The organism is Streptococcus chenjunshii (assembly GCF_003086355.1).
Taxonomy (GTDB): Bacteria; Bacillota; Bacilli; order Lactobacillales; family Streptococcaceae; genus Streptococcus; species Streptococcus chenjunshii.
Map to the genome: position 1 here is coordinate 689,069 of NZ_CP031733.1, position 922,746 is coordinate 1,611,814.

The window sequence follows — 922,746 nt, forward strand, 5'->3', positions numbered from 1 at the left end:
TTGAAAATGTGATCATCTCCCCTCTGTCAATGACTAAGTCTGTCTTAAATGAAGGGGAACGTGAATTTGGTGCCACGGTAATTGATATGGGCGGCGGCCAAACATCGGTTGCTTCTATGCGGGAGCAAGAACTGCAATTCACCAACACTTATCCTGAAGGCGGTGAGTATGTCACTAAAGATATTTCCAAAGTTCTAAAAACCTCGCTGCAGATTGCAGAAGCGCTTAAATTTAATTTTGGACAGGCTAACTTGGCTGAAGCCAGTATGACTGAAACGGTTCAGGTTGATGTTGTCGGAAGCGATGTTCCTGTTGAAGTGACGGAACGCTATCTGTCTGAAATTATTTCAGCCCGTGTAAAACATATTTTGGAGCATGTCAAACAGGATTTAGAACGTGCCCGGCTGTTAGAACTCCCTGGAGGAATTGTTCTCATTGGAGGCGGTGCTATCATGCCTGGCATTGTTGAAGTGGCTCAAGAGATTTTCGGAACCACTGTTAAACTCTATGTTCCTAACCAAGTCGGCATTCGCAATCCGATGTTTGCTAATGTTATCGGGCTTGTCGAGTATGTTGGCAGAATGACTGAAGTTGATGTGATTTCGCAGAGAGCTGTAGCTGGGGAAGAACTCTTAAGACGCAAACCGATTGATGTTGAGCCGCGCAGCCAAGCAGCTCCGGCTTTTAGTGAACCTGAAATGCCTGCACAAACTCCACAGCAGCCTCTTCAAGCGCCTGCTCAGCCCGAGCAGCCTGCTAATAAGCCAAAACAAAAAATGAGCGAGCGTGTGCGCGGGATTTTTGGCAGTATGTTTGATTAAAGTAAAAGTGAGGAAACAAAATGACATTTTCATTTGACACTGCATCAGTTCAGGGTGCAGTTATTAAAGTAATTGGTGTCGGCGGCGGCGGCGGCAACGCCATTAACCGAATGATTGATGAAGGCGTAGCGGGAGTTGAGTTTATTGCTGCCAATACTGATGTACAGGCGCTCAGCTCTTCCAAAGCTGAAACGGTCATTCAGCTTGGTCCTAAACTGACTCGCGGACTCGGTGCCGGGGGTCAGCCTGAAGTTGGCCGCAAGGCAGCCGAAGAAAGTGAAGAGGCTCTGACTGAAGCACTTACTGGTGCGGATATGGTCTTTATCACTGCTGGTATGGGCGGCGGCTCCGGAACAGGAGCAGCACCTATTATTGCCCGTATTGCTAAAAGTTTAGGCTCGCTTACCGTTGCTGTGGTAACAAGACCTTTTGGTTTTGAAGGCAACAAGCGCGGCAATTATGCGATTGAAGGGATTCAAGAGCTGCGTGAACAGGTTGACACATTACTGATTATCTCTAATAATAATCTTTTAGAAATCGTTGATAAAAAGACACCTCTGCTTGAAGCCCTCAGTGAAGCAGATAATGTTCTCCGTCAGGGGGTACAGGGGATCACTGATCTGATTACAAGTCCGGGGCTCATCAATCTTGACTTTGCGGATGTTAAAACTGTCATGGCAAATAAAGGCAATGCTCTTATGGGGATTGGGATTGGATCCGGAGATGAAAGAATTGTTGAGGCTGCTCGTAAAGCGATCTACTCTCCGCTTTTGGAAACGACTATCGACGGTGCTGAAGATGTCATTGTCAATGTAACAGGCGGTCTGGATATGACGCTTACTGAAGCGCAGGAAGCTTCTGAAATTGTCGGACAGGCAGCCGGTCAAGGTGTCAATGTCTGGTTGGGAACAGCTATTGATGAAAATCTTAGGGACGAAATTCGAGTCACTGTTGTTGCGACCGGTGTCCGTCAGGACAAGTCTGATCAGGTAGCTGGTCTGCGTCCGCAGCGCAGTTTTACTCAGGCTAATGCTCAGCAGGCAGCTGGGGCACAGTATGCGCAGAACCGCGTAGATGACGGTCAGGCCAATTTTGAGCGCAATAATTTTGACATGCCGGATGCGCCAAGTATGCCGCCTCGCTCTCCGCAAAATCAGAATGCTCAGCCATCATCTGCTTTCGGTAACTGGGATTTGCAGCGTGACAATATCACACGTCCAGCGGAAGGTGAAATAGACAGCAAACTGAAAATGTCTACTTTCTCAGCTGCTGATGAAGCAGATGACGATGAATTAGAAACTCCGCCTTTCTTTAAAAACCGTTAAGATGAATTTACAAGAAAATAAAGAGTTTATCTTTCAGCAAGTAGCAGAAGCTGCTCAGCAGGCCAACCGTCCTTCAGACAGCGTATCTGTTATTGCTGTGACAAAGTATGTAGACAGTGATGTTACCAAGCAGCTTATCGATACCGGAGTCAGACATATTGGAGAAAACCGGGTTGATAAGTTTCTTGATAAATACGAACTCCTTAAAGGAACCGGTGTCAGCTGGCATTTGATTGGCAGCCTGCAGAGGCGCAAAGTCAAGAATGTTATTAATTATGTTGATTATTTTCATGCTTTAGATAGTATTAAACTGGCTTCTGAAATTCAAAAGAGAGCAGAAAAAACGATTAAATGTTTTTTACAGGTTAATATTTCCGGTGAGGAGAGCAAACATGGTTTTAAAGTCAGCGAGGTTGATCAAGCGCTGTTTCAAATAGCGGAGTTTGACAAAATTGAACTTGTCGGTCTTATGACAATGGCTCCGCAGGCGGCATCTGATGCAGAAATTAATACAATTTTTGAGCAGGCAAATAAACTGAGAATAACTTTACAGAATAAAAAGTTAAAGAATATGCCCTTTACGGAATTAAGCATGGGGATGAGCGGTGATTTTAAGCTGGCTGTCCAAAATGGTTCAACATTTGTACGTATTGGTACTGCATTCTTTAAGTAAATGGAGAGAGTAATGGCACTTAGAGATAGATTTGATAAAATTATTTCTTATTTTGATACCGATGAGGTGAGTGATGTTGAGGAAACAGTTGATCAGGAAGCGGCAGTTTCCAGGCAGCCTCAGCGTCAGCAGCCGTCTGCTAGGCCCCGTCCTCAGCAGCAGCCGGCAAGGGACCAGCGTCCGCCGGTTCGGCCTCAGTCTCAACCGGTTCGCGGCTCTAATGATGCTGCAGTTCGGCAGATTAATACCGGGCAGCAGTCAGAACCGCAAGATACTGGGGAGTTCAAAACAACTATTGTTTTAAAATATCCTCATAAATACGAAGATGCTCAGGAAATCGTTGATTTGCTGATCAGCAAAGAGTGTATTCTGGTTGATTTCCAGTATATGCTGGATGCACAGGCACGCCGCTGTATCGATTTTATTGATGGAGCAAGACGGGTTGTTGAGGGGAATTTGCAGAAAGTTGGCAGTTCCATGTTCCTGTTGACTCCTTCAAATGTTGAGGTTGATGTCGATGCCCTGAATTTTGCTCATAACGGGCAGGATTCTAATTCTAATTTTGATTTTGATATGAAGAGACGTTAATACATGATTATATTTTTAATATCGGTTCTTATTAGGCTGATACGTGTTTATTCATACATTTTGGTTGCTTATGCCCTGCTTTCTTGGTTTCCGGGAGCTTATGACACCTGGCTTGGCAGACTTTTACGGCAGCTTTCAGAACCTTTTCTCAAGCCCTTTCGCCAGCTGAATTTACAGTTTGCAGGGCTTGATTTTACCGTTTGGGTTGCTGTAATCGGTCTGAATTTAATCAGCCAGCTTGTTCAGTCTCTTGCTGTGATGCTTTTTATTCCATAATGAGAGGCGAAACGATTTTTCAGCATTTCAGACCTGATGAGTATCAGTTTATAGAGAAAATGACTGATTTGGTAGCCAAGGCAGCCGATACCTACAGCTTACAGGTAACTGAATTTTTAAATCCTCGGGAGGTCTTTATCCTCAAAAGCATTGTAGGACAGACAGAGTTGAATTGTTTTGTATCGAGCGATTATTATCCGATGGAGTATGCTAAGGTTATCGTTGCACCGGATTACTATAATTGCAGTTTTCTTGATTTTCAAATGAGTCTGATTGAAATAACCTACAATGCTAAGTTTAATTATCTGACTCACTCTCAGATTATGGGAACGCTTCTCCATCACTTGGGGATAAGGCGGACAGTCATTGGTGATATCTTTGCAGAATCCGGCAGGGCTCAGGTAATGGTTGATCGCAGTATGGCAGCCTACCTTTTGACAAATACAGCAAAAATTGCTAAAGTAACTGTAAAGCTAAAAGAAATTAGTTTTGATAAGCTGATTCGGCCTCAGCAGGAAGGGGAAGCAGTTGATATTTTAGTATCAAGTATGCGCTTGGACAGAATAATAGCAACGGCCTTAAACATCTCCCGCAGTCAGGTCTTGAAATTAGTTGAAACCGATAAAGTGAAAGTCAATTATGCTTTAGCTGCTAAAAGCTCTAACCTTCTGGAAGCTGGTGATTTGGTCAGTATCAGGGGTTTCGGGAGAATTACTCTCGTTAAGGAGAACGGTCTTTCTAAAAATGGCAAGCATAAACTGACAGTAAATAAAATGATACATAAATAAGGAGGCCCGAATGGCACTTACAGCACTTGAAATTAAAGACAAAACATTTAATACGAAATTCCGCGGTTATAACGATGAGGAAGTAGATGAGTTTCTCTCGATCGTTGTTGACGATTATGAAAGCTTGGTCCGTCAAAACCGTGATCAGGAGAGCAAGATAAAAGAATTGGAAGAAAAACTTGCTTATTTTGATGAGATGAGGGAATCTCTCAGCCAGTCAGTGATTCTGGCACAGGAAACAGCTGAAAAGGTTAAAACATCGGCCAACAATGAAGCCAATAATGTGGTCAGCAAAGCTAATTATGATGCACAGCACCTGATTGATGAAGCGAAATCAAAAGCTAATGAAATTTTACGTGATGCCACTGATGAAGCAAAACGTGTTGCTGTTGAAACAGAAGACCTGAAGCGTCAGAGCCGTGTTTTTCATCAGCGTTTGATTGCAGCGATTGAGGGACAGCTTGGCTTGGCAAATTCGCCGGAGTGGAATGACTTGCTGCAGCCTACCGCTGTTTATTTGCAAAATTCCGATGCTGCCTTTAAAGAGGTCGTTGAAAAAGTCCTTGACGAGCATGTTTCTGATATTGATGATACAGGTGTCTTTGATGCAACACGCCAGTTTACTCCTGAGGAAATGGAAGAGCTGCAGCGTCGGGCTGATGCCGGCAATAAGCAATTAGCAGAAGCTCAGGCTGCTGAACAGCCAGTTGTTATTGATGGTGCTGATGAGAACGAAAGTCATTCTGGTGAAATTAACTTAAGTGAAACACAGACATTTAAATTAAATATTGAAGAGTAAGAAAAACAAAAGCACAGCTTATACTATAAAGCGAGCAGGGGCGGGTGTAAGCCCTGCAGTCCCTAGGCTGGAAGCTTATCATTTTCTGATTTTTCTGTCTGAAACCGTATGAGTAAGATAGAAGGTGTGCCTGCCTTACGGGCTAAGAGGGAATCTTCTTTTAAAGATATCAGCAAAAGGAGATTCTGAAACTAAGGTGGTACCGCGAGCTCTCGTCCTTTGAAGATGAGGGCTTTTTTGCTTTGAATGCTGATGATAATATCACTTATTAATACATTGTTTTTGTTATTATTTAATAAACTAAACTACAGGAGTCTAGTATGAAATTAAAAGAAACCCTTAATCTCGGTAAAACAGCCTTTCCTATGCGCGCCGGTTTACCAAATAAAGAACCGCAGTGGCAGCAAAAATGGGAAGAAGCCGGTTTATACCAAAAACGTCAGGAGCTTAATGCGAATAAACCCAGTTTTCACCTTCATGACGGGCCGCCTTATGCAAACGGCAATATCCATTTGGGACATGCCTTAAATAAAATTTCCAAAGACATTATCGTCCGTTCAAAATCAATGTCCGGTTTTTCTGCACCGTATGTTCCAGGCTGGGATACTCATGGCTTGCCAATTGAGCAGGTTCTGGCCCAGAAAGGTGTTAAGCGTAAAGAGATGGATTTGGCTGAATATCTCAGTATGTGCCGTGATTATGCCTTAAGCCAGATTGATAAACAGCGTGAAGATTTCAAGCGCTTGGGGGTCTCTGCCGACTGGGCGGATCCTTATATTACCTTGACTCCTGCCTATGAGGCTGCGCAAATTCGTGTTTTTGGAGCAATGGCTGATAAAGGTTACATTTACCGCGGGGCTAAGCCTGTTTATTGGTCCTGGTCTTCTGAATCAGCTTTGGCGGAGGCAGAGATTGAATATCATGATATCGAGTCCGCATCGCTTTATTACGGTAACCGGATTAAAGATGGCAAAGGGATTCTTGATACTGACACTTATATTGTGGTTTGGACAACCACACCTTTCACGATTACGGCTTCGCGCGGACTGACAGTCGGTGCAGATATAGATTATCTTGTTGTGCGTCCCGCAGGCTCAGAACGTCAATATGTCATTGCTGAAGCGCTTGTGGACAGTTTAGCGGCTAAGTTTTCTTGGGATTCTTATACAGTCACAGCCTCTTATAAGGGATCCGAGCTTGAGTTTATTGTTACGGAGCACCCTTGGGACAAAGAAATCGAAGAATTAGTGATTTTGGGTGATCATGTGACACTGGACTCCGGAACAGGAATTGTCCATACAGCTCCAAGTTTTGGTGAAGATGACTACAATGTCGGAACAAAATACGGCCTTGAAGTTGCTGTTACAGTAAATGAACGCGGCCTGATGAATGATTTAGCCGGTCCGGATTTTGCTGGTCAATTCTATGATAAAGTACTTCCGACAGTCAAAGAAAAATTGGGAGACTTGCTCTTAGCCAGTGAAGTTATCACTCACTCTTATCCGTTTGACTGGCGGACGAAAAAACCAATCATTTGGCGTGCAGTGCCGCAGTGGTTTGCTTCAGTGTCTGATTTTCGTCAGGAGATCCTGTCTGAAATTGAAAAAGTAGACTTCCATCCTTCTTGGGGAAAGACACGGCTTTACAATATGATTCGCGATCGTGGGGACTGGGTTATTTCACGTCAGCGTGCATGGGGAGTTCCTTTACCGATTTTCTATGCTGAAGACGGTACAGCTATTATGTCTAAAGAAGTTACGGATCATGTGGCAGACTTAGTTGCAGAACATGGGTCGGCAGTCTGGTGGCAGCGCGATGCTAAGGAACTGCTTCCTGAAGGTTACAGTCACCCAGGTTCTCCGAATGGAGGGTTCACCAAAGAAACCGATATTATGGATGTCTGGTTTGACTCCGGTTCTTCTTGGAGCGGTGTAATGCAGGCCAGAGAAGGGCTTGACTATCCGGCTGATCTTTACCTTGAAGGTTCTGATCAATATCGCGGCTGGTTCAATTCATCGCTGATTACTTCCGTTGCCGTCAATGGTCGTGCTCCCTACAAATCCCTCCTGTCTCAGGGATTTGTGCTTGATGGCAAGGGTGAGAAAATGTCTAAGTCAAAAGGAAACATCATTTCTCCTAATAATGTTGCAAAACAGTACGGAGCAGAAATTCTGCGTCTTTGGGTCACATCTGTGGATACTGACAATGATGTTCGGGTATCGATGGATATTTTGGGGCAAGTATCGGAAACCTACCGTAAAATTCGTAATACCCTGCGTTTCCTGCTGGCTAATACCAGTGATTTTAATCCCCAAATCAATACTGTAGCGTTTGCAGATTTACGTCCTGTTGACAAATACATGGTGATTAAATTTAATCAGCTTGTAGCCGATATTCGGCAGGCTTACAGTGCTTACCGTTTTCTGGATATCTATAAGGCAGTGGTTAACTTTATAACAGTTGATTTATCAGCCTTTTATCTGGATTTTGCTAAGGATGTTGTCTATATTGAAGCTGCTGACAGCAAAGCACGGCGGCAGATGCAGACTGTTTTTTATGATATTTTGGTGAACATCACAAAACTTTTGACACCGATTCTGCCTCATACAGCCGAAGAAATCTGGTCTTATCTGGAGTTTGAAGCTGAAGAATTCGTACAACTGTCAGAGATGCCGGATGCCCAGTATTTTGCTGACCAGGAGACTATTCTTGAAGAATGGGAAGCCTTTATGGCTTTGCGGACACAGGCACAAAAAGCACTTGAAACAGCCCGCAGTGACAAAATTATCGGTAAATCTCTCGAAGCTCATTTAACACTTTATGTTAATGAGGAAACAGAAGCACTGCTCGCTTCGCTTAACAGTGATCTTGCCCAGCTGCTTATCGTATCGCAGCTGACGGTGACAAAAGAACCGGCTCCGGCAGATGCGGTTGCTTTTGAAAATATTGCCTTTACGGTTGAACATGCGCATGGTTCTGTCTGCGATCGCTGCCGTCGAGTTGATGAAACAGTTAAAGACCGTTCTTATAACGCTTTTATTTGTGATTCTTGTGCACATATTGTTGAAGAGAACTTTCCGCAAGCCTTAGATCAAGGCTTTGAAGATAAATAGCAAGAGCTGGGAGAAGCGGTTTATGTCCATTGTGATAAATGCTGGGGGAATTAAAGGCTCATTGTCAACTGTAGTGGGTGACTTATAGCTAAGCACGAGAGGAGACAAAGTTCGTCTCCTCTTTTGCTATGTTCAAAGCGATAAGGATGCGAGTTTTAAAATTGTCAAAGTTCCGAAAACCAAAGGCATTACGCTTGATGTCCTTGATGAGTTTGTAGCCTCAAGTTTGGCGTTAGAATAGGGCATCTGTATGGCGTTTGTAACGTATTTTTTATAGCGAACAAGTGTGGCAAGAGTGGTTCTAAAGGTTTGATTAAGGTGTGGGAAAGCTTCTGTTATCAGGTCAAAGAAACAGTTAGCGTTTTTCTCTTGCAAGTGGAAAAGCAGGAGCTGATAAAGGTCATAGTAGCCCTGTAATTGAGGGACAAGCTGGAAGATTTTGGTCAAGCATTCTTTTGGTGTCAGGGTCTCCCTAAAAGTTCTTGAGTAAAAACGGTTCAAAGAACGTTTTCGGCTGTCTTTCAAGACCAGTTTCCAGTAGTATTTGAGGGCACGATATTCCAGAGATTTCTTGTCAAACTGTTTCATGAGTTGAATGCGAGTGTGATTAAGAGCTCGGCTAATATGCTGTACGATGTGAAATCTATCAAGAACGATTTGAGCATTAGGAAATAGAGTTTTGATAAGAGGAATATAGCTGCCAGACATATCAACGGTAACGCTTTTAACGCTGTTTCTAGCCTTTTTAGAGTACTTAAAGAAATGATTGCGAATGGTTGTTTGTGTCCGATTATCCAGGATCGTGATGATTTTCTTGGTTTCACAATCTTGAGCAATGAAGGCTAGTTTACCCTTTTGATAAGAAAATTCATCGATGGAGAGGAGCTCAGGCAGATGATAAAAGTCTTCTTTGAAGGTGAATTGCTTGAGCTTACGATGGACAGTTGACGTTGAAACAGCCAAGTTCTGAGCGATGTGTGTCAGAGCATCACGTTTGATCAAGCCTTGTGTGATCTTTTGTCTAACAGGTTCAGCGATTTGGCAGTTTTTCCGAACCAAGTTAGTCTCAGCGACTGTAACTCTGCGACAGCTTTTGCACTGGAAACGACGCTTTTTGAGTTTGATAAGACTAGGAAATCCAGCAATTTCAAGGTATGGAATCTTTGACGGCCTTTGGAAGTCGTATTTTATCTGCTTTCCCCCACAAGTTGGACAAGATTTAGGCTCATAATCAAGCCTAGCCCAGACCTCAATGTGTGTTTGACACTTAAAAACTTTATTCAGAGTAATGTTTTTATCTTTAATTCCAATCAATTCTGTAGTATGATAGAGTTGTTCCATATGAATCTTTCTAATGAGTTGTTTCAACGCTTTTCATTATAAGTCATATGGGACTTTTTGTCTGCATTAAAAAGCCCTATAATCTTCGCAGTGGATTTACCCACTACAGAAATTATAGAGCCGAATTAAAAGAACCAGCAGCCATGGTGGGTCTGCAAACCGATGCACACAGAAAAAGCCCTCATTAGGATAATCCTAGTGAGGGCTTCGTTTAAGATAAGATACAAGGGCCGTGAACGGAGCAAAGCTTCCACATGTTTACGGCTGGAAAGACATGAGCAGAACCTTAGCTCATAAGCTTCTCTCACTCTTTTATTTCTGAGCTGGGTAGAAATCATTCACTGGATGGATGATTTGATGCTGCAGCTTCTAGGCCGTGTTCAGTTTTGCTAATCCATCTCGAACCCTATCTTTCTTATTTGGCTTCTTCTAATTGTTTGTCCCTATTATTTAGTAGGGAAAGAAATTTCAATCAAATTAGCAGTGTGGAGCGTTTTTAGCTGATCAAAGAGGACAGTAGACTGATCAATTTTACGCTTGAGGAAAAATTCACGAATGGCTTCAAGCTCGCTGTCTTTAATGGCCCGGTATTTATTGGTAATCAAAATTTCATAATGCTTAGGTGCCTGTGTAAAAATAACATCTGTATTACCGGCGGAGTATACTTCTACCAGTTTGGCATCTGTATTTTTCAGTTGATTTTTAACCAATTCCGGATGACTGCTAGTTGTGTTTATCAGTCTCATAATTGTCCTCCTCAAGTCTCGTTTTTTCTATTATAGCATGTTTTTCCTGAAAAAAATGCTCATGTAAAGAATTACTGTATTTTTTTTGCCACTCCTGAACACCCCATTTATGGCTGCCGCGTTTCAGTTTTTCCACTGCTTCTATGATAGTAAACCAAGCCACTCGGTTAAAATCTTCTAAAGGAGCCGCCACTTGCTGAAAGCTGTTTACTTCATAAATATAAGCGGGATTGTAAAAATAGCTGTCCCGATGGCGGGAATAAAAATATTCATCAGCCTGACCGAGATATTCTCCGATATCTGCCGTAAAGCCCAGTTCTTCAATAAGCTCACGTTCTAAGGCTTCCTTGTGATTTTCACCAGCTTCAATTTCACCACCGGGCAAAAACCAAGCACCATTTGGGGCTTGGACGAGAACGATGGCTTCCTTATTTTTATCTGGGATAACAGCATAAACACCATAGCGAGTTTTATAATCTGCCAGCTCTTTCTTATCGCCAAAACTTGGAATTGTCATTATGGTTCCTCCCTTTGGTTTATTATACTAAAAAATACGAAAAAATGCTCTTCTTTCCTGCTTAAGGCAGGCAGTTTCCGGGTTAAACAAAAAATTTGAGATTAAATAATTTAGAAAATGGCTTAACTTCTTAGAAAAATGGTAAAATAAAAAGAAGTGATAGCTTATCATCAGTCGGCGGTTTTTGCATAAGGAAGACTGGCGGCTTCTATTCCAGCCTATTGCCAATTTCTGCTAATGAGCGGTCTTTGAGCAGGCTGATACTTTATGGAGAATAAAATGCTGAAATTATTGAAACACTTATCTGAGAAAGAGAAGCTGACAGCTTGGTTCTCATACATCGTAAATGCTTATCTGCTGTACATTGTTTGGAGCCTGTCTTCGCTTTCAGCAAATACCCTTTTTTTGCAGCCGCAGCCTGCGCTCTCTCTGCTGCAGGTATTACTGCTAATATTAGTTGTCAGTTTAGGACAGCATTACCTGAATCTGCGTTTTGCTTTATTTAAGCCCAGCAATCTTTTTACGGTGCTGATGTCCGCCTGCCTTTTTTTAGGTGTTTACAAAAGTCCTTCCCCTTTGCTTGTTTTTGGTTTTCTCCTGCTGGGACTGGCTGTTTACTTTAAATTGTTTTTTGGAAAAGAAGAAGCAGCTTACCTGATTCCGGCCAGCCTCCTGCTAACTTTCCCAAAAGCAATTGCTCTCATTTACCGTCCTTTTCCTTTAGATCTTAAGCATTTTGGTATTGAGGCGGATAAGTGGGACAGCAGCCGGCTCTGGCTTTTACTGTTAGCTGTCTGCTATGCTTTATGTGCTTATTTTTTACTGAATGTTGTCAGACAAACAAAGGTTAAGAAAAATATTATCTCCTTGGCCGATAAGGAAAAAAAACTCTATGGTCTGGTGATATTTATTGGCTTAACCTATGTTCTTTATCTGTGTTTGGTAGTTGCTTATAAAGCAAAAACACTGTCAGTATCAACTTTTGATATTGGTATTTTTGCACAGATGTTTGAGAGTATGCGGCGTGATTTTACCCCGATAACCACTTTGGAAAGAGATAGGCTGCTGTCTCATTTTGCAGTGCATATTTCGCCGATTTATTATCTTATGTTGCCTGTCTACAGTTTGCTGCCTTATCTTGAAACTTTGGAAATTTTGCAAGTTCTAATTGTATTTTCCGGAGGTTTGCCGCTGTATTTCCTGCTTAAAGATTTGCATTTGCCAAACGTTGCCCGTCCTCTGCTTTGGCTTCTGTTTATCTTAACTCCAGCTATGACAACTGCAGGATCTTATCACCTGCATGAAAATTGTTTTTTAGTTCCTTGTTTGCTTTGGCTGATTTATGCAAACATGAAGCAGTGGCGCTGGCGCCTGCTGCTTATCGTTCTGCTGACACTTATGATAAAAGAAGATGCTTTTATTTATGTTGTGGCATTGGGGCTGTATTTTCTCTGGCAGAATCGCTTCCCTCAAAGTTTTGCAGCTAAACGACGTATCTTTTTTTCACAGCTGATCTTCCCTCTGATTTATTTTGCCTGCTGCGTCTTTATCTTAAATCATTACGGAGACGGACTTTTAGTCAGCCGCTTTGATTTGCTGTCCGGGCAGGAAGGCTTTGGCGGAATCTTTCAAACAGTCTTTCTTAATCCCGGTTATATTTTTGGCAGCTTCTTTACTCAGCACAAGCTGCAGTACCTCTTCCTTTTGTTTATCAGTATGGCTTTTTTGCCTTTAATGCAAAAGAGATGGGAAAATTACTTTTTGCTTTTACCTTTAATTGCAATTAACCTCTTATCTAATTACGACTATCAGACAGATTTTGGTTTTCAGTACAGTTATGGCAGCACAATTTTAGTTTTCTTCATGGCCTTGCTAGCTTTGGAAGGTTTTTATACCTACTGGCTGGATAAAGATGAGAAGCATTCCACCGTCTCTGTCCGGATTTTGACATTTATTATGACAGCTCTCTTATTTTCAGCGACTATCCTTTATAGCTATACCAACAGCTGGTATAAAGACATTCTGTATTATCAGCAGAATCAGGAAAAATTCACGGCTATTCATAAAACTTTAGCTGCACTTCCTACGGAGAAGAAAATACTGGCGCACTATTCCTATACGACCGATTTACGCAGAACCAAGGAACTGTACGATATTTTTTATCATAATGATCAAAGTTTTGACCCTTCTGTTGACCTTGTCGTCACTCCGCGCTCAACTGTAGAACATCAGGAAACAAGCACAGAATCTGAAATTGTAAAAATTTATATGGCGAATGGCTTTACAGAAACAGAACAATCCACGAAAGATGTCTTAATTCTGCAAAGAACAGACTAAACCAAGATACAAAGGCCGTTAAGAACGCAAAGAGAAAATAGGCGTCCGACCGCTGAGTCACCAAAGATTCAAGGGAGGGCGGTCTTTTTCTCGCAGCGTTTAGGCCGTGTTCAGTTCCGCCAAGATACAAAGGCCGTTAAGAACGCAAAGAGAAAATAGGCGGTAAGTCCGAAATCTTTGATTTCGCAGACGCACCCCTGCCAAGACGACTAAAAGGGTGCGGTCGGCTGTTAAGACGACAAAGCCTTCAGACATCTACGGCTGGCAAGAAGTTGAGCAGAACCTCAGTTCATAAGGTTCCCTCACTCTCTAATTTTCAAGTTCGGGTTGCCTGTGTACTCTCACAGCGTTTAGGCCGTGTTCAGTTTCACCAAGATACAAAGGCCGTTTAAATAGCAAAGCTGACAGCTTGCAGCTTACAAACTGACTTTGAGTTGTAAGAATGCTAGTAATGTGACAATGAGAAAACCTCCCTCAGACCAATTTTACCTTGGATCTGAAGGAGGTTTTATGGTATTTGCCGGCAGAAGTGTTTGTACTCTACTCATTTATTCAGCAGAAACTGCTTCAGCTGGGGTCTCTACTTTTTTAGCAGATTTAATCACAATTTTTCCATTGCTGGACATGACTGCCTTAAGATTTTTTTCGTTTGGATTTTCCAGATAATAATCGGTAATCGCATCTTCAATATTTTCCTGAATGGTACGCCGCAGCGGACGGGCTCCCATTTTTGGATCATAGCCCAGATCAACGAGTTTCTCTTTTACTTTATCTGTGACATCGAGATGAATGCCGCTGTGGCTGAGCCGGGCATTGACATCATCGAGCATCAAATCAACGATGTGCAGCAAGTTGTCCTTATCCAGTGCTCTGAATTCAATGATTCCGTCAAAACGGTTCATAAATTCAGGACTAAAGAAGTTACTGAGCTCGCCCAAAACAGAATTAGTCCGCCCTTCACGGGCTGCGCCAAAGCCGACACTGGCTTCAGCATGACCTGTACCTGCATTTGAAGTCATGATAATAATAGTATCTTTGAAGCTGACTGTTCGCCCTTGGCCGTCTGTCAGACGTCCGTCGTCAAGTACTTGCAAGAACATGTGCATAACATCCGGATGAGCTTTTTCCACTTCGTCAAGCAAAATCAGTGAATAAGGATTCCTGCGCACTTGTTCCGTCAGCTGACCGGCTTCTTCGTAGCCGACATAGCCCGGAGGCGCTCCTACCAGCTTAGCTACAGAATGCTTTTCCATGTATTCCGACATATCGAAGCGGATCATGCTGTCCGCCGACCCAAACAATTCGATAGCCAGCTGTTTGGACAACTCAGTTTTCCCAACACCGGTAGGGCCGACAAAAAGGAAGGAGCCGATAGGGCGGTTAGGTGTCCCTAAACCGACACGGTTACGGCGGATAGCCTTAGCAATTCTGTCAACGGCATCGTCTTGGCCGATAACATGCGCTTTTAGGTCATCAGCCAAGCTGATAAGCTGTGACTGTTCTTTTTCTTTCAAATCTCCAACCGGAATATTTGTTTTTTGTTCTACAATGCCTTCAATCGTTTTTTCCGTAATAACAGGGACATCTTGTTCATCAACCTTTTGTTTCTGCATTTCCTTATATTTAGCAATTTGATCGCGGAAATAAGCAGCCCGCTCGTAATCTTCATCACGGGTAGCTTGAGCCTTAAGGTTTTCGGCTTCAGTCAGCCGCTGGTCAATTTCCTTAGGATCAACAAAATTTAAGGTCAGATTCATCTTAGAGCCGGATTCGTCTAAAAGATCGATGGCCTTGTCCGGCAGGAAACGGTCCTGAATATAGCGGTTAGAGAGAAGAGCAGCAGCTTCAATGGCATCATCACTATATTTGACATGATGATAATCTTCGTATTTCTTTTGAATACCTTTAAGAATAGTGATCGTTTCTTCAACAGAAGGTTCATCTACTTTAACCGGCTGCATCCGACGTTCCAGCGCAGCATCTTTTTCAATAATCCGGTATTCATTGAGCGTAGTTGCTCCAACTAACTGCAGTTCTCCGCGGGCCAGAACTGGTTTAAGGATGTTGCCGGCATCCATATTGCCGTCACCGGCAGAACCTGCCCCGACAATTTCGTGAATTTCATCAATAAAAAGAATAACATCCTGCCGCTTACGAATTTCTTCCATAAGCTTTTGCATGCGTTCTTCAAATTGACCGCGGATGCCGGTTCCTTGCACCAAACTGACTACATCAAGGCGGATAACCTGTTTGTTTTTCAGCTTTTGCGGAACATTTCCGTCAACAATCTTTTGGGCTAAACCTTCAACGACAGCTGTTTTACCAACACCAGGCTCACCAATTAAAACAGGATTATTTTTGGTCCTGCGGTTAAGAATTTCAATCACTCGAACAATTTCTTCATCCCGGCCGATAACAGGATCAATGTCTCCTCGGCGGGCAATTTCGGTAACATTAATTCCAAATTCTTCCAGTAAGCCGTTTGGCTGCTGAGGTCCGTTCGGACGGCCGTTATTGCCGCCTCCGCCCCGTCCGCCTCCGGCCTGTGTAGGAGGGGTGTTAGGGAGCTGACCGTTAAAGGCGCGGAAATTATTCAAATCACCGAAGAAATCATCAAAGAAAGGGTTAGCAGAATTGCTTTGGTCATGCGAATCTTTGTTAAGACCGCCTAAAATAGTATTGTTAGGGTCAGTTTTCATGATTTGGTAGCAGTTCTGACAAAGATCAACCTGTCTTTGCTTACCATTAACATTTGTATATAAGTGGATTGTTGCTTCATTTAAATTACAATTTTGACAGAGCATAAGATAACCTCCCTTGTCATTTTCAATCAGTTCCGGCCATTTAGTCAAAGATGGTCAAACTTTATACTCATATTATAACACCCCAAAACAAGAATTCAAGTAAAAAGTTTGCAAATTTAGCACTTTCTTCATGAGAGTGATAAAAAATTTTTCCAAGAACTGACTTGCCAAAAAATGAATAATAATGTAGAATAATCTGTATAAAAATACAGGAGATTGATTATGAAAACACCGATATCTTTTTTAAAAGAAATAGATTTTAGCAAAGAAGAGCTGATGGAATTGATTGATTTGAGCCTCCGTTTTAAGGAGCTTAAGAAAAAAAGAATTCCTCATAAATATTTAGAAGGCCTTAACATTGCTTTAATTTTTGAAAAAACGAGCACCCGGACACGTTCGGCTTTTACTGTTGCCGGTCAGGACTTGGGAATGAATGTTACCTACCTTGGTGCAGATGAAATCCAACTAGGACGCAAAGAATCTGTTGCCGATACAGCTAAGGTTCTGGGATCCATGTTTGATGGTATCGAGTACCGCGGTTTTAAACAGGAGGATGCGGAAACTTTGGCCCGTTATTCTGGAGTCCCTGTTTGGAACGGTCTGACTGATACATGGCATCCGACACAGATGATTGCTGATTTTATGACTTTAAAAGAAATCTTTGGTTCTTTAGATGGTCTGCATATCGCTTATGTAGGTGATGGCCGCAACAATGTGGCACACTCGCTTTTAGTCACAGCAGCTATTTTAGGAGTCAATATTACGATTATTGCACCTGCTTTACTGCAGCCGGAAGAAGATATTGTGACTCTCGCCAAAGAACATGACAATGGAGCTGTTATTGAGATTACAGACCGGATTGAAGCAGTTAAGGGGGCTGATATGCTTTATACGGATGTCTGGCTGTCTATGGGGGAAACTGTCGATTTTAAAGAACGGATTGACCTGCTGCTGCCTTATCAAATTAATGCAGAACTCCTTGCTAAAACTGGAAAAGCTGATACTGTTGTGATGCACTGCCTGCCGGCTTTTCATGACTGTAAGACAGAGATTGGCCTCAATATTTATGAAAAATACGGTCTTGCTGAACTCGAAATAACCGATGATATCTTTCAAAAACACAGTTCGCTTATCTTTCAGGAAGCTGAAAACCGGCTGCATTCTATCAAAGCCATTATGTATTATTCCTTAAAAGAACTATAAAAGACAGTATCTTTTCTTGTGAGTTTAGACTCATTTATGTTAAAATAAGAAAGGATAATAAACTTATAGGAGAATATTCATGGAGTCACACTTAGTGAGAATTATCAATCGCCTTGAATTAATGGCGACTGACGGAGCCAATCTTAAACGCAATTTTGAACGCGACGGTGTTGTAGTGGCAGAGGTATCTTTCAGCAATGAGCCAGAAACAGGCCCGGTCTTTACCCTGCGTGATGTTGCAGCGCATGAGACTTACTCATTTGACAGTATTGATCTTATTGCAATGGAAATTTATGATTTGTTATATTAACCTGTGATTGAGGGGCTAGGAGTTGTTACTCCTAACCCTGTTTTTTATAAACAGACTTTACAGTACAGCAGCTGATGCAGCCTATATCGCTCTTTTAGAAGGGCTGTTGTTCTGCTTTTAAGATACTGTGATCCTTATCTTAAAATCGGTCAATGGATTGTATGTTTATTCAATTAATGTTATAATAAAACAGATTATAGTATAGAGGAGAAAATAATGAACCTTTCATTCTTGCCGACCTACTGGGCCTATTTTAATTACGGTGTTTTAGTCACTATTATGATTTCAGCCTGTGTGGTTTTTTTCGGTACAATTATCGGTATTTTAGTTTCCTTAATTAAGCGGACTAATATCAAACTATTTGATTGGCTGGTCAGTCTTTATGTTTGGGTTTTTCGCGGGACGCCGATGGTTGTTCAAATTATGATTGCTTTTGCTTGGATGCATTTTACGCATGTCCCGACTATTGGTTTTGGCGTGCTCGATCTCGATTTTTCCCGCCTGCTTCCGGGGATTATTATCCTTTCTCTTAACAGCGGAGCTTACATTTCTGAAATTGTCCGTGCCGGCATTGAAGCCGTGCCTAAAGGTCAGCTCGAAGCCGCTTATTCTTTGGGAATCCGTCCGGTTAACGCTATGCGCTATGTCATCCTGCCGCAGGCCTTTAAAAATATTCTTCCGGCCTTAGGTAATGAATTCATTACTATTATTAAAGATAGTTCGCTTTTGCAGACCATTGGTGTTATGGAACTGTGGAACGGGGCTCAGTCTGTTGTGACGGCAACGTATATGCCTGTCAGCCCGCTCTTGTTTGCTGCCTTTTATTATTTGATGGTAACAACCGTTATGTCGGCTTTGGTAAAAAGACTTGAAAACCGAATGGGACAAGGGAGGTAAAAACTGATGACAGAGACACTTATTTCAATTAAAGATCTTCATAAATATTTTGGCAAAAATGAAGTTTTAAAAGGCATCAGTCTGGATATTAAACAGGGAGAGGTTGTTGTCATTATCGGTCCATCAGGATCAGGAAAGTCAACTTTTCTGCGCACCATGAATCTTCTTGAAATGCCTACCAAGGGTACTATCACTTTTGAAGGCGTGGATATTACTGACAAAAGCAATGATATCTTTAAAATGCGGGAAAAAATGGGAATGGTTTTTCAGCAGTTTAATCTTTTTCCAAATATGACAGTGCTTGAGAATATTACGCTTTCTCCTATTAAAACCAAGAGAATAGCTGGCGAAGAGGCAAGGGAAAAAGCTTATGATCTGCTGGCAAGAGTTGGTTTACAAGATAAGGCACAAGCCTACCCGGCCAGTCTGTCCGGCGGCCAGCAGCAACGTATTGCCATAGCCAGGAGCTTAGCCATGGATCCGGATGTTCTCCTTTTTGATGAACCAACATCGGCTCTTGATCCAGAAATGGTTGGAGAGGTGCTGACTGTCATGCAGGATTTAGCAAAATCCGGTATGACTATGGCCATTGTTACGCACGAGATGGGCTTTGCCAGAGAGGTAGCCGATCGTGTTATCTTTATGGATGACGGCGTTATTGTTGAAGAAGGTAAGCCGGAAGCCATTTTTGAAGCAGCTCAGGAAGAGCGCACCCAAGACTTTTTAAGCAAGGTTTTATGATTGATACTAAAAAGAAACGCCTGATTTTCGGCGTTTTTTTGCTTTAAAATGTGTTACAATAGAAGTATATTTTGCAGCCGCCTGAGGGCGGGACAGAACCTTTCATTCAAAAGCGTTCCCCCTGTTCCCTCTTTCTAAGTTCGTGCTGCCACAGGCTAGGTCCGCGAAATCGAAAAGATTTCGGACTTACCGCCTATTTTCTCTTTGCGTTCTTAACGGGCTTTGTATCTTGGTGTGAGGTGGAAGTGGTGATTTTACAGGATGGTGCTGTTAGGGTGCCTTATCAAATTGTTAGTATTGATCTGCCTGAAGACAGTATCAGGCATCTGTCCAATCTGGGGCTGAAAGTGGGAAGCAGGCTGGAATTGATTTCCAAAACAAAGGCGAGTGCGATTTTGATGTTAAAGTCCAGTCGGCTTGCTTTTGATGCCTCTATTTTAAGTAAGATTACGGTATCCGAAATAAGGGATGAAATGCCCAGCCTGCCTTTATCGCAGCTGAGGCCGGGAGAATTTGCCTATATTTCTGGTATTCATGCTGTTGGTGAAGCGAAGCGCCGGCTGATGGACATGGGCTTGACCCGCAGGACAAAAATTTTCCTAAGAAAACGGGCTCCGCTTGGAGACCCGCTTGAACTTAGGCTGCGGGGATATGAACTGACACTGAGAAAATCAGAAGCGCAGATGATCAGTGTAGTCAGAATCAATGAAAAGGAGGCAAGATGACCGAAATAGCATTAATTGGCAATCCTAACAGCGGAAAAACCAGTCTTTTTAATTTGCTGACTGGCACCAATCAGCGTGTCGGCAATTGGCCCGGAGTTACTGTCGAGCGCAAGAGCGGCAGAGTTAAACAGGATAAACAGGTGCTGATGCAGGATTTGCCAGGAATTTATTCCATGTCGCCCTACAGTCCTGAAGAAAAAGTGGCTAGAGATTATTTACTGAGCAATCGGGCGGACAGTATTTTAAATGTTGTTGATGCGACTAATCTGGAAAGGAATCTTTACCTGACAACACAGCTGATTGAAACCGGTATACCGGTTACTATTGCGCTCAATATGAGCGATGTGCTTAGGCAGCAGAAGAAAGCTATTAATTTAGAAAAACTTTCCTATCAGATGGGAGTACCGGTTATCGCAACCAGTGCTTTAAAAAATACAGGAGTAACAAAAGCTTTAAATAAAGCCTGTCAGACGACCAAGGCAAGCGTTGACAGTATTCAGTACCCGACTTACGATAGTAAATTTGAAGCGGCTTTAGCTCAGATTATCGAAGTTCTGGGACAGACAGTGCCGGAAGCCTCTCAGCGTTTCTATGCTATTAAACTTTTTGAACGGGATCAGCTGGCAGCGGCAGATTTAGATTTGTCGGCTTTTCAGAAAAGTGAAATTGCAGATATTATCAAGATAACAGAAGATATTTTTGCAGAAGATTCCGAAACGATTGTTATCAATGAACGTTATGCCTTTATTGAACGTGTCAGTAAAATGGCTCAAAGTCAGGACAGCAATTTTAAAATGACTTTATCTGATAAAATAGATCAGCTAGTGACAAACCGCTTTCTTGCTTTACCTATTTTTGCTTTCGCTATGTTTATTGTCTACTATTTATCTATACAGACGGTAGGAACAATAGGTACGGACTGGGTGAATGACAGTTTGTTTGGGGAATACATTCCTGCTGCTGCCGAAAGTTTCCTGACTTACCTGCATGTGGAAGCCTGGCTGACAGAATTGATAATTGACGGTATCATTGCCGGTGTTGGGACAGTACTCGGCTTTTTGCCGCAAATTTTTGTCTTGTTTATTTGTCTTGGTATCTTAGAAGATATTGGTTATATGAGCCGAATTGCCTTTGTTATGGATCGTATTTTCAGGCGTTTTGGGCTCTCGGGCAAATCTTTCATTCCCATGCTGATTGCGACCGGCTGCGGCGTTCCGGGAATTATGGCCAGCCGGACAATTGAAAATGAGCGGGACCGCCGGATTACAATCATGACTGCAACTTTTATGCCTTGTTCTGCTAAATTATCAATTATTGCTTTAATCGCTGGGGCTTTTTTTCCTAACAATCCTTGGATTGCACCGAGTGCTTATTTTTTAGGATTTGCTGCGATCATCCTTTCAGGTATTGCGCTTAAGAAAACACGTCTTTTAGGCGGTTACACCAGTCCTTTTATCATGGAGCTCCCTGCCTATCATTTGCCTAAACTTACAGCTGTTTTTCGCTACGCTTTTGGGAAAGCACTGAGTTTTATGAAACGTGCAGGAACCATTATTTTCACATTAACCGTTCTCATTTGGTTCACCAGTTCTTATGATTTTACTTTGCAGGCAGTTGCTGCCGAACAAAGTATCTTAGCCAGTCTTGGTCATGCGCTGTCTTGGCTTTTTGCCCCGCTTGGCTTTGGGAACTGGAAGGCAGCCGTTGCCGCTTTTACGGGTCTGGCGGCAAAAGAAACAGTTGTTGCGACTTTCGGCGTACTGTATAACAATCCTGAAGCGGGTGAAACCAGCCGTCAGCTTTGGCACAGCCTGCAAGGTGATTACACGGCTTTGGCTGCTTACTCTTTCTTGGTTTTTAATCTGCTTTGTGCGCCTTGTTTTGCTGCTATAGGGGCGATTAAACGTGAAATGGGAGATTTGAAATGGACGCTGGCAGCGATTGGCTTTCAGACGGGCTTAGCTTATGTTGTCAGCTTGATTATTTATCAGTTTGGTTTACTTGTTTTCTACGGTCAGCCTCTGTCGTTTTGGACTTATGCAGCCTTTACTTTATTCTGCCTGCTGCTGTATTTTATCAGCAGAAAACCGCGTCAGTTCAAAGGAAAAGTGATTAGCATAGATAATTTAGGGCTTGTACAGGAATAAAGTTAGAAAGGAAACATGATGTCAACCTTGATTATTGGCAGCCTGATTATTTGGGCAGTGTTCATGAGTTTGCGCTATTATATCAAGCAGAGAGGTTCCTGCGGAGACTGCGGCTGTTCCTGCCCAGTGAAAGATGAAATGCAGAAAGCAGCCAGACAGAGATTAAAAGAAACTCGCTGAATTTAAACTGAAGGGTTTCTTTTGAGCGACTTTTTAAAATTCAGCATTTTAAGCTCGCTGCTTTTTTGGTATAATAGAAAAAAATTAAAATGGAGACGATATGGCAGCAATTATTGATGGTAAAGCTTTGGCGCAGAAAATGCAAGGGGCTTTAACGGAAAAAGTCAAACAAATGAAAGAAAAATACGGTCTGGTTCCGGGATTAGTGGTTATTTTGGTTGGCGATAATCCAGCCAGTCAGATTTATGTGCGCAATAAGGAGCAGGCTGCTCTTAAAGCCGGCTTTCGGAGTGAAACAGTGCGTTTATCCGAGTCGGTCAGCGAGGAAGAACTGATTGAGCTTATTGGCCAATATAACACTGATCCGGCTTTTCACGGGATTTTGGTCCAGCTTCCTCTGCCCCAGCACATTAATGATAAAAAAATTATTCTGGCGATTGATCCGAATAAAGATGTGGACGGTTTTCATCCGATGAATACCGGTCATTTATGGAGCGGCCGTCCCGGTATGGTTCCCTGCACGCCAGCGGGCATTATGGAGCTGCTGCATGAGTACGGCGTCAATTTAGAAGGAAAGCATGCTGTGATAGTCGGCCGTTCCAATATTGTCGGTAAGCCCATGGCACAGCTATTGTTGGATAAAAATGCCACAGTGACGCTGACCCATTCAAGAACCAGACAGCTTCCTGATATTACCAGACAAGCAGATATTTTGATTGTTGCTATTGGTTCTGGGCATTTTGTAACCAAAGAGTTTATTAAAGAAGGGGCTGTGGTTATTGATGTCGGGATGAACCGCAGTGAAACCGGCAAACTTATTGGTGATGTTAAGTTTGAAGAAGCAGCAGAAGCGGCCAGTCTGATTACACCTGTTCCAGGCGGAGTCGGTCCAATGACCATCACTATGCTGCTGGAACAGACCTATCAAGCGGCTCTCAGAAGTGTGATGGCAAATGATTATTAAGGAAGATTTTGTCCGAAATGTGGTTCAGCCCCGCCCACTTAAAAGCCATAAAGGGACTTTTGGCCGTGTTCTTTTAGTTGGCGGCTGCTCTCCCTACGGCGGTGCCATCATCATGGCGGCTGTCGCCTGTGTCAGCAGTGGCGCTGGTCTGGTTACTGTGGCAACAGATCAGAATAATATTTCAGCCCTGCACAGTCATCTCCCGGAGGCAATGGCCTTTGCTCTGACAGACAGAGAGCGGCTTGTGCAGGAGCTTTTGCGTGCCGATGTCGTTTTAATCGGTCCAGGACTGGGGGAAGAGTTTTTGGCTCAGCAAAGTTTTGAACTGGTTATGACAAAAGCTTTATCCCGGCAAACCTTGATTATTGACGGCTCAGCTCTCAACCTGCTGGCCCAAAAAAGGGATATGGATTTGCAGGCAAAAAAACTGATTCTGACGCCGCATCAAAAAGAATGGGAACGTCTGTCCGGACTGACAATCAAGGAGCAGACACCGGAGCAGAATCAGGCCGCACTGGCAGATTTTCCTCCCCAAACAGTGCTGGTGGCTAAGTCTCATCGAACGGTGATTTACGGACCGAATGGCCAGATAGGTGAGCTGACTGTCGGCGGGCCTTACCAGGCGACAGGCGGGATGGGAGACACTTTAGCAGGTATGATTGCAGGCTTTGCTGCTCAATTTTCTGTTTCATCTTTTACAGCTGCTGCAGCAGCTACCTATCTTCACTCAGCTATTGCAGATGAGCTCAGTCAGACAGCCTATGTAGTCCTGCCGACACGGATCAGCCAAGAGCTGCCTCAGGCTATGAAAAAACTGTCGGCAAAGGCAGGTAGCTAATGCCCCTCCCTTAAGCTCAAAAAGAGTGATTGCCCTGATTCCCAGATTGATAAGGAATCAGGGTTTTCTTAACGATCCTTCTCTGCTATTTTCCTGTAAAAATGCTATAATGGTTTTATCTATACATAAATCAAAGAAAGGGAGCAGGCACGGGAAAAGGAAACACTTTAGCTAAGAAACCGGCAGGTCAGTCTATTCTTTTAGGCTGTCTTGCTTTTGCCGTGCAGCAGAATATATGTCAGACTACTTGTCAGTATCGTCTCTGACCAGATATTTAAAATTAAAATTTGACAGAGACCCTTATTTAGAAAGGGTTTATCTGACCGGTCAGGTTTCCAATTTTCGGAAGCGGCCAGCGCATCAATATTTTTCTCTGAAAGATGACAAAGCGGTGATTCAAGCCACCATGTGGGCCAGTCAGTTTAAAAAACTTGGTTTTGACTTAGAAGAAGGCATGCAGCTTAATGTCATCGGCCGTGTTCAGCTGTATGAACCCGGCGGTTCCTATTCTATTATTATTGAAAAAGCTGAGCCCGATGGCTTGGGAGCTTTAGCTGTTCAGTTTGAGCAGCTAAAGAAAAAGCTCACGGCAGCCGGCTATTTCGCAGCAGAGCACAAACAGTCCCTGCCGCAGTTTGTTAAAAAGATTGGCGTGGTAACCAGTCCCAGCGGAGCGGTTATCCGTGATATTATAACAACAGTATCCAGACGTTTTCCAGGTGTGGAGATTCTTCTTTTTCCCACCAAGGTTCAAGGAGAAGGCGCCAGTCAGGATGTTGCCCGCAATATCGCTTTGGCTAATGAACGTTCGGATTTAGATTTGCTCATTGTTGGCCGCGGAGGTGGGTCTATTGAGGATCTTTGGGCGTTTAATGAGGAAGTTGTTGTTGAAGCTATCTTTGCTTCCCATCTGCCGGTGATTTCCAGTGTTGGGCATGAGACGGATACAACCTTAGCGGATTTTGCAGCCGATCGGCGGGCAGCAACACCGACAGCAGCAGCTGAATTGGCAACCCCTGTTACTAAAGCTGATCTTTTGACTCGGCTGTCAGAACATAAAAACAGAGCCTATCAAGCAGTCAGCCGTCAGATTAGGCAGAAGCAGGAAAGGTTGGGAAAACTGGCTCATTCGGTTGTTTTTCGGCAGCCAGAGCGCCTGTATGACCGCCAGACTCAGCAGCTGGACAGGCTGACAGCTGCTATGACGGCGGCTGTACAGCAGCAGTACAGAGTATCCCTGCAGGCAGAGCGTTTGCTGAATCAGCGCCTGCGCTCACTTGGTCTGACTGAAAAAATCAGCCGCTATCAAGAACAAATCATGCAGCTGAACCGCTTGCTTATGAGTAAGGCAAACAGTCTTTATGAAGCGAAAGCTGCGCGGCTGGAAAAAGCTCAGTCAGCCCTTCTGTCGCTGGATACAAAACGTATTGTTGCCCGAGGATACGCCCTTATTCACAAAGATGAGAAACTTATCGTCAGTACAAAAACTGTCAAAAAAGGCGACCGTTTGCAGGCAGAACTGCGGGACGGCCAGTTAGAAGTTGAGGTAAAAGATGTCAAATAAGGAAAAAACAAAAAAAACATTTGAAGAAAATCTTCAGGACCTAGAAGCTATTGTCAGCAAGCTGGAAAATGGAGACGTCCCTTTAGAAGATGCAATTGCTGAGTTTCAGGAAGGCATGCGCCTTTCTAAAAAATTAGAAAATACTTTGCAGGAAGCTGAAAAAACATTGGTTAAAGTCATGCAGGCTGATGGGACAGAAAAAGAAATGGATGCTAATGGATAAAATTTCAAAAATCAATCAGACGATTCAGTCTTACTACCAAAAGCAAGGGGTGTCTTCGGATTTGTCCGAGGCCGTCCTTTATTCTCTTGAGGCTGGCGGCAAGCGGCTCCGCCCTCTGCTAATGCTGCAGATTATCGAGGGTTTTGGGCTGTCACTGACTGACAGCCACTATCAAGCAGCTGCCAGTGTAGAATTGATTCATACAGGCAGTTTGGTTCATGATGACCTGCCAGCAATGGATAACGATGACTACCGGCGCGGTCAGCTGACCAGCCATAAGCGCTTTGATGAAGCGACAGCCATTTTAGTTGGTGATGGGCTCTTCCTTGATTCTTTTGGACTGTTGGCTGCTGCGGATTTACCGGATAAGGTTAAAACTGCTTTAATCTATGAGTTATCGCTGGCAGCAGGAAGCCGCGGAATGGTCGGCGGGCAGATGCTGGATTTAAAAGGTGAAAAGCAGCAGCTGGCTCTGCCGGAACTGCAGAAAATTCATGCTAATAAAACGGGGAAACTGCTGGCTTTTCCTTTTGTTGCCGCCGGTCTGATAGCAGAGCGGGAGGATGAAGAATTAACAGCTCTAGCAAAGGCAGGTGCTTTGATAGGCTTGGCCTTTCAGGTGCGGGATGACATTTTAGATGTAACAGCTGATTTTGCAGAAATCGGTAAAACCCCTCAAAAAGATTTAGCTGCAGCCAAAGCCACTTATCCCAGCTTAGCCGGTCTGGAGCAATCTTATCAGATTTTAGAAGAAAGTTTAGCTGAAGCAGAAACAATTTTTCAAAATCTGATGAAAGAAGGAGACTTTGCCGCCGGTCAGGTTCTGCAGACCATAGAAAGGTTAAGGTTGGATGCCTAAAGAAAGAGTTGATGTTTTAGCTTACAAACAAGGGCTTTTCAGCACAAGGGAGCAGGCCAAACGTGCGGTAATGGCCGGCTTAATTTTGGCGCTTGACAATGGAGAGCGTTTTGATAAGCCCGGTGAGAAAATTGATGCAGACAGAGAATTGACAGTGAAAGGGCAAAAAATGCCCTATGTCAGCCGGGGCGGATTGAAATTGGCTAAAGCGCTTCAGGTTTTTGATATTGATGTCCAAGGCCGGACAGTCTTAGACATTGGTGCCTCCACGGGAGGCTTTACCGATGTTTTGCTGCAGAATGGAGCACGGCTGGTCTATGCTGTTGATGTCGGCCGCAACCAGCTGGTTTGGCAGCTGCGGCAGGATCAGCGCGTACGCAGCATGGAACAGTATAATTTTCGTTATGCTCAGCCGGAGGATTTCAGCGAAGGGGAGCCTAGTTTTGCAGCTATTGATGTCAGCTTTATTTCCTTAAACTTGATTTTGCCTGCTCTGCACAGGGTTCTGGCAGATGACAGTCAGGCTGTAGCTTTAGTCAAACCGCAGTTTGAAGCGGGCCGCAGTCAGGTAGGTAAAAAAGGAATTGTTAAAGACAGAGCGGTTCATAACAGTGTTTTGGACAGGGTTGCTGCTTTTGCCACAGCTGCTGGTTTCACTGTTTCCGGGCTTGATTATTCGCCTATTCAGGGAGGACAGGGGAATATTGAATTTTTAGCTTATCTGCAAAAATCTGAATTTCCGGAAAATCGTGTAGGAGGAATGATTCAAGAAATAACAGAACAAGCACATGAGGAATTTAACAAACATGAAGAAAAGTGAACGATTAGAACTGATTAAAAAAATTGTCCAAGCCAATGAGATTGAAACTCAGCATGAGCTTTTAGAGCATTTGGCTGCTGAGGGTCTCAGGCTGACTCAGGCAACAATTTCGCGAGATATGAATGAAATTGGTATCATCAAGATTCCTTCTCCTAAAGGCCCTTACATTTACGGTCTGTCCCAGGACAGTACTCAGAGTGACAGTCCTGTTCCTAAACCGATAAGAAGTACGGTCTTATCTATATCTAAAGAAACACTGGGCTTGGAACAAATGCTGCATTTAAATGTTGTCCCGGGGAACAGCCGGCTGATCAAACGCTTTTTGCTGGAAGATTTCTCTGAGCTGATTTTTAGCGTCCTTGCCGATGACGACAGTCTGCTTGTCATAGCGAAGGATTCAGCAGCTGCCGGAACTATCCGCGAAAAACTGGCAAACTGGGTAGCAGAGCAAGATTGAGAGGAAAAGCATGCTTCTGGAAATTTCTATTAAGAACTTCGCCATTATTGAAAACATTTCCTTAAATTTTGAAAACGGCATGACTGTTTTAACTGGTGAAACCGGTGCCGGAAAATCAATTATAATCGATGCTATGAATATGATGCTGGGCAGCCGGGCTAATGTTGATGTCATTAGGCAGGGAGCTCAAAAAGCTGAAATTGAGGGTTTTTTCTCCGTTTCAGACAACCCTGCTCTCAATCAGGTCTTAACTGAAAACGGTCTGGATGTATCGGACGAGCTGATTATCCGCAGAGAAATTTTGTCCAATGGCCGTTCCATCAGCCGAATTAACGGAAAAATGGTCAATTTAGCAACTTTGCGTCTTGTAGGCCGCTTTTTAGTGGATATACACGGTCAGCATGACCAGGAAGAGCTTATGCATTCTTCTTTCCATATCGGTATGCTGGACAGTTTTGGCAGCCAGGATTTCTTTTTGCTGAAACAGCGCTATCAGCAGCTTTTTGATGATTACCGCCAGCTGCGTAAGCAAGTGGCGGATAAGCAAAAAAACGAACAGGCTCATAAAGCCCGGATTGAGCTGCTGGAATTTCAGCTGGCAGAGATTGAAGCGGCTGCGCTGCAGCCTGATGAAGACCAAAAACTCTTGCAGGAACGTGACAAACTGTTAAATCATAAAAATATTGCTGATACCCTGACAAATGCTGCTGTTATGCTGGATAATGAGGATTTTTCCAGCCTGTCCAATGTCCGGTCGGCCATGAATGATTTGCAGACCTTAGAAGAATTTGATTCTGACTATGAGGCCATGTCACATAATCTTTCTGAAGCTTATTACATTATGGAGGAAGTCAGCAAGCATTTGGACGATGTTATTGCCAACCTTGATTTTGATGCCGGACTTTTGCAGAGAATTGAAGCCCGGCTGGATGCAGTCAATACGATTACGCGTAAGTACGGCGGCAGCGTCACAGATGTTCTGACTTATTTTGATAAAATCAGTCAGGAATACAGTCTTCTGACCGGCAGCAGCCAGACATCCGACAGCATGGAAAAAGAGCTGAAAGTTTTAGAAAAAGAATTGATTCAGGCGGCAGCGGATCTCGGTCAGCAGCGCCGTCAGCTGGCTTCAGAACTGGAAGAGGAGATAAAGCAGGAGCTGAAGGAACTTTATATGGAAAAAGCTGATTTCCGTGTTCGATTCAGCAAAGGGAAATTTAACCGTGAGGGCAATGAAGCCGTTGAATTTTACATTTCGACCAACCCCGGCTCTGACTTTAAACCCTTGGTGAAGACAGCTTCAGGCGGGGAACTGTCCCGTCTCATGCTGGCCATCAAATCAGCTTTTGCCCGCAGAGAAGACAAAACAGCTATTGTGTTTGATGAAGTAGATACAGGCGTTTCGGGCCGTGTCGCCCAAGCCATCGCTCAAAAAATTTATAAAATCGGCAGCCACGGCCAAGTTTTGGCTATCTCTCATCTGCCTCAAGTCATTGCCATTGCTGATTACCAATATGTTATCGAAAAGCAAAGCGACAGTTCAGCCACTGTTTCCACTGCTAAGCTCCTGACAAAATCCGAACGGATCGAAGAAATTGCCAAAATGCTGGCCGGAAATGATGTGACCGAAGCCGCCCGCAAACAAGCTGAAGCTCTTTTGACTAAGTAACTTCCGCCTTTTAGATGACAGATAAAATGATGTATCCCAATAGCCCCTTTAAGTTAGCAGAAGACTGAACTTAAGGGGCTTTTCTATTACAGAGAGCCGGAGAAAGGGGAAGACCCACCGTAGTTCAAAAATAGAATGAGCACAAAAACAGTTTCTGTATCAGTAAGAATGGGACAGCGGTTCTGGGGAGCAGGTTTAAAAAATAGACATTATTGTTTGAAAACGAATCCTATTTATGTTATCCTAACAGTTAATTAAAAGGTAATTGGTTGTTAAGAGCACATAAAAGGGGGACGGTGATGATGTCTAAACGGCTTAAAATCTGGCTGGTGCTTTTACTGGTCGGTGCAGGTATCACGGCAGGAGGAGCAGGTTATATGAAATATCAGGAGCACAAGGAGCGAGAAGCTATGCTGGAGATTGTTAAGAGTGAAGAAGTGAAAAGTCTCTGTGAAGAAGCTATAAAAAATATTGATGAGAACTCCTTTACGACTGAAGGCCTTATTCAGTCTTATCAAATTGATTATGACAGCATCTCACATAATCCAATGGGAGGGATTGATTTTGATTTGATTATTAATAATGATAAAAAAATACGATTAGACATGGGAATTGATAAAAATCCTGAAACAGGAGAATTAGAAAATTTATCAGGCAGTCAGTCAGCTGAGTTAGCAGATTTGTTAAAGGAGAAAAATGAGTAATAGTTATACAGATAAAGAGAAAGTTGATATTGCTTGAAAACGAATACTATTTGTGTTATCCTAACAGTTAATTAAAAGGTAATTGGTTGTTAAGAGCACATAAAAGGGGGCGGTGATGATGACCAAACGGCTTAAAATCTGGCTGGTGCTTTTGCTGGTCGGTGCAGGCATCACAGCAGGAGGAGCAGGTTATATGAAGTATCAGGAGCACAAGGAGCGAGAAGCTATGCTGGAGATTGTTAAGAGTGAAGAAGCGAAGGCAGCGTGTGATGAAATTATTAAAAATTTAAACCCCAATGCTTTTACTAAAAATGGCATAATCAAGTCTTATCAAATCGATTATGATTCAGTAGCCCATAATCCGATGGGAGGGATTGATTTTGATTTAATCATAAACAATGATTCAAATTTAAAAGTGTATATGGGAGTAGATAAAAATAACGATGGTAGACTTGAACCTAAAGGAGGGGTGGGAACATCAAAAAAATTAGGCGATTTATTAAGGAAGGAAGCCGTAAATGAGTAATTATACGGATAAAGAGCGTGTTGATATTGTTTGAAAACGAATACTATTTATGTTATCCTAACAGCTCATTAAAAGGTAATTGGTTGTTAAGAGCACATAAAAAGGGGGCGGTGATGATGTTTAAGCGGCTCAAAATCTGGCTGGTGCTTTTACTGGTCGGTGCAGGTATCACAGCAGGAGGAGCAGGTTATATGAAATATCAGGAGCACAAGGAGAGAGAAGCTATGCTGGAGATTGTTAAGAGTGAGGAAGCGAGAGAAAGGTACCAAACTCTTTTTAAAAATTTGGATAAGGATGCGTTTGCTGAAAACGGTATTATTCAGTCGTATGAAATTGATGAAGAGTCGGTTGCTCATAATCCAATGGGAGGAGTGCTAGTAAAATTATATATCAATGGGAAAGAGAATTTATATGTAGTATATAATTTAAATAAAGATATTAACACGGGAAAATTTATGTCAGGAAGTAGCACTATTTCACCAGATTTATCTACTTTATTAAAGGAGAGCAGTGATGAGTAGTTATACAGATGAGCGACATAAGCAGATTGCAGAACAAGAGTATGAACTTGGAGATAAGTTGAATGCTCCAGTGAAGATTTCACAAGGAGAAGAAGACATCACTATCGGTAAAGTGGCCTCTATCCAAGACGGGACGGACAGCGGTTCTGGGGAGCAGGTTTAAAAAATAGACATCATTGTTTGAAAACGAATCCTATTTATGTTATCCTAACAGCTCATTAAAAGGTAATTGGTTGTTAAGAGCACATAAAAGGGGGCGGTGATGATGTCTAAGCGGGTCAAAATCTGGCTGGTGCTTTTGCTGGTCGGTGCAGGTATCACGGCAGGGGGAGCAGGTTACATGAAATATCAGGAGCACAAGGAGCGAGAAGCTATGCTGGAGATTGTTAAGAGTGAGGAAGTGAAGGAAATATTTGAAAATTGGATTTACAAAGAGGACCCAAATGCTTTCACAGATGAAGGAATCATTAGAAATTATCAGATTGACTACGATAGTATAGAGAAATCACCTATGGGAGGATTATTTGTAACTTTAATCATTAATAATAAACCCGAGCTAGATATTACCTGCACTATTAATAAAAATAAAGGTAAACTAGAAAGTAACAGTAGTACTATTTCACCTGAATTGACTAAGCTAATTGAAGTTGAAGGGGGGCAGTAAGGGACATGGAAACAATAACAGACAAAGAACGTGTTGCTATTGCAAATGAAGAATATAATAATAAACTAGAGGAAAACCGTATTGTTCAAGTTCAAGTTGATGGGAAAAAATTGATTATCGGCAAGGTCGCTTCTATCCAAGACGGGATGGACAGCGGTTCTGGGGAGCAGGTTTAAAAAATAGACATCATTGTTTGAAAACGAATCCTATTTATGTTATCCTAACAGTTAATTAAAAGGTAATTGGTTGTTAAGAGCACATAAAAAGGGGGCGGTGATGATGACCAAACGGCTTAAAATCTGGCTGGTGCTTTTACTGGTCGGTGCAGGTATCACAGCAGGAGGAGCAGGTTACATGAAATATCAGGAGCACAAGGAGCGAGAAGTCATGCTGGAGATTGTTAAGAGTGAGGAAGTAAGTCGGCTATTAGATGAGGAGATTAACTATTACAATTCTAAGAGCACAGGTCCAGCTATAATTGATAATTATACAATCGATTATACTAGTCTTCGTCGCAATCCTATGGGGGGAATTTCCGTAAAGCTTATTATAAATAATAATTCTAGATACTTTATCCGTTATGTCATAAATACGAATGCTAATACAGGACAATATGAAAGTACTGGAAATGTATTATCAGTAGATTTATCTCACTATCTTGAAAAAAATGGGGTCAGTTATGAGTAATTACACAGATAAAGAACGTGTTGAATTGGCAGAAAAAGAGTATGAAATTGAGTCTGTTAACCAACCTATAAACATTGGTTCGAAAGAGCAACAAAAATATATCGGTAAAGTGGCCTCTATCCAAGACGGGACGGACAGCGGTTCTGGGGAGCAGGTTTAAAAAATAGACATCATTGTTTGAAAACGAATCCTATTTATGTTATCCTAACAGTTAATTAAAAGGTAATTGGTTGTTAAGAGCACATAAAAAGGGGGCGGTGATGATGTTTAAGCGGCTTAAAATCTGGCTGGTGCTTTTACTGGTCGGTGCAGGTATCATAGCAGGAGGAGCAGGTTACATGAAATATCAGGAGCACAAGGAGAGAGAAGTCATGCTGGAGATTGTAAAGAGTGAGGAAGTGAAAAGTCTCTGTGAAGAAGCTATAAAAAATATTGATGAGAACGCCTTTACGACTGAAGGTCTTATTCAGTCTTATCACATCGATTATGACAGCATCTCACATAATCCAATGGGAGGGATTAACTTTAATCTTATTATTAATGATAATCCTAAGCTAAAAGTGTTTGGAGGAGTAGATAAAGTAAATGAGGACACTTTAGAGAGCCACTTTGGTGGTTACTCTGCAGAATTAGATGAGCTATTAAAGGGAGAGCAGAATGAGTAATTATACGGATAAAGAGCGTGTTGATATTGCTTGGAAAGAGTATTCTGACACAGTTTATTCTGAGAATGATGTAATCGCAATAAATGACAACAAAATTATCATCGGTAAAGTCGCCTCTATCCAAGACGGGACGGACAGCGGTTCTGGGGAGCAGGTTTATGTAATTACGCCCAATGGGACAGCTGATAATCCTGAAAGTGTTCAGGAGGTGACGGTGCTCTTTCGGGGCTCGACCAGTTTCTTCAAGGGAGAGGACTGGGTGACCGACTGGGTCAAAAATGATATTCCCATGGCTGCGCGGATTTTCGCAGGTCCTGAGACCAGCTACCCCTATACGGAGATGGATGAGGGACGCGGAACTGAGCAGCTGAAAGTATCCGCTCAGGCTCTGAAAGACATTTTAAAAACCTACCCTAATGCCCAATTTAATATCTATGCCCACTCTCTGGGGTCCATGGATGCCCAGTATGCCATGGCGGACTTGAAAGGCGATGATGTTCTGCGTATTAAAGGCGCCTGGATTTATAACGGTCCCAATACTTACAGTACCATGAGCCGTCGTCAGCAAAAGCAAGTCGACCGGATAAAAGGCCGAATCTATAATTATATTGACCATAAAGACTTTATCGGTCTGGGTTATGCGGCTGAAGGGAGTGAGGAAGCTGTCGGTATTGTCGGCCATGTCTACAGCCGAGAAGTCACAGACAAGGGCTGGGTAGGCAATATCACGGAGCAGCACATGTGGGGCGGCTACCGTTATGATGAAAAGGGTAACCTGCTTTTAGAAACTGATACCTTATCGACTTACCACAAGGATTTGTATACTTATACCCTTAAAGAGTTAAAAGAGAGTTTGGAGCTCCTGCAGACCCATAAAAAGGCCTTAAGTCAGGGCGGTTATTCGGAGCACGAGCAGATTTATTTAGACAGTGAGCAGGCTTTGGCAATAGGGGCAGCTATAGCTGCCGCAGCTCAAAGCGGTGCGGAGGAACTGGAGCAGCTTCAGAGCAATGCGGCCGCTGACCTGCAGTCAGCCTATAATACGGCTTTAGCAGGTGCCGCTTTGGGCAAGAGTCTGAGTGGTGATGAGATTGAGGCCATTTTAGCTGAGGAAGGAGCCGGTCGGACAGATATTGTGGACAAACCTGCAGAAGAGCTGCTGGACAAGGTCAGTCAGGCTCAGACCATAGCCGGTACACTGACGGAAAAAGAGGGCGAGATTGAGCAGGGTGTTGCTGCACTTTTAGAAGCAGATACAAATCTAGCAAAGGAGTTTAGTCAATGGCGGCAGATGTAAAAAGTGTTTATGATCAGTGGCAGGCTAAAAAGAAAGCCTATGCTGCCTATCAGGAGAGCTACAGCCAGAAGCGCTTGCAGCTGGATAATGAAGGGAATGAGCTGGCCTCGGCTTATCAGTCAGCGTCGGAACGGATTGATGAGATGACGGAAGAGGGACAGTCCTTGCTTAAACGCCTGTCGTTACAATTTGGACAGGGGGCGGTTTGGAACCCTTACACAGTGGTTTTAGCTAATCATCAAGAGCGTTTGAGGAAGGCTTACCAATCTGATCTCAGGGACTGGGAGGAGCGGTCGGAGGAGCTGACTGCTGCCTATCATAAAGATTGTGATCGTTATGAGAAAGCTATCGCCAAGCTGCGGGAGGCATACCTGAATGGGGAATAAGACAGATTACAAAGACGGCAAAGCCTTTGGGCGCAAGCTGGAGGAAGATCATATCCGCCACTTAGTCGCTCCGGCTTTAAAGGCAAAGAAAGAGGAACTGGAAGAAGCATGCCAGCAGGCGATGTCTGAGAGTGTATCAGCGACACAGAAGGCTTTAAGAGCCTTAGCTGACAAGCTGGACAGTTCAGAAGCCATGATGGGGCAGTTTTCCAAGGCGCTTAAGACGAGTATCGAAACTGAGAGCGCCAAGTATGATGAGATTTTTCCAGAAAAGAGCTGAGAGGGCGGCACCGACAAGAAGCAAGAAGGGTTTGAGGCTTGCTTTTGTCGGTGTTTTTTTTAGTCTTTCTGAGGATTGGCATAAATAAACTTTCTCAGATAGTGAAAATTTGGTATAATAGCACTATTATAAATGCATTTAGAAATAAACAGGGATTAGAAATGGGAAAAATTAAAATTGTAACCGATTCTTCTATGACTATTGAACCTGGTTTGGTTGAAGAATTGGATATTACGGTTGTTCCTCTGTCGGTTATGATTGACGGAACCGTTTATTCAGACAGTGATTTAAAAGAAGAAGGCAAATTTCTCAGTATGATGCAGAACAGTAAAAACCTGCCCAAAACCAGCCAGCCTCCTGTCGGCCTGTTTGCTGAAGTTTATGAAAGGCTGACTAAAGAAGGAGCTGAGCATATCGTCTCCATCCATTTAACCCACTCTTTGTCTGGCACAGTAGAGGCGGCCCGTCAGGGAGCCAATCTGGCCGGAGCTGATGTGACTGTTATCGATTCAACCTTTACGGATCAGTCTATGAAATTTCAGGTTGTAGAAGCAGCTAAACTGGCAAAGTCGGGCAGCAGTTTGTCCGATATTTTGACAGCAGTCAAGGATGTCTGCGCAAAAACGGAGCTTTTTATCGGTGTCTCAACTCTTGAAAATTTGGTTAAGGGCGGCCGGATCGGCCGTGTCACGGGAGCGATAACGTCTCTTTTAAATATCAAAGTGGTGATGGAACTGAAAGACCATGAACTGATTACCGTGATTAAGGGCCGCGGGATAAAAACCTTTTATAAATGGCTGGATAGTTTTATAGAGCATGCGCGCGGCAGGAAAATTGCTGAATTAGGTATTTCTTATTGCGGTACGGCAGATATGGCCAATGCTTTCAGGGAAAAACTGTCGGTTCTCGGGGCGCCGATTGCTGTTCTAGAAACGGGATCCATCATTCAGACACACACAGGTGAAGGGGCATTTGCAGTAATGGTACGCTATGAATAAGAGAAACATACTGACCGGACTGGTTTTTTTCCTAGCCAGTCTTCTAGTGGCTTTTTTGCTTTTTAATTGGCTGCTGTCTAAACCAGAGTCCAAATTCAGCTCAAAAGATTTCACCGTCAGCAAAGTGCAGGAATTTAACTATGTAGCTGTCGGCGATTCTCTGACAGAAGGAGTAGGGGATACAACAGAGCAGGGGGGCTTTATTCCTTTGCTGTCTCAGAGTTTGACTGCAGCTTATCATTATGAGGTTACGGCTCATAATTTTGGGGTAGCCGGCAATACCAGCCAGCAAATTTTGAAAAGAATGCAGGAAGAAGCTGATATTCAGTCTTCTTTGGCTCAGGCTGATCTGATGACTCTGACAGTCGGAGGCAATGATGTTATGGCTGTCATTCGAAAAAATCTGTCAGATTTATCAGTAGACAGTTTTAGGCAGCCGGCAGCAGACTATCAGAACCGTTTGCAGCAAATCATCGAGCTGGCACGTTCAGAAAATGCCGATCTGCCTATTTATATTTTAGGCATTTACAATCCTTTCTACCTTAATTTCCCCGATATGACTGCCATGCAGGAAATCGTTGATAATTGGAATCAAACAACAGAAAGCCTCACTCAAAAATACGATAATGTTTATTTTGTTGCCATCAATGATTTGCTTTACAAGGGGGTTAATGGTCAGGAAGGGGTCGTTCAGAGTACAGAGGATCAGACGACTGTTATTAACGATGCCCTGTTTTCAGAAGACAGCTTCCATCCTAATAACACAGGCTATCAAATCATGTCAGACGCAGTAATGGAGAAAATCAGTGAAACAAAAGAGAATTGGAAATAGAAAAAATTGGTGGAAGTGGGCCTTTCTCCTGCTTTTGGCCTTAAATATAGCTTTTATCGCTGTCGTTGCCAGCAGGGTCATTCAAGTCAGAGAGAATCTGCCTGAGCAAAGCACAAAGAACAGCGGAGGCGTAAAAGTCGGGACTTTTTCAACCGATATTGAGCAGCTGAACGCCACTCTGTCAGCCTATTTAGCTGACTATCAAGGTGATAATATAAGCTATGCTTTTTATGCGACTTCTAAAGAGATGATGTTTGAAGGAAGCTATACGCTGCTCGGTTATGAAGTGCCGCTCTATATTTATTTTCAGCCCGCACGTTTGGAAAGCGGGGCTGTCCAGCTGACAGTGACTTCTTTTTCTGTTGGGACGCTGTCACTCCCAGAAGAGCAGGTCTTGAAATACCTGCAGTCAAGCTATGATTTGCCGGACTTTGTAGAAGTTTTGCCAGATAAATCAGCTATTAATATCAATGTTCAGAATCTGGATAATGCCGCCGGTATTTACCTCAAAGCCGGTGAAATTGATTTAGTAAATGACCGTATCAATTTTGAAATCTATAAGAAATAAGCGAATTTGACACTAAATACTTGACCTATCACTATTTTTTAGATATGATATTATCTGTTAAAGTAAATTGCTTAGGCATTTTACTTATAAATTAATTGGAGGATTTGTTAAATGGCTAACAAACAAGACTTGATTGCAAAAGTAGCAGAAGCTACTGAATTGACTAAAAAAGACTCAGCTGCAGCAGTTGATGCTGTATTTGCAGCAGTTTCAGACTACCTTTCTAAAGGTGAAAAAGTTCAATTAATTGGTTTTGGTAACTTTGAAGTTCGTGAACGTGCAGCTCGTAAAGGCCGCAACCCACAAACTGGTCAAGAAATCCAAATTGCTGCTTCTAAAGTTCCAGCTTTCAAAGCTGGTAAAGCACTTAAAGACGCTGTAAAATAATTGTGTTTCCTAAGAAGCCTGTGCTGCCGGTTTTTCCGGGCATGGGCTTTTTTATTTAAAATGCAAAGGCTATTCGTTCACGGCAAAGGACCTAGCAAGCTTTTCTGCTTTTGCTGTGCTGCTTTTGCGCTCTTTGTATTTTAGCGGGGGAGGGGAGTTTGTTAAAGATTGTTGTTCTTATACTGGCCTTTTTATCTGTTGTGAGGATAATCAGCTTGATTTTTCTTGCTAAGGCAATGAAGCCAGATACCGACAGTTTGCCGCCCAAGGAGAAAAAGCTGTCTGCTGACGAGCAAGAGCTTTTAAAGTCAGAAGAAGAAAGAGAGTACGATTCGTTCTTTTAAAAATTCATGAGGAGCAAAAAAAGCTGTTATTGGGGCTAAATACCTCAATAACAGCTTTTTGACTGCTGTAAATTTTAATTATTGAAATAACGCAGTTTCCCGCGAAAATCAGCCACATTTTTATACCCCTTAGCTGTCATAATTGCCTTCAGTTCAGCTGTAATGCGGCCAAAGACTTCCGGTCCTTCCTGATGCAGAACAGTTCCCAGCTGGACCATACTTGCTCCGCAAAGGATATGTTCAAAAGCATCGCGTCCGGATTTGACTCCGCCAGTACCGATGATTTGAATACTTGGCTTCAGCCTCTGGTAAAAGGCATGAACATTAGCCAGCGCTGTCGGCTTGACATAGTCGCCGCCGATACCGCCAAAACCATTTTTAGGCTTGATAAGAACGTGTTCATCTTCAATAATCAAACCGTTGCCGATGGAATTGATACAGTTAACAAAGGTTAAAGGGAATTGATTGAAAATGTGAGCGGCCTGATCGAAGTGGACAATATCAAAATAAGGCGGCAGTTTAATTCCGAGCGGCTTCTTATAGTAAGTGAAAACCTCTTTAAGAATCTGCTCAGTCGTTTCAAAATCGTAAGCAATCTGCGGTTTGCCGGGGACATTAGGACAAGAGAGGTTCAGTTCAACTAAGCCTCGGTAATCAGATGCTTGCACATCTTTCAGAATCTTATGCGTTTCGTCAGGAGACAAGCCAACCAGCGAGAGAAAATGCGGCTTGCTGCCAGGCTGTTCTTGCAGTTCTGTAACGTAATCAAGGTAGTACCGGTACCCATGATTAGGCAGTCCCATAGAATTGATCGATCCTAAGGCTGTATCCGCATAACGCGGCTCCGGGTTGCCCTTACGCTCCTTGAACGTCCCGGTTTTTGTCACAAAAGATCCGGCTTCCGATTGCTCGATTGCTGCCAGTTCCTCCCGAGTCATACAGTAAACCCCTGCTGCATTCATGAGACAGTTGTCAAAATGAAACTCTCCAATTGTTGTCTGTACTGAAACCATAGCCACCTCCGAAAATGCTTTTTTTCATTCTACTATTTAAATGCTGTAAAAGCAAGTTTCTTTCAAAAAGACAGGATTTAAGATTTTGGGAAAGAGACTAGCTTTTTTCCGTACTTTTTTGTAGAATAATAAGAGTAAGCGGTCAATAAGGCCGTAAAAACAATCGGAACAAAGCGTAAAAACTGTAAGAAAAAACGATAAACTGCTGTTCCTGAGAGCAGCTGAGCCGGACTGTTTTGGAAGAGTGGTTAATCCGCCCGGTAAATGTGCCTGTGCCGTTTTGGCTGTCAGTTTCAACGGTCTTTGTATCATTTTAAAGGAGAAGACGATCTAATGGTAAAATTAGTATTTGCACGTCACGGTGAATCAGAATGGAATAAAGCCAATCTTTTTACAGGCTGGGCTGATGTTGATTTGTCAGAAAAAGGGACACAGCAGGCAATTGATGCCGGCAATTTGATTAAAGAAGCTGGGATTGAATTTGATTTGGCCTTTACTTCTGTGCTGACTCGTGCTATTAAAACAACTAACCTGGCTCTTGAATATTCAGACCAGCTTTGGGTGCCTGTTGAAAAATCATGGCGTCTTAATGAACGTCATTATGGCGGCTTGACAGGTAAAAACAAAGCAGAGGCTGCAGCGCAGTTTGGTGATGAACAAGTTCATATCTGGCGCCGTTCTTATGATGTTTTGCCGCCGGCGATGGATAAGGATGATCAATATTCAGCACATACTGACCGCCGTTATGCAAATCTTGATGACACTGTTGTACCGGATGCTGAAAATCTTAAGGTAACGCTTGAGCGTGCTTTGCCGTTTTGGGAAGATAAGATTGCACCAGCACTTAAGGACGGCAAGAATGTGTTTGTCGGAGCTCACGGCAACTCGATTCGTGCTCTTGTAAAACATATTAAGCAATTGTCAGATGATGACATTATGGGCGTAGAGATTCCTAACTTCCCTCCTCTTGTTTTTGAATTTGACGAAAACTTAAACGTTACTGCTGAGTATTACCTTGGCGGTGAATAAAAGCAGATGAGGTAGAACGCCGAACTAAAGTATTTGGCTATTAATAAAAGCAGACTGTGCTGTACAAAGGCATAACGTCTGCTTTTTTATTAAGATACAAAGGCTGTTAAGAACGCAAAGAGAAAATAGGCGGTAAGTCCGAAATCTTCGATTTCGCAGACGCACCCCTGCCAGGATGACTAGAAGGGTGCGGTCGGCTGTCAAGACGACAAAGCCTTCAGTCATCTACGGCTGACGGTAAGCCAGAAATCTATGATTTCGCAGGCGCCCCCCTGCCAGAAAGGCTAGAGGAGGCCGTACGCTGCAGAGCAGCCACACTCGTAAGTTGCTGTCCTCCTCTATGCTCATTTTTTATGGGCTAAAAAACAAATTTAGAAAAGGAAACAGCTTTTTTATGATAGAATAATAGTAAGCACCTTTTTTTAAAAGTATGGAGATAGAGTAGTGAAGAAATATTTAGAGAAAATAAAACTTCATATTGTTAAACGTCCGGCGAGTATTCCCCGCAGGGTTAATCTTTTATTTGGAATAATCGTTCTGCTGTTTACGGTTATTATTTTACGCTTAGCGCATATGCAGATTGTCAATAAAGATTTCTATACAGCTAAGCTGACAGCAACAACGACGTATACTGTAAAGACTTCCAGCCCCAGAGGAACAATCTACGATGCGACAGGCGCCCCCTTGGTTGAAAATGAAGTCAAAGAAGTTGTCGCTTTTACGCGCAGCAATACGGTGACAGCCGCTGATATCAAAGCTTTGGCTCAGGATTTAGCTAATTATGTAACGCTAACGCAGACAGATGTTTCGACACGGGCCAAAAAGGACTATTATTTGGCTGACCGTCAGGTTTATCAGGATGTTGTCAATAATCTGCCCGATAAGAAAAAATACGACCATTTTGGTAACAGTCTGACAGAATCGGAAATTTATGCTAATGCTGTAGACGCTGTTACAGAAGAACAGATCGCTTATTCAGAAGACGAACTTAAGATCGTTTATATCTTTAATCAGATGAATTCTGCTTCAACTTTCTACACTGTAAACTTAAAAACAGATAATCTAACAGAAGAGCAGATTGCCTATTTAACAGCTAATCAGGCTAATTTACCGGGTATCACTGTTACAACTGACTGGACACGGAAAAGCATCGACACATCTCTGTCTGATATCTTGGGAACGGTCTCTTCTGAAGAAACAGGACTTCCGGAGGAAGAAGCGGATACTTATCTGGAAAAAGGCTATTCTTTAAATGACCGAGTGGGAACGTCTTATCTGGAAAAACAGTATGAGGACATTTTGCAAGGGAAGCGAACGGTCCGAACGATCAAAGTGGATAAAGACGGAGAAATCATCAGTGATGATATTACCGCTGAAGGAACCGACGGAGATAACCTGAAATTGACCATTAATCTGGAATTTCAGGAAGGTGTTGAAAATATCCTGCGGCAGTACTTCAATGGTCAGCTGTCTTCAGGTTATGCGGCTTATTCGGATGGCATGTATGCTGTAGCACTGGAGCCTAAAACCGGGAAAGTTTTAGCCTTAGCCGGACTTTCACATGAAAAGGGTGAAGGCACAGCAGAGGCTGATAATCTGGGCACAATTAACAGTGTCTTTACGCCGGGTTCGGTGGTGAAAGGAGCCACCTTGTCATCCGGCTGGGAAAATGGGGTGCTTTCTGGCAATGAGGTGCTCTATGATCAGCAAATCGGCAGCATCAGATCTTGGTTTACCCGCGGTCTAACACCGATTACTGCAGCTCAGGCTTTAGAGTATTCTTCCAATACTTATATGGTTCAAGTTGCTCTGCGTTTAATGGGTCAGGAGTATACCAGCGCTGATGCGATGACGAGCAAGGGTTATAAAGAGGCTATGGAGAAATTAAGAGCAACCTATGCAGAATACGGTATGGGAACCAGCACAGGTCTCGATTTACCGGAATCTAAAGGCTATCTGCCGGATGATTTTGAAATGGGAAATGTTCTTAATGAAGCCTTTGGTCAGTATGATTCCTATACAACGATGCAGCTGGCTCAGTATGCAGCAACAGTGGCAAATGACGGGAAGCGGATGTCTGCACACATTGTTGAAGGGGTATACAGCAGCAATGAGTCCGGTGGTTTGGGTGACTTAGTTCAAACGATTGGCGGTGAAACGTTGGATACGGTTGGGATTTCTTCTGAGGAAATGTCCATTGTTCAGCAAGGATTCTATAATGTTGTCAACAGTTACAGTGCTTATGCGACAGGGACCGATATGGCAAGCGGGGTTACAACCATCAGCGGTAAAACGGGTACAGCTGAAACATCTGTAACCGATTCTTCGGGAAATGAGATTTCTACGGTTAATCTTAATGTCGTAGCTTACGATGCTGACAGAAGTATCGCTGTTGCAGTGGTGTATCCGCATGCAGCAGATGACAGTATCAATGTGCACAAATATGCTGCCAGAGATATCATTAACCTCTATGTGTCCTCCTACGCTCCTAGTGATACAGAAGAGGCAGATGATAATACAGATACTGAAAGCAGTCAGGCTGATTAAATCAAGGAGGTTTTCATGCTTTATCCCACTCCTATTGCTAAATTAATTGAAAGTTTTACAAAACTTCCTGGTATTGGAATTAAAACAGCAACTCGTCTGGCTTTTTATACCGTAGGTATGGATGATGAAGATGTCAACGATTTTGCCAAAAATCTTTTGGGTGCTAAGCGCGAATTAACCTACTGCTCTGTTTGCGGTAATTTAACGGATGATGACCCCTGCAGTATTTGCAGCGACGAGACACGTGATAAAACAGTGATTTTGGTTGTTGAAGATGCCAAAGATGTTTCTGCTATGGAGAAAATCCAAGAATATCATGGTCTCTATCATGTGCTCCACGGCCTTATCTCACCTATGAATGGGGTAGGCCCTGACGACATCAACCTCAAAAGCTTAATAACCCGTCTGCAGGATGATCAGGAGATTTCCGAGGTGATTATTGCAACTAATGCGACAGCAGACGGTGAAGCCACATCAATGTATCTGTCACGCCTGCTTAAGCCTGCAGGTATCAAGGTAACGCGTCTGGCCCGAGGTCTTGCGGTAGGATCAGATATCGAGTATGCTGATGAAATCACCTTGCTACGGGCGATTGAAAATCGAACAGAATTGTGATTTTTGGGCTGAAGACGGAATAAATATAAGCGGTCTCCCTGATTAAAGGGAGGCCGTTTTTGTATCTTGGTGAACTGAACACGGCCTAAACGCTGTGAGAGTGAGAGATCCTGTCATTTGGAGCTCTGTCACAAGGCTTAGCCAGCCGTAGATGACTGAAGGCTTTGTCGTCTTGACAGCCGACCGCACCCTTCTAGTCATCCTGGCAGGGGTGCGTCTGCGAAATCGAAGATTTCGGACTTACCGCCTCTTTTCTCTTTGCGTTCTTAACGGCCTTTGTATCTTGGGGAAAGATTTGTCTTAAAATTGTTTGAAAAATTTGCTATAATGTTGACAGATAATAAATTTAGTGAGGATGATTATGAAAATTAAAGGTCATGGGACGATAAAGAAATCTAAGGCTTATGGTGCTATTGGGACACTGCTTTTATCAGGTATACTGCTGACAGCTATAGGGACAGCCAGTGTCAGCGCTGATGAAACAGCTGACATTGCTAATACTTCGGCTGAAAGTCTTGTTACTGCAGCCGTCGACAGCTCTGATACTGCAGCATCAGATGAGCCTGTTTTCAGCAATGAAGAAGACATTAAAGGAACTGAAAGCGATGAGAGCTTCATTCAGTCTGAAGTGACAGCTGCTGAAGACAGTACGGCTGAGGTTCCGGAAAGTACCAATGATAATACAGCAAAAGAGCCAGATATGCCAGAAAAGAGTGCACAATCTGAAGGAAATCAAGAGGGTGCAAACCAAGAATTATCAGAAATTGATACTGAAACAGCCCATGATATTCAAAGTGACAGTGACGCGAAGGCAGCCTCTAAGGATGAAACCCCTCAGAACAGTGCGACAGGAGGCGCGGCCTCAGAAGTCACAAGTGTTTCCTTAACGAGAAATGGGTTTGATCTTCAGTACCATCCGGCCATTGCAAGCGGAGCTCAGATCATGTTCGCAGTTTGGTCTGATATTAAAGGGCAGGATGATTTGATTTGGTATACCGCTGATAAAAATGGGCGAGTAACGGCAAAGTATACAGGGACTTACGGAACATACCACGTTCATACCTATCAAAATCTCAGTGGACAAATGACTGGCCTGAATGCATTATCCGTTGAACTTTCTCAGCCAAATATCAATGTTGCGGTTACTAAAATCAGCAAAACAGCCTATAAAGTAACTGTCGGTGATGCACCTGCTTATATTACCGATATTTTGCTTCCTACTTGGACTAGCGCCGGCGGACAGGACGATCTCATTTGGTATCAAAGCTCTAGGAATCCAGACGGAACCTATTCAGCGGTTATCAGCACAGCTGATCATAATTTAGAAAGCGGTGACTATTATGTCCACGTATATGGGACAAGTGCTGTAACGAATGGTCTGACAGTCTTAAAAGGGACAACTTTTAAAAATGATTACGCTTTTGGCGATGTCAGTGTCACTGCAAGTCTTAGTCAAAATGGGATTTATATCACTGTACCGGATGATGTCAGTAAGGGGCTCCCTGTTTACCATGCCGTATGGTCTGCTGAAAACGGACAAGATGATATAGTCTGGTATAAGGTTGACCGTTCAGGGAAAACAACAGCGAAATATACCGGCGATTACGGTACTTACCATATCCATACCTATGGTCTTATCAATGGTCGTATGATTGGCTTAAATGCACAGAGCATTGATGTGGCGAAACCTAATGTTTCAGTCCGTTTAACTAAAGTGGATGACCTTTCTGTCAAAGTGACTGTCAGTGATGTTCCTGCTTATATTACCAATATTGTTTTACCAACTTGGACAAGTAAAAATAATCAGGATGACATCAGATGGTACACTGCGGTTAAAGCGAGTGATGGTACTTACAGCCTGACCTTTTATGCTAAAGACCATAAATTTGAGTCTGGACATTATAATGTTCATGTCTATGGGCAAAGCCAAGTTACACAGTCCCTTATTGGTTTAGCAGCAACTGATGGTATTGATTTAAATTTTTCAGAGGAACTTTCAAATCCGACAGTCACTGTTCAAAACCATGACGCTTCAAAAGGGACCTTGCAGGTAGTAGCAGCGGAAACAGCTAATTCTAAAGCTATAGAGAGCCTTATGGTGGCTGCATGGTCTCAGGCGGAGCAAAAAAATATTTACTGGTATGCCAGCTCAAATATCGTTAACGGCAGGGTTGTCATTACGGTTGATGAAAAATACCACCATAATATTTCGGGTGATTATACAGTCCATGCTTATTTAAAAACTAAAGATGGTGATACGATCGGTTATGATTTGAGAACCTATGCACTGACCAGCAACGGCGCAGCAGCCGGTGTTTCTGCAGATTATAGGGGAACAGGTGTCTATGCAGTCTCCATTTCAGGTGTTTATTCAAACGGAGCGGTGAAATATGCTGTTTGGTCAGACAGCAACGGTCAAGATGATTTAGCGTGGTATGATGCTGCTGTATCTGGAACAAATGCAGCAGGCCTTATTAACCTTGCTAATCATTCTGGAACCGGGACTTACCATCTTCATGTTTACCAAGCTGATAATGGGCAAATGTATTTCCTGACCTCAACTGATTTTACTGTCCGCCGCACAAACTATGAGACACCTTATTATAATCAAAGAGACGGCCGCTGGGGCAGCACACGCTACGGTTACTACACCATGGCTTCAACAGGCTGTGTACCGACTAGCTTAGCGATGGTCTTTTCATCATTAACAGGAAATGAAGTGCTGCCGACAGCAGTTGCAGACTATCTTTACAATAATACCGTTGAGTTTAACCGAGGGGGAGAAGGGACGACCGGCAGAGGTATTTTAATGGCTTCCAATCAATGGGGGATGTCAGCAACCGTTCTGAATTCTCCATCCGATCTGACAGCTGCTTTGCAGGAAGGCCACCATGTTCTGGGAGCCGTTCAGCAAAATAAATTTTCTCCATGGGGCTGGGGGACCAGCCATGAGCTTGTCCTAAAAGGTTATTCAAACGGCAGTACTTATGTATTTGATCCTTACAATGCTTCCAATAACGGCTGGTATCCGATCGCTTCGCTCTGGAATGAGCAAAGCACACAAAGCGGTGATACAAACGGCTTAGGCAGACCTTTTGTTAAAATTACAGATGCTTAAAAATAAAACAAGGAAACAGTATGTAAGACCGAGAAGTCTGCATACTGTTTTTTTGAAAAGACCGCTGTATCCGGCAAAAATAGAATTGATAAAATCTCTTAGGCTATCTCAGCTGCTTGATTTTTCCGGCCTTCGTATCTTGATTAACTTTTGTAAATCGTTATCAATTATGATATGATTAAATAAAATTCCAAGAAAAAGAAGAGGAAGGAAACTTAATGCCTAAACAAACCCTGATCTTACTTTATGGCGGCCGTTCTGCAGAACGGCAGGTATCTGTGCTTTCTGCAGAAAGTGTCATGCGGGCAGTTGATTATAATAAATTTTTTGTAAAAACTTACTTTATTACTGAGTCCGGTGATTTTATAAAAACTCAGGAATTTTCTGCCCTCCCCGGATCTTCAGAAAAGCTGATGACTAATGAGACAGTCGTTCTTGCTCAAAAAGTTGAGCCCAGCGCTATTTATCAAGAAGATGCAGTTGTTTTTCCTGTTCTTCACGGACCTATGGGTGAAGATGGCTCCATTCAGGGCTTTCTTGAGATTTTGCAGCTCCCCTATGTCGGGGCGAATATTTTAGCTTCAGCAGCAGCGATGGATAAAATCACGACCAAACAGATTCTAGAGAGTGTTGGAATCCCTCTGCTCCCCTATATTACTTATTTTGAAGGCGAGGACTTGGAAAAAACGCTCATTCAGGCTGAGAAAAAACTTTCCTATCCCATTTTTGTCAAACCAGCTAATATGGGTTCAAGTGTCGGTATTTCTCGGGCGGATGATACAGAAGAGCTGCGGCAGGCGATACAGATTGCTCTTAAGTATGACAGTCGAATCTTAATTGAACAGGGAGTCGTTGCCCGTGAGATTGAAGTTGGCATCTTAGGCAATAGAGAGGTCAGAACTACCTTGCCTGGCGAGGTGGTTAAGGATGTGGCCTTTTATGATTATGAAGCCAAGTATATTGACAATAAGATTACCATGGCTATTCCGGCCAAGCTTGATGAATCAGCCGTTCAAGCAATGCGCGCTTATGCAGTTAAAGCTTTTAGGGCATTGGGAGGATGCGGTCTGTCGCGCTGTGATTTCTTTTTAACAGAAGATCAGCAGATATTTCTTAATGAACTAAATACGATGCCGGGCTTTACCCAATGGTCAATGTATCCCTTGCTATGGGAAAATATGGGGCTTTCCTATACAGATTTAATCAGTGAGCTTGTCCGTTTGGCACAGGAAATGTTTGAAAAAAGAGAAAATCATTTATTTTAAAAAAACTCTGCTTAATCACTGTGCCAAACTCATCTGTTAAAAAAGTAAAACGAGGCAGGACTTTTTTGTCCCTGCCTCGTTTTATTAAGATACAAAGGCCGTGAAGAACGCAAAGAGAAAATAGGCGGTAAGTCCGAAATCTTTGATTTCGCAGACGCACCCCTGTCAGGACGACTAGAAGGGTGCGGTCGGCTGTTAAGACAACAAAGCCTTCAGACGTCTACGGCTGGCGGTAAGTCCGAAATCTTTGATTTCGCAGACGCACCCCTGTCAGGACGACTAGAAGGGTGCGGTCGGCTGTTAAGACGACAAAGCTTTCAGACGTCTACGGCTGGCGGTAAGTCCGAAATCTTTGATTTCGCAGACGCACCCTGGACAGAACGGCTAGGGAGCGAGACAGAACCCCAGATCATAACGTTCGACGTCTCGCCCCCGCAAAGCCTAGCAGACATTTTAAAGCTTTGGAAAAGCGACTAAAGTGCCGCTAGGCTACTGTATCTTGTACATAACACTGACAAAATTAAGAGCTAGTTTTGAAATCGTCCGTCAGTCTGTCTGCGGCTGCTGTTCAGAATATAAACTATAAACTGTCGTAACTCTAAATATTGTCTTTATGGTATAATGAAAGGACAAGCAGTTTTCCAGCAGAAAGTGGGAGAAATATGAAATTAAGTCTACATGAAGTCGCCAAAGTTGTTGGCGGTAAAAATACAATTTCGGATTTTGCTGACATTCCCTTGCACCATGTTGAATTTGACAGCCGCAAAGTGACAGAGGGAGATTTGTTTCTGCCTTTGAAAGGCAGACGTGACGGGCACGATTTTATTGCGGCAGCTTTTGCCAAAGGGGCAGCGGCTTGTTTATCGGAACATTCGGTTGAGCAGGGGCCTTATATTCTGGTTGACGATGTTTTAGCGGCTTTGCAAAAATTAGCCCAATATTATCTTGAAAAACAGCGTGTGGATGTTATTGCTGTAACAGGCTCTAATGGCAAGACAACGACAAAAGACATGATTGCAGCTATTTTATCGACAACCTATAAAACCTATAAAACACAGGGGAATTATAATAATGAAATCGGTTTGCCTTATACCGTTCTGCATATGCCGGACGAAACAGAAAAAATCGTTTTAGAAATGGGGCAGGACCGTTTAGGAGACATTCACCTTCTGTCGGAGATTGCCAAACCTCGAATTGCTGTTGTTACACTCATTGGGGAAGCGCATTTAGAATTTTTCGGTACGCGTGAAAAAATTGCTCAAGGGAAAATGCAAATTGCAGACGGAATGGATTCAGACGGAATTTTAATCCTTCCGGCTGATCCGATTCTTGATGAATTGCTGCCGGATAACCGGACAGTCATTCGATTTGGTCAAGGAGAGGAAATTGCTGTTGATAGCATTGTTGAACAAAAAAATAGTTTGACCTTTACAACTAATCTTATGGATAAGCCGGTTACTCTGCCGCTTTCAGGGAAATATAATGCAACCAATGCTGTTATCAGTGCCTATGTCGGAAAATTACTGACGGTTTCAGATGATGATATCTCTGCCGCTTTGGGGTCAATCAGTCTGACAGGCAACCGGACAGAATGGAAAAAAGCTGATAATGGGGCGGATATTCTTTCTGATGTCTATAATGCAAATCCTACTGCTATGAAGCTGATTTTGGAAACATTTTCCAACATTCCAAATAATGCTGGCGGCAAAAAAATTGCTGTTCTGGCGGACATGAAGGAATTGGGAGAAGATTCTGTCCAGATGCATAGCGGTATTGTTACTAGCTTGCTGCCGGATGTCTTGGATACACTTATCTTTTACGGTCAGGACATTGCCGAGCTGGCAGAATTAGCTGCTCAAATGTTTCCGCCAGGCAAAGTGTATTATTTTAAGAAAACGGAACAAGAGGATCAGTTTGCTGAAATGGTGCAGCTGCTAAAAACGCTTTTGCAGCCCGAGGACCAAATTCTTTTTAAAGGCAGCAATTCCATGCACTTAGAACAGGCAGTGGCAGCGCTGGAAAGATAGGGGAGGAAAATGTTAAAAGCATTTTTGACAACACATTCTACTGAACCGCCTTCAATATCAGTGTTCATCTATTTTCTTATGATGGCCGCCCTGATTGGATCGATTTATGCGTCTGTCAAATGGCACAATAGGCCGTATTTTGTCCGTCTGTTTAAGGGAATTCAGCTGCTGCAGCTCATTTCCCTTTACCTTTGGTACAGCGTCTGTCTTATTCCTATTTCGAACAGCCTGCCGCTCTATCATTGCCGTCTTGCGATGCTGGCTGTGCTGTTTTTGCCAGACAAAACGCCGGCTAAACAGTATTTTGCGCTGATGGGATTTAGCGGAGCTATTTTTGCTTTGGTTTATCCTGTTTTAGATCCTTACGACTCCCCGCATATTACAGGAGTCTCTTTTATAATTGGCCATTACGCTCTTTTGATCAACAGTCTCAATTATCTGCTGAACAGCTATCAGAAAAATCAGCTGTCACTCAGCCGAATTACGGGCTACACGTTTATCCTGAATCTTTTGCTGGTAGGAGTCAATCATGTAACAGGGGGAAATTACGGAATTCTCAGACATCCTCCAATCATTGACAACAGTCATATTTGGCTTAACTACTTGGCTGTCTCTTTTGTGCTAAGTCTTGCCCTAGTGCTTTTTGCCTTTTATTTCAATCACAGAAAGCCCAATAAGTCCGCTGCTTACAGCGGTAAACAGTCCATTTCAGAATGATGGCTGCATTGCGCTAATAGACAGATTTCGTTATAATAAAGAAGCTTTAATAGTGTAACGTTTTAAAAAATGAAATAAAGCGGGCACATTATTAATTTTACTAACTCGAAAATAAAAGGAAATCAGGTAAAAGAATCAATGACAGTTCAAGATGCTATAAAAAAACGCCGTACATTTGCCATTATCAGTCACCCGGATGCTGGTAAAACGACTATTACTGAACAGCTTTTGTATTTTGGCGGTGAAATCCGTGAAGCAGGCACTGTGAAAGGGAAAAAAACAGGGACTTTCGCCAAGTCTGACTGGATGGATATAGAAAAACAACGTGGGATTTCTGTAACCTCCTCTGTTATGCAGTTTGATTATGATGGCAAACGTGTTAATATCCTTGATACACCAGGACACGAGGATTTTTCAGAGGATACCTACCGTACGCTTATGGCTGTAGATGCAGCTGTTATGGTTGTCGATTCTGCCAAAGGGATTGAGGCGCAGACTAAAAAACTTTTTGAAGTCGTCAAACATCGTAATATTCCTGTCTTTACTTTCATCAATAAGCTTGACCGCGACGGCCGTGAACCGCTGGATCTGCTGGAAGAGTTGGAAGACGTTTTAGGCATTGCCAGCTATCCGATGAACTGGCCAATTGGGATGGGGAAAGCGTTTGCTGGTCTTTATGATCTGCACCACCAGCGGCTGGAGCTTTATAAAGGAGAAAAACGCTTTGCAGAGCTTGCAGAAGGAGAACAGCTTTTTGCGGCGAATCCCTTTTATGAACAGGTCTTAGAGGATGTTGAGCTGTTGCAGGAGGCAGGTAACGCATTCTCGGAAACAGCTGTTTTAACTGGTGATTTAACGCCCGTCTTTTTTGGTTCAGCATTGACAAATTTTGGTGTCCAGACTTTTTTAGATACGTTTTTGGAATATGCTCCGGAGCCGCACAGCCATAAGACAACAGAAGAATTGGAAATCACTCCCTATGATAAATATTTTTCTGGCTTTGTTTTTAAAATTCAGGCCAATATGGATCCGCGCCACCGCGATAGAATTGCCTTTGTCCGTATTGTCTCCGGTGAGTTTGAACCCGGCATGAGCGTCAGGCTGACACGAACCGGAAAAACGCTCAAGCTGGCCAATGTCACCCAGTTCATGGCTGAGTCCAGAGAAAGTGTTGGCAAGGCAGTAGCAGGTGATATTATTGGTGTTTATGATACAGGAACTTACCAAGTCGGTGATACTTTGACTGCGGGCAGGCAGTTGTTTGCTTTCGAGCCGCTGCCAACTTTCACACCGGAGCTTTTTATGAAGGTTGCTGCTAAAAATGTCATGAAGCAAAAATCTTTTCATAAGGGCATTGAACAGTTAGTACAGGAAGGGGCTATCCAGCTTTACACCAATTACCAGACTGGAGAGTATATGCTTGGTGCAGTCGGGCAGCTTCAGTTTGAAGTATTTAAGCACCGTATGGAGAATGAGTACAAGGCAGAAGTGGTTATGACACCGATGGGTAAGAAGACCGTTCGCTGGCTTAAACCAGAAGATTTAGACGAAAAAATGTCTTCGAGCCGCAACATTTTAGCTAAAGACCGTTTTGATCAGCCTGTCTTTCTTTTTGAGAATGATTTTGCTCTGCGCTGGTTTGCCGATAAGTACCCGGAAGTTGCCTTAGAGGAAAAGATGTCTTAAAAGCTGCCGTCCTCTGTCTCGTAGCCTTCTGGTCATTAGGAGTACTGCCTGTGAAATCACAGATTTCGGACTTACCGTCATTTTCATACGGCTTTTTCACGGCCTTTGTATCTTGTTGGAATTGAACACGGCCTAAACGCTGTGAGAAAAAGATCGCCCTCCCTTGAGTCTTTAGTGGCTCAGCGGTCGGACGCCTATTTTCTCTTTGCGTTCTTAACGGCCTTTGTATCTTGGAGAAGGAGGATAGGTAATGGATATTCTCAGTTATCGGGCAGCCGATCGAAACAGCATTTTAAATTATTCCCTTGCTCCTGAAAGTCTGGCTTTTACCCGGACACCCAGAGAAGCTCTGGCCTATGGCAGAGGTAGACACGGCTATTATCCTTATCTATGTTTAGCTGATAAGCAATTAGTTGGTTTTTTTGTTCTTGACGCCGGAGCTGATAAATATCGTTATACAGCTGATAGTAGTGGTTTGCTGCTGCGCTCTTTTTCAGTTGCTGATCCTTATAGAGGAAAGGGCTATGCTAAAGCTATTCTCAAACAAATTCCTGATTTTATCGCTGAAAATTTCCCGCAATTTAAAACAGTTGTTCTGGGAGTGAACAAACAGAATAAAATTGCTGTAAATCTTTATCGTAACCATGGTTTTTCAGAGACAGGCCGTACTTACTTAAATACAAAAGGTCGGCAGCTGATTATGGAAATGCATTTACAATAAAACTAATCTAAGTAAAAGACCGTGACTAATTTGCTTCGTCACCTTTAACAGTACCTGATTGGCAGTTGGTTTCTGTTAGCTTTAGCTTATTAAAAATAAGAGTCTGGGACAAATGGACACCCCTGCCCGCTTAACAAGGGATGTTCAAAACGTTTCGGACTTTTTTGTTTTGTTTTTTAGCGAAACAGATCGGTCAATCCTATCACATTTTCCCTATTAATGTAGAAGCAAAATGATTTTCAAACTCATTGTAAACGTTTTATAATCAAATTGTAAGGGGATGATTAGCATAAATCTTCGTCAATTAAATATCTTACGTGATTTAGCCGCCGGCCCCCGTTTTATATCCAGTCATAAAATAGCTGATAAATATGGCGTATCCCGAAAAACGGTTTATACGGATCTCACTGTTATTAATGATGCGATTGCTCTATTTGATATAAAAATTGAGAAACGGCCGCGGATGGGAATTAAACTTAGTGTGACTGACAGACAGAAGCCCCAGCTTAAGGCCTTTATTGAGAAACTGCAAAAGAAGCACATCGTATTAGATCAGCTGCAGCGCCAACTGCAAATTATAAAAGAACTGATTTGCGGCAGCGGCTGCATCAATATTTTGGACTGGTCGCTGCTTTATTTTATCAGTGAAGCCACTGTCAGACGAGACTGTGAAAAAGTAGCCGCATTAATAGCTGAAGACCAGCTGGAATTGGTTAAGGAACACGGCTGCATCTATCTTAGAGGCAAAGAAGAAAATATCAGAAAATTTCTAAGGAATTATATTATCGCTTCTTTCAGCATCGATGAGCAGAATCTAATCCATAATAAGGATTTAATCTTTTTCTTTTCAGTCTCTGCTATTAAAAAAATAATAAAGATTACAGAGAAGTGTGAAAGGTCCTATCAATTTAAGATTGTCAGGCAATATAAAAGTTACCTGATTTTGGATTTATTAATCAGTGTCCATCGGTATAAACTGGGGCATTTTGTCATAACAGGAGACAGCTTGCCGGACAGCAAAGAATTACAGCAATTTGAAGTCTACCTCTTTTCAGGAGAATTGCTGAGTCAGGCTTTGGGAAGTCCGATAAGTGCTATTGCCGACGGTGAGATAAAAAATATTGCTTATTCGCTGTTAGCAGTCGGCTATGAAATTAACCGTCTGGTGGAAAATTCAGAGATTAAAGCAACTGTCCAGCAGTTTATTCAGAAGGTAAGTCTTTTAATCGGTCTTGATCTAACAAAGGATGAGCATTTACTGAATATGCTGCTGAGCCATATCTATCCGATGGTCTTTCGTTTGCGGCATAAAGTGATGTTAAGCAATCAAACGACTGAGGAAATCAAGAAACAATACAGTGTTTTATATAATTTGGTCTGGCTAGCAGCAAAAACACTGGCTGATCAGTTTGATCTGGAATTTACAGCGACAGAAATTGCTTTTCTAACCATTCATTTTGAAATTGCGGCTGAAAAATTAACGAAGCCGCTGCTTATTTACGTTATCTGTCCCCACGGTTTAGCGATGTCAGAACTGATTATGGGGCAGTTAAGCCGAGTGTTTTCAGATTATGATAACTTGGTCAAACTTGAATGGAAGAATGTAAACAGCGAAACACTGGCTGCAGCGGATCTGATTATCAGCTCTATCGATCTGGAAGAGATGCCTGACAATTATATTAAGGTCAGTCATATTATAACAGACAAAGAAATGGATCATATCAGGGAACAGTATGCTCGGCTGACAAAAGGCAGGCGCAAAAATTTTTCCGCTTTCTCGAATAACCGTTTATCTGTCAGACTGATGCTTGAAAGATTGTTGGATAACCAGGTTTTACTGCGGAAGAACTGCCGCTCACCTGAAGAATGTATCACATTTTTAGCCGATCATTCTTTGGCGCAGAATCGTGAAAATCCTCTCTATTTACAATCTATTTTAGATCGGGAAAAACTGGGGAGCACCAGTCTTTATACAGGAGCTGCGCTGCCTCATGCGGATCCGCAGCATGTCTGTGAATCACAACTGGTTATGATGACATTGCAAAAGCCTGTCAGCTGGGGCGGCAATTTGGTTAAAGTGGTTATGCTGATTGCCGTAGCAGAAAAAGATGAGACCTTCTGTAAAGAAGCTTTGATTAGCTTATATGACAAAATCAGCGATCCAGATTATATTGAAATGTTATGGCTGGCCAAAGACCGCCAAAGCTTTATCAATCAATTACTATCAGAGGTGAGTGCAGATGATGGATAAAGAGATTATTGAGTTGGGAATTACAGAAATCAAAACAAAAGAAGCTGCTCTGACTTATTTGGCTTCTAAATTGGCAGAGAAGGGACTGGTTACAGAGAATTTCACTGAAGCTATTTTGGAGCGGGAAAAGATTTTTCCTACAGGTTTACAGCTGCCCGGTTATGGAGTAGCTATTCCTCATACTGATACAGTTTATGTCCGCAAACCACAGATTGCAGTTCTGACTTTAAAGGATCCGGTATCTTTTATTCAGATGGGGACAAGTGATACAGAAGTAGCTGTTGATGTTATTATTATGCTGGCAATTAAAGAAGTCCATAAACAAGTTGATATCCTTCAAAAGGTCATTCATCTTATCCAAGATACTCAAACAATCGGTCAAATCAGAACTTCATTGCCTCAAGACAAGCAGACTGTTGCCAATTTGCTGCAACAAAAAATAATGTTTTAGGAAGGAGAGGATTTTATGCTGAATCTATTACAGAGTTTTATTGACTTAGGTGCTATTGTTGTTTTACCGATTTTAATTTTTATATTTGGCTTGTTTTTAGGAACACCTCTAAAGAAATCATTTACTGCAGGCATCACCGTAGGTATTGGCTTTGTCGGATTAAATTTGATTGTTGATTTGCTCAGCACGGCCTTAGGACCTGCTGCTCAGGAAATGGTCAAAAGATTCGGGCTGAACCTGACCACACTTGATGTGGGCTGGCCGGCAGCTTCAGCTATCTCTTACGGGACTTTGCTGGGAAGCCTGTCCATTCCGATTGGGATTGGCATCAACCTTTTACTGTTATTCTTAGGATTGACTAAAACCCTGATGGTGGACATGTGGAATTTTTGGCATGCTGCCTTTATTGGTTCCTTGGTTTATGCGGTTACCGGCCATTTTATTTTAGGACTGTATGCCATGACAGCTTATCTGGTGCTTATTTATCTCTTAGCGGATATTATTGCACCTACTATTCAGAAATTTTACAGCTTTCCGAATATTACCTTTCCGCACGGCACTTCAGCACCAGGCTTCTTAATAGCTCTGCCGCTTAATTGGCTGTTTGACCGTATTCCCGGTTTCAATAAGATTAAAGCTGATCCGGAAACCATTCAAAAAAAATTCGGTGTTTTTGGAGAAAGCACGGTTATTGGTTTGATTATTGGCTTAATAATCGGCCTTTTAGCCGGATATCACCTAAAAGATATCCTTCAGCTGGGAGTCAGAACGGCAGCTGTTATGGTCTTAATGCCCAGAATGGTCGCTTTGCTGATGGAAGGTTTAACGCCAATTTCCGAAGCAGCTAATCAATTTGTCCAAAAAAGATTTCCTGGACGTGCGGTTAATATCGGGATGGATTCTGCCCTGTCAGTCGGTCATCCAGCAGTGCTCTCCAGTTCCTTGCTGCTTGTTCCGATAACCATCTTTTTAGCTGTTATCTTACCCGGAAACAGCACACTGCCTTTTGGCGATTTAGCGACTATTCCATTTGTTGTCTGTCTGATGGCTGCTGTTTTTAAGGGGAATATTGTCCGGACCGTTGTTGGCGGAACGCTCTATCTGGTATCCATTTTTTATATTACTTCCTGGGTGGCTCCGCTTGTTACTGCTGCTGCTCAAGCAGCTAAGTTCGATTTGGACGGTCAAACCAGTATTACTGCCCTAGCCGAAGGGGGGCTTATGGCCGACCTGGCTGTTTGTCTTTGGCGCCAAAACACTGCCTTGGGCTGTTATTACAGCTGTTTTGCTGGTTTCACTGGCTGGTTTGTACTATATGAATAAAGTTAAAAAATAATAAAAAGAGGTGAAGTGATGAAAAAACTATTGATTATGTGCGGTTCTGGTATTGCTACCTCAACTGTTGTTGCTGGGAAAGTACGTGACTGGTTGGAGGAAAAAGGGTACACTGATGAGGTTTCCCTCTATCAGTCAAAGGTAGCAGAAGAAGTCAATCATATTGACGACTACGATATTGTTATCAGTACGACTGTGGTTCCAGACAGCATTAAAAATAAGGTTATTGCCGGTTTACCCTTGTTAACAGGGATTAATGTCCAAGCATTCTGGGACGAGCTGGCAGAAAAGCTTCAAAATTAAAGGGCAGATCCAAGCTTGGCTGCCTACAGCTGTTTCCCAAAATAATAATTAATGATTGACCAACTCTTTTAAAATTCTTATAATAGAATAAAAAATCATTGAGCAATGGTCTAAGAGTATGCAAAAAGGGGATCAGGTCTCCAGTGCCGATTCAACATTTCCAGCTAAAAACGTCTGAAAACTTTGCAGACTTTCGCTTGCCGCCCTCTTCTAGTCGTCCTGGCAGGGGTGCGTCTGCGAAATCACAGATTTCTGGCTTACCGCCTTTTCATACGGATTTTTAAACGGGCTTTGTATCTTGGTGGAATCGAACACGGCCTAAAATCCTAGTGAAAAAGATAAAGTCCATCGCGATGTGGAGCATCGCTCGTCCTTCCCTATTTTCATACGGATTTTTAAACGGCCTTTGTATCTTATGGAATTGAACACGGCCTAAACGCTGTGTAAAAAAGATAGCCCTCCCTTGAGTCTTTAGTGACTCGGCGGTCAGGCTCCTATTTTTACTTTGCGTTCTTCACGGGCTTTGTATCTTATGGAATTGAACACGGCCTAAACGCTCGGGAAAAAGATGTCCCTCCCTCGTGTTTTGCAACACATCGGTTGGGCCCCTATTTTTCAGTCGCTTTTTAAACGGCCTTTGTATCTTATGGAGAGTGTGTTATGGGAATTTTTTCTGGTTTGTTTGGTAATGCTTCACAGAGAGATAAGGAGAAGGTTAAGCGCCAGCTTCAGGATATTCTGCTTCCTAGCGAAGAGGTAGAGCTAGCTTTTGTTTTAATTCGCGACCTGATTGTTTTTACAGAAAAACGTCTGATTTTAGTGGACAAACAAGGGGTAACAGGTAAAAAAACATCTTATAAATCTATCCCTTATCGTGCTATTTCTCGCTTTACAGTTGAGACATCGGGACATTTTGATCTGGATGCTGAATTAAAAATATGGGTTTCATCAGCAGCTGATCCGGCAGAGGTTCTGCAATTTAAGAGTGATTGCAGCGTTATTGATATTCAGCAGGCCTTAGCTGCAGCTGTTCTTAAGTAGCTGGATGAAAGCGTGTTATTTATGAAATTAAGCTGATTCCCTATCTTTTTTTCATGGATTGTGTTAAACTAAATAAGTTGTTAAACAACAAATTTAAGTTTTATAAGGTAGCTTCGTACTGCCTTTTAGAAAAGAGAACACAGTGAAATTTACAGAATTAAAGTTATCAGATAATATTCTGGCAGCGGTGGAAAAGGCTGGTTTTACGGAACCCTCGCCTATTCAGGAATTAACCATTCCCATTGCTTTGAGAGGGAAGGATTTGATTGGGCAGGCTCAGACAGGGACAGGAAAAACAGCTGCTTTTGGACTTCCAACTCTTGATAAAATCGACACAGATAAAAATGTGATTCAAGCTCTTGTTGTTGCTCCGACACGTGAGTTAGCTGTACAAAGCCAAGAAGAACTTTTTCGCTTTGGCCGTGAAAAAGGTGTTAAAGTCCGCTCCGTTTATGGCGGTTCAAGTATTGAAAAACAAATTAAAGCTCTTAAATCCGGAGCCCATGTTGTTGTTGGGACACCCGGACGTCTCCTTGATTTGATTAAGCGCAAAGCATTGAAACTATCTCAAGTTGAAACGCTGATTTTAGATGAGGCTGATGAAATGCTGAATATGGGCTTTTTAGAAGATATTGAGGCTATTATCAGCTATGTCCCTAAAGAACGGCAGACACTGCTCTTTTCAGCTACTATGCCTGATGCTATCAAGGGTATCGGCATCAAGTTCATGAAAGATCCTGAGCATGTCAAAGTTGCAGCGAAAGAACTGACGACTGACCTTGTTGATCAATACTATATTCGGGTCAAAGAAGGGGAGAAATTTGATACAATGACTCAGCTAATGGATGTTGATCAGCCAGAGCTGTCCATTGTTTTTGGCCGTACTAAACGCCGTGTTGATGAGCTGACCCGAGGACTTAAGTTGCGTGGTTTTCGTGCAGAAGGTATTCACGGAGATCTTGATCAGGGCAAGAGACTGCGTGTCTTGCGTGATTTCAAAAATGATAACCTCGATATTCTGGTTGCCACAGATGTTGCAGCACGAGGTTTGGATATCTCTGGTGTGACTCATGTCTACAACTATGATATTCCTCAAGATCCGGAAAGTTATGTTCACCGTATCGGCCGTACTGGCCGTGCCGGTAAGTTTGGTCAGTCTATTACCTTTGTATCACCGAATGAGATGGGCTATCTCTCGATTATTGAGCGTCTGACAAAAAAACGCATGAAAGGCCTTAAACCGCCTACTGCTCAGGAGGCTTTTCAGGCTAAGAAAAAGGTTGCTCTCCGGAAAATTGAGCGCGATTTTGCGGATGAAGCTGTCCGTGACCGCTTTGAAAAATTTAAGGGGGATGCGGTTAAATTAGCGGCAGAGTTTACCCCGGAAGAACTGGCTCTTTATATTTTAAGCTTAACTGTTCAAGATCCGGAAGCCCTGCCTAAAGTCGAAATTGCCAGAGAAAAACCACTTCCATTTAAGCCATCTGGCGGTACTTTCAATGATAAGGGCAGAAGTCGAGACAGAAAACGCGGCGGCCGTTATGACCGCCGAGGCCGGGATGGCCGCCGTGAATTTAAGAGGGTTTCTAACAAAAATAAAAAAGATTTTCAAAATAAAAATAATAAACGCCCTCACCGGACTTCAAGTGAAAAGAAAAGCGGTTTTGTCATCCGCAATAAAGGAGAAAGATAGTCTTATTTTGCTATTTTTATCCGTTTAGATAAAAATAAAAGATTATTCCCATCACAGCTGTTTCATCCCGAAGACAAACCTCACATGAGGTCTGTCTTTTTTGATTGAGCTGCAAAGCTATGAGTTTTCAATTAATAAGCAAATAATGAGAGTGGCTGCTTAGAAATTAAGACGCATCCAGATAAGGCTATCCAAACACAAAAGCTATTCTATAAAATAAACTAAGCTGGACACTTAATCCCAGCTTAGTTTTAAAAAGACACTGCGAGAAATAAGACTGTCAGCGAAAAGCAAATAGAACTCAGACACATCAAGATGAAATCACTCGTATGGTTTCGGAGGAATATGGAGAAAACAGAAAATCTATATAGCAGTATCAGTTTTATCTTTTATGTAGGCTAATTTTTCGGCTCTGGTTTTTTGTTTAAAGTGTTTCTCAGCTTTCATGGCTGCATTTTTATGATTAAAAGACTCCCAATAAAGGAGTTTAACCGGCAGCCGGCCTTTGGTGTATTTTGCCCCTTTCCCGGCATTGTGAGTTTTAAGGCGCTTTTTAAGATCGGTTGTGTAGCCCGTATAGAGACTGCCGTCAGCGCACTCTAAAACATACATGTAAGCCCTCGGTCCTGTTTCTTTGCCAAAATAAATAGCAAACACTTCATCGGTATATTCACCGTTGTCTTTGTGAATAACCAAGGGCGGGAGAATCTTTAGACCGTCTAGCGAACCATCCTTAATAGCTTCAATAAGGAGCATATTTGCTTCTTTATTTTGTTTCGGGTAAACAAATTGAATACGTTTAGGAGCTAATTTATATTTTTTCAGCGTTTCAATAATCTCCATAAAACGATCCGGTCTGTGTACTAAAGCAAGTCTTCCGTTTGATTTTAAAGCTTGCTGACTGACCGCACAAATCTCTTCTAAATTGGTCGTTATTTCATGTCTGGCCAATAAATAATACGGAGAGAGGTTCTTTTTGGAGCTCTTACTTGTCTTAAAATAAGGCGGATTGCAGAGAATTAAATCGACACCGGAACGCGGCACATAGGCCAGCAGATTATTAAGATTATCTTCTATCATGCTAACCTGATCTTGCAGCTGATTGAGTTCAATAGAACGCTGTCCCATATCTGCTAAGCGTTCTTGCAATTCAATCTCAACAATTTTGGCCTTCGTTCTAGTTGAAGCGAAGAGACCGACAGCGCCATTGCCGGAGCATAAATCAACAACCAGGCCTTTGCTGGGAAATTTAGGAAAACGGGAAAGGAGAACAGAATCAACGGAATAGCTGAAAACATCTTTGTTCTGAATAATCTTAACGTCAGTGGAAAAAAGCTGGTCGATCCGTTCTTTATTTTTTAAAATCGGCTTAGTCATGGGTTTTATTATAACAAAATTTCCTTTTGCTGCAAACAGCAGTCAGAGGTTATAATTCCTGCCTGTTCATTTAGACTGAATGAAATCTGTTTTGAAATTTATGGGCACACAACCTTTCCCTCTGCCATTCCATTCATTGTTTTTCTCCTATTTTTAGCAGTTAATCCTTAAACCGCAAAATAAAATAATTGCTGACTATTTTTGAAAAGAAATAAAAAAGTGATTTTTCTGTCTTCTTAAATAGACTGAGAAATGGTACAATGAAGAGGAATATTTTTGTTACATTCTAAAAGCTTGGCAGAGGTGCTGCCTGTGAAATCAGAGATTTCTGGCTTACCGCCAGCCGTAGCCGTCTGAAGGCTTTGCCGTCTTGACAGCCGACCGCACCCTTCTAGTCGTCCTGGCAGGGGTGCTGCCTGTGAAATCAGAGATTTCTGGCTTACCGCCAGCCGTAGCCGTCTGAAGGCTTTGCCGTCTTGACAGCCGACCGCACCCTTCTAGTCGTCCTGGCAGGGGTGCGCCGACGAAATCGAAGATTTCTGGCTTACCGCCTTTTCATACGGATTTTTATACGGCCTTTGTATCTTGTTGGAATTGAACACGCCCTAAGAGCTGTGCAAAAAAGACAGTCTGTCCTAGAGCCTTACGGCTCTTCGTCCAGCCTCCTATTTTTGCTTTGCTCTTTTAACGGGCTTCGTATCTTGTTGGAATTGAACACGGCCTGAAAGCTCGGAAAAAAGACAGCCCCCTAGAGTCTTTAGTGACTCTTCGGTCAGGCTCCTATTTTTCAGTCGCTTTCTTAACGGCCTTTGTATCTTGGTGAATTGAACACGCCCTAAGAGCTGTGCAAAAAAGACAGTCTGTCCTAGAGCCTTGCGGCTCTTCGTCCAGCCTCCTATTTTTGCTTTGCTCTTTTAACGGGCTTTGTATCTTGTTGGAATTGAACACGCCCTAAGAGCTATGCAAAAAAGACAGTCTGTCCTAGAGCCTTGCGGCTCTTCGTCCAGCCTCCTATTTTTGCTTTGCTCTTTTAACGGGCTTTGTATCTTGTTGGAATTGAACACGCCCTAAGAGCTGTGCAAAAAAGACAGTCTGTCCTAGAGCCTTGCGGCTCTTCGTCCAGCCTCCTATTTTTGCTTTGCTCTTTTAACGGGCTTCGTATCTTGTTAATAAAAAGGAGATTTTTTGTGTTTTACGCTTATTTACGTGGTTTGGTGGCTTTTTTACTTTGGCTGGTTAATGGCAATGCGGTTTATCGTCACCGTGAACGGATACTGAGTCAAAGCGAGAACTATATTTTAGTTGCCCCTCACCGGACATGGTGGGATCCTGTTTATTTGGCTTTTGCGACAAAACCTAAACAGTTTATTTTTATGGCTAAGAAGGAGCTTTTTACCAATCGTATTTTTGGTTGGTGGATTCGGATGTGCGGCGCTTTTCCTATAGATCGGGAAAATCCAGGTCAGGAAGCTATTAAGTATCCAGTAAAGGTCTTAAAAAACAGTGATCGCTCCTTGATTATGTTTCCCAGCGGAAGCCGCCATTCCACAGATGTTAAAGGGGGAGTAGCGGTTATTGCTAAGATGGCTAAAGTTAAAATTCAGCCAGCTGTTTATGGTGGTCCGCGCTCATTCAAGGGGCTGCTTAAGGGAGAACCTATTGATATTAATTTTGGCCAAGCTATTGACATAAGCGATATTAAACGAATGAATGATGATGGTATTAATGAGGTTGCCGACCGTGTTCAAAGGAGTTTCTCTCAGCTTGATACGGAGAACGCTGAATACGGGCGGACAAAGAAGCTGAACCCGCTAACGTATATTTACCGCCTGCCTCTTGGCCTGCTGGCTGCTGTGGTGGTTTTACTAACCTTGCTGTTCAGCTATTTAGCCAGCTTTGTCTGGAATCCTGAGAAACATCGTAAATAATTTTCTTATCAAAAATTTTAAAGGCTTTGAACATGATTTTCGACATGTTTGAGGCTTTTTTTGCTGTTTTCTCATATTTTTTCGAATATTAACAGTGAGGAGGGGAGTATGCTGGATGAGATACTGAATAAATTTAAAGAAAAGAAATTTATGTTTATATCGGCTTTAATCAGTGTGCTGTTGATCTTGACTGTCTTATCTTTTTATATTTTTTCTCATAGATCACAGCAAAAAGACAGTGATAGTTTTTCAGCCTATCAAACGATTCTTAACAGTTCAGGGAGCAAGCAAACGGCACTTTCAGGCAAGGATTCACAAAAGCAGGCCGATAATGCGGAGATTACAATTGATATAAAAGGGGCTGTTCAGAAAGAAGGTGTCTATACCTTGCCAGCAGGTAGCCGAGTAACTGATGCGGTCAAACGTGCTGGCGGCCTGACAGCAGAAGCAGACAGAAAATCGGTCAATCTCGCGCAAAAGATTGAAGATGAAGCTGTTATTTATATTGCTGAAAAAGGTGAAAATATCAGTGTCATTCCGCCGTCATCAGCTTCGGGAGCTGACAGCACCGAACCCGGAGCTGGAGAAAAAATTAACTTAAACACTGCGACTCTCGCTGAACTTCAGACCCTTTCAGGTATTGGAGTCAAACGGGCTCAGGATATTCTTGATTACCGTGACAGCAAAGGGAGGTTCAGTTCTGTAGATGAGCTGGCTGAAATTTCGGGTATTGGCGAGAAAACGTTGGCAAAGCTTAAAGAAGAGGTGACGGTTGATTAACGGTTATCCGATTAAACTGATTCATCTGGCTTTTTTACTGCTTCTGCTCTATTTTTGGTTTTTTTCTGCAACTATTTTAGGTCTGTTTTTATTCGCTTTTGCTCTAATCTGTCTTTTCAGGCAATACAGCTGGCAGAAAGCTTTGTTAGCAATGCTGATTTTAGCAGCTTTTGCTGTTTACTTTGGCTTTTGGCAGAAACGACAGGAAAAAGCTTATCAGGAAGCACCCGCTGCGATTCGTTATATTGAGCTCGTTTCGGACAGTATTGCAGTCAACGGTGACTTGCTTTCTTTTCAAGGGAAATCTGATGGCAGAAAATATCAAGTATTTTATCGATTCCAATCAAAAGAGGAAAAAGATTTCTTTAATAGCCTCAGTGATACTGTCATTCTGCAGGTAGAAGGTGAGATAGCAGAAGCGGAAACAGTCCGTAATTTTGATGGTTTTGACTATCGCAGCTACTTGAAAAATCAGGGAATTTACCGCCTGATTGAGCTGAAAAATATCCAACAGTTCAGGCAGCTGTCATCGAAAACTCCCTTACATTATCTGCAGGAATGGCGCCGAAAAGCTGTTATTTTTATTCAGCATCATTTTCCTGCCCCTATGAGATACTATATGACAGGCCTCTTATTTGGCTACTTGGATAAATCTTTCGATGAAATGGCAGATCTGTATACCAGCCTTGGTATTATTCATTTATTTGCCTTATCAGGAATGCATGTCGGTTTCTTTGTCAGGCTTTTCCGCTTTTGCTTTTTGCGTTTAGGTATGAGGCGCGATTATGTGGACTATCTGCAAATTCCTTTTTCCTTTTTATATGCTGCTTTGACAGGTTTTTCTGTATCTGTTATGCGCAGTCTGGTTCAAAATGGTTTCTCTAATCTTGGTATTAAAGGAGTAGACAATTTTGCCCTGACCCTTATGACGTTTTTCTTGATAATGCCGCATTTTCTTTTGATAAGGAGTGGGATTTTATCCTTTGCCTATGCTTTTATATTGATTTTGATAGATTTTTCCAGTCTCGGCCGCTATCAGAGAAAACTGGCTGAGTCTTTGACCCTTGCTATTGGTATTTTACCGCTAGTGCTTTATTTCTTTTCCGTTTTTCAGCCCTTATCTGTTTTTTTTACTATTTTCTTTTCGCTGACTTTTGAATTTCTTTTTTTACCTTTGCTGACTGTCATTTTTCTGCTTTCTCCCTTTATTAAAATAACTTTTGTCAATTCTTTATTTGTCCTTCTGGAAAGTATTATCAATCAGCTCAGTCAGTTTTTTTCCCGTCCCTTAGTTTTAGGCCAGCCTCAGTTACCGATTCTTATTTTGCTGTTTATTTTACTGGGACTGCTTTATGATTTTTATCATCGAAAGAAACTGGCTTTGCTGCTGACTTTGCCGATTGCTCTTTTATTTTTCAGCAGCAAACTGCCCTTAGAAAATGAGATAACGATGATAGATGTCGGACAGGGAGACAGTATCTTTTTAAGAGATATGCAGGGGAAAACCATTTTGATTGACGTAGGTGGGAGACCGGTTTTCACCAATAAAGAAAGTTGGCAGAAAAGATGGGGGAAGAGCAATGCTGAGAAGACTCTGATCCCCTATCTGCGCAGCCGCGGGGTCAGTAAAATTGATCAGCTGGTCTTAACACATGCAGATACAGACCATGTAGGCGATTTGCAGGTTTTGGCTAAATATTTTAAAATCGGAGAAATTTTAATCAGTCCAGGCAGTTTGACTCAGAATGATTTTGTTCAGACCTTAAAAGCAATGAAGACTGAAGTTCGTACTGTTAAAGCAGGAGACAGTCTGTCAATTATGCAGAGCCGTTTGTATGTTTTACACCCTTATCAAACAGGAGATGGCAGCAATAATGATTCAATAGTATTATACGGCTATCTGCTTAATCAGAGTTTTCTATTTACAGGTGATTTAGAGAAGGAGGGGGAAGAGAAGCTGATGCAGCTTTACAGCCGTCTGCCTGTTGATGTGTTGAAGGTAGGTCATCATGGCAGCAAGGGTTCAACAAGTTCAGAATTTTTGAGTTTTATCAAGCCTAGGTATGCTTTAATCTCTGCAGGTGTTGGCAACCGCTATCAGCATCCACATCAGGAAACACTGAATCGGTTAAAAGCAGTTTCTGTAAAGATTTACCGGACAGATCTTCAAGGAGGTATACGCTTTCGGGGCTGGAACAGCTGGCAGACGGAGACTGTAAAATAGGCTGTAAGTGAAGGAGAAGAAAAAAAGAAGATTCACTGAGAGCTAAGCAGACAGCAAAGAAAACATTCTTTAGATTTTTAAAGAGCTAATCTGAAAAACGATTATGATTGATGTTAAAGGTGTAAAGGTAATCTAGCATAGAAATAATTTTTTTTGCACTTTAGCAGTTTTTTAACAGAAAATTTCCTATCTTTCTGTTAAAAATCCCATTTAGAAATGCAGAGAAAAAATTACATTTTAAATTTTTCCAGCTAAATTTCAAGTTGAAGTTAGCCACTGAATACAATTTCTCTAGGTGTCTTGTAGTTTAATATTCGTTTGGGATAATTGTTTATCCACCATTCAATCTGAGTGGCCAGTTTTCTGGTCGCTCTTGTTTTTCCCTTGGGTAGGAAACGTCGAATAAGACGGTTGTGATTCTCATTAGAGCCTCTTTCCCAAGAGCAATAAGGGTGAGCATAGTAGATCTTCTCTTCACTAAAAATCTCGCTTAGTCTAGCAAATTCTGCCCCATTATCAGCTGTGATTGACGTGATCTGATATTCCTGTAAAATGCTCGACAAGGCTTCGTTAACGGTTTGTGCTGTCTTACTGGGCAAGTAACGAATGATTTCATACCTGGTTTTTCGATCTGTTAATGTCAGAAAGCAAGGCGCTTTAGCCCGTGTCTGAACAACCGTATCAATCTCATAATGCCCAGCCTCCAGTCGTTGAGTGATCGCTTCAGGCCGCTCCTCAATCGACTTTCCAACAGGCATGAAATTAGGACTGGCTGTTTTCTTAGGGGATTTGCCTTTTCTTGGATACAGCCTATCTGCCTTAGTCAGCCCCAGGTACCCCTTGTCCATCCAGTAGTATATGGTGGATTGTGGGACGTTGACTTTACGTTTTGAAATCATCTCAGGTGACCACTTCAGCTTGATGTAGTGGACAATGGTTTCCTTGACTTTCTTCGTGAGACTAACAGCTTTACGGCTATTTTTTCGATTAATCTCATACACTTCCTGAGCTCTATCCGCCCTATAAAGCTTCTCAAACTTCCCCTTACGCACCTGTTGGAGGACCAGTCCACGTTTCATCTCGTTGTTTATCGTTTGAGGAGCTTTGCCTAAGAGACCTGCAATCTCACGATTAGATTTCCCTTCTTGCTTCCAGCGTTCAATCAAGCGGCGATCAGCTATTGTCAAGTGCTTGCCTGTTGGTGTATAATGGTCTTGCATCTCTATGTCCTTTACTTGTGTTTTCGTCAACTACAAGTGTAACATAGAGGTGTTTTTTTGCATCTAAGTGGCTAACTTCATTTTAGAACTTTCATTTAAATTTTTCCATGTCTTTACCTCAGTATTTTCGGCAGATGGATTTGCTTTTTTTAGAAAATCGTGGTATGATGGAAAGATAAAATTAAAGTAGGAGTTTCTTTTATGTTTACAGCTTATAAAAAATTTTGGCTGCAGTATGCCGATTTTACTGGGAAATCTACCCGTTCTGATTACTGGTGGGTTGTTCTCTGCAACTTTTTAATTGCCTTACCCTTCGGGCTGATTACTGGGGTTCTTTTTCTGAGTCAGCTTTTTTCAACATTGGCTTCTTATAGTGACAGCTATTATACTATGTCGGAAGAAGAACTGGTTTTTCTTATTTTGAGTAATCTCGGTGCCTTGATTCCCTTAATGCTTATTGCTGCCATATGGAATATTGCTATTTTTGTCCCAACATTGGCTCTGCAGGTTCGGCGCCTTCGTGATGCCGGTTTTCACTGGGCCTTTATTTTCTTTAATTTAGGCAGTCTATTAACTGTAATACCTATTATAGGCTGGCTTTTCTCGCTTGGCTTTCAGATTGCACTCATTGTGTTTTTCTGCTTCCCAAGTAAGGAATCAGCAGGCAATAATATAGCCGCCGGTCCTGCAACAGTTACCCAAGCTCCTTTAGCTGCTCCTGATATGACAGCAAGTTCAGCTACTGGAACTTCTGCTGTAAATCAAGTTCAGCCAGAGGCAGCTGTTTCATCTCCAGAACCAGCTGTACAGCCTGACCCGAATGCAAATTCAGCTGCTCAGATCAGTGGTGAAGACGGAACGTTAGATTCTGCTATCTCTGAAACTGGAGAATAATTTTTGAAATCAGCCTGTTGTAGCTGATGAAGTCCCTTTTAGCTGCAGCTTATCTGCAGTTGACTTTGTCAGTCAGCAGGCTGTTTTTCTGGCATTATAGCTGAGAAAAGGAAAACAGTTAGGAGTGTTTCTGTGGTGGAGCTTTTAACATTCAAGGGATTAATAGCTTCTTCTTGCTCTCAGTTTGTTTCTAAGTTATTTTGATTGTGTTTGAGATGTGATAGGAAAATAAAATGCTCGACATTGAAAAAATTAATCAGCTCACTAAGGAAAAATTGCTGCCAGTGACTGTTCTGTCAGGCGAAGATTTGGGGCAGTACAGTCAGATGAAGCAGCTTTTGATGGAACAGATTGGCTTTGATATTACCGATTTAAGCTATTCTTATTTTGATATGGCAGAAGCGGATTATCAAGAGGCAGAATTGGATTTGGAAAGTCTGCCTTTTTTTGCCGATGAAAAGATTGTTGTTTTTGATAATCTTTTGGATATTACCACAGCTAAAAAATCTTTTTTAGAACCTGCTGCTCTTAAACGTTTGGAGGCTTATATAGAGAATCCTGTCAGCAGCACCCGTTTGATTATTTTGGCACCGGCTAAATTAGATGGCAAACGCCGAATGGTTAAATTATTAAAGCGTGATGCGCAGATTTTTGAGGCTGGCCCAGTTAAGGAAGCAGAGCTTAAAACTTATTTTCAGAAACTGGCCCATCAGCAGGGACTTGTGTTTGAAAAGGGGGTCTTTGATGAGTTGCTGCTTAAATCTAATTTTGATTTTAGTGACATAATGAAAAACCTCCTGTTTTTAAAAGCTTATAAAAAAGACGGTCATATTGAGGCTTCTGATGTCGCTGAAGCTATTCCTAAAACATTGCAGGATAACATTTTTGAGATGACTCAGCTCGTTTTAGGAGGTAAAATTGATGCGGCGCGTGACTTGGTCCGTGACTTGCGCTTGCAGGGTGAAGATGACATTAAACTGATTGCTGTGATGTTAGGGCAATTTCGGATGTTTACTCAGGTGAAAATACTATCAGTACAAGGCAAAAATGAACAGCAGATTACAGCAGACTTATCAGCTTATCTCGGTCGCAGAGTCAATCCTTATCAAGTGAAATTTGCACTGCGTGATTCAAGAACTCTGTCACTTTCTTTTTTAAAACAGGTTCTGGCAGATTTAATCGAGGCAGACTACATGATTAAACAGGGACGTTACGATAAAGATTATTTATTTGATTTAGTTTTGCTTAAAATTGCTGGCAGCAGGAGCCAGTAATTTGCGAAATGGCAGAATAAACTGTCAAAGGGAGCTCTTTGGCAGTGGGTATAAAGAGGCCTTTAGCTTGCTGAAAATCATAATCAAATTCTTTGAAAGGCCCATGTTTTTGCGATACAATAGCATCATCAAAAAGAAAAGAGGAATTTGATATGGCTATTATATTACCAGATCTTCCCTACGCTTACGACGCACTTGAACCTTATATCGATACTGAGACAATGAAACTGCATCATGATAAGCATCATGCAACCTATGTGGCTAATGTTAATGCTGCTCTGGAAAAACATCCTGAAATTGGCGAGAATTTAGAAGTTCTTTTAGCAGATGTTGAACAAATCCCGGCAGATATCCGCCCGGCAGTTATTAACAATGGCGGAGGCCACCTTAACCATGCTCTCTTTTGGGAACTGCTTTCACCTGAAAAAACGGAACCGTCTGCAGAACTTGTTCAAGCTATTGATGAAGCATTTGGTTCATTTGAGGACTTCAAAGCTGCTTTTACTGCCGCAGCAACGACACGATTTGGCTCTGGCTGGGCTTGGCTGGTCCTCAATGGAGACGGCAGACTGGAAGTGATTTCAACAGCTAATCAGGACAGCCCGATTATGGAAGGCAAGACACCAATCTTGGCCCTTGATGTTTGGGAACATGCCTATTATCTCAATTACCGCAATGTACGTCCGGATTATATTAAAGCTTTCTTTGAGGTGATTAACTGGCCTAAAGTGGCTGAACTTTATAAACAGGCTAAATCAGTTTAGAGCTGGTGAGGCGAAAACGAGCCTTTTAAAGTTACCCCCTGATGATAGGCTTAGTTCTGGAAACTAAGAACAGAAAAATCATTAATGAAAAAGGATTCAGCTCAGAGCTAATCCTTTTTTTGTTTGAGGGAGTTCAGCCAATATTGGAATAAAAAACGATTTGGAAATTATTTTTGAGGAGATAAGCCAAACAAGGCAGCCTGGCTCTTTTTAAGGTTATAAAGCAGCTGTCAAATCTTGCAGAGAACTTGGAACAGAGTTCTCTTAAGCCAATATTAGTTTTTAGTCCTGTTTTCTTTAACAAGCAGTTTGTCCGGATTTTAGGCTGTTAGTTGTATTAAAAATTCTTCACATATTGGGGGATAGTCTGAAATCTCTGCGAATAATCGCTTTATATTTCTTAAAGACTTTTTCGGAGTCTGACAGTTTTATTTTGGGTGAATGTAAGACTAAAAATTGTCAATCTCCTTGCTTTTTTTTATCTTTGTTATAAAATAGAAAGGGTTAGGAGAAATATGATGCATAAGAAAAAGAAAGAAATTGTGACGGGGAGTGTTATCTGCGGTTTGTTGCTGCTTGGTGTCCTTGCAGTTTTCCTGCTGATGACTAATCAAGCTATCACTCACAGCCGTAAAAATCAGCATTCTAAATCAAGTTCGGCGCAATCACAGGATACCAGTCAGCAGGCAGCTGAGGATTTGCCGGTCAAAACACCGGAAGAAAAACAGGCGGCATTTGACGCTGATGCTGCAACGATGGAGGCTTATGGGCTGACATATGATTATGTTCATCTAAATTTGGCTGAAGTGGTACAGGCTTTCTTGGCGGATCAGGGGATCGAGCCTTCACAGGTTGCTTTTTCTTATAAAAATGTGGTGACTGGTGAAACCTATGCTATGAATGATACCCAGCCTATGACTGCCGGCAGTACTTATAAACTGCCTTTGAATATGCTGGTTGTCGATGCAGTAACGGAGGGTGAACTCTCCATGACAGAACGGTTTGATATTACGGGAACCGAATATGAATATCTTGGTGAGCATGATGCCTATGTGGCCCAGTTTGACGGTGCTATGACTATTGCTGATATGCAGGAATATTCTTTGGTCTATTCTGAGAATACACCGGCTTATGCTTTAGCTGAGCGTTTGGGTGGTTTGGAGCAGGTTTATCCTATGTTCAGCCGCTATGGGGAATCAAAGGCTGATATTAAAACCATTCAGTCTGAAGGCAATAAAACAACAACAGACTACTATATTCAGGTTTTAGATTATCTTTGGCAGCATCAGGAAAAATATGCTGATATTTTGTATTATTTAGAGCAGTCTTTCCCTGAATACTATTACCGTACCTTTATGCCAGCCGACGTAGTCGTCGCACAAAAACCAGGTTATGTTCGTGAAGCTCTCAATGTAGATGCAGTTGTGTATGAAGAAACGCCTTACATTGTGGCGATTTACACTGCTGGTCTGGGAGGTTCCGATGAGACAACTGAAGAAGTCAATAACTATGGCCTTTACCAGCTGGAGGCTTTGGCCTATGTGATCAATGAATGGCATCGTGTTAACATGAATCCAGCTCTTAATTCAGAGCAAACAGTGATTAACAATTAAAAAGCTCTCGCTCATTCATTTGAAGCGAGAGCTTTTAATTGTCAGCTTTCTGCTGCAAAATGCGGTGGCAGCTGTCAATCGTTTTTTTGTGAATATCATAGAGCAAGTTCTTAGCTTGACTGTCGCTGATATCGGGCTGTTTAAGCCAGGCAAAAATAAAGCCAGTGATGGCAGAAGCTAAGTAGGAAGTGTAAAGATAGCTGGCAGAAGTAAATCTGTCCTGAGTCAAAGAGCGGCTGCCTGTAAGGCATTTTTCAAAAATGGTGTCGGTGCACAGTTTGAGAAAAAGCCCCTTGTCTTTGCTGGTAAGAGCGGTTATTGCTTTTTTATGTTTGGCTATGCTGTCAATGATTGCATCTGTATATAATCTGTTGTGAGACTGGCTGATTTGGCTGAGTGTGGCTGCTTTGGGTTCAAAGGCAGCAGCCAGACTATCCAAAATCGTTGTGATGACTTCATGATAGAGCTCGTCTTTGGTGTCATAATGAAGATAGAAGGTGTTCCGGCTGCACCGTGCCCGTTGGCAAATCTCTTTAACAGTGATGGTATAGCATTCTTTTTCATTGATTAAAGACAGGTAGGCAGCTTTTAAATTATCTTCGGTTTTTTGATAGCGTAAGTCATTTTTATTCATCGATGTACCTCTTATAGGACATTCTATCATATAACTGTTAATTAAGCGACAGTTGAGCAGGAAATGTCTATTGTTTCTGCAGATGAAAACGTTATAATGATAGTAGAAAGGATAGAGGGTGAAGAAATGCAAAATCGTGTCACAGACATTTTAGGAATTGAAAAACCTATTATTCAAGGGCCTTTAAATTGGCTGACTGACGGGAAATATGTGGCAGCAGTCAGCAAAGCAGGTGGATTAGGTGTTTTTGGCTTTAATGCCGGTCAAAAAGAAGCTGTGTTTACTGTTGAAGAAACAGTAGCCAATATGAGGCGTGAAATCAAGATAGCTAAGGAAATAACGGCTAAACCGATGGGCATGAATATTGCTCCCGGTCATCCAACGACTGATGTGTTTACACAGCCTATGATGGATTTAATGGTTGAAGAAGGTATCGGTACTGCGGTTATGGTTGGCGATTTTTCGGCTTACTGGACAGAACGCTTTCATGCAAAAGGGATAAAGGTCGTTTTTCGTGCGGCAACACCTACCGTTGAAAATACTGAAGAAGCTATTGAGGGCGGAGCAGATATCATTGTTGCGACAGGATTCGATGAGGGTGGTACTGTGCCGGAAAAAGTGATTGGTACGTTTTCGATCATTCCTATGATTGTAGATGCGGCTAAGGGACGTGTTCCCGTCATGGCTGCTGGAGGTATAGCGGATGAGCGGACAGCCGAAGCAGCCTTTGTCCTCGGAGCAGAAGGGCTGTTTGTCGGTACTGCTTTTATGATGGCAGAAGAGTCTGTATTAGCGCAAAATATTAAAGAGATGGCTCTTGCGGCTACCGCCAGCGATTTAGTTATGTATCGGACGGTTCCAGCCTTTTATCGGTCATTGCCAGGTGAATTGCCTAATCAGCTGGTTGAACTGAGTAAGGCGGGAAAATCTGAAGAAGAGATTTACCAAGCTCAGCACGCCTATGATGGCATGCGAGATGGTATGCTTTTTGGAGATTTAAGTAAAGGTTTTGCCTCGTTTGGTCTGGGAATCTCACTGATTCACCAGATTGAGCCTGTAGCTAATATTATTGATAGACTGATGTCAGGTATCAAACGCTTCCTGTAAATGGATTTTTAAAAGGATAGAATCGCACTAATCCCTTCTCACACACAGTGAGGAGGGATTTTGTTTTTTTGCCTTTTATATATACTGTCCGGACTTATTCCAGGTTTTAGTTTTAAACCTTACGGCAAGCTTCTGACTGACAGCAGGCTGTGTTTGTGCTGCAGCACGGAAAGGGCCGTGCTGTTTGTTTGTCAGGCTGTATCTGTTTGAACTGAGGTCAGAATAAGCAAAAGCAGGATAAGGAACTGAGTTTGCTGATAAGTATTCCCTGTAGTTTCCTGCTGTAAATGCCGAGAATTTGCCGCTGGGATGTAAATTTTCACTGTTAGTCCTATAGACATTTCCGGTATTTGAATAGGGTGCAGGAGCTGTTTCAGGCTGATTTGTATGTTTTGCCTCTAAAAAGTTTGTTTTAGCCTCTGTTTGTTCTTTTATCTGCTTGGCCTTCGTTTCTAAATTTAAGTCAGCATCACTGTCGTTTGCAGCCTCTGTATTTTTTTGTGTTTCAGCTTTGTCTGTTTGCTCAGCAGTGTTTTTCTCTGAGTCATCTTCCTCTTCTGTCTGAGACTGGCTGCTGCTGGCAGAAGGAGTAATTGTTTCTGAATCTGCGTCACTGTCAAAGGCTGCTTGTTCAGAAGGAAGAGGAGCTTCTGTAGAGTCGCCTGCTGAACTGCTGTTTCTTCCAGAGATATCCGTCTCTTTGGGCAAGAGAGGAGCAGCAGTATCACTAGGAACTGCAGTCGTCTCTTCACTTCCGTCTATTTGAGAAAAGTCAGGAAAGATGACAGACCCATCAGCTGCTGTTATGCCTTCATCAAAACTTGGTGGATTGCCTGCGGGCATGGCATTATCACCCATAATACCAGGAGCCCCCATTCCAAATCCATTAGCTGTAGTTTCGGCAGTGGCTGCTGCAGCGGCAGAAGCGCCGCTTGAAACTGTAACAGTATAGGCTGATCCTGAGTTTACATGTTCGCTGGAGAAGATGACATTTGAAAAGTCGGTCTCAGCAGTTGTTGATGCGGTTACATTTCCATCGCTGTCGGTGATTGTAATCATATCCCCTTGACTGCCTGAGACATTGACCATAATATAGGCTTGGCTTGATCCTGTCATAAAGGCCTGTGCCATACCGCTGCTGCCGATAGCCCAGACTGTCCCGCCAGTGATGGTTCCCGTTCCGTCGTAATCAAGGGCGGAATTATCCATGGATGTTTGGGCGAGATAGACATTGCCGCTCGATATTGTCAAATTGCCGTTAGAGTCCAAAGCATCAGCAGCGGCAGTCACATAAACAGTTGCACCAGCAATGGTAATGGCGATTTCATTTTCAATGTCGTCAGCTGAATTAACCAGTTGAGACAAATCTGCACTGTCCTTGCTTGTCCATTCCGTTGCATTAATGCCGTCGTCCCCAGCATTGATGGTAATAGTCCCACCTGTGAGATTGATAGAGCGTCCCTCAATCCCTTCATCACCAGCCGTGATGGTAACCTCAGAGTTTCCTTCAACTGTCACTTCATCGCCAGCAGTAATCCCTTTATCAGCAGCATTTATGGTAACTGTTGAATCAGTGATGGTCAAGTCGGCAGAATTGACATCGGTATCATCTTCAATCTGAATCCCATCGTCACCTGCAGTGATAAAGACTGTCGAGTTGATAAACTTGACATCGGTCGTTGCATGGATACCGTCTTTGGACGCAGAGACTAGGTTGAGTACTGCACCGTCAATGGTCACACTTGCTGCTTTGAGGGCATGTTTGACACTGCTGCTGACGGTCAGACTGCTTTTATCCTTGGAAGTCACATAAAGGGCTCCCTCTGCTTCAATAGTATTGGCTAAAGCTGAGGAAACAGAGCTGTCAGACAATATAAAAATATAGAGATCGCCGCTTGTATAGACGCTGGAGTTTGTTAATTTAAGATTGTCAAAATTGAGCGTCACCGCTTCAGTAACGGATGAATCAACTGTAATAGAGTAGCCGTCTCCTGCTCCTGTAATACTATAGCTGCCGGCTTGGGTGATGGTAATATTATTTTCTGAAACCGTCACGCTATCAGAGTTAGCAGAAACACCTTCGGTGGAGATAGAAATAGTGGCTGTATTTTCATCTGAGCTTGCTTCTGCTTCGCTTAGATTAACCTCACTGTCCTCTGCAGCAGTTTCCATTTGGGCATCCCTAATTTCAGCATTAGTATTGCGGAATTCTGTATCGCTGTTTCCTTCTGTAACAGTTTCCGAACGTTCAGCGATTTCAGAGGCAGAGGCCGATAAGCTATTTTCTTGAAAATCGTCTGTATCAGTTGTGTCTGTTTCGGCAGTCAGCTTATCTTGACTGACTGTATCTGCGGTGAGCGTTTCTGTATCTGTTTCAGATACTGTGTCATCGGCTGCTGCAGCTGTTTCGGCAGCACCTGCAGTGCTGCTATCATCAGCAAAAACGTTTTGCCCTGTACCTGTAATCGTAAAAGCAGCCGCCAGAACAAGTCCTGTGATTAAACCTTGTTTGGTTTTACGTTTGACACCATGTCCTTTTGCCTGCGAAAATGCAGAGCGGTTAAATAAAACTTTTTTACTCATTGAGTAACCTCATTTCTTTCTTACTAGCCATATAGTCTATACAGAAAGGCTTAAGGAAATCCTAAATAAAAAATGATTAAAAATTCATCAGTTCAAATGATAGCCGGATTGTGATGATTTTTCCAGGGGGGGTATCCAGTTTTATTCTTGTTGCACGGACTCCTTTGTATTATTTTGACAGGATTTGCCCCCATTTAAGGGGACAATTGTTTTAATTTACAATACAATAGAGCTTTTTCTGTGATATGATGACAGTAATCGGAACCAGAAAAATTAGGTCTGACTCGAGAGCTTAGGAGAAAGATGCTCTCTTGGCCTTTGTATCTTGGTAGAATTGAACACGGCCTAAACTAAAATCCTAGTGAAAAAGAGACGCAATCGTAGGAAGCGCAAGCTGACGTACGAGTGTGGCTGCTCTGTGAGTATGCCTGCCAGCGTGATGCAAGCATCTTGTTAAACAACCCTAGCCGTAGCTGACTGAAGGCTTTGTCGTCTTGACAGACGACCGCACCCTTCTAGTCATCTTGGCAGAGGTGCGCCTACGAAATCGGAGATTTCTGGTTTACCGTCATTTTCATACGGATTTCTTAACGGCCTTTGTATATTATTGGAATTGAACACGGCCTAAACGCTGCTGGAAAAAGATAGACTTCCCTTGAGTCTTTAATGACTCAGCGGTCAGTCTCCTATTTTCCTTTTGCGTTCTTCACGGCCTTTGTATCTTGTTGGAGGGGGTTATTATGAAACTTAAAGCTGGAACGTATTTTGGAAAAGGACAGGGGCAGCATGGGGATTATGATGTTGAAGTTGAGGTTTCTGAGAGTGCCATTAAAAGTGTTAAGGTACTAGGAGAACATGGTTCACCTGCTTATCCTGATACGGCAGTGACAGAAATTCCTGAACGGATTTTAGCTGCTCAATCAACAACAGTTGATGCAGTCAGCGGAGCCAGCGTTTCTTCACATGCAATTATGGAAGCCGTCAGAGATGCTCTGCTGAAGGCTGGCTTGGAGGAAGAAGAAGATTTAACAAATCAGGAGCTGACAGTTGATGTTGCTATTGTTGCGGCAGGGCCAGCCGGATTGGCAGCAGCTGTAACTGCAGCAGAAGCGGGATTGTCGGTGGCTGTTTTTGAGAAACAGGCTATTACAGGTGGGACTGCTAATATGGGGATGGGTCCTTTGGGTATTGACACTAAAATTCAGAGAGCTTTATTTAATAATATTTCAGTCGAAGAAGCGTTAAGTAAGCAAATGGAATATACTCATTACCGTGTTGACAGTGATTTGGTTCAAACCTATTTCAAGCTTTCAAGCGCGACTATTGAGTGGCTGGAAGATATGGGGGTCAAATTCGCTGGAGCTTTTCGCTATTTCAAAGAATCAGAAGCAACTTGGCATATTGTCGATAATGATGGCAAAATTGGACCTGGTGCCGCAGCGCCTATGAATAAAGCGCTGACAAAACGAGCTAAGGATTTAGGTGTCAGTTTTTATTTGAATACTCCAGTGGACGATCTTATCACGTCTGATGGCAAAGTTACCGGCCTGCTGGCTAAAAGCAAGACCGGCCGTATTATCAAGGTGCAGGCTCAAGCTGTAGTAGTCTGTACGGGTGGTTTTGGTTCTAATGCTAAGATGCTTGCTGAGGAGTTTGGCTATCACTTAAATCAAGATTTCTTTACCTTTAATGTTCCCGGAATCACAGGCGACGGTCTGCAAATGATGTGGAAGGCGGGAGCGCAGAAGTTTGGCTTAGCAACAGAAAGTATTTTTGTTCTGCCGCATAATCTGCAGTATATGATTGCTGATGGTGTGCTGCGCCAGCCAAATCTGCTGATAAATCAGCGCGGTGAACGTTTCATGAATGAAGGTGATATGGGCAATACCACTTTTGCCGGAAATGCTATTGCTCTTCAGCCAGGTCATTATGCGTACTGTATTATGGATCGGGAAATTCTGAAACATTATCAGGAACAGGGACCGGACATTGTCGATTTAGTACATCCGACTGAGGGCTTTCAGCTGCTTGAGGAGGATATTAAAAAGGCTGAAGAGAATGGTTATGATGCAATCATGACAGCAGATTCTATCGCAGAATTAAGTCAGAAGCTCCAAATTTCTCGAGAAAAACTACAGGCAACCATTGACGAGTACAATAGCTATTGTGCTCAGGGCTATGATGAGGCATTTTTCAAAAAAAAGGCCTACTTACACCCAATTACAGGTGCGGGAGGCTATTTAGTCGGTAAATACTATGTTGGTGCCTACGGTACAATGGGAGGCGTCCGAATCAATAGGCACTGTCAGGTACTGGATGTGGAAAACCGCATTATTCCTGGTCTTTACAGTGCTGGTTCTGACGCTAATACGATTTATGGCGATAGTTATAATTTTACTCTGCCCGGAAATTCTATGGGCTTTGCTCTCAACTCCGGCCGTATGGTGGGTCTGGCCTTGGCCAGCTTACTAAAAAAATAAAGTATGAATAAAGCAGTCAGGATTGTATGTCGCCTGACTGCCTTATTATGATAGAAAAATATTTAAAGAAAATGTAAATCATTTTTTAAAATTAAATTTTGATCGCTGATATCACCGATTTGAAAGAGCTGAACTAAAGAATCATAGTAGGTCTTTAAGAGCAGCCAATCGTCAAGGTCATTGGCTAAGATTTTTTTGATTTGTTTAATACGGTAACGCAGTGTATTGGCATGGATCCACAGCTGGTTGGCAATGGCATTGGTATTTTGGTTAAATAAAATATAATAAGCTAAAGTCAGTAGTAAATAGCTCTTTTTTTCTTGGTCCGTTTTTAAAAGCTGGATGATGTCCGGATGGATAAAAATTGGGCGGCCGGAACGATGTAAATCTAAGGTGATGAGGCTGGCAAGATAACGATAAGAAAAGAGATGGCCCTGCAGATGATATTTTACAATCATCTGATCAACTTGGCTTGCCTGCTGGAACATAGGGCGGAACTCTTTAAAATCGTAAAAAATATGACTGGCGGATAAACGGAGCTGGGCAGTCTGACAAAAATCAAGCAGATCTTTTGTGCGGGTCTGCATAAAATTTTTTTGGCTTCCGGAAACGAGGAAGACCATTTTGTTTTCATAAAACATGAAAAGCGCACTTCCTAGAAGCTGCTGCAGCTGTTTAGCCAGAACCAGCCGATTGTTTTCAGAAGCAACTGGTTTTATAAAGGAAACGACCAGAACGCGTTTATAGTAAAGAACGTTCAGTTTCATATCTTCAATTTGCGGATTGCTGATGGAAGCTGAACCCTTATCTTTATCAACCAAGGCTTGTAAAAAGTAAGAATAAGCCGCTTCCTTATTCATAAGATAATTGCGATCGTGGGTGAAAGCCAGAGCAACAAGGTGTGCAAAATGCATGAACACAATCCTGTCCCCCTGAGATATCGGACGGTTCTTTTCATATATCATCAGACGGCCTAAGACTGTACCGTTCAGCCGGATAAAATCAACTAAGGTTTTGCAATTTAGGATAGGATTGTCAAAAAGATAGGGTTTACCGCTTTTTTGAAGGATTTTATCGACCTTTAATTTTTTGAGCACGCTCAGATTTTCTTGAGAAATTCGGCCGTGTTGCCGCTCTTCCTTTAAAATAGTCGCTTCATTTGCTTCTGCAGGCGGGAAAGCAATGTAGTTCCCCAGATTATCTAAAATAAAAACAGGATTGTCAAAAATTCGTGAACCGATTTCCGCCAATTTTGGGAAATCAGCTCCGGCAAAGGTAGCATGATAAGCTTCTTCTAACCGTTCCAAGGCAACATAGTTAGTATGCAGCTCTTGTTCAATAATTTTTTGAATCTGCTGTCTGTGCTTTTCATCTTCGGCAATGATAATGGTTGCAGCAGGGAAAGATTGGCACAATTCTGTTAAAGCTTCTTCCTTATTTAACGGACAAAGTAAGGTTAATTCTGCCGGATTCTCCTTTAGAATTTTGGTGAAGTCTCCTTTTAAGCTGTACAATATGCCAGGCCGTGCATCTTGAGCTAAGTCAGTCCAAGTTGTTTCGAGCATATCACTGATATTGAGCTGCAGATTGCCAAACTGAATAATGTGTATCTTTTCTTTGACTAAAGCATTGATAATATTATCTAAGCGCATTTTAACCTCCTTTATTAAGATACAAATATTAAAATACAAAGGCTGTGCTCAGTTGTAATCTGTCACAAGAATTATACCATCTTTCAGCTGTTTTTTGTAAGGGCTTACGAAATAAAGACACTAAAGAAGGGATATAATCAATTTAGAAAATAAGAACAGAAAGGAGAAGGCATAGAGCTGTGGAGTGACATCATCCATCGGATGATGCCAGCCCGAACTTAGAAATGGGAAAGTGAGGGAAGCTTATGCGTTGGGGTTTTGTCTTGCTGCTTGCCAGCCATAGCCGTCTGAAGGCTTTGTCGTCTTGACAGCTTCCCGCACCTTTCTAGTTGTCCTAGCAGGGGTGCGTCTGCGAAATCGAAGATTTCGGACTTACCGCCTATTTTCCTTCTGTGTTCTTCACGGCTTTTGTATCTTATTTGGAAGGGGTTGAAATGGGAAAATTGAAATTTAACGGTGTGATGAATGCGGCAGTATCACTGGCTTTGAGCTGTGTAACTTTGCTTTTGCTGAAGCAGGGGCCTGACTGGTCTAATTTTATTCTCCCAACTGCGGAAGGATTTGTTATTGCTATGTTTTTAACAACTGTTTTTCCCTTAGAACGCTGGGGGCGGTCGGCTGCTAAAAAAGTAAGCCTTCCTCAGATGACGGGTACCTTGATTTTAACGGCTTTTGTCAACGTGACCTGCATCACTTTTATTCTGACTTTTCAGCAGCAGCCGCTGACAGTCGGCCAGCTTCAGCTTTGGGCAAAAACACTTCCGGTTTTTTACTTAACAGCAGTGACAGTCTCTAGCTTAGTAGCTAAAGTCTATCTGAAGGGCAAATCTTAATGCAGACAAAAGAATTCTTAAGAAGTAAGAGAGGTATCATTTATGGAACACCAAGGCGTAATGAATCACACGCAGCTAAGGTCTTACAGCCGCAGCGTCTCCATTATAGGAGTTGGCTGCACGCCTTTTATGGAAATTTTAGGGAGCCCCGAGACAGAGGGCCTGACAGAAGGGGAACTTTTTGGTTATGCAGCGCTTGAAGCAATGAAGGATGCAGGAGTAGAGCCTAAAGATATTGACTATTATTTTCATGGGCAGGCCAACCCTAACTTTGTTTCCGAGTATATCACACCTAACATGCAGGTCGCTAATTGGTTTGGCATGAAAGGTAAAGGTTCAATGCATCATTCGGAAGCTTGCTGCACAGGCTATTTGGCTCTAGAAATTGCTGTTATGGCAGTAGCTTCCGGGAAATATGATATTGTTCTGTCAGGGTCAGCAGATATGGGTGCCAGTCTTCCGGTTGAAGGGCAGCCAGCTCATAAACGTCGCAGTTTTAGTTTAGAAGAATTTAACACGTCTTTAAAATATATCTACGACCGAGCCTACACCAGAGGAATGCAGGCCGGCATGTATACCATTTTCGATGATTTGGCAGCCCTTTATGCCAGAGATCATAAATTAGACGCCGAGACAATGGACAGAGTTCTTTGCGCAATGGCTGTCAATAATCGCTATAATGCTTCCAAAGATCCCTTAGCAAAGCTACGGCAGACTTATGATGAAGCGGCTAAAGAAAAAGGCTTCTCCACCGCTATGGAATTCATGCAGTCACCTTTTAATCCCAAAATTGGAGATTATATGCGCGTAAGCGGACTGGAAGAACGCAGTGAAGGCGCAGCGGCAGTTATCGTCTGCCCGACAGAAATGGCCTATCAATATACAGATCAGCCGATTGTTGTTTTAGGTACCGGTTCGTCCGCTCTTGAGGCTTCTAATCCGCACCTAGAACGCCGGGCAACACGCGAGGCCTGCCAGCAAGTTTATGGCATAACCGGCATCAAACCAGAAGAGATAGACCTTTTCTACGCCAATGACTTTGTTATCACTTCACACTTAGATGCTGCTGAGATAGCTGGCTATCTCCCGCAAGAAAATGGTTATCAGTATGTCTTAGATGGCCGGACCCGCTTTGATGGAGACAAGCCAATAAACACCAATGGCGGCCGGACTTCTTTTGGTCATGCCCATGCAGCTTCTGGTTTAGCTGATATTTATGAGGCTGTTAAACAGATGCGCGGTGAATGCGGTGAGCGTCAAGTTAAAAAACTGCCAAAAACAGCTATGCTGCGCGGTTTTGGCGGCAGTCAAAATGTATCAGCGACGATTTTGAGAAAGGGATAGCTATGGAAAAAATTGTAAAAAAGTATTATGATGCTTTAGATGAGGGTCAGCTGCTGGGACGCCAATGTTCGGGCTGCGGTGCAGTGGAATTTCCTCCCGTTTTAACCTGCAACGCTTGCGGGGAATTACATGATATGAACTGGGTTGAAATCTCCGGAAAAGGCAGAATGGTTGACTTCTTTCTGCCGGGTATGATGACCCATCAGCCAGTAAATGACGATCTGAAGCCTTATGCCTACGGATCGGTTGAAATCACTGAAGGAGCTTATTTTAACTGTATTATAAAAGGCGTCAAAAAGAAAAACCGTGATTTTATGGAGGCGCATCTCCCGGATGTCCCCGTCCATGCTGTTATTGTTCCTAGGGACGGCTATAAAATGGTTGTCTTTGCTGTTGATGAAGAGTTTCTGGAAAAGGCACCGTAAAATCAACTGAACACGCCTTAAGTTCTTTGCAAAAAGACATAGCTAAGTTTAGAACTGATTTCAAATTAACTAGCCGTAGACGTCTGAAAGCTTTGCCGTCTTAACAGTCGACTGCAGCTTTCTAGTCGTCTTGGCAAGGGTGCGCAGACGAAATCGGAGATTTCTGACTTACCGTCATTTTTGCTGTGAGCGTTAAACGGGCTTTGTATCTTGATGAACTGAACACGGGCTAAAATCCTAGTGAAAAAGATGGCTGTCATCGTGATGCAAGTATCTTGTTAAACAACCCTAGCCGTAGCTGACTGAAGGCTTTGCCGTCTTGACAGACGATCACACCCTTCTAGTCATCTTGGCAGGGGTGCGCAGACGAAATCGGAGATTTCTGGCTTACCGTCATTTTCATACGGATTTTTATACGCCCTTTGTATCTTAGTGTAAAGGAGTTTTGTAATGACTGAATTAGAGAAAAATGTTTTGGAATTGGTTGCACAGGCTTTTAATAAAGATGTTGCTGAAATAGGTTTAGACACAGCCTTTAAAGATGATTTAGCCGCTTCCTCGCTTGTCATGGTGAGTCTGATTGCTAACATTGAAGAAGAACTGGATGTTATGATTCCTATTTCTGAGGCTGCTAAGTTTAAAACAGTCGCTGACTTGACTGCAGCTGTAGCCGCAGAAGTGTAGGTACTGCTATGGATATATTGGAAAGAGTTTATCAGAAAGCTCAGAAACAGCCTGCCCGTATGGTTTTTCCTGAAGCCTATGATGAGAAAATATTGCAGGCGGCTTATCAGGCTGGAAAGAAAGGTTATATTAAGCCTGTTTTGGTGGGCTATCCACAAAAGATTAAAGCACTGTGTCAAGATCTGCAGCTAGACAGCCAGGTGTTTACGATTTATGATGTAGAGGATGATGAGTTAAAAGAGACCTTACTGAGTGCCTACGCTAATTATCCTTATGCTATTTTTAAGGGAAAATCCCTGAAACGCCGGCTGGCTGATCCCTTATATTATGCTTTGGTTTTAACCGCCCTGGATAAGGCTGACGCAGCTTTCGCCGGAATCTCTCAACCAACAGGCGATATTATTTTAGCCGGACAAAGTATTGTAGGTCTAAAAAAAGGGATAAGCACAGTTTCAAGCTGCGGAGTTATGCAAATCCCTGGTTTCAAGGGTTCTGAAGGTGATTTGCTTGCTTTTGGCGATGCGGCAGTGTGCCAAAATCCTGATGCATCAGAACTTGCCAGTATTGCTATAGCCACTTGTGAAACAGTGCATTCGCTCTTAGATTGGGAACCGCGCTGTGCCTTGCTTTCTTACTCCAGTTTGGGCAGCGGCAGCGGTGAATTGGCAGACAAGGTCGTTGAAGCAGTCAGAATAGCTAATGAACAGCGGCCGGATTTAGCAATTGAAGGTGAGTTTCAGCTTGACACTGCCATCAATCCATCATCTGCAGCTAAGAAAGTGTCGCAGTCTTCTGAAGTTGCCGGACGGGCGAATGTTATCATTTTTCCGGATTTAAATGCGGGCAATATTGGAGTGAAACTGGTTCAGCAATTTGCTCAGGCTGATGCTTACGGCCCCATGATTACCGGTATGAATAAGGTGATTAGCGACTGTTCACGCAGTGCCCCAGTTTCTGAGCTGGTGGGCAACATCGCTCTAACTGCCGTACGAGCCATGTATTAAAACTGAACATGGTCTGAAAGTCCAGAAAAGACGCCTCACTCATGTTTATACCACATCAGTCGGGTCGCTGATTTTCTGCTGCTTTCTATACGGCCTTTGTATCTTGTTGAATTGAACACGGCCTAAACGCTGTGAGAAAAAGCGACGCAATCGTAGGAAGCGCAAGCTGGCGTACGAGTGTGACTGCTCTGTGAGTACAGCCTTTCCTTGAGTCTTTAATGACTCTTCGGTCAGGCTCCTATTTTCTCTTTGCGTTCTTAACGGCCTTTGTATCTTGTTGGAAGGGAGGATAGATGGCTGAATATAAGATTTTAACGATTAACCCTGGTTCAACATCGACTAAGATTGCTTATTTTGAGGGCAAGAAAGCTGTTTTTACAGAAAATGTTGCTCATGACAGCAGTGAATTAGCACAATTTGACAGACTTTCACAGCAATTAGATTACCGCAAAACCTTGATTGAAAAATGTCTCGCAGACAGTTCGATGACACTGAGTGATTTGGATGCTGTTGTTGGACGAGGTGGAGGTCTGATGCCGCTGGCAGGCGGTGTTTACGAGGTCAATGATCAGTTGTACAGGGATGCTAAGAATGGGGCTAATGGGGTAGAGCATCCGGCCAATCTTGGTCCTCAGTTGGCACGCTATTTTGCCCGCAAGGCTTCTTGTTCGGCTTTTGTGGTTAATCCTCCTGATACGGATGAATATCAGGATCTGGCTCGGATGACAGGAGTTAAAGGCGTTTACCGCACCTGTCATCTCCATGCCTTGAATCTTAAGGAAACAGCCTTGCACCATGCTGGGCAACAAAAAGAAGTCTATCAAAAAGTTAATTATATCGTCTGTCATATTGGCGGGGGAATTTCGATTTCTGCTCATCGTAGAGGTCAGATGATTGATGGTACAGATATTGTCGGAGGCGAAGGACCGATGGCACCGACACGTGCTGGCAGCCTGCCTTTAACGGGAGTAGCAGAGCTTCTCAATGAGGGTGCTTCTGCTTCTGACCTCAGAAAACTGTGTACAAAAAACGGTGGTTTTATCAGTCTTTTAGGAAGTGCAGATGCTAAAGCCATTTTTGCGGCTGCACAAAGAGGAGCTGAGGCCGAACAGCTGGCTTGGGATAGCATGATTTATCAAATCGCTAAAACAATCGGGCAAATGGCTGCTGTTCTAAAAGGCGATATTCAAGCTATATTGCTAAGCGGCGGTTTGGTTAATAATGCGGACTTAGTGAGTCAAATCACTGACTATTGTCAGTGGATAGCCCCTGTTTACGCTTATCCGGGAGAATTTGAAATGCAGGCAATGGCCAATGGCGTCAGCCGAGTTTTGGCAGGACAGGAAGAGGTAAAAACTTATACAGGTCGGCCTGTTTGGACTAAAGAGGCGTTTCCGTTTTGATTCAAGCAGCAGTACAGCAAGGTGATTGGCTGTACTGCTTTTTTGCTTTTGCTGTTAATTGGCAGATAGGAAAAGACTGAATATGTTCATACATTGAGAACAGTCTGAAAATTATTATAATGAAGAAATTTCATCTTAACTTAAAAGTTTTTTGCTATAATAGTCATAGCAATGGGAACCTAAACAGTCGCAAAGAACAGAATCTTTTCGAATCCACAGGAAGAGGTTTTAACAAAAGCAGCAGAGGAGTTCTTTGCTGAGCAAGGTTATACGGCTGTGGCCGAAATGGGTGGAAAAATAGTGGGATTATATATTTTGCATCCTAATAATATTAGACGCTGCGGTCACATTTGCAATGCCAGTTATGCTGTTTCTTCCGCTGCCCGAGGGTTCCAGGTGGGAGAAGCGCTGGTTTAACACTGTCTGACTGCAGTCAAAGATTTGGATTTTCGGATTCTGCAATTTAATGCTGTCGTAGAAAGCAATATTTCTGCCCGCCGTTTGTACGAAAAGTTAGGTTTTATTCAGTTAGGAACAATTCCGGACGGTTTTCGAATGAAAGACGGCCAATTGAAAATATCTGTTCTTATTACTATAAACTATAGTAAGCTCGTTTTTAAGAATATAATAGGAATAAAACCAGTCTACATTAAAATGAAAGGAATTGACTATGAAAAACCATGCTTTCACTGTCTTACTGTTTCTATCAGCAACTCTTCTCTTAACTGCCTGTCAGGAAAAAGCAGCGCCACCCGAAGGGAGCTTCAGCCAGGCCGCGACAGAAGAAACAGTAGCCAACAGTCAGTCGAGTTCAAACCCAAGCACTTCTTCAGAGAGTACTGAGGCAGAAGCGGGCTTATCTGACGAAGAATTATACGCTGAAACACTGCAAAAAGTAGCAGCAGATCAGTCTGATACTGTTGCTGATTATTATGCATTCTATGACATCGATCATAACGGTACTAATGAACTGATTACCGGTTATTCTTCTGGAGGGACAGTTTCCTTAGCGGCCATTTACTACTTGCAAAACGGAGTTCCGGCTTATCTGGCTCAGTCCTATGTTCCCTCAGCAGGCGGCAGCCGCGAAAGTGCAGTTATTTATGACGATGGTACGGTAGCTTATGCTCAGTGGCATTCCCTAAATGGAGAGGGGACTGCCTATCTTTATCAGCTGCGAGCTGATAATAGCGGCTATGATGTATTGATAGAACAGGAATTTAAAATAAGTGAAGGCAATCCGGTACCAACTTTTGATTCTGGCAGAACAGCCCTTGATATAAAACAGTTTGACTGGAAAGACTTCTAACACAAGATACAAAGGCCGTTAAGAAATCCGTATGAAAATAGGGTCTGACAAGTGATGCTTGCATCACGATGTCAGGCATACTCACAGAGTAGCCACACTCGTACGTCAGCTTGCGCTTCCTACGATTGCGTCTCTTTTTCACTAGGATTTTAGGCTGTGTTCAATTCAACAAGATACAAAGGCCGGAAATTCTTACTACAAACCCTAATCTGTATTTTTGAAATAGAGCTGATGAGACTGGCAATAAAAAAGCGGCTGACTTCCTATTTTATGCAGAAGGTCAGACTGTGAATTATTTTTAGTAAATCGACCTCTCTTAAGCTTCCTTTAAGCATCTGACGTTATACTAAACTTATCTCCTAAAACTTTCACAGTCAGCAGGTCAGACTGTGTGCACTGCTGTTTTGCTCAAACAGTGGCTGCATCTTTTTCATAAATCTCCTAAAAACTGAAGCTGAGATATTTTTGTCTCAGCTTCAGTTTGCTTTTTTAAGAAATAAAATCAGAACAGCAGTGTGATTTTTCTGATAAGTTTAAAAAGAGTACTCTAAACTGAAATGTTCGAAAGTCTGCTCCAAATCCTGACTGACATCATCCTTGTTTTGCAGCAGTCGGTCAATAAACTCCGGTTCTTCCGCCGCCAAGACATAAACCTTGATACTAATATTCATACCCTGTTTAAAAATCAGGATATTAAGATTTTCCTTTTCATCGGCTAAGTGCTTAGCAAAAATATGATGTACACGTTCGATGACATAATGATCCTGTGTTGTTGAATGGGCAAATTCTTTAAAGGAGACAATCAAAGTCTGAACAGGTTCTTTAATAGAAATGGCGACCAAAACCGCAGTGACAAAAAAATCTCCAGTGTAATGAAGAAAACCTAAAGAACCTTCAATAGGCACAAAATATAAAAGCAAAAAAGCCAAGCCTACTCCGGCAGAAATCAGGCCGTCTGCAAAATTGCCCTTTGCTTCAGCTGTTAAAATGGTGCTGATATTGCTGATTTTTTTATTTTGTCTGCGGTTGTATGCAGCCAAAGAAAAACTGATAAGAACCATAAGAGAAGTGTAGGGCACTACTGGGCCCGAATTCATGGGAAGGCCGACATGATCAACAAAATAAGCATAGGCATTAGCAGCGGATTCCAAAAAAGCAATAACCAGCAGCATCAGCGTTGCTACAGACTTGATAAAAGCATAGAGAGGCTCCAAAAAATACATGCCATTCGGGAAAGAAGCGGTCCGCTTTTTACTGTTTTTGGAAATATAAAAGGCCATTACTGAGGAGATAAAAGTAATCACTGAAAAAACAGCATCCAGCAGGAGAGCGTTCAAATCCGTAATCACATAGACAGCCACCCCGGCTGCGCCCATGAAACCGTTGCCGAAAGTTGACACCATCAAAGACTTTTTTTCAATAGCTTTTTGATTCATGGCACCCTCCTTTACTGACTAAGTATCACTTATATTATACCATAAAATGTAAGCGTTATCAATTCTTATAAAACAGCATCATTCTGCATTTTAACCCCATCTTTTTAGAAACAAACTGGCTGTTATAAAAACAGTCTCAGATAGCGAATGTCAAAAAAATAATAAGGACATGTGGTTGATATGATAAATAAAAAGTAAAATCAGGAAGTGTGATGCTGTCATTTCCTTATAAATGCTGTCATTGCAGACTTGACAATATATATAATAGTTTTAAGAAAAAATTAAGGAATGGAGATTAAAGAATGAAAAAAGTAGGAAAAGGGTGCTTTGGCTGTTTTGGTATTATTGGTATTATTGTTGTTGCTGGTGTATGTGGGTTGCTGTTTTTCTTTGGAGAATCAGATAATAGTAATGATAGTGCTTCTTCAGCATCATCTGCAGTTTCTAATAATGCCATCTCTTCCTCAAAAAGTACAGATGCTTCAACAGAGACGGTAAATAGTGGTTTTGCACCGACCGATACAGCAGACACAACAATTGAAAGCATTGTGACCTATAATGATTATTTAAAAATGTATGAAACAATTGTCAATGAATACATCACAAATTATGAAACGGTAGTATCACAATATGGCTTAGGTGATGCAGCTTCTTATCAATCCATGAGAGACTCAGTAACTTCAAGTATTGAGCAGCAAAAAGCAGAGTATGGGCCCATGGGAAACGCAAAGATTATTGGTAAAGCTGACTTAGTTGAATTTCTAAAAGAATACCGCGATGAACTAAAATCTTATACTGACCAAATGGCGATTGCTTTACAGTAAACATAAAAGGGGGATGCGATGAGTTGGGAATTTATTTTAATGATGTTTTTCTTTATCTTTATTATTGGTCTAGTGACAGTAGCCTCTGTATTTTCTAATATTGCTAATATCGCTAAATGGCTCGGTTTGGGGGCTATAGCAGGCAATGTTTTAAATAATAAAATCAACGCAAATGCAGCTGTTAAATCTGGAAGACAGTTTCGGAAGCGAAAAATGAAGATTAAAAATCCTATAGCTGAAAAGGTAGCTGATTTTATTTCACCGCCAACAGGTGAAGAAGCAGAACCCTTAGTACAAAAAGATTACCAAGAATTTCAGGAATTTATAGAATGGAAGAAATCTAAGAATAAGCAAGAATAATCATTGCTGCGGCCTCTCTGTGAGGTCTTTTTGCATTCATAAGATTTTCCTCAGAAAATAAACCAGCGTCTCTATATTAGCTGTCCCTTCATTTTTTATGACTTCCGAAAAAGATGATCAAAAGCTGTACTTTTTCAAACAAATGACCTATTATGATTGATTTTTACAAAAAGGGCGGCTTAAAAAAAGTCCTCAGAAAGTGATATTTTTCTAAGGACTTTTTTTAATCAATACCTTATTCCTATTATTTGACAAACATGGCGTCACCAAAGCTGAAGAAACGGTAATTTTCTTCAATAGCATGCTGGTAAGCCTCTAGGACAAATTCCTGTCCGGCGAAGGCTGAGACTAGCATAATGAGGGTGGACTTGGGCAGGTGAAAATTGGTTGAGAAAGCATCCACTATTTGAAAGTGATAGCCTGGTTTGATAAAAATATCTGTCCAGCCGGAGTCAGCCTGAATCTGTCCTTGAAATTTCCGGCCGATTGTTTCCAATGTACGGATAGAGGTGGTTCCGACAGCAACAATACGTCCGCCCTCAGTCTTAACGTCCCGCAGAGTCTGAGCGGCAGTTTCGGAAAGCGTGTAAAATTCAGAATGCATTTTATGTTCTTTAATGTCGTCGGCTGCAACCGGACGGAAGGTTCCCAGTCCTACATGAAGGGTCAGATAAACCAGTTTGACACCCTTATCCTTAATTTTCTGCAGCAGTTCAGGTGTAAAATGCAGCCCGGCTGTCGGAGCGGCGGCGGAGCCGTTTTCTTTAGCGTAAACGGTCTGATAGCGATCTCGGTCTGCCAATTTTTCATGAATATAGGGCGGCAACGGCATCTCCCCAAGACTTTCCAAAACTTCTAAAAAAATTCCTTTATAGCTGAATTCTACAAGACGTCCGCCTTCCGGCAGCTCTTTGACCACTATAGCTGTGAGACGTCCATCTCCAAAACTAATCTGACTGCCTGTTTTCAGACGTTTAGCCGGTTTAGCTAAGACTTCCCATTGATCGCCCTGAATATTTTTAAGCAGCAGCAGCTCTACATGGCCGTGTGTTTCCTTTTTCTCTCCGTGAAGACGGGCCGGCAGAACTCTTGTATCATTCATGACAAGAGCATCTCCCGGATTCAGTTCATCTATAATATGGTCAAAATGACTGTCAAGCATCTTGTGTGTGTTGCGGTCAATAACCAGAAGTTTGGAAGAATCCCGCTTTTCTAAGGGAGTCTGCGCAATCAATTCTTCCGGCAGGTTAAAGTCAAAGCTGTCTGTTTTCATTTTTTCTCCTGTTTCTCTTAATATCAGCCTTTCTATTATACCATGAAGAAAAGCGATTGTGGGAAAAGCTGATTGACTGCTGACATTTATAAGTTTATTTGTAATGATTCTAAATAAGTGTTATAATAAAGTTAGTAAATAAGAGAGGGTGGTCTCATGTTTGTCAAGAATTATGCGAAATCAATTGTTTATGGCGGCATGGACGGTATTATCACAACATTTGCAGTTGTGGCCGGATCTGTAGGCGGGAACTTAGGCTTGGCCGCTATTATTGTCTTGGGCTTCTCTAATCTTTTTGCAGATGGCTTTTCGATGGCCGTAGGGGATTATCTCAGTTCGACCACTGAAAAAAACACCAGCAGCAAACATGCCCTTAAAAACGCTTTGGCTACTTTCTTATCTTTTAATCTGTTCGGACTTATCCCTCTGCTATCCTACTTGCTGCTCAACCAATGGCCGGTTCTGCAGGATAGAACATTTGCTTTGGCCTGTCTTTTAGTATCAGTAGCTCTGGTTCTGCTTGGTTTGGTTAAAGCTGTCATTACTGAAGAAAGCCGGATGAAAGAGATTCTTCGTACGCTATCTGTTGGTTTAGCTGCTGCTCTCTTTGCCTACTATGTCGGCCAGTTTTTGGGCAGACTGGTATAATATTTTTCTTTAAGGATAAGAGGTTTTTTTCTTGACAAATATTGGTCTATACCATATACTAAAGACAGCACTTGGTATAGACCAATAGGAGGACAGATTATGAAAGTGATCAGAGTAAAGAATCAAGAAGAAGGCGCCCAGATGGCTTTCACCCTTTTAAAAGAAAAGATAGCAGCCGGCGCTAAAACGTTAGGCTTAGCGACTGGCAGCACACCGCTGGCTTTCTATCAAAAAATAGCTGACAGCGATCTTGATTTTTCAGAGATGAGAAGCATCAATCTGGATGAATACCTCGGATTAGCAGCAGACAATCCTCAGTCTTACCATTATTTTATGGAAAAAAATGTGTTTATCCATAAACCTTTCAAGGAAAGTTTTCTGCCCGATGGCAGAGCAGAAGACATTGATGCAGAAATCAGTCGTTACAACCGCCTTCTTGAACAGTATCCTATCGATTTTCAAATCTTAGGTCTGGGTCAGAACGGTCATATCGGCTTTAATGAGCCCGGAACATCCTTTGATTCGCAGACGCATTTGGTTGATTTAACACAAGAAACCATTCAGGCCAATGCCCGTTTTTTTGCTGACCAGTCGGAAGTTCCGCACCAGGCTCTCTCCATGGGTATTGCTTCTATTATGTCTGCCAAAACACTTGTACTGATGGCCTACGGTCAGCAAAAGGCAGAGGCGGCTGCGAAGATGATTAACGGCCCAGTAACCGAAGAGCTTCCAGCCAGCATTTTACAAAGGCATGCAGATGCCTTTGTGATTTTGGATGAGGTGGCAGCTTCCTTATTGTAAATTAGCTGGAAACAGAGAGTGGGATAAAAATTGGTAAATTGTCATAGCATGATACTTTCGATTTTGCCATCCCGCCTCCGCACAGTTGATTAGAGAGGCCGCTATCACTTGTGCAACATGGGATAAGAACTTCCAATCAGCTGCTGCGCCAAGCTCATCTGTTTAAAAAAGTAAAATGAGGCAGGACTTTTTGTCCCAGCCTCATTCTTTTTTGGAGTAAAGAAAAGAGAGTTATTCTGCATTCTCTAAAATAAAGAACAATAGTTTTTCGAATAATAAGGTGGAGGATGTTTATGTTCGTAGCGCTTGATGATGAAGGCAAATTGATAAATCTGCTAACCAGCCTTCCTAAAAAGGAAGGGCAAAAATTCTTCTGTCCGGCCTGTAAATCTGCTCTGTGTCTGCGTTCAGGCCGGATTGTCCGGCCTTATTTCGCTCATATCAGCCGTAAAGCCTGTCATTTTTATAATGAAAATGAATCAGCAGAGCATTTGCGTTTAAAGGCAGGACTTTATCAGAGCCTTTCTCGAACAGATAAGGTTACTGTAGAGCAGTTTTTGCCAGAATGCGGTCAGATTGCCGATATTATGATTAATAACCGGCTGGCTTTAGAAGTACAGTGCAGCCCTTTGCCTTCTAAACGCCTGAACAGGCGGACACAGGCTTATTCTGATGCAGGCTATAAAGTTCTGTGGCTGTTAGGCAGGCGTTTATGGCTGAAACAGTCCATTACTGGGCTGCAAAAGCATTTTCTTTACTTTTCGCAAAATATGGGTTTTCATTGCTGGGAGCTGAATCAGGAAAAACAAGAACTCCGGTTGAAGTATTTGATTTATGAGGATTTACACGGGAAGCTCCATTATTTGACAAAGACTTGTGCATTTACTGATGACCTATTAGAATTTCTGCGGCTGCCGTTCAAAGCTCAGCCGCTCATTTCTTATAAGGTAAAAATGGACAGCCGGCTTTTGCTTTATATTCAGAAACAGCTTTATTACGGCCATCCAAAGTGGCGAAAATGGCAGGAAAAAGAATATAAACAAGGATCTAATTTACTGACAAAAAAACTGGATGATTTTTACCCTCAAGTCCGTCCTTTTGCTGACAGCCAAAATTTTTGCCAGATTCAGCAGGCACTGTCAGATTTTCAGCAGGCTTTTTTTGCCTATTACCGCAGGCGGGGGGCTGACAGAGAGCAGAGACTTTTTCCTCCGGTCTATTATCAAAAATTCAGTGAATATGAGTAAACCAGAGGGCTGTTAACAGCAGCAAATACCGAAATGACTGTTAAGGTGTCGCCGACAGCTGACTGTCCTTGCTTTTAATACAAGAGTTTAAAAGCTATCTCAAAGAGACTTCAGAAGAGCTTCTGGATGGTCTTCTGTTCTGTGTGAAAGACTTGATTTAGAGGTGCGACTGCAGAAGCGTGCATCATTTTCATCATTTCTGCGGTAATAATTTAGGGAAGCTGACAGGCCGGTCAGGAATATCATAAAAGCCTCAGTGAAGCAGTTTCTGAGGTTTTTTAAGTGTTTTAATTTTCTGCTGTAAAATGCGGTGAAGCGCTGTCCATCATTTTCAATACCATTGCACTGTTTTAGAAGTTTGAAACAGTTTTTTAGTTTGACGACCATTTTGATAAAACCAAGTCAACTGTTTTATGGTAAAATAAAGCAGTAACATTTTGAGATACAAATAATGGTTTCCCATTTTTTAAATAAAGCAGACATGCAAAAACTGAGAAATCTGTTTATTTTGTTGGAATTGAACACGCCCTAAACGCTGTGGGAAAAAGATAGACTTTCCTTGAGTCTTTAATGACTCAGCGGTCAGTCTCCTATTTTCCTTTTGCGTTTTTAACGGGCTTTGTATCTTGTTGGAACTGAACACGCCCTAAGAGCTGCGGGAGTGCACAGGCTGCCCGAACTTGAAAATGGGAGAGTGAGTGAACCTGTCATTTGAGGTTCTGTCACAAGGCTTAGCCAGCCGTAGATGACTGAAGGCTTTGTCGTCTTGTCAGCCGACCGCACCCTTCTTGTCATCCTGGCAGGGGTGCGTCTGCGAAATCAAAGATTTCGGACTTACCGCCTATTTTCTCTTTGCGCTCTTAACGGTCTTATATCTTGGTAGGGAGTTTTTTATGTCAGATAATCGCAGCCAGATGGCTAAAGAGTATCAGTGGGATTTGACAACTGTTTTTGCGACAGATGAAGCATGGGAAGCTGAGGCAGAGAATTTGTCTGCTGAAATTGCAACAGCAGGCAGGTACGCCGGACATCTGCTAGATTCGGGGGACAAGCTGCTGGAAATTACTGAGATGCAGCTGGCTCTGTCCCGTCGTCTGGAAAAAGTCTATGTCTATGCTTCAATGAGGAATGATCAGGATACGACGGTGGCTAAATATCAGGAATTTCAGTCTAAGGCGACAGCGCTTTATGCTCAGTTCAGTGAGGCTTTCGCTTTTTATGAGCCGGAGCTGCTGTCTCTGTCACAGGAAGATTTTGCTGTTTTTCTGGCTGAAACACCGGCTTTATCTGCCTACAGTCATTTTTTTGATAAACTTTTTAAACAGCAGTCACATGTTTTGTCACAGGCTGAAGAAGAGCTGCTGGCAGGTGCTCAGGAAATTTTAGGGGCAGCTGGTGAAACTTTTGAAGTCCTTGATAATGCCGATATTGTCCTGCCAGTTGTAACAAATGAGGCCGGACAAGAGATTCAGCTGACTCACGGCAACTTTATCAGCCTGATGGAAGCAAAAGACAGAAAGATCCGTAAGCAGGCTTACGAAGCGATGTACAGTGTTTATGAGCAGTATCAGCACACCTATGCCAAAACACTGCAGACAACAGTCAAAGGGCATAATTATCAGGCACGAGTCCGTAAATACAGCAGTGCACGTGAAGCGGCTCTGTCAGCTAATTTTATTCCCGAGAAGGTTTATGATACCTTGATTAAGGCTGTTAATAAGCACTTGCCGCTGCTTCACCGTTATATTAAACTGCGTGAAAGAGTTCTTGAACTTGATGACTTAAAAATGTACGATCTCTATGCCCCCTTATCGCAGACAGAGCTTCCTTTTACCTATCAAGAAGCACGCGGCAAAGCAGAAAAAGTGCTTTCTATTCTGGGGTCGGAATATTCTGAGCGTGTTCACCGCGCCTTTAATGATGGTTGGATTGATGTTTATGAAAATAAGGGCAAGCGTTCAGGAGCTTACTCTGGCGGTTCTTATGATACAAACGCTTTTATGCTGCTCAACTGGCAGGACACACTGGATAACTTATTTACACTTGTACACGAGACTGGCCACAGTATGCATTCGACATTTACCAGAGAAAATCAGCCTTATGTATACGGTGACTACAGTATTTTTCTGGCCGAAATCGCTTCTACCACCAATGAAAATATCCTGACCGAAACGCTCTTGCAGGAAGTGACTGATGACAGTCAGCGCTTTGCTATTCTTAACCATTACTTAGATGCTTTTAAAGGCACTGTTTTCCGCCAGGCTCAGTTTGCGGAATTTGAGCAGTTAATTCATGAGGCTGACCAAAACGGTGAAGTACTGACCAGTGATTTTCTCAGCAATCTTTACGCTGATCTGAATGAAAAATACTATGGCCTAGCCAAAGAGGACAATCATCTGATACGGTACGAATGGGCCCGGATTCCGCATTTTTACTACAATTACTATGTTTATCAGTATGCGACAGGTTTTGCCGCTGCCGGTTATTTGGCAGACAAAATAATGTACGGGCAGCCGGAAGATAAAGACCGCTATCTTGCCTACCTAAAAGCCGGAAACTCTGATTATGCGCTTAAGGTTATTCAAAAAGCCGGTCTTGACATGACTAATGAAGCTTATCTTGATACTGCTTTTGGTGTTTTTGCAGACCGTCTGGATGAATTGGAAAAATTGATTCAAAAAGCTGATTCTTAGTCGTTTTTTGTTATAATGAAGTATGGCTAAATTATATAGTGAGAAGGCCAATCGCAATATGCGGCGGCCTATTGTTAAAGAAGAGATTGTCAATTATCTGCGGACACAGCAAAAGCCGAACACAGGCTATCTGGCTGATTTAGAGGATTTTGCTCACAAAGAGAATATTCCGATTATTCAGCCGGAAGTATCGGCTTATTTCCGCTTTCTCCTGCAGACCCTAAAACCGAAAAAAATCCTTGAAATAGGAACAGCCATCGGCTACTCTGCTTTATTGATGGCAGCAAATGCTCCGGATGCGCAGATTGTCAGTATTGAACGCAATGCAGCGATGCTGGCCCTTGCGCAGAAAAACATAGCAGCTTATGATGATAGGGAGCAGATTACCCTTATAGAGGGGGAAGCCGGAACGGCTTTGCCGGCTTTAGAGGAAATGTTCGATTTTGTTTTTATGGATTCAGCTAAATCCAAATATATCGAGCTTTTGCCGGCAGTTCTTAAACGGCTTGAAGTAGGAGGCGTTATTGTTATTGACGATATTTTTCAGGGAGGTGATACTGTTAAGCCGATAGAAGAAATTGCCAGAGGGCAGCGTGCCATTTATCGCGGTCTGCAGCGCCTGTTAGCTGCGGTTCTCCGGCATCCGGATCTGACGGTCAGTCTGCTTCCTCTCAGCGACGGTCTTTTGCTCATCCGAAAGAACAGTGAGGATATCCGCCTCCCTTTGATTAAGTAAAATTTAAGAAAGTATGTTATAATGGTTTGGTTAGTGACTGATACTGGGCTGGTGCGACCATTAGTTAATAATGAAGTGCTTGCTTATTGAGAAAATTCATTTTAAAAAGCTATTAGTCCAAATATAAAAAGGAGTTTACTATTCATGAAAAGACGCGGAAAAATTATTACCGGCCTAGTGACGCTGTTTTCAGCTGTTACACTTGCCGCTTGTTCTTCAACAAATAAAGATACGGATCTGATTACAATGAAAGGTGATACTATCACTGTTTCGGATTTTTACAATGAAATCAAAAATACAAGTTCTGCCAAGCAGTCTATGCTGTCACTTGTTTTGACCAGAGTTTTTGAAGATCAGTACGGCGACAAAGTTTCAGATGATAAAGTAACAGAAAGTTACAATAAAACAGCATCAAGCTACGGTTCTTCTTTCTCCAGCGCTCTTGCGGCTGCAGGTTTGACGGAAGAATCCTATAAGCAGCAAATCCGTACGACTATGCTGGTTGAGTATGCGGTGGAACAGGCCGCTAAAAAAGAGCTGACAGATGAAAATTACAAGTCAGCTTATGAAAACTATCATCCGGAAACAACGGCTCAGGTTATCAAATTAGATGACGAAGAAGCTGCTAATTCAACGCTTTCGGAAGTTAAGGCAGATGGAGCAGATTTTGCGGCTATCGCTAAAGAAAAAACAACAGAAGCTGACAGCAAATACGAATATACATTTGATTCTGCAGATACTACTTTACCGACAGATGTTATGAATGCAGCGTTTGAACTGGACGAAGGTGGCATATCAGAAGTTATCTCTGTTGTAGATCCTTCAACTTACTCAACAAACTACTATATTGTAAAAACGACCAAGAAAACTGAGAAGGATTCTGACTGGAAAACGTATAAAAAATCACTGAAGAAAATCATTATGGCGCAGTATGAAAATGATACAAACTTCCAGAATCAAGTGATTGCAGCTGCTCTTGAAAAGGCTAATGTTAAGATTAAGGACGATGCTTTTGCGGATATCTTATCAGAATATGCAAGCAGTTCTTCAAGCAGTTCAGCGGATTCAACTACTGCAGCAGATTCAACAACAGCGGCTGATACGACAACAGAAGCTGAATCGGAATAGGCCAGTTGACTGCGGCAGTAAAAATCAGTATAATAAAACTAATTGAGAATGGATGGATACTGCAGTTTACTACAGAGAGGTAGTGGGGGTGAGAACTATCGTAGGCTGATCTATCTTGCTGCTCAATAGAAACAACTAAAAAAACAAAGAGAATGACAAGCTCATTGAATGAAGGTGGTACCGCGGTTTTCGCCCTTCGTGCTTTGGGCTTGTTTTTTTAGAGAAAGCAGGCTGACATTTTGATATCGGATAAAAGCTCCGAGCCCTTGACAGTGCCGTGGGAAATCAAAAGCGGACAAGACTTAGAAAAGTAGCGGCAGTGCAGTCACAGCAATTCTAAGCAGCACTGCCGGAACAGTTTCGGAAGCGTTTTTTCTGCAGCAGTTTTTGCCAGCCGATTTAACGGCCGGTTCCGGTTTTGGCTGCTGTCTGTGTAAGATTGACCTGCTGCCTGCAAACTCTGATTAAAGGTAAAAGGAAGGTAAGATATGAAAGAAATGACAAGCGCTCAAGTGCGCCAGATGTGGCTGGATTTTTGGCAGACAAAAGCTCATGCTATTGAGCCTTCAGCTAATTTGATTCCAGTAAACGATCCAACATTATTATGGATAAATTCGGGAGTTGCTACCTTAAAAAAATATTTTGACGGCTCCGTCATTCCGGAAAATCCCCGCATTGCCAATGCCCAGAAAGCAATTCGTACCAATGATATTGAAAATGTCGGGAAAACAGCACGGCATCATACCATGTTTGAAATGCTGGGAAATTTTTCAATCGGTGATTACTTCCGCGAACAAGCTATTAAGTGGGCTTTTGAACTGCTGACAAGTCCTCAGTGGTTTGACCTGCCTAAAGATAAACTTTATATGACCTATTATCCGGATGATAAGGAATCCTACAATTGCTGGCTGGCTTGCGGAGTTGACCCCAGTCATCTGATTCCGCTAGAAGAAAACTTCTGGGAAATCGGCGCAGGTCCTTCCGGTCCCGATACGGAAATCTTTTTTGACAGAGGAGCAGACTTTGATCCGGACAATATGGGCATCCGTCTGCTGGAAGAAGATATTGAAAATGACCGTTATATTGAAATTTGGAATATTGTTTTGTCTCAGTATAATGCAGACCCAGATCTGCCGCGTTCAGAATATCAGGAGCTTCCCAATAAAAATATCGATACCGGCATGGGGCTGGAACGCATGGTAGCGATTCTCCAGGGCGCAAAGACAAATTTTGAAACAGACCTCTTTCTGCCTTTGATTCGGGAAGTGGAAAACATTTCAGGTAAAAGTTATGATCCTAATGGTGATAATATGAGCTTCAAGGTGATTGCCGATCATATCCGTTCTCTGACTTTTGCTGTTTGTGATGGCGCTCTGCCGGGTAATGAAGGCCGTGGCTATGTTTTGCGCCGCCTGCTGCGCCGGGCGGTTATGCACGGGCGCCGTTTGGGGATCAAAGAGCCCTTTCTTTACCGTCTGGTTCCGATTGTCGGCCGAATTATGACATCCTATTATCCGGAAATTCTTGAAAAACATGCGTTTATTGAAAAGATTGTCAAACGTGAGGAAGAAACATTTGCACGCACTATTGATGCTGGAACTGTTCATTTAGAGCAGGTACTGTCTCAGTTAAAAAATGCTGGGGAGAACAGGCTTGACGGTCAGGCTATTTTTAAACTTTATGATACTTACGGTTTCCCAGTTGAATTAACAGAAGAGCTGGCGGAAGACCAAGGCTTTACAATTGACCATAAAGGTTTTCAGGCAGCAATGAAAGAACAGCAGGAGCGTGCTCGGGCAGGCGCTGTCAAGGGCGGTTCAATGGGCATGCAGAACGAAACCTTAGCAGGTATTGTGGAACCTTCTGTCTTTGATTATGATAAAGAGCAGTTAAGTGCCAGTCTGTCTGTGCTTCTTGTTGGAAATGAACGGGCAGCGTCTACAGGAGAGGTACAGGCTGTTCTTGTGTTTGACAGGACACCTTTTTATGCTGAAATGGGCGGTCAGGTTGCTGACAGAGGTGTCATTAAAAACGAGCAGGGAGAAATACTGGCACGGGTGACAGATGTTCAAAGAGCGCCTAACGGTCAGCCTTTGCATACTGCTGACGTTTTTTCTGAGCTTTCGGTCGGCCAAACTTACAGGCTGGAAATTGACCATGAGCGCCGCTACCGCGTAATGACCAATCATACAGCAACACACTTGCTGCATGCTGCCCTACATAATGTTTTGGGCGATCATGCGAGACAGGCTGGTTCGCTTAATGAAATGGAATTTCTCCGCTTTGATTTCACGCATTTTGAAGCGGTGACAGCAGAACAGCTCCGACAGATAGAAGAAGAAGTTAATCAGCAGATTTGGCAGGCCCTTGAGGTGAAGACGATTGAAACAGACCTTGACACGGCTAAGTCAATGGGAGCATTAGCGCTTTTTGGTGAAAAGTACGGTAAAAAAGTGCGTGTTGTCACGATTGGCGACTATTCTGTTGAACTCTGCGGCGGCACTCATCTTAAAAATACTGCAGAAATTGGGATTTTCAAAATTATTAAGGAAGAAGGAATCGGTTCAGGAACCCGTCGTATTCTGGCAGTGACCGGCAGGGAAGCTTTTTCGGCCTACCGTGAAACTGAAGATACCCTTAAAAACATTGCCGCAGCGGTTAAATCTCCTCAGCTGAAAGACGTGACAAACAGAGTAGTTAGTCTGCAGGAACAGCTCCGTCAGCTGCAAAAAGAGAATGCTGAGCTGAAAGAAAAAGCCGCTGCTGAACAGGCTGCTGCTGTTTTCGCAGATGTCAAGGAGACAAACGGTATCTCCTATATCGCTGCTCAAGTTCAGGCAGCTGATGCCGCTGCTTTGCGGTCCTTTGCTGATAATTGGAAGCAGCAGGATTACTCGGATGTTCTTGTTTTAGCAGCGACTATCGGAGAAAAAGTCAGTGTTCTCGCAGCCAGCAAGACTCAGGCTGTTCATGCCGGCAATCTGATTAAACAGCTGGCCCCTATTGTAGCAGGCCGAGGCGGCGGCAAACCGGCTATGGCTATGGCAGGCGGCAGCGATCCTTCAGCAATCTCTGCTTTGCTGGCAGCCGTAGCTGAAAAACTGTAATGTCTTTTAATTTTAGCAATACCTACGCGGCTGTTATTTTTCGGAACAGCCGCAGCCGGTTTTCTTAAGCGGTAAAAATTGGCGGTATCTCCCATAGTGCTTTATGTACATTTAAAATATCTAAAAACAGTTGCTGACTGATAGTTTTTAGGGGTTTCTTGTAAAGCAGAATGTTTAAGCTTTTTACAGAAGGTATCTTAGATATTTTTACAGCTTGCTTGGATCGTGAGGTAGAAAATGCGGATAGCTTTAGTACAGATGGATATTTTTTATAAAGATACAAAAAGTAACTTTGCGGCTGTTTCAGAGCTGCTGGAACAGGCAGCAGCAGATAAAGCAGATGTTATAGTGCTGCCGGAAATGTGGAATACAGGCTATGCTCTGGCAGATTTAGATCGTATGGCAGATAAAGAAGGCGAACAAACAATAGAGCTTTTAGGAAGTTTTGCTAAAAATTATGCCGTTAATATTGTTGCAGGGTCAGTGGCAGTTGAGAAAAACACGGGTTTTTATAACATGTCCTATGTTTTCAACCGCCGAGGTGAGGTGATCAGCCGTTATGCCAAAGCGCATTTATTTGCTCCTATGGCCGAAGATATTTATTTGCAGCCAGGAAATCAGGAGAGTTCTTTTAGTATTGACGGGATAAGAGCTTCCGTCGCTGTTTGCTATGACTTGCGCTTTCCTGAATGGATACGTACGATGATGGCCAAAGGCAGCCAAATCTTGTTTGTTGCCGCCCAATGGCCGCAGGAGCGCATTCAGCAGTGGGAGATATTGCTGAGAGCGCGTGCAGTTGAAAACCAGGCCTTTGTAGTAGGAGTTAACCGTGTCGGACAAGATCCTGACTATCATTTTGCTGGGCGCTCCCTGATTATTGATCCACTCGGTCAGACTGTCTTGCAGGCACCGGACAGCAGTTCGGGCGTGTATAGCGCTGCGGTTGATTTTTCCCAAAGCGACCTAGTTCGCAGCCAAATTCCCGTTTTTGCTGACAGACGCCCGGAGCTTTATCATTAAACTAAGCTTCAGACTGTTTTTGAATCAAGCTGGTTTTTATGGCTAAAATATGATAAACTGATAAAAAATATATGATTATGAGGATTTATAATGAAAATATTTTTAAACAGCTTAAAGGTGCTCGGTCTTATTTTTCTGTCCTTAATCTGCAATATGGCGCCAATATTTTTACTAAGCAGGCAGGATAGCTTTTCACAGCCCGTGCAGTGGCTGCTGGGGCTGCTTTACATCGTTTTTATTGCCTGTGTACTTTACGCTTTATGGACATTTCACAAGAAACATGAAAGTGATGCGATAAAACAGCAGACAATAAGGGGAGCAGACCTAGGGATTGCCTTGCTGTTTTGGCTGGGGATGCGGATTATAGCTGTTGTCGGCACAGTTGCCAACCAATTGTATTCCGGACAGGAGACCACTGCTAATGATGCTGCTCTGCAAAGCCTGACCTCTTTTTTCGCAGACGGCTTCTTCCTCTATACTTTTTTATATGTTTTTCTGATTGGTATTATCGCGCCGATTATTGAAGAATTAGCTTACCGGGCTTTTCCTGAACACCTTCTGTTTAAGGGGCGAAGCAGGCTGCTTGCTGGTTTTGTGACCACCATTGTTTTTGCTTTGCCGCACTCGACCAATATTATTGAATTTTTTACTTACGCCGGTATCGGAGCACTTTTATACTTAGCCTATCAGCGCCGGGGAAATATAAGAGACTCTATTTTGGTTCATATTTTAAATAACCTTCCTTCAGCCATCTTTTTGTTCTTCATGCGCTTTTAAGCCTGCGACAAAAGGCAGAAGCAGACCAAAAGCCGAAACCGTTTTCCAAGACCACTGAAAAGGTCATCTCAATGAAAATATCAGCAAACAAACTGATAGAAAATCAATAAAAAAATTAAAAAACGAACGATATAAACTTAGTCCCGTTTGACTAGTATAAAACGTTCGTTTTTTTTATCGGTTTGATTTTTCTTTCGCAGACTTTTTCAGTGATCTCCTTTGTCTCAGCCGCTTTTTTAGATACAAGAGATTTCGTTTTTGGAGGATGTTACTGCAAATTCTGAGATTCCGGGTGTGAGCAGCTTTGTATACAGGGCTTGCTAATTGTAGAAAAAATTTCTTTTGAAAAGCTTTGGATTTTCCTTGACTTATGTATAATTATACGTTAAAATGAATAATATCTTAAAAAGGAGATAGAGCATGAAGGTATCAATCGTTGGTGTTACAGGATATAGCGGACTAGAACTGGTTCGGCTGCTGAATAATCATAAAAATGCAGAAATCGTTTCTGTCCATGCCAGTAAAGACATCGGCAGCGCTCTTTCTGAGATTTACCCTTATTTAAAGGGGATTTGTGATTTAGAAATTTCTGCTTTTGACAGCCAGCAAATTATGCAAAAAGCTGATCTTGTTTTTTTGGCAGCACCGAGCGGAGTGGCTAAAAATTTAGCCGAGGACTTTGTTGAAGCAGGGTTCCCCGTTATTGATCTTTCAGGTGACCACCGTCTGCCAGCTTCTCTTTATGAAAAATGGTACCAAAAAACAGCTCCTGCAAAAGAAACTTTAGCTCAGTTTACCTACGCTTTAAGCGAATATACTGATGTTAAAGGCAAAAAGTTTATTGCGAATCCAGGCTGCTATGCGACTGCGGTGGAATTAGCCCTTATTCCGTTATTAAAAGCAAAAGCCATTGATTTGGATTCAGTCATTGTAGATGCTAAAAGCGGACTGACCGGAGCAGGGAAAGCTCTCTCGGCTTCCAGCCATTTTGTTAATGTTCATGATAATTATGTGACTTATAAACTCAATCGGCATCAGCATATCCCGGAAATTGTACAGGAACTGCAATTATTTGACAGCGGACTGAAACATATTCAGTTCTCAACATCTCTGCTGCCGGTAAACCGGGGAATTATGGCGACCTGCTATGTGAGGCTAAGGCAGCCTTTATCACAAGATGCCATTAGAGACCTTTATCAAAGCTGCTATGCAGATAAGTTTTTTGTCCGTATTCAAAAAGAACTGCCGGAACTTCATAGTGTGATTGGTTCTAATTTTACAGATATCGGTTTTGCTTATAACCCGCTGACCAATGTTCTGACGGTGGTATCTGTCATTGATAATCTGTTAAAAGGGGCTGCCGGTCAGGCTGTTCAAAACTTTAATCTCATGTTCGGTTTTGACGAAACAGCCGGTCTGCTCACTGTGCCGAGCTATTTATAGAAAGAAAAGGAAGCATTATGGAATTTTTTCAAGGGAATATTGCCAGCCCGCTGGGGTTTTCGGCTGATGGACTGCATGCCGGATTTAAAAAGAGAAAAATGGATTTTGGCTGGGTGGTATCGGAGGTTCCTGCCAGCGTTGCAGGCGTTTATACCACTAACAAGGTAGTTGCACCGCCTTTGATTGTGACTCGGTCAGCGATTGAAACACATAGGGAAATGCAGGCAGTAGTTGTTAATTCCGGCGTTGCTAATTCCTGTACAGGCAGTCAGGGAATGGCAGATGCTTACCGCATGCAGAAACAGACAGCTGAAAAATTAAAGATTGCACCGCATCTGGTGGGGATAGCTTCTACAGGTGTCATTGGTGATTTGCTGCCTATGGACAAACTGGAGAAGGGTTTAGAGAAACTGGTTGTCAATGGGAATGCTGATGATTTTGCCAAAGCTATTTTAACAACTGATACAGTAACCAAGACAGTAGCAGTAAAGGACATGTTTGGTTCTGATGAGGTGACAATGGCTGGTGTCGCTAAAGGTTCGGGCATGATCCATCCTAATATGGCTACCATGCTGGCCTTTATTACCTGCGATGCCAATATTTCCAGTCAAACGCTGCAGCTGGCGCTGAGTCAAAATGTGGAAACCACTTTCAACCAAATTACCATAGACGGTGATACGTCAACTAATGATATGGTTCTTGTGCTTGCTAACGGCTGCAGCGGCAGTCAGGAGATTTTACCGGGGACAACTGCTTTTGACCAATTTTCGGACATGCTGTCTGCTGTTATGACTGACTTGGCTAAAAAAATTGCTAAAGACGGCGAAGGGGCAACTAAATTGATTGAGGTTCAGGTAAGAAATGCTCCGGACAGCCAAACTGCCCGTATGCTGGCCAAGAGCGTTGTGGGTTCCAGTCTGGTAAAAACAGCTGTTTTTGGTGAAGATCCCAATTGGGGACGGATACTAGCGGCTGTCGGCTATGCCGGGGCAGATGCTGCAGTAGACAAGGTCACTATCAGTTTAGGTCATATTCCGGTGCTGGTCGATTCAAACCCGGCAGCGTTTGACGACGAAGAAATGCAGGATATTATGCAGGAAGATGAGCTGAACATTACTGTTGATCTGCATGATGGCAGCAGCCATGGGACAGCCTGGGGCTGTGATTTATCCTATGATTATGTTAAAATCAATGCTCTTTACCGAACTTAGTCTGTACCATCGGTCTGCCCAAAGAAAAAGCAGTCCTCTGCTTGAAGGAGAATCAGAAAACGTATGAAACATGTCATTGTAATCAAAATCGGCGGTGCGGCGGCGCAGTCGCTGACAGCAGATTTTCTGGGTCAGCTTAATATCTGGAAAGAGGCTGGAAAAGCTCTTCTTATCGTCCATGGCGGAGGGTTCGCAATCGATCGGCTGATGGAGGAGAATCACAGGTCTGTTAAAAAAGTAAACGGTCTGCGTGTAACGGATAAGGCTGACATGCTTTTGGTCAAAAAAGCACTAACAGAACAGGTTGGTCCTCCTCTGGCCCAGCACTTAAATCGTGCCGGTTTGCCGGCCGTAACAGTTAATGCAGACTTGCCAAATATCGTCAAGGCAGATTTTTTGCAGCAGGAGCTCTACGGCTACGTCGGACAGGTAAAAGAAGTGGTTGAAGAACCGTTGCGAAACCTTTTAACAAAGGGTTTAGTACCGCTTTTGCCTTCTTTAGGCTACAGTAAAGAAGGTGAGCTGCTCAATATCAATGCGGATTATTTGGCTAGAGCAGTAGCTCAGGCTATGTCAGCAGAGAAACTCATTTTAATGACCGATGTTCCGGGTATTTTAGAGAATGGCTCGGTGCTTGCCAGTCTGCCAGTCAGTTCTGTTCAGGAAAAAATAGCTGATGCTACAATTACAGGCGGTATGATTCCCAAGGTTGAAAGTGCAGCCCAAACAGTGCTTGCAGGCGTAGGGGAGGTTTTGATTGGAAATTCTTTAAATCAGGGGACAGTTATCAAGAAAGGCTAACTATGGGAAAACTTTTTAACAATTATCAAAGAGTAGATATCGAATTTATTAGAGCAGAAGGAAATTATTTATTTGACCAGGAAGGGAAGGCCTATCTTGATTTTTCCAGCGGTATCGGGGTGACGAATCTGGGATTTCATCCGGCAGTTAAAACGGTGCTGAAAAAGCAGGCTGAGCAAATCTGGCATACCCCAAACCTTTATCAAAACAGCCTGCAGGAAGAAGTAGCCGATAAATTGATCGGTTTCAGAGACTATTTAGCATATTTTTGCAACAGCGGAGCAGAAGCTAATGAAGCGGCAATTAAACTGGCCAGAAAGAGCACCGGCAGACAGGAAATCATCAGCTTTAAAAATAGTTTTCACGGACGGACTTTCGGCTCGCTCTCAGCCAGCGGTCAGGATGCTATAAAACAAGGGTTTGGTGACGGTGTGCCGCATTTTTACTATGCCTCTCTGAATGACTTAGACAGTGTTAAGGACTTGGTAACCGATGATACCGCAGCTGTTATGCTGGAATTGGTGCAGGGCGAATCTGGAATTCATGTGGCTCATAAGGATTTTGTTAGAAACTTAGCTGATTTTTGCCGGCAGACAGGAATACTGCTGATAATTGATGAGGTGCAGACAGGTATGGGACGCACCGGAAAACTTTTTGCCTTTGAACATTATGGGATTGAACCGGATATCTTTACTCTTGCTAAAGGGCTGGGGAATGGCTTCCCTGTAGGTGCTATGCTTGGGAAAGCTTCTTTGGGAGAGGCCTTTTCTTACGGCAGCCACGGATCGACCTTTGGCGGCAATAAATTAGCTATGGCTGCAAGTTCAGCAGTATTGGACATACTGAAAGAAGAGGGATTTTTGGATACTGTTCTTTCAAAAGCGGCTTCTTTTAAGCAGAAACTTGCCCAAGCTCTTGCTAATCAGCCTCTGGTAACAGAAATCCGCGGTATGGGCTATATGATTGGTATTGAAACTGAAAGCGATTTGTCTGGACTGGTTTCGGCTGCGCGTGCCAAAGGCCTTATTATTTTAACTGCTGGCCGCAATGTTTTGCGTCTCTTACCGCCTCTGACTCTGACCGAAGAGGAGGGAGACCGAGCTATAGCGGTTCTGCAGGCAGTATTCGAAGAACAGTCTGCGACCTAGCAAAGGTTTGGACCTATAAGAAAAAGTGGTCAGGAAATGCAACTGCATCCCAAAAGTTAGACAGCAAATCTATCGATTGGGATGCAGTTTCTTTATGGCCAGATTATAAAGAACATTAAACAGTATAAGGTAGAAAGGCTAGTACAGACTATGGTCATAAAACCGCTGCAGAGATCTCCGGTCAGAATGAAAAAAGCACTATGAAGCCATTCATGTCAGCAGCTGGCGCCCCTGCCTTGCGGGTAAGTATAGTGAATTGGAAAGATTAATCATCGGTAAGGAAAGGCAGACAAGACAAACAAAGTTATTTATTATTTATTTTGAGCTGCCAAACCATTACTAGGGAATTGAGTGTTTATTCCGCAGTCATTAGCAGAGTGAACGTAAGCGGCTAGATGCTGTCTCTCGATCATTAATAAAGAACCCGATGATTCTCATTATTTTTTAATGTATGGATAAATTCTGTTTAGCTGTTTTGAAGAAGCTTGATGTTGGCAAAAAAAGAACCTTAAGCGCAAGAAATATGCTCTCTGTATGGCTTTTGACCAGTACTTGAAAAAATTAATCTAGTCAACAAAGGGCGAGACACAGAGAAAGCATGGAAGAACCCCTCACGCATTTGGCGTGGAAGATAGGTTTGCTCTTGATTTTAAAACAAACTTATGCTAAAGTAAACTTAAATTTATCTTAAATGAGGTTTTCATGAGCACAGCCATTAAAAGCAGTTCTGACAGCGCCCAAGTGCATGCCACAGCCTTCCAAAATGCCACCAGCTCGCTGGGGTCACTGCAGCAGTCCAGCAAGGATGAGCAGACCACTGTTACAGGCAACAGCCTTGCCCACCAAGCTATTGACAAAATCTTGACGGCAGCCCTTGATCTCAGCACTGTTATGGCAGATCTGTCAGCCAATATCAACAGTGCCGCCGCAGAGTTTGAAGCGGCCGATCAGGCCGCCGCCCAAATGATCAGTAAGAAAGGATAAGCTGATGTTTCCCCTTCACACTCAAAGTCCCTACCTCACACCTAAGAAAGACACCACCAAACGCCCCAGCGCTGCCGAGCTTAAGCGCTGGAATGAGATGATGGACAGGGAGCTGGCAGCTCTGGGTAAGCGGATAAGGGAACACAATTACAACCAAACTTCCCCAAAAGAAGAAAAACAGGCCTCTTCCCAGTCTAGTGACCAGGAAAAAGCCCCGCTGACCCGAGCGCAAAAGCAGTTAGCTTGTCAGGAGCGCCTGGCTGAACTGAAAAAAGAAGAGAGCACGCTTGAGAATCAGGAAATGGCCATTCAGCGCCAAAAGACAGCGCTAGAAAGCCAAGACGACTGGTTTGAAGATTACAGCAGACAGCTGACTCTCCTGACAGCAGAGCTGGAGGGGAGCCATGCCGTTTTTTCTTACGGTCTGACAGAGGACTGGAGCGGCCAGAAGAGGCGCTTAAGAGATGCCTTTGAAGAGGACAGAGAGCGCCTGCTGAAAGAGAGGACGCAAGCAGAGGAAGCCCTGGAAGCTGTTAAGAAAGAACGCCGCCGTATCCTGAGGACCGGGGAGGTTTAAATGAGTATTGACATGTATTTAGGGTCTTCACAGATGCAGGCCGCAAGCACAGAGGCCACCGTTGAGCAAGCCATGGCTGGCTTGGATCAGCTGGACAGTGCCGTCAGCGGTTTTTTAGACAGCGGTTCTGAGCTGAAAGGCCAGACTTATGATTCCGCCCGAGCCTACGTTCAGGCGGTTATCCAGCCCTTGAAAGAGGGGACCCGTCTTTACTTGGAGGCGGTCAGGGACAGTGTCAGCCGCTTTCCTGAAGCCTATCAGGAAGAGGTCGGTCCGGAAGATCTGAGGCAGTCAGACCTGGAAGACCAGATAGCTCAGTGTGATGCCGTCATAAAAACAGGACAGGAACTGCTGGCTGATATGCAGGCCCATCCTGTAGGGCAGAAACATGAACAGCGGATTTCTGCTATGAAAGACAGTCTGTCTCTTGTCCAAGGTGCCAGACAGGAGCTGCAGGACAAGCTGGATAAACTATTGGCTTTTAATGCACGGTCACCGCAGATTTTTGACGGATTAGCGGAGTTGGAACAGGCTCTGGCAACAGGTCGCTCTCAGACAAAGGGTGCCTGGCAGGCAGACAGTCAGACCTTTGTGATTCCCAGCGATCTCGGCTGGGCCAGAACCATAGACGATCTGAAGTTTGCCAAGGTTTATCAGGTGAGCCGTCCGGAGGGGATGTCCGATCAGGATTATCAGGTTTACCTGCGCACCTTGCATGAACAGGCCAAGGCCTTTGAGGCAGACGGGTGGACGCAGGAGGCCGTACGGAAAAGCTATCTATCTGCCGTTGCTGTGGGCTATGACAGCAGGCAGGACATTCCGCTGAGCCAGCAGCTGGCTGCTTTTTATGAAGAGGCGCATATTGTTGGCTCCAGCCTTTTCAACCGTATGCTGACAGCTGCTTACAGAAAGGACCAGAAAGGGCAGGAAAAGACCTTAGACATGCTTTACAAGGTTCTGGGCGCTGAGGTGGATGCCAATGGCTTCCTGCAGCTGACCAATATGAAGCTGACCGATACGGATCAAACAGGGAGCTATAGGTTCACAAAAGCGATGGATGAGGCTTTAGTCTTTGATGACAAGTTTTCCAGCCTCGTTCAGGGGGCTTACCCCCAAGGGCTGCCCAGCAAGGCTAAAGCAGGGAGTGCCGACTATGTCAAAGCGCAGCAGACCCACCAGTTCCGTTACTATCTGGACAAGAAAAACAACGATGCTCTGCGTGCCACTTATCCCGATGAGGCCAACGACTTGGAGCGAATCAAGCGATTCAATGCCGAGCACTCCTATAACAGCTTTGTGGGAGAGAAGGCCCGCTATCATAATAAATACCAGGGGAATCCTGAGGATTATCCCACGCATATTGACCAATACGGCGAGAATTACAAGTATGTCAGTTCAGGCAGCGGTTTCCATACAGAGTTTATCATCGATAAGAAGGGCAGCCTAGTCAGTCAATGGAATGCCTATGAGTTTGACGAGAATGGGATTGTCAATTCCGACCCCAATAAGGTTTACACTAAGGAAGAACAATTACAGTTAGTGGACGGCAACAGCGTCAATTATGCGGAGAATTCGGATGGTACTTATCATGATAAGGTTGATGCTGATCCAGTATCTGAATATGATTCTAAAGTCAGAAAGGAAGTTGGGAAGTATTGGAAGAATCCAGTGACAGGATATAACTATACAGATAATCCTAATTATTTTGATACAGAGGAGTCGGAGAAAAAAGCTAATGAAAGATTGAAAGGGTAGGTTATATGTTTGGAAATCGGAAATTTATCGTGTCAGTATCGACTTGTCTAGTTTTTATCTTATTGATTGCCTGCTCTACAGAAGAAAATCTGAGAAGAACCACTTCAAATTTGACAGTTACTAGTATTCACGATACAGTGATTGCAAGAAAAACGTCAGTCAAAAAGTTAAAGGAATTATATGGGGAACCTTATAAAATTGAAACAGACTCACAAAAAGCTATCGATTTATTTAATGAGATTAATAACGATGAAGGAAGTATCAATACAGTGTTGGAGGACAATACGGACTACTGGGATACGCTAAAGGTTGATTACTCTTCACCTATAAAAGGGCTTGATTTTGAAGGATATTATGAGTATCGTGGTAAAGGTTTAGCTGGAATGAGAGTTTACTTTTTTATTATTAAAGATACGGTACGTTCCTATTGGTTTTACGGCGATATCACTGATGAATCCGTCGCTAAAAAAGATAAGTATCTCCGCCAAATTTTAGATTAGGATAAGTGGCTCTGTTGTTCACCTGCAGGGTGCTTTTCTTGTATATACTGTGGATATAGTGGACGGCAACAGCGTCAATTATGCGGAGAAAGACGGAGGCTCCCATACCAAGATGGATTCCAACTCAGTTTCTAAATATGACCCCGAAGTTAGAAAGAAAGTGGGTAAAGAGTGGAAGAATCCTGTAACTGGTCAAAGGAATAAGAAAGCACCAGATTATTTTGATACTGCTGATTCAGAAGAGAAAGCAAATAAGGAATTAAAAGGATAATGCATGAGTAAGAGTTTTTTAAAATTTACCTTATTAGGAGTTCTAAGTATTTTTATGATAGCATGTACAAATGACGAAAAACGCAGTGAACTTACGGTTTCCAATATTGTAAAAAAAATTTACTTTGCTAAAACGACAACAACAGAACTTGAAGAAATATTCGGCGCTCCTCAAAAGGTAGTGAAAAATTCTGAAAAAGTAAATGATACCTATTTTCTTATTTCCAGCGGCGAAGTTACAGATAAGTTGAATCAATTAAACATATATATTGAAGCTTCTAAAATAGATATGAACGACTATAATAAGCAATTTGATGATACTGAAGATAATCCTTTTGACAGTTATTATCAATATAGCAGTCGTCGTTCAGGTTTAAAATATGTCAGATTTTATATTGCTGACAGGGTAGTCTATGATGTTGAATACGGACCAATTACCGATGAATCCATCGCCAAAAAAGATAGGTATCTCCGCCAAATTTTAGATTAGGATAAGTGGCTCTGTTGTTTATCTGCAGAGCGCTTTTCTTGTATATTGTGGAGAGTGGACGGCAACAGCGTCAATTATGCGGAGAATTCGGATGGTACTTATCATGATAAGGTTGATGCTGATCCAGTATCTGAATATGATCCTAAAGTCAGAAAGGAAGTTGGGAAAGAGTGGAATAATCCGAGTACCAACTCGAAATCAAAAGATTATTTTGATGTAAAAGGTTCAGAAAATAGGGCAAATAAAAGATTAGGAGAGTAAGCTATGAAACTTAATTGGAAAAAATGGATTAGTTTATGTGCTATCTCACTAATATTTCTTTTTGCATGTTCTGGTTTTAAAAGTTCAGATAAACTGACAGTAAGTATGATTCACGATAGAGTTATTTTTGGAAAGACAACAGTAGGTGATCTAAAAGATATGTTTGGTAAAGAGACTAAGTATATTGAGTCTAATGAAGCTCAGGAAATATATCGCTATTGGAATAATTCCGAGGGTGGTCTTAATTATATGCTTGAAGATAATACTGATTATTGGGAAACACTTAGATTTGATAAAAAAGCAGATACTTTTAGCTATAAAGAGTTCGATGGTTGCTATGAATACAGTGGAGACAATCTAAGCGTAAAAAGCGTTTATTTCTTTGTAATTGATAGTAAGGTATATGATATAAAATTTAATGGCAGTATTACAGATGAATCCGTCGCTAAAAAAGATAAATACCTCCGCCAAATTTTAGATTAGGATAAGTAGCTCTGTTGTTTATCTGCAGAGCGCTTTTCTTGTATATTGTGGAGAGTGGACGGCAACAGCGTCAATTATGCGGAGAAAGACGGAGGCTCCCATACCAAGATGGATTCCGACCCAGTTTCTAAATATGACCCCGAAGTTAGAAAAAAAGTGGGTAAAGAGTGGAAGAATCCAAGTTTAGATGATGTTGATAAGGATTACTTTGATATAAAGGGTTCGGAAAGTAGAGCAAATACAAAATTAAAGGAAAAATAGATGAGACATCGATGGAAAAAGCTTTTTTGTGTAGTTTCAGTTACATTTCTTTTTCTTGTAGCGTGTACAAGCATAGAGAAATCGGATAATCTAACGGTGACAGCAATTCATGATAAAATTATAAGAGATAAGACCACCGTTGAAGAGTTAAAAAGTATGTTTGGTAAACCAGATAAATATGATAATGCTAATAAGGCAAAGAAATTATATCATTATTGGAATAATTTTGAAGGCGGTGTTAACTTCATGCTAGAAGACAACACTGATTATTGGGAAACATTGGAGTCAAACAGTACATCCCCAAAATACAGTTATAAGGATTTTGAAGGATGTTATGAATATAGTGGAAAGAACTTAGGTGTAAAAAAGGTCTACTTTTTTATAATTGATAATAAGGTTCACAGTTTTAAATTCAAGGGGAGTATTACCAATAAATCGATAGCTAAAAAAGATAAGTATCTCCGCCAGATTTTAGATGAGGATAAGTAGCCCTGCATGCCGCTTATCACGATAAGGCCAACAGCATTGGAATACCTATGAGTTTGACGAAAACAGTATCAATATGGTTTCTGCCTTTATTATGAATATTTCCCCACTTTTAATATAAAAAAATCTACCATATCAATTGATATAGTAGATTTTTTCTTAACTTCATAGTGTTGATTCGAAGTTCTGGATTCTTTTGGTTTAAAAATCAATTAAAGGAGCAGCAATTTTTAGAGATCAGCTCCATGCAAAATGACTGGATATTTTCAGTCCGATTGACCCTAGAGATGGGATAAGGAGGGGAAACCGACTGTCTTCGACATTCCCAGTGCGTTTCCCGCACTTTTTAATCGGAAAGATATGTTTACGATACCCCGTAATTATAGTCATCATCCTGCATCGCTTCAACACTGCCCAGAAGGTAACCGTTCCCGACTTGGCTGAAGAAGTCATGGTTAGAAGTCCCTGTCGAAATACCATTCATGACAATTGGATTGACATCATTAGCTGTATCCGGGAAAAGCGGATCCTGCCCCAAATTCATTAAAGCCTTATTGGCATTGTAACGCAGGAAAGTCATGACTTCTTCGGTCCATCCGACAGTACCATACAGCGACTGCGTATAGCGCTCTTCATTTTCATAAAGCTGATAGAGAAGGTCATACATCCAGTCGCGAAAATCATTCTGTTCGTCTTCGGACAGTTCATTAAAACCTAGTTGGAACTTGTAGCCGATGTAGGTGCCGTGAACGGATTCATCACGGATAATCAGTTTGATAATTTCAGCCACATTGGCCAGCTTATTATTGCCAAGATAGTAAAGGGGAGTGAAGAAGCCAGAATAAAACAGAAAGGTTTCAAGATAAGTAGAGGCCACCTTTTTTTGCAGAGCGCTGCCGTTTTTGTAAATGTCATTAATGATTTTAGCCTTTTTCTGCAAATATTCATTGTTGTTCGTCCACTCAAAAATCTCTTCAATTTCAGATTTGGTATTCAGAGTGGAGAAAATAGAAGAATAGGATTTAGCATGAACGGATTCCATAAACTGAATATTGTTGAGAACAGCCTCTTCATGCGGTGTACGAACATCCCCGCGAATAGCCTCCACTCCAGATTCAGACTGCATGGTATCGAGCAGGGTCAGACCGCCGAAAACTTTGCCGACTAAGTCTTTTTCGGCGCTTGAAAGTTTTCGCCAGTCATCGAGGTCATTGGACAGAGGAATACGTGTATCAAGCCAAAATTGCTCAGTCAGCTTCTCCCAAGTTGACTTATCAATAATATCTTCAATTTCATTCCAGTTAATCGCTTCGTAATAAGTAGTCATAGTTATCACCCAAGGCCGGACAGTGCATTTGTGTGCTGCCGGCCTTCATTTTTATCAAACTATTCTCTCGCGCTTAAAAAAATCAAAAGCAGAAACAGCTGTCCATCTTGATGAATACAATTCGGGCTGTTTTTATTTTTGATTTTTAGTCAAGGCTGACAGATAGTTTTTCCTTTCTGTTTGATATTAAACGGTATTGTTTCAGGCAAAGATTCAGCTGCTATCAATGGATTAAATCACACAGGATTCACATTGATTAGATCCAACTTCCTCACCATCATCCGTAAAGGTACGGACATAATAGATAGATTTAATTCCCTTGTTGAAGGCGTAATTGCGTAAAATAGATAAATCACGGGTCGTTTGCTTGCTCTCTGTCTTCCATTCGTAAAGCCCCTGAGGAATATCGCTGCGCATAAATAATGTCAAGGACAGGCCCTGATCGACATGTTCTGTTGCTGCTGCATAAACATCGATGACTTTTCGCATATCCATATCGTAAGCCGAGGTATAAAAAGGAATAGTGTCTGTCGAAAGACCGGCAGCAGGGTAATAAATTTTACCGATTTTCTTTTCCTGACGCTCTTCGATACGCTGTGTAATCGGATGGATAGATGCAGATACGTCATTGATATAAGAAATGGAACCGTTTGGTGCTACTGCAAGGCGGTTTTGGTGATACAGCCCATCCTTCATAACAGCTTGACGGAGTTCTTCCCAATCCTCTGCCTGCGGAATAAAATGTCCGGCAAAAAGTTTCTGAACACGCTTGGATTTTGGAACAAACTGACCGGTTACATATTTATCAAAGTAAGTCCCGTCAGCGTATTGTGACTGTTCAAAGCCGACAAAGCTTTCCTGGCGCTCACGGGCAATATTGTTAGATTCCACCAGAGTCCAGTAGTTCAGCAACATGAAATAAATATCTGTGAATTCAAGTGATTCTTGGCTGCCGTAAGCGATATGATTTTGAGCTAAGAAAGAGTGCAGTCCCATAGCTCCCAGTCCGAAAGTATGAGCTTGGCTGTTGCCGTGTTTAACTGTCGGGACAGCATCAATATGCGATGAATCCGTGACGAAGGTTAAAGCTCGGGTCATAGCCTTGATGGAACGGCCGAAGTCAGGTGAGGTCATCATGTTGACCACATTGGTAGAACCGAGATTGCAGGAAATATCCGTTCCCATTTCAACAAATTCTTGTGCATCGTTTAGCAGGCTTGGTCTTTGTACCTGCAGGATTTCCGAGCAAAGATTGCTCATTACGATTTTTCCTTCAATCGGATTGCTCCGGTTGGCCGTATCAACATTGATAATATAAGGGTATCCGGATTCCTGCTGTAATTTGGAGATTTCGGTTTCCAAATCCCGAGCCTTGATTTTAGTCTTGATAATATTTGGATTAGATACCAGCTCATCATATTTTTCGGTGATATCAATGTAGTTGAAAGGGACACCGTATTCTTTTTCAACACTGTAGGGGCTAAAGAGGTACATCTCTTCGTTTTGGCGGGCTAATTGGTAAAACTTATCGGGAACCACAACACCCAGAGACAGAGTTTTGACCCTGACTTTCTCATCAGCATTTTCTTTCTTGGTTGAAAGAAAAGCGATAATATCAGGATGAAAAACATTGAGATAAACCACTCCGGCTCCCTGGCGCTGACCGAGCTGATTGGAGTAAGAAAAGCTGTCTTCAAAAAGTTTCATGACAGGGACCACTCCTGAAGCAGCTCCGGCAAACCCTTTAATAGGCGCCCCGGCTTCACGCAAATTAGACAGAGAAATACCGACCCCGCCTCCAATCCGTGACAGCTGCAAGGCTGAATTGATGGAACGGCCGATCGAGTTCATGTCGTCTGTAACCTGAATCAGAAAACAAGAGACCAATTCACCGCGGCGGCTGCGCCCAGCATTTAAAAAGGATGGTGTCGCAGGCTGGTAGCGTTGGTTGATCATTTCAACAGCCAAGTCATGAGCCAAGGTCTCGTTACCGTCTGCGAAATAGAGCGCATTAAACATCACCCGATCTTCCATGCTTTCCAGATAAAATGCACCATCATCAGTTTTTAAAGCGTACTGCTGATAAAATTTATAGGCTGCCATAAACGATTTGAACCGAAAACCTTGAGCCTGAATATCCGCTGCCAGTTTTTCAATGAAAGCCGGTGAATATTTGCGGATAAAGGCTGCTTCAATATAATCGTTATCAATCAGGTAGTTGACTTTATCTGTGATATTGGCAAAAACCATCGTATTGGGTTCAACATTCTCCGCAAAAAAAGCGCGTAAGGCTTCTTTATCTTTATGAAGCGGAATTTGCCCGTTAACGGGACGGTTAATTTCATTATTAAGGCGAAAATAAGAAACATCGCCGAGATTTTTGAGACTCATTCTAAAAAATTCCTTTATATCCTTTTATATCATATAATAAGGCTTCATTTCATTTATTTGCTGAGATGAAGCCTTAAAAATTAAATAATTTCTTTTAGTTTGTTAGGCTGAAAGCCTGAAAACACAAGATCACCAGCTTCAATAACCGGAGCTGCGGTGAAGCCGAGGCTTTTGACATAATCTATCTTTTCTGGATGTTCATCAATATTAATTTCTTCAAAACTGGCTTGGTGCTGTTCTAAGAATTTTTTGGTCATTTTGCACTGCATACAGTTATTCTTCGAAAACAGTGTGATTTGTGACATAAATAGGTCCTCCTAAAATTTTCCTTTTCCGGAAAAGTCATTATGTATCTAGGATATACAAAATAGAAAAAAAAAGCAAGGAATTTTTCTCGAAAAACACAAGATATTGTGTTTTGTTATTTTTTTGGACACGAAATATAGTATCAGATCGGCTTTGACAGGGGTGCTACGGATTTCGGACGGGAAGCCAATTTAGATGACAGTCTGTCTGGCTTGTTTCTAAGGAAACAGAGCGTCTTAAAACCGATTCGGTTTGCAGGTTCAAGACTCAGTTATCCAGTCCTTTCTAGATAAGCAAACGGCATATTATTTCTGCATTTTATCCTGTACAGCTATTAAAGAACACGCAGAAGTGCAGCAGCAATTGAATTCAAGGAATACGGAGAAAAATCAGGTGGTTAGAAGCAGGAAACAGACAGCTGCAGCTTGTAAGCGCTTAAAAAACACACTAAAAAACCTTGCTGTTTATCGTCAGTTAGGTTACTTTAGTAATAAGAGAGTTTAGCAAAGGAGGACTGAAAAGATGCTAATGAGCCATCTGCGGCAATTAAATTGGGAAAAAGATAACCTGCTTTTATTGGCTGTTGGAACCTTTATTTTTGGCTTGCTGACACCCGCCAAGACGAATTGGTGGAGCGATTATGGACATTTATTAACTCAGCAAACCTATTTGATTCATGACTTTTTTGCTGTGGCAGGTATAGCTGCAACCTTTGTGAATGTCGCTCTGCATCTTGCCATCGCTTATTATTTAAATATTCGTAACCAATTGACCCGTCTGACCGGTTTTCAGATGGCTGCGATAGGCATTTTTGTGGGACACTCTTTTTTTGGAACACACCTAGTGAATATTCTGCCCATTATTTTGGGCGTTATCCTGTACGCGAAACTGTCGCACCAATCCTTTAAAATTTATACCTCCATTAGCTTATTTACAACTTGTACAGCACCGGCGGTCTCTTATGTCATGTTTTCACATGGGGTATCACTTTTTTCAGTATTAGGAGGCTTTCTTTTGGGACTGGCCCTAGGCTTTGTCACACCGCCCCTTGCCGAAGCATTTTTGAAATTCCATCAGGGCTATACCTTGTATAATATTGGTTTTACGTCTGGGATTATCGGTCTCTTTGTCTATGCTTGTTTACGTTATTTTCGATTTGAAATTCCAGAGACTCAGCTGTTGAGTACAGAAGCCCATGATTATATTTTAGTTTATATTTTTTCAATTTGTCTGCTGATGCTTGGGCAAGCTTTGATTCGGCTGGATTTTCAGGATTTCAGGGTTAAATTTATTAAGCTGAGCCATCGAGTCGGGCGTCTGCCGGATGATTTTGTCATTAAATATGGCCGCAAAACAGCCTTTTTTAATATGGGGCTCTTAGGGCTGGTTTACCTGAGTCTGTTATTGGTTCTGGGGATTCGCTTGAATGGCCCTATTGCAGGCGGTCTTATGTCCATCATTGGTTTTGCCGGTTTCGGAAAACATCTGCGCAATACATTGCCAGTTGCATTTGGGGTAATCATCGCAGCTTGTTTCGCTGACGAACCATTCGGAACCATTGGTTTTTCTTTATCACTTTTATTTGGCACTTCGCTGGCTCCGCTGGCCGGTTATTATGGTATAATAGTAGGGATGATAGCAGGATTTTTCCAATTTAATATCACACAGAGTGTTATTGACCTTCATCTGGGGCTATGTCTTTATAACAATGGCTTTTCTAGCGGTTTTGTAGCGGCCTTTTTGGTTCCGATATTAGAAAGTCTGCCTCGTCGTAAAGGCTCAGCAGAATAAAATGCAAAGGCAAGGGCTGATAATTATGATTAGTGAAAAAAACAAAGCAACTCGTATTATGAAAGAGTTGATTGGGTATTTTTTAGAACATCAATACTATCAATTTGATGTTTCTTTTCAGCTTGACCGAGAAAAATTTGAACTGACCATCACAACACCTTCTCCGGATATTCCGGAGCATTTTAACCGTCTGCTGAGTGATCTCAATACGGAACGCGAAGTGGAAATTGATGAGTATTATAATGCTCTGCTGGGAGGGCATGGTACAGATCATGACTACAGCTTATTGGGAAAAGCAATTGACTATGCCACTCTTGAACACAAAGAGGGGCTGCTGACGCTGAAAATATGCAGAAAAATCGGTTTTTCTTAATCATTTCTTATATGTTGCTCAGGCGACTGCAGGGACAGTTCAGTCTTGCTGTTCTTACTGTGAGCTTTCCAGAGTCTTTGTATCTTGTGAATTGAACACGGCCTAAACGCTGTGAGAAAAAGACAGCCTGTCCTAGAGCCTTGCGGCTCTTCGTCCAGTCTCCTATTTTCTCTTTGCGTTTTTAACGGCCTTTGTATCTTGTGTTAGAGTGAGAGAAAATTCAAATGGGCTGAATTTTCTTTCGCTTTTTTTGTACTGTAAGGCGATAGGGAAGTCAGACTGTTGTTTTATAATTATAAGTAAATCATGGACATTTTTTCTTAGATGTTTTTCAAGTGTTTTTCGTGTTTTTTTGGTGTCTTTCTGCTTTTTTTTGAATTTTTAAGTTGTATAATAGTTTGTAAGCCCTACCAAAGCAAGTGAGATAAGCTTGTAAGCCCCACCAAAATTAAAGGGTCATATCAATATCATCGTAAAGGAGGATAACTTTGTGAAACATATCATGTTTACAGAGACAGTATTGCGCGATGCTCATCAAAGTCTGATGGCCACTCGTTTACGGACTGATGAAATGCTGCCGATTATGGAGCAGCTCGATAAGGCTGGCTATCATGCTCTGGAATGCTGGGGAGGAGCCACATTTGATTCCTGTGTTCGATATCTGAATGAGGATCCTTGGGAACGATTGCGATCGATTAAAGAGAGAGCGCAAAATACGAAATTGCAAATGTTATTACGTGGACAAAATCTCCTTGGCTATCGCCACTACGCTGATGACATCGTCGAGCAGTTCATTACCTCTGCTGCACAAAACGGTATAGATATTTTTCGTATCTTTGATGCTTTGAATGATGTGCGTAATTTAGAGGCCAGTGTTAAAGCTGTCAAGAAAAATGGCAAGCATGCCCAGCTGACAATTTGTTACACAACAAGTCCCGTCCACACCATTGAGTACTATAAACAGCTGACTAAAGAGATGGCAGATTTAGGAGCTGATTCTATATGTGTGAAAGATATGGCAGGGATTTTAACACCAGCTGCAGCAAGATCCTTAATTCCTGCTCTGAAAGGAGTGACAGAGCTCCCTATAGAAGTGCATACCCATTCAACCAGCGGGACTTCGGAAATGACCTATTTAGCAGCTGCTGAGGCTGGCGCAGATATTATTGATACAGCTATTTCTCCTCTTGCAGGAGGAACCAGTCAGCCGGCGACTGAAAGTCTTAGTACCGTCTTAAAAGAGTTAGGATTTAAGGTGGATTTAGATGATGAAGCTCTGGTGGCTATCAGTGATTATTTTAAACCGATTAAGGAAAAATATATCGCTGAAGGTATTTTGGCTCCAAAAATGCTGGGATTGGAACCCCAAACTCTCATTTACCAAGTGCCTGGAGGAATGCTGTCCAATCTCTATTCTCAGCTCAAACAAGCTAAATCTGAGCATCTTTATGAGGAAGTTCTTAAAGAGGTTCCGCGGGTACGGGAAGATCTTGGCTATCCTCCTCTTGTAACGCCTCTCAGCCAAATGGTTGGAACTCAGGCGGTCTTTAATGTCTTAACCAACGAACGCTATAAGATGGTTCCAAATGAAATAAAAGATTATGTCTGCGGTAAATATGGAAAATCCCCGGCTCCGATTAAAGATAATATTAAACAAAAAATTATTGAGGATGATTCAGTGATTGATGTTCGTCCTGCTGACTTGCTTGAACCGGAATTAGACAAGATGAAGCAGGAGTTGGAAGGATTGGCGCGTTCTGAGGAAGATGTGCTGATCTATGCGATGTTCCCGCAATTAGGAAAAGACTTTTTGAAGCAGAAGTATCAGCCTAAAGACAAACAGGAACCGAAAGAAGATGAAGTTATTAGGATTCAGGCTGTTATGTAAATAACTTATAGATAAGCTAAGTATTTATCAAGACTCAGTCTGAGGCAAAGAGAACATAAACAGCGAAATTCTTAACAGCAAAAGTCAATCCTCGTGTTTGCCCGAGTGATATGACTGCTGTCACTATACAACTTACCAGGAGGAGAAATGGAACACATTGATATCATGGAAGCTCTAAGCCTCTCAGTCGTTGCAATAACTGTTGTCATGACTGTTCTGGTCGGTTTGATGTTCCTGATAGAAGGGTTTAGATTTATCGGAAACGCATCGCAAACCGCTGACAGTGTTTCGCCGGAGCAGCCAGCTTCTCGGGAAGAAGGTAAGGTTCTGGCCGACAATGAAGAGCTAAAATTAGTAGCCGCTCTGACAGCCCTAGCTGTTGCAAGTGACAATAAACAAGACAAAAAATACCGTATTACAGCAATTAAACGGATTAGGTAACTGAACACGGCCTAAACGCTGTGAGAAAAAGACAGCCTGTCCTAGAGCCTTGCGGCTCTTCATCCAGTCTCCTATTTTCTCTTTGCGTTTTTAACGGCCTTTGTATCTTAGTGGAACTGAACACGGCCTAAACGCTGTGAGAAAAAGACAGCCTGTCCTAGAGCCTTGCGGCTCTTCATCCAGTCTCCTATTTTCTCTTTGCGTTTTTAACGGCCTTTGTATCTTAGTGAACTGAACACGCCCTAAAATCCTAGTGAAAAAGATGGCTGTCTTCGTGATGTAAGCAGATTGCTAAACAACCTTAGCCGTAGACGTCTGAAGGCTTTGCCGTCTTAACAGCTGACCGCACCCTTCTAGCCGTCTTGGCAGAGGTGCGTCTGCGAAATCACAGATTTCGGACTTACCGTCATTTTCATACGGATTTCTTTACGGGCTTTGTATCTTAGTTTAAGGGAGTTTAGCATGAAAAAATATCAGATTACAGTCAATGGTCAGACTTATGATGTGACTTTAGAAGAAATTTCGGAACAGGAGTTAAACCAAGCCCATCAGTCTGAATCAGATTCATCGGACACTCAAGCCTCTGCTCCGAATAGCAGCGAGGGAATAGAGGTTACCGCCCCTATGCCGGGAACAATTATTTCCCTCAATGTTCAGGTAGGAACAAGTGTCAAAGCAGGGGATACCCTTTGTATCTTGGAAGCGATGAAGATGGAAAGTGCTGTAGTAGCTTCGGCGGATGGTGTTGTGAATCAGATTTTCGTCGATAAAGGGACACAAGTTGAAGCAGGGACAGTCCTGATGACATTATAGAGAGGGAGAGGGACTTATGTTAAACGCTCTAATTGAAATGTTTGATTCCTCGGGATTAATGGCTCTTGACTTAAAGACAATCATTGTGCTTGGAATCGCCTGTCTGTTTCTTTATTTAGCGATTGTAAAAGGGTATGAACCCTACCTTTTAATCCCGATTGCTTTCGGCATGTTACTGGTTAATCTGCCGCTGGGTGGTTTGATGGATCCTCCTGCTGACGGAGCGAGCGGAGGTTTGATTTATTATCTTTATCAGGGAGTGGATAAGGGTATTTATCCTCCGCTTATTTTCCTTTGCCTAGGCGCGACAACGGATTTTGGGCCTTTAATTTCAAATCCTAAGACCTTGTTGTTAGGAGGTGCGGCCCAAGTGGGGATTTTTGTAGCCTTGCTTGGCTCTATTATGCTCGGTATGACAGGACCGGAGGCCGCTTCTGTAGGTATTATTGGCGGCGCGGACGGTCCGACAGCTATTTATACTTCCAGTCAGTTAGCACCGCATTTATTATCAACAATTGCACTGGCCGCTTATTCTTATATGGCCTTGGTTCCTATTATTCAGCCGCCTATTATCAGAGCTTTGACGACTAAGGAACAGCGCAAGGTCAAAATGCAGCAGCTGCGGCCTGTTTCCAAAAAAGAAAAAATCCTTTTCCCGATTGTTGTTACTATTTTTACGGTCTTGCTTTTGCCATCTTCAGCTCCTCTTATTGGCATGTTAATGTTAGGCAATCTGATTAAAGAATCCGGTCAGGTTCCTAAGATTACAGAAACCCTCTCCAACTCACTGATGTACATTATTACGATTTTACTGGGAGTCAGTGTCGGTGCCAAAGCAGAAGCGGATATCTTGCTGTCGCCTGATACGATAAAAATTATTGTACTGGGCCTGATTGCTTTTGCTGCTGGTACTGCAGCAGGTGTTCTCATGGGGCGTCTGATGTATCATTTGACTAAAGGAAAAATCAATCCGATGATTGGTGCAGCGGGGATATCAGCTGTTCCGATGGCAGCCCGTGTTGTACAGGGAATAGGTGTTGAGGAAGATCCTTCAAATTTCTTGCTCATGCATGCTATGGGTCCTAATGTAGCGGGAGTCATTGGTTCAGCCGTGGCAGCAGGAGTATTATTGCAGTACTTCGGATAATATTGAGGCAGTTGATTTGTCTGAAATGCTACATTTTAGAATGGGGGACAGAATGCTTGTCGAACGTTTGTGGATTCAGCAGCAGCCCAGCGTAAAAAAGGCTTGGCTAGCTCTCTTAAAAACAAATGGGATTCGTGATGAAGACAGTATAGAAGCAGTTTATGGGATTTATGACGGAGAGGAACTGATAGCTACAGGCAGCATTTTTGATAATGTGATTAAGTGTGTCGCAGTTGACGGCCGTTATACAGGCGGAACGGTCATCAGTACCTTAATAACCCACTTAGAGTCCTTGATTTTTGAAAGCTTTGACAGCTGCTACCTTTATACGAAACCAGATGCAAGCTTGTCTTTTGAATATTTAGGTTTTAAGGAATTGGCTCGAGTACCAGATAAGCTGGTTTTTATGGAAAAAGCGGTCAAAGGCCTTCCCGCTTACCTTGATGCTTTAAAAATGAATAGAGTGCAAGGTTCTACAAAGGGAGCCATTGTTATGAATGCTAATCCCTTTACGAAGGGCCACCTCTATCTTGTAGAACAAGCAGTGAAAAAGGTGGATGTCCTGTATCTCTTTGTCGTTTCTCAAGATCGTTCTTATGTCAGTTTTGAGGACCGCCTTGCTTTAGTTAGAGCCGGTGTCTCGCATCTGGATCAGGTGAAAGTCCTTGAGACGGGTCCTTACATGGTATCGACAGCTACTTTCCCATCCTACTTTTTACCTGAAGAAGAAAACGTAGCAAGAATTCAAGCTCATTTGGATGCTCAGCTGTTTAAAAAGCATATCGTTCCGGCTCTGGGATTGACCCACCGCTTTTTAGGAACAGAACCCAACTCCCCGGTTACAGCTATCTATAATCAAGAATTAAATAGGGTTTTGTCACCCACTGTTGATCTTGTTGTCATTGAGAGAAGGAAACAGGCCGGTGAGGCCATCAGTGCTTCCCGTGTCCGTGAATTGTGGCGGAAAGGTGAACTTGCCCAAATCAAACCTTTGGTTCCACCGTCTACCTATCAGTATATTAAACAAAAAATAGAAAGGACTCAAAGCTTTATGAATCATTTTGAATTAAGGCAGCAGGGTACCGCCGGCACCTTAGAATCATCAGATGTCCAGATTTTAATTGATCAAAATTCTGGAAATGGTATTGAATTGGAACTGACCAGTTCGGTTGAAAAGCAGTTTGGGGCCCAAATTCGCAAAGTTATTCAAGAGACTTTGTCTTCTATGGGGGTTCAGGATGCTAAACTGGTTGTCAAAGATCAAGGTGCTTTGGATTGCACCATCAGAGCGCGTTTGATTGCAGCTGTCCATCGTGCCAGCGGTCAGACAGAATCCATCAACTGGGAGGAGATTGAACAATGGAACGATTAAGAAGAACTATGATGTTTGTTCCAGCTAGCAATCCGGCTATGCTGAGAGATGCCAATCTTTATGGTGCGGATTCTATTATGTTTGATCTTGAAGATTCCGTATCACTTAAAGAAAAAGACAGCGCACGGTTTCTGCTCTATCAGGCGGTTAAAACATTTGATTTCGGGGATACAGAAACGATCGTTCGGATTAATGATTTAGCTGCAGGCGGACGTGATGACATTGAGGCTATGGTGCGTGCCGGTATTGACTGTATTAGGCTTCCGAAAACTGAAACAGCTCAGGACGTTACTGACGTTGACGAGGTTATTACCGAGGTTGAGGAACAAATCGGCCGGCCAGTAGGGTCAACAAAGATGTTCTGTGCTATTGAAGGGCCAATCGGTGTGTTTAATGCCTTGGCCATAGCGACAGCCAGTGAACGGGTTGTGGGTATTGCTTTAGGAGCAGAAGATTATGTCACAGCTATGAAAACAAAACGCTACCCAGAAAAGGATGGGGAAGAACTCTTCTTTGCACGTTCTATGATTGTCCATGCGGCACGTGCAGCAGGTATCGCGGCAGTTGATACTGTTTTCTCAGATGTCAATGATATGGATAATTTCAGACGTGAAGTGGAACGTATTAAGCAGCTCGGTTTTGATGGCAAATCAGTCATCAATCCCCGTCAGATTCCGGTGGTTAACGATGTCTTTACTCCTACGGAAAAAGAAATCAGTCATGCTCAGCAAGTTATGGCAGCCATAGCAGAAGCTGAGGCCAAGGGATCCGGTGTGGTTTCTTTAAACGGCAAGATGATTGATAAACCGATTGTAGAACGTGCGCAGCGCGCATTAGCTTTGGCACAGGCTGCAGGAGTTATAGAGGAGGCAGAGTGGTAATATGGTTTTAAATACATTAGGACGAGATATTCCGGCAGAGTATGCTGAACAATATGGCGTTTTTTCAGGAGAACTTGCAGCCATTAATGATTATCAGGAATCCAGCCGTCACATCCAGCCGGTCAAACCTCGTGATCAAAAATTACTCTCATCTATTCGTGAAGCAATTGAGAGAACAGGTCTCAAAGATGGTATGACTATCTCCTTTCACCACCATTTCCGTGAGGGAGATTATGTCATGAATTTGGTTATGGACGAAATCGCCAAGATGGGCATCAAAAACCTATCCATTGCTCCAAGTTCTATTGCCAATGTCCACGCCCCTTTGATTGAACATATCAAAAACGGTGTGGTTTCTAACATTACTTCCAGCGGATTGCGTGACAAGCTAGGAGCCGCTATTTCCGAAGGGATTATGGAAAATCCTGTTGTTATCCGTTCTCATGGCGGCCGTGCGCGTGCTGTCGCCAGAGGAGATATTCATATTGATGTGGCTTTCTTAGGGGCTCCAAGTTCAGATGCGTACGGGAATGCCAATGGAACAAAGGGAAAAGCAACCTGCGGTTCTTTAGGGTATGCCATGGTTGATGCTAAGTATGCGGATCAGGTTGTCATTATTACGGATACCTTGGTCCCTTATCCGAATACCCCTGTCAGCATTCCTCAGACCGATGTTGATTATGTTGTTGTAGTTGATGCTATCGGCGATCCAAACGGTATTGCCAAAGGTGCAACCCGCTTCACTAAGAATCCAAAGGAATTGCTCATAGCAGAGTATGCCTCTAAAGTGATTACCAATTCTCCCTACTATAAGGAAGGTTTCTCTTTCCAAACAGGGACAGGCGGTGCTTCACTTGCAGTGACGCGTTTTATACGCGAACAGATGATAAAAGATGGAATAAAAGCGAATTTTGCGCTTGGCGGTATTACAAATGCTATGGTTGAATTGCTTGAAGAGGGATTGGTTGAAAAAATCATCGACGTTCAGGATTTCGATCATCCGTCAGCTCTGTCTTTGGACCGCAATGCTGGGAAACACTACGAAATTGATGCTAATATGTATGCTTCGCCCCTGAGCAAAGGTTCTGCCATTAACCAGCTGGATACTTGTATCCTTTCGGCACTGGAAGTTGATACAGATTTTAATGTGAATGTTATGACAGGGTCAGATGGTGTTATCCGCGGCGCCTCAGGCGGCCACAGTGACACAGCCTTTGCTGCTAAAATGAGCTTGGTTATCTCACCATTAGTTCGGGGACGGATTCCAACTTTTGTTGAAAAAGTGAATACGGTTATTACGCCGGGAACCAGTGTTGATGTTGTGGTTACCGAAATTGGAATTGCCATCAATCCAAACCGTCCAGATTTGGTGGAACATTTCAAAGAACTGAAAGTCCCTCAATTTACTATTAAAGAGCTGCAGGAAAAGGCTTATGAAATTGTTGGGCATCCAGATCCTATCCAATATGGAGATAAGGTTGTAGCCCTCATTGAATACCGAGACGGAACTCTGATTGACACGGTTAAAAATATTTTACATTAATATAAGAGGAGGAATATTTCATGAAAAACGTGAAATTTCTAGGTCTGCCGCCTTATCTGGCGGCGGTATTAATTGTTATCTGTCTGATAACCATGTACATGGGTGCCTTGCCGACTGATTTGGGCGGAGCCTTTGCTATTATGCTTTCAATCGGTGTCGTCTTCAATGAAATTGGAAAACGTATTCCCATTTGGAATATCTACATCGGCGGCGGTTTGGTACTGGCCTTTCTCGGCAGCTCAGCTTTAGTTTATTTTAATTTCATCCCGAAAACCTATGTTGAAGCCATGAATTGGGCTACAGAAGATGCCGATTTTTTGACACTGTTCATCGTCATCTTAATCACAGGCTCTATCTTAGGACTTGAGCGGAAACTTTTGCTCAGGTCAATGGCTGGTTATATTCCGGCAATTTTAGGCGGTGTCGTTGGTGCAGCTTTATTGGGGATTATCACAGGACTTTTATTTGGTATCAATCCAGCCGATGTGGTCATCAGATATGTTCTTCCAGTTATGGGCGGCGGTAATGGTGCCGGTGCGGTGCCGCTCAGCCAAATTTATGAAAAAACGACAGGGCTGCCGGCATCCAGTTATTACAGCTTTGCGATTACGATTTTGACCATTGCAAATATTTTTGCTATTGTTGCCGCAGGTCTTCTTAACGGTATCGGCAAAAGAGCCACTAATTTGACTGGTGATGGCAAAACCTTGATGAGGAATTCAGAAGAGATTGCTGCAGAAAAAGATGATGTCAAACTCTCTATGATTGACTACGGCGGTGCTTTCCTGCTGGCCTTGACCTTCTATGCTTTAGGCTGTCTCTTTAGTGAAGCTCTGCTGCCAACAATCTTTGGCGTTCAAATCCATACTTTTGCTTACATGATTATCTTTGTGGTAATAGCAAATGCCTTGGGTGTTATTCCTACTTACGTTCGCAAGGCTGCTACTGTTCTCCAGAGTTTCTTTACGAAAAATATGATTTTGATTATCATGGTTGGGGTAGGAATCGATACGGATCTCGGAGAGTTGGCCTCAGCTATCACCTTCTCAAATGTCATGATGGCCTTAATGATTATTATAGGAGCAATTTTAGGTTCAGCTATTATTGGCTACTTAGTAGGATTTTATCCGATCGATTCAGCTGTCACAGCTGGTCTATGTATGGCTAATCGCGGCGGTTCCGGAGACTTAGCCGTTCTCGGTGCTTCTGAGCGGATGGACTTGATTTCCTATGCACAGCTGTCTTCACGTCTAGGCGGCGGCATTGTATTGGTTATCGGAAGTATCGTCTTCGGTATGTTCTTGTAATCTGTAAAATGTATAAGAGGCTGGGACACAAAAGTCCTGCCTCGTTTTACTTTTTTAACATATGTGTTTGGCGCAGTGGCTGATTGGAAGTTCTTATCCCTTGTTGCACAGGGAATGGCAATATCCCTAATCAACTGTAACTGTGTGGGGTGGAATAATAAAATCGAATTCGTCATTTTATGACATTTACCGATTTTTGTCCCACTTTCTTCTTAGTGGAACTGAACACGGCCTAAACGCTGTGAGAAAAAGACAGCCTGTCCTAGAGCCTTGCGGCTCTTCGTCCAGTCTCCTATTTTCTCTTTGCGTTTTTAACGGCCTTTGTATCTTAGTGGAACTGAACACGGCCTAAAATCCTAATGAAAAAGATGCCTGCCAGCGTGATGCAAGCATCACTTGTCAGTCCCTATTTTCATACGGATTTCTTAACGGCCTTTGTATCTTAGTGAAGGAGTAGATATGTTTTCATCTGGTTCATCGGTATCGCTGCAGGAGGTCTTAGCCGACAGAGAACTGCGTTTAGAAACTCAAGGGCACCTGCTAGAGTTATATAGGGATAAAGTCCTTCTTGATTTTAAGTGCAATATTCCTGGACCAATCAAGAATAATACCGACATTGAGCGCCTATTTCGGCATGGTTTGGAAGAAATTGTTCACCTATTGGACGAGCACAGCATTTCGATTCTTTATCGGCAACAGAGGAATACTAAAGCCGGACTGGAAGCTTTTTTAGTGCTTGATTCAGCTCCTGAGCCCTTAAAACGTTTGATGATTGCCTTTGAAGAGTCTACTCCCCTGGCTAGGCTGTACGACAGTGATATTTTGTACAGGAAGTCTGATTATTCGAGTCCTGTCAGTCTGTCGCGTCAGGAATTAGGTTACCCCCAGAGAAGCTGTTTGATTTGCGACAGGCCTGCTAAAGAGTGCGGACGCAGCAGGCGGCATTCTGTTGAAGAGATGCAAGCTGAGATAGCAAGCTTGTATCAGCAGTATATGCCGTGATATAGGCTTGCCGTCTTTAAATTAGTCTTTTGTCTGACTGATTTTGATCCATTATCTGTTTTAAAAAAGTGAAATAGACTTTTTAAAATGACCACTGTTTCCAATATACAAATTTATGAAAAGCTGAGAAAAGAAAACGGCCGAAAAAGTCAGTTTTATACATAAATCCAAACAGCTGATATAGCAAAAACGAATCCTTTTCGGTGAATTCCATAGTATGGAGCTGAAAGGGATTCGTTTTGGGTTTAGGCATCATTTAGGAATAAGGGAAAAGCCGGTATTCTTCGCTGCGAGCTTAAAGGAATCCTTCTAACTGAATAAAGAAGTAGCTGAGTGCCAAAAAATCAGCAGTACCTCCAGGACTGAGGTGTTTTTGGATAAGAAAGCGATCATAGTCAGAGAGCCATTGGCGGGTCTGCTCTGATGATAAGTTTTGACTGAGAGCGTTTCGGCTTTGTCTTTTTACGTTCTGCCAGACTGCTATCCCGCCTCTGTGGATGAGATTTCCATCCTCAACATGTGCCATAAGGAATATGGTCGCCTTGTGAAAGGCTTCCTCGGCGGAGCCATGCTCCAAGCTGTATCTCAGCATGGGGAGTAAGAGCTGCAGAGTCGGATAGCCGCCGGCCGCCTCCCCTCTGATTCCTTTAAGTCCGTACTCTAAGTAAAGTTTTTCACCATAGGAAAGAGTCTCCCTATTTTGCGTTTCAATCTGCTGAAAATCTTTCTCCATAGACTGACTGCAGATAGCAGGTATAAGCTTCAAAATGGCGGAGCTGTCTTCCGATGATAGTGGAAAAGATTTGGGATGGCCTTTTAAAAAGTAGCCTGCAGCACTGAGAATCAGAGCAAAGGAAAAATTGGCTCCTTTGTGAGTGTTGATACCTTTTGTTGCCTCAAACATCGCTTTTTCAGCTTCAATGCCAATCGATCTAACCTGTTCGAATAGGGCTTGCAGAGAACCTGAGTGATTCAGCCCTGCTTCGACATAATCCTTGAAAAAAGGAAATAGAGCCATACTGCTTTTAATAAAGAGAGGAAAGTCCATATCATCATGAGAGCCGTTATTAAACCGATCGACTAACCCTGGTTTAGGCGTCAGACTAAGTTCGTAAAGAAGAGCAGTAGAGGCCAGAGCTGCTATTGTGCGGGATAAAGGTTCAGTCAATTTGGCGTTTCTCCATTTCCTGAATGATAAATGTTAAGGAATGGCCAAGGTGTTCTGAAGTTACTCTTCTGATGGTTTCCTCGTCCCGCTTTTTCATTGCCTCGTAGAGTTGCCAATGTTCTTTCAGGGCAATATGGCGGCGTTCAGCTGCCCGAATGGAGACATCCCTAAAATACAGCAAATATTCTCTCAGCGTTTCGGCGATATTTTTCATGCGCGGCATCTGGCTCTTGTCATAGATAAACTGGTTGAAGTCAGTAAAATTTTTAAGGAGAAGATCAACCTGATCTGTGCGATCGAGATAGTCGCCATGCTTCAAAAGTTCTTTTAAATCATCAAAGTCCTCAGCTGTCATTAACTGAGCAGCTTTTGTTGTAGCCAAGATGTCAAGAGCTTTGCGAATATCGAAAATCTCATAAGCATCAGATATGCTGATTCCCTTAACAACTGTTCCGATTTTTGGGATGTGTTCCACAAGCCCTTCCTTGGTCAGCTCCTGAAGAGCATATCGGATAGGTGTCCGGCTGATATTGAGCAATTCGGCATATTCTTTTTCATTGATGCGTTCGCCGGCAGGAATTTCCCTGAGGATAATTGTTTTTCGAAAAGCATCGTACAGAGATTCTTTTAAAGTCTTCCGAGAACTCTGCTGAAAGTTTTTCTTAACAACTTCGATATATGGATTCATATTAACACCCTTTTACTTAGATAATGAGCAAAGTGTGACATGTACTTCTTCACTATATATTATACTTGATTTTAGCTTGAGAATAAAGTCAATGTGTATAAGAATGAGCACAATTTATGTTTGATTTAGCAGGTTTAATTTCATGGATAATTTTCAGAAAAAAAGCAGTCTAGCAATTGAAAAAAAAATAAAATTTGGTATAATACTAAGATGTAAGGGTTATCATAGGATAATTCAAAAATACACAAAATGAGAAGGAGAACCATACTATGGCTTCAAAAGATTTTCACATTGTTGCAGAAACAGGAATTCATGCACGTCCGGCTACTTTACTTGTGCAAACAGCTAGTAAATTTGCCTCAGATATCACTTTGGACTACAAAGGGAAAGCAGTAAACCTTAAGTCTATTATGGGAGTTATGAGCCTTGGTGTTGGTCAAGGCGCTGATGTGACGATCTCTGCAGAAGGCGCTGATGCTGATGATGCCCTTGCAGCAATCGAAGAAACGATGACTAAAGAAGGATTGGCATAATTATGACAGAAATGCTTAAAGGAATTGCAGCCTCTGACGGTGTTGCTGTTGCCAAAGCATATCTACTCGTTCAACCGGATTTGTCATTTGAGACTGTAACAGTCGAAGATACAAATGCAGAAGAGGCTCGTTTAGATGCAGCGCTGGAGGCATCGCAGAACGAGCTTTCTGTTATCCGCGAACAAGCCGTAGAAACGCTTGGTGAAGAAGCAGCTGCTGTGTTTGATGCTCATTTGATGGTCCTTGCTGACCCGGAAATGATTACACAGATTAAAGACACGATTCGGACAAAGCAGACTAATGCAGAAAGCAGCCTCAAAGAAGTAACTGATATGTTTATCACAATCTTTGAAGGTATGGAAGACAATCCTTATATGCAAGAACGTGCCGCTGATATTCGCGATGTTTCTAAGCGTGTTTTGGCACATCTTCTTGGTGTTAAGCTTCCAAATCCTGCCGCTATTGCTGAAGAATCTGTGGTCATTGCTCATGACTTGACACCTTCTGATACTGCACAGTTAAATAAACAATTTGTTAAGGCGTTTGTAACGAATATCGGAGGACGCACCAGCCATTCGGCTATTATGGCTCGGACGCTTGAGATTGCTGCCGTACTCGGGACCAATGACATCACCAGCCGTGTCAAAGACGGTGATATCGTCGCTGCTAACGGTATAACGGGAGAAGTCATCATTAACCCGACTGACGAGCAAATTGCTGAATTTAAAGCAGCCGGTGAAGCTTATGCTAAGCAAAAAGCTGAGTGGGCTCTGCTCAAGGACGCTCAAACTGTTACGGCTGACGGTAAACATTTTGAACTGGCAGCTAATATCGGAACGCCTAAAGATGTCGACGGAGTTAATGATAACGGCGCGGAAGCAGTCGGTCTTTACCGTACTGAATTCCTCTATATGGATTCCCAAGATTTTCCGACTGAAGATGAACAGTATGAAGCCTACAAGGCAGTTCTTGAAGGAATGAATGGAAAACCGGTTGTTGTTCGGACAATGGATATCGGCGGTGATAAGGAACTTCCGTATTTTGATTTGCCGAAAGAGATGAACCCGTTCCTTGGTTTCCGTGCCCTGCGTATCTCTATTTCAGAAACTGGGGATCAGATGTTCCGCACACAGATCCGTGCGCTTCTGCGGGCTTCTGTCCATGGACAGCTCCGCATCATGTTCCCAATGGTTGCACTGCTCAAAGAATTCCGTGCGGCTAAAGCGGTCTTCGATGAGGAAAAGGCAAATCTAAAAGCTGAAGGTGTTGCTGTTTCAGATGATATTCAAGTTGGTATCATGATTGAAATTCCTGCAGCGGCAATGCTGGCTGACCAATTTGCTAAAGAAGTGGACTTCTTCTCAATTGGAACTAATGACCTTATCCAATACACTATGGCTGCTGACCGTATGAATGAGCAAGTATCATATCTTTACCAGCCATATAACCCATCTATCCTTCGCTTGATTAACAACGTTATCAAGGCTGCTCATGCAGAAGGGAAATGGGCTGGTATGTGCGGTGAAATGGCCGGTGACCAGACAGCTGTACCGCTTCTTGTCGGCATGGGTCTTGACGAGTTCTCTATGTCAGCAACCTCAGTGCTTCGCACACGTAGCCTAATGAAAAAACTGGATACTGCTAAGATGCAGGAACTGGCTCAGCGGGCTTTGACAGAATGTGCAACACTGGATGAAGTTCTTGAACTTGAAAAAGAATACGTTGATTTTGACTAACCATAAAGAACCCTTGGAAACCCTAAATTTCAAGGGTTTTTTGCTTCTTCCAGAGTTGAAATATGACTGTCGGCAGAAAATTCATAAGATAAAAACGATTAAAGCAGGGAAAATTTTAAAAAAAAGAAATGCCAATAATGTTTAAATTTATAATGATGTCAAAATTTTCTGAATTTTTCTTGTAGCAAATAATTGAAAAAAGTTAAAAAAATGATAAAATGAAGTTATCATATTTGTAAGGAGACTTATATTGGCTAAGCAATACAAAAATTATGTCAATGGTGAGTGGAAACTCTCACAGGATGAAATTAAAATCTATGCTCCAGCTTCAGGTGAAGAGTTAGGCTCCGTTCCTGCTATGAGCACAGATGAAGTGGATTATGTCTATGCCTCTGCTAAGACAGCTTTCCCAGCCTGGCGCGCGCTTTCCTATGTTGAACGGGCAAACTATATACGCAAGGCCGCTGATATCTTGCACAGCAAAGCGGAAGCCATCGGTTCGGTTCTTTCTAAAGAAATTGCCAAAGGCCTCAAATCCTCTGTCGGTGAAGTGACACGTACAGTAGAAATTATGGAGTTTGCAGCTGCAGAAGGTGTTCGGACGCAAGGTGAGGTGCTTGAAGGTGGCAGTTTTGAGGCTGCCAGCAAGAGAAAAGTCGCTATGGTACGCCGTGAACCGGTTGGACTTGTTTTAGCCATTTCACCTTTTAACTATCCGGTCAATCTGGCTGGATCGAAAATTGCACCGGCTCTGATTACAGGAAATGTGGTAGCCTTTAAGCCACCGACACAAGGCTCAATTTCCGGTCTTCTTTTAGCAGAAGCCTTTGCCGAAGCCGGACTGCCGGCTGGTGTTTTCAATACCATTACCGGGCGGGGTTCTGTTATCGGCGATTACATTGTTGAGCATAAAGCTGTTGATTTTATCAACTTTACCGGTTCCACACCAGTCGGTGAAAATATCGGCCGTTTAGCTGGTATGCGTCCGATTATGCTGGAACTAGGCGGTAAAGATGCAGCTATTGTTCTTGAGGATGCAGATCTTGAACTGACAGCTAAACAGATTGTCGATGGGGCGTTTGGCTATTCCGGTCAGCGTTGTACAGCTGTTAAGCGTGTGCTTGTCATGGACAGTGTGGCAGATAAATTAGCTGAACTTATTGTTGAGCGTGTCGCTAACTTAACTGTAGGTATGCCTGAAGATAATACAGATATTACACCGCTGATTGATACCAAAGCGGCTGATTATGTAGAAGGTCTTATCGCGGATGCCAAAGAACAGGGTGCGACTGCCCTTACAGCAATTAAACGTGAAGGAAATACAATTTATCCGACAGTCTTTGACAATGTGACGACCGATATGCGTTTGGCTTGGGAAGAGCCGTTTGGTCCGGTGCTGCCGATTATCCGTGTTCATTCAGTTGAAGAGGCTATTCATATCGCTAATCAGTCTGAATTTGGCCTGCAGAGTGCTGTATTCACCAATGACTATCCTTTGGCCTTTAAGGTTGCAGAGCAGCTTGAGGTCGGCACTGTGCATATCAATAATAAAACACAGCGCGGTACAGATAACTTCCCATTCTTAGGTGCTAAAAAATCAGGTGTCAATACACAGGGAGTCAAATACTCCATTGAAGCTATGACCAGAATTAAATCAGTTGTCTTTGATATCAAATAAAATAAACTAAAACCCGTTTTTTCTAACAGTATGTTTGCTTGTGCATTTGCTGTTAGAAAGGCGGTTTTTTTTTTGTCTTATCAGCCAGACTTTTTAATGACCGGTAAACCAATGTGCTGGAACAAATGCCAAAAAAATCAGCGCAGATAGGTGCGGTCTCCGGCAGCACAAATCATTTGGGAAAAGCTGAATTTTACGAGAAGGAGTTTGAGTTGAGAACGATTGTTTGCTAAAAAATGATAACGCTTTCTTTTATTTGTGGTATAATAGGGATAACCTAATACAATCTAGGAGGAATTTAATGGTTACACGGAAACAATTTTCACCAGAAGAGATGAGTAAGGACAGTTCCTATTTTTCACCTTTGAAAACGATTGTTGAGACAGCTTTTTATGAAAACCAGGTTATTCCGATAAAAACTTTGGAAGAAGCTTATCAGCTGGCTTCGGTGGCAGCAGGAACTGTTGTTTTGGACATGCCTGTGATTCATACAAAAGAGCTGGGGCTGCCTTCCTATGCCCGAGTTTTGCTGACAAATTCCGGAGCGATTGTAGGCAGAACGGCTAAAGCAAGAAGAATTTACGGCAGAGACAGTGAAGAAGATGAACGTCTGCTGACAATTGCCAGAAGTGCTGTCTATCAGTCCCATAAAAGAAAATTTTATAAAGCCGATGCTATTGTCGGACTTGATGAGACTTTTATGGCCAGAGCACATCTGATGGTACCGGAAGAAGAAATTAATAATCTTTATTCTTGGCTGCTGAACTTTCAAATTTTGGATGAAGAATTCAAAAATCGCTTGAAAGTATCAAAACAATACGAAGAAGATGATATTTTTGTTTTCTTTGATCCGAAATGGTCCCATCCTGACTATCCGGATGGTTTAGCTTATTTTGATACGAGGCATAATTGTGTCATTATTCTTGGTCTAAATTATTTTGGAGAATTAAAGAAAGCGACACTGACCTTGGCTTGGGGTACTGCGGCACGGAACGGTTATGTAGCCTGTCACGGCGGTCTTAAGATTTTTAAGCAAAAACAAGGCAAAAAAGATAACAAAAATTACGTCGCTTCCTTTTTCGGTTTGTCCGGATCAGGAAAGTCAACCTTAACGCATGCCAAACATGACAATAAGTATGATATCAAAGTTTTGCACGATGATGCTTTTATTATCTCTATTAAAGATGGTTCCTCTGTTGCTTTAGAACCTGCTTATTTTGATAAAACTAATGATTATCCGACCGGTCATCCGGAACAGGATTATTTTGTCACCGTCCAGAACTGCGGTGTGACTTTGGATGAAAGCCGCCGTAAAAAATTAGTTACTGAAGATATTCGCAACGGTAACGGCCGGACCGTTAAATCTCGATTTGCCACTCCTAATCGGGTGGATCGGATTAATGAACCCATTAACGCGATTTTTTGGATTATGAAAGATGATTCGCTGCCGCCTTTGATTAAAATTAATGATCCGGTAGTGGCCACTACTATGGGATGTACATTAATGACCAAACGCTCTAATGCCGAAAATATTTCGGGAGCCAGTCAAAGCCTTGTTATTGAGCCTTTTGCTAATCCTTTCAGAGTCTATCCTCTGGTTGAAGATTATCGTAAGTTTCTGGCCCTGTTCAAGGCTGGAGTTGACTGCTATATTATTAATACCGGCCTTTATATGGGCAAAAGCATCCCTAAAAATACCAGTCTGAATATTATTGAGCAAATTGTTGAAAACAAGGGCACTTTCAAGCCTTTTGGACCTTTAAATCATTTTGAGTATCTGGAGCTGGATGGTTATCCTATTTCACGTTTTGATGAAAATTATAAGCAGCTGATTCGGGAAAGAATGCAGGTCCGCTTGAACTTCCTGCTGTCCTTTAACCAAAACTATCCTAAAACCGCTTTGCCTGTGAATTCTATCTCACGTTTAGAGGATGTTATTGAAAGTTTATCCTAAGACGGAATTCTGTTGACTTCGGCATCTTTAATTGAGCTTCTTAAAAATGAGAGCGGGACAACAATCGGTAAATTGTCATAACATGACGCTTTCGATTTTGCCGCCTCGCCTCCGCACAGTTGATTAGGCAGGCTGCTGTCCCTTGTGCAGCAAGGAATAAGAACTTCCAACCAACCGCTGCGCTAAACTCATCTGTTAAAAAAGGAAAACGAGGCAGGACTTTGAACAGCTCCCTGTCAAGTAGACAGTAAAATAATAAAAATAGTTAAGCAACCTGATTCCTGAATTCTAAGGGAGTCAGGTTATTTCATTTTGCCTGATAACGTTGGGTATTGTAAAAGTGGATATAGCGTTTGACATCAGTCACTAACTCCTCATAAGTTTTGAACGTCTTCAAGTCATAAGACTCCGTTTTGAAATGTCCCCAAAAACTTTCCATAGGAGCGTTATCAATACATTTTCCAACCCGTGACATGGATAGTGTTAGACCAGCCTGTCTAACAATATAACGATACTCCTTTGAGGTATATTGACTGCCACGGTCACTATGCAGTAAAGGTGTTGCATCAGGATTTAGCACTAAAGCTTTCTTAATGGTCTTTATCACCAGTGGATTGTCATTATGCTGACTGATTTCATAGGCAATGATTGAGCCATCATAAAGGTCTTTGATCACACTTAAATAAGCTTTCTTTCCTAAATCCTAAACCATACTGTAAGTAGGTCACATCTGTACACCATTTCTGATTAGGGGCACTGGCCACGATTAAGGAGATTCTCTCCATAGTCTTTATCGCCTGCTAGCGTACAAGAATGACGAGTACGCCGAATAACGGAACAGATTCCTAAAATAGCCATTAAGCGTCTTATCCGCTTGTTATTATAGGCTGTTCCCAGCTGACGATTGATGAAGGCTGTCATGCGGCGATAGCCTAAGATACCATTGTACCGCTTGTGACATTCCCTTATTTTTGTCATAAGTCTCTTATTAATCTTCTCAGACGCTGTTTCTTGGTGATTGAGCCATTTGTAATAACCTGACCGTGATACCTGTGATAGTCGGCAGAGAGACTGGATAGACATATCTGGTCTTTCATCATGATAGTCTTTAATCGCTTGAAATCGGCTTAAGTATTTTCCCTGTCTTATCGTTGCTTTCTGCGAGTGATGCCGTCTAACTTTTTTAGCAGACCAAGCTCCATTTCTAAGTATCGATTCCGTTCTTCCAATTGTTTGATTTTTAGTTGGCGTTTTTCTTCTGGGCTTAAGTTAGGCTTTGTTTCTAATCCCTTTCCTCGTCTATCCAACAGTCCTTGACGACCTTCTTGCTCAAATTTCCGTACCCAAGAATAGACCTGTTGGTAAGAAATACCGTATTTCTCTATGGCAGCTTGATAATCTTTCTCGTGGGCAATGGTGAAGTTGACAATGTCAACACGTTCTTCAAAAGTCGTTTGACGTCCTTGTCTCATATGACTGTATCCTTTACTAGTAGTTGTTAAGGTTTCACCACTAGTATAACGCTTTACCCACTTTCTGAGAACCTCATTACTGGAAATAGCATACCTTAAACAAATATCCCTTAGAGAGCCTTTACCAGAAAGGTCATCTTGAACGGCTTGATATTTTAGGACATAAGAATAGTTTTTCCATGTTCGCCTGTCTTTTAGAGCTGTCACACCATATTTTTGATAACGAGTTAGCCATCTATTAATCGTTGAGGAATCAACTTGATAGTATCGACTTAACTGTTCAACTGATTTTTCATGATCAAGAGCTCATTGAATAATCGCTAGCTTTTCCTCTACTGATTTTGGACTTTTTTTAGACATACGAAAACTCCTCCTATAGTTTCTAGTGACTTTTTGTTTTTTCACTGTCCACTATAAGGGGAGTATATTAAAGTCCTGCCTCGTTTATTTTTTCGTTTTGCTGACCATATTTTATAGGCTGGTGCTTTTTGAAAATTATTGTCCTTTGCTGCGGAGCTCTTGGTTTTTGAGGAAAATTTCTGAGACAGGAGCGTATTTTTTGAGTTTTTTGAGCTCTTCTTTATGACTGATGAAAGTAATAACTGTGCCGGTCTGCCCCATTCTGCCTGTTCTGCCGGACCGGTGAGTGTAGGTATCCCTGTCGTGAGGGGGTTCGAAATTAATAACGTATTCGAGCCCTTCAATATCAATTCCTCTGGCGGCTAAATCGGTAGCCAGAAGGAGGGACAATTCATGGTCTTTGAAGTGTTCAAGTGTTTCCTTGCGCTGTTTTTTGCCAACATCACTGGCAATAGAAGCTACGGAGAGCTGTCTGTACTGCAGGCGTTCCTCGCAGGCTCCTAAATCAGAAAGACTATTAAAGAAAACAAGAGCCCGAAAATCGGGGATGTTGGCAAATTTTCTGAGCAGTTCTATGCGGCTGCGTTTATCCGTCTGAATGTAATAGTGAGCGATTCGGTCGAGTTTCTGTTCAGATAAATCCACCACTATGGTGCCGTCTTCTAAACGGTCTTTGTCTATTTTTTGAGTGGCTCCCATATAGACGATCTGCTGCCTGCGTGCAACACGCTTGATAATATTTTCAGCGAAAGAATACTGTGTTCCTTTCAGAAGCTCATCAAATTCGTCCAGAATAATGGTGTTAACAGCCATCATCTTAATTTTTTTGAGTTTAACCAGCTCAAAGACACGTCCCGGTGTTCCAATAAGTATTTCAGGTCCTTTCTTCAGCCGATCGATCTGCCGTTTTTGGCTGGCACCTGAGATAAAGAGCTGAGCAATCAAATGAAGCGGTTCTGCCCAGTCCTTAGCCACCTTGAAAATTTGGGCGGCCAATTCGGTATTGGGTGCCAGAATCAGCAGCTGCTGTGCTTGACCTTTCTTTAGCCTGAGCAGACTGGGAAAAAGGTAGGCCAGCGTCTTGCCTGTCCCAGTTGGACTGATACCTAGGACATGTTTATCCTGAGAAATAGCCTTAAACACTTCTTTTTGGATGGGGGTCAGTTCTGTAAAATGGTTCTGTTCTAATTTTTTTTGCCATACGTGAGGGAATGCTGAAATCATTACTTTTCCTATTCTAAAATTGATTTACTGCTTTTATTATAGCATGAATTAGGGTAAAATAAGTAAAAAGACTGATTTATACCCTTTGAATTCAAAATGATGCAAGATTAGATTACTCATGTGCATACGGCTGTCGCTTGCGGTATGCAGCCTGCTTTTGCCTCTTTTGGTTTCCAGTATTTATGAGATTTGGAGCAAGAAATGCCTAAAAAACCGATTATTATAGGTGTAACCGGCGGTTCTGGTAGCGGAAAAACCAGTGTTTCCCGCGCTATTCTGTCACATTTTCCAGATGCCAGAATCGCTATGATTGAACATGATTCTTACTATAAGGATCAGAGCCACTTAACTTTTGATGAACGTGTAACAACAAATTATGATCATCCTTTGGCTTTTGATACAGCTTTTATGATTGAGCACATCAATGAATTGATCGCCGGCCGGCCGGTCGATATTCCAATCTATGATTATACTCGCCATACTCGGAGCAAGCAGAGCTACCGTCAGGAACCTCAGGATGTGTTTATTGTTGAAGGTATCTTGGTTCTTGAGGATCAGCGTTTACGGGATTTGATGGATATTAAGCTTTTTGTGGATACAGATGATGATATCCGGATTATTCGCCGCATCAAGAGGGATATGGAAGAGAGAGGGCGCAGCCTGGATAGTATTATTGAGCAGTATATAACTGTTGTCAAACCGATGTACCATCAGTTTATTGAGCCAACTAAACGCTATGCTGATATCGTGATTCCTGAAGGCGTTTCAAATACTGTAGCGATTGATTTGATTAATACTAAGGTTGCCAGCATTTTAAACCAAAAATAAGAAATGACTCCTCAAAAAGTTTTATGCTGTTTCTGCAGCCAGTCCTAAAAGATTAGTCTAACTTTTGTAGTTTTCTGTACAGAAGGGGGAGAAACAGATGTTTATTCGGACTATGCGACTTGAAGATTATGATACACTTTACCAGCTTTGGCTGTCCTGTCAGGGAATGGGTTTAAATAATCTGGATGATTCAAGGGAAGGTGTTGCTGTATTTTTAAAGCGCAACCCCCATACCTGTTTTGTTGCAGAAGACAAAGGCACTTTGCTTGGGGCTATTATGGCTGGACATGACGGACGGCGGGGCTATATTTATCATACTGCTGTCCATCCGGATCATCGCCGGCAAAAAATAGCAAGCAGGCTGACGGAACACAGCTTAGAAGCTTTACAAAAAGAAGGGATTCATAAAGTTGCTCTGCTTGTTTTTAGTAAAAATCAAGCAGCAAATGCCTTCTGGGAAAACATGGGATTTAGCAGCCGTGATGATGTTACTTACCGTAATAAGGCGGTCAGTTCATTGATTCGGATAGATACATGAAAGTAGACTGCCGTCATATTTCCGCTTTTTTCAAAATTTGGCTATTGACAAAATAGTCAGAAAATTATATCATGTTAACAAGTTATAAGGAAGGGAATAAGTCAAATGCCATTCACAGTGAAAGTTGTTTTACTATTGCGGGATGTGGGCTAATGCAAAAGCATTAGTCCTGTTTGGCTTACCAAGCGGGAGTAAAGAAACATCTCGCTTGGAATTAACCTTGCGGGATGTTTTTTGTTAATGATTTGCTGCAGGCAGAGGAAGAGACAGGCTGTCATTCTGTGCTGTCTCAGTGCTAATCAGGATTTTAGAAGGTGGTTTTATATGCGTAAAATTGAGTTTCTTGATACAACCCTTCGCGATGGGGAGCAGACACCGGGAGTGAATTTTTCAGTTAAGGAAAAGGTTGCTATTGCTAAACAGTTGGAAAAATGGGGCATTTCTGCCATTGAAGCAGGTTTTCCGGCTGCTAGTCCGGATTCTTTTGAGGCAGCCAGACAGATTGCTGCCGCAATGACGAGGACAGCTGTGTCTGCCTTGGCGCGTTCGGTCAAATCAGATATTGATGCCTGCTATGAGGCAATTAAAGATGCTAAATACCCCCAGTGTCATGTTTTTATAGCGACCAGCCCTATTCACCGTGAATTCAAACTAAAAAAATCGAAAGAGGAAATCCTTGATATCATCAAAGAGCATGTCAGCTATGCACGGACAAAATTTGATGTAGTAGAATTCTCCCCCGAAGATGCGACACGCACCGAATTAGATTATCTTCTTCAGGTGGTACAGACAGCGGTAGATGCTGGGGCAAGGTATATTAATATCCCGGATACAGTTGGTTTCACAACTCCGAAAGAATATGGCGCTATCTTTGACTATCTGCTGAAAAATGTTAAAACAGAGCATGAGATTATTTTCAGCCCGCACTGCCATGATGATCTCGGTATGGCGACCGCCAATACTTTGTCAGCTATCAATAACGGTGCCGGCCGCATTGAAGGCACAATTAATGGTATTGGTGAGCGGGCCGGCAATGTAGCGCTTGAAGAAGTGGCAGTAGCTCTTAATATCCGTCAAGATTATTTCCAAGTGACTTCTGATATTGTACTCAATGAAACCATCAATACTTCGGAAATGGTGTCGCGTTATTCAGGTATTCCGATTCCAAAAAATAAGGCTGTTGTCGGCGGCAATGCTTTCTCACATGAATCAGGCATTCATCAAGACGGGGTTCTGAAAAATCCATTGACCTATGAAATCATTACTCCTGAACTGGTCGGAGTAAAGCAGAATTCACTGCCTTTGGGCAAACTTTCCGGCCGCCATGCCTTTGTTGAAAAATTAAAGGCTCTTGGTTTTGATTTTTCAGAATCGGAAATTGCTGATTTCTTTGCTAAATTTAAACAACTGGCTGACAAGAAACACGATATTACTGATGCGGATATTCAGGCTTTGGTTATCGGGAGAGAAGTTGAAAATCCAGAAGGTTTCCGCTTCAGCAATCTTAAGGTGACTTCAAATGCTGATGAAACCTTAACAGCCGCGGTATCCATGGTTAATGCTGATAATGAAGTGGTTGAAGTATTGGCTAACGGCCAAGGATCGGTTGAAGCTATCTTTAACGCTGTTGACAAGTTCTTTAATCAAACGGTTAGATTAGACAGTTACAATATCGAGGCTGTTACTGACGGTATTGATGCGCAGGCGCGTGTACTGGTTTCTGTTGAAAATATTGATACGGATACAATTTTTAATGCTTCAGGTCTTGATTTTGATGTCTTAAAAGCCAGTGCCATTGCCTATATCAATGCCAATACACTGGTTCAAAAGGAAAATGCCGGTGAGATTGGCCGTCAGTTGTCAGAACATGACTACCCGAATTAAGTAACCATAGAAACCAGTTCAGAACCAGAGGGAAGTTAGCTGTCAGTTTTGGCTTTGCCTGTTCAAGAAGATGGAAATTTGGGAAAAGACTGCAGATTGCTTGTCTTTTTCCAAGTTTGAGGTAGCCTTTGTATCTTGTGGAATTGAACACGGCCTAAAATCCTAATGAAAAAGATGAAGTCTGTCGCGGTGTAGGCCACCGCTCGTCCTTCCCTATTTTCATACGGATTTCTTAACGGCCTTTGTATCTTGTGGAACTGAACACGGCCTAAACGCTGTGAGAATACACAGGCAGTCCGAACTTGAAAATGGGGGAGTGAGGGAACCTAAAATTTGGGGTTCTGTACAAGGCTTAGCCAGCCGTAGATGACTGAAGGCTTTGCCGTCTTTGCAGCCGACCGTACCCTTCTAGTCATCCTGGCAGGGGTGCGTCTGCGAAATCGAAGATTTCGGACTTACCGCCTATTTTCTCTTTGCGTTTTTCACGGCCTTTGTATCTTGTGTAAGGAGATGAGATGATAAATATTGTAAGTTTAGCCGGCGATGGTATCGGGCCGGAAATTATGGCCGCAGGGCTTGAAGTATTAGCTGCAGCAGCTGAAAAAATTGGTTTTAAGTACAAGATTATTGAAAAGCCTTTTGGCGGTGCAGCTATCGCTGCCTGCGGAACGCCGCTTCCGGATGATACACTGCAGGCTGCTAAAGGAGCTGATGCTGTTTTATTGGCAGCAATCGGCAGTCCTGAGTATAATCAGGCTCCGATGCGTCCTGAACAAGGACTGCTTGCCTTGCGTAAGGAGCTTAAATTGTTTGCCAATATCCGACCGGTTCAGATTTTTCCGGCTCTCCGGCACTTGTCACCTCTCAAGGAAAAGCAGATTGATAGTGTAGATTTTGTGCTTGTTCGGGAACTGACTGGGGGCATCTATTTTGGAGAACATCGGCTTGAAAGCGAAAAAGCGTATGACGTTAATGCCTATTCGGCTGAGGAAATTCGCCGTATTCTGCGCAAAGCATTTACTATCGCCCGGCAGCGCCGTAAGAAAGTAACCAGCATTGATAAGGAAAATGTGCTGGCAACCTCTAAGCTGTGGCATCAACTGGCCGACCAAGTAGCAGCCGAATTCCCGGATGTAACGCTTGAACACCAGCTGGTTGACAGTGCTGCTATGCTAATCATTACTGACCCTTCCCGCTTTGATGTCATCGTGACCGAAAATCTTTTTGGCGATATCTTATCCGATGAAGCCTCTGTGTTGCCGGGAACATTAGGGGTTATGCCGTCAGCCAGCCATGCTGAAGATGGTCCCAGTCTTTATGAACCTATTCACGGCTCTGCTCCGGATATTGCAGGGCAAGGAATTGCTAATCCTATTTCAATGATTTTATCGGTTGCCATGATGCTGCGCGATTCCTTTGCTGAAGCAGCCGGTGCTGAAATGATTGAAAAGGCTGTGGCCGAAAGTCTGAACCAAGGCATTCTGACCAGAGATTTAGGGGGGACTGCCAGCACAGCCCAAGTAACCGCAGCTGTTGTAAATAATCTGAACTAAACATTTTTAGCCAAATCCTGAGATGAGAGATCCCATGGGACACACTATAGCAGGAGGCTTTCAGCTGAATCCGATCATGTTTCAGCTTTTTATGAAAACCTATTTAGTTGGGAGAGATAAGATGAGCGGAAAATCGATTTTTGATAAATTATGGGACAGGCATACCATAACCGGCAAAGAAGGCGAGCCTCAGCTCATGTATGTTGATCAGCATTATATTCATGAAGTGACCAGCCCTCAGGCTTTTGATGGGCTAAGGGAAGCAGGACGGCAGGTGCGCCGTCCGGATTTGACATTTGGGACCTTTGACCATAATGTGCCTACCGTTAATATCTATGATATCCGTGATGTGATTTCCAAAGCTCAGATGGATGCGCTGGCCCGTAATGTCAATGAGTTCGGTATTCCACATGCCAGCCACGGTTCTGAACATCAAGGAATTGTTCATATGGTCGGTCCGGAAACAGGGCGCACTCAGCCTGGAAAGTTCATTGTCTGCGGAGACAGCCATACCGCTACCCACGGCGCCTTTGGGGCTATTGGTTTTGGAATAGGCACAACGGAGGTTGAGCATGTTTTTGCAACCCAGACCATTTGGCAGGTTAAACCGAAAAAACTTTTAGTCAGGTTTATTGGCAAACCGCAAAAAGGGGTTTATTCTAAAGATTATGTTTTAGCCTTAATTGCCCGTTACGGTGTTGCCGTAGGGGTAGGCCATGTTGTTGAATATGTGGGCGAAGCCATCGATGCACTGACAATGGAAGAACGGATGACTATCTGCAATATGTCCATTGAATTCGGTTCTAAAATGGGGATTATGAATCCGGATCAAAAAACTTTTGACTATCTTAAGGATAAAGAACATGCTCCTAAGGATTTTGCCGCAGCAGTGGCAGACTGGCAAACCTTAGTATCCGATCCAGATGCTGAGTATGATAAAGTTATTGAATTGGATGTATCTGACTTAGCTCCTATGGTGACATGGGGGACCAACCCTTCTATGGGGGTAGAATTCGGTCGGCCTTTCCCAGAAATTCGTGATATGAATGATGAGCGTGCATACAGCTATATGGAGCTGAAGCCTGGACAGACAGCAGAAGATATTGAGTTAGGTTATGTTTTTTTAGGCTCATGCACCAACGCCCGCCTAAGCGACCTTAAGGAAGCGGCAAAATTTGTTAAGGGAAAGCATATTGCGGCCAATCTGACAGCTATTGTTGTTCCAGGAAGCCGGCCAGTTAAACGTGCAGCTGAAAAAATCGGCCTTGATAAAATATTTACAGACGCCGGTTTTGAGTGGCGCGAACCTGGGTGCTCCATGTGTTTGGGCATGAATCCTGATAAGGTTCCCGAAGGAATGCACTGTGCATCAACCAGCAATCGAAATTTTGAAGATCGGCAGGGGCAAGGGGCAAAAACACACTTATGCAGTCCTGCTATGGCAGCAGCAGCAGCTATAGCGGGCCACTTTATCGATGTTCGCCGGCTGCCGGAGGCAAACTGATCTAGCGTAAATGCCGATTAACGTTTGTGAGCTTGCTTCTTGGACTCAACAGGGAAATGGCTCATTTGAACAAACAGCAGCTTAAAATCCAACTGCTTGGAGAATGTGATGGACAAATTTACAGTTTATACGGGAACAACAGTTCCCTTGATGAATGATAATATTGATACCGACCAGATATTGCCAAAACAATTTTTGAAATTAATTGATAAAAAAGGTTTTGGGAAATATCTAATGTATGAGTGGCGCTACCTGGACGATAAATATACCGAAGATCCGGACTTTATTTTCAATCAGCCTGCTTATCGCAAGGCAACGATTTTGGTGACCGGTGATAATTTTGGTGCAGGCTCATCGCGGGAACATGCAGCCTGGGCCTTAGCGGATTATGGCTTCAAAGTGATTATTGCAGGTTCTTTTGGCGATATTCATTATAATAATGACCTGAACAATGGCGTTTTGCCGATTGTTCAGCCTTTAGAAGTAAGGCAAAAACTGGCTTCTTTAGATCCTGATGATGAGGTGACCGTCAATCTTCATGAGCAAAAGATTATCTCACCTGTCGGAGAGTTTCATTTCGATATCGACGGAGAATGGAAAAATAAACTGCTTAAGGGGCTTGATGATATCGGGATTACTCTGCAGTATGAAGAACTGATTGCTGATTATGAGAAGAGACGCCCCCGATACTGGCAGTGACAGCCGCAGCAGCTAGACTTGGTTATGCTGCTGGTTCAGGTCTGTCAGTTTGGAAAATTCAGAAAATTTATTGCTTTTTCACAGTGAGCATGATAAACTAATAAGGTATGATTAAAAATTAGATGGAGAATAATCTGTTATGACTAAACACATCCATTGGAATGGCGAGCTGTCGCAAGAAGGGCTTGACATTGTAAAAGGACAGGGAGGCGTTATTGTCTGTCCGACTAAAGTAGGTTACATCATTATGACAGCCGATAAAGAGGGGCTTGAGCGCAAGTTCGCCGCTAAGGAACGCAAGCGCAACAAACCGGGAGTAGTGCTCTGCGGCAGTATGGAAGAACTGCGTGCTCTTGCTCAGCTGACACCTGAAATCGATGCTTTTTACCAAAAACACTGGGATGAAGATATTCTTCTTGGCTGTATTCTCCCTTGGAAAAAAGAGGCTTATGACAAATTAAAAGCTTATGGTGACGGCCGTGAAGAACTGATGACAGACAGCCGCGGCACTTCCTGCTTTGTTATCAAATTTGGTGTAGCAGGTGAGCAAATTGCCAAAGAAATGTGGGAGAAAGAAGGCCGAATGGTCTATGCATCATCGGCCAACCCATCAGGAAAAGGCAATCGTGGTAAGGTAGAAGGCATTGGTGAGCGTATTGAATCTTATGTTGACCTTGTGATCGAGGCGGATGATTATGTTGCCTCCATCCAGCCTGATAAAACAGTGGATACACGTTATGAACAGGGCGTTATGGTATCAATGGTAGATGCTGATGGCCAACTCATTCCTGAACAGGGGGCCGGCAGCCGTTCCGTTTCCCCTTGCCCAGTTGTTATTCGCAAAGGGCTTGATATTGATAAAATTATGATGCACCTTTCGGATCATTTTAACTCTTGGGATTATCGCCAGGGCGAATATTATTAAAATGAGAAAAGAGCAGAAGCAGAATCCGTATTTCGCGAGAAATCGATTCTACTCCGCTCTTTTTTAGATACAGTCGTGTCATGTTTTAGTTCAATTGGCTATGATTCCAGCACAGTACAGTCATCTTCAGTGACCAAAACAGCCTGATGATTGTTGATAGGAAGTAGCTGAAGTTTATCCTGATAGCGATCCAATGTTTGCTGGCAAGCCGCTGCAAAAGGCTCTTCTCCGAAATGCGGTAAAACAGAAAAATCTATTAAAGCAAGCGCTTCTGTATCTGTTAGTTCCGCGGCCAAACCAGGGCTGTCCATGATCCCAGCATAGCTGATATCAGCAGCTGCGATAATAGCGCCGGCTGACTCACCGGCATAAAGCATCCCTTCTGATATGCGCCGGCGAATGACAGGCAGTAAGTTTTTCTTTTTTAATTCCTGCAAAAGATAAAACGTATTGCCCCCTGAAACAGCTAAGATTGAACAAGACTCTATTGCTTTGGCCGACTCACTTTCTGACAGTTCCGCAATATCCAGAGCGGTCACAGCTAAACCTAACTTCTCAAAGCCAGTGTAGACCTGCTCGATAAATTGTTTGTATTCTTCAACTTGAGCTGCTGTCGTAATAAACAGCATGTCCTGTTTTATCTTATATTTATCCAGCACCCTTAAAAATAAATCCTGTGTTTCCGCAAAAGATGATGTTAAAAATAATAAAGTCATTGAGGGCTCCTTTCTTCGGACAATTCAGCATTAGACCGGCGTAGATACCTGAACAAGCCTGCTCTCTTTTAAGAATAGTTATTTTCCAAGCTGAATATGAGGGAAATGCTGGCTCAGATACTCAAAAGTATCCTGTAACTGATCGTCTGTTTTTTTGCCGATATTTTTAATCGGGACACTATATTTTTTCTTATCATTATTTTTTAAGCCAATTAGAGATGACTGCCTGCTGACTGCGATGAGGGACCGTCTCACTGTCAGGATGTAATGATAGAGCTGAACAATTTCATTGAGATTCATGACACTCAGCCCTCGATAATCGCTGATTAAATGGTGTTTATAAATAATGATTTTCAGCTTTTCATCGTGAAAAGCTGCTTCAGAAACAAGAGAATCAAAAGAACCGTTTAATTCAGGATATTCTTGATAAAGTTCATCATAAGCTTGATTGACACGTTTTTTTGTGAAGAAAGCCGCTACAATGAAGAAAGCAGCAAGACCGCAGAAAATAATCCCTACGATATAAGAAGACCGCCGGTCATTTTGCAGCTGGGAAAGTGACACATAGTTGCCGTAAACAAAGTATTGGCCAATCTCTGATGAAGAATCGATAATCTCAGCAAGTGAAGCAGAATAGTTTTCAATCTGTTCTTGGTTGTTGTAATTGGCATTATAATATGTAACAGTTAATGACTCCGGACTGTCGGCCAGACTGTCCCCTTTTTTGATAAGCTGAGCAATTGTTTTATCATTTTCTTTAGCTTCCAGAGCTGCGTAGCCATCCCGGAAAGTGACAAGCCAAAGTACGGTGTTGTGGCCATCAATATCGGCAATCGGTTCATCGTAAATACCGTAAATATCAATAACAAGATTGCTGCCATTTTCAGCTACAGTGGACTGACCATTATAAACAGCGTTGTTGCTTTCAAGTCTTTTAATATCAGTGCTGTAATAATTAAAGATCATATAGCCTACCGCAATCAGTAAAAAAATAATACCTAAAACTAAATTAGCAACAAAACCTTTATTACGCTTTTCTTTTATCATAAAAACTCTCCTTCACCAAGATACCAAGGCCGTTAAGAAATCCGTATGAAAATGGCGGTAAGTCCGAAATCTGTGATTTCGCAGACGCGCCCCTGCCAAGATGACTAGAAGGGTGCGGGCGTCTGTTAAGACGGCAAAGCCTTCAGTCAGCTACGGCTAGGGTCGTTTAACAAGATGCTTGCATCACGCTGACAGGCATACTCACAGCGCAGCCACACTCGTACGTCAGCTTGCGCTTCCTACGATTGCGTCTCTTTTTCATTAGGATTTTAGGCCGTGTTCAGTTTCACCAAGATACAAAGGCCGTTAAGAACGCAAAGAGAAAATAGGCGGTAAGTCCGAAATCTGTGATTTCGCAGACGCACCCCTGCCAGGATGACTAGAAGGGTACGGTCGGCTGCAAAGACGGCAAAGCCTTCAGTCATCTACGGCTGGCTAAGCCTTGTACAGAACCCCAAATTTTAGGTTCCCTCACTCCCCCATTTTCAAGTTCGGACTGCCTGTGTATTCTCACAGCGTTTAGGCCGTGTTCCATTAATAACATAAGAGCCTGCTCTACAGTAAAAAAATCTAACTAATTTATATAAAAAATCTGATTCTGCCATTCAATCAAAAATTTACAGTTCGCCTGCAGAATGCGGCTCTCATTTTATAATAACAAACCAAGTATAGCACTAAGTAAATAAGATGGATATTAAGTTTTTATAACATCTTTGATAAAGTCAGCCTATTTAACCTGTTTTTCAGCCGGCAGCTAAATTTCCGAGTCAGTACTATAACTGATTTGCTGGAACCGTTTCGGTACAGCCGATTCTTGCTGTCAGTTCAGATAAGTAAGATGGCTTTCTGATCTTAATTTGGTTTGTTTTTTCTGCTTTTAATATAAGTGTTTTTTGCTATAATAGTAATTATGAGTAAGGAAAAGAAAACCGAAAACTATCAGCTTCTATTGGCTCAGACCAAAGCACTTTTCGCTGATGAAAATAATGCGCTGGCCAATCTGTCTAATGCCAGCGCTCTGCTAAAAGCGGCACTGCCTAACTCTGTGTTCGCCGGCTTTTATCTTTTTGACGGTCAGCAATTAATATTAGGCCCCTTTCAGGGAGGCGTATCTTGCGTACGTATTGAGCTTGGCAAAGGAGTATGCGGTGAAGCTGCTCAGAAAGAGCAGACCATCATTGTCGGAGATGTAGCCTCTTATGCTAACTATATTTCCTGCGATGCGGCGGCTAAGAGTGAGATTGTTTTGCCTATGGTTGAAAAAGGTAAGCTGGTAGGGGTTCTAGATTTGGACTCGGCTCTGATCGATGATTATGATGCTGTGGATCAGAGTTATCTGGAAACATTTGTTTCGCTTCTTCTGGAAAGGACCGATTGGGATTTTAAGATGTTTGGAGTTGACAAATAATGTATCAAGCACTTTATCGTAAGTACCGCAGTCAGACTTTTGCAGAGATGGTCGGTCAGACCGTTATTTCAACGACCTTAAAGCAAGCAGTAGCCAGTGGTAAGATCAGTCATGCCTATCTTTTTTCCGGACCGCGCGGTACCGGAAAGACCAGTGCAGCCAAAATTTTTGCTAAAGCGATGAACTGTCCTCATCAAGCTGACGGTGAGCCCTGCAATCAATGTGATATCTGCTGTGATATCACTAGGGGAAGCTTAGAAGATGTCATGGAGATCGATGCTGCCTCAAACAATGGTGTTGATGAAATTAGGGAAATACGTGATAAATCTACATATGCTCCCAGCAGAGCGACTTACAAGGTTTATATCATTGATGAGGTTCATATGCTCTCGACAGGGGCTTTTAATGCGCTTCTAAAGACGCTGGAGGAGCCAACCGAAAATGTGGTTTTTATTTTGGCGACAACTGAGCTGCATAAAATACCGGCGACGATTCTTTCTCGTGTACAGCGCTTTGAATTTAAGACGATTAAGTCAGCGGCTATTCAGGAGCATTTAGCTGCTGTGCTGGATCAGGAAGCAGTCAGCTATGAACCGGCAGCCCTGTCTCTTATTGCCCGTCGGGCGGAAGGCGGAATGCGGGATGCCCTGTCTATCTTAGATCAGGCACTTAGTTTGACAGCAGACAGACAGATTACTTTATCCATTGCTGAAGAAATCACTGGTTCTATCTCACTAGCTGCCTTGGATGACTATGTGGCTGATCTCCTGCATCACGAAACCCTGTCAGCTCTTGAACATCTGGGGCTTATTTTTGACAGCGGCAAAAGCATGAGCCGCTTTGCGGCCGATTTGCTGAATTATCTGCGTGATTTACTGGTGGTTCAGGCCGGCGGAGAGGCGGCAGACAGAGGAGCTGTTTTTCAGGCCAACCTCGCCTTTGAGCAGGAAACGCTTTTCAAAATGATTGACCTGATAACCAAAAGCCTGCAGGAAATTAAACAGGGGACTCATCCCAAAATCTATGCTGAAATGATGACGATTCAGCTGGCAGAACTGCCTTCAGAAACGGCGCCAAAGTCTTTGGAATCTAATGAAATTGAAGAGCTGAGACAGGAAGTGAACAGGCTGAAAGAAGAGCTGTCAGCCTTTCGCTCGGGTCAATCTGCAGCCAAGACAGACAGTCAGCAATCCGCGGCCAACACCAAAAAAGCATTTAAATACAAGGTTGATAAAGAAAAGATTTTAACAATTATGCAGGAAACAGTTGCTGACAGCCAGCAGTCACGCGCTTATCTTGATGCTTTAAAAGGAGCTTGGAATGAAATTTTAGACAGCATTAAAGCTCAAGACCGTGCCCTTTTGCTGGGGGCAGAACCTGTTCTTGCTAACAGTGAGACCGCAATTCTGGCTTTCAACGCTGCCTTTAATGCCGAACAAGCGATGAAAAGAAGTGATCTCAATGCGGTATTTGGCAATATCATGGATCAGGCGGCAGGTTTCTCGCCCAATATCTTAGCTGTTCCGCGTTCTGATTTTGATCAGATTCGTACAGAATTTGCGCAAAGGTTTAAAAATCAAAAGCAGGAAGAAGCTGAGCAAGCGGACGATAAGGAGGAACTTATCCCGCAGGACTTCGCCTTTTTGTCTGGTAAGATTGAAACTATAGCTGATTAGTCTGAAAACTGCAGCAAAATATCAAATTATACTGGCTGCATCATTTAGCTTACCGTCTTGTGCACCTCTGCTGCAAGTCCGTTTAGGCAGAGATGCAGCAGACATTATAAAAAAGCCGTGACAGACCTGCAACGACTTATCTGCAATGATGGCCAAAGTATGGAATTAGTCAGCCTTTCTTTTTTAGAATAGTTAAAGATGTGCTATAATAAAAGCATGACTAAAGGACAATTTTCATTATTGGCAGTGGTATGTGCCTTTGAAACCTATTTTTTAATGATGCTGTTTTTAACAAGGACTACTTTTTTGCCATTTTTTGGGGAATTTTGCTGCTGCGCAACCTGCAGCGAGCTTATTTGATAACCCAATTTACTAAAACAGTTTTAGACACTACCAAGAAGAAAGACTGATTTCTCCGCTGGTCAGTGTCTTTTTTTGACCATTTTCAAGCTGGACAAGAAGCTCCCCCCGATCGGTAATATCATAAGCAGTGCCTGTGTAAACAGTATTATTTTCCTTAAAAGTAATCTCTTTGTTTAAAACAAGAGATTTTTCTTTGTAAACTTTGAGCAACTCTTTTTCAGGAGTGTTGAAAAAGAGTCTCCAAATTTCAGTAATCAGCTGATTGCGGGTGATATCTGGTTCTTCTGCTGTAAACAGCGACGCTGCTTTAGCAGACAGTTCTTTCGGAAAGCTTTTAACAGCGAAATTCAGGCCGACACCGATAACGATATCGGTAATTAGCCCTGTTTCTACAGATGCAATGGCTTCAGTGAGAATGCCTCCGACTTTTTTTCCTTCTAAGTAAATATCGTTAACCCATTTGATTTCAGTCTCAATGGCAGTCAGTCTGGAAATAGCTTTGACAATACTGGCAGCTACCATCAAAGTGTAGGGTTTAGTCTGAGCAAAGGATTGCTGAGGTTTAAGAAGGAGCGACATATATATCCCCCCTTGTTTAGCTGTAAAAAAAGGTCTTTCGAAGCGCCCCTTGGCTCTGCCCTGCTGAGGAGCTAAGTAGAGATGGGGCGTCTGAACAGCGGCATTTAACCCTTTTTTTGCATCCAGCTGTGTCGAAAGGCTTTTATCGTTAAGGCTGACCGCAATCCCCAGTTCATGGGCAATTCTTTCTGGCAGCAGCAGATCACCGCTGCAAAGACGATAGCCTCTGTTTTTAACAGCTTCGATAGCCAGACCTTGATGCTCCAGATTTTTGACAGCTTTCCAGACAGCTGTACGTGAGAGGCCCAGCTGCTTTGACAGTTCCTGGCCTGTAACAAACTGTCCCTTTTTTTCCTGCAATGACTGATAGATTTGTTCGTATGTTTTCATAACCAAATTATAGCATAATTAGCGTTGCTACAGTTATTTTTAAATCATTTCCGTTTTCTTACTTCCCGCGAGGATTTGTATAACAAAATACCGGAAAACATGATACAATAAAAGGGTTAATAAGTCCCGAAAAGGTGGCTGAACAAGCAGAGTATGGAACAAAAACCATAAGACTTTCCCTGCCTCTTCAACTTCTTGGTTAGGGCTGCCGTATGGCATCTTCGCCTCAGCATAGTTGGTTAGGATGGCTGCTGCGACTTGCGGAATTGTTAAATAGTCCAGCGGGCCGTTTAAGGTGGATAAGTCGCATCCAGACAAGAACTGTCAACCGCAAATAAAGTATCAGGGGTACTTTTGTCCTAATCTCTTTTCGCTTGCAGCAGTTTTACTTTGTTTTAGCTTTGTCTTTTCAGCCAGTGCTTTGTAACTTTTTAACTCGCTAAATGAGACAGCCTTCTCTGGTTTTATTTGCTTAAAACAAGAGCTGTATTTAGTCAGATCAATGATTTATTAAAAGGGGGACATTCTATGTCAGAACGCAAGCTTTTTACGTCTGAATCTGTATCGGAGGGCCATCCGGATAAGATTGCCGACCAAATTTCAGATGCGATTTTAGATGCTGTTTTGGAACAGGACCCAGAAGCACATGTAGCGGCAGAAACAGCTGTTTATACTGGATCGGTCCATGTTTTTGGAGAAATTTCCACAACGGCCTATATAGATATTAATCAAGTGGTAAGGGATACGATTGCAGAAATCGGCTACAGCAATACCGACTATGGTTTTGCAGCAGAAGTGGTAGGGGTTCACCCATCCTTAGTTGAACAGTCGGCCGATATTGCTCAAGGTGTCAATGAAGCCCTAGAGGTCCGCGGAAATACAGCCAGCGATCCTTTAGATTTAATTGGTGCAGGAGATCAGGGCATGATGTTCGGTTTTGCTATTGATGAGACACCGGAACTGATGCCTCTGCCAATCTCCCTGTCTCATAAATTAGTCAAAAAATTGGCTGATTTACGCAAAAGCGGGGAGATAACTTACCTCAGACCTGATGCCAAATCACAGGTAACAGTTGAATATGATGCTGATGACCGACCTGTCCGTGTAGATACAGTCGTTATTTCCACTCAGCATGATCCGGATGTTTCCAGCCAGCACATCCATGATGATGTCATCAATCAGGTTATTAAAGCGGTTATTCCGGCAGAGTATTTAGATGAACAGACAAAGTTTTTCATCAATCCGACAGGCCGTTTCGTCATCGGGGGACCGCAAGGAGATTCCGGTTTGACAGGCCGGAAAATTATTGTAGATACTTACGGCGGTTACGCCCGCCATGGAGGCGGTGCTTTTTCAGGTAAAGATGCCACAAAAGTTGACCGTTCAGCTTCTTATGCGGCCCGCTATATCGCTAAAAATATTGTCGCAGCAGGCCTTGCTTCAAAAGCAGAGGTACAGCTGGCCTATGCTATTGGTGTTGCTCAGCCGGTATCGGTACAGATAGATACCTTTGGTACGGGCAAGGCGGCAGAGAGCAGACTTGAAGAAGCTGTACGGCAGGTCTTTGACCTGCGTCCGGCCGGTATCATTAAAATGCTGGATTTGAAACGTCCTATTTACCGTCAAACCGCGGCTTACGGCCATATGGGACGGACAGATATTGACCTGCCGTGGGAAAAGACGGACCGTACCGAAGATCTGTTAGCTGCCCTGCGATAAAGTGCTAAAGGGATGAACTTTTGGTTTAACAGTCTTATCTAAAAAAACCTGCAATAATCAGCTTTTGTCTGATTATGGCAGGGCTTTTTATTAATAGCAGGGACTATTCAAAATGGTAGTCGTGATAAAAACGGCTGCGGTGCTGCCAACTTTTGTGCTACGCTGAGTTTAAAGCGATTTTCAGGTGTTTTGAACAGTCTTCATCTCTGCAGCTTTTTCAGATCGGTTGCAATCTCGGTCAAAATGAAATAAAACTGTAAGTCCGAGAAATGCTAAAGGTAGAAAAATAACGATTAAACCGATCCAAGAATGTCCTGATGGGGCACCATTTGAAGCTACAGCAGGCTGAAAGTCAATCAGTGTATGGATAATAGTTGGAATCCATAAATTGTTGTACTTTATACGAAGAGCAGCAAATATCAAACCAAAAGCTGCAGCATAAAAAACTTGCTGTATAACAGCTGTAAAAGAACTGCTGGTTAAATTGGTGAGATGGAGCAGACCAAATAAGACAGCGGAAGCACATGAAGCCCAAAACACTGACCGCATGCGGTTTTTGTTTTGGAATACTTGTAAAAACCCGGCAAAGAATACTCCTCGGACAAGAAATTCTTCAAAAACACCAGCAGCGGCAGCAGCCAAAAGAATTGACAGTGCTGGAACGATACCCTTTCTTAATACTGTTTGTATATTATAAGGTACTCGGAAAACAATTAAAAAAAGCACTATAAAAATTCCAAGCAAAACAGCAAATAGAATCTTGCTAACTCTGGAAAACTGCAGTTTTTCAACAAAGATTTTATCGCTTTTAATGAAGCGGTAACAACAGGCAGCTAAACTGATACTGAAAATAAAATTCAAAAGATTGGGAAGAAAAGCTGAACTGTCCTTACTGAATGGCAGCCCCTTAGATAATAGAGAAACTCCAAAAAAGATGAAAAAAATAATCAATCCTTGTAACAATAATTTTTTACCATCGGTTTTTTTAATAGTGTTGCTAATCATTATAGCCTCCTTGTTTTTATTTCTGTTTTTATTTTCCATAGTTTTTACTGATCTGTCAACAAGTGAAAAGAAAAAATAGATAAAAATGAGATACATGTTAGATAGGCTTTAGATAAACCTTTTTGCCTTGTGGTAGAATAAAAATACAGTTGATTATGGGACAAAAAATCGGTAAATTGCCATAACATAACGATTTCGGTTTTGTGATCCTGCCTCAATCAACCATTGCGCCAAACGCATCTGTTTAAAAAAGTAAAACGAGGCAGGTCTTTTGTCCCAGCCTCAGCTCAAGTTTTTATACGGCCTTTGTATCTTATTGGAACTGAACACGGCCTAAAATCCTAGTGAAAAAGAGACGCAATCGTAGGAAGCGCAAGCTGACGTACGAGTGTGGCTGCTCTGTGAGTATGCCTGCCAACGTGATGCAAGCATCTTGTTAAACGACCCTAGCCGTAGCTGACTGAAGGCTTTGCCGTCTTAACAGACGCCCGCACCCTTCTAGTCATCTTGGCAGGGGCGCGTCTGCGAAATCACAGATTTCGGACTTACCGCCATTTTCATACGGATTTCTTAACGGCCTTTGTATCTTAATAGAGGAGGTAGAATATAATGCGTAAGCTGTTGATATTTTTAGTAGGGCTTCTTTCTGTGGCAGGTTTTGTGTGGGACTGCTTTATCTTGTTTAATCTGAATTTATCTATAAAGCAATGGCAGACTTTTGCTGCGGCCATGCTGATTTTTGCTTTGACTTATTTTATTCCTTTATCCGTTTTATCTTGCTATCTGCTAAAAAAAGAAAAGTGCAGTTTGTCTTATTTTTGGCTATCTGTCTTTGCAGGAGCAACCGTGATTGGTTCATTAGCAGGACTTTTAAACTATTGGCTGACAGATCTGCTAAAAACAGTTGTTACCAACCAAGATTTTCTTAATAGCTGGGCACCTAGCCTTGTTCCGCCATTTGCGGAGGAAAGTTTAAAACTGATTTTGGCTTTAATCGTTGCTTATCTAGTCGGGGCTGAAAAGCTCTCTGCTTTCATCTTAATTGGTCTTGGAGTAGGGCTTGGCTTTCAGTTGTCAGAAGATTATACTTATGTCGCTGGATCATTCGTTGAAGGAACAGTGAATCCTGTATGGCAAGCTTTTCTACGCTTGGAAACCGCTTTTGCTTCCCATTGGCTATTGACTGCTATGCTGACTGGAGCTTGTTATATTTTATTTGTGCAGAAATTCAAGCCTAAAACCTACTTAGCATATGTGTGGCTGTTTTCTCCTTTTGTCCTGCATATTTTATGGAACAGCCCTTGGGGTGATGGTAATGTTTTGCTGAAATTGTCGTTAACATTTGTAAGTTGGTTCTTATTTGGAAGCTTATTTCATTACGCTTTTACTGTGAAACTTCGTGAGACAGTACCTGTTTAATAAAAAGGAAGTGGGCTTGAGATATTATAGTTTAACAATATTGTAAAAATAAAACTCTTGGAACTTAGCTGTCTGTTCATGTTAAGTCCCAAGAGTTTTTGTATCATCATAATTTTCAAAAAGTGCGAACATCTTATCACTGGAAGCCATCTTAAAAGCGTCTTTTCTCTGATTTCACTCATTGATATCTTCTCTGATTCAATTTGTCAAAAAGCCTAAAATATGGTAAAATGCAAAAGTTAAGTTTTAGCTAAGAAAGTTTTGGGAGTATGAAAAAGATTATCATTAACGGCGGGAAACCGCTGCAGGGGGAAGTGTCGATTTCAGGGGCGAAAAACAGTGTTGTTGCGCTGATACCGGCTGTTATTCTGACAGATGATACCGTCACATTGGATGGTGTTCCTAACATTTCTGATGTTGACAGTTTGGTTGATATTATGGAAACAATGGGAGCAAGTGTTACACGTACAGGAGAAACGCTTGAAATTAATCCTTGCGGCGTTGAGAATATCCCTATGCCCTACGGTAAAATTAACCGTCTGCGCGCTTCTTATTATTTTTATGGGAGCCTTTTAGGACGTTTTGGCCAAGCGATTGTCGGTTTGCCGGGAGGCTGTGATTTAGGCCCGCGGCCGATAGACCAGCATTTGAAAGCTTTTGCTGCTATGGGAGTAACCGTCTCTTATGAAGGCGATTCTATGCACCTAACCACGCCTCATCAGTCACTTCACGGAGCACATATCTATATGGATACAGTCAGTGTCGGCGCAACAATTAATACGATGATTGCTGCTGTTAAGGCAGACGGACGGACGGTGATTGAAAATGCAGCGCGTGAGCCTGAAATTATTGATGTGGCCACTTTGCTAAATAATATGGGAGCGCAGATTCGCGGTGCTGGGACAGATGTGATTACCATTGACGGTGTTGAAAAACTTCATGGGACACGCCATCAAGTTATCCCTGACCGGATCGAAGCAGGGACCTATATCGCTTTGGCAGCAGCAGCGGGTGAGGGAATCCGTATCAAAAATGTCCTCTATGAACATCTTGAAAGCTATCTCGCTAAATTAGAGGAAATGGGTGTCCGTATGACTGTCGAAGAAGATGCCGTCTATGTGGAAAAACAAGGAAGCCTTAGAGCTGTTTCAGTTAAAACATCACCTTATCCGGGTTTTGCCACTGACCTTCAGCAGCCTCTGACCCCTCTCTTACTGAGTGCTGAGGGGCAAGGAACCATTGTTGATACAATTTATGAAAAACGAACCAATCATGTTCCTGAGCTAGTAAAGATGGGAGGAGCGATATCAGTTGATGAAAGAGGCATTGCTTATCAGGGGCCGAATCACTTGACTGGAGCAGCGGTCAAGGCGACTGATTTGCGTGCAGGTGCTGCTCTGGTTATTGCGGGGCTGATGGCTTCAGGTCAGACAGAAATCAGCAATGTTGAATTTATTCTTCGCGGCTATTCGAATATTATTGAAAAGCTGTCCGCACTTGGCGCCGATATTCATCTTGTAACAGATTGAAGTGAACTTGGGAATGCGTGGCTATCCAGATCATGCTAAATTATAGAACAGGACGCTGTGATCCGCTCCGCTATTTTCAAGCTCTGACGAGGCAGGAACAAAAGTCCTGCCTCGTTTTACTTTTTTAAACAGATGCGTTTGGCGTAGTAGTCGATTGGAAGTTCTTATCCCTTGTTGCGAAAGAGACAGCGACCTCCCCTAATCAACTGTACGGTGGGGACAAAAAATCGAAATCGTCACTTTATGACAATTTACCGACTTTTGTCCCACTCTCTTTTATATAAGCTACAAAGGCTGTGAAAAATGCAAAGGGAAAATAGGCGGTAAGCCAGAAATCTGTGATTTCGCAGACGCCCCCTGTCAGGACGACTAGAAGGGTGCGGTCGGCTGATAAGATGACAAAGCCTTCAGACGTCTACGGCTATTAACTTGAAATCAATTCTAAACTTAGCTATGTCTTTTTTGCACAGCTCTTAGGCCGTGTTCAATTCCACCAAGATACAAAGGCGGTTAAAAACGTAAAGGGGAAATAGGAAACCGGCGCTAGGTCGCTAGACCTTAGACGGTTTGTACTCACAGAGCAGCCACACTCGTACGTCAGCTTGAGACTTCCTACGATTGTGTCTCTTTTTCCCGCAACGTTTAGGCTGTGTTCAATAATGGCAGTTAAACAATTTCCGGCAAGCCCTTTCTCTTTTACGCTGTCTCTTATGGTATAATAAAACTATGGATATTTGGACAGAACTGGGGCGCTATGCTTTTTGGACTACAGAACGGTTAATTATGCGTCCCTTTGCTTTTTCTGACAGAGACGATTTTTGGGCTATTTGTTCCAATCCGCAAAATCTCAATTTTATTTTTCCTGCTCAAGCAAGCAGATATGAAAGTGATTACCTGCTGGTGCACTATTTCATGAAAGCTCCTTTGGGCATTTGGGCTATTGAAGATAAAGAGACAGGCAAAATGATTGGAGCTATTCGTTTTGAAAAATTGAATTCCCTGTCTCAAATAACGGAAATCGGCTATTTTCTGCATCGGGATTTTTGGAACCAAGGCTACATGACTGAATGCCTGCAGACTTTAGTTTACTTGAGTTTTACAGCAATGGACTTAAAGGCTTTAAAAGTGATTATCCATCAAGAAAATGCAGCCAGTCATCGGGTTGCTCAAAAAAGCGGCTTTCGTCTAACGAGAGAATTTAAAGGAAGCGATCGTTATTCGCATAAAATGCGGAGCTATGCCGAATATCAGATCCTTAAGGGTGATTATCATTATGAGTAAGCATCAGGAAATATTAGAGTATCTGGAAAACCTAGCGGTTGGTAAGCGGGTGAGCGTCCGCAGCATTGCCAATCATTTAAAAGTCAGCGAGGGAACAGCTTACCGGGCAATTAAAGAAGGAGAAAGGCGCGGACTTGTGGAAACCCGTCCGCGAAGCGGGACTGTCCGGGTTGAGCAGAAACCCGATGTTCGTATTGAACGTTTAACTTATGCTGAAATTGCCCGTATCAGTGATTCAGAAGTTTTGGCTGGGGAGGCCGGCCTCGGCCATGAATTCAGCAAGTTTTCTATTGGTGCCATGACTCGCCAGAATATCGGCCGTTATTTAGTCAAAGGGGGACTTCTTATTGTCGGCGATCGGGAAAATATCCAGCTTCTGGCTCTGGAGAATCATAATGCTATTTTGGTAACTGGCGGTTTCTCTGTTTCAGAACGGGTTATCTCTTTGGCAGATAATCAGGGGATTCCGGTGATGGTTACACATTATGATACCTTTACAGTGGCTACGATGATTAACCATGCTCTTTCTAACGTTCGCATCAAGACGGATTTAAAAACAGTCGGTCAAGTCTACCAGTCAGCGGCGAATTACGGTTATTTGACAGCTGATGAAACTATTAAAGCTTATCATGCTCTCATTAAACAAACCACACATGTTCGTTTTCCGGTCGTAGATGCCGATAATCAGGTGATCGGCGTGATAAGCATGCGGGATGTATTAGGAAAGGATAGCTGCCTCAATTTAACGGAGGTTATGACCGAAAACCCTATTGTGGCAAAACCCAATACAAGTTTAGCCAGTATCAGCCAGAAAATGATTTTTGAAGATCTTAATATGCTGCCTGTTGTTTCTGCTGAGCAGACTTTGCTGGGCGTGATTACCCGTCGTCAGGTTATGGAGAACCTCCCGGATAATCTCAGGCAAAACAACCTTTATACTTACAGCGATCAGATGATTGCCAATCTGTCTATGGTTCAAGGCAATTATCAGTTTATCGTTGAACCGGCTATGATTGATTATTCGGGCAATTTAGCGCAGGGCGTTTTGGCAGAACTGCTTAAAGAAATTGCAGTTCGTGTTTTGACACAGAAAAAGCGGAAAAATATCATTATTGAACAAATGATGTTATACTTTTTACAGGCGGTGCAGATTGATGATAAATTGACGATTCATCCGCAAATTATCAGTGAAAACAGACGCAGTCTGCTGCTGGATATAGCCGTCTACCTCAACAGCCAGATGGTTGCCAAAGCCATTATAACGACAAAAATAAATTAATATTTAAGGAGTATGGTATACAATGATTACATTAAAATCGGCACGTGAAATAGAAGCGATGGATAAGGCTGGGAGCTTTTTAGCCAGTATCCATAAAGGTTTGCGTGAGCTGATTAAGCCTGGAGCAGATATGTGGGCGGTAGAAGAATATGTCCGCAGGCGCTGTAAGGAAGGGAATGTCCTACCTTTGCAGATCGGCGTCGACGGTTCTGTTATGGATTATCCCTACGCAACTTGCTGCGGCTTAAATGATGAAGTAGCCCATGCTTTCCCCAGACATTATATTTTAAAAGAAGGTGATTTGCTGAAAGTTGACATGGTTTTGAGCGAACCGCTGGACAAATCCGCTGTCGATGTGGGCAAACTGAATTTTAATAATGTTGCTGAAATGAAGAAATATACTGAAAACTATACCGGCGGTTTAGCTGATTCTTGCTGGGCTTATGCCGTTGGCAATGTTTCAGAAGAAGCAGCAAAGCTTATGGCGGTTACCAAAGAAGCACTGTACCTGGGCATCGAGCAGGCTGTTATCGGCAATCGCATTGGCGATATCGGTGCAGCTATTCAGAACTATGCTGAGAGCCATGGCTATGGCGTCGTTAGAGATTTAGTAGGCCATGGTGTTGGACCGACAATGCACGAGGAACCAATGGTCCCTCATTACGGAACTGCCGGACGCGGTCTTCGTCTGCGCGAAGGAATGGTTTTGACCATCGAGCCCATGATTAATACCGGAACTTGGGAGATTGATACGGACCCCGAAACAGGCTGGGCTCATAAGACACTTGATGGCGGTCTGTCCTGCCAGTATGAACATCAATTTGTTATTACCAAGGACGGTCCGCAGATTTTGACCAGTCAAGGTGAAGAGAGAACTTACTAAATGAAGAAGAAAAATTTTGTAGATAACCTTCTTTCAAAATTGGAATATGAGCCTTTTCAAGCTTTTTTGCGCCATTACCGCAGTGCTGAAGTGGATCTGTCTTCAATTGCAGTAGCTTATTATTTGCTTTTGACGGCCTTCCCGCTTATTGTCATTGCAGCTAACATTTTTCCTTATTTCAATATTGATATTTCTGATTTACTGCGGCTGATGAAGGATAATCTGCCAAAGGATATCTATGCTTCAGCTTCAGCAATTACGATTAATATCTTTTCGAAACCTTCCGGAAGTATTCTGGGAGTGGCAACACTGACAGGACTGTGGACCATGTCAAGAAGTCTGACTTCTCTGCAAAAAGCTATTAATAAAGCTTACGGTGCCTCTCCTCACAGAGATTTTGTCATTGGCCACCTTATCGGAATTTTGGCTAGCCTCTTAATCCTTTTCCTCTTGACTTTTGTCCTGATTTTTTCAACGTTCAGTAAAGGGGTCCTGCAGGCTGTAGATAATCGTTATGACTTGAATGATACTTTTTACAGCTTGGTTTTAAATTTATCTCAGCCGGTAACGATTGTGACTATTTTTGTCGGACTGATGCTGCTGTACTTTTTGTTGCCCAATGTTCGCATTACCAAAATTCGCTACATTCTTCCGGGAACTGTTTTTACAACCTTTGTGATGGGCTTTTTAAGCAGCATGGTCAGTAACTATATTTTAAATACCTTTGAGCGGATGGTTGACTTAAAGACCTTTGGTTCAGTCGTTATCTTTATTTTAATGCTTTGGTTTATTTTTCTGGCACGCATTCTGATTTTAGGAGCTATTTTCAATGCAACCTTTCAGGAACTGCGTTACGGTGAATTGGAAGGACGGCGTGGGACTTTGGTGTCGCTGATTCAGGGACATTCTGAGAAAGACAGCCAGCCGCCAAAGGATGAAAAAACCGAATAAGACTGGCTGTGTTCCTTGCGCAACAAGGGATGAAAACGTCCGATTAACGGCTGCGCCAAACTCATCTGTTTAAAAAGTAAAATGAGGCAGGGGCTTTGAACAGCTCCCTGCCTCGTTTCGTTTTATCAAAGCTGTTTGATTGATATAAAAATAAAATGGGATAAAAGAGGGCTCTATAATTTCTGTAGTGGGTAACTCCACTCTGGAGATTATGGAGCTTTTTGACTGTAGAAAAAAAGTCCCATATGACTTATAATGAAAAGCGTTCAAACAACTCATTAGAAAGGCTCATATGGAACATCTTAAGCATACCACAGAATTAATCGGAATGAAAGACCCAAATATCATCATAGGGAGTGCTGTTAAATACGATAGTCATATTGTCATCAACGCTATGCTGGATTATCCACCAAAACATTGTCCTCTCTGTAATCACCACATGATTAAATATGATTTCCAAAAGCCATCAACCATTCCAATCTTAGATATCTAAGGCATGCCAACCCTCCTTAAACTCAAAAAAAGACGCTTCCAATGCAAGTCCTGCCGTAAAGTCAGGGTCGCTCAAACAAGTTTGCTTAAGAAGAATCACCAAATCTCGCATCCTGTCTGGCAGAAAATCACCCAGCTTCATACCGAAAAACGGACCAATACAGACATCGCTAAAGCCCTTCATATCTCCGTTTCTGCCGTCCAACGACAGTTAGAACAATTGACTTTCAAAGAGGACTTTTCAAGACTTCCTGAGATCTTATCTTGGGATGAATTTTCATGTCACAAGGGAAGACTCGCTTTTATCGCTCAAGATTTTCAAACCAAAAAGATTATGGCCATTTTAGACAACAACCAGCAAACAACTATCAAGAACCACTTTTTGAAGTACTCTCGAAAGGGTCGTGAGCAGGTTAAGGTCGTGACCGCAGACATGTCTGGAAGCTATATCCCCCTAATCAAAAGATTATTTCCAAACGCCAAGATTGTGTTGGACCGTTTCCACATTGTGCAGCACCTAGGACGTGCTATGTTGGCTACCAGAATTGCCATCATGAAAACCTTTGATAAAGGCTCATTACCTTATCGTGCCTTAAAAAATCACTGGCGACTCTTCCAAAAAGAGAGTCGGAAGCTCTCTGACAAACCCTTCTATTCACGAACTTTCAGACAGACTTTAACACCTCGTGAAATCATTGAGAAAACACTAAATCTCTCAGACGAACTTTGCTATTACTATGATCTTTATCAGCTGCTCTTATTCCATTTTCAGCAGAAGAATTCCAAGTACTTTTTCGAACTGATCGAAGAACACATGGGCACGGTCAACTCAGTGCTTCAAACGACCTTTAAGACCTTCAAGAAATACAAAAAAGAGATTACCAACGCCCTTGAATTCCCCTACTCCAACGCCAAACTCGAAGCTACCAATAAGATTATCAAAGACATTAAGCGAAATGCCTTTGGTTTTAGGAACTTCAAAAACTTTAAAACTAAAATTCTAATCGCTTTGAACATTCAAAAAGAGAGAACCTCTCTGATTCTCTCTCGTGCTTAGCTATAAGTCACCCACTACAGTTGACAATGAGCCTAAAAGAGCTTGAGCCTGCCGGGGCATGCTTGCTTGGCAGGCATCCCCAGAACGGTGCTGTCTGTAAGACTGCGTATAAAAGCATCTCAATTTAGCGTACTTTTTTGGAATAATTTTTTGTTTGATGGGCAGCTTTATCTGGCCGCACTTTAATTTTTCGGACCCCCACTTTAAACGGCCTAATGGACTTGTCTAACTACTCCAAAAGTTACAGCGGCTATATCCAGCTGTGCGGGATGAAGAGGGAATTTATCCAGCAGCTGACTTCAGTTTGAACCAAAAAAACTGAAGAGTGAGGGAAGGCTTATGGTTCAGGGCGGCTTTGAGTTAGACTGGGAAAACTGTCTTTCTTTTAGCCGTCACTTTTTATCGGACTTGGCTAATCGCATAAAGTATGGTACAATAAGCGAGTTGTTTATTGCAACCCTTGGCGCTTAGCTTCTTTCGCCAAGCATATTAGAAACGTAAAATAGAAGTTATTTGGTCTGCGGGAATGGTGCGACTATTTCCTTATTAAGATTCAGTTTCTGATAAGACAGAACAGGATTCTGCTGTAGGTCTGTTTCTCTTTGTCTGTACTTTATCTGTTATCTGACAAAATGATTTCTATGTGTGACGTTAAAGGAGAAAAATTTATGAAAATATTATCTGTACGCGATTATGCCCACATTGCTCTTGTCGCTGCGCTTTATATCGTTTTAACGATTACACCGCCGCTCAATGCGCTTTCTTACGGAATGTATCAGTTCCGTGTCTCGGAAATGATGAATTTCCTTGCATTTTATAATCCTAAATACATCATCAGCTTAACCTTAGGCTGTATGCTGGCCAATTTATACAGTTTCACTCTTGTTGATGTTGCTGTTGGAGGCGGTTCAACCCTTGTCTTTGTTACTTTGGGAGTTGTTCTTTTTGACCGCTATAAAAAAGAATATGTGCTTGGAGGGGTGTTTAATAAAGCTTTCTTCTATTTTTCTTTCTTTTTTGCGGCTTCAATGATTACTATTGCTGTTGAGTTAACCTTTTTTGGTGCCCCTTTTTGGTTGAGCTGGTTGACAACAGCTGTCGGCGAGTTGGTTTCGCTCTTAGTCGGTTCTGTCATCATAGATAAAGTAGGACAGCATATTGATTTGAGCAGATAAATAAAGTCTTTAATATTAAGTCTTACGCAAGCGGCTGGGGCACAAGTGTCCCAGCTTAGTTTATTTTACAGAAATAATTTTTGGTGATTGGAAGACGTTATCTGGATGCATCTTAACATTTTATCGTCCGTTTTAAATGGTTCCCTAGGTTGTTTTTACGGCTGCACAAAAAATATTGCCAGTCACCCTAACAAACTGTGCGGGTCTGAGAGTGGCCTTATCCAGTAGAACGATCATCCCGAACAGCAAATTGGAGAGTGAGGGGAGCCTTAGTTTTGGGCTCTGTCTCACTCTCTTTTTATTTTATAAGGCTGTCATCATAAAAATGTAATCCTGCCGTTTGCCATATTGATTTTAGATAGCAGTGTGAAGACTGATGCTGGTTGACTGCTTCGGAATGGACAGGGATTAGTATTGAGAAACGTTGGCGGTTTTGCAGCTTGTTTTAATGCGGCAGAGATATTTTGCTTCTTTTGGTTTTCATTGCTATTATTTTATCTTATAATAAAATAATAGAGGAGGTTAGGATAAATGGCAAGAGCTTTCAAATTAGTTGTAACTGATATGGACGGAACATTCCTCAATCATCAGGGCGAGTTCAGCATGGAGCGCCTGAAAGCTGTTATTGAGAATTTCAAGCGCAAAGGGATTCTGTTTGCAGCTGCATCTGGGAGGAGTTTAAGCAATTTGGAAACGACTTTTGCTGAAGTCAAAAATGATATGGCCTTTATTGCGGAAAATGGAACTTTGGTCAGTTATGAATCAGCTGTCATATTTGAAGCAGCTATACCTAAAGCACATTATCTGCAGGCTTTGGCTGATTTGCGGCAAGTTCCGCATTTTAATCCTAAGAATGTCATCTTGTCGGGACGGCAGGGAGCCTATATCCTTGCTCAGGCGGATTCTGCCTTTTTTGATTATATGTCTTATTACTACGGGAATCTTAGACGGGTTGCTGATTTTGAAGAGATTAATGACAGTATCTTAAAAATTGATACAAAATTTCCGCCGGAACATACGGATATCAGTGAACAATTGATTAATCAGCAGCTGCAGGATTTAACAGCGGTAACCACTGGCTTTGGAGCGATAGACATTATTACGAAAAATATCAATAAAGGAACAGCTGTTCAAAAATTATGCGAAAGACTTGGTGTTTCATCGCAAGATGTTCTGGCTTTTGGCGACAACCTTAATGATTATGAAATGCTGGCTTATGCTGGCTGTGCGGTTGCCCCTAAAAATGCCAGGAAGGAGATTAAGAGACTGGCTGATCAGATTATTGCCGATCACAAAGAATTTTCAGTCATGTCCTATATAGAAAAATTATAAAAGAGATTTCCCTGTCTCCTCTAAGACGAAATTATGGTAAAATAGATTATATGAAAAATCGAATGAAGAAACTGGTTGAACAGCTCAATCAATATGCGAAAGAATATTATACTGAGGATAATCCCAGTATTTCTGACAGTGACTATGACAAACTCTACCGTGAGTTACAAGCGCTGGAAAAGGATTATCCGGAGCTCATCCAGGCAAACAGCCCCACACATCGGGTGGGGGGAGTTGTTTTAGACGGATTTGAAAAATACGAACATGAGTATCCGCTCTTTTCTTTGCAGGATGCTTTTTCGCATGCAGAATTATTGGAATTTGACCGCCGCATTAAAGCTGAGTTTCCCGATGCCGAGTATTTGGCTGAATTAAAAATTGACGGTCTGTCTGTTTCCCTGACGTATACTGACGGACGCCTGCAGGTAGGCGCAACGCGCGGAGACGGGCGTATTGGCGAAAATATTACCGAAAATCTAAAAAGAGTAAAAGATATTCCTTTGCAGCTGGAACACAATTTAGATATAACAGTGCGCGGCGAGTGTTATCTGCCTAAAGCCTCTTTTGCTAAAATAAATCAGGAGCGTCAGGAAAATGGTGAAACAGAGTTTGCCAATCCAAGAAATGCTGCTGCTGGGACTTTGCGTCAGCTGGACACGGCTGTAGTGGCTAAACGTCATTTAGCAACTTTTTTGTATCAAGAGGCCAGTCCAACAGAAGCAGGCAGTCAGGACGCTGTTTTAAAGGGACTGGGTCAGCTTGGTTTTTCAGTCAATTCCCATTATTTCTTAAGCTCATCAATGGATGAGATTTGGAACTTTATTGAGGAAATGACTAAAGAACGCGATCATCTTCCTTATGAAATAGATGGTGTTGTTATCAAGGTCAACAGCCTGGCTATGCAGGAAGAGCTGGGCTTTACTGTCAAGGCGCCTCGCTGGGCTATTGCTTATAAATTTCCAGCTGAGGAGAAAGAAGCGACACTCTTGTCAGTAGACTGGACTGTGGGAAGGACTGGAGTTGTTACACCAACAGCAAATTTAACTCCAGTTCAGCTGGCAGGTACCAGAGTAAGCCGGGCGACACTGCATAATGTGGATTATATTGCCGAAAAAGATATTCGTATCGGTGATACTGTTGTTGTCTATAAAGCGGGTGATATCATTCCTGCTGTTTTACGGGTTGCAGACAGCGGCCGGAATCAGCAGGAACCGCTGCCGATTCCAGAGCACTGCCCGTCTTGCGGAAGCGATCTGCTCCATTTTGAAGATGAAGTTGCTCTGCGCTGTATCAATCCCCTTTGTCCGAGTCAGATTAAAGAAAAACTGGTCCATTTTGCCAGCAGAGATGCCATGAATATCAGCGGACTAGGTCCGGCTGTTGTGGAAAAACTTTTTCAGGCAGAGCTGGTCAGTGATGTTGCTGATATCTATAAACTTAACACAGAGCAGTTTATGTGTTTAGAGGGCATTAAGGAAAAGTCAGCGGCTAAACTTTCTCAGGCTGTTCAGGCTTCGAAATCCAATTCTGCCGAGAGACTTTTGTTCGGTTTAGGAATCCGTCATGTCGGCGCAAAAGTCAGCCGCCAGCTTTTAGAGTATTTTGGTGATATAGAAACGCTGGCAGGGGCAGATTTCGCTGCTATTTCGTCCATTGCGGGTCTCGGCGAGGTGATTGCCCGCTCGCTGGAGACTTACTTTGCTAAAGAAGAAGCCAAACGGCTGCTTGAAGAACTGAAGGGGAACGGCGTTAATCTGTCTTATCTGGGACCAAAACGAGTTCTGGACGCCCCTCTGTCAGGGATGACTGTTGTTTTAACCGGGAAATTAACTGAGATGACCCGCAGTCAGGCTGCAGAAAAACTGCAGACGCTCGGTGCCCATGTTACAGGCAGTGTTTCAAAGAAAACCGATATTGTCGTGGCGGGGAGCGATGCTGGTTCCAAATTAACAAAGGCACAGAATTTAGGTATTACTGTCAAAGATGAAGAGTGGCTGCTTGGTTTGTAGGTGAGGAAAAGAAATGACTAAACAAAAAAAAGCCCGTTTGATTTACAATCCGACATCTGGTCAGGAAATAATGAAAAAAAATGTTGCTGAAGTCTTAAATATTTTAGAAGGATTTGGCTACGAAACTTCAGCTTTTCAAACAACTGCCGGAAAAGATTCGGCCAAAAAAGAAGCACAGCGGGTGGCCGAAGCGGGTTTTGATCTTATTGTTGCTGCTGGAGGAGATGGGACAATCAATGAGGTTGTCAGCGGGATTGCACCTTTAGAAAAACGTCCGCAAATAGCTGTTATCCCGACCGGAACAACAAATGACTTTGCCCGTGCACTTAAAATTCCGCGCGGCAATCCTATTAAAGCGGCTCAGCTAATAGGCAAGAATCAGACTATTCAGATGGATATCGGAAAAGCCTATGAAAATTCATATTTTATCAATATTGCTGCTGCCGGTTCGTTCACTGAATTGACCTACAGCGTCCCCAGCCAATTAAAAACCACTTTTGGTTATCTGGCCTACCTGGCAAAGGGGGTAGAGCTTCTGCCCGGTGTCCGTACAGTCCCTGTCCGTATCAATCACGACAGCGGGGTGTTTGAAGGCGAAGTATCAATGATTTTTGTTGCTCTAACTAATTCGGTCGGCGGTTTTGAGAGGATTGCGCCCGATGCTAAATTGGATGATGGAAATTTCACCTTAATTCTGATTAAGACTGCTAATTTGATCGAAATACTGCACCTAATCCGAAAAGTTTTAGACGGCGGCAAACATATTTATGATAAACGGGTGGAGTATATCAAAACGAGTTATTTGGAAATTCAGCCTTTGTCTGATAAACGCATGATGATTAATCTGGATGGGGAATATGGGGGAGACGCCCCAATCACCCTGCAAAATTTGAATAATCATATTACTTTTTATGCGGACACCGATGAGATTTCCGATGATGCTCTTGTTTTGGATCAGGAAAAACTGGCTTTAGAGGCTATTGCTCAGAAATTTACACACGAAGTAGATGATTTGGAAAACAAAGCAGGAGAGTGATTGGAAATGAAGAATACGGTCATTGTGCACTATCACAGCCGGCGCGGCAACTACTTTGAATTAAGCTTATGGAAGTGGCGGGATGGTCAGTGGGGGACAGATGCTCATTTTTCCCGTTTTGACAGCTTTGGTGCGGTTGCTAACTTAAGCTACCCTGCCCCATATTTTCTCAGTCATGTTTATGTCAGTGTTAAAAGTCCGCACTGGACTTATAAAACAGCAGATTTTCGTATTAATCGCAACAGCGGCATTCCTAAAACAGAAGTGTGGATTGTTGATGGCGATGATACCCTGTACTATTCCAGACAGGCTGCGGTTGCCAGCCACGCCTACAGCCGCCGCCAGCCCCGTGCTTTTGATATGGCGACAAACAGTCAGGCTTTTGACTTGAAATGGGGATTTAGCGGCTGGCTGGGCTTCCGGTATCAGAAAGAACAAACCGCTTTTCGTCTGTGGGCGCCGACTGCTGAGCATGTGGAATTAATTCTCTACAGCTCAACGGATGAAAAGGCCAGTGTTGACCAGGTTATCCCTATGGAACGGGGAACAGGGGACTATCCGGAAGATCATCAGAAAAATACACAAGGTGTTTGGTCTGTCACAGTTTCCGATGATCTAAACTACTGTGCTTACCGTTACCGGGTATACTACCGCAGGCGGACCTTTAATGATACAAGGGATCCTTATTCCCTGGCGACAACAGCAGACGGCAGGCGGTCTATTGTTATTGCGCCGGAATATCTGCGTCCGGAAGGATTCACAGTTAAGCAGGGGCAGGAAGCATTCTGGCGCTTGGACAACCCTAATCAGGCCGTTATTTATGAGATGCATGTCCGAGATTTTTCTATTTCTGAAACATCTGGGGTTCGCGCGGAAAATCGCGGAAAGTTTAAAGGAGTCTATGAAGAAGGAACCCAGAATCAGTTTGGTGATAAAACGGGTTTTGACTATGTAAAAGAACTTGGTGTGACTCATATTCAGCTGCAGCCGGTTTTTGATCATCATCAGACTTTTGATGACAAAGGGGGCTACGCTTATAATTGGGGCTATGATCCTGAAAATTACAATGTTCCCGAAGCGAGTTTCACCAGCAATCCGCATGAACCGGCTACTCGGATTTTGGAACTGAAGCAGCTGATTCAGGCCTACCATGATGCCGGTATTAATGTTATTATGGATGTTGTTTACAATCATACTTATTCCTCACAGAATTCAGCTTTTCAGCTGTCTGTCCCGGATTACTTCTACCGGATGAATGCAGATGGTTCTTTCCAGGATGGGACAGGCTGCGGCAATGAGACAGCCAGCGAAAAGGAAATGTTTCGGAAATACATGTTGGATTCTATCTTGTACTGGGTCAAAGAATACAACATTGATGGTTTCCGTTTTGATTTAATGGGGATTCATGATATTGATACCATGAATCTTATTCGGGCCGAACTGGATAAAATTGACCGCCGTATTCTGATGTACGGTGAAGGCTGGGATATGGGAACAGGTCTGCTGCCGGAACAGAAGGCCAAGAAAGAGAATGCTTATCAAATGCCCCGTATCGGTTTTTTTAATGATGATGGGCGCAATGCCGTAAAAGGAGCAGAAGTTTACGGCTCTTTTGAAAAAGGTTTTGTATCCGGTGCTCCTAAAGAAGATAAGGTAGCTAAGACTGTTTTAGGCAGTGATGAGTTTGTCGGTTATATCACACCTTCTCAGGTCTTAAATTATGTTGAGGCCCATGATAATTATAATCTGAATGACTTGCTTCTGGAATTGCATCCTGATGATGATAAGATTACCCATATTAAGCGAGTTGAGTTGGCGACAGCTATGGGGCTCCTGACTCAGGGGATGTCCTTTATGCAAATCGGTCAGGAATTTTTACGGACTAAACTTTATCCGACCGGCAAGGATGGTGAATTAACATGGGCTGACAAAGAAAGAGCGATGAATTCCTACAATGCTCCGGATCAGGTCAATCAGGTCAATTGGCGCCATGTCACTTATTATAAACCGACTATTGCCTTTATAAAGAAAATCATCGCTTTAAAAACTGAAACACCGTTCTTTTCTTACGAAACCTTCGAAGAAATCCGCAGTCATGTTTATGTGACTGAAGCTGGCAGTGGCAGCGGTTTTGTCAGTTTTGAAATTGATGACCTGATAACGCTAAAAGTGGTTTTCTGTATATTTGGAAAACGCTTGCAAAACCTTCGGGTGAATGATATAATAGTAGAGACAAATAAAAGCTATCAACAAAATGGTTTAGACATTGAAAATTTGACAGCGATGGTCCTTGATATTACGAAATAACCTGAGAATTTCTCAGGTTATTTTTGTTTTTTACAGCCGGATTATTATTTTGTCAGTGTTTCAGAAAAAATGGAAAGGATGGTGCTATGGACACAAAAGAAGCGCTTTTCACCTTTGGAACCGGAGAGAATTTTCATATTCAGCACTACTTTGGCGTTCACAAAGAAGAGCGAGACGGTAAAGAGGGTTACGTTTTCCGCGTTTGGGCTCCTAATGCCGAGGCTCTGTATGTTATAGGCGATTTTACTTCTTGGAAGGAGAACCCCGTTGAAATGGCCCAAAATGAGGCAGGGGTTTGGGAAGTGTTTACCAGTCTTCCGGCAGAAGGAGAACTGTACAAGTACCTTGTCAAACGAAGCGGAGGACAGCTGGTTGAAAAGATGGATCCAGTTGCCCTTTATTTGGAAGAAAGGCCTGGGACAGGAGCTGTTGTCAAAACTTTTGCAGAGAGAAAATGGAAAGATTCCCTTTGGATGGGACGCCGCAAACGCTTTGGTTTCAAACAGCGGCCGGTTAATATTTATGAAGTCCATGCAGGTTCTTGGAAGCATGACGCTTCGGGTCGGCCTTACGGGTTTGCTCAGCTTAAGGAAGAGCTCATTCCTTATCTGGTAAAAATGAATTATACTCATGTAGAATTTATGCCGATTATGGCACATCCGCTTGGGATGAGCTGGGGCTATCAGCTGATGGGATATTTTGCTTTTGAACACAGCTACGGCACCCCTGAGGAATTTCAGGATTTTGTTGAAGCCTGTCACCTTAATAATATCGGGGTTATCGTAGACTGGGTACCGGGGCATTTTACTCAAAATGATGATGCGCTTGCCTATTTTGACGGTACACCTACTTATGAATATCAAGACCACCATCGGGCTCATAATTATCGCTGGGGTGCCCTTAATTTTGATTTAGGGAAGAATCAGGTGCAGTCTTTTCTGATTTCTAGTGCCTTGTTCTGGATTGAGCAGTACCATATTGACGGAATTCGAGTGGATGCAGTCAGCAATATGCTTTATCTGGACTATGATGATGGTCCATGGGCTCCCAATCAGTTTGGCGGTAATCGCAATATTGAAGGCTATAATTTCTTGCGCAGATTAAACGGCATTATCAAATACCGTCATCCAGATGTGATGATGGTTGCAGAAGAATCGACAGCCTCTACGCCGATTACTAGAGCGATTGATCAGGACGGCCTGGGCTTTGATTATAAGTGGAACATGGGATGGATGAACGATATCCTCAAGTTCTACGAGGAAGATCCTATTTATCGCCAATACGATTTTAATTTAGTGACTTTCAGTTTTATGTATGCATTTGATGAAAACTTTATCCTGCCTTTCTCACACGATGAAGTCGTTCATGGCAAAAAGAGCATGATGCATAAAATGTGGGGAGACCGCTATAATCAGTTTGCCGGCTTGCGCAACCTTTATACTTACCAGATGTGCCATCCTGGGAAAAAACTGCTTTTTATGGGCAGTGAATTCGGTCAGTTCCTTGAATGGAAGTACGATCATGGTCTGGAGTGGGGCAATCTGGATGAAGCTGATGGCCTAAATCTAAAAATGCAGCAGTTTACCAGCCATCTTAATCAGTTTTACAAAGATAATAAGGCCCTCTGGCTGCTGGACGATTCCTACGAAGGTTTGGAAATCATTGATGCGGATAATACTGCTCAAAGTGTCCTTACTTTTATCCGTAAAAACGATAAAGGAGATATGTTAGTCTGCGTCTTTAATATGACACCGGTTGAACGCAAAGAATTTACTATCGGGGTACCGCTGGCAGGTATTTATGAAGAAATCCTTAATACTGAAATGGAAGAATACGGCGGTGTTTGGAAGGAAAACAACCCACAGACACGGACTCAGTCAGGTCTATGGAAAGACTATCAGAATACACTGACCTTTACGCTCCCGGCTTTAGGTGCAAGCATCTGGAAAATTAAACGCCGTTTAAAAAATAAAAGCTGAAAGGGGAAAATGTCTCCTAAAAGACTGATTTAAACTTTCTTTTTAGACGGGCATTATCTATTTATCTTATTAACTTTTATCATTATAGCTCTGCCGGCTGTTTGGCAGGAAGGGTTTGTTTATCTTCAACAGACAGCCGGTACAAGACTTTTGGCTGATTCACTAAGTAATGTTTAAAAGCTGTTTAGTGAAAGAATACGGTTGCTTTTAACAAGTTACGAAAGGAAAACTAAATGAAGAATGAAATGTTAGCTCTTATCCTCGCTGGAGGACAAGGGACACGTCTTGGAAAATTGACACAAAGTATTGCTAAACCGGCAGTACAGTTCGGCGGCCGTTACCGGATTATTGATTTTGCACTGTCAAACTGTGCAAATTCAGGAATTAATAATGTTGGTGTCATTACACAGTATCAGCCGCTGGCTCTTAACAGCCATATCGGGAATGGTTCAAGCTGGGGACTTGATGGCATTAATTCAGGGGCTACGATTCTTCAGCCCTACTCAGCAACCGAAGGAAACCGCTGGTTTCAGGGGACCAGTCATGCGATTTACCAAAATATTGATTACATTGACTCAATCAATCCAGAATATGTGCTGATTTTGTCAGGCGATCATATTTATAAAATGGATTATGACGATATGCTGCAGACACATAAGGACAATCTGGCCAGCCTGACAGTAGCCGTTATTGATGTCCCGCTTAAAGAAGCCAGCCGCTTTGGTATTATGAACACTGATTCTAATAACCGGATCGTTGAGTTTGAAGAAAAACCAGAAAATCCTAAATCAACTAAGGCTTCTATGGGAATTTATATCTTTGACTGGAAGCGTCTGCGCGAAATGCTGGTTGATGCAGAGAAAAACAATGTTGAAATGTCTGATTTTGGCAAAAATGTTATTCCGGCATACCTTGAATCCGGTGAACGGGTGTATACCTATAATTTCCAAGGCTACTGGAAAGATGTTGGGACTATTGAATCTCTTTGGGAAGCTAATATGGAATACATCGGTGAAGACAATGAGCTGCACAGCCGCGACCGTTCTTGGAAAATTTATTCCAGAAATCTGATTGCGCCGCCTAACTTTATTACTGAAGAAGCCAGTGTTAAAGATTCACTTGTCGTTGACGGCTGTTTTGTTTCAGGAAAGGTTGAGCATTCGATCCTTTCCACAAATGTTCAGGTTAAAGAAGGAGCTGAAATTAAGGATTCCTTTATTATGAGCGGCGCTGTTATCAGCGAGGGTGCGAAGATCACACGGGCTATCGTTGGCGAAGGTGCTATTATTGGTGAAGGCGTGGAAATTGATGGCACGGAAGAAGTGCAAGTTGTTGGTTACAATGAAGTAGTGGGGGTACCAAATGAAGATTGATAAATATTCTGCAATTCTCGGAAATGCCATCGGCTTTCCAGAAATGGAAGGGCTGACAGCTGTGCGCCCATTAGCCAGCCTGCCCTTTGATGGCAAATACCGTTTAATTGACTTTCAACTGTCTAATTTGGCCAATGCAGGTATTCGCAGTGTTTACGGTATTTTCCGCGGTCAAAATATCCGTTCGGTTTTTGATCATATCCGAAGCGGCCGTGAATGGGGACTGAACACCCTTCTCAGCCACTATTTCCTCGGTTTTTACAATACCAGTGAAGACAGTACCGTGGCTGACCATGACTATTATGATCAAATACTGACTTACCTCAAGCGTTCAGGTTCAGACCAAACTGTTTATATGTCCTGCGATATTCTTTGCAATATTGACTTGCAGCAGGTAATTCATCTGCACAATGCTAATAAGCGCAATATCACAGTGGTGTATAAAAAAATGCCGAAAGAGTTTATTTCGCAGGCTAATGATATCTTAGAAATTGATGAAGCTGATATTGTTACCGGCCGCCGTGATCGTTTCGAAGACAGCAGTACGACCGATAAGATGTCAGCAGGGATTTATATCATTGACACACCTTGGCTGATTGAACAGATGGAAAAGGAAGCTCAGAAAGACAAACCTCAAAAACTGCGTTTCTTGCTCAGAGACCTAACGGTCAGTGAACAAGCTTTGGCTTTTGAATATACAGGCTACCTTGCTAACATTTCCTCTGTTAAATCATATTTTGATGCCAATATGGATATGCTGGACAGTCAGAAATTTTATTCGCTGCTTTACTCTAATCAAAGAGTTTATACAAAAGTTAAAAACGAAGAATCGACTTACTATGCAGCAGATTCTGTTGTCAAAAATGCTCAGTTTGCATCTGGCAGTATTGTAAGAGGCGATGTTGAGCATTCTATTGTTTCCCGTAATTGCTATATTGCTGAAAACTCACAGATTATTAACAGTATTCTTTTCCCTAAAGTAAAAATCGGCAAAGGTGTCGTTATTGAAAATGCTATTGTCGGTAAGAATGTTCAGATTGCAGACGGAGTAACTATTCGGGGAACTCAGGAAAAACCGGTTGTTATAGCTAAGTCAGTTGAAATTGTTGAGGATGTTATTCAATGAAAATAATGTTTGTAGCAGCAGAAGGCGCTCCTTTTGCTAAAACCGGCGGGTTAGGCGACGTTATCGGCGCCTTGCCTAAATCGCTGGTAAAAAACGGAAATGAAGTAGCTGTTGTTTTGCCCTATTATGATACTATTGACGCTAAATTCGGCGATCAAATTGAAGATGTCCTGTACTTTTATGTCAATGTGGGCTGGCGCCGCCAATATGTGGGAGTTAAGAAAATCGTCCGTGATCAGGTTGCTTTCTACTTTGTTGACAATCATGATTATTTTTTCCGCGGGCATGTTTACGGAGACTGGGATGACGGTGAACGCTTTGCTTTCTTCCAGCTGGCTGCTTTGGAATTGATGGAAAAAATTGAATTTATTCCGGATGTCCTGCATGTCCATGACTACCATACAGCTATGATTCCTTTTTTGGTCAAAGAAAAGTATCATTGGATTCAGGCCTATCAGGATATTAAGACAGTCTTTACCATTCACAATATTGAATTTCAAGGGCAGTTTGATCCTGGTATGCTGGGGAATCTATTTGGAGTGGGTGATGAGCGTTATGCTGACGGGACACTGCGCTGGAATGATGCCCTGAATTGGATGAAGGCTGGAGTGCTTTATGCCGATCGCGTAACAACCGTTTCTCCCTCTTATGCGGAAGAAATTCAAACTCCGGAATTTGGCAAAGGACTCGACCAAATTATGCGGATGGAGTCTGGAAAATTATCAGGAATCGTTAACGGTATTGATACAGAACTCTTGAATCCGGAAACAGATCCTTATTTAGAAGCACATTTTTCGGTTGATGACTTATCTGGCAAAGCTAAGAATAAAGAGGCGCTGCAAAAACGCGTCGGCCTATCGGTCCGTCCAGATGTACCTTTAATCGGTATCGTTTCGCGTTTGACGGATCAGAAAGGGTTCGATCTGGTTGTTAACGAATTGAATGCTATGCTGCAGTACGATTTGCAGCTCGTTGTTCTGGGAACCGGCTACGCTGATTTTGAGAACGCCTTTTCTTGGTTTGGCCTGCACTATCCTGATAAAATATCAGCTAATATTACCTTTGACTTAGAACTGGCTCAGCAGATTTACGGAGCATGCGACCTGTTTTTGATGCCGAGCGCTTTTGAGCCGTGCGGCCTTTCACAGATGATGGCTATGCGCTATGGAACGCTGCCGCTTGTCCATGAAGTCGGAGGATTGAGGGATACCGTTATTCCTTATAATCCGGTGGAAAAATCAGGGACTGGCTTCGGTTTTAATAATTTTTCCGGCTATTGGCTGAACAATACACTTGCCTTTGCTCTTGATGTGTATTATAATCACAAGGAAGATTGGCGGGCAATCCAGCATAATGCCATGAGTCAGGATTTTTCTTGGGATACTGCCAGTCTCGTTTATGAAAGTCTCTATAAAGAGCTTTAAAAATGCCATTTGAAAGGAAAAAAATGCAACTCACAAAAGAACAATTCATTCGTGATTTTAAAGATACGCTTCACGAAGAACAGCTGATTAAGGTCCCGGCAGCAACGCCGACTGAAATATTTGCCACTTTGGCTAAGCTGGTCCGTAAATACTATACTGATACTTGGATTGAACGCAATCGCAAACTTTCTGAAAACAAGGAAAAAATTGCCTATTATTTCTCTATCGAGTTTTTACCCGGCCGTATGCTGGAAACCAATCTCCTTAACTTAGGGATTCTTGATTTAGTAAAAGAAGCCTTTGCAGAGCTGGATGTTGATTTTACAGCTGTCAAAAATGCTGAGCATGATATGGCTTTAGGAAATGGCGGTCTCGGTCGTTTAGCCGCAGCTTTCATGGACTCTTTGGCTACTACAGGCTATCCTGGTTTTGGTAATGGGCTCCGTTACAAGTACGGTTTGTTTAAACAGCGTATCGTTGACGGTTATCAGGTGGAGCTTCCGGATTCTTGGTTCGGTTCAACAGGCAATGTCTGGGAGATTCGTAAGGATCATGATGTCGTTGATGTCAAATTATTTGGCGATGTCTATCTGCAGGCTAATGAGGAGGGACGGATTGTCCCAGTCTATAAGAATGCACAGGTGCTGCGGGCTGTTCCTTATGATGTGCCGCAAATCGGTTTTGAAAATGATGTCATCAACAATCTGCGTTTATGGGATGTCGAAATTCCTGAAGAATATGAGCTGAATTACCCAAATATTGCTGACCGCCGTCGGGTTCAGGATATTACTGCTGTGCTTTACCCTGATGATTCCAGCTATGAAGGTAAGGAACTGCGTCTTATTCAGGAATACTTCATGACCAGTGCTGGACTGCAGACCATTATCAAATCTTATCTTAAATTAGGTCTTCCGCTGGAGAAAATTTATGAAAAGGTCTCTGTCCATATCAATGATACTCACCCTGCTGTTGCACCGGCTGAGTTCATGCGTCTTTTGGTCGATGAGTATGGATTGCCGTGGGATAAGGCTTGGGAAGCAACTGTGAAAACCATGAGCTATACCAACCACACAATTTTGGCCGAAGCACTTGAAAAATGGGATGCTAATTTATTTAAAAATGTCCTGCCTCGGGTTTATCAGATTGTCCTTGAAATTGACAGCCGCTTTGTTGCCGAAATGGCGCAGAATGATGTAGCGCCTCATGTTATCGAAAACACACGGATTGTCAAAGATGATCAGATTCATATGGCCAACCTTGCTATTATCGGCGGACATTCGGTCAATGGGGTTGCTAAGCTTCATACAGAGCTGCTTAAAGAAGATACTCTGCACGATTTTTATACCCTCTATCCGGATAAATTTAATAATAAAACCAATGGCATTGTTCAGCGCCGCTGGACTCAAATCGCTGCTCCGGAGTTATCAGGGGCCATCGATGATGTTATTGGCACGGGATGGCGCAAGAATATCCATGAACTGCAAAAATTAAAAGATTTCACAGATGATAAGGCTGTTCTTGACAGTTTCTATCAAGTGAAAAAAGATGCAAAAGCAAAATTAGCTGCCTACATCTTAGAAGCAACAGGGGTAGAGGTGTCTACAGATGCTATCTTTGATGTACAGGTTAAACGGCTTCACGCATACAAGCGTCAGCTCCTTAATGTGCTGCATATTATTAAGCTTTATTGGGATTTAAAAGATAATCCGGATAAGGATATGGTTCCGCGTGTCTTTATTTTTGGGGCAAAAGCTGCACCGGGATACCATTTTGCTAAGTCTGTTATCAAGCTGATTAATGAATTAGCCAACTTAGTTAATAATGATGCTGGTCTTCAGGGCAAGCTGAAAGTTGTTTTCTTGGAAAACTATAATGTCAGTCTGGCTGAACTGATTATCCCAGCAGCCGATGTTTCTGAACAGATTTCGCTTGCTTCTAAAGAAGCTTCCGGAACTTCAAATATGAAGTTTATGATGACGGGTGCAATTACGCTGGCTACACTTGACGGAGCTAATATCGAAATCAAGGATGAAGTTGGAGACGACAATATTGTTATCTTCGGTATGGATAAAGATGCTGTTTACCGGCATTATGAAGCCCATGATTATTATTCGCGCGGAATTTATGAAAATAATCCGGTTATTAAGCGTGTAGTAGATACCTTTGTCAATGGCACCATCCCAAATGCTCAAAGTGAAGGAAGTGAGATTTATGAATCTCTTATTGCTTACAATGATGAGTACTTCTTGTTAGAAGATTTCCCTGCCTACGTGGCAGCTCAAGAGCATATTGATAAGCTTTACCGGGATAAGGAACAGTGGGCTAAAATGAGCCTTCTTAACATTGCCAATTCTGATAAATTCACATCAGATGATACCATTACGGAATACGCTGAAGACATTTGGAATTTGCGAAAATAAACCGTCCATACTTTTGTTATTGACTAAAAAGCTATCTGTTTTTACAGCGAGGCTGGGACTTTGTCCCAGCCCTTTTTAAGATACAAAGGCCGTTAAGAACGCAAAAGGAAAATAGGGGACTGGCTGACGAATCGTCAGATTCTAAGTCAGGCCATCTTTTTCCCGCAGCGTTTAGGCCGTGTTCAATTTATTAAGATACAAAGGCCGTTAAGAACGCAAAAGGAAAATGACGGTAAGCCAGAAATCTCTGATTTCGTCTGCGCACCTCTGCCAGGACGACTAGAAGGGTGCGGTCGGCTGCAAAGACGACAAAGCCTTCAGACGTCTACGGCTGACGGTAAGTCCGAAATCTTTGTTCTCGCTCAAAGCTTTAGCCTTTGTTTAGGTAAATGATTTTGCATAGAAGCTGAGGAACAATGGTGACAGTTTCCGCCTGCTATCAAAAAAACTTAACTATTCTTAAAAAATAAAAACTTTTTTGAAAATAGACTGAAAACAGGAAAAAATAATGGTTAAGAAAGGTTTAAGAAAGCGGTCGGAAAAGTAAGTATTTGATTGACAATCTCTGAAAATAAGACTAAAATAACAAGGTAAAAATTTTTTAAGGAGAATTCTTATGTTGAATTTAAAAATCTTAGCACTTGGTATCGCTGTTTTAGGTGTCAGCCTGGCAGAAGGTTTTTTGGTTTCTAATATTGCCAAATCTGCAGCACGGCAGCCAGAGATGTACAGCAAATTACAGACGCTGATGTTTGTTGGTGTGGCCTTTATTGAGGGAACCTTTTTCGTTCTTCTTGCGGCGACCTTCTTTGTTAATTAAGCAGCCGGTTTCTACGGTAAACCGACTAGACTAAGAAGGAGGGATAAAGTTGGAAACTTTAGAAAATCCAACAGTGCAATTCTTAGGCATTGAGTTTGATTTGACGATTCTTGCGATGTCTCTCTTGACTGTGCTTGCTGTCTTTTCTTTTCTTTTCTGGGCCAGCCGCCGTATGACTTTGAAACCTAAAGGCAAACAAAATGTGTTAGAGTATCTGTATGAATTTGTCATTAATACCATTAAGCCCAATTTGGGGGATTATACACAAAATTACAGTCTACTTCTATTTACTTTCTTTTTCTTCATTCTGATTGCTAATAATATTGGATTAGTTACTAAACTTGAAGTTGGTGACTATAATCTTTGGACATCACCAACAGCCAACTTTTCAGTTGATCTGGCTCTGTCTTTGATGATAGCCTGTGTTGTTCATGTTGAAGGCATTCGAAAAAATGGGGTTAAGGATTATCTGAAAGGTTATCTGTCTCCTCACCCGGCTATGCTGCCTATGAATATTTTAAGTGAGCTGACGAATGTGGCTTCATTAGCGCTGCGGCTTTTCGGCAATATCTATGCTGGTGAAGTGGTCATGACGCTTTTGGTTCAGCTGGCTAACTGGAATATTTTTATGGCTCCGGTTGCTTTTGGTATCAATTTGGCTTGGACGGCTTTTTCAATGTTTATTTCAACTATTCAGGCTTATGTCTTTACCATTTTGTCATCCACCTATATCGGAGACAAAGTTAACAGCAGCAAAGAAGAATAAAAGAGGAGTAAAAAGAGATGGAGATACTGATTAACAGTACGACGATTGGTAATATCATCATTATTACGGGTTCAGTGCTTCTTTTGCTTGTTCTTATCAGAAAATATGTTTGGGGACAATTGACGGGCATATTTAAAACTCGTGAAGAAAAAATTGCCAATGACATTGACAGTGCAGAAGCAGCACGGCAAAAAGCAGAAGATTTAGCTGATAAACGCGAACATGAATTGGTTCAGGCTAAAGGGGAAGCCAGTCAGATTATTGACGATGCCAAAGAACTCAGCACAGCAAAAGGTAACCAGATTATTGCTGCGGCAGAGGAAGAGGCCGGCCGGCTGAAAGTGAAGGCGAATCAGGATATTGCTCAGAATAAGGCTGAGGCCTTATCGGATGTCAAGGGTGAGGTTGCTGATTTGACTGTTCTTTTGGCTGAAAAAATCATGACAGCTAATTTGGATAAAGAGGCACAAAGTCATCTCATTGACAGTTATCTTGATGAGCTAGGAGAAGTCTGATGAATAAAAAAACACAGGCGCTGCTTGAACAGTATGCAAAAAGTTTTGTTGCTGTCGCTTTAGAGCAGCAGCAGGCGGAATCGGCAGCCGAAGAAATCGACTTTCTTTTGAAAGTCTTCGCTGAAACTGAATTGGCTGCCAGCCTGAGCCATGATGGAATCAGCCGCTCAGCTAAGGCAGACCTTATCCGAACCTTGCAGAAATCTTCTTCATTTTATCTTAGTAACTTTCTGGAAGTGATTCTGCATAATGAGAGGGAAGCTTATCTTTACGATATTCTTAAGCTGACTTCAAAGAAGCTGACAGCTGCCACCAACAGCCATGCTATTGTTGTCACGTCCGCTGTTCCTTTAACAGAGAGGCAGAGAGAACGTGTCTTAAAAATTGCCGCTGAAAGATTAGCCATCAGTAAAGGCAGGCTTGTTGAAAAAATCGATCAATCTGTCGTGGGCGGGCTGATAATCAATGCCAACAATCAAGTCATTGATATGAGTATTCGCCGCCAATTACAGGAATTTAAAATGAATTTAAAATAGAAAGTGGTGTGACTTTTGGCAATTAATGCACAAGAAATTAGCGCTTTGATAAAAAAGCAAATTGAAAATTTTCAGCCAAGCTTTGATGTCACAGAAACGGGTGTAGTCACTTACATTGGTGATGGGATTGCCCGCGCTCGCGGTCTGGATAACGCTATGAGCGGGGAACTCCTTGAATTTTCAGATGGGAGTTTTGGAATGGCGCAGAATCTTGAGTCAGATGATGTAGGGATTATTATTCTCGGGGATTTCTCTGCTATTCGTGAAGGAGATGAGGTCAAGCGTACCGGTAAAATTATGGAAGTACCGGTTGGCGAAGCGCTGATCGGCCGTGTTGTCAATCCTTTGGGTCAGCCGGTGGATGGTTTGGGTGCCATTCAGACTCAGTCAAGCCGACCGGTTGAGTTTCCTGCACCAGGTGTGATGCAGCGCCAATCTGTTTCTGAACCGCTGCAGACCGGTCTTAAAGCCATTGATGCTCTTGTCCCAATCGGCCGCGGTCAGCGTGAACTGATTATCGGAGACAGGCAGACCGGAAAAACATCTGTAGCGATCGATGCCATCCTGAATCAAAAAGGGCAAGATATGATTTGTATCTACGTGGCTATCGGCCAGAAAGAATCTACTGTCCGTACTCAAGTAGAAACTTTGCGCCAATATGGAGCTCTCGATTATACTATTGTGGTAACGGCTTCAGCTTCACAGCCGTCTCCTCTGCTCTATATTGCACCTTATGCTGGAGTAGCAATGGCAGAAGAGTTTATGTATAATGGCAAACATGTTTTAATTGTTTATGATGATTTATCTAAACAAGCAGTGGCCTATCGCGAACTCTCTCTTCTGCTGCGCCGTCCGCCAGGCCGCGAGGCTTATCCGGGAGATGTCTTCTACCTTCACAGCCGCCTGTTGGAGCGCTCTGCTAAGGTATCTGATGACCTTGGCGGCGGTTCTATTACAGCCTTGCCTTTCATTGAAACTCAGGCTGGAGATATCTCAGCTTATATCGCTACGAATGTGATTTCAATTACTGACGGCCAGATTTTTTTACAGGAAAATCTCTTTAATTCCGGTATCCGTCCGGCTATTGATGCCGGTTCCTCTGTATCGCGTGTCGGCGGTTCTGCCCAAATTAAGGCTATGAAGAAAGTAGCCGGAACTTTGCGTTTGGATCTGGCCTCTTATCGGGAGCTTGAAGCTTTCACTCAGTTTGGAAGCGATTTGGACGCAGCTACTCAGGCTAAGTTAAACCGCGGACGGAGAACCATTGAGGTATTAAAACAGCCTTTGCATAAGCCGCTTCCGGTTGAAAAGCAGGTTCTCATACTCTATGCCCTAACGCATGGTTTCTTGGATGATGTACCGGTAGACGATATTTTAGACTTTGAAGAAGCGCTTTATGATTATTTTGATCTGCACTATGAGGCTATTTTTGATACAATCCGTACCACTAAGGATTTACCGGAAGAAGCTGATTTAGACAAAGCTATTCAGGCCTTCAAAGACCAGTCAAAATTTAAATAAAATAGGGGGGTTCTAGTATGGCAGGCTCTCTTAGTGAAATTAAAAACAAAATTGTTTCTACCGAGAAGACCAGTAAAATTACCAGCGCTATGCGGATGGTTTCTTCAGCTAAGCTTGTTAAATCAGAACAGGCTGCCAAAGATTTCCAGATTTACGCTGCTAAAATCCGTCAGATTACAACAGATTTGCTGAAGGCAGAATTGACACGGGGCAGCAACAATCCGATGCTTCAGGCCAGGCCGGTGAGAAAAACTGGTTATATTGTCATTACTTCCGATAAGGGACTTGTGGGCGGCTATAATTCTAAAATTTTAAAAGCTGTTATGGATATTATTAATGAGTACCATGCAGATACGGAGGACTATGCCATTATTTCGATTGGCAGTGTCGGCTCTGACTTTTTTAAAGCCAGGAAGATGAATATTGCCTTTGAATTGCGCGGTTTGGAGGATCAGCCTAGTTTTGACCAAGTCGGCCGCATTATTTCTCAGTCGGTTGAAATGTATACAAATGAACTGTTTGATGAACTGTATGTCTGCTATAATCATCATGTTAACAGTTTAACCAGTCAGGTCCGTGTGCAGCAGATGCTGCCGATTACAGAGTTAGATGCTGATGAAGCAGCTGAAGAAGGTGTGAGAGATTTTGAATTAGAACCTGATCGCAACACCATTTTGGAACAGCTCTTGCCTCAGTATACAGAAAGTCTGATTTACGGTGCTATTGTTGATGCTAAAACAGCTGAACATGCTGCTGGCATGACAGCGATGCAGACAGCAACTGATAATGCGAAAAATTTAATTGATGATTTAACTATTCAATATAATCGCGCCCGTCAGGCAGAAATCACACAGGAGATTACTGAAATTGTCGCCGGTGCCAATGCTCTGGAATAGCACAGAAGGCCGGTTAGTAAAAATTTTGCTGTTCTTCACTTTTAGTGAGGAGAATCTGAATCATAAAAAATGTTTAAGACAGTTCATTAATTGAGGATTAAACTTAAAGAATTTTAAACTATTGATGGTATACAAGGCTTGAGTTGAAAATGCTGGCCTTTGTATCTTAATAAATTGAACACGGCCTAAACGCTGTGAGAAAAAGAGACGCAATCGTTGGAAGCGTTAGCGACTTACGAGTGTGGCTGCTCTGTGAGTATAGCCTTCCCTTGAGTCTTTAGTGACTCGGCGGTCAGACTCCTATTTTCTCTTTGCGTTCTTAACGGCCTTTGTATCTTAATAAATTGAACACGGCCTAAACGCTGCGGGAAAAAGATGGCCTGACTTAGAATCTGACGATTTGTCAGCCAGTCCCCTATTTTCCTTTTGCGTTTTATACGGCCTTTGTATCTTAACTAAGGAGAAAGACATGAGTTCTGGCATAATCGCTCAGGTTGTTGGTCCGGTTGTTGATGTTGCATTTGCAACGGATGACAAATTACCTGAGATTAATAATGCATTGGTTGTTTACAAAAATAATGATAAAGCACAAAAAATTGTTCTTGAAGTGGCTCTTGAGCTTGGGGAAGGCTTAGTCCGTACCATTGCAATGGAGTCAACTGACGGACTGACACGCGGTCTGGAAGTTTTTGATACTGGCCGTGCAATCAGTGTTCCTGTTGGCAAAGAAACGTTAGGCCGTGTTTTTAATGTACTCGGTGATACCATAGATTTAGCTGAACCGTTTGCAGAAACTGCAGAGCGCCAGCCTATTCATAAAGAAGCGCCGGCTTTTGATGAGTTATCCACCGCTTCAGAAATCCTTGAAACAGGGATTAAGGTCATTGATTTACTGGCTCCTTATTTAAAAGGGGGAAAGGTCGGTCTTTTTGGCGGCGCTGGTGTTGGTAAGACTGTTTTGATCCAAGAGCTGATTCATAATATTGCACAGGAGCACGGCGGTATTTCTGTTTTTACTGGCGTTGGCGAACGGACTCGTGAAGGGAATGACCTTTACTGGGAAATGAAGGAATCCGGTGTTATCGAAAAAACGGCTATGGTTTTCGGTCAAATGAATGAACCGCCTGGAGCTCGTATGCGTGTTGCTCTTACAGGCCTGACTATCGCTGAGTATTTCCGCGATGTAGAAGGTCAGGATGTGCTTCTTTTCATTGATAATATTTTCCGTTTCACGCAGGCGGGTTCTGAGGTTTCAGCCTTACTTGGCCGTATGCCTTCCGCAGTTGGCTACCAGCCTACCTTGGCGACAGAAATGGGTCAGCTTCAGGAACGGATTACCTCCACTAAAAAAGGTTCAGTTACATCCATTCAGGCTATCTATGTACCTGCGGATGACTATACCGACCCTGCACCGGCAACAGCTTTTGCGCACTTGGATTCAACAACTAACCTTGAACGTCGGCTGACTCAAATGGGGATTTATCCTGCTGTTGATCCTTTGGCTTCAAGTTCCCGTGCTCTGGCTCCGGAAATTGTTGGCCAAGAACATTATGAAGTGGCAACGGAAGTTCAGCGTATTCTGCAGCGCTATCGTGAACTGCAGGATATTATTGCTATTCTCGGAATGGATGAGCTGTCTGATGAAGAGAAAACACTGGTTAGCCGAGCTCGCCGTATCCAGTTCTTCCTTTCGCAAAACTTCAATGTTGCCGAACAATTTACCGGTCAGCCGGGATCTTATGTTCCTGTTGCGGAAACAGTACGCGGTTTTAAGGAGATTCTGGAAGGCAAATATGATGATCTTCCCGAAGATGCTTTCCGAAGTGTCGGACCGATTGAAGATGTTGTTGAAAAAGCAAAGAAAATGGGCTTTTGATGAGGTGTTTCCATGAAATATATGACGGTTCAGGTTGTGACACCAGACGGTCTCAGATATGATCACCGTGCAAGTTTTATTTCTGTAAAAACATTGGATGGAGAAACAGGTATTTTACCTGATCATATCAATCTGATTGCACCACTTGATGTTCATGAAATGAAGATTCGCCGAATTGATGACGAAAATCATGTCGATTGGGTTGCAGTTAACGGCGGTATTATTGAAGTTAAGAATAACTTGGTCACCATTGTAGCTGATTCGGCCGAGCGTGCTCGCGATATTGATATTAGCCGGGCCGAGCGTGCTAAGCAGCGGGCAGAACGTCAAATTGAAGAAGCAGAAAGCAGAGCTAATATTGATGAAGTCCGCCGAGCTCAAGTTGCTTTACGCCGGGCTCTCAATCGCATCAGTGTCGGAAATAAATAATAGCTGGATTGAAGAAAAACAACTCTATTAGAGGCTGTTTTTCTTCAATCTTTTTGTTATAATGTAAGGCAATAATTGGAGTTGCTTTACCTAATAGCGTAAAGTGAACACGGTCTAAAATCCTAGTAAACATGGTGAAGTCCGCTGCGATGCTGGTCATTGCCCGTCCTTCCTTGATTTATACGGATTTGACACGGCCTTTGTATCTTTGTTAAAGGAGGCAGATAGATGCCTAGGAAAAAGAAAGTTAAGCGCATACTGCTCAGTATTGTTGCCCTTATTAGTATAGGATTAGGAGGTTTCGCTGTGTACCAGCACCACGAAAAGCAAAAAATGATTGAAATAGCGACCAGTAAGGAAGCGAGAAAGGTTTATGAAGAATATCTAAAAAATAAAGACCAAGCTGCTTTTACTTCTAAAGGAATAATACAATCTTACGAGGTTGATAAGAGTAGTTTAGAATACAATCCTATGGGTGGATTAATGGTAAGAATTATTTTAAATGAAGAACAGAGCTTAAATATTGATTTTAATTTAATAGATAATGGGGATGGAAGCTACCATTCAACATTCTACACTTATTCCCCCGAGCTTAATGAGTTATTAGAGGAAAATAATTAATGGCAGAAAAGAAATACGTTAATGAGAAAAATCTTCAAACAGCGATGACGGAATATAATAAAGGGTTAGAGGTTGGCCGAGTCGTTGAGACTCAGTATGGTGACACTGTCGGCTTCGTCTCCAAAATCTATGATAATGAAACTGGTGCGGGAGAGCAGGCACAGTGTTTTAAAACAAAATAATTTATGCTATAATGTAAGGTAATAATTGGAGTTGCTTTACCTGATAGCGTAAAGTGAACACGGTCTAAAATCCTAGTAAACATGGTGAAGTCCGCTGCGATGCTGGTCATTGCCCGTCCTTCCTTGATTTATACGGATTTAACACGGCCTTTGTATCTTTGTTAAAGGAGGCAGATAGATGCCTAGGAAAAAGAAAGTTAAGCGCATATTGTTCAGTATCGCTGCCCTTATTAGTATAGGATTAGGAGGTTTCGCTGTGTACCAGCACCACGAAAAACAAAAAATGATTGAGATAGCGACCAGTAAGGAAGCGAGAAAGGTTTATGTGGATTATCTGAAATATTTAGATGAAGAGGCTTTAACAGCTAAAAGTTTTATTCGTTCTTATCAGATTAGTGAAGAAAGTCTACAATACAATCCAATGGGTGGATTAATGGTAAAAGTTGTTATTAACGATGATGAAGATTTGTTTATCAATTTTAATCTAATAGATAATGAAGATGGGACTTATCATTCAGCTTATTATGTTGATTCTCCCAGCTTAGTAGATAAGGCAGAGGAACAATAAATGGTTAAAAAATACATTAATGAAAAAAATCTTCAGGTAGCAATGACAGAATACAATGAAGATATGGTTGTTGGAGGTAGAGTGCGTACACAATACAAAGACACTGTCGGCTTTGTCTCCAAAATCTATGACAATGAAACTGGTGCGGGAGAGCAGATTTATGCGGTGGTGCCGACCAAGGCAGAGGTGACCGGCGATCCGGAAGCGGTTGAAGAGGTGACGGTGCTCTTTCGCGGTTCCACTTCTCCGGATAAGCTTTTCACGCAGGGAGCTGATGTCTGGAATGACTGGATCGAAAACGATGTTCCGATTGGCTTGCGTATCTGGAGCCAAAACCATCCCAATTATTCGGAAGACTATGATCATGCCACCGCCCAGCTTCAAACAGCCGCCAAGGATTTAAAGGAGCTGATGGCGCTCTATCCCAATGCCCAATTCAAGCTTTATGCGCATTCACTGGGTTCTATGCAGGGTCAGTATGCGATAGCGGATTTGCCGGCAGCCAATCTCAGCCGGATTGAGGGAGCCTATCTTTATAATGCGCCCAATATCTACGGTTTGATGACCAATCGGCAGAAAAACAATGTGGATCAGATCAAGGGCCGAATTCAGAATTATGTCGACCCCAGAGACTGGATCAGTATGGTGGGCCGCCAGATAGACAAGGGCAGTGCCGAGGCAGTTGGCCAGGTCTTTTATGTAGACAGCCGCAAGGCAGAGGGGATGGCTGCTCAGCACATGACTTACGGCTATGAGCTGACAGAAGACGGAGCAATAAAAACTCTGAATGCCGATCAAGCCATGGTGCTTGTTCAGGTTGACCAGCTGATGACGGGTTATTACGAGCTGAAAGGGCGTCTGTCGGCCAGCGGCGGCGGTCTGGACAGTCAGGAAACCTTCTTTTTGGACAGTGAGCAGTCCATGATTATCGCCTCAGGGATCCGTCAGGCTGCCAGTCTGGCAGCAGAAGATGTCAAAGCCTACCGGAATGAGGCCTTTTCTAAGGCCGAGGCGCTTTATCAGAAAGTCAAGGAAATTCCCTGGTTTGTGACAGAGCTGACAGCTGATGAGGTTCAGGCGGCCTATGCGGAGGCTGGGGTGACTTATGAGTCGATGGTCGGCAAGACCGAGAGGCATTTTGACAAGAAGGTCAAAAATATGGAGACGGCAGAAACAGTTTTTAGCGATTTGGAGGCTGATGTTCAGGCCGGAACAGAAGCAGCACTGGAGGCAGACAGCAGTTTAGCAGGAGCGATAGCATCATGGCAAAAATAGATAAGAACAAACAAAAAGAAATAGACGCCAAAGCGGCAGCTCTGCAGGCAGAGCTTTTGAAAGAGGATAACGCTTTACTGGATATGGAGCGCCAGCACAAGAAAGATCAGGCTGCAATGGATGAGCGGATTAATGATTTAGAGGAACGGCACTTTAAATTACGGACCTTGTATGAGGAGTTTGGAGGCTTAGCCTACAGTCCGTCCTATCCGGACGGTGAGGGGGTTCAAGAATTTCGCCGCCTGCTTGAGGAATATGCCGGTGTTACAGACCATGAATTCCTTTACCGGCGGCAGATTTTAGGGGATGAAGAGGCTGATTTGATCGAAACCTATCAAAAGGAGCACCGCAAGCAGGAGGATAAGATCGAGTCCCTTTATGCTCAGAAAAACGCTTTGTACCGTGAAGAAGAGGAGGAGAGTTAGGCGATGGATATTGTCAATGCAGTAACGAGTGCCTTGACAGGCAAGAGCGAAGAGGAGATTAAGGCCATTCGCAAGTCTTTAGAATGGGAGGCGGTTAAGTCTTTGCTGGCACCGTCTTTAAAGGCGGAACGGCGCAGTTTGGTTAGCGATTATGATGAGAAGATAGATGCGCGGGCGCTGCAGGCCAAGAGTGAGATAGAGGCATTAGGCGGTCAGCTGGACAAGGCGATAAAGGGAGCAGGCCGCAAGGCCATTGAGACCGTCCTGTCCGATCATTTAGAGGATTATGATAAGATTTGAATCTTCATGAAGTCACGCTGCTGCAGTGAGCGTGACTTTTTGCTATAATAATTCTTATGGAAATCATTAATAATATTATCGCTTTAGCGTCGCATCTTTTCTTTACAATTCTTTTTTTTCAGCTCCTGACCAGCGTTTTTGACTGGCATAAAGTCATTAAACGGACACCTGAAAATATTAGGCGTTTGCGGCTTTTTGTTATTTTGCTGAGCGCTGTATTAGGTTATCTGGTCAGTCACTTTATACTGGAAGTGATTGAAGTCTGTCAAAATCTTTTTTTCGTACTGCGATAAAGGCAGAATTTTTTAAACTATGATATAATTTTAACTATTAGGTCTTAAGAAATGGAGAAAAAGGTGGATAAAATTATAATTGAAGGCGGGGATACCCGCTTAGAAGGTGAAGTTGTCATTGAAGGAGCTAAAAATGCTGTCCTTCCTTTGCTGGCTGCAACTATCCTGCCGACAGAAGGAAAGACAAGATTGACAAATGTTCCTATTCTCTCAGATGTTTTTACCATGAATAATGTTGTCAGAGGACTGAATATTTCTGTTGATTTTGATGAAGACCAGAATATGGTTACAGTTGATGCTTCCGGAGATATTTTAGATGTGGCACCTTATGAGTACGTCAGCCAAATGCGGGCGTCTATTGTGGTACTGGGCCCGATCTTAGCGCGCAACGGCCATGCAAAAGTTTCCATGCCCGGCGGCTGTACCATTGGCAGCCGGCCGATTGACCTGCATCTGAAAGGACTGGAAGCGATGGGAGCGCAGATACGCCAGTCGGGCGGAGATATCACTGCGACCGCTTCTAAGCTGCATGGGACAACGATTTATATGGATTTTCCTTCGGTCGGTGCAACGCAGAATCTGATGATGGCAGCAACCTTAGCAGAAGGAGTGACGATTATTGAAAATGCTGCACGGGAGCCAGAAATCGTTGATTTAGCATTGCTGCTTAATAAAATGGGGGCAAAGGTTAAGGGAGCCGGTACAGAAACCTTGGTTATCGAGGGTGTGGATCGTCTTCACGGTGCAGATCATGATGTCGTTCAGGATCGGATTGAGGCAGGAACCTTCATGGTAGCTGCAGCAATGACATCAGGCGATGTTTTGATCAAAGATGCTGTCTGGGAACATAATCGTCCTTTAATTTCAAAACTCCGGGAAATGGGGGTTGAAGTCAGCGATGAGGAAGATGGGATTCGGGTGAAGTCTGATGTCAGCAAACTGAGACCTGTAACTGTAAAAACCATGCCTCACCCCGGCTTCCCGACAGATATGCAGGCTCAGTTCACCGCTTTGATGGCTGTTGTCAAGGGTGAATCAACAATGATTGAGACTGTTTTTGAAAATCGTTTTCAGCATTTAGAAGAGATGCGCCGGATGCGGCTGCATTCAGAAATTTTACGTGATACAGCTATGATCCATGGCGGTGAAGAGCTGCAGGGTGCTCCTGTGATGTCAACAGATCTTCGGGCCAGTGCCGCTTTGATACTGACAGGAATGGTTGCTAATGGTGTAACAACTGTCGGCAAATTAACACATTTGGATCGCGGTTATTATCATTTTCATCAAAAATTAGCCCAGTTAGGTGCTAAAATTCAACGTGTGACAGGGTAATATTATGAACAGCGGTTGGAAATATGTTCTTAAACAGTTAACGCTTATCTTGCTGATGGCTGTTTTATGTCTTCTTTGTTTTGCAGTCGGTCTGATGATCGGCTACAGTTTTATGGGAGACGGGGAGAACCCCCTTTCTATACTGTCGCCTGATAAGTGGCAGTCTCTTATTAGTAAATTTACTGGAAAGTAGGCTGGTCCTGCTTTTTCTTTGGAGGGATAAAATTGAAAAATAAGAGAATGCAAAAGACGTCTATTTCTCTCATACTTTTCTTGCTCCTTTTAGGCGGAAGCTTTCTGACTGGGGACAGTTCCTTTTCTAAACAGCAGCTATTCAGGCAGATTACAGAGCTTATTACAGGACCGTCTTCTTCGCTTCAGTCCAACGGTTCGAGCCTGCAGGCTAAACGGCCGAATCAAGCACTGGCTGAAACCGTCTTAACCGAGAATGTCAAACAGCAGCTTGGTTCTGCTATTGAATGGAATGGCTCCGGTGCTTATATTATCAATGGCAATAAGACCGACTTAAATGCTAAGGTGTCAAGTGCCCCCTATGCCAATAATAAGACAAAGACGGTTCAAGGCCAAAAAGTCCCGACTGTAGCCAATGCTTTGCTGGCAAAATCTACCAGACAGTATAAAAGCCGACAGGAGACCGGCAGTCAGTCTGGTTCTTGGACACCGCCGGGCTGGCACCAGATTCAAAATTTGTCAGGCCCTTACGATCACGCTGTTGACCGCGGCCATTTGCTGGCTTACTCCTTGGTTGGCGGTCTGCGTGGATTTGATGCTTCAACAAGCAATCCTGATAATATTGCCACTCAGCTTGCCTGGGCCAATCAAGCCGCTTCGGCAGATTCAACTGGTCAAAATTATTATGAGACCCTTGTCAGAAAGGCTTTGGACAGTAACAAACGTGTTCGTTACCGTGTGACCTTGATTTACGATGGCAATAATATTTTGGCCAGCGGAACCCAGCTTGAAGCAAAATCAGCAGACGGCAGTTTGGAATTTAATGTTTTTGTCCCCAATGTGCAAAGCGGCCTGACTGTTGATTATTACTCGGGAGAAGTCATCGTGAATTAACCTTGTCAACTGTTTTAAATTTTGTTAGAATAAATAGTAATTAAATATGATTCAAAGTCACTGAGACTAGTAACCTTATGGAAGTTTAACAGGGAGTGGAGGCAGCAACTGGGAACCTCCTAAATGGAAATTGGGCGAATTCACTCAGGCGAAGACTTTAATAATTAAGGCTTGATATATTATCTGGCAGAAAACGGATGGTACCGCGTGTCAACGCTCCGCATGATTCAGGAGTGCTGGCACTTTTTTTATTAAAAAAGCGGCTTTTTTAGGAGTTTTAATTGGCTGAAGTGCTTCTTTAACCAGCTGCAGAATAACAGCTAAGCGGTAGGCAGACCGGAATTATCATATTTGATATAGAGGAAGGAAAAGCAATGGATTTACAAGAACGACTGGAAGAACTGAAAAATTCAACACAGGCCAAACTGGCAAAAATGCGCGGTGACAATGCGAAAGAGCTGCAGGAACTGCGCGTTCAGATTTTAGGGAAAAAGGGCTCGTTGACGGAACTCTTGCAAGGGCTGAAAGAACTGTCTAGCGAAGCCCGTCCTATCGTGGGGAAGCAAGTCAATGAAGTTCGCGATGTGCTGACAAAAGCTTTTGAAGAGCAGGCAAAGATTATTGAAGCTGCCCGAATTCAGGCGCAGTTAGAGTCTGAAAGTCTGGATGTTACCCTGCCGGGACGGCAGATTAAATTGGGTAATCGCCATATTCTCAGTCAGATTAGTGAGGAAATAGAGGATATCTTCTTAGGCATGGGCTATCAGGTTGTGGATGGCCTTGAAGTTGAAGAAGATTATTATAATTTTGAACGCATGAATCTGCCTAAAGACCATCCGGCCCGTGATATGCAGGATACTTTCTACATTAGTCAGGATATTCTTTTGCGGACCCACACGAGTCCTGTTCAGGCACGGACGCTGGATAAACATGATTTTTCTAAGGGACCGTTGAAAATGATTTCACCCGGGCGGGTATTTCGCAGAGATACTGATGATGCGACACATTCTCACCAATTTCATCAAATTGAAGGTTTAGTGGTTGGTGAGCAAATTTCAATGGGAGATTTAAAGGGCACCTTAGAGTTAATCCTCCAAAAAATGTTTGGGCAAGACCGCCGTATTCGGCTGCGCCCTTCTTATTTCCCTTTTACTGAACCATCGGTTGAAGTTGATGTTTCCTGTTTTAAATGTGGCGGAGAAGGCTGTAATGTTTGTAAAAAAACAGGCTGGATTGAAATTATTGGCGCCGGTATGGTCCATCCAGCTGTGCTGGAGATGAGCGGTGTTGATGCTGAAAAATATTCAGGCTTTGCCTTCGGTCTGGGCCAAGAGCGGATAGCTATGCTGCGTTACGGCATCAATGATATCCGCGACTTCTATCAAGGGGATATCCGTTTTATCCAGCAGTTTAAGTAAATGCTGAAGCTTTAACACTCAGTCTCAAAGATTCAGGTGTCAATCCAGAGATTTTTTTCTTGATTTAAGAGGCAAAAGGCAGCTCTTTTTGAGTCAAAGTACGAAGAGCTTCTGGAGGTATATGATGATTGAAATCCAAAAAGTCAGTTCGGAAAAACTGCCGCTTTTGCAGAAAATAGCTATTGAAACCTTCTGTGAAACTTTCGCTTTTGATAACAGCGAAGAACAGCTTCAGGATTTTTTCAGCCAGGCTTACGATCTGTCTGTTTTGCAGGAAGAGCTTGAAGACTGTGAATCTGATACCTATTTTATCTTGTATGAAGGTCAGGAGGCCGGTTTTTTAAAAGTCAATTGGGGGATGGCTCAGACAGAACAGCTCCTGCCCTCTGCTTTTGAAATTCAGCGGCTCTATATCCTGCAGACATTTCAAGGTCAGGGGCTGGGGAAACGCCTTTTTGAGTTTGCGCTTGATCTTGCTTTTGCTTCGGGCTGTGACTGGGCCTGGTTAGGTGTATGGGAAAGAAATCTGAAGGCTCAGGCCTTATATGCTAAATACGGTTTTGTCAAATTTTCTGAACATTTGTTTGCGGTAGGAGACAAGCTGGATAGAGATTGGTTATTAAAGAAAGCCTTAAAATAAAAAAGAAAGTCAGGTAATTATGTTAGTTAGCTATAAATGGTTGCAGGACCTTGTTGACCTTGATGTGACAGCTTTTGAGCTGGCAGAGAAAATGTCGGTAACAGGTATTGAAGTAGAGGGAGTTACAAGTCCGGCAGAAGGTCTTAAAAAGATTGTTGTTGGAGAGGTTGTCAGCTGTGAAGCGGTTCCGGAAACTCATCTTTACCGCTGCCAAGTTGATGTCGGTGAGGAAGAACTGCGGCAAATTGTCTGCGGTGCTCCCAATATCAAAGCAGGAATCAAGGTCATTGTGGCTCTTCCTGGAGCACGCATCGCTGATAATTATAAGATTAAAAAGGGTAAGATTCGCGGTTTGGAGTCATTAGGCATGATCTGTTCCCTTCAGGAATTAGGTATCCCGGCTTCTGTCGTTCCTAAGGAATATGCTGATGGTATCTATTATTTACCGGAAGAAGCTGTTCCTGGCGGCAGTGTTTTCCCTTATTTGGATTTAGATGACCAGATTGTTGAGTTGGCTATCACTCCCAATCGGGCTGATGCTTTGTCTATGCGCGGTGTTGCCTATGAAACGGCAGCCATTTATGATAAAGAAGTGCATTTTCCTTCAAAAATACTGTCTGAAACGCAAAAGAGAACAGAAGAGGTGGTTGCAGTTTCTGTTGCCTCTGATAAGGTTTTAACGTATAAGGCACGGGTAGTTGAAAATGTAACGGTTGCTCCCAGTCCGCAGTGGCTGCAGAATCTGCTGATGAATGCTGGTATCCGCCCTATCAATAATATTGTTGATATTACTAACTATATTCTGCTTTATTTTGGTCAGCCTATGCACGCTTTCGATATAGATAAATTGGGCAGTAAAGACATTGTTGCGCGTGATGCTCATGCTGGGGAGTCATTGATCACCTTGGATGGACAGGAGCGCAGCCTGATTTCTGATGATGTTGTTATTGCAGCTGGCGATCGTCCGGTTGCTCTTGGCGGTGTTATGGGTGGAATGGATACCGAAATTGACAGTCAGTCATGCAATGTTCTTCTGGAGGCAGCTGTTTTTGATGCAGGAGCTGTCCGAAGAACAAGCAGCCGGCTGAATCTGCGTTCGGAATCTTCTGCTCGTTTTGAAAAAGGAATTAACTATGCTACTGTCGGGGAAGCTCTTGATTTTGCAGCCGCTATGATAGCGGAAATAGCAGGCGGTACGGTGCTGTCCGGCCGTGCAGAAGCTGGTTCTGTTCCGACAGATGCTGTTGATGTTTCAAGCAGCCTTGATTATGTCAATGTCCGTTTAGGGACAGAGCTAAGTTATGCTGATGTCCTATCTATTTTTGCCAAACTTGGTTTTGCAGTAAGCGGTGATGCTGAGGAATTTACTGTAGCGGTACCGAGACGGCGCTGGGATATTAGAATTCAAGCTGACTTAGTAGAAGAGATTGCCCGGATTTACGGTTATGACAAACTGCCGACAAGTCTGCCGGAAACAGCTGGGACAGTTGGGGAGTTGACGAAAGCGCAGAAACTGCGCCGGAAGATAAGAAATATTGCTGAAGGGTCTGGCTTATCAGAAATTATTTCTTATGCTCTGACAAAACCGGATAAAGCTGTTGAATTCACTGTTCAGCCCAGCCGGCTGACAGAGCTGATGTGGCCGATGAGCATGGAACGTTCTGCTTTGCGGCAAAATATGATTGCAGGTATGCTGGATACAGTGGCTTATAATGCAGCCCGAAAAAATACCGATATAGCCATCTATGAAATCGGTAAAATTTTTGAACAAAAAGGCAGTCCGAAAGAAGGACTGCCAGAAGAGAGGGACAGTTTTGCTGTAGCTATTTCTGGTTTGATAGCGCCAAAAGATTTTCAAACTCAAGCATTTCCGGTCGACTTCTTTTACATGAAAGGCATTATCGAAACGCTGGCTGCTAAGCTGGATCTCAGTTTTGATTTTGTTGCTTACAAAGAACTGAGCAGCATGCACCCCGGACGCACAGCCTTGATTTTGCTGAATGGGGAGACTATCGGGTACTTAGGGCAGGTGCACCCTCGTACAGCAAAACGCTATGACATTCCTGAGACTTATGTCGCTGAATTAGACTTAAGTGCTGTTGAAGCTGCAGTTCAGCCAGCTAAAGTCTTTCAAGATATTGTCAAATTCCCGAGCGTTTCAAGGGACATTGCTCTGTTGCTGGATAAAACTGTCAGCCATCAGGAAGTCCTTGAAGCGATTCAGGCGGCTAAGGTTAAATATCTGTCTGCAGTGAGACTGTTTGATGTTTATGAGGGCGCTCACATTGAAAGTGGCAAAAAATCTATGGCCTACAGTCTGAGTTTCCAAAATCCGGCTGCTAATTTGACAGATGATGAAGTGGCCAAATATATGGAAAAAATTACAGAGGCTCTTATTAAAGCTACCGGAGCAGAAATTCGCTGAGGCGGATTCAATTGCAGAAACGGTCAGCATCTGTTGTTTTGAATGCAGGAATACACAGCCCTGATAAATGTAAATATCGGCAGCTTCGTTTTTCGCATATGTGCAGAAGCTGAAAAGCAAAATTGAAAAGACAGCAATTGAAGTGTGCTGTGTTAGAATAATAGATGAGAATGTAATTAAAAAGCACTCTGATTTGATATATTCCCCCTGTGAGTGGATAGTGAAAAAGACAAAAATTCACTGGAAACTATAGAGGGAATATTTTTATGCCCAAAAGAAGCCAAAATCTATTGAAGACAATGGTTCAATGGTATCTCAATCAGGCCTCATCCTTAAGTCAACTCTTAACAGAATGCAGGGTCTCAAATATTTACGGATAATGAAAATACCAAAATCTGTCTTGGAATTGTTAAAAAATACCACTGTTTCTGAGATGAGAAAGGCTTAACTGGATTCACACTATTATTGTTCAAAGGAGGTTGGCGCCTCGGCATTGCTTTCAAAAGGCTGAATAAAACATTTGTTAAAGCCCTTCGTTCTGTGCTGTAGACAGGGCGAAGATCTTTTAGTCGTGTGTGAATCTGTCTATGCATTTTGCAGCTTGTCATCTATTGCCGGTCAATGTCTAAGAATAGATTGACAATATTTAATTGAACAGTAAAATCAAAGCACTTGAACAGTCTTTTTGCTATAATAAAAGAACAGAAGAAGCCTTTGAATATCATTTGAGCAACAAGGATTTCTCTTTCATTAAACTGTTATCATCATTAAGGTTTACCCTTTTTTTAGGTTTTTAATCAGTAAAAGATATCCTTTCGACTGTAAATGTGCCATTCAGTTAAAGAGCATATTTAATTTTGAAAGCAAAAAAGAATTAAGGAGTGTTATGCAGCTACTTTATACAGATATTCAGTATAATATAACCGATATTTTGGCTCAGAAAGCCTATGCTTTTTCTAGAAAAGGGAAGCGTGTTTTTTATATTGCCCCCAGTTCTCTGTCTTTTGAGAAGGAACGGGCTGTTTTAGCGACTTTGCCTGAACAGGCTTCTTTTGCAATTACGGTTACCCGTTTTGTGCAGATGGCCCGTTATTTTGTCCTGAATGATTACAACCCTGCACAGACGCTGGATGACATAGGTTTATCCATGCTGTTTTACCGAGCTTTGTCTGCTTTTTCACCGAAGGATTTAAAGGTTTACGGGGGATTGCGGCAGGATCCCAGTTTTATTCGGCAGTTAGTGGATCTGTATAAGGAACTGAAAACAGCTAATCTTACAGTTTTAGACTTGGAGGGCTTAGATTCACCGGAAAAGCAGGACGATTTAGTGCAAATCTTTACAGCGGTTGAAGATCTTCTGCGTCTTGGAGGCTATGATAATCAGAGTCAGCTGGCTTATTTTGCTCAAAAAGTCGCTTCCGGAGTAATAGATGGCAGTCTGCAGAATGTAGTGCTGATTATTGATGGTTTTACGCGTTTTTCTGCAGAAGAAGAACATTTGATTGAGCTCTTGCACGGTAAGTGCGCCGATATTGTCATTGGAACTTATATCAGTCAGAAAGCCTATAAAGCAAGCTTTGTATCTGGCAATGTCTATGAGGCCAGCCTCACTTTTTTCAGAGCTTTAGCAGAGAAGTTTCAAACAAAGCCCATTTATACAGAGGGGCCTGTTAAAGGGTTGGAAAGTCTGGCCCACCTTTCAAAAATTTTTGAAGCCAGACATGATTTTACAGAAAATACCCTTCCCGTTTTAAATGACGGTCAGCAGCCTATCAGTATTTGGCAAGCTATTAACCAAAAAGAAGAAATTGAACATTTAGCCAGAGCTATTCGCCGAAAATTAGCTGAAGGCTACCGTTATAAAGATATTTCTGTCCTTCTGGGAGATGCAGAAGCTTATGAACTGCAGCTGGGAAAAATTTTTGATAAGTATGATATTCCTTATTATTTTGGCAAGGCGGAGTCCATGAGCAGCCATCCGCTTGTGCGGTTTATCGAAGCGCTCGAGCGTCTTAAGCGTTATAACTGGCGGACAGAAGACATGATTAATCTCCTTCAGTCTGGGCTTTTCGGCACCGTCAGCCAGCAAAAAATGGATAAATTCATCCAGTATCTGTTTTATGCTGATATTAAAGGACAGACCAAATTCACAAGAGATTTCACCAGCAACGTCCAGCAGAAATATGATTTACCGGCTTTAAACGCGACTCGCCAACAGCTCATCTCTCCTCTGCAGACCTTTTTTAAAAGTCAAAAACAGCTGGGACGTTCTCTGCTGCAAAAATTTCTGCTTTTGCTCAATGATGTTCATCTTACTGATCGCTTAAGGAGATTAACAGCAGATTTACCGGAAGCGGAAGCTGAGCAGCATGAACAGGTTTGGCAGACCTTTACTGCTATTTTAGAACAGTTTCAGACTATTTTTGGTCAGGAAAAGATGAGCTTAGCCGAATTTTTGAGTCTATTGAAAAACGGTATATTAGCGGCAGAATACCGTTTGGTTCCTGCGACACTAGATGTTGTCCATGTTAAGGCCTATGATTTGATTGAACCGCACAGCAATACCTTTGTTTTTGCTTTAGGTATGACACGGACACATTTCCCCAAGGCATCCCGGAGCAGCAGTCTTATTTCCGATGAAGAAAGAGAAAGAGTCAATGCATCCGTACCGTCTGACCGGCACTTTATGATTATCGGGCAGGAAAATATCAAGAAAAATCATTTTCTTGCTCTATCGCTCTTTAATGCGGCACATCAGGAACTGGTGCTCAGTCTGCCGCAGATTTTAAATGAAAATACAGATGACTTATCGCCTTATTTGCTTGAATTAGCGGAAATGGGGGTTCCGGTTTTGGAAAAGGGGCCGGTCGGTCAGTCAGCCACCCCAGCGGATATCGGCAATTATAAAAGGTTGCTGTCCAGCCTGCTTGGTTTCGATAATATTCTGGTAAAGCAGGACCTTCTTGAAAAAACACCTTCGTTTTGGTCAAGAGCAGCTGCTTATTTACAGGAAAAGGTGGTTCAAAATGATTTAACACTTCCAAAACCGGTGCATCATTTGACCACTAAACCAGTTGCAGCGGAAGTGATGCAATTGCGTTTTCCTGAAAACCAGCCGCTTAATTTGTCTGCCTCTGCATTAACTGTTTTTTACAATAATCAGTACAAATATTTTTTACAGTATGTTTTAGGGCTGCAGGAACAGGACAGTATCCGTCCTGATGTACGTTACCATGGAACCTATCTGCATAAGGTATTTGAGTTACTGATGCAGGATAGTTCAAACCGTTCCTTTGACCAGAAGTTAGAGCGGGCACTCAGGGCTGTCAATCAGGATCAGCGCTTTCGGCAGATTTATGAGGAGAATGCAGAGAGCCGTTATATTCTGACTGTATTGGAAGATATTGCCAGAAGTACGGCGACCGTTTTAGAGCAGGGCAGCCAGTTAAGGGTTCAAAGTGAGGAGCAGAATTTTGCACTTATGCTGGACAGGCAGGTTGCTGTTCAGGGAATTATTGACAGGATCGACGCTTTGGCAGACGGAAGTCTCGGTATTGTTGATTATAAATCCAGTAAAAATACTTTTGATATCGGCCGATTCTATAATGGTTTAAGTCCGCAGCTGGTCACTTATTTGGCTGCTTTATACGGAGATAAACAGCTATCAGCAGGTCAGTCTGTTTTTGGTGCTATGTATCTGCAGATGCAGGAACCACAAATCGATTTGAATAAGGTGAAAAACAGAGGCGCCATTGTCAGCGATCTCCATAAAGAACTGACCTATAAAGGACTGTTTTTAGAGAATGAAAGCGATAAACTGCCTAAAAATCTTTACCATCTGCACCAATCTCTTTACAGTCAGGCGGAACTGGAACTTTTGCTTCGTTACAATAAGCAGCTGTATCTTCAGGCTGCCTCACACATCCGGAAAGGGAAATTTCTCATTAATCCTTACAGTGAGGATGGCCGCTCAGTTCAGGGGGATCAGCTTAAAGCTATCACACGTTTTAGCGCCGATCAGGATTTCGGCTACGCCCGGCGTCTGCTGAAACTGCCGCAAAAGGAAAAACGCCAAGGCTTCTTGAAACTTATGCGGGAAGGACTGACTGAGATGGAGACAGATGTGCCTCATTGATTTAATGACTAAGAAGCCGAAAAACTATTTTGTCCATCTGAACGATTCAGATATTTGAACAGTCAAGCTTCCCCTTACTCTGAAGGGGAAGAAAACCAATCGAACACGGCCTAAGAGCTGTGCAAAAAAGACAGCTAAGTTTAGAATTGATTTTAAGTTAACTAGCCGTAGACGTCTGAAAGCTTTGTCGCCTAACAGTCGACCGCAGCTTTCTAGTCGTCTTGGCAGAGGTGCGTCTGCGAAATCGAAGATTTCGGACTTACCGTCATTTTTGCTTTGCTCTTTTCACGGCCTTTGTATCTTGTTGGAATCGAACACGGCCTAAACACTGTGTAAAAAAGATAGCCCTCCCTTGAGTCTTTAGTGACTCGGCGGTCAGGCTCCTATTTTTACTTTGCGTTCTTAACGGCCTTTGTATCTTGTAGTAGGGGTGAAAGATGTCCTTTAAGTCATTTTTAACAGAGAAGGAAATTAAAGAACTGCAGCTCAAGGAAGCGGGTTCTCAGCAAAAGCAGAAGCGCACAGCTGAGCAGATAGAGGCTATTTATACGCAAGGGAATAATATTTTGGTCTCTGCCTCTGCGGGGTCCGGCAAAACATTTGTTATGGTGGAGCGGATTGTCAATCAGATTCTATGCGGGATAGGGATTGACCGTCTGTTTATTTCAACATTTACAGTTAAAGCTGCCGGCGAACTCAAAGAACGTTTGGAAAAGAAGCTGAGGGAAGCTCTTCAGGAAACATCTGATAAAGAGCTCAAACAGCATCTGAGCGAGCAGCTTTCAGGCCTTGCATCTGCTGATATCGGGACTATGGATGCTTTTTCTCAGCAGCTCCTTAACCGCTACGGCTACATTCTTGGAATTGCGCCTAATTACCGTATCATACAGGATAAAAGCGAGCAGGATATTCTCAAAGATGACGTTTTTAGCGATTTGTTCAGGGACTACAGTCAAGGTCCGCAGGCTGTGCTTTTTCATAAGCTGGTAAAAAATTTTACCAGTCACCGCAAAGACTTGAAAGCTTTTAAGCAGGTTGTTTACCATATTCATACTTTCAGTCAGTCAACCAGCAATCCTCACAAGTGGCTGCAGGAAATTTTTTTAAAGGGAGCTCAAACCTATACCAGCGTTGCAGCGATTCCTCAGCAAGTTGTCAGCGATTTGCTTTCAGCCATGCAGGATACTGCAGACAGCCTGAAGGATTTAACCGAATTAGAAGACTATAAGCAGCATACGGCCAAGGGGAAACTGACGGCCAGCTATCAAAAACATCTCCATATTATTGATAAGCTGTTGGATCGGGCTCTGCATTTTAACGAATATGGCGGCAGAGAAAATCTGCTTGGGTTTGTAGATGGGGTTGCCGAGCTTCTTCCTGCAGGGGATGCCGTCACTGTTGCCGGTAAAAAGTATCCTGTTTTCAAGGATTTACATAGCCGCTTGAGCGGCTTTCGGCACTTGGAAACTATTTTTAGCTATCAGTCTGAGAGCCTGCCCTTGCTGAAAGTTTTGCAGTCTTTTGTTTTGGATTTTTCCGAACAGTATCTGCAGGCTAAAATTCAGGAAAATGTTTTTGAATTTACGGATATTGCACACCTTGCGATTGCTATTTTAGAAGAAAACGCGGCTATCCGCAAAAGCTATCAGGATAAATATTATGAAGTCATGGTAGATGAATATCAGGATACCAACCATATGCAGGAACGGCTGCTGGAGCTGTTGTCCAATGGCCGCAACCGTTTTATGGTGGGAGATATTAAGCAGTCTATTTACCGTTTCAGGCAGGCAGACCCTCAGATTTTTAATCAAAAATTTAAAGATTTTCAAGCACATCCGGAGGCTGGCCGTCTGATTGTGCTGAAGGAAAACTTCCGCAGCCATACAGATGTTTTATCAGCTGTCAACAGTCTTTTCACTCACCTGATGGATGAGCAGGTCGGTGAGATTCTTTATGATGAAAACCATAGGCTAGTTGCCGGCAGTGCAGCACAAAAAACAGCTCGCCCGCAAAATGAAACCGAGTTTTTGCTTTACGATACTGACAGCCAGACTCAGGCAGATAAAGAGCAGTCAGAAGATCGGCTGGCTCCCGGCGAAATCAAGCTGGTTGCGCAGGAAATTATCCGACTGCACAAGGAGGAAGCAGTTGATTTTTCTGATATAACACTGCTGGTTGCTGCCCGAACACGCAATGATGATATCGTGCAGACTTTTAATCAGTACGGGATTCCTTTAGTCGCTGACGGTGGGGAGCAAAATTACCTTAAGTCCGTTGAAGTTATGGTTATGCTTGATACACTGCGCAGTATTGATAATCCGCTTAATGATTATGCTTTGGTCGCTCTTTTGCGTTCGCCGATGTTCGCTTTTGATGAAGATGAGCTGGCTCGTCTGTCTCTGCAGATAAGTAGGGCAGGCAGACAGCAGAATTTCTATGAAAAAATCGAAAATGTTTCTGAAAAACGCGGTCTGCACATGGAGCTGATCAGTTCTGAACTGCAGATGAAGACTGAAGCCTTTCTTAAAATTTTTCTCAGCTGGCGGGATTTTGCCAGATTGCACCTGCTCTACGACTTAATTTGGACAATTTATAATGACTGTTTTTACTATGATTATGTTGCCGCTTTACCTCAAGGGAAGCAGGCACAGGCTAATTTATATGCTTTAGCCCTGCGTGCAGATCAATTTGAAAAGAACGGTTTTAAGGGCTTATCACGTTTTATCAGTATGATTGATAAAATTTTGGAGACGGAAAACGATCTAGCAGCTGTTGAAATAGCGGCTCCTAAGCAGGCTGTCAGCCTAATGACTATTCATAAGAGTAAGGGGCTGGAATTTAAATATGTTTTTCTGCTCAACATGGATAAAAAATTCAGCCTGACTGATTTTCATGCTCCGGTTATACTCAGCCGGCAAAAGGGAATTGGTATCAAGTATGTCGCCGATATGAAGGAAGAGTTAAAAGAAGATTCTTTGCCTGCTGTCAGAGTACGTATGGATACCTTGCCTTATCAGCTTAATCAGAGAGAGCTGAAGCTGGCAACACTGTCAGAACAAATGCGTCTGCTTTATGTTGCGATGACACGGGCAGAGCGGAAACTCTATTTGGTCGGCAAAGGCAGTCAGGAAAAATTAGGGGCACTTTCTGCAGCTGGCAGGACTGAAGGCAGTCTGCTGTCTGTTGCCGAGCGTGAGCAGGCCAAGAGTTTTCAAGACTGGGTTCTTGCGGTTCAGACTGCTTACAGTCAGGAAAATCTGCATATTAAAATGCGCTTTGTGACAGATGAAGAGCTGACAGAGGAACATATTGGCACTCTAAACCAGCAACCTTCAGACCTATTTTTTGAAGTCAGAGATGACAGCAATCGGCTCAAAGAGTTGAAACACGCCTTAACCATGCTGGAAGATGTAGAGCAGCTGAATCAGCAGTATAAGTCTGCCATCACTTTGCCGACAGTCCGTACCCCAAGCCAAATTAAGAAACTGTATGAACCGATTCTGGATAGAGAAGGTGTAGAGATAACTGACGGCAAGTATCGGTCGTCACCTCAATTTAAACTGCCTGATTTTTCACGTCGGAAAAAAGCGAGTGCCGCTTTGATTGGCTCTGCTGTTCATGAACTTTTGCAGCGCCTGCCGCTGTCCGAAACAATTAGTTTAGCTGATATCACTGATTCTCTGGCTGAGCTGAATGCTGAACAGGTCGTTAAGGACAGCATTCAGGTTGATAAAATTTTGGCCTTCTTTGAGCAGACAGCGCTTGGCCAGCTCATCCGGCAAAATGTCCGCAGAGTACATCGAGAAGCTCCTTTTGCAATGCTGAGAGAAGATCCGGCCAGCAAGGAAAATTTTGTTGTTCGAGGGATTATTGACGGTTACATTCTTTTTTCGGACCGTCTTGTCTTATTTGACTATAAAACAGACCGCTTCACCGATCCGCAGACTATTAAGGAGCGCTATCAAGGACAGATGGCTCTCTACGCCGAGGCTTTAAGAAGATCTTACAGAATTGACAATATCGAAAAATATTTGATTTTGCTGGGCGGTGAATCTTTAGAAGTTGTTGAAGTCTAATATCCAAATAAAACCATTGTTTAGGATCATCAAACCGTTTTTTGATGCCTAAGGAAAACCATAAAAAGAGCTGCCTAGTTTTATCTAGGCAGCAGTCTGTTTGCTGACTTTAATTTGAAAATTATCGAGGAGAGATAATGAGTATTTTTAAGAATGATCTGTGCCGCAAAGCTTCTTATATACTGTATGATTATCAGCTGACACTATTGGATAGCCCAATAAAGGATTATTATATCCATACGCACTATGGCCGAACCCATGTGATTGAAACAGGGAATGATTCCGGCCGTCCGCTTTTGCTTTTCCATGGCGGCAATATGTCAGCAGCCTTTAATCTTCTGCTGCAAAACTATTTGTTTTCAGATTTTCATATTTTTTCGGCTGATATTATCGGACAGCCTGGAAAAAGCGATGATTTTCAGGATAAACACTATCTGCAAAAATACGGTCTGTGGGCTGCTGAGGCGATAGAACAATTAGGCTATGATAAGATGCCTTGTCACGGTTTGTCTTATGGAGCAGGCATCTTGCTGCAGCTGATGTCACTTTGTCCTGAAAAAATAGAAAAAGCGGTTTTAGAGGTGCCTTCAGGCATCAATAATAAATTGGGGCGGGCTTTTTTTAAAATGGCTCTGCCCCTACTGCTCTATCAGCTGACCAAAAAAGAAAACTATCTCCGAAAGGTCGCTGCTGTGATGACTTACGGTCATTTTTCCAAAAGCCAGGAGTTTTTGTTTTCCCTAAAAGATACATTTGACCATGTCAAAATCAAAGGGCGGATTCCCCCAAACATCAGTTCGGACAGCCTGAGAGATTATCAGACTCCAACCTTGGTAATTGCTGCGGAAAAAGACTGTTTTTTCCCCAGCAAATATATTCTCCCTCAGGCTAAGGCAGTCATTCCTCATTGCGGATTATATGAGCTCAAAAGCAGAGGCCATCTCCATGATCTGACCGAGCACGAAAAAGCAGTGATTATCAATTTTTATAAGTGATATGTACAGAAGTATCTTCTAAACATACTTTTTAAAACCTTACCGTGTTCAGATAACAACTGAAACCGTTCAGCCAAAAACCCTTTTTCAGCACAGCAGACTGAAAAAGGGTTTTGGTATACCGCATAATTCTATTGCAGCTGAGTTCAGCAGTGTCGTGTGACTGTTGCTGCATTTAAGACCAGAACTTTTCTGCAATTTTTTGCCCCTGCCTGATTTTTGCCCACTGCTGCGGGATAGCCAGTTCATTTCCGGAATCGCAGGAGGCAAAACCGCATTGATGTGAGAGCAAAAGCCGTTCTTTAGGCAAAATTTGGCTGGCTTCTTCAAGCAGCCGTAGAGCCCGTTCTTCATCATCTAAATCGGTCGTTTTACTGGAAAGCAGACCTAAAACAACCTCTGCATCAGAATCCTTAAGAGCTGCAAGAGCTTTCAAATCTCCGGAGACTTCACTGTCCCATTCCAGGAAGAAGCGGTCATAGTGCTGGTTGCGAAGAAATTTTTCTGCAATCGCTTCGTAACTGCCGCCTGAAGCAGAACGGCTTTCATAATTACCGCGGCAGTTATGGGTCCAGACCTTCAGTCCCAATTGATGGGCAAAATCAGCCACCTCATTGTTGATCTGGATAAATTCATCGGCTAAGTCAGCTAAGGCACTGTTGCCATCGGCAAAAAAGCTGGACGGATTGCTTTCATCGAAAAGCTCCCAGAGGCAGTCATCAAATTGAATGATTTCACCGCCTGCTGCTTTATATTCTGTTAAGAAGTCTTTATAGGCCCCGATTAAACCTGCCTTGAGCTCTTCATTTGTCTCATAAACTTGGCCTGGCCCGGCCAAACCATCAAAAATAGCTAATTCTGTATAGGCGTGAGCAGGTCCCCAAACAGTCAGTTTAGTGTCGGTGTCTCCAGCTTCTGCTTTGAGTAACCGATAGATTTCCAGAAAATGGTGATTTTTACCTGAAAGAGGCTCTGTGATACGGATTCCAATATCTTTTCGTGTTTCATACTGACCGCCGTCATGGTCCTGAAAAGTATAGCCGTGATCAGCAATATAGCGTTCAATTCCTTTCAGTCCCCAGACAAAGTCTAAATGCCACATAGATTTGGAATATTCACCATCTGTCAGCACATCAATACCGTTTTCCTTTTGCTGAGCAATAACGTTTTGAATGGCAGCTTTTTCGGTCTCCTGATAATTGGCAAAATTATCGTAAAAAGGATAAGCAATATCGTCTCGATTTTCGATAGCTGTCTTATACTGACGGAGTTCAGCCGGACGCAGGAGCGACCCGACAAGTTGAAATTTAGATTGACTCATAGCAACTACCTCTGTTTTGTTATAGTGTTGCTATCATTTTAACGAAAGAAACTTTGTTTGAAAAATAGTTAAATTTGGCTAGGAGGTATAGTTTTAAACTATACCCTAAAAAATTAGAAACAGCAGAGTTTTTTAAACACAAGATATGTTACAATAAAAAAGAGATTTAGCCTGTCAGCTTTGAGAATGGACGGTTCTTATGGCGGTCCTTTACTCTTGTGAATTGAACACGGCCTAAAATCCTAGTGAAAAAGATGAAGTCCAGCGCGATGCAGGTTATCGCTGTCCTTCCCTATTTTCATACGGATTTCTTCACGGCCTTTGTATCTTGTTGGAAGGAGAAAAATATGCGCGATAATCATTTACATACCTATTTTTCTTACGATTCAGATGCCGATTTTCGCGATTATCTGGAATACTACGATGGTGAAATTGTGACAACTGAGCATTATGATTTATCTAATCCTTACAGTAAGCAAGATGACGTGCCTGATTATGCTGCCTACAGCCAAAAAATTAGGGAGTTAAAAGAGCAGTATGGCAACAGACTGAAAAAAGGGATTGAGATTGGCTATTATGCTCCCCGGGAGTCGGATATTCTGACTTATTTGGCAGGTAAAGACTATGATTTAAAGCTTCTCTCGGTACATCATAATGGCATCAATGACTATCTTGATGATGAGGTGGCTGGCATGGATAAGCATGCTGTTATTCAAGATTATTTAGACAGACTTGAATATGCTATCGGGCGCGTAGAAGCAGACGTGCTGGCGCATTTTGACTACGGCTTTCGGCTGTTTGATGTCTCGGTTGAAGAATTAAAGGGTTATGACATCCAGCTCCGACGAATTTTCCAAAAGATGATTGACTGCGGTTTAGCTTTTGAACTGAACAGCAAATCCATGTATCTTTACGGCCATGAGCATCTTTACATCTATGCACTCCGCTTGCTTAAGGAACTCGGCTGTCCAAAATACTCTATTGGTTCAGATGGGCATAAGCTGGAACATTTCAGATTGAAGTTCGACCGTATTCGAGGACTTTTAGCAGATTATGGGATTGGAGAGGAGCAGCTGCTGCGATGAAAGTCATCTTTTTACATGGTTTGGGCCAAGATGCTTCGTCTTGGAATGAGGTGGTGGCTGCCCTGCCTGACTGCGATTGCTTAACTTTAGAGTTGTTTGATGACGGCAGACTGCCAGATACCTTTGAAGTCCTGCAGAAGCAAGTAAGACAAGAATTGGATAAACTTCAAGAGGATTTTGTCTTGGTCGGTATTTCTTTAGGTGCTGTGGTAAGTCTGTCCTTCTTGGAAAAACCGCCGCAAAGCATGGTAGCTGCTGTCTCTTCGGCCGGCCAGTACAGATTAGCTGGAAATCGCCTCTACGCATTACAGCGGCAATTATTCAAACTGATGCCAAAAGCTTTATTTATCAAGCAAGGGGTCGATAAGGGGAACTTGATTCGCTTTTATCAGTCTCTTGAACAGTTTGATCTGACCGACGCCCTAAACGCTTCCCGGCTCCCCTGCCTCGTGGTCTGCGGTGATAAGGATAGGGCCAATTTAAGAGCAGCTAAAGAAATGGCTGCGCTGCTGCCCCGGGCGCAGCTGGAAATAATTAAAGGCGGCCGGCATGAGCTCAACCGGCAAAAGCCATCAGAGCTGGCAGAGCTTATCAAGGTATTTTTACAGACACTCAAAAACGGCTAGCTTATGCTTGAAGCTAGCCGTTTTTTGATGTCGGCACTCTTAAACCAAGTAAGATATGAGAGGCTTCTACGTTCAGTATTGCGATAGCCGAAAGTCGGCTATTCTGACAGGGGTGCATCTGCGAAATCACAAATTTCGGACTTACCGCCAGCCGTAGACGTCTGAAGGCTTTATCGTCTTAACAGCCGACTGCACCCTTTTAGTCGTCCTGGCAGGGGTGCGTCTGCGAAATCACAGATTTCGGACTTACCGCCTTTTCATACGGATTTTTAAACGGCCTTTGTATCTTGTGAACTGAACACGGCCTAAAAGCTCGGAAAAAAGATGTCCCTCCCTCGTGTTTGGCAACACATCGGTTGGGCCCCTATTTTTCAGTCGCTTTTTATACAGCCTTTGTATCTTATGAGCTGCTCACACCCCAAAAGTTCGGAAAAAGAGGACCCTCCTTCGTGTTTGGCAACACATCGATTGGGCCCCTATTTTTCAGTCGCTTTTTATACGGCCTTTGTATCTTGTGAACTGAACACGGCCTAAAAGCTCGGAAAAAAGATGTCCCTCCCTCGTGTTTGGCAACACATCGGTTGGGCCCCTATTTTTCAGTCGCTTTTTATACGGCCTTTGTATCTTATGAGCTGCTCACACCCTAAAAGTTCGGAAAAAGAGGACCCTCCTTCGTGTTTGGCAACACATCGGTTGGGTCCCTATTTTTCAGTCGCTTTCTTAACGGACTTTGTGCCTTATTTTTACATTTCTGTGTATTCCAATCCCAAGGATTCAGCTACAGCTTTATTGGTGACTTTGCCGCGGTAGATATTTAGGCCTGTACGCAGTGCTTTGCTTTCAGCGACTGCTTTATCAGCTCCCTTATTGGCTAATTCTAAAGCATAGGTCAGTGTAGCATTGGTCAGAGCTAAGGTAGAGGTTCTCGCTACCGCTCCGGGCATATTGGCTACAGCATAGTGAACCACTCCGTCAACGACATAGGTTGGCTGGTCGTGTGTTGTCACGCGGTCAGCTGTCTCGATGATACCGCCTTGGTCGACTGCAACATCAATGACGACTGATCCTGTTTTCATTTGAGCAACCATGTCTTTTGTGACTAATTTTGGAGCTCTGGCTCCTGGAATGAGGACCGCGCCGATCAGAAGATCTGCATCTTTTACACTTTCAGCAATGTTGAGCGCATTGGACATCAGGGTTTGAACTTTACCGCCGAACTGTGTGTCTAATTCTGCCAGCCGCTGAGGATTGACATCGAGAATAGTGACATCTGCTCCGAGTCCGACAGCCATTTGAGCGGCATTAACACCGACATTACCGCCGCCGATAATAACAACATGGCCTTTTTTCACTCCGGGGACCCCACCGAGGAGAATACCGGATCCGCCTTCAATTTTAGTTAAAAACTGTGCTCCCAGCTGTGTTGCCATACGGCCGGCTACTTCACTCATAGGGTTGAGCAGCGGCAGTGTTCCGTGATCGACAACCGTTTCATAACCGACAGCAATAACTCCGCCGTCAATCAGGGCTTGTGTCAGCTCAGGTGCTGGAGCTAAGTGCAGATAAGTGAAAAGCAGCAGTCCGGGGCGGAAATAAGGGTACTCGCTTGCCAGAGGTTCTTTAACTTTTAACACCATGTCAGCCTGCCAAACATCCTGTGCTTTATCTTTAATAACGGCTCCCTGCTCTTTGTACTGTTCATCAGTAAAGCCCGAACCGCTGCCGGCATTTGTTTCAATCCAGACTTCATGCCCGCTTTGCTTAAAAGCTAAAACTCCAGCAGGAGTGATAGCCACACGGTTTTCATTGTTTTTTATTTCTTTAGGTATACCAATAATCATAAGTGCAACCCCTTTCATTTTATGCTAATATTTTCCCACAAAGCGTTTGGCTAGTCAAGAAAAAGTCTAAATTTTCATTCTGTTATTGGTGTAAAAAATCTGATAAATAAAAGAAAAGCTAAAAATTTTACAATTCGCTAACAATCTATCTGTCAGTAAAGATTTTTAATGTTTAAGAGGGGAAAGAATCGCAATATTAAGTTTGCTTTAAAAACAATAAAAATGTAAAATAAAGAGAAAAGAACACCTTTTTGTTATAATGAAAAAAACGAAAACTCACAGTATGGAAAGGAAATCTGATGTCCGATAAAAAAAAGTCCAATGATTCCCTTATTATCGAATACAAGTTTACTAAACAGACAAAAGAAGCCTTAGAAGCAGCTGCCGAACTGGTCAAAGCAGATAAGAGAGAGCTGATTATGTCGCAGGATTTACTGTCTGCCTTGGCTTCGACTGTCGATTCAGGAGCTAATTATGCTTTGGGGCGCTATTCAATTACAAAAACCAAAATTCTCAAAGAAATTGAAGCAGCTGATCTAGTAAAGGAACGGATGGAAATCGTTCTGGATGAGCGTGACAATTATTTAGGCAATCCAGAGCGGCGTCGGCGGCAGCTCCGGGCAAGATGGCTGAAAGCCAATCCGGTGGAATTTCTGCCGGAAGCGGCAACGCAGACGCGAGTTAAGTATGCCCAGGATCTTTTTCTGAGCGAGAATGTTAAAAACATCCTTGAGTTCGCTGAAGAGATGCGTTTTCAGAATGTTCCGGAAGGCGGTATTGACAGTTACTGGATACTGATAGGCATGGTGCAGGATGAAGCCTCTAATGCCTGCCAGGTTATCGAAAAATTAATGCTGAAATATGACCCCCATCTGATGCTGTCACTGGAAGATATTCAGTCCCGTTTTTCGATTCGTGAGGGGCATTACCATTGGAGTGATTTTCGTGACGGACGTGCTGAAGAAGAGCGGCAAAAAAAAGCGGCGGAGTCAGAACAGATCTCTCACAAACTGGATAATCCCGATTATTCTATCTTAGAGGATATTGCTACGGATCTGACAGAAAAAGCGGAAAAAGGCCTGCTGCAGCCAGTTATCGGCCGTGAAAAGGAACTGAAAAGTATTGAAGTGGCTCTGGTCCGGCGGGATAAAAACAATGTCGCCCTTTTAGGTGAAGGCGGTGTTGGTAAATCGGCCATTGTTGAAGGTTTAGCGATAAAGATTGTCAATCAGGAAATCCCTTCGCTGAAAGGGAAAAAAATTCTGCAGTTCAGTCTCAAGGATTTAAATGCTGCTCTGCGCTGGGAATATAACCGAGGCGTTCTGAGATTTATTGACGAGATGGCACGGGAGAAAAATGTCATCCTGTTTATTGACGAAATTCATATGCTGTGGGAAGGAAAATCTCTGACGGATTCCTTAAAACCGGTTATGGCCCGCAGTGATTTCCGAATTATCGGCGCTACCACGCCCAGAGAGTGGCAGGATTATATTGCGCGTGATTCTGCCTTAGTTCGGCGATTTGAAAAAATAACGGTTGCCGAACCGTCGCTCGAAGATACTCAAAAAATAGTCAAGGCAGTGATTCCAGTTTACGAAAATCACTATAACCTGCATTATAATCAAGGAGCTATCAGCGGGGCTGTCAAATTGGCTAAGCGCTACTTGCTGCAGGAAAGGCTGCCTGACAGCGCCTTTACCGTCATTGATAATGCCGGCGCTCTGGTCAGTATTGAGGGCGGGACAGTCTCAAAGGCTAATCAGGCTTATGACGCTAAGCTAAAGAGATTAAAGAATAAGCTAAAACAGCTTCAAGCGGTAGAATTTCCTGACAGGGAGCAGATTGACAAGGTACGGCAAAAGATGTCAGACCTTCAGGCGGATTTCCAAAAATCGAGAAATAAAATGACATCTAATCCTCAAAATAATCTGCGTGTCGGTGTTAAAGATGTCAAAAAAGCGGTTGCTTTAAAAACAGGGATTCCTCTCAAAGATATCAAGGTATCCACAAGAGAAGCAGACAGAGCAGACTCGCTGGAAAGGCTGAAACAGCTGCCGGAGCGGCTGTCACAAAAAATTATCGGCCAGTCAGAAGCGATTGATGCCATTTCAAGGGCCGTTATTCGTTCAAAAACCGGCTTTCGCAATCCTCATCGTCCGGTAGGTGTTTATCTGTTTTTGGGAACGAGCGGTGTTGGCAAAACAGAAACAGCTAAGACACTGGCGTCAGAGATGTTCGGTCAGCACAATCGTATGATCCGTATCGACATGTCGGAGTTTCAGGAAGAGCACACAGTATCTAAGCTGATTGGCGCACCGCCCGGCTATGTTGGTTTTGAAGGCGGCGGACAGCTGACCAATAAAGTCCGTCAGGAGCCCTATTCGGTGATTTTATTCGATGAAATTGAAAAAGCCCATCCCAAAATTTTTGACATTCTGCTGCAAGTCTTTGATGACGGCATCTTAACCGATGGCAACGGAGTGACGACTGATTTTAAAGAAACCATTATTGTGATGACCTCTAATTTAGGCATGGGAGACAGTCAGCAGACCTCAGGAATCGGTTTTGGCCAGCTGGCTTCACAGCTGGATTATGACTACATTAATAATAATGCTCAGTCTGCCATAAAAAGTTATTTCCGGCCTGAATTTTTAAACCGTATTGATGAGATTGTCACCTTCAAACCTTTTGATGAGCAGGCGCTCTTTGAAATTGCCAGCCTCCTCTTAAAAGAAGAACAGGCTCTCATTGCCGACCAAGGAATTGACGCTCGCTTTGATGAAAAGGCTGCTGCTTTTATTGCCCAGACCTGCTCAGATCCTATCAACGGAGCCAGACCTCTGAAACGCGGTATTACTCGCTTGGTTGAAGATAAACTTTCCAGTATGCTGATTAACGGCGATATAAAACGCGGTGACCGTATTCTTATCACAGCAGACAAAGAAATCCAAGTCTTAAAACAAGAAAACAAGAAAAATCGTTCTTAAAGTATACTCAATTACAGCTATAACTCCCGTATCTCTGACCTGATTAGTAAGTGACTGTCGAAACTGCTGTCAACAGTTTCGGTAGTCTTATGATAAAGCGATGTCATCCTACTATAGCGATGTGGCAAAAGATGATACTGTCAGGGAAAAAGAATTTCTTCAAAATAAGGACTGGAATGAGATCAAACAAACGATATACAGCAGTCTGGTCCCGACAGATATTCTGACAGCAGGCGAGACAGAAAGCAAGGCCTATATTGCCGAGCATTACAGCGATGTTTCACAGTTTTTGGATCGTTTAGAAGCGGCCGCTAAATAGCAAAGAGGCTACAAATGAAAAAAGCAATCTTAATGACAGTTCTTGTTTTGATGATTCTCTCAGCAGGACTCTACTATCACTATGCGAGACAGCCGCAAAATATATTTGACGAAATGTATCAAGAAACGAAAAAGACTTACCGCAGTCATAATATTTTGGGAAATATTGAAGGTTTCGATATTAGAGGTTCTTGGCCGATTGATGATCCCAATATTGCGCAAGCACCATTCGGAACATATAGTGAAGAAACCACGTTTAATGGGTATTCTGATATTGCTATCAGTTTTAATTTTCAAAGTGATACGAAGCTTATTTCTCTTACCTTTGAAAGGGACATCAATTCTAAGATTAGAGTAAGAATATGGGGATTATATACTTATAAAGACAGAACATTAAAAAAATCTGTTAAAATAGCTCTAAAACAAGGGGACTCTAACAAATATATTGATAAAGCCTCACAGGTCAGGAAATATTTAGCTGACTACGGCATTACGGCAGCCGACTTGGACCGTTACTATGATGAGATAATCAACCAGAAAGTGCTGACTGACTGGTGCGCGATCTATGACAGCAAGTATTCTCCTGCCGATTACGGTCATGTTAAGGTCGTAACAGAGTGGGAGAAGTGGTAAATGTGCTTGTATAAACGGACGACACGTGGTCTAAGAGCGCAAAGAGGCTACAAATGAAAAAAGCAATCTTAATGACAGTTCTTGTTTTGATGATTCTCTCAGCAGGACTCTGCTATCACTATGCGAGACAGCCGTAAAATATATTTGACGAAATGTATCAAGAAACGAAAAAGACTTACCGCAGTCATAATATTTTGGGGAATATTGAAGGTTTCGATATCAGAGGTTCTTGGCCGAGTGATGGAGAATCTTCCAAATATACTCCTTTTGGAAGATACAATGAAAAAAGTTTACCAAATAAGTATACTGAGATAAGGGTCGGTTTTAGAACCTGTATTCACAACATCATAACACCTTTAAAAATCGACTAATGTGCGATAGTTTCACAAAAGCAACCTCTGATAATACCGACTTCTCAACATCTTTAGCTAACCTTCGAGAGTGGTTCAGCCAAGAGAAGGTCCTCTCTACCACCCAACGCTTAGGGATGATTTGCTAGCTTCCCTTAATTTTCTCAGAAATGTCTACTGGACACTGAAACTCCTGTGCTATACTTGACGAGCCACTAAAATCCCTGATGTGGTGTTATGGCTATTAGCTGCATGAACGACAACTACAAGAAGATTCCCCATGGTGTCAACAACGATGTGGCGCTTTTTTCCTTTGACTTTTTTACCACCATCAATGCCACGTTCCTCTGCAGCATCTGTTGTTTTCATACTTTGAAAATCCTTGATGGCATAGGTTGGCGAGGCTGCTCTACCCGCTTTAGTCGCTTTTTTTAACAAGCTCTGTCAAAAGGGGATCCCACAGACCACTCTCCTTAGCCCGACGAAAGGAACTTCAGACGGTTGGGTATGGAGGGAAGTCATGAGGAAGCATGCGCCATTGACAGCCTGTTTTGGTGATGTATAAGGTCGCATTAACGCGTTCTCGTTTAGACCATTTATAGGTGTGGTGGTTAGAAAAATAGGGCTCAAGCTTAGCCCATTCTTGATCAGTTAAATCGGTATCATATGCTTTTCATGTCATAGCTTTAGTTTAACATTTTTTGTGAATACAGGTTCTTACAAATCAGAATTTAATTTTTGTCGAGTATAAAAAGATCTTAAAATCAACTATTTTAAGAACCAGTGGAACTTCTCTAACACGAGTTTTCACTGGTTGTATCTCTTTTTTCAAACTGACTTCCACTGAAAATAGTGGTGGAACTTGGTTTAGGAATCTAACCTATTATTTTAAAGACCCAAAAGTAAAAATCGTATGAAATCCACTATGATATGCGCCATTACCGCACTAACCAATCCGCGCTTCCGAAGTAAGAAAGCAAATGGGAGCCCAAAAAGGAAACTGAGAACCAGAACATTTCCTAGTTCAAACTCTTGCCTCGTGAAATGCACCAAGGTATGAGGAACAATCATTATCAGATAGACTAGAAAATTTTCTCCTTTGGAAAACTTTTCTTTCTTGGTCAGACCAACTGCAAACGCAAAGAAGAAAAGGGTAAAAGCTGTTTCTTCAAAAACACCTGCTCGAATAGCATTTAAAATTGGTTGGAAACTGAAAGAAGCTGGCAGACCAATGTTTACTTCAGGCATGGCTATTTTAGCTAGAAAAAGGTTCACACCCCCTAGAAGAAGGCCAGGGATAAGTCCATAAACCATATCTTGATAAAACTTTTGTTTATGATTAGGACATAACAGTTCCTGTAAAATTTCTTTATCCTTCAGCAATAGACAGGAGGCTAAATAGGTTAGGATAGTTATCACAGCCAAAAAAGGGGACGATAAGGCCACTAAACACCCTAGAACTAGCCCAATCAAACAGTCTCTTTTATCTAGTTTGCGAACATTTCTTCCAATAACAAGGGTGGATAGAATAACCAGTAACACCATCCATAAGAAGGCCATATCATTGAAAGAACGACTGGTACCCAGCCAAAAAAGAAGCAATAGAAACAAGGCTAGAGACAGCTTAAGACGGGCTTTACCTCTAGTCTTCATTCTATTACCTCCATTTTTCTATTAAGTCAGTGCCATCTACCAATTCAAAGAGAATGATTATATTTTACCTTTCATTAAATTATTCCTAATATCAATATATGACTATTATATCACAAAATATTGTATCCTGAAAACGATTTCTTCATTTATTATGAGGAGGCAAAGAAGAGAACTCCTTCTCAAAACCCGCTATCCTGAAACGGGTACATCATTTGTTAGGTGTTCACCATTGACAGCCTGTTTTGGTGATGTACAGCGTCGCATTAACGCGTTCTCGTTTAGACCATTTATAGGTGCGGTGGTTAGAGAAACAGGGTTCAAGCTTAGCCCATTCTTGATCAGTTAAATCGGTATCGTAGATTTTTCTTGTCATAGCTTTAGTTTAACATTTTTTTGTGAATACAGGTTCTTAATTTTGAAAGGCGATACCGTACGATGTCTATTTCTTTTAAAAGAGAGATAGGGACAGGTGTAAAAATATGGGTTTTTAGTAAATATATCGCAAAGTCAAAAACATTTGAAAAAAAAGTTCAAATTATCGAGCAAGGCGACCCTGACAATTATATTGATAAAGCTTCACAAGTCAAGAAATATTTAGCTGACTACGGCATTAGGGCAGCCGACTTGGACCGCTACTATGATGAGATAATCAACCAGAAAGTGCTGACTGACTGGTGCGCGATCTATGACAGCAAGTATTCTCCTGCTGATTACGGTCATGTTAAGGTCGTAACAGAGTGGGAGAAGTGGTGAAGAACCGCATTTGAAGCAGTAAAAAGCACAGCTAAGGCAGAGAAATGTTAATTAAAATAAGAGCCCCCGGAAAGTCAGAATAATCTGATTTTCTGGGAGCTCTTATCTGTTTTAAAGATAGCTAATATTAGTGTGCGACACGCTTGCGGGCAGCTTTTTTACGGTTTTCTTCAATGAAAGCTGCTTTTTCCTCTTCCGGGTCAATAATGGTTTTCTTAACTGCAAAAACAGCTCCGGCAACAGTAGCCGCAGTTGCCAGTACACCAGTTGCCAGACCTTTAGCAAATGCAAATTTTTTAGCCATAATGATGTCTCCTTTAATTTATGATGAGCTGAATCAAACTTTTTTGGAAGCCGTACATTTGCCGTTAGATATCTGTATACGTTCATTAGCTAAAAAGAAAGCTGGAGCTGTTTTACTGCTCTGCCGCTTACTTTCCCGCATCAAGTTGTTTTAATTTTTTATAGCAAATATTAGGCTGATGATGAGTTTTTCTCAGCTCTTCCTTATGATATAATAATGGTAGCGAAAAAAAACTGAAATAGCAAGTGAAAAGCTTTTTATGCTGCTATGAAGAGGAGAGTTGAGAGATGGTGCAAAAACTGCTTGTTTTAGTCGGGCCGACAGCAGTGGGAAAAACAGCTCTGGGCATTGAGCTGGCACAAAAATTTAAAGGTGAAATTATCAGCGGTGACAGTCAGCAGGTCTACCGCAGGCTTGATATTGGAACGGCCAAAGCGACTCCAGAAGAGCAAGCTTTGGTTCCTCATCATTTGCTTGATGTCCGCGATATCACACAGACCTACTCAGCCTATGACTTTGTTCAGGAAGCACAGACCGCTGTTAAAGAAATAGCGGAGCGCGGAAAAGTTCCTCTTATTGTCGGCGGTACGGGGCTTTATATCCAAAGTTTTCTGGAGGGCTATCATTTAGGCGGTCAGCTTAATCAAAAAGACGTTTTGGCTTACCGGCAGGAATTGGAAAGTCTTTCTGACGCTGCTTTATTTGAAAAAGCAGCAGCCTTGAAGCCGGACATCCCTCAGCCTAACCGGAGGCGCCTTATCCGTGCATTAGAATTAGCACAATTTAGTCAGGGAGAGCTCAGCAACCATCAGGTTGATTACCGTCCTCTGCTTATCGGTTTGAATACTGAAAGAACAGAGCTCTACCGGCGAATTGATCAGCGGGTAGACAGCATGCTTCAGCAGGGCTTGCTGACAGAAGCCAAGTGGCTTTATGATAACTATCCGCATGTTCAGGCTAGCCGTGCCATTGCTTATAAAGAATTTTTCCCGTATTTCGCAGGAACGGAAAGCCTGGAGCAGGCAGTCAGCAAGCTCAAGCAGAACAGCCGCCGTTTTGCCAAACGACAGCTGACTTGGTTCAGAAATAGGATGCAGGTTCCTTTTTTTGATATTGCTGATTCAGAGATTAAATTCAAAATTAACCAAATTGTAACAGATTTTTTAGAAAGCTAGAGACTGAAATAGCTCCCCCTTTTCAGTCTTTTTTATCTGGGAATTTGGTACCGGAAGACCTCTTTTTCAGTCTGTTTTGTGGTATAATATAAGCTGTCACTATTAGGCTTGGAAGGGGTGATGCCATGCTTGCAACAGCACCAAAACAGGAACGTGTGCTGCTCTTTGGTGTTGAGCTGCCGCAGGCTGTTCATTTTTCGCTTTCCATGGAGGAATTAGCTAAACTTGCACAGACAGCCGGCGCTTATGTGGTGGCAAGCGGCAGTCAGAAGCGCACCAAGTATGACAGCAGATTTTTGCTTGGTTCTGGGAAATTGGCAGATTTGAAGTCTCTTATCAAAGAAAAGCAGATTGACACCTTGATTATGAATAACCGGCTTAGTCCCAGACAGCACAATAATTTGGAGGCTGCTCTCAATCTGAAAGTACTTGATCGGATGCAGCTGATTTTAGATATTTTTGCTCTGCACGCCCGCAGTCATGAGGGGAAGCTTCAGGTTCAGCTGGCTCAGCTGAACTATCTGCTGCCCAGACTTACCGGGAACGGTCTCTTTCTAAGCCGGCAGGCTGGCGGAATTGGCAGCAGAGGTCCGGGAGAAAGCCAATTGGAACGCAGCCGCCGTTCGATTCGCAGTCAGATTGTATCTATTGAACAAGAACTCAGGCAAATCAGCCAAAAACGTCAGCTCCTTCGCGAGCAGCGTTCAGGAACTGAAATCTTTAAAGTCGGATTAGTCGGCTATACCAATGCCGGAAAGTCAACCATAATGAACCTTTTAACCAAAGGGGACGAATATGCTGCAGACAGTTTATTTGCGACCCTCGATTCATCTACTAAGCAGCTTTACCTGCAGGGGCGGTTTCAGGCTGCTATAACAGATACGGTCGGCTTTATTCAGGATTTGCCAACCGAACTGATTGCTGCTTTTAAGTCAACGCTGGAAGAAAGCCGGCAGGCTGACTTGCTGCTGCATGTCATTGATGCCAGCAATCCTGATCATGTAGCGCAGGAAGAAGCTGTCTTAAACATTTTAAAGGACTTGGATATGCTTTCGATTCCGCGTTTAACCGTTTATAATAAGCAGGACCTGGCGGAGGATTTTAGGGCAACCATTTTTCCGCATATCTCTATTTCAGCACGGCAAAAAAGGAGCAAACAGCTCCTGCGTCAGTCTCTTATTGCTGAAATTAAGAAACATTTCACCGCTTTCTCACTGCAGCTTCCTGCTGACCAACGGTACAGACTTTATGAACTGGAAAAATATGCTTTTTTAGATGCCTCTGCTGACTTGCAAACAGTGACAGGCCATATTGCGGCAGAAAACAAATGGAGACTAGAAGAATTTTATGACTGATTATATTGCCTTAGGACTGAAATACGGCGGTTTTACACAGCTGGACCGAGCTTATCTGCAGCATGTGCTGTCGCATCTTTCTTCTGAAGAGGATAAGCTGACCTTTATTACACCGCCTCCCAGTGTCATTAATGCTTATTTTGCGGAAATATACCAAAAACAGTCGCCTAAAGCGGCTACTGACTATTATTTTGATTTATCAAAAGAACTGCATTTGATGACAGCAGCCCCTTCTTTTAAAGAAGAAAAACCATTTGTCCGCCTAAATTTATCGGGAAAAGCTTACGGTTTTGTCTACGAAAATCAAAAGGAAGAAGCGCATGTTTTTGCAGAAAAGGCAGAAGAAATAACAGACTCCCTTCTTTTTGATTTAGCGAGGATTTTCCCGCAGTATAAAATTTATCTTGATAAGAATAGGATCAAAATGGCTCCGCTTGTCTTTTCAGAGACTGTCCGCAAAGATTTGACTCCTCAATCCAGTCAGCTCAGTCAGGCGGCAGAAATGGCGGATAAGACGGTTAGGGTTAGCGGCTTTAACCAAGAAGAGGTTTTGGAACTGGCGGCTCCTTTTTCAGGGCAGAAATACTATAGTTTTGTTCAGCGTCAGGCCATTATTTACATAAAAAAATAGAAAGTTTAGAACGTATGGAATTACAATTTTTAGGAACAGGAGCAGGGCAGCCGGCTAAGATGCGCAATGTGTCCAGTCTGGTGCTTAAATTGTTGGATGAAATTAATGAAATTTGGATGTTTGACTGCGGCGAAGGGACTCAGCGGCAAATTTTGGCAACAGCCATTAAACCGCGTAAAATAAAAAAGATTTTTATTACCCACCTGCACGGCGATCATATTTTTGGCTTGCCGGGTTTTTTGTCGAGCAGGGCTTTTCAAGCCAATGAAGAGCAAACGGCTATTGACATTTACGGGCCTGCCGGCATTAAAAATTATGTAACAGCCAGTCTGAGAACGGCAAAGACCCGTCTTCCTTATCCTCTCCGCTTTCATGAACTGAATGAAAAATCGTTGGGCAAAATCATGGAAACGGAAAAATTTACAGTTTACGCTGAAAAACTGGATCACAGTATTTTTTGTGTCGGTTACCGTGTCATGCAAAAAGATTTAGAAGGAACTTTGGACGCAGAAGCATTAAAAGCAGCCGGAGTGCCCTTTGGACCGCTTTTTGGCAAGATTAAGCAGAGTCAGGACATTGTTCTTGAAGATGGGCGCCATATTGCAGCTCAAGACTATATCTCTGCTCCTAAAAAAGGTAAGGTCATTACAATCTTGGGAGATACACGCAGAACGGATGCCAGTATTCGTCTGGGTCTGGGTGCCGATGTTCTTGTCCACGAATCAACCTATGGGAAAGGCGATGAAAAAATTGCCAAGGCGCATGGGCATTCCACGAATATGCAGGCAGCAGCAGTTGCTAAAGAAGCTTTTGCTAAACGTTTGCTTCTGAATCATATCAGTGCGCGCTTTCTTGCTCGCGATTGCCGCAAGTTAGAAGCTGATGCGAAGACCGTTTTTGAGCAGACGCATTTAGTCAAAGATTTTGAAGAGGTGACGGTATGAGAACCATCGTTATTACAGGGGCTAGCGGCGGTCTTGCTCAGGAAATTGTTCGGCAGCTTCCCGACGCAGACCGCTTGATTCTTTTGGGGCGCAACAAAAAACGGTTAGAAACACTTTATAAGGAACGGACAAACACGGCGTGTCTGGAACTGGATATTAGCGATGATATGGCCGTAGAACAGATGGTTGCTTCTATTTACCAGCAGTTTGGGCCGATTGATGTTTTTATCAATAATGCTGGTTTTGGCGATTTTAGAGCATTTAAGGCTTATAAAAGCGAAGATGTTCGGGACATGTTTGCCGTAAATACCTTTGCGACTATAACATTTTCGCGCCTAGTCGGTGCGAGAATGTCAGAGAGGGGCCAGGGACATCTGATTAATATTGCCAGCATGGCCGGACTCATTGCGACCAGCAAAGCCACTGTCTATTCCGCAACCAAGTTTGCTGTAATTGGTTTTTCCAATGCCCTGCGTTTGGAATTGGCTGATAAAAATGTTTATGTGACAACGGTCAATCCGGGTCCTGTTGCAACTAAATTTTTTGATCAGGCAGATCCATCAGGTGCTTATTTAAAAAGTGTAGAAAGGTATACACTGCCGGCTGCGTCTGTAGCCAAAAAAATTGTTAAGATTCTCGGGAAAAACAAACGGGAGCTCAATTTACCCTGGTTTTTAGCCCTCACCTATAAAGTTTATGTTCTTTTTCCCAGGCTGTCAGATTTTTTAGCCAGAAAGGTGTTCAATTATAAATGATTTCAGCAAAATATAACTGGAAGATAGCTGATCAAAAGCCTGAGTCGGATTTTTTAAAACTGCTTCAAAAAGAAAAGCTCACTGAAGAGGCAGGGACTATTCTTTATCGGCGCGGTATCGACACTGCTGAGAAATTACACGCTTTTCTGCAGGCCGATCTGTCGGATCTGCATGATCCTTATTTGCTTTATGATATGGAAAAGAGCGTCAGCCGTATCCGACAGGCTATTGAAAATGGGGAGCGTATTCTGATTTACGGCGATTATGATGCTGACGGTATGACAGCAGCCTCTGTGATGAAAGAAGCTTTGGAAATGCTTGGAGCTGAGGCCCGCGTTTATCTGCCTAACCGATTTACAGACGGATACGGTCCCAATAAATCGGTTTACAAATATTTTGCGGAACAGGAAGACATTTCGCTCATTATTACCGTAGATAATGGTGTGGCTGGCCATGAAGCTCTCGCTTATGCGCATAAGCAGGGGCTGGATGTTATTGTGACAGATCATCACAGTATTCCTGATGAACTGCCTGAAGCCTATGCTATTGTTCATCCCCAGCATCCTGAAAGCACCTATCCTTTCAAGGATTTGGCGGGCTGCGGTGTCGCTTTTAAATTGGCTTGTGCCCTGCTGGAGTCTGTTCCAGCAGAATTGCTTGATTTAGTTGCTATAGGAACTATTGCCGACATGGTCAGTCTGACCGATGAAAACCGTATTATGGTCAAGTTAGGTCTGCAGGTTTTAAAGACAGGCGAACGTTTTGGTCTGCAGGAATTGCTGCGTCTGTCTCAGGCTGATGCTGATCAGCTTAACGAAGAAACGGTGGCTTTTAAACTGGCTCCTCAGCTCAATGCCCTCGGGCGTTTGGCTGATCCTAACCCTGCAGTTGATCTTTTAACGGGTTTTGATGAAGAGGAAGCGCAGGAGCTGGCTCTTATGATTTATGATAAAAATGAAGAGCGCAAACAGATCGTTGAGACAATTTTTCAGGAAGCAATGACCTTGGTTGACACAAGCCAGCCTGTCCAGATTTTAGCCAAGTCCGGATGGCATCCCGGGGTTTTGGGGATTGTTGCCGGCCGGATATTAGAAGAGCTGAATCAGCCCGTTATTGTTCTTAATATTGAAGACGGGATAGCCAAAGGCAGTGCCAGAAGTGTGGCAGCGCTTGATATTTTTCAGGCTTTAACCAACCGCAGGGACCTTTTTATAGCTTTCGGCGGTCACAGCGGTGCTGCTGGGATGACCCTGGCAGCAGAGAAACTTCCTGATCTGTCGCAGGCCTTATCCGATTATATCGCTGCTGAGGCCATCAATCTTAGCCAAAAAAGAGTTTTGCAGATGGACGCGAATCTTGATCTATCATCTCTGAGCCTCGACACGGTGGCGAGTCTTACTAGGCTAGCTCCTTTTGGCATGGATAATAAGAAACCTGTTTTTCATTTAACAGATTTTATAGTGAAACAGGCAAGAACTATGGGACAGCAGGGAAAGCATCTCAAACTAAAAATTGCTCAGGGCGAGGCTGTATTTGACCTTGTGGCTTTTAATCGGGGCAGTCAGCTGCAGGAATTTCAGCAGGCGCAAAATCTGGAATTGGCGGTAACCCTGTCGGTCAACCGTTGGAATGGCCAGACTGCACTGCAGCTCATGCTGGAAGATGCTCGAGTCGAAGGTGTTCAGCTGTTGGATATCCGTTCAAATAAGAGTTCTCTTCCTGCTGATGTCCCTGTCTTGACAGCAGACAGTCAGAGCAAAGAAGTTGTGCTGCTGAATGTTCCTGAAAATCCGGAAGATTTAAAAGCCCTTTTTGCCGGCAAGGTCTTTGATGTCATTTATTTTAAAAACCGGATAGAACATCAATATTATCTGACTGGCTATGGGACGCGTGAGCAATTTGCCAAACTCTACAGGACGATTTATCAGTTTCCGGAATTTGATGTCCGCTATAAACTGAAAGAACTGGCTTCCTACCTCAAAATCCCTGATATTCTCTTGGTTAAAATGATTCAAATTTTTGATGAACTGGATTTTGTAAGGATTGCAGACGGGGTGATGACTGTTAATAAAAAGGCGGAAAAACGTGAGATTGCTGACAGCCGGATTTACCAAGATTTAAAGCAGCTTGTTAAGTTTCAGGAACTTATGGCCTTAGGGACGCCGCAGGAAATATATGATTTTTTAAAGGGGAATGAGTGAGCATCAGGCTTCTAGTTTTAAACAGGAGGTTCTGCGGCTGACAATGTCCGGTTTATTGGCAGAGGAATCATCTTTCTTTTAGATTAAAGATGTCTAAAACAAGATTTCGTGCTATAATAAAGAGTAAACGATTTTTTGGCAGATGCCCTAGAAAGTAAAAGAATGGATTTAGAAAATTATATTGCAACAATTAAGGATTATCCGCAGGAAGGCGTGCTTTTCCGCGATATCAGCCCTCTGATGGCTGATGGCAATGCCTACAGCTATGCTGTCCGTGAGATTGTCCAGTATGCTACAGATAAGAAAATCGACATGGTGGTCGGCCCTGAAGCGCGTGGTTTTATTGTCGGCTGTCCTGTTGCTTTTGAATTAGGTATTGGTTTTGCCCCTGTCCGTAAACCAGGCAAACTGCCGCGTGAGGTTGTCTCTGCGGATTATCAAAAAGAGTATGGTCTCGATACCTTAACGATGCATGCTGATGCGATTAAACCGGGTCAGCGGGTTCTGATTGTTGATGATTTGCTGGCTACCGGCGGCACCGTAAAGGCGACAATTGAAATGATTGAGAAGCTTGGCGGCATTGTAGCAGGCTGTGCTTTTCTGATCGAACTGGATGGTCTGAACGGGCGCGATGCTATCGCTGGGTACGATACCAAGGTTCTGATGAAATTCCCTAGTTGACCTATAGTTTGTAACTATATCTAACTACAAAAATAACATAATTGAAAACTATATCGGCATATTTTATAATCTTAAGTAAAGGATTATAGAAACGGAGATATTTTCATGCCGATTAAACTTGACAGAGAACTGCCGGCGCTTGCTATTTTACGTTCTGAAAATGTCTTTATCATGGATAATAAGAGGGCCCGCCAGCAGGATATCCGGCCGATAGAAGTCGTTATCGTTAACCTGATGCCCACCAAAGAAGCGACCGAAACACAGCTTCTGCGTTTGCTGGCCAATACCCCTTTACAGATTAATGTCGATTTTCTGCACATGGCCAGCCATAAGTCCAAAAACACAAGAGCAGAGTATCTGACGGACTTTTATAAAACGTTTGCTGATATTGAGCATAACTATTATGACGGTCTCATCATTACCGGTGCACCTGTAGAAACACTGCCTTTTGAAGAGGTAGACTACTGGCAGGAACTGTGTCAGGTTTTTGCCTGGTCAAAAACGCATGTTTACTCTACTTTGCACCTATGCTGGGGAGCACAGGCCGGTCTTTACTATAAATACGGTCTTAATAAAGTTCTGCTGAAAAAGAAGCTGTCCGGAATTTATCAGCAGCAGGTGAAAGAAAAACGGAGTCCTCTTATGCGGGGATTTGATGACCGATTTGCTGCACCGCATTCGCGCTATACAGAAGTGCCGGCGGAAGAAATTGCGGCCAAGACTGAACTGGACGTTCTGGCTTCAGGCAGTGAAGTTGGTTTATCGATTTTAGCCAGCAAAGACTTACGTGAAGTGTACAGTTTCGGCCATTTGGAATATGACAGAGAAACATTGCTGAAAGAGTACCAGCGCGACAGGAAAGCCGGTAAAACGGTTTCTGTTCCGGAACATTATTTTCCAGCTGACAACCCTCAGAGAACTCCGATGATGACGTGGAATCTGGCTGCAACGACTTTCTTCAGCAACTGGATTAATTATGCAGTTTATCAGGAAACACCTTATCGTTTGGAAGAACTAAAAAAATGACCTGCTCAAAGGGATAAAAAGTATCCGGAATGAAAAAAGAAAGGAGATGCTCAGGAACGGTATCTCCCGCTTTTCTCTCTTAAGGGCAGCTGTGCTTTTTTTGTCTTAAAGCAGGAAGGAGAAGTTATGGGCTTTTCAGAATATTATCAATCAGGAAATTTAGTCTTACCGGGCGCCTTACTGTTTCATTTTAAAGATATTTTTCCTAAAGCAGATGATTTTTTAGTATGGCAGTTTTTTTATTTGCAAAATACCAGTAAGCTGGATGATTTAGCACCGAGTCAAATTGCTTCGGCTTTAGGAAAAACGGTTGCTGAAATCAATCGTTCCATTTCTGATTTAACTGCCCAGGAGCTGCTGGATATGAAGACCATAGAGCTTGATGGAGAGATTGAGGTTATTTTTGATGCCAGCCCCGCCTTCGCTAAATTAGATGCTCTGCTGCAGGAAGCCTCTATGCCAGAAACCAATGCTAAGCCGGACAATGCCCTTAAAGCTTTGGTTCAAGACTTTGAACGTGAGTTGGGCCGGCTCCTCAGTCCTTTTGAATTAGAAGATTTGCAAAAGACCATTGAAGAGGACAGGACCGATCCGGATTTGGTACGGGCGGCTTTGCGTGAAGCTGTCTTTAACGGAAAAACCAACTGGAATTACATTAATGCTATTTTGCGCAACTGGCGCCGTGAAGGACTGACAACTCTTCGTCAGGTTGAAGAGCACCGCAGACAGCGTGAAGAAAGCCAGGCAGCAGATGTGACGGTTTCTGATGATTTTCTGCAGGCTATGGATCTTTGGGGTGAGCAGTAAATCCAGCCGACAGTTGGCAAAGCGGACTGTTAACAGGAGTGTTTTCTGACGCTTGGGAAGCGGCAGCAGACAGCTCCTTTTCATTTATTTGCTGCTTTTGTTTTTTATGAGAGCAGGCAAAAATGGTCAGACGGCCAGCAGCTGTTTCGCTTCTGTCTGCTGTTCTTATTTTAAAATAAAGCAGAGTTGATCCCATTTTTAAGCAGCTGGTTCTACTAGTATGAAAAGCATCTATACGAATTACCGTGAAAAAACAAAAGATAAAAGGAGTAAGGATGGAGTTAGTGTTATCGCAGCGTTTAAAAGCTGTTTCTGAATTTGTTCCTCAAGGGAGCCGGCTTTTGGATATCGGGAGCGATCATGCCTATTTGCCGCTCTTTCTGCTGCAAAAAGGCCGGATTGATTTTGCGGCAGCCGGAGAGGCTGCACACGGCCCTTATCAGTCTGCGCTGAAAAATGCTGCGGACTACGGCTTCACAGGTAAACTAACTGTCCGTCTGGCAGACGGCTTAGCTGCTTTGGACCCATCTGACCGGATCTCTGTTCTTACTATTTGCGGTATGGGCGGCCGGCTTATTGCTGCTATTTTGGAAGCAGGCAAGCAGAAATTAGATTCTATTTCCCGTCTCATTTTACAGCCTAATAATTGTGAAGATACTGTGCGCAGCTGGCTGACTGAGAATGGTTTTGCCCTTAAGGCTGAGAAGCTTGTCAGAGAGAATAAGAAATTCTATGAGATTTTGGTTGCTGAACCGGGTCACATGGTTCTGTCATCAAAGGATTTACGTTTCGGCCCTTTTCTTAGCCAGGAGCAGTCAGCTGTTTTTAAAAGCAAGTGGCAGGCTGAACTCGGTAAATTAGAAGTCATTTCTTCTCAGCTTCCGGATTATCATACTGACCGCCCGGTATTGAATCAAAAGATTGAAGCTATCAAGGAGGTTATTGATGAAAGCAAGTGATATTATCGCTTTTTATGAAGCGTACTGTCCCAGAGAACTTTCCTTAGAAGGGGATATCTCAGGTTGGCAGATCGGTCGTCCCGATAAGGATGTTGAAACACTGATGCTGGCTCTGGATATTCGAGAAGCTACGGTTGCCGAGGCGATAGCTAAGAAAGTTGATTTAATTATTGTCAAACACGCTCCGATTTTTAAACCGCTGACAGATTTAACTGCCAGTCCGCAGAACCACATCTATCTGGACTTAATCAAGCATGATATCGCCGTCTATGTCAGCCATACCAATATTGATGTGGTTCCTGACGGTCTAAATGACTGGTTCTGCGATAAGCTCGATATCTCTTCCACAGAGATTCTCTCACCGACTGAAAACGGCTTCGGTATTGGCCGCATTGGGACTGTAGAAGCTCAGACATTAGCAGATTTTGCACGCAAAGTCAAACAAGTCTTTCAACTGGATGCTGTCCGCCTTATTAGCTATGGCTGTAATGAGAAACTTATCAAGCGTGTGGCAATATGCGGCGGAAGCGGTGCTGGTTTTTATCGTGATGCACTGGCAAAAGGTGCTGATGTCTATATAACGGGAGATATATACTATCATACTGCTCAGGAAATGCTGACTGAGGGGCTGCTGGCCATTGATCCCGGCCACCATATTGAAGTCCTCTTTGTAGAGAAACTGGCGGAAAAATTTCAAATTTGGCAGCACGAAAATCATTGGGACATTACTGTTATCGGCAGTCAGGCCAGCACAAACCCCTTCAGCCATTTATAACTCTGTTTGAGTGGGAGGCTGCCTTTTTATTGAGACAGGCCCCTGTAACGACTGTCAATCACAAAAAACTTCCTGAAAAAGCAGAAGTATGCCAAAATGAGCTGACTATTATATTCATTATAAGTATAAGAAAGAAAGCTGAACACGGCCTAAAATCCTAGTGAAAAAGATGAAGTCCGTCGTGATGCAGGACATCGCTTATCCTTCCCTATTTTCCTACGGATTTTTTCACGGCCTTTGTATCTTGATGAATTGAACACGGCCTAAAATCCTAGTGAAAAAGATGAAGTCCAGCGCGATGCAGGACATCGCTTGTCCTTCCCTATTTTCCTACGGATTTTTTTACGGTCTTTGTATCTTGATGAAAAGGAGAGTGTCTTGAGAGTTGCTATAGTAGGTGCCGGAGCAGTAGGAGCAACGGCTGCTTATTATCTTGCTAAAAACCGGCATATCAATATTACTGTTTTTGATGAGGGGCTGGGGCAGGCTACTCAAGCTGCTGCTGGCATTATCAGTCCTTGGTTTTCTAAACGGCGCAATCGGTCTTGGTATCATCTGGTTCGCTTAGGTGCGGACTTTTATCAGGATTTAGTTGCTGATTTACAGCAAGAAGGGCAGCAAGCCGATTTTTACCAGCAGACAGGTGTCTATATTATCAAAAAAGATGAGGACAAACTGAAGGATCTTTATGATTTAGCCCTTTCGCGCCGAGATGAAGCGCCGCTGATTGGGGATCTGAAATTACTGTCAAAAAGCGAAGCTATAAAGGATTTTCCGGATTTACAAGGGTTTGAAACTTTACTTTATGCATCCGGCGGCGCTCGTGTCGAAGGAGCATTATTGGTAAAAACACTGCTTAGAGCCAGCCGGGCTGACATTATTAAGAAGAAAGTGTCTCTAAGTCTGGAAGGTAAGGATTATGTCATTGATGGGCAGCATTTTGATACTGTTATTTTGGCTGCAGGAGCTTGGCTTGGTCAAATTTTGGCGCCTTTGGGCTATCAATTGGATTTGCGTCCTCAAAAAGGTCAGCTCCGCGATTACTATTTTTCTGATTTGGATACTGCAACCTACCCTGTGGTCATGCCTGAAGGGGAATTAGATATTATTCCTTTTCCTTCCGGGCAAATCAGCATCGGTGCGACACATGAAAATGATAAGGGGTTTGACCTGTCAGTCGACACTGCTTTGCTGAATGATTTTGAGATTCAGGCACAACATTATTTCCCTTATCTTAAAAATGCGTCATCTTTTAAAGAGCGGGTAGGGATCCGTGGCTATACGAGTGATTTTTCGCCATTTTTTGGCCCCGTTCCTGATTTAATAAACACTTATACAGCAGGCGGGCTGGGATCAACAGGACTGACAGCCGGGCCACTGCTTGGCTGGCAGCTGGCGCAGTTAGCCCAAGGCCGAGAACCGCTTTTGAACTTAGAAGATTATGCTGTAGAAAATTATATTGTTAAAACGTATCAGTAAGCAGGCTGTTTATAAAAATAAGGCATCACTTAAAATAACTGGCATTGTAAACAATCAGACAGTTTTCTGTTTTTTATCTGTTTAATGTGTAAGCCTGTCAGGAAGTAAGTGACAGCCTTTTTTATTTATGTTAGAATAAAGTGACAGAAATGACAAAGAGAGGAATCTTTATGAAAGGAATAATTCTTGCCGGCGGTTCAGGAACACGTCTTTATCCGCTGACGCGCGCTGCCTCAAAACAGCTTATGCCAATCTATGACAAGCCCATGATTTATTATCCGCTGTCTACATTGATGTTAGCCGGGATTAAGGACATTCTGATTATTTCAACTCCGCAGGATTTGCCGCGTTTCCGGGAACTCCTGCAGGACGGTTCTGAGTTTGGCATTAAGCTTTCTTATGCTGAACAGCCAAGTCCGGACGGCTTGGCGCAGGCTTTTATCATCGGTGAAGATTTTATCGGTGAAGACCGTGTGGCTCTTATTTTAGGAGACAATATTTATTATGGCCCCGGACTTTCGAGAATGCTGCAAAAGGCGGCCGCCAAAGAAAAAGGAGCCACTGTTTTTGGTTATCAGGTTAAAGATCCGGAACGTTTTGGTGTCGTTGAATTTGATGACAGTATGAATGCTATCTCTATCGAAGAGAAGCCGGCAGTGCCAAAATCGAATTTTGCTGTAACCGGTCTGTATTTTTATGATAATGATGTTGTTAAAATTGCCAAGAATATTAAGCCTTCGCCTCGAGGCGAGCTTGAAATTACTGATGTTAACAAAGCTTATCTTGATCGCGGCGATTTGTCGGTAGAGGTGATGGAGCGTGGATTTGCCTGGCTGGATACGGGGACCCATGAAAGTCTGCTGGAAGCAGCGCAGTATATTGAAACCGTTCAGCGGATGCAAAATTTACAGGTAGCCAATCTTGAAGAGATTGCCTACCGCATGGGTTATATAACAGCTGACGATGTGCGTAAATTAGCACAGCCGCTTAAGAAAAATGAATACGGGCAGTATCTGCTCCGTTTGATTGGAGATAATTAATGACTGAACAATTTTTTGAAAAGGAACTGGCAGTTCGTCATATTGAAGCTATCCCAGGTATGCTGGAGTTTGATATCCCTGTCCACGGCGACAATCGCGGCTGGTTTAAAGAAAACTTCCAAAAGGAAAAAATGCTGCCTCTCGGTTTTCCGGAAAGTTTCTTTGCAGAAGGCAAACTCCAAAACAATGTTTCCTTCTCACGTAAAAATGTATTGCGTGGTCTCCATGCTGAACCTTGGGATAAATACATCTCAGTTGCTGATGAAGGCAGGGTTCTCGGTTCTTGGGTTGATTTGCGCGAAGGCAGCAGTTTTGGTCATGTCTATCAAACAATCATCGATGCTTCAAAAGGAATCTTTGTTCCCCGTGGTGTAGCAAATGGCTTTCAGGTTTTGTCTGATAAGGTTGCTTACAGTTATCTGGTCAATGATTATTGGGCATTGGAGCTCAAGCCTAAGTATGCCTTTGTCAACTACGCTGACCCAGCTCTCGGCATTAAATGGGAAAATTTGGCAGAAGCAGAAGTTTCAGAAGCAGATAAGAACCATCCGCTCTTGAAAGATGTCAAACCTTTGAGGAAAGAAGACCTCTAATGTTCGCTGTTTTTTTACAAATTGCAGAGCAGTTAAACAAGCTGGGAATCACTCCCTTGTTAATGGGTTCAGTTGGTTTGGAAAGGCGAACTGGGCGAGATTGGCTAGCACGGGACTTGGATATTCACGTTCCCAGTGACCCCAGAGGTTGGGATGCTCCAGATGAGGAGCGAATTTACCGTTTTGATGAACTCAATGCTATCATGGAAAGACTGGGTTTTCGGCTAGTTGACCGCCATGAACATGAGTTTCAAAAGGATGGCCTGTCTGTTGAATTTGGTGGGCTCCATTCCCTCCCTGAATTTGCGGGGGTGGAGTTAGAAAATTTAGAAGAAATTGAGACTCAAGGTGTCCGCTATTATTTACCAACACTTGAGCAATACTTGGAAATCTACCAAGCTTCATCCCAGGATTCCTATCGGGCAGATAAAAATAACCATAAAGATTTTGTAAAAATCGACTATTTAAAAAGACAATTACAGGAGATAACCGTGTCAGAATTTAAAAATATTATCGTAACCGGTGGGGCCGGTTTTATCGGCTCAAACTTTGTTCACTATGTATACAATAACCACCCAGACGTACATGTGACTGTTCTTGACAAGCTCACTTATGCTGGCAACCGTGCCAATATTGAGGAAATTCTTGGTGACCGTATTGAGCTGGTCGTTGGCGATATCGCAGATGCTGAGCTGGTGGACCGGCTGGCTGCCCAGGCAGATGCTATCGTTCACTATGCGGCTGAAAGTCACAATGACAATTCACTTAATGATCCGTCCCCCTTTATCCACACAAACTTCATCGGGACCTATACACTTTTAGAAGCTGCACGTAAATATGACATTCGTTTCCACCACGTGTCAACTGATGAGGTATACGGCGATTTGCCTTTGCGTGAGGATTTGCCGGGCCACGGTGACGGTCCGGGTGAAAAATTTACTGCTGAGACAAAGTACAATCCGTCATCGCCTTACTCTTCAACTAAGGCTGCTTCGGATCTTATTGTAAAAGCATGGGTACGCTCATTTAGCGTCAAAGCGACTATCTCAAACTGTTCAAACAACTACGGTCCTTATCAGCATATTGAGAAATTTATTCCGCGCCAAATCACTAACATTCTGTCAGGTATCAAACCTAAACTTTACGGTGAGGGAAAAAATGTCCGCGACTGGATTCATACCAATGACCATTCAACAGGTGTCTGGGCTATTCTGACCAAAGGCCGTATCGGTGAAACCTACCTGATCGGTGCTGATGGTGAAAAGAACAACAAAGAAGTTCTTGAACTTATCCTTGAGAAGATGGGTCAGCCAAAAGATGCTTATGACCATGTAACTGATCGTGCCGGCCACGACCTCCGTTATGCTATTGATTCAACTAAATTGCGTGAAGAACTCGGCTGGGAGCCGGAATTTACTAATTTTGAGCAAGGTTTGGAAGATACCATCAAATGGTATACAGACCATAAAGAGTGGTGGACAGCTGAAAAGGAAGCTGTTGAAGCAAATTATGCTAAAACACAGGAAGTGATTAAATAATATAAAAACCGAGTTATCTCGGTTTTTATGCATTTAGCAGTCATTGTATCCTGTTAAGGAGGTGCTGTGCGTGAAGAAGCGCTGTTTGTTTCTTATTGTCCTTACGGCAGTTGGGATGCTGTCCTGTTTGCTGCCTTGGTCAGGAATTTACAGAGGAAGCATTCCGCCAGGGAATCTGCCGGATATTATATTCTACGGTTATCAAAAAAACGGCTTGAGTTGTTCCCTTCTGTTTGCATGTGTTTTTTTGATTGCAGCCGTCACATTTTTGAGAGGAGAGATAACTAAAAGACTCAAAACGTGCGCAGCTTTTATCTGTTCACTGGTATTAGCTATCTGTTTGTTTGATACCCTGACAATTGCATCACAGGCTCATATGAAAGGTGCTGTCCCATTCTTACAGATAGGCCCGTTTGTTATGGGGCTGGTCGCTGTTATGATACTGATTATTCTTAAGCATTTTAGGGCCTGACGGCTCTGCCAAAAAAGTTTTGCGCCTCTCTGAGATAGCTTGTTCAGAAGCCAGCAAAGGCTGCCGTTTTACTTTTCTCAGTCATTAAAGAGGACGCAGACAGCTTCTGGGACAGTAAAATTACGGCTTTTCTCGGTCAGCAGTCCTGTCTTTGAATCCCGTTTAAAAACAGCTGCATTGTCTGAATCTTGATGGACAGCGATAAGGAAGTCTTCCGCAGGTGAAAGTGTGAAATCCCGCGGGGTCTGGCCGGCACTTGGAATAATTTGCCGGTTTTCAAGCTCTCCGTTTTCTGTAACAGCAAAGACAGCAATGGAATCATGGCCTCGGTTAGAGACGTAGAGGAAGCGCCCGTCTTTAGTTATACGGATAGCGCCGCAGGCATTAAAACCTTGATAATTATCAGGCAGAGTTGTGATGGTCTGCCTTTTTTTGAACTGTCCTTTGCCGTAATAGTCTAGAACTTCTACAGTAGCATTGAGCTCGCAAACGAGGTAAACCGTTTTTTGTTTAGGATGAAAGACAAGATGCCGGCAGCCTGAACCTGAAGCAGCATGATAGTGTCCCAGCTCTTTTGTCTGCCCTCGATTAGAAACGTCATAAGTAATAACTGAATCAGTCCCTAAATCACAGGTTATTAAACAGCCGTCAGGTGTCAGGTCAGCGAAATGCGGATGAGGACCTGCCTGATTTTGATGGGGCCCCGACCCGTGATGCAGAAGCTTATTAACTAAAGTCAATTCTCCCTTGTTTCCTTGTTTATAGATAAGAATCTCGCCTTTGTGGTAATTAGCACCATAAACTAGTCGATGCTGCTTATCTGCTGCTACATAACAAAGCGGTGCCCCTGTTTCAACAACATGATTAATGAGCTGAAAGTGCTGATTAAAACTGGCAATACCTCCCTTTCCTTTATAGCTGCCGACACTGTAGCAGTTATTTTCGGAAAAGGTCAGATAGGTAGGATTAGGTTCTTTTGCCAGCAGACGAAGATTGCTGAGCTGACCGCTGTCAGTCTCAAAGTCTGCAGCATAAATGCCTTGAGACTGCCGTTTGGTATAAGTGCCGAAGTAAATTGTTTTCATAGCAGGCCTCCCCTTCTTTAAAGAGATTATAACATAAGATTTTGCTATAATAAAAGAAAAGTAAAAAACTCAAAAGGCCTAAACGCTGTGAGAAAAAGATAGCCTTTCCTTGAGTCTTTAGTGACTCGGCGGTCAGGCTCCTATTTTCTCTTTGCGTTTTTAACGGCCTTTGTATCTTAGTGAATTGAACACGGCCTAAGCTCTTTGCAAAAAAGACAAACCTTCCTAGAAACTAAAGTTTCTGCGTCAGTTTTCCTATTTTTGCTGTGAGCTTTTCACGGCCTTTGTATCTTAGTGTTAGGAGAAGGGGATGACACAGTTAGCAACGATTTGTTATATTGATAATGGCAGGGAACTCTTGCTGCTTCATCGGAATAAAAAAGAGAACGATGTTCATGCGGGGAAATGGATTTCTGTCGGTGGGAAATTAGAACGGGGGGAGACTCCGGATGACTGTGCTCGGCGGGAAATTTTGGAGGAAACACATTTGTTGGTGAAGCAGATGGACTTTAGAGGAATTGTTACCTTCCCAAATTTTACCCCAGGTCATGACTGGTATACTTATGTTTTTAAAGTGACTGACTTTACGGGAGAACTGATTGCCGATGAAGAATCGCGTGAAGGCACATTGGAATGGGTGCCTTATGATCAGGTTTTGACTAAACCGACTTGGGAGGGAGATTATGAGCTTTTTAAATGGATCTTAGACGATGTCCCCTTCTTTTCAGCCAAGTTCACTTATAATCACAAGCAAGAATTAATTGACCGGTCTGTTACGTTTTATGACAAATAACTTTTTGAGCTGCTGATTTCCTATGGTCAGTCGTAGTTTTTAGCTGCTAAAAATAGTTTTTTTAGCTAAGCCATCGTCTGCAGCCTGTCCAAAGCTGGTAAAAATGTTATAATGTAGAGAAAACAAGGCAGCAGATTTTTTATTAAGCTGCCAAATTCTCCCGGTTTGCCTGTCTTGCAGTTCAAAGACGGGAAACAATTACCCTCTTTTGCTAAGGAGTTTCAATGAAGCATTCACAACCTAAAAAGTTTACAGACAGCTGGTTTTTTAAATGGTTTTTAAATAATCAGGCTGTTATTGTGACACTCATTACCCTGTTAGTCTTTCTGACTCTTTATGTCTTTACAAAGATTTCCTTCCTTTTTATTCCGGTTTTATCCTTCGGCGCTATTTTACTGCTGCCTGTGGTTATCTCAACCCTTCTCTACTATCTAACCAAGCCGATGGTTGATTTTTTGGAGGCCAGAGGACTGGGCCGGACGAGTTCAATTTTTATAGTGTTTGCCGCTATTGTAGCCCTCATCGCTTGGGGGATATCCGGGTTTCTTCCGACTGTCCGTGATCAGCTGCTGTCTTTTGTAAAGAATTTACCCGACTATGTCGAAACGGTCAATAAAGAAGCCAATAAACTTTTGGAAAGTCCTTGGCTGCGCAGCTATCAGGGGGAGCTGGAGGAGATGCTGAGCAATATCAGCCGTAAGGCAATTGATTATGCTGAAAGTTTCTCAAGAAATGCTTTGAACTGGGCCAGCAATTTTGCCAGTACCATTGCCCGTGTAACGGTAGCCATTATCATCTCTCCTTTTATTCTCTTTTATTTCCTTAGAGACAGTAAGAAGATGAAAGAAGGGGTGCTGAAAGCTCTGCCGACGAAAGTGCGGCAGCCTATTTCCCGTGTTATGGGAGATATCAATAAACAGCTGTCAGGCTATGTACAGGGCCAGGTTACAGTGGCTGTTGTTGTCGGTCTTATGTTTTCTGTGATGTTTAGTCTGGTTGGCCTGCGCTATCCAGTCACTTTTGGGATAATTGCCGGTTTTTTAAATATGATTCCTTACTTAGGAAGTTTTTTGGCTATGATTCCGGTTGTGATTATGGCAATGGTTCAAGGCCCTTTAATGCTGATTAAAGCACTGTTGGTTTTTGTCGTTGAGCAGACAATCGAAGGGCGATTTGTCACGCCGCTGGTTATTGGCAGCAAATTAAACATTCATCCCATTACCATTATGTTTATTTTATTAACAGCAGGTTCAATGTTCGGTGTCTGGGGTGTTTTCCTAGGTATTCCAATTTATGCTTCCATCAAGGTAGTTGTCAAAGAAATTTTTGACTGGTACAAATCGGTCAGCGGCTTATATCCGGATGACATTAATCCTATCAGCGAAGGAGACAGTGAAGAAGATGCTAAATAGTGAAAAGGTGCTTGCTGCCATTGAACAGCAAAATTTGGCTCAAGCTGATCGATATTTACTAAAAGCGTTAAAAGAAGACAGCTCAGCCGTTTTGCTTGAGTTAGCCGAATATTTAGAGGGAATCGGTTTTTTGCCGCAAGCAAAGCAGATTTACCTGCAGATTAAGGATGATTATCCTGAAAGCTATCTGAATCTGGCACAGATTGCTGCAGAAGACGGAGATACTGAAGAAGCTTTTTTATACTTAGACGCAGTCAAAACTGACAGTGATTACTATGTAAATGCTCTTTTGGTAAAAGCTGACCTGTATGATATGGAAGGCCTGACAGAAGTGGCACGGGAAAAGCTGCTGGAAGCCAATCGTTTAAGTCAGGAATCTTTGGTTATCTTCGCTTTAGCAGAAATTGAATTTAAATTGGGCAACTACCGGCAGGCTATTGACGAGTATGCTAAATTGGACAACCGTGAGATTCTTGAATTGACCGGCCTCTCCACTTATCAGCGGATCGGTCGCTGTTATGCCAGTCTTGGTAAATTTGAAGGAGCCATTGAGTTTTTGGAAAAAGCACTTGAAATTGATTATGATGATCAGACAGCTTTTGAGTTGGCCTCTATCCTTTATGAAGAGGCTGATTACCAAAAAGCCAATCTTTATTTCAAGCAGCTGGACACAATGAATCCTGAGTTTGATGGCTACGAGTATCGTTACGCCCTTTCCCTTCATGGAGAGCATAAAACCGAGAAAGCGCTTATGCTTATCCAGCAGGGCTTGTCTAAAAACGCGTTTGACGAACAGCTCTTACTGGCAGCTTCTCAGTTTTCTTATGAGTTACATGACCGCAAACAGGCGGAAAATTATCTGTTAAAGGCGCAGGAAGTTGCAGAGGATCAGGAAGAGGTTTTACTGCGCCTGACTAATCTTTACCTTGAAGAAGAACGCTTTTCAGAAATCATTGCTCTTGCACAGCAGGATATTGCCAATGTTTTGACCCGATGGAACATTGCTAAAGCTTACCAAGCCTTGGAACAGTTAGATAAAGCCTTGCCGTTTTATGAGGACTTAGCCGCAGATTTGAGTGATAATCCTGAATTTTTGCAGGATTATATTTATCTTTTGCAGGAGTGCGGCGACCGCAAACGGGCAGTTTATTATGCTGAGCAGTATCTGAAGTTGGTTCCGGATGATGTCAATATGGCTGATTTCCTGAATGAGGAGTAGCTCTAAGCTCTATTAGTCTATCAAACAGGAAGTGTGGGCAGGTTTTCAGAACCGTTTTTAACTTCCGCTGCTAAATTGTGGTATAATTGGCTTAGTCCTATGAAGAAGGGAAAGAGAATGTCAGAAGAAAAAAGAGATTACGGGGCTGATCTTATTGTAGACAGCCTTATTAATCATGATGTCAGCTATGTCTTTGGAATTCCGGGTGCTAAGATTGACCGTGTCTTTGATACTCTTAAGGATAAAGGCCCTGAACTGGTTGTTGCCCGACATGAACAAAATGCGGTTTTTATGGCACAGGGCGTTGGGCGTATTACAGGTGAACCGGGGCTGGTTCTGGTTACCAGCGGTCCCGGAATTGCTAATTTAGCTACCGGTCTTGTCACAGCGACCGATGAAGGTGATCCGGTTCTTGCTATCGGCGGTCAGGTGAAGCGCGGTGATCTGCTTAAACGAGCGCACCAGTCTATGAATAATGTTGCTATGCTTGCGCCAATTACAAAATATGCAGCTGAAGTTCATGATGCAGATACCCTGTCAGAAACCATTGCCAATGCTTACCGTTTGGCAAAGGAGGGTAAGCCTGGTGCCAGTTTTATTTCTATACCTCAGGATGTTACGGACAGCCAAGTTTCTGTAAAAGCGATTAAACCTCTGACGGATCCCCAGCTGGGGTCTGCCTCCGTTGCCGATATTAATTATCTGGCTCAGGCCATCCGTAACTCTGTTTTACCTGTTCTGCTGCTGGGTAATGGTGCTTCAGCAGCTGATGTGACAGCAGCTATCCGACGTTTGCTGACAGTTGTCAAGCTGCCGGTTGTCGAAACTTTTCAAGGGGCAGGCATTGTCTCACGTGAATTGGAAGAGGAAACTTTTTTTGGCCGAGTCGGACTTTTTCGCAACCAACCCGGTGATATGCTGCTGAAGAAAGCTGATCTCGTCATTGCTATCGGTTACGATCCGATAGAGTATGAAGCGCGGAACTGGAATGCAGAAATTTCAGCCCGAATCATTGTTATTGATGTTGAACAGGCTGAAATTGACACTTACTTCCAGCCGGAACGTGAGCTGATCGGCAGTATTGAAGACACACTGGACTTGCTTCTTCCGGCTGTTGCTGGTTATCAGCTGCCTGAAGGGTCCTTGGCCTACCTAAAAGGGCTGCGGGACAATGTGGTTGATGATGTCAAATTTAACCGCCGTTCCCAAGCCGGTCTGGTTCATCCTCTTGACTTGATCGATGTGCTGCAAACCAATACAAATGATAGCATGACTGTAACGGTTGATGTCGGCAGCCATTATATCTGGATGGCCCGTTATTTTAAGTCTTATGAATCGCGCCATCTCCTGTTTTCTAATGGCATGCAGACCCTAGGAGTTGCTCTTCCATGGGCTATAGCGGCAGCTCTGGTTCGTCCCGGCACTCAAGTCATTTCGGTATCCGGTGACGGCGGCTTTCTCTTTTCGGCACAGGAGCTGGAAACTGCCGTCCGTCTGCAGCTGCCAATCATACATATTATCTGGAATGACGGACATTATAATATGGTTGAATTTCAAGAGGAAATGAAATACGGCCGCTCATCGGGTGTTGATTTTGGACCGGTGGACTTTGTCAAATATGCAGAGAGCTTCGGTGCCAAAGGCTACCGTGCCAGCAGCAAAGAAGAGTTTGAAAAAGTCTTTAAACAGGCACTTAATGAGACAAAAAACGGTCCGGTTTTGATTGATGTTCCGATTGACTACAAAGACAATATCAAACTGGGCGAAACCATTCTGCCCGATGAATTTTATTAACTGTACTGAAGCAGGGTCAAGCCGCCTGCGTGCCACAGACCGATTAAGCAAAACGCTTTGCTGTTTTTCTTAACGGCCTTTGTATCTTTGCTGGGTAAGGAGAGTTATGGCTGAAGCGATAAAATTATTTCAATACAATACCTTAGGAGCCTTAATGGCTGGTTTATACGGTGGCACTTTGACTATTGGAGAGCTGCTGGAGCATGGAGATTTGGGAATCGGCACCTTAGATTCAATTGACGGGGAGCTGATCGTTCTTGACGGTAAGGCCTATCAGGCCAAAGGCTCCGATGGGCAGCCTAAAGTTGTCGAGCTGTCCGACGATGTTACTGTGCCTTATGCAGCAGTGGTTCCGCATCAGGCAGAAGTTATTTTTCGTCAGCGATTTGCCATGTCTGCCGAAGAGCTTGGAAAGCGGATTGAATCCTATTATGATGGGGTTAATCTTTTTCGCTCCATAAAAATCAAAGGTCATTTTGACAAGATGCATGTCCGAATGATTCCAAAATCAGCGCCTGACACTAAATTTGCCGAGGTTGCTACCCACCAGCCTGAATACACACGGGAGAATCTCTCAGGAACCATTGTGGGGTTTTGGACACCGGAAATGTTCCATGGCGTCAGCGTTGCTGGCTATCATCTGCACTTCATTTCAGATGATCACACTTTTGGCGGCCATGTGATAGATTTTGTGATTGCTGAAGGAACGGTTGAAGTAGGGGCGGTTGATCAGCTGGATCAGCGTTTCCCTGTTCAAGACCGTAAATATTTGTTTGCCAAGCTTAATATGGATGAACTAAAAGAAGATATTAATAAGTCAGAGTAGCATAATCTTATTTATAGTATGCTGCGGCAGTTAAAAGATTGGCTCAGCTCCCTAAAAAAGAGAGCTGAGCCAGTCTTTTGCTGTTTTAACTGAGCCGCATTTTGGCGATTTTTTCCTGATCAGGTGTGACCCGCAGTGTTTTCTGTCCCGTATAGGTGACAAAACCTGGCCGGCTGCCGGCCGGCTTCTTGAGTTTCTTGGCTTCAATCATATCGACCTGAACCAGGTTGGACAGTCTGGCTTTGGAAAAATAAGCTGCCAGTTCCGCTGCATCGGTTTTAACCTGGTCGCTGGGCTGCAGATTGTCTTTTATTAAAACATGGCTTCCCGGAATATCTTTGGCATGAAACCACAGCTCCCCTTTCTTAGCTGTTTTAAAGGTTAACTCGTCATTTTGCAGGTTATTGCGGCCGACCATAATGATTGTTTGGCCGTCAGAAGCTAGGTACTGTTCAGGCTTTTTTCGCTTCTGCTGCTTAGCACTCCGCCGCTTTTTGATAAAACCGGTTTGAGCTAATTCCGCTTCGATATCGGCTATGTCTGTGACAGAAGCTTGACTGAGAGCTGTCTCAACACTTTCCAAATAAGCAATAGTGTCCTGAGTTTCCTGGATAATTCCTTTTAAATGTTTGACCGCTTCCTTTAATTTTTGATACCTTTTAAAATAGCGCTGGGCATTTTGGCTGGGGGAGAGGGCTTTATCCAAAGCAATCCTGATTTTTTCATTGGTATAGTAATTATCCAGCACAACAGTATCCTGATTGTTCGGAATCTGACTGAGATAAGTTGTCAGCAATTCCCCTTTTTGCCGGTAGCTTTCTGCGTCTTTAGTAGCAGCCAATTCTTCTCTTTGTTTTATCAGTTTTTTCTTATTCTTCTCTTTTTCAGTCTGTACGCGGTGAATAAGCCGGCCAGCCAGTTGGGCAACCCGATCTTGCTCCGCCTTTTCCTGATAAAAATAATCTAAAAGTTCTCCAAGGCTGGAGAAAGTCTGCGCTGAATCAGCAAACAGAACGGCAGAAAAAGATTTTTCAGTCAGATTTGGGACTAAAGGACGCTGGAAGAAAGCATGAAATTGTTTCAGTTTGTTGCCGGTCAGACTTTGGGAGAGGTCGGCAGCTGTATCCCGCCCCAGACCTTGAAACTGTTTTTGTAAATTTTTAGCAGTCAGTTCCTGTGTCTGCAGAATTTCAAACAGTTTTTCATCAGAAACCGTAAATGGATTGAGCTGACTGTTTTTTGGCGGTGACAAATAGGCTGATCCAGGCAAGATTGTCCGGTAGCTGTTTTGGGAGAAACCGACATGTTTGATAGACTCAATGATTTTATTCTTGCTTTTATCGATCAGGATAATGTTGCTGTGTTTCCCCATGATTTCAGCAATGAGTATTATCCTGCTGGTATCGCCGATCTCATTTTTATGAGAGACCGTTATTTCCAGTATGCGGTCATTGTCAATCTGATCAATGCGCTCAATAACAGCTCCCTGCAAATATTTTCGCATAATCATAGTATAGGTATTTGGGGTCTGCGGGTTTTGAAAATCAGTTTTTGTGAGCTGAATGCGGCCAAAAACGGGATGAGCAGACAGGAGCAATTTATGATTTTGGCGATTGTTGCGGATTGTCAGGACAAGCTCACGGTCAAAAGGCTGATTTACCTTCTGAATACGGCCGCTGAGGAGCTGTTCCTGCAATTCTTTTGTAAGATGATGTAAAAAAAAGCCGTCAAAAGACATAATGAAACTACCAAGAGTATGGCGGCAGATACATGAACGTCTGCCTGACCTGATTTGTAAAAAGCCTGATAGTAAAGACTTTCTAAATCAGGTTTAACCACCTTTCCTCTCTAAAATTAGCTGGTCTTATTATACCATAAGCCCCGACAAAATACTTTTTTTCCTGTCTTTTTAAGCGCAAGTTTTAGAAACATTTGAAAAACCGCTTGCAATTTTCAGAATTTAGGATATAATAATAAAAAAAGGCGGAAAGGAAGACTAAGTCAATGGATACTCAAACTTTAACTGCTTGGCAAAGCTGGCATAGATAAAGTTGTATTTATGTAGCGGCATAGATACGGCTTTTAGAATACTTTTCTAAACGGTATCTATGCGCTTGAGTCTTGGTCTGATCATAACAGCGCGTAGTAAGATTATCTTGCTGGGCGTTTTTATTTTTGGTAAAGACTGGCTTTTGCAAAAAATGAACACGGGCTAAGCGCTTTGCAAAAAAGACAGCCCTCCCTTGAGTCTTTAGTGACTCGACGGTCAGGCTCTTATTTTTGCTGTGAGCTTGAACGCCCTTTGTATCTTGTTGGAACTGAACACGGCCTAAAATCCTAGTGAAAAAGATGGCTGTCATCGTGATGCAAGCATCACTTGCCATCCCCTATTTTCATACGGATTTTATACGGCCTTTGTATCTTGTGTGAGGGAGTTGTATGAAAAATAAAGGTTTAATGGTTACTCTTGCTGTTCTGCTTGTTTTGGTGGCGGGGGCGCTTGTTTATAAGAATGTGACTGATCAAGCGGGAACAAATAGTAAAAAGACAGTCAAGGTCGGCATTCTGCAGTATGTTACCCACGATGCTCTCGATGAAATTCATCAGGGAATCATTGATGGGCTGGAAGAAGCAGGATATTCCGGTGACAATATCGAGATTACGGATATGAATGCGGAAGGCGACCAAAGCAAGATTCAGACCATGAGTAAACAGCTAGTCAATGGTAAGAATGATGTGCTGGTCGGTATTGCGACACCAGCAGCACAGGGTCTGGCTTCTGCTACCAAGGAGATTCCGGTTGTTATGGGTGCTATCTCTGATCCTGTCGGTGCAAAACTGGTTGCGAATATGGACAAACCTGAGGCTAATGTGACCGGTGTTTCTAATCAGGTTCCAATCAAACAGACAGTAGAGCTGATTACAGATATCACACCTGATGCCAAAACAGTCGGTGTACTTTATGCCAGCAGCGAGGATAACTCGGCTTCACAGGTCAAGGAATTTAAGAAAGAAGCAGAAGCGGCTGGTCTAACTGTTGCTGAATATGCAGTGCCTTCAACTAATGAAATATCGACAACCATGTCTGTTATGAACGGAAAAGTGGATGCTGTCTTTGTGCCGCAGGACAATACAATCGCCAGTGCCTTTACGACAGTTGTTTCTGCAGCTAATGCCGCTAAAATTCCAGTCTACTCTAGTGTGGATACAATGGTCGAACAGGGCAGTATTGCCTCAGTAGCACAAAGCCAGTATGATTTGGGAGTTGAGACAGCCAAAATTGTGGTGAAACTCTTAGCCGGAAAAGATGTCGAAGAGGTCCCTGTCAAAATCGTTGACAGCGGCACACCGATAATTAACCTGCAGGCTGCAAAAACACTGGATATTACTGTTCCTGACAGTGTTCTTTCTGAGGCAGACACTGTTATTGCTGCTAATGATTAACCATCTCATCCTTTGAACTGACCGACAGCCAGCAGTCAGTTCAATGCTTAAAGGAGTTTATAGACATATGATTATCTCATCCGTATCGCAGGGTCTGCTTTGGGGGATTCTGGGTTTAGGTATCTACCTGACTTTTCGTATTTTAAATTTTCCTGATATGACGACAGAGGGGTCTTTCCCTTTAGGCGGAGCAGTGGCTGTTACGCTTATGAACCACGGCAGCCATCCTATTCTGGCTACCTTAGCCGGTATGCTGGCCGGCTGTGCAGCGGGCTTAGTGACCGGACTGCTTTATACTAAGGGGAAGATTCCGACTATTTTAGCCGGTATTTTGGTGATGACTTCCTGCAATTCGATTATGCTGCTGATAATGCGCCGGGCCAATCTTGGCCTTTTGGATATCAGAACCATTCAGGATCTCCTGCCTTTCAGCAAAGATCTGAATTTGCTTGTCATTGGCTTTTTGACAGTTGTTCTAGTCATCGGTCTTTTAATCTATTTCCTCTATACGCACCTTGGCCAAGCTTATATTGCTACCGGTGATAATCCGGATATGGCAAAGAGTTTTGGTATCAATACCGACCGGATGGAAGTCATGGGCTTAATTATTTCAAATGGGCTGATTGCCTTATCCGGTGCCTTGGTCAGTCAGCAGGACGGCTATGCCGATGTATCAAAAGGAATCGGTGTCATTGTTATCGGTCTGGCCAGCATTATCATCGGTGAAGTGCTTTATTCGACGGCTCTAACCCTATTGGAGCGCTTAATAGCTATTATTGTCGGATCTGTTCTTTATCAGTTCCTGATTGCCGGTGTTATTGCGCTTGGTTTCAACACCAATTACCTAAAACTGTTCAGTGCTCTTATTCTGGCGGTCTGTCTGATCATACCGGTTCTCAAAGATAAATTCTTCAAGGGGGTGACCTTGTCGCGATGAAAGAAATTGTTCAGTTAAAAGCGGCGACTGTCCAAGTCAGCAATGGCTTTGCGGATGTCAAAACCATTCTTAATGATGTCAGCCTAACCATCTATGAACATGATTTTCTGACGATTTTGGGCGGCAACGGCGCCGGGAAGTCAACCCTGTTCAATGTGATTGCAGGGACACTTCCCCTAAGCAGCGGCAGTATTACAATTTTAGGTGAAGACGTTACTGCACTGCCTGCTGAAAAAAGGGCCAAGTACTTGGCGCGTGTCTTCCAGGATCCAAAAATGGGAACAGCACCTCGGATGACCGTTGCAGAAAATCTCCTCATTGCCCTCTACCGCGGGCAGAAACGGGGACTGATCAGCCGAAAAATCCACAGTTATACTGAAAAATTCACAGATTTAGTCAGTCAAACCGGCAATGGACTGGAAAAGCACCTAAATACACCCACCGGGCTTTTATCGGGCGGACAGCGTCAGGCCCTCAGCCTCTTGATGGCAACCCTGAAACGTCCTGAACTGCTGCTCCTTGATGAACATACAGCGGCTCTTGACCCTAAAACCAGTGTCGCTTTGATGGAGCTGACAGACAAATTTGTCGGGCAGCAGCAGCTGACCAGTCTGATGATTACCCACCATATGGAAGATGCCCTTAAATACGGCAACCGGCTGGTTGTCATGAAAGACGGCCGCATCATTCAGGACTTAAATCAGGAAGAAAAAGCTGAAATGCAGATTGCAGATTATTATCAGCTGTTTGACTAAAAGGATTTAAAAGTGCGTTATTATCCAACAACGCATTTTTTGCTGCTAAACTAAAGGATGTCGCGAGCCAGTATAGTTAAGTTTCCTGAGTCGCAGCCTTTAAAAATTGCACTCTGACAGCGATTAAGATTTCTGGATTTTACTGTTGCTGTTGCCAGTATTTTTACTTCTTCCGCTTAAGCTATATTTAAAACTCCGATAAAGCGGTAAACAGACAATGTATTTCAGCGGTTCATATGATCTGTTTAAAAGAGAACCGGATGATGACTAGGATAGTAAATAGGCATGTACAATATTATGATAGGAATTGCTTTTACCGTTACCATATTTTACTCCTCTACAACTTAAGATATGCTTAAAAAGCAAATAATGCAACAGGATAATAACCAAAGTTTTAGAATCTGTTACTATATTCGAAAAAGTGCTTTTAATCAAGTAATAATCAACTAAATCTTTTTTCAAGACAAAAGAGTGGGCTGGTGGTATAATATAACCGTTTCAAAAATTGAAAAAGGCTGTTTTTCTGGGGAAGGGAAACACCGTAAAAAGGCCTTCTTGTTATATTAGTGGAGAAAGTGATGTTAGAACTGCAGCAGATAACAAAAGTTTACCGGACAGGCGGCCAAGAGGTCTCTGCCCTTAAGGATATTAATCTGGCTTTTAGAGCCAGCGAGTTTGTTTCGGTTTTGGGTCAGTCCGGATCCGGAAAGACCACTCTGCTCAATATTATTGGTGGACTGGATCAGTACACGGCAGGCGACCTGCTGATCAACGGCAGGTCTACCAAGGCATTTAAGGACCGCGACTGGGACGCTTACCGCAACCATACCATCGGTTTTGTTTTTCAGTCCTATAATCTGATTTCCCATCAGACGGCTTTGAGCAATGTTGAGATGGCACTGACCCTTTCCGGGGTCTCGAAAACTGAACGGCGCAGGCGTGCCATGGAAGTTTTAAGACATGTCGGCTTGGCAGAACAGGCCCATAAGCGCCCCAACCAGATGTCGGGAGGTCAGATGCAGCGGGTTGCCATAGCCCGGGCCTTAGTGAATAACCCGGATATTCTGCTGGCCGACGAACCGACAGGGGCTTTAGATTCTGAAACGTCGGTGCAGATTATGGAACTGCTCAAAGACATCGCCAAAGACCGCTTGGTCATCATGGTGACGCACAATCCTGATTTAGCTGCGCGGTATTCGACCCGTATTATCAAGGTTTTGGACGGCCGTATTGTTGACGATTCTGATCCTTATAGCCAACAGGGCGCAAGCGGTCAGGTAGCTTTTAAGAAAACCAAAATGCGTTTTTGGACAGCTCTGGCTTTATCCTTTAACAACCTCCTGACGAAAAAGGGCAGAACTTTTCTGACTGCTTTTGCCGGCTCTATTGGCATTATTGGAATCGCTCTGATTTTATCCCTGTCCAACGGTGTTCAGGATTATATTGATCAGGTGCAGGAAGATACGCTGGTAGCTTACCCTCTGTCTTTGAAAAAGGATGACAGCAATTCTCTGACCAGTCTTTTTTCAGCCAGAATGGAGGCATTGGAAGGCGGTAATGACCATTCCCAGTCGGGAGATGTCGGGGTCAACGCTGCTTTGGAAAATATGCTGCGCTCTGAAACAGCCGATAATGACCTAGAAACCTTTAAAAATTACTTAGAGAAGCACCGGAAAGAGTTTGAAGCGCTCACCAAGGATATTCACTATTCATATGACCTGTCTCCTCAGATTTATGCTGCCGATACTGCTGATGGGATTACTGCAGTTAACCCGTCAGATTTGGCTGAGAAGCTAGACACTAATAATGTTATGGTGAAAACAATGGCTGCCAATATGGACGTCTGGTCGGAAATCAGCAGCGACAAGGCAATGCTCAGTTCTCAGTATCAAATGGTTGCCGGACATCTGCCAAACAGTGCTGACGAAGTGATTCTTATGGTTGATGAGAATAACAATGTGAATGACTTAGTGCTCTACAGTCTGGGACTGAAAGATGCTGAAGAACTCAACCACCTGTCTAAGGAAACGGCGGATGATGAACAGACATACGCCTATGATGATTTACTGGGGCAGTCCTTTAAATTAGTTATCCAGTCAGATCTTTTCCAGAAAGAAAACGGTCTTTGGACAGACAAGTCATCGGATCAAGCCTATATGTCTGACCTCATTAATAAAGGAGAGGATATTACTATAGTCGGTATTGTTAAGCCGCAGGAAGGGACAGCTGATAATGCCTCCGTTGGCGGTATCGGTTATACTCAGGCTCTGACTAAGCATATTTCAGAAGCTGTTAAGGACAGCCAGATTGCTAAAGAACAGTTAGCAGATAAGGGGACAAATGTTTTTACCGGACAGGCTTTTTCAGCTGATGTGACTGCATTTTCATCACAAAATCTAACGGATGAGCAAAGGATGGCACTGGCTGGAATGACTGCTGAAGAATTGGCAGCTTATGTATCCCAGTACAATCAAAACGCAGATGCCACTTATGAGGATAATGCCAAAACGATTGGCATCATTGATCTGGAAGATCCGTCAAGTATTCATTTTTATGCCAGATCTTTTGAAGATAAGGAAAACTTAAAAGACTTGATTGATGATTATAACAGGCAGATGAAGAAAGCAGGCAAGGAAGCGCAGGTGATTTCTTATACAGATGATATTGCACTGGTTATGTCATCTGTCACAACGATGATTAATATGATAACCTATGTTTTAGTAGGCTTTGTGGCGATTTCCTTGGTTGTGTCCTCTATTATGATTGCCATTATTACCTATATTTCGGTTCTGGAACGGACTAAGGAAATCGGAATTCTGCGTGCTATGGGCGCATCGAAAAAAGATGTCCGCCGTATTTTTACTGCCGAAACAGCCATTGAAGGTGCAGTCTCCGGAGTAATGGGGATAGTGATTACCCTGCTTCTCAATCTTCCTATCAACAGCATTATCGAACAGATCACTGATGCAGCTAATATTTCCGTTCTGCCTGTCTGGGCAGGTGCGGTGCTGATTGCAGTTTCTATTCTTTTGACCGTTTTAGCCGGTGTTATTCCATCGCGCTTTGCGGCCAAGAAAGATCCGGTTGAAGCCTTGCACACAGAGTAGGGATAAGAAACGGTATATGAGAAAAATGTGATATCCCGCAGATCATCGCTTTTTCCGAATTTCCCAGTTTTTAGCGTAATTCACTGGTTCCATCGTATCATAGTGCAACCTGTAAAGAAGAGAGTGGGATAAAAATCGCTCAATTGTCTTAACATGACGATTCCGATTTTATTGTCTCACTTCCAATCAACCACTGCGCCAAGCTCATTTGTTTAAAAAAGTAAAACGAGGCAGGACTTTTGATATACTCCCCTTATAGTAGTGGACAGTGAAAAAACAAAAAGTCACTAGAAACTATAGGAGGAGTTTTCGTATGTCTAAAAAAGTCCAAAATCAGTAGAGGAAAAACTAGCCATTATTCAATGAGCTCTTAATCATGAACAGTCAGTTGAACAGTTAAGTCGATACTATCAAGTTGATTCCTCAACGATTAATAGATGGCTAACTCGTTATCAAAAATATGGTGTGACAGCTCTAAAAGACAGGCGAACATGGAAAAACTATTCTTATGTCCTAAAATATCAAGCCGTTCAAGATGACCTTTCTGGTAAAGGCTCTCTAAGGGATATTTGTTTAAGGTATGATATTTCCAGTAATGAGGTTCTCAGAAAGTGGATAAAGCGTTATACCAGTGGTGAAGACTTAACAACTACTAGTAAAGGAAAATCACAGATGAATCAAGGACGTAAAACCACTTTTGAAGAACGGGTCGAGATTGTTAACTTCACCATTGCTCACGAGAAAGATTATCAAGCTGCCATAGAGAAGTTTGGTGTTTCTTACCAACAGGTCTATTCTTGGGTACGGAAATTTGAGCAAGAAGGTCGTCAAGGACTGTTGGATAGACGAGGAAAGGGATTAGAAACAAAGCCTAACTTAAGCCCAGAAGAAAAACGCCAACTAAAAATCAAACAATTGGAAGAACGGAATCGATACTTAGAAATGGAGCTTGGTCTGCTAAAAAAGTTAGACGACATCACTCGCAGAAAGCAACGATAAGACAGGGAAAATACTTAAGCCGATTTCAAGCGATTAAAGACTATCATGACGAAAGACCAGATATGTCTATCCAGTCTCTCTGCCGACTATCACAGGTATCACGGTCAGGTTATTACAAATGGCTTCATCACCAAGAGACAGCTTCAGAAAAAGAAACTATTAAGCTCATGGATAAGATAAACGAACTGCATAGGCGCTATAATGGTATCTTGGGCTATCGTCGTATGACAGCTTTTATCAACCGTCAACTTGGAACCAATTACAACAAGAAGCGTATTCGTCGCCTGATGCGTATTCTAGGACTTAGCTCTGTCATTCGTCGCGTCAGACACTCTTGTACCAAAGCAGGTGAAAAGTTCTACACAGAAAACATTCTTAACCGTGAGTTTACAGCCAGTGCCCCTAATCAGAAATGGTGTACAGATGTGACCTGCTTACAGTACGGTTTAGGAAAGAAAGCTTATTTAAGTGTGATCAAAGACCTTTATGATGGCTCAATCATTGCCTATGAAATCAGTCAGCATAATGACAATCCACTGGTGATAAAGACCATTAAGAAAGCTTTAGTGCTAAATCCTGATGCAACACCTTTACTGCATAGTGACCGTGGCAGTCAATATACCTCAAAGGAGTATCGTTATATTGTTAGACAGGCTGGTCTAACACTATCCATGTCACGGGTTGGAAAATGTATTGATAACGCTCCTATGGAAAGTTTTTGGGGACATTTCAAAACGGAGTCTTATGACTTGAAGACGTTCAAAACTTATGAGGAGTTAGTGACTGATGTCAAACGCTATATCCATTTTTACAATACTCAACGTTATCAAGCCAAACTAAACAACCTGACTCCTTTGGAATTCAGGAATCAGGTTGCTTAACATTTTTATTATTTCACTGTCTACTTGACAGGGAGCTGTTCATTTTGTCCGCCTCTTCTTTGTCTTTCTAATATCAGTACAATCAAATGCCTTAAAGAACCTATTATTGAGTATTGAAAAAAGGAAATTGCCCTTTTCTGCAGGAAAGTTCAGCCAAGACCGGCTTTATACCGGAAAAAAATGAAAAAGTATGGTATACTGTAAGAGATTGATTGACAGTTTAAAAATGATTTATCATAATGATAAGTAAACAGATAAAGGAGTATCATGACTGATATAAAAATTACTGCCCTGGGCGGTGTCCGTGAAAACGGGAAAAATTTCTACATAGCAGAAGTGAATGATTCAATTTTTGTGCTTGATACAGGACTGAAATATCCTGAAAATGAGCAGCTGGGGGTTGACTTTGTTGTCCCTAACTTGGATTATTTGATTGAAAATAAAAAGCGCGTGCAGGGGATCTTTTTGACCCATGGGCATGCGGACGCTATCGGTGCTCTGCCCTATTTGATTTCCGAAGTTAAAGCGCCTGTTTTTGGTTCTGAGCTGACGATTGAACTGGCTAAACTTTTTGTCAAAAACAATGGGCCGAAAAAATTCCGCAATTTCCATGTGGTGGACAGCAATACTGAAATCGAATTCGGCGATGCGGTGGTTTCCTTCTTTAAAACAACCCATTCTATTCCCGAAAGTCTGGGTATCGTTGTCGGAACCGATAAAGGTAATATTGTCTATACCGGCGATTTTAAATTTGACCAAGCTGCCAGAGCTGCCTATAAGACAGATTTAGGACGCTTGTCTGAAATCGGGCGCGAAGGGGTGCTGGCGCTTCTTGCAGATTCCGCTAATGCCAGCAGCAAGGTGCAGACGGCCAGTGAGTCGGAAGTTGGCAAAGAGATTGACAGCGTTATAGCAGAAGCTGAAGGCCGGGTCATTGTCGCGGCGGTAGCTTCCAACCTTGTCCGGATTCAGCAGGTGTTTGATTCGGCTGCTGATCATGGCCGCCGTGTGGTTTTGACAGGCTTTGATGCGGAAAATATTGTTCGGACGGCTATTCGTCTGAAAAAACTGCGGATTGCTGATGAAAAACTGATTGTGAAGCCTAAGGATATCGGTAAATTCTCCGACCATGAACTGATTGTTCTGGAGGCCGGCCGTATGGGTGAGCCGATTAACAGTCTTGAAAAAATGACTGCCGGCCGCCACCGCTATGTGCAGATTAAAGAAGGCGACCTGGTTTATATTGTAACTACCCCAAGTATTGCTAAAGAAGCTGTAGTAGCCCGTGTGGAAAATTTGATTTATAAAGCCGGCGGTTCAGTGAAGCTGATTACCCAAAACCTGCATGTTTCAGGACATGCCAATGCCCGCGATCTGCAGCTTCTCATGAATTTGCTTAAGCCTCAGTATCTTTTCCCGATTCAGGGCGAATACCGCGATTTGGCTGCTCATGCCGATTTGGCAGAAGAGATCGGCATGTTCCCAGAAAATATTTATATTATGAAGCGAGGAGACATTATGGTTCTCGGCGATCAAGGTTTCCTGCATGAAGGCGGCGTGCCGGCAGGAGATGTCATGATTGACGGGAATGCGATTGGTGATGTAGGCAATATTGTCCTGCGTGACCGCAAGGTCCTTTCTGAAGACGGAATCTTTATTGTTGCTATCACGGTCAATAAAAAAGAGAAGAAGATTGTTTCCAAAGCTAGGGTTAATACACGCGGCTTTGTCTATATCAGGAAAAGCCGGGATATTCTCCGCGAAAGTGCGGAGCTCGTCAATACTACAGTGGCTGATTATCTGGCCAAAGACAATTTTGACTGGAGCGAACTCAAGGGCAGTGTCCGCGATGAGGTCGGCCGCTTCCTGTTTGAACAGACCAAACGCCGGCCGGCTATTCTGCCGGTTGTTATGGAAGTGCGCTGAGTTTTGACAAAAGATAATGAGAGGCTTGGAAAGTGTTTCCGGGCCTCTCTTAGAATACTTAAGAAAGAGAGGAAATGATGATGGCTTTTTTGCAAATTGAATACCATTCACAAGCTCTGGCGATGGAGCGGCGGGTCAATGTGATTTATCCTGACGCTGCCGAACTGTCTGAGACGGAAGCGAAAGATAGCGATATCCCTGTTCTGTACTTACTGCATGGGATGGGCGGCAATGAGAATTCCTGGCAGAAACGGACGAATATTGAGCGGCTTCTGCGGCATACAAATTTGATTGTGGTGATGCCGTCTACTGATTTGGGCTGGTACACCGATACTGCTTACGGCATGCCCTACTTTACAGCTATTGCTGAGGAGCTGCCGCAGATTTTACAGCGTTTCTTCCCGAATATGAGCAGAAAACGAGAAAAGACATTTATAGCGGGGCTTTCTATGGGCGGCTATGGTGCCTACAAAATTGCTCTGGCTACAGATAAGTTTTCTCATGCTGCTTCTTTTTCCGGTGCCCTTGGCCTTGGCCTGGAAGGCCAGGAACTGACTGAAAACCTTGAAAGTAAACGCGGATACTGGGAAGGTGTTTTTGGAGACTTGGAAGCAGAAGAGGTATCTGAACATTTCCTCACTCGGATCGCTGAACATTCTGATAAAAAGACAAAATTTTATGCTTGGTGCGGCTACGAAGATTATCTTTATCAATCCAATGAAAGAGCAGTAAAAGAGCTGACCGCGCTCGGCCTCGATATCGACTATCATACCAGTCATGGGAAGCATGAATGGTACTACTGGAACCAGCAGCTGGAAAAACTTTTTGACTGGCTGCCCATCCATTATGTTAAAGAAGAAAGGCTGAGCTGAAAATTACCATTAGGTGACTTTTTGATGACAATCCAATGAAAACGGTTTACAAAAAAATCTAAAAAAGGTATGATGAAACCATCTTAGTAACTGAACACGGCCTAAACGCTGTGAGAAAAAGAGACGCAATCGTTGGAAGCGTTAGCGACTGACGAGTGTGGCTGCTCTGTGAGTATAGCCTTCCCTTGAGTCTTTAGTGACTCGGCGGTCAGGCTCCTATTTTCTCTTTGTGTTTTTCACGGCCTTTGTATCTTGGTGTGTGGGGGTATCATGAAAAAAGCATTGTATTTAATTTTAGGGTTAACTCTTTCTGTGTTGGCTTTCTCTGTTCTGACCGCTTGCGGCAGCAAAAAGACAGAATCGGTATCCTATCAGAAAATCAGTGAGGTTGATGATTCGCGGGAGACGCTTTATTTTAAAGAGGGAAGCGACGAGATGACCAAACAGGTCTCTGTCTACACAGTCACTTATCAGGGAATGGAAATTTCCGGTAAAGAGGAAGCACAGAATCTTTTTGAAAATGACGTTTACAGTGCTTATAAGGATCTGGACGGTGTTGACCTCAGCTTTGATTATACAGACAGTGAAGTGACCATGACAATGGTTCTTGATTACGCTGAAGTCAATCTCAGTAAGCTGGCAGATGCTGATGAAAATCCTGAATTAAAAAAGGCTGATTACCTCAGTGTGGAGCAGACCAGTAAAAGTTTAGAAGAGAACGGCTATACAAAGGTAAAAGGGGATAACTTTCAGGAATTACAAAACAATTGATATACAGGCTGGGCTGTTTCTGCTCGGCTTTTTACATTTTTATGACGGATAGTTTTTGGCTTGATTTTTGGCTTTTTGCTTGCTATACTAAGGTTCAGGTTTTAGGATTTTTGATCTTTCAATAAAGAAATAAGGAGGGGTCATGAAAAATCTTTTTAAAATGGTCTTTTTTCTTCCGAGATTGATTTTTCGGATAATTTGGCATTTGTTCTGGGGACTGGTCAAGACAGCTCTTGTTATCGCCATTATCCTCTTTGCTTTAGCCTATTATGCTAACCACAGCGGTTCAGATATCGCACAGAGTTTTTCGGGCATGATGGACAATGTAGCGGCTTTTTTCGCTGACAGCAAGAGCGATGACCTTCAAAATAAGCTGGCCAATCTCACAACAGATGATTTCACCTATTACAGCGGTGCCCGCTGGACGCAGAATTCAGCTACTGTTTACATTGAGACCGATGTTCCTGCTTTGGTCAGTGCCTATGAAGCTGCGCTTGCTAACTGGAATGCAACCGGTGCTTTCACTTTTACGATTGTGACAGACCCTGAGACAGCAGATATTATTGCTACAGATTATTCAGACAGCAGCAGTCAGGCTGCGGGGGTTGCTGAGACAGAGGTCAATGCAGTAACCAACCATATTAATCACGTTGATGTTAAATTAAATACCTATTATCTTTTGAACGACAGCTACGGCTATACGATGGAACGGATTACCCATACGGCCGAGCATGAGCTGGGACATGCTATCGGTCTGGACCACGATGACCATCAAACTTCTGTTATGCAGTCATCGGGCTCCTATTACGGTATTCAGGAAGCGGATATTTTAGCTGTGCAGCAGCTGTATGCAGACTGACCGCAAAGAGGCTGTCCGTTGAAAAGCTAAACTTTTTGCAGCTGAGCAGATTATACTCAGCTGCTTTTTTATTTTTCAATTAAAGGTTTCACTGCTCTTGATTTTAAAACAAACTTATGCTAAAGTAAACTTAAATTTATCTTAAATGAGGTTTTCATGAGCACAGCCATTAAAAGCAGTTCTGACAGCGCCCAAGTGCATGCCACAGCCTTCCAAAATGCCACCAGCTCGCTGGGGTCACTGCAGCAGTCCAGCAAGGATGAGCAGACCACTGTTACAGGCAACAGCCTTGCCCACCAAGCTATTGACAAAATCTTGACGGCAGCCCTTGATCTCAGCACTGTTATGGCAGATCTGTCAGCCAATATCAACAGTGCCGCCGCAGAGTTTGAAGCGGCCGATCAGGCCGCCGCCCAAATGATCAGTAAGAAAGGATAAGCTGATGTTTCCCCTTCACACTCAAAGTCCCTACCTCACACCTAAGAAAGACACCACCAAACGCCCCAGCGCTGCCGAGCTTAAGCGCTGGAATGAGATGATGGACAGGGAGCTGGCAGCTCTGGGTAAGCGGATAAGGGAACACAATTACAACCAAACTTCCCCAAAAGAAGAAAAACAGGCCTCTTCCCAGTCTAGTGACCAGGAAAAAGCCCCGCTGACCCGAGCGCAAAAGCAGTTAGCTTGTCAGGAGCGCCTGGCTGAACTGAAAAAAGAAGAGAGCACGCTTGAGAATCAGGAAATGGCCATTCAGCGCCAAAAGACAGCGCTAGAAAGCCAAGACGACTGGTTTGAAGATTACAGCAGACAGCTGACTCTCCTGACAGCAGAGCTGGAGGGAGCCATGCCGTTTTTTCTTACGGTCTGACAGAGGACTGGAGCGGCCAGAAGAGGCGCTTAAGAGATGCCTTTGAAGAGGACAGAGAGCGCCTGCTGAAAGAGAGGACGCAAGCAGAGGAAGCCCTGGAAGCTGTTAAGAAAGAACGCCGCCGTATCCTGAGGACCGGGGAGGTTTAAATGAGTATTGACATGTATTTAGGGTCTTCACAGATGCAGGCCGCAAGCACAGAGGCCACCGTTGAGCAAGCCATGGCTGGCTTGGATCAGCTGGACAGTGCCGTCAGCGGTTTTTTAGACAGCGGTTCTGAGCTGAAAGGCCAGACTTATGATTCCGCCCGAGCCTACGTTCAGGCGGTTATCCAGCCCTTGAAAGAGGGGACCCGTCTTTACTTGGAGGCGGTCAGGGACAGTGTCAGCCGCTTTCCTGAAGCCTATCAGGAAGAGGTCGGTCCGGAAGATCTGAGGCAGTCAGACCTGGAAGACCAGATAGCTCAGTGTGATGCCGTCATAAAAACAGGACAGGAACTGCTGGCTGATATGCAGGCCCATCCTGTAGGGCAGAAACATGAACAGCGGATTTCTGCTATGAAAGACAGTCTGTCTCTTGTCCAAGGTGCCAGACAGGAGCTGCAGGACAAGCTGGATAAACTATTGGCTTTTAATGCACGGTCACCGCAGATTTTTGACGGATTAGCGGAGTTGGAACAGGCTCTGGCAACAGGTCGCTCTCAGACAAAGGGTGCCTGGCAGGCAGACAGTCAGACCTTTGTGATTCCCAGCGATCTCGGCTGGGCCAGAACCATAGACGATCTGAAGTTTGCCAAGGTTTATCAGGTGAGCCGTCCGGAGGGGATGTCCGATCAGGATTATCAGGTTTACCTGCGCACCTTGCATGAACAGGCCAAGGCCTTTGAGGCAGACGGGTGGACACAGGAGGCCGTACGGAAAGGCTATCTGTCTGCCGTTGCTGTGGGCTATGACAGCAGGCAGGACATTCCGCTGAGCCAGCAGCTGGCTGCTTTTTATGAAGAGGCTAGAACATTTGGGAGTGGGATTTTTCAAAAGATGTGGGGAATTGACCTCAAGAAAGCTGGAGAAAAGGCTGATAAGGCGCAGACTCTGCTGCAGATTGCCATGAGTTACAGCGGTATGCCAGAAGATGATTTGGACGGTTCAGCAGAACAGACACAGGCAATCCTAGCTCATCTATCTAAGGACTTAGCTCCAGACGCTAGATTCTGGGACAGTTTTTCCAAGGCTGTACAGGTAGCCTATCCTGGGGATAACCTATCCAGTGCTGGTGGCAATGAGACCCTTAAGCGACAGGTTCACCAGTTTCGCTATGTGATTTCTGCCCAGCAAGCGCAATGGGTGAGGGATAACTATGCAGGCAGTACAGATGAAGAAAAACTAGCCGCTTATCTGTCTACTCTTGAGGAAGGGAACGGTGCCGGTCACTATAGTTTAGATGAATCATCACGGTTGCATAATAAAGGTATATGGAATGAACGCCAGAAGAGGCTCGTGTATCCTGATGACTCATCAGCGAATTATAAAGTGACAGTTGGCTTTCATTCGGAGTTTATTATTGATGATAAAGGCAATTTTCTCAATGAAATTGATCCCGAGAAAGAAGTTGTAGATAATAAAAATGGTATTGTCAACGGTGCTAGTTTCAATTATGCGGAAGTTAATGATGATATTCATAAGCAATTGGATGTAAAAGCAGTAAGTCTATTTGATCCACAATTTAGAAAACTTGAAACTGCTGGTTATATTTCTCCAAATAATTTCACATCAGGCTTGCAAGATAGTTGGGAAGATTTCTGGTTTTCCATACGGGATAAAGGAGGAAATGGCAAATCTTGGGATGATAGTTACTGGAATAGTAACGGTATCTATAGTGAAGATGGTGTTAGTGCTCATGATAGGGTGGAAAAAGAATTAGAAGATCTGAGAAAAATCATTGAAAAAAGATAAATTTTTCTCAAATTGAAAAGTTTAAAAAGGGAAAGAGGTGGTGATAAATGTGGGTTAAGAAAAATAAACTAATGATTATCCTTCTATTTTCGATACCTATTATAATGATACTTTCATCCTGTTCTTTATCGGAAAATAGGGCACAAAATTCCCGTTTGACAAAAATCGTAGAAGATCAGGTATATGTTGAAAAATCACCTAAAGGTAATAAGGTTTATAGTTTATTTACTAGTTCAGGGACATATATCTCTTATGACGATAATGGCGCACAATATGCTACTCAAGATGATTTAAAAGAAGCAGAGATTGATAATGAAATGGGGATTTATCCCTACAGGGAATACGTTACAGGGAATTACGAAAAGAAAGGGGATTTTTATAGAGTAACAATTAAATCAGTAGTGACCTTATATTCTAAGGATATAAAATCTTATCAAAAAGGAGAATACTCTGTCATGAAGAAAGAGAATCAGACGATAAGATTTACCATTGAAAAGGACAATACCGGTTATAAAGTTAACGATGTCTATTTTAATGCTAAAAAATCTAAGACGAATCTTCCACAGACTATAGAAGATTTTATTTCTCAATATGACTATAAACCTGAAAATTTAAATTGAATAAAAATTATTTTAAATGAATTAATATTTTACCACATGAATGCTTTACAAGGTTCTGGGCACTGAGGTGGATGCCAATGGCTTCCTGCAGCTGACCAATATGAAGCTGACCGATACGGATCAAACAGGGAGCTATAGGTTCACAAAAGCGATGGATGAGGCTTTAGTCTTTGATGACAAGTTTTCCAGCCTCGTTCAGGGGGCTTACCCCCAAGGGCTGCCCAGCAAGGCTAAAGCAGGGAGTGCCGACTATGTCAAAGCGCAGCAGACCCACCAGTTCCGTTACTATCTGGACAAGAAAAACAACGATGCTCTGCGTGCCACTTATCCCGATGAGGCCAACGACTTGGAGCGAATCAAGCGATTCAATGCCGAGCACTCCTATAACAGCTTTGTGGGAGAGAAGGCCCGCTATCATAATAAATACCAGGGGAATCCTGAGGATTATCCCACGCATATTGACCAATACGGCGAGAATTACAAGTATGTCAGTTCAGGCAGCGGTTTCCACACAGAGTTCATCATCGATAAGAAGGGCAGCCTAGTCAGTCAATGGAATGCCTATGAGTTTGACGAGAATGGGATTGTCAATTCCGACCCCAATAAGGTTTACACTAAGGAAGAACAATTACAGTTAGTGGACGGCAACAGCGTCAATTATGCGGAGAATTCGGATGGTACTTATCATGATAAGGTTGATGCTGATCCAGTATCTGAATATGATCCTAAAGTCAGAAAGGAAGTTGGGAAAGAGTGGAATAATCCGAGTACCAACTCGAAATCAAAAGATTATTTTGATGTAAAAGGTTCAGAAAATAGGGCAAATAAAAGATTAGGAGAGTAAGCTATGAAACTTAATTGGAAAAAATGGATTAGTTTATGTGCTATCTCACTAATATTTCTTTTTGCATGTTCTGGTTTTAAAAGTTCAGATAAACTGACAGTAAGTATGATTCACGATAGAGTTATTTTTGGAAAGACAACAGTAGGTGATCTAAAAGATATGTTTGGTAAAGAGACTAAGTATATTGGGTCTAATGAAGCTCAGGAAATATATCGCTATTGGAATAATTCCGAGGGTGGTCTTAATTATATGCTTGAAGATAATACTGATTATTGGGAAACACTTAGATTTGATAAAAAAGCAGATACTTTTAGCTATAAAGAGTTCGATGGTTGCTATGAATACAGTGGAGACAATCTAAGCGTAAAAAGCGTTTATTTCTTTGTAATTGATAGTAAGGTATATGATATAAAATTTAATGGCAGTATTACAGATGAATCCGTCGCTAAAAAAGATAAATACCTCCGCCAAATTTTAGATTAGGATAAGTGGCTCTGTTGTTTATCTGCAGGGCGCTTTTCTTGTATATTGTGGAGAGTGGACGGCAACAGTGTCAATTATGCGGAGAAAGGCGGAGGCTCCCATACCAAGATGGATTCCAACCCGGTTTCTAAATACGACCCCGAAGTTAGAAAAAAAGTGGGTAAAGAGTGGAATAATCCGTATCCCGATAAAAGTAGAGCTGACTACTTTGATCGAGATAAATCTGAAGAAAAGGCCAATGAAAAATTAAAGAGGTAGATTATGATGTTTAAAATAATTAAGCTATTGGCTATACTTTCTGTATCAGCTATTCTCGTTTCTTGCGGGCTGCTGAACCCTTCTGACAAATACGTAGGGTCAAGAAAATTAACAGTTACTAATATCCATGACAGTATTGTCCTTGGGGAAACAACTAAGGAAGATTTAGTGAATTGGTTTGGTAAACCAGATAAAAAGATTGAGGATTCTTCAAAAGCTGTTAATCTCTATAAAGAGGATAACGGGGATAGCAACGAAGGAGGGAGCATGGATTTGTTAGATGAATACACTGATTTTTTTGAGACCGAAAAAATATGTTAAAGTATCTTATAGTGGTGGTTCTCGATATGATATCTGTTATGAATATAATAGCGGCAGCCTTGGTGTTGAATATGTACGATTCTATATCAAAGATGATTTAGTTGATAACTATTATTTCGGCGACATCACCGACGAATCTGTCGCCCAAAAAGATAAGTATTTGCGCCAGATTCTGGATTAAATGCTGTTCGGCAGAAGGAGGTCTGCGTCTAATTACCTTACTTTTTTAAGTTTTTAACTGTCATCCTGGGTTAGGATGGTTTTTTTATTTAGTGAGAGTTTGAATAATGACAGGGATCTGATAAAATAAAGGTATGATTATTTTACAAGGAAATAGGCTAGAGCGCTCATTTTCCGGTGAGGTGCTCTTTGATAATATTAATATTCGTATTGCAGAACGTGACCGTCTTGCTCTGGTTGGCCGCAACGGTGCTGGTAAAACAACGCTGCTCAAGATGCTGGTCGGGGAGGAAGAACCGACCAGCGGTGACATCAGCCGCAAGCGTGATTTATCCGTCTCTTATCTGGCCCAGGACAGCCGTTTCGAATCGGAGAAAACGATTTTTGAGGAAATGCTGCAGGTTTTTGCTGATTTACGGGAAACGGAACAGCGGCTGCGTATCATGGAAGCTGAAATGGAAGACTTAGCCGGCAGTGAACTAGAGAAGCTGATGGCTGACTATGATCAGTTAGCAGAAGCGTTCCGTTCTCGGGGCGGCTTTACCTATGAGGCAGATATTAAAACGGTTCTTAACGGCTTCAAGTTCGATGCATCGATGTGGGAAATGAAGATTTCTGAATTATCCGGCGGTCAGAATACACGGCTGGCCTTGGCAAAAATGCTTCTGGAAAAACCGGAGCTTTTAGTTTTGGACGAGCCGACCAATCATCTGGATATCGAAACAATTGCCTGGCTGGAAAATTATCTGACCAGCTATCCGGGGGCTTTGCTTATCGTTAGTCACGACCGCTACTTTTTGGATAAGGTGGCAGCTGAAACACTGGATTTGACACGGCATTCGCTGGATCGTTACGCTGGAAATTATTCCGCTTTTATGGATTTGAAGGCAGAAAAGCTGGCTGCGGAAAACAAACGTTATGAGAAGCAGGCCAAAACGATTGCCAAGCTAGAAGATTTTGTCCAGCGCAATATTGTCCGGGCTTCCACGAGTAAGCGCGCTCAGGCCCGCCGTAAACAGTTGGAAAAAATGGAACGTTTGGAAAAACCGCAGACGGGCCAGAAGTCAGCTCATATGACCTTTCAGGCGGGTAAGCCCTCCGGGAATGTTGTTTTAACGGTAAGAGATGCGGCTATCGGTTATGATGGCAGGATTTTATCCCAGCCGCTCAGTCTGGAAGTCAGTAAGTTTGATGCTATTGCTGTTGTAGGACCAAATGGTATTGGGAAGTCCACCTTTATCAAATCTATAGCAGGCGAGATTCCTTTTCTAAAGGGCGGAGCCCGTTACGGAGCTAATGTTTCTGCAGGGTATTATGACCAGAATCAGGCGCATTTAACAAAGACAAATACAGTTCTTGAAGAGCTCTGGCAGGCCTTTCCGGCCAGTCCCGAACTGGAAATCAGAAACCGGCTGGGGGCCTTTCTTTTCTCCGGTGATGATGTCAAAAAGTCAGTAGCCATGCTTTCAGGAGGAGAGCGCGCCCGCTTGCTTTTAGCCAAACTGTCTATGGAGAATAATAATTTTCTCCTTCTGGATGAACCTACTAACCATTTGGATATTGACAGCAAAGAGGTTTTGGAAAATGCCCTTATTGATTTTGACGGGACTTTAATCTTTGTCAGTCATGACCGCTACTTTATCAACCGTGTAGCAACTAAAGTTTTGGAGATTTCTGCAGCAGGGTCCTGTCTTTACTTGGGAGATTATGATTATTATCTCAGTAAAAAAGCAGAATTAGAGGTTCAGAAAGATACGGATGCAGCCTCTGACAGCAGCACGGAAGTATCCGCCTCTCTGGACTATCAGCAGCAAAAAGCCAGTCAAAAAGAGCAGCGCAGGCTAAAAAGGCAAATCAACGATATTGAACAGAAACTAGAAGAGCTGGCAGCAGCTCAACAGGAAATCCATGCACAGATGCTGTTAACAAACGAAGCAGAAGAATTAGTCCACCTGCAAGAACGATTGGAAGAAATGGCCAGCGAAGAAGAACAAACCATGGAAGAATGGGCAATTCTAAGCGAGCAGGCAGAAAGAGGGCTGAAATGAGCGGTAAAGCCAAAAATAGTTAAGGCTGTACTTAACCCCATCTCCTGCAGCTGGCTACGAGATGCCTGCTCTTACTTGGGAGCAGAGAGTCTGCTTTACTCGCTGAAAAAGTGGGATTTCAAAAAGGGCTGTCATTTTTTACAGCTGAACAGTGATGTATAACGGCTCATTGTCAACTGTAGTGGGTGACTTATAGCTAAGTACGAGAGGAGACAAAGTTCGTCTCCTCTTTTGCTATGTTCAAAGCGATAAGGATGCGAGTTTTAAAATTGTCAAAGTTCCGAAAACCAAAGGCATTACGCTTGATGTCCTTGATGAGTTTGTAGCCTCAAGTTTGGCGTTAGAATAGGGCATCTGTATGGCGTTTGTAACGTATTTTTTATAGCGAACAAGTGTGGCAAGAGTGGTTCTAAAGGTTTGATTAAGGTGTGGGAAAGCTTCTGTTATCAGGTCAAAGAAACAGTTAGCGTTTTTCTCTTGCAAGTGGAAAAGCAGGAGCTGATAAAGGTCATAGTAGCCCTGTAATTGAGGGACAAGCTGGAAGATTTTGGTCAAGCATTCTTTTGGTGTCAGGGTCTCCCTAAAAGTTCTTGAGTAAAAACGGTTCAAAGAACGTTTTCGGCTGTCTTTCAAGACCAGTTTCCAGTAGTATTTGAGGGCACGATATTCCAGAGATTTCTTGTCAAACTGTTTCATGAGTTGAATGCGAGTGTGATTAAGAGCTCGGCTAATATGCTGTACGATGTGAAATCTATCAAGAACGATTTGAGCATTAGGAAATAGAGTTTTGATAAGAGGAATATAGCTGCCAGACATATCAACGGTAACGCTTTTAACGCTGTTTCTAGCCTTTTTAGAGTACTTAAAGAAATGATTGCGAATGGTTGTTTGTGTCCGATTATCCAGGATCGTGATGATTTTCTTGGTTTCACAATCTTGAGCAATGAAGGCTAGTTTACCCTTTTGATAAGAAAATTCATCGATGGAGAGGAGCTCAGGCAGATGATAAAAGTCTTCTTTGAAGGTGAATTGCTTGAGCTTACGATGGACAGTTGACGTTGAAACAGCCAAGTTCTGAGCGATGTGTGTCAGAGCATCACGTTTGATCAAGCCTTGTGTGATCTTTTGTCTAACAGGTTCAGCGATTTGGCAGTTTTTCCGAACCAAGTTAGTCTCAGCGACTGTAACTCTGCGACAGCTTTTGCACTGGAAACGACGCTTTTTGAGTTTGATAAGACTAGGAAATCCAGCAATTTCAAGGTATGGAATCTTTGACGGCCTTTGGAAGTCGTATTTTATCTGCTTTCCCCCACAAGTTGGACAAGATTTAGGCTCATAATCAAGCCTAGCCCAGACCTCAATGTGTGTTTGACACTTAAAAACTTTATTCAGAGTAATGTTTTTATCTTTAATTCCAATCAATTCTGTAGTATGATAGAGTTGTTCCATATGAATCTTTCTAATGAGTTGTTTCAACGCTTTTCATTATAAGTCATATGGGACTTTTTGTCTGCATTAAAAAGCCCTATAATCTTCGCAGTGGATTTACCCACTACAGAAATTATAGAGCCTGTATAACAGACTGCCGGCAGTGGCCGCTGTATGTGCTGTTAGCTAGAGATAATGGAAGGGAAGGTATCTTTCCTTCTTTTTTTGAGACTGAACAGCTGAAGAATATGTGCAAAAAAGTTTGTGAAAAAAATATTTTATATAAAAGGAAAATACTGTTATAAGGCAGTTAGAAAGCGGTTCAATTAGTTGCACTTTGTGAAAAATTATCCTAGAATGAAAGAGTAAAAAAGATTTTTGGAGGACAATATGGTAACTCTGTCAAAAGAACAGCATCTGGAGATGTATTTAAAAATGGAGCGCATCCGTGAATTTGATATGCGTATCAATAAATTAGTAAGGCGTGGCTTTGTTCAGGGGATGACCCATTTTTCAGTGGGTGAAGAGGCAGCCAATGTTGGAGCTGTTGCTCATTTGAGCTATGATGACATTATTTTTTCCAATCACCGCGGACACGGTCAGTCCATCGCTAAAGATATGGATTTAAATGGGATGATGGCAGAACTGGCCGGCAAAGCGACAGGAGTTTCCAAGGGACGCGGGGGCTCTATGCACCTAGCAGACTTTGCCAAAGGGAATTACGGAACCAATGGGATTGTTGGCGGAGGCTATGCCATGGCTGTCGGTGCAGCGCTAACTCAGCAATATAAAGGAACCGATAATATTGTCGTCGCTTTTTCCGGTGACGGGGCAACAAACGAGGGCTCTTTTCACGAATCAGTCAATATGGCAGCAGTATGGAAGCTTCCAGTCATCTTTTTCATTATCAATAACCGTTACGGTATCTCTATGGATATCACCAAAGCTACCAATACACCTCATCTTTATACAAGGGCTGAAGCTTACGGTATCCCTGGATTCTACTGTGAAGACGGCAATGATGTTATTGCTGTCTATGAAACGATGGGCAAAGCTGTTGATTATGTTCGGAGCGGCAAAGGGCCGGCAATTGTTGAGGTTGAGTCCTACCGTTGGTTTGGACATTCTACAGCGGATGCAGGTAAATACCGTACTAAAGAAGAAGTCGATACATGGAAAGCTAAAGATCCAATCCTTAAATACCGTGATTATTTAACCTCTGAAAACATAGCCGATGCTAAAGAATTAGATGCTATCCGTGAGCAAGTTGTCAAAGAAATTGATGATGCTTATGAATTTGCGCAAAACAGTCCGGATCCCGACTTATCGGTAGCCTTTGAGGATGTCTGGGTCGATTAAAGAGTGCTTCAGCTATCTTGTTAAAGGTGCTAATAATAGCCGATACCATTCTGGCTCAGGCACTAGAGACCATTTCCCTCTTTGGCGAAATAAGCAGAATAACCCTACATAAATCACTATTTTAAAATCATTTATTTCGGAGAAAATCAACTATGACAGAAACAAAACTAATGGCCTTGCGTGAGGCAGTCAATCTTGCAATGAGCGAGGAAATGCGGAAAGACGACAGTATTTATTTAATGGGAGAAGACGTCGGTGTTTACGGAGGTGACTTCGGAACATCTGTCGGCATGCTGGCTGAATTTGGTGAAAAACGCGTGAAGGATACGCCGATTTCGGAAGCAGCTATTGCAGGCAGTGCCATCGGGTCAGCCATTACCGGTCTGCGTCCGATTGTGGATGTGACTTTTATGGATTTCATTACAATAGCACTTGATGCCATTGTCAATAATGGTGCCAAGAATAACTATATGTTTGGCGGCGGTTTGAAAACACCGGTGACCTTCCGTGTTGCATCCGGATCCGGAATCGGGTCGGCAGCTCAGCACTCCCAGTCATTAGAGGCTTGGCTGACTCATATTCCGGGCATTAAGGTGGTCGCTCCGGGGAATGCAAATGATGCCAAAGGGCTGCTGAAGTCGGCTATCCAAGACAATAATATTGTAATTTTCATGGAGCCTAAAGCACTCTACGGGAAGAAGGAAGAGGTTAACCAAGATCCCGATTTTTACATCCCTTTGGGGAAAGGTGAAGTTAAACGGGAAGGGAGCGATTTAACCATCGTTTCCTACGGCCGAATGCTGGAGCGGGTCCTTCAGGCGGCTGAAGAGGCTGCCGCTCAAGGGATTGACGTAGAAGTTATCGATCCGCGGACACTGATTCCGCTTGATAAAGAGCTGATTATCAGCTCTGTTAAGAAAACCGGCAAACTTATGCTAGTCAATGATGCTTACAAAACCGGCGGGTTTATCGGCGAAATAGCCGCAATGGTAACTGAAAGCGATGCCTTCGATTATCTTGATTATCCCATTGTCCGCTTGGCCAGCGAAGATGTACCGGTTCCTTATGCCCGCGTACTTGAACAGGGAATCTTACCTGATGTAGCTAAAATTAAAGCGGCCATTGAAAAAATGATTCGCAAAGGAAATTAAAGAGAGAAAAATGCTGCAGTCCGGCTCACCCAGCGCCGGACTGCAGGCTGAAAGAAAGGAAAGTTATGGCTGTTGAAATTATTATGCCAAAACTTGGCGTTGACATGCAGGAAGGCGAGATCATCGAATGGAAAAAGCAGGAAGGTGACAGCGTTAATGAGGGAGACATCCTTCTGGAAATCATGTCCGATAAAACGAATATGGAATTGGAAGCTGAGGACTCAGGCGTGCTTCTTAAAATTATCAAAGAAGCAGGAGAAGTTGTTCCTGTTACAGAAGTCATCGGCTATATCGGCGCTGAAGGTGAAACAGTAGCAGCACCGTCAGAAACGGCTGCCAAAACGCCCGATAAAGCTGAGACACAGCCGGCAGCACTCTCCGGCAGCACTCCATCTCCTAAAGGAGAACCGGCTGATTCACAGGAGACAGGTAAACTTCGCGCCACCCCGGCTGCGCGCAAATTAGCAGCAGAAGCAGGTATTGAACTCAGCCGTGTTTCGGGTACCGGCGCACAAGGGCGTATCCATAAAGAGGACGTTGAAAAAGTTAGAGACAGTCAGCCCAAAGCGACACCATTAGCGCGCCGTATTGCAGCAGATAAAGGTATTGACCTTGCTGCTGTCAGCGGGACAGGTGTCAATGGCAAAATTGTCAAAGATGATATTTTAGCTGTGCTTGCTGCCGGTCAAAAAGAAGCGGCCGTTCCAGAACAGCCTCTTGAAGCGAAAGAGCCAGTATTGCCGGAAGGTGTCGACATTATCAAGATGTCAGCTATGCGCAAAGCGATTTCCAGAGGAATGACACAATCCTATTTTACCGCTCCTACTTTTACGCTTAATTATGATATTGACATGACTAATCTGATAGCTCTTCGCAAACAGGTGCTGGAGCCTATTATGAACAAAACAGGCTTAAAAGTAACCTTTACTGATTTAATCGGGTTGGCAGTAGCCAGAACGTTAATGAAAGAAGAGCACCGCTATCTCAATGCCTCTCTGATCAATGATGCGACTGAAATCGAGCTGCATCGCTTTGTTAATATCGGTATCGCCGTCGGCCTTGATGACGGATTAGTGGTACCGGTCGTACATAATGCAGATAAGATGAGTTTGTCTGAATTTGTTACAGCTTCCAAAGACGTGATTAAAAAAGCTCAGACCGGCAAACTGAAAGCAGCTGAAATGTCAGGGCCAACCTTCTCTATTACGAATTTAGGCATGTTTGGCACTAAAAGTTTCAATCCGATTATTAACCAGCCGAATTCAGCAATTCTCGGTGTATCAGCAACGGTACAGACACCGGTTGCAGTTGATGGAGAAGTTCTTATTCGTCCGATTATGGGACTGTCTCTCACTATCGATCACCGTTTGGTTGACGGAATGAACGGTGCGAAATTTATGGTCGACCTTAAACAGTTGCTGGAAAATCCGCTGGAATTACTGATTTAATTGATCTTACGACTTACTTAGAAAAAAGAAAAGAAAGGAAAGGAAAGCCGAAGCCATCCAAACAGCAGTCAGTCGTCCGTCCTTATATGAATAAAGAGGGGACTGTGTATTGCTATAGCTTGCGGCTATCTTTAGGAACTTAATTATGGCTGTTGAAATTATTATGCCCAAACTCGGTGTTGACATGCAGGAGGGCGAGATTATTGAATGGAAAAAGCAGGAAGGCGACAGCGTTAACGAAGGCGACATCCTTCTGGAAATCATGTCCGACAAAACGAATATGGAGCTGGAAGCTGAAGAGTCCGGCATTCTGCTGAAGATTACCCGCGCTGCTGGAGAAGTCGTTCCTGTCACAGAAGTTATCGGCTATATCGGTGCCGAAGGTGAAGTCATAAATGATAAAGAAGAAGCACCGAAAGCAGACGCGGAACAGGCATCAGCTGATTTACAGGCAGCCGGTTTGGAAGTACCGAGTTCTGCTGCAGCTGGCGCTGCAGCAGAACGGCCCGCGCTTGCTGATGATGAGTATGATATTATCGTTGTTGGCGGCGGTCCGGCCGGATACTACGCAGCCATTCGCGGCGCGCAGCTGGGAGGCAAAATTGCGATTATCGAAAAATCAGAATATGGCGGTACCTGTCTGAATGTCGGCTGTATTCCAACAAAAACTTACCTTAAAAATGCAGAAATTCTCGATGGTCTGAAAGAAGCAGCAGGCCGCGGAATCAACCTGGCCTCAACTAATTATTCCATCGATATGGATAAGACAGTTGATTTTAAAAATTCAGTTGTCAAAAAGTTAACAGGCGGAGTCGCCAGCTTGCTGAAAGCCAATAAAGTAACAATGTTTAACGGTCTTGGCCAAGTCAACCCCGATAAGACAGTCTCCATCGGCAGTACCACGATTAAGGGGCGCAGCATCATTTTAGCAACTGGCTCCAAAGTATCGCGCATCAACATTCCGGGTATCGATTCACGGCTTGTTTTAACATCCGATGACATTCTGGATTTAAAAGAAATACCAAAATCACTTGCTGTTATGGGCGGCGGAGTTGTTGGTATCGAACTCGGTCTGGTTTGGGCTTCTTACGGAGTTGATGTAACAGTAATTGAGATGGCTGACCGCATCATTCCGGCTATGGATAAAGAAGTATCATTGGAGCTGCAAAAGATTTTGGCTAAGAAAGGCATGAAGATTAAAACTTCAGTCGGGGTTTCTGAAATTATCGAAGCTGATAATCAGCTGACGCTGAAATTAAACGATGGCTCAGAAGTGGTTGCTGAAAAAGCCTTGCTGTCAATCGGCCGTGTTCCGCAAATGAACGGACTTGAAAAACTTGAACTTGAGATGGAAGGCAACCGCATTAAGGTTAACGACTATCAGGAGACCTCAGTCCCAGGTATCTACGCGCCTGGAGATGTCAACGGCCGCAAAATGCTGGCTCATGCTGCTTACAGAATGGGCGAAGTTGCTGCTGAAAATGCTCTTTCCGGCAATGTCCGTAAAGCTAATCTTAAGTATACGCCTGCGGCTGTTTATACCCATCCGGAAGTCGCTATGGTGGGAATCACCGAAGAACAGGCGCGCGAGCAGTATGGCAGTGTCTTAGTCGGACGTTCCAGCTTTACCGGCAACGGCCGCGCAATTGCGTCAGGTGAAGCAGAAGGCTTCGTAAAAGTCATTGCAGACTCTAAGTACCACGAAATTTTAGGTATCCATATTATTGGTCCGTCAGCTGCTGAGCTGGCTAACGAAGCTTCAACAATTATGGAAGCTGAACTGACAGTCGATGATGTAGCGCAGTCTATTCATGGCCATCCAACCTTTTCGGAAAATATGTATGAGGCAATTATGGATGTGTTAGGTGAAGCTATCCACAATCCGCCGAAACGCCGTTAAAAATGACAAAAGTAAGGAGAAGAGAGGGAGCCTGCCTATACGGTTTCCCTCCACTCTTCGATTTTTAGGTTCGGCCTGGCCTCCTCCACTGGGTAAGGTCGGTCTCCGCTCTGTGCAGTCGGTCAGGATAGCCGCTATATGATTTACGGAGCCCCTAAGCAGTCACTGTTTAGGGCAGACGCCTGAAAACGAAGATACATCCAGACTGGAATGACCAGCCAGTACGCAAAAATGTATTCTTATAAAGTGAACTAAGCTGGAACAGGTCTGTTCCAGACTCAGACTTTTTGGAGAGAAAATGAAATACATAGTTAATACCAGCCATGATCCGGCATTTAATGTTGCACTTGAAGCCTATGCTTTTAGAGAATTGATGGATGAGGAAGAACTCTTCATTCTCTGGATAAACAGACCGGCTATCATTATCGGCCGTCATCAAAATGCTATTGAAGAAATTAATAAAGAGTATACTGATAAACACGGTATTGAAATCGTCCGCCGCTTATCAGGAGGCGGAGCTGTCTATCATGATCTCAATAACCTTAACTATACTATCATTTCTGCAAAATCAGGTGAAGAAGGAGCTTTTGACTTTAAGACTTTTTCAAAACCGGTTATTGACACTTTAGCCAAATTAGGTGTTAAAGCTGATTTTACAGGCCGCAATGATTTAGAGATTAAAGGCCGAAAATTCTGCGGCAATGCCCAAGCTTATTATAAAGGCCGCATGATGCATCACGGCTGTCTGCTGTTTGATGTAGATATGACAGTCTTGAGCGATGCTTTAAAAGTGAGTAAAGATAAAATTGAGTCCAAAGGTGTTAAGTCAGTTAGAGCGCGTGTTACCAATATTTTAGATGAACTCCCGCAAAAAATGACTGTTCAGGCATTTAGTGATGCTCTTTTAGAGCAGATGAAAGAAAGCTATCCAGATATGACAGAATATCAGCTGTCAGAAGCAGAATTAGTTAAAATCAAACAGTCGGCCGAAGAGCAGTTCGGCAGCTGGGACTGGACTTTTGGCAAATCGCCGGAATATACAATTTCTCGAGCTGTACGCTATCCAGCAGGGAAGATTACGACCTATGCTAATGTTGACCAGTCACTTATTAAAAGTATAAAACTCTACGGTGATTTCTTTGGAGTTAAGGATGCTGCTGAGATTGAACAGCTTCTGGCCGGCCTCCGCTATGATTATGCTGCCGTTCTGGCTAAACTGCAAACGGTTGATATTGCAGATTACTTCGCTGGAATGACGGAAGAAGAAGTCGCTAAGGCCATTGTTGCTTAAAGCAGTCTCAGAGCTGACTGAGAAATCCAATACCATTTTTATCAAAAGAGGCAGGGACGTTTGTGATCTGTACCCCAATCGTTAGATTTTGTGTCCAACTTTTGAGGGTCAGTACAAAAGTCCTGCCTCATTTTACTTTTTTAAACATGTGAGTTTGGCGGAGCGGCTGATTGGAAGTTCTTATCCTTTGCACAATAAGGGACAGCGGCCTCCCAAGTCAACTGTGCGGAGGCGAGACGACAAAACGAAATCGTCATCTTATGACAATTTACCAATTTTTGCCCGACTCTTTTGCCTGGGGCCTTTCAAAAATATTTTAAAGCCTGGGGGTACCGGGATAATTATCTGATTCGCTTTATTTTTTCTTCCTTTGCCTAGCTTTTCTTTTTATGTTATGATTTAAATGTGATTGTTTTGGGAGAAGGAATAATGAAATACAGTAACCTTAATTTTTTACGGCACAGAGACAGTTATCAGGTGATTTACACTGTGGCCTTTATGTTTTCCATTTATGCTTATTTTATCAAGCGCTATTTAGTGGATGCTGACTATATCATCGTTACAGTGCTGGCTTTGATTTTAAATGTAGCTGTTTTTGTCTGGCATATTTATTTGTACGGCTGGTCAAGACAAAGTGTCTTTGCTTTGGCCAGTGCCGGTCTTTTTGCCCTCTTTATGCCGCATGAGACCTATTTACAGAATTTTGTCTCAGATTTTTCGCTTCTTTCTTTTTTTCTGCTGTCGGTCTCCGTTGATCCAGAACAAAAGGACTTTGTTTCTTTTGTTTTCTATGCCAAGCTGTTTTTAGCCGTAGCAGTCTTTTTATTTTATATCAATGGGAAATTGCCCGATGTCACTTTTTTTAGACCTAGCAAGGAGCTCGTCCGTCATTCTTATGGTTTTGGCCACCCTAATTCCTTAAGCATGTTTATCACAAGCATCTTTTTGGATTTATCTCTGATGAGAAAAAAAGCCTTCCGTCTTTTGGAAGCACTGCTGTTTGCTTTGGCGGTTATGATGCTGTATGCAGTGACTGATTCGAGAACCGGTTTTATCGGCGGCTTGGTGATTCTCTTTTGCACGGTATGTTACCGGCAGCTGTCCAGCTATGAGATTTTGGGCCGCGACTTGTTTATCGCGATTATGACAATTTGTCTGTTAGGGCTGTTTCTATCAGCGGTTTATACTCCGGATATTCCCATCCTCACCTTTTTTAATCGCATTTTTTCCGGCAGGCTCAGCAATGCTCATGCTTATTTGGAAGAATACGGGCTGTCCTTCCTGCCTCGGACAATCGAGCCTCTGTCCTATGCTAATGGAGGGAAAATTTTTAATGAAAACTTTTATGTCGATTCGCTCCTGCGCCAAGGACTGCTCTTATACAGCTTTTTTCCGGTCTTAATTGCCTTGCAGACTTTAAAGAGACGCTTTAAGCTTTATCACGCTATCCTTATTATTTCTGCTTTTTTGACGGCTATGATTGAGGACTATGGTGTAAGCTGTCTGATATTTACCTGCCTGCTCTTCAATTATTTTGCAGTTGAAGAGGGTAAGGAAGAAGAAAGAAAAATAAAATTTCCTCAAGTTGACTTAAAAAACATTTTCTCACGTATTAAAAACTGATGTTTATCAGCATCCTAAAAGAAGTCTGGGACAAAAAGTTCCAGACTTCTTTGCTTTTTAAAAAATAAACAGGACTGTTTGACGGACAGCTTTACAGTTCAGAAGTTTGACCGAATGCGGGCACCGGTTTCTTATAAAGCTTAATATTGAACTCAGGCTCATTTCTGCCTTGCAGTAAGCACCGGTAGTTAAATTGACGGATTTAAAGGTTATTTTTCAAAATCGGCCTTGCTTTTGACATCCGCATATTCTTCAGGGACTTCTTTAGCCAAAATGTCTTTATACTGAGGCAGTGTTATTTCCTGACCGTACTTATTTTTCAGTGCCGTTGTAATCAGCCGGTAAGCTAAATTGGCATTTCGTGACAGGAGAGGTCCGTGAAAATAACTGCCAAACACATTTTTGTAATGAACACCCTCGGTACCGTCTTCCTGATTATTCCCCTTGCCGTAAACACACATGCCTAAAGGTTTCTCATCAGCAGCTAAGAAAGTCCGTCCCTGATGATTTTCAAAACCGTAGTAGGTTTCATCAAATTCTTCGTTATAAATTTTGATATCACCGATAAAGCGATTGCTTTCCTGATTAAGCGTATAGTGCCCCATAACGCCTATACCGTTAATTTTTTGACCGTCAGCCTGTATATAATACTGTCCTAAGAGCTGAAAACCTCCGCAGATGGCCAGCAGCACTTTTTCATTTTGTATAAAACGGTCAATTGCTTCTTTTTTAGCCGGTAAGTCCTGAGCAACAATAGACTGCTCATAGTCCTGTCCGCCGCCAAAAAAAGCTAAATCGTAGTCTTCAGCGGCAAACTGATCTCCCAAAGACACAATATCAACCTGCATTCTGGCTCCCAGTTTTTCAGCAACATATTTCAGCATGAGGACATTCCCATTGTCACCGTAAGTATTGAGAAGGTTGCCGTAAAGATGGGCAAGCTTCAGTTCGTAGAGATAGTCTCCGTTAACAGGAGATTCCAATGAAGTATAAGTCATCAGTCCATCTCCTTTCTCACGGCATGGCGGCTGGCCAGCAGCTCACGAAATTCCAGCATGGCCGTATAAGTAGCTAAAATATAGGCGTGCTCACACTCTTGTTCTTCGATGAATTTTACAATATCAGCCAGCTGTGCCGCTTCTGTCATTTTTTCCTCACTATAGCCGGTAACTCTCAGCCGTCTGGCGATTTCTGAATGGCGAACACCGCCTGCAAAAATCTGCGGAATATCCATATCCAAGATACTTTCAAAGTGAGCATCCCAAATCCAGCTGGTATCAATCCCGTCAGCATAGTTAGCATTAAGCAGGACAGAGAGCGTGAAAGGATAGGGAGCAAGTTTTATCATATCGAGAGCCTGACTGGCTCCGACAGGATTTTTAATGAGAACAAGCGTACATGATTTATCACCGATTTTGAATGTTTCCTGCCGGCCAAACACTGCACGGCTTTTATCGAAACCGGCTTTAATTTTATCTGGCTCAATCCCGAAAAATTCGGCAACAGATACTGCCGCCAAGGCGTTGTATACATTGTACAGCCCGCCGACATTGATTTTATACGTCTGTCCATCAATGACAAATTCAGAACTTGTATTAGTGACCGCAGGCAGTTCAGTCAGTTTATAATCAAGAACAGGCCGCTTAAAACCACAGTTCTCACAGATATAATCACCTAAATTGGCATAGGTATTGAGTCTGTATTTCAAAATACTCTGACAGACCGGACAGAGTATGCCTTCTGTGTTGTAGTGAGCCAGCTGCGGCGGATGAGTTTCTGTCAGAAACCCGTAATATTTAACAGGATTAATAAGCTTCCGAGAATTAAAAAGCGGGCTGTCTCCATTGGCTAAAATTGTCGCTTCAGGCGCTTTTTCGGTACCAGCCAAAATCATTTGGTAGGTTGTGTAAATTTCTCCGTAACGGTCCATCTGATCCCGAAAAATATTGGTAAAAACAAAAAGACTGGGAGTGATATATTCTGTCACTTTAGCCAGACTGGCTTCATCAATTTCCAATACTGCAATTTTTTTAGCAGAAGCGTTTTTTTTAGCAGTTAAGAAAGTTGAGACAATGCCTGAAATCATATTGGCGCCGCTGGGGTTGGTTACAATGTCCCCGAAGGCCTCTTTTAAAATACCGACAGTCAAAGCAGTAGTCAGTGTTTTGCCGTTTGTACCGGTCACGACAACAATTTCATAATCCTTAGCAATAGTATCTAAAATATGTTTGTCAAACTTAAGAGCCAAACGGCCAGGAAAAGTTGAGCCGCGCCCCATTTTTTTTAAGATAAAGTTGACTGACCGTCCGGCCATAATTCCTATAACTGTATTTAACTTCATAATTTCATTTTATCACAAAATATCATTTGTTGATACAGAAAATCTCAGCACATCGTGTTATAATAGAAATGCATATTAAAAGAAAGAGATAGACTTATGAGTCATTTAACATCGATCGATGCTAAGTTTTGGGCAAGCCTGTTTGAAAGCCCCTGGCTTTTTACAGTTCATGTCTTAGACATTTTGATTGTCGCTTGGTTGATTTACAAATTTATTAAAGCATTGGCAGGAACTAAGATTATGTCTTTGGTTCAGGGTGTTTTGCTGTTTATCGTTTTTAGATTTGTTGCCGAGTGGATTGGCTTTACAACGATTACCTACTTGATGAATCAGGTCATTACCTATGGTGTCATTGCCGCAGTTGTGATTTTTGCGCCGGAAATCCGGTCAGGCTTGGAACGGTTCGGCCGGACGACACAGGTTTTCCTGCAGAAGCAGCAGCTCAGCGATGAGGAAAAAATGATTGAGGCTCTGGTAGATGCTGCTGCCTACATGAGTCCGCGTAAGATTGGTGCCCTGATTTCCATTGAACGCACACAGACCCTGCAGGAGTACATTTTAACAGGAATCCCTTTAGATGCCGATATTTCCAGCCAGCTGCTGATTAATATTTTTATTCCTAATACGCCGCTTCATGATGGTGCAGTGATTATCCGCGGGAATAAAATTGCGGTATCCAGTGCTTACCTTCCCTTATCCGAATCAACAGCGATTTCAAAGGAATTCGGAACACGCCATCGGGCGGCGATTGGTTTATCCGAGCATTCTGATGCTTTAACTGTTATTGTTTCTGAAGAAACAGGAGCCATTTCTGTGGCTGCCAAAGGGGAGTTTTTACACGATTTGAGCTTGGATAATTTTGCAGCCGTTCTGCGCACTCAGCTAATGGTTGAAGAGGACGAGCAAACAGCATGGTATAAGCGGTTATTGAGGAGGAAAAAAAGATGAAAAAACTTTTCAACAGTCACTTGTGGCTGGCACTTGTTTCTGTTTTTCTCTCTGTCCTTCTTTTTTTAACTGCGGCAGCCAGTCAGTATAACAGCTCTGGCACACAGACTGCCGGCCTGTCTGAGACCTATACCCACACTCTGTCAGATGTTCCCATTGATATCAAATATGACAGTGATCAATATTTTATCAGCGGTTATTCGTATGAAGCGGAAGTTTACCTGACATCTACCAACCGTGTTAAACTGGATTCTGAAATAAACAGTGATACCAGAAGTTTCAAGGTAGTCGCTGATCTAACCGGCTTTTCAACCGGCACAACCACTGCGCCCCTGCAGGTCACCGACTTGCCTTCCGGTATGACAGCCACTGTTCTGCCGGACAATATTTCAGTGACTATCGGCAAGAAAAAGACAAAAACATTTCCGGTTCAGGGACAGGTTGAGTCCAGCCAGCTCGCTGCGGGTTATGCTTTGAAAAAAGTCGCTGTCAATCTGACAGAAGTAGAAGTGACCAGCGATGAAACAACCATTGAACAGATTGATCATGTCACTGCCCGTCTTCCGGAAGATGAAGTGCTGGATGATGATTACAGCGGCAGGGTAACCCTGCAGGCTGTTGCTTCGGATGGCAAAATTTTAGCCAGTGTGATTGAACCGGCCAAAGCTACACTGACTGTTAATGTTAAAAAATTAACCAAAACAGTGCCGCTTACGGTTAAAACAAGAGGAACTATGGACGACAGTTTGGCCAATATCGATTATAAATTAAGTCAAGAAACAGTGACCATTTCAGGCAGTCAGGAAGCATTAGATGCTATTGATCAGGTGCAGGCTGAAATTGACATTAGTGATGTAACAAAAGATACCAGCAGGACCGTTAACTTATCCGCAGATAATGTCACGGTTGAACCTTCGGCAGTTACTGTTGAGTTGACAACGAAGAAAAAATAATAGATAATAGCAAAGAATATGAATGGAGGAAGCGAAAATTCGCTGAAAAATTATGGGAAAATACTTTGGCACAGATGGTGTACGCGGGGAAGCTAATGTAGAATTAACCCCGGAATTAGCTTTTAAGCTTGGGCGTTTTGGCGGTTATGTTCTCAGCCAGCATGAAGCAGACCGTCCCCGTGTATTTGTCGCACGTGATACTCGGATATCCGGTGAAATGCTGGAATCTGCTCTTGTTGCGGGTTTACTTTCAGTCGGGATTGAAGTGTACAAACTCGGTGTTTTAGCAACGCCTGGTGTCTCCTATCTTGTACGCACCGAAAAAGCTAGTGCAGGTGTCATGATTTCTGCCAGTCATAATCCGGCTTTGGACAATGGCATTAAATTTTTTGGGAGCGACGGTTTCAAGCTGGACGATGAACGTGAACTGGAAATTGAAGCGCTTCTTGACGCTCAGGAAGATACTTTGCCGCGGCCGTCTGCCCAAGGATTGGGAAGAGTAGTGGACTATCCGGAAGGTTTGCGTAAATATGAAAAATTCCTTGTTTCGACAGGGGCTGATTTAGCAGGAATGAAAATAGTCCTTGACACAGCTAACGGGGCAGCTGCAGTAACGGCAAGAGATATCTTTCTGGATTTAAATGCTGATATTGCAGTAATCGGTGAAAAGCCTGACGGTCTTAATATTAATGACGGTATCGGCTCAACTCATCCCGAACAGCTTCAGGAAAAAGTGAAAGAAACAGCTTCTGATTTGGGGCTGGCTTTTGATGGGGACAGCGACCGCCTGATAGCGATTGATGAAAACGGCCAGATTGTTGACGGGGACAAGGTGATGTATATCATCGGCAAATACTTGTCAGAAAAAGGCGAGCTCGTCCAAAATACGATTGTCACAACAGTGATGTCCAACCTCGGTTTCCATAAAGCGCTTGACCGTCAAGGCATTAACAAGGTGATTACCGCTGTCGGTGACCGTTATGTTGTTGAGGAAATGCGCAAATCAGGTTACAATCTGGGCGGCGAGCAGTCGGGACATGTGATTATCATGGATTATAACACCACTGGAGACGGTCAGCTGACGGCTATTCAACTGACTAAGGTGATGCAGGCAACCGGCAGAAAACTCTCAGATTTAGCCGCAGAGGTAACAATCTATCCGCAGAAGCTTGTCAATATCCGCGTTGATAACAAGATGAAAGATAAGGCCATGGATGTGCCGGCTATCGCAGCTGTCATTGAGAAAATGGAAGCAGAGATGGCTGGCAACGGCCGGATTTTAGTCAGACCAAGTGGCACTGAGCCGCTTCTGCGCGTGATGGCAGAAGCACCGACACATGAGGAAGTCGGTTATTATGTGGATACTATCGCTGAAGTAATTCAGTCAGAAATTGGTATCAAGTAAGTACTTATCGGTAACAATACGTGCAGAGAACAAGCGCTGCACACTGAATCCTACGATGTCATGTACTGATAAGAAAAAAACGGTTCATTATCAACTGTAGAGACTAGATGACAAGTGATTTAATCATGAGATTAGAGAGAGGGCCAGATTGGTTCTCTCTTTTGATGTTGAGAGCACTAAAAGCCGTGTCTTAAAGTTTGCCTCTTCCTAAGGCCAAACATATGCGCTTGATGACCTTAATAAGAGATTGTTTGTGACTTCTAGGTTTAGCGCTGGAGTAAGATTGTCCGAAGGCATTGATTATCTTGAGTCCCTATTTTTAAACGTTTTAAAGACAGTCTGAAAAACTGGCTTGACCGCTTCAAAGCTATCGCCTATTAAGTCAAAGAAGCAGCCAGATTTTTCTCCTGAAAGTGAAAGGAAGGAATGCCCGGGCTTAAAGGTTAATTCCTTCAGCTTACGAATGACGGCTAAGGTTGATATAAAACAAGCTTCTAGCAATGTCTATCATGGAGATCTTTTTGATGAGATATTGAGCATTTTTTGCCGCACAGGAAGAGAGAGTTAGTCATTTTTCTGGATAAGGGGTGCCTTTACAGTGACAATGGTGTTTCTTAAGCTTAAGTAGCATGGGCATGACCTTGAATAGCCAAGAGAGGAATTTTAGAAGTCTTTAGAAAGCCATGCTTGGCCGTTTGTCTTTGATAAGGAGGGCAAGATACAGAAGCATAGCATAGTCTGACTTAGCACGGATTTCAATGTGCGTTCGGTTGCTTTAAGTTATAGATTATATGGGATTTTTTGTGTAGTCAAAAAGACCCCACAATCTCTGTCGGGGTGTCCCCACTACAGAAATTATAGAGCCAAATGATAAGGTTGTTTTAAATAAAAAAACTGTTTTTTATGTGGTATTATATGGTATAATCGTAGCAGAATAGAAATTTTTGTAATATTCTGACTAGTTGATATTATGAAGGATAAAGGATTTTTATCTATGAAAAGAAGGTCTTATTTTTGGGCAAAAAAGCGTGAAGACAGCGGTCGACTGCTTTGGCTTTCTCTGATGCAGCATTTAGAAGACACAAAGAATGTAGCTGGCCTGTTGTGGGAACATTGGTTAGGAGACGGACAAAAGCGATTGATTGAAGAGTCATTAGAAACTGCTTATAAAGCAGAAGATTTAGGTAAACGAGTTGCTCAATTTTTAGCTGCAGTGCATGACATAGGAAAGGCTACACCAGCTTTTCAGACTCAAAAAGGCTATTCAAATTCTGAGGATTTAGATCTGCAACTTTTAGAAAAGTTAGAACGATCGGGTTTTGAAGGAATCAGTTCTCTTCAATTGGCTAAACCTAGACAAAGTCACCATAGTATTGCCGGTCAGTACCTTTTATATAGATACGGAGTCAGGGAAGACCTTGCGACCATCATTGGCGGCCACCATGGCAAACCGATTGATTCTACTGAAGATTATAAAAGTCAGGGTCAATCGTATCCAACTAATTATTTTCAAATTCAAGACTCGGAGAATAAAATTCATCAAAAATGGGAGCAAGCCCAGAGAAATATTTTTAACTGGGGATTAGAGGTTAGCGGCTTTACAAGCGTTGAGGATTTGCCTAAGGTTAAACAGCCTGCTCAGGTTATTTTATCTGGAGTTCTCATTATGGCTGACTGGATTGCTAGCAATGAAGATTATTTTCCTTTATTATCGGTTGATGATGCAGAAGTAAGTGATCCATCAAACAGAATACAAATTGGTTTTTCTGAGTGGAAGAAAACGCGTTTGTGGGAACCCGCAGATCTTATTGACTTTGAAAAGATTTATAAAAGCCGTTTTGGTTTTAAGCCTAGAGATGTGCAGACTGTACTTGCGGATACGATCGTTAATACAAGAAAACCTGGGATCTTTATTTTAGAAGCTCCGATGGGTGTTGGGAAAACAGAAGCCGCTTTAGTAGCAACAGAACAGCTGGCAGCTAAAACAGGAAGAAATGGGATCTTTTTTGGGTTACCTACTCAAGCAACTTCCAATGGGATTTTTCCCAGAATAGAAAAGTGGCTTGAAAGCATTCGAAAAGACCTAGAAGAAAATGAAAATGTTTCTATTCATCTCGTGCATGGTAAAGCCCAACTGAACGAAGCCTTTTCAGAGTTACCAACTGCTAGTAATATCAATAGCGATTATTTTGAAGAGAATGGTAGCGTTATTGTTAATCAGTGGTTTTCCGGCAGAAAGACTGCTTCATTAGATGACTTTGTTGTCGGTACAGTTGATCAGTTTTTGATGGTAGCCTTGAAACAAAAACATCTTGCTTTACGGCACTTGGGCTTTAGTAAAAAAGTCGTGATTATTGATGAGGTCCATGCCTATGATGCTTATATGAATCAGTATTTGCTGGAGGCGGTTCGCTGGATGGGTGCCTATGGTGTGCCAGTCATCATTTTATCGGCAACCTTGCCTGCTGAAAGAAGAGTGGAACTGTTAAAAAACTATATGCTTGGTCTGGGGAAAGAGTTTAATAAAAAAGAAAGAAAAGAGCTAGCTGAAAATTTAAAAACCGATGCTTACCCTTTGGTTACCTATAACGATGGGAATGGCGTTTATCAAATAAAAGACTTCCGACAGAGTGAAAACAAAACGATTACAGTTGAAAGGCTGAAAGAAGAGGAGTTACTGGAGACCGTAGAAAAAGAACTTCTGGATGGAGGAGTCCTTGGTCTTATTGTCAATACAGTGAAGAGAGCTCAGGAACTAGCCAAAACTTTTGCAGAAAAATTTGGTGAAGATATGGTAAATCTCTTGCACTCAGGCTTTATTGCAACACAGAGAATGCAAAAAGAAAAGGAACTCCTGAAGATAATTGGTAAAAAAGCCCAAAGGCCTAAACGAAAAATTATTATTGGAACGCAGGTCATTGAGCAGTCTTTAGATATTGATTTTGACGTATTGATTAGTGACCTAGCACCGATGGATTTGTTAATTCAGCGGGTGGGACGACTGCACCGACATGATATAAAAAGGCCAACAAAGCACAAAGAGCCTCGATTCTATGTATTGGGAACTAGTGAGAGTTTGGATTTTGAAGAAGGGTCTTCCTTTGTTTACGGTGATTATCTCTTAGCCAGAACACAGTATTTCTTGCCAGATTCTATCCATTTACCCGCAGATATTTCTCCACTTGTTCAGAAGGCATATGATTTTGAACAAGAGATTGACTTCGGTGATAAATTAAATGTCAGATACATTGAGGCACAGAAGGAATACAAAGTTAAAATTGAAAGTAAAGAAACCAAAGCTAAGAATTATCGAATTGACAATCCCGTTTTGAAGCCGTCTAGAAGATGTCCAGAAAATCTTATAGGCTGGCTAAAAAATCCTAATCCTGACGAGAGTGAGGAAAAAGCATATGCGCAGGTCAGAGATAGTGAAGATACCATTGAAGTTGTTGCTTTAAAAGTAGTGGAGAGTGGGTATGGCTTATTTGGAGAAGATAAAGATATTTCAGCTGATATTACGGCCTCTAATCTAGCCAAACAGGTTGCACAGAATACATTGCGATTACCTTTAGCCTTATCCAAATCTTATAATGCTGATAAAACAATTAAAGAGCTTGAAGAATATCATATGAGACATTTACCTGATTGGGGCAACTCTTCATGGCTAAAAGGTTCGCTGGGGGTTATCTTTAACGAAGATAATGAGTTTACGCTAAATGGTTTTAGGTTAAAATATGACGAAAAATATGGGCTGCAAGCAGAAAGGGTGTGATGGGTTTGAGCCGCTTTAATTTACTAGATGAGCCTTGGATTTCAGTTGTTTATGATGAGAGAGGACATACCAAAGAGGTGTCTTTCTTGGAATTATTTGCTAATGCTCACCAATATAAGGACTTAGCTGGCGATACAAAAACGCAGGATTTTGCTGTTTTAAGGGTTCTTTTAGCTGTTTTGCATACAGTCTTTTCGCGATTTGATGCAGATGGGAAGCCTTATGATTATCTTGAAGTAGATGAGCAATTTAGGCAAGTTGAAGCAGTAGAAGAAGAGGATATAGAAGACTACGAAGCTGACTTGTATGATACTTGGGTAAATCTTTGGGAACAAGGACAATTCCCAGACATCGTCAGCCAATATTTAGAGAAATGGCGAAATAGATTTTATCTCTTTGATGAAGACTATCCTTTTTTTCAGGTGAGGAAAGAGGATATTAAAACAGTTTTAGACTTAGAAAAAACTTCTGGAACACTTTATGGGAAAAATATTAATAGATTAATTTCAGAGAGTGAAAATACGTACTCTATATTTTCGCCAAAATACGGAGTACAGAAAAATAATGACTTATTAACAGAATCTGAGATGGCTCGTTGGTTATTAACTTATCAAGGATATAGTGGTGCAGGAGATAAGAAAAAGTTTACTTCTCAAAGTGGCAAACATTCTATCGGATGGTTATATGGACTAGGTGGTGTTTATCTATGTGGAAATAATTTATTTGAGACTTTGTTGTTTAATTTTATTCTGCCTTATAATGAGCTTGATAATTTATATCATATTCAAAAGCCATGCTGGGAATTCAAAAGCAGTGAGATGATAGAACTTGTAAATATTGATAATATTGCAAGTTTATACACAGTTTGGAGTAGAGGAATTTATATTAATCCAAAAATCGACACAACTCAACCTTTTTCATGTCGTTTGGCAAAAATTGGTAAGGTCAATGAGCAAGACAATTTTTTAGAACCAATGAGTTTATGGAAATATAATAAAATAGGGGTTAATAGAAATACCTTTACGCCACAAAAACACATATCCAATCAAGCATTGTGGCGCTCATTTGGGCTCTTAGCAGTTGACAATGTTGCAAGAAAACCAGGTATAATTGATTGGCTAAGAGACATAAGAGAAGAGTTGGGAAATAAAAATATTATTATTTCTGCTGTTAGTATGAAAGATGATGATAATGTAACATCAAAGGTTCCTACTGATGAAATCATCGATTCTCTATCTATAAATGACTTTGTAGTAACAGATTTAGAGGAAGGCGGTTGGGTTCCTCGAATTAATGATACTGTGGAAGAAACTAAAAAAGTCATCTCCAGAACTTATAAAAAATATATTGATGATATAAAAGAAATACGCAATATCTCCTCAAATTCATTTACCAGTCAGAAAGTCGAAGAGTTATATTTCAAAATTGATCAGCCTTTCAGACAGTGGCTAGCCAGTATTCAGCATAATGATGAAAAAGATGTGAAAGTGATGGATTGGCGAAAAACCTTAAAAAATCTTGTAGAAGATGAAGCTAAGACGCTGTTGTCTGATGGCGGAAATAGAGATTATATCGGAATTGTTGAAGGTAAATCTGTGAAAAATATTGCAACAGCCTACAATGAATTTAGTTATTGGCTCAGTCAAAATTTAAAATAAAGGAGGGATAAGATGCCAGAACAAAAGAAAACAAAGGTTGCTTCAACAACGAATAAAATTCTAATAAAATTAAGTAAGCAAAAGGATACATCATCTGGAAGAGCTATATTGGCAAGATTACGTCAATCTATAGGAAAGCCAATCAGTGAGACAGTAGCTATCTGGCCTATTTTATTTGAAGATTTACCGGAGGAATTTTTAGGACGTCACGGGTATACTAGCGATGAAGAGCAGGCTATTTTAACCACGCTTCAACTCTATGCCTTGCATCAGCAGAGTCTATCTCACAGCGTACTTGCCGGAGAAGATGGGAAGTATCAGAATATGGGGCATTCTTTTAGACAGCTTCGTCAGGGGGAAGATACAACAGCGCTAGACAGAAGATTTAATGTCATGATAACATCCTCAACATTTGAAGAATTAGTTTATCATTTAAGGCACTTTATCACCTTATTAAAATCAAAATCACCTGAAACCAAGGTGGCTTATGCCAAGTTATCAGAAGATCTATATTGGTTTTTAAGAGGTTATCAGGAAAGAGTCCGCTTATCTTGGGCAAGGGACTACTATAAACGTAATTTTAAAGGAGAAAAAGACAATGACAACTAACCAACACTTATTTTTAGACATTCATGCTATTCAAACACTTCCACCATCAAATATTAACAGAGATGATACAGGCAGCCCTAAAACAGCTCAATATGGCGGTGTCAGACGTGCCAGAGTTAGTTCGCAATCGTGGAAGAGAGCAATGCGGAAATATTTTGAAGACAATAATAATGTAAAAAATATTGGTGTTCGCACATTAAGGATTGTGGATAGTATTGCAAATAATGTTGTCGAAATAAGTAATAATATTAATTTTGATGATGCTCAAAGACTAACTATAGAATTGCTGAATAGAATAAAAAATAAAAAAGGAGATAAGATATTTTCTGTTGACAATGACTATAAAATTTCTGCATTGTTTTTTATGTCTGAATCTCAATCAAGAAGATTAGCGGAAATAATTTTAGATAGAAACTTTGCTGAAATATGTGTGGAGTATGACGGGGTGTCTAATAAAGTCAAAGAAGATAAAGACTATAAGAAGACATCAGAATATAAAGAAATAAATAATAAATATAATAATAAAATTAAAGAAGTTAAACAGATACTACAAGATTGTTTATCGTTAGATATCGCTTTGTTTGGTAGAATGTTAGCAAACGACCCATCTTTAAATGAAGATGCTTCATCACAGGTTGCTCACGCCATTTCGACACATGCCGTGCAGACGGAATTTGACTTCTATACGGCAGTGGATGATTTAGCTCCTGACGATAATGCAGGAGCAGGAATGCTGGGAACGATTGAGTTTAACTCCTCAACTTTATACCGCTATGCCAACGTAGCTGTTCACGACTTGATGAAGCAGCTAGGTGATAAGGAAAGTCTCGTTAATTCTTTAAGTCTGTTTATTGAAGCCTTTGTTAAGTCTCTTCCGACAGGGAAGGTAACATCATTTGCCAATCAAACATTGCCGCAAGCTCTGGTTGTGACGTTGAGAAATGACCGTCCAGTTAGTCTTGTTAGTGCCTTTGAAAAACCTGTAAAATCAACAGAAGGCTATGTGGTTCAATCCATTGAAAAATTAGTAAATGAATTTGTTAAGGTAGAGAAGTTTGTCAATAAACCAATGCTGACCTTCTATATTACTTTGGAAGATGTAGAAGAATTAAAAAGCATTGGAGGTATTGAAAAGAATTCTGTATCCGAACTGTTGAGTGATTTTTCTAAAGAAGTGTCACAGTTAATTCAAGAGTAGGTGAATAAAATGAAAACCATTTTATTAAAACTGGCTGGTCCCTTACAATCATGGGGAACCAGTTCGCATTTTGAGACTAGACATACAGATTTTTATCCGTCAAAAAGTGCAGTGATTGGATTGATTGCCGCCAGCCTTGGCTATCGCAGAGATGAAGATGAAAAGCTTCAGCGATTAAATGAGTTGGATTTTGCTGTTCGAGTAGATCAGCAGGGTAAACTATTAAGAGATTATCAAATAGCTAAAGGATATAACAAAAAGGGACAAGACCATACTTATATAACCAACCGCTACTATTTAGAAGATGCTGTGTTTATCATTGCCATTTCGCATAAAGATGATGTATTGATGTCAACTATTGAAGAAGGTTTGAAAAATCCATACTTTCAGCCTTTTATGGGAAGACGAAGTCTTCCATTGAATGCTGACTTTCTTTTGAAAATAACATCCGATAGTGCCCTAGACAGTTTGAAACAAGTGGAATGGCAAGCTTCCGAATGGTTTATGAAAAAACACTCTGGGGAATCTGACTTTAGCTTAGAAATTTATGCAGATAACTACCTGTTAGAGAAAGAAGCCCACCAGCTACGGCAGGACAGAGTTATATCATTTTCTCAAAAGGCAAGAAAATTCGGCTTTCGCTACGAGACAAGAGATTCTGTCACTGTTCTCAATCCCATGGCCAAAGAAAATGAAACAGAACATGATGTTTTTGGCAGTATAGGAGATGGATAAATATGTATATTTCAAGAGTAGAAATCGACAGAAATAATCGGCGAAAAATTAAAGATCTAAGGAATATTGAGTCTTATCATGGCTGGGTGGAGCAAAGTTTTCCTGATGAAATTAAACAAGAAATTCGCACTAGAAAACTGTGGCGCATTGACCAATTACAAGGCAAGCAATATCTGATTATTGTAAGCCAAGAAAAGCCTAATTTAAAGCAGCTTGAAAAGTATGGTGTGAAAAATAGTGCTCAGACAAAAGATTATGATCATTTTTTAAATTCCTTAAAAGAGGGGGAACGGATGCGGTTTCGTCTTGTCCTCAATCCAGTCATTTCTCGGACGTCGAAGGATAACAATCACAAAAGAGGGGTTCTTATGCCTCATGTTACGGTTAAACATCAGATGGAATATTTAATGAATCGCTCTATGAAAAATGGTTTTGCGTTACGAGACGATGATTTTTCGATTGTTGAAAGAGGTTATGAAGTCTTTAATAAGACTCATTCAAAATCGATTAGGCTCATCAAAGCGGTTTATGAAGGAATTTTAATTGTAAATGATGTTGAGCTGTTTAAAAAGGTCTTAACTGAAGGTATTGGTAAAAAGAAAGCTTATGGTTTTGGTTTAATGACAGTTATTCCTGTAGGTGATTAAAATGAAGGAAAAATTTGGTGCAAAGAAAACCTCTTTGAAAGAACTTCCTAAAATAAGTGATAGAGTCAGCTTTATTTACGTTGAGCATGCCAAGATAAATAGGGTGGACAGTGCTATTACTGTTGCGGACAGTAGAGGTATCGTCAGAATACCTGCTGCGATGATTGGTGTTCTTTTGCTTGGCCCGGGGACTGATATCAGCCATCGTGCGGTAGAATTAATCGGAGATACTGGGACCAGTATGGTCTGGGTTGGTGAGCGTGGTGTACGTCAATACGCTCATGGCCGATCTTTAGCGCATTCAACACGATTTTTGGAAAAGCAAGCTAAGTTAGTTTCTAATTCACGTTCTCGACTGAAAGTAGCTCGGAAAATGTATCAAATGAGATTTCCCAATGAAGATGTTTCTGCATTGACGATGCAGCAATTGCGTGGGCGAGAAGGGGCTAGAATTCGAAAAGTATATAGCTTGCAAGCTAAAAAATATAAAATTCCTTGGACAAAGCGGGAATATAATCCTGAAAATTTTGAAGATGGAACGCCGGTCAACCAGGCCTTATCCGCTGCTAATGTTGCTTTGTATGGATTAGTGCACAGCGTTATAGTAGCTTTAGGTGCATCACCTGGATTGGGATTTGTTCATACTGGTCATGATTTATCTTTTGTCTATGATGTGGCGGATTTATATAAAGCAGAAACCACCATTCCGATTGCTTTTGAAATAGCTGCAAATAGCGCTCCAGAAGATGATATTGGAAAGCTAACCAGACTTAGAGTCAGGGATTCTTTTGTGGATGGGAAATTGATGGCTCGGATTGTTAAAGATATCCAGTATTTATTAGATATAGAAAAGTCAGAAGAATTGTTAGTAGACATATTAGCTTTATGGGATGATAAAGAAAGATTGGTCAAACATGGGGTGAATTACGAGGAGAACTTTTAATATGCCATTAACGGTGATAACTGTAACAAATGTTCCTCCTTCCTTAAAAGGAGATTTAACAAAATGGATGCAAGAGATTGCGACTGGTGTTTATGTCGGAAATTTTAATACAAAGGTTCGAGAACAGTTGTGGGAAAGGGTTCAAGATAATGTTGGCAACGGAGAGGCAACAATCAGCTATGCCTATAGAAATGAAATCGGCTATCAATTTGATACTGTAAATGCTCAAAAGAAAGTTGCGGATTATGATGGTATTCCTTTGGTCATGTTACCATCTAGCTTGGATACTGCTAGCAGAGAACCTAAATTAGGTTTTAGTGATGCTGCTAGATTTAGAAAGATCAGAAAATATACAACACCTGTTAAAAATAGGAATACTCCCCCGAGCCCTTATGTAGTTGTCGATATCGAAACGGATGGACTAAACGAACATGAAAATACTATTATAGAAATAGGAGCAATTAAAGTTAATCAAAATCAGATCGAAGAATTTGAGTATTTAGTGCACTACGATAAGGCGCTGCCAAAGAGTATAAGCCGGCTGACCGGGATAAGTCAGGAACTTTTGAATCGTGAAGGCATGGCCCTTTCGACTGTATTACAAGAATTTTTAAATTTCATCGAAAACCTGGACCTGATTGGTTATGGTATTAATTTCGATATAAAATTTATAAATAGGGAATTAGCGCAATTAAATTATCCTTTGTTGAAGAATAAAACGCATGATTTAATGAGAACTGTAAAAAATGAAAAGCTATTTTTACCTAATTACAAACTCCAAACAGTACTAAAGGCATATGGTATCGAAGAGAAAGTACCTCACAGGGCTCTTCCAGATTCAAAACTCATTTATAAGCTATCTACTAAAGTAAATAAATTTTGGAAGAAGTTTAATCATGAATAGCGACTTTATTGGGATCTTTTAGTATTTTACCCGCACACGCGGGGGTGATCCCTAACTAACCTCTGTCATTCTATGTTTTTAAAAATTTTACCCGCACACGCGGGGGTGATCCCAAACTGATCTTTATTATCAACGACGTGTGTCCATTTTACCCGCACACGCGGGGGTGATCCTAATCTGATTTTGGAAATAGTGAAATACCAATCATTTTACCCGCACACGCGGGGGTGATCCTAGAAAATCTTGGCGCTATGGGTATGCCTTACCATTTTACCCGCACACGCGGGGGTGATCCTGGGCAGAATTTCAAGAAGCAGGCGTATTGTTTATTTTACCCGCACACGCGGGGGTGATCCTTCATTTGAGCTTAGCTTTACCAAATGGTAAATATTTTACCCGCACACGCGGGGGTGATCCTGACTACGATACAGAGACTGTATATGTTGACAGATTTTACCCGCACACGCGGGGGTGATCCTAGATTGTGTGTAAGTGTTGCGATACCTTCTGCATTTTACCCGCACACGCGGGGGTGATCCCAAACAGCTCCGCCTACTGGCTGATCACTGAAAATTTTACCCGCACACGCGGGGGTGATCCGGTTTCACAACCTCAAATTTGATGCCTCTTTTAATTTTACCCGCACACGCGGGGGTGATCCTAACCGTCCTCAGTCTTTTCATAAGGAACACTAATTTTACCCGCACACGCGGGGGTGATCCCGAACACAAATCGTAAGGAATAAGAAAGGTTGAATTTTACCCGCACACGCGGGGGTGATCCCTGATGGACAGCGTCAAAGGAGACTTCTACCTTATTTTACCCGCACACGCGGGGGTGTGCTCCTGCCGGAATTTTTCTACCATTGGTCAAGTTCCTTAAGGGATTTTCTTGAAAAAATGTTTTAATCGGCTATAGTTAGAGAGTGATTTCAGCTGTTTTTCTCAAAAAGTGCAAGCTAAAATAACATCTTACTTTGTCATTTCTTTGATAGGGTGTTAAGTGATATGGCAATAGATAAACTTGCTGATTTTGGGCTAATTTGTAATTGTAATATTTGTACACTCAAAAAGACTCCACAATCTCTGTCGGGGGTTCCCCGCTACAGAAATTATAGAGCCACTTAAATTTAGGCTAAGTCCGTTTTAGTTGTTTTCAAATGATTCAAATCTTTTTAGCAGTCTGAGCTATCTTAGCTAGTTTCTTTTGACGTTCTTGGTCACTGATTTTTTCAATTCCAGTTAGCTGATTGATTTTAACCGGTCGAATGCCGCAGCTTTTCAAAATCTGCCCCTTTAAAACTTTTCCGTAATCCTGAGCAAAGGGTGTAATAAAAGCCGGTGTATTGTGCGTTGTAATAATCCATGCTTTGCCGCTGAGATGGCCTTCAAGACTAGTTTTTGTATTATGATAAGCAAAACCGGCTACGAAAACCCGGTCAATAAAACCTTTCATAATGGCTGGCATACCGCTCCACCAGATAGGGAAGATAAAAATAAACTGTTCCGCCCAAGTCACTAAATCTCGGTATTTTTGAGTTGCAGGATCTTCGGTTAGGCTGCGTCTTGGATGATCTTCATCAAAACGCAGAACCGGATCAAAATTGTCAGCGTACAAGTCTATCAGCTGAACAAAGTGGTTCTCGGATAAGTTGTCTGTTACCGTTTTTAAAACAGCAGCATTGAAGCTTTTGGGATTTGGATGGGCGTAAACAATCAAAGTATTCATAATTATTTTCCTCCTTTAATATAGGTTGTTAACATGCTTTCAATATTTTCCCGAATCGCCTGCTGGTTAAAATTATCGCCAATCGGGCTGTTAATCAGAATAGCAAAACCGGAAATAAAACTCCAAAAGTGAAAGATATTTTCTGTTTCACTCCCTGCTAACTTTTCTTCCTGCCTCAATTTCAAAACAATAGCTCGGAAGGCGTTGAATCCAGGTAAATCAGTTTCTGTAACAATGTTTCCTTCCTTAATTTTCATATAATTGAAAGGATATTTGATAAAGAGTGCTTCAAAAATATAAGGATAAGTCTTGGCAAACGTGACGAAATCGTATCCCATCACAGCTAATTGTTGCCTGGCAGGAGCGGTGTAATCAATATGTTTTTGCATATTTTGGATACTGAAGTCTGAGAGCTTCGCTAAAACGACCCTTAAATAGCCTTCCTTGCTGCCAAAGTGTTTATAAGGGGTACCGTGCGTAACACCGCAAAGCTTAGCAACAGTCCGAAGCGATAGCCGGTCAATACCGTGTTTTTTTATCTCTTCAACTCCTGTTTGGATAAGCTTTTCCTTTAGTTCTGCTGTATGTCGTTTCATCGCTGCCTCCACAAAAGTATATACTGTCTACCTAACAAATAAAAGTATACAGTGTATACTTTTGTTTGTCAAGAATTTACTGTTCTATTTTATTTGAAAAGTGGTAAAATAAAGTCATGTTAAATAAACCGACTTCTGCCTATGTTCATATTCCCTTTTGTACCCAGATTTGCTATTATTGCGATTTTTCAAAGGTTTTTATCAAGAATCAGCCTGTCGATGCCTATCTACAGGCTCTTGTCAGTGAGTTTGACAAGGCAGAGATTGAAGAACTGCGGACACTGTATATCGGCGGCGGAACACCTACAGCTATTTCAGCGGAGCAGCTGGATTACCTTTTAACCCATTTGACTCATAACCTCTGTCTGGATAAGCTGGAAGAATTCACCATCGAAGCCAATCCCGGAGATCTAACCCCCGAAAAAACAGCTGTTTTGGAAAAATCAGCTGTCAACCGTGTGTCTTTGGGGGTGCAGACATTCAATGACAAGCATCTTAAGCGTATTGGACGCGGCCATAATGAAGAACAGATTTATGAAAGTATCAGCAGCCTGAAAAAAGCAGGTTTTAATAATATTTCGATTGACTTAATTTATGCCCTTCCGGGACAGACAATAGCAGATGTCAGAGAAAATGTTGCCAAAGCTCTGGCTCTTGATATACCTCATCTCAGTCTTTACAGCCTTATTCTGGAGCATCATACGGTTTTTATGAATAAAATGCGCCGCGGCAAGCTCAGTCTGCCAGGAGAAGATACGGAAGCAGAGATGTTCGAGTATATTATTTCAGAAATGGAAACCAACGGGTTTGAACATTATGAAATTTCAAACTTTACTAAGCCCGGCATGGAAAGCCGTCATAACCTCATGTACTGGGATAATGCGGAATATTATGGCTTCGGCGCAGGAGCATCGGGTTATATCAACGGAGTACGCTACCGCAATCGCGGACCGATTCAGCATTACCTCACAGGTGTAGCAGATGGCAGTCCGCGGCTGGAAGAGGAAATACTCACTAAAGAAGAGATGATGGAAGAAGAGCTCTTCCTCGGTCTGCGCAAAAAAGCGGGTGTCTCCATTTCACGATTTGAAGAAAAATTTCATGAAAGTTTTGAAAAGCGGTACGGGCAAATTGTAGAAGAATTAATGGCTGACAGCCTTGTTCAAATCACTGACGGACGTTTAAGAATGACAAAAAAAGGCCTTTTTTTAGGCGATACTGTTGCAGAAAAATTTATTTTGGAGTGAGTAAGTATGGGAAAAAAATATGCAGTCGATTATCAAGTCCCTTTTTATGAAACGGATGTCAATCATAATGTCAAACTGCCGCATTTGCTGTCTTTAGCCCTGCAGGTATCAGGGCTTCAGTCCTTATCTTTAGGCGTAAGCGATGATTATATCTTTAAGACCCACCATCTTGTTTGGATTATTACCGAGTATGATATTGAGATTGAGCGTCTGCCAAAATACGGTGAAAAAATCATTATAGAAACGGAGCCGACGGCCTATAATAAGCTTTTCTGCTACCGTGATTTCACCATTTACGGCGAAAGCGGTGATAAAATAGTCGTTATTCACTCGGTCTTTGTCCTTATGGACTATGAGAGCCGGAAAGTTCATCAGGTTGTTGATGATATTGTCGCTGCTTATGATGTCGAAAAAATCAAGCGCATCCTGCGCGGCCCCAAATATACAGCATTGGAAAACCCAGAGGAAACAGTTTACCGTGTGCGCTATTTTGATCTTGATTTAAATGGCCATGTCAATAACAGCAAGTATCTGGAATGGATGTATGATGTCATTGATATTGATTTTCTGCGCCGGCATATCCCGCAAAAAATTAATCTCAAATTTGTTAAAGAAGTGCATTACGGCAACGATATTATTTCCCGTATCGAAAGGGACGGTCTGATCAGCCGGCACGAAATTATCAGCTCTGATGCTGTCCGTGCCCAAGCGAGAATCGAATGGAAAGAAAAGACAGATTGAGCATGCAAGAGGAGAAATGGCTAAACTGGCTGGCAGAACTGCAGGCTTTAGCTCAGGCCGGACTGGCTTATGGACGGGATCCATACGATCTTGAGCGCTTTGCCGCCATTCGGACTTTGGCTGTGCAAATGCTGTCCGACTTAGCTGATTTGCCGGAAGGAAAAGTAAGAGAAGTTTTTGCTAATGAAAAGGGTTATCAAACACCTAAGATAGATACACGGGCTGCTATTTTCAAAAGCGGGAAAATTCTGTTGGTCCAAGAAAGAGATGGCAACTGGACTTTGCCCGGCGGCTGGTGCGATGTGAACCTGTCTGTTGCCGAAAATACGATTAAGGAAGTCAAAGAAGAAGCCGGACTTGATGTGGCTTTTGAACGTCTTATTGCCGTTTTAGACCGCAATAAGCATAACAGGCCTGTCTCTGTTCATAAAATTTGCAAAATTTTTTCGCTGTGCTCTGTCAGATCGGGTGTGTTCACTGAAAACCTTGAGACTGTTGCCAGCGCCTATTTTACAGTGGATAAGCTGCCCAGTTTAGCCGAGGCTAAAACAAATAAAGAACAGATTGCCATGTGTTTCAAAGCTTATGCCGATGAAAACTGGCAGCCTGTCATTGATTGAGAAAGGGAATAAAAAATATGACTTATAAAGGCTATCTGATTGACCTCGACGGGACAGTCTACAAAGGGAAAGAGCGCATTCCTGCAGGCGAGCGTTTTGTCAGCAGACTTCAGGAAAGAAATCTTCCTTATATTCTTGTTACCAACAACACTACCCGTACGCCGGAGATGGTTCAAAAAATGCTGGCAGAACAGTTTCATGTGAAAACACCGCTGCACACTATCTATACTGCTACTATGGCGACCATTGACTATATGAACGATATGAAGCGGGGGAAAACAGCCTATGTGATCGGCGAAGCAGGTCTTAAAACGGCTATCAGTCAGGCCGGTTATATCGAAGAAAAGGAACATCCAGCCTATGTTGTTGTCGGGCTGGACAGCGATTTAACATATGAAAAACTGACAGCAGCCACTTTGGCTATCCAAAAAGGAGCACTTTTTATCGGAACAAATCCGGACTTAAATATTCCGACAGAACGCGGCCTTCTGCCTGGAGCAGGAGCCATCAGTAAACTTCTGGAAGCTGCCACACGTGTACAGCCTGTCTTTATTGGCAAGCCAAATGCCATCATTATGAACAAGGCACTTGATATTTTGAATGTTAAGCGCCATGAAGCGATTATGGTTGGGGATAATTATCAAACAGATATTATGGCTGGCATTCAAAATGATATTGCAACACTGCTGGTGACAACCGGTTTTACCAAGGCAGAAGAAGTAGCGGATCTCCCTGTCCAACCGGATCATGTACTGGCCAGTTTAGATGAGTGGGATTTCGATGAAAAATAAGCTTTGGTTTTTAACAACTTGGCTTTGGCTTTTGACCTTAGCTATTTTGACAACGATTTATCTGGTTTGGCTTTTTTACCCTTTAGAAGTAGGCTGGCTGGATTTAGAAAATACGGTCCATCTCAGCCAAAAAACGATTGTTCATAATTTTAATATTTTGCTGGATTATCTGACCAATCCTTTAAGAACCCATTTAACTATGCCGGCATTTCCTTCATCGGACAGCGGGCTCAAGCACTTTCGCGATGTCAAGTTTTTATTCCATACTGCACAAGCTCTTTTTCTTATTCTGGCTCTTCCCGGCTGGCGGTTTTTCAGGCAGGCAGGTAGGGAAAAATCTTTCTTTTTATATGAAAGATGGTTCATGGGCGCCGCCCTTTTGCCGCTCTTAATAGCGGCTGCGGCTTTTTTCATCGGATTTGACAGCTTTTTTATCCTTTTTCATCAGGCTCTCTTTCCGGGGGATTCAACTTGGCTGTTCGATCCCGCGGCAGATCCTGTCATTTGGATTCTGCCGCAAGATTTCTTTATGCACTGCTTCATTCTCTTTTTTGTCCTTTATGAAGGCTTGATGATCAGTTTAGCAAGGATAAGCAGAAAGCAGACAGCACAGCGCAGGCAAAAAAAGGAGGTCCAATGACAATCGCTTGGTATTATTGGCTGATTTTTGCTTTATCCTGGCTCTTTGCTGTTGTTTTTTGGATAAAATCAAGCTTTATAGCAAATAAAAGAATGAAAACCATTTTCATTATCTGCGGTTTTCTCGCCTTCTTCCTGCCCTTTTTCTGGGGCTGGCTTCTGAGCTAAAATAAACCGAAATCCAGCCGCAGCAGATAACAAAAGAATTATCTGCACCTTCCCTCAGCCAAGAGCCGTTTTGCTCTCAACCTCCTACAACTAAGAGTCCCTCCTGCATAAATAAGCACACCGCAAGGAACTCCTTTTTACAGTCTGTCCTCCTCCAGGTGCTGTTAAGACTGTTTCTATCACTCAAAAAAGCAACGAATACAATATCGTTGCTTTTTTGAGTTGGTATGATACTGCTCTAGATTTTAAACAAACCTAATCTGTCAATGAAATTACGGAAAAAAGCAAATATTTTTTTGAAAACGTTTGCTTTTTTGGGAGGAAAGAGTAAAATAGTTGATATAAGTTAACGGCTTAAGTAAAATTATAAGCCTAATAAAAAAGCACCCGAATCAGGTGCGCATTACTAAATAATGGATAAACCATATTTTAACTCAAAAGATAAATTCTTTTGGCTGTGTTGTTTCGAATGATTCCAACGGATTTAATATAGCAAAAATATCGTAAAAAATCAAGAGTAGGAGAGTCTTATGGCAAAATTTAACAAAAAATATTCAATCGGATTAGATATTGGAGTGGCTTCAGTTGGTTATGCTGTTGTAACAGAAGATCATAAAGTACCTGCTTTCAAATTTAAAGTTCTAGGCGATACTGATAAAAAGAAAATTAAAAAGAATTTGATAGGTTCTGTAACTTTTGAGTCTGCTAAACCAGCACAAGATACTAGAAAGTTTAGAAGTGATAGTAGACGTACCGAAAGACGAGAAAATCGTATTCTATATTTGAGAACTATCTTTAAAGATGAAATTGATAAAGTAGATAAAAACTTTTTTCATCGCTTGGATGAAACATTTAGAGTTTTAGACGATAAGAGTAAAGATATTAAAATTAAACACCCATTTTTTGGAAAGAAGAATTTAGAGCAAGCGTATCATAAAAAGTATCCAACAATTTATCATTTACGTAAAGCCCTAGCTGATGCAGATGGAAGCGCTCCTGTAGCTGATATTCGAGAAATATACATGGCTTTGTCACATATTTTAAAATATAGAGGACATTTTTTAATAACTGGTAAGGTTAATCCTAATCATGTTGACATACAAAATAGTTGGAAGGAATTTTTAGAATCTTGTCAAGAAGAATTTGAAATGGAAATTCAAGAAGGAAGTGAGGAAATTTATAAAATTTTTAAAGAAGCATATAGTAGAAAAGATAAAGTAAAGAAGATATTATCTTATTTTCCAAAAGAGAAAGCTAAGAAAGAAAAAAGTGTTTTTAAACAGTTACTACAAATGTTATTAGGGTTAAAGACGAAATTTAAGGACTGTTTTGATTTGGAGGAAGAACCTGATTTAGATTTTTCTAAAGAAAATTATGATGAAAATTTAGAACTTCTGCTGGAAACTTTAGACGAAGATTTCTCTGATGTTTTTGCAAAGTTAAAGGCTCTGCGTGATACTTTGTTGCTATCTGATATGTTAACTTATGAAGGAGCAACTCATGCACGATTTTCTGCAACAATGATAGAAAGGTATGAAGAACACCGTAAAGATTTGCAGCGGTTAAAAGCTTTTTTCAGAAAAAACTTATCAAAGCAAGACTATCTTGATATGTTTGGGCAGAAAGTTGACGGCAAATTTGAATTTGATAAGAAAATTAAAAGCTATGCTAGCTATATTTCAAATCAAATGGAGTTATCTGATGAAGACAAAAAGAAGAATAAATCAAATCGACAACATTTCTATGATTATCTAGGAAGTAAAATTTCTGATATAAAGGGGTCAGAATATTTCTTAGAAAAAATCGAAGCTGGGACTTTTCTTAGAAAATTGCGTACATCTGATAACGGTGCAATTCCAAATCAAATTCATGAATATGAATTTAAAGCAATTATTGATAGACATGGAAAAGATTATCCATTTTTGTTAGAAAATAAAGAGAAGTTGATATCTATTTTGACATTTAGAATCCCATATTTTGTTGGCCCATTATCAAAAGGTAATAGTAGCCGATTTGGTTGGGTTCAGCGAAAAGAACATCCAGAGATTTTAGACAATGATGACATTGATACAAAAAATGGAAATATTAGGCCATGGAATTATGATAGATTAATTGATATGGACGCAACTAGAGATGAGTTCATCAATAACCTTATTGGAAATGATGTCGTTCTACTGAATGAAAAAGTTTTGCCTAAACGTAGTTTAGTATATGAAGAGGTAATGCTCCAAAATGAATTAACACGAGTCAAGTATAAGGACAAAACAGGGAGATCTAATTACTTAGATGCTGAATCAAGGAAACAAATCATTGGCGATTTATTTAAGACTAATAGTAAGCGTATTAGTTCACAAGATTTACTTGATTATCTACAAAAGTACACTAATTTAAATGCTGTTGAGATTATTGCTGGTATTGAAAAAGGGAAATCTTTTAATGCTGTTTTGAAAACTTATAATGACTTTAAAACGATTTTTTCAAGAGATTTTTTAGATAATGAGGAGCATCAAAAAGAATTGGAAGAAATCATTAAGGTTATCACGGTTTTTGATGATAAAAAATCCATCAAAGATTACCTTGAAAAATATTTTGGTAATCTAGATTTCTTAAATGAAGAGCAAATTAATCAGCTTTCCAAATTACGGTATACAGGATGGGGAAGGTACTCTGCGAAACTTCTATTAGAGATTCGTGATGATGACACAGGTTTTAACTTGTTACAATTTATCCGAAATGACGATAGAAATCGGAATTTATTACAACTTATTTCTGATGGTGAGCTTTCTTTTGATCAAAAAATAAAACATATTCAATCTGAAAAATTAGCTGAAGATGATGTATTTGAAGAAATTAAGAAACTAGCAGGTAGCCCGGCGCTAAAACGTGGTATATTAAATAGTATTAAAATTGTAGATGAGTTGGTTAAATTTATAGGTTATCCACCTCAAAATATTGTGATTGAAATGGCTCGTGAAAACATGACAACTGAGGAAGGAAAAAGAAAATCAAAGTCACGTAAAGATAAATTAGAAGCAGTATTGAAAAAAACTGAAAATGACTTATTGATAGGAAGTGGTAAAGATAAAAAGTTACCATTTTCAAATGAACAGCTACAATCTGATAAGTTATACTTGTTTTGTCTACAAAAAGCGAAAGACATGTACTCTTTAGATGAATCAGGAAATCCTGAGCCCCTATATTTAAATCAATTAGATGAGTATGAAGTAGATCATATTATCCCTTATAGCTATTTACCGATTGATTCCATTGATAATAAAGTTTTGACACGTCGTTCTAATAACCAATCTAAATTGGACAATATACCAGATAAAAAAACAGTTTTTGAAATGAAATCATTTTGGGAACAACTTTACGAGGATAAACTGATTTCTCAAGTTAAATTTCAGCGTTTAACAACCAGTGAGCGAACCCCTGACGGTGTTTTGACTGAGGATATGAAAGCAGGTTTTATTGAGCGCCAATTAGTTGAGACACGTCAGATTATTAAACATGTTGCTCGACTATTAAATGAACGATTTACAGAAAGTCAAATTGTTACTTTGAAATCACAACTTGTTTCTAATTTTAGAAATATGTTTCACATTGTAAAATTACGTGATTTAAATGATTATCATCATGCACATGATGCTTATTTAAACGTTGTTATAGGACAAACTCTGTTGAAAGCTTATCCTAAATTGGCACCAGAGTTGATATATGGACGTTATGGTAAGTTTAATCGTCATAAAGAAAATAAAGCAACATTAAAGAAGCATATTTATTCAAATGTGATGAAATTTTTCAACAATCCAGATTCTAAAATTAATAAAGATATTTGGTGTTGTGACAGAGACTTACCAATAGTCAAGAATGTTATTTATAATACTCAGATTAATTTTGTGAAACGGACTATGATTAAAAAAGGCGGTTTTTATAATCAAAATCCTGTTGGGAAAACAAGTAAAAGAATTGCAGCAGCAAATCGTTATCCACTCAAAACTAAAGGTGTAGTTTTAAATCCTGAAATCTATGGAGGATACGGTCCAGTAAATTCTGCGATGTCAGTTTTTGTAGTTGCAGAAAAATATAACAAAAAGAAATCGAAATTAGAAACTGTTAAAGAATTTCAGGATATTTATATCATTGATTATCCTAAATTCAAAGAAAATCCAATGTTGTTTTTAAATGATTCTTCTGAACATGGATTTTTAACTAAAAATAATTTAAATCGTGTTTTATTTTTTAAGAAACTACCTAAATATTCATTAATGCAAAAGGTTGACGGAACAAAAGTGTTATTTGAAAGTAAAACAAACCTCCATAAAGCAACACAGTTTAAACTAACTGAAGTGCAGAGTGAGTTGTTTTTCCATATGAAACGTCTTTTAACCAAATCAAATTTGATGAATTTGAAATCAGAAGAAGCGGTTACTGAAAGTCAGAATTATGTAATTAATCATGCTGAAGAGTTCGAAATTATTGTTCATCGTCTATTTTCCTATGCTGAAAAGCAATTAGGAAATAAGAACGTTTTTAAGAAAGCGATAGTCGCTTATACTAAACGAAAATATCAAAAGATTGATTTAACTGAGGAAGTTATCAAATATTATTATGATAACTTTATGAAATTATTTTCTTTAGTTAAGAGTGGAAGTAGCAGCGGATATGTAAGACTATTTGAAAGCTCAAAAATACGAAATGCCAATTACAGTCCGACTAAAAAAGAAGTTAGTGCCACCCTCATCCACCAATCTATAACTGGGCTTTATGAAACCCGTATTGATTTAAGTCAATTAGGAGAAGACAAATGAGCGGTTGGCGTACAGTTGTTGTAAATACACATTCAAAGTTAGCATATAAAAATAATCATTTGATTTTTAAAGAGGCTTCTCGGACAGAATTAATCCATCTGTCCGAGATAGATATTCTTTTGCTGGAGACGACAGATATTGTTTTGTCAACTATGCTGCTAAAGCGTTTAGTTGATGAAAATATTTTGGTTATTTTTTGTGATGACAAACGATTTCCGATTGCTAATTTGATGCCGCTGTCCGCCCGGCATGATTCCAGTTTGCAGTTAGCGAGGCAGGTGGCTTGGACCGAAGATGTTAAAGCTGATGTTTGGACTAATATTATTGCTCAGAAAATTTTGAATCAAAGTTTATACCTTAGTGAGTGCTCTTTCTTTGAGAAATCTCAGTCTATTATGGATTTATACCATGGTCTGGAGCTGTTTGATCCAAGCAATCGTGAAGGACATTCTGCGAGGATATATTTCAATACCTTATTTGGCAATGATTTTTCACGGGAACAGGATAATGATATTAACGCGGGTCTTGATTATGGTTATACCTTACTTTTGAGCATGTTTGCGCGTGAAGTTGTTGTTTCCGGTTGTATGACACAATTTGGTCTCAAGCATGCCAATCAGTTTAATCAATTTAACCTTGCCAGTGATATTATGGAACTTTTTCGTCCTATTGTTGACCGTATTGTTTATGAGAATCGCAATAGCTCATTTATCAAAATAAAGCGGGAACTGTTCAGCATGTTTTCAGATACCTACCTTTACAACAGCAAAGCAATGTATTTATCTAACATTGTCAGCGATTATACCAAAAAGGTAGTAAAGGCTCTTAATAATAATGGGAAAGGAGTTCCTGAGTTTAGGATATGAGTTATCGATATATGCGAATGCTTTTAATGTTTGATTTGCCAACCGATACGGCTGAGGAGCGGAGGGCTTATCGTAAGTTTCGAAAATTTTTACTGAGTGAAGGATTTATTATGCATCAGTTTTCAATTTACAGTAAGCTGTTGCTTAATAATTCTGCTAATAAGGCTATGATTGACCGTCTGCAGGAGAATAATCCTAAAAAAGGGAACATTACACTATTGACTGTTACAGAAAAACAGTTTGCTCGAATGATTTATCTGCATGGTGACAGAGATACAAGTATTGCTAATACAGACAGCCGCTTAGTTTTTCTTGGGGAGGCTTACGATGCTGAAGATTAATTTCCCTATTTTAGATGAGCCGCTTGTATTACAAAAAGGAACAATCTTGGCGGTTGAAGATGTTATGGTTTATGCCAGGTTAGTAAAGCTGTTTTACCAGTATGATGAAGCCAGTGAGCTTAAATTATTTGATGAGAAATTAAAATCATTAAAAGAATCAGAGATTATGCTTGTCACTGATATTTTAGGTTACAATATCAATTCATCTGCTATGCTTAAACTCATTCATGCTGACTTAGAGGAGCAATTCAATGAAAAACCGGAAGTCAAAGCCATGATTGAAAAGTTGGCAGCTACAATAACAGAGCTAATTGCTTACGAATGTTTAGAAAACGAATTAGATCTGGAATATGACGAAATTACAATTCTAGAACTTATTAAAGTTTTGGGGGTAAAAGTAGAAACAAGCAGTGATACTGTTTTTGAAAAGTGCTTGGAAATTTTACAAATTTATAAGTATCTTAGTAAAAAACGTTTGTTAGTCTTTATCAATAGCGGCTCCTATTTAACAAGAAAAGAGGTTAAAGAGCTGCTTGATTATATTAGCTTAACCAACCAAACAGTCCTTTTTCTTGAACCGCGTAAGCTCTATGATTTTTCTCAGTATATTTTAGATAGAGACTATTTTTTAATTGATGGAATAAAGCATTAGGAAGGATTGCTGGAGCTAATACCGATAATGTAAAAGGAGTTTAGCTGCTTGTTTTGATGAAGATCAGAGCATCAATAGAAAATAGCGCTGAAACCTTGATTTTAAAGCATTTTTTAGATAAAATAGAAGTAATAAAATGGAACTGTTTGATACTGAAGTCTGGCTGGGACGAATAGTGCGATTACGAAATTTCGTAACAAAAAATGTTCTACGAGGTTTTAGAGCTGTGTTGTTTCGAATGGTTCCAAAACGTGTTTCTCGTCCTCAGCTTTTTAAAGTTTGTTTTAGAGCTGTGTTGTTTCGAATGGTTCCAAAACCTACACGGCCAATAGGAAAACCTACAGTAGGTTTTAGAGCTGTGTTATTTCGAATGGTTCCAAAGCCAAGAGCACTGCAACTGCGTAAGTGCTAGTAGCCCCAGTCCGCTGGTTTTAGGATTTGTGTTCTCTTCTTTCCTTGCAATCTGCCTTAGTTAGCGGTACAATAGGGGTGAGGGAAGCGTGCTGCTTCTTCCTGAAAGGAGGTTGTCTTATGCTTTACTTAACTGTTTTTTTGGTTTCTCTTGCTTTGCTGGTAGCAATCGGAATTCCTTATGTGATTGATTTGTTTAAAGCAATGGAAGCCTTTAAAAAAGCCGATGGTGAATCTCTCCACAGTCAATTATGGGATATGTTCGGATTTCACCGTCATTTGCATGGATAGGCAGGTTTGCCTGCTTTCAGATGAGAGACAGATTTTTTTGGGTCTGTCTCTTTTTATTAAGGGATAAAATTCGTTAAGAAGTCCCTGATTGCTCCTGCTATGATGAATAGAAGAGGGCAGCCGGCTGTTGAGTTGTTAAAACTTTCGTCCGTTACGGCACTTCGTCAGCAGAGCAGCAGAGTAAAGTCTCATTTTTTCACCAGAATTTTAGGATGTGTTTAGTTCAGATGTTTTCTCGGTAATTGAAAGCGGATGCTTTGTCTGTAAGTGGTTTTATGGTAAAATGATAGAAATAATAAGAGGAAGTGAGTGGCTAGAGTGGAGAAAACATTTTTTATGATTAAGCCTGATGCTGTGCGCCGGGGACTTGTCGGTGAGGTGCTGAGCCGTATCGAAAAGAGAGGATTTACCATTGAAAGGCTAGAGCTGTGCCAAGCTAAAGAAGCCGTGCTGAGAGAACATTATGCAGCACTGACTGCAGAACCGTTTTTTTCTGACTTGATGGCTTATATGACAAGCGGTCCGCTGCTGATTGGTGTTCTTGCGGGGAATGATGTCATAGCCAGCTGGCGGTTGATGATGGGAGCAACGAAGCCGCAGGAAGCTCTTCCTGGGACGATCAGAGGCGACTTTGCACAAGCACCGAGCGCTGGTCAGTCTATTGAAAATATTGTGCATGGTTCGGATTCAGATGGGTCAGCTGCACGTGAAATCAGTTTGTGGTTCAGCTAAGTCTTTTTATCAGCTGCTCTCAGCAAAGCAGCTTTTATTTCATGCATCAAAAAAACCGCCGGCCTTATTGGTCTGCGGTTTTTTCTGAACCATTTAGCTGTAAACTAAGCGGCGGCTGCCGTACCGATGTTCAGAGCCCCCTATTTGAGGATATGGCACCGGACTGCGGTACAGTTCTGCGGACAGAGACTTCAATTTACTTGCTGTCTGTGTCAGAGTCTTTGCTGTCTGAAGCTGTGTCCTGCTGTTTTTTAATTTGCTGGTGGGCAAAATCAAGGACAAGCTCTTGCCTTTCTTCATCCAGCTGGCTGGCAGCTTTGTTGATATCCTCAAGCATAGCAGAAGCAGTATAGTTGTAATGCGAAAATCTTGGATCAACTTCTGATTTTTTCAAACCAAAATAATCTGCAAGTTTTTGAACATTGCCAGCTTTAGGCAAACTTCTGCCTTTAACATATTCGTTTAAACTGCTCTTGGGAATATCGAGTGTTGTAGCTAAGTCCGCTTGTTTTATGCCGCTTTCTTTTAAAAGTCTTTGCAGATTAGCGGATACGATTTTCATAGCTACTAAATCTTGTGGTGTTAATGTACCGCGTCCCATGAGTCACCTCCTATAGGTTTTTTATCCTTTAATTACATGATATCGTTTTAATTGACAATTGTAAATAAGAAAGAGAAATTTTTATGAAAAAAGTCTTGACTTGTGATTTAAATCGAATTATAATAGGATTACCTGACATTAAATTTGTTTATAGGCAGATATCTGCTTATAAGAATAAAGTGAAAAGTAAATTTTCAGGTACGTTTATCTATCTTGGGAGAAACAGTATAGGAGATGCCTAAGCCAAATACTGCAGGATAAATAGCTGGCAGGAAAATCAAGAAAGGAGAGACAGAAGGTGGTGAAGTTGACCTTGCGCGCCCTCAGGGTGAATTATGATTTAAGTCTTGAAGAAGTAGCGGAAAGTTTGGCTATCTCTTCACATGCATTATTCAAATATGAAGAGGACAGTACAGATATTCCGGTGGAGCTTGCCCGTGACTTAGCAGAATATTATGGTATCAGTCTGGACTCTCTTTTTTTAGGGGAAAAGTCTGCTTTAAAGCAGGAGTTTGAAGAGGCTAAGAGGAAGAAAAAATCCGGCCATTTGAAAATTTACCGGGGCAGTTGATCTTATTTTTAACATCGTGACAAAATATGGTTTGAAAAAGTGGCTGGCAGCGGGCAGTAAGTTTTGAAAAAGAATCTGAAGCCGTCTGACAGTTACTTTTTGAAAAAAGATATGCAGAGGTGAAATGTGATGAAAAATGTTGTTAATCCTGAAGAGGAAATTTCTTCTGTATACGATCAGGACAGGCTGTGCCGCTATCTCCTTAACCATTATGAGGGGGTCAGTAAAGTCGAATTTATCTTTTTCTCTGACAGTCATAGTGGCTGGCTGAGCAGGCTGCTTGTCAACGGCAGTTATGAGGTTCATGCTTTTGTCTGGAAATATAATGGTGCGATTAGCGTTTCTGTCCCCTTTTCACAGGGCAAAGGAGGTTCTCTGCCCAGAAAACAGATACCGTCTCAGGACTACAGTCTGTCAGATATTCATATTATTTATTAAAAGAACAATACGGCAGGTTTGAACTGTGCTGAAACAGAGTGTAAATGGCCAACAGCAGCTGTCATTCACACTTTTTGCATGCTGTTTTCGTTTTCATACTTTCAAGCGGCTGATTAAGCAAGTCCTTTCTTTCCAAAATAAGTAAAGTTTTTTGGCAAGTGGTAAGGGACTTGCTTTTTTGTTATAATAGAGGGTAAGGATTAAAGGTATAAAGAAAACGATGGATATTCAAGAATTACATAAACGCCAAGAAAAAATTCGGAACTTTTCTATTATTGCACATATTGATCATGGCAAATCCACACTGGCCGACCGTATTTTGGAAGAAACGGAGACGGTTTCGAGCCGGGAAATGCAGGATCAGCTTTTGGACAGTATGGATTTAGAGCGAGAGCGTGGGATTACCATTAAACTGAATGCTATTGAACTGAATTACCGTGCAAAAAACGGCGAAACCTATATTTTTCATCTGATTGATACGCCAGGGCATGTGGATTTTACCTATGAGGTTTCCCGCTCTTTGGCCGCCTGTGAGGGAGCGCTTTTGGTGGTCGATGCGGCTCAGGGCATTGAAGCGCAGACCTTGGCTAATGTGTACCTGGCTTTGGATAATGACTTGGAGATTCTGCCGGTGATTAATAAGATTGATTTGCCGGCGGCTGATCCGGAAACTGTCCGTCAGGAAATCGAAGATGTTATCGGTCTCGACGCTTCTGAAGCAGTTCTTGCTTCTGCTAAGGCGGGCATTGGTATCGAAGATATTTTGGAGCAGGTTGTTGAGAAGGTACCGGCTCCGACAGGGGATGTTGAAGCTCCGCTGCAGGCACTGATTTTTGATTCCGTTTACGATGCCTATCGCGGTGTTATCTTACAGATTCGGGTCATGGACGGTATCGTGAAACCCGGGGATAAGATCCAGCTGATGTCTAACGGCAAGACCTTTGATGTCACCGAGGTCGGGATTTTCACTCCCAAAGCAGTTGAGCGTGAGTTTTTAGCAACAGGAGATGTCGGTTATCTTGCGGCTTCGATCAAAACGGTTGCTGACACACGTGTTGGAGATACTATTACACTGGCGGACAATCCGGCTGCTGCTCCGCTGCACGGCTATAAACAGATGAATCCTATGGTCTTTGCCGGGATTTACCCAATCGATTCCAATAAATACAATGATTTGCGTGAAGCATTGGAGAGGCTCCAGCTTAATGATGCCAGTCTGCAGTTTGAACCGGAAACATCGCAGGCTTTAGGCTTTGGTTTTCGCTGCGGTTTCTTAGGTCTTCTGCACATGGATGTGATTCAGGAGCGGCTGGAACGCGAATTTAATATTGATTTGATTATGACAGCACCGTCTGTTATTTATCATGTCCATACAACTGATAAGACTGTCCTGGAAGTAGCCAATCCGTCTGAATTTCCTGAAGCAGCTAAGGTTGAGAAGATTGAAGAACCTTATGTTAAAGCTCAGATTATGGTACCGCAGGAGTTTGTCGGAGCTGTTATGGAGTTAGCTCAGCGCAAGCGCGGTGATTTTGTAACCATGGATTATATTGATAACAACCGTGTCAATGTGATTTATCAGATTCCTTTGGCGGAAATCGTCTTTGACTTCTTTGATAAGCTCAAGTCCTCTACGCGAGGGTATGCCAGCTTTGACTATGAGATTTCTCAGTACCGTCCGTCTCAGCTGGTGAAAATGGATATCCTGCTCAACGGCGATAAAGTTGATGCGCTCAGTTTTATTGTTCATAAAGAATTTGCTTATGAACGCGGAAAGCAGATTGTTGATAAGCTGAAGAAAATTATTCCGCGTCAGCAGTTTGAAGTGCCGATTCAAGCAGCGATCGGTCAAAAAATCGTAGCCCGAAGCGATATCAAAGCCCTGCGGAAAAATGTTCTGGCTAAGTGCTATGGTGGCGATGTGTCCCGCAAGCGTAAACTTCTTGAAAAACAAAAAGCCGGCAAGAAGCGAATGAAAGCTATTGGCTCAGTTGAAGTCCCGCAAGAGGCTTTCTTATCAGTCCTGAGTATGGATGACACACAGTAAAAGATTAATTTAAAATATAAGAACTGAAATAGCTGTAACCAAGATAACAACTTTACAGAGCCTCATTTCTGCTTCAAGCAGTGGTGAGGCTTTTTACCTGCAGGCGATTGCCCCAAATCAATTTAACTTGCTTAAAAAATACCTGCTCAGGATCTTCCTAGAGACCATATCTCTTGGTTTAGTTAGACTGTTAAGCCGGTCTTAACAGTTCATCTACTTTCTCGAAATTCCCAAAAGAATTGTGAAATGATACACTTAATTTATCAAATATATGGAGGCGTTTTCAAATGAAGCAACTAACAGATACTGTTACTTTCCGTCACGGTGCAACAATCAAAACGCGTACTGCCCAGTCTCCGATGCTGACTAACAGCGGCTTGGATGAAAAAGTCACTCAAGAGACGATTGACTACTATGCTGCGCGCTCACAATCTGCAGGCATGGTTATTGTCGAATATACCAGCGTCAGTCCGAACGGCGGGCCGTCGCGCTCATGGGCTCCAGATCGGGAACAATTGGCTGTTTACAATGATGATTTTAAACCGGGGCTGGCGAAAGTAGCAGAAGTTTTGAAAAAAGACGGCAACAAAGCCTTGCTCCAGCTGGTACACTCCGGCCGTGAAGCTGCTTACCGCTACGAACTGGGAGGACGGGTTGAAGTGCCGTCAAAACTTGATTTTCCATGGATTGATTATCCTCTTTATGAACTGACGGAAGAAGAGGTCTGGGGAATTGTCAGGGACTTTGGAGCGGCTGCCAAACGGGCAATTGATTGTGGCTTTGACGGTATTGAAATCCACGGTGCCAACCATTACCTTCATCAGGAATTCTTTTCTGCCTTTTCAAATAAGCGCACCGATTTCTGGGGTGGCAGTTTCGAAAAACGTATGAATTTTGCTCTTGAAGTGGCGCGTGAAGTCTTCAGGGTCGTTAATGAATTTGCACCAAAGGATTTCATTGTTGGCTATCGCATCAGCCCTGAAGAAATTCATGGCGAAAACATCGGCTACACTTGGCGCGAAGCAAAAGAACTGATAAGAACGCTGTCGCAACAATTCGAGTTTGACTATATCCATCTCTCGACTAACGATTACACAAAAACACCTTCTGACTCTGATAAGAACTATGCCCAGTTGTTGGGTGATGCAGTGCAGGCTCCAGCCTTACTGATGATTGCAGGCGGCATTCATACGGTCGAAAAAATGCAGAATGCTCTGAACTATGTTGATATTGTCAGCCTTGGACGTCCAACTTTGATCGATCCGCAGATTGCCTATAAGTTGGAAAACGGCCTTGAAGATCAAATCAGCCTGTCCTTCAATGAAGAATCCGTAGCAGCAGCTAAGCTTACACCGGGCTTGATGGCCCTCTTAGCAAATGCTGAATATTTTGCTATGCCAGGTATGGACTATCTCCAATCCTTGGTAGATGAAAAACTTGATGATGTTGTCACACATGATGGCACACAGTAATAGTCAGTCCAACCGGCCGCAATGCGACAGACAGCTGGATGATATTAACGTCAGCACCAGTCTGGAAGGGTAGAACAATAAGGGAAGTTCATTTCTCCAAAGGGACTATTTTGGTCCCTCCCCGCAACCGTTATTCAGGCCCGATTTTGATTTAAAAAAAGTATCAAAGCAAATGAAAAGAGGTGCTGTCAAGCATCTCTTTTAATAATCTCTGTAATAGTATCCATTAACTGTTCAGTCTGTGAAGAAAGCTTCTGGTTAGGATTAATCAGCCAACCGAGAGCAAACTGATCATCAATAAGATGGCCGATACTGATATGGCCAAGCCTTTTGATATCTTCATCAGTTGACAGTTTTTCTTGGACAATTCGTCCAAAACAGACCGTGTTTAACTTTAAAATAGCCTGGCTCATGGCCCAAGCATCATCTGTCCGAAGCACTAAGGGCAAAGGGCCGCAGATGTTTTGCAGACTCGCATAGAGAGTATCGTGCAAACTGTCATTGAAAAGACTGAAACGTTGGCCTTTGATATCATCAATAGTGACAGGTTCTTTCTTAGCTAAGAGCGGATTTGCCGGAGAACAAAGCATGACTAATTTAGTGTGGCAGACCGGCCGAAATTCAAGTCCCTGAAGTTCTTTTTGATTCATATGATTTGTTGCAATAAAACCAGCATCTATTTCCTGCTGATGCAGGCGCTTGATGATAGACGGCAGTTCATGGCAGCTGATATCCAAGGTGGTATGCTCATACTCTTCTTTGTAGTGCTGTATAAAAGTGTCTATAAAAGGCCGAAGCATAACATTCATATAATGGATTGTTATTTTTTGAAAATGCTCTGGGCTGGCAATATAATGTGCCTGCTTCTCGAGAGCATTTTTAGCCTGCAGGATATTTGATACAGAAGCCAGCAGCTTTTGACCTTCCGGTGTTACAGCTGTTCCTGAAGCAGTCCGTTCAAACAGCTTGATACCAAGTTCATCTTCTAACTGAGAAATAGCTAAACTAAGACCGGATTTGCTGATATGCAGGACATCGGCAGCTTTTTGCAGCGACTGATAATGAGAGAGCATTTCGGCATAGAGGAGCTGTTCAAAATTCATAGTGTACGTCCTTTGTCATCTTTTCCAATGAAGCGAAAGAAATGATTGTGTAAGTCAGTGACAGAGTTCTTTTGTTTCGATCGTATCAAAATTGATAAAGGTTGTAAAAAGAAAGTCGGCTGCAGGCCGGCAGAGGAGAATGCAGTATAACAATACAGCTATTAAAAATAGTTTTTTATACAGGAACGCATCTTTGTCTATTGCGCCAATACAGCAAGCAGAGCATGACTTTGGTCAGTTTTCCTCTGTTTTAGTTAGAGATAACCGTCTGCAGAATGTCTAAAAATTTTTTGGCTGCAGCAGACTGACTGCTTTGTTTTTTCCAGATAATTTGCAGAGGATCAAAATTCTTCTGGCTGAAAGGGATGAATTGAAGCTCGCTGCCATCATAAGAGGTATCGATAATACCATCTAAACATAAAGCGATTCCTACGCCAGCCTTAACGAGCAGAGAAGCATTATAAAGAAGATTGTAGCTTGCCACAATTCGATAATCTCCAAGTCCTGCAAAAATAGTCGGTTCAATAGTTGACTGAGCAGATACAATCAGCGGGTATTTGATAACATCTTTGAGTTCTGGTCGTTCTATCTGTGTCAAAGGGTGACTTTTGGGGACCAAAACTCCCCAGCGGTCACGGTTTTCAAGGCTGATGTGATGATACTTTTTATTGTCATAGCTGCCAATAACGGCGCCGAGATCGTAAACGCCATGATTGAGCTGCTCCAGAATATCATCGGCATTGCCGCTGCGGAGATGAACCTGAGTTTCAGGATAGGTATCCGTTAAGATTTTAATAGCTTGTGCGAGGATATCCAAGGACTGACTTTCAGCCGCCCCTATATAAATTTCCCCTGAAATATCATCTGATTTACGCAGATTGCTTTGGGTTTTATCAACTAAAGCCAAGATTTCAACAGCACGGTTATAAAGGTACTGCCCATCTTCTGTCAGCTGGATTTCCCGGCTGCCGCGGTGAAACAAAAGGGTTTCTAATTCCTCTTCCAAATCTTTGATTTGGCGGGAAAGAGTCGGCTGAGTGACATGCAGGACACCGGCTGCATTGGAAATGCTTTTTGTCTGTACAATAGTGACAAAATAATTTAAGACACGAATATCCATAGGCGCTCCTATAGTTTAAAGTAATAGTTTGTATTTGATATAAGTATTTGTTATATAGATTATAACATGATAAGCTATAAAGGTAAAGAAGAGAAGGCAGAAATTTAAACAGATTTGGCCTGCTGCTGCAAAAAAATTCCTTCATTTTTTTGGAACTGAACACGGCCTAAACGCTGCGAGAAAAAGACCGTCCTTTCTTGAGTCTTTAGTGACTCAGCGGTCGGACGCCTATTTTTTCTTTGCGTTCTTAACGGCCTTTATATCTTGTTTGAACTGAACACGGCCTAAAATCCTAGTGAAAGAGAGGAAGTCCGTCTTGGTGCGGTGACAGTCCAGAATAGCTCTAGCCGTAGCTGACTGAAGGCCTTGCCGTCTTGACAGACGACCGCACCCTTCTAGTCATCTTGGCAGGGGTGCGTCAACGAAATCATAGATTTCTGGCTTACCGCCATTTTCATACGGATTTCTTAACGGCCTTTATATCTTGTTTTCGAGGGAGTATAAGCAATGAAAATGATTGATCAAAAGCGATTAAGTGGTGAACGGGCTTGTTTTCAAGAAAAAAATGCAAAAATCAGCCGTTCTGTCTTTGAAGATGGAGAATCCCCTCTAAAGGAAAGCCGTAATATCCATTTGACAGATACCATTTTCCGCTGGAAATATCCTTTATGGTATTCACAGGCAATCAAAGCTGACCATATCAGCCTGCTGGATACAGCGCGTTCAGGCATCTGGTATACTCATCATATCGAGATAAGCAACAGTTTGATTCAGGCTCCTAAAACATTCCGCCGCAGCTCACATATCAGCTTAAAAGACGTTCATATGTCTGATGCACAGGAAAGCATGTGGAACTGCTCAGATATTAATTTAGAACATGTTGAAATTACCGGCGATTATTTCGCAATGAGCAGCCGTAATATTACAGCGGACCATTTAAAAATTGTCGGCAACTATGCTTTTGACGGGGCCGAAAATCTTGACATCAGCCATGCCACTTTGCTGACTAAGGATGCTTTTTGGAACTGCAAGAATGTTGTCATCCGTGATTCAACGATTATAGGGGAATACTTCGGCTGGAATTCTGAAAATATCACTTTGATTAATTGTACTGTCGAAAGCAATCAGGGATTTTGCTATATGAAAAATCTGCATATGGAAAACTGTCAACTGCTTCATTCTGATTTGCTTTTTGAATATTCGACAGTAGAAGCGGATATAAAATCTGACATTATCAGTATTAAAAATCCGATTTCCGGCCATATTGCTGCAGACTGTATCCATGATATTATCTTCGATGATCCTGATATTGACAGAAGCCGGACAGAAATCCGTTTAAGAAAGGAGCGTGTGACACATGCAGTATGATTTTGATCAGGTAATCAGCCGCCGGCAAGTCAATTCTTATAAATGGGATGTCAGTCAAGAGGAACTGCCTATGTGGGTAGCAGATATGGATTTCGCTACAGCTCCGGAGATTGCTGCAGCTGTTCAGAAACGCCTATCGCAGGGAGCCCTAGGCTACAATATTGTTCCTGACTCTTTTTTTGAGGCTTATGTGTCTTGGTGGCAGCGCAGACACAATTATAAGATCGAAAAAGACTGGTTGCTCTTTTGTACTGGTGCAGTACCTGCAGTTTCTTCTATTGTCCGCAAAGTAACTGTCCCTGAAGATTATGTTCTTCTTTTGTCACCTGTTTATAATATTTTTTACCATTCTATTATCAACAACAACCGTCAGGTGCTGGAAAGTCCGCTGGGCTACCACGAGGGAGAATACACTGTCGATTATGACGATTTGGAAGAAAAATTATCGCTTCCTCAAACGCGTCTGCTTATATTCTGCAATCCTCATAATCCAACCGGGAAGGTTTGGAGTCCGGAAGATTTACGAAAAATCGGGACACTGTGCCTGAAATATGGAGTATTGATTTTATCTGACGAGGTCCACTGTGATTTGACACATCCTGATTATACCTACACTCCGTTCGCTGCTGTTGCAGAAGATATCGCTCAAATAACTATGACCTGTCTTTCCCCGTCAAAGGCTTTTAATATTGCCGGTTTACAGACTTCAGCTATCATGGTTCCCAACCGTGATTTGTATCAGCAGGTCAAGCGTGCCATCAATACAGATGAAGTTGCTGAGCCTAACAGTTTTGCCGTTCAGGCGACAGAAGCTGCTTTTAATGAAGGGGAGCATTGGCTGAATCAGCTCAATCATTATTTGGCAGAGAACCGCCGCTATCTGTTGGAACAAATTCGGCTGCGTTTTCCTGAACTGCATTTTGTTTCTGCACAGGCCACTTATTTAGCCTGGCTAGACTGCTCGGCTGTCAGTCAGGACAGCAAAGCGCTTTGCGACTATATTCGCCGAAAGACAGGCCTGATATTATCAGACGGTGAGATTTTCGGCGGCAACGGCCGGCAGTTTATTCGCTGGAATTACGCCTGTCCCAAAGCAGTGCTGCAGGACGGGGTAAGGCGTTTTGTTCAGGCCGTCCAACAGTACAAAGAAGAGGCTGATATCTAAACACTGTTTTCAGCTCAAAGCCGATGACAATGCAGAAAAAATAAAAGACGTTTGAAAAATCAGCAGGAGAACAAAATGATACAAGCTATTATCAATAATCAAACCTTTGAGGTTGAATTAAATAACAGTCAAGCAGCACAGGAATTTGTGGCTTTGCTGCCGCTGACGGTAATAATGGAAGATGTCAACGGCAATGAGAAATATAAGCATTTAGAGACACATTTCACTGTAGATAACCAGCCCGCTGAACAGATTCGGGCAGGTGATTTAAAATTGTGGTCGGGAAACGGTCTTGCTCTTTTTTATAAAGATTTTTTCTCTTCCTATACCTACACAGATTTAGGCAGGATTCTTGATACAGAAAGGCTAACGAGCACCCTCGGTACCGGCAGTCTCTCTGTTACTTTTACCGGATTGGATGAACTATGAAAATAACGATTACAGTTAACCGGCAGCCCTTTCAGATGGATTTAGCAGACAATAAAACAGCAGCTGCTTTTGCTGGCTTGCTGCCGCTTGAACTTGATATGCAGGATGTCAATGGCAATGAGAAATTTTATCTTTTGACGGACAGCTTACCTCAGGATCCGAGGCCCTGCCGCCAAATCACAGCCGGCAGTCTGCTGCTTTATCAGACAAACGAGCTGACCTTTTTCTATGACGAAACGGCCTCGTCTTTTAAATTTAGTGAAATTGGCAGTGTTAACGATATCAAAGGTTTTAGCCAAGCCATGTCCGGCCGGGCTGTCACAGTAAGTTTTGAAGAAAATGACAAATAACATCACATTATGCCCTGCCGCAGATGAATACAGCAGGCAAACAGGAAGGAAGTTATGACTAAAAAGAACCGTTTATTGGTACCGCTTTTAACACTTGGTGTGTTCAGCATTTTAAATACTGAGATGGGGATTACCGGTATTGTGCCTCATATTGCCCGTTATTATAATGTCCCTTTGACAAGGGCGGGGCTGCTGGTATCAGCCTTTGCTTTGGTAGTTGCTTTTGCCGGCCCGACTATGCCTCTGCTGTTTTCAAGAATTAATCGCAAGACTGTTATGTTGCTGGCAACAGGTGCTTTTGCTTTCAGTACTCTGGCTGCTGTTTTTGCGCCTAATTTTACTTTTCTCCTGCTGATAAGGATATTGCCGGCTGTTTTTCATCCTGTCTATGTTTCGTTGGCCATGACAGTAGCGGCTACCTCGGTACCGATTGAGGAATCACAAAAGGCTATAGCACGGGTTTTTATGGGAGTATCAGCTGGCTCATTGCTGGGAGTTCCTGTTTCTAATTTTCTGGCTAACCATTTGTCCCTGCAGGCAGCTATGACCTTTTTTGCAGCCATTAACATCATCGTTTTTCTGGCAACTATTTTTTTGGTACCATCGCTCCCTGCTGAAAAAGGCCTCTCTTACGGAGAACAGCTCCGCCTGTTGACACGTAAAACCATTTGGATATCTATAATCAGTGTGCTTCTGCTCAATGGAGCTGTTTTCGGTTTTAATGCTTACCTGTCTGATTTTCTGGATACGGTTTCGCATTTGCATGTTAATCTAATCAGTCTCTTATTATTAGGGATTGGTGCAGCTAATATTGTCGGTAATGGTCTGGCAGGCCAGTTATTAGCTAAAATACCCAAGCGTTTGCTGATTAGCCTGCCGCTGGTACTGATTGCAGACTATATCCTGCTCTTCCTTTTTGGAGGGGCTGCTCTGCCGGCAATAATCTTACTGCTGATCTTCGGAGTGTTAGCAGGGATAGAGGGCAATGTCAACCAATACTTAATCTACAATGTTGGCGGAGATGCGCCCGATTTTGCCAACGGTCTCTTCCTAGCGGCCGCCAATCTGGGGGTGACTCTGGGCACTTCCTTCTGCGGTTTCTTTATCAGATCAGGAAAAGGAACAGCGTTTGCTCTTCTTGGCAGTATCATTATGTTCGCACTCGGCTTTCTTGCTATTCTTATTCGCCAAGCATGGGTCAGTAAGCAAAAAGAAAAGGCAGGTGCAGAAACTGAATAGGACTCTGGATATTTTGACAGCTTGAAAAAGATTAATGACTCACTCTGCTGATTTAACAATATTTTAGGAGGAGGGCAGAAAAAATGAAAAAAAGTTATTTATTCTACGGTTTAGCAGTTCTTTTTACCCTCGGTCTCTTGATTTTTATATTCTGGAATAATGAAACCTCAGAAGAAAAAAACAAAACTAGTGATGTTTTGAAAGGCAAAACTATTATCCAGCCGGTATTTAACACAGATAACCAAACCGTTACCTTAAATGATGGCAATACTATGCCGATTTATGGTCTGGGAACCTACAGTTTGAGCGGTGATACAGTTAAAGAAGCTGTTAAAAGCGCTCTTAATCAAGGCTACCGCTTGATTGACACAGCTTATATGTACAGTAATGAAGCTGAGATCGGTCAAGCGATTGAAGAATCAGGCATCCCCCGTGAAGATATTTTTATTACGACAAAAATTTACCCCAGTCAGTTTGACCATCCGGAAGAAGCGATTGACCAAGCCCTGGAAAGATTAGGAACAGACTATATTGATTTAATGCTGCTTCATCACCCTGGGGATAATGATGTTAAGGCCTATCAGGCTCTGGAACAGTATCAGCGTGACGGCAAGATTACATCCATCGGTTTATCCAATTATTATGTTGAAGAACTAGAAGCTTTTCTTCCTCGGGTTGAAGTCATGCCTGCTTTAGTCCAAAATGAAATTCACCCTTACTATCAAGACCAGGAAGTTACAGACTATATTCAGAGTCTAGGCATCGTAGTGGAAGCTTGGTACCCTTTGGGTGGACGCGGCTATCAGGAAGAGCTGCTGAATGATAGTACTTTGGAGCAGATTGCCCAAAAATATCATAAATCAGTCGCCCAGATTATTCTCCGATGGGAACAGCAAAGGCATATTGTGACTATTCCCGGCTCCAGCAATCCGGATCATCAAAAGGAAAATCAAGATATTTTTGATTTTGAATTAACGGAAGCAGAAATGGCAGCTATTGCTGAGCTGGAGCGTGAGGAAAAACACGACTGGTATTAAGCAGATGAGTAAGATGTATTTCAGGCGATAAATACCATGCTTTTCAAGCATAATATCTATATAAAATAAGTATTTGCCTATGGTTTCAAAATCTTTTATAATAAAATAAATCAATAGAAAGAGAGAAAATTCATGACAGAAGAAGTTTTACATTTAACTCAAGAATGGGATAAGGTATTTCCTAAAAGCGATAAAGTCAATCATCAAAAAGTAACCTTTCATAACCATTTCGGAATTACTTTAGTGGCTGATATGTACACGCCTAAAGATTCTCAAGGGAAATTACCGGCTTTGGCAGTTTCGGGTCCATTTGGTGCGGTTAAGGAGCAGTCATCTGGCCTGTATGCACAGGAGATGGCAGAACGCGGTTATCTGACTATCGCTTTTGATCCTTCCTATACAGGTGAATCAGGCGGTTTTCCGCGCTATATGCAGTCACCGGATATCAATACAGAAGATTTTCAGGCAGCTGTTGATTTTCTGTCTACACTGACTGAAGTGGACGCTGAAAGAATCGGAATTATCGGAGTCTGTGGCTGGGGCGGCATTGCCTTAAATGCAGCAGCTATTGATCCTCGTATCAAGGTAACCGTTGTTTCTACTATGTATGATATGTCACGTGTTGCTGGCAATGGATACAATGATGCGGCGGATAATGAGGCAGCTCGCTATGAGCAGCGCTTGTCTCTTAGCAGTCAAAGGACAGAAGATTATAAGAATGGTACCTATAAACTGGCAGGCGGTGTGGTTGATCCGCTGCCCGAAGATGCACCGCAGTTTGTTAAGGACTATTATGCTTACTACAAACAGCCTCGCGGCTACCACAGCCGCAGTCTAAATTCCAATGATGGCTGGGCAGTTCAGTCAAACACCAGCTTTGCTAATACACGCTTCCTTTATTATACGGATGAAATTCGCAATGCTGTGCTTCTTGTTCACGGCGATGCAGCTCATTCCTACTATATGGGTAAAGACGCTTTCGCCAAACTCAAAGGTGATAATAAGCAAATGCTGACTGTTCCAGGTGCCAGCCACTGTGATCTATATGACCAGAAGGATAAAATTCCATTTGCTGACATTGAGGCATTTGTTAAAAGGTATATCTAAGTTTTTGAAGGGTCTGGGAGAGATTATTCGGTTAATCTGTCCCATTCTTTTTTTGAATATGAAAGGCGCTGGTTTACTATTTTCTGTCCGGAAAAAAATTTAAATCAGCGCTATGGTTGTAACCTATTTAAAGAGAACAGCAGACCTTTATGATACAAACTGCAGGAGAATTCTAAAAATGACAAAAACGAAGTATCTTATTATCATACTGATTGCAGCAGCTGTTTTTTTATCTGTTTTTTATTGGCTAAGTTATTATGGCAAGCGGACTGGAACAAATAACGGTGTAACTGATGAAGCAATATCAGAGCAATACCAGTTTACCAGTCGGGACATTTCTTTTGAAAGTGACGGTCATACTATTTATGGACGGGCCTTAATTCCCCAGACAAATAAGCCTGCTGTGACGGTCGTCTTCAGCCATGGTTTTGGCGGCAATCATGAACAGGAGCTGACTTTGCAGGAATATTTAGCCTCAAGCGGTATCGCTGTTTATGCTTTTGATTTTGCGGGCGGTTCAGGTTACTCTCCCGGCCAGAGTGAGGGAGAAATGACTGATATGTCTGTTTTGACAGAAGTACAAAATCTTGAAGACGCTCTGGCTGTTATTCGTAATCAGGAGTTTGCTGACAGCGATAATATTTTCTTGTTAGGAGCCAGTCAAGGAGGTGTTGTTTCCAGTATTACCGCAGCAGAAAATCCAAAAATGGTTAAAGGGTTATTTCTGCTTTATCCCGCTTTTTCACTCTTTGATGATGCTCATGACCGTTTTGAGTCCGCAGAAGCTATTCCTGAGACCTACAACTTAATGGGCTTGACAGTTGGAAGCCGCTATTTTACTGATATTTGGGACTATGATATCTATGACAAAATAGGTCAGTATGGTGGAGACGTTGGCATCTTCCACGGAACTGACGATGATTTAGTCCCTATGTCTTATGCAGAAAGAGCTGGCGATACTTTTCCTCATGCTGTTTTAACACAGCTTAAAGGAGAAGGACATGGTTTTTCAGATTCAGCACAAGAAAAAATAGCTGCAGATATAATAAATGCCGTCAATAATAATCAGTGAACGATAGAAAAAAGCTTATAAAGACAAAGATTAGCTGATATTTTCGCTTAAGTCCAGCCGGCTGGCTCTCTATTGCAGTCAGTTTTGCTTTTAAGAAAGCAATCTTTTAAAGAGAGTGTGTTAAAACTTCAGACGATACCATTTCCTCCACTATCCCTCAATTCCTAGCTTCAGGCTGATATTATCAGTTGGATATGATTTCTTCCAACTCTGTACAGTTGGTCAGGATGGCTGATTAGTATTTGCGCAGAAATTAAATACTTCAATAGACTGTGTAAGACGAACATCTGAAATTACGGCCTGCTCAGATAAGGATTTCAGACTGTCGCTGCATCAAAAATTTATTTCTATAAAATGAGCTAAACTGGGGCACTTCTTGTCCTAAATTTACAAAAGCGTAAAACCCGTCTGCAACGGTCTTATCAAAGCTGTTTTGTCTGGTATTTATGCTGCTTAAAGTCAGCTCTTTTTTGCAATCTCTTTTCTTTTGTGTAAAAAGACTGTTCTTATTGTCAATAATTGTGTACAATAGAAAGAAATAAAATAATGAGGAGAAGTGACATTATGGCACGCCATCGTAAAAAATCAGATAACAGCAATACTTTGAGGATACTATTTATTCTGGGAGTGGTTCTGCTTGCCTTAGGGCTTATCATTTTTGCTGTTTCAGCTTATATTAATAATAGAGAAACTAGCAATACCGCCTCCAGTTCAACTGAACAGACACTGGTCAGTTCATCGGAAACAAACGAAGATACGGCTCCATCTCAAACGGATTTAGCTTTAGATTTGGAAGCTTTGGCTAATGGGGATTATAACAGTGCTGTTGGTACTTGGCTGAGCAGCAACGGCAACAGTTTAACCTTTAATGCTGAAGGGCTGGAAAGCAGTGACATTCAGGGGACATCGGATTTCACAGTCACTCCTTATCAGCAGCTGGATGACAATACCTATTTAGCTACTCTGACTTCGGCAGACGGCAGTCTTGTCTATGATCTTTATTTTATCAAAGCAGGATCTGAACTGCCGGCAGACTATTTTGCTGAAGGGTATACGGATACCTCAGATCGGGACAAAGACCGCCTTTATATCACCAGTGATTTGGTCGGCGGTGAGGACTATGCAGACAATGTCCTTTATCGGCAGTAAATAGTTAACCATGACATAAAAAAAGAGGCATAGTAGCCTCTTTTTTATAGGTTTTCAGCTGTTTGAGAGAGATTGCAGAGCTTCCCAGCTAGTCAGCCTGTTTCTGTAGCGATAAAGGAGAAAAACAGCGATTAACAGCATGAGCAGTCCGTTGACAAGACCAAATATACTGGGAGTCAGAGGCAGTCCTAACATAGATAAAATTTCTCTGGTCATGTGCAGTCCGCCGTGAACAGCCACAGCAGCCCAAGTGGTATGAAAAAGGAATTTCAGCAGACAGGCCAGCATACCAAAGCAAAAAGCATAAAAGATATTAAACAATCCTTCGATGCTGCCGCCCAAAAAGGGAATGATATGGACAATATGCATTAAGGCAAAAAGACTGCTCGATATCAGCAAAGTTGGCAGCGGCTTCCGCTCCAAGGTCTGAACCATATAACCACGGTAGACGATTTCTTCTGGGAACCCCTGAAGCAGAAAAGAAAGAGCGAAACTCTGCCAAAGATTAGGAAGGGTCAATGTATTGCTGAAAAAGTAATCGTGAAAAATCAGAACGGACACCCCTGCACCGAGAATAACCAAAAAAGCTGTCAGCAGGAGCGATAGCATAAATCCCTGTAGAGCATTTTTATCAAGCTTTAATTCTAAGACAGACCAAGGGCGGCGGTCAATAATCCGAGTGAAAAACCAGGTATAAGCCAAATAAATCAGGCAAAGCAGGGTAAAAGGAACAGCTGGGCTAAATTGAGGAAACAATTTCTGGCTCTGGTAGGGAAGCAGAACCAGATAATTTGGGACTAAATATAAAATAGTGGCTCCCAAACTTCTGATAAGCGGAGAGAACAATCATTTTTTCTTTGTAATTACTGTCATCATACTACCTCCTTCATCAGGATTTTAGACCGTGTTCAATTCCATCACGATACAAAAGCTCTGTCCATTATTTTTGGTTGTTTCTAAGGATCAGTTATCAAGCGATAGTTGTTTTGGCTGGAGTTTTTCCCATGATACTAATCTTTGACGCTGGTAATAGATTATAAAGGCTGATACGACTAGCATTAAACAAGCAGTAAGGAGCATCATGGTTTTTGTTTCATAAAAGCCAGGGATAACTGCTGTCAGGAGTTGCAAAGTCATATGCATACCGCCATGAACAGCTACAGCAGCCCAAGTGGTATGAAAAAGGAATTTCATTAGGAAGGCTAAAATTCCGAGACAAAAAGCATAAAAAATAGTGAGATAGCCTTCACTGTCGTAGGGATTGCCGCCAAAGAAAGGAATAATATGAACAATATGGTCTAATGCAAAGAGGGTGCTTGATATGAATAAGGTTGGCATTGGCTTTTTTTGCAAAGTCTGAACCAGATAGCCGCGCCAAACCATTTCTTCCGGGAATCCCTGCAGCAAAAAGGACAGTGCAAAGCTATGCCAGAGTTCAGGCAGACCAAAGCGGGCTGTACCGGAAAAGCGGTCGTGGAAGAAGATAATAGACAGCCAGCTTCCTAAAAGGACAATCACAATTGTTAATAATAAAGCGGCCAAAAACCCCTTTAAGGCATTTTTATCAAGCTTCAATTCCAAAACTGACCAAGGGCGTCGGTCAATTATTCGTGTAAAAAACCAGGTATAAGCTATATAGGCTAAACAAACTAAGATTTCATAAAGGCTATAAAGGATTGGAGGAAGATTGTTTAGGAAAAGAGGCAGGGCGACTGCACAAATAGGCAGCAAAGCTGTGAGGGTCACTAGACAAGCTCTGATGAGAGGTGTCAGCAACCTGTTTTGAAATGGTGTCTGTGTCATAATAAAGCCTCCTGAAAATTGATAGAAGTCTTTCATGTATGGGATCGGCTGAATTTAAGCTTTCTTTTTGTCTGACGTTCTAAACAGATAAATTATCAAAAGGGCTAACACATAAGCGAGGACAGCAACCGGAGAAATGTCAATGCCGTATCGGCCGCCAAATAAGAAAGAAGAATTGCTGAAAGTGAAAAGCAGGGTAAAGAAATTCCAAAAGGCATGAATCAGGACGCTGTCAGTAATCGAATTGGTCTCGTAAACACTATAAGAAAGGAGTGCACTGAAGGAAAGGCCTGCAATGATCAGCTGCCCGGTCATTAAAAAATCAAGCGAACCGTTCAAGAGGTGAAGCAGGGCAAAAATCAACGAGGGAACTAAAACAGCTATGGTTCTGGAATATTTGATTTCAAAGAGTGTCATCAAAAATCCTCTGAAAAAAATTTCCTCAACAATAGGAGCTGCCAGACTGCCCATAGCGAGAGTGCCCCAAGACAGACTGTTTAAGCTGAGTTTGCCGCCCAGTAAATACAGACTGCCGAGGACGAATACAGGCAGAAGGAAGCCGATAATCAGCCACCTGATTTTAGGAACTGTTAAACGGATCCGAAAATCGTTAAGAGTTGAACGGAAGCAGTAATGAGCCAGCAATTTGGCAAAAATGAGGGAAAAACTGAGGTAAAAGAGAGCTGACAAGCCCGCAGCCAGACTGTCATTTTCTTTAATAAAAGGCAAAAGATAAGCAGCTCCAGCTAATAGGCCTGCAGTCAGCATGCTAAGGATAATGAAAAATGTGCTGACAATGATATGCTTGCTGAAAAAAGACTGTTCTTTTGCTGCCATGGCTTAACTCACCTCACTTTAATATCGCCGTTGATGTTGGATAGTGTCAGACGGTTATCGCTTTTGTAATGAGTTAGCGCCTTCCCGCTGACTGTAGAGTCTCCATTTTGCGACTGAGCGGTTACGAATAAATTGTAAGAAGCCAGCTCAATTTTACTATCACCATTTTGATTACTGATAGTATTAATTCCTTTAAAGCTGATTTTTTTTGCTTTAATATCGCCTTCTTTTAAGCTGAATTGGCTGTCTGTTACGGTGGCTTCCTCTATTTTAATATCACCATTTGTACTTTCAAATGCACAGCTGTCCATAGAGACAGTACTCAGTTTGCTGTCGCCATTAGAAATCAGAACAGTTCCGTTTTGGAATTGGCTGTGAGCGGTTTTAAAGTCTCCGTTGCGGATTGTCATTTTTCCATTTTTAAAAGTGCTCCCTGATATTGAAACATCACCGTTTTTGGCTTCCAGACTAAGAGTTTTTACCGATAGTCTTGCCAGTTTGGTATCCCCGCTATTCATTTTCAGTGAAGCCTTATCCAGTTTGCTTCCTCTAGGTAGGTAGAGAATGACTTGATAGGGGTCATTTGGCTGATCTGTTAGCTTTTGCTGCAGCCAGAAGATGAGATCTCTAATGGATACCAGACGGAATCTGTTTTTGTAAGGAGAGGTCACTTTTCTGTTTTCTGTCAAGCGGAGCCGGCCATCACGGTTACTGATCTTCAGGGGAGAGTGATCTTTAATATTATAGTAGCTGAGATAAGCCTGTTTAGTATCGCTTTCTTTGATGCTGATATCCAGTGTATCGAAGTCAGCTTCCAGCTCTGTGAAAGAGTGCAGTTCTTTCTCTTGCAAAGCAAACCGTTCTTCTTTGGTGTTATTCTCAATTAATGACTGAAAACCGCCAGCTTTATAACCGATTTGGACGAATATTAGACCTGAAAAAGATAGGCAGAGTCCTACAATCAGGATAACTTTTTTCCATCTTTTCATGATTTTCTCCTTCCTTTGGCAGCCACTTTTCGGACTGAAGACACTATCAACTGGCTGCACCATTTGCTAATTTGCAGTATCAGCAGAAATAACAGAAGCGGCAGTCCCAGAAAAAGTCCGCCTAATCCTAATTCTACCAACGCACCGGCAAAATCGGATGCGATACTGCTCATAAAAGCCTCAATGACTAAATCTATACCGGCGATAAAAAAGGCAACAGCAACACTCACTCCTGCCAGGAGCAGACTAAAAATCAGAATAACCGCTGTAAAAATCAAGACAATGAAAGTGATGAGTAAAGGAAAAGCTATAGGACTTGCCAAAATGGCTAAGACAGCAATCCAGATAAGATTAGTGCGATGTTTCATGTTTCGAGAATCTTGATTTATTTTCTCATCCAAAAGCCGATAAAGCAGCTCATTGGCCGCTTCTTTAGGACTGCCTAGTTCTGAAATGACCTGTGCCTCGTTTTCGGGTCCAGCCTCGTCAAAATATTCGGTGAAATATTCCATAGCTTCTGCAAAATCCTGCTGGGGCAGTTTGCTCAGATACTTTTCCAGTTGTTCCAAATAGTCCTTACGTGTCATTTCCTAATCCTCCCTTCAATAATACCGTCCAGTACAGCCTTATATTCCTGCCATTCCTGCTTAAGATAAGCCGTTTGTGCCTTCCCTTTTGCGGTAATCGCATAATACTTTCGGTTGCGACCCTGATATCGCTGAGAATAGGTGGTTAAGAATCCCGCCTTTTCTAATTTCTTTAAAATAGGATAAAGAGTAGATTCCTTGATATTCGCAGCAATTTTGATTGTCTGACTGATTTCATAGCCGTAGGAATCCTGCTTTTCAATAATAGAAAGCACCAAGTACTCAATTAAAATAGATGATATGGGAAAATACATAGAAACACACTCACATAATGTATAAGATTTTTATATATAAATATTTTATATATAAATTTTATACCTATTACAGGTAGATGTCAATAGCAAACAGTCAAATTACATAAAATAATTTAAAAAGCCTAAAAAATCATCCGAGCTGTTTTTTCGGAGCTATAAAGTTAAAGGGAAGCCGCTTCTTAAGGTGCCATCAGTGCAGCAGAAGCCCGTCTTGTGCTATAATAAATAAAGGAAGAATACAGCATTTTTCATTCAGTGCTGGATCTTGAATAAAAAGTGAGGGATAGATAATAAAATGACAATCAGACGTGCACAGAAAACAGATATTCCTGCTCTCGAAAAGCTTTTACTGCAAATTCTTTTAGTTCATCATCAGGCCAGACCGGATTTATTTACGGCTAAAGGCGGAAAATACAGCAGGGATGAGCTGGAGGGATTGATAGCTGATGAGAAGCGGCCTGTTTTTGTTTATGAGGATAAAGAAGGACATGTTTTGGGCCATCTGTTTACAGTCATACAGGAAGCAAAAGCACCGGCAGTGCCTCATAAAACACTTTTTATTGATGATTTGTGTGTGGATGAAAAGGCGCGCGGCCAGAAAATTGGTTCCGAGCTTTATCAGTTTGCTCTGAAATACGCTCGAGAAATAGGCTGTTATAATTTGACTCTCAATGTTTGGAATGACAATCTCGGTGCTTTGCGCTTTTACGAGCACCAAGGTTTAAGGGCGCAGGAAACGCGTCTGGAGCAGATTCTTTAGCTGAGAAAATGTGGATTTACCTGCATTCTCGATGGTATACAACTGCCAAAATTGTATTATTCTCAGCTGATTCAATAAAGCAAGACAAGAGATTTAGTCTGTATGCAACTGATTTGTTGGTAAATTGTAAGAAAAATGATAAGTTTATCCTGAAGGACTGTTCCTAAGCGGATTTAGGAACTTAACGTTTCTCGGTTAATGCGGGGAACGTTTTTTCTTTTTGTGTTTAAATAGCTTGATTTTAGGTGTTTTAAAGGAAACAGTCAGGAAGTTTCGCAAGCGTTTGCTAATCAATTGTAAAATGCTATACTGAGAGTATTATCGGGGACGCTTATTGTATTTTACCGCTCAATACCGGATAAATCAGGCGTTTTGCTGATAACATACCTGCAGTTCCCCTAATTAAGGCGAACTGCAGCAGCACTGGCTATCACAGATTTTTTATACGGCCTTTGTATTTTAAGGAGGAGATTAAGATGAAAAAGATTTTACAGGTAATGGGGATTTTGGTACTGGGAGTGCTTGTTTTTTGGGCCGGCAGTCAGGTTCAGGCTCGGGGCAGGTCTGACCGGGCAGGAAAGAACAGTATTACGGTTGTGCAGACAAAAATTGTTTTGGACAGTTATGAGTTTGGACCGGGTGTTTCTAAGATTGTACTGGAAACCGATAAGCCTTTAAGTGAAGCTGTACTGAATTCGGAAACTGCAGTAGCCACAGCAGGAATTGCCAGACAAATCAATGACGCTTATTTATCGGATGCTCAAGGCAACCGTTTAGACAGATATACTAAAAGCAGCCATGTTGCTTTAGAATTAGCGGTTGATTATAATACGGAAGACCCAGCTCAAAGTGCTTCTCCCTTCATTTTTGATTTATCAACTTACCGCAATTATTGGGTAGACAGCTATGTGGTGAAAGTCAACGGACTCGGACTGAAAAGAAGCGGCTCTGGGAAGCTTCAATTGGTTAACTCTGAACAGGAAGCAATTGAAAACCGTCTAACTCCCTCAGCCGATCGTTTTTCAGATAGAGGAACCAGCAGTCTGCCGTATGCAGCCTATCAGCCTGAATCTGCTGCAGCCGGTGAGAAAAAACCGTTGATTGTCTGGCTGCACGGTATTGGTGAAGCAGGAACCGATTTAAACTTTCCTCTTTTGTCAAATAAGGTGGCTGCTTTGACACAAGAGGAGATTCAAAGTCAGTTCACTTCCAGCGGAAGCGGGGAACAAACAGGTGCTTATGTTTTAGTCCCTCAGGCACCAACAGCTTGGAATGAGCAATACGGTGAAGCTCTGATTGAGACAATTGATGCTTATCTGGCAAATAATCCAGATATAGACAGCGACCGCATCTATTTGGCTGGTGCTTCCAATGGCGGAGCGATGACCTTAGAAATGGGGATACATTATCCGGATTATTTCGCTGCTTTGGTACCAATTGCTGCCCCCTATTCCTATCAGACAGCTCCTGATAATGATGACAGCCCTTACAGTTTGGATGAAGAAACGCTATCAGCTTTGAAAGACCAGCCAATGTGGCTGATTCATTCCCAGGCAGATACTACCATTCCGGCATCTGAAAGTGCTCTGCCTTTTTATAAAGCTATGATTGATGCTGGATTTGAGAATAAATGGATCTCTTATTATGAAAGTGCTATAGGTACCGACCTGCCCGGACAAGTTTACAATGGACACTGGGCTTGGATTTATTTCTTTAACAATCAAGTAACAGGTGTGCAAAGCCGGGAAAATGTCGCTTCTATGTCTGGTCTAACCGGTCTCGTTGCGACTGATCCTACCAGAGGAGGCGCCAGCAAAGCAACTGTCAGCGGTATTGAGTACAACAATATCTTTACTTGGCTGAATGCTCAGGAGAAATAATAGATAAAAGCTATAAGCTGCTAGTGTTTTCGTTACAGATTAAATCCTTAATTTGTTTTGTTATATATTTAGCGATATAAAAGTCTTCTGCCCCATTATCCAGCTCATTTGATTCTAGTTGTACAGATTGCTGCTCCCCTATTTATAAACACTGAAAAATCCCTTATAAGGCAGTTAAAACTGAGCCTTATGAGGGATTTTTGATGGTGATTTTGCTGCAAGAACTAAAAAGCAGCGTTATTGTTTCGCATATTTGCCTTGTCTCTTTTAACCTTTATTTGTAACAGTTTTTCCTATTCCTTTTTTGAGCAGAACTAAAATATAGCAGCAGAAAATATAAGCCATTGCGATAAACAAGGTATTTCTTGCGACAGTTTCCCAGCCGTACTGCCTAATGTTGATAAAGAAATAAGGGAAAGGACTGTCTTTGCTTCCTGGAACGGGCAGCTGCAGTACCAAACCATTAAAAATAGCAAAAGCAAAGTATAGGAGCGGAATGACGGTCCAATAAAAAGGGTCCTGCCATTTATAGCTATTTTTGCGGTCGAAAAAAAGCGTATCAAAAATCAAACAGAAAGGAGCGATATAATGAACCAGAAAATTACGGATATTCCAGTAATCCTCAGGACTGACACGAGGAGCTAAGAGAAAATGATAGATCATAAACGTTATAGCTATGGCCATAGTTACTCCGCCTTTAAAGCGCAGCAGAGCAGGATTGCGGTTGACGGGTCCCTGCTTAGCCTCATAGTAAACAAGATAGAGCATAAAAGAAAAAGTAAGGATATTTGAAAGCACTGTATAGTAAAGGAGCATGCCGGATCCACCCTGGTGAAGCTGAATGCTGACTCCCCAAATGCCGCAGCCGGCAGCAAGAAAACGAAAAAATTGTGTTTTTGACATAGCAGTAAATCCTTAGATATATTAGTTTTCCGCTCAGTTTAAGGAAATGGCAGCAGATGAAACTGCAAAGATAATATAAAAGTCTAAAACAAATTTGCTGTTCAGACAGAAGAAACATTATTTTTGAACCTGTTTTTGATCAACAGACGGGAAACTGTTTCTATCTTATCATATTTTTCCTTGACTGATAAGCAAAATAACCGTAAAATGTTGGCAAAAGCAGAAGTCAAAAAACGGCTATACTGGCTGCGGAATTTGTAGCTTTATAAAAAACAATTTTGCCTTTCAGCCAGCTGCTTTTGCTAATACTGATAAGAACAGGAACGTAATGGCAACTATTTTAACTTATTTGCAGCAAAATAAAGACACCTCTTTTACAGATTTGCCTTTAAATGAGCTGGACATTCTTATTATAAATGAAATTGGCTATTTAGATTTTAGCAAATTCTTGACAGACAGATTTGATTTAAAGGGAGAAATAAAACTTTATCATTTGTGGGAAGACTATCAGAAGAGGCAGAAAAATCAGGCCGTTTCTTATGACTTTCTTTTAACCAAGGAACGGATTGAACTGTTTAGGCTGATGCTTTCCGGTAAACGCTTTGTTGATTTATGCCTTGAGTTCTATGTCAATGATATCAGCGCTGAATTTGAAAAACAGTTTTCTGCCATGGTTTTTAAATTGCCGCAAATGGATTACAAACAGCTGGTTTTTCGCGGGACCGATGACAGCATGATTGGCTGGAAAGAAGACTTTAAATTAACCTATATGCGGGAAATACCGGCTCATCGCTCCGCCATTGTCTATTTGACAGAAATTTTAAATGAACTAAGCGGTCCGGTTATCATATCGGGCCATTCTAAAGGCGGCAATTTGGCTGTTTATGCCAGCACTTATGTCAAAGCAGAGCTGCAGAAGAAGATTGCAGCAGTCTATATGTTTGATGCTCCCGGACTGCAGGCCAGCGTTTTACAGTCTCAAGGGTATCAGGCGATTCGTGAGAAAGTCCATGTTTTGCGTCCGCAAGAAGCCATTGTCGGTGTGATGCTGGACATTGATGCTGAGGTGAAAATCATTGCCTCGTCTTCTTTTGGTATTGGGCAGCATAAGACCACTAACTGGCAGGCTGATTTGGCAAGAGACTGTTTACTTCCGGCAAAAGAGGGGCCGACAGACCTGAGCGTGAATTTGGAGAAGACCTTTAAAAAATGGACAGGAGAGCTAAGCAGTCAAGAATTAAAACGTTTATTTGATACCCTTTTTGATACCATTATCACCAGCGGGATCAGCAGTTTAAATGACTTGAGTCTTGATACAGCTTCCGGCCGGAAGCTGGCTAATGCTGTTGCGTCTTTTCGTTCTATTGACAGCAGCAAAAAGGTTCTTTTATTAAAATCTGCCCGCCTCTTTTTCTTGGCTTTTGTCGGCCATACACGTTTGGCAGCTTGGGAAAAACCGCGTTTGCCTCTGCCTGATTTTTTACAGCATACCGAAAAAGATTAGATCTATTTTGAGAAGACTGACCGAATAATATATGACTTTTCGTTTAAAAATGGGGTACGGCGAGCCATTTCAAAGCAGCGTTAAGCTTTTGGTTTTAAAATGTTTCAAAGGCGGGTAAAGCTGACTTGCTATGCCTTTTGTCTATAAAGCTTTATTCATAATAAGTATTTGCCATATTGATGAAAAGCGTTATAATAAAAGCAATAGCAAAGGAGTGTGATACAATGGCAAAATTTGAAGAGATTAAAGATGGTCTTATTTTTCCGGTTGGAGATAAAAACACTGCTTATTCAGATGTTTTTACAGGCCAGTCTTATCTGCAGATGCTGACACAGGCCCCAGACGATCATTTTGGTGTTGGCAATGTCACCTTTGAGCCTGGCTGCCGCAATAATTGGCATGCTCATATAAACGGCTACCAAATTCTTTTAGTGACAGGCGGTGAAGGGCTATATCAGGAAGAAGGACAGCCTGCAAGACTTTTGAAAGCAGGGGATGTTGTTTTGACTCAAGACGGTGTCAAACACTGGCATGGAGCCACAAAAGACGCTTGGTTTACCCATGTAGCCATCACTGCAGGTCAGGCAGAATGGTTTGAAGCAGTAAATGATCAGCAATACGAAGAAGCTAATCAAACAGCGAAATCATAAAAATGGAACACGGCCTAAAATCCTAATGAAAAAGACGGAATTCGTCGCGATGTAGGGATATTACAGAGCACCCCTAGCCGTAGACGTCTGAAGGCTTTGCCGTCTTAACAGCCGCCCGCACCCTTCTAGTCGTCCTGGCAGAGGTGCGTCTGCGAAATCACAGATTTCGGACTTACCGTCAGCCGTAGACGTCTGAAGGCTTTGCCGTCTTAACAGCCGCCCGCACCCCTCTAGTCGTCTTGACAGAGGTGCGTCTGCGAAATCACAGATTTCGGACTTACCGTCAGCCGTAGACGTCTGAAGGCTTTGCCGTCTTAACAGCCGCCCGCACCCTTCTAGTCGTCTTGACAGAGGTGCGTCTGCGAAATCACAGATTTCGGACTTACCGTCATTTTCCTACGGATTTCTTAACGGCCTTTGTATCTTATTGAACTGAACACGGCCTAAAATCCTAATGAAAAAGATGCCTGCCATCGTGATGCAAGAGCATCACTTGTCAGTCCCTATTTTCCTACGGATTTCTTAACGGCCTTTGTATCTTGATGAATTGAACACGGCCTAAACGCTTAAACGCTGTGAGAAAAAGAGACGCAGTCGTAGGAAGCGCAAGCTGACGTACGAATGTGGCTGCTCTGTGAGTATAGCCCTCCCTTGAGTCTTTAGTGACTCGGCGGTCAGGCTCCTATTTTCTCTTTGCGTTTTTAACGGCCTTTGTATCTTGTTGGAATTGAACACGGCCTAAGCTCTTTGCAAAAAAGACAAAACTTCCTAGAAACTGAGGTTTCTTCGTCAGTTTTCCTATTTTTGCTGTGAGCTTTTCACGGCCTTTGTATCTTATGTGAGGAGGTTTTTATGGCAGAGAAACAAACAGCAGGTCATGATCTTTTGGGAGCTTTTGCTCCTAAATTTGCAGAACTTAATGATGAGGTGCTTTTTGGGGAAGTTTGGTCCCGTGAAGAGGAACTGTCCCCTAAACTGCGGTCTATTGTAACCGTATCAGCTTTGGTCAGCGGCGGTAATCTGGAGCAGCTGGAGCATCACCTTCAGAGAGCTAAGGCTAATGGTGTTACAAAGGATGAAATAGCAGAAATTCTTACTCATCTGGCTTTTTATACCGGCTGGCCTAAAGCTTGGTCTGCTTTTAATCGTGCTAAAGAAATTTGGACAGATTAGGGGAGAAGAGCTGAGCAGATAGCCATTAATGAAAAAAGCAAGGCTCCTGACAGCTTATCCAGACGGCCTTGCTTTTAGTTTTTACAGAAAGAAAAAGGGGGATTTATGGAATATCTCACTTTAAATAATAAAATGCAGATACCTATTTTAGGTTTTGGCACCTATTCGGTTAACCCCAGACAGACTAGAAAATATGTCAGCCATGCCATTGCAGCGGGGTATCGGCTGATTGATACGGCTCAGTATTATCATAACGAAAGAGAAGTAGGGCAGGCTCTGGCTGAATCGGGACTTAGGCGCAGTGAATTTTTTATTACAACTAAAACGCAGACTGACGGTTACAAAGCTACTGTCAGAGGTTTGGACAAATCTTTGCAGCTGCTTGGTGGCGATTACTGTGATTTAGTGCTTATTCATTGGCCAACTGCTGACAGTCTGGGAACCTATAAAGCTTTAGAAGAGTTTTATTATGCCGGAAAAATCAAAGCAATCGGTCTATCAAATTTTAATCATTTAGAGGTTGAAGAAATCATCAAAGAAACTGAAGTTAAACCTGTTGTCAATCAGATTGAAACGCATCCTTTCTTCCAACAAAAGAAAATGCACCGTTATTTAAATCAGCGGGGTCTGGTTCATGAAGCTTGGTCGCCTTTAGGTGAGGGACTGTCGGGATTAATGACGGCACCTGCATTTAAAGGTCTTGCAGAAAAATATAAAAAATCACCGGTACAGATTATTTTACGCTTTCTGACTCAGGAAGGCATTGTTGTGATTCCTAAATCAACCAATCCCCAACATATCAAAGATAATATCAATATCTTTGATTTCCGGCTGACAGAGGACGAAATCAGCAGTCTGAGACAGTTAGATAAAAGCCAGTCTATTACCGGCTGGCCTAGAAGCATGGCGATTGAGAAATAAGTGATAAGGCATTTTTGACTTATAAATAAAGAAGGACTAAGCTGGGACAGAGATAAAAGTATCCCCAGCTTAGTTTGCTTTGTAAGGATAGATTTTTATGGGTATAGGTCTTTTACTGGATGTGTCTTGCTATTCTTAACCCAACTGTGCAGAGATGGGGCTGCTTCCTGACAGCTCGATCCTAAAACTTAGAGAGTAAAGGAACTTTGCATTCTGGGGCTTTGTTCCGACTAAACTCTATGCCCCTGTTCTTTTTGATTAGCAGCTTGTTTTTCTATTTCCGTTCTGAAGCCGACCGGCAGCGTTCAATCAATTTATCCCATTTGAGACGGTTTTCTTTTTTGAATACAAAGTAAAAAGTCACTTTAGCTTTATCCTCGCGAATAGGAATAATTTTCTTATGCTCAGCTGCCCGGCCTAAATCGGTAATGTCTGTGACAAAATGAGGAAATTCTCCCGCTGAGGCAACCTCTGTAAAGGCCTGGTTATCCTCCATATAAAGAAAATTAGCGCTGGGGATTTCTGTCTTAACCAAGTCCATCCAAAAACCAATATCCATAAGAATAAGAATATTTTGTCCGGCTAAGTCCGCAAACGAAATCGTATCATATTTTGCAAGAGAGTGTTCAAGCGGAACTTGTATATAGAGGGTTTCATCGAAGAAAGGCACAGCAGCAAGCAGCCTGTTATCAGGAATACGGCTTGCAATAGCCAAGTCATACTTATCATTAAGCAGGTCCGCTATCATCTGTTTTTCATCTGCCAGCAGCTTGCTTACCGCTTCCAATCGGAAGGCTGCCGCTTGTTCCAAAACGGCATCGCGCGGTGCTGGTGCGATGGAAGCAAAGTGCAGTTTTGAAGAATAGTTTGCCTGACGGCGTACAGCATCTATCATCTCTTTCTGCAGGTCTGTTACCTTTTGTGCATAGTCAACGAGAAGCAGCCCGTTTTCGTTAAAGCTTGTTTTGTTTTGGGAGCGGTTGAATAATGGGGCACCTATCATTGATTCTATTTTTTTCATAGATTGGCTGAGGGCAGGCTGTGAGATGTGCAGTTCTTCTGCTGCAGCAGATAAAGTTCCTGTCCGATAAAAAGCTAGAAGCTGTTCCAGTAAATAGCTGTCAATCATATTTTTCCTCCTGCTATTACTTTTAATTATACCATAATAAGAAAAAAGTATTGTACTTTTCAGAGGAAAAGGAGTAAGGTAAAAGAAAAAGGAGGTAGAGAGTATGACAGCAGTAACCTTAAATAACGGCCTTACTATTCCGCAAATTGGTTTTGGGGTTTTTCAAGTGCCGGATCTCAGCCAATGTGAGGAGGCTGTGGCAACCGCTCTTGCAGCAGGCTATCGCCATATTGATACAGCTGCAGCTTATATGAATGAGTCAGCAGTCGGGAAAGCCGTCCGCGAATCAGGTATCCCCCGAGAAGACATTTTTGTGACCAGCAAACTATGGGTTCAGGATTTTGGCTATGAAAATGCCAAAAAAGCGATTCAGACGTCTTTAAATCATCTTGGGCTTGATTATATTGATATGTATTTACTTCACCAGGCTGTCGGCGATTATCCTGGGGCTTGGCGGGCTTTGGAAGAAGCTTATCGGGAAGGAAAGATTAAGGCAATTGGTGTTTCTAATTTTTATCCGGAACGTCTGGCGGATTTCTGTGAAACAGTTGATATTCTGCCAGCTGTTAATCAAATTGAAATTCACCCTTTCTTTCAGCGCAGTAAAGACTTAGCTGTTGCTAAAGAATACGGTGTTGCTCTTGAAGCATGGGGACCTTTTGCTGAAGGGAAATTCGATATCTTTAATCACCCTGTTTTGACCGCAGTCGGAGAAAAATACGGGAAAACAGCTGCTCAGGTGGCTCTGCGCTGGAATTTAGACCGCGGAGTAATTGTTCTGCCAAAATCCGTCCATAAAGACCGTATCGAGGCTAATATCGATGTGTTCGATTTCACCCTTTCGGAAGAAGACCATGCCAAAATTGCAGCGCTTGATATGGGACACAGTGAGATTATTAATTACTATGATCCTGCAGTTATTAAGATGCTGCACGGCATCAAAATCCATGATTAATATGAAATGTGCAGTTTTTAATTGACAGTTATTTGTATTTCTAGACAGGAAAAGAAGGTAAAAAATGAGAACTATTGCATTAAATGATGGGCACACTATCCCAGCTGTCGGTTTTGGGGTTTTCCTGATTCCCGCTGACGGTTCAACCTATACGGCTGTAAAGGAAGCTTTAGCTGCGGGCTACCGGCATATTGATACAGCTCAGGCCTATTTTAATGAGGCAGAGGTTGGCCGAGCTATCGCAGACAGCGGTATTCCAAGAGAAGAGATCTATGTGACAACCAAGCTGTGGCTGCAGGATTATGCTTATGATTTAGCGGTTAAAGGCATTAACAGTTCATTGGAAAGACTGGGACTGGATTATATTGACTTATTATTGCTGCATCAGCCTTACGGAGAAGTTGAGCAGGCTTGGAAAGCTCTGGAAGAAGCACAGACAGCAGGTAAAATCAAATCCATCGGAGTTTCTAATATGACGCCTACACTCTGGCAGCGCTATGTACCGCATTTCAATACAGTGCCTGCAGTCAATCAGGTTGAACTTCACCCTTATTCCCAGCAAAAAGAACTGCGTGCTCTTCTGGCTAAAGATAAGGTTATTGTCGAAGCTTGGGGTCCGCTTGGGCAAGGCAATAAGGAACTGCTGTCAGATCCGGCAGTTGTAAAGCTGGCTAAAAAATACGGCAAAGATGTCGGTCAGATTATCCTGCGTTTTGAAAATCAAGAGGGAATCGTTGTGCTGCCTAAATCGACCAAACCGGAGCGCATCAAATCCAACCTTAATATTTTCGATTTTGAGCTGACGCCGTCTGAATTAGAAGAACTGCGTGCTTTAGACACTGGTAAAGGCGCACACGATCCGGATGCCCCGGGCGTGGGAGAGTACCTCTTGTCTAACTATGATATCCATGCGGATGATTAAAAACAAAGTCATGGCAATGGACAGGTGTCTTTTAGATTAACGATCTGTTTCTCTTAAAAGAAGACGTCCGTTTTTGCCTTATAATGAGGTATTTTAACTGAGCTTATCACAACTGATACTATTTATCAGCCGATATAAATCAAGTACACAGAGTATATACAAAATGATACATCTATGATATAATGAAGGTGAGAAGATAGGAGGTGGAGTGATGCAACTGACAGTTAATAAATGGGGAAATAGTTCTGCTATCAGGCTTCCCAAGCAGCTTGTTCAGCAATTGCAGCTGCAGGTAAATGATGTGCTTGATTATAAAGTTTCTGGCAATAAAATTATTTTAGAAAAGGTGGCAACGGTACCTGAACTGACCGTTGAAGAACTCTTTAAAGATTATCAAGGAGAACCTGTAGATGTGACTCCCGTCTTGTTTGAAAGAAGGGGCAATGAACAATGGTAAGTATTAAACAGGGCTCCATTATTAAAATTAGCCTTGACCCCAAGCAGGGGCATGAGCAAAAGGGATATCGTCCTTACATTTGTTTAAGTCATAGTGTTGTCACCAAATATTCAAATATTGCCATCTTTGCCCCAATCAGTAATACCAAACGTGACTATCCCTTTTATGTTCCGTTAAAAGGGACGAAAACAACTGGAAAAGTCCTGCTGGACCAATTGGTGACCATTGACTTTAATGCCAGAGATTACCGCTATGTAGAGGATGTTACAGAGGGATTATTAGATAATCTGCTAGCCCGTGTAAAAGTATTATTTGAAAAAGGCTGACTTCATTTAACAATACCAGAGGAAGAGCAGAGCGAAATAAGCTCAATCAGCAAGGAACACTGCGATTTTAGCGGCAATCCGACAGTATTTTGTGATCTTTACCGCCTTGAAAACGGGGAATAATAGGGCCTTGGGATGTGATTGAGCAGTATAAAGACTAAGCTTTAAGCCTGTAAAGCTTCTTAGTCCATCCTCAAGTCGCTTATCATAAATGAAAGCTCCGGCAACGGACAGGTTTCTTTTCGGTTAATTTTTGATGACCTTTACAGGAAACCGTCCGTTTTTGCTATACTAGAAACCATATCAAAATATATAAAACTATAAAACGGCTTTTTTCAAGCAGTAAATTTTTGACGTTTACAGCATAAACTTCCTACTTAAGTATCAATGAACTGACGTTTATAAAACAAAACTGAAGAGGAGTTCGGGAGGGATTTATGAAAACGAATTATAAGAACTGGGTGCCTAAAAATATGATTGGCGCTTTTCTGGCAGGATTTGCTGCAGGATTGATTGTGCTGCTGATTTTAACCTGCAGTCCGCTTTTAGCTGCCGGGACTTTAAAAACGGTATTAGTTCTGTTCTTTTTAGTTCTGACTCTTATTCTTGGGCTTATCGGTCTATGGCTTTTTAGGATGTATCGGGCTTTTTCTTATTATGGCCAACGGCAGCTGGCGCGGCAGATTGTTGAGAATATAGCAGCTTATGTAGACCTGCCGGAAGGAGGGCTAGGTCTTGATGTTGGCTGCGGCAGCGGTGTGCTGACTATTGCCTGCGCTAAACGCAATCCTCGGGCACGTATGATCGGTATTGACCCTTGGGATGGAGAGTATAAGTCTTACAGTAAGGAACTTTGTAAAAACAATGCCAAAGCAGAAGGGGCAGCTAATGTATCTTTTGCTAAAGGCTGTGCGACGAAATTGAACTTTGCTGACGAAACCTTCGATGGTGTGACCAGCAATTATGTTTATCACAATATTTTTAGTAAAGACCGCCAGGCTTTTTTGCTTGAAACGCTTAGAACCTTAAAAAAGGGTGGTATTTTTGTTATTCATGATTTGATTACCAAGAAACGTTACGGTGATATGCAGGCCTTTATGAGAAAATTAAAAGCCATGGGCTATGAAGAGGTCCAGCTTCTGGATACGACGGATGGCAGCTTTATGTCGTTAAAAGAAGCTTTTTGGCTGGGACTGTCCGGCTCCGCTCTTTTAGCCGGTAAAAAGTAACAATCACTTGCTTCCGGATTTGAAGACAGTGATGTTTTCTGCGAATGCTGCACAGTATAGCGTTTAGCAATTGTGCTGTGATATAAAGGCGTCTTCGAAACCGGAAACGCTTTTTTAGCTGAAGGGAAGCGGAAAAATTGAAAAGGCTTCCATTTTTGCTGGCAACATCAGCTTAAAAGTGATATGATAGGCTTAGAAACTATCGGAGGTAATTAAGATGACATTTCCTAAAAATTTTTTGTGGGGCGGAGCAACTGCTGCTAACCAGTGCGAGGGAGCTTATTTAGAGGACGGCAAGGGCTTGTCTGTGCCTGATATGCTGCTGGGCGGCGATGTAGATACGCCGCGTACTTTCCTGCCTAAAACAGACCCTAATGCTTTTTATCCATCGCATCAAGCGATTGATTTTTATCACCACTATAAAGAAGATATTGCTATGTTTGCGGAAATGGGCTGGGGCGTCTTTCGCCTATCCATCAACTGGGGACGGATTTTCCCTAACGGTGATGATGCCGAACCTAATGAAGCAGGGCTGGCTTTTTATGACAGTGTTTTTGATGAATGCCAGAAACATGGGATTGAGCCGCTTGTTACCCTTTGCCACTACGAAATTCCTTGGAATATTGTAACCAAATATCATGGTTTTTACAGCCGCCAAACCATCGATTTATTTGTCAGATATGCGACAACGTGTTTTGAACGCTATAAAGATAAGGTTAAGTACTGGCTGACTTTCAATGAAATCAATATTCCTTTAATGGGCGGCGGTCACAGCGGTTTAGGAAATTTATACGGACTTGGCCTGATGCAGGATGAAGATATCAATTCTGAAAATCCGATTCCTCTGTCTGAGCTGAAAGATAATCCGCAAATGCGTTTTGAAGCTCTTCATAATCAATTTGTGGCTTCTGCTTTGGCTGTCCAAGCAGGGCACAAAATTAATCCAAACTTCCAAATCGGCAATATGATCGCCCATATAACAACTTATCCGCTGACTCCTAATCCTAAAGATATTCTGGAAAATCAAAAGAGCATGCAGATCTCTAATGATTTATGCGGTGATGTACAGGTACGAGGTGCTTATCCTGACTTTGCTTTCCGCTTTTTTAAAGAAAATCAGATTGATACATCTTATATCACTGAGGCGGACAAAGAGGTTCTTCAAAAGGGAACTGTCGATTTCTATACTTTCTCTTACTATATGACGAATTGTATTACTGTTGATCCTTCTGCCGAAAAAATCGGCGGCAATATGTCAATGGGAGCAAAAAATCCTTATCTGAAAGCTTCTGACTGGGGTTGGCAGATTGATCCGGACGGTCTTCGCTATACACTCAATCTTTTGCATGACCGCTATCCCGATACCCCTTTGATGGTTGTTGAAAATGGTTTTGGTGCCTTTGATAAAGTAGAAGCAGATGGCAGCATTCATGACGACTATCGTATTGCCTACTTCAGGGAACATATCAAGGCGATGAACGAAGCTATCACAGACGGTGTGCCTTTGATTGGCTATACTACTTGGGGACCGATTGACTTGGTTTCTGCCGGCACCGGTCAGTATGCTAAACGCTACGGCTTCATCTATGTTGACCGCCATGATGACGGGACAGGTGATTTCTCCCGCAGCCGCAAAGATTCCTTCTACTGGTATCAAAAAGTCTGCCAATCCAACGGTGCAGATTTAGACTGATAAGCCTAAAAATGACACCCCTATTTCCTGTTCGTAGGAAATAGGGGTATTGTTTTGTGCTTAAGACCGCAAGGTAAAAATAAATAAGCAATACGATACAAAGATCTGCGGTAAGACGGTCGTAATCATTCAGTACTTTGAATTTTTAAAAACCTCTTAATTAACAGCAGAGAGAAAACGGGATTTAAACAAAGTAATTGATAAATAGAACAAGAACGATCAGACTTAAAGACAGCACCGCTGTCAGCTTTAAGTGCTCTTTGCCCCAGCCAATAAAGTTAATTGCAGCCCAAATCAACCTTACTTGGGTGATGATAGGGCTGCCAACCGCTATAAGATACCCTAAAAGGCGTTTAAACAGATCAAGACATTCAACAGTTAAATAAAATCAAAAAATACCAAAAGAAACTGGGACATAACTAAGGATATAGATTAGAAAAGCAGCTATTTTATTTTGTCGGCATTGGGGAAACTTACCACAAAAACAACTTAAGAAATAAGAATCCTGCGCACTTATCCTTACTTTCAGATGGGAAAGCCAGATATTTTAAGCTATTATATCCTATTTTAGCTGCTTTGAACAGCTTATTACATAAATAATATCGTTTTGAAGCGTCTGTGCAAATTTTCTTTATTATTACATTTTGTTAAAAATCAACAGGATGTCTAATCAAGGGAACTTTACTGAGTTATTTCAGGGCAGCTCTTGTTTTGATAAGGCGAACAGCTATGCCGTTTGAAAAGGGAACAGTCAAACGGCAGCCTTATAACTGACTGCCTTGCTTTTACATATTTAAGTCATAAGTCGTTTGACTGGCTTTTTCTTACAGCTATGATAGAATAGAGTACTCCTTTAAGCAAGGCGCTTAATAGAACAGAGGTTTTTATGATTGAGATTATATATTTGGATGCAGCAGAACAGGAAAAGACAGTGAGTTTTGCCTCATACAGCGACTTTAAACGGTCGCAGCAGGAAAATTCAACTGAGATTGCAGATTATTATGAGGTTGTAAAACTGACATATAAAGGTCAGAATTTAAACTATTCAGGCACTTATGGTGATATCTTCTTTTATTTACAGCAGAATGATGTTTAAATAACTTTGTGGGAGAATCAGCTGATTGTTTTCTGAAAAGTTGGATCAAAAGCAATAAGGTCTTCAGAACAAAGTTTCTAAGGGCTTTTGTTTTTTTTATTGGTCTCATTCTTTGCTGATCTGTTTTTATCTCTGCAAGACTATGCTAGTCGGAAGATTTTCGTTTTTTATGGTACAATATAAAAAAGCTGAAAAAGGAGAATCATTCAATGAAACCATTCGACAGTAGCAATTTGATCTGGACGCGTCAGCCTGAAGCGTTTTCAGTTTCGGATGACCGCATTTCTATTACGACCATGCCTTATACAGATTTATGGCAGAAGACCTACTATCATTTTGTGAATGACAATGCCCCCGTTTTGCAGATGGAAATCAGTGAGCCCTTTTTTTCGTTTACAGTAAAAACAGATTTTTCCGGCAGCCATACCCGTTTTGATCAGTGCGGAATCGTGCTTTATCTGGATGCAGAGAATTGGCTGAAAGGATCAGTGGAATATGAGAATGCTGATTTTCAGCATCTGGGAAGCGTTGTGACCAATTTGGGTTACTCTGATTGGGCCAGTACTGAAATAGATAGTTCTGTTAAATCAATGTGGTACAGGCTGAGCCGCAGAGAGAGCGATTATTGCATTGAGTGTTCGGATGACAGCCGCGTTTTCCGGCAGATGAGAATCTGTCACCTGCATAAAGGAGAAGGAACTATCCGATTTGGACTCTACGCCTGTTCCCCAGAAAATTCCTCCTTTACAGCCCATTTTACAAACATGGAGCTGACTGACTGCAAATGGCAGGCACATGACGGCCAGCAGCCGGACTAAGTGTTGTTAGCTCTCACCCTTAAGCTTATAATTGAAAATCCCGGATAACCTCATGCTATCTGGGATTTTTGTATATAGCGGACAGATTATTTATCCAGCTTTAAAATAAGATCGCCTGCTTGGCTGAACTGATTATTTTCAGTGTGAATTTTGTTATAGTCTGTGCTGTTAGTGACAATAACCATTGTTTGGCTTGAAAAACCGGCATTTTCAATCGTTTGCTTATCAAAGGCCAGTAATTTTTGGCCTTTTCTGACCTTATCGCCTTGTTTAACAAACGCTTCGAAACCTTTTCCGGCAAGATCAACTGTATTGATTCCGATATGAATAAGAATTTCTGCCCCCTGATCTGAGATAAGACCGATTGCGTGATTTGTCGGAAACAGCGTAGCTACAGTACCGTCGAACGGTGCGACTATTTCCGAGCTTTCCGGTAAAATAAGAACCCCTTCTCCCATAGCTTTTGAGGCAAAGACTTCATCTTCAGATTTTTCAATAGGCAGTACTTCGCCTGAAAGAGGAGCAGCTATATCCTGACCGGTTAAAACCAAGGTTTTATCTTTTACTGGTGCTGCTTTATCAGCAGTATCTTTTTCAAAATATTTGGCTAATATAAAAGTAATCAGGGCCGTTGAGACAATAGTAATCACGATAGCGATGATAATGTTATAGAAATACGTCATGGTATCATCGCCGATATAAAGAAGGACAGCTGGAAGTCCGGATGAACCCGTTGCGAAACGGTGGGTGTGGGTGATTCCGGCATAAAGACCGCCCAGACCTCCGCCGATAAGCGCAGCAATCAAAGGATAACGTTTTGGCAGATTAACCCTGTACAGCAGCGGTTCAGTAATCCCCATATAAGCAGTGATGGATCCGGGAACTGCAGTTTCTCTGACCTTTTTATCTTTGGTAACAAAAGCGACAATCGTACCAGCAGTAGCTTGAGCCATATTGGAGCACAGCATTCCGGGACCAAAAATGGAATCGTAGCCCAGCTGTGACATTTGCATGATCCCAAGCGGAGCAATACCATTATGAATACCGAACATAACCATGATGGGAGCCAAACCGCCGATGATAAGTGCAGGAGCCCAGCTGGCATTGTCAGCAAGGAAAGTAAAGAAGACTGCCAGATAATTGCCGATAATGGATCCGATAGGGCCGAGAACTGAGAAAGCTAAGGTTCCCATTATTAGAAAAGTCAGCATCGGTACAAAAACAAGGTTAATTGATTTTGGAATATACTGATTCAGGAATTTTTCCACATAGGACTGTACAAAGATAATTAAAATAATAGGAATGACACTGGAGGAATAGGTTGCCAGCGTGAAAGGAATCAGTTCGAAAAAGCGGACAGGCTCACCTGCTGTGACCAGATCCGACCAATTGGGATGGAGCAGCATAGCAGCTACACCAGCAGCCAGAATGGGATTGCATTTTAGCTTCTGTGCTTCGGTAAAAGCAAGAAGAATAGGCAAGAAGAAAAACACACCATCTGCAAAAAGATTGAGCATGTAGTAGGTCTGCGAGTCAGCTGTAATCATATTAAAAACAACGAGAAGAGCCAAAACGGCTTTGACCATTCCGGCACCAGACAGGGCAGGGATGATGGACTGGAAAGTACCAGCCACAAAGTCAATAATTGTATTAAAAATACCTTTTTTCTCTTGGCTTTCGGCTCTCTCTTGAACAATATCAACGCGTTTTTCAATTTCTTCGAAGACTTCGGCAACATGGGTACCGATAACCACCTGATACTGTCCTGCATTAATAATAACTTTGGTCACCCCTTCAATAGCTTCGACCTCTTCGGTATTGGCTTTTAGATTGTCTATCAGGGTAAAGCGCAGACGGGTTTGGCAATGATAAACATTGGAAATATTATCTTTGCCGCCGACTTTTGCCACAATTTCTGCGGCGAGTGTTTGATATTCCTTGGTCATGGAAAAGCTCCTTCATCTTAATTTATCAATGCATCGATAGGTTTGATAAATTAAGATTAGCACAGCAAAAAAGCCCTTTCAAGGGCTTAAAGAGAGCTTGGAAAAAGGTTTCAGTTTTTGCTGCGGCTGATGCTGAAAACTGGTATTTTATTTCAAAACAGCTTATAGCCGTCCTTTTTCGAGCAGCTCTGCCATTCTTTGCTTATAGTCCATATTTGTCTTATAATCTAATGAAAAATAAACTGCATAAAGGACATTAAGGATAAAAAGAATAGACTCTTCAGAGGCAAAGCTGGAAATTTTGCCGACCACTTGTTCGCGTGCTGAGAGAGTTAACAGTAAATCACAGGCCTCTGCTAAGGGAGAATGTTTTTGGCTGGTGATAGCAAGGCGGGTTACTTGATTTTCAGATAAATAAGTCATTAACTGCGCAGGAAACTGGGTTAAATGGCCGGAATAGGAGATAAATACAGCTAAGTCGCTGTCTTTTAAGGATAGTGCTGTCAGTCCCATTTCATCTTGTTGGGGAACCTCAACGGTTTTGCCAATTGCAGACAGACGGCGTCTGAAGATAGTAGCTAAAAGGTTGTTGGGACTGATGCCAAAAACGACAATACGATTGGCTTTTTTTAAAGAATAAGCAGCGCGTGTCAAAATATCTTCATCCAGCAGGGCAAGACTGTCTTCGATACTGGCTGTCTGAACTTGTGCAATTTTTGCGGCAATTGTTAAATTAGAATCAAGGGGGGTAAAGGGGATATCGGGGTCAATATAAGAAAAGGTTTGACTTTCTTTATGAATTTCTTCCACCAGAGGAACAAGAAAGGCTTTCCATCCCGAAAATCCTAATGCTTTGGCAAAGCGGACTAAGGAAGACTTAGAAATATAAGCTTGTTCCTGAATATCGTCTAAGGTTAAATGCGCCAATTCTGTTTTATGACTTAAAATAAAATCAGCGATATCTTTTTTAGAATCTTTTTTGGTATCAGCTAGATATTGGATATCTTGAAGAAGAGTCATACTGTTTCCCTTTCCGGCGAAATTTTATTTCAGACTGATATGATTTAACAGCTAAGAAATGAAACCTTTTTTCAAATTATTTCAAGCCTCTTGAAGTCTTTTAACTGACATGTTACAGTAAGGTCAAGAATATTATAGCACATAGAAAAGGGGGGAGAAAATGACTTTACCGGAAAATTTTTTATGGGGAGGCGCAACAGCGGCCAATCAGGTTGAAGGCGGTGTTTTAGAAGGTGGGCGCGGGCTATCCAATATTGATTTGCTGCCAGTTGGTTCCGACCGTGCGGCTATTGCCAGCGGACAGCTGGAGCACCTGCAGTGGGATGAGAAGCATTATTACCCTGCACGTGAAGCGATTGATATGTACCATCATTATAAAGAAGACATTAAACTTTTTGCGGAAATGGGTTTTAAGGTTTACCGCATGTCCATTTCCTGGACACGGATTTTTCCAAATGGCGATGATGCGGTACCCAATCAGGCTGGACTGGACTTTTACCGTGAGATTTTTGAGGAGCTGCGCAAGTATAACATTGAGCCCTTGGTAACTCTGGCACATTTTGATGTGCCGGTGAGTTTGATTAAGCGTTATGGCGGCTGGCGCAGCCGCCGCTTAGTCGAAGCCTATGTTCGCTATGCTGAGACAGTGATGACTGCTTTTAAGGGGTTAGTGCGCTACTGGCTGACTTTTAATGAAATCAATATTCTTATCCACAGTCCCTTTGTAGGAGGAGGCCTGATTTTTAAGGAAGGAGATTCTAAGAAGCAGCTGATCTACCAAGCAGCTCATCACCAGCTTGTGGCATCAAGTCTTGTGACTAAGTTAGCGCACGCTGTTGATCCTGATAATAAAATCGGCTGTATGCTGGCAGGCGGCATGCACTATCCTTATGCCTGCCGGCCGGAAGATTATAAACAGGCGATTGACAGTGACCGTGAGAATTATTTCTTCATTGATGTGCAGGCACGGGGATACTATCCTAATTATGCCAAAAAAATGTTTGAACGAGAAGGTATTGCACTTGCTATGGAAGATGATGATCTTGAGCATTTGAAGGAAACTGTTGATTTTGTTTCTTTCTCCTATTATTCTTCCCGCACAGTTTCTGGTTTTGAAGAGGATTACGAGACAACTACCGGAAACCTTTTTCGCTCTATCAAAAATCCGCATCTCCAATCGACGGAATGGGGCTGGCAGATTGACCCGCTTGGTCTTCGCAATGCCCTTAATCAGCTCTATGATCGCTATCAAAAACCGCTTTTTATTGTTGAGAACGGTCTGGGGGCCAAGGATAAGCCTGACCGAGAGGGTTATGTGGCAGATGACTATCGTATCGATTATATGCGTCAGCACATTCTGGCTTTTAAAGATGCTGTGGCGATTGACGGCGTTGACTTGCTGGGTTATACAAGCTGGGGCTGTATTGACCTTATCGCAGCTAGCACGGGGCAGATGAGCAAACGGTACGGTTTTATCTATGTGGATAAGGACGACGAGGGGAAAGGCAGCCTGAAGCGCACAAAGAAGAAATCTTTTGACTGGTATAAAAAAGTTATTGCATCAAATGGCGAAGAACTTTAAAATAAAAAGAGCAGAAAGGAAAACAATGGCACATCTTCATAAAGCATGGAAAGTTCTATTTGTTCTTTGCGGTTTAGCCGCCGCAGCCATAGGTATTTCTGTGAATACATCAGGTGTTTTTTATTCAGTTGTTGCAGAAGAATTAGGTCTGTTGCGAGGTTCCTTTGCCTTTCATATGACGATTTTTTCTCTGGTGACTGCGGTCAGTGCTCTTTTCGTTCCGAAACTGATGAAAAAAATACCTTTCAAAATCTTGCTGGCTGTTTCTATTATCATAGCTGTAATCGGAACAGGCCTGATGGCAGCCTCAACTGAACTCTGGCAGTTTTATTTACTTGGAGCCATTCGCGGTTTCAGTACCGGACTTTTTTCTGTCCTGACAATTACAATGGTTATTAATCATTGGTTTATGGCTAAGAATGGTTTAGCTACTAGTATTGCCTTGGGTTTTTCAGGGATTATGGGCGCTGTTTTCTCGCCAGTATTTTCAGCCATTATTACTGCCTTTGGCTGGCAGCTGGCCTATGTGGCTGAAGCGGGACTGATTTTACTGCTGTGTCTGCCGTCTCTCTGTTATCCTTTCACTCTTGAACCGAAAAATGAAGGCTTAACTGCATACGGCAGTTTGGAGCAGCTAGAGCAGCCGCCTTTAGCTGTCCCTTATCGGTCGCTGTCGCTGACTTTGCTGGCTATGCTTGTTTTTAGCATTATCGTTAGTTTTATTTCAAGCATGACACAGCATTTACCTGGCTATGCCGAAACGGCCGGCTTATCAACAACTGTAGGAGCAGGTCTCCTATCGATGGGAATGATTGGCAATATCGTTTCGAAATTAATTGTCGGTGCTTTGAGTGACAAAATTGGATCCGTCAGAGCCAGTTTCGTTTTATTAGCAGCCAACACTGCTGGGACTCTGTTGCTTTTATTAGGAAAACCAGCGAGCCTCATGCTGCTGGCAGCCTTTCTGTTTGGTTCCTGCTATGGTCTGGGAGCTGTATCAGTGCCTTTAGTCACACGCACAGTTTTTGGAAATCATAATTATGCCAAGAGATTCCCGATTATTTCCTTTGCAGGAAATACCGGTGCAGCCTTAGCCTTTTCGGCAATCGGCTATATTTATGATTTCACAGGCAGCTACACAGCCGCCTTTATATTGATTATTGTTTTACTTGTATTGAGCTTCTTGGCCCTGCTTGCGGCTAATCGCTCTTAAGTCTCAAAAAGAAGGAGAGGAATATATCTATGAAAATCCGTTTTAGTAAAGATGGGCAGGCAATGCCTGACAAAACTGTTGAGATTCCTATGTCAGCTTTTGATAAAATTGAAGGAACAGAAGTGTATTGGCTGGGGAATGCCAGTATTCTCATTAACAGCCGCGGAACCATTATCTTAATCGATCCGATTTTAGATAGTTTTGATATGCCGCTGCTCATCGATATGCCGATTGATTCTAAAACCATTCCCCGTGTCGACGCTCTGCTTATCTCCCATATTGACAATGACCACTTGAGTTTTGAAACTCTGAACAATATCAAGGCGGTAACTGCCAGTTTCCACGCGCCGGCTCATGTCGCTGATGTGATGAATGAAGAAGGTTTTGATACGCAAGAACATGCAGTCGGGGCAACTTTTTCAGTAAATGATGTGACCATTACAACAACTCCTACACGTCATAATTGGCAAAATCAAATGCCTAAGTATCAGTATCGTGAATGGAAAGAAGAAGAGTATGTCGGTTATTGGCTGGAAACACCAGACGGCAGTATTTGGCTCCCAAGTGACAGTCAGTTGCTGCCGGAGCATTTGGAAATGCCGCAGCCGGATATGATTCTCTTTGATTTCAGTGATAACGACTGGCATATTACCTATGACGGAGCCGTTAAAGAAGCTGATACCTATCCCAATGCTGATCTTATCTGTATTCATTGGGGTTCAATTGATGCAGCAACTTGGAATACCTTTAACGGCAATCCGGAAGATTTGGTGAAAGACGTTGTTAACCCCGAAAGGGTGCATGCTCTCAACGTGGGAGGAAAGCTGAGTTTAAAAGCAAAATCCTAGCTGCAGAAACTAAACTCAGACATCGCTATCTAAAAGCAGCAGCTGTGACAGATTCGAACAGCCGCTGCTTTTTGATAGATATTTGGAGATGATAACCCAAATCTGCCAAATGACAGACTTTTTGATATAATAAAGTATCACTTATTCGGAGGCAGTTATGGTTCTTTTATCTAAGAAAAAGGCACGCCATGTGATTGAAGAAATTATTGCTCTTTTTCCAGATGCTAAGCCTAGTCTGGATTTTCGCAGTCATTATGAACTTTTGATTGCGGTGATGCTGTCTGCTCAGACAACAGACGCAGCCGTTAATAAGGCGACTCCAGCACTGTTTAAACGTTTCCCAAGTCCCAAAGAAGCAGCAGAGGCACGCCCTGCTGATATTGAACCATATATTTCTAAGCTAGGACTTTACCGCAATAAGGCCAGATTTATGCATGAACTATCCATTCAGCTTTTAGAGCGCTTCGACGGACAGGTTCCTAAGACTAGATCGGATCTGGAAAGTTTGCCTGGTATTGGTCGGAAAACTGCCAATGTTGTCCTATCAGTAGGTTTTGGTATCCCGGCTTTTGCAGTAGATACGCATGTTTCCAGAATCTGCAAGCACCATAAGATTGTTAAACAGTCTGCCACGCCTTTGGAGATTGAAAAGCGCGTGACAGATGTTCTGCCGCCTGAACTTTGGCTGCCTGCCCATCAGGCTATGATTATTTTCGGCCGCACCATCTGTCATCCAAAGAATCCTACATGTGACCAGTATCCGCAACTCTATCAGTTTGACTCATTGAATAAAAAATAGTTTATTTAGAAATGATGGAGTGACGGGAAATGAAGCGGCTGGGCCAAAGCTGATTTAGATGATATGGCTGCTGTTATACAGCCCGTCCTCATTGTTAATGGTGACAAAGACATGATGGTTCCTACAGAAAATTCTTATATGATGCATGAGACAATTAAAAACAGTCAGCTGCTGAACTATCCCAATGCCGGCCATGGCTCACTTTTTCAGTATGCTGAACGATTTGCAAGTGACGTATTTAGTTTTCTGGGAGAGTGACTGCAGCAAAAACAGTTTTAATAATTGCTGCAGCAGATTGTACAGAAAAACTTTAGGAAAAATACTGGTTCTTGGCTGACACTCTTAATTTGTTGCCTGTGTTTTGTTTATTGACGCGCACAGCTCCCCTGCATTTCTTGATGATACAGTTCTTCGCAAGTTTAAGACCGGATAAGTTTTAGACTGAGCTTAAGCTCTTTAAATTTCCCATGCCCTTGTTTTTGAACAGTTCTGTACTGGTCACAAGTGAAATCTTGTTTATAGCTTTCGGGCATGCGCAGGCTCTTGGTTCTATATCATTAGTTTAGGCTCTCTTTTTCTGCCCTTGCCATTTTTTTGATCTGTTTCTGATATGATATAATAGCATTATAGCAAAGCCTGATGCTGTTTAGACAGTGAAATAAAGGCAGTCAAAAATGGAGGAGATTGATGCAGCTTAAGTTTTTTTCAGAACCTTTTTCGGTTTGCAAAGTAGAAGATTACAGCCAGGTTAATTGGGAACAACCCTATATTTTTACCGGTCAGACAGACGAAGAAAAATCTTTGGTCTGTCCGACTCGGTGCGTCCCGGTCAATACGACAGCGCGTGAGGACGGCTGGTCTGCTTTTCGTATTGAGGGAGAGCTGGATTTTTCGCTGATTGGGATTTTGGCGAAAATTTCTGGCCTGCTGGCAGATCAGGGTATCAGTATTTTTGCACTATCGACTTTTAACACTGACTACATCCTTATAAAAACCAATCAAGCGGCTGCAGCCAAAGAACTATTAAAAAAAGCCGGCTATGGTGTGGTGTAAAGTCTATTCATTAAGAAATGCTTTTTTCGTATTTGCTTTTTTAAACTGATTTGAAAAATGCTGCTGTCTTCAGTTTTTTTGATATATCGGCAGAGTACTGTTTAGAATTTTGAAAAACATTGAGCTTAGCTACAATGTTTTTTTGAGTTTATAATGAAAAAATGATCCCTTAATTATTAAAAAATTATTCTTAAAATAGTTTTAGTTTTGTTTACCATTTTTAATAAGCGGCAGCATAAAATAATACAAATTGCCTAACTGCCCTTGATAATGGATCTCTTGATTTTGATAAAGAACTTTGGTTACTTTGAAATGGTCTTGAAAAGGCGGCCACATAGCAACCATCCCTTGTACAAATAAATCGTGACTGTCATAGTGCAGCTGGTGTTCAGAGTTATAATCATCTAAATAATAAATATCAATCATAATTACCCTCTTTTACTGTTTTTTATAGCCTTCCATGGGAGCCATTTGCTGACCGAATTCCTGTTTAACAGTATTAGTGGTAAAATCAATGGCGTCTTTATAAGTCGTTAGAAGGTAATCCTGCATTCCGGCAGGGATAGCTAAATCGTCCATATCTACAGGGTTTAATTGATAACGGATTGATTTTTCACTATTTGTTTCAACTTTTTGCACCCATTTGGGTTCATTGATTAAAGAACGGCCTAGTGCAATAAAATCTGCTCCTAATGCCATGGCGGCTTGAGCATCTGCAGGGGATTTGATCGTTCCGACAGTAATGAGAGGAACAGACGGATTAAGTACCTTTTTAAAATGGCTAACTAATGGTACTGTATCGTTCTTATTATTTAAACTTGTCCGATTATAGCTTCCGATAGAGAGATGAAGATAATCAATATCGTTTTGAATTTCTTCAACAAAATCAAGACTGTCCTCCAGACGAATCCCTGGAGTTTCCAGTTCTTCTGGAGACAAACGGTAGCCAAGAATAAAATCTGTTTTTGCATATTCTGAAATAACAGTTTTAACCGCCTTTAATATTTCTTTAGCAAAACGCATCCGCTCTCTGCGGCGGCCACCCCAGCTGTCTGTCCGGCGATTGGAGTGCGGTGAAAAGAATTGCTGGATAAGATAAGTATTGGCACCATGGATCTCCACACCATCAAAACCAGCTTGAATAGCTCGTCTTGTTGCCTTAGCAAAATCCTGAATAATTTCGTCAATTTCATTTTCAGATAGGGCTCGGGGTTCTTCAGAATTTGGTGGCCATTCAGCGGCAACAGCAGAAGCAGAAACAGGCTGTTCCCCTCTTAAGATGGCTGTAGTAGATTTTCGTCCGGCATGAAAGAGCTGTATAATGGCTTTAGTGTCATTGATTTTAATCACATTGGCTAGGCGCTGTAACTGACAAAGGTATGCATCATTCCAAACTGCCGGACCGCCTTCAAACCCCTTTCCTAACGGATGAACACTGAAGGCTCCCGTAATCAGCATGCCGACCCCGCCGCTGCGCATGCTATAATAGCGGATTTCATCGTTAGTGAGTGCACCGTTATAATAACTGGACTTTGTTGTCATAGGTGCCATAGCTACACGGTTTTTGAGGGTTGCTCCGTTTTTTAAAGTATAGGTCTGTAAAAAATCATATTGAGGCATTTGCTTTCTCCTTCTATTTTTGATATCTTAATTTTAAAACATGCCTATCTTTTTGACAAGAACGCACAAAAAAGATAGGTACTATCATAAAGGAGAGTATTGTGTTGAAAAACAATGAAGCTATTGAAGAAAATATCAATATGGAACCATTTAATCGTGCTTTATCACTTATCAGCGGCAGATGGAAAATGCATATTCTTTTTTGGTTATCAGAATATGGCATTATGCGCTATGGAGAGATAAAAAAAGCCCTTGGCAATATCACCCATAAGATGCTTTCCAGTCGGCTGAAAGAATTAGAAAAAGACGGATTGATTATCCGTCAAGAGTATGCTCAGGTTCCCCCAAAAGTCGAATACAGTCTGTCGGATGTAGGAGAAGAACTCATCCCCTTACTTCGCCAAATTTGTCAATGGGGCCGTACTTATACCGATTGGGAAGAAAAAGCGGCTAAATAGTTTTGCAGTAAACGTTTAGCTGTGGGAATGATCTTATCTTTATAATCTGACAAGCACCAGTCGAAAACGCTGCCTTTGATTAAAATACAGATGTCTGCACTTAACTTGTAGCTATCTGTTGTTTCGCTCAGCATTCCTTTTTGGATTGCTTTTTTTATGAGCTCTTGAGAATCAAACATGACTGTCCCTTTTAAGAACTGCCCTTCAGCTTCTCCCATATAACGCGCCAGTGAACTGTTGTTTCCTGTATAAAACTGACGCATAAACGGTTTGCCTAAATCCTGATATTGTTGCAGTAATGGCAAATAAACGGCAAAAATTTGTTCACTTAGAGAGTATTCATTACAGCATTCGATTGGACTATTGGCAAGGGACTGGGTCAGGCAGTAGCCCAATAAATCATCTTTATCCCGAAAGTAGTAGTAGAAAGTTCCCGTTGATAAACCGGAACGGCTACAGATAGCACGAACATTAAGAGATTCTCCATTTTTAATTAGTTCTAAAGCGGTCGTTATTAGATGTGAACGGCTATCCTTATTTTTCTTGCTTGTTTGCTTTGAAGGTCGTCCGGCAGGCATTATTTTCTCCTTGATATTTTTTATTGACATTATATCGAACATGTTCTATAATAGCAAGAAAAAGAAATAGAACACGTTCTATTACTAGGAGGATTGATTCTTATGAAAGTTACTTATTGGTCTGATTTTGCTTGTCCATATTGCTATATTGGCGAAACACGTTTAAAAAAAGCAATTCATAAGTTAAAGCTGGAGAACATTGTAAACTTTGAAATGAAAGCATTTCAGCTGGATCCTTATGCACCTGTGCAATCAGTTGGGCCTACTCAGAAGCGTTTTGCTAAAAAATATGGTATTTCCTACGAGCAAGCAGGTCAGCGAATCGAGCAAATTTCTGCCTTAGGCAGACAGGAAGGTTTAACTTTTAATTATCTCTCTACTTTATTTACAAACACGATGGATGCTCACCGTTTAACAAAGCTTGTTCAGGAAACTGGCAGCGAAGAACAGATAGGGGAACTGAAGTCAGCACTTTTCCAAGCCTATTTTGCTGATAATAAGGAATTAGCTGATCACGAAGTTCTTTTAGCAGCTGCTGTGCAAGTTGGTCTCGATCAGGAAACTGTACAGACATTTTTAGAAGGGGAGCGTTTTAAGGAACAAGTTCTTGCTGATCAAGAGGAGGCGAGACAATTGGGAATTTCGGGAGTACCCTATTTTGTCATTGATGATCGTTATGCTGTTGCCGGAGCACAATCGCAGCAAGGTTTCGAAACAGCTATACGTCAAGCTTATCTCGAACAGTTTTCAGAATCCGAATCTGATGACAACTTATCATGCGGACCAGAAGGCTGCCGAATTTAGTACTTAAAAGAGAGTTAGTCTTATGATTCAAAAAATTTCCGTCTCTGATTTTTTCGCCGTCAATACTTATTTTGTTATTGACGAAATCAGTCAGTCTGGTTTTATCATTGATCCGGGAGCACAAGGCGAACTGCTTCTGCAGGTTATTGAGCAACAGCGGTGGCAGATTGAAAAGATACTGCTGACACATGGACACTTTGATCATACTGGAGCTGTAGATTTTTTAAGAGAGAAACTAGGGATTAATGCCTATGCGCATCCAAAAGCACAGAGCTACCTTCTCGACCCTTATTTTAATCTATCTCGTCAATGTGTTGGAGGCAGAGTCGTTCAAAACGTCCTTCCTTTTGGTTCTGACCGTATACTATTAAGAAACAATCCGCAGTTTTATCTCGATATTAAACATACACCTGGACATTCACCAGATTCAGTCAGTTTTTATGCTGCTAAGGATAAAGCACTAATTGCAGGTGATACCATTTATCAGGGAGGATTAGGGTTGACGCATTTTCCAGGAGGTCAGTTATCAGAATTAAAGAAGAGTATCCAGAAAGTTATTTTCTCTTATGATGGTTCTGTTCACATCTATTCAGGCCATTCTCAACCACTGACAGTCGCTGATTTGAAGGAAAAAATAGTTTTTAATAACTAATTTCTACTTTATAATAGTTCTGGCAGAACTGTACAGCAGCAAATCCCATTATCGTAAAACATAAAAGATCTCTTTGAAAATAAGAGACCTTTTATTTTATCCCAAACTCTGCTTAAGCCAATATCTATCGCTCTGTTATCGACTGCAGTGTTTTATACAGGAAAGCTACCAAAATAGTTCAGCCAAAATAGTAATGAGACCGCAGCATTTATAATGAGCGAGTCGATCTCTGGCTGTACAGACGCTGAAACTGATAACTATATTCCCTGAAGCGCAAGCTTTATTTCTAAAGGGAATGCAGTTGGAGTGCTTTGAAGTTTAAAAACAGTCAGTCGCTATAGTGTTTAAAACAGAGAATATACTGTTTTCTTCACCAGCAAAGTCTCTTATTTTTGCTCGAGCAAAGCAGTGACACCGCTGTTTGTCAGGAGAATAGCAGTATTGATAACGTCTTCTAGGGGAGTTGTTTTACCTTCCTCCACCCATTGGCGGTATAGAGCTAAGCCAGTATTCTGGACAAAATTCAGGAGACTGACCCGCTGAAAGTCATTGAGCCGGTCAATTTTTGGACTTTTTGACCATGTTGCCGCCATAACCATATCAACCATATCCTGACGGATATCGGAATAGGAAGAATGGCTGATGGTGATTTTGTCATAAGCCTGACCTTGCTGAGCTGAGAATTCGAAGAAAGCCCGCTGCATCTTGGATAGGTCTTCCGGCAGCCTATAATCTTTGATGCGTTCAATATAGGCTTCGGCGTATGTTTCCTGCATTTCAGCCAGTAAATCATCCAATGTGGGATAGTAGCGGTAGAATGTTTTTTTATTGATCATAGCCCTTTTGGCCAGCTCAGTTACCCTTATTTTTTCATAATCTATTTCACAAATCAGACTTTCAAAGGCTGCGTAAATATTTGAAATAGTACGCTGAACGCGCAGATCTTCATAACCGGTTAATCTCATGACAATCTCCTTTAATTAAGATACAAAAGCCGTAAAAAGAGCAAAGCAAAAATAGGAAAATGGGTGAAGAGCCGCTAAGACTCAAGGAAATTTTATACTCACAGAGCAGCTACACTCGTAAGTCGCTTAAGCTTCCTACGATTGTGGCTCTTTTTGACACAGCGTTTAGGATGTGTTCAATTGTAATGTTTGTTCGCTGTTATTATAACATAGGATAAATAAAACAGTAAAAGCAGAGGAAATGGTATTTATAACATTTTGTTGAGCACAGTGTTATGCACTGTTTATCAGCTATCAGCTTGCCTTTACAAGTATTTTAGAATTTGGCTTATTGATCAATTCAGGTATAATGATAATAAGCCAACTGCTTGCGAAAGGGGGACCGAGACTGTGCATATTGAAAAAATCAAATATTTTATTGACCTCTATGACTGCCGGAGCTTTACGGAGACTGCCAGAAAAAATTATATCTCTCAAGCTTCTGTCAGCCAGTATATCACCAGCCTTGAAAAGGAATTTGCGGCCCAGTTTTTTGATAGGAATGTGGCACCGATTCGGCCAACACATGCCGGAAAATTATTTTACAATAATGCTAAATTGTTACTGAGACAATATGAGGAGAGCAAAAAGCAAATACAGAATCTGTCTGAAAGAAGTGTTCCCAGAATAGCTTTAGCCTACACATCTTTGAGTGATTTAAAGCTATTGCTACCCCTTATTGTTACTCTTAAACACAAACAGACTGCTATCGATATTGAACTTGAAAAAGTTGACTGCAAAGCTATTCAGTCATACCTGATTAAGGGGATAAGCGATGCGGCTCTTTCATTCTCAGAAGAATTTACTGATCCATCCTTACATCATATCCTGTTAAAATCAGGAAAATATAGTGCTTTAGTTCCACAGGGCCACCCGCTTTTTGACAAAAGAGCCATTTCAGTTCAGGAACTTTATACCTATCCTTTATTAATGCTGAGTGAAGAAAGTATGGGGGAAACTTTCTTAACTATGAAAGAAAGATCTTTGGAAGATGGCTATTTTCCTAATATTGCCAGGACAGTCAATGATTTTGAGGAAGCTTTCTTCTATATTTTGTCAGAACAGCTGATTGGTTTTGGAACTGAAGACTATAATCTTGACCATTTAGATGGTCTGATACGCAATATTCCCATTCAAGGCAGTAGACATAGCTACAAGATCATTTTAGCTTATAAAAAAGATGAGCAAAATAAAGATCTGTCAGTCTTTTTAGAATTACTAAAGGGCTGTAATTATAAAATAAAATAGGTCATAAGAAAAACCAATGAACTTTTCGACAGCGTTTACATTATAATAGACTTATCAAATATAAAAGCGAGGAAGATGAGATGGCAAAACTTTTATTAACCGGTGTTGATGGCAATTTAGGCGGACTTGCTGCTGCTTATCTTTTAGAATTAACCGATAAAGATAATCTTATTTTCGGCGGCTACAGTCAGGAAGCGCTGGACAAATACGGTCAAGCAGGTGTGGAAACGCGCCGGATGAATTTTAATCACGCTGAAGGGCTGGCAGAGCAATTTGCGGGTGCGGACACTCTCGCTCTGATTTCGATGCCTTTTGTTGGTAAAAAACGTCAGGCGGCTCATAAAAATGTTGTTGATGCTGCGAAAGCAGCCGGGGTCAAGAAAATCATTTACACTTCTTTGGTTAATGCTGCTGACCCGGAAAATCCCAGTGTTGAGAAAATTGACCATGCCTATACTGAAAACTATATCGAAGAATCTGGTTTAGATTATATTTTTCTGCGCAACTCACAGTATGCAGAGGCAATGATTACCAATTACTTCACCTTTGTACACGCCAATGCGCCGCTGGCAAACAGTCTGGGAGATGGGAAAATGGCCTATATTTCCCGTAAAGACTGTGCTAAGGCGGTGGCCCATGCCCTTTTAGCAAAAAATCTGCATCATTCTATTCAAAATATTAATGGTCCAGAATTGCTGACTATGGCAGAATTCGTAGAGATTGGCAATGAAGTCACAGGGAACAGTATTTCTTATCAGGCGATTAGCGATGAAGAAAATTATGCTGTTTTTGATGCTATGGGAGTGCCGAGGACAACAGACGGAGAATTCAAGGACGACTCCGAAGCTCCCTTTTCTTCAGAAGGGATGGTGACTTTTGCCCAAGCTATTCGTGAAGGGAAGATGGACGTCTTTACAGATGATTTTGAGCAGCTGACTGGAGCAAAGCCCTTGACGGTTCGTTATATGTTTGAACATGAAGCTGATTTTCAAGTCGGTCAGCGCCATTCGGAAGATCATTAGGAGGAGAGACATATGACAAAAATTATTGTTAACGGTGTTGATGGTAATTTTGGCTCACAGGTGGCTAAATTTATTCAAAACTTACTGCCAAAAGAGGCTCTGCTTTTTACAGCTCCGCAGAAAGAAGCATTGAAACCCTATCAAGACCTTGGGATTGCTACTGCTGTAGCTAATTTTAATAGTCAGGAAAATCTGATTAACGTATTTGCTAACGCCGATAAAGTTCTGCTGATTTCGATGCCTTTTGTCGGTGAGAAACGCAGGCGGGCGCATCAAAATGCGGTGGAAGTCTGTGTTAAAGCCAATGTTCGGCAAATTGTTTATACATCTGTGCTTTCCGCCAGCCACCCCTTAAATCCCAGTGTCGAAAATACTGACCACAGTTTTACTGAAGCAATCATCCAAAATACACCGCTCGACTATATCTTTCTGCGCAACTCCCTGTTTGCTGAAGCTTTTATCAGTGACTATTTGAGAGCAGCAGAAGCTAAGGAAGAGACGATTTCAAAGAATATGGGTGATGGCCGTGTTTGGTTCATTTCTCGCCGTGATGCAGCCTTTGCTGCCAGCTGTGCTTTAGCCAACGACTTACTGCATAGGGAAGTGCTGAATATTAACGGTCTTGAGCCGCTGTCCTATCAAAACTTTCTCGATACTGCCAATGCGGCTACCGGAAATCGTATTACCTATACCAAGCTGTCTGATGATGAACTGTATGCGTATTTTGATTCTATTGGGGTACCCAGAAATACAGACGGCGACTTTAGTAAGAGTCCGATTCAAGCGACTTCAGAAGGTATGGTAAGCTTTGGTACAACTGTTACAGAAGGTTTTCTCGATGTCCCAGTCAGTGATTTTGTTAAACTGACCGGGCGGCAGCCCTTATCGCTGGCAACCATGTTTGAAAAACAAGATGATTATCTCTTAGGAGAACGGCATACAGTGGAAGATGATGATAAGTGAAGTGAAGCATAGAAATGTTTCCTGAAACCCTAAGTTTTTTAAGTGAATCGATTCATTCCTATAGTTCTTCAGTTCGTCCATATCAAGTGTTTTCAGCATTTTAAAATAAAGATTGTCACCTACTTCTTTGTTTCTCAACTCAAGATATTATAGAGTCATGACGATTATCTAAGCAGAATCTTAGGTAAGCAGACTTTTAAGGTATAGTGGCATATTTCTCGGAAAAACGAGCTAGGGAAATGACTGGCATTATTTTTCTTTTTGAAATCGATTTCAAAAGTGGTATAATAAGGTTATGTAACCATAATTACTGTGTGGGAGGTATTGCCTGCCTATTTACCTTGTCTGTGCTGGAATCTGTTAGGAACTGGTCTTTTAGAAGCGGTTCAGAGAAGGCAGAACAGAGCAGATTTTAGAAGACTCTCATGCAGTTCACATTAATAAAAGGAGGAAATTATGGCCTATAAAACAACTTATCCCTATACAAATGAAGTTCTTAAAGAATTTCCGAATGCTTCAGATGCTGACTTAGAAAAAGCTCTGGCTGAAGGCCATGCTCTGTACAAAAAATGGCGCAGTGAAGGGGGCTTGGCAGAGCGCCGGGAGCAGCTTCATAATGTGGCAGCTATTTTACGCCGTGATACAGACAAATATGCTGAAGTGATGACTAAGGATATGGGCAAGCTTTTTGCAGAAGCTAAAGGAGAAGTCGAATTATGTGCGGATATAGCAGATTATTTTGCTGATAAGGCTGAAGCCTTTTTAGAACCGCAGCCCTTGGAAGACACGCACGGTGATGCTTATTATCTCAAGCAAGCTGTCGGGGTGCTGTTTATGGTTGAACCATGGAATTTCCCTTTCTATCAAATTATGCGGGTCTTTGCTCCTAACTTTATGATTGGAAATCCGACGGTTCTAAAACATGCTTCTATTTGCCCTGGATCAGCCCAAGCATTTGAAGACTTGGTTCTGGAAGCCGGTGCACCTGTAGGTTCTTTTAAAAATCTTTTCTTATCTTATGGCCAAGTAAGCAAGGCTATTGCTGATCCGCGTGTACAGGGAGTTGCTCTGACCGGATCCGAACGAGGCGGTGCTTCAATTGCTGCTGAAGCCGGCAGCAATCTGAAAAAATCAGCACTGGAACTGGGCGGCAATGACGCTTTCCTTATTTTAGAAGATGCAGATTTTGATTTGCTGAAAGACACGATTTTCTTTGCACGTCTCTATAATGCAGGTCAAGTTTGTACCTCGTCCAAACGCTTTATTGTAGTGGGGGATGACAACTATGAAAAATTTGTTGATATGGTTGTAGAAACCTTTAAAACGGCTAAGTGGGGCGATCCAATGGATCCGCAGACAACATTGGCTCCGCTGTCATCTGCAGAAGCTAAAGCAGAAGTGCTGGAACAAATTAAACTGGCTGTAGATAATGGTGCTAATGTTGCTTACGGCAATGAAGTTATTGATCATCCAGGCAATTTTGTGATGCCAACAGTGCTGACAGATATTACTGAAGAAAACCCTATTTATAATCAAGAAATCTTTGGACCGGTTGCTTCTATTTACAAAGTAGCTTCTGAAGAAGAAGCGATTGCATTGGCAAACGATTCCAGCTACGGACTTGGCGGAACAGTCTTCAGTAAGGATATTGATCATGCCAGAGAAGTGGCAGCAAAAATTGAAACTGGTATGAGCTTTATCAATTCCGGCTGGACAACCCATCCTGAAGTACCGTTTGGCGGTATTAAAAATTCCGGTTACGGCCGCGAATTGAGTCATCTTGGTTTTGATGCTTTTGTCAACGAACACTTGGTTTTTGTACCCAAAAACTAACTGACAGATAAGCCGGCATATAACTAATTAAACTGGGAAATGCAGCGACTGCAAATAAGCCTTCTGCATTCTCAGTTTTTTTAATTTTTGAACAGTTGAAATCGAATGAAGAACATCACTCTCGCCTTCTGATTTTTAAACTCGGAAAAGCGGCGGTCTTTTTGCTATAATAGCATTATGAACGATCTGATTAAACATAAACTGGAGCTCCTGCCAGACAGTCCTGGCTGTTATATCCATAAAGATAAAGACGGGACCATTATTTATGTGGGCAAGGCGAAAAATCTGAAAAACCGTGTACGCAGCTATTTTCATGGCAGCCACAATACTAAAACGGAGCTGCTGATATCCGAAATTGCTGATTTCGAGTATATTGTGACAGGCTCTAATACGGAAGCCCTTCTGCTTGAAATTAATCTGATTCAGAAAAATCTGCCTAAATATAATATCAGGCTTAAGGACGATAAATCTTACCCTTTTATCAAAATTACGGTAAATGAAACGTATCCGCGCCTGATGATTACCCGGCAGGTGAAAAAAGACGGAGGCCTCTATTTCGGGCCCTATCCCGATTCAGGTGCGGCAACAGAAATTAAGCGGCTGCTGGATAGGATTTTTCCTTTTAAGAAATGTAAGAATCCGCCTGGAAAAGTCTGCTTTTACTATCATTTAGGGCAATGTCAGGCACATACGGTCTGTCATACAGATCATCAGTATTTTGTTGATATGGCTCAGGATGTCCGGAGTTTTCTTAATGGCCGTAACAACCGGATTATTGATGATTTAAAAGACAAGATGCAAAAGGCAGCGGAGCTCATGGAATTTGAACGGGCTGCTGAGTACCGTGACTTGCTTCAGGCCATTGCGACCCTGCGGACAAAACAGCGTGTCATGAGTCAGGATATGATGGATCGCGATATTTTCGGCTATGCTGTTGATAAGGGCTGGATGTGTGTCCAGGTTTTCTTTGTCCGTCAGGGGAAACTCATCCAGCGCGATGTCAATATGTTTCCTTATTATAACGAAGCTGAGGAAGATTTTTTAACCTATATTGGGCAGTTCTATCAAGATAAGAAGCATTTCGTTCCCAGAGAAATCTTTATTCCGTCAGATATTGATTCAGATTTAGTTAAGGCAGTTGTTGACAGTAAGATTATCAAACCGCAGCGCGGGGAGAAGAAGCAACTGGTCAGTCTGACTGTCAAAAATGCCCGTGTCAGTCTGCAGCAAAAGTTTGATTTACTGGAAAAAGATCTCAAAAAAACAGACGGAGCTGTTGAGAATATCGGCACCCTTCTCAATATTCCAAAACCAGTCCGCATTGAGGCTTTTGATAATTCCAATATTCAGGGGACCAGTCCGGTGGCAGCTATGGTTGTTTTTGTTAATGGGAAACCCAGCAAAAAAGATTACCGAAAATTTAAAATCAAGATTGTCATCGGCCCGGATGATTATGCCAGTATGCGTGAAGTTATCTATCGCAGGTACAGCCGTGTTATGCGTGACGGCTTGACACCGCCTGACCTCATTATTATCGACGGCGGCCAAGGTCAAGTGAATGTTGCCCGCGATGTCATCGAAAACCAACTGGGGCTGGATATCCCAATTGCCGGTCTGCAGAAAAATGACAGGCACCAGACTCATGAACTGCTTTTTGGAGATCCCTTAGAAGTGGTTGAACTGCCAAGAAACTCGGAAGAATTTTTCCTTTTACAGCGTATTCAGGATGAAGTGCACCGTTTTGCCATTACTTTTCACAGGCAGCTGCGTTCGAAGAATTCCTTTTCGTCTAAGCTGGATAATGTAGCAGGCCTGGGACCTAAGCGCAAACAGCTCCTGCTGAGACACTTTAAAAACCTGCATAATATCCAAGAAGCCAGTGTTGATGACATCGTCAGCTGCGGTGTACCGCGAAATGTTGCGGAAGCACTGAAAGAGCAGCTGACAGCGAACACCGAAAAAGAAGAGTGAGCGGGTTCTTTAAAACCATTGTGACTGAACAGTTGCTAACCTAAACAGCTGTTTAAAGCTGTCCAGAAAAGTTTTGTTTCCAGTTATCCTTAGCGGCTGATACCTAAAAAGCCTTTATTCCTATTTCTGATAACTTAGCTCATTTTATGGTAAAATAGAGTGGACAATACATAGAGAGATAGGAAGGTTATCATGAAATTTCTGGAATTGAATAAAAAGCGTCATGCGGTTAAAAGTTTTAATGACCAAGTGCTTGATTTTAAAGATTTACGGACGGCTATCGAGGTTGCCAGTCTGGCTCCCAGTGCCCATAATATTCAGCCTTGGAAGTTTGTTGTGGTTAAGGAAAAAAAGGAACAGCTAGCTGAAAAACTGCCGGCCCTGAATAGAAAACAAGTGGAAGAAGCGCAGTATGTTGTAGCACTTTTTACGGATACTGATTTACAGCAGCGGGCTCGAAAAATTGCCCGCATCGGCAGTAAAAATCTGTCAGATGATTTAATCAGTTATTATATGGAAACCCTGCCGGCACGTATTGCTCACTTTGACCGAGAAACAACAGGAGAATATCTGGCTGTTAATGCTGGTATTGTGGCTATGAATCTGGTGCTGGCACTGACTGATCAGGGAATTGCTTCCAATATCATCCTCGGTTTTGATAAAAAAGATGTGCAGTCTGTTTTGGACATTGACCAGCGTTTTCGCCCGGAACTTTTGGTTACAGCGGGCTACAGCGATTCTAAGCCGGAGCCAAGCTATCGTTTGCCGGTTGATGATATGATTGAAAGACGTTAAGAAAGAGGCAGTAAAAATATGGCAATTGATTTTCAGGCAGAAGTAACTAAACGCCGTGATGCGATGATGGCTGATTTATTGGCCTTGCTGCGGATTAATTCCGAGCGCGCTGATCATCTGGCTGACGCGCAGCACCCTTTTGGCCCTGGTCCAGTCCAGGCTCTGGAAACGTTTCTGGCTTTGGCTGAGCGAGACGGCTATCAGACACGCAATATTGACAATTATGCCGGTCATTTTGAGTACGGTCAAGGGGATGAGGTTTTGGGAATTTTTGCCCATTTGGATGTGGTGCCTGCTGGCAGCGGCTGGGAAACGGATCCTTATGAGCCAGTTCTTAAAGACGGTAAGCTCTATGCCCGCGGTGCATCAGACGATAAAGGGCCGACTATGGCTTGCTATTATGCTCTAAAAATCATCAAGGAATTAGAGCTCCCAGTTTCTAAAAAAGTACGTTTTATCGTCGGTACAGATGAAGAATCCGGCTGGGCGGATATGGATTATTACTTTGAACACAGCGGGGTTGAAAAGCCTGACTTTGGTTTTTCACCAGATGCGGAGTTTCCGATTATCAATGGTGAAAAAGGCAATATCACACAGTATCTGCATTTTTCCGGCAGTAATGGCAGTGATTTTGTCCTGCACTCTTTTGAGGGAGGGCTGCGGGAAAATATGGTTCCTGAATCGGCAACAGCTGTTTTTTCTGCAAAAAAAGCCCGCTTTGCAGAAATAGAGACTGAGCTGTCGCAGTTTGCTGCCAAAAATGATCTGCGGACAGAGCTTACACAGGATAATGACCTGTTCACTATCACAGTTACCGGCAAATCAGCCCATGGGATGTCCCCTCAGGCAGGAATCAACGGTGCTACTTACTTGGCATCCTTTCTGAGCCGGTTTAGCTTTGCTGGCGCAGCCAGAGATTATCTGAATCTTGCAGGCTGCATTCTGCATCTGGACTATTATGGTGAAAAAACCGGGGTTGCTTACACCGATACTAAAATGGGGGCATTAACTATGAATCCCGGTATTTTTCGCTTTGATGCAGCTTCTGATGATAATACGATTGCTCTCAATTTTCGTTTTCCTCAAGGGACAAGCTCAGAAACCATTTATCAGCAGCTGACCAAACTTCAGGGGCCCGAAAGGGTGACCGTAAGCAAACACCTGCATGAACCGCATTATGTTCCGCCGACAGATTCTTTAGTGTCGACCCTGCTTAATGTTTATGAAAAACAGACAGGGCTTAAAGGGGACGAACAAATTATCGGCGGCGGCACTTTCGGGCGTCTCCTTGAGCGTGGTGTAGCTTACGGCGCTATGTTCCCCGGCTATGAAAATACGATGCACCAAGCTAATGAATTTGCGGATGTTGAAGATTTGTACCGAGCTGCAGCTATTTATGCTGAAGCTATCTATGAATTGATAAAATAGCTTGTAATGGAGAAGGCTGCGGCCTTCTTTTTGCTTATGATACAAGGTGGTCTGTGCAGAGTAAGGACCTAGGGGACAAGCTATCATCGTTTTTTTATTGCAATATTCAGAAAAATAAGACTATTATTAATTTTATGTATTTTCTGAAATAATACCGGAAATAGGCTTGAATTTCCATTTTCTAAGTGCTAGAATGAGGGCATAGATTTTACATCATTTGTTAATAGTACAAAAGCAAATTGGGTTTAATCAGGTAGCTGAACTGCAGCTTTTATGCATATACGGCTGTAGTCTTCCCCCCTTATTTTTATATCATTTTTATAGAAATAAGCAGATTAAAGGAGTTGAAAATGAAAAAAGTTATGGATAAGCAAAATCGCTTTGCTTTTAGAAAACTGAAAATCGGGCTGGTTTCAGTAACAGTTGCTTTTATTTTTGGAGCAGCTGGACAGGTTGCAGCTGAAGAAGGAACAGTCCCGGAAACAGTCCAGACTGCAGTAGAGCCAGAAACAAGTGCCAGTGCTGTCGAAGCGGCTGCATCCGAAATTGCTGAGAAAGCTGCCGTTCCTGTTGTTCCGGAAGAAAGTGCTGAGGCTGGAGATGTCATCGATGTTACGGTAACAGAAAGCGGTGTAGTTGCCAGTGAAGAAGGCAATGTCTCTAAAGCTGAAAATACCATTACTGTTCGTACAACCAGTGTTGCTGACCCTAATGAGGCGCCTGCCGATCCTAATCCCAATGTGACGGTTACTGAATCGACGACTAACAGCGAAGATGATAATTACAGCTATACTGTATATGAAAGAGTTACCAAGACCAGCACTGAAGACTATATCCAGGAAGGTGATAAAATCAGTGAGCGGGAAACGACTAATGCTGATATCGTTTTTGTAATCGATCATTCCATCTCTATGGATGTATATATTGATCAGGTGAAGACCAATGTTCGGAATTTTGTCAATGGTTTGCAGAACAGAAATATCTCTGTCAGGCTGGGACTGGTTGATTATGAGTACAATAAAGATGTCAATTATGCCCAATTTGACGGTTCACATTTTACCAGTGATATAGCTCAGTTCATTGCATCTTTGGATGGTATTACGACTGCCGGTGGTTTTGAAGAAGCGACAGTTCCTCTGACTTATATTGCCACACCGGGAAACTATGACTGGTCAGCAGATCCTAATGCCAGACGTTTTGCTGTATTAATCACCGATGAAGATATTGATTATTTAGAAAATTCCCCTAGTTTAGAGGCGACAATTCAGGCTTTAAATGCTGCTAATATCAGTACGACCGTCATTGCCGGCAATTATGACCAAGATGTTTATATGCCGCTGGTTAATGGTACTGGAGGCATCTTTGTTGACATATCCACTGATTTCAGTACAGCTTTGTCGGATGATATTTCTACATGGGTAGTTGAAACAACTCAAGGACGTTTGTTAAAAGTTGTGACAGACCAGTATCATCTTTATGTCGAAGTTATAGCTGTACCTAAAGGAGGAAGCACTGCTGCAGGCTCCACTGTTGATCCGTCAGCTGTAAGTCTTGCGGCGCATAAAGCAGGCAGAAATACTGACCCGGTGCGTTATCACACAGAAGCATTCGTCCAGCAGGCTGCTGTTCTGCCTCAGACAGGAGAAAAGGATCAAGCTTACTTAGTTGGTTTTGGCACAGCGGCTGTCAGCCTTGCTTTAGGTATGGCTGTGAAATCTAAAAGAAATCGCACTCGTGTCTCTAAAAATACTGACTAACCACTTAACGGCCTGAAAATACCCTCAAATAAATGTGAGGGTGGGTTATAATAAAAAGAAAAAGCATCTCTGCAAGCTGTCTAATCTTGCTGCAGAGGTGCTTTTTTATATGAATTCGCCATTAAAGGGCAGCGAAACCCCTCAGAAATTTGTTTAAACGCTTGACGGACAAGTTTTAAGCCGATGTTTAGCTATTTGCCTAAACAGAACTGGCTGAAAAGCTGTGTGATAAGTTCATCAGGAGCTGCATCGCCGGTAATTTCTCCTAGAATTTCCCAAGTTCGTGTCAAGTCTACTTGCAGCAAATCGACCGGCATGTCGAGCGCCAGTCCGTCATTGACTGCCTGCAGGCTGTCGATTGCCTTTTCAATCAGCGCAATATGCCGGGCATTTGAGAGGTAAGTAGCATCCTGTTCAGCAATTCCCGCTTGGTCAAAAAAGAGCTGACTGATGCGTTCTTCAATCTGGTTAGTGTTTTGATGCTTCAAAACAGAAATCGGCAGATAATCTGCCGGCAGATCTTCTGTTTCAATAACCTGAGGCAAATCGGTTTTGTTGAGAAGAACAATCCGGTTGCTGTTTTCGCTCAGCTCAAGCAAGATACGATCCTGCTCAGTCAGCTTTTCAGCGGCATTAAGGACAAGCAGAACTAAATCAGCTTCTTTCAGAGCTTTCTTAGATCGCTCAACACCAATTTTTTCGACTAAATCATCGGTTTCTCTGATACCGGCTGTGTCAATCAATTTTAGCGGAACGCCTTTAATGTTGACATATTCTTCAATAACATCGCGGGTAGTCCCTGCTATATCTGTGACGATAGCTTTATCTTCCCGCAAGAGCTGATTGAGGAGACTGGATTTCCCGACATTGGGACGTCCGATAATAGCCGTTGCCAAGCCTTCCCGCAAAATTTTCCCTTGGCGGGCTGTTTTAAGCAAGTCTTTCAAAAGGTGCTGGAATTCTTGCGTTTTTTCGCGGATCAAAGCCGCTGTAACCTCTTCAACATCGTCATATTCGGGGTAGTCAATATTGACTTCGACCTGGGCCAGAGTGTTTAGAATCTCCTGCCTAGTTTCATTAATAAGCTGAGATAGAGAACCGTCCAGCTGCTTGACAGCCACATGCATGGCCTTATCAGTCTTCGCCCGAATCAAATCCATGACAGCTTCTGCCTGAGCCAAGTCAACACGGCCATTCAAAAAGGCACGTTTAGTGAATTCTCCCGGTTCAGCCAAGCGTGCTCCCTGCCTTAAAATAAGCTGCAAAATTTCATTGGTTACAGCAATACCGCCATGTGTATTGATTTCAATAACATCTTCACGTGTAAAAGTTTTAGGTGCCCGCATAACAGTCACCATGACTTCATCAAGTACAGTCTTATCCTGCGGATCGATAATGTGGCCATAGTTAATGGTGTGAGACGCACTGTCTGTTAAATCTTTTCCTTTAAAAATTTTTTGGGCGATTGTCAGAGCTTCGGTTCCGGAAAGTCTGACAATGGCAATAGCGCCCTCCCCTAAGGGAGTGGCAATAGCTGCAATTGTGTCAAATTCTTTTGTAATACTCATGGTTTTATTGTAACGCAAACTGCGGTAAGGCGCAATTATTTAAAATAAAGGCTTAAGCTGCAAATCACCTTTAAAATGACAGGTGGTAAATAATCCTCTTAACCATTTTTCAAAGTAGAGATTTCCTCGCCGGAAAGGAGTAAGAAGCTGCAACTTTTTTAAAGTTATCATATATAAGAAAATGTTTTCAAATTTAGTTTTAAACTGGTATAATAGTTAGTTGGGAAACAGTCATTTCAGTCAAAAGTTCATCAGGACTTTATTACAAAATGACGAGTAAGCCGATGCAGATATCCAAGGACTGCAGCTGTCTTCCAGATGTTTTGCAGGGGTTGCGCAGACGAAATCGGAGATTTCGGGTTTACCGACTATTTTCCCATTGCGTTTTTAACGGCCTTTGTATCTTGATGGAATTGAACACGCCCTAAAATCCTAGTGAAAAAGATGGCTGTCATCGTGATGCTTTGGCATCATTTGCCATCTCCTATTTTCATACGGATTTTTTAACGGCCTTTGTATCTTGATGGAATTGAACACGCCCTAAAATCCTAGTGAAAAAGATGGCTGTCATCGTGATGCTTTGGCATCACTTGCCATCCCCTATTTTCATACGGATTTTTTAACGGGCTTTGTATCTTGATGGAATTGAACACGCCCTAAAATCCTAGTGAAAAAGATGGCTGTCATCGTGATGCTTTGGCATCATTTGCCATCCCCTATTTTCATACGGATTTTTTAACGGGCTTTGTATCTTGATGGAGGAGGAATATGGAGGAACTTAAGAAGAAAGCAGGGGTTGCTGCTGCCCAATATGTTTCAGACGGTATGGTTCTTGGTCTTGGGACGGGGTCGACAGCTCGTTATTTTGTTGAAGAGGTCGGCCGGCGTGTACAGGAGGAAGGGCTTTGTGTCATTGGTGTGACAACATCCAGTCAAACAACAGCTCAGGCTGAAAGTCTGGGAATCCCTTTAAAAAATATTGACGAAATTGAAACAATCGATCTCACTGTTGATGGTGCTGACGAAGTTGATTCGGACTTTAATGGGATTAAAGGTGGCGGCGGTGCCTTACTTATGGAAAAAATAGTGGCTACGCTTACTGAACAATATATCTGGGTTGTGGATGAATCCAAGCTTGTGACATCTCTCGGCGCCTTCAAACTGCCAGTTGAAGTGGTTCAGTATGGAGCCGAGTGTCTTTTTCGCCGTTTCCAAAAAAAAGGCTATAGGCCGTCTTTTCGCAGCAAGGAGGGAAAACGTTTTGTAACGGATATGCAGAACTTTATTATCGACCTAGATTTGCAGAAAATTGAAAATCCTTGGACCTTGGCTGATGAGCTTGATCGCACGGTCGGTGTTGTTGAACATGGGCTGTTTAACGGTATGGTCGACCAGGTGATAGTTGCTGATAAAGCAGGTATCAAGAAACTGAATGCTCCTAAAAAAGATATTAGAAAGAAAATGTAAAATGACAAAATTTAAACGTATTCACCTTATTGTGTTAGACTCTGTAGGTATCGGCGCAGCACCGGATTCAGATAAATTTTTTAATGCGGGGACACCTGACAGTGATTCAGATACCCTAGGCCATATTGCCGAAAGCGCAGGATTAGAAGTTCCTCATATGGCCAAACTTGGATTAGGCAATATTCCGCGTGTCCCCAAATTAAAAACGGTTCCGACTGAGAGAGAACCGCTGGGTTATGCTGGTAAATTGGAAGAAGTGTCGCTGGGTAAAGATACAATGACAGGGCATTGGGAAATTATGGGACTCAATATTACGGAGCCTTTTGATACGTTCTGGGATGGTTTTCCGGAAGAAATATTAACGAAAATCGAGGAGTTCTCGGGACGAAAAGTTATCCGTGAAGCCAATAAGCCTTATTCAGGGACGCAGGTCATTGCCGACTTTGGAGAACGGCAGATGAAAACGGGTGAGCTTATTATTTATACATCTGCTGATCCGGTGCTGCAAATTGCTGCTCATGAAGAGGTTATCCCCTTAGAAGAACTTTATAAGATTTGCGAATATGCGCGCTCAATTACTCTTGAACGTCCTGCTCTGTTAGGCCGTATTATCGCACGTCCCTATCTTGGAACACCCGTCAATTTTGTCCGCACGTCCAATCGCAGGGACTATGCTGTCTCACCTTTTGCACCGACTGTTCTTAACCGTTTAGCAGATGCTGGCATTGCGACTTACGGTATTGGAAAAATCAATGATATTTTCAATGGTTCTGGTATTACTCATGATATGGGACATAATAAATCAAACAGCCACGGTGTTGATACATTGTTAAAAACAATGGCCTTGGATGAGTTCGCTGAAGGTTTTTCTTTCACCAATCTTGTTGACTTTGATGCTGTTTACGGTCACCGGCGTGATCCGGAAGGATATCGTGATTGCTTGCAGGAATTTGATCAGCGCCTGCCTGAAATTACTGCTCAGATGCAAGAAGATGATCTGCTTCTCATCACTGCTGATCATGGCAATGATCCAACATATGCAGGAACCGATCATACGCGTGAATATGTTCCGCTGCTGGCTTATAGTCCGTCTCTGACGGGAAGTGGAGTACTTCCAGTTGGCCATTTTGCTGATATTTCAGCTACAGTTGCTGATAATTTCGGCGTGGAAAAAGCGATGATTGGAGAATCATTCTTAGATTATTTGCTATAATGTTATAAGATAAGGTATCAAGCAGTTGCTGCTGAATACAATAATCATTAGGCACTATAAGAGCACAAAATGCTGGGAAAACTGACATATCGCTTGAAGTTGTTACGATTGTGGCATACTTTATCTGCAAAATGTTTTATAAACTGTAGCTTATTTCCGTCTTTTCCGTTCTTAACGGCCTTTGTACCTTGGTGAACTGAACACGGCCTAAGAGCTGTGCAAAAAAGAGACGCAATCGTAGGAAACGCAAGCTGACGTACGAGTGTGGCTGCTCTGTGAGTACAGTCTGTCCTAGAACCTTGCGATTCTTCGTCCAGCCTTCTATTTTTGCTTTGCTCTTTAAAACGCCCTTTGTATCTTAATGAACTGAACACGGGCTAAAATCCTAGTGAAAAAGATGGCTGTCGTCGTGATGCAAGCATCACTTGTCATCCCCTATTTTCATACGGATTTTTATACGCCCTTTGTATCTTAATGGAGGAGTTATGTCGTTATTGGTAAAGATTAAAGAGACACAGGCTTTTCTGGAATCTAAAGGAATACTGCAGCCTGAGTTAGGTTTGATTCTTGGATCTGGTTTAGGGAGCTTGGCAGAAGAAGTGGAGCAGGAAGTTGTGCTTAACTATGCTGATATTCCCAACTGGGGTCAGTCAACTGTTCCAGGACATGCGGGGAAGTTAGTTTATGGCAGCTTGTCTGGCCGCAAAGTTTTAGCCTTGCAGGGACGTTTTCATTTTTATGAAGGCAACAGTTTGGAACTGGTGACTTTTCCGGTTCGTATCATGAAAGCTCTCGGCTGTAAAGGGATAGTAGTGACTAATGCTGCTGGCGGTATTGGCTATGGTCCGGGGACTTTGATGCTGATTACCGATCACATCAATATGACTGGCCAAAACCCATTGATTGGTGAAAATCTTGATGAGTTTGGTCCGCGCTTTCCGGATATGTCCAATGCTTATACAAAAACTTATCGTCAGAAAGCCCAAGCTGCAGCTGAAAAGCTTGGGATAGATTTGGCAGAAGGAATTTACCTTGGCGTGACGGGGCCTTCTTACGAAACACCAGCCGAAATCTTAGCCTTTAAAACCTTAGGAGCGGGAGCGGTTGGTATGTCAACTGTACCAGAAGTGATTGTTGCAGCCCATTCCGGCTTGAAGGTGTTGGGGATTTCTGCCATTACTAATTTTGCGGCCGGCTTTCAGTCTGAGCTTAGCCATGAAGAAGTTGTTGCAGTGACCGAACGGATTAAGGAAGATTTTAAAAAATTAGTTAAAACTATTCTGATAGAATTATAGGAGGAGAAGATGTCAGTTCATATTGAAGCCAAAGCAGGAGAGATTGCCGATAAAATCCTTCTTCCCGGTGACCCTTTGCGTGCTAAATTTATTGCCGAAAATTTTTTAGAAGGAGCAGAATGTTTCAATAATGTCCGCGGTATGTTAGGTTATACAGGAACTTATAAAGGACAGCGGATATCGGTTATGGGAACAGGTATGGGAATGCCTTCTATTTCTATTTATGTTAATGAGCTCATTCGTGACTATGGAGTGAAAAAACTTATTCGTGTAGGGACAGCAGGTTCGATTGATCCGAATGTTCATGTTCGGGAGTTAGTTTTGGCTCAGGCCGCTGCAACTAATTCTCGGATAATAAGCAACGATTGGCCTGAGTATGATTTCCCGCAGATTGCTGATTTTAAACTCTTGGATAAAGCTTATCATATTGCCAAAAGTTTAGGCCTTACCAGTCATGTCGGAACTGTTTTGTCATCAGATGTTTTTTATTCAAGTATGCCTGAGCGCAATATGCAGTTGGGTGAGTATGGAGTGAAGGCAATTGAAATGGAAGCAGCTGCTCTCTACTATTTGGCTGCTAAGTATCATGTTCAGGCCTTGGCCCTTATGACCATTTCTGACAGCCTTGTCCATCCTGAGGAAGATACAACAGCACAAGAGCGTCAGACAACCTTTACTGACATGATGACAGTCGGTTTAGAGACATTGCTTGCAGACAGCAACTAATATTTTTTATTGTGAAAACTGTAATCATTATCCAGAATGATGTTATGGGAAATGATGAAAATGTTATATAAAAAAACTAAACACAAATGCATCGATCATGAATGAAGTGTTTAGTTTTTTATTTATTCATCTTCTCGCGAAATATCGTCGAATTTGACCTCTTCTAAAAGATAGTCAATAAATTTTTCACCCATTTTGGATAAGTTAGCTTTTTCGTGTTTTATATAAATAATTTCAATTTCATCGTCCACATCCAGCGGGATGGAAAGAATATTATCGCCGTTTAAATTGCTATTTAGAATACCGGTGGCTACGGTATAGCCATCAAGGCCGATCAGGAGATTAAAGAGAGTTGCCCGGTCACTGACAACAATAGACTTTGAGTGGGGAATCTGCGACATAATCTCTTCGGAATAATAAAAAGAGTTATGGATTCCCTGATCATAGCTGAGGTAGGGAAAATCTTCCAAATCTTCAATAGTTACTTTTTCTCTGCCGGCCAGAGGGTTGGTTTTGCTGACAAAAATGTGAGGACGGGCTTTAAAAAGTGTTGTGTACTGCAGATGGCTGTCGTCTAACAGTTTAGTCAGCACATCCCGGTTGTAATTAGTTAAAAAAAGGACACCGATTTCTGAGCGGAAATTTTTGACATCATCGATAATCTCCCACGTTCTGGTCTCTCTCAGAAAGAGTTCATACTGTGTCATATCGGTTCCCTTAAGCAAAGAGACAAAAGCGTTGACTACAAAAGCATAGTGCTGAGCAGAAACGCTGAAAAGTTCACGAGAGGCCTCTTTGTTTTTATAACGTTCTTCCAAAAGAGCAGTCTGTTCAACAACCTGACGGGCATAAGAAAGAAATTCAACACCGTCTTTTGTCAAAGTAATGCCTTTAGGATTGCGGATAAAGATTTCAATTCCCATTTCTCGCTCCAGATCCCTGACAGCGTTGGACAGACTGGGCTGAGTAATAAAAAGCTGTTTGGCAGCTTCATTCATACTGCCTGTTTCCACGATTTTGATAATGTAATGTAACTGTTGAATGCGCATAACTTTATTTTAGCCTAAAAAGGTTTATCGGGCAAGCAAAGGAGCTGAAAGATCCAGAATTGTCAAAAGAAACGATTCTGCTGTATCCTTTGAGGGACTGATGATAAATATTGCCGTGAAATGCCAGCAAGGAGAGGTGGCTGTTTTTAATGGTACTCTGTTTTTGGCAATCATCCAATGAAATCCCTTATTGCAGGTGTTTTTGCCTTTCGGAAAAAGTTGTAAAGACATAAAAATAATGGTACACTATATAAGATAGATGATTTTTGAAAAAGCAGGAGAAAAGTTGATGGCATCACGTTCAGGTAAAAGAAAAGTTTCTAAGCCTAGTAACAGTATATGGACTGTTATTAATTTTATTTTATTGGCACTTTACACCTTGCTTTCCGGCATGGTTATTTTTACCATGTTTTCTCATAATTTTCTTGCTTTTCGCCATATAAATATCATTTTAACAGCAGGTTTACTGCTTGTTTTACTGGCTGGTTTAGCGCTGGCTGTTTTGAAAAAAGGAAAGTTATTGACTAGTTTGGGTTTGGTGCTGTTTTCGCTTTTATCAGCAGGGATTCTTTATGGATTTAAGTCTGCAATTGATGTGGCAGGAAACTTGAATGACTCAGCTTCTTATTCGGAAATCAAAATGAGTGTTCTTGTTCCGGCTGAAAGTGGTGTAACAGATGTGGGAGAGCTCAATGAGCTTGAAGCCCCGGCTGAAAGTGACGGCTCAAATATAGCAGCTTTGCTGGCGCAGATTAAAGCGGAAAAAGGACTAGATTTGCAAACTGTCAACGTTGCTTCTTATCCGGAAGCTTATGAACATTTGCGCGATGGCAGCAGTCAGGCAATGGTAATGAACAGCAGTTACTCCAGTTTGCTGGAACTGACTGATGACAATTATCAGGCAAATGTTAAAGAAATCTACAGCTACACCATTAAAACAAAGCTAAAAGATGACCGCGCTAAATCAGCGGATTCTGATGTTTTTAATATTTATATCAGCGGTATTGATACTTATGGTTCTATTTCAACTGTTTCTCGTTCAGATGTGAATATTATTTTGACGGTTAATATGAAGACCCATCAAATTTTAATGACTACTACACCTCGAGATGCTTATGTGCAAATTCCTAATGGCGGCGCAAATCAGTATGACAAATTAACTCATGCTGGTATTTACGGAGTTGAAACGTCAATGCAGACCCTTGAAAATCTGTATGGGATTGATATTGACTATTATGCCCGGATTAATTTCACAACGTTTATGAACCTTGTGGATGCTGTAGGCGGTATTACGGTGTACAATGACCAAGCCTTTACAAGCCACACTGACAGCGAATATACTTTTGAAGAAGGAAACGTTACCTTAGATTCAAAAAAAGCACTGGCCTTTGTTCGGGAACGGTACGGACTCGATGGCGGCGATAATGATCGAGGCAAGAATCAAATGAAAGTCGTTTCAGCTATTTTAAATAAACTGACAGCTTTAAATTCTCTGTCTGGTTATTCGGCTGTTATTACCAGTTTGCAGGATTCTGTTCAGACAAATATGTCTTTGGATACGATGATGAATTTGGCTAACAGCCAGCTGGATTCCGGAAGCCGCTTTACAGTAAGCCAGCAGGAAGTCACTGGAACCGGTTCAACAGGTCAGCTGACTTCTTATGCCATGCCATCGGCAAGTCTCTATATGTTAGAACTGGATCAGTCCAGTGTTGATAAAGCATCAGAAGCCATTAAAGACGTCATTTCAGGTGAATAATCAACTTAAGGCCATGTTGCTGTGAGGCTCTGGCTGTTGTCTGCTTTCACTGTATATATAACTGCTTTATCCTTTTCTTGGACTGTCAAATAATTTAGCAAAACCGCCTTATTTTAGCTTTAATTAGGAGAAAAAATGAATAATAACGGAAATACTGGTTTTGAGATTAATATCTTTTACCTTATCAAAAAACTTTGGAACAAAAAATTTCTTATCATTTTTGTGACACTCTTTTGTGCAGCGCTTGCTTTCTTGGGAACTCTATTCTTGATAAAGCCGACCTACACCGCTACAACAAGATTCTATATTGTTAACCAAAGCAGTGATAACTTGACACCGGAGGATCTTCAGGCGGTTGGCTACCTTGTTAATGATTACAAGGAGATTATTGTTTCGCGTGATGTTTTAGCCGATGCTATTGAAAAAGAGGATGCGTCGCTGAGCCCGGGAGAACTGTCTGGTATGGTATTGGTCTCAGTGCCTTCTGATACACGGGTCATATCCATTTCGGTTGAAGGGCACAACGCTAAAGAAGCTGCTGGTTTAGCAAATGCAGTTCGCCAATCGGCAACCGAAAAAATCAAAACGGTCACTAAAATCGAAGATATTACAGTCCTTGAAGAAGCAGAAGAGCCTGCAAGACCTTCTTCTCCGAGTGTCAAACGCAATCTTGTCTTGGGAGGAGCAGCGGGTGCTTTTCTGGCAATTGTTGGTGTCCTTCTGCTTGAACTGGTGAATGACCGTGTTAAAGATCCTGATGATATCGAGGAGATTTTAGGGCTTCCTTTGCTTGGTGTTATTCCAAATACAGAAAAAATGTAACTGAATACGGCCTAAAATCCTAGTGGAAAAGAGACGCAATCGTAGGAAGCCGCAGGCTGATATACGAGTATGGCTGCTTCTGTGAGTATGGCTGCCAGCGTGATGCGGTGTCAATCCAGAACAACCCTAGCCGTAGATGTCTGAAAGCTTTGTCGTCTTAACAGCCGACCTCAGCTTTCTAGCCATCTTGGCAGGGGTGCGTCTGCGAAATCGAAGATTTCGGACTTGCCGCCTTTTCCTACGGATTTCTTCACGGCCTTTGTATCTTAATTATAAGGAGAGTGAGATGTCACAATTAGAGTTAGTACAGGTCCAGCCGGAAGTCGCTCGGCTTACTCAGGATTACTATAATACAGTTCGGACAACAATTCAGTTTAAGGGGCCTGACTGCAAGACGATTGTTATCACTTCAGTTCAGACTGGTGAAGGTAAAACTACCGTTGCCGTTAATTTGGCCTCAGCCTTTGCAAGAGCAGGTTTTCGGACTCTTTTGCTTGATGCTGATACAGGTGGAGACGATTTTTCTGGTGCCTTTACATCTTCGGAGGACTGCCAAGGTCTGGCGGATTTTCTTGCAGGACAGGCTGAATTATCAGATGTTATCTATGAAACAGACATTGAGCATTTAATGGTTGCTCCGGCAGGAAGCAAGGAGGCTGCTCAGGTTAATTTGCTGCAAAATGCAGATTTCAGTCAAATGATAAAAACAGTGCGTGATTTATATGATTATGTTATCATGGATACACCTTCTATAGGTCTGAAGCTTGATGCTGCTATAATTGCTCGAAATGCCGATGCCAGTATCCTTGTTGCAGAAGCAGGTGCTACTAAACGCCGTTTCTTGCAAAAGGCAAAAAGTCAGATGCAGCAGAGCGGTGCAGAATTTCTTGGTGTTATTTTAAACAAAGCTGATATTCCAGAGAATTCCAATCCATACAAAATTCAGGGGAGACAGGTAAAAAAGCAGACAGCTGAAAAATAAATAACTAAGCAATAAGCCAACATATGCTAACTTATCAAGCTTTTTTCCTTGCCTGTAATTAGGCAGGTGTTAGCTAGGCGGACTTCGTTTACATCTGGTAACAGTTTTAGAACGCTGTATATGCTTAAAAGACCGCAGCAACAGTATTTAAAATGCATTGAGCAGTTAAACTTATAGGGCGTGTGTGCGGCAAAAGATATAGGAAAAGACGATAATGCCGGATTTTGGGACGGCGGATTTATGAAAATAGAGAATAGGGGGATAATGAATTGACTGAAAATGAGATTCAGGAGACAAAACAGTTTTATTTATGCGTCAAACGTCTGCTTGATCTAATAATCGGGCTGTTAGGCGCTGTTTTCCTCCTGCTTCCGGTTTCAGTAATTATCTTTATTTTTTATCTGTTTGGCAGAGATAAAGGCGGAATCTTTTTTACTCAGGAAAGAATGGGAAAGAAAGGCACGACCTTTAGAATTATAAAATTTCGCTCTATGGTAGTTAATGCCGAAGAGGTCCTGCAATCGAACCCCAACCTTTACCAGCAATACCTCCATAACAGCTATAAATTATTGCCGGAGGAAGATCCGCGGCTGACCCGAATCGGCTATTTTATTAGAAAAACCAGTATTGATGAACTGCCGCAGTTTATTAATCTGATTAAAGGGGATATGAGTTTTATAGGTCCGCGTCCTATTTTGGCATCTGAGTTAAAAGAGTATACAGTCAGTGAGCAAAAAGAGCTGTTATCGATTAAACCGGGCGCTACAGGTTGGTGGCAGGTCTCTGGAAGAAGTGAAGTTCTATATCCTGAACGCTGTCAGCTGGAATTATACTATGTCAGAAATTTTTCTTTTAAACTTGATTTAAAAATTTTCTTTTTAACCATAAAAAAAGTTTTTACAGGCGAGGGAGCTCATTAGTAAGAAATCTGCCCCTCAGTATTAATCAAAAAGATGTCCGCAGATGGAGTATTGCATAAAGTGAACCGTTATCATTCTGTCAGATTTAATTTCGTCATGAATTTTATTCTGACTATGTCAAATTTTATTTTTCCCTTAATTACCTTTCCCTACGCTTCCAGAGTTTTACAAGCTCAGGGAGTTGGAACGGTGTCATTTGCAACCTCAATTATTACTTATTTCACTATGGTGGGAATGATGGGAATTCCTACTTATGGTATCAGAGCCTGTGCCAAAATCAGAGATGATGAAGAAAAACTGACTAAAACGGTCCAAGAGATTTTCCTGCTCAATACTATTGTGATGGCAGCAGCATTATTGGGTTTAGCGGTTTCTGTTTTACTGGTGCCTAAACTCGCTCAGGAAAAGATGCTTTACGTGATTATGTCGTCTACCTTAATCTTTAATGTTTTGGGGGTGGAATGGCTCTACAAAGCGCTGGAAAAGTATTCCTATATTACCATTCGTTCTATTGCTTTTAAATTTTTATCGCTGATTTTATTACTGCTTCTGGTAAAAAACAAAGAAGATTATGTTATATACGGCGCTATAACTGTTGTTGCAGGGGTTGGTTCCAACCTGATGAATTTTTTAAATCTAAAAAACCTGATTGACCTCAGGCCTGTCAAACATTTAAACTTGATGCAGCATATAAAACCCTGTCTGACCTTCTTCCTTTTGACCGTATCGACTACAATTTATCTCAATGTTGATACGACCCTGCTCGGTTTTATTAAAGGTGACCGGCAAGTCGGCTACTATACTGCGGCTGTGAAGATTAAACAGATTCTTGTCAGTATTGTCACATCACTTGGAACAGTTTTGCTGCCCCGCTTATCGTTTTACCATGAGCAGGCTCGTCATGATGAATTTAGAGCACTTGTTGAAAAAGCGCTTCGTTTTGTTTTTGTTCTGGCTATCCCCTTAACGCTGTTCTTTATCATTGATGCTACAGAAAGTATTCTCTTTCTGTCAGGCGAAAATTTTCTGCCGGCTGTTCTTCCAATGCAGTTAATTATGCCGACTGTTATTTTTATCGGTATCTCTAATTTAATGGGCATCCAAATTTTGGTCCCCATGCAAAAGGAAACTTTGGTGGTTGTATCTACGGTCATCGGAGCAGCAGTTGATGTTTTGATTAATATTATTGTGATTCCTTTATTCGGAGCTTCGGGAGCAGCCTTTGCTGGCAGTGTTGCTGAATTAACTGTTGTTTTGGTCCAATTGTACTTCTTGCGTGATTTAATTATGCCTATGCTGAAGCGAATCAGTCTTTGGAAGGTTATGCTCAGTACCTTTGCGGCTGTTTGTGCAACCCTGCTTTTGAAAGACGTTTTAATTGTCGGGACTTTCTTGACTCTGGCTGCTACAGCTATCGTCTTTTTTGCTGTTTATGGCATATTTTTACTTATCACAAAAGAAAAGTTTACATTAGATACCCTCCAATCATTTTTGGTACGGTTTAAATAGGAGGCTTAAATGTCAGGTTATGATTATTTAGTTGTCGGTTCAGGCCTCTTTGGTGCTGTTTTTGCTCATGAAGCAGCTCTCAAAGGAAAAAGGATTAAGGTGATTGAAAAACGCAGCCATATTGGCGGAAATATTTACACCGAAGAAACCGAAGGGATTCAAGTTCATAAATATGGCGCCCATATCTTTCATACATCAGATAAAGCCATTTGGGAGTATATCAGCCAATTTGCGGAATTCAACCGTTATACTAACTCACCGATTGCTAACTACAAAGGGGAAATTTACAATCTCCCTTTTAATATGAATACCTTCAATAAACTATGGGGGACGGTGACACCGGAACAGGCTGCGGCAAAAATTGAAGAGCAGCGAGCAGTGCTTGGCGGCAAAAAGCCGGAGAATCTGGAGGAGCAGGCCATTTCTCTTGTCGGAACCGATATCTATGAAAAGCTGATTAAAGATTATACAGAAAAGCAGTGGGGGAAACCCTGCCGAGAACTGCCTGCCTTTATCATTCGACGCCTGCCTGTCCGTCTGACCTATGACAATAATTATTTTAATGATACCTATCAGGGAATTCCTATCGGGGGCTACACACAGATTATTGAAAAAATGCTGAATCATGACAGCATTGATGTCGAAGTTAGTGTTGATTTCTTTGCTAATAAAAGGCAATATTTGACAGAATTTTCTAAAATTGTATTTACAGGCATGATTGACCAGTTTTTTGGCTATCAGCTGGGTGAACTTGAATATCGAAGTCTGCATTTTGAAACGGAACTTCTGGATACGGCTAATTACCAAGGTAATGCAGTTGTTAACTATACTGACAGCGAGAAACCCTTTACCCGAATTATTGAGCACAAACATTTTGAATTTGGCACTCAGAAAAAAACACTGATCACCAAAGAATATTCCCGAACATGGCATAGGGGTGACGAGCCTTACTATCCTGTCAATAATGAGCAAAATAACCGTCTGTATAAAGCGTATAAAGCGTTGGCAGACAAAGAGGATCAGATTATTTTTGGCGGCCGTCTGGGGCAGTATCGCTACTATGATATGCATCAGGTCATTGCAGCTGCCTTACAGTGTGTAAAAAACGAAGTGAAGTAGAGAGGAAGCCTGTGAAGCAGATAAAAATTCTTGTCGCCACCCATAAACAATTTCAGATGCCGGCAGATACTGAACTTTACCTTCCTTTGCATGTTGGCAGGGAAGGTAAAAAAGACTTAGGCTATACTGGGGATAATACGGGCGATAATATTTCACGCTTGAATCCGTATTACTCTGAGTTAACAGGACTTTACTGGGCTTGGAAAAATCTCAGTTGTGAGTATTTAGGGCTTGTTCACTATCGGCGTTACTTTGCCAAAAAAAGACAGTCCTATCGGGAAGAAATAAAAATTGATGACATTATTCTTTCGCAGGCAGATATAGAAAAGCTTCTTAAGGAAGCAGATGTTCTTGTACCCAAAAAGCGAAAGTATTATATTGAAACCTTATATTCACATTATGCACACACACATGATGCCAAACATTTAGAGCTGACAAGAGAAATATTGGCAGCATTATATCCAGATTATCTTAAGACGTTTGATAGTGTAATGAAACAAAGAAGCGGCTATATGTTCAATATGTTTATCATGAAAAAGGACTTAGCCGATGCATATTGCGAATGGTTGTTTACCCTTCTTGACGAACTTTATAAACGTCTTGATCTTACTGGATACTCAAGTTTTGATGCTCGGCTGTTCGGCCGTGTCAGTGAGCGCTTATTCAATGTTTGGCTGAGTCAGCAAGGGGAGCTTGCTGTTAAGGAGGTTCCGTTTGTATACATGGAAAAAATCAATATTTTTCAAAAAGGGAGTGCCTTCTTAGCTGCAAAATTTTTAGGCAAGAAATACGGAAAGAGTTTTTAAGGGCATATAGCTAATATATTGCAGGAAAAGTGATTGCTGGCAGTCTAATACCAGTTTACATTGGCCTTGCTGGACTTAACAGATTGAAAGTCTTGTTGCTTTAATAGACGACTAGGAGCGAGACAGAACGTTTTTCCGAGAGCGCTCGTCGTCTCTCCCTCCGCAAGGCCAAGTAGGTATTTTTAAGCTTAAAAAGCAAATAAAATGCCACTAGGCCACTGCGTCTTGTACCACTTATCAAAAAGGCTTTGAGAGTAATACTTTGTGAACTTTTCTAGTCATCTTGGCAGGGGTGCGTCTGCGAAATCACAGATTTCGGACTTACCGCCAGTTGCTTTATTGCATTTTACAGCCTTTATATCTTGGGGGAAGAGTTAGATGATTGAAACACAGACACGTCTGGGAGTTCTAAAGACACATGAGCTTTTGTTTTTTATGTCTTTGATCCCATACCTAGTTATTGAAATGTTTGGGACAACAATGTTTTCAATACCTTATTTTTTGCATACTATAGCGAAGGCTGTCCTAATTTTTGCAATAATCAGTGTGTTTTTTAAGAAGACCTGGTCTGTTTATTTTTTGCTTGTAGCTGCCCTTTTTTCCATAACAGGAGTCCTGGTTTGGCATGCCACAAGTGATACCGGTGTTTTAGTTTTAGCCATTTTTTTGATGGGGGCCTATAAAATTGATGTGCGAAAAATCATAACGGTATATCTGATTATTATTGGTTCTATTATGCTGCTGACCTTTATTTCCTCCTTATTAGGACTTATTCCAAATTTGCAGTATATCAGACCAGACACAGGTATTGTTCGTAATTCGTTTGGCATTATTTATCCAACCGATTTTGCTGCCCATGTTTTCTATCTCTATCTTTTTTCAGCTTATCTTTTCTTGTGGAAAAGGCCGTGGCTGTTAGCGGGTGTCGGGCTTTTTACAGCTTGGTTTCTTATTCGCTTCTCTGATGCACGTCTGGATGCTTTAACCGTTTTAATTACGGGTTTTATCTTTGTACTGATTTATTATTTGCCCAAAAATCGCCTTTATCACAAACTGATGTCTTGGTCTGCTTTGGCAACCGTTGCTGCCGCCTACCTTTCTTATTATTTGACCGTTCATTTTAATCCCAGACAGCCTTTTTATGCCAAAGTAAATGCTCAACTGTCTGGACGGCTGTCTTTAGGAAAAAGAGCGCTTGATTTGTATGGAATTAAACCTTTTGGCCAGGTTATAGAGTTTATCGGCAATGGCGGCAGTACAGATTCTGTCTCAAATTATAATTTTGTGGACAGCTCTTTTTTGAAAGTTATGCTACTGTATGGTGCAGTCTTTATTATTCTTTTCATTATTTTAACGACTATCCGATCCATTCAAAGTGTAAACAGTAAGGACTATTATACGCTGGCGGTGTTGCTCGCTGTTGCAGTAAACAGCATGGTAGCCCATCACTTGATTGAACCTTATTACAATGTCTTTTCTATTTTACTGCTGGCAGATTTTACTAAAAACTGGCATCAAACTAAAAGACGGAAAAACTTTTAGGAATGTAAAACAAAAGGAAACTAGGTAGTAGTTCACAAAAATTAGCATTGCCATTCTTGTTAGCAATGCTGGAATTATTTCAAATTTGATATTAAAAGTATAAAAAATATGATTAATAAATTTTTAAAAAGAAGACAGGAAAAAATTCAGTCTAGAGTGCAGGTTGATCTATTTTGGGAGAAGAAAAAAGAAATAAATGCCATTCACTATAGGATGTTGGCTGACTTCGATAATTTTTGCTCTCAAAATGGAATTGAGTATTGGCTTGAGGGAGGTTCTCTGATTGGAGCCTATTTTCATCAAGAAATCATTCCTTGGGACGATGATTTAGATTTAGCTATGACAAGACAAAACTGGAATAAATTGGAATCTATGAAGCCACAGTGGGATAAGATGCTTCTTCAAACTTATGGTAATGATAGTGGTTTTAATAGTGTTAAATTTCATAAATTGCGAGATAAATATTCTTACATCAATGATGGCCGTTATTGGTCTTCGGAATCTAATGAATATCAAGGAGTGTTCATAGATCTGTTTGTTTATGACGATACTAATATCTCATCTTACCAAAAATCAAGCATACTTCATAAAATACGATTGTATACTCAATTATATAGCCGTATGTTTTATAATGTTTGTAAATTTATGCCCTTTGAAAAAATAAGACGACGCAGTCTTGAAAAGTCCCACTGCATTGATTCCAAAGCGAAATATATGCGTTTAGATTATCGATGCTGCACGAAAGATAATAAGCATTATTTTTTGGAAAAAAATAGGGTTTTCCCGTTGCAAAAGGTTAAATTTGGTAAAGGGGAGTATCCTGCTCCAAAAGATATAGAGTATTATCTTCATACACAGTACGGGAACATAGTTAAATATCCTCCAAAGGAAAAACAAGTTCCGTCACATTTAATAGAATATAAAAATTATAGTAAGGAGTAATCTATGATTAGTGTCATTATTCCTTGTTATAATGCTGAATTAACTTTAAATAGATGTTTTGAAAGTTTGAAAAAACAAACCTATCAAGATTTAGAACTTATATTTATTGATGATGGTTCAACAGATAATACACTTAAACTTTTGAAAAGCATAAAAAAGAATCAGCCTGATATGACTATCATTATCAAAACTCAGAAAAATCAAGGTGTATCAGCGGCCAGAAATGCAGGTCTTCAGCTAGCAACAAGAGAGTATATAGCTTTTGTTGATCCTGATGATTGGGTAGACCCACAGTTTTTTTCCACTTTGATTAAGGGAATGACGGATGATGTTGACCTATCCGTAGTGGGCGTTTTAAAAAGTACTGATAAACAGAGTAATAAAAAATTAATTACACAAGATACCCTATCCTCATCGGCTTATTTTGAGAGAATGTTTCGAGATGTTCAAGTTAAAGGGTATGTTTGTAATAAACTGTACCGCTTTGATATTATTCAACAACATGTTCTTTTTTTCAGAAAAGAAGTGTCTGTTATGGAGGATTTAGAATTTAATACTCATTATTGGCACTTTATAAGAGCAGCTTCAATATCAAGTGCTCAGCTGTACCATTATCAAATTGAAGATAATAGTGCTATGAACGCCACTTGGTCTGATAAGAAGAAGACTGTTATTCAAGCTTTTGATTTCATGAGAACTAACGGGGTATTACCTAAGTTTCAATCTGAGATACTTGAGTTGGATTATGTACGCAGTTTGTTATGGTTGGTAGGTCAGTTGTACCGAAAAGGAAGTAGAGAGGATATTGCGGCTAATGAGGAAATGATTTTTCAATTATTGAGGCAAAAGAAGCGGTTGTTTCTTTATAAAGGCTATAAAACCGGATTAAAGTATTATATCTCTTACCTTATATTTTTAATAAATAAAAAAATGTTAAGAATTATTATTAGATAATAGCTTTGTGCAGGAACAGAAAATTATGAAAGAAAAAATATTAATTATTGGTTTGTCTCCTGTTCTTGCGGGAACTGAAACGTTTATCATGACTTACTATAGAAATTTAGATCCTGATAAATTTCAAATTGATTTTATCGTAAGAACTCAAGAAAAAGTGATTTTTGAAGATGAAATACGTGCTCGTGGCTCGCAAATTTTCTATATTCCACCTAAAAGAAAAAATCCAATTGTTTATAAAAAAGCGATGCATTCATTCTTTTCTAAACATGCGAGTGAATATCATATTATATGGTATCATGTTATGGGGGTCTCGAACATTGACATGCTGATTTATGCAAAAAAATATGGAATTGAAAAACGTATTATCCATAGTCATGTTTCGCAATGGCGTGGTTCGTGGATGAGATACATTTTGCATCAACTGAATAAAAAAAAGTTATTTCATTATGCAACCGACTATTTTGCTTGTTCACAATTAGCAGCTCAATATTTATATAATGGTAGCGTACTTGATAAAAGTATTATTATTAACAATGCTGTTGATATTGATAAATTCCTTTTTTCAGTGGATCAGCGTAAGCGGATTAGAGAGGAATTGGGATGGTCGAACAATAAAGTTATCGGAAATATCGGGCGTTTAGCTGTTCAAAAAAATCAACCGTTTTTGCTTGATGTTTTTAATGTTGCGCTGAAACAAGATAGTTCTTTAAGACTGGTTATCCTTGGTGATAACTCTTTATCAGAGGGCACACTAAGCGTGATTAAGCAAAAAATACAAGATTATCATATTCATGATAAGGTAAAACTAGTAGGTTCACAAAGCAATATTCAAGCATGGCTGAGTGCCTTTGATCTCTTTATTTTGCCATCACTTTTTGAAGGTTTGCCCCTTTCTGCGGTTGAGGCACAGGCTAACGGTTTGCCTGTACTGGTTAGTGATACTGTAACTGAAGAGTTAAAAATTTTAGACAGCACAGCTTACCTGCCGCTGGATGCTGATTTACAAGTCTGGGCGCAGCAGATTATCACTATGCTGACCATGAAACGCAGTCAGCAGGAAACGATTGACAAGCGCTTTGCTGAAAAAGGGTTTGATATCAAAAAACAAGTTAAGGATGTGGAAAACATCCTATTAGGAGAACAAATTGAATAAATACCAGATCGTGGAAGCTTACGGCAGGTTTATGCATGCTGGCAGCAAGGCCACTAACGACTGTTCAGCCATATTAAATCAGGCTGGTTTTAAGCCTGTAACAGTCACCGGAGTAATTGATAAAAAAGGGCTGTTAGCTAAGATTTACAGACAATGGCATTATTACAGAGACTGGCGAAATGTTTATCAGACTCTTGAGGCTCATTCAATTTTAGTTCTCCAACATCCTTTTAGGAGAAGGCAGCTGGGGCGTTTTCGGTTTTTAAAGAAACTTAAAAAACAAAAAAAAGTCCATATTGTTTCCTTAGTTCACGATGTTGAGTTAATCAGAAATATATATGAGTTATCTTTTTACCAAAAAGAATTCCGCCAAATGCTGGCCTATTCTGATCAAATTATTGTCCATAATGCCAAAATGAAAGAATGGTTTATCGATTATGGTGTGGAAAAAGAACGGCTGATTGATTTGGAAGTTTTTGATTACCTCAATCAAGAACCTCTGGATAAAAAGATAGCATTCAGTCCCAGCATAGTTATTGCTGGGAATTTAAGTCCTGAAAAAAGCCCTTATATTTATAAACTAGAGGATTTGGCTCCTTTGTCTGTTGAGCTGCTGGGAATCAATTATGAACCAAAGCGGAAGTCAAATAATATTCACTATAAAGGAGCTTTCCCTGCTGATGAGGTTCCAGCGCAGCTGAATCACGGATTCGGACTGGTCTGGGACGGTGATGAGCTCTCCAGCTGTTCTGGAGCAACAGGGAATTATCTGCGCTATAATAATCCGCATAAACTATCATTATATCTATCATCCGGTCTTCCGGTTGTCGTTTGGTCTCAGGCAGCTGTGGCTGACTTTGTAAAGCGGAACCAGTTAGGACTGGTGGTAGACTCGCTGTATGATCTCCAAGCTATTTTAAATAAAATTACGGAAGAAGAATATTTAACTTTCTGCAGCAATATCAAAAAAGTGATGCAGTCTATGCAAAAGGGAGACTACCTTAAAAGAGCTGTTAACAGCAGCCTACCAAGATACAAAGACCAGTAGAAGCACACGGCAAAATTGGCGGTAAGTCCGAAATCTGTGATTTCGCAGACGCACCCCTGCCAGGATGACTAGAAGGGTGCAGTCGGCTGTCAAGACGGCAAAGCTTTCAGTCAGCTACGGTTGGCGGTAAGTCCGAAATCTCTGATTTCGCAGACGCCCCTATCAGGACGGCTGGGCAGATGCAACGTCTAGCCGTCTGGCTTTTCCTTTTACAGTGCGGATCTTGCTCCACGATCCGGTCTTTTTTTATTTTTAGAATATGAATAGAGAGCTAAACAAAGAAAAGTCAGCGACTCGTTTAACTTATTTCTGCCAAAAAACATCCGATACAGAGGCAGAAGTCTCTTTTTTCATAAGGTATGGAAAAAGATGAGGTCAGTCTTTCGACTGCCGATGAAGTTGCAGCTGTCCTGCTGACAAGCCTCAAAAAGCACAAAAGACTTATTTTAATAGGAAAAGGACAGGCTTCTCTGCAAAATTCAAAGTGTGTGGATATTCAATATCACTGTATTTTACAAAAATATTTGGACAGGCAAAATGGCGCACAGCTATTATAACCGCTGTGTTGAGTCAGTCATGTGCAGCAGTGTGGCAGCTGCTTTAAAATATAAAAGAGGACCTGTGGTCTTCTTTTTTATGTGACTTTCTGCAGTCCGTTTCACATAGCAGGAACAAATGAGTTGTCTGCTGCGGGAGGAAAGTGACTTCCATTACGTATAAACTGCAGTTTTAATGATATTGGCTGATGCAATGAAGACAGTCAGATTTCTTTGGTATGACATTCGTTTTACAATTTCTTTTCCATCTTGATAACTCTTGACTTGTGTTTTTATTCGGATTATAATAAGAACATTCTATTTATTCGCTTAAAAACGATGTAAATATTTGGTTTACTGAAACCATTCAACAGCCAATTTGTTTTTAAAAAAGCGAATATTATAGAGAAGGCGATAATTAAGTCTCACTTGATTATTCAGCCAGAAATAGGGAAAGGGGGAGCAACAGAAAAAGGGATTATTTTATTGGAAGTCATTACTGTTTTATAACTGATGCTGCTTAGCATAAAAGTGTTATAATTTGAAAATTTTGAAAAGAAAAATATTAAGGAGAATCATATGAAACCTCATTATGCAATCAAAGAAACTGAAATTGTTAATACCCAAACCAAAAGTATGACTAAAGTCGTCCACGATTGGGACAGCGATGATAACAGCTGGGGCGTTACAGTTCTCAAAGACAACAGATCCAGACTCCATGAATTTACTGATGCGCGTGATTTTTATATTATGTGCTGCTGCTGTGCAAATGGCGGAACAGGCTCTTTGAGTTAAGTGCTATGAACAGGTTTAGAATAAAGCCGTTTTTACTGTATGATATTAATCAGCATGAGACAGTGCTGCAAACAAGCAGCTCAATATCAGTTTTAAAAAACCAACAAATGATTGGTTTTTTAAAATCAATTGAAGATTCATCCTTTATCGCTGATCAGGATATGCTTGCCGCTTTTAGAGAAAAATATGAGTCTGCTTTGCAGTTTTTAAAATCACAGGGCATTCTGACAGAGGACATTGATCTGAATTTCTCGGTTCAAAAGATTTATTTTTTATATAATGGAGAGTTAAACGGGCGATTTATCCCCGATAGTTTCGACAATGTCCCTATAGAAATCAGAAAATTTGGGGAGGTAAGCCTCAGCGATTTGGAAGACAGCTCACTTGTTGTACTGCTGCTGAATTCTTATCATACTGATTATGTTAAACAAGTCTATGATGCTGTTAGCGATAAGCAAAATATCTATTTGCTGACTATTTTTTATTATGGATTTAAATATTATATTGATAATATTTATCATGCTGACTGGCTTGTTCCGACACACTTTGATCATATCGGTATTATCAGGACGACCTTGCCCAATACAGAAGAGCACCTGTCTTACAACTCTCTTGTAGGTGCTATACTTGAAAAAGAGCCGTATTTCAGTAATGACAGGGTCCTTGCCAGTGCAGAACAAATTTTTTTAATCAATACGATAATGGTTAGAATCTATGAACTGTTTTCTGTTGACGACAAAGAAGCACTGGATCAGTCCGCTTTATTAGAAACGCTTGAAATCAATTTATCAAATCGAAAAATAGCCAGAGATACGGCGATATTTTGGGAGCTTTTAGAATGACAGATGACATCAGTAAATACTATTATGATAACTCAGTCGGTAAGCAGTACCAAAAGGAGAACGATATTTATTTGATGCGTGAAATTAATAAATTTCACCAAAAATCGGTGTTTATCGGTCCAAAATACAATCAAAAAAAGCATTTGAACCCGCTTCTGGAATCTTATCTCTTTGAAATAGAAAAGAAAATACCTAAAATTGAGATATACGAAGAATCGATTGCCCTCGATGATACTGTTATTGATAATAAAGGATCGCTTCGTCATTTCAATGCTGATTTGAATTTCCAAGAAGTGAGCTCTGTTTTGAATCATTCCTTTGGAATAGATAAGGAGAATTTGCATAGAAGGTTCCCATCTGCCGGAGGGTTATATCCTGTTTATCCTATTTTTATACAGCTTCAGAACAATGAATATGACAGCAGGCTATCCAGAGGCTATTACTATTTTGACAGTATCCAAAACAGACTGTTAAAGTTAGGAAGCCTTGATAATCAGGTTCATGGTAAAACTGTCGAATTTGCTTTAGGAGCTGATGAACAGCCAATGTCTCATCAGCTGATTGTCTATGTCGGTGATATAGAAAAGGTCGTCTCTAAATATCATTATGTTGGTTACAAACATTTATTTATAGAAACAGGAATGATGGCACAAAGTCTAAGAGAAGCATTATCCTCAATACCTGCCGCTGGTGATCTTTCCGTTTCAGGTTTTAGGCATAATCTTTTAGCAAAACATTTGAACTTATCATTAAGTACTAACTTAATTGCAATGATTCAGTGGATAGGAAAAGAAGTATGAATAATCATTTTTGGCACTTCCCGCGTAAACCTCTATTTTTGAATTATTATTTTTCCTCAATAAAACCGGGAAAAATTTCATATCAAGGTCACAGCGGTCCGTCCGGCGGAAATGCAATTGATGAAAGAGCTGATCTCTCTATGCTGAAGTCTTTTTCTGAATCTTTAGACAGAAGGTCATCCGTCTTTTGGTATAATAATAAGGCCTATACTGAGGTATATGACCTTGTGACAAATTCTTTTGTCAGAATAAGAAAAGAGCAGTTCGCTTTAAGCAACAGCTTAAATGCCTACAGAGATACTACCGGAACAGCTGCCCATACCAGTGGCAGTCAGGCGGTTTCCAACGCTCTGCAAGAATTATTTCAAAAAAATGCTTTGGCCTTAATATGGTATTCTCAGCGTTCTTATAGAAGAAAATTTAAGGGATTTGATGTCTTGGTCAACACCGATTTTTATCCTTTGTATAATGCTTTGATATTCTTGGAGCTGGATGGCAGAAGCTGCTTTGGTATGGGAAGTTCAGGAGTCTTGGAAGAGGCTTGCCAGAAAGCTTTTGAGGAAGCTTTGCTCCTCTTATATGAAAATTCACATGCCGAGTTTCTTTTACAGGGGAAAAGCAGGCTGAGCTATCAGCTTACTGATAAGGAGCAAAAAGGCTATTTTAAAAGTTTGGTCAGGAATGCTGCTGAAGGAAACTTTAAAGAGGCAGATATAGGAGAACAGGGTGACGTGAAAGAACTGATTCCCAACTGGATTCACCATGTCTATGTCTCGCTGATTCCTAATCACTATAATCCGTTGTTCAAAGTTACGAAGCTGTATTCACCTGATTTATTTGCCTCGCTTCCCTATAGAGATATTGTGCTGGCAGAAAAAGGTAAGAGTATTCTGCGTTTTATTAATGAAAAAAATCTTGCCAAGGTGCCTGATATACCAAGCTTATAATGGAGAAAAAATGAAATATACTTTATCTGGGATGCATCAGCAGCTATATGCTAATAAGCTGCTGTTCAGAAAAGAATACCTAGCTAGTTTAAGTACCAATATTGCAGGAAGTCAGGGAGTTGGCAAATCAGAAGAAAAAATAGATGCTGTCAGAAGAGCGTTTGGCGAAAATTTTGAAAGAAAGGAGCTATTTAGCTGGATTAATGTTTTTAAACAGTCTGGTATAGTGACTTTTTATAATGACAAACTTTCTTTTGAACAGCTCCCTAACTTTCAGTTATTAATGGGTGACAGCAATAAAGATACGTCGGGTGTAGCCGCAGGAAGCAATTCCGCAATGGCTATAGAGCATGCTTTTTATGAATTCATTGAAAGACAGAGTTTTGTTTACAGTTTTTTGACAAAATTTGCCGGTATCAGCCTTACCTCACTTGTTAAAAAAAGCAGTGGCTTAGATTTGATAAATAAAGGGAAATATTACATTAACGATATCAGCATTGTTCCCAATGTTTCAGTTATTATCTTTATTTATTGGACTGAGCAGCACTTTTCCATGGGGCTAGGCTGCCACAAGGATCAATACCAAGCATTTTTAAAAGCTTTTAAGGAGGCTTCCGGATTTGGCAGTCACCTCTTTCCAAATGTTGAAAAAGAAGAACTTTCTTTTGAAGCCTTTTTCGCCAGTCAGGAAGATACACGCCATGCCTATACAGATTATTTTGAAAAGCATGTGTCTTTAAAAGTGCTGCTGCAAGCATATGATTATTTAACATTTGCTGAATGTGCAGGAAACTGGACAACAAGAGACCAAGCTTTTTCAATAGAGGATATTTTTGCGGCTTCTAAACATCTTGACATCCCCATCAGTCTTCAAAAACTGGAAACAGCTTCAGCAACGAATTTCGGCAGATTAGTCCGGGTTTATTCAGCTGAAGGATTTCCTTCAATTAATAATATCAAAATAGACCCCAGAAATTATAAAATTTCTTACTTTAAGGATAAAAATCAGCTTTTTCCAAACGAGGGAAACTATCTGCCTTTTCCTTGATTTTAAATGTGCTTATAGCTTGGAGGTAATCATCAGTCATGTTAAAGAAAATACTGGCTCTGTTTAAATTTCAATTAAATATAACCCTCTCTAATAAATTTTTTCTAGTTTATACTCTGTTTTTGCCAGCTGTCAATTTGTTTCTTGCTTTAAACAGAAGGGGGGCTGTTTTAAGCAATCAGGAAAAAGTCCTGTTTTTGAGCCCCTATATTTCTTATATCATTGTTATTGCTATGCTGTTTGGCTGGGCAGGAAATATTATTTCTCTTAGAGAAAATAACTATCTAAAAGTTTTTTCCAGTCTGAGCGGTTCTAAATTTTATATTTTTGCCGTTAATTTATTAGTCAATTTTCTTTTAACAATAGTGCAGGTTAATATTCTGCTGATTCTTTTTGAGTTCATAAGCAAAAGTGTGGATTTAGAGCTGTTTATACTCTTTAATGTCTTAACTGTTCTGGGGGTAGGGATCTGTTTTTTTGCTTTTTCCGTTTTCCTAAAACTGTCACTAAATACAGTAACGCTGCAGGCTGTTCTGACATCTTATTTGCTGCTTTCTTTGCTTTCATTGGAATATGCTCCTGACAATGCTGTTTTGAGCGGGCTGTTTCATTTTATGAATGTCTTTTCTTTAATTAATGAAATTGGCTTAATGATAGGCGATAAGCTTGCCGGAACGTTTTCGCTTTACGTGCCGGCACTGGTCTGGTTTATGGTTGGAAGCTACTGTTTAAAAGTGTCGTCCGTTTTTTCACCCAAAGACAGGAATTAACATGCGAATAGAAAATTTTAGTTTAAAAATCAAGCAGCAGCAGCTTTTAGATAATGTCAGTTTCTCGTTCGACGAACAGAAGTTAAACTTGATTATCGGCAGAAACGGTGTTGGGAAAACACTGCTATTAGATTTAATCTCTGACCTAGATCGTAACAGGCCAGAACATTTTTTCAATTTTCCTGAAAGCAGCCGTATTATTTATCACAGTCAGGGTCTGCCCTTTATTGCAGAAGCTACTGTGAAAGATACGATAAGCTTAATTGGAGATCTGTCTGAAGGGGCTGCCATTACGATGGAGCAGATACCTCAGAAAATTAGAAATAACTTAGATAAGCCTTTTGGAACCCTATCCATGGGGGAGAGAAGATTTTTAACGGTTTGGTTATTCTTGCAACTTGAAAGAGATCTGTATATTTTTGATGAACCGTTTGCTAATTTAGATCTAGCTGTTATCTCTGATATTTTAGACCTTTTTTATGATAAGATTAAACAAGGAAAACAGCTGATTATCACTTCACACCAGTTTGATTTCTTGATCCCTGAAAAAACACATGTTATTTTTATTGAGGATAGGCAAATCAAATTCAACGGCGGGCTCACTGTTTTTCTGGAATCGTTTCATTCATTTGGGCAGGCTTTTGATATAAAATAACTGTCCATCATAGCTGCTTATAAAGTTCTGAAATGTTTGTAGCTTGTTTCATCTTGCTGCAGGTATTCAGAACTTTTTTCTTTCTTTCGAAAATATTTATTAAATTGTCCGTTCTCCCATTGCTCTTTTATTTTTCGTGTGGTATAGTAATAGTAACGAAAATGTAACAAAAAAGTAATATAAACGGTGGCATAAAAATGAGAAAAAATCTAGAGGCAGCAGGGCAGGGCAGCCATCAACTGTTGATTCAAAAATTATTAGTGAGTACACATTATTTGACACTTTTTAAGGATGAATTGATTTTGGTAGAAAAGACGCCGTCCCTTTTGGGAGGCTCTTTTGCTCCTTCACTGGTTCAGTCAGAGTTGGGAGATATCTTAAAAAGCATAGAGACGTTAGACAAACAGGAGCGCCTGATAAAGTCAACGTTCTGGTATGATGAGCATGCTTTCAATTTACTGAATAAATCGCTGAGCATTGTTGATAATTGGATTGAAGGGATAGACCGTTTAGTTGAAGTATGTGAAGAAAAGTCGGTTTTTCATACTATTCTTGGCGAGAGCAGAGCCCGTGTTTTCGGCGTGCTTGCAGATGTTTTTTCATCACTTAAGGTCATTAATCTTTCTTTAAAAGAAGATTACGTCCATCCAGCTCTTTTTGAGCAAATTCGCTTAATGAAATTAGAAGAAGAAGCACTGCAGCAAGAACAGTAACTAATTTTTAGATCGGTCAGTTGACAGGCCGAAAAATTCAAGATATAATGATAAAAATTTAATAACCTTTAATTAGGCTCAGAGAAGCTTGCAAGGTTAATTTAGCAGGAAAAGCGCTGCCTTTTCTGATAAAGAACAAAGGTCCGGGTCAGCTGGCTGTATTCTAATCTTGCTCTCTTTTTTGGAGAGCAGGATTTTTTTGTAAGGTTCGGGTTTACCATCAGCCGTAGATGACTGGGAGCGGGTAGGGAGTCTCAGGCTGACGAACGAATATGGCTGCTCTGTGAGTACAGCCTTCCTTGAGTCTTTAGTGGCTCGGCGGTTAGGTTCCTGTTTTTGCTATGAGCTTTTCACGATCTTTGTATTTTATGAAACATTTAAGGGAAGGAAGTAAATCTTTGATTTTAAAAGAGGATATGACTGTTGTCAGTCAGCGGGAAATTGCTCCGCGTATTTTCGAAATGCGGCTTTTAGGGGAGATGGTCCATGAGATGAAGGCAGGTCAGTTCTTACATTTGCGTGTACCGGATCCGAGTAAACTGCTGCGCCGTCCAATTTCTATTTCACAAATCGACAAAGAGAATAAGACCGCCACTCTGGTCTATCGTGTAGAGCGTGAAGGAACTGCTATTTTATCAAGTCTGACAGCGGGCGATAGGCTTGATGTCATGGGGCCTCAGGGGAACGGTTTTGATTTATCGGTGCTTTCGGCGGGTCAAAAGGCCCTTCTGATTGGCGGCGGTATCGGTGTGCCTCCTCTGGTTGAGACGGCAAAACAACTGTCGGCTAAGGGAGCTGAGGTTATTTCGGTCCTTGGTTTCGCGGATAAAAGCGCCGTTATTTTAGAAGATGAACTGAGACGCTACGGTAAGGTTTACCTGACAACAGATGATGGCTCCTACGGTGTTAAGGGCTATGTCTCAACAGTAATTGATGAGCTGTCAGAAGAATTTGATGCTGTCTATTCTTGCGGTGCGCCGGGGATGCTTAAATATGTTGATAAAAAATTCGCCCAGCACCCGCATGCCTACTTATCATTAGAAGCGCGGATGGCTTGCGGTATGGGAGCCTGCTATGCCTGCGTCGTTCATTTAAAAAATCAGGCAGAAGCGTCTAATAAACGTGTCTGCGAAGATGGGCCTGTATTTGCTGCCGGAGAGATTGAGTTTTAAGAGAAAGGATGTCTGTTCGAAAAATTTAGCATTTTCCATAGATTTCAAAAGATAGTTCAGAAGATCTTTTGCCTGACTCAGAAAGGAGTCTTTGGAGAAATCTATCTGGTCGAACGCGGTTATTTAAAATGTCAGAAAATCGTTTGAGTATCAGTCTTCCAGGACTCGAACTAAAAAACCCTATTATGCCCGCTTCCGGCTGTTTTGGATTTGGGCAGGAGTACGCGAAATATTATGATTTGAGTCAATTGGGTTCCATCATGATTAAAGCGACAACACAGGCTCCTCGCTTTGGCAACCCCACTCCTCGTGTCGCAGAAACCCCCTCAGGCATGCTCAATGCGATCGGGCTGCAAAATCCTGGAGTGGATGCTGTTTTATCTGAAAAACTCCCTTGGCTGGCGGAGCATTTCCCTGACTTGCCTATCATAGCCAATGTCGCTGGCTTTTCTGATGCTGAATATGCCTATGTGACTGAAAGAATTTCCAGGGCAACCAATGTTAAAGCTGTCGAGCTTAATATTTCCTGTCCTAATGTCGATCACGGCAATGATGGTCTTCTTATCGGACAAGTACCGGAGTTGGCTTATAGAGCGGTCAAAGCCAGTACTGAACATTCGGAAGTACCTGTTTATGTTAAATTAACTCCAAGTGTTGCGGATATTACGGCGGTTGCTAAAGCAGTAGAAGAAGCAGGTGCAGCAGGGTTTACGATGATTAATACACTGGTAGGGACACGTTATGATTTAGCCAGCAGAAAGCCAATCCTTGCCAATGGACAGGGGGGGATGAGCGGTCCGGCTGTTTTTCCTGTGGCACTTAAACTCATTCGTCAGGTTGCTCAAAGTACAGATTTACCAATTATTGGAATGGGGGGTGTTGATTCTGCAGAGGCAGCGATTGAGATGATGATTGCGGGGGCATCAGCTATCGCAGTGGGAACAGCTAATTTTACAGATCCATTTGCTTGCCTTAATATTATTAAGCAGCTGCCTCGGGTTATGGATGAATATGCTATCAGTAGCCTCGAGGTTCTTAGGGCTGACATCCGTCAGCAATTAAGCTGATGTCTGGCTGTCTGTATTCTGTCAGCTGCCTTTATTTTGAAAAGCAGAGTAAGTGGTAAGAGTTTTTAGAATTAAATAATCCTGTATTTATGAGGAGAACGGAGAAATCTGTTCTCCTTTTTTATTTGCTTAAAATTTCATAAAGAAAGGAGTCTTACCATGAAGGGATTGGAAATCGTGATAGATATTGAGAGCTTAGAAGTTTATGAAGTCATTGATCACGATCGGGAAATAAGTTCAGAATCAGCCGAGAAGAAAGAAACCTCTATACCTACTGAGCCAAAGCATCATTCTGAGTTCTATCAGTTGAATTTATTTGAAGAAATGAACTGACTCAATAGATAACAAACTAGGAGGATATGATGATTAGAAATAAATTTTATAATCAGTTGATTAACAGTGAACCAATGGGTTTTATTGATCCTCTAACTGATTTAGGTGAGTTTGATTCTGTTCAGATGAAATTCAAAGAACCTGTTAGCAAATTGATAAATAAATACTCTTGTCAACCTTATAATTTGAACTGGCAGAAAAAAATCGAAAAGATGAGAGTACTGTATATCCAATATCAGAAAAGTTTAAAGTTAGAAGATCAGGATCAGGCTGTTCATAACAGGGTTAGAAATAAAGAATCTAAGGAACATGTTCATGAAATTGTTACAACATATTTGAAATTAGGATTTAGGTTTAAAGAGATTGAATCGAAAGTTTCGCTTTTCAACACTCGTCTTCGTCGAAAGTGGAGAAGAAGCGATTACGTAACAACTACAAATCCTGAATTTTATTTGAAGAAAGACTTACAAAATGGTTATTGTTTGCCAACCCCTTCTCTTCCTCAAAGCATGAAAGTTAACTGAAGGAGAAATTATGATACAAGAAGAAATGAAAATACAAACCACAACAAATTATGAATTGATAGATTATGTGGGGAATCGAAGCATCGTGCTTAAAACTATCAAAATAGCAACAGAAAGGCCTAATACACGACAGGGACAGGCTGCTGTTAGGATGCTGGAGAAAAGATACTTTAAAAATTATAAAGGTATTTTACGTTTACCTTCTTTGAAGGAATAAATTGAGATAAGGAGTAAAGAAATGCTGAATAAACAAGAATTTAATCGAAAAATGAGAAGAGCCCGTCGATTAACCGAACAGGTGATTCAGTTGAAATGGGAGATTTTATCTAACGATGAGTTATTAACTCCTTTCAAAGGCATTAACTCTACGACTCTTGATGAGGCTATTAATTGTTATATTGACTATGGGGAGTTGCCGCTCTCTAATCATTTTGATGATTTTTATGAAGCATATAAAAGAGCGTATGAAGAACAATATGGAGAATAGATATGAAATCCCTGATACGTTATCCCGGAAGTAAATGGAATCTGGCTCAGAAGATTATTGACTTGCTGCCGGAACACAAAAGTTACCTAGAGCCTTACTTTGGCTCTGGAGCAGTACTTTTTACGAAATCGCCAAGCCCTATCGAAACAGTCAATGATTTAAATGACGATGTGGTTAATCTTTTTCAAGTTATTCAGTCCGCTCCAGATGTTCTTCAGGAGAAATTGTGGGGAATCCCATACAGCCGCTCAATCTATGAAATGGCTTGGAAAAATAAACCAAATAATGAGGTAGATAAGGCCGTTAACTTCATCATCCGTTCAACCATGAGCCATGGTTTCAGAGTGTTTGAAAAATCAGGATGGAAGCGTGATGTTTCTGGTCGTGAATCCGCATATGCGGTACAACACTGGAACAGACTTCCAGAGACAGTACGCGAAATGGCCGTCCGATTAAAAGGTGTTCAAATTGAAAACAGACCAGCTCTGCAATTAATCGAAGAGTTTAGTCGGCCTGAAGCAGTCATTTATATTGATCCACCTTACATCTTATCTACTAGAGCCAGAAAACAGTATAGTCATGAGATGACAGACAACGATCATATAGAACTCTTAGAACTGTTAAATCAAAGCAAGGCTCAGATTATTCTCAGCGGTTATACCAGTGACTTGTATGATCGGTATTTATCCAACTGGGAACGTTTAGAATTTTCGGCCACTGCAGAGCGGGGATTGCCACGGACGGAAGTTCTCTGGATGAATTTCCAGCCAGCACAGCAGTTAGATTTGTTTAATTAAGAAAAGGGGGAGAAACGTTTATTTTTTACAGTTAGAAAAGGAAAAATTATGGAAAGATTGGTGATTTTATGATGGAAAACCAGATAAGGCAGATTGTTGTAAAGAAAAATATCGGGGAGCTGACGTTAGAAGTTAGATATGACAACGTTGTTTATATTGATGGAGAGACTGGTGTCTATTCGGATATTGAAGGCTGTATTAGTTGCGTTCGTTATAGCGGTGAAATTAGGGTTTATCTTGATGAGACTGGCCGAGTTACAAATTTTGATGAGATTAACTTATCGATCAATAGTGAGTATGATGGGTGGGATGATCAAGAATTGTATGAAAATATTTTGGAAGATTTACAAGATGATGTTTTATTTGAGTTAATACTGGTATGATTTCAGCTAAGTAGTAGAAAGGAATTTGAAATGACAAATATCTACAACTTAATTTTAAAAGATGGATTACGGAATTATAAATTTAAAAATAGTCATTTAACCCCCATCTCTTCAGCCGATGAAGGAAAGCGAGGAGCCATCTTCGCTTTCCGATCCAAAGCTAACATGATTAAAGCACGTGGATTGGTGCTGACATCGATGGAAGCTATTACTGAAAATGAGGATCGTTTCACTCACTGGACACCAAATGTTTACCGATTTGGGGCTTACAAGGACGATAGACGTCAGATTACACGTGGTCATGCTGAAGAGAACCTAAGACAAATCAATACGTTTTATATTGACTTTGACATCACCTCTTCATCTGAAGAGATGACATCAGGAGATATTCTTACGGCTGCTATTGATTTAGGATTCATGCCAACAATAATTTTGAAATCAGACAAAGGTTTCCAGGCTTATTTCGTTCTTGACGAGCCAGCCTATGTGACCGTCCATTCACAATTTAAAGTAATCAAAGTGGCCAAAGCTATTTCTCAAAATTTACGAAACTATTTTGGCCAAGTCCTACCCGTTGACATGACCTGCAACCACTTTGGAATCGCACGTATGCCACGAACGGATAACATCGAGCTTTTCCATGAGGAATACACCTACTCTTTCCAGGAGTGGCTAGCTTGGTCAATGAAACAGTCTGATCTTCCTTTTCCAAATAAGAAACCAAACTTAACAGTAATTGCGGGAACTGAAGGGGTTAGGCAGATAGATGAGCCCTGGTATGGTTTGCTGATGAGAGAAGCTAATATTAAGGGTGATAAAGCTTTGATGGGAAGAAACAATGTGCTATTTACTTTAGCACTGGCTAACTTCTCATCTGGTGTCTCTCAGAGCGATTGTGAGGCCGTTTTAGCTGATTTTAATGGACAATTGGTCGAACCGCTCTCTCAGGACGAGTTTCTGAAAGTCGTTTGTTCAGCCTATTCAGGAAAATATGAAGCTGCTAGCCGAGATTACATCAAATTACTATGTAAGGCTTGGGTCAATGAGAGTCTGAAGGATTCAGACTTGTTTATCAAGCAACGCTGGTATAAGTTTAAAAAGAAGCGTGCCGATCGTAAGAATAGTCATCTTCACGAGTGGAAAGCAGATATCATGGCTTACTTGGAAGGCTATTTTCAGTCAGAAGATCCATTCATCCAAACAACTAAAAAAGCTATCAGAGAAGAATTGAACATTCCTGAGCGATCACTGGATAAAGTCTTAAAAGCACTAAAAGCTGATCGTAAAATCTTCTTTGTAGTTAAATCTGGACGAGGTGGAGGAATTAGGTTGGCTTCAATCAAAGCCATTGTCTTTTCACTTATTCAGGTGAAAAAGGAACGTCAAGAGGCTTATTTTGCCAATATAGCGACGTTCTTTGAAGAGAGTCTAGGATTTACTAAACAGGTAATAGAAGGGGTTAAAAATGGGCTTAAACAAGTTAAACAACTATCTTTATTTGAGGTTGATATTGGATAAGATTTAAAACCCGCAAGTTGCCTTTACATTTATATCTATGATACGTGGAGCTAAAAAGGGGAGTCTGATATTGAAGATAAATTGAATTTACTTAGTCTAATGTTAAATAAATAGAAAAGGGAGTTGAGAGAGAAATGATTTTAATTATTTTAGTTAGTGTCTTAGGGAGTTTCTCTTTACTAACAGTTGGAATGTTATATGCTAACCATCAAATTCGTTATAGAGATGGGTATGATAGAGAATTAGAAAGTGATTATCAAGCGTTAATGGAACAGCTTAGAAAGTGAGGTACTATGTGGGATACGTTATTTTTAGTTTTGAAGATGGAGATTATCTTTATGATAACCAGGGACAATTATTGGTTTTTGAGAGTAGAGGATTAGCTTATCAGTACATGCAGATTAATTATCATATTCCTTTACCTGTTCAGAAAACTAAGAGAGTAATTAACTATCCAAATTTCTACCAAGCTCCATTCAAGGTCCATAAGGTTTGTTAGAGAGGAAATAGTGATGAAACAAAAGGATGAGACTCTTTATGTTGGAAGAATATCCTTATTTGGTATCCCTTCTATGGAGAGTGAAAAAAACTAAAAGAGAATGGCTCGAAGAAGCATTCTTGATGTCTACTAAAAAGAAAATAATCGAATGTGTCTTTATTGATGAAGATGGAGGGAACGAACATGACAGAGAATTTTAAGATTGTACGTGGTTATTATTTAACAGGAGTAGGGCAAGAACCCTCTGCTTATTACTTTAAAATTACTGATCAATTTCCTGAATTTGAAACATTGAAAGCAGGTGATGTTGCTTTAACGTTTTATCAGAATCTAGAAGCTATTTCAAGCATACCAGCCCTAATTCGGGTAGATGGGGTAATTGAAGCTGAGAAACAAGTCCTTGAGTTTCTCCAGAGTGAAAAGAAGGATCATTTTCCAATGTTGCCACTGGTTAGTGTTTATGAAGAATTTGATACTTTGCGATTCAGTTTAGTGATGACTAGCTTTGAAAAACTAAAGTCTGAAATGAAACGTCTGGCCAAAGTTAGTTATGTTCAAGGAGATTTGTTTGAGTTTTTAGGAGGTGAGGGGTAGTGACTGATAGGTTTGAGTTTTCTAAACTATTTTTGGGAACCTTAGCTGCTGTTGCTGTAATTCTTTTTACAGTTGTTGGGATACAGACTACCTGGAGTACTTATGTCGTCAAAGATTATAATAAGCATCTCACAGGACAAGTCTATGTGGAAGCAGCGGTCAATCAAAATGTTAACCTAGTCTTTTATCGTAATGGATGTCCTTATTGTAAGGCTGGGAAGAAAGCTGTTATTACTTCAGCTGAGAAGAGTTCTTATCCGACTTTTTACATCGATGTAGAATCAAAAGATGGCCAGATATTGGTTGAAAAATACCACGTTGACAAAGCAGCGACTCTAGTCACAATAAGAGACGGTAAATTCGAGCTTTTTCTCTATGCTGATAAAGATAAAAATGGCCAAATTGTTGCTGATCAGAAAAAAATAGAGGAGAGATTGAATGACAAGTAAAACTGTTTCTAAGTTGCTTTGGTTTTTGTTAATTGTAGTAGGACTTACAGTATTTCTTTTTGCGACACTATCATTATTTTTATCTTTTCAATGGGCTTTAATGAAGGTCAATGGAGATATTCCAGAGAATGTTTTCTATTCTCAGATGAGTATTTTAGGATTTAGTCTGTTTGATGGATTTATTATAGCTCTAGCAACATGTCACCTGAAGGAGGTAAATGTTGATGATTATAATTCTTAAGGCAGCTGGACATTATCTTTTTCTTATTGTTCTTGTTTCGGCTTGGGTATTTCCTCTTTTTGAAGTTGAAATTTACGATAACTTTGATAACAAAAAAACGAACACGCTACTTAGGCCCTGCAGTTATGATGTTGGTCAAAATATTTTGGCCAAACAGTCAAGTGAGGTCGCTATTATCAGGAAGGAGTAAGACAGATGACGATACCAAAGAGAAGTAATAGGACATGGGAACAAAAGAAAAAGCGTCGCACTTGTCATAAGTTAGGGAAACGATTTAAAGATCCTGCTAATAATGAAAATTGTGAACCTATGAATCCTTTATTAAAAACAACAATGTTATTAGCTACTAATAAAGAGTATAGAAAAGCCGATACTTTACAATTATTAGGGAGTTTCTTAGTATTTAGTACAATAATTTACTTTTTGGTAGGAGTCTTGTATTACTTCAGTATAAAGGTGCTAAAATCGTATGCTCTTCAGGTTGTCTTGAAGGTTGTAAGTTTAGGATTTTTGAAGCCATCAGCTGCAGATCAGTTTCGTGAACCTACAGTTTGGGAAGTGTTTAAAAGGTATACCATGGGACAACCTATTATTGTTGGGATAGTTGTACTGCTTGTATTAGTGATTGGTGTTTTTCTCGGTACCAAGGGGCAAAAAAAGCAGACCATGATTGCTGATAATATCAAGGATGAGGACTTAAGGAAAGATTACGAAAAAGTTAAAAAGAAAGGCTGTGTAACTTATGCTTGACACTATAAAGAACCTGATTGAAAAGATAAAATCCAGCTCTATTGCTAAACCTTTTATAGGGATTAAGGGATGGTTTCAAGACAATGTTATTAAGCGAAAGTTGGTTATTTTCTCCGTTATTTTTACAGCTTGGATCAGTTTATTGGTTGGGGCCTTTTACTCTCCACAGAGGCAGACGTATACAGATGAACAACTAAAAACAAAGCAGACGTTTGAAAATGGAACAGGTGAAATTAGACTGTCTAGTCAAACCTATTCTCCTGAAACAGGTATTATTGTTCTTCAGTTTGAGACGAAGGATTCTACCTCTCCAGTTGATCGTGGCATTGATACAAAGCGTCTCAAATGGAACCTATACGCTCAGAAGAAATCTTCTGATACAACAATGGAAATTGTTCCAATCGTAGACAATAAAATCTCAGTAATCATTCGCAATGTTCCTGAAGATTTTGGAGCATTTGCGATTGATATTACAAATAAAACAGTTTCTACTAGCGATATCGATATTGATGTTTCTAGCTCTTCAGATGACCAAGAGCAGACTTCTAAAACAGCTTCTAAAACAGAAGAAAATAACGATGACAATGTTGTCCAGTTCTATGTTACAACTCAAAATCGTAAACTAAAAAGAGAAAAGATAAAGAGTGTTTCTCGTGAGGAATTTGCTTTGTCAGAAATCAAAGTGGAAAAATCTTTCCAAGCAGATCAGATCAAAAAATTAAATAACTCAATCAAACAGCTTAAGGATTCAATCGAAGATGATAATTCTCGTAAAGAGGGTCTTCTCAAAGAAGCGGAATATCTATCTGGTGAGGATTTAGAAATTAATCAGAAAGATATTGCTACCATTGAAAGCAACATCGAAACTAAGAATAGGTCTATTGAAACTGCTAATCAAAATATTGAAAAGGTTCAAGCTAAGATTGACAGCTTAGAGAAAAAAGAGGTTGCTATTAAAGATGGAACATTTGAGTTTTCTAATTCGATTGAGATTATTGAAATGGATTAGGAGGTGCTAAAATGATGAGTTACATTTATTATTGTTTTATCAAAAAGAAGTGGTTTGAAAAAATTTTCCCAAGTATTTTAAAGCCAGTCACTTTTTTACAGTTTATAAAATTTCTAGTTATTTATATTTTTATCTTTATATTATTTCCATTATTATTTCGATTTACAGCCGTTCATCTTATTTTTAATACTTCATCTTTGGTACTGAAAATAATACAATTAATTATTTTGGTCGATTGTTTGATTTTAACTGGCGTTACATATTTGTCGTTATTTTTATTGATTTCAAGTTGTTTATTTATTGAGCTTCCTCAAAAGGGCTCCTTAATAAAACGTCTTTTATTAACTAAAGAAACAAGTGAGGATTTTACAAATGAAAAGTTTAACTCAAAAATTAAAAATGTTGAATAAAACAGGTTTTAAATTATCTTTTATCTGTGGACTTAATTGGCTTATAAAATTCTTGATCCCGGGTCAACATTATTTTTTTGCAGCGTTCTTTTTAGGCTTACTAACTTATTACATGCCGCATGATATACAGCAGCTTTCCGTATTTATGTTAGGATTTTTAGTCATTATCACAGTAGTAACAAATCTACTGTTTTGGATCCTTTATAGTAAAGATCTTTACCATATAAAATTTGCTTTCTACGTTGCGATAAGCTTTTGTTTTTTCCAAGCAGGAAATAATTATATTGGCCAACATGCTTTGACAGATTATTTGGTTAGTCGACTCCTTACTTTGTGGATGATTAGCTTTATTATCGCAACATTTGCTAGTCACCTTCAGTTCAAATTATTTAAACAATATCTTTTCAAAAATGTCATTAATAAAGAGTATCTAGGCATCCGAAAACTAACAGCTGATTTACCTCCAGAATCTAATTTTTACACAGATGCGGATGAAATGGATGCTAACAAGCGAATGAAATTGATTAACCAGAATGCGATCAAAAAACCGTATCAAGGAGTTGTTGAACTAAGCTTTTTAAATAGAAAAGTAACAACAGGTATCCATTACAAAACGGATCTTATTACTAAAGAAGTAGAACGAATTTTTGAAGATGTTGATACCATCTATTATCCTGTTTTTAGAGTTTATCCTTTTGGAATTGAGGAAGATTTTGGCTACACGTTGATTCAATTAAAACTCAGTAGTAAGGCTGCATTTACAGAATACTCATCTTAGGTTTTTAGTATAAAATACTAATAGTATTACTCCCTAATCTCATGGATTGGGGAGTTTTATTTTTTGCTGTAGTTTGTCCCCTTAATGCAAGAAATTTTATTATCCCTTACACTAAAATCATTAAATAAAGGAGGCTATTAAATGGCAAAAAAAGATCTTACAAAAATTGATTTAGAACTTGAAGAAGCAAAGAAAAAAGTTGCTTCTTTGGAAAATGAACGTAAGCTAGCAGAAGAAAATATTCAAAAACAAATTGGTAAAATCTACGTTCAGATTCAACTCAAAAAAGATAAAAGTCAGACTTATGAAAAGATTTTAGATAATCTCAAAACTGAGCTGACTCTCATTCGAGAAGAAGAAAAAGCACAACGTGAAGCGGCTAAAAAAGAACGTGAAAATGTGGAACAGTAATCTCCATTTTTCAGCAGAAGAAGTACCTCATCAAGTTATTTAACGGAGTGTGTATTTGTACATCTCTATAGTGTGTTAAGGTGTGGGGGATAACGTAGGTGCTAGAGTGCTTAGTGTGTTAAAGTGTGTCTAGCATGTGTGTGTTTAGTAGGCGTAGCCGAGAGAATTGGGGACACAGGAAACGTTGATACTATCAACTCCCAGCGATACGATGGGACAGTTTCCCTTATGCTCTTTTCATGGACTAGAACACATTAAGTGGGCTAGGTCTTGAAAAACCGCAAAAGTAGAAAATTTATTTTCGTGACGTTGCGAGGTTGAGGTTTTCTTTTTTGCTTCTTTTAGCTTTTGCCTCGTCAAAAGAAAAAAGAAGGGCGCTGTTTTTTTGAAAGGAGATGATCATTTTGTATGGTAACGAAAAGAACAGAGTTAAAAATACGTGGATTAACTGAGAAAGAAATTGATTATTTAAAAGCTCAATCAAAGAGAACAAAATCGAAATCATTTAATGATTTTTTAGTTCGTGTCTTACGTGAAAAGATTGAAAAGGATCAATTTAATTTTGCTGAAGCAAACTATCTTGCTCATTTAGAAAATATGAAATTAACGTCGGATCATGTTTTACGTTTAACGCAAAAACAGACAGAAATTTTATCAGACTTTGAAAGGAAAATGGGTCGGTATGCTGACCACATTTCAAGATGGTTGGAATACGAAGGTGAGGTAGAAAGGGATGACTAAGGAAATTAGATTACGCAAAGTTCCTGATGAATTATTTGTGCAATTAGAGATGATGTCTCAAAAATTTCAGTATCCTAATCTTGCTGATTTTTTGATGTCTCAGTTGTATCGTATTGTCGAAAATGATGGTCTTGATTTATATGATAATAAATTTGCAGAGACGTTGGCAGATATTAAAGAACAACAAGCTCAAATATTGGATCAGTTGCTCAAAAATGAAATCAAATTATTGGCCTATCATGCAAAACAAGATATTGTAGAAGAGTTAACAACGGACTGGTTACAATTTATGGATGATGTTGATGCGCTAGCTGCTGAAAGAAGAGCGGGAGGCCGCTAATGAAGAAGAATAAATTCCTGCTAGTCAGTGTTTTGTTTATCGCTATTTTTTTAGTGCAACCACAAAATTTTCAATCTTTAAAAAGTGCATTTACTCAAAATGATATAGCTACTCAATTGAACATATCAGATTCACCTGAAGAAAAAAATGGTGACTTAGGAAATGCTCATCAGACACAAAATGAAGAACTAAAATCAAAAGTGTTTGATGGTCAACATCAAGTGATAGTGGTTAATGATAAGGCACAATTTACCAACGAAGAGTTGAGTCTAAAAAATGGTTCATGGGAAAAATACAGTAACCTAGATTTTTTGAATCGTGTGGGAGTTGCTGAAGCAATGTTGGGTAAAGATTTAATGCCATCAAGTGAACGTGAAGATATTTCATCTGTGGAACCAACTGGCTGGAAAAATAAAAGAATCAACTTCAATGGAAAGCAAGATTATTTATATAATCGTTCTCATCTAATCGGCTTTCAACTAAGTGGTGAGAATGCAAACGTGAAAAATCTTTTTACAGGGACACGTGCGCTTAATGCCAATTTTGAAAATGAAAAATCGTCAATGGTTTACTATGAAAATTTAGTCGCAAATTATATAAGAGAGACAGAACATCATGTCCGCTATCGAGTAACGCCTATTTTTAAAAACGTAGAATTAGTTGCTCGTGGTATTCGTTTGGAAGCACAAAGTATAGAAGATGATACTGTATCTTTTGATGTTTATATTTTTAACGTTCAACCAGAGTACGAGATTAATTATTTAACAGGAACTTCAAAAAAATCGCAGTAAAGGAGAAATAATGGCAACTAGAATTAATATCTATTTTAACGAAGAAACACTACAAAAGTTTTCTGAAATAAAATCCTATTTATTAGCAGATGTAGGGGAAAGTTTAGAATGTCCAGGTCAGAAACAGTCAGCGACTGTTGTTAAGTTGATTGATGTTTTCTATAAACTTTTTTTGGAAACTGAAGATAAACAAAATTTTTCAGAGAGGTTGTCTCGGCTGGAAAGAAAATTGACCAACTCAGATGAAGGGCGTGCTTTAAAATCGATCTGTCGTCAATTGGATCAGCTACTCTATTTAGAGCTGACTAATTTCCATGCCATTACAAAAGGCGATGATTTTGATATTCAAGATTTAGAGTCTGTTCATTCTCGCTTTGATCCAGCTCAACATGAATTGATGGCTAGAATTGATGACCTCATTAAAGAAGATGTGGCACGTGGCCAAACAATTAAGAACTCACATTAAGGATAATTAAAATGGCTGATATAGTTGATATATATTTAGAAACAGGAGACTTTCATGAGGCAGTAAAGCAATCTGGATTACCGACTCATATTGCTCACTTGAAATTAATTAAGAATGGTTGTTTGAAAATTCAAGATAAAATTCAGTACGGATCTCGAACGGCTAAATTGGGAGGAATGGCAGAAGAACTCTTTCAAAAGTATGTTCCAGAAGCAACAGATGCTAATAAGTACTTTAAGAAAAATAATCCTGTTTATGATTTTTGGTTTGATGGTTTGACGATTGATGTTAAGTATAGTTCCTTACATAAAAAGAAAAATAAAGATGGGCTGTTTTGATTAAGAAAGGAGCATAAATGATGAATGTATCGTCTAGTCCTAATATTACATTTATGCTTCAGTACACAGAGGCTAATAGTCAATATGTAGATTATACAAATCGTGATGAAGCTGTCAAAATTGACACAGAATTGTCCCTGGAAACGAATAGGCAAATGATTGAAGGATTGACTGAAGATGAGATGACTCGTATTCAGGAAGCTGTCCCTGAAACTCAGTTGAATTTTAGGGAATACATTGATTATATGAACCGATCGTATGCGACAGAAAACCAATCAGAAGAAATAACAGCTGTCTTTACTCAGAAAGCAGATTATCTCCAGAAACGTCGATTAAACGACCTAAAAAACAAGTTGGAATCAGCTTATCAAAATGGTTCGCTTCTTTGGCAGGGTGTCATTTCTTTTGATAATGCTTTTCTTGCTGAACAGGGATTGTATGATGTTGCAACTGGCCAAGTTGATCAAAAAGCAATCAAGGCTGCCATGCGTGATATGATGCCAACCCTGATTCAGAAAGAAGGCCTTTCGGATTCTGCTTTTTGGTGGGGGAATATCCATCTCAATACGGACAATGTTCATATTCATTTTGGTTTGTCTGAAGTGGAATCTAATCGTGAGAAAATATTCTATCGGCCACGTGGACGCATGGAGTACAAGGGAAACTTCTCTCAAAAAACAATTAACCGTTTTAAAAGCGGTGTTTATCACGGATTACTAAAAGAGGAAATACGCTCAAACCTTATCAGAAAAGAACAGATTCTAGCTAATCTCAAAGCAGATTTAATGCTCTCTGTTTATCAAGAAGAAAAGATTACTTCTTCAGCTGAAAAAAATTTTTTGGAACAAGCCTACAATCACTTACCTCTTAATAAAAAATGGCGCTATGGATCAAATGCTAGGGATTTTGCGGTTAGTAAGTTCTTTCTTGATCGCTATTTGGATTCATATTTAAACAATGGAGGTAGCGCAGCCTATCAAGAATTTTTGAAAGAGACTAGAGACTTTCTTAGGACTTATGAAGGGGTGTATTCGACTGAAAAAAATCAAGTCTATGAAAAACTACGCAAAGTCGATGGCAAAACGATCAGAACGCTTGCAGAATCAAAAGGATATGATTTCAAACATCATTTGGCACGTCGTATACTGGATTTAAGAGAGCGTTTGGCCAACAATATCCTACGATCCTTTAGAGAGGCTGCCCCTCAAATAGAAAACGTTCATCTGAAAAAAAATTTGGATGATTTTTCAGAGGGGAATCAAAAAATGATTCTTGAACAGTTCCCAGAAGCTAACTATGTCAAATCTTTAGAGGCCTGGAAACGAAGAGGTTACATCCTCAAAGAGGGAGTGAAACCGATTGAGATTCTCAAACCAGTATATGAAGACTACGATGAAAACGGAGCGGGTATCGGGGAGGTTCAATTTGAAAAAACTCGCGTCTATGATATCAGTCAAGTAAGTGAAAATCTCATGGAAAAGAAATTAACACTAAAAGACTTATCTTTCTTTTCTTCAGAGGATCTTGAGGAATTAATTACTGTTGCAAAACAGAAATTGAATCCGACAGAAAAAGAAAGACAAGAGTTAGGGACTTACCGCTATGCCTTGAAGCTGAATCGTCTGGAGGAACAGCAGAAGACCTTACAGGTACGTCAGAAGCTTTTAGAACAAATCCAACCTTTAGTTTCCGATCAGTCGTTTGTGGATTTTAAAAAACAGGCTCTAACTCAAGAATTGAAAGCTATTGAACTACAACTAACTCCCAATTTTAAGCTTTCAGATAATAATAAGCTTTTGAAAGAGCGTTTGAAGTCTCAATTTGAAAATAGTGTTGCTTTGCCTATTGATAAAGCGACTGCTGGTGCAATACAGCTTCCTATCCGTCAATTACGGACAGAGATAAGTCTTGTTGGTCAAATTCAAGACGATAGTGTTCTAACACTTTTGAAGGGTGCTTCAACGACAAAACAAGCTTATATTGAGGAACTTCAAACGCATGTCTCTATTTTTCAACTGAAATATCAGATTAACAACAGAAATCAACAGATGGAACAGTTATCAGATGAATCAGCTGTTAAAGAGATGAAAAGAGCCAATGCCCAGGAATTTGCGGAATTGAAACGTTTATATACCAAATTACAACCGACTGAAGAAAGTCAAAATCAAATTATTCAAGCTGTTTCTAAGCAGTTACAAGAACGCAAAGTTACCAAAAAAACACAACTACAACAGGCTCAAGGACCTATAAAGTTGGATACGGACTTCATGCGTCAATTGTCATCATCACTGAATCGTTCTCAACAAGCAAATAAAAAAGCACTTATGGAACGTGCTAGAAGTGATGAACGTGAAGAGCAAGAAGAACGCAGGCAAGCCCAACGTTAATGAGTCATTATCAATGGCTTTTTTAGTTTAAAAATCTCCTATGATTTGTCCCCTTAACACAAGAATTTCCATTATCTCTTAGACTAAAAGTAACTGTAGATACAGGAAGGAGGTGGTGAGCATGCTACAATTTCCAAGTGTTTCTGAAGAGGAATTTGACTTCGATGCTGATTGGCTAGTCAAGTCTATTGATGATACTCAAAAACGAATTCTTTTTGCTGGACAAGGAAAGAATGGTGATTTGGAGTTGGAATTGGACTATCAAAATAATCCAGAAGAATTTGAGCATTTTTCAGTAGGTGATCTCATTCAATTGCCAAGAGAAATATTTGTTGTTTCTGAACCGACACCGTATCAGCCCGAATATGAGTGTTTCTAGTAAATGAAAGGAGTTTTTATGGCAGAAGAACACACACAACAGTCGTCTTCACGTGGAAAAAGCCGTCGGGAGAGAGTGGAATATGCTCGGTCTCGTGATATTTTAGATGTTGCTAGTGAAATGAACATGGAATTGGTGCGTTCAGGACGAGATTACCGCTGGAAAGAACATGATTCTATGGTTATTTCGCCTGATAAAAATATGTGGAACTGGTTTTCACGACACCAAGGCGGGGATGTTATCTCACTTGTTGAAACGATGAAAGAAGTGAACTTCAATCAGGCAATTGATTACTTAAATGATGGCAGTTTTAAAGAATATACAGTTGTTGAGAGGGTACAAGAACCGTTTTCCTACTATCTTGAGCCTTATGAGCAACCGTTTGAAGCAGCTAGAACCTATCTAAAAGAACAACGTAGTCTATCAGATGAAACAATTGACTTCTTTCTTGATAAGGGAGTTTTAGCTCAAGCTAATGCTAAAGTAAATGGCAGTATTGAGCCTGTTGTTGTCTTTAAGTCATTTGATTTCTCAGGCGAGATTGTGGGGGCGACTCTGCAAGGAATTGAAGAGAACTGGGAGAAGTGGCCAGAACGTGGTTATGCTAAGAATATTGTCCGAAATTCAGATGGTGTCACTGGTATGCACGTAGATATAGGTCAGCCTAACCGGCTTATCTTTGCGGAAAGCGCTATTGATCTGATGTCTTACTATGAGCTGCATAAAGATAACCTTCAGGATGTGCGTCTGGTTTCGATGGATGGTCTGAAAGAAGCTGTTATTGGTAAACACTTGGCCCAACTTCAGGCTGATATTTTAGGTCGTCCACTACACTGGAGTCATGATCAATTAGCTGATGGATTACAGACGGCTATTGATAATAACTTCTTTACAGACGGAAAACATGCAGATTGGATTACTCTTGCAGTAGATAATGACGAAGCTGGTCGAAACTTTACAAACTCACTGCGAGAAAAAGGGGCTAGTATTGTTGAGGATCTACCAGTTTTACAACCAGGACAAGATAAGACAGACTGGAACGATGCTTTAAAACAACATAGAATTTTGAGTCTATCTGATGATAGGGAATCTTATCAAACAAGGAGTGAAAAGCAAGGGGTCCTATTTGAAAATCTTGCTGATGTGACTTCAACTTCAGATCGTGCCCAAGTATCCTATGATACTTTTAAAGCTAATCAAGAAAGGCTATCAGAAGCAGTTCAAAGTCAAATTCGAGCAGGTAACCTGCGGGTGACTCTCTCAGATGAGGCTTACTTTTATACCTTGGTCAACTATACTGGATGGAGTCATCCGATGCAGCAGTTGAAGCCAAAGGCCATTGATAGCCTAAAAGAGTATCGTACTTTCTTTGAGTCAATCAATGATACTAATATTGATCATTTTAAAGAAAAAGGGACACCTGAACAAAATCAGATGTATGATATTTTAAAAAGTCTTCAAAAAGATTTAGGTCGCTCAAATACTTCGACTGTCTTTTCAGAAGAAGTGGCTATTAGTGCCTATAATCTTAATCGCCAGCTAGATAGCTTGACCGCTGAAAACTGGGGGCGCTCAATCAGCGATCCACTCGGAAATCTAGGGCGTGATACATGGAACATTATCAGTTATCCCGCTAATGAAATTGTGACAGGCAATGTCGATTATTACTATCAGCTAGTGCCTTATCATTTGTTAGACTATCTCAATAATAAGAGTGGCACAGTTGAAATTTCTCCAGAAACGTATGAGACGATTCTCCAGAAGTTGAGAGATGAGGCTATTATCATCACTCCCGAAGTGGTAGAAGAAGTTACGATGTCGCCAGAACAGGTGGTTTCTTCAGTTGAGGAAACAGAAAAGCCCCTTGACAATCATCAAGAGGCAGCTGTTAGTTCTGAACAATACAAAAAGAATGAGACAAATATAAGGGATCTTTCTGAGCAAGCTCAGGAGGCAGCACCATTACCTGAAGCGACACCGTCGCAACCTTTGAAAGACTTGTCACCAAGTCAAACCGATTCTCATTCTTTACTCTATTTTACCATAGAAGACCCTAAAAGGTCAATCTATAAGGACAATTATCACCCGATAAAACCGCATGAATTAAACAAACTTAACCATCATGCCCCTAATATTCAAAGTGCAGCGCAATGGTACCTTGATAACTTGTCAGATACAACCTTGCATTACTTTTACCAACAGGGGAACAAGCAATATAACATCAATATTGATTTTGAACAGTATCATTTCATGCACTTGACAGGTCTTTTCCCACTGAAAAGGGGACAGACGGCGGTTAAAACCCTACATGATTTTGCGGAAGGCCGTGGTTCTTATGATAATCTGATGATTGCTGACAATGAAGCAGCCTTTCAAAAAATTAAAGTCTTACCTGATTTAAAAGCTATCATGGAAACAGACGCTTTCTATTTTGACCAGGTGGAAGATATTCCAAAACTGCAATCCCTATCTCTTGAAAAAGCTATTAAGTCTGATGACAAAGATGTGTTACTGGCCTTTTCATCAAACGAGGAGAATATCTATCCAGCATCTTTGATGGAATTGACAAAACAACTCAAAATTCAGACGGAACAATCCCAACACCAAAACGTTATTTTGGGCGTTTATCAAGAAAGAGATGGCAAATTTACTCAGTTGTCCATCAATGAGGCGTATATAACCGATAACGGGGAAGAAATGCTTTCTATTCTGAAAAGTGGGCAGGTTTCTTCAGATGAACCAAGTCATGATCTGACGCCATCTCCAGCTGAAGCGCTTATCGATGCTGCGACCTTTACGAAAGTTTTGGATACCGCTTATAACGTTGGTAATCCTGCTGAGTTAGGTGTTGAAGTTCCTGAAGAATTTCAAGCGAGCTGGGAGCGTTATAACCAACTGTCTGAAGAGTCTTCAGGGGACTTTAAGACCATTGTAGCTAAAGCTGATGGGGTTGGATTGCTAGATAAGACCACGGCTTTCTATCAAGACTGGCAACAGGATCAGATTTATAACGATACCTATCATGTTCGTCTTAGAAGCTCTAATGAGAGGCCAAACAGCCCTCAGTTACCGTTTGAACCGACTCACTTAGTTTCTTATCAAGACTTTGTCACAGTGCTTTACAAGGCTAATCAGGATGCCTCTCGGACTAAGCCAATCGCATTTGACATTTACGCTCCAGGTGGCGTCCTTGTTAAAGAAGATGTCCGTTATGCTATTGGCGATGAAACGCAGCCTGTGTCACATCTTCTAGGGCTAGGTTATCGCCGTTTAGAGGGCTATCCAGATTTAGCAGCTATTGATGAAGAGGTGCTTTCTCAGCTGGAAAATCAAGCTATTACAACTGAGGAGAATGGACAAACAATTGTAACTGGAAACTCCCCTGAAGGGCTTTATAAGCAAGAAGAAATAGATGCCTTTTTAACTAACAATGGAGGCCAAGAACCTAGTCAGCGGACTCAGGAAAATATCTCTTCAGCGGAACCATTTGATTATAAGTCAGCTTCAGCTTATGAAATTAGTGAAAGAGCTTTCCAGAAAATTCGTGAGTATACACAATCCCCCGAAGACTTAATGGAGTATGTGGAATTTATGAGCAAGTTCCCTCAGCTTTCTCCTCGTAACGTTGCACTTATCCAAGAACAATGGAGAGGTGCCAATGCAGTCGCAACTTATGATCAATGGAAATCTATGGGAGAAGCACTTGGGATTAAAACAGAGGATGTTATTCAAACTAAAGCAACATACGTTAATAAGAGAACAGGTGAAAGCAAGGAAGTGGTTCATCAGGGGTTATCTGTCAAAGCCGGTGAAAAGTCGCGAATTACGCTCTTTAGACCATTGATGGCGAGGATGATTCCAGTCCTTGATGAAAATGGACATCAGGTTAAAAATAATAAAGGCAACCCAAAATACAAAAAGCTTTCCGAAGCGACTTCACAAGAAAAAACTTTAGTGAAAGATGGTAAACTTCCTGTTCGTCAATTCCAAGAAAGAGATCCAAAAACTGGACAACCTCGTTTTACAACCTACAAGGTATTTGAATTGTCACAAACTACCCTTAAACCAGAAAGCTATCCTAAAGCAATGCCAAACCGTCATTACAACTTTGATACGGATAAGGTTAAGACTAAAGAAGTTCTTGAAGGATTATGTGATTATGCTGAAAGCATTGGTGTTTCTATTATGAAAGACGAAGCTCATGTTCTAGGAAATGCGAAAGGTGCCTTTTTCCCAGGAGAACAATTAATTTTAATTAATCCAGATAACACGCCTGGAGAAAAAATTGCAACAACTATTCATGAACTAGCTCACGCAACGCTTCATAATCCTAACCTTGCAGATCAGTATAAAGAGCTGCCGAAAGTCCAAAAAGAGCTTGAGGCTGAAATGACTAGTCATTTGCTCTCGAAGCATTTTGGTTTAGATACGACTGAGAAGGCTATTGATTATATGGCTAAGTGGACCGACAATTTACAAGGATTAAATGATAAGCAATTAGCTGACTCTTTGAAACGCATCCATAAAACAGTTTCTAAGATGCACAAGCAAATTGAGCATCACACGAAACCTTATCAATTAGGAAAAAATCGAGGACAGGGACCAAATTTTCCTAAAGCCCCTATCAAAGGGCCAAGTCGTTAAGACAAAAGGTATTCTCAATTGAGAGTACCTTTTTTATACACAAAAAATGATACAAAAAGTTATATAACAAATTGTATCATAGCTTTTTTAGTTATCAGCTGGGGATGGTTTGTCCCCTTAACGCAAGAATTACCATTATCTCTTAAACTGAGATTAACTAACAGTAAAGGAGAAGAGTGATATGGTAACAGTCATTCTAGCTGAAAAAGAAACACAAGCTGCTGCTTACGCAGAGAGTTTGGGAACAGCTAGTAAAAAAGGAAAAGTTCATATAATCAAACACACACCGTACTTTTCAGATGAAGTTCATGTTATTGCTGCTGAAGGACACTTATTTGAGTATGGTTTACCAAAGGACAATTGGGATTTAGATAAGTTACCCTTAGTCGATGTTTCATTTAAACAGACACTAAAGAAGGACAAAGATTCTAAAGACACCTTTAAGCAGATTTATCAAGAAGTTATGGCAGCTGATCATGTGATTATTGGTACAGATTCTGACAGAGAAGGGGAACGGATTGCTTATTCGATTTTATCCCATATTCCTGAAGGAAAAAGCAAGGTAACCAAGCGTCTTTGGGTTAACTCGGTTACCACTCGTTCTATTCAAAAAGCTTTTCAGGCACTTAGGGAACCGATGGAAACCTATAACTACTATTTAGAAGCTGAAGCACGTGCGCAATCAGATTGGTTAGTAGGAATGAATTTATCGCCTCTAGCAACGATAGATCTGCAAAATAAAGGACGACTTCCCAGAGGCAAAGGCAATAGCTTATCTGTTGGTCGAGTGCAAACTCCATCAGTCCGTTTAATCTGTGAAAATGATTTAGCTATTCAGAATTTTAGACCCCAAACGTATTGGAAATTACAGTTGGAAGATAAAGAAACAGGAGTAACATTCTCTAATAAAGAGAAGTATTCAGATAGTGATATGGTTCTGGCAGCTTCACGACAATTAAGTCCTACCTCTATTGTTTCTTCAGTTGAAATGACGGAACACCAAAAAGCAGCACCCGCTTTATTTAATCTCTCAGATGTTCAAGGGCTTGCTGCAAAATGGTGGGGCTTTGAACCTCTCAAAACAGAAAGGATAATAGAAAGTCTTTATTTGAAAAAATACTTATCTTATCCTCGAACAGATACTCGATTTATTACTGAAGAGGAATTTGATTATCTAAAGACTTACATTAAGAGTTATCAAGATACTATCAGTTGCCATTTTGAGCCAGTTCATTTAGAACCAAGGGAAAATTACGTTGATCCTGAAAAAGTGGCTAAAACGAGTCACTACGCCCTTATTCCAACAGAAAATATCCCTAACCTAGTGACTTTAAAACCTGATGAGCGTTTAGTTTATGAAGCCATTGTTCGCAGAACGCTTTTGATGTTTGCCGCTGATTGTCGTTACAACACTACAACTGTTGAACTGGAAAATAAATGCTTGATTTTTAAGGCAGCAGGTAGACAAATGCTTGATTTTGGTTGGGTCGCTTTCAGTAAACAAAAATTAAAAGGTGATGTTGAACTTCCAGATTATCGTACAGGGGATCAATTGGAAACGAAGGCACTGGCTCTTGAAGGCGTGACAAAACCACCTAAGAGAATTACTGAAGCTCAATTTATTAGTGAAATCTTACCTAAGTATGGTTTAGGAACACAGGCAACAAGAGCTGCTACGCTTAAAACGATTCAAGACCGTGGATATATCACTAAAAACAAGAAGTCAGGTCAACTATTTCCAACCAACAAAGCCTATCTCTTAATTCATTATCTTTATGATAATGAGTTTGCGAGTCCTGAAACGACTGGCGGTTGGGAACTATTCCTCTCTCAGATTGGAGAGGGAGAAATTAATCCACGTGAGTTTATTGATGCAATTAAAGAAAAGCTAACCGATCAGATTGCAGCTGCTAAAGGAAGGAGTGATTGAAGTGGATGATGAATTGAAGACCCCTTATCTTGATAAGTACACTGATAATTTGTCAGCTAAGGTTGCTAAAAAATCAGACGACTATCAAGTGTACGGCCGTGATAAGGAAGTACAAGCAGTCATTATCTCTCTTCTCAGACGAACTAAGAACAATCCTATTCTGGTAGGAGAAGCAGGAGTTGGTAAAACAGCTATTGTAGAGGGGTTAACACTTGCTATTATGCGTGACCAAGTTCCTGAAGCTTTAAAAGGTTTGACGGTTCGTTCTCTGGAGCTTTCTAGTTTGATGAGCGAAGATGATGGTGGCTTTATTGCTAAGTTCAAGAAGATTATTGAGGAGATGGTTGCTACACGTGGTCATAATCTTCTCTTTGTAGATGAATTTCATACCATCGTTGGAGCAGGTAGCCAGGACGGACAAGCCCTCGATGCAGGAAATGTGATTAAACCAGTTTTGGCACGTGGGGATATTCAGTTGATTGGAGCAACTACCTTAGATGAGTTCCATGATTATATTGAAACTGATAGAGCCTTAGAGCGTCGGATGCAACCTGTTATGGTTGAAGAGCCAACGATTCCACAAGCTATAACTATTATTGATCAAGCAAAAGGGATTTATGAAAAGTTTCATGGGATTCAAATTTCCTCAGAAGCTGTTCGTCAAGCGGTCCGTCTATCTGTCCGCTATATTACAGATCGTTTTTTACCAGATAAAGCTTTTGACTTAATCGATGAAGCTTCTACGATTGCTGCCGCTGAAGGAAAAGTAACCGTAACTGATGAAGATATAGCCCAGGTCTTAAAAGATAAAACAGGAATTCCTGTGACAACAATTCTGAAAGGTGATCAGGATCGCTTAGACGGTTTCAAAGAAAAGCTGATGGATCGAGTCAAAGGTCAGGAAGATGCGATAGAGGCCATAGTAGATGCGGTAACTATTGCTCAGGCAGGTTTGCAAGATGAAAACAAGCCTATCTCTTCAGTTCTCTTTCTTGGGCCGACTGGAGTTGGTAAAACAGAATTATCCAAGGCCGTCGCAGAAGCACTTTTTGATGATGAAGATGCTATGATTCGCTTTGATATGTCTGAGTTCAAGAAAAAAGAAGATGTGGCCAAGCTGATTGGTAATCGTGAGACAAGAACTAAAGGGCAGCTAACTGAAGGGGTTAAACGGAAGCCTTACTCTGTCTTGTTGTTAGATGAAGTCGAAAAAGCCCATAGTGAGGTTATGGACTTATTTTTGCAAGTATTAGACGACGGCCGTTTAACAGATAGTTCTGGACGTTTGATTAGCTTCAAAAATACAATTGTCATTATGACAACTAACATTGGTGCTGAAAAAATTATCAATAAGTGGGAGCTGAAGGGTAATTTTAAAGATTTGACTGATCGTGATAGGCAGCAATTTGAAAAGTCTATGGATAGTGAGCTACAAAATGAATTTCGTCCAGAGTTTCTTAATCGGATCGAAAACAAAATTATCTTCAATCTCTTAGAGAGAAATGTCATTGAAGAAATTGCAGAGAAAAACCTCTCTAAAATTTCAGATAGGATGAAGCGACAAAATTTAACTCTGTCGTATGAGCCTAGTTTGATTCAGTATCTCTCAGATGTTGGTACTGACGTAAAAAATGGCGCACGTCCACTAGAACGTTTAATTAAACGAAAAGTATTAGCACCTATTTCTGCCAAGAGTCTAACCTTGGATAAAAGTAACCAAACTTATAATGTGCATTTATGGGTCGAAGGGGAAGCACCAGATAATCAACATAGGAAAGATTTGAGAAAAATTCAATTGGATATTGAAGGAGAAATGGATGCCTTTTTCAGCTGAAAAAAGTTTTTTCCTATGAGTTGTCCCCTTAACGCACAAAATTTCATTATCACTTACACTAATCATGTCAATAAAATAAAGGAGGTTTTCTATGGAGAACAAGTTGACAAATTATATCAATACAGTGAGGACTAAAAGCAAAAGATATTTGCTTAGTTTATCACTCTTTCTTTCAGGACTCCTGACTACTACAGTCTATGCGGATGATCCTTTTGCCAAAACAGATGCCTTGGCTCAACAAGGGATCACTAAGGTTCAAGGTATCGGCATTGTCACTTTAGGATTAGCGGTTGTTGTGACTGGTCTCGTTTATGGTTTTGGTGGTCGTGAGGTAAAAGCTGGTATCAAGAAACACTGGGTAGCCATTGCAGTATCCATTATTGCGGTTTCTGCTGGACCAAGTATCGTCGAGTGGGTCTTTAATTTTGTGAAGGGATAAGGTGATTACGATGGCATTTATCCCTTTTAAGAAAAGTCATAAATGCGTGGTAACAGATGATCTCTTTCTTGAAGTCACTTGGGAAGCTGGAAAATCTCCAGATGATGACAGCGAACTACTTGGGATTATCGAAGGACTGGATCAACAATATCTAGATTCCTTCCAGCATTCGATTGAAGAGTCCTTGCCTTATGTGACTTTTCATCAAGCAGAACTACTGTTTCAAGCCTTACAAGAGGTTTATGGGTACGTAGAGCTGAACAAGGTAGCAATTTGTCACCTGGAGGGAAAGGAGGCTGTCTCTGAAGGGGAGGTATTTGCCAGCCCGTTTATCATTGATCAAGGGTACCAGAACTTACTCTTACCTTTGATTCAATCGATTATGACAGGTCAAGACTTCCAATCTTATACCTACCAAGAAAAGCGGGAGTATTTTGTCAATCAAATTTATCCAGTCTACAAAAATAGTTTAGGTATTCAAGAATCAGCCCTTCCTCTTTTTCCAGAAGAAGGGGAACAAGTCTCAAGCGTTTTACCGCAACAGAAGCAAGTCTCAAACTTTGCTGCAGGTGTTACTCCGCCAGCAGAACAGAAAGCACTGAAAGAACACTCACTGAAGAAGGTTTATTTACTCATAGTACTTCTTGCAGTGTTAGCTGTCGGGGGAGTTATTTTATCTGTTATATCATATATGCAACTAGCTAAACAAAACGAACAGGTTACTTATCTCTATCAAGAATTAAAAAGTGTTCAAAATTTATCGAATGAAGAACATCAAATAGATGTCTTCAGTCGTTCCTTCTTGCCAAATTATTATTCCGGTAAGAAAGAAAACCTAGCAGATTTTCTTTCTGATGGAGATGCCAAATACACTGTTCCAAAAGAAGAAACCTTGCAGTCCGTTATTCTCGAAAAACTGATATATGAACCAAAAACTAAAGAATATACAGTAACCTATGTCTTGTCTGTAAAAGAAGGAGACAAGACTTCAGGTGTTAGGTTAACTTTTACCGTTAAGGGTCATGAGTCTTCTAAATATGGATATGTCGTAACGACAGAACCTAAAGAGACAAACTATATTAATTAAAGAAAGGTATTTAAAATGACAAAGAAACAACTGATTACAGCACTCGCAACATCAACATTGGTGTTATCAACCACTGTAGGAACGGCCTTTGCGGATGAGGTGGCGCCAATTGATCCAGCGACACCATCAACGGAAATCATTACTCCAGAACCATCAACACAACCCGATCCATCATCCGGAAGCTCAACGGGTAGTGACACAGGGACTTCCACAGAAATTACTGTGCCTGTTGACCCCACAATACCTTCTACAGGTGAGGAATCGGGAACAAATCCTAATACTCCAGGAACCAGTGAGGAAGAACCTAGTGTTCCAAGTACTGATCCAGCGGAAAATCCTACAACACCTAGTCAGCCGGAAGAATCACCAACAGAGCCTACCGACCCATCAGGAACGGTAGAAGTCCCGACAACTGATGGTGAGACATCAACAGTTACCCCAGATACCTCAGTGCCAACCAACAACCCAAATATTTCAGCTGAGACAGCTGCTAATGCTGGAGCTTCTCAAGTGGGAACAACTTCAAGTGTAACTGGTCAAATCGTGCAAGATGTAACATCAAGCTCACCAGTATACACCAATACAGGAGCTACCATTATTAGTACTCAAGATAGCCAAGTGGTCTTAAGTGATGGGACGATTACAAGTCCTGAAGCTATTGGAGCTATCACAAATAGTGATGGTACCATTTCGGTTATTACAGCTGAAGGAGTAAGTACGACGCTGCCTAAGACAGGAGAAGTTTCGACTCTTGGGTTAAGCTTCTTTGGAGGTGTGTTAACTGCTCTTGGTGGACTGTTCCTCAAAAAACGGAAAACAATTTAAAAATAAAAAGGAGAATATTTAAATGAATCAGAACAAAGTTATTGGACATGGTTATTTTCGTAAATCAAAAGCATATGGATTAGTATGTGGAATTGCATTAGGAGCCGCCTTATTATTGGGCGGACAAGTTTCAGCTGATGAAGTAGCTGTGCAGGAAGCTGATCCAGTATCAACTGAGCAAGTGGCTAGTCAGACAGTAGTTGTCCCTATCACAGAAGAATTGGATACAGCTTTAGAAAATGCTCAAGCCGCAGGAGTGACTGTGACTCAGGAAGAAACTGTGGTGGTTGCTGATACTGCTGCTGCAGAAGCTGATTATGCTGCCCAAGCGGAAGCTATTAATACTGCAGTTGCTGAAAAAGCTGCAGAAGTGGCAGCTTATGAAGCAGCACTTGCAGAACGTGAAGCAGCGGTCAAGGAGAAAGAAAAGCAGGATAATGCAGCTCGTGACAATGTTGATTTTGAAATTGAAGCGAATGCAAAAGGCGTGGATAATTTAGAATATGGTAATTCGATTATGACTGCGGCCACTCAGGAAGATGGTGGATTTACCTTTAGCCACGATATGAATGATGGAGTCGGCATTATTGGTCACGGTGTTTTAGTTGGTAAGGTTAATCATCGTTATGAAGTCAATTACGATGGTTCTATCAGAGCTTACATTGATTCTATTACCTTAGATAGTTATCAATATACTAATACTAAGGTTAATCAGGCGGTTAATCAAAATATTGCTTTTCGTGTACTAACTAAAGATGGACAGGTTGTTTATGAACATGCCCATAATGGTAATAGTAATTTTACTAATACCATTAATCAAACTGTTCAGCTTGGGTTAGTTTATGATTTAGCTTCGGGTGAGAGTACAGGCCTTATTGATGTTATCCAGATACACGATGATTGGATTCATGATACCTATGGCTGGGGATCAGTTTCTTATAAGAATAACAATCCGGTGATTCCAGTAATGATTGTACCACCCATGCCAACGCCGCCTGCAGATGCGACAGTGACTTATCATCTTAATGCTTTTCAAAATGAGTTAGTTTCAGTGAAAGATATTGTTAAAGATGGTGTATCAATCGATAATGGGACACTTAAAATTGGTGAAACAGCCACCTATACTTTGCAGGCACCGCTTATTTTAGCTAATGGACAAGATGAACTTGTTAAGTATGAAATTGTGGACATGCTGGATGTAGAGCATGATAAGTATTTAGGATATCGTGTTTATGCGTTTGTGCCAATTACTTTGACAGATGGTACGGTGCTTGAAAGTCACGCTGATTTGGAAGCTTTTGTTCAACAGACCTATGATGAATCGACTGGCCGTTTTGTCGTTAGTCTGAATTCAGATTTCTTGGCGCGTATTGCTAAAGATAGTGATTTTCAGGTTGGGGTTGATATTGATTTTGAGCGTATTAAAGCTGGAGAAGTGTTCAACGATTTTGTAACCAACATTGCCTTTATGGATGCTGAAGGAAATGTGACTGAAGTTCCTGTAACATCTAATGAGGTGAAGACGAGCACACCTGAAGATCCGGAAGAGCCTGTGTCAGAAGTGCCAACGCCTATTAAAGTGGATCCAGCTACACCAGTTGTTCAGGCGACAGTACTTCCGAAAACTGGTGACGAAACCACACCAGTCAACATTATTGTTTCACTGCTTGGTGTCTTAACGTTTGCATTTGGTCTCTTTGGTATTCGTAAACACCAAGAAAATTAATTGGGTAACTGAAGATCTGAATCATAACGAAACTGGCCACAAGAAAAAAATGATAAGACACTTGTGGCCTTTTATTATATAAGGAGGATAACACAATGCAAGAGTTTATTGCTAATGGTCGTGTATCAGATATTCCGGCTGATGCACTCGGAAAGACAGCCAATGGGCATGTCAGTTTTAAGTTCGATTTTGCCTGTGATTCCAGTTTACAGGGGAATGATGGCAAACCATTGACTAGCTTCTTTCATGTACAAGTTTATGGGAAACAAGCGGAAATTATGGCGCAGAGCTTATCCAAAGGTTCTCCTTTATTGATAAAAGGAGAAATTATTCAGCGTACTTATACGAACGCTCAGGGAAAACGTCGTAGTTATCAATATATTGCTCCGAGTCAACATAATGGGATTACTTTTTTAGAAAACAAGGCCGCAGCTGAGAGAAGGAAGCAAGACAACCTTAATACTCCTCAGCCAGAAACGCCACCAGTGCCGTCTTATCCAGAACCAGTGGATGCTGATGAGCCATTTTAATTAAAAAATAGCATGTGATGATTAGATCACGTGCTATTTTTGTATGAAGTCATAAATTCCCCCACATAATACAAGTAGTAGGTGTTGAGAGAGCGATTCTACGACGTTTTCAATTGTTTTTATGGGAGTTTGTCCACGAAATTGTCTTTAAATGAGAAATAAAAAGTTATATAACTTTTTGCACAATGTTTTGACTTGTCCCCTTAACGCAGGAATTTTCATTATCCCTTATTCTAGGAGTGTATAAAAACTAGAAGGGATAATTTGCTTATGGTAAAACAACAAACGGATTATCAATCCGATGATTTAATGGCAGATTCCCTTCAGATAGAAAACTATCTGAAGCAAGGAAGAAGCTGCCATCTATATACGGTTCGTCTGGGAATTGAAGATGGTATTAGTTCCTACCTGGAACGCTACCGACTCGCTTCCCCTCAACAGAAATTTAAGATTTTTCTTTTTTCCACTTTCTATGGTGAGAAAATCCAGCGATTTTTAGAAGAAATTCGAGGTAAGCAGTATGTTTAGTTGGTTAGAAGCTATTTTTTATACTCTGATTCACTTATCAAAAGTTAGCCATTTCAATGCCATTCTCTTAGTTAGCTTTGTGGGGTATCTTTGTTACCAAGGAATAAAGGCCGTCAAGGGACCGATGCAGAACTTTTTTCAGACGATGAAAGGCTTCATAGATGATAGAGATAGCACCAAGGAATATCTCAAAAATAAAAGAAAAGAGTTAGCTTATTTCTGGCAACACCGCCATGAGATTGACTGGAAATCAGCTGGAAAAGAAAAAAGTAAAGAGTTATGGCAGCTTATTAAACGATTTGCAACAATTATTCCTTCATTTTTATTCTTGTTATTGGGAAATCTTTTCTTTCGTCTCACCTATAAACTACCTTTTATAAAGCAAGATCGGAAACGTTTTAATAAGGAAATGAAGCCCTTGCTTTATTTCAAAAACTATCGTAGCTTTGTGTTCATGGGGCTAGGATTCAGCTTTATAGCATTTATTCTTACAAATTATCTAGTGACTGTTTTGAGGGCAGCTATTCGTTTCTGTTATTTTTCAGTAATAGCTTTGAGAGACAATAGCCAAGCTGTGACCTTTAATGTTGATAGCTTGTTAATTCGTAACTTGTTTAATGCTAGGGTATTTGTGATAGCGCCTATTTTAACAGTGCCAATCTTTCTGATTGGTCTAGTGGTTGCTTGGCGATCTGCTTGGGTTAACTTTGAGCAGTTTCGTGATTATAACTACAACGAAGAAGGGGACGACCGTTTTGCGACAGTCAAAGAAATTCACCAGCAATATAAGAAAGTCCCAAACAAGACAGAAACTTATCCAGGTGAGGGTGGTGTGCCAGTCCTACATGAGACCAGAAGGAATCTTGCAGGATTAACTCTAGGTTCTCAAATGCTTTGGCAAAATCGTACCTTTAGCCGCTATATGACAAATGCTGAAAGGGTCTTAGGGATTTATGCGAAAGCTTCAGGTGATTATTATATTGATAACAGCACCACTAACGTACTAGGGATTGGGATGACTCGTTCTGGTAAGGGTGAGGGGCACATTACACCAACCATAGATATTAATAGCCGTGCTAAAATTCAGCCATCTATGGTTATTGCCGACCCTAAAGGGGAACACTACCAATCTTCTTATAAAACCATGCGTCAACGTGGTTATGATGTCAATGTTCTCTCTTTCCAAAACATGGACTGGTCGATGTCTTACAATCCGCTTGCTTTAGCAATTGCTGCAGCTAAAAAAGGATACTACGAAATGACACAAACTCGTGTCAATGCGGTGGCAGAAGCCATTTATCGTAAAACTAAGCCTGGTACAGGCAAAGGCAATGCTAAATACTTTGAAGACACCTCTATTGCTCTTTTTAATGCCATTGCCATGGCCTTGATTGATCGAGCCAATGAAACGTTTCAAAATGGTGAAAATGATGCTTGGGATACAGTAACTGTTAGAAATATCGCCAAATTTCTAACGGACTTAGGGTCAGAAGAAGTCTTTGTGGATGATCTGGGAGAAATCATTGAAAATCCTAATCGTGATCAAGCGGTGAAGAAGAAATCAAAAATTACAGTTTACTTTGATAATCTTAGAACAATTAATCAACGTCAATTTTCTAAATTTCGGGAGATGGCAGACTTGAATTTTAGGTCTTCAGATTTTGCAGCAGAAGAAACGAAAGGCAATGTCTATTCCAGCATGATGGCAGGGGTCAACCTCTTCCTGCAGGATAATATTGCTAAACTGACTTCTAGTAATTCAATTGATCTTGAATCTGTCGGTTTTCCACGTCGCCTGTCTATCAAGTTTCGTTCCAGTTCAAATGCGGCCATGCGTAATGAATACGCTCACAAGACAGCCAAAGTTACGATTACTAGTCAATCCGCTTGGGGTAAAACAACTAGACAAGTTACTCATATAAATGCAGCGACAACTCTTATTGATGGTGAAGGCTATCTCACTTATGCGATTGAACCCAAGCTTCCAGAACAGTTCTTGGTAACTGTCGACTTTGATCACAAAAATAATGGTGATTCCAGCATTCGCAAAAAGACCTTCCAATTTTCAGCTGAGAAAGTTTATAAGAGACGCGGCAAGATTATAGCCCTTGACGAGTACACGAAGAAGCCGGTTCTGGATTATATCAAGGTTACAGTTCTAAATAAACAGGAGGGTAGCCTTCTTCAGGAAGAAGATATTGACTTGATTTATTCAGATAATCCTAAAGTGATTTACCTAGTAACACCTCCTAACCGAACAGAGTATAATAGCATTGTTTCGCTGTTTTTAGACCAATTATTTAATGCCAATTATGAACTGGCTCTCTCAAACGGCCGTAAGTGTATTAATCGGATACTCCATATTCTAGACGAGTTCGCCAATATTACAGCTATTCCTAATATGGATACAAAGATTTCCATTGGTCTTGCCCAAAATATCCTATATTATCTCTGGATTCAAAACCTTAAACAGTTAACGGATAAGTACGGAGAGAATACTGCTCAAACAATCAGGGAGAATTGTTCACTTCAAATTTATGTTAAGTCAGCAGGTGATACCAATACTGCCTTCAGTAAGGAACTAGGGACACGTACAATTACACGCCGCAGACGATCCAGCAATATCCTGGATGAGGCAAACCCCAATGTCACCATTGAAAATCCAAGACAGGAATTGTTGACCCCTACTCAGTTGAGCAAGTTACAAGAAGGAGAAGCTGTTATCCTACGTTGGGTGAAAGGTCGAGACAATGCCGGTCGCAAGGTAACGCTAGATCCAATTTTCCTACACGAGAAAACCAGTCTGCCTTATCGCTATATGTTTCTCCAAGAAGAATTTGATCACTCTATGACCTTAGCTGATATTCCTGTAGAAAGCGGCCACAGAGACCTTGACCTTCAAGATATAGCGGTAGGGGCACAAAGTACCTTCAGTAAGATTATTGATTGGCGGATAGCCTTAACAGACCGTATGAGAACAAATGGTGAACCTCCTCAATTAGCAACCAGAAAACAGCAGTCTAAACCACTTACTCAAGCCCAATTCACCTCTCCAGCTGATTTAACTCAAGCCGTTATAGCCGAAGTTTTCGAGGAGGAAGATGATGGCGACATCTTCTTTGTAGATGATGTGATATAATAAGATAAACAAAAAGTTATATAACAAAATATATAAACTATTGTCTGGGAATCATATTTCTGCTATAATGAAATCACGTAAATAAGGAGAAGATTGTTATGAAAATGAAAAGATGGTTTAGTCTGTTGACGTTAGGGCTTGCATTAATTGCTTTAGCAGCCTGTGGTCAAAAATCTACTGAGGATATCATCAAGACTGAATTAAAGGATAGTTACACTGGATATGCAGAATTAAGGGCCTATGAAGCTTTTTTCAATAGTGGTGGTGATCAATTAAAATTTGAGTCATCAAAAGGACAAATTTCAAATTCTAGTGGTGAGGTTGTTTATTTTAAAACAGTTCCTAAATCTGATCTACCGTCTAATCCTTCAGGTGTATTGACTTCTCTTGAAGAGGAACTCCAGAATACTGATAATTTTACAATAGTTATTAGTCAACGAAGAGAAAAACTAGATACTTCAGATGCTTATTATCAAATCTCTCTTTCTGATGGTGGAAAAACAATTAGAATAATTGAATTGCGTAGGAATCATTTTGCTGAAGGTGGATTCTACGATTTTTCCGGGCAAGCTGATTAATAAATGAAAAAGTCTCAAATTGAGGCTTTTTTTAATGCTTCCTATGACTTGTCCCCTTAACGCAAGAATTTTCATTATCCCTTATGATGAAGGTATCTTAACTAGAAAGTAGGTACCTTATGTGAAATATGATACTTATTCCGATTTGGTAAACGCTTTAGAGTCTGGTTTTCTGGACATTAACGGCAAAACAAATGGGAATATTACTGGGGAAAATGCAGAGAAAATGGCCTCCTTTTACAAATATTGGAGTAACTATTTAGATACTACACCAGCGTTTCTCTCCTTTCTGGCCTATATACCAGGTGCCATTGCCAAAGCTTTGTATTCCATTACATCAAGTCTTGAACATGTCTTCAATAATATGTTTAAGCTTTTTGGTCTTTTTGGTTATTTAGGCGATAGCAACACAGTTATAGGACAGTTCTTCTATTGGTTTCAAGTCATAGGAACGACTCTATTTAGTTTGATTCTCGTTGTTTCAGCGATAACGGGTGTTTTCACAAAACCCGTCAAATACAAAGGAATGATTACAAATTTTCTTCTCGTTACCATGGTCACAGCCGTCTTGCCACTGGCTTTGACAACTGTTTCTTCTGCAATTGCACAAGATGCTATGAATATTCAAACGGTATCCAGTGAGGCACCGGATGGCAGTGAGCAGTACTCTTCTTTAGCTATCCAACCTATGAAGAACAACATTGTAGATCTCAAAGTATTGATTGATAATGATTTTTCAACAGAACTTTTTCCACTGGATGATTATGGTTATATTAAGCCCCCTAAAGAGGGGTCAACACCAGTCAATAATATCACGGACAGTTCAGATAAGAGGGACACCACTGACTTTGCGACACGGATCGATTTTGGGGCAACTTATGGCGCTTCTAATGCTGACTTATTACAAGATTTAGAAGATAATCAACAAGAAGGTCTAAAAGGGTTGTTTCTTCATCGCCTGAATGCTAATCAAACAGGTGTAGAGACTATTAATGAGCATCGTATCGTAGGAGAACTAAATGCTTTTGAACCTGTTTATATGCGTTATAAAGTCAACTGGATAGGGATGTTTATGCAGTATATTATCCTGATTGTTTTGCTGATTTCGATGTCAATCAAATTAGTTAAGTCAGTCTTTGATATTCTCATTGAAGGCTTGATTTCTCCTCTCCAGGGGTATTCGTCTTTGTCAAATTCTAAGAAATATAAAGAGCTTCTACGTACCATGGGAGGAGCGCTTGCAGGGATTTTCTTTGAAGTAGTGATTATGCGTGTGACTCTTGAAATTTGTCGAGACTTACCAACATTGTCCGTGTCCGCAGTAACGAAACTCTCAGGCGGTTTCTTTGATGGACTAAACATGTGGGAACAATGCCTTGCAGCCTCACTTGTTTATATTGGTATCTTCTTTGCTGCTATGCAAGGGGTGTCAATGATTGAACGCTGGCTTGGTGTATCAACGGGTCATAGCGATACTGCTCAACAGTTGTTAGGCGCCATGATGATGGGTAACGCTTTTGCGACTGGAGCTGGAGCTATTGGCAATGGAGCTATGGCTATGGGCGGTTTTGGTCTTGATATGGCTAAAAAAGCCCCTGGAGCAGTTGCCACAGGAAGTAAAGTTCTTGGCAATAGTTTAGCCACAACAGGCGGCGGTATTCGAGGAGCCTTCAATGCTGTTAGGGATCAAGGTGCTATGAATGCAGCCAAAGGCGGTTTAAGCAATATGTATAGTGCTGCTGACCTTGCAGGCAGAGAAGCAGTTGGTAAAGTTAAAGATTTTGCAGGTGGCGTTGATGAGAACTTAAGTCAAAAAGAACAAGCAGCTCATGATGCAGTTTATAGAGGTCTAAAAGATCATAGCCACCCAGAAGAAGTTAAATCTGTATCACCATTTGATCCAGATGCTTCAGCTGGCTTCGAACCACTTTCAGATGCTGGACCAGCTGGCGGTGGTATTACAGATCCTACATTACCTTCTTCAGAACCTTCTGGTGAAGCGTTTAGTGGGGTAAGTGAACCGACACCTTCAGCAGAAAAGCCAATCCTTCCAAATGCTACAGCAGATGAGCCAAAAAAGTTTGAAGAAGCCCCTTCACATAAGCAAAACTTTCAAAAATCTATGCACCAAATGAGTTATATGAACCAACAAATGCAGCAAGCAGGTCAGCGGATGCAAGGACAAAGCCATATCAAGGGTGCTGAAATTGATGAAAGTGACGAATAAAGCCTATGCTTGATTTTAGGGGAAAAGTAGTTGTGATTACAGGAAGTTTGCGTCCAATGAGAAGACAAGATGTCATAGTCTTCTTAGAAGAAAGAGGGGCTATTGTTCAAAATTATGTCTCTACTCAAACGGATATATTACTTGCTGGCCATAAGCAATTAGATCTCTTTGAGCCAGACAAGAGGTCTAAGAAGTACGATGCAGCATTATCACGAATAGCTGAAGGGCAAGTGATTACCATTTTCTCAGAAGAAGAATTTTTCAATTTCGTGAAGAAGTCTCAGTCTTGAGGCTTCTTTTTTTATATATAAAGATATATAACTTTTTATATAAAAATGGTTTGAAATGATCAGCTGGAGATGGTTTGTCCGCTTAACGCAAGAATTACTATTATCTCTTAAGATAGAACTATTAAGAGAAAGGAGACGGATAGATGGATGAAAAATATGGTGTTCCACGTGACATCTATGCCAAAGTAAAAATCATAGGTCTTTTTATGGCTGATATTGCCTTTGTAGGAGGTTCTGCAGTCGCTGCTCTTTCAGTAGGAACAAAAATTTTTCCTACAAGCCAATGGCCACAATTAATAGCCTTCATACTATTAACACCGCTGATGTGTCTTTATCTGGTTTTGCCAACCAACGGTGGAAAGAGGAATTGGCAAAGCATGTTTCTCTTTTTTAGGAGGCGACAAAAACGCTATATCAGCTTAAATTACCAGAGAGGAGATAAACGCTAATGGCGATTAAACAAAACCAATCCCAGCCTGAAGTCAAACGACAATTGGGACGGCAGCAGGAAAAAAAGCAAAGTCAAGAATATTTTGATCTTCATTCTTGTGTGGAGTTATTGGATGTTAAATCAATTATTGATAATAGTTCAGCTTACATTCAATTAGTTGACTATGGCTATCTTCAGCTGATGGAAATACCAGGAAAAGACTTAGGATCACTTTCCTATAATGAAATCCGACGAACGATTGAAAATTTTGAAAAATGGTTAAGTGGCTTTAATACTGATATTCAGATTGAAACAACAACCTTGCCAACCAATACTGATACTCAGATTATGGATCTTCGACACCATTTAAGTTTGGTACGTCAAGAAAAGGCTAAGCTCTTGCCTGATTCTCGACGCTACATGCAACTGCATGATCGAGAACTGTTATTAAGAAATGAAATTCAGGTGGAAGAGAGTATCCAGCAGGAAATCTATAACACTGAGTTCATTCTATGGCTCTTTGCGCCAACGACCACAGAATTGGATAATCTTGTTCGTAAGGCTAAGTCTTATGGAAATGGTGATTTTGTTCCTCAAGAGATAACCAGAATTAAGAAGGAACAAATTCTTAAACAATTTAATAACATGAATGAAAAAGTATAGGAGGACGATATGCCAGAACTATCAAAGCGTAGGCAACGGCGCCTGAAAGCACAAGGCTATGATCTTGCTTTTCTCAGCCGCATTCAACCACAAGGAAATATTGACTTTAAAAAGGATGACCGTTCTTGGATGAGTGGTGACGGCTATCACACAGCACTTCACTTTTACGAGTATCCGTCAGAAGATCTAGATCGTTTTTGGTTATCTGATCTGATGCTGATTCCAGGAACACGTTCGTTTTTATCGCTTTATCGGGCAAATAATAAGGAGCTTAAGAAAGAAATTAAAGATGCGATTGAAGAAAAATCAACTCGTATTACAGGTAACAGTAAAATTGTTGATAACCAGCAAGAGTTAGATGAAATCAAGGATCTGACTCAGCTGGATCGTGATATTAAGAAGAAAAATATTGCGATGTTAGGTATGTACGTCCGAAACTATTCCTCTGCCTCAACTAAAGAAGACTTGTTTAAAAAGGTTGAGGATATTAAAGATAAGACATCAAACTTTAAGTCAACTATTCTCTCAGGTGAATTGGACTTTGAATATCATGCCCCTTTTATTCCAGCACAGTATCAAATAGATTTGCCTAATCGCAGACGTGGGATACCTATTAGAGCACATGATTTAGCAGGTGGTTATTTCTTTAATCACACTAAATTAGAGGATCAGAGAGGTGTCTATATGGGCTGGACACCGACGAAGGGAGCTGTCAATTTCAACTTCCTAGAACGTGATGAACGTCGAAGTCGTTCATTTATGATTTTATCAGGTAATCCTAAAATGGGGCAGCGCTCGTTCTTACTTAAGCATACAGATGGCCTTTATGCTAAGGGCAACTTTATTCGTAACTTTGATGCAAACGGAACTTTTTTGGATCAAACACGTAAACAACATGGGCTCATTCTGGATCTTTCAGGTGAAGCCAATCGGATTAATATCTTTCAAGTCTTCCCAACAGTTACCAATGAAGAGGGTACAGAAGTGGATAAGAAAAAGTCCTATAACCTTCATATCCAAAAACTCAAGAGCATCTTCAAGCTGCTCAATAGTGAAGTAACAGGTGATGACCTAACGACTTTCGGTAAGATGCTTAATGAATTTTACATTGAAGAAGGGTTGTGGGCACGTAATCCTAAACTAAATCCAGAAAGACTAAAGGCTACGGACTTAGTAAATGAAGAATATCCAATCCTATCTGATTTTATTTTGTATACGGATGACTATAAGCGTAGTCTGATGAGTCAAGGTAAGCCTAATGAAATAGAAATTAAATCGGTCAATCGTATCTACAATACCTTCAATGAATTGCTGACAACGAATGCGGAGATGTTTGAAGGAACAACAGAATTCCAAGATATTTCTTCAGAGCAAGTAGTAACTTTTGATTTTTCAGGCCTTAAAGGAACCCCTCACTTACTCAATGCTCAAATCTTTTCAGTATTATCCTTAGTTTCAGCTGATATTGTCAACAATGGTAAACGTTGCAAGCAACTTTTAAAAACTAATTCTCATCTTACTGAGATGGATATGGAACACTATGTCGTTAATATCAGTGAGGCACAAACATTGATCAATCCTAAGTATGAAAGCAGCGTTGAATTGCTAGCAGATATGATTGATTCCATGGGAGAAAACTTTGCAGGTGTTGTTCTATCGGTTAATTCCCTTCGAGGGATTCTCTTTGAATCTGGAGCAGGCAACCACAAAGATCCATACGTAACAGCTGTTCAGCGTATCTTTGGCCTTATGCAATACCGTGTCTTTGCTCAGACGGACGAAACAAGTATTCCATTACTCGCTAATGCCTTGGCTGGGTCTATGAATCAGTCAGAGTTAGAGACACTGCCACGTTTGACTAAAGGACAACTGTTTATGAATATCGCAGGTGTTGGGAACTTGGTCTTCAATCAGCAGCTTCTAGCTCCTGAAGTCCAACGCTATGGCGGTATCCAGTAGAAAGGGGGATGACATGTCAAAAAAGGATCCACAAAAATTAGGACCAATCGCAAGACGAAAGCAAGCAATCAATAACTATGTGACTGTACGAAAAATTAAGAGTCAGGAAGTTAGGGATTATTTCGCTTCAGAAGGTGAATCTGATCCAGAGCGTTTAGCGGCTCAAGAAGCACGTGATCAAGAATTTTTAAGTGGTCTGAAAAAATTAGGGATTGGTTTTATTGCCTTTTTAATCTTTTATGCCCTCATAAAAACCGTTCTAGGTCTATGGTAGAAAGAGGGATGAAGTGAAAAAAGCAGTTTTAAAAGTACTGATTCCACTTGTTTCGCTCGTTTTTTTAATCAGTATAGGTGTAACGATATTAGCAGGTGTTTTAGGGTCTGTTGGTAGTTCGCAATCAAATTGTACAACAGAAGTTGCCACGTCCACCTCAACTGACTCATCTGTCTCTTCAGGAGACGGATCGATAGATAGTTTTGTCAAGGAACATGAAGAAGCTTATATCCTTTCCTGGAAGGCCGGCGGTTTTCTCCCTTCTGCATCTATTACGCAAACTATGATTGAAAATGGGTTTAACTTTTCCAATCCTAACGGGACCTCTTTCTGGCAGGCTCATAATATGGGAGGAGTTAAAACCTCAAGCAAGAGCAACTTTCCAATCACTATTGCGACTTATGGTGAAGATAGTGTTGATTTATCAGGAACTAAACCTGGAGCTAATGTCGGAGATGGAACTGGTGGTGCTTATACTTGGTTTTCGAGTTACGATGCTGGAATTGTTGGCAAAGCTGAGTTCATGGCTCATCAAACTCTTTATACAGGAGCAATCAATAATACAGATGGAAAAAGTACTTTATCGGCTATTGCTGATGGGGGCTGGGCAACTGATGGTACCTACAAAACAAAACTTCTTGAAATGTACGATACGTTAGGTGCTAAGTATAAGTGGCTTGATGATAAGGCGATTGCTGTACATGGTGATAAACCTTATAAAGATAACACAGCTACATCTTCTTCAGGGACATCTAGCAATAGTGATTCTGAAGAAGAGACCTCAAGTGATAGTGGTTGTGATGGGGACGCCAGCTCAGGTGATGCTTCTGATGGGACTGGGATAATCCCAGGTGATGCGGCAGCTTGGGGCTATATTCCTGATAATCTGCCAAATAGTCTGAAACAGTATATCATTGATCCTAAAAGTCTTGGTATGGCTTATGGTGAGGCAACAGGATGGTATCAGCCTGGAAGTAATGTTCTTGCTGGCCAGTGTGTTAACTTGACCATCTCTCTAGGAAATCATCTTTGGGGACATTCAGGATCTGTTTTCGGGAATGGAAAAGATCAGGCAGCCGCTTGGGCTTCCATTTTTGGAAATAGTGTCAAAAGTGCGCCTAAAAAAGGCGCAATCTTCTCTACTCAAAATGGTGGCGGCGGGTATGGCCATACTGGAATTGTCTGTCATGTCTTTGAAGATGGCAGTATTCTAATTGTGGAGCAAAATACACCACTATCCGGATGGGATTATTTCAATAAACCCTACACTTGGAACTATCGTATCTTGACGCCTGTGCAACAAATGTTGGAAATTACGACCTTTGCTTATCCAGATAATAAGCAGCCTAAATTAGGAAATTAGATAAAAAGGATAGAAAAATGATGAAAAGGATTAAAGATAACATGGTATTTATTGTTGCAATAATTCTCTTAATTACTTTGGCAGGTGTTGGTATTTACCAACATTTTAACAAAGAAACGGTTAAAGAAGATCCTAAAACGGAACAGGAAAAACAAAAAAGCGGTCAATCTTCTTCAGCTGAAGAAGAAACGGTGGATGAAAAAAATTATCGAACTGCCAAATTGAAGTTAGAACATCCTTATACAGAAAGCAGTGAGGAGCAGAAACAACTAGTAGCCGAATCTTTTGATGAAGCTATGAAGGCTATCAGTCAAGCTAGCCATCTTACAGAAGTTAAGGGGACAATAGAGAACCATTTGTCCATGAGTCAAGATGGAATGATTCAAACTCTAGCAATGGCTATTCTCGTTAATGATTACAAATATCAGCCCTCTCAGCTAGAAGTTACGAAGTCAGAAAATGATGATGTGGTTCAATTTTTAATTGTTTTAACGAAAGAAAATGAAGACAATTGTTACTTCATTGGCAACTTTAATACAACGGTTAACCAAATACAGTTGAAAGCTTATGTTGGCGGAAATATTGGAGCTACTTTCGGTTAGTTGGTTGTCCAATAAAATACACAAATAGTTATATAACTTTTTGTGTATTTTTTATTGACAAAGTTTAGCGTATAAGATAGAATAGAGATATAAAAAGTTATATAACAATTTATATAACTGATCGCATGTAAAGGGAGTGTATTTATGAAGATTCAAACAACGAACCTAGATAAAGGTGGTGGTGGGAAAAGTAGCCACACGTACAACGAGGGGGATTGGTTGTCACGTATCAAAAATAAGCGTGTCCTACTGATTGATGGAGCTAGAGAATGTAACTTAACGTATTCCTTTGATGTCACAAGTGAAAAAACAATCTATGATATTTTTACAACAGGGGAATATGAAATTTGTCGGATCAATGATAACCTTAGTTTGATTCGTGGAGATGAGCGGCTAACCGATGAACAGTTAGATTTAGCCAGTCGAAATAATAAATACCTTCAGTTATTTATGTGGTTCAGTGAACATTATGAAGAATTGGCTGAACAGTTTGATATTATTTTGATTGATACTCACAATGATGAAAGCCTAGTGACTGCAAACTTCATTGCTGTGTCAGATATTGTTCTAGGAGTAACGGATGCTTCGACAAATGGTTTTCGTGCTTGGTTGGCTCTTAAAAAGTTTGTCGATTACATCAAGAGTGAAGCAGTTGAAGTTATCACAAAGAAAAGCTACGTGAAGGCTGAAGCTTATCTCATTGGTAATAAAATCGAGTACTACGGTAATAATGTGACAGACACCTGCAAACAATTTTTAGATGTTGTCCAGGAAGATGAAGCCTATCTGGGATCTATTCAGAAAAAAGAGCTAGTGGCCAAAAGTTTAGTCATTAACCAAAGTGTTTTTGAGCAGCGTGAACATATGACTACTAAACAAAAACAAGACCATCAGAAATTTTATGATAATATAGAGTATGTCTATGAAAACATCTTAACAGTACTAGAAGGAGAGGTCGCCTAATGTCTGATAATCGCTTTGCTCAATTGAGAGATAATTTTGAAAAAGAACCATCTAAACGGCGAGTTCCAACGCCTCGAACAACAGCAGCACAAAAAGCGCCTGAGAGCTATAATAAGAAAGGGCGTTATCCATTTTCGCTGCATTACGATGTCCGCTATGAGAAGCTTGAAGAGCTTGTTGCATTCCATGGATCTAAGTCAGCTTCGGATTACTTGGAGAAATTAATTATCCAGGAGTGGGAGAAGATGCAGCGTAAGCTCAAAAATCAATAAAGATAGGAAGTATGACAATGACTTATTTATCAAAATTATCTGATTTAGACGAATCATTGAATGATTTGGATTCTGAACAAATCTATATTCCCAAAGTACTCCTTGGGAATGAAGATTTTAAGGGGCTGAAACCCAAGGAGGTGTTACTGTATTCTTTTTTATTAAATCGGTTAAGAGAGCCGTTTGATTTTATTCAAAAAGGGTATGATGAAAATGGCTATACCTTTGTTCAGTTCAAGGTTGACGAATTATGTGAACTGCTGAATCAGAGCAAAAGTACTGTCATTTCTTTAAAGAAAAGGTTACAACAATATGGTTTGATTGAAGAAGTTAAAGTAGGCAATAATCAGCCGAATCGAATTTATTTAACAGATAAGCTTGTTCATTATATAGCACAAGGAGAGGGATTATGATTATTTTTGTTTCTATCAAAAAGCTTGTTCAGACATTCTGGTGGTTGATAGCAGCAATAGCGCTGTATATCTTCTATCAGTCTATTGGTTTAAACATGTTCTTCTTGCTAGTTATTGGACTTCTGGCACTGAAGTTTGTGCCTGTTCTGGTATTGCCAATTATCATTATTGCTCTAGGAGTCCATTTCTCAGGTGGCTTTTCGTTCATTGCGGACTTTTTAGAAACAGGAATTGTTATGCTTATAGGCTTTCCTTTTGTCCTCGTGACTTGGCTATTTATTGATGAACAGATAAGAGCCTTTAAAGAGGCTAAAAAGCTAAAAACCAAAGGGGCTGTCTACGGAAAAAGGAAATAACATTTCAGAATTATATTAAACACAGGAGTCTTTCCATTATTTATTGGAAGGGCTTTTTTTAATTCAGAATTAAAATAAATTTGAAAAGAAAATGCTGAATCTATAAAATAAGGCTCGTTATTTCAAAATTAAAGGAGAGGAAGAGGGCAGATGACGACCTTTGATGAAAGAGAACTGAAGGAGCAACTATTTGAACAAAATGCGATTGACTTTTATGACTTTGTGGCCAAGTATGATGACCAAATGGTCCCAATTATGAAAGCTAGAGGATACACTTGCGTACATTCCATGGAACGTACAGTTGCTTTTACATTTGGAGAATTTACCTTCCGTCGCCGTCGATGGAAGAAAGGAGATAAGTGGGTAATTCCAGTTGATGAAAAATTAGGACTGAAAAAGAATGTCCGATTCTCTTGGGAATTTATGTATCAGATTGCTAAATTATCTACGATGATGCCTTATGACAAAGTAACTCAGGTTATTCAGCTGACTTATCACATTACAATTACTAAACCTACAGTAGTTCAAGCTGTTAAGATTTGTGATAAGCTGCTAGAAGAACGTGCAGCTTATCGTTTCTATGAGGAATCTATTAATTCTATTAATCGAGATAAACAAAAAGTCGATGTTATCTATATTGAAGGTGATGGTGTTATGGTAAAAGCACATGACAGTGATACAGAGAATCGTCATTATGATTTGTCTCACTTCGTTGTGCATACTGGAAGCCATAAAATTGGTAGTAATCGCTTTGAACTAAAAGGTAAAAAAGAATTTGTAGCCCTGGATAATCGCTTAGCTAGGGAACAAGTCTTGGACTATCTCTACAACACTTATGAGATAACTGACCAAACATTACTGATCACTAATTCTGATGGTGGCCACGGTTATACACCATATATTTTTAAAGAGATTGCCAAGGCGCTGAAAATCAAGCGACATGAGCATTTCTGGGACGAGTATCATGTAAACCAGAAACTAAAAAAGTTCTTTAAGCCCTACTCAGAGGAGCTTCTTGATAAAGCTTTTCAGGCGATTAAGCAGCATGATAAAGGGAAGCTTCGTACAGTTCTTGATACGACAGAAGCATTGGTATTAGCGGAAGAAGAACTTGAAGCTTTTGAAGACTTTAAAAGAAAGTTGCTTAATAATTTTCAGTACACTAAGCCAGCAGAGCTAAGAGGATTCAGTCATGCAGGTATAGGCATTATGGAAAGTCAACACAGAAAAATTACGTACAGGATGAAGAAACGTGGTATGTACTGGACAGTATGGGGAGCTGAAACTATGGGTCGTATCATTGTTCTTAGCTATGAAGATAAATTACGAGATTTGTTTTTTGGTTCTTGGAGAGAAGATTACGAAAAATTAGTTGAGTTAGAATCTTTATCAGCTGGAACCATCAAGGCAAAATTAAATCAAATTGAGAGAGAATATAGTCTGCATCGGTTGAGCAAAAAGGAAAGTCAACGGGCTTTTTGGTCAAATAAGTAGATAAAAAGTTATATAACTAGATATATATAAACAACCTTTCAAAAGAAAGGCTTTTTGTGCTACAAAATTGAAAAAAATACTTGCTTAATGTGTTTGCGTGTGTTATAATTTTACTAAATTAATCGAATAAAAAAGACGAAGGTGCGTCAACACCTCCGCCTTACCGAGTAAGAACCACTACTTCTTACTCAGTCTTTAATTTATGATACAGGATAAACGTATCACTGTCAAGGGCTGAGCAAGAAATTGTTCAGTCTTTTTGTTTACAACTCGGTTACAAGTTCTTCTCATAAGTCATGGATGAACATTCTAAAAAATTCTACCGCATACAAGCAGAGAAGTTTTTGACTTTAAGCGTAAAAAACGGTATAATGAGTGAAACTGAATAAGCCTTTAATTTATGTCCGGAGAGACATGCAAGGTTCTGCCTGATACTTATTATGTTATAGGAAGTTTTCCTTTGTTTTTAGTGTGACTAACCTTGCCTTTTTGGTGAGGTTTTCTTTATTTTAGCTGCTTTTTCAGCGGTTAAAGCTGGTTTCATTCCGGTTTTAAAGGGCGTTCAGAACCATTACTGTTCAGTGTGTTTGCTTTTTTTCAATTTAGAGGTGATAGACTTATGCATGAAAGCCGTCCGATTATTGCTCTTGATTTCCCTGCTTTTACTGATGTCAAAAAGTTTTTAGCTCTTTTCCCTGCTGAGGAAAAACTGTATGTTAAAATTGGGATGGAGCTTTATTATGCGGTTGGTCCTGAGATTGTCCGCTATGTTAAAGAATTGGGGCATTCGGTTTTTTTAGACTTGAAGCTTCATGATATTCCTAATACTGTAAAATCGGCTATGAAAGTATTGGCTGATTTGGGAGTGGACATGACTAATGTTCATGCAGCAGGCGGTGTAGAAATGATGAAAGCTGCGCGTGTAGGTTTGGGGATGGGGCCTAAACTCATCGCAGTAACACAGCTAACTTCTACTTCTCAAGTGCAGATGCAGACTGACCAAAACATTCCAACCAGTCTGACAGAATCCGTTGTACACTATGCTTCCAGAGCTGCTGAAGCCGGTCTGGACGGTGTCGTTTGTTCAGCGCATGAGGTTGAAAATATTAAAGCGGCTACTTCGCAGAATTTTATTTGTTTGACTCCCGGCATACGTCCATCCGGCAGCCTTGCTGATGATCAAAAACGGGTGATGACACCAGCAGCTGCTCGGCAGATAGGATCTGACTATATTGTGGTAGGGCGTCCGATTACACAGTCTGAGGATCCTTTTGTTGCCTATCAGAAAATCTGTAAAGAATGGCAAGGTTAAGTACACTATCACTGTTTTGCATCATTGGCTCCGGTTTATATAATAATCACTGGCAGTAAGAAGCGTCTTAACAGACAAATGCTGAGACAGCAGCGATATTTGTCTTATCAAATCATTATAAGAAAAGAGGTACTAATATGACTTTAGCAAGGCGGATTGCAGCTGACCTGCTTGATATTAAAGCGGTCTACTTAAATCCAGAGAATCCCTTTACATGGGCTTCTGGGATAAAATCACCCATCTATACGGATAATCGCATCACCCTATCTTATCCTGAAACGCGAACGCTTATTGAAAATGGGTTTGTGGAGAAAATCAAAGAATATTTTCCAGATGTTGAAGTCATTGCAGGAACGGCAACAGCAGGAATTCCTCATGGAGCCATTATTGCTGATAAGATGAACCTGCCTTTCGCCTACATTCGTTCGAAACCTAAAGATCATGGCGCCGGGAATCAAATTGAAGGGCGAGTCACTAAGGGACAGAAAATGGTCATTATTGAGGATTTAATCTCAACAGGCGGGTCAGTGCTTGATGCTGTGGCGGCGGCTAAGCGTGAAGGAGCAGATGTCCTTGGTGTGGTAGCAATTTTTACTTACGAATTACCGAAAGCTGCTAAAAATTTCAGTGCTGCTGGGGTTAAGTTAGTTACGCTTTCTGGTTACACTGAACTGATTAAAGTTGCTAAAGTTCAAGGTTATATTGATGCTAATGGCCTTCAGCTCTTAAAAAAGTTTAAGGAGGATCAGGAAACCTGGCAGGACTAACAGAAGAGTCTGATAACCCTTTTAATGTTAATGTTGTAAAGGGATATGATCTAACACATTCTAATGAAAAAAGGAAGTTCGTCGGTCATGCAAACATATTACAGAACGGCTCCAACCATCTTGGTAAGGGTGCTGCCAGCGCAATCAAAGGTTTCTGGCTTACTGCCAGCCGCAGCCGTCTGGGAGCGGGGCAGAACGTTTTTTAGGAAAAACGTTCGTAGTCTCCGCCTCCCGCAAGGTCTAGTAGGCATTTTAAAGCTTTAAAATGTCACTAGGCTACTGCGTTTCGTAAAGCATGACAAAAAGAGGCAGAAGTTCAAATTTGACTTTCCCCTTCTAGTCGTTCTGGCAGAGGGGCGCCGACGAATTCACAGATTCCGGACTTACCGTCATTTTTATACGGATTTTTAAACGCTCTTTGTATCTTAGTGGAATTGAACACGGCCTAAGAGCTGTGCAAAAAAGAGACGCAATCGTAGGAAGCGTAAGCTGATGTAGGAGTGTGACTGCTCTTGTGAGTACAGTCTGGTTTTGAACCTTGTGGTTCATCACCCAGCCTCCTATTTTTGCTTTGCTCTTTAAACGTCCTTTGTATCTTAGTGGAAGGTGACTATATGAGTTTGAAAGTAAAATGTATTAAGCAGGCTTTTATTAGAGGGATTATTCCTTTGGTTATCATGGGGGGAATAACTTATTTTGTTTCTGAAAGTGATAATCCGGAAGCTTTCTGGAGTATGGTTGCTATAACGATTATTTCTACAGCTGTTTCGGCAGCATCGGCTATCTATGATTATGATGTTTGGCCTGTTAAGAAAAAAATAACAGTGCATACTTTGCTTATGTTAGTGACGGTTTATCCGGCTCTAATGATTAGCGGCTGGTATGATGCCAGTAAAGCTAGCGGCTATATCTTTGCTTTTATCAGCTTTGTTCTATGGGGGGTAGTACTATGCAGCCTAGGCTATTTTATCAGTAAGTATGTCTTAAAAAATATTCCGGATGAGACAAAGAAGAACTAGCAGCTTTTTTTCATTATGGCTTTTGTATCTCGGTGAATTGGACACGGTCTAAGAACTGTGCAAAAAAGATATAGCAAGTTTAGAATTGATTTCAAGTTAACTAGCCGTTGACGTCTGAAAGCTTTGTCGCCTTAACAGTCGACCGCCCCCTTCTAGCCGTCTTGGCAGGGGTGCGCAGACGAAATCAAAGATTTCTGGCTTACCGCCTTTTTGCTTTGCTCTTTTAATGACCTTTGTATCTTAATATAGGGGAGGGAAAAATGAAAATTATTACTGAATTTGTTAATCATGTTTTACCGGACCATTACAGTAAACATACAGACGAACTGGTTCTGGGCAATGCGGTTGTGTCGTTTCCTTTTGAAGTGCAGGATGTTCCAGACGGTGCTAAAACGCTGGCGTGGACATTTGTTGACTATGACTCAATTCCTGTCTGCGGTTTTGCCTATATTCACTGGTGTGCAGCCAATGTGCCTGCCAATAAAACCAGTATTGAAGCGGATTTTTCGCGTCTGGATGTTCAGCATCTGCACGGTAAAAACAGTCTTGTCAGTAAATTTTTATCTACAGACTTTTCAGCTATTGAAAATGGCTATATTGGACCTTACCCGCCGGATAAGGATCATAGCTATACTTTGACGGTTTACGCTTTGGACGGAGCGCTTGATTTGGAGAACGGCTTTTATATGAATGAGCTTCTTCATGCTATTGAGGGGCATGTATTGGCTGAGGCAGAAGCCAGTTTTATCGGAAGGTGCTAAACGACAGTGTATAAAAATATTTTAATGAATCATCTGCAAAAAAAGCAAGTTTCAGAGCGCTATATCTATTATGGCAGACCAGATTTGGCTTTGCGCTATGATAACAATATTTGGGATTATCACCTCATGCCTGACAGAGAAATGTTTGAAGCCGATCTTAGCTTTATAGCCCAAGAGCAAAAAGATTACCCTTTAGATTATGCCAATATCGCTTTTCCAGAGAAAACTGAGCTGCCTGTGTCCTGGCAGACACAACTTCAAGCCGATGGTTTTGAACTGGAACGCCTTCTCATCTTTACGGCACCTGCTGTCTCTCTAAATTTGTCCCATTCAGCGGCATCGGCAGATATCAAGATAGAGCAACTGTCAGAGACTACTTATCAAGCCTATATGGATAAGCATGCAGAAGAATACCGTCAGTATGGCGATGCTTATTACCAGCAGATGACCTTGTTTAACCAGGAGTTGATCAATGTTCCTGATGGAAAACTTTTTCTGGCAGTTAAGAACGGGCAAATCGTTGGAGAATTAACCGTTTGGTACTCGCAGTATTTTGCTGAAATTGATAATTTTATGGTAGACGAATCTTTGCGTGGCCAAGGCATCGGCAAACGTCTGCAGGAGGAAGCAATAAAGACAGCAGATTCTGTTATTCTCATTGCTGCGGAAGAGAACCGTGCTATGTATGAATATCAAGGCTATCAGGAAACAGCTTTTTACTGGACAGCTTTCAAGTCTGAAGACAATAAGGTTAAAACGGCTTAAAAGTGGTCTTGCAAATCATTTTAAATGATTTGCAAGACTGTTTTCAAAGATAGTTTTTTTGGTATTGGCATATATTGAAAGGAAATAATATGATTAGGTATTCAAACCAACATCCGGTTACAGCGGCCGAACTTGCACGGGTCTTTAAGTCTTCTGGCATTCATAGACCCTATAATGATCTGGAACGTTTAGACAAAATGCTGACAGGTGCTAACTGCATCTGGACGGCTTGGGATGATGAAAAATTAGTAGGAATTGCACGGGCTCTGACTGATTTTTCTTATGCTTGCTATTTATCAGATTTAGCAGTAGACAAAGCTTATCAAAAAGAAGGAATTGGCAGAACGCTGATCGCCCATTTGCGTGAAGAAATTGGAGATGAGGTGGCTTTAATTCTTTTGGCAGCACCTGCTGCCATGGATTATTACCCTAAACTTGGTTTTCAAAAGCATCACGGAGCCTATATCATCCCCCGAAAAGCCTTTTAAAAATCAGAAAGGAAAAAATATGCAGCATTCAGCTTGGCATGACCTCATTAAACGTGAATTGCCGGAGCATTATTTTGCTCAAATCAATCAATTTATGAATAAGGTTTATGCAGAAGGTACCGTTTATCCGCCGAGAGAAAAAGTTTTTAATGCGATTCAGACAACTCCCCTTGAAAAGGTTAAGGTTGTGATTATCGGACAGGATCCTTATCACGGACCCGGTCAGGCTCAGGGACTGTCTTTCTCAGTGCCGGAAGATGTGCCTGCTCCGCCTTCTTTACAAAATATTTTAAAAGAATTAGCAGAGGATTTGGGTCAGCGCCAGCGCCATGATTTAACATCATGGGCTCAGCAGGGAGTGCTTCTGCTGAATGCCTGCCTGACTGTTCCGGCTGGCAGAGCGAATGGTCATGCAGGGCTGATTTGGGAGCCCTTTACAGATGCGATTATCAAAGTTGTTAATCAGAAAAAAGAACCGGCTGTGTTTATCCTCTGGGGAGGCTACGCCCGAAAGAAAAAAAGTCTGGTTACAAATCCGATGCATCATATTATTGAGTCACCGCATCCCAGCCCTTTGTCGGCTCATAGGGGCTTCTTTGGCAGCAGGCCTTTTTCTAAAGCTAATAATTATTTAAAAAATGACGGTTTGCCTCCGATTGACTGGCTGGCCTGAGTCAGTCCTTTTATAATGGTTAAGGAGTTTAAAATGTTATTAATTAAAAATGGCCGTGTAATTGATCCTAAATCGCAGTTTGATCATATCTGCGATGTCTTGATTGACGGTGCCAGAATTATCAAGATTGCTGAAGATATCGAAGCAGCCGATGCTGATATTATTGATGCTGACGGTTTTGTTGTGGCACCAGGCTTGGTTGATATCCATGTACATTTTCGCGAACCTGGACAGACCCACAAGGAGGACATTCATACAGGGGCGTTAGCAGCCGCTGCTGGTGGATTTACGACTGTTGTTATGATGGCAAATACCAGCCCGACTGTTTCTGATGTTCCAACGCTTAAGGAAGTTCTTAACTCAGCCGCTAAGGAAAGTATCCATATTTATGCAAATGCCAGTGTGACTCAAAATTTTGACGGCCAAAATCTGACTGATTTTAAAGAGCTGCTCGCTGCAGGCGCTGTCAGTTTCTCAGATGATGGCATTCCATTACAGAGTTCAAAGGTAGTGAGGGAAGCTCTGGATTTAGCCAAAGCAAATGGCAGTTTCATTGCTCTTCATGAAGAAGACCCTGAGCTTAATGGCATATTAGGTTTTAATGAACATATTGCGGCAGATAAGTTCCATTTCTGCGGAGCAACTGGTGCAGCTGAGTACAGTATGATTGCCCGTGATGCGATGATTGCTTATGACAGGCAGGCGCATCTTCATATTCAGCACCTGTCCAAAGCTGAATCTGTCAAGGTAGTTGAATTTGCTCAAAAACTTGGAGCAGAAATCACTGCGGAGGCAGCTCCTCAGCATTTTTCAAAGACAGAAGAGTTGCTGCTTATCAAGGGCAGCAATGCTAAAATGAATCCGCCTCTTCGTACCGAAAAAGACCGTTTAGCAGTCATTGAGGGACTGAAATCTGGTATTATTTCAGTTATTGCAACAGATCACGCACCTCATCATGCTGATGAAAAAGCAGTCGCTGATATGACCAAAGCACCTTCTGGCATGACTGGTCTTGAAACATCATTATCACTTGGTTTAACTTATCTAGTGGAAACAGGTGAGCTGACTTTATCTGAATTATTAAGCAAAATGACTGTTAACCCCTCATCGCTCTACCATTTTGATGCCGGCTATCTGGCTGAAAACGGCCCCGCAGATCTCGTGATTTTTGCCGATAAAGAAGAACGGCTTATTTCTGAACAATTTTTTTCAAAAGCCTCTAATTCTCCTTTTATTGGCGAAAAACTTACAGGGGTAGTGAAGTACACGATATGTAACGGCAGGATTGTCTATCAGCAGCAATAGAATAAGGGAAATAAAAGGTAATGTTTTCTCATTCGCTGATCTCCAGTTTCAGACTGTAATTACTTGCCAGACGTTTTATTCCTATTAATAACTGCGCCGCCATACTTCAAAGTGAGGCTAGGGACAAAAAGTCCTGCCTCGTTTTATTTTTTAAACATATGAATTTGGCGCAGCGGCTGATTGGAAATTCTCATCCCTTGTTGCGCAAGAGATAGCGACTTCCCTAATCAGCTGTGCGGAGGCGGGAGGACAAAATCGAAAGCGTCATGTTATGATAATTTATCGATCTTTGCCCCCTCCTTTTTGTTTATGCTGAGTTACGATTAGGAAGCGTTTAATGGCTTTATATAAAAAAGAAATTGTAAACCGTTTTCAAAAATTGGTAAAAATAGTATAATAGACAAAAGGTTTTTTGGAAACAGAACACGGTCTAAAATCCTAGTGAAAAAGAGACGCAATCGGAGGAAGCCGTAGGCTGACATACGAGTGTGGCTGCTTCTATGTGTATTCCTGCTGGCGTGATGAGAACAAACCCTAGCCGTAGATGACTGAAGGCTTTGTCGTCTTAACAGCCGACCGCACCCTTCTAGTCATCTTGGCAGGGGTGCGTCTGCGAAGTTAAAGATTTCGGGCTTACCGCCTTTTCATACGGATTTTTATATGGCTTTTGTATCTTGATGAAAGGGGAAGTGATGAAGAAGAAATATATTCTATTTTCATTTTTAGTCAGTGTCTTTTTATTTATGCCGCTATTTCCGGAACAGCTTGTCTGGGCTGACTCTGATACACAAATAGCGGTAGCGGCAGTTGATCCAGATACAGCTGGATCTGCGGAAGATACGGCTGCCGAAAATAATGAGGCCGGTATATCAGAGATGGAAGCAGAACAGGCTGAGCAGCGGGTGCCGGATAATATAACTGCGTATAATCAGCCTGAAAATGAGGCATCTCTGGTTTCGGCTCCTCAGGCAGATAACAGTCAAGTGACTATTATTCACACCAATGATGTCCACGGGCGTATGCAGGAGGCTGACGGTGTCATTGGAGATGCTAAGCTGGCGGCGGTTGTCAATCAGGCCCGCAGTCAGGGAAAAACATTGGTTTTTGATTCAGGTGACGTTTTTCAAGGGCTGCCTATCTCTAACAGTTCTCGCGGGGAGGATATGGCGGATATCCTCAATGCGATCGGTTTTGATGCTATGACTCTTGGCAATCATGAATTTGATTTTGGGCTTGATCAGCTGATGACTTTGAGCGAAAAACTTTCTTTCCCTATTATCAGTTCTAATGTTTATATTGATGGGGTCCGTCTGTTTGAAGCGGCCACTGTTATTGATATGGACAGCGATGTTTCAGGTGATGAGTTCGTTGTTATCGGTGTCACTACACCTGAAACAGCAACAAAAACACATCCGAATAATGTTGCAGGAATTTCATTTACGGAACCCATTACAGAAGTCAATAATGTTATTGCGCAGCTCGAAGCAAATGCAGCAGCTGAGGGCAAGACATACAGCAATTATGTCATTTTAGCACATCTCGGTATTGATACGACTACGCCAACCCAATGGCAAGGTACTGCCTTAGCTCAGGCGCTTGCTGATAATGAATTACTGCAGGGCAAGAAGGTTCTTCTGCTTGATGGACATTCGCATACTGTTTTAACAGCTACTTACGGCAATGTAACTTATAATCAAACAGGAAGCTACCTTAATAATATCGGACTGATCACATTAAATTCAGACAGAGTACTGTCATCAGGTGTAATCACCGCAGCTGAAGCAGAAAAAATTACACCAGATCCTGATATTGCTGCTTTAATCACAGATATTGAATCGAAGTATGAGGCTGAAACGTCAGCTGTTATTATTGAAAACAGTCCAGTAGAGCTAAACGGCGATCGTTCTAATGTCAGGGTACGTGAAACTAACTTGGGAAATGCAGTCGCAGATGCTCTCTTAGATTACGGACAGACCGGCTTTAGTCATCAGTCTAATTTAGCAGTGACTAACGGCGGTGGTTTGAGGGAAACGATTAAAGCTGGAGAACCGGTAACAAAAGGAGATATTATTGCTGTTCTGCCATTTGGCAATATCATTTCTCAGATTGAAGTCAGTGGACAGGATATCTATGATATGTTTGTGCATTCCCTCGGATCTATTTTGCAGGCGGATAAGGAAGGCAATCCGATACTTGATGAAAACGGTCAGCCTTTGCTTGAACCCAGCGGCGGTTTTCTGCAGGTTTCGGGTGTCAGTGTCCACTATGACACAAACTTAGTTGCCAGTGATCGCATTCTTGCTGTCAGTGTTTGGGATCCTCAAAGCAATAGTTATAAGCCACTTGATTTAACCGCTACTTATTATTTGGCAACCAACGATTTCCTTGCTGCTGGCGGTGATGGGTACACCATGCTCGGCGGAGTGCGTGAGGAGGGACCGAGCCTCGATGAGGTATTTGCAGCTTACTTGAGGAATGCTGATTTAAGTCAATACGCTGTTATTAATCCTAACTCCCGTTTGATTTCTTTATCCAGCGCACAGTATGCTGCTGAAAACAGTAACCAGAACGAAACACCGGAAGCAAAGGAGGCAACTGAACCAGAACAGCTGTTTATTCAAGAAACAGCTGTTACAGCAGCGGCCGAACAGTCTCAGTCATTCACTGCAGCATCTCCTTTAACACTCCTTCCTGCTGCTCCGAATGACACAGTATGCTCAAAGGATGATTTATTATCTGTAACAGGGAACAGCAACGCTGTTCTTCCGAATAGTGGAGACAGAACTTCCACGCTGATTGTTGTTTTAGGCTTGGTTTTCATTTTTGCTGGTCTTTACAGCGGACGTCATACTGCTTACAGAAAGTAATATCTTATCATTATCCAGTAGTACAGTAAATAGGGAGCTGGTATTCTGCAGCTTTCCAGCCGTCCTGACAGGGTGCGCCTGCGAAATCAAAGGTTTCGGGCTTACCGCCAGCCGTAGCTGTCTGAAGGCTTTGTTGTCTTGACAGCCGACCGCACCCTTCTAGTCATCCTGACAGGGGTGCGCCTGCGAAATCATAGATTTCGGGCTTACCGCCTTTTCATACGGTTTTTTAAGCGGTCTTTGTGTGATAAAACAAAATAAGAGCGGGAGCGACAGTTTTTTGGACTGTCTTCCCCGCTCTTATTTTTAGGCACAAAAGCTTACAAGGATTTAAAGCGCTTATTAGAGATTCATTGATTCTTATTTTTTTGTTGCTTCGTTAAATTTAGTCCCCAAGGAACTAAATTTTCTTCACGGTGTCTGATACGGCTGATATTATCTCGATGTCGAATAATAATCAGACTGGCTACGGCAATAATAATCACAGTGAAAAGCCAATCGTAATCCGGCAGTAAGAAATGGAACGCCGGAAAAATAAGCGTTGTGATAATACCGACAAGGGCGCTGATAATGCTGGCCAGTGAAATCATACTGGAAAGATAAAGGGCTATCAAAAAGACTGCCAGCAAAAAAAGCAGATAGAGCGGAGCAAAGCCCAAGAGTACACCAGCACTGGTAGCAACTGCTTTTCCGCCTTTAAAGCCAGCAAAAACAGGGAAAGTATGTCCCAGAATAGCAAAAGCACCGATTAAAATAGGTGAAAACTGTGTAACACCAAACATCATTGGTAAAACAGTCGCTATGGTTCCTTTAAGGCAATCTGCTGCAAAAGTAATACAGCCTGCTTTTACACCAAGAATTCGGAAAGTATTGGTCGTCCCAGTATTGCCGCTGCCATGGTCACGCAGGTCTTTACCGTAAAAATATTTTCCAATCCACAATCCGCTGGGTACAGAGCCCAGCAGATAAGCAATCAGCATAAAAATCACTATAGTCATGTTCTTATTATAGCATAGAAAAGAGGAAGGATGGAGAACTTTTATCAATTCTAAAAAATTATTTTGCAAATTTTTAAAAAAACTTGTAAGATAAAAAAGATGAATAAATTCGGAGGTCACGATGGCTAAGAAAAAAATTAATATTGATAATTATAACGATGATGCCATTCAAGTTTTGGAAGGACTGGATGCTGTCCGAAAGCGTCCGGGCATGTACATCGGTTCAACAGATACCACAGGCCTTCATCATCTTGTTTGGGAGATTGTCGACAATGCTGTCGATGAAGCGCTCTCCGGTTTTGGCGATAAAATTGATGTCACCATTAATCAGAATGGCAGCATTACAGTGGCGGATAAAGGCCGCGGAATGCCAGTAGGAAAGCATGCAATGGGAATCCCGACTGTAGAAGTTATCTTTACGGTTCTTCATGCCGGCGGTAAATTTGGTCAAGGTGGCTACAAAACATCCGGCGGACTGCACGGTGTCGGTTCATCGGTTGTCAACGCCCTCTCCAGCTGGCTGGAGGTTGAAATTATACGGGACGGAACAGTTTACCGCCAACGTTTTGAAAAAGGAGGGCATGCTGTCACTGATTTAAAGAAAGTCGGAGCAGCCCCTAAATCCCAGTCGGGGACTAAGGTAACTTTTATGCCCGACGAAAGCATTTTTTCCACTGTTGATTTTAAATTCAATATGATTGCTGAACGCCTCAATGAGTCAGCCTTTCTCCTGAAAGATGTCACATTGACGCTGACGGATAAGCGACCGGATGAGGCAGAATATGCCGAATTTCATTACGAGAACGGAGTTCAGGATTTTGTTGAATATCTAAATGAAGATAAGGAGACACTGACACCTGTTATTTTCTTTTCTGGTGAAGAACAGGGCTTTCAGGTAGAAGTTGCTCTTCAGTACAATGACGGTTTTTCGGATAACATCCTCTCCTTTGTCAATAACGTCCGCACCAAAGACGGCGGTACTCACGAGACTGGTCTGAAGTCAGCCATTACCAAAGCCATGAATGAATATGCTCGCAAAACTGGTCTGCTCAAGGAAAAAGATAAGAATCTGGACGGGGCAGACTATCGGGAAGGCTTATCGGCTATTTTGTCCATTTTAGTACCGGAGGAGCACCTTCAGTTTGAAGGGCAGACAAAAGATAAGCTCGGCAGCCCGCTGGCGCGTCCCTTAGTTGAAAGCATTGTCTCTGAAAAACTGACATACTTTTTATTGGAAAACGGCGAAACGGCCGCAAACCTTATTCGAAAAGCCATCAAAGCCCGTGATGCACGTGAAGCAGCCCGCAAAGCCCGCGACGAAACAAGAAACGGCCGAAAAAACAGAAAAGACAAGGGCCTCCTTTCAGGGAAACTGACACCTGCCCAATCTAAGAATCCTAAGAAAAATGAACTCTATTTGGTCGAAGGTGATTCAGCCGGCGGTTCTGCCAAGCAGGGACGGGACCGCAAGTTTCAGGCCATTCTGCCTTTGCGCGGCAAGGTTCTTAATACCGCCAAAGCTAAGATGGCTGACATTATCAAAAATGAAGAAATCAATACGATGATATACACAATCGGTGCCGGAGTAGGAGCGGATTTCAAGGTTGAAGAGTCCAACTATGATAAAGTTATTATTATGACAGATGCGGACACGGATGGTGCTCATATTCAAACCCTTCTGTTAACCTTCTTTTACCGCTATATGAGGCCCTTGGTAGAAAACGGACATGTTTATATCGCTTTGCCGCCGCTTTATAAGATGAGCAAGGGGAAAGGTAAAAAAGAAATCGTTGAATATGCCTGGACCGATCAGGAACTAGAGGAACTCCGGCAAAAATTTGGCAAGGGGGCCCAGCTCCAGCGTTACAAAGGTCTCGGAGAGATGAATGCTGATCAGCTTTGGGAAACAACCATGAACCCCGACAGCCGAACACTTATCAAAGTTACCATAGAAGATTTAGCCAGAGCCGAACGCCGTGTTTCTGTTCTGATGGGTGACAAAGTCGAACCGCGCCGTAAATGGATTGAAGACAATGTGAAGTTTACCCTGGAAGAGAGTACGGTATTTTAAGGTCATGGAGGAGAATAAAATGTCAGTTACAGTCCGTGAAGCTTGTGAAAAGGATGAAGCTATTTTTCTTGAACTGACCTCTTGCTTAAGTCAATTTAACAGGCATCACCATGATGACAGATCAACATACGATAATTACACTCAGGTTCTGGAAAATATTAAAAATAAAGCGTTAAAAACCTTTGAAAGCAAAGATGATGAGCGTATACACCTCATCTTTTCTGAATATAATCAGGATATAGTAGGCTATGGCTTAGTCAGGATATATGACGAAGAGCTGACCGCAGACAATGGAACCGGAGAAACGGGCTTGATTGATGAACTGTTTGTTATAGACTCTGTTAGAGGTCAAGGGATTGGCCGAATGCTGCTGAATAATTGTATAGATTGGCTTAAAAAATCCGGCATTCGGCGTATTAAGCTTCACGCTTACTCATGGAATGATGCTGCACAGCATATGTATGAACAAAACGGGTTTACAGCTTATGCAGTTGCTTATGAAAAGTGGCTTGAAGACTAAGCAGGAGTTCGATGCTTGGCTGGTCTGGCTTTAGCATTTCTGCTTTGGCGGAAGTTTCCCTTTTTGGTTTGACAGATTATTTCTCTTAAAATGGGCTGCGGGGAACAGTATGCAGTATAGAAGCTAGCTCTCCGTTTCAGTTGCAGCCTGTGTACAAATATCTAAAAACAGGTTAACATCGAGTTTTATCACTGCATTCTGAAAATAAAACCTTTTAATCTAATGAAAGGAACTGAGTATGGGCTGCGGACTGTGTCAAAAAGATAACCATCTCTTAGACATCGGTATTGGGTCGGTTTTCTATTTTGACTTTGTCCGTTCAATGCCCTTTGTGTTTTAAATTATGAGCAATGTACAAAATATGTCTCTCGAGGACATCATGGGAGAGCGTTTTGGCCGCTACTCCAAATACATCATTCAGGAGCGTGCGCTTCCCGATATTCGTGACGGCTTAAAACCCGTTCAGCGCCGTATCCTCTATTCAATGAACAAAGACGGCAACACGCATGATAAAGGTTTCCGCAAATCAGCTAAATCTGTCGGCAATGTTATGGGGAATTTTCACCCGCATGGAGACTCTTCTATCTATGATGCTATGGTCCGTATGTCGCAGGACTGGAAAAACAGAGAAACTCTGATTGAAATGCACGGCAACAACGGCTCTATGGACGGTGATCCGCCGGCTGCTATGCGGTATACTGAGGCCCGTCTGGCTGAAATCGCAGGTTTTTTGCTCCAGGATATTGATAAGGATACTGTGCCTTGGGCTTGGAACTTTGACGATACAGAAAAAGAACCTACAGTGCTGCCGGCAGCCTTTCCCAACCTTTTAGTCAACGGAGCAACAGGAATTTCCGCCGGTTATGCGACAGATATTCCGCCGCACAATCTAGCAGAAGTCATTAATGCAGTCATTTACATGATTGACCATCCAAAGGCTAAGCTGGACAAGCTTATGGAGTTTTTGCCGGGGCCAGATTTTCCGACAGGAGCTATTGTTCAAGGGAAGGATGAAATTCGTAAAGCCTATGAAACCGGCAAAGGGCGTGTTGTAGTAAGATCCAGAACCGAAATTGAAAATCTCCGGGGCGGCCGCCAGCAAATTATTGCGACAGAAATCCCTTATGAAGTCAACAAGGCCTTTTTGGTCAAAAGAATTGATGATATCCGTCTCAATAATAAAATTCCGGGTATTGCTGAAGTACGGGATGAATCAGATAGAGACGGTCTGCGCATCGCTGTTGAGTTAAAAAAAGATGCAGATGCACAGACAATCCTAAATTATTTATTCAAATATACCGATCTGCAGGTGAACTACAGTTTTAACATGGTGGCTATTGATAATTATACGCCGCGGCAAGTGGGGATCATACCTATGCTGCGCAGCTATATTGCCCATCGCAAAGGCATTATTGTGGCTCGGTCGAAATTTGATCAGGCTAAAGCCGAAAAACGTCTCCATATTGTTGAAGGCTTGATTCGAGTCATCTCGATTTTAGACGATATCATCGCCCTTATTCGTGCTTCTGAAAACAAGGCTGATGCCAAGGAAAATCTGAAAGTCAGCTATAACTTTTCAGAAGAACAGGCTGAAGCGATTGTTAATCTGCAGCTCTACCGTCTGACTAATACCGATATTGTTACTCTTGAAAATGAGGAAGCAGAGCTCAGAGAGCGCATCACAACCTTAAAAGCGATCATTGCTGATGAAGCAACTCTCTATCGCGTCATGAAAAGCGAGCTGCGCGAGGTTAGAAGAAAATTTGCTAAGCCGCGCTTGACCGAACTGCAGACAGAAACACAGGCTTTAGAAATCGATTTGACCAGTCTGATTGTAGAAGAAGAAACCTACGTCAGTGTCACACGCGGCGGCTACCTTAAACGGACAAGTCCCCGCTCCTTTAGCTCATCTCAGCCTGATGAAATCGGCAAACGTGACGATGATGCCGTCGTTTTAGTCCAAAAAGCCAAGACAACTCAGCATCTCTTGATATTTACTAATTTAGGTAATTTGATTTACCGACCCGTCCATGAATTAACCGATATCCGCTGGAAAGAAATTGGTGAGCATCTATCGCAGACTATTACGCATTTTGCTGCGGAAGAACAGGTCATCTATGCGGAAATAGTTGATGAATTCACCGACAGCACTTATTTTACTGTTACCAAATCAGGACAGGCGAAACGTCTTGAGCGTAAGACGTTTGCACCCTGGCGGACCTACCGCTCTAAAGCAGTAAAATTTGCTAAACTGAAAAACCAAGATGACCTTGTGATTGCTGTTTCTCCTATTGCTTTAAATGATATTATGCTGATGACTTACAAAGGGTACGCTTTGCGTTTCAATATCAGTGAAATCCCAATTTTAAGTGGTAAGGCAGCAGGTGTTAAGGCGATCAATCTGAAAGAAAATGACAGTGTGGCCAGTGCATTTGTTCTTAATACTGAAAGTGTTTTTCTGCTGACTCAAAGAGGAAGCTTAAAACGTATGGCTGCTGAACTTATCCCTTCAACCAGCCGTGCTAACCGCGGTCTTCAAGTGCTGCGTGAACTGAAAAACAAGCCGCACCGTATCTTTTTGGCAGGACCTGTTCATACAGCAAGCGGGGGGGCTCTTGATTTATTCAGCCAAGCAACAGAAACCCAAGCAGCATCCGAACAGCTGACAGTGATTTCAAATACTGGAAAAACCTATACAGTCATTCTTGAAGATTTAAATCTGTCAGAACGTACCAGCAACGGCTCCTTTATCTCTGACACCATATCCGATGAGGGCGTTCTTTCCGCAAGTGTTAAAGAGACATTCTTCAAATAAAAATGCCTTTATCTTTAAAGATTGGCTGTCTCGGTTAAGCTGAGACAGCCGTCTTTACTTTAATAAAGTAAAGAACAGAACGTAAAAGAGGCGGTAAGTCCGAAATCTTTGATTTCGCAGACGCTCCCCTGTCAAGGCGACTAGAAGGGTGCGGTCGACTGCTAAGGTGACAAAGCCTTCAGACGCCTACGGCTGGCGGTAAGTCCGAAATCTTTGATTTCGCAGACGCTCCCCTGTCAAGGCGACTAGAAGGGTGCGGTCAGCCCGCAACTTTCAGGCTATGTCAGTGACAAGCTGGTTGCTTTCACCTTTTGTCTTCTCTTGAACGAAAATTTTCAGAATTTTGTGAAAAGACTTGAAAAATAGAGAAAAAAGGGTAAAATAGAAAAAAACGGAGAAAGAGGAAGATTAAATGACAGTAGATCTTGACTGGGAAAATTTAGGCTTTGCCTACCATAAGCTCCCATTGCGCTATATTTCTTATTACAAAAACGGTCTGTGGGATGATGGACAGCTGACTCAGGATGCCCAGCTGCATCTTTCGGAAAGTTCACCCGCCCTTCATTACGGACAGCAAGCTTTTGAAGGGTTAAAGGCTTACCGAACCAAGACAGGCGATATTCAGCTGTTTCGTCCGGACCAAAATGCTGCGCGTCTGCAAAAAACCGCAGATCGTCTGCTAATGCCGCAAGTTTCAACCGAAAAATTTATTGAAGCCTGCAAAGCTGTTGTTAAAGCCAATGCTGACTATGTCCCTCCTTACGGAACCGGAGCAACCCTGTATTTACGCCCCTTACTTATCGGTGTAGGTGACAGTATCAGTGTTAAACCAGCTGATGAATATATTTTCACTGTCTTTGCAATGCCGGTAGGCAATTACTTTAAAGGCGGCCTAACGCCGACTAATTTTATTGTAGCAGAAGATTTTGACCGGGCAGCGCCCTTTGGTACAGGTGCAGCTAAGGTTGGAGGTAATTATGCTGCCAGTCTTCTGCCGGGAGACAAGGCCCACATGGCCGGTTATTCCGATGTTATCTACCTTGATCCGGCAACTCATACCAAGATAGAAGAAGTTGGCTCAGCTAATTTCTTTGGTATCAGCAGGGATAACGAATTTGTCACTCCTTTAAGTCCTTCTATTTTGCCATCTATTACGAAATATTCTTTGCTGCAGCTGGCTGAGGAACGTCTTGGTCTAAAGGCAGTTGAAGCTGATGTCCCTATTGCTGATTTAGACCGTTTCGTTGAAGCCGGGGCCTGTGGAACTGCTGCAGTTATTTCCCCAATCGGAGGTATTCAGTTTAAAGACAGACTGCATGTTTTTTACAGTGAAACTGAAGTAGGACCGATTACCCGTCAGCTTTACGATGAGTTGGTCGGTATCCAGTTCGGAGATATTGCTGCACCACCAGGATGGATTACTAAAGTTGACTAAAGAAAATTTTAGAAACACTTTCAGGAATTTGAAGCAGGAAACAGCCATACCTTTTAATCTGACCGAATTGACTCAGTGGGGATATGTTTTTAATCTCTTTGCCAAAAAGAGATGCAGCCGTAGGAGGTGCAAGCTGACGTAAGAATGTGGCTGCCTGCTAGCACAGCATTCCTTGAGTTTTTAGTGACTCCTCGGTCAGGCTCCTATTTTTGCTGTGAGCTTTAACGGCCTTTGTTGTATCTTATTTAAAGCTTGCTCTTGCAAGCTTTTTTAAATTTGTGTAAAATTAAAAAGAAAATACAAAGCTGAATATGACCTGAATGCTAGTAAAAAAGATGTCTGCCTCAGCATTCTAGTCGCCTTGACAGGGGGACGTCTGTGAAATCGGAGATTTCTGGCTTACCGCCATTTTTCATGAGGATTTTCATATGGCCTTTGTATCTAAATGAAAAGAAGAAGCTGGGAGAAGAAATGTATTTATTCTCAGTCCTAGGAGTAGAAAGGGAATACTATGAGCAAGAAAGATAAAAAAATTGCTGTTGAAATAACAGACAGTCAGGTTGCCGTCAGCGGCAGTCAGGTTGCCGGATATCATTTAACAATCGGTAAAAAGAATATTGGTGAGATAGCCGAAATTGATGAAAAATTTGCGGTTGTTGAAAAAGGTGAGATTACTATTTTTTTCAAAACATTGGAAAAAGCGGTTGAAAGTGTCATCGAAAATTACAATTTAACTCATTGATATCAAATTGAAATGAAAAAGATATCATATTTTCATTTTTATTCTTTAGCATTTTTTATGTCCAAAAGTGAATCTTAGGAGTAGGGGTATGGATCTGAACATATGCTAAAATCCTGCGGTAAGCCCCTTTTGTCAGCGTATGCTGGAATGTTCGGAAATTCCTGTTTTAGGGATGAGATCATGCTAAAAATACTTGCAAGTTGAGCAAAACTATGATAGAATAGTTTTCGTTACCGTGGAAAGGAAGGGTAGCGAAGAGGCTAAACGCGGCGGACTGTAAATCCGCTCCTTCGGGTTCGGGGGTTCGAATCCCTCCCCTTCCATATCTAAGATATAAGAGCGTTTAGCTTAGGTTCGTTTCAAAATATTATCTTAGTGAAAACTTTGGGGTATAGCCAAGCGGTAAGGCAAGGGACTTTGACTCCCTCATGCGTTGGTTCGAATCCAGCTACCCCAGTTAGAGGTATCAGAGTTTTTCTGAGACCGTCAAAGATAAAAATATGTTGTCGTTGCGGGTTACCTTGAAAAAATATATTGTTATCAAAGGCTAGTCATTAGCTTTTGTCGGAGGTTTTTGTTAGAATGAATGAATTTGAAGATTTGCTAAACAGTGTCAATGAAGTAAATCCTGGTGATGTTGTTACCGCGGAAGTGTTAACTGTTGACAGTGAACAGGCAAATGTGGTTATTGAAGGCACTGGTATTGAGGGCGTACTTACTCTTCGTGAGCTGACTAACGAGCGTGATGCAGATATCAATGATTATGTCAAAGAGGGCGATACAGTTGAAGTGCTCGTTCTGCGTCAGGTAGTAGGCAAAGATACTGATACAGTGACTTTCCTCGTTTCTAAAAAGCGTTTAGAAGCTCGTAAAGCATGGGATAAGCTGCTTGGCCGTGAAGGTGAAGTCGTAACTGTCAAAGGGACACGTGCTGTTAAAGGCGGACTTTCTGTTGAGTTTGAAGGACTGCGCGGTTTTATCCCTGCTTCAATGCTTGATACACGTTTTGTCCGCAACACTGAAAAGTTTGTCGGACAGGAAATTGAGGCAAAAATTAAGGAAGTGGATCCGGCTGAAAATCGCTTTATCCTGTCTCGCCGTGATGTTGTTGAGGAAGCTGCTGCTAAGGCACGCAAAGAAGTATTCTCAAGGTTAGAAGAAGGGGCAGTTGTAACTGGAACTGTTGCCCGTTTGACCAGCTTTGGTGCTTTCATTGATTTGGGCGGTGTTGATGGACTTGTTCACGTGACAGAACTGTCTCATGAACGGAATGTTTCACCCAAGTCTGTTGTTTCGGTAGGCGAAGAAATCAATGTCAAAGTTCTTGCTATCGATGAAGAAGAAGGACGGATTTCCCTTTCTCTTAAAGCGACAACACCTGGGCCATGGGATGGTGTTGAACAAAAGCTTGCTGCTGGCGATGTCGTTGAAGGCAAAGTTAAGCGCCTGACTGATTTTGGTGCTTTTGTTGAAGTGTTGCCTGGAATTGACGGGCTTGTCCACATTTCACAAATTTCACATAAACGTGTCGAAGATCCTAAGGATGTTCTGACAGTCGGCCAAGAAGTCAAAGTTAAAGTTCTTGATGTCAATGCTGAAGATGAGCGTGTGTCACTTTCAATCAAGGCGCTTGAAGAAAGACCGGCTCCGGCTGAAGGAGACAATAAGGACGACAAACGTAAATCGCGTCCTCGCCGTCAAAAACGCCAAGAAAAACGTGATTATGAGCTTCCAGAAACACAAACTGGCTTTTCTATGGCAGATTTGTTTGGTGATATCGAACTGTAAAAATGATTAAAATAGGCTGATAACCTGACTTAAAGGCCCTTTTATCGGGCTTTTTAAGTCTTGTTAAATCAGTGCTGCTTATAAAAACGGCACTTTTTCTATATTATTATGCTATAATAATAGTAATCCATCTTTAGTGTAATGGATATCACATAAGATTCCGGTTCTTATAATGGGGGTTCGATTCCCTCAAGATGGATCATTATAAATTCTAAAAGCAGGCGTGTGACATCCATACCTGCTTTTTAAGTTGGCTCATTTTTTATGATTGCTTACACCTTGAGAAAAAGTGAAGAAAAAATTGCTCGAAATTGAAAGGACATTTTTTGAAGAAAGTTTTATAAAAATACAGATAAAAAACAGATAAGAAGCAGAAATTATGTAGATGCCTTTGATATACTTGTTTTAGAAAATGCCTAATGCTTAGTTTATGGCATGTTACCAAATGAAAGGAAGAGGAAAATGAAACAAGTGAATAAGGCTTCAAAGATATTAATAAGAAGTGGCTTGCTTTTATCTACGACAGTATTGCTTCCCTATGTTACAGTAAAAGCAGAAGAAGTTGCTCAGCCACTAGGGGTCGAGGTGACTTCCAATGCTATTGATAATAGTGCTCGTGAAGTAAATGTATTAGGCAAAGAAGAGGTTATAACAAAGGAGGAAGAAAAAGATAGTATCCCAACTGAACCGCAGATAGATTCCCTTACTTATGAAAGCCAAAACGAAGTAAATGCTGTCAACGACATTGAAGATGGGGCTTCTTTGAGTCAAGATTCACCTCCAGTTGATATACAGTCAACACCAACAGATGAAGCGGCAACCTTGAAACCGGAGGAAAACCTTAATGGAGAATTGTCTTCAGAAACAGAGGAAAATCAGGAGGAAGAAAAAAATCCCAGAGTAGAGTTAACTAATGATTCCGTTAGTGTGACACCACCGCCTACTACTACAAAATTTGTAGTGACATATACTCCTAAATCTGAATTGGAAGGGATGAAAGAATTAAGCCTGCTTCTTGAAAATGGAAAGTGGAGGCGGAGTAGTGCTGATGATGGAAAAGTTAACATTGATCATGAAACAGGTAAGGCAACTATTTTGTTTGATGATATTCAAGATGGAGGATTTGTTATTGCCACAGCGTTTTCTGGGGAGAATGGAGTAGACTTTTTAGGTACAGTAACACAAAGAATCAAGTACATTGTTGAAACAGAGAACCCGAAAACGGAAACTCCAAGGCCAAAGGAAGAAACACCTCAAAATTCGAATCCTAATACAGACACTCCTAAGCAGGAAGTACCTTCTCCCAAGACTGATTCTCCTAATTTAGCCCCAGAAGCTGAATTGGGATATGTCTATATTCAATATTTTAGCTTTGAAAACGGTAAAGTTGAGTTGCTTCAAGGGAAAACAGAGCTAGGGAGGACAGTTGAAGGACAGGAAGTTCTGCAGGGAGATATTGGTACAAACTATAACACTAAAGCGGTTCGGCCCCAAAGTATTACTGATGCAAACGGTGCGAAATGGATTTTAAGCGAAGAAAGCACTGATGGTCAGGAGGAAGGTGTTTTTGGAACAGAAATTCCAAGCGTCACATACTATTACACCCGTTACAGTGAAGTGGGTTCAGTTGAGATTTGGTACGTTGATGAAACTGGTACAGTTTTGAAGACTGAGACTGCAGCAGAAAATCAAGCTGTAAACGAAGAATATGACGTCAGTGGAAAAAAGCAAGCGGAAATCACTGTAGGCAATAAGGTTTATATTTTGGTCAAAGGTGGAGAGTATCCGATAGGAACAGTAGGTGAAGACGGCAACCTCATTCGTTCCAATCAGCCAGATTTTATCGGTGTTGACCCAATCAAAGGGAAAATTCTCCCAGGTGTTCGAACGGTTGCATTTGTGTACCAGCTAGTAGGAGAACTATCAGATCCTCAGCTAGATGTTCCTAAACAGGAGTCGCCACTATCCGAGCCTGAGACGCCTCAAACAAAAACTCCAAAACAGGAGTCGCCCTCACTTCGGTCAGAAAGGCCACAGGCAGGAACGCCTAAACAGGAGATACCAGTACCCAAATTAGGAAATTCTCAGGCAGGAATGCCTAAACAAGAGACATTATCTTCTGAATCAGAAAAAAAGCAGGTTGGCACTCCTAAGCAAAAATTGCCATCTGCTAAGTTAGAAAAATCACTGCATGTGTCTCAAAAGGACAAAAAACTACCGGATACTGGAGAAAAAGAAAGCCGAACAGGAATAATAGGCAGCTTCTTATTTATTCTGTTGGCAGCCGGAATGCGCCTCATTAAAAAAGTCCGTAAAGAATGAAATTAAAGGCTATTTTTTAGACTATTCCTTTATAAAAAATCATTGTAAAAACAATAGGATTGTAAGCATGATCTTTCTCCGCCATTTATCAGGGGAATCCAAACATTTCAGATAAGTTCTTTTTCAAGACAGTGGCTGTTTTGGCCTACTGTCTTTTTTAGTACTGATGTGTTTGTTATCAAAAACGTATACAGGGAAAATCCACCTCATCCAGGCTTTTTATGCAGTGTAAGTCGTTTTATTAATTATGGGTTTAATGATAATCTGCTATAGTCTTTTTGCGGGAAAAGTAGATGATATAAGAAAAAAATAAGAAATCATTCTCATGGTTCTCACGATCATTCATCCCAAGTGTTTTCACCATCTTAAAATAAAAATCTCCGCATACTTCTTTCTGAAATCAAGATATTATAGCATTATGAAGATTATCTAAGCAAAAATCTAGTTAAAGCGTACTTTTAAGGCATAGTAGTATATTTTTCGAAAAACTAACTACAGAAATGATTAAATAACAGTTTTTGCTTGACAGATGATTGCTATTCTCGTAAAATAAGTTAACAAAGTTAATTACTTTTATTAACTAATTATATCTCATATTTTATGGTCAGACAATCAGATTACTGTTAAATCGCCTCTTAGCTCTTGATTTTCAGCTGCTGTGTTTACATGATAAGGGCAGTGGTTAGCGGTGATAACAGAGTGAGAAAAGTTCCTTTGCATCTGTCAATTGTGCTGTCTTCCCAGAGAAAGGAAAAACAGGTGTATAGCAGTCTGTGTGTTTATGAATGTGAGGTGTTAGCTGAGGAGGTTTTGATATGAAAATTAACGTTTATAATGAGTATAGCCCTTTGAAGAGGGTCATTATCGGTGATGCCAGTGAGCTCTACTTTCCAGACAGCCATGCCATCGAAAATGAAAAAAATAAACCCTGGTGGGAAAAACTGCGAAATAATGTTATCTTTCCTTTGCTGAGAGACAGGAAAGTTCCGATGATTATTACGAAACAGTTTCAAAAAGAACTGGCAGCCTTTGAGGCATTATTAAAGGCAAATCACGTTGAAGTTTTAAAGGTTGATCCTATTGACTATCCGTCTTCTCTGCCACCTCAAGAAATGGGCATGGGGCAGATGTATGCTAGGGACAGTGCCATGTCTGTCGGAAATGTATTCATTGAAGGCAATCTTCAAATTGAGATGCGCAAGAAAGAACGGTTGGGCTATCAAACTATTATCACAGAAATCAGTGCCAGTAATAAGGTTGCTTCCATACCACAAGAAGACGCTGTTTACCTCGAAGGGGGCGATGTGATTGTTGATTATCCTAATATTTTTGTCGGAATTGGGAAGTATGCCAGCAATTTATCTGGAGTGAACTGGCTGAGAAAACAATTGGATGCGTCGTGGAATATTGTTCCGATTTACTTAAAGGATGACAGCATCCTCCATCTGGACTGCTGTATGACAATTATCGGACCGAAAACGGCTATCATTTGCCGTGACGTTCTTGAAGAATTGCCACAGGAACTATCTGATTTTACTTTTATCGACATTGATAAAAAGGTTAGGCAGGAGATGGCTGGCAATGTTCTGGTTCTGGGAGATAAGAAAGTTGTCGTGCAACAGCGCCATAAAAAATTGCAGGAGGACTTGCGCGCTCATGGTTTTACCCCTCTGCCCCTGTCCTTTACCTGGCATGCCCTGCTGGAAGGTGCTTTCCGATGTGCTACCTGCCCTTTGGAGAGGGGCAAAGCTGACTGATCCTCTATATCTTTAGCACAATCGGTAATTCTCAAAGGGCAAGACAAGTGATTCGATAACAAAATGGCTGACGGAAAGGTTGTTATGATAATCTTCAAAAAGAGTTTTCGTATTTTTTATATTATAGTGATGGCTTATTTCCTTGCATTCATTCCGTTGCTTTTTCTTAATCTTGCTCAACTGTTTTTTGACAAGGGCTTGTTCGATCCCTACAGCTATGATTTGCTGGATTTATTTTCAACAGGAGTGGCTATTCTTCTTGTTTATGCATTGTATCATCGCAATTCCGACATTCTTCCTTTGGAAAAAAACGGGTTGCTTAGGAAATATGGTCTTGGTTTCTTAGCAGGGGGAGGCGTTTTAACCTTTATTTGGTTCATTGCTGTTTCCTTCGGAATTTATAGGACGGAATGGATTTTTAAATGGAGTCATTTTCCGCTTCTAATTCCTTTGTTAATAGGCTATATGATTCAAGGAATGAGTGAAGAAGTTATTTTTCGAGGGGTTGTGCAAAGCAAATTGAATAGGCTGCTATCTTCAAAAGCCTCTATTATCCTGACCGCTCTAGCCTTTGCTGCCATGCATTTAGTCAATTCTGGTATGACTGTTATTGCTTTCCTTGACCTGATTGTTTTTTCGCTAATCGTGGGAATGATCCGCCAGCAGACAGACAGCCTATGGTTTGTTAGTGCATATCATTCAGCTTGGAATTTTTTCCAAGGTCCTGTTTTCGGCAGCAGTGTTTCCGGAAATACAGCTAATGCTCTAGTTTTTCATTCAACTAATCAAAGCTCTCAGGTCTGGCTCAGCGGCGGAGAGTTTGGCTTAGAGTCCTCGGCTATAACACTTACTGTTGATATCATTCTCTTTGTCTGTTTTTATCGGCATTACTATAGCACTAATGCTTGGCCAAAGAGCAAATAGTCGGGGAGGGTCGCTTTTGCCATTCCATCTGAATGGCTCAGCAGGGGGGCATCCCATTTCTTCAGTTTATTGATTGAGACAGAGCATCAGCTGATGCAGCTACACCGCAGACTTATTATCTTATCCATCGACAATGACTTACGGAGGAAAGCCAATGACCATTAATATTTATAACGAATACGCCCCCCTTAAAAAAGTAATCATCGGGGATGCCAGCCGCTTGTTTTTTCCAGATACCAGAGAGATAGATAAGGAACAAGGTATACCGCTTTGGAAAAAACTGATGGCTCAGACCTTTTATCGCCTGCTTAAAGGCAAACGAGTTCCTAAATGGTTGACAAAACCTTTCCAGAAAGAATTGCTTCACTTTGAAAAACTTCTGAAAGACCACCAGGTTGAAGTGAACCGGGTAAGGACTATCCAGCAAGAGGCTGCAGAGGAGCCGGGTCTGGCTCAAATGTATGCCAGAGACAGCACACTTTGTGTAGGTCACTCACTGATTGAAGGAAACCTTCAGATGGGTATGCGTCAAAAAGAACGTCGCGGCTATCAAGACTTAATTGCTGAGATAAGAAAAGACAATAGAGTGGTGTCAATGCCCCAAACAGCACCAGCCTATCTCGAAGGCGGCGATGTGTTGGTCGACTACCCCAATGTGTTTGTTGGTATTGGCAAATATGCCAGCAATTTAGCAGGGATTGAATGGCTCAGAAAGCACCTAGACGATTCTTGGAATGTTATCCCGGTCCCTCTAAAAGACGATTCAGTTTTGCATTTAGATTGCTGTCTAACCATCATTGGTCCTAAAACGGCTATCATTTGCCGTGAGGTGTTGGAGGAACTGCCGCAGGAATTAGAGGATTACAGCTTCATTGAAATTGATAAAAAAAGCCAGCTGGAGATGGCAGGCAATGTTCTGGTTTTGGGTGGCGGAAAAGTTGTTGTTCAGAAACGGCATAAGCAATTGCAGGAAGACCTGCGTGACCATGGGTTTATCCCTCTGCCGCTTTCATTTACATGGCATACCCTGCTGGACGGCGCCTTTAGGTGCGCTTCCTGCCCTTTGGAGAGAGGAGAATAGACATGCTGAAATCTTTAAATAGTTTTCATTTAAAAGTTATCGCTATCTCCTCTATGCTGATTAATCATATTGGTTATACGTTTAAGGAAGTGTTCGCTTCGCCGATATGGACTTTTGCTTATTTAAGCATTGGCCTTCTAACCTATCCGATTATGGCCTACCTCTTAGTTCAAGGTTTTTATTATACCCGTAATCGATGGAAGTATGCGGGGCGGTTAGCACTTTTTTGGCTGATTTCGATCCTTCCTTTTCATTTTGCTTTTGATTATAAAAATTTTCTCAACCCTTTTAATAATGTGATGTTTACTCTTATGATGGGCTGCTTGCTTATGATAGTCTGTGAGAAAGTGACATCCCCTGTTTGGCAGATGATTATGGCCTGTTTATTTGCAGGGCTGACGAGCTTATCCGATTGGCCGATTATAGGGATATTAATCATCTATGGTTTTTACAAAACCTACGGGAGTTCAGTAGCTTATAAATGGATAATAACAGCAGCAGCTATTTTTTTGATAGTTGTTTTCAGCTTGAAAATCCCAGATAAGCATATCTTATCTGGTGAGCCAGTTGTTGATATCATTTCCCGTTTAGGACTGCTGGGGGTATTTCCGCTCTTAAATAGGTATAATGGGAAGCGCGGCTATTCTCCTGCTTGGGTGAAATGGGGTTTTTATGCTTTTTATCCTCTGCACTTGTTTATTCTAGCGGGAGTACGGGAATTTTTAAATTAATTTAAAATCACTCTTCTTTAAAGGAGAGTTTAACTTGACTATAGGAGCTTAACTAGGCCTTCTCAGTTTATGTTTCCTTAAGGCTTTGCCGCACAGAATGGATTTCTTAAGAATCTTTGTATCTCGGTTGCAATATCAAACGAGAGCGGGGCAGCAATCAGTAAATTGTCATAAAATAACGCTTTCGATTTTGTCGTCCCGTCTCCGCACAGTTGATTAGAGAGGTAGCTATTCCTTGTGCAGCAAGGAATAAGAACTTTCGTTCAACCACTGCGTCAAATGCATCTGTTAAAAAAAGTAAAACGAGGCAGGACTTTTTTGTCTCAGCCTCGTTTGACTTGATATGGAGCCGGTGGGAGTCGAACCCACGTCCAAACATCTGCCAATCTATTTGTCTACAACCATAGGTTATGTCTTATTTTAACTTAACAGTGATACATAACTCAAATCCCAGCTAAGCGAGTCTATCAATCTCTTTTCAGTCAGCTAGACAGTGACTGAACGTAGCTTGCTGAATTGATGAAGGCTGTCAGCCGGCACAAGCAACCGGTCAGCAGCCACGCAGGCTGGTTTTTAGGCAGCTACTGCGTAAGAAGTTGTATTTTTTGCAGTTATATTTAACTGGTCGTTTTACATCCGCCGATGAGTTGCAAAATAAATCTCATAATGCCTGTCGAATCCGTAACGACCCCAGAACATCGGAAAGACGAAAAACTCGCCTGTTTTTAGTATAACAGATAACCTTTCAAATGGCAAAAAAAGGCTGCTTATGGTATGATATAGTAGTTATGAAAATGAAAATGTCAAAACGCTATCTGATGATTAGGAAATTAATCCAGATTATTGGGACCGCAGCCTTAATCGCTTCCTTTTTTTTGATGTTCTGGCTTTATCGGCTGGGGATTTTAAATGACAGTAATGCGATAAAAGATTTAGTTCACAGCTATCAGTTTTTAGGTCCCTTTATTTTTATATTGATCCAAATTTTACAGGTTGTTTTTCCCGTTATTCCGGGCGGCATCACGACAATAGCCGGCTTTTTAATTTTCGGTCCTTTCTTTGGATTTATCTATAACTATCTTGGTATCATTATCGGCAGTTTCATTTTATTTCTCCTTGTTAAAATATACGGCAGAAAGTTTGTTTTGCTCTTTGTTAAAGAGGACACTTTTTATAAGTACGAAGCGAAGCTGGAAACAAAAGGGTATGAGAAGTTTTTCATCTTCTGTATGGCCTCGCCTGTTTCACCAGCGGATGTCATGGTTATGATTACGGGACTGAGTAATATGTCCCTGAAGCGTTTCTTAGCTATCATTATGCTGGCCAAACCGATTTCGATCATCGGCTACAGCTATTTGTGGATTTTCGGCGGAGACTTAATTAAAACAATTCTCAGATAGGTACAACTAATTGACTGATTTTCGATTTTCAAAAAGAGCGGCCCATTGGGTCGCTCTTTTTGAAGTTAGACTGTTTTAACTACTGAATATTTACTTTATTTCGCAGAATGTAGTGAATTCCCCAGTAATAAATGATTATCTGAATGAGGTAAACAATGCTGTAATAAGTAAAAAAACCATAGGAAGAAGCTGAAGTTGTCTCAATGAAAAATTTATTAATGATTTCAGTGACTATAAAAATGATAAAATAGGCCAAAAACCCCATTAATTTCCGCTTATCTGAGAAGAGCTGACCAATAGCTATCGCTAGGTAAATCATCAAAGTACTGGACAAAACTGCTAAAACGAACCAAATGATAGAAAGGATCCACTCGGCAAGCGATATTTCCTGAATAAGCTGCAGCAGTTCAACTAAGATTTCTTTAATGCCGGTTATAGGAAGGATAATGAGAAAAGCCCCAACGGCCAGTATCAGGCTGTTAAAAACAATCCAAATAAAAGACATCAAGAGCTTAGACAAAATTAAGTGATGCGTGGAGACGGGCAGAGTCAGCGTTAAGTAGCCTTCCCGCCCGAAAATATTTTTAGAAAAACGATTGATAATAATGAATAAGGTCGCAATCCAGGTTGCAGAAATAAGGATACCTAAAGCTAAAAACAAAACAGCGATGAGCGCACCGCTGGCCCCTGTTCCTGTGGCATAAACGGTATTTGGGTCAGGGGTGGTGAAAGCTTTTCTGGCCATCAGTCCAAACAGGATCGAAGTGGCTAGAACAGCTATATTCATGACAAAATACCATTTGCCTACTGATTTAAATTCATATTTTAAAAGTTTTGTAAACATTCTGCCCTCCTAAGCTTTAAATCTTTCACGGAACAGAGAATCGATGGATTGTTCGTACTTTGAACGCAGGTCATCGGCATTGCCTTTAATAGTGATTTTCCCGTTATTTAAAAAGATAACTTCATCTAAAATAGGCTCAATATCAGCAATTAAATGTGTTGAAATGATAACCGAAGCATCTTCGGAGTAATTATTGATAATGGTTTTTAAAATATAGTCTCTGGCTGCGGGGTCAACGCCGCCTATAGGTTCATCCAAAAGGTAAAGTTTGGCTTTGCGGCTCATCACTAAAATCAGCTGTACTTTCTCTTTATTGCCTTTTGACAGCCTTTTAAAACGTTGGCCGCTGTCTAAGTTAAGATCTTTCAGTAGCCTGTCGGCCTTGCGGCGGCTGAAATCTGCATAAAAATCTTCAAACAAAGCTATAGCTTCCTTGATTTTCATTTCATCGTGGAGGTAGGTTGTGTCTGGCAGATAAGAGATGATTTTTTTAGTCGGCACAGAAGGGTGGTAGCCGTCGATTACAACCTCACCTTTATCAGGCTGCAAAAGGCCGTTTATCAGTTTGATTAAAGTTGTTTTGCCGCTTCCGTTAGGTCCCAGAAGACCGATAATTTTACCTTCTGGCAGACTGATGGTTAAATCATCGATAGCCGTTTTTTTATTAAATGTTTTGGTGACATGGTGCAGTTGCAAAAGTTGTGCCATCCTAATTCCCCTCCTTAATAAACGACTCCAAAACCGAGATGATATCGTCATTTTGAAAGCCTATTTTTCTCATATTAGCCACAAATGAACGGATTTCGGTCTGAGCCGCTTCACGGCGTTTAGCTGCGATTAAATCGGTATCCTTTGTGACAAAGCGGCCGGAGGTCCGCTGTGAGTAGACCATTCCTTCGCGTTCTAATTCTGTAAAAGCTCTCTGCATTGTATTGGGGTTGACACCAGCGGTTTCTGCCAGTTCTCTTACAGTTGGGAGCCGTTCGCCGCTCGTCATTTCTTGGCTGATAATTTGCATTTTTATATATTGTGCAATTTGCGAATAGATAGGCGATTTCTCATCAAATTTCCAAGACATTAAAAGCTCCTTTCCTTAAAATACAAAAGAAGATCTAAATAGAAAGTGATTGAAAATAGGAAAAGCCTCAAAAAATTTAAGCGGTAAACAGATCGGCTTCCAAATAGCCGCCTCGGTTTCTTTTAGATACCGGTCTGTCTGTATTTTTCGTATTTTGTTTCTACTTGTTTTATTCATTTTTGACCTTTTGTACTATAAAGATAATACAAAAATATAAGGGAAATGTCAAGAAAAGCGAAACTGCTTCATCAGGCAAATCTTTAAGTCAGTGAAAGAAAAGTTCAGCATGGAAGGTTTTTTAATAGTATAATAGAAACTAGGAAAGAAACGCAAAAGGAGATAACCATGTTTGCACAGTTGGATACCAAGACGATCTATTCTTTTATGGATAGTCTGATAGATTTAAGTGGCTACATAGAAAAGGCAAAATCATTAGGTTACCAAAGTATCGGCATTATGGATAAGGACAATCTCTATGCTGCCTTTCATTTTATCAGGGAAGCAGAGAAAGCAGGGATTCAGCCTATTCTGGGATTAGAAGCTGAACTGCCGGTTAATGAGATGGGCTGCCTGTTTTATTTTATTGCTGAAAATACTCAAGGCTACAAAAACCTTATGAAGATTTCTACTCTGCAAATGTCCGGCCAGCTGACTTATGAAAAACTCACAGACTATCTGACTGGGATTGTTCCTGTTGTCCCTTATTTTGAAGAGGTTGAGGAGCTTGACCTGGGCTTTGAATTTTATATCGGAGTGACTTTAACTTCGCCCCAAAAAAATTACAGCCGCCCTTTGCTTCCTTTGCAGACAGTCCGTTATTTCCAAAAGGAAGACGTCGAAATTATTCAAATGCTGCACGCTATTAAGGACAATAAAAGTCTTATGGAAAGTGAAGCAGGTGCTGCCAATCAGGCGCTGCAGTCCTGCGAAGCGATGACAGAGCAGTTTAAACAGATTTTTCCGCAGGCTCTAGTGAATTTAGAGCAACTTGTTGCTGGTATTTCCTATCAATTTGATACCGATTTAAAATTACCTCGTTTTAATAGGGAAAAAGAAGCGGCGGAGGAATTAGCGGAGCTGACAGAATCCGGTTTAAGAGCAAAAGAATTATGGCTGCCTGTTTATCGGGAACGTTTGCAAAAAGAACTGGCTGTCATTCATAAAATGGGCTTTGATGATTACTTTCTAATCGTATGGGATCTTCTGCGCTTCGGGCGAAGCCGCGGCTATTATATGGGAATGGGCCGAGGTTCAGCAGCCGGCAGTCTTGTCTCTTTTGCTTTGGATATTACCGGTATTGATCCAGTGAAGAATAATCTGCTTTTCGAGCGTTTCTTAAATGAAGAGCGCTACAGTATGCCTGATATTGATATTGATTTGCCGGATATCTATCGAAGCGATTTTCTTCATTATGTCAGGGACCGTTACGGATCTCTGCACTCCGCCCAGATTGTGACTTTCTCAACTTTTGGTGCCAAGCAGGCTGTGCGTGATGTCTTTAAGCGTTTTGGGTTAGCGGAATATGAGCTGACCAATATCACTAAAAAAATCAGATTCAGAGACAGCCTGAGTTCTGTCTATGACAATAATCTGGCCTTCAGGCAGATTATCAACAGCAAAGCAGAATATCAAAAAGCTTATTATATCGCCAAACGGATTGAGGGACAGCCACGACAAACATCCATCCATGCAGCAGGAATTGTCATGAGTGACGATGATTTGACAGAACATATCCCTCTTAAATCTGGGGAAGATATGATGATCACTCAGTATGATGCTGGAGCTGTAGAAGCGAACGGTCTCTTAAAAATGGATTTTCTGGGTTTGCGCAATCTGACTTTTGTTCAGAAAATGCAGGAAAAATTGGCTGAGACGAAGCAAATTGAAATTGATATCAAAGCCATTGATTTAGAAGACAGACAGACATTAGCTCTGTTTGCCGCTGGAAAAACTAAAGGAATTTTTCAATTTGAACAAAGCGGAGCGATTAACCTCCTTAAACGGATTAAGCCTCAGAAATTTGAAGACATTGTTGCAACAACCAGTCTGAACCGTCCTGGAGCCAGTGATTATACAGAGAATTTTATCAGACGGCGTTTTGGCAGGGAGGCTGTTGATCTGCTTGATGCGGCTGTAGCGCCTATTTTGGAACCTACCTATGGCATTATGCTTTATCAGGAGCAGGTCATGCAGATTGCTCAGATTTATGCTGGATTTACACTGGGGAAAGCTGATTTGCTCCGTCGGGCGATGTCCAAGAAAAATCATGCTGAAATGCAGAAAATGGAGGCTGATTTTCTCGAAGGTGCTCAGAAATTGGGGCATCCTTTGGATACAGCCCAACATCTTTTTACCCGCATGGCTAAGTTTGCGGGTTATGGCTTTAACCGCAGCCATGCTTTCGCTTATTCAGCGCTTGCTTTTCAGCTGGCCTTTTTTAAGACCCATTATCCTGCTGTTTTTTATGACATTATGCTAAACTACTCCAGCAGTGACTATATTGTGGATGCTCTGGAATCCGGTTTTGCCGTGGAGAAAATTTCTTTAAATGCGATTCCCTATACAGATAAAGTCGTTGAAGGAAAAATTGCTCTAGGCATGCGCAACCTGAAAGGTTTTCCTCGGGAGCTGGCCTATTGGATTATAGACAACAGGCCTTTTCAAAGCGTAGAAGATTTTTTGACTAAGCTCCCACAAAACTATCAGAAGCAAGAATATATTCTTCCTTTAATTCATATTGGTGCATTTGACAGTTTTGAGCCTAACCGCAAAAAAATCGAATGGAATCTAGAGAATCTCTTTACCTTTGTCAATGAATTAGGCAGTCTGTTTGCTGACAGTGCGTATAACTGGCTGGAGACAGCAGACTATTCCAGTCTGGAAAAGTATCAGATGGAACAGGAGCTCTTGGGGGTTGGTATCAGCCCGCATCCTCTTCTTGAGATAGCTAAGCAGTCGCCTCAGTCTTTCCAAACGATAAACAGCCTGCAGGAAAACACAGAGGCCAGAGTACTGGTTCAGATTCAAAAGATACATGTGATTCGTACAAAAACTAAGGGGCAGCAGATGGCTTTTTTAAAGGTTACAGATGCTAAAAAAATGCTGGATGTAACTGTTTTTCCGGAAAATTATCAGCGCTTTAAATCTTTGCTGAAAGAAGAACACTTTTACTATCTTCGAGGAAAGATTCAAAAGCGTGACGGGCAGCTGCAGATGATCCTAAACGGAGCTGAGGAGACCAGTCTCGAACGTCTCTGGATTTTACTGCAAGATCACCGCCACGACAGGGAGATCTCAGCTGTTTTATCTGAGTTTAAAGGCGAAATTCCAGTAGTGCTTCATTATCAGGACAGCAAAGAAACCATTCAAAGTCAAAAGCACTATGTCCAGAAAAATCAAACTTTGGAACAAAAATTAGAACAATATGTCCTGAAAACGGTTTTTCGATAAAAAAATACGAAAATGGAGCAATTTACCTAGGAATGTGCTATAATAAGAACGTTAAAAAGTAAAAAAAGGAGTCTTAGCAAAATGAAACGTATTGCTGTTTTGACCAGTGGCGGCGACGCTCCTGGGATGAATGCTGCTGTTCGTGCAGTCGTTCGTAAAGCAATTAATGAAGGCATGGAAGTCTTTGGCATTAATCGCGGTTATGCCGGAATGGTTGCTGGAGATATTTTTCCATTAGATGCACAAGCTGTCTCAAATACCTTATCACACGGCGGAACCTTCCTTCAGTCAGCTCGCTATCCTGAGTTTGCAACTCTTGAAGGCCAGCTGGCAGGGATTGAACAACTTAAACAGAGAGGGATTGAAGGAGTCGTTGTTATCGGCGGCGATGGTTCTTACCACGGTGCTATGCGCCTGACTGAACATGGCTTCCCTGCTATCGGGATTCCTGGTACAATCGATAATGATATTGCTGGAACTGACTATACAATCGGTTTTGATACAGCTGTTCACACTGCTACCGAAGCTCTTGATAAAATTCGCGATACCTCATTCAGCCACGGGCGGACATTTGTTATCGAAGTGATGGGGCGCAATGCCGGGGATATCGCGCTTTGGTCTGGTATCGCAGCTGGAGCCGACCAAATCATTATTCCTGAAGAGGAGTATGATATTAATGATGTCGTTGCCAAAGTTAAAGAAGGCTATGAAAAGAAAGGAAAACACCGCCACATTATTGTTCTTGCTGAAGGTGTTATGCATGCAGAAAAGTTTGTTTCCCTTATGAAAGAGGCTGGTGATACAAGTGATTTGCGTGCGACCAACTTAGGGCATATTCTGCGCGGCGGAGCACCGTCTCCGCGCGACCGGGTCATTGCATCTTGGATGGGGGCTCATGCGGTCGAATTGCTGCTTGAAGGCCGCGGCGGACTGGCTGTCGGTATTCATAATGAAGCTTTGGTTGAAAGTCCGATTCTTGGCAGTGCAGAAGAAGGAGCACTCTTCAGTCTGACTGAGGAAGGCGGTATCGTTGTTAATAATCCGCATAAAGCACGCCTTGATTTTGCTGCTTTGAACCGTGATTTGGCACATTAAGACTGACAGTGTAAGCTGTTTTAATATCTATTAATAAAGGAGTTTCATATTTTATCATGAATAAACGCGTAAAAATTGTTGCAACACTTGGACCTGCGGTAGAAATCCGCGGCGGGAAAAAATTTGGAGATGATGGCTACTGGGCTGAAAAATTAGATGTTGAAAAATCAGCAGCTAAAATTGCAGAGCTCATCACCGAGGGTGCTAATGTCTTTCGCTTCAACTTCTCGCATGGGGACCATTCAGAGCAAGGCGAACGCATGGCTACTGTCCGTCTGGCTGAAGAGCTGGCTCGTCAAAAAGTCGCTTTCCTGCTTGATACTAAGGGGCCGGAGATGCGTACGGAATTGTTTGCAGATGATGTCAAAGAATATTCTTATACGACAGGTGAACAGATTCGTGTTGCTACAAAACAGGGCATTGAATCAACACGCGACGTTATTGCCTTAAATGTTGCCGGTGCTTTGGATATTTACGACGATGTAGCTGTTGGCCAGACAATCCTTATTGATGATGGAAAGCTGGGCCTGAGAGTCAAGGAAAAAGATATTGCTAAGCGTGAATTCATTGTTGAAGTCGAAAACGACGGCATCATTGCTAAGCAAAAAGGGGTTAATATCCCTAATACAAAAATTCCTTTCCCTGCGCTTGCAGAGCGTGATAATGCTGATATTCGTTTTGGTCTCAGCCAAGGTCTTAATTTCATTGCCATTTCATTTGTCCGCACAGCTAAAGATGTTGAAGAAGTGCGTGCTATCTGTAAAGAAACAGGCAATGAACACGTTCAGCTTTTTGCTAAAATTGAAAACCAGCAGGGGATTGATAATATTGATGAAATCATCGAAGCTGCTGACGGTATCATGATTGCCCGTGGCGATATGGGAATTGAGGTTCCGTTTGAAATGGTTCCTGTTTACCAAAAAATGATTATCACCAAAGTAAATGCTGCCGGCAAGTCCGTTATTACGGCAACCAATATGCTGGAAACAATGACTGATAAACCTCGGGCAACCCGCTCAGAAGTGTCGGACGTCTTCAATGCTGTCATTGACGGAACCGATGCAACGATGCTTTCAGGTGAGTCAGCGAATGGTAAATATCCGGTTGAGTCTGTCCGGGCGATGGCAACAATTGATAAAAATGCGCAGACCCTGCTTAATGAGTACGGCCGTCTGAACTCCGATGATTTTGAACGGACATCGAAGACAGAAGTCGTTGCTTCGGCAGTAAAAGATGCGACCCGTTCGATGGATATTAAGCTGGTTGTTACCATTACAGAATCAGGCAACACAGCCCGTTTGATTTCTAAATACCGTCCTGATGCTGATATTTTGGCAGTAACATTCGATGAGAAGACACAGAAATCATTGATGATTAACTGGGGTGTTATTCCGGTTGTAACTGAGAAGCCTGCTTCGACTGATGATATGTTCGATGTGGCGGAAAAGGCTGCTCTGAAATCCGGTCTCGTAGAATCAGGAGATAATATTGTCATCGTTGCCGGTGTACCGGTTGGTTCAGGCGGAACAAATACAATGCGTATCCGCACAGTTAAATAAAACAGTTGTTCTGTCTGAGAGGTGTTCGTTTTTAATAAGCGGCACCTCTTTTTTTATAAGCTAGAAAATGGTATAATATTATTCAGAAAAACAATCGGGAGAAATTATGGTAAAAAGAGACTTCATTCGTAACGTGATTATTACTTTAATAATGATTTTGGCAGTTCTCCTTTTACGAATTTTCGTGTTTTCAACTTTTCGAATCTCAGAAAGTTCTGCTAATTCCTATTTACATGAGGGAGAACTCGTCACAGTCAATAAAAATGTGACACCCGAATACAAAGACTTTGTTGTTTATACTGTTAAAGGAAACGATTATGTCGGCCGAGTTGTAGCCGAACCGGGAGACAGTGTGACTTATATGGATGACATCTTTTATCTCAATAATATCGTTGCGTCGCAAAATTACATAGAAAAGCAGAAGTCTGCTTATTTAGAGGAGGCTCCGACCGGTTCACTGTTTACAGACGATTTTACTTTGGCGACAATTGCAAATGATGATCAAAAAATGGCGCTTGCAGATAAAGAATATTTGATTTTAAATGATGACCGCCGCAATACGAAAGACAGCAGAGAATTCGGCCTCATCAAGTCTTCTCAGATAAAAGGAGTGATCAGTTTCCGAGTGCTGCCGCTGAACCGTTTTGGTTTTGTGGATGTTGAGTAGCGCAAGCTGCTCTTTTTTTATCAAGTTTATAAAGGCTGGTAAAAAATTTAATGAAAATGGTGATAAGTCAAAAATCTTTGATTTCATTAACGGACTTTATCATAGTAGCCAGAAAGCAAGATGGGGAGAGGATTATTTAATTTTAATACTACCTAGACCTGAGAGTTGTTTGGTTTTTGTGAAACGGAAAAATTTCTTGCTTGCTGATAGATAATGTTTTTAAGAATCCTTTGCTTTTAGGAGACGTTTGTATAAGGTCAAACCTGACTATACCAATTTTCTTGTTGACAAGAAAAAAATAAAATTATATACTGTTTTTGTTGAGTTTTTTGGTGATTTTGAAAACTATACCAATTCTCAAATGAAACTTAAGAAAGAAGAAGCAGAAATAAAAAATGATTTTCTATTTTTGCTAAAGGTAAACATTATGTGTGGTATTGTTGGTGTTGTTGGGAATCCAAATGCAACTGACATCTTAATTCAGGGACTTGAAAAATTGGAATACCGCGGTTATGATTCCGCTGGTATTTTTGTGACAGATGATGAAAACGGCCAGCTGGTTAAAGCTGTCGGCCGGATTGCTGATTTAGCAGAAAAAGTCGGTGATAAAGTGGCAGGCACTGCTGGCATTGGTCATACTCGCTGGGCTACTCATGGCAAACCAAGCGAAGACAATGCTCACCCTCACACTTCTCAGACAGGCCGTTTTGTATTGGTTCATAATGGTGTCATCGAAAATTATCTGCAGATGAAAGAAACGTATCTTTCAGGACATCAGCTCAAAGGTCAGACCGATACTGAAATTGCGGTCCATTTGATCGGCAAGTTTGTTGAAGAAGACGGATTGACTGTTTTGGATGCTTTTAAAAAAGCCTTGCATATTATTGAAGGGTCTTACGCCTTTGCTCTGATTGATTCTGAAAATCCTGATACTATTTATGTTGCTAAAAACAAGTCACCTTTGCTGATCGGTCTCGGCCAGGGGTACAATATGGTCTGTTCAGATGCTATGGCTATGATTCGCGAAACGAATCAATATATGGAAATTCATGACCAAGAATTAGTGCTTGTCACTAAAGACAGTGTTGAAGTTCAGGACTATAACGGTCATACCGTTGAACGGGAAGCCTATACTGCTGAATTGGATCTTTCTGACATCGGCAAGGGAACCTATCCGTTCTATATGCTTAAGGAAATTGATGAACAGCCCACGGTGATGCGGAAGTTAATTAATACTTACGCTGATGAAAATGGGAAAATGACTGTTGATCCCCAAATTGTTAAGGCAGTTCAGGAAGCTGACCGTATTTATATTCTGGCGGCGGGCACATCTTACAATGCCGGCTTTGCTTCAAAGGCGATGCTGGAAGCTTTGACAGACACGCCGGTTGAATTGGGGGTTGCTTCTGAATGGGGCTACAACATGCCGCTTTTAAGCAAAAAACCGCTGTTTATTCTCTTGACGCAATCCGGTGAAACTGCTGACAGCCGTCAGGTCTTGGTTAAGGCAAATGAGATGGGCATTCCCAGTCTAACGATTACCAATGTTCCCGGTTCAACTTTATCACGCGAAGCAACCTATACGATGCTGCTGCATGCTGGTCCGGAAATTGCAGTTGCTTCCACTAAAGCTTATACCGCACAGGTAGCTGCCCTGGCCTTTTTGGCAAAAGCGGTAGGAGAAGCTAACAGCAAGCAGGAAGCTTTGGATTTTGATTTGGTCCATGAACTGTCCATTGTCGCTCAGGCTATTGAGGCGACTTTATCTGAAAAAGATTTGATTGCTGAAAAAGTTCAGCAATTGCTCAGTACAACTCGCAATGCTTTTTATATCGGCCGCGGGATTGACTACTATGTCACCATGGAAGCTGCTCTGAAATTAAAAGAAATCTCTTATATTCAGTGCGAAGGCTTTGCTGCGGGAGAGCTGAAACACGGAACGATTTCTTTAATTGAGGATAATACACCTGTCATCGCTTTGATTTCAACAAATGAGAAGATTGCTGCACATACACGGGGAAATATTGCTGAGGTGGTATCCCGCGGTGCTAATGCACTTGTTGTTGTGGAAGAAGACTTGGCGCGTGAAGGTGATGATATTATTGTTAATAAAGTTCATCCTTTCCTAACAACGATTGCAATGGTTATCCCGACACAGCTGATTGCTTACTATGCTTCTTTACAGCGCGGACTCGATGTTGACAAACCGCGGAATCTGGCTAAAGCCGTAACTGTTGAGTAAGCTGTGTTTATTAATTAATCCAAACAAACCTTTCAGACAGAATTCTGGGAGGTTTTTTACTGCTAAAAACAGCTTAAAACAAGGCTCTTCATCCTTCAACGTTCTTCACAGCTGGAATGACATGTGCTAATTTTAGTAAAAAAGATGTCCTACACTGCTATATCTGGTTATTCTCTATTCGTGTAAAAAAGGTTAAAAAATATTGACACCGCTTACAAAAAAGAGTATAATAAGGTCAAAAATATTTATTGGAAATGATTGAAAACTTGATATATAAAGGTTTTTTATTGTGATTTTTTTGAAAATCAGCTGAAACAGAGATCGGTTTCATTGAGTGTTTGTTGCTCGTTTCAGCTGTTTTGCAGCCGTCTGCCTTAAACAAAAATTTTCTATGTTCGGCTGGCTGCAGGCTTTTCGTTTGTCAATTTATGATATCTTCAATGAAAGGAGGAGACAGATATGGTTTTATCAGTATTTAATAGCAAAATATCGGCTGCTCCTCCGATTTTTCTGCAGTTCAACCTCTTTGAGCCGCCGTCGTGTTAATCAGACTGTTTATCGTAGTGAAAGAAGGGCTAAAAAGGCAATAATGCTTCGATGCACGGCCTTTGCCTTTTGAAGCTTGATGAATTAACCAGCCCTTTAAGAGCTCAGAAAAAGAATCGGTTCATTTTTTGTGAGCGGGGGAGGGTATGGTTTTGTGTATGATTAGAAAGAGGAAAGAAAATGTCTGATAACATGATAATAACTTTAGGTTCGATTGCGATAATTGCTGTGGCCTTTTGGGTGGTACGCAGCATGCTCTTTGCAACACGATTTAGAGGTTATAATTATATTGTACGCTTTAAAGATATAGATGCTGTTCCTGATATTGCACAAAATGCCAATCTCAGAAAAAAACTGCGGGTTGTCAGCCACAGCGGTGATGTTTATTTCGTGCAGGCTCAAATTAATGATGCTAAAATTAAGGAAATTCTGCTGACAGATTATCATCTGTCAGCAGGGCAAGTGGTCGTTCAAACAACACAGCTGTCAGGCGGTGTCGGTGTACTGTAAGGGGCAGTACTAAATTGTTGGTTACTCTGTATGATTATGTTATGAATGTAGAGCGGGAGTGCACAGGCAGCCCGAACTTGAAAATAGGAGAGTGAGGGAACCTGTCATTTGAGGTTCTGTGACAAGGCTTAGCCAGCCGTAGATGACTGAAGGCTTTGTCGTCTTGTCAGCCGACCGCACCCTTCTAGTCATCCTGGCAGGGGTGCGTCTGCGAAATCGAAGATTTTGGACTTACCGCCTATTTTTGCTTTGCTCTTTTCACGGCCTTTGTATCTTGTGAATTGAACACGGCCTAAGAGCTGTGCAAAAAAGACAGTCTGTCCTAGAACCCTATGGTTCTTCGTCCAGCCTCCTATTTTTGCTTTGCTCTTTTCACGGCCTTTGTATCTTGGTGAAAGAGTGGGGAAAATGGGAAATATCATGACTTCGTTGATTTCGCTTATGGGGGTTGGAGTTATTGTTGTATTAGTGAAGAGAGCATTCTTTTCTGATAAGGCAGATGGTTATTTTAATTATTTTGTGCGTTTTGAGGATACCGATCCGATACCTGATATTGCAGAGAACCCAAATCTTAAAAATAAACTGCAGATTATCAGCTGCCGTGATGGTGTTTATGTTGTACTCTCAAAAATTAATGATGCCAAAATAAAAGAAATTCTGATGACAGACTATCATTTGACACCGCGTCAGGTTGTGGTGCAGACGGGAGCGCCGGCCCCTTTGCATGCGTTATAATAAATCGTTTTTGAATATCGGATAGATATCTATTGAAAAAGGGAGAAACGAGATGTATTGGTTGGGAATTATCATTATTATACTGGGGCTTGTAGGTATACAGCTTTACAGCCGGACTTACCGCAAAAAGATAACTGGTCCTGCTGAACCGATTTATATTATTCAGTTTAGAGGGATTGACAGCAGACCAGATATTCTGGCTAATGCTAACATTGCAGCACATATTAAGGTAATTGCAGAGAATGGAGATGAATACCGTGTCTATTCTAAACTCAATGACAGCAGTTTGAAACAATTAATTAGAGATGAATACAATTTGAGGGTCAGTCAGGTTGTTGTCAGCAGTCCGGCTGGCATTGTTTTCCCTTGACATCACTGTCTTTTATGCATATACAGAAGCTGAAACTTGGCTTAGTGTCTTAAGTTTCAGCTTTTTGCTGTCTGCTGAGACAGGAATTCTGCGTTTTAATGAATGGTAAACCCTCACTGTTTTTTTCCGCTTCACTAAGGAAAAAGATTGTCTTTACATTATGTAAGCGTTTTATTAGAATAGTAGTGTAAGCTTTTACAAAATATAAAAAAAATAAGTAAGGAGAAGAATTATGGCTAAAACAGCTTTGATTATTTGTGCAGGCGGCATGTCCTCCTCAATGATTGCTAAGAAGACAGCAGCTCTGCTGCAGGAGCAGGGAGAAGATATCGAAATGGATGCTGTTGGTGTTCCTGAGGGACAAAAACGCATTGAAGCGGATAAATATGATCTTTATCTGGTCAGCCCGCAAACTAAAATGAATTTCAAACAATTAGCAGATGCTGCGGCCAAAAAGGACAAACCAATTGTACAGATTCCGCCGCAAGCTTATATTCCGATTCCAATGGGAATTGAAAAGATGGCAGCACTGGTGAAAGAAAATATTTAATAGGCACCCCTTTCTATGATTAAGCAGTCTTATCAAACTGTGAAGGTTATCATATGTTAAATAAAAGAGAAAGGCAAATTGTTCAGTATCTTGTAGAGAACAAGGAGCGTTTTACAACCAGCAAAGAGCTGGGCGAGTATCTTGATTGTTCAGACCGGACAGTTAGAACTTATTGCAAATCCATCATAGAAAAACTTGCTGACTATCAGGGAATAAGACTTATTTCCAAACAGGGGTACGGTTATCGTCTGGCTGTAGAAGATGAAAGTGTTCTAACTCATTTTTTGGAAGCCAATCATCTCTATAAAAGCAATTTATCCTATACTGAGACGGCTGACGCTGATGATCGCTATAATTATTTGCTCAATAAACTTCTTTTTGAACAGAATGAAATTTATTTTGACGATTTAATCAGTGAACTCTTTGTCAGCCGTTCCACTTTATCTAATGACTTTAAAAAAATCAGGCAGCGTTTCCTGCCCTATCATTTAAAAGTGGAAAGCAAGGCCAATAAAGGCGTTTTCGTCACAGGGACAGAGCGTGATAAAAGACGCTTTATCATGGATTACTTTATTGATTCTGGGTTTATCAGCAGTATGCATACCTACGTTGATAATGCTTTTTTGAATCAAGCCATTTCTTTTGAAGAATTATCCATTATCGTTATTGATGAATGCCGTGAAGCAGGGCTGAAACTGTCTGATTTTGTCATTCAGAATTTGATTATTCATATCGCTTTGGCTATTCGGCGGTTAGAGGCCGGTTTTTCGATTGCTAAAATGGAACAGTCAGAGCACTTTGCTGATTTGCCGGAGCATAAAGTGGCTTTGAGAATTTTAAAACGGGTTGCTAAAGCGGCTTCAATGACTTTTCCGTCAGAAGAAGTTGACTATATTACCCTGCATTTAATTTCTAAAAGTCACGGCAGCAGTAACATTTTTCCTAAAGATTCCTTGGCTCAGCTTCGTTTTGAGTTGATTCAGGCTTTGGAAGCAACTGATCTGCCTTTTAAAAATGATCCGCAGCTTCTTGAGGGGTTGCTGGCACACCTGTCAACGCTTTTGATTCGCCTCAGCGGTCAGATTTCTCTGGAAAATCCGTTACGGGAGGAGATTCAAGGACATTATCAAAAGAGTTACCAATTAGCAGAACAGCTGATGTCTGCGCTCCCTGTTTTTGCTGATTATGCATTGTCAAGAGATGAACTGTCCTATATCGCCCTGCATTTTATGGCAGCCAATGAACGTTATAAGGAACATCACAATAAATATAATATTCTGGTGATTTGTGCAACCGGTTTTGGCAGTGCCCAGATGCTTAAAAGCCGAATTGAAAATGAACTGGGCAGTCTTATCCACATTAAAGATGTGATTGGATATTATGAAATCAATGACAGTAAGCTGGAGGGAGTTGATTTCATTGTTTCGTCAATCGATTTATCCCACCTGCTTTTTAATATCCCTGTTTATACGGTGTCAATCTTTTTAAATGAAGACGAGGTCCAGATGCTCCGATACGAGATTGCCCATTTGGGTGATGCTCGGACAGTGTCTGAGAAGAGGCAGGAAAAGGACGGCTCCGACATTAGCCTGATTTTTGACCAGTATTTTTCTGACCGGTCTTTCCTTATTTTTCAAAATGGCAGCAAAGAAGGAGTGATTAGTAATCTTTTGGAAACGATGGCAGATGATGAAGATCCGGCCTATGTTCAGCGGATGCAGGAGCTGCTCAGACAAAGAGAAGCGATGTCATCGGTTGTTTTCAGTGATACTATCGCTGTTCCGCATCCGATTAAAGCCATTGCTAATCATCATCGGATCGGTCTGGCTGTTATCAGAGACGGCCTTGAGTGGAACGATGATTATCCGCATATTAAGTTTATTTTCCTGACATCTATGTCGATTCGCGATAATGAGGGCTTGACGGAGCTTGCTGCTGCTATTGTTGATTTAGTAGAACGTCCTGATTTACAGGAAGCGATGCTTGCCTGTGATTCGTTTGCACAATTTAAGACATTATTTTTAAAGATAAAAGAGAGGTAGAAGAATGAACCCAGAAGAATTGCAAGTAGCGGCTTTTGAGATTATTTTGAATTCGGGAAACGCCAGATCTATCGTCCACGAGGGTTTTGCTGCTATGCGGGAAGGCAATTTTGACTTGGCAGCGGAAAAGCTTGAGGAAGCTAATGAAGAGCTGCTTAAGGCGCATCAGGCACAAACCAATCTTTTACAGGAATATGCCGGCGGCACTGAAATTAAAATTGAAATTATCATGGTCCATGCCCAAGATCACTTGATGACAACGATGACTTTGAGGGAAGTGGCCTTAGAAATGCTGGAACTGTATAAAAAAGTGAAGTAAAGAGATGTGTATGCAGGAGTGTAAACGAAAGGCCCGTTGCTTTTAAAGCAGCTATCAGCTTTTGTTTATCAGTAAGGAGGATAATTTATGGCTGCTTTAACGGAAGCAGAAAAAAAGAAGATTGACGGACTGAGAAAGAAGAACAGTCTAAAAAGTATGTATTATACCAGATATTTTTTGATTCGTTACGTGGTTGCCTTTTTCTTTTTTGTCAACCTCTACTGGCTCTTGCTGCTGTCGCTGTCAGGCGCGGTGAGAGTAGCAGTATTGCCTCTTGCTTTAGCAGCCTGCGGTGCTGCATGCATGTGGGAGCAGTATCAGATGTATGCCGAAAAGCAAAAACCGGCGCGTATGACTTGGCTGTATTTCCAGCTTGTCATTATCATTAACGGTCTGCTTATCTTAGCTGTGTTCGTTAATCGCTATCATTATTTTTATCCTTTTCTGGCAGTCAGCAGCACCGTTCAGTTTTTATTGGCCGGGGTGCTTGCTGCCGGTATAGCATTAGCCGCATGGATGCTGGCCAAGATTAGGCGGATTAATCAGAAAAAGGATAAACAGTATTACCGCATTCAGCAGTATTTGGCTACTATTAAATAATAAGCAAACATATTTTTCATTTTTTAAAAAGGAGGTTCAATAATGAATAAATTGTTTGAATTCTTGGAGAAGTACCTGATGGGACCGATGGGTAAAGTATCGACTTACCGTCCTGTCCGGGCTATCGTTGCGGCTGGTATGGCCAGTATCCCATTTACCATCGTCGGCTCGATGTTCCTAGTACTGAGTGTTATTCCGCAGGCTTTTCCTTTGGATTTTATCAAGGATCTTTGGGCTAATTCTTTTGACAAGATTCAGCCTTTGTACCTACAGGCTTATAACTGTACCATGGGAATTCTGTCTCTTTATTTTGCCATTGTTATTGGTTATGAGTACACAAAGATTTATGCCGAAGAACAGGAAGAAAATGTGGATCCGGTTTATGGCGCTTTGCTGTCCGTGTTTGCTTATTTCTTAACCATTCCGCAATTGGTTGTTTCAAAGGGAGCTTTTGACTATCTCAATGTTGACGGAGAAACGATCAATGGTTGGACTATCGGCGGCAACAGTCTGGACCGCCTGTCAACTTCAGGTATGTTTACAGCTATCTTGATGGCTATTCTAGCTGTACAGCTCTATCGGCTGTGTGTTAACCGCAATTGGGTTGTGAAGATGCCGGAAGCTGTTCCTGAAGGGGTGTCCCGCTCCTTCTCCGCACTGATCCCTGCGGCTTTCGTTGCCTTTGTTTTGCTGATTATTGATAGTATTTTTATCATCCTTGGTACAGATATCTATAATGTTATTGCTATTCCGTTTGCCTTTGTCCGCAATATCACTAACAGCTGGATCGGTATCGTAATCATTTACCTGCTGGTTCATGCTCTGTGGATTGTCGGTATTCACGGTGCCAATATCGTTATGGGCTTGGTCAATCCGATTCTTTTGACCAATATGGCTGAAAATGTCAAAGGCGCTAATATTGCTTTTGCCGGCGAGTTTACTAATGCTTATGTTACTATCGGCGGTTCCGGTGCAACCTTGTTGCTCTGTGTTTGGCTGGCTCTTATGGCTAAATCTACTCAGCTTAAGGTGCTTGGAAGAGCAGCGATGGGACCTGCTATCTTTAATATTAATGAACCCTTGATTTTTGGTATCCCAATTGTTTATAATCCTATCTTGGTATTGCCATTTATCTTGGCTCCGATTGCAAGTGCTTCTGTTGGTTATTGGTCTGTTAAACTTGGCTTAGCTGGCTTGGCAACTGCGCAGACACCATGGCCAACCCCAATCGGCCTTGGTGCTTATGTAGGTGCCGCAGGAAGTGGTTTGGCCGGTAGTATCGGTGCTTTTCTAACGGCTATTGTCTGTGCTATTGTCGCCTTTATCATCTGGTATCCATTTATCAAGATGTATGATAACAAACTGCTTGCTGAAGAAGGCGCAGCTGAAGCTTAATATGTTTATGTGAGGCATCCTATAAAACGGGTGCCTTATTGTTTGAACTGAACACGGCTTAAAATCCTGATGAAAAAGATGCCTGCCAACGTGATGCAAGCATCTTGTTAAACGACCCTAGCCGTAGCTGACTGAAGGCTTTGCCGTCTTGACAGACGACCGCACCCTTCTAGTCATCTTGGCAGGGGTGCGTCTGCGAAATCAAAGATTTCGGACTTACCGCCATTTTCATATGGATTTTTTACCGGCCTTTGTGTCTTGTTGGAATTGAACACGGCCTAAAATCCTAGTGAAAAAGATGCCTGCCAACGTGATGCAAGCATCTTGTTAAACGACCCTAGCCGTAGCTGACTGAAGGCTTTGCCGTCTTGACAGACGACCTCACCCTTCTAGTCATCTTGGCAGGGGTGCGTCTGCGAAATCAAAGATTTCGGACTTACCGCCATTTTCATATGGATTTTTTACCGGCCTTTGTATCTTGTTATAAGGAGGGGGTTATGGGTGAACTTGGGGTTTCTATTTATCCATCAAAAACAGAGGCAGCAATCCTCAAAGATTATTTGACTGAAGCTGCCGAGATAGGCTACAGTAGGATATTTACATCGATGCTGGAGCTTACAGACAGCACTGAAGAGATGCTTGCACGTTTTAGGGAAGTGATTGCTTACGGCAATCGTCTGGGAATGAAAACATCTATTGATATCAATCCGCAGCTCTTTAACCAATTGGGTGTCAGTTATGAGGATTTAGCCTTTTTTAAAGACTTAGGTGTCTGGGCTTTGCGACTGGACCAGGGGTTTACGGGACTGGAAGAAGCAGAGATGTCACAAAATCCTTATGGGCTGATGATTGAGCTGAATATATCCCGAGGTCAGCACTATATTGATCAGGTAATGGATTTTTCTGCAGACAGCAGACACATAATCGGTTCCCATAATTTTTATCCTCAGCCCTATACAGGACTTGATTTTACTTATTTTACAGACTGTGCCGCCCAGTATAAGAATTACCATCTAAGGACAGCTGCTTTTATTGATTCTCCAAAAGGGACGGTGGGGCCTTGGCCTGTTGGAGATATGCTGGTTAGCACAGAAATACAGCGTAAGCTATCTCCAGCAGCGCAGGTTCAGCTCCTGAGATTAAGCCGGCTGATCGATGATATCTTTGTAGGCTCTTCTTTGTTGCCTGCGGCAGAACTGCAAGAGATTTATGACAGTTTTCATTCGCCTGTGCCGCAGTTAAAAGCAGAGCTGTCTCCTTCAGCCAGTGCTCTTGAAGAGGAAGTGATATTCAACAACAGACACCGTTACCGTGGTGATTACTCCGGCTTTATGATTCGTTCTTCTGACATGCGAACATTCTATAAAAATAGCATTTTCCCGCCTGCAGACTTCGGTGAAATAATTAGCAAAGGAGATATCACCATCTGCAACAGCCGCAGCGGTCAATATCAGGGGGAGCTCCAGATTGCTTTAAAAGAACGGCCGAATGACGGCAGTCAAAATTTTGTCGGAAAAATCACAGAAGACTACCTGCCAGTGCTTGATTTACTGCAGCCTTGGCAGTCATTTGAACTGATTCGGTGACAGCTAATCTTCATGAAGAATTTGTGAACTGGAGGTTCTTTCGAATTCAATAAAGCGTGCCGCCCTTTTTCGTAAATCAGCATTATGCTGATAATTGAGGGAAAAAATACAGGAATAGAGAAGATCGAGCAGATAAGTGATGGCTCTGTCTGTTGAAAAGGTGCCTATTTTAGAATAAAGTTTCTCCCGAGTTGCCAAATAAAGCCGGCAGTCAGCGCTTTGAGCAATCGCATTATCGCTGATGCTGGTAAGAGCAATGATAGGAATCTGCTGTCTTTTAAGGATACGGCAGGTATGTTTTAGCGAAACTGTTTCACCGGAATAGCTGATGATTAAAGCGCAGCTCTCTTTTTTAGCCAGAAAGGCTTTAAAAAGATGCTCTCCTTGCAGCTGGTGGATACGAACGTCTTTTTGGATACGTGATAGATTATGTGAAAATTCTTGGGCATTCAGAAGATTGTTGCTGGCAGCAAAAACATGAACCGTTTCAGCTCGATCGATAATGCTTACTGCCTTGCTGAGTGATGCCTGTTCTACTAAAGAAAGGGTATCGTCGATAGCTTCTTTTTCCAGATTAGCAATTTTGTGAGCGATAGATAGAAAGTCATCTTTAGCAGAGAAAGGATAATTAGCGTCAATATTTGAATTGTGCTTGTCGATGTAAGCAAGCTCGCTCAAAAAAGCTTTCTTAAAATCAACCCAGCCTTTGTAATCCAGTTTCTGGGCAAAACGTGTTAAAGCCGACTTAGAAGAGTAGGTTTCTTTGGCGATGTCTGCACTTGTCTTGTTTTCAATATGATAGCGCTCTTCCAACAGATACTCGGCAATATGCAATTCATTGGCTGAAAAAGGATAAAGTTCCATTTTTTCAATTAAAAACATGAGAGTCTCCTTTAAAACAGAGTTTTAAAATATAGGTGATTTAGATAAAAAATACTGAAATGGTGTTTTAAACTCTTTGGATTTTGATACTTTTATTATAACAAATGTTAAACTTAAAGCAGCAAAAGTAAGGAGGAGTGTGCAGGTGATGATGACAGAACTTGAGAAATTAAAGGCAGGATTGCCTTATGACTTTACAAGTCCGGAACTGGACGATATTAAACGCCGGGCTCTTAACAAATGTCAAACTTTAAATGCTGTTGATGTGCTAGAAGTGAGCAAAAGACAGGATGCCATCAGAGATTTATTCGGCTCTGCAGGAGATAATCCCAATGTTTTTCCGGTTTTTAATTGTGATAATGGAAAAAATATTCACGTTGGAAAACAGTTTTTGATGAATTATAATGGGACAATTTTGGATGTCGAAAAAGTTGAGATCGGTGATTATGTCATGATTGGACCCAATACGCTTATTTCAACTGTTAATCACCCGCTTTCTCCCAAAGGGCGACGTCAGAACTTGGGTATTGCTAAACCAATCAAAATAGGAAATGATGTTTGGATTGGAGGCAATGTAACAATTTTAGCGGGAGTCACTATTGGCAATAACGTTGTGGTTGCAGCAGGAGCTGTGGTCAATAAAGATGTTCCTGATAACAGTCTTGTAGGCGGTGTTCCAGCCAGAATTATTAAGACACTAGAAAATGATATTGATTAAAAAGGGGGAGAGTTCAATGCTCACAGCAGCCTTTATTGGCAACGGAAAAAGTACCAATCGCTACCATTTGCCGTTTATTTTGAAAACAAAAAAATTTCAAGTCAAAACGATTTTTTCTCCATCGGGTAAGAGTAATTGGCAAAAACTGGATGGCGTGAATTATACAAGCTCTATTAATGATATCTTAACAGATGATGGACTTGATCTGGTTATTATCACAACTCCGGCTGAATTTCATTATGAAAATGCTAAATTAGCTTTGGAACATGGGAAAAATGTTCTCTTAGAGAAGCCTTTTACAATGCTTGCAGCAGAAGCAAGGGACTTGTTTAATCTGGCAAAAGAGAAGGGTGTGTTTTTGCAGGCTTATCAAAACCGCCGCTTAGATTCTGATTTTTTAACCGTACAAAAAGTGATTGAAAGCGGTAAGCTGGGGGAACTGTTAGAGGTTGAGATGCATTATGACTATTTTCGTCCGGAAGTGCCTGAATCAATGAAGACTTTCTCACCTGCAGTGTCTTATCTGTATGGCCATGCCTGCCATACGGTTGATCAAGTTCTTTCATATTTCGGCAGTCCAGATCATATCCACTACGATGTACGCCAATTATTAGGCGATGGCAGGATGAATGACTATTTTGACCTTGATTTTTACTATGCCAATGCTCTGAAAGTTTCAATCAAATCGAGTTATTTCCGCATTAAAGCGCGTCCGAGCTTTGTTGTCTACGGTAAAAAGGGAATGTTCGTCAAAGAGACAAAGGATCGCCAGGAAGAAGATCTGAAACACTTTTATATGCCGGACCGTCCTGATTTTGGACTGGACTATCCGGAACATTACGGCAACCTGACCTATATAGATGAAGCGGGAACTTACCATGAGGAAAAAGTTGTTTCAGAGGTGGGCGACTACAGCCAGTTTTACGAAAAGATTTATCAGTCATTAGTAAATGGAGCTGACAAATTTGTTCAGGACAGTGAAACAATCAGGCTCATCGAAATTTTAGAAGAAGGGATTTCAGGGCTGAAGTGATGTGACAGCAGATAGCAAAATAGCTTTACGGTAAACGTAAGGTCTAAGTCGCTCTCGTTTTCTATCAGAATATGTTTTCAGCATGTACATGTTTTTTAAAAAGCAGAAAATAGCTTTATAAACGGAATACGGCCTAAGTGCTGTGAGAGTGCACAGGCAGCCCGAACTTGAAAGTTGAAAAGTGAAGGAACCTGTCATTTGAGGTTCTTTCATAAGGCTTAGCCAGCCGTAGACGTCTGAAGGCTTTGTCGTCTTAACGGCCGATTGCCCCCTTCTAGTCGTCCTGGCAGGGGTGCGTCTGCGAAATCAAAGATTTCGGACTTACCGCCTATTTTCTCTTTGCGGCCTTTATTTCTTGTTGAAAGGAGTTTTACAATGACTTTTCCAAAAGATTTTCTTTGGGGTGGCGCTTTAGCTGCCCATCAATTTGAAGGCGGTGTCCTTGAAACGTCAAAAGGACTTTCTGTCGCTGATGTGATGACTGCCGGAGCTCACGGAGTTCCCCGTGTTATTACTGATGGTATTGTTGAGGGGAACTATTATCCCAACCATGTCGGTATTGACTTTTACCATCATTATAAAGAAGACATCGCTATGTTTGCGGACTTAGGGTTCAAGTGTTTTCGAACCTCCATCGCATGGTCCCGCATCTTTCCAAATGGTGACGAAAAGGAGCCTAATGAAGAAGGTTTAGCTTTTTATGATGCTGTCTTTGATGAATTATTGAAATACGGAATCGAACCGGTCATCACCCTGTCTCACTTTGAAATGCCTTACCATCTAGCTAAGGAATACGGCGGCTTTATGAACCGCAAAACGATTGATTTTTTCCTTAATTTTGCCGAAAGTGTTTTTACACGCTACAAAGACAAAGTCAAATACTGGATGACATTCAATGAAATCAATAATCAAATGAATTATCGAAATGATATTTTCGGCTGGACCAACTCAGGTGTTCATTTTGGAAACTACGAAAACCCCGAAGAAGCCATGTATATCTGCGGCCATCATACTTTAGTAGCGTCTGCCAAGGCGGTTAAGCTTGGCAAAGCAATTAACCCGGAATTTAAGATTGGCAATATGATTGCCATGGTTCCCATTTATCCTTTTTCGGCTCGGCCGGCTGATCAGGTTTTAGCTCAGCAAATGATGCATGACCGCTGGTTTTTCTGCGATGTGCAAGTACGCGGCCATTACCCTAATTACACCTCAAAAATGTTTGAACGCAAAGGCTTCACCGTTGATATCACCGAAGAAGACAAACAGGCTTTAGCTGAAGGAACTGTTGATTATATCGGTTTCAGTTACTATATGAGCAATACCGTCGACTCAACAGCACATAAGGATATTTCTGAGGATACCAGCGGAGGCAATGAGCATTCTGTTACCAATCCTTTCATCAAGGAATCTGACTGGGGATGGGCTATTGATCCAGAAGGACTGCGCTATTCCTTAAATGCCTTTTATGAACGTTATGAGCTTCCGCTCTTCATTGTCGAGAATGGCTTTGGCGCTATTGATATCAAGGAAGATGACGGCTCGGTTCATGATCCTTACCGGATTGACTATCTGCGGGCTCATATCAAAGAAATGGAAAAAGCCATTGATGAAGACGGTGTTGAGCTCTGGGGCTACACACCTTGGGGCTGTATTGACTGCGTGTCATTCACAACCGGAGAAATGAAGAAGCGTTATGGCTTCATTTATGTGGATCGCAATAACGATGGTTCGGGAACACTGGAGCGCTCCCAAAAGGATTCCTATGCTTGGTATAAACAGGTGACCGCTTCAAACGGTAGAATAATTTAATCTCAATAACAGCAAAGCTGGGAGGAGGCTATTTGAATCTTTCCAGCTCTTTTGATAAGAAAGTGAGGAGAAAAATGGTTTCTGTCATTCAAAAAGGTAACGTTGCCGTTATCACAGGAGCAGCCGCTGGCATTGGTGCTGCTGCGGCCAAATATTTGTCACGGTCAGGGATGAAACTTGTTCTATTGGATAAAAACAAGTCTTCATTGGAAGAGATAGCTGGAGACCTTAAAACTGATTACCGTCTGATCGAAGGAGATGTGGCTGACCGTAAGACACTTCAGGCTTGTCATAATACAGCTTATGATGCTTTTGGACAGGTCAATCTTCTTTTTAATAATGCCGGCATTGGAAGGAAAGGAGGGCCTTGGACTAACCTTGAGAATTGGCGGCGGGTGATGGAAGTTAATCTTATGGCCATTGTAGAGACACAAGCTATTTTTATACCAAGTCTCCTTAAACAATCAAGTCCAGCAGCTGTTGTTAATTTAGGATCTAAAGAGGGGATAACGACACCTCCCGGCAATGCTGCTTATTCTGTATCTAAAGCGGGCGTTAAAGTTTTAACAGAGCAGCTGGCTCATGAACTCCGTCAATTGCCGAATCATCAGGTAACAGCTCATCTTTTGGTACCAGGCTACACTTGGACACTGATGAATTTCCCGAAAGCAGATTTTTCTAAACCGGAGACAAAGCCAGAGGCACCGTGGTATCCTGAACAGCTTATGGATTTCTTTGCAAAAGGATTGGAAAATAGCGATTTTTATATAATTGCCCTTGATAACGAAGTCACCAAAACAATGGACGATCGGCGTATGCGCTGGGCATCAGATGATTTAATTTATAACCGGCCGGCTTTATCGCGCTGGGATTCTCGCTATCAAGATGCTTTTGCGGATTGGCTGGCAAAAGGCGAGCTGCCAAAAGAGGAGTAGCAGAACATAATCTTTTCAGCGTGTAAAGACTTTGTTAAAAACTAGTGAAGACAGATTTTTCGTCTCTGCCTGTAAAGATATATCACACCTGTTTGATGGTTCTCTGCTTTTAAAACTGTGTTCTCTCGAAAAAAAGACAATCTGTCAAGAATAGTGTATACTGGTTTTGATTAGGAATTGTGAGGGAAATAATGACAGTTAAAGTGATAGCAACAGACATGGACGGTACGTTTTTAACAAACAGGAAAACTTATGATAAAGTACTGTTCGACCGGCTCTTTCGCCTTTGTCAGGAAAAGAATATTAAATTTGTCGCTGCCAGCGGCAATCAGTACCGGCAAATCATTCAGCAATTTCCTGACTGGAGCAGCCATATTGCAGTTATTGCAGAAAATGGCGGCCATATTGTGGCAAACGGCAGAACCTTGGTGGAAGAATTTGTAAAACCGGCTGCGGTTAACAAACTGATTGACTATGTAGAAGAGAATTATCCAGAAATGATTGTTAATTTGGCCGGCAAAAAATCGTCTTATATGCTGCAGACAACACCGACAGCTGTTAAAGAAGCTTTGCGTTACTATCTGCCAGCAATGCAGTATGTAGATGATCTGCATTCTGTTGCCGGCGATCATTTTTTTAAAGCCACTCTTCTTGTAGAAGAAGCACTGACTTTTACAATTCAAAGAGAAATCAACTCTCTATTTGCTGAAGAAGGTCTGCGGGCAACTTCCAGCGGTTTTGGCTGTTTGGATATTATTCCTTCTCACATCCATAAAGGTACAGGACTTGAGTATTTACTGAGCTATTGGGGGCTGACTGCCGAAAATCTGCTGGCTTTTGGCGATGGCGGCAACGATTTGGAAATGCTGCAATTGGCTAAGTATTCTTACTGCTGTGGCTAATGCGGCAGCAGAAGTGAAAGATACTGCTGCTTTTCAAGCGCCCTCTAATGAAGAGAATGGTGTACTGAAAGTGATGGCCGCTTATTTAATAGGTGAAGAAAGAGAGCGCCGCATCTAAAAGATCTGAGAGATGAAACAGCCGATTTAAGCAAGAGGAGATAGATTACAATGTTAGAAATGATCAGTCCGGAGCTAAGGGCCTATCAAGAGCAGAAAGTGGTACAGTTTAAGCAAAAAAATCCAAGAGAAGCAGAAAACGGAATAGTCTTTGTCGGAGATTCCCTTATTGATTTTTATCCGCTGAAGAAATGGCTGGGACGGGAACTTCCGCTGATTAACCGCGGGATTGCCGGAACAGATTCACAGTGGCTGTTAGACCATTTGGATATTCAGGTCAGGGATTTAAAACCCGCTAAAGTGTTTATGCTTATCGGGACAAATGATCTGGGACTAGGCCTTGAGCCTGCTGATATCGTAAAAAATATCTCTGCCATAACAGCCGAACTGAATGAAGCTCCTTATACCGAACAAATCTATGTGCTGTCGCTTTTGCCAGTTAATCAAAGTCAGAAATTTAAGCAGACTGTCAAACTTCGCAGCAATCAGGCAATCAAGGCTGTTAACGAAGCTCTGGCTGGTCTGCCTGTCAGTGCTTTCATTGATCTCTATCAGGATTTAACAGATGAGACCGGCAATCTCGCTGAACATTATACCAGAGACGGTCTGCATTTAACCCCAGCAGCTTACCAGCTGATTTCCAATAAAATAAAAAACTATCTTTAAATATTGTCAATATCGAATGATATCATCAGAACAGCGGAAGGATTGCAGAAGAATTCAGCAGTAAAATAAGATATGATAAAAACGGAGGTGGTTTTGTGGCTCTAAAATTAATTGCCAGTGATATGGACGGAACGTTTTTGGACGGCCGCGGAGATTACGACCGCCAGCGTTTTGAAAGACTCTTGACTTTATTGGAAGAACAGGATATTAAATTCGCTGTTGCTACTGGTAACAGCATGCCCAGATTAGAAATGATGTTTGACGGTCTTTTAGACCGTTTAATTGTGGTTGCTGAAAATGGTTCACAGCTGATTGAAAACGGCAGGACACTTGTTCGTCACACTGTTGCTAAAGCTGATTTAGAGCGCTTTTTAGTCTATTTTTCCGATAAACTGGCTGAATATAAGGTTATGCTTTCAGGTTTGCAGGCTACTTATATGCTCAAGGACAGTCGCTTTACTATTGAAAGCACTATGATTAAACCTGAGCAGGCGGCTTTTCTTATGGACAGCATAATCACTCTTTCGGATTTCAGTCAATTACCGGCAGATGAGCAGTTTTTTAAAATGAGTCTGCAGGTTCCAAATGAAAAAGATGCTGAGGTTACAGCCGATTTTAATGCTAATTTTTCGGGCAGTCTAACCGCTACTGCCAGCGGCTACGGGGGGATTGATATCATCCAAACAGGCTGGCACAAGGGTCGGGCTTTGGCGGAGTTAATGCGCTATTATGGCCTGACTGCTAATCAGGTTATGGCTTTTGGTGATGGCGGCAATGACATAGAGATGCTGCAGCTGGCCGGTTTTTCTTATGCGATGGCAAACGCTCCTAAAAATGTAAAAGAAGCAGCCCGTTTTAGCGCTCCTAGCCACAAAGAAGCCGGTGTTTTTCAGGTCATTGAAGATTATCTGAAAAGGACCGACATAAAGTAAAGCTGTTTAAAAAATCCGGTGGTTCGCCGGATTTTTAGCTTGCTGCTTTAACTTAATTTACCCACAGCTTCTTAGTTTATGGGAGTAATGGAGGATATTGGAAAACTGCCTTCAGGAAGCCATACGGGCAGCTTTTATGTGCTTCCGAAAATTAAAGTCTCACTGCAAAGCAGCATTAGCAGATTTTTAAAAATCGGTTGATAGTATTAGTTTATCCGATTATTGCATAAGAAAACGTTTGCAAATCATTATAGAATAATTATATAGGATTCATGAATTAAGCTATTTGCAAAAAAGAGACGCGATCGTTGGAAGCGCAAGCTGACTTATGAGCGTGGCTGCTCTGTGAGCATAAAATGTCCTGAAAACTAAAGTTTTTTTGTCAGTTTTCCTATTTTTGCTGTGAGTTTTCACGGGCTTTGTATCTTGCTGGAACTGAACACGCCCTAAAATCCTGATAAAAAAGTATGCTGTACTTGGATGCTCTGCCGCTGAGAAGGCACAAATGTCTGGGAGCGGACCAGACCGCTTTTTCAAAGCAGTATACATTATTTCACAAACAGACTAAAAAGTTTACAGGTTTAGTTTTGCTGTATGTATAAGTCTTTGTTTTAGGGTGTTTTTATGTGTGTCTTTGGAAATCTTATATGTGAAAAAGAAAGGAAAGTATGGTTAAAACACTTTATTTAATGCGGCACGGGGAAACTGTTTTTAATACACAGGGACGCGTTCAGGGGGCCTGCGATTCACCGCTGACTGACAAAGGACTTGCACAGGCTCGGCTGGCTAAAGACTATTTTACCAGCAATAGTATCCAATTTGATACCGTTTATTCTTCAACTCAGGAGCGGGCAGCGGATACTGCCAGAATTGTTTCTGGTCAAGAGGCTGTTCAGCTCAAAGGACTGAAAGAAATGAACTTCGGTCAGTTTGAAGCACAGCCTGAAAATCTGCTGCCCAAGTTCAGACCGGGAAGTAGGTCGTTTGAGGATCTCCTTGTTCCTTTTGGAGGCGAGAATGTTGAGGATGTGGGAAAGAGGGTTAAGAAAAGTATCGATGAAAGCCTGCAAAAGACTGCTGCAAAGTCTGTTTTAATGGTCAGTCATGGTGCTGCAATGTGGGGTCTGTGTTTAGAACTGTCCCTTAGTTTCCCCGAAGGTGTAGGTTTTTCCAATTGCGCTATCTGTGAATTTTGCTATGATGCCGGCAGTTATCATTTGCAAAAATTAATTTTGCCGACTAAAGATTTTCAGATCATTTCATTTTAAAGGGGAGAGAGTATGACTAAATTTTTTTATCTGATGCGTCACGGCCAGACTCGTTTTAATGTTCAGGGCCGCATCCAGGGGGCCTGCGACTCGCCTTTGACTGATCTTGGTATTGAACAGGCCAAAGCTGCCAGACGTTTTTTTCAAAAAGAAGGTTTGATTTTTAACCGTGTTTATTCCTCTACTCAGGAGCGTGCCTGTGATACAGCTGAACTGGCGACCGGCCGGCAGGACTATATTCGTTTAAAGGGTTTGAAGGAGTGGGATTTTGGTGCTTTTGAAGCGCATCAGGAATATCTTAATCCTAAACTTCACCGTGAAGATGGTTCCGGCTATCGTGACTACTTCGTAGCCTATGGCGGTGAATCTAATGTTCAGGTCTATGAGCGGATGGCTGCTGCCATTCGGGGTGTCATGGCTGAAAGCAGTGAGGATGACTGTCTGCTTTTTGTCAGCCACGGCGGCTCTATAACTCAATTTTACCGCCATATGACTGAAAATCCGCCCACACCTGCTAAGCGAATGGCTAACTGCGCTATATTGAAAATCAGCTATGAACCTAATTGCAAAATGGAAGTGCAGTCTATTTTTAATCCTATGGAAGAAGAGTATATTTTTGAAAGGTAAATCCTATATGAAAACACTCTACCTAATGCGCCATGGTGAAACCTTATTTAATCAATTGCAGTTAATTCAGGGCTGGTGTGATTCTCCTTTGACAGAACTAGGCAGAAGTCAGGCTGAACAAGCGAGAGCTTACTTTGAGCAGAATGGGATTCATTTTGATTATTTATACAGCTCAACGTCAGAACGGGCTTGTGAAACATTGGAGTTGGTCAGTAAAAGAAGCGACTATAAACGGCTGAAAGGGCTTAAAGAGTTTAATTTCGGCCGTATGGAAGGCAAGCCTGAGTACCTGCATCCCAATCGCCGTTCGGAGCAAAAAGGGCATGGTGATTTTTATCTCCAGTATGACGGTGAAAGTGACAGTCAGCTTGAAGAGCGTGTTAAACAAACGATTGATACACTTGTGGAGGAAGCAGAAGAAGGAGCTACTATTTTAGCAGTCAGTCACGCTGGGGCAATTATGTCGTTTTTTCGGCAATTTAAAGCAGCAGTCTTACCTGATTCACCTATCTCCAACTGCAATATTTTTAAATATGAAATAAAAGAAGGACACTTTGCTCTAGCTGAACTTATGACCCGATTCATTCACAAAATACCGAAGTCCTTTAAATTAAACTAAGACAGGTGCGGGCTTTTGATATATTTGTAAGAAGTAAACAGGAAGTGTTTTTCTGTCTTATCTGAATCGAATGATACAGCCAAAATACTATGTGAAAAAGATGCAGTTGTAGGAAGAGCAAGCGGCTTGCGAATGCGGCTGTTTTGTGAGTATAAAACGCCCTAGAAACTAAAGTTTTTTCGTCAGTTTTTCTATTTTTGCTGTGAGCTTTTCACGGCCTTTGTATCTTGATTGAATTGAACACGGCCTAAAATCCTAATGAAAAAGATACCTGCCATCGTGATGCCCAGCATCACTTGTCAGTCCCTATTTTCACACGGATTTCTTAACGGCCTTTGTATCTTGTTTGAATTGAACACGGCCTAAAATCCTAGTGAAAAAGATACCTGCCAGCGTGATGCCCAGCATCACTTGTTAGTCCCTATTTTCACACGGATTTCTTAACGGCCTTTGTATCTTAATTAAGGAGGTTTTTATAATGACTTATCAAGCTTTTCCGGAAGGATTTTTATGGGGTGGTGCGACAGCCGCCAATCAGTGTGAGGGCGCCTATGATGCAGACGGCCGTGGATTGGCTAATGTTGATGTTGTTCCAATTGGTAAGGATCGTTTCCCTATCATCACTGGTCAGAAAAAAATGTTTGATTTCGAGGAGGGCTATTTTTATCCAGCCAAAGAATCAATTGATTTTTACGGTCATTACAAAGAAGATATTGCTCTTTTTGCAGAAATGGGCTTCAAAACTTACCGGATGTCTATTGCCTGGACACGGATTTTTCCTAAAGGTGACGAGGCAGAGCCAAATGAAGCAGGTCTTCAGTTTTATGAAAATGTTTTTAAAGAGTGCCGCAAATATGGTATTGAGCCATTGGTTACAATCACACATTTCGACTGTCCTATGTATTTAATTGAGCACTATGGCGGCTGGCGCAACCGCAAGTTGATAGATTTTTATGAGCATTTGTGCCGTGCTCTGTTTACCCGCTTTAAAGGTTTGGTACATTACTGGCTGACGTTTAATGAAATCAATATGATTTTGCATGCTCCTTTTATGGGGGCAGGTCTGTACTTCGAAGAGGGCGAAAATGCTGAGGAAGTCAAGTATCAGGCAGCCCACCATGAGCTAGTGGCATCAGCTCTGGCAACAAAAATAGCTCACGAAGTGGATCCGGATAATAAAGTAGGCTGTATGCTGGCCGCCGGTCAGTATTATCCTAATACCTGCAATCCTGATGATTATTGGGAAGCACTGCAGGAGGATCGCGAAAATTATTTCTTTATTGATGTTCAGGCCCGAGGAGAATATCCTAACTATGCTAAGAAAAAGTTTGCTAAACTCGGATTGCAGCTTGAAATGACAGCAGAAGATTTGGTTCTTTTAAAAGAACATACAGTTGATTTTATTTCCTTTTCTTACTACTCAAGCCGAGTTGCTTCAGCAGATTCGTCGCTGAAGGAAACAACTGCCGGTAATATTTTTGCCTCCCTGAAGAATCCTTATTTAAAGTCGTCAGAGTGGGGCTGGCAAATTGATCCTTTGGGGCTGCGTATTACCCTCAATACACTTTGGGACCGTTATCAAAAGCCGCTTTTTATTGTTGAAAATGGTCTAGGAGCGGTTGACACTCCAGATGAGAATGGCTATGTGGCTGATGACTATCGGATAGACTATTTACGTGAGCACATCAAGACAATGAATCAGGCTATCAATGAAGACGGGGTAGAGCTTTGGGGCTACACAACCTGGGGCTGTATTGATTTAGTTTCTGCCGGAACTGGAGAAATGAAAAAACGTTACGGCTTCATTTATGTTGATCGTGATAATGAAGGAAACGGCAGCCTTAAACGTTCCAAGAAGAAGTCATTTGCTTGGTATAAAAAGGTTATCGCTTCTAATGGCACAGACCTTGACTGACTCCATTCAACATAAACGCTTTACTCTCAAAAGTGTAAGTCAGACTGTCATGTTTTGGTATAATATATTTCCTTTTGCGTCTTAAGCAGCCTTTGTATCTTATTAAAACTGAACACGGCCTAAATCCTAGTGAAAAAGATGCCTGCCAGCATCGCTTGTCAGTCCCTGTTTTCACACGGATTTCTTAACGGCTCTTTGTATCTTAAAGTCGGAATGGTTTATTTCCGGCTTTATTTAGTGTATAATGTGAAAAAGACAGGAGGAAGTATGAAATTTAGTAAAAGACAGGCCGGTTATTTAATTGCTGTTTTTGTGATATGTTATTTTATTCAGGCAAATTGGTCAAGCGGTGCTAATCTTATTAATACGGTTTGGACAGCCAGTCAGCCTTTTTTGATTGGGGCGGCTCTCGCTTATATTGTTAATATTGTCATGACCGCTTATGAGCATCTGTTCGGCTTATTCATGACATCGAAAAGATGGTTCAAGCTAAAAAGACTGCTGGCCATGGTTTCGGCTTATCTCAGTTTTATTGCAGTGATTGTCTGGCTTTTTTCCATTGTTATCCCAGATTTGATTGCCAGTATCAGCTCTTTAATGTCTATTGATACCGAGGCTTTGCAGCAGTTTTTGACAGACTTATATGAAAACAAACAGTTTGCTAAAATTCTTGATTATTTAGGCCTCGAATCTGATTTAACCGCCGCATTTTCCCGCTACAGCCGGCAAATCCTAACTCAGGTTTTAGCGATACTGACAGGGCTTCTAACATCAGTTACCTCTATTGCATCAACACTGGTGAATGTTTTTGTCAGTCTGGTATTCTCGATCTATGTACTCTCCAGCAAGGATCAGCTTCAGCGCCAATCACGTCTGTTGATCGATACGTATTTTTCTCGCTATGCTTCTACTGTTTACTATGTGACAGGGATTTTGCATCAGCGTTTTCGCGGTTTTTTCGCCGGGCAAACTATTGAAGCATTTATTCTTGCTACTCTGTGTACAGTTGGGATGATGATTTTTAATTTCCCCTTTGCGACGACAGTCGGTATCTTAGTCGGCTTCACAAATATTATTCCTGTTATCGGTGCTTATCTGGGAGGGCTTTTGGGGACTATTCTGGTTTTGACGCAATCTCCCAAGCAAGCTTTTTTCTTTTTAATATTTTTGATTATACTCCAACAGTTTGAAAGCAATATTATTTATCCTAAGGTTGTTGGGGGTTCTATTGGACTGCCGGCTATCTGGGTCTTGTTTTCTGTTATTATCGGCGGCTCGGTTTTTGGAATCATCGGTATGCTCATTGCGGTGCCGCTGAGTGCTTCTATCTATCAAATTATTAAAGATAATGTCAGAAAACGCCAATCTCAGCAGCCCTCACCTGAACGATGAAGTAAACGGGATTAAAAATCGTGAGTCTGACTGTACCGTTGTGTCTCCTGTTTCCGTACAGCTGTTTAAGACGGCTGCCTGAAATTAAAGGCGCCTAACACAAATATTTATTTCTGTACGTAAATGAATCTGGGACATAAGTGTTCCAGATTCTGCTAAATCTTTGGAAAAATGCTACTATAATGATATGAAACCAATAAATTTGCTCTATTCAATCGATGATAGTTATGTTGACCAGTTTAAAGTAACTCTGTTTTCTGTTTGGCAAAATGCATCAGTAAAAGATATGGCTGTTTATGTTTTACAGAAAAAGCTGCTGCAAAGAAATGCCGAAATCCATCAATTTTGCCAGCAGCTGGGGTTTGCTTATTTTCCGGTTGTCATTGGCGAAGAGGCCTTTAAAGATGCTCCGACAACAGACCGTTATCCAGAAACGATTTATTATCGCCTGTTAGCCCACGAATATCTGCCTAAAGAGCTAGACCGGATTTTGTATATGGATGCGGATATTCTGTGTCTAAACGATATTGTGCCTTTGTACCATCTGGACCTTTCTGACAAACTGTTTGCTGCGGCCAGCCATACTTCAGATACTAATATTCCAGAGCTGGTCAATAAATTGAGGTTAAGGAATTTTGAAGCAGAAGGGTATTTTAATTCGGGTGTACTCCTGATGAATTTAGAGCTGAACCGCCAAATCGTTAACCATCAGGATATTCTTGCTTATATTGAAAAAAACAGTTTATTGCTCTTTTTGCCGGATCAGGATATCCTCAATGCTCTCTATGGTCATAAAACGCTTCTTATCCCAGATCATATTTATAATTATGATGCCCGCTATAATATTCTGTATTTCACCAGAAGTTCTGGGCAGTGGGACTTAGATTGGGTTATTAAACATACGGTTTTTCTGCATTTTTGCGGTCGGGATAAACCATGGAAAAAAGACTACAGAGGACGCTACAGCGCTCTTTATAAGCATTATCAGCATTTGACTGCCAGAGTCAAATCAGACTGAAGGCTGCTAAGCTTGATAAAAAAGCTGGGATAGACAGGTATGAATGCACAGCCATTCATACCTGTCTATCCCATTTTCATATTGCCTCCCAACCTTTCTGTCTTTCGCCTTTTTAAGCTGATTTTCGAATAGAATAGATGGAGGTAAAAAATGTATACAGTTGAATTGAGAGAAGAAGCTTTGCTGCCCAGAGAACGTCTGGCTGATTTAGGGGCTGAAAAGCTCAGCAATCAGGAGCTATTAGCTATTTTGCTGCGCACAGGGACAAAGCAGAGGCCTGTTTTGGAAGTTTCAACACAGATTTTGAAAGATATCAGAAGTTTAGCGGATTTTCGCGATTTATCATTACAGGAATTGCAGAGTATCAAAGGCGTAGGCAAAGTCAAGTCAATAGAAATCAAGGCGATGCTGGAATTAGCTAATCGAATTAATAAGGCAGAATACTATCAAAACGAAAGAATTTTGAGCAGCGAAAGACTGGCCCAGAAAATGATTATAGAGCTGGGAAACAAAAAACAGGAGCACCTGCTGACACTTTATTTAGACACCCAAAACCGTGTTATTGAGCAGCGGATAGTTTTTATCGGAACTGTTAGGCGCTCTATTGCTGAACCGCGCGAAATTCTGCATTATGCCTGCAGAAATATGGCCACCTCCATCATTCTGGTCCATAATCACCCTTCTGGATCGCTTGTTCCCAGTGAGAGCGATCTGCGTTTTACAGAAAAAATAAAACGATCATGTGAAGACATGGGGATTGTCTGTCTTGATCACATTATCGTCAGTAAGCATGATTATTATAGTTTTCGCGAAGAGACGGGTCTGCTTTAGAGTTCAGAAACAACATATTTAAACAGATCCAAATCCTCTTTGCGTGATTCATAAAGCAATTCTGGATGCCATTGAACTCCCAAAAAGCGCATATTGGGATTGATGGATTCCACAGCTTCAATTGTCCCGTCTTTAGGATCTTTAGCGATAACCCGCAGTTCACTGGCTAAGTGGTTGATACTTTGGTGATGGAAAGAATTAATAGAGCTGCTAAGACCGTAAATATCGGCCAGTTTACTATCTTTTTTGATTATCATATCGTGAGACAGATAATCAGCAGGGCTGTCCTGCCAATGGTTTTCAATATCTTGATGGAGAGAGCCGCCGAGTGCGACATTCATCAGCTGTGTCCCGCGGCAAACAGAGAAAATCGCCTTTTTTTGTTTGGTCGTTTCTTCAATCAAGGCCAGTTCAAAAATATCACGCTCTTTAAAAAAATCATTCTCGCTGGCCTGCTTTTTTTCACCATAAAAACTGGGATCCACATTTTGACCACCGATAAGAATCAGTTTATCAAACATACTCACGTAATCAGAAGCAGTTTCGGGACTGCCGACCGGAAGGACAAGCGGTAATCCTCCGGCAGCCCTAACACCATTGACAAATCCACTGGGCACATAAGACCAAGAAATATCTTCAGCTGCAGGGTTAGGCCGCTGATTAGCGGTGATACCGATTATCGGTTTTTTAGGCATACTTCCTCCTTAGTCTGTTTGGTTCATAAAGTAAAGCAGTGTTTGCAATTCACTTGTCAAATCCACATATTGAACGATAACGGACTTAGGAAGGCTGAGGCGGACAGGAGCGAAACTCAGTATGCCTTTTATACCGGCAGCAACAAGCAATTCAGCCACTTCCTGAGCCTGAGTGCTGGGAACAGTCAAGATAGCAGTTTTGATATCAGTTTTTTGGATTTGGTCATGGACGGCAGAGATACCGTAGATAGGAATACCGTCAGAGGTTTTTGTTCCGACAAGCTCGTTATCGTCTCTGTCAAAAGCCAAGGCGATCTGCATTTTATTTCGGTCATGAAAGCGGTAATGAAGCAGCGCACGGCCAATATTACCGCAGCCTACTAATGCAACATTTGTTGTGGAATGGTCATTCAGAATATCAGCAAAAAAGTTCATAAGCTTTGTGACATCGTAACCAAACCCCCGCCTGCCCAGTTCTCCAAAATAGGAAAAATCGCGGCGAACAGTAGCAGAATCAATTCCCATAGCGTCAGCAATTTGTTTTGAGCTGGCTTTTTCAACATTATCCGCATAAAAGCGTTTAAAAATCCGATAATACAGTGACAGACGCTTAGCTGTCGCATTAGGAATGGATTTATCAATAACCACAAAATCATCTCCTTAATTTATATAGTCTATATTGTACAAAAAGATTGTAAAACCGGCAACATTAATGCACTTCAATCTCTGATAAAAAAGAGGAGTGGGACAGAAGTCCCCATCCTAGTTTACTTTATAGAATAAAGGTTTGCCGCAGCAGTCGAAACCCCTGATTGGGATGCGTTCTAATTTCAAGGATTGCCTTAAACTGCCAAACTGCCCTGTAAGCAGCAGCGGGCAGCCTATACTAACTGTGCAAGAAGCAGAAGGTACAATCCATTTATTGGAAATCATGCTTTTGCTCCTATCCTTTAAAGCAGAGTTTTATCAAAAATGTGACGTTCGACTAAGCTGTCCATTAAAAAATAAAACTTATCCTGCAGGATATGGTTGTCTTCTGAACGGAAGATATTAACTGGGCGTAAACCGGACTGATCGGTAATACTTAGCTTAAAAGCATTCAAGTCCCTATGGACAGTTATTTTTAGAGGGAAGCCGTTACCGGAATTAGGAATATTTTCCAGCAGACGCTTTAATTCATAATGCCCGATTTTATTTTGGACAAAGGTAGTATCCCGCAGTGTATACGGTTTAACATTTGAATTGATACTGTAGCTGTATTTGCAGCCGTCTAACGTTACTTCTTTTGTAAATGCCATTTTATGTTCCTGTTATTTCTTTTAATTTATTTGCTAACTGCAGCAATTCTTCCTGCGTATTTTGTTTAGATAAACTGATGCGAATAGATTCTTGCAGTCTGGCAGAATCAGCACCGTAAATGCTGGCAAGCACATGGCTGGGGTCAACGGTACCGGCAGTGCAGGCAGAACCAGTAGAGACAGCAAAACCAGCCAAATCAAGCTGTGTCAGCAAAATACTGTTGTTTTGACCCGGAAAGCCGATATTGATAATGTGTGGGAGCTGTTTTGAAGAGCCATTGAGGTAATAGGAAGCAGGAGAGAGTGCCTCTAAAAAGGCTCTTTTCAATCCTTGAATATAAGTCAGATTTTCTTTTGCCTGCTTTCTGCTGTCAGCAAGAGCCTGTGCCATTCCAGCAATTGCAATAAGATTCTCTGTGCTCGCCCGTCTTTTTTCTTCCTGCTCACCTCCATGAAGCAGACTGTCAAAATGAAGCGGATTGGCATAAAGAAAGCCAACACCCTTCGGCCCATGAAATTTGTGGGCTGTAGCCGATAGGAAATCAATTCCTACTTCTTCAGGATAGACCGGCAGCTTCCCCATTGTTTGGACAGCATCAACATGGAAAGCTGCCTGATGGTTTTTTAAAAGCTTAGCCGCTTCCTCAATCGGCAGCAGGTCACCAGTTTCGTTGTTCGCATGCATGAAACTGACCAGAATAGTATCATCCCTCAGTGCTTTCTGAAGACTAGCGCTTGTGACTGAACCGTTTTCCGGTTTGAGATAGGTTATTTCAAAGCCGAATCTTTTTTGCAAATAGCCGAGCGGCTCTAGAACGGAAGGGTGTTCGATTGCTGTAGTGATAATATGCTTGCCTTTGTCCTGATTGGCGAGAGCATAACCTTTGATAGCTGTATTATTAGCTTCTGTTCCGCCGGAAGTAAAGATGATTCTTCTTTCCGATGTCCTTAAAATGTCAGCAATGGTCTGTCTGGCCGTCCTCAGAACGTGATTGGCTTTCCGCCCGTATGCATGAATGCTTGATGGATTGCCAAAATTGTCAGTCATTACCTCTGTCATTATCTCAATGACTTTCGGTGTCAGAGCTGTAGTAGCAGCATTATCGAGATATACCATAGCGTATTATCCTTTACTAGATGGCGTGTAAGCAAAAAGCGGGCTGACCGGTTTTCGCTCATGAATGCGGATAATGGCATCAGCAATAAGTTTGCTTGCTGAAAGGTATTTCACATTTTCAGGTGTTCGTTCTTTAGTTGAAACAGAGTCAGTCACAATGATTTCTTTCAGCGGTGCAGCAGCAAGAATATCTGCAGCGCCGCCGGCAAACAGACCGTGGCTGGCAGCTGCGTAAATAGCCGTCACCCCGCCGCGTTCCAAAATTTTTGCTGCCTCTGCTAAGGTTTTCCCTGTATTTAAAATATCGTCAATAAGGATAGCTTTTTTTCCTGCGACCTCTCCAATGATATACCCTTCTTCTCTCGAGGCATCATCCTGAGCATAATCAATAATAGCAATCGGTGCATCGAGGTATTCTGCTAAACTTCGCGCACGCTTAATACCTGAATTTTTGGGACTGACAACAACAATGTCTTCGCCGGATAAATTGAGGGTGGAGTAGTATTCTGCGAAAAGCGGGATGGTGAACAGGTTATCTACAGGAGTATCAAAAAAGCCCTGTACCTGAACAGTATGCAGATCCAATGTCAATACACGATCAACTCCTGCTTTGACAAGCATATTAGCAACTAGTTTGGCTGTGATAGGTTCCCGTGAAGCCGCAATCCGATCTTGTCGGGAATAACCAAAATAAGGAATAACAACGTTTACTGAATTAGCGCTGGCGCGTTTGCAGGCGTCGACCATAATCAGCAGTTCCCACAAATTGTCATTGACAGGGTAGCTGGTTGACTGAATAATGTAAATATCATCGCCGCGGACAGTTTCTTCAATATTAATCATGATTTCGCCATCTGAAAATTGACGCGATGACATTTTCCCAAGAGGAACGCCGGCTGCGTCAGCAATTTTTTCAGCAATTTCGGGATTGGAGGTCAGTGAAAAGAGCTTGAGCTGTCTATCAGTGTGGTGTTGGGCCATAATTAGTACATTCTCCTTAAATTTTTAATATGATAAAAGGTGCCGCAGAAATGCTGTTTTTAACTTGTAAAAATAAGAAGCAGGTTTTGCCTACCAGTTTTATTTTACCAGAAAATCACGAATATTTCAGTTCCTTTTTACTTTAACTTTTTAACAGCTTTTAAGCTGTTTGTCAGTCTGGCAATCTTACTTTTAGCATATTTAAAAGCAATATCATGTTGAACTAAAAATTCAGCAAAATCTTTTTTTCCGCTGTCTGCATCTTTTACTTCCAGTTCCAGCTCATAATCCTTTATATTAGTGTAATGATTGCAGTCCAGCGCTAAAAGCCCAATCGCAGTCTGGCTTTCTCTTCTGTCTGTGGTAAGGTGGCCAAAAACAGCTAAATCATCAGGATTAACGCCTTGCTCTCCAATTAATTCACGAATTGAGCAAGGTGGAAGATGACCGGATTTAATGATTTCTTTGGCCTGCGGAAGGGTCAGATGATGGTTGTACTCTAAATTACCAACAGTTTTAGGCAGTTTTAATGTCAGCTCTGCCCGATCTGAGAAGGTTCGGATCCGCAGTAACATGCGGTGTGCCTTAAGGCTGAAATCATGAGAATCAAAATAATAATTTGTCTGTGTTATCTGAGGAATGTGGGAAAAGTGCGCAGTCAAGCGCTTAAATTCATCTTTATTGAGTAAGGTCTTATATTCGATTTCCAAATGTGTCATGCCATTTTCCTTTAATACCTTTTGTGCTATAATAAAGTAATACTATACTAATTTTATAAAAAAGTCCGATATTTGGCAAACTCGCTTGTTGAGCGATTGTAGCGGCTATTCGTTTTTTCTGATACTGCAGCAGTTCAGCTGCTAAATATGTTTCAGCGCTTAAAGGTCCTTGTCAGTCTTTTTTATATTCGGTGAAGGGAGCTGTTCAATGTCTGCTGAATGGGAAGAGTTTTTGGACCCTTATATTCAAACAGTCGGTGAGTTAAAAATTAAACTGCGGGGAATCCGCAAGCAGTTCAGAAAGCAAAATCGTCACTCCCCGATTGAATTTGTCACCGGTCGGGTCAAATCGGTGGAAAGTATTCAGGAAAAAATGCTTATGCGCAGTATCAAACAGGAAAATATCGCCCAAGATATACAAGACATTGCCGGCTTGAGGATTATGGTGCAGTTTGTAGATGATGTCGATGAGGTTCTTGATTTACTGAGGCAAAGGCATGATATGAAGATAGTACAGGAACGTGATTATATCAACCATATGAAGCCAAGCGGCTACCGTTCTTATCATGTTGTAATTGAGTATCCTGTTGATACGATTCAGGGGCAGAAGACGGTGCTGGCAGAAATTCAAATTCGGACACTTGCCATGAATTTCTGGGCCACAATCGAACATTCCCTGAATTATAAATATAAAGGCGAATTTCCTCAGGAAATTAAACAGCGATTGGAAACGACAGCTAAAATCGCTTATGAACTTGATGAAGAAGTAAGGAAAATACGCGAAGATATCAGAGAAGCCCAGCTTCTCTTTGATCCGGAAAGCCGAAAGCTAAATGATGGTGTAGGAAACAGTGATGACACAGATGAATATTACAGGTAGAAAAGACATGATGCGTGTTGCTATCATCGCTAATGGGAAATACCAAAGCCGACGGATAGCAGCTAAACTTTTTGCAGTTTTAAAGGACGATCCGGATTTTTACTTATCCAAAAAAAATCCGGATGTTGTGATTTCTATTGGCGGCGACGGGATGCTTTTATCTGCTTTTCATAAATATGAAAAAGAGCTCGGTCATGTCCGCTTTGTTGGGGTACATACAGGGCATCTCGGTTTTTATACAGACTACCGGGATTTTGAAATCGATAAGCTTATTGAAAATCTGCGCAGAGACAGAGGTGAAAAAGTCTCTTATCCTATTTTAAAAGTCAAAATAAAATTGGACAGCGGCCGTGAAATTGAGAATCTAGCTTTAAATGAAGCTACGGTTAAACGGATTGAAAAAACTATGGTTGCCGATGTGATTATCAACCATGTCAAATTTGAACGTTTCCGCGGTGACGGTATTTCAGTCTCCACCCCGACAGGCAGCACGGCATATAATAAATCGCTGGGCGGAGCAGTTCTGCATCCTACTGTTGAAGCCTTGCAGCTGACTGAGATTTCCAGTCTCAACAATCGGGTTTTCAGAACATTAGGTTCGTCAGTGATTGTTCCCAAAAAGGATAAAATTGAAATTGTCCCTAAACGTCTGGGCAGTTACACTATATCAGTTGACAACAGCACCCTGCATTACAAAAATGTTGTTAAAATCGAGTACTGTATCAGTTCTGAACAGATCAGTTTTGTAGCCACACCGAGCCATACCAGCTTTTGGGAACGGGTCAAGGATGCCTTTATAGGAGACTTTGATTCATGAAATTTGATTTCGTTGCTGACAGAGAATGCAAAGTCAAAACCTTTTTAAAAGGGCAGGGAATTTCCAAAAGCCTACTGGCCAAAATCAAATTCAAAGGCGGCAATATCTGGGTAAACGGCTTTGAACAAAATGCCGTTTATTTGCTGCAGGCAGGCGATACAGTGACCATTGAAATTCCTGATGAAGAACCGATTGACAGTTTGAAGCCTGTGAAGCATGAGTTGGATATTGTCTATGAGGATGATCATTTTTTGATTGTGAATAAACCTTATTCTTACCCCAGTATTCCCAGTGTTTTACATTCCAATACAATAGCTAATTTTATTAAATACTATTATATGGAACAGAATTATCCTAATAAACGGGTTCATATTGTCACCCGGCTCGATAAAGATACAAGTGGTTTAATGCTCTTAGCCAAGCATGGCTATGCTCATGCCAGAATGGATAAACAGCTTCAGAATAAGACGATTGAAAAAGGGTATTATGCCCTAGTTTCTGGTTCAGGAGAACTGCCAGCAGAGGGTGATATCATTGCTCCCATTGCCAGAAGAAGCGACAGCATGATTACCCGCTGTGTCCATCAAATGGGAAAATATGCCCATACAAGCTATAGAGTCGTCAAACGATATGGGGATGTCTACCTTCTAGACATTCGCCTGCATACAGGGCGGACTCATCAGATTCGAGTGCATTTTGCACATATCGGTTTTCCCCTTTTGGGAGACGATTTGTACGGCGGACGAATGGACTGCGGGATAAGCCGGCAGGCACTTCATTGCTATTATTTATCTTTTAGGGATCCTTTTACTGGTCAGATCAACCGTCAGCTGACGGACTTGACAGATGATTTTGATAGCGTTATCATAGATTTACAAAAAAATAAATAGAGGTTTATAAATATGAGTATCCGTTCTTTGTTTGGCAGCTTACGTGAGAAAGTTGTGGGCCAAAATATCAAAATTGTTTTCCCTGAAGGTGATGATGAACGTGTCGTTCGCGCGGCTGCCCGGCTTAAATTTGAAGGTTTGGTTGAACCGATTATCTTAGGGGATGCAGATAAAGTTCACAGCTTGCTGGCTCGGCTTGGTTTTGCAGATCCGCATTATACGATTATTAATCCCGAAGATTATGCAGGCTTTGAGGAGATGAAACAGGAGTTTCTGACTATTCGCAAAGGGAAAGTAAGTCCTGAAGAAGCAGATAAACTGCTCAAAGACGTCAACTATTTTGGGGTCATGCTGGTTAAGATGGGATTGGCAGACGGAATGGTCTCAGGTGCTATCCATTCTACGGCAGATACTGTCCGCCCTGCTCTTCAGATCATCAAAACAAAACCGGGGATTTCTCGGACATCAGGTGTTTTCCTGATGAATCGGGAAAATACTGACCAGCGGTTAATTTTTGCCGACTGTGCAATTAACATTGATCCTAATTCTCAAGAACTAGCTGAGATTGCGGTTAATACAGCAGATACCGCTAAGATTTTCGATATTGAGCCAAAGATTGCTATGCTCAGTTTTTCAACAAAAGGCAGCGCTAAAGCCCCACAAGTTGAAAAAGTGCAGGAGGCTGTTCGTCTGGCAAACGAACGTCATCCCGAAATTTCTTTAGACGGTGAGCTGCAGTTTGATGCAGCCTTTGTTCCGAATACCGCTGAAATTAAGGCGCCTGGAAGCACAGTGGCAGGACATGCCAATATCTTTATTTTCCCAGATTTACAGTCCGGCAATATTGGCTATAAAATTGCTCAGCGTTTAGGTATGTTTGAGGCGATAGGACCAATCCTTCAGGGACTGAATAAACCGGTTAATGACCTTTCTCGTGGTTCAAGTGCTGAAGATATTTATAAACTGGCTATTATTACAGCGGCTCAGACCCTAGACAGCTAAGATAGCTTTCGATTGTTCCTGAGATCCAAAAGCAGCATCACAAAAACGAGAAGGGAACACCTCCTTCTCGTTTTTTAGCCTATCATAAAATATAAAGCACCTGAACGAAATCAATTATCCTAAAGAAAAAGAAAGATGTGCAACCTAGTGCTGACTCAAGTTTTAGTCCGCCGTAGACGACTGAAGGCAGACGAAAATCCCAGCCTGCCAAATCATTGCTTGAACTATAAACAAGGCGCAGTAGTCTAGTGTCATTTTAGTCGCTTTTTCAAAGCTTTAAAAAGTCTGCTAGGCTTTGCGGGGGCGAGACATGGGTACATTATGGTTTGGGGGTTCTGTCTCGCTCTCTAGTCGTCCTGACAGATGTGCTGCATGTGAAATCATAGATTTCTGGCTTACCGTCCGCCGTAGATGACTAAAGGCTTTATCGTCTTAACAGCCGACTGCACCCTTATAGTCATCTTGACAGGGGTGCGTCTGCGAAATCACAGATTTCGGCCTTTCCGCCTTTTTATACGGATTTTTTTAACAGCCTTTGTATCTTGTGAATTGAACACGCCCTGAAAGCTCGGAGAAAAGACGGGCTTGTCCTAGTGTCTCAAAATTTGGCTGACACGTCGGTCGATCCCTATTTTTCAGTCGTTTTCTTCACGGCCCTTGTATTTTGGTGGAATTGAACACGGCTTAGGCTCTATGCGAAAAGAGACGCAGTCGTAGGAAGCTTTAGGCTGACATACGAATGTGGCTGCTCTGTGGGTACAGCCCTCCCTCGAGTCTTTAGTGACTCTTCGGTCAGGATTTTATTTTTGCTGTGAGCTTTTAACGGCCTTTGTAGCTCGTGGAAGGAGGTTATTATAATGTCAAAAATTGCTTTAGTAACAGGGGTGTCTGCAGGTTTTGGCAAGGCTATTGCTGAAAAGCTGGCAGCATGTGACTATAAGATTATTGGAGCGGCCAGAAGATGGGACCGACTTCAAAAAATGAGAGAGCAGCTGGGAGAAGAGCGTTTTTTACCCTTGCAAATGGATATGACGAAGACTGAGGAAATTGACCGCGCTTTGGCTGATTTGCCCGAAAACTGGCAGAATATTGATTTGCTTGTCAATAATGCTGGTTTAGCACTGGGATTAGATAAGGCATATGAGGCTGATTTTAAGGATTGGCTGACCATGATTCAAACAAACATTATTGGTCTGACTTATTTGACACGCCAGATTTTGCCGCAGATGGTAAAAAGAAACAGAGGACTGATTATTAATTTGGGGTCAACTGCAGGAACAGTTCCTTATCCCGGAGCCAATGTGTACGGTGCCAGCAAGGCCTTTGTCAAGCAATTTTCTTTAAATCTCAGAGCTGATCTTTTTGGAACGCAGGTTCGAGTGACTAACATCGAGCCGGGACTCTGTGAAGGCACCGAGTTTTCTAACGTCCGCTTTAAGGGGGATGATGAGCGAGCTGAGCAGCTCTATCAGGGAGCTCATGCAATACGTCCTGAGGATATTGCTGAAACAGTGGCTTGGATAAGCAGTCAGCCGGAACATCTCAATATTAATCGCATTGAAATGATGCCTGTCTCTCAATCCTTTGGGCCTCAGCCGGTTCACAGATTTTAATGATGCTGCCTTGTCATCTGGTGCAAAAGGAGTAAGGGAATTGCTGCTCCGGTCAAAGAACAAAATCCTTATCTTTTTGTGTGTTGGTTTATGCTGAGTTTCACTGACCTAAACCAAAAAGACTGATTTAAAACGACTCTGGGACAAAAATGTCCTGGAGTCGTCTGCAGGTACAGGTGGAAGTTTTAGCAGGGCGTATCTTCATTTTCAGCTATCTATCTTAAGCAGCCTTATTGAACTGTTTCGTAAGCAACAGCGGTCAAGCTTGTTCGGGGATGGAGGCGACACCAATGCCGAATGATGTCAGTCCGAATCTAAAGGGTGAAGAGTGATGGAAGACTTACGGATTTGGGGTTCTTCTCACTCTTTTTTGCTGGTTCAATAGAGGTATCATAGGCAGATTATTCTTCTGAAAAAGAATGGTCAGCAATGGAAGGGCCGGAAGTGGTATCGGACCAGCCAACAAGTGCCTGTCCAGTTTCTTTTAGATAGGCAGCAAGGATAGGCTTGAAATCCTGAACACTTTCCAAAGTGCCAATCAGCTGCTGGTTGGCATCGTACAGTTTTTGATAAGACTGAATTAGGATATGGTCAAAAGTAGTATCAGCAATGGGAAAATGCAGGCTGTCTTTTTCATTTTGTCTGAGTTCCTGAATGATTGTTTCTTCAAGCTTTTGGGAATCAGTGCTGTCTTCTGCAAAAGCGAGAGAACTGTCAGGTCTATGATTGGAGTAAATCAAGCGGTCTGCAGTATCAAAGAAACAGACACGGTAGGGGAGGCCGCTTAGAAAATCAGGCTGCAGCTGCTGATAAAATTTCATGAGATATTGTGTCAGCGCTAATAGCCTTTTAGAACTTGCAAAGCTGGTCTTGTCGACATAAAAAGCTTGCTGGTCTTTTTTGGATTCTGCAGTAAATCTTAAGGAAGGAAGAGGAAACTCTGTTTTGGAGAAAGTGAACAGACCATCGTATTTTTCCAGCACATCCAAAGACAGGGAAGCATCATTTTCACAATCTATGTGAAATAAATAGTTAAAGTTCTCAGCAATTTCTGCAAAAAACATCTCAGCAGCCCGCCTGTTATCTGCGGGAAATAAGGCAAGGATTTTCTTAGTAGTATGATTCATTGCTTTATCATAACGGTTTCTATTCAAAAAAGCAAGACAGAACTTTTAAGTATGAAATATAAAAGGAAAGCCATTCTTAATTGCTGATGTCCTGCCGCAATCCAATGCCTAATGTCTGAGTTCCTAATCGTAGGATTGTATTATTTTGTCGTAGGATAGGCCTATCATTGTCTGATTGATAAATAGTAAAATAAAAGTACTAATAATTGAGGTGACAATATGACGAGGAAAATTATTTTTCTGGATGTAGACGGCACTTTGGTTGATTATCATAACCGTATTCCTGAATCCGCAGTCACAGCTATTCGCAAAGCACGGGAAAAAGGGCATCTCGTTTATGTTTGTACAGGCAGGAGCCGGGCCGAGATGCAGCCTGATCTTTGGGATATCGGTCTTGATGGCATGATAGGCGGCAACGGCTCTTACGTTGAGCATAAGGGAAAGGTTCTTATGCATCAGCTAATCAGCGAGGAAGATGCAAAAGCAATCGTTGACTGGCTGCATGAACGTGGATTAGAATTTTATCTTGAATCTAACAGCGGACTTTTTGCCAGCGAACACTTTAAAGAAGCTTCCAGGCCTGTTTTGCGGCAGTATGGGATTCAAAAAGGGAAGACAGCAGCTGAAGTAGCTGAACAGGAAGCAGAAGATGTCCTGCACGGTTTGGTTTATGGCGCTTCCCTTTACCGGAATGATTTAAACAAAGTCAGCTTTATTTTGCACTCATATCAGGATTATCTTGATGCTAAACAAGCTTTTCCAAACCTCAAAGTGGGGACATGGGGCGGCCGCGGTGAAACAGCATTATTTGGTGACCTTGGTGTTAAGGATATTACCAAAGCGCATGCTATTGATGTTCTTTTGGAATACCTGGATGCTGGTAAAAAGGATACTGTTGCTTTTGGTGATGCCAAAGTTGACATTCCCATGCTGGAATATTGTGAAATTGGTGTTTCCATGGGGAATGGCGGCCCTGAAATCCTAGCTATGGCTGACATGGTGACTGATGATGTCGAAGAAGACGGACTTTATAATGCCTTTGAGAAATTAGGGCTGATTTAGTATGAAAGTTTATGATATAATGCTCAACTAAATAGATTATCTCGTAAAAAGATAATTAAAAATAATGAGGCTGGGCAAAAACGAGCTTCATAACTCAAAAAACGAGCATTTCCGCAGCTGGAGACGCTCGTTTTCTTATGTCACGCTTTATCATTATAATAACCATAAAACAGCCAGAAAGCTGTGACAATGTATAAAAATATAACACAAATCAGTTAAGTCTAAAATGAAATCTTTTCTTTAGGGCACAAGGCTAGAACCATCGGTCTGTTTGTGGGCAGAATTCTAAGTCAAGTCCTATTAAAAAAGTTTCATACTGATTTAGTCATCACGGAGGTGTCAGATGAAAAAGATACTATACTTAACGGATCTTTATTATGAGGCTAAAGGTAGAAATTATTATGAAGAGGATATTTATATCGCGGGAAAATTGAAGGATTATTTTGATGTTGTTTTATGTCATCCTAAAAACTCGGAAAGTTTCGAAAAAGATGTTGATTTAATCATTTTTAGAAATACGGGTGGAGTAAGTGGTTTTAAACAAATTTATAATAAATTTGTTGAGAGAGTCTATTCAAATCAATTAAATATTTTTAATAATTTTTCTGGAAAAGCAGATATGAAAGGGAAACAGTACTTAATTGATTTAACAGAATTAGGTTATCCAGTTATCCCAACTGTTGATAAGGCAGCTAGTCTTACTCTGTTGCCAGAAAGCTCTGCCTATGTTGTAAAACCAAAAGATGGAGCAGACTCTATTGGGCTTGAATTCGTTGAGAGAGCTGATTTTGCCAATAAAACTTTTGCTGATGGAGAATTTTTAATTCAACCTGCTATTGACTTTGAATATGAACTTTCATTTTATTTTATAAATAATAAATTTGAGTATGCCTTATACGCACCAGATAAATCAAAGAGATGGGAACTAAAACAATATGATGCTTCTGAAGCAGATGTGGAGTTCGCTAAGAAATTTATTGACTGGAATGATATAAAAAATGGTATCCAAAGGGTTGATGCCTGTCGAACTAAAGAGGGAAAACTTCTTTTAGTTGAATTAGAAGATTTAAATCCCTATTTATCCATTTTGGAACTCGATGCCACTTTACGAGAAAATGTTATTAAAGATTTTATTAAAGCAATTGAAGCAATGATTTAAATCATATGATAATACAAGGAATGCATTGGATACCATTAGTTTTTTAGAAATGATAGCGCTATAATGAAATCAATAAAAAGTGAAGGGGAGATTTATATGTTACACAAAACATTAAAACCATTTCCAGATTATTTCTTGTGGGGGGCTTCAACATCTGCCTATCAAGTTGAAGGGGCAGCACTTGAAGACGGCAAAGGCCCGTCTTGTCAAGATGTCAAAGATATTCCGGAAGGGACAGCTGACCTTTCTGTATCGGTTGACCACTACCACCGTTATAAGGAAGATATTGCTCTTATGGCAGAAATGGGCTTCAAATCTTACCGTTTTTCTATCTCTTGGACTCGTATTCTGCCTGAGGGAACCGGTGAAGTTAATCCGAAGGGGATTGCATTTTATAATGACCTGATTGATGAATGCCTGAAATACGGTATTGAACCGATTGTCACTATGTTTCACTTTGATATGCCAGCAGCTCTTGATAAACGCGGATCCTGGTCTGTACGTGAATCAATTGACTGGTTTGCAGAATTTGCTGCTGTCCTTTTTAAGCATTTTGGGGACAGGGTCAAATACTGGTTGACAATCAATGAACAAAATATGCTGACTTTAGTCGGTCCTGTTATTGGAACTATGTATATCCCCCAAGAGACAGATAATCTGACCAAAGAAATTTATCAGCAGAATCATCATCAGCTGGTCGCTCAGGCTAAAGCTATGCAAATTTGCCATGAGATGCTGCCGGAAGCTAAAATCGGCCCAGCTCCTAATATTTCGCTGGTTTATGCAGCTTCGTCAAAACCCGAAGATGTTCTAGCTTCACAAAATTATAATGCTATCCGCAACTGGCTCTATCTAGATGCCGCAGTTTATGGTATTTATAACAATTTGGTCTGGGCTTATCTTGAAGAACTGGATGCTGTGCCGGAAATCAGTCAGGAAGACTGGGATATCATGCGTGCTGCAAAACCGGATTTTATCGGTTTTAATTATTATAATACTGCAACAGTGGCAGCATCCGACGGCACAGAGTCTTTGGATCCGGCTGCGGATCAGCAGACATCACGCGGAGAATCCGGATTTTACCGGGGAACTGACAATCCACATCTCCCTAAGACGGAATTTGGCTGGGAAATTGATCCTATCGGCTTTAGGGCGACCATGCGTGAATTATACAGCCGTTACCGCTTACCGCTGTTAGTGACAGAAAATGGTCTTGGAGCTTATGACAGTTTGGAAGAGGATGGAAAAATCCATGACCAATACCGTATCCACTATCTGCAAGATCATATTGCACAAATTCAGGAAGCCATTACTGATGGTGTTGAGATGCTGGGTTACAATCCGTGGTCAGCAATCGATCTGATTTCAACCCATGAAGGAATTAAAAAACGTTATGGCTTCATCTATGTTGACCGGAGTGATGATGAATTAAAAACACTTAAACGGTACCGCAAAGATTCTTTCTTCTGGTATAAAAAGGTCATTGCTGCAAACGGAGCAGATTTAACAGACTGACAGAAAAAAGGACGGTTACTCTCTATTTATGACAAAAGAACAAAGAGGCAGGGACAAAAAAGTCCTGCCTCGTTTTACTTTTTTAACAGATAAGTTTAGCGCAGTGGAAGGTCGTTATCCCTTGCTGCACAAAGGATAACGACCTCCCTAATCAACTATGCGTATAAAAATCCCTGAAAAGGCAGTAAGTCCGAAATCTATGATTTCGTCTGCGCCCCTATCTTTAGGTTCAGAATAACAACTGGTGCTTCCTAGTCCGCAAGCTCCAGTGCCCCTTTATTCGCTTATTCAAAGCTTTAAATTGCCTAACAAACTTTGCGGAGGAGACAAGAATCTCACGCCATACGCTTCCTTGTTCATGTTCCGCTTATAGAGCTCCGACAATATGATGCGGCTGGTACAATTCCTCCAAATAATGGATATCTTCTGCAGATAGAGTGAGCTCAAGCGCAGCAGCAGCTTCATCTAGATACCTTGCCTTGGTCGCTCCGACGATAGGAGCAGCAGCACCTTTGTGCCAGAGCCAGGCTAAAGCAATAGCTGACATTGGCACCTCATATTTCTGCGCTAAAGTCAGAACTCTTTGTGCGATAGGTTTGTCTTGTTCCTCTGTTCTATCGTATTTTTGCTGTGCCACCTTGTCGCTTTGGCTGCGTTTAGAAGAAGAGTGCCAGTCTGGACGCGCTAAACGTCCGCCCGCCAGAGGACTGTAAGGCATCAGCATGACTTCATCCTGCTTACAGACTGGAATTAGCTCACGCTCATCCTCGCGGTAAAGCAGGTTATAATGATTTTCCATTGCTGAAAATTTAGTCCAATGGTTCAGTTCGGCTGTATGCTGCATGTTTTGGAATTGATAGCCGTACATAGCAGAAGCGCCAATCGCACGGACTTTTCCGGTTTGAACCAATTCATGCAGAGCCTGCATTGTTTCTTCTATTGGAGTATCGTAGTCAAAGCGATGAATAATGTACAAATCCAGATAGTCTGTTCCCAGCCGTTTGAGACTGCCATCAATTTCACGGTGGATAGCCTGACGCGAAAGCTTACCGTCATTGAAATAAACTTTGCTGGCGAGAACCACATCCTCACGTTTAACATGGTGCTTAATAGCTTTACCCAAGTATTCTTCGCTGCTGCCTTTGCTGTAAACATTAGCCGTATCAAAGAAATTAAGGCCAAGGTCCAAGGCGTGTTTTACTATTTTGTCAGTTTCGGTTTGATCCAGTGTCCATGTATGACCCTGCGGATCCGGAGCACCAAAACTCATCGCTCCGACACAGATCTTGGAAACTTTAATATCCGTGTGACCTACAGTAGCATATTGCATATAATTTCCTCCTTATAACATAATAAGATACAAAAGCCGTGAAAAGAGCAAAGTACAAATGGCGGTAAACCAGAAATCTCCGATTTCGTCTGCCCACCTCTGCTAAGACGACTAGAAAGCTGCGGCAGGCTGTCAAGACTGCAAAACTTTCAGACGTCTACGGCTGACGATAACTAGGTAACGATACAGATTTCCAGCCCCCTCACTTCCCTTTTTTGGGTTCGGGCTGAAATCATCCACTGGATGATTTCACTGCACAGCTCTTAAGCCGTGTTCAGTTCATTAAGACACAAAGACCGTTAAGAAAACGGCTGAAAATAAAAGCTGGCCGATGTACTGCAAACACAAGTCCCTCAAACTTTCGGGCTGTATGGATTTTATGGAAAATGCCGGAGCTTATGCATAGCCTACAGCTGCACATAGACAGAGACAGAAGTTAAGCATGGCATCAATTGTAGAGAAGCTGAAAGTTCTCTTTCAATCCATCAGACAAGGCAATGCGGTTATCTTTGGTGATGATAATCCCCTCAATCGATGTCTCTTTATTTATAGTTTGAAGAACATCGATTAAAGGAAGCCCAAATAGGCGCGTTGTCCAAATTTCGCAGTCAACAGACCTCTCAGCAATAATGGTCAGACTGGCCATTTCTGTTTCAATTGGAAAGCCTGTCTGACGGTCGAAAATATGGTGATAGTCCGTTTGTCCGATTTGCAGATGCCGTTCGTAGATACCGGAAGTCACCACAGATTTATCTCTGATTTTGACAATTCCAAGGTTGCTGCCACGCGGCTGCTTGGGATTTTGAATGCCGATATACCAGCTTTCATCATCCCTTTTTTTATTTCTGCCGTGCACCAGGACATTGCCCCCCAAATTGATAAGAGCTGCAGAAATGCCATCTTTTATCAGACCTGCCATCACTTTATCAGCAATGTAGCCTTTGGCTAGTGCCCCTAAATCAATTTTCATCCCCTTTTTCGTCAGAAAGACAGTTTGTTTTTTAGCATCGGTTACGATATTTTCGGGATTTGTCAAAGGCAGGCAGGAGCGGATTTCTTCTTCAGAGGGCAGGCGGGCATCCTCGAAACCGATATGCCATAAACGGACGAGCGGTCCGAGAGCAATGTTTAAATTGGATGGTGAGGCTAAACTGTGTTTTTTTCCTAAGACAATTAATTCAAAAAGCTCGGGGTTAACCTCAACTGCTTGTATACCGGCGTTGCGGTTAACCATCATTAATTCGGAGTGGTCATCATTAGCACTAAAGCGCTGATTATAAACTTCCAGCAGCCGGCAGACTTCTAAAAGCTGCTCTTGCGCCTTGGGGGAATCGATTTGGATGTCAATCTGAGTTCCCATCATTTTTAAACTATGGCTGACTTGCATTGCATAACCCTCCATCAAGATACAAAGGCCGTGAAGAACGCAAAGAGAAAATAGGCGTCCAACCGCTGAGTTACTAAAGACTCAAGAGAGGGCGGTCTTTTTCTCACAGCGTTTAGGCCGTGTTCAATTCCACCAAGATACAAAGGCCTGAAAAATAGGGAACAGCCGGTATCGTGTCAGCAAGTTTTGAGACACTTGGGCAGGCTGACTTTTTCCAAGCTTTCAGATCGTGCTCAGTTCAACACAGTAAAGCAGATTAGAAAACGAAACAGGCCCTAGATTATAAGCTTCCCTAACTCTCTTATTTTCTCTTGATTTCTCCGTGAGGATAGTAGCTGCCTTCCGGAAGGTCATTGATGAAAACATGGATAGCTTCTTTGGGAGCGTTAGCAATACGGGAAACAACTTCAGTTACTTCACGGGCAAGTTCAATTTTTTGAGCCTCTGACCGGCCTTCAAATAAATCAATTTTTACAAATGGCATAAAAAGCCCTCCTAAATGTTATATGATTGTGACGGGCAAAAGAGAGGTCTATCGAAGAAAGCGATTGAAATCACCCTGCCAACTTCTTTTGCAAGTATCTGTTTTATTTTCATTATAGCATAAAAATGAGGAACAGCTGTTCTTAAACCAGGCCAATCTGCAAAAATAGAAAACTGACAAATCTAATGCTAAATCCTCCCTTTTATGTTAAAATAAATAAGATATTAGTAGAAGGTAGGAAAATGACGCATTGGCGCAGTTATATTATAAATATGGAACCATGAATTCGGGGAAAACAATCGAGATTCTGAAAGTGGCTCACAATTATGAGGAACAGGGCAAACCTGTGGTTATCATGACGTCAGCTCTTGATACTCGCGATGGTTTCGGTTTTGTTTCCAGCCGAATCGGAATGCGGCGAAAGGCTGTTCCCATCGCAGCAGATATGGATATTTTCACCTATGTTGCTAGCCTTCCGCAAAAGCCTTACTGCGTCCTGATTGATGAGTGCCAGTTTTTAAGTAAGGATAATGTTTATGATTTAGCACGCGTAGTAGATGAACTGGATATTCCGGTTATGGCCTTTGGTTTGAAAAATGATTTCCAAAATGAACTATTTGAAGGTTCGAAATATCTGCTTTTGCTTTCTGATAAAATCGAAGAAATTAAAACAATCTGTCAGTTTTGCTCGAAGAAGGCTACCATGGTTTTGAGAACTGAAAAAGGCCAGCCTGTTTATGACGGGGAACAAATTCAAATTGGCGGCAGTGAAACCTATATTCCTGTCTGCCGCAAGCATTATTTTCACCCGGAACTGTAGACGGAGCAAAAGAAAGAACAGATTTTTCTTGTAATAGATAATTTTCAAAGACTGTACACAGAGATAAATGAGTGAGGTTAATACGTTAAAATGAATATTTATGAACAGTTGCAAGCTGTCGAAGATCGTTATGAAGAGCTGGGGGAGCTGCTCAGTGACCCAGAAGTGGTGGCTGACACGAAACGTTTCATGGCTCTGTCTCGGGAAGAAGCGGATAGCCGCGATACAGTGGCTGTCTACCGTGATTACAAACGGACTTTGAGAGATATTGACGATGCACAGGAGCTGATTAAAGAAGCGGCTGATGACCCTGATTTGCTTGATATGGCCAAAGAAGAGCTAAAGGAAGCTAGGTCTGCTAAAGAAGACTATGAAGAAAAATTAAAAGTATTGCTCCTGCCCAAGGATCCAAATGACAATAAAAATATTATCCTTGAAATTCGCGGCGCAGCAGGCGGAGACGAAGCCGCTCTTTTTGCGGGTGACTTGCTGGCCATGTATCAAAAGTACGCTGAAAATCAAGGCTGGAAATTTGAAGTCATGGAGCTTTCGGTTAATGGTGTCGGCGGAATAAAAGAAGTTATCGCTATGATTTCCGGCCAAGCTGTGTATTCTAAATTGAAGTATGAATCAGGAGCCCACCGCGTTCAGAGAGTGCCGGTAACAGAAAGTCAGGGGCGCGTTCATACCTCTACTGCAACAGTTTTAGTTATGCCTGAAATCGAAGAAGTGGAGTATGATATTGACCCGAAAGATCTTCGCATCGATATCTACCATGCTTCCGGTGCCGGCGGTCAAAATGTTAATAAGGTTGCTACAGCAGTCCGTATTGTGCATATTCCAACCAACATTAAGGTTGAAATGCAGGAAGAAAGAACGCAGCAGAAAAATCGTGATAAGGCAATGAAAATTATCAGAGCGCGTGTGGCTGACCATTTTGCGCAGATTGCCCAAAACGAACAAGATGCGGAGCGTAAATCAACTATTGGTACCGGAGACCGCTCAGAGCGGATTCGGACTTACAATTTTCCGCAAAACCGAGTCACTGACCACCGTATCGGTTTGACTCTGCAGAAATTGGACAGCATTCTCTCAGGTAAACTGGATGAAATCATCGATGCACTGATTCTTTTTGATCAGACACAGAAGCTGGAGGCGCTTCAGCAAAAATGAACTATGCTCAGCTTTTTAGATATTACCAGCAGCGGCTGACTGCAGCCGGCGAAGAAGCTGCGGCCCTGCTCTATGTTTTTAAGGAATTAAAAGGCTGGACTGATTTGGATAGAGCGCTTAAGCAAAACCAAACAGCTGAAGCTGAGGATGCCAGACTTCTTAAAGAAATCTACCAGCAGCTGGCAGCGCATCAGCCGCCGCAGTATATTACCGGGACTGCTTATTTTAGGGACTTACGTTTGTCTGTTGATAAGCGGGTGCTTATTCCCAGACCGGAAACAGAGGAATTGGTTGCTTTGATATTATCGGAAAATGGACAGCAGTCTTTATCTGTTTTGGATATTGGTACTGGAAGCGGGGCTATTGCCTTAAGCCTAAAATCAGAACGCCCGGATTGGACTGTGACCGCTTCGGATATTTCAACCGATGCCTTGGCGGTAGCAAAGCAGAATGCTCGGTCTCATCAGCTAGCAGTGGAATTTATTGAATCTGATGTTTTTAGGTCTGTTTCAGCTTCTTTTGATTTAATTGTTTCCAATCCTCCTTATATTGCTGAAGATGACCGAGATGAAGTTGCGGCTAATGTTTTACAGTCTGAACCGCCTCTTGCTCTATTTGCGGCTGAGAACGGCTTGGCTCTCTATCGGCAGATTATTCGAGGGGCTGTCCGTCATCTGACTGATGAAGGGAAACTGTATTTGGAGATCGGTTATAAACAGGGAACAGCACTTCATCAGATGCTGACTGAAACGTTTCCGCAAAAGCGGGTCAGAATTTTGCAGGATAGTTTTGGAAAAGACAGGATGGTTGCAGTAGATAATGGATAAAATAGAAGATATTTTAGCTCAGGGCGGCGCTGTTATCCTGCCGACAGAAACAGTTTACGGTATTTTTGCTCAGGCTTTGAATCAAGCTGCTGTTGCTAAGGTTTATCAGCTTAAAAACCGCCCTCAGGCTAAGGCGATGACCCTTAATGTTGCGGATCTAGACGGTATTCGGGCCTATTCGCAAAATCAGCCTCCCTATCTCGAAAAACTGTACCAAGCTTTTTTACCGGGGCCGCTGACGCTTATTCTAGAGGCTAATGATAAGGTTCCTTTTTGGATCAATTCGGGAGGGAGGTCTGTTGGCTTTCGTATCCCTAAGCATCCTAAGACACTGAAACTTATTCGGAAAACTGGCCCCTTGATCGGCCCTTCGGCCAATCTTTCGGGCAGTGAGAGCGGTAAAACATTCAGTCAAATCAGACAAAATTTTAACCAGCAGCTCATCGGTTTAGAAGATGATGCGGCTGTTTCGGGTATTGATTCGACTATCCTTGATTTATCAGACGGTCCGGCTAAAATTTTGCGTCAGGGAGCCCTCAGCCGCTCAGACCTTCTGGCTGCTGTTCCGGAAATAACATTTGAAATGAGTTAATTAGATTGAACACGGCCTAAACGCTGTGAAAGTACACAGGTAGCCCAAACTTGAAAATTAGAGAGTGAGGGAACCTTATGAACTAGGTTCTGCTCAACTTCTTGCCAGCCGTAGACGTCTGAAGGCTTTGTCGTCTTAACAGCCGACCGCATCCTTCTAGTCGTCCTGGCAGGGGTGCGTCTGCGAAATCAAAGATTTCGGACTTACCGCCTATTTTCTCTTTGCGTTCTTAACGGCCTTTGTATCTTGATAAAAGGAGAAAACATGATTTTTGATATGGAAAACGACCAAATTTACGACCAAGAGCTTTGGGATGCTGTGCAGGCAGAAGAAGAGCGGCAGCAGAATAATATTGAACTGATCGCTTCAGAAAATATCGTTTCTCGGGCTGTTATGGCTGCACAGGGATCGGTGCTGACGAATAAATACGCTGAAGGCTATCCAGGAAGACGCTATTATGGCGGAACTGACTGCGTTGATATCGTAGAAAATTTGGCCATTGAACGGGCTAAGGAGCTGTTTGGGGCAGCTTTTGCCAATGTTCAGCCACACTCAGGCAGTCAGGCTAATGCGGCAGCCTATATGGCTCTGTTGGAGCCCGGTGATACTGTTCTTGGAATGGATCTAGCCGCCGGCGGCCACCTGACTCATGGTTCACCAGTAAGTTTTTCGGGAAAGACCTATCATTTTGTAGCCTACTCTGTCCATCCGGAAACAGAAGAAATTGATTATGAGGAACTCCTGACCATAGCTGAGAAAACTCAGCCTAAAATGATTGTCGCAGGTGCATCAGCATATTCCCGCATCATTGATTTTCAAAAATTCCGTCAGGTAGCTGACCGTGTCGGAGCATATCTGATGGTTGATATGGCGCATATCGCAGGTCTTGTTGCATCAGGGCACCATCCTAATCCTGTTCCTTATGCTCATGTTACTACCAGCACAACGCACAAAACGCTGCGCGGACCTCGCGGAGGCTTAATTTTGACTAATGATTCGGAGATTGCCAAGAAAATTAATTCTGCAGTTTTCCCAGGACTCCAAGGCGGTCCTTTGATGCATATTATCGCTGCAAAAGCGGCAGCATTTAAAGAAGCTCTGGATCCAGCCTTTAAGGTTTATGGAGAACATGTTATCAAAAATGCTCAGGCTATGGCAGCTGTTTTTCAGGAGCATACAAATTTTCATGTGGTTTCGGGCGGTACAGATAACCATGTTTTCTTAGTGGATGTCACAAAAGTTGTTGAGAATGGCAAAGAAGCCCAAAATATTCTTGAAGAAGTGAATATTACTTTAAATAAGAACTCTGTACCGTTTGAAAAGCTGTCTCCTTTTAAAACGTCTGGGATTCGGATTGGCTCTCCGGCTATTACCAGCCGCGGTATGGGCGTCAAAGAAGCGCGCCGAATTGCTGAACTTATGGTTAAGACATTGGAACATTATGAAGATGAAACTGTTCTGGAAGCTGTGCGTCAAGAGGTTAAAACAATGACTGATGCCTTTCCTCTATACGGAGAAGGAAGCAAATAATGGATTTTTATATCAAAGACCTTATTATCCATCAATTCATGCCTGACGATACGGAATTGCTTTTGGCCGATCAGCCGCTGACAGTTACGCCTTTGCTTGAAGAGTATTTTTCCAGAAAACTGGCTAAAGTTTTTTCTGACGAGGCTAAAAGGGGCCAATTTACAGATGAAAATCCTTTTTTCAAGCAGTTTACAGCTGACTTTTTAGACTCATCAATCAAAATCGCTCAGCTCTGGCGGGAAGCTTTTGTGGTTTCAGAAGACCAAAGACCCAATGATTTAATCTTTATTCGTTTTGATAAAGACGGTGCAGAACATTTCGCTTTTCTGCGCCTCACTTTGAAAGAAAGCCTGACACATCTGTCAGGACAGTCTGATGCACCAATTAAGCTGACGCAAAATACGCTGCCTGGGGCTGCTCAGGCTCCAACTGAAGCGCTGGTTGTCAACCGTGCAACCCGATACTACTATCTAATCGAAAAGCGCATTAAACACAATGGCAGTTTTGCTCACTATTTTTCGGAAAACCTGCTGCAGGTTCAGCCCGAGAATTCAGTGAAAAGATCTCTTAAAGTGGTTGAACAAGCCGCTAAAAAAGTAGCGGATGATTTTCGCCAGGATGATTTTGCTTTTCAGTCAAAAATGAAGGCAGCTATTCACGATCATTTGGAGGAGCAGGAGCTAGCACCGGAGAAATTGGCTGATCAGCTGTTTGATGACAATTTGACAGCCCGTCTGACTTTTGTGGATAATCTGAAAGAAGAGATCCCTGAGCCGATTAAACTCACAGATATTGATTATTCCAAACAAAGTAAGAAGCTATCCAGCCAAAAATTATCTCTGTCCAATGGTATTGAGCTGATTGTTCCTAATCAGATTTATCAGGATGCTGAAACTGTGGAATTTATACAGAATCAGGATGGAACTTACTCCATACTGATTAAGAATATACAGGATATACAGAATAAATAATATGTTAAAAAAAATACGACGTCTTATTATTCTTCTCTTTCTTCTTTTTTGTGTTTACCATCTTTATGTGATTCACCGTAATGTTCATAATGTTTTGAAGTATCAGGAAATGGTTGAAACGACTTTAGCGGAAAATGATACTGATGCCAATGTTGAGTTGGTATTAGCTATGATTTATACAGAAACTAAAGGAGGAGAAGATGATGTCATGCAGTCCAGCGAAAGTTCGAGCGGTATGGCTAATTCAATTAAAGACAGTAAAACCAGTATTCAGCAAGGGGTCACCCTGCTTTCTGAGAATATCGAATTAGCCAAAGAAGCTAAAGTTGATTCCTGGACAGCTGTGCAGGCTTATAACTTTGGAACGGCTTATATCGATTATATCGCCGAACACGGCGGAAAAAATACAATCGAACTGGCTAAAGCTTATTCGCGTGATGTTGTTGCTCCCAGCCTAGGCAATACCAGCGGGGAAACCTATTTTTATCACCATCCTTTGGCCTTAATTTCCGGAGGGCGGCTGTATAAAAACGGGGGCAACATTTATTATTCCCGCGAAGTTCGCTTCAACCTGTATCTTATCAGAATAATGAGTTTATTCTAGGAAAGAGTAGTATGAAAACATTGCGTATCTATTTCAAGGGTTACCTCAAAGAAGCAGTTCTGGGGCCCCTTTTTAAATTATTGGAAGCCGCTTTCGAATTGCTGGTTCCTCTCATTATAGCTGAAATCGTTGATCATATTATTCCGATAGGAACGAAAAAGCAGCTGTATGCCATGCTTCTCATCTTATTTGCTTTTGCTTGCATCGGTGTTCTTGTATCCATCACTGCCCAGTATTATTCTGCCAAGGCAGCAGTTGGATTTACTAAACAGATGACTCAGGACCTTTTTGCTAAGATTGTGTCGTTAAGTCAAACAGAACGGGATAAACTGGGAACAGACAGTCTAGTGACGCGTTTGACCAGTGACAGTTTTCAGATTCAAACCGGCATTAACCAGTTCCTGCGCCTTTTTTTACGGGCACCGATCATTGTATGCGGTGCTGTTATAATGTCCTTTCTTATCAGTCCTAAGCTTACAGTTTATTTTCTGGTAATGGTTGTCCTTTTATTCGTTATCGTCTTGGCCCTGTCTAATCTGCTGGGCCCTGTTTATCTAAAAATCAGACGGGCAGTTGATAAAATGGTCAGTCTGACTCGGCAGCAGATGCAGGGGGTCCGTGTTATTAGGGCTTTTGGGCAAGCAGAAACCGAAGAGAAAGAGTTCGCGGATCTTAACCAAGATTACACTCATCTGCAGCTCCGAGCCGGCGGTCTGTCCGCTTTGGTAGCACCGCTTACCTTTTTTACAGTAAATGTTACCTTGCTTTTAATCATTTATCAAGGCGGCCAGTCCATTCAAAATCAGGTCCTTTCGCAAGGACAGCTGATTGCCCTTGTCAATTATCTGCTGCAGATTTTGACTGAACTGCTGAAAACAACGATGCTGGTTGCTTCCTTAAATCAAAGTTTCATCAGCGCCGGACGTATTAGAAACGTATTGGCTCTGCCGGCTGAAGATGTTAGAGCGCCTTTGACACAAGAAGTTAGTCAGGATGATTTAGCGTTGACAGTGCAGAAAATGTCATTCTCCTACCCTAAGTCTTCTTCACCGGCTTTAAAAAACCTTGATTTTAAGCTGCAAACTTCCGGTTTCTTAGGCATTATCGGCGGAACAGGCTCTGGAAAATCAACATTAGTGCAGCTTTTCACTGGTCTTTACCACCCGCAAAAGGGCAATTTAACGCTGTTTAATCAAAATAAGTCTCCAAAAAATCTGGCAGAGTGGCGGCATTGGGTCGGCCTGGTACCGCAAAAAGCTGAACTTTTCCAAGGAACAATTCGCTCAAACCTGCTGTTAGGACTGGAACGCAAACCGGATGATGAAGAGCTCTGGCGAGCATTGGATATCGCTCAAGCCGGCGCATTTGTCAGAGAAAAAGACTCTCGTTTGGATAGTCCGGTTACAGCATTCGGCCGTAATTTCTCCGGCGGTCAGCGGCAGCGGCTGACCATTGCCCGGGCTATTCTCAGGCGTCCTCCTTTTTTAATTTTAGACGATGCTACATCTGCGCTCGATTATCTCACTGAAAACCGCCTTTTAACTGCTCTTAGAGAAAATCTGCAGGGGACCACATTGATTATGGTTTCTCAGCGTACTGCAAGCCTCAAGGAAGCAGATAACATTTTGCTTTTGGACGAAGGCAGACAAGCCGGCTTTGATAGCCATGAAGAACTGTTGAAGCACAGCAGTCTTTACCGGGCTATTCATTATTCACAGCATAATGATTGAGCAGGATTAAATGGAAGGGTTTTTTTAACGGCCTTTGTATCTTGTTTGAATTGAACACGGCCTAAACGCTGTGAGAAAAAGACCGCCCTCCCTTGAGTCTTTAGTGACTCAGCGGTCGGACGCCTGCCTATTTTCTCTTTACGTTCTTAACGGCCTTTGTATCTTAATGGAGGGAGGTAGTGGTGAAAGCTAGAAATAGTAAGAAAACACGCCGGCGTATAGCAGGGGATTTTTGGGAACAAAGATGGTTGCTTGTATTGGCACTTGCAGGGACCGTTGTTCAGGTTGGTTTAACCGTATATTTGCCGCTTTTAATTGGCAATGCAGTTGATTTGGTTTTGCAGATACAGGCAATCAGTGAGCTCTTCCCGCTTTTAATGAAGATGGCTCTTGTTATTAGTCTGAATACTCTTATTCAATGGATAAATCCGCTTCTTTATAATAAGCTCGTATTTGAATATATCTATACTCTGCGCCAAAAAGTCATGCAGAAATTGAGCCGATTACCCCTTGCTTACATTGATAAGAGAAGTACAGGAGATTTAGTCAGCCGTGTGACAACGGATGCCGAACAGCTGAGCAACGGGTTGTTAATGGTCTTTAACCAATTGTTTTTGGGGCTGTTAACGCTTATTATTACCATTATAACAATGGCTGATATTGACTGGCTGATGCTGATTTTAGTTCTGCTTTTGACTCCTTTATCTCTTTTTTTGGCTCGTTTTATTGCTGCGAAATCCTATCGGTTTTATCAAAGACAGACCGCAACACGGGGCAAGCAGACTCAATTTGTTGAGGAGATGCTCAATCAGGAAAGTCTTCTGCAGGTTTTTAACGCTCAGGAAGAAACCCTATCTCAGTTTAAAGCCGTTAATGAAAAATATGCTGACTATTCTCAGGCCGCTGTTTTCTATTCTTCAACCGTTAATCCGGCCACTCGGTTTGTCAACAGCCTTATTTATGCTCTCTTAACCGGTGTCGGAGCTCTGCGTATTATGGCAGGAGCATTTTCAGTCGGTCAGCTGGTAACTTTTTTAAATTATGTTAATCAATACACTAAACCTTTTAACGACATTTCTTCGGTGATGTCAGAAATGCAGAGTGCGCTGGCATGTGCTGAAAGATTATACAGTATTCTTGATACAAAAGAAGCAGCTTCCTTACCAGCAGTAAGACAGTTAAATCCAGACTGCGTTAAAGGCGCGCTTGTTTTCGCTGATGTCTCCTTTGGCTATCTTCCTGAACAAAAACTGATTAAAAACCTCAATTTATCCATTCCGGCTCATTCTAAGGTTGCTGTTGTCGGTCCGACAGGTGCTGGAAAATCAACGCTTATCAATCTTCTGATGCGTTTTTATGATGTAGACAGCGGTGCTATTTACTTGGATGGCGTTAATATTCAGGACTATGCGGTTGATGATTTGCGCCAGCAAATAGGCATAGTCTTGCAGGACAGCTGGTTAAAAACAGCTACTATTCATGACAACATCGCTTATGGTCGTCCGGAAGCAGGAAGAGAAGAAGTCATAGCAGCCGCAAAAGCCGCAAAAGCTGATTTTTTCATTGAACAGCTGCCGCACAAATATGATACCTATTTAGAAGACGGCGGTTCATCGCTTTCGCAGGGGCAGCGCCAGCTGCTTACCATTGCCAGAGTCTTTGTCAAACAGCCTAAGCTTTTAATTTTGGATGAGGCGACCTCGGCAATTGATACTCGAACAGAGGGGCTGATCCAAGAAGCCTTGACGCAGCTGATGAAAGAAAGGACTAGTTTTATTATTGCCCATCGCTTATCAACTGTACAATCTGCCGACCTTATTTTAGTTATGGCTGAAGGGGAAATTGTTGAGTTTGGAAAGCATGAAGAGTTAATGCATAAAAAAGGGTTATATTATCAAATGCAGTCAGTTCAGAAAACGTGAAGCAACATTTGCAGAATCTCTATAGGAGAATAACAGTTATAGGAGAGACCTTTTTCTATATTGACCCCCTCTTCAAAATTAGTATAATGAATAAGACTTTGAAATTAAGGAGGGAGCACTGATGCCAGTATCTGTTTCAAAAGCAGAAATGGAAGAACTCCAAGAATTTGTCAAGCATAGTCACCGTGTAGATGTATCGGCCTACATGCTCGAGCTAGAACCAGAAAAACGAGCGATTATGCTTAAACTTTTCTCTAAAGAGCAGCTGGCAGAACTTTTCGCTGAACTGCCTGCTGAGGACAAAATTAGTCTTATTGAGAGTTTGGCGCAAGCTGACCTTCCTGAAATCCTAGCAGAGTTAGATTCTGATGAACTGGCTGACAGTTTGCAGGAACTGCCCTCTAACTTAGTAACAAAGCTTCTTTTATATATTCCGGAAAACCGCCGCCAGGTTATTAACCGTTTGTTGAACTATCCTGAAGACAGTGTGGGAAGTCTGATGAGCGCCGATTATGTTGCTGTCCGAAGAAATACCAAAACATCCGAAGTTTTGGAAAAATTAAAAAAATCAACAGCAGGGCACGAACACCTTAATACGATTTTTGTTATTGATCATGAACGGCACTTGAATGGTTATTTATATTTAGCGGATTTACTGCGTTTGGATACAGAAGATTTTTCTTCCATTATTCATTGGTAGCCTTTAACTGTTACAACAGGTGCTGATCAGGAAGAGGCTGCAAAGCTTTTCCATAAATATTCACTTTTGGTACTGCCGGTTTGTGACAGTGAGCAAAGATTAGTAGGAATTATCACTGCGGATGATATTTTTGAAATTATCTCTGAAGAAATCTATGAGGACTATGCCTTGATGCAGGGGGTTGTCCCAAGTGAAAAATCCTATCTGGAAACTTCGTTTATGACCTTAGCGAAGAAGCGGATTATCTGGCTGCTTTTCTTGATGCTGTCTGCTACAGTTACGGGAGGAATTATTGAACGTTACGAAAGCATCTTATCCACAGCTGTTGCTTTGACTGTTTTTATTCCCATGCTTATGGACAGCGGCGGAAACTCAGGATCTCAGTCTTCGACTTTGATTATCCAATCATTGGCTTTAGATGAGCTGGATTTTTCAGATTGTTTACGTGTTGTTTGGAAGGAGTTTCGTGTCGGTCTTCTGGTCGGAATGATTTTAGCGCTGGTGAACATTCTGCGCATGATACTGTTTACAGACACCAGCTTGCTAGTGATGATGACCGTAAGCGTAACACTTTTAATAACTATTGTTTTGGCGAAATTAGTTGGAGGAATTTTGCCGCTTCTGGCTAAAAAGTTGAAGCAGGATCCGGCAGTCATGGCCGGACCGTTAGTGACCACAATTGTGAATGCCTGTGCTTTGCTTATCTATTTTAAGGTAGCACAAATCCTAATTGGACTGTAAAATCGAAAAAGGAAGCTGGGACAAAAGTATCCCAGCTTCCTTTGCTTTATAAAAATAAGATACAAAGGCCGTTAAGAACGCAAAGAGAAAATAGGCGTCCGACCGCTGAGTCACTAAAGACTCAAGGGAGGGCGGTCTTTTTCTCACAGCGTTTAGGCCGTGTTCAATTCCAACAAGATACAAAGGCCGTTAAAAAAATCCGTAGGAAAAGGCGGAAAGTCCGAAATCTTTGATTTCGCAGACGCCCCCCTGCCAGGACGACTAGAAGGGTGCGGTCGGCTGACAAGACGACAAAGCCTTCAGACGTCTACGGCTGGCGGTAAATCAGAGGGTGGGGTAAAAGTTAACAGTTACTTGTACTATTTGTCTTTTGATGCTGTTTTAACATGCTGGCGAATCATCGGAGCGACTTCTTTGCCATATAACCGAATGGCCTCCAGCGTTTTTTCGTGAGGCATAGAACCGATAGGTAAGTGGAGCATGAAGCGATCCAGCTGCAGGTATTCTATCAGGCTAATGATCTTTTCAGCTGCGCTTTGAGGATCGCCGACGACTATTGCACCGTTTGGTCCGGCTGCATCTAGATACTGTTCTTTTGTCATTTCAGTCCAATGAGGACGATCTTTAGCAATATTATCCACTGTCTGCTTAACTGCATGGAAATAATGACTGACAGCCTCTTGTCTGTCTTTTTCAATCCATCCCCAAGAGTGCGCTGCAACCTTCAATTGTTCTGGAGAGTGTCCGTGTCAGACACCGATTTCTTTATAGGCGTTAACTAATTGCGCAAAATGCTTGGGGTTGCCGCCAATAACAGCATAAACAATTGGTAATCCTTGTTCTGCAATACGGACAGTCGAGCTAAGATTACCCCCAGTCGCTACCCACAAGGGAAGATCTTCTTGAACTGCTCTTGGGTAGACGGGGCGGTAATCAACTGACTGAGTAAAGTTTCCCTTCCACTTTAAACGGCTATTTGCTTTAATAGACAAGAGCATATCCAATTTTTCATTAAATAATGCCTCATAATCATCTAAATCATAACCGAATAAGGGGAAAGACTCGGTAAAGGAACCGCGCCCAGCCATAATTTCCGCACGGCCATTTGACAGTGCATCAATCGTAGCATACTGCTGATAAACACGAACCGGATCGCTTGATGTTAAAACTGTAACAGCACTTGATAACCGAATATGTTTAGTATTCACTGCACCGGAAGCTAAAATAATTTCCGGAGCTGAAACAGCAAAATCTTCACGATGATGTTCACCTATAGCGTAAATATCTAAACCGACACGGTCAGCAAGTTCGATTTCTTCTAATAGATTTCGGATACGTTCAGCATGTGACAAAGTTCTGCAGGTTTCTTCCAAGGATGTTGTTTCGCCAAATGTTGTTATTCCTAATTCAACCATTCGTTTGCCTCCTTTTGGATTCATGTTATAACTAGTTAGTGATAAACGCAAATCATTTGTTTGTGTTGCTTTCAGTCAGGGTGACAAAGGATGGTATGATTTGAAGTATGCTGCACACAAAAAATTCCAATGAGACATGACATAGGATTAACCAAAAAAACCAATAGCGACAGTGGCTATTGGTTTTTTTGGTTTTAGGAAAGATTATATGGCTTACAGTCTTGCTAAATAGTGTTTATTTAATAAAAGCATTGATTTCTGCCTCGATAGCAGCAATCTTAGCTTCAGCATCTGCCAAGCTTTCTCCGACTGTTGCGATATAGAATTTTATCTTTGGTTCTGTTCCTGACGGACGAACGGCAATCCAAGAATCATCAGCAAGAGTGTATTTAAGCACATTGCTTGGCGGTGTCGTCAGTTTTTCAACACCAGCCTGTGTTGTGGCAGTCTGAGCTTGAAAGTCTTCGGTTTTGACAATGTCAGTTGCATTAAACTGGCTTGGTGCCTTATCCCGGAATTTATCCATAATGTTCTTAATTTGAGCGGCACCGTCAACTCCGGAGAGAGTTACTGAAATGGTTTTTTCAGCAAAATAGCCGTATTCTTTATAAATTTCTTCGATACCGTCAGCCAGAGTCAACCCGCGGGAACGGTAATAAGCTGCAATTTCTGCGACAAGCAGTACTGCCTGAATAGCATCTTTATCGCGGACAAACGGTTTAATCAAATAACCGAAGCTTTCTTCGAAACCAAACATATAGGTGTGGTTTTGCTGCTCTTCAAATTCCTGAATTTTTTCTGCAATAAATTTAAAGCCAGTCAGGACATTAAACATTGTTGCTCCGTAGCTTTCGGCAATCTTGGTTACCAATTCAGTTGACACTATGGATTTAGCCAAAGCCGCATTTCCTGGCAAAGTACCTGCCGTTTTATGAGCTTCAAGAATATATTTAGCAATGATGGCTCCGATTTGATTGCCGGAAAGGTTTTTATAAGAACCATCAGCTTGGCGGATTTCAACACCTAACCGGTCAGCGTCAGGATCGGTTGCAACCAAGACGTCAGCATCAGCCTCACGTCCTAGCTTTTCAGCCAGAGCAAAAGCTTCTTGATTTTCTGGATTAGGTGATTTGACAGTTGCAAAATCTGAATCAGGGACAGCCTGCTCTTCAACGACTTGGACAGAAGCAAAGCCAGCCTGTGCTAAAGCGCGGCGTGCCAGCATTTCCCCAGTACCATGTAGAGGAGTATAGACAATTTTCATGTCTTTGCCGTACTCATCAATCAGCTGCTGATTGATATTAACTTCTTTGACTTCCTTGAGGTATTCGGCATCAACCGCTTCACCAATAACCTCAATAAGACCTGATGCTTTAGCTTCTTCAAGGTCAGCCAGCTGGATAGCAAATGGGTCATCGATTGCCCGAATAAAATCAGTTAGGGCATCGGCGTCATGAGGAGGCATCTGCCCGCCGTCCTCACCATAAACTTTATAACCATTAAAAGGAGCTGGATTATGACTGGCTGTTATCATGATACCGGCGAAGGCACCTAAATGCCGGACAGCAAAGGATAATTCCGGTGTTGGTCTCAGGCTCTCAAAGACATAAGCTTTGATGCCATGACGAGCTAAGACCTGTGCTGATTCAAAAGCAAATTCTGGTGAAAAGTGGCGGGAATCATAAGCAATAGCGACACCGCGTTTTTTAACCTCATCCCCTTTTGTTTCGAACAGCTTAGCCAAGCCTTCCGTCGCCTGCCGGACAACGTAAACATTGATCCGGTTTGTTCCTGCGCCGATATAACCTCGCATTCCGGCTGTGCCAAACTCAAGATTGGTATAAAAAGCATCTTCTTTGGTTTTTTCATCCATGGCGGTTAATTCTTCTCGAAGATACTCAGGAAGTTCAGCAAAATCAAGCCAATTTTGGTAATTTTCTGTATAAGTCATAGTGTAACTCCTTTTAATCAAGCTATAAAGGTTTTAAAAATCAAACAGAGAGCATAAAGCTTCGATTCCATTTCTGATATTTGAGCAAACCTCTAATACTTTTAATATTTTAACCGCTTTCATTATATCATTTTCAAAAAGAAAAATCACGGGTTTTCCGTGATTTATTTTTTAAGCTTTAGCAGGCTGGGGACAATAGCAGCAGTCAGTATAGCTGATATAACCATCTCTGCGACTGAGTTGGCAGTAATAATGGTTCCCAGAACTCTTTTGATATCATTACCGTAAACGGAAGAAAAGAAAATAAAGATTCCTGAAAGCACAAAAACTGTATTTGTCAATGACCCTAATAAACCAGCTAAAAAGAGGCCTGTTTTATTATGAAACCACTTATAAATAAAATAGGGAACAATACCTATTAAAATCCGCGGCAGGAACGCAATCAAAGCTGAAGCCAGTGTCCCGTTTTCAACAAAAGGAGAAAAGAGGTAGCTGGTAGGAAGCAGAACAAGGGTATTTGTTATCATACTGATAAGTCCCATCAAACCTCCCAATGCCCCGCCGACTTTAGGGCCGTAAACAATTGAAGCAATGATAACCGGAATATGCATAAGGGTTGGCTTTATAGGAACCAGCCAAACACTAAAGAGAAGAGAACTCAGCAGGTGGATAAGCAGCATGGCTGCAAAAAAGATAGAGATAGTCGCAACATCAGATGATTTTCTTTTATTCATGAATTTTTTCCTCAATTTTTTTCACAATAACATCCAGCTCAGCCAGTGCGCCGCGTCCGACATCACCGCAGGCCAGCAGACTGGAGCGCGGTTCAATTTCCTGATAGCCGTTCTCTTTTAAAAGCTGCAAATTGGCCTGAGTGATTGGGTTATCATACATTTTGGTATTCATAGCAGGGGCCAGCAGTTTAGGGATACCGCTGTCTAAAGCCAAAGCAACAGCGGTTACCATATTGTCAGCAAAACCGTGAGCCAAATGGGCAATGGTGTTAGCAGAAGCCGGAGCAAGAATAAAGAGGTCTGTCTGCTTTGCTAATTCAATATGATTGATAATTTTAGCATTTTCTTCCTGCATGAGCTCAACATGAACAGGATTTTTGGATAGTACTTGCAGGGTCAAAGGTGTAATAAAAGATGTGGCAGCTTGGGTCATCAGAATATGGACATCATAGCCTGATTTAGTCAGACGGCTGCTTAAATCAGCTGCTTTGTAAGCAGAGATGCTGCCTGATACAGCGAGTGTAACGGTTTTAGTCATGTTCTACCCCCTTTTCATAAATCAGCTGGGCGATTTCGGGCTTGGTAAAAGCTTCGTATCTTTCATTTTGATTAAGCAAAAAAGCATGGTGCGTGTCAGCCGTTATTTCTGATAAATCATTAGCCAAAATATAGTCTGCCTGATTGTTTATCAGACTTTTGGTTGCTGCGGCAAAAAGCTCATCTTTGGGAACGCCAACCAATAGTTTAAAACCGATGAGCCTGATTTGGGGATTCCACTGTTTAACGAGGCTGATAACTTTGGGTGTTTTTTTCAAAAAAAGCACTTGGTATTCAGCAGCTGATGAAATTTTTTGCTCTTGATTTTCTTTCATTAGCAGCTTTGTCAAGTCTTTCGCCTGTTTTGCTTCATCTAAGTCAGTCATATAAACCGGTGTATAGTCCGATACAGCCATACTGTGGATAAAAAGGTCATGGCTTTTCACCAGAGGCTTTAAGGTTTGTATCAGACTGCTGACATCAGTGATTTCTATAAGACTAAGTTTAGCATGCTTATTCGGTTTTACAGCGGACTTAGTTGTTACCAGAGTCACCTCATGGCCGTGCGTAAGAAATTTTTCAGCAATAAGCTTTCCTAAGCTGCCGCTGGCATGATTGGCAATGCTTCTTACCTCATCAATTTTTTCTCTTGTCCCGCCAGACGTAATTAAAATTTTCATAGCCATATTTTACCAAAAAAATCTGTTTTCTTAAACTTTTTAATCTGTTTTCAGGTAAAGCCGAAATAGAACTGTTATCGGTATAGTTACAGTCTGTTAATAGAAAATTTGTCAAGAATTTTTAGGTTCATTTTAGCTGTTTTTTAGAAAAATTTCAGTCTACTTGCTTATCATAATCAAGGCTTTGGTTACAGCAAATCATGGAACATAATACTTTTTACACGGATTTCTTAACGGCCTTTATATCTTGTTGGAATTGAACACGGCCTAAGAGCTGTGCAAAAAAGACAGCCTGTCCTAGAACCCTTTGGTTCTTCGTCCAGCCTCCTATTTTTGCTTTGCTCTTTTCACGGCCTTTGTATCTTGTTGGAACTGAACACGGCTAAACGCTGTGAGAAAAAGACCGCCTTCCCTTGAGTCTTTAGTGACTCAGCGGTCAGACGCCTATTTTCTCTTTGCGTTCTTAACGGCCTTTGTATCTTGATGAATTGAACACGGCTTAAAATTCTAGTGAAAAAGATGACTGTCATTGTGATGTAAGCAGATTGCTAAACAACCCTAGCCGTAGCCGTCTGAAGGCTTTGTCGTCTTGACAGCCGACCGCACCCTTCTAGTCGTCTTGGCAGAGGTGCGTCTGCGAAATCACAAATTTCGGACTTACCGTCATTTTCATACGGATTTTTTAACGGCCTTTGTATCTTGTGAAAGGATAAAATAATGGTAAAAATACAACGAAAAATGTTATTCTTACTCTGTAGTCTAGCAGCTTTACTGATAGCTGCCTGTTCGAGTCAAAACACAAACACATCAACATCAGGCAGTATCAACTCAAATTCTGAAGTCAGCACATCCACCGCGGTAAACAGCGCTTATTTTATAGATGAAGATACTGTTACCGACTATGATAAAGATGCAGCGTCGACTATCAAGCTGACAGGCGATACAGCCAGTGTTTCCGGTGAGGGGGTCAGTATAGCAAATTCTAAAGTAACGATTTCTAAGGCAGGAACTTATCTTATTTCCGGAGAATCTGAGAATGTACAGGTTCAGGTTGCTGCAACAGAGTCAGATAATGTCCGCCTTGTTTTTAATGGAGTGACAATGACGGGAGACCAAACGGCGATTGATATTCAATCAGCTCAGCGGGTTTTTATCACCCTAGCTGAGGGAACAAATAATAACATCGCCAATTCAGGCAGCAGTGATGAGAGTGAAGCTGTTATTTACAGTGAGACAGATTTAACTTTTAATGGCACGGGCTCTTTAACTGTTAATGGTCAGTATAGCAATGCTATTGAGTCTGAAGCAGGTATTCATATAACAGGCGGTTCCTATAATCTAACAGCGGTCGATGATGCCGTTAAAGTCAACAATGAACTCAATATCGCTAACACAACGATGACTGTCGAAGCGGGAGAAGATGCCCTAAAAAGTGATAACGATGATAACCTGACACTGGGCAATCTTTATTTGGCTAACAGTACACTGACGATTTCAGCAGGAGATGATGCGGTGCACGCTTCGGGTGATTTGCTTATTGACAGCGGAAATATTGATATTGCAAAGGCAGCAGAAGGTTTAGAAGGAAAAACAGTTACCATTAATGATGGGAATTTCACCATTAACAGCAGCGATGATGCTATTAATGCAGCAAATTCAAACGCAGCAGCAGAAGATATCGGCTTAGTGATTAACGGCGGTTATTTTACAATAACAACATCAGGTGACGGTTTGGATTCTAATAACAGTATTGAGATTAAAGGCGGAACACTATATATCAGCGCAGCAACTGACACAGCAAACAATGCTCTGGATTATGAAAATGAAGGGATTATCACGGGCGGGCAGCTTATTTTCCTCGGCAGCAGTGAGATGGCTCAAGGGTTTAGCGGGAATTCAACTCAAGCTTCAATTATGGAGAATATTCAAGGCAGCGGCGGCTCAAAAATAGTCATCAGTGACTCTGATGGCAATGAGCTTTTATCTTATACTGCATCTCAGGAATTTCAAAATATTTTAGTCAGTACGCCAGAATTAGAAGAAGGGCAAACCTATACAATTACAGTAGATGGTCAGTCAATAACGGCAAAAGCCTCTCTGTCAACTGGCCAAGGCGGAATGATGGACAGCGGAGAACCAGGCATGGGTATGCCTTGATTTTCACAGAATAACAAACTGTTTTTGACAGTTTGTTTTTTTTAAGAAATGAATTATAATAGATAGTAAAACTTAACTAAAGAGGAATATAATGTTTTATTTTTTAATACTTTTTTCTATATGTATTTTTGGGTTTGCAGCTTATTTTACCATCAAATTACGGTTTAAGAAACATCTGGTTTTACCGCTTTTAGCCGGGCTCTTTCTTTTGCTTGCCTTTGGTCTGTATAAAGGTTTTGATAGGAGTAGCCGGAACAGCACAGAATCAAAACAAGAAAACACAACTGCATCAACACTTAAGTATGCTGAAAACAGTAATTTTTCGTGGGATAAGGAAAAGTTTGATAATCTGACAGTAGGAGACCAAGACAGCGGTCTTGGCGGGATGTCTTACGATGATATTATTGCTGAATACGGCGAGCCTTCCACTGCTTTTGAATCTACTACAAATGGTATTACCACTCGTTTTATCAGCTATCAGACATCAGTCAATAAGGAAAATGTCTCTGTTTCTCTGCGCTTTATCAGCCAGCCGGATAGTTCATGGCTTCTGTCCTATAAGTTCGCAGAGAATTTAGACTGATCTTCTTCCTCGCCGATGTGGAAAGACTGTAAAGTGTCTGGCAGTATATCAGCTGAGTTGCTGTCAGACAAAGTTCTTCCTTCCTTATCCAGTATCTGGACAGAAGAAAAAGGCGAACATTTTGCAGGTTTTGAGTATCTAACGTGTGTAATTGTCTTTTTTAGGCTATAATAAAAGTATCAAAAAAAGAGGAGATTCCTATGAAATCTGATATTGAGATCGCTCAGAGTACTGAACTTAAACCAATTACGGAAATCGCAGAAAAGGTTGGGCTAACTGCTTCTGACTTGGAATTATACGGCTCCTACAAAGCTAAGCTGTCTTTCGATAAGATCAGAGCAGTTAAAGATCAAAAACCAGGAAAATTAATTTTAGTTACTGCTATTAATCCTACACCTGCTGGTGAAGGAAAATCGACTGTCAGTATCGGATTAGCAGATGCGCTCAATAAGTTAGGAAAAAAATCAATGCTGGCTCTTCGTGAGCCATCGCTTGGCCCCGTTATGGGAATAAAAGGGGGTGCTGCAGGCGGCGGTTACGCTCAGGTACTTCCTATGGAGGATATTAACCTGCATTTCACAGGAGATATGCATGCCATTACAACAGCCAACAATGCTCTGGCTGCCTTGATTGACAATCATCTGCAGCAGGGCAATGAATTAGGTATTGATCAGCGGCGAATTATTTGGAAACGGACAGTAGACCTTAATGATCGTGCTTTGCGCCGAGTTGTTATTGGTCTCGGCAGCCCGGTTAATGGCATTCCTCGCGAAGATGGTTTTGATATTACAGTTGCTTCAGAGATTATGGCGGTTCTTTGCCTAGCGACTGATTTAAAAAATCTTAAAGAACGTCTGGCCGATATTGTTATTGGCTATCGCTATGATCGTACGCCTGTCTATGTCAGAGATCTTAAAGTGGAGGGGGCTCTTGCCCTTATTCTAAAAGATGCTATTAAGCCTAATTTAGTGCAGACTATTTATGGTACACCGGCTTTAGTTCATGGCGGTCCTTTTGCCAATATTGCTCATGGCTGCAATTCCGTTCTTGCTACAGAAACAGCTCTGCATTTGGCAGATTATACAGTAACTGAAGCAGGGTTCGGAGCTGATTTAGGGGCTGAAAAATTTTTAGATATAAAAACGCCTAATCTTTCAGCAGCACCGGATGCAGTTGTTATTGTAGCAACTTTACGGGCTTTAAAAATGCACGGCGGCCTTACCAAAGATGAGCTGAACAAGGAAAATGCCGATGCGGTTAAAGCTGGATTTGCTAATTTAAAACGCCATGTTGAAAACATCCGTAAATATCAGTTGCCAGTTGTTGTGGCAATAAATGAATTTGCGAGCGATACAAAAGCAGAAATCACTCTTTTAGAAGAACTCTGTGATGAACTTCATGTACCTGTGGCACCAGCCAATGTTTGGGCAGAAGGTGCTGCAGGCGGTCTTGTACTTGCAGAAACGGTGCTTGCTGCTATTGAAAACAATCCGGCAGATTATCAGCGCCTTTACAGTGATGATGATAGTCTGGAGGATAAGATTGCTAAAATTGTGACTGAAATCTATAGAGGAGATTCTGCAGTATTCACTTCTAAAGCTCAAACGCAGCTGAAGCAGTTTGCCCGTCTGGGGTGGGATAAACTGCCTGTCTGCATGGCCAAAACGCAATATAGTTTCTCAGATGATCAAAGGTTGCTCGGTGCTCCTAAAGGATTTGAAATTACTATTCGGGAATTAGTCCCTAAGACAGGAGCTGGCTTTATAGTTGCTCTGACTGGTGATGTGATGACTATGCCTGGGCTTCCCAAGCATCCTGCAGCTCTTAGTATGGATGTAACAGATGAGGGCAATGTCTTAGGACTCTTCTAAGAAAAATAACTGATTTATGACCTGTTTATTTTACTTTGCTCTTTTCACGGCCTTTGTATCTTGGGAATTGAACACGGCCTAAACGCTGCGAGAAAAAGACCGCCCTCCCTAGAGTCTTTAGTGACTCAGCGGTCGGTCTCCTATTTTCTCTTTGCGTTCTTAACGGCCTTTGTATCTTAGTGTAGGGGAGGAGATTGTTATTAATAATAAAAATAAGGTGATGCATTTGCTGGATAAAAGCCGGCGCGGTTTTTTGCGCGGTATTTTCAGCCGTTCAACTGTAATTGCCATTTTGCTGATTATTCAAATTTTGTTCTTAAGCGCTTCTTTTGTCTGGCTGGAACAGTACCGTTTTTGGCTGGAATTGCTGGAACGTGCCTTGGCTATTGTGGTGGTTTTATATTTGGTTAACAGTGAAATGGATGCCCTGTCACGTGTTACGTGGCTTATTCTGGTTATGATTTTTCCTTTGTTAGGATCGCTCTTCCTTTTTTATACCAAATTTGACTGGGGCTATCGTGAATTAAAACAAAGAATCAACCATTTAATTAATAACAGCAGTCCTTATCTGCAGGATGATGAAACTATTTTAGCAGATTTAAAGGATATCACTTCGACTACCTATCATCTTGTACAGTATTTTAATAGAAGCAGCGGCAACTTTCCGGTTTACCAAAAAACTGAAGTAACCTACTTTCCGATTGGTGAGGACTTTTTTGCCGAATTAAAGCAGCAGCTCTTAAAAGCAGAAAAATACATTTTCATGGAATTCTTCATTATCGCTGAGGGGATGATGTGGGGAGAAATTCTCTCTATCCTGGAAAAAAAAGTTGAAGAAGGGGTAGAGGTGCGTGTGCTGTACGATGGAATGATTGAATTTTCGACTTTATCTTTTGATTATACAGAAAGATTAGCAAAAATCGGGATTAAAGCAAAGGCTTTTTCTCCTATCTCGCCTTTTATTTCAACCTATTACAATTACCGGGACCACCGGAAAATAGTTGTCATTGACGGTGAGGTAGCTTTTACAGGGGGAATCAATCTTGCGGATGAGTATATCAACCAGATTGATCGTTTTGGACATTGGAAGGATACCGGGCTCATGCTGGAAGGAGAGGCGGTTGACAGCTTTTTAATTATGTTTTTGCAGATGTGGTCGATTACCGAGAAAGAGATGGTTGTCAGCCCTTATCTGGGCAATCACGAGCATCTGCCGGAATCTGACGGCTATGTTATCCCTTATGGTGATTCGCCTATGGATACCGATAAGGTCGGTGAAAATGTCTATATCGATATCCTTAATCACGCTAAGGAATATGTGTACATTATGACCCCCTATTTAATTTTAGACAGTGAGATGGAGCATGCTATCCGTTTTGCTGCTGAACGCGGTGTGGATGTAAAAATTATTATGCCGGGAATCCCCGACAAGCAGATTCCTTATGCACTTGCTAAAACATATTACGGTGCTTTAATGAAATCCGGTGTCAAAATTTATGAGTATACTCCCGGTTTTGTTCATGCTAAAGTATTTGTCAGTGATTCTGCAAAAGCCGTTGTTGGGACAATTAATCTGGATTATCGCAGTCTTTACCATCATTTTGAATGTGCAGCCTATCTGTACAAAGTAAAAGCTATTGCAGATATTTATAAGGATTATTTACAAACTTTGTCCCAGTGTCAGGAAATAACCAAAGAGACACTGGAGGCAAGACCGCCTCTTCAAAAAGTGGTCGGCATGGTTACCAGAGCTATTGCTCCTTTATTATAATTGACAAAGAATGAATAATTTGCTATACTGACTTTATGCGATGAGCCGTTTGTGGCTTTGCCACATATGCGCTAGGGAGGTCATTAACGCAAGGAGCGGACCTTGGTAAGTTGTGTGAACCTGCTTATCACATACTGTAATAAGACAGTATGCCCTTTTCCCTATCTGATGATAGGGATTTTTTGTTATAAATCAGTAGACGCTCCAAATAATCTTAAAAATCTTTTATCCAATATAGGAGCTGCCTTTTCATTTCTTTGAAAAAATAGTATAATTGGTTTATTATAAATTTTTAGAAAATTTCGAAGATAGCTGAAGCAAAACAGCTTATTTTAGGAGGTATTTAAATGGGTTACACTGTTGCAGTTGTGGGCGCTACCGGTGCTGTTGGGACACGTATGATTGAAATGCTTGAGGTATCGTCACTCCCCATTGATAAAATCAGGTTTCTGTCTTCTAAACGCTCGGCGGGAAAGGTGCTCAGTTATAAAGGGCAGCCTATTGAAGTCGAACTTACAACAGAAGAGTCATTTGCGGGTGTTGATATTGCTCTTTTTTCAGCTGGGGGTTCGACTTCTGCAAAGTTTGCACCATATGCAGTGAAAGCAGGAGCGGTTGTTGTTGACAATACATCTTATTTTCGCCAAAATCCCCATGTTCCTTTAGTTGTTCCGGAAGTTAATGCCCATACTTTGAAAGAGCACCAAGGAATTATTGCTTGTCCTAACTGTTCCACTATTCAGATGATGGTGGCGCTTGAACCGATCCGCCGCAAGTGGGGGCTTGAGCGTGTCATTGTTTCAACCTATCAGGCCGTTTCCGGTGCCGGACAGTCTGCTATTGATGAAACTAAGCGGGAATTAAAAGAAGTGCTCAATGACGGCTTAGATCCGAAAGACCTTCAAGCGGATATTCTGCCTGCAGGCGGCGATAAAAAGCATTATCCTATCGCATTCAATGCTTTGGCGCAAATTGATGTGTTTACGGATAATGACTATACCTTTGAAGAAATGAAAATGACTAATGAGACTAAAAAAATCATGGAAGAGCCTGACTTAGCTGTTTCTGCCACTTGTGTCCGCATTCCTGTTCTTTATTCTCATTCCGAATCTGTCTACATTGAAACAAAGGAAAAAGCAGCAATTGAGGATGTAAAAGCTGCTATTGCTGCTTTCCCAGGTGCTGTACTTAAAGATGATGTTGCGCAGCAAATTTATCCTCAGGCTGTCAATGCAGTGGGAAGCTGTGATACCTTTGTCGGCCGTATCCGCAAAGACTTAGATGCGGAGAAGGGTATCCATATGTGGGTAGTTTCTGATAATCTTCTTAAAGGGGCTGCCTGGAATTCTGTTCAGATTGCTGAAACTCTGCATCAGCAAGGGCTTGTTCATCCGACAGAAACTTTAAAGTTTGAATTGCAGTAGTTTTTAAGTTTATTTTATTTGCAAGAAATTATCTTTCCCGCTATTGGCCTTTACTTAAAGCTGCGAGGAAAAGAGATGCAATTATAGGAAGTTTAAGCGGCCTACGAGTGCGGTTGCTCTGTGAGCATAAAACTTCCTAGAAACTAAAGTTTCTGCGTCAGTTTTCCTATTTTTGCTGTGAGCTTGAACGGCCTTTGTATCTTATTGTAAAGGAGATGTTTATGTCAATTGCTGATTTTAAGGATATTAGAATTATCACAGCGCTTGTGACCCCATTTAAAGAAGATGGTTCTATTAATTTTGAAGCTCTTCCCAAGCTGATAGAGCATTTATTGGCGCACCACACAGAAGGGCTTCTGTTGGCCGGGACGACTGCTGAAAGCCCTACGCTCACCCACGATGAAGAGTTGGAATTGTTTGCTGCCGTACAAAAAATTGTTGCCGGCCGAGTTCCTTTGATAGCAGGGGTGGGCACTAATGATACTAGGGATTCAGTTGATTTTGCGAAAGAAGTAGCCGAATTTGGCGGATTTGCTGCCGGTTTGGCGATTGTACCTTATTACAACAAACCGACTCAGGAAGGTCTGTATCAGCATTTCAAAGCTATTGCTGAAGCTAGTGACTTACCTATTATCATTTATAACATTCCCGGCCGGGTTGTTGTAGAGCTGGCTCCTGATACGATGCTCAGACTAGCACAGCACCCTAATATTATTGGAGTTAAGGAATGCACGAATCTTGATAACATGGCTTATCTTATTGAAAATAAGCCCGATGATTTCCTGATTTTTACAGGCGAAGACGGAGAAGCTTTTCACGCAATGAATTTGGGAGCAGATGGGGTTATCAGCGTTGCTTCACATACCAACGGTGATGAGCTGTACGAAATGATTCAGGCTATCATAGACGGTGATATCAAAAAAGCAGCTCAGATTCAGCGGCGTTTCCTGCCAAAAGTCAACGCTCTCTTCTCGGTAGCTAGTCCAGCTCCGGTAAAAGCTGTGCTGAATCATCAAGGATTTAATGTCGGCCCTTTGCGCTTACCGCTTGTAGCTTGTACTCCTGAGGAAGCAAACCGTATTGTCAATGTTGTTCTTGACCGTGCACCCAAGCACTATGTGACTGGCGTTCTGCGGCCGGACTACTAAAAACACAGGAAAGATATCCTGTTTTTTTCTTCTAGTCTTTAGTGCTTAGAATAAAATCCTTGACTTTTTCTGAAAACATTTGCATAATAAAGCTAGACTGTAAGAAGCAGTCTTTGTATCTTAATGAACTGAACACGGCCTAAACGCTGTGAGAAAAAGACCGCCCTCCCTTGAGTCTTTAGTGACTCAGCGGTCGGACGCCTATTTTCTCTTTGCGTTCTTAATATCGGCCTTTGTATCTTAGTAAAGGAGTCATTATGCAGATTATCAAGCGTGACGGGAAGATTGCGGAATTTGATCCGGATAAGATTTATCAAGCTATTATTAAAGCTGCTCAAACAGTTTATGTTATTGATGAAAAGTGGCGTCAGGATTTAGCACAGGTTACTAAAAAAGTTGTTTTGGATCTTGAAGAAGCGCATACTGAACGTCCTACTATCAATATGATTCAGTCGTTAGTTGAAAACCGTTTATTGGATGCTGGCTATATTACTATCGCTGAACACTATATTTCTTACCGCCTCCAGCGTGATTTAGAACGTAATGGCTATGGTGATCATATTATTGTTCATCTGAGATTTGAACAGATAAAGTAACATTGGTTCTGCTGTCAATGGCTGATTGTAAGAAAAAAGTTTGAAAAACGAGCCTTTTATCATGATTACTCCCCTTATAGTGGACAGTGAAAAAACAAAAATTCACTAGAACTATAAGGGGATTTTTCATTGTCTACTTGATAAGGAGCAGTTCATCAAATGATTGACTCGTTTTTTTGTGAAGAAAGATAAGTAATAAGCCTCTTTTAATACAGAAGATCTGGGAACTGAGATAAGCTTTGCAGGTTGTCTTTTAACTGGCCATTCATAATTAATTTTAAATAGTGCTTATCTGGTTCATTTAGATAGCAAGTGTCTAAACACTGGAAATCTCTGTGGTCCTTGAGAAACCGTTGATTTTTCTTTTGCGTGTTTAACTCAAACGCAATTGACCGCGGAGCGAGTTTGTATCGGCAGCCAGCTGGGAAGGATTGTAGGATTTTTTCTGCCTGGTTCATTTGCTGTCTAAAAACTTCCTGTAAATATTTAAGGTTTTTGGCAAACATTCCATTATCTAAGTATAAAGACAGTGCTTTCTGCATAATCAAATTGCTGTCATAATCAATCATTTTTTTATAATCCAAAAAAGCTTGCAGCAGCTGCTTAGGCAATACCAAACTGCCTAAGCGCAGAGCCGGAAAAAGAGAAGCTGAAAACGATTTAAGATAAATGACTTTTTCGGCTGTATCATAATAATGAAGCGGCAAATCACCGGTTTTAGCGAAATCACCCAGATAATCATCTTCAATAATATAAACATCATACTGAGCAGCTAAGTGAACCAGCTTTTCCTTTTCTTGCTTACTGTAACTCAAGCCTAAAGGATTCGAATAGCGTGAAATAGTATAAAAGCATTTGATCGGATACGATTTAAAAAGATACTCCAGCTTTGTTAAATCAAGTCCATCAAAGTTTCGTTCAATCGTTAAAAAAGGGAGCTTCTGACGGCTGATTAGCTCATTCATCCGGTGATAAGTCGGCTGTTCCAGTAAAAAAATACTGTTATCATTAGGAAAAGCCAATTGTGATAAAATGTAAAGCGCCTGCTGGGTTCCTGAAGTCACAACAATATTGCTGATTTTACTGTAAACATCTGTCTTTTCCAAGTGTTTCTGCAGAGAGTCAAGGAGCTCTGCTAACCCTTGTTGGTTATAATAAGTATTAAAAAGATAATTTTCGCGGCCGATTAGACTTTCGTTTATACATCTGCGGAAATCCTCATAAGCCATATTATGATAACCTGATAAGCTTAAATTTATATCTGCCTTATCTGTATGCTGTCTGCCTTCTAAAACATAATAACCGCTTTTAGCAACCGGATAAATCAAATTATGGTATTTTAATTCCAGCAAAGCGCGCTGTACGGTGTCTTTGCTGCAGCGGTAAGTAAGACTGAGACTGCGGATAGATGGGAGCCGGTCCCCTTTTGTTAGCTGGCCTTTTTCAATTTGCTGCTTGATATCGCGGTAGATTTGCTGGTATTTAGTTGTCATCATATTTGTCCTCGGACACTTTAATATAACTTTATTGTAACGCAGCTGCCTGTTTTGAGCAAGACGAGAGTTTTTGTTCCTTTTTAAGGTAAAACATTCAGCTGCGGTATCAGTATCAGGTGCATGCTTTATCAACAATCAAAAAACAAAAAGAGAAGCAATCATGTTATAATAAAAAATAAGTGATATCAGTGCTTGCTAGCTGAAATATTGTGTTTTACTTTTCGGGAGCAGCTGCCCGTACTTTTAGCCAAGCACAGCCTATTAATCTCAAATTCGAAAGGAAACGTTTTATATGGCAACGATTCAATGGTTCCCCGGCCATATGTCAAAAGCGCGGCGGCAGGTACAGGAAAATTTAAAGTTTGTTGATTTTGTTACGGTTTTAGCCGATGCTCGTCTGCCCCTGTCCAGCCAAAACCCCATGCTTAGCAAAATTATAGGAGAGAAACCCAGACTTTTGCTTTTAAATAAAGCTGACTTGGCTGACAGTAGATACACTAAAGAATGGATTGCTTATTTTCAGGAACAGGGAAACCATGTTGTTGCTGTTAATTCGAAAGAACAGGCTGCAGCTCAAAAAGTAACGGCTGCAGCTAATAAGCTGATGGCTGAGAAACTGGCTAAGAAGCATGAACGCGGTGTTGAAAAAGAAAGCCTGCGCACAATGATTATTGGTATCCCCAATGTTGGTAAATCCACATTGATGAACCGTCTGGCTGGCAAAAAAATAGCGACAGTCGGCAATAGACCGGGCGTAACAAAGGGGCAGCAGTGGCTGAGGACCAATAAACATTTAGAAATTTTAGATACTCCCGGTATTCTTTGGCCGAAGTTTGACGATGAACATACAGGTCTTAAGATGGCTTTGACAGGTGCTATTAAGGACAGTCTTCTGCCGATGGATGACGTTACTATTTTTGGGATCAATCATTTTAAAACCTATTATCCAGAGCGTTTGGCCGAGCGTTTTAAGGGAGTTAATTTGGAAGCAGATGCGCCAGAAATAATTATGGATTTGACTCAGAAGCTGGGATTCAGAGACGATTACGACCGTTTCTACGACCTTTTCATCAGAGAGGTTCGCAGCGGAAAACTGGGAACTTATACACTTGATTTTGTTGGAGCAGACGGTTATGGCAACGATTAAAGAAATTACAGAAATGCTGGCAGGAATCAGCAGCTTATCCGATCCGCTATGGCAGGAATTGCAGGCGGACAGTCGGCTAGGGGTTCAAAAGGCCGTCAGGCAGCGGCAAAAAAAGCTTTCAGCTGACTTGGCAGAGGACAGGCGTTTGGAGCAGATGCTGTCTTATGAAAGAGATTTGTACGCTCAAGGCTATCAAGCTGTCGCTGGTATTGATGAAGTAGGGCGCGGTCCTTTAGCCGGACCGCTTGTTGCAGCCTGTGTCATTTTGCCTCCAAATGCTAAAATCAAATACCTTAATGATTCTAAAAAAATTCCAAAAACAAGACATCAGGCGATTTATGAGCGCGTGATGTCCGAAGCGTTATCTGTCGGCCTTGGAGTCATTGATAATAAAATAATAGATGACATTAATATTTATGAGGCAACAAAGCTTGGCATGCTGCAAGCTGTAAAGAATGTGAAAGGACATGTGAGCCTTCCGGATTATTTACTAATTGATGCTATGAATTTGGAAACAGACATTCCGCAGCGGTCTATTATTAAAGGCGACGCCCATTCGCTTTCTATTGCTGCAGCATCTATCGTAGCTAAGGTCACACGCGATCGAATGATGGCGGATTACGACCTTATCTATCCTGGCTATGGCTTTGCCAAAAATGCCGGGTACGGCACCAAAGAACACTTACAAGGGCTCTATGCGTACGGTCTTACCCCGATTCACCGCAAAAGTTTTGAGCCCGTGAAATCCTTAGCGGAGGAAGAATGATTTATCTATTTATCCTTAGTTTGGCTTTATTTTGCAGTATATATATTTGGGAACGGCGGACTATTTGGCTTGGAATTTTATTTTGGCTGACAGTTGCGATCGGATTTTTATCTTTGCTGCCGTATATTAATTATCCAAGTATTTGGTTTTACTTGCTTTTTCTCCCGCTTATTATTGTTTTAGCTATCGGTCCGCTGGGCTTTGCTCTGCTTTGTTTTTATAAAAGTTTTCAGCTGTTGCGCAAGGAAGGGCGCCGCTGGTCTAACTTTTTGTCCTTTTTCCTAGGATTGGGCATTTTATTGCTTATTTTTTCTTATACGTCACCGGATCTCCATCGCTATATTCAGAACAATAGCTGGCTGCTTTTTTCCTTTATAGCATTTATGCTTCTTGCGATTTATGGTATTATACAGCTCATTTTTTTCACGACTGCCAGTATTCTGAATTTCACCTTTGTTTTGGCTAAAAAAGTTGATGCAGTTATTGTTTTAGGAGCCGGTCTGATAGGGGATAAGGTTACCCCGCTTTTAGCCTCTCGGATTAATAAAGGGATTAAGGTCTATCGAAAAAACCCAGGCAGCAAACTGATATTATCCGGCGGGCAGGGAAGTGATGAACTGATCAGTGAAGCAGAAGCGATGTGCCGTTATGCTCTCAGTCAGGGAGTGCCTGAACGAGATATTGTGATGGAGAAGGCGTCCCGCAACACTCGTGAAAACATACGTTTTTCAAAACGTTTTATAGAAGAAGGTGCTTATGCTGCTGTTGTAACCAGTTATTACCATTTATTCAGAGCCTTGACTTTAGCAAGACAAGAAGGTCTCAAATGTATTGGCTATGGTGCAAAAACAAAATTTTATTTCACGCTTAATGCCTTTTTAAGGGAATTTGTTGGATACTGTATACAGACAAAAAAGTGGCAGCTAATAAGTTTTTTAGTGCTGACTTGTCTCTATTGTATTCTTGTTTACTTTTTTGACTGAGTCGACCATACTTTATCGCTGTAAAAAATCACGCGTTTACATCATAAAAAAGGAGAGGTTAATGGTTTCAGAACGGGTAAAAATGCTGAACGGACAGCTATACGATGCCAGTGATAGCGAGCTGTCCGCTCTGAGGGCGGAAGCGCGTGCCAATATAGTTAAATTTCAGAACGAATCTAATCGTGAAAAAAACAGCCGTTTGCTTAAAGAATGGCTGGGAGGGACCGGAGCTAATATTACCATTAATCCAGGTTTTGTCTGTGATTACGGATGTCATATCTATGTAGGCGAAAATTTTTATGCCAATTTTAACTGTACTTTTCTCGATGTTTGTAAAATAACAATTGGTGACAATGCTATGATTGGTCCCAACTGTCAGCTTCTGACGCCCCTTCATCCGATCGAGGCAAAAAAGCGGATCAAAGGTCTTGAGTATGGTGCCCCTATAACTATCGGACATAATGTTTGGCTAGGAGGCGGGGTCACGATTTTACCAGGAGTTACGTTGGGGAATAATGTTGTTGTCGGTGCTGGATCGGTAGTCACAAAATCTTTTGGCAACGATCTTGTTCTGGCGGGCAATCCGGCCAGAATTATTAAACGCCTTGGAAATGAGACAGTAGAAGAAGAATGAAAAGAATTTTAACGATTGATATCGGCGGCAGTTTTATTAAATATGCTTTAATTAACGATAAAGCGAAACTGACACAGGCTGGCAGATGCCCAACTCCTGACAGTATGGACGGCTTTCTGGCGACTTTAGAGCATTTGATCCTTGAGCATCAGCAGCAAATTGCTGGTCTTTGCATAGCCTGTCCAGGACAGATTAACGCTCGGACAGGTTTTATTTACAAAGGCGGACTGATTCCTTATTTAAAATCATTTCCCCTCAAACAGTTTTTAATAGATCAAGCCCATCTGCCTGTCAGTGTTATCAATGACGCTAATGCAGCCGGTTTAGCAGAAGCACGGTACGGTCAGCTTAAACACTGCAAATGCGGTGCGGCTCTCGTCTTGGGAACAGGTGTCGGTCTTGCCTTGGTTTCCAATGGGGAGCTCCTATCACCTAAAAATTTTGAATTGGATGATATTGCGGCTAAAGCTGACAACAAGCAGCAGCTTTCCCTGAAAGACAAGTTTAATCCTGAAGCAATCAGCAGCTTATTCAGTCTTCATCTGAAAGGGTTGGAAAGCCTGTGGGACAATAAAGGATCAGCAGTTCAATTTATCAGAGAAAGCAGCCAGTTCCTCGGTTTGTCTGCAGAAGATGGGCAGGCTGTCTTTCAAGCTCTGACAGATAGGCAGGACAAAGAATTAACAAAACGTTTTGAAGATTACTGCCGCGAGATCGCTTATTTAATTCTCAATTTACAGACCGTTTTTCATTTAGACCGTCTGACTATTGGGGGCGGTATCAGCAGTCAATCCCTTTTGATTGAGGAAGTCAGCCATCAGTACCATCAGCTGCTTGCAGAAGAAACTTCTTGGTCTTCTCTGGCGTCTATACCTATTAAAGCATGTCACTATCACAATGATGCTAATCTAATCGGAGCTTACTGTCATTTCAAAAATCAAATGGCTGAAGAAAGACGGGCCAAATCCCATCCTTTTGGGTTCGGCGGGAAAGAACCATTGCAGTAGTTTCTGCGTGCTGTTTTGAATTTAAATAGCAATAGAGTTTTCACAAAAGAAACATTCTCAGTCCTTTCTGTAAACTATTAACTAGTGATTAAAGCCATTACTCTGCTTCTGTTTAATATTCTTCCTGCCCCTTTGCTATACAGCAAAGAAAGGCAGGTTTTTTATTTTTTAAAAATATTGTATAAATTTTCTGAATTTTATGTTACGATAAAAGGGTATCCGCTCTCGGCGGATACAAAAATAATCTATTTCAAAGGGGATAGTATGAAAAAACTATTGACTGTTCCAGTGCTGGGGACAATTTTAGTCATTCTTTCTCTTTGTTCACTATATATCGGAGTTAAATCCCTTTCCATTTTTGATGGTTGGCATTTAACTGCATCACAATACAATATTCTTCTGTCAAGCCGTATCCCGCGGACAGTCAGTATCATTATATCTGGTTCCGGTCTATCCGTCTGTGGACTTGTCATGCAGCAGCTTACCCGCAATAAGTTTGTCTCGCCGACAACAGCTGGAACTATGGAATGGGCGAAGTTAGGAGTAGTAGTAGCCCTTATTTCTTTCAATACCGCCCCATTGTTTGTTCAGCTTCTCATTGCAGCTGGTCTGGCCGTAATAGGTTCACTTCTTTTTGTTTACCTGCTAAAAATAATCACCTTCAAGCATGAGATTTTTATTCCTTTGATTGGACTTATGTTAGGGCAGATTATCAACAGCCTGACTACTTTTTTGGGAATTGAATTTCAAATCATGCAGTCTATTAACAGTTGGCTGCAGGGGAATTTTGCTATAGTAACCAGTCATCGTTATGAGTTGCTTTTTTTAGCGATTCCTTGCCTTATTTTGATTTTTTTGTATGCCCATTATTTTACTTTAGTGGGGCTTGGAGAAGATCTGGCTCAAAATTTAGGACTTAAGGCTGAGACTGTTACGAATTTGGGGCTGATTTTGGTCTCTTTTATAACAGCGCTTATTGTCACGGTTGTTGGTTCCTTGCCTTTTTTAGGTTTGCTTGTTCCTAATCTTGTCAGTCTTGTTAAAGGAGACCATCTGTCACATATTCTGCCTGCGACAGCTTTGCTGGGGGCTGTTTTAGTAATGGCCTGCGATATTTTGGGCAGACTTCTTATCTATCCTTACGAGATTTCAATCGGACTCATGATGGGCGTGGTCGGCAGCTTATCTTTCCTCTTATTGCTTTTTCATATCAATAGCAAGGAGAGGAGCAAATTATGAGCAGGAAAAATCGGAAACTGCTCTGTGCTCTTATCGGCTGCAGTCTGGTATTGATTTTAATCTTTATGACAGACGGCATTCAAATGGATATAAATGTTTTTTTGCTGCAGTATCTTATTAAAACGCGTTATCAGAAGTTACTGGCTCTTTTGTTAACTGCTCTTTGTATCGCTGTTTCGACTGTGATTTTTCAAACAATCACTGATAACCGGATTTTAACACCAAGTATTATTGGTCTAGATAATCTTTATGTTTTGATACAGACAGTACTGCTTTATAGTCTGGGCGCCCAAAAAATGATGAAAATCTCTGCTACAGGCAATTATTGGCTTTCGTTAGTCTTAATGTTGGGGTTTTCCTATCTGCTTTTTCGGATTTTGTTTCGATATCAGCATTATTCGCTCTATTTTATTTTGTTAATCGGAACTATCTTAAGCACACTTTTTGCTTCTTTGTCATCCTTTTTACAGATGATCATTGATCCCAATGACTATCTGATCTTGCAGTCCAGTCTTTTCGCCAGTTTTAATGCTATAAATACAGATATTTTGCTTTTAGCAAGTCTGCTTGTTTTTTTTGCCCTGCTTATTCACTATCCTTATTTTAAATATTTGGATGTCTTATTGCTTGGCAGAGAAAAAGCTCTTAATTTGGGAATCCCTTACAATCAGGTTGTTGTGCGTCTCTTCCTCCTTGTCAGCCTGCTTGTATCTGTATCTACTTCCTTAGTAGGCCCTATTACTTTTTTAGGGCTCTTGCTTGCTAATCTGGCTTATCAAATGTTTAAAACATATAAACACAGCATCCTTTTGCCAGGAGCTGTTCTATTAGGAACGCTTGCTTTAATTGGCGGTCAGTATTTAGTGCAAAATGTCTTTTCTTTAAATGTTCAGCTGAGTGTCATCCTTAATTTTCTCGGCGGGCTTTATTTCATCATTATCTTATTGAAGGAAGGGAGACGCTTGTGATTAAGATTGAAAATTTGAGCAAACACTATCATAATCACTTAGTCATTGATCATCTGTCCTCTGAGATCGAGAGGGGTAAGATAACTGCTGTTATTGGGCCAAACGGATCAGGGAAAAGCACGCTTCTTTCTCTGATCAGCCGGCTGACTGACAGCAGCGGCGGAACAATTTTCATAGATAGTAAAAACATTTCTGACTTTTCATCATTTGATTTTGCTAAAAAGCTTGCCATTTTAAAACAAAGCAATACTTTAAAGCTTAAAATCAGCACAGAAGATCTTGTTTCTTTTGGACGTTTTCCTTACAGCAAAGGCAGACTGACCTTACAAGATAAAGAAGCTGTTAAACGTATTTTAGATTTTATGGAGCTGTATGACTTAAAAGATGCTTATATAGACCAGCTCAGCGGCGGTCAAGTGCAAAAGGTATTTATTGCAATGACTATGGTGCAGGATACAGACTATCTTTTGCTGGATGAACCGCTTAATAATTTGGATATGAGGCATGCTGTTCAGATTATGCAACTTCTGAGGCGTTACACTGAAGAATATAAAAAAACGATTGTTATTGTGATTCATGATATTAATTTTGCATCATGCTACGCCGATAATATTATCGGCTTAAAACATGGGAAAATACTTGCTCAAGGCAGTGTAGAGAAAGTTTTTAACGAAGAGGTACTCTCAGCCTTGTATGATATGCCGATTCCTATTCAGCAATACCAAGGCGACCGTATCAGTCTTTATTATAAGGCTTCGCTCTAATAACTCCGGCCAGCACAGATAGTTATCTATTTGGAGTTTAAAACTGCTTGAAGAGACTTTGGAGAAACTGAACACAGCCTAAATGCTACGGGAGTACCGCAGGGCAGTAAATGTTGTCAGTGTTATGTACGAAATGCAGCAGCCTGCCTGATGGCATCTTGCGGTGCATCATCGAAATCGAAGATTTCGATGACGCACCGCCTTTCCCGTTGTGTTGTTCATGGCCTTTGTGTCTTGTGAAAGGAGTTTTATGATGAAATTAAATAAACCTGTATTGTTCGCTGGCTTTCTGCTTGTTCTTGCATTTTTGGCTTTGCCGTCTGTTTTTGCGGCAGACAAGACTGTAAAAATTAAGAATGATTATACAATATCATCGGACAGCGGCCGCGGTAATCGCGGGCAAAATTCTGATTCAGGCAATCAAAATAGGTCCGGTCAAAGAGAAGAGGCCGGCGAAGAGCAGCAGGTCTCAGAAACAGTTGAGGTTCCGGTGAACCCCAAAAAAGTTCTCGTCTTTGATATGGGTGCCCTAGATACTATTACCGCCCTCGGCAAAGAAGACAGTGTTGCCGGGCTTCCTAAGGCACAAAATGCAACAGATAAACTTAGTGAAGATATGCAGAAAATCTACAATGATGATAAGTATCAGGATATCGGTACGTTGTTTGAACCTAATTTTGAAACAATTGCCAGCATTCAGCCTGATGTCATTTTCTTAGGTGCCCGTATGGCTAATTCAGATAATATTGAGCAGCTAAAAGAAGCAGCACCGGATGCTGTTCTTGTCTATGCTTCGACAGACTCTGAAAAAGGTTTCACTGAAGCGGTTAAAGAGCGGGTAACCATGTTTGGTAAAATTTACAATCAGGCTAAAAAAGCAAAAAAATACAATAAAAAAATTACAAAAGCGATGAATAATTTGCAAAAGATGATTAAAGACAAGGATGCCCCTTCAGCTTTATTTGTCATGGCTAACAGCGGTGAGCTTCTGTCGCAATCACCTGACGGACGCTTTGGCTGGCTTTTCTCAGAAGCAGGCCTGACAGCAGTGAACAATGAGGAAGAAGCCAGCCCCCATGGTTCACAAGTGTCTTATGAATACTTATCAGAAAAAAATCCCTATTATCTTTTTGTGCTTGACCGCGGGGCTACAATCGGTCAGGGAGCTTCGGCAGAGGAACTTCTGAACAATGATGTACTGAAGGATACCGATGCCATAAAAAACAACCGTGTCCTCCAAGTAAACGGTCAGGACTGGTATATTAACTCAGGCGGTGTCCGAGTAACACTGCGCATGATCAAAGAAGTGCAGGATTTTGTCGACAGTCACTGATCTTTGTAAGTTTTAATCAAATAGAACAGTGTACAAGAAAGAGTGTGGGATAACAATCGGTCAATTGTCATAAAATGATGCTTTCGATTTTGTTGTCCCGCCTCTGCATAGTTGATTAGGGAGGGCGTTATCCCTTGCGTAATAAGGGATAAGAACTTCGAATCAACCACTGCGCCAAATTCATAAGTTAAAAAAGGGTAACGAGGCAGGAACAAGAGTTCTGCCTCGTTACCCTTTTATCCACTTTTTAAACTGCCCCCCTTTGGCCGCATCTTCAATTTGACCTCTGCAGCATAGGGGGGTACTGAGCGGAAAACTATAGCGCTGCGGTTTTATTTATTCACAGGCGAAATATTATTTTTTTACGAATATTAAGGCAGTGAGGTTATCTTTATGAACAATTTTGAATTATTTAAACTTAAAAAAGCGGGACTCAGCAATCTTAATATCCTCAATATCCTGTCTTATCAAGAACAGGTGAAAAAGTCTTTATCCGTACGTGATATGGCTGTAGTGTCACAATGCAAAAATCCTGTTTTGTTTATTGAAGCTTACAAAAATTTAAACAGCAAAAAACTGCGCCAGGATTTTAATCGCTTTTCATCCATTTCAATACTGGATAAAATCTATCCTCCAGCCTTAAAAACGATCTATAATCCTCCAGTCTTGCTCTATTATTCCGGAAATCTGGATTTACTGGCCAAGCCTAAATTAGCAGCAGTGGGAGGACGTTTGGCATCTGAAACAGGAACAAGAGCGATTCAAAAAATTATTAAAGAACTCAGCAACCATTTTGTCATTGTCAGCGGTTTAGCTCGCGGTATTGATACAAGCGCTCATTTGGCCAGTTTAAGGAACGGCGGGACAACAATCGCGGTAATCGGAACCGGTTTGGATATCTCCTATCCTGAAGAAAATCATCAGCTGCAAACCTATATCAGCAGGCACCATCTGGTTTTGACAGAATACGAACCCGGTTCTCCGCCTCTGAAATTTCATTTTCCTGAACGGAACCGCATTATTGCCGGACTGGTGCAGGGAGTAATTGTGGCTGAAGCTAAAAAAAGGTCAGGCAGTTTAATTACCTGCGAAAGAGCTCTGGAAGAAGGCCGGGATGTTTTTGCTGTTCCAGGAAACATTTTAGATGGAAAATCAGATGGCTGTCTCCATTTGATTCAAGAGGGGGCAAAGTGTATTACAAGTGGGTTTGACATCATTTCTGAATATCAGCTGTAATCGCCTTTTTCCTATAGAAAAAAGTTTTTTATTGACAGTTATTAAAAAATGGGATATTATGCTATAAGTTTATCTAGTTAGAAAGTGATCTTATGGCAACAGTACAAGCAAAAACAAGTCCAAAAACGGCAGCTAAAAAGAAACGGAAAACAGCTGCAAAAAATTTAGTGATTGTCGAATCACCGGCCAAGGCCAAAACAATTGAGAAATACCTTGGACGCAACTACAAGGTTGTGGCTTCGGTCGGCCATATCAGAGATTTGAAAAAATCAAGCATGTCCATCGATTTTGAAAATAACTATGAACCTCAGTATATCAATATCCGCGGCAAAGGAGAGCTTATCAATTCTCTGAAAAAAGAAGCCAAGAACGCTAAGAAAGTTTTTTTGGCCAGCGACCCGGACCGAGAAGGAGAAGCGATTTCTTGGCATTTGGCTCATATTTTAAATCTGGATGCCAGCGATAAAAACCGTGTTGTTTTTAATGAGATAACTAAAGATGCCGTTAAAAATGCCTTTGTGGAACCTCGGGAAATCGATATGGATTTAGTGGATTCACAGCAGGCACGCCGGGTTCTCGACCGCATTGTTGGCTACTCTATTTCGCCTCTTTTGTGGAAAAAAGTGAAAAAAGGTCTGTCAGCAGGCCGAGTTCAGTCTGTAGCTTTAAAACTGATTATCGACCGTGAGAATGAAATCAAGGCCTTTAAACCAGAAGAGTACTGGACAATTGACGGTGCTTTTAAAAAAGGGACACGCAAGTTTCAAGCTTCTTTTTATGGCTTGGATGGTAAAAAAGTCAAGCTTTACAATAATGATCAAGTCAAAGAAGTTCTGGCACGGATTCAGAGCGATGATTTTCAAGTAGATACTGTGGAGAAAAAAGAGCGCCGCCGAAAAGCACCTCTTCCTTATACAACATCGTCTCTTCAGCAGGATGCAGCTAATAAGATTAATTTCCGAACACGCAAAACAATGATGGTAGCTCAGCAATTGTACGAAGGTATCAGTCTGGGGTCCGGCGGACAGCAGGGGTTGATTACCTATATGCGTACAGACTCGACCCGCATCAGTCCTGTTGCGCAAAACGACGCTGCTCTTTTCATTACCGAGCGTTTCGGCCAGAAGTATTCCCGTCACGGGAGCCGTATCAGAAATGCTTCGGGGGCTCAGGACGCTCACGAAGCAATCAGACCGTCCAATGTCAACCATACTCCTGAATCAATTGCCAAATATCTTGATAAAGATCAGCTGAAACTCTACACCTTGATTTGGAACCGTTTTGTAGCCAGTCAAATGACCGGAGCTGTTTTTGATACGATGAAAGTTAAACTTTCGCAAAACGGTGTGATTTTTGTCGCTAATGGCAGCCAGGTAAAATTTGATGGTTATTTGGCGGTTTACAATGATTCAGATAAAAATAAAATGTTACCTGAGATGGCGGAAGGAGATACTGTCAAGAAAGTCAATACTCAGCCTGAACAGCACTTCACTCAGCCTCCGGCACGTTATTCAGAAGCCAGCTTAATTAAAACGCTGGAAGAAAACGGTGTTGGCCGTCCTTCAACCTATGCTCCTACCTTGGAAACTATCCAAAAACGCTATTATGTTAAATTAGTTGCTAAACGTTTTGAACCAACCGAGCTGGGAGAAATTGTTAATCGCTTGATTATCGAGTTTTTCCCCGATATTGTTGATGTTAAGTTCACAGCTGAAATGGAAAATAAACTGGATCAGGTTGAAATAGGCAAAGAACAATGGCAGAAGGTTATTGATGACTTTTATAAACCTTTTGCCAAAGAGTTGGAAGAAGCAGAAGAAGGCATCGAAAAAATTCAAATTAAAGATGAACCTGCCGGATTTGACTGCGATGTCTGCGGACATCCGATGGTGATCAAGCTGGGCCGCTATGGCAAATTTTATGCCTGCAGCAATTTTCCAGAATGCCGTAACACTAAAGCGATTACTAAAGAAATCGGTGTCACTTGTCCGCTCTGCGGCCAAGGTCAGGTTATCGAGCGAAAAACAAAACGGAACCGTATTTTTTACGGCTGTGACCGCTATCCTGACTGCGACTTTACATCATGGGACCGGCCGATTAACAGGAAATGTCCGAAATCCGGCGACTTTCTTGTCGAGAAAAAGGTTCGCGGCGGAGGCAAGCAGGTTGTCTGCAGCAATGAAAACTGCGATTATAAAGAAGAGAAAATCAAATAATTTCAGCAAAAATTATTTTCCTGATAGGGCACTGTCTCAAGTTCAGACAATGCCTTATCAGCTTTTTTAGTTTTACTGTCCAATGAAATCAAAATTAAGAGGTGTGAGAATATTGGGGACAGAAGGGATTCGAATGTTCTATTACTGTCATTTTCAAAGATTATTTTGGGAAGTCTTAACTTTGAGAAACGGCATAATTAAGGTATAATAGTCACAGATAAAATTTAGGAGATTTAGATAGACTTTATCTAAATATTGCAGAGGTACCATCATTGTCTCAAAATTATATTAATGTTATCGGTGCTGGCTTAGCCGGCAGCGAAGCGGCTTATCAAATCGCTAAGCGAGGTGTTCCTGTTAAACTTTATGAAATGCGAGGCAGCAAAACAACACCGCAGCACAAAACTGATAACTTTGCTGAATTGGTCTGTTCGAATTCTTTTCGTGGAGACAGCCTGACTAATGCTGTAGGTTTGCTGAAAGAGGAAATGAGACGGCTGGACTCATTGATTATGCGCATCGGTGAAGCTCATCGTCTTCCCGCGGGCGGTGCAATGGCGGTTGATCGTGAATCTTATGCAGAAGCAGTTACGGCTGAAATTAAGAACAATCCTTTAATCGAAGTCACTCGGGAAGAAATCACAGAAATCCCTAAGGATGCTGTTACGGTTATTGCTACAGGTCCATTAACCAGTGATGCACTGGCTGAGAAAATTCATGAACTTAACGGCGGTGAAGGATTTTATTTCTATGATGCCGCTGCACCTATTGTTGACAAAAATTCTATTGATATGGACATTGTCTACCTGAAGTCGCGCTACGACAAAGGCGAAGCAGCTTATCTTAACTGCCCGATGACTAAAGAAGAATTTATGGCTTTTCATCAAGCCCTGATAACAGCAGAGGAAGCACCGCTCAATTCTTTTGAAAAAGAAAAGTATTTCGAGGGCTGCATGCCTATTGAGGTTATGGCTAAACGCGGCATTAAGACTTTGCTCTACGGGCCTATGAAACCGGTTGGTTTGGAATACCCAGACAATTATAAAGGGCCGCGTGATGGTGATTTTAAGGCACCTTATGCTGTAGTGCAGCTCCGTCAGGATAATGCAGCAGGCAGTCTCTATAATATGGTTGGTTTTCAGACTCACCTTAAATGGGGGGAGCAGAAACGTGTTTTCCGTATGATTCCAGGACTTGAAAGGGCAGAGTTTGTTCGTTACGGTGTCATGCACCGCAATTCTTATATGGATTCTCCCAATTTACTTAATCCGACTTTTGCAACACGCACCAATCCTCATCTCTTTTTCGCTGGTCAGATGACAGGTGTTGAAGGCTATGTTGAATCAGCTGCTTCTGGTTTGGTCGCAGGTATCAATGCTGTCCGTGTTTTCCTGCAGGAAGAACAAGTTATTTTTCCGCAGACAACAGCTATAGGTGCACTTCCGCATTACATCACGCAGACAGAGAGCAGGCATTTCCAGCCTATGAACATCAATTTTGGAATTATCAAAGAGCTTGAAGGTCCGCGGATTCGAGATAAAAAAGAGCGTTATCAGAAAATTGCTGAACGTGCCCTAAATGATTTGCAGCCCTTTTTAGATTTCTAACTAAATACTTTCATCCCACATCAATAAATGACCATTTAAAAAGCACAAGACCCTTGTTACAGGTCCTGTGCTTTTTAAAAATACATCATTGCCGTTTATCTGTGGATTTCGGCGTAACATCTTTGGGTTTCCTATGCTTTTTTGGAAACTTTTTTTTACCATGCTTAAGCGAGTTTGAGAAGGTCCGGCCGAATCTTTGAACTCTAGATTTTTGCTCATTCAAAAGGATGATACTGGCATTGATAGTAGCTTGGTCAAGATAGTACAGCTTAACCAGCGATCCAAGCTTAGCTTTTCGTTTTTTAGGATACATACTGACAACCTGATTGGGAAAAGCTTTGGCATATTTAATGTGCGGTGTAGCCGGAATCTTACTGACTGTAAAACCTTGGTTTTCTAAATGTCTCTTAGCTTCCTCTACATTTAAATGCAGCACATTATCTATCTCTCTATAAGCTTCCTGACGCTCATGGTGCCTGTCCAGTTCCTTTTCAATGATTGGCCTGGTGTTATCTACTGCCCTGTTGATAATTTCTGTTGCATCCGGCAAGACAGAAACAATTTTACTGACTCTGCTAAGTTTTTTAATCCAATTTTTCCTCTTTGCCATCTTCACTCCCCTAGAAGCAATCTTTCCTACATTATAACAAAAAGCCGGATAAAAAACGAAATTAAACCTTACATTTTTGTAAGATTAGCAGAGTTAATGTGTAAGATTTAAGCTTCCTTTTTTCGGTACAATAAGATTATAAAAAAACAAAAACAAAAAATTATAACTATTCTGCTGAATGTGACAGTTTCACGTTTTTGTCCGCACTTTACATAGGCGGTTAAAGAAAGCCGGATACGGCCTAAACGCTGTGTAAAAAAGAGACGCAGCCGTAGGAAGCGCAAGCTGACGCACGAATGCGGCTGCTCTGTGAGTATAGCCTTTCCTTGAGTCTTTGGTGACTCGATGGTCAGGTTCCTATTTTTACTTTGCATTTCACGGCCGTTGTATCTTGTTTTAAAAGGAGAAGTACTATGGGAACGGAACTTATACAACAGACAGTTGATTTTTACAGTGCTCTTGCCATTTTCCTGATTAGCACAACTCTGCTTATTGCCCTGGGAGTGTGGTACAAATCTGGAAGATAATAAGCTATAATAAAAAATAAGGAGAAAAAAATAATGCTGCTAGAAATTAATCATTTAGAAAAAGTCTTTCGGACACGTTTTTCAAAAGAAGAAACACGTGCATTGCAGGATGTTGATTTCAAAGTTGATCATGGTGAATTTATCGCGATTATGGGAGAATCGGGATCAGGCAAGACGACTCTTCTTAATATTCTTGCGACCCTCGAAAAGCCTACAAATGGCTCAGTCATCCTAAACGGGGAAAATATCACTAAAATTAAGGAAAACCAGCTGGCTGATTTTCGGTTAAAAAATTTAGGCTTTGTTTTTCAGGAGTTTAATCTCTTAGATACTTTATCGGTAAAAGATAATATTTTCCTACCGCTGGTGCTGGCCAGAAAAAACTATCAGGAAATGGAAGAACGGCTGAATCAGATCGCACCTAAATTACATATCCAGAATTTGCTTAAAAAACGGCCTTTTGAACTTTCCGGCGGTCAAAAACAGCGGGTAGCTATCGCTCGGAGTTTGATTACCGGTCCGCAAATTTTACTGGCAGATGAGCCTACAGCCGCTTTGGATTACAGAAATTCTGAGGATCTCCTTAATCTTTTCGAAGTCATCAATGCTGATGCTCAAACGATTCTTATGGTAACGCATTCGGCTAATGCGGCCAGCCATGCTAAACGGGTACTTTTTATCAAAGACGGCCGTATTTTCCATCAGATCTATCGAGGCCATAAAAGCAATCAAGAATTCAATAAAGATATTTCTCTTGCCATGAGTGCCCTTTTGGGAGGTGAATAAAGATGTTTTATATCAAACTAGCTCTCAATAACCTCAAGCAATCGTTTAAGCAATTCGCTCCTTTCTTTTTAGTCAGTATCACAACCTTTGTTTTCAGCAATATCACGCTTTTAATCCTAGTCAGTCCAACAGCTGAATCAATGGGATCGGGCGCCTTTGCTCTGGTGCTTGCTTATGTTGTTCTTGCCATTTTTTCTGCTATTTTATGTTTATACAGCTATAATTTTTTACTCAAGCAGCGCTATCAGGAATTTGGACTTTATAACATTCTAGGGATGAATAAAAGGCAGATTACCTGGCTGTCAACGCTGGAACTCACCGTCATTTTCTTTTTAACCGTTGTTTTAGGCTCTCTTTTGAGCGCTGTTTTATCAAACGTTTCTTATCTGGTATTCGTTAATCTGATCCAATATGATAATCTTAATTTTTCCATAACACCTGTAGCTTTTATCATCAATATCTTTTTATTTGTGGCTATCTTTCTGTTTTTAGAATTTGTTAATGTCATAAGAATCCGCAGAACCTCAGGTCTTAATTTATTCAGCAATCAAAACCAAGGGGAACGCGAACCAAGAGGCAATATTTTTCTCGCGATTATCGGTCTTGCCGCAATCGGCTACGGTTACTATTTATCTGTTACTTCCGGGAATTTGAGTGCTTTAGCAGGGATTGTCCGTTTCTTTCAGGCTATTATAGCCGTTATTATCGGAACCTATCTCTTTTATATCAGTTTTATTACTTGGTATCTTAAATTTCGGCGTAAGAATAAAAATTATTTTTACAAGCCTGAGCATTTTGTCAACACGTCGCAAATGATTTTTCGTATGAAGCAGAATGCAGTAGGACTTGCTAATATCACCTTGTTGGCTATTATGGCCTTTGTAACCATTTTTTCAACTGTTGCTCTGTACGCCAATAACGAAAATTTGGTCAAAATGCAGTACCCTAAAAATTCTTTGGTTGAGATCCATACAGTCAGCAACCGTCAGGAAGCACAAACGATTATGAATGAAGAGGTTCTGCCGCCTCTAAAAGAAGAGAATAGCAGTTTCGATAAAACTTTTCATCAGTATCTTATGACAAGCTTTACAATCCCTTATGACAGAAGCAAAGACACAGTCAGTGTCAACCAAGAATTCCTTTCCCAAGCAATAACACCGGGTGGACTGAATAATGTAGGAGATTTGATGGTTATAACCCAAGATGATTTCCGGGCATTAGGAAATGACCTGCCTGATTTATCAGAGCAGCAGGTTGCCTTTTATGATTATAATCAGCAAAATCCCTATCTTTTTAAAACACTCGATTGGTTTGGCAGCAGCTATGATAATAGCTACCAAATCAAGGAGATGAAAAATATGCAGGAAGTGAGCAGTGCGATTCCTGCAGGAGTTCTAGTCGTTGCTGATGATAATCAGCTGGAAGAAATGCGGACAATCTATAATCAATTCACTTCCTATCCTTCGACCTATGATTATATAGCTATGACTGAATTAAATGAAAAAGAGCAGCGTATTCTGGCAGAAAAAGCTAAAGAAAACGGCGGTGTACTGGCTATTTATGAAGAAGAGGGAGAAGAAGATGCAGCAGCAGCTGTCTTTTCAGTAGATTCTGACCTGCGAAACGAAGTCATGAAAATGACTGGCGGTTTTCTTTTCACGGGTTTCCTGCTTGGAATTGCTTTCTTACTAGGTGCAGCTTTGATTATCTATTATAAACAGCTCTCTGAAGGCACACAGGATAAACAGGCTTATAAGATTTTGCAAGAAGTAGGGATGAGTTTAAAACAGGTTAAAAGAACAATCAATTCACAGATCCTTTTAGTCTTCTTCCTGCCGTTAATCATTTCTATCATACACTTCATCTTTGCTTTGCCTATTCTTAAGAAACTGCTTTTGCTTTTTGGAGTTCAGGGAGATCAGTTTATTTATACAGTCAGCGTTCTGACAATTGTGAGCATTCTCCTTATCTATTTTCTTATTTACCGGCTTACAAGCCGAACCTATTACAAAATTATTGAAAGATAGACAAAGCACAGCCTTTGTATCTTAATGGAACTGAACACGGCCTAAAGCTGCGGGAAAAAGAGACGCAATCGTAGGAAGCCTCAGGTTGACATACGAGTGTGGATGTTCTGTGAGAATAAACCATCTAAGGTCTAGCGACCTAACGCCGATTTCCTATTTTCCCATTGCGTTCTTTACAGCCTTTGTATCTTGATAAAAAAGGAGGTGGTAGCCAGACAGATAAATATAATACTCTTTTGTTTTTCTAAAGATAAGACTTCAAGAAATAGGACGTGTTATCAAGCTTTGGCTTTTGTCCTATTTCTTTTTTTGATACAATAAAGTTATGAATACACAGGAGAAAATCTATATTATTGAAGATGATCAAACGATAGTTCATCTGCTAAAAAATCACCTTTCTCAAAATTACCATGTTTTTAGTGTCACTAATTTTCGAGCTATCAAGCAGGAAGTTGAGGAGATCAAACCAGATCTTATCCTCATGGATATCACACTGCCTTATTTTAATGGCTTTTACTGGACAACAGAAATCCGGAAAAGCATGACCATGCCCATCATCTTCATTTCTTCCAGCGACGACGAAATGGATACTGTTATGGCTCTGGATATGGGAGGAGATGATTTCATTGCCAAACCTTTTTCTTTAACCATATTGGATGCTAAAATCGCTGCTTTTCTGCGTCGTGCTCAGCAGTTTACAAAAGACAGTGACTACCATTTGGATGGTTTTACACTTAACCGCGATGGCGTTTTATCAAATGGCAAAGAACAAATTACCCTGTCACCGACAGAAAATAAGATTTTAGCCATTCTCTTTGCACACTGTGAACAAGTTGTGTCCAAGGACGAGTTGCTTGAAAAGCTTTGGGAAAATGAAAATTTTATTGACCAAAATACCTTAAGTGTTAACATGACACGCTTAAGAAAAAAAATTCAGCCTCTCGGTTTTAATCGCATTCATACCGTAAGAGGAGTAGGGTACTTACTTAAATGATTTGGAAATTTTTAAATGAATACCGTGTCTGGTATAGTTTGTATGTGATAATGTCAGCTTTTTATTTTCTGATGTTCTATTTGTACCGTCTTCCCTTATCCTATTTTGCAAACAGCTTAGTTTTAAATCTGACTTTTCTTATTTTAATCACTATCTGGCAGTACATCCGATTCAGACGGAAGTTATTAATTTTACATAATTTTGTTTATGTAGAAGAGCTAAGATCCTTAACTGCACCTTCAGAAAAAAGTTATCAAGAGTTGATTACTAAGTTGAAAGATAAAGAAGGAGAAGAACTGCTTGCAGCCAAAACAAAAACAGAAGAACTGCAGAATCTCATCAAAATGTGGTCCCATCAAATGAAAGTTCCTTTATCAGCTCTGTCACTGATGGCACAGACCAATAAACTTGAAGGAAATAAGGTGGAACAGCAGCTGATTAGACTGCAAAACTATCTAGACAATCTGCTGACATATATGAAATTTAGTCAAAACAAAGACGATTTTCGTTTCGAAGACCTTTCCGTGTCGTCCTTGATGCGGCAGCTTATTAAAAAATACCGTGTGAGTTTTCTGGCTAAAGATTTATCTGTAACTATTCAAGGAGAGTGGCAGTTGAAGACAGACAGGAAATGGCTGAGTTTTGCTCTCTCGCAAGTATTGGACAATGCTATTAAATATTCCAAAAATAATGGCACCATCGCTATTAATATCGAAGATAAACGTATAACGCTGTCAGATCAAGGTATCGGAATACTGGATGAGGATCTGCCGCGAATTTTTGAGGAAGGCTTTACCGGATACAACGGGCACCAGCATCAAAAAGCGACAGGTTTGGGACTTTACATGACCAAGCAGGTTTTAGAAAACTTAAACCTCGCTATAAAAATTAACAGCCAAGTTGACAAAGGAACAGATGTCATTATTTTTAAAAAATAAAAGTATAGTCGCTAATGAGGCAAGGACAAAAGTCCTGCCTCATTTTGCTTTTTTAATCAGATGAGTTTGGCCAAGTGGTTGACTGGAAGTTCTCATCCCTTGTTGTACATCGATTTTTGCCCCACTCTCTTCTCTAGTTTGGTTCCTAACGGCTGCAAAAAGGATGGATTTTTTTATGAAAAAAATATATAATAGTGTTAGTTAATAAACTAACAAAAATACGACTAATGTGGAGGGATTAGGTCTATGGGCTATTTCGATTATTCACGAGAGTCAACATCAGATATTGCCTTTATCGATATGAAATCCTTCTATGCCAGTGTAGAATGTGTGGCGCGCGGCCTGCACCCTTTAAAAACATCACTGTGTGTCATGAGCAGAGCTGAGAATGCCAGCGGCTTGATCTTATCTTCGTCGCCTATGTTTAAAAAAGTATTTGGCAAATCAAATGTCAGCAGAGCTTATGATTTGCCGTTTGACGTTCACACACGGCGATTTTCTTACTATAATGCCAAGCGGCAAGGTCTTCCAGTAACACCGGAATTTGTTAAATATATCGAAGCTTGGGCGAAAGCAACTTTTATTGTGCCGCCGCGGATGGATACTTATATCGAAAAGAATATTGAAATTCAGCATATTTTTCAAAATTATGCAAGCATTGAAGATATTTTACCTTACTCTATCGATGAAGGCTTTATTGATTTGACATCATCTCTGAACTATTTTGTTCCTGATAAAAATATCAGCAGAAAGGAAAAGTTAGAGACAGTCTCTGCTAACATTCAGAGGGATATTTGGCGAAAAACAGGCATTTATTCAACAGTTGGCATGTCGAATGCTAATCCTTTGTTGGCCAAGCTGGCTCTTGATAATGAGGCCAAAAAACGCAAAACCATGCGTTCAAATTGGTCATACGGTGATGTTGAGAGCAAGGTCTGGGCTATTCCTAGGATGACTGATTTTTGGGGCATTGGCAGGCGTATGGAAAAACGTCTGAATAAACTGGGTATTTTTTCTATCAAAGAACTGGCTAATTTTAACCCTGATATTTTGAAGAAAGAACTTGGTATTATAGGTGTTGATCTCTTTTTTCACGCCAATGGTATTGATGAAAGCAATGTTCATCAGCCTTACAAAGCGAAATCCAGAAGCTTAGGCAACTCACAGGTACTGCCAAGAGATTATTGCAAGCAGGCTGATATTGAGTTGGTTTTTAAGGAAATGGCAGAACAGGTAGCCATTCGCCTGCGAAAAGCACATAAAAAAGCAAGTAATGTATCCATTTATGTTGGCTTTTCAAAAACAGAACATAAAAAACATATTCAGGCGCAGATGAAAATTGAGCCAAGCAATAGCACCAAACAATTAATGGATTATGTCCTGACAATCTTTCGTAAGAAATACAGGTCAGGAGCTGTCAGGCATATCAGTGTCACCTATTCCGGTTTGGTTGATGACTCTTACGGCCTGATTTCCCTTTTTGATGATGCTGAAAAAATTGAAAAAGAAGAAAGGCTCCAGTCGGCGATTGATGGCATTAGGGATCGATTTGGCTTTACCATGATCCAAAAAGCCAATGCCCTGCAAGAAGCTTCACGCAGTTTAGAGCGCAGCCGCTTAGTGGGAGGGCACTCTGCTGGAGGATTGGACGGATTAACATGATTGACCGCAGTTATTTGCCTTTTCAGTCCGCACGGGAACATCAAGACCGAGGGATAGAAAAGTGGACAGGTTTTTTCTTATCAGAGCATACAAGTTCATTAATCAAAGATAAAAGAAAGAAGACACTCTCAAGTAATTTAGAGGATACTGAAAAACAAACCTTAATCGGACAGCTGTATACCAATAGGTTGACTGGTATTTTTACGGTGAACGACAAACAGAGCTGCAGAACCTTAACCGGTCAAGTTACAGAAGTCAGCTCACATTTTGTGACGATCAAAAATAACCGTCGTCATTATACGGTTCGATATCAGGATATTTTAGCCGTAAACCTTTGGAAATCGCAGTGAATGAAGTCAAATACAAGCCAGTACAGACTTCTTATCAGGCAAGGAGAAGGAGCAGCGGCAATCAAAAATGGCAGTCCCCATTATAAGGTACTGCCGTTTTTGATTATAACTTATCCAGAGCGTTTTTCTGCTCATCATTAACAATATGTGTATAAAGATCTGTAACTTGAGTGCTGGCATGCCCCAGCTGATGGCTGACCAAAACTTGGGACTTAGTAGCATCATACAAGCGGGTTGCAAGTGTGTGCCGCAGTTTGTGCGGAGTTACCCGGACTTTAAAATCTTCTGAGTACTTAGCAACCATCTTTTCGATACTGGAAGCATCAATGCGGTTGGGGACACCGCGGTATTCCGTCAAAAAGAGAGCAGTATCCTGTTTTTCAGCCTTATAACGCGGCTGACGAACAGCTAAATACTGTTCTAAATAGGGTTTAGCAAAAGCAGCTACATTGACAGAATCACGTTTGCCGCCCTTGCGGGTAATCTCAATAACCATCATTTTTATATTGAGGTCTTTTAAATCTAAATTGACAGCCTCAGACAGCCGAACACCAGATGCTAAAAGCAGAGCGATAATCGCTAAATCGCGTTCTTTATTTTTTCGGAAAGATGATTTCGCACGATTGGACAGCTTATTTTCATATTCACAGTCAATATACTCAAGAAAGGCGGCTGTTTCATCCCCTAAAAAGAGCTTTTGTTTAATATTTTCAGCACGGGCAGCCAGAGTTTCCTTTTTCTTTTTGGTTGCCACTTTTTTCATAACATTTCGATAGAAGTAGGGTTCACCGTTTTTGTCTTCGACCTCTTCTGTCAAATATTTAAAGAGACTGGAAAGTGCAGATAAGGTACGGTTGACCGTTGTCTGTGATACCCCCTGTTTCGTTGAGTAAGTGTTTAAAGAGGGCCGTTCGCGCAGATAAAGAACAAACGCTTCCATATCCTTTTTCGACAAATGTTCCAAAACAGCCAAATCAATATCAGCAATCTTGACAGCATCTGAAATGCCAGATTCAATAACCCAGTCTAAAAATCTTTTATACTCCTTGAGATATTCATACAAGGTTGTAAAACTGTAAGGCACAGTGAGTTTTGATTGGTAATAATCCAAAATATACCAGGGCATCACCGTCTTAAGTTCCTCAATTTTTTCCAAAAGCACTTCCCGTTTCATATTTTTAAATACTCCTTAGCAATCATAAGTCTATCTATAATGAGAGTATAACATAAGTAAGAATGTATTTCAAGAAAATTACAGTTTTTCGGAAAGACATTAGAGAGAATCCGCGAGAGAAATGATGAGTGGCTGACGTCTGGAGGCTGCTTTTTCAAGCAACTTCCCCTAGACAAACCAACAACGAAATCGAAGATTTCGGACTTGCTGCCGTTTCCTTTTGCGTTTTTTAGCAGCTTAGCCCTTATAGCTTAAAGCGAAAAAATAAGAAGACTGTTAAAATCAGTCTTCTTTGCTTGCTTATTGATTCTATTTTTAATAAAGGGTCTGGCACATAATAAATCCTGGTCCTGTTTGCTTTGCGAAGATTGGGCGGATTTGTGAGACCCCATATTTTCAATTTCATGCACTTCTTTTATTATTTTACATAATTTTTATTACGTAAAATGATCTCACAAATAATACAGCAGTTCATAGCAGATGAGAACACTAATAATGCTGAACAAGGAACCAATTAAATAATACTCAGCAAAAGCTTGGTTCTTAGAAATTTTGTCATAGCGGGCGATGGATTTGGCTGTAAAAACAAGACCGATTGAGGCATACTGGCCGCTGATAAGGAAAAGGGCCATAATTAGTCTTTCCAGCAATCCGATAAGGGCCCCTGCTCCTGTTATGGTAGCGTCGTCCTCATCTTGAACTTGGTATTTGCTGAAAAAAAGTTTAAAGACAATATTGATGGGTTTTGTTATTAAAACAAGCAAAAAAATGAGGCATAGAATATCAGCCGCCGCGAAAAGCCAAGATGGTCTATTGATATAGGGTTCAGCTAAAAGATAAGCGGCAAAGATAAAAACATAATGAAGCAACTGATCAATAATAAAAACTTGCCGGTCCCATTTTTTACCAGCTAATTTAGGATTAAGGTAAAATTTGCCGCTGTCGATGATACAATGGCTCACTAAAACAGCCAGTAAAAAATGCCAAGCTGATGGAACCAGAGAAATACAGATAAATAGAGGGATAGATACAATGAATAGGTGTTTTAAGAGTGTAGGCCGATCACTCGCTTTTTTCTCCGCCATTTTCTGACTTTGCCATTGAAAATCAGCTAGAAAATGAGCAATTAAAGCTAAAAGCAAAAGAGGGTTGCTGTGCAAGTAGGCCGAAAAAGATAAATTTCCAAGCATGTCTGTCATTCTCCTTCTTTGGGGTGGATACTGCTTAGCATCATATCTGCAGCCGCGTTGCGGCTCCGCAGATAGTGTTTCAAACCGCTGGCTTTAAGGCGTTTAGTAAAGCCGCTGGGCTTAATTCCTAAGGTTTCTGCTATTTTTTGATGCTCAAACTGTTCCTGATAAATATCTTCTGCTAACAAAGCTTGTAAAACCGCCGTTTGGTTGGCTGTCCACTTAGATTTTATAAAATCTCCAGCTGAGAGCAGGCTATTAACCGTGTTTTGAATCAGCTGATTGTCACAATGCAAAGCAATGTGACTTGTTCCATAGTCGTTCTTATCATGAATACTGTCGATTGCTGCCCGTGCTAACCAAAATGCGGGGCCGTCCGAACCAATACTTTGCACTTGATTGATGGCTGTCGACATTTTACCCACCCCTATCCCGAAGCGAACTTCAATAGGATGTAAAGCGATGGCTATCTCATCAATTAAGTGAAAAATATTATTATTAGGTATTAGTAAAGCTTGAAATTCATCACCAGTTGTTACTGTAAAGGGTGAAGCGACAATGGTTTTATATTTTTGGTTAACCTCCTCCATCAGAGACAGCAATTGCTCTTGAACTTGGCTTCTTCTTTCCAGTTTTTTGGAATTAATCAAGTCACCTATAATCGCTATATAAATCATAGTTCTCTCCTTTTTGTCCATTATAACAGACAAAAAGAAAAATGTCTATCTAAACAGACATTTTTGAAATGATCTTTTCCTCATACTGCGGATAAACGACCGCTGCTTCTTCCAGCCAGTGAGTGTAAATGTAATTCTGCTATTAACATAAACGACATAAAGTAAGGTCGCCGCTAAGGATAAAAGTGACGAAAGAAAAGCCGTTTTTGCCAGTGGAGTGTACTGATAAGTCGCTGTGATTTCATGCATCCCTGGCGGAAGCTGAATCATGGCTGAACCGCTGATTGGATTTAGAGATACTGGGATGGTTTTACCATCAAGTGAAATCACCTGCCCTTTATAATGGAAAAGGGGTAAATCAACATTTTGAGTTTCTGCTGCTGGATTATCTATAGTGAAATAACTGTAAGTATTTGTAAATTTCGCCTTGCTTTCCAGCTGCTCAGCAGAACCACTGATAAAAACGCGATGATGAACCTTGCTGTCCATATCGTAAATTTCTCTTTCCCTGTTTTCAGAATGATTAGCATAATCCATCATCATGACCGAATTAGTTAATTTCTTCAAGTTATTACGGCTGGAAAGTTCCCCAACAGGATTTGCGGGATAACGATTAGCTCCGTCAAAAGTTTTGTAACAGGCATTATTGTGAATAAACATCAAAAATATCAGCAAAATAAGATAAGCACGATGATTTTTAAAGTGGCTTTGTCCCAGAAACTTTGTGATTAAAAACAGAGCGAGTAATGTGATATAAGCATTGAGCCGCCACATAAACTGAATGGTCTCCCCTAAAACAGGAAAAGAATTGCCTAAGGGCGTTTCCAGAATAATTAAAGCAAGGGTAAGAGTCAGTATATAGTAATCCTCTCGTTGGAATTTTTTGACAAAAACGAGAAGCAAAAACAAACTTAATAAGACAGCTAACCCAAAGGTATGCTGATAAAGGTTGTTGGAAAGAGCAAAGGAAATAATCTCTTTTAGCGGCTTCACATCAAAATGTTCAAAAAGTTTGCCGGGAACGTTCAAATGCTGGTAACTCAGCTGTTCAAGCATTGGAAAAAACTGAAAACTCCCCATAGCCAGAGCGGCCAGTCCTGCCAGCCCTAGATATATGCTTCTGGTTAACCGCTTATCGGTAAACCAAATAGCTGTCAGGTAAATGAAAGCGACTAAAACAGCAGTTAGTACAAAGGATAAAATATGGCTATAAATAATCAAAGTCAGACCAAAAGATAAATAATACCATCTTTTGCAGCTGCCTCTAAGAATTAAGTAAAGTCCGCAAAAAACAAGCGGCAGAAAGGTAATTGCCACAAGTTCTCCTGCAGCAAACCGTATAAGAAAGTTACCTAAGCGGTATGCTGCAAAAGTATAAAACAAGGCAAACAGATGGGCCGTTTGGCGCGAAGCCAGAATCTTAAAAGATGAAAAATAAGCAATTAGATAAGTCAGACTGGTTAAAAAATACAAATAAATTATCCAGGAAGTGTAAAAATCACGGAAAACGGCATACAGTAAATAATAAGGATAATAAGTCAAATAAGGGTAAAAGAAATTGATCCCCAGCCCAACCTTATAAAAAGACTGAAAGTTTACAGGACTCTGCCAGATATTCGCCAGACCGCGGACTCTGTCAATATGGAAGTGCAAATCATCACCATATAGCCCGCCGCTGCTTCCAAGAATGATGGGCCCAATATAAAGCAAGGCTATTAAAAAAGATATTATAACGACTCGCCAGCGGTCTGGCAGGGTGATAAAACGTTCTTTAACTGTACGGTAAATTTCTTTGGCGGCAAATAGGATCTTTTTTAATTTTAATGCCACAGTAGACGGGTATGAATTCATTCAGAGCTGCTCACTTCTATTTATATCTGACTATCGTTTCATTTATGCAGGCGGTCTGGTCTAAATAAACGAATGTTATTACTTCTTGCGTTTTTTCTTAGCTTTTCTGATTTTATTAGCCTGCCGCTTCATGGCCTGTTTCATAGCAAAGGATCCGACCTTGCCTTTAAGGCCGCCGCCCATCATTTGGCTAAGGTCCATATTACCTCCGTCTAATGCTGATAAATCAGGCACCCCAGCGGAACCGCCTTGCCCCATCATTCCTTCGAGTGCTGACATATCCATACCATTTGTTTGCTTTGGCATATTATTAGGATTCAGTCCCATGTCTTTCATCATCTTATTCATATCGCCGGACATGACACCCTGCATCATTTGTTTAGCCTGATTAAAGTCTTTAATAAACTTATTGACCTCTACAAAACTGTTGCCAGATCCTGCTGCAATCCGACGGCGGCGGCTCGGGTTTAAAAGATCTGGGTTTTCCCGCTCTTGCGGGGTCATTGAGGACACAATCGCTCGCTTTCTGGCAATCTGCTGCTCATCAACTTTAAAATTAGCTAAAGCAGGATTGCTGGCTACACCGGGCAGCATTTTGAGCAGATCCTCCATCGGTCCCATATTCTGAACCTGATCCAGCTGGTCAATAAAATCGTTGAAATCAAAGGTATTCTCCCGCATTTTCTCAGCTAATTCCAGCGATTTTTGCTCATCATATTCTTGACTGGCTTTTTCAATAAGAGTGAGGAGGTCTCCCATTCCTAAAATGCGGCTGGCCATACGGTCGGGATGGAAAGTCTCAATATCAGTGATTTTCTCACCAGTTCCGGTAAATTTAATCGGCTGACCAGTGATTTCACGGACAGAGAGAGCTGCACCGCCGCGTGTATCGCCGTCAATTTTAGTGAGAATAACACCAGTGATATCTAACTGTTTATTAAACTCATCAGCAACATTCGCCGCTTCCTGCCCAATCATACTATCAACAACAAGCAGAATTTCGTCAGGCTTAGCCAAGGCTTTAACATCACGAAGCTCTTCCATAAGCTTTTCATCGATTTGCAGGCGGCCGGCTGTATCAATCAAAACATAGTCGTTATGATTCTCTTTGGCCTGAGTTAACCCCTGAGCCACAATCTCTACTGCAGAATGCTCAGTTCCCATATCAAAAACAGGAACATTGATTTGAGCACCGATTGTTTTCAGCTGGTCAATAGCTGCCGGACGGTAAATATCTGCCGCAATCAGCAAAGGGCGGGCACTTTCTTCTTTGACAAGTTTGTTGGCTAATTTCCCGGCGAAAGTTGTTTTACCAGCTCCTTGAAGCCCGGCCATCATGATGACCGTTGGAATTTTAGGGGCTTTTTGGATTGCCGCAGTTTCAGAGCCAAGTATTTCCGTTAATTCTTCATTGACAATTTTAACGATTTGTTGTGTCGGATCAAGCGTGTCAATAATTTCATGTCCTACAGCACGCTGGCGGACACGTTTGATGAATGTTTTGACCACAGGAAGGGCGACGTCAGCTTCAAGCAAGGCCAGACGAATTTCCTTGGTAACTTCCTGTACTTCTTTTTCTGATAATTTTTTCTTTCCACGGATATTTTTAAAAACATTCTGCAGGCGTTCCGTTAAACTTTCAAAAGCCATAATCTTCTTATCTCCTTAACTTAAAAGCGATTCTTTATGTTTTTCTGTGAGCAATCTTTTGCTGCTAGACTGCTTACGATTTCTAATTGTCGATACTTGACAGGATGTCAATTTTTTCTTGCAGAAATGCATCATCAGGATACTTCTCTTTTATTTCAGTAAAAATTTCATCGCGGACAATATAGTCGGAATACATATGCAGCTTCATCTCATAATCTTCTAAAATTTTTTCTGTGCGTTTAATATTATCATAAACAGCCTGACGGCTGACCGCAAACTCTTCTGCTATTTCAGCTAAACTGTAATCGTCAGCATAATAGAGCTCAATATAATTCATCTGTTTATCAGTCAGCAAAGCCGCATAAAATTCAAAAAGAGCATTCATACGGTTCGTTTTTTCAATTTCCATAAGCCATATTATACCAAAAAACAGCCTATTTTAACAGCTAATTTCCATATTTCCTTTAAGATAAAAGCCCCTTAAAACGCAAACGGAAAATGGCAGTAAGTCCGAAATCTGTGATTTCGCAGGCAGGATCCCCTGTCAATACAATTGGAAGGGGCGCGGCAAACCAGACTGAAAAATTCTTCCGAAGCTGTTCCAATTGTCAAAAAGACTTTTCCTTTCCGATACGATATAATAGAGATATAGAGCAAAATACAGATTAGAAAGGTTTGCTTATGATTCATAACCATGATTTACTTTTTGCGGAAGTTGGCAAAAAACGCCGGCTCCATATCTATCTGCCAGATGATTATTATGAAAATAATCAGCCTTATCCAGTGATGTATTTTTTTGATGGGCAGAATCTTTTCTTTGATCAGGCTGCTACCTACGGGAAATCTTGGGGGCTTTCCGAATTTATGCAGTCTTTTAGCAAACCGATGATTATTGTCGGCCTGGAATGCGGTCACGAAGGCAATGAACGTTTATCGGAATATTGTCCTTATGATGTCACATCTCCTTATTTCGGTCATTTTACAGGGATTGGGCAGCAAACGATGGAATGGCTTGTGCAGAAAGTTAAACCCTTCATCGATACCACTTATACGACTTATCCTTTTCGCGAAGCAACAGGTATTGCTGGATCTTCTATGGGAGGCTTAATGGCTCTGTATGCTGCAGGCGCCTATAACCATATCTTTTCTAAAGCAGCCTGCGTCTCATCAGCTATCCAGCTTTGCCTGCCTCAGATCACAGATGATTTAGCTCGCTCTGCTATTGATAGCAATACGCGTATCTTTCTCTCCTGGGGTACTGAAGAAAGTCCTAAAGATGCCGACGATATATGGCAAACTTCAACAGCTAAAGCTAACAAACAGGTTGCTGCTTATTTTTCAGACAGACAGGCTGCGGCGTATCTTTATTGTCAAGAGGGCGGTCAGCACCGCGAAGCTGACTGGGAAAAACAGGTCCCTCTTTTTATGGACTTTCTGTGGCTGCATTAATTATTCTCTAAGTAGAATTCAAACCTGTCGCCAACATATTCACTGCGCACAAATTCAAATGGTGTTCCGTCAGTAAAATAAGAGACCTGAGTTAAAGCTAAAATAGCGTGTCCTTTTACAATACCAAGGTAATTGGCCACACGTTCACTGGCGTTTTTGGCATAGATGGTTTGCTGACTTTTCCCGATTTCATAGCCATAGTTCTGCAAAGTCTGGAAAAAATGTTCCGTTATGGCTGTACGTTCAAAGTGGCGTATTAATTTTTCCGGAATAGCCGCTACTTCGAAAACCAAGGGAACTTTATCTGCAAATCGAACACGTTCCATGCGGATAACAAAGTCAGAGGGGTTCAGCTGAAGCTGCTGAATTTCCGTTTCTGTAGCCAATTGTTTTTGATATGAAATCAGTCGACTCGATGGGGTTTTCCCTTGTGAACGGACAATTTCAGTAAAACTGGTCGTCCCGCGCATTTTTTCCTGAACACGGTGGCTGGCAATATAGGTTCCGCTGCCGATTCGGCGCTCCAAAAGCCCCTCGTCAACAAGCAGGGTTATTGCTTGACGCAGCGTCATCCTGCTGACTTGAAAATCATCTGCCAAGTCTCTTTCGCTGGGCAGACGCTCCCCAATTTTCCAAACACCATCATCAATATCTTTTTTTATGGTATCATGAATCTTGATATAAGCCGGAATCATTAATTAACCTCTCTTGAGAATACTTTATATTTCATTCTATCATATTTTCTTTAAGACATCTTCCAAAGGTGCTTAACGGATTTTTCGAGAAACACTATGCATTAAAAGCCATGCGCAAACATGCTTTGTATATCTTATAAAAAAGAAGGCCGAAGAGATGTTTCTTCGGTCTTTAATTAATAACATTGTTGGAAACAGCTTCATTTGAATTGTCTGAAAAATGAATAGGGTTGAAATTCCTATCAGTCTGGCTTTCTTTATAGCGATTAACAATACTGGAAGTGAACGTATTGTAAGCTACGACAATCAGACCGGTATCAGACGAGTGCTGGCCGATTGTCGCTCCGTAGGCTACAAGATTGCCCGTCTCATCTGTATAAGGAAGAAAAGAATTATTAGTAACGGTAATGTTGTCGCAAAGATGTTTGATTTGGTTAAAGCTGCTGTAGTTAGGGTCGAGATTTTGAATTAGACCACCATCCCAAGTCCCTTTATTATCTGCAGCATCGAACTGAATAGCCTCCGCATAATAATCGTGCGCATCTGCTTCACTAGGAATACCAGTTACCGAAGTCAGTTCCGGAGCATAGCCAATAAAGCGGTTGCTGTCAAAAACGGAATTCTGTAGACCGCCTAAATCGAAGATATGACTGCTTTTTTTGTGGACCATGGTAAAGGTATTGTTATTTATATTCCAATTATCACCGTGATCTGCCATAATCATGAAATGAGCACCAGTTTCAAGATTATCAGCTCTAAACTCAATTCCGGACATAGTAAAATTTCTAACACCGTCAGCAGCCCCTGTTCCAGTCGCAAAGCCGAACCAATAAGCTGTCCCCTGCACTTTTAGGCGAGTATTGCTCCCCCTAAGGACGGTATCGGAAGACAGAGTGATGTAATCTTGCTGAGGGGTGTCGCTGCCGATTAAGAATTCTCCGCTCGGTAAGCTGAGAACTGTTCCCGGAGTTTCAGCCGCATAAGCAAAGGCCTCCCGCAGTATTTCATTATTCTCTGCGGCTGTATTAGCAGAATCCAGAGGCACCCAATACACATCACCTAGAGCCGATTCAGGAACATTGCTTAATGTTTCTCCGCTGTCCAGAGTAACATCGTATTTGTAGCCGCCTTCTTCGTTTGAATAATTGGGGGCGACATTATTGATTGTTGCTGCCTGCCCCTTATAGGCTGCTAGATTTTCACCATCCAAATCACTCCCAGCTTCATTAGCAATCTGAACAAGATCCCCCTTGTCATAATTAGGATCTGCGACTTCCACCAGACTCTCTTCACTGACCCCTTCCAGATTGGAACCATCCTTGAAAGTCACTTGATAGGTATAAGTAACATTTTTTTCATCATCCTCTTTTGAATGAATTTTTTTGATATTCCCTACCCAGTTATGATAATGCGCTAAATCTTGGCCTTTGCTTGTTTTGTCAGCAGTTGAAGAAATCTGGATTTCCTGCCCCTGCTGAAAAACAGACTGATTTCTTTCCTTGAAAAACATCACATAAAGCACAGAGAAGCTTCCTGTTACTGCAAATAAAGTTAAAACTGATATCAAAAGAATCCCCAATGAAATTAACTCACGCTTTCGAAACAGACCCTTCTTTTTCCGCTGTCTTCTGTCCATACTCACCCCAATATTTAATACTACAGTATTTTATTTTATCATACTTGCCTGCTGTTTGCCAAAAAGATTTGCCCAAAAAAACTAAAAATTTCTGTTTATCTGACTGTTTGAAAGCAAAAAGTCCGAAAGCCTTAATGCCAAACAAAGCATTTTATGCTACAATAAAGTGGATACTGCCAGTCTCAGACTGATGTGAAAAAGAAAGGAAAACAATGACTGATAATTCGAGTGTACTCAATGATATTGAAAAAATTATTGTGCTTGACTACGGCAGCCAGTATAATCAGCTTATCGCCCGGCGAGTTCGTGAATTAGGCGTTTTTTCTGAGCTAAAAAGCCACAAGATCACAGCCGATGAAGTAAAAGCGCTTAATCCAATTGGAATTATTCTTTCCGGAGGGCCGAACTCTGTTTATGCTGATGATGCTTTTGGTATTGATACTGCTATTTTTGAACTGGGAATCCCTATTCTGGGCATCTGCTATGGTATGCAGCTTTTGACTGAACAGCTCGGAGGAAAAGTTGTCCCTGCGGGCTTGACAGGCAGCAGAGAATACGGACAGTCAAGACTGCATGTAAGAAAAGAATCGCAGCTGTTCGCTGATACACCTCAGGAACAGACTGTTCTTATGAGCCACGGCGATGCTGTTACAGAGCTTCCGCCGGGATTTGACTTAATCGGTGAATCGAACGACTGCCCTTATGCTGCTATCGAAAATACAGATAAACATATCTATGGCATCCAGTTTCACCCTGAGGTCCGGCATTCTGAATACGGCAATGATATTTTAAAGAATTTCGCCCTTAAGATTTGTCAGGCAAAGGCAGACTGGTCCATGGCAAATTTTATCGACATGGAAATCAGCCGCATTCGTGAACAGGTCGGCAGCCAAAAAGTTTTGCTGGGGCTTTCCGGCGGTGTTGATTCATCAGTCGTTGGAGTGCTCCTGCAAAAAGCGATCGGTGATCAGCTGACCTGCATCTTCGTCGATCATGGTCTGCTGCGCAAAAATGAAGGCGATCGGGTTATGAATATGCTTGGCGGCAAATTCGGCCTCAATATTATTCGGGCAGATGCTGCTGAACGCTTTCTAAATCTTTTAACTGGCATTTCTGATCCTGAACAAAAGCGCAAAATTATCGGTAATGAATTCGTTTATGTTTTTGATGATGAAGCCAGTAAGCTGAAAGATGTACGTTTTCTGGCACAAGGGACGCTCTATACTGATGTTATCGAATCAGGTACAGACACCGCTCAGACCATAAAATCACACCACAATGTTGGTGGGCTGCCCGAAGATATGCAGTTTGACTTAATTGAACCCCTCAATACGCTTTTCAAAGACGAGGTCCGTGCTCTTGGCACTGCTCTCGGAATGCCTGATGAAATTGTTTGGCGCCAGCCTTTCCCAGGACCGGGTTTAGCTATTCGAATCATTGGGGAAGTTACCGCTGTAAAATTAGAAACTGTCCGCGAGTCAGATGCCATCCTGCGTGAAGAAATTGCTGCTGCAGGCTTGGAACGTGATGTCTGGCAGTATTTTACAGTGAATACCGGCGTTCAGTCTGTTGGTGTTATGGGAGACAGCCGCACCTATGATTACACTATCGCTATTCGAGCGATTACATCTGTTGACGGTATGACTGCTGACTTCGCCAAACTGCCGTGGGAAGTTCTGCAAAAAATATCAGTCCGTATTGTCAATGAAGTTAATCATGTCAATCGTGTCGTTTATGACATCACCAGCAAGCCACCGGCAACTGTCGAGTGGGAATAATCAATACAAAAAAATGAGGCGATCTCAGCCTCATTTTATTTTTTAAACAACCGGGTTTGATGCAGTGGCTGATTGAACGTTTTTATCCCATGTTGTGCAGAGATAGCGGCCTCCCTAATCAGCTGTGCGGAGGCGGGCGGCAAAATCGAAATCATCATGTTGTGACAATTCCCGATTTTTGTCCCGCTTTCATTTTTTATCTAAACCCTGCCCGTTGCAATAGCATAAAGGAAGAAAAGGGCAAAGCCAAAGAGATAAATCAAACCGGCGATGGACAAAACCTTAAGCCAGCCCTTAATCTCGTGCTCTTTATTATTGACCAATGAGTAATTGAGATAAGCAAAGATCGGTGTGGTTAAGAAAGAAGCGATCATAGCAAAGCGGAGCATGGTTGCAACATTGCCGGCGAATAAATAAACAATAATAATACCAATAATTGCAGTTAAGGTCATCCAAACATAAAGTGCCTTTTGTGAAGCTTCTTTTTGATTCAGCAGCAGCCGGAGCGATTCATTATTAGCACGCGAATAGCCATCAATAACTGTAATGACCGTACCAAAAATGCAAAGAAAAGCAATGAAAGTAATCAAAAAACGTGACCAGTCGCCCAGAACAGCGGCATACATATTGACAAACTGCGCAATATATTCGGCACTGGCGCTTTGTACTTCTTCTCCTGATCCAAATTGGATAAGTGCTCCTAGTGCTAAGAAAATAAAAGCAAGAACAGCTGTTCCGATGTAGCCGACATTAAAGTCAAAAATACCGTCAAGATACGATATTTTTACCGTCTTGCGTTTTTCGGCAGACCACATTGAATTAATAGCTGAAATTTCAATCGGTGCCGGCATCCAGCCCATCAGAGATACGATGAAGGGCAAAGCAGCCATTTGCCAAGGGGACGGTGCTACAAACCCCGGTGCATATTCACGATGGTTAAACAGTGCAATAACAACAGCAATTACTGTTGCGATGGTCAAGGCTGTCATTACCCATTTAGCAAGGCTATCAAGGAATCGATAACCGCCGATTAAGAGCATAGCCCAAATAATAACAATGATGATAGTTGTCAGCTGTCCGATAGAGAGACCAAAGCCATCAGGAAAAATATTAAAGAGGATAGCGGCTGCTAAAATACCTACTGCTGCTGTGTTAACCAGAGCAGAGAAAATATTCATGATAAAGAAAACCCAAAGGTAAACTTTTCCTTTTTCATTATAGCCTTCAATTAGACTTTTATTATTCTGCAGGGTATATTGACTGCCGAAACGGAAAAAAGGATATTTAAACAAATTAATCAAAAGGATAATAATCGCAAGCTGCCAGCCGTAAATGGCACCAGCCTGCGTCGAAGATACAATATGTGAACCGCCGACAGCCGCAGAGGCCAGCAAAATTCCCGGTCCCACAGCACGAAACTTGCTTTTCCAGGTTGAATGTTCTTCAGTGTGCTCAGTCATAAAAAACTCCTTATATTAAAATAGCGCTGAAAATCCGAATAAACCGAAGGAACCCAGCCTCCCTTATCAGGATTTTAGCCCAAATGCCTTAAATAAAAACATTGAAATGAAAACAAGACCACCTGCAAAGTACCTAGGGATTAAGCAGGGCTGTTTTCAAAATGTTTCGTCTAATCTGAAAAACGTAAATTTTCAGATTATTCTGAAACATAGTCTTTATTTTAAGCTTTTCAAAGCACTTTGTCAACATGCTAAAACTATTTTTTATTCTGGTATTCGAATCTCTAACACACTTTTTTGATAGTATTGAAATACTTGATAAATAATAGATACGGTCATTTAGAAATCTTTACTGTCCCATCTTCATAACCTGAATACATGCTGCTTTTGGGACTGACATACGTTGTCAACCCTGCTGAATCATTATCACCTGTTCCAATCGTAAGTGTATCTTCGCTAAATAAGCAAAAATAAGTCTGGCTATTTTTTTCGAACACTTTCTTATCTGCATCATAAACATAACTGTTTTCCATCCCATCTTCATTTATAATGAGCTGGTTTCCATCTATTATTATCCAAGGGGTTTTATCTAATGAAGCTGTCATAGTGGATAGGTCTTCATCCACCAGATAATAAGTTCCATCTTTTGACCTATGCGAATCAATCTGTGATTTTATCATAGCGAAAATAATAATAACCGGTATGATAAGAAAAATAAGCTTCCGTATTTTTAATTTAAATGGTATACTGCGCCTTCTCCTAATTTTGACGATGTTAAACTAATCGTTTTCCTCATATCAAAACTCCCCTTATTGCTCTGGTGAAATTTTTTCACTGTTTGCTTTAAGGGGAGCGGTTATTTTATGGCTGTTTCTAATTTTTGGGGGTTACCCTATAAACTGCTGGAAGAAATTGACGATTTGCTGCCAAATATTAGCAAAGAAGCCTTTGCCTGATTCAATGGCACTGCTGGCATCAAAATTGAGGTTGATATTGTCAAAAGTTGAACCCGCATTATTAACAATACTGTCTTTAAGTGAGTTCAAGGCTGCTTTAAAACTGCTGTTGTTGATAATTTTAGCATTGGATAAATTAAAAGCGAAATTGACAATCAGAGTAATCTGTTCATTCGTCATAGATGAGGTCAAGCCGTAATTGTCAAGCGTATCTTCCACAATCTTCCTGACATCATCTTTGGTCAAATCAGATCCGCTGTCAGCAACAGCAGTCTTGATATCCGCAAGGGCTACATTTAGTTTATCAGCATCGTAGCCGTCTTTACCCTCATTCTCTGCATTGATATCAGAAAGAGCGTTCAGCTCCTCCTGAGCCAGCTCCTTGCTCTCATCAGATACGTCAGCACCGTTTTCTTCGAGAGAGTAATAGATTCCTGCCAAGGCACTCTCACCTGTTACAGCGATAGGGGCAGCAACAGTAATTTCAGCATGTTCAATTCCCAAGGTAACCGCTGCGTTGCGGTACATATCCTCCGTGACTTTGGTTATGTTTTCTGGGGTTACGATACGGACAGACAGGGTTTCTGATGAACCTAATTTTTGGATTTTTACCGATGAATACAACTGAAGACTTGAATCGTCAGCAACATTCATAATCTTAGCATAGGCAGACGTTGTCAGTGTCTTCACCTCAGTATCTGTCGCACTGTCATATCCGAGCAGAGCAAGGGTTTGGTCACGCTGATCACTGGACAAAGAATAACCGAGAACATAGTCCGGCTGGACATAGGTTTCATCAATCACCTTCTGAATATCGGAATCAGCCGCTTGTACTTTCGCAGCTGTAAGGCAAAGCAAAAAAGCAAGACCTAAGCTTAAAAAAATTTTTTTAATACGCATAATTGTCCTTTCTTAATTTACTGGATAATGAGACTTTATTATACCACTTTCAGCCGTTTCTGGCTTTTAAAAACATTGGCCAGCCCTGTTTTATTCATGCAGTTCCAAAGGCAGACCATCTGGGTCAAAAAAGAAAGTCATCTTTTTGCCGGTATAATCATCATAACGAATAGGTTCAACAAAAATCCCCAGATTTTCTAACTCAGCTTTAACTTCTTCTACGTTTTCAGCATAGAAGGCAAGATGGCGCAGACCGCATGCCTCACGCGGCCAATCCGGCAGACCGATGCGGGCTGGCGGTGCTGAATAAGCAGGATCAGTTAATTTGTTGCCAAAAATTTCCAGTTCAATATCACCGCACTTTAAATCTAATTTGTAGTCATGCCGCTCCGGCCGGTGATTTTCTCTTATAATGGAAAAACCCAGTTTGTCAACATAGAATTCACGAGATTTATCATAATCAGAAACGATTAAAGCAATATGGTGGATAGAATCAAGTTTCATAGCGCTTCTCCATTTATTTTGTTTTATCAGTTATAAAAAAAGAAGCAGACAAAAACGTTAACTTCGTTTGACTTGTTCTGCTTCTCTTCCTTTAACACAAGTTATACATCTTTCAGATACTAACAGCTTCAAGCTAACACTTCCAGTCTGTCCCTAAAGTCCTACACCCATTTTCAGTAAGATCTTAGGATTAGGCTGTATCGGTTTTTTAAAGCGATATTTGGTTGTAAGAAGTATTAAAAGCTTGTTTTATTTCAGCGGAAGCTTGCTTAAAGGAAACAGATGTTTCTAGCGTTCCATGAACAATAATCCGATTGGTAGCTTCTGCATCCGTACAGGTTACCAAGGTCACTTCGCTGGTTCCGGGACTGTCATTGAGAACTTCGATATGATCGGGGCTGACTGATTCAACCCGATCGATGATGTAGGTATAGATCATCTCCTTATCGGTTAAATAAATTTTCATTCCATCTTTCGCTTTTGTCAAAGGCGAAAAAAGCATTTGCGATGAACCATTTATACCAAAGACATGATGGCTGGCCAGAGCATAGTTGTTTTCACCGCCCATCAGCTGATCCTCTTTCATCGTTCCAGCACCATACATCAGTTCGGTGTTGCCTAAGCCCTTAAAAATAGGTAAATTAATACCGACCTCAGGAATAGCTATGCCTCCGATAACCGGTAGTTTTTGAGCTGCTATCTGCGCTTCCAGTATCGCCTCTGTACTGATAGACTCTACTGCTTCAAAATCATAACTAGCCTTTTTCTTCGCATTTTCCTGAAGGGTCTTTCTGGAAACATTAGTCACCTGGTATTTATTTGAATTCCAAGCAATCAGCGTATTGCGAATTGACTTGTTAAAAATTAAAGCCAAACCAATAATAAGCAAAAGGCTAAAAATAAACCAGCGCAGGAAATTTTTTAGCTTTCCCCTCTTAGTGTTGCGTGTCGATCTTTTTTTCATTTTTCCTCAATTATCTTATCAGTCTTCTGTCTCGTTCGCCTCAGGCTCAACCAGAGCGAAGGTAACAATTTTAGCCTCTTTAGCAAGCTTCATCACTTTAACACCCAAAGTCGCCCGGCCAGTCTGCGAAATGTTGGCAACATTTGTCCGAATAAGCACACCTGTATCAGTGATGAGCATCAGATCTTCATTGCCGCTGACGGTTGCCAGTCTGGCAAGAGGACCATTCTTATCGGTAATATTAGCCGTTTTAATACCCTTACCGCCGCGGCCTTTAGTTGGGTATTCGCCGGCAGCTGTCCGTTTGCCGTAGCCTTTTTCAGTGACGATGAGTACTTCTTGTTCATCAGTTATACGAGAAGCACCTACAACTTTATCACCGCTGCGCAAATTAACACCGCGTACACCGCTGGCAGAACGCCCCATGATACGGACAGCACTTTCGTTGAAACGGACAGAGTAGCCTGTTCGGGTTCCGATAATGATATCATCCTGTCCTTCAGTCAGAATAACATTGATTAACTCATCCTGTTCTCTTAATTTGAGGGCTTTGAGCCCATTCTGCCGAATATGGCTGAATTCCGAAACACTGGTCCGTTTGACAACTCCCTGTCTTGTTGTAAAGAAGAAATACTTGCCTTGAACTTCCTCATGTCGGGCGTTGATAATCGTTTGAATCGTTTCATTCTCATCCAGTTTCAAAAGATTGACAATCGGCAGCCCTTTAGCTGTTCTTCCGTATTCCGGAACCTCATAGGCCTTCAGACGGTAAACACGGCCGAAGTTGGTAAAGAAGAGTAATGTATCATGCGTACTTGTTGAAACAAGTTCAGAGACAAAATCATCTTCATTGACACCTGTCCCCTGCACACCGCGGCCACCGCGTTTTTGTGCTCTAAATTCGCCCTGAGCCAAACGCTTAATGTAACCTTTGTTAGAGAGAGTAATCAGCACATCCTCTTCTTCAATCAGGTCTTCATCTTCAAGCGACAGGACTTCTCCAACCATCAGTTCTGTTCGCCGTTCATCAGCATACTTACGTTTGATATCATCAAGTTCTTCTTTGATAATGGCAATCACACGCTCCGGTTTCGCCAGAATATCTGCTAAATCAGCAATCAGCGCTAATAACTCATCATACTCAGACTGAATCTTATCCCGTTCTAAACCGGTCAGTCGGCGCAGACGCATATCAAGGATCGCCTGACTTTGACGTTCGGACAATTTAAACCGGCTCATCAGCTCTGCCTGTGCAATCAAGTCGGTCTCGCTGTTACGGATAATCCTGATCACTTCATCCAAATGATCAAGGGCGACAAGCAGCCCCTCTAAAATATGAGCTCTGCTTTCTGCCTTTTCTTTATCGAATTCCGTCCGGCGGACAATAACTTCTTTCTGGTGGGCGATATAGTTATCAATAATCTGCCGCAAAGAAAGAATTTTAGGAACGCCGTTTTCAATAGCCAGCATATTAAAACTGAAGTTAGTCTGCAGGCTGGTCAGCTTAAAAAGATTATTCAAGATAACATTGGCCGAAGCATCGCGGCGGACTTCTATGATAAAACGAACCCCTTCACGGCTCGATTCATCGCGCACTGCTGTAATACCTTCCACTCGCTTTTCCTGAGCCAAACGGACGATATGCTCATGGACTTTTGTCTTATTAACGCCGTAAGGAAATTCGGTGACAACAATCCGTTCACGGCCGCTTTTGCTTGTTTCAATTTCTGTTCGGGAGCGAAGCACAATAGATCCCTTGCCTGTATCATAAGCCTTATGAATTCCAGACTTTCCCATAACCAGAGCTCCGGTTGGAAAATCCGGACCCGGAATGACTTCCATCAATTCACGTGTCGTTGCTTCTGGTTTATCCATTACTAATTTAACTGCATCGATGGCTTCACCGAGATTATGCGGCGGAATATTGGTTGCCATACCTACGGCAATCCCAGTTGCGCCATTTACCAGAAGATTTGGAAAGCGGGCAGGTAAGGCCAGCGGTTCCCTTTCGCTGCCATCATAGTTATCTTGGAAATCAACCGTATTTTTATTAATGTCACGAAGCATTTCCAAAGCAATTTTGCTCATTCGCGCTTCAGTATAACGCTGAGCAGCAGCCCCGTCTCCGTCCATAGAGCCAAAGTTTCCATGGCCGTCTACCAGCATATGCCGATAGGACCACCACTGAGCCATCCGCACCATAGCTTCATAAATGGATGAGTCTCCATGCGGGTGGTATTTACCCATGACATCCCCTGTAATACGGGCTGATTTTTTATGGGGTTTGTCAGGTGTTACACCAAGCTCGTTCATACCATATAGAATGCGGCGATGTACTGGTTTTAAACCATCTCTGACATCTGGAAGCGCACGAGCAACAATAACACTCATCGCATAATCAATGAAACTTGTTTTCATTTCACTTGTCAGATTAACATCGACTAAATTTTTATCCTGCATTGATAAATGCCCCTTTTCTAGTATAAAACTCTATTCTATTATACCATAATTTGCGTAAATCTGGACAGTTCTTAGACTAAGTTCATTCCTTAAAATGATACGATAGAGATACCAAGCAAAAAAACGCTGCCGGATTCCGTCAATCTGCTCTGTTAAGCCCATTTTCAGACGGCTGGACAGACTGATGAAATACTGAAAAGGCTATTTTCATATTCATAAATTCTCCTTCTAAATCACTATACACATCAGCCGCTTTCATGATTTTCAAGATTTAGGCCGTGACATAATAGTCTTAACATGTTAGAATATAAGTGTATAGGCAAAAGTCCTAAAAAAATTAAGGAGATGTTTAGAAATGACTGCAACTAAACAACACAAAAAAGTTATCCTTGTCGGTGATGGCGCTGTAGGTTCATCTTATGCTTTCGCACTGGTTAATCAAGGTATTGCACAAGAACTCGGTATTATTGAAATTCCGCAGCTTCACGAAAAGGCTGTCGGTGATGCGCTCGATCTCAGTCATGCGCTTGCCTTCACTTCACCTAAAAAAATCTATGCAGCTCAGTATTCAGACTGTGCTGACGCTGATGTTGTTGTTATCACCGCTGGTGCTCCCCAAAAACCAGGCGAAACACGCTTGGATCTTGTCGGTAAAAATTTGGCCATCAATAAATCAATCGTTACTCAGGTTGTTGAATCTGGCTTCAACGGTATTTTCCTTGTTGCAGCAAACCCAGTTGATATTTTGACCTATTCAACTTGGAAATTTTCAGGTTTTCCTAAAGAACGGGTTATTGGTTCAGGGACTTCGCTTGATACTGCCCGTTTCCGTCAGGCACTGGCTGCTAAGATTGGAATTGATGCCCGTTCAGTCCATGCTTATATCATGGGAGAACATGGAGATTCAGAATTTGCTGTCTGGTCGCATGCCAATGTCGCTGGGGTAAAATTAGAACAATGGTTGCAGGATAATCGTGATGTCGATGAACAAGGTCTTGTGGATCTCTTTATTTCAGTCCGCGATGCCGCTTATTCTATCATTAACAAGAAAGGGGCTACTTTCTATGGTATCGCCGTCGCTCTTGCCCGTATTACAAAAGCGATTCTTGATGATGAAAATGCCGTACTGCCGCTCTCTGTCTTCCAAAACGGACAGTATGAAGGGGTCGAAGATGTCTTTATCGGTCAGCCGGCGATTGTCGGAGCACACGGTATTGTTCGTCCGGTAAACATCCCTTTGAATGATGCTGAATTGCAAAAAATGCAGGCTTCTGCTAAACAGCTCAAAGAAATTATCGACGAAGCATTTTCTAATGAAGAATTTGCTGCAGCTGCTAAAAATTAATCCATCAGTAAAAAGAGGGAATGCCTTCCCTCTTTTGTTTGTTAGAAAAATAGAAAAAAGTCTCTCCCGGCATTTTATCATAATGTTAGGAGAGACTTTTCTTTTCATCTAGGAAGCTGGCGTTTTATTTATTAACAAAGCTGCTTTAAATAGTTTTTTCCGGCTACTGAGCTAAATTCCCAGCTGCAAGAGCTGCCATTGTGATGTAGTTATATGGCTGGTTAAAGTGAGGCAGGAAGAAAAGGTCCAGCAAAGCCAGTTTATCAATGGTTACTTTCTCCTGAATAGCTAAAGAGAACATATGGATACCCATTGAGATATCTTCTCTCGAAACCATCTGACAGCCTAAAATAAGGCGGCTGTTTTTATCATAAACAATCTTGATGGTTACCTCATAGTTATTATGCTTAATAAAACCAGGTTTCTGCAAATCTTTATAGCTGGTTTCTACTGCATCAAATCCTGCCTGCTTAGCCTTTTCCAGCGTCAAACCGGTTGAAACCATGTTGAGTCCAAAGATAGAAATACCGTTTGACCCTTGAACGCCAGCACTTTCAACGTCATATCCGCAGGCATTATGAGCTGCCACAATACCTGTCCGTACAGCATTAGAGGCTAAAGCAATGTAATTGTTGTCATCACGTGCGTTATCATAAACCGTTGCACAGTCACCAATTGCATAAACATCTTTCATGCTGGTTTCCTGTTTCTTATTAACAACCCAGGCTCCATTGCGGAAAGTTTCTAATCTGCCATCTCCAAGAGCCGTGTTAGGCCGAAAACCAACAGCCATAAGCACCATATCAACATCAAATGTTTCTTTATCTGTCACCAGACGTTCGACTTTTCCTTGGCCTTCAACAGCTTGAACGGCCTGACCAAAAGCAAGCTGAATGCCGTTTTCTTCCAGATTACGGCTCATTAAGTCAGTAAATTCACGGTCATAGTAACCGCCCATGCAGGTGTCAGCTATATCAACAAGGACAACCTCTTTTCCCTTGCGCTGAAACGCTTCTGCAAGTTCTACACCGATATAGCCTGCTCCAACAACAGCAACACGTCTAATATCAGGATTATGCAATTTTTCAATCACTTCTTCTGCGTTTTGATATAATTTGACAAATTGCAGATTTTCTAAAGTTGCTTTAAACTCGCGGGACCCCTCCTGAAGCTCTACTCCTTTAACCGGAGGAATGATTGGCTGAGAACCGGTTGCTAAAATTAATTTATCATAAGATTCGATGTGTTCTTTGCCATCGACCAGAGCCTTAACTTCTTTTTTATCGTAATCAATTTTGAGAACAGGGGAATTCATGTAAACCTTGGCTCCCATAGCTTCTAACTGCTCTTTATCAGAATAAAAGAGTCCTTCCGGACCGTCAATCTGTTCGCCAATCCAGAGCGCCATACCGCAGCCTAAGAAAGAAATGTTTGAATTTTGATCGAAAGTGACGACCTCATTTTTATCTCCGTAATTGTTCAGCATGGTCTTAATAGCCATTGTCCCAGCATGGTTTGTTCCCACAACAACAATTTTACTCATTCAAGCATCCTCTTTTCAAAAAAATATTTCAGGTTTCCCTTCTTTATAACTATAGCATACCACTAAAACGCTTTCAAATAATATGCTCATACAGAAAAAACAGCCCTTTGTGTGAAAAAACGCGAAAGGCAAGGAGCCACCGTTTTTTGTTCAGCTGCCCTATCTTTCTTTAATTAAGAAATTGGATGCTGTATAAAAAGGGGCAGGGACTGCTCTGCGTCCCAATCGCTAGATTTTGTGTCTAACTTCCGGGGTGCAGAGCAGTCCCTGCCTTGTTTTACTTTTGTTGCGCAAGAGATAAGAACTTCCTAATCAACTTATGCGGAGGTGGGACGACAAAATCGTCATTTTATAACAATTGACCGATTTTTATCCCGCTCTCTTTTTGGTTTAGTAGAGTGATTCAGCAGCTGGCTGCTTTATTTTGACTTAATGTAATTAACACCATCAGCTTTTGGTGCTACTGCCTGACCAAAGAAAGCGGCCAGAACAACGATAGTTAACACATAAGGCGCTATTTGCAGATAAACTGATGGAATCGAGGACAGAAAAGGGATCGAACTGCCCACAATAGCCAATGACTGTGATAAGCCGAAAAAGAGGCTTGACAGCATGGCTCCAATTGGATTCCAGCGGCCAAAGATCATGGCTGCTAAAGCAATAAAACCAGGGCCGGCAATTGTGGTGATAGAGAAATTGTTAGAGATGGACTGCGCATATATGGCACCGCCAATGCCCCCAAAAAAACCTGAAATCATGATGCCGGCATACCGCAGTAAATAGACATTGATTCCCAATGTATCTGCAGCCTGCGGATGTTCTCCGACAGAACGGAGACGAAGGCCAAAACGGGTTTTAAAAATGATGAACCAGGAAATAAAGGCGACTAAAATAGCTACATAACCCGCCAGCGAGGTGTTGTTAAAGAAAATTCGGCCTATGACAGGAATGTCCTTCAAAATCGGGAAGGAAAAACGACCAAATGATTTTGAAATGGTATCTGTCTGCCCTTTGCCATCATACATTACCCGGCAAAGGAATACTGCCAGAGAAGGGGCGATAAGGTTTAGGACAGTCCCGGAAACAACATGATCAGCCCTGAAATTGACAGTTGCTACAGCATGGATAAGAGAATAAAGCAAACCTATAAGACCAGCAGCAAGTGCTGCAATCCACGGCATCGCTCTGCCAAACATATCAGCAAAATGCAGGTTAAAGACAACCCCTGAAAAAGCTCCTATAACCATGATACCTTCGAGACCAACGTTTACAGTACCGGAACGTTCAGAAAAAGTTCCGCCGATACTTGTGAAAATCAACGGTGCCGCATAGATTAGCATTGAGGACACTAATAAGGTTAAAACAGTAACAAGATTCATCTTATTTGCCTCCTTCTGCTGCTGGAATGACTTTTTTGCTACGCGGCTGCAGGCAGCGGCGAATCATGTAATTAGCTCCAACAAAGAAAATAATTAAAGCAGAAACAACATCAATAATTTCCGAAGGAATTCCTAACATACCCGTTTTGCCGATAGCAAGAACACCGTAGAGGAAAGCTGCAAAGGGAATTCCCAGCGCATTGTTAGCTGCCAGCAGGGCTACAGCCATGCCGTCCCAGCCGATACTTAAAGAACTGCTTTGTACATAAACATTTTCAAATGTTCCCAAGCCTTCCACAGTTCCGCCTAATCCGGCAAGCGCTCCTGAAATGATCATAGAAGTGACTATGACACGCTTAGAAGACATGCCTGCATATTCAGCTGCGTGGGAATTCAAGCCGACCGCTGTAATTTCATATCCCATTGTTGTTTTTTTCATCATAAACCAAACAAGTACCACTGCAATAAGGGCAAAGAAAATACCGATATTCATACGCGAATGGTTTGTTAGTTCAGACAGCCACTGCGTTTGGTAAGAAGCACTGGCTGATACTTTGTTGCTGGCATCAGATGTACGCATGACCGTGTCAGAAATACCGTTGCGGACTAAAGCATCGGTTGAGTATAGGATGATATAGTTCATCATGATAGTCACAATCACTTCACTTGTTCCTAAGTAAGCACGCAAAATGCCTGGAACAGCACCAGCAAGGCCGCCGGCTATAAGACCGATTGAAACTGTGCAGATCACCGAAATAACTTTAGGTAAGTCGGGAAAAGAAAGAGCGAACCAAACAGCCATAACCCAGCCGATTAGAGCCTGTCCTGGCAGACCGACATTGAAGAAACCTGCTTTTGAAGAAACCGAAAAGCCCAGAGCAATTAAAATCAAAGGCCCCATCGCCCGGAAAATCTCTCCCCAATTTTTGAGAGAACCAAAGGCAGTATAGAGAAGGTCATTATAGCCCCAAATAGGATTATAGCCAAAGATAACCATAATAACAGCTCCCAGCAACATTCCTAAAAGAACTGCAAGCAGAGGAACTGCCCAATTTTGCATATTCTTAGACATTAACTGCCTCCTTGTCTAACTTTCCACCAGCCATTAAGATACCAAGCTCTTGTTTATCAGTTTTTGCAGGATCTAATATTCCCTGAATAACTCCATCATGAATAACAGCAATTCGATCTGAAATATCTAAAATTTCATCCAATTCAAAGCTGACAACAAGCACTGCTTTTCCCTTGTCACGCTCAGCAACCAGACGTTTGCGAATATATTCTATAGCGCCTACATCCAAACCTCGTGTTGGCTGGCTGACGAGCAGCAAATCCGGGTTGCGGTCGATTTCACGTGCGATGACAGCTTTTTGCTGATTGCCGCCAGACAGTGATCCGGCAGCAACTGTTTCACTGGCTGCCCGAACATCAAATTCAGCCATCAGCTGCTGGGTATGTTGGTTGATATTATTATAATCTAACACCCCATGCTTACTGAGAGGTTCTTTGTAATAAGTCTGAAGGGCCATGTTTTCAGCTAAAGTCATTTCCAGAACCATACCATCTCGGTGCCGGTCCTCAGGAATATGGCCAACCTGCATTTCTGTGATTTTCCGCGGCGTCAAGTGAGTTATTTCAGTCCCCTTGATTTTAATGGAGCCGGATTTAACTTTGCGCAGACCGGCAACAGCTTGGATCAGCTCACTTTGGCCGTTGCCGTCAATTCCTGCAATGCCGACAATTTCGCCTGCTCGAACAGCAAGAGACAGCCCTTTGACTGCTGGAATGCCACGATTTTCATCTACAAATAAACCTTCGATCTCTAAAACTGTTTCCTGAGGTCGGGCAACTTGTTTCTCTGTTTTGAAGGATACTTCTCTGCCGACCATCATTTCAGCTAACTCTTTGCTTGTAGTTCCCGCAATCGGTACTGTCGCAATAGATTTTCCGCGGCGGATTACTGTTACTCGGTCAGCCACCGCCCGAATTTCCTCAAGCTTATGGGTAATCAGAATAATCGACTTTCCTTCTTTAACCAAATTGCGCATAATCTCTAGCAGCTCAGTGATTTCAGCAGGTGTCAGGACAGCTGTCGGTTCATCAAAAATCAGAATATCGGCGCCGCGATAAAGAGTTTTAAGGATTTCAACACGCTGCTGGGCTCCTACTGTGATATCCGCCACTTTTGCGTAGGGATCAACAGCTAAGCCATATCGCTCAGACAATGCCTGTATCTCTTTTGCCGCGTTTTTTAAATCAAGCACACCTGCTCTCTTGGTCATTTCATTACCCAAGATAATATTTTCTGCAACTGTAAAGGCCTCCACCAGCATAAAATGCTGGTGAACCATGCCGATCCCCATTTTATTGGCTTTTGCAGGTGAATCCAATTGAGCGGGCTGGCCGTTTACAAGAATGTCACCCATTGTCGGCTCTAACAAGCCAGCCAGCATATTCATTAGCGTTGATTTCCCCGCACCGTTTTCACCAAGAAGGGCATGAATTTCACCGTGTCTGACTTCCAAGTTAACATGGTCATTTGCCAGGAAATCTCCAAACTGTTTAGTGATATTCCGCATTTCAATGACATTTTCATTTGCCATGTATACTCCCCTTTTCCTATTTTTATAGCTTAAACCGCTGTGGCTGCTGAAGGAATTCAGCCCTGAAAAAAGCGACCGCTTCAGGGTCGCTTTCTCAAAGATAACTTAAATTAGTTATCAACACCATCGGCAACAGTAATTTTTCCGTCAATAATTTGCTGCTTGGCTTCTTCAACAGCTGATTTGATTTCATCTGAAAGGTTATCTGTGACAATATCTACACCGCCGTCTGAAAGTCCGTAGGTTGTAATCTTGCCGCCCTCAAATTTATCACCATCAAGCTGAGCATTTGAGATGTTTTTAACGACTGTACCAACTTCTTTAATTGTTGATGTCAAAATAAAGTTAGACTTTTGATTATCGGAAGAAGTATAGTTCCCTTCGTTGCTCTGATCGCGGTCAACCCCGATAACCCAAACTTTTTCTTCGCTGTCAGCAGGCAGTTTTTCATTGATTTCTTTTGCTTCCGAGAAAACGCCTGTACCAGCACCGCCAGCTGCATGATAGATAACATCAGCACCGTTTGTATACATGGTAGCAGCAATTGTTTTGGCATTAGCAGAATCTGAGTAAGAACCAACATACTTAACCTGAACTTCGATAGAATCATCAACTGAAGCAACACCTTCTTTGAAGCCAGTCTCAAAACGGGTGATAGTATCCGATTCAATTCCGCCTATAAAACCAACCTTGCCTGTTTTAGACTGCATAGCAGCCGCAATACCGGCCAAATAGGCTCCCTCATTGTCTGCAAAAAGCACACTGGTCACATTATCTTGATCTGTGATGGTATCATCAATGATAACATAATTGACATCTTCATTTTCCTGTGCAGCTTTCTCAACAGCGGAGTGCAGTTTATAGCCGATACCAAAAATAAGATTGTAGCCATTTGAAACTGCAGAGTCCAGATTCGTTGCATAGTCAGCTTCGCTGTCAGACTGGAAATAAGTATAAGCCTTATCTTTTTCCAGTTTGTTCTCCTTGCCCCATTCTTGGAGTCCTTCCCAGGCTGACTGATTGAATGATTTATCATCTACACCGCCGGTATCAGTAACGATAGCTACCTTAGTATCGCTATCAGATGATGCACCGGATGAGCTGCGCTGACATGCAGCAAGTGTTAAAGAAGCAACCGCCAGCAAACCAAGTCCAACAATTTTTTTGTTCATAGAAATGAACCCTCCTAAAAACTTTTAAGCAACTGTGTGCTCATATGATTGCTAGACCCAAAAGTCTAGCAGAGAAAGTTAAAACAGATTATGTTAAATCTGTAAAAGAATAAGGAAGTAAATCCTCGACCGTCATCGCGACCGTCAGACCATCTTCAGCAATTAAAGTAACCTTTGAAGACGGCGCAAAAAATTCTGCCATTACCTGGCGGCAAGCACCGCAAGGTGAAACAGGTTTTTTCGTCTGTCCGTAAACAGCAATTTCTGCCAATTCAGTACAGCCGGCAGAAACAGCCTTAAAAATAGCAGTTCTTTCACCGCAGATAGTTAAGCCGAAACTTGTATTTTCGATATTGCAGCCGGTAAATATCCGGCCGTCTTTTGTTTTCACCGCAGCACCAACAGGAAAATGCGAATAAGGAACATAGGCTTTTTTACTGGCTTCTATTGCCTGAGCCACCAAGGAATCAGTATCCGCCATCAACTTTTTCTCCTTTCAGAATAGCGACTCCTGAAGAGGTTCCAATCCGCGTAGCACCTGCCTCAATGAAAGCTTGAGCATCTGTGTAAGACCGTGCTCCGCCTGCTGCTTTAACACCTGCTTTATCACCGACAGTCTGTCTCATCAAAGCAACATCTGCTACTGTTGCTCCGCCAGTTGAAAAACCGGTGGATGTTTTTACAAAATCAGCACCTGCTGCCACCGCGAGCTGACAGGCTTTCACTTTCTCTTCTTCAGTGAGCAGGCAGGTTTCGATGATGACTTTTACCAATTTCCCGCCGCTAGCGGCAACAACTGCTGCAATATCCTCTTCGACCGCCTGAAAACAGCCTGATTTTAAAAGACCGATGTTCATTACCATGTCAATTTCATCAGCACCTGCTGCCACTGCCTCTTTTGCTTCAAAAGCTTTAACAGCTGAAGTGTTAGCCCCGAGCGGGAAGCCAACAACAGTACAAACCTTAACATCAGAAGCTTTCTGCCTTTCGGCAGCCAAGCCAACCCAAGTTGGATTAACACAAACACTGGCAAAATGATGCTGCTTAGCTTCATCAAGGAGCTGTTCTATCTGCACCTGAGTGCTTTCTGCCTTTAACAACGTATGATCGATATATTTATTGAGTTTCATCATAGCCCTCTCTAAGAAATAATTTTAATAATTTCCTTGGGAACCAGCCGTTCTCTCATTATTTTAACATTTTTTTGAAATTCTGTAAGCTCTTTTTCCCCTAACTCTTCTTGAGAATAAATGCAGGCCACCCGTTCTCCTTTTCTTACAGCATCACCTACTTTTTTCTCAAAAACCAGACCGGTTTCATAATCCAAACAGTCAGATTTAACAGCTCGGCCTGCTCCTAGTTTCATAGCAAACAGCCCAAATTCCAAAGCTGGCAGTTCTGCAATATAGCCCGATTCTTCTGCCAAAATCTCCGTAACAAATCTAGCGTCTGCAGGCCGGTAAAGGTCCTTAAGATCACCGCCCTGAGCTGCAATCATTTCTTCAAATTTCCTCAAAGCCCGGCCGCCGACAAGATGCTGATGAATAACAGCAAGAGATTCTTCAACTCCCGCCAGCTTAAGCATTATCTTTGCTAAATCACAAATAAAATGACTGATATCCTCACGACCTTGACCTTGCATGATCTGCAGCGCCTCCAGAACTTCCAGACGATTGCCAACAGCCTGACCTAAGGGCTGACTCATATCTGTAACAACAGCTACTGTTTTTCGGCCAACTTCTTTTCCAAGTGTTACCATCGTCTCAGCCAATTTTTCTGCATCGGCGACCGTTTTCATGAAAGCACCGTTTCCAACCGTGACATCGAGGAGAATACTGTCGGCTCCTGCCGCAATTTTTTTGCTCATAACAGAGCTGGCGATGAGGGGAATCGTATCAACTGTAGCAGTCACATCACGCAAAGCGTACAAGAGCTTATCAGCCTTAACGAGACGTTCAGACTGGCCGATAACAGCTAAACCAATTTCTTGAACCTGTTTGATAAACGCTTTTTGCGGACGTTCAACTTGGTAACCTTTCACTGCCTCCAGTTTATCTAAGGTACCGCCCGTATGTCCCAAACCGCGACCGCTCATCTTAGCAACAGGTACACCAAAACTGGCTACCAGCGGGGCTAAGATAAGCGTCACCTTATCGCCGACCCCGCCTGTTGAATGTTTATCTACTTTAATCCCAGGGATTGCTGACAAATCAATGCTCTCTCCTGTTTCAACCATAGCTAAGGTCAAATCGCGGATTTCCTGCATGTCCATCCCTCTGAAGTAGACAGCCATAGCAAAAGCAGACATTTGATAATCAGGAACGGTTCCTGCTGCATAAGAGGAAATAAGCCATTCAATTTCCTGCCTTGTTAAGACCTGATTGTCGCGTTTTTTTTGAATTAAATCAACTGCCCTCATATCTTCTCGCTCTGCAAAATATAGTAGCCCTTATCTCTTTTTAAAACCTCACAGTTGCCAAAAACATCCTGCATTTTAACTTTGGCACTAGGGGCGCCCTGCTTTTTCTGAATCACTATAGTCAAAAGGCCGCTGCTGTTTAAATGCTCCTTGCCTTCTTCAATAATTGAGTGCACAATCTTCTTTCCGGCTCGAATGGGTGGATTGCTGATAATATAATCAAAAGATGAATCTATCTTTTCATATAGGTCAGACTGAAAAATATGTGCATCGATGCCATTTTTATCAGCATTTTGCTGCGCTAAGGCAAGAGCGCGGAGATTGATATCAACCAATGTAGCTCTCACCCCTTGAACTTTTGCTAAGGCAAGCCCCAAGGGGCCGTAGCCGCAGCCAATGTCCAAAAGTGTTTTTCCAGCTTCCAGATCCAAGGTATTTAGAAGCACTTGACTGCCATAATCAATCATCCTTTTAGAAAACACCCCGGCATCAGTTAGAAAATAGAAGTCTTCTCCCAGTAAATTGACTTTTAACTCATGGATATCATGAGCACTGGTCGGTTTTTCCGCATAATACATCTGTACTCTTACCTTTTTTGTAATCCTTCCCTATTTTAGCATACTTTGAAACTGTTTTCAATTAGTAATTAAAAATGCTATAATAAGGCTTATAAAGAGATGAGGAGCCAATTATGACTAGGGAATTTATTAATTTTGAAAAAATTTCCCGCCAATCCTGGCAGGAACTGCATCAAAAAACCAAACCTCTGCTTACAGAAGCAGAACTAGAATCCATAAAAAGTCTAAATGACCATATCAGTATCCAAGATGTCATAGATGTTTATCTGCCTTTAATCAGTCTCATTCAAATTTACAAGAGAGCACAGGAAAATCTTTCCTTTTCCAAAAGTATTTTTTTAAAAAAGGATGTCAGCAGCAAGCCCTTTATTATAGGCATATCCGGTTCTGTTGCTGTCGGAAAATCGACAACCAGCCGCCTGCTTCAGCTCCTCCTTTCCAGAACTTTCAGGACAAGCAAAGTTGAAATGGTAACGACCGATGGCTTTCTTTATCCTAACGCCAGGCTGACTGAGCGCAATCTTTTGGACCGCAAAGGTTTTCCAGAATCCTATGACATGGAATTGCTGCTAAATTTTCTTGATACAGTCAAAAATAAGGCAGAAGCTCAAATTCCAGTCTATTCCCATGAAATTTATGATATTGTACCAAATGAAAAACAAGTTATTCAAAGTCCGGATTTTCTTATCCTTGAAGGAATTAATGTTTTCCAGAACCAGCAGAACAACCGGCTTTATATGAGTGACTATTTTGACTTCTCCATTTATATTGACGCCGAAAATCATAATATTGAAAAATGGTATTTGGAACGGTTTGCTAGTCTTCTGGAGCTGGCAAAAAATGATGCTGGTAATTATTATCACCGCTTCACCCTTATGCCGCATGAAAAAGCTATGCAGTTTGCCCAGAATATTTGGCAGACAGTCAATCTGGTTAACTTAGAAAAGTATATCGAGCCGACCCGCAACCGCGCTGAACTCATTTTGCATAAGGCGGCAGACCACATGATCGATGAAATTTACCTCAAGAAATAAAGGATAATTTTAGGAGACAGAGTTACTGTCATTTTGCTGTGCACAGATAAGTTTTAAAATATTAAAGCTTGCCAAATGCGAGGAAATTCTATATAATAGTGTAGTTAGATTAATTTGGAGGTGAAACTATTGGCAAACATCAAATCAGCTATCAAACGTGCCGAGCTTAATGTGAAGCAAAATAAGAGAAACACAGCTCAAAAATCAGCTATGCGTACAGCTATCAAAGCGTTTGAGGCTAATCCGACTGAAGAGCTTTATCGTGCTGCTTCTTCAAGTATCGATAAGGCAAAGTCAAAAGGCTTGATTCATAAAAATAAAGCAAGCCGTGACAAAGCACGCCTTGCCCGTAAACTAGCTAATTAATAATAAATGCGTCAAAAAAGACAAACGCCTAACAAAGCGCTTGTCTTTTTCTTTTTCACTGTTAGAGAAAAGACGGTCGATTCCTCACAACCATCACAATGAGTTGCTGCCTACTTTGTATTTACTCAAAAATAATCATTATAGTTTCACTTCAAAGATGGTCCCTTGCGGAGGATTGTCTTTAACTGTGATAGTGCCTTTCAGAGAATCCACAATTTGTTTGGCCAGAGACAAGCCTAGACCAAAGCCGCCGCTCTGCCTTGTTCTGGCTTTATCGACACGGTAAAAGCGGTCAAAGATCTTCTTTTTATCCTCATCACTGATTCCCAGACCATTGTCAGCAATCTGAATCAGTAGGTGACGGTCTGGACTTTGTCTTATGGTCAAAATAATTTTGCCATCCTGTCCTGTATATTTAACAGCATTATCAAACAAGATGGTAAGGAGCTGTTTTAAAAGAGTTTCATCTGTTTTAACTGTTCTGGTGACTTTATTAATCCCAGTAAACACTTTATGGTTTTCTTCAGCAATCAAACTGTAACTGTCAAAAAGATCATCAAAAAATTCAGGTGATAGCTCCTTTATTTCAGGCGTCAGCCCATCATCTCTGCGGGCTAAATTCAGGAGATTAGTTGTCAAAATCCGCATATTTCGTACTTCATCGAGGCTTGAAGCAATGTTTTCGCTGTTCTCAAGAATTGTTGATTCAGGTTTTCTAAACAAGGTCTCTAAGCGGTTCTGTAAGACAGCAAGCGGCGTGCGTAATTCATGGCTGGCGTTTTCAACAAACGTTTTTTGTTTTTCATAGTTTTCTAAAATAGGTTTGCGGCTCCATTTGGCCAAATATACACTGGCTAAAACTGAGATAATCCAAAAAATTACCATAACAACGACAATGATTTTGATATAGCGCGAATTGGCATCGCCTAACTGGGTTGTATTAATGGCTATTGTGATATAAGCAACCTCAGGATAATCCTCGCTGGATACTGCAACTGTAATGGTGTGGTACTTTTCAGCATGTCCGGAGTAGTTTTCAATGGCTACTTCTTTTACCTGCCCCAGCTTACTGCTGTCGAGTTTTAAAGACTGCAGTCCTGAAAAAGTATTGACATTATTTAAAATGATCCCCTTACTGTTATAAACAATATAGCTTGTATTTGCAGCCACTTCCGTTCCCGGCTTCAGCTTAAAATCGCTCTCATCGCTGCCACCTCCCGAAGACGAATCCCCTGCAAAGGCATCTTCCAGTTCATCTAAAAGAGTGCGTGACATAGTCATAGAGACATAAGCTTCTGCATTAGCTACTGCCCCCTGCAGATTGCTGTCTACAGAAGAGTAGACTCCCACCCGCATGACTTGTAAAATAATAACTGTCATCACAAGAAAAATACCGGTGAAAACAGAAAAAAAATGAATAAAGAAAGTGAAATCCCCTGATTCCGCCTTCTTTTTTAATTTACTCAGCATTTTTCAGAATATACCCCACACTGCGCAGTGTCTGCAAATGATCAGCAAAACGTGTTCCCTTTAACTTTTTCCGAATTTTTGAAACATACACTTCTACAACTGAAATGGTTGTATCGCTGTCAAATCCCCAGATGCGATCGAAAATCTGTGATTTAGGCAGGATAACATTCTTATTTTGCAGAAAATAAACCAGCAAATCAAACTCTTTACCAAGCAGCTCTACTTCCTGTCCCTGAACAAGAGTCGTATTTGTCGATGTATCCACTGAAAGTTCTCCGTAAGAAAGAATCTTTTCATTAAACTTTCCCGAACGTTTTAAAAGTGCTTGAATTCGCATTTTTAGTTCCTCAAGATAAAAAGGTTTTGTCAGATAGTCATCGGCTCCAAGTTCAAATCCATGCCCCTTATCATCAAGGCCTTCTTTAGCGGTCATAATAAGAACTGGAGTTGTGATTCCCTTATCCCTCAGTTCTTTTAACACTTGGAAACCATTTTTTTCCGGCAGCATCAAATCCAGCAAAATAAGATCATAAACACCACTCTCAGCCTCATAAAGACCTTCTTCTCCATCGAAAACCTGCATCACATCCGCAAAATCATCCAGAAAGTCAAAAACCGAGTTAGACAAGCTCAAATCATCTTCCACAAGCAATATCTTAATCATTCTTTCAAATACTCCTTCTGTTCACTTATTATAACACCTTAAAAGTCTTTTAGTCCATATTGATTAAAACTTTTTTATCTCAAGTTTCAATACCCAAAACACTTTTTATATATTCACTAAAAATCAAAAATCAGCTGTCCCAACACAGAGCAGTTTCCTGTTTTTAGGCAATCCTTATTAAACTGGTTGAGTCAGGGACACCTCCTTTTGATTTTTTAAGCGTATTAACCAAAACTATTTATTAATATTTTAATAATTTAAGCTTAAGCTTTCCTAAAACAACAAGATACAAAGGCCGTGTTCAATTCCAACAAGATACAAAGGCCGTTAAGAAAGCGACTGAAAAATAGGGGCCCAACCGATGTGTCGCAAAACACGAGGGAGGGACATCTTTTTTCCGAGCTTTTAGGGCGTGTTCAATTCATCAAAAAAACAGGCCGGCCTCCTGCTTGCTAATTAACAAACAAGAGACCAGCCTATTAACAAGCTACAAAGACCGCTTAAAATTCCTGTATCGTAAATCAGAGATTTAGCTGGCTTTCAGGTAGAGCTACATCAGCGTACTGCATGAATAGCTTGTTCAACAGCAGCTTTTTCTTTTTCAATTAAGGCAACCCGTGCAGAAATTTCTTTGATGCCCATTGCAATATTTCTGCTGATAGCTAGATCGCTCAACTGCGGTTCAAAGAAAATACGATACTCTTCTAAACGTTCCGGTGTTTTAAACACGTTTGCCGGATAGATCACGAACTTGTCAAAACTCATATCTCCGCCAAGAGCATCCTTAATCCAGTTCCAGTTTTCTCTGGCCCAGGTCCAAAATGCTTCTTGCGTAAATTCTTTGGTCAAAAATGGATAATACCAACTCATAGCCAAATCTTGGGGCTTCACGAGGTCTTTATTTTTCAATTCAGATAAAATCCTCTGCACAGTAGCCTGTGATTTTGTATTTGCTAAAGCCACTGCTAGTTGATGGCGGAAATTACCATCATTGGTCTGCTTGTAAGCTGCCAAGTAAGATTCAATCAACTCAGGTGTCTCGGCCGTCTTCACCTGATTAGTCAAGACGGACAAGCGAATTGATGCTGGAATCATCTCAAGTTTATCTTTATAAGCGGTAAATATTTCCTTTGCTTTAGCGACAGCATCTGGATTATCAGCCAGAAGAATCTGAGTGATAGTGATTTGACGCACTAATTCATCTTGATCAGTATCGGTTTCTTTTGGTTCAAAACCTAAACGAGCATAATTTTGCCAGGAAATTTTTTCAACCAAAGCCTTAAAATCATCCTCTGCCTGACTGCCTTCATCGATAAAACGCTCCATTCCTGTCAGTACCTGATTAATTGCTGATGTGACAAGATAAGATGTTTCATCAGTCAATCGGCTTAAGAGCGGGATGAGCTCAGCATAAGTTATCTCACCGCTTTCTGCTAAGAGACGCCTTTCCTGAATAAGCTGTGACTTAGCAATCGTTTCTAAATCAGTCCAGTTATCCAAAAGATCGGTAAGTAAATCGCCTTTATAATTAGTCAGATAATGTGCTGTATTCCCCGTATTGAAGCGCAAAGCACCCTCGTTTTGTGCAGCCAGTGCTTTAAAGTTAGGAATTTCAACCTTTTCTTCAGCTAAGGTATCGGGCAGACCTTGCCAATTACTATTGAGCGGAATAGGCCAAATACGTCCCTTGTCTTGGTGGTCACCAACAAAAAACTGCTTTTGGGTGAGAATCAGACGGTCATTGGCTACCTCAGCGGTAAGCAAAGGGTAGCCGGGCTGCTCCAGCCAGGCGTCCATGAAAGCAGCAACATCTCGGTCTGCTGCCCCTGCCAATGCTTCCCAAAGGTCACGGCCGACTGTATTGCCATACTGATGCTTATCAAAGTAACTATTTAAGCCAGCAGCAAATTTCTCATCTCCCAGCCAGCGCCTGAGCATATGCATCAAACGGCTTCCTTTAGCATAAACAATTGCAGGGTCAAAAAGCGTGTTAATTTCATCTGGGTGGTTAACGTCAACATGAACAGACTGTACACCATCAGTTGCATCTCGTTTTAAAGCAAGCGGAACACCGGTTGTCTGAAAATCTTCAAAAATATTCCAGTCAGGTTCAATAGCATCTATTGCCACATACTCCATCATATTGGCGAAACTTTCATTGAGCCACAGATCATCCCACCATTTCATTGTGACAAGATTGCCAAACCACTGGTGAGCCAATTCATGCGCAATAACTAAAGCAACATTCTGCCGGCTTTTGACCGTTGAATTTTCATCGACCAGCAGGTAAACTTCACGGTAAGTTACCAAGCCCCAGTTTTCCATAGCGCCTGCTGAAAAATCAGGCAAAGCAAGATGGTTAGACTGCGGCAGAGGATAAGGGATGCCATAATAATCCTCATAAAAATCAATAACACGAACTGCAATATCGAGAGCAAATTCCAGAGACTGAGCGGAGTGCGCTTTGGTAGCGAAAATCCCTACTTCTGTTCCTTTCTGTGTCTTAGCGCTCAATTTTTGCAGATCACCGAGAGCGAAAGCCAACAAGTAAGGAGACATCCGCGGTGTCGTTTCAAAGGTCCATAAGCCGGTTTCCTGCCGCAAATCGACATTGATTTCCGGCATATTTGCCAGCACTATTTCTTCTTCCTCCTGATCAAACTTAAGACTCAGATTAAAGGTTGCTTTCGCTTCAGGCTCGTCGATACTTGGAAAGACTTCACGTGCAAAATGACTTTCGAATTGAGTAGAAATAACCTCTTTTTGAACCCCATCGACCGTATAATAAGAGGGGTACATGCCGGTCATATTATCTGTAATTTGTCCTGAAAACTCGAGAACAAGGGTCATGCTCCCGGTTTCAGGCAGCTGAACATGAACCGCTTCATGATCAGGATCCGTTTCGAATACTAAGGGAGCGTTATCCAGAAGAATAGCTGTAATAGTCAGATTTTTTTGATGAAAGGAAATGGTATTGTCTAATGCTTCTCCGCTGATAGCAACATTTCCTGAGAAGCGTTTCTCTTTGCGGTTGATGTCTAGGAAAATATTATAATTTTCAGGTATGAACTTTTCAACAAAGTGTTCTACAGTTTCCATAAATCTATCCTATTTCTAAATTTAAATTCTTGTTTCATTTTATCATAATTCAACAATTTTACCAGTTTTGAGATAAACAATCCATTCGCAGATATTGCGGGCATAATCACCAATACGTTCTAAGTACATCAACACCTGAAAATATTCTTTACCGGCAAAAACGGCATCAGGAAACTTGCGGATTTCCTCAACAGCTAAATTCTGAATATCAATAAAATGGTTATCAATGATTTCATCGGAAGCGGCAATTTCATAGGCCTTTTTATCATCTCCCTGAATATAAGCATTCAGCGCATCTTCCACCATGTGTTTCACTGCCTTGCCCATTTCACTGATTTTTTCTTCAACAACCGTAATTCTCTCTTCACCCTTCATCCGAATAGTCGCTTTGGCAATAGAGGAAGCGTGGTCCCCCATGCGTTCAATATCGCTCGAAGCTTTCAGCACAGTAATAACCGTCCGTAAATCATGAGAAACCGGCTGCTGCAAAGCAATCATTTCCAGAGATTTTCTTTCCAGTTTCGTTTCAAGTTCATTAATAACTTCATCTTCTTCGATCACTTCTTTTGCCAGTTCGCGATCGTGACTGACAAAAGCTCGGACTGTTTTGTTAATCTGTCCGGCAACTTCTATCCCCATTGAATAAAACTGATTGTGCAGTTTTTCTAATTCTTCATCAAACTTTGTTCTTAACATTAACTTCTCCTATCCAAATTTTCCAGTAATATAGTCTTCTGTTTCTTTTTTTTGCGGATTCAGGAACATTTCTTTCGTATAACCGTATTCAACTAAATCGCCTGCAAGGAAAAAACCTGTGCGTTTAGAAATGCGTGAAGCCTGCTGCATGGAACGTGTAACAACAATCATCGTATATTTATCCTGCAGTCCGTAAAGGGTATCCTCAATTTTCCCAGCAGAAATCGGATCCAGAGCTGATGTCGGTTCATCTAAAAGAATAACCTTAGCGCTGGTGGCTAAAACCCTAGCAATGCAAACCCGCTGCTGCTGTCCGCCTGAAAGTCCCAATGCTGAATCATGCAGCCTGTCTTTAACTTCTTCCCATATCGAAGCTCCCCGAAGAGAACTTTCAACGGCCTCATCGAGGACTTGCTTATCTTTAACGCCTTTTAAACGCAAACCATAGACAACATTTTCATAAATTGTCATCGGAAATGGATTAGGCTGCTGAAAAACCATCCCGATTTCTTTGCGCAATTCAACAGTATCTGTCCGCGGACTGTAAATATTATGACCATTGTACTCAATTGAGCCTGTTAAGGTGACCTCAGGATTGAGATCACTCATCCGGTTAATAGCTCGTAAAAGGGTAGATTTCCCTGAGCCAGAAGGACCGATAAGAGCAGTAATTTCATTAGGATAAAAATCCAGTGAAACATTTTTTAAAGCCTTCTTCTCATTATAGTAAACAGACAAATCGCTGATTTTTAAAATAGGTTCTGTCATTTCTTACCTTTCTAACCAAAGTGTCCGGAAACATAATCGCTGGTAGAACGCAATTTCGCATTTTGAAAGACATCATTGGTCTTATCATATTCAATCAAGTCACCCAGGTAAAAGAAAGCCGTATAGTCACTAGCTCGGGCAGCCTGCTGCATATTATGCGTCACAATGATAATGGTGTAGTCTTTTCTCAATTCAAACATCGTTTCTTCCAGCTGCATGGTTGCAATAGGATCAAGAGCAGAGGCCGGTTCATCCATAAGAAGAATATCAGGTTTTACAGAAATAGCACGGGCAATGCAAAGCCGCTGCTGCTGCCCGCCTGAAAGCATTAGAGCTGATTTGTGCAGGTCATCTTTGACCTGGTCCCAAAGAGCAGCCTGTTTTAAGGAAGTCTCAACGATTTCGTCCAAAATGTTTTTGTCTCTGATACCAGCACGTTCATGAGCAAATGTGATGTTTTTATAAACAGATTTAGCAAAAGGATTTGGTCTTTGAAACACCATACCGATATGCTTGCGCATTTCATAAACATTGATTTCCGGCCGGTTAACATCAATCCCTTCATAAAGGACCTGACCTGTAACACGGGCAATATCAATGGTATCATTCATGCGGTTCAGACTGCGCAGATAGGTCGATTTTCCTGAACCCGAAGGGCCGATTAATGCCGTAATTTTATTTTTTTCAAACTGCATGTCTATACCTTTAATCGACTCATTGCTGCCATAATAAACATGCAGATCTTTTGTTTCCAAAGCAATTTTATCCTGAGGAAAAGTAATGATATGCTTTTCATTCCAATTATATTCAGCCACTGCTTTCTCCTTTACCAAGATACAAAGGCCGTTAAAAAATCCGTATGAAAATGACGGTAAGTCCGAAATCTTCAATTTCGATGACGCACCTCTGTCAGGACGACTAGAAGGGCGCAGTCTGCTTTAAGACGGCAAAGTCTTCGGACGTCTGCGGCAGGCTGATGTTTAAGTCAGCACTGGATCATACCTTTTTTCACTAAGATTTTAGGCCGTGTTCAGTTCCACCAAGATACAAAGGCTATTATTGGGGGAATTCTATAAGTTAATTACTATGATGAATTAGGCCGCGGATGTTAATTTTTCGTGAAGTTTCTTACCGATGAAGCGTGCAGACAGGTTGAAGAGCAATATAAAGACCAATAAAACGGCTGCACTTCCCTCCGAAACCTGTGTGGCATCGGGGATCGTCCCCTCACTGTTAACTTTCCAAATATGAACAGCCAAAGTCTCCGACTGACGGAAAATAGAAATCGGGCTGGTCACACTAAGCGGATTCCAATTAGACCAATCCAATGCCGGCGCAGACTGTCCTGCTGTATATATCAAAGCTGCTGCCTCGCCGAAAATCCGCCCTGAAGCCAGAACAATACCTGTGACAATTCCAGGAAGTGCCTCAGGAACGACTACATGAAGAACAGTTTCCCAGCGTGAGATTCCCAAAGCTAAGCCAGCCTCCCGCTGAGTGTGATGGACTGTGCGCAGACTGTCTTCAACATTGCGTGTCATCATCGGAAGATTAAAAACAGTTAAGGCAAGGGCACCAGAAATGATAGAAAAACCGTAACCGAACTGAACAACAAAAATCAGGTAGCCAAAAAGTCCAACAACAACTGACGGCAGTGAAGATAAAATTTCAATACAGGTTCTGATAAAATTGGTTATCGGACCTTTTTTGGCATATTCAGCTAAATAAATTCCTGCTCCCATCGATAAAGGCACCGAAATAATCAAGGTTACAACTAAAAGGAAGAAAGAGTTATAGAGCTGAATGCCAATACCGCCGCCTGCTTCGTACGAAGAAGAACGTCCTGTCAGAAACTGCCAGTTAACATTGGGCAGACCTCTGACAAGGATATAAAGCAAAAGAGAAGTGAGAATAGCTACGATAATGCCTGCGATTGTGTAAAGCAGTCCTGTGGCTAATTTATCTATTTTTTTAGCGTGCATAGTTTTTCTTACCTTCCCTTGTAATCATTTTGATCAGTGTATTAAACGCCAGACTCATCAGCAGTAATACCAGAGCAAGAGACCAAAGAACATTATTTTCAACAGTTCCCATGACAGTGTTGCCGATCCCCATGGTTAAAACTGAAGTCAGAGTTGCTGCCGGCGTGGTTAAAGAAGTCGGCATAACAGCAGAATTTCCGACAACCATTTGAATAGCCAAAGCTTCACCGAAAGCGCGGGCCATTCCAAAAACAACAGCGGTAAAAATACCAGGTTTGGCCGCATTTAAAATAACCCGCCAAATAGTCTGCCAGCGCGTTGCTCCCATAGCAAGACTGGCTTCCTTATAATGTCTTGGGACGGCTTTTAGACTATCGACAGTCATAAAGGTAACAGTAGGTAAAATCATTACGAAAAGGACAAAAACGCCTGACAATATTCCAAAGCCTGTCCCGCCAAAAATCGACCGGACAAAAGGAACGATAATCTGCAGACCGATAAAACCATAAACAACAGAAGGGATGCCTACCAGCAATTCGACGGTAGGCTGTAAAATTTTAGCACCGTACTTAGGCGAAATCTCTGTCATAAAAACAGCAGCGCCGATGGCAAAAGGCGTAGCAATCAAGGCCGATAATATCGTTACGATGAAAGAACCCAAAATCATAGGAAGGGCCCCCAATAACGGTTTGCCTGCAGCATCTTTAATATTAGGCTGCCACTGAGTTCCGAAAAGAAATTTAAGAGGATTGATTTTATCAACAAAAAAGGTTGACAGACCTTTTTGCGCCACAAAAATTAAAATCATAGCGACAATAAAGACGATTAATATTAAACAAAGAAAGGTAATCGTTTTTCCAAACTTTTCTAAGCGGGAATTTTTAGAAGATGACACTAATTTTTTAGCAAGTTCTTGATTTTGCATAGCTACTCCTTATATTAAGATTAGACATCTTTTACCAGTTAAAAAGGCTTCAGCAGATCACTTAGGACTTACTGTACCATCAGCACTTTTAACAACCTTCATGTCATTCATGGAAATGTAGCCCATACTGACAACGATGCCGTCTTGGACCTCATCTGACATCATATAATCTAAAAACTCTTTAGTCAGACCGGTCGGCTCGCCTTTGGTATACATATGTTCGTAAGACCAAAGCGGCCAATCATTGGTAGCAACATTTTCAACTGTTGCCGCAAAACCATTTAATTTCATGCTTTTAACAGAATCATCCACATAAGCAAAGGCCAGGTAAGAAATCGCACCGGGGGTCTGGGAGATGATGCTTTTCACCATCCCGTTTGAATCCTGTTCCTGACTTTGCAGAGCCGATTCTCCGTCCATGATCACACTGTCAAAAGTTGAGCGTGAGCCTGAACTGGCCGCCCGGTTAATGACTGAAATTTCCAAGTCTTTCCCGCCAACCTGTTTCCAATTTTTATATTCACCGGTAAAAATTTTGCGGAGCTGCTCTGTTGTTAAGTCTGAAACATCGACTTCTTTGTTAACAATTACCGCTAAACCGGCAACTCCCACCTGATGATCCGTCAGCTTACTGGCATCAATACCGTCTTTTTCTTCAGCAAAAACATCACTGTTGCCAATTTGCACTGCTCCGGATTGGACCTGAGATAAGCCTGTGCCCGAACCTCCGCCTTGAACATTGACGGTTTTGCCGATATTGAGATGGGAAAACTCATCTGAAGCAGCTTCGACTAAGGGCTGCAAAGCTGTTGAACCAACACTCGTTATCGACTGCCCGCGATCAATCCAGCTGGCGCAGGCTGAGAGGATAAATAAACCCACTCCTGCTAACACTAATAAGCTTATTTTCTGATTCTTTTTTAATTTCATTGGTCATTTCCTATTCATTATCAAAAAATCATTTTATGAAGACTGTCTCTTCATATTCAAATATTAACATAACTGATAGGCCTTTGCAAAGAGCTGCCCAGCTTAAAATGAAATTGTATTCAATAACAGTTAAGCATAAAAACGGAGCCCCTTGGGGAAATAATTTTTGATGGTATGCCCGACAACCTTTGCAAAACCAAGACCATTCCCTTTGACACAAAGCTGGTACCATCCGTTAGGGTACGTATCTGTTAAAAAAATAATATCTCCCGAGACATAGCGCTTAAACTGTTCTATATCAATTTCTATAGACTGTTCTATGTCATGCTTAGGGAGAGCTAATCCCAAGGCAAAAGACGGTTCGAAGCGCTTTTTCTTAAATGTTCCCAGATGCAGACCGTTGCGAGCAATTTTCAAACCGGACAAATCAGGAAGACCGTCAGGAAGAAGATAGAGATTAGCTCCAAAAGTCTGTAAAAGCCCCTTTAAAGGACGCTTTAGATGTTTAGCCGCAAACTCCTGCCAAAGCTGGGCTTCTTCTCTGGTCAAGTTAGATTTTCCGCGGGGCAATGAAACTGCTTTTTCGTCTCTGTTATCTTTTATTTTAGCGATGAACTGACCCTCGCCTTTAAAACGATGCGGATACATACGAGCTGCCTCAGGCAGGCCAATTCCTTCGGTCATGCCATTCAATTTAGGGAGCTCAACAATATCCAGATAATCATACTCCTGCAGCAGCCAGCTGACCACTTCCTCGTTTTCTTCCGGAGACCAGGTGCAGGTTGAGTAAACAAGCTGCCCTCCATAAGCGAGCATAGGAATTGCCTCTCGTAGAATCTGCTTCTGCAAATCTGCACACTTAGCCGGCAGAGAGTCCTGCCAATTGCGAACAGCTTCAGGTTCCTTCCGAAACATACCTTCACCGGAACAGGGGGCATCAAAAACAATAAGGTCAAAATAATGCCTGAAGGTTTTAGCTAAATTTTGTGCTGATTCATTAGTCACAACAACATTTTGAGCCCCAAAACGTTCAATGTTTTCAACAAGACTTTTGCAGCGTTTAGAAGAAATCTCATTGCTGACAAGGATTCCCGTGTTATCTAAATATGAAAGGATATGTGTCGACTTGCCCCCGGGCGCTGCGGCCAAATCAAGAACTCTCATGCCTTTTTTCGGAGCTGCTGCCTGCCCCACCATCTGGGCAGCAGGTTCTTGCGAATAAACCAAGCCTGTTACATGTTCAGCAGATTTTCCGGAAATTTTTCCATAGTGTCCCCAGTCAGTATTGGGGATAGTACAGGAAAAAGACTGCTGGCTCTTTTTAAGAGGGTTGGTTCGAAAAGCGGGGACAGGCTCTTCTTTTAAGCTGGCAAAAAAAGCTGCTGCTTCTTGGCCTAATAGCTCTTGGTATTTTTGAATAAATGCGTCTGGTAGTATCTTCATACACAATCTTTTTCTTTTTTTACAATTATTTTATAAACTGCTGGATAGCTTTCAGTTTTTGCTCGGGGACAAACATCACCATTTGTCTGCTTTTAAAATCAGGTTTTTGACCGTCAAGGGTCAGCAACCGATAACCGAGTTTTTCGCCCATGATAAAGGCTGCTGCATAATCCCAAGGCTGAATATAAGAAAAGTAAGCCAGCAATCGGCCGGACATAACATGCGACATGCTGATTCCGGCACCGCCGTAAACACGGACCCCCAATGTCTGTCTGGATAAGTCACGAATCCCGTGTATATTTTCAGCATACATACTGGAATTAGCACCGATTAGGCAGCGGTTGAAAGGTTTATCCCTATAAGAAAAGAGTTTTTTATCATTCGCATAGACATCAAAACGGCCGCCTCCGGCATAGAGAACGTCATTCATGACATCGTAAATAAGCCCAAAACGCCCAACACCGTCTTCATAATAGGCGATCATAACAGCAAAGTTCTCTCTCTGAACAATAAAATTAACCGTTCCGTCAATCGGATCCAAAATCCAGACATGCCCATCTGTAATCGGATGCCGGACGCCATTCTCCTCTGCCATCACATTGTCTTCTGGATAAGCTGTTTTTATTTTGGCTATTAGCAATTCCTGCGCATTTTTATCCAGATTGGTCACCAGATCATCAAACCGTGTTTTTTCTTCAATCTTTAGATTTTCTGTCATTTCTGACCGGATAAAGCTCCCAGCTTCCCGTATAAGTGTTTTTGCAAATGTAAATTTAGTTTCCAAGAGAAATAAATCCTTTTTCCTTTTCTTTAGCCGCTTTAACAGCACGGTAAGCAGAATAACCGCTGCTGCGTTCAAAGGCACGGTCTATCCTTTTTTCCTGGCCCTTGCTTTTGACGATTTTTTTAAAATCAGCATAGCTCTCCAGCAAGGCCGTAACAGAAACTTTGCTTTCATAAGCTTTTTCAACTTGATTCAAAAAATAAAGCACTGATACTATTTCTTCAGTGCTCCAGCTTGTATCGAGCGGATAGCTGTAATTCTTACTCATCTTCTCCCTCAATTTCAGCTCTTATAGTCGCCTGCCGCAGCTCTTGTTTGCGGTAATCACGCGATAAAAAGGCACGAATTTCATCTTCATTAAAACCAATCTGCATCCGTTTCTTATCCATTATAATCGGACGGCGCAAAAGACTCGGATTTTCTGCAATTAGCTGAATTAAAGCAGAGATTGACAGCTCATCTACATCGATATCCAGTTTCTGAAAAACTTTTGACCGTCTGGAAATAATATCTTCTGTTCCATTTTCAGTAAAAGATAAAATTCTCAGCAGCTCCTCCCGGCTGAGCGGGCTCGTGATAATATTATGCTCTTCAAATGCAACTTCGTGCTTCGTCAGCCAGGTTCGCGCCTTACGGCAGCTTGTGCAGCTTGGTGATAAAAATAAGGTAACCATTCTTTGCCCCTTAACTATTACTTACTAAATATTATACAAGATTTTATCCTTCTTGGCTATCCTTTTTCCAATTCAGTGCCCTTTCCTTATCAGAATGCAATTGAGCCACCAACGCATCAATGCTCTCAAACTTAATCATATCACGAATCTTTTCCAGCCAAATAATTTCAAGCGACTCGCCGTAAATATCCTCTTCAAAATCAAAGATATGGACTTCTAAACGCAGTTCTGTCCCGCCAAATGTTATATTTTTTCCGATACTGGTCATGGAACGGTAAGCACTGCCGTTGATAAGCACATCAGAAACATAGACGCCGTCAGCTGGCAAAAAAGTACGGTCAAGCGGAGCCAGGTTAGCTGTCGGGAAGCCAATTGTTCGGCCCCGAGCATCGCCATGAACAACCAGTCCCCGAGTTGAGAACTCATAGCCCAATAAGTCATTGGCCTGTGCGACATCGCCAGTGTTCAGTAACTGCCTAATTTGCGTAGAGCTGATCTTCTTTTGATGTTTTTGCACTTCAGGGACTGTGACAACTCGGCCCTTAAAATACTGTTCCAAATAGTCGCCGCCGGCACGGTCATGCCCGAATTTATAATCAAAACCGATAACAACTGTCTTAGCACGCAGAGCTTCAATATAGTTCTGGATAAATTCCGCTGCTGACAGCTGTGAAAAACGGGTTGTGAAATTCAGTAAATAAAGCTTATCTACTCCGTATTGAGCAAATTTTTCATGGCGTTTTTGAGGGGAGGTCAAGTGGAGTAACAGCTCAGGCTGAAAACGGACAAAAGCCAAACGCGGTGATTCGTTAAAAGTTAGGACGACCACTTTAAGTTTATCTCGCACCGCAAGCTCTCTCGCTTTCTCAAACAAGGCCTTATGTCCTAAATGCAGACCGTCAAAATAGCCCAAAACCAGAATTGTATCCTGTTCTTCCTTAATCTCTGTATAATCTTTAATCTCTCGGATTTCCATTATCTTTCCATTCTAATCAAATAAAAACCTTATGCGGTTTATAAAGTCCGTTGCCATATGCCGTTAAAACAGCAGCGAGCTTTCCTCCGTAAAATCCCGCTAAAAGCTCTTCTTCTCTTTCCAAACGAATCTTACGTCCGTAAGCAATTTCGGCAGTTTCTTTCTGACTTAAGTCAGCAGAGGGTAAATCCAGCACACCATATTCCAGCGGCAGCAGAAAAGAATAGTCTTTCTTTTCCGCATATGCCTGAATTTCTGACAATGTAAAGGCATCCTGCAGCTTTAATCCAGCAGAGGCGGTCCGCTCAAGAAAAGACATGTGGCTGGCATAGCCTAATTTTTCCCCTAAATCAACGGCTAAAGTCCGTACATAAGTCCCCTTGCTGCAGCTTAATTTAAAGTGAAACGAGCAGCAGTTATCTGCAAAATGCAGAGGGCTGGTGCGGATAAAATCATAAACAGCAACCTGACGAAGAGGACGCTCAACCTCTTCTCCTCTGCGGGCATAGTCGTAAAGTTTACGCCCCTTAACTTTGACAGCCGAGTACATCGGCGGCCTTTGCATAATGCTGCCTAGGAAGGACCGCATAGCCTGATCGACAGCTTCCTCAGTCAGATCCGAGGATACGGGGGTTCTGGCTACTACCTCTCCGCCAGCATCCTCTGTAGTTGTTGAAAAACCAAGGGTTATTTGTCCCTGATAAATTTTTCCGCCGTCTGTCATGTATTCAATAACACGAGTTGCTTTACCGACAGCAATCGGCAGAACGCCAACCACATCCGGGTCAAGCGTCCCGCCGTGGCCTATCTTTTTTTCCTGTAAAATTTGTCGAAGCCTTAAAACAGCATCATGAGAAGTCATTCCTGCTTCTTTTTTTAAATTAATAATACCAGTAATCATAATTTACATTATAGCTTATTTTTCACTTTTTGCCTATGTCTAATCCATTGAAAAGAAAGTGAGATAAAGATTGGGATATTGTCGCAACATGGCGCTTTCGATTTTGCCGTCCCGCCTCCGCACAGTTGATCTGGAAGGTCAATGTCCCTTGTTCAGCAAGGGATGAGAACTTCCGCTGCGCCAAACTCATCTGTTTAAAAAGTAAAATGAGGCAGGGACTTTGGTCCCAGCCTCATTATCAATTGGATTTTTAAACTTAAGGATTGTAGTAAACACCTTCGCCGTTGCTGCCAAGGTAGATAACATCGCCATTTGGCAGCGTAACCCAGCGATTGCGTACCTGTTCACCTGAATCAGCATCATAGTATGCCACTCTGCCGGAAGCCAGTCTGACGATATCGCCTTTGACCTGACTGCCGTCTGCATTAAAGTAAAGCCGTTGGCCGTTAATAAGCTGTGAACCGGTAAGAGCAGTCCCCGCTGAGCCGAAATAATACCAGCTGCCATCTGCAAAAACAAAGGTATTGACAGCCATATCACCTGAATCAGCATCATAATAATATTTGTTTCCGTTAGCATCAGTTACCAGATTTCCTTTAACTTGACTGCCATCAGTATTAAAATAGAGAATCTGTCCATTAATCACTTGCGGACCAGTAACAGCATAGCCGTTTTCGTCTAAATAGTACCAAACATTATTGCCGGTTGTCGCAAACTTAGCATTTACCCGTTCACCCGAATTAGCATCATAGTAATAATTATTGCCGGCTTCATCTTGAGCAAAATTGCCTTTAACCTGTCTGCCGTCAGCATTGAAGAAAAGATTTTGTCCGTTAATAACCTGTGAGCCAGTAACGGCATAGCCATTGCTGTCAAAATAATACCAGACATTGTTGCCAGTTGTCGCAAAACGGCTGACTGTCAGCTCGCCAGAGTCAGGATGGTAATAAGAAAGACGTCCGCTGTTATCACTCACCAGCCGGCCTTTTACCTGAACACCGTTTTCATCGAAGTAAAGCCGCTGTCCGGCTATAGTCTGCGCACCTTTAACGGCCCGTCCCTGCGCGTTGAAATAATACCAATTATTAGCGCCTCGTTTGATGAAGGTGTTGACGGCCATCGCTCCTGAATTCGCATCAAAATAGCGTATATTCCCGTCAGAATCCGTCACCAGTTCTCCTTTGATCTGATAGCCGTTTTCATCAAAATATTGGGTAACGCCATTGACAGTAACTAAGCCCCGTGCCATCACACCGTCAGCATCAAAGTAACGCCACTGACTGCCAAAGGCATAGTAATTATTGGTGTACATATCGCCCAAAGGACCGTAATAATACTGGTTCCCGTTACTGTCTTCATAGATAGCGTCACGTAACTGGACACCATTTGGCAGGAAGTAATACTGCTTATTGTCAATTATCTGTTTGCCGGTAGCCATATAGCCATTTTCATCAAAATAGTAATAATAGCCATTTTCATTGATAAAGGCATTCTTGGCTTGATAGCCGCTTGTGGAATAGTAAATCATGCCTGTACCGTCATGGTAAAAACCAGTTACCCCTTCTTCACCTGTCAGTACTTTTGGAAGAAAGACTCCATTTTCATTCAAAGTAAAGTACTGGTTGCTGGCGACATCCTGAAGCACATAGTAAGCTCCTCGTCCAAGAATATTGGTTCCATTGAAGTATTCAGCCTTCCACTCTGTGATTTTGACTGATGGATCTATCCGCTGACCATTAGAAATTTGAACCCGTTCAAAGATTTCCGGATATGCAGCAGCCAGTTCATCCAAGAAAGCACCGCCATACTGCGCTTGATAATCATCACCGTTAGTTTTGCTGTTAACGACATACAGCCGTTCTTTGATGACCGAATCTGTGCGATAGGTTCCGAAATTATTGACACGTGTTGCCGTGACAACCTCCTGTCCCGGAAGATTATAAATCTGATCCGGCACCCAGTCAGCAATCACCTGAATACCTTCTCTGTGGAGCGCTTTAATAGCATTAATCAGATCTTCTTGAGAACCGTATTTATTGTTCTTGCTCATGGCAAGATCGTAACGGTCCTCAAAGGCATAGCCATTTAAAATAATAGAGTCTAAGAAAGAACCATCCTCAGATGACACATATTGCGGAGCTAATTCAAAAGAAGTTACTCCCCAAGATTTAAACAAGTCAGCATTTTCAGCAATTAATTTATTGGTGTATTCTGCATCGGAGGTGACAAAATCTTGAAAATTGGAGAAACCTTCATAAATCAGCTGCGAATCCAAGGCTGCCGAAGTCTGGTAAACCTGACCGTTCGCAGTCGCTTGATCGCTGGCAGCTACACGGACATCTTGATTTTCGGCTGCTCCTACCGGCACCCAAACGGCTAAATAACCAGATACCTGAACTTGGCTGTAGCCGGCAATATCATTAGCATCAAAAGTCAAATAACCGTTCTCATCTGTATACCGAACTAAGTTTGACGGAACATCACTGTCTTCTAAATAATGAGCCAAGCCGCCTTCTGTAGTCAGCAGTAAAGGACGGTAAGCCTGGTTGGCATGCGCCGCCCCCATATTGACGCGGACAGTATCCTGACTGCCGAGCTGTAAGTAAGGATTATTGCTGATTATGACCGCAATGCCCTGTGTCCTTGTTTCTTCGGTTCCCAAATCTGTCGCTTCCTCCGCTCCGGTACCGTAGCGGACCGATGTCAAAACACCATTATAATCCCAAGCCCAATTTTCTCTGTCTTGTCCTTCAACATAAGTGATCGCCATGTCTTGGCCGCCAGCCACATATTTAATCCGAGCCTTCATCAGCGTCTCAAGGGCATCATAGTAAGGGGATTTAGTAGCCATGTACTGACCGTTATCAGTATACATATCCCCATAATAAACACGGGTAATCGTATCTTTATTGGTCAGCATCAGGGAGTAGGAAGCCGGAATATTGGTCTGCGTATATTTCTTATCGGCTGAGTTCATATCGGCATTGTAAATTTCGAAAGCCTGTTTCAACTCGTCCATCCCGATTCCTGTTAAACCGTCTGTATTAGGATTAATATAATCATTAATGATTTTGCCGATAACGGTTTGAACTTCACTATCATGAGCCCGTATAAAGACATAATTAGCCATACGTTCAGTATATTTGCCTTCTGCCGAACGGTCATTCAAAATTGTTGTGATGGTCGGTTCTAAACCGCTGCGAACCTGCTCGCCGCTTTCGGCATCTGTAATTGGCCGAGCGAGAGCGTATAAAAGAGCATTGCGCAAATAATTATCAATCGGAAGCTGAGCGCCGCCAGTATCAAGATTGTACTGGGGATCATTATCATTCCAAGCTTCCAAAATGGAGAGATGGTTGATAGCGTTGGCTTCACTGGCATCTACATTATAGTAGGCCTTAAAGTAATCAGAAGCAATCTGCAAAAGATCCGCGTTGACATTATCGACAGCATCAATCCGCACACCATCGAAGTTCGCTTCCGGATCATTAGCGACAATGGAACCGTAATTCATCAAATAATGCAGCCAGTTCAGCTGTTCTGCCTGAACGACAGGATTTGAGTTGTCAATATCATTGGCTAAAAGGAATTCATAACCTCCTGTAGGATCATCATCATCTTCAAAATATTTAGGGACCCCTGTCTGGCTGGTCGGTGTCCGGTTAAGAAGACGATAATCAGAATTAGCATAGGCTGTCAAGTCGCTGTTGCTGTACAGCAGGGCGCCGCCCTGTAAGTGATCTTTATCGCCTTCAGACGTATCGGACTCAGTGTTTTTATTCCAAATATCCTGTTCAATGACAAAGGCATTCATAATAGAACGCAGCCAGTCAGCGGACTGCTGAGCAGCAATTCTAACTTCGATATTTTTTTGAACTTCCTGAGCAGCTGCTGTCAGACTGGCCTGATCCGTTTCATTTGTATAAGAGACACCTGTTCCCAAGCCTTGTGTATTCATATAATTTAAATAAGCCACTTGAATATCTTTACTTGGCCACCAAGTCATCAAGAGCGGACGGTAGTCGCTTTCAGTTGATGCCACCCAAGACTCGCCATTTTGGAGAATATACTGTGGCCGATACCATGAATCAGCAGTGATATAATCATTGATCGTCTCAATACTGTCAGCACTTTCATTATAAACTTTGTTGTTTTCATTAAAAGCATTAATTAAATCCGACAGTCCTTCTTGAAACCAGTAGGCAGAAGACTCTGCTAACGCTCCTGTTTCAGCATCAAAATAGAGAATGCTGCCATTAAGGTTGAGCGCAAAATTTTTCTTAGCTGTACCATCTTCCTGAATATAATATTGCTTTCCGTCAATCGTCTGGATATTAGCCGGATCTATGTCAGAACTGTCCGTTTCAGCGGCCGGATCACTTGCTACAGCCTGAACCGTTTGGACTTGCTGAGGAACTGCCTCAGCAGCCGGTTCTGCTGCTGCTTCAGTATTGTTTGCTGAATCAAGGCGTTCCTGAGACTGATTCTGGTCAGTAACCTGTTCGGCATTTTCACTGCCGGAAAGAGGGATTTCTGCTACTGCCTCTTCATCCGCTGAGGAAAGGGTAGCCTGCTCTTGGCTCTGCCCCTCATCTGAAACAGCGATCTCAGTTGCTGTCCCTTCTTCGTCCGCCTTAACCGTTAAACTGCCTGCCCCTAGAGCAAAAGGAAGCACAGCAGTTACAGCAATGAACACCCATTGCTTTTTGACTTTATGCATTTTATAATGTACTTTTTTTTCCATAATGGACCTCCAAACTTTGTTAGAAAAACGTTTTTCAAACAAACAACATTCTAACACGCTCTGTCAGATTTTATTTTGACAGACTTCTTTTAATTCGGTTACATTAGTTTGCGTTTTCGTTTCGCTCTAGACCTTTCGGTTTATAGCATTGAAGCGGTTTTTGGAGGACTGAGGTCTTTTTAAAAAAGTTTTTATCATCAAAAAAGACAGATAGCTTTACTGTCTTTTAACGCCGAATTTTAACTGTCCTTTCCAATAAAAAGAAAAGGAGACAAACAAGCACAATTGCTGGAAAATCATGCCTGTTTGTCTCACTTTTTCAAAGCGATGCTTTTTTAGAGATCCCTCTTATAATCACCGTCAAGGTCAAAGAAAGGCTGAATGTTTTGAACATATTCGAGCACCCCTTGGAAATCTCCATTGTCATCTCGTACAGCAGCATAGGTAACATAGACAAACTTGTTCAAGCGCTCTGATTTGAACCACATTTCGACTTTATCACGCTGGCCGCTTCTCAGCAGTTCAAAGATTTTCTTTACTTTATCTAAAACTTTCGGCGGGTGGCACAGCTCAACATTACGTCCGATTTGACTTGGTGTGCGCTTAAAAATCATCTCTTCAGCTGGCACACTGTTATTGTAATATTGAAAAATATCATCTTTGTTGACAAAAGTAATCTCAAAAGGAAGATGGTTAAGCAAGAGATCGGCTTGTTCAACCGACAGATACCCATTCCCGAAAGGCTGCGGTACTGTCCGATCCGCTGCTGTCTTTTCTTCTTTTGGTGTAAAGGTGATCGTAAACTGTCCTGCAGGTGTTTCAATAATCTGCGGCTTTTCTGCCGTTAGTTCTGAACGACTGTCTGAATCAGCTTCAGACTGTTCAGCAGAAAAAGAGCTCCTGTCCGGCTCCCATTTCTCAGCCGGCTTGATGACAGCATAGCCATAAACATCACTTTCTTCAGCAACCGCCAGCCAGTCATCCTGCGTAAAAATCTCCAAAAGAATCATTAAAAGGATGGATTCTTCTTTAAAAATCATCTCTTCAAACTCTTTGGCAAAAACTTCAAATTTTTCTGATACTTCAGCTATATTAGCCTGAGGGAGCTGCAAGGCAAGTGTTTGTGCAGAGTCAAAAAGCTCCCGAATCTCATCATCAACTCCCCACATCACCTTAGGCGGTGCATCGTGGCCGTAAGATTCCATAATCGGGAAAAAGACTTTTTCTTTGCGCGTATAATGATTTTCAAACTGCCCTAAGAGCTGAAACTGGCGTTTGAGCCCCTTAATCAAGTCCGCCTGATAATTTCTGTTTTCAGGTTTTGTGTAATTCGCTATGATGCGCCGAATACGCAGCAAGGCAGCCCGCAGCGCTAAATTTTCATCTTTAAAAACTTTGACTGGATGGCCTTCCCGCTCACTGTCGGGCATCTCTACACCAGCAATCGCCCCTTTAAAAAGATTGGCATGAACATTGCAGAGGCTCATGACATCTTCAAAAGTAATTCCAGTATCAGAAGACATGAGCTCATGCTCCATCAGAGAAATTTCCAGAGCGGAAACGCCTGAGAAATGCTGATTGAAGCGTTCCTGAACCGAATCCGGGCTGGCACCGTGATGCAGATCCAGCAGAATATCTTTTAAGATCTCAATACGTTCAGCAGCCATTAGTCTTCTCCTATTACATCATAGCCATTAAATTCCAGAGTTTTTTTAATCTGATCCAAAGGGATTTTTGTCAGTTTAGAACCGTTTTTAAGGCTTGTTGCCTTCCCTAAAGTTTTAAGCATCAGCGGATTGGCCAGCGGTTTAAAACCTAAATCAATCAATATATCCTTGACCTCCGGATGCTCCTGAATGGTCTCCGCAACAGGCTTCCTTAAATCTATTGTATTATTCATAGAAATGACCTCTTATTTCACTATTTATCAGCTATAGCAGTCAGGAACAGTTCGCGCCCCAGATGTTCTCCGCAGTCATTTATTCTGCTTTTTTCAGTATTTTATGTCTCCTCGCTTTTAGCCGGCAAATTGTTATTTTGCTGTTCTGCTTCTTTCCTGAGTCTTTTTTTGGCGGTAAAGTGAGAGGGGCTGGGCTGAATTTTATATCATATTTTTCAAAAAGCTGCAGGCTAAATCCCTGACTGTCTGCCGCTGGCCCGTCTGTCCCGATAAATTGTGACCTGCACCTTCGAGCAAATGGTAGGAACTGTTTTCATAAACAGCCTTGTATCGCTCTGATGCAACTGGGGCAACAACTTTATCCAAAGCACCATGTATCAGAAGTACAGGGCCTGAGTACTGAGCTGCCACTTCATAAATCGGCAACGTCTGGGCTGTTCTGAAATAATCTCCGCCGACCTTAAAACCGTCTATTAGAATATAATCGGGGATATGGGCAGGGTCGTAAACCACGCCTTGGCACTCCCCCTTAATGGCATCATCTTTTAGCGTTGCCGCTGGTGCCATTAAAATCAGTTTAGCAATGATATCTGGAAAATATCCTGCCAGCATGCTGGCGACGACTCCGCCTTGTGAATGGCCAATTAGGTAAATTCGCTTTGCCTTTACCGTGTAGCGGGCATACTCTATTATTTTCAGACCATCTAGAATCTCACTTAAAACCGTCATATCCTGAAATCGGCCGCCACTGTTGCCGCAGCCGCTAAAATCAAAACGAAGGGTCGCTAAACCGGCTGCGTTTAAAGTTTGGACAAGATCATCTAATAAGGCACCCTTGCGGTAGCCTAAATCTCCCTTAAAACCATGCATTAAAACAGCAATCTCTTCATTTTCCACCTTATCAGTCCCCTCAAGCAGACCGAATAAACTTAAACCATCTCTTTGAATTGTTATTTCCATGACTTTTCTGCTCCCGCATGCCTTATAATGCACTCATACGAGTAAAAGGCAGATGTTATTTTTTAAAATGCCGTAAAAGGGTATTGCCAATTAAACCGCCCAATAAGGCGGCAATGATGACACTGCCGAAAAGACTGGCAGCATTGCCGGCAGTAAAATCTAACATGACACGGTTTACATAGGCCATATCTTTTCCCTTATTTAAAAGATAATCGATATATCCCTGCCTAGATAGCCACATAGCCAGCAAAGGTGCTGTATTGCCCAGAGAAAAGACAAGATAAGACAGCTTATTTAAACGCGGAGACTGATACTGTTTCGACCAGGCAAGCAGGTCTGCCAAAAGAGCGAAGAGAGCATTAGGGAATACGGCCAAAATATAGTGCCGAGACAAGAGAAAGAAGAGTGAAATAAAAAGGCCGATCAGAGTAACCGATCCAAATTTTGGAACTTTCTCAAGCAAATGAAAGTACACCCAGCCCGCCAGCAAGGCTGTCATAGCCGGCGCATAGAACATATTGGGACTGTGAAACAGCAAAATGCTGACCGCAGTCCCTAATCCAACACATAAAAAATAAAATAAAGCGTGTAAAATGGATACTTTCAAGTCTTTTTTAGTCAAGTTAAGCATTGTATTCACTTTCACCTATTTATTTGTTAGTTTAAGCTATTTCTTGATAGAAATCAACCTTGATTTGGATAAAGCGCTCCAAATCCTGCAAAAGCTGAAAAAGTACAGCTCTTCTTTCAAACTCCTGACGGGTTTTCGGAAGATCAGTCTGGCGAAAAAGCGTCAGCATCTGTTCTATATCCTCAATGAGAACGACGCCAGAATTTTTTTCGCTTAACTGATGAGCCGTTTCATGAAAAAGATGGGCCAGCAGACTGCTTTCCCTGCCTGCTAAATGACAGCGGCTGATATTAGCCGCCATCTGTCTCAGCAGCTTGTTTTGCTGCTGCCGCATTTCAAAATAGTGAACCTGATAATTGGTCTGCTGGAAAAGCTGGTTATGACGCTCCAAATAAACCAGACGCAGAGCCTGCTCTAAAGTCTCATCCAGCTGATTAATCAATTCCGCTTTGTTTTCCCCGCTGCCTGTCAGCAAAAAAGTTTCAAAACGGTAAAGAATAGCTTTCATCTGCACTTCTACCTGCTGATGAAAGGCCTGAATCTCCTTATTTTTAGATGGCATATAGAGATTAAAAAGCAGAGCTAAACCTGCTCCGATGGTGAAAAGGGTGAATTCTTCAGCTATCAGTTCCGGGGCAAGGCTTTTTTCTGCCAGCAAATGCATGACTAAGACCGTGCTGGGAGCAATACCGGCTTCAAGATGCAATCGATAAGCTAAAAAAACATAAAAAAGAAGATAGACTGACAGGGCCCAAAGATTAAAACCTAAACAGCTGTAGGAGCAGACAGCCAGTAGAAAAGCCAGAAGAACCGACTGCAAACGCTGAAAAGCCATTTTCAAGGTCGATTTTCGTGTTTCCAAAACACTTAATATAGCAATAATCCCTGCTGAGGAGGCATAGTGCAGACCAAATTTTTCAGCTAATACAATCGCAAATACAGCCGCTAAAACAATTTTCAAAGTTCTTTCCAGATGATTCATAAGATTCTATTTTTAAAATAAATTTTTTTCAAGGTTAGTTCGCAGATACTGCCATTCCTGTGCAGCTCGGGATATTTTGCGTTTGTAGGCTTGCAGCCCCTGTTCGTAACGTCGGATTAGGTAGAGCTGTTTAACTAAAGGAATATGAGGTATTTCAATACCAAGAAGCTTTTCACGGCTGATATTGATAACCTGTTTACCAGTATCAGCTTCATCCAGCAGGGCCTGACCGATCGCCGAGTCTAAAAACAGTTTAATATAGAGTCCTAAAACATCAGCTTTAGGGCGGAGAACCGTAATATTAGCAGTTGCAATAACGGGGCGCTTTTGTTCAGCAAAAACAGCTGTTTTCTTAAGCGTTCCTTTAGTAGCTACCAGCACATCACCATCTTTTAGTAAATAGCGGGAAAGAGACTGCGGATCAGCCGTAAGCGCCTTTAAAGCAGAATAGTTAAGACCGGTTTCTTCTATATCACGCAGATTAATAACAGCGATATTGCCGTCACTTTCAGAAGCTGAAACAGCTTTGCCTTTAAAACATTCTGCTGCTTCTTTCAAACTGATTTTGCTGATTGCTTTTTTTCTGTATGTTTCAAGAACTTCCTGCATAAGCTCTCCTTTCCTTATTTAGTATTATAATACTAAATAAGGAAAAATACAATCTGTCTGTTTACCGTTTTAGCTGCCAGTCCTTTATTATTAAGAAAAGACTCAGAACAGACATGTACTTGCTAAATTTTATCTCTTTTAAAAGAACTGTGATGCAGATGCTGGAAAGTAGAATGGTCACACTCAACAGCGGATTCAACGATATTGTAAGCATGAAAAATGTGATGAACTTGATCTTTAATCAGCTGCTCATTGCCGTCTGCTGCAACCAGCAAATGCACCATAGCAATATTTCGTCGACCGTCTAAGGACCAGACATTCAGCTGGTTGATAGCCATCACAGAATCTATACTGAGAATCTCATTTTCAATTTGTCTAATATCGAAATTTGCCGGAGAACGTTCCAAAAAGACCGAGATATTTCTGATAAATTTTGGCAAAGCCTGACTTAAAATAAAAACAGCAATCATAATAGACAGCAGAGGATCAAGAAAATACCAGTCCGTAAAGCGTAAGATAACAGAAACGACAATAACGGCAAGCCAGCCTAAGATATCTTCCAAAAAATGCAGGCTCAAAACTGACTCATGCTCAGAAGCCTCACTGTTTAATACACGACTAGCGATAACATTCACAATGATAGCAATAATCCCAAGGATAAACATTCCTCGATAATTGACAGGTTCAGGATTAAAAACCTTTTGGACGTTTTCTATAAGTACAAAAACAGAACCTAAAATCAAAATAACAGCCGTCATTAGGGCCCCCAGAAGGCTGAAGCGCAAATATCCCAATGTGTATTTATAATCGCTTCTGCGTTTGGACAGCCGTTCAAAATAATAAGAGGTGCCAATTGCCATCGCATCGCCAAAATCGTGAACTGCATCAGCTAAAATTGCGCTGGAATTAAAAATTCTGCCAAAAATCATTTCAATAACAGCAAAGAAAAAATTCGCTAAAAAAGCGATAAATATCCTGCTGCTGGACTGACCGCGAAAATGATAGCGGTGATGATGTTCGTCCATAACCACTCCTTTCCTCAAGATACAAAGGCCGTTAAAAGAGCAACGCAAAAATGACGGTAAGTCCGAAATCTGTGATTTCGTTGACGCACCTCTGCCCAAGGCGGCTAGAGAGGTGCGGCGCTGAAACATTTTTATCAATGAAATCCAACAAAAATCCTCTTAAAACCAGTCAGTCCAAAGACTAGTTTCACAGAACTTAAACAAGAGACCATTCTGCAGTGCAGATTATTGATGCTCTTTACTGTCCTGATAAAGCTCAAACAGCTTTGAAATACGCCGGCAGACAGAGGCGCTGTCTGCTGTTACTTGCTCATCAGCATATCGTTTAAGGGAAGGAAAATTTCCGACTTGAACGCTGTAAAGCGAATCCTTAAATAAAGCAATATCATTTTTATCATTGCCAAAAGCAATGAAATCTGAACCAACATGTCTCATAACCGTCGTCGCTTTGTTGGTAGCATAGGGATTGAGGTAGAGACATTTTTCGTGATCATGATAGTCAACATCAATCTGTTTCAGAGCCTCCAACTCCCGGCAGAGGGGTTGAGCTAATTCTTCATGGTCCCCTAGGTAAATAACCATCTTAATAGGAATTTTCAGCTGATCTATTTCCAGACGGTTAGCCAAATGCAAGGGATCAACGCTGCTAATAAAAGGCATTTTCTCCCCTTTAAAATAGACATAATCAAAGTCATCATCTACAAAATAAGGCAGACGGTAATAATGACACCAAGTCAGAGCACTCTGATAGGCCTGTCGAGTTAAATGCTGCTTAAAGATTAACTGTCCATTGTCATAAACAAGACCGCCATTAAGGCCGACCACACGCTTGTAAGCTAACTCTCCTGTCAGTAAAGCAATACAGTCGCGGTAAGCACGCGCCGAAGCAAAGGTCACTTCATGTCCAAAGTCCTGTGCTTTTTTAAAATACTCTTGATTTCTGGAGCAATAGTCATACGGTCAAAACACAGAGTACCATCTAAATCAAATACAAATTTCATATAGCAATTCATCCAAAAATACAGCTTATTTTTGACCGGAGTCTGGAACATAAGCCAGAGCACGGACAGGTGAACCGGTCGCTTCTTTCCAGTGAGGATAGGCAATCGAAATAATACTGCCTGTTGCCGGCACTTGATCAAGATGGGCTAATACTTCCAGCTGAAAAATACCTTCCTCCAATAAATGATATTCCTGCCGCAAAACACCGCCGGCCTCTGCAGCGGCTTTGCCGCTGTCCGTATCAAGCGTCTCATGTCCTAATGCTTTGATATGACGTTCATGAATCAAAAAATCAATTGCCTCACGCGACCATCCCGGAGACTGCTGGGCTCCCTTACCGTCAAGATTAGTCATCAGTTTCTGTGATGGCCAGCGTTTTGACCAGTCACTGCGGAAAGCGACAAAACTTCCCTCAGCGATTTTACCGTGCTCTGCTTCAAAATCAAGCACATCCTGCCTGCTTAACTCATAGTTAGGGTTAAGTGCTACTTCGGCGGATTTATCGATAACATACAGAGGCAAAAGAAGATCTTCTAGAGGAATTTGCTCCAGCAACTTTCCTCCCTCTACAAAATGAATCGGAGCATCAATATGTGTCCCGTACTGTCCGACAACAGAAAACTGCTGCACATAAAACCCATCTTCCAGAGTAAAAATGTCCTTTTTGGAAAGAGCTGGCAAGGGAGGAAAATGGGGACTGTTCTCGTCAATTTGGTGAGTCAAATCCACTACTTTTGCCGCTTTGAACGCTGCAAGAGCTTCTTGTAAGGTTGTCATACTGCCTTCTCCTTTATTCTTAAAAGAATTGTCTTATCAAAGAGCCGCCCTATCTTTAAATCTTTTCTAAAGCTAAGCGGAGGTCTTCAATAAGGTCATCAGCATTTTCTAAACCAACAGAAAGACGGATTTGCTCCGGTTCAATACCGCAGGCCCGCTGATCTTCTTCAGTCATTTGACCGTGTGTCGTCGTTGCTGGATGAACAACTAAAGATTTGGCATCGGCTACATTAGCCAAGTCTGAAAAAATTTCTAAACTGTCGATCACTTTTCGGGCTGCTTCTGCTCCACCTGCAACATTAAAGGTAAAAATAGATCCGGCCCCTTTAGGTAAGTACTTTTGCGCTAAATCATAGTAGGAGCTTGATGGCAGGCCGGCATAATTAACCTTAGTTACTTTAGGGTGTGCTGCAAGGTAGTCCGCTAATTTTTTAGCATTTTCAATATGCCTCTCTACACGCAAAGATAAGGTCTCAAGACCCTGTGTCAGCAAAAAAGCATTAAAAGGCGACAGGCAGGCTCCGGTATCCCTTAAGAGCTGTGTCCGGACTGCCGTAACGAAAGCCGCCTTGCCAATATCACGGGTATAGCTAATATCATGGTAAGAAGGATCAGGATCGACAAACTGCGGGAACTTTCCCGATGCTTCCCAATCGAATTTTCCCGAATCTACTATGACTCCGCCAATGGAAGTGCCGTGCCCTCCGATAAACTTAGTGGCTGAATGAACAGAAATATCAGCTCCATAAGAAAAGATATTTATCAAATAAGGTGTCGCAAACGTATTGTCAATAACCAGAGGAATATTATGCGCATGCGCTATCTCTGCCAATTTTTCCAAATCAGCAACATTTCCCAATGGATTGCCTAAGGTTTCTGCAAGGATAAATTTAGTATTGTCTTGGACAGCAGCGTCTATAGCCTTAAAATCTGAGACATCGACAAAACTCGTTGTAATACCATAACGCGGCAGCGTCTCTTTCAGCAGATTGAAGGTCCCGCCGTAAACGGTTGTTGCCGATACAATGTGGTCGCCGGCATGAGCCAATGCCAGTGCGGTATAAGTGATCGCCGCCATCCCTGAAGCAGTCGCCAGAGCACCGACACCGCCCTCTAATGCGGCCATCCTTTCTTCAAAAACCGCTGTGGTAGGATTTGTAATCCGAGTATAGATATTGGCAGGCTGGCGCAGGGCAAAGATATCCTCTGCTTCCTGAGCACTGTCAAAAACATAAGAGGTTGTTTGGTAAATCGGGACAGCCCGGGATTTAGTCACCGGATCAACTGTTTGACCAGCATGCAGTTGCAGAGTTTCAAAACCAAATTCTCTTGTCATTCAAGTACTCCTTCTTATAAATCTTATAAATGATCCAAATGCCCCTTTATTTTACCCTATTTTACCGTCTTTGCCTAATATTTATCAAAAAGAGTGGGTTATAGTCTAAAACTATAATATACAAAAATAAGAGCAGGACAATGAACCTTATGGCTTAAAGTTCTGCCCCGCTCTCCGGTTTGCTGCAGACATCTGAAAGCATTCTCGCTTTAAGAGCCGACAGCGACTGTTATTTTCTTTGAATAGGGGCAACACTGGCTAAGAGTTTTTTTAGACCGAGTTCCGGGAAGTTCACCTTTAACTCCTGCCCTTGGCCGCTTCCTGTAACTTCAAGGACAGTGCCTTCTCCCCATTTTTTATGCTGCAGGCTGTCGCCGACTTTCCAGTCAATATTTGTTGAAGCCTCGGTTCCAGCAGAAACTGACAGCGGTCTGCTCGTGTGAGGCTGAGCCTGAGCCTTTCGAAACTGCAGTGCCTGCTGCAAACTCATGCCCTGACCGAACTTTCTGGCTGGTTCTTCTTCTCTCCGATTGCTGTAAGTAACCGCAAAAGCACTGTCAGTCGGACGAGCTGATCCCTGATAATCTAACAGATCAGCAGATATTTCCCGCAAAAAACGACTAGGTGGGTTATAGCCAGTTTTGCCAAAAAGTGTCCGAACAGCAGCATTAGTCAGAAACAACTTCTCCTCTGCCCGAGTAATCCCCACATAGGCCAAGCGCCGTTCCTCTTCCAGTTCGTCTTGTTCCTGTGCTGCACGTGCCAAAGGGAAAACCCCTTCTTCCATTCCGATAAGAAAAACAATCGGAAACTCTAGGCCTTTGGCTGCATGCAAAGTCATTAAGGTTACTTCGGCTGTGTCATTCTCAGCCTCATCACTGTCAGCAACTAGTGCCAAATCATTCAGAAAACGGCTGAGTCTGTCACGGCCGGATTCAGTATCTGTTCCTTCCTCCTGATTCGCATCAAATTCCTTGGTGACAGTCAGAAATTCTTCGATATTTTCAATACGGGCCTGACTTTCAAGGGTATTTTGCATTTGAAGGGTTTCCAGATAGCCTGTTTTATCGAGAATCGTTTCTGTCAGTGCTGTTAAAGTCAGCTTATCAAGCTGCTGCTGCAAATCTAAGAGTAAATCGGCTAAAGTTTTCACGGCCTGTGCTGGCTTGCCTTTGACATGATTAGAAAGCATAATCTCGGCACTGGCATCCAACAGGCTTAAATGTTGCCCTGATGCAAAAAGGCGGATTTTCTCCAAAGTCCCCGGGCCAATACCGCGCTTCGGCTCGTTGATAATCCGCTCATAACTGATATTATCAGCGGTATTAGCGATGACATTGAGGTAAGCAATGATATCACGAATTTCCTTGCGGCTGTAGAATTTCGTACCGCCAACCATAGTGTAAGGAATATTGGATTTAAGCAGAGCTTCTTCAATAGTCCGCGACTGGGCATTGGTCCGGTAAAGCACCGTAAAGTCTTTAAAATTTTTCCCGTCTTCACGAACAATCTGAGCGATGGAGGAGGCGACAAAAACAGCCTCATCCCGTTCATCATCAGCTTGATAATAGATAATCTGGTCCCCTTTCGGGTTTTGAGTCCAAAGATTTTTAGGGCGTCTGTGACGGTTATTTTGGATGACATCATTTGCTGCCTGCAAAATTGTTTGGGTTGAACGGTAATTTTCTTCCAAAAGAACCACTTTAGCTTCAGGATAGTCCTTTTCAAAATCGAGGATATTTTGCATATCGGCACCGCGCCAGCCGTAAATAGACTGGTCGGCATCTCCGACTACACAAATATTATGAAAACGACTGGCTAAAAGTTTAACCAGCTGATACTGAGCATGATTAGTATCCTGATATTCATCGACATGAATGTATTGATAGCGCTGCTGATAGTATGCTAAAACATCGGAATGTTCCTTAAAAAGCCGCAAAGTCAGCATAATTAAATCATCAAAATCCATTGCTTCGCTTTGGCGCAGCTCGGCTTGATAGGCTTTATAGCATTTAGCAGCTACTTGGCTGTAAAGATCGCCTGCCTGATTTTCATAAGCCTTTTCATCCAGAAGTTCGTTTTTTGCGTTGGATATGGTGGCTAAAATAGTCCGCTCATTCCATTTTTTAGAATCAAGATTTAAATTTTTTAAAATCCGCTTCATCAGTGTGCGCTGTTCTCCCGGATCAACAATGGTAAAATTGCGGTTATAACCAATCCTGTCTGCTTCACGCCGTAAAATGCGCACACACATTGAGTGAAACGTAGCAATTAATGTGTCTTGAGTTGCCGAGTTGAGCGCCATCGCCCGTTCCCGCATTTCTCGAGCGGCTTTATTGGTAAAAGTGATAGCCAGAATATTCCAGGGATTAACAAATTTCTCATCTATCAGGTACGCGATACGATGGGTCAGTACGCGTGTCTTGCCGGAACCTGCGCCAGCCATAATCAGAAGCGGCCCTTCAGTCGTTTCAACCGCTTCTTTCTGCCGGTCGTTCATCTTAGCTAATAAAGGATTCATAAATAATTACCAAAGCGGGGACATATGCAGCAGTCAGCCGGACTGGACAAAACGGACTGCCTTTTGTCCCCTCTTTTTCTTTCCTTTCTCTGTCTTGTCAAATTTGCTCTATTATTGTACCATTTTTAGATAAAAAAGAAAAAGAGCATCTGTAAGCTCTTTTTCGGTTTTCTGTTCAGAAAGCAGAAGCACGGATCTTTTTAAAAATTAAAAAGATCGTTCAAATTTTCCGCCATACTGGGATGGGTGAAAATCTGATTTTTGATATAGGTATAAGGAATGTTATTATCCATCGCCATTTTGATCAGATTGATATTTTCCTGAGAGGCAGCTCCAAACAAAGTTGCCCCCAATATTTCCTTGCTTTCCGGGTCGATTAAGACTTTATAAAGTCCGCGTAAATCATTGTTCACATGTCCTCTCGGCATACTGGCCACAGGCAGTTTTTGGCTCTTATAAGTCACATGAGCAGCCTGTGCCTCCTTTTCAGTCAGCCCAACCTGTGACAAAGGCGGCTGGATAAAAATACTGGACGGGACATTGCGGCGCTCTTTAAGATTGTAGCTGCTGCTGCCTGTCAATTTCCCAAATACTACTCTGAAATCATCTAAAGAGGTATAGGTAAACTGCAGTCCGCCATTAACATCGCCAACAGCATACACATCTTTGACTGTTGTCTCACAAAATTCATCAACCTGAACAGCTCCGCGGTCAGTCAGCTTGATACCTGTATTTTCCAAACCGAGCTCCGCAACAGCTGGTTTCCGTCCGGTAGCATAAAGAAGGGCATCAAATGCATAATCTTTTGAAGCTGCGGTCACAGTCACCCCCTGCCCTTTATTAGCAACACTTTCTACCGTTGCTGACAGCACAAAATGCACACCGTCTTCTTCAAGATAAGTCTGTGCCAAGTCCGCCACTTCTTTATCAAAACGGCTGAGAAGCTGCGGTGAATATTCGAAAACAGTCACTTGGCTGCCGAGCTTAGCATAAAGACTCGCGAATTCCAAACCAATATTGCCGCCGCCAATGATGCCCAATCGTTTAGGCTGTTCAGACAAGAATTGGATGCCGGTACTGTCATAGACATAACGGCTGTCCAGCAATCCTGGTATAGGCAACACATTAGTGACGGATCCGGTATTGATAACAATTGATTCAGCTGTTAATCGTTCCTTTTCTGTCCCGGCAGCGATTTCGACAACTTTATCAGACACAAAACGGGCAGCAGCATGATAGAGATCGACTCCCGAACCGGTCAAAGTCTGCTCATTTTTTTGACGCAAACGAGCTGTTACAGTATCTTTTAAATGCATCGCCTGAGAAAAACTTAAATTTTTTTCAGCTGCCTGAATTAAAGTTTTGGTTGGAATACAGGCAACATTAATGCAGGTCCCGCCGTACATTTCTCTGTCTTTCTCAACAAGAGCAACTTTTTTGCCCAAACTGCTCATTTTCGCAGCCAAAGTCTTGCCTGCTTTCCCAAACCCAATAACTAACAAATCGTATGTCTTCATACACCAATTCCTCCACCAAGATACAAAGGCCGTTTAAAAATCCGTAGGAAAATAGGGAAGGACAAGCGATGTCCTGCATCGCGCTGGACTTCATCTTTTTCACTAGGATTTTAGGCTGCGTTCAGTTCCACCAAGATACAAAGACCGTCAAAAAATCCGTATAAAAAGGCGGTAAGCCAGAAATCTTCGATTTCGTCTGCGCACCCCTGTCAGAGCGACTAGGGAGCGAGACAGAACCCCAGATCATAACGTTCGATGTCTCGCCCCCGCAAAGCCTAGCAGACATTTTAAAGCTTTGAAAAAGCGACTAAAATGACACTAGGCTACTGCGCCTTGTATATAAGACTGACAAAATTAAGGATTAGTTTTTAAATCGTCCTTTAGGTCTGTCTATGGGCTGTTAAGACGGTAAAGCCTTCAGACGTCTACGGCTGGCTAAATCTTGTGACAGAACCTCAAATGATAGGTGCCCTCACTCTCCAATTTTCAAGTTCGGGCTGCCTGTGCACTCCCACAGCTTTTTGGCCTTTTTTCACATTGTGATATATTTATTCTAACAAGTCAGATGTCATCTGTCAGGTTTCTGCTACGTTTTATGTTTTACCGCTGTATAAAAAATCGCTCTTTCAATCGCTCTTTCTTACAGTCGGCAGTTTGGCCGAAGTTTTGATGACCTGTAAACCTTGAAATTCATCTTGACATGATAAACGTTTTATTATACTATAAGGCTGTTAAACTTTTAAACCGATTGACGTTTTTCAGGAGAGAAAAGATGCCGTATCTTTCACCGAAGGAATTATACTCTCAGGTGTCATGTGATATGACGGGACTGTTAAACTGACGGACTTCTGGAGAGACCTTTTTAGGCGCCGAAGGGGCAAGGCTGATCAGCTCAATCTCTCAGGCAAAAGGACAGAAAAAGGTAAAGTAAGATTTAAACTATTTTTATCTTATTCATAACTCACAGAAGTTGTTTGCAGACAGCTTCTTTTTCTTTTTGAAGGGTCAATATTCATAAGGAGACTCTTTCATGTTAGAATTTTTCAAGACCGTCGACGATATCGTGTGGGGGGCACCCCTGCTCGTACTTTTAGTCGGAACGGGTATTTATCTCACTATTAGGCTTGGCCTGCTTCAAATTTTTAGGCTTCCAAAGGCTTTTGCACTGATTTTCGCTGAAGATCAAGGGGAAGGTGATATCTCCAGTTTTGCAGCTCTGGCAACAGCTTTGGCGGCAACTGTTGGGACTGGCAATATCGTCGGTGTGGCTACCGCTATCAAGTCCGGCGGACCCGGTGCTCTGTTTTGGATGTGGATAGCAGCTTTTTTTGGCATGGCTACCAAGTACGCCGAAGGCCTGCTTGCCATTAAGTACCGGACTAAGGATGCTAATGGGGAAATTGCCGGAGGACCGATGCACTATATCATCAACGGTATGGGCCGAAAATGGAAACCCTTAGCGGTCTTTTTTGCTCTGGCCGGTGTTTTAGTTGCCTGGCTTGGAATGGGAACTTTTTCTCAGGTCAATTCAATCACATCATCACTTGAAAATACTTTTTCTTTCTCCCCGCAGATAGCTAGTATTTTTATCGCTGTTCTTGTGGCGGTTGTGATTTTTGGCGGCATACAATCTATTTCGAAGGTGGCTGAGAAAGTGGTTCCTTTTATGGCTGGTATTTACATACTGGCTGTCTGTGCAGTCATAGCCATGAACGCTAATCAGATTCTTCCTTCTTTTGTTTTGATTTTAAAGGGAGCATTCACAGGAACGGCAGCTGTCGGCGGTTTTACAGGTGCCGTTGTTAAAGAGGCCATTCAGATAGGGGTGGCGCGCGGTGTTTTCTCAAACGAATCCGGACTCGGCTCTGCTCCTATTGCAGCTGCGGCGGCTAAAACAGAAGAACCAGTCGAACAGGGATTGATTTCAATGACAGGAACATTCATTGATACACTTATTATCTGTACTCTTACCGGACTGGCTATTATTGTGACCGGCAAATGGACAGTTCAGGGACTGGAAGGGGCTCCGCTTACCCAGGCTACTTTTTCGTCACTCTTTGGATCTTCCGGCGCTGTGGCGCTGACCTTTTGTCTGGTTCTCTTTGCTTTTACTACTATTTTAGGCTGGAGTTATTATGGAGAACGCTGCTTTGAATTCTTGTTTGGTACAAAATACCTCTTGGTTTACCGAGTGATTTTTATCGCTATGGTTGCTTTGGGCGGTTTTCTTAAACTGGACTTAATCTGGACTCTTGCCGATATTGTTAACGGACTGATGGCCCTGCCAAACTTAGTTGCCCTTCTGGCACTCTCGCCGATTATTATCAGTGAAACCTACCGCTACTTTAATAAATCAGAATAAAGACAAAAAGAGAGCCTGATTGGGTGCTTAACAGCATCGCTGATCAGGCTTCTATTTTTGTCAAAGAGACGAGGTCTGTCAAAAGCACATAGGTAAAAAGAACCGCTGCAAAATGCCAGCCGGGACGGTTCGCTTGCACATCAGACAGAGCTGCCTTTTCTCTCTCATGCGTATTGCTTTGTCTTCATTCTTTGCAGCTTATTTTTTCTTACAATTATGATACAATGAAGGCACTATTATTCAAGGAGTTTTTATGACTGAACCTGGTAAAAATTTAAAATTAGCTATGCGCGGTCCGATTATCAGCATTGTGGTCTACCTGCTGCTTACTGCCTTTAAGCTCCTTGCAGGCTATATGCTGAATTCCAGCGCCTTGGTTGCTGATGGTTTTAACAATCTTTCGGATATTTTGGGCAACCTCGTTCTGCTTATCGGCTTATACTTAGCCAGCCAGCCAGCTGATGCTGACCATAGATTCGGGCATTGGAAGATTGAAGACCTTGCAAGCCTTATCACAGCTTTCATTATGTTTGCTGTCGGCTTTCGTGTTTTGCTCCAGACCGTTGAAAAAATATTCAGAGATACTCAAGTTAAAATCGACCCGCTGGGAGCGCTGGTGGGGGTGATTTCAGCCTGTATTATGTACGGTGTGCATCTTTATAACAAGAAGCTGTCACGAAAAATCAGATCCAGCGCCCTAGTCGCCGCCTCTAAGGACAATCTTTCCGATGCCCTGACTTCTTTAGGGACGGCTGTTGCGATTATCGCTGCTTCCTTAAATTTGATTATCATTGACCGAATCGCCGCAGTCATTATTGCTTTTTTTATCCTAAAGACAGCTTATGATATTTTCATGGAAAGTGCTTTTAGTTTATCTGATGGTTTTGATGAAAAGCAGTTAAAAGAATATGAAAAAGCGATTTTACAAATTCCTAAAATCGCTGCAGTTAAATCCCAGCGGGGGCGCACCTACGGCAGCAATATTTATTTGGATATTGTATTGGAGATGAATCCTGATCTTTCTGTTTACGAAAGCCATGCTATTACAGAGCAAGTCGAAAAACTGCTCAGCCAAAAATACGCTATTTATGATATTGATATCCACGTTGAACCCGCTCCGCTGCCAGAAGATGAAATAGCAGATAATGTTTTTAAAAAGCTTTACAAAAATGAAAAAGTAATCCTAGCCAGAATTCCAGACTATGAGGAGTTTATTGCTGAAGAATTTCAGATGATTGATCAAAATGGAAAACGCATCGCAAAACGGGAATTTATGAACCAAAATACTTATTTCAGCAGCCATTTCCAACATTTCAGCCTGCAATCAGTCAGCCAGAAAACAAAATTGGTTACATACGAAACTGACGGACAGTTTCATACCAGTATTTGGCGCCGCAATGAACAATGGTTTCTTATTTTCCATCAAGTTACCCCTAAGGTTTATCCTAAAAAATACAGACTCATAAAAGATTAAAAGCACCGTTTTAAACAAAAGCGGTGCTTTTTTGATAGCTTGGACTGCCTGCAAAGCCATCCCAATCAGGCTGTACAGCAGTGTCAGTCTTTGATTTCTTTTGCAGCAACGTCTTCACCAAACCAAGTCTCTGAAATTTCTTGAAAGCGTCCTTCTTCATAAAGTTCAGCAAAGGCAGCATTAATCTTTTTCACCAATGTTTTATCGGCCTTGCGAGCACCGACTGCAAAATTCTCACTGGCATAATCACCGGAAATAATGTGATAACTATCCAGTTCTCCCTCCTGCTGCAAATAGTAGTTAGCATAGACACGGTCAATCAGCAAACCATCGATACGGTCGCTTTCCAAATCAATAAAGGCCTGAGTAAACGTTTCGTACTGGTTCGCATCTCCGTTTTTAACAAAATCTTTAAGCACTTCAGGATGATCTGTAAATGCCTGATAGCCCGATGAACCCGCCTGTGCTCCCAGAACCTTGTCCTTCATATCAGAAAATTTTGCGATATCAGATGATTTTTTGGTGACAAGAACCTGCTCGTTTTCCATATAAGGATCAGTAAAGCGGACTTTTTCCCTGCGCTCATCTGTCGCCGAGTAGCCATTCCAGATTAAATCAATGTTTCCATTGTTTAATTCCGTTTCTTTCATATCCCAGTTAATCGGCTGCCAGTTGACTGCGATTCCGTACTTTTCAAAAACGGCTTCTGCCAAATCAACATCAAAGCCGACATAGGACCCGTCTGTATCTTCATATCCCATCGGCACAAATGTTTTATCAAAGCCAATGGTAATTTCTCCTTCTTCTTGGTAATTCTCCCACTGATCGGCTGAGGAGGACGTGTTGCTCTTGCTGCTGCAAGCGACTAAAACTGCGGGTATGAGCAAACAAAAGACAGCTGTTAAGAATCGTTTTAAGTTCATAAACGTTGATCCGTCACTTTCTTTTTTATTTTGGATTAATTTTGACAATAGCATCTGAAATATTTTCAGCGAAGGGCAAATCATGCGTGACCACAATCTGTGTAATCCCTAACCGGCGGTTCTGTAAGATAAGTTTCTCAACCTCCTGGCGCAGTTCCGGATCCAAAGCGCTGGTCGGCTCATCATAACCGATAATCTGAGGATCAATCATCATAGCTCTGGCAAGCGCCACACGCTGTTTCTGACCGCCCGACAGCGCGTACGGGTAAGCGGATATCTGATCGCTCAGCCCCAGTTTATCCAGAAGCTCTTTGGCTTTCTGGCTGGCTTTTTCTCTTGTAATATTCATCGTTTTTAAAGGAGACAAAATCAAATTATCCAAAACGCTCAAATGCGGGAAGAGCTGAAAATCCTGAAAAACAAAGCCAAGCAGATTGAGATTTTCTAAATGATCGATAGCTACATTTTCGCCATTGTAAATAATCTCGCCGGAATCTATTTTTTCAAGACCCGCCAGCATCCGCAATAGTGTGGTTTTCCCACCGCCAGACGGGCCGACCAAAGATAAAATCTTCCCTTCTTCGACAAGCAGATTAAAATGATCAAAAACCTTTTTCTGACCAAACTGCTTTGAAATATCTCTTAATTCTAACATATAGTCTCCTTATTTGTAATAACTGTATTTTTTCTCAACATGACGCGAGATAATAGTCACTATACCGATCAGAATAAGGTAGATAGCACCGGCGATAAACATCGGAACCAAAGAGGCATCCCGGTTTGCAGCTGTCTTGCTGGCCAGAAGCAAATCGCCAACTCCAAGCACATAAACCAGCGAGGAATCCTTAACCAGATTTATAATTTCATTAAAAACACTAGGCAAAACAATTTTAATCACTTGAGGCAGAATAATATAACGAATCGTTTGAAGCTGCGAAAACTTCAGCACTTTAGCTGCCTCATACTGGCCGCGCGGAATAGCAGCAATACCGCCGCGAAAAATTTCAGCAAAATAGGCCGCATAATTTAGTGTAAAGGCCAAGATAGCAGCCGGCATGCGATCAATTACAACTCCTACACTCGGTAAAACATAGTAGAAAAAAATGAGCTGCAAAAGCAAAGGGGTGCCGCGCATAATCCAAACATATAAACTCAGCAGCCATTTTAAAGGTTTAAAAGGCAGCTGCATTAAAAAAGCCAATACAGCTCCAATGGGAATTGACAGAACTAAAACGGTAATAAATACCTGTAAAGTAATTAAAGCACCGCTTAATAAATTGGGTAAGATTTCTAATAAATAAGGCATACTTTCTCCTGCTAGTATAATCACCTAATTATTATACCAAATTTTCAGAAGATTTTGGAGATAGTTCTCAAATTATTTATTACCCCTAATAATAAAGGCAAAGATTCTTTGGTTCATAGGTGTTTTAAAGCTTAAAAACGACTAAAAGACCACCAGGCTTTGCGGGGGCGAGATGCCGAACGTTACGGTCTGGTGTTCTGTCTCGTCCTGACAGGGGTGCGCAGACGAAATCGAAGATTTCTGGCTTACCGCCAGCCGTAGACGTCTGAAGGCTTTGCCGTCTTGACAGCCGACTGCACCCTTCTAGTCGTCCTGACAGGGGTGCGCAGACGAAATCGGAGATTTCTGGCTTACCACCTTTCATACGGATTTTTTAACGGTCTTTGTATCTTGATAAAAAGACCGGGACACAAGTTCCGGTCTAAATGGATTTTCATTTTATTTTGTCCTGTGCTGTAAAAACTAAGTCATAGGCAACAGCCTAAATATGGTACAGGAAACTTAGCAATTGTACATGAGGCTCTAGGCCCTTATCTCAACAAAACTAGGCAATTTTTTCAATGCTGTTCACAATTTCTGTGATTAAATCCTGATCCTTAAGTCCGGTTACCTCAGCGACAACTTCTTCAACTGGTTTTTGAGCCAGACTCTCCTGAAGCTGTCTGCTTTGCTCATCGTCAGGGTCAGTGTATTTAAAGACATAGCTGACCGTTTGCAGCAGATTAGCATAAGACAGATTTCGCTCTTTTAGTTCACGAATAGGACGGATAAAACGTTCATCGAAGCCTAGTTTACGAATCGGAGTCCGAGCTACCCGAGTCACATCGTCAACAATAAATGGATTTTCAAAGCGGGACAGAATCACTTTATGATAGTCAGTCAAAGCTTCCTCGGAAAATCCCCACTTGTCGATCAGAAGGCTGCGGATTTCTGCCAATACGGCCTCAACATTTGCCTTAACCTTTGTATTTTGCAGAGCTTCAAGAATCGTTTTAGCTCCGTAAAAAGCTCCTGTATAAGCTGAGGTGGCATGGCCGGAATTGACAGAAAACAATTTGCGTTCAATAAAAGGTTCTAAATCCTCTTCGTAATGCACTCCCTTTAATTTAAGATCAGGATTTTTCATACGGCTGGTTTCAACCACCCATTCATTAAAGGGTTCAACGACTACAAAAAGGGGATCTGCATGCGACTGAGCTGGAACAATGCGGTCAACCGCGGCATTAGGAAAACCGACATATTGTTCTGCGTAGTCTAAGGCTTCCTGTGACAGATATTTTTTCACCTCTTCGTATAAAAACTGCGAACCGCCAATCATATTTTCGCAGGCCAAGACATCAATAGCTTGTTTATTATTATCAGCACGGCGTGCCTCAATACCGTCCGCAATCAATTCAGCAATAAGGGGCAGGATATTGGGACCGATAGCTGTAGTGATAAGATCTGCCGTTCTGATGGCCTCAATTACCGCTCGGGGATTTTTCCCGTTGTTAATCCCATTGACATTGTTAATTGTAATATGGCGCTGTCCTTCTTCAGCGATTTCAATATCATATGATTTTCTCTCTTGAAGCGCGGCTATAATGGTGTCATTGACATCGACAAAATCAATGGCAAAATGGTTTTCCGCTAAAATTTCTCCAATAAAACCGCGGCCAATATTCCCGGCACCAAAGTGCACTGCTTTGTTCATAGGTATGCTCCTCCTTCTATTCTACATTTTCTAAAAGACGGATGATTTCTTCTTCTGTTTGAGCATCTGCCAGTTTAACAACATTATCAACATCTGCACAAAAGATAGAGATTTTCTGAATCATCTGCAGGTGCTCATCCCCGATACCGGCAATACCGAATAAAACTGTTGCTATTTGTGGGTTGCTAGTATCGCCAAAATTAACACCATCAGGAACTTGAACAACCGTAATTCCTGATTTTAAGACCTTTTCCTTGGCAGCATCAGTTCCGTGCGGAATAGCAATAAAGTTGCCCATATAAACCGATAAATCATTATCACGCTCTACCATAGCATCAATATAGTCTTCTTCCACATAACCTTCTTTAAAAAGCAGCTGGCCGCAATAGCGAATCGCTTCTTCCTTGTCTGCAAAATCCTGATCGAGTTTGATTAAACTTTTTTGAAATTCCATTTTAATTCTCCAATTTCTTTATTTTTTCAGTAAAAATCTGATTGAGCAGCTGGTAAATAATATCTTTGTTGCCGGTCTTATAAATTTCAGTATAGAGGTGATTTTCGATAATCGACTGGCTGATAGCGGTCATTAAATCACGCACTTCTTTTGTTTCATCCAGACGGGTCAGCATGACCAAAAAACGGGAAATTTCTTCTTCCTGATGATTCATGGAAAGAGCGGTAACAGGCCGTTTGAGTTCAAAAACTTTAAAGCACGACCGCTCTACTTTACTGGAATAGGTATGCAGCAAGGCCAGATGTGTCTCAGGAATGGCCAATGGGCTGATTGTAAAACGCTCTATCAGTTTATCAGCCAAATAGTTCTGATCAGTCACATAATCGATTTTTTCAACGACCATTCTGACTGTTTCTGCAAATTCAGGATTATTCTCTATCTGCCTGTAGGAAAACTCAGACAGCAAGGTCTGACTGGCCAGCAGGTAATTCTGTAAATCATAGGAAGGCTCAAATTGAACTTCCTGACGGATTTTGACATCACGGTTCGCTTGGATTTCCTGTAAATATTCCTGAAGCTGCAGGAGTTCTTTCCCGTCAGGATAAATAGAGACTAGTTTGACATCCTCTGCAGAGGTCAGCTGAGTGGACAAAATACTGTCATATCTTTCCCTATCCAGAGCTGTAAAATCAGCCGCAGGCTTTACTTTGACTGTCCCTACAAAAGGAGCCAGTGTTTTGAGACGGGTAATGAGAAGCTCACAAGCTAAAGGCCGTTCATCACTTAACAGTAAAATCGCAATCGGATAAATATCGGGGCTTCTTCTTAGACTGGAGGCGAAATGCAAGGTGATTAACTCATACTCTGTTTCACTTTGCAAATAGACAGGGAAAATTTCCTTGACTAACAGTGTCACCACACGATGCAGATACTCACTGTGATTGAGCGCAGAATGCCTGAGCGTGATATTCGCTGAATCTTCAAAGATTATCGGTATGGCTAAACTTAAACGGATATGGTTAAACAAAAATTTAAATAAGGTCTGATCCTTAGCGAAATTAATTTTAGTATATAAAGCGACCTTATCAATAAGATTTGAAACATTATAGAAAAATTCACTGTCAAAATTTTCGTTAAACAGCGGTGTTTCCTGTCTTTTAATAACTAATTCATCTAAGACAGCGGCATAATAAAGAATTTCCTGTATGGGGTAAAAAAGACCGTTTTTTTCCGACAAATCAGCATAAACTGACTTAGCAAAATCAAGAGCAGTCTTACTGACCAGCGGCGAAGGGGAATCAGGAACCGTCCCATACCCTGTCAAAGCCAGCAACACAATAAAGAACTGACTCATCTTTGCATCGATTTCAGGTAAATCTGACTGATGCGACTGAAAGACAAGGGTTGCATTTTCCAAATAAGAGCTGCTGACAGCTTTAAAAGAACCGTAATCATGCTGCCAAAAGTCCGAAACAGAAATATTATTGGTCATCAGCACAGCTAAAACCCGTCGCAGTTCAGAACTTTCTGGGCTGATGGAGTAGCCCCCTTTGCGTATCAGCTGTAAATCAAAATCCGACAAGCGCTTTTCGATATCAGCAATATCCTGAATGATGGTCACATTGCTCACCGCAAAATCTGACTGAAGGTCATCATTGGTGACTTCAGCCTGTGCTGTCAGCAATCTAAAGGCGATCAAATTCAGCCGTTCATTTCGTGAAAAAACAGTCTGGCTTGTGAATTCTCCTAAACGCTCTAATTCACCGGTCAATACATATTGGTTTCCTTCTTTAATGATACTGATATTAAACTGATTGAGGCTTTCTGTCAAATCAGCCAGAGTCCGATAAACCGTTCGCTTAGAAACTTTTAGAATATCTGAAATATTATTGATTGAAAGCTTTCCAAAATCCTGGAAAGCTTTCAGCACTTGTTCTTCACGTTTCGTTAATAGCATATATTTATTATATACTTTTGTCCTTATTTATGCATGCGGGCGACCATTTTATCATATTCAGGTGTTGTCACCAAACTGTCAACTACCAAAATCTGAGCTTTAGGCGCTTCCTGCTGAACTTGTGCCTGATTATCAATAGTCGTCACCAACAGGATATTTTTAGCATTAAATTTCCCTAAATCGCTATTGGCAGCTTTAGACACAGGAACAGCAATACCATTATTTTTGAAGATAGCTTCCAGTGTTGTCTGCCCCATAGTCGCTGAACCTCTTGACCGCCCGTAGGCAAAGACCACTTCATCAATGTAGTTCAAATCAATCTCAGCATCATCAGAATTGCCAGCAGCCGAATCCGGCTGAGCATCTGCTGATTGAGAAGCTGTTCCGGTAAGCATAGAAACAATGTCGTCATATTTTGGAGTCGCCAGGAAATTATCGACAGCAACATGGACCGCACTCGGAGTTTTCTGAGCAGCCCGGTCTGCCAATTCCTCTTGAGTGACAATTAAAGTATTAGGCGTATCAGTCAAATTGGAGATAGCTTTATTAGAAACCGGTAAATCAAGACCAGCTTTTTTCACTTTATCACGAAGGATAGAAGCCCCCATTGCTGAACTTCCCATACCGGCATCACAAGCAAAAATAATTTGCTTAACCGAATCTGTTGAAATCTCTTCTGCGGACAGAGGAGCTGCTGAGCCTTGTCCTTTTGACTCAGCCTTAGCAGCCTGCGTAGCAGCTTGAGCTTCAGCCAGAGAATCTTCTTCAGAATTATCTGCTTTGAGGATTGGAGCAGCTACAAAGAAAGAAACAGCTGTAGCAACCAGTACACCAGCAAGAACAGGCAGGTAACCTCCGCGAGGAGTCATCGCTAAAATGGCAATAATTGAACCAGGTGAAGCTGCGCCTGAAAGACCTGCTCCCAAAAGCTGGAAAGTAAAGGTGCCGGACACACCGCCTGCAATAACAGCCAAGAAAAGCAAAGGTTTCATCATGACATATGGGAAATAAATTTCATGGATACCACCCAAGAAGTGGATAACCATCGCTCCCCAAGAAGAAGATTTAGCAGAGCCCTTACCAAAAATAGCAAAGGCAAGCAGAACACCAAGGCCGGGTCCAGGGTTTGTTTCGAGCAGGAAGAGAATAGACTTGCCTGCTGCGGCTACCTGCTCAGCTCCAAGCGGCGTAAAAATACCATGATTAAGTGCGTTATTAAGGAAAAGAATCTTAGCGGGTTCAATCAAAATATTGGCAAGCGGCAGCAGTCTTGCTTCAACAATCGCCTGCACACCGACACCGATAGCATTTGTCAGGTGGGAGACAACCGGACCGACTGCCAAGAAAGCCAGAATAATGAGAATAAAACCGATAATACCAGCAGAAAAATTGTTAACCAGCATCTCAAACCCGGCTTTTACTTTATCCTGAAAGACCTGGTCAAATTTCTTAATACACCATGCTCCCAACGGTCCCATAATCATTGCCCCAATGAACATAGGCACATCTGATCCTGCTACTGCTCCGAAAGTCGCAATCGCTCCGACCACAGCACCGCGCTGGCCGTAAACGTTATAACCGCCAGTATAGCCGATTAAGACAGGCAGTAAATAAGTCAAAATTGGACTGACCATCACATTGAGGGTCGGATTCGGCAGCCAGCCGGTATCAATAAACAGAGTGGTTAAAATTCCCCAGGCGATAAAAGCTCCAATATTAGGCATAACCATATTAGAAAGAGCTGTACCTAGTTTTTGCACTCTGACTTTTAATGAACTTTTGTTTTCCATGTCAAAGTTCCTCCTTCTTTCTTATCTCCATTATAAGACAAGTCAACACAATTTGACACTCAAATTTTGGCACAATTTTTGTGACAGTTTTATCATTTGTAAGGTAATTATTGACACAACAACTGCCCAACAGACTGAAAGTTCAGCAGCTCTGCTTCAGATCATCATCACTTCCAAGCTTTACCCAGTAATAAGGCTGCGGCATTTAACAATACCGGGAGACCATTCAAGCGAAGTACTGATTTGCACCTGGCAGTCTCTTGGAAAATACGCAGCTGCACATGGGAAAACTTACTAACGCAGCTAGCGCTAAAGTGCTTCACATCGCCATTTCTGCAGTTGATATTCAAAGAGACTTGGCGAAACTTTCCTAACCTTTGCTTTTTTTATTTTCAAGGAAAACGAGCATGCAGATTTTTGAATTAATAACGGATAACAGGATGAGTTATCAGTTCTGCTTTCAAAACGGTTTCGAGATATTGTGCAAATATAAAGTATTAGACTTTATGAATGCTCTAAAACTGCTATTCCTAACTATTAAATATGAAAATACTGACACGTTCTGCAAAGACATTGAACGCCAAGCTTTTGTTACTTAAAAAACTTTCGAACAGCAGCGTTTATGCTTTAAATATAACAAAAGAGAGAACCTATCATTCTCTCTCATACATATCTATAAGTCACCTGCTGCAGATTGCAAAAAGCCTTTAAAACAGCAATCTCATCATTATCTTATCAAAATTTCCGGCTGCTTATAATCAAAAAGAGTAGGCTGACAAGTACCAAGCCCGCCAGAAGAAAAAGCACTTTCGCCAGCAATAGAAACGGGGGATTAAACGATAGGATGCTGGCAGCTAAAAGCAGAGCCATAAAGATAAAAGTCAAAACAAAGCGGTCAGCAAGCCTCTGCAGGCTTCGCATCCGCTTGCTGTAGTCATGAATATCATAATTGATAAGCAGGCGGCCGCTGAGAAGCTTTTCGGAGAGTTCATTGACTTTTCGGGGAATATTTTTGCCGTTTTTCAAAAGGTAAAACAGTTCGATTAGCAGGCTCTCCCGATTGAGGACCTGTGTCAGCATATCCTGTCCCATATTCTCAATAAAATAATGTTTGGCCAGTGTCATCAAATTGACATCAGGAGCCAGCTCCCGAAAAATCCCTTCAATCTGAAGAACAGCTTTCCCTAAGACCGTAATCTGCGGCGGCGCTTTAAGATGATTACGCTGAGAAACACTCAGCAAGTCGGTTAACAAATCAGCGATGAATAAATTGCCCAAGTCTAAGTTTGCATATTTGGTCAGCATCTGTTCGATATCTTGAGAAAAACCAACTTTATCAATCAAACTGCTGTCTGCCTCTGTCACCGTTAAAATCGCCTTGGCCATGCCATCAACATCTTGTGTCGTAAAACTGTAGAGCACATCATTAAGAGAAGCCCGCATATCATCCTGAAGCTGGCCCATAATACCAAAGTCAATAAAATAAATTTTATTATTATGGATAAGAAGATTGCCAGGATGCGGATCGCCGTGAAAGTAACCGTCTTTAAAAACCTGCTTAATAAAACTCAGCATCAGTTTCCTGCCGATATCTTCCAGATCATAACCTTCTTTAAGGAGCGCCTCGTAATGATTAATTGGAATCCCCGGAATATATTCCTCAACAATCATATGCCGAGTAGTAAAATCCGTGAAAACCTGTGGGACTGCCAGACAGTTAACCGACTGATTTTTTTCAGCAAAATCCAGCATGGCCTGTGCTTCTTGCCGAAAATCAATTTCAGCCGCCAAACTTTCCTTCAACTGCAGCAAAACCTCTCTTAAATCAACTGAAGGAAGGAAACGTTTGGGCATTTTTTTAGAAAGACGCAGAAGAATCGCAATATCTTCACTGATAATTTCTGTTAAATGCGGACGCTGAATTTTAATAACAACTTCCTGGCCTGACAGAAAGACCGCTCGGTGAGTCTGCGCAACTGAGGCACTGGCCAGCGGTTCCTCAGAAACTGTGCGAAAAACGCGGCCGACAGGCTGACCCAGTTCCGCTTCAATCGCCTGTAGTGCCTGCCCTGCAGGCAGCGGCAAAACGGAATCCTGCAGCTTGCTGAGCTCTTTGATATAAGGTTCAGGCAGTAAATCGCTGCGAGTCGATAAAATTTGCCCGATTTTAACAAAACTCGGACCTAACTCTTCAAAAGCTGCCCGTAATTTTTGCGGCACAGTCTGTTCATCAAGCCCTTTCCGCCTTTCTTTCAATCCTGTCAGGCCAACAGCAGAAAAAACCCTGACAATCTCCCGCAAACGATTATTCGCCATCCTCATCCCTTCACAAGATACAAAGCCCGTTAAGAACGCAAAGAGAAAATAGGAGCCTGACCGCCGAGTGACTAAAGACTCAAGGGAAGGCTGTCTTTTTCTCACAGCGTTTAGGGCATGTTCAATTCAAACAAGATACAAAGGCCGTGAAAAAATCCGTATGAAAATAGGGACTGACAAGTGATGCTTGCATCACGCTGGCAGGCATCTTTTTCATTAGGATTTTAGGCCGTGTTCAGTTCAAACAAGATACAAAGGCCGTTAAAAGAGCAAAGCAAAAATGATGGTAAGCCAGAAATCTTCGATTTCGTCTGCGCACCTCTGCCAGGATGACTAGAAGGGGGCGGCAGGCTGTAAAGACTGCAAAGCCTTCAGTCATCTACGGCTAGCTAACTTGGAATCAATTCTAAGCTTAGCCATATCTTTTTTGCACAGCTCTTAGGCCGTGTTCAATTCCACCAAGATACAAAGGCTTAAGGCCCTATTCTTCTTCTTTTTCGAACCGTTTCAGCAAAGCATCCAGCTTTTCTTCAAGGCGTGCAACATCCTCTTTGTTTGCATACTGAACCTGCTGCTTTTGCTGATCAAATTTTGCGAGGACTTCTTTTGCTTCCGCCTGTCCTTTGCGTTTCAGCTCGCTCTGCAGTTCTTTGCCTTCTTCAACTGTCAAACGCCCTTTAGCCACTAATTCTTTAACAAAGCTGTCTGCTTTTTCCAAAGTCATTGACGTTAAGCCAATGCCAGCCAGCAAAACTTTCTTTAAGTCATCCATTATCTCTTTCCTTTCTGCCGCTCATTGCAGTTAAAGCTGTTCTACAGCCTGTGCAATCGGTGTTTGTCCGTCTGCCATAGGGATAACCTTTTTAAAGGTATTAGGTTTATCCAGTACTTCGGCTAATACCTCTGCAACATTCGGAATGCTGTTTTGTCCCATTGCTTCTACTGTAAAATCAACTAAACCGCTGCCGCTCTCAGCTTCAACCAGATTACCAGGCTGCAGGATTGTATAATCAAGCTCAGTGTTATGAATCAACCATTCATCTGCAAAAAACTTGGCAATAATGTAATTTTTCAGCCTATCAATACCGGCAGCCTGCCATTTTTCAGGTTCTGTCGATAAAATAGAACTCAGCATGATAAAGCGCTTAATCCCAGCTTTCTCTGCCGCCTGCATAACTTTGACAGCTCCAAAAGCATCCGTCTGCAGTAAGTCCTTTCCTCTGGAACCGGCCGCAAAATAAACGGCATCCATCCCGCTTAATTTAGCGCTCAACTCTGCAAGTTCAGCATGCAAATCGAAGGAAACAGTCTGAATCCGATCGTCCTGGATAACCTTTTCCGGAGAACGAGCACCAGCAAAAACCTGATGGCCTTTCTTGATTAATTCTTTTAACAGAGACTCTGCGACCCGTCCATTTGCGCCTACAACAAATACTTTCATTTCCAATCCTCCTCTTTTAAACAAGATACAAAGCCCGTTAAAAAATCCGTATGAAAATAGGGGATGGCAAGTGATGCCTAAGCATCACGAAGACAGCCATCTTTTTCACTAGGATTTTAGGCCGTGTTCAGTTTTTTTGAATTATTATAACACAAAAAGCCAGAGATTTCTCAGATAGAATGCGGAAGTATCACTTATCAGCATTAACTTGCACTGAGTTCCCTCGCTATTGTTTATCCCTTTAATGATAAGAGACAGAAAGCCTAGTCCGCGTTCTGCCCCATAAAAAATATGGACCTAAAAACCTACACTGCACAGACCGGCGAGAAATGAAAACTCCGCTTCAGGTTTCACAGCATTTATTCTTTAACTTCCTCAAAGCCATAGATTCTCAGACTCAGACCAAATAATTTAGGGGACATATTTTTAACCTCCGTGAAATCCAGTGCAAAGCCTTCAACCTGAGCCAGACGTTCAAAATCGGTTTTTTTCGCATCAATAGTAATGCTCACGAGCCATTTATAATCTTCTGTAAGAGAACTTGTGAGAGAGACACCTTCGATGCCCGTTAAATCTGACATTCCGGGTTCTTCGTTTAAATACTCCCCTAAAACTTCCTGAACGGTCGCAGGATCTAAGGCACGCATTTGAGCCTGCTGTTCTTCGGAGAAGGTGTGGGTCATATCTATCTTAAAGCTTTGATACTCTGTTCCTTTATATGTTAAACTGACTAGTATCTCCTGCTGAATGCCGTCTGACTCTTGAGTATATTTGTACTTATCAGTCGTTACAGCAGCCTCTGATGTAGTAGTTTCCGTAGTTGTTTCTGTCACCGTAGTTACTTTGGAATGCCGCTCAGAGGAACCAGTCTTGCCTGCTTTTGGATTAGGGATAGGAATACATGCCGTTAACCCCAGCAATACAAACAACGCTAACACACCATAACTAATTTTTTTCATTACCTCTCCTTACACCAAGATACAAAGCCCGTTAAAAAATCCATATGAAAAGGCGGTAAATCCGAAATCTGTGATTTGCAGACGCGCCTCTGCCAGGACGGCTAGGGAGCGAGACAGAACCCCAGACCATAACGTTCGATGTCTCGCCCCCGCAAAGCCTAACAGACATTTTAAAGCTTTGAAAAAGCGACTAAAATGACGCTAGGCTACTGCGTCTCGTACATAACACTGACAAAATTAAAGGCTAGTTTTTAAATCGTCCTTTAGATCTGTCTATGGGCTGTCAAGGCGACAAAGCCTTCAGGCGGCTACGGCTGATAGTAAATCAAAATCAAAGCTTTTAGCCTTTTAAACAAATTCTCCTTATTTATTATAACTGGCAGAAATGCTTTTGACAAGCATTATATTACGACTAAAAGATTTTAGGCTTAAACGAAAACAGTTTTTAACTGTAAAAAAACTCTGCAGAAATTAAGGAGATTACATGGTTTCTGCAGAGTTATGAACGAGATTATTGATATAAAGATTCACCGTTGGTGGCGATAACTTCCTTGTACCAGTCAAAAGATTTTTTCTTATAGCGCGCTAAACTTCCACTGCCGTCATCATTGCGGTCAACATAGATAAAACCGTAGCGTTTGCTGAGCTGGGCCGTCGAAGCCGAAACCAAATCAATCGGTCCCCAAGTCGTATAGCCCCACAGTTCTACACCGTCTGTCAAAGCCTCACCGACCTGCTGCAGATGTTTTTTCAGGTAATCGATCCGATAATCATCTTCGACTGTCGGTCCATCCGGTCCGTCAACTAAAACATCTTTTGCACCTAGACCGTTTTCAACGATAAAGAGCGGCAGCTGATAGCGATCGTAGAAATCATTAAGAACCAAACGCAGTCCGACAGGATCAATCTGCCAGCCCCACTCGGAAGATTCCAGATAAGGATTTTTTATACCGCCCATAATATTGCCTTGGCCGATTTCATAATCCTCGGGATTATGCGCCTGAGCAACGCTCATATAGTAAGAGAAAGAGATGAAGTCGACAGTATTTTTAAGAATAGCTTCATCCTCCGGAGCAAATTCAATGGAAATATCATTTTCTGCAAAATAGCGTTGGATGTAGTTAGGGTATTTGCCGCGTACATGAATATCGGAGAAAAGATAATTTTGATTTTCAAATTCACGCGCTGCCAGCTGATCCAAAGGATTTGCAGTATAACCATAGGCAGGCATAGCTAAAACCATGCAGCCAATTTTAAAGTCGGGATTGATTTCATGGCCGACCTTGGTCGCTAAAGCAGAGGCCACCAATTCATGATGGACAGCCTGATACAAATCTTGTTTGGAAAGCTCAGCAAAAGGAGTTGCAATACCTCCCGACATAAAAGGCCCATGAAGCACAGAGTTGATTTCGTTGAAAGTCAGCCAGTATTTCACTTTATTCTTATAGCGGTTAAAGACCGTCCGGACATAACGCTCATAAAAACTAATCAATTCCCGGCTGGCCCAGCCATTATACTGACGGGCGAGGTGGAGCGGCGTTTCATAGTGCGAGAGAGTCACAAGCGGCTCAATATTATATTTGGCCAGCTCATCAAAGACCTTATCATAGAATTCCAGTCCTGCTTCATTGGGTTCTTTTTCATCTCCATTAGGAAAAATTCGGCTCCAGGCAATGGACAGACGAAAAACCTTAAAGCCCATTTCAGCAAAGAGAGCAATATCTTCTTTATAGCGGTGATAAAAATCAATACCTTCAAGTTTTAAATTATCAGGTGTCGGTTCGTCTGTAATGAGCGGATCCAAATCACCAATCTTTGCAGGCATCCCGCCCTGCGGTGTGACGTCCTGGACAGACAGCCCCTTGCCATCAACGTTGTAAGCACCTTCGAACTGGTTGGCGGCAGTTGCGCCGCCCCAGAGAAAGTTTTCAGGAAAGACCGTTTTTGTCATTTAAACTACCTCTTATTTATTTTATAAAATCAGTATAGAGATTTTTGAAAGAAAATGCTTACATTATTATTTTAGAAAATAATACTATTCTACGATATTTCTCTAAAAAAGGATAGCAATCATCAAAATCGGAGTATTGTGCTTTAATAAAATTCTGTTCTAATACTATGATAATTGACGACGGATTCTAACTTTTTTTGTTATAATAATACTATTATATGCCAGATAGAAAGGACAAACTGAAATGAGCGCTAAAAATGATACTTTTAAACAAAAAAAAGAAGACCGGCGGCATTTGCTTCCCTATCATTTTTTTGATACCTATGTTGAGAACGGCCGGCCTGATGTTCTTTTCCATTGGCATCCAGAAATCGAAATTAATTATGTGTATGAGGGGTCGGCCAGATATCATATCGATTATGATTTTTTCAACAGCCAGCCTGGTGATATTATCTTCATCAGACCCAACGGTATGCACTCCATTCACCCAATCGCAGATAGGACACATCATACAGATACCTTTCAGTTCCATTTGGATATGATCGGTAATGCCACAGTTGATCAGGTCAGCCTGCGCTATTTGCAGCCGCTGCAGACCAGCAGCTTCAAATTTGTTCCCAGAATTCAGCCCGATATGACTGGTTATGAGGAAATCAAAGATGCTGTCTTTCAGATTTTTGAACTTTCCCGCAACGAAGGACGGCATTTTGAAATTCTTTTGAAAGCAAAGCTCAACGAACTGATTTACCTGCTCTATTATCACCGCTATGTCCTGAGAAAAAATACCGATGATACTTATCGTAAAAATGAACGGATGCGTGAACTGATCGATTTTATCAATCATAATTATCAGCACAACCTGTCCATCAGCTATTTAGCTGATTTTATGGGTTACAGCAAGACACATTTTATGACTGTTTTTAAACAGCAGACAGGTACTTCCTGCACAGAATTTGTGATTCAGGTCCGCCTTAATAAAGCCAGCGATCTGCTGCTGAATTCTGCGGATCCTATTTTAGAGATTGCCAGCAGCGTAGGTTTTAACAATCTTTCCAACTTCAACCGCCAGTTTAAAAATTATTTTCATGTCACCCCCAGCCAATACCGCAAACAATTCAGTAAATCCAGAGGCCGTCTGACGCCAATCAGATCAGCTAGAAACCAGCAAAAAGAGAGTGGGACAACAATCGGTAAATTGTCATAACATGATGCTTTCGATTTTGTTGTCCCTCCTCCGCACAGTTGCTTAGAGAAACTACTATCTGTTGTGCCGCAAGGGATGGGAACTTCCGCTGCGCCAAATTCATCGGTTTAAAAAAGTAAAACGAGGCAGGGGACAAAAGTCCTGCCTCGTTATCGTTATTCACTCGTTATTGCTAGCTGAGCGCTCATCAAGCAGGCTGCTGAACCAGCGGCCGTTAAGAACTGTCGTATTAAGCTCTTCCTTGACCTCATCGGAAAGTGTGCTGTCTTTAGCCATTTTATCCAGAATTGTCTGCGCCTCTTCTGTATCAGTCGCTGCCTCAATCAGCGCTGTTTTTTTATTTGCTGTCAGAGACAAGACTGCTTCGTTTTTCTGGCTCCACTGCGGCCATTTTGTTAAATCGTCGCCGTTCGGACTGTCAGAGTGCAGAAAATTTTTAAGATAGGCTTTAAAATCTGCAGACAGAGCTTGAGCCCCTTTTTCTTCAAAGCTTTGCCCAATCATTGCAGTGTAGTTAGAAGGTTCCTGCAAAAGCGGTTCGAAAATTCCGTGAAAAGCACCGAAAGTCTCCGCTAAATCAGGAGTTACAGCCTTATCATCCCCATATGAAATCTCTCCGATAAAAATGGGGGAATCATATTTTCCGCCCAGTATACGGGCACTCTCCAGTGTATTTGATAAGCGGTAAAGCTGGCCGCCATAAGTTTTAACATAATTAAATTCAGCTGCTTTTTGCTTATCTGTGAAAAGCGACTGACTGCTGAAATCAGCAGCAAAGCGCTCATCATAAGCAGCAAAAAGAGAAAACTCGTTCGTTCCTGTTATTAGCAGCAAAGGAACATCATTGATATCAGCTGTCTCAAAACCCTCTTCTGGAAGTACCGTTCCATCTTTATAAAGATGCGGGAAAACGCTCATACGAATCGCGGCATTACCCATAAGACCAGCCAGCCGATCAGCAGACAAACCGTAAAGATAATCTGTCACCTCACTGTCAGCAGTCAGCAGCCAGTTTTTAGCTTCTTCGTCACTTTCCTTCACCTGATCTTCAACAACCAGAGGAGCTAAAGCTTCAGCAAAGGTCTCCTGGCTTTCTTTTTCATCAGCCAGTGTCATTCCGCCGCTAAAAGAAATAGCCTTATGGTATTTTCCAGCAAATACGGGAGATATCAAACTGGCCATCACATCGCGGCCTCCGGCTGAAAAACCGACTAAGGTAATATTATTCTTATCGCCGCCAAAAGCAGCGATATTCTCCTCTACCCAGTCCAAAGCTGCAGCAATATCCAAAAGACTGTAATTACCTGAATTCTCTTTGTCACTGCCGTTTTTTAAGGCTGCCAGGGGATTGAACCCCAGCGCTCCCAGCCGGTAATTGACCGAGACATAGACCGCATTCAAGTCATTGACAAAAGAGTTGCCCTTAATTTCCTGTGAACTGCCTGTTTGGTTGTTCCCCCCATGGATATAGACCATAACGGGCAGATCGCCCTCCTTGGTGTCAGGGCGGACAACATCCAGATTCAGTGCATCTTCTGAACCGACAACTTGATCGTCAGATAATTGTATGGCTGTATCACCGTAGTTATCAGCTGCAAAGATCCCTTCCCAGCTTTCTGCCTTTCGCGGTTCTTTCCAGCGCAGCTGGCCGCTAGGAGCCTGAGCATAGGGGATACCCAGCCACTGCAGAGCCTTGTTTTCTTTATCTCTGACCCCTCTGACTTTGCCAGCAGCAATGGTCTGCGTCAGAGACTGATTAAAAGCTGCACTTGATTCTTTATTATCGGTACTGATGCAGGCAACCAGAGAAATCCCCAATATCAAAGTCAGCAGGGCAACGTAAATTCTTTTCATACCGTCTCCTAAAATGTTTATTTGCTTTGGGCATTCAACCAATCAAAGATATTGTCATAATCTTTCCCATCAACTTCTACTGTCGCAGAGCCTCCATTGCTTTTATTGTTGGCTTTAAAGCCGGACAGATCATCTGCCTTTTTAACAGCTTTGGCATCCTGAACGCCGGTTACCTGATCGTTAAAGAAGTAAACCCATGACCAGTGGCCGGCATATTCTGTATCTTTCATATCAGAGCCTTCCACCGTCTTATAGTAAGAAAACCATTTATTATCAGCACCGCTGTCAAGCAAGGTCTTGTAAATTGGCAGCGAAAAGGCTTCAGGATCAACAATGGTATCATTGGCCGAATGGACAAACCAGATTGGAATATCCTTCAAGGCTGCCGCCTTTTCATCATCAAAATAAACATTTTCAGTAGGCACCATTGCCGTACCTGAAAGACTTTCTTCACTTGGAACTCTTGTATAGCTGCCATCTGCCTCACGTTCGTAATCATAGTAAGAGTAGGCAGTTGCTAAAGGTGCCAGCGCAGCAAAATAATCTGGATTATGAATGGCAAGGTTGAGTGTCATATAGCCGCCATTGGAGCAGCCGGACAAATAAATACGGTCTGTATCGACATCAGTATTCTGAGCGACATAATCCTTGATGGTGTCCATCAGTATTTCTGTATAGCGGGAAACACCTGCACCTGCACCATTGGTGCCATCACCTTCATCCATCCAGTATGTCGGTGCCTGAACGACCAAAACATAGGCACCTGTTTGTTTGCCAGCAGTAAAATGGTTTTGGATATCTTCTCTGGCCAGAGCAACCACTTCGTTCCCTAAAAGTGCAATATCCGGATCTTCTCCGCCTTCGCCCTGACCATGAAGCCAGATAATCAAAGGATTCTTCTTGCCTTGGGACAGATCTTTCGGTTCATAGGCTGCATAATTTAAAGTCAGCTCTTCCTCTTCATCTGTCATCGGATTTGTGTAAGTACCGCTGAACGTTCCGCGGTTTTTAAAAACAGCAGCCTCTTGAGCGATACGGTTGTTAATCGCATCCGTTTCTGTACTGAGAGTGGCCGTCTGGTCATCTGCCGAAACCTGCAGACCTTTGATTGTTACCTTATACTCACTTGACCATTGATTTTGGAAAATATCCAGATTATAAGTAAATGGGGAGGCTTCCCCAGCATTGTTTTCCGTATCAAAACTAACCGGCATCTCAATAGTCACATATTTACTGTTGCCGTTTTTAATTTTTTTGCCGTTTTTATTTGATAAATAAACATTCTTAATCTTTCTATCAACGCCAGCAGTTGTGACTTTCAGATCATCTTTAGCAACCGAGCTGACCTCATTATCCAGCTCAACAATAATTTTTGGAACAGCAGGTCCAAACTCATATCCCTTAACCCCGATATTAACCTTAGCAACATCCACAGCCAAATCCTTGGCCGACACACGGCTGCCTATTAAGCCAATACTTAAAAAAAGTAAACTTAAAGCAGCTATAACTGACAATCTTTTCATTTCATCCTCCTCCTAATTAAAGATACAAAGGCCGTTTAAAAATCCGTATGAAAAGGCGGTAAGCCAGAAATCTCCGATTTCGTCTGCGCACCTCTGCCAGGAAGGCTAGAAGAGTGCGTAACAGCTTTAACTTTCGAATTGCTTTTACCTTGTTCATCATAACGCAGTAGCCCAGTGACATTTTAACCGCTTTTCAAAGCTTTAAAATGCCTATCGGACCTCACGGGAGTGGGAGTAAACTCAGCTAGTGGATATGAGTTCAGCCTCCAGCTCTTAAGACAGGTTCTCAGTCCTCTAGATTTCCCTACTGGACACCTTGACTTGAAAGCACCTTTTTAGGGGGACTGACTGCCCGCCTCCTCTTTAACGGCCTCTTGAAACGTTTACTTTTATATTTTTAACATTGCCTCCTTTCTCCGCTTCATTAAAACAATTAATGGTTTATCAAATCCAAATTCTGCACTTAGTTTGTGCCAAATTTGTCCTTCTACCGTTTCGTTCAGTTGCTGAAAACAGCCAGCAGCTGCTTCTAGTGTACATTATTCTCATCTTCTGCTTAAACTTATCATAGCTTTAAAAAACTTTTTTTGCAAACGCTTACCGATATTCCGTTGGATAATATCATTTTCCCCTATTTTTGTATAACAATTATTAAAACATGTATCAAAAATAACAGAATACCCGCTGGATCTTTCCTGCAGCCTTTATGTCTGCAGTTAAAAAAATCACTTGACCGAACGATCAAGTGATTTTCAGAGTTATTTTACTGCTGTGAGCAGGTAGTCACCAGCTACAACGTTTGTTTCTTGTGTCGTTAGAATATCAGTAAAAGCATCGGTATTGGTTACAATAACAGGTGCTGTTACCGGAAGGCCTGCTGCCTTAATAGCATCGATGTCAAATGACAGCAGTTTCTGACCGGCTTCAACCTGATCACCAACTGCAACAAATGCCTGGAACCCTTTGCCATCAAGAGAAACAGTGTCCATACCAACATGAATCAGGAGCTCAGCACCGTTTTCAGTCCGCATACCGACAGCATGATTGCTCGGGAAAACCAATGTGATTTCTGCTTTAACCGGCGCCAAAACTTCACCGATAGTTGGCTCAACTGCAATCCCTTTCCCCATAGCTCCAGAAGCAAATACTTCGTCAGGAACATTAGCTAAAGGAACAACTTGCCCTGTCAGAGGACTGGAAACAATTTCCTGCTTAATCTCTTTAAGAGGAGCTGCTTCTTGTGCTGGCTCACTGCTGCCAGCAGAATTTTCCTGCCCCGCAGGACCGCCGTATAGATAAGGAATCTTAACGAATTGAGTCAAAATAAAGCCGAGAGCAAAGTTAGCAACAATAGCGATTAAGAAATGAATCAAAGTCATGGAATTGCCTGGTTCGATGAAAGATGGGATTGCAAACAGTCCCAGACCGCCCATAACCTGCATATGAACATCGAATAAGGCCAGATAAGCACCGGTAATCGCACCGGACACACAGGTCATAACGAAAGGCAGGCGCATTGGCAGGGTAATACCGTAAATAGCCGGCTCAGTGACGCCAAAAAGAGCAGAAATGAAGGCTGGAACTGACAGTTGCTTAACCTTATCTTCTTTTGTCCGAAACATGATGTTGAGGAGAGATCCGGCTTGGGCGAAGCAGATAGCAACTGTCGCAACTAAGATAACCCCAGGACCCTTTTGCAGTTCCAAAATAGCAAGCGGAACCAAGCCCCAGTGCAGCCCAAACATAACCAAGACCTGCCACATAGCTCCGAGAACCAAACCGTAGATAATAGGACTAAAGCCATAGATCCCTGTAAAGATGACACCGACCAGATCGGATGCCCAGCTCATAACCGGGCCGATAATCAAGAAAGAAAGGGGAACCGTGATTAAAATCGTGAAGAAAGGAACAACGAAGACTTTAACTACATCAGGAATAATCTTCTTAAAGACCCCTTCGATTTTTGAACCGATCCAAATTGCGACAATGATCGGCAGTACGGTCTGCAGATAGCTCGAAGCTGGAAAAATAATCGGAAGACCAAAGAAAGTCGCATAAACCGGTGATTCAATAAAAGTGCCTTTAAACAAAGTATAAAGCGGTGTTTCACCAGCAAAACTGAGCGCAATATTAGGATAAACCAAGGCAAAGCCAATGGCCAGTGCCGTGAACTGTTCCATTTTAAAACGCTTAGCTGCTGTCAGTGCCAAAATCAGCGGTAAGAATTGGAAGAAGCCATCGCCGGCCGCATTGAGAACAACATAAGCACCATCGGTTTCAGGAACACCCACAGCAGCCATAACAGCAACTAAACCTTTAATCATACCGGCTGCTGATAAAGCTCCCAGCATCGGCTGAAAGAGGCCGGAAACTAAGGCGATAAAACGGTCAAAGAGATTGCCTTGAGGCACATCCCCTTCATCAACATCAATACCGCCGCCGCCAGTAATCCCAGCAACCTCAGTCACTGCCGCATAGACATCCGGCACATGGTTGCCGATAACCACCTGATACTGTCCTCCTGCTTTTACCACAGTCACAATACCGTCACGCTGTTTGAGATAATCATCATCTGCCTTGCTTTCGTCTTTTAGGGTAAAGCGCAGACGGGTCACGCAGTGAACTAGCTTAGCGATATTATCTTTTCCGCCGACATGGGCGACAATATCTTGAGCTAATTCAGTATAGTCTTTTGCCATTCTATGGCCTCCTCATTTTTATTTGGATAGATTAAGCTGTCAGAGCAAAAGAAAAACCTAAATAAACACCAAACCATCCCAAAAAACAAAAGACATGCTTCTGCCTTTGGCGTCAGTTTATGCATTTATTTAGGTTTTGCCTGCTCACCAGTAACAATCCTTATGTATCTATCATAGCAGATTTTTTTCTTTTTGCAAGCGCTTTTTTAATTTTTTTCTATATTTTCTTAAAAAAAGGATTACTTAACGGTGTCCAGTCTTTGCAGATGGATTGTCAGATAAACCTGTTCATCGCGGCTCATAGGGAAATCATAACGTTTTTCAACATAGTTTTTGATTTTTTCAGAACAGAAAAAGGCTTTAGGGTAATTTTGCCTGACCTGCTGAAAAAGAAAGGCATCATTTTGTCCCTGAACCAGACCGTTTATGACTCTTTGAGCAAAATACTGGACATGGGTGACAAAGCGGTTATAGCTGACAGCGTCTTCATCAGCTACCTCTCCATAGTGCAGGCGGACGATTTCTAAAATATTAGTCACCAGTTTGGTAATCTCCTGACCCTTTGCTAAAAGGCTGGAATCTTTTTGCGCATTGATAAAATGCAGGGCGATAGCCGATACCTCAGTTTCCGGAACATCTACCTGCAGTTTTTGGGCAATGATATTCAAAGCATCTTGTCCCACCTGAAATTCTTTAGGAAAAAATTTACGGATTTCCCAAGAGAGAGGATTGGGAATTGATAAATTTTGTGACAGACGCTGAAGCGTATAGTGCAGATGATCAGCCAAAGCAATATATAATGAGGTGTCAAAAGCCGTCCCCAAAATTTCCTGACCATGTTCAATAATCGCTAAAACACTCTCCGTTTCTTCCGGACTTAAATCAAGGTAGACACGGGACAGCTCATCTGCCTGCTGATTATCTTCTAAGATAAACTTTTTTTCAATTAGGGAAGAATCTACTGTTTCACCCGTTTTCTTTTGGAAACCGAGTCCCCTGCCCATGACAATCATTTCTCTGCCGCTGCTGCTTCTGGCTTGGACAACATTATTATTATAAACTTTTTCAATTTTCATTCCTGACCCCGCCACTTTTTCTTGAGCTTATTACCCGTATCATAGCAAATCTCCCCTCTTTTTTCAAGACTGCATTCGATTTTTGAAACAGCCAAACTAAAGCCTGCCGAACTGCGAAACCATTTTTCTGAATACCGCCTTAATGGAAAAAACTCACCTACTTGCGGTACATTTTGACTTGCAGATAAAGGTCATTATAGATGCCCAGCCAGTCAGAACCGAGGTTATCATAAACTTCGAGATTGGCAAGAGCTGCTTTATCGGGATAAAAAGCTGGGTTGCCTTTGACTGCATCAGGCAAAAGCTCCTTGGCAGCTATGTTGGGAGTTGAATAACCGATATATTGGGCATTTTGGGCCGCATTTTCCGGTTCCAGCATAAAATTGATAAAAGCATAGGCTTCATCAAGGTGTTTTGCTGTCCTAGGAATAACCAGATTATCAAACCATAGATTAGAGCCTTCGCTTGGGACAAAATAGACTAAATTGTCGTTGGCTGCCAGCATTTCACTGGCTTCCCCTGAAAAAGTAACGCCGACAGCGCCGTCTTCCTGAATCATATAAGACTTCATTTCATCACCGACAATTGCCTTAATATTGGGCACCAAATCCTGCAGATGTCTCTCTGCTTCCTGCAGTTCAGCTCTATTCTTAGAATTCAAACTGTAACCCAAGCTGTTTAAGCTGAAGCCTAAAACTTCCCGTGCACCGTCTACCAGCATAATCTCATTTCTATATTCCGGGCGCCAAAGATCCTCCCAGTGCTGCGGAGCCTTTTGTAAAAGTTTTTTATTGTAAACGATGCCTACAGTGCCCCAAAAATAAGGAATTGAGTAGTCATTATTGGGATCAAAACGCTTTTCTAAAAATTCCGGGGCAATATTCTCCAGCCCATCAATCTTTGTTTTGTCCAATTTGATCAGGAGTTTTTCTGCTACCATCTTATCAATGATATAATCGCTGGGGACTGCAAGATCGTAAGTTGTTCCGCCTTGTTTTATTTTAGTGTACATGGCTTCATTTGAATCAAAGGTTTCATACTGCACCTTTATCCCTGTTTCCTCTGTAAATTCAGTCAGCAAATCCGGATCAATATAGTCCCCCCAATTGTAGATAACCAGCTTATCTGCAGCAGGACCTGACTGTTTTTGCAGGAAGGCAGCAAGAGACCAGAGCACACCGATAATGATACAGATTCCAAGGAGGAAAGAATAGAGCTTACGCATCAGTGTCACCTGCTCTTTCTTTAGAGATATAGTAATAACCGATAACTAAAAGAATGCTGAACAAAAAAACTACTGATGAGAGAGCATTAATCTCTAGAGCAATCCCCTGCCGAGCCCGTGAATAAATTTCAACAGACAGAGTTGAAAAACTGTTTCCGGTGACAAAAAAAGTCACAGCAAAATCATCTAAAGAATAAGTGAAGGCCATAAAGTAGGCTGCGATAATACTCGGTGTTAAATAAGGCAGCATAACCTCTCTCAACATCTGTACAGAACTGGCTCCCAAATCATAGGCTGCGCGGATCATGTCGATATCCATCGCCTTTAAACGGGGCAGAACCATCAGCACAACAATGGGAATCGAAAAGGCAATATGGCTGAACAAGACCGAAAACAGCCCTAAAGGGAAGCCGATACGGGTAAAGAGAAGCAGAAAAGCGGCCCCTATCATGACATCGGGAGCGACTAAGAGAACGTTGTTAAAAGACAAAAGAGTATTCTCATGACGCTGACGCCTCCCCCAAATAAAAACAGCTCCAAAGGTCCCTATCACCGTAGCCAGAAGAGCGCTCAAAAAAGCTAAAAAGAAGGTCTGCAGCAAAATCAGAAGTAAACGCTGATCCGCCAGCAAAGTCTGATAATGTTCCAAACTAAAAGCAGTAAACCCATTCATATGGCCTGCTTGATTAAAAGAATAGAAAATCAAATAAAAAATCGGTAAATAAAGAAGGAGAAAAACAAAACCTAAATAAACCGCTGCTACTTTTTTCATCCACTACTCCACCAAGATACAAAGCCCGTTAAAAAATCCGTATGAAAATGACGGCAAGTCCGAAATCTTTGATTTCGTTGACGCGCCTCTGCCAAGACGACTAGAAAGCTGCGGTCGGCTGTGAAGACGACAAAGCTTTCAGACGGCTACGGTTAGGGGTGCTCTGTACTATTCCTACACCGATCGCGGTAAACACCATCTTTTTCACTAGGATTTTAGGGCGTGTTCAATTTCATCAAGATACAAAGGCCGTTAAGAACGCAAAGAGAAAATAGGAGCCTGACTGCCGAGTCACAAAAGACTCAAGGAAAGGCTGTACTCACAGAGCAGCCACACTCGTAAGTCGCTGACGCATCCAACGATTGCGTCTCTTTTTCTCACAGCGTTTAGGCCGTGTTCAATTTCACCAAGATACAAAGCCCGTTAAAAAATCCGTATGAAAATGACGGCAAGTCCGAAATCTTTGATTTCGTTGACGCGCCTCTGCCAAGACGACTAGAAAGCTGCGGTCGGCTGTGAAGACGACAAAGCTTTCAGACGGCTACGGTTAGGGGTGCTCTGTACTATTCCTACACCGATCGCGGTAAACGCCATCTTTTTCACTAGGATTTTAGGGCGTGTTCAATTCATCAAGATACAAAGCCCGTGAAAAAATCCGTATGAAAATAGGGGATGGCAAGTGATGCCAAGGCATCACGATGACAGCCATCTTTTTCACTAGGATTTTAGGGCGTGTTCAATTCACCAAGATACAAAGCCCGTGAAAAGAGCAAAGCAAAAATGACGGTAAGTCCGAAATCTCTGATTTCGCAGACGCACCTCTGCCAGGATGACTAGAAGGGTGCGGCAGGCTGTAAAGACTGCAAAGCCTTCAGTCATCTACGGCTAGCTAACTTGGAATCAATTCTAAGCTTAGCCATATCTTTTTTGCACAGCTCTTAGGCCGTATTCAGTTACACCAAGATAACAAAGGTAATGTCTGAAAATCGACACTTGCATCATACTGACAGGCCTTTGGTTAAGTCTTTGAGCCATGATCGCTCGTCAGCCACATCACAGCAGCCATTGCCAGAATTAAAACTAAGCCGATAGTTGAGCCCATACCCCAGTTTTGCGTCGTTAAAAAATGCTGCTCAATAGCGGTTCCAAGCGTAATGACACGGTTTCCGCCAATCAGCCTGGTCAGCATAAAAAGACTTAAGCTAGGAATAAAAACAGACTGTACACCGCTTCTTACACCATTTAGAGAAAGCGGAAGGACAACTTTGCGAAAGGTCTGCAGTTCATCTGCTCCTAAATCCCGGCTGGCATTAAGCAAATCCTGGTCAATACCGTCTAAAGCATTAAAAATCGGTAAGATCATAAAAGGAATTTCAATATAGGCTGCTACAAAGAGAAAAGAAAAATCAGTAAAAAGAAGCTGTTTCGGACCAATGCCAACAAAAGTCAGAAAATCATTGACGGCACCGCGCTGGCCAAAAAGCCCCATAAAAGCATAAGCCTTAAGCAGCAAATTAATCCAAGTTGGCAGAACAATCAGCATCAGCCAGAGCTGCTTATACTTAAGCTTCCTTAGAATTAAAGCCGTAGGGTATGAAACAATCAAGGCGGCCAAAGTAATTATCGCTGCATAGAACACAGAATTCAGACTCATCTTGAGGTAAGTCCAGGAGCCAAAAAAAGCCCTGTAGTTGTCCAGAGTGAATTGCCCCTGCAAATTGAAAAACGATTGATAAATAAGTAAAACCAGCGGTGCTAACACAAAAAGAAAAAGCCATAAAAAATAGGGCAAAGAAAAAAGATTGAGCCTTGTTTTCATTTTTCTCCTTTCGCAATAGCATTAAGCAGACCCTCTTCGTGCTCTTCCATATCAACATATTCTTCAATCCGCGCTTCGAATTCGTCCCTGCTTTCATTAAGCCGCATGATATGGATATCTTCCGGACGAAAATCTAATCCGATGACTTCTCCTTCAATAGCCTTGCGTGTCGAATGAATAAGCCATTCGTTTCCCAATTCATCATAAGCTATGATTTCATAATGAACGCCGCGAAAAAGCTGAGTGTCGACCCTGACCTGCAGCTTACCGGCTTCTGGCAGAGTAATTTGCAAATCTTCCGGGCGGATTACCACTTCAACCGCTTCCTGCGGCCGCATTCCCCCATCAACTGCTTCAAAACGTTTCCCGTTAAATTCAACTAAATAATCGGCAATCATGGTTCCGGGTAAAATATTGGATTCACCGATAAAGGTGGCCACAAAATGATTAATCGGTTCATCGTAAATATCGACAGGCGTGCCGGACTGGACTACTTCCCCTTCATTCATGACAAAAATCCAGTCACTCATGGCAAGGGCCTCTTCCTGATCATGGGTCACAAAAACAAACGTAATACCCAGCCTCTGCTGGAGTTCCCGCAGTTCATACTGCATCTCTGTCCGCAGTTTTAAATCTAAGGCCGACAGCGGTTCATCTAAAAGAACAACCTTAGGACGGTTGATAATAGCTCTGGCAATAGCTACCCGCTGGCGCTGACCGCCTGAAAGTTTTTGAATCCGGCGTTTTTCCAGCCCTTCCAAACGCACCAGTTTAAGCACTTCATGAACACGCTGGACCATTTCATTTTTCTCCACCTTCCTTAATTTCAAAGGAAAAGCAATATTTTCAAAAACAGTCATATGCGGAAAAAGGGCATAATTTTGAAAAACCGTATGCACATCGCGTTTATGCACCGGCACATCGTTGATTCGCCGACCGTCCAAAAAGACATCCCCGCCAGTCACATCGACTAAACCTGCAATAATATTGAGGATAGTCGACTTCCCGCTTCCTGAGGCTCCGAGCAGCGTATAAAATTTCCCTTTTTCTAACTCAAGATTGATATTTTTCAGGACAACTGTGCCGCTGTCTTCAAATACCTTTGAGACATTTCTAAAGGCAATGATTGGTTCAGTCAAAGCTCATACATCCTCCGATAAATCTCATTTATTCTTTTTTCTCGCCAATAATTCTAACTTCCGGCTCCAAGCGTACACCTGAATGCGCTTCTACTTTTTCAATGACATCAGCAATTAAGTCTTCGTAATCCTGAGCCGTGCCGTCAGCAACATTAACCATAAAACCAGCATGCTTGCGGCTCACCTCGACACCGCCGATCCGGTGGCCTTTAAGACCGGCTTCACCGATCAGCTGGCCGGCAAAATAGCCTAGCGGCCGTTTAAACACTGAACCACAGGATGGATGCTCCAAAGGCTGTTTTAGCTCACGCAGATGTGTCAGACGAGCCATCTCTTGGCTGATCAGTGTATAATCTCCCGGTTTTAAGGCAAATTTGGCAGAAATAACCACCTCACCACTGGCCTGAACAGCCGAGCGCCGATAGCCAAAACGCATATCTCGGTTTTCAATTGTCCGAACATCTCCTGATTTAGTCAAAATTTGGGCCGACAGAAGAATGTGGGCAATCTCACCGCCGTAAGCACCAGCATTCATAAAAACAGCGCCGCCCACACTTCCTGGAATTCCGCAGGCGAATTCAAAACCTGTCAAACTGTGAAATTTTGCGACACGTGTCGTTTCAATAAGGTTGGCTCCAGCTTCAGCTTCAATGATATATCCGTCAACTGTTGTAGTATTTAACTTGTCAAACATGATGACGAAACCGCGAATACCGCCATCACGGACAATAATGTTACTGGCATTGCCTAAAACCATCCAGTCGATTCCCTGCCGGTTAGCAAATTTAACGACACGGGACAATTCATAGCGGTTGCGCGGAAAGGCCAGAAAATCAGCCGGTCCGCCAACTTTTGTGTAAGTATACTTTTTCAAGGGCTCCTTAACACGGATATCTATACCCTTTAATTCATTATCTAAAAAATCAAACATTTTTCTCAATTCTGTGCTTTATTACTATTAAGTTAAATCGGTAAATCACCGCGATTATCATTATAGCAGAAAACGTCGTATTTGAATATAGGCTAAAACAAGTCACAGTGTTTTTTAAACGTTTTTTCACTGATTCAAGGCTGTTCCTATATCCATTTTATGGAAAAGATTTTGCAGAAGGGCAAGCTGATCCAAAAATGTATACAGCACCGCAGGCAGACAGAGTAAGCAGATTTTGCTGTCAATCCGCATCTATTTTTTTAACAGCTGTCGAATCCAAAGCTGTTATATAAGTCCGGAGTTCTGCGCCATTTACAGTCAGATGGGGGGCGATCTCCTCTAAAGGCAGCAGCACAAAAGCTCTTTCTGTCATAAAAGGATGAGGCACCTGAAGATTATCTTCGGTGATGACAGAACGACCGTAAAGCAGTATGTCGATATCGATTGTCCGCGGCCCCCAGTGTTCATGCCTCACACGTCCTAAATCCCTTTCAATTTTTTGGCAGGAAAGCAACAAATTCTGAGGACTTAATGCTGTTTCAAGTTCACAGCACAGATTGAGAAAGTCGGCTTGATCTATTTTTCCCCAAGGTGCGGTTTCGTACAGCGATGAACACTTAGTGATCCGTGTACCCTGCAGAGAGTTGAGCAACGACACCGCCTGATTAAGATAAGCTTTTCGTTCGCCCACATTGCTGCCTAAGCTTAAATAAACAACAGTCATGGCCGGCTCCGTTCCAACTCAATCCCTACAGCAGTATAATGACCGTTGATGGGAGGATTTTCCTTATTAATGGTGAGTTTTACAGCCTGTACTGCTGCAAACTGCTGTAAAATATCAGCAATAATAACCCCGCCAAGCTTCTCAAGAAGACGGTATTTTTCCTCTTCCACATGTTTTTTAATGCAGTCAAAAACCATACCGTAATGTACCGTATCTTCCAATCGGTCTGTTTGAGACGCTCTTCCCAAATCAAGAGACAGCGTACAGTCAACGACAAAAATCTGCCCTAACTTTTGTTCTTCGGCAAAAGCTCCATGATAGCCGTAAAAACGGCAGCCCTGTAAATATATTTTATCCATAATCCTTTTTTTAAAAACCAAATAATTTAGGGAAACTGCAGCAACCTGCCGCCCAAGATGTTACAGTTTAAAACAGCAATAATGGTTGAGACCGTTCTAAGACAAAAATCGCTCACCAAGCGGGCAGTAACAGTACAACAGTCCAGCTCAGCTTTCTCTATTGTGAATCCCAAAAGACAAACGGCTGATGGCCGTAACGATATCGCGATTAGCCTCTACATTGTGGACTCGCACCATGCGGCAGCCTTTTTGTATGGCCCAGGCTGAAAGACCAGCTGTTGCTGCATCCCGTTCAAAAGGCTGTGTATGACCGCCTAAAAGATGATCAACCAGCCGCTTGCGGGAAACCCCAAAAAGTACCGGATAACCAAGCTGACAAACTTGATCCAAACCTCTCAACAGTTCAAGGTTCTGTTCAGCATTTTTGGCAAAGCCAAAACCGGGGTCAAGCCAGATATTTTCCCTGAGGACTCCGGCCGCTAAAGCAGCCTGTGCCCGATCAGCCAGAAAACGGCAAACATCTTGTATGATATTATCGTAACTTTCTTTTTCCTGATTATGCATTAGAATGATAGGAACATTATTCTGAGCAGCCAAAGGCAGCATCTGGCTGTCATAAAGACCGGCCCAGACATCGTTCAAAATATCGGCACCGGCTTCCAGAGCAGCTCGGGCTGTCTCGCTTTTGTAGCTGTCAATGCTGACAAGACAGTCAAAATTTTCCTTGACAGCCCTGATAATTGGCAAAACCCGGCTCATCTCTTCTGCTGCTGTCACAAAATCAGCTCCCGGCCTTGTCGATTCACCGCCGATATCAATAACTGCAGCACCTGCATCCAGCATTTTCTGCACCTGCTCAAGTGCTGCAGGAATATCTAAATAATCTCCTCCATCAGAAAAAGAATCGGGCGTAACATTTAAAACACCCATAATACAGGCTTCACCTGCAATTTTATGACAACCGATTTTCATCCTAACCCTTTCATCAAGATACAAAGTCCGTTAAAAATCCGTATGAAAATAGGGAATGGCAAGTGATGCCTAAGCATCACGATGACAGCCATCTTTTTCACTAGGATTTTAGGGCGTGTTCAATTCCAACAAGATACAAAGCCCGTTAAAAATGCAATGGGAAAATAGGAAACTGACGAAGAAACTTTAGTTTCTAGGAAGTTTTATCTTTTTCCCGCAGCGTTTAGGGCGTGTTCAATTCCAACAAGATACAGTTTCTCTTTAAAAAACAACCCAAGCAGCAGCTGGGCTGCCAACCTCTTTGATATAAAAAAGGTTGCTACAATCTAAAAAGTATTCAAATACTAACTTAATGATGATTAAACCGAGCGCTGCACGCTCCCGAACCGAATAATTTCAGCTTCGGCTGCGGTTATATTACTGCCGCATCAAAGAAAGGGCTTCCTGCCGTTTTTGGAACTCCTTTTCAAAAATACCTTTTGCTGCTAAAGTCACTGTCTTACTGCCTGGTTTTTTAATACCGCGCATACTCATACACAGATGCTCAGCCTCAACCATAACCAGAACTCCCTGAGGGTTTAAAGCCTCATCAAGTGCAGAAGCAACTTGTTCTGTCAAACGTTCCTGAAGCTGCGGACGTTTGCTGGCAACTTCTACTGCCCGTGCCAGTTTACTTAAACCGGTTATCCGCCCCTGACTGGGCAGATAAGCTACATGAGCGCTCCCATAAAAAGGAATAAGATGGTGTTCGCACATAGAATAGAAAGGAATATCCTTGACCAAAACGATTTCCTCATGAGCTTCAGTAAAAAAGGCTGTAAATTGCTCTTTAGGTTCTTCATTCAGACCGGCAAACATTTCCTGATACATTTTAGCAACACGTTTCGGTGTTTCAACCAGCCCTTCACGTTCAGGATCTTCACCTAAGGCCAACAATAGCTGATAAACAGCCTCTTCCGCTTTTTTTTGGTTAAACATATTTCTCTCTCGTTTACATTTATTGATAAAACCCTAAAATAATGCTGACAGCTTGACGGTGAAAACAGCCAAACAGCCTTTTCCGCAAAAAAGACGCTGTGTCAGCAAATCAGACCATTTTAATTTAAGGGTTACATACTATTATAGCTTAAATAGCTTTAGTTGACAAAAGGTACTGCCGTACTTGAGAAATAAAATAAAGGGAACCTGTAATAAGGTAAAAATCTTCTTTACTTTGCCTTTTAATCTTCTGCATCCACAGCTGCCAGTCTGTAACCCGCTCATACTTATCAGGGTAATCCTCTAAACTCAAGGCTTTAGGATAATAAAATTGAGTGACCTGCACTGTACCTAACGTCTCAAGCAGCTCCAACATAGCTTCAACGGGTTTATCACTGACAGCCGCAAACAAAATGTGAATATTTTGATTCGAAAATGATGTGACAAAATCTCTTAAAACAGTAATACTCTCCCTATTATGCGCTCCATCAAGCAAGACATTGGGCAAAATAAACTCTGTACGTCCAGGCCATTTTGTCTGTGCCAGCGCTTTTCTAATCAATTCTAAGCTTACTTGAGGATAGCGCTTTTGCAGCAGCAAAGCAGCGGTGACAGCAAGGCTGGCATTAACCGCCTGATGACGGCCCGGAAGCCCCAAATAAAGATTGTCAAGCTCTACAGAAAGACCGCAATAAGTAAAAGAATCACCATGCCACACGCTTTGAAAATCCTTACCGGCCTGATAGACCGGACTGTTTGTCAATCCGGCTTTATGATAAAAAACCGCTTGAACATCAGCACGGTCGGCAGCAAAAATTAAGGGAACATCTGGTTTTAACACACCAACTTTCTGTTCCGCAATTGCTTTATAAGTAGCGCCTAGAATGGACTGATGATCCAACCCAATCGATGGACATATTACCGCTAAAGGTTTAAAGACATTAGTAGAGTCATACAGTCCGCCAAGCCCCGCTTCAATAAAAGCAATATCAACAGGATGCACATGTCCAAAATATTCAAACATTAGCACTGTAATCACTTCAAATTCTGTGGCAGCCTCCAAATCGGTCTCCAAAGGCAGGCGTTCAACAATCGGTTTAACATTTTCAACCAGATTCACAAAGTCTTCTTTCGCTATCATCTGTCCATTCAGACTGATGCGTTCACGAAAATCAATAATATAGGGGGAGGTAAAAGTTCCCACCTCATAGCCGGACAAACTAAAAATATGCTGCAGATAACTGACAGTAGATCCTTTCCCATTAGTCCCAACGACATGCACTGCTGCTAACTTATTTTGAGGATTGCCCAGTTCGTTCAAAATCCAAGCCATCCGCTCTAAGCCTGGCTTAATTCCAAATTTCAGCTTAGACTGTACCCAATTTAAAGCCTCGATATACTGCATTATTCCCAACCTTTTATTTTTTTCAAATTACAGTATAGCATAAAAATAGATAAAGAAAAAAACTGAGAATCACAGGTTCCCAATTTTTTATATGATTTGATTATATTTATCCTGTATTGCAGACTTATACCATACTCTGTTCATTTCCAAACAGGAAAAGAGCTAGTCCTTTTCGGCCAAAACGCCTTGTCTGTCAACCTGTAAAACAGAAATCTCGCCGGCAAATCCCAAAGACTGTAATCCAGAGTACAAAGCAGCCTCTTTTTCTTTAGGAATTAGCAGCATGACTGTAGGCCCCGCACCTGACAAATAGGTAGCATAAGCACCCTCTGTCTGGCCTAAATGTTTAATAGCTTCAAATTCTTTGACCAGAGGCTGGCGAAAGCGCTCATGAAATAGATCAGACTCAATGGCCTTCCCTGCTTTGACCAAGTCGCCAGTCAAAAGACCGGCAAGTGCAAGGTTGGCAACAGAACTTGCCGTAACAGCTTCCTTATAAGACATTTCCTGAGGAAGAACATGACGGCTGTCGCTGGTTTTTAATTCATAATCAGGAATGAAAGCGATAAACGAACAGTTCTCTGGAAAATCCGCAGCAATACTGCTGACTGCCTGATCAAAACAGCTGGAAATAACAAGATTGCCAAAAATAGCCGGAGCTACATTATCAGGGTGGCCCTCAATTGCGGTGGCTATCTCAAGTTTCTCATCAGCAGTCAGATGCAGCCCGGCTAACTGATTTGCCAGCTCAATACCAGCAACAATTGCTGAACTTGATGATCCCAAACCTCGGGCTAAAGGGATATCAGAATGCATCTTTAAACGCTGCGGCGGCAGGTCACTTTTAACTTTCAGAGCTGCCTTAACCAGCAGATTGCTTTCATCAGCTGGAACAGATGCCCCTAAATCATGGATAACTTCCCAAGCAGGAGCTTCTCCTAAAACGTCAATCGACAAATACTTTGAAAGAGCGATACCAACAGAATCAAACCCCGGACCCAAATTAGCACTGGTGGCTGGTACAGTAATTTTCATTTTATTCTCCCAACACCTTGAAGATATTCAGCACTTCAAAGTCTGTCACTTCTCCAAGTTTTTCAGTTACATTGGCCAGCTGCGTTTTACTCAGCGAGTGGGTAATGATGACTACACGCGCTGTATCCCCATTGGCCCGTTGCTGCAGCACTTGGCCAAAAGAGATAGCCTCTGAGTTAAAAATCTGCGCCAGACGAAGCAGCTGTCCCCTCTTATCCGGTGTATTAATGGCAAAGTAATAAGGTGATTTCACATCAGAAGGATGGGCAGTTTTTGTTTCACGGACAAATTCATTAAAGGATTTGCCAACATTCCCATCATGAAGGCGGCGGGCAATCCTGATAATATCAGCAACAACAGAAGTCGCTGTCGGTTTTTGTCCTGCACCCGGTCCATAGTACATAGACTCCCCGATTCCGATAGATTCAACAAAGACGGCATTCATTACGCCATTGACACTGGCTAGCGGATGAGCTTTTGGCAAGAAAGTCGGAGAAACCTCAGCCGCAATCCCTGAAGGCGTTTCTTGGACATCGCCGACCAGTTTAATCACATAGCCTAACTCTTGGGCAACTGCAACATCATCTGGGGTAATTGTTGAAATCCCCTGATGCAGCACCTGATCAAAATCAATCGTCATACCAAACCCAAACTGACTGAGAATAACTGCTTTATAGGCGGCATCAATGCCTTCGACATCATTGGTCGGATCACTCTCTGCATAACCCAATTCCTGAGCTTTCGCTAAGGCTGCTTCATAAGTCCAGCCAGCTTCCACCATTTGGGTCATCATAAAATTAGAAGTCCCGTTGAGAACACCGAGAATGCGAGTGACTTTGTCTGAAGTCAGAGAGTTTGCCAGAGTCCGCAATATAGGAATACCGCCGGCAACAGCCGCTTCATAATAAAGTGCTGCTCCATGTTCCTCAGCAATAGCCCGCAATTCACTGCCGTGCACCGCCAAAAGATCCTTATTTGCTGTTACCACATGCTTACCTGACTGAAGCGCTGCCGTAATAAAGGTTTTTGCTGGCTCAATGCGCCCCATCAGTTCAACGACTATTGCAATAGTCGGATCTTCTGTAATCTCAGTAACATCTGTTACAAAGTGATAGTCATTTCCAGCAGCTATCAAGCGGTCTTTTTCTTCGTCATCTTTAACCAAAACCTTAGCAATCTCAATATCATCTCTCGCTGCTGCAACAATCTTTTCCTCATTTTCTTTCAATAAAAAAGGGATACCGCTGGCAACCGTGCCAAAACCAAGCAGACCAATCTTAACAGCCATTTGCAACTCCTTTATTTCTTCATTTTAAACATCATGTTTCATCATTATTTCTGCTAAAACAAATGTTTTTGTCTATTATAGCAAATTTGCCAGATAATTTACAGCAGAAATCCGGTTTTTTAGCACACCTGTTTTTTACCTGTTTTTTTGCTGAAAAATCACTGACTGTCTTTTTTACATGATACAATAGTATAAACAATGTTTTAAGGAGCCGATAATGGGAAAACAGCCGCCGCAAAAAAAGAAACTTTGGACTATTTTCAATATTATACTGATTTGTCTTTGCAGCCTCGCTTTGGGGATGCTTCTGCTGACTTTTAAATCAAGTCAGTCCAGCAATATGACGAATAACCAAGACAAAAAGTCCAGTCACAGACAGTCAAAAAATGAAGCAGAGTCTAAAAAACAGGCTGCCCCTGAAAAAAGTTCAGATATCAGCTGGATTCCTCAGGAAACAGAAATTTCTGTCCCTATCCTGATGTATCATGCTGTTCATGTTATGGACCCCTCTGAGGCAGCCAGCGCTAATCTGATTGTTGATCCAAGCGTTTTTGAAGAGCATATCAAACGTCTGGCTGAAGAAGGGTATTATTTTTTAAGTCCTGAAGAAGCCTATAAAGCACTGACAGAAAACAGCCTGCCCAATAATAACGCCAAAATTGTTTGGCTGACCTTTGATGATGGCAATGCAGATTTTTATACGGTTGCTTACCCTATTTTAAAAAAATATCAGGCTAAAGCAACCAATAATATCATTACCGACTATGTTGCCAAAGCATCTCCTGCCAATCTGACATTAGATCAGATGCTGGAAATGAAAGAAAACGGTATGTCTTTTCAGTCCCACACGGTCAGTCATCCCAACCTTGCTGCCAGCAGCCCAGAAAAACAAGCCTATGAACTGGCTGAAGCCAAAACATATTTAGATCAGACGCTCTCTCAGGATACAATCGCTATAGCCTATCCTTCAGGGAAATATAATCAGACTACGCTCGATACAGCTAAAAAATCTTACAAACTGGGAATCACAACCAATGAAGGCTTAGCTTCGATCGGTGATGGCTTGCTTTCACTTGACCGTATCCGTATTCTCCCGACAACTACCCCGGAAAATCTTCTTAGCACAATACAAAATTGAACTGTTTCGGCTTAATGGAACTGAACACGACCTAAAATCCTAGTCAAAAAAATGTGCCACTCGCCTGAATGACACATTTTTATTTTTTACAGCAAAGCATTAGACTGCAGCCAAGATTTGACTGTGGCCGGGCTAGAAAGAACACGGCCGTTTTTGACAGATGAACCAGCCAGTTCACTCATAACCATTTGCGACTGATTGTAGCCGGAACCTCCGGAAGTTGCAAAGGGGAGCACCGTTTTCCCCGTCAGAGGTAAATCTTCAAGTACAGATAAAATCAGCTGAGGTGGTGTCCCCCACCAAATCGGATGGCCAATAATGATGGTATCATAAGAATCGATATCCGGCAACGAACCTTGATAAGCCGGCCGGATCTGCGGGTCATTTTGCTCCTGATTAGCCCGGCTGCTTGGATTATTCCAATCAAGATCTGCGGCACTGTAAGGTATCTCAGGTAAAATCCGGAAAAGGTCTGCCCCAAGTGTAGCAGCCATTTCTTCGGCAACTTTTTTAGTATGATTGGTGTTTGAAAAATAGAGAATAATTGTTCTCGACATCGCTAAATCTCTCCTTTCAGCTAATAATAAAACAACCGCATTTTCAGCGCTTCAGCCTGAATCTGGAACAAAACTGTCCCAGTTTCGCACCTTTTACGGGAGCAAATTTTGGGGGTGGAAGTCTTTATCTAGACAGGTCTTAATTCCAGATACCCACCTTAAACAGTCCACTGAACTGTTTAACCATCCCGCAAGTCACAGCCGCTCCTCCTAGCCGACTGTACAGAGGTGAGAGGATCATATGACAACAGCCCGACTCAAAAAATCACAGAGGGGGTGACCTTGCAGCCTGGGATTTTGTCTCAGTCTCAGTCTCAGACTCAACCTAACTATACTGCTATTTGCGAAAAATTGCAAAAATTGACTGGCTGCATAGAGCATTTTCCTCTTATCTAAAAATTGAAATCTTGTTAAAACTGCTGTATAATACCTTACATCAAATGGATTTTGTCATAAACTGAATGTTATTCAGCCAACTCGGCCGAATCTGGAATTTGAAGAAAATGGCAGCATATGGTTTGGGTTAAGGGCCTATCCTGCTCTCTGACTTACTGCCAGCCGTAGATGTCTGAAGGCTTTGTCGTCTTTGCAGCCGACCGCACCCTTCTAGTCATCCTGGCAGAGGTGCGCCGACGAAATCATAGATTTCTGGCTTACCGTCTTTTCATACGGATTTTTTAACGGCCTTTGTATCTTGGGAATTGAACACGGCCTAAACGCTGTGAGAAAAAGACAGCCCTCCCTAGAGTCTTTAGTGACTCAGCGGTCGGTCTCCTATTTTCTCTTTGCGTTCTTCACGGCCTTTGTATCTTATGAACTGAACACGGCCTAAACGCTGTGAGAAAAAGACAGCCCTCCCTAGAGTCTTTAGTGACTCAGCGGTCGGTCTCCTATTTTCTCTTTGCGTTCTTCACGGCCTTTGTATCTTATTGGAGGATGTTGAGTGATGTCATCTGTTAAAGCGAAGCGTGTTTCGAATTATGAACTGTTTTTTGATTTGGCCTTTGTTACTGCAATCGGCCAGTTAAACAGTAATCTTTATCATGTTGAGCAGCTGACTGTGGCTTCAATGGTTAGTTTTGTTTTTACTAATATTATTTTATTAAGCATTTGGATAAATGAGGTCTACTTCTTCAACCAATATGGAGATGCCAGAAGAATTGATATTTTTACGATTATTCCGCTTATGTATTTCATCGGCAACCTCTCTTTATATTTTGATTTTAATGTTGAGACCATTACAGCCAATCAGGTAAGTGTCTTTAATGCTTTACTTTTTGGCATTTATATCGTCATCGCTTTACAGTACGGTCTTAAAGGAAGACTGCTTGGTTTTGATAAGGAAATTACAAGAAGCATTACGAATAATCTCATTTACGCAATCAGTGTCCTTCCCTTTGTTTTTCAGCTTTTACCGGCTAATTCTTTTACGATGTCAATTGTCTATTTTATCCCTATTATACTTCCTCTCCTTAATCAGCCTCAAAACGGGAAGCAGCGCACCAATTTCCCTCACCTGCTTGAACGTTCCCAACTGCTGACTATCTTAACTTTCGGTGAAGCAGTCATTGCTATTATCAACCATTACCCGATGATGGAAGCACCATTCACAGGTCCGTTCTTCTTTTTGGGACTGTCACTGTCCTTTATGTTTTATATGTCGCAGACTTTTTTAAATATTGAACGGCACCAAAAAGCTTCAGGAAGTCTCTTGCTGTATGCTCATATCATCATCGTTATAGCTGTTAACTTTTTTACAATCGGCATGGAATTTTTGGCCGATCCTCATCAGCAGAATCATGGGTTTATCTTTTTCCTGACAGCCATCATTCTCTATTATTTGGGAATCGGACTGACAAATTATTATAACAAAGCCCTGTATAAACTAAAAGCAGAGACTGTGCTGCAGTGGCTTATGTTACTTATTGTTTGCTGCGGTCTCATGATTTATTTCCGAGCGCAGCTGCCTTTAATCGGAGCTCTACTGGTTGCCTTGAGCTATTGTATGGGACGGATCACTATGAGGGCCAGAAGAAAAGCACGTGAACAAAACAATATTCCTCACCCCGACGCCCGGCAGAATTTTCTTAATGAAATGCGCCGTCACCACAAAGGCAGATAAAAGGCAGCAGATTTTTTATTCGCAGACAGCCGAAATCAGAGAAACTGTTTCACTGTTCTCAAAACAATAGCAATTATGATATTAACAATCAAAGGACTACACAATGTTTAGCAGGTTTGATACTGTATAAATGACCGTGAGGAGACAGACAAATTAGTTATGAGAAAAAAACTTACAGTTTCAGTAATCATCATTTTAATTTTAGCTGCAGGCAGCTACTATCTTTTTCAAAATTATTATGTCATGGAACTTCAGGAATTAAAAATCAAGAACGGAACTAATGTGGATTCAGCCATCCAAAATGCCGAGTCATTTTTAGCAGAATTTGATACTCATTATCCTGAACTAACCCCATACCTTAGCCCTAAAAAACCACGCAGCTATGCTATTCCCGGTCTTATTAGAGCTAAAAATATACATGCTTCAGGCAAACAAAAGGGGAAAATCGGCTACGCCACCGATATGACTCCGCAAGGTCTAACAGTGACTAAAGATTACCTTATCATTTCCGCTTACAGCAAGAGTAAAGCCTTTCACTCTGTTCTTTGGATTATCAACAAAAATAACCGCAGCTTTATCAAGACAGTTGTCCTTGAAGGAACGGATCATGTTGGCGGTTTGGCTTACGATGCCAATCATCAGCGCTTATGGGTTACCAGTATTGAAAAAAACTGGACCAATTCAGCAGTTGCCTCACTGCCTTTAACAGATATTGAAAATTATGATTTTGATAAGAGTAAGAAGACACTCGCCTATGAGTATAAATTTGACTTGGCCGGTGTTAAACGCTCCTCTTTTATGACCCTTTACCAAAATAAACTTTTTGTCGGCTACTTTGACAAACAAAAAGAGGGGCACCTCAGCTACTACGATTTAGATAAGGACGGTCTGCCTCTTGAAACTGATTTAGATAGTTATGAAGGCAGTCTTGCTGCTAAAACAATCTCTATTCCTAAAAAAGTACAGGGAATCACTTTTTATGAGGATAAAATTATTTTCTCCCAGTCTTATGGCAAATCTGATTCTCACTTGCTTATTTATCAAAATCTAGGATTGGCCAACCTCAGTCATTTAACAGAAGGGAATGTGCTGCTAAAGGTTGCTACTCCTCCTTACCTTGAGCAGACCTGGGCTGACGGCAGCAACCTCTATGCCCTATTTGAATCTTCTGCTTCTGCATACCGTGATAATTGGGACATTGTTCTCGTCGACCGTATTCTTAAATTTGATTTTTCAGCCATTAAGGCCCAATAAAAAAACAGAGAGTGGGACAAAAATCAGTAAATGGTCATAACATGACGATTTCGATTTTGTTCTCCCGCCTCTGCACAGTTGATAGAAAGGGTAAGGCCGTTGAAAAAGTCATCTCAATGAAAATATCAACAATCAAACTGATTAAAAATCAATAAAAACAAATTAAAAAACGAACGACATAAACTTAGTCCCGTTTGACTAGTATAAAACGTTCGTTTTTTATCGGCTTGTTTTTCCGCAGACTTTTTTAGTGGTCTCTAGGGAGATTGCTGTCCCCTGCGCGATAAGGGATAAGAACTTCCAGTCAACCACTGCGCCAAACCCATATGTTTATGAGGCAGGACTCTTTTCCCAGCCTCATCCATGGGTTCTTATACTGACAGATCAATTGAAAGAACAGGGAGTGGCAGAATGAGGTCTCAGTCGCTGACAAACCAGTTTTTAGAATTCTGAATAATCCAGGCGTGAATGAAAATCAAGCTTATTCGAAGTTATCGATTTCTTCTGCTCTCTTTAAATTAGTTTACTAGAAATGTCGTTCATCAACATCAAAATGATTTAAAGCCTGATTAATTTCGGCGACCTCTGTATCGGTGAGTTTGATCTGCATAGCTGCTAAATTTTCTTTAAGACGCTCTTCTTTAGTCGTCCCCGGAATAGGGACAAGATAATCTTTCTGCGCTAATTCCCAAGCCAGAACAAGCTGAGCCGGTGTAATATGTTTTTGGCCGGCAAATTCTTTTAAAAAGTCTAACAGAATCTGGTTTTTTCCATCACTTCTGCCTTAAAGCGCCCCATAGTCTGCCGGAAATCACCATCCTCAAATTGTGTCTGCGCATTATATTTACCGGACAAAAAACCGTTTCCTAATGGGCTGTAGGCGACAAAACCAATGCCAAGTTCCTCGCATACAGAGAACATCTCCCTCTCCGGTCTCCTGTAAACCATTGAATATTGATTTTCTATAGCTGTCAGCGGTGTTACTGCATGAGCTCTTCTGACGTAGTCAATTGGAGCATTTGATGTCCCCCAGTGTTTAATTTTTCCCTCTTTAATCAGCTGTGCCATGGTGTCTGCAACATCTTCAGGCTCTACATCAGGGTCAATACGGTGCTGATAATACAAATCGATGCATTCTATCCCCAAACGCCGTAAAGAATTTTCGACTTGCTCTTTGATTGATTCTGGTTTACTGTCGAACTCTTGTTTAATGACACCACCACCTGCTGTCATAGCGGTAATGCCAAATTTTGTAGCCACAACCGCTTCCGGATGCCCTTTAATTGCCTGACCAAGCAAGATTTCATTGGCTTCGCCGTAAACAGGAGCCGTATCAAAAAAATAGCATCCTAAATCAAAGGCCTGATGAATCAATCGTGTCATATCCTGCCGATCTTTGGGAGCACCATAAGCGTGGTCCATTCCCATAATCCCTAAACCGATAGACGAAACTGTCAGATTCTGTCCCAATTGCCGTTTTGTCATACTGTACCTGCTTTCTTGTTACTGTTTACGTTTACTTCCTTCAAATATTGGCAAACCTTTATCTGAAATATTTAATCGGCCGTGTCAGATAAGGTTCTTCAAGATAGACAATATCATCAGTAGTTAAATGAATATCAAGTGCTGCGACAGCATCATCAATATACTTTGTTTTAGATGCACCGATGATTGGAGCTGTTACAAAGGACTTGCTCAGTACCCAGGCGGTTGCGATTTGCGAGCGTGTAACCTGATACTTTTCCGCCAGCTCCCCGACACGTAAAATGATCTTCCGATCTGCCTCCTGTACATAATCAGGATCATCTTGGCCCTGCAGACCCCGTCTGCCGACTGTGTCAGGGTCCCGAGTCAGCCGCCCAGATGCCAAGGGGCTCCATGGAGTCATCGCTACCTTTTGATCTTGCAGCAAACCAATCATCTCACGCTCTTCTTCACGGTAAAGCAAGTTATAGAGATTCTGCATGGATACGAATTTTGTCCAGCCGTTTTTTTCAGCTGTAAACTGTGCCTTTTGAAACTGCCAGGCATGCATTGATGAGGCGCCGATGTAACGCACCTTTCCTGCTTTTACCAAATCATGCAGAGCTTCCATTGTTTCTTCAATTGGTGTATCGTAATCCCAGCGGTGGATAATATATAAATCCAAATAATCCGTCTGAAGCCGTTTTAAACTAGCATCGATTTCACGGAAAATGCTTTTTCGCGACAGCCCTTTAGCATTAGGACCTGTAAACATGGGAAAATAGATCTTAGAGGCCAGTACAATGTCGTGACGTTTTGCATATTTCTTTAAAGCACGTCCCAAAATTTCTTCACTGGATCCTTGCGAATAAAGATTAGCTGTATCAAAAAAGTTGATCCCCTGCTTTAAGGCATGTTTAATAACCAGACTGCTCTCTTGTTCACCTATCGACCAAGTTTCACGCCCACGTTCCGGCTCACCAAAACTCATACAACCAAGTGCTAAACGTGACACCTCGAGGCCTGTATGACCGAATTTCAGATACTCCATATATTCTTCCCTTCTTGTTTTTTCTGACAGCTCTTTCTGCCTTATCATCGGCTTATGCTGACAGCTGTAATTCTTTATCTGCTTTAGCCGACTGTCAGTCAATAAACCGGACGGCTGCTGCCCTCTGTTGCCGGATCGGCGATACCGACACTGTCGTTTAAGAGGTAAGTGGGATTTTGAATTATGCGCACAACAAGATCAGCCATTGACTGCCGAGAACCAGAAACACCTTTATAAGGTTCTGTTTTGTGTGTCACTTCATACTTAATCTCAGCTCTGTCATTCAGCCAAGGCAAGCGCAAAGTCGTATAACCTAAACCGGAATTTAAAAGCAGATCGTCTGCACGACGTGCGCTGTCTAAGCCCGCTTTGCCTATTGTCGTTTTATTCCAGCGGCCAAACTCTCCTCCTACCTCATTATATATTCCTAGCACATTGGCAGCGATCACACGATTGACGCCATTTTTTTGCATAGCTTCAATCACGTTTTTTGTTATCCTATTATCACTGTCATGGTCAACAGTTGATAAAAAAACAATATCCTGATTTTTCATCGCTTGGTTTAATTGCTGCAGCTGACGGATATCGCCTTCTACTATCGTCACCCTGTCACTGCCGGCCAGGTTTTTAAGCCGGAAGCTCTGCCGCAAAAATAAGGTAAGATGATCTGAATCTTCAGTCAGTAAACGCTGAATAACCAAACGGGAAATTTGACCGTTTGCTCCCAGAATAAGAATATTTGACATGTACAACACCTCTTTCTAGTCGATCGTTTTAATTTTTCTGGCAGGGCTGCCGCCTACAACTGTTTTATCGGGAACATCTCTGGTAACAACAGCTCCGGAAGCGACAACAGCTCCTTCTCCTACAGTGATTCCTGGCAAGATGATACTCCTAGCACCAATCCAGGCACCTTTTTTAATATGAATCGGTTTAAACTGCAAAATATCTAAATTCTTAAAATCATGATTTGCCGTGATAAGTGCGGCTTCCGGACCGATCATTACTCCGTCTTCAATAGTGATGCCTCCTGAACTCATACAAGTCAGGCCGTGATTAATAAAAACATTTTTTCCAATCGTCATAGTTTTAGCACGATCAATTTGCAGCGGTGTCAGAATAACCGAACTTTGCGGCAATCTTCCTTCAAAAAGTTGGTTCAGAAGCTGTGCTGCTTTTGGATCACCTGGCTGGGTTTGATTGAGCTGAAAGCAGAGCTTTCGGCTTCTGGCCATTTCTTCTGCTGCTGTTGTTTGATAATCCTCATCCGTCAGACGGTTAATCCACTCTCCTTGACGCATTCTTTGAAAAATATCCATCCCAATCCTCACTTGTCATCTGACGTGACTAATCTTTTATCTCTGGCTGCAAAGGACCGTAAAAATACGAGGCAGTCGCTCCGCCATCGACCAGGAAAGTTGAACCTGTGATAAACTGTGCCCGTTCACTCATAACAAGTTCTGCCACATCAGCAATTTCATCTGCTGTGCCAGGCCGTCCAGCTGGAGATTTAGCAAACATATTTTTGTAAAAATCTCCGCGAACACCATTGAATTCATCGAGTGCCAAAGGAGTGACAACAATACCAGGTGCAATCGCATTGATTCTGGCACCGCGTTCTCCCCAGCGTACAGCTTCATACATTGTCCTTTTTTCATTAGCCCGCTTAGCCAGCTGGTAAGCATGGAGAGAGTCTTTGACGTGGTCCGGCTGCAAAAAGTCCAGACTTAATAACTTTTCAGACTCCGTCATCGCTAAAGCGCGGTCCTGCTCTTGTGTCAAAGCCGGCATGCGAAAACCGGACTGGCTGGTAATCGTGACTCCAGCTCCGCCTTCAGCAATCACTTGCCCCACTTCCTCCAACAGAACAGCCGTACCATATAAATCAACGTTAAAAATGGTTTCAACTGAAGCTTGGGAAGGGGATACCCCTGCACCATTGATGAGATATTTGATTGGACCAAATGTCTCTGCATAGGCGATATAGGCCCGAATGGATTCACGGGAAGATAAATCCACCGTAACTTTTTCGACATCAAATCCAGCTTCTGTCATTATTGCAGCAACTGACTGAGCATTCTCAGCCGACTTATCACCAACAATTATTTTTTTACCATAGCCGATACGGCGAGCAATCGCCATAGAAATTTGGCCGGCACCCATTACTAGTAAAACATCTTTTCCCATTTAAATGCTCCTCCTCTTTGCCTCCGTTTTTACTCCTTTTTAACGTACGATTCCTAGGTTAGCCCGGCTGTGTAAAGCTGGATCTTCAACTATCGTTTTCACACACTGCGCAATTGCACGACGTGAGATAGCATTGCCATATATGGTTTCTCCTTTTGGAAACAATTCATAGCTGAGATCATTGCTGTTATCGAACCAGCCTGGACGAAGAATCGTGTAATTCACATTGGAAGCCTCTACAATATCAGCAGCCTGACGGTAAGAACGAAGAACGGGATCTACTCGGCCGTTTTGTCCAGGCAATTCCCCATAAATACCATAAGAACTGATAAAGACCAAGCGCTGACTGGCACTGTTATCCAGTGCCTCAATAATCGCCTGCGCCATTGCAGGCAGATCTCCGGAGAGAGCTGCAAAAATCACATCCTGATCAGTGACTGCCTCTTTTAATTCAGCTCTGTCGAAAACACTGGCTGAAATCTTTTTCACCCGTGAATCATCAGCAGATAGACAGTCTGCCGAACGTGAAAACAGCGTCAGGTGCGCATCTGTTTCCTCAAGCAGTGTTTGTGTCAAAGCTCTTCCAAGCGAGCCCGTTGCACCGATAATTAATACATTTTTAGACATATATCGTCTCCTTCTCTTAAAGCTACAAAAACGGGGTTAGGAAAAATGTGTACTGGGTCCTTTTTTGATCCCAGCCTCTGCTGCAGGTTGAAAGCAATATCTCCGCTTTTACTGGACATTTTCAGTTTTTGAAAAAACAAAGTACTGCTCGCGTTCAGCAATCAGCCATTTACCGTTTTGTTTAACATAGGTATCATAGTAACGAATACCGTGTGTGGTCAGTTTATCAGCGCCTTCTTCTTCTGTGATAAGATGTGCCAAGCCATAGCACACCCCGGTAGCATGTTCTGCATCCTGGAAGTCAACGACCTGCTGTCCGTTAATATGTAAGGCTTCTTTGGCTGCACCAAAATTTTTATAGGCTGCAATCAAATCCTGAACATTATCAAATGCCATGCCAACCTCATTATTAAAGTAAACACGGACATGACAGTCAGGGGTGAAAATATTAACATAATAATCCTGGTTGTCTTTGTCTGATTCATTGGCATAGCGGTCAACCAATAATTTCAATTCTGTTCGTGCTGCTAGTTCTTCTGTTGCTGTCATTGTCATCTGTATGTCCTCCATTTTTCCTTAATAAGTTGAAGCCACTTGTTTGGTGATTTTCCAATCATCCCCAACTTTTTTAAAAAACATTTTAATCTGCAAAGGCCAAGTATGAGGGCCGCTGCCCCAAACTTTAGCTTTAACACGGCTCTGCCCTATTAAGCTTGCCTTATTGCTGTCAATAACCAAGTCTTTGATAGCTTCCTCTTCCCAAGAATAGTAGACCATTTCTTCCGATTCAATCTGACTCAGCCACTCTGCGACAGGCTGAGCATAGCCAGACATATGGACCAAAACGGTATCAGGCTGCAGGAGCTTTCTCAAAACAGCCGTATCTTTTTCAACCATCGCCTGATTAACTTGACGGTAAAGGTTTTTTAACAGTTCTTGGTCAGACATTTTTTCTCCTATCTATTGACTTGATAGTTTTATTATAATGCCGTATAATAAAATAGTCCAATACATATTTCTGATTATTTATAAAATTATTTTATAAGGAGCGGGCATGAATACCAAACAGATGAACTATCTTATCGAGACAGCTAAAACACTTAATTTAAGTCGGGCTGCTGAAAACTTATTTATTTCACAGCCTTCCCTGTCTTATCAGATAAAAATTATTGAAGAAGAGGTTGGTTTTTTCATTTTTGAACGCATCGGGAAAAGTATCCGGCTGACACCAGCCGGTCAGCAGCTGATAACATCCCTGCAGCGGATTTCTGTTGAATGGCAGTTAGCTATAGAGCAGGCTCAGAATATGGGCGAGAAGTACAAGAATTCTATTAAGATTGGTTTTGCTTCCCGTTCAGCTCTTTACCTACTCCCCCAAGCGATCAAAATATTCGAGGAAAAACAGCCCACTGTCCAAATCGTTCCTGAAATACAGGCACCGAATGACTCCATTACTGCTTTTATCCAGAAAGAATTAGATATGATTCTGCTGCCTAAAGATGAAGCTGAAAAGCTGACTGGTATCACCGCCTATCCTCTCTACACCAGCCATATTTATCTGCTTTGCCAAAACAAAGATCCTTTAGCTGAGAAAAAGCAGGCTACTGCTGAGGATTTAGCTCATCGAACACTCTTGGTAAATGGCGGATCTTCGAAAACATTGCGTCAGGTACAGCAGCGTGTGATATCTCAGGTCCCGATTAGCTACTACAACAGCCCGACACATGACTTCACCCTGATTCAGGTAGCCAGTGACAAAGCTATCTGCCTGTCTCCGGGTTATCTTAACGATCATACCGGCGCTTTCGCCTGGATTCCTTTCGACTGCCCTGAGCATTTCGATTTCGTTCTTTGTATCCACCAAGATAACCGCTCCCCAGGTATCAAAGTTTTTATTGATATTTTAAAAGACCTTTACGATAAAAGTACGTTGAATCTCTAAAATGAAGAAGAAATGAAGAGAGGGGGACAGAAATCGGTAAATTGTCATAACATGACGATTTCGATTTTGTTATCCCACCCTCCCATACAGTTTGATTAGGGAGAGCGCTATCCCTTAACAAGGGCTGAGAACTTCCAATCAGCCACCGAACTCATATGTTAAAAAAAGCAAAACGAGGCGGGGGACAAAAATCCTGCCTCATTTTATTTTATCGGGATATATTTTGCGATTGGAAGTTCTGATTTGAATGTGTCTTAATTTTTAATTATCAGACATACCTCTTAAACAGTCCTTAATTGCTCACAGCAGTCTTCCAAATCAACTGCGCGAAGGGGATGGCTGTCCGAACTTAAAACTTAAAGAGTGAAGGAAGCTTATGGCTTGAAGCACTCTCTTTCTTTACCTTAAATTAATTGTTCGTTAAAAATCTTCTTGATCGGCTTCCATCTTCCCAATTTTTAGTCACCGCTGTCTTTCTTAAACGATACACAGCAAATTAGATTTCAATGACTTGTTCATCAAGATTAGGATCGTGATTGGCAAAAGCAGCCTGACACAGTGGGTCCCGTACAGTCTGTCTGACCCACTCAAGTGCTTCTCGGGCTTTTTCTCTATCACTGACTACACCTGGTGTCAGGTTTTCTTCCCAATTTTTTGGAGAGTAGCCTGCATCTGAGGTTAGCAAAATATAGCGGCCTGTCTGTGTATTCTTTATAGTTGTAGCACAAAGACCATCTGAATGCCCTGGAATCCAAATAAATTCAATACTGCCGTCTCCAAAAAGATCATAAGACATTCCTTGGGGACCTTTCCCGGTTTTAGTCAGCGTAAAAGTTTGTAAATCAACCCCTTTCCATTCATGATGCAGATATTTGAATCTGTCTTTCTTAGCAGTTTGCCATTCCGGCTCGCTGACTAAAATTTTTTTAGCCTCTTTGACCAATCTAAGGCCATCAGCATGATCGCAATGTAAATGGCTGAGAACTACAGCGTCAATGTCGCTTGGCGAATACCCCAGTTTAGCAAGCTGTTCATGAACAGTCTGCCCTTCCGGTAAAACAGCTTTATTTACGAACCATTGAAAAGATAAGTTTCGCAGCTGACGGTGGCGATTGTCTGTATGCCAGCCAGTGTCAATTAAAACTAAACCTTTTGGATGTTCAATAAGATAGACCGAGACAGGCAGTTCCATACGGTGTTTTTTTCCTCGCAAAAAACCTGTCCATGCTATTGGGGAGTCTGTATCTCTGTGATATGGCAATGCTTCATCTACAATGACTGTACCTGTATGCAAGATATGTAATTTAATCGTTTCCATGTTTATCTCCTTTTTGATACGGTGATTTCATAATACGCCCAACTGCTCGTGTCGTCAGAGAAGCAGGACTAATTTTGGCTAAAACGGCAAAAAAGCGGTTGCGAAAGCCAGGAATAGCCACTACACGATCCCTCTTTAATTCTCTATAAGTAAAGTCAGCAATCCGTTCGGCACTGCTATTTTTAAAAGTCGCAAAAAGTTTTTGCGAACCGGGTCCAGCATAGGCCTCAAAACCTGTCCTCGTCGGTCCCGGACAAATAGCTTTTACCTGTACCTTTGAATCCTTTAATTCCTCGCTCAGAGCTAAACTGAATGACAAAACAAAAGATTTAGTAGCATGGTAAACAGCCATATAAGGCCCCGGCTGAAAAGCCGCTGTTGAACAGATATTGATAAGAAATGTATCTTGCCCTTGATTTTTCAGCAGAGGTAAAAAAAGACGGCTTATTGCAACTAATGCTGCATTGTTGACAGCAATCATCCGAATTTGTTTATCAAGATCACAGTTCATAAAATCACTGTGATCACCAAAACCAGCATTGTTAATCACTGTATCCGGAATAAGGCCTTGTTCGTCAATAATACTGTAAATAGCCTGAGCGGCATCTGCTTGACTCAAGTCCTGAGCAATTGTTATAATGGAACATGTGTAACCTTGTTTTAACTGATTAGCTGTATCTTCCAATTTTGTTGAATCTTTAGCGACAAGTATTAAGTGAGCGCCTTCTTTAGCAAAACGTTCCGCAAGAGCTTTGCCGATGCCGCTGGAAGCGCCGGTTATTAAAACGGTTTTCAATTTTACCTCCTTTATAAATAGAAAGCATGATGATGACCCTTAACAGCCATTCTTTACAGCATTTTACTCCCAGCGATACTCAGATGAGCCTTTACCGAGCTTATCTCGATTTATGGATAAAAGTTGGCCCAAACAAAATCAGAGTGTCACATCTTTGTCATAAAGCACCAGCAGCACGCTCAACTTTTTATATATATTATGAGACAATTGATGACTTAAAAGATGAACTGGAGAATTACATCTTAGCTCTTTTAGTAGATAAAAATCAAAAGGCCTTTGAAAAAGAAATCACATCATCAAAAGACATTGTCTTTGTTGCGTCTACACTGGCATTTGTGAAAGAACATGAAAAAGTATTCCAAGCATTTGTGCTGTCAGAACCTAATCTGATGTTTATAGAGAAATGGAAATCAGCCTGCCAAAGGCATTTTCAGCTGCTGCTTAAAAACGATAATAAAGAATTCTTAGATTTTCAGTTAGAGGTACTATCAGCAGCAGTGGTTTCTGCCATCACCTACTTTCTCAAACATCCAGACAGCCAAATTGATGAACAAACTATTAATCAGCTTGTTTTCAAACTTCTGGATTAGTTTCTCACGCTTCCTCTAGATAGTATACTTCCCCTTAATTATAATGTACAGGACAGTTTTGGAAAAAATGTCTAAACATTTATGAGATTCTACTAAAAAACCGCAGACCCTGCAGCCTGCGGTTTTTATTATTCGTTCAAAAACTTGATACTCTCTTATTTAAGAGTAACTGAAGCGCCTGCTTCTTCAAGCTTAGCTTTAAGTTCTTCAGCTTCAGCTGCAGCAACGCCTTCTTTAAGAACAGACGGTGCGTTGTCAACAAGTCCTTTCGCTTCTTTAAGGCCTTCACCAGTAATTTCACGAACAACTTTGATAACAGCAACTTTCTTGTCGCCAGCAGCAGTCAGTTCAACATCAAATGAGTCTTTAGCTGCTGCTTCATCAGCTCCGCCTGCTGCACCTGCTGCAGCAACTGGTGCCGCTGCAGTTACACCAAATTCTTCTTCGATAGCCTTTACAAGGTCGTTAAGCTCAAGAATTGAAGCTTCTTTAATTTCAGCAATAATGTTTTCAATATTCAATGCCATTATTCATTCCTCCAAATATCAGTTTAATTAAACGTTTTTGCAGCTCAAAAGCTGCCAGTTAATGCAAATAGGGTTAGGCTGCATCTTCTTTGTTTTCTGCAACTGCTTTAACAGCATAAGCAACATTGCGCACTGGTGCTTGCAGTACAGAAAGAAGCATAGAAAGCATGCCTTCGCGGTTTGGCAGTTTTGCAAGTGCTTGAATTTCTTCTTTAGTCGAAATAGCACCTTCAATCGTGCCGCCTTTAATTTCCAAGACTTCAGCATCTTTAGCAAAATCATTGATGATTTTTGCCGGAGCAATAACATCTTCGTTCGAAAATGCTACTGCAGACGGTCCAACGAAAATATCTTTCAAATCGTCAAGACCTGCTTTTTCAGCTGCACGGCTCAAGATAGAGTTTTTTATCACTCTGAATTCAACGCCGCTTTCACGCAGAGAACGACGCAAAACTGTATCTTGTTCAACTGTAAGGCCGCGTGAGTCAACAACAACGATACTTGCTGCTGCTTTCATCTTTTCGGCAACCAGTTCAACCTGTTCAGCTTTTTTAGCAATAATAGCTTCACTCATTCGTTTTACCTCCGTTTTTATTTTTGGGCTAGGTACAAAAAATCGCACCTAGACCTAGACACGAAAGTACAAATACGTTATTTATTAATGACGTTTTGTGCCTCGGCAGGAATATTACGAGCACTGCTCCCCTGCTGTCTTAGGTCAGTTTTATTCAAAACCTTTACCAGTATAGCTTAATATCTGCTATCTGTCAACAGTTTTAAACTGCTCAAACTAAAGAATTTTTTCTTCCTTTGCATAAACATGTTATAATATTAGAATTTACCTTTTTGTTTATGTTTTTTCTAAAAAAACAATATTTTTGTATTATTTTGTATTGACCTTTTTTGACCAATGGTGTATTATAGTATTAGAAGGTGATTAAGGAAAACACGAGATATAAAATCCCGTAAGCATGCATATTAAAAGCTTTTAAAAAGTACATACAGATCATCGCCTTCAAACTCAAAATCATATAATAATATTATTTAAGCATAAAAAAGTGAGGTAACTATTATGGCAAACTATTATAATCGCGATCCTTTTGGAAATATGGACGATATCTTCAACCAACTGATGGGGCGCATGGGAGGTTACAATACAGAAAACCGTCGCTATCTCATCAATGGTCGGGAAATTACCCCAGAAGAATTTGAACAGTACAGGTCAACTGGTAAGCTTCCGGGAAATCCGGAAAAACAAGAAACAGCGGCTGCGCCTAAAAAAGACGGAATGCTGGCAAAGCTGGGAACCAATCTGACCGAAGAGGCGCGTCAGTCACACTTAGATCCGGTCATCGGACGTAATAAAGAGATTCAGGAAACTGCAGAAATCCTTTCCCGACGAACCAAGAACAATCCTGTTCTAGTCGGCGATGCTGGTGTAGGTAAAACAGCTGTTGTAGAAGGATTAGCTCAGGCAATCGTTAACGGCGATGTCCCTGCTGCTATCAAAAACAAAGAAATTATTTCCATTGATATCTCAGGCTTAGAAGCAGGTACACAGTATCGCGGCAGTTTTGAGGAAAATATCCAAAATTTAGTTAAGGAAGTTAAAGACGCTGGTAACATCATTTTATTCTTTGATGAAATTCATCAAATCCTCGGTGCTGGAAGTACTGGCGGAGACAGTGGGTCAAAAGGTCTGGCGGATATTTTGAAACCAGCTTTGTCACGCGGTGATTTAACTGTTATCGGGGCAACGACTCAGGACGAATACCGCAATACAATCATGAAAAATGCTGCGCTTGCCCGCCGCTTTAATGAAGTTAAGGTCAACGCACCTTCTGCCCAAGATACTTTTCATATTCTGATGGGAATTCGTACACTTTATGAACAGCACCACAATGTCATTTTGCCCGATAAAGTACTTAAGGCCGCTATTGATTACTCTATTCAGTATATTCCGCAACGCAGCCTGCCCGATAAGGCTATTGACCTCATCGATATGACAGCAGCTCATTTAGCTGCTCAGCATCCTGTCACGGATGTCCAAACACTTGAAGCAGAGATTAAACGGCAAAAAAATCAACAGGAAGAAGCTGCAGCTCGTGAAGATTATGAAGCTGCACTCGCTGCTAAAACACGTATTGACGACCTGCAAAAGCAAATTGACAATCATACCGAAGGACAGAAAGTCACAGCCACCATCAACGATGTTGCACAATCAGTCGAAAGACTGACAGGCATACCTGTCTCAAATATGGGGACCAGTGATATTGAAAGACTGAAAGAAATGGGCGAACGCCTGCAGGGCAAAGTCATCGGACAAAATGAGGCTGTTGCTGCAGTGGCTCGAGCGATTCGGCGCAATCGTGCCGGCTTTGATGAAGGAAACCGTCCAATCGGCAGTTTTCTCTTTGTCGGCCCTACTGGAGTGGGGAAAACTGAATTAGCTAAACAGCTGGCTTTAGACATGTTTGGTTCCAAAGAAGCTATTATTCGACTAGACATGTCGGAATACTCCGACCGCACAGCTGTTTCTAAACTGATTGGCACTACCGCCGGATATGTTGGATATGATGATAACAGCAATACCCTTACCGAACGTGTCCGCCGCAATCCTTATGCTATCATTCTGCTTGACGAAATCGAAAAAGCTGATAGTCAGGTTATCACTCTGCTTCTGCAAGTCCTGGATGACGGCCGGCTGACTGACGGACAAGGCAATACCGTTGATTTTAAAAACACGGTGATTATTGCAACTTCAAATGCTGGGTTTGGTCACACCCTTCCTGATGAAGCGGATAGAGAAAAGCAAGACATTATGGATCGAATCGCCCTTTACTTCCGTCCTGAATTTTTAAACCGCTTTAACGGAGTCATTGAATTTTCGCATCTAAGCAAGGAAGATTTAAAAGAAATCGTTGATTTAATGCTCAGCGAGGTGGAACAGACCATAGCTAAGAAAGGGATTGACTTAGAAGTTACTGAACAGGCTAAAACTCTTCTCATCGAACTGGGCTATGATGAAGCCATGGGTGCCCGTCCGCTTCGCAGGGTTATTGAACAGGAAATCCGTGACAGAATCACCGACTTCTATTTAGACCATCTTGACAGCAAGCACCTGTTAGCAGACTGCAAAGACAGACACATCATTATTTCTGAAAGGAAAGTCTAAATCATCAACAAACCTTGTCAATAAAAAAGAAGCTGGGACAATCCGTCTCAGCTCTATTTATTTAATACAACAAGATACAAAGGCCGTTAAGAACGCAAAGAGAAAATAGGGGCCTGACCGAAGAGTCATTAAAGACTCAAGGGAAGGCTGTCTTTTTCTCACAGCGTTTAGGCCGTGTTCAGTTCATCAATATACAAAGGCCGTATAAAAATCCGTATGAAAATGACGGTAAGTCCGAAATCTCTGATTTCGCAGACGCACCTCTGCCAAGATGACTAGAAAGCTGCGGGCAGCTGCAAAGAGACAAACTGCTTTCTCAGCCTTTGATTAATGGTGAAAATTGTGATATGGTAACGGTAATAAAATAAGTAAGCAGGACATTTCATGGATTTAACACTTCACGGTTTATATCAGAAATTGCTTAATAACATGGGCCCCACACATTGGTGGCCGGCTGACAGCAAACAGCAAATTATTATTGAAGCAATACTTATTCAAAATACTACTGAACGCAATGCTGAACATGCTTCACAGCTTATTAAGGAAGCCACAGGTTATGATTTTAAAAAAATCAGCGGACTTCCCGCTGAGATATTAGAAAAGCTTATTCGGCCTGCAGGTTTTATGAAAAACAAAAGCAGAGCTATCCGTACAGTTACACAATGGTATCTCGATCATAACCAAAATTCACAGATAATTGCCAAAGAATACGGTGAGGATTTACGCTCTATTCTTCTTAAAATGCACGGTGTCGGGCCAGAGACAGCTGATGTTTTTCTCACCTATATTTTTGACAGACCACAGTTCATTGCTGACAAGTATGCCAGAACGCTTTTTGCACAGCTCGGCATTCAGGGGCTGTCAGATTATAACAGCTTAGCAAAATTGCTCTCTGCCCTTCCTGAACCATTTACTTACCAAGATGCTCAGGAATTTCACGGTTTGATTGATGAATTTGGCAAAAAATATCTCCGGCGGAAAAACTTTGAGCACAGTTTTTTAGCCGGAGACAGATTAATTCTTCCAGAAGACTGATGTTTTTCATTTCTGGCGGATACCCTGAACCAAGTAAGCAATATCGTCAGGGCTAGTGCGGCAGCAGCCGCCGACAATCTTCGCTCCCTTCTGCTGCCAGCTGAGAATATTCTCCAGCAGAGTATGCGACTTATCTGGAGAAGCCGTCCAAGTCTGCGTACTGCCATCATAGACTTCGCCGGAATTAGGATAAGTGACAAGCGGCTTATCAGTAACCGAGCGGATACGATCGAGCAAACCAGCAAAGACTTTCGGGGCACTGCAGTTAATCCCTAAAGCCAAAATTTGCGGACTTTGATTGCACATTTCAGCCAGTTCTTCAATAGCTGTCCCATCAGAAATATGGGCATCATCCTGTGCTGTAAAAGAGATATAGGCTTCAGTTTCCGGAAACTCAGTTGCTAATAAATTGAGAAGAGCTCGAGCTTCATCAGCATTGGGGATGGTTTCAATTCCCAGCAGGTCACATCCCGCCTCCAGTAAAGCCTGAATTCGCGGTCTGTGAAACGCTTTATATTCATCCTGGCTTAAATTGTAAGCACCGGTATATTCAGAACCATCAGCCAGATACGCAGCATAGGGCCCGACGTCTCCGCTTATCAGCGGGTAAGGACGCTGGGCTTTTTCCTCATCTGAAAGTCCCTTCCAAACTTTATCTCTGGCACTTTCGGCCAATGTTACCGTCAATTTGATGATCTCTAAAGCTTCTCTTTCAGAGAGTCCGGCCTCTTTAAGCCCATAAAGAGTTGCCTGATAGCTTGCGGTCGTGATGATATCTGCACCAGTTCTTAAATAGATTTCATGAAGATTCTGAATAGCTTCTGGCTTTTCTAGCAGATATTTAGCAGACCAAAGTTTGCCAGTCACATCAAAACCACGCCTTTCAAGCTCTGTTCCCAAGGCTCCATCCAAGATAAGACAGTCATTAGCAGCCAGCAAATAGTTAAACGATGTCATGATAACCTCCACCAAGATACAAAGGCCGTTTAAAAATCCGTATGAAAATAGGGAAGGACGAGCGATGCTCCACATCGCGACGGACTTCATCTTTTTCACTAGGATTTTAGGCCGCGTTCAATTCCACCAAGATACAAAGGCCGTTAAAAGCTCACAGCAAAAATAGGAACCTGACCGCCGAGTCACTAAAGACTCAAGGAAGGGTTGTCTTTTTTGCAAAGAGCTTAGGCCGTGTTCAATTCACCAAGATACAAAGGCCGTTTAAAAATCCGTATGAAAATAGGGAAGGACGAGCGATGCTCCACATCGCGACGGACTTCATCTTTTTCACTAGGATTTTAGGCCGCGTTCAATTCCACCAAGATACAAAGGCCGTTAAAAGCTCACAGCAAAAATAGGAACCTGGCCGCCGAGTCACTAAAGACTCATGGAAGGGCTCTACTCACAGAGCAGCCACACTCGTAAGTCTCTAACCTTCCTATACGGTACCTCTTTTTCTCAAACTCAGGCTATCTTGGTTTCACCATTTTTTAAAACGCCAATAATGATACGCATAAGCCAAAACCATAAAAGGAATTCCAAAATAGAGTCCTGCACGCTGTGAAACATCCCAAGCGATTCCGACAATAGACAGCAGCAATAAGGCGCTTGTCAAATAAGGAAGCCAAGGATTAAAAGGTGTTTTATAGGCCAAATCGGCCTCTGTATGTTCCTGCAGCCATTTTTTGCGAAAATTAATCTGAGCAACAGGAATGGACAGCCAAACAACAGCAACAGCAAAACCAGCAATAGACACAAGGGCCAAAAAGATAGTATCAGCAGCATAGATGCTTGAAAAAAGCGTAAAAATGACCCCAACCATAGATAAAAGCATAGCCCGCATCGGAACACCCTGTTTGTTGATTTTCACTACTTTTTGACTAAGCATGCCTTCATTTGCCAGTGACCAAAGCATCCGTCCCGAGGCATAAAGACCTGAGTTGGAGGCTGATAGAATAGCTGTCAGTATGACAAAGTTCATGATATCAGCAGCAAAGGGCAGACCAATTTTATCTAAAACTAAAACAAAAGGCGCTTCTGTAACCCCAGCTTCTTTCATCGGAAGCAGACAGGCTAAAACAAAAATGGTTAAGACAAAAAAGACGACTAAAAGGGCAATAGTAGATTTTATAGCAGCCGGTACTTCTTTTTCTGGATTATCCGTTTCTCCCGCAGCTATTCCAATCATCTCAACACCTGAAAAAGCGTAATTAACGGCAAGCATTACAGAAACTAAACCGATCCAGCCTTTGGGAAGAAAACCATCAGCCGTTAAATTCGAAAATAAGGGAGCCTGATCAGTACCAGCAAAAGGAAGCAACCCCAAAACAGCAGCTAAACCTAAGATGATAAAAACCAAAATGGCATAGACTTTAATACTGGAAAAATAATACTCTGTTTCAGCAAACCAGTTAACACTTAAGGTATTGAGAAAGAAGATTAAAGCAGCAAAAAGCGCTGCGAAAATCCAGACAGGAATGCCGGGAAACCAGCGCTGCATAAGCATGGCGGCTCCCAAAAACTGTGAGGCGAGGGCAACAACCCAGCAGAGCCAATAGGACCAGGCTACTATAAAACCTGTCCCAGGACTGATAAAGCGACTAGCATAGGTGTGAAAAGAGCCGGTAACAGGCATGGCAACAGCCAGCTCACCCAAGGAGAACATCACCAAATAAACGACTAAGCCGCCAAATAAGTAAGAAAAGACTGCTCCCAAAGGTCCTGACTGAGCAATTGTGTATCCTGAACTTAAAAATAGCCCTGTCCCGATAACACCGCCGATCGAAAGCATCTGCAAATGACGGCGAGTCATAGCCCGTTTAAATGTTCCTTCATTTTTAAAATGATGATTTTCCATAAATCCTCCAATAGTCTGATATTTTTATCTTACCATATTCTGCAGGGACTTAAAAATAGTCTTTTCCTATCAGTAACTTAGGTAAAAACTATAAGTCAGTCAAAACGGAGGTATGGAAAAAATCCTTAAAAAGGCTAGGACAGTGTCCTAACCTCAAACATCTATTTACCAGTCCAGCAGCAACCTACAAAAGACTTTGAAGTCTGATGCGCTAGCTGTGTCTTTTAGCAAGTTACAAAAGCGATGAAAAATAACTGCCAGTAGCTCCTTATAAGCTGCAGCTCTTTTTTCACAGCTCTCAGGACTTGATTTCCTGCTGATTTATAAATGTTTTAAAATCATATCCCAAGCCTCATTAAGGCCTATAGCTTTGACAGCGGAAAAAATAATAAAATCATCTGTGTGATCGAAACCCAGCTTTTTCTTAACAGCGGCCTCATGCTTACTCCACTTTCCCTGAGGCACTTTATCTGCTTTTGTCGCTACTAAGATAACAGGAATGTCATAATATTTAAGAAACTCATACATTTGTACATCATCTGCGGTCGGATCGTGGCGAAAATCAATCAAGCTGACAACCGCCCGCAAATTCTCACGTTCGGTCAGATACTCTTCTATCATTCTGCCCCATCTGGCACGTTCCTTTTTGGAAACTTTTGCATAACCGTAACCCGGAACATCAACGAAACGGCATTTATCATCGATGTTATAAAAATTAAGGAGCTGCGTTTTACCGGGTTTACTCGACGTTCGAGCCAGATTTTTCCGGCCAAGAAGACAGTTAATAAAACTGGATTTGCCAACATTTGAACGGCCTGCCAGCGCAATCTCCGGAAGAGCATCCTGCGGGTATTGAGACTTACCGGCCGCACTGAGCAGAATTTCTGCCCTGTGCGTATTTAAATAGCTGAAATCTGCCATAATCCGTCTCCCTAAGCTGTTTCTAAAACCGGCCCGTCAGTACCGTCAACGGCTTCTTTAGTAATCCGTACTTTGCTGACTTCTTCCTGACTCGGGATTTCAAACATAATATCCAGCATCGTTTCTTCGATGATAGAACGGAGACCCCGTGCCCCAGTTTTACGTTCAATAGCCTTATTAGCAATAGCTTTGAGAGCCGCTTCATCAAAATCCAATTCCACACCGTCATAAGACATAAGGGTTTGATACTGTTTTACAAGGGCATTACGCGGCTCTGTCAGAATACGTACCAAGTCATCAGCAGTCAGTTCCTCTAAGGCGGCAACGACTGGAAGACGGCCAATAAACTCAGGAATCAAACCGAATTTCTGAATATCTTCTGAAATAATTTCCTGCATATAGGAAATCCCATCAGAAAGCTGTTTATTATTTTGCCCAAAACCGATGACCTTTTCTCCTAAGCGCTGCTTCACAATATCTTCAATCCCGTCAAAAGCTCCGCCGACAATAAAAAGAATATTTTTAGTGTCAATCTGAATCATTTCCTGGTTGGGATGCTTACGGCCGCCCTGAGGCGGAACACTGGCTACAGTTCCTTCAATAATTTTCAGCAGAGCCTGCTGCACACCTTCTCCGGACACATCACGTGTGATGGAGACATTTTCCCCTTTTTTAGCAATCTTATCGATTTCATCGACATAGATAATACCGCGTTCAGCACGTTCAATATTAAAATCTGCTGCCTGAATCAGCTTTAAGAGTATGTTTTCAACATCTTCTCCCACATACCCTGCTTCTGTCAGTGAGGTAGCATCTGCAATCGCAAAGGGAACATTCAGGCTCTTAGCCAAGGTTTGAGCTAAAAAAGTCTTGCCCGATCCTGTCGGACCAATCATAAGAATGTTAGATTTCTGCAAATCAACATCTCCGTCATCCTGACTTTCCGTAAAAGAAACTCGCTTGTAATGATTGTAAACAGCTACGGCCAAAGCACGTTTAGCATGATCCTGCCCAACGACATACTCATTTAAAATAGCAAGCAGTTCTTTTGGCTTAGGAACTTCTGACAAATCAGCCAGAACTTCCTCGGCCAGCTCTTCTCTGATAATTTCCTGCGACAAAGCGACACATTCATTGCAGATAAAAACGCTGTTGCCAGCAATAATTTTCTTTACCTCATCCTGGCTTTTTCCGCAGAATGAACAGTAAACTTTCACATCATTATTTCTATTTCCAGCCATGATTCCTCTTTCTAGACTATTCTTTTTTTACTGTTTTTAGAACAAGGTATTGTAAAAAGCATGAATAGTATTAACTAAATTAGTAAATGCATTCAGCAAGAGCAAAACACCCAGTCCGTACCGTTTTTTCCTGAAAGCCGGCAGAGCGCACAGAACACAAATCACACATAAAAAGGCAGTAAATACCCCAAAAACACTTCTTTGCATCTTGTAAAAAGGAACTCCTTCTTCCTATTTTTCTAAAACTGTAACCGAAAAATCATAAGCATTGTTATCGTCTTTTTCATAAAAGGTTTGGGAAACCTGATAAAAGTCAGATAAATCAAGCTCCGGAAAATAAGTATCTCCTGTAAATCTGCCATGAACAGTTGTTTTTATCAGGGCATCATAGTGACCGGCAAAAGCCTTGTAAACACTGGCACCGCCAACGATAAACAAACTCTTATTTTGTCTTTCAAACCATTCTAAAGCCTCCGCTACACTATGAACAACATGAAGATTCTCTTTATTTTTTATATCGGCATTTCGCGTTAAAATTAAAGTATCGCGCCCCGGTAAGGTCCGGCGGTTCATCCCGTCAAAAGTCACACGTCCCATTAACAGAGCGTGCCCCATCGTTGTTTGTTTAAAATGCTGCAGCTCTTTGGGCAGCCGCCAAGGAAGCCGGCCGTCAGTTCCAATCAGATGGGTCTCATCTTCTGCCCAGATAGCTACGATTTGCTTTGTCATTTTTCCTTCTTACCTTTTAGCCTCATATTTACTTCATTCTAACAAATTTCTTTGAAAAATGCAGAGATAAAAATTCTCTGCATTTTTCAAATAGCTAAATCAAATTTTAACTGCGGTTTAACAGGTTTATAATCAACCAGTTCAAAATCATCTGGCTTAATCGCAAAAAAATCAGTGCCGTCAGGGACATTTAACAGAAGACGCGGCTGACAGGCTGCAGGTGTCCGCCGCAACAATTCCTCCGCTTGTTCAAACTGGTTGTCATAGATATGAAGATTATTGATAAAATAGAAAAATTTACCAACCTTCCAGCCGAAGTGTTTTGCAACCATCATTTGTAAAGCCACATACTGCATAGCATTAATATGGTGAGCTACCAGCATATCATTAGAGCGCTGAGTCAGTGTCGCATCCAAATAGATATCACCGTCTACCCGGCGCACATCAAACATTGTCTGAAAAGCGCAGGGATAGAGACCCTCACTGGCTTCAAAAGCTTCATAATCCCAGAGTGAAATAACATTCCGCCGATTCCAAGGATTGTCTGCCAGCTGTTTTAAAATCTTGTCTATAATATGATGTTTTTTGACAACGGCACCGTAACGCTGCCCAATATTGCCTGTTTTTCCAACTTCCCAGTCATTCCAATATGTAACTCCATATTTGTCATTAAGCACTGAAAGCTCGTTTGACTGATCTTGATAGATCCAAAAAATTTCTTTGATCGCTGATTTAACAGCAATCGGCCGCAGAGTTGTAATAGGAAACTCGCCCTTTGCCAGATCATATTCCGCAAAAGCGCCTGTAATATATTTGGAGTTAGCGGTTGTTCCGTCTTTATATTTAGGTCTGGCCTGTTCGCTAAAGACCCCTTCCTCCATAATTTTGCTAATATTTTCTTTGAAAATGAGATCTGCTTTCGTCATCGATAACCCCTTCCTGAGAAATAACTGTTATTATTTTATCGGAAAAGCAGGAAAAAAGCGAGAAAAAAATCTGTTTTCTATATAGGACCTCGGAACTGTAAGTCTCATGGATTTCTTAGATAATCACATTCTATTCTCAAACATTGCAAAATAATTAAGTGACAGCTGTTTTTGTTTGAGTCTGTCCGGACATGCTGTGAGATTTGAAAGAAATGATTTTTTTGTGAAGATATTTTTTTACTTTATGGTAAAATTAAGGTTAGGCATTAAATCACTGATAAAAGATTAGAAAGGTTTACTAAGTAAACATGAAAATCGGAATAGATAAAATAGGTTTCGCTACAGCACAGTATATGTTAGATATGAATGATCTGGCACACAGCCGCGGCGCCGAACCGGAAAAATTCAGCAAGGGCTTACTCCTGCAGGCTCTAAGCATCGCACCTATTACCGAAGATATCATAACCCTAGGCGCGTCAGCTGCTGAGAAGATGCTGACACAAGATGATAAAGAAAATATTGACATGATTATTGTGGCTACAGAGTCAGGGGTAGACCAAAGCAAGGCCGCTGCAGTCTATATTCACCATTTGCTTGGTATACAGCCATTTGCCCGCAGTATCGAAATGAAAGAAGCTTGTTACAGTGCTACAGCTGCGCTGGATTATGCCAAACTTCATATCGGAAAGAATCCGGACAGCAAAGTTTTGGTCATTGCATCAGATATTGCTAAGTACGGTATTGGAACGCCGGGAGAGTCTACTCAAGGTGCGGGAAGTATCGCCATGCTGCTGACAAAAGATCCTGCAATTTTGGTTTTACAGGATCAATCGCTGGCTTTAACCCGGGATATCATGGACTTTTGGCGTCCCAACTACTCAACAACCCCTTTTGTCAATGGGATGTACTCGACTAAACAGTATCTTGATATGCTCAAAACAAGCTGGGATGAATATCAAAAACGTTTCAACAAGTCTTTAGCAGACTTTGCCGCCTTTTGTTTCCATATCCCTTTTCCAAAACTAGCCCTTAAGGGGTTTAATAAAATTTTGGATAAAAGCCTGCCGGAAGCCATTAAAGAAAAATTAAAAGATAATTTCGAGCAGTCCATTCTCTACAGCCAGCAAATCGGTAATATTTACACAGGCTCTCTCTTTTTGGGGTTGTTGTCCTTGCTTGAAAACAGTACAAAGCTGCAGGGCGGGGATCAAATAGCCATGTTTAGTTACGGCAGCGGTGCTGTGGCTGAAATTTTTACCGGAACCTTGGCCGAGGGATTCCAGCAGCAGCTGTCCAAAGGGCAGGACCGGATGCAGGAACTAAGACAGCGCATTCCGCTGTCTGTCGAGGATTATGAGCGGATATTTTTCGAAAATGCCCTCCTGGATGAAAACGGCAGTGCCTCTTTTGCAGAATACAAAACCGGTATTTTTGCCTTGAGGGAAATCTTTGAGCACCAGCGTATTTATCAAAAGGTAACAGTCAATGAAAAATAATAACATAAGCTGGTCTGGCTTTTCAAAAAAGACTCCGGCAGAACGAACGGCTCACCTGCAGAAACATGAACTGCTTTCCAAAGCCTCTCAGCAGTCTTTGAACACTCAGGAAATGCTTTCTCTAGACAGAGCCGACCAAATCACAGAAAATGTCTTTAGTAGATTGGCTCTCCCCTTTAGTTTAGCTCCGGATTTTCTTATCAATGGACAAACTTATCAAGTCCCTTTTGTCACTGAAGAACCTTCGGTTGTTGCAGCAGCCAGTTTTGCTGCTCAAATCATTAAACGTTCTGGCGGTTTTACAGTACAGGTGCACAATCGGCAAATGATCAGCCAGTTAGTGCTTTATGATGTTCCTGACAAGGAGAAAGCGAAAAAAGCCATTTTAGCTGAAAAATCACGTCTGCTCTCTTTGGCCAATCAAGCCTACCCATCCATTGTGAAACGCGGCGGTGGTGCGTGCGACTTATCAGCTGAAATTAAAGACGATTTTCTCATTCTCTATCTTATCGCAGATACCAAAGAAGCCATGGGTGCCAATATAATGAATACAATGACTGAGGCTCTGGCAGCTCCAATCGAAGACCTTGCCGGCGGTCAAACTCTGATGGCCGTGCTCTCTAACTATGCTACTCAAGCTCTGGTCACTGCTGAATGTGAGGTTAAACTGCATTTTCTCAGCCGCAATAAGGAGCAGGCTCAAGTATTTGCCCGTAAAATTGCTTTGGCCAGCCAGTTAGCACAAATCGATGTTTATCGTGCCAGCACTCACAATAAGGGAATTTTCAACGGTATTGATGCTGTTGTTCTTGCTGCAGGTAACGATTGGCGGGCTATCGAGGCCGGCGGCCATACCTATGCTTGCAAAGACGGACAGTACCGCGGGCTTTCAACATGGACCTATGATGCTGGTAATAACAGTCTCAAAGGCAGCTTGACCTTGCCAATGCCTACTGCAACAAAAGGCGGTTCTATCGGTCTTAATCCCAGTGTCCGCTTGGCTCATGACTTACTGGGAAAACCTTCCGCTCAAGAGCTGGCCGGTATCATTACTGCGGTTGGCTTGGCACAAAATTTTGCTGCTCTAAAAGCCTTGACCAGCACCGGAATTCAGGCAGGCCATATGAAACTTCAAGCTAAGTCTTTGGCTCTTTCGGCTGGAGCAAGTGAGGATGAAACAGCTCCTGTTGTCAGCCAGTTGCTAAAAGCCAGGCATATGAACCTTGAGACTGCTGAATCTATTTTAAGAATGCTGCGTAAACAGCAAGGACAGGATTCTTCCCTCGAATAAAGACAGCTTTCTATCAGCTGCTAATAAAAACAAGTGACTGACTAAAAAAGTCACTTGTTTTTATTATGGGAACATCTTATTTGAAAATGATTTTCGCTAATCTTTTTCCTTGACTTAAAATCACTATAATTATATAATCTAGTTATTGATACTAGATAATAAGGAGACGGAAATTAATGGCTGAGAATTACCCAAAATGGACGGAGCTGCCAGAGCTGGACTTATATTTGGATCAGGTGCTTCTCTATGTTAATCAGATTAGCCGCCGCACTGACGATATACATGATCGTGACCTCACCGCTTCGATGATTAATAACTACGTTAAGCATGGCCATATCGACAAACCTGTTAAGAAAAAATACAGCCGCAGACAGCTGGCTCGCCTCATTGTCATCACCAGTCTGAAAAATGTTTTTTCGATTCAGGAAATCAGTCAGACATTGGCAATTTTGACACAAAATGATCAATCGCAAGTGATGTATGATTATTTCGCAGCCTGTATGAACAACGAACAGCTTGATGATATTCCGGCTGTAATCATTTCTGCCTGTCAGACCTTAAAACTTTATCAGCAGACACATCAGCTTGTCTTAGAACTTCAAGGAGAATTGAGTCATGAATCCTAGTTTTACCAGTAAACTGAGCAAACAGCTTTCTTTTGGAGAGGAAGTCGCCAACAGTGTCACTCATGCTGTCGGAGCAGTTATTGCACTTTTTCTGCTGCCATTTACAGCTGTCTACAGTTCACAGCATTATGGGGCAACCGCTTCTGTCGGCATGTCTGTCTTTGTTATCAGCCTTTTTCTGATGTTTCTTTCGTCCACAATCTACCACGCCATGGCCTATGCCTCCATACAAAAATATGTCTTACGTATTATTGATCACAGTATGATTTATATTGCCATCGCAGGCAGCTACACACCTGTTGCACTTTCGTTAGTAGGAGGCTGGCTGGGCTATCTGATTATTTCTTTACAATGGGGCACAACTATTTTTGGCATTTTGTATAAAATCTTTGCTAAAAAAATCAATGAAAAGTTCAGTCTCTTTCTCTATCTGCTGATGGGATGGCTGGTAGTCTTTATCATTCCGGTTATTATCAGCAAGACTGATTTTACATTTTGGGGATTAATGCTCGGAGGAGGATTGTGCTATACAGTCGGCGCTTTCTTCTACGCTAGAAAAAAGCCTTATGATCATATGATCTGGCATCTGTTTATCCTGCTGGCTTCGGCCCTCCAATATATTGGAATTGTCTACTTTATGCTCTGAGATTAAATAGTAAAACAGGCTTAGGACCGCTGCAAATACTGGTCCCAAGCCTGTTTTGACATTTATGTATGAGATTATTTGCCTGTCAAGTCCTTTCTGTTTCTGATGTTTAAGAGTCTGCCGGACAGGAGATAATCGACCGACTGAAGCTCAGGAATTGTTCGGCAGTTCAGAGCACACATGATCAGACGCAGATCGTCTTTCCAACTGTTAACGATATCGATGGCCTGAGGCAGCGGATGGGATGTAATCAATTCTAAAACAGCCCGTGACAGACCTACTGCTTTCGCCCCTAAAACCAAAGCTTTAATCATATCTAAGGGATGTCTGATACCGCCTGAGGCAAGGATTTCAACCTTATCTGTCAGATTTTGGACATTGAGAAGGGTTTGGACAGTTGTCTGCCCCCAATCGTTCAGATATGAGCGGTTCTTAGAGCTGCGCTGATTTTCAATGTAGGCAAAGCTGGTTCCGCCCCGTCCGGAAATATCAAATGTCCTAATTCCTAAATCATAAGCTATCCGAATTGTTTGTTCATCCATGCCAAAACCTACTTCTTTAAGAACAATAGGAACAGGCGATTTCGCAGCATAATCAGCCAAATTTGATTTCCAGAGACGAAAGGACCGCTCTCCTTCCGGCATTAGAAGCTCCTGCATCAAATTGAGATGAAGCTGCAAAAAAAGGGGCTGTAAGTCACTAATTGTTTGCAAGCCTGCTTGGTAAGGCTTATCAGCACCGATATTAGCGGCGAGCTGCAAGTCCGGAAATTCTCTGAGACTGGGATAGGAACGATCTTTTTTATTTTTAAGACCGGCGCTGTAGGATCCTGTTACCATAAGGATACCTGTTGCTTGGGCTAACTGGGCTAATTTATGATTAACAGCCTGTCCCTTTTCACTGCCTCCAGTCATAGCGTTGATATAAAATGGAAAATCAAAATCATGGCCAGCAAAATGGGTTGACAGATCAATGTCTTTTAAATCATAGTCAGGCAAAGAATGCTGAATCAGTTCCATGTCATCAAAACTGTTGTAAGATGCCTGATACTTCAAGGCGTATTTTATATGTTCATCTTTTCGATTAGTCATTTATCCTCGCAGTGTTCTATTACTAATACTTCAATGCCGGCGGTCTGCCAGCGTTTACATAAATCTTCTGTTGTTTTTGAATCAAAGGACAATGCAAAACCGCAGTCTCCTCCGCCTGAACCTGAGGATTTCGCAACCGCATCCAGCCCTTCTGCTGCCTGCTTCAGCAACAAAAGCGGTTTGCTGTAAATTGCTGGATGCAGATCCTGCAAAAGATCGCTCACTCTTGCAAGAGAAGCTTTAACAGTTTCTTTTTCTCCTTCAAGCAAGGCGTTTTTTAATTTTTGAACCTGTTCTTGCGTATGTAAAAGAAAATCTTGCTTAATCTCCCCTTTAACCAAACGAATCATATCACCTGAAAGCGCAGCTGTTTTTGTCCAGCCAACTAAAAAATCAAAATTCAGAGCAGGTTTAAGCGGCTCAATCGTGTAACCCCAGTCTTTTTCCAAAACAGTCTGAATCGGTTCCTGATCGATCCAAGCTTTCACTCGCTGCCGGTCAAAGGCGGTAAAACAGATCAGTTCATTGTAAGCAATACAGGCCAGATCTCCCATAGAACCATTATCACCGCTCTTAAGCAAGGTATAAGCAGCCAGTTTAAAGACGGTATCTGCTGTTAAATGTTGCTGATAAAAAGCCGACAAAGCTTTTATTGTTAAAATAATGACACTGCCGCTGGAACCGATCCCAAATTTAACACCTTGGCGCTCCATTTTTCCGCTGATTTCAAGAGTAAAGCCAGCTAAATTCTCTATCTTTTGGCGAAGAAATGCAGCAAAATTAGAAATGGTCTGCTGAATTAACGTATAATTGCCATCTGGATTCATACCTACCTGATAATGAAACATATCAGATTGGATTGTAATGACAGGCGCAGCCTCAACAGTTGCGGTCATATAAATCGGGATATTTTTGATAATAGCAGACTGTCCTGCTGTTAAAACAGCGTATTCACCCGCTAAATAAAGCTTACCGCCGGTTTGAACCTGCAGCTTTTTTTTCATATCAAAGCTCCTTTGTTCGTGACACAATAATACGGTAGTTATCAGAAAAACGTTCAGCCAGTCTCTCTAAGTCTTTTTCCAGGCACAGTACCTTGACATTAGGACCAGCATCCATGGTAAAATAACAGCTTTCTCCCTGTTTCCGCAGCTCTTTAACAAAAGCCATAGCCTGATAGGAAGCAGCCGTCAGATAAGAAAAAGGAGGCTGTGCAGCTTTGGTCGTAGCATGCATAGCAAGGGCATTACGCTCTGTCAATTCACCTACTTTGGCAAAATCATTGTTTTTCAAATATAAGAGCATATCGGCATAATCTTTTTTAGACTGCTCCACCCATTGAGCAAAGTTTGTTGATGTCTGAGCAGTCAGTCTCATCCCCTCTCTGCTGGAAATTGGCTTAGGAGAGGCATTTAAAACCAGCATAATCATAGCCAGCCGCAAATCTGTCTGAACACGGTAAATCTCCCCACTGTCCTTATCCCATGCCGCAATTGGTCCAAAAAAAGAACGAGCTGAAGAGCCTGACGCAAACTTAGCTTTTTGAGCCAGCGCCTGCTGACTTAATCCTGTTTCAAACAGATCATTACAAGCTTTCACAAGCGCTGATAAGCCGCTGGAGCTTGAAGAGAGACCGGCAGCTGTCGGCATATTATTGCTGGTTTCAACTTTAACAAACTGATTTTTATCCTTACGAAACTGATTAATCACAGCAGAAATTTTCGCCTGTTCTTTTGCATTCTGCTGAATTCCATTGATATAAAATTCATCCTGGACAGCTGTCTGAGGCAAAAACGAAAGCTGTGTTTCTGTAAACATATTTTCTAAAGTTAAAGAAATGCTGCTTGTTGCCGGTATCATATGGACAGCATCCGCTTTTCCCCAATATTTAATAAGGGCAATGTTAGCATACGACTTAACACTTACAATTTTTCGATCCACGTGTGAAGAGCTCCTTTTTCTTCCAGTTTTTGGCTTATCTGCTGCGCTTGTTCAGCGTTTTCGGTCAATGCGATAATACAGCCGCCGAGGCCGCCGCCGCTTAGTTTAGCGCCAAAAGCCCCAGCCTTTAGAGCTTCCTGAACTAAGCAATCTGCTAAATCAATGCTAACAGCAATTTTTTTTAAACAATCATGTGCCTCGGTCATATCTTGTCCTAACGCCCTAAGATCTTTGGCTGAAATATGTTTTTCAGCTGCTGCAGTCAGTTCACTTAAGCGTGCAAGATGAGGAAGATTAGCTTCTTCAAACTGTGCTACCTTAGCTACAGCTTCACGGGTACGGCCATGAATACCAGTATCTGCAATAACAAGAAAAGCATCTAACTGCAACTCCAGTTCAGTAAAACCAATATTTCTGATAAATTTAATCGCTCTGTCACTCAAACACGTTTTGGCATCCAGACCGCTGGGATTGCTGTGGGCAATAATTTCAGCTTGATTGACTAAAATCTCTAATTTGTCATTATCGAGAGGACGGCCGTAATAATCAAAAACCGCCCGAACAGCTGCAATAGAAACAGCAGCTGAGGAACCCATTCCACGTTTTTGCGGAACCTGAGAAATGATATCGTACGTAATTACAGCTTCTCCTGCTTTACCGAGATATTCAAGTGCAGCATAGATTGCTGTTGATAAGGGGTCGTAAAAATCAAAGGTTAGTTTTTTTTTGGCCGGTTTGATGCGACATTCTACTTCAATATTTTTCAACGGCAGTGCAATAGCGGGATAACCATATACAACTGCATGCTCTCCCATCAAAATGATTTTACTGTGAGCCCTGCCAAGGCCAATTTTTTTTGTCATTTTTAATCTCTTTAATTATATTTTTCTTTTTTATTTTATCACCAAATCAGAAAAAAAGCGACCTGCAAAAAGAAGTTAAGGCAAGACAGAATAAAAAACGACCTGAACTTTATTGAAGCACCCTACCGTAGCAATGTCTGCAAAAAATAATGACTAAGACAGAGACGGGCTGTACAGTGCCTTTCAAAGCCGGTCCAACAATTACAGCTTTCTTAAAACCTGCAGCAGAAATTGCTGGTTATTAATAGACCTTGCGCTTACCATAATCGTAAAAACAAAAACACCCCCACCAGAAGCTGATACAACAGTCTAGGTGCGGGGTGTTTATTCAGTAACAGCCATGAAGCTTAGCCGTTAGCACTGCTGACAGGAGCTTTCTTTTAGCAAATAGAAACTGGCTTCAAGCCTCAGCGCTTTTTGCGCGGTTTTAGCAGACCTGAAGCTACCGATAGCAAGATAAGACCTACTACAGCCGTATAATTGCTTTCTTCTCCTGTTTGTGGAAGCTGACCGGAATTTTCTGCAAGAGATGATATACCGTAGCTTGGATCTTCTGGTATAACAGTTGGAGCCATTGGTTCTTGATCTGCTCGCTGAGAAGCGGACGGAGTATCAACTCCGCTTTCTGTAATAAGCGGCAGCACTGTCGGGCTGTAAACTGCTCGAACAGTCACACCATTGGCGTCTGTTGCTTCTACCACTATCGGATCCGGTGTGCCAACAAAGTCCGGATTCGGTGCAAAGGTAACTTCACCGGTGCTTGGATCAAGCGTATAGGTTCCCACTTGAATACCGGCTTTCATAGCTGGCAGAGTTGTCTCGACTGTGGCTTGACCGGTTGCTGGATCCACCAACTGGTAACCTGTAATCGGCACACTTGGATCACCGGCTGTGAAGACGGGAGTTCCTGTTTGAGTAGCCCCCTGAAGACCGGTTGAAGTCACGTCTTCCCCTGTCGGTGTTACTGGAGTAACGGTCGGCGTATAGGTCGCACTGGCTGGGGTGCCGTTGGTATCCTGACGCACCACCGTCACTGCTGGGGCTTCGCCTACGAAGCTCGGTTCCGGTACGAAGGTCACTGTGCCATCTGGAGACACAGTATAGGTGCCGATGCCAGAAACCACTCTTTCTGTTGTCCCATCCTCAAAGGCAGCGGGAACACTGTCATCTATCGGCACACTCGGGTCGCCAGCTGTGAAGACTGGGGTACCAGTTTGAGTAGCCCCCTGCAGGCCGGTTGAAGTCACATCCTCACCGGTTGGCGTAACTGGCGTGACGGTCGGCATGTAGGTCGCCGTTGCTGTTGTGCCGTTGGTATCTGTTGCTTCTACCACTATCGGATCCGGTGTGCCAACAAAGTCCGGATTTGGCACAAAGGTAACTTCACCGGTGCTTGGATCAAGCGTGTAGGTTCCCACTTGAACACCGTCTTTCATAGCTGGCAGAGTTGTCTCGACTGTGGCTTGACCGGTTGCTGGATCCACCAACTGGTAACCTGTAATCGGCACACTTGGATCACCGGCTGTGAAGACGGGAGTTCCTGTTTGAGTAGCCCCCTGAAGACCGGTTGAAGTGGCGTCCTCACCGGTTGGCGTAACTGGCGTGACGGTCGGCGTATAGGTCGCACTGGCTGGGGTGCCGTTGGTATCCTGACGCACCACCGTCACTGCTGGGGCTTCGCCTACGAAGCTCGGTTCCGGTACGAAGGTCACTGTGCCATCTGGAGACACAGTATAGGTGCCGACGCCAGAAACCACTTTTTCTGTTGTCCCATCCTCAAAGGCAGCAGGCACACTGTCATCTATCGGCACACTTGGGTCGCCAGCTGTGAAGACAGGAGTTCCTGTTTGAGTGGCCCCCTGAAGACCAGTTGAAGTGGCGTCCTCACCGGTTGGCGTAACTGGTGTGACTGTTGGCGTGTAGATCGCACTGGCTGGGGTGCCGTTGGTATCCTGACGCACCACCGTCACTGATGGGGCTTCGCCTACGAAGCTCGGTTCTGGTACGAAGGTCACTGTGCCATCTGGAGACACGGTATAGGTGCCGACACCAGAAATCACTTTTTCTATTGTCCCATCCTCAAAGGCAGCAGGCACACTGTCATCTATCGGCACCCTTGGATCACCGGCCGTGAAGACAGGAGTTCCCGTTTGAGTAGCACCCTGCAGACCGGTTGAAGTCACGTCTTCCCCTGTCGGTGTTACTGGAGTAACGGTCGGCGTATAGGTCGCACTGGCTGGGGTGCCGTTGGTATCCTGACGCACCACCGTCACTGCTGGGGCTTCGCCTACGAAGCTCGGTTCCGGTACGAAGGTCACTGTGCCATCTGGAGACACAGTATAGGTGCCGATGCCAGAAACCACTCTTTCTGTTGTCCCATCTTCAAAGGTAGCGGGAACACTGTCATCTATCGGCACACTTGGGTCGCCGGCCGTGAAGACAGGAGTTCCCGTTTGAGTGGCACCCTGCAGACCGGTTGAAGTGGCATCTTCTCCTGTCGGTGTTACTGGCGTGACAGTCGGCGTATAGGTCGCACTGGCTGGGGTGCCGTTGGTATCCTGACGCACCACCGTCACTGATGGGGCTTCGCCTACGAAGCTCGGTTCCGGTACGAAGGTCACTGTGCCATCTGGAGACACAGTATAGGTGCCGACGCCAGAAACCACTCTTTCTGTTGTCCCATCCTCAAAGGCAGCAGGCACACTGTCATCTATCGGCACACTCAGGTCGCCAGCTGTGAAGACAGGAGTTCCCGTTTGAGTAGCCCCCTGCAGACCGGTTGAAGTCACGTCTTCCCCTGTTGGGGTAACCGGCGTAACGGTCGGCGTATAGGTCGCACTGGCTGGGGTGCCGTTAGTATCTTGACGCACCACCGTCACTGATGGAGCTTCGCCTACGAAGCTCGGTTCCGGTACGAAGGTCACTGTGCCATCTGGAGACACGGTATAGGTGCCGACACCAGAAACCACTTTTTCTGTTGTCCCATCCTCAAAGACGGCAGGCACACTGTCATCTATCGGCACACTTGGGTCGCCGGCCGTGAAGACTGGAGTTCCCGTTTGAGTGGCACCCTGCAGGCCGGTTGAAGTCACATCTTCCCCTGTCGGTGTTACTGGCGTGACAGTTGGGGTATAAGTGGCACGAGCTGGGGTACCATTGGCGTCTGTTGCTTCTACCACTATCGGATCCGGTGTGCCAACAAAGTCCGGATTCGGTACAAAGGTAACTTCACCGGTGCTTGGATCAAGCGTGTAGGTTCCCACTTGAAAACCGTTCTTCATAGCTGGCAGAGTCGTCTCAACTGTGGCTTGACCGGTTGTCGGATCCACCAATTGATAACCTGTAATCGGCACACTTGGGTCGCCGGCCGTGAAGACTGGAGTTCCTGTTTGAGTGGCCCCCTGAAGACCGGTTGAAGTGGCGTCCTCACCGGTTGGCGTAACTGGTGTGACTGTTGGCGTGTAGATCGCACTGGCTGGGGTGCCGTTGGTATCCTGACGCACCACCGTCACTGCTGGAGCTTCGCCTACGAAGCTCGGTTCCGGTACGAAGGTCACTGTGCCATCTGGAGATAGGGTGTAAGTTCCAACACCAGAAACCACTTTTTCTGTTGTCCCATCCTCAAAGGCAGCAGGCACACTGTCATCTATCGGCACACTTGGGTCGCCAGCTGTGAAGACAGGAGTTCCCGTTTGAGTAGCCCCCTGCAGACCGGTTGAAGTCACATCCTCACCGGTTGGCGTAACCGGTGTGACTGTTGGCGTGTAAGCTGCCGTAACTGTTTTACCGTTCACATCTTTTGCAAGAACCTGTGCTGGATCCGGTGTGCCAACAAAATCTTTATTAGGAACAAATGCTACTGTTCCAGTCTCTGGGTTAAAAGTATAGGTCCCAACTGCTACACCATCTTTCATTGCAAAGATTGTATTGCTGTCAGTTGGTTGGCCTGTTGTTGGATCAATCAGCTGTTTGCTGACAAAGTCAATATCTTCGTCACCAGTATCAAAAGTGAGCGTTCCTGTTTGTACAGCCCCCTGAATATCTGTTGAAGCAGCATCAGTTGCTGTTGGTGTATTATCCGGTTCAATAATTGGAATTTGAAAATCTTCCACTTCGCCATCACGCGCCAAGCCTGTTGGATTAGCAACATCGCTGGCAGTAGAGGCAATACGCACTCGTACATTTAACTGGGTGAGATTATCTGGAATCAAGGATGGATCCGCATCAAATGTTAAAGTTGTCATGCCTGTAGATATAACAGCAGCACTAACCTTTTCATTCTCATCAAAAGTACCGTTATTATTAAAATCTACCCAGGCAGAAATATGTGCTGTATCTGCCCCGTTAAGGTTAGCCAACACGCTCAGCGAATAGCTGTTGGATCCGCGTTTATATTGGGCGTAAGTCCCGCCATTTGTTAACTGAGCTTCACCTTCGTCATAACTGCTGGTATCATAGTAAGTCGCTGCTCCATCATCACCTGTCCAAGATGTTGTAAATACTGTCTGGTTATCCGGATCTCCTGCTACCAAGCCCAAATAAGGGGAGCCATTGCCTGTTCTCGAAGCCAGACCGGCAGCATTGGTCAAATCTTTAGTTTCCCCTAATTTAAAATCTGTATCAGCTGCTGTAGCCTGTAAAAGATGCCCTACCAGACCGTAAGATGCACTGGCATCACCATAGTCAATCGGAACAACAAAGCCTAAAACGAAAGACTGCTCACCGTTTAGAATAAAGTAATGCGACAGCTCAGTGACACCGTAAGTTGATAAAATCGGTACTGCATGCGGTTCAAATTGGTCTGTATCGTAAAGATAATATCCAGGGTTATTAGGATCGGGTTTGAACCCCCCGTCCGATCTGACAATACCCGTGTTGATATTACTAATAATTTGTGTGTTCTGCCCACCGTTAGAACTCGAATTATAAAGAGCCTCGGAGTAAGTGTAGCCATGATCGCTCGGGTAAATGGTATTTAAGATTCTCTCAGCAAAATAATCATCTGCCGATTCTGAAACATCTGGAGCGACAACTGTCTGGTTTGGTGTATTACCGGTGGGAAGACTTATACCGGTAGAAGAGATATCAATCAGCTTAAAAACTTCGCCATTGGTCATGGTAATGGTGTTTTCTGGCCGGTCCAAAGACTCACCATCTGTAATAAAAGCCTGAACTGGGACAGTCTCACCGTTAAAAGTAGCATTGAGACTGAAAGTGACCCCGGCATTAGCACGCCTTGATATGATACTTGTTTTAGCCGTTGACCCTAAATCATAACCACTATTGTTCAAAAGGTTACGATATTTGGTTGTCCCGTCAGTCCTCCCGTAAATAACAGGTGTCAGTGGAGCATCTATTTCTGTTTTATTTGTCGGGCTTACAAAAGCTTTATTAACAGCATTAGGATCGTAATTGGTCGTAGCGGGATCAATCCCGGCAGCGATGAGGCGGTTATAGTATTCTTCAGTTGAATTGAAAGGCTGCAGGTTAGTCACCGTGATAGTAATCTCATAGCCCGGGGCAGGAGAAACCGTTAAAGCCGTTCCAATCTGCAGATTGCCATTGGCATCCAAATTCGTTGCACCTGACCAATCCGGGAAAAAGAGAACATCTCTCAGTTTAGCAGCAGAATCCTGATAAGCTGCCGCGACTTCTGAGGAACGGGTCGCATAAATTCCGTTGACAGGCGTAAATTCAGATGCTACAGCCGCTGCTTGCTGAAAATTAGCAGTCAGCATGGCGGAGTCAGCAGCTGAAAAGGCCGATAAGTCAGAAATAGTCAGCACTTCAGAACTGCCGTCAGCAGCTGAAGGGTCTAAGTTCTCCTGTGTATCGCTGTTGTCATTCAGAGGCACTGTCGCATCATTTTCAGTTACCGGAAGCTCCTCCGCTGTGTCGCTGTCCGCAGCTGCTGCATCTGAAACGATTTCGCTGTATGTCTGAGGTGCCCCTTCTTCCGTTGTTGCAGAATTTTCTTGACCGCTGGTTAAAACGCTTTCTTGAACTAAGTCAGAAAAACCGCTGCTGCTATCTGCAGATGTATCCGAAACAGGGGAAACTGTGTCAGAGGCAGCAACCGCACTTTCTGACTGGATAGCATCCTGAACATCATCTGCATGAGCTGTTGCAGCAGGATTCGCTAAAAACAAAAACATCCCTAAAAGAACACTAGCTGCACCAAAATGCGTCTTCCGGATAGAAAAACGCTGTCTGGTCTGACCGTTAACTTTGTTTGATCCCTTTAACTTCATCTTTTTCCTCTCACTATTTATTATGATAATTACTTAGACTAATCCCATAATATCACGATTAGTAAAATACCTTTTAATTTTACATTAATAGGAAAAATTTAGCAATAAGGAAATCCTGAAAAATATAACATTGACTGTCTTCAGGTCAGAACCCCATATTTGACAGCCTTTATAATTCCCTTTATTTTTTCTTCTGCATCAGTCTTTATAGTTTAATCTACTGAATATTTACTCGTTTTTTAATTTTAATCACATATAATCTTAAAATAAAAAGCTGATACACAGCTTATTGTAAACTATAAATAGCGGATATTTCGAAAAATAAAAGAGTCTTTCAGCACTGCTGATTGATTTTTCAAATAACCGGGTCGCTATTCAAATCGGGAATAATCCGCGTCAAAAATTGCTTGGTCCGCTCTTCTTTAGGATGGAGAAAGAACTGATCAGGATGCCCCTCCTCAACAATTCGGCCGTCATCTAAAAAAAGGATGTGATTAGCTACATCACGCGCAAAGGACATCTCGTGGGTAACGACAATCATAGTAATCCCTTCTCTGGCCAGCTGTTTCATAACAGCTAAAACATCTCCAATCAATTCGGGATCAAGAGCCGAAGTAGGCTCATCAAATAGAATCACTTCCGGTTTTACAGCAATCGCCCGAGCAATACCGATACGCTGCTGCTGACCGCCTGAAAGCTGGCTGGGGTAGTAATCTCTATAATCCAGCAGCCCCACTTTTTCTAAAGCTTCTTCTGCAGTCTTCAGCGCTTCTTTTTTAGGAATTTGTCTGGCAATAACTAAGCCTTCCAAAACATTCTCCAGAGCTGTTTTATTTGCGAAAAGATTGTAATGCTGGAAAACAAAAGCTGTCTTCTTGCGAATACTGAGAATTTCCTTGCGGCTTAATTTAGCTAAATTATAGTCTTGTCCGGCTAAACTCAGCTGGCCGCTGTCAGCCTTTTCTAAATGGTTCAGACATCTTAAAAAAGTCGTTTTTCCTGAACCGCTGGGACCGAGAACAACAACGACATCACCTTGTTCGACCGTTAAGCTGATTTCACTAAGCACTTTTTTCTGCCCAAAAGTTTTGGACAATTTTTTCACTTCTAACATCAATCCCTCCCTAAACAGCACGGAACCGTTTTTCAAATATACGAAAAAGATACTGAATCAAACCGCAAATAATAAGATAGATAATAAAAATAACAAAATAAGATTCAAAATACTGATAGCCATAAGCTGCCTCTACTCTGGCAATTGCTGTGATATCTCTGACCGTCATGACAAAAACCAGTGAGGTTCCCTTAACCAAATTGATCACTAAATTGCTGAGATTAGGCAGTGCAAGCGGTAAAGCTTGAGGAAAAATAATCCTCAAATAAGCCTGTCTGTCTGTCAAACCAATAGCCTGTGCCGCCTCCAGCTGTCCTCTGTCAACAGCAAGAATACTTGAGCGTATAATTTCTGACAGGGAACCTGTTGCCATAATACTAAAGATAATAAAGGCATAGTAAATCGGATTCAGTTCAAAAATATTAATCCCAACTGATCGCAGCACCGTATTTAAAAGACTGGGAAAAAGGCTGTAAAAGAAAAGAATCAATAGTATAGGCGGCGTGGCCCGAATAAATGCTAAGTAAACCACAGAAAATGCCGTAATACCCTTTAACTTATAAATACGTCCCAAAGCTAAAAAGAGAGCCGGCAAAAAACTTAAGATAAGAGCCGCTGCCATAATTCCTAAAGTAACAGGAACTCCGGCAAGGGCTTTTATAAAAGTCTCATAAATATAACTAAAATTCATAGCCTGCTCCTATCTTTTATCAGTATCTAAATAGTGTTCCAAAAACTGACTGCCGCCCGATAGAAAAAGGGCTAAGCTCCAGTAAATCAGAGCTGCAGCAGTGTAAATCTCTAAAGAGTAATTGCCAAGACTGCGGCCCAGAAGCAAATTTGCAGTTCCCATTATATCAGCTAAGCCAATCGTATAGGCAAGAGCGGTATCCTTTAGTAAATTCAAAAGAGCTGTTGTGATATTAGGCAAAGCCAGCCGAAAAGCCTGAGGCAGTACAATCCGCCTAAAAGCTTGGAAATCTGTCAAACCGATACTCAGACCCGCTTCCAACTGACCTTTGGGAATACCTGTATATGCCGATTTAAACACTTGAGAAATATTGGCCGCAAACAACAGCGTCATAGCCAGAACGACAAAAACTCCCCGTGGCCAGCCATTGACATTGAAGCCCAGCCACCAATTCAAAAATTCTGGCAGTCCGTAGAAAACCATAAAAAGCAGGACAATAGGCGGGGTACAGCGTAAAATGAAGATATAACCTCTGGCTATGGCAGCAAACCCTTTATCCCCCGACAGCTCTGCCCAAGTAAGAATAAGCCCCAATAAACAGCCTCCTGCAACCGTTAAAAATACAATCCATAAGGTCAAAGGCAAGGCCCTTATTATTTGAGGAAGAAAATCTATAACATAAATAGGATTATAGGAAACCATGGTTTCTCCTTCTAATCAGTCACATAAGAAAAAACATCCTCGCCAAAATACTTCTGCGACAGTTTGCTTAGTGTCCCATCGTCTTGAAGCTCCTTTACAGCCTTATCATAAGCTGCTGCAAATTCTTTATTTTTTTCGTTTTTATGAAGCAAAGGATAAGTTTCGATACCCTTATATGCAAACCAGCTCAGACGGTCAGCGTACTGGTGATAGGCGCCGTCTTCAGAAGTTACAGCTTCCTCAAAGGAAAGTTTGATATCAAAATAAGCATCATAGCGTCCCTCAAGAACCCAAGCGTAGGCGTCAGCTACCGTAAAACTTTCAGCTTCTGTCAGGCCGATTGGGTTTTTAGCCGTTTTATTATAGTCCTGAATCACATTATATTGAGCATTCTGCGGAGAAATAGGAACCAGTTTCCCTTTAGAATTCGCAAAAGAATCAATATCAGTAATTGTGTTTTCATCTTCCTTACGGATAGTAAAACCAATGACGCTGGCACCAATAGGTTCTTCAGGGATAATAAATTTTTCAGCACGTTCTGCGGTATACCAAGCTCCTTTAGTTCCAATATCATATTTGCCGGATTCAAGTCCAATCAGCAAATCTTCATCGCTGGTCGGAGTGTACTCAAACTGGTATTTATCCAGCTTTTCATCTACAGCCTTGAGTACAGCAACTTCAAAGCCATCGCTCTCGCCCTCATCGTTAACAAAGTCATAAGGGGCGTAACTCTGTGTATGAGCAACCTGAAGAGTGATCAGATCATCAGTGCTTCCTTGATTTTTATTTGCCTGCCCACTTAATTGGCGACCGATAAAGGTCACAAGCAGCACCGCCGCTATTACTCCAACAACAATAAACCATCTCTTCTTATTCATAACTATCTCCTCTAAATTAAGATACAAAGGCCGTCAAGAACGCAAAGAGAAAATAGGAGGCTGGATGACGAGCCGACGAGGCTCTAAGACAGTCTATCTTTTTCCCGCAGCGTTTAGGCCGTGTTCAGTTCATTAAGATACAAAGGCCGTGAGACCTGAAGCGCAGTATCCTTTTATTTTGCTGCTCCTGCAGCTTCTTTAACCCACCAAATACGTTTTGGATCAATATCAGCTGGAACAGTGCAGTCAGCGCCGATTATGGTAGCTTGACGGCCGGCTTGTTTCAAAAGTTCTCTTACTGCAGCCTGAACGGCTGCTTTATCACCGGTATAAAGCACTCCCTCTTTTGTATTGTTAAAACCTCCCAGCACTGTTTTACCGCCAAAGAGCTGACGGCCTTCTGATAGGCTGATACGTTCAGAAGCGACAGCCCAGTTAAAGACTTGAGCTGGGTAGTCTTGATAAAGGTTCAAATGGTTAGCTGCCCCTTCATATCCGCAAATATGTAAAATATTAATTCCTCCGGCCTGATTAGCTGCCTGTAAAACGCGATACTCGCTGGGCTTTATAATATTCAGATAATCGGTATCTGAGACTCTTGGATCTTGGATATTTTGAACACTGAGGTAAATACCGTCAGCTTGCGCGACCTCAATAACTTTTGTTGTTAATTTAGCTAAATCTTGAGCAATAATCTCAAGGACATATTTCAGCACAGCGGGCGCTTCTTTCAGGAAGTCAGCCAGCAGACTGTCTCCCTGAACCGCTTGACCTGCAAGATTCCATTTAAGATATGTAGCAGGAGCAAAAATATTATAGAGTGCTACAATATCTTCAGAAAAACCCGCTTTGATTTCCTGAATCAGTTGGATCTGCTGACTGAACCAAGGATGATCATCAGGGAGCGGCTCAATTTCTTTTAACCTTTCAAAGTCCGTCACCCCAGCTGTAAGAGCTTCATTGGGATAGCGAAAAAAACCATCGCTCATTAATTTAATAAAATCTGGTTCAATTTCTTTTAAAAATTGACGGTGGCCAGCTAAATTTTTTTGATAAATTTCAGGGTTGTTTAACCCTTCGGTCCACTCGGTTTCGCTGGTAAAATGGTGCCAAAAACCAACCGGAACCTGTTCGACCGGCTGTCCTTTGAAAGCCTTTAAAACCCACTCTTTTTTGCTTGTCATAACCTTTCTTCCTCATTTCCGTTAAACTTGCCACTATCTTACCACCTTTTCGGCTATCTTGTATAATCTTTATTTTTTATAGCTGTCTATAAAAAATACTTATGGATTAATAGTTTTTTTGTATCAGAAAAAAACTTATTTTTAGGTTATCGTTCTGTTATAATGGCTTTACAGTTTTTCCTTACGAGAAACAAGAGAGGAGGAATGTTATGAACTTTCAGCAATGCCGTTATGCTGAAGCTATCGCCAGAACTGGTTCTTTCAGTCAGGCGGCCAAAGAACTCTTTGTATCCCAGCCCAATCTTTCCAGTTCTATCAAAGATTTAGAAAATGAATTAGGCGTTCAGCTCTTTATACGTTCAAACACAGGAGCACGTTTGACTGAATCTGGGCATGACTTTCTTAAATATGCCAAACGTATCATCGGGGAACTAAACTTACTTGAAGATCGCTATCACAGTCAATACAAAAAAAGCTTCACTGTCGTTTCGCATCACTACGATTTTCTCTCTCTACCTTTGGCCCATATTTCACAGCAGTTTGCAGCAAACTATCAGGAATTTCAGCTTATTGAAACCAGCAGCAAGAAAATCTTGGAGAATGTGGCTGATTTCGCTGCTGATTTAGGCCTTATTTTTCTCGATGATGACAACAGACACATTCTGGAACACGCTTTTTTGCACCAGAATTTAGAGTTCACAGCTTTGGGAGACTTTCCAACCCGTATTTTTTTACGGAAAGGCCACCCCTTAGCCCACCTCCCAGTGATTTCCAAAGAAGAACTGGAGGATTACCCGCAAATCCGTTTCCATCAAGATCAGACGGGTCTCAATTTTGATGAAGACGCTCTTGCCGCTCACCATAAACAAAATATTATCTACAGCAATGACCGCGGTACTATTATGAACCTGCTCTGTGCCTCCGATGCTTATGCATCCGGACTGGGTATTGTCAACAGTTTTATCAAAGAACAGATTGTTCTCATTCCTCTAAAAGACAGTCCCCGCCATACATTAGGCTATATCGTTAATAAAAACAAAAAAATATCCGATATCAGTTTAGCCTTTATCAATGAAATCAAAAAAAGTCTGTCAGAAAAAATGAGAAATACATAAAACAGTACAAAGCTTGTTGTTGGGCCTGACAAAAAAAGCGAATACGGTCTATGCAGTTTCACAAACAGGGCTGACTTAAAACACTAAGCACCCGTGGATGTCTGAAAACTTTGTCGCTTGGGCACTGTCCTGCTCCCTAATCGTTCCATCAGGCAGGGGCCTCTCTTTGTTGGCCTTTGTATCTCGCTGCTATAAAAAATGAGAGATGATTTCGATTTTCTGTCCCGCCTCCGCACAGTTGAGTAGAAAGTTCTTATCCCTTGCGCAGCAAAGGATAAGTTCTTCCAATCAACCACTGCGCCAAACTCACATGTTTAAAAGTAAAACGAGGCAGAACTTTTTGTCCTTGCCTCGTTTTTTAGCGAAATTCAACAACATAATTTCTTCCCAGACGGGTTTTGAACACACACGCTTAAACCCATGCCCTATAAAGTTACTGTAAAAGTGATGGTGTCCGTCTTATAGCTGACAGAGATAGTGCCATGAAATAGTTTTACCAGGCTTTCCGCCATGGACAAACCGATGCCGTAACCAGATTTTTGATTATTATGAGATTCATCTTCACGGTAAAAGCGTTCAAAAAATTTACTATAGTCTGTATTTTTACCATCAGCATATGTATTAGATATTTCAAGGCGGCCCTTAGCTAAGCGGTTGCCTTTCCTTAGTTTGACCGAAACTGTGCCAGCTTCATCGCAGTATTTATTTGCATTGTCTACTAAAAGAGTGACCAACTCAAACAGTGATTTCTCTTCGGCTTTAACAATAATATCAGGCTGAATATCTAATGTGAACTTTTTACCATCTTTCGTGATTAACCCCTTAAAATCACTGGCAGCTGCCTCAGCTACAGCAGAAAAATTCACATCTGTAAAGACAACTTCTCCTTGCTCTTCCAATCGGGCCTGACTGATCAGGCCATTGAGCAAGCCGGTTAAACGCTGAATCTGTTCAGCAGTGTTCTGTGTCCATTCAGATTTCCCATGCATCAGCTCGACAAACTCATTATTAGCTGCAATCACAGCTAAGGGAGTTTTTAATTCATGGCTGGCATTAGTGATGAAACGACGCTGTTTTTCATAATTTTCTACAAAAGGTCGGATAGCTCTTCCGGAAAATACCGTAATAACAATAACAAAGAAAAGAAAGCTGGCTGTTCCCATCCAAACAGAGAGCCGAATCAGCATCTTGTTATCATTAAACTGATTGGTCGAATCGAGCACAACCAATAAGTGACGATTGTTTTCCTGTTTTGTTACCATGTACGAGTAGACATGCCCTTGGTATTCAAAATCGCCTTGATTGTCATCTGATTGACTGATAGAAACGGCATAATTCTCCACTTGTGTATCACTTAAATCAGATATATTAGCCGTATTGATAGAAAGCAAGTCATTATCACTAATGACAGCACTAAAATAGCGGTATTGGGAGATAGTATCAAGGGAAACTCCATCTTCACCTAACTTTTCCGCTGTCTGCGAAACATTAGGAAAAGAGCCGTCATTATCAGATAAAACCCGCAGCACCTTATTTATTTGATTTTTTGTCTGAAAATATCTGGCGGAATTAAGAACGGTCACGATCGAAAAAATGACAAATAAGACAACCAATGATGCGATCCCAATAAAGCGAAAGCGCAGTTTGCGAAACATCTTCAATCACCTACATTTCTACTAATTCAAAAAAACCATCCTGATGTTCTATAATAGTAAGATCGGATCCAACAGACTTCAGCTTCTGCCGAAGATAAGAAGTATAAATATAGACATAGCCGCTGTCGGCACCAGAGCCTTCCTCTTTAGCCCAAACATGGCTGAATAGCTGCTGAGTTGAAAGACGCTTTCCTGCATTAAGCATAAAAAAGGCCAGCATTTTTGTCTCTTTTCCAGCCAGTCGAATTGTATTTTTGCTGCTTAATTCATGCTCTTCTACATTTAATGCCGTATGGCCTAAGCTTACAACACCCAAATCTGTATCTACCCTGCGTCCTAATGAACGTACACGAGCCAGCAGTTCTTTTAATGAAAAAGGTTTGGTCAGATAGTCATCTGCTCCGGCATCCAGTCCGTTAACTCGGTCATCAACTTCAGACATAGCCGTCAGCATAATAATATAAGCGCGATTGCCTGACTGTCTGATTTCTCTAACGGCTTCAATACCTGTTTTTACCGGCATCATAATATCTAATACCATAACATCATAGGCATTTTTTGCCGCTTGATCAACAGCTTCTTGTCCGTCAGCAACAGCGTCAACAGTATATCCTTCACGGTCAAGAGCAGCTGTTAAAACACGAGCAATCTGAGGCTCATCCTCTGCTACTAAAATTTTCATATTAGGCCTTTCTATTTACCATATTTTCTAGGACAGCACTGCTGATGATACTATGCCCTCCGTCTAAATCATAAAGATGAGAAACACAGTGAGCAGAAATCCGGTTTTTGCTTGCCGATCATTGACATTCAGCACAGCAGTTCTTACCATATATCTTTCCAGAAAGCTTCCAAAACAGCTAATTCTGATTTTCCTGAATAAGGTCACGAATGGTCTGCATGGTTAAATCGCAGGAAGCCAGCTCGTCAGCACAGCGTTTCAGTTCTCTGACAATGCGTTCAGGATCTTTTATATGGCGCTTATATTTCATCTGATGCTCTAAGCTGGCCCAAGAATCCATTGCCAACGTTCGAATCTGAGTTTCAATAAAATAAGCACCAGGCTGATTGCCCAAACAGTCTTCATAAGGAGTCTCTACTTCAGCGATCAAGTGATAAGAACGGTAGCCATTAGGCTTGGCATTCTGAATATAATCTTTTTCCGTAATAATCTGACAGCTCTTTAAATCGCGGATAATTGCTGCTAACTTATAAATATCATCAACAAAACCGCAGACAAAGCGCAGGCCAATGCTGTCATGAATCGTTTTTAAAGCCTCTTTTGCTGTCGCAGGAAGCTGCTTTCGGAGACACTTTTCTTCCATACTTGCCGGAGATTTGACCCGAGCCGTAAAATGTTCAAACAGTTTGTGGCCTGTTTGTTGTTCTATCTCCTTATTTTTGTCCTCAAGCTGCTGGCTGAATTCTTTTAAAATAAGCGGCAGATAAGCCTCGTATTTGCCGTATATTGAAGGTTCCATAAGCGTTCCTTTACGATTGATTTTCAACTATTATATTATATCATAGCAAAAATTCTTTAAAGAAACTAAAAGCAGCCGGCCTAATGAGGAGCCGGCTGACTGACTTTATTATTTTGCAAAAGTTCTTCTATCAGATATAAAACAAGATTAACCAATAAGCTTAAAGCTACGGTCAAGAGAATTCCCCAGAGCAACTTGGGGAAACTTCTGGTGCGCAAACCATCAAATAAGACAGCTCCCAAACCGCCGGCATTGATAGTTGCAGCAATCGTTGTCATCGCGATAATTGATGTAGCAGCCAGCCGAATTCCAGCAAAGATAGAGGCCTTGGCCAAAGGCAGCTGAATATGATATAAAATCTGCCAGTCGGTCATTCCCATGCCGACAGCCGCTTCAATCACACTGTCATCAACTGAAAGCAAACCTGCTAAGAAAGTCCTTACTAGGGTATACTGGGCATAGAGTACTAAAACAACGATGGCTGTGGTTCTCCCTAAACCAGTCCAAGGAATCAGCAGCGCAAATAAGGCGAAACTGGGAACAGCATAAAGGAGTGACAGTGCATAAACTGAAAAATGCCGCCACTGGGGATAAAATCTCAGCAAAACCGTTACAAACACCGCTAAAAGAAGGGCAAAAAACAGGGATGATCCGCTTATTTCAATATGTTCAAGCAGCCTTGATGTTAAAATATCCGAAGAGGTTTGAAAATAATCAATCATGATTTCCCTCCCACATTCTTCCCTGTTGCTTCGCAGTTGCAATCAGTTTTTCTACAAATTCTGTCTGAGGCTGCCGAATAATTTTCTCCGGCTGATCAAATTGGCAAATCTTCCCTTCATCCATAATAACAACACGTGTCCCTAATTTAAAGGCCTCATAAATATCGTGGGTAATAAAAATAAAGGTTTTATCCCCCAGTTTTTTATAAATCCGCAGCAATTCATCCTGTAAATCGTTGCGAGTAATCGCATCAATAGCGCCAAACGGCTCGTCAAAAAGCATCAGATTGGGATCGGCCGCCAAAGCTCTGGCTACACCGACACGCTGCTGCTGACCGCCGGACAGTTCATTAGGGTAGCGCTGACCGTATTCATTGTAGGGCAGCTGGACCAAGTCCAAGTGCGATCGCACAGCTTGGTCCACTCTGTCCTTATCCCATCCTAATAGTTTAGGAACGGTTGCAATATTATCAAATACTGTCATATGCGGGAACAAGCCTATTTGCTGCACAACATAACCGATAGACCGGCGCAGAGCGACTGCATCCAAGGCAGAGAGTTCTCTATCATTGAAGAAAATTTTGCCGCTGCTTGGTTCAATCAGACGGTTAATCATTTTCAGCGTTGTTGTTTTACCAGAACCGGAAGTCCCCAGAATCGTAATGAACTCTCCTTCTTGGATAGCTAAATCAATACAGTCAACTGCCGCCTTGCCATTATAAATTTTACTGACTTGTTTAAACTCAATAATTGTTTTTTCTGTCATACTGCCCCTTTTACTTCAGACTCTCATAATATTCTTTTGCCACATCTGTGTATTCCTGACCTTCTACATCAACCTTAGCATTGAGCTCAGTTACTGTTTCAGTATCAAGTGTTGCCGATATCTTATTTAAAATCTCTTCAATCTCCGAGTCTGCCTCAAGAATATTATCACGCACAACCGGAGCCAGATTATAAGGCGGCCAGAATTGTTTATCGTCCTCTAAAAGCGTAAATTCATCAGTGTTGACCAGCTGTCCTTCCGTTGTATAAGCCGGCGTCACATCTGCTTCATCATTTTCCAAGATGGAATATTTAAGACTGTTATCATAAACATTTGAGGACTTCCAATCAAAAGTCCCGTAAGTCTTCTCAAGACCCGGAATACCGTCATCGCGCTGATCAAACTCTCCTTGAGAGGCAAAGCGCAATTCTGATGCATGCTTCTGCAGATCAGAAATCGTTGTAATACCGAGTTCCTTAGCTGTCTCCGTTCTAATAACAAGACCCTGACTGTCATTGGCCTGAGCATACTCCAGCCAGGTCAGTTCAAATTGTTCTGCATACTCTTTTTTTACTGTCTCATAGACCTTTTGCGGGTCTGTTTCCATCTCTTCGCCTAAAATTGTAAGCAGGCCTGTTCCAGTATATTCTGGATATAAATCAATTTCATCATTGACTAAGGAATCATGAATCAATGAGCTGGAAATATTAGCCACTCGTTCAACTTCATAGCCTTCATCTTCCAAGGCAAGAGCATAAATCTCTGCAACAACCAGATTTTCTGTAAAGTCTTTTGAACCGACACGAATCTTTTCTCCTGAAACAGAGCGATTTCTGTTTGCTGTAAATAAGAAAATACCGACTGCAAGCACAATGCCTGCCAATAAAATCCCTAAAATAAGTTTTCTATTTTTCATAATGTTCCACTCCTCTAATGGATAAATCAAAAATAAGCATACTGATAAAAGACAGCACAGCTACCGATCCGCCGCCGATGATCAGCAAATCAAAGCGATAAAGGCCGAGACCTGTAAAAATAAGCGTCCCCAGTCCGCCGGCACCGATATAAGTCGCTAAAGTCGCACTGGCAATAATTTCAACTAAGGCTAGCTTGATGCCATTTAAAATGTAGGGAAGAGCCAAAGGAAAACTGACTTTTCTAAGAAGCTGTCTGTCTGTCATTCCAAGCCCTGTCCCTGTCTCACGTAAAATATCAGGCACTTCTGAAAAACCGACAATAGTGTTGAGCAAAACCGGAGGAATGCCTAAAATAATCAAAGCAATGACAGCCGGAAGTCTCCCAACCCCAATAAAAGGGATTAAAATAAAGAGGATTCCTAAACTGGGAATGACGCGCAGCCCCTGTGTCAAAGCAGTCGCAAACTGTTTCATTAAAGCATTGCGGTAGCCAAAATACCCTAAAGGAACGGCTATCAGTACGACCAGCAATAAAGCGAATAAGCTTAAGCTTAAATGTTCCCATACATAGTTAAAATAGGTGCCGCTGTTTTGAGCAAAATAATCTTGAATATCGTTAATCATTTTTAATTACCTGATGCGCCTCCAATAAAGTCTTTAAGTGCTGTGAAAAAACCTGCGTTGTTCTCAGCAGCTCCTCCTGCTCTTTAGCAGACAGATTTTCCATCGCTTTAGCTTCATAATATTCCAAGGGGTCCAGCAACTGTGCTGTGTTACTCAGTCCTTTTTCAGTCAGCCTGACTAATTTTTTGCGTTTATCCACCTTGCTGGGCTCCAGATAAAGCCAACCTTTTTTGACATAATTCTTGACAATAGCCTGGACAACCTGTTTACTGGAAAAGGTTTTTTTAGCTATCCTTTCCTGACTCAGCCCCTCTTGATTATGGTAAATCCACATAAAAACCAGCAGGCTTTTGCTATTCATTCCATGTTTACGGGCGTAGTCCTCAAAAAGCGAAAATTGTTCATCACGCAGACGGGCATACTGCTGTGCTTTTGAATAAGCCGGCATCATTATCCTCACTTTCTCTATCTTTTTTTAGTATAAACCAGCCGCTGCAAATAGTCAAATTATTTTACTTTAAAGAATTAAAAAATCTCTGGACATACTCTCATCTATCATGACATCAAAAGATTACAATAATATTAGCAGGTGTTTAGCATTATATAGAAATGTATGACAATTTCTTAGCAAACAGTTCCAGCAACTAAATACCAGTCAGCATTGCTCTTGCTTTTTTACTAATAAGGATATAACAGTATTTAAGCAAAAAAAGGAACCGCAGTTTTGCTTTCGAAAAAAACTAAAAAACACTCCAACCGTTAGATTCTATCCTAACAGTTGAAGTGCTTTGCTGTATTATTAAGAAGCTTGGAACTGTGAGTTATAGAGGTCTGCATAGAAACCGCCGGCTGACATCAGCTGGTCATGGTTGCCTTGTTCAATAATATTGCCGTCCTTCATAACTAATATCAGATCAGCATTACGGATAGTAGACAGCCTGTGAGCAATAACGAATGATGTCCGTCCCTCCATCAGTTTATCCATGGCTTGCTGAATCAGTTCCTCCGTTCTGGTATCAACTGACGAGGTCGCTTCGTCCAGAATAAGAAGAGGAGCATCTTTCAGTAGTGCACGGGCTATAGTCATCAGCTGCTTCTGACCTACCGACAGACTGACCGAATCATCGAGCATGGTATCATAGCCTTGCGGCAGAGTCATAATAAAATGGTGTACACCGACAGATTTAGCAGCTGCAACAACTTGATCATCTGTAATATTTTCCTGATTATAGATTAAATTCTCTTTAACCGTGCCTTCAAAAAGCCAAGTATCCTGCAGGACCATCGCAAAAGCATCATGAACTTCTTCACGTTTCATCTGATTGATATCAATTCCGTCAATAGTAATACTGCCGCGATCAATGTCGTAAAATTTCATCAGCAGATTGACAATCGTTGTTTTACCGGCACCGGTTGGGCCGACAATAGCAATTTTCTGTCCAGCCTGAGCAGCCGCGGAAAAATCATGAATAATCACCTTGTCCTTCGAATAGCCAAAGAAAACATCCTTGAAGGCAACATCACCTTTAACCGCTGTAAGCTGTCTTTCTTTAGCCCCTTCATCACTCATTTCTTTTTCATCCAGAAATTCAAAAACTCGTCCCATTGCAGCACGGGCTGACTGTAATTGTGTGACTGCCTGTGCAATCTGTGATAAAGGCTGCGAGAAAATACGGACATAGGTCATAAAGGCGACAATTGTCCCCATTGTGATATCGCCATTGATAGCCAGAGTAGCACCGACAATACAAACCATGACATAGCCAAAATTTCCGATAAACTGCATCATAGGCATCATAATTCCTGAAAAGAATTGTGACTTCCACATACTTGTATATAAATTTTGATTAAGCTGATTAAACGTTTCTTTGGTCTGATCAACAGCACTGTAGCTTGTCACAACATTGTGGCCGGTATAAATTTCTTCAACATAGCCATTAACCTTAGCCATATTATCCTGCTGCCGGGTAAAGAAGGGCTGTGTTTTACTCATAATAAAAATAACAAGAATAAAGCCGATAAAAACAGAACCGATAGCGGTTGCTGCCAGAACACCGTTAGTTCTTATCATCATAAAAATTGAACCGAATAAGAGTACAACAGCAGCTACAAGCGAGACTAAGCTTTGATTGAGTGACTGCGTCATCAAGTCGACATCGTTGGTCACACGAGAAAGAGTGTCTCCCTGAGGGTGGCTGTCAAAATACCGCAAAGGCAAGACATTAATCTTATCAGCGATGGCATTGCGCATCTTTTGTGAAAATTTTTGGATAATAGTTGTGACAATAAAGCTGGCTGTATAAGAAATAACCGCACCGGCTCCGTACATAAGTGCCAAAGTCATGGCAATCCTGCCAATTTTATCTAAATCAAGCTGTCCGGCCAATCCTTCAGTGATAGCATCTGTAATCTCTTTTAGCTTATCAGGACCAATAACAGTGATGCTGCTTGAAATAACCGTAAACACAACAGCGAGCAAAAAAGCTGCGCGGTAACTTTTAATATAAGGAGCCATTTGGCTGAATAAAGACACTTTTCTTTTATTTCCCATTTTCTAACTCCTCCTTAGATAGTTGTGAATAAGCAATTTCCTGATAGACTTTATTATCAGCCAGCAGTTCTTTGTGGGTTCCCTGACCGACCACTTTGCCTTCATCTAAAACCAAAATTTGATCAGCATCCATAATTGTTGAAATACGCTGAGCAACGATCAGCTTAGTCATCCGATCGGTCTGCTTAGCTAGGTTTTCACGCAGAATACGGTCTGTTTTATAATCTAAGGCTGAGAAAGAGTCATCAAAAATCAAAATTTCTGGTTTGCGCGCTAAAGCACGGGCGATAGCCAATCGCTGTTTTTGACCGCCCGAAAAATTGGTACCCCCCTGAGCAACTTCTGCATCCAGTCCCTGCTCTTTATTAGCGACAAAATCTTTGGCTTGCGCCAAGTCCAAAGCCTCCCAAATCTTATCATCATCAAGCGGCGTTTGACTGCTTACCCCAAATTCTATATTGGAACGAATTGTTCCGCTGAAAAGAACTGCTTTTTGCGGGATATAACCAATTTTACTGTTTAAATCCTCATGACTGTAATCACGAATATCCACACCATCAACTAAAATACTGCCTTCTGTCACATCATAAAAACGCGGGAGCAAGTTAACGAGAGTTGATTTCCCAGATCCTGTCGAGCCAATGAAAGCTACCGTCTGACCTGATTCAGCCCTAAAACTGACATGTTCGATGACGGCCTCAGAATCTTCAGCATAGCGGAAAGAAACATCTCTAAAGACAACGGTGCCGGTCTGATTGCCCGTTTTATCTCCTTTTTCTTTAAAGGAAACAGTTGAATCCAGTGCCAATACTTCATTAATACGGCCGGCAGAAACAAGTGCCCGCGGCAAAATAATGAAGATAGCCACCATCATCATAAAGCCCATGACAACTTGCATAGCATAGGATGAAAAGACCACCATATCACTGAAAACAGCCACACGATCTTTAACATCAGCCGCAGCCTGGCTCATATCGGCTGCCGACACGCTGATACGATCAATTAAATGTGCACCAATCCAATAAATGGCCAAAGTCAAACCGCTTGAAACCAGTGTCATCACAGGATTCATAAGTGCCATAAGCCGATGGACAAAGAGATTGAGCTTGGTCAATTTATCATTTTCTTTGGTAAATTTTGCATCCTGATAGTCTTCAGCATTATAGGCACGTACCACCCGGATTCCCGAAAGAATTTCTCTGGTCGTGCTGTTTAAAGCATCAGTTAGAGACTGAATCTTACTCATGCGCGGAAAAGCTACAAACAGCATAACTGACAGTAAAATCAGCACAATAAACACCGCTCCGCCGACAGACCAGCTCCACTCTGAACTTTTGCCCCAAATTTTCGTCAAAGCCCAGACAGCCATAATCGGACCGCGGGTTACAACCTGCATTCCCATTGTGATAAGAATCTGCAGCTGAGTTAAATCATTGGTTGTCCGTGTCAGCAGGCTGGGGATAGAAAATTTCTTAATTTCAGCATCCGAATAATCCATCACCTGATTAAAAATGTCAGCCCGCAAACGGGTAGTGAAACTGGCTGCTGTCCGTGCTGCCAAAAAGCCAACAACTACTGCACTCATAAAACTGGAAAACGACAAGATAAGCATCTTGGAGCCTGGCCCCATGATATCAGCAGCAGTCGTTCCTTCAGTCTGCAGCAAAGTGGTAATTTCCGACATATAAGACGGCGTTTTTAAATCCATCCAAACAGCCAGACAAATGAATACTGTGCTAAGGAAGATCATCCCCCATTCCTTAGCATTCAAGCGCTTAAAAATTTTTAACATCTCCTATATTCTCCATAAAACAAGATACAAAGGCCGTTAAGAACGCAAAGAGAAAATAGGCGTCCAACCGCTGAGTCACTAAAGACTCAAGGGAGGGCGGTCTTTTTCTCACAGCGTTTAGGCCGTGTTCAATTCACAAGATACAAAGGCCGTATAAAAATCCGTAGGAAAATGGCGGTAAGTCCGAAATCTGTGATTTCGCAGACGCACCCCTGCCAAGATGACTAGAAGGGTGCGGTCGTCTGTCAAGACGGCAAAGCCTTCAGTCAGCTACGGCTAGGGTCATTTAACAAGATGCTTGCATCACGATGACAGCCATCTTTTTCACTAGGATTTTAGGCCGTGTTCGATTCACAAGATACAAAGGCCGCTCAAAAGTCCATCCGAGGGTAACACTAGTTCTACTGCGGCTTGTAAACCGTACAAACAGTGATTTTAAAAAGGGGCACTGTCCCGCTCGCAGGCACCTGCAGCTGTTCTATCATCCTGAGGCTTGAGCAGCTGTTCTTCAGTTTGCGCTGCTTCTAATTTATAAGAATCGATATTGGTTTGCAGCTGCTGGCTGACTTTTTTGAGGATTTGTAAATCAGCACAAGTGATATCCTTGAATAAGTATTCCCGCATATCCTGATGAAACTGCTGTAAAAGCGGCAGTTTGAGGCGCCCAGCATCTGTTAATACGATACGTTTCCGCCGTTTATCAGTCTGGGACAGAGCCGTTGTGATAAAACCGTTTTTTTCCATTCGTTTAATCAGATTGCTGCTGACCGATTTAGAAATTTTTAAAAACTGTTCAATGTCTTTGATAAAAATTTCATCACTCTGATGCTTATCCAAATAGAGCAAAACATGCCCTTGAGGACCGGCTAAATGTTCGATGCCGTTTTTTTTAGCCAGATCATCAGCCAGCTGTTCTATCTGATTTACCAGCAGTTTAAGATTAGATATTGCCTGAACCATCTTACCCCTTCCAACATATAGTTATCATGAGAACTATTATATTTTTCAAGGCGAAAATTGTCAAGAAAAAAACTTTCAATTCTGCTACCTAACACTGTTTTTTTCTATAAGGATAATGCTTTTTAATCATAAGCACCCGTCAAACGGGTGGTTTATTTGTCACGCGCCTTACAGAGTGTAACGAACTTAAAGCCGCATAAAATGAATGAAAGCGGGACAAAAATTGGTAAATTGAATAAAATGACGATTTCGATTTTACCGTCCTGCCTCCGTACAGTTGATTAGGGAGATCGCTATTCCTTTCGCAACAAGGGATAAGAATTTCCAATCAACCACTTCGTCAAAACCATATCTTTAAAAAAGCAAAATGAGGCAGGACTTTTGTCTCTGCCTCATTGAATCTATATGTTAAGAAAAAGCGGTGACTGCTTAAAAGAAATTTAGAGAACTTAGACCACACCTTGAGCAGACATCGCTTCTGCCACTTTAAGAAAGCCTGCAATATTGGCACCTAAGACAAGGTTGCCCTCTTCACCAAATTCTTTGGCTGCTGCTGCTGAATTAGCATAAATATCTTTCATAATCTGATAAAGTTTACTGTCAACTTCTTCGAAAGTCCAAGGAGTTCTCTGGCTGTTTTGCGCCATTTCCAATGCTGAGACAGCCACACCGCCAGCATTGGCTGCTTTAGCTGGGCCAAAGGATACACCTGCTTCATGGAAAATTTCAATAGCTTCCAAAGTCGATGGCATATTAGCACCTTCTGTTACTGCAATAACACCATTTGCGACTAAATCCTTAGCATCTGCCGCGTTTAACTCATTTTGAGTTGCGCATGGGAAGACTAAGTCAGCCTTAATCGTCCAGATAGAGTCGCCTCCGGCAGGAGTAAAGACAGCATGCGGATGATGTTCAGTATATTTCACAATACGCGCACGCTCAACTTCTTTCAGTTGCTTAAGAGTTTCAAGATTAATACCGTCTTTATCATACACATAGCCTGAGGAGTCTGAAACAGCCACAACTTTTGCCCCCAGAGCATGCAGTTTTTCTGTCGCATAGATGGCAACATTGCCTGAACCTGAAACAATAGCTGTCTTCCCAGCAAAGCCTTCGCCGCGCGCTTTAAGCATTTGCTCAGCAAAATAAACAGCTCCGTAGCCAGTAGCTTCTGTACGGGCAAGCGAACCACCGTAAGTCAAGCCTTTACCTGTAAGCACACCATTCTTGTAGCCATTCAGACGTTTGTACTGCCCGAACATATAACCAATCTCACGTCCGCCAACACCAATATCACCAGCAGGCACATCCGTATCAGGACCGATGTATTTCTGCAGTTCAGTCATAAAGCTTTGTGTAAAGCGCATAACTTCATTATCTGATTTTCCTTTAGGATCGAAATTAGATCCTCCTTTCCCACCGCCAATAGGAAGGCCAGTCAGTGAGTTTTTAAAAATCTGTTCAAAACCAAGAAACTTAATGATTGACTGATTGACAGATGGATGGAAACGCAATCCACCTTTATAAGGGCCAATCGCCGATGAAAATTGAACGCGATAACCGCGATTAACCCGAACCTGTCCTTGGTCATCTACCCAAGGCACTCGAAAAGAGAGTACGCGTTCCGGCTCTACTAAACGCTCAAGAATATTTTCTTCAATATATTGGGGGTATTTATCAAAAACTGGCACCAGTGAATCAAAAACTTCTTCTACCGCCTGTAAAAATTCTGCTTCATGGCTGTTCTGCGCTTTCACTTTTTCAAAAACACCTGCAACATATTCTTTACCTCTTGTCATATCATTTCCTCCGAAATCTGAGATTAATAATTTTTACTATGTAAAATAGTATAAATTTTCTGAATATTTTTGTCAAGTCTTTTTCTGCTTTTTTTGAAAAAAGGTGTTTTTCATGTTATAAAACATAACATAACTCTCTCGCCTGAATTTCTCAGAAAAAGAACAATTTATAACCAACACCTGCTGGCTGCAAAAAGACAGACTTTTTGACTTTTATGGCTCATATAGCTATAATACAATTAGTATGATGTTCATTTATTAAGCTTAAAGCGCAAAAGAGAGACACTCTTAATATTTGCTTCAACCTTAGACAGCCGTAAACGGTCTGACAAGAAGGCATCTGCAAAATCAAAGATTTCAGACTTACCATCAGCCATAGACGTCTGAAGGCTTTGCCGTCTTAATGGAATTGAACACGGCCTTTATATCTTATTTAAGGAGTTATTATATATATGAAATGGTTTCCACTAATCGCAGGGATTTTTGCAATACTGACAGGTTTTTATCTTTTTGCCAATCCATTGATTACAGTAGCGAGTCTGGGCTGGTTTCTAGCCTTGATAGTTTTTGTATCCGGGGTGACAAATTTGATGCGTTACTTTTCTGGCGGCAGAGACACCAGGTCCTTTTGGGATTTGCTGCAGAGTATTCTTTCTATCGCTTTTGGAATCGTTTTATTAAGCAGCTCTGCTTTCTCTCTTTCAGGTGCAGTTATCACTATCTTAGCTTATTGGGTTCTTTTAAGCGGTATCTTTCGTCTGGCTGCCGGAATTCAGCTGCGCAGAGCTGGAGCATTAGGCAGCAGCCCTTTGTTGTTTTCCGCAGCTCTCACAATTATTCTGGGACTTATCCTTCTGGGTCAGCCTATTTTGACAGCTGCGCTTATCGGCAGATTCATTGCCGTTCTATTTATGGGAATCGGCATACAGGCTATCTATACTTTTATTAATATGCGATAATTTTTTAGAAAGAGAGTGGGCAAAAATCGGTAAATTGTCATAAAATGATTTCGATTTTGTTGCCCCACCTCCGCACAGTTGGATGAGGTCTTAAAAAGTAAAACGAGGCAGGACTTTTGTCCCAGCCTCCACATCTTAGAAAACCCTGGTTTTTCAAAAAACCAGGGCTTTTTTCTATGGTATCAGGTTTAAAGGTATAAAAAACTGGCGACGGCTACCATGATTGGGATGGACACAAGAGATAGGACAGTTGTTAAAAGCACCAAGCGTGAGCCGTATTCATAATCACCACCATAAACCTGACTGAGCAGAGCTGTATTCATCGCCGCCGGTGAAATAACAGCTATTGTCAAAGCGAGTTTAACGGCTGACAGGCTGAACGGCAAAAGCCAAATAATCAAAATACTGATAAAGGAAGTCATAAACAGACGTAAAAAAGCTGTGTAATACGCTGCTGGATAAAGAAAAATATCTTTAAAAGCAGTTTTGTAAAAATAGGACCCCAGCACTAAAGTGGACAGGGGGGTATTCAGCTGAGCAAACGTATCAATAGCATCGGTTAAAACGACCGGCAATTTAAATGGCAAAAGAAAAAGGAGTATGCCGATGACCGTTGCTATCATAGCCGGATTAATAAAAACACCGCGTAAATTAATAACTGATTTATCCTGTGAAATCAGATAAATACCATAGGTCCACTGCATAATCTGATTAGCTACAACAAAACCTGAAATAAAGAAAACTGCTTCCTTTCCGCCAACTGCTAAAGCGAGGGGGGTTCCCATAAAACCAACATTGGCAAAAAGAATAGCGTATTTATCGGTGTTCCTGTTTTTAGGCAGAAACAAGGGCATTAAAATAATTCGGATAACGATAAGCAAAAAAGCGGAAGCGATAACAGCAAGCAGCAAAATCAACTTTTCCCAAGAAAATTCCTGACTGATAAAAGATGAGATGAAAAGACTGGGCGCAACAAACCTAGTCAATAATTTTGACAGCTCCAAAGTGATTTCTTTAGTAAAAATTCGCCGGTAGGCTAAAAAAAGCCCTGCCCCCATAAGCAAAAACAAAACAAGCAGTTTTTCAAATATCAAAGCAGCAATTGTCATAGTATTCCCCCTACTGCCTCTATTATAACACAACATCAAAAGCAGCCTCCTCAGTTTTTTCTGAGAGAGGCTGCTTTTGATTAAAATTCACTGAACAGTCTTATGCTTGAGTTTTTGCAAACTGGCTCATATACAATTCATGGTAAAAACCTTGAGCAGCAAGTAGACTTTCATGGTTGCCCTGTTCAACAATTTGGCCGTCTTTAAGCACCAGAATTTTATCCGCTTCCTGAATAGTTGAAAGACGGTGGGCAATAACAAAGCTGGTACGGCCTTCCATCAGTTTACTCATCGCTTTTTGAATCAGTAATTCTAAACGTGTATCTACTGATGAAGTTGCTTCATCTAAAATCAAAATTTTGGGATCGGCCAAGAGAGCACGGGCAATTGTCAAAAGCTGTTTTTGCCCAAGGGAAACATTGTTTGATTCCTGATTCATCTCCATGTTATAGCCGCCCGGCAAGGTCCGGATAAAATGATCAACATTGGCTGCTTTTGCTGCAGCGACAATTTCCTCATCTGTAGCCTGAAGCTGGCCAAAGCGAAGGTTGTCTTTAATCGAAGCCTCATAGAGCCAAGCATCCTGAAGTACCATACCAAACTGTCTGCGATAGTCCTGACGGGAAAGATGACGGATGTCATGTCCGTCTACTGTGATTGCGCCTTCGTTGACATCATAAAAACGCATTAGCAGATTAATCAGTGTCGTCTTTCCTGCACCGGTCGGACCGACAATGGCTACCATTTCACCTGACTGAACATCCAAGTTAAAGTTGCGGATTAAAGGTTTATCTGCAGTATATTGAAAAGAAACATTATGAAAACTAACTCTTCCAGTCAGATCATGGCTAAGGGTCTCTGTTACCTTGTTAACCTCGTTATCCTCATCCAAAACTTCAAAAATTCTCTCCAACGATGATTTAGCGCTCTGAAGTACTCCTGCCAGCTGTGTAATTGTCTGGATAGGCTGGCTGATTTGCCAAGTGTATTGAACAAAAGCCTGCATATTTCCAATTGTCAGCGTTCCAGATAGTACTTGAAGACCGCCGATGAAGGCAATAATCAAATAGGCCATATCCGAGATAGCATGCAAAACAGGCATCATAATCCCTGAGATAAAGCTGGCCTTAAATCCAACATCCCGAAGATTCTCGGTAATTTCTCGAAATTCCTCAGCAGAAGCTTCTTCACGGCCGTAGAGCTTAATCACATTGAAACCAGTTAAATTTTCCTGTACAAAACCATTCATATCGCCCAGTGCATCAGCTTGCTTTTTAAAATAAGGCTGCGATTTCTGCAAAATAAAACGGGCACTGAAATAAGTTAGCGGCACACAGGCGATAACGATTAGTGCTAAGGTAAAGTTTAGGTACAAAACCATAGCTATGACTAAAATAATAGTTAAGAAGGCGTTGATGATCTGCAGAAAACTCTGCTGCAGAGCATTGGAGACCACTTCCACATCGCTGGTAAAACGTCCCAGCATATCACCGAATTGGTGCTTGTCAAAATAAGATACCGGAATCTTGTTAATTTTTTCGCTTAAGTCACGGCGCAAATCACGGATAGACCGCTGCACCGCATTAGTCATGAAATAATTGGAGCCATACGTTCCGACTTCATAGAAAAGGCCGCGGATAAAGTAAATGACCAGTATTCCAAAAATATAACCGGTATTGATTGCTGCACCGCTGATCCCTTTAGCCATATCTAAAAGGTTGGCTGTCAGTTCTGTGATAATAAGGCCTAAAATGACCGGCTCCAGAACATTCATAATGCTGCTCAAAACTTTTAAGAAAACAGCAAGAAAAAGTGAGCCTTTATAGTTTTTTAAATAAGTCCACAGACGTAAAAAAACACTTTCTTTATGCACAATGTCCTCCCTTTTTACATACTTGTATTGAGCTGCGAGCTGGCAATTTCCCGATAAATCTTATTGCTCTGCATCAGTTCCTCGTGTGTGCCGCGGCCGACAATTTCCCCTTCATCAAGAACGATAATTTGATCGGCATCCATAATTGTTCCGACACGCTGTGCCACAATAAGGACTGTACTCTGTCCTGTAACATCTCTCAGACGGGCACGCAGCTGCGCATCTGTCTTATAGTCCAAGGCTGAAAAAGAGTCATCAAAAATATATATTTCCGGCTCTTTGACAACGGCTCTTGCAATAGACAACCGCTGTTTCTGTCCGCCGGACAGATTGCTCCCTGCCTCTGCCAGGTGAGTCGCAAACCGTTCTTCACGGCTTTCGATAAACTCTTTAGCCTGAGCTATATCGGCCGCATTATCCAATTCTTCCAGTGTTGCACTTTCTTTACCGTACTTCAGGTTTTCTTCAATCGTTCCGGTAAATAAAAGCGCCCTTTGCGGAATAAAACCGATTTTTTGCCGCAAAGCTTTCAAATTGTAATCTCGGACATCAACCCCGTCAACTAAAATTTTACCAAGGGTAACATCATAAAAACGCGGTATTAAATTAACCAAAGACGACTTCCCTGACCCTGTGCTTCCGATAAATGCAACAGTTTCACCAGGTTTAGCTTTGAAATTGATATTATGAAGTACAGGACTCTCTGTTTCGCCAGGATAAGCAAAGGTCACATTATGAAATTCCAAATAGCCCTTGGTCTCTGTTTCAGTAACGCCTCCTTCATTCGGATCGATGGAGATAGGCAGATTCATCGCCTCCTGAATCCTTTTGCTGGAAACAGCCATCCGCGGATACATGGTAAAAAGATTAGCAAACATCAAAAAGGAAAAAAGAGCATGGAAACTATATTCAATAAAAGCAACTAAATCACCGATTTTGAGAGTTCCCTGAGCTAACGGAGCAAGCGCAAACCAAACAATGACAACAATCATAGCAATAATTATCTGTACAAATAATGGCTCTGTTAAACCGGTCAGTTTGAAAAGCCGATTTGAAATGGTTTCATACTGTTCGTTTTTTGAAGCAAAACGTTGCTCCTGAAAATCTTCACGCGCGAAGGCCCGAATAACACGAAGCCCAGTCAAATTTTCTCTGACGTATTGGTTGATCTTATCCAATGTTTTTTGCTGTCTTTCAGAGAGCGGCCGCGTCTTAAAGGCAACATAGATGACAACCCAAATCAAAAAGGGAACCGCTACTGCTACAATCCAAGCTAAAGAAGGGCTGGTTACTAAAATCATAATAACACTTGAAATCATCATTAAAGGTGTCATCAGTCCCATGCGGAGAGACATCTCTGCAAACTGCATCAAAACAAAAGCATCACTAGTCATTCGGGTAACTAGAGAAGAGACACCGATTTTTTCATATTCATGGTGAGAATACTCCTGCAGCTTATCATACATATCATTGCGCATATCGCGAATCATGGTAGTCGTCAGCCGCCCTGCTGAATAAGCTATTGTAATTCGTCCGACAACACCTAAAACCACAATGACAAACATGACGCCGGCCCAAAAATAGATAGCAGAGCGATTGCCTGCAGTAATTCCTTGATTAATCATCTGCGCCAAAGCTGTCGGCAGTCCCAGATTGACCACAACAAATAAGAGGGCACCAAAAAAATCCGCAATTAACCACTTAGGATAATTTTTCAAATAAGACCAAATATAATTCATCTCTTCCTTTCTCCACACTATGATAAGATACAAAGGCCGTATAAAAATCCGTATGAAAATAGGGTCTGACAAGTGATGCTTGCATCACGCTGGCAGGCATACTCACAGAGCAGCCACACTCGTACGTTAGCTTGCGCTTCCTACGATTGCGTCTCTTTTTCAATAGGATTTTAGGCCGTGTTCAGTTCATTAAGATACAAAGACCATGAAAAGCTGCGGTCGTCATTCGCTTATCTTTTCGTACGAATGGAGCTCTTTGCCTACAGTTCTAAATCCATATTAAATGTTTTTATCATCCAGATATCCATTGCTGAATGTCCGTTTTCATTTTCCAGAGGAGCATCCAAATGTTTAAAGCCATACTTTTTATAAACACTGACAGCTTGTGGTAAGAGACTGGTTGTCTCTAGATAGATCTGCTGATAGCCTTTACTTTGGGCTTCTTTCAGAATTTTATCCATGAGTAAAGTTGAAAGACCTCTTCCGCGGCACTCCTTCTTAACATAGAGTTTCTGAAGTTCAGCCACAGCTGATGATATGGGAGCAAAGCCGCCGGAAGCAATAATCTCTCCGCCATCTTCTATAACAAAATAAGCAGCCTTATCATACTCGTTGTAGTAAGCTGTCAAATCATCTAACTGGGGATCATAATAAGCTGTCCCTTTTTTATCCAAGGAAAACTCTGTCAGGATCTGCCTTATTAAATGGGCAACTGCCCGATTGTCTTTTTTTTGGATTTCTCTAAGAATCATTTTCTACTCCGCTGTAAAACGCTTATTCTTGCTTGTCACTGAGATAATCATAGCGCTCATATTTTTGCAGCAACTCATCATTTTTTTCATCAAGCTGAGTCTGCAATACAGCCAGCTGTTCATAATCACTGGCGTTAGTCTGCATAGCAGCTGTAATTTCTTCAATATCAGCTTCAAGCTGACTGATATCAGTTTCAATAGTATCCCATTCCAACTGCTCAAAATAAGACAAGCGCTTTTTCTTTGGCTTTTCTTTCACAGGAGGCAGCTGAGATTTCTCTTGCGAATGAGTAGCTTCCTTTATTCTCTCTGCCTTGGTTTCGGATAAATAATCACTATAATTTCCAAAAAACTGGTGAATCTCTCCGTTTTTAAAGGCGAGGATTTTATTGGTTACCTTATCCAAAAAATAGCGGTCATGGCTAACCACAATAACCGGACCGGAAAAATACTGCAGAAAGCGCTCTAATACCGATAAAGTCGCTATATCCAAGTCATTAGTCGGCTCATCAAGCAACAAAAGATTAGGCTGTTCAAGCAGAATTTGTAAAAGGTAGAGCCGCTTCTTCTCACCGCCTGACAGCTTAGCAATAAGCTTACCGTGGCTGGCTGGCGGAAAAAGAAACTGTTCCAAAAGTTCAGCAACGCTGAAGAGACCATCGGCAGTTCTGACGGTTTCGGCCTTTTCCTGCAGATAGGTGATAACCCGCTTATTTTCATCCATTCCTCTAATCTGCTGAGAAAAATAACCAACACGGACTGTTTCGCCAATGTCAACTTCTCCTTGGCTTGCCTGCAAATCACCGCTGATCAGATTAAGAAGACTGGTTTTACCAACACCATTAGCCCCCACAATACCAATGCGGTCTTTATTTTGAACAAGCAAATTAAAATGACTGAACAGACTTTTCCCTCCGTAAGTCAGAGACACATCTGTAAACTGGAGTACTTTTTTGCCTATTCGGGCACTTTCAAACTGTATTTCAAGCTGATTTTGTGACTGCGTTTTCTTCAGTTCTTTTTCCAGAGTTTTAAAGCGTTTAATTCTAGCTTCTTGCTTTGTGGCACTGGCCTGGGGCTGAGTGCGCATCCAGCTCAGTTCTTGCTTGTAGAGCTGTTTTTGTTTATGTAACTGTGCTGCTTGACGCTCATTTTCTGCAGTTTTTAAACGAAGATAGTCCTGATAATTACCCTGATATTCTGTCAATTTTGCCTGATCTAATTCAAAAATACGCGTTGACAGTTTATCTAAGAAATACCGATCATGTGTAATAAACAGCAAAGTTTTTTTTCGGCTTTTTAAAAAATCAGCCAACCAGGCAATCGTTTCAATATCCAAATGATTGGTTGGCTCATCTAATAAATACAAGTCCGCATCAGCTAAAAGAACCTGTGCCAGCTGAACCCGACGCCGCATCCCACCCGAAAGACTTCCTGTCTTTTGCTTAAGATTATGAATACCCAACCGAGACAAGATTGTCTTGACTTCATTTTCAATCGTCCAAGCGGACAAGGCATCCATCTCTGACATAATCCGGTCAAGACGGGACTGATCAGCTGCTGTATAATCGGCTACAAGCAATTCATATTCACGAATCAAAGCCATTTCCGGTAAATCCGCAGACAAAACGGTTTCTAGGACTGTCTTATCATCGGAAAACTCAGCTTCCTGAGTCAAATAAGCAATTTTATAGTTATTTTTCTTAGAAAAAGGTGCACGGTCACCAGCAAAACCATGGCTGCCTGATAAGACATCTAAAAGTGTGGTTTTTCCGCTTCCGTTAACACCGATGAGCCCTATGCGGTCCAGTTCGTGAATGATAAAAGAAATCCCTTCAAAAACAGTTTTGTCCCCCACTGACTGCGTCAGGTTTTCCACCAAAAAATCATTCATTTTTCCCCCCTCTCACCAAGATACAAAGGCCGTTAAAAGAGCAAAGCAAAAATAGAAGACTGGACGAAGAGCCGCTAGGCTCTAAGACAGGCTATACTCACAGAGCAGCCGCACTCGTCGGCTTGCGCTTCCTACGATTGCGTCTCTTTTTTTGCACAGCTCTTAGGCCGTGTTCAATTCCACCAAGATATAAAGGCCTTATAAAAAAACGTATGAAAATGACGGTAAGTCCGAAATCTTCGATTTCGCAGACGCACCTCTGCCAAGATGACTAGAAGGGTGCGGTCGGCTGTCAAGACGACAAAGCTTTCAGTCAGCTACGGCTGACGGTAAGTCCGAAATCTTCGATTTCGCAGACGCACCTCTGCCAAGATGACTAGAAGGGTGCGGTCGGCTGTCAAGACGACAAAGCCTTCAGTCAGCTACGGCTGACGGTAAGTCCGAAATCTTCGATTCGCAGACGCACCTCTGCCAGAACAACTAAAAGAATAATGCAAAACTTCAGCTTCTAAGTCTTTTTGTATTGTGCAGGATGCAGCAGCCTAGCAGCATTTAAAAGTTTTAAGTGCCTACAGAACCGTGCGAGGCGGGACAAAATCCTAGGCATATAGTCCCCTCTTCACTACTGATTTCCAATTTCAGACTGAAACGGCTGCAGAACAGCAGAAAGTAAAACGGTTCTTGTTTTAAGATTACTAAATAAAGTGACCTGCCACGCCCCTCAAGAAGAACTGTCAGACCGTGAACTGCGCAGATAAGCAAAGATTGCTGATTTGCTGTTTTCTAGCTGACCGGTAACAATGGCTGTTTCAATAGCATCAAGAACAGCTCCTAAATCCGGTCCGGACTTAAACCCTAGCTCTTTAATCAGCACTCCGCCGTTAACTGCCATTTCTTTTTTACTGCGAATAGGGAGTTTTTGATTGAGTGTTTCAATTTGAGTAAAAGCTACAGGCAGCCCCTGTGCTTCCCGCAGGTTTTCAACTATCAACAGCAGCTCTCTGCCGTATTGGTAAACCATTTTTTCATCCAGCTGGTTTTGCTCTCTCAGGCTATAAACAGCTAAAAGGTTAAGTACTGTCTTTTGGAAATGATTAGACACCTTCCAGAGCCGCAAAAAATGCTGGTTGTCTGCAAGATTGAGCACATATAAAAGAAAAGCCCAAGCCTGCTCACTGCTCGTAAAAACAAAAGAATCAGGTAAATCCTCAATTAACCGAAACAGCTCTGGTTCTTTGTTTTCTAAACCAGGTAAATAAGCAAAAGCACCGGAAACGATCAGCGCTTCGAGTCCATGTTTCCAGTATGGAGCCAAAAGCAATTTATCAAATTCTACAAAAGACCGTTCAACAGAAATTTTCTCAAGAAGGGAAGCACATGACGCCATTGCAGCGAATGTTGCCTTTTCAATTTGAAAATTAAAACTGGCTGCAAAGCGGAAGCCTCGCATTATTCTCAGGGCATCTTCTTTAAAACGTTCGTTTGGCTGCCCGACTGCTCTTAAAATTTGCTGTTTTAAGTCCGACAGACCAGTGAATTCATCAATAACATGTCCATCTTCATCTAAAGCCAAAGCATTTATTGTAAAATCTCGGCGCCGCAGATCTTCTGACAGGGATCGGACAAAAGAGACATTGCTCGGCCGCCTGTAATCCACATACGTATCTTCTGTTCTAAAGGTTGTAATCTCATACTCTCCCCCTTGATACAAGACCAGCACTGTCCCATGTTCAATACCGATATCGGCTGTTCGGGTGAAAATCTGTTTAATTTCCTGCGGGTAAGCATCAGTAGCAATATCCACATCATGAATCGGACGGTGCAGTAAAGCATCGCGGACACTGCCGCCGACAAAATAGGCCTGATAGCCGGCTTTTCTGATTTTTTTTAGGATTGGTAAAGCCTTCTGAAATTCAGAAGGCAAAGTTTTTAATCTCATAATAAGTGTTCCAAACCATAAACTAGCTGATTGCGTTTTACAACTTCTTTGATTCCCAGATTAACACCGCTCATAAAGGAACTTCGATCATATGAATCATGCCGTAAAGTCAGTCCTTCACCTGCTGCGCCAAAAATAACCTCTTGGTGAGCTACTAAGCCCGGCAGCCGCACACTGTGAATCCGAAAGCCGGCAAACTCTGCTCCCCGGGCGCCTGCCAACGTTTCACTTTCATCTGCTGCGCCTTGTTTTTTAGGCTGACGCACCTGATTGATCAACTCTGCAGTTTTGACTGCTGTTCCGCTGGGAGCATCCTTTTTCTTATCATGATGTAGCTCAATGATTTCAAGGTCAGGAAAATACTTAGATGCTTTGGCAGCAAACTCCATCAGTAAAATGGCACCGATCGCAAAATTAGGAGCTATCAGTCCGCCAATGTTTTTCTCAGCAGACAGAGCACTCAGTTCAGTGATTTGCTCCTGCGTAAAACCAGTTGTCCCAACCACGGGAGCAAAGCCGTTTTCAATGGCAAAACGCGTATTTTCATAGGCAACCTGCGGCGTCGTAAAATCCACCCATACATCCGCTGAAATTCCCTGCATGGATTCCTTATTTGTAAACACCGGAATGCCGTCAGCTTCCTTTTCTTCTGCAAAAGGATCAAGCAAAGCAGCCACTTGCAGCTCCTGGTCCTGTTTAACCATCTCAACTGCAGTTGAACCCATCCTGCCCTTAAAACCTGCAATAATAACATTAATTGTCATAGTACACTCCTTATAAAATCGGGGTAAACCCAAGGGCAACTGCTCCTCTTCCCAAGTGAGTCGCAATGACACCATTAAAAGCAATGATTTTCAGCTTTTTACTGTAGCCGGAATCCAGCAAAATCTGTTGTAAATAGTCTGCCTTTTCCTGCGCTTGAGCATGGATAATAAACGTTTCATAGTGCCCTTCTTCTGTCAGTTCGTGCAGCAATTCCACCAAGCGCCTGATTGCTTTCTTTTCTGTCCTGACTTTCTCGTAAACAACAATAGTGCCGGTCTCATCGAAATGAAGAATCGGTTTGATATTTAATAAGGTGCCAAGAACAGCTGTTCCATTGGACAGACGTCCGCCTTTGACCAGATGATTTAAATCATCCACCATGATAAAGGCTCTTGTTCCTTCAATCTGCCTATCCAGCTTTTCTAAAATTTGCGAAAACGTGAACCCAGCAGTCTGCCAATAAAAAATATTCTCTACCATACTGCCGAGCGGCCCGGAGGTGATTTTACTGTCAGGAAAAGCAATGGTTAAATTAGGATACTCTTCAACAAGAAACTGAATATTCTGCCAGAAACCGGAAATTCCGCCGGCCAAAAAAAGGCCGATGACATGCGTATAATCCTCACTGGCCAGCTGGCTCAGCAGCTCATCTAACTCTGCTAAACTGGGCTGACTGGTTTTAGGCAGCTCGCTGGCAGCTGCCATCTTGTCATAAAATTCAGAAAGTGTCAGATTTTGCCCTTCGACATAGGTGATCCCATCAATAGCAATTGGGATATTTAAAACATAAAGATGTTCCTGCCCTGTCAGCTCCTGCGATAAAACCGCTGTTGAATCTGTAATTACTGCTAGTTTCATTAGTTTTTAAACTCCAGATTAACTCCCGGCTGATCAAGAGCAATTTCGGTAACTTCATAAGTCAAACGCTGAACCATATCCAGCAGGGGAGCTGCCAAACCTTCGACCTCGGCCTGACTAAATTCACTTGGCTCATTGATAATTCGATTTTTAATATGATTCATTTGAGAAATGACCCCATTGATGACAAAATCGTCACGAACAACCATGAACTGCAGAACAGCCACAACAGCTGTCTCCTTCTGCTTTTCATCCTTGTTTACCAGTTGAAAAGTAACTTCAAAATCTGTTTTAGGAGTTCCATTATCTTTCTCCCATTCTAAATTGCGGGCATTGTAATGATATTGATTGACAAATTCCTTTTCACGTACAACTTTCATCCTTTTCTCCTAAATTGACAATAATATTTATTATAGCACAAAAACAATTCTAATTAAAGGCATTTTTCGCTGTTAACTGCGGTAAACGCTTCAAGAACATTACCTTTTCCAATCGTATTTTTGTAAAAACACAGTCTTCTTTTTGTCTGTTTTTAAAAATATAAATGTCTAAGCAGCACAACCTTAAGGCAGCAAGATACCGGATGGAAAACTGACTTACATATGACTCTGTAATAATCATAGAATGGATGTGCAAATGATTTACGGGTGTAAGTGTTGCTTGCACCTTGACTGGCCTTAGCATCTTATTAAATTAAACTTGATCTAAAATCCTAATAAAAATAGAAAAACCTTGATTTTTCAAAAAATCAAGGTTTCCGCTATTACATAATACTTAAATCTTTACTTCCCTTGTTTCGTCAAATGTTGAGGGCAGTCAGAATCTGTTGGACGATATTGACAGCTGTCAGACCGTTTTCAGCTAAAAGTTCCTCTGTATCATAGCGATCATGATAAACTTTAGCAATACCATAATTCTGTACCTTAAGATTCTTGCTGCCAAGATAGCTGGCAATCATCTGTCCGTAGCCTCCCTCAAGAATCCCATCCTCCAAAGCAACGACAAGTTTATGATCTGTCTCTAATGAGTCCAATAACTCTTTATCAAGGCCGGTAATGAATTTAGGGTTAACTAATGTTGCAGCAATCCCATGCTCTGCAGCCAGCTTCTCTGCAATTTCTTCTGCTAAGCTGTAGAAATTTCCCAGACCAAACAGAGCCACCTGTGAACCTTTTTGAGTGACTTGATTTTTATTAAGATGGGAATAGTCTGTTGTATCAGGCTCTCCGCTTTCTTTAAGAGGACCAACGGGAACACGGATAGCAACAGGATGATCTGTCTGCTCAATCGCCCAGTCCAGCATGGCCAAATGTTCTTCCTTATTCGTTGGTGCCAGATAAACAAAATTAGGGATATGTGCCAAAAATGGAATATCAAAAAAGCCTAAGTGACTTTCATCATTCATACCGTAAACAGAAGCCAGGTACACCAAAACAGTACCTGCCTGATTGTTCAGTGCCATATCATGCGACAGCTGATCATAAGTCCGCTGAAGAAAGGTTGAGTAAACCGCCCAAATTGGTTTAGCGCCATTTTGGGCTAAACCGGTTGCCATTGTCGCGGCCTGTTCTTCAGCTATTCCTACATCAACGAACTGTTCTCCTACTGTTCGACGCTGTTCCGGATTAAAAAGCAACATTGGCGTACCAGCATTGAGCGCTACAACGGTAGGATCTTGCTTGATCTTATCCATTATAAAATCAGTCGTGATGCTGCTGTAGCTTGCTCTGCTGCCTGCAGAAGAACTGTACTCTCCTGTTTCAAGACTGAAGGGGCCGCCGGCATGAAAAGCTTCCCGATTGATTTCTGCAGGCCGAAAACCTTTTCCTTTCACCGTATGGATATGGAGCAGAACCGGATGATCACTGTCTTTAACTTCTTGAAAAAGTGCAATCAAGCTGTCTAAATCATTGCCCTCCTCCAAATAATAATAATCATACCCCAGCGCTTTAAAGAAATTATCCTGAGTTTTTCCCTTACTTTGGCGGAGGGAATGCAGGGCAGTATAAATGCCTCCTTTGGGATTAGGTGCAATTGATTGTTCATTATCGTTGACAATCACAATCGTATTGCGCTTGGCAGTCGCAATAGCATTGAGTCCTTCATAGGCTAAACCACCCGACAGCGACCCATCACCGATAAGTGCTACAACATTATAGCTGTCTTTCTTCAAATCTCTGGCTTTAGCAACACCGCTTGCCAAGGATAAGGAAGTTGAAGTATGCCCCACAGTGAATAAATCATGTTCACTTTCTTTAGGATTCGTATAGCCTGAGACATCATCATAATGTTGGGAATCGGTAAAGGCCTGACGGCGTCCTGTCAGCATTTTATGGATATAAGACTGATGCGAAACATCAAAAATCAATTTGTCAGTCGGTGAATTAAAAACGTAATGCAGAGCAACTGTCATTTCAACAACCCCCAAATTGGGACCGTTATGACCGCCATGCTGACTGACCTTAGTCAGCAAAACACTGCGCACTTCGTCGGTTAGTTGGTGCAATTCTGCTGCAGACAGTCCTTTAAGGTCTGCAGGAGACTGAATCTTCTCTAAAACCATGTAGCCAACACACTCCTTTTTATTTTTATTATCTATATTTTATACCTTAAAGCATACTTTAAGTCAAGGTTTTTTGAATCGAAAGTTTGGCTTATTAACTATTGCAGCCAGCTATATGACTACGCTTCTCCTTCCCAACCTCCGCGAGTATCTACTCCTGACGCTGCGGCTAGTTCTTCTAACGCATCAAGCTCTGCAGCGGTTAAGGACAGTTCAGAGGCTTTGAGAGCATCCTGAACCTGTTCAACTTTGGTAACACCTAGAATCGGCCGAGTACCGCGGCCAATAGCCCAAGCAGTAGCAATTTGAGCAGGGGTGACCTGATAATCATCTGCTAATGCCCGCAGTTTAGCAAGCAGATCTTTAAGCGATGGAAAAAGCGGATTGTAGGTTTTTCCACGGTTAGAATCAGCCGGCAATAAATGATCTTCATCATATTTCCCTGATAAAGCACCTTGCTCTAAAACCATATAAGCAAAAAAATCAATCGCATTTTCTTTACAATAATCAAGCAAACCATCTGTCAATGAGTTGCGGTAAAGTAAACTGAAATGGTTTTGTACAGCTGCCAGTTTGATACCTGACGGCGCTAAAATTTCCTGAACACGCTTAACTTGTTCCAAACTATGGTTAGAAACACCGATACGTCTAACTCGGCCAGATTTCACCAAATTTGCAAGATAAGGGGTCCAGCGTTCAACATCAGCTGCATTATGAATCCAGTAAATATCGATGTAATCTGTTCCCAGACGCTTTAAACTGCCAGTCAGCATCGCTTCTACTGGATCAGGTGCCGTATCATCCTGCATGCCTGGAGTAAATTTATCAGAAATGACAAGCTGACTGCGATCATAATCCGCAGCCAATTCTCCTAAAATACGTTCCGATTCCCCATTTGCATATGCATAGGCCGTATCAAAAACATTGAGTCCAGACGAAAGAGCTTCAGCAAAAACTGATTTTAAATCTTCAGTATCTAATTCATTTCCAAAAACGACATTGCCGCCAGCAAAACCGCCGACACCCCACGACCAAGTTCCCAAAGCTATCTGTGCTTCCTTTTTATGTTCAGTTGCCATTATAACCTCTCCTTTTATTTACTTTCCTTTGAATGCTGCTATATTCTCAGCAATAATATTAGCCTGAAACTCACGAACGCTATAATCTGCTTTATCAGGCGCATAAACATCCTGACTGATAATAGCATTCAGACTATCGCGATCAGCTGCCTGAGCGATAATAAGTCCAGCCATATCCTGATCAGTATAAGGACCGACTGCCAAGAAATTCCCCTCATCAGCATATTTCTTAAACCAGGCACGATGTCCCTGCAAAAGCTCATCCGCCTGTTCAGGCGGAATGCGATCCGTTTTTAGTTGAATATCAATCAAATACATACAAACTCCTTTTATTAAGATACAAAGGCCGCGAAAAGCTCACAGCAAAAATCAGAGACTACCTGTCTTATAAGCAAGTATCAGTCTGATCATCTATTCGTAATCTCCTAAGGTAATTAAATTGTCCTCAAGAAGATAAGCTGCATAATCTTGAGCCGCCTGAGATAGCTCTTCATCTGATAACTGCATGCCATCCACAGAAAAGGGCCGCTTATAAATTGTACCGATCAAATGGCTTGTTGCTTGAAACGGACGAAGTAATTCTGTAACAGTATATTTTGCTGAACCCGTGTGGCTGTAATCAGCCAGCGTTGCGCCTGGTGTAATGGCAATAACCAGCTCTTTACCATGCAGGGCATTTCCGGAACTTCCGTAAGCCCAGCCGTACTGTAAAACTTGATTTTCCCATTCCTTAACCAAAGACGGAGCTCCATACCAATACATGGGAAACTGTAAAACAATTCGATCTGTTTTTTCTAATACTGCCTGCTCTGCTGCAACATCAATTTTTCCATCGGGATATAAATCATATAAATAACGTACTGGAATAATTTTTTCTACTGTTTCCGCTAAAGTCCGGTTGACTCTGGACTCTCTGCGATGAGGATGGAATAGAAAGACAGTTGTTTGCATACGATCATCTCCTTTTATTAAGATACAAAGGCCGCGAAAAGCTCACAGCAAAAATAGGATAACTAACGAAGAAACTTCAGTTTCTGGGAAGTTCTATACTCACAGAACACTCACACTCGAGCGTCTCTTAAAGCTTCCTACGATTGTGCCTCTTTTTTGCAAAGAGCTTAGCCGTGTTTCATTCAACAAGATATAAAAGCCATGAAAAATCCCTATGAAATGACGGTAAGCCCGAAATCTTTGATTTCGTCTGCGCACCTCTGCCAAGACGACTAGAAAGGGTGCGGGCGGCTGTCAAGACGGCAAAGCCTTCAGATGGCTACGGCTGACGGTAAGTCCGAAATCTTCGATTTCGCAGACGCACCTCTGCCAGGACGGCTAGAAGGGTGCGGGCGGCTGTGAAGACAGCAAAGCCTTCAGACGGCTACGGCGGGCGGTAAATCAGGAAGTCAGACAGGACCTTGACTATAAGATTCCCACACTTTTCCGATTTAACAATTTCAGTATAGCACTTATAGTTGACTATAAGTCAAATACTTTATCCTTATACCAGCCCATAAGAAAAAGGCATAGCAGCCTAATTAACAGGGCTAAGCCTTTTTAAATTAAAACGGACAAAAAGTATCATGATCAGCATTGTTGTCAAAAAAGCAATCATGACCAAAACATGGGCAGAATTAAGGAAAAACAGACTGACAACAAAACCGCAGACAAGCAAGCCAAAATTGCTCAGATAAAAAGAACGATTGAAGCGGTGTGTTTTTTTATTGTAAGCACCGTGCAGAAAAAGTGCTCCTAAAAGTAAAAGAATCCCTAAATAGAGCATGAGCAGGGCAAAACCGCTATCAGCCTCCTGATTGCCTAAAAAGCCAAGTGACACTGTTACAAGACTGAGACCGAATAAAATAGGATAATGATAATAAATCGCCCCATTGCCTGAAACACCGGATGTATTAACATCAATCAAATGATCTATTTCTACGATATAAATCATGAAAAGATTGGTTACAATCAGAAAAATCAAAAAAGAATCGAGAGAAAGCCGTCCTCTTGTAAAATAAGGAGCAATCCCAATAAGCATTTCTCCAAAAGTAATAATCACCAGAAGGGACAGACGTTCAATCAGGTGAGGAAAACTTAAAGGAGTCACTCCTTCATGCATCATCCGTTTAGTAGGAGCGGTTAAAATACTAGGCAAAAGCCAAGTAAAAATAATACCGGCAGCTGCTACCAGCAAACCAATTTGATACGGAAGCCATACCGCTAAAAATAAAACAGCAGAACGAATGCCTAAAATATAGAAAAACTGACGAATGAACTGTTTATCAGCTTGATTATCTGTTTTAAAATATTCAGCAACATACTGTAACAACAAAATAAAAGAGATAAAGGCAACCGGCAGTATAAATAGAGTGAAATCTGATGACCAATCTTCTGTAACAGCTGTTGAAGAAATTAAAAGGCAGATCATTTGAGCAAACATAAACAGAATATTGGTCAGAGAATTGCTGCCGAAACGATTGGTAAAAACAGTCTGAACCATCCATGAATTAATAAAAATAATTAAACCGATAAAAAAAGTAAAGAAGGCATAAGGTTCCACAATTCCATGATGAACATGATGAATAAGTGATGTCACCTGACTGATGGCATAAACATAAACTAAATCATAAAAAAGTTCTGTCAACTCTACTTTTTTATGCTGAACAACCGACATTATCTCTCCTCTCACAAGATACAAAGGCCGTTAAAAACGCAAAAAGAAAATAGGGGACTGGCTGACGAATCATCAGATTCTAAGTCAGGCCATCTTTTTCTCGCAGCGTTTAGGCCGTGTTCAATTCCATCAAGATACAAAGGCCGTTAAAAACGCAAAAGGAAAATAGGGGGTAAACTAGAAATCTTCGATTTCGCAGACGCACCCCTGCCATGACGGCTAGGGAACGAAACAGAACCACAGACCTAAACGAACGCCCCCACAAAGGCCTAGCAGACATTTTAAAGCTTTGAAAAAGCTACTAAAATCTACTAGGCTACTGCACATAACACTGACAAAATTAAGGGGGAATTTTTAAATCAGCCTCCAGCAGTATTCTCACATCTTAGCGGACATCATCGTTTTCACTAGGATTTTAGGGCATGGTATATCAATGACCTGGAATTTGCAGTAAGAAACAGCTACTCCTGCTTTCATTCACGAGAACAGCTGTCAGCAGAAAATGCCGAACTAAAATATTCCACACCGCATCAGAACACTACAAAAATAGGTCAAAAAACAAGCCGCCTTGGTTAACCAGTATATCTGCGGTCAACGTTAATAATTTTTTGGTTTGCACCATCTCTGCAGTCTGTTCAATATAAGTCTTAAAATGCTGAGTTTGGCGGTGTTTTTCATAGGCTGCATTATCAGCATAAATTTCGAAAAACCGCCAAGAAGCAGGATTGTCAGCAAGTGTTGCTGCATACATAGCTAAAACACCTGTTTCCTTTTCCATTGCTGCTGCCATTTCTTTAACAACAATATCGCGAAAAGCCTGATTAGACTCAGTTTTAACATCAACCTCCGCTAATTTAACTGTTAAGCTGTCCTTCCCTTGAGCAGATATGGCTTCTGCTTTTTCCTTCAGCCACTGCGGGTGCAGCTGATAAACAAGACGATCAGTCAAATGCTCAGCAGCAAAGCTGGCGAAAGACTGGAAATGTTCAGAAGCAACATGTTTCTCATAAGCTTCAGTATTTTCGTAAATTTCAGCAATATAAAAAGTACTTGGCTCGTCAGGTGAGGAGGTGCTGTACATAGCCAGAGTCCCCGGCTCTTTTGCAATCGATGTTGTTAAATTATGTTGACCTATTTCTGAAAACTCTGTCAGTTTATCCGATGCTACTTTAAGCTTAAAAATTCTCATTAAAGGCGCTTTTTGTAAACGGTTGTCCATATTTGTTTTTCTCACTTTCTATATAGTTTATCTGCAAAATTGTGGTAAAGAATCGCTTCTTTATCTGACTGAGAAATCCCCATCTCCTCAATAGCTGCCAGTATTTCCTTACCAGCCCCAGCAGGCAGAATACCAAGAGGAGCGTCTGTCCCAAAGAAAACATGGCCGATTCCAAAATAAGCAGCGGCTAATTCTAACGCCTTGGTATTCCCCAACAAGGCTGTATCAACATAAAATTTAGAAAAATCATCTGCCAGATGAGCAGGCAGAATATGCGCAATGCGTCCAGCAAAATAAGGAATCATGGCCCCAGCATGATGGACAAGTATTTTTAGATTGGGAAACTCTTGGAAATACTCTGCTTGGACAATTTGCATCATGGCTTGAGACAGCTCGTATTCCCAAGAAAATACAATATTGTTATCAGGCTTACGCTCATCAAAAACTGGGTGCAGCCAAATTGTAAGTCCTAGCTGAGCGCATTTGGCAAAAATGGGTTTAAAAGCAGGATCCGCAACAGACTGACCTAAATGTCTGGTAAAAAGCTGAACACCTAAAATTTCCTCATGTTCCATGACAAAATCATCAATTATTTGCAGGCTCTCGTCAATATTATTTAGCGCCAGCATAGCAACAGCACCAGCAAACAAATCTGGATTTTCCTGTACCGTCTGCAGTAATTCTGTATTCGCTTTTCTCGTTAAAAGAGCAGCTGTTTTTCCAGACACATAGTCTTCCGGATTGATGTTGACATAAGAAATAACCTGACGTACACCTGCCGTTTTATGCTGTCGGCGCAGATTTATATCACCTAAAAGCGGGTTTTGAATAAAAGGCATTTTCTTAGGTAAATCCTGATCTAACATGAGCATTCTCTGATAAAATTCAGGCAAGAGGACATGAGCAAAAACATCAACCTTCTCCATTATTAAAAAACTCCTTCTGCTATTATCTGGCCCAGATAAGAAAGACACTGGCCGCAAAATATAAAATAAAATAAGAAAAATGTAAAGGCAGATTCCACTTTAAGTAAATACGGCGCCTTACATCATTAATTTTACCGCTGTTGATCAGCTCCTCGCTCTCTCCAAATCCCGTTAAACGGTGAGCCAGAAGCAGCAGAATCAGCGGTAAAACTGCTCCTAGACTTGCCGGCCAATGACCTGACTGCCAGTTTACCAATAAAGAGAGCAAAGCTGTGGCAAATTGACAAACTACACAAGCTCCATACCACTTAGGAATATGCTTTTCTCGCCTGAAAGGGCTGTAATAGTCCGAAAAGCCATCATCTTTTTTGGTTGTTAACAAATAATTAAAGTAGCTGCCGATAGTCAGACAGTAAGAAAGCATAAAACCTGCCATCATAGCTGTCAAGACAATCGTCAGATCATAAAAAAACATTGTGCTGCCCTCACTTAGTCTCAGTCTCCTTCTGACTGATCTGCAAAAATACGGTATTCTTCATAATAAGAATTCCCTTCAGCAATCTCTCCTGATTTATAAAGAGCAATTTTATGCTCTAAGCGGTCAATTGACCGCTGTAAATTTTGTTTTTTCTTATACAGGAGTTCCAGTTGCTGCCGGAGCAAGGTCTCCCGTGCATCAAGGGTCCCTTCGCCCTGCCGCAGTAAATTAGCATATTCAAGCAGGCGCTCGATTGAAATATCAGAATGACGCAGACAGATAATCATCTCCAGCCATTTCAGCAAATCTTCCGTAAAATACCGATTGCCATTGCTTTGTCTGGGAATTCGGGGCAGAAGCCCGATTCGTTCATAATAGCGCAACGTATTAGCATTTATATTATATTTTTGACTAACTTCTGTAATAGTATAAGTCTTCTCCACCAGCACACTCACCTTCAACAAGATACAAAGGCCGTTAAGAAATCCGTATGAAAATAGGGAAGGACAAGCGGTGGCCTACACCGCGACAGACTTCATCTTTTTCACTAGGATTTTAGGCCGTGTTCAATCCACCAAGATACAAAGGACGTGAAAAACGCAAAGAGAAAATAGACGGTAAGCCAGAAATCTTTGATTTCGTTGGCGCACCTCTGCCAAGATGACTAGAAGGGTGCGGTCGGCAGTCAAGACGACAAAGCCTTCAGTCAGCTACGGCTGACGGTAAGACCGAAATCTTCGATTTCGTTGGCGCACCTCTGCCAAGATGACTAGCGCTGTTTAACAGTACGCCTACATCGCAACAGATTTCGTCTTTTCCGCCAGAACTTTAGCTTGTACATCCGTTTTCCACACAGTTTTATTATACTACTTATAGTAGACTATAAGTCAAGGCTTACTTGCTCAAAACCGATCATAAATAGTCAGGCCATAAGCTTCAATAATGTGATTCAATTTTTCTCCATAAGCCGTATCGGTAGCATAGGTACCGGTTAAAGCTGTAGTAGCTTCCTGATAAGAGTGCGCATAGGATCTTCTGACATTTCTGTAAATATCTTTTTGGAGAAGCTGTGCATAATCCTGCAGAGACTCTCTCTGACTGCCGTAAGAGCGGAAATCTGCATCAATCTGATACATATTACCTTTTCCGTCATCTTCTAAAGTAGGCATAGAGACAGATTGCCCCAGATAGTCACCTTTTATCCCAAAAAAATTAAAATTAGGCGCCTGACTGAGTGTAGACTGTCCGCTGTCAGATTCCAACACAGCCTGAGCAATCATAACTGAGGCATAGAGATCATTTGCTGCAGCAATTTCCTGAGCAGTTGGTCCGATAGTCCTGATAAAATCAAGAGTTGTTTGATCCTGAAGAAAAGTCTCCTCAGGTTGTTTTGCTTCTTCCTTCCCTTGATAAGCAGCAAAAATAAGTGCCAAAACAGAAAGAAGCAAAAGTAAAATAGTTAAGTTATTTTTTTGTTTTTTCTTTAATCTTATTTTTTTCATGCTATACTCGCTTTTGCCTGTAATATGTATTAGTATAACAAAAGTCTCTTAAAATACCAGCCGAAAACATAAGATACAAAGGCTGTGAAAAGCTCACAGCAAAAATAGGAAAACTGACGAAGAAACCTCAGTTTCTAGGAAGTTTTATGCTCACAGAGCAGCCGCATTCGTATCTCAGCTTGCGCTTTCTATAATTGCGTCTCTTTTTTACAAAGAACTTAGGCCGTGTTCAATTCCAACAAGAAACAAAGACCGGTTAAAGCTTTGAAAAAGCAACTAAAATGGCGCTAGGTTACTACATCTCGCACATAACACTGACAAAATTAAAGACTAGTTTTTAAATCAACCTTCAGACGGCTACGGCTGACGGTAAGTTCGAAATTTTCGATTTCGCAGATGTACCTCTGCAAGGCGTTAGGGAGAGAGACAGAATCCCAGATTGCAAAGTTCCCCCTTGCTTTCTCGTCTCTAAGCTTGGACTAGGATAAGGTACTCCCGTAAGGCCTAATGATATTTTAGTCATTTTCCAAAATTTTAAAATTTCAGGGTGAGGATAAAAGTTCTCCTCCTTCTGTTTTTTCATGAAAACTGATGCTAAGAAAACCCGCCATAAGTAAAAAAGCCAAAGCCGGAGCAAAAACTCCTGACTTTGGCCATCGAATTTATCGCTGCTCAAAAATGCGAAACATCTTAGATATCACAGTCATTGGAAACGCAAATATTATTGAGCTTTTCTGAGAGCGCCGAAGAGAATACCTGAGACCACTGCTCCCACCAATACAAAGAGAATGTACAGGAGAGGATTGGAGGTCAGAGCGATAACAAAGATACCGCCGTGCGGAGCCATAAGCTTGATTCCTGCATATCCAACAAGAGCGCCCGCTAAGGCTGAACCGGCCATAAAGCTTGGAATAGCACGGCCCGGATCCGCCGCTGCAAATGGAATAGCCCCCTCTGTGATGAAAGACAGTCCCATAATGATATTAGTTAAACCGGAATTCCGCTCTTCTTCCGTAAATTTGTTTTTGAAAAGAAGTGTAGCGACAAAAATTGCCAATGGCGGCACCATACCTCCAGCCATTACAGCAGCCATTACAACTGAACCGCCGTCTGCAATAGATGCAGCCAATGTTCCTGTACCAAAGACATAAGCCGCCTTGTTGAAAGGACCGCCCATATCAATAGCCATCATACCGCCAAGAACCAATCCCATCAGTACTGCTGAACTACCTGAAAGGCTTTCCAGGAAGTTATTCAAAGCTGTATTAATTGCGGCCATCGGGATATTGACAGCCAGCATCAGAAATCCGGTCACAAATACGCCCAGCAACGGATAAAGCAAGATCGACTTGATACCTTCAAGCGAACGAGGCAGGCCGGCAAGGAGCTTTTTGAGGAGCAGAATCACACCGCCGGCAAGGAAACCGCCGACAAGAGCTCCAAGAAAACCAGAAGGGATAGCATCCGGAACATCGTTTACAGCAGCTGCAAATGGGACCTTGCCCCAAGCAAGACCGGATGAAGCAATAGCTCCGGCAACAAAACCGGCAACTAGCCCTGGTTTCTCAGCAATTGAATAGGCAATGTAACCAGCAAGAACCGGCAACATAAAGTTAAAAGCAACATCCCCGACACTCTTAAACAAAGCAGCGATTTCATTATAGGAACCAAGACTGCCCAGCTGGTCCTGCGGTACACCCAGCAGATTATCCAGAAGGAAGGCTAAGGCAATCATAATTCCGCCGCCGATTACAAACGGCAGCATCTGGGAAACACCGCTCATCAGGTGTTTATAGAAAGCACCGCCAAGGCTGTTTTTCTCTGTCTTGCTTTCAGGTGCAGCCGTCTCAGAAGCGGTATAGGTTTCTGCCTTTCCGTCAAGAACAAGATTAATCAATTCTTCTGACTTCTTAATCCCATCAGCAACAGGACGGGATATCAGAGGCTTTCCATTGAAACGTGACATTTCAACGGCTTTATCGGCAGCGACAATAACACCTTTAGCACGTTTAATTTCATCATCTGTCAGTTTATTGCCAATCCCTGAGGCGCCGTTCGTTTCCACGCGGACTTGAACCCCCATTTCCTGACCTTGTTTGATCAAGGCTTCTTCAGCCATATAGGTATGCGCAATACCTGTCGTACAAGCTGTCACAGCAACAATGAGAGGCTGGTCTTCTGAAGAGACTGATGCAGCAGCAGGCGCTGACGCTTGGCTGCCAGCCTCTGCTTCTGTTTCATCAAAAACAGCGATAACCTGTTCAGGACTTGTAACTTGGCGCAATTTGTCTGCAAAACCGTCTTTTAAAAGGTATTTTGACAGCTCAGCCAAGGCTGCTAAATGTGTGTCATTGGCTCCATCCGGAGCAGCAATCATAAAGAAAAGATCAACAGGCTGTCCGTCAAGCGCTTCATAATCAACGCCTGCCTGTGATTTCGCAAAGAGAACTGTCGCTTCCTTAACAGCTGCATTTTTGCTGTGTGGCATCGCAATCCCATCACCCAGGCCGGTTGATGTTTGTGCTTCACGGTTCATAATCCCTTCTTTAAAGGTGGCAAAATCTGTTACAATGCCCTTATCTACAAGCTTTGTAACCATTTCGTCAACAGCAGCCTCCTTAGTAACTGCCTGCAAATCAAGAATCATGACTTCTTTTTTCAGTAAGTCTTGGATTTTCATATTTTTTCTACCTCTACTTTTTTATAAGTTTCCTCAATAAATGCGGCGCTTGCCAAATCATCTGAAAAAGTGGTGGCTGTTCCGCAGGCAACTCCCCACTTAAGAGCTTCAAGAAGATTGCCTGTGTTTACATATTCTCCGGTGAATCCAGCAACCATTGAATCGCCGGCCCCAACAGAGTTTTTTACTTCGCCTTTAATTGGTTTAGCGAAGTAACTGGCCTCAGGACTTACCAGCAAGGCTCCGTCCCCTGCCATTGAAACAATGACATTTTGTGCTCCCTTTGCCAAGAGTTTATGCGCATACTTTTCGATATCGGCCAGCCCATCTAGCTCAACCCCAAAAATATCAGCCAGCTCATGATTATTAGGTTTTACCAGCAAAGGGGTATAAGCCAGAGCATCTAGGAGGGTCTGACCTTCAAAATCACAGACGACCTGCGCCCCTGCCTTTTTAGCTAAGGGAATCAAGAGCTTATAGACTGCATTGCCCAGACTGGATGGCGCACTGCCAGCAAAAACAACAGTATCTGAACTGCTTAAATCCGCCAGAACCGCCTGCAGCTCTGCAGATTTCTCATCAGAAATTTGCGGGCCGGCTCCGTTAATCTCAGTCTCTCGATCAGCCTTAATTTTAACATTGATTCTTGTGTCTTCTTCAACTTCTATAAATTCTGTTTTTATCCCTTCGGACTTCAGACCGTCTTTAATAAACTGACCGGTAAAGCCGCCCACAAAGCCGGTGGCAATACTGTCATGCCCCAAACGCTGAAGAATACGGCTGACATTGATGCCTTTTCCTCCTGTAAATTTATCGTCGCTTTTCATACGATTGACAGCACCTAGCTCAAGCCTATCAATGCGAACAATAAAATCAATTGAAGGATTTAAAGTAACTGTATAGATCATACCTCGAATACCCTCGTTTTTTCTCTAATTTTCTTTATCAAAGCGATATCGGAATGGTTGGTAATGAGCTCAGCCGCCTCAATCCGGTCCACCTTGGCAAATGAAACATGACCGATTTTGGAAGAATCTGCTAAAATATATGATTTCTGAGCATTCTCAATAACTGTCTTTTTGATAACAGCTTCTTCAATATCAGGAGTGGTCAAAAATTGCTCATCCACACCGTTCATCCCTAAAAAAGCTTTATCAAAATTTAACTGACGGATCTGTTCCACCGCAACATTGCCGATGCTGGCATCGGTTGTCGTTTTCACCACTCCTCCGATAATCAGCGTTTCAATATTGTGCTCCACCAATTTACTAGCATGATGAATCGAATTCGTCACTACTTTCAAATCGTTTTGAAACAGCTCATCCAAAAGCAGTTCAGTGGTCGTTCCCGCATCAATAAAGATGACTTCACCATCAGAAATAAAAGAAGCAGCCTTTTTAGCAATATCAGTTTTTAGCTGAACGTTTTTGATAGATTTTTGCTTATTGGATAACTCTTCCTGCAGTGAATGCAACAGCTCTGCTCCCCCGTGAACACGGTGCAGCTTATGCTCACTTTCTAATTCATCTAAATCGCGCCGTACTGTGGATTCAGACGTTTTAAGAATAGTGACCAGATTTTCCAGAGTCACAAAGCTATCTTTAGAAATCTCCTCCATAATCACTTGTTTGCGTTTTGACTTTAAAATATTTCCACCTCCCTCCTCAATGAAATCGTTTACAGTTATCATTATACTATTTTTTCAAAATCTGTCAATAGAATTCTCTCATTTTCTTTCAAATTATTGCCAAACATTTGATAAAAAGAAAACGCCTAAGCCAAAGCCATGCTTTGCGCTTAGACGGATCGCTACAGAAAAAATCCAGAGATTATTTGATTAAAGCAGTCGAGTGAACCAAACGATTATCACGGTCAGGATAAATATATTTAATCGCCTGTGCTACTGCTGTCGGTGCTTCACCAAAACCAGAGGCAATCAGATCTATTTTCCCCTCATAGCTGGCTGCATCTCCGATGGCATAAACACCTTCCTGACTTGTTTCAAAAAGCGGCGACACCATAATGCTGGAACGTTTAAAGTCCAGCCCCCAGTTTTTAAGATTTTTGTTAGAAGTAGAAAAACCAAAGCTGACAATCAGTGCATCCAAGTCGAGAGTGATAGCCTCCTCAGATTTAACTTTTTGAATTTTAAGGCGGTCAGCAAAGCCATTTTGACCGCTGATTTCAACAGGGATATAAGGTGTTAGAATCCTGACACCGGAAGTCTGTAAAAGTTCCACACTGTGCTCATGCGCCCGAAAAGCATCACGGCGGTGAATCAATGTCACACTTTCAGCTATCTCATCTAAATGCAGTGCCCAATCAACAGCTGAATCCCCTCCGCCGCAAATGATAACTTTTTTACCTGCAAAGTCTTCTAATCGGTGCACATTATAAAAGAGATTATTGTCAGCGTAATCCAGCTCATGATCTAGACCTAAGCGCCTAGGAGCAAAAGCTCCGTTGCCGCAGGCGATAATAAGGGCCCGCGAAAAATGCTCTGCTTTATCAGTTTGAATCGTAAAAAGGCCCTCTTCTTTCACAAAAGTCTTTACTTCTTCCTTCAGACAGACTGTGATTTGATCCTCAAAACGTTCCAGCTGTTCAAGCAGTTTAGATGTCAGGTCTGCACCGCTGACAGCCGGAAAAGCCGGAATATCGTAAATTAACTTTTCGGGATATAAAACGGCAGGCTGCCCTCCCAATTCCGACAGGCTTTCAATAATTTTGACAGATACTCCGCGCAGACCGGCATAAAACGCCGCAAAAAGGCCTGCAGGACCGCCGCCAACAATCGTAATATCATAGATTTCTTTATTTTTTGTCATCATTTCTCCATTCTAAACGATTAACCCGCTCAATTATGAGATAAGAGCAGCTGATCAGCTGCTGCTCTGAACGCGCTTTAACCTGTGGGTTTCTCTATAATGAGCCCCTGTTTTCAGCCAGTCACACAAGCTGATCAGAAACTTAAATCAGCTCTTTATAAGCTGCAGCTGTTTTAATCTGACCGCCGATCCAACTCATTTTTGATTTTTTTCAGAAGCTCTTCAGCTTCATCTGACAGCTGACAGTTTTCCAGTAAATCCGGTCTTCTCTCGTAGGTTTTTCGTAAACTTTGTTCCAGCCGCCAAAGACGGATTTTCTCATGATGGCCGCTCAGCAGCACATCCGGCACCCGCTGCCCCTGAAAATCATAAGGACGGGTATATTGAGGGTACTCAAGCAGACCGGAAGAAAAAGAATCATCCTGATGACTGACCCTTTTGCCAAGAACATCCGGCAGCAAACGCACAGTGGCATCTATGACTGCCATAGCAGCCAGTTCACCGCCAGTTAAAACAAAGTCTCCCAGTGAAATCTCATCTGTTACTAGACTTTTAATCCGCTCATCGTAGCCTTCATAGTGTCCGCAAATAAAAATCAGTTCATCTTCTCTTGACAGTTCCTCTGCATAAGCTTGGTCAAAGGACCTGCCTGCAGGATCTAGCAAAATAATTCGAGGCTTAACAGCCGCAATTTGTTCAACAGCCGCAAAAATAGGCTGAGCACGCAGGAGCATCCCCTGTCCGCCGCCATAGGGCTCATCATCAACATGACGGGCGTTTTCGGCCTGTTCCCGAAAATTATGATAAGTGATTTCAAGCAAGCCTTTATCCTTTGCTTTTCCAAGAATGGAATGCTCCAAAGGGGCAAACATTTCCGGAAACAAGGTCAGAATATCAATCTTCATCATCTAATCCTTCCAAAAGACTGACAGCAACACAGCCAGCCTCGGTATCAACATCAAGAATGACGGATGGGATATAGGGAAGCAGCAAGTCCTGTCTGCCTTTACGTTTAACAACCCAGACATCATTGGCCCCTGGCTGGAGAATTTCTTTGATTGTCCCAATGAAATTCCCTTCTTCATAAACATCTAGGCCAATAATCTCGTGGTAGTAAAATTCACCTTCCTGAAGATCCGACAGGTTTTCTTCAGCAACTTTCAAAGAAAAACCCCTATATTGCTCAATTGCATTAATGTGATTCATCCCTTCAAACTTGATAATATCAAAGTTCTTTTGTTTGCGGTGGCTGACAATGGTTACATCTCTGATAAACTGATCTTTATCGTCAAACAAGGCCAAAACAGATCCCTTTTTGAAACGTTCTTCAGCAAAATCAGTGACACTGAGCACCCGCATCTCACCTTGAAGACCCTGTGTATTAACAATCTTTCCAACATTAAAATAATTCATCTTTGCTCCGCTCACATTTTTTAACTCTTAGCAATAAAACAAAAGAAAAGACAGGCCTGGCCTGTCAAAGACTTTCACTGGGGTAGCTGGATTCGAACCAACGCATGAGGGAGTCAAAGTCCCTTGCCTTACCGCTTGGCCATACCCCAAAACTAATTACTATTTTAGGCTAATCAAAAGTATTTGTCAAGGTGTCTGAAAAGAAAATTATCCTGTTTAAAGAAGACTGTCCTCAAATTTGAGACAAACAGAAACTTGAGGACAGTACCAAAACAGAGGTCTTATTTTTCGTCAATGACCAGCCTGACTTTTTTACCTTGAGTCGGCACCGAATAAACAATGGATCTTATCGCCGTAATCGTACGGCCTTTTTTACCGATAATCCGGCCGATATCCTGAGTCGCTAAATCAAGATGGTATTCCAGAAAATCAGGGGTGTCTTTGATTCTAATTGTAAATAAATCCGGTTGTGAAATCAAAGGCGTCACAATAGCAACAATTAGATTTTCGATTGTATCCATAGGCTCACACTATTTTTTAAATTTAGAATCATGGAACTTTTTCATAATTCCGGCTTTTGAAAGAATATTGCGGACTGTATCAGAAGGCTGAGCGCCCTTAGACAGCCAATCAAGAATCCGTTCTTCTTTGAGCGTCACTTGATTTTCTTCAATAAGCGGATTATAGGTTCCAACAGTTTCGATAAAACGGCCATCGCGCGGAGAACGCGAATCAGCTACATTGATACGATAAAAAGGTTTTTTCTTAGATCCCATGCGTGTTAAACGAATTTTTACTGCCATTAATTAAAATCTCTTTTCTAATATATAATATTGGACTAAACTATCATAAATGATAGAACTGTCTTAATTATTGTAACATAAAAAACAGAGGTGTCAAGTTTTTTTCTTGACACCCCCTGTTTTTTTACAATAAATGCTTTATAAATTTACCGCCGTAAATCCAAAAGTAACCATAAAACACAATAGAAACCGGCTTGCAAAGCAACATAATTTTGATAAACCGCCTGTATGTCATACTGGTAAGTCCTGTCACCATGACTAAAATGTCGGCAGGGGAGACAGGAGAGAGCATATTCAAGATGAAAAATTTCTCATAAGTCGGTGTAAAAAGCATCTTTTCATAACGGTGAAACTGTTTTTCTGTTACAAACAAGAAAATAAATTTTCGGCCAAAATGGCGTGTCAAAGCAAAAAGAATGATACTTCCGATAACAATCCCCAAGTAGTTTAAAATAAAACCTAGAAAAGGACCGAAAGCCAAAAAGCCAACAACAGTTGTGACACCGCCGGGAATAATGGGAATCACAACTTGAATAATCTGTAACAGAAAAAAAAGTAAAGCCCCTAAAACCAGCTGTTCTTTTAATGCCTTCGTCAGAGCATCTGGATTATTTAAGATATTTAAGCCTTTAAACAGATAAACAACAAAAACAATCGTCACAAGAAGAGACAGCCAGCCAATAAGCTTAAAAATTTTTTGCCAAGTATGGTAAGACATCATACCCCTTCTAACAAGATACAAAAATCGTGAAAAACGCAAAAGGAAAAGAGAGGAGGCCGATCAATGAATCCTCAGATTCGAGGACAGTCTATACTCACTGAGCAGCCACACTCGTAATTCGCTTGCACTTCAAATAATCGCGTCTCTTTCCCAGCAGCTTTAGGCTGTGATCAGCTTATTAACTATTCATAGCGCAAAGCTTCAATCGGATCCAGCTTACTTGCTTTATTGGCAGGCAAAATCCCAAAGATAATTCCGATAAAAGCTGAGAAGACAATACTGATAATAACGACCTGAAGCGATACTTCCGGAATAATCTGCTGTGCTTTCAAAGGGTCTTTTAAAGCTTGAACGCCAGCATAAGCCAAAAGCAAGCCAATAAAACCACCTAAAATAGTCAAAACCATAGACTCAATCAAAAATTGGCTCAATATTTTTCCGCGTGTCGCTCCTAGGGCTTTACGCAGACCAATTTCGCGTGTCCTCTCCGTTACCGAAACCAGCATAATGTTCATCACACCGATACCCCCTACAAGCAGAGAAATACCGGCAATAACACCGAAAGCCAATGTATACATGCTAGCTATTTGATTAGCTTGTTCGATAAGAGCGTCCATATTGTAATTTTCATAAAAGCCATCTCTGGCCCCTGACAGTTTAGTCAGCTCGGCGCCAGCCTGTTTGCCAATTGCATTGGCTTTACTGACATCATCAATATGAAAATAAATTTGGTCGTTTTCCTTAGCACCAAATTCACTGGCCAGCTGTGTATTGGTCATAATAGCATTGCCTCCAGATGCTATATTATAAGAATTGTTAGCGTCCTCGTCTTTATAAACACCAACAACCAAATAATTTTTATCTGTCAAATCAACGACCTGATTCAGAGCAGATTCACTGTCTCCAAAAAGCTGTTTAGCCAGACGGTCTTCCAGCATGATGATCCGGGCAAATGTCCGGTAATCGGTATCAGTAAAAGCCCGTCCTGATACAATCTTAAATTTCTGAACAGACAGATAGGTCCCGTTAATTCCTGTTATATTAACGTTATCAATCGTTTTTTTCCCATAAGATACAGCAGAGGTTGTACTGTTGGTGATATAGTAATTAGATATTCCATCCGTATTTTGTGCAATCTGCTGCACCCATTCTTCTTTTAGAGTCGGAGCCTCCTCTGATAATGCATTAGTATCACCTGAATAATAAGGATCTTCTTCCGCTTTCTTTTGTTCAGCGGTTTTATAGTAAACATTTAAGTTTTTCTGACTTTGGTAGACTTGATTATTAATTCCGTTTTGCAGTCCCTGCCCCAGAGCCATGATAAGAACGACAGAGGCCACACCGATGATAATCCCCAGCATGGTCAGAAAAGAGCGCATTTTGTGCCCCATAATTGAACTAAGGGCAAATTTCCAGTTTTCCATTTTCCCCTCCCTAGTCAATTCTGACACTGTCTGTTGTGTCGGCACTGATTTCTCCGTCTCGGATAACAATCCGGCGCTTAGCGAAGTCGGCAATTTCAGGTTCATGCGTTACCATAATAATCGTTTTGCCTTCCTGATTGAGCTCTGTCAGCAGCTCCATGATTTGCTCGCCCGTTTTGGTATCGAGAGCGCCTGTTGGTTCATCCGCTAAGATAATCGCAGGACTGTTGACCAACGCCCGAGCAATGGCGACCCGCTGCTTCTGTCCACCGGATAATTCAGACGGCAAATGTTTGATACGATCAGACAGTTCAACCTTATCCAAAAACTGCCGAGCCAGCTGCCGTCTTTTCCCGACACCAACTCCTGCATATATTAAAGGCAGCTCGACATTTTGCAGAGCATTCAATTTAGATAGAAGAAAAAACTGCTGGAAAATAAATCCAATTTCTTCATTGCGGACAGCAGCCAGCTTTTTCTCTTTCAGATGCTCAACTCGAGTACCATCCAGACTGTAGTCACCTGATGTCGGTTTATCAAGCAGACCGATAATATTCATCAGAGTAGACTTTCCTGAACCGGAAGGCCCCATAATAGCTAAAAATTCTCCTTCATCAACTGTCAGGTCTATTCCCTTTAAAACTTGTAATTCCTGATCGCCGTTCTGATAAGATTTGGTGATTTGATGCAGATCGATTAATTTTTTTCTATCTTTTGCCATCCTTGCTCACCTCTTATTTATCCTCAGCTGAATCTGTATCTCCTGATACCGTATTGTCAACTTTCTGCCCTTCTTTAAGGTTTTTATCGGGATTTTCAATTACAATCTGACCTGTCTGCAAACCGCCTGTGATTTCCTGCGATTTAGCATCAGCATTTCCCAGACTGACTTCAGTTTTTTTCACCTGAGAAGAATTATCATCATAAAGCCAGACATAATTTTTATCACCTTCATTGACTATCGCTGTCAGCGGCACCAAGATATGTTTAGTATCATCTGTCACTTCAACGGAAACGGTAAATCCTTGCTTTAAGTCATTGAGCGGACTGGTGATATCAGCTCTATATTCATAGCTTGCCCCGCTCGAATTCCCTGATGAATTGGAATTGCCTGACGAATTGCTGGAGGTATTTCCAGTATTGCCTGTTTCTTTAGGGTAATTGGAAATATGTGAAATCGTTCCTGTCCATTCCTGATCAGGATAGACTTTAGAAGTGATCTTGACCTGCTGACCGTTACTGATGTTGGCCAAATCATACTCTGTCAAGGTTCCTTCAATCCGCAGCTGCCCTTCTGTAACTACATGAACCAATGTCTGACTTTCTTTAGAGGATGGATCGACATCATGATTCACTTCAACGACAGTTCCCGTCACATCACTGGTAATAATTGTTTGGTTGAGCGCTTCCTGAGCTTTAGAGATTTCAGACTGAGTATCAGCATAGGAATCATTAAGATCCTGAAGCTGCTGATTATAGTTAGCAGTTGCTTGCTGAGTTGGAGGAACAGTAGTTGTTGTTGTTTCCCCCGTTTCTTCATCAACAGAAGTTTCTGTTGTCGGCAAATTGCCGTAAGTCTTCAGGTATTCAATCTGACGGGCGATTTTATTAGCCGCTCTGACAGCACTGTCATAAGCTGCCTGTGCCGTTGTTGCATCATATTGAACTAGCTGCTGACCAGCAGTGACCTGATCCCCTGCTGATACGTTCACTGTCGCCTGCGTTCCTTTGCTGCTGTCGAAGTAGACATACTGTTCTGAAGTCGCTTTAACCGTTCCTGACAGCAGAGTTGTCGATTTGACATTGCCTTCTGTGGCATTGACCAAAGAATATTCCTTGGAGGCAGAATCTGACTGTGAACTATTCTGCTGCAAATATAGAACAGTACCGATAATAATAACACCGGCTGCAACAGCTCCCCATATGATACCTTTTGTTCTTTTGCTTAGTTGCTTTGTTCTTCTCTTTTTAACCATAATGCCTCCTCTGATTTGTATTACATCATTAGAACAAGTATATAATCTTTTTAAGCTCTTGTCAAGAAAATTCTGACTGGTTTAAAGAGATTTTATGGACTGCTTTACTATATTTAGTATAGCTGATAAATCCAACAATGACCTTACAGTTTTGTAAGAAAAAAAGAGGGACAGACGTCCTCTCACCTAATCGAAAGCAGGCACTCAAAATCAGCTTGATTCAGCAGCTGACTGTTTTGCTGGCCTAATCGCCAAAACAATCTTCAATAAGGGTAGCCGCGTGTCCCATCAGCTGAGTGCTGTCCTGCATTTTGCTGCCCAGTGCTCTAACGGCTTCCCCTTCATTGATTGTTGCCAGCTCCTGTCCCAGCTCTTCAAAACGAGCCTTTACCGCTGCTAATATCTGACCCACTGCCTTCTGGCTGCGGACGATGGCCTCTAAACCGGCCGCTCCGTAAAAAGCATCCTCCATCCCAGTGCGAAAGACTGGTGTAAAGCCGCCCAGCATACCTGATACCGTATTAATCGTTGTCAGAGCGGTCGTCATCTGGCTGTCAATCGCTGTCAGACTGGTGTTGACTGTCTTCATCGTTTCCAAAACCGATATGGCTTTCCCAAGGGGCCCAAAAGTCTTTTTAGGCGGTGTTTGACCATCGGGTTTTAAATCCAGTTTGTCCTTGTAGCTAACGGTTTTCTTCGCCTCCTTCAGTAAATCGTCCAAACTGTAAGAAAGACCAGTCATCTTAACATTGACTTCGGTCAGAGAGTCTTCTGCACCGCGCAGGTAGGTCGAAAACTGTCCGGACATGTCCTCGGCCAAATCGCTGGACCGCACATCCACCTGATCGTCAAAGGCCGATAGCACCGCCCGGTCATCAAAAACCCCGCTGCTCTCCAGATAACCCTCATAACTCTCGGATACACTGACCGCCACATCCGGAATCTGGCTGGTATCAAAAGTGCTGATAGCATTGGCCAGACCGATATCTGCAGTCTCCATCGTCGTTTTGATGGTCTGCGCCACACTTGAGGTATAAGCGACTGCCTGCAAAAGGCTGGTCAGATTCTGAGCGATAACCCCCAGCAGTTCATGGACAGCCTGAGGCAGACCGTCCGCAAACTGACTGCGGCTGCCTAAACCCTGAAGCGACGCTTCAATGGCCCCTTCGAACTGGTTAACCAGATTTTCGCCTTTTTTAGCTAAGGCGCTGGTGCTGGTGTTTTCAAGCAGTCCGCCGTCAAGTGCTTCCGTAAGCCAATCATTCAAACTGCTGCTCGTAATCTGGGAAACCTGAGAGAGAATCTCACCGTCAATCATGCTTTTTAAGCTGCTGGCAGCGGTCGCCATCGTCTCCAGCTCACTGGCGGTCGTCTTGGGGTTCCAGCCTTTCTCTCCCTTAAACCAGTCTTTGGTCCAGGTATCAAACTGCCCGGAAAAGGCAGAGCTTTTGTAGTTGGAAAGGGTGGGCAGCTCATCAAACAGCTCTTCTAAGTCTTCACAAGCCTTGTCAATATCTTCGATGGCCTTGACCAGACTGATATTGTGCAGGTGCTCGACGATAACGGTTTTCAAATTCTGCTGCCGGCCGCTCATATTCTCCATAACGGTCAGATTTTCGGCAGATGCCCGAGCTGTCAGGTCAATCAGGTCTTGGAGCTGACTCTGGACGGTTCCAAGATTGCCTATCAGCCCTTCTAATGCCGCTGTATCCAGTTTAATCGTCCCGCCGGAAGAAGCAAAAGACGGCAGCAGAGGCTGACTGGTCAGGTAGTCCGGGGTTACGGCGAATTCTAAACTGCCGTCGCGGCCAAAATCAACACCGTAAGCTTCTTCCAGCACAATCTGTCTGCTGTAGGCCATGGCCTCAGCACTCTGACGGTAGTCCCGCATGCTGTGGAAGACAGGAACATCCACCGCCTGAACCCGCCCCAAATACAAAGGGTCGCTTTGGGTTCCCATAGCGATCTCCAAAGCGGTCATGAGTCCGCTGGCGGCCTTATCCCCATTGCGGTTAAACAAATCGATGTGACCGTCAAAGGAAATTTCCCCTTTGGGCTGATCCCAGAGGGCATTGGTCAGGATATCCCGGGTGGTGGAAAAGGTGATCGCATAGCCCTGATAATCCGCAACCAGCTTTTTAGCCCGGTCGGCTGCTGTGCGGGAGGCTTCTGCTGCAGTGAAGAGTTCCGGAGGCGCATAGCCGTTGTTAGTGGTCAGAGCTTGCTGCAGCGCGGTTTCCTGCAGAGTGAGAAGACTGACGGCCTGAGGAGCCCCTTGAAAACCGAACTTGTAAGGAATCTGCTTGAGGGCAGCCACACGGCTGGAGAGAAAATCGCCGTAGGAATGGCCGGCAGAAACTGTGATATTGGCTCCCTGCCGCTCCACTTTTTCATAAAAGGCGGCAGCTTTCTTTTCCAATTCTTCCAAATAAAGGGCATCATTGGTTCCGATAGCCATATCGGAGGTCACATCGGTCATGCCGTCCGCCTTCATATTGGTGCCGGCATAGGCAATATAGGTCTCGCCCGTCTGACTGTCCTCTACCGCCAGCGCTGCCACCCCTGTCTCCTCATCGTACATAGCGTCCGTGATGGTGGTATTATTTGGAACATAAAAATCTTTTAATGCCTTTTTATTTAACTCATCTTGATTTAGCTTGGGATTATCTTTTAGTGCTTTTGTATAATTTTGTTCATATGTGTAAACATAATCGGAAATCTCAGCTGATACATCAACTCGTCGTTCTAATTTTTCAGCACCACTTAATTCACTCATTATTTCACTCCCTGAAAGTTATTTTATTTATAATATCAAAAATTTTATAATCATCTACTAGACTAATTCTTATAACATATACCATGTCATCCCCTTCATAGTAATTCTCTATATAAAGAGATATATCTGCATTTTGGTTTATATCATACCTTTCCATCAATTGCTTCAAAAAAGGAATACTGCTGTCTACCTCATAACTTATATCTTTCAAATAAGTTTCCGGATGTTCAGCTGTATAATCTGAAATAGGGAGTTTTTCAAAAAAATCTTTTTCCAAATGAAGATTAAAAAGGTTATCATCATACTCTATTGGAACAGAACTAGGATAAAATAGTTTATTATTTTCATTAACAGAAACAAGATATTCTACTGCCTTCCCGTCTTCTGTAATAGTATACGTTCCGTCTTTACTATAAATTAATTTATCAAAATTAACACCATAACTCTTTTCTATATTCGTTTTTCGCTCTGTCTCAAATAAAGTACTTTTGTACTTACTAATCTTAGAAAAATCCTTCTTTTCTTCTGCCAGAAAATCAAAAAGAGGCTGGAATTCCTGTTCCAGTTCGTACTGTTCTTTAGTGCGGTTATCAGGGATAGGTTCTTTGGTGCAGGCTGCAGCTGTCATTAGTATCACTCCTCCTAAAATCAGGAGACCTCGTTTCCATAAGCTTTTCATCGCTGGCTCCTTTTTTGCTTTTTTATTATTGTAACATGGTTTGCTTTAATGTGAAAATTATGAGAATTAGGACTGATATTGATGAGGAATCTGCTTGAGTGCAGCCACACGGCTAGAGAGAAAATCGCCGTAGGAATGGCCGGCAGAGACTGTGATATGGGCTCCCTGCCGCTCCACTTTTTCATAAAAGGCGGCAGCTTTCTTTTCCAATTCTTCCAAATAAAGGGCATCATTGGTCCCGATAGCCATATCGGAGGTCACATCGGTCATGCCGTCCGCCTTCATATAATACCAGTGCGAAAAAACACAGTTTGAATATCAAAATGAGGCAGGGTCCCCCGCCTCGTTTTACTTTTTAAACAGATGAATTTGGCGCAGTGCTGATTAGAAGTTCTCATCCTTTCCTTTGTTGTACAGGGGACAGCGGCCTCCCTAATCAGCTGCGGAGAGGCAAAATCGAAATTGTCATAAACTGACAATTTACCGGTTGTTGTCCAACTTTCACATCGTTTTATTTGCTATGAAAGTTTTAGATAGCCTGTGTTAAAAAACCTCTGCTTTCCAGTACACGAATCATAGCAGCTGCTGTATCAATAGCTGTAAAAAGCGGGATACCGTGTTCAATTGCAGAACTGCGGATTGTTTGGCCATCTTCATCAAAGGTTCGCTTGTTGCCAACTGTATTAATAATAGCCTGAACCTTACCGCGCCGAACTAGAGCCGGAATATCATTTTTATCATTTTCACCAAGTTTATTGACCAAAACAGCTTCCAAACCATTTTCCCGGAAATAGTCAGCTGTTCCTGCTGTCGCTAAAATACTATAGCCGACATTAGCAAAGCGGCGGGCCAGATGTAAGGCTTCAGCCTTTGTATCATCAGCAATTGTAAAGATAACATTGCCGAAGGCAGGCAAGTGGAAATAAGAGGCTTCAAACGCCTTATAAAGGGCTTTTTCAAGTGTTAAGTCAGAACCCATAACTTCGCCTGTTGATTTCATTTCCGGACCGAGCAAGCTGTCGACTTTAGCCAGCTTAGTAAAAGAAAAGACCGGCGCTTTAACATGGACGTGGCTGCTTGCTGGATATAAACCATCTTTGTAGCCCAAATCAGCAAGTTTGGCACCTAAAATAAGCTGAGTAGCGACTTGCGCCATAGGAATATCTGTAACCTTTGACAGGAAAGGCACCGTACGGCTGGCTCTCGGATTCACTTCAATAACGTAAACTGTTTCATCTTTAATAACAAACTGAATGTTCATCATTCCGATGCAATTGAGCCCCAGTGCTAAGCGTTTTGTATAGTCTGCAATTGTAGCCTGAAGCGATTCTGAAAGGGTCTGCGGTGGATAAACAGCCATAGAATCCCCTGAATGCACGCCGGCACGCTCAATGTGTTCCATGATACCTGGAATCAGAACCTGTTCCCCATCTGAAATCGCATCAACTTCGCACTCACGCCCAACTAAATAAGAGTCAACGAGCACCGGATGTTCCGGACTGGCTTTAACTGCTGTCCGCATATAGGATCGCAGGTCTTCTTCGTTTTCAACAATTTCCATAGCCCGTCCGCCTAAAACATAAGACGGACGTACCAGAACCGGAAAACCAATCTTACGGGCTGCCTGCAGTGCCTCTTCTTCGTTGGTGGCTGTTTGGCCAGGGGGCTGAGGAATCGCTAGTTCCTTGAGCGCTTTCTCAAAAAGGTCACGGTCTTCAGCACGGTCTAAGTCGGCTACCTGTGTCCCTAAAATCTTGATACCAGCGTTGGCCAAGGGCTCTGCTAAATTGATAGCCGTCTGGCCGCCAAACTGAACAATAACCCCTTTAGGCTGTTCCAGTTCAATGACATTCATCACATCTTCAAAGGTCAGAGGTTCAAAATAGAGTTTGTCAGAAATGGAAAAATCGGTTGAAACAGTTTCCGGATTTGAATTCATAATGATGGCTTCATAACCCGCTGCCTGAATGGCTTTAACAGAGTGGACTGTAGCATAGTCAAATTCAACTCCCTGACCGATTCGAATCGGTCCGGATCCCAAAACAATGACCGATTCTTTATCTGAACGGACAGATTCATTTTCCCATTCGTAAGTTGAATAAAAATAAGGTGTAGCCGATGCAAATTCCGCTGCACAGGTGTCAACCATTTTATAAACTGGAACAATTTGGTGCTCTAGGCGAAAAGAACGCAGCTGTTCTGAACTGATCTGCCATAAATCTGCTATTTTCTGATCTGAAAACCCATAACTTTTAGCTTCTTTCAGAACACTAACGTCTCCATGATGCTCAGCCAGCTCCTGCTCCAGCTCAAAAATATGCAGCAGTTTATCCAGAAAGAAAGGATCAATTTTAGTTAAATCAGCAATTTCAGAGATAGCAAAACCGCGCCGGATAGCTTCTGACACATAGAAAAGCCGGTCATCCTGAGCCTTGACAATTTTTTCAAATAAGGCATCGTCGCTGACCCCTTCCAGCTCTGGCATTTCATTATGATAGAGACCGATTTCCAAAGAACGGCAGGCTTTGAGCAGGCTCTCTTCAATATTGCGTCCGATAGCCATAACCTCACCGGTCGCTTTCATCTGAGTTCCAAGCCTGCGCTCTCCCCGTTCAAATTTATCGAAAGGAAAACGCGGAATTTTAGCAACGACATAATCAAGAGCCGGTTCAAAGAGCGCGTAAGTACTTCCCGTCACCGGATTAACCATTTCATCTAATGTCAGCCCAACAGCGATTTTGGCAGCTAATTTGGCAATCGGATAGCCGGTTGCTTTTGAGGCTAAGGCTGACGAGCGTGAAACACGAGGATTAACCTCAATGACATAATATTTGAAACTCTTAGGATCAAGAGCCAGCTGAACATTGCAGCCGCCTTCAATTTTTAAAGCACGAATAATACTGAGGCTGGCATCGCGCAGCATCTGGTTTTCAATATCAGACAGGGTCTGTGTCGGTGCAAAAACAATAGAATCACCTGTATGAATACCGACCGGATCAAAATTTTCCATATTGCAGACAACGAGTGCATTATCGGCACTGTCCCGCATCACTTCATACTCTATCTCCTTAAAGCCGGCAATAGACCGTTCAATCAGACACTGGGTAACCGGAGAAAGCTTAAGACCGTTCCCAGCAATCTCACGGAGTTCTTCTGCATTGCTGCACATCCCGCCGCCAGTTCCGCCGAGAGTAAAGGCTGGGCGGACAATAACCGGATAGCCGATGGCCTCTGCAAAATCAAGAGCCTCTTCAACTGTGTTAACGATTTCCGACTCCGGAATAGGCTGATTGAGGTCCTCCATAAGCTGTTTAAAAAGATCACGATCTTCAGCCTGATCAATGGCTGATAATTTTGTGCCCAGCAGCTCTACACCAAGTTCATCAAGAATACCGGCTTTTGCCAGTTCCATCGCCATGTTCAGTCCAGTCTGCCCTCCCAAAGTAGGCAGCAGAGCATCCGGACGTTCCTTGCGCAGAATCCGAGTGACAAATTCAATCGTAATTGGCTCAATATAAACTTGATCTGCAATCTCCTTATCGGTCATAATCGTAGCAGGATTTGAATTGACAAGAACGACGCTGTAACCTTCTTCTTTTAAAGCCAGACAGGCTTGGGTACCTGCATAATCAAATTCAGCAGCCTGACCGATAACGATAGGACCTGAACCGATAACCATAATTTTTTGAATATCTGTACGTTTTGGCATTACTTACCTCTAGTTTCTACTCTCTTGCTCTGTCTTATCTTTTCAGACTGACCGCCGCTGGATATAAGCATCTTGTCCGTCTGAAAATATGACACATACATTTATCCTTAAGATGAGTCAGTTTAGCCTAGCAACTGGACATTATCAAGCTCCAGTCTGTTTAAAAGCATCGATTAACTCTAGAAATTCATCAAAAAGATAGCTGGCGTCATGCGGTCCCGGTGCTGCATCAGGATGGAACTGCACAGAAAAAGCCGGATAATCGCGGTGTCGTACACCTTCAACAGATTTATCATTGATTTCTTCATGTGTGACCATCAGACAATCCGGAAGCGTTTCACGGTCAACAGCATAACCGTGATTCTGACTGGTGAAGTCAATGCGGCCTGTAGCGATTTCCCGAACAGCATGATTAAAACCGCGGTGGCCGAATTTCATTTTATAAGTTTTGGCGCCGTTAGCCAGACTAAATAACTGATGACCCATACAGATACCAAAAATCGGAATCTTCCCCTGAATGCCTCGAATCATCTCTTTAGCATAAGGGACATCTTCAGGATTGCCAGGACCGTTTGAAAGCATAACACCGTCCGGATTCAGCTGCAGGATTTCTTCAGCAGTAATATTGTGAGAAACGACAGTTACATTGCAGTTGCGCTTGGAAAATTCACGAAGAATAGAATGTTTCAGACCAAAATCCACTAAAACAATATTCTTGCCGATACCAGGAGCCGGATAGGCTGTTTTAGTTGAAACTTGTTCAACATTGTTAGTGGGCAGAACTGTCGCCCGCAGCTGATCTTCCAAATGCTCCAGATCATCGCCGACACTGGCCATAGTTGCTTTCATCGTCCCATGCCGGCGAATAATTTTAGTCAGAGCACGAGTATCAATTCCAGCAATTCCAGGAATATGCTTGGCTTTTAAAAATTCATCCAGCCCCATTTGTTTGCGCCAGTTGCTGGCTCTGCGGGCATACTCACGGACCACAACCCCTCTGCAAGTCGGGATAATTGATTCATAGTCATCACGGTTAATACCGTAATTGCCGACTAAGGGATAAGTAAAAGTCAAAATCTGGCCGTTATAAGACTGATCTGTGATAGATTCCTGATAGCCTGTCATGCCTGTGTTAAAAACAATCTCACCGGTCACGTCCACATCTGCACCAAAAGCAGTTCCAGTAAAAACGGTGCCGTCCTCTAAAATTAAAAGTCTTTTTGTCATCTTTTTTCTCCTTAAGCTCTTCAGGCAACAGTCAGACTGTTATTGCCATCTGACGGTTCTTAACGGCTTAAACTTTGCCCTGAAGCACCGCTTCAATGATAGCCATACGAACATAAACACCGTTTTGCATTTGCGTAACAATCCGCGACTGCGGTGCTTCCACTAATTGGTCAGCAATTTCAACATCGCGGTTAACAGGTGCAGGGTGCATCACAATAGCGCTGTCCTTTAAAAGCCGATAGCGATTTGGAGTTAAACCGTGCAGACTGTGGTAAGTCTCTTTAGAAAAACCGCTGCTGCTGTCATGGCGCTCATGCTGGACCCGCAGCAGCATCAGAACGTCAACTTTGTCAATGACCTCATCGATAAAAACATGTTTCCCATAAACATCGAATTCCTTGCTATACCATTGCTCAGGACCAGTAAAATAAAGCTGGGCTCCAAGACGTTTCAAAATCTGCATATTCGATTTTGCCACCCGGGAATGCGTAATATCACCGGCGATAGCAATTTTTAGATTTTCAAATCCACCAAATTCTTCATAAATTGTCATTAAATCCAACAGACTCTGACTGGGATGCTGACCGGAACCATCACCGCCGTTAACGATAGCAGACTGGATTGTCCGGCTGTCAACCAGCTGTTTATAGTAATCCACTTCCCAGTGGCGGACAACACAGATATCCACTCCTAAGGCACTCATTGTTAAAATCGTATCATAGAGGGTCTCGCCTTTGTTGACAGAACTTGTTTTAGCATCAAAGTCAACCACATCAAGACCGAGTTTTTTCTCAGCCACTTCAAATGATTTATGCGTTCTGGTGGAAGCCTCAAAAAAAAGGTTAGCTGCAAAGTACTGCCGGTTAAGCTGAGAACTGGCTTTATTATTTTTAAAAGCCAGGCCGCGTTTAATCAGGCCAAGCACTTCTTCATTAGATAAGGTTTCCATAGTCACCAAATGTTTTAAGGACACGATTCCGTCTGTTACTGCCATTTATAAACCCTCTGCAAGCTTCTTATATTTAAGATAAATTGATTAAGACTTGTACCTGACTTTTTCCAAACAAACCTTGTTTTTCTGCAAATCTTTTATTTATCTGGAAGAATCTGGTACAAAAGAACGCCTAAAAGTGTCGAAAAAGCGACACCTGTAATTTGCAGTCCCTTAATCTGCAGCATCAAGCCGCCGATACCGGATACTAAGATAACACTGGCAATTAAAAGATTCTTTTTATTGTCAAAATCAACCTTATTTTCAATCAAAATTTTCAGACCGCTGGATGCAATGACTCCGAATAAGGCAATGGAAATACCGCCAATAACCGGTGCCGGAATAGACGACAGCAAAGCGGAAACCTTGCCGATAAAACTCATTATTACAGCAATGAAGGCTGCACCGGCAATGACATAAACTGAATAAATCTTATTTAAGGCCATAACGCCAATATTCTCACCATAAGAGGTCACTGGCGGAGCACCGAAAACACCGGCGATTATCTGAGCCAGTCCGTCACCGGTCAATGTCCGGTCTAAGCCGGGATCCTTAAAGAAATCACGGCCGGTCAGACTGTTGAGCACCATCACATGACCGAAGTGTTCGGTCATTGTAACAAAGGCAATCGGAGCCATTGTTAAAACAGCACTGGGATAAAATTTAAAGGAATAATCTAAAAAGAGAATATCAAAATCAGGCACTGAAAACCATGAACTGCTGACAACATCTGAAAAATCAATAATATTTTGTTTGGTCAGAAGACCAATAACCAAAGCAAAAAGGTAGCCTACAATCAATCCCAGCAAAACAGGAATGATACCGATAATTTTCTTACCGTAAATATTGAAGAGAATCACGGCCAATAAGGTAACCATGCCTATCAGCAAATAAGTAAAATTATAACTGCCGTCTTTCAGCATGACATCGTTAACCGCCGTAGTAGCAAGGCTTAAACCGATAACCATAATAATCGGACCAACAACAACCGGAGGCAGAATTTTATCAATCCAGGCATTGCCGGCAAAACGTACAGCCAAGGCAACCAGCAGATAAACCAGACCTCCGGCTATAGCACCCTGCGCAACTGCAGCAATGCCGCCGGTTTTCATAAGAGTCTGCATTGTTGCAATGTAGGCAAAGCTCGACCCCATGTAAGCCGGAATTTTGTACTGAGTGACCGATAAATGCGCCAGAGTCCCCAAGCCACTGGAAAATAAAGCAATAGCAGGATCGATGCCAACCAGAATCGGCACTAAAACTGTCGCACCAAACATCGCAAACAGGTGCTGAAAGGACAGGCCTATCAGCAAGCCGGAAGCCGGTCTCTCATGTACGTCATATTTTACATTATTCACTTATCCATACCGTCCTTTTTTCATTTTAATTTGGCGCCGCCAGGCTGACACAATCCTTGCCATCATGTTCAAGCACTTCAACAATAATTTCTTCGTCAGCGCTGGTAGGAATATTTTTTCCCACATAATCTGCCCGGATAGGCAGTTCACGATGGCCTCGGTCCACCAAAACGGCGAGGCTGACGCGGGACGGACGGCCTCGGGAGACAAGATTGTCGATAGCCGCTCTGATCGTACGGCCGGTATAAAGAACATCATCAACCAAAATAATGTCTCTGCCGTTAATATCAACCGGCAGTGAACTGGTATCCTCATTTACCTTGATATCATCACGAAAAGGTTTAGTATCCAGTTCAGCAAGAGGAACATCCAGTCCCTCAAGCTGCTGCAGGCGATCCTGAATACGCCGGGCGATAAAAACACCCCGCGTTTTTATTCCTGCCAGGACAATCTTATCAAGCTTTTTATTGCGCTCAATAATTTCATAAGTAATCCGGGTGATGGCACGCTTCATCGTCACATCATCAACAATTTCTTTTGTTTTCATATACAGCCTTTCTAAAAAATCAGCAAAGACTCGGCAGATAAAGGCAGGCAGTTTTTTTATTTCCGTACAGCCTGAGCCATAACTCTCCAGCGCCATTTTAAGCCAAATCTTCCATAAATACAGAAAAAAATCTCCCTGAACGCAAGGAGATTTCACAAAACAGAGGCACAGTCAAAACGGCACACCTTACCCTATTTTCTGCGATTGTCCTTGCCTGCCTCACAGGACAGTATTAAAGGATTTATATTCTTTTTCATATTATATCAAAATTTAGACAATTTTCAAGTCTTGGCACAGCACTGCTAAAAAACATTCTTAAAACGTCTCCCTGTACCATTTATATATTGACACATAATAGCACTGATTAAACGCAGGAATCAAAACCTATTTTTGTGTTCTCCAATAAAAGCCCGCAGCTTGAAGTCAGACATTTCTTCCATTCTCTTACAATTCTGCTTTTCGCAGCTGCTCAAGTCTTTCCTGAAAAATCTGCGGCGGCGAAACAGAAAATTCCATCAGCTTACCGCTTCTTGGGTGGGTAAAACCAAGCGTTTGAGCATGGAGAAACTGTCCTTCCCCTTGCAGCGTTTTACGCGGACCGTAGAGAGGATCGCCAGCTAAAGGATGGCCGATATAGGCCATATGCACACGGATCTGATGAGTCCTGCCAGTTTCTAAAGTGAGTTCTAAGAACGTATAGCTGCTAAACCGTTCTAAAACATGGAAGTGTGTAAGTGCAGGCTTGCCTTGAGCTGTGACAGCCTGTTTTTTACGGTCTTTTTTACTGCGGCCGATGGGCGCTTCAATCAGACCAAAATCATCAGGTACATTTCCGTGAACGATAGCCACATACCGCCGCAAGGATTTCTTGGCCTTCAGTTCAGCGGCTAGCGCCTGATGGGCCAAATCATTCTTAGCCACCATCAAAAGTCCTGACGTATCCTTATCCAGACGGTGGACAATTCCGGGACGTATGACACCGTTGATCGTAGAGAGATCCTTGATATGATAGAGCAAGGCGTTCACCAGCGTACCGCTTGTATGACCGGCTGCGGGGTGGACAACCATCCCCTGTACCTTATTGACAACTGCAAGATCTGCATCTTCATAAACAATATCCAAAGGAAGATTTTGGGGAGCGTATTCCAGCATTTCCGCCTGCGGTATTTGATAAGAAATTTTATCACCAGTCTGGACGGTATAACTTGCTTTTTTACTTTGACCGTTGACCGAAATCAGTCCTGTCTTTACAGCCTCTTTAATCTGGCTGCGCGATAAATCAGTCAAATCGGACAGCGTCTTATCCAAACGGCCGCCTCCCTCTTTAATTGTAATTTCCATTTTTTTCATCTTTCCATAACGCTATTATTAGTAAAAAAACACCAACTGTCAAATAGGAATCGGCCACGTTGAAAACAGCAAATTCAATAAACTCCAAGTTGATCATATCAACCACATAACCTAAACGTATGCGGTCAATAAAATTGCCCAGACCGCCGACAATAATCAAAAGCAAACCAGCAAGAAGCCAGAGATCTCCCTTAATATTACTCATCAGATAATAAAGAGCAAAGGCCAGAACAGCTACAGTGATAACAGCAAACAGCCAGCGCTGATTCTGCAAGATAGAAAAAGCAGCCCCATAGTTGCGCAGATAGGTCAAACTGAAGACCCCGGGCCAGAACGGTACGGTCTCGCCATGATTAAGATGCCTAACAATCCAGTATTTGCTCAGCTGATCCAGACACAAAAGGAAAAAGCCGCAAAGTATCAGTAATAGTTTTCGCATAAGGTCTCAGTTCTCCTAAGGCTTATATTTAGCAAAATAATCCTGCATAACAGTCACAAATTTCAAAGCGCAGCTTGTCAGATTTTTATCCCGCCGCTTAACATAAATCATTTTATTATCAAGATTATCCATTAAAGGAATGACAGTAATGCCATTGACACTCCGGCTGTCCAAAAAACCGGACCCTGTTGCATAAGCATCTGTACGCTCTAAAATACCATTTAAAGTAGCACGGTCAGTCACGTTAAACATCAGTGAACTTTCGGTTGTATCAACAAAATTTTCAGAATAATAGAGATACTCATCTTTTTCTTGCGTAAACCGAACTGTAGGCAGACCCGCCAAATCATCCATAGACAGGCTTGTTTTTGCTGCCAGAGGATGATCCTTAGCTAAATAGATATGTGTTTTAAAAGGAATCAGCTCCACATACTCCAGACCCAGCTTTTCAATTCGCTGCAGAAGCCCTTTACGGTTTTGGTTGTTAATATAGATAATACCGATCTCGCTGTCTCCTTGAGCAACTTCATCTAAAATCTGAATCGTCGTTGATTCAAAAATACGAAAATTCTTATAATCAGGATAGGTTTTGGAAAACACAGTGATTAAAGGCGGCAGAAAATCGTAGTGCTGACTGGCAATAGAAAATTCATTATTTGCAGCATCCGGCTGAGAAAACTGCCTTTCAAAGCTGTCAAAACTCTTGACAACCTCCAGTGCTTTTTCATAAAAAGTCAAGCCCTGACTGGTGAGTACTGTCCCTGTCGTCGTTCGAGTGAAGATCTGAAACCCTAATTCTGTCTCTAAATCCCGAACAGCCACAGATAGGCTGGGCTGACTGACAAAAAGTTTGGCTGCAGCTTCGCGGAATGTCCCGCTGTTGGCAATTGCCACAACATACCTTAATTGCTGAATATTCATAATTCGACTTTCTCTTTTTATTGATTATCTCTATTATACAAAAAAATGAACATTAGGTATACTTTCAAAACGGACAGCAGTACGGAAGAACCAGCGGCTGACGGTGCATGCAGAAGACAAAAAACTCGCTTGATAATCCTTCATCAAGCGAGTTTCTAAGGTTAAATCATTACTTAGCAATTGGGTAAACAGATACTTGCTTTCTGTCACGGCCTTTGCGTTCAAAACGGACAACGCCTTCAACCTTAGCAAAAAGGGTATCGTCTCCACCGCGGCCTACATTAGCTCCCGGATGAATATGAGTGCCGCGCTGACGGTACAAAATTGAACCGCCCTTAACAGTTTGGCCGTCAGCAGCTTTAGCGCCTAGGCGTTTGCTTTCTGAATCACGGCCGTTTGATGTAGAACCGCCACCTTTTTTATGGGCAAAAAGTTGCAAATTGGCAAGATTCATTTTTAACATAATCGTATTCCTCTCTTTAAAACTAGTTTTCAAGCACTTTTAAAGTCACAAATTCTGCTGAATGTTCAGCTAAATTAGCTATTCCCAGAAAAAATGACTCAAATAAAAGCTGAACCTTCTCTTCTCTATCAGAACCAGGCGGAAGCGAGATTGCCATGTAGCCGCCTGTCCGCTCATTAATGTCGACATCTGCAGAGCATTCAGCCAGCAAATCAAGCGAATTGACAAAATTAAGTGCCAAGCTGCTGACAGATGCGCAGACAATATCAAAGCCGTATTCACCGCTCCCTGCATGTCCTTTCAGTTCTGCATGTTCTAAAAAACCGGACCGGTTGCGTGTAAAAGTTGCTTCAATCATAATACTTAAGCATTAATGGCTGTGATAAGAACTTTAGTGTATGGCTGACGGTGCCCCTGTTTGCGGTGGCTGCCTTTTTTAGGTTTGTATTTGAAAGTAACAACTTTCTTTTGCTTGCCTTGTTTTTCAACTTTACCGACAACAGTAGCTCCCTCAACGACAGGAGTTCCCACTTTAGTTGTTTCACCGCCGATAAGGACAACCTCATCAAAGGTTACTTCTGCTCCTGCCTCAAGATCAAGTTTTTCAACATAAACAGCTTGATCAACTTCAACTTTTACTTGCTTGCCGCCAGTTTTGATGATTGCATATGTGCTCATCATGCACCTCCTATAATTTTTTTTGAGGATAATCCTCTTTGTGAAGACTCGCCGCAATCGTGAGAATATCATTTCTGCTTAACTTAACGATTTCCGAGCGGTTGCACTGGACGTGCATACAGTCAACTTTTATATTATAGCATCAATACTTTTAAAAAACAAGGCTTAATCATCAGCAATCTTACTTTTTCTTTCTATTTCATCAGTTGAAAGTTCTAAAATGAAGTTAGCCACTTAGATGCAAAAAAACACCTCTATGTTACACTTGTAGTTGACGAAAACACAAGTAAAGGACATAGAGATGCAAGACCATTATACACCAACAGGCAAGCACTTGACAATAGCTGATCGCCGCTTGATTGAACGCTGGAAGCAAGAAGGGAAATCTAATCGTGAGATTGCAGGTCTCTTAGGCAAAGCTCCTCAAACGATAAACAACGAGATGAAACGTGGACTGGTCCTCCAACAGGTGCGTAAGGGGAAGTTTGAGAAGCTTTATAGGGCGGATAGAGCTCAGGAAGTGTATGAGATTAATCGAAAAAATAGCCGTAAAGCTGTTAGTCTCACGAAGAAAGTCAAGGAAACCATTGTCCACTACATCAAGCTGAAGTGGTCACCTGAGATGATTTCAAAACGTAAAGTCAACGTCCCACAATCCACCATATACTACTGGATGGACAAGGGGTACCTGGGGCTGACTAAGGCAGATAGGCTGTATCCAAGAAAAGGCAAATCCCCTAAGAAAACAGCCAGTCCTAATTTCATGCCTGTTGGAAAGTCGATTGAGGAGCGGCCTGAAGCGATCACTCAACGACTGGAGGCTGGGCATTATGAGATTGATACGGTTGTTCAGACACGGGCTAAAGCGCCTTGCTTTCTGACATTAACAGATCGAAAAACCAGGTATGAAATCATTCGTTACTTGCCCAGTAAGACAGCACAAGCCGTTAACGAAGCCTTGTCGAGCATTTTACAGGAATATCAGATCACGTCAATCACAGCTGATAATGGGGCAGAATTTGCTAGACTAAGCGAGATTTTTAGTGAAGAGAAGATCTACTATGCTCACCCTTATTGCTCTTGGGAAAGAGGCTCTAATGAGAATCACAACCGTCTTATTCGACGTTTCCTACCCAAGGGAAAAACAAGAGCGACCAGAAAACTGGCCACTCAGATTGAATGGTGGATAAACAATTATCCCAAACGAATATTAAACTACAAGACACCTAGAGAAATTGTATTCAGTGGCTAACTTCAACTTGAAATTTAGCCTATTTCATCAGTGATTGAATTTGGAAAAAAAGAGACGCAGTCGTAGGAAGCGCGAGCTGACGTACGAATGTGGCTGCTCTGTGAGTATAGCCCTCCCTTGAGTCTTTTGTGACTCGACGGTCAGGCTCCTATTTTTGCTGTGAGCTTGAACGCCCTTTGTATCTTATTGAATTGAACACGGGCTAAGCTCTTTGTATCTTATGTTTAATCCCACTGCAGGTTAACTAGGTCTGTCATTTCCCGGTAGGCATCGTCAACCTTGGCCTTCATTGTGTCATCCAGCTGATCGCGGTATCTGCCGCCTTCAATAAAATCTTCCAAAATGAGGATTCGGTAATTAAAGTACTCATAGCCTTCATTTCCGTATTCCCCTTTACCCCATGACCAAACGAGCGTCGGATGAGCCCTAGCTGTTTTAATGATCGTACGGCTGCCAGTTTTCTCGAAAGTAAGATCCATCAGCAGACCGCGTTCTGTCCAAACGTTCTCCATCCGCTCATAGGTCTGATTGGAAATAAAGTTTCCCATAGAATAGATAATAAATTTTTTATCACCGTCTTTCTCCACCGTCTCTGAAGGTTCGGCTACATGAGGGTGGCCGCCAAAAATCACATCTGCTCCCCAATCAATCATCTTATGATAAAGCTCGACCTGCTCATCGGTAGGTTCTAAGGCATACTCGATACCCATCTGCGGCATGACAATAGTTATATCTGCCTTTTTTTCCGCTTCTTTGATTTCTTCTTTCATCTGCTGTTCATCAAGGTCTGACAGATGAGCCAGGTATTCTGCTTCCGTCAGGTTGGCTTCCATGCCATTGTAGCCATAAGCGTAACCTAAAATAGCAATTTTTATACCTTTCACTTCCTTAATCAGAATATCTTCTTGAGAACGATTTTTCTTGTAAATACCGATGGTATCCAAGCCGAGAGCATTAAAAACCTCAACTGTGTTTAAAGCGCCGGCCAAGTTAGAATCCAAAATATGATTGTGGGCCAGATCGACAACATCATAGCCTACATCTTTCATACAGGTTGCGATTTCCGGCGGCGCATTAAACAGCGGGTAACCTCCCAGGGGGTAGTCGGGACAAATCGTCCCTTCATAATCGCCAATAGCCAAGTCAGCTTCTCCAATCCAATCCTTGACATATTCAAAATAGGGAGCGAAATCATAGCTGCCGTCTTCCTGTCTGGCGCTGGTATAAAGGATATCGTGCAGCAAAATGTCACCGTTGGCTACTACACGGACGGTGCTTTTTTCTGTCTTTGTTTTTTCTTTCCTGACTGCGAGACCTCCCAGCATATCAAAGGCCAAAGCCAGCACTAAACAGGAGCATATAATCAGCAGGCAGGTAAGACTGGTTTTACGGTAAATAATCCTAAACTTTTTCATAAGAGCCTCCTTACTTGTATTATAACACTCTAGGAGACTTTTTAACTAAATTTTTTAAAAATAAAAGCAGGCAAAGGTTGTTGCTGTACCTCGCTGCTTCGCTTTTATAATCTGGTTTTTAACCAATAATTTTATGATAGTCTTCAACAGCTGCCAAATCAGCCCCTTCATATTGTTTTTTTAATAAAGAAGGGATAATCGGCGGATTGGCCAAAACCTGCAGAAAGACAAAAAGCAGTTCTTCTGCAGTCTGAAAACAATGGTTAGGAGCAATATACCGATAATTATGGGCAGTCTGTTTGAAGGCAAAAATAATCATTTTATTTTCAAAAGCCCGCCTTAGAGCTGAGGGAACCTCACGGCCGTGATTGATGTCCAAATAAAAATCGCAGGCCAGATAAAGCTGATTGAGTCTCTCCTGATCCACACGAGGATAAAGGCGGATATTGGCATATTTCTTATAAGCTAATAGTTTGCTGGACATTGCTGTTGGAGCAGCAATGTGAAAGTCAACCTCAGGCAGATTTGTTACCAGCGCTGTCAAATCCTGTATCTGATCAGAATGCGTCAAAATCAAAGCCTGACTGCGCCCCTGATTTTCCCGTTTAAAAGGATAGAGGAAGCCTAGATAGTCCGTGCGGCGAACTTCTGTTTCAGTCAGGAGTTTTTGCAGATTTTTATAGGCTGCCTTATGCTGTACCGCAATTTTTGTCCGGCGGCGGCTGCCTTGCTGAAGAAGCTGCCTCATATTGGCCGGAACAGCTGCCTCAATATTTTTCTGCCAGAAAAGAATATCTTCTCCCGGCTGCGAAAGCGACTGAATGACTGAGAAAGCGGGACCCAACGAATTGTAAAAAACGCGATCCAGATTAAACTGGGCTGCTTTAAAATAAAACGTCAAAAATTCCAGCTTATTTTTAAATATATAAACCTGCTGCCTGTAGTTTAAAATCAAATGACCTGTAATATAATTTTCAAGCAGCACTTCTTGATTGTTTCTGTCAAAATAGGAACGTAAAACAGGCTGCCCAGATGCATTATAACTAATCTGCGAGTAACGAAAGCCGACACGGTTATAGCAGTCCGTCAGCCGGCGCTCTTTCTTATCATCCAGCCAGTCAACTTCCTTGATAAAACGCTGATTATCTGTCTGTAAAAATCGGATACGACCGCGCTGCCGGCCTAAATCCCAAATACTGGCCTGACTGCGGTCTGTTCTGATTTCCCAATAAGGAGGCAGCGGCAGTTCACTGAAATAAAGAGGCCGGCCGGATACAGCCGCAAAATCTGTAAAAAACAGATAAGGAGATGTCACATCATAGGGCAAAAAACCGTCATCATTGAGCGCGATACTGGGCTGCTTATAGCCTGAAACCAGCAGAGAATAATGGAGATCCCAGCTGTTCTGATCATAACTGTCAAATAAATTAATCATGCTTCTGTCACCTCCTCAAGCAGATTCTGCCACTTACGAGCAATTCGCTCTGTCAGAAAATCTTCCGCCTTGCGGTAAGAGAACTCAGACATAAGTTCCAGACGTCCTGATTGAAAAATGTCAACAATTTTCTGGCTAAAAGCATGGCTGAGCAAGCCATCATTAAAATCCGAAATGGAGAGGAGAAAGCCATTTTCACCATCTTCAATAAAGGTCTGGTTGCCGTAAGGAACATCAAAACCAATCAGTGCTAAGCCTGATCCCAGAGCTTCCATAAGCGACAAACCAAAGCCTTCACTTCTTGAAGCGGTGACATAGACTTGATAGTTTTGATAAATTTCCTCCACATTCTGATGGCCGCACAGATGAATAAAATCAGCTGCCTGATTTTCCTCGATAAGCTGCAGAAGCCTCGACTCTTCGCTGCCTTGACCGTAAATATCAAGACTTAATTCCGGCAGAGATTTTTTAGCTTGAACCACCGCTTCAATCAAAATCTCCAGCTGCTTTTCGGGAACCAAACGTGAAGCAGTAATCAGCGAAAAAGGCTTCCTTGGCCTGTCAGGTCTTCTGAGGCGGTCAATACTGCCAACAGGGAGACTGATAAGCTGCGGTTTATAGGGAGTGAAGCGTTGAAATTGTTCTGCCAAAACCGTTTTTTGCCTCTCTGTCGCCAGCAGAAAAACATCAATTTCATCTGCATGGGAAAATGGGTATTCATAATGATTATTCCAAAGTACAGCCGCATCTCTGCCTGCCTCTTTAACAAAGTGCTCCGCATGAACGGCAACAGCCAGTTTAGCAGGCTTGACATATGGCAAAACAGCCGAACCTATTCCAAGAGACCGGTCTAAGATTACCATATCGTGTCTGCTCAAAGCAAGAGACCGAATAAAATGTGCAATAAACTCTTCCTTTGAATAGCAGATTTGATTGCTGAGACGAAAGATTGATTCCCCGCCATCAATCAGCTCATCATAAGCCAGACTGCCATCATCATTAAAAAAGCGGCGCTGATAAAGATAAGCCTTATTGTCTTTAGGAGCATAGTACTCTGTAAACATTCTGGTATAGGAGAAAAAGTCTTTCCGAATCAGCTTGCCTTGCGAAACATATTCAACACGGTGGACAATATCTGTCCCTTCTTCCTTTAAATAGGCTGTCAAAAAAACATCTTCTTCTTCGTAAAAAAAGCGTACAGACTTGCCGCTGCTCAGTTTTTGACTCAATTTCCCATGAAAAAGCGCCTGCAGATCGGACAGAGTAAAGGTTGTCGGAGCCAGTTTCTGATCGGTAAAAAAAGTATAAAGCCAGATAATTTCGTCATTTGTAAAACCAAGATTAGCCGCCAAATCAGCAATATTGTGCTGCCAGATAAAATCCAAAAAAATAAATTTATGATCCCAGTTTAGTTGCCCCAACAGCTGATTGCGGTATGCCTGCGCATATTCAACTCCAGAATTGGCCCAAGCGAGCCCAAAATTAATACTGTAAACAGTCATAGAGACTCCTTCTCTTTCCTTTAGGGCTGTTCATTTCAAGACAGCCGCCCAGCAAACTCTCCCTTAAAATTCAGTTTTTATCAAAACATTCAGTCTCATAGCAGACTGTCTAACAACTCATCTATTTCGTCATTTTCAGACTGAGAACTAATTGATGATATCACCAAACCGGATAAAGCCCGTTCAATCAGGCCCTCAACATCCAACCGTTTTTCATACTGTTCCACATTCTTAATTTTGGGATGCGTTTTGGGACGGTCTGGTGCAAAAACGGTACAGCAGTCTTCAAAGGGTTGGATAGAGAGATTGAAAGTATCAATTTTCTGTGCCATTTCAATAATTTCAAGCTTATCCATTGTGACAAGAGGGCGGATAACCGGTGTCGAAGTAACAGCATTAATGGCTTGCATCGATTCCAAAGTTTGGCTGGCAACCTGACCGAGACTTTCCCCTGTGATAATAACCTGTCCGGAACGCTCCTGCCGGATACGGTCAGTAATCCTCAGCATGAAGCGCCGCGTAAGAGTCATGAGATAAGCTTCCGGTACTTTTTCTTTGATTTCTTCTTGAATTTCAGTAAAAGGAACCTCAATAAACTGGATACTGCCGCCAAATTTTGTTAATTTACGCGCCAAATCCTGTGCTTTTTTTAAAGCTCCGGGGCTGGTATAAGGCGGGCTGGCAAAATGGACAGCCTCAATGGCAACACCGCGTTTGAGCGCCAAATAGCCAGCAACCGGCGAATCAATTCCTCCGGACAGCATCAGCATCCCTTTTCCAGAAGTTCCTACGGGAAGCCCTCCCGCTCCTTTAATGTTTTCATAAGACAGATAAGCGGCTTCTTCACGAATTTCAATTGTTAAATTGATATCGGGATTCTTCATCTGTGCTTGAATATCAGGGATAGCAGCAAAAACAGCAGCTCCCATAATCTGGTTCAGCTCCCTGCTGTCCAGTTCAAAACTGTGATCGCTCCTCTTACTTGTAATTTTAAACGTCATGCCTTTTTGATAAATAGACAGCATGAGTTCCTGAACATTTTTCTTAAGAAGCTCAACGTCTTTTTCTGCCTTATAAACCGGTGAAAAGGCCTGAATCCCAAAGATTTCTTTCAAAGACTCTGCGACCGGCAGATAATCACAGCCATTGAGATAAACATGTGCCCGATCACGGTCAGCTGTTACCCTGATTTCCGGAAAAACGGACAAAACATGTTTGATATTGTTTTTTAACCGATTGATAAAATACATACGGTTTTTTCCCTTAGTTGACAGTTCGCCGTAGCGGATCATAATTTCTGAATAGTGCATGATTACATTGCTAAAATCCAAATACTTCGGAAACAGTTTTTAGCTGCTCCCTTTAACTATTGAATCTTGTCCTTTCTTTATCACATTTAACGTATTTTTGCGGTATCAGCATAAATTTGACGAAAAACAGTCAGAAACTGCTCTACGTCACTCATATCATTTTCATCATCAAGACTGACACGGACAGCTGTCTGTGCGGATTTGACAGGAATGCCCATAGCCAGCAAAGTGCCTGCTGGTTTGCCGGCCTTAGATGAACAGGCGCTGGTAGTCGAAAGAAAAATATCATGTTTTTCAAAAGCATGGACCAGCACTTCTCCCCGAACATCTTTGATACCAAAAGTCAAAATATTAGGAGCAGACTGCCTGTCCTTCCCAGAGAAAATAAGAACATCTTCGAAACTGGACAATGTCTCATAAATAAGGTCCCTCATTTCTTGCAGCCGGGTGACTGCGGCAGTCTGTTTATCGCTGACCAGACGCAGAGCTTTGGCAGTTGCCGCAATAGCAGCAACATTTTCCGTCGTTGAACGAAGATTAGACTCCTGGCCGCCGCCGTTTAAGAGCGGATTCAGACGTTTTCCTGATTTTTTATAAAGGATACCGAGACCGCGCACCCCATGAAACTTATGGCTTGAAAAGCTGGCCAAATCCACACGATCTGTCAAGTAGTCACTAACTGGGAGCTTCCCGGCTGCTTGAACCGCATCGACATGAAAAGTGATGGTCGGTTTATCTGCCAGCAGCTCTGAAATAGCCTGAATCGGCTGAATTGAGCCCATCTCATTATTAACAGCCATCACCGAAACTAAAATCGTTTCGGGTCTGATAAGACCAGACAGAGTTTCTAAATCAACAAGGCCCTTCTTATCTACTGGTGCATAGCTGACAGTAAAACCGTGTTTCCCTAACCATTCAGCGGACTCTTTAACAGCCGGGTGTTCAATCGCTGAGACAATAATATGACGACCGTACCGCTCCTTTTCAAAAGCAGTCCCCTTAAGTGCCCAATTATCGCTTTCTGTTCCTCCCGATGTAAAAAAAATGTCATCAACTCCAACCCTGAGTAAGTCTGCAATCTGCTGACGGCTGGCATCCAGAACGCGCTTCGCCTGACTTCCCAGATAGTGGAGACTGGAAGGATTGCCGTAAATAGTAGCAGCAGCTTCCTGATAGGTTCTCAGTACTTCCGGATAAGGAATTGTTGTCGCTGCATTATCAAAATAAATCATTTGCTGTCCTCTTTACATATTCAATCACTTCATTATATCATAAGTCTAAATACTTCTTTAGCATTTATGACCATCTTTTTTTAGCATTTTTCAAGATAAAATCGTATAATAAGGATAATGGAGTTCAAACAGCTTGCTTCGGGCCGGACAGCCAGATAATTGGCTGCACAGCCTCAAATTGTTTTCTTTCCAGCCTGTTTAACTTTAAAAGAGGTGCAGTGATTTTGTGTTCGTTTTTGTACCCCTTTGTATCTATCCTATAGAACCGAACACGGCCTTTATATTATTAAAAGGAGGATTTCATGTCTCAAAACTATTCCCGTCGTAAAAAACCAGGCAAATCAGTATCTGCCGCTCCCAAAAAGCATATCAAATCCGGTTTATCAGCTCTGCAAAAAACAATCGCTTTAATCGGTAGTATTTTAAGTATTATTGTCGCAAGCATTACCATTAATAACTATTTAAGCGGTGCCAACTCAAAAGACAAAGACACAACTTCTACAACAACTGTTATTATTTCCGAAAACAGCGGAAGCAGTGCTGGCAGCAGCTCACAGGGGTCAGCAGCTAATGGCGGTTACGATGCCAACGCTGACAATAACCAAGTCTACGGCAATAACGGTGCAGCCTCTGACCAGTATCAGGCACCTTCTTCTGCATCTGATGCCTCCTCATCTGCAGCAGATACCGATACACCAGCTTCTGCTGCGACTGATACTGCTGAGTAAATCACCGCGTGTGCTGACTTTTTGCTAATGCCCTAAAAATACTGGACGATTAGCTAATTTTTCTGTTTTATGATATAATAATGAGCCTATGAAAAAATTTTTTAATCAATCATTTCTGACTAAAACGATCCAAAATGAGGTGATCAGATATCTCTTCTTTGGTGTGTTAACTACAGTTTTTTATATGACAGTACGGATTTTTATTTTTACTGTTTATCCCAGCGGAATTGTGTCCACCTCTCTGGCTAATATTCTCGCGGTTATTTTTGCTTTTGTTACCAATGATTTTTTCGTTTTCGACCAAGAACGGAAAGGCTGGTTCAGCCGCTTTGTGAAATTTTCTTTTGCCCGTCTGTTTACCTTCTTTTTGGACCTTTTTCTGGCTTATATCTTTGTGGACACTTTTCCTGAAATTATCGGCAGATTTGTACATAACAATCTGGATTGGGTCAATACCATTGAAACGTTCATCAGTCAGATACTTATTATGGTCACCAACTATCTTTTCAGTAAGCTCTTTATCTTTAAAAACAAGAAGGCTTAACCTTTCCGCAGCAGGCAGCTAAGCCTCTTTTTATCACAGTTTAATTGATATAAAAAAAACGGCCAAAAAAGCCGTTTTTTTTTATGTTCTTATTGCTCTTACAGCCACCTAAGAGATAATGCATACCGATAAATGGTTTTTACGGCTGTTTATCAGCTTTTTTATCATACCATCTGAGGGTTAAAATTGACGCAATTGAAATCAAAGAAATGGCTATGCCCGCATACAGTCCGGGCGGTCTGAAAGTCATTTTAACAGTGTGTTTACCGCTGGTAATCGGAAAAGCGATTAAGCTTTCCCAAACTTCCTGAGTGGCAACAGACTTGCCATCTACCTGAACATGCCAGCCATCACTGTAAGGGATGGTCGTCATCATCATGTCACTGTCATCAGTGATTGTAACACTGCCTTCAATTTTAGTATTCGTCCACTTATCGACTGCCAGACTTTGCTTTTGACGTTCAGCCATCACTTTTTTAATCGCTTCTTTATTGGCACGAACCAACTGAGCGCCTGTCATGTTGACCGAATCAGCTGTGAACTGAAACTCAATAACAGATTCCTGTCCTTCTGTATCATCTGTAATCTGCCATAACTGCCTTTGATCAAAACTTTTTTGATTGTTGTACCATTTACCGTTTAAAAGGACTGAGAGGTCTTTATTGGCATTGGTCACACCAAACGGTGTGAAGAAATAATAGGTGTAGTTGCTTTTAGGAACCAGCTTGTATCTGATAATTCCTGGCTTATTGCGGTCAAGACGGTTATAGACTGTCTGGCCGTTTTCATCTGTCACTGCTTCCATATTATCTGTTTCAACAGTAGCAAAATCAAAAGATTCAAAATAATTTTCTGTTGTCCCTGCCATCTGCTGCAGCAGAAAATTCTGGTTGGAAGCCGCATTATTCAGGCCAAACTTAATGCCAGTTGTCGCCTGATTGGTTCCAAAAGCAACCGAGAGGACATCCGGATTTTCATAAACCAGATAGCGATCATCTTCGTAAACCAGATTGGTGTATGCTGAAGCTAAATCTTTTCTCTCTGTCAGCTTAGAATAATACCAGCGCTGAGGGTATTTTTGCACATCTTCGTTTGTATAGTCTTTTACATCCATATAATAGCGCACACCATACAGGGCATCTGTCAAAGCTGTCCCATTTAAATACATGGTAGATGCATTAACACCGCTGTCACCCAAATAAGAAAACAGTCTTTGGGTAGATGTTTCAATGGTAGAACTGAAGGTACTTAATCCCGGATAAGAGACAAAGGTTGGAATCGTCCGCGAGTAGGCAAACGTTGAACCAATTCGGTAAAAACCTGCATCAGATTCTGCCTGAACGGTATCAGTTACCTTACCTACAGAAAGGACAGCATCAGTAAACTTATAGGCATCAGCATAGCCTAAAGTGGACTGAGAAAGGTAGGCATTCCAGCCCAATTCAAAAACAGTAATCGCTCCTATAAACAAATAGGCGGTCTTTTCTAGGTTGAAATAAATAATCAGCAAGACCGACAACCAAATCGCTGCGGTCAGGGTTAGCTGAGTCATTAAGTAACCCTCAGCCAGTAGATAAAGTGTTACTGGCAGCAAAACTGCAGAAACCGCCACTGCAGTATACTGCTTTTGTTTAGAACCGCGAAAGACAGTCCAAAAACAATAGGCCAGGCTGGCAAAAACGAAGCTGAGCAGCACTGTGACTAGCTCACGGTAGGTTTGGAAAAAAGCTGTAACCAATTCAGGCTGTGATTTTGCAATATAGGTAAAATCATTGCTGCCTACATAGTAAACTGTTCCGGCAATCAGAATCAAGCCTGCAGCGAGGGGCTTCACAGACAGTGGTTTATGGTCTTTAAAAAATTGGTAGGCCAGCAAAACCATAAAGAAAGAGAGAAGCCAAGAAAAACGGAAGAAAAAACCTGCCGGATTCTGCCCCATATGCCATAATTTGCTGGCAAATTCATTGATAAAAGAAACGAAAAAAATCAAGCTGACAAGCCCTGCCGAAACTTTGCGGCAGAAACTGGTTCTGGCATAAAGAAAATACAGCAGAAAACCAATTAAAGCCAAGCCGCCCACATAGATATTGGGGAGGCTCGGTCCGCTGGGCCATGAATTATTATCAAAGCTGCCGATAACCAACTTGGACAGAATATCCAAAGGGTTGATTTGCAGGCTCCAGCTAAAGCTGAGGGCAGTACCGACCTGTCCTTTACTGGAAGCTAGGTTGAGATAAAGGGGATAAAGCAGAGCAAAGACAGATGTAATTGCCAGAACCGAAGCACCCACTACTTTAAACAAGGGATAAAAGAAAGCCTGCAGCCGCTCTTTTAAAACTCCCGGTCCGCCTAGTTTAGGCGACATATAATAGCAAGCATAGAGAGCGATGAATATGCAGATCATGACACCAAAGTAAAACTGAAACAGCATAGCCAGAGCTAAAGCCAATATATAGGCATATATTCTGCCGCCATCCAGCGTTTCTTCCAAATACAGGATAACCAGCGGCAGCATCCACATCGCATCATAAAAGATAACATTCATCTGATAGGAAACCAGCATACCGGACAGGGCGTAGGCCATAGCCATTAAGGGCACCAGCCATACTTTGTCCGACAGTCCCCGGTAGCGCCTTATCAGCAGATGCACAAAGCTCAGGCCGATAGCACCGTAACGCAGCCAAATTGTTAAAAAAACAGCCAAAGGGAAATACTTAACTGGGGTTAAAATATAGATGATATTAAAAGGGCTAAGCAGATAATACCCCACTACACCGATCATTTCTCCGCCGATTGATTTAGTAAAAGAATAGAAGAAACCTGACCAATCACCTGACAGCAGAGTATTTTTCAGATAGGCGAAAAAGCTGATATACTGCTGTCCAAAATCGACAGCCATTAAGCTGTTTGCCCCAAACGGATACATCTGCATCAACCTCCAGACAAACAGCATAACAGCCATCGGCAAGAAAGCACTGCAAAAATAGATTATGGCCTTCTTATGCTGCCGGTAAAAATCCGACACTCTCTCACTGTCTGCCCAAGCTTTTAATTTTGTTATTCCTGTCATCACCCTACCCCATCTTTTCTGGCCGCTTCAATGTTAGATTCATCAATAATAAAATGCGGACGCTTTTTCACTTCATAATAAATTTTCCCGATATATTCACCCAGCACACCTAGGGAAATCAGCTGCACCCCGCTGAATAGGATGATAGCAGCAATGGTTGTAAAATAACCGCTGACCGAATTACCCGGATTAAGCAGATAAGCGATAAACTCTTTAAAAAGATACAAGACTGCTAAACCGATACTGATAAACCCAAACTGAATACAGATGCGCAAGGGCTTATCATTAAAAGAAATCAGCCCCTGCACAGCATAATTCATCGATTTCTTGAAGCTGAACTTGCTTTTCCCTGCTTCCCGGACATGATTTTTATATGGAATGACTTTTTCTTTAAACCCAATCCATTCGTACAGACCTTTATTAAAACGATTATATTCTGGCATCGCCAAAAAAGTATTAACTGCCCGCCGGCTCAGCAATTTTAATTCTGATTTTCCATCCGTCAGCTTAACATCCATAGCGTAATTAGCAAAAGCATAGAAAGCACGCGCAAAAAAAGTGCTGGATTTCGATTCACCAGAACGGTCGCGCTGACCGCTGACAACTTCAAAGCCTTCTTTATAGGCCTGAAGAAATTCGGGAATCAGGCTGGGCGGATGCTGCAGATCGCCATCCATAACCATGACGGCATCGCCTGTTGAATACTTAAAGCCTGCTAAAATACCGCCCTCGCGCCCAAAATTGCGGCTGAAGCTGATATACTTGACACGGCTGTCGCGTGCAGCAATGGCTTTCATCAGACTGTAGGTTCTGTCCGTACTGCCATCGTCAATATAGAGCAGCTCATAGTCATCTATCTCCCGTCCCAGAAGCGACTGAAGCTGCTCAGACATAGCCTGATGAGTTTTTTCGATCATGCTTTCTTCATTCAAAAAAGTAATCAGCAAAGATAGTTTCATTTAATCACCTAATCAGTATATAATCTCATAATAATATCTCATTTTATCATAAATAGACAGAATTATCAATTTGATTAAAAAATAGAATAATTCTGTTTTTATTATAATAATCCTATATTCTATCTTGCTTTCCTTTATTCGCCAATGTTTTAGAAAAGCAAAAAATGCTATAATAGTTAAAAACAGATAAGGAAAAAATATGAACTATACTGAAACATTAAGCTGGATTCATTCCTATAAAGCTAACGGCCGCCGTCCTAAGCAGGAACGAATGCTGGCCATTCTGGAAAAATTGAATCATCCCCAGCGGAAATTCTCTGCTGTGCATGTTGTCGGAACAAACGGCAAAGGGTCGACCGTCAGTTTTTTGCAGCATATCCTGACAGCAGCTGGCTATAAGACTGGCAGTTTCACCTCCCCTTTTATACAATCTTTTAATGAACGAATTGCAATTGACCGACAGCCTATTTCAGATAGAGAGTTATGCAGGACAGCTCAGTTAGTCCGCCCTATCATAGAAGATAAACAGCTGCTGTCAGCCTGGGGACGTCCAACAGAATTTGAGCTTGTCACTCTGCTGATGTTTACCTATTTTGCATACATCAATCCTGTAGATTTGGCAGTCATTGAAGCCGGAGTAGGCGGAAGCCATGATGCAACTAATGTTTTTACTGCTCTGGCAGTTATCTGTCCTTCAATCAGCTTGGATCACCAGGACAGACTTGGAACATCTCTCAGTCACATCGCCCAACATAAAGTTGGCGTTCTTGCAGAGAATGTCCCCCTTATCTTTGCCCAGCTGCAGCAAGAAGTCAGGCAGATTTTTTACCAGAAAGCAGCTCTGCTTAAAGCCCCAACCTATGAACTGGGAAAAGATTTTTCTTTTGCTGAGCATAGTGACGGCAGCTTTTGCTTTTATAGAGAGCCCTTCACGCTCTCAAACATTCACCTGCAGCTGCTGGGAAAACATCAAAAAAGCAATGCTTCTTTGGCTGTTATGGCTGCCCTGCTTCTTTCCAGAAAGCTGTCAGGAATCACTTCAGCTGCCATAAAAACCGGACTTCAAAGAGCTGTTTGGCCTGGACGCACTGAATTTATAGGCAGCCACCTCATGCTTGACGGTGCCCACAATGAGGAAGCCATCCAAAAACTCGCTGACTTACTGGATGACATGTTCGCTGACAAAGAAATACATATTCTTTTTGCCGGTCTTCAGCGCAAACCAATTAAACAGCTTTTATCCCTCCTGTGCCATTATGATGTGAGGGTTACCAGCTTTGATTTTCCTGATGCACAAAAACTTGAAGATTATCCGCCATCCTATAAAAAAGTCCAAAACTGGCGTTTATGGCTGGAAAAAATTCCAAAACAGACAGACAGCCTCTATGTTGTAACAGGTTCCCTTTACTTTATTTCAGAAGTTCGGAACTATCTGCTCTCAGAAGAAACCGGCAAAGTTTAAAGCTGCTTATCCTTACAGCATGCTGTTTGCTAAGAGGGCGCTAAGAATTTAAAAACAAGCCTATCAAAAAATCTCACCGATCGGTGAGATTTTTTGTGTATTCCTCAGCGCATTGTAACGAATTCTTCCGCACCAGTCGGATGGATAGCTACCGTGCTGTCGAAATCGGCTTTCCTAGCTCCCATTTTAAGGGCTACGGCAAAACCTTGAATCATCTCATCCACACCATAGCCAATTCCATGAAGACCTACAATCTTTTCATCCGCTCCCTGACAGACCAGTTTCATTTTACACATTTGACGATGGCCGGTAATAGCCGTATACATAGAAACAAAGGATGAAGTGTAGGTTTTGACAGTATCTTTGCCGAATTTAGCAACAGCTCCTTCTTCGCTCAGCCCAACTGAACCCATAGGCGGATGGCTGAAAATAACGGTTGGCACATTATCATAATCCAATTTTTCATCAGGCTTGTTGTTAAAGAGCCGTTCGGACAAGCGCCGTCCTGCGGCCACTGCGACTGGAGTCAGCTCTAATTTACCGTTGACATCTCCCAGAGCATAAATACCGTCAACATTAGTATTTTCATAGGCATCGGTAATGATAAAACCTTTTTCGTCAAGCTTAAGGCCGGTAACTTCCAAATTAAAACCAGTCACATTGGCTTGACGGCCAATAGCCCAAATCAAGGTATCAACTGTATATTCCTCTCCGTTTTCCAATATTAACGTCAGGCTGCCGTCAGAATTTTTAACAACCTCTTTAGGAATAGAGAAAGTATGAAGTTCAGGTCCCGCTTCTGCCATCTCTTTAACAAGGACATCGACAATTTCACGGTCAAATTTTCGTAAAGGGCGGTCTCTGCGGACAAAAAGATGGGTTTGACTGCCCAGCGCATGAAGAACACCGGCCAATTCAACAGCAATGTAACCTGCTCCAACAATAGCTGTCCGTTGGGGGACTGCATCCAGCTCAAAAAAACCATCAGAAGTGATACCGTACTCACTGCCTGGAATATCCGGTATGAGGGCATGTCCTCCCGTTGCAACCAAAATATGCGGAGCTGTATACTCTTTTCCACCTGCCATTACAGTGTGACTATCAACAAAAGAGGCATATTCATATAAGCGCTCTACACCTGTCTGATCAAAACCGCGTTCATATGAATGGTGAATCCGATCAATATAAGCCTGTCGGTTTTTCTTAAGAACGTCAAAATTAAACTGTTCAGCTGTCAGACTGAATCCGTAATCCGGTGCATAACGGTGAAGCGCTTCAGCCATCTGAGCACCATACCACATCACTTTCTTAGGAACACAGCCTCGGTTTACACAAGTTCCACCGATGTCTCTGGCCTCGATCAAAAGCACTTTTGCTCCGTACATAGCCGCCCGATTAGCCGAAGCAATTCCCCCGCTGCCGCCGCCAATAACAATATAATCATAAGCTTTCGCCATTTCATACACCCCTCTATTATAAGATACAAAGGCCGTTTAAAAATCCGTATGAAAATAGAGGCTGACAAGTGATGCTTGCATCACGCTGGCAGACATCTTTTTCACTAGGATTTTAGGCCGTGTTCAGTTCTAATAAGATACAAAGGCCGTTTAAAAATCCGTATGAAAATAGGGGCTGACAAGTGATGCTTGCATCACGCTGGCAGACATCTTTTTCACTAGGATTTTAGGCCGTGTTCAGTTCTAATAAGATACAAAGGCCGTTTAAAACGCAAAGAGAAAATAGGAGCCTGACCGCCGAGTCACTAAAGACTCAAGGAAAGGCTATACTCACAGAGCAACCACACTCGTAAGTCGCTAATGCTTCCAACGATTGCGTCTCTTTTTCTCACAGCGTTTAGGCCGTGTTCAGTACAGCCGTCTGTAATAAATTTACTTTATCATAAAACGGCCGTTTAAACAAAAATCTGCTACGTACTCTTTTAGATAAAAAAGTCTGCTGGGGAGAGCAGACTTTTTTCTGAACCTGAACATAGGAAAGCAAAGATGAACCTTTTGATACCGTCTACTGTGCTTAAAGCGTTTTCTTGTCTTCTCATATCTTGATATTAAAAAAACCGGTCACCAATGGTGCCGGTTTAACAGGATACGCTGCAACAAAACTATTGTAAATCCTGTATAGGAGAAAAGACAATTTTTTCAATATCTGAAATATAAATAGACAGACGCTGCTGCTGTTCAAGAAAAGTTTTTAAAACAGCATTTTCTTCAATTTTCTGTCCCAATGCAGTCATTTCATCCTGATCTTCCTTGGAAGGCATTTGACCGGATTGCATTAGGGTCTGCATCTTTTTTTGAACTTCTAAAAATTGTTCCCACAGATCCTTTGCTTCGCTGTTGGACTCGACAGCCGCCTTTGCTTCTGCTGCAGCTTGATATTCAGGAAGTACCCTGATAGCTCTTTCTAACTCATTTGCAATATCATAAACATTCGCCATTTATTATCTCTCCTATTCAATAAAAACGTTATAATCAGTATTATCAGTAATAACTTTTCGCGCATGATCCAAGTCTTTAGCATTTTTAAATGAAATTTGAAGGATTCCGCTAATATCTTCACGGTTTTCTTCATTAATATGAATATTAACCAAAGACGTACCCCGCAAAAGCTCCAAAATTTCTAAAATCACATCTTCTTCATCCGGAACATCAACAAAAATATCAAAGAAACTCTCTACACCGCCTCGTTTGTGAATTTCCATTTCTTTGCGGGTTTGTCTGGCTTGGGCAAAATAATTCCAAATGGCTTCTTCGTCATCTTGTGAAAGCAACTGAGCCACACGGTCCAGCCGTTGCTTAAAGTCTGAAATCCGCTCCAAAACAGCCTCTTTGTTGGTTAAAAGAATACTGGTCCACATCCCCGGCTCGCTTTCAGCAATACGGGTCATATCCCGAAAACCTCCGGCCGCAAAGCGATTCGTCATGTCATGTTCGCCTGCATACTCACCGGCCTGCTCCATCAGACTGGCTGATAAAATATGCGGGAAATGACTGACTTGACTGGTCACTCGGTCGTGTTCAGCCGCTTCAATCTCAATAAATCTGGCCTGCAGTCCCGATAGCAAGTCTTTAAGCGTAGCAATAGTAGATTTTTTAGTTAGTTTGCTTGGTGTAAAAATATAATAAGCATTTTCAAACAGATGGCCATCTGCTGCGACAGCACCTGATTTATGGCTGCCGGCCATAGGGTGCGATCCGACAAACTGGACAGATTTGTCCATCAGGTACTTTTCAGCAGCTGCCACGATTTCTAATTTAGTTGACCCGGCATCTGTAATGATGACGTTGTCTTTTAAATCCAACTGGGACAAAGTTTTAAGAAAAACAATGGTCTGTTTGATGGGCACAGCTAAGATAATGATATCTGCCAGAGGGGCAAAGGCCGCAAAATCATCAGTTGCTTCATCAACAAGACCGCGTTCTAAGGCAATTATCCGTGATTTATCTGAGCGATTGTAGCCCAGAACAGTATAGTCCGGATGGCCTCTCTTAATCCCGAGTGCCAAAGAGCCGCCGATCAACCCTAACCCAGCTATATAGATGACTTTCTTTCCCATATTGACTCCAATCACATGCTCAAATCAGTTTAAAAACGCCTAACATATTCCCGGTGTTCTGTTACTGCTCTTTTCAGTTCTTCTAAATTATCAGAAGAGAATTTTTCTAAAATTTCATTGGCTACAACTGTAGCAACCACCGCTTCCATCACTACTCCCGCAGCTGGCAAAGCAGTGGGATCAGAACGTTCAACCGTTGCCTTGTAGGGTTCATGCGTTTCAATATCGACAGACATTAGCGGCTTATAAAGAGTTGGAATAGGCTTCATAACACCGCGCACCACAATAGGCTGCCCGTTGGTCATACCGCCTTCAAAACCGCCTAAATTATTAGTCCGGCGAGTGTAACCCTCTTCTTCAGTCCACAGGATTTCATCCATTACCTGTGAACCGCGGAGATAACCGTCTTTGAAACCAAGACCGAATTCAACTCCCTTAAAAGCGTTGATCGATACAACTGCCTGAGCAATCTTACTGTCTAATTTTCTGTCCCACTGAACATAGGAACCAAGCCCGACGGGAACTCCGCCAACTACCGTTTCAACTACACCGCCGATGGTATCGCCCTCTTTTTTGATTTGGTCTATATAGGCCTTGATTTCTTCTTCCCGTTCCTGATTGACAACAGAAATTTCGGACTGACCGGCAAGCGCTTTGATTTCAGCAACTGTCAATCCGTCCGGGACATCAATTTCTTTCCCGCCAAAAACAACGACATGGTTAGCAATTTCAATATCAAGTTCTGCCAAAATCCTTTTAGCGACAGCCCCAACGGCCACACGCATCGTTGTTTCACGTGCTGAAGAACGTTCCAAAGAATTGCGCAAATCATCGAAACGATATTTCATACCGCCAACCAAATCAGCATGACCCGGACGCGGGTGGGTGATTTTTCGCTTTGTCTTAAGACGGTCTTCAATATCCTCAGCTGACATGATATCCAGCCATTTTTGATGATCTTTATTGATAACATCCATAGTAATCGGCGCCCCGGTTGTTTTGCCGTGACGGACACCTGAGGTAAAAATAACCTGATCACTTTCAATCTTCATGCGCCCGCCACGGCCGTAGCCGCCTTGCCGGCGTTTCAAATCCAGATTAATATCCTCAGCTGTTAAAGGCAGACCGGCAGGAACACCCTCAATAATAGCAGTCAGACGCGGACCGTGTGACTCCCCAGCTGTTAAATATCTCATTTATCTCTCCAAATATTCTTTCATTTCCTCAAGAGGCATTTGATTGATTGCTGCACTGCCGAGCTCCGGCACAATAACCGTTTTAATAGATTTGCCGCGGGCTTTTTTGTCATGTTTTAGCACATCATACAGCTTATCTGTTTCCCAAGGTTCATAGGCTACCGGCAGACCGAATTTTTGGCACATGGCTATAATATCTTCGGTCAGACCATCAGGCATTAAGCCCTTTTTAGCAGCTGCCCGGGCCATCTGTACCATACCTATTGCCACAGCTTCACCATGCATAATCTGACCGTAGCCTGCTGTCGCTTCAACGGCATGACCGATTGTATGACCAAAATTTAAGTAGAGGCGCCGACCGTTATCAAATTCGTCTTCAACCACTGTTTCGCGTTTAACATTACAGGAACGGTAGATTATCATTTCAGCATGCTCCAGAATAGAGTGAACCGAACCGTCCATATTTGAAAGATCCTGCCACAGTTCAGGATCAGCAATCAATGCATACTTAATCACCTCTCCCATGCCTTCAATCAGCTCGCGTTCCCCTAATGTCTTAAGGGTTTCCGGATCGATTAGGACACCGTCAGGCTGAGCAAAAGTGCCTACCATATTTTTGGCAAAAGCCGTATTAACCCCTGTTTTACCACCTATAGACGAATCTACCTGAGCCGTCAGACTTGTCGGAATTTGTAAAAAATGCAGCCCCCGCATATAGGTAGAAGCTACAAAACCGGCTAAATCACCAACAACTCCTCCTCCAAGAGCCACAATTCCGTCACTTCGTGTTAAAGAGTGCTGCACTAAAAATTTATAGGCTTTATCAACAGTTGTCAAATTCTTACTGGCTTCACCTTCCAAAAAATCAAAAACAACCACTTCAAAACCGGCATCTTCCAGACTGAGCTTAACCTTTTCAGCATAAAGAGCACCGACATGATTATCAGTAATTAGCGCAACTTTCTGCGGCTGCCAAAGCTGGCGGGCCCACTGTCCAGTTTCGGCCAAAGAATGCCTGTCAATAACAATATCGTAAGGGTTGTTTAAAAGATTTACCCGCAATTTCATCCGCTCACCTGCTTACTAGATATCATACTTTTTTACAAGTTCATCCCAAATTTCAGCTGTCGGCATTTCCTGACCTGTCCACAGCCTAAAGGTCTCTGCCGCCTGATACAGCAGCATTCCCAAACCATTAATTGTCTCTATCCCCTGAGATTTAGCCAGCCTGATAAAAGGAGTTTCAAAGGGGGTATAAATGACATCTGCCACAAACTGCCCTTTCTTAAAACGGGTTTCAGGCAGCACGACCATCGTTATACCGTCCATACCGACAGCATTAGCGTTAACAACCAAGTCAGCTTCATTAATTTTTTGCTGAATGAGCGCCTGATCCGCTAAATCAAAAACAGCCACCGGGACGCCTGTCACTTCAGTTACTTTCCCTTGGCGTTTCTTAGTCACATCAAGGTATTTTTCTTTATTAAACATATTGATTTTAGCAACACCATGTCTGGCAGCGTAAGCAGAAATAGCCGTTGCTGCGCCACTTCCACCCAATACGGTCATCACTTTCCCGGCAATGCTGAAATCCTTTGGCAGCGAGGCAAAAAAACCAGAGCCATCTGTATTGTAGCCGATTAATTTGCCATCACGATTGACGATGGTGTTGACCATACCGAATAAAGAAGCGCTGACATCCAATTCATCCAGATAGGGAGTCACCACTCTTTTATAGGGCATTGAGAGATTTATCCCCCACATATTATAGCGCCGAATATTTTTGACCGTTTCCTGCAAATCTTCTGCCCGAGTGTCCCAAGCAACATAGACGCCGTTAATTCCTAATTTTTCAAAAGCATAATTGTGAATAAAAGGCGAAACAGAATGCTTTATAGGAGTTGCAACTACTGCTGCCAGCCTAGTATGCCCATCAATCTGCATCAAGAATCTCCTTAATTTTTCTCATATCAACAAGAGCTATCTGTCCTGGGGCACTGACCTGCTCAAGGCTGGCAAAACTCCAGCTGGAACCAACCAGATCTCCGCACAATCGCGAAATACGTCCCAGTTTTCCCATCGACATAGTTGCATAAAGCTGCTCAGGATTAAGTGTTTTAAACCCCCGTGTATAATTCATCAAATCCAGAACGTCCTGCTCACTGTTAGGCATGACCGCAATTTTCACAACCCGCGGCACTAAGGCAGTCAGTTCTGAAAAAGCTTCCATAATATTTTCCGGTGTCTCATGAAAGTTGTGGTAAGACAAGACCAAATTAGGATAATCCAACATTTCCTGAAAAGCGTCCATGTGCGAAAAATATTCAAAATCAATATAATCCGGATTGTAAATGGAACTGACTTCTTTAATCAAACTCAGGTAATCCGCATCGGGCAGATCAATATTGCCTCCCTCTTTAGTGGTTCGCAGTGTGAATAAAATTTCAAAACCGGCAAATTTTTCAAATATAGCCGGAGCAACTGTCATAATGTCCTCTTTGGCTAAAAAATCTGCCCGCCACTCAATAATATCAGCCCTTTCAAATTGGGAAAGGTCAAACGCTTGGGCCTCTTCGAGATTGCGAGGCATAATGGGTACTACTATCTTCATTTTTCTACCTTTATTGTGAATACTTTTAAATAATTACTTTTTTCATCAGCTTGGTTTACCGTAAAATCATTCGGCAATTGTTTGAGATTGAGATAGGTATGTTTATGTGTTCTAAGCCCTTTCTCCAACTCTTTTTTAAATTGAGAGATACTCATATTTGCAGCATTGACTGCAGCGATAATCAGACCGTTTTCAGACAGAACGTCCACTGCCTGAGCGATGAGTTCAGGATAGTCTTTATGGACTGAAAAAGTCTGTTTTTTGTTCCGTGCGAAGCTGGGCGGATCAATTAAAATAATATCAAAAAACAAACCTTTGCGCTTGGCATATCTCAAATAGTCAAAGACATCCATAACCAAAAAGCGGTGATTGTCTGCTGCAAGGTCATTAGCTGCAAAATGCGCCAGTGACAGTTCTTGAGATCTTTTAGCCAAATCAACTGAGACTGTCTCGGCAGCTCCCCCCGCAGCTGCAGCCAGAGAAAAGGCAGCTGTATAGGAGAAGAGATTGAGCAGCCTTTTTCCCGCAGCCAGACCGTTGGCCAGTTCCTTGCGGACATCACGCTGATCTAAAAAAATTCCAGTCATCAGTCCTTGATTAAGAAAGACACTGTATTTAAGACCATTTTCAGCAATCAAAAACGTCTCTGCTGCTTTTTGTCCATAGATGAAAGCTGAGTCATAAGGTGAGTCCTTAAAACGATTTTTTTCATAAGCACCTTTCACCTTATCTCCGAAAACATCTCTAAAAGCAGCAATAACTGTCTGACGGATAGAATACACGAAAGTGTTGTACCAAGAAAAAAGGGCATAATCTCCGTATAAATCAATGGTCATACCGCCGAAAAAGTCACCGTCCTGATTAAAGATACGGTAAGCTGTCGTCTGATCGGATTTTTCGTACTGAGACCGTTTTTCCCTTGCTTTCTGAAAAAGGGCAGTAAAATAAGCCTTATTTAAAGTAACTTTTTCTTTTGTTAAAAACCAACCAATGCCTTTATTCTGCTTAGACAAATAAGCCGTTCCCAGCAATTGTTGCGCCTTATTATAAAGCAAGACTTCCTTATCTGTCTGCTTTAACTTTTGAAAATCTTTCGCTTCTAAACACTGAACACCTCTGTTAATTTTTCTTTCAACAGCAGAAGTCACATACAGTCTACTCATAACCAATATTATAGCAGATTTTCGATAAAATTCCTACTCCTAAAAAACTTTATTCTCACATGAAAATATTCATTTTATGGTATAATCAATGAATAAGAACCTTTTAGGAAATTTATATTTATTATAAGGAAGTTAGTTTAGTGAAAAAAGTAATAAACAAATTTCTTGCTATCATGAGCAGCCGTCTGGGTTTTGTTTTAACTCTGCTGCTGTTTTATTGGCTAAAAAACCTATGGGCCTACAATATCGATTTTTCTTTAGATGTTGGCAATCTTTACCAGATTTTCCTAACCGTTATCAATCCGATACCTATCGGCCTTTTAGTTCTGGGACTCCCTTTATATATTACAAATACCAAAGTTTTCTACACAGTAGAAATATTGCTTTATGTCATTCTGAACTTTTTGCTGCTGGCTAATGTCATCTATTTCAGCGAGTTTACCGACTTCATTACTGTCAGCACCATGCTGGCAAGTGGCAGTGCCTCTGCGGGGTTGGGCGATTCAGCTTTAAACCTTTTAAAGCCAAGCTACATCATCTATATACTGGATCTTGTTTTTTTAATCTATGTTTTTATAAGAAAGCAAATAGAAACAGACAGACGCAGCTTTAATAAAAGAGCAGCCTTTGCCGTTACCGCCCTATCCGGACTCTTTTTTTCTATCAATCTTTTCTTAGCTGAAGTTGATCGGCCTCAACTGCTGACACGCGGTTTTTCCAACACTTATTTAGTGCGTGCTATCGGTCTTCCGGCCTTCACGGTTTACAGCGCCAATCAAACTTATCAGGCCCAAAAAGAGAGGTCGGAGGCAACTGCCGACAAGCTGGCTGAAGCTGAAACCTACATTTCTGACCACTATGCAAAGCCTGATGCAAAGTATTACGGTATTGCTAAAAACCGTAATGTGATTATGCTTCATTTGGAGAGTTTCCAGCAGTTTCTCATTGACTATAAACTGAACGTCAATGGTAGCGAACATGAGGTCACCCCTTTTATCAACTCTCTTTATCATTCTCAGTCTACCATTTCATTCTCTAACTTTTTCCATCAGGTCAAAGCTGGTAAAACATCAGATGCTGAAACAATGATGGAAACTTCTCTATTCGGTCTTAATACCGGTTCATACATGGTTAATTACGGCGGCGACAACACTGCTTATGCCGCACCTTCCATCCTGGCGCAAAACGGTGATTATACCAGTGCAGTCTTTCATGGCAACGTCGGCAGTTTTTGGAATAGAAACAACACATATAAGCAGTGGGGCTATAACTATTTCTTTGATTCTGCTTCTTTTTCAGAACAAACCAAAAACAATTCCTTTCAGTACGGCCTCAACGACAAGTACATGTTTGCTGATTCGATCAAATACTTAGAACAGCTCCAGCAGCCGTTTTATGCTAAATACATCACCGTCTCAAACCACTATCCTTATACCAGTCTAGCCGGAGAATCTGATGAAGAAGGCTTCCCTTTAGCTGATACTGGAGACGAAACAATTAATGGTTATTTTGCCACAGCCAACTATTTAGATGCTTCGGTGGAAGCCTTCTTCAAGTATTTGCAGGCGGCAGGTATCTACGACAACTCTATTATTGTCCTTTACGGCGATCACTACGGTATTTCCAACAGCCGCAATACCAGTCTAGCCAGCTTACTTGGCAAAGATCCAGAGACCTGGACGGAATATGACAACGCTATGCTACAGCGAGTTCCCTACATGATTCATATCCCCGGTTACAACCAAGGTTTTATCAGCGATACTTACGGCGGTGAGATTGATTCCCTGCCAACACTTCTCCACTTGCTCGGAATTGACACCAGCCAATATATCCAACTTGGACAAGACCTGCTTTCGCCGGATAATGACCAGATTGTCTCTCTTAGGACATCCGGTTATTATATCACACCAGAATATACCAGTTACAGCGGGCGGACATATTTTACGCAAAGCGGAGAAGAAATTACCAATCCAGATGAGGGAACAGCAGAAAAGCTGAAAGAAATCCGCGACACTGCATCAGCACAGCTTTCGGTCAGTGATTCTATTCAAACTGGCGATCTTTTACGTTTTTACAGCAGCAAAGATCTGCAGCCGACCGATGCTAGCAAGATCACTTATACCGACCAGCTTAAACAAATGGAAAGTATTGCAAAAGATTTGGGAAACGACTCAACCAGTATTTTCAGCCGCCACGGCAACCAAACAACACAAGATTTTTTCCAAGCACCAAGCTATACTGAGCTTCACGGAACATCACCTTCAGCAAGCTCCAGTTCTTCTTCCAGTTCAGAATAGATAAGCTTTGCTTAGATAAATAATCCCTCAAAAAACCGGTTGCCCTGCCAATGTTAAAAAGACAGGACAGTCGGTTTTTTGGTTCGCCACTAGTTTACAGAAAAACTTTTTTACGCCTCATCACTTTATTTGAAAAATAGTACGCTTAGTATTAATATTAAGATATAGGAAATTATTGATAAGGAGAACATTATTATGTGTACTGCTATTACTTTTTCAACCAAAGATCATTATTTCGGACGAAATTTTGATTATGAAATTTCTTATAATGAAGTGGTTACTATCACTCCAAGAAATTATAAATTTGTCTTTCGCAAAGCTGACAGCATTGACAGCCATTACGCCATCATTGGTATTACAGCAAATATAGAGAGCTACCCTCTGTACTATGATGCTATGAATGAAAAAGGATTAGCTATGGCCGGTCTCAATTTCCCTGACAATGCAGATTATAAACCATTTGCAGAGGGAAAAGACAATATTACTCCTTTTGAATTTATTCCATGGATTCTTGGTCAATGTGCAACAGTTGCAGAAGCCAAAAACCTTTTAGCCCGTATTAATCTCGTTAATATTAACTTCAGTTCAGAACTGCCGCTTTCACCTCTTCATTGGCTGCTGGCTGATAAAAAAGAAGCGGTTGTCATTGAAAGTGTCAAAGAAGGTCTAAAAATTTATGATAATCCAACCGGGGTGTTGACTAATAATCCTCCTTTTGACTACCAGATCTTTAACCTGAATAATTACAGAACCCTGTCAACCTTTACCCCTGACAATCATTTTTCTGACCAGCTTGATTTGGATGTCTACAGTCGGGGAATGGGAGGGATTGGTTTACCAGGTGATTTATCATCAGCTTCTCGCTTTGTAAAAGTCGCTTTTACAAGACTTAATTCTGTATCTGGTGATTCAGAAAGTGAAAGCATCAGTCAGTCTTTTCATATCTTAGGATCAGTAGAACAACAAATGGGACTGTGTGTTGTGGGTAACCAGAAATACGAGCATACTATCTATTCCTCCTGTTGCAATTTAGATAAAGGTATTTATTATTACAGAACCTATAACAACAGTCAAATTACAGGCGTAGATCTGAACAAAGAAAATTTGGAGGGAGAACAGCTAATCACCTATCCAATAACAGATAAACAAGAAATCAAAATGTCAAATTAATACTTTGACATAGAGCTAAGCGCAGCTTCTCGCCAAAAAGACAGGCCTGTCTTTTTATTTAAATAATAAAGGCTCTATAATATCTGTAGTGGGTAACTCCACTCTGGAGATTATGGAGCTTTTTGACTGTAGAAAAAAAGTCCCATATGACTTATAATGAAAAGCGTTCAAACAACTCATTAGAAAGGCTCATATGGAACATCTTAAGTATACCACAGAATTAATCGGAATGAAAGACCCAAATATCATCATAGGGAGTGCTGTTAAATACGATAGTCATATTGTCATCAACGCTATGCTGGATTATCTACCAAAACATTGTCCTCTCTGTAATCACCACATGATTAAATATGATTTCCAAAAGCCATCTACCATTCCAATCTTAGATATCCAAGGCATGCCAACCCTCCTTAAACTCAAAAAAAGACGCTTCCAATGCAAGTCCTGCCGTAAAGTCAGGGTCGCTCAAACAAGTTTGCTTAAGAAGAATCACCAAATCTCGCATCCTGTCTGGCAGAAAATCACCCAGCTTCATACCGAAAAACGGACCAATACAGACATCGCTAAAGCCCTTCATATCTCCGTTTCTGCCGTCCAACGACAGTTAGAACAATTGACTTTCAAAGAGGACTTTTCAAGACTTCCTGAGATCTTATCTTGGGATGAATTTTCATGTCACAAGGGAAGACTCGCTTTTATCGCTCAAGATTTTCAAACCAAAAAGATTATGGCCATTTTAGACAACAACCAGCAAACAACTATCAAGAACCACTTTTTTAAGTACTCTCGAAAGGGTCGTGAGCAGGTTAAGGTCGTGACCGCAGACATGTCTGGAAGCTATATCCCCCTAATCAAAAGATTATTTCCAAACGCCAAGATTGTGTTGGACCGTTTCCACATTGTGCAGCACCTAGGACGTGCTATGTTGGCTACCAGAATTGCCATCATGAAAACCTTTGATAAAGGCTCATTACCTTATCGTGCCTTAAAAAATCACTGGCGACTCTTCCAAAAAGAGAGTCGGAAGCTCTCTGACAAACCCTTCTATTCACGAACTTTCAGACAGACTTTAACACCTCGTGAAATCATTGAGAAAACACTAAATCTCTCAGACGAACTTTGCTATTACTATGATCTTTATCAGCTGCTCTTATTCCATTTTCAGCAGAAGAATTCCAAGTACTTTTTCGAACTGATCGAAGAACACATGGGCACGGTCAACTCAGTGCTTCAAACGACCTTTGAGACCTTCAAGAAATACAAAAAAGAGATTACCAACGCCCTTGAATTCCCCTACTCCAACGCCAAACTCGAAGCTACCAATAAGATTATCAAAGACATTAAGCGAAATGCCTTTGGTTTTAGGAACTTCAAAAACTTTAAAACTAAAATTCTAATCGCTTTGAACATTCAAAAAGAGAGAACCTCTCTGATTCTCTCTCGTGCTTAGCTATAAGTCACCCACTACAGTTGACAATGAGCCATAATAAAATGAACGGAAAACGACAAACTAAGCCGTTTCAAGTTTTGCTTTGGCAGCTTCTGCCAATGCTGTAAAGGCTGCCGCATCATTAACTGCTAAATCAGCCAGCATCTTACGGTTAACTTCGATTTCTGCTAATTTCAAACCGTGCATCAGCTGTGAATAGGAAAGACCATTCAAACGAGCTGCTGCGTTGATACGAGTAATCCACAGTTTACGGAAATCACGTTTTTTCTGACGGCGATCACGGTAAGCATAGTAATACGAATTCATTACTTGTTCTTTTGCTGTACGGAACAAGACATGCTTTGAACCATAGTAACCTTTTGCTAATTTTAAAATACGTTTACGGCGTTTACGTGAAACAACGCCACCTTTAACACGAGCCATTTATAAATCCTCCAATACTCTTTTTCTGATAATTAACTTACTTAAGTCCTATTAACATTGATTTAATGCGCTTGAAATCGCCCGAATGAACCATCGCTGCTTTGCGAAGGTGACGGCGCTGTTTCTTAGTTTTACCATGGAAACGGTGCGAAGTGTATGCGCGGAAACGTTTGAGACCGCCTGAACCTGTACGTTTAAAGCGCTTTGCTGATGCACGGTGTGTTTTTTGTTTTGGCATTTTTTACATTCTCCTCTATCAATTATATATTTAAAATAATGCTTATTTTTTGTCAGGAATCGGAGCAAGCTGCATAAACATCTGCCTGCCATCCATCTTGGCTCTTTGCTCAATAATGGCAATATCCTGAGTTTTTTCGGCAAATTCAGCTAAAACTTTTGCCCCAATATCTTTATGGGTGATCATCCGTCCCTTAAAACGAATTGAAACTTTAACCTTATTGCCTTTTTCTAAAAATTTACGGCCATTGCGCAGTTTTGTTTCAAAATCGCCCTTATCAATTACCGGACTCAAACGAACTTCTTTTACTGTAACAACGCTTTGTTTTTTACGCTGTTCCTTTTGCTTTTTTTGGTATTCAAATTTGAACTTGCCGTAATCCATAATTTTCGCAACCGGCGGTGTAGCCTGCGGCTGAATTAAGACCAAATCAACATTGGCATCGTCAGCAGCAGCCTGTGCTTCTGAAAGCGGCTTAATGCCCAATTGCTCACCATCAAGACCAACAAGACGAACTTCACGGACACGGATTTCGTCATTAATGAATAGATCTTTCTTAGCTATAATCTTCACCTCTTTTTTCTTTTTCAAGAGAAAAACGAAAGCGGATTTGGTCAAACAAATCCGCACTACAATATTTCATCACTGAAACTTAACATGTAGAGCCAGACAACTTTAGTCGCAAGGCGAGAAGCTCTCACTTCTGCTTTTCTCATTGTTAGTAGTATAACACGAGGATTATTTCCTGTCAATTATTTTTTCAGCTTTTTCTTGGATAAAATCGACAACTCCTGCAATGCTGATACCGGTTGTGTCAAAAACAATAGCATCCGATGCTGCCTTTAAAGGAGAAACAGCTCGATGGCTGTCTTTATAATCACGTTCTTCGATCTCCTGCTTTAGTCTTTCAAAATCTACAGCAATGCCTTTTTCTTGATTTTCTTTAAAACGGCGTTTTGCTCTTTCTTCAACCGACGCCAGCAGAAAAATTTTAAGTTCTGCATCGGGCAGGACGACTGTACCGATATCGCGTCCATCCATCACAATCGCGCCATCTTTTGCGATTCGGCGCTGCTGGGCCACCAGCTCTTCTCTGATCTCGGGAATAGCCGACAGCCAGGAAACATTATTGGTAACTGCATTCTGACGAATAGCCAGGCTGACATCCTGATCTCCGATAAAAACGGTTTGACTGCCGTCGGCCGTTTGACCAAAAGAGATCGGATTTGCTCTGATAAGTTCTAAAATTTCAGGAACCTGTTCGGCATTAAGCTGATGCTGCAAGGCAAGATAAGTCGCTGAACGATACATAGCTCCGGTATCCAAATAAGTATAGCCAAGATTTTTTGCAATAATCTTGGCTACTGTACTTTTCCCACTTGAAGCCGGACCATCAATGGCAATTGTAATAGATTTCATGGTCTCCTCTAATTCCTGATTAATTGATGTATACTTCATCGCCCGGATCCGCATACCAATAACCGAGCGTCATATGATCTGGATTTAAAGCCTGCAGCTGTTCTACTGAAATCCCTGCTCGTGAAGCAATAGCTGCCGCTCCTTCACCGGCTAAAACAGTAATTGTCTCTCCGCTTCCTTCTGAACTTTCCGTAGTGGTTTCGCTTGAAGAAGCGGTCGTTTCTTCAGAACTTGAACTTGCCGACGTCTCACTGGAAGATTTTTCTGCAGAGCTTTCTTTGACAGTCGTCACCTCTGCTGATGATGATTGGGCTGTTTCTTCAGTATTGCTGTTCGATGTATAATAAAAGACAAACAGTATACCGACAATCAGCAAAAAGAAAACGCTCAGCAAAGCTGTCAGCCAAGGTGTAGAAATGACCAGAGTTTTACTGTCTTCTGATTTTTTCTTTTCTTCCTTGCTGTCCGCTGCCTGCTCTTCGTTATCATCGACAATTTTTTCTTCCCATGGTTGTTTTGCCATGATTTTCCCCCTTGTTAAATAATTCAATTCATATTACAATAATACCATGAAAGTATCACTAATCCCAGAAAAATGTATCGCCTGCGGTCTCTGCCAGACTTATTCCAAAATATTCGATTATCATGATGATGGTATTGTCAAATTTACAGACAGTCAAGCGCTGGTTAAAACTATTGACAATCAGGATCATGATACACTGAAAGCTGTTAAAGCCTGTCCAACCAAAGCTCTTACAATTTTGTAGGAGCTTTTTTATCATCCTTATAAACTTCAAAATAATCCAGTTTTGTTAAATTATCCAGAAGTTCAACTTCTCCCTTAAAATTTGGATCAACTGCCAAGGCATCTAAAAAATATTTCTTCGGCCATTTTCTCATATAGAAAATGTAATTTTTCCCATTATCCAGATGAAGGGCCAAAGTAGAATAAGTTACCTCAATTTTTTCGATTGAGGCAATCACGATTTTTTTAGGGATTTTCGGATTTAGCGAAACCACCCGCAAAATACCGCTGTCTTCTATAATAAAGTATCTGTAAAAGCCAATATTGACCAATACAATGAATAAAGCAAATAAAATAAAAACATAAGACGGTATTTTTGTTCTTTCAAACAAAAGCGATAAACCAATAAAGATAGGAGCAATTGCAATTGACCAATAAACAATCAGCCAGGATAGCTCAGGCTGCCAATGATATCTTACCTTACCAAATATTTTGATCATAGAGCTCCTCCCAATAATTCTATTCTATCATATTTTTTGATATTTTAGTGGGGATTCTCAAAATTTTACGATTTCGATAATCACATCAACAGCTCTCTCCATTGTCTCCAGACTGACAAACTCAAAAGGCCCGTGCATATTTTCCCCGCCCGCAAATAGATTGGGAGTCGGAATGCCCATAAAGGAAATTTTTGATCCGTCAGTACCGCCCCGTACAGGAGCTACAAGCGGTTTAATCCCTAGTTTTTTCATAGCTTCTTCCGCTATGGTTACCGGCCGCATGTCCTGCTCCACTATTTTTTTCATATTGTAATATTGATCACTCAGATTAATAAGAACACGTTCAGTGCCGTATGCCCTGTTCATCTGTTCTGCAAGTTTGCGGACAAAAACTTTGCGCTTTTCAAAAGAAAGGTCATCAAAATCACGGATAATATAAGAACTGTGCGCTTTTTCCACATTTCCCTTCAGGTTAAACAAATGATAAAACCCTTCATAACCCGCTGTTTTTTCCGGACGGTCTGTCACAGGGAGCTGTTGATGAAAATCAATAGCCAGCTGCAAAGCATTAACCATCTGGTTTTTAGCTGTTCCGGGATGAACATTGCGGCCTAAAAAATCGATTTCTAAAGCAGCAGCGTTAAAGGTTTCGTACTGCAGTTCCCCAAGCGGTCCGCCGTCTACCGTGTAGGCAAAATCAACAGCGAAATCCTTTGCCGCAAATTTATCAGCCCCAACACCGATTTCCTCATCCGGCCCAAACCCCACACGAATCTCACCGTGCTTAATTTCCGGATGATCAACTAAATAGGCCATTGCGGTCATAATTTCTGCAATACCTGCCTTATCATCAGCACCCAGAAGCGTTGTCCCGTCAGTTGTTATCAATGTCTGGCCTTGATAATGCTTAAGGTTAGGAAAGGCTTTGGGTGTTAAACTATAGCCTGACTGACCAAGCACAATACTGCCGCCATCATAATTCTCAATAATCTGCGGAGCAACACCATCTGCATTATAATCGGCTGTATCCATGTGTGAAATAAAACCGATTCTATCAGTCTTTGTAGGATCATTAGCCGGCAGGGTCCCGACTACATAGCCATTTTCCGGTATATAATGTACATCCTGAAGGCCGATAGCTTCCATCTCCGGTTTTAGTATATTAGTTGCAAACTCAACCTGATTTTGAGTTGAAGGGGTTTCTGTGCTCGCAGGATTGCTGCGCGTATTGATGCGGACATAGGTCAGGAAACGCTCTAATAGATTTGTATATGCCATCTTTCACCTCACTAATCAGTCATTTTATTATAACAAAAAACACAGGCAGTCTCCACTCTCAAACTTAGTCGCTGCTTCAATGGCTATTGAAAGTTTTCTAATGAATTACCTTTCTCATTTTTATAATTGCAGCCTGCTCTAATACTTCTCAATGGATTAAAAGCAGATCAAAAGTCCCTAAATTTATATCTTTGCATTATCGCTGCAGGCTATTGGACTGCTTTCTTTATAAACTGCTGACTGTCATTTTGAGGTTTTAAAAACGTAAAAAATATTAGTTAGCCTTTGCATATGAAAAAGCTTCATAATTTTCTGGAAGCAGATATGATCTGCTAAGAAAATTACAAAGCTCACCGCAGCTTGGTTTTGATAGATTGCAGCTAAATGCTGAAATCATTTTAGAACGATGACATTCTCATTTTTATTCATTGCTTATATGATAATAAACTTTTTCTGCCAAACTATCTTCGGCTAAATCTTCAGAAGAAATAATACGGTCCTTTGCAGTATCTGACGTATCAGTCTGTCCATCAGCAAAGTAAGCAGAAGACAGAGTCTTTCCGGCTGGAACAATATAGAGAGTAAGGTTGGTTTTTCCTGCCTTATCAACATTCAACAGCAAAACACCATCCTGATCAATATCCAGAAAACTGCCTGTCATGTCAGAACTTGTCAGACCAGAGTGATTAAAAGTGAGAAGCTCCCCCTTGGCATTCTGCCAGTTTCCTGCCATCGTCCCATAATCACCTTTTAAAATTCGTCCGGTATCAAGGCCATTAATAGCTGCAATCTCAGAACTTGGATTGCTCTCTTTTTCATCCGCTTCAGAAGCTCCTCCAACAGTTGAAGACGGCTGAGACTTATCTGCATCTGCCTGAGTCGTTACTTGAGAAGTTGAACTGAATTCAGAGACTGTTTGATTATTCTCTTCACTTTTTTGCCCCGCACAGGCAGCAAGTAAGAAAAGCACTGCCAGACAGGCTGCAAAACAGCTGACTATTTTTTTCATAAGCACCAACTTTCTAAACAATCATTAACTGGTAAATCTGCCTGTATAATCAATATTTTCATCTAAATTATGAGATAATTTAGGAGAAACACTGGTATACTGCCAAGCTGCTGCATTTGAATAATAAGAGAGTGTTTTTGCCTGTTCCTGAGTTAAATAGGTATACCCATTAGTATAGTGAGCAATCCAGAAATTAGACAGCCCAAATCGGGAAGTGCTGACCTGACCGCCTCGAATGTCCAGCCAGCTAGCCATCGTATAGTGAACTAAGTTGCTGTAACCCAAACGGTTCATCTCATCCTGCCAAGCTTGAATATTATTATTAATATTGGACAGCATAGCGGATTCTTCCATATCATTAACCATCACGGTCGCATTTGACAGACCCATAGACTGGGCGACGCTGACAAAGTACTGCGCTTCTGCTCTGGCCTGTGCTTCTGTAGTGTAGTGTGAGTAATGGTAGGCGGAGACTTTAACACCGGCAGCCTGAGCATTAGCAATCTGCGCCCGAGCATAAGGATTAGTATAGGTTGTCCCTTCTGTCAATTTCACAACAACTCCTTGAATGCCCTGCTGTTTCAGAGAAGTAAACTCTGCTGTTGAAATAATTCCATTGTGGCTGCTGATATCAATGAAATATGATGGTAATTCAACCGCCGGTCTTTCAGCATTGAATGCGTAGTTCCCAAGATCAAACCCTGACGTGCTGCCATCGTTATAATCAACATAGGCATGAACTGTATAGTTTCCTTGAATATAGCCATGGTTTTTCGCATCTACAGTGACAGACGCCTTACCGCCACTTACTGAGGCCGTTCCATACCAAACAAGATTGGCTTGATTGCTTTCTGACCAAGCAGCTACTCGGACACCTTTGACAATTTTCCCGTCAGCATTTTCTGTAACGATCACTTCAAGCCTGCCAGCTGCTGCATTATGATTAGTCACAGCAGCCGCAGCATCTGCAGCTCTAACAGCTTCCGTTACCGTAAACCCTTCAGTTGCTGACAAACCGATAAACTGATTGCCAATTTTACTTTGCCCATAGACATTAACATGATAATGCCCTGTTTCAAAGTGATGATCTTTTAAGTTAATCGTTGCTGTATAGGTTCCGTCAGCCTGCTTATCTGCAGTAAGCCAGCTGAGATCGTCCTGGCCATTGTTGCTCGTCCATACTGGAAGCATGATCGAACTCATATAAACCGGGACCTCAGAAACAGTTACCAAATAGCTGGTTTCTGTAGCTTTAGTGATTGCTGTTTTTACATCAGGTTGGCTAATATCAAAATCTTTTGCAGCAAGACCAATCATACGTCCGTTATCATTGAGATAAGCATGGATATGATAAAGCCCATAGCCTCTGTGATTGCTGTATGGTGCAGTAACCGTACCGCTGCTGCTCGATTGATACCATTGGAGATCATCCTGGCCTTTTTCATCTGACCAGACCGCAAAATGGACTTTGCTATAATCTGTCACTGTATTAGAATCCAGCCTTATAGCAATACCATCGGTGTTTAAGTCGGCTGTCACTGTATTCTTAGCAGCAGGCTTTGTAATTTTATAGGAACCCAGAACTGTCCCCACAGTTGTGCCGTCACTATAATCTGTATATACATGAACAATATACGTATCAGAACGATTAGAATGATCAGCAATATTGACGGTTGCTGATGCCCTGTTATTTCTAACAGCCGGAGAATACCATTTCAGGTCATCCTGACCCTTATCCTGCGACCAGACCGCAATATTAACAGCTGCGATCTCTTTAGATACTGACGAACCTGCAACCACAACATCAAAAGTTGTCTTGTTCTCAGCATAATTTGCGATAGAAACTGTCGCATTGCTACGTGTGTCTACATTGTCAAAACCGGATGTAGCAGATAAACCGATTTGGCTGCCTAATATTGTACTGTAACCATAGATATTAGCATGATAATGCCCTCTGTCATTATTATGGTTTGCGACCGCAACACTGACTTTATATGTTCTTTGTTCGGTCTGGCTGGCGGTATACCAGACTAGATCATCTTGGCCTTTTTGGTCTGACCAGACTGGAACCATGATATCGGTGATACTTTGAGGAACATTGCTGATAATGATATCAAAAGTGCCTGTTCCTGTCTGCTGAATCGCTGTAGCTATTTGCGGCTCTGCCACTGTAACCGTCATAGCATTTAAACCATAGTTCCCATCGTTGCGAATCGAATAAGTATGGATATGATAAGTCCCGTAAGATCTGTGCCGCGATAAGTCAACATAAGCAGCACCGGCTGCATCAGCCGTATACCAGACTAAATCATCCTGCCCATTGACATCCGACCAAACAGCAAATTTAATACTCTCATTTGCAGCAGATGGCTTTTGATATTGAATCCTTATGCCATTATCGGTCACATCAGCAACAGTTTCAGGCTGCTGAGCAACTGTAAGAACTGCCGCGCTGTCTGCTGAAGAACTTGTTTCTAAAGACTGTGCTTCAGCTGACACAGCTCTCAAAGAAACCGCTGCTGCATCCGCATCTAGAAACTGAAGATCATCGGCAGCAAGCGAAAGTTCCGTTGATTCATCTGTCACAGCCTCTGCAGTCACTGTGTTCTGATTTTGAGCAGCTGTATCAGAATCTGAAAACTCACTTTCAGCAAAGGAAGGCTGTTCAAGAGTTTCTTCCTTTTGACCACTGTCAGCTTCTGCTGGCAAAGCCGTATCATTAAATGTTTCATCGGCAGCCGCAGCTGTATCAGTTTCAGCTGTAACTGTATCAAGCGGAATATTAGATTGTATTTCTGTCACTGTTTCTTCTGGAAACGAGCTGTCTGTAAGCTGTTCTTCAGCCAAGACAGTGCCTGTTCCTAAAAAAACGCTCATTACAAAAGGAGCAATGAGGTAAGTCTGTAGCTTTTTCTTTTCCAATAGTTAAATCCTTCTTTTTTTTATTTAAATTTATTATAGCATTCATTTATAAGGCGGGCAAGCCTGTTGATTTTAAAGCTTTTTTACAAAAAGATGCATTTGTTACATACAGCTGCACAATACTTGCTCCTTCCTGGTTGCTACATAGCAAAACATAGAATGGTTTGATGGACCGGCTGTTTAAACCAGTCTGAAAGGCAGCCCGTCCTTTCATCTCTTTTTTACATAACAGAGTGCCTATCTGTAAAGAAAGGGCAGAGTGAGTACTGTTTTATATACAGCTAATTTCGGTTGTCAGGCAGCCCTCATCCTTTTATTCGAAAAAAACTCGTTTTATCATTCAAACAGTTGCTGCCGTGTCCTTTTTATGATTCAGATTTACTAAAACAGCATTTCTATGTTATAATTTAAAGTAGAATTATAGTAAAGGCAGTTATATTATGACACTTTTATCTGTTGTTGTTCCTTGTTACAATGAAGAAGAGGCCATCCGCCCTTTTTTAAAAGAAATGCAGAAAATTGAAAAGCGTATGCGAAGCAATGTCGCTGTTGAATATCTGTTTATCAATGATGGCTCTAAGGACGGGACACTCGCTGTCCTGCGCAGTTTGGCAAATGATTACAGTAATGTTCATTACATCTCCTTTTCCCGAAATTTTGGAAAAGAGGCTGGCTTGCTGGCTGGTCTGGAGGAAGCTAGAGGGGATCTGATTACGGTAATGGATGCTGATCTTCAAGATCCGCCAGATCTGCTGCCAGAGATGTATGAAAAAATTCAAGAAGGCTACGATGTTGTTGGAACGCGGCGTGCTAATCGAAAAGGTGAGCCCCCAATACGTTCACTGTTTTCTAAACTGTTTTATTGGTTTGCCAATAAAATTACAGACACTGAAATGGTTGACGGTGCCAGAGATTTTCGCTTGATGACCAGACAGGTTGTTGACAGTATTTTAACCTTAGGTGAAGTCAATCGTTTCTCTAAGGGAATCTTTTCTTGGGTAGGCTTTAAGACAACTTATATCAGTTTTGAAAATCGTGAACGGGTCGCAGGAAAAACCAGCTGGAACTTCTTCGACTTGCTCAAATATTCTATTGACGGATTTGTTAATTTTTCCGAAGTGCCTCTAAATATTGCAACTTGGACCGGGACAGCCAGTTTTGTTTTTTCACTCTTTGCTATCATTTTTATCGTTATTCGTAAATTAATTTGGGATGACCCAGTATCCGGATGGGCGAGTACCGTCTCCATTATACTTTTTATGGGCGGGATTCAGCTGTTCTGCATCGGAATACTCGGAAAATACATCGCTAAAATCTTTTTAGAAACTAAAAAACGTCCTGTCTATATTGTTAAAGAGAAAAGATAAAACTATCAGATTCTACCTTTTACATATGCAATAAACAAGGAAAGCGCGATTTCAAAGTCATCCCTATCACTAGAGTGATGGGACAAAATTGACTCTTATCTTATAAGACAAACGAAGCTGCGACAAAAGTGCGCAGCTTCGTTTGTTCATTTTAACATCTCATCAAGACTATAGGTTCTATTCTCTTATCTTTTGGCTTAACAGCATATTAAGTTGAGATAGCCCTATCGAGGAAACGGTTATAATCGCTGGGAGAAATTGGATAAGGTAGCGTGTTCTTCCGCCTTCAAAAATCATCAAAAACAGCAAGCCGCCAAATACCGTAATCTGCATCCAGAGCTGAAAACCATTATTTAAACTGAAGAAGAAGCAAAAAGCGATAAGACCGACTGAAACACCTATCCATATGATTTGCAAGAAAGCGCCATATAAATGATAATTTTCCCCTTCAACATAGACATAGCTTCTAATCCATCTGGCTAAAGCACTGTCCTGTATATTTTTCAACCACTTGACTGTCAAGCGCTGTTCCTCATTCATTACCCTTTCCTGAAACCAGCCAAAATTCCCTTCGCCGACGATCCAATAGTATTTATAGAATAGGTGTCCAATAAAGGTCGTAAACTTATAATTCGCTAAGCGCTGCTTGATTTCGTCCAGCGCTAATTTATTTCTGTCACTGCCCGCAGACTGCCAAACCTCTTCAGAAATTTCTGAATGGACATTCCCAGAGTAAGTCAGCCCTAGATTGACATAATAGAGCATTGTACGGCTCATCTGCGGCTCATAATTGACAAAATCCTGTTTTTCTAAAGAAAACGCCAGAGCCCTATTCACCAAAACAAATGAGCAGGCAGCTATCAGCAGTACCTTCATATAGCTTTTAAGCCGTTTTGAATTTCTCTGCTTAATGACATAAGCGATTAGTACAATAGCGCCAGCAATGATAAAAATCATAACTGTCGGTCTGAAGCCATAGGCCAGTGCTAACACTGTTCCTAATAGAACTGCCCCTTTACTTTTCAGTTTATTTTTTGATATCAAAACTGCCAGTAGAATAAACAGACTGAGCAGAAACAGCGTAATAGCATCAGAGTAAGTATAAAGCTGCTGCGGCGAAAGCCCGAGAGTAAGAGCCATTAGCAGAAAGGAAACATCCGCTGTCTTTCTGTTTAACATCAATTTATTTGATATATAGACAAAAACAATAGACAAATCAATAAAAAGTATGTTCCAAAATGCCAATGCCACAACTAAATTTTCTTTGGAAAAAAGATAATTAATCTTAAACCATACAACCAATAAAAAATTATTAGGGTTAAAAGATATATAGTCAGTAGCTGCAGCGTATTCTGGGTCAGTAGCAATTAAATAGACGATAGTTGTGTCCGCAGATGCCAGAGCTAAGCTGGAAAATGTAATCAGCAGCTGAAAAAGAGCTACACCTGCTAAAACATATAATTTATGAGAAACCAGAAAGGTATAGATTATCCTGCCGATGCTTATCGTTTGTTTCTTAAAATGAAAAGCCAAAAACAGCAGAATAACAAAAACAACTAACAGTTTCGCCAGAGCATCTGTTAAATGGGTATAATCAATATTTAAATACTGAAATGCAAAATAAACAGCAAAGTAACCCCATAAAACCATAAGAACAAAGAAAACTGAGTTTCCTATCTTCAATAACTTTTCCATGTTTCTCCTCATTTTATTTTAAAAAACTCTTCATAGTCAGAAATATAAGATTTTCCAACCGTAATATCGTACTGAATCAGCCTCAAATCATTTGCAACTTCCTCCTCCTCTTCTGTCAGTTCCCCTTCTTTATCCACGCTGGCATTCTCAAGAACACTGGTTAATAAAGCATAATAAGGAGAGACTTTAGAATTTGTGTGAGCCAAAAGTTCAGCAGTGAAATCACTGGAATTAACCAGCGGATAATCCAGCTTCGCCGTCTCATGGTTGCTCCAGATAAAATAATCTGTCAGGTACTGACTGTTTGGATCAGAAGCAAAGGCGCTGTCCGGATACAGACCCGGCAGATGATCCCCGTAAAAAACAACTGTCACATCTTCATCCACTTCGGATAAGCTGTCCAAGAAATCCTTAGTTGCTGCATCCGTATAACTTAATAACCTGACATACTCTGTCAGCGCTCCGTTTTCAGATTCACTGAACCCTTCACCTGATGCAAGAATATCGGCTGGTTTGCCAACAGACCATGGAACATGGTTCTGCATCGTAATAACAGAGAAAAATTGACTTTCACCTGTTTTTAGCTGGCTTAAGATATTATTATATACCGTCTCATCACTGACACTGACACCGAGATCCTCAGGATTTTCAAAGGTATCTTTTGAATCGGAAGAAAAAATCAAAGTATCGAATCCTAGCTGTTCATAGACTGTTTTTCGATTATAATTTTTGGCACCAGAGGGATGAAGTACAATACGGTTTTTAGCTTCAAATTGGTCACTGATAGAAGGGAAAATTGACATTTTCGGAACAACCTCAGTGTAGAGTGTAGAAACCGAAGAAGAAAAATTATAAAATGGAAGACCTGTCAAGGTTTGAAATTCCATATTAGCTGTTCCACCGCCATAGCCATCAGAACGCATTAAGCCGCTGGTTGTCTGTGTTTCAATTTCCCGAACATTGGGCATAACATCCTGACTGACTGTTACACCGGCAACTTTAAAGGGATCGGAAAAACTTTCACTGAGAATATAAATAACTGTCTGATCTGAAATACTATGATCTCTGGTCGCATTAATCTCTTCAGCAAGACTTGTGTACTTTTCAGCGACCCGCTTGATACTCTCTTCACTGTAGTCTTTAGGTGTGTCCATTGTGGATTTCGTTAACTGCTTTGTCCAAACATACATTAGGGATTTATATCTGGCATTAACATCAAATCCCATCCATTCAATATTAGCCCAGTTATTTACCGTTGATACTACCGGTATACCGCCTGTAACCATATTGTTTTTTTCATTTTTAAAAATCAAAAAAACAAATAAGGACAGTCCCATCAGACTCGCTAAAATTGAAAAGCGAACACGCTTTCTAATAAAAATAGGACCCGGCAGAAGCCTTTTTCTGAAGTAATAGTAGAAAGAACCTGTAGCTAAAAGCAGTAATACCAGATAAATAACAACCCTGATATTGACAGAACTCACCAGAAGATTAACATCCTGCAACCAAACGAAATCGGTAATCAGCAGCGGTTCATTTCGAAGCGATTCTTTTATAAAATTGGCTACCGAAATCAGTATGCCGGAAACTGTGATTAACAGCGTAGCTGAAAGATAGCGGTTGATAATGGCATAGACCATAATATAAACGACTGTGAGAAAAATAATCTGGTACAGAACGGCCCCTGGGAACACATAGGCTCCCAGTAATTCCGTATCGCCTTTTACCCCGTACTGGAGGCAGTAATTAAAGATAAGCGCTAAAGACAGACTGGTCATTAAACTCAGGGACAGGCTGGCTTTATTTCGCTTAAGATCCCTCAAAGCCTGCAAAGCAGTGATTGATAAAAGAATAACGAAAAAGATAATCCAAAGCAGATTGGATGTCAGATAAGAGATGAAATCAGCAACATTTCCTTTTTCAAAGTACTTCTCGGCAGAAGGAAGGAAACTGTGTAAAAGTTTGCTGTCATTGCAGATAATGGTTGCTAAAATCAGATAAAGTATCCGCCCTTTGGGCTGGTAGTCCAGTAAAACGGCTTCTAATTTAGGAAAATACTGCCTTTGTTCAAAGAGATACTGAAAAAGATAGCCAATAGCTACAACGGCTAAGATAGTCAGCAAGGCATTTCCTTCAAAAAAGCGGTTTTGGAACAAATCCCAAGGATTAAATTTTTTATTATTAATATTTCTGGTTACTAAAAGGAAATAGGAGACAAATAAGTAAATGAAATAGGAAATTCCCAGCTTGATAAAAAATCTTTTATTGATTTCCTTCGAAAAATAGATGCCCAGCGCAGCTACCGAAACCAGATACACCAGAAACAGATAAAAACTGAGGCTGGCAAAAGGAGCCGGCAGTTCCTTTCCTGACAGCAAACTGCTGGTAACCAAGTACAAATTGATATAGAAGGTAAATATGAGCAGAAGAATATGCTGTAATACATTTACCCAATTTATTTCTTTTAAGTTTTTTCTCATGATCTCAATTTTTCCAAAGAACGTGTAATAATATATTTCACTGCCCTTGCAGGCCCTATGAAAATATACTTGAATGCTCCCTTGATACCTCCCATATATGTAAAATCAATATAAGTATGCGGGGCACTGCTGCCGCGTTCATTATATAATTTATTATCAACAAAAGGGGTTAGTGTCACCGGATTTTGCGAGATTCTGAAATCATAATGCTGACTCCAGGCGATATAGACAATTAAGCGCTCAATCGCATGTAGAATTGAATTCTGCGGCAGAGGTTCTGCCGGCACATCTTCATCCTGTAAGTCTAAGTTAAACAGAGGAGCCAGCGCATCATACTTAAACCAGACAAAAGTACCGTAGCTCATCACAAAAGTATGAAATCGATTAAAATCAATTGCCTTTTCCAGCTGCATCTGCTGCCAAAGCTTATTCATTTCCGGAGCAATCAAATGCTCATTCCAAGCATCAACAATCTTATTGTAACGGAAAAATGTTGGAATATCAGCAATGACAAGACCTAATTTATCATTGCCAAAATTAGCAATGATGCTGTCTGCCGGTTCAACCAGCATAGCAATCAGCTCTTTGCGCCAAGATTCTCCTGCCCAAAAGTCGGCTTCCTTAGACTTTTTAGTGTGGAAATGGCCGATATAATCATAAGCCTCCAGCTCGTTTTTAAGCTTAAGCAGCGGTAAAACATCGCGGCCGATATTGCCTGTCACAAATACTTCTGCTTTTTTAGAATGATCGGCCAGAACTGTCTGAATCTCTTTTTGTTTAGCCTTGCTGTCTGTCGTGATAAACAAATCATAATCAAAATGAAATTGTTCAAAAGCCGATAGAAACTCTGGCAGCAAATCAAGATAAAAGACATGCAGATGGACAGCAATTTTTTTCTGAAGAGACTGAGGCAGATCAGCTGATTTTAAATATTTTCTGCCCAGAAGATATTTAAAATCAGGATAATTAATTTCTGACATATGCGACACAATCAAATCTATTGGATAAGCTGAAATGCGCTCAATTTCATCCAGCAAATAGGGCGTAATATGCTGGTTAGCATCGATAGCCTTTACTTTAATAAAAGGAACCTTATGAGCTAAAATAGCTGTCGGATGGTAATAAGAAAAATCTGCGTGCAGCATATGCGAAGCATCTTCTTTAGTTGTATCAAAGACTGTCTGATAATGAAAACCTGCCGCCAAAAGTGTTGTGGTCACCTGTGTTTCATAATCGTTAATTACTTGCTGCACATCCGTATAATTTTGAATGCCGCTCCAAAAATCATGAAAGGCTGCTGACTGCAGCACCGCATGTTTAAAGGTGATAAAGTAACTTTGAATATGTTCTTTAAACTGCTTCGTTTGACGGTTATTGGTCAACCCCCAAAAGTCAACAGTTTCTTGCTTTTCATAATTGAGATAGTAATCTTTAATATCCCACAGCGGACCAAAACAGGTATCATTCATGACAGTCAGAACATCGTAATCTTTTAAATTATCAAAACCGACATGATTCATTCCGTCACGCCATGCTGCAAAATCAAAACCGATATTTTCTCTCTGGATAAAATCATCCATCAGATTCTGATTTCTCAGTTTTTCCTGATCACTTGCCGAAACACTGCTATTGGTAATGAAGACAACTTTAGAAAATAAGGGACGCATCTGGGTCAGCTGATAATAAACATGCGAGCTGACACGATTATATTTATTAAAATGCACATATAAAAGCAGTCTCTTCATTTTTTTCTCCTCAATAGGTTAATTAATTTGCTTGTAATCGTCCATCGGCGTGAATGCGTCACAGCATTATATCGGATAACCATTTCTTCCAGTTCTTTTTTATAAGTATCTCTTTCTTTCGTGACACGCTGGTAATCTGTCTGAGAAAGTCTTAATTTTTGCAGCTCCGAACGGCTGGCATATAAATCCTCCGATAAGAGACGGATAAGGTAATTTTCCGACTGATGATCATCAAGATTAAACATAGTATACTGCAAAATTAAGCTTGGGCTGGTTACTCGCTCGGTATTATAAATAATCTGCGGATCAGAATCATTAAAGAAAAAAGCGTTTTTTATCTGCAAACCGTTCGTAAAAACAGGCAGCAGCTCAGTATTAAATTCTGGGTCAACCAGCTTAACCGTCTGGTAATAACTAGGAATTTCTGACAAATCAATCCGCAAGTGCTGCGTTCCTTTTGGCAAGTCAATTGTTAGACTGTCTTTTTCCTGAAGCAAAAACTCAGAAACCTGATCTTCAGAAAAATCATGATTCGCACCTGCATAATAAATAGTCACTTTTTGCCCATGAGCTGCAGCGGCACTAGGTTTAAAGTCTTGCGATAATAAAATTTCAAAATCGGTATGCTTATTTAAAAGAGTCAAAAAAGCTTTTTTATAATCACTGTCCGGATATTTTTTAACATATTCAATCTGGGTTGCCAGCAACCTCTGAAAACGCCTGCGCAATTTTTCAACATTTTTGGTGCGAGAGTCCGACTCTGCATCCATGCGGTAAACTGTTGTAGCATCCGGTAAAAAACTTAAGCTGGTTTTTCGAAACAGCTCTAACTGCAAATTGAAAGTATCATCAACTGCATCTAAATCAATCATCTGATTGACTTCCAGCATAAGCTCCCGTTCCACCAGCCAAGTTGAAGCCATGGTCATCCCTTTCAGAGCCAGCATATCTTCATAGGTTGTAATCAAAGGAATAGCCTGATTAGCAAAGGCTTTGGCCTGGGTTACTTTCCCGCTGCTATCTACAAAATCAAAATCGGTATTAGACCATTTTGAATCTGGAGTTTTTTCCAGCAAGTCAACCTGCTTTTGCAGCTTACAGTCATCTATCCAGTAATCATCACCGTCACAGCGTGCAATATACTGCCCTTTAGCTTCCTGACAGATGGTCACCCAGGTCTTAGCAATCCCCTGATTTTCAGTATGATAAAAAGCTCTGATTATTTCCGGATAGTTATCCGCATAAGACGCGATAATCTTTGGCGATTCATCCGTTGATGCATCATCAACGATAATAATTTCATATGGAAAAGAAGTCCTTTGACTTAAAAAGCTTTCAATGGCATCTGCAATCCAAGTACCCTTATTATAATTAGTGCAAATAATAGACACTTTCATTAAGCCAATACTCCTTTCATAAGATACAAAGGCCGTTAAGAACGCAAAGTAAAAATAGGAGCCTGACCGCCGAGTCACTAAAGACTCAAGGGAGGGCTATCTTTTTTACACAGCGTTTAGGCCGTGTTCAGTTCCATCAAGATACAAAGGCCGTTTAAAAATCCGTATGAAAAGGCGGTAAGCCAGAAATCTATGATTTCGTCTGCGCACCTCTGCCAAGACGGCTAGAAGGGTGCGGTCGGCTGCTAAGACGACAAAGCCTTCAGACGGCTACGGCTGGCGGTAAGTCCGAAATCTGTGATTTCGCAGACGCACCCCTGCCAGAATGACTAGAAGGGTGCGGCCGGCTGTTAAGACGGCAAAGCCTCCAGACGGCTACGGCTAGCGGAAAACCAGAAATCTCCGATTTCGCTTTCGCAGACGTGCCTCTGACAAAGTGACTAGATGGGCAGCAGACTGCTTGTTTTTATCCGGCTTGACCCTTTAAAATCAGCCCCTCTATTCTGCAAATTCCCAAAGGCCGTTTCTCTGAATCAGGCCGCTGGCCGAGTCCATAGCTGACTTATCATCAGCCTGAATATCAGTCCGGTTGAGGAGAATAACCGGCGTCTGTGCGGCTGAAGAAAAAGCCAGCATCTGCTCGTTTTCATCTCTCACAGTCACTTCCAGTTTGACCTTGATGTCATTAAGAGCCGATAAATCACATTCATAAGTGACCGTTTTATGACCGCTTCCCCTTGTAGGATAGTCCATAGAATTATCATTATAAACCCAAATATTGCGGTCAATATCTGTTAAAGACAGAGCAATGTAAGTTGCTGTATCATCTAATACATCATAGGAAATCTGAAACTGTATTTTCTCATCCGGCCTGATACGGCTGGCAGAAAGCAGTTTCACTTCTAAATTATCAACCTGAGGCGCTTTTGATTCAGCTGCTGTCTGCGCATCATCTTGATCAGCCTTTTCATCAATAACCTGTTCCGTATTATCAAAACTGTACTGATTGGCAACATCAAATGGTTCGCCATAGGCTTTTACTAAACCATCTTCAATTAAAACAGCACGGTTGCAATACTTCTTCACCGCTGCCATATCATGTGTAACCAAGATAGTTGTCTTACCACTGTTTTTTCGCTCTAAAAAGTAATCATTGCACTTGCGCTGAAATGCTTCATCTCCCACAGCCAGCACCTCATCGAGAATCAAAACATCTCCCTGTGCCTTAATAGCAACTGAAAAGGCCAGACGCACCTGCATACCGCTTGAATAGTTTTTAAGCTTTTGATTCATGAATTCTTTCAGCTCAGCGAAATCAACAATGTCATCATACATGGCATCAATCTCATCTGTTGAAAAACCGAGCAGAGCACCATTCATATAGACATTTTCTCTGCCGGTCAGTTCAGGATTGAAACCAACACCCAGTTCAATAAAAGAGACCAGTTTTCCATTAACCGTGACTTTTCCTTTTTCCGGCACATAGATTTGTGAAATAATTTTCAAAAGTGTTGACTTTCCAGAACCATTTCGGCCAACTATCCCAAAGAAATCACCTTCTGCCACTTCAAAGTTAATATCTTTGAGAACATGCTGTTCAGTGTAGCCTTTAATACCCTTAAAACGATTCACCATAGCTGTGCGTAAACTATGAGTGCTTTCTGTCGGTAATCGAAAATATTTACTGACATGATCAACTTTTACTGCAATATTTTTATCTGTCATTAGAGAATCTCCGCAAATTTCTTGGATTGTTTATTAAAAATTAAAAGTCCAATCAAAAAAACAAGGACTGGCAGAAGATAAGGAATCGCCACAATAGATTTATGATTAATCAGCTGCCAAATCGGCGTATTAGCAGGATCAATCAGGAAATAACGTAAATCCTGAATGATCTGAGCAAGAGGATTGAGCATCATGAGTTTGCCGGCAACAATATTTCGTTCTGTCACAAAGGTAATCGGATAAATAATCGGTGTCGCATACATTCCGGCCTGCATCACAACTTCCCAAATCTGCGATAAATCACGAAATTTTACAAATAAAGCAGATAAGATCAAAGCAATTCCTGTTGCTAAAAGAAACAGTTCGATGAAAAAAGGAACAATCATAATAAGAGTCCAGGAAAACTGCACACCGTTAAATAAAGCAAAAATCATCACAACAATCAGATTGATGCCAAAATTGATAGCAGCTCCGCAAATTGCTGAGACGACAATGATGCTTTTAGAAAAATGCAGTTTCCTCAGCAAATCCCCCCTCGTTACAATTGAGACCATTCCCATATTGGTTGCTTCTGAGAAAAAACCCCAAATAACATTAGCCAGCAAAAGAGCTACTGGGAAATGCGGGACATCACCGCCCAAGCGCAAAAAATGGATAAAGACAACATACATAATTGCGAAAAGCATCAAAGGCTTTAGAATAGACCAAAGGTAACCAATGGCAGAACCTTGGTAGCGCAGTTTAAAGTCTGTTTTTATCAATTCTTTTAACAAAATACGGTTTTTTCGACTAAATAAACCCATTTATTTTCTCCTATAACCAAACTTAGTGATAATCAATGTGCGAAAAACAAAGGTATGGAAAGCTCGGTTCTTCCTAAAACCATAGCTTCTTAAAAGCTTCAGCCGTTCGCTAAAAGGGTTATCAAGCAAATGGACATAAGCTTTGACTAAATCTCTGTTTTCATCAGATAAATCTAAATCCAGCAAGTTTTCTGCCTGCTTTTGACTGGCAGTAATCAGCCGCCAGTATTTTTCCAAAAGCTTATGCGGCCGCAGCCAGTTTTTCAGGCGTTTTGACCAAGTTCTGGCTCCTAAAACATTATTGTCATGCTGGCGGTAAAGCTCGGTCGCTTTATCTAAATAAACCAGATGACCGGAAGCACTTGCCATTAAAGCCAAATACCAATCATGCATCAGGAGCTGGCGGCAGTGCTGCCACTTTTCAGCTAAACACTGATTGATCAGCATGGTGCCTCCAGTCACTGTGTTCTCTGTCAGTTCTGACAGCAAATCTGTATTAGCATGTCCTGACTGGGCTTTTATCATACTTTCCTGAAGGACGGCCAAATCCCTGTTAACTGTCTTTAAGTCTGTATAAACAGCTAAAGGAGCGCTCCTATCATACTTACCAGCTTCTTCTAATGTCACTTCCAGCTTATCTTTCAGCCAAACATCATCTTGATCGCTGAAAAAATAATAGTCCGCTGTTTCATATTTAACAAGGGTAAAAAAGTTCTCAACAACACCGACATTCTCACGTTTATCGGCATTGATAAAGCGAATGCGCTGATCTTTTTTTTGGTAATTTTCAATAATTTCCGGCGTTCGGTCACTCGAGCCGTCATCCCTAATTAAGAGCTGCCAGTTTTCAAATGTCTGCGCTTGAATGCTTTCAATTTGCTCCGCTAAAAAGTCTTCTCCATTATAGGTCGACATTAGAATATTAACTTTCATTTAAAAATAAATCCTCATATTCCTTGGTAATTTTTCCCCAAGTATAATGGCTGCGGACAATTTCTTTAGCATTTTGCGCCAAAGCAGAAAAATCGCTTTGTTCATCGATGCTGTTGAGGAGCTGTGCCAAAGCACCCTGTTTTTTGTCCCAGTAAAGCGCTGAGTTCCCTGCAACAGATCGGTTGAAATCCACACCTAAAACCACATTTAAATCTGTGTGCGCCAAAGCTTCTAACAGTCCCGGATTAGTTCCGCCAACCTCGTGTCCATGAATATAAGCAAAAGCCTGCTCACGGATATAGTTAAGCAAATCGCGATCATAAACAGTCCCCGCAAACTTAATCCGTTTATCCTGTTCAAAATGGGTAGCTGCTCTCAATTTTTCAAAATAAGGAGAATTTTCATGGTTGCAAATAATCAGTAAATCCCTTTGGCTTTTAGAGTGCATAAACTCACGGATAATGGTTTCGTAATTATTTTCTGGAACAAAGCGTCCAACCAGAAGGTAATACTGCCCCTGTTTAAGTCCCCATTTCTCAAAATATGCTGAAACTTTTTTGGCATTTGCCGACAGCTCAGTCAAAGACATATCTGTCCCGTAGGCAATAAAACGGGTCTGTGCATTGGGATAGGCTTGCTTAATATAATTCTCAATGCCAGTATTATCAGCAATCACTAAATCAGCCTGATTAGCCATACATTTTTCAGCGTATTTTAAATAGGTCTGCACTGGCTTGGACCATTTCGACCGTTTCCATTCCAAACCATCCGGGTTAATATACAGTTTCCCGCCTACCTGCTGAATTTTTTTCTTAAAAATACTGATAAAAGCACCAATTGTGTTACCTAATATATAAAAAATCGGTGAAGCAATGTTTTCCTTTTTAATAATAGACAAACTGTAATTAATCGCCAGCATATCGTAAGCAATAACGCGGGCAGGGCCGATCGAGGGAGCTTTAATGGTAAAACAGTCCGCACCCAAATAAGTCCAATGGCTGTGGTGCTCCTTATCGCTCAGACAGGCAACATGATAGCAGATCTCTTTATTTTTTTGATGTTTTATTAATTCTTCAACAAATGTTTCAAAACCACCATATTTAGCAGGCAAGCCGCGGCTTCCTATGATGAAAATATGTTGCATAAGTGCACTTCTCCATTATATACAATCAAAGTCATTATACCATAATACCATTATTTTTGCGAAAAAAGTTAAAAACCGAACACTCAGCTACCGCTCAAATTCCAGCTCCTGACTTAGATGAAAAACGGTTTACAGCAATCTAAGGATTTTCTCTTTTACAAAGCATCAAAAAACGAGGCAGGACTTTTTGTCCCCTGCCTCGTTTTACTTTTTTAAACAGATGCGTTTGGCGCAGTGGTTGATTGGACGTTCTTGTTCCTTGTTGCTTGCGCGAAGGATAGCGGTTCCCCTGATCAACTGTACGGAGGCGGGGCTGCAAAATCGAAAGCGTCATTTTATGATAATTTACGATTTTTGTCCTACTTTCTCAACTCACACACCAATTCAAGAAAACTCTGTGCAAAGCAGCATCGGTAAACATTTTTTGAATGATTTCAGCCGCTAAAACACAGGGAAAAGCGGCTTATTCTTTGATATCCTGTTTGTAAAATGCCTGCAGGGCTTCCTGCCAAGTCGGAATCACAAAGCCGGTTCCCTTAGCCTTAGTTAAGCTCATGGTCGAATTAAAAGGGCGTTTAGCCTTAGCTGGGAATTGATCGGAAGCAACCGGTGTTACGGTAACATCGCTGTCTTTCAGAATCTCAAGGGCAAAATCATACCAGGTTGTATCTTCTTTAGCATCGTTAGATAAATGATAATAGCCGAATGCTTTTTGATTTTCTGCCAGATAAGTCATAAACTCAGCCAATGTTCTTGTCCAAGTCGGACGGCCATGCTGATCATTAACCACAGTCAGGCTGTCATGTGTTTTAGCCAAATTTTGCATAGTAAAAACAAAATTTTTCCCATAGTTACCAAACACCCAAGCCGTACGAATAATATAAAACTGGTCTGTATACCTTTCAACAGCTTCTTCTCCCAGACGCTTGGTACGGCCGTATTCCGTCTGTGGATCAGGCTGGTCGGTCTCCAGCCATTCTTGGCCGATAGGCTTATTGCCATCAAAAACATAATCTGTTGAAATATAGACTAATTTGGCTTTATGCTCAGCTGCCGCCCGTGCTACATTTTCTGTACCGGTAACATTAATAGCATAGTCCAGTTCTTTCCCTTCATCTTCAGCAGCATCAACAGCGGTATAAGCTGCACAGTGATAAACCAGAGTCGGCTTCACCTGCTCAAAAACAGCCTTCACTTTCTGAGCATCAGTAATATCCATTTCAGCAACATCAACTGCAACATAGTCCTCGTTGCGTTCATCCAGCAAATGGCGCAGTTCTGTCCCCAATTGTCCCTTAGCACCAGTAATTAAAATCATTGTGAAACTCCTTTAAATTTGTACTCACCCTATTTTACACTAAAAAAAAGGAATTTTCATCCCTTTTTCATCAAGATACAAAGGCCGTTTTAAAATCCGTATGAAAATGACGGTAAGCCAGAAATCTATGATTTCGTCTGCGCACCTCTGCCAGGACGGCTAGAAGGGTGCGGTCGGCTGCTAAGACGACAAAGCCTTCAGACGGCTACGGCTGACGGTAAACCAGAAATCTATGATTTCGTTGACGCACCCCTGCCAAGATGACTAGAAGGGTGCGGTCGGCTGCTAAGACGACAAAGCCTTCAGACGGCTACGGCTGACGGTAAGCCAGAAATCTATGATTTCGTCTGCGCACCTCTGCCAGGACGGCTAGAAGGGTGCGGTCGGCTGCTAAGACGACAAAGCCTTCAGACGGCTACGGCTGACGGTAAACCAGAAATCTGAGATTTCGCAGACGCACCCCTGTCAAGACGACTAGGGCTGTTTAGCAATATGCTTGCACCGCGACGGACTTCATCTTTTTCATTAGGATTTTAGGCCGTGTTCAATTTCACCAAGATACAAAGGCCGTTTAAAAATCCGTATGAAAATAGGGGCTGACAAGTGATGCTTGCATCACGCTGGCAGACATCTTTTTCACTAGGATTTTAGGCCGTGTTCAATTTCATCTCAGCGGATACCGAGTGCAATTCTGGCATAGCGGCTCATCTTTTCAATATTCCAAGCCGGTGTCCAGACCAAGTTCACTTTTGTCTCAGTAACTTCCGGAATGTCTCTCATGACATCATAAATCTGATCCGTTAAAAGATCAGCCAAAGGACATCCCATAGTTGTCAGCGTCATGTCAATTTCTGTATAGCCGCTGTCTGCAAAACGGATTTCATAAATCAAGCCGAGATTGACGATATCAATTCCTAACTCAGGATCAATCACCATCTCAAGTGCTTCAAGAATCCGGTCCTTAATTCCGACAACCTCTTCTTCTGTATATTTTTTTTCAGCCATATTCACTTCCTCCGTCCTGTCTTTAACTTCGGTCCCGCTAAACAGCTTGGCTGAACCAAGAACACAGACGATTTTACAGTTTCCTTCCTTTTAGCAGTACGAGATAACATTCTGAATGGTAAAACCCCGCCCTTTCCCGCACATTGACTGCTAATAAATCACTGCTGCGGCAAACTTTAATGAATTAGAATTCACATTTTGAAAATACTTTTTGCTGATCCACAACTAATCAATCTTCAATAAAGTCACGCAGCTGTTTGCTGCGGCTTGGGTGGCGCAATTTGCGCAAAGCCTTAGCTTCAATTTGGCGAATACGTTCACGTGTTACATTGAAGACCTTGCCAACATCTTCAAGTGTGCGCATTTTCCCATCATCTAAACCAAAGCGCAGGCGCAGAACGTTTTCTTCACGGTCGGTCAGAGTATCTAAAACTTCGTCCAGCTGTTCGCGCAGAACGACCCGTGTTGTATAATCAATAGGATTTTCAATCACTTCATCCTCAATAAAATCACCAAGATGGCTGTCATCTTCTTCTCCAATCGGTGTCTCCAGTGAAACTGGCTCCTGTGCGATCTTGAGAATTTCCCGGACCTTGTCCGGTGTCATATCCATACGTTCAGCAATCTGCTCTGGAGTAGGATCCTGACCAAGTTCCTGAAGAAGGTTGCGCTGCTCCCGAACCAATTTATTGATTGTTTCTACCATATGAACCGGAATCCGGATGGTCCGTGCCTGATCTGCAATAGCCCGTGTAATAGCTTGACGAATCCACCATGTAGCATAAGTTGAAAACTTAAAACCCTTAGAATGGTCAAATTTGTCAACAGCTTTCATTAAGCCCATATTGCCTTCCTGAATCAAATCGAGAAACTGCATGCCCCGGCCAACATAACGTTTAGCAATAGAGACAACCAGACGCAGGTTGGCTTCGGCTAAGCGCTGCTTAGCTTCTAAATCACCGTTGGCAACCGCTACAGCCAGTTCAGTCTCTTCCTCGCTGCTCAGCAGAGGAACCACACCGATTTCCTTGAGATACATACGGACAGGATCATTAACTTTAGCAGAGTTGCTGCCAAGCAGTTCTTCATCAGTGAGTTCTTCCGGCTTCGGTTCTTCAATAATATATTTTGCCGAAGGATTTCCTTCTTTATCAGTTATTGAAATACCGCCGTCAGTTAACCTTTCAAGGAGATCATCAATCTGGTCCGCATCAAGTGCAAAAGGGATAACCAGCTTTTCTGTCACCTCATCATCAACTGCTGTCCCTGCTTTTTTATGATTGCGAATAAACTCAGCAACTTGAACATTAAATGTTGTAATCTCTTTTTCTTTGGCCATATTTTCCTCTATTCCATTTGTCTTTTCTGAGCAATTAAATTTTCCAGTGCTTTCAAAGCATCATCAACATCACCGTGATTACTGGATTCACGAATCCGTTTACTCTGCCGCTGCAGTTCCTGCTCTTTCAGTAAACGGGCCCGCTTATTTTCTAAATCTGCTATCTCGCCTGGGGCAATATCATCCGGTAAATTTTCCTCCAGCATTTGATAATAAACCTGCCTGAGATGATCCGTCATCTGAGCTAAGTCTAAATCAGTAATTTCCCCCTGTTTCTTGACAATTTGGTATAAAGCTTCAAGTTCCTCAGTTTCAAAAGAAAACTCCTCCTTATTTCTGTACTCACTTAACAAATAGTCGTGATGAAGAAGACGGTGCAAGAGCTGACTCTCTGTTTTGACAAGCGCCGTGAGCCGCTTTGACAGCGGCAAATTAACAGTTTGAACCGGCGTCTGACTAGTCTGATTCTGCCTTAGCTGAGAGCGCTCCGCCAATCTCTCGCTGTTTACAGCCTGTTCTATCTGCAAGTAATCAAAATCCGGCAGCAAATCGGCTACTATATTGATATAGGTATTTTGCGCTGTGATTGATGGCGTCTGAGCAATAATTTTGGCAATTTGCTCTACATAAGCAATTTCAGACTGTAAATTATCTGTATTTTCCGGCTTTAGATGCTGTATCAGAAACTCTGCACTGCTGATTCGAGAGTTCACCAGCAGATTCTGCAGCTCTTCCGGAGAATTTTGCTGACTGAATTCATCCGGATCCATTTGATTAGGAATACGGACAATTTCGACAGACAAATCTTTCAAAAGCTCCAAAGCCTTAGCTATAGCATTCTGTCCGGCCCGATCCCCGTCATAAGTCAATATCACTTTTTTGGTGAATTTCTTTAAATGGCTGATATGCTCAGCTGTCAAAGCAGTCCCCATTGAAGCGACAGCATTTGCTGTTCCTGCGCGGTAAGCTGCTATCACATCCATAAAGCCTTCCATTACATACACTTCATGCTGTTTACTGATAACAGCCTTAGCTTTATCCAGATGGTAAAGCTCATAAGATTTATTAAAAATAAGTGTTGAACGGGAATTTTTATATTTAGCTTCTTGCCTGTCACTGTCTGCCTGCTCAGTCCAAATCCTTCCGGAAAAGGCAACCGTACGCCCCTGATCGTCAGTCAAGGGGAACATAATCCGGTTTCTAAAGGCATCATAAACCGTTCCGGTTTGTTCTGCGATATTGAACAAACCGGAATCAGCAATCGTTTCTTCCGGATAGTTAGCCTTTAGAGACTGATAGAGATAATCGCTTTCATCAGGAGCCAGCCCAATATTAAAATAAGTGATCATATCATCTGTCAACCCTCTTTGATAAAGGTAATCACGAGCTGACTGACCGATTCTTGTTGTCATCAAAACAGCATGATAAAATTTGGCAGCATCTTGATGAATATCAAAAAGGTTTTGATGGGGATGAACCTGCTTGGTTTTAAGAGACGGTGTCTCAAGCTGCAGCGTTATACCGCTGCGTTCGGCTATGATTTTGACACTCTCTAAAAAACTGACCTGTCGGTATTCTTCAATGAATTTAAAAACGTCTCCGGATTTTCCGCAGCCAAAACAGTGGAAAAACTGACGGTCTTCAATCACATTAAAAGAGGGTGTCTTTTCTTTATGAAAGGGGCAGAGGCCTAAATAATTGCGGCCAGCCTTAGACAGACTGACAGCTTCTCCAATCACTTCTACAATGTTAACACTGTTTTTGATTTCGGCAATCATTTCTTTATCTAAGACCAAACGCTCACCTCCACACAAAAACCCATTTTAATCTTAGACTTCATTATAGCATTTCCAAGGGCATTTGTAAATTTTAAAAAATTGAGCATCCATCTTGCTTTTCGGGTATATTTTTTTTATAATGGAAAACAATAAAAGGAAAGGAAAAAAAATGATTAAAGAACTTAAAGAATTTTTATTTCGGGGAAATGTTGTTGATTTAGCTGTTGCCGTTGTTATGGGTGCTGCTTTTAATGCCATTATCACTTCACTTGTTGGTGATATCATCACTCCCCTTATCCTTAACCCGCTCGTTGAAGCCGCTGGCGTTGAAAATTTAACCGGTCTTTCATGGCATGGTATCGCTTATGGCAGCTTTTTGAGCGCTGTTATTAACTTCCTTATCGTCGGTACGACTCTTTTCTTTGTCGTTAAAGCGGCTAATAAAGCAACAGCTCTCAGCAAAAAACAAGCTGAAGAGGAAGAAGCTGAAGCTGGGCCAACACAAGAAGAACTGCTCGCAGATATCCGTGACCTGCTTGCTGAAAAAAAATAGTTTAAAAATACGGGACAAAAACACATTTTCGAACGAATCGATTTTGTTGTCCCATTTCCACACAGTTGGTCAGACTTCTATAGCCATTAAACAGTCTGGTGCTGTTTATTGCGCATTAAAACTGGGACATTTTTGTCCCTTTTTTTGTCAAAAAACAACAGGCTGAATGCATTTCAGCCTGTTTTCTTTATTCTCTGCTGTTTAGAATTTTTTACGTTTACGAGCTGCTTCTGATTTGCGTTTGCGTTTTACAGAAGGCTTTTCATAGAATTCACGTTTGCGTGATTCTTGAAGAGTACCAGCTTTAGTCACAGAACGTTTGAAGCGACGAAGAGCGTCGTCAAGTGATTCGTTTTTACGTACTACTGTCTTTGACATGGATTTCACCTCCTCAAGATAATGTAACATTTTCACGTTCAATTAATAGAATAGCTAAATTTCCTTTAAAAGTCAACACTTACTCATCAGAAATATCAACTTTTCGGTTGGCCTTGCTTTCTCGCTAAATTTCAAGTTGAAGTTAGCCACTGAATACAATTTCTCTAGGTGTCTTGTAGTTTAATATTCGTTTGGGATAATTGTTTATCCACCATTCAATCTGAGTGGCCAGTTTTCTGGTCGCTCTTGTTTTTCCCTTGGGTAGGAAACGTCGAATAAGACGGTTGTGATTCTCATTAGAGCCTCTTTCCCAAGAGCAATAAGGGTGAGCATAGTAGATCTTCTCTTCACTAAAAATCTCGCTTAGTCTAGCAAATTCTGCCCCATTATCAGCTGTGATTGACGTGATCTGATATTCCTGTAAAATGCTCGACAAGGCTTCGTTAACGGCTTGTGCTGTCTTACTGGGCAAGTAACGAATGATTTCATACCTGGTTTTTCGATCTGTTAATGTCAGAAAGCAAGGCGCTTTAGCCCGTGTCTGAACAACCGTATCAATCTCATAATGCCCAGCCTCCAGTCGTTGAGTGATCGCTTCAGGCCGCTCCTCAATCGACTTTCCAACAGGCATGAAATTAGGACTGGCTGTTTTCTTAGGGGATTTGCCTTTTCTTGGATACAGCCTATCTGCCTTAGTCAGCCCCAGGTACCCCTTGTCCATCCAGTAGTATATGGTGGATTGTGGGACGTTGACTTTACGTTTTGAAATCATCTCAGGTGACCACTTCAGCTTGATGTAGTGGACAATGGTTTCCTTGACTTTCTTCGTGAGACTAACAGCTTTACGGCTATTTTTTCGATTAATCTCATACACTTCCTGAGCTCTATCCGCCCTATAAAGCTTCTCAAACTTCCCCTTACGCACCTGTTGGAGGACCAGTCCACGTTTCATCTCGTTGTTTATCGTTTGAGGAGCTTTGCCTAAGAGACCTGCAATCTCACGATTAGATTTCCCTTCTTGCTTCCAGCGTTCAATCAAGCGGCGATCAGCTATTGTCAAGTGCTTGCCTGTTGGTGTATAATGGTCTTGCATCTCTATGTCCTTTACTTGTGTTTTCGTCAACTACAAGTGTAACATAGAGGTGTTTTTTTGCATCTAAGTGGCTAACTTCATTTTAGAACTTTCAGGCCTTGCTTTCTCACAATCTTTTTTCATTGTGTCCTCAGCCTTATATTTCAGAGCTTCTGCTGTCTTTTTCATTTTTGAAAGTAGTTTTTCTTTGACAGTTTTCCTGTTTTTTTCTAAAATAGTTAACAAAAGTAATTACTTTTGTTACTCAGAGGAGGATTGTTATGCCATCTATTGCCAAACAGTTTGCAGAGCTTTATGACAAAGCCTTGATTCGTTTTCAAAACAGCAGCCTGCGCAGTACAGATTTTCCGGATTTATCAGCTAATGAAGAGCACTATATTGATCTTTTATATGACTTAGGAAAGACAACTCTGACTGCCTTTTCACGGAAAGCTAAAATTTCTAAACCTGCTGCAACACGGATCATCCACAGCTTTTTGGACAAAGGCTATTTAAGTAAAACACCTTCGCAAACTGATAAACGAGTGTCTTACTTAGAGCTTAATGCAGAACTGCAGGAACACTGCCGCAAAAACCTTGAACTGGCAGACACTATTTTTCTGGATATGCTGTCAGTACTGGATGAGAAAGAGCGCAAGCAGCTTGCTTATCTTATCAATAAAGTTAACAAGGAATTTAGGTAAATATTATGGAACAGAAAAAAATTGAACAAAAAGCGTTAAGGATTGGTATTATTATCAATATCCTAATGGGACTGACAGGATTAATTGTCTACCGTATAACGATGCTTGAAGCACTCTTTATTGATTCTTACTATACCATTATCGCTCTTTTATCTGGATTACTCGCTATTTTCATCTCTAAAAACAGTTCTAAAAAAAACAGCCGGTTCCCAAATGGTTTCTTTATTTTAGAGCCGGTCTATGCTCTGGCAAAATCCGTACTGTCCCTAGTTTTACTGATATCATCGACGGCGGCTGTTTCCATAAGAGCCTACTATTATTTCACAAAAGGAAAAGGTGAAATTTTAAATGTAGCTCCTATCATCCCTTATGCTTTAATAATGATTTGTCTTTGTTTAGGATTATCTTATTATTATAGAAAACAGAATCGGAAAATCGGCGGTGCCAGCACGATGCTTTTATCTGAAAGTAAAAACGCCTTTGTCGACGGTATGATTTCAGCAGGTGTGGGGGCGGCCGCATTTTTTGTTTTACTGATCGATGTCGAGTCTCCCCTTGGTTTTCTTAAATACACAGGAGATTTTTTCATCACAGTCACTCTTGTTCTCTTTGTTATCAAAGAACCTCTATCTATCATTCGGGGCTCCAGTTTTGAGATTGCCGGAGGTACTGTGAAAGGCAGCGAGGCTGCAAGGCAAATCGAATCCTGTATTCAATCGCATTTTAAGACAGCCGGTTTGATTCAAAACTGTCATATCTATAAAGTCGGCATGTCTTTTCAAGTCTACTTGAGGCTGGGCAGAGAAGCAGGTATTCTCAATATGGAAGAACTTTCTGCTAAAAAAGAAATGGTTTTAAACGATTTAAAACAAAGCTATGAATATATCAGTTTAGATTATATCTGCTGAAGTCAAATAGGGCTTTGGAGCTGTCAGTCTGGCAAAAGTTTTTGAGGGCACTCTCATTTTATCTATAATTTAGAGGCCGGGAGATACGTTTCACAATCTCCCGGCCTCTTTTCATGCTTTTCTTTATTCGACGGCGTCGCCTGTTAATTTAGCTGCTTCAGTAATGAAGTCTTTATATTTATCTTCTTTTTTTAGTTGTTTAATGACCTTGTTAACGGTCTTGAGCAGCTCCCCGCTATCTTTTGGCATGGCAACAGCTTTAGCATCTCCTTCATCTGTTTCAAGAGCAAAAGAAGCTAGAGCTAAATCCGGATTTTGCGATAAATAGCCTTCTGCAACTGGTTTTTCTAAGTCAACTGCCTGAACCTGCCCTGATTTTAATTCATTAATAGCTTCACCCATAGCTGTCAGCGGAACGATGTTAGCATCCGACAGCTGGTCTTTAACCAGTCTTTCCTCAATAGTTCCTTTTTGCACAGCTACTTTTTGACCGGACAGACTGTCAGCGGATGTATAAGTATCTATATCATCAGCTTTGATCAGAACGGCATTTTCCGTTTCATAGTAAGGTTCGGAAAAGTCATACACTTCAGCACGTTCTTTAGTGTAAGAAAGTCCGGAAATAGCCAAATCAGCTTTCCCATTCTGCAAACTGGAAAGCACATTATCAAAACTCATTGACGACAGTTCTAATTCCACGCCAAGTTCATCGGCAATAGCCTGTGCCAGTTCGACGTCAGCACCTACTATTGTGTCCTTACCGTCAATCAGAGCTTTAAACTCAAATGGCGCGTAATCCGGACTGATAGCTACGACTAATTTTCCCTTATCCTCAATTTTTTCCTGAAGACTTTCATTAGAAGATGAAGCACAAGCCGTTAAAAAAAGGCCGGCGAACAGGGCAGCAGCCCCTAAAACTATTTTTCTCAATTTCATAATTCCTTCTTTCTTTAAATAACGATATAAAGGGTAAGAATCAAATGTTCCTACATTAAAGTAATGGTTTGAATAAAAGTCCGTTTTTGCCAACTTTTCAGACAAATAAGAAAACCAGCGCTGTTGCCAGTAGCCTTCTTTGACTTTCTGCCTGCGGCATTCTTGCTAGTTTGCCGCCGATAAGCAGAGAGACAGCCTTTTCAGACCTTCTTTTAAAGTCTCCGGCTGGCAGCAGTAGCCTATACGGATATGTCCTTCACGGTCAAAGCGACTCCCAGGGACCACCAATACCCCGTAATGTTTTAACAGCTCCAGACAAAACTCTTCCACAGGCTGCGTGATATCCAGTCTGACAAAGGAGGTTGACACTGTATCAGGCGGGATGAGACTGGCTTTTTCTTCGTGTCTGATCCAGTCTTTTAAAAGCTGTAAATTTGTTCTGACAATTCGTCGATTGCGCTCCAGTATCTGCTGCCGATTTTCTAGGGCCAAAGTAGCCACCATATCAGCAAAAACGCCGACGGAAATCATAGTGTAATCACGATAAGTTTTCAGCCGCTCAATCAGTTCCTCTCCTGCTGCTACCCAGCCGACACGGATACCGGGCAAGGAATAAGTCTTAGAAAGACTGTTGACTGAAATCCCCTTATCATACAAATCAGCAACAGCTGGAAAATTCTGTTCCCCAAATGACTGATATACCTCGTCAGATAAAATATACGCACCGCATGATTGGGCGATGCTAACCAGCTCTTTAAGGTAGTCGGCATCCATGACTGCTCCAGTTGGATTATTAGCATTATTGAGGCAAATCATTTTTGTATCGGACCGAACCATTCGCCGCAAATCATCCAAATCGGGCAGCCAGCCGGCCTCCTCTTTAATATGCCAGAATTCCACTTCTGCCCCCAGTGATCTGGGAATATCATAGAGCTGCTGATAAGTAGGGTAAAGAGAAATCACATGATCGCCCGGTTCAATCATTGCATACAAAACAAGCCAGTTAGCACCAGTAGCTCCATTGGTCTGTATAATATTATCCGGTTTTAGATTCTGATATAAACATGCAGCTGCTTTTTTAAAGCTCGATGATCCTTCAATCCAGCCGTAATCCTGAGGCCTGTCTGTCAAATCCTTAAAAAAAACTGCTGAATCGGTTGCTGTTAACTGAAACAATTCAGTTAGGCTGAGGGAGGCAATAGAAACACCAGCAATATCGTACTGCGCCTCCTTTTCATATCTGTTAAGCCATTCTTCCACTCCAAAACGAGGTAATTTCATCTTTTCTCCTATTATGATGATATTCAGCTTGATCGGTTTGTACATGTCATACTGTCTCTGCTGGGAGACTTCGCCCTGAAAAACAGTCAAATGCTTTTTTTTGAAAAACGAAAGAAAGCTGAGTTTTTCAGCTCAGCCTCCTCTCTGACCGATTATATTTGAGTCAATACCTGCTTACTGCATTCGGCGTGATTATTCCGGCCTATTCTTTTTCGGAAACGGAGAGTTCATAGGCTTCCTGAACAAACTGATCAATCTTACCGGACTCTTTTAGTTCCGTAATAACTTTATCAACCTTTTCCTTTAAGGCTGCACTGTCTTTTGGCATAGCCACAGCATAAGCATCTGAGTCTCCAGATTTTAAGCTGATATCAGCGATAGCTAAATCGTCATTTTTCGCAACATAGCCTTCAGCAATCGGTTTCTCAAGAACAACACCGTCAACTTGAGAATTCTTCAATTCATTAATCATTTCGCCGTTTTGCGTCAGAGAGACAATATTAGCATCAGACAGCTGCTCCTGAGCTACTGATTCCTGAATAGAACCCTTTTGCGTTGCAACCGAAAGTCCGGAAAAAGCTGCTGTATCCTTGTACTTATCCAAATCAGCCTTTCTGACAATCACGACATTAACAGACTCATAGTAAGTTTCAGAAAAATCATAAACTTTACGCCGTTCTTTCGTAGCTGATATCCCCGAAATAGCAATATCAGCCTTACCGGACTGAAGACTGGCCAAAACGTTATTGAAAGACATTGACGAGAATTTCACCTTAACACCGAGCTCCTCGCCAATAGCCTCTGCAATCTCAACATCAGCACCGACAATTGTATCTTTACCGTCCACGAGAGTTTTAAATTCAAAAGGAGCAAACTCAGGATTCATAGCAACAACCAGTGTCCCTTTAGCCTGAATGTCTTTGACAGAAGTATCCTCTTTACCGCCCGAACCGCAGGCTGTTAAAACAAGTCCTGCCGCTAAAAGGACAAATCCCTGCAAAACTTTTTTTACTTTCATTTGCTTTCTCTTTTCCATTTTAATATGTTTACATTATATTTTATAATTATACAATTGTCAACGATTATTTTATAAAAATCCAAAGAACCGACAGATAGAACAGCTGGCTCGATTGCTGACAGCACATTCAACAATCGGGTTTATGTTCCATCTCTCGGTTCTTTCTGTGATAATCTCTCAATTAGGCTCTGATGCAGTTAATAACTGTGCCAGATTTCATCATTATACTGTGCAATCGTTCGGTCTGATGAAAAGAAACCTGCCTTGGCAATATTGTGAACAACTTTTTTATTCCAGCTTTCCTGATCTTCATAATCAGACAGCATCTGCTCTTTAACCGCAATATAATCTTCCAGATCAATCAGGGTCATGAACCAGTCTTTAGTAATGATTTCATTGTACAGACGGTTCAGCCGCTCTTGGCTGCCTATTGCTACAAGCTCATCACTTACAATGAAATCAACAGCCTCTTTGATAAGAGGAACATTTTCATAATAGTCTGCAGACTGATAGCCGCCAGTGGCATAAAGATCGATAATAGCATCTGAATCTTGGCCGAAAGTATAGATATTCTCACTGCCGACCAACTCTGCTATTTCGACATTGGCACCATCCATGGTTCCGAGCGTAAGAGCACCGTTGAGCATAAATTTCATGTTGCCGGTGCCTGATGCCTCTTTTGAAGCTAAAGAAATCTGCTCAGAAATATCTGTAGCCGGAATAAGCTTTTCAGCCACTGTCACATTGTAATTTTCGACCAGATGGACATTCAGGTAAGGACTGACCTGCGGATCCTTATTAATGAGCTCTGACAGACAGAGAATCAGATGAATAATATCCTGAGCAATCGTGTAAGCCGGTGCTGCTTTTCCGCCGAAAATAAGGGTTATTTTCCGCTTGGGCAGCTGGCCGTTTTTGATCGCTAAATATTTATGGATGACATAAAGAGCATTCATCTGCTGGCGCTTATACTCATGAAAACGCTTAATCTGAGTGTCGATAATCGAATGTTCATCCAGCTCAATATTTTGATTATCTTTGAGATAACGTTTCAGAGCCACTTTATTTTGATATTTGACAGCAGCAAGTTTTGAATGGACGGCCGCATCTTCAGCAAAAGGCAGTAAATCTTCCAATCTTGCCGCATCATGCAGGTAATCTTGGCCAATTAATTCTTTGATATAGGCTGCTAAATCCTGATTAGCAAATTCCAGCCAACGGCGGAAGGTAATCCCATTCGTTTTATTGTTGAACTTATCAGGATAGATGTCGTAAAAAGATTTTAACTCACTGTTTTTAAGAATATCAGTGTGCAGGGCTGCCACACCATTAACACTGGATGCAAAATGAATATCCATATGCGCCATGTGTACCCGCTTATCATCATCAATTATTTGAACAGAAGAATCGGTATACTTGCTGCGAACCAGAGCATCTAATTTTTTAATAATAGTGACTAAGTGAGGCACCACTTCATCGAGATAGGCAAGCGGCCATTTTTCAAGTGCTTCAGCCAATATGGTATGGTTGGTGTAACCGACCATTTTTTCAACAATGGAAACAGCCTCATCAAAAGCTAAGTCGTGTTTTTCTGTCAGCAGCCTAATCAGTTCGGGGATAACCATGGAAGGATGGGTATCATTGATCTGAATATAAGCATAATCAGCTAAATCATGGAGATTTGAACCACGTTCCAGCGCCTCATCAAGAAGGAGCTGAGCCGCATTGGATACCATAAAATACTGTTGGTAAATCCGAAGCAGTTCTCCATTTTTATCGGAATCATCCGGGTAAAGGAAAAGTGTCAGATTTTTTTTGATTTCCGTTTTATCAAAAGAAATACCATCTTTGATAAGGCTGTAATCCAAGCCATCAATATCAAACAGATTGAGATAATTTTTGTGCTCCTGCTGATATCCCAAAACATCTATCCGGTCAAGACGGGATTTAAGCGTGAAATCTTTGAAAGGAACATCATAGCTAATATCCGTCGGAATCAGCCAGGAATCATCCTCAATCCAGTAATTCGCTTCTGCTTCTTGCTGATGATCCCTAAAGACCTGTTTAAACAGGCCGCAGTGATAGTTAAGGCCAACCCCTTCACCGTTTATTGCCAGTGTAGCCATAGAATCTATAAAACAGGAGGCTAAGCGCCCTAAACCGCCGTTACCTAAAGACGGTTCAGGCTCAATATCTTCTACTTGAGTCAGTGACTTGCCGGCTGCAGCCAGTTCATCTTTTACTTCATCATAAATACCGAGATTAATAAGATTATTTGACAGCAGTTTTCCGATCAAAAATTCTGCCGAAATATAGTAAACTTTACGCTTAGCGGTATTCTTTTTTTTCTGAGCTGCTAATTCTTTGACAAAATCCAAAAGGGCCAGATAAATCTCTTCATTAGATAACTCAGTCAGTTTTTTCCCCTGTTTTTCCAGATATTGACTAAAATTAGTTTTCATCATTTCCATCCTTTTTCTGATTATTAGTGTTTCTGCGATTGTAAATGCTGGTGATTTCAGCTAAGAATGCCTTTTTATCATCAGTCAGGTCATCTGCCAGCATCCGCCATTGCCAGTTGTTCCCGAGAGTATTGGGCACATTCATCCGGCAGTCTGCCGATTTATCCAGTAAATCCTGCATACAGCTTATCGCTATCTTACTAACTGAACCATAAAGCAGCCTTAACATTGCCTGAGCAATCGGCTCATCTGCCTGACGGCGGGTATAGATGTCAGTGTATACTTGCTGTTCAGGTGTCAGATTTTCGTACCAGCCATTAATGACTTCATTGTCATGAGTGCCTGTATAAGCTATCGTATTTGGTATATAATGGTGCGGAATATCAGTGCTTTTGCCTCTGGTATCAAGCAGACCGAATTCCAGAATTTTCATTCCCGGAAAAGCAGTATCCTCCAAAAGCTGCTTGGCACGTTCATCAATATAGCCCAGATTTTCTGCAATAATTGGTAAGTCATCCCCTAGATTAGCCTTAACGGCATCAAATAAAGCACGCCCCGGTCCGGGCTTCCACTCTCCGTCATTAGCTGTCTCGTAATCACCGCGGATTTCCCAATAGTCAGAAAAACCTTTGAAATGATCAATGCGCAAAAGGTCATACAGTTTAAAGCCTTCCCGGATTCGGTACACCCACCAAGTAAAATTGGTTTCCTCGTGCTTGTCCCAAGCATAAATAGGGTTGCCCCAAAGTTGGCCGTCAGCACTGAATTCATCGGCCGGACAGCCGGCCACACAAAGAGGTTCTTTATCGCTGTTTACTTTAAACAGCTCTGGCATGGTCCAGACTTCGACGCTATCGGCAGAAACGTAGATTGGCATATCGCCGATAATCTTTATTCCCTTGTCATTAGCATAAGTTTTCAGAGCCGCCCACTGCTGACTGAAGAAATACTGAGTGACTTTATGGTAATCAATAGCCGCCCTCAATTTTTGCCGGTAATCATCTAAAACGTTTTCTTCACGCCGAACAGCAGCCTTGTCATCCCATTCCTGCAGAGCTTTATTGCCAAAGTGCTCCTTTATAGCCATAAATTCAGCAAAATCTTGAAGCCAGCCGGCTTCTTTTTCAAAAATAGCTAATAAAAGCTCTGCATCTTCCTGCGCCAAAAAAGCCGCTACAGCTTTTTCCAAAATCGGACGCCGGACTGTAAAAATCCGAGCATAATCAACCTTTTCCGGATCTTGGCCGAAATCAACATGCTGATAATCTGCCTTTTCCAGAAAACCCGCTTCCTCCAGCAGCTCAAAGTCAATAAAATGAGTATTGCCGGCAACGGCTGAAAAAGACTGATAAGGAGAATCACCATAACTGGTTGTCGTTAAAGGGAGAATCTGCCAGTAAGTCTGTTCCGTTTCTTCCAAAAAATCAACAAAACGATAGGCTTCTTTCCCAAAGGTTCCGATTCCGAATTCACCGGGCAGAGAACTAATATGCATTAAAACACCGCTTGCACGCTTTTCCATCACACATCTCCTTTAACAAGATACAAAGGCCGTTAAGAAATCCGTATGAAAATAGGGACTGACACGTGATGCTGGCATCACACTGGCAAGCATACTCACAGAAGCAGCCACACTCGTACGTCAGCCCATGGCTTCCTACGATTGCGTCTCTTTTTCACTAGGATTTTAGACCGTGTTCAATTCCAACAAGATACAAAGGCTACTAAGATCGCAAAGCTTTCAGACAGCTGCGGCTGGCGGTAAGTCCGAAATCTTTGATCTCGCAGACAAACCCCTTGCCAGGACGGCTAGAAGGGAACGGTCGGCCGTTAAGACGACAAAGCCTTCAGGCGGCTGCAGCCGACAGCAAGCCTGCCTTAAAATTATTCCGCTTCTTTTCTGTGTCACTCAGCCTTATGTGTTTACGTTAAAAACAATAAAATTATAGCGCAATCGTTTGCGTAAGTCAACTGTTTCCTCATTTTTATTTTTTTTTCGAACATTTAGCATAATAAACCAATACTGATCTGCATACAGCTTTTTTGTCTTAACTATTTAATAATCTTCTTTTGTGCTAATTGATACCTAACTCACCGCAGATTCCTGACGCTTTCCCTCTCTTTAAAAGTGAAAGGAACAATAATTTTTTCGCTAAGCTCTAAATTTGGATTTCTGATAATAGCCAACAGCCGCTTGAAACTAATTGAACCTAAGCTATTGATATTGATATCAAAAGTTGTCAGATAGGGATGAATGAGTTTGCCGTAAACAGAATTGTTAAATGTAATAATAGAAAGATCATCCGGTACTTTAAATCCATAATAAGACAGTAACTGAATTACGCGAAGAGCTAAAACATCTCCAATAACAATCAAAGCCGTTGCCTGAAAATGACGAATGCTCTCAATCAAATTTTCAGCCGTTTCTGGTTTTTTTCGATCAAAGAGCAGGGGCGAATGGCTTGGCAAGCTCAATTTCATGATCCCTTTTAAATAACCAATATAGCGCTCTGACGATATCTCCGACTGTAAATCATCTGTAAGAAAAAGAACTTTTTTATGTCCTTTATTATAAAGAAATTCTACGGCTGTTCTCGCCATGAGCTGATTGTCATTATCAATATAAGTTATTTGATTTTCAAATCCTTCTGGGGCTCCGACAATAACAAAAGGAATCTGATTCGTTAATAAATATTGTTTGATGGGATCGTCCTGTTCAGAATAAAGAATAATAAATCCATCAACGCGCTTCTGCCTGTGCATTAATGCAACTTGTTCTTCTAAATCCCCAATTGTCATTCCAGTTGCAATAGAAACCGTAAAGTCATTATTCTTAGCTTCATTAGTGATAGTAGACAGTATTTGCATGAAAAAGGGATCACTCAGACGATCCGGAGTTAAAAGGGGAGGAAAAACCAAACCAATATTGTAAGTCAAGCCGCTGGCCAGCATCTGCGCAGCAACATTTGGAACGTAACCTAACTCTCGCATTGCTTTTCTTACCTTTTCCTTAGTCTTTAAAGAAATCGATTGATGATCTTTTAAAACCCGGCTGACAGTTGAAGGGTTCACCCCTGCTTTATGTGCAACATCTTTTATCGTAACCACAACTTATCTCCTTTTAAACAAGATACAAAGGCCGTGAAGAAATCCGTATGAAAATAGGGAAGGACGAGCGATGACCTGTATCGCGACGGACTTCATCTTTTTCACTAGGATTTTAGGCCGCGTTCAATTCCATCAAGATATAAAGGCCGTGAAAAACGCAAAAAGAAAATAGGCGGTAAGTCCGAAATCTGTGATTTCGCAGATGCACCCCTGCCAGAACGACTAGAAGGGTGCGGTCGGCTGTCAAGACGACAAAGCCTTCAGACGTTTACGGCTGGCTAAACCTTGTGACTGAACCTCAAATGACAGGTTCCCTCACTCTCCAATTTTCAAGTTCGGACTGCCTGTGCACTCCCGCAGCGTTTAGGCCGTGAAGAAATCCGTATGAATGACGGTAAACCAGAAATCTTTGATTTCGCAGATGCACCCCTAACGGCAAGCCAACATAAAGGCAGCATTAGTCCCAGCATGTTAAATCCATTAAGCTATAAAAGCTTAAACAGTAATAAAAGCAGTGAAAAAGTACATAACCTCAAAAAGAGTGTTAGGAGACGTCCAACACTTTACTCCTGCCATTTATGCCTAATGTAAAAATAGTATCCTTATGATCTTCATACGTGACCTTTAATTTTTGGACAAAAATAAAGCATCTGCGAAACGAGCTTTCTCTACTACATTATACCGTGAGGATGGTAAAATGCAAGCGGTTGTCTTTAACTATTTAGTGATTTAAGGTGTTTTTTGGGGCTTTGAATAATTTTTTTTTCAAAAAAGCTTGACTTTTTTTGCAAGCGATTGCATAATAATATTCGTAATGTATTTTTAGTTTTAGGAGGATATTGCTATGAAAAAATGGCAAAAGATCATTGTCGGTGTTGCTGGCCTTAGTCTAGCTGCTGCATTAACAGCAACTGCGTTTAATCAGACACAGGTTGAGGCAGCATCAAAGAAAACAACAATCAAATTATGGGTTCCAACTGGTGCCAAAAAATCTTATCAAGAAATTGTCAAACAATTTGAAAAAGAAAATTCAGGCTACAAGGTTAAGATTGTTGAGTCCAATGATTCAAAAGCCCAGGAAAATGTTAAAAAAGATCCAGAAAAAGCAGCTGATGTTTTTTCTCTTCCTCACGATCAGCTGGGACAATTAGTTGAATCCGGTGTCATTCAGGAAATTCCAGATCAATATAAAGAAGAAATTCAAAGCAGTGCGACTGATCAGGCAGTTGCTGGTGCTGAGTACAAGGGCAAAACTTACGCTTTCCCATTCGGCATTGAATCGCAAGTCCTTTTTTATAATAAATCTCAGTTAACTGAGGAAGACGTCAGCAATTATGAGACTTTGACAACAAAAGCCAAATTCGGTGCAACCTTTAAATCAATGAATGCCTACGCTACCGCTCCTCTCTTCATGTCTGTCGGCGATACTCTCTTTGGTAAAAACGGCGAAGACGTTGATGGGACAAATTGGGGAAATGAAGCTGGCGTCTCTGTTCTGCAGTGGATTGCTGATCAAAAATCCAATAAAGGTTTCGTTAACCTAACTGCAGAAAATACGATGTCGAAATTTGGCGATGGCACTGTTGCTGCTATTGAAACAGGGCCGTGGGATCTAGCTGCTGCACAAGAAGCTATCGGAAAAGAAAATCTTGGCATTACCGTTTACCCAACCGTGACAATAGGTGGTAAAACTGTTCAACAAAAAGCTTTCCTTGGTGTTAAACTTTTTGCAGTAAACCAAGCGCCTGCCGGTTCTGATACTAAACGTATTGCCGCTGCTTATAAACTGGCTGCTTTGCTAACAAGCGCCGAAAGCCAAAAAAACCAGTTTGAATACGAAGGACGCAATATTATCCCGGCTAATAAAGAAATTCAAGCATCTGAGGCTGTTCAGTCAAATGAACTGGCTCAAGCAGTGATTACAATGGCCTCTTCAGAGGACTACACTGTAGTAACCCCTAAATTAAGTCAAATGACAACGTTTTGGACAGAAAGTGCTGCTCTTCTCAGCGATACTTATAATGGTAAAATCAAAGCAAGTGATTATCTTACTAAACTAAAAGATTTTGATGAAGAATTGGCAGATGCTAAATAGTTAGTTTTTTGTGGAGCCGGAAGCAAGTCAGTTATTAATTAAACTTGTTTTACGGCTCTTTTTTGCCGCAAACTTTTATCGCCTAAGAAGATTCTGATGACAAATGACAACAATCATTCTTGCTATTTTACGTAGATTTCTTAAAATAACTCGGTGCTTGCGGGATAAAAATTGCGGATATAGCGATAAACTGAATAATAAGACCTACAGCTGTGGGCTTTAGATCTTAATATAGGGAGGTTTTCATGAATATAAATACTTCGGACTGGACCGATATACCAGTCAGAGAAGCCTTCAGAAAAGGAAGCTGGGATATTAGATTATCATTTTTAATCATGGGACTAGCTAATCTCAAAAATAAGCAGTTCATCAAAGGGCTACTTTTTCTGTTTTCTGAAATTTGCTTCATCGTAGCTTTTATCAGTCAGGTTATTCCTGCGATTAGAGGATTGATTACATTAGGGACTCAGGAACAGGGCACTGTTACAAAAACAATTGACGGAGTTAAATTACAAGTAACTGTCAATGGAGATAACTCTATGCTGTTACTTATTTTCGGCTTGGCTTCCGTTATCTTTTGTTTAGTTTTTGCTTATATTTATTGGTGCAGTCTTAAAAGTACCTGTAATCTATATGTTCTTAATAAAGCAGGCCAAAAAATTCCTACTTTTAAGGAAGACCTGCTCACTCTGACAAATGGGCGTTTCCATATGACTTTAATGGCACTTCCGCTGATCGGTGTACTGCTTTTTACCATCCTGCCATTAATTTATATGATTTGTCTGGCTTTTACCAATTACGATCATAATCATTTGCCACCGAAAAGTCTTTTTGATTGGGTCGGTTTTGTTAATTTTGGTAATGTTTTTAACGGCCGTATGGCTAGTACTTTCTTTCCCGTCTTGTCTTGGACACTGATATGGGCTGTATTTGCAACAATAACCAACTTTTTCTTCGGCATCGTTCTTGCTTTATTAATTAATACAAAAGGTTTAAAGTTTAAGAAATTCTGGCGGACCATCTTTGTCATCACTATTGCTGTCCCTCAATTTATTTCTTTGCTGATTATGCGCAACCTTCTCAATGATGCCGGACCTATTAATGCTTTTTTAGAAAAACTTGGTTTCGTCTCAGCTGCTTCACCACTTCCTTTTTTATCAGATCCAATATGGGCAAAATTCTCTATTATTTTTGTTAATATGTGGGTTGGGATCCCCGTTACTATGCTGGTCGCAACCGGAATTATTATGAATCTGCCGCAAGAACAAATTGAAGCGGCTGAAATTGATGGGGCTAATAAATTTCAAATTTTTAAATCTATCACTTTCCCACAAATTCTCTTGGTCATGACACCAACATTAATTCAGCAGTTTATTGGTAATATCAATAATTTCAATGTGATCTACCTCTTAACAGCAGGCGGTCCAAGCAATTCCAGTTTTTATCAGGCAGGCAGTACAGATCTTCTCGTTACATGGCTCTATAACCTGACAGTTAGTGCAGCTGATTATAATCTAGCTTCTGTTATCGGTATTATCATCTTTGTCCTTTCAGCTATCTTTAGCCTGCTGGCTTACACTAGGACAAACTCTTATAAGGAAGGGGCTGTCAAATAAATGAAAAATCGTAAAAATGTCAGATTGGCTCTGGTTTATTTGCTTTTGACTGTACTGTCTATTATCTGGCTTTTCCCAATCGCTTGGGTTGTTCTGTCCAGCTTTCGCGGTGAGGGTACAGCTTATGTCAACTATTTTATTCCTAAAACCTGGACTTTTGAGAATTATATAAAGCTCTTCAATCAGAACGTCTTTCCTTTTGGCAGATGGTTTTTAAATACACTTTATGTAGCAACTGCCAGCTGTATTATTTCAACTTTTATTACTGTTGCTATGGCTTATGCACTCAGCCGTATCAAATTTAAACATCGTAACGGTTTTCTGAAACTCGCTTTAGTGCTTAATATGTTTCCTGGCTTTATGAGTATGATTGCTGTTTATTATATTCTTAAAGCACTCAATCTGGATCAAACGCTCTTAGCACTGATTCTCGTTTATTCTGCCGGAGCGGCTCTCAATTTCTATATTGCAAAAGGTTTCTTCGATACCATCCCCTATTCTCTGGACGAATCGGCTATGATTGATGGAGCAAGGCGTCTGGATATTTTTTTCAAAATTACGCTGCCTTTATCCAAACCAATTATTGTATATACGGCACTGATTGCTTTCATTGCTCCTTGGATTGATTTTATCTTTGCCAGAGTTATTCTCGGGGATGTTACCAGCAAATACACAGTTGCTATTGGGCTCTTCTCTATGCTGCAGCAAGATACAATCAACAATTGGTTCTTATCTTTTACCGCAGGTTCTGTACTTATTGCTGTTCCCATTACACTTCTTTTTATGTTCATGCAAAAGTACTATGTTGAAGGTATTACCGGCGGATCTGTTAAGTAACATACTTCCAAAGAGAAAAACAGTTGAAATTAGTAAGGAAAAAATACTATGGTTGAATTAAATCTGAATCATATCTATAAAAAATATCCTAACAGCAATCATTATGCTGTTGAAGATTTTAATCTTAATATTAAGGATCGCGAATTTATTGTTTTTGTGGGCCCTTCTGGCTGCGGCAAATCGACAACTCTGCGAATGGTAGCTGGGCTCGAAGATATTACAGAAGGCGAATTGAGTATTGATCACCAGATTGTGAATGATAAATCACCTAAAGACCGTGATATTGCCATGGTCTTCCAAAATTATGCCCTTTATCCGCATATGACTGTTTACGACAATATGGCTTTTGGGCTAAAACTTCGCAAATACAGCAAGGCAGATATCGACAAGCGGGTTAAGGAAGCTGCTCAAATTCTTGGACTGACAGAATTTTTAGAACGGAAACCTGCTGATCTTTCCGGCGGACAGCGGCAGCGGGTTGCTATGGGACGGGCAATTGTTCGAGATGCCAAAGTGTTCTTAATGGATGAACCTTTATCAAATCTGGATGCTAAACTTCGGGTCTCCATGCGAGCCGAAATTGCTAAGATTCATCGCCGAATTGGTGCTACGACTATTTACGTTACCCATGATCAAACTGAGGCGATGACATTGGCCGATAGAATCGTCATCATGAGTTCCAGTAAAAGTTCTGATGGCTCGGGAACTATAGGCCGTATTGAACAAATTGGCAGTCCGAAAAAGCTCTATAATGAACCAGCAAATAAATTTGTTGCCGGTTTCATCGGCAGTCCGGCTATGAATTTTTTTGAAGTAACAGTGGAGAAAGAGGCCTTGGTTAACAGTGAGGGATTACGCCTGGGTCTGCCAGCAGGTCAGGCTAAAATTCTTGAAGCTCAGGGATACCTTGGCAAAACTGTCATTTTCGGCATTCGACCAGAAGATATTTCCACCAAACAAATCGTTCATGATGTTTATCCTGAGTCTAATGTCAAAGCTGAAGTTCTTGTTTCCGAACTTTTGGGTTCCGAAACGATGCTTTACGTCAGATTGGGGAAGAATGAGTTTGTTTCCCGTACCGATGCCCATGATGCTCATCAGCCGGGAGAAAAGGTTTCTTTAACCTTTAATGTCGCTAAGGGACACTTTTTTGATAAATCCACTGAGGAAAGGATCGTCCTGCCCGTCAGCTAACATCATAAAAGAACGCTTGATTCAAGCGTTCTTTTTTATCTTGTATCTCAGCTGATGCAGCACATCGTTTACTGAACTGTTTATTCAGCACTTTAAATATCACATACATGACATTTTTTAGTCCAATGCTTTCAATTCTAAAATCATATCCCGCAGCTGAGCGGCCAGTTCAAAGTCAAGGAGTTCAGCAGCTTCCTGCATTTCTTTTTGCAGTTTTTTAATTGTTTCCTGACGTTCTTTCTTAGTCATCGTGGAGACATCCAGCTCCTCAGCAACTGCGCTGTCTTCGTCATTAGCCTTAGTAATAGCAATAAGATCACGGATTTCCTTTTTAATGGTTTGAGGAACAATCCCATGTTCTTTGTTATAAGCCATTTGGATTTCACGGCGGCGGGCCGTTTCATCCATCGCTCGTTTCATTGACTCAGTCACAGTATCGGCATACATGATTACGTGTCCTTCTGAATTGCGGGCTGCCCGGCCGATTGTCTGAATCAGACCGCGTTCGTTACGCAGGAAGCCTTCTTTGTCGGCATCTAAAATGGCAATCAGACTGACTTCCGGTACATCTATCCCTTCACGCAGAAGATTGATACCAATCAGCACATCAAAAACTCCTAAACGCAGGTCGCGGATGATTTCAGTCCGCTCCAGAGTCTTGATATCCGAATGCATATATTTGACCTTAACTCCCATTTCTTTGAGATAATCCGTTAAATCTTCGGCCATTTTCTTAGTCAGTGTCGTAATGAAAGTGCGCTCTCCTTTTTCAGCACGGATATTAATTTCTCCCAGAAGATCATCCATCTGTCCCATAGTCGGACGAACCTCTACTTCCGGATCGAGAAGGCCTGTTGGCCGAATAATCTGTTCAATGACTGTATCAGTCTGCTCTTTTTCATAATCGCCCGGCGTGGCAGAAACATAAACAATCTGGTGGACATGACTTTCAAATTCTTCCCGGCGCAGCGGTCGGTTATCCAAGGCGCTGGGCAGACGGAAGCCATAATTCACCAGCATTTCCTTGCGTGAGCGGTCCCCATTGTACATTCCTTTAATCTGCCCCATAGTCATATGACTTTCATCAATCATAATCAAAAAGTCTTCTGGAAAGAAATCGAGCAAGGTATAGGGAGGCTCCCCTTCAGAACGGCCGTCCATATGGCGTGAATAATTCTCAACACCGTTTGTATAGCCCATTTCCTGCAGCATTTCCACATCATATTCAGTCCGCTGGCGAATACGCTGAGCTTCAATTAGCTTGCCTTCTTTTTCAAAAAGTCTGACCTGTTCCTCCATCTCTTTCTTTATATTGGCAATCGCCCTTTCCATATACTCTTCACTGGTAATAAAGTGAGTCGCTGGGAAAAGCACGAGATGATCGGCCTCACCTAAAACCTTGCCGGTCAGGCTGTCAATTTCTCTGATCCGATCGATCTCATCGCCAAAAAACTCAATCCGAAAGGCATGCTCGTCACGGGATGCAGGGAAAATTTCGACCACATCTCCCCGAACCCGAAAACGGCCGCGCTGAAAATCAATATCATTGCGCTCGAACTGGATATCAACCAGATCATTAAGCAACTTATCCCGGGACAGTTCCTGTCCCGGACGGAGGCTGACGGCACCTTCGGCATACTCCTTAGGCGAACCCAGACCATAGATACAGCTTACCGAAGCCACTACAATCACATCATTGCGCTCCAGCAAGGCTGAAGTTGCCGAATGACGGAGCTTATCAATCTCATCATTAATCGCACTGTCTTTCTCAATATAAGTGTCGCTTGAAGGCACATAAGCTTCCGGCTGGTAGTAATCATAGTAAGAAACAAAATATTCAACAGCATTGTCTGGAAAAAATTCTTTAAACTCACCGTAAAGCTGACCAGCAAGCGTTTTATTATGGGCAATAACAAGTGTCGGTTTATTCACCTGCTGAATGACCTGACTCATTGTGTAGGTTTTACCAGTACCGGTTGCCCCTAGCAGGATCTGAGCCTTTTCTCCGCCTTCAATATTATCGACTAAAGCCGCAATAGCCTTGGGCTGATCGCCCGAAGGTTCATATTTTGAAACGAGTTTAAACCGATTATTTTCCTTTCGATCAATCATCATCTTTCCTTCCAACAAGATACAAAGGCCGTTAAGAAATCCGTATGAAAATAGGGGCTGACAAGTGATGTTTGGCATCACGCTGGCAGGCATCTTTTTCACTAGGATTTTAGGCCGTGTTCAATTCCAACAAGATACAAAGGGTATAAAGTGACTAACTGGAGAACAAGGACTGGCTGATATATTTATAGACACTGGGCAGGATGGCTTTTCTGTTCCAACCGAATGCTGCTGAAACATTGGACTGGCCAGTTTTTGCCTTCTTCTGCCGCTTTAAAAGCTGAAAATTCTTCAGTACAGCTCTTTTCTATCACTCATTTATCATTTTACCACAAAGCTATCAGAATCGTCTGTTTTGAATTTATGTTAGAAAATCTAACATAAATTCAGCTGATATTTGCTTAATTACTAAAAATTTGTTATAATTTTATTCACATTATATAAAGGAGACTAACATGAGGAACTATTCTAAAGCACTAATACTGGCAATGCTTTCCATATTCTTTATGTTTGGTGCCAGAGCAAAGGCTGAAACGATTAAAATCGTTTCAGATACTGCTTATGCCCCATTCGAATTTAAAGATTCTGATCAGACCTACAAAGGGATTGATGTTGATATTATCAATGAAGTAGCTGAACGGCAAAATTGGGATGCCAACATGACTTTTCCGGGATTTGATGCAGCAGTCAACGCTGTTCAGGCTGGGCAGGCCGATGCACTTATGGCAGGAACAACTGTTACCAAAGACAGGGAAAAGGTCTTCACCTTCTCAGATACCTACTATGACACGGCAGTTGTTCTTTACACACGCGGCGATACGGAAATTTCAGATTACAGTCAGCTGAAAGGAAAAACAGTTGGCGTCAAAAACGGAACAGCATCCCAAACTTTTCTGGAAAAAAATAAAGACAAGTATGGCTTTACTTTAAAAACTTTTGATACCAGCGACCTGATGAACAACAGTCTCGATTCAGGTTCTATCGATGCGGCTATGGATGATGAACCGGTTGTGCAGTATGCAATTAATCAGGGGAAAAATTATGCCATCAATATGGATGGTGAGGAAGTAGGCAGTTTTGCTTTTGCTGTAAAAAAAGACAGTAAGTATGAATATCTTATCGAGGAATTTAACCAAGCACTTGCCGATATGAAGAAAGACGGCACCTATGACGATATCATGGCAAAATGGCTGGGAACCGAAAACAGCAGTTTAACATCTACTGGCGATGCGGCTGCGAAAGCAACACCTGTTAAGAACAGTTATAAGATTGTGGCGGATTCGTCATTTGCTCCTTTTGAATTTCAGGATGACAGCGGCAGCTATGTCGGAATCGATATGGAACTGATTCAGGCCATTGCTGAACAGCAAGGGTTCACCATCGAAATCAGCAATCCAGGATTTGATGCAGCTCTCAATGCTGTACAAGCCAGTCAGGCTGATGCTGTTATTGCGGGGATGTCCATCACAGATGCCCGTAAGAAAATTTTTGATTTTTCGGACTCCTACTATACTTCTAATATCATTCTTGCTGTCAAATCCGGCAGTAACATCAGTAGTTATGAAGAACTAGCGGGCTCAACAGTCGGAGCTAAAAACGGAACAGCTTCCTATACTTGGCTTGAAGAACATGCAGCTGAATACGGCTACAGTTTAAAAGCTTTTGACGAAGCTTCAACTATGTATGACAGTCTCAATTCGGGTTCTATCGATGCTCTAATGGATGATGAAGCTGTATTAAAGTACGCCATTTCTCAAGGACGGAACTTTGATACCCCAATCAAGGGAGAAAAATCCGGAGAATATGGATTTGCTGTTAAAAAGGGCAGCAACCCTGAGCTGATTGAAATGTTTAACAATGGTTTGGCAGCTCTTAAAGAATCCGGACAGTACGACGAGATTATTGATAAATATCTGGGAACGGAGACTAATAATGAAGCAGCTGCTGAAAAAACTGTTGATGAAACAACTATTTTTGGCTTAATTGCTAATAATTACGGTCAGCTTTTATCCGGCTTAGGAACAACCTTGCTTCTAACTTTGGTTTCTTTTGCCTGTGCAATGATTATTGGGATTATTTTCGGGATGATGGCTGTCACACCAAGCCATGTACTGCGGACTATCGCGGCTGTCTTTGTTGATGTCATTCGAGGTATTCCTTTGATGATTGTCGCGGCCTTTATCTTTTGGGGTATCCCCAATTTAATTGAATCAATGACTGGCAACCAAAGTCCGATCAATGACTTTTTAGCAGCAACAATTGCTCTTTCACTTAACGGCGGAGCCTATATTGCTGAAATTGTCCGCGGCGGTATCGAAGCTGTCCCTACTGGACAGATGGAAGCCAGCCGCAGTTTAGGAATTTCCTACGGAACAACAATGCGAAAAGTGATCCTGCCGCAGGCTGTTAAACTGATGCTGCCAAACTTCATCAATCAATTTGTTATCTCGCTGAAAGATACAACTATTGTTTCAGCAATTGGACTGATTGAGCTTTTCCAAACCGGAAAAATTATCATCGCCCGTAACTATCAGTCATTCCGTATGTATGCTATTTTGGCAATCATCTATCTTGTAATGATTACTTTGTTAACGCGCTTAGCAAGACGTTTAGAAAAGAGGCTTAAATAATGGCAGAATTGAAAATTGATGTTCAGGATCTCCATAAATCATTTGGAGACAATGAAGTATTAAAAGGAATCACAACTCAATTTTACGAAGGCGATGTCGTTTGTATTATCGGTCCTTCAGGTTCTGGAAAATCAACTTTTCTGCGGACCCTGAATCTGCTTGAAAGCATTACCAGCGGAAAAGTCATCGTCGATGGCTATGAGCTGTCAGATAAAAATACGGATGTGGATAAGGCACGGGAAAATATCGGTATGGTTTTTCAGCATTTTAATCTTTTTCCGCATATGACCGTTCTTGACAATATCTGCTTTGCCCCTGTTGAATTAGGAAAATATTCTCAGGAAGAGGCTAAAAAAGTCGGTATGGAGCTGCTGGAAAAAGTTGGACTGGTTGAGAAGGCTGAGGCACTGCCGGACAGCTTATCAGGAGGACAAAAACAGCGGGTAGCTATCGCACGAAGTTTAGCGATGAACCCTGATATTATGCTTTTTGATGAACCAACTTCAGCACTGGATCCGGAAATGGTCGGTGATGTGCTCAATGTTATGAAAGATTTGGCCCATCAAGGGATGACTATGCTGATTGTTACGCACGAAATGGGCTTTGCCCGCCAAGTTGCCAGCCGTGTCATCTTTACTGACGGCGGTGAATTTTTAGAGGACGGCAGCCCTGAGGAAATTTTTGACCACCCTAAGCACCCCCGCCTGCAGGATTTCTTAAATAAAGTATTAAATGTCTAATCTTAGTGCTAATTTCCGCTTTTGCCCGACAAGCCTGACAGAATAATAATGAGATAAAATAATTAAACAAAGGATTGAGTTTTCTGCAGTCGCAGAGCTGAATCCTTTTTTCTTATATTGATATACCTGATACGTCTTCAAAAAAACAGTTTGTCCCAAAGACTGAGACAAAATCTAGTTTTCTAGGTCTTATTACCGGTCTTTTCTCCTTCTCCCCACAGGTAAGATAAATATTCCTAGATATAGGCTGTTTTAGTCTCCAGAAAAAGCGCGCAAAAGATAACAAAGATTTGACACCGCTTTCATTTTTTGTTATACTGTAAATGGTTAAAATTCAGGAGGAGCAGATAATTATGTATATCTAAAAGCTAAACCATCTGTTAGATTTACCTAAACAAGTTTAGTTTTTTAGTGTGTGCTTATTCTCTTTTCGAGCTCGTCTTTCTTAATATGGTAAAGATGCGTTTTTTGTGGCCTCACTTTACTCTTCTACTTGGTTAGGTAGGAGAGTTTTTCTATAGTCCTTAACAGTCTGTGATTAAAGGTTCCCTTGCTTTAATGGCAGAATTTCTATAAGGAAAGTGAGGATATCTATGCTCCAGCTCAGACATTTAACAATTCGACATCAAAAAACATCAGCTGACTTAGTTTATGATCTTAGTATTTCCATCCAAAAAGGCGATAAGGTAGCCATTATTGGAGAAGAGGGAATGGGAAAATCAACACTGCTTTCTTATCTGTATAACCCTAAAAGTATCAATCACTATGCACTTGCTGATGGGGAGATGAGCAATCAGTTTCGGCATATTAGCTACCTGCCGCAGGAACTCCCAGAAAAGGAAAAGGCGAAAAACTGCTTTTCTTATCTTTATGATGACAGCAATCAAGCGGCTTTTGACTTTAATCGCTGTTTTCAACTGGCCCATGAATTGGGCTTTGCCCATTCCCATTTTGATTCCCAGCAAACTATAGGCAGTTTATCAGGGGGAGAAAAATTAAAACTGCAGCTTATAAAACTTTTAGCAGCCCCTTCAGATTTACTGCTTCTTGATGAACCGGCAAATGATTTAGATTTGGAAAGTTTGCAGTGGCTGCAGGATTTTATCCAAAAAAGCAATCAGACAGTCATTTTTATTTCCCACGATGAACAGCTGCTGTCAGAAACGGCTAACAAAATCATTCATTTAGAACGGTATAAAAAGAAAAAGCAGACAGTCACACATACAGAAAAAAGCAGTTACCTCAGCTATAAAACAAAAAGAGACAAGCAGTTTCTTAAGCAGAGCTTACTGGCTAAAAAGGAAAGACAGGAAAGAACAGTTAAAGCGGCGAAACTCAGACGTTCCCAGTCAGCTGTCCGGCATGCTCTGAGTCAGACACGCAATGATGTTGAGGGCCGGCTTTTAGCTAAAAAAATGAAGACTCTGAAAGCTCAGGAAAGGCGTTTTGACAGAGAAACTAAGTCCAAAAAAACAATGCCCTATCAGGCAGATATCATCAATATCGCTTTTAGTGATGTGCAGCCGCTTCCTGCCGGAAAAGCACTTTTACATTATGAGCAGAAAATGCTGCAGCTGCCGCAGGCAGAACGAAAAATCCCTATCCGGCTCACCGTCCGGGGACAGGATAAACTGGCCATCACCGGACGCAACGGTGTTGGCAAAACCAGCTTATTAAAACTGATTTATCAAGAGCTCAACGAAAAAAATACCGCTTTTTCCGTCGGACTAATGCCGCAAAATTATGATGACTGCTGGAACGGCCGAGAAACTGTGATAGAATTCTGCGGCAGAACCCATCAAAAAGAGCAAGCTCTCACTTATCTGGCCAGCCTGCAGTTCAGCTATGAAGAAATATATCAGCCCATAAACAGGCTTTCGGGCGGACAAAAAGCAAAGCTGCTGCTGCTTCAGATGCTGCTTAACCAAAACAATATTCTGCTGTTGGATGAACCGACTCGCAGTTTTTCGCCTACTTCACAAGCGCAAATCCGGCAAATGCTTTGGCACTATCCCGGCTGTATCATCAGTGTGTCGCATGACCGTATCTATATGCAACAAGTTCCGCAGGTCCTTTATGAGCTTACAGAGACAGGATTGAAAAGGCTGTAAAAAAACCGGAAAATAAGCTTTATCCAGCTCAAAGCTGTATTCTTATTTCTCCGGTTCTTTGTGCAATTGTTTCTCTCTTTCCAAACGTAATTTTCTATTTGGATTAAGTTTGTTAAAAAGTGCTTCTAATTTTTCGGCATTCCAGACATCTGCGGCTGAAACGAAATTCCCGTCTTTATCCTTAAAAGATATTGGCTTATCTCCCACAGTTATAACCTCCTCAAATCGGCTTTTAAGCTGCAAAAACAGTTTTTGTTAAGAAAGTGATGCAAAATCCCCAGGGACCCTCACTTCTTTCGATTTCTAGATCTGGACTGAAAGCGGGGACAAAAATCCTGCTTCATTTTATTTTTTAAATATATGAGTTTGGCGCAGTGGCTGATTGGAAGTTCTTAGCCTTTGCTGCACAAGGGAAAGCGGCCTACCTAATCAGCTGACGACAAGATCGAAATCATCAAGCTATGACAATTCCCCGATTTTTTGTCCCACTCTCACTCCCACCTTCATACAATTACATTGACCGCTATCACCTAAACAGTTCAGCGGACTGTTTAGGTGAATACCTTAAATTAGAATGAGGCCAGATAAGGGTTCCCAGTCAACCCCTGTATCAAACATTGAGTGCTATAAAGTCAACTAAGCCGGAAGACTGTCATCCCAGACCTATCAGTCAACAAATTCAAATTCAAAACTGCCGATACGTACCGTATCGCCATCTTTAGCTCCACGGCTGCGCAGAGCCTCATCTACCCCCATAGCACGCAGCTGCCGGGAAAATTTCATAATGGCTTCGTCGCGTTCCATATTGGTCATCACAAAAAGTTTTTCCAAGCGCTCACCTGATAAAATCCATGAAGCATCATCAGCACGAGAAATTTCAAAGGGGCGCTCAGCTTCTGCAAAACCATAGTATGTTTCAGTCTCGGCCATATCAGCATCGCTGTATAAAGGAAATTCAGCCGTCCGAGCAAGCAAATCAGCTGTTGCTTCCATCAGATTTTCCAAGCCCTGATGTGTCAGACCTGAAATCGGGAAAATCAGCGGCTGTTCAGCAAACTCATCATAATCGGCAGCTAATTTTTCCCGAAAAGAACTAAGCTGCTCTGCCGCCTGAGGCATATCCATCTTATTAGCAACAATAATCTGAGGACGTTCCAAAAGACGAAGGTTATAAGATTCAAGCTCCTTATTAATTGTTACATAATCTTCGTAAGGATCGCGTCCTTCACTGGCTGACATATCCAGAACATGCAGGATAACCCGAGTTCTCTCAATGTGGCGCAAAAACTGTGTTCCAAGACCAACCCCCTGACTGGCACCTTCAATCAAACCAGGCAGGTCAGCCATTGCAAAACTCTCGCCTGACTTTGTACGAACCATTCCCAGATTTGGTACGATTGTAGTGAAGTGATAAGCACCAATTTTCGGCCTAGCTGCAGTAACCACACTAAGCAAAGTTGATTTGCCGACTGAAGGAAAACCGACTAAGCCCACATCTGCTAAAATCTTTAATTCGAGCTCTAACTCGCGCTCTTCACCGGGCTCCCCGTTTTCTGAAATTTCAGGTGCAGGATTGCGAGGTGTTGCAAAGCGGATATTGCCGCGCCCCCCGCGGCCGCCATGAGCGACTACAAATGTCTGATCTTTGCGAACAAGATCCACGAGTACTTTGCCTGTTTCTGCGTCACGGACTGTTGTGCCTTGAGGGACAGGAACCAGCAAATCTTCTGCTCCGCGGCCATGCATCCCTTTTGTCATCCCTTTTTCGCCGGATTTAGCCTTAAAGTGCCGATTGTAGCGAAAATCCATCAAAGTCCGCAAGCCTTCATCTACCTTAAAAATAACACTGCCGCCGCGACCGCCGTCTCCCCCCCAAGGACCGCCGTTAGCAACATACTTCTCACGCCGAAAAGCAACCATACCATCACCGCCGCGGCCGGCCTTTACCTTGACCTTAGCCGTGTCTAAAAACATACTCATCTATCTTACTTCCTATTTTTCTTCACTTTAACGAGAGACAAAAAAACACAGCAGAAAAACAAGACACCGGACTTCTCCGGAAGCCTCAAAACCTTTTCCTGCCATCATCAGTTAACCATCAGCTTTATTCTTAAAATACAGCTTTCTCAGCAGCAGCTTTTATACCCTTTCTTTTCTAGAGCAGGACACTCAAAGCACTGATTAAGATGCCTCCTACAGTCACAAGAACCATCAAAATGACAACAAATAAAGTTAACTTTTCAAAAGCTGTTTTTTTGCGCGGTCCATTATCTCCAAAAGCCAATTTTGTCACCTCTTCATAATGATTTAAACAATTCCTATCTTAACACGAAAGCTATAATTAAGCAAATCCCAGCCATTCGAAGGAGCCTGCTTTTTGTGTGCTGACTCTCCCTCTGATGCAGTCGGTCATGTTAAATATCATAACAGAAAGCAGATGGCTTTGTACACTTTAGGGCGATTCGCAATCTTCAAATCGTTCTGGCAGGGGTGCGCAGACGAAATCACAGATTTCTGGCTTACCGTCAGCCGTAGACGTCTGAAGGCTTTGTCGTCCTCACTGCCGACTGCACCCTTCTAGTCGTCCTGGCAGGGGTGCGCAGACGAAATCACAGATTTCTGGCTTACCGTCATTTTCATTCGGATTTTTAAACAAGCTTTGTATCTTATGAACTGAACACGCCCTAAAATCCTAGTGAAAAAGAGGCCTGCCGGCGTGATGCCAAGCATCACTTGTCAGTCCCTATTTTCATACGCTTTTTTTAACGGGCTTTGTATCTTATTTTAAGGAGATTTTATCATGTTATTTCAGAAAATTTATCATACACAGAGTAAAGATTCAGCTAAAAGCATGGGATCTGGAGAATTAGAAGTTCTTGCAACACCAGCTTTAGTTGCCTTTATGGAAAACGCTGCTTTTACTTACTTGCAAAAATACTTAAAAAACACCGAGACAAGTGTTGGATCAATCATTACTTTGGAACACTTGGCCGCTAGCAAAATTGGAAGCGACATTCAAGTGATCATCAGACAGATGACACATAGGGGGCGACAGTACCACTTCTCCTTAGCCGCTTATGAGAAAGAAGAATTAGTAGGGAAAGCTGAACATACACGTGTCGCGGTGGATCGTAAAAAGTTCGGCACTAAATTTCAGTAACCGCTTCTCTGCTCGGAGCATCAGATCACTTTTTAAACACTGTATTCAGTCAGTCTGTCCTTCAAAAAGACAGTCAGCAATGACTTCAGAAACACCATTTTGATCATTGCTTTTTGCAATGATATCTGCACAGGCCTGAATGGCTTCCGGAGCGTTCCCCATAGCCACACCCAATCCTGCCAGCTTCAGCATGGGCAGATCATTATAGTTATCACCGATTGCCATCGTTTGTTTAAGATTAAGATTGTAGTAAGCAGCTAATTCTTTTAAGGCTTCATCTTTAGATACTGTTTTAGCAGTAACTTCCAGATAGTTATCTTTGGACAGATAGAAATGAGTATGTTTAAAAATGCGTTTTTGCAGTATAAGGTAGAGTTTCTGAATATCCTCAGCTTCAGCAATTAAAAGCAGCTTATGAACAGATGTCTGCCGAGTGAACAAATCGTCAAAATCAACTAAAAAAGGGGTCTCACCGGTAATTTCTGCCTCAAGCTCAATCCATTGATTTTTTTCCTCGACCAGCCAGTCCGTTGCAGCGTAAGCACTAATTGCAATTTGAGGATGGTTCTTCTTCAACAGTCTGAGAAGTTCACTGATTTCTGTCTTATCCAAAGGGTTTTCATAGAGAGTCCGATAACTGTTTTCGCTTTTTTGAACAATCAAAGCCCCATTATAGCAGGCCATAGGAATATCTTCAAGCCCCAGCGTCTGTGCTAAGGGCTCCATTCCGTAAGGTGATCTGGCTGATGCTAAAATAAAGGGAATACTGCGCTGTTTAAGTTTAGCGACAATTCTTTTCAGCTTGCTGTCCAACTGGTGCTGACTGTCTAAGATTGTCCCGTCAATATCACTGATAATCAATTTTATATCGCTCATAAACAACTCCTTAAGTATTTTCGGACTGTATCACTTAATAAATAATTTCGGTTTGCCGGCCGACAGACTCCAATAACTCTTTAGGCGGTTCTCGGTCACAAATCAAATAATCAAATGCAGTCAGCCGACAAAGAACATGGGGTGCTTGACAATCCCATTTATCTATCTCTGCGATAAGAACCTTTGTCCGCGCCCGTTTCAGTGCCAGAGCCTTGACTACCACATCTTCAGCTTCTGAAAAAGTCACCTCTCCTTGACGGAGCCCTGCGGCACCGATAAAAGCAATGTCTAAATTAACAGACTCGAGCAGCTCGGCCTCTTTTAGAGAAAAGTAAAAACGGTTTTCAGCATAGAAACGCCCTCCCAGTAAATGAAAATCAACCTGTTCGTTTTCCGAAAAAACAAGGGCATTATCCAGAGAATGGGAATAAACGGTAATAGGTAAATCTGTTAATTGAGCTAAGTGCAGCAAGCTAGTTGAAACATCAAAAAAATAATGTCCACCTTTTTGAAGAAAAGTAGAAGCCAATTCAGCCATCTGCTTTTTTTCCTTAGTCAGGCGGTTGATGCGTTCTTTAAAGGCAGGAATCGGTGATTGATCAACAAGGGGTAGAATCCCGCCATGAGTACGTGTTACTTTTTGCTGCCGTTCCAAGAGAGAAAAATCTCGCCGAACCGTGTCTCTAGAGACCTTAAGCTCCTCCATAGCTCTCTGAGCAGATAACTCTCCCTGCTCGGCCACTAAAGCTAGGATTTTTTTTAAGCGCTGTTCCCGATACATGTTGTTCCATCCTCCTTATATCTATTATAACACAGTAGTAAGTAAATGTGAGTGTTTTTAAGCACTTTTGCCTCTTTGCTTCTCTTTAACTGAACCTTAGGAGAAATAGAGGCACAGGCAGATTAAGTGCAAGCGAATGGCAGCAAAATTAAAAGGACTTAGCCCTGTGCAATACAGAACTAAATCCTTGCAACCATAAATTATCGGCTCTATAATTTCTGTAGTGGGTAAATCCACTGCGAAGATTATAGGGCTTTTTAATGCAGACAAAAAGTCCCATATGACTTATAATGAAAAGCGTTGAAACAACTCATTAGAAAGATTCATATGGAACAACTCTATCATACTACAGAATTGATTGGAATTAAAGATAAAAACATTACTCTGAATAAAGTTTTTAAGTGTCAAACACACATTGAGGTCTGGGCTAGGCTTGATTATGAGCCTAAATCTTGTCCAACTTGTGGGGGAAAGCAGATAAAATACGACTTCCAAAGGCCGTCAAAGATTCCATACCTTGAAATTGCTGGATTTCCTAGTCTTATCAAACTCAAAAAGCGTCGTTTCCAGTGCAAAAGCTGTCGCAGAGTTACAGTCGCTGAGACTAACTTGGTTCGGAAAAACTGCCAAATCGCTGAACCTGTTAGACAAAAGATCACACAAGGCTTGATCAAACGTGATGCTCTGACACACATCGCTCAGAACTTGGCTGTTTCAACGTCAACTGTCCATCGTAAGCTCAAGCAATTCACCTTCAAAGAAGACTTTTATCATCTGCCTGAGCTCCTCTCCATCGATGAATTTTCTTATCAAAAGGGTAAACTAGCCTTCATTGCTCAAGATTGTGAAACCAAGAAAATCATCACGATCCTGGATAATCGGACACAAACAACCATTCGCAATCATTTCTTTAAGTACTCTAAAAAGGCTAGAAACAGCGTTAAAAGCGTTACCGTTGATATGTCTGGCAGCTATATTCCTCTTATCAAAACTCTATTTCCTAATGCTCAAATCGTTCTTGATAGATTTCACATCGTACAGCATATTAGCCGAGCTCTTAATCACACTCGCATTCAACTCATGAAACAGTTTGACAAGAAATCTCTGGAATATCGTGCCCTCAAATACTACTGGAAACTGGTCTTGAAAGACAGCCGAAAACGTTCTTTGAACCGTTTTTACTCAAGAACTTTTAGGGAGACCCTGACACCAAAAGAATGCTTGACCAAAATCTTCCAGCTTGTCCCTCAATTACAGGGCTACTATGACCTTTATCAGCTCCTGCTTTTCCACTTGCAAGAGAAAAACGCTAACTGTTTCTTTGACCTGATAACAGAAGCTTTCCCACACCTTAATCAAACCTTTAGAACCACTCTTGCCACACTTGTTCGCTATAAAAAATACGTTACAAACGCCATACAGATGCCCTATTCTAACGCCAAACTTGAGGCTACAAACTCATCAAGGACATCAAGCGTAATGCCTTTGGTTTTCGGAACTTTGACAATTTTAAAACTCGCATCCTTATCGCTTTGAACATAGCAAAAGAGGAGACGAACTTTGTCTCCTCTCGTGCTTAGCTATAAGTCACCCACTACAGTTGACAATGAGCCAAATTATCTAACTTTTAGTGTCAGTACACAGCTTCGTTTTTCCAGGCCATTCCATTATTTATTCAGCAACGACCAGCATGGATTTGATTGTTTTACGATCGGCCATGTCCTGATAAGCTTGATTGACATCTGCTAATTGGTAAGTATCTGTAAAGACCCTGCCTGGATTGATGTTACCATCAAGAACTGCTTTAAGCAGAATCTGTTTGTCGTAAGTTGTCACGGACGCCGATCCGCCGCCAATAATGATATTCTGAGCAAAAGTTGAACCGAGCGGACGGCTATTGTAGTGAGGCAGACCAACAAAACCAATACGGCCGCCATTGTGGAGAACCCCCAGCGCTTGTTCAATAGCACCTTCAGAGCCGACACATTCAAGCGCCGCATCAGCACCGCCGCCAAGAATTTCACGAACCTTGGCAATCCCTTCTTCACCGCGTTCGGCAACCACTGCTGTTGCACCTGATTCCAGAGCCATTTGCTGGCGGTCCTCGTGACGGCTCATTAGAACAATTTGTGAAGCCCCGAGCATCTTAGCTGCAATCACAGCGCATTGTCCGACAGCACCGTCACCAATAACCACGACTTTGTCACCGCGTTTAACGTCAGCTACACGCGCAGCATGGTAACCGGTCGGCATGACATCAGCCAGAGTCAGGAGGGATTTAATCATGCCCTCTGAATAATCAGACGGCTGCCCCGGAATTTTAATAAGTGCCCAGTTAGCATAATGGAAGCGAATATATTCAGCTTGGAAACCGGAAGACCAGTTTGTAAAGCCTTGGTGATTGTCACATGTTCCGTCAAAACCGGAACGGCAGGCATCACATTCCCCGCAGCCGTGGGTAAAAGGCACAATAACAAAATCGCCTGGCTTAACAGTAGTAATCGCAGAACCGACTTCTTCAATAATTCCAAGCGCTTCATGGCCACTGTTGTCAGAATGTGCCGCTTTATCATCTCCATGAGAATAGGACCAAAGATCTGAACCGCAGACACAGGCACGGACAACTTTGATAATCACATCATCATCGGCCTGAAGAGTCGGTTTGTCAGCCTCTTCAACTGTCATCAGACCAGCTTTTTCAAAAATAGCCGTTTTCATCTAACATACCTCTTTTCTATTTTATACTATTTATTTTAACACTTAAAGCCCACTTTAAGTCAAGGAAAATGTTACTCTGCCTGCTTGTTTATAACTATTTGATTAAGGCCGCACCTGCTCATGCCGAGCAAGCTCTTAAAAACCGTTTCTGTATCTGCCATTTTGTCTTTAACAAACAGAACAGCAGATTTATTTGTTATGATAGACTTTTAGCCTCAATATTCTGCGATGGACCTGCGAAGATCTTCCTTGGATCATACCACTTTTAATATCATTTCTTATATGCAGCAAAATGAAACAGGAGGCAGGAGACAAAAGTCCTGCCTCATTTTACTTCTTTAAATAGATGAATTTGCTGCAGTGGTTAATTGGAAGTTCTTATTCCTTTCTGCGCAAGGGATAGTAACCTCTCTAATCAACTGTGCGGAGGCAATCGAAACCGTCATTTTATGATAATTTACGATTTTTGTCCCACTCTCTTAGGATAATAATTTCTCCGCTGTCGCCAGCACTCCGCTGTCGTCATTAGATGGTGCAAGATCAGAAGCTGCAGCTTTTGCCTCCTTGCTGCCATTGGCCATGGCATAGGAATATTTAGCAAGTTTAAGCATTTCAATGTCATTGCCGCCATCGCCAAAGACTGCCAGCTGATCTGCAGTAAGCCCCCACCTGTTTAACAAATAGGTCAGCGCTGTTCCTTTGTTGACACCCTCAGCAATCACATCAATATTTCCGTGACCGCTGCTCACTGCGCTAACGGTACCCCCAAGCCTTGTATTTAAAGCATCGATGATGGCATAAGTCTGATCTTCCGGTGTATTAAATGAAAATTTCATAAAATAATCGTCCGGGAGACGGTCAAATGTCTTTACAGCTGTTAAGCGGTGATAGTAAATCGAAAAATAGTCTTTGACTTCCTGCGCTGCTGTCTGCAAAATATAGGCTGACTGCTCACCGCACAAAACCAAATCATTGTCCAGTTTATTTTCCTTCAGGTAATCCAGTACCATACGGACGACAGCACTGCTGAGACGATGACTTTTGATAAATCTGCCGTTTTCAACGATATAAGCGCCATTTTCCCCGACAAGTGTCATCTGTTCGGCTACTTCAGGAAAAAAAGACTTAATTTGATAGTACTGATTACCTGAAATACTGATAAAACGAATGTTCATCTCGGTCATTTTCTCAAAAAGTGCGCTAAAGCGAGCACGGTCATAATCATTTTGGCTATTTAAAAAAGTACCGTCCATATCGGTTGCTATCACTTTAATCATGGGCTATCTCATCCTTTTCCTAGTTCAATCATTTTTATGATACTGCAGTAAAACCTGTTTAAGACCATATTCTGCATCTGATATTAAATTAAACACAGCTTATGAACGGGTGTATTGCTCTTATCTGGGCTGCTTCATTTCATCCATAAAACAGGCACTACCATTGACAGATTTTTTACCAAAGCTAATACCTTTGATGTAATCGCAAATAAAGAGAGACCAAGTTTCTCCTAAATTTCACCCAGAAAGCTTGGTTTTCAGATGGTTAAGGCAAATTCTGAGCTGGCAGTTCTTTTGAACGCATTCAGGCTTAAGAGCAGCATCATTCCGGATACCGGCTTCTATTTTCAGATTTTGCTGCATCGTGCCGTACAGCTGCTTATTTAGCAACATTATACCGACAAAATGCATAAAAGGCAACTGGTTCTTTTTATCACTATTAGGCTACGTTTTTTGGAAATAAGTGGCATAAGTCCTTATTAGAGAAATACCGACCATTGTTTAGAAGAGGGCAGGCTTTTATAATAAGCTTATAACAAATGAATCAGAGGATAGCAAACATGACTAAAGATATTTGGACACGTTTAGCAGATGGTGAAGATGTCAATATGATGGAACAGGAATACAGTGAAATCGTACTTGCAGAGTTTAATCGCACGCGTGCTCTACAGTTTAAAATCAATCAAACCAATCCAACATCAGAACGCATGAAGTCACTCTACAGCGAACTGTTTGATACGGAATTGCCCGAAACAACTGTTGTTTCCAGCCCGTCGCAAATTGATTTTGGCAAGAAAGTCAAACTCGGGGAAGGGGTTTTTATCAACCATAGTTTAACAATGATGTCCATCGGAGGCATTACTATTGGTGATGGGACCTTTATCGGTCCTAATGTCTCCATCGTTACAGATAATCATGATTTCGACGATATTCTGATTCTGCGCTGTCAGCCTGTTAAGATTGGAGACAGGGTTTGGATTGGGGAAGGCGTTAAAATCCTTCCAGGTGTTACTGTGGGGGATGGTGCCATCCTTGCCAGCGGGGCAGTTGTCACAAAGAATGTGCCTAAAAATGCTATCGTCGGCGGCAATCCTGCTAAACTGATTCGCATGAAAGGAGAAACACGATGACCGCAGCTGCTGAAAAAGAGATTATCCAGCTTCAACACGACATTTGGGATGCTATTATTGCTCGTAATTTTGAACGGCTCAGTCTGCTCTACCCTGAAGACCATCTTTTCCGTCATGTCGGCGGCCATTACCAAACACGGGCTGAGTATTTTTCAACAATTCGCCGCGGGATTTTCCGCTATTACAGTTATGTTCCTGTCTCAGAAACGGTCAAGCTAGTCTCTAATGACAGAGCCATCTTACATGCTCAGGCTAAATCAGATGCACGTATCTATGGATTTAGAAAAATATGGCGTATGGATTTTGAACTGCCCTTTGAAAAAGTTGAAGGAAGGTGGCGTCCTGCTAATGACATTTAAGCTATTATCAAAAGTAAGCTTTGCAGCCTTAGGCGCAGCCATTCTTCTGACTGGCTGCCAAACCAGATCAACAGTAAGCACAGCAGAACCTTCAGTACAAAATACTGTTTCCCAAGAATTAAATGAGAAAGACAGCCAAATGACCTACAATATTACCAGCAATACAACTGATTTAAGCCAAAAAGAGATGGAAGCAATCATTGACCTTTATAACCGTATGAAAGATGCTATGATTAAGGCAGATATTGAAACATTAGAGGATATTCTGCCGGATGACTACGAGGCTGTGCACATATCAGGACGCCGCCAAAGCAAAGAAGAATGGTTGGCTGATATTGAAAGCGGACAGATGGTCTATTATGACTTTTTGGACAGCAGCTATGGATTCAGTCAGGAAAATGACCAAATTATTTTAACTGTCAGCCAGCGTATTCATGCACATATTTATGATTCAGAAGGAACATGGTCCGTTCCTGGACAGCGCTATTTTCAAAAAATTAAGGGCGAGTGGCGGCTTATGGCTTAATGCTTAATCATCAATTGACGACCCTTAAACGAAAAGTGAGATCATATAGAGGAAATACATCAAATGAAAACAAGACACATTAACTCCTTAACAGTTTCTGAATCGGCGGAAACTCACGGTCTTTCTGATAAAGTCCGGCCAGTATTTCTGAACAGTCTTTCTCCAAACATGACCAACTTTGTTGGATTTGAAAACATAAAACAGCTTAATATGGCACTATTCCCCTGAATATTTATTTTGCTTGTATTTCTACAGGATTCATCGCTATCACTCCAGCCAGCTTATGCGGAACATATGGTTCTTCCAGATAGTTGATTTCCTCTTCTGTGAGGATGAAATCTACTGATTTCACAAGTCCATCAATCTGAGATTTCTTTGTAGCTCCTACAACAGGGGACGTCGCTTTGGTAAGCAGCCACCCAAGTGAAACTTCCGCCATAGAAACACCGTGTTTGTCCGCAATCTCAATCACACGCTGTATAACTGGTTCGTCAATATCCTTTGCCCAATCATATTTTGAATTGTTAATGACATCTAGCTGTGAGCGCTTCGTCACTTCTTCCGGTCGTCTTGACAGTCGACCGACCGCAAGTGAGCTATACGGTGTAACAGCAATATTGTCCTCCTTGCAGTACGGGATAATCTCCCTCTCATCCTCACGCGCGATCAGATTGAAATGAGATTGAATGGAAGTAAATGTCTCCAGTCCTTCTTTTTCAGCAAGGGCATTTGCTTTGGCAAGCTGCCAGGCATAGCAATTGGAAATGCCGAAGGCGCGGATTCTCCCATCTCTCTGAGCTTTTGTCAGTGTTTCCATCGTTTCCAATACAGGTGTTTTATAATCCCATGCGTGCATGATATATAAATCAATATAGTCTGTCCCAAGACGTTTGAGACTGTCATGCAGGCATTTTTCTATCCACTCCTGTCCTGTATACGTTTCCAGCAACTCATCCGTGGAACGCGGCATGTATTTTGTCGCGATAACGGTTTTATCACGTATACCAAGCTCTCTTATTGCTCGTCCAAGGTATTCCTCACTGGTGCCGTCCTGATAACCCATGGCAGTATCAAAAAAGTTTATTCCCTGCTCATAGGCATATCCGATGATATCCTTTGACTCATCATACTGCACAGCCCAAGTATGCATTCCTCTGCTCGCATCCCCGAAACCCATACAGCCAAGGCACAATCTGGACACGTTGATTCCGCTGTTTCCAAGTTTTGTATATTTCATCTTATCTTTCCTTTCATTTTTATTTCAATCTATTCATCTGCCCTAACCGCTCTCAGCTGTCAATGGATTGTGACTGACAGTCTCTATCCGCCATATACAGCCTTAGCTCATGCAGAATACTTCCTTCAATTTCAGCAATTGTTTATCAGATTTAGGTTGTACTGTCAGACGATAAGTAAGCTGATAATTTCCCGGTTGTAATCATCGTCTAAGTTTTACTAATCGTGTTTTCCTATCTTATCATTAAATTGACTCCTATAACATGTTTCGTGTAAAACTATAATGTAAACCATTTCCCCCTGCACCTACATTATATTCTGCATCCTTCTCTATGTCAAATACTTATTTTTATGGTTCACCCATGCCTAAAAAGCATTTGTGCACTTCATGCATTTTCTGCAGCTGTCCCCGTATCATCTTCTGTCTGCGAAGCTACACTGAAAGTGCAGGCCATATGATGTCTTGTTGCTCATGTGTAATAGATTCATAAGGAGAGAATCAAATGGGAATCAGAGGCTTAAAACGTTTTTTACAGATCCTCGTGCAGGGAATATTTCAAAGGCAGCTGAACTCCTGCATTGTCCATCAATACTATGCTTATCATTTTTTCAAGCGCATTGCATTAGCCACTTTTTAAAGAACCGTTCTTTAAGCGAATAACATAAAAAACGGCGAGCATTCCATCTCTCCATCTCAGAGTGTTCAAATGCTCGCTTTTTGTGTGTTTTTTTAAGATGGCTTATACATCAGTTCCTCATGCTTTGAGCAATTAAGTGATATCCCGCTGTAGATACAGCTTGCTCGCATTCCAAGTAAACAACCTGTACTTTTACTGTTTTGAACAGTAAAAATGTCAGCTTAACTACTTTTTATGCTATTGCTTAATTCCTTTCAGCATGTAGGCCATTATAACCTGTACTTTTGAAAAATTAGCTGCCCTGCCCTCGGTTTCCTTTTTAATCCGCCGGAGTCCATTGGGCAAAGCGTTCCTGTTCAGCAAGTGTAGAATGATAGTACCGTTTTCTGCCATCAAGAGCATTGATGCGTTCCATCTCTTCGTCTGTCAGTTCAAAGTCGAAAATCTGGAAATTGTCTTTCATATGCTGCGGATTAGTTGTTTTCGGAAAGACGACATTTCCTGCTTGAATATGCCAGCGCAGAATAATCTGAACATTTGTTTTGCCGTATTTTTGGCCAAGTTCTGTAAAAACCGCTTCATTGATCAGATCACTTGCTCCATGTCCGAGCGGATACCAGCTCTCAATAATTGTACCGTATTTTTCCATCCGCTTTTTAAGAGTATTCTGCTGAAAGTAAGGATGGCATTCCACCTGATGAACCGATGGATAAATCGTCGCGATTTCATAGATTTCTTCCAAACGTTCTGATTCAAAATTAGACAGACCGATTGATTTGACCTTACCTTCTTGAACTGCTTTTTCCATATCTTTCCAGGCACCGATATAATCGCCTACCTGCTGATGTAAAAGCAAGAGGTCAATATAATCGGTGTCCAGCCGATTCAGCATTTTATCAATCGCTTTTTCGGTGATTCCCTGACCGTATTCAGTCGGCCATAATTTTGTAGTAATCCAAACCTCAGAGCGATCAACACCGCTCTCTTTAATGCCTTGGCCAACACTGCGCTCATTTTGATAAGCGTGTGCTGTGTCAATGTGACGTACCCCCATTTGCAGAGCCTCTTTAACAGCATTTACGGTTTCGGGACCTTCCGGCACCAGATAGACACCGAGTCCAAATTGAGGAATGCTTGCCCCATCATTCAGTTTTAAATACATTTGAATCATTTATGATCCTCTTTCTAGTCTTTTTTATTGGCAACAGAATCAGAACCGGTCACTGCTCAGTAAAACGGTCTTTCAGCTCTCAGCTATCATCCCATACGGCCATTCTTCATAGCAGCGATAACACCGCCATCAATAAGCAAATCACTGCCTGTGATAAAGCCTGCCTCATCGCTCAAAAGATAAGCTCCTGCCTGTCCGACTTCATCCGTTGTCCCCATGCGTTTTGTAGCTGAATTATCAACCAAAGCACCGGAACCTTCCGGATTGGCTTTAAGTTCATGGCGGGCAAGCGGCGTAATGATGATACCCGGACTGATTGTATTGAGACGTGCACCGCGTTCTGCCCAGTTTAGGCTTTCCGCCTGAACGCGAAGGATATTAGCTTGTTTAGATATGCCATAGCCTCCGCCAGGAATGGTATCATCCTGCAAAAAGTCAAGATCAGCCAATTCATCAGCAGGAGTCTGCGCAAGTGCTTTTCTTTGCTTAAGCGTTACATTATCGACAAACATATGGCCTGCCATACTTGCCACAACAATACCGGAACCTCCATCTGCTATTATTTTACCGAAAACTTCAAGGGCAATTGCTGTGCCGACCAAGTCAACACGGACAATATCTTTGAAACTTGCCTGATTAGGTGACACACCGGCAGTATGAATATAGCGAGTCACTTTGCCAAGAGCGTCTGCCTTGTCAGCGAAAGCTTGAATGGACTGTCGGTCTCCGCCATCAACAACTGCCGTTTCAGCTGTAAACCCGGCATTTTCTAACTCTGTTTTAGCTGCTTCAAGATTTTTTTCGCTAATATCACCGAGAAGAACCACTTTATTTGTTGCCACACGGCGGGCAATCGCAAGACCAATTGCCCCCGCTCCTAAAAGAACCACAACTTCCTTATCAGTGTTTGTCATTTTGATTACCTCATTTCTTTATTACTTACAGCAAATAGTTACCTTATGTCGCTATTATATTCCTTTCCCCTCAAGATACAATGGACAGTTTTTCCAATATAAGGAAATAGGCTACCAAAATTAAAAAAACGTTTCCTAATTTTCAGTTGGACAGTCCGGTCAGACTCATTATCTTTACATTTAATTGAACGCAAAAGCTGAAATATTACTAAAAACAAAAAGCCGAGATAAGAAATCCCTGCTCTTTGATTCCGATATATTTCAGATAGCTGTTTTTTAGGAGGCGGGAACAGTTTTCTGCAAAGGCAGCATCAATTGCTTAATAGCTATTGAGATAGCTCCTTCAAGCATTATGCACAAAATCATATAAGCAAAACCCGAAGAGCTAAATACAGAAGCCGCTATTGTTCCTATTCTGTCTCCTAGTACCGTATGAACTATAAGAAGAATGATAAAACTTTCTCCAGCTATTTTCAGCAGCATTCCAACAATTGGCAAATGGCTGCTGATGTAAACAGCCAGACTGATAACTAAAAGGGTGCCAGCAAGAGAACCTATGATAAGAATTCCATAGGGTTCATATTTTCTGACTGCAGGCTCCAATCCTCCAAGATATATCATATACGCCCAAATAGGAGAAAGAACAAAATATAAGAAGGGATTGGTTATTGCTGTTTTCAGCCATTGTTTTTGATGAAACTGGTGGCCTAAACGATAGAAAATAATGGCATAGCAAGCAATATCAAGGCTCCAAGGCAGCCAATAGCCTGTTTTGCCAAGAAGCAGGCCAAACAGAGACAGAATGAGGCAAACAGCCCATTTTGCTCCATCAGTTTTAAACAGTTTATCTACAGCTGTATAAATAAGGGCAGTAAAAAATATCAGTAAAATCAAGTAGACCAAACCAACTGAAGAGGGAGCTGAAAATAGTTTTTTCGAAAAAGACATTCCTAAAACATATTGGGACAGCCTGTCATTAACAGAAGATAGAGACCACCGATTACTATTGAGCAATAAGTCAGTCAAAACAAAGAACCCGTAAGGGATAAGGAAAGCTTTCAACCCTGTCATTCCTGTTTTAACAGCAGTGCTTGACTCTTTATAAAAACAGCCGTAAAGAAATATGAAAGCCATCGCATGACAAGAGTACAGAATGCCCCGTAAATTATCATCAATGGTAAAGGAACTAATCAGCACTGATAAAATCAGCATCCCTTTGGTTATATCTGCCGCAAGAATCTTTTTACAGCTCCCTGCTCCTTTCTCTGACAGCATTGGCTTCTGCTTTGAAAAAAAACTTTTTATTTTTTCGATAGCTGATGCAAGGACCACCGCAGAAAGAACTTCAACCGCAATATACACCCATATTCTGGGATTGCCCTCAAGTCCCAATAAATCCAGAAATTTATTAACATAGGCACTCAATGCTTCTAGTGCATATAAATGTACACATAAAACTGTCAAAGATATCTGTCCGATGTATGCGAACATACGGCCTTTGTATAATAGGGAAAGAGCATATACTAACAGGCACCCAGCCAGACCAACTAAAACCGATAATATCAGGTCATTGATATCTGCTGTCACAAAATTGACATTGCAATATTCAAAAAGAATCCCCAGCAACAGAACGGTTTGAGCCAAAAGATAATGATGCCAGCTAATCTTTGAAAGCAGTTTATTTTCATGGATAATAAACCCTATCCACATAAAAAATGCTCCCATCATACCGGACTGAATGCTGAAAGGAATCCATATAAACCGCGCCGAAATATACCCAACTATAGCAATAAGTGCCAGAGATACCCCGGCATATGTCTCATTTGAATCGAAAACATTCACAGCGGCCTGAAACAGAACGGTAGCGAAAAACATAGCTGGAAGAAACCATATCGCTCCAATTTTAATCCCCAGTTCAATTGTTCCAAACTGGGTGTAAGTCCCAGAAGCAAAAAAGCTTCTGATAAGATCCTCACTAATCACTCTTGTTACGGTCAAAAGGGAGCCATCATGATGAATAATATAGCTGTTAAAAATATCTGTCAGCATTATCATTAAACAAGTGTAAAAATAAGGGACCATTAAACGGGAAAAGCGCGCATTCACATAATCACCATTTATTCTTTTCTTTTTTGAAGTATAACCGGATAGGACAAAAAATATCACCAAATGTATCCCATACACAAAACTGAAATTCCATATTCCCTCAAGTCCTCCGCTCACATGCCCGATAATGACCAGCAATATGGCAATCCCTTTTGCAGTGTCAATCCACTTTTCCCTCATTTTGCTCTTTTCTTCCCCTATCCCCTAATTGATTGTGATGCTTGTGTCTGGCAGCGCTCGTTTTTACCTTTTTACATAATAATTTACCGGATCTTTAGTTTTTCGAGAGCCAATGCCCAATCAGCAATTCAGTATTATTATACCGTTAAAATTAGTAAAAGACCACAGCAATAATAGGTTTAATTGCTGCAGCCTTTTTTATCTTTTACTGCGGTCATTAACCAGTATATTTTTCACCTTTAAATCCTTACTTAAAAAGAGGGGGAGCTCAGACGTCTTTGCTTCCTTCACCCTTCTTATAAGTAATATGTATGAAGGATTTAGTAATTAGAAACAAACATTTTATTGACAACCTGCCATTTTCCTTGAATTTTCAATAAGTTAAAATAATCAGTAAATCCATATCCGCTAATACCGTCACTGTCAGCTCGAGCGAAAGCAGCACTTCCAGAAATATCGATATAAGCAATGGCTACAAGGGGGGTCTGATTTTTCAAAACTATCAACAGCTGAGAATAATGATTCAGCAACCAGCCCGCTGGCTAGGTCACTTTTTCATCGATCTGTATATTGTTGCCAGTTCATGAAATATCTGTCATGTTGCTTTCAGCCCCAAAATAAACATATTAGCTTCCCTTTCGGTCACTTCTTCAAAATCCGAAAAATCATTAAAAAACAAGCGATCGTACCAGCCTTCCTGTTCAACCCAGCCTTCTTCGACAGTATAAACTTCCGTCATACCGTTAGAATAGCGGACGATTTTGGGGTGTTCGGTTTTGATGAAAAAATATTTCGTCATCATACCCAAACACCCGAAGAAGCTGAAAAAGTTATCAAATCGGGTATTGATTTCGTCGCTTTAGGCTGCCAGTTCCTTCGTGAGCCTCGTTGGGTACAAAAAGTTGAACTAGGACAAGAAGAAAGTATTCGCTATACTATCTCTGATGCTTAATTAGAAGAGCTCGGAATTAATAGTGCCTTCTACAACTTTCTAAAAATGTTGGGTGCTGACATGAATTTTGTTGGAGAACAGCACAAGGATAATTTCTCAGAAGAACTTGGCTCTATTGAAGGCAACTATTAGCAATAACGAAATAAATAACCTGATTACAAAACAGTATTGTTTCTCATTTCAATCCATAAAGCCCTTGAAATTATTTGATTCCAAGGGCTTTATAGCTTTAAGATACCCAGCCTTATCAGAGTTCTTTTACTAAGACTGCATTAAAGCTGTTTTACTCATTACGTTTTGGTGAATGCTTTCTTTTTAGTAAGGGGGTTTTCTTATTGCTTGTTTTTGAGCGGGTTATTTGAAAACTCTCATCAAGCCACCGGCATACTTCCTCATAAGGAACCGTACCGTCCAGCAGCATTGACATCCAGTTCCATTTTTTGCTTGGAAATCCTCGCAGATAGCCCGGCTGCTGCATTAAAAAATCCGCAAAATCGGCATCTTTCGGTTTTACCGAAAGAACGTCTGCAGTCCCTTCTCCAGCTAGGCCAAAGGCACTGTATTCCTTTGCAATGAATACCGCAAACCATTTACCAGTATCCGTGTGACGTAAAACAGCATAATCTTCTCGACGAAAAGGAAGCTCCTCGGCCTCCACCTGATACCTTTGCTTAGCATAAGCTTCCAATTTTTCCCGCATTGCCTTTTTGCCCATTGCAGCACCTCCTTATTTAACAGCCAGCTTATCAGAACTTTCTTCCAATCTCATCATCAGCCTCAACTGATACCCCCTTACTTTTTACTGGCGAAACTGCTAAAGCCAAGTTTAGCAGCCAATTAGTTTTTATCCATTCTGCAATCACTTCACTTAAGTTCTTTCAGTCAAGTTTGATTGCTTTGTAAGAAGGAAAGATTGGTTCATAATCCTCCGTTTCATCACTCACTACTCTCTTTACCCATCTATTTCATGACTTTTTCCATGTTTGTCATAAATGTCTCACCTGTATTAGAGCAAGCCCTTGTTCATCGCTGATGTCAAAATACTCGAAAAGTCCGCAAAAACAGCACTTTTTTAGCAATAATCCCTTAACCTGTGACAACAATATTACATTCTCCGCATGTGTTGACAGTGCTAGGCTATAGAATTATATTCAAGTATTACTAAACAGCTATCTGGTCTTTCGTTGATAATCCTCTCATTTTTTATTAGAAAGCTGAGATGAATATAAAATAGAAGACATATCTTTTATCTTCAAACAATCTATAATTGTGACACTGATTATTCTATATCAAATAATCCTTTTTAAAAAGCGAGCCATATCTCTCCACGCCGCTTCAGATTGTTGTTGATTAAATTCATTAAAACAGTCATGTGTAAAACCATGCCTACAATCTGTATAAACTTTTTTCTGAACCTGTACCCCGGCTTTCTGAAGATTATTGTAAAATTCTTCTTCTTCATCAGCTAGCGCATCGTATTCTGCAATGAGAACAAATGTAGGCGGAAACAATTCACCTGGTGCGTTGCAAGGACTAGCCAGCCACTCTGCTGGATTAGCATCTTTATCAAAATACCAATGATAGTATTGCTGCATACGTGATACAGGTATAGCTTTGTTTGGGTCAATTGCCTTGCGAAACTCAGGGTTCTTATCCTGACGTAACACAGCATAGTCAACAATCATACATTTAAAATCAATTGATTCATCACTAGATGCTAGTATTGCTAGTGCTGCAGACATATAACCGCCCGCACTATGTCCCATTACTGACACATTTTTATTACTCAATTGATATTTAGATGAGTCAGCCACCACCTGCTTTAAGAAGCTAAAACTAGAGGTAATCGGTAGGGGGTACTTATATTCTGGCGCAACAGGATAATCAACATTTATGACTGCAGCTCCAACTTCATCAGCTAGATACTGGCAGTATTTCCCATCCTGCTCACAATATGCTAGTACCATCCCGCCGCCATGGAAATTAAATATCATTGGAAGATTATCAGTACCGTTATAATTAGTCGGTCTATAAATATATCCATCAACATATCCAGCTTCCTTGGTAAAATAAGAAACTTTCTCAGATTTGCCGGTCAATCTTTCCTGTTTTATCATATCTACATATTTGATTTCTTTACCTTTTCGATATTCAAAAATTGTAAGATCTTCCTCTCGCATATTATTTTAGTTCCTTTCTAATATAATCGAGCCAATTATAAACTAATGGAAGCCATAAAGCAATTCGGCTATTAATCTCTGAGTTATTTTTAGCATACAGTTTATTACTGGTAGATAATCCGTGCTGACCGCCACTAAAAAGATGATACTCAGCTTCAACACCACATCTATGCACTTCTGAAATAAAATCTGTCGTCATTCTTGCAGATGTTACCTCATCCCCAGTAGTATGCCAAGCAAAAATTGGAGAGGTATCTTTAGAAATATATCGAATAAGCTCGAGTTCTTTCTTTTCACTAGTCGTAGGCTCTGTATGCCCGTATAGACATAATTCCATCAATTCTGACTGTTTTCGAAGTTCAATTTTCGGGTGTTCTAATAAGGGTCCTTCTAACATTGGATAGCCTAAAATACAACCTGTTAATTTTAATTCATCGCCATTTGGTGTAAACGACAATTTCTCAGTAAAATAAGAATCATTCCACCTCGTCGCAACAGTACCGACAATATGCCCTCCTGCAGAAAAACCTGTTGCAAAAATGGCATTAATATCTATATTCCACACCTCAGCATTTTCTCGAATAAGATGTACTGTTTCCAGCAACTGCACGATTTGCTTTGGATAATAGGCATTCTCATCAATGTGGGGACAATCGCTTATCAAGCTTTCTCTATCTTTTAGAAAAGTAGAATATCTCAGCACAAAGCATGAGTAACCCTGTGAAAGAAATTGAGAGGCGACGGCCTCTCCTTCCTTAATTGCTGAGATAAGATATGCTCCTCCTGGACAAATAATCATAGCTGGACGCTTTTTGTGAACATTATATGAAATATCTGAATCAAGTGAGTAAACTTCAATATATGCTGTCTTACTTTCGTTTAAATATACCTTATCATGAATCATTATGTTAACCTCTTACAGCTGGCTCATCCTTATCAAAGCCAAATAAATAGGTTACAAGGGCCGCGACAATAAGTGCAATGACAGATGCAATTGTACCATTAACGATATTAGTTGTTGAGCGCCCAAGGAAAGCAAATAGTGCCGTAACACTTGAAGAAGGAACCAGTGTCGCTGATACGACATTCGTAAGACCCCCATACAGTCCTCCAACAAAACCACCAGCCATTAAACCGTAAAATGGTTTTTTATATTTTGTACAAATACCATAAATAGTTGGTTCGGATGTGCCAGCTATTAATGCAGTTAAAGCGTAACCTGCGGCTAATGATTTTTCATCTTTATCTTTCAAACGGAAGAATGCACCTATACCAACACCCATTACAGAGAAGCTTGCATAGCACAATGCTGGTGCAGAAAATCCATCCCAACCTTGAGTTGCAAAAATCTGGAAGAGTGTCACAATCAATACCATATGCATCCCCGTCATAACTAAAATGGGGTACAATGCTGCAATTATAGCAATGCCAAGGAAGCTAATGTAGCCATCGAGTGCTAATAGCCCGTTTACGACATAATTACCAATGAAGGCACCTGCAGGAGCAAGCAAACATAAAGACAGAGGAACCATGACGAGTAACGTAAACGCTGGTGCAAACACGCTTCGGATCGATTGAGGAATATGAGTGTTAAAGAAGCGTTCCACATAGCTCATTGCCCAAACTGAAAGAATAGCTGGAAGAATAGAACTTGAATAGTTAGATAGATACATTGGTATTCCAAAAACATCAAATGGCTTACCTTCAGTAACAATACCAATTAAAGTTGGATGAATAAGCACTGCCCCCATCAAAATACCAAGAACAGGCGTGACATTAAATTTTTTGGCTGCTGTGTAACCAACAATTACAGGAAAGAAATAAAAACCGGCATCACCTACAAAAGTGAGAAGGGTATAGATATGACTATCAGCTGCTAAAACCTTCAGCATATCCGGCCCCAAAATAGCTGCGACCATCTTGAAAAAAGCACAAGCTACAATCGCTGGAATGACTGGGCCCATTGTCCCTGATATTGCATCTAAAATGCCACTGCCGATAGATTTTAAAGTGATTTTTCTATCTAAGTTCTCATCTACATAGTAGTCCTCTTTCTTTTGATTTCCCAAATTCAATTCTTTAGAAATTTCAGCAAAAACTTTTTCAACATCTGTACCTATGATGACTTGAAATTGCTCTCCAACCTTCATTGCTCCAAGAACACCAGGTATAGCCTTTACTTTTTCAACATCAATATGAGTATCAAAAAAATTAAATCTAAGGCGTGTCGCACAGTGTAAAACTTGCTTAATATTATTTTCCCCTCCAACTGCTTCAATAACTTGTTTAGCTAAAGCATTATAATTTTTATCAGCCATAACTTTTCTCCTTTTTTTGAACTTGATACCGTTTACATTTATATAATAAACATTTTTACTTTATAAGTCAACAAGTTTACTATAAATTCTAAAAAAAAATAGAACTCCTTTTATGGTAGTTCTAAGTTGTTCTATTTTGCTCTATCGATACAGGTACAATACTCTCGCTTTCAGAGGTCTTTTGCCCGCCTTCAATTATTTCAACTAATTGAGCAACGGCTATTTGTGCAATTTGCTCAGTATTTTCTTTAATGAAAGAGAGTTTTGGGCAGGTATATTCACTTAAATTATCATTACCATAGCCAATAATCTTTATCTTCGAAGGCACATCAATGCCTAAATCAGATGCGACTTGTAAACATTTCGTTGCTAAAGAATAAGATTCAGCAAATAAGCCATCTGCATCTGGATTTTCAATAAACATTTGTGATATCACACTGGGTATATTCTTTTTCCTTTCACTGAAACCAGTAAAGTACTCAGCTACCCCTACGCCAAGTTCCTTTGCGGTCTCCTCAAACCCTTTGTAACGTTCGTCTTTGTTCTTACCTACTTGATATCCAGAAATATATAATAAGTTTCTGCACCCTTTACTAAATAAATGCTTAGCTGCGAGAACACCGGCCATGTAGTTATCAGATCTCACGACTGGAATTTTTTTATTTAATTGATAGCCAATTGTAACCACTGGAAGTGAAGCATCTATAACGACATCACTGGTGAAACTGCCATAAATAATCCCATTTATTTTTCTAGCTTTCAAATGATCTAATAAAACTTCTTCTTTTTCACTATCAAACAGCGAACTGCAGATCATCAAACTATAACCGTAACTATAGGCTGCAGCTTCAAGATACGATGCCAATATACTGTAATAGGCAATATTAGAAAGAGGGAGCACTGCAGCAATAATCTTAAAATCTAACTCTTCAAACGCCTGTAAATCGGCAGGAAGTGTATAGCCTAGATTTTTTGCTGTTTGATGTACCTTTTGGATGGTCTCTTTAGAAAAAGAACCTTTTTTATTTAAAATCCTCGAGACTGCTGCTTTTGAAATCCCCACTTCATCTGCGATATCCTGAATGGTTGCCATAGGGTAGCTCCTTGTTTACCGTTGTTTACTTAAGTATACTATATTTTTAAAAGATAATAAACTAAAACTTGCCCGTGACTAAAATATCATGTTAAATTGATATTATTGGACGTTTAGCGATATGTTATCCGATTAGAGAACACCGGCCATGTCTGCAGAACCCGGACAGTCAATGAGGAATGCAGGGGGTGATCATTCAGGCCATCAACCAGGTACTCTGTCAAAAAGACGATTTCCTGCAACCCCTTCAAACCAACATCGTCACGGTGAGCAAACAAGGAGATACTCTATCGCCGGAGATCATCGATGAGCGCCTCCGGGAGTTGCAGAAGAAGCTCGTGAAGAAGGCCAACCAAAAGGCTGACTACGACACCATCACGGATGAGTTTCTCCGGCTCCGGGACATGCAAAAGCTGACCGAAGCAAACAGCGTTGCCCGGGATAAGCAGATACGGCTGATTCGAAACCTTCAGGACTTTAACCCGGCAAGCAACTCATTATCATCACAACGTTTGATAAGACGCTGGTCAGCCGCCTGATTGAGAAGATCACAGTATTTGAGGATCACTTCACCGTAGTATTCAAATCCGGAATCCCAATCGACATCGAAGCATAAAGTAAGAGAACCTTGCTTTATTTATTGGACACCTCAGACTTGACACATAGAATCTTTGTCTCTCCTTCGCCGTCCAGAGCGAGGGAACTCCGCTCTTTCACGATGAACACTGCAAACCACTTGCCGGTATCCTCGCGGCTGACTGCCCAACCGCCTTGCTGAAAGCCTTAGCTCCGCTCAGAAAACTCTTTGAGCCCTTAGCCGCCTGAAATCCTGCCTTGATTTCCCCAGCTCCAATCAGCCAGCTCGCTACCTCAAAAACCACACCTCCTGACTGATACCAGGGGTCTTCCTTAAAGTTCTGCCATGCTTCAGCGGCGCCTGTCTTAATGGACGCCCAAGCTGCCGAACGCGTCTGCTTATCCGTAAAAAGAGCCTTCCCGTAAGAAAAGGCATTGCCCATTGACTGCAGCCCTCCTTCAACATCCGCTACTACCCAGGCTGGCACAGCGTCGCTGCCTAAATAACGAACCATATCTATTTCATAAGAGTACTTTTATAAATTTGTCAATGAGAGCTTATTGGGATGTTAGAAGTTATTTTGTCTCAGCTTTTGTCTTAGAAAATCAACATTTTTGAATTTTTTCTCTATATACTTTTTAACGATTCAGACAGATAGAATAAAAATGAAAAATAAATTAAGATTTTTACTGTTTACTATAACATAAGGGAAGTGTAGCAATATCAAGGCTTTTACTATCCCTTTTGTTCAAAGGGTTCTAGGCTTTCACGAGCAGAGCGACGCACTCCACATGATGTGTCATTGGGAACAAGTCCACTGGCTGAACTTTCTGCAACTTATAGCCAAGTGCTTCGTAGAGCTTGATGTCACGCGCCATGGTGGCCGGATTGCAGGAGATATAGGTCACTTTGTCAGGTGCCATGGCAACACTGGCTTTGATGAAGCTTTCGGTCAGCCCTTTGCGCGGCGGATCGACAAGAATGACGCTTGGTTTAATCCCCTCTCTGTTCCATTTGGCCATAGCCTGTTCGGCTGAAGCAGTCACATAATGCGCGTTGGTAATGCCGTTTAGAGCAGCGTTGCGCTTAGCATCTGCAACCGCTTCTTCAATGACTTCGACACCATAAACAGCCTTAACTTTTTTAGCAAATGATAAACCGAGTGTGCCAATGCCAGAATAAGCATCAATGACAATATCATCCGCGCTTAGTTCTGAAAAATCAATGGCCGTTTGATAGAGTTTTTCAGCCATAGCCGTATTGACCTGATAGAATGAAGGCGCTGAAATATCGTATTGATGGCCAAGCACGGTATCAGCAATCGTATCTTTGCCGTAAAGCGTCCTAAAATCCCTGCCAAAAATGGCATTGGTGTTTTTATCATTAATGTTTTGAATAATTGACTTGACAGCAGGAAAGGCAGCGGTGATGTTTGCAATCACTTGGTCAATACGGAAAATTTTCGGCCGCGTCGTTACCAGTACCAGCATCATCTCACCTGTGTGATGACCGCGGCGGACAACAAGATTACGGACAAGGCCTGTTTGTGCTTTTTCATCGTAGGGGGATAGGTCAAAACGGCGCAGCAAATCACGTGTAAAATTAATCAAACGGTCAATTTCTTTATTTTGAATGTAATAATCCGAAATCGGTAGCAAATCATGGGAGTGTTTGCGGAAAAAACCTGTTTCCAGCTGACCGTTGACACGGCGGACCGGCACCTGAGCTTTATTACGGTAGGCATATGGATTTTCCATCCCAAGCGTCTCTGCAACTTCGGCTTTTGAAATACCTGCCGTTTTATAAAGAGTGTCAATCACCTGTTTGCGTTTGAATTTTAACTGTTCTGAGTAAGACAAATGCCCCAAATCTGCAATTCCTGTGCGCAGATAGTCTGCATTCAAATCTTCATTGCGGAAGGGCGACCGGCTCAAGTATTCCTCAACTTTTCCAAATCCAATTGTTTTTTTAACCTTGAGCACCCGCATGCGAATCTTCTCTCCGGGCAAAGCATTGTCAACAAAAAAGACGAAACCGTCTATTTTGGCAATCCCCTGTCCGTCATGGCTTAAGTCAACAATCTCAGTTTCTACAATATCATTCTTTTTTAGCATTTCTCTTTTTCTGCCTTTCTATGCTAACAAAAAAATAAGGAGCAGCCCAGCTTAGCCGAGATGGCTCCTCCTTGTCCTTTTTACTTTAACGCAGGCCTAAATCAGACAGCTCCTGCTTGTAGCTTTCGAAATCAACATAGAGCGCTTGGCCGCCGTACATATCAAAATCATCAATCCAGCCGCCTTCTGACGGAACTGTAGCTTGCTCAATACCATTTTGCGCATCGCTTAACATGGACAGGCCGTTTGTCAATAAAAAGGTGTAAGAAATATTGGTCGATGTCAGAGCATAAATTTTGCCAATCGCTGCAGAGCCGGTGAAGAGCTTGGTCGGATCTTTGATTTGCGAGATAATAGCACTGATAACCTGCTGCTGACGGACCGTACGGCCGTAATCGCCGTCATCGTCTTTCCGGAACCGGGCATAATTGAGCAAAGTCCGCCCATCCATACGCTGGACGCCTTCTTCGATCGTTTGGTTGGGTACGACACCATTTTCCATATTGAGATCATCTGGAACTTCAACAGAAGATACCTCTTCCCCATCAACCGTACCAAACTGTGCATCAATCTTGACTCCTTTTGGAAACAGAGTATCAATAGCTTCAGCAAAAGTCTCAAAATCAACCATGACATAGTATTTGATATCAATATCAAAGTTGTTTTTCAGAACCCGCCGCATATATTCTGCCCCTTGATTATTATCCTGTTCACCGAAATTAAAGGCTGAATTGAGCTTCAAATCATAGGAGTAGTCATCATAACTGTAACCTTCGATATTAACCAGTGTGTCGCGCATAAAGCTGACCATTTTAACTTTATTGTCGCTATTGCCGACATTGACAACCATGATTGTATCTGTTCTGGCCTCATCCGAACCTTGCGTCACACGCTGATCAGAACCTAAAACAAGGATATTAGTGCCATCCTCCGTATCCACGCCATTGAACGTTTCAGTAACCGCAGCAGTATAGTCTGATTTGCCGGAAGAGATGTCATTCATCCCCTTGATAAACATAAAGAGCATACCGGCAAATACTGCCAGAAGGACAAGAGCGGCTGCCAGAAGAATTCTTTTCAGCCGTCCCTTTTTTTTACGTTTTTTAGGTTTTCTGGGACTGTAACCTGCTGTATCAGGATAAACAGGCAGGTCCCCCTGCTGAGCAGCGGAGGCCGACCGCCTCGCCCTGCGGGAAGACTCTTCAGGATACTTAGGCAGCCCCTGCAGGGTATAATCATCATCTGCTTCCCCGTAGTCTTCAGCATAAAAATCCCGCTGATGTTCTGAGCCATCATAAGCAGAAAGAGAACTGTAACTGTCGTAATAGGCAGACTGCTGGTACTGAGCCTGATCTTTCTTTTGCTGCAGGTAATTAAACTCATTTTTTTCTCTGTCATTTAAGTACTGCAGATTTTTTAAGAGATAATCGTACCGCAGTTCTTCGTGGTGGCTTAAGCCGCTTCTATTATTTCTTGTCATAACTTATTCCAAACAATTCTTTATATTTCCATACAAACTAGTCTATTGGCTGCTGCTATCCTAACTGATAAACCGTATATTTTCCTAAAATTTTATAGTGAATGCCGATAGCAGTCAATTCTGCTAAGGCGAAATGCACCAAGTCTTCATTATGATTAGCAAAATCGATGATAAAGAAATACTCGCCTAAAACCGTTTTTAGGGGACGGCTTTCAATTTTCGTCAGATCGATGCCGCGCCAGGCAAAGACTGATAAGGCTTTATAAAGAGCTCCCGGAAGATTGTCGGGAAGCGTAAATGCTAAGGAAATTTTTTTATCTGTTTCCTTTAAGTCAATGGTTACTGCTTTAGGACCAAGAACCCAAAAACGCGTATAATTATTGTCAATTTCATGAATATCCTGAGCGATAATTTCAAGCTTATATTCATCAGCAGCAGCCTGCGGTGCAATAGCAGCATAGTTCGCTTCAGGATGTTCAGCGACATAGCGAGCGGCATAAGCTGTACTGGCCATCGCTTCAATAATGACATCAGGATAGTTTTCCAGCACATACTTTTTCCCCTGAGCAATCGCCTGGGGGTGAGAAAAAATCTTTTCAATCGTCTTCCCTTTTGCTGTCGCCAGCAGCTGCTGTTTAATAGGCTGAATAATTTCAGCCACTGTCTCGATATGCGCCTGGTGAAAAAGATAGTCAGACGTTTCCAGCACCGGCCCTTCAATCGCATTTTCTACCGGCACAATAGCATAAGCGACCGCCCCCTCTTCATAGGCTTTAATCACCTCTGTAATAGTTCCTAAAGGGATAAGTTCTTCGGCCGGAAAAGCCTTAAGGGCGATATTATGAGTAAAAGACCCTTTGGGGCCCAAATAACCTACATGCATTTGATAATCCTTGCAATTTCTTCCGGTGTACGATTGTCAACATTGATAATCAAGTCTGATAACCCTTCATAGAGCATCATCCGCCGTTCAAAAATACCATGAAAGTCTTCTTTTGAATTATTTAAAAAGAGCGGCCTTTGATAAACTTTATCGTTTTTAATGCGCTCATAAAGCACCTCAAAGGAAGCAGCCAGTAAAACATTGTATTTACGGTTTTGTCTCAGCAAATCACGATTCTTTTCACTGATAACAACACCGCCGCCAGTTGAAATGATAATATCGTCTTCGATATTCATAAGTTCCTCAAGCGTTTCAGACTCTAGCTTTCGAAAAGCAGGTTCACCATGCTGCGCAAAAAAATCCGTGATGGACATCCCGACCTTTTCTTCGATAATCGTATCCATATCGAGAAAATTATCATCCAGATAACCTGCTACCGTTGTCTTTCCGGCACCCATAAACCCCAATAAAACTTTAGCCATTGATTAATCCTTTCAAATCAGCAAAGAAAGTCGGATAGCTCGTGTTAATAGCTTCGGCCCGTTCCAAGCGGACAGTGCCTTCCCGAGCAAGCAAGGCTGCGATAGCAGCCATCATCCCAATTCGATGATCCCCGAAAGTATCAACTCTTCCTCCATGTAAAGGTGTTCTTCCTTCAATAATCATCCCATCATCAGTCGGTGTGATGTTGGCACCCATCGCATTTAAAGCAGAAGCAACAACCGCAATACGGTCAGTTTCTTTTACCTTGAGTTCCTGAGCATCACGTATAACTGTCTTCCCTTGAGCCTGCGTCGCCAGTAAAGCAATAATCGGCAGCTCATCAATCAGGCGCGGTATTAAATCGCCTGCAATCTCCGTTCCAGATAATTCTGACGTTTTAACAGTCAGTGTTGCTGACTGAGCTTCAGCATCAACTTCTGAAATATGAAGCTGACCGCCCATAGCCTCAATCACCTCTAAGATTCCTGTCCGTGTCTCATTGATACCGACATTTTTTAACACAATCTGACTGTCAGCTACCAAAAGACCAGCTGCCAACCAAAAGGCGGCGCTTGAAATATCACCTGGAACAGTCAAATCCTGAGCTGTCAGTTTTTGCCGCCCGCTCAGCCGAATTTCTTTACCCTCAACCGAGATACGGCCGCCGAACTGCTGCAGCATCTGTTCAGTGTGGTTGCGGGTCAGTGCTTTTTCAATGATGAGCGATTCCCCATCTGCCTGTAAGGCCGCAAAAATTAAGGCTGACTTAACCTGCGCGGAAGCCACAGGCAGCTGGTAATGCACAGGCTTTAAACTTTTACTTCCCTTTAGCTTTAAAGGAGGGAGATCACGCTTGGTTCGGCCTGAAATATCAACCCCCATCTGCCGCAAAGGGATAGTGACGCGGTCCATTGGACGTTTGGCAAGACTGTCATCGCCATACATTTCAATAGTGAAATCCTGACCTGCCAAAACACCTGACAGCAGACGGATTGATGTCCCTGAATTGCCTAAATCAAGCGCTTCCTGAGGAGGCTGCAGACCATCAAAACCGACACCGTGAATTCTGACACATTCACCGTCATCTTCAATGGGAACTCCTAAGCTGCGAAAGGCTTTCATCGTTGCCAAGACGTCTTCGCCTCTCAGAATATCTGAAACAGTGGTAATTCCTTCAGCCAAACTGCCAAACATAATGGCTCTGTGACTGATCGATTTATCACCAGGAACCTGTAGTGTCCCTTGTAAACCGGTAACATTGGTCTGCAACTCCATATAAGACTCCCATAATATACTTTTGTATATTATTGTACCATAAATCATAAAAATTGTTCATTACAATTCCTATCTATCTTTTTTTCATAACTGAAAAAAACAATTTTATTAAAAGACAAGGTGAATAGTAGCAGAACTGCCTGAACTTTAAAATCACTACAAAGGCATTTCCCCAAGTGCTTTACAGGGCCACGAAACCGTATGGAAACGCAAGCCAGTTACGAGCAGGGTGCCCTATAATCCTCTCCTGTCTTTAAGGCAGCACTGCGGTCAAGATTCTATCTAGGCTTTCTTTCTTAACAGTCTTTCTATCTTATTGTAACTGAACACAGCCTAAGCTCTTTGCAAAACAGACATAGCTAAGCTTAGAATTGATTTCAAGTTAACTTGCCGTAAACGTCTGAAAGCTTTGTCGCCTTAACAGTCGACCGCACCTTTCTAGTCGTTCTGGCAGGGGTGCGCCTACGAAATCAGAGATTTCTGGCTTACCGTCATTTTTGCTGTGAGCTTCTAGCGGCCTTTATCTCTTAACAAAAAAGAACTGGAAAAGAAACTTTTTCTTTCTCAGTTCTTTATTTATTAATTTGGTTTTCTTTGATACAGCCAGAAAATCTTATTTTTTCAAGTTGTAGAACGATTTAAGACCGCGGTATTCAGCAACATCGCCAAGCTGATCTTCAATACGAAGCAACTGGTTGTATTTAGCAATACGGTCAGTACGTGACAGCGAACCAGTCTTAATTTGGCCGGCATTAGTCGCTACAGAGATATCAGCAATGGTTGAATCTTCAGTTTCGCCTGAACGGTGGGAAACAACTGCAGTGTAACCAGCTTCTTTAGCCATTTCGATAGCTTCAAACGTTTCAGTCAAAGTACCGATTTGGTTAACCTTAATAAGGATAGAGTTAGCAGCACCTTCTTTGATACCGCGTGCAAGATAGTCTGTGTTTGTAACGAAGAAGTCGTCACCAACTAACTGTACACGGTCGCCAAGACGTTCAGTAAGAGCTTTCCAGCCGTCCCAGTCATTTTCGTCCATACCATCTTCAATAGTGATGATTGGATATTTGTTAACCAATTCTTCCAGATAGTCGATTTGCTCTGCTGAAGTACGTTTAGCTCCGCCTTCACCTTCAAATTTAGTATAATCGTAGATACCATCTGCATAGAATTCTGATGAAGCGACGTCAAAGCCGATGAAGACTTCTTCACCTGGTTTGTAACCAGCTGTTTCAATCGCTTTGATAATCGTTTCTACAGCATCTTCCGTACCGTCAAACTTAGGAGCAAAACCGCCTTCGTCACCGACAGCTGTTTCAAGACCACGCTCTGCTAAGATAGATTTCAGATTATGGAAAATTTCTGCACCCCAGCGGAGAGCTTCTTTAAATGTAGGCGCACCGGCAGGAACAATCATAAATTCTTGGAATGCAATTGGCGCATCAGAGTGAGAACCGCCGTTGATGATATTCATCATTGGTGTTGGAAGAACTTTAGTGTTGAAGCCGCCAAGATAGCTGTAAAGCGGTACTTCAAGATAGTCTGCAGCAGCACGCGCAACGGCAATAGATACACCGAGGATCGCGTTAGCGCCGAGTTTTCCTTTTGTCGGAGTACCGTCAAGAGCGATCATCGCACGGTCAATTGCCTGCTGATCGCGGACATCAAAACCGATGATTGCTTCAGCGATAACGTTATTGACGTTGTCAACTGCTTTTTGAGTACCTTTTCCAAGATAACGGGACTTGTCACCATCACGAAGTTCAACTGCTTCATGTTCACCAGTAGAAGCGCCTGAAGGAACCATACCGCGTCCAAAAGCACCAGACTCAGTATAAACTTCCACTTCAACTGTTGGGTTACCGCGTGAGTCCAGGACTTCGCGAGCGTATACATCAGTAATAATTGACATTAGAATACTCTCCTTATGAGTTTATTTTGTACACGTTAATCATACCACAATCTTTAGGTTTAAGCAAACCAAAACACAGAATATCTTCTGCTCATCTAAAAATCTTGATAGGCATGAAATGCCTAAAATTAGATAGAATTAGAATTCTTTTTTTGCGAACCGCTCCATATGACATCGCCATAATTAACAGCAAACGGTTCCCCCTCATAACAAGTAAAATAGAGCTTAATTTCTTCTGTTTTTCCAGATGCAATTTTATCAGGAATATCATTGTCATAAGTTGCTGAATTGAAGAAAGCATAACTGCTTTCACTGTAAACAACAAAATCTTCCGGATAGAAAGTGACATCCTGCTTAGTCTCATTAGCAACTGTTAAGGAAACCACAATCTTTTTTTCACCTTCCAAAACATTGTTCATTTTAACTGAACTGTCCTCTTCAGCACTGGTGACCGCAATACTCAAACCTTCCTTAAAATCAACGGCATCCCCAAAATTATAGGTGTAATAGGTATCATCGTAGTCATAATCATCGTAACTATCACTATAGCTGCTGTATGTGCTGGATGAAGACGGTCTTTCCTGTAATTGTTCAATCCGTTTTTCCGCCTGCCTCCGCGCAGTTAACTCACTTATGTACAGGCTGGAAAAAACAAATGTCAGCAAAAAAAAGACAGTTGTCAGAATAATAAAAACCAAACTGATAATTTTCCACTTCTTTACATAATCCCCGTTTTCTCTCATAAAAAACCTCCATTAAGATACAAAGACCGTAAAAAGAGCAAAGCAAAAATGACGGTAAGTCCGAAATTTCTGATTTCGCAGACGCACCCCTACCAGAACGACTGGAAAGGTGCGGTCGACTGTTAAGACGACGAATCTTTCAGACGTCTACGGCTAGTTAATTAAAAATCAATTCTAAACTTAGCTATGTCTTTTTTGTACAGCTCTTAAGCCATGTTCAATTCCATAAGATACACAGGCCTCTCAAATCCCTGTACTTGATAATAAACCAGTAATCTCCGATTCCGTTAACAAGCCTGTGTGGCAGTGTACCTGCTTGCAAAGCATCAGAGCCGACCAAAACCTGCATACAGACTGGCATAGATTCAGCACTGCTTATTTTACTGAAGCCCTCAGTCTATACTGAATACTCCTATCTGCTATTATAGCACCATTTTAAAAAAATTTTCAACTTTTAAGAAAAGCAGGAAGATTTTCAAGATAGCTAAAATACGGTATAATTTTCTTAAAAGGATAATGCAACCTGAATGTAGTCTAAATGCTGCAGGGATACCGTAAGGCAGCCCGAACTTGGAAATTGGAGAGCGAGGAAAATACTGCAGTCTGGAGATTTGTCTTGTTATCTGGCTTGCCGACAACTTCAGGCATCTGAAAGACTTTGTATCTTGATAAAGGAGAAACAAATGGACGATTTGGAACAAAAAATTCTGCAAAGCGCACAGGGAGAAAGGCGCTTGAAAGCAACTGAACAGCAACAATTTTTGGGAACTTTCGCCGAGAGGGTTATTCTCAGTGTCTTTCTCAAAGATGCCGAAAAATCACAGGTTCTTTCACAATTTGACAGCATTTTATCAGATATGAAAGATAAGTATGATACCCCTGCCTTAAAAATCTCTGACAAACTGACAGTCACTATCCAAATGGCTTATATGAAAAAAGCTCAGGCCGCCGGACTGGCTGCTACTATCATTAGGGAGAACGGTGCGCAATCTCCCTTCGGTCTTATCCTGCATACTGAGCAAGCAGAAAATATAGCCCACACTGATATCAAAGAGCTCTATCCCCAATATTTTAAAAAAGAAAATCCGACAGATAAACCGAGCAAACAATCCTTTTGGCAAAAGCTGCTCCATAAAAAGGACTGAAGGCTTATATATAACCTTTAAAATATTTTTGGCGGAGCACTGAGAAGAGCCAGCACCAGCTTTAGATCAAGAGTGGGACAAAAATCGGTAAGTTGTCATAACATGACGACTTCGATTTTGTCGTCCTGCCTCCGTACAGTTGATTAGGGGGGCGCTGTCCTTTGCACAACAAGGAATAAGAACTTCCAATCAGCCACTGTTCTAAACTCATCTGTTTAAAAAAGTAAAATGAAGCATTGCCCCCAGCCTCATTTTTATTGTTGCCAAAAAGACAGCTGTGAAATATCCCGGAATGCCTCATATAGCATCAATAAAGGATCACTGTCTGAACGATGCTGCATTTTTCTGGCAAATAGCTGACAAAAAAAGTTCAGCCTGTTTTTACACTGTTAATTTTAAAAGATTGCCAATATTTTGAGCTGTTCTTATCAAGTTTTTGTCCGCCGACGCTAAGGTATTTTCTAAGGAGTCTACGCCTGGTATGATAGAAAAGGCGGCTTGAATGTTTTCAAAAGGAAAGTCAGGCAGATCATCAGCAAGACTGCCGCAAACAGCCAGAACAGGAATAGAGGGCGGTGTTCTTCTAGCGACACCAATCGGTGCCTTACCGGCTAAACTCTGTCGATCCAAACGTCCTTCACCAACGATAACAAGATCTGCTTTTTTAACTCGATGGTTAAAATCAAGAAGATCTAAAACCGTATCTATCCCTGAACAAATCCGTCCGCCAGCAAAAGCGATTAAGCCTGCTGCCATGCCGCCGCCTGCTCCGCTTCCGGAGAGGTCAATCAGATCAGGATTGACTAGCTGGTAAAAATTGTGCATAGCCCGATCGGCTGAGGCGAGTTCCTGCTCTTTCAGACCTTTCTGGAGGCCGAAAATATAAGCTGCTCCTTTTCTGCCGCATAAAGGATTGTCCACGTCTGTTATAATGGTAATGTTAACATCCTTAAGCGGTGATTGACGGGGCGCAACAAGGGTTCTGATTTGTTCTAGGCTGGCACCGACTGCTGGAAGCAATCGATTCTTATCATCCAGAAATTGAACCCCCAGTCCTGCTGCCATACCGATACCGCCGTCATTAGTAGCACTGCCTCCGACACCCACCATGATTTCTGTCATACCTATCTGTGCTAAATGCAGCAGCATTTCTCCTACACCTCTGGTTGTCAGCTCCATAGGCTGCCGATGCTCTAAAGGTACCTTTTCCAAACCGCAAATATCTGCCATTTCAAAGACAGCTAGAGATTTATTTGCTGCATAAGGAGCTGAAACAGCCTGTCCTAACGCTCCCGTCACCTTAACAGTCTGTTTTTCTAGAGTCAAGCCGTCACTGAGAGCAGCTAAAGTCCCTTCGCCGCCGTCTCCCACAGGCATCAAATCAAAACTGGCTTCAGGCAGGGAACGGCTGAAGCCAATGTGAAGATTTCTGGCTACATCAACAGCTGACAAACTCTCTTTGAATGAATCTGGAGCAATAAGAATATGCATAACAGAGGCCTCCTTATGTTATAATGTTATTATATCCTAAAAGGAGACCGGATGCATGGAAAAATGGGATGCTTATCTGTCAAATGGGCAGAAAACACATATAACATTGGCCAGAGGGCAAGGAATTCCTGAGGGATTATTTCATTTAGTAGCAGAAGTTTTGGTTCAGCATAGTGACGGGGATATTCTTTTTATGCAGCGAAGTCCGCTGAAGGGACAGTATGGCGGTTATTTTGAGGCAAGTGCCGGCGGATCAGTTCTTCAGGGAGAAGAATCTAAAGACGCTGTTGTTCGGGAACTGGCGGAGGAAACGGGAATCAAAGCAGAAGAACCGCTTTTTATAGACCAAAAAGTGCTGTTAGATGCCGCTTCACTGATTGACCGCTACTATCTGAAAACCAGCTGGGACAAAAATGCCATCTCACTGCAGCCTCATGAAACCGCAAGCTTTATCTGGGTACCCTTAACAGAACTGGACACTTTTATTGCCGGACACCCTATACTCCCCAGACAGTTGGAAACTATCCGCAATGTTCAATACGGAAAAATGAAAAGCAAACCGTCTTGACAGCAAAAATAATGGTTATTCTAATGCCAAGCTGACACATCAAAAAAGAAGCTCTTCAGAGCCTCTCTACTCTCTAAATACAACCGATCTTCTAGCAGATTCACCTGCCCTGCTGCTGATCGAAGACAAAGACAGACGGCAAATAAGCCGTTTTTTTAATAGTCAGTAATGGTTTTACGATCATGAATACGACTTTTTTTGCCCTGACGCGCCTGCAAAACCATATCAACATCCGCTGGTGTCACACCTGTCTCTGCTAGCATAACAGCCAGATGGTAGAGAAGATCTGCAGTTTCATTAGCAATCTCCTCTTTTTCAGCATTTTTGGCACCGATAATAACTTCAGCAGCCTCTTCACCGACTTTTTTGAGAATTTTATCCAGTCCCTTGTCAAAAAGATAATTTGTATAAGAACCTTCTTTAGGGTGCTGCTGACGATTTAAAACTTCCTGATAGAGTGTTTCAAGCATAATAACTCCTTTAATTAAGATACAAAGGCCGTTAAAAGCTCACAGCAAAAATGACGGTAAGTCCGAAATCTTTGATTTCGCAGACGCACCTCTGCCAAGACGACTAGAAAGCTGCGGTCGACTGTTAAGGCGACAAAGCTTTCAGACGTCTACGGCTAGTTAACTTGAAATCAATTCTAAACTTAGCTATGTCTTTTTTGCACAGCTCTTAGGCCGTGTTCAGTTATTCATTTTTCTTTACCGAATCCTGGATAAATTTCCCTGAAAAAACAGGAGTAAGCCCCTGTATGGCAGGCTGCACCCTCTTGTCTGACCGCAGCGAGCAATGTGTCCCGATCGCAGTCAGCTTTGATCGACTGCACATACTGATAATGTCCGCTGGTTGCCCCTTTATGCCAGATTTCCTGACGTGTACGGCTCCAATAATGCATCTGTTTCGTTTCAAGGGTCAGCTGATAGCTGTCTTCATTCATATAAGCCAGCATAAGAACCTGCCCAGTTTTAAAATCCGTCACAATTACCGGAATGAGTCCGTCTTGCTTGGCAAAGTCCAGTCTATTATCTGTCATAATCTTACCTCAATTCCAGCCGCAGCCATAGCGTTCTTCGTCTCTGCAATAGATACTTCTCCGTAATGAAAAATAGAGGCAGCTAAAGCACCTGTGGCTCTGGTTTGCATAAAAACTTCTACGATATGCTCTATTTCCCCAGCACCTCCGGAAGCAATAATCGGTACATTGACAGCATCACTGACAGCCGCTAGCATTTCCAGATCAAATCCGGATTTGGTACCATCCTTGTCCATGCTGGTCAAAAGGATCTCACCGGCTCCCAGACTGACAGCTTCTCTGACCCATTCAAGCAAGTCTCTTCCCGTATCTTTACGCCCGCCGGCAGCATAAACATGCCAGCCGCCAGAAGCTGTCTTTTTAGCATCAATAGCCAAAACCACACACTGACTGCCGAATTTTTCGGAACAGTCTTTAATCAGCAAGGGGTTGGCAAGAGCAGCAGAATTAACGGCTACCTTGTCAGCACCAGCCTTGAGCATCTGGTTCATATCTGCTGCCGAAGCAATGCCGCCGCCGACAGTAAATGGAATAAAAACCTGATCAGCTACCCGCCTGACCATATCAAGAGTCGTTTTGCGGCCTTCATGTGTTGCCGTAATATCCAGAAAAACCAGCTCATCACAGCCTGCTTCATAGTAGGCACGCGCCGCATCGACAGGATCTCCTACATCAGTCAGATTAACAAAATTAATTCCTTTAACCACACGCCCGTCTTTGACATCCAGACAAGGAATAATCCGTTTTTTTAACATCCGTCAGCCCCCAAATCTTTTTAAATCCTCTAAGCTCACATTACCATTATAATAAGCCTTGCCAACAATAGCGCCAGCTGTCCCTATTTCCTGCAGCTTCATTAAATCAGTCAGACTGGCAATCCCGCCCGAAGCGATAACTCGAGCCTCAGTAAGCTCTGCCGTCAGTTTTCTGTAATGATCAAAATTGGGTCCGCTTAGAGTCCCATCACGGTCAACATCCGTATAGACAAAGAGCCGTACTCCCATAGCTTCCATTTCTTTAGCCAGGCTGAGATAATCAACCCTGCTGGTTTTAAGCCAGCCTTCTGTAGCAACCCACCCTCGCTTGGCATCAATTCCAACAACAATCCTGTCTGCGCCGAACTGATTTAAAGCTTCTTGAACAAAGTCCGGATTTTTAACAGCCATAGAGCCGATAATCACTCGGTCAATACCAACATTGAGATAATCTCTGATCTGTTTAAGGGTCCGAATGCCGCCGCCTACTTCAATTCCAAGCCCAGTTGCAGCTTTCAGAGCTGCAATTAAGTCACGGTTGGTTGCTTGCCCCGCCAAAGCTCCATCCAAGTCAACAACATGAATAAAAGTGATGCCGGCATCAGCAAAAATTCGGGCTTGTCCCAGTACATCAGGATTAACAACCGTTTTTTGCTCGAAATCACCTTTAAAAAGCCTAACGGCCTGTCCGTCTTTAATGTCAATTGCTGGGAGAATATGCATAATAAAACTACCAAATGCTCTGCCTATTCAGATGAAAAGACAGTCAGCTGTCCAAACATCCTACCCTGACAGTCAGAAAACACTAAAATGGACTTTCTTGAGAAACTGTCTTTTTTACTAGGACGGCAGGCACAGTTCAAATGATTTTTCTCATTTGAACCTTTCCCTTTCTTTAAAATCTTTAATACACCGATGCCATGATTTAATGATATCCTGAAATCAAGCTGTTTTTCTGCTACACAGTCAGTCAGACTTGCTCTCTAACCCGCTGATTTCTGACACAGAGCGACAAATTTTTCAATAATCCCTAATCCGGTATCCCCAGATTTTTCCGGATGAAACTGAGCACCATAAACATGATTCTTATGGATCATCGCCGGAATTTCGATGGAATAGTCAGCTGCCGCATCAATATAAGCTTCCGGTACATCCGTAAAATAACTATGAACAAAATAAACGGCTCTCCCCTGCAAGCCTGCAGTCAGTGAGCTTTCCTGCTTAACAGCAAGACTGTTCCAGCCCATATGCGGAACCGGGTAAGCCTCTTCAGCCGGAATTTCACGGCAAACCCCAGGAATGAAGGCTAATCCTGCTGTTTCTTCATGTTCTAAACCTTTCTCCGTCAGCAGCTGCATGCCCAGACAAATCCCAAGCAGAGGGATGCCGCCGGTAACTGCCTTTTTGATAACAGAAACCAGTCCTCGCCGTTTCAGTTCCGCCATTGCGGCCGGGTAAGCACCAACTCCAGGCAAGATGAGACCATCAGCAGTCAGAATTTTCTCTTTATCGCTTGATAATTCTGCTCTGACACCAATTTTATCCAAAGCGCGCAGAACATTGGCTGTATTGCCTGCATCATAATCAATAACAATAATCATTGCTTTAACCACTCCATCTCCAATCAAAAACAAGCTGTAAAAGTTTCAGCTTTGCCGGCAATCCCCAGTGAACCCTCTTATTTTCTGAAGTCCAGTATCAAAGCAATCCTTTTGTGGAATTGACACCATGAATATCTGCATTATAGCTGACAGCTTCACGCAGAGCACGGCCTGTGGCTTTAAAAAGGCTTTCAGCCTTGTGGTGATTGTTTTTTCCATGCAAAATCTGCAGATGCAGATTCATTTGACCGTTGAAAGCAAAGGCCTGAAAAAACTCTTCAACCAGCTCTGTATCAAAATTCCCTAATGTGGGATTAGTGAATTCCGCCTCAAAAACAAGGTAGCTCCGGCCTGACAAATCGAGACTGGCCATGCCTAAGGTTTCGTCCATCGGTACAAAGCTGGTTCCGTAACGATTGATTCCAGCCTTATCACCAAGCACCTCACGCAGGGCTTGACCAAGTACAATACCCACATCTTCTACTGTATGATGACTGTCCACCCAAAGGTCGCCTTCAGCTTTAACGACTAAGGAGAGACGGCCGTGCCGAGCAAAAAGGGTCAGCATATGATCAAAAAAGCCTACACCAGTATTAACAGCAACCGGCTCCTGTTCATCCAAGTTCAGCTGCAGTCTAATTTTCGTTTCGGACGTGCTGCGTTCAATCTCTGTCTGTCTCATCTATTTACCTCATCCAAAATATCAATCACCTTGTATAAATCTGCTTCATCAATATGATAAGCTGCCTGCTCACGCACAATCGGTTTAGCACAAAAAGCAATCCCAATACCAGCAGTTTGCAGCATAAGCAAATCATTCGCTCCGTCTCCAACCGCAATCGTCCGGCTGAGCGGCAGCCCGTTTTCAGCAGCCCAGGTTCGCAGCTGAGCTGCTTTAACATCTTTAGTCACAATTTCACCGGAGATCCGACCTGTTAAAAAACCGTTTTGACTCTCCAAGCGGTTAGCTTTGACATAATCTAAGCCGATACGTTCAGCTAATATATCAACCGTCTCGTGAAAACCACCCGAGACTGCACCGATTTTATAGCCTCGGCTGTGCAGTTCAGTCACTAAGGCTTCTGCGCCAGAGGTAAAATGAAGCTGAGGCAGTATCTGTGTCAATAGACTCTCCGGCTGTCCTTCAAGCAAGGCAACACGCTCTGCCAAAGCCTGTCTGAAATCAAGCTCGCCACGCATGGCTTGCTCCGTAATAGCGGCAATCTCCTTACCAATACCGGCTGCTTCTCCCAGTAAGTCAATCCCTTCTTCCCGAATAAGGGTTGAATCAACATCCATAACCAGGAGACCTTTAACTTCTGTCATTTCTCACCTCAATTGCTTTCGCATGCCCCTGCAGACCTTCTGCATAAGCTAGGGCCGTAATATCTTTTTCCGCTGCCTTGACTGCTTCCTGTGAATACTGGGTATACTGGATGCGTTTAATAAAATCGTGCACCCCGAGAGCTGAAGAAAAGCGGCTGGTCGCAGTTGTCGGCAAAACATGATTGGCACCGGCATAGTAGTCCCCAATTGGCTCACTGGTATAGTGCCCAAGAAAAACAGAACCCGCATTGTTGATTTTTTCAAGATAATCGTAGGCATCGGCCATAGCAAGTTCTAAATGCTCCGGAGCTACTTGATTCATTAGCTCAAACATTCCTTCAGTATTTTCCGCAATGATAATACGGCCGTTCTGCTCGACTGCCTGACGGGCAATAGCCTGACGCGGCAGTTTTTGCAATTGTTCCTCTATTTCCATTTCAACCGCATCGGCTAATGCCTCAGAAGTTGTAACCAGAATCGCGCGCGCACGCACATCATGTTCAGCCTGAGACAGTAAATCGGCAGCCAAATACTTAGGATTAGCAGAACTATCCGCAATAATGCCGATTTCAGATGGTCCGGCAATCATATCAATACCAACAAGGCCGTAAACCTGCTTCTTGGCTGTTGCCACGAAAATATTGCCCGGCCCTGTGATTTTGTCTACACGGGGGATTGTCTCAGTTCCATAAGCCAAAGCAGCTATCCCTTGAGCTCCGCCGACCTGGTATATCTTATCTACACCTGATAACTTGGCTGCAACTAAAATAGCAGGAGCAAAGTGCTTTTGAGGCGGTGTTATCATAATAATTTCTTTTACACCGGCAATCTTAGCCGGAATAACATTCATCAATACAGAAGATGGGTAAGCTGCTGTACCGCCGGGCACGTAAACACCTACCCGTTCAATCGGCCGGATAAGCTGACCTCGGAGGATACCCTGTTCAGGCTGGTCTTCAAAGCCGTCTTCCAGCTGCTGCTGATGGTAGCTGACAATATTTTCTTTTGCATGCTCAAGAGCTGTTAAAACTTCCGGATCAATTTCTGCAAAAGCAGCTTCAATTAGCGTCTCTTCTACTTCAAGCTTCTGTAAAGCAATCTGATCAAATGCTGCAGAATAATCGCGCAGAGCCTGATCACCGCCTTCTTTGACAGCAGCAATAATCTGCCGAACAGTTGCTTCAGCATCATCATTCTGCTTAGCTAATGCTAACTGCTCCTGATAAAGCAGCTCTGCAATTTCTGCATTTGTACCGCTCAGTCTTTTCATTTAAAGGGAACCTCCTCATGACCCACAATCGCTTCAATTTTTTTGAGAAAGGGCCGTAATTTTGTATTATTCTTCAGAGCAGCCTCGTTGACAATCAAACGGGCTGATATCCGGCAGATGTCTTCATAAACCTGAAGACCGTTCGCCTCTAATGTATTACCGGTTTCTACAATATCTACAATAGCATCTGCCAAACCGATAAGCGGTGCGATTTCAACGCTGCCCTGTATGGAGACAATCTCAACATCTTCTCCCTTCTTGCTGAAATGCCTTCTGGCCACAGCAGGGTATTTAGTCGCAATCCGCTTGCGCTTGTGGTCGTGAGGCTGATATTTCTGTGTTGAAGCAACCGAAAATTTACACAGCCCAAAATTCAAATCAAGCATCTCCAAATAGCCGGCAGGATGCTCAAATAAGACATCTTTGCCAACAACACCGACATCAGCGACACCATGGCGGACGTAAGTCGTAACATCCGGTGCCTTAACAAGTAAAAACCGAAACTGCCTGTCTAGACTTTCAAAAATCAGGCTGCGTCCTTTATCAGCCATAAAAGACATATCAAATCCCGCCTTTTCAAGCAAGCTGACCGTATCCTTTTCGATACGTCCCTTGGTTAAAGCGATCGTGATTTGCTCTTCCATTACAATTCCCTTTCTTCTCTGCTGCTGTCATGTACAGCCTGATAAATCGAATCAATATCAACACTCCAGCCGACTGCTGTCAATTCCTTGGCACCAAAACGTTCAAAAAGCTTATCATAGCGCCCGCCTGAAACAAAGGCATCCGGAACCCTGTCTCCGAACACTTTGAACATCACCCCTGTATAATAAGGCATGGACGGAATTTGTGCTAAGTCAATATGAACATTAGAAACATAAGCGCCCAGCTGACGCAGCAAATCTTCCAAATCTTCCAAAGCAGCTAAAATCTCCGGATGATTAACTAGTTTTCGGGCTCTGTCCAAAACATCCTGACCTCGGCCAAATAAGAAAGGCAGCTCTTTTAGCAAAGCATCAAAATCACTGGGATATTTTTTAGTAAATTCATTCAGCCCCGTAATATTTTTATTTTTTATCTTATCCTGAAGCTTCTGTCCGATCTCTTCTTCAAGCCGCAAACTGGTAAAAATCGTCTGCAGAACAGCAGCATGAGAAAATTCAAACTGGTAGGATGAAACCTGTGCTGTATCCAAAGCCTCCTTAGCAGAAAGCACAGCTTCTGCAATGGCTTTCTCTGCAGGATAACCGACAATCTCTATACCTGCCTGAGTATGCTCATTAATCAGGCCCCGCAGCTCTTCATTATAGTTGAAAACTTTACCTGAATACGAAAATTTAACCGGCGTTTCCACCTGAGTTGAGGCAATAACCCTTCCGATCTGACTGGTAATATCGGGACGCAGGGTCAGTAATTCTCCTGTCTTATCAAAAAAATGATAATGGTTAGCCTGAAGCTCATCCTCAAAAACTTCAAAATGTTCTAAAGTTGGTGTCTCGATACGGTTAAAGCCTTTTTCCATTAACAAATTGCTAATATCATTTTCAATTTTATAGGTCATGCGCGCTCGTTTAAAAAGCTTGTCATGCATGCCTATAGGTAAACTTGTTTTTTTCATTTAAAGAAACTCCTGAATGGCCTGAATCACTTTCTCCATTTCAGCCGGTGTCCCGATTGAAATCCGCAGATAATTCCTAAGACGCTCTGCATTTGGAAAGTAGCGGACAAAGATTTTTTGGGATTGTAAATAGGTAAATAAAGCTTCAGCACTTACTCTGGGAGGCTCCGCCAAAACAAAATTCGTTTGCGATGCTAAAACTCTGAATCCCAAGGCTTCCAATCCCTCTGCAAATCGTTCTCTTGTCGCTATAATTTTTTGACAGGTCTGCTCGTAATAATCCCAGGACTTTACTGCTGCAGCCGCTAAATTTTCAGCAATACTGTCAACATTATAGGGATTAAGAGCATTTTTAACAGCTTTAATAACAGCTATCAGCTTGGGACTCCCTACTCCGTAGCCCACACGCAGTCCTGCCAGTGCGGCATCTTTTGAAAAGGTACGTACAATAAAGATATTATCATATTTATCCAGCAAAGGCAGTGCCGTCTCACCGCCAAAGTTGACATAAGCCTCATCAATGATCACAACAACATCCTGATTGGCTTTAACGATGGCTTCTATTTCTTTCAAAGATTTGCACAGTCCTGTCGGAGCATTAGGATTTGCTATAACAATACCGCCGTTGGCAGTCATATAATCCTCTTCTAAAAGACTGAAATCAGCTGCTAGCGGAATTTCCCGATAGGTGATATGGTACAAATCCGCCCATACCTTATAAAAACCATAAGTTAAATCGGGAAAAAGAATCGGTCTGCTGTCATTAAAGAAAGCCAGAAAAGCCATAGACAGCACATCATCAGAGCCATTGCCAATAACAATTTGGTCAGCAGCAACCGCTAAATGCTCTGCCAGAGCCTGCCGCAAAACATCCTGATCCAAACTGGAATAGCGGCGCAAACAATGACTGTCAAAAGCCTCCAGCGCATCTGCCACTTCAGGACTTGGCGCATAGGCATTTTCATTAGTATTAAGCTTAATAATCTCCTTATCCGCTGGCTGACTGCCTGGCACATAAGGAGTAATATGCCGCAAGCCTCTAATCATAAGCTATCCTCACTCTTTCTTTTCTGGAGTCGACTGGAACAAAAACCCTGCCTCGTTTTACTTTTTTAACATATGAGCTTAGCGCAGCGGTCTCAGCCATTTTACCCGCCACCAACTAAAAAAGCCCTCGCAAAACAGCTTGCAAGGACGTAACATACGTGGTTCCACCTTAATTCAGCAGCCAGTCGCCTGAACCGCTCTCATGAAGTACATGACTCCTGATTCGTAACGTGAACCCACCCGTCGCACACTACACATCAGTCCTATAACTGACTTCGCATACGCACTCAAGAATGTGAAATCTGAGGATTGTGTGTCCTTCTCAGCATCGCAGAACACTCTCTGTTTTCTCTGTCTCAGATTGTTTTCTCTCATCGCTTTAGTTTTATTAATATTATTCTACAAGAAAATTCTGAAAATAGCAAGATAAAAATAATCAAATACCAGCTGCAAAGCCAAAAGCTGCTTTTAAGATTAGTTAGTTAGGAGCAGCTTTCCTTATTGCTCTGCTCCAAAGATCTGAATATAGATATTATTACCTCTTTAATATGATAATCAAAGCGCCATTTACAAAAACCAGCAGTTTTTATATGTTGAACCGTCCCTCAGCCCCTTACCTTTGCCTTATACGATCTGAATCCATCTCGCCTCTAGCGGAGCGAAATAAATAAAACACCCGTCTAGTGACCGCACCCCAAATATCAGAAAAGTAATCTAATAATTGGGACAGCACATTAACGGATGAATAGGGTTTTATCTAGCGAATTCATTTACATGAGGGAATGTCTGTTTTAAAGATTAGAAGCGGATTGTTTCGCGTGTTTTTTCATAGGAAGAAACAAAACGTTCCGTTACTCCCGGTTCCACCAGCTCAAGCGCGTAGGAAATTTCGTCAAAGGAAGCCGCATAATCATATTCTGCTTCAAAAAGCTGTAAAGCAGTGTCAAAACTGGTCTGAACCCCTGGTTCAAAGCTGCGGTAGCGATTAGCGTACTGCAGGAGCTGCTCTGTCAAAGTTGCATCCTCTACAACCTGATAGGTAGTCTCCTCTAAATTGGATAAAGCACCTGCAGAGACCTCTGTCAGTCTGGAGACCGCATCGATATTGATACGCCCTCGGCTCAGTTCATCCATCAGAGCCTCTAACTGAGAGCTGGTCGTGAAGAACTGTGATAAGAAATCCTGCGGAATCCCTGGCAGATTCCGTTTCTCCATAAAACGTTTAATCATATGGAGCCTGTTAATATGTTTATCAAGCTGCTTGCGAGCCGTTTCTTCAATCATTTCGATATCTTTAATCTCGCCGTAAACTTCCATTTGGCTGTTTTCAATCTCAGCCAGAACGGTCAGAGTCTTTTCATACTTTTGCTGCAGCTCGGAAAAGGGAGCTTCATTGTCAGCAAACTGCTGAACAAGCGGCAAAACAGCTTCTTCAACCTCTGCTAACTGAGCTTTTAAGCCATCAATATTAAGATCCTTGCTTTCACTTAAAATATACTTATGCGACAGACGGACGATTTCATTTTCCAGCTGCCTGTTATTCGTTTTGGCATGATTGACATAACGCGGAATAATCTTATTATTTTTCACAACGAGTTTGTGAGCTGCAATTTCACGTTCAAAAATATCATAAAGCTCGTCAATCTTCGTCTGGATATGCTCATTTTCTTCACGGGCACGGTCCATATCTAAAGAAATCAGCTGATTAGCATTATCGTGAATCGCTTCCCGAATTTCCTGAAAACGCGATTCAATATTTTTTTCTGGAAAATGGTAATTTTCTTCAAGCAAACGGCGGTAACCCGACTCTAAGTCATCCAGCTGATCTGGGAAGTCATCTTCAAGTTTAGCTACCACAGCAGGGATCTGCTCTGAAATTTGCCCCAGCGCAATGGTATGCTCCTCAGCCTTATCCAAAACCTCTGATGCTTCAACAGGATCCCCTGCCGAATTTAGAGTCACAAACTGTGAAAATTCAGTCTCAATATTTTTAAGCTGCTTATCAATCTCAGACATTGTCGTCCCGAAATTATCTTCATTTTCCTTAATGGAACTTTGCAGGCTTTCATACAAATCCAAAGCATGTGTCACACGGGCACTGTTCTTTTCTTCCTGCTCTTTCAAAACACCGAGTGCCTCACGGATAGCAGAAATATCTTCTTCTGCCACAGTCAGCTGACTGTCAATTTTATCGATAGCCTGCTTGCCTCGGATAAACTTAAAACCATCATTTAAATTTTCAGCTTCAAAAATATGGTTTTCAATATCAGAAAAGGTATTTAAAGAGAGGTCAACCCATTTTTGGTTCCATTCACGGAAAGCTGTCTGGCTTTGACCGACCAGATGCAAAGATTTTACAGCTTCAATCTCGTCATTGACAGGCAGGTCAAAAAGAGCCTGTCTTCTCTCTTCCAGTTTCTCAATCAGCGAGTCGTTTCGCTTACGTATAATAACGCCAATCAGATAAGCAATAATCACCAAGAGAACTGCCGCAATAATCAGCAATAAAATTCCGCTAGACATCTTAATCTCCTCAAATTGTCTTTTTCTTTCGTAAAAAATACACTACAACGTTAGGATTATATCATACTTTTATGCGCTTTTCAAAAAATCTCTGATTAAATATCAAGCGTACTGTAAACCGCATTTTCTTCAATAAATTCACGCCGAGGGTCCACACGGTCTCCCATCAGCATATCAAAAATCCTATCTGCTTCTGCAGCATCATCGACAGAAACACGGGCCATCAAGCGATTATTAGGATCCATTGTCGTTTCCCAAAGCTGGTGGTCATCCATCTCTCCCAGCCCTTTATAGCGCTGAACAGTAGGTTTCGACCGGCCAGTGCTGTGACGTTCTAAAGCTTGCTGCAGTTCTTCTTCCTGCTCACTTCCGGGCTGAATATATTCTTTGATTTCACTGCCGACTTTCACACCGTAAATAGGAGGCTGAGCAATATAAACGTACCCGGCTTCCAGCACCGGCCTCATGAAACGGTAAATCAGAGTCAGCAATAACGTCCGAATGTGGGCGCCGTCTACATCAGCATCAGTCATAATAACCAATTTTTGATAGCGGGCCTTTGAAACATCAAAATCAGCGCCAAAACCTGTTCCCATAGCTGTAAATAAGCTACGGATTTCTTCATTGGCAAGAATTTTGTCCATACTGGCCTTCTCAACGTTTAAAATCTTGCCGCGAATAGGCAAAATAGCTTGATACTCCCGGTTGCGCCCCGATTTAGCGGAACCTCCGGCTGAATCCCCCTCAACAATAAACAACTCATTTTGGCTGGCGTCATTGGAAGAACAGTCAGCTAATTTGCCAGGCAAATTTGAAATTTCCAAACCTGATTTTCGGCGTGTCACCTCACGGGCACGCTTAGCAGCGATCCGTGCTTTAGAAGCCAGTATCCCTTTTTCTACGATTTTTTTAGCTGTCTGCGGGTTTTCCAGCAGGAAGCGGTTAAAGGCTTCACTGAAAAGCCGATTAGTAATTTTAACCACTTCAGAGTTGCCAAGTTTTGTCTTAGTTTGGCCTTCAAACTGAGGGTTGGGATGTTTAACGGAAATAACAGCTGTTAAACCTTCACGAACATCTTCACCAGTCAGATTGTCCTCATTCTCCTTGAGCAGTTTATTCTTTTTGGCATAGTCATTGATAACACGTGTCAGAGCCGTACGGAATCCCTGTTCATGGGTCCCGCCTTCATGAGTATGGATGTTATTGGCAAAACTCATGATCGTTTCATGATAAGTAGATGTATACTGCATGGATACCTCTACTGTAATTCCATCCAGTTCGCCTTCTGTATAGATGGGGGTTTCAAAAACAGTTTCTTTATTTTCATTGATAAACTCAACATAGCTTGAAATCCCGCCTTCGTAGCAAAATTCCTGTTCCTGTTCCAAACCATCCCGTTTATCCACAATAGAGATTTTCAAACCGCGGTTCAGAAAAGCCAGCTCCTGAATCCGCTTAGCTAACTTCTCAAAATCAAATTCTGTTGTCTCTGTAAAAATTTCAGAATCGGGTGTGAAATGAACAGTTGTTCCATGCTGCTCCGTTTCTCCAATAACAGCTAAATCGGCTGCAACAAGCCCCCGATGATATTCCTGAAAGTAAATTTGCCCATTTTTGTGGACACGCACATCAAGCTGCTCTGAAAGTGCATTAACAACAGAGGAACCAACCCCGTGAAGACCACCGGATACCTTGTAGCCGCCGCCGCCAAATTTCCCGCCGGCATGAAGAACTGTAAAGACTGTCTCAACTGCCGGACGGCCTGTTTTTTCCTGAATATCAACAGGAATTCCGCGTCCGTCATCAACGACAGTAATGGAATTATCCGGTTCAATATAAACTTCAATATGGTTGGCGAAGCCGGCTAAAGCCTCATCGATTGAATTATCAACAATTTCCCAGACCAAATGGTGAAGCCCTTCTTTGGAAGTTGAACCAATATACATACCAGGGCGCATACGAACTGCTTCTAAGCCCTCTAAAACTTGGATCTGACTGGCATCATACTCCTGTCCCAAATCTTCAAAATTCGTCTTTTCTTCTGTCATTTATGTCACTATCTCCAGTAATGATTTCTTCCCGTCAAAAAGCAAGGTAGAAAAACCCGCTTTTCGTCCGGCCTGTATGTCAATATCACGATCACCGATAACCAATCCTTTACGGATCTGGTATTTATCTTTCAAATAAAGCATGCTTTGCGGATCTGGCTTTCGGGCAAAGCCATGTGCAGAAGTGATAACTTCTGTAAAATAGGGAGCTAGCCCTGTCTTTTCTAAAATCTCAAAAACCTGCTGATCACGGTGAGATATCAAAAAATTGCGCCCCCCTTCAGCAACAATCTTTTGCAGTACTTCTTTTGCACCCTTAAAACAAAGCGGCTTTTCCAGCCGTTTTGCCTCATTTAAACGGTAATACTTAAGAAAATCTTCTGCTTCCGGAATAAAATAAGCAAGAGCAGCTTGGGTGGACTCCTTCAGCTTTTCATAAATTTCATCATGATCGGCCCTTTTGCCAAACATAGCCAAAGTCTCTCCAAAAGCCCGGGCGGACAGCTCATAATTATCTAGCAGCGTGCCCCCTAAATCCCAAATATAATCATGATAATCCATACTCCTTATTATAACATATTTTTACCCCTTTTTACATCAATCCCAAAATAAAAGTGTCCTGTCTACGGCGTGCTCTATCTCAGAGAATATACTGAAAACAAAAAAATCCGAAAGTATTATCCTAAATAGTAAAAATCACTCCATTATCAGAACTGAAAAAAATTCACTGCATAAAATGTAAAATAATTTTAACTTTTTGCTGATATCCACTATATTTTTTTAATATATACTGTTTTCAATAAAAGAAAGGATATAGTTAAGTCCAGAATTATTTTCAAATTTGCTAGCTGTTCTGGCAGGGGTGTGTCTGCGAAATCATAGATTTCGGACTTACCGTCATTTTCATACGGATTTTCACAGCCTTGGTATCTTGTTAAATTAAACACGGCCTAAACGCTGAGGGAAAAAGAGACGCAATCGTTGGAAGCGTTAGCAACTTACGAGTGTAGCTACTCTGTGAGTATGGCCTTCCCTTGAGCCTTTGATGACTCTGCGGCCAGGCTCCTATTTTTACTTTGCGTTTTTAACGGCCTTGGTATCTTGTTAAATTAAACACAGCCTAAACGCTGAGGGAAAAAGAGACGCAATCGTTGGAAACGTTAGCGACTTACGAGTGTAGCTACTCTGTGAGTATGGCCTTCCCTTGAGTCTGTGATGACTCTGCGGCCAGGCTCCTATTTTTACTTTGCGTTTTTAACGGCCTTGGTATCTTATTGAACTGAACACGGCCTAAACGCTGCGTAAAAAAGAGACGCAATCGTTGGAAGCGTTAGCAACTTACGAGTGTAGCTACTCTGTGAGTATGGCCTTCCCTTGAGCCTTTGATGACTCTGCGGCCAGGCTCCTATTTTTACTTTGCGTTTTTAACGGCCTTGGTATCTTGTTAAATTAAACACAGCCTAAACGCTGAGGGAAAAAGAGACGCAATCGTTGGAAACGTTAGCGACTTACGAGTGTAGCTACTCTGTGAGTATGGCCTTCCCTTGAGTCTGTGATGACTCTGCGGCCAGGCTCCTATTTTTACTTTGCGTTTTTAACGGCCTTGGTATCTTAAATTAAGGAGGGTATAGTTGAAATCAAAAAAATTGGCACAGGTAAGTGCTGTTACTGGTTTAATCGGCGGAATAATTATTTTACTGGACGGCATGCAGATTCTCATGTCAGATGAGCCACTGTACTATGGACTAGGCGCAATAGCAGAAAC

Annotated in this window: 815 protein-coding genes, 4 tRNA genes, 1 other RNA gene, 18 pseudogenes, 1 CRISPR repeat array, 3 riboswitches and 4 other annotated features (2 of these 846 only partly in view); of the genes and pseudogenes, 506 read left to right on the forward strand and 332 right to left on the reverse strand. The window is 41.8% G+C overall.

Going from position 1 to position 922,746, the window contains the following annotated elements:
* From ftsA to ileS, 8 genes are all read left to right on the forward strand, one after another.
* Window positions 1-821, forward strand: partial view of a cell division protein FtsA gene (ftsA, locus tag DDV21_RS03510; RefSeq protein ID WP_116877872.1) — the 3' portion only. Its footprint begins 538 nt before the window's first position; 821 of the gene's 1,359 nt are visible here — the last part of the coding sequence; its start codon lies beyond the left edge, outside the window; it ends in the stop codon at window positions 819-821.
* A gap of 20 nt (window positions 822-841) precedes the next feature.
* The gene (ftsZ, locus tag DDV21_RS03515; protein ID WP_116877871.1) at window positions 842-2,146 is read left to right on the forward strand and encodes a cell division protein FtsZ; all 1,305 of its coding nucleotides are present in this window, start codon (window positions 842-844) and stop codon (window positions 2,144-2,146) included.
* Window position 2,147: 1 nt separating this feature from the next.
* On the forward strand, window positions 2,148-2,819 hold the full coding sequence (locus tag DDV21_RS03520; protein ID WP_116877870.1) for a YggS family pyridoxal phosphate-dependent enzyme: 672 nt from the start codon (window positions 2,148-2,150) through the stop codon (window positions 2,817-2,819).
* A gap of 12 nt (window positions 2,820-2,831) precedes the next feature.
* On the forward strand, window positions 2,832-3,407 hold the full coding sequence (locus DDV21_RS03525) for a cell division protein SepF (RefSeq protein WP_116877869.1): 576 nt from the start codon (window positions 2,832-2,834) through the stop codon (window positions 3,405-3,407).
* 6 nt (window positions 3,408-3,413) lie between these two features.
* Window positions 3,414-3,683: a YggT family protein gene (locus DDV21_RS03530; RefSeq protein ID WP_116877943.1), complete on the forward strand. Its 270-nt coding sequence runs from the start codon at window positions 3,414-3,416 to the stop codon at window positions 3,681-3,683.
* Window positions 3,680-4,471 carry a YlmH family RNA-binding protein gene (locus DDV21_RS03535; RefSeq protein ID WP_116877942.1) on the forward strand — a complete coding sequence of 264 codons (792 nt, stop codon included), beginning with the start codon at window positions 3,680-3,682 and terminating at the stop codon, window positions 4,469-4,471. Before DDV21_RS03530 ends, DDV21_RS03535 begins: the two co-directional genes overlap by 4 nt.
* 10 nt (window positions 4,472-4,481) lie before the next feature.
* The gene (locus DDV21_RS03540) at window positions 4,482-5,270 is read left to right on the forward strand and encodes a DivIVA domain-containing protein (protein WP_116877868.1); all 789 of its coding nucleotides are present in this window, start codon (window positions 4,482-4,484) and stop codon (window positions 5,268-5,270) included.
* Window positions 5,257-5,493 (forward strand) — a binding site (T-box leader). It overlaps the preceding gene by 14 nt.
* Window positions 5,494-5,590: 97 nt before the next feature.
* Window positions 5,591-8,383, forward strand: coding sequence for an isoleucine--tRNA ligase (gene ileS, locus DDV21_RS03545; protein WP_116877867.1), 2,793 nt, complete (start codon window positions 5,591-5,593; stop codon window positions 8,381-8,383).
* A gap of 88 nt (window positions 8,384-8,471) precedes the next feature.
* On the opposite strand, the pseudogene DDV21_RS03550 reads toward ileS, so the two are convergent.
* The 3 genes and pseudogenes from DDV21_RS03550 to DDV21_RS03560 all read right to left on the reverse strand — a co-directional run bounded on the left by DDV21_RS03550 (window position 8,472) and on the right by DDV21_RS03560 (window position 10,987).
* A pseudogene (locus DDV21_RS03550) lies at window positions 8,472-9,724 on the reverse strand (ISL3 family transposase).
* A gap of 446 nt (window positions 9,725-10,170) precedes the next feature.
* Window positions 10,171-10,470, reverse strand: coding sequence for a DUF1827 family protein (locus DDV21_RS03555; protein WP_116878879.1), 300 nt, complete (start codon window positions 10,468-10,470; stop codon window positions 10,171-10,173).
* Window positions 10,448-10,987, reverse strand: a complete 540-nt coding sequence (locus DDV21_RS03560; RefSeq protein WP_116878880.1) for an NUDIX hydrolase — start codon at window positions 10,985-10,987, stop codon at window positions 10,448-10,450. Before DDV21_RS03560 ends, DDV21_RS03555 begins: the two co-directional genes overlap by 23 nt.
* A 279-nt stretch (window positions 10,988-11,266) precedes the next feature.
* Here DDV21_RS03560 and DDV21_RS03565 point away from each other — a divergent pair, with 279 nt between their 5' ends.
* A complete protein-coding gene (locus DDV21_RS03565) occupies window positions 11,267-13,324 on the forward strand; it encodes a DUF2079 domain-containing protein (protein WP_116878881.1) in 2,058 nt (685 codons plus the stop codon).
* A 548-nt stretch (window positions 13,325-13,872) separates the two neighbouring features.
* Here the strand turns inward: DDV21_RS03565 and DDV21_RS03570 are convergent.
* A complete protein-coding gene (locus DDV21_RS03570; RefSeq protein ID WP_116878882.1) occupies window positions 13,873-16,128 on the reverse strand; it encodes an ATP-dependent Clp protease ATP-binding subunit in 2,256 nt (751 codons plus the stop codon).
* 222 nt (window positions 16,129-16,350) lie between these two features.
* On the opposite strand from DDV21_RS03570, the gene argF reads away from it, so the two are divergent.
* From argF to DDV21_RS03715, 32 genes are all read left to right on the forward strand, one after another.
* Window positions 16,351-17,331: an ornithine carbamoyltransferase gene (gene argF, locus DDV21_RS03575; protein WP_116878883.1), complete on the forward strand. Its 981-nt coding sequence runs from the start codon at window positions 16,351-16,353 to the stop codon at window positions 17,329-17,331.
* Between the two features lie 79 nt (window positions 17,332-17,410).
* Window positions 17,411-17,641 (forward strand): YkuJ family protein, encoded by a 231-nt coding sequence (locus DDV21_RS03580; RefSeq protein WP_116878884.1) that lies wholly within the window; start codon window positions 17,411-17,413, stop codon window positions 17,639-17,641.
* 216 nt (window positions 17,642-17,857) lie between these two features.
* Window positions 17,858-18,538 carry an amino acid ABC transporter permease gene (locus DDV21_RS03585; RefSeq protein ID WP_116878885.1) on the forward strand — a complete coding sequence of 227 codons (681 nt, stop codon included), beginning with the start codon at window positions 17,858-17,860 and terminating at the stop codon, window positions 18,536-18,538.
* A 6-nt stretch (window positions 18,539-18,544) separates the two neighbouring features.
* Complete coding sequence (locus tag DDV21_RS03590) at window positions 18,545-19,279, forward strand: amino acid ABC transporter ATP-binding protein (protein WP_116878886.1); 735 nt, start codon at window positions 18,545-18,547, stop codon at window positions 19,277-19,279.
* Window positions 19,280-19,527: 248 nt separating this feature from the next.
* Window positions 19,528-20,004, forward strand: coding sequence for a ferrous iron transport protein A (locus DDV21_RS03595; protein WP_116878887.1), 477 nt, complete (start codon window positions 19,528-19,530; stop codon window positions 20,002-20,004).
* Entirely contained in the window at window positions 20,001-22,151 is a 2,151-nt protein-coding gene (gene feoB, locus DDV21_RS03600) for a ferrous iron transport protein B (RefSeq protein ID WP_116878888.1), read from the forward strand. The genes DDV21_RS03595 and feoB overlap by 4 nt, the downstream gene beginning before the upstream one ends.
* Before the next feature lie 18 nt (window positions 22,152-22,169).
* The gene (locus DDV21_RS03605; RefSeq protein WP_116878889.1) at window positions 22,170-22,331 is read left to right on the forward strand and encodes a FeoB-associated Cys-rich membrane protein; all 162 of its coding nucleotides are present in this window, start codon (window positions 22,170-22,172) and stop codon (window positions 22,329-22,331) included.
* 100 nt (window positions 22,332-22,431) lie between these two features.
* Window positions 22,432-23,295, forward strand: coding sequence for a bifunctional methylenetetrahydrofolate dehydrogenase/methenyltetrahydrofolate cyclohydrolase (locus tag DDV21_RS03610; RefSeq protein ID WP_116878890.1), 864 nt, complete (start codon window positions 22,432-22,434; stop codon window positions 23,293-23,295).
* Window positions 23,285-24,133, forward strand: a complete 849-nt coding sequence (locus DDV21_RS03615; protein WP_116878891.1) for an NAD(P)H-hydrate dehydratase — start codon at window positions 23,285-23,287, stop codon at window positions 24,131-24,133. Before DDV21_RS03610 ends, DDV21_RS03615 begins: the two co-directional genes overlap by 11 nt.
* Before the next feature lie 235 nt (window positions 24,134-24,368).
* Entirely contained in the window at window positions 24,369-25,697 is a 1,329-nt protein-coding gene (xseA, locus tag DDV21_RS03620; protein WP_116878892.1) for an exodeoxyribonuclease VII large subunit, read from the forward strand.
* On the forward strand, window positions 25,687-25,920 hold the full coding sequence (locus DDV21_RS03625) for an exodeoxyribonuclease VII small subunit (protein WP_116878893.1): 234 nt from the start codon (window positions 25,687-25,689) through the stop codon (window positions 25,918-25,920). The genes xseA and DDV21_RS03625 overlap by 11 nt, the downstream gene beginning before the upstream one ends.
* Window positions 25,913-26,779 (forward strand): polyprenyl synthetase family protein, encoded by an 867-nt coding sequence (locus DDV21_RS03630; RefSeq protein WP_116878894.1) that lies wholly within the window; start codon window positions 25,913-25,915, stop codon window positions 26,777-26,779. Before DDV21_RS03625 ends, DDV21_RS03630 begins: the two co-directional genes overlap by 8 nt.
* Window positions 26,772-27,599 carry a TlyA family RNA methyltransferase gene (locus DDV21_RS03635; protein ID WP_116878895.1) on the forward strand — a complete coding sequence of 276 codons (828 nt, stop codon included), beginning with the start codon at window positions 26,772-26,774 and terminating at the stop codon, window positions 27,597-27,599. Before DDV21_RS03630 ends, DDV21_RS03635 begins: the two co-directional genes overlap by 8 nt.
* Window positions 27,586-28,056: an arginine repressor gene (locus DDV21_RS03640; protein ID WP_116878896.1), complete on the forward strand. Its 471-nt coding sequence runs from the start codon at window positions 27,586-27,588 to the stop codon at window positions 28,054-28,056. Before DDV21_RS03635 ends, DDV21_RS03640 begins: the two co-directional genes overlap by 14 nt.
* Before the next feature lie 10 nt (window positions 28,057-28,066).
* Window positions 28,067-29,725, forward strand: coding sequence for a DNA repair protein RecN (recN, locus tag DDV21_RS03645; protein ID WP_116878897.1), 1,659 nt, complete (start codon window positions 28,067-28,069; stop codon window positions 29,723-29,725).
* Window positions 29,726-30,024: 299 nt separating this feature from the next.
* The gene (locus tag DDV21_RS03650; protein ID WP_116879195.1) at window positions 30,025-30,429 is read left to right on the forward strand and encodes a DUF1310 family protein; all 405 of its coding nucleotides are present in this window, start codon (window positions 30,025-30,027) and stop codon (window positions 30,427-30,429) included.
* A 115-nt stretch (window positions 30,430-30,544) separates the two neighbouring features.
* On the forward strand, window positions 30,545-30,955 hold the full coding sequence (locus DDV21_RS03655; RefSeq protein WP_241964697.1) for a DUF1310 family protein: 411 nt from the start codon (window positions 30,545-30,547) through the stop codon (window positions 30,953-30,955).
* A gap of 113 nt (window positions 30,956-31,068) precedes the next feature.
* A complete protein-coding gene (locus DDV21_RS03660; RefSeq protein ID WP_241964698.1) occupies window positions 31,069-31,476 on the forward strand; it encodes a DUF1310 family protein in 408 nt (135 codons plus the stop codon).
* Window positions 31,469-31,639, forward strand: coding sequence for a hypothetical protein (locus DDV21_RS11735; protein WP_162886277.1), 171 nt, complete (start codon window positions 31,469-31,471; stop codon window positions 31,637-31,639). Before DDV21_RS03660 ends, DDV21_RS11735 begins: the two co-directional genes overlap by 8 nt.
* Window positions 31,640-31,738: 99 nt before the next feature.
* Window positions 31,739-32,140, forward strand: a complete 402-nt coding sequence (locus DDV21_RS03665) for a DUF1310 family protein (protein ID WP_117287768.1) — start codon at window positions 31,739-31,741, stop codon at window positions 32,138-32,140.
* Between the two features lie 5 nt (window positions 32,141-32,145).
* Window positions 32,146-32,316: a hypothetical protein gene (locus tag DDV21_RS11740; protein ID WP_162886278.1), complete on the forward strand. Its 171-nt coding sequence runs from the start codon at window positions 32,146-32,148 to the stop codon at window positions 32,314-32,316.
* Window positions 32,317-32,416: 100 nt separating this feature from the next.
* Window positions 32,417-32,827, forward strand: a complete 411-nt coding sequence (locus DDV21_RS03670) for a DUF1310 family protein (RefSeq protein ID WP_116879179.1) — start codon at window positions 32,417-32,419, stop codon at window positions 32,825-32,827.
* A complete protein-coding gene (locus DDV21_RS11745) occupies window positions 32,820-32,987 on the forward strand; it encodes a hypothetical protein (protein WP_162886279.1) in 168 nt (55 codons plus the stop codon). Before DDV21_RS03670 ends, DDV21_RS11745 begins: the two co-directional genes overlap by 8 nt.
* 100 nt (window positions 32,988-33,087) lie before the next feature.
* Window positions 33,088-33,492 carry a DUF1310 family protein gene (locus tag DDV21_RS03675; RefSeq protein ID WP_116879178.1) on the forward strand — a complete coding sequence of 135 codons (405 nt, stop codon included), beginning with the start codon at window positions 33,088-33,090 and terminating at the stop codon, window positions 33,490-33,492.
* Complete coding sequence (locus tag DDV21_RS03680) at window positions 33,485-34,789, forward strand: hypothetical protein (protein WP_117287769.1); 1,305 nt, start codon at window positions 33,485-33,487, stop codon at window positions 34,787-34,789. The genes DDV21_RS03675 and DDV21_RS03680 overlap by 8 nt, the downstream gene beginning before the upstream one ends.
* Window positions 34,774-35,175: a hypothetical protein gene (locus DDV21_RS03685; RefSeq protein WP_116879163.1), complete on the forward strand. Its 402-nt coding sequence runs from the start codon at window positions 34,774-34,776 to the stop codon at window positions 35,173-35,175. Before DDV21_RS03680 ends, DDV21_RS03685 begins: the two co-directional genes overlap by 16 nt.
* Window positions 35,165-35,455, forward strand: a complete 291-nt coding sequence (locus DDV21_RS03690) for a hypothetical protein (RefSeq protein ID WP_116879162.1) — start codon at window positions 35,165-35,167, stop codon at window positions 35,453-35,455. Before DDV21_RS03685 ends, DDV21_RS03690 begins: the two co-directional genes overlap by 11 nt.
* Before the next feature lie 161 nt (window positions 35,456-35,616).
* A complete protein-coding gene (locus DDV21_RS03695) occupies window positions 35,617-36,453 on the forward strand; it encodes a DegV family protein (protein WP_116878648.1) in 837 nt (278 codons plus the stop codon).
* On the forward strand, window positions 36,446-37,285 hold the full coding sequence (locus DDV21_RS03700; protein WP_116878649.1) for an SGNH/GDSL hydrolase family protein: 840 nt from the start codon (window positions 36,446-36,448) through the stop codon (window positions 37,283-37,285). Before DDV21_RS03695 ends, DDV21_RS03700 begins: the two co-directional genes overlap by 8 nt.
* Window positions 37,260-37,853: a YpmS family protein gene (locus DDV21_RS03705; RefSeq protein WP_116878650.1), complete on the forward strand. Its 594-nt coding sequence runs from the start codon at window positions 37,260-37,262 to the stop codon at window positions 37,851-37,853. Before DDV21_RS03700 ends, DDV21_RS03705 begins: the two co-directional genes overlap by 26 nt.
* Window positions 37,854-37,964: 111 nt before the next feature.
* The gene (locus tag DDV21_RS03710) at window positions 37,965-38,240 is read left to right on the forward strand and encodes an HU family DNA-binding protein (protein WP_116878651.1); all 276 of its coding nucleotides are present in this window, start codon (window positions 37,965-37,967) and stop codon (window positions 38,238-38,240) included.
* 158 nt (window positions 38,241-38,398) lie between these two features.
* On the forward strand, window positions 38,399-38,584 hold the full coding sequence (locus DDV21_RS03715) for a hypothetical protein (protein WP_116878652.1): 186 nt from the start codon (window positions 38,399-38,401) through the stop codon (window positions 38,582-38,584).
* Window positions 38,585-38,658: 74 nt separating this feature from the next.
* Here DDV21_RS03715 and DDV21_RS03720 read toward each other — a convergent pair whose 3' ends face one another.
* Entirely contained in the window at window positions 38,659-39,597 is a 939-nt protein-coding gene (locus tag DDV21_RS03720; protein WP_116878653.1) for a dihydroorotate oxidase, read from the reverse strand.
* 333 nt (window positions 39,598-39,930) lie between these two features.
* On the opposite strand from DDV21_RS03720, the gene DDV21_RS03730 reads away from it, so the two are divergent.
* The 15 genes and pseudogenes from DDV21_RS03730 to cshA all read left to right on the forward strand — a co-directional run bounded on the left by DDV21_RS03730 (window position 39,931) and on the right by cshA (window position 60,396).
* A complete protein-coding gene (locus tag DDV21_RS03730; protein WP_116878655.1) occupies window positions 39,931-40,626 on the forward strand; it encodes a phosphoglycerate mutase in 696 nt (231 codons plus the stop codon).
* A gap of 444 nt (window positions 40,627-41,070) precedes the next feature.
* Window positions 41,071-43,173, forward strand: a complete 2,103-nt coding sequence (pbp2b, locus tag DDV21_RS03735; RefSeq protein WP_116878656.1) for a penicillin-binding protein PBP2B — start codon at window positions 41,071-41,073, stop codon at window positions 43,171-43,173.
* Between the two features lie 15 nt (window positions 43,174-43,188).
* Window positions 43,189-43,788 carry a recombination mediator RecR gene (recR, locus tag DDV21_RS03740; RefSeq protein WP_116878657.1) on the forward strand — a complete coding sequence of 200 codons (600 nt, stop codon included), beginning with the start codon at window positions 43,189-43,191 and terminating at the stop codon, window positions 43,786-43,788.
* Window positions 43,789-44,149: 361 nt separating this feature from the next.
* The gene (locus tag DDV21_RS03745) at window positions 44,150-46,906 is read left to right on the forward strand and encodes a GBS Bsp-like repeat-containing protein (protein WP_116878658.1); all 2,757 of its coding nucleotides are present in this window, start codon (window positions 44,150-44,152) and stop codon (window positions 46,904-46,906) included.
* A 218-nt stretch (window positions 46,907-47,124) separates the two neighbouring features.
* Window positions 47,125-48,171: a D-alanine--D-alanine ligase gene (locus tag DDV21_RS03750; protein WP_116878659.1), complete on the forward strand. Its 1,047-nt coding sequence runs from the start codon at window positions 47,125-47,127 to the stop codon at window positions 48,169-48,171.
* Window positions 48,172-48,833: 662 nt separating this feature from the next.
* The gene (locus DDV21_RS03755) at window positions 48,834-50,198 is read left to right on the forward strand and encodes a UDP-N-acetylmuramoyl-tripeptide--D-alanyl-D-alanine ligase (RefSeq protein ID WP_116878660.1); all 1,365 of its coding nucleotides are present in this window, start codon (window positions 48,834-48,836) and stop codon (window positions 50,196-50,198) included.
* 9 nt (window positions 50,199-50,207) lie between these two features.
* Entirely contained in the window at window positions 50,208-50,915 is a 708-nt protein-coding gene (locus DDV21_RS03760) for a YwaF family protein (RefSeq protein WP_116878661.1), read from the forward strand.
* Window positions 50,916-51,053: 138 nt separating this feature from the next.
* Window positions 51,054-52,601 (forward strand): peptide chain release factor 3, encoded by a 1,548-nt coding sequence (locus DDV21_RS03765; protein WP_116878662.1) that lies wholly within the window; start codon window positions 51,054-51,056, stop codon window positions 52,599-52,601.
* 250 nt (window positions 52,602-52,851) lie between these two features.
* Window positions 52,852-53,322, forward strand: coding sequence for a GNAT family N-acetyltransferase (locus tag DDV21_RS03770; protein ID WP_116878663.1), 471 nt, complete (start codon window positions 52,852-52,854; stop codon window positions 53,320-53,322).
* A 280-nt stretch (window positions 53,323-53,602) separates the two neighbouring features.
* Window positions 53,603-55,573, forward strand: coding sequence for a BglG family transcription antiterminator (locus DDV21_RS03775; protein ID WP_116878664.1), 1,971 nt, complete (start codon window positions 53,603-53,605; stop codon window positions 55,571-55,573).
* Complete coding sequence (locus DDV21_RS03780; RefSeq protein ID WP_116878665.1) at window positions 55,563-56,024, forward strand: PTS sugar transporter subunit IIA; 462 nt, start codon at window positions 55,563-55,565, stop codon at window positions 56,022-56,024. Before DDV21_RS03775 ends, DDV21_RS03780 begins: the two co-directional genes overlap by 11 nt.
* Before the next feature lie 15 nt (window positions 56,025-56,039).
* Window positions 56,040-57,360 (forward strand): annotated as a pseudogene (locus tag DDV21_RS03785) (PTS galactitol transporter subunit IIC).
* A 17-nt stretch (window positions 57,361-57,377) separates the two neighbouring features.
* On the forward strand, window positions 57,378-57,662 hold the full coding sequence (locus DDV21_RS03790; protein ID WP_116878666.1) for a PTS sugar transporter subunit IIB: 285 nt from the start codon (window positions 57,378-57,380) through the stop codon (window positions 57,660-57,662).
* A 660-nt stretch (window positions 57,663-58,322) separates the two neighbouring features.
* Window positions 58,323-58,703 carry a PH domain-containing protein gene (locus tag DDV21_RS03795; RefSeq protein ID WP_116878667.1) on the forward strand — a complete coding sequence of 127 codons (381 nt, stop codon included), beginning with the start codon at window positions 58,323-58,325 and terminating at the stop codon, window positions 58,701-58,703.
* A gap of 142 nt (window positions 58,704-58,845) precedes the next feature.
* Complete coding sequence (cshA, locus tag DDV21_RS03800; RefSeq protein ID WP_116878668.1) at window positions 58,846-60,396, forward strand: degradosome RNA helicase CshA; 1,551 nt, start codon at window positions 58,846-58,848, stop codon at window positions 60,394-60,396.
* 363 nt (window positions 60,397-60,759) lie between these two features.
* On the opposite strand, the gene DDV21_RS03805 is transcribed toward cshA, so the two are convergent.
* Window positions 60,760-61,773, reverse strand: coding sequence for a GIY-YIG nuclease family protein (locus DDV21_RS03805; protein WP_116878669.1), 1,014 nt, complete (start codon window positions 61,771-61,773; stop codon window positions 60,760-60,762).
* A gap of 1,187 nt (window positions 61,774-62,960) precedes the next feature.
* Here DDV21_RS03805 and DDV21_RS03810 point away from each other — a divergent pair.
* From DDV21_RS03810 to DDV21_RS03820, 3 genes are all read left to right on the forward strand, one after another.
* Window positions 62,961-63,701 (forward strand): lysophospholipid acyltransferase family protein, encoded by a 741-nt coding sequence (locus tag DDV21_RS03810; RefSeq protein ID WP_116878670.1) that lies wholly within the window; start codon window positions 62,961-62,963, stop codon window positions 63,699-63,701.
* Between the two features lie 108 nt (window positions 63,702-63,809).
* Window positions 63,810-64,481 (forward strand): helix-hairpin-helix domain-containing protein, encoded by a 672-nt coding sequence (locus DDV21_RS03815; RefSeq protein WP_116878671.1) that lies wholly within the window; start codon window positions 63,810-63,812, stop codon window positions 64,479-64,481.
* On the forward strand, window positions 64,474-66,705 hold the full coding sequence (locus tag DDV21_RS03820) for a DNA internalization-related competence protein ComEC/Rec2 (RefSeq protein WP_116878672.1): 2,232 nt from the start codon (window positions 64,474-64,476) through the stop codon (window positions 66,703-66,705). The genes DDV21_RS03815 and DDV21_RS03820 overlap by 8 nt, the downstream gene beginning before the upstream one ends.
* Before the next feature lie 269 nt (window positions 66,706-66,974).
* Here the strand turns inward: DDV21_RS03820 and DDV21_RS03825 are convergent, their stop codons facing one another.
* Entirely contained in the window at window positions 66,975-67,925 is a 951-nt protein-coding gene (locus DDV21_RS03825; RefSeq protein WP_117287770.1) for an IS30 family transposase, read from the reverse strand.
* 201 nt (window positions 67,926-68,126) lie between these two features.
* On the opposite strand from DDV21_RS03825, the gene DDV21_RS03830 reads away from it, so the two are divergent.
* The 4 genes from DDV21_RS03830 to DDV21_RS03845 all read left to right on the forward strand — a co-directional run bounded on the left by DDV21_RS03830 (window position 68,127) and on the right by DDV21_RS03845 (window position 72,470).
* Complete coding sequence (locus DDV21_RS03830; RefSeq protein ID WP_116878495.1) at window positions 68,127-68,819, forward strand: DUF805 domain-containing protein; 693 nt, start codon at window positions 68,127-68,129, stop codon at window positions 68,817-68,819.
* 233 nt (window positions 68,820-69,052) lie between these two features.
* Entirely contained in the window at window positions 69,053-70,093 is a 1,041-nt protein-coding gene (holA, locus tag DDV21_RS03835; protein ID WP_116878494.1) for a DNA polymerase III subunit delta, read from the forward strand.
* Between the two features lie 152 nt (window positions 70,094-70,245).
* On the forward strand, window positions 70,246-70,857 hold the full coding sequence (sodA, locus tag DDV21_RS03840) for a superoxide dismutase SodA (protein WP_116878493.1): 612 nt from the start codon (window positions 70,246-70,248) through the stop codon (window positions 70,855-70,857).
* Window positions 70,858-71,375: 518 nt separating this feature from the next.
* A complete protein-coding gene (locus DDV21_RS03845) occupies window positions 71,376-72,470 on the forward strand; it encodes a serine hydrolase (protein ID WP_116878492.1) in 1,095 nt (364 codons plus the stop codon).
* Window positions 72,471-72,504: 34 nt separating this feature from the next.
* Here the strand turns inward: DDV21_RS03845 and DDV21_RS03850 are convergent, their stop codons facing one another.
* Window positions 72,505-73,104, reverse strand: coding sequence for a TetR/AcrR family transcriptional regulator (locus DDV21_RS03850; protein ID WP_162886280.1), 600 nt, complete (start codon window positions 73,102-73,104; stop codon window positions 72,505-72,507).
* A 63-nt stretch (window positions 73,105-73,167) separates the two neighbouring features.
* Here DDV21_RS03850 and DDV21_RS03855 point away from each other — a divergent pair, with 63 nt between their 5' ends.
* Entirely contained in the window at window positions 73,168-74,211 is a 1,044-nt protein-coding gene (locus DDV21_RS03855) for an NAD(P)H-dependent flavin oxidoreductase (RefSeq protein WP_310590871.1), read from the forward strand.
* Window positions 74,212-74,286: 75 nt separating this feature from the next.
* Here DDV21_RS03855 and DDV21_RS03860 read toward each other — a convergent pair whose 3' ends face one another.
* A complete protein-coding gene (locus tag DDV21_RS03860) occupies window positions 74,287-76,794 on the reverse strand; it encodes a carbohydrate-binding domain-containing protein (protein ID WP_116878490.1) in 2,508 nt (835 codons plus the stop codon).
* 740 nt (window positions 76,795-77,534) lie between these two features.
* On the opposite strand from DDV21_RS03860, the gene DDV21_RS03865 reads away from it, so the two are divergent.
* Complete coding sequence (locus tag DDV21_RS03865) at window positions 77,535-79,274, forward strand: FAD-dependent oxidoreductase (RefSeq protein WP_116878489.1); 1,740 nt, start codon at window positions 77,535-77,537, stop codon at window positions 79,272-79,274.
* Between the two features lie 62 nt (window positions 79,275-79,336).
* On the opposite strand, the gene DDV21_RS03870 is transcribed toward DDV21_RS03865, so the two are convergent.
* Entirely contained in the window at window positions 79,337-80,926 is a 1,590-nt protein-coding gene (locus DDV21_RS03870; RefSeq protein ID WP_116878488.1) for a PucR family transcriptional regulator, read from the reverse strand.
* 434 nt (window positions 80,927-81,360) lie between these two features.
* Here DDV21_RS03870 and DDV21_RS03875 point away from each other — a divergent pair, with 434 nt between their 5' ends.
* The 8 genes from DDV21_RS03875 to DDV21_RS03910 all read left to right on the forward strand — a co-directional run bounded on the left by DDV21_RS03875 (window position 81,361) and on the right by DDV21_RS03910 (window position 87,928).
* The gene (locus DDV21_RS03875) at window positions 81,361-81,759 is read left to right on the forward strand and encodes a hypothetical protein (RefSeq protein WP_116878487.1); all 399 of its coding nucleotides are present in this window, start codon (window positions 81,361-81,363) and stop codon (window positions 81,757-81,759) included.
* 42 nt (window positions 81,760-81,801) lie between these two features.
* A complete protein-coding gene (locus tag DDV21_RS03880) occupies window positions 81,802-83,103 on the forward strand; it encodes a thiolase family protein (RefSeq protein ID WP_181963484.1) in 1,302 nt (433 codons plus the stop codon).
* A 2-nt stretch (window positions 83,104-83,105) separates the two neighbouring features.
* Window positions 83,106-83,528 carry a Zn-ribbon domain-containing OB-fold protein gene (locus DDV21_RS03885; RefSeq protein ID WP_116878486.1) on the forward strand — a complete coding sequence of 141 codons (423 nt, stop codon included), beginning with the start codon at window positions 83,106-83,108 and terminating at the stop codon, window positions 83,526-83,528.
* Between the two features lie 450 nt (window positions 83,529-83,978).
* Complete coding sequence (locus DDV21_RS03890) at window positions 83,979-84,212, forward strand: acyl carrier protein (protein WP_116878485.1); 234 nt, start codon at window positions 83,979-83,981, stop codon at window positions 84,210-84,212.
* A gap of 8 nt (window positions 84,213-84,220) precedes the next feature.
* Window positions 84,221-85,216 carry a phosphate acyltransferase gene (locus tag DDV21_RS03895; protein WP_116878484.1) on the forward strand — a complete coding sequence of 332 codons (996 nt, stop codon included), beginning with the start codon at window positions 84,221-84,223 and terminating at the stop codon, window positions 85,214-85,216.
* Window positions 85,217-85,509: 293 nt separating this feature from the next.
* On the forward strand, window positions 85,510-86,619 hold the full coding sequence (gene buk / locus DDV21_RS03900) for a butyrate kinase (protein ID WP_116878483.1): 1,110 nt from the start codon (window positions 85,510-85,512) through the stop codon (window positions 86,617-86,619).
* A 201-nt stretch (window positions 86,620-86,820) separates the two neighbouring features.
* The gene (locus DDV21_RS12090) at window positions 86,821-87,036 is read left to right on the forward strand and encodes a GNAT family N-acetyltransferase (protein ID WP_338418944.1); all 216 of its coding nucleotides are present in this window, start codon (window positions 86,821-86,823) and stop codon (window positions 87,034-87,036) included.
* 253 nt (window positions 87,037-87,289) lie between these two features.
* A complete protein-coding gene (locus tag DDV21_RS03910) occupies window positions 87,290-87,928 on the forward strand; it encodes a hypothetical protein (RefSeq protein ID WP_116878482.1) in 639 nt (212 codons plus the stop codon).
* Between the two features lie 533 nt (window positions 87,929-88,461).
* Here DDV21_RS03910 and DDV21_RS03915 read toward each other — a convergent pair.
* Complete coding sequence (locus DDV21_RS03915; protein ID WP_116878481.1) at window positions 88,462-89,364, reverse strand: cation transporter; 903 nt, start codon at window positions 89,362-89,364, stop codon at window positions 88,462-88,464.
* A 302-nt stretch (window positions 89,365-89,666) separates the two neighbouring features.
* Here DDV21_RS03915 and DDV21_RS11880 point away from each other — a divergent pair, with 302 nt between their 5' ends.
* A complete protein-coding gene (locus DDV21_RS11880; protein WP_241964699.1) occupies window positions 89,667-90,188 on the forward strand; it encodes a hypothetical protein in 522 nt (173 codons plus the stop codon).
* 18 nt (window positions 90,189-90,206) lie between these two features.
* A complete protein-coding gene (locus DDV21_RS03925) occupies window positions 90,207-90,548 on the forward strand; it encodes a ribonuclease (RefSeq protein WP_116878480.1) in 342 nt (113 codons plus the stop codon).
* 244 nt (window positions 90,549-90,792) lie between these two features.
* Here the strand turns inward: DDV21_RS03925 and queA are convergent, their stop codons facing one another.
* Entirely contained in the window at window positions 90,793-91,821 is a 1,029-nt protein-coding gene (queA, locus tag DDV21_RS03930; protein ID WP_116878479.1) for a tRNA preQ1(34) S-adenosylmethionine ribosyltransferase-isomerase QueA, read from the reverse strand.
* A gap of 156 nt (window positions 91,822-91,977) precedes the next feature.
* Between queA and DDV21_RS03935 the strand changes: the two genes are divergently transcribed.
* From DDV21_RS03935 to DDV21_RS04055, 24 genes and pseudogenes are all read left to right on the forward strand, one after another.
* On the forward strand, window positions 91,978-92,469 hold the full coding sequence (locus DDV21_RS03935; RefSeq protein WP_116878478.1) for a VIT1/CCC1 transporter family protein: 492 nt from the start codon (window positions 91,978-91,980) through the stop codon (window positions 92,467-92,469).
* A gap of 99 nt (window positions 92,470-92,568) precedes the next feature.
* Window positions 92,569-93,270, forward strand: a complete 702-nt coding sequence (gene nagB, locus DDV21_RS03940) for a glucosamine-6-phosphate deaminase (protein WP_116878477.1) — start codon at window positions 92,569-92,571, stop codon at window positions 93,268-93,270.
* Window positions 93,271-93,563: 293 nt separating this feature from the next.
* Window positions 93,564-94,517 (forward strand): competence protein CoiA, encoded by a 954-nt coding sequence (locus DDV21_RS03945; RefSeq protein WP_116878476.1) that lies wholly within the window; start codon window positions 93,564-93,566, stop codon window positions 94,515-94,517.
* Between the two features lie 893 nt (window positions 94,518-95,410).
* Entirely contained in the window at window positions 95,411-97,210 is a 1,800-nt protein-coding gene (pepF, locus tag DDV21_RS03955; protein WP_116878474.1) for an oligoendopeptidase F, read from the forward strand.
* 22 nt (window positions 97,211-97,232) lie between these two features.
* Window positions 97,233-97,946: an O-methyltransferase gene (locus DDV21_RS03960; RefSeq protein WP_116878473.1), complete on the forward strand. Its 714-nt coding sequence runs from the start codon at window positions 97,233-97,235 to the stop codon at window positions 97,944-97,946.
* Between the two features lie 144 nt (window positions 97,947-98,090).
* Entirely contained in the window at window positions 98,091-99,074 is a 984-nt protein-coding gene (gene prsA / locus DDV21_RS03965; protein WP_116878472.1) for a peptidylprolyl isomerase PrsA, read from the forward strand.
* A gap of 488 nt (window positions 99,075-99,562) precedes the next feature.
* The gene (gene alaS / locus DDV21_RS03970) at window positions 99,563-102,181 is read left to right on the forward strand and encodes an alanine--tRNA ligase (protein WP_116878471.1); all 2,619 of its coding nucleotides are present in this window, start codon (window positions 99,563-99,565) and stop codon (window positions 102,179-102,181) included.
* A 237-nt stretch (window positions 102,182-102,418) separates the two neighbouring features.
* On the forward strand, window positions 102,419-103,201 hold the full coding sequence (locus DDV21_RS03975; RefSeq protein ID WP_116878470.1) for a carbon-nitrogen family hydrolase: 783 nt from the start codon (window positions 102,419-102,421) through the stop codon (window positions 103,199-103,201).
* Window positions 103,202-103,291: 90 nt separating this feature from the next.
* Window positions 103,292-103,978, forward strand: a complete 687-nt coding sequence (locus tag DDV21_RS03980) for a CPBP family intramembrane glutamic endopeptidase (protein WP_116878469.1) — start codon at window positions 103,292-103,294, stop codon at window positions 103,976-103,978.
* Between the two features lie 420 nt (window positions 103,979-104,398).
* Window positions 104,399-105,421, forward strand: coding sequence for an N-acetyl-gamma-glutamyl-phosphate reductase (argC, locus tag DDV21_RS03985; RefSeq protein ID WP_116878468.1), 1,023 nt, complete (start codon window positions 104,399-104,401; stop codon window positions 105,419-105,421).
* Window positions 105,422-105,438: 17 nt separating this feature from the next.
* Entirely contained in the window at window positions 105,439-106,632 is a 1,194-nt protein-coding gene (gene argJ / locus DDV21_RS03990) for a bifunctional glutamate N-acetyltransferase/amino-acid acetyltransferase ArgJ (protein ID WP_116878467.1), read from the forward strand.
* Window positions 106,633-106,695: 63 nt separating this feature from the next.
* Window positions 106,696-107,433, forward strand: coding sequence for an acetylglutamate kinase (gene argB, locus DDV21_RS03995; protein WP_116878466.1), 738 nt, complete (start codon window positions 106,696-106,698; stop codon window positions 107,431-107,433).
* Window positions 107,434-107,435: 2 nt separating this feature from the next.
* A complete protein-coding gene (locus DDV21_RS04000) occupies window positions 107,436-108,581 on the forward strand; it encodes an acetylornithine transaminase (RefSeq protein WP_116878465.1) in 1,146 nt (381 codons plus the stop codon).
* 451 nt (window positions 108,582-109,032) lie between these two features.
* Window positions 109,033-109,151 (forward strand): annotated as a pseudogene (locus tag DDV21_RS11885) (ISAs1 family transposase); the annotation flags it as partial.
* A 132-nt stretch (window positions 109,152-109,283) separates the two neighbouring features.
* Window positions 109,284-109,565: a TIGR04197 family type VII secretion effector gene (locus DDV21_RS04010; protein ID WP_116879165.1), complete on the forward strand. Its 282-nt coding sequence runs from the start codon at window positions 109,284-109,286 to the stop codon at window positions 109,563-109,565.
* Between the two features lie 4 nt (window positions 109,566-109,569).
* Window positions 109,570-110,142: a hypothetical protein gene (locus tag DDV21_RS04015; RefSeq protein ID WP_116879166.1), complete on the forward strand. Its 573-nt coding sequence runs from the start codon at window positions 109,570-109,572 to the stop codon at window positions 110,140-110,142.
* Window positions 110,143-111,897 carry a DUF3114 domain-containing protein gene (locus tag DDV21_RS04020; protein WP_117287771.1) on the forward strand — a complete coding sequence of 585 codons (1,755 nt, stop codon included), beginning with the start codon at window positions 110,143-110,145 and terminating at the stop codon, window positions 111,895-111,897.
* Between the two features lie 29 nt (window positions 111,898-111,926).
* On the forward strand, window positions 111,927-112,397 hold the full coding sequence (locus DDV21_RS04025; protein WP_142917752.1) for a hypothetical protein: 471 nt from the start codon (window positions 111,927-111,929) through the stop codon (window positions 112,395-112,397).
* Between the two features lie 49 nt (window positions 112,398-112,446).
* Window positions 112,447-112,668, forward strand: a complete 222-nt coding sequence (locus DDV21_RS04030) for a DUF3114 domain-containing protein (protein WP_116879170.1) — start codon at window positions 112,447-112,449, stop codon at window positions 112,666-112,668.
* 54 nt (window positions 112,669-112,722) lie between these two features.
* Window positions 112,723-113,157 (forward strand): hypothetical protein, encoded by a 435-nt coding sequence (locus DDV21_RS04035; protein WP_142917751.1) that lies wholly within the window; start codon window positions 112,723-112,725, stop codon window positions 113,155-113,157.
* A gap of 54 nt (window positions 113,158-113,211) precedes the next feature.
* Window positions 113,212-113,418 (forward strand): DUF3114 domain-containing protein, encoded by a 207-nt coding sequence (locus tag DDV21_RS04040; protein WP_241964700.1) that lies wholly within the window; start codon window positions 113,212-113,214, stop codon window positions 113,416-113,418.
* A 3-nt stretch (window positions 113,419-113,421) separates the two neighbouring features.
* On the forward strand, window positions 113,422-113,901 hold the full coding sequence (locus DDV21_RS04045) for a hypothetical protein (RefSeq protein WP_117287773.1): 480 nt from the start codon (window positions 113,422-113,424) through the stop codon (window positions 113,899-113,901).
* 54 nt (window positions 113,902-113,955) lie between these two features.
* Window positions 113,956-114,162, forward strand: a complete 207-nt coding sequence (locus tag DDV21_RS04050; protein ID WP_241964701.1) for a DUF3114 domain-containing protein — start codon at window positions 113,956-113,958, stop codon at window positions 114,160-114,162.
* Complete coding sequence (locus tag DDV21_RS04055) at window positions 114,163-114,651, forward strand: hypothetical protein (protein ID WP_116879109.1); 489 nt, start codon at window positions 114,163-114,165, stop codon at window positions 114,649-114,651.
* A gap of 361 nt (window positions 114,652-115,012) precedes the next feature.
* On the opposite strand, the gene nrdF is transcribed toward DDV21_RS04055, so the two are convergent.
* From nrdF to nrdH, 3 genes are all read right to left on the reverse strand, one after another.
* Window positions 115,013-115,975 carry a class 1b ribonucleoside-diphosphate reductase subunit beta gene (nrdF, locus tag DDV21_RS04060; RefSeq protein WP_116879108.1) on the reverse strand — a complete coding sequence of 321 codons (963 nt, stop codon included), beginning with the start codon at window positions 115,973-115,975 and terminating at the stop codon, window positions 115,013-115,015.
* Window positions 115,976-116,206: 231 nt separating this feature from the next.
* Entirely contained in the window at window positions 116,207-118,366 is a 2,160-nt protein-coding gene (gene nrdE / locus DDV21_RS04065; protein ID WP_116879107.1) for a class 1b ribonucleoside-diphosphate reductase subunit alpha, read from the reverse strand.
* A gap of 80 nt (window positions 118,367-118,446) precedes the next feature.
* The gene (nrdH, locus tag DDV21_RS04070) at window positions 118,447-118,671 is read right to left on the reverse strand and encodes a glutaredoxin-like protein NrdH (RefSeq protein WP_116879106.1); all 225 of its coding nucleotides are present in this window, start codon (window positions 118,669-118,671) and stop codon (window positions 118,447-118,449) included.
* Window positions 118,672-119,194: 523 nt separating this feature from the next.
* On the opposite strand from nrdH, the gene DDV21_RS04080 reads away from it, so the two are divergent.
* The 11 genes from DDV21_RS04080 (at window position 119,195) to citX (ending at window position 131,230) form a co-directional block, all read left to right on the forward strand.
* Entirely contained in the window at window positions 119,195-120,463 is a 1,269-nt protein-coding gene (locus tag DDV21_RS04080) for a DUF1576 domain-containing protein (protein WP_241964702.1), read from the forward strand.
* Window positions 120,464-120,488: 25 nt separating this feature from the next.
* Entirely contained in the window at window positions 120,489-120,836 is a 348-nt protein-coding gene (locus DDV21_RS04085; protein ID WP_142917744.1) for a hypothetical protein, read from the forward strand.
* Between the two features lie 490 nt (window positions 120,837-121,326).
* Complete coding sequence (locus DDV21_RS04090; RefSeq protein ID WP_374936051.1) at window positions 121,327-122,724, forward strand: oxaloacetate decarboxylase subunit alpha; 1,398 nt, start codon at window positions 121,327-121,329, stop codon at window positions 122,722-122,724.
* Between the two features lie 147 nt (window positions 122,725-122,871).
* The gene (locus DDV21_RS04095) at window positions 122,872-123,165 is read left to right on the forward strand and encodes an OadG family protein (RefSeq protein WP_116878916.1); all 294 of its coding nucleotides are present in this window, start codon (window positions 122,872-122,874) and stop codon (window positions 123,163-123,165) included.
* A 462-nt stretch (window positions 123,166-123,627) separates the two neighbouring features.
* Window positions 123,628-123,978: a biotin/lipoyl-containing protein gene (locus DDV21_RS04100; RefSeq protein WP_116878917.1), complete on the forward strand. Its 351-nt coding sequence runs from the start codon at window positions 123,628-123,630 to the stop codon at window positions 123,976-123,978.
* 16 nt (window positions 123,979-123,994) lie between these two features.
* Window positions 123,995-125,125 (forward strand): sodium ion-translocating decarboxylase subunit beta, encoded by a 1,131-nt coding sequence (locus DDV21_RS04105; protein WP_116878918.1) that lies wholly within the window; start codon window positions 123,995-123,997, stop codon window positions 125,123-125,125.
* A gap of 52 nt (window positions 125,126-125,177) precedes the next feature.
* A complete protein-coding gene (gene citC, locus DDV21_RS04110) occupies window positions 125,178-126,497 on the forward strand; it encodes a [citrate (pro-3S)-lyase] ligase (RefSeq protein ID WP_116878919.1) in 1,320 nt (439 codons plus the stop codon).
* Window positions 126,485-127,378 carry a citrate (pro-3S)-lyase subunit beta gene (gene citE, locus DDV21_RS04115; RefSeq protein WP_116878920.1) on the forward strand — a complete coding sequence of 298 codons (894 nt, stop codon included), beginning with the start codon at window positions 126,485-126,487 and terminating at the stop codon, window positions 127,376-127,378. The genes citC and citE overlap by 13 nt, the downstream gene beginning before the upstream one ends.
* Before the next feature lies 1 nt (window position 127,379).
* Window positions 127,380-128,921, forward strand: a complete 1,542-nt coding sequence (gene citF / locus DDV21_RS04120) for a citrate lyase subunit alpha (protein ID WP_116878921.1) — start codon at window positions 127,380-127,382, stop codon at window positions 128,919-128,921.
* Window positions 128,922-128,941: 20 nt separating this feature from the next.
* Window positions 128,942-130,228 carry a 2-hydroxycarboxylate transporter family protein gene (locus DDV21_RS04125; RefSeq protein WP_116878922.1) on the forward strand — a complete coding sequence of 429 codons (1,287 nt, stop codon included), beginning with the start codon at window positions 128,942-128,944 and terminating at the stop codon, window positions 130,226-130,228.
* Between the two features lie 459 nt (window positions 130,229-130,687).
* Window positions 130,688-131,230, forward strand: coding sequence for a citrate lyase holo-[acyl-carrier protein] synthase (gene citX / locus DDV21_RS04130; RefSeq protein ID WP_116878923.1), 543 nt, complete (start codon window positions 130,688-130,690; stop codon window positions 131,228-131,230).
* Window positions 131,231-131,525: 295 nt separating this feature from the next.
* Here citX and citG read toward each other — a convergent pair whose 3' ends face one another.
* The gene (gene citG / locus DDV21_RS04135; RefSeq protein ID WP_116878924.1) at window positions 131,526-132,398 is read right to left on the reverse strand and encodes a triphosphoribosyl-dephospho-CoA synthase CitG; all 873 of its coding nucleotides are present in this window, start codon (window positions 132,396-132,398) and stop codon (window positions 131,526-131,528) included.
* On the reverse strand, window positions 132,391-133,086 hold the full coding sequence (locus DDV21_RS04140) for a GntR family transcriptional regulator (protein ID WP_116878925.1): 696 nt from the start codon (window positions 133,084-133,086) through the stop codon (window positions 132,391-132,393). Before DDV21_RS04140 ends, citG begins: the two co-directional genes overlap by 8 nt.
* A 269-nt stretch (window positions 133,087-133,355) precedes the next feature.
* On the opposite strand from DDV21_RS04140, the gene DDV21_RS04145 reads away from it, so the two are divergent.
* From DDV21_RS04145 to DDV21_RS04160, 4 genes are all read left to right on the forward strand, one after another.
* Window positions 133,356-133,619: a phosphocarrier protein HPr gene (locus DDV21_RS04145; protein ID WP_003064009.1), complete on the forward strand. Its 264-nt coding sequence runs from the start codon at window positions 133,356-133,358 to the stop codon at window positions 133,617-133,619.
* Window positions 133,620-133,621: 2 nt separating this feature from the next.
* Window positions 133,622-135,355 (forward strand): phosphoenolpyruvate--protein phosphotransferase, encoded by a 1,734-nt coding sequence (gene ptsP, locus DDV21_RS04150; RefSeq protein ID WP_116878926.1) that lies wholly within the window; start codon window positions 133,622-133,624, stop codon window positions 135,353-135,355.
* A gap of 250 nt (window positions 135,356-135,605) precedes the next feature.
* A complete protein-coding gene (locus tag DDV21_RS04155) occupies window positions 135,606-137,033 on the forward strand; it encodes an NADP-dependent glyceraldehyde-3-phosphate dehydrogenase (protein ID WP_116878927.1) in 1,428 nt (475 codons plus the stop codon).
* Window positions 137,034-137,334: 301 nt separating this feature from the next.
* Window positions 137,335-138,987, forward strand: coding sequence for a phosphoenolpyruvate carboxykinase (ATP) (locus tag DDV21_RS04160; protein ID WP_116878928.1), 1,653 nt, complete (start codon window positions 137,335-137,337; stop codon window positions 138,985-138,987).
* A gap of 307 nt (window positions 138,988-139,294) precedes the next feature.
* Here the strand turns inward: DDV21_RS04160 and DDV21_RS04165 are convergent.
* Window positions 139,295-140,819, reverse strand: a pseudogene (locus DDV21_RS04165) (IS3 family transposase).
* Between the two features lie 135 nt (window positions 140,820-140,954).
* Window positions 140,955-142,043 (reverse strand): DEAD/DEAH box helicase, encoded by a 1,089-nt coding sequence (locus tag DDV21_RS04170; protein ID WP_116878770.1) that lies wholly within the window; start codon window positions 142,041-142,043, stop codon window positions 140,955-140,957.
* Between the two features lie 201 nt (window positions 142,044-142,244).
* Here DDV21_RS04170 and udk point away from each other — a divergent pair, with 201 nt between their 5' ends.
* The 7 genes from udk (at window position 142,245) to DDV21_RS04205 (ending at window position 149,974) form a co-directional block, all read left to right on the forward strand.
* On the forward strand, window positions 142,245-142,871 hold the full coding sequence (udk, locus tag DDV21_RS04175) for a uridine kinase (protein ID WP_116878771.1): 627 nt from the start codon (window positions 142,245-142,247) through the stop codon (window positions 142,869-142,871).
* A gap of 97 nt (window positions 142,872-142,968) precedes the next feature.
* Window positions 142,969-143,409 (forward strand): GNAT family N-acetyltransferase, encoded by a 441-nt coding sequence (locus tag DDV21_RS04180; protein ID WP_116878772.1) that lies wholly within the window; start codon window positions 142,969-142,971, stop codon window positions 143,407-143,409.
* 324 nt (window positions 143,410-143,733) lie between these two features.
* Window positions 143,734-145,293, forward strand: a complete 1,560-nt coding sequence (locus DDV21_RS04185) for a 2-isopropylmalate synthase (protein WP_116878773.1) — start codon at window positions 143,734-143,736, stop codon at window positions 145,291-145,293.
* 515 nt (window positions 145,294-145,808) lie between these two features.
* Window positions 145,809-146,846, forward strand: coding sequence for a 3-isopropylmalate dehydrogenase (leuB, locus tag DDV21_RS04190; RefSeq protein ID WP_116878774.1), 1,038 nt, complete (start codon window positions 145,809-145,811; stop codon window positions 146,844-146,846).
* A 121-nt stretch (window positions 146,847-146,967) separates the two neighbouring features.
* A complete protein-coding gene (gene leuC / locus DDV21_RS04195; RefSeq protein WP_116878790.1) occupies window positions 146,968-148,350 on the forward strand; it encodes a 3-isopropylmalate dehydratase large subunit in 1,383 nt (460 codons plus the stop codon).
* A gap of 108 nt (window positions 148,351-148,458) precedes the next feature.
* A complete protein-coding gene (gene leuD, locus DDV21_RS04200) occupies window positions 148,459-149,049 on the forward strand; it encodes a 3-isopropylmalate dehydratase small subunit (RefSeq protein WP_116878775.1) in 591 nt (196 codons plus the stop codon).
* A gap of 139 nt (window positions 149,050-149,188) precedes the next feature.
* Window positions 149,189-149,974 carry an L-threonylcarbamoyladenylate synthase gene (locus tag DDV21_RS04205; protein WP_116878776.1) on the forward strand — a complete coding sequence of 262 codons (786 nt, stop codon included), beginning with the start codon at window positions 149,189-149,191 and terminating at the stop codon, window positions 149,972-149,974.
* A gap of 98 nt (window positions 149,975-150,072) precedes the next feature.
* Here the strand turns inward: DDV21_RS04205 and DDV21_RS04210 are convergent, their stop codons facing one another.
* Window positions 150,073-150,690 carry a Type 1 glutamine amidotransferase-like domain-containing protein gene (locus DDV21_RS04210; RefSeq protein WP_116878777.1) on the reverse strand — a complete coding sequence of 206 codons (618 nt, stop codon included), beginning with the start codon at window positions 150,688-150,690 and terminating at the stop codon, window positions 150,073-150,075.
* A gap of 78 nt (window positions 150,691-150,768) precedes the next feature.
* Complete coding sequence (locus tag DDV21_RS04215; RefSeq protein WP_116878778.1) at window positions 150,769-151,737, reverse strand: hypothetical protein; 969 nt, start codon at window positions 151,735-151,737, stop codon at window positions 150,769-150,771.
* A gap of 910 nt (window positions 151,738-152,647) precedes the next feature.
* Between DDV21_RS04215 and DDV21_RS04220 the strand changes: the two genes are divergently transcribed.
* From DDV21_RS04220 to DDV21_RS12050, 3 genes are all read left to right on the forward strand, one after another.
* Window positions 152,648-153,145, forward strand: a complete 498-nt coding sequence (locus DDV21_RS04220) for a GAF domain-containing protein (RefSeq protein ID WP_116878779.1) — start codon at window positions 152,648-152,650, stop codon at window positions 153,143-153,145.
* Window positions 153,145-154,821 (forward strand): DNA polymerase III subunit gamma/tau, encoded by a 1,677-nt coding sequence (dnaX, locus tag DDV21_RS04225; protein ID WP_116878780.1) that lies wholly within the window; start codon window positions 153,145-153,147, stop codon window positions 154,819-154,821. The genes DDV21_RS04220 and dnaX overlap by 1 nt, the downstream gene beginning before the upstream one ends.
* Before the next feature lie 326 nt (window positions 154,822-155,147).
* Window positions 155,148-155,231 carry a DUF3272 domain-containing protein gene (locus DDV21_RS12050; protein WP_241964713.1) on the forward strand — a complete coding sequence of 28 codons (84 nt, stop codon included), beginning with the start codon at window positions 155,148-155,150 and terminating at the stop codon, window positions 155,229-155,231.
* Here DDV21_RS12050 and birA read toward each other — a convergent pair.
* Window positions 155,212-156,153, reverse strand: a complete 942-nt coding sequence (birA, locus tag DDV21_RS04235) for a bifunctional biotin--[acetyl-CoA-carboxylase] ligase/biotin operon repressor BirA (RefSeq protein ID WP_116878781.1) — start codon at window positions 156,151-156,153, stop codon at window positions 155,212-155,214. The genes DDV21_RS12050 and birA overlap by 20 nt on opposite strands.
* A gap of 528 nt (window positions 156,154-156,681) precedes the next feature.
* Here birA and metK point away from each other — a divergent pair.
* Window positions 156,682-157,872, forward strand: a complete 1,191-nt coding sequence (metK, locus tag DDV21_RS04240) for a methionine adenosyltransferase (RefSeq protein WP_116878782.1) — start codon at window positions 156,682-156,684, stop codon at window positions 157,870-157,872.
* A gap of 180 nt (window positions 157,873-158,052) precedes the next feature.
* On the opposite strand, the gene DDV21_RS04245 is transcribed toward metK, so the two are convergent.
* Window positions 158,053-158,877, reverse strand: a complete 825-nt coding sequence (locus tag DDV21_RS04245) for a CPBP family intramembrane glutamic endopeptidase (protein ID WP_162886281.1) — start codon at window positions 158,875-158,877, stop codon at window positions 158,053-158,055.
* A gap of 744 nt (window positions 158,878-159,621) precedes the next feature.
* Between DDV21_RS04245 and DDV21_RS04250 the strand changes: the two genes are divergently transcribed.
* The 41 genes and pseudogenes from DDV21_RS04250 to DDV21_RS04455 all read left to right on the forward strand — a co-directional run bounded on the left by DDV21_RS04250 (window position 159,622) and on the right by DDV21_RS04455 (window position 211,079).
* A complete protein-coding gene (locus tag DDV21_RS04250; protein WP_162886282.1) occupies window positions 159,622-160,296 on the forward strand; it encodes a PrsW family glutamic-type intramembrane protease in 675 nt (224 codons plus the stop codon).
* A 269-nt stretch (window positions 160,297-160,565) separates the two neighbouring features.
* Entirely contained in the window at window positions 160,566-161,825 is a 1,260-nt protein-coding gene (locus tag DDV21_RS04255) for a UDP-N-acetylglucosamine 1-carboxyvinyltransferase (RefSeq protein WP_116878785.1), read from the forward strand.
* Window positions 161,826-162,551: 726 nt separating this feature from the next.
* A complete protein-coding gene (locus DDV21_RS04260; protein WP_116878786.1) occupies window positions 162,552-163,106 on the forward strand; it encodes a GNAT family N-acetyltransferase in 555 nt (184 codons plus the stop codon).
* Complete coding sequence (gene spxR / locus DDV21_RS04265; protein WP_116878787.1) at window positions 163,099-164,385, forward strand: CBS-HotDog domain-containing transcription factor SpxR; 1,287 nt, start codon at window positions 163,099-163,101, stop codon at window positions 164,383-164,385. The genes DDV21_RS04260 and spxR overlap by 8 nt, the downstream gene beginning before the upstream one ends.
* 22 nt (window positions 164,386-164,407) lie before the next feature.
* The gene (locus DDV21_RS04270; protein WP_116878788.1) at window positions 164,408-165,268 is read left to right on the forward strand and encodes a methionyl aminopeptidase; all 861 of its coding nucleotides are present in this window, start codon (window positions 164,408-164,410) and stop codon (window positions 165,266-165,268) included.
* A complete protein-coding gene (locus tag DDV21_RS04275) occupies window positions 165,269-166,219 on the forward strand; it encodes a YihY/virulence factor BrkB family protein (RefSeq protein WP_116878789.1) in 951 nt (316 codons plus the stop codon). It abuts the gene before it with no gap.
* A gap of 292 nt (window positions 166,220-166,511) precedes the next feature.
* Window positions 166,512-167,768 (forward strand): annotated as a pseudogene (locus DDV21_RS04280) (ISL3 family transposase).
* 426 nt (window positions 167,769-168,194) lie between these two features.
* Window positions 168,195-168,282: riboswitch (PreQ1 riboswitch) on the forward strand.
* Window positions 168,283-168,436: 154 nt separating this feature from the next.
* On the forward strand, window positions 168,437-168,943 hold the full coding sequence (locus tag DDV21_RS04285) for a QueT transporter family protein (RefSeq protein ID WP_116878807.1): 507 nt from the start codon (window positions 168,437-168,439) through the stop codon (window positions 168,941-168,943).
* A 531-nt stretch (window positions 168,944-169,474) separates the two neighbouring features.
* A complete protein-coding gene (locus DDV21_RS04290) occupies window positions 169,475-170,275 on the forward strand; it encodes a Cof-type HAD-IIB family hydrolase (protein ID WP_116878808.1) in 801 nt (266 codons plus the stop codon).
* Between the two features lie 50 nt (window positions 170,276-170,325).
* On the forward strand, window positions 170,326-172,284 hold the full coding sequence (gene ligA / locus DDV21_RS04295; protein ID WP_116878809.1) for an NAD-dependent DNA ligase LigA: 1,959 nt from the start codon (window positions 170,326-170,328) through the stop codon (window positions 172,282-172,284).
* A 13-nt stretch (window positions 172,285-172,297) separates the two neighbouring features.
* Complete coding sequence (locus tag DDV21_RS04300; protein ID WP_116878810.1) at window positions 172,298-173,320, forward strand: diacylglycerol kinase family lipid kinase; 1,023 nt, start codon at window positions 172,298-172,300, stop codon at window positions 173,318-173,320.
* Window positions 173,321-173,326: 6 nt separating this feature from the next.
* Window positions 173,327-175,627 (forward strand): type I pullulanase, encoded by a 2,301-nt coding sequence (gene pulA, locus DDV21_RS04305; RefSeq protein ID WP_116878824.1) that lies wholly within the window; start codon window positions 173,327-173,329, stop codon window positions 175,625-175,627.
* An 86-nt stretch (window positions 175,628-175,713) separates the two neighbouring features.
* The gene (glgB, locus tag DDV21_RS04310) at window positions 175,714-177,606 is read left to right on the forward strand and encodes a 1,4-alpha-glucan branching protein GlgB (protein ID WP_116878811.1); all 1,893 of its coding nucleotides are present in this window, start codon (window positions 175,714-175,716) and stop codon (window positions 177,604-177,606) included.
* A 233-nt stretch (window positions 177,607-177,839) separates the two neighbouring features.
* Window positions 177,840-178,979, forward strand: coding sequence for a glucose-1-phosphate adenylyltransferase (locus DDV21_RS04315; protein ID WP_116878812.1), 1,140 nt, complete (start codon window positions 177,840-177,842; stop codon window positions 178,977-178,979).
* Window positions 178,969-180,105: a glucose-1-phosphate adenylyltransferase subunit GlgD gene (gene glgD, locus DDV21_RS04320; RefSeq protein WP_116878813.1), complete on the forward strand. Its 1,137-nt coding sequence runs from the start codon at window positions 178,969-178,971 to the stop codon at window positions 180,103-180,105. Before DDV21_RS04315 ends, glgD begins: the two co-directional genes overlap by 11 nt.
* A complete protein-coding gene (gene glgA / locus DDV21_RS04325; RefSeq protein ID WP_116878814.1) occupies window positions 180,102-181,529 on the forward strand; it encodes a glycogen synthase GlgA in 1,428 nt (475 codons plus the stop codon). The genes glgD and glgA overlap by 4 nt, the downstream gene beginning before the upstream one ends.
* Before the next feature lie 23 nt (window positions 181,530-181,552).
* On the forward strand, window positions 181,553-183,949 hold the full coding sequence (locus tag DDV21_RS04330; RefSeq protein ID WP_116878825.1) for a glycogen/starch/alpha-glucan phosphorylase: 2,397 nt from the start codon (window positions 181,553-181,555) through the stop codon (window positions 183,947-183,949).
* A gap of 616 nt (window positions 183,950-184,565) precedes the next feature.
* On the forward strand, window positions 184,566-184,769 hold the full coding sequence (locus DDV21_RS04335; protein ID WP_116878815.1) for a F0F1 ATP synthase subunit C: 204 nt from the start codon (window positions 184,566-184,568) through the stop codon (window positions 184,767-184,769).
* 49 nt (window positions 184,770-184,818) lie between these two features.
* On the forward strand, window positions 184,819-185,535 hold the full coding sequence (atpB, locus tag DDV21_RS04340; RefSeq protein ID WP_116878816.1) for a F0F1 ATP synthase subunit A: 717 nt from the start codon (window positions 184,819-184,821) through the stop codon (window positions 185,533-185,535).
* A gap of 17 nt (window positions 185,536-185,552) precedes the next feature.
* A complete protein-coding gene (gene atpF / locus DDV21_RS04345) occupies window positions 185,553-186,050 on the forward strand; it encodes a F0F1 ATP synthase subunit B (protein WP_116878817.1) in 498 nt (165 codons plus the stop codon).
* The gene (locus DDV21_RS04350; protein ID WP_116878818.1) at window positions 186,050-186,586 is read left to right on the forward strand and encodes a F0F1 ATP synthase subunit delta; all 537 of its coding nucleotides are present in this window, start codon (window positions 186,050-186,052) and stop codon (window positions 186,584-186,586) included. Before atpF ends, DDV21_RS04350 begins: the two co-directional genes overlap by 1 nt.
* Window positions 186,587-186,601: 15 nt before the next feature.
* Window positions 186,602-188,107, forward strand: coding sequence for a F0F1 ATP synthase subunit alpha (gene atpA, locus DDV21_RS04355; RefSeq protein ID WP_116878819.1), 1,506 nt, complete (start codon window positions 186,602-186,604; stop codon window positions 188,105-188,107).
* A gap of 17 nt (window positions 188,108-188,124) precedes the next feature.
* Window positions 188,125-189,003 carry a F0F1 ATP synthase subunit gamma gene (locus DDV21_RS04360; RefSeq protein WP_116878820.1) on the forward strand — a complete coding sequence of 293 codons (879 nt, stop codon included), beginning with the start codon at window positions 188,125-188,127 and terminating at the stop codon, window positions 189,001-189,003.
* Between the two features lie 469 nt (window positions 189,004-189,472).
* A complete protein-coding gene (gene atpD / locus DDV21_RS04365) occupies window positions 189,473-190,879 on the forward strand; it encodes a F0F1 ATP synthase subunit beta (RefSeq protein WP_116878821.1) in 1,407 nt (468 codons plus the stop codon).
* Window positions 190,880-190,891: 12 nt separating this feature from the next.
* Entirely contained in the window at window positions 190,892-191,308 is a 417-nt protein-coding gene (locus DDV21_RS04370) for a F0F1 ATP synthase subunit epsilon (protein ID WP_116878822.1), read from the forward strand.
* Between the two features lie 228 nt (window positions 191,309-191,536).
* Complete coding sequence (locus DDV21_RS04380) at window positions 191,537-191,929, forward strand: DUF1310 family protein (protein ID WP_117287774.1); 393 nt, start codon at window positions 191,537-191,539, stop codon at window positions 191,927-191,929.
* Window positions 191,929-192,111 (forward strand): hypothetical protein, encoded by a 183-nt coding sequence (locus DDV21_RS04385; protein WP_116879155.1) that lies wholly within the window; start codon window positions 191,929-191,931, stop codon window positions 192,109-192,111. Before DDV21_RS04380 ends, DDV21_RS04385 begins: the two co-directional genes overlap by 1 nt.
* 178 nt (window positions 192,112-192,289) lie before the next feature.
* Window positions 192,290-192,679, forward strand: coding sequence for a DUF1310 family protein (locus tag DDV21_RS04390; protein WP_117287775.1), 390 nt, complete (start codon window positions 192,290-192,292; stop codon window positions 192,677-192,679).
* Entirely contained in the window at window positions 192,680-193,954 is a 1,275-nt protein-coding gene (locus tag DDV21_RS04395) for an alpha/beta hydrolase family protein (RefSeq protein ID WP_117287776.1), read from the forward strand.
* On the forward strand, window positions 193,942-194,379 hold the full coding sequence (locus DDV21_RS04400; protein WP_116879185.1) for a hypothetical protein: 438 nt from the start codon (window positions 193,942-193,944) through the stop codon (window positions 194,377-194,379). The genes DDV21_RS04395 and DDV21_RS04400 overlap by 13 nt, the downstream gene beginning before the upstream one ends.
* Before the next feature lie 3 nt (window positions 194,380-194,382).
* Window positions 194,383-194,679 carry a hypothetical protein gene (locus DDV21_RS04405; RefSeq protein WP_116879184.1) on the forward strand — a complete coding sequence of 99 codons (297 nt, stop codon included), beginning with the start codon at window positions 194,383-194,385 and terminating at the stop codon, window positions 194,677-194,679.
* A gap of 56 nt (window positions 194,680-194,735) precedes the next feature.
* Window positions 194,736-194,972: a DUF1146 family protein gene (locus DDV21_RS04410; protein ID WP_116878791.1), complete on the forward strand. Its 237-nt coding sequence runs from the start codon at window positions 194,736-194,738 to the stop codon at window positions 194,970-194,972.
* Between the two features lie 63 nt (window positions 194,973-195,035).
* On the forward strand, window positions 195,036-196,304 hold the full coding sequence (murA, locus tag DDV21_RS04415; RefSeq protein WP_116878792.1) for a UDP-N-acetylglucosamine 1-carboxyvinyltransferase: 1,269 nt from the start codon (window positions 195,036-195,038) through the stop codon (window positions 196,302-196,304).
* A 4-nt stretch (window positions 196,305-196,308) separates the two neighbouring features.
* Window positions 196,309-196,497 (forward strand): DNA-directed RNA polymerase subunit beta, encoded by a 189-nt coding sequence (locus tag DDV21_RS04420; protein WP_116878793.1) that lies wholly within the window; start codon window positions 196,309-196,311, stop codon window positions 196,495-196,497.
* A gap of 32 nt (window positions 196,498-196,529) precedes the next feature.
* The gene (locus DDV21_RS04425; RefSeq protein WP_374936048.1) at window positions 196,530-197,390 is read left to right on the forward strand and encodes a DNA/RNA non-specific endonuclease; all 861 of its coding nucleotides are present in this window, start codon (window positions 196,530-196,532) and stop codon (window positions 197,388-197,390) included.
* Window positions 197,391-197,764: 374 nt separating this feature from the next.
* A complete protein-coding gene (gene pheS, locus DDV21_RS04430; protein ID WP_116878795.1) occupies window positions 197,765-198,808 on the forward strand; it encodes a phenylalanine--tRNA ligase subunit alpha in 1,044 nt (347 codons plus the stop codon).
* A gap of 121 nt (window positions 198,809-198,929) precedes the next feature.
* Window positions 198,930-199,448, forward strand: coding sequence for a GNAT family N-acetyltransferase (locus DDV21_RS04435; protein ID WP_116878796.1), 519 nt, complete (start codon window positions 198,930-198,932; stop codon window positions 199,446-199,448).
* A gap of 19 nt (window positions 199,449-199,467) precedes the next feature.
* The gene (pheT, locus tag DDV21_RS04440) at window positions 199,468-201,873 is read left to right on the forward strand and encodes a phenylalanine--tRNA ligase subunit beta (protein WP_116878797.1); all 2,406 of its coding nucleotides are present in this window, start codon (window positions 199,468-199,470) and stop codon (window positions 201,871-201,873) included.
* An 886-nt stretch (window positions 201,874-202,759) separates the two neighbouring features.
* Window positions 202,760-206,008 carry an ATP-dependent nuclease subunit B gene (gene rexB / locus DDV21_RS04445; protein ID WP_116878798.1) on the forward strand — a complete coding sequence of 1,083 codons (3,249 nt, stop codon included), beginning with the start codon at window positions 202,760-202,762 and terminating at the stop codon, window positions 206,006-206,008.
* Between the two features lie 437 nt (window positions 206,009-206,445).
* A complete protein-coding gene (gene addA / locus DDV21_RS04450) occupies window positions 206,446-210,084 on the forward strand; it encodes a helicase-exonuclease AddAB subunit AddA (protein WP_116878799.1) in 3,639 nt (1,212 codons plus the stop codon).
* A gap of 137 nt (window positions 210,085-210,221) precedes the next feature.
* Window positions 210,222-211,079, forward strand: coding sequence for an alpha/beta fold hydrolase (locus DDV21_RS04455; protein ID WP_116878800.1), 858 nt, complete (start codon window positions 210,222-210,224; stop codon window positions 211,077-211,079).
* 175 nt (window positions 211,080-211,254) lie between these two features.
* On the opposite strand, the gene DDV21_RS04460 is transcribed toward DDV21_RS04455, so the two are convergent.
* Complete coding sequence (locus DDV21_RS04460; protein ID WP_116878801.1) at window positions 211,255-212,400, reverse strand: cobalamin-independent methionine synthase II family protein; 1,146 nt, start codon at window positions 212,398-212,400, stop codon at window positions 211,255-211,257.
* Between the two features lie 347 nt (window positions 212,401-212,747).
* Between DDV21_RS04460 and DDV21_RS04465 the strand changes: the two genes are divergently transcribed.
* Together DDV21_RS04465 and DDV21_RS04470 are read left to right on the forward strand one after the other, a co-directional pair.
* Window positions 212,748-213,485: a PHP domain-containing protein gene (locus DDV21_RS04465; RefSeq protein WP_116878802.1), complete on the forward strand. Its 738-nt coding sequence runs from the start codon at window positions 212,748-212,750 to the stop codon at window positions 213,483-213,485.
* Window positions 213,482-214,111, forward strand: coding sequence for an alpha/beta fold hydrolase (locus DDV21_RS04470; protein ID WP_116878803.1), 630 nt, complete (start codon window positions 213,482-213,484; stop codon window positions 214,109-214,111). The genes DDV21_RS04465 and DDV21_RS04470 overlap by 4 nt, the downstream gene beginning before the upstream one ends.
* 743 nt (window positions 214,112-214,854) lie before the next feature.
* Here the strand turns inward: DDV21_RS04470 and ald are convergent.
* On the reverse strand, window positions 214,855-215,952 hold the full coding sequence (ald, locus tag DDV21_RS04475; RefSeq protein WP_116878804.1) for an alanine dehydrogenase: 1,098 nt from the start codon (window positions 215,950-215,952) through the stop codon (window positions 214,855-214,857).
* A 299-nt stretch (window positions 215,953-216,251) separates the two neighbouring features.
* Here ald and DDV21_RS04480 point away from each other — a divergent pair, with 299 nt between their 5' ends.
* From DDV21_RS04480 to DDV21_RS11980, 4 genes are all read left to right on the forward strand, one after another.
* Window positions 216,252-218,939 carry an AAA family ATPase gene (locus DDV21_RS04480; RefSeq protein ID WP_116878805.1) on the forward strand — a complete coding sequence of 896 codons (2,688 nt, stop codon included), beginning with the start codon at window positions 216,252-216,254 and terminating at the stop codon, window positions 218,937-218,939.
* Window positions 218,940-219,039: 100 nt separating this feature from the next.
* On the forward strand, window positions 219,040-219,258 hold the full coding sequence (locus DDV21_RS04485; protein WP_116878806.1) for a hypothetical protein: 219 nt from the start codon (window positions 219,040-219,042) through the stop codon (window positions 219,256-219,258).
* A gap of 14 nt (window positions 219,259-219,272) precedes the next feature.
* A complete protein-coding gene (locus DDV21_RS04490) occupies window positions 219,273-219,890 on the forward strand; it encodes a TipC family immunity protein (protein WP_117287777.1) in 618 nt (205 codons plus the stop codon).
* 140 nt (window positions 219,891-220,030) lie between these two features.
* On the forward strand, window positions 220,031-220,261 hold the full coding sequence (locus DDV21_RS11980; RefSeq protein ID WP_310590874.1) for a TipC family immunity protein: 231 nt from the start codon (window positions 220,031-220,033) through the stop codon (window positions 220,259-220,261).
* A 177-nt stretch (window positions 220,262-220,438) separates the two neighbouring features.
* Here DDV21_RS11980 and DDV21_RS04500 read toward each other — a convergent pair whose 3' ends face one another.
* From DDV21_RS04500 to DDV21_RS12060, 4 genes and pseudogenes are all read right to left on the reverse strand, one after another.
* On the reverse strand, window positions 220,439-220,609 hold the full coding sequence (locus tag DDV21_RS04500) for a transposase (protein WP_142917749.1): 171 nt from the start codon (window positions 220,607-220,609) through the stop codon (window positions 220,439-220,441).
* A gap of 124 nt (window positions 220,610-220,733) precedes the next feature.
* A pseudogene (locus DDV21_RS12055) lies at window positions 220,734-220,883 on the reverse strand (transposase); the annotation flags it as partial.
* Window positions 220,884-221,128: 245 nt separating this feature from the next.
* Window positions 221,129-221,893 carry a CPBP family glutamic-type intramembrane protease gene (locus DDV21_RS04510; RefSeq protein WP_116878573.1) on the reverse strand — a complete coding sequence of 255 codons (765 nt, stop codon included), beginning with the start codon at window positions 221,891-221,893 and terminating at the stop codon, window positions 221,129-221,131.
* A gap of 223 nt (window positions 221,894-222,116) precedes the next feature.
* The gene (locus tag DDV21_RS12060) at window positions 222,117-222,266 is read right to left on the reverse strand and encodes a transposase (RefSeq protein ID WP_116878572.1); all 150 of its coding nucleotides are present in this window, start codon (window positions 222,264-222,266) and stop codon (window positions 222,117-222,119) included.
* A gap of 26 nt (window positions 222,267-222,292) precedes the next feature.
* Between DDV21_RS12060 and DDV21_RS04520 the strand changes: the two genes are divergently transcribed.
* On the forward strand, window positions 222,293-222,646 hold the full coding sequence (locus tag DDV21_RS04520; protein ID WP_259293884.1) for a TipC family immunity protein: 354 nt from the start codon (window positions 222,293-222,295) through the stop codon (window positions 222,644-222,646).
* 127 nt (window positions 222,647-222,773) lie between these two features.
* Here DDV21_RS04520 and DDV21_RS04525 read toward each other — a convergent pair whose 3' ends face one another.
* A complete protein-coding gene (locus DDV21_RS04525) occupies window positions 222,774-222,950 on the reverse strand; it encodes a DUF3042 family protein (RefSeq protein WP_116878570.1) in 177 nt (58 codons plus the stop codon).
* A 287-nt stretch (window positions 222,951-223,237) separates the two neighbouring features.
* Between DDV21_RS04525 and miaA the strand changes: the two genes are divergently transcribed.
* The 15 genes from miaA (at window position 223,238) to rfbB (ending at window position 238,909) form a co-directional block, all read left to right on the forward strand.
* Window positions 223,238-224,125: a tRNA (adenosine(37)-N6)-dimethylallyltransferase MiaA gene (gene miaA, locus DDV21_RS04530; RefSeq protein WP_116878569.1), complete on the forward strand. Its 888-nt coding sequence runs from the start codon at window positions 223,238-223,240 to the stop codon at window positions 224,123-224,125.
* Between the two features lie 125 nt (window positions 224,126-224,250).
* A complete protein-coding gene (gene hflX / locus DDV21_RS04535) occupies window positions 224,251-225,480 on the forward strand; it encodes a GTPase HflX (RefSeq protein ID WP_116878568.1) in 1,230 nt (409 codons plus the stop codon).
* The gene (locus DDV21_RS04540; protein WP_116878567.1) at window positions 225,473-226,111 is read left to right on the forward strand and encodes a cystathionine beta-lyase; all 639 of its coding nucleotides are present in this window, start codon (window positions 225,473-225,475) and stop codon (window positions 226,109-226,111) included. The genes hflX and DDV21_RS04540 overlap by 8 nt, the downstream gene beginning before the upstream one ends.
* A 14-nt stretch (window positions 226,112-226,125) precedes the next feature.
* Window positions 226,126-227,055, forward strand: coding sequence for a ribonuclease Z (gene rnz / locus DDV21_RS04545; protein ID WP_116878566.1), 930 nt, complete (start codon window positions 226,126-226,128; stop codon window positions 227,053-227,055).
* The gene (locus DDV21_RS04550; RefSeq protein ID WP_116878565.1) at window positions 227,052-227,810 is read left to right on the forward strand and encodes an SDR family NAD(P)-dependent oxidoreductase; all 759 of its coding nucleotides are present in this window, start codon (window positions 227,052-227,054) and stop codon (window positions 227,808-227,810) included. Before rnz ends, DDV21_RS04550 begins: the two co-directional genes overlap by 4 nt.
* Window positions 227,807-230,011: a single-stranded-DNA-specific exonuclease RecJ gene (gene recJ, locus DDV21_RS04555; RefSeq protein ID WP_116878564.1), complete on the forward strand. Its 2,205-nt coding sequence runs from the start codon at window positions 227,807-227,809 to the stop codon at window positions 230,009-230,011. The genes DDV21_RS04550 and recJ overlap by 4 nt, the downstream gene beginning before the upstream one ends.
* Before the next feature lie 162 nt (window positions 230,012-230,173).
* Window positions 230,174-230,692: an adenine phosphoribosyltransferase gene (locus DDV21_RS04560; protein WP_116878577.1), complete on the forward strand. Its 519-nt coding sequence runs from the start codon at window positions 230,174-230,176 to the stop codon at window positions 230,690-230,692.
* 105 nt (window positions 230,693-230,797) lie between these two features.
* Window positions 230,798-231,718: a homoserine O-acetyltransferase MetA gene (gene metA / locus DDV21_RS04565; RefSeq protein ID WP_116878563.1), complete on the forward strand. Its 921-nt coding sequence runs from the start codon at window positions 230,798-230,800 to the stop codon at window positions 231,716-231,718.
* 126 nt (window positions 231,719-231,844) lie between these two features.
* Window positions 231,845-232,525 carry a DnaD domain-containing protein gene (locus tag DDV21_RS04570; RefSeq protein WP_116878562.1) on the forward strand — a complete coding sequence of 227 codons (681 nt, stop codon included), beginning with the start codon at window positions 231,845-231,847 and terminating at the stop codon, window positions 232,523-232,525.
* 260 nt (window positions 232,526-232,785) lie between these two features.
* The gene (locus DDV21_RS04580; RefSeq protein WP_181963486.1) at window positions 232,786-233,484 is read left to right on the forward strand and encodes a tRNA (adenine(22)-N(1))-methyltransferase; all 699 of its coding nucleotides are present in this window, start codon (window positions 232,786-232,788) and stop codon (window positions 233,482-233,484) included.
* A complete protein-coding gene (locus DDV21_RS04585) occupies window positions 233,471-234,259 on the forward strand; it encodes a Nif3-like dinuclear metal center hexameric protein (protein WP_116878559.1) in 789 nt (262 codons plus the stop codon). Before DDV21_RS04580 ends, DDV21_RS04585 begins: the two co-directional genes overlap by 14 nt.
* A gap of 378 nt (window positions 234,260-234,637) precedes the next feature.
* A complete protein-coding gene (locus DDV21_RS04590; RefSeq protein WP_116878558.1) occupies window positions 234,638-235,738 on the forward strand; it encodes an NAD(P)/FAD-dependent oxidoreductase in 1,101 nt (366 codons plus the stop codon).
* Between the two features lie 170 nt (window positions 235,739-235,908).
* Window positions 235,909-236,778 carry a glucose-1-phosphate thymidylyltransferase RfbA gene (gene rfbA / locus DDV21_RS04595; RefSeq protein ID WP_116878557.1) on the forward strand — a complete coding sequence of 290 codons (870 nt, stop codon included), beginning with the start codon at window positions 235,909-235,911 and terminating at the stop codon, window positions 236,776-236,778.
* Window positions 236,778-237,371, forward strand: coding sequence for a dTDP-4-dehydrorhamnose 3,5-epimerase family protein (locus DDV21_RS04600; RefSeq protein WP_116878556.1), 594 nt, complete (start codon window positions 236,778-236,780; stop codon window positions 237,369-237,371). The genes rfbA and DDV21_RS04600 overlap by 1 nt, the downstream gene beginning before the upstream one ends.
* Before the next feature lie 491 nt (window positions 237,372-237,862).
* Window positions 237,863-238,909 (forward strand): dTDP-glucose 4,6-dehydratase, encoded by a 1,047-nt coding sequence (gene rfbB / locus DDV21_RS04605; protein WP_116878576.1) that lies wholly within the window; start codon window positions 237,863-237,865, stop codon window positions 238,907-238,909.
* A 549-nt stretch (window positions 238,910-239,458) separates the two neighbouring features.
* Here rfbB and DDV21_RS04615 read toward each other — a convergent pair.
* The gene (locus DDV21_RS04615) at window positions 239,459-240,466 is read right to left on the reverse strand and encodes a lactonase family protein (RefSeq protein WP_116878554.1); all 1,008 of its coding nucleotides are present in this window, start codon (window positions 240,464-240,466) and stop codon (window positions 239,459-239,461) included.
* A 310-nt stretch (window positions 240,467-240,776) separates the two neighbouring features.
* Between DDV21_RS04615 and DDV21_RS04620 the strand changes: the two genes are divergently transcribed.
* From DDV21_RS04620 to budA, 5 genes are all read left to right on the forward strand, one after another.
* Complete coding sequence (locus tag DDV21_RS04620) at window positions 240,777-241,259, forward strand: NUDIX hydrolase (protein ID WP_116878553.1); 483 nt, start codon at window positions 240,777-240,779, stop codon at window positions 241,257-241,259.
* A 224-nt stretch (window positions 241,260-241,483) separates the two neighbouring features.
* A complete protein-coding gene (locus tag DDV21_RS04625) occupies window positions 241,484-242,671 on the forward strand; it encodes an AI-2E family transporter (RefSeq protein WP_116878552.1) in 1,188 nt (395 codons plus the stop codon).
* Window positions 242,661-243,890, forward strand: a complete 1,230-nt coding sequence (locus DDV21_RS04630; protein WP_116878551.1) for a tetratricopeptide repeat protein — start codon at window positions 242,661-242,663, stop codon at window positions 243,888-243,890. The genes DDV21_RS04625 and DDV21_RS04630 overlap by 11 nt, the downstream gene beginning before the upstream one ends.
* A 117-nt stretch (window positions 243,891-244,007) precedes the next feature.
* Entirely contained in the window at window positions 244,008-245,684 is a 1,677-nt protein-coding gene (gene alsS / locus DDV21_RS04635) for an acetolactate synthase AlsS (protein WP_116878550.1), read from the forward strand.
* A 106-nt stretch (window positions 245,685-245,790) separates the two neighbouring features.
* Window positions 245,791-246,510 (forward strand): acetolactate decarboxylase, encoded by a 720-nt coding sequence (gene budA, locus DDV21_RS04640; RefSeq protein WP_116878549.1) that lies wholly within the window; start codon window positions 245,791-245,793, stop codon window positions 246,508-246,510.
* An 85-nt stretch (window positions 246,511-246,595) separates the two neighbouring features.
* Here budA and DDV21_RS04645 read toward each other — a convergent pair whose 3' ends face one another.
* The gene (locus tag DDV21_RS04645) at window positions 246,596-248,248 is read right to left on the reverse strand and encodes an Rqc2 family fibronectin-binding protein (protein WP_116878548.1); all 1,653 of its coding nucleotides are present in this window, start codon (window positions 248,246-248,248) and stop codon (window positions 246,596-246,598) included.
* Between the two features lie 701 nt (window positions 248,249-248,949).
* Here DDV21_RS04645 and trpX point away from each other — a divergent pair.
* The 19 genes and pseudogenes from trpX (at window position 248,950) to DDV21_RS04740 (ending at window position 268,632) form a co-directional block, all read left to right on the forward strand.
* A complete protein-coding gene (gene trpX / locus DDV21_RS04655) occupies window positions 248,950-249,954 on the forward strand; it encodes a tryptophan ABC transporter substrate-binding protein (RefSeq protein WP_116878546.1) in 1,005 nt (334 codons plus the stop codon).
* A 67-nt stretch (window positions 249,955-250,021) separates the two neighbouring features.
* Window positions 250,022-250,891: an ABC transporter permease gene (locus DDV21_RS04660; RefSeq protein WP_116878545.1), complete on the forward strand. Its 870-nt coding sequence runs from the start codon at window positions 250,022-250,024 to the stop codon at window positions 250,889-250,891.
* Entirely contained in the window at window positions 250,888-251,646 is a 759-nt protein-coding gene (locus tag DDV21_RS04665; RefSeq protein ID WP_116878544.1) for an ABC transporter ATP-binding protein, read from the forward strand. The genes DDV21_RS04660 and DDV21_RS04665 overlap by 4 nt, the downstream gene beginning before the upstream one ends.
* 578 nt (window positions 251,647-252,224) lie before the next feature.
* Window positions 252,225-254,753, forward strand: a complete 2,529-nt coding sequence (locus tag DDV21_RS04670) for an ABC transporter ATP-binding protein/permease (RefSeq protein WP_116878543.1) — start codon at window positions 252,225-252,227, stop codon at window positions 254,751-254,753.
* Window positions 254,754-255,107: 354 nt separating this feature from the next.
* A pseudogene (locus DDV21_RS04675) lies at window positions 255,108-256,633 on the forward strand (IS3 family transposase).
* Window positions 256,634-256,900: 267 nt separating this feature from the next.
* Window positions 256,901-258,559, forward strand: a complete 1,659-nt coding sequence (locus DDV21_RS04680) for a ribonuclease J (RefSeq protein ID WP_116879130.1) — start codon at window positions 256,901-256,903, stop codon at window positions 258,557-258,559.
* Between the two features lie 80 nt (window positions 258,560-258,639).
* Window positions 258,640-259,431: an alpha/beta hydrolase gene (locus DDV21_RS04685; protein ID WP_116879131.1), complete on the forward strand. Its 792-nt coding sequence runs from the start codon at window positions 258,640-258,642 to the stop codon at window positions 259,429-259,431.
* A 270-nt stretch (window positions 259,432-259,701) separates the two neighbouring features.
* Entirely contained in the window at window positions 259,702-260,202 is a 501-nt protein-coding gene (locus tag DDV21_RS04690) for a DUF1307 domain-containing protein (protein ID WP_116879129.1), read from the forward strand.
* 142 nt (window positions 260,203-260,344) lie between these two features.
* Window positions 260,345-261,061 (forward strand): M57 family metalloprotease, encoded by a 717-nt coding sequence (locus DDV21_RS04695; protein WP_116879128.1) that lies wholly within the window; start codon window positions 260,345-260,347, stop codon window positions 261,059-261,061.
* A gap of 156 nt (window positions 261,062-261,217) precedes the next feature.
* Window positions 261,218-261,499: a TIGR04197 family type VII secretion effector gene (locus DDV21_RS04700; RefSeq protein WP_116879165.1), complete on the forward strand. Its 282-nt coding sequence runs from the start codon at window positions 261,218-261,220 to the stop codon at window positions 261,497-261,499.
* 4 nt (window positions 261,500-261,503) lie between these two features.
* A complete protein-coding gene (locus DDV21_RS04705) occupies window positions 261,504-261,926 on the forward strand; it encodes a hypothetical protein (protein WP_117287779.1) in 423 nt (140 codons plus the stop codon).
* 149 nt (window positions 261,927-262,075) lie between these two features.
* Complete coding sequence (locus DDV21_RS04710) at window positions 262,076-263,878, forward strand: DUF3114 domain-containing protein (RefSeq protein ID WP_117287780.1); 1,803 nt, start codon at window positions 262,076-262,078, stop codon at window positions 263,876-263,878.
* Between the two features lie 47 nt (window positions 263,879-263,925).
* Window positions 263,926-264,498, forward strand: a complete 573-nt coding sequence (locus DDV21_RS04715) for a hypothetical protein (RefSeq protein ID WP_116879167.1) — start codon at window positions 263,926-263,928, stop codon at window positions 264,496-264,498.
* Window positions 264,499-264,538: 40 nt separating this feature from the next.
* Complete coding sequence (locus tag DDV21_RS04720; protein ID WP_117287781.1) at window positions 264,539-265,342, forward strand: DUF3114 domain-containing protein; 804 nt, start codon at window positions 264,539-264,541, stop codon at window positions 265,340-265,342.
* A 3-nt stretch (window positions 265,343-265,345) separates the two neighbouring features.
* Window positions 265,346-265,825: a hypothetical protein gene (locus DDV21_RS04725; RefSeq protein ID WP_116879190.1), complete on the forward strand. Its 480-nt coding sequence runs from the start codon at window positions 265,346-265,348 to the stop codon at window positions 265,823-265,825.
* A gap of 54 nt (window positions 265,826-265,879) precedes the next feature.
* Window positions 265,880-266,083 carry a DUF3114 domain-containing protein gene (locus DDV21_RS04730; RefSeq protein ID WP_259293372.1) on the forward strand — a complete coding sequence of 68 codons (204 nt, stop codon included), beginning with the start codon at window positions 265,880-265,882 and terminating at the stop codon, window positions 266,081-266,083.
* A 3-nt stretch (window positions 266,084-266,086) separates the two neighbouring features.
* Window positions 266,087-266,404: a hypothetical protein gene (locus tag DDV21_RS11895; protein ID WP_241964704.1), complete on the forward strand. Its 318-nt coding sequence runs from the start codon at window positions 266,087-266,089 to the stop codon at window positions 266,402-266,404.
* Window positions 266,364-266,585: a hypothetical protein gene (locus DDV21_RS11900; RefSeq protein ID WP_241964705.1), complete on the forward strand. Its 222-nt coding sequence runs from the start codon at window positions 266,364-266,366 to the stop codon at window positions 266,583-266,585. Before DDV21_RS11895 ends, DDV21_RS11900 begins: the two co-directional genes overlap by 41 nt.
* 133 nt (window positions 266,586-266,718) lie before the next feature.
* Window positions 266,719-268,632 (forward strand): ABC-F family ATP-binding cassette domain-containing protein, encoded by a 1,914-nt coding sequence (locus DDV21_RS04740; RefSeq protein WP_116879141.1) that lies wholly within the window; start codon window positions 266,719-266,721, stop codon window positions 268,630-268,632.
* Window positions 268,633-268,828: 196 nt separating this feature from the next.
* Here DDV21_RS04740 and DDV21_RS04745 read toward each other — a convergent pair.
* Window positions 268,829-270,081 (reverse strand): annotated as a pseudogene (locus DDV21_RS04745) (ISL3 family transposase).
* A gap of 369 nt (window positions 270,082-270,450) precedes the next feature.
* Here DDV21_RS04745 and DDV21_RS04750 point away from each other — a divergent pair.
* From DDV21_RS04750 to DDV21_RS04775, 7 genes and pseudogenes are all read left to right on the forward strand, one after another.
* Complete coding sequence (locus tag DDV21_RS04750; RefSeq protein WP_116877395.1) at window positions 270,451-271,419, forward strand: thiamine pyrophosphate-dependent dehydrogenase E1 component subunit alpha; 969 nt, start codon at window positions 270,451-270,453, stop codon at window positions 271,417-271,419.
* A 152-nt stretch (window positions 271,420-271,571) separates the two neighbouring features.
* On the forward strand, window positions 271,572-272,570 hold the full coding sequence (locus tag DDV21_RS04755) for an alpha-ketoacid dehydrogenase subunit beta (protein WP_116877394.1): 999 nt from the start codon (window positions 271,572-271,574) through the stop codon (window positions 272,568-272,570).
* Window positions 272,571-272,635: 65 nt separating this feature from the next.
* Window positions 272,636-272,888 (forward strand): annotated as a pseudogene (locus DDV21_RS12065) (biotin/lipoyl-containing protein); the annotation flags it as partial.
* A gap of 104 nt (window positions 272,889-272,992) precedes the next feature.
* Window positions 272,993-274,018, forward strand: a pseudogene (locus DDV21_RS04760) (dihydrolipoamide acetyltransferase); the annotation flags it as partial.
* A 145-nt stretch (window positions 274,019-274,163) separates the two neighbouring features.
* On the forward strand, window positions 274,164-275,918 hold the full coding sequence (gene lpdA, locus DDV21_RS04765) for a dihydrolipoyl dehydrogenase (protein WP_116877392.1): 1,755 nt from the start codon (window positions 274,164-274,166) through the stop codon (window positions 275,916-275,918).
* Between the two features lie 298 nt (window positions 275,919-276,216).
* Entirely contained in the window at window positions 276,217-277,209 is a 993-nt protein-coding gene (locus DDV21_RS04770; RefSeq protein WP_116877391.1) for a lipoate--protein ligase, read from the forward strand.
* Between the two features lie 429 nt (window positions 277,210-277,638).
* On the forward strand, window positions 277,639-278,832 hold the full coding sequence (locus tag DDV21_RS04775) for a hypothetical protein (protein ID WP_181963476.1): 1,194 nt from the start codon (window positions 277,639-277,641) through the stop codon (window positions 278,830-278,832).
* A 209-nt stretch (window positions 278,833-279,041) separates the two neighbouring features.
* Here DDV21_RS04775 and gatD read toward each other — a convergent pair whose 3' ends face one another.
* Together gatD and murT are read right to left on the reverse strand one after the other, a co-directional pair.
* Window positions 279,042-279,830 (reverse strand): lipid II isoglutaminyl synthase subunit GatD, encoded by a 789-nt coding sequence (gene gatD / locus DDV21_RS04780; RefSeq protein WP_116877390.1) that lies wholly within the window; start codon window positions 279,828-279,830, stop codon window positions 279,042-279,044.
* Window positions 279,830-281,173: a lipid II isoglutaminyl synthase subunit MurT gene (murT, locus tag DDV21_RS04785; protein WP_116877389.1), complete on the reverse strand. Its 1,344-nt coding sequence runs from the start codon at window positions 281,171-281,173 to the stop codon at window positions 279,830-279,832. The genes gatD and murT overlap by 1 nt, the downstream gene beginning before the upstream one ends.
* 96 nt (window positions 281,174-281,269) lie before the next feature.
* Here murT and cdaA point away from each other — a divergent pair, with 96 nt between their 5' ends.
* The 11 genes from cdaA (at window position 281,270) to cas2e (ending at window position 294,945) form a co-directional block, all read left to right on the forward strand.
* Window positions 281,270-282,121, forward strand: coding sequence for a diadenylate cyclase CdaA (gene cdaA / locus DDV21_RS04790; RefSeq protein ID WP_116877388.1), 852 nt, complete (start codon window positions 281,270-281,272; stop codon window positions 282,119-282,121).
* Entirely contained in the window at window positions 282,118-283,074 is a 957-nt protein-coding gene (locus DDV21_RS04795) for a CdaR family protein (protein WP_116877387.1), read from the forward strand. The genes cdaA and DDV21_RS04795 overlap by 4 nt, the downstream gene beginning before the upstream one ends.
* A gap of 52 nt (window positions 283,075-283,126) precedes the next feature.
* Window positions 283,127-284,479: a phosphoglucosamine mutase gene (glmM, locus tag DDV21_RS04800; RefSeq protein ID WP_116877386.1), complete on the forward strand. Its 1,353-nt coding sequence runs from the start codon at window positions 283,127-283,129 to the stop codon at window positions 284,477-284,479.
* A gap of 994 nt (window positions 284,480-285,473) precedes the next feature.
* Window positions 285,474-288,251: a CRISPR-associated helicase Cas3' gene (gene cas3, locus DDV21_RS04805; protein ID WP_116877385.1), complete on the forward strand. Its 2,778-nt coding sequence runs from the start codon at window positions 285,474-285,476 to the stop codon at window positions 288,249-288,251.
* Window positions 288,252-288,256: 5 nt separating this feature from the next.
* Window positions 288,257-289,909, forward strand: coding sequence for a type I-E CRISPR-associated protein Cse1/CasA (locus DDV21_RS04810; RefSeq protein ID WP_116877407.1), 1,653 nt, complete (start codon window positions 288,257-288,259; stop codon window positions 289,907-289,909).
* 12 nt (window positions 289,910-289,921) lie between these two features.
* Complete coding sequence (gene casB / locus DDV21_RS04815) at window positions 289,922-290,518, forward strand: type I-E CRISPR-associated protein Cse2/CasB (RefSeq protein ID WP_116877384.1); 597 nt, start codon at window positions 289,922-289,924, stop codon at window positions 290,516-290,518.
* A complete protein-coding gene (gene cas7e, locus DDV21_RS04820; RefSeq protein ID WP_116877383.1) occupies window positions 290,508-291,716 on the forward strand; it encodes a type I-E CRISPR-associated protein Cas7/Cse4/CasC in 1,209 nt (402 codons plus the stop codon). The genes casB and cas7e overlap by 11 nt, the downstream gene beginning before the upstream one ends.
* Window positions 291,717-291,725: 9 nt before the next feature.
* Window positions 291,726-292,451, forward strand: a complete 726-nt coding sequence (gene cas5e, locus DDV21_RS04825; protein ID WP_116877382.1) for a type I-E CRISPR-associated protein Cas5/CasD — start codon at window positions 291,726-291,728, stop codon at window positions 292,449-292,451.
* A gap of 2 nt (window positions 292,452-292,453) precedes the next feature.
* A complete protein-coding gene (cas6e, locus tag DDV21_RS04830; protein ID WP_116877381.1) occupies window positions 292,454-293,098 on the forward strand; it encodes a type I-E CRISPR-associated protein Cas6/Cse3/CasE in 645 nt (214 codons plus the stop codon).
* 1 nt (window position 293,099) lies between these two features.
* Complete coding sequence (cas1e, locus tag DDV21_RS04835) at window positions 293,100-294,041, forward strand: type I-E CRISPR-associated endonuclease Cas1e (RefSeq protein WP_116877380.1); 942 nt, start codon at window positions 293,100-293,102, stop codon at window positions 294,039-294,041.
* Window position 294,042: 1 nt separating this feature from the next.
* Window positions 294,043-294,945 (forward strand): type I-E CRISPR-associated endoribonuclease Cas2e, encoded by a 903-nt coding sequence (gene cas2e, locus DDV21_RS04840; protein ID WP_116877379.1) that lies wholly within the window; start codon window positions 294,043-294,045, stop codon window positions 294,943-294,945.
* Between the two features lie 23 nt (window positions 294,946-294,968).
* A CRISPR array of direct repeats spans window positions 294,969-295,789; the repeat unit is 28 nt; unit sequence ATTTTACCCGCACACGCGGGGGTGATCC.
* 320 nt (window positions 295,790-296,109) lie between these two features.
* On the opposite strand, the gene DDV21_RS04845 is transcribed toward cas2e, so the two are convergent.
* Both DDV21_RS04845 and DDV21_RS04850 read right to left on the reverse strand, forming a co-directional pair.
* Complete coding sequence (locus DDV21_RS04845) at window positions 296,110-296,673, reverse strand: NAD(P)H-dependent oxidoreductase (RefSeq protein ID WP_116877378.1); 564 nt, start codon at window positions 296,671-296,673, stop codon at window positions 296,110-296,112.
* Window positions 296,674-296,675: 2 nt separating this feature from the next.
* Window positions 296,676-297,269: a TetR/AcrR family transcriptional regulator gene (locus DDV21_RS04850; RefSeq protein ID WP_116877377.1), complete on the reverse strand. Its 594-nt coding sequence runs from the start codon at window positions 297,267-297,269 to the stop codon at window positions 296,676-296,678.
* Window positions 297,270-297,385: 116 nt separating this feature from the next.
* Between DDV21_RS04850 and hemW the strand changes: the two genes are divergently transcribed.
* From hemW to ndk, 12 genes are all read left to right on the forward strand, one after another.
* Window positions 297,386-298,516, forward strand: coding sequence for a radical SAM family heme chaperone HemW (gene hemW, locus DDV21_RS04855; RefSeq protein ID WP_116877376.1), 1,131 nt, complete (start codon window positions 297,386-297,388; stop codon window positions 298,514-298,516).
* A gap of 6 nt (window positions 298,517-298,522) precedes the next feature.
* The gene (locus DDV21_RS04860) at window positions 298,523-299,257 is read left to right on the forward strand and encodes an acyl-ACP thioesterase domain-containing protein (RefSeq protein ID WP_116877375.1); all 735 of its coding nucleotides are present in this window, start codon (window positions 298,523-298,525) and stop codon (window positions 299,255-299,257) included.
* Window positions 299,258-299,259: 2 nt separating this feature from the next.
* The gene (locus DDV21_RS04865; protein ID WP_116877374.1) at window positions 299,260-299,877 is read left to right on the forward strand and encodes an NUDIX hydrolase N-terminal domain-containing protein; all 618 of its coding nucleotides are present in this window, start codon (window positions 299,260-299,262) and stop codon (window positions 299,875-299,877) included.
* Window positions 299,878-299,894: 17 nt separating this feature from the next.
* A complete protein-coding gene (locus DDV21_RS04870) occupies window positions 299,895-300,668 on the forward strand; it encodes a TIGR01457 family HAD-type hydrolase (RefSeq protein WP_116877373.1) in 774 nt (257 codons plus the stop codon).
* On the forward strand, window positions 300,658-301,308 hold the full coding sequence (locus DDV21_RS04875) for a TIGR01906 family membrane protein (RefSeq protein ID WP_116877372.1): 651 nt from the start codon (window positions 300,658-300,660) through the stop codon (window positions 301,306-301,308). Before DDV21_RS04870 ends, DDV21_RS04875 begins: the two co-directional genes overlap by 11 nt.
* Window positions 301,305-301,475, forward strand: a complete 171-nt coding sequence (locus tag DDV21_RS04880; RefSeq protein ID WP_116877371.1) for an NADH-quinone oxidoreductase subunit L — start codon at window positions 301,305-301,307, stop codon at window positions 301,473-301,475. Before DDV21_RS04875 ends, DDV21_RS04880 begins: the two co-directional genes overlap by 4 nt.
* Before the next feature lie 530 nt (window positions 301,476-302,005).
* Window positions 302,006-306,286 carry a type II CRISPR RNA-guided endonuclease Cas9 gene (gene cas9 / locus DDV21_RS04885; RefSeq protein WP_116877370.1) on the forward strand — a complete coding sequence of 1,427 codons (4,281 nt, stop codon included), beginning with the start codon at window positions 302,006-302,008 and terminating at the stop codon, window positions 306,284-306,286.
* Window positions 306,283-307,152, forward strand: coding sequence for a type II CRISPR-associated endonuclease Cas1 (gene cas1 / locus DDV21_RS04890; protein ID WP_116877369.1), 870 nt, complete (start codon window positions 306,283-306,285; stop codon window positions 307,150-307,152). The genes cas9 and cas1 overlap by 4 nt, the downstream gene beginning before the upstream one ends.
* Window positions 307,149-307,493, forward strand: a complete 345-nt coding sequence (gene cas2, locus DDV21_RS04895) for a CRISPR-associated endonuclease Cas2 (protein WP_116877368.1) — start codon at window positions 307,149-307,151, stop codon at window positions 307,491-307,493. The genes cas1 and cas2 overlap by 4 nt, the downstream gene beginning before the upstream one ends.
* Window positions 307,480-308,145, forward strand: coding sequence for a type II-A CRISPR-associated protein Csn2 (csn2, locus tag DDV21_RS04900; protein ID WP_116877367.1), 666 nt, complete (start codon window positions 307,480-307,482; stop codon window positions 308,143-308,145). Before cas2 ends, csn2 begins: the two co-directional genes overlap by 14 nt.
* A 531-nt stretch (window positions 308,146-308,676) precedes the next feature.
* Entirely contained in the window at window positions 308,677-308,847 is a 171-nt protein-coding gene (locus tag DDV21_RS11755; RefSeq protein ID WP_162886285.1) for a hypothetical protein, read from the forward strand.
* A gap of 318 nt (window positions 308,848-309,165) precedes the next feature.
* On the forward strand, window positions 309,166-309,579 hold the full coding sequence (gene ndk / locus DDV21_RS04905) for a nucleoside-diphosphate kinase (protein WP_116877366.1): 414 nt from the start codon (window positions 309,166-309,168) through the stop codon (window positions 309,577-309,579).
* 196 nt (window positions 309,580-309,775) lie between these two features.
* Here the strand turns inward: ndk and DDV21_RS04910 are convergent, their stop codons facing one another.
* Window positions 309,776-310,180 (reverse strand): helix-turn-helix domain-containing protein, encoded by a 405-nt coding sequence (locus tag DDV21_RS04910; protein ID WP_116877365.1) that lies wholly within the window; start codon window positions 310,178-310,180, stop codon window positions 309,776-309,778.
* Between the two features lie 265 nt (window positions 310,181-310,445).
* Between DDV21_RS04910 and DDV21_RS04915 the strand changes: the two genes are divergently transcribed.
* From DDV21_RS04915 to DDV21_RS04930, 4 genes are all read left to right on the forward strand, one after another.
* A complete protein-coding gene (locus tag DDV21_RS04915; RefSeq protein ID WP_241964714.1) occupies window positions 310,446-310,751 on the forward strand; it encodes a helix-turn-helix domain-containing protein in 306 nt (101 codons plus the stop codon).
* 129 nt (window positions 310,752-310,880) lie between these two features.
* Window positions 310,881-311,189: a hypothetical protein gene (locus tag DDV21_RS04920; RefSeq protein ID WP_116877364.1), complete on the forward strand. Its 309-nt coding sequence runs from the start codon at window positions 310,881-310,883 to the stop codon at window positions 311,187-311,189.
* 220 nt (window positions 311,190-311,409) lie between these two features.
* Window positions 311,410-313,236, forward strand: coding sequence for a translation elongation factor 4 (gene lepA, locus DDV21_RS04925; RefSeq protein ID WP_116877363.1), 1,827 nt, complete (start codon window positions 311,410-311,412; stop codon window positions 313,234-313,236).
* Window positions 313,237-313,523: 287 nt separating this feature from the next.
* Window positions 313,524-314,708 (forward strand): oxidoreductase, encoded by a 1,185-nt coding sequence (locus DDV21_RS04930; protein WP_116877362.1) that lies wholly within the window; start codon window positions 313,524-313,526, stop codon window positions 314,706-314,708.
* Window positions 314,709-314,896: 188 nt separating this feature from the next.
* On the opposite strand, the gene DDV21_RS04935 is transcribed toward DDV21_RS04930, so the two are convergent.
* Together DDV21_RS04935 and DDV21_RS04940 are read right to left on the reverse strand one after the other, a co-directional pair.
* A complete protein-coding gene (locus DDV21_RS04935; protein ID WP_116877361.1) occupies window positions 314,897-315,811 on the reverse strand; it encodes a LysR family transcriptional regulator in 915 nt (304 codons plus the stop codon).
* A 250-nt stretch (window positions 315,812-316,061) separates the two neighbouring features.
* Window positions 316,062-316,931, reverse strand: a complete 870-nt coding sequence (locus DDV21_RS04940; protein WP_116877360.1) for a LysR family transcriptional regulator — start codon at window positions 316,929-316,931, stop codon at window positions 316,062-316,064.
* A gap of 507 nt (window positions 316,932-317,438) precedes the next feature.
* Here DDV21_RS04940 and DDV21_RS04945 point away from each other — a divergent pair.
* The 9 genes from DDV21_RS04945 to DDV21_RS04985 all read left to right on the forward strand — a co-directional run bounded on the left by DDV21_RS04945 (window position 317,439) and on the right by DDV21_RS04985 (window position 325,847).
* Window positions 317,439-318,299, forward strand: a complete 861-nt coding sequence (locus tag DDV21_RS04945) for a DUF3737 family protein (RefSeq protein ID WP_116877359.1) — start codon at window positions 317,439-317,441, stop codon at window positions 318,297-318,299.
* Entirely contained in the window at window positions 318,289-319,464 is a 1,176-nt protein-coding gene (locus DDV21_RS04950; RefSeq protein ID WP_116877358.1) for a MalY/PatB family protein, read from the forward strand. Before DDV21_RS04945 ends, DDV21_RS04950 begins: the two co-directional genes overlap by 11 nt.
* 75 nt (window positions 319,465-319,539) lie before the next feature.
* Window positions 319,540-319,893 carry a cyclophilin-like fold protein gene (locus DDV21_RS04955; RefSeq protein WP_116877357.1) on the forward strand — a complete coding sequence of 118 codons (354 nt, stop codon included), beginning with the start codon at window positions 319,540-319,542 and terminating at the stop codon, window positions 319,891-319,893.
* Window positions 319,890-320,243, forward strand: coding sequence for a cyclophilin-like fold protein (locus DDV21_RS04960; RefSeq protein ID WP_116877356.1), 354 nt, complete (start codon window positions 319,890-319,892; stop codon window positions 320,241-320,243). Before DDV21_RS04955 ends, DDV21_RS04960 begins: the two co-directional genes overlap by 4 nt.
* A gap of 54 nt (window positions 320,244-320,297) precedes the next feature.
* A complete protein-coding gene (locus DDV21_RS04965; protein ID WP_116877355.1) occupies window positions 320,298-321,482 on the forward strand; it encodes an MFS transporter in 1,185 nt (394 codons plus the stop codon).
* Between the two features lie 83 nt (window positions 321,483-321,565).
* Window positions 321,566-322,519: an aldo/keto reductase gene (locus DDV21_RS04970; protein ID WP_116877354.1), complete on the forward strand. Its 954-nt coding sequence runs from the start codon at window positions 321,566-321,568 to the stop codon at window positions 322,517-322,519.
* A 132-nt stretch (window positions 322,520-322,651) separates the two neighbouring features.
* Entirely contained in the window at window positions 322,652-323,626 is a 975-nt protein-coding gene (locus tag DDV21_RS04975) for an alpha/beta hydrolase (protein WP_116877353.1), read from the forward strand.
* A 178-nt stretch (window positions 323,627-323,804) separates the two neighbouring features.
* Window positions 323,805-324,698, forward strand: a complete 894-nt coding sequence (locus tag DDV21_RS04980) for an alpha/beta hydrolase family protein (RefSeq protein WP_116877352.1) — start codon at window positions 323,805-323,807, stop codon at window positions 324,696-324,698.
* A 564-nt stretch (window positions 324,699-325,262) separates the two neighbouring features.
* A complete protein-coding gene (locus DDV21_RS04985) occupies window positions 325,263-325,847 on the forward strand; it encodes a DUF6287 domain-containing protein (protein WP_116877351.1) in 585 nt (194 codons plus the stop codon).
* Window positions 325,848-325,901: 54 nt separating this feature from the next.
* Here the strand turns inward: DDV21_RS04985 and DDV21_RS04990 are convergent, their stop codons facing one another.
* The 6 genes from DDV21_RS04990 to DDV21_RS05015 form a co-directional block, all read right to left on the reverse strand.
* Window positions 325,902-326,669, reverse strand: coding sequence for a CPBP family intramembrane glutamic endopeptidase (locus DDV21_RS04990; protein WP_142917732.1), 768 nt, complete (start codon window positions 326,667-326,669; stop codon window positions 325,902-325,904).
* 141 nt (window positions 326,670-326,810) lie between these two features.
* Complete coding sequence (locus DDV21_RS04995; protein ID WP_162886286.1) at window positions 326,811-327,650, reverse strand: CPBP family intramembrane glutamic endopeptidase; 840 nt, start codon at window positions 327,648-327,650, stop codon at window positions 326,811-326,813.
* 54 nt (window positions 327,651-327,704) lie between these two features.
* Entirely contained in the window at window positions 327,705-328,487 is a 783-nt protein-coding gene (locus DDV21_RS05000; protein WP_116877348.1) for a CPBP family intramembrane glutamic endopeptidase, read from the reverse strand.
* Between the two features lie 8 nt (window positions 328,488-328,495).
* Entirely contained in the window at window positions 328,496-329,476 is a 981-nt protein-coding gene (locus DDV21_RS05005) for a DUF4097 family beta strand repeat-containing protein (RefSeq protein ID WP_162886287.1), read from the reverse strand.
* Window positions 329,473-330,063, reverse strand: a complete 591-nt coding sequence (locus DDV21_RS05010; protein ID WP_116877346.1) for a DUF1700 domain-containing protein — start codon at window positions 330,061-330,063, stop codon at window positions 329,473-329,475. The genes DDV21_RS05005 and DDV21_RS05010 overlap by 4 nt, the downstream gene beginning before the upstream one ends.
* Window positions 330,060-330,377 carry a PadR family transcriptional regulator gene (locus DDV21_RS05015; RefSeq protein WP_116877345.1) on the reverse strand — a complete coding sequence of 106 codons (318 nt, stop codon included), beginning with the start codon at window positions 330,375-330,377 and terminating at the stop codon, window positions 330,060-330,062. The genes DDV21_RS05010 and DDV21_RS05015 overlap by 4 nt, the downstream gene beginning before the upstream one ends.
* 295 nt (window positions 330,378-330,672) lie before the next feature.
* Here DDV21_RS05015 and DDV21_RS05020 point away from each other — a divergent pair, with 295 nt between their 5' ends.
* Entirely contained in the window at window positions 330,673-331,137 is a 465-nt protein-coding gene (locus DDV21_RS05020) for a GNAT family N-acetyltransferase (protein WP_116877344.1), read from the forward strand.
* A gap of 476 nt (window positions 331,138-331,613) precedes the next feature.
* Window positions 331,614-333,017 (forward strand): prolyl oligopeptidase family serine peptidase, encoded by a 1,404-nt coding sequence (locus tag DDV21_RS05025; RefSeq protein WP_116877343.1) that lies wholly within the window; start codon window positions 331,614-331,616, stop codon window positions 333,015-333,017.
* 267 nt (window positions 333,018-333,284) lie between these two features.
* Here DDV21_RS05025 and DDV21_RS05030 read toward each other — a convergent pair whose 3' ends face one another.
* Window positions 333,285-333,920, reverse strand: coding sequence for a Pr6Pr family membrane protein (locus tag DDV21_RS05030; RefSeq protein ID WP_116877342.1), 636 nt, complete (start codon window positions 333,918-333,920; stop codon window positions 333,285-333,287).
* Window positions 333,921-334,248: 328 nt separating this feature from the next.
* Between DDV21_RS05030 and DDV21_RS05035 the strand changes: the two genes are divergently transcribed.
* From DDV21_RS05035 to DDV21_RS05050, 4 genes are all read left to right on the forward strand, one after another.
* Window positions 334,249-335,424 (forward strand): Mbeg1-like protein, encoded by a 1,176-nt coding sequence (locus tag DDV21_RS05035; protein WP_116877341.1) that lies wholly within the window; start codon window positions 334,249-334,251, stop codon window positions 335,422-335,424.
* 224 nt (window positions 335,425-335,648) lie between these two features.
* Entirely contained in the window at window positions 335,649-336,074 is a 426-nt protein-coding gene (locus DDV21_RS05040; RefSeq protein WP_116877340.1) for a cupin domain-containing protein, read from the forward strand.
* 852 nt (window positions 336,075-336,926) lie between these two features.
* Window positions 336,927-337,247, forward strand: a complete 321-nt coding sequence (locus tag DDV21_RS05045) for a carboxymuconolactone decarboxylase family protein (protein WP_116877339.1) — start codon at window positions 336,927-336,929, stop codon at window positions 337,245-337,247.
* Between the two features lie 105 nt (window positions 337,248-337,352).
* Entirely contained in the window at window positions 337,353-338,168 is an 816-nt protein-coding gene (locus DDV21_RS05050; protein ID WP_116877338.1) for an aldo/keto reductase, read from the forward strand.
* Between the two features lie 274 nt (window positions 338,169-338,442).
* On the opposite strand, the gene DDV21_RS05055 is transcribed toward DDV21_RS05050, so the two are convergent.
* Window positions 338,443-339,297, reverse strand: coding sequence for a LysR family transcriptional regulator (locus DDV21_RS05055; protein ID WP_116877337.1), 855 nt, complete (start codon window positions 339,295-339,297; stop codon window positions 338,443-338,445).
* A gap of 103 nt (window positions 339,298-339,400) precedes the next feature.
* On the opposite strand from DDV21_RS05055, the gene DDV21_RS05060 reads away from it, so the two are divergent.
* The 8 genes from DDV21_RS05060 to DDV21_RS05095 all read left to right on the forward strand — a co-directional run bounded on the left by DDV21_RS05060 (window position 339,401) and on the right by DDV21_RS05095 (window position 346,793).
* Window positions 339,401-340,252, forward strand: a complete 852-nt coding sequence (locus DDV21_RS05060; protein WP_116877336.1) for an aldo/keto reductase — start codon at window positions 339,401-339,403, stop codon at window positions 340,250-340,252.
* 64 nt (window positions 340,253-340,316) lie between these two features.
* The gene (locus DDV21_RS05065; protein WP_116877335.1) at window positions 340,317-341,174 is read left to right on the forward strand and encodes an aldo/keto reductase; all 858 of its coding nucleotides are present in this window, start codon (window positions 340,317-340,319) and stop codon (window positions 341,172-341,174) included.
* Between the two features lie 211 nt (window positions 341,175-341,385).
* Complete coding sequence (locus DDV21_RS05070; protein ID WP_116877334.1) at window positions 341,386-341,631, forward strand: AbrB/MazE/SpoVT family DNA-binding domain-containing protein; 246 nt, start codon at window positions 341,386-341,388, stop codon at window positions 341,629-341,631.
* On the forward strand, window positions 341,625-341,957 hold the full coding sequence (locus DDV21_RS05075) for a type II toxin-antitoxin system PemK/MazF family toxin (RefSeq protein WP_116877333.1): 333 nt from the start codon (window positions 341,625-341,627) through the stop codon (window positions 341,955-341,957). The genes DDV21_RS05070 and DDV21_RS05075 overlap by 7 nt, the downstream gene beginning before the upstream one ends.
* A gap of 437 nt (window positions 341,958-342,394) precedes the next feature.
* Complete coding sequence (locus DDV21_RS05080) at window positions 342,395-343,186, forward strand: class I SAM-dependent methyltransferase (RefSeq protein WP_116877332.1); 792 nt, start codon at window positions 342,395-342,397, stop codon at window positions 343,184-343,186.
* 217 nt (window positions 343,187-343,403) lie between these two features.
* A complete protein-coding gene (locus DDV21_RS05085) occupies window positions 343,404-344,879 on the forward strand; it encodes a glycoside hydrolase family 1 protein (protein WP_116877331.1) in 1,476 nt (491 codons plus the stop codon).
* An 886-nt stretch (window positions 344,880-345,765) separates the two neighbouring features.
* Entirely contained in the window at window positions 345,766-345,975 is a 210-nt protein-coding gene (locus DDV21_RS05090; protein ID WP_116877330.1) for a DUF4649 family protein, read from the forward strand.
* A gap of 209 nt (window positions 345,976-346,184) precedes the next feature.
* Entirely contained in the window at window positions 346,185-346,793 is a 609-nt protein-coding gene (locus DDV21_RS05095; protein ID WP_116877329.1) for a DUF1349 domain-containing protein, read from the forward strand.
* 86 nt (window positions 346,794-346,879) lie between these two features.
* On the opposite strand, the gene DDV21_RS05100 is transcribed toward DDV21_RS05095, so the two are convergent.
* Window positions 346,880-348,739: a beta-glucoside-specific PTS transporter subunit IIABC gene (locus DDV21_RS05100; RefSeq protein WP_116877328.1), complete on the reverse strand. Its 1,860-nt coding sequence runs from the start codon at window positions 348,737-348,739 to the stop codon at window positions 346,880-346,882.
* A 162-nt stretch (window positions 348,740-348,901) separates the two neighbouring features.
* The gene (locus DDV21_RS05105) at window positions 348,902-349,759 is read right to left on the reverse strand and encodes a MurR/RpiR family transcriptional regulator (protein WP_116877327.1); all 858 of its coding nucleotides are present in this window, start codon (window positions 349,757-349,759) and stop codon (window positions 348,902-348,904) included.
* A 160-nt stretch (window positions 349,760-349,919) separates the two neighbouring features.
* Between DDV21_RS05105 and DDV21_RS05110 the strand changes: the two genes are divergently transcribed.
* The 6 genes and pseudogenes from DDV21_RS05110 (at window position 349,920) to DDV21_RS05135 (ending at window position 355,254) form a co-directional block, all read left to right on the forward strand.
* Window positions 349,920-351,341 carry a 6-phospho-beta-glucosidase gene (locus tag DDV21_RS05110; RefSeq protein ID WP_116877326.1) on the forward strand — a complete coding sequence of 474 codons (1,422 nt, stop codon included), beginning with the start codon at window positions 349,920-349,922 and terminating at the stop codon, window positions 351,339-351,341.
* A gap of 25 nt (window positions 351,342-351,366) precedes the next feature.
* Window positions 351,367-352,554, forward strand: a complete 1,188-nt coding sequence (locus DDV21_RS05115; RefSeq protein ID WP_116877325.1) for an MFS transporter — start codon at window positions 351,367-351,369, stop codon at window positions 352,552-352,554.
* 29 nt (window positions 352,555-352,583) lie between these two features.
* The gene (locus DDV21_RS05120) at window positions 352,584-353,402 is read left to right on the forward strand and encodes an MBL fold metallo-hydrolase (RefSeq protein ID WP_116877324.1); all 819 of its coding nucleotides are present in this window, start codon (window positions 352,584-352,586) and stop codon (window positions 353,400-353,402) included.
* A 157-nt stretch (window positions 353,403-353,559) separates the two neighbouring features.
* Window positions 353,560-354,201 (forward strand): endonuclease III, encoded by a 642-nt coding sequence (gene nth, locus DDV21_RS05125; RefSeq protein WP_116877323.1) that lies wholly within the window; start codon window positions 353,560-353,562, stop codon window positions 354,199-354,201.
* Window positions 354,202-354,240: 39 nt separating this feature from the next.
* Window positions 354,241-354,459 (forward strand): annotated as a pseudogene (locus tag DDV21_RS05130) (alpha/beta fold hydrolase); the annotation flags it as partial.
* 429 nt (window positions 354,460-354,888) lie between these two features.
* Entirely contained in the window at window positions 354,889-355,254 is a 366-nt protein-coding gene (locus DDV21_RS05135) for an ACT domain-containing protein (RefSeq protein WP_116877321.1), read from the forward strand.
* A gap of 201 nt (window positions 355,255-355,455) precedes the next feature.
* Here the strand turns inward: DDV21_RS05135 and DDV21_RS05140 are convergent, their stop codons facing one another.
* Window positions 355,456-355,680, reverse strand: coding sequence for a DUF4649 family protein (locus DDV21_RS05140; protein WP_116877320.1), 225 nt, complete (start codon window positions 355,678-355,680; stop codon window positions 355,456-355,458).
* A gap of 12 nt (window positions 355,681-355,692) precedes the next feature.
* Window positions 355,693-356,874 carry an NADH-dependent flavin oxidoreductase gene (locus tag DDV21_RS05145; protein WP_116877319.1) on the reverse strand — a complete coding sequence of 394 codons (1,182 nt, stop codon included), beginning with the start codon at window positions 356,872-356,874 and terminating at the stop codon, window positions 355,693-355,695.
* 104 nt (window positions 356,875-356,978) lie between these two features.
* Between DDV21_RS05145 and DDV21_RS05150 the strand changes: the two genes are divergently transcribed.
* Window positions 356,979-357,332, forward strand: coding sequence for a winged helix-turn-helix transcriptional regulator (locus DDV21_RS05150; protein WP_241964706.1), 354 nt, complete (start codon window positions 356,979-356,981; stop codon window positions 357,330-357,332).
* On the opposite strand, the gene DDV21_RS05155 is transcribed toward DDV21_RS05150, so the two are convergent.
* The gene (locus DDV21_RS05155; RefSeq protein WP_162886288.1) at window positions 357,299-357,940 is read right to left on the reverse strand and encodes a TetR/AcrR family transcriptional regulator; all 642 of its coding nucleotides are present in this window, start codon (window positions 357,938-357,940) and stop codon (window positions 357,299-357,301) included. The two genes, DDV21_RS05150 and DDV21_RS05155, sit on opposite strands and share 34 nt — an antisense overlap.
* Before the next feature lie 72 nt (window positions 357,941-358,012).
* Here DDV21_RS05155 and DDV21_RS05160 point away from each other — a divergent pair, with 72 nt between their 5' ends.
* Complete coding sequence (locus DDV21_RS05160) at window positions 358,013-358,714, forward strand: DsbA family oxidoreductase (RefSeq protein WP_116877317.1); 702 nt, start codon at window positions 358,013-358,015, stop codon at window positions 358,712-358,714.
* 22 nt (window positions 358,715-358,736) lie between these two features.
* Window positions 358,737-359,366: an MBL fold metallo-hydrolase gene (locus DDV21_RS05165; RefSeq protein ID WP_116877316.1), complete on the forward strand. Its 630-nt coding sequence runs from the start codon at window positions 358,737-358,739 to the stop codon at window positions 359,364-359,366.
* Between the two features lie 386 nt (window positions 359,367-359,752).
* Here the strand turns inward: DDV21_RS05165 and DDV21_RS05170 are convergent, their stop codons facing one another.
* Window positions 359,753-360,331 (reverse strand): TetR/AcrR family transcriptional regulator, encoded by a 579-nt coding sequence (locus DDV21_RS05170; protein WP_116877315.1) that lies wholly within the window; start codon window positions 360,329-360,331, stop codon window positions 359,753-359,755.
* A 390-nt stretch (window positions 360,332-360,721) separates the two neighbouring features.
* Here DDV21_RS05170 and DDV21_RS05175 point away from each other — a divergent pair, with 390 nt between their 5' ends.
* From DDV21_RS05175 to DDV21_RS05210, 8 genes are all read left to right on the forward strand, one after another.
* Window positions 360,722-361,618 carry a LysR family transcriptional regulator gene (locus DDV21_RS05175; RefSeq protein ID WP_142917731.1) on the forward strand — a complete coding sequence of 299 codons (897 nt, stop codon included), beginning with the start codon at window positions 360,722-360,724 and terminating at the stop codon, window positions 361,616-361,618.
* 80 nt (window positions 361,619-361,698) lie between these two features.
* Window positions 361,699-362,640 (forward strand): NmrA family NAD(P)-binding protein, encoded by a 942-nt coding sequence (locus DDV21_RS05180; RefSeq protein ID WP_116877313.1) that lies wholly within the window; start codon window positions 361,699-361,701, stop codon window positions 362,638-362,640.
* A gap of 12 nt (window positions 362,641-362,652) precedes the next feature.
* Window positions 362,653-363,603: an NAD(P)H-binding protein gene (locus DDV21_RS05185; protein WP_116877312.1), complete on the forward strand. Its 951-nt coding sequence runs from the start codon at window positions 362,653-362,655 to the stop codon at window positions 363,601-363,603.
* Between the two features lie 456 nt (window positions 363,604-364,059).
* The gene (locus tag DDV21_RS05190) at window positions 364,060-365,436 is read left to right on the forward strand and encodes an NAD-dependent succinate-semialdehyde dehydrogenase (protein ID WP_116877311.1); all 1,377 of its coding nucleotides are present in this window, start codon (window positions 364,060-364,062) and stop codon (window positions 365,434-365,436) included.
* Window positions 365,437-365,613: 177 nt separating this feature from the next.
* A complete protein-coding gene (gene uvrC / locus DDV21_RS05195; RefSeq protein WP_116877310.1) occupies window positions 365,614-367,407 on the forward strand; it encodes an excinuclease ABC subunit UvrC in 1,794 nt (597 codons plus the stop codon).
* 192 nt (window positions 367,408-367,599) lie between these two features.
* Window positions 367,600-368,202, forward strand: a complete 603-nt coding sequence (locus DDV21_RS05200) for a nitroreductase family protein (RefSeq protein ID WP_116877309.1) — start codon at window positions 367,600-367,602, stop codon at window positions 368,200-368,202.
* A gap of 18 nt (window positions 368,203-368,220) precedes the next feature.
* The gene (gene pepV, locus DDV21_RS05205; RefSeq protein WP_116877308.1) at window positions 368,221-369,630 is read left to right on the forward strand and encodes a dipeptidase PepV; all 1,410 of its coding nucleotides are present in this window, start codon (window positions 368,221-368,223) and stop codon (window positions 369,628-369,630) included.
* A gap of 350 nt (window positions 369,631-369,980) precedes the next feature.
* On the forward strand, window positions 369,981-371,387 hold the full coding sequence (locus tag DDV21_RS05210; RefSeq protein ID WP_116877307.1) for a VWA domain-containing protein: 1,407 nt from the start codon (window positions 369,981-369,983) through the stop codon (window positions 371,385-371,387).
* 191 nt (window positions 371,388-371,578) lie between these two features.
* Here the strand turns inward: DDV21_RS05210 and mnmE are convergent, their stop codons facing one another.
* On the reverse strand, window positions 371,579-372,955 hold the full coding sequence (mnmE, locus tag DDV21_RS05215; RefSeq protein WP_116877306.1) for a tRNA uridine-5-carboxymethylaminomethyl(34) synthesis GTPase MnmE: 1,377 nt from the start codon (window positions 372,953-372,955) through the stop codon (window positions 371,579-371,581).
* 768 nt (window positions 372,956-373,723) lie between these two features.
* Between mnmE and rpiA the strand changes: the two genes are divergently transcribed.
* The 4 genes from rpiA to deoD all read left to right on the forward strand — a co-directional run bounded on the left by rpiA (window position 373,724) and on the right by deoD (window position 377,656).
* Entirely contained in the window at window positions 373,724-374,422 is a 699-nt protein-coding gene (gene rpiA, locus DDV21_RS05220; protein WP_116877305.1) for a ribose-5-phosphate isomerase RpiA, read from the forward strand.
* Window position 374,423: 1 nt separating this feature from the next.
* Entirely contained in the window at window positions 374,424-375,635 is a 1,212-nt protein-coding gene (locus DDV21_RS05225) for a phosphopentomutase (protein ID WP_116877304.1), read from the forward strand.
* 485 nt (window positions 375,636-376,120) lie between these two features.
* A complete protein-coding gene (locus DDV21_RS05230; RefSeq protein WP_116877303.1) occupies window positions 376,121-376,930 on the forward strand; it encodes a purine-nucleoside phosphorylase in 810 nt (269 codons plus the stop codon).
* Window positions 376,931-376,939: 9 nt separating this feature from the next.
* Window positions 376,940-377,656 carry a purine-nucleoside phosphorylase gene (gene deoD, locus DDV21_RS05235; protein WP_116877302.1) on the forward strand — a complete coding sequence of 239 codons (717 nt, stop codon included), beginning with the start codon at window positions 376,940-376,942 and terminating at the stop codon, window positions 377,654-377,656.
* 122 nt (window positions 377,657-377,778) lie between these two features.
* Here the strand turns inward: deoD and DDV21_RS05240 are convergent, their stop codons facing one another.
* Complete coding sequence (locus tag DDV21_RS05240; protein WP_116877301.1) at window positions 377,779-378,705, reverse strand: LysR family transcriptional regulator; 927 nt, start codon at window positions 378,703-378,705, stop codon at window positions 377,779-377,781.
* Between the two features lie 289 nt (window positions 378,706-378,994).
* Here DDV21_RS05240 and cpsA point away from each other — a divergent pair, with 289 nt between their 5' ends.
* The 80 genes and pseudogenes from cpsA (at window position 378,995) to DDV21_RS05640 (ending at window position 454,757) form a co-directional block, all read left to right on the forward strand.
* Entirely contained in the window at window positions 378,995-380,464 is a 1,470-nt protein-coding gene (gene cpsA / locus DDV21_RS05245) for an LCP family glycopolymer transferase CpsA (RefSeq protein ID WP_116877300.1), read from the forward strand.
* A 135-nt stretch (window positions 380,465-380,599) separates the two neighbouring features.
* Window positions 380,600-381,286: a Wzz/FepE/Etk N-terminal domain-containing protein gene (locus tag DDV21_RS05250; protein WP_116877299.1), complete on the forward strand. Its 687-nt coding sequence runs from the start codon at window positions 380,600-380,602 to the stop codon at window positions 381,284-381,286.
* Between the two features lie 286 nt (window positions 381,287-381,572).
* Window positions 381,573-382,268 (forward strand): polysaccharide biosynthesis tyrosine autokinase, encoded by a 696-nt coding sequence (locus DDV21_RS05255; protein WP_116877298.1) that lies wholly within the window; start codon window positions 381,573-381,575, stop codon window positions 382,266-382,268.
* Between the two features lie 269 nt (window positions 382,269-382,537).
* Window positions 382,538-383,188: a sugar transferase gene (locus DDV21_RS05260; RefSeq protein WP_116877297.1), complete on the forward strand. Its 651-nt coding sequence runs from the start codon at window positions 382,538-382,540 to the stop codon at window positions 383,186-383,188.
* Window positions 383,189-383,302: 114 nt separating this feature from the next.
* Window positions 383,303-384,697, forward strand: a complete 1,395-nt coding sequence (locus DDV21_RS05265; RefSeq protein ID WP_374936024.1) for a flippase — start codon at window positions 383,303-383,305, stop codon at window positions 384,695-384,697.
* A gap of 9 nt (window positions 384,698-384,706) precedes the next feature.
* Window positions 384,707-385,816, forward strand: a complete 1,110-nt coding sequence (gene glf / locus DDV21_RS05270; protein ID WP_116877295.1) for a UDP-galactopyranose mutase — start codon at window positions 384,707-384,709, stop codon at window positions 385,814-385,816.
* Window positions 385,817-385,827: 11 nt separating this feature from the next.
* A complete protein-coding gene (locus tag DDV21_RS05275; protein WP_116877294.1) occupies window positions 385,828-386,622 on the forward strand; it encodes a DUF4422 domain-containing protein in 795 nt (264 codons plus the stop codon).
* A 378-nt stretch (window positions 386,623-387,000) separates the two neighbouring features.
* Window positions 387,001-388,164, forward strand: coding sequence for a hypothetical protein (locus DDV21_RS05280; protein ID WP_116877293.1), 1,164 nt, complete (start codon window positions 387,001-387,003; stop codon window positions 388,162-388,164).
* Between the two features lie 108 nt (window positions 388,165-388,272).
* Complete coding sequence (locus tag DDV21_RS05285; RefSeq protein WP_116877292.1) at window positions 388,273-389,106, forward strand: LicD family protein; 834 nt, start codon at window positions 388,273-388,275, stop codon at window positions 389,104-389,106.
* Window positions 389,107-389,109: 3 nt separating this feature from the next.
* Window positions 389,110-390,060, forward strand: a complete 951-nt coding sequence (locus DDV21_RS05290) for a glycosyltransferase family 2 protein (RefSeq protein ID WP_116877291.1) — start codon at window positions 389,110-389,112, stop codon at window positions 390,058-390,060.
* A gap of 25 nt (window positions 390,061-390,085) precedes the next feature.
* Complete coding sequence (locus DDV21_RS05295) at window positions 390,086-391,216, forward strand: glycosyltransferase (protein WP_116877290.1); 1,131 nt, start codon at window positions 390,086-390,088, stop codon at window positions 391,214-391,216.
* Window positions 391,209-392,264 carry a glycosyltransferase gene (locus DDV21_RS05300; protein WP_116877289.1) on the forward strand — a complete coding sequence of 352 codons (1,056 nt, stop codon included), beginning with the start codon at window positions 391,209-391,211 and terminating at the stop codon, window positions 392,262-392,264. The genes DDV21_RS05295 and DDV21_RS05300 overlap by 8 nt, the downstream gene beginning before the upstream one ends.
* A 1,115-nt stretch (window positions 392,265-393,379) precedes the next feature.
* Entirely contained in the window at window positions 393,380-393,595 is a 216-nt protein-coding gene (locus DDV21_RS05310; protein WP_116877287.1) for a hypothetical protein, read from the forward strand.
* A gap of 5 nt (window positions 393,596-393,600) precedes the next feature.
* A complete protein-coding gene (locus DDV21_RS05315; protein ID WP_116877286.1) occupies window positions 393,601-394,437 on the forward strand; it encodes an McbB family protein in 837 nt (278 codons plus the stop codon).
* Window positions 394,434-395,237, forward strand: a complete 804-nt coding sequence (locus DDV21_RS05320) for a nitroreductase family protein (RefSeq protein WP_116877285.1) — start codon at window positions 394,434-394,436, stop codon at window positions 395,235-395,237. Before DDV21_RS05315 ends, DDV21_RS05320 begins: the two co-directional genes overlap by 4 nt.
* The gene (locus tag DDV21_RS05325) at window positions 395,234-396,184 is read left to right on the forward strand and encodes a YcaO-like family protein (protein ID WP_116877284.1); all 951 of its coding nucleotides are present in this window, start codon (window positions 395,234-395,236) and stop codon (window positions 396,182-396,184) included. Before DDV21_RS05320 ends, DDV21_RS05325 begins: the two co-directional genes overlap by 4 nt.
* Before the next feature lie 10 nt (window positions 396,185-396,194).
* On the forward strand, window positions 396,195-397,232 hold the full coding sequence (locus DDV21_RS05330; RefSeq protein WP_220431755.1) for a YcaO-like family protein: 1,038 nt from the start codon (window positions 396,195-396,197) through the stop codon (window positions 397,230-397,232).
* A 38-nt stretch (window positions 397,233-397,270) separates the two neighbouring features.
* Window positions 397,271-398,002 carry a hypothetical protein gene (locus tag DDV21_RS05335; RefSeq protein WP_116877283.1) on the forward strand — a complete coding sequence of 244 codons (732 nt, stop codon included), beginning with the start codon at window positions 397,271-397,273 and terminating at the stop codon, window positions 398,000-398,002.
* A 1-nt stretch (window position 398,003) separates the two neighbouring features.
* Window positions 398,004-398,657 (forward strand): ATP-binding cassette domain-containing protein, encoded by a 654-nt coding sequence (locus tag DDV21_RS05340; protein WP_116877282.1) that lies wholly within the window; start codon window positions 398,004-398,006, stop codon window positions 398,655-398,657.
* A 197-nt stretch (window positions 398,658-398,854) separates the two neighbouring features.
* The gene (locus DDV21_RS05345; protein ID WP_116877281.1) at window positions 398,855-399,370 is read left to right on the forward strand and encodes a hypothetical protein; all 516 of its coding nucleotides are present in this window, start codon (window positions 398,855-398,857) and stop codon (window positions 399,368-399,370) included.
* 398 nt (window positions 399,371-399,768) lie between these two features.
* Window positions 399,769-400,542, forward strand: coding sequence for a dihydroorotate dehydrogenase electron transfer subunit (locus DDV21_RS05350; protein ID WP_162886289.1), 774 nt, complete (start codon window positions 399,769-399,771; stop codon window positions 400,540-400,542).
* 128 nt (window positions 400,543-400,670) lie between these two features.
* Window positions 400,671-401,609, forward strand: coding sequence for a dihydroorotate dehydrogenase (locus DDV21_RS05355; protein ID WP_116877279.1), 939 nt, complete (start codon window positions 400,671-400,673; stop codon window positions 401,607-401,609).
* Between the two features lie 159 nt (window positions 401,610-401,768).
* Complete coding sequence (locus tag DDV21_RS11760) at window positions 401,769-401,942, forward strand: hypothetical protein (protein ID WP_162886290.1); 174 nt, start codon at window positions 401,769-401,771, stop codon at window positions 401,940-401,942.
* A gap of 29 nt (window positions 401,943-401,971) precedes the next feature.
* Window positions 401,972-402,466: a modification methylase Sau96I gene (locus tag DDV21_RS05360; RefSeq protein WP_116877278.1), complete on the forward strand. Its 495-nt coding sequence runs from the start codon at window positions 401,972-401,974 to the stop codon at window positions 402,464-402,466.
* 10 nt (window positions 402,467-402,476) lie between these two features.
* A complete protein-coding gene (locus DDV21_RS05365) occupies window positions 402,477-402,683 on the forward strand; it encodes a hypothetical protein (protein ID WP_116877277.1) in 207 nt (68 codons plus the stop codon).
* 21 nt (window positions 402,684-402,704) lie between these two features.
* Window positions 402,705-402,953 carry a hypothetical protein gene (locus DDV21_RS05370; protein WP_116877276.1) on the forward strand — a complete coding sequence of 83 codons (249 nt, stop codon included), beginning with the start codon at window positions 402,705-402,707 and terminating at the stop codon, window positions 402,951-402,953.
* A gap of 2 nt (window positions 402,954-402,955) precedes the next feature.
* Window positions 402,956-403,750: a DNA adenine methylase gene (locus DDV21_RS05375; protein ID WP_116877275.1), complete on the forward strand. Its 795-nt coding sequence runs from the start codon at window positions 402,956-402,958 to the stop codon at window positions 403,748-403,750.
* 68 nt (window positions 403,751-403,818) lie between these two features.
* Window positions 403,819-404,133: a hypothetical protein gene (locus DDV21_RS05380; RefSeq protein WP_116877274.1), complete on the forward strand. Its 315-nt coding sequence runs from the start codon at window positions 403,819-403,821 to the stop codon at window positions 404,131-404,133.
* A gap of 30 nt (window positions 404,134-404,163) precedes the next feature.
* Window positions 404,164-405,651 carry a primase C-terminal domain-containing protein gene (locus DDV21_RS05385; RefSeq protein WP_116877273.1) on the forward strand — a complete coding sequence of 496 codons (1,488 nt, stop codon included), beginning with the start codon at window positions 404,164-404,166 and terminating at the stop codon, window positions 405,649-405,651.
* Window positions 405,652-405,785: 134 nt separating this feature from the next.
* A complete protein-coding gene (locus tag DDV21_RS11765) occupies window positions 405,786-405,938 on the forward strand; it encodes a hypothetical protein (RefSeq protein ID WP_162886291.1) in 153 nt (50 codons plus the stop codon).
* An 8-nt stretch (window positions 405,939-405,946) separates the two neighbouring features.
* On the forward strand, window positions 405,947-406,150 hold the full coding sequence (locus tag DDV21_RS11905) for a hypothetical protein (RefSeq protein WP_116877272.1): 204 nt from the start codon (window positions 405,947-405,949) through the stop codon (window positions 406,148-406,150).
* A gap of 183 nt (window positions 406,151-406,333) precedes the next feature.
* Complete coding sequence (locus DDV21_RS05400) at window positions 406,334-406,744, forward strand: hypothetical protein (RefSeq protein ID WP_116877271.1); 411 nt, start codon at window positions 406,334-406,336, stop codon at window positions 406,742-406,744.
* Window positions 406,744-407,193: a thioredoxin domain-containing protein gene (locus tag DDV21_RS05405; RefSeq protein WP_116877270.1), complete on the forward strand. Its 450-nt coding sequence runs from the start codon at window positions 406,744-406,746 to the stop codon at window positions 407,191-407,193. The genes DDV21_RS05400 and DDV21_RS05405 overlap by 1 nt, the downstream gene beginning before the upstream one ends.
* The gene (locus DDV21_RS05410; protein WP_116877269.1) at window positions 407,183-407,434 is read left to right on the forward strand and encodes a hypothetical protein; all 252 of its coding nucleotides are present in this window, start codon (window positions 407,183-407,185) and stop codon (window positions 407,432-407,434) included. Before DDV21_RS05405 ends, DDV21_RS05410 begins: the two co-directional genes overlap by 11 nt.
* Window positions 407,418-407,624: a hypothetical protein gene (locus DDV21_RS05415; protein WP_241964707.1), complete on the forward strand. Its 207-nt coding sequence runs from the start codon at window positions 407,418-407,420 to the stop codon at window positions 407,622-407,624. Before DDV21_RS05410 ends, DDV21_RS05415 begins: the two co-directional genes overlap by 17 nt.
* Before the next feature lie 5 nt (window positions 407,625-407,629).
* Complete coding sequence (locus tag DDV21_RS05420) at window positions 407,630-408,184, forward strand: hypothetical protein (RefSeq protein WP_116877268.1); 555 nt, start codon at window positions 407,630-407,632, stop codon at window positions 408,182-408,184.
* Window positions 408,177-409,193, forward strand: coding sequence for a coiled-coil domain-containing protein (locus tag DDV21_RS05425; protein WP_116877267.1), 1,017 nt, complete (start codon window positions 408,177-408,179; stop codon window positions 409,191-409,193). Before DDV21_RS05420 ends, DDV21_RS05425 begins: the two co-directional genes overlap by 8 nt.
* 11 nt (window positions 409,194-409,204) lie before the next feature.
* Window positions 409,205-409,603: a hypothetical protein gene (locus DDV21_RS05430; protein WP_116877266.1), complete on the forward strand. Its 399-nt coding sequence runs from the start codon at window positions 409,205-409,207 to the stop codon at window positions 409,601-409,603.
* Window positions 409,566-410,381 carry a hypothetical protein gene (locus tag DDV21_RS05435; RefSeq protein WP_116877265.1) on the forward strand — a complete coding sequence of 272 codons (816 nt, stop codon included), beginning with the start codon at window positions 409,566-409,568 and terminating at the stop codon, window positions 410,379-410,381. Before DDV21_RS05430 ends, DDV21_RS05435 begins: the two co-directional genes overlap by 38 nt.
* 141 nt (window positions 410,382-410,522) lie before the next feature.
* Window positions 410,523-410,792, forward strand: coding sequence for a hypothetical protein (locus DDV21_RS05440; protein WP_116877264.1), 270 nt, complete (start codon window positions 410,523-410,525; stop codon window positions 410,790-410,792).
* A 408-nt stretch (window positions 410,793-411,200) separates the two neighbouring features.
* Window positions 411,201-411,533, forward strand: a complete 333-nt coding sequence (locus DDV21_RS05445; RefSeq protein ID WP_116877263.1) for a hypothetical protein — start codon at window positions 411,201-411,203, stop codon at window positions 411,531-411,533.
* A complete protein-coding gene (locus tag DDV21_RS05450; RefSeq protein ID WP_116877262.1) occupies window positions 411,526-411,873 on the forward strand; it encodes a hypothetical protein in 348 nt (115 codons plus the stop codon). The genes DDV21_RS05445 and DDV21_RS05450 overlap by 8 nt, the downstream gene beginning before the upstream one ends.
* The gene (locus DDV21_RS05455; RefSeq protein ID WP_116877261.1) at window positions 411,873-412,664 is read left to right on the forward strand and encodes a DNA/RNA non-specific endonuclease; all 792 of its coding nucleotides are present in this window, start codon (window positions 411,873-411,875) and stop codon (window positions 412,662-412,664) included. Before DDV21_RS05450 ends, DDV21_RS05455 begins: the two co-directional genes overlap by 1 nt.
* A 10-nt stretch (window positions 412,665-412,674) precedes the next feature.
* Complete coding sequence (locus DDV21_RS05460) at window positions 412,675-413,130, forward strand: hypothetical protein (protein ID WP_116877260.1); 456 nt, start codon at window positions 412,675-412,677, stop codon at window positions 413,128-413,130.
* 11 nt (window positions 413,131-413,141) lie between these two features.
* A pseudogene (locus DDV21_RS05465) lies at window positions 413,142-413,450 on the forward strand (hypothetical protein); the annotation flags it as partial.
* Window positions 413,451-413,488: 38 nt separating this feature from the next.
* The gene (gene mobP2, locus DDV21_RS05470; RefSeq protein ID WP_116877259.1) at window positions 413,489-415,855 is read left to right on the forward strand and encodes a MobP2 family relaxase; all 2,367 of its coding nucleotides are present in this window, start codon (window positions 413,489-413,491) and stop codon (window positions 415,853-415,855) included.
* 121 nt (window positions 415,856-415,976) lie between these two features.
* Entirely contained in the window at window positions 415,977-416,234 is a 258-nt protein-coding gene (locus DDV21_RS05475) for a hypothetical protein (protein WP_116877258.1), read from the forward strand.
* Window positions 416,235-416,252: 18 nt separating this feature from the next.
* The gene (locus tag DDV21_RS05480; RefSeq protein WP_116877257.1) at window positions 416,253-420,878 is read left to right on the forward strand and encodes a PBECR4 domain-containing protein; all 4,626 of its coding nucleotides are present in this window, start codon (window positions 416,253-416,255) and stop codon (window positions 420,876-420,878) included.
* A gap of 181 nt (window positions 420,879-421,059) precedes the next feature.
* Window positions 421,060-422,808, forward strand: coding sequence for a type IA DNA topoisomerase (locus DDV21_RS05485; RefSeq protein WP_116877256.1), 1,749 nt, complete (start codon window positions 421,060-421,062; stop codon window positions 422,806-422,808).
* A gap of 1 nt (window position 422,809) precedes the next feature.
* Window positions 422,810-424,642 (forward strand): AAA family ATPase, encoded by a 1,833-nt coding sequence (locus tag DDV21_RS05490; protein WP_181963475.1) that lies wholly within the window; start codon window positions 422,810-422,812, stop codon window positions 424,640-424,642.
* A gap of 91 nt (window positions 424,643-424,733) precedes the next feature.
* On the forward strand, window positions 424,734-425,081 hold the full coding sequence (locus DDV21_RS05495; protein WP_116877254.1) for a TrbC/VirB2 family protein: 348 nt from the start codon (window positions 424,734-424,736) through the stop codon (window positions 425,079-425,081).
* Between the two features lie 10 nt (window positions 425,082-425,091).
* Complete coding sequence (locus tag DDV21_RS05500; RefSeq protein WP_116877253.1) at window positions 425,092-426,168, forward strand: hypothetical protein; 1,077 nt, start codon at window positions 425,092-425,094, stop codon at window positions 426,166-426,168.
* A gap of 15 nt (window positions 426,169-426,183) precedes the next feature.
* Window positions 426,184-426,993, forward strand: coding sequence for an LPXTG cell wall anchor domain-containing protein (locus tag DDV21_RS05505; protein ID WP_116877252.1), 810 nt, complete (start codon window positions 426,184-426,186; stop codon window positions 426,991-426,993).
* A 22-nt stretch (window positions 426,994-427,015) separates the two neighbouring features.
* Window positions 427,016-428,719 (forward strand): LPXTG cell wall anchor domain-containing protein, encoded by a 1,704-nt coding sequence (locus tag DDV21_RS05510; RefSeq protein WP_116877251.1) that lies wholly within the window; start codon window positions 427,016-427,018, stop codon window positions 428,717-428,719.
* 95 nt (window positions 428,720-428,814) lie between these two features.
* The gene (locus DDV21_RS05515) at window positions 428,815-429,249 is read left to right on the forward strand and encodes a single-stranded DNA-binding protein (protein ID WP_116877250.1); all 435 of its coding nucleotides are present in this window, start codon (window positions 428,815-428,817) and stop codon (window positions 429,247-429,249) included.
* Between the two features lie 270 nt (window positions 429,250-429,519).
* Window positions 429,520-429,777 (forward strand): hypothetical protein, encoded by a 258-nt coding sequence (locus DDV21_RS05520; RefSeq protein ID WP_116877249.1) that lies wholly within the window; start codon window positions 429,520-429,522, stop codon window positions 429,775-429,777.
* Complete coding sequence (locus DDV21_RS05525) at window positions 429,770-432,916, forward strand: VirD4-like conjugal transfer protein, CD1115 family (RefSeq protein WP_116877248.1); 3,147 nt, start codon at window positions 429,770-429,772, stop codon at window positions 432,914-432,916. The genes DDV21_RS05520 and DDV21_RS05525 overlap by 8 nt, the downstream gene beginning before the upstream one ends.
* Before the next feature lie 98 nt (window positions 432,917-433,014).
* Window positions 433,015-433,494 (forward strand): hypothetical protein, encoded by a 480-nt coding sequence (locus DDV21_RS05530; protein ID WP_116877247.1) that lies wholly within the window; start codon window positions 433,015-433,017, stop codon window positions 433,492-433,494.
* Window positions 433,495-433,615: 121 nt separating this feature from the next.
* On the forward strand, window positions 433,616-435,721 hold the full coding sequence (locus DDV21_RS05535; protein ID WP_116877246.1) for a pLS20_p028 family conjugation system transmembrane protein: 2,106 nt from the start codon (window positions 433,616-433,618) through the stop codon (window positions 435,719-435,721).
* A gap of 5 nt (window positions 435,722-435,726) precedes the next feature.
* Window positions 435,727-436,011 (forward strand): BRCT domain-containing protein, encoded by a 285-nt coding sequence (locus DDV21_RS05540; protein ID WP_116877245.1) that lies wholly within the window; start codon window positions 435,727-435,729, stop codon window positions 436,009-436,011.
* 143 nt (window positions 436,012-436,154) lie between these two features.
* Window positions 436,155-436,460, forward strand: a complete 306-nt coding sequence (locus tag DDV21_RS05545) for a DUF5592 family protein (RefSeq protein WP_116877244.1) — start codon at window positions 436,155-436,157, stop codon at window positions 436,458-436,460.
* The gene (locus DDV21_RS05550; protein ID WP_116877243.1) at window positions 436,460-437,104 is read left to right on the forward strand and encodes a hypothetical protein; all 645 of its coding nucleotides are present in this window, start codon (window positions 436,460-436,462) and stop codon (window positions 437,102-437,104) included. Before DDV21_RS05545 ends, DDV21_RS05550 begins: the two co-directional genes overlap by 1 nt.
* Before the next feature lie 9 nt (window positions 437,105-437,113).
* Window positions 437,114-439,063 carry a virulence factor gene (locus DDV21_RS05555; protein WP_116877242.1) on the forward strand — a complete coding sequence of 650 codons (1,950 nt, stop codon included), beginning with the start codon at window positions 437,114-437,116 and terminating at the stop codon, window positions 439,061-439,063.
* 13 nt (window positions 439,064-439,076) lie between these two features.
* Window positions 439,077-439,337 (forward strand): hypothetical protein, encoded by a 261-nt coding sequence (locus DDV21_RS05560; protein ID WP_116877241.1) that lies wholly within the window; start codon window positions 439,077-439,079, stop codon window positions 439,335-439,337.
* Between the two features lie 13 nt (window positions 439,338-439,350).
* Window positions 439,351-440,700 (forward strand): CHAP domain-containing protein, encoded by a 1,350-nt coding sequence (locus tag DDV21_RS05565; RefSeq protein WP_116877240.1) that lies wholly within the window; start codon window positions 439,351-439,353, stop codon window positions 440,698-440,700.
* A 17-nt stretch (window positions 440,701-440,717) separates the two neighbouring features.
* Entirely contained in the window at window positions 440,718-441,302 is a 585-nt protein-coding gene (locus tag DDV21_RS05570; RefSeq protein WP_116877239.1) for a hypothetical protein, read from the forward strand.
* A gap of 144 nt (window positions 441,303-441,446) precedes the next feature.
* A complete protein-coding gene (locus tag DDV21_RS05575; RefSeq protein ID WP_116877238.1) occupies window positions 441,447-442,265 on the forward strand; it encodes a ParA family protein in 819 nt (272 codons plus the stop codon).
* On the forward strand, window positions 442,265-442,537 hold the full coding sequence (locus DDV21_RS05580) for a hypothetical protein (protein WP_116877237.1): 273 nt from the start codon (window positions 442,265-442,267) through the stop codon (window positions 442,535-442,537). The genes DDV21_RS05575 and DDV21_RS05580 overlap by 1 nt, the downstream gene beginning before the upstream one ends.
* Window positions 442,538-442,554: 17 nt before the next feature.
* Window positions 442,555-442,950 (forward strand): replication initiator protein A, encoded by a 396-nt coding sequence (locus DDV21_RS05585; protein ID WP_116877236.1) that lies wholly within the window; start codon window positions 442,555-442,557, stop codon window positions 442,948-442,950.
* Window positions 442,947-443,306 carry a hypothetical protein gene (locus tag DDV21_RS05590; protein WP_116877235.1) on the forward strand — a complete coding sequence of 120 codons (360 nt, stop codon included), beginning with the start codon at window positions 442,947-442,949 and terminating at the stop codon, window positions 443,304-443,306. Before DDV21_RS05585 ends, DDV21_RS05590 begins: the two co-directional genes overlap by 4 nt.
* Window positions 443,307-443,456: 150 nt before the next feature.
* The gene (locus DDV21_RS05595; protein WP_116877234.1) at window positions 443,457-444,800 is read left to right on the forward strand and encodes an ISLre2 family transposase; all 1,344 of its coding nucleotides are present in this window, start codon (window positions 443,457-443,459) and stop codon (window positions 444,798-444,800) included.
* 619 nt (window positions 444,801-445,419) lie between these two features.
* Window positions 445,420-446,112 (forward strand): orotidine-5'-phosphate decarboxylase, encoded by a 693-nt coding sequence (gene pyrF, locus DDV21_RS05600; RefSeq protein WP_116877233.1) that lies wholly within the window; start codon window positions 445,420-445,422, stop codon window positions 446,110-446,112.
* A 137-nt stretch (window positions 446,113-446,249) separates the two neighbouring features.
* Complete coding sequence (gene pyrE / locus DDV21_RS05605; protein ID WP_116877232.1) at window positions 446,250-446,879, forward strand: orotate phosphoribosyltransferase; 630 nt, start codon at window positions 446,250-446,252, stop codon at window positions 446,877-446,879.
* Between the two features lie 614 nt (window positions 446,880-447,493).
* The gene (locus DDV21_RS05610; RefSeq protein ID WP_116877231.1) at window positions 447,494-447,898 is read left to right on the forward strand and encodes a DUF3021 family protein; all 405 of its coding nucleotides are present in this window, start codon (window positions 447,494-447,496) and stop codon (window positions 447,896-447,898) included.
* A 260-nt stretch (window positions 447,899-448,158) separates the two neighbouring features.
* Complete coding sequence (locus DDV21_RS05615) at window positions 448,159-448,659, forward strand: YbhB/YbcL family Raf kinase inhibitor-like protein (RefSeq protein WP_116877230.1); 501 nt, start codon at window positions 448,159-448,161, stop codon at window positions 448,657-448,659.
* 6 nt (window positions 448,660-448,665) lie between these two features.
* Window positions 448,666-449,424, forward strand: coding sequence for a GNAT family N-acetyltransferase (locus DDV21_RS05620; protein ID WP_116877229.1), 759 nt, complete (start codon window positions 448,666-448,668; stop codon window positions 449,422-449,424).
* 89 nt (window positions 449,425-449,513) lie between these two features.
* Entirely contained in the window at window positions 449,514-449,912 is a 399-nt protein-coding gene (locus DDV21_RS05625) for a GNAT family N-acetyltransferase (protein ID WP_116877228.1), read from the forward strand.
* Window positions 449,913-449,931: 19 nt separating this feature from the next.
* Window positions 449,932-450,585 (forward strand): uracil-DNA glycosylase, encoded by a 654-nt coding sequence (locus tag DDV21_RS05630; protein ID WP_116877227.1) that lies wholly within the window; start codon window positions 449,932-449,934, stop codon window positions 450,583-450,585.
* A 33-nt stretch (window positions 450,586-450,618) separates the two neighbouring features.
* Entirely contained in the window at window positions 450,619-451,890 is a 1,272-nt protein-coding gene (locus tag DDV21_RS05635) for a dihydroorotase (RefSeq protein WP_116877226.1), read from the forward strand.
* A gap of 692 nt (window positions 451,891-452,582) precedes the next feature.
* Complete coding sequence (locus tag DDV21_RS05640; RefSeq protein ID WP_116877225.1) at window positions 452,583-454,757, forward strand: 5'-nucleotidase C-terminal domain-containing protein; 2,175 nt, start codon at window positions 452,583-452,585, stop codon at window positions 454,755-454,757.
* Window positions 454,758-455,107: 350 nt separating this feature from the next.
* On the opposite strand, the gene plsY is transcribed toward DDV21_RS05640, so the two are convergent.
* Window positions 455,108-455,755, reverse strand: coding sequence for a glycerol-3-phosphate 1-O-acyltransferase PlsY (plsY, locus tag DDV21_RS05645; RefSeq protein WP_116877224.1), 648 nt, complete (start codon window positions 455,753-455,755; stop codon window positions 455,108-455,110).
* A gap of 121 nt (window positions 455,756-455,876) precedes the next feature.
* On the opposite strand from plsY, the gene parE reads away from it, so the two are divergent.
* From parE to DDV21_RS05715, 14 genes are all read left to right on the forward strand, one after another.
* On the forward strand, window positions 455,877-457,826 hold the full coding sequence (parE, locus tag DDV21_RS05650) for a DNA topoisomerase IV subunit B (protein WP_116877223.1): 1,950 nt from the start codon (window positions 455,877-455,879) through the stop codon (window positions 457,824-457,826).
* Between the two features lie 19 nt (window positions 457,827-457,845).
* Window positions 457,846-458,346 (forward strand): GNAT family N-acetyltransferase, encoded by a 501-nt coding sequence (locus tag DDV21_RS05655; RefSeq protein WP_162886292.1) that lies wholly within the window; start codon window positions 457,846-457,848, stop codon window positions 458,344-458,346.
* A 343-nt stretch (window positions 458,347-458,689) separates the two neighbouring features.
* Window positions 458,690-461,161, forward strand: coding sequence for a DNA topoisomerase IV subunit A (parC, locus tag DDV21_RS05660; RefSeq protein ID WP_116877221.1), 2,472 nt, complete (start codon window positions 458,690-458,692; stop codon window positions 461,159-461,161).
* A 412-nt stretch (window positions 461,162-461,573) separates the two neighbouring features.
* Entirely contained in the window at window positions 461,574-462,596 is a 1,023-nt protein-coding gene (locus tag DDV21_RS05665) for a branched-chain amino acid aminotransferase (RefSeq protein ID WP_116877220.1), read from the forward strand.
* Window positions 462,597-463,107: 511 nt separating this feature from the next.
* Window positions 463,108-463,338: a DUF2969 domain-containing protein gene (locus DDV21_RS05670; protein WP_116877219.1), complete on the forward strand. Its 231-nt coding sequence runs from the start codon at window positions 463,108-463,110 to the stop codon at window positions 463,336-463,338.
* Between the two features lie 242 nt (window positions 463,339-463,580).
* A tRNA-Tyr gene (locus tag DDV21_RS05675) sits at window positions 463,581-463,661 on the forward strand.
* A gap of 62 nt (window positions 463,662-463,723) precedes the next feature.
* Window positions 463,724-463,795 (forward strand) — tRNA-Gln (locus DDV21_RS05680).
* A gap of 125 nt (window positions 463,796-463,920) precedes the next feature.
* Entirely contained in the window at window positions 463,921-465,126 is a 1,206-nt protein-coding gene (gene rpsA / locus DDV21_RS05685; protein WP_116877218.1) for a 30S ribosomal protein S1, read from the forward strand.
* A gap of 127 nt (window positions 465,127-465,253) precedes the next feature.
* Window positions 465,254-465,325 (forward strand) — tRNA-Arg (locus tag DDV21_RS05690).
* Between the two features lie 263 nt (window positions 465,326-465,588).
* Window positions 465,589-467,448: a MucBP domain-containing protein gene (locus tag DDV21_RS05695; RefSeq protein ID WP_116877217.1), complete on the forward strand. Its 1,860-nt coding sequence runs from the start codon at window positions 465,589-465,591 to the stop codon at window positions 467,446-467,448.
* An 815-nt stretch (window positions 467,449-468,263) separates the two neighbouring features.
* Window positions 468,264-469,205: a dimethylarginine dimethylaminohydrolase family protein gene (locus tag DDV21_RS05700; protein WP_116877216.1), complete on the forward strand. Its 942-nt coding sequence runs from the start codon at window positions 468,264-468,266 to the stop codon at window positions 469,203-469,205.
* 84 nt (window positions 469,206-469,289) lie between these two features.
* Window positions 469,290-470,129 (forward strand): CPBP family intramembrane glutamic endopeptidase, encoded by an 840-nt coding sequence (locus tag DDV21_RS05705; protein WP_142917730.1) that lies wholly within the window; start codon window positions 469,290-469,292, stop codon window positions 470,127-470,129.
* A gap of 154 nt (window positions 470,130-470,283) precedes the next feature.
* Window positions 470,284-471,210 carry a dimethylarginine dimethylaminohydrolase family protein gene (locus tag DDV21_RS05710; RefSeq protein ID WP_116877214.1) on the forward strand — a complete coding sequence of 309 codons (927 nt, stop codon included), beginning with the start codon at window positions 470,284-470,286 and terminating at the stop codon, window positions 471,208-471,210.
* Between the two features lie 2 nt (window positions 471,211-471,212).
* Window positions 471,213-471,941, forward strand: coding sequence for a TraX family protein (locus DDV21_RS05715; protein WP_116877213.1), 729 nt, complete (start codon window positions 471,213-471,215; stop codon window positions 471,939-471,941).
* A 341-nt stretch (window positions 471,942-472,282) separates the two neighbouring features.
* Here DDV21_RS05715 and ssrA read toward each other — a convergent pair.
* Window positions 472,283-472,633, reverse strand: a transfer-messenger RNA (tmRNA) gene (gene ssrA / locus DDV21_RS05720).
* A 96-nt stretch (window positions 472,634-472,729) separates the two neighbouring features.
* Between ssrA and DDV21_RS05725 the strand changes: the two genes are divergently transcribed.
* Window positions 472,730-473,341, forward strand: coding sequence for a TVP38/TMEM64 family protein (locus tag DDV21_RS05725; RefSeq protein ID WP_116877403.1), 612 nt, complete (start codon window positions 472,730-472,732; stop codon window positions 473,339-473,341).
* Window positions 473,342-473,420: 79 nt separating this feature from the next.
* Here DDV21_RS05725 and DDV21_RS05730 read toward each other — a convergent pair whose 3' ends face one another.
* Genes DDV21_RS05730 through DDV21_RS05740 form a run of 3 tightly spaced genes read right to left on the reverse strand, consistent with a single transcriptional unit; the run spans window position 473,421 to window position 475,263 of the window.
* Entirely contained in the window at window positions 473,421-474,185 is a 765-nt protein-coding gene (locus DDV21_RS05730; RefSeq protein ID WP_116877212.1) for an ABC transporter permease, read from the reverse strand.
* Between the two features lie 9 nt (window positions 474,186-474,194).
* On the reverse strand, window positions 474,195-474,893 hold the full coding sequence (locus DDV21_RS05735; protein ID WP_116877211.1) for an ABC transporter ATP-binding protein: 699 nt from the start codon (window positions 474,891-474,893) through the stop codon (window positions 474,195-474,197).
* Window position 474,894: 1 nt separating this feature from the next.
* Window positions 474,895-475,263: a GntR family transcriptional regulator gene (locus DDV21_RS05740; RefSeq protein ID WP_116877210.1), complete on the reverse strand. Its 369-nt coding sequence runs from the start codon at window positions 475,261-475,263 to the stop codon at window positions 474,895-474,897.
* Between the two features lie 345 nt (window positions 475,264-475,608).
* On the opposite strand from DDV21_RS05740, the gene DDV21_RS05745 reads away from it, so the two are divergent.
* The 14 genes from DDV21_RS05745 (at window position 475,609) to DDV21_RS05820 (ending at window position 492,929) form a co-directional block, all read left to right on the forward strand.
* A complete protein-coding gene (locus DDV21_RS05745; RefSeq protein ID WP_116877209.1) occupies window positions 475,609-478,713 on the forward strand; it encodes a DNA polymerase III subunit alpha in 3,105 nt (1,034 codons plus the stop codon).
* Between the two features lie 81 nt (window positions 478,714-478,794).
* Window positions 478,795-479,808 (forward strand): 6-phosphofructokinase, encoded by a 1,014-nt coding sequence (gene pfkA / locus DDV21_RS05750; RefSeq protein ID WP_116877208.1) that lies wholly within the window; start codon window positions 478,795-478,797, stop codon window positions 479,806-479,808.
* A gap of 56 nt (window positions 479,809-479,864) precedes the next feature.
* Window positions 479,865-481,367: a pyruvate kinase gene (gene pyk, locus DDV21_RS05755; protein WP_116877207.1), complete on the forward strand. Its 1,503-nt coding sequence runs from the start codon at window positions 479,865-479,867 to the stop codon at window positions 481,365-481,367.
* Between the two features lie 106 nt (window positions 481,368-481,473).
* The gene (gene lepB / locus DDV21_RS05760; RefSeq protein ID WP_116877206.1) at window positions 481,474-482,034 is read left to right on the forward strand and encodes a signal peptidase I; all 561 of its coding nucleotides are present in this window, start codon (window positions 481,474-481,476) and stop codon (window positions 482,032-482,034) included.
* 427 nt (window positions 482,035-482,461) lie between these two features.
* Window positions 482,462-484,276 (forward strand): glutamine--fructose-6-phosphate transaminase (isomerizing), encoded by a 1,815-nt coding sequence (gene glmS / locus DDV21_RS05770; protein WP_116877402.1) that lies wholly within the window; start codon window positions 482,462-482,464, stop codon window positions 484,274-484,276.
* A gap of 726 nt (window positions 484,277-485,002) precedes the next feature.
* Window positions 485,003-485,332: a hypothetical protein gene (locus DDV21_RS05775; protein WP_116877204.1), complete on the forward strand. Its 330-nt coding sequence runs from the start codon at window positions 485,003-485,005 to the stop codon at window positions 485,330-485,332.
* A gap of 420 nt (window positions 485,333-485,752) precedes the next feature.
* A complete protein-coding gene (locus tag DDV21_RS05785; RefSeq protein ID WP_117287782.1) occupies window positions 485,753-486,067 on the forward strand; it encodes a hypothetical protein in 315 nt (104 codons plus the stop codon).
* Between the two features lie 52 nt (window positions 486,068-486,119).
* A complete protein-coding gene (locus DDV21_RS05790) occupies window positions 486,120-486,437 on the forward strand; it encodes a hypothetical protein (RefSeq protein ID WP_116877201.1) in 318 nt (105 codons plus the stop codon).
* Between the two features lie 232 nt (window positions 486,438-486,669).
* Window positions 486,670-486,987 (forward strand): PTS cellobiose transporter subunit IIB, encoded by a 318-nt coding sequence (locus DDV21_RS05795; RefSeq protein WP_116877200.1) that lies wholly within the window; start codon window positions 486,670-486,672, stop codon window positions 486,985-486,987.
* A 53-nt stretch (window positions 486,988-487,040) separates the two neighbouring features.
* On the forward strand, window positions 487,041-489,029 hold the full coding sequence (locus DDV21_RS05800) for a BglG family transcription antiterminator (RefSeq protein WP_116877199.1): 1,989 nt from the start codon (window positions 487,041-487,043) through the stop codon (window positions 489,027-489,029).
* 4 nt (window positions 489,030-489,033) lie between these two features.
* A complete protein-coding gene (locus DDV21_RS05805; RefSeq protein ID WP_116877198.1) occupies window positions 489,034-489,348 on the forward strand; it encodes a PTS cellobiose transporter subunit IIA in 315 nt (104 codons plus the stop codon).
* A gap of 87 nt (window positions 489,349-489,435) precedes the next feature.
* The gene (locus DDV21_RS05810) at window positions 489,436-489,948 is read left to right on the forward strand and encodes a hypothetical protein (protein WP_116877197.1); all 513 of its coding nucleotides are present in this window, start codon (window positions 489,436-489,438) and stop codon (window positions 489,946-489,948) included.
* Window positions 489,949-489,990: 42 nt separating this feature from the next.
* A complete protein-coding gene (celB, locus tag DDV21_RS05815) occupies window positions 489,991-491,343 on the forward strand; it encodes a PTS cellobiose transporter subunit IIC (protein WP_116877196.1) in 1,353 nt (450 codons plus the stop codon).
* A 497-nt stretch (window positions 491,344-491,840) separates the two neighbouring features.
* Window positions 491,841-492,929: a DUF871 domain-containing protein gene (locus tag DDV21_RS05820; RefSeq protein ID WP_116877195.1), complete on the forward strand. Its 1,089-nt coding sequence runs from the start codon at window positions 491,841-491,843 to the stop codon at window positions 492,927-492,929.
* Window positions 492,930-492,932: 3 nt separating this feature from the next.
* Here the strand turns inward: DDV21_RS05820 and DDV21_RS05825 are convergent, their stop codons facing one another.
* Complete coding sequence (locus DDV21_RS05825) at window positions 492,933-493,811, reverse strand: MurR/RpiR family transcriptional regulator (RefSeq protein WP_116877194.1); 879 nt, start codon at window positions 493,809-493,811, stop codon at window positions 492,933-492,935.
* Window positions 493,812-493,956: 145 nt separating this feature from the next.
* Here DDV21_RS05825 and DDV21_RS05830 point away from each other — a divergent pair, with 145 nt between their 5' ends.
* The 14 genes from DDV21_RS05830 (at window position 493,957) to radC (ending at window position 508,593) form a co-directional block, all read left to right on the forward strand.
* Complete coding sequence (locus DDV21_RS05830; protein ID WP_181963474.1) at window positions 493,957-494,529, forward strand: sugar O-acetyltransferase; 573 nt, start codon at window positions 493,957-493,959, stop codon at window positions 494,527-494,529.
* 16 nt (window positions 494,530-494,545) lie between these two features.
* Entirely contained in the window at window positions 494,546-495,562 is a 1,017-nt protein-coding gene (locus tag DDV21_RS05835) for a Gfo/Idh/MocA family oxidoreductase (RefSeq protein WP_116877193.1), read from the forward strand.
* Window positions 495,563-495,937: 375 nt separating this feature from the next.
* The gene (locus tag DDV21_RS05840) at window positions 495,938-497,371 is read left to right on the forward strand and encodes a 6-phospho-beta-glucosidase (protein ID WP_116877192.1); all 1,434 of its coding nucleotides are present in this window, start codon (window positions 495,938-495,940) and stop codon (window positions 497,369-497,371) included.
* Between the two features lie 74 nt (window positions 497,372-497,445).
* Complete coding sequence (locus tag DDV21_RS05845) at window positions 497,446-498,306, forward strand: SDR family oxidoreductase (RefSeq protein ID WP_116877191.1); 861 nt, start codon at window positions 497,446-497,448, stop codon at window positions 498,304-498,306.
* Between the two features lie 191 nt (window positions 498,307-498,497).
* Entirely contained in the window at window positions 498,498-499,208 is a 711-nt protein-coding gene (locus DDV21_RS05850; protein ID WP_241964708.1) for a Cof-type HAD-IIB family hydrolase, read from the forward strand.
* A gap of 168 nt (window positions 499,209-499,376) precedes the next feature.
* Window positions 499,377-499,991 carry an SGNH/GDSL hydrolase family protein gene (locus DDV21_RS05855; protein WP_116877190.1) on the forward strand — a complete coding sequence of 205 codons (615 nt, stop codon included), beginning with the start codon at window positions 499,377-499,379 and terminating at the stop codon, window positions 499,989-499,991.
* A gap of 95 nt (window positions 499,992-500,086) precedes the next feature.
* On the forward strand, window positions 500,087-500,923 hold the full coding sequence (locus DDV21_RS05860; protein ID WP_116877189.1) for a Cof-type HAD-IIB family hydrolase: 837 nt from the start codon (window positions 500,087-500,089) through the stop codon (window positions 500,921-500,923).
* A gap of 668 nt (window positions 500,924-501,591) precedes the next feature.
* Window positions 501,592-502,191, forward strand: a complete 600-nt coding sequence (locus tag DDV21_RS05865) for a histidine phosphatase family protein (protein ID WP_116877188.1) — start codon at window positions 501,592-501,594, stop codon at window positions 502,189-502,191.
* A 12-nt stretch (window positions 502,192-502,203) separates the two neighbouring features.
* Complete coding sequence (locus DDV21_RS05870; protein ID WP_116877187.1) at window positions 502,204-502,818, forward strand: histidine phosphatase family protein; 615 nt, start codon at window positions 502,204-502,206, stop codon at window positions 502,816-502,818.
* A gap of 7 nt (window positions 502,819-502,825) precedes the next feature.
* Window positions 502,826-503,437 (forward strand): histidine phosphatase family protein, encoded by a 612-nt coding sequence (locus DDV21_RS05875; RefSeq protein ID WP_116877400.1) that lies wholly within the window; start codon window positions 502,826-502,828, stop codon window positions 503,435-503,437.
* A gap of 478 nt (window positions 503,438-503,915) precedes the next feature.
* Complete coding sequence (locus tag DDV21_RS05880; RefSeq protein ID WP_162886293.1) at window positions 503,916-505,352, forward strand: 6-phospho-beta-glucosidase; 1,437 nt, start codon at window positions 503,916-503,918, stop codon at window positions 505,350-505,352.
* Between the two features lie 267 nt (window positions 505,353-505,619).
* Window positions 505,620-506,744, forward strand: a complete 1,125-nt coding sequence (locus tag DDV21_RS05885) for an AI-2E family transporter (RefSeq protein WP_116877185.1) — start codon at window positions 505,620-505,622, stop codon at window positions 506,742-506,744.
* A gap of 187 nt (window positions 506,745-506,931) precedes the next feature.
* Window positions 506,932-507,762 (forward strand): glycosyltransferase family 8 protein, encoded by an 831-nt coding sequence (locus DDV21_RS05890; RefSeq protein ID WP_116877184.1) that lies wholly within the window; start codon window positions 506,932-506,934, stop codon window positions 507,760-507,762.
* A gap of 150 nt (window positions 507,763-507,912) precedes the next feature.
* On the forward strand, window positions 507,913-508,593 hold the full coding sequence (gene radC / locus DDV21_RS05895; protein ID WP_116877183.1) for a RadC family protein: 681 nt from the start codon (window positions 507,913-507,915) through the stop codon (window positions 508,591-508,593).
* Here radC and DDV21_RS05900 read toward each other — a convergent pair.
* The 6 genes from DDV21_RS05900 to DDV21_RS05925 form a co-directional block, all read right to left on the reverse strand.
* A complete protein-coding gene (locus tag DDV21_RS05900; protein WP_116877182.1) occupies window positions 508,590-509,288 on the reverse strand; it encodes a gamma-glutamyl-gamma-aminobutyrate hydrolase family protein in 699 nt (232 codons plus the stop codon). The two genes, radC and DDV21_RS05900, sit on opposite strands and share 4 nt — an antisense overlap.
* Window positions 509,289-509,297: 9 nt before the next feature.
* On the reverse strand, window positions 509,298-509,936 hold the full coding sequence (locus DDV21_RS05905; protein ID WP_116877181.1) for a redox-sensing transcriptional repressor Rex: 639 nt from the start codon (window positions 509,934-509,936) through the stop codon (window positions 509,298-509,300).
* A gap of 302 nt (window positions 509,937-510,238) precedes the next feature.
* Window positions 510,239-510,586 carry a DUF1831 domain-containing protein gene (locus DDV21_RS05910; protein ID WP_116877180.1) on the reverse strand — a complete coding sequence of 116 codons (348 nt, stop codon included), beginning with the start codon at window positions 510,584-510,586 and terminating at the stop codon, window positions 510,239-510,241.
* A gap of 1 nt (window position 510,587) precedes the next feature.
* Window positions 510,588-511,703: a cysteine desulfurase family protein gene (locus tag DDV21_RS05915; protein WP_116877179.1), complete on the reverse strand. Its 1,116-nt coding sequence runs from the start codon at window positions 511,701-511,703 to the stop codon at window positions 510,588-510,590.
* A gap of 6 nt (window positions 511,704-511,709) precedes the next feature.
* On the reverse strand, window positions 511,710-512,684 hold the full coding sequence (locus tag DDV21_RS05920) for a ribose-phosphate diphosphokinase (RefSeq protein WP_116877178.1): 975 nt from the start codon (window positions 512,682-512,684) through the stop codon (window positions 511,710-511,712).
* Window positions 512,685-512,821: 137 nt separating this feature from the next.
* The gene (locus tag DDV21_RS05925) at window positions 512,822-513,403 is read right to left on the reverse strand and encodes a CYTH domain-containing protein (RefSeq protein ID WP_116877177.1); all 582 of its coding nucleotides are present in this window, start codon (window positions 513,401-513,403) and stop codon (window positions 512,822-512,824) included.
* Between the two features lie 208 nt (window positions 513,404-513,611).
* Here DDV21_RS05925 and yjbM point away from each other — a divergent pair, with 208 nt between their 5' ends.
* The 5 genes from yjbM to DDV21_RS05950 all read left to right on the forward strand — a co-directional run bounded on the left by yjbM (window position 513,612) and on the right by DDV21_RS05950 (window position 518,605).
* The gene (gene yjbM, locus DDV21_RS05930; RefSeq protein WP_116877176.1) at window positions 513,612-514,283 is read left to right on the forward strand and encodes a GTP diphosphokinase; all 672 of its coding nucleotides are present in this window, start codon (window positions 513,612-513,614) and stop codon (window positions 514,281-514,283) included.
* Window positions 514,258-515,100 carry an NAD kinase gene (locus DDV21_RS05935; RefSeq protein ID WP_116877175.1) on the forward strand — a complete coding sequence of 281 codons (843 nt, stop codon included), beginning with the start codon at window positions 514,258-514,260 and terminating at the stop codon, window positions 515,098-515,100. Before yjbM ends, DDV21_RS05935 begins: the two co-directional genes overlap by 26 nt.
* Window positions 515,097-515,990 (forward strand): RluA family pseudouridine synthase, encoded by an 894-nt coding sequence (locus tag DDV21_RS05940; protein WP_116877174.1) that lies wholly within the window; start codon window positions 515,097-515,099, stop codon window positions 515,988-515,990. The genes DDV21_RS05935 and DDV21_RS05940 overlap by 4 nt, the downstream gene beginning before the upstream one ends.
* A gap of 12 nt (window positions 515,991-516,002) precedes the next feature.
* On the forward strand, window positions 516,003-516,992 hold the full coding sequence (gene pta / locus DDV21_RS05945; protein WP_116877173.1) for a phosphate acetyltransferase: 990 nt from the start codon (window positions 516,003-516,005) through the stop codon (window positions 516,990-516,992).
* Window positions 516,993-517,849: 857 nt separating this feature from the next.
* On the forward strand, window positions 517,850-518,605 hold the full coding sequence (locus tag DDV21_RS05950; RefSeq protein ID WP_116877172.1) for an SDR family oxidoreductase: 756 nt from the start codon (window positions 517,850-517,852) through the stop codon (window positions 518,603-518,605).
* 401 nt (window positions 518,606-519,006) lie between these two features.
* On the opposite strand, the gene DDV21_RS11910 is transcribed toward DDV21_RS05950, so the two are convergent.
* Window positions 519,007-519,732: a hypothetical protein gene (locus DDV21_RS11910; RefSeq protein ID WP_241964709.1), complete on the reverse strand. Its 726-nt coding sequence runs from the start codon at window positions 519,730-519,732 to the stop codon at window positions 519,007-519,009.
* Between the two features lie 219 nt (window positions 519,733-519,951).
* Between DDV21_RS11910 and DDV21_RS05960 the strand changes: the two genes are divergently transcribed.
* The 3 genes from DDV21_RS05960 (at window position 519,952) to DDV21_RS05970 (ending at window position 523,468) form a co-directional block, all read left to right on the forward strand.
* Entirely contained in the window at window positions 519,952-520,794 is an 843-nt protein-coding gene (locus DDV21_RS05960; protein WP_116877171.1) for an HAD family hydrolase, read from the forward strand.
* A 343-nt stretch (window positions 520,795-521,137) separates the two neighbouring features.
* Window positions 521,138-521,953 (forward strand): hypothetical protein, encoded by an 816-nt coding sequence (locus tag DDV21_RS05965; protein ID WP_116877170.1) that lies wholly within the window; start codon window positions 521,138-521,140, stop codon window positions 521,951-521,953.
* A 96-nt stretch (window positions 521,954-522,049) separates the two neighbouring features.
* Entirely contained in the window at window positions 522,050-523,468 is a 1,419-nt protein-coding gene (locus tag DDV21_RS05970) for a glycoside hydrolase family 1 protein (protein ID WP_116877169.1), read from the forward strand.
* Between the two features lie 367 nt (window positions 523,469-523,835).
* Here the strand turns inward: DDV21_RS05970 and DDV21_RS05975 are convergent, their stop codons facing one another.
* The 3 genes from DDV21_RS05975 to DDV21_RS05985 form a co-directional block, all read right to left on the reverse strand.
* Window positions 523,836-524,798, reverse strand: a complete 963-nt coding sequence (locus tag DDV21_RS05975; RefSeq protein ID WP_116877168.1) for an aldo/keto reductase — start codon at window positions 524,796-524,798, stop codon at window positions 523,836-523,838.
* A gap of 448 nt (window positions 524,799-525,246) precedes the next feature.
* On the reverse strand, window positions 525,247-526,185 hold the full coding sequence (locus DDV21_RS05980) for an FAD:protein FMN transferase (RefSeq protein ID WP_116877167.1): 939 nt from the start codon (window positions 526,183-526,185) through the stop codon (window positions 525,247-525,249).
* 301 nt (window positions 526,186-526,486) lie between these two features.
* The gene (locus DDV21_RS05985) at window positions 526,487-526,669 is read right to left on the reverse strand and encodes a 4-oxalocrotonate tautomerase (protein WP_116877166.1); all 183 of its coding nucleotides are present in this window, start codon (window positions 526,667-526,669) and stop codon (window positions 526,487-526,489) included.
* 250 nt (window positions 526,670-526,919) lie between these two features.
* On the opposite strand from DDV21_RS05985, the gene DDV21_RS05990 reads away from it, so the two are divergent.
* The 11 genes and pseudogenes from DDV21_RS05990 to mgtE form a co-directional block, all read left to right on the forward strand.
* Window positions 526,920-527,489, forward strand: a complete 570-nt coding sequence (locus tag DDV21_RS05990) for a thymidine kinase (RefSeq protein ID WP_116877165.1) — start codon at window positions 526,920-526,922, stop codon at window positions 527,487-527,489.
* A 90-nt stretch (window positions 527,490-527,579) separates the two neighbouring features.
* The gene (prfA, locus tag DDV21_RS05995) at window positions 527,580-528,662 is read left to right on the forward strand and encodes a peptide chain release factor 1 (RefSeq protein ID WP_116877164.1); all 1,083 of its coding nucleotides are present in this window, start codon (window positions 527,580-527,582) and stop codon (window positions 528,660-528,662) included.
* The gene (gene prmC / locus DDV21_RS06000) at window positions 528,659-529,489 is read left to right on the forward strand and encodes a peptide chain release factor N(5)-glutamine methyltransferase (protein ID WP_116877163.1); all 831 of its coding nucleotides are present in this window, start codon (window positions 528,659-528,661) and stop codon (window positions 529,487-529,489) included. The genes prfA and prmC overlap by 4 nt, the downstream gene beginning before the upstream one ends.
* Entirely contained in the window at window positions 529,482-530,081 is a 600-nt protein-coding gene (locus DDV21_RS06005; protein WP_116877162.1) for an L-threonylcarbamoyladenylate synthase, read from the forward strand. The genes prmC and DDV21_RS06005 overlap by 8 nt, the downstream gene beginning before the upstream one ends.
* Before the next feature lie 264 nt (window positions 530,082-530,345).
* A complete protein-coding gene (gene glyA / locus DDV21_RS06010) occupies window positions 530,346-531,611 on the forward strand; it encodes a serine hydroxymethyltransferase (RefSeq protein ID WP_116877161.1) in 1,266 nt (421 codons plus the stop codon).
* Window positions 531,608-532,582 carry a nucleoid-associated protein gene (locus tag DDV21_RS06015; protein WP_116877160.1) on the forward strand — a complete coding sequence of 325 codons (975 nt, stop codon included), beginning with the start codon at window positions 531,608-531,610 and terminating at the stop codon, window positions 532,580-532,582. Before glyA ends, DDV21_RS06015 begins: the two co-directional genes overlap by 4 nt.
* 1 nt (window position 532,583) lies before the next feature.
* Window positions 532,584-533,186, forward strand: coding sequence for a lysozyme family protein (locus DDV21_RS06020; RefSeq protein WP_116877159.1), 603 nt, complete (start codon window positions 532,584-532,586; stop codon window positions 533,184-533,186).
* 11 nt (window positions 533,187-533,197) lie between these two features.
* Complete coding sequence (locus DDV21_RS06025) at window positions 533,198-534,916, forward strand: ABC transporter ATP-binding protein (protein ID WP_116877158.1); 1,719 nt, start codon at window positions 533,198-533,200, stop codon at window positions 534,914-534,916.
* A gap of 182 nt (window positions 534,917-535,098) precedes the next feature.
* Window positions 535,099-536,838, forward strand: coding sequence for an ABC transporter ATP-binding protein (locus DDV21_RS06030; protein WP_116877157.1), 1,740 nt, complete (start codon window positions 535,099-535,101; stop codon window positions 536,836-536,838).
* A gap of 121 nt (window positions 536,839-536,959) precedes the next feature.
* Complete coding sequence (locus DDV21_RS06035) at window positions 536,960-537,538, forward strand: magnesium transporter MgtE N-terminal domain-containing protein (protein ID WP_116877156.1); 579 nt, start codon at window positions 536,960-536,962, stop codon at window positions 537,536-537,538.
* 12 nt (window positions 537,539-537,550) lie between these two features.
* A pseudogene (gene mgtE, locus DDV21_RS06040) lies at window positions 537,551-538,279 on the forward strand (magnesium transporter); the annotation flags it as partial.
* A 359-nt stretch (window positions 538,280-538,638) separates the two neighbouring features.
* On the opposite strand, the pseudogene DDV21_RS06045 reads toward mgtE, so the two are convergent.
* The 5 genes and pseudogenes from DDV21_RS06045 to DDV21_RS06065 form a co-directional block, all read right to left on the reverse strand.
* Window positions 538,639-539,694 (reverse strand): annotated as a pseudogene (locus DDV21_RS06045) (LLM class flavin-dependent oxidoreductase).
* Between the two features lie 235 nt (window positions 539,695-539,929).
* Window positions 539,930-541,645, reverse strand: a complete 1,716-nt coding sequence (locus tag DDV21_RS06050; RefSeq protein ID WP_116877154.1) for a phospho-sugar mutase — start codon at window positions 541,643-541,645, stop codon at window positions 539,930-539,932.
* 164 nt (window positions 541,646-541,809) lie between these two features.
* Complete coding sequence (locus tag DDV21_RS06055; RefSeq protein ID WP_116877153.1) at window positions 541,810-542,379, reverse strand: ECF transporter S component; 570 nt, start codon at window positions 542,377-542,379, stop codon at window positions 541,810-541,812.
* Entirely contained in the window at window positions 542,372-542,917 is a 546-nt protein-coding gene (gene coaC / locus DDV21_RS06060) for a phosphopantothenoylcysteine decarboxylase (RefSeq protein WP_116877152.1), read from the reverse strand. The genes DDV21_RS06055 and coaC overlap by 8 nt, the downstream gene beginning before the upstream one ends.
* Entirely contained in the window at window positions 542,910-543,596 is a 687-nt protein-coding gene (locus tag DDV21_RS06065) for a phosphopantothenate--cysteine ligase (protein ID WP_116877398.1), read from the reverse strand. Before DDV21_RS06065 ends, coaC begins: the two co-directional genes overlap by 8 nt.
* A gap of 717 nt (window positions 543,597-544,313) precedes the next feature.
* Here DDV21_RS06065 and DDV21_RS06070 point away from each other — a divergent pair.
* The 7 genes from DDV21_RS06070 (at window position 544,314) to DDV21_RS06100 (ending at window position 553,146) form a co-directional block, all read left to right on the forward strand.
* On the forward strand, window positions 544,314-545,753 hold the full coding sequence (locus DDV21_RS06070; protein WP_116877151.1) for a carbohydrate-binding domain-containing protein: 1,440 nt from the start codon (window positions 544,314-544,316) through the stop codon (window positions 545,751-545,753).
* A gap of 91 nt (window positions 545,754-545,844) precedes the next feature.
* A complete protein-coding gene (locus DDV21_RS06075) occupies window positions 545,845-546,336 on the forward strand; it encodes a hypothetical protein (RefSeq protein ID WP_116877150.1) in 492 nt (163 codons plus the stop codon).
* A 200-nt stretch (window positions 546,337-546,536) separates the two neighbouring features.
* Window positions 546,537-548,207 (forward strand): formate--tetrahydrofolate ligase, encoded by a 1,671-nt coding sequence (locus DDV21_RS06080; RefSeq protein WP_116877149.1) that lies wholly within the window; start codon window positions 546,537-546,539, stop codon window positions 548,205-548,207.
* Window positions 548,208-548,427: 220 nt separating this feature from the next.
* Window positions 548,428-549,978, forward strand: a complete 1,551-nt coding sequence (gene cls / locus DDV21_RS06085; protein ID WP_116877148.1) for a cardiolipin synthase — start codon at window positions 548,428-548,430, stop codon at window positions 549,976-549,978.
* 347 nt (window positions 549,979-550,325) lie between these two features.
* Window positions 550,326-551,402, forward strand: coding sequence for an aspartate-semialdehyde dehydrogenase (locus DDV21_RS06090; protein WP_116877147.1), 1,077 nt, complete (start codon window positions 550,326-550,328; stop codon window positions 551,400-551,402).
* 221 nt (window positions 551,403-551,623) lie between these two features.
* Window positions 551,624-552,550, forward strand: a complete 927-nt coding sequence (gene dapA / locus DDV21_RS06095) for a 4-hydroxy-tetrahydrodipicolinate synthase (protein WP_116877146.1) — start codon at window positions 551,624-551,626, stop codon at window positions 552,548-552,550.
* Between the two features lie 257 nt (window positions 552,551-552,807).
* A complete protein-coding gene (locus DDV21_RS06100; protein WP_116877145.1) occupies window positions 552,808-553,146 on the forward strand; it encodes an ATP cone domain-containing protein in 339 nt (112 codons plus the stop codon).
* A gap of 206 nt (window positions 553,147-553,352) precedes the next feature.
* On the opposite strand, the gene DDV21_RS06105 is transcribed toward DDV21_RS06100, so the two are convergent.
* Window positions 553,353-554,639 carry an aminotransferase-like domain-containing protein gene (locus DDV21_RS06105; protein WP_116877144.1) on the reverse strand — a complete coding sequence of 429 codons (1,287 nt, stop codon included), beginning with the start codon at window positions 554,637-554,639 and terminating at the stop codon, window positions 553,353-553,355.
* 295 nt (window positions 554,640-554,934) lie between these two features.
* Here DDV21_RS06105 and ylqF point away from each other — a divergent pair, with 295 nt between their 5' ends.
* From ylqF to trmFO, 12 genes are all read left to right on the forward strand, one after another.
* Window positions 554,935-555,789, forward strand: a complete 855-nt coding sequence (gene ylqF / locus DDV21_RS06110) for a ribosome biogenesis GTPase YlqF (protein ID WP_116877143.1) — start codon at window positions 554,935-554,937, stop codon at window positions 555,787-555,789.
* A complete protein-coding gene (locus tag DDV21_RS06115; RefSeq protein ID WP_116877142.1) occupies window positions 555,776-556,555 on the forward strand; it encodes a ribonuclease HII in 780 nt (259 codons plus the stop codon). The genes ylqF and DDV21_RS06115 overlap by 14 nt, the downstream gene beginning before the upstream one ends.
* On the forward strand, window positions 556,552-557,538 hold the full coding sequence (locus tag DDV21_RS06120; RefSeq protein WP_116877141.1) for a YdcF family protein: 987 nt from the start codon (window positions 556,552-556,554) through the stop codon (window positions 557,536-557,538). The genes DDV21_RS06115 and DDV21_RS06120 overlap by 4 nt, the downstream gene beginning before the upstream one ends.
* Window positions 557,539-557,599: 61 nt before the next feature.
* A complete protein-coding gene (locus tag DDV21_RS06125; protein WP_116877140.1) occupies window positions 557,600-558,172 on the forward strand; it encodes a sugar O-acetyltransferase in 573 nt (190 codons plus the stop codon).
* A complete protein-coding gene (locus DDV21_RS06130; protein ID WP_116877139.1) occupies window positions 558,169-559,179 on the forward strand; it encodes an ROK family protein in 1,011 nt (336 codons plus the stop codon). The genes DDV21_RS06125 and DDV21_RS06130 overlap by 4 nt, the downstream gene beginning before the upstream one ends.
* Window positions 559,180-559,443: 264 nt before the next feature.
* Window positions 559,444-560,418: an ABC transporter permease gene (locus DDV21_RS06135; RefSeq protein ID WP_116877397.1), complete on the forward strand. Its 975-nt coding sequence runs from the start codon at window positions 559,444-559,446 to the stop codon at window positions 560,416-560,418.
* Window positions 560,415-561,386, forward strand: a complete 972-nt coding sequence (locus tag DDV21_RS06140) for an iron chelate uptake ABC transporter family permease subunit (RefSeq protein WP_116877138.1) — start codon at window positions 560,415-560,417, stop codon at window positions 561,384-561,386. Before DDV21_RS06135 ends, DDV21_RS06140 begins: the two co-directional genes overlap by 4 nt.
* Window positions 561,383-562,150 carry an iron ABC transporter ATP-binding protein gene (locus DDV21_RS06145; protein WP_116877137.1) on the forward strand — a complete coding sequence of 256 codons (768 nt, stop codon included), beginning with the start codon at window positions 561,383-561,385 and terminating at the stop codon, window positions 562,148-562,150. Before DDV21_RS06140 ends, DDV21_RS06145 begins: the two co-directional genes overlap by 4 nt.
* A 250-nt stretch (window positions 562,151-562,400) precedes the next feature.
* On the forward strand, window positions 562,401-563,483 hold the full coding sequence (locus DDV21_RS06150; protein WP_374936022.1) for a siderophore ABC transporter substrate-binding protein: 1,083 nt from the start codon (window positions 562,401-562,403) through the stop codon (window positions 563,481-563,483).
* Window positions 563,484-563,876: 393 nt separating this feature from the next.
* Window positions 563,877-564,719 (forward strand): DNA-processing protein DprA, encoded by an 843-nt coding sequence (gene dprA / locus DDV21_RS06155; protein WP_116877135.1) that lies wholly within the window; start codon window positions 563,877-563,879, stop codon window positions 564,717-564,719.
* Between the two features lie 92 nt (window positions 564,720-564,811).
* Window positions 564,812-566,935, forward strand: coding sequence for a type I DNA topoisomerase (gene topA / locus DDV21_RS06160; RefSeq protein ID WP_116877134.1), 2,124 nt, complete (start codon window positions 564,812-564,814; stop codon window positions 566,933-566,935).
* Between the two features lie 272 nt (window positions 566,936-567,207).
* Window positions 567,208-568,542 (forward strand): methylenetetrahydrofolate--tRNA-(uracil(54)-C(5))-methyltransferase (FADH(2)-oxidizing) TrmFO, encoded by a 1,335-nt coding sequence (gene trmFO, locus DDV21_RS06165; protein ID WP_116877133.1) that lies wholly within the window; start codon window positions 567,208-567,210, stop codon window positions 568,540-568,542.
* A gap of 85 nt (window positions 568,543-568,627) precedes the next feature.
* Here trmFO and DDV21_RS06170 read toward each other — a convergent pair whose 3' ends face one another.
* Complete coding sequence (locus tag DDV21_RS06170; RefSeq protein WP_116877132.1) at window positions 568,628-569,152, reverse strand: PASTA domain-containing protein; 525 nt, start codon at window positions 569,150-569,152, stop codon at window positions 568,628-568,630.
* A gap of 560 nt (window positions 569,153-569,712) precedes the next feature.
* Here DDV21_RS06170 and DDV21_RS06175 point away from each other — a divergent pair.
* The 6 genes from DDV21_RS06175 (at window position 569,713) to DDV21_RS06200 (ending at window position 576,436) form a co-directional block, all read left to right on the forward strand.
* Complete coding sequence (locus tag DDV21_RS06175; protein ID WP_116877131.1) at window positions 569,713-570,465, forward strand: ABC transporter ATP-binding protein; 753 nt, start codon at window positions 569,713-569,715, stop codon at window positions 570,463-570,465.
* 2 nt (window positions 570,466-570,467) lie between these two features.
* Window positions 570,468-572,492, forward strand: coding sequence for an ABC transporter permease (locus DDV21_RS06180; protein ID WP_116877130.1), 2,025 nt, complete (start codon window positions 570,468-570,470; stop codon window positions 572,490-572,492).
* Between the two features lie 325 nt (window positions 572,493-572,817).
* Window positions 572,818-573,486 (forward strand): response regulator transcription factor, encoded by a 669-nt coding sequence (locus tag DDV21_RS06185; protein WP_116877129.1) that lies wholly within the window; start codon window positions 572,818-572,820, stop codon window positions 573,484-573,486.
* Window positions 573,483-574,424, forward strand: a complete 942-nt coding sequence (locus DDV21_RS06190; protein ID WP_116877128.1) for a sensor histidine kinase — start codon at window positions 573,483-573,485, stop codon at window positions 574,422-574,424. The genes DDV21_RS06185 and DDV21_RS06190 overlap by 4 nt, the downstream gene beginning before the upstream one ends.
* A 246-nt stretch (window positions 574,425-574,670) precedes the next feature.
* On the forward strand, window positions 574,671-576,086 hold the full coding sequence (locus DDV21_RS06195) for a Y-family DNA polymerase (protein WP_116877127.1): 1,416 nt from the start codon (window positions 574,671-574,673) through the stop codon (window positions 576,084-576,086).
* Entirely contained in the window at window positions 576,083-576,436 is a 354-nt protein-coding gene (locus tag DDV21_RS06200; RefSeq protein WP_116877126.1) for a hypothetical protein, read from the forward strand. Before DDV21_RS06195 ends, DDV21_RS06200 begins: the two co-directional genes overlap by 4 nt.
* Window positions 576,437-576,539: 103 nt before the next feature.
* Here the strand turns inward: DDV21_RS06200 and xerS are convergent, their stop codons facing one another.
* The 6 genes from xerS to DDV21_RS06230 form a co-directional block, all read right to left on the reverse strand.
* Complete coding sequence (gene xerS, locus DDV21_RS06205; RefSeq protein ID WP_116877125.1) at window positions 576,540-577,610, reverse strand: tyrosine recombinase XerS; 1,071 nt, start codon at window positions 577,608-577,610, stop codon at window positions 576,540-576,542.
* 452 nt (window positions 577,611-578,062) lie between these two features.
* Window positions 578,063-578,800: a DUF3307 domain-containing protein gene (locus tag DDV21_RS06210; RefSeq protein ID WP_374936026.1), complete on the reverse strand. Its 738-nt coding sequence runs from the start codon at window positions 578,798-578,800 to the stop codon at window positions 578,063-578,065.
* 5 nt (window positions 578,801-578,805) lie between these two features.
* The gene (locus DDV21_RS06215; RefSeq protein WP_116877123.1) at window positions 578,806-579,477 is read right to left on the reverse strand and encodes a SatD family protein; all 672 of its coding nucleotides are present in this window, start codon (window positions 579,475-579,477) and stop codon (window positions 578,806-578,808) included.
* Window positions 579,478-579,522: 45 nt separating this feature from the next.
* On the reverse strand, window positions 579,523-581,328 hold the full coding sequence (locus DDV21_RS06220; protein WP_116877122.1) for a glycosyltransferase family protein: 1,806 nt from the start codon (window positions 581,326-581,328) through the stop codon (window positions 579,523-579,525).
* Window positions 581,329-581,406: 78 nt separating this feature from the next.
* Entirely contained in the window at window positions 581,407-582,978 is a 1,572-nt protein-coding gene (gene ffh, locus DDV21_RS06225) for a signal recognition particle protein (protein ID WP_116877121.1), read from the reverse strand.
* Between the two features lie 82 nt (window positions 582,979-583,060).
* Window positions 583,061-583,387 carry a putative DNA-binding protein gene (locus DDV21_RS06230; protein ID WP_116877120.1) on the reverse strand — a complete coding sequence of 109 codons (327 nt, stop codon included), beginning with the start codon at window positions 583,385-583,387 and terminating at the stop codon, window positions 583,061-583,063.
* Between the two features lie 272 nt (window positions 583,388-583,659).
* Between DDV21_RS06230 and DDV21_RS06235 the strand changes: the two genes are divergently transcribed.
* Entirely contained in the window at window positions 583,660-584,427 is a 768-nt protein-coding gene (locus DDV21_RS06235; RefSeq protein WP_116877119.1) for an alpha/beta hydrolase, read from the forward strand.
* Here the strand turns inward: DDV21_RS06235 and DDV21_RS06240 are convergent.
* Both DDV21_RS06240 and DDV21_RS06245 read right to left on the reverse strand, forming a co-directional pair.
* On the reverse strand, window positions 584,424-585,122 hold the full coding sequence (locus DDV21_RS06240) for a GntR family transcriptional regulator (RefSeq protein WP_116877118.1): 699 nt from the start codon (window positions 585,120-585,122) through the stop codon (window positions 584,424-584,426). The genes DDV21_RS06235 and DDV21_RS06240 overlap by 4 nt on opposite strands.
* Before the next feature lie 172 nt (window positions 585,123-585,294).
* Window positions 585,295-586,758 (reverse strand): HlyD family secretion protein, encoded by a 1,464-nt coding sequence (locus DDV21_RS06245; protein ID WP_116877117.1) that lies wholly within the window; start codon window positions 586,756-586,758, stop codon window positions 585,295-585,297.
* A 212-nt stretch (window positions 586,759-586,970) separates the two neighbouring features.
* On the opposite strand from DDV21_RS06245, the gene guaA reads away from it, so the two are divergent.
* Window positions 586,971-588,536, forward strand: coding sequence for a glutamine-hydrolyzing GMP synthase (gene guaA, locus DDV21_RS06250; protein ID WP_116877116.1), 1,566 nt, complete (start codon window positions 586,971-586,973; stop codon window positions 588,534-588,536).
* Between the two features lie 200 nt (window positions 588,537-588,736).
* Here guaA and DDV21_RS06255 read toward each other — a convergent pair whose 3' ends face one another.
* The 6 genes from DDV21_RS06255 to gyrA all read right to left on the reverse strand — a co-directional run bounded on the left by DDV21_RS06255 (window position 588,737) and on the right by gyrA (window position 595,780).
* Entirely contained in the window at window positions 588,737-589,996 is a 1,260-nt protein-coding gene (locus DDV21_RS06255) for an NRAMP family divalent metal transporter (RefSeq protein ID WP_116877115.1), read from the reverse strand.
* 335 nt (window positions 589,997-590,331) lie between these two features.
* The gene (locus tag DDV21_RS11840; protein ID WP_181963479.1) at window positions 590,332-590,529 is read right to left on the reverse strand and encodes a hypothetical protein; all 198 of its coding nucleotides are present in this window, start codon (window positions 590,527-590,529) and stop codon (window positions 590,332-590,334) included.
* Between the two features lie 354 nt (window positions 590,530-590,883).
* Window positions 590,884-591,852: a DUF1002 domain-containing protein gene (locus DDV21_RS06265; protein WP_116877114.1), complete on the reverse strand. Its 969-nt coding sequence runs from the start codon at window positions 591,850-591,852 to the stop codon at window positions 590,884-590,886.
* A gap of 90 nt (window positions 591,853-591,942) precedes the next feature.
* Window positions 591,943-592,356, reverse strand: a complete 414-nt coding sequence (gene gloA2, locus DDV21_RS06270) for an SMU1112c/YaeR family gloxylase I-like metalloprotein (RefSeq protein ID WP_116877113.1) — start codon at window positions 592,354-592,356, stop codon at window positions 591,943-591,945.
* Between the two features lie 208 nt (window positions 592,357-592,564).
* A complete protein-coding gene (locus tag DDV21_RS06275; protein ID WP_116877112.1) occupies window positions 592,565-593,320 on the reverse strand; it encodes a class A sortase in 756 nt (251 codons plus the stop codon).
* A gap of 18 nt (window positions 593,321-593,338) precedes the next feature.
* The gene (gyrA, locus tag DDV21_RS06280) at window positions 593,339-595,780 is read right to left on the reverse strand and encodes a DNA gyrase subunit A (protein WP_116877111.1); all 2,442 of its coding nucleotides are present in this window, start codon (window positions 595,778-595,780) and stop codon (window positions 593,339-593,341) included.
* A gap of 355 nt (window positions 595,781-596,135) precedes the next feature.
* Here gyrA and DDV21_RS06285 point away from each other — a divergent pair, with 355 nt between their 5' ends.
* On the forward strand, window positions 596,136-597,125 hold the full coding sequence (locus DDV21_RS06285; protein ID WP_116877110.1) for an L-lactate dehydrogenase: 990 nt from the start codon (window positions 596,136-596,138) through the stop codon (window positions 597,123-597,125).
* A gap of 163 nt (window positions 597,126-597,288) precedes the next feature.
* Here DDV21_RS06285 and nox read toward each other — a convergent pair whose 3' ends face one another.
* From nox to DDV21_RS06330, 9 genes are all read right to left on the reverse strand, one after another.
* Window positions 597,289-598,668, reverse strand: coding sequence for a H2O-forming NADH oxidase (nox, locus tag DDV21_RS06290; protein WP_116877109.1), 1,380 nt, complete (start codon window positions 598,666-598,668; stop codon window positions 597,289-597,291).
* Window positions 598,669-599,087: 419 nt separating this feature from the next.
* Window positions 599,088-600,047 (reverse strand): ABC transporter permease, encoded by a 960-nt coding sequence (locus DDV21_RS06295; protein WP_116877108.1) that lies wholly within the window; start codon window positions 600,045-600,047, stop codon window positions 599,088-599,090.
* Between the two features lies 1 nt (window position 600,048).
* Complete coding sequence (locus DDV21_RS06300) at window positions 600,049-601,119, reverse strand: ABC transporter permease (protein WP_116877107.1); 1,071 nt, start codon at window positions 601,117-601,119, stop codon at window positions 600,049-600,051.
* A complete protein-coding gene (locus tag DDV21_RS06305) occupies window positions 601,112-602,650 on the reverse strand; it encodes an ABC transporter ATP-binding protein (RefSeq protein ID WP_116877106.1) in 1,539 nt (512 codons plus the stop codon). The genes DDV21_RS06300 and DDV21_RS06305 overlap by 8 nt, the downstream gene beginning before the upstream one ends.
* Window positions 602,651-602,760: 110 nt before the next feature.
* Window positions 602,761-603,822 carry a BMP family lipoprotein gene (locus DDV21_RS06310; protein WP_116877105.1) on the reverse strand — a complete coding sequence of 354 codons (1,062 nt, stop codon included), beginning with the start codon at window positions 603,820-603,822 and terminating at the stop codon, window positions 602,761-602,763.
* An 88-nt stretch (window positions 603,823-603,910) separates the two neighbouring features.
* Window positions 603,911-604,303 (reverse strand): cytidine deaminase, encoded by a 393-nt coding sequence (locus DDV21_RS06315; RefSeq protein WP_116877104.1) that lies wholly within the window; start codon window positions 604,301-604,303, stop codon window positions 603,911-603,913.
* Window positions 604,290-604,952: a deoxyribose-phosphate aldolase gene (gene deoC / locus DDV21_RS06320; protein ID WP_116877103.1), complete on the reverse strand. Its 663-nt coding sequence runs from the start codon at window positions 604,950-604,952 to the stop codon at window positions 604,290-604,292. Before deoC ends, DDV21_RS06315 begins: the two co-directional genes overlap by 14 nt.
* Window positions 604,953-604,963: 11 nt before the next feature.
* Window positions 604,964-606,241 (reverse strand): pyrimidine-nucleoside phosphorylase, encoded by a 1,278-nt coding sequence (locus DDV21_RS06325; RefSeq protein WP_116877102.1) that lies wholly within the window; start codon window positions 606,239-606,241, stop codon window positions 604,964-604,966.
* Complete coding sequence (locus DDV21_RS06330; RefSeq protein ID WP_116877101.1) at window positions 606,238-606,819, reverse strand: class I SAM-dependent methyltransferase; 582 nt, start codon at window positions 606,817-606,819, stop codon at window positions 606,238-606,240. The genes DDV21_RS06325 and DDV21_RS06330 overlap by 4 nt, the downstream gene beginning before the upstream one ends.
* A gap of 113 nt (window positions 606,820-606,932) precedes the next feature.
* Here DDV21_RS06330 and coaA point away from each other — a divergent pair, with 113 nt between their 5' ends.
* On the forward strand, window positions 606,933-607,853 hold the full coding sequence (gene coaA / locus DDV21_RS06335) for a type I pantothenate kinase (RefSeq protein WP_116877100.1): 921 nt from the start codon (window positions 606,933-606,935) through the stop codon (window positions 607,851-607,853).
* 114 nt (window positions 607,854-607,967) lie between these two features.
* A complete protein-coding gene (rpsT, locus tag DDV21_RS06340) occupies window positions 607,968-608,219 on the forward strand; it encodes a 30S ribosomal protein S20 (protein ID WP_116877099.1) in 252 nt (83 codons plus the stop codon).
* A gap of 138 nt (window positions 608,220-608,357) precedes the next feature.
* Here rpsT and DDV21_RS06345 read toward each other — a convergent pair whose 3' ends face one another.
* The 28 genes and pseudogenes from DDV21_RS06345 to DDV21_RS06480 form a co-directional block, all read right to left on the reverse strand.
* Entirely contained in the window at window positions 608,358-609,689 is a 1,332-nt protein-coding gene (locus DDV21_RS06345) for a sensor histidine kinase (RefSeq protein WP_116877098.1), read from the reverse strand.
* Window positions 609,679-610,353 carry a response regulator transcription factor gene (locus DDV21_RS06350; protein ID WP_116877097.1) on the reverse strand — a complete coding sequence of 225 codons (675 nt, stop codon included), beginning with the start codon at window positions 610,351-610,353 and terminating at the stop codon, window positions 609,679-609,681. Before DDV21_RS06350 ends, DDV21_RS06345 begins: the two co-directional genes overlap by 11 nt.
* A 555-nt stretch (window positions 610,354-610,908) precedes the next feature.
* Window positions 610,909-613,452 carry a M1 family metallopeptidase gene (locus tag DDV21_RS06355; protein ID WP_116877096.1) on the reverse strand — a complete coding sequence of 848 codons (2,544 nt, stop codon included), beginning with the start codon at window positions 613,450-613,452 and terminating at the stop codon, window positions 610,909-610,911.
* 42 nt (window positions 613,453-613,494) lie between these two features.
* Window positions 613,495-614,148, reverse strand: a complete 654-nt coding sequence (phoU, locus tag DDV21_RS06360) for a phosphate signaling complex protein PhoU (RefSeq protein WP_116877095.1) — start codon at window positions 614,146-614,148, stop codon at window positions 613,495-613,497.
* A 9-nt stretch (window positions 614,149-614,157) separates the two neighbouring features.
* Entirely contained in the window at window positions 614,158-614,916 is a 759-nt protein-coding gene (gene pstB / locus DDV21_RS06365; protein WP_116877094.1) for a phosphate ABC transporter ATP-binding protein PstB, read from the reverse strand.
* Between the two features lie 11 nt (window positions 614,917-614,927).
* On the reverse strand, window positions 614,928-615,731 hold the full coding sequence (gene pstB / locus DDV21_RS06370) for a phosphate ABC transporter ATP-binding protein PstB (RefSeq protein ID WP_116877093.1): 804 nt from the start codon (window positions 615,729-615,731) through the stop codon (window positions 614,928-614,930).
* A 279-nt stretch (window positions 615,732-616,010) separates the two neighbouring features.
* On the reverse strand, window positions 616,011-616,898 hold the full coding sequence (gene pstA, locus DDV21_RS06375; protein WP_116877092.1) for a phosphate ABC transporter permease PstA: 888 nt from the start codon (window positions 616,896-616,898) through the stop codon (window positions 616,011-616,013).
* On the reverse strand, window positions 616,888-617,823 hold the full coding sequence (gene pstC, locus DDV21_RS06380) for a phosphate ABC transporter permease subunit PstC (RefSeq protein ID WP_116877091.1): 936 nt from the start codon (window positions 617,821-617,823) through the stop codon (window positions 616,888-616,890). Before pstC ends, pstA begins: the two co-directional genes overlap by 11 nt.
* Before the next feature lie 57 nt (window positions 617,824-617,880).
* Window positions 617,881-618,753, reverse strand: coding sequence for a phosphate ABC transporter substrate-binding protein PstS family protein (locus DDV21_RS06385; RefSeq protein ID WP_116877090.1), 873 nt, complete (start codon window positions 618,751-618,753; stop codon window positions 617,881-617,883).
* A 129-nt stretch (window positions 618,754-618,882) separates the two neighbouring features.
* Window positions 618,883-620,196 carry an RsmF rRNA methyltransferase first C-terminal domain-containing protein gene (locus DDV21_RS06390; RefSeq protein ID WP_116877089.1) on the reverse strand — a complete coding sequence of 438 codons (1,314 nt, stop codon included), beginning with the start codon at window positions 620,194-620,196 and terminating at the stop codon, window positions 618,883-618,885.
* A 25-nt stretch (window positions 620,197-620,221) separates the two neighbouring features.
* A complete protein-coding gene (locus DDV21_RS06395) occupies window positions 620,222-620,980 on the reverse strand; it encodes an inositol monophosphatase family protein (RefSeq protein ID WP_116877088.1) in 759 nt (252 codons plus the stop codon).
* Window positions 620,970-621,248, reverse strand: a complete 279-nt coding sequence (locus tag DDV21_RS06400) for a UPF0223 family protein (RefSeq protein WP_116877087.1) — start codon at window positions 621,246-621,248, stop codon at window positions 620,970-620,972. Before DDV21_RS06400 ends, DDV21_RS06395 begins: the two co-directional genes overlap by 11 nt.
* On the reverse strand, window positions 621,241-621,654 hold the full coding sequence (locus tag DDV21_RS06405) for a Spx/MgsR family RNA polymerase-binding regulatory protein (protein WP_116877086.1): 414 nt from the start codon (window positions 621,652-621,654) through the stop codon (window positions 621,241-621,243). The genes DDV21_RS06400 and DDV21_RS06405 overlap by 8 nt, the downstream gene beginning before the upstream one ends.
* 43 nt (window positions 621,655-621,697) lie before the next feature.
* Window positions 621,698-622,630, reverse strand: a complete 933-nt coding sequence (locus DDV21_RS06410; RefSeq protein WP_116877085.1) for a bifunctional riboflavin kinase/FAD synthetase — start codon at window positions 622,628-622,630, stop codon at window positions 621,698-621,700.
* A gap of 16 nt (window positions 622,631-622,646) precedes the next feature.
* Window positions 622,647-623,531, reverse strand: a complete 885-nt coding sequence (gene truB, locus DDV21_RS06415) for a tRNA pseudouridine(55) synthase TruB (protein WP_116877084.1) — start codon at window positions 623,529-623,531, stop codon at window positions 622,647-622,649.
* 256 nt (window positions 623,532-623,787) lie between these two features.
* Window positions 623,788-628,275: a glycoside hydrolase family 70 protein gene (locus tag DDV21_RS06420; RefSeq protein WP_116877083.1), complete on the reverse strand. Its 4,488-nt coding sequence runs from the start codon at window positions 628,273-628,275 to the stop codon at window positions 623,788-623,790.
* A gap of 335 nt (window positions 628,276-628,610) precedes the next feature.
* Window positions 628,611-629,942, reverse strand: coding sequence for a DUF438 domain-containing protein (locus DDV21_RS06425; RefSeq protein WP_116877082.1), 1,332 nt, complete (start codon window positions 629,940-629,942; stop codon window positions 628,611-628,613).
* Window positions 629,942-630,175, reverse strand: a complete 234-nt coding sequence (locus DDV21_RS06430) for a DUF1858 domain-containing protein (protein ID WP_116877081.1) — start codon at window positions 630,173-630,175, stop codon at window positions 629,942-629,944. Before DDV21_RS06430 ends, DDV21_RS06425 begins: the two co-directional genes overlap by 1 nt.
* A 201-nt stretch (window positions 630,176-630,376) precedes the next feature.
* Complete coding sequence (locus DDV21_RS06435) at window positions 630,377-631,135, reverse strand: alpha/beta hydrolase (RefSeq protein ID WP_116877080.1); 759 nt, start codon at window positions 631,133-631,135, stop codon at window positions 630,377-630,379.
* Window positions 631,136-631,190: 55 nt separating this feature from the next.
* The gene (locus tag DDV21_RS06440) at window positions 631,191-631,766 is read right to left on the reverse strand and encodes an MptD family putative ECF transporter S component (protein WP_116877079.1); all 576 of its coding nucleotides are present in this window, start codon (window positions 631,764-631,766) and stop codon (window positions 631,191-631,193) included.
* 31 nt (window positions 631,767-631,797) lie between these two features.
* Window positions 631,798-632,748, reverse strand: a complete 951-nt coding sequence (locus DDV21_RS06445) for an aromatic acid exporter family protein (RefSeq protein WP_116877078.1) — start codon at window positions 632,746-632,748, stop codon at window positions 631,798-631,800.
* Between the two features lie 12 nt (window positions 632,749-632,760).
* Window positions 632,761-633,357 carry a restriction endonuclease subunit S domain-containing protein gene (locus tag DDV21_RS06450; RefSeq protein WP_116877077.1) on the reverse strand — a complete coding sequence of 199 codons (597 nt, stop codon included), beginning with the start codon at window positions 633,355-633,357 and terminating at the stop codon, window positions 632,761-632,763.
* A gap of 122 nt (window positions 633,358-633,479) precedes the next feature.
* Entirely contained in the window at window positions 633,480-634,382 is a 903-nt protein-coding gene (locus DDV21_RS06455; RefSeq protein ID WP_116877076.1) for a cation diffusion facilitator family transporter, read from the reverse strand.
* Window positions 634,383-634,607: 225 nt separating this feature from the next.
* A pseudogene (locus DDV21_RS06460) lies at window positions 634,608-635,383 on the reverse strand (HAD hydrolase family protein).
* Between the two features lie 25 nt (window positions 635,384-635,408).
* Complete coding sequence (locus DDV21_RS06465) at window positions 635,409-636,161, reverse strand: cyclase family protein (RefSeq protein ID WP_116877075.1); 753 nt, start codon at window positions 636,159-636,161, stop codon at window positions 635,409-635,411.
* A gap of 55 nt (window positions 636,162-636,216) precedes the next feature.
* Window positions 636,217-637,497 (reverse strand): O-acetylhomoserine aminocarboxypropyltransferase/cysteine synthase family protein, encoded by a 1,281-nt coding sequence (locus tag DDV21_RS06470; RefSeq protein ID WP_116877074.1) that lies wholly within the window; start codon window positions 637,495-637,497, stop codon window positions 636,217-636,219.
* A 229-nt stretch (window positions 637,498-637,726) separates the two neighbouring features.
* On the reverse strand, window positions 637,727-640,018 hold the full coding sequence (gene pcrA / locus DDV21_RS06475; protein WP_116877073.1) for a DNA helicase PcrA: 2,292 nt from the start codon (window positions 640,016-640,018) through the stop codon (window positions 637,727-637,729).
* 200 nt (window positions 640,019-640,218) lie between these two features.
* Complete coding sequence (locus tag DDV21_RS06480) at window positions 640,219-641,535, reverse strand: FAD-containing oxidoreductase (RefSeq protein WP_116877072.1); 1,317 nt, start codon at window positions 641,533-641,535, stop codon at window positions 640,219-640,221.
* Window positions 641,536-642,284: 749 nt separating this feature from the next.
* A riboswitch (glycine riboswitch) is annotated at window positions 642,285-642,372 on the forward strand.
* Window position 642,373: 1 nt separating this feature from the next.
* Window positions 642,374-642,461: riboswitch (glycine riboswitch) on the forward strand.
* A gap of 104 nt (window positions 642,462-642,565) precedes the next feature.
* Here DDV21_RS06480 and DDV21_RS06485 point away from each other — a divergent pair.
* Both DDV21_RS06485 and DDV21_RS06490 read left to right on the forward strand, forming a co-directional pair.
* Window positions 642,566-643,897: an alanine/glycine:cation symporter family protein gene (locus tag DDV21_RS06485; protein ID WP_116877071.1), complete on the forward strand. Its 1,332-nt coding sequence runs from the start codon at window positions 642,566-642,568 to the stop codon at window positions 643,895-643,897.
* Window positions 643,898-644,150: 253 nt separating this feature from the next.
* The gene (locus tag DDV21_RS06490) at window positions 644,151-645,371 is read left to right on the forward strand and encodes a cation diffusion facilitator family transporter (protein ID WP_116877070.1); all 1,221 of its coding nucleotides are present in this window, start codon (window positions 644,151-644,153) and stop codon (window positions 645,369-645,371) included.
* Window positions 645,372-645,454: 83 nt separating this feature from the next.
* Here the strand turns inward: DDV21_RS06490 and DDV21_RS06495 are convergent, their stop codons facing one another.
* The 12 genes from DDV21_RS06495 to DDV21_RS06555 all read right to left on the reverse strand — a co-directional run bounded on the left by DDV21_RS06495 (window position 645,455) and on the right by DDV21_RS06555 (window position 660,161).
* Entirely contained in the window at window positions 645,455-646,294 is an 840-nt protein-coding gene (locus DDV21_RS06495) for an amino acid ABC transporter substrate-binding protein (protein WP_116877069.1), read from the reverse strand.
* A gap of 25 nt (window positions 646,295-646,319) precedes the next feature.
* Window positions 646,320-646,949, reverse strand: a complete 630-nt coding sequence (locus tag DDV21_RS06500) for an amino acid ABC transporter ATP-binding protein (protein WP_116877068.1) — start codon at window positions 646,947-646,949, stop codon at window positions 646,320-646,322.
* A 9-nt stretch (window positions 646,950-646,958) separates the two neighbouring features.
* Entirely contained in the window at window positions 646,959-647,600 is a 642-nt protein-coding gene (locus tag DDV21_RS06505) for an amino acid ABC transporter permease (RefSeq protein WP_116877067.1), read from the reverse strand.
* Window positions 647,601-648,144: 544 nt separating this feature from the next.
* Window positions 648,145-649,293 (reverse strand): mannitol-1-phosphate 5-dehydrogenase, encoded by a 1,149-nt coding sequence (locus DDV21_RS06510; protein WP_116877066.1) that lies wholly within the window; start codon window positions 649,291-649,293, stop codon window positions 648,145-648,147.
* A gap of 16 nt (window positions 649,294-649,309) precedes the next feature.
* The gene (locus DDV21_RS06515; protein WP_116877065.1) at window positions 649,310-649,747 is read right to left on the reverse strand and encodes a PTS mannitol transporter subunit IIA; all 438 of its coding nucleotides are present in this window, start codon (window positions 649,745-649,747) and stop codon (window positions 649,310-649,312) included.
* Between the two features lies 1 nt (window position 649,748).
* Complete coding sequence (locus DDV21_RS06520; RefSeq protein ID WP_116877064.1) at window positions 649,749-651,704, reverse strand: BglG family transcription antiterminator; 1,956 nt, start codon at window positions 651,702-651,704, stop codon at window positions 649,749-649,751.
* A gap of 23 nt (window positions 651,705-651,727) precedes the next feature.
* Window positions 651,728-653,494 carry a PTS mannitol transporter subunit IIBC gene (locus tag DDV21_RS06525; protein ID WP_116877063.1) on the reverse strand — a complete coding sequence of 589 codons (1,767 nt, stop codon included), beginning with the start codon at window positions 653,492-653,494 and terminating at the stop codon, window positions 651,728-651,730.
* A gap of 735 nt (window positions 653,495-654,229) precedes the next feature.
* A complete protein-coding gene (locus tag DDV21_RS06535) occupies window positions 654,230-655,810 on the reverse strand; it encodes an ABC1 kinase family protein (RefSeq protein WP_116877061.1) in 1,581 nt (526 codons plus the stop codon).
* A 481-nt stretch (window positions 655,811-656,291) separates the two neighbouring features.
* Window positions 656,292-656,582: a phasin family protein gene (locus DDV21_RS06540; protein WP_116877060.1), complete on the reverse strand. Its 291-nt coding sequence runs from the start codon at window positions 656,580-656,582 to the stop codon at window positions 656,292-656,294.
* Window positions 656,583-656,612: 30 nt separating this feature from the next.
* Window positions 656,613-657,251, reverse strand: coding sequence for an SDR family oxidoreductase (locus DDV21_RS06545; RefSeq protein WP_116877059.1), 639 nt, complete (start codon window positions 657,249-657,251; stop codon window positions 656,613-656,615).
* Between the two features lie 359 nt (window positions 657,252-657,610).
* Window positions 657,611-658,210 (reverse strand): SP0191 family lipoprotein, encoded by a 600-nt coding sequence (locus tag DDV21_RS06550; RefSeq protein WP_116877058.1) that lies wholly within the window; start codon window positions 658,208-658,210, stop codon window positions 657,611-657,613.
* 511 nt (window positions 658,211-658,721) lie between these two features.
* The gene (locus tag DDV21_RS06555) at window positions 658,722-660,161 is read right to left on the reverse strand and encodes a glycoside hydrolase family 1 protein (RefSeq protein ID WP_116877057.1); all 1,440 of its coding nucleotides are present in this window, start codon (window positions 660,159-660,161) and stop codon (window positions 658,722-658,724) included.
* Between the two features lie 244 nt (window positions 660,162-660,405).
* Between DDV21_RS06555 and DDV21_RS06560 the strand changes: the two genes are divergently transcribed.
* Complete coding sequence (locus DDV21_RS06560; protein ID WP_116877056.1) at window positions 660,406-661,365, forward strand: AraC family transcriptional regulator; 960 nt, start codon at window positions 660,406-660,408, stop codon at window positions 661,363-661,365.
* Between the two features lie 159 nt (window positions 661,366-661,524).
* Here the strand turns inward: DDV21_RS06560 and DDV21_RS06570 are convergent, their stop codons facing one another.
* From DDV21_RS06570 to DDV21_RS06645, 16 genes are all read right to left on the reverse strand, one after another.
* Complete coding sequence (locus DDV21_RS06570) at window positions 661,525-663,219, reverse strand: carboxylesterase family protein (protein WP_116877055.1); 1,695 nt, start codon at window positions 663,217-663,219, stop codon at window positions 661,525-661,527.
* 17 nt (window positions 663,220-663,236) lie between these two features.
* Window positions 663,237-664,742, reverse strand: coding sequence for an alpha/beta hydrolase-fold protein (locus DDV21_RS06575; RefSeq protein WP_116877054.1), 1,506 nt, complete (start codon window positions 664,740-664,742; stop codon window positions 663,237-663,239).
* A gap of 758 nt (window positions 664,743-665,500) precedes the next feature.
* Window positions 665,501-667,441 (reverse strand): beta-glucoside-specific PTS transporter subunit IIABC, encoded by a 1,941-nt coding sequence (locus DDV21_RS06580; RefSeq protein WP_116877053.1) that lies wholly within the window; start codon window positions 667,439-667,441, stop codon window positions 665,501-665,503.
* A gap of 239 nt (window positions 667,442-667,680) precedes the next feature.
* On the reverse strand, window positions 667,681-668,517 hold the full coding sequence (gene licT, locus DDV21_RS06585) for a BglG family transcription antiterminator LicT (protein ID WP_116877052.1): 837 nt from the start codon (window positions 668,515-668,517) through the stop codon (window positions 667,681-667,683).
* 157 nt (window positions 668,518-668,674) lie between these two features.
* Entirely contained in the window at window positions 668,675-669,742 is a 1,068-nt protein-coding gene (locus DDV21_RS06590) for an ABC transporter substrate-binding protein (RefSeq protein WP_116877051.1), read from the reverse strand.
* Window positions 669,735-670,514, reverse strand: coding sequence for an ABC transporter permease (locus DDV21_RS06595; RefSeq protein WP_116877050.1), 780 nt, complete (start codon window positions 670,512-670,514; stop codon window positions 669,735-669,737). The genes DDV21_RS06590 and DDV21_RS06595 overlap by 8 nt, the downstream gene beginning before the upstream one ends.
* A 1,018-nt stretch (window positions 670,515-671,532) precedes the next feature.
* Complete coding sequence (locus tag DDV21_RS06600; RefSeq protein WP_116877611.1) at window positions 671,533-672,333, reverse strand: ABC transporter permease; 801 nt, start codon at window positions 672,331-672,333, stop codon at window positions 671,533-671,535.
* Window positions 672,330-673,472, reverse strand: coding sequence for an ABC transporter ATP-binding protein (locus tag DDV21_RS06605; protein WP_116877612.1), 1,143 nt, complete (start codon window positions 673,470-673,472; stop codon window positions 672,330-672,332). The genes DDV21_RS06600 and DDV21_RS06605 overlap by 4 nt, the downstream gene beginning before the upstream one ends.
* A gap of 28 nt (window positions 673,473-673,500) precedes the next feature.
* Window positions 673,501-674,403, reverse strand: coding sequence for a UDP-N-acetylmuramate dehydrogenase (murB, locus tag DDV21_RS06610; RefSeq protein WP_116877613.1), 903 nt, complete (start codon window positions 674,401-674,403; stop codon window positions 673,501-673,503).
* Between the two features lie 241 nt (window positions 674,404-674,644).
* Window positions 674,645-675,127 (reverse strand): 2-amino-4-hydroxy-6-hydroxymethyldihydropteridine diphosphokinase, encoded by a 483-nt coding sequence (gene folK / locus DDV21_RS06615; RefSeq protein WP_116877614.1) that lies wholly within the window; start codon window positions 675,125-675,127, stop codon window positions 674,645-674,647.
* Window positions 675,124-675,486, reverse strand: a complete 363-nt coding sequence (gene folB / locus DDV21_RS06620) for a dihydroneopterin aldolase (protein WP_116877615.1) — start codon at window positions 675,484-675,486, stop codon at window positions 675,124-675,126. Before folB ends, folK begins: the two co-directional genes overlap by 4 nt.
* A 147-nt stretch (window positions 675,487-675,633) precedes the next feature.
* Window positions 675,634-676,458 (reverse strand): dihydropteroate synthase, encoded by an 825-nt coding sequence (gene folP, locus DDV21_RS06625; RefSeq protein ID WP_116877616.1) that lies wholly within the window; start codon window positions 676,456-676,458, stop codon window positions 675,634-675,636.
* A 417-nt stretch (window positions 676,459-676,875) separates the two neighbouring features.
* On the reverse strand, window positions 676,876-677,436 hold the full coding sequence (folE, locus tag DDV21_RS06630) for a GTP cyclohydrolase I FolE (protein ID WP_116877617.1): 561 nt from the start codon (window positions 677,434-677,436) through the stop codon (window positions 676,876-676,878).
* A 148-nt stretch (window positions 677,437-677,584) separates the two neighbouring features.
* The gene (locus tag DDV21_RS06635; protein ID WP_116877618.1) at window positions 677,585-678,841 is read right to left on the reverse strand and encodes a bifunctional folylpolyglutamate synthase/dihydrofolate synthase; all 1,257 of its coding nucleotides are present in this window, start codon (window positions 678,839-678,841) and stop codon (window positions 677,585-677,587) included.
* A gap of 162 nt (window positions 678,842-679,003) precedes the next feature.
* A complete protein-coding gene (gene thrB, locus DDV21_RS06640; RefSeq protein ID WP_116877619.1) occupies window positions 679,004-679,876 on the reverse strand; it encodes a homoserine kinase in 873 nt (290 codons plus the stop codon).
* 1 nt (window position 679,877) lies between these two features.
* Window positions 679,878-681,164: a homoserine dehydrogenase gene (locus tag DDV21_RS06645; RefSeq protein ID WP_116877620.1), complete on the reverse strand. Its 1,287-nt coding sequence runs from the start codon at window positions 681,162-681,164 to the stop codon at window positions 679,878-679,880.
* 217 nt (window positions 681,165-681,381) lie between these two features.
* On the opposite strand from DDV21_RS06645, the gene DDV21_RS06650 reads away from it, so the two are divergent.
* Window positions 681,382-682,302, forward strand: a complete 921-nt coding sequence (locus tag DDV21_RS06650) for a polysaccharide deacetylase family protein (RefSeq protein WP_116877621.1) — start codon at window positions 681,382-681,384, stop codon at window positions 682,300-682,302.
* Between the two features lie 86 nt (window positions 682,303-682,388).
* Here DDV21_RS06650 and DDV21_RS06655 read toward each other — a convergent pair whose 3' ends face one another.
* Complete coding sequence (locus DDV21_RS06655; protein WP_116877622.1) at window positions 682,389-682,859, reverse strand: flavodoxin; 471 nt, start codon at window positions 682,857-682,859, stop codon at window positions 682,389-682,391.
* Between the two features lie 946 nt (window positions 682,860-683,805).
* On the opposite strand from DDV21_RS06655, the gene DDV21_RS06660 reads away from it, so the two are divergent.
* The gene (locus tag DDV21_RS06660) at window positions 683,806-684,981 is read left to right on the forward strand and encodes a low temperature requirement protein A (RefSeq protein WP_116877623.1); all 1,176 of its coding nucleotides are present in this window, start codon (window positions 683,806-683,808) and stop codon (window positions 684,979-684,981) included.
* 159 nt (window positions 684,982-685,140) lie between these two features.
* A complete protein-coding gene (locus DDV21_RS06665; RefSeq protein ID WP_116877624.1) occupies window positions 685,141-686,235 on the forward strand; it encodes a YncE family protein in 1,095 nt (364 codons plus the stop codon).
* 526 nt (window positions 686,236-686,761) lie between these two features.
* On the opposite strand, the gene DDV21_RS11985 is transcribed toward DDV21_RS06665, so the two are convergent.
* The 9 genes from DDV21_RS11985 to DDV21_RS06705 form a co-directional block, all read right to left on the reverse strand.
* Complete coding sequence (locus tag DDV21_RS11985; RefSeq protein ID WP_310590869.1) at window positions 686,762-686,995, reverse strand: aldo/keto reductase; 234 nt, start codon at window positions 686,993-686,995, stop codon at window positions 686,762-686,764.
* Window positions 686,986-687,720, reverse strand: a complete 735-nt coding sequence (locus tag DDV21_RS06670) for an aldo/keto reductase (protein ID WP_259293357.1) — start codon at window positions 687,718-687,720, stop codon at window positions 686,986-686,988. The genes DDV21_RS11985 and DDV21_RS06670 overlap by 10 nt, the downstream gene beginning before the upstream one ends.
* A gap of 58 nt (window positions 687,721-687,778) precedes the next feature.
* A complete protein-coding gene (locus tag DDV21_RS06675; RefSeq protein ID WP_116877699.1) occupies window positions 687,779-688,750 on the reverse strand; it encodes an aldo/keto reductase in 972 nt (323 codons plus the stop codon).
* A gap of 98 nt (window positions 688,751-688,848) precedes the next feature.
* Entirely contained in the window at window positions 688,849-689,496 is a 648-nt protein-coding gene (locus DDV21_RS06680) for an NAD(P)H-binding protein (protein ID WP_116877625.1), read from the reverse strand.
* Between the two features lie 15 nt (window positions 689,497-689,511).
* Window positions 689,512-690,069, reverse strand: coding sequence for a DapH/DapD/GlmU-related protein (locus DDV21_RS06685; RefSeq protein ID WP_199286020.1), 558 nt, complete (start codon window positions 690,067-690,069; stop codon window positions 689,512-689,514).
* 28 nt (window positions 690,070-690,097) lie between these two features.
* Window positions 690,098-690,937 (reverse strand): SDR family oxidoreductase, encoded by an 840-nt coding sequence (locus DDV21_RS06690; RefSeq protein ID WP_116877626.1) that lies wholly within the window; start codon window positions 690,935-690,937, stop codon window positions 690,098-690,100.
* A gap of 39 nt (window positions 690,938-690,976) precedes the next feature.
* Window positions 690,977-691,564 (reverse strand): NAD(P)H-binding protein, encoded by a 588-nt coding sequence (locus tag DDV21_RS06695; protein ID WP_116877627.1) that lies wholly within the window; start codon window positions 691,562-691,564, stop codon window positions 690,977-690,979.
* 108 nt (window positions 691,565-691,672) lie between these two features.
* Window positions 691,673-692,119, reverse strand: a complete 447-nt coding sequence (locus DDV21_RS06700; protein WP_199286021.1) for a nuclear transport factor 2 family protein — start codon at window positions 692,117-692,119, stop codon at window positions 691,673-691,675.
* A 21-nt stretch (window positions 692,120-692,140) separates the two neighbouring features.
* Window positions 692,141-692,512 (reverse strand): nuclear transport factor 2 family protein, encoded by a 372-nt coding sequence (locus tag DDV21_RS06705; RefSeq protein ID WP_116877628.1) that lies wholly within the window; start codon window positions 692,510-692,512, stop codon window positions 692,141-692,143.
* Window positions 692,513-692,618: 106 nt separating this feature from the next.
* Between DDV21_RS06705 and DDV21_RS06710 the strand changes: the two genes are divergently transcribed.
* Window positions 692,619-693,506: a LysR family transcriptional regulator gene (locus DDV21_RS06710; protein WP_116877629.1), complete on the forward strand. Its 888-nt coding sequence runs from the start codon at window positions 692,619-692,621 to the stop codon at window positions 693,504-693,506.
* A gap of 496 nt (window positions 693,507-694,002) precedes the next feature.
* On the opposite strand, the gene DDV21_RS06715 is transcribed toward DDV21_RS06710, so the two are convergent.
* Both DDV21_RS06715 and DDV21_RS06720 read right to left on the reverse strand, forming a co-directional pair.
* Entirely contained in the window at window positions 694,003-694,824 is an 822-nt protein-coding gene (locus DDV21_RS06715) for an N-acyl homoserine lactonase family protein (RefSeq protein WP_116877630.1), read from the reverse strand.
* The gene (locus DDV21_RS06720) at window positions 694,811-695,620 is read right to left on the reverse strand and encodes an SDR family NAD(P)-dependent oxidoreductase (RefSeq protein ID WP_162886294.1); all 810 of its coding nucleotides are present in this window, start codon (window positions 695,618-695,620) and stop codon (window positions 694,811-694,813) included. Before DDV21_RS06720 ends, DDV21_RS06715 begins: the two co-directional genes overlap by 14 nt.
* A 26-nt stretch (window positions 695,621-695,646) precedes the next feature.
* On the opposite strand from DDV21_RS06720, the gene DDV21_RS06725 reads away from it, so the two are divergent.
* A complete protein-coding gene (locus DDV21_RS06725; protein ID WP_142917734.1) occupies window positions 695,647-696,210 on the forward strand; it encodes a TetR/AcrR family transcriptional regulator in 564 nt (187 codons plus the stop codon).
* A 155-nt stretch (window positions 696,211-696,365) separates the two neighbouring features.
* Here DDV21_RS06725 and rplL read toward each other — a convergent pair whose 3' ends face one another.
* Complete coding sequence (gene rplL / locus DDV21_RS06730) at window positions 696,366-696,737, reverse strand: 50S ribosomal protein L7/L12 (protein ID WP_116877633.1); 372 nt, start codon at window positions 696,735-696,737, stop codon at window positions 696,366-696,368.
* 73 nt (window positions 696,738-696,810) lie between these two features.
* The gene (gene rplJ / locus DDV21_RS06735) at window positions 696,811-697,311 is read right to left on the reverse strand and encodes a 50S ribosomal protein L10 (protein ID WP_116877702.1); all 501 of its coding nucleotides are present in this window, start codon (window positions 697,309-697,311) and stop codon (window positions 696,811-696,813) included.
* Between the two features lie 27 nt (window positions 697,312-697,338).
* Window positions 697,339-697,473: a sequence feature (ribosomal protein L10 leader region), on the reverse strand.
* Window positions 697,474-697,809: 336 nt separating this feature from the next.
* On the opposite strand from rplJ, the gene DDV21_RS06740 reads away from it, so the two are divergent.
* Together DDV21_RS06740 and DDV21_RS06745 are read left to right on the forward strand one after the other, a co-directional pair.
* Entirely contained in the window at window positions 697,810-699,912 is a 2,103-nt protein-coding gene (locus DDV21_RS06740; RefSeq protein WP_116877634.1) for an AAA family ATPase, read from the forward strand.
* 384 nt (window positions 699,913-700,296) lie between these two features.
* On the forward strand, window positions 700,297-700,947 hold the full coding sequence (locus tag DDV21_RS06745) for an endonuclease III domain-containing protein (RefSeq protein WP_116877635.1): 651 nt from the start codon (window positions 700,297-700,299) through the stop codon (window positions 700,945-700,947).
* A 6-nt stretch (window positions 700,948-700,953) separates the two neighbouring features.
* Here DDV21_RS06745 and mmuM read toward each other — a convergent pair whose 3' ends face one another.
* From mmuM to DDV21_RS06780, 6 genes are all read right to left on the reverse strand, one after another.
* Window positions 700,954-701,904, reverse strand: a complete 951-nt coding sequence (gene mmuM, locus DDV21_RS06750; RefSeq protein ID WP_116877636.1) for a homocysteine S-methyltransferase — start codon at window positions 701,902-701,904, stop codon at window positions 700,954-700,956.
* A 520-nt stretch (window positions 701,905-702,424) separates the two neighbouring features.
* Complete coding sequence (locus DDV21_RS06755; RefSeq protein WP_116877637.1) at window positions 702,425-703,801, reverse strand: amino acid permease; 1,377 nt, start codon at window positions 703,799-703,801, stop codon at window positions 702,425-702,427.
* Between the two features lie 321 nt (window positions 703,802-704,122).
* Window positions 704,123-704,722 (reverse strand): ribosome biogenesis GTP-binding protein YihA/YsxC, encoded by a 600-nt coding sequence (gene yihA / locus DDV21_RS06760; RefSeq protein WP_116877638.1) that lies wholly within the window; start codon window positions 704,720-704,722, stop codon window positions 704,123-704,125.
* An 11-nt stretch (window positions 704,723-704,733) separates the two neighbouring features.
* A complete protein-coding gene (gene clpX, locus DDV21_RS06765) occupies window positions 704,734-705,963 on the reverse strand; it encodes an ATP-dependent Clp protease ATP-binding subunit ClpX (protein WP_116877639.1) in 1,230 nt (409 codons plus the stop codon).
* A gap of 231 nt (window positions 705,964-706,194) precedes the next feature.
* On the reverse strand, window positions 706,195-706,692 hold the full coding sequence (locus DDV21_RS06775; RefSeq protein ID WP_116877641.1) for a dihydrofolate reductase: 498 nt from the start codon (window positions 706,690-706,692) through the stop codon (window positions 706,195-706,197).
* An 86-nt stretch (window positions 706,693-706,778) separates the two neighbouring features.
* A complete protein-coding gene (locus DDV21_RS06780; RefSeq protein WP_116877642.1) occupies window positions 706,779-707,618 on the reverse strand; it encodes a thymidylate synthase in 840 nt (279 codons plus the stop codon).
* Window positions 707,619-707,926: 308 nt separating this feature from the next.
* Here DDV21_RS06780 and DDV21_RS06785 point away from each other — a divergent pair, with 308 nt between their 5' ends.
* The 4 genes from DDV21_RS06785 (at window position 707,927) to trhA (ending at window position 711,677) form a co-directional block, all read left to right on the forward strand.
* Entirely contained in the window at window positions 707,927-709,114 is a 1,188-nt protein-coding gene (locus DDV21_RS06785; protein WP_116877643.1) for a hydroxymethylglutaryl-CoA synthase, read from the forward strand.
* Window positions 709,104-710,405, forward strand: a complete 1,302-nt coding sequence (locus DDV21_RS06790; RefSeq protein WP_116877644.1) for a hydroxymethylglutaryl-CoA reductase, degradative — start codon at window positions 709,104-709,106, stop codon at window positions 710,403-710,405. Before DDV21_RS06785 ends, DDV21_RS06790 begins: the two co-directional genes overlap by 11 nt.
* 176 nt (window positions 710,406-710,581) lie before the next feature.
* Window positions 710,582-711,031 (forward strand): DUF1836 domain-containing protein, encoded by a 450-nt coding sequence (locus tag DDV21_RS06795; protein ID WP_116877645.1) that lies wholly within the window; start codon window positions 710,582-710,584, stop codon window positions 711,029-711,031.
* On the forward strand, window positions 711,021-711,677 hold the full coding sequence (gene trhA, locus DDV21_RS06800) for a PAQR family membrane homeostasis protein TrhA (protein WP_116877646.1): 657 nt from the start codon (window positions 711,021-711,023) through the stop codon (window positions 711,675-711,677). The genes DDV21_RS06795 and trhA overlap by 11 nt, the downstream gene beginning before the upstream one ends.
* Window positions 711,678-711,751: 74 nt before the next feature.
* Here trhA and fni read toward each other — a convergent pair whose 3' ends face one another.
* From fni to DDV21_RS06850, 10 genes are all read right to left on the reverse strand, one after another.
* Window positions 711,752-712,768: a type 2 isopentenyl-diphosphate Delta-isomerase gene (gene fni / locus DDV21_RS06805; protein ID WP_116877647.1), complete on the reverse strand. Its 1,017-nt coding sequence runs from the start codon at window positions 712,766-712,768 to the stop codon at window positions 711,752-711,754.
* Window positions 712,765-713,772 (reverse strand): phosphomevalonate kinase, encoded by a 1,008-nt coding sequence (locus tag DDV21_RS06810; protein WP_116877648.1) that lies wholly within the window; start codon window positions 713,770-713,772, stop codon window positions 712,765-712,767. The genes fni and DDV21_RS06810 overlap by 4 nt, the downstream gene beginning before the upstream one ends.
* A gap of 1 nt (window position 713,773) precedes the next feature.
* Complete coding sequence (gene mvaD, locus DDV21_RS06815; protein WP_116877649.1) at window positions 713,774-714,709, reverse strand: diphosphomevalonate decarboxylase; 936 nt, start codon at window positions 714,707-714,709, stop codon at window positions 713,774-713,776.
* Window positions 714,691-715,572, reverse strand: a complete 882-nt coding sequence (gene mvk, locus DDV21_RS06820) for a mevalonate kinase (protein ID WP_116877650.1) — start codon at window positions 715,570-715,572, stop codon at window positions 714,691-714,693. Before mvk ends, mvaD begins: the two co-directional genes overlap by 19 nt.
* Window positions 715,573-715,979: 407 nt before the next feature.
* Window positions 715,980-721,823 (reverse strand): GEVED domain-containing protein, encoded by a 5,844-nt coding sequence (locus DDV21_RS06825; protein WP_162886295.1) that lies wholly within the window; start codon window positions 721,821-721,823, stop codon window positions 715,980-715,982.
* Window positions 721,824-722,178: 355 nt separating this feature from the next.
* Window positions 722,179-722,937 (reverse strand): amino acid ABC transporter ATP-binding protein, encoded by a 759-nt coding sequence (locus tag DDV21_RS06830; RefSeq protein ID WP_116877651.1) that lies wholly within the window; start codon window positions 722,935-722,937, stop codon window positions 722,179-722,181.
* Between the two features lie 10 nt (window positions 722,938-722,947).
* Window positions 722,948-723,628, reverse strand: coding sequence for an amino acid ABC transporter permease (locus DDV21_RS06835; RefSeq protein ID WP_116877652.1), 681 nt, complete (start codon window positions 723,626-723,628; stop codon window positions 722,948-722,950).
* A 9-nt stretch (window positions 723,629-723,637) separates the two neighbouring features.
* A complete protein-coding gene (locus DDV21_RS06840) occupies window positions 723,638-724,330 on the reverse strand; it encodes an amino acid ABC transporter permease (RefSeq protein ID WP_116877653.1) in 693 nt (230 codons plus the stop codon).
* A gap of 11 nt (window positions 724,331-724,341) precedes the next feature.
* Window positions 724,342-725,208 (reverse strand): transporter substrate-binding domain-containing protein, encoded by an 867-nt coding sequence (locus DDV21_RS06845; protein ID WP_116877654.1) that lies wholly within the window; start codon window positions 725,206-725,208, stop codon window positions 724,342-724,344.
* A 173-nt stretch (window positions 725,209-725,381) separates the two neighbouring features.
* On the reverse strand, window positions 725,382-726,392 hold the full coding sequence (locus DDV21_RS06850; protein ID WP_116877655.1) for a uroporphyrinogen decarboxylase family protein: 1,011 nt from the start codon (window positions 726,390-726,392) through the stop codon (window positions 725,382-725,384).
* A 209-nt stretch (window positions 726,393-726,601) separates the two neighbouring features.
* On the opposite strand from DDV21_RS06850, the gene DDV21_RS06855 reads away from it, so the two are divergent.
* Window positions 726,602-727,507, forward strand: a complete 906-nt coding sequence (locus DDV21_RS06855; protein ID WP_116877656.1) for a LysR family transcriptional regulator — start codon at window positions 726,602-726,604, stop codon at window positions 727,505-727,507.
* Window positions 727,508-727,932: 425 nt separating this feature from the next.
* Here the strand turns inward: DDV21_RS06855 and DDV21_RS06860 are convergent, their stop codons facing one another.
* The 12 genes and pseudogenes from DDV21_RS06860 to gdhA all read right to left on the reverse strand — a co-directional run bounded on the left by DDV21_RS06860 (window position 727,933) and on the right by gdhA (window position 740,774).
* Window positions 727,933-729,162, reverse strand: a complete 1,230-nt coding sequence (locus DDV21_RS06860; protein WP_116877657.1) for a sensor histidine kinase — start codon at window positions 729,160-729,162, stop codon at window positions 727,933-727,935.
* Window positions 729,163-729,172: 10 nt separating this feature from the next.
* Window positions 729,173-729,844: a response regulator transcription factor gene (locus DDV21_RS06865; RefSeq protein ID WP_116877658.1), complete on the reverse strand. Its 672-nt coding sequence runs from the start codon at window positions 729,842-729,844 to the stop codon at window positions 729,173-729,175.
* A 178-nt stretch (window positions 729,845-730,022) separates the two neighbouring features.
* Window positions 730,023-730,643 carry a GTP pyrophosphokinase gene (locus DDV21_RS06870; RefSeq protein WP_116877659.1) on the reverse strand — a complete coding sequence of 207 codons (621 nt, stop codon included), beginning with the start codon at window positions 730,641-730,643 and terminating at the stop codon, window positions 730,023-730,025.
* Window positions 730,644-730,723: 80 nt separating this feature from the next.
* Window positions 730,724-731,365 carry an ABC transporter permease gene (locus DDV21_RS06875; RefSeq protein ID WP_116877660.1) on the reverse strand — a complete coding sequence of 214 codons (642 nt, stop codon included), beginning with the start codon at window positions 731,363-731,365 and terminating at the stop codon, window positions 730,724-730,726.
* The gene (locus DDV21_RS06880; protein WP_116877661.1) at window positions 731,358-732,131 is read right to left on the reverse strand and encodes an ABC transporter ATP-binding protein; all 774 of its coding nucleotides are present in this window, start codon (window positions 732,129-732,131) and stop codon (window positions 731,358-731,360) included. Before DDV21_RS06880 ends, DDV21_RS06875 begins: the two co-directional genes overlap by 8 nt.
* A gap of 10 nt (window positions 732,132-732,141) precedes the next feature.
* A complete protein-coding gene (locus DDV21_RS06885; protein WP_116877662.1) occupies window positions 732,142-733,047 on the reverse strand; it encodes a glycine betaine ABC transporter substrate-binding protein in 906 nt (301 codons plus the stop codon).
* Window positions 733,037-733,672 (reverse strand): ABC transporter permease, encoded by a 636-nt coding sequence (locus DDV21_RS06890; protein WP_116877663.1) that lies wholly within the window; start codon window positions 733,670-733,672, stop codon window positions 733,037-733,039. The genes DDV21_RS06885 and DDV21_RS06890 overlap by 11 nt, the downstream gene beginning before the upstream one ends.
* Window positions 733,665-734,123: a MarR family winged helix-turn-helix transcriptional regulator gene (locus DDV21_RS06895; RefSeq protein ID WP_241964655.1), complete on the reverse strand. Its 459-nt coding sequence runs from the start codon at window positions 734,121-734,123 to the stop codon at window positions 733,665-733,667. The genes DDV21_RS06890 and DDV21_RS06895 overlap by 8 nt, the downstream gene beginning before the upstream one ends.
* Before the next feature lie 348 nt (window positions 734,124-734,471).
* Window positions 734,472-736,223 (reverse strand): ABC transporter ATP-binding protein, encoded by a 1,752-nt coding sequence (locus DDV21_RS06900; protein ID WP_116877664.1) that lies wholly within the window; start codon window positions 736,221-736,223, stop codon window positions 734,472-734,474.
* Window positions 736,213-738,015, reverse strand: a complete 1,803-nt coding sequence (locus DDV21_RS06905) for an ABC transporter ATP-binding protein (RefSeq protein ID WP_116877665.1) — start codon at window positions 738,013-738,015, stop codon at window positions 736,213-736,215. Before DDV21_RS06905 ends, DDV21_RS06900 begins: the two co-directional genes overlap by 11 nt.
* Window positions 738,016-738,543: 528 nt before the next feature.
* Window positions 738,544-738,975: pseudogene (locus DDV21_RS06910) on the reverse strand (MarR family winged helix-turn-helix transcriptional regulator); the annotation flags it as partial.
* Window positions 738,976-739,424: 449 nt separating this feature from the next.
* Complete coding sequence (gene gdhA / locus DDV21_RS06915) at window positions 739,425-740,774, reverse strand: NADP-specific glutamate dehydrogenase (protein WP_116877667.1); 1,350 nt, start codon at window positions 740,772-740,774, stop codon at window positions 739,425-739,427.
* Window positions 740,775-741,226: 452 nt separating this feature from the next.
* Here gdhA and DDV21_RS06920 point away from each other — a divergent pair, with 452 nt between their 5' ends.
* Window positions 741,227-741,733, forward strand: a complete 507-nt coding sequence (locus DDV21_RS06920; RefSeq protein WP_116877668.1) for an HdeD family acid-resistance protein — start codon at window positions 741,227-741,229, stop codon at window positions 741,731-741,733.
* 188 nt (window positions 741,734-741,921) lie between these two features.
* On the opposite strand, the gene DDV21_RS06925 is transcribed toward DDV21_RS06920, so the two are convergent.
* The 46 genes from DDV21_RS06925 to rplU form a co-directional block, all read right to left on the reverse strand.
* Entirely contained in the window at window positions 741,922-742,842 is a 921-nt protein-coding gene (locus tag DDV21_RS06925; protein ID WP_116877669.1) for an AEC family transporter, read from the reverse strand.
* Between the two features lie 100 nt (window positions 742,843-742,942).
* On the reverse strand, window positions 742,943-744,715 hold the full coding sequence (locus DDV21_RS06930) for an ABC transporter ATP-binding protein (protein WP_116877670.1): 1,773 nt from the start codon (window positions 744,713-744,715) through the stop codon (window positions 742,943-742,945).
* 14 nt (window positions 744,716-744,729) lie between these two features.
* Window positions 744,730-746,454, reverse strand: coding sequence for an ABC transporter ATP-binding protein (locus tag DDV21_RS06935; RefSeq protein ID WP_116877671.1), 1,725 nt, complete (start codon window positions 746,452-746,454; stop codon window positions 744,730-744,732).
* Between the two features lie 260 nt (window positions 746,455-746,714).
* Window positions 746,715-747,206 carry a GNAT family N-acetyltransferase gene (locus DDV21_RS06940; protein WP_116877672.1) on the reverse strand — a complete coding sequence of 164 codons (492 nt, stop codon included), beginning with the start codon at window positions 747,204-747,206 and terminating at the stop codon, window positions 746,715-746,717.
* 22 nt (window positions 747,207-747,228) lie between these two features.
* On the reverse strand, window positions 747,229-749,100 hold the full coding sequence (locus DDV21_RS06945; RefSeq protein WP_116877673.1) for an ABC-F family ATP-binding cassette domain-containing protein: 1,872 nt from the start codon (window positions 749,098-749,100) through the stop codon (window positions 747,229-747,231).
* A 721-nt stretch (window positions 749,101-749,821) separates the two neighbouring features.
* A complete protein-coding gene (locus tag DDV21_RS06950) occupies window positions 749,822-751,039 on the reverse strand; it encodes a CCA tRNA nucleotidyltransferase (RefSeq protein ID WP_116877674.1) in 1,218 nt (405 codons plus the stop codon).
* Window positions 751,036-751,803: a 4-hydroxy-tetrahydrodipicolinate reductase gene (gene dapB / locus DDV21_RS06955; RefSeq protein WP_116877675.1), complete on the reverse strand. Its 768-nt coding sequence runs from the start codon at window positions 751,801-751,803 to the stop codon at window positions 751,036-751,038. The genes DDV21_RS06950 and dapB overlap by 4 nt, the downstream gene beginning before the upstream one ends.
* A gap of 10 nt (window positions 751,804-751,813) precedes the next feature.
* Window positions 751,814-752,662 carry a DegV family protein gene (locus DDV21_RS06960; RefSeq protein ID WP_116877676.1) on the reverse strand — a complete coding sequence of 283 codons (849 nt, stop codon included), beginning with the start codon at window positions 752,660-752,662 and terminating at the stop codon, window positions 751,814-751,816.
* Window positions 752,662-753,042: a DUF1149 family protein gene (locus DDV21_RS06965; protein WP_116877677.1), complete on the reverse strand. Its 381-nt coding sequence runs from the start codon at window positions 753,040-753,042 to the stop codon at window positions 752,662-752,664. Before DDV21_RS06965 ends, DDV21_RS06960 begins: the two co-directional genes overlap by 1 nt.
* 419 nt (window positions 753,043-753,461) lie before the next feature.
* A complete protein-coding gene (locus tag DDV21_RS06970) occupies window positions 753,462-755,225 on the reverse strand; it encodes a 1-deoxy-D-xylulose-5-phosphate synthase (RefSeq protein ID WP_116877678.1) in 1,764 nt (587 codons plus the stop codon).
* A gap of 119 nt (window positions 755,226-755,344) precedes the next feature.
* Window positions 755,345-756,304 (reverse strand): aldo/keto reductase, encoded by a 960-nt coding sequence (locus DDV21_RS06975; protein ID WP_116877679.1) that lies wholly within the window; start codon window positions 756,302-756,304, stop codon window positions 755,345-755,347.
* Between the two features lie 18 nt (window positions 756,305-756,322).
* Entirely contained in the window at window positions 756,323-756,622 is a 300-nt protein-coding gene (locus DDV21_RS06980; protein ID WP_116877680.1) for a YciI family protein, read from the reverse strand.
* Between the two features lie 93 nt (window positions 756,623-756,715).
* Window positions 756,716-757,255, reverse strand: a complete 540-nt coding sequence (locus tag DDV21_RS06985) for an NAD(P)H-dependent oxidoreductase (RefSeq protein WP_116877681.1) — start codon at window positions 757,253-757,255, stop codon at window positions 756,716-756,718.
* A 577-nt stretch (window positions 757,256-757,832) separates the two neighbouring features.
* A complete protein-coding gene (locus DDV21_RS06990; protein ID WP_116877682.1) occupies window positions 757,833-758,972 on the reverse strand; it encodes a low temperature requirement protein A in 1,140 nt (379 codons plus the stop codon).
* A gap of 538 nt (window positions 758,973-759,510) precedes the next feature.
* On the reverse strand, window positions 759,511-760,191 hold the full coding sequence (locus DDV21_RS06995) for a putative quinol monooxygenase (RefSeq protein WP_116877683.1): 681 nt from the start codon (window positions 760,189-760,191) through the stop codon (window positions 759,511-759,513).
* 11 nt (window positions 760,192-760,202) lie between these two features.
* Window positions 760,203-761,117 (reverse strand): amidohydrolase family protein, encoded by a 915-nt coding sequence (locus DDV21_RS07000; protein ID WP_116877684.1) that lies wholly within the window; start codon window positions 761,115-761,117, stop codon window positions 760,203-760,205.
* A gap of 22 nt (window positions 761,118-761,139) precedes the next feature.
* Entirely contained in the window at window positions 761,140-761,592 is a 453-nt protein-coding gene (locus tag DDV21_RS07005; RefSeq protein WP_116877685.1) for a hypothetical protein, read from the reverse strand.
* 20 nt (window positions 761,593-761,612) lie between these two features.
* Entirely contained in the window at window positions 761,613-762,041 is a 429-nt protein-coding gene (locus tag DDV21_RS07010) for a MerR family transcriptional regulator (protein WP_374936029.1), read from the reverse strand.
* A gap of 456 nt (window positions 762,042-762,497) precedes the next feature.
* Window positions 762,498-763,097 carry a glucosaminidase domain-containing protein gene (locus tag DDV21_RS07015; RefSeq protein WP_116877687.1) on the reverse strand — a complete coding sequence of 200 codons (600 nt, stop codon included), beginning with the start codon at window positions 763,095-763,097 and terminating at the stop codon, window positions 762,498-762,500.
* Between the two features lie 721 nt (window positions 763,098-763,818).
* Window positions 763,819-765,777 (reverse strand): PTS fructose transporter subunit IIABC, encoded by a 1,959-nt coding sequence (locus DDV21_RS07020; protein WP_116877688.1) that lies wholly within the window; start codon window positions 765,775-765,777, stop codon window positions 763,819-763,821.
* Complete coding sequence (gene pfkB / locus DDV21_RS07025) at window positions 765,774-766,685, reverse strand: 1-phosphofructokinase (protein ID WP_116877689.1); 912 nt, start codon at window positions 766,683-766,685, stop codon at window positions 765,774-765,776. Before pfkB ends, DDV21_RS07020 begins: the two co-directional genes overlap by 4 nt.
* Entirely contained in the window at window positions 766,682-767,467 is a 786-nt protein-coding gene (locus tag DDV21_RS07030) for a DeoR/GlpR family DNA-binding transcription regulator (RefSeq protein WP_241964656.1), read from the reverse strand. The genes pfkB and DDV21_RS07030 overlap by 4 nt, the downstream gene beginning before the upstream one ends.
* Before the next feature lie 139 nt (window positions 767,468-767,606).
* Window positions 767,607-768,605: an NAD(P)/FAD-dependent oxidoreductase gene (locus DDV21_RS07035; RefSeq protein ID WP_116877690.1), complete on the reverse strand. Its 999-nt coding sequence runs from the start codon at window positions 768,603-768,605 to the stop codon at window positions 767,607-767,609.
* A 173-nt stretch (window positions 768,606-768,778) separates the two neighbouring features.
* On the reverse strand, window positions 768,779-769,513 hold the full coding sequence (gene trmD / locus DDV21_RS07040) for a tRNA (guanosine(37)-N1)-methyltransferase TrmD (protein WP_116877691.1): 735 nt from the start codon (window positions 769,511-769,513) through the stop codon (window positions 768,779-768,781).
* Window positions 769,500-770,018 carry a ribosome maturation factor RimM gene (gene rimM, locus DDV21_RS07045; RefSeq protein ID WP_116877692.1) on the reverse strand — a complete coding sequence of 173 codons (519 nt, stop codon included), beginning with the start codon at window positions 770,016-770,018 and terminating at the stop codon, window positions 769,500-769,502. Before rimM ends, trmD begins: the two co-directional genes overlap by 14 nt.
* 77 nt (window positions 770,019-770,095) lie before the next feature.
* A tRNA-Gln gene (locus DDV21_RS07050) sits at window positions 770,096-770,167 on the reverse strand.
* A 132-nt stretch (window positions 770,168-770,299) separates the two neighbouring features.
* Window positions 770,300-770,539 (reverse strand): KH domain-containing protein, encoded by a 240-nt coding sequence (locus tag DDV21_RS07055; protein ID WP_116877693.1) that lies wholly within the window; start codon window positions 770,537-770,539, stop codon window positions 770,300-770,302.
* A gap of 9 nt (window positions 770,540-770,548) precedes the next feature.
* Complete coding sequence (gene rpsP, locus DDV21_RS07060) at window positions 770,549-770,821, reverse strand: 30S ribosomal protein S16 (RefSeq protein ID WP_116877694.1); 273 nt, start codon at window positions 770,819-770,821, stop codon at window positions 770,549-770,551.
* Window positions 770,822-770,945: 124 nt separating this feature from the next.
* Entirely contained in the window at window positions 770,946-771,542 is a 597-nt protein-coding gene (locus DDV21_RS07065) for a TVP38/TMEM64 family protein (RefSeq protein WP_116877695.1), read from the reverse strand.
* 182 nt (window positions 771,543-771,724) lie between these two features.
* On the reverse strand, window positions 771,725-772,966 hold the full coding sequence (locus DDV21_RS07070; RefSeq protein ID WP_116877696.1) for an ABC transporter permease: 1,242 nt from the start codon (window positions 772,964-772,966) through the stop codon (window positions 771,725-771,727).
* A gap of 10 nt (window positions 772,967-772,976) precedes the next feature.
* Window positions 772,977-773,687 (reverse strand): ABC transporter ATP-binding protein, encoded by a 711-nt coding sequence (locus DDV21_RS07075; RefSeq protein WP_116877697.1) that lies wholly within the window; start codon window positions 773,685-773,687, stop codon window positions 772,977-772,979.
* 13 nt (window positions 773,688-773,700) lie between these two features.
* The gene (locus DDV21_RS07080; RefSeq protein WP_116877698.1) at window positions 773,701-774,942 is read right to left on the reverse strand and encodes an efflux RND transporter periplasmic adaptor subunit; all 1,242 of its coding nucleotides are present in this window, start codon (window positions 774,940-774,942) and stop codon (window positions 773,701-773,703) included.
* A 244-nt stretch (window positions 774,943-775,186) separates the two neighbouring features.
* Window positions 775,187-777,718 carry an SA1320 family protein gene (locus DDV21_RS11915; protein WP_241964657.1) on the reverse strand — a complete coding sequence of 844 codons (2,532 nt, stop codon included), beginning with the start codon at window positions 777,716-777,718 and terminating at the stop codon, window positions 775,187-775,189.
* A 4-nt stretch (window positions 777,719-777,722) separates the two neighbouring features.
* Window positions 777,723-778,397: a hypothetical protein gene (locus DDV21_RS07090; protein ID WP_117287783.1), complete on the reverse strand. Its 675-nt coding sequence runs from the start codon at window positions 778,395-778,397 to the stop codon at window positions 777,723-777,725.
* Between the two features lie 66 nt (window positions 778,398-778,463).
* Window positions 778,464-778,667: a hypothetical protein gene (locus DDV21_RS07095; RefSeq protein WP_117287784.1), complete on the reverse strand. Its 204-nt coding sequence runs from the start codon at window positions 778,665-778,667 to the stop codon at window positions 778,464-778,466.
* A gap of 259 nt (window positions 778,668-778,926) precedes the next feature.
* Window positions 778,927-782,106 (reverse strand): carbamoyl-phosphate synthase large subunit, encoded by a 3,180-nt coding sequence (gene carB / locus DDV21_RS07100; protein WP_116879061.1) that lies wholly within the window; start codon window positions 782,104-782,106, stop codon window positions 778,927-778,929.
* A 144-nt stretch (window positions 782,107-782,250) separates the two neighbouring features.
* On the reverse strand, window positions 782,251-783,333 hold the full coding sequence (locus DDV21_RS07105) for a carbamoyl phosphate synthase small subunit (protein ID WP_116879062.1): 1,083 nt from the start codon (window positions 783,331-783,333) through the stop codon (window positions 782,251-782,253).
* Window positions 783,334-783,400: 67 nt separating this feature from the next.
* Window positions 783,401-784,327, reverse strand: a complete 927-nt coding sequence (locus DDV21_RS07110; protein WP_116879063.1) for an aspartate carbamoyltransferase catalytic subunit — start codon at window positions 784,325-784,327, stop codon at window positions 783,401-783,403.
* A gap of 95 nt (window positions 784,328-784,422) precedes the next feature.
* Window positions 784,423-785,682: a uracil-xanthine permease family protein gene (locus DDV21_RS07115; RefSeq protein WP_116879064.1), complete on the reverse strand. Its 1,260-nt coding sequence runs from the start codon at window positions 785,680-785,682 to the stop codon at window positions 784,423-784,425.
* Between the two features lie 25 nt (window positions 785,683-785,707).
* Complete coding sequence (pyrR, locus tag DDV21_RS07120; protein WP_116879070.1) at window positions 785,708-786,229, reverse strand: bifunctional pyr operon transcriptional regulator/uracil phosphoribosyltransferase PyrR; 522 nt, start codon at window positions 786,227-786,229, stop codon at window positions 785,708-785,710.
* A 444-nt stretch (window positions 786,230-786,673) separates the two neighbouring features.
* Window positions 786,674-787,570, reverse strand: coding sequence for an RluA family pseudouridine synthase (locus tag DDV21_RS07125; RefSeq protein ID WP_116879071.1), 897 nt, complete (start codon window positions 787,568-787,570; stop codon window positions 786,674-786,676).
* The gene (lspA, locus tag DDV21_RS07130) at window positions 787,554-788,018 is read right to left on the reverse strand and encodes a signal peptidase II (protein ID WP_116879065.1); all 465 of its coding nucleotides are present in this window, start codon (window positions 788,016-788,018) and stop codon (window positions 787,554-787,556) included. The genes DDV21_RS07125 and lspA overlap by 17 nt, the downstream gene beginning before the upstream one ends.
* A gap of 15 nt (window positions 788,019-788,033) precedes the next feature.
* Complete coding sequence (locus tag DDV21_RS07135) at window positions 788,034-788,939, reverse strand: LysR family transcriptional regulator (protein ID WP_116879066.1); 906 nt, start codon at window positions 788,937-788,939, stop codon at window positions 788,034-788,036.
* 169 nt (window positions 788,940-789,108) lie between these two features.
* A complete protein-coding gene (gene rpmA, locus DDV21_RS07140; RefSeq protein WP_116879067.1) occupies window positions 789,109-789,402 on the reverse strand; it encodes a 50S ribosomal protein L27 in 294 nt (97 codons plus the stop codon).
* A 22-nt stretch (window positions 789,403-789,424) separates the two neighbouring features.
* Window positions 789,425-789,760: a ribosomal-processing cysteine protease Prp gene (locus DDV21_RS07145; protein WP_116879068.1), complete on the reverse strand. Its 336-nt coding sequence runs from the start codon at window positions 789,758-789,760 to the stop codon at window positions 789,425-789,427.
* A gap of 5 nt (window positions 789,761-789,765) precedes the next feature.
* Window positions 789,766-790,080 (reverse strand): 50S ribosomal protein L21, encoded by a 315-nt coding sequence (gene rplU / locus DDV21_RS07150; RefSeq protein WP_116879069.1) that lies wholly within the window; start codon window positions 790,078-790,080, stop codon window positions 789,766-789,768.
* A 34-nt stretch (window positions 790,081-790,114) separates the two neighbouring features.
* Window positions 790,115-790,193: a sequence feature (ribosomal protein L21 leader region), on the reverse strand.
* 188 nt (window positions 790,194-790,381) lie between these two features.
* On the opposite strand from rplU, the gene DDV21_RS07155 reads away from it, so the two are divergent.
* A complete protein-coding gene (locus DDV21_RS07155) occupies window positions 790,382-791,332 on the forward strand; it encodes an IS30 family transposase (protein WP_116879182.1) in 951 nt (316 codons plus the stop codon).
* Window positions 791,333-791,556: 224 nt separating this feature from the next.
* Here DDV21_RS07155 and DDV21_RS07160 read toward each other — a convergent pair whose 3' ends face one another.
* The 5 genes from DDV21_RS07160 to DDV21_RS07180 all read right to left on the reverse strand — a co-directional run bounded on the left by DDV21_RS07160 (window position 791,557) and on the right by DDV21_RS07180 (window position 798,226).
* Window positions 791,557-792,747, reverse strand: a complete 1,191-nt coding sequence (locus DDV21_RS07160; protein WP_116878768.1) for a CapA family protein — start codon at window positions 792,745-792,747, stop codon at window positions 791,557-791,559.
* 118 nt (window positions 792,748-792,865) lie between these two features.
* Entirely contained in the window at window positions 792,866-794,182 is a 1,317-nt protein-coding gene (gene gtfB / locus DDV21_RS07165) for an accessory Sec system glycosylation chaperone GtfB (RefSeq protein WP_116878767.1), read from the reverse strand.
* Entirely contained in the window at window positions 794,179-795,684 is a 1,506-nt protein-coding gene (gene gtfA, locus DDV21_RS07170) for an accessory Sec system glycosyltransferase GtfA (RefSeq protein WP_116878766.1), read from the reverse strand. Before gtfA ends, gtfB begins: the two co-directional genes overlap by 4 nt.
* Before the next feature lie 95 nt (window positions 795,685-795,779).
* Window positions 795,780-796,994, reverse strand: coding sequence for a tRNA uracil 4-sulfurtransferase ThiI (gene thiI / locus DDV21_RS07175; RefSeq protein ID WP_116878765.1), 1,215 nt, complete (start codon window positions 796,992-796,994; stop codon window positions 795,780-795,782).
* A gap of 86 nt (window positions 796,995-797,080) precedes the next feature.
* On the reverse strand, window positions 797,081-798,226 hold the full coding sequence (locus DDV21_RS07180; RefSeq protein ID WP_116878764.1) for a cysteine desulfurase family protein: 1,146 nt from the start codon (window positions 798,224-798,226) through the stop codon (window positions 797,081-797,083).
* Window positions 798,227-798,528: 302 nt separating this feature from the next.
* Here DDV21_RS07180 and DDV21_RS07185 point away from each other — a divergent pair, with 302 nt between their 5' ends.
* Window positions 798,529-798,954 (forward strand): DUF6556 family protein, encoded by a 426-nt coding sequence (locus tag DDV21_RS07185; protein ID WP_116878763.1) that lies wholly within the window; start codon window positions 798,529-798,531, stop codon window positions 798,952-798,954.
* An 88-nt stretch (window positions 798,955-799,042) separates the two neighbouring features.
* Window positions 799,043-799,498 (forward strand): GtrA family protein, encoded by a 456-nt coding sequence (locus DDV21_RS07190; RefSeq protein WP_116878762.1) that lies wholly within the window; start codon window positions 799,043-799,045, stop codon window positions 799,496-799,498.
* A gap of 139 nt (window positions 799,499-799,637) precedes the next feature.
* Here the strand turns inward: DDV21_RS07190 and pgfM1 are convergent, their stop codons facing one another.
* Complete coding sequence (gene pgfM1, locus DDV21_RS07195) at window positions 799,638-802,568, reverse strand: glycosyltransferase PgfM1 (RefSeq protein ID WP_116878761.1); 2,931 nt, start codon at window positions 802,566-802,568, stop codon at window positions 799,638-799,640.
* Window positions 802,568-803,527, reverse strand: a complete 960-nt coding sequence (pgfS, locus tag DDV21_RS07200; RefSeq protein ID WP_116878760.1) for a glycosyltransferase PgfS — start codon at window positions 803,525-803,527, stop codon at window positions 802,568-802,570. The genes pgfM1 and pgfS overlap by 1 nt, the downstream gene beginning before the upstream one ends.
* Window positions 803,528-803,726: 199 nt before the next feature.
* Between pgfS and DDV21_RS07205 the strand changes: the two genes are divergently transcribed.
* On the forward strand, window positions 803,727-804,989 hold the full coding sequence (locus DDV21_RS07205; protein ID WP_116878759.1) for a bifunctional folylpolyglutamate synthase/dihydrofolate synthase: 1,263 nt from the start codon (window positions 803,727-803,729) through the stop codon (window positions 804,987-804,989).
* Window positions 804,990-805,093: 104 nt separating this feature from the next.
* Here the strand turns inward: DDV21_RS07205 and gorA are convergent, their stop codons facing one another.
* The 8 genes from gorA to DDV21_RS07245 form a co-directional block, all read right to left on the reverse strand.
* On the reverse strand, window positions 805,094-806,446 hold the full coding sequence (gene gorA, locus DDV21_RS07210; protein ID WP_116878758.1) for a glutathione-disulfide reductase: 1,353 nt from the start codon (window positions 806,444-806,446) through the stop codon (window positions 805,094-805,096).
* Between the two features lie 662 nt (window positions 806,447-807,108).
* On the reverse strand, window positions 807,109-807,444 hold the full coding sequence (locus tag DDV21_RS07215; RefSeq protein ID WP_116878757.1) for a YlbF/YmcA family competence regulator: 336 nt from the start codon (window positions 807,442-807,444) through the stop codon (window positions 807,109-807,111).
* A 12-nt stretch (window positions 807,445-807,456) separates the two neighbouring features.
* A complete protein-coding gene (locus tag DDV21_RS07220; RefSeq protein WP_116878756.1) occupies window positions 807,457-808,563 on the reverse strand; it encodes a prephenate dehydrogenase in 1,107 nt (368 codons plus the stop codon).
* A gap of 29 nt (window positions 808,564-808,592) precedes the next feature.
* Window positions 808,593-809,759: a chorismate synthase gene (gene aroC / locus DDV21_RS07225; protein WP_116878755.1), complete on the reverse strand. Its 1,167-nt coding sequence runs from the start codon at window positions 809,757-809,759 to the stop codon at window positions 808,593-808,595.
* Entirely contained in the window at window positions 809,760-810,827 is a 1,068-nt protein-coding gene (gene aroB, locus DDV21_RS07230) for a 3-dehydroquinate synthase (RefSeq protein ID WP_116878754.1), read from the reverse strand. It abuts the gene before it with no gap.
* A gap of 15 nt (window positions 810,828-810,842) precedes the next feature.
* A complete protein-coding gene (locus DDV21_RS07235) occupies window positions 810,843-811,703 on the reverse strand; it encodes a shikimate dehydrogenase (protein WP_116878753.1) in 861 nt (286 codons plus the stop codon).
* Complete coding sequence (aroD, locus tag DDV21_RS07240) at window positions 811,693-812,370, reverse strand: type I 3-dehydroquinate dehydratase (protein ID WP_116878752.1); 678 nt, start codon at window positions 812,368-812,370, stop codon at window positions 811,693-811,695. The genes DDV21_RS07235 and aroD overlap by 11 nt, the downstream gene beginning before the upstream one ends.
* Window positions 812,367-813,533 carry a class I SAM-dependent rRNA methyltransferase gene (locus DDV21_RS07245; protein ID WP_116878751.1) on the reverse strand — a complete coding sequence of 389 codons (1,167 nt, stop codon included), beginning with the start codon at window positions 813,531-813,533 and terminating at the stop codon, window positions 812,367-812,369. Before DDV21_RS07245 ends, aroD begins: the two co-directional genes overlap by 4 nt.
* Before the next feature lie 140 nt (window positions 813,534-813,673).
* Here DDV21_RS07245 and DDV21_RS07250 point away from each other — a divergent pair, with 140 nt between their 5' ends.
* The 3 genes from DDV21_RS07250 to DDV21_RS07260 all read left to right on the forward strand — a co-directional run bounded on the left by DDV21_RS07250 (window position 813,674) and on the right by DDV21_RS07260 (window position 818,450).
* Window positions 813,674-815,830, forward strand: coding sequence for an LTA synthase family protein (locus tag DDV21_RS07250; RefSeq protein ID WP_374936047.1), 2,157 nt, complete (start codon window positions 813,674-813,676; stop codon window positions 815,828-815,830).
* 195 nt (window positions 815,831-816,025) lie between these two features.
* The gene (gene bsh, locus DDV21_RS07255; RefSeq protein ID WP_116878750.1) at window positions 816,026-817,000 is read left to right on the forward strand and encodes a choloylglycine hydrolase; all 975 of its coding nucleotides are present in this window, start codon (window positions 816,026-816,028) and stop codon (window positions 816,998-817,000) included.
* 193 nt (window positions 817,001-817,193) lie between these two features.
* Window positions 817,194-818,450, forward strand: coding sequence for an ISL3 family transposase (locus DDV21_RS07260; protein WP_117287785.1), 1,257 nt, complete (start codon window positions 817,194-817,196; stop codon window positions 818,448-818,450).
* 60 nt (window positions 818,451-818,510) lie between these two features.
* Here the strand turns inward: DDV21_RS07260 and rplT are convergent, their stop codons facing one another.
* The 5 genes from rplT to DDV21_RS07285 all read right to left on the reverse strand — a co-directional run bounded on the left by rplT (window position 818,511) and on the right by DDV21_RS07285 (window position 821,053).
* Window positions 818,511-818,873 carry a 50S ribosomal protein L20 gene (gene rplT / locus DDV21_RS07265; RefSeq protein WP_116878747.1) on the reverse strand — a complete coding sequence of 121 codons (363 nt, stop codon included), beginning with the start codon at window positions 818,871-818,873 and terminating at the stop codon, window positions 818,511-818,513.
* 37 nt (window positions 818,874-818,910) lie between these two features.
* A complete protein-coding gene (gene rpmI / locus DDV21_RS07270) occupies window positions 818,911-819,111 on the reverse strand; it encodes a 50S ribosomal protein L35 (protein ID WP_116878746.1) in 201 nt (66 codons plus the stop codon).
* Between the two features lie 42 nt (window positions 819,112-819,153).
* Window positions 819,154-819,684, reverse strand: coding sequence for a translation initiation factor IF-3 (infC, locus tag DDV21_RS07275; protein WP_116878745.1), 531 nt, complete (start codon window positions 819,682-819,684; stop codon window positions 819,154-819,156).
* 17 nt (window positions 819,685-819,701) lie between these two features.
* Window positions 819,702-819,826 (reverse strand) — a sequence feature (ribosomal protein L20 leader region).
* A gap of 23 nt (window positions 819,827-819,849) precedes the next feature.
* Window positions 819,850-820,530 carry a (d)CMP kinase gene (cmk, locus tag DDV21_RS07280; RefSeq protein WP_116878744.1) on the reverse strand — a complete coding sequence of 227 codons (681 nt, stop codon included), beginning with the start codon at window positions 820,528-820,530 and terminating at the stop codon, window positions 819,850-819,852.
* A gap of 19 nt (window positions 820,531-820,549) precedes the next feature.
* On the reverse strand, window positions 820,550-821,053 hold the full coding sequence (locus DDV21_RS07285) for an SAG1386/EF1546 family surface-associated protein (RefSeq protein WP_116878743.1): 504 nt from the start codon (window positions 821,051-821,053) through the stop codon (window positions 820,550-820,552).
* A 46-nt stretch (window positions 821,054-821,099) separates the two neighbouring features.
* Here DDV21_RS07285 and DDV21_RS07290 point away from each other — a divergent pair, with 46 nt between their 5' ends.
* Complete coding sequence (locus DDV21_RS07290) at window positions 821,100-821,297, forward strand: ferredoxin (RefSeq protein WP_116878742.1); 198 nt, start codon at window positions 821,100-821,102, stop codon at window positions 821,295-821,297.
* On the opposite strand, the gene DDV21_RS07295 is transcribed toward DDV21_RS07290, so the two are convergent.
* The 4 genes from DDV21_RS07295 to DDV21_RS07310 all read right to left on the reverse strand — a co-directional run bounded on the left by DDV21_RS07295 (window position 821,284) and on the right by DDV21_RS07310 (window position 826,939).
* Window positions 821,284-821,775 (reverse strand): EbsA family protein, encoded by a 492-nt coding sequence (locus DDV21_RS07295; RefSeq protein ID WP_116878741.1) that lies wholly within the window; start codon window positions 821,773-821,775, stop codon window positions 821,284-821,286. The genes DDV21_RS07290 and DDV21_RS07295 overlap by 14 nt on opposite strands.
* A gap of 57 nt (window positions 821,776-821,832) precedes the next feature.
* Window positions 821,833-823,053, reverse strand: a complete 1,221-nt coding sequence (gene pepT, locus DDV21_RS07300) for a peptidase T (protein WP_116878740.1) — start codon at window positions 823,051-823,053, stop codon at window positions 821,833-821,835.
* Window positions 823,054-823,474: 421 nt separating this feature from the next.
* Window positions 823,475-824,062: a DUF6287 domain-containing protein gene (locus tag DDV21_RS11920; protein WP_220431758.1), complete on the reverse strand. Its 588-nt coding sequence runs from the start codon at window positions 824,060-824,062 to the stop codon at window positions 823,475-823,477.
* A 24-nt stretch (window positions 824,063-824,086) separates the two neighbouring features.
* The gene (locus tag DDV21_RS07310) at window positions 824,087-826,939 is read right to left on the reverse strand and encodes a GBS Bsp-like repeat-containing protein (protein ID WP_116878748.1); all 2,853 of its coding nucleotides are present in this window, start codon (window positions 826,937-826,939) and stop codon (window positions 824,087-824,089) included.
* Window positions 826,940-827,424: 485 nt separating this feature from the next.
* Here DDV21_RS07310 and DDV21_RS07315 point away from each other — a divergent pair, with 485 nt between their 5' ends.
* The gene (locus tag DDV21_RS07315; RefSeq protein WP_116878739.1) at window positions 827,425-828,351 is read left to right on the forward strand and encodes a glycosyltransferase family 2 protein; all 927 of its coding nucleotides are present in this window, start codon (window positions 827,425-827,427) and stop codon (window positions 828,349-828,351) included.
* Between the two features lie 177 nt (window positions 828,352-828,528).
* On the opposite strand, the gene DDV21_RS07320 is transcribed toward DDV21_RS07315, so the two are convergent.
* The 12 genes from DDV21_RS07320 to dnaG all read right to left on the reverse strand — a co-directional run bounded on the left by DDV21_RS07320 (window position 828,529) and on the right by dnaG (window position 845,713).
* Window positions 828,529-830,046, reverse strand: coding sequence for a glycosyltransferase family protein (locus DDV21_RS07320; protein ID WP_116878738.1), 1,518 nt, complete (start codon window positions 830,044-830,046; stop codon window positions 828,529-828,531).
* A gap of 8 nt (window positions 830,047-830,054) precedes the next feature.
* The gene (locus DDV21_RS07325) at window positions 830,055-832,526 is read right to left on the reverse strand and encodes an LTA synthase family protein (protein WP_116878737.1); all 2,472 of its coding nucleotides are present in this window, start codon (window positions 832,524-832,526) and stop codon (window positions 830,055-830,057) included.
* The gene (locus DDV21_RS07330) at window positions 832,523-834,271 is read right to left on the reverse strand and encodes a rhamnan synthesis F family protein (RefSeq protein ID WP_116878736.1); all 1,749 of its coding nucleotides are present in this window, start codon (window positions 834,269-834,271) and stop codon (window positions 832,523-832,525) included. The genes DDV21_RS07325 and DDV21_RS07330 overlap by 4 nt, the downstream gene beginning before the upstream one ends.
* On the reverse strand, window positions 834,268-835,668 hold the full coding sequence (locus tag DDV21_RS07335; RefSeq protein ID WP_116878735.1) for a glycosyltransferase family 2 protein: 1,401 nt from the start codon (window positions 835,666-835,668) through the stop codon (window positions 834,268-834,270). The genes DDV21_RS07330 and DDV21_RS07335 overlap by 4 nt, the downstream gene beginning before the upstream one ends.
* A 498-nt stretch (window positions 835,669-836,166) precedes the next feature.
* Entirely contained in the window at window positions 836,167-837,393 is a 1,227-nt protein-coding gene (locus tag DDV21_RS07340) for an ABC transporter ATP-binding protein (RefSeq protein ID WP_116878734.1), read from the reverse strand.
* On the reverse strand, window positions 837,393-838,196 hold the full coding sequence (locus DDV21_RS07345; RefSeq protein ID WP_116878733.1) for an ABC transporter permease: 804 nt from the start codon (window positions 838,194-838,196) through the stop codon (window positions 837,393-837,395). Before DDV21_RS07345 ends, DDV21_RS07340 begins: the two co-directional genes overlap by 1 nt.
* Window positions 838,197-839,129, reverse strand: a complete 933-nt coding sequence (locus DDV21_RS07350) for a glycosyltransferase family 2 protein (protein WP_116878732.1) — start codon at window positions 839,127-839,129, stop codon at window positions 838,197-838,199.
* Window positions 839,119-840,273, reverse strand: a complete 1,155-nt coding sequence (gene cps2T / locus DDV21_RS07355; RefSeq protein WP_116878731.1) for a beta 1-4 rhamnosyltransferase Cps2T — start codon at window positions 840,271-840,273, stop codon at window positions 839,119-839,121. Before cps2T ends, DDV21_RS07350 begins: the two co-directional genes overlap by 11 nt.
* Before the next feature lie 463 nt (window positions 840,274-840,736).
* Window positions 840,737-841,591, reverse strand: coding sequence for a dTDP-4-dehydrorhamnose reductase (gene rfbD / locus DDV21_RS07360; RefSeq protein ID WP_116878730.1), 855 nt, complete (start codon window positions 841,589-841,591; stop codon window positions 840,737-840,739).
* A gap of 669 nt (window positions 841,592-842,260) precedes the next feature.
* Window positions 842,261-842,596 (reverse strand): metal-sulfur cluster assembly factor, encoded by a 336-nt coding sequence (locus DDV21_RS07365; RefSeq protein WP_116878729.1) that lies wholly within the window; start codon window positions 842,594-842,596, stop codon window positions 842,261-842,263.
* A gap of 229 nt (window positions 842,597-842,825) precedes the next feature.
* The gene (gene rpoD, locus DDV21_RS07370; RefSeq protein ID WP_116878728.1) at window positions 842,826-843,935 is read right to left on the reverse strand and encodes an RNA polymerase sigma factor RpoD; all 1,110 of its coding nucleotides are present in this window, start codon (window positions 843,933-843,935) and stop codon (window positions 842,826-842,828) included.
* 8 nt (window positions 843,936-843,943) lie between these two features.
* On the reverse strand, window positions 843,944-845,713 hold the full coding sequence (gene dnaG / locus DDV21_RS07375) for a DNA primase (RefSeq protein WP_220431761.1): 1,770 nt from the start codon (window positions 845,711-845,713) through the stop codon (window positions 843,944-843,946).
* A 169-nt stretch (window positions 845,714-845,882) separates the two neighbouring features.
* Here dnaG and mscL point away from each other — a divergent pair, with 169 nt between their 5' ends.
* A complete protein-coding gene (gene mscL / locus DDV21_RS07380; protein ID WP_116878726.1) occupies window positions 845,883-846,266 on the forward strand; it encodes a large conductance mechanosensitive channel protein MscL in 384 nt (127 codons plus the stop codon).
* A 201-nt stretch (window positions 846,267-846,467) separates the two neighbouring features.
* Here the strand turns inward: mscL and rpsU are convergent, their stop codons facing one another.
* Window positions 846,468-846,644, reverse strand: coding sequence for a 30S ribosomal protein S21 (gene rpsU, locus DDV21_RS07385; RefSeq protein ID WP_000048058.1), 177 nt, complete (start codon window positions 846,642-846,644; stop codon window positions 846,468-846,470).
* A gap of 142 nt (window positions 846,645-846,786) precedes the next feature.
* The gene (locus tag DDV21_RS07390; protein WP_116879182.1) at window positions 846,787-847,737 is read right to left on the reverse strand and encodes an IS30 family transposase; all 951 of its coding nucleotides are present in this window, start codon (window positions 847,735-847,737) and stop codon (window positions 846,787-846,789) included.
* A 260-nt stretch (window positions 847,738-847,997) separates the two neighbouring features.
* Between DDV21_RS07390 and DDV21_RS07395 the strand changes: the two genes are divergently transcribed.
* Complete coding sequence (locus tag DDV21_RS07395; RefSeq protein WP_116878724.1) at window positions 847,998-848,420, forward strand: MarR family winged helix-turn-helix transcriptional regulator; 423 nt, start codon at window positions 847,998-848,000, stop codon at window positions 848,418-848,420.
* A gap of 5 nt (window positions 848,421-848,425) precedes the next feature.
* Window positions 848,426-849,328, forward strand: coding sequence for a cation transporter (locus DDV21_RS07400; protein ID WP_116878723.1), 903 nt, complete (start codon window positions 848,426-848,428; stop codon window positions 849,326-849,328).
* Between the two features lie 123 nt (window positions 849,329-849,451).
* Here the strand turns inward: DDV21_RS07400 and DDV21_RS07405 are convergent, their stop codons facing one another.
* The 6 genes from DDV21_RS07405 to DDV21_RS07430 all read right to left on the reverse strand — a co-directional run bounded on the left by DDV21_RS07405 (window position 849,452) and on the right by DDV21_RS07430 (window position 858,133).
* A complete protein-coding gene (locus tag DDV21_RS07405; RefSeq protein ID WP_116878725.1) occupies window positions 849,452-850,264 on the reverse strand; it encodes a transporter substrate-binding domain-containing protein in 813 nt (270 codons plus the stop codon).
* Window positions 850,265-850,429: 165 nt separating this feature from the next.
* The gene (locus tag DDV21_RS07410; RefSeq protein WP_116878722.1) at window positions 850,430-851,545 is read right to left on the reverse strand and encodes an aminotransferase; all 1,116 of its coding nucleotides are present in this window, start codon (window positions 851,543-851,545) and stop codon (window positions 850,430-850,432) included.
* A gap of 202 nt (window positions 851,546-851,747) precedes the next feature.
* The gene (locus tag DDV21_RS07415) at window positions 851,748-852,563 is read right to left on the reverse strand and encodes a transporter substrate-binding domain-containing protein (protein WP_116878721.1); all 816 of its coding nucleotides are present in this window, start codon (window positions 852,561-852,563) and stop codon (window positions 851,748-851,750) included.
* A gap of 197 nt (window positions 852,564-852,760) precedes the next feature.
* Window positions 852,761-855,025, reverse strand: coding sequence for a glycogen/starch/alpha-glucan family phosphorylase (gene glgP / locus DDV21_RS07420; protein ID WP_116878720.1), 2,265 nt, complete (start codon window positions 855,023-855,025; stop codon window positions 852,761-852,763).
* Complete coding sequence (malQ, locus tag DDV21_RS07425) at window positions 855,015-856,547, reverse strand: 4-alpha-glucanotransferase (RefSeq protein WP_116878719.1); 1,533 nt, start codon at window positions 856,545-856,547, stop codon at window positions 855,015-855,017. The genes glgP and malQ overlap by 11 nt, the downstream gene beginning before the upstream one ends.
* Before the next feature lie 569 nt (window positions 856,548-857,116).
* Window positions 857,117-858,133, reverse strand: a complete 1,017-nt coding sequence (locus DDV21_RS07430) for a LacI family DNA-binding transcriptional regulator (RefSeq protein ID WP_116878718.1) — start codon at window positions 858,131-858,133, stop codon at window positions 857,117-857,119.
* An 844-nt stretch (window positions 858,134-858,977) separates the two neighbouring features.
* Between DDV21_RS07430 and DDV21_RS07435 the strand changes: the two genes are divergently transcribed.
* From DDV21_RS07435 to DDV21_RS07450, 4 genes are all read left to right on the forward strand, one after another.
* Complete coding sequence (locus DDV21_RS07435; RefSeq protein ID WP_116878717.1) at window positions 858,978-860,228, forward strand: extracellular solute-binding protein; 1,251 nt, start codon at window positions 858,978-858,980, stop codon at window positions 860,226-860,228.
* A 245-nt stretch (window positions 860,229-860,473) separates the two neighbouring features.
* Window positions 860,474-861,844, forward strand: coding sequence for a carbohydrate ABC transporter permease (locus tag DDV21_RS07440; RefSeq protein WP_116878716.1), 1,371 nt, complete (start codon window positions 860,474-860,476; stop codon window positions 861,842-861,844).
* Window positions 861,845-862,681 carry a sugar ABC transporter permease gene (locus DDV21_RS07445; RefSeq protein ID WP_116878715.1) on the forward strand — a complete coding sequence of 279 codons (837 nt, stop codon included), beginning with the start codon at window positions 861,845-861,847 and terminating at the stop codon, window positions 862,679-862,681.
* 48 nt (window positions 862,682-862,729) lie between these two features.
* Window positions 862,730-863,875 (forward strand): ABC transporter ATP-binding protein, encoded by a 1,146-nt coding sequence (locus DDV21_RS07450; RefSeq protein ID WP_116878714.1) that lies wholly within the window; start codon window positions 862,730-862,732, stop codon window positions 863,873-863,875.
* A gap of 117 nt (window positions 863,876-863,992) precedes the next feature.
* On the opposite strand, the gene uvrB is transcribed toward DDV21_RS07450, so the two are convergent.
* Entirely contained in the window at window positions 863,993-865,987 is a 1,995-nt protein-coding gene (gene uvrB / locus DDV21_RS07455; protein WP_116878713.1) for an excinuclease ABC subunit UvrB, read from the reverse strand.
* Window positions 865,988-866,442: 455 nt separating this feature from the next.
* On the opposite strand from uvrB, the gene DDV21_RS07460 reads away from it, so the two are divergent.
* The 3 genes from DDV21_RS07460 to DDV21_RS07470 all read left to right on the forward strand — a co-directional run bounded on the left by DDV21_RS07460 (window position 866,443) and on the right by DDV21_RS07470 (window position 871,468).
* On the forward strand, window positions 866,443-868,617 hold the full coding sequence (locus tag DDV21_RS07460) for an ABC transporter substrate-binding protein/permease (protein ID WP_116878712.1): 2,175 nt from the start codon (window positions 866,443-866,445) through the stop codon (window positions 868,615-868,617).
* A complete protein-coding gene (locus DDV21_RS07465; protein WP_116878711.1) occupies window positions 868,617-869,357 on the forward strand; it encodes an amino acid ABC transporter ATP-binding protein in 741 nt (246 codons plus the stop codon). The genes DDV21_RS07460 and DDV21_RS07465 overlap by 1 nt, the downstream gene beginning before the upstream one ends.
* Before the next feature lie 593 nt (window positions 869,358-869,950).
* The gene (locus tag DDV21_RS07470; protein ID WP_116878709.1) at window positions 869,951-871,468 is read left to right on the forward strand and encodes an ATP-binding cassette domain-containing protein; all 1,518 of its coding nucleotides are present in this window, start codon (window positions 869,951-869,953) and stop codon (window positions 871,466-871,468) included.
* Window positions 871,469-871,510: 42 nt separating this feature from the next.
* Here DDV21_RS07470 and DDV21_RS07475 read toward each other — a convergent pair whose 3' ends face one another.
* From DDV21_RS07475 to DDV21_RS07485, 3 genes are all read right to left on the reverse strand, one after another.
* Window positions 871,511-871,675, reverse strand: a complete 165-nt coding sequence (locus DDV21_RS07475; protein ID WP_116878708.1) for a hypothetical protein — start codon at window positions 871,673-871,675, stop codon at window positions 871,511-871,513.
* 459 nt (window positions 871,676-872,134) lie between these two features.
* The gene (gene obgE / locus DDV21_RS07480) at window positions 872,135-873,448 is read right to left on the reverse strand and encodes a GTPase ObgE (protein WP_116878707.1); all 1,314 of its coding nucleotides are present in this window, start codon (window positions 873,446-873,448) and stop codon (window positions 872,135-872,137) included.
* A 175-nt stretch (window positions 873,449-873,623) separates the two neighbouring features.
* The gene (locus DDV21_RS07485; protein WP_067061249.1) at window positions 873,624-873,752 is read right to left on the reverse strand and encodes a DUF4044 domain-containing protein; all 129 of its coding nucleotides are present in this window, start codon (window positions 873,750-873,752) and stop codon (window positions 873,624-873,626) included.
* Between the two features lie 516 nt (window positions 873,753-874,268).
* Between DDV21_RS07485 and DDV21_RS07490 the strand changes: the two genes are divergently transcribed.
* Complete coding sequence (locus tag DDV21_RS07490; protein WP_116878706.1) at window positions 874,269-874,628, forward strand: thioesterase family protein; 360 nt, start codon at window positions 874,269-874,271, stop codon at window positions 874,626-874,628.
* 45 nt (window positions 874,629-874,673) lie between these two features.
* On the opposite strand, the gene DDV21_RS07495 is transcribed toward DDV21_RS07490, so the two are convergent.
* Together DDV21_RS07495 and DDV21_RS07500 are read right to left on the reverse strand one after the other, a co-directional pair.
* The gene (locus DDV21_RS07495) at window positions 874,674-875,504 is read right to left on the reverse strand and encodes a Cof-type HAD-IIB family hydrolase (protein WP_116878705.1); all 831 of its coding nucleotides are present in this window, start codon (window positions 875,502-875,504) and stop codon (window positions 874,674-874,676) included.
* A gap of 34 nt (window positions 875,505-875,538) precedes the next feature.
* Window positions 875,539-876,285, reverse strand: a complete 747-nt coding sequence (locus tag DDV21_RS07500; protein ID WP_116878704.1) for a DeoR/GlpR family DNA-binding transcription regulator — start codon at window positions 876,283-876,285, stop codon at window positions 875,539-875,541.
* 327 nt (window positions 876,286-876,612) lie between these two features.
* Here DDV21_RS07500 and DDV21_RS07505 point away from each other — a divergent pair.
* A pseudogene (locus DDV21_RS07505) lies at window positions 876,613-877,865 on the forward strand (ISL3 family transposase).
* Window positions 877,866-877,956: 91 nt separating this feature from the next.
* Here DDV21_RS07505 and DDV21_RS07510 read toward each other — a convergent pair.
* The gene (locus tag DDV21_RS07510) at window positions 877,957-879,003 is read right to left on the reverse strand and encodes an alcohol dehydrogenase catalytic domain-containing protein (protein ID WP_116877706.1); all 1,047 of its coding nucleotides are present in this window, start codon (window positions 879,001-879,003) and stop codon (window positions 877,957-877,959) included.
* Between the two features lie 479 nt (window positions 879,004-879,482).
* Window positions 879,483-880,280, reverse strand: coding sequence for a Cof-type HAD-IIB family hydrolase (locus DDV21_RS07515; RefSeq protein WP_116877707.1), 798 nt, complete (start codon window positions 880,278-880,280; stop codon window positions 879,483-879,485).
* Between the two features lie 953 nt (window positions 880,281-881,233).
* On the opposite strand from DDV21_RS07515, the pseudogene DDV21_RS12075 reads away from it, so the two are divergent.
* The 3 genes and pseudogenes from DDV21_RS12075 to DDV21_RS07530 all read left to right on the forward strand — a co-directional run.
* Window positions 881,234-881,395 (forward strand): annotated as a pseudogene (locus DDV21_RS12075) (DapH/DapD/GlmU-related protein); the annotation flags it as partial.
* An 11-nt stretch (window positions 881,396-881,406) separates the two neighbouring features.
* A complete protein-coding gene (locus DDV21_RS07525; RefSeq protein WP_116877709.1) occupies window positions 881,407-881,769 on the forward strand; it encodes a nuclear transport factor 2 family protein in 363 nt (120 codons plus the stop codon).
* Complete coding sequence (locus tag DDV21_RS07530) at window positions 881,759-882,295, forward strand: nuclear transport factor 2 family protein (RefSeq protein WP_162886297.1); 537 nt, start codon at window positions 881,759-881,761, stop codon at window positions 882,293-882,295. The genes DDV21_RS07525 and DDV21_RS07530 overlap by 11 nt, the downstream gene beginning before the upstream one ends.
* Window positions 882,296-882,527: 232 nt before the next feature.
* Here the strand turns inward: DDV21_RS07530 and DDV21_RS07535 are convergent, their stop codons facing one another.
* From DDV21_RS07535 to DDV21_RS07585, 11 genes are all read right to left on the reverse strand, one after another.
* Window positions 882,528-883,532 (reverse strand): aldo/keto reductase, encoded by a 1,005-nt coding sequence (locus DDV21_RS07535; protein ID WP_116877711.1) that lies wholly within the window; start codon window positions 883,530-883,532, stop codon window positions 882,528-882,530.
* A gap of 956 nt (window positions 883,533-884,488) precedes the next feature.
* Window positions 884,489-885,340: an aldo/keto reductase gene (locus DDV21_RS07540; protein ID WP_116877712.1), complete on the reverse strand. Its 852-nt coding sequence runs from the start codon at window positions 885,338-885,340 to the stop codon at window positions 884,489-884,491.
* Window positions 885,341-885,426: 86 nt separating this feature from the next.
* The gene (locus tag DDV21_RS07545) at window positions 885,427-886,254 is read right to left on the reverse strand and encodes an SDR family oxidoreductase (protein ID WP_116877713.1); all 828 of its coding nucleotides are present in this window, start codon (window positions 886,252-886,254) and stop codon (window positions 885,427-885,429) included.
* Window positions 886,255-886,530: 276 nt separating this feature from the next.
* Entirely contained in the window at window positions 886,531-888,540 is a 2,010-nt protein-coding gene (locus tag DDV21_RS07550; RefSeq protein WP_116877714.1) for an acyltransferase family protein, read from the reverse strand.
* 320 nt (window positions 888,541-888,860) lie between these two features.
* On the reverse strand, window positions 888,861-889,070 hold the full coding sequence (locus tag DDV21_RS07555; RefSeq protein WP_116877715.1) for a nuclear transport factor 2 family protein: 210 nt from the start codon (window positions 889,068-889,070) through the stop codon (window positions 888,861-888,863).
* Between the two features lie 65 nt (window positions 889,071-889,135).
* Window positions 889,136-889,342: a hypothetical protein gene (locus tag DDV21_RS07560; RefSeq protein ID WP_116877716.1), complete on the reverse strand. Its 207-nt coding sequence runs from the start codon at window positions 889,340-889,342 to the stop codon at window positions 889,136-889,138.
* Window positions 889,343-889,775: 433 nt separating this feature from the next.
* On the reverse strand, window positions 889,776-890,207 hold the full coding sequence (locus DDV21_RS07565; protein WP_116877717.1) for an MmcQ/YjbR family DNA-binding protein: 432 nt from the start codon (window positions 890,205-890,207) through the stop codon (window positions 889,776-889,778).
* Between the two features lie 574 nt (window positions 890,208-890,781).
* Window positions 890,782-891,672, reverse strand: coding sequence for an alpha/beta hydrolase (locus DDV21_RS07570; protein ID WP_116877718.1), 891 nt, complete (start codon window positions 891,670-891,672; stop codon window positions 890,782-890,784).
* A gap of 1 nt (window position 891,673) precedes the next feature.
* On the reverse strand, window positions 891,674-892,576 hold the full coding sequence (locus tag DDV21_RS07575) for an alpha/beta hydrolase (RefSeq protein WP_116877719.1): 903 nt from the start codon (window positions 892,574-892,576) through the stop codon (window positions 891,674-891,676).
* Between the two features lie 4 nt (window positions 892,577-892,580).
* Window positions 892,581-893,990 (reverse strand): PTS transporter subunit EIIC, encoded by a 1,410-nt coding sequence (locus DDV21_RS07580; RefSeq protein WP_116877720.1) that lies wholly within the window; start codon window positions 893,988-893,990, stop codon window positions 892,581-892,583.
* 121 nt (window positions 893,991-894,111) lie between these two features.
* Window positions 894,112-895,083 carry a substrate-binding domain-containing protein gene (locus DDV21_RS07585; protein ID WP_116877721.1) on the reverse strand — a complete coding sequence of 324 codons (972 nt, stop codon included), beginning with the start codon at window positions 895,081-895,083 and terminating at the stop codon, window positions 894,112-894,114.
* A gap of 179 nt (window positions 895,084-895,262) precedes the next feature.
* On the opposite strand from DDV21_RS07585, the gene DDV21_RS07590 reads away from it, so the two are divergent.
* The gene (locus DDV21_RS07590) at window positions 895,263-895,622 is read left to right on the forward strand and encodes a hypothetical protein (protein ID WP_117287786.1); all 360 of its coding nucleotides are present in this window, start codon (window positions 895,263-895,265) and stop codon (window positions 895,620-895,622) included.
* 174 nt (window positions 895,623-895,796) lie between these two features.
* Here the strand turns inward: DDV21_RS07590 and DDV21_RS07595 are convergent, their stop codons facing one another.
* The 8 genes from DDV21_RS07595 to DDV21_RS07630 form a co-directional block, all read right to left on the reverse strand.
* Entirely contained in the window at window positions 895,797-896,174 is a 378-nt protein-coding gene (locus DDV21_RS07595) for a hypothetical protein (protein ID WP_116877723.1), read from the reverse strand.
* Between the two features lie 244 nt (window positions 896,175-896,418).
* Window positions 896,419-897,774 (reverse strand): 23S rRNA (uracil(1939)-C(5))-methyltransferase RlmD, encoded by a 1,356-nt coding sequence (gene rlmD, locus DDV21_RS07600; RefSeq protein WP_116877724.1) that lies wholly within the window; start codon window positions 897,772-897,774, stop codon window positions 896,419-896,421.
* An 85-nt stretch (window positions 897,775-897,859) separates the two neighbouring features.
* Window positions 897,860-899,254: an LCP family protein gene (locus DDV21_RS07605; protein WP_116877725.1), complete on the reverse strand. Its 1,395-nt coding sequence runs from the start codon at window positions 899,252-899,254 to the stop codon at window positions 897,860-897,862.
* Window positions 899,255-899,309: 55 nt separating this feature from the next.
* Window positions 899,310-900,137 (reverse strand): prephenate dehydratase, encoded by an 828-nt coding sequence (gene pheA / locus DDV21_RS07610; protein WP_116877726.1) that lies wholly within the window; start codon window positions 900,135-900,137, stop codon window positions 899,310-899,312.
* Window positions 900,128-900,619, reverse strand: a complete 492-nt coding sequence (locus DDV21_RS07615) for a shikimate kinase (protein WP_116877727.1) — start codon at window positions 900,617-900,619, stop codon at window positions 900,128-900,130. The genes pheA and DDV21_RS07615 overlap by 10 nt, the downstream gene beginning before the upstream one ends.
* Complete coding sequence (gene aroA, locus DDV21_RS07620; protein WP_116877728.1) at window positions 900,612-901,895, reverse strand: 3-phosphoshikimate 1-carboxyvinyltransferase; 1,284 nt, start codon at window positions 901,893-901,895, stop codon at window positions 900,612-900,614. Before aroA ends, DDV21_RS07615 begins: the two co-directional genes overlap by 8 nt.
* Before the next feature lie 613 nt (window positions 901,896-902,508).
* Window positions 902,509-903,807: a surface-displayed alpha-enolase gene (gene eno, locus DDV21_RS07625; RefSeq protein ID WP_116877729.1), complete on the reverse strand. Its 1,299-nt coding sequence runs from the start codon at window positions 903,805-903,807 to the stop codon at window positions 902,509-902,511.
* A 128-nt stretch (window positions 903,808-903,935) separates the two neighbouring features.
* Window positions 903,936-904,550: a DUF4352 domain-containing protein gene (locus DDV21_RS07630; RefSeq protein WP_116877730.1), complete on the reverse strand. Its 615-nt coding sequence runs from the start codon at window positions 904,548-904,550 to the stop codon at window positions 903,936-903,938.
* A 683-nt stretch (window positions 904,551-905,233) separates the two neighbouring features.
* On the opposite strand from DDV21_RS07630, the gene DDV21_RS07635 reads away from it, so the two are divergent.
* A complete protein-coding gene (locus DDV21_RS07635; protein WP_116877731.1) occupies window positions 905,234-905,695 on the forward strand; it encodes a DUF1694 domain-containing protein in 462 nt (153 codons plus the stop codon).
* Window positions 905,696-906,076: 381 nt separating this feature from the next.
* Here the strand turns inward: DDV21_RS07635 and DDV21_RS07640 are convergent, their stop codons facing one another.
* Window positions 906,077-907,186, reverse strand: a complete 1,110-nt coding sequence (locus DDV21_RS07640; RefSeq protein WP_116877732.1) for a glycerate kinase — start codon at window positions 907,184-907,186, stop codon at window positions 906,077-906,079.
* A 55-nt stretch (window positions 907,187-907,241) separates the two neighbouring features.
* On the opposite strand from DDV21_RS07640, the gene DDV21_RS07645 reads away from it, so the two are divergent.
* Complete coding sequence (locus DDV21_RS07645; RefSeq protein WP_116877733.1) at window positions 907,242-907,754, forward strand: NUDIX hydrolase; 513 nt, start codon at window positions 907,242-907,244, stop codon at window positions 907,752-907,754.
* A 155-nt stretch (window positions 907,755-907,909) separates the two neighbouring features.
* On the opposite strand, the gene hisE is transcribed toward DDV21_RS07645, so the two are convergent.
* From hisE to DDV21_RS07715, 14 genes are all read right to left on the reverse strand, one after another.
* Window positions 907,910-908,224, reverse strand: a complete 315-nt coding sequence (hisE, locus tag DDV21_RS07650; protein ID WP_116877734.1) for a phosphoribosyl-ATP diphosphatase — start codon at window positions 908,222-908,224, stop codon at window positions 907,910-907,912.
* 227 nt (window positions 908,225-908,451) lie between these two features.
* On the reverse strand, window positions 908,452-908,793 hold the full coding sequence (gene hisI / locus DDV21_RS07655; protein ID WP_116877735.1) for a phosphoribosyl-AMP cyclohydrolase: 342 nt from the start codon (window positions 908,791-908,793) through the stop codon (window positions 908,452-908,454).
* Window positions 908,790-909,548 carry an imidazole glycerol phosphate synthase subunit HisF gene (gene hisF, locus DDV21_RS07660; RefSeq protein WP_116877736.1) on the reverse strand — a complete coding sequence of 253 codons (759 nt, stop codon included), beginning with the start codon at window positions 909,546-909,548 and terminating at the stop codon, window positions 908,790-908,792. The genes hisI and hisF overlap by 4 nt, the downstream gene beginning before the upstream one ends.
* A 3-nt stretch (window positions 909,549-909,551) precedes the next feature.
* A complete protein-coding gene (hisA, locus tag DDV21_RS07665) occupies window positions 909,552-910,271 on the reverse strand; it encodes a 1-(5-phosphoribosyl)-5-[(5-phosphoribosylamino)methylideneamino]imidazole-4-carboxamide isomerase (RefSeq protein ID WP_116877737.1) in 720 nt (239 codons plus the stop codon).
* A gap of 260 nt (window positions 910,272-910,531) precedes the next feature.
* Window positions 910,532-911,149, reverse strand: coding sequence for an imidazole glycerol phosphate synthase subunit HisH (gene hisH, locus DDV21_RS07670; RefSeq protein ID WP_116877738.1), 618 nt, complete (start codon window positions 911,147-911,149; stop codon window positions 910,532-910,534).
* A 97-nt stretch (window positions 911,150-911,246) separates the two neighbouring features.
* Window positions 911,247-911,831, reverse strand: coding sequence for an imidazoleglycerol-phosphate dehydratase HisB (hisB, locus tag DDV21_RS07675; RefSeq protein ID WP_116877739.1), 585 nt, complete (start codon window positions 911,829-911,831; stop codon window positions 911,247-911,249).
* Complete coding sequence (gene serB / locus DDV21_RS07680; protein ID WP_116877740.1) at window positions 911,828-912,475, reverse strand: phosphoserine phosphatase SerB; 648 nt, start codon at window positions 912,473-912,475, stop codon at window positions 911,828-911,830. The genes hisB and serB overlap by 4 nt, the downstream gene beginning before the upstream one ends.
* The gene (gene hisD, locus DDV21_RS07685) at window positions 912,462-913,745 is read right to left on the reverse strand and encodes a histidinol dehydrogenase (RefSeq protein ID WP_116877741.1); all 1,284 of its coding nucleotides are present in this window, start codon (window positions 913,743-913,745) and stop codon (window positions 912,462-912,464) included. The genes serB and hisD overlap by 14 nt, the downstream gene beginning before the upstream one ends.
* Window positions 913,742-914,389 carry an ATP phosphoribosyltransferase gene (hisG, locus tag DDV21_RS07690; RefSeq protein WP_116877742.1) on the reverse strand — a complete coding sequence of 216 codons (648 nt, stop codon included), beginning with the start codon at window positions 914,387-914,389 and terminating at the stop codon, window positions 913,742-913,744. Before hisG ends, hisD begins: the two co-directional genes overlap by 4 nt.
* Entirely contained in the window at window positions 914,389-915,363 is a 975-nt protein-coding gene (locus DDV21_RS07695) for an ATP phosphoribosyltransferase regulatory subunit (protein WP_116877743.1), read from the reverse strand. Before DDV21_RS07695 ends, hisG begins: the two co-directional genes overlap by 1 nt.
* Window positions 915,364-916,410, reverse strand: a complete 1,047-nt coding sequence (gene hisC / locus DDV21_RS07700) for a histidinol-phosphate transaminase (protein WP_116877744.1) — start codon at window positions 916,408-916,410, stop codon at window positions 915,364-915,366.
* Window positions 916,411-917,208: 798 nt separating this feature from the next.
* Window positions 917,209-918,933 carry a septation ring formation regulator EzrA gene (ezrA, locus tag DDV21_RS07705; RefSeq protein WP_116877745.1) on the reverse strand — a complete coding sequence of 575 codons (1,725 nt, stop codon included), beginning with the start codon at window positions 918,931-918,933 and terminating at the stop codon, window positions 917,209-917,211.
* 95 nt (window positions 918,934-919,028) lie between these two features.
* Window positions 919,029-920,981 (reverse strand): DNA topoisomerase (ATP-hydrolyzing) subunit B, encoded by a 1,953-nt coding sequence (gene gyrB / locus DDV21_RS07710; RefSeq protein WP_116877746.1) that lies wholly within the window; start codon window positions 920,979-920,981, stop codon window positions 919,029-919,031.
* Window positions 920,982-921,542 (reverse strand): HAD-IA family hydrolase, encoded by a 561-nt coding sequence (locus DDV21_RS07715; RefSeq protein ID WP_116877747.1) that lies wholly within the window; start codon window positions 921,540-921,542, stop codon window positions 920,982-920,984. It lies immediately after the preceding gene.
* A 1,070-nt stretch (window positions 921,543-922,612) separates the two neighbouring features.
* Between DDV21_RS07715 and DDV21_RS07720 the strand changes: the two genes are divergently transcribed.
* Window positions 922,613-922,746, forward strand: the start of a protein-coding gene (locus tag DDV21_RS07720) for a hypothetical protein (RefSeq protein WP_116877748.1). Its footprint extends 253 nt past the window's final position; 134 of the gene's 387 nt are visible here — the first part of the coding sequence; the start codon lies at window positions 922,613-922,615; its stop codon lies beyond the right edge, outside the window.

Bases quoted from the DNA above. Each gene is read 5' to 3' on its own strand.
- gyrB (WP_116877746.1), bottom strand. From the start codon at position 920,981: ATGACAGAAGAAAAGACGAATTTTGAAGATTTGGGACAGGAGTATGAT.
- DDV21_RS04975 (WP_116877353.1), top strand. From the start codon at position 322,652: ATGACAGAAGAAGTTTTACATTTAACTCAAGAATGGGATAAGGTATTT.
- DDV21_RS03825 (WP_117287770.1), bottom strand. From the start codon at position 67,925: ATGCAAGACCATTATACACCAACAGGCAAGCACTTGACAATAGCTGAT.
- DDV21_RS05665 (WP_116877220.1), top strand. From the start codon at position 461,574: ATGACAGTAGATCTTGACTGGGAAAATTTAGGCTTTGCCTACCATAAG.
- DDV21_RS05310 (WP_116877287.1), top strand. From the start codon at position 393,380: ATGAAACCTCATTATGCAATCAAAGAAACTGAAATTGTTAATACCCAA.
- DDV21_RS07180 (WP_116878764.1), bottom strand. From the start codon at position 798,226: ATGATTTATTTTGATAATGCAGCGACAACAATTCCTTATCCGGAAGTA.
- folP (WP_116877616.1), bottom strand. From the start codon at position 676,458: ATGAAAATCGGTTGTCATAAAATTGCAGGTGAAGCCTGTATTATGGGT.
- hisI (WP_116877735.1), bottom strand. From the start codon at position 908,793: ATGACAGATAATAGACTGGACTTTGCCAAGCAAGACGGACTCATTCCG.
- citE (WP_116878920.1), top strand. From the start codon at position 126,485: ATGGAACGATTAAGAAGAACTATGATGTTTGTTCCAGCTAGCAATCCG.
- DDV21_RS11735 (WP_162886277.1), top strand. From the start codon at position 31,469: ATGAGTAGTTATACAGATGAGCGACATAAGCAGATTGCAGAACAAGAG.
- rpsP (WP_116877694.1), bottom strand. From the start codon at position 770,821: ATGGCAGTAAAAATTCGTTTAACACGCATGGGATCTAAGAAAAAACCT.
- licT (WP_116877052.1), bottom strand. From the start codon at position 668,517: ATGAAAATTGAAAAAGTTTATAATAATAATGTTGTCCAAGCCAGAAGC.
- DDV21_RS05445 (WP_116877263.1), top strand. From the start codon at position 411,201: ATGGTAACGAAAAGAACAGAGTTAAAAATACGTGGATTAACTGAGAAA.
- pgfM1 (WP_116878761.1), bottom strand. From the start codon at position 802,568: ATGACAGGAATAACAAAATTAAAAGCTTGGGCAGACAGTGAGAGAGTG.
- DDV21_RS05315 (WP_116877286.1), top strand. From the start codon at position 393,601: ATGAACAGGTTTAGAATAAAGCCGTTTTTACTGTATGATATTAATCAG.
- DDV21_RS03780 (WP_116878665.1), top strand. From the start codon at position 55,563: ATGATGGATAAAGAGATTATTGAGTTGGGAATTACAGAAATCAAAACA.
- DDV21_RS04095 (WP_116878916.1), top strand. From the start codon at position 122,872: ATGGAACACATTGATATCATGGAAGCTCTAAGCCTCTCAGTCGTTGCA.
- DDV21_RS04500 (WP_142917749.1), bottom strand. From the start codon at position 220,609: ATGAAAACAACAGATGCTGCAGAGGAACGTGGCATTGATGGTGGTAAA.
- celB (WP_116877196.1), top strand. From the start codon at position 489,991: ATGAATAAATTGTTTGAATTCTTGGAGAAGTACCTGATGGGACCGATG.
- DDV21_RS06590 (WP_116877051.1), bottom strand. From the start codon at position 669,742: ATGCGTAAGCTCTATTCTTTCCTCCTTGGAATCTGTATCATTATCGGT.
- DDV21_RS03675 (WP_116879178.1), top strand. From the start codon at position 33,088: ATGATGTTTAAGCGGCTTAAAATCTGGCTGGTGCTTTTACTGGTCGGT.
- DDV21_RS06885 (WP_116877662.1), bottom strand. From the start codon at position 733,047: ATGAAAAATAGAAAACTTATTTTAGGGATTTTATTGGCAGGCATTGTG.
- DDV21_RS06235 (WP_116877119.1), top strand. From the start codon at position 583,660: ATGATTCATAACCATGATTTACTTTTTGCGGAAGTTGGCAAAAAACGC.
- DDV21_RS03730 (WP_116878655.1), top strand. From the start codon at position 39,931: ATGGTAAAATTAGTATTTGCACGTCACGGTGAATCAGAATGGAATAAA.
- DDV21_RS05055 (WP_116877337.1), bottom strand. From the start codon at position 339,297: ATGATTGACAGCTATTTACTGGAACAGCTTCTAGCTTTTTATCGGACA.
- DDV21_RS07160 (WP_116878768.1), bottom strand. From the start codon at position 792,747: ATGAAAAAGTTTAGGATTATTTACCGTAAAACCAGTCTTACCTGCCTG.
- DDV21_RS05540 (WP_116877245.1), top strand. From the start codon at position 435,727: ATGCTTGATTTTAGGGGAAAAGTAGTTGTGATTACAGGAAGTTTGCGT.
- DDV21_RS04860 (WP_116877375.1), top strand. From the start codon at position 298,523: ATGGGAAAAAAATATGCAGTCGATTATCAAGTCCCTTTTTATGAAACG.
- DDV21_RS05290 (WP_116877291.1), top strand. From the start codon at position 389,110: ATGATTAGTGTCATTATTCCTTGTTATAATGCTGAATTAACTTTAAAT.
- DDV21_RS06355 (WP_116877096.1), bottom strand. From the start codon at position 613,452: ATGGAAACTGTAGAACACTTTGTTGAAAAGTTCATACCTGAAAATTAT.
- DDV21_RS06075 (WP_116877150.1), top strand. From the start codon at position 545,845: ATGTTTTATTTTTTAATACTTTTTTCTATATGTATTTTTGGGTTTGCA.
- DDV21_RS05550 (WP_116877243.1), top strand. From the start codon at position 436,460: ATGGCGATTAAACAAAACCAATCCCAGCCTGAAGTCAAACGACAATTG.
- DDV21_RS04690 (WP_116879129.1), top strand. From the start codon at position 259,702: ATGAAAAAAGCATTGTATTTAATTTTAGGGTTAACTCTTTCTGTGTTG.
- DDV21_RS05610 (WP_116877231.1), top strand. From the start codon at position 447,494: ATGAGTTTGAAAGTAAAATGTATTAAGCAGGCTTTTATTAGAGGGATT.
- glgP (WP_116878720.1), bottom strand. From the start codon at position 855,025: ATGAAAACTAATTTTAGTCAATATCTGGAAAAACAGGGGAAAAAACTG.
- DDV21_RS06700 (WP_199286021.1), bottom strand. From the start codon at position 692,119: ATGACAATGACAGCAACAGAAGAACTAGCAGCACGAACAGAATTGAAA.
- nrdE (WP_116879107.1), bottom strand. From the start codon at position 118,366: ATGAGTCTCAAAAATCTCGGCGATGTTTCTTATTTTCGCCTTAATAAT.
- DDV21_RS05345 (WP_116877281.1), top strand. From the start codon at position 398,855: ATGAGAAAAAATCTAGAGGCAGCAGGGCAGGGCAGCCATCAACTGTTG.
- DDV21_RS03560 (WP_116878880.1), bottom strand. From the start codon at position 10,987: ATGACAATTCCAAGTTTTGGCGATAAGAAAGAGCTGGCAGATTATAAA.
- DDV21_RS05950 (WP_116877172.1), top strand. From the start codon at position 517,850: ATGTCAAAAATTGCTTTAGTAACAGGGGTGTCTGCAGGTTTTGGCAAG.
- DDV21_RS11765 (WP_162886291.1), top strand. From the start codon at position 405,786: ATGATTTTAATTATTTTAGTTAGTGTCTTAGGGAGTTTCTCTTTACTA.
- DDV21_RS06310 (WP_116877105.1), bottom strand. From the start codon at position 603,822: ATGAACAAAAAAATTGTTGGACTTGGTTTGCTGGCGGTTGCTTCTTTA.
- DDV21_RS05140 (WP_116877320.1), bottom strand. From the start codon at position 355,680: ATGATTGATATTTATTATTTAGATGATTATAACTCTGAACACCAGCTG.
- DDV21_RS04940 (WP_116877360.1), bottom strand. From the start codon at position 316,931: ATGGATATTCGTGTCTTAAATTATTTTGTCACTATTGTACAGACAAAA.
- DDV21_RS04715 (WP_116879167.1), top strand. From the start codon at position 263,926: ATGTGGGTTAAGAAAAATAAACTAATGATTATCCTTCTATTTTCGATA.
- DDV21_RS06385 (WP_116877090.1), bottom strand. From the start codon at position 618,753: ATGAAATTAAAAAAGAATCAGAAAATAAGCTTATTAGTGTTAGCAGGA.
- leuD (WP_116878775.1), top strand. From the start codon at position 148,459: ATGGACAAATTTACAGTTTATACGGGAACAACAGTTCCCTTGATGAAT.
- DDV21_RS05400 (WP_116877271.1), top strand. From the start codon at position 406,334: ATGACAGAGAATTTTAAGATTGTACGTGGTTATTATTTAACAGGAGTA.
- DDV21_RS06120 (WP_116877141.1), top strand. From the start codon at position 556,552: ATGATTTATCTATTTATCCTTAGTTTGGCTTTATTTTGCAGTATATAT.
- DDV21_RS03805 (WP_116878669.1), bottom strand. From the start codon at position 61,773: ATGACTAAGCCGATTTTAAAAAATAAAGAACGGATCGACCAGCTTTTT.
- cas6e (WP_116877381.1), top strand. From the start codon at position 292,454: ATGTATATTTCAAGAGTAGAAATCGACAGAAATAATCGGCGAAAAATT.
- DDV21_RS05525 (WP_116877248.1), top strand. From the start codon at position 429,770: ATGTTTAGTTGGTTAGAAGCTATTTTTTATACTCTGATTCACTTATCA.
- DDV21_RS11880 (WP_241964699.1), top strand. From the start codon at position 89,667: ATGAAAAAAGTAGGAAAAGGGTGCTTTGGCTGTTTTGGTATTATTGGT.
- DDV21_RS06240 (WP_116877118.1), bottom strand. From the start codon at position 585,122: ATGATTCCGGCTTATATCAAGATTCATGATACCATAAAAAAAGATATT.
- DDV21_RS04645 (WP_116878548.1), bottom strand. From the start codon at position 248,248: ATGTCTTTTGACGGCTTTTTTTTACATCATCTTACAAAAGAATTGCAG.
- DDV21_RS07500 (WP_116878704.1), bottom strand. From the start codon at position 876,285: ATGTATCGGGAACAGCGCTTAAAAAAAATCCTAGCTTTAGTGGCCGAG.
- DDV21_RS05970 (WP_116877169.1), top strand. From the start codon at position 522,050: ATGTTACACAAAACATTAAAACCATTTCCAGATTATTTCTTGTGGGGG.
- DDV21_RS05040 (WP_116877340.1), top strand. From the start codon at position 335,649: ATGGCAAAATTTGAAGAGATTAAAGATGGTCTTATTTTTCCGGTTGGA.
- DDV21_RS06975 (WP_116877679.1), bottom strand. From the start codon at position 756,304: ATGGCAACTGAACATAAAAAGGAAGCACAGATAGCTTTGGGAACTTGG.
- DDV21_RS04015 (WP_116879166.1), top strand. From the start codon at position 109,570: ATGTTTCCCCTTCACACTCAAAGTCCCTACCTCACACCTAAGAAAGAC.
- DDV21_RS03885 (WP_116878486.1), top strand. From the start codon at position 83,106: ATGGAAAAAATTGTAAAAAAGTATTATGATGCTTTAGATGAGGGTCAG.
- DDV21_RS03635 (WP_116878895.1), top strand. From the start codon at position 26,772: ATGCCTAAAGAAAGAGTTGATGTTTTAGCTTACAAACAAGGGCTTTTC.
- argB (WP_116878466.1), top strand. From the start codon at position 106,696: ATGAAACATGTCATTGTAATCAAAATCGGCGGTGCGGCGGCGCAGTCG.
- DDV21_RS06925 (WP_116877669.1), bottom strand. From the start codon at position 742,842: ATGACAATTGCTGCTTTGATATTTGAAAAACTGCTTGTTTTGTTTTTG.
- DDV21_RS05625 (WP_116877228.1), top strand. From the start codon at position 449,514: ATGATTAGGTATTCAAACCAACATCCGGTTACAGCGGCCGAACTTGCA.
- birA (WP_116878781.1), bottom strand. From the start codon at position 156,153: ATGAAAACATACGAACAAATCTATCAGTCATTGCAGGAAAAAAAGGGA.
- DDV21_RS05500 (WP_116877253.1), top strand. From the start codon at position 425,092: ATGGCATTTATCCCTTTTAAGAAAAGTCATAAATGCGTGGTAACAGAT.
- DDV21_RS04370 (WP_116878822.1), top strand. From the start codon at position 190,892: ATGAAATATATGACGGTTCAGGTTGTGACACCAGACGGTCTCAGATAT.
- DDV21_RS06405 (WP_116877086.1), bottom strand. From the start codon at position 621,654: ATGGTTACCTTATTTTTATCACCAAGCTGCACAAGCTGCCGTAAGGCG.
- dnaX (WP_116878780.1), top strand. From the start codon at position 153,145: ATGTATCAAGCACTTTATCGTAAGTACCGCAGTCAGACTTTTGCAGAG.
- DDV21_RS06515 (WP_116877065.1), bottom strand. From the start codon at position 649,747: ATGGAATTTCAAAAAAGTTTAATCAAACTCGATCAGGATTTTGCAGAC.
- DDV21_RS06570 (WP_116877055.1), bottom strand. From the start codon at position 663,219: ATGAAAAGAATTTACGTTGCCCTGCTGACTTTGATATTGGGGATTTCT.
- DDV21_RS05530 (WP_116877247.1), top strand. From the start codon at position 433,015: ATGAAAATGAAAAGATGGTTTAGTCTGTTGACGTTAGGGCTTGCATTA.
- DDV21_RS04290 (WP_116878808.1), top strand. From the start codon at position 169,475: ATGGCAAGAGCTTTCAAATTAGTTGTAACTGATATGGACGGAACATTC.
- DDV21_RS05965 (WP_116877170.1), top strand. From the start codon at position 521,138: ATGAAAAAGATACTATACTTAACGGATCTTTATTATGAGGCTAAAGGT.
- rpmI (WP_116878746.1), bottom strand. From the start codon at position 819,111: ATGCCAAAACAAAAAACACACCGTGCATCAGCAAAGCGCTTTAAACGT.
- uvrC (WP_116877310.1), top strand. From the start codon at position 365,614: ATGAACGATCTGATTAAACATAAACTGGAGCTCCTGCCAGACAGTCCT.
- DDV21_RS05595 (WP_116877234.1), top strand. From the start codon at position 443,457: ATGACGACCTTTGATGAAAGAGAACTGAAGGAGCAACTATTTGAACAA.
- DDV21_RS05820 (WP_116877195.1), top strand. From the start codon at position 491,841: ATGGGTGAACTTGGGGTTTCTATTTATCCATCAAAAACAGAGGCAGCA.
- DDV21_RS05050 (WP_116877338.1), top strand. From the start codon at position 337,353: ATGGAATATCTCACTTTAAATAATAAAATGCAGATACCTATTTTAGGT.
- DDV21_RS07205 (WP_116878759.1), top strand. From the start codon at position 803,727: ATGAACTATACTGAAACATTAAGCTGGATTCATTCCTATAAAGCTAAC.
- DDV21_RS07185 (WP_116878763.1), top strand. From the start codon at position 798,529: ATGTCTCAAAACTATTCCCGTCGTAAAAAACCAGGCAAATCAGTATCT.
- DDV21_RS06695 (WP_116877627.1), bottom strand. From the start codon at position 691,564: ATGTCTAAAAATGTATTAATTATCGGTGCAACGGGCTCGCTTGGAAGA.
- rpsA (WP_116877218.1), top strand. From the start codon at position 463,921: ATGAATGAATTTGAAGATTTGCTAAACAGTGTCAATGAAGTAAATCCT.
- DDV21_RS04945 (WP_116877359.1), top strand. From the start codon at position 317,439: ATGAAAATGATTGATCAAAAGCGATTAAGTGGTGAACGGGCTTGTTTT.
- DDV21_RS07460 (WP_116878712.1), top strand. From the start codon at position 866,443: ATGAGGAACTATTCTAAAGCACTAATACTGGCAATGCTTTCCATATTC.
- DDV21_RS04720 (WP_117287781.1), top strand. From the start codon at position 264,539: ATGCTTTACAAGGTTCTGGGCACTGAGGTGGATGCCAATGGCTTCCTG.
- rplJ (WP_116877702.1), bottom strand. From the start codon at position 697,311: ATGAGTGAAGCTATTATTGCTAAAAAAGCTGAACAGGTTGAACTGGTT.
- DDV21_RS12060 (WP_116878572.1), bottom strand. From the start codon at position 222,266: ATGACAAGAAAAATCTACGATACCGATTTAACTGATCAAGAATGGGCT.
- DDV21_RS05385 (WP_116877273.1), top strand. From the start codon at position 404,164: ATGACAAATATCTACAACTTAATTTTAAAAGATGGATTACGGAATTAT.
- DDV21_RS11755 (WP_162886285.1), top strand. From the start codon at position 308,677: ATGCTTTACTTAACTGTTTTTTTGGTTTCTCTTGCTTTGCTGGTAGCA.
- DDV21_RS03860 (WP_116878490.1), bottom strand. From the start codon at position 76,794: ATGAGTAAAAAAGTTTTATTTAACCGCTCTGCATTTTCGCAGGCAAAA.
- DDV21_RS03980 (WP_116878469.1), top strand. From the start codon at position 103,292: ATGAAAATATTTTTAAACAGCTTAAAGGTGCTCGGTCTTATTTTTCTG.
- DDV21_RS05085 (WP_116877331.1), top strand. From the start codon at position 343,404: ATGACATTTCCTAAAAATTTTTTGTGGGGCGGAGCAACTGCTGCTAAC.
- DDV21_RS07005 (WP_116877685.1), bottom strand. From the start codon at position 761,592: ATGTTTTTTTATGATCTGACGATTGTCTTGACAGCTATGATGGCAGGT.
- DDV21_RS06265 (WP_116877114.1), bottom strand. From the start codon at position 591,852: ATGCGTATTAAAAAAATTTTTTTAAGCTTAGGTCTTGCTTTTTTGCTT.
- DDV21_RS07295 (WP_116878741.1), bottom strand. From the start codon at position 821,775: ATGATCAAAATATTTGGTAAGGTAAGATATCATTGGCAGCCTGAGCTA.
- folK (WP_116877614.1), bottom strand. From the start codon at position 675,127: ATGACTGTTGTTTATTTAAGCTTAGGCAGCAATGTGGGCGAACGAAAA.
- rpiA (WP_116877305.1), top strand. From the start codon at position 373,724: ATGGAGGAACTTAAGAAGAAAGCAGGGGTTGCTGCTGCCCAATATGTT.
- DDV21_RS04480 (WP_116878805.1), top strand. From the start codon at position 216,252: ATGTCCGATAAAAAAAAGTCCAATGATTCCCTTATTATCGAATACAAG.
- hisF (WP_116877736.1), bottom strand. From the start codon at position 909,548: ATGTTAAAAAAACGGATTATTCCTTGTCTGGATGTCAAAGACGGGCGT.
- DDV21_RS06960 (WP_116877676.1), bottom strand. From the start codon at position 752,662: ATGAAACTAGCAGTAATTACAGATTCAACAGCGGTTTTATCGCAGGAG.
- DDV21_RS07315 (WP_116878739.1), top strand. From the start codon at position 827,425: ATGACACTTTTATCTGTTGTTGTTCCTTGTTACAATGAAGAAGAGGCC.
- DDV21_RS06595 (WP_116877050.1), bottom strand. From the start codon at position 670,514: ATGAAAAAAGTAGCAGCGGTTTATTTAGGTTTTGTTTTTCTCCTTCTT.
- DDV21_RS03765 (WP_116878662.1), top strand. From the start codon at position 51,054: ATGACAGTTCAAGATGCTATAAAAAAACGCCGTACATTTGCCATTATC.
- DDV21_RS04490 (WP_117287777.1), top strand. From the start codon at position 219,273: ATGAAAAAAGCAATCTTAATGACAGTTCTTGTTTTGATGATTCTCTCA.
- DDV21_RS07440 (WP_116878716.1), top strand. From the start codon at position 860,474: ATGAATATAAATACTTCGGACTGGACCGATATACCAGTCAGAGAAGCC.
- murB (WP_116877613.1), bottom strand. From the start codon at position 674,403: ATGTTTGATTTTTTAGATAATGAATTAAAGGGTATAGATATCCGTGTT.
- ald (WP_116878804.1), bottom strand. From the start codon at position 215,952: ATGATTATTGGTATACCTAAAGAAATAAAAAACAATGAAAACCGTGTG.
- DDV21_RS06455 (WP_116877076.1), bottom strand. From the start codon at position 634,382: ATGGACGAACATCATCACCGCTATCATTTTCGCGGTCAGTCCAGCAGC.
- cas5e (WP_116877382.1), top strand. From the start codon at position 291,726: ATGAAAACCATTTTATTAAAACTGGCTGGTCCCTTACAATCATGGGGA.
- DDV21_RS05135 (WP_116877321.1), top strand. From the start codon at position 354,889: ATGCAGCTTAAGTTTTTTTCAGAACCTTTTTCGGTTTGCAAAGTAGAA.
- DDV21_RS05735 (WP_116877211.1), bottom strand. From the start codon at position 474,893: ATGGCACAACTTTTGCAACTGCACCATGTCACCAAAACATTTAATAAA.
- DDV21_RS06790 (WP_116877644.1), top strand. From the start codon at position 709,104: ATGAAAAATAATAACATAAGCTGGTCTGGCTTTTCAAAAAAGACTCCG.
- folE (WP_116877617.1), bottom strand. From the start codon at position 677,436: ATGTTTAACCAAAAAAAAGCGGAAGAGGCTGTTTATCAGCTATTGTTG.
- DDV21_RS04360 (WP_116878820.1), top strand. From the start codon at position 188,125: ATGGCAGGCTCTCTTAGTGAAATTAAAAACAAAATTGTTTCTACCGAG.
- DDV21_RS04845 (WP_116877378.1), bottom strand. From the start codon at position 296,673: ATGAATACTTTGATTGTTTACGCCCATCCAAATCCCAAAAGCTTCAAT.
- DDV21_RS05370 (WP_116877276.1), top strand. From the start codon at position 402,705: ATGCTGAATAAACAAGAATTTAATCGAAAAATGAGAAGAGCCCGTCGA.
- DDV21_RS03855 (WP_310590871.1), top strand. From the start codon at position 73,168: ATGTCTATTGTTTCTGCAGATGAAAACGTTATAATGATAGTAGAAAGG.
- DDV21_RS07310 (WP_116878748.1), bottom strand. From the start codon at position 826,939: ATGAGCGTTTTTTTAGGAACAGGCACTGTCTTGGCTGAAGAACAGCTT.
- DDV21_RS06215 (WP_116877123.1), bottom strand. From the start codon at position 579,477: ATGATTTATATAGCGATTATAGGTGACTTGATTAATTCCAAAAAACTG.
- DDV21_RS05850 (WP_241964708.1), top strand. From the start codon at position 498,498: ATGACAGTTAAAGTGATAGCAACAGACATGGACGGTACGTTTTTAACA.
- DDV21_RS03555 (WP_116878879.1), bottom strand. From the start codon at position 10,470: ATGAGACTGATAAACACAACTAGCAGTCATCCGGAATTGGTTAAAAAT.
- clpX (WP_116877639.1), bottom strand. From the start codon at position 705,963: ATGGCTGGAAATAGAAATAATGATGTGAAAGTTTACTGTTCATTCTGC.
- DDV21_RS06935 (WP_116877671.1), bottom strand. From the start codon at position 746,454: ATGAATTATATTTGGTCTTATTTGAAAAATTATCCTAAGTGGTTAATT.
- DDV21_RS06715 (WP_116877630.1), bottom strand. From the start codon at position 694,824: ATGGAAACGATTAAATTACATATCTTGCATACAGGTACAGTCATTGTA.
- ileS (WP_116877867.1), top strand. From the start codon at position 5,591: ATGAAATTAAAAGAAACCCTTAATCTCGGTAAAACAGCCTTTCCTATG.
- lspA (WP_116879065.1), bottom strand. From the start codon at position 788,018: ATGCGAAAACTATTACTGATACTTTGCGGCTTTTTCCTTTTGTGTCTG.
- DDV21_RS06550 (WP_116877058.1), bottom strand. From the start codon at position 658,210: ATGAAAAAAATTAGTTATGGTGTGTTAGCGTTGTTTGTATTGCTGGGG.
- DDV21_RS07290 (WP_116878742.1), top strand. From the start codon at position 821,100: ATGAAAGTATCACTAATCCCAGAAAAATGTATCGCCTGCGGTCTCTGC.
- DDV21_RS07615 (WP_116877727.1), bottom strand. From the start codon at position 900,619: ATGGCTAAAGTTTTATTGGGGTTTATGGGTGCCGGAAAGACAACGGTA.
- DDV21_RS07470 (WP_116878709.1), top strand. From the start codon at position 869,951: ATGCTCCAGCTCAGACATTTAACAATTCGACATCAAAAAACATCAGCT.
- DDV21_RS04770 (WP_116877391.1), top strand. From the start codon at position 276,217: ATGAAATACATAGTTAATACCAGCCATGATCCGGCATTTAATGTTGCA.
- gyrA (WP_116877111.1), bottom strand. From the start codon at position 595,780: ATGCAGGATAAAAATTTAGTCGATGTTAATCTGACAAGTGAAATGAAA.
- DDV21_RS11740 (WP_162886278.1), top strand. From the start codon at position 32,146: ATGGAAACAATAACAGACAAAGAACGTGTTGCTATTGCAAATGAAGAA.
- DDV21_RS05065 (WP_116877335.1), top strand. From the start codon at position 340,317: ATGAGAACTATTGCATTAAATGATGGGCACACTATCCCAGCTGTCGGT.
- DDV21_RS07510 (WP_116877706.1), bottom strand. From the start codon at position 879,003: ATGAAAACGGCTATTTTTGAAAAAGCTGGTCTGATGACAGTTGAAGAG.
- DDV21_RS04285 (WP_116878807.1), top strand. From the start codon at position 168,437: ATGAAAATATTATCTGTACGCGATTATGCCCACATTGCTCTTGTCGCT.
- DDV21_RS04700 (WP_116879165.1), top strand. From the start codon at position 261,218: ATGAGCACAGCCATTAAAAGCAGTTCTGACAGCGCCCAAGTGCATGCC.
- DDV21_RS04695 (WP_116879128.1), top strand. From the start codon at position 260,345: ATGAAAAATCTTTTTAAAATGGTCTTTTTTCTTCCGAGATTGATTTTT.
- holA (WP_116878494.1), top strand. From the start codon at position 69,053: ATGCTCGACATTGAAAAAATTAATCAGCTCACTAAGGAAAAATTGCTG.
- DDV21_RS05630 (WP_116877227.1), top strand. From the start codon at position 449,932: ATGCAGCATTCAGCTTGGCATGACCTCATTAAACGTGAATTGCCGGAG.
- DDV21_RS04380 (WP_117287774.1), top strand. From the start codon at position 191,537: ATGCCTAGGAAAAAGAAAGTTAAGCGCATACTGCTCAGTATTGTTGCC.
- DDV21_RS04220 (WP_116878779.1), top strand. From the start codon at position 152,648: ATGAGTAAGGAAAAGAAAACCGAAAACTATCAGCTTCTATTGGCTCAG.
- DDV21_RS06690 (WP_116877626.1), bottom strand. From the start codon at position 690,937: ATGGGAAAAGATGTTTTACTAGTAATGGGTGCCGGCCAAATTTCTATG.
- rplL (WP_116877633.1), bottom strand. From the start codon at position 696,737: ATGGCATTGAATATTGAAAACATTATTGCTGAAATTAAAGAAGCTTCA.
- DDV21_RS03605 (WP_116878889.1), top strand. From the start codon at position 22,170: ATGTCAACCTTGATTATTGGCAGCCTGATTATTTGGGCAGTGTTCATG.
- prfA (WP_116877164.1), top strand. From the start codon at position 527,580: ATGAATATTTATGAACAGTTGCAAGCTGTCGAAGATCGTTATGAAGAG.
- aroD (WP_116878752.1), bottom strand. From the start codon at position 812,370: ATGAAGATAGTAGTACCCATTATGCCTCGCAATCTCGAAGAGGCCCAA.
- DDV21_RS04400 (WP_116879185.1), top strand. From the start codon at position 193,942: ATGGCAAAAATAGATAAGAACAAACAAAAAGAAATAGACGCCAAAGCG.
- DDV21_RS05010 (WP_116877346.1), bottom strand. From the start codon at position 330,063: ATGACACGTAAGGACTATTTGGAACAACTGGAAAAGTATCTGAGCAAA.
- DDV21_RS06860 (WP_116877657.1), bottom strand. From the start codon at position 729,162: ATGTTTCGCAAACTGCGCTTTCGCTTTATTGGGATCGCATCATTGGTT.
- dapB (WP_116877675.1), bottom strand. From the start codon at position 751,803: ATGACAATTAATGTTATTATTGCAGGTTTTAAGGGCAGGATGGGTTCA.
- rfbA (WP_116878557.1), top strand. From the start codon at position 235,909: ATGAAAGGAATAATTCTTGCCGGCGGTTCAGGAACACGTCTTTATCCG.
- cps2T (WP_116878731.1), bottom strand. From the start codon at position 840,273: ATGCAACATATTTTCATCATAGGAAGCCGCGGCTTGCCTGCTAAATAT.
- DDV21_RS06430 (WP_116877081.1), bottom strand. From the start codon at position 630,175: ATGAATAATACAATAGATTTAAGGAAGCCTGTTGCGGAGACCATTCAG.
- coaC (WP_116877152.1), bottom strand. From the start codon at position 542,917: ATGACTAAAACCGTTACACTCGCTGTATCAGGCAGCATCTCTGCTTAC.
- DDV21_RS05790 (WP_116877201.1), top strand. From the start codon at position 486,120: ATGTATTGGTTGGGAATTATCATTATTATACTGGGGCTTGTAGGTATA.
- DDV21_RS06725 (WP_142917734.1), top strand. From the start codon at position 695,647: ATGATGATGACCCTTAACAGCCATTCTTTACAGCATTTTACTCCCAGC.
- DDV21_RS05335 (WP_116877283.1), top strand. From the start codon at position 397,271: ATGTTAAAGAAAATACTGGCTCTGTTTAAATTTCAATTAAATATAACC.
- DDV21_RS05710 (WP_116877214.1), top strand. From the start codon at position 470,284: ATGACCATTAATATTTATAACGAATACGCCCCCCTTAAAAAAGTAATC.
- DDV21_RS07030 (WP_241964656.1), bottom strand. From the start codon at position 767,467: ATGATAACTGTAAACGATTTCATTGAGGAGGGAGGTGGAAATATTTTA.
- DDV21_RS04140 (WP_116878925.1), bottom strand. From the start codon at position 133,086: ATGAATCCATATATCGAAGTTGTTAAGAAAAACTTTCAGCAGAGTTCT.
- DDV21_RS05030 (WP_116877342.1), bottom strand. From the start codon at position 333,920: ATGTCAAAAACACAATTTTTTCGTTTTCTTGCTGCCGGCTGCGGCATT.
- DDV21_RS05450 (WP_116877262.1), top strand. From the start codon at position 411,526: ATGACTAAGGAAATTAGATTACGCAAAGTTCCTGATGAATTATTTGTG.
- pfkB (WP_116877689.1), bottom strand. From the start codon at position 766,685: ATGATCTATACAGTTACTTTAAATCCTTCAATTGATTTTATTGTTCGC.
- DDV21_RS07095 (WP_117287784.1), bottom strand. From the start codon at position 778,667: ATGACCGATGTGACCTCCGATATGGCTATCGGGACCAATGATGCCCTT.
- DDV21_RS05570 (WP_116877239.1), top strand. From the start codon at position 440,718: ATGATGAAAAGGATTAAAGATAACATGGTATTTATTGTTGCAATAATT.
- DDV21_RS07065 (WP_116877695.1), bottom strand. From the start codon at position 771,542: ATGATGTCTTACCATACTTGGCAAAAAATTTTTAAGCTTATTGGCTGG.
- DDV21_RS03750 (WP_116878659.1), top strand. From the start codon at position 47,125: ATGCCTAAACAAACCCTGATCTTACTTTATGGCGGCCGTTCTGCAGAA.
- DDV21_RS04960 (WP_116877356.1), top strand. From the start codon at position 319,890: ATGAAAATAACGATTACAGTTAACCGGCAGCCCTTTCAGATGGATTTA.
- DDV21_RS05000 (WP_116877348.1), bottom strand. From the start codon at position 328,487: ATGGCAGCAAAAGAACAGTCTTTTTTCAGCAAGCATATCATTGTCAGC.
- DDV21_RS03760 (WP_116878661.1), top strand. From the start codon at position 50,208: ATGTTAAAAGCATTTTTGACAACACATTCTACTGAACCGCCTTCAATA.
- obgE (WP_116878707.1), bottom strand. From the start codon at position 873,448: ATGAGTATGTTTTTAGACACGGCTAAGGTCAAGGTAAAGGCCGGCCGC.
- DDV21_RS03925 (WP_116878480.1), top strand. From the start codon at position 90,207: ATGAGTTGGGAATTTATTTTAATGATGTTTTTCTTTATCTTTATTATT.
- DDV21_RS06390 (WP_116877089.1), bottom strand. From the start codon at position 620,196: ATGAAGATACTACCAGACGCATTTATTCAAAAATACCAAGAGCTATTA.
- DDV21_RS07560 (WP_116877716.1), bottom strand. From the start codon at position 889,342: ATGATGACGAAATATTTTTTCATCAAAACCGAACACCCCAAAATCGTC.
- DDV21_RS06705 (WP_116877628.1), bottom strand. From the start codon at position 692,512: ATGTCTGACCAAGAACTGTTAAAAAACCTTTACCGTCAAGTTAATCAG.
- deoD (WP_116877302.1), top strand. From the start codon at position 376,940: ATGTCAGTTCATATTGAAGCCAAAGCAGGAGAGATTGCCGATAAAATC.
- atpF (WP_116878817.1), top strand. From the start codon at position 185,553: ATGGAGATACTGATTAACAGTACGACGATTGGTAATATCATCATTATT.
- DDV21_RS03960 (WP_116878473.1), top strand. From the start codon at position 97,233: ATGGCTAAATTATATAGTGAGAAGGCCAATCGCAATATGCGGCGGCCT.
- udk (WP_116878771.1), top strand. From the start codon at position 142,245: ATGCCTAAAAAACCGATTATTATAGGTGTAACCGGCGGTTCTGGTAGC.
- DDV21_RS04275 (WP_116878789.1), top strand. From the start codon at position 165,269: ATGAAGAAGAAAAATTTTGTAGATAACCTTCTTTCAAAATTGGAATAT.
- DDV21_RS04725 (WP_116879190.1), top strand. From the start codon at position 265,346: ATGAAACTTAATTGGAAAAAATGGATTAGTTTATGTGCTATCTCACTA.
- DDV21_RS04460 (WP_116878801.1), bottom strand. From the start codon at position 212,400: ATGAGTCAATCTAAATTTCAACTTGTCGGGTCGCTCCTGCGTCCGGCT.
- DDV21_RS04660 (WP_116878545.1), top strand. From the start codon at position 250,022: ATGATTATCTCATCCGTATCGCAGGGTCTGCTTTGGGGGATTCTGGGT.
- DDV21_RS03975 (WP_116878470.1), top strand. From the start codon at position 102,419: ATGCGGATAGCTTTAGTACAGATGGATATTTTTTATAAAGATACAAAA.
- DDV21_RS06035 (WP_116877156.1), top strand. From the start codon at position 536,960: ATGCCAGTATCTGTTTCAAAAGCAGAAATGGAAGAACTCCAAGAATTT.
- alsS (WP_116878550.1), top strand. From the start codon at position 244,008: ATGTCAGAAGAAAAAAGAGATTACGGGGCTGATCTTATTGTAGACAGC.
- DDV21_RS06510 (WP_116877066.1), bottom strand. From the start codon at position 649,293: ATGAACAAAGCAGTGCACTTTGGTGCCGGGAATATTGGCCGCGGTTTT.
- DDV21_RS07350 (WP_116878732.1), bottom strand. From the start codon at position 839,129: ATGAAAGTTAATATTCTAATGTCGACCTATAATGGAGAAGACTTTTTA.
- DDV21_RS03875 (WP_116878487.1), top strand. From the start codon at position 81,361: ATGGGAAAATTGAAATTTAACGGTGTGATGAATGCGGCAGTATCACTG.
- DDV21_RS05325 (WP_116877284.1), top strand. From the start codon at position 395,234: ATGAATAATCATTTTTGGCACTTCCCGCGTAAACCTCTATTTTTGAAT.
- DDV21_RS03830 (WP_116878495.1), top strand. From the start codon at position 68,127: ATGTTTACAGCTTATAAAAAATTTTGGCTGCAGTATGCCGATTTTACT.
- DDV21_RS04755 (WP_116877394.1), top strand. From the start codon at position 271,572: ATGACAGAAACAAAACTAATGGCCTTGCGTGAGGCAGTCAATCTTGCA.
- DDV21_RS04995 (WP_162886286.1), bottom strand. From the start codon at position 327,650: ATGACACAGACACCATTTCAAAACAGGTTGCTGACACCTCTCATCAGA.
- DDV21_RS05365 (WP_116877277.1), top strand. From the start codon at position 402,477: ATGATACAAGAAGAAATGAAAATACAAACCACAACAAATTATGAATTG.
- DDV21_RS06505 (WP_116877067.1), bottom strand. From the start codon at position 647,600: ATGCCTTATTTATTAGAAATCTTACCCAATTTATTAAGCGGTGCTTTA.
- DDV21_RS05005 (WP_162886287.1), bottom strand. From the start codon at position 329,476: ATGAAAAGATGGAAAAAAGTTATCCTGATTGTAGGACTCTGCCTATCT.
- DDV21_RS05200 (WP_116877309.1), top strand. From the start codon at position 367,600: ATGAAATTTCTGGAATTGAATAAAAAGCGTCATGCGGTTAAAAGTTTT.
- DDV21_RS04100 (WP_116878917.1), top strand. From the start codon at position 123,628: ATGAAAAAATATCAGATTACAGTCAATGGTCAGACTTATGATGTGACT.
- pyk (WP_116877207.1), top strand. From the start codon at position 479,865: ATGAATAAACGCGTAAAAATTGTTGCAACACTTGGACCTGCGGTAGAA.
- DDV21_RS06840 (WP_116877653.1), bottom strand. From the start codon at position 724,330: ATGGTTTCCTATAATCCTATTTATGTTATAGATTTTCTTCCTCAAATA.
- DDV21_RS04560 (WP_116878577.1), top strand. From the start codon at position 230,174: ATGGATTTAGAAAATTATATTGCAACAATTAAGGATTATCCGCAGGAA.
- DDV21_RS05515 (WP_116877250.1), top strand. From the start codon at position 428,815: ATGCAAGAGTTTATTGCTAATGGTCGTGTATCAGATATTCCGGCTGAT.
- DDV21_RS06210 (WP_374936026.1), bottom strand. From the start codon at position 578,800: ATGCTTGGAAATTTATCTTTTTCGGCCTACTTGCACAGCAACCCTCTT.
- DDV21_RS05160 (WP_116877317.1), top strand. From the start codon at position 358,013: ATGAAAGTTACTTATTGGTCTGATTTTGCTTGTCCATATTGCTATATT.
- DDV21_RS05555 (WP_116877242.1), top strand. From the start codon at position 437,114: ATGCCAGAACTATCAAAGCGTAGGCAACGGCGCCTGAAAGCACAAGGC.
- DDV21_RS04980 (WP_116877352.1), top strand. From the start codon at position 323,805: ATGACAAAAACGAAGTATCTTATTATCATACTGATTGCAGCAGCTGTT.
- rnz (WP_116878566.1), top strand. From the start codon at position 226,126: ATGGAATTACAATTTTTAGGAACAGGAGCAGGGCAGCCGGCTAAGATG.
- DDV21_RS04035 (WP_142917751.1), top strand. From the start codon at position 112,723: ATGATAGCATGTACAAATGACGAAAAACGCAGTGAACTTACGGTTTCC.
- cas1e (WP_116877380.1), top strand. From the start codon at position 293,100: ATGAAGGAAAAATTTGGTGCAAAGAAAACCTCTTTGAAAGAACTTCCT.
- DDV21_RS04315 (WP_116878812.1), top strand. From the start codon at position 177,840: ATGAAGAATGAAATGTTAGCTCTTATCCTCGCTGGAGGACAAGGGACA.
- DDV21_RS04045 (WP_117287773.1), top strand. From the start codon at position 113,422: ATGAAACTTAATTGGAAAAAATGGATTAGTTTATGTGCTATCTCACTA.
- miaA (WP_116878569.1), top strand. From the start codon at position 223,238: ATGGTGCAAAAACTGCTTGTTTTAGTCGGGCCGACAGCAGTGGGAAAA.
- gtfA (WP_116878766.1), bottom strand. From the start codon at position 795,684: ATGACTGTTTACAGTATTAATTTTGGGCTCGCTTGGGCCAATTCTGGA.
- pyrR (WP_116879070.1), bottom strand. From the start codon at position 786,229: ATGAAAACAAAAGAAATTGTTGATGATGTGACGATGAAGCGTGCCATC.
- DDV21_RS07110 (WP_116879063.1), bottom strand. From the start codon at position 784,327: ATGGCAGTAACAGACGGAATCGTGTCCTTAAAACATTTGGTGACTATG.
- DDV21_RS07215 (WP_116878757.1), bottom strand. From the start codon at position 807,444: ATGGCGAATGTTTATGATATTGCAAATGAGTTAGAAAGAGCTATCAGG.
- DDV21_RS03610 (WP_116878890.1), top strand. From the start codon at position 22,432: ATGGCAGCAATTATTGATGGTAAAGCTTTGGCGCAGAAAATGCAAGGG.
- DDV21_RS05020 (WP_116877344.1), top strand. From the start codon at position 330,673: ATGACAATCAGACGTGCACAGAAAACAGATATTCCTGCTCTCGAAAAG.
- DDV21_RS03565 (WP_116878881.1), top strand. From the start codon at position 11,267: ATGCTGAAATTATTGAAACACTTATCTGAGAAAGAGAAGCTGACAGCT.
- DDV21_RS06825 (WP_162886295.1), bottom strand. From the start codon at position 721,823: ATGAAGTTAAAGGGATCAAACAAAGTTAACGGTCAGACCAGACAGCGT.
- DDV21_RS04930 (WP_116877362.1), top strand. From the start codon at position 313,524: ATGAAGCAACTAACAGATACTGTTACTTTCCGTCACGGTGCAACAATC.
- prsA (WP_116878472.1), top strand. From the start codon at position 98,091: ATGAAAAGACGCGGAAAAATTATTACCGGCCTAGTGACGCTGTTTTCA.
- mscL (WP_116878726.1), top strand. From the start codon at position 845,883: ATGATTAAAGAACTTAAAGAATTTTTATTTCGGGGAAATGTTGTTGAT.
- DDV21_RS05165 (WP_116877316.1), top strand. From the start codon at position 358,737: ATGATTCAAAAAATTTCCGTCTCTGATTTTTTCGCCGTCAATACTTAT.
- DDV21_RS07395 (WP_116878724.1), top strand. From the start codon at position 847,998: ATGCCATCTATTGCCAAACAGTTTGCAGAGCTTTATGACAAAGCCTTG.
- DDV21_RS07220 (WP_116878756.1), bottom strand. From the start codon at position 808,563: ATGGGAAAGAAAGTCATCTATATAGCTGGGTTAGGGTTGATCGGCGGC.
- DDV21_RS04665 (WP_116878544.1), top strand. From the start codon at position 250,888: ATGAAAGAAATTGTTCAGTTAAAAGCGGCGACTGTCCAAGTCAGCAAT.
- DDV21_RS04865 (WP_116877374.1), top strand. From the start codon at position 299,260: ATGCAAGAGGAGAAATGGCTAAACTGGCTGGCAGAACTGCAGGCTTTA.
- DDV21_RS06230 (WP_116877120.1), bottom strand. From the start codon at position 583,387: ATGGAAATTGAAAAAACGAACCGTATGAATGCTCTTTTTGAATTTTAT.
- DDV21_RS06555 (WP_116877057.1), bottom strand. From the start codon at position 660,161: ATGACAAAAACGGTCTTTCCTGAAAACTTTCTCTGGGGCGGCGCAACT.
- DDV21_RS06350 (WP_116877097.1), bottom strand. From the start codon at position 610,353: ATGATTAAGATATTGCTTGTGGAAGATGATTTGAGCTTGTCTAACTCG.
- DDV21_RS05255 (WP_116877298.1), top strand. From the start codon at position 381,573: ATGTCACAATTAGAGTTAGTACAGGTCCAGCCGGAAGTCGCTCGGCTT.
- DDV21_RS06005 (WP_116877162.1), top strand. From the start codon at position 529,482: ATGGATAAAATAGAAGATATTTTAGCTCAGGGCGGCGCTGTTATCCTG.
- DDV21_RS03690 (WP_116879162.1), top strand. From the start codon at position 35,165: ATGGGGAATAAGACAGATTACAAAGACGGCAAAGCCTTTGGGCGCAAG.
- DDV21_RS07585 (WP_116877721.1), bottom strand. From the start codon at position 895,083: ATGGCAACCATTCAGGATATCGCAGATGAAGTGGGGATTTCAAAAGCA.
- DDV21_RS05095 (WP_116877329.1), top strand. From the start codon at position 346,185: ATGAAACCATTCGACAGTAGCAATTTGATCTGGACGCGTCAGCCTGAA.
- DDV21_RS07020 (WP_116877688.1), bottom strand. From the start codon at position 765,777: ATGAAAATCCAAGACTTACTGAAAAAAGAAGTCATGATTCTTGATTTG.
- DDV21_RS05910 (WP_116877180.1), bottom strand. From the start codon at position 510,586: ATGGCATTTACAAAAGAAGTAACGTTAGACGGCTGCAAATACAGCTAC.
- DDV21_RS06855 (WP_116877656.1), top strand. From the start codon at position 726,602: ATGAACTTTCAGCAATGCCGTTATGCTGAAGCTATCGCCAGAACTGGT.
- guaA (WP_116877116.1), top strand. From the start codon at position 586,971: ATGACTGATAATTCGAGTGTACTCAATGATATTGAAAAAATTATTGTG.
- budA (WP_116878549.1), top strand. From the start codon at position 245,791: ATGGCTGAAGCGATAAAATTATTTCAATACAATACCTTAGGAGCCTTA.
- DDV21_RS05185 (WP_116877312.1), top strand. From the start codon at position 362,653: ATGACAAAAATTATTGTTAACGGTGTTGATGGTAATTTTGGCTCACAG.
- DDV21_RS06450 (WP_116877077.1), bottom strand. From the start codon at position 633,357: ATGCAGGAAGTTCTTGAAACATACAGAAAAAAAGCAATCAGCAAAATC.
- deoC (WP_116877103.1), bottom strand. From the start codon at position 604,952: ATGAAACTCAATAAATATATCGATCATACGTTGTTAAAGGCAGAAAGC.
- DDV21_RS06540 (WP_116877060.1), bottom strand. From the start codon at position 656,582: ATGGATGACTTAAAGAAAGTTTTGCTGGCTGGCATTGGCTTAACGTCA.
- DDV21_RS05495 (WP_116877254.1), top strand. From the start codon at position 424,734: ATGGAGAACAAGTTGACAAATTATATCAATACAGTGAGGACTAAAAGC.
- DDV21_RS06175 (WP_116877131.1), top strand. From the start codon at position 569,713: ATGCTGCTAGAAATTAATCATTTAGAAAAAGTCTTTCGGACACGTTTT.
- DDV21_RS04350 (WP_116878818.1), top strand. From the start codon at position 186,050: ATGAATAAAAAAACACAGGCGCTGCTTGAACAGTATGCAAAAAGTTTT.
- DDV21_RS07260 (WP_117287785.1), top strand. From the start codon at position 817,194: ATGGAACATCTTAAGTATACCACAGAATTAATCGGAATGAAAGACCCA.
- aroA (WP_116877728.1), bottom strand. From the start codon at position 901,895: ATGGAGTTGCAGACCAATGTTACCGGTTTACAAGGGACACTACAGGTT.
- DDV21_RS06190 (WP_116877128.1), top strand. From the start codon at position 573,483: ATGATTTGGAAATTTTTAAATGAATACCGTGTCTGGTATAGTTTGTAT.
- DDV21_RS06065 (WP_116877398.1), bottom strand. From the start codon at position 543,596: ATGAAAATTTTAATTACGTCTGGCGGGACAAGAGAAAAAATTGATGAG.
- DDV21_RS05885 (WP_116877185.1), top strand. From the start codon at position 505,620: ATGAAATTTAGTAAAAGACAGGCCGGTTATTTAATTGCTGTTTTTGTG.
- DDV21_RS04740 (WP_116879141.1), top strand. From the start codon at position 266,719: ATGATTATTTTACAAGGAAATAGGCTAGAGCGCTCATTTTCCGGTGAG.
- leuC (WP_116878790.1), top strand. From the start codon at position 146,968: ATGAGCGGAAAATCGATTTTTGATAAATTATGGGACAGGCATACCATA.
- DDV21_RS04620 (WP_116878553.1), top strand. From the start codon at position 240,777: ATGACACAGTTAGCAACGATTTGTTATATTGATAATGGCAGGGAACTC.
- DDV21_RS06485 (WP_116877071.1), top strand. From the start codon at position 642,566: ATGTTAGAATTTTTCAAGACCGTCGACGATATCGTGTGGGGGGCACCC.
- DDV21_RS06810 (WP_116877648.1), bottom strand. From the start codon at position 713,772: ATGAAAAAAAAGCTGCAGGTTCAAACCGGCGGTAAGCTTTATTTAGCG.
- DDV21_RS06745 (WP_116877635.1), top strand. From the start codon at position 700,297: ATGGATTTAACACTTCACGGTTTATATCAGAAATTGCTTAATAACATG.
- DDV21_RS07320 (WP_116878738.1), bottom strand. From the start codon at position 830,046: ATGGAAAAGTTATTGAAGATAGGAAACTCAGTTTTCTTTGTTCTTATG.
- rpsU (WP_000048058.1), bottom strand. From the start codon at position 846,644: ATGTCAAAGACAGTAGTACGTAAAAACGAATCACTTGACGACGCTCTT.
- DDV21_RS07405 (WP_116878725.1), bottom strand. From the start codon at position 850,264: ATGAAATTGAGAAAAATAGTTTTAGGGGCTGCTGCCCTGTTCGCCGGC.
- hflX (WP_116878568.1), top strand. From the start codon at position 224,251: ATGCTTGCAACAGCACCAAAACAGGAACGTGTGCTGCTCTTTGGTGTT.
- DDV21_RS03945 (WP_116878476.1), top strand. From the start codon at position 93,564: ATGTTCGTAGCGCTTGATGATGAAGGCAAATTGATAAATCTGCTAACC.
- DDV21_RS04085 (WP_142917744.1), top strand. From the start codon at position 120,489: ATGATTAGTGAAAAAAACAAAGCAACTCGTATTATGAAAGAGTTGATT.
- dprA (WP_116877135.1), top strand. From the start codon at position 563,877: ATGAACAATTTTGAATTATTTAAACTTAAAAAAGCGGGACTCAGCAAT.
- DDV21_RS05320 (WP_116877285.1), top strand. From the start codon at position 394,434: ATGACAGATGACATCAGTAAATACTATTATGATAACTCAGTCGGTAAG.
- DDV21_RS06870 (WP_116877659.1), bottom strand. From the start codon at position 730,643: ATGGAACCTTCAATATACGGCAAATACGAGGCTTATCTGCCGCTTATT.
- DDV21_RS05460 (WP_116877260.1), top strand. From the start codon at position 412,675: ATGGCAACTAGAATTAATATCTATTTTAACGAAGAAACACTACAAAAG.
- DDV21_RS07535 (WP_116877711.1), bottom strand. From the start codon at position 883,532: ATGAAATATACAAAACTTGGAAACAGCGGAATCAACGTGTCCAGATTG.
- parC (WP_116877221.1), top strand. From the start codon at position 458,690: ATGAGCAATGTACAAAATATGTCTCTCGAGGACATCATGGGAGAGCGT.
- DDV21_RS06245 (WP_116877117.1), bottom strand. From the start codon at position 586,758: ATGGACAGAAGACAGCGGAAAAAGAAGGGTCTGTTTCGAAAGCGTGAG.
- hisH (WP_116877738.1), bottom strand. From the start codon at position 911,149: ATGATTATTGTTATTGATTATGATGCAGGCAATACAGCCAATGTTCTG.
- metK (WP_116878782.1), top strand. From the start codon at position 156,682: ATGTCAGAACGCAAGCTTTTTACGTCTGAATCTGTATCGGAGGGCCAT.
- gorA (WP_116878758.1), bottom strand. From the start codon at position 806,446: ATGGCGAAAGCTTATGATTATATTGTTATTGGCGGCGGCAGCGGGGGA.
- DDV21_RS06995 (WP_116877683.1), bottom strand. From the start codon at position 760,191: ATGGACAACCGTTTACAAAAAGCGCCTTTAATGAGAATTTTTAAGCTT.
- eno (WP_116877729.1), bottom strand. From the start codon at position 903,807: ATGTCAATTATTACTGATGTATACGCTCGCGAAGTCCTGGACTCACGC.
- DDV21_RS04160 (WP_116878928.1), top strand. From the start codon at position 137,335: ATGGTTACACGGAAACAATTTTCACCAGAAGAGATGAGTAAGGACAGT.
- DDV21_RS03755 (WP_116878660.1), top strand. From the start codon at position 48,834: ATGAAATTAAGTCTACATGAAGTCGCCAAAGTTGTTGGCGGTAAAAAT.
- DDV21_RS05940 (WP_116877174.1), top strand. From the start codon at position 515,097: ATGAAATTTGATTTCGTTGCTGACAGAGAATGCAAAGTCAAAACCTTT.
- glf (WP_116877295.1), top strand. From the start codon at position 384,707: ATGTCAGGTTATGATTATTTAGTTGTCGGTTCAGGCCTCTTTGGTGCT.
- DDV21_RS04670 (WP_116878543.1), top strand. From the start codon at position 252,225: ATGTTAGAACTGCAGCAGATAACAAAAGTTTACCGGACAGGCGGCCAA.
- DDV21_RS07640 (WP_116877732.1), bottom strand. From the start codon at position 907,186: ATGCATATTCTTATTGCTCCAGATTCATTCAAAGAGAGTTTGTCAGCT.
- DDV21_RS04170 (WP_116878770.1), bottom strand. From the start codon at position 142,043: ATGATTTCAGCATTCCCTCACGTATGGCAAAAAAAATTAGAACAGAAC.
- DDV21_RS06105 (WP_116877144.1), bottom strand. From the start codon at position 554,639: ATGACAACTAAATACCAGCAAATCTACCGCGATATCAAGCAGCAAATT.
- DDV21_RS04955 (WP_116877357.1), top strand. From the start codon at position 319,540: ATGATACAAGCTATTATCAATAATCAAACCTTTGAGGTTGAATTAAAT.
- DDV21_RS07645 (WP_116877733.1), top strand. From the start codon at position 907,242: ATGGAAAAATGGGATGCTTATCTGTCAAATGGGCAGAAAACACATATA.
- DDV21_RS05480 (WP_116877257.1), top strand. From the start codon at position 416,253: ATGGCAGAAGAACACACACAACAGTCGTCTTCACGTGGAAAAAGCCGT.
- DDV21_RS03915 (WP_116878481.1), bottom strand. From the start codon at position 89,364: ATGAATCAAAAAGCTATTGAAAAAAAGTCTTTGATGGTGTCAACTTTC.
- DDV21_RS07035 (WP_116877690.1), bottom strand. From the start codon at position 768,605: ATGACAAAAAATAAAGAAATCTATGATATTACGATTGTTGGCGGCGGT.
- DDV21_RS04540 (WP_116878567.1), top strand. From the start codon at position 225,473: ATGACTGATTATATTGCCTTAGGACTGAAATACGGCGGTTTTACACAG.
- DDV21_RS05795 (WP_116877200.1), top strand. From the start codon at position 486,670: ATGGCTAAAACAGCTTTGATTATTTGTGCAGGCGGCATGTCCTCCTCA.
- truB (WP_116877084.1), bottom strand. From the start codon at position 623,531: ATGATTACTGGTATTATTAATTTAAAAAAAGAAGCAGGAATGACTTCT.
- DDV21_RS04330 (WP_116878825.1), top strand. From the start codon at position 181,553: ATGCAACTCACAAAAGAACAATTCATTCGTGATTTTAAAGATACGCTT.
- DDV21_RS06070 (WP_116877151.1), top strand. From the start codon at position 544,314: ATGGTAAAAATACAACGAAAAATGTTATTCTTACTCTGTAGTCTAGCA.
- DDV21_RS06895 (WP_241964655.1), bottom strand. From the start codon at position 734,123: ATGATGCCGGCTTATTCAAAAGCACAGCAGTATGCCCGTCTGCGTGAT.
- DDV21_RS05855 (WP_116877190.1), top strand. From the start codon at position 499,377: ATGTTAGAAATGATCAGTCCGGAGCTAAGGGCCTATCAAGAGCAGAAA.
- DDV21_RS04795 (WP_116877387.1), top strand. From the start codon at position 282,118: ATGAAAAAACTTTTCAACAGTCACTTGTGGCTGGCACTTGTTTCTGTT.
- DDV21_RS07190 (WP_116878762.1), top strand. From the start codon at position 799,043: ATGAAAAAATTTTTTAATCAATCATTTCTGACTAAAACGATCCAAAAT.
- DDV21_RS06880 (WP_116877661.1), bottom strand. From the start codon at position 732,131: ATGACAGAAAAAACAATTATTGAGTTTAAACAAGTCAGTAAAATTTAT.
- radC (WP_116877183.1), top strand. From the start codon at position 507,913: ATGTATACAGTTGAATTGAGAGAAGAAGCTTTGCTGCCCAGAGAACGT.
- DDV21_RS07450 (WP_116878714.1), top strand. From the start codon at position 862,730: ATGGTTGAATTAAATCTGAATCATATCTATAAAAAATATCCTAACAGC.
- DDV21_RS03770 (WP_116878663.1), top strand. From the start codon at position 52,852: ATGGATATTCTCAGTTATCGGGCAGCCGATCGAAACAGCATTTTAAAT.
- DDV21_RS03710 (WP_116878651.1), top strand. From the start codon at position 37,965: ATGGCTAACAAACAAGACTTGATTGCAAAAGTAGCAGAAGCTACTGAA.
- DDV21_RS03695 (WP_116878648.1), top strand. From the start codon at position 35,617: ATGGGAAAAATTAAAATTGTAACCGATTCTTCTATGACTATTGAACCT.
- DDV21_RS04680 (WP_116879130.1), top strand. From the start codon at position 256,901: ATGACTGATATAAAAATTACTGCCCTGGGCGGTGTCCGTGAAAACGGG.
- mnmE (WP_116877306.1), bottom strand. From the start codon at position 372,955: ATGAGTATTACAAAAGAATTTGACACAATTGCAGCTATTGCCACTCCC.
- coaA (WP_116877100.1), top strand. From the start codon at position 606,933: ATGACTAGGGAATTTATTAATTTTGAAAAAATTTCCCGCCAATCCTGG.
- DDV21_RS05935 (WP_116877175.1), top strand. From the start codon at position 514,258: ATGACACAGATGAATATTACAGGTAGAAAAGACATGATGCGTGTTGCT.
- DDV21_RS04210 (WP_116878777.1), bottom strand. From the start codon at position 150,690: ATGACTTTATTATTTTTAACATCATCTTTTGCGGAAACACAGGATTTA.
- DDV21_RS06020 (WP_116877159.1), top strand. From the start codon at position 532,584: ATGTTAAAAAAAATACGACGTCTTATTATTCTTCTCTTTCTTCTTTTT.
- DDV21_RS06835 (WP_116877652.1), bottom strand. From the start codon at position 723,628: ATGAATTTTAGTTATATTTATGAGACTTTTATAAAAGCCCTTGCCGGA.
- DDV21_RS06950 (WP_116877674.1), bottom strand. From the start codon at position 751,039: ATGAGATTAAAAACTTTGCCTTCTGAATTTCAGAAGGCTTTACCAATC.
- nrdF (WP_116879108.1), bottom strand. From the start codon at position 115,975: ATGACTACTTATTACGAAGCGATTAACTGGAATGAAATTGAAGATATT.
- cas9 (WP_116877370.1), top strand. From the start codon at position 302,006: ATGGCAAAATTTAACAAAAAATATTCAATCGGATTAGATATTGGAGTG.
- DDV21_RS05340 (WP_116877282.1), top strand. From the start codon at position 398,004: ATGCGAATAGAAAATTTTAGTTTAAAAATCAAGCAGCAGCAGCTTTTA.
- gtfB (WP_116878767.1), bottom strand. From the start codon at position 794,182: ATGATTAATTTATTTGACAGTTATGATCAGAACAGCTGGGATCTCCAT.
- DDV21_RS05080 (WP_116877332.1), top strand. From the start codon at position 342,395: ATGAAAACGAATTATAAGAACTGGGTGCCTAAAAATATGATTGGCGCT.
- DDV21_RS03910 (WP_116878482.1), top strand. From the start codon at position 87,290: ATGAAAAACCATGCTTTCACTGTCTTACTGTTTCTATCAGCAACTCTT.
- DDV21_RS03625 (WP_116878893.1), top strand. From the start codon at position 25,687: ATGTCAAATAAGGAAAAAACAAAAAAAACATTTGAAGAAAATCTTCAG.
- pyrF (WP_116877233.1), top strand. From the start codon at position 445,420: ATGCATGAAAGCCGTCCGATTATTGCTCTTGATTTCCCTGCTTTTACT.
- ligA (WP_116878809.1), top strand. From the start codon at position 170,326: ATGAAAAATCGAATGAAGAAACTGGTTGAACAGCTCAATCAATATGCG.
- pstB (WP_116877094.1), bottom strand. From the start codon at position 614,916: ATGACAGAACCTATTTTAAAAATCAGCGATTTGTCTGTTTACTATAAT.
- DDV21_RS05190 (WP_116877311.1), top strand. From the start codon at position 364,060: ATGGCCTATAAAACAACTTATCCCTATACAAATGAAGTTCTTAAAGAA.
- DDV21_RS03865 (WP_116878489.1), top strand. From the start codon at position 77,535: ATGAAACTTAAAGCTGGAACGTATTTTGGAAAAGGACAGGGGCAGCAT.
- DDV21_RS07515 (WP_116877707.1), bottom strand. From the start codon at position 880,280: ATGATTAAAGTGATAGCAACCGATATGGACGGTACTTTTTTAAATAGC.
- DDV21_RS04245 (WP_162886281.1), bottom strand. From the start codon at position 158,877: ATGATTAGCAACACTATTAAAAAAACCGATGGTAAAAAATTATTGTTA.
- rlmD (WP_116877724.1), bottom strand. From the start codon at position 897,774: ATGCTAAAAAAGAATGATATTGTAGAAACTGAGATTGTTGACTTAAGC.
- DDV21_RS05115 (WP_116877325.1), top strand. From the start codon at position 351,367: ATGGCACATCTTCATAAAGCATGGAAAGTTCTATTTGTTCTTTGCGGT.
- malQ (WP_116878719.1), bottom strand. From the start codon at position 856,547: ATGGAAAAGCGTGCAAGCGGTGTTTTAATGCATATTAGTTCTCTGCCC.
- DDV21_RS05785 (WP_117287782.1), top strand. From the start codon at position 485,753: ATGACTTCGTTGATTTCGCTTATGGGGGTTGGAGTTATTGTTGTATTA.
- DDV21_RS06660 (WP_116877623.1), top strand. From the start codon at position 683,806: ATGTCATCTGTTAAAGCGAAGCGTGTTTCGAATTATGAACTGTTTTTT.
- uvrB (WP_116878713.1), bottom strand. From the start codon at position 865,987: ATGATTGATCGAAAGGAAAATAATCGGTTTAAACTCGTTTCAAAATAT.
- DDV21_RS07465 (WP_116878711.1), top strand. From the start codon at position 868,617: ATGGCAGAATTGAAAATTGATGTTCAGGATCTCCATAAATCATTTGGA.
- DDV21_RS03890 (WP_116878485.1), top strand. From the start codon at position 83,979: ATGACTGAATTAGAGAAAAATGTTTTGGAATTGGTTGCACAGGCTTTT.
- DDV21_RS03680 (WP_117287769.1), top strand. From the start codon at position 33,485: ATGAGTAATTATACGGATAAAGAGCGTGTTGATATTGCTTGGAAAGAG.
- DDV21_RS06545 (WP_116877059.1), bottom strand. From the start codon at position 657,251: ATGAAAGTATTTGTTGTAGGCGCAAATGGACGGGTCGCAGAGTCTCTG.
- DDV21_RS06255 (WP_116877115.1), bottom strand. From the start codon at position 589,996: ATGACTGAGCACACTGAAGAACATTCAACCTGGAAAAGCAAGTTTCGT.
- DDV21_RS05980 (WP_116877167.1), bottom strand. From the start codon at position 526,185: ATGCAAGTCAGCCATAGTTTAAAAATGATGGGAACTCAGATTGACATC.
- DDV21_RS06900 (WP_116877664.1), bottom strand. From the start codon at position 736,223: ATGGGAAATAAAAGAAAAGTGTCTTTATTCAGCCAAATGGCTCCTTAT.
- DDV21_RS04705 (WP_117287779.1), top strand. From the start codon at position 261,504: ATGTTTCCCCTTCACACTCAAAGTCCCTACCTCACACCTAAGAAAGAC.
- DDV21_RS06125 (WP_116877140.1), top strand. From the start codon at position 557,600: ATGGTTTCAGAACGGGTAAAAATGCTGAACGGACAGCTATACGATGCC.
- cmk (WP_116878744.1), bottom strand. From the start codon at position 820,530: ATGAAATCTATTACAATTGCCATTGATGGTCCGGCTTCAAGTGGGAAA.
- DDV21_RS05415 (WP_241964707.1), top strand. From the start codon at position 407,418: ATGATTATAATTCTTAAGGCAGCTGGACATTATCTTTTTCTTATTGTT.
- cas3 (WP_116877385.1), top strand. From the start codon at position 285,474: ATGAAAAGAAGGTCTTATTTTTGGGCAAAAAAGCGTGAAGACAGCGGT.
- DDV21_RS06150 (WP_374936022.1), top strand. From the start codon at position 562,401: ATGATGAAATTAAATAAACCTGTATTGTTCGCTGGCTTTCTGCTTGTT.
- DDV21_RS05900 (WP_116877182.1), bottom strand. From the start codon at position 509,288: ATGCCTAAAAAACCGATAATCGGTATCACCGCTAATCAGCGGCCTAAC.
- DDV21_RS06740 (WP_116877634.1), top strand. From the start codon at position 697,810: ATGGCAAACTATTATAATCGCGATCCTTTTGGAAATATGGACGATATC.
- DDV21_RS03640 (WP_116878896.1), top strand. From the start codon at position 27,586: ATGAAGAAAAGTGAACGATTAGAACTGATTAAAAAAATTGTCCAAGCC.
- DDV21_RS11840 (WP_181963479.1), bottom strand. From the start codon at position 590,529: ATGGAAAACAGTTATGTTTATGATGCAGATAAGAAAGTGTTCGAAAAA.
- DDV21_RS05880 (WP_162886293.1), top strand. From the start codon at position 503,916: ATGACTTATCAAGCTTTTCCGGAAGGATTTTTATGGGGTGGTGCGACA.
- DDV21_RS06330 (WP_116877101.1), bottom strand. From the start codon at position 606,819: ATGTATTATGCGGAAAAACCGACCAGTGCTCATGATATCCATGAGTTA.
- DDV21_RS05825 (WP_116877194.1), bottom strand. From the start codon at position 493,811: ATGTTTTTAATTGAAAAAATGGAACTTTATCCTTTTTCAGCCAATGAA.
- DDV21_RS05120 (WP_116877324.1), top strand. From the start codon at position 352,584: ATGAAAATCCGTTTTAGTAAAGATGGGCAGGCAATGCCTGACAAAACT.
- DDV21_RS05725 (WP_116877403.1), top strand. From the start codon at position 472,730: ATGAAAATGAAAATGTCAAAACGCTATCTGATGATTAGGAAATTAATC.
- pheS (WP_116878795.1), top strand. From the start codon at position 197,765: ATGGATTTACAAGAACGACTGGAAGAACTGAAAAATTCAACACAGGCC.
- DDV21_RS04215 (WP_116878778.1), bottom strand. From the start codon at position 151,737: ATGATAAAAGAAAAGCGTAATAAAGGTTTTGTTGCTAATTTAGTTTTA.
- DDV21_RS06525 (WP_116877063.1), bottom strand. From the start codon at position 653,494: ATGGAAAACAAAAGTTCATTAAAAGTCAGAGTGCAAAAACTAGGTACA.
- DDV21_RS04080 (WP_241964702.1), top strand. From the start codon at position 119,195: ATGCTAATGAGCCATCTGCGGCAATTAAATTGGGAAAAAGATAACCTG.
- alaS (WP_116878471.1), top strand. From the start codon at position 99,563: ATGAAAGAAATGACAAGCGCTCAAGTGCGCCAGATGTGGCTGGATTTT.
- glyA (WP_116877161.1), top strand. From the start codon at position 530,346: ATGATTTTTGATATGGAAAACGACCAAATTTACGACCAAGAGCTTTGG.
- recR (WP_116878657.1), top strand. From the start codon at position 43,189: ATGCTTTATCCCACTCCTATTGCTAAATTAATTGAAAGTTTTACAAAA.
- DDV21_RS04335 (WP_116878815.1), top strand. From the start codon at position 184,566: ATGTTGAATTTAAAAATCTTAGCACTTGGTATCGCTGTTTTAGGTGTC.
- DDV21_RS06400 (WP_116877087.1), bottom strand. From the start codon at position 621,248: ATGAGTAAGAATTACAGCTATCCGCTCGATACAAGCTGGAGCACTGAA.
- DDV21_RS07325 (WP_116878737.1), bottom strand. From the start codon at position 832,526: ATGAGAAAAAACTTAAAAGAAATAAATTGGGTAAATGTATTACAGCAT.
- DDV21_RS07135 (WP_116879066.1), bottom strand. From the start codon at position 788,939: ATGAATATTCAGCAATTAAGGTATGTTGTGGCAATTGCCAACAGCGGG.
- DDV21_RS05420 (WP_116877268.1), top strand. From the start codon at position 407,630: ATGACGATACCAAAGAGAAGTAATAGGACATGGGAACAAAAGAAAAAG.
- DDV21_RS06600 (WP_116877611.1), bottom strand. From the start codon at position 672,333: ATGAAAACAAGGCTCAATCTTTTTTCTTTGCCCTATTTTTTATGGCTT.
- trhA (WP_116877646.1), top strand. From the start codon at position 711,021: ATGAATCCTAGTTTTACCAGTAAACTGAGCAAACAGCTTTCTTTTGGA.
- DDV21_RS05875 (WP_116877400.1), top strand. From the start codon at position 502,826: ATGAAAACACTCTACCTAATGCGCCATGGTGAAACCTTATTTAATCAA.
- rpoD (WP_116878728.1), bottom strand. From the start codon at position 843,935: ATGGCCAAAGAAAAAGAGATTACAACATTTAATGTTCAAGTTGCTGAG.
- bsh (WP_116878750.1), top strand. From the start codon at position 816,026: ATGTGTACTGCTATTACTTTTTCAACCAAAGATCATTATTTCGGACGA.
- DDV21_RS05430 (WP_116877266.1), top strand. From the start codon at position 409,205: ATGATGAGTTACATTTATTATTGTTTTATCAAAAAGAAGTGGTTTGAA.
- DDV21_RS07565 (WP_116877717.1), bottom strand. From the start codon at position 890,207: ATGGGCAAAAAGGCAATGCGGGAAAAATTGGAAGCTTATGCTAAGCAA.
- nth (WP_116877323.1), top strand. From the start codon at position 353,560: ATGGTTCTTTTATCTAAGAAAAAGGCACGCCATGTGATTGAAGAAATT.
- DDV21_RS06470 (WP_116877074.1), bottom strand. From the start codon at position 637,497: ATGACAAGAGAATTTGGTTTTGAAACTCTGCAACTGCATGCTGGTCAA.
- DDV21_RS04950 (WP_116877358.1), top strand. From the start codon at position 318,289: ATGCAGTATGATTTTGATCAGGTAATCAGCCGCCGGCAAGTCAATTCT.
- DDV21_RS04685 (WP_116879131.1), top strand. From the start codon at position 258,640: ATGGCTTTTTTGCAAATTGAATACCATTCACAAGCTCTGGCGATGGAG.
- DDV21_RS07345 (WP_116878733.1), bottom strand. From the start codon at position 838,196: ATGGGTTTATTTAGTCGAAAAAACCGTATTTTGTTAAAAGAATTGATA.
- DDV21_RS04935 (WP_116877361.1), bottom strand. From the start codon at position 315,811: ATGAATTTTGAACAGCTCCTCTATGCCGAAATGCTCTCTCATTATCAG.
- DDV21_RS05920 (WP_116877178.1), bottom strand. From the start codon at position 512,684: ATGGCCCAACACCACACTGATAGACAGCTCAAGCTCTTTTCACTGACC.
- DDV21_RS06465 (WP_116877075.1), bottom strand. From the start codon at position 636,161: ATGACAACCTTACAAGAAGCTCTTGCAGCGTTCAAAGCGGCAAAAGTA.
- DDV21_RS05375 (WP_116877275.1), top strand. From the start codon at position 402,956: ATGAAATCCCTGATACGTTATCCCGGAAGTAAATGGAATCTGGCTCAG.
- DDV21_RS06480 (WP_116877072.1), bottom strand. From the start codon at position 641,535: ATGAAGACATACGATTTGTTAGTTATTGGGTTTGGGAAAGCAGGCAAG.
- topA (WP_116877134.1), top strand. From the start codon at position 564,812: ATGGCAACAGTACAAGCAAAAACAAGTCCAAAAACGGCAGCTAAAAAG.
- DDV21_RS07340 (WP_116878734.1), bottom strand. From the start codon at position 837,393: ATGACAGATAAAAATATTGCAGTAAAAGTTGATCATGTCAGTAAATAT.
- DDV21_RS04395 (WP_117287776.1), top strand. From the start codon at position 192,680: ATGGTTAAAAAATACATTAATGAAAAAAATCTTCAGGTAGCAATGACA.
- DDV21_RS03720 (WP_116878653.1), bottom strand. From the start codon at position 39,597: ATGGTTTCAGTACAGACAACAATTGGAGAGTTTCATTTTGACAACTGT.
- DDV21_RS05090 (WP_116877330.1), top strand. From the start codon at position 345,766: ATGATTGAGATTATATATTTGGATGCAGCAGAACAGGAAAAGACAGTG.
- DDV21_RS06195 (WP_116877127.1), top strand. From the start codon at position 574,671: ATGGGCTATTTCGATTATTCACGAGAGTCAACATCAGATATTGCCTTT.
- pgfS (WP_116878760.1), bottom strand. From the start codon at position 803,527: ATGAAACTATCTTTGCTGATTACTTTTTTGAATGAAGAAAGCATGATC.
- DDV21_RS07580 (WP_116877720.1), bottom strand. From the start codon at position 893,990: ATGGCTGATAAAAATTATAATGCTTTAGCTAAACAAGTTATTGAAGCA.
- hisA (WP_116877737.1), bottom strand. From the start codon at position 910,271: ATGCATATTCTCCCAGCAATTGACATTAAAGACGGACAGGCCGTTAGG.
- lpdA (WP_116877392.1), top strand. From the start codon at position 274,164: ATGGCTGTTGAAATTATTATGCCCAAACTCGGTGTTGACATGCAGGAG.
- feoB (WP_116878888.1), top strand. From the start codon at position 20,001: ATGACCGAAATAGCATTAATTGGCAATCCTAACAGCGGAAAAACCAGT.
- sodA (WP_116878493.1), top strand. From the start codon at position 70,246: ATGGCTATTATATTACCAGATCTTCCCTACGCTTACGACGCACTTGAA.
- aroC (WP_116878755.1), bottom strand. From the start codon at position 809,759: ATGAGATATTTAACAGCTGGGGAGTCACACGGTCCGCGTCTGACTGCT.
- DDV21_RS03590 (WP_116878886.1), top strand. From the start codon at position 18,545: ATGACAGAGACACTTATTTCAATTAAAGATCTTCATAAATATTTTGGC.
- DDV21_RS05640 (WP_116877225.1), top strand. From the start codon at position 452,583: ATGAAGAAGAAATATATTCTATTTTCATTTTTAGTCAGTGTCTTTTTA.
- DDV21_RS04180 (WP_116878772.1), top strand. From the start codon at position 142,969: ATGTTTATTCGGACTATGCGACTTGAAGATTATGATACACTTTACCAG.
- DDV21_RS04775 (WP_181963476.1), top strand. From the start codon at position 277,639: ATGAAATACAGTAACCTTAATTTTTTACGGCACAGAGACAGTTATCAG.
- murT (WP_116877389.1), bottom strand. From the start codon at position 281,173: ATGAAGTTAAATACAGTTATAGGAATTATGGCCGGACGGTCAGTCAAC.
- DDV21_RS03655 (WP_241964697.1), top strand. From the start codon at position 30,545: ATGATGACCAAACGGCTTAAAATCTGGCTGGTGCTTTTGCTGGTCGGT.
- DDV21_RS06575 (WP_116877054.1), bottom strand. From the start codon at position 664,742: ATGAAAAGATTGTCAGTTATAGCTGCTTTAAGTTTACTTTTTTTAAGT.
- cls (WP_116877148.1), top strand. From the start codon at position 548,428: ATGCATTTGCTGGATAAAAGCCGGCGCGGTTTTTTGCGCGGTATTTTC.
- DDV21_RS05730 (WP_116877212.1), bottom strand. From the start codon at position 474,185: ATGTTTACAAAACTTTTAAAATATGAATTTAAATCAGTAGGCAAATGG.
- DDV21_RS05655 (WP_162886292.1), top strand. From the start codon at position 457,846: ATGTCAGTTACAGTCCGTGAAGCTTGTGAAAAGGATGAAGCTATTTTT.
- DDV21_RS07410 (WP_116878722.1), bottom strand. From the start codon at position 851,545: ATGAAATTACCTCGTTTTGGAGTGGAAGAATGGCTTAACAGATATGAA.
- DDV21_RS07330 (WP_116878736.1), bottom strand. From the start codon at position 834,271: ATGAAGAGACTGCTTTTATATGTGCATTTTAATAAATATAATCGTGTC.
- DDV21_RS07055 (WP_116877693.1), bottom strand. From the start codon at position 770,539: ATGGATACAATCGAAAATCTAATTGTTGCTATTGTGACGCCTTTGATT.
- DDV21_RS04000 (WP_116878465.1), top strand. From the start codon at position 107,436: ATGGGAAAACTTTTTAACAATTATCAAAGAGTAGATATCGAATTTATT.
- DDV21_RS07080 (WP_116877698.1), bottom strand. From the start codon at position 774,942: ATGGTTAAAAAGAGAAGAACAAAGCAACTAAGCAAAAGAACAAAAGGT.
- DDV21_RS05035 (WP_116877341.1), top strand. From the start codon at position 334,249: ATGGCAACTATTTTAACTTATTTGCAGCAAAATAAAGACACCTCTTTT.
- pepT (WP_116878740.1), bottom strand. From the start codon at position 823,053: ATGGCATATACAAATCTATTAGAGCGTTTCCTGACCTATGTCCGCATC.
- gdhA (WP_116877667.1), bottom strand. From the start codon at position 740,774: ATGACAAGAGGTAAAGAATATGTTGCAGGTGTTTTTGAAAAAGTGAAA.
- DDV21_RS05170 (WP_116877315.1), bottom strand. From the start codon at position 360,331: ATGAGATTAACCGGTTATGAAGATCTGCGCGTTCAGCGTACTATTTCA.
- mmuM (WP_116877636.1), bottom strand. From the start codon at position 701,904: ATGACATCGTTTAACTATTTGCTGGCTGCTAATGACTGTCTTATCTTG.
- DDV21_RS04965 (WP_116877355.1), top strand. From the start codon at position 320,298: ATGACTAAAAAGAACCGTTTATTGGTACCGCTTTTAACACTTGGTGTG.
- mvk (WP_116877650.1), bottom strand. From the start codon at position 715,572: ATGACAAAAAAAATTGGCCTTGGCAGGGCTCACAGTAAAATCATTTTG.
- DDV21_RS07105 (WP_116879062.1), bottom strand. From the start codon at position 783,333: ATGACAAAAAGACTTTTAATTTTAGAGGACGGCACCGTTTTTACTGGA.
- DDV21_RS05155 (WP_162886288.1), bottom strand. From the start codon at position 357,940: ATGTCAATAAAAAATATCAAGGAGAAAATAATGCCTGCCGGACGACCT.
- DDV21_RS06100 (WP_116877145.1), top strand. From the start codon at position 552,808: ATGCAGATTATCAAGCGTGACGGGAAGATTGCGGAATTTGATCCGGAT.
- DDV21_RS05775 (WP_116877204.1), top strand. From the start codon at position 485,003: ATGTCTGATAACATGATAATAACTTTAGGTTCGATTGCGATAATTGCT.
- DDV21_RS05925 (WP_116877177.1), bottom strand. From the start codon at position 513,403: ATGACACATTTGGAAATCGAATATAAGACCTTACTCAATAAAGATGAA.
- DDV21_RS04570 (WP_116878562.1), top strand. From the start codon at position 231,845: ATGGGCTTTTCAGAATATTATCAATCAGGAAATTTAGTCTTACCGGGC.
- DDV21_RS06980 (WP_116877680.1), bottom strand. From the start codon at position 756,622: ATGTATTTGATTGATATTCAACTAAAAACGGATCGCATTCCGCCTGAA.
- DDV21_RS06490 (WP_116877070.1), top strand. From the start codon at position 644,151: ATGACTGAACCTGGTAAAAATTTAAAATTAGCTATGCGCGGTCCGATT.
- fni (WP_116877647.1), bottom strand. From the start codon at position 712,768: ATGACTAATCGAAAAGATGAACATATAAAATACGCCTTGAAGTATCAG.
- DDV21_RS03790 (WP_116878666.1), top strand. From the start codon at position 57,378: ATGAAAAAACTATTGATTATGTGCGGTTCTGGTATTGCTACCTCAACT.
- DDV21_RS11920 (WP_220431758.1), bottom strand. From the start codon at position 824,062: ATGAAAAAAATAGTCAGCTGTTTTGCAGCCTGTCTGGCAGTGCTTTTC.
- DDV21_RS05510 (WP_116877251.1), top strand. From the start codon at position 427,016: ATGAATCAGAACAAAGTTATTGGACATGGTTATTTTCGTAAATCAAAA.
- DDV21_RS04205 (WP_116878776.1), top strand. From the start codon at position 149,189: ATGACTAAACACATCCATTGGAATGGCGAGCTGTCGCAAGAAGGGCTT.
- glgB (WP_116878811.1), top strand. From the start codon at position 175,714: ATGGACACAAAAGAAGCGCTTTTCACCTTTGGAACCGGAGAGAATTTT.
- DDV21_RS06140 (WP_116877138.1), top strand. From the start codon at position 560,415: ATGAGCAGGAAAAATCGGAAACTGCTCTGTGCTCTTATCGGCTGCAGT.
- DDV21_RS04435 (WP_116878796.1), top strand. From the start codon at position 198,930: ATGATGATTGAAATCCAAAAAGTCAGTTCGGAAAAACTGCCGCTTTTG.
- DDV21_RS06425 (WP_116877082.1), bottom strand. From the start codon at position 629,942: ATGGCTGCTGAACGTATTGAGATCTTAAAAGATATTCTGCTGGATCTG.
- DDV21_RS06285 (WP_116877110.1), top strand. From the start codon at position 596,136: ATGACTGCAACTAAACAACACAAAAAAGTTATCCTTGTCGGTGATGGC.
- DDV21_RS06500 (WP_116877068.1), bottom strand. From the start codon at position 646,949: ATGTTAGAATTAAGAGATATTTCAAAGCAGTTTGGTCAGAAAAAGGTT.
- nox (WP_116877109.1), bottom strand. From the start codon at position 598,668: ATGAGTAAAATTGTTGTTGTGGGAACAAACCATGCTGGGACAATGGCT.
- DDV21_RS05475 (WP_116877258.1), top strand. From the start codon at position 415,977: ATGCTACAATTTCCAAGTGTTTCTGAAGAGGAATTTGACTTCGATGCT.
- xerS (WP_116877125.1), bottom strand. From the start codon at position 577,610: ATGAAACGGGAAGTGCTTTTGGAAAAAATTGAGGAACTTAAGACGGTG.
- DDV21_RS04870 (WP_116877373.1), top strand. From the start codon at position 299,895: ATGACTTATAAAGGCTATCTGATTGACCTCGACGGGACAGTCTACAAA.
- DDV21_RS07595 (WP_116877723.1), bottom strand. From the start codon at position 896,174: ATGGTTCGTTATTTAGGCAGCGACGCTGTGCCAGCCTGGGTAGTAGCG.
- pepV (WP_116877308.1), top strand. From the start codon at position 368,221: ATGGCAATTGATTTTCAGGCAGAAGTAACTAAACGCCGTGATGCGATG.
- DDV21_RS04710 (WP_117287780.1), top strand. From the start codon at position 262,076: ATGAGTATTGACATGTATTTAGGGTCTTCACAGATGCAGGCCGCAAGC.
- DDV21_RS03845 (WP_116878492.1), top strand. From the start codon at position 71,376: ATGCATAAGAAAAAGAAAGAAATTGTGACGGGGAGTGTTATCTGCGGT.
- DDV21_RS05100 (WP_116877328.1), bottom strand. From the start codon at position 348,739: ATGACCAAGGAATATCAAACACTCGCCGCAGAAATTGTGGCAAAAGTC.
- nrdH (WP_116879106.1), bottom strand. From the start codon at position 118,671: ATGTCACAAATCACACTGTTTTCGAAGAATAACTGTATGCAGTGCAAA.
- DDV21_RS04405 (WP_116879184.1), top strand. From the start codon at position 194,383: ATGGATATTGTCAATGCAGTAACGAGTGCCTTGACAGGCAAGAGCGAA.
- rexB (WP_116878798.1), top strand. From the start codon at position 202,760: ATGCAGCTACTTTATACAGATATTCAGTATAATATAACCGATATTTTG.
- DDV21_RS05240 (WP_116877301.1), bottom strand. From the start codon at position 378,705: ATGCGCATTCAACAGTTACATTACATTATCAAAATCGTGGAAACAGGC.
- DDV21_RS04585 (WP_116878559.1), top strand. From the start codon at position 233,471: ATGAAAGCAAGTGATATTATCGCTTTTTATGAAGCGTACTGTCCCAGA.
- DDV21_RS07000 (WP_116877684.1), bottom strand. From the start codon at position 761,117: ATGGAGAAGGTTGATGTTTTTGCTCATGTCCTCTTGCCTGAATTTTAT.
- DDV21_RS05210 (WP_116877307.1), top strand. From the start codon at position 369,981: ATGAAAAAAGTTATGGATAAGCAAAATCGCTTTGCTTTTAGAAAACTG.
- cas1 (WP_116877369.1), top strand. From the start codon at position 306,283: ATGAGCGGTTGGCGTACAGTTGTTGTAAATACACATTCAAAGTTAGCA.
- glgD (WP_116878813.1), top strand. From the start codon at position 178,969: ATGAAGATTGATAAATATTCTGCAATTCTCGGAAATGCCATCGGCTTT.
- lepA (WP_116877363.1), top strand. From the start codon at position 311,410: ATGGATATTCAAGAATTACATAAACGCCAAGAAAAAATTCGGAACTTT.
- metA (WP_116878563.1), top strand. From the start codon at position 230,798: ATGCCGATTAAACTTGACAGAGAACTGCCGGCGCTTGCTATTTTACGT.
- DDV21_RS05985 (WP_116877166.1), bottom strand. From the start codon at position 526,669: ATGCCATTTGTAAAAATTGATTTATTTGAAGGCCGGTCAGAGGCTCAA.
- DDV21_RS03525 (WP_116877869.1), top strand. From the start codon at position 2,832: ATGGCACTTAGAGATAGATTTGATAAAATTATTTCTTATTTTGATACC.
- DDV21_RS06055 (WP_116877153.1), bottom strand. From the start codon at position 542,379: ATGAATAAAAGAAAATCATCTGATGTTGCGACTATCTCTATCTTTTTT.
- carB (WP_116879061.1), bottom strand. From the start codon at position 782,106: ATGCCAAAACGTACAGATATTCAAAAAATTATGGTTATCGGTTCAGGT.
- DDV21_RS04910 (WP_116877365.1), bottom strand. From the start codon at position 310,180: ATGGGACGCGGTACATTAACACCACAAGATTTAGTAGCTATGAAAATC.
- citX (WP_116878923.1), top strand. From the start codon at position 130,688: ATGTTTTCATCTGGTTCATCGGTATCGCTGCAGGAGGTCTTAGCCGAC.
- DDV21_RS07335 (WP_116878735.1), bottom strand. From the start codon at position 835,668: ATGAAAGTGTCTATTATTTGCACTAATTATAATAAGGGTACTTGGATT.
- DDV21_RS06325 (WP_116877102.1), bottom strand. From the start codon at position 606,241: ATGAGGGCAGTTGATTTAATTCAAAAAAAACGCGACAATCAGGTCTTA.
- hisB (WP_116877739.1), bottom strand. From the start codon at position 911,831: ATGAGACAGACAGAGATTGAACGCAGCACGTCCGAAACGAAAATTAGA.
- DDV21_RS07400 (WP_116878723.1), top strand. From the start codon at position 848,426: ATGGAACAGAAAAAAATTGAACAAAAAGCGTTAAGGATTGGTATTATT.
- DDV21_RS07070 (WP_116877696.1), bottom strand. From the start codon at position 772,966: ATGGAAAACTGGAAATTTGCCCTTAGTTCAATTATGGGGCACAAAATG.
- hemW (WP_116877376.1), top strand. From the start codon at position 297,386: ATGTTAAATAAACCGACTTCTGCCTATGTTCATATTCCCTTTTGTACC.
- DDV21_RS03895 (WP_116878484.1), top strand. From the start codon at position 84,221: ATGGATATATTGGAAAGAGTTTATCAGAAAGCTCAGAAACAGCCTGCC.
- DDV21_RS06970 (WP_116877678.1), bottom strand. From the start codon at position 755,225: ATGGTTTTAGAGAAGATTCAGTCTCCTGCAGACCTTAAAGGACTGTCT.
- DDV21_RS06315 (WP_116877104.1), bottom strand. From the start codon at position 604,303: ATGGCGGATACTGATTCCTTGGTGGCTCAGGCAATAGAAGCCAGTAAA.
- thrB (WP_116877619.1), bottom strand. From the start codon at position 679,876: ATGAAAATTACTGTACCAGCCACCAGTGCTAATTTGGGTCCGGGGTTT.
- ptsP (WP_116878926.1), top strand. From the start codon at position 133,622: ATGACAGAAATGCTTAAAGGAATTGCAGCCTCTGACGGTGTTGCTGTT.
- DDV21_RS05670 (WP_116877219.1), top strand. From the start codon at position 463,108: ATGAGCAAGAAAGATAAAAAAATTGCTGTTGAAATAACAGACAGTCAG.
- DDV21_RS03775 (WP_116878664.1), top strand. From the start codon at position 53,603: ATGATTAGCATAAATCTTCGTCAATTAAATATCTTACGTGATTTAGCC.
- DDV21_RS06440 (WP_116877079.1), bottom strand. From the start codon at position 631,766: ATGCTTAACTTGACTAAAAAAGACTTGAAAGTATCCATTTTACACGCT.
- DDV21_RS06050 (WP_116877154.1), bottom strand. From the start codon at position 541,645: ATGACTTATACAGAAAATTACCAAAATTGGCTTGATTTTGCTGAACTT.
- DDV21_RS06965 (WP_116877677.1), bottom strand. From the start codon at position 753,042: ATGAAAGTTGTACGTGAAAAGGAATTTGTCAATCAATATCATTACAAT.
- DDV21_RS04970 (WP_116877354.1), top strand. From the start codon at position 321,566: ATGAAAAAAAGTTATTTATTCTACGGTTTAGCAGTTCTTTTTACCCTC.
- DDV21_RS04055 (WP_116879109.1), top strand. From the start codon at position 114,163: ATGAGACATCGATGGAAAAAGCTTTTTTGTGTAGTTTCAGTTACATTT.
- DDV21_RS05615 (WP_116877230.1), top strand. From the start codon at position 448,159: ATGAAAATTATTACTGAATTTGTTAATCATGTTTTACCGGACCATTAC.
- DDV21_RS06275 (WP_116877112.1), bottom strand. From the start codon at position 593,320: ATGAAAAAAAGATCGACACGCAACACTAAGAGGGGAAAGCTAAAAAAT.
- DDV21_RS06680 (WP_116877625.1), bottom strand. From the start codon at position 689,496: ATGTCAAATATTCTTATTCTGGGAGCAAACGGTCAAATTTCCCGTTTG.
- dnaG (WP_220431761.1), bottom strand. From the start codon at position 845,713: ATGATTGCCGAAATCAAAAACAGTGTTAACATTGTAGAAGTGATTGGA.
- DDV21_RS07415 (WP_116878721.1), bottom strand. From the start codon at position 852,563: ATGAAAGTAAAAAAAGTTTTGCAGGGATTTGTCCTTTTAGCGGCAGGA.
- hisC (WP_116877744.1), bottom strand. From the start codon at position 916,410: ATGATTAGAGGCTTGCGGCATATTACTCCTTATGTGCCAGGCAGTCAG.
- DDV21_RS07125 (WP_116879071.1), bottom strand. From the start codon at position 787,570: ATGGAAATTACAATTAAAGAGGGAGGCGGCCGTTTGGATAAGACGCTG.
- DDV21_RS04985 (WP_116877351.1), top strand. From the start codon at position 325,263: ATGGCACGCCATCGTAAAAAATCAGATAACAGCAATACTTTGAGGATA.
- DDV21_RS11760 (WP_162886290.1), top strand. From the start codon at position 401,769: ATGAAGGGATTGGAAATCGTGATAGATATTGAGAGCTTAGAAGTTTAT.
- DDV21_RS07495 (WP_116878705.1), bottom strand. From the start codon at position 875,504: ATGAGCGATATAAAATTGATTATCAGTGATATTGACGGGACAATCTTA.
- DDV21_RS05580 (WP_116877237.1), top strand. From the start codon at position 442,265: ATGTCTGATAATCGCTTTGCTCAATTGAGAGATAATTTTGAAAAAGAA.
- DDV21_RS06635 (WP_116877618.1), bottom strand. From the start codon at position 678,841: ATGCAGTATATCGAGGCTTTAAATTGGGTACAGTCTAAGCTGAAATTT.
- ftsZ (WP_116877871.1), top strand. From the start codon at position 842: ATGACATTTTCATTTGACACTGCATCAGTTCAGGGTGCAGTTATTAAA.
- DDV21_RS05230 (WP_116877303.1), top strand. From the start codon at position 376,121: ATGTCGTTATTGGTAAAGATTAAAGAGACACAGGCTTTTCTGGAATCT.
- DDV21_RS06180 (WP_116877130.1), top strand. From the start codon at position 570,468: ATGTTTTATATCAAACTAGCTCTCAATAACCTCAAGCAATCGTTTAAG.
- gatD (WP_116877390.1), bottom strand. From the start codon at position 279,830: ATGACTTATACTTCATTGGAATCTCCTGTTAACGGAGACTATCTCTAC.
- DDV21_RS07590 (WP_117287786.1), top strand. From the start codon at position 895,263: ATGCAGGGGGTGATCATTCAGGCCATCAACCAGGTACTCTGTCAAAAA.
- pulA (WP_116878824.1), top strand. From the start codon at position 173,327: ATGAAGAATACGGTCATTGTGCACTATCACAGCCGGCGCGGCAACTAC.
- ffh (WP_116877121.1), bottom strand. From the start codon at position 582,978: ATGGCTTTTGAAAGTTTAACGGAACGCCTGCAGAATGTTTTTAAAAAT.
- DDV21_RS06185 (WP_116877129.1), top strand. From the start codon at position 572,818: ATGAATACACAGGAGAAAATCTATATTATTGAAGATGATCAAACGATA.
- DDV21_RS06025 (WP_116877158.1), top strand. From the start codon at position 533,198: ATGAAAACATTGCGTATCTATTTCAAGGGTTACCTCAAAGAAGCAGTT.
- DDV21_RS06945 (WP_116877673.1), bottom strand. From the start codon at position 749,100: ATGAATGATTTTTTGGTGGAAAACCTGACGCAGTCAGTGGGGGACAAA.
- DDV21_RS03880 (WP_181963484.1), top strand. From the start codon at position 81,802: ATGGAACACCAAGGCGTAATGAATCACACGCAGCTAAGGTCTTACAGC.
- DDV21_RS05870 (WP_116877187.1), top strand. From the start codon at position 502,204: ATGACTAAATTTTTTTATCTGATGCGTCACGGCCAGACTCGTTTTAAT.
- DDV21_RS05915 (WP_116877179.1), bottom strand. From the start codon at position 511,703: ATGGTATATCTCGATAATGCTGCTACTACAGCTCTGACACCGAAAGTC.
- pstA (WP_116877092.1), bottom strand. From the start codon at position 616,898: ATGCACGCTAAAAAAATAGATAAATTAGCCACAGGACTGCTTTACACA.
- citC (WP_116878919.1), top strand. From the start codon at position 125,178: ATGCTTGTCGAACGTTTGTGGATTCAGCAGCAGCCCAGCGTAAAAAAG.
- DDV21_RS07635 (WP_116877731.1), top strand. From the start codon at position 905,234: ATGGACGATTTGGAACAAAAAATTCTGCAAAGCGCACAGGGAGAAAGG.
- DDV21_RS04385 (WP_116879155.1), top strand. From the start codon at position 191,929: ATGGCAGAAAAGAAATACGTTAATGAGAAAAATCTTCAAACAGCGATG.
- DDV21_RS06580 (WP_116877053.1), bottom strand. From the start codon at position 667,441: ATGGCAAAAGACTATACTGAATTAGCTCAAGATATTGTCGCCCATGTC.
- DDV21_RS07075 (WP_116877697.1), bottom strand. From the start codon at position 773,687: ATGGCAAAAGATAGAAAAAAATTAATCGATCTGCATCAAATCACCAAA.
- DDV21_RS06645 (WP_116877620.1), bottom strand. From the start codon at position 681,164: ATGGCTGTTAAGATTGGTCTGCTTGGTTTTGGCACGGTTGCCAGCGGT.
- DDV21_RS05575 (WP_116877238.1), top strand. From the start codon at position 441,447: ATGAAGATTCAAACAACGAACCTAGATAAAGGTGGTGGTGGGAAAAGT.
- DDV21_RS07015 (WP_116877687.1), bottom strand. From the start codon at position 763,097: ATGAAAAAAATAAGATTAAAGAAAAAACAAAAAAATAACTTAACTATT.
- DDV21_RS06090 (WP_116877147.1), top strand. From the start codon at position 550,326: ATGGGTTACACTGTTGCAGTTGTGGGCGCTACCGGTGCTGTTGGGACA.
- DDV21_RS06670 (WP_259293357.1), bottom strand. From the start codon at position 687,720: ATGACAAAACGGCAATTGGGACAGAATCTGACAGTTTCGTCTATCGGT.
- pta (WP_116877173.1), top strand. From the start codon at position 516,003: ATGAGTATCCGTTCTTTGTTTGGCAGCTTACGTGAGAAAGTTGTGGGC.
- DDV21_RS06845 (WP_116877654.1), bottom strand. From the start codon at position 725,208: ATGAATAAGAAGAGATGGTTTATTGTTGTTGGAGTAATAGCGGCGGTG.
- spxR (WP_116878787.1), top strand. From the start codon at position 163,099: ATGAGTAAGCATCAGGAAATATTAGAGTATCTGGAAAACCTAGCGGTT.
- DDV21_RS05045 (WP_116877339.1), top strand. From the start codon at position 336,927: ATGGCAGAGAAACAAACAGCAGGTCATGATCTTTTGGGAGCTTTTGCT.
- DDV21_RS07570 (WP_116877718.1), bottom strand. From the start codon at position 891,672: ATGCGAGAGGAAGATCTTACAATTTTTGAATATCGAAAAGGTAAAGAA.
- DDV21_RS06115 (WP_116877142.1), top strand. From the start codon at position 555,776: ATGGCAACGATTAAAGAAATTACAGAAATGCTGGCAGGAATCAGCAGC.
- casB (WP_116877384.1), top strand. From the start codon at position 289,922: ATGCCAGAACAAAAGAAAACAAAGGTTGCTTCAACAACGAATAAAATT.
- DDV21_RS06865 (WP_116877658.1), bottom strand. From the start codon at position 729,844: ATGAAAATTTTAGTAGCAGAGGATGAGCCTCAGATTGCTCGTGTTTTA.
- DDV21_RS04270 (WP_116878788.1), top strand. From the start codon at position 164,408: ATGATTACATTAAAATCGGCACGTGAAATAGAAGCGATGGATAAGGCT.
- cdaA (WP_116877388.1), top strand. From the start codon at position 281,270: ATGAGTCATTTAACATCGATCGATGCTAAGTTTTGGGCAAGCCTGTTT.
- aroB (WP_116878754.1), bottom strand. From the start codon at position 810,827: ATGAAATTGCGGGTAAATCTTTTAAACAACCCTTACGATATTGTTATT.
- DDV21_RS04105 (WP_116878918.1), top strand. From the start codon at position 123,995: ATGTTAAACGCTCTAATTGAAATGTTTGATTCCTCGGGATTAATGGCT.
- DDV21_RS05285 (WP_116877292.1), top strand. From the start codon at position 388,273: ATGATTAATAAATTTTTAAAAAGAAGACAGGAAAAAATTCAGTCTAGA.
- DDV21_RS03745 (WP_116878658.1), top strand. From the start codon at position 44,150: ATGAAAATTAAAGGTCATGGGACGATAAAGAAATCTAAGGCTTATGGT.
- pcrA (WP_116877073.1), bottom strand. From the start codon at position 640,018: ATGAATCCTTTATTAGCTAAGATGAACGACCGGCAGAAAGAAGCGGTT.
- DDV21_RS03850 (WP_162886280.1), bottom strand. From the start codon at position 73,104: ATGAATAAAAATGACTTACGCTATCAAAAAACCGAAGATAATTTAAAA.
- DDV21_RS05225 (WP_116877304.1), top strand. From the start codon at position 374,424: ATGACAAAATTTAAACGTATTCACCTTATTGTGTTAGACTCTGTAGGT.
- DDV21_RS06300 (WP_116877107.1), bottom strand. From the start codon at position 601,119: ATGTCTAAGAATATGCAAAATTGGGCAGTTCCTCTGCTTGCAGTTCTT.
- cas7e (WP_116877383.1), top strand. From the start codon at position 290,508: ATGACAACTAACCAACACTTATTTTTAGACATTCATGCTATTCAAACA.
- DDV21_RS04390 (WP_117287775.1), top strand. From the start codon at position 192,290: ATGCCTAGGAAAAAGAAAGTTAAGCGCATATTGTTCAGTATCGCTGCC.
- DDV21_RS05435 (WP_116877265.1), top strand. From the start codon at position 409,566: ATGAAAAGTTTAACTCAAAAATTAAAAATGTTGAATAAAACAGGTTTT.
- cpsA (WP_116877300.1), top strand. From the start codon at position 378,995: ATGGCATCACGTTCAGGTAAAAGAAAAGTTTCTAAGCCTAGTAACAGT.
- DDV21_RS06170 (WP_116877132.1), bottom strand. From the start codon at position 569,152: ATGGCAAAGAGGAAAAATTGGATTAAAAAACTTAGCAGAGTCAGTAAA.
- DDV21_RS06655 (WP_116877622.1), bottom strand. From the start codon at position 682,859: ATGTCGAGAACAATTATTCTCTATTTTTCAAACACCAATCATACTAAA.
- DDV21_RS07550 (WP_116877714.1), bottom strand. From the start codon at position 888,540: ATGAGGGAAAAGTGGATTGACACTGCAAAAGGGATTGCCATATTGCTG.
- DDV21_RS05700 (WP_116877216.1), top strand. From the start codon at position 468,264: ATGAAAATTAACGTTTATAATGAGTATAGCCCTTTGAAGAGGGTCATT.
- DDV21_RS06435 (WP_116877080.1), bottom strand. From the start codon at position 631,135: ATGGAAATAACAATTCAAAGAGATGGTTTAAGTTTATTCGGTCTGCTT.
- DDV21_RS05810 (WP_116877197.1), top strand. From the start codon at position 489,436: ATGGCTGCTTTAACGGAAGCAGAAAAAAAGAAGATTGACGGACTGAGA.
- DDV21_RS07090 (WP_117287783.1), bottom strand. From the start codon at position 778,397: ATGAAAAGCTTATGGAAACGAGGTCTCCTGATTTTAGGAGGAGTGATA.
- DDV21_RS05355 (WP_116877279.1), top strand. From the start codon at position 400,671: ATGTCAGAAAATCGTTTGAGTATCAGTCTTCCAGGACTCGAACTAAAA.
- DDV21_RS05070 (WP_116877334.1), top strand. From the start codon at position 341,386: ATGCAACTGACAGTTAATAAATGGGGAAATAGTTCTGCTATCAGGCTT.
- gloA2 (WP_116877113.1), bottom strand. From the start codon at position 592,356: ATGAAACTTGATTCTATCCACCATATTGCTTTAATCGTTTCTGATTAT.
- DDV21_RS06710 (WP_116877629.1), top strand. From the start codon at position 692,619: ATGAATACCAAACAGATGAACTATCTTATCGAGACAGCTAAAACACTT.
- DDV21_RS05560 (WP_116877241.1), top strand. From the start codon at position 439,077: ATGTCAAAAAAGGATCCACAAAAATTAGGACCAATCGCAAGACGAAAG.
- glmM (WP_116877386.1), top strand. From the start codon at position 283,127: ATGGGAAAATACTTTGGCACAGATGGTGTACGCGGGGAAGCTAATGTA.
- DDV21_RS04525 (WP_116878570.1), bottom strand. From the start codon at position 222,950: ATGGCTAAAAAATTTGCATTTGCTAAAGGTCTGGCAACTGGTGTACTG.
- DDV21_RS07235 (WP_116878753.1), bottom strand. From the start codon at position 811,703: ATGCAGATTGATGGGCATACTAGGCTGGCAGCAGTAGTTGCAACTCCT.
- DDV21_RS05250 (WP_116877299.1), top strand. From the start codon at position 380,600: ATGAATAATAACGGAAATACTGGTTTTGAGATTAATATCTTTTACCTT.
- DDV21_RS04145 (WP_003064009.1), top strand. From the start codon at position 133,356: ATGGCTTCAAAAGATTTTCACATTGTTGCAGAAACAGGAATTCATGCA.
- rpmA (WP_116879067.1), bottom strand. From the start codon at position 789,402: ATGTTAAAAATGAATCTTGCCAATTTGCAACTTTTTGCCCATAAAAAA.
- DDV21_RS05425 (WP_116877267.1), top strand. From the start codon at position 408,177: ATGCTTGACACTATAAAGAACCTGATTGAAAAGATAAAATCCAGCTCT.
- DDV21_RS03700 (WP_116878649.1), top strand. From the start codon at position 36,446: ATGAATAAGAGAAACATACTGACCGGACTGGTTTTTTTCCTAGCCAGT.
- trpX (WP_116878546.1), top strand. From the start codon at position 248,950: ATGAAAAATAAAGGTTTAATGGTTACTCTTGCTGTTCTGCTTGTTTTG.
- plsY (WP_116877224.1), bottom strand. From the start codon at position 455,755: ATGACTATAGTGATTTTTATGCTGATTGCTTATCTGCTGGGCTCTGTA.
- DDV21_RS05380 (WP_116877274.1), top strand. From the start codon at position 403,819: ATGATGGAAAACCAGATAAGGCAGATTGTTGTAAAGAAAAATATCGGG.
- DDV21_RS05845 (WP_116877191.1), top strand. From the start codon at position 497,446: ATGGTTTCTGTCATTCAAAAAGGTAACGTTGCCGTTATCACAGGAGCA.
- DDV21_RS04510 (WP_116878573.1), bottom strand. From the start codon at position 221,893: ATGAAGACTAGAGGTAAAGCCCGTCTTAAGCTGTCTCTAGCCTTGTTT.
- phoU (WP_116877095.1), bottom strand. From the start codon at position 614,148: ATGTTAAGAACAAAGTTTGATGAAGAATTAGAAAAACTGCACAATCAG.
- DDV21_RS05695 (WP_116877217.1), top strand. From the start codon at position 465,589: ATGAAACAAGTGAATAAGGCTTCAAAGATATTAATAAGAAGTGGCTTG.
- DDV21_RS06875 (WP_116877660.1), bottom strand. From the start codon at position 731,365: ATGATTGATTATTTTCAAACCTCTTCGGATATTTTAACATCAAGGCTG.
- DDV21_RS11910 (WP_241964709.1), bottom strand. From the start codon at position 519,732: ATGAATCATACTACTAAGAAAATCCTTGCCTTATTTCCCGCAGATAAC.
- DDV21_RS05865 (WP_116877188.1), top strand. From the start codon at position 501,592: ATGGTTAAAACACTTTATTTAATGCGGCACGGGGAAACTGTTTTTAAT.
- DDV21_RS04465 (WP_116878802.1), top strand. From the start codon at position 212,748: ATGCGCGATAATCATTTACATACCTATTTTTCTTACGATTCAGATGCC.
- DDV21_RS03570 (WP_116878882.1), bottom strand. From the start codon at position 16,128: ATGCTCTGTCAAAATTGTAATTTAAATGAAGCAACAATCCACTTATAT.
- DDV21_RS05145 (WP_116877319.1), bottom strand. From the start codon at position 356,874: ATGCCTCAATATGATTTTTTACAGACCTATACTTTAAAAAACGGAGCA.
- serB (WP_116877740.1), bottom strand. From the start codon at position 912,475: ATGACAGAAGTTAAAGGTCTCCTGGTTATGGATGTTGATTCAACCCTT.
- DDV21_RS03660 (WP_241964698.1), top strand. From the start codon at position 31,069: ATGATGTTTAAGCGGCTCAAAATCTGGCTGGTGCTTTTACTGGTCGGT.
- DDV21_RS05715 (WP_116877213.1), top strand. From the start codon at position 471,213: ATGCTGAAATCTTTAAATAGTTTTCATTTAAAAGTTATCGCTATCTCC.
- DDV21_RS07575 (WP_116877719.1), bottom strand. From the start codon at position 892,576: ATGATTCATGATAAGGTATATTTAAACGAAAGTAAGACAGCATATATT.
- DDV21_RS05960 (WP_116877171.1), top strand. From the start codon at position 519,952: ATGACGAGGAAAATTATTTTTCTGGATGTAGACGGCACTTTGGTTGAT.
- DDV21_RS05635 (WP_116877226.1), top strand. From the start codon at position 450,619: ATGTTATTAATTAAAAATGGCCGTGTAATTGATCCTAAATCGCAGTTT.
- DDV21_RS04260 (WP_116878786.1), top strand. From the start codon at position 162,552: ATGGATATTTGGACAGAACTGGGGCGCTATGCTTTTTGGACTACAGAA.
- DDV21_RS05110 (WP_116877326.1), top strand. From the start codon at position 349,920: ATGACTTTACCGGAAAATTTTTTATGGGGAGGCGCAACAGCGGCCAAT.
- DDV21_RS05590 (WP_116877235.1), top strand. From the start codon at position 442,947: ATGATTATTTTTGTTTCTATCAAAAAGCTTGTTCAGACATTCTGGTGG.
- parE (WP_116877223.1), top strand. From the start codon at position 455,877: ATGGCTAAGAAAAAAATTAATATTGATAATTATAACGATGATGCCATT.
- DDV21_RS03665 (WP_117287768.1), top strand. From the start codon at position 31,739: ATGATGTCTAAGCGGGTCAAAATCTGGCTGGTGCTTTTGCTGGTCGGT.
- DDV21_RS03540 (WP_116877868.1), top strand. From the start codon at position 4,482: ATGGCACTTACAGCACTTGAAATTAAAGACAAAACATTTAATACGAAA.
- DDV21_RS05265 (WP_374936024.1), top strand. From the start codon at position 383,303: ATGTCAAATTTTATTTTTCCCTTAATTACCTTTCCCTACGCTTCCAGA.
- argF (WP_116878883.1), top strand. From the start codon at position 16,351: ATGAAAACACCGATATCTTTTTTAAAAGAAATAGATTTTAGCAAAGAA.
- DDV21_RS07525 (WP_116877709.1), top strand. From the start codon at position 881,407: ATGACCGCAGCTGCTGAAAAAGAGATTATCCAGCTTCAACACGACATT.
- DDV21_RS03670 (WP_116879179.1), top strand. From the start codon at position 32,417: ATGATGACCAAACGGCTTAAAATCTGGCTGGTGCTTTTACTGGTCGGT.
- DDV21_RS04850 (WP_116877377.1), bottom strand. From the start codon at position 297,269: ATGAAACGACATACAGCAGAACTAAAGGAAAAGCTTATCCAAACAGGA.
- DDV21_RS04600 (WP_116878556.1), top strand. From the start codon at position 236,778: ATGACTGAACAATTTTTTGAAAAGGAACTGGCAGTTCGTCATATTGAA.
- DDV21_RS06940 (WP_116877672.1), bottom strand. From the start codon at position 747,206: ATGATTCTTAGAGAAATCCAAAAAAAAGACAATCGGGCAGTTGCCCAT.
- DDV21_RS07695 (WP_116877743.1), bottom strand. From the start codon at position 915,363: ATGAAAAAAACAAGTTTACCTATAGGCATGCATGACAAGCTTTTTAAA.
- DDV21_RS06445 (WP_116877078.1), bottom strand. From the start codon at position 632,748: ATGAATCATCTGGAAAGAACTTTGAAAATTGTTTTAGCGGCTGTATTT.
- lepB (WP_116877206.1), top strand. From the start codon at position 481,474: ATGGTAAAAAGAGACTTCATTCGTAACGTGATTATTACTTTAATAATG.
- DDV21_RS11900 (WP_241964705.1), top strand. From the start codon at position 266,364: ATGAATACACTGATTTTTTTGAGACCGAAAAAATATGTTAAAGTATCT.
- DDV21_RS04420 (WP_116878793.1), top strand. From the start codon at position 196,309: ATGAACAGCGGTTGGAAATATGTTCTTAAACAGTTAACGCTTATCTTG.
- DDV21_RS11745 (WP_162886279.1), top strand. From the start codon at position 32,820: ATGAGTAATTACACAGATAAAGAACGTGTTGAATTGGCAGAAAAAGAG.
- DDV21_RS07445 (WP_116878715.1), top strand. From the start codon at position 861,845: ATGAAAAATCGTAAAAATGTCAGATTGGCTCTGGTTTATTTGCTTTTG.
- DDV21_RS04875 (WP_116877372.1), top strand. From the start codon at position 300,658: ATGAAAAATAAGCTTTGGTTTTTAACAACTTGGCTTTGGCTTTTGACC.
- recN (WP_116878897.1), top strand. From the start codon at position 28,067: ATGCTTCTGGAAATTTCTATTAAGAACTTCGCCATTATTGAAAACATT.
- hisG (WP_116877742.1), bottom strand. From the start codon at position 914,389: ATGGAAGAGCAAATCACGATCGCTTTAACCAAGGGACGTATCGAAAAG.
- DDV21_RS06200 (WP_116877126.1), top strand. From the start codon at position 576,083: ATGATTGACCGCAGTTATTTGCCTTTTCAGTCCGCACGGGAACATCAA.
- DDV21_RS05060 (WP_116877336.1), top strand. From the start codon at position 339,401: ATGACAGCAGTAACCTTAAATAACGGCCTTACTATTCCGCAAATTGGT.
- xseA (WP_116878892.1), top strand. From the start codon at position 24,369: ATGTCAGACTACTTGTCAGTATCGTCTCTGACCAGATATTTAAAATTA.
- DDV21_RS04125 (WP_116878922.1), top strand. From the start codon at position 128,942: ATGAAAAACGTGAAATTTCTAGGTCTGCCGCCTTATCTGGCGGCGGTA.
- atpD (WP_116878821.1), top strand. From the start codon at position 189,473: ATGAGTTCTGGCATAATCGCTCAGGTTGTTGGTCCGGTTGTTGATGTT.
- DDV21_RS06650 (WP_116877621.1), top strand. From the start codon at position 681,382: ATGGGAAAACAGCCGCCGCAAAAAAAGAAACTTTGGACTATTTTCAAT.
- DDV21_RS03585 (WP_116878885.1), top strand. From the start codon at position 17,858: ATGAACCTTTCATTCTTGCCGACCTACTGGGCCTATTTTAATTACGGT.
- DDV21_RS07285 (WP_116878743.1), bottom strand. From the start codon at position 821,053: ATGGCAAAACAACCATGGGAAGAAAAAATTGTCGATGATAACGAAGAG.
- argC (WP_116878468.1), top strand. From the start codon at position 104,399: ATGAAGGTATCAATCGTTGGTGTTACAGGATATAGCGGACTAGAACTG.
- pfkA (WP_116877208.1), top strand. From the start codon at position 478,795: ATGAAACGTATTGCTGTTTTGACCAGTGGCGGCGACGCTCCTGGGATG.
- DDV21_RS04410 (WP_116878791.1), top strand. From the start codon at position 194,736: ATGGAAATCATTAATAATATTATCGCTTTAGCGTCGCATCTTTTCTTT.
- DDV21_RS04880 (WP_116877371.1), top strand. From the start codon at position 301,305: ATGACAATCGCTTGGTATTATTGGCTGATTTTTGCTTTATCCTGGCTC.
- DDV21_RS06665 (WP_116877624.1), top strand. From the start codon at position 685,141: ATGAGAAAAAAACTTACAGTTTCAGTAATCATCATTTTAATTTTAGCT.
- DDV21_RS06420 (WP_116877083.1), bottom strand. From the start codon at position 628,275: ATGGAAAAAAAAGTACATTATAAAATGCATAAAGTCAAAAAGCAATGG.
- DDV21_RS05505 (WP_116877252.1), top strand. From the start codon at position 426,184: ATGACAAAGAAACAACTGATTACAGCACTCGCAACATCAACATTGGTG.
- DDV21_RS07630 (WP_116877730.1), bottom strand. From the start codon at position 904,550: ATGAGAGAAAACGGGGATTATGTAAAGAAGTGGAAAATTATCAGTTTG.
- DDV21_RS04300 (WP_116878810.1), top strand. From the start codon at position 172,298: ATGACTAAACAAAAAAAAGCCCGTTTGATTTACAATCCGACATCTGGT.
- DDV21_RS07715 (WP_116877747.1), bottom strand. From the start codon at position 921,542: ATGGATTATCATGATTATATTTGGGATTTAGGGGGCACGCTGCTAGAT.
- DDV21_RS07530 (WP_162886297.1), top strand. From the start codon at position 881,759: ATGACATTTAAGCTATTATCAAAAGTAAGCTTTGCAGCCTTAGGCGCA.
- DDV21_RS06520 (WP_116877064.1), bottom strand. From the start codon at position 651,704: ATGCTATTAACGAAACGTGAAGAACAAGTGCTGAAAGCTTTCCAGGAT.
- ezrA (WP_116877745.1), bottom strand. From the start codon at position 918,933: ATGTCTAGCGGAATTTTATTGCTGATTATTGCGGCAGTTCTCTTGGTG.
- pstC (WP_116877091.1), bottom strand. From the start codon at position 617,823: ATGCAAAATCAAGAACTTGCTAAAAAATTAGTGTCATCTTCTAAAAAT.
- DDV21_RS06795 (WP_116877645.1), top strand. From the start codon at position 710,582: ATGGCTGAGAATTACCCAAAATGGACGGAGCTGCCAGAGCTGGACTTA.
- ylqF (WP_116877143.1), top strand. From the start codon at position 554,935: ATGGCAACGATTCAATGGTTCCCCGGCCATATGTCAAAAGCGCGGCGG.
- DDV21_RS03935 (WP_116878478.1), top strand. From the start codon at position 91,978: ATGTTTGTCAAGAATTATGCGAAATCAATTGTTTATGGCGGCATGGAC.
- DDV21_RS03815 (WP_116878671.1), top strand. From the start codon at position 63,810: ATGCTGGATGAGATACTGAATAAATTTAAAGAAAAGAAATTTATGTTT.
- DDV21_RS03685 (WP_116879163.1), top strand. From the start codon at position 34,774: ATGGCGGCAGATGTAAAAAGTGTTTATGATCAGTGGCAGGCTAAAAAG.
- DDV21_RS05105 (WP_116877327.1), bottom strand. From the start codon at position 349,759: ATGACTCTTCTTCAAGATATCCAATATCTAGCTGATACCAAAAAAGAT.
- DDV21_RS06560 (WP_116877056.1), top strand. From the start codon at position 660,406: ATGAGCGCTAAAAATGATACTTTTAAACAAAAAAAAGAAGACCGGCGG.
- DDV21_RS06130 (WP_116877139.1), top strand. From the start codon at position 558,169: ATGAAAAGAATTTTAACGATTGATATCGGCGGCAGTTTTATTAAATAT.
- DDV21_RS11915 (WP_241964657.1), bottom strand. From the start codon at position 777,718: ATGAGTGAATTAAGTGGTGCTGAAAAATTAGAACGACGAGTTGATGTA.
- argJ (WP_116878467.1), top strand. From the start codon at position 105,439: ATGGAATTTTTTCAAGGGAATATTGCCAGCCCGCTGGGGTTTTCGGCT.
- DDV21_RS05280 (WP_116877293.1), top strand. From the start codon at position 387,001: ATGATTGAAACACAGACACGTCTGGGAGTTCTAAAGACACATGAGCTT.
- DDV21_RS05800 (WP_116877199.1), top strand. From the start codon at position 487,041: ATGTTAAATAAAAGAGAAAGGCAAATTGTTCAGTATCTTGTAGAGAAC.
- DDV21_RS05410 (WP_116877269.1), top strand. From the start codon at position 407,183: ATGACAAGTAAAACTGTTTCTAAGTTGCTTTGGTTTTTGTTAATTGTA.
- DDV21_RS07365 (WP_116878729.1), bottom strand. From the start codon at position 842,596: ATGGCTGAAAAAAAATATACAGAAGAAGAGGTTGTCGGAATTAAGGAC.
- DDV21_RS05520 (WP_116877249.1), top strand. From the start codon at position 429,520: ATGGTAAAACAACAAACGGATTATCAATCCGATGATTTAATGGCAGAT.
- DDV21_RS03650 (WP_116879195.1), top strand. From the start codon at position 30,025: ATGATGTCTAAACGGCTTAAAATCTGGCTGGTGCTTTTACTGGTCGGT.
- DDV21_RS03795 (WP_116878667.1), top strand. From the start codon at position 58,323: ATGGGAATTTTTTCTGGTTTGTTTGGTAATGCTTCACAGAGAGATAAG.
- DDV21_RS04010 (WP_116879165.1), top strand. From the start codon at position 109,284: ATGAGCACAGCCATTAAAAGCAGTTCTGACAGCGCCCAAGTGCATGCC.
- DDV21_RS06780 (WP_116877642.1), bottom strand. From the start codon at position 707,618: ATGACGAAAGCAGATCTCATTTTCAAAGAAAATATTAGCAAAATTATG.
- DDV21_RS05890 (WP_116877184.1), top strand. From the start codon at position 506,932: ATGAAACCAATAAATTTGCTCTATTCAATCGATGATAGTTATGTTGAC.
- rplU (WP_116879069.1), bottom strand. From the start codon at position 790,080: ATGAGCACATATGCAATCATCAAAACTGGCGGCAAGCAAGTAAAAGTT.
- rimM (WP_116877692.1), bottom strand. From the start codon at position 770,018: ATGAATTATTTTAATGTTGGAAAGATTGTTAATACACAGGGTCTTCAA.
- DDV21_RS06850 (WP_116877655.1), bottom strand. From the start codon at position 726,392: ATGACAAGCAAAAAAGAGTGGGTTTTAAAGGCTTTCAAAGGACAGCCG.
- DDV21_RS05585 (WP_116877236.1), top strand. From the start codon at position 442,555: ATGACTTATTTATCAAAATTATCTGATTTAGACGAATCATTGAATGAT.
- DDV21_RS03870 (WP_116878488.1), bottom strand. From the start codon at position 80,926: ATGCGCTTAGATAATATTATCAATGCTTTAGTCAAAGAAAAGATACAC.
- DDV21_RS05705 (WP_142917730.1), top strand. From the start codon at position 469,290: ATGATAATCTTCAAAAAGAGTTTTCGTATTTTTTATATTATAGTGATG.
- cas2 (WP_116877368.1), top strand. From the start codon at position 307,149: ATGAGTTATCGATATATGCGAATGCTTTTAATGTTTGATTTGCCAACC.
- yihA (WP_116877638.1), bottom strand. From the start codon at position 704,722: ATGGCAGATTTCAGCTATTTAAATACGCACAGGGCAGAAATTCTGCTC.
- DDV21_RS04020 (WP_117287771.1), top strand. From the start codon at position 110,143: ATGAGTATTGACATGTATTTAGGGTCTTCACAGATGCAGGCCGCAAGC.
- DDV21_RS05745 (WP_116877209.1), top strand. From the start codon at position 475,609: ATGTTTGCACAGTTGGATACCAAGACGATCTATTCTTTTATGGATAGT.
- DDV21_RS07390 (WP_116879182.1), bottom strand. From the start codon at position 847,737: ATGCAAGACCATTATACACCAACAGGCAAGCACTTGACAATAGCTGAT.
- hisE (WP_116877734.1), bottom strand. From the start codon at position 908,224: ATGCTTGAAACACTCTATCAGGAAGTTTTAAATCGTCAGCAGCACCCT.
- prmC (WP_116877163.1), top strand. From the start codon at position 528,659: ATGAACTATGCTCAGCTTTTTAGATATTACCAGCAGCGGCTGACTGCA.
- DDV21_RS04470 (WP_116878803.1), top strand. From the start codon at position 213,482: ATGAAAGTCATCTTTTTACATGGTTTGGGCCAAGATGCTTCGTCTTGG.
- DDV21_RS03520 (WP_116877870.1), top strand. From the start codon at position 2,148: ATGAATTTACAAGAAAATAAAGAGTTTATCTTTCAGCAAGTAGCAGAA.
- DDV21_RS06685 (WP_199286020.1), bottom strand. From the start codon at position 690,069: ATGGATATTTTTCAAAGAATGCGTCAAGGAGAGTGGATTAACCGTCTG.
- DDV21_RS05975 (WP_116877168.1), bottom strand. From the start codon at position 524,798: ATGCAATATGCTACTGTAGGTCACACGGATATTAAAGTTTCCAAGATC.
- DDV21_RS05180 (WP_116877313.1), top strand. From the start codon at position 361,699: ATGGCAAAACTTTTATTAACCGGTGTTGATGGCAATTTAGGCGGACTT.
- DDV21_RS04750 (WP_116877395.1), top strand. From the start codon at position 270,451: ATGGTAACTCTGTCAAAAGAACAGCATCTGGAGATGTATTTAAAAATG.
- DDV21_RS05075 (WP_116877333.1), top strand. From the start codon at position 341,625: ATGGTAAGTATTAAACAGGGCTCCATTATTAAAATTAGCCTTGACCCC.
- DDV21_RS06985 (WP_116877681.1), bottom strand. From the start codon at position 757,255: ATGCAAACAACTGTCTTTCTATTCCATCCTCATCGCAGAGAGTCCAGA.
- DDV21_RS06755 (WP_116877637.1), bottom strand. From the start codon at position 703,801: ATGGAAAATCATCATTTTAAAAATGAAGGAACATTTAAACGGGCTATG.
- citF (WP_116878921.1), top strand. From the start codon at position 127,380: ATGGTTTTAAATACATTAGGACGAGATATTCCGGCAGAGTATGCTGAA.
- DDV21_RS04625 (WP_116878552.1), top strand. From the start codon at position 241,484: ATGAAGCATTCACAACCTAAAAAGTTTACAGACAGCTGGTTTTTTAAA.
- DDV21_RS07490 (WP_116878706.1), top strand. From the start codon at position 874,269: ATGTTATTTCAGAAAATTTATCATACACAGAGTAAAGATTCAGCTAAA.
- DDV21_RS11895 (WP_241964704.1), top strand. From the start codon at position 266,087: ATGATGTTTAAAATAATTAAGCTATTGGCTATACTTTCTGTATCAGCT.
- DDV21_RS03615 (WP_116878891.1), top strand. From the start codon at position 23,285: ATGATTATTAAGGAAGATTTTGTCCGAAATGTGGTTCAGCCCCGCCCA.
- DDV21_RS04920 (WP_116877364.1), top strand. From the start codon at position 310,881: ATGAAAAATGTTGTTAATCCTGAAGAGGAAATTTCTTCTGTATACGAT.
- DDV21_RS07155 (WP_116879182.1), top strand. From the start codon at position 790,382: ATGCAAGACCATTATACACCAACAGGCAAGCACTTGACAATAGCTGAT.
- pheA (WP_116877726.1), bottom strand. From the start codon at position 900,137: ATGCATGTAGGTTATTTGGGCCCCAAAGGGTCTTTTACTCATAATATC.
- hisD (WP_116877741.1), bottom strand. From the start codon at position 913,745: ATGAAAAGACTGAGCGGTACAAATGCAGAAATTGCAGAGCTGCTTTAT.
- DDV21_RS03580 (WP_116878884.1), top strand. From the start codon at position 17,411: ATGGAGTCACACTTAGTGAGAATTATCAATCGCCTTGAATTAATGGCG.
- DDV21_RS05840 (WP_116877192.1), top strand. From the start codon at position 495,938: ATGACTTTTCCAAAAGATTTTCTTTGGGGTGGCGCTTTAGCTGCCCAT.
- DDV21_RS06890 (WP_116877663.1), bottom strand. From the start codon at position 733,672: ATGATTAACGATATTCAAGATTATTTTGCTCAAAACAGCGGCACCTAT.
- DDV21_RS06410 (WP_116877085.1), bottom strand. From the start codon at position 622,630: ATGGAAATCCGAGAGATTAAAGATTATACAGAGATTAAGGAAGAACAG.
- glmS (WP_116877402.1), top strand. From the start codon at position 482,462: ATGTGTGGTATTGTTGGTGTTGTTGGGAATCCAAATGCAACTGACATC.
- DDV21_RS04615 (WP_116878554.1), bottom strand. From the start codon at position 240,466: ATGAAAACAATTTACTTCGGCACTTATACCAAACGGCAGTCTCAAGGC.
- DDV21_RS04185 (WP_116878773.1), top strand. From the start codon at position 143,734: ATGCGTAAAATTGAGTTTCTTGATACAACCCTTCGCGATGGGGAGCAG.
- buk (WP_116878483.1), top strand. From the start codon at position 85,510: ATGGCTGAATATAAGATTTTAACGATTAACCCTGGTTCAACATCGACT.
- DDV21_RS05440 (WP_116877264.1), top strand. From the start codon at position 410,523: ATGGCAAAAAAAGATCTTACAAAAATTGATTTAGAACTTGAAGAAGCA.
- trmD (WP_116877691.1), bottom strand. From the start codon at position 769,513: ATGATGAAGATTGATATTCTGACCTTGTTTCCGGAAATGTTTGCCCCT.
- nagB (WP_116878477.1), top strand. From the start codon at position 92,569: ATGAAAGTGATCAGAGTAAAGAATCAAGAAGAAGGCGCCCAGATGGCT.
- DDV21_RS06295 (WP_116877108.1), bottom strand. From the start codon at position 600,047: ATGAATCTTGTTACTGTTTTAACCTTATTAGTGTCCTCAATGCTAATC.
- leuB (WP_116878774.1), top strand. From the start codon at position 145,809: ATGATAAATATTGTAAGTTTAGCCGGCGATGGTATCGGGCCGGAAATT.
- DDV21_RS07245 (WP_116878751.1), bottom strand. From the start codon at position 813,533: ATGAGTAGACTGTATGTGACTTCTGCTGTTGAAAGAAAAATTAACAGA.
- DDV21_RS06080 (WP_116877149.1), top strand. From the start codon at position 546,537: ATGAAATCTGATATTGAGATCGCTCAGAGTACTGAACTTAAACCAATT.
- DDV21_RS06220 (WP_116877122.1), bottom strand. From the start codon at position 581,328: ATGAATTCATACCCGTCTACTGTGGCATTAAAATTAAAAAAGATCCTA.
- DDV21_RS07435 (WP_116878717.1), top strand. From the start codon at position 858,978: ATGAAAAAATGGCAAAAGATCATTGTCGGTGTTGCTGGCCTTAGTCTA.
- mobP2 (WP_116877259.1), top strand. From the start codon at position 413,489: ATGAATGTATCGTCTAGTCCTAATATTACATTTATGCTTCAGTACACA.
- yjbM (WP_116877176.1), top strand. From the start codon at position 513,612: ATGTCTGCTGAATGGGAAGAGTTTTTGGACCCTTATATTCAAACAGTC.
- DDV21_RS05545 (WP_116877244.1), top strand. From the start codon at position 436,155: ATGGATGAAAAATATGGTGTTCCACGTGACATCTATGCCAAAGTAAAA.
- DDV21_RS06305 (WP_116877106.1), bottom strand. From the start codon at position 602,650: ATGGCAAATGAAAATGTCATTGAAATGCGGAATATCACTAAACAGTTT.
- DDV21_RS06920 (WP_116877668.1), top strand. From the start codon at position 741,227: ATGAAATGGTTTCCACTAATCGCAGGGATTTTTGCAATACTGACAGGT.
- queA (WP_116878479.1), bottom strand. From the start codon at position 91,821: ATGAAAACAGACAGCTTTGACTTTAACCTGCCGGAAGAATTGATTGCG.
- pepF (WP_116878474.1), top strand. From the start codon at position 95,411: ATGTCAGATAATCGCAGCCAGATGGCTAAAGAGTATCAGTGGGATTTG.
- DDV21_RS07605 (WP_116877725.1), bottom strand. From the start codon at position 899,254: ATGACAAGAAATAATAGAAGCGGCTTAAGCCACCACGAAGAACTGCGG.
- pheT (WP_116878797.1), top strand. From the start codon at position 199,468: ATGTTAGTTAGCTATAAATGGTTGCAGGACCTTGTTGACCTTGATGTG.
- DDV21_RS06990 (WP_116877682.1), bottom strand. From the start codon at position 758,972: ATGTCGGTTGTTCAGCATAAAAAAGTAGAGTTGACAGAACTTTTTTAT.
- addA (WP_116878799.1), top strand. From the start codon at position 206,446: ATGTCCTTTAAGTCATTTTTAACAGAGAAGGAAATTAAAGAACTGCAG.
- DDV21_RS07545 (WP_116877713.1), bottom strand. From the start codon at position 886,254: ATGACAAACACTGATAAGGAAGTTGTGGTTCTTTTAGGAGCGGGGGCA.
- DDV21_RS06905 (WP_116877665.1), bottom strand. From the start codon at position 738,015: ATGTTAAAAATTTTTAAGCGCTTGAATGCTAAGGAATGGGGGATGATC.
- csn2 (WP_116877367.1), top strand. From the start codon at position 307,480: ATGCTGAAGATTAATTTCCCTATTTTAGATGAGCCGCTTGTATTACAA.
- dapA (WP_116877146.1), top strand. From the start codon at position 551,624: ATGTCAATTGCTGATTTTAAGGATATTAGAATTATCACAGCGCTTGTG.
- DDV21_RS06345 (WP_116877098.1), bottom strand. From the start codon at position 609,689: ATGCTGAGTAAATTAAAAAAGAAGGCGGAATCAGGGGATTTCACTTTC.
- folB (WP_116877615.1), bottom strand. From the start codon at position 675,486: ATGGATAAAATATATTTACAGGGCTGCCGTTTTTACGGCTATCATGGA.
- DDV21_RS07540 (WP_116877712.1), bottom strand. From the start codon at position 885,340: ATGATTCAAATGTATTTAAAACTGAATGATGGGGCAAGCATTCCTCAA.
- DDV21_RS05455 (WP_116877261.1), top strand. From the start codon at position 411,873: ATGAAGAAGAATAAATTCCTGCTAGTCAGTGTTTTGTTTATCGCTATT.
- DDV21_RS04550 (WP_116878565.1), top strand. From the start codon at position 227,052: ATGAGAACCATCGTTATTACAGGGGCTAGCGGCGGTCTTGCTCAGGAA.
- thiI (WP_116878765.1), bottom strand. From the start codon at position 796,994: ATGCACTATTCAGAAATTATGATCCGCTACGGCGAACTGTCAACTAAG.
- DDV21_RS05805 (WP_116877198.1), top strand. From the start codon at position 489,034: ATGAACCCAGAAGAATTGCAAGTAGCGGCTTTTGAGATTATTTTGAAT.
- DDV21_RS05485 (WP_116877256.1), top strand. From the start codon at position 421,060: ATGGTAACAGTCATTCTAGCTGAAAAAGAAACACAAGCTGCTGCTTAC.
- DDV21_RS06830 (WP_116877651.1), bottom strand. From the start codon at position 722,937: ATGTTAGAAGTGAAAAAATTGTCCAAAACTTTTGGGCAGAAAAAAGTG.
- DDV21_RS04485 (WP_116878806.1), top strand. From the start codon at position 219,040: ATGTCATCCTACTATAGCGATGTGGCAAAAGATGATACTGTCAGGGAA.
- DDV21_RS05330 (WP_220431755.1), top strand. From the start codon at position 396,195: ATGAAATATACTTTATCTGGGATGCATCAGCAGCTATATGCTAATAAG.
- recJ (WP_116878564.1), top strand. From the start codon at position 227,807: ATGATTTCAGCAAAATATAACTGGAAGATAGCTGATCAAAAGCCTGAG.
- DDV21_RS06785 (WP_116877643.1), top strand. From the start codon at position 707,927: ATGAAAATCGGAATAGATAAAATAGGTTTCGCTACAGCACAGTATATG.
- DDV21_RS07145 (WP_116879068.1), bottom strand. From the start codon at position 789,760: ATGATTGAAGCAACTTTTACACGCAACCGGTCCGGTTTTTTAGAACAT.
- DDV21_RS06675 (WP_116877699.1), bottom strand. From the start codon at position 688,750: ATGGAGTATCTGAAATTCGGTCATACAGGCCTCGAGGTGTCACGTTTA.
- DDV21_RS06775 (WP_116877641.1), bottom strand. From the start codon at position 706,692: ATGACAAAGCAAATCGTAGCTATCTGGGCAGAAGATGAGACCCATCTG.
- DDV21_RS04255 (WP_116878785.1), top strand. From the start codon at position 160,566: ATGAAAAAGATTATCATTAACGGCGGGAAACCGCTGCAGGGGGAAGTG.
- DDV21_RS05835 (WP_116877193.1), top strand. From the start codon at position 494,546: ATGCTCACAGCAGCCTTTATTGGCAACGGAAAAAGTACCAATCGCTAC.
- DDV21_RS05015 (WP_116877345.1), bottom strand. From the start codon at position 330,377: ATGTATTTTCCCATATCATCTATTTTAATTGAGTACTTGGTGCTTTCT.
- DDV21_RS05360 (WP_116877278.1), top strand. From the start codon at position 401,972: ATGATTAGAAATAAATTTTATAATCAGTTGATTAACAGTGAACCAATG.
- DDV21_RS04455 (WP_116878800.1), top strand. From the start codon at position 210,222: ATGAGTATTTTTAAGAATGATCTGTGCCGCAAAGCTTCTTATATACTG.
- DDV21_RS05740 (WP_116877210.1), bottom strand. From the start codon at position 475,263: ATGTCTTGGAAATTTGATGAGAAATCGCCTATCTATTCGCAAATTGCA.
- DDV21_RS06495 (WP_116877069.1), bottom strand. From the start codon at position 646,294: ATGAACTTAAAACGATTCTTAACAGCTGTCTTTTGTTTGCTCATACCC.
- DDV21_RS06535 (WP_116877061.1), bottom strand. From the start codon at position 655,810: ATGGCGAATAATCGTTTGCGGGAGATTGTCAGGGTTTTTTCTGCTGTT.
- rplT (WP_116878747.1), bottom strand. From the start codon at position 818,873: ATGGCTCGTGTTAAAGGTGGCGTTGTTTCACGTAAACGCCGTAAACGT.
- DDV21_RS04630 (WP_116878551.1), top strand. From the start codon at position 242,661: ATGCTAAATAGTGAAAAGGTGCTTGCTGCCATTGAACAGCAAAATTTG.
- rfbD (WP_116878730.1), bottom strand. From the start codon at position 841,591: ATGATTTTAATTACTGGTGCTAAGGGACAATTGGGGACAGAACTGCGC.
- cas2e (WP_116877379.1), top strand. From the start codon at position 294,043: ATGCCATTAACGGTGATAACTGTAACAAATGTTCCTCCTTCCTTAAAA.
- DDV21_RS03630 (WP_116878894.1), top strand. From the start codon at position 25,913: ATGGATAAAATTTCAAAAATCAATCAGACGATTCAGTCTTACTACCAA.
- DDV21_RS05025 (WP_116877343.1), top strand. From the start codon at position 331,614: ATGAAAAAGATTTTACAGGTAATGGGGATTTTGGTACTGGGAGTGCTT.
- DDV21_RS06135 (WP_116877397.1), top strand. From the start codon at position 559,444: ATGAAAAAACTATTGACTGTTCCAGTGCTGGGGACAATTTTAGTCATT.
- pyrE (WP_116877232.1), top strand. From the start codon at position 446,250: ATGACTTTAGCAAGGCGGATTGCAGCTGACCTGCTTGATATTAAAGCG.
- glgA (WP_116878814.1), top strand. From the start codon at position 180,102: ATGAAAATAATGTTTGTAGCAGCAGAAGGCGCTCCTTTTGCTAAAACC.
- DDV21_RS05295 (WP_116877290.1), top strand. From the start codon at position 390,086: ATGAAAGAAAAAATATTAATTATTGGTTTGTCTCCTGTTCTTGCGGGA.